Consider the following 922746-nt stretch of genomic DNA (forward strand, 5'->3'; position numbering starts at 1 on the left):
GCCTTCCGCGGGATTTGGTTAACCAGCATTTTCAGGGGGTTATCGCTGCCGTCTGACAGCCAAGACGAACCTGTTGAAGACCTTCGGATTCCACCTAAAGGCTTCCCCTGCGGCCGGTTGTTACCTATAACCCGCCTCACTCCACCCCTTCGTCGGAACCTCGGAATGGCTGCTGCCGGAACGATCTATGTGCTGAACGGCCCGAACCTCAATCTGTTGGGGACGCGCGAGCCCGAGACCTATGGCCATGCCACCCTCGCCGATGTCGAAAAGCTGTGCGCGGACACCGCCCGGCAGTTCGGCCTTGCCGCCGATTGTCGACAGTCCAACCGCGAGGGCGAACTGATCGACTTCATCCACGAGGCCCATGCCAAGAAGGCGGTCGGAATCATCATCAACGCCGGCGGCTATTCCCATACCTCCATCGCGCTACACGACGCGCTGATTGCGGTGAAAATCCCAGCCGTCGAGGTGCATGTGAGCAACATCCATGCCCGCGAGAGCTACCGGCATCGTTCGTTCACTGCTAAAGCGGCGTTCGCGTCGCTTTGCGGCTTTGGCATCGACGGCTACCGGCTCGCGATCCTCGGGCTCGCCACCAAGATCGGCGCCAAGGCAAAGACTTAAGCGTCAATCCTGACGTTCCCCGTCACCAGACAGAGATTCCGGATCAAGATCATGGCGCGCCAGCCAGACGACAAATCAGCGGCAAAATCCACGAGCGACGACAGCGCCCTCATTCGCGAGCTCGCGCATCTGCTTGCCGAGACCAACCTGACCGAAATCGAGATCGAGCGCGCCGGACTGCGCGTGCGCGTCGCACGCAACGTCAGCATCGCCGCCTCCGTGCCGAGCATCCCGGTTCAGGCGGCCGTCGCAGCGCCGGTCGCGGTCCCGGCCGCGGCGACGGCCAACGATCTCGCAAAGCACCCGGGCGTCGTCCCCTCGCCGATGGTCGGCACCGCCTATTGGGCGCCGGAGCCCGGCGCCAAGCCATTCGTTGAAGTCGGCACGAAAGTGTCTGCCGGCCAGACGCTCCTGATCATTGAGGCGATGAAGACGATGAACCAGATTCCGTCGCCGCGCGCCGGCACCGTGACGCAGATCCTCGTCGAGGACGGCCAGCCCGTCGAATTCGGCGAGCCGCTCGTCATCATTGAATAGCGAATGGTGGGTGGCGAATAGCGAATGGTTGATGAAATAATGCTCCATTCGCTACTCGCGACCGGCTACTCGCCCCTTGGGACGCCATGTTCGACAAGATCCTCATAGCCAATCGCGGCGAGATTGCGCTCCGCGTGCTGCGCGCCTGCAAGGAGCTCGGCATCTCCACCGTCGCGGTGCACTCCACCGCGGACGCCGACGCCATGCATGTGCGGCTCGCCGACGAGAGCGTCTGCATCGGGCCGCCGCCCTCGAAGGATTCCTACCTCAACGTGCCAGCGCTGCTCGCGGCCTGCGAGATCACCGGGGCGGATGCCGTGCATCCCGGCTACGGCTTCCTGTCCGAGAACGCGCGCTTCGCCGAGATCCTCGCCGATCACAATCTGCACTTCATCGGCCCCAAGGCCGAGCACATCCGCCTGATGGGCGACAAGATCGAGGCCAAGAAGACCGCCAAGCGCCTCGGCATTCCCGTGGTGCCTGGCTCGGACGGCGCGGTGACGTCGGAAGACGATGCGATGGCGATCGCGAAGTCGATCGGCTTCCCGGTGCTGGTGAAGGCGGCCGCCGGCGGCGGCGGCCGCGGCATGAAGGTCGCCCACACCGAGGCTGACCTGGCGCTCGCGCTGTCGACCGCGGCCAACGAGGCCAAGTCGGCGTTCGGCGACGCCTCGGTCTATCTGGAAAAATACCTGCAGAAGCCGCGCCACATCGAGATCCAGATTCTCGGCGACGGCCGCGGCGGCGCCATCCATCTCGGCGAGCGCGACTGCTCGTTGCAGCGCCGTCACCAGAAGGTCTGGGAGGAAGGCCCCTCGCCGGTGCTCGCTGCCGCCGCGCGCGCCAAGATCGGCGAGACCTGCGCCAAGGCGATGCGGGACATGAAGTATCTCGGCGTCGGCACTATCGAATTCCTCTACGAGGACGGCGAATTCTATTTCATCGAAATGAACACGCGCATCCAGGTCGAGCACCCCGTAACCGAAAGCATCACCGACATCGATCTGGTGCTGGAGCAGATCAGGATCGCCGCCGGCGGCGACCTCCCGGCGAGACAGGATGACATCGCCATCATCGGCCACGCCATCGAGTGCCGCATCAATGCGGAGAACCCGCAGACCTTCCGCCCTTCGCCCGGACGGATCACGCAATTCCATCCGCCGGGCGGCCTCGGCGTGCGGATCGATTCCGCCGTCTATCAAGGCTACATGATCCCGCCCTATTACGATTCGCTGGTCGGCAAGCTGATCGTGCACGGCAAGACCCGCGGCGAATGCCTGATGCGGCTGCGCCGGGCCTTGGACGAGATGGTGGTCGACGGGATCGAAACGACGTTGCCGTTGTTCCGCGCCCTGGTCCGCGAGCCCGACATCATCGAGGGCGACTACCACATCCACTGGCTGGAACAGTATCTCGCGGGTCAACCTGCCGAGCCGCCGAAATAATCCGGCGGCCCCGTGGAACCCGAGCCTTGCTCAAGCGTATCATTGAGTTAATGGCTTGCCCCGGGGCTCAATTGAACTCCATTGATTTGACGAGACGATCGTGACGCTGGGGGCTTCACGGCGGCGCAGTGCCCTGCAAATCCTGCTCCTCTCGGCGGGCTTTCTGGTGCTGGTCGCGGTCAGCGTGGCCTCGGTGCTGCTGGTGAACAAGGCGCGCGAGGACAACGCCTCGGTGGTCCATACCGTCGAGGTCGAGAGCCAGATCGCGACCCTGCTGGTTGAGATCCGCCGTGCCGAAAGCGCCACCCGGGCGTATCTGCTGACATCCGCGCCGCAACATCTGGCGGAATATCAGTCTGCCGCGACAGGCATCCCGGCTGCGCTCGACCATCTCACAAAGATCACCGCCGACAATCCGACGCAGGTCGCCAACAGCGAAAAACTCAAGATCGCGATCGATCGGCGCCTGTCCGAGCTCGCCCGCGACATCGACCACGCCAAAAACAACGACATTACCGACAGCATCGCCGACCTGCGCAGCACCGCGTCAACGGATGCGGTGGCGGCGATCGCGCGGATCGGCAGCGACATGCGCACCGAGGAGAACCGCCTGTTCGCGATGCGCACCGAGACCGCGGACAAGACCCAGGTCCTGGCGTCCTCGGTCACCATCGCAGGCTCCTGCATGGTGCTGGCGCTCGCCGGCTTCTCGATCGTGCTGCTGCGGCAATCCTCACGGGCCCGCGACGAGGCAGAGGCGAAGCTGCGCGACATCAACGTCAACCTCGAAGCGACCGTCGACGAGCGCACTGCCGACCTGCGCGAGGCCAACGAGGAGATCCAGCGTTTCGCCTATATCGTCAGCCACGATCTGCGGTCACCGCTGGTCAACATCATGGGCTTCACCAGCGAGCTGGAAGAACTCCGCGGCGACATCTTCCGGCGCATCGCGACGCTCAACCGCTCCGCGTCGCTCGCGTCGGCGATGCCGGATGATGCTACCGATACCGCCGAGCCCGAACTGGAAGGCTCCGACAAGCAACTGTCCGACGATTTCAGCGAGTCGCTCGGCTTCATCAAATCCTCGATCGCCAAGATGGACCGGCTGATCACCGCGATCCTCAATCTCACCCGCGAAGGTCGGCGCGAGTTCAAACCGGAGCCGATCGACGTCCGTGAGCTGATCGACGGCATCGTCAAGACGGTTGCCCACCAGGCCGCAGAGAGCAACACCACCGTCGAAATCGGTTCACTGCCTGATATCGTCAGCGACCGGCTGGCGATCGAGCAGATCTTCTCCAACCTGATCGACAACGCGCTGAAATACCTCAGGGACGGCGTCCCCGGCGAGATTACGATCGAGGGCCGCACCAAGCTCGGCTTTGCGATCTACGAGATCGCGGACAATGGCCGCGGCATCGATCCGAAGGACCATCAGCGCATCTTCGAACTGTTCCGCCGCGCCGGAACCCAGGACAAGCCCGGCCAGGGTATCGGTCTCGCCCATGTCCGCGCACTTGTGCGCAGACTAGGAGGCACCATGTCGGTAGCATCGGAGCTTCACAGCGGCAGCACCTTCACGATAACACTGCCTATCAATTGGACAGGCAAGAACCGGGACAGAGCTTCATGAGCAATCCAGTCACCATCATCATGATCGAGGACGATGAGGGCCATGCTCGCCTGATCGAACGCAACATCCGGCGATCGGGGGTCAACAACGAGATCATTCCGTTCGCGAATGGCACGGCGGCTGTCAACTATCTCTTCGGCAAGGACGGCACCGCAGCCGAACGCATGGGCCAGGCGCTGCTGATCCTGCTCGATCTCAATCTGCCCGACATGACCGGCATCGATATCCTGAAGCGGGTCAAGGAGAACAAGTTTCTCAAGTCGACGCCGGTCGTGGTGCTGACCACGACAGATGATTCCCAGGAAATCAAGCGCTGCTATGAGCTCGGTTGCAATGTCTATATCACCAAGCCGGTGAATTACGAAAGCTTTGCCAACGCCATTCGCCAGCTCGGGCTGTTCTTCTCCGTGATTCAGGTTCCGCCCGCTTCAACATGACCAGCGCGACGCCGACACTGCTCTATATCGATGACGATGCGACCCTTGCGCGGCTGGTCGAACGCGGGCTGACGCGCGCGGGCTTCAAGGTCGTGCACGCCGCCGACGGCCAGGAAGGCCTCGTTCGTCTTGCTCAGGGCGGCATCGACGTCATCGCGCTCGACCAGTACATGCCCGGCGCCGATGGACTGGAGACGCTGGAGCAGATCCTGAAGATTCCGGATGCGCCGCCGGTGGTGTTCGTCACCGCCTCGCAGGACTCCGCAATCGCCGTCACCGCGCTGAAGGCCGGCGCCGCAGACTACCTGGTCAAGGACGTCAGGGGCGAATTCATCCCCCTGCTCCAGGTCGCAGTGAACGGCGCGATCCGACGCGCTGCGATCCAGAAGGCGCGCGACGAGGCTGAGGCGGAGGTGCACGCCTCGCGGGATCGCTACGCGGCGCTCGCCGCCGAACGCGAGGTCCTGCTGCGCGAAGTCAACCACCGCGTCGGCAATTCACTGCAGATCATCGCCTCGCTGCTGCATTTGCAGGCCAACTCCGCGACCCAGGACGACGTGAAGGCCGCCCTGACCAACGCCATGGGCCGTGTTGCCGCGGTCGCGCAGGTGCACCGCCGCCTCTACACCTCGCAGGACTTCAAGACGGTGATGCTGAACCAGTATCTCGAAGCGCTGCTCGAGGATCTCAGGCGATCGACCGAAGGCAACAAGATGTCGCGGCTGACGCTGAACGCCGGCCCGATCGAGATCGACCCGGATCGCGCGGTCGCGATCGGCATCATCGTCAACGAGCTCGTGATGAACGCGGTGAAATACGCCTATCCCGACGGCGCCGGCCCGATCGATGTCGAGCTCAAGCCGGAGGGCGACGATCTCCTGCTGTCGATCAGCGACGAGGGCGTGGGCTTCGACGACAAGGTCGATCCGCGCGGCACCGGCATGGGCCAGCGCATCGTCACCGCAATGGCCGCCAAGCTCGACGCCAGCGTCGAGCGCGACCCCGCCCACAATGGCACGAAGGTGCTGGTCCGATTCCGCCGCGTCGTCGCGACGCCGCAAACCGCGGCGGTAAAATAGGCCGCCCTCGCCTTCGCTCAGTCGTGGTGAGACCGGTGCCGCCGCTTCCTGTGCGGGCCGCAATTCCGGCACGGCGCGGCAAAGACCACCTGCGACGGATATGGCCGCGCCGAGCGCCATGGCGTCGCTCCGAACAGGCCCGCCGCGCCGAAGCCGGCACTAAAGGGATCCGCGGCAAAATTGCCCGGGAAATAGCCATTGGTCCGGAAGTCGCGATCGTCGTCCCTGCCGTCGAAAGACCAGCCGCTGGTATTGCCAAAGCGCAGCGGTCGCGGATGCTGCGCGGATGCTGCGCCGACGCATAGCGCGATGGCGGCACAGGCAACGAGCCCTTTCATTGCGGTCACGGCTGCGCTCCTCATGGCCGAATGGTCCCCCAGTCACCCTTCCAGGCAATCAGATGCCCTCTGCCAAACTGCAGATAGAGCCCGTCGCTGCGGTTCGCGAATATGCTCCCCTTGACATTGGGCAGCGCGACGAAGAGTTCGTTGCCGGGGCGGCCGCGGACGTAGTTCAGCGGCGCGCCAAGCGCCCGGCTGGCCTGATCGACCGTCATGCCGAAGGTGAGCGGGACGCTGTTGGGCCCAAGTCGCTGTTGCGCGCGGGACGTGCCTGACGGAACGGCCAGCGCGATACCAAGGCCAACGACCACAAGTCCAATCAACCGTTGCATGGCCGTCCTCATTGCAGCGCCGCCAGCGTGCCGGTCGGCGTCCAGCCGCCGCCGAGCGCCTGGAACAGGCTGCTGGCCGCCAGCAGCTTGTTGAGCCTGACCGTGACCAGATTGTTTTCAGCCGTGAACAGCGTCTGCTGCGCCTGCAGCACGGTGATGAGGTTGACAGTGCCGCCGCGCAACTGCACCTCGGCGACCTCGAACGCCTTGCGCGAACTGGCCACCACGTCGGACTGCAGGCGCTCCTGCAGCGTGTACTTCTGCAGCGCGATCAGCGCTTTCTCGACGTCGGCGAAGGCCGACAGCACGGCCTTGCGATAGGCCTGCAATTCTTGCAGCTGCTGGCCCTTGGCGAGCTTGAGCTGGCTCTCCAGCAGGAAGCCGTCGAACAGCGGCTGGGTCAGACTGGCAGCGAGCGTGTAGTACCACGCGCCCGGAGCGAACAACGAGGCGAGCGCCGCGCTCTGGAAGCCGGTGGTGCCGGTCAGCTGGATCTGCGGGAAGAAGGCTGCGCGCGCGGCCTCGACACTGAAATTGGATGCGGCGAGCTGCGCCTCGGCATGGCGGATATCGGGCCGCTGGTAGAGCAACTCCGACGGCAACCCGGGTGTGACGCGCGGGACCGCGATCTGCGTGGTGCTGCCGCCGCGCACGGTGAAATTGGCCGGCGCACGCGCCACCAGCAGGGCGAGCGCGGCCGTGTTCTGCGCCACCGTCACCTCGAGCGGCGGGATCGCCGCGCGCTGGGTCGCGACCAGCGCCTCCTGCTGCGACACGTCGAGCTGTGAGGCGGTGCCGCCGGCGAATTGCTGCTTGATCAGCCCAAGGATGCGCTCGGCCGCGGCCAGGTTGCGGCGCGTCACCTTGATCTGGTCCTGTGCCGCAAGCAGCTGGAAATAGGTGTTGGCGACGGTCGCCATGGTGGTCAACGCCACCACCTCGCGATTGTAGCGGGCAGCCGTGGCGCTCTCCTCCGACGAGGCCAGCGTCGCGCGGTTCTTGCCCCAGAAATCGACAATGTAGCTCGCACTCAGCCCGACATTGAACTGTGAGAACGTCCCGCTGGCGCCGCTCGACGAGCTCGATCCCCTTGCCAGATGCTCGCGCTCGGCGGTGGCCGAGCCGGTGACGGACGGCAGCAGCGCGGCGCCGGAGACGCCAACCTGCGCGTCGGCCTGTACGATCTGGGCGATCGCGACCGCGATATCGAGATTGTACTCCTGCGCCGATTCCATCAGCTTGGTCAGTTCGGCGGAGCGGAAACCGCGCCACCAGCCGAGCGCCGGAACGGCGGCATCGGCGTCACCTTTGCCGGCGGTCTTATAGCTTGCCGGCACTTCGAGATTGAGTTCGGGGCGCTCCGACCCCGGGATGCAGCCCGACAGGCCGAGGCCGACCCCCACCAGCATCACCAGCGCGGGCCGCTTGCCAGGACGGAACGTCCGCCCGCGCGAAGAACGGGCAGACCTTCGCGCCATCTGAAAATTTCGCAACGCTGTGACTATCGGCATTTACTCGCCCGCTTGGAGAGACCCTGGAAGCCGTGTTGCATTGCCGCCACGCCGTACGCGTTGGGCCCACAGGCGGAACCGATCGAGATAGAGATAGATGACCGGCGTCGTATAGAGTGTCAGGACCTGGCTCAGGATCAGCCCGCCGACGATGGCGATGCCGAGCGGCTGACGCAGCTCGCCTCCTTCGCCCATGCCCACCGCCAGCGGCATGGCGCCCAGCAGCGCAGCCATGGTCGTCATCATGATCGGACGGAAGCGCAGCAGGCACGCCTCACGAATGGCCTCGAGCGGCTCCAGCCCACGCTTGCGCTCCGCCTCCAGGGCAAAATCGATCATCATGATGGCGTTTTTCTTCACAATGCCGATCAGCAGGATGACGCCGATCAGCGCCATGATACTGAACTCGGTCTTGAATGCCATCAGCGCCAGCAAGGCGCCCACACCTGCGGAGGGCAGTGTGGATAGAATCGTCAGCGGGTGGACATAGCTTTCGTAAAGCACCCCCAGCACGATGTAGATCGTCACCAGCGCCGCCAGGATCAGGAACGGCTGGTTGTTGAGGGAATCCTGGAACGCCTTGGCCGTGCCCTGAAATGTGCCGCGGATCGTGGCCGGGACGCCGATCCGGTTCATGGTGGCCTCGATGCTGGCGACCGCGGTGCTCAGCGAGACGTTGGGCGGCAGGTTGAACGAGATGGTGTTGGCGACCAGCAGGCCCTGGTGATTGACCGCCAGCGGGGTCGCGCCTTGCTTGAAGCTGGCCACCGCCGAAAGCGGGATCATCGTCTCGCTGCTGGTGCTGACCGCCGATCCGGTCGAGGCGACGCCCTTCCCCGTCGCACCGATCGAGTTGGTGGCCTGATTGCGCGCGGCCTGGGCGTTGGCCGCACTAGTCGCGCTCGAGCTTCCGGGCGCCGCCACCGTCCCCGCCACAGCATTGGTCGACTGTGAGCCGCCGACCGACCCGCCCGACTTACTGATGTAGACGTCCTTGAGCGTCTCCGGGTTCTGCCAATAGCGCGGCGCCACCTCCATGATGACGTGATACTGGTTGCGCGCGACATAGATCGTCGAAACCTGCCGCTGGCCGAATGCATCATAGAGAGTGTTGTCGACCTGGCTCACGGTAATTCCGAGCCGGGCCGCCGCGTCGCGGTCGATCACGAGGTCGGATTCCAGGCCCTTGCTCTGCTGGTCGCTGTTGACGTCGGCCAGGTTCGGATCATGTTGCAGGGCCGCCGCGATCTTCGGCGTCCATTCATTGAGCTCCTGTAGCGTCGACCCCTGCAGCGTGTACTGGTACTGCGCGTTGGAGGCCCTGCCGCCGACGCGGATATCCTGCACCGCCTGCAGGAACAGGCTCGCGCCCGGGACGACCGACATCTCGCGCCGCAGCCGCCTGATCACACCATCGGCGCTGATCTTGCGCTGATCGAGCGGACGCAGGGAGACGAACACGAACCCGGAGTTCGTCTGTCCGCCACCCGTGAAGCCGACCGCCGTCTCCACCGCCGGATCGCTCTTGATGATGTTGACGTACTGCGCGAGCTTCTGCTGCATCAACTGGAACGACACGCTCTGGTCGGCCTGGATCGAGCCGACCAGCCGCCCCGTGTCCTGCTGCGGGAAGAAGCCCTTCGGGATTACATCGTAGAGATAGAAATTCAGGCCGAACACGGCCGCCAGAACCAGCATCACCGACAGCGGGTGCTGCAACGCGGCAGTGAGCGTCCTGCGGTAGAAGTTCAGCATGCCCTCGAAGAAGCGCTCGCTCGCCCAATAGAGCCGCCCGTGGCTCCGGCCGCTTTCGGGCTTCAGCAGGACGGCGCACATCATCGGCGTGGTCGCGAGCGAAATCGCGAGCGAGATCAGGATCGAGATCGAGATCGTCATCGCGAATTCGCGGAACAGCCGGCCGACGATCCCCGCCATCAGCAGGATCGGGATGAACACCGCGATCAGCGAGATGCTCATCGACAACACGGTGAACCCGACCTCGTTGGCCCCCTTGAGTGCCGCCTGGAGCGGGCTCATCCCCTCCTCGATGTAGCGGGTGACGTTTTCCAGGACGACGATGGCGTCGTCGACGACGAAGCCGGTCGCGACCGTCAACGCCATCAGGGACAGATTGTCCAGGCTGTAGCCAATCAGATACATCGCCCCGAAGGTCGCGACCAGCGACACCGAGACCGCGACCACCGGGATGAAGGTGGCTCGCGCATTGCGCAGGAACGCGAACACCACGATGACGACCAGGAGCACGGCGAGGACCAGCGTTCGCTCCACGTCGTGCAGCGAGGTGCGGATGGTCACTGAGCGGTCGACCGCCAGGCCGATGTCGATCGCCGGCGACACCGAGGCCTTGAGCTGCGGCATCAACCCCTTCACCAGATCGACGGTGCTGATGATGTTCGCGTTCGGCTGCCGGTAGAGGATGATCAGCACCGCCGGCTTGCCGTTGGCAAGGCCCGAGTTGCGCAGGTTCTCCACGCCGTCGACCACCTCGCCGACGTCGGTGAGATGAACCGCAGCTCCATTGCGGTAGGCCACGATCAGCGACTTGTAGTCGTCCGCCTTTTTGGCTTGGTCATTGGCGTAGATCTGGTAGCGTTGGTCGCCGACATCGATCCCGCCCTTCGGACTGTGGGCATTGGCGTTCGACAGCGCGGCGCGAACGTCCTCAAGCCCGATGCCATATTTGTAGAGCGCTTGCGGGATGAGCTCTACCCGGACGGCCGGCAGCGAGCTGCCGCCGACCACCACCTCGCCGATCCCCTCGACCTGCGACAGCTTTTGCGCCAGCACGGTGGACGCCGCGTCGTAGAGATCGCCGCGCGTCAGGGTATCGGACGTCAGAGTCAGAATCAGGATCGGCGCGTCGGCCGGATTGACCTTCCGGTAGGTCGGATTGGAGCGCAGGCTGGTCGGCAGGTCGGCCCGCGCCGCGTTGATCGCAGCCTGCACGTCGCGCGCCGCGCCGTTGATGTCGCGGTTGAGCCCGAACTGCAGCGTGATGCGGGTCGCGCCGACGGAACTGGACGACGTCATCTCGGTGACGTCTGCGATCTGGCCGAGATGCCGCTCCAGAGGGCTTGCGACCGTTGTCGCCACATCCTGCGGGCTGGCTCCGGGCAGCGTCGCCCGTACAGAGATGGTCGGGAAATCCACCTGCGGCAGCGGCGACACCGGCAGCTTGAAGAACGCCACCACCCCGGCCGCTGCGAGCCCGAGAGTCAGCAGCGTCGTGGCCACCGGCCGCCGGATGAAGGGTGTTGACGGATCCATCTCAGTGCGACCCGCTTGCCTCGCCGACCTCCCCCGATCGCCCCGAAAACCGGATCGCGAGACGATCGAACCAGAGATAGATGACCGGCGTCGTGAACAGGGTGAGCAGCTGGCTCACCAGCAGGCCGCCGACGATCGAGATGCCGAGCGGATGCCGCAACTCGGAGCCCGCGCCGGTTCCGATCATCAACGGCAGCGCGCCGAGCACCGCGGCCATCGTCGTCATGATGATCGGCCGGAAGCGCAACAGGCACGCCTGGTAGATCGCCTCGCGCGGCGGCTTGCCCTCGTTGCGCTCGGCATCCAGCGCGAAGTCGATCATCATGATCGCGTTCTTCTTCACGATACCGATCAACAGGATGATGCCGATAATCGCGACGATGGTGAGGTCCTGCTTCGCCATCATCAGCGCCAGCAGCGCGCCGATGCCGGCAGAAGGCAGGGTCGACAGGATCGTGACCGGATGGATGAAGCTCTCATAGAGCACGCCGAGCACGATGTAGACCGTGATGATCGCCGCGAGGATCAGGAAGAGCTGGTTGGACAGCGACGACTGGAACGCCAGCGCAGCGCCCTGGAAGCTGGTGATGACGCCGAGCGGCTGGCCGATGTCGATCTGGGCCTGCTTGATCGCCGCCACCGCCTCGCCCAGCGAGGCACCGGGCGCGAGGTTGAACGACACCGTCGCCGACGGGAACTGGCCGAGATGCGAGACCTGTAGCGGCGCGGTCTCCTCGCGCATCTTCGCCATCACCGACAATGGCACCGGCGTAGACCCCACCGAGGACGGCAGGTAGATCGACGACAGCGATTGCAGCGAGTTCTGCAGGGTCGGATCGGCCTCCAGGATCACGCGGTACTGGTTCGAATTGGTGAAGACGGTGGAGACGATGCGCTGGCCGTAGGAGTCGTAGAGCGCGTTGTCGATCGTCGCCGGTGTGATCCCGAACCGCGCCGCCTGGTCGCGGTCGATCTCGACGAACACCGAAAGGCCCTGCGCCGAGATATCGCTGGTGACGTCGCTAAGCTGCGGCAATTCGCGCAGCTTGTCGACCAGCTTCGGTGTCCATTCGGCGAGCTGGGCCGGATCGGCATCCTGCAGGATGAACTGGTATTGCGTCCGGCTCACCGTGCCTTCGATCGTGAGATCCTGGACCGGCTGCATGTAGAGCGAGATTCCGGTCAGCGACGCGGTGCTCGCCTTGATCCGCTCCATGACCGTCGCGATGCCGGACTTCCGCTGCTCATGCGGCTTCAGGTTGATCAGGATGCGGCCGCTATTGAGCGTGGTGTTGGTGCCGTCGACGCCGATGAAGGACGACAGGCTGTCCACGTCCGGGTCCTTCAGGATCACGCTGGCGAGCTGCTGCTGGCGCTGGGCCATCGCCGCATAGGAGACCGATTGCGGCGCCTCCGAGATCGCCTGGATCACGCCGGTGTCCTGCAGCGGAAAGAAGCCCTTGGGGATGATGACGTAGAGCCACGCGGTCAGGCCGAAGGTGGCGAGCGCGATCAGCAGCACCAGGGTCTGGCGATCCAGCACCCAGTTGAGCATCCGGCCATAGATCGCGATGACGAAGTCGAACCCTTCCCGGCTGAGCCGCTGGAAGGTGTTTTCCTGCGCCGCATCCTCCGCCTTCAAAAGCTTGGCGCAGGCCATCGGCACCAGCGTGAGCGACACCACCGCGGAGATGAGGATCGTCACCGACAGCGTGATGGCGAATTCGCGGAACAGGCGGCCGACGACGTCGCCCATGAACAAGAGCGGGATCAGCACCGCGATCAGCGACACCGTCAGCGAGATGATGGTGAAGCCGATCTGCTCGGAGCCACGCAACGCCGCCTGCAACGGCGATTCACCTTCCTCGATGTAGCGCGAGATGTTCTCGATCACGACGATGGCGTCGTCGACCACGAATCCGGTCGCGATGGTGAGGGCCATCAGCGACAAATTGTTCAGGCTGAAGCCGAACAGATACATCGCCCCCAGCGTACCGACCAGCGACAGCGGCACCGACAGGCTCGGGATCAGGGTGGCGCGGGTCGAGCGCAGGAATACGAAGATCACCAGCACGACCAGGATCACCGCAAGCGACAGTTCATATTCGACGTCGCGGACCGAGGCCCGGATCGTCACGGTGCGGTCGGTCAGGATGTTGAGGTCGATCGCGGCCGGCAGCGTCGCCTGCAGTTGCGGCAGCAGCGCCTTGATCCCTTGCACAACCGAGATGACGTTGGCGCCGGGCTGGCGCTGGATGTTGAGGATGATCGCCGGCGTCTCGTTCATCCAGGCGCCGAGCTTGTCGTTCTGCGCCCCCTCGACGACATCGCCGACGTCGCTGAGCCGGACCGGCGAGCCGTTCTTGTAGGCAACGATCAGCGACCTGTAGTCGGCCGCATTGCGGATCTGGTCGTTGGCGTTGATCGTATGGGCGCGCATCGCGCCGTCGAAATTGCCCTTCGGCGTATTGACGTTGGCATTGCCGAGCGTGGTGCGGAGATCGTCGATATTGAGGCCGTAGGCAGCGAGCTTGCGGATGTCGGCCTGGATGCGCACCGCGGGCCGCTGGCCACCGCTGATGCTGACGAGGCCGACGCCGGCAAGCTGCGAGATTTTCTGCGCCAGCCGCGTGTCGACGAAATCCTCGACCTTGGTCAGCGGCATGGTCTTCGAGGTCAGGCCGAGCGTCAGGATCGGGGCGTCGGCTGGATTGACCTTGGCATAGATCGGCGGCGCCGGCAGGTCCGACGGCAGGAGATTGCCCGCGGCGTTGATCGCGGCCTGCACCTCCTGCTCGGCGACATCGAGCGAGATCGACAGGCCGAACTGCAAGGTGATGACGGAAGCGCCGGCCGAACTGACCGAGCTCATCTGGTTCAGGTTCGGCATCTGGCCGAACTGCACCTCGAGCGGCGCCGTCACCGACGACGTCATCACGTCGGGGCTGGCGCCGGGATAGAAGGTTTGCACCTGGATGGTCGGGTAGTCGACCTCAGGCAGCGCCGCCACGGGGAGGAATCTGAACGCCAGCATGCCCGACAGCATGATGGCGATCATTAGCAGGGTCGTCGCCACCGGCCGCAGGATGAATGGACGCGACGGGTTCATTGCTTCCGTCCGTCCTCGGAGCGCTTGCTCTTGCCACCACCTGTCTTCTCAGGATCAGCCCCTTTGGCGCCCGCCTTGGTATCTCCCTTGGCGCCGCCCTTGGCCGCGGCGGCGGGATTGGCGACGTCGGCCGCCGAGCGAACGATCACCTTCGCGCCCTCGCGCAGCTTGTCGGCGCCGTCGATCACGACGCGATCGCCGGGCGAAAGCCCCGAGAGCACTTCGACGCGGTCGCCGTCGGTGACGCCGAGCTTCACGGGCTTGACCGACACGGTGCTGTCGGCATTCACGAGATAGACGAAGGTGCCGGGCACGCCGCGCTGGATTCCGGCGCTCGACATCGTCGTGACATCCTTGTGCGTGTCGAGCAGCAGGCGGACGTTGACGAACTGGTTCGGATACAGCGTGCGCTGGTCGTTCTCGAACTTGGCGCGCAGCTTGATCGTGCCTGTGGTCGGATCGATCTGGCTGTCGAAGGTCTGCAGCGTTCCCTCGGCGAGCTTATTGGTGCCGCTGCGGTCGTAGGCCGCGGTCGGCAACACAGCGCCCTCACGCAGCCGCTTCGCGACCGCCTGCAGATTGTCCTCCGGCAAGGTGAACAGCACGCTGACCGGTTCGAGCTGCGTGATCACGACGATGCCGCTGGTGTCTCCCGGGGTCACGTAGTTGCCGAGATCCACCTGGCGCAGACCGACGCGGCCGTTGATCGGCGACACGATGTGGCAGTACGCCAAATTGACCTCGGCCGATTTCACCGAGGCGCGGTCGGCTTCCACAGTGCCCTGATACTGCGCGACCAGCGCGATCTGGGTGTCGAGCTGCTGGTGCGGCACCGCATTCTGCGCGGCGAGGCCCTGGTAGCGGGTCAGGTCGACCTGGGCGCCCTTGAGTTGCGCTTCGTCGCGCGCGAGCTGACCTTTGGCCTGTGCCAGTGTTGCCTCATAGGGACGAGAATCGATCTCGGCGATCAGATCGCCCCTCTTGACCTCATCGCCTTCCTTGAAATCGACCTTCATCAGGTAGCCGCTGATCTGGCTCCTGATCGTCACCGTGGCGAGCGACGTCACGGTCCCGAGCGCATTGAGGCTGACGCCGATGTCGCCCTTGGCGACGGTCTCCGGCACGATCGACATCGGCGCGCTGTTGCGTCCACCGCCGGCCTGTTGCGGCGCGCTCTGGTGCCGCGTCCACCAGACGATGCCGGCAAGCAACAGCAACACGATCAACGTCGTCAGCACGACCCGGCCACGCGATGTCCGCCCGGTCCGCTTGGGCGTGTCAGTTGATGGAACGATGGTCCGATCTTTTATCTGCTGGTCCATGAGGTGCTCACGAAGAAACTCGAACGAGCTCGCGCGATTCTATGCGTCCCCTGAACCCGCGCGCGCCACGCTCGAGAAAGCATTTTGAACGCTTCCGGAAGACAAAGCGCATTAATAATCGGAAAGGAGGTGTCTACTCCACCGCCCATCGATCTCGCCTTTCACGCTGCGCCGTTTGCCAGTTTACCTGATGGTCTGCAAGCGGGGCAACACAATCAGCAACAATCCGACAAAGTAGGTCACATCAAAGGCAGCCGAACGCCTGAAAGTGTTCAAACGTGATCGCGCTGAAGCCGCCAATTCGCGAGAGCTTTGTCAGTGGTACGCGCGATCATGATCATTCATGGCGCGATGGCGACTCTATCGTGAGCGGCGAACCGGCGCGACTGCCAGCGATCTGTGTGTCAGCGCGTCACGCTCTTCGACTGGCTGCAACTCGTTGGCGTCACAATCCACGGACAGCCGGCCATGCCACACACCGTGCAAAGGTGATGACAATTTCGTGCAGCAGCCCCTCGCCTGCCTGGAAGGTCGGAAACGCAACCGCCATGTCGCAAAGCGGCACCGCCAATTTTGGTCGCAATTTGGCGTCGCGCCGCAGCGCCCGACCTGGCGGCACGGCCTGAAAGGAACCGCATCCGGTCAACACTGCACAAACATCGATGTGGGCCATCGCGTCGCCGCCCGGTGTTTGCTATCCTGCGCTCATGACGTCGCGCGACTCCGCCTCTTCCGAAATCACGCCCGAAGTGCTGCTGCGCGCCTACGCCTGCGGCATCTTTCCGATGGCGGAGAGCGCCGACGACCCGACCCTGTTCTGGGTCGAGCCCGAACTGCGCGGCGTGATTCCGCTCGATGGCTTCCGCGTCGCCTCGCGGCTGGCGCGCACCGTGCGCTCGGATGCGTTCACGGTCACGGTCGACACCGCGTTCAAGGCCGTGATCGCAGGCTGCGCGGCGCCGCATCCCGGCCGTGACGACACCTGGATCAACAAGCGTATCCGCGATCTCTATGTCGGCCTGAACACGCTTGGCCATTGCCACAGCGTCGAGGTGTGGCAGGACGACAATCTGGTCGGCGGGCTCTATGGCGTGAGCCTCGGCCGCGCCTTCTTCGGGGAAAGCATGTTCCACACCGCGCGCGACGCATCGAAGGTCGCGCTGGTGCATCTGGTGGCGCGTCTGATCGTCGGGGGGTTCGAACTGCTCGACACGCAGTATGTGACCGAGCACCTGAAGACGTTCGGTGCGATCGAGATTCCACGCCGCCGCTATCGCGCGCTGCTCGACAAGGCGATCACAGGTGCGCGCGGAGATTTCCGCAAGCTCGACGTCACGCAGCCGATCAGAGGCGCGGACGCCCTCGCCATCATCGCCCAGCGCAATTGATCAGGTAGCCCCCGGATGGAGCCGACAGGTCGCGCGACCGCGCGCCCGATGACAGGCTCCGCGCAATCCGGGATAGATGTAGCCGCAGAGTGAGAGCCCTGGATTTCGCTGTCGCTTCATCCGGGCTGCTCCATCTCTACTAATTCCCGAACAAGCCGCCGAACAATCCGCCCGGCCGCTGCTGTTGCGGCGGAGGTGGTGGCGGTGGCTGCTGCTGATACTGCGGCGGCGGTGGCGCGGGACGCGGCGCGGCCTGCTTCGCCGGACGCTTCTGCGCCGGAGGCGGCGGTGGCGGCGTCGGCTGCTTCGGCGGATCGGGCGCGGCGGTCACGATGGTCTGGTCCGGCCCTTTGCAGTCGGTCAGCCAGATGTCGTAAATCGGATGCTCGACGCCGTGCAGGCCCGGGCTGGCGGCGAACATCCAGCCCGAGAAGATCCGCTTCACCTCGCCCTGCAGCGTGATCTCGTCCACCTCGACAAAGGCATCGGTGTTGGCGGCTTCGGTCGACGGCCTGGTGTAGCAGGCATCAGTCTTCACGCGCAGCGCGCCGAACTGCACGGTCTCGCCGATATCCTCGTCGAAATTGATGATGCGCCCGGTGATCTTGTCGAGCCCGGAGAAGCTCGCCTTCTTGTTGGTGATCTTGGTCGACGGCGGCTCCTGCACGACCTCGTCGCCGGGCTGCAGCGCCCCAGGTGCCTGCGGCGTGCCTTTGGCGGGCGGACGCTGCCCCGGAGGCGCGTTGGCGACATTCGGCGCGCCGGGCTGCGGCGGCTGCACGGCAACGCCAGGCTGGCCGTTCGGCGGCGCGACAGCGGTGCCGGGCGGAGGCGCCAAGGGCTGCGACTGCACGCTCCCGGGCGGCGGCACGGCCTGCGCCGGCGGCAGCGGCCGGTTCGGCGTCGGCAGCACCCTGCCGCGCGGCAATTCCGGCACTTCCTCGTCGTCATCGCCGGGCGGCGGCATCTGGCCGCGCGGAATCGCACCGGGCGGACGCGGCGGCGGATCGGAGAAAATCGTTCCGATCTGCGCGCACGCGGGCGGCGCAAGCGAGACGGTTGAGGCGGCGATCAAGGCCGCAAAGCCAATCAGGGCAATGGTTCGAGACATCTCGCGCGGCTTAAAGAGGCGAATCGGGCTCGCGACAGTTTACCTTGATATCGGCCGCTCGCAGGACCACCGGTTAACACGCCGAATACGGCGGGGAAAGGGCGGTTTGCCGCCCTTCCCGGCCTCTGGTCAGCCTCTGGAACACGTGGAATAGTCCGTGTGCGAAACCCGCGCCGCCCCAGCGCGAAAACGAGGAAAATCCGGCACTGAACCGGACCAGCCAGAGGAAACCAACATGCCCGATCGTATCAGGCTCGATGGCCGGGTCGCCGTCGTCACCGGCGCTGCCGGCGTCATCGGAACGGCCACGCTCCATCTGCTCGCCGAACGGGGTGCGCGGATTGTGGCAGTCGATCGCAAGGAGACCGACCCGAAGGCCGCCATCAAGGACCTGCCGGCCTCGGCGGAAGCGCTGGCGGTAGCCGCGGACGTCACCCAGGAAGACGAGGTGAAGGACTATGTCCGCGCCGCGGTCGACAGGTTCGGCACCATCGACGTCTTCTACAACAACGCCGGCATCGAGGGCGACATCAAGCCGATCCCCGAATACTCGCTGGAAAGCTTTCGCCGTGTGCTCGACGTCAACGTGGTCGGCGTCTTCCTCGGCATGAAGTACGTGCTGCCCGTCATGCTGAAGCAGAACAAGGGCAGCATCATCAACACCGCCTCGATCGCCGGCCTGATGGGCTCGCCGATGATCGCGGTCTACAGCGCCAGCAAGCACGCGGTGATCGGGCTGACCAAGAGCGCGGCCTGGGAATGCACCGGCACCGGCGTGCGTGTCAATTGCGTCTGCCCCGGCTTGATCGACAGCCGGATGCTGAGCACGATCCTGCAGGGCCGCAGCGGCGGCAGCGCGCCGCCTCCCACCGAGAAGATCGTCGACCGCATCCCGGCGCGCCGGCTCGGCCTGGCAAGCGAGGTCGCCTCGATCGTCGCCTTCCTCGCCTCCGACGAAGCAAGCTACGTGTCGGGCTCCGCCTACACCGTCGATGGCGGCCGCACCGCCGCCTAACATCCACTGTCATTCCGGGGCGATGCGCAGCGTCGAACCCGGAAATCACATCATCAAGCATCACAAGAAGGTTGTCGCTAATGCCCGTCGTTCTCGATCCCGATGCAGCCGCCGTCTACAAGGCGTTCCAGGAGGCCGGCCGTCCCGCTTATGAGACGCTCACGGCGCCGGAAGCACGCGACTACTATCGAGCCGCCCGCGTCGTCAGCAATCCCGAGCCGCCCGCGCTCGAGTCGAGCAAGCCGCTCGCGATCCCGGCGCCGCACGGCACGATCCCGGCGCGCATCTACACGCCGAAGACGCTGCGCAAGGCAGCCGGTCTCGCGCCGTGCCTGGTGTTCTTCCATGGCGGCGGCTGGGTGATCGGCGACCTCGATACCCACGAGGTTGTCTGCCAGAAGCTCGCGCACGAGGGCGAGTTGATCGTGATCTCGATCGACTATCGTCTGGCGCCCGAGCACCGCTTCCCCGCCGCGGTCGATGACGCCGTCACCGCGACCCGATGGGTCGCCGCCAACGCAAAAGACCTCGGCGTCGATGCCTCGCGCCTGATCGTCGGTGGCGACAGCGCCGGCGGCAACCTCGCAGCCGTCGTCGCGCTCACCGCCCGTGACGGCGGACCGAAGCTCGCCGGCCAGGTGCTGATCTATCCCGCGACGGATTTTTCGCGGAAGCATCCCTCGCATCGCGAGTTGGAGACCAGCATCCTGCTGACGCATTCGGTGATCGGTTGGTTCGCCAATCATTATCTGGGCGATGCCGACAGCAGCGACTGGCGCGCCTCGCCCGCGCGCGCCAAGAGCTTTGCCGGACTGCCGCCGGCCTATGTGCTGACCGCGGGCGCCGATCCGCTGCGCGACGAAGGCGACGAATACGCCAAATTCCTGAAGGACGCCGGCGTGCCTGTGACCTACCGGCATTTCCCCGGCCAATTCCACGGCTTCTTCACCATGGGCAAGCTGCTCAACGAGGCCAACGTCGCGGTCACCGAAATCGGTGCCTGGCTGAAGAGCTTGAACTGAGATCGCTCAACACATCGCGTCCGGCGAGCGGCTGGAGGTCGCTCGCCGCGATGACGGCCAACGTGGCGGCGAACGTCAGATTCCCGGCCCAGCTCGACGCGTTCCCGGTGCTCGGTGTGACGGTCTGGCTCGCAATCCTGGTCACGTCACGGCTGCGGCGGCCCGACTGGTCGATCATGCCTGAGACCTTCAAGGGCACCGTATTTCTGCTCGCGCTGGTCAAGGCCGCCTCGATGATGCCCGTGGAAAATCTGCCGGCCGCGGCGTGGCAGACCGCGCTCGGGCTCGGCTTTGTCTCGGCGGTGTTTGACAACATTCCGCTGACCGCGCTGGCGCTCAAGCAGGGCGGCCATGATTGGGGCTTCCTCGCCTACGCCGTCGGATTTGGCGGATCGATAATCTGATTCGGCTCATCCGCGGGCGTCGCGCTGTCCAACATGTACCCGGATGCCAAGTCCGTGACGAGATGGATCACCCCATGGCTGGCCGGTCATCCTGGCCTATGTCGTCGGCTTCTTGGTGATGCTCGCCCTGCTCGGCTTGCATCCCGACGCCCCGCACTGGAGCATTTTTTAATTCCGATTGAATCAGAACCTAGATTCTTGTTTTCACGCGTTTTCTTCACGCGAAACCGGCGTCCACTTCGCTCGAAAACGCTCTAATGACCGCCGACAAACGTCCGATCGTTTGACGCCGTCGCGCAGGTTCGAGGCAGGCGGTTCACCTTAACCTGCTCCGGCGTATCTGCATTTGCCGTGCTGCAACGCACAATTGCCTTACTTCAAACTTGTTGAAAAATGAGACAAATCCGTTGACATTGCTAAACCTCGTTTGCCGCAACAACTTATGGAGCGTTCGCATGAGTGTCAGTGCAGAAGTCCTCACCCGCGCCCCGTCGGAGTTGGAACAGATGGATGGCGAAATCAACACGGTGAGCCCTCATCGACCACGCAGCAATATTCGGCCCCTCTCACCGATGCCGGACTACGTTGAGCACCGCAACGGCGTCAACGAGGTTGGCAAGCTGTCGGCCGAGGCGGTTGTGCGCGAATATGAAGCGGCCGTGAAAGAGATCGAGGCCCTTGGCACAGAACTGCAGTTGGCCGCCAAGAAGTGCGAGACGATGGTGGCAGGCGTCCATGACGTGATCGCAGAAATCAAGGAGTTCGCTGCAGGTTATCGCGATCAGGGCAAGCGGTTCTTCCTGCAGATCGAAGCCGTCTCGTTGATGACCACGGAGGTCAGGAACACCTGCGAAGTACTTAAGAAAAAAATCGCCACCGACACATTGACCCAGTGATATTTCGGCCGCCGTCTCGTGATCAGCAAATCGTGGTGATTTCCGTGACGGTGGGGCTGAACTTATGTGAGGTGAACGGTTGCGCCATTCCGGCACGGCGGTGCTGTTTAGTTCTATTCAATACCAAGCCGTTCAACATCTTGCCCCGCTTCGGCGGGGCTTTTTGTGCCATCAGCGAGCAATCGCTGCGCGCGGCAAGCCTATCGAATGCGCTTTCGGAATCTTTGCGTCCACGACCTACCCCGCTCTCGCTGCGCGGCGCAGCGACTGCGGCGGCTGGCCGAACGCGCGGATGAAAGCGCGACGCATCCGCTCGGGATCGCGGAAACCCGTGATCTCGGCGACGCGCTCGATGGCTTCGCCTGACGACTGCACGCGCTGCCGTGCCACCTCGATCCGCAGCCGCTCCACCGCCTTCGACGGCGTGGTGCCGGTCTCCGCGATGAAGGCGCGGGTGAAATGTCGTGAGCTCATGCCGGCTTTCTCCGCGAGGTCCTCGACCGTCAGCGGCGCATCGAGATTCTCGCGCGCCCAGGCGAGCAGCGGCCCGAAACGGCCGTTCGGCGCCTTCAATTCCAGCAGCGAGGAAAACTGCGACTGCCCGCCGCTGCGCCGATGATACAGCACGAGCTGGCGCGCCGTGTTCTGCGCGACCTCGTCGCCATAGTCTTCGGTGATCATCGCCAGCGCCAGGTCGATGCCGGCGGTGATGCCGGCCGAGCTCCAGATATTGCCGTCGCGGACGAATATCTGGTCGGGCTCGAGCTTGATCTTGGGATAGGTCTTCACGAAATGCGGCGTGCGCTGCCAATGCGTAGTGGCGCGGCGGCCGTCGAGCAGGCCCGCCTCGGCAAGCACATAAGCGCCTGAACAGACGCTGGCGACACGGACGCCGCGCCCGGCCATGCGCCGCACGAAGGCCAGCGTGGTCGGACAGGTTGCCGGCGTACGCACGCCGTTGCCGCCCGCGATGATCAGCGTCGTGATCGCGGTTGACGGCTTCAGGGCGCGCGCAAGCATCTCGACACCAGACGAGCTGCGTACCGGTCCGGCCTTCACCGCCAACGTCCTGATCTGCGGCGCATTACTGGCGAAGCGCGCGGCGATCTCGAACGCCGCAATCGGGCCCGCGGCATCAAGCAACTGGAAGTCGGGAAAGATCAGGATGCCGATCATCGCCAGATCCTCGCAAATGGGGCCGCGTCCTAAAATGAGGGAAATATGCCATTTTGGACAGAAGGGCACCATGACATTGTAGCGCCGTCAAGCACGATTTGGAGACTTCCGATGTCCGCCCCCTTGCAGATTGGACTGCTCGTTTTCCCGAAGGTGACCCAGCTCGACCTCACCGGCCCGCTGCAGGTGTTCTCCTCAGTGCCCGGCGCCAAGGTGCATCTGATCTGGAAACGCATCGAGCCGGTTGCGACGGATTCGGTCATGGTCGTGACGCCGACCACGACCTTTGCCGATTGCCCGCAGCTCGACGTGATCTGCGTGCCGGGCGGCCTCGGCACCGATGACATGGTGGGTGACGAGGAGATGCTCGCCTTCCTGCGCCGGCAGGCCGGCGGCGCGAAATATGTCACCTCGGTCTGCACGGGTTCGCTGGTGCTCGGCGCGGCCGGTTTGCTCAGGGGCTATCGTGCCACCACGCATTGGAGCGCGATCGATTTTCTGTCGGGCTTCGGTGCGATCCCGACCAGGACGCGGGTCTGCGTCGACCGCAACCGCTTCACCGGCGGCGGCGTCACCGCCGGGATAGACTTTGCGCTGACGCTGGTATCTGAACTTGTCGACCGCAAGACCGCGGAAGCGATCCAGCTCCGGCTCGAATACAATCCCGCGCCGCCATTCAATGCCGGCTCGCCCGACACTGCGCCCGCCGAGGTCCTCGCATTCATGAAAGAACGAATTGGCCCATCGCAGGCACGCCGCGGCGAATTGATGGGCCGCGCCGCCGCGCGACTGTCCTGATCCGCGGATCGCTCAAAAGGACATCGCCGACAAAGAAAAAGGCCGCCCGGTTTCCCGAGCGGCCCTTCCTGTCTCACGGTGGCCTCACATTAGCGGGCGATTTCAGGATGTCTGCACCGGGGGCCTATTTCCCGGCCGCATCCTACTCGGAGGCCGCTGCTGCATCGGGACAGTCGCGATTCTGGAGCCCGATCCGACGCGATGGTTTCCCATCTCCGTAAGATGACCCTATTGAGCCGCGATCCCCCGATCGGCGCAAGCGCAGAAATCAGGACGCGCCGGCCTGTCCCCGCTGTTACCATTGTCCACAGGCACGCGTGCGTCGCACGCGAGATGCTCTCGCGTGTGGGTTCGAACCAGCAATGCCGGATAGTCAGTTCCCGGGGGTCCAGGCGTTGTAGTCGCCGGTCGCCTTGGGGCGACGGCCGCTCGCCATGGTCGAGCCGGACGGGCGGTAGGCCTGCGAGGTGCCCGTCATGTTCGGCACATGCGGCTTCTCCCACTCCCACGCCGTATAGTTCTGCTCGGTCGGGGGGACGTCGACGGTGTGGTGCAACCAGCCGTGCCAGCCCGCCGGGATGCGCGAGGCCTCGGCATAGCCGTTGTAGACCACCCAGCGGCGCTCGAAATGCAGCGTCGGGTCGATCTCGCCGCCCTTGGTGCGATAGTAGCGGTTGCCCTGCTCGTCCTGGCCGACCAGCTCGCCGAAGCGCGCGGTCCACAATTGCGTGCCAAAGGTCTGGCCGTTCCACCAGGTGAAGAATTTCAGCAGGAATTGTTTCATGCGCGGCCGGTCGTCGGTTCGAGGCAGTCGGGCTCTGATGCCACCTGAATCTGCAAATGTCCAGCCATCGGGCGGCGCCCCACCACCAGGCCCCATCAGGGCCCGGATACCGCCTATCGGCGACCAAATGACGCGACGGGCGGCGCTCGTGTTCAGGCGCCATACATGTACCGCCTGACAAGCAAAGGTGACGCACAATCGACGCACAATCAATGCGGGATACGGGAACGTCTGAACCCAGAAAAGGTTACACATCGTCCCGTTTTCATGGAGTCCAAAATGATCAATCTGAAGGTTCTGAGCGCCGCAGCGGCGCTGGCGCTTGCGCTGCCCCTGGCGGCACCGACGGCGTCATCAGCGCAAGGGCTGGTTCGGAGCGGCGGCGGTGGCGGTGGCGGACATGTCGCCGCTGGCGGCGGCGGGATGCGTGGGGGCGGTGGCGGTAGCCCGGCGATCGGCCAGCGCCTTGCGGGTGGCGGGGTAGGCCCGCGCGTCGATGGCGCAGGAGCGGGCCTCGGACCGGGTCCGCGGGTCGGAGGCGGCGGCAATTGGGGCGGCGGCTGGCACGGCGGCGGAGGCTGGCATCACCGCCATGGCGGTGGTTTCTGGCCCGGAGCGGTTGCCGGAGCGGTAATCGGCGGCGCGATCGCCTCGAACGCCTATTACGACTCGGACTACTATTACGGCCCCGGCTACGGCTACTATGACGACGGCTATTACGACGACAGCGTGCCGGTCGCGGTGGCGCCGGGTGGCGACGCCAGCTACTGCGCGCAGCGCTACAGGTCCTACGATCCGGCGTCGGGCACTTATCTCGGCTATGACGGCCGGCGGCATCCCTGCCCGTAAGCCTGACCTCACGTTCCAATCGTCAAAAGGCGGCCGTCGGGCCGCCTTTTTTCATGCGCACAAGCCGACCGACCGCCGCGGTGCGACCAGTGTTTTAAACGGCAGCGGAACTCGGCCCAGCGGTTGCGACGTTTTGCGAACCAGGGCGCCGCAGTTCGACGCATACTTGAAATTGCAGTCATATGCCTGCAATCCGCCGTAGGACAAATGCAGGTGATGTGGCGCGACCGATCGGAAATCTGCTTGTCAGGCAACAGCATATGCCCTCTATGATACAGACTATCTGTCTCCGTTCCGCCTTAATCGCCAAACGGGCCAAGCGAGCCGTCGGCACGCGAGAGCCCATCAGAGAGGATGCATAGTGCCGCGCGTTCTCGTGGTCGACGACGACCCGATGGCGTGTGTTGCCATCGAGGTTTGTCTGCAACGCCAGGGCTTCGAGGTCACCGTCGCCGACGGCGGTGAGGCCGGCATGCGCGCGCTGGAAAATGCAACCTTCGACGTGATGCTGGTCGACGTCTTCATGCCGCACATGCGCGGCTTCGAAGCAATCCGCATCTTCCATGAGCGCGCCCCCGATATCCCGGTCATCGCGATGTCAGGCTATGCTTTCGCGAATGCGGACCGCGCGCCGGATTTCCTGCGTATGACGATCGAACTCGGAGCCTCCGCTTGCCTGCGCAAGCCGTTCACGCCACAGGCGCTGATCGCCGCCGTCAACGATTGTCTTGCCAAGTCCGCTCCTTCCGCGCGCCTTTCAAATTAATCGTTCGTACCAAGCGCCAATGGCTTCCCAGCGTCTCATACTCGCCAGCGGCCTTGCGATCCTCCTTGCGATCAGCGCGGCGTCGATCGGGCTGGACGTCAAGTCGCACGACCAGCTCGAATCGGTCGAGCGCACGCTCGGCATCCTCAAGCAGATCTCCGACATGCGCCCGTTGCTGCGCGGCGCCGAGAGCGCAGCGCGCGGCTTCGCGCTGACGGGCGATCCCTCGTTCGCCGACGAATACCGCGAGTCCAGCGCAGCCCTCACCTCCGCCTTCGACAACCTGATCGCGACGGTGAAAGACGATTCGGACGAGGCGCATATGCTGGCGGACGCGAAGGCACAGGTCGACCGCGGTATCGCACTCTGCGCGGAGCTGATCCGCTTGCGCAACGCCGGCGACACGGCCGGCGCCGCGGCGCTGACCTCCGGCGGCGAGAACCGCGTGCTGATGGACAAGGTCGGTGCAGCGCTCGAGCGGATCGTCGCCGAGGAGCGCCGGCTGCTCACGGTCCGCAACGCGCAGTCGAAGGCCAATGGACGCCGGCTGCTGGCGATCGACCTCGCCGGCGTCGCGCTGATCCTGCTGCTTGCGACCGCGCTGACGCTGACGACGCGACGGTCCCGCCGGCAACTGCAGGACTCGCTGAGTGCGACGCAAGCGACCAACCTCTCGCTGGAGGCCAAGGTGGCCGAACGCACCCAGGATCTCGCCGCAGCCCTTGAGGAGGTCCGGCGCTCCACCTCGGTGATGGAGACCGCCTTCCGCAGCATGGCGGAGGCGGTGCTGGTGATCGACACGGCCGGCACCGTGCTGCTCTCCAATCCGGCTGCCGAGAAGATGCTGCGCTACAAGCCCGGCATGACGGTCGTGCAGCTGCGCGCCCTCAGCAACGTGTTCCAGGCTGACGGCGGCACGCCGATGCAGGCCGACGACATGCCGTCGGCCAAGGCGCTGCGCGGCGAGGAATTCGATGAGCTGGAATTCATCGCCCGGCCGGTGCGCGGCGACCCGCAGATGCACCTCGTGGTGTCGGGCCGCCCGCTGCGCGATGGCGATGGCGCCATCACCGGCGCTGCGCTGATCTATCACGACATCACCGCCTCGCGCGAAACCGAGCACAAGCTGCAGCAGGCGCAGAAGCTCGACGCCATCGGCAAGCTGACCGGCGGCGTCGCGCACGACTTCAACAACATGCTGACCATCATCACCGGCACCACGGAGACGCTGGTCGAGAGCCTGCGCAGCCAGCCGCAGCTGGCGAGGACCGCCGAGCTGATCGACCGTGCCGCCGAGCGGTGCCGCGAGCTGATCCAGCATCTGCTCGCCTTCGCCCGCCGCCAGCCGCTGGAGCCGCGCACTGTCGACGTCAACGCCACCGTCGTCGACATCGCCAAGCTGCTGCGGCCCACCCTTGGCGAGCAGATCGAGATCGACTCGGTGCTCGCGCCCGACGTCGCCAGCGTCCACATCGATCCGTCGCAGCTATCGAACTCGCTGCTCAACATGGCGATCAACGCCCGCGACGCGATGCCTAATGGCGGCAAGCTCCTGTTCGAGACCAGCAATATCGTGCTGGACGAGGCCTATGCGGCCACCAATCCCGACATCGCGCCCGGTCGCTACGTTTTGCTTGCGGTCAGCGACACCGGCAGCGGCATGTCGCAGATGGTGCAGGACAAGGTGTTCGAGCCGTTCTTCACCACCAAGGAGGTCGGCAAGGGCTCGGGGCTCGGCATGAGCATGGTCTACGGCTTCGTCAAGCAATCCGGCGGCCATATCAAGATCTACAGCGAGCAAGGCCACGGCACCACGATCAAGCTCTATTTGCCGCCGGCGCGCGGCCAGGTCGAGGTCGAAGCCCCTGCCCCGACGGCGACACCGCACGGCAGCGAGACCATCCTGGTCGTCGAAGATGACGCGCTGGTGCGCAATTACGTCTGCGCGCAGCTCGCAAGCCTCGGCTACAAGACCATCGCCGTCGCCGACGGCCGCGCTGCGCTCGCGCTGGTCGACAAGGGCGAGAAATTCGATCTGCTGTTCACCGATGTCATCATGCCCGGCGGCTTGAACGGCCGGCAGCTCGCCGACGAGGTCGCGAAACGCCGGCCCGGCATCAAGGTGCTCTACACTTCGGGCTATACCGAGAACGCGATCGTGCATCACGGCCGCCTCGACGAGGGCGTGCTGCTGCTGCCAAAGCCCTATCGCAAGGCGCAGCTCGCCAGCATGCTGCAACAGGCGCTCGGCGAATGATGCGGGCACCTCCCGCTTATCTCTCGCCGCCTGCGGCACCCCTACCCTCTCCCCGTAAGCATGGGGAGAGGGAGAAGTGATTAGCGCGTTGCCAGCACGACGCCGATCAGCGTGAACAGCAACGCCGCGATCTGGGTCATCCCCAGCGGCTCGTGCAGCGCGATCGCAGATGCCACCACGCCGATGACTGGCACGGCCATGGTGCCAATCGCCGCCACCGAGGCCGGCAGGCGCGCCAGCGCAGCAAACCAGCTGACATAGGCAACGCAGAACTGGATCACGGTCGAATAGACCAGGAGCCACCAGCCGACCGTCGTGAGCCGCTCGAGATTCGTGGTCTCGATCAACAGGCCGACGACCGTGATCGGCAGGCAGCCGAGACCGATCTGCCAGGCCGCCGCCGGAATTGGCGGCATCAGGATCGGATATTTCTTCGCCAGCACGGTGCCGAGCGCAAAGCCGATGGCGCCGCCGAGCGCCATGACGATGCCGGGCAGTTGCTCCTTGCTCGTGCCGAGGCCGTTGCCGCCCATGATCGCGGCCAGCCCGGCAAACGCCATCGCCAGCGCGATGGTGCGCAGGAGCGTCGGTCGTTCGCCGAGCACGGGCCAGGCGAGCAGCGAAGCCCAGACCGGCATCGTGTAGGCGATCAGCGCGGTCTCGCTCGCCGGCAGCCACAATAGCGCAAGCCCCATCAGCACCATCCAGCCGGTGACGTTGAGCACGGCATACAGCACGAGGCGCGGCCAAAGCCGTGTATCGACGGCGAGAGATTGCCGGCGGATCAGCGCCAGCACCGCAAGCAGCGCGGCGCCGATGACCCCGGTCGAGCCGCGCAGCGTCAGCGGCGGCAGTTCGCCGAGCAGGAACTTGGTCACGGGCCAGTTGAACCCCCAGCCCACCGAGGTGATGGCGAGGAACATCAGGCCAGCGGGCGCAAGGCGCGCCCGCGCGCGAGGCTTCGAATCTGTCATGGGACCCGGGAGGGATGTGAATCAGCCGCACCTTGCCTGCGATTTTGTCGCCCCACCATCACGCCTCTGACATGCCTGATCCGTACTTTGCCCGTAGGCTTAGGTGAGTCCCCAAATTTCAATCTGGAGACGCGAATAAATAGTTCGCCTGTGAACAGCGGGCGAAGTTCCGATCCACAGCCGGATGAGATTTTTTTGGCTTGGGAATCCTTCAGGACTCACCGATAGTTGGCTCGATCACAGGCGCGGCATCGACCCCTGTTATCCCAACCTTTCCACCATATTTAGTGTTTGATTCAGAAACTCGTACTAGTCCTTGACGGGCGTGACGGAGTTGGCCTAGCTTTCAACCTGTTCGGCGCGAGTGTGTTTGGGTCCCCGCCGGTCGCTCCCACAAGGGTTCCAAAATGACCACTCCGCCGGGCCTTAGGGCCACGGGCGAAGGGCTTGTCTGCCCTGAATTTTGGACCACTTCCGGAGCGCCAAACGGGCCAACAAGGCCCGGAAACGAGAGGCCGGAACCGGCCCGCAAAATAGCGTGCGCGTGACGTGTCGCGTGGAAAGCGTTGGGGCGTTGAATGCATGTCTGGAAGGCCCGATTCCGTCGGGACCCGCCCGGAACGTGCCGCCGCAGGACCGGTGCCAAACCGGCTTCCCGCGGATGAGAGAACAGGCCGGGTCCACCGGCTGAGCTGCGAATGACGGGAGGCGTGCTCGTGCGTGTTCCGAAGTTCGCTCAAAGATAACATTACCGGCAACCCGCGAGAAACGTGGGGCCGGCAGAAGAGACGGGGCTCGACCAATGCGAATCGATCGGCGCAACACCACCAGCGGACAAACACCCTATGCCGGGATCAATTTCAGGCTGACCACATCGGAGATCCGCAATCCCGACGGCTCGGTCGTGTTCCGGGCCGAGAACGTCGAAGTGCCGGAGTTCTGGTCGCAGGTCGCCTCCGACGTGTTGGCGCAGAAGTATTTCCGCAAAGCCGGCGTCGCCGCGCGCCTGAAGAAGGTCGAGGAAGAGACCGTGCCGTCCTGGCTGTGGCGCTCGGTGCCCGACACCGAGGCGCTGGCGGCGCTGCCCGAGCAGGAGCGCTATGTCGGCGAGACCTCCGCCAAGCAGGTGTTCGATCGCCTCGCCGGCTGCTGGACCTATTGGGGCTGGAAGGGCGGCTACTTCTCCTCGGAAGACGATGCGCAGGCCTTCTTCGACGAGCTCCGCTTCCAGCTCGCCAAGCAGATGGTCGCGCCGAACTCGCCGCAATGGTTCAACACCGGCCTGCACTGGGCCTACGGCATCGACGGCCCCGGCCAGGGCCACTATTACGTCGACTGGAAGACCGGCAAGCTGACCAAGTCGAAGTCGGCCTACGAGCATCCGCAGCCGCATGCCTGCTTCATCCAGGGCATCGAGGACGACCTCGTCAACGAGGGCGGCATCATGGACCTCTGGGTGCGCGAGGCGCGCCTGTTCAAATACGGCTCCGGCACCGGCTCCAACTTCTCGCGCCTGCGCGGCGAAGGCGAGCGCCTCTCCGGCGGCGGCCGCTCGAGCGGCCTGATGAGCTTCCTCAAGATCGGCGACCGCGCCGCCGGCGCGATCAAGTCCGGCGGCACCACGCGCCGCGCGGCCAAGATGGTCGTGGTCGACGTCGATCACCCCGACATCGAGACCTATATCGACTGGAAGGTGAAGGAGGAGCAGAAGGTCGCAGCCCTCGTCACCGGCTCCAAGATCAACCAGAAGCACCTCAAGGCCGTGATGAAGGCCTGCGTGAACTGCGAAGGTTCGGGCGACGACTGCTTCGATCCCGAGAAGAACCCTGCCCTGCGCCGCGAGATCAAGCTCGCCCGCCGCAACCTGGTGCCCGACAACTACATCAAGCGGGTGATCCAGTTCGCCAAGCAGGGCTACAAGGAGATCCAGTTCGACACCTACGACACCGACTGGGATTCGGAGGCCTATCTCACCGTCTCCGGCCAGAACTCCAACAATTCGGTGTCGCTGAAGGACGACTTCCTCCGCGCGGTGGAGACCGACGGCGAGTGGAATCTGGTGGGACGCACCACCAAGAAGGTGACGAAGACGCTGAAGGCGCGCGACCTCTGGGACAAGATCGGCTACGCCGCTTGGGCCAGCGCCGATCCGGGCCTCCACTTCAACACCACGATGAACGACTGGCACACCTGCAAGGCGTCCGGCGACATCCGCGCGTCCAATCCGTGCTCGGAATACATGTTCCTGGACGACACGGCGTGCAACCTCGCCTCCGCCAACCTCTTGACGTTCTACAACACCACCACCAAGCGCTTCGACGTCGAGTCCTACGAGCACCTCTGCCGGCTCTGGACCATCGTGCTGGAAATCTCCGTCATGATGGCCCAATTCCCGTCGAAGGCCATTGCCGAACTGTCCTACGAATTCCGTACCCTCGGCCTCGGCTTCGCCAATATCGGCGGCCTCTTGATGACCATGGGCCTGCCCTACGACTCCAAGGAAGGCCGCTCGCTGTGCGGCGCGCTGACCGCTGTGATGACCGGTATCGCCTACAAGACCTCGGCCGAGATGGCGGCTGAGCTCGGCACCTTCCCCGGCTACAAGAAGAACGCGGCGCACATGCTGCGCGTGATCCGCAACCACCGCCGCGCCGCGCATGGCAACGCGTCCGGTTACGAGGCGCTCTCGGTCAACCCGGTGCCGCTCGATCATGCCTCCTGCCCGCAAGCAGACCTCGTCACCCATGCCGTGCACGCCTGGGATGACGCGCTCGCGCTCGGCGAGCAGCACGGCTATCGCAACGCCCAGACCACCGTGGTGGCGCCGACCGGCACCATCGGCCTGGTGATGGATTGCGACACCACCGGCATCGAGCCCGACTTCGCGCTGGTGAAGTTCAAGAAGCTCGCCGGCGGCGGCTACTTCAAGATCATCAACCAGGCAGTGCCGCAGGCGCTGCGCGCGCTCGGCTATCGCGAGAGCGAGATCGCGGAGATCGAGGCCTACGCCGTCGGCCACGGCTCGCTCTCCAATGCGCCCGGCATCAACGCCTCGACGCTGAAGGCCAAGGGCTTCACCGACGAAGCCATTGCCAAGGTCGAGAAGGCGCTGCCGACCGCGTTCGACATCAAGTTCGCCTTCAACAAGTGGACCTTCGGCGAGGACTTTATCCGCGACACCCTCGGCATTGACGCCGAGGCCATCGCAGCGCCGGGCTTCGACCTGCTCGCGGCGGTTGGATTCACCAGGCGCGAGATCGAGGCCGCCAACGTGCACATCTGCGGCGCGATGACGGTGGAAGGCGCCCCGCATCTGAAGGCGGAGCACTATGCGGTGTTCGACTGCGCCAATCCCTGCGGCAAGATCGGCAAGCGCTACCTCTCGGTCGAGAGCCACATCCGCATGATGGCGGCCTCCCAGCCGTTCATCTCGGGCGCGATCTCCAAGACCATCAACATGCCGAACGACGCCACGGTGGAGGACTGCAAGTCCGCCTACCTCTTGTCGTGGAAGCTCGCGCTGAAGGCCAACGCGCTCTACCGCGACGGCTCCAAGCTGTCACAGCCGCTCAACTCGCAGCTCATCGCCGACGATGACGACGAGGACGATGCGGTGGAGGCGCTCTACGAGAAGCCGATGGCGGCGCGTGCCGCCCAGGTCTCGGAGAAGATCGTCGAGAAGCTGGTCGAGCGCATCGTCGTGATGCGCGAGCGCGAGAAGATGCCGGACCGCCGCAAGGGCTACACCCAGAAGGCTGTGGTCGGCGGCCACAAGGTCTATCTCCGCACCGGTGAGTATGACGACGGCCGTCTCGGCGAGATCTTCATCGACATGCACAAGGAAGGCGCGGCGCTGCGCTCCTTCATCAACAACTTCGCGATCGCGGTCTCCCTCGGCCTGCAATACGGCGTGCCGCTGGAGGAATATGTCGACGCCTTCACCTTCACCCGCTTCGAGCCGGCGGGCCCGGTGCAAGGCAACGACTCGATCAAGTACGCGACCTCGATCCTCGACTATGTCTTCCGCGAGCTCGCGGTGAGCTACATGGGCCGCTTCGACCTCGCCCATGTCGATCCGAACGAGTCCGGCTTCGACGCACTCGGCAAGGGCGTCGAGGAAGGCAAGGAGCCGGATGAGGCGCCCGCCCAGCAGGCCACCAAGTATCTGTCGCGCGGCCTCACCCGCTCGCGCACCGACAATCTCGTGATCATGCGCGGCGGCTCGACCGCGGTGAGCCAGAACGCCGACAACGCCCCCGCCGGCGGCAACCGCGTCACCGCGCTCTCCCCCCGCGGCGCCTCCGACACCGTCGAAGGCGCGGTCGCCTTGAAGCAGGAAACCAGCCACGACCTCTCGCCGACCGAGAAGCTCGAGGCCCTGAACTGGAGCAAGGCCGGCTCAGCCGCCGCCGTCGCCCCGTCCAAGGCCGAGCGTCGCGCCGAAGCGAAAGCCAAGGGCTACGAAGGCGAGATGTGCTCGGAGTGCGGCAACTTCACGCTGGTGCGGAACGGGACGTGCATGAAGTGCGATACGTGCGGAAGTACAACCGGGTGCTCCTGATTATGCCGACTGACGGAGTCGGGGCGGACGTGCCGAAATAGCACCCCTCTCTCTCCGTTATGCCGAACCGAAGTCCGCTTCGTTCGGTGAAGCTACTGGACCCGGCGCCGCAGGCGCCGCGTCCTTCGAGACCAGGTTCGCGGCGCGCTTCGGCTCGCCGCGAAAATGGCGCAACGAACGAATCGTGAATCGCTTCGGGATGTAGGTCATGAGCGAGGTCGCAGAGATCGAGGAAAACCAACCGCCGGAGCCGCGCCGCACCGGGCGGCGCGGCTCCGCGGCGACGAACAGGAAGCCGGCCCGCAAGGCCATCCCGCCCAAGGTCCAGAACGTGGTGTGGGGTCGGGCCGCGGGTCGGTGCCAGTACGCAGGTTGCAACAAGCTGCTGATCGGAGAGCAGATCTCCGGTGCCCGCAACGCCAACAATTCCTACATCGCACACGTCGTGGGAGATTCACCGGAAGGTCCGCGCGGCGATCCGATCCTTTCGCCCAAGCTCGCCCACGATCCGGACAACCTGATGCTTGTCTGCGACGAGCATCACCGCGTCATCGATCGCGAAATGGTCGACGCGCATTCCGTCGATGTGCTCCGCGAGATGAAATCGCGACATGAGACGCGCATCCGCATCGTGGGCGGCATCGACGAGGACCTCGGCAGCCACGTCATCCGCTACGCCGCTAAGATCGGCGCCAACGAGTCGCCGGTCGAAAAGGGCGCGGTCAAGTGGTCCATGATCCCGGACCGCTACCCGCTCGACGGCGGCTGGATCGACCTCGACCTCGTCACCCTCGAGCTCCGCGACGACGATCCTGACTTCTGGCCCACGCACGTCAAAAACCTCCGAACAGTCTTCAACGAGAAGGTCCGGGGGCGCATGGAGCGCCAGGAGATCAAGCGCCTCGCCGTATTCGGCCTGGCACCGATCCCGCTGCTGTTCGAACTCGGTCGCCTGATCAGCGACATCCCGACCGCCGACGTCCGGCAGCTGCTGCGCGACCCGAAGGGGTGGAAATGGGACACCGCGTCGGCGCCGGTCCGGTACGAAGCTATTCGTCCGACGCGGATCGGCGGGCCCGTCGCGCTCAAGCTCGAGATCAGCGCGCCCGTCGCCGACGGTCGCGTCACGAACGTGCTCGGGCCCGACACCGCGATCTGGTCGATCGCGGCCGACGGCGCGCACAACGACATCGTGCGCCGCCCCGAAGACATCGCCGCCTTCGCCAAGCTCTTCCGCAAGACGCTGGACGACATCAAGCTCGCCCATGGAGAGGACGTCGCCGTGAATATCTTTCCCGCCGTCCCGGTCTCGATTGCGGTCGAGGCGGGCCGGTCATGGCAACCGAAGGCCCATCCGTCGCTCACCATCTACGACCAGAACTGGAAGCTGGGCGGCTTCGCCCTCGCCCTCCGGCTCGAACACGCCTGCTGACAGCAAGGAAACCTCATGAACATCCTCGCCAAACCGACCGTCACGCCCCAGGCCGAAGAAACGCTGGAAGACCTGGCCGACTCGCTCGCGATCCCCGAAAGCACCTACGAAAAGGCCGCAGGCAGCTACAAGTCGCTGGGCGATTTCCTGAACAGGCCCAACTCGACAATCCGCCAGTTCGACCCCCAGGTGCACGTCCAGGGGTCGTTCGGTCTCGGCACGGTCGTCCCGCCCGTCAGCGACGCCGAGGACTACGACGTCGATGCCGTTTGCGAATTCCGGAAACTGACCAAGTCCGAGACGACGCAGCAGAAACTCAAGCACATGCTCGGGTTCGAGATGGCCGCGTACGCCCGGGAGCACAACATGAACAACCCGGTCGCCGAGCATCGGCGATGCTGGCGTCTCGACTACGCCGACGGGGCACAGTTCCACATGGACGTGACGCCGGGCCTGCTGAACGGCGCCGAACAGCGAATGCTTCTCAAGGCGCAGGGGTTCGACGACAGGTTCGCCGACACTGCGATCGCGATCACCGACATCGACCATCACGCCTACCGGATCCTCTCCGCGGACTGGCCGCGGTCGAATCCGCGCGGATACCTCAAATGGTTCGTGGGTCGAGTGGAGGTGATCTTCGAGCTGCGGAAGCGCGAACTGATCCGCAAAGGCATCCGCGCCGGCACCGAGCCGATCCCGGTCTACGCGGTGCGCACACCGTTGCAGTCTGCCGTCATGATCCTCAAGCGTCACCGCGACATCATGTTCGTAGCCCGGTCCGACGAGCGGCCGATCTCGATCATCCTCACCACGCTCGCCGCCCACGCCTACAACGGCGAGGACAAGATCTCGGACGCGCTGTTCTCGATCCTCAACGGCATGCAGCGGTTCATCGGCCGGACTCTCGACGGCCATTTCGTGGTCGCCAATCCGAGCGACCCCAGCGAAAACTTCGCCGACAAGTGGCGCAAACATCCGGAGCGGGCAGCGGCCTTCTTCGAGTGGCTCGAGCAGGCCCGGCACGACTTCGCCTACGCCGCCGAACTTTCGAACAAGCAACTCATCACCGAGACCCTCGCCAAGTCGGTGGGTCGCGGCGTCGCCGACCGGGTGAAAAAACGGTCCGCCGCCCGTCTCGGCGCACCGGCAGTGCTCACCTCCGGTCTCGTCCGCAACGAAGCCGAAGCGCGACGCGCTCCGCCCCGCATCGAGGGAGACCGCCGGAATGCCTGACGCGAGCCATCCTCTCGTCGCGCGCTTCGACGCGGCCGTCGCCGCGGTCGAGGCCTGGTGGGAGGAGCTCGGCCTACATCCGCGCAGACTGGATCGGAGAGAACTCGCGGCCTATCCGGGACGCGGCGCCGTGAAAGGCTGGCGCTTCGCCGCCGATTTTCCGGGCGGCCTCCGCCGGCTCGACGTGATCGTCACCGACGGCTTTCCGTTTGTGCCGGCCCGCATCGCCCTCGTCGACAGGCCGCATTTCCTGACATGGCCCCACGTCGAGAAGGACGGCGTCCTATGCCTCTTTCCCGACACGACCACCATGTCGGTTGACGAACCCTACGACGGCGTCGCTGCACTGCTGAAGGAAGCGTTCGCCATGGTGGAAGACGCGATCGCCGGCAAGCTTGAAGGCGATTTCCGCACCGAATTCCTGACTTATTGGAATCACGCGCAGCGCGGCGGCGGTGGCACTGTGCTGTCGTTGCTCGATCCGGGCCCGCCCTCGCGCAGCGTACGGGTCTGGGAGGGCGTGAACCAGACCATCATCGCCGAGAACGACGAGGAACTTCGCGCCTGGTTTCGGAATGCGGCGCCGAAAGTGGCCTCCTCCAAAATCAAGCCGCGGGCCGGCGCGTTCATATGGCTCGATCGCGTGCCGACGCCCGTGGAGTATCCGTCTTCCGCCGGCGACGTCTACGCGCTGGCCGAGCGCAACGGCGCCGTCGATCCGAAGGCTCCGGCACTCGCGAAGCAGATCCGGGCCGCTCTGCCTCACGTCGACGTCGTCCACCATGTCGCGGAGGTGCAAGAACTGCTGCTGCGCGACGACGACCCTCTCGCCGGGGTAGACCTGATCGTGTCGGCGCTGGGCGATTGGCCCGCTGAGTCCCTACTCGACGAATGGCACGCTGCCCAGGGACGCCGCGTGCCCATCGTCTACGGTTGGACCGAGCCCTACGCGGCGGCCGGCCATGCGATCGCGATCTCGGCTCCCGGCGACAGCCTGCGCGCCGGCCTCGACGCCTACGGCACCCCTCATCTGGTCGCCGCGCGGTGGACGCAGGATCCGCGCCGGTACGAACCGGCATGCGGTGCCGCGTTCGACCCCTACGGTCGTCGATGGATTCCACGCCCAGGGTGTGTCTGCCGACGTTCGCGCTTTTCAGCATCTGCTTGTCGACAAGGATCAGCTTTCCGACGCCGGACCGGGCGAGCGCATGCGCGACGGGTGCGCCGACCGATCCGCAGCCGAGCAGGGCGACGACACAGCCTCGCAGCCGAGGCACGCGCGCGTCCCGGTCGCGGCCGTGGATCCAGGCCGGGTCGACCCGCTCGATCGAGTGACGGTCGCACTGCTCGCCGCCGAAGAAGCGGCTTCGCGCGACGTGCTCCGGCACGATCGAGGGACGGAAGCCCGCGGTCAGCGGGTCGCGTCCCCTGACGACGGCGGGACGTTTCACGACGACGGTCGCGAGGGCCGGTCCGGAATCCGCGAGAACGCCGAACGACACGAAAGTACGCGGAAGCGGCTCACGCAGGAGTTCGTCGAGCAGTTCACCTCGTCGGCGCGGGCAAGCAGCTGCGGGGCACAAGTATGCGGCCGCCAAAAAACAGGTTCCAAACGCATGGGCACCTAGCATTACAGTTGCATCTTCCTGAAGGTTCTGAATCTATGGGCGACCATGATTCGGGATCTGATGATTGGTGGCGCGTCGGTTGAGGATACGCTGACGCTGTGGGCTTCGTCGTTGCGAGATGCCAAGCAACGCATCCGTCCGCTGTTTACGCAAGAGCGGGTCGCGGCCTCGGCGGGGCAATTTCTCGACGGACTGTTGGGCAACGAGCCGCGCAAGACGGGTTGGATGCGGGCGGAAGCGGCTGGCGATCCAGGCCCGTGGCGCCAGCAGGCGATTCTGGGTCGGGGGCAGTGGGATGCCGACGCGCTGCGCGATATTGTACGTGAGTACGCGCTGGAAACGCTGGGTGACGAGGACGCGGTTCTGGTCATCGATGAGACCGGCTTTTTGAAACAGGGCAAGGCCTCGTGTGGGGTCGCGCGCCAGTACACTGGCTCGGCGGGCAAGATCACCAATTGCCAGATCGGAGTGTTTGCCTCCTATGTGTCGCGGCATGGCCATGCCTTCATCGATCGGGCGCTCTACCTGCCAAAGGAATGGACGGACGAACCCGCTCGCCTGAAGGCCGCACATGTCCCGAGCGATGTGAGCTTTGCGACGAAGCCCCGGATCGCGCATCAAATGATCGCTCGCGCGATCGCCGCAAAGGTGCCGTTCTCGTTCGTAGCAGCGGACAGCGTGTATGGCACGGGAGCGATCGAAACCCTGCTGCGCAAGGCGGGCAAAGGCTATGTTCTGGGGGTTGCTTCCAATCACGTGTTCTATTCCTGGGGCAAGCAGCAGCCTGTCGCCGGCACTGCCTCTACGATCGCGCAGAGCCTTCCCAAGAAGGCCTGGCGCCGCCTGCCGTCCGGCGAAGGAACCAAAGGTCCGCGCTGGCACGACTGGGCCTATCTTGAGCTGGCCGATCTCGACGCCGGCGAATACAACGACGACCTTGCCGGGGAATGGACCCGAGGTCTTCTGATCCGCCGCAATATTGCCGACAACAGCTTAGCCTTCTTCTCCACATGGTGCCCCAAGGGCACGTCCATGCAGAAGCTGGTATCCGTGGAAGGCCATCGCTGGGCCATCGAAGACAGCTTCGAAACCGCCAAGAACGAGCTCGGTCTTGATCACAACGAAACCCGCTCCTGGCATGGCTGGCATCGCCATGTCTCACTGGTCATGCTTGCCTTCGCCACGATGGCCGTCATCCGTCATCGGGCCAACACCGGAGCATTGCTTAAAAAAACGCGACCGCGGCCCCGACCGAAGCATCGTTCTTGATCCGCTGGTCGATCCAGGAAATCCGCCGCATCGCCATGAAGCTCGCCCAGCGGCGCATCCCGCATGCCCACATCCTCGCATGGTCATCCTGGCGCAGGGCTCATCAAGCCAACGCGCGCAAAGCGCATCTCAAGCAAAAATTACAACTGTAATGCTAGGGAGTACCCCATTAGACCCAGCGTTGGCGGTGGCGGCATCGAGTACAATTTCTCGTGCCGCTCGTCGCAGCTGGGATGCCCCTGACCAACGAGCGCTCTGGTGCTGTGCCGGTTATCGGCGGACCGCCCCTCAATCAGAACCGCCAGCCTCAGAGACCGCTCCAGTACGCCCCGCTTGGTCAATGATGGTGTGCATTTACTTTTCTTGGGAGCAGTGCGATGCACCGAATAGTTTCCCAGGAAGACAAGCCTGCCCTGATCCTTCGCTCGGCCGTACTGGCAACCGGTGCAGTTTGCGCACTGCTTGCAGCCAAGTCCGCAAGCTCGGCCGATGACCACCCGGCCGTTCGTGCAGGGTTGTGGAAATTCGAGCGGATGCTTGAGACCGACGGTAAGGCGACGGATCGGGTGCTGACCAGCGGATTGCTGTACGCCCGGCAAATCACCCGTTGTGTCAACCCGACTAGAGCGCTTCAGGCGGAAACCGCGCTGGGGCTCTGCAAGATCAGGGATCTTCGTAAGAGAGACGACAATTACGAGTTCCAGAAGGTCTGCGGAGGCGGTGCGCCGATCAAAACCACCATCGATATAAAAAGCGATAGCGATTACACGGAGATCAATGAGGGGCGGATTGGAGGAATAGCGACCAGGGAAATAATCGAAGCGCGCAGGGTGGCCGATTGCCACCAGAAGGGCAAAGCGTGAAAGACAGCTGCTCGACCCTCTCAGTTTCGTTCAAGCCTCATGGAGGAAACAGTCATGTCTAACCATTCAGCGCTGTTCCAATCTGACCTGACCTCCGCCGACGCCGCCGATGCGGCCACCTATGTTCAGACCAATCTGGTCTCGGACATCGCCACACTCGCCACGGTGTTCGACCCGAATTTGAATAACCCTTGGGGCGTTTCGTTTGTCCCCGGCAGCCCCGGCACCCCCTTCTGGATCTCGGACCAAGGCTCAAACGTGGCCACTGTCTACCCGGTGACCGACAGCACCAACGTCTCTGGCCCGGTTCTCACAGTGAGCATCCCGACCACCGAGACCGGACCCCAGGGCCCCACGGGACAGGTTTCCAATACGAACGCCTCGTCTTTCCACCTGAACGACGACATGAGCGCCCGCTTCATCTTCGCCGATCTCAACGGGACGATCTCCGCCTGGCACCCGGGCCTGACAAAAGCGGAGGTGGAAGTGACGACGCCGGGCGCCGTCTATACCGGATTGGCAGTCAACGAGGCTCATACGATGCTCTACGCTGCCAACACCAGCGCCGGGACCATCGACGTCTTCGACAGTAGTTTCGCCCCGGTAGACCTAGGCGATCATGTGTTTCAGACCCCGGGCCAGATCGCGGCCCGGGGGCTCGTCCCCTTCAATGCGACGGAGATCGGCGGCGAAGTGTATGTGACCTATGCGCCTTCCGGTCGTGCGGCGCAGACAACGGCCGGCCTAGGCGACGGGGCGGTGGCCATTTTCAGCGAGAGCGGCAAACTCGAGCCGCATGGAGTGCTGCTTGGCGGGCCTCACACCCCTCTCGCCGCTCCGTGGGGCGTCGCTATCGCTCCGAACGATTTCGGCCAGTTCAGCGGCGACCTTCTGGTGGGCAATTTCAGCTTCCAACACAGTGAAATCAACGCTTTCGATCTCCAGACCCACCAGTTCGAAGGCACCATCCCGATCTCCCCTGGTTCGGGACACACGCCGGGCGGTCTCTGGGCCCTGACTTTCGGGGACGGCGGCACCAACAACGGCAGCCCGAACACCCTCTACTTCACCGACGGCATCGACGGCGAGACGCATGGCCTGTTCGGCGCAATCGAGAGCATACCGCTCATTGGGGCGTCAACGCCGACGCATCATTCAGACATGTTGACGCATCAAACGGGCGGCGAGATGGGAACCTCGGCGGCGAAAACCATCACCGTGACGGACCCGCCTGCATCCGGCGCGTCTGGACGACCCGCCATTGCCCGCACTCTCTCCGATCTAATGTCTCAGTTCGGCGGCCATGACGCCACCGGCGCACCAAATCATTTGAGCGGCACCAGCGTAGGTTCTCTTATGCACAGGGGTGGCCCAATCCCCGACATTGCAGCCCTTACCGAGCGCTTCGTGGGTGCTCCATTCGTGAGCGGCGGCACAACGGGACTCTTACCCAGTTCACTGGCAGCGGAAGAGCAAAGGGCGTTTTTGGCTTTGCATCAGGGATAACGGGGCGGGCGTGATGGACTCGGCGCTCGAGTGCTTGGTCGCGGTCGCCCGATATCATGGCGTCGATATGTCCGTCGATCGCCTCAAGCACGACTTCGCCCTCGCCGAGAACGACCCGATCGAACGCCTGCTGCCTTCCATTGCCCGAAACATCGGCTTTCGGGCAAAAGCACTCAAGCTCAAATGGCGGGATTTGGGTCGTCTCGGCGAAGCCTACCCCATCATCGTTCGCCTCGCCGACGGCAAGCGCGTGATCGCCGTCGGCATGCGGGACGAAAAGCTTGGCATCGTCGATCCGACGTCCAAACAGCCGGAGGTGATCCCTTTCGACAAAGAGATGTTCTGTCGAAACTGGAAGGGCGAGGCCCTGCTGCTCCGCCGCAATTACGCCTTCGCCGATGAGACACGCCCCTTCGGCTTCGCCTGGTTCCTCCCGGAGATACTGCGGAACGCCGGGAGCTTCCGCGACATCGTGATCGCGGCGATCATGCTCCAGGTTCTGGCGCTCGCATTGCCGATCTTCATCCAGATCACCATCGACAAAGTTCTGGTCCACCAGGCCTACACGACGCTCTACGTCTTGGCGGCCGGCGTCAGTCTCGCCGTCGTCTTCGACGCCGCGTTCAACTACCTTCGCCGCTCCCTGCTGGTTTATACGTCGGCGCGCATCGATGTCCGGACGTCGACCCGCACCTTCGAGCGCCTGCTTTCGCTCTCCATCGATTTCTTCGAGCGGGTCTCGGCCGGCGTCATTACCAAGCACATGCAACAGGTCGAGAAGATTCGCGAATTTCTGACCGGGCGACTTCTGCTAACGCTGCTCGATGCGACCTCGCTGCTGGTTATCGTCCCGCTCCTGTTCATGTACAGCAAGGCGCTGGCGACGCTTGTGCTCGGCTTCTCGGCCTTCACGGCCGGCGTCATCGCCGGCCTCGTGCCGATCTATCGCCGCCGACTGCGCGCCTTGTACGAGGCGGAGGGACAACGCCAGGCCTATCTCGTCGAGACCATCCACGGCATGGAAACCGTGAAGGCGCTCGCGACCGAGCCGTTGCGGCGTCGCGAGTGGGACACCCGCTGCGCCCAGGCCGCGCAGTCGCATTTCCGGGTCGGCCGGATCTCCACGGGAGCGCAAGCGGTCATCGGGCTTCTCGAAAAGCTGCTGACGGTTGCAGTCATCGGGTTCGGCGCCCAACTCGTGTTCGACGGCCATATCACCGTGGGCGCGCTGATCGCGTTCAACATGCTGTCCGGCCGGGTGACCGGACCGCTTGGGCAGATCGTCTCGCTGGTGCATTCGTATCAAGAGGCAGGCCTGTCGGTGCGCATGCTCGGCGAGATCATGAACCGGCGGCCGGAACGGAGTTCGAGTGTCCGCGGGCTTCGGGCGCCGATCGCCGGACAGGTCGAGTTCGATCACGTCACCTTCCGCTATACCGAGAGCGCGCCACCGGCCCTCGACGACGTCTCGCTGACCATTCGGTCAGGCGAGGTCTTCGGGATCGTCGGTCGCAGCGGCTGGGAAAGACCACCCTGACCCGGCTCATCCGCGCCATGTACCCGCTCCAGCTCGGGTCGGTGCGGATCGACGGCCACGACGTCCGCGAGATCGATCTGCCACATCTGCGCAGCCAGGTCGGCGTCGTGCTGCAGCAGTGCTTCCTTTTCCGGGGCACGGTCCGTGAAAACATCGGGTCGACCAAGCCCGACGCCACCCTCGAAGAGATCATCGCCGCCGCCACCGCCTCCGGCGCCGACGAGTTCGTCAGGAATCTCGCCCAGGGGTATGACACGCTCCTGGAGGAAGGCGGCACCAATCTCTCCGGCGGACAGCAGCAGCGCATCGCGATCGCCCGCGCGCTGCTCCGTCAGCCGAGGATTCTCATCCTTGACGAGGCAACGTCGGCCCTCGATCCCGAGAGCGAAGCAATTTTACAGGCGAACCTTGCCGAGATCGCAAAGGGGCGCACCGTCATCATTGTATCGCATCGGCTGTCTTCACTGGTTACTGCGGACAAGATCGTCGTCGTCGATCGCGGCCGGCTCGTCGATCAGGGTTCGCATGCCGAACTCATGTCCCGCTGCACGACCTACCGTCACCTTTGGAACCAGCAACATCGCCATCTCGCCGCATGAACAAACTACTGCCGACCGCCCGCGAATTCCAAAGCGACGCCCGCCAAATCGACGAGCGGCGGCCGCCCGCGAGCGAACGGGCCGTGCTGTATGTGCTCGTCGCCCTGATCGGCTGCGCAATCGCGTGGGCATCGGTCGCGAAAGTCGACCGGATCGTGGTCGCCCAAGGCAAGCTCGTCACGACCGCGGCCACCATCGTCGTGCAACCGCTTGAGACCTCTGTCGTCCGCAGCCTCGATGCCAAGGTCGGCGACATCGTGCAAAAGGGCGATCATCTGGCCACTCTCGACCCCACCTTCAGCATGGCTGATGCAGCCCAGCTCCGCGGCAAGATGGCGAGCCTCGACGCGCAGATCGCCCGGCTGAATGCCGAAATCGCCGACCAGCCGTACGCACCGGAGCTCGTCGACGACGAGGCGCGCCTGCAGTTTGCCATCTGGACGCAGCGCGCCGGGAAGTACAGGGCCAAGCTTGAGTCCTTCGATAAGCAGATCAGCGAGACCGAGGCGAAGATTACCACCAAGACCGCCGACCATGATGCCCTGACGCCTCGACTCGCGATCGCGCGCGAGCTTGAGAACATGCGACGCGAGCTGTTCAAAAAGGAGGTCGGTACCAAGATCGCTTATCTCGATGCCGAGGCCCAGCGCATGCAGATCGAGCGGGACATGCAGCTGGCGGCCAACGAGCGTCTGGAGCTTCAACAGACGCTCAATCGCCTCCATGCCGATAAGGCCGCCTATGCGGCCGAGTTCCGCCAGCAGCTGGGCGAAGACCTCGTTCAGGCCCGCCGCGACCGCGATGCCGCGGCCAAGCAGCTCGAGAAGGCGGCGCGACGGACCGAGGTCACCGTACTGGAAGCGCCGGCGGATGCCATCGTGCTCGATGTGGCGCAACGCTCGGTGGGGTCCGTTATGAAGGAGGCGGAGCCGCTCTACACGCTCGTTCCCCTGAATTCGCCGCTCGAGGCCGAGGTTCTGGTCGAGGGACGCGACGTGGGACACGTCAAAGCGGCGTCTCTCACGCGCGTGAAACTGGAAGCGTGGCCGTTTCAGAAGCACGGTACGCTGGAGGGCCGGGTCAGAACGCTCTCCGAGGACGCGTTTAATCCGGATCCCAAGAAAGACGGAGAAGCACGGCCCCACTACAAGGCTCGCGTGAAGCTCACCTCAAGCGAGTTGCGCAACGTACCGGACCATTTTCGCCTGATCCCTGGGATGGCGGTCACCGCGGAAATCAAGGCGGGCGAGCGCAGCGTCATCTCGTATTTCCTCTACCCGCTCCTTCGCGGCCTCGACGAGAGCATCCGCGAGCCATGACTAGAGCGTCATGGGGACGTACTTTGCTCCGCAGCCGTAAGCTAACGCGTCGCTGTGCGGAATTTCGCGCATGTGATATCGATGATTTACGGAAGAGATAGGGGACGTATTTTGCCCGGCGCCGCAACGAGTACAATCGGAAATGCCGTAACTTTGATGATCCCGATGAACCAGGATGCCCGCGGATACCGAAGAACATCGATGAAGCTGCAAACCGTCCTGTCGCTCCGCCAGTGACTCTCGACGACCCGGCGCCTCTCGATGATCTTTCCAGTTCGGGAGGAGCGGCTGGGCCGTCGGGCCCCTATACGCCCATTCCTCCAGTTTGGCTAAGAGGTGGCGTGATTGTGGTTCCGTGAAGCAGGAGTGATTTATGGATGACCTTGTTGGTGCGATAATAGAAAAGAAACGAGAGGTCGTACACCGGCTACTCCAAACGGGCATGGAGCTGAACTACATCTGCGACGGGAGCGCTCCCATACACTGGGCGGCCTTGGTCGGAGACGTTGAGTGCCTGCGACTACTTCTCCAATTCGGCGCCGATCCAAATCTGGTCGATCTCGGCTACGCGCAAAATGCTGTCCACAAAGCAGCTGATCAGTCAGTCGAGATTCTTAATATGCTCTACCTGGCAGGAACAAATATTGATCTGCCAGACTCTACAGGCATGACTCCATTGATGATCGCTGCAAAGAACGGCCGATTAAGGGAGAATATTTTGTCGCGATGTCGCCGGACCGATCGGGTGTGCGTCGCGCGAGCCTTCCTGCCGACACGATGCAACGAGTGGCAACGCGAAGTGTCGCACTTTGAACATCGCGCTCCGAAACAGAAATATTCAGATCTAATCGCTCTACTGGGGCGTGCGACCCTCGAGGCATAAAAGATGACCAGGGAAATCGTGCATGTAGCGATCAAGTGCCAAGCTGCTGGCAACGGTCGGAACGCCCTTGGCACGAAATCTGATTTCAACTGGAGCGCAAAGAGTGCTTGGGTCGTGCCGTGGAAACTCCGGGGAGCTTGCGATTGCGACTCGGGCTCTCGCAATCGGAATCTTATGGCTGCTAGCTTATCCTGGCGCGATTAGCAATGTTGAAGCAGGACCGCTGGCGCACCCGCTAGACGCAACTGCTCCGGCGTTCAATGCGGTTGGCATTCCTCCTCGGATCGGAAACCCCTACTCGACAGTGTTAGCTCAGTTGGGCGAGCCTGATCCGTCGTTGACCTACTTTTTGTCGAATGAGCCTGGAGACATGTCTTCGTCGACGTTGCCACCCTGGGCAGACATAGTCGCGCATATCAAGTTTTTTGGACCGGATGGTACTCCAGCTACGATAAATGGCGAACCGACCGACGGGTTCGGGGAGTTCAAAGACGCGGACGTAAAGAAGCAAATAGTAGATGCGCTCGCGGACCTTTATGAAAATTCGCCATCTGCGCGGGGGGTCCTTGATGAGATTTCCGCAGCGCAAGAATTGTGGTTTTTCGCCACAACCGGCGGGTCTGGAGCGTTCACTTCCAAGGGAATAGTCGGGTTTAATATCGATCAAACCACACGCACCCAATTCATGGGGAGCAACGGGAAGATACAGTCTGATGTACTTCAAGATGCCGTAATTCATGAGGTCATCCACGCAATATACGGTTGGGACGATCTAATAGACCCGACCACGCTCCAATCCTACGATGTTCCAGGGGCGCCACCGATTGATTTCAATAACCCAAATTTTGATCACATTGGCGCGACGCAGCGACTTGCGACATCCTGAATTCGAGCAGGTTGGATACCGTTCGAAATATCAGTGACATCGCAGGGATGCACATCCCTCGCCTCACCGACGATCCAACCAGCCGCAAAGATCTCGCGGGGCGCCTGCGCAAAAAGCTTAAGCTCAAGGTCGATACGAGCGGAGACCACTGGCTGAAGGTAGGCAATTTCTCCCGCTGACCAGCGCGCACAAACTATGAAAACATCATCCCCCTAGGGAGACAGGCCCGCTTAGAGATTTTCGGCAAAGCCCAGCGACCACGCAACCATCGGCACCACGATCAAATCGTGGCGGACTATATGTCGATACTAAAAGACCTGCGGGCCCTATCTCGTCGAGAGGCCACCATCGATCACCTCCATCCAGCTGTTGCCGTCGAGTTGGACCGGTAGCTAATGCGGAAAGGCCCGGCATTGCTGCTGGGCCTTTTTTCTCTTGAGCGCTGAATGGTTGGACTCAGAAGTCCATGCCGCCCATGCCGCCGCCCGGAGGCATTGCGGGGCCGCCGGCGGCCTTCTTCGGCAGCTCGGCGACCATCGCTTCCGTGGTGATCAGCAGCGCTGCAACCGAGGCAGCGTTCTGGATCGCGGTGCGCACGACCTTGGTCGGGTCGATGATGCCCTTCTTGACGAGGTCGGCGTAGTCGCCGGTCTGGGAGTCGAAGCCGTAATTGTAGGTCTTGTTCTCCAGGATCTTGCCGACGATCACCGAGCCGTCTTCACCGGCGTTGATCGCGATCTGGCGAGCGGGAGCCGACAGCGCCTTGCGCACGATCTCGACGCCGGTCTTCTGGTCGTCGTTCCTGGTGCGCAGACCCTTGAGATGCTCGGAGGCACGAAGCAGGGCGACGCCGCCGCCCGGAACGATGCCTTCCTCGACCGCCGCACGGGTCGCGTGCATCGCGTCATCAACGCGATCCTTGCGCTCCTTCACCTCGACCTCGGTCGCGCCGCCGACGCGGATCACCGCGACGCCGCCCGCGAGCTTGGCGAGACGCTCCTGCAGCTTCTCACGGTCGTAGTCCGAGGTGGTCTCCTCGATCTGCGCCTTGATCTGGGCAATGCGGGCGTCGATGTCGGCCTTCTTGCCGGCGCCGTTGACGATCGTGGTGTTCTCCTTGTCGATCATCACCTTCTTGGCGCGGCCGAGCATCTGCAGCGTGACGTTCTCGAGCTTGATGCCGAGGTCTTCCGAGATGGCCTGGCCGCCGGTCAGGATCGCGATGTCCTGCAGCATGGCCTTGCGGCGATCGCCGAAGCCCGGAGCCTTGACGGCCGCGACCTTCAGGCCGCCACGCAGGCGGTTGACGACGAGGGTGGCGAGCGCTTCGCCTTCGACGTCCTCAGCGACGATGACCAGCGGCTTGCCGGTCTGCACCACGGCCTCGAGCAGCGGCAGCAGCTCGTTCAGCGAGGAGAGCTTCTTCTCGTTGATCAGGATGTAGGCGTCTTCCATCTCAGCGCGCATCTTGTCGGCGTTGGTGACGAAGTAGGGCGAGATATAGCCGCGGTCGAACTGCATGCCCTCGACGACGTCGAGCTCGGTCTCGAGTGACTTGGCCTCTTCAACCGTGATGACGCCCTCGTTGCCGACCTTCTTCATGGCGTCGGCGAGGAACTTGCCGATTTCGGCGTCGCCATTGGCCGAGATGGTGCCGACCTGGGCGATCTCCTCGTTCGAGGTGACCTTCTTGGAGTTCTTTTCCAGATCCGCGACTACGGCGTCGACGGCGAGATCGATACCGCGCTTCAGATCCATCGGGTTCATGCCGGCGGCAACCGATTTGGCGCCTTCACGGACGATCGCGGCGGCCAGCACGGTCGCGGTGGTGGTGCCGTCGCCGGCGGCATCCGCCGCCTTCGACGCCACTTCCCGCACCATCTGCGCGCCCATGTTCTCGAACTTGTCCTCGAGCTCGATCTCCTTGGCGACGGCAACGCCGTCCTTGGTGATGCGGGGCGCGCCGAACGACTTGTCGAGGACGACGTTGCGGCCCTTCGGGCCGAGCGTGACCTTCACGGCATTGGCGAGGATGTCGACACCGCGCAGCATGCGGTCGCGGGCATCGACGCCTAATTTGACTTCTTTAGCTGACATATTTGTCCTCCCTGAATTGAAATTCGTCTCTCACCTGCGAGGCAGCAGCGGCAGGCCCTCCTCAGGGGTGAGCGTTTGCGGCGGTCAGCGTTAGGCCGCCTTCTTGGAGCCGGCGACGTCGGTAAGAACGCCCATGATGTCGCTTTCCTTCATGATCAACAGCTCCTGGCCGTCGATCTTGACCTCAGTGCCCGACCACTTGCCGAACAGCACGCGGTCGCCGACCTGGATATCGATCGGAATCAGCTTGCCGCTCTCGTCGCGGCCGCCGGGACCAACGGCGATGACTTCGCCCTGGGAGGGCTTTTCCTTGGCAGTGTCGGGAATGATGATGCCGCCAGCAGTCTTCTCTTCGGCCTCGATGCGCTTGACCACGACGCGGTCGTGAAGCGGACGGAATTTCATGCGATCCTCCTTGGCTTTTGTGATTATTGCTGGATTGGCAGTCGCAATGAGCGAGTGCTCGCCGCTCCTCACATAAGCCTGTGACGCTTGGGCGCAAGGGCTTCGACCCATGTCGCCAGTTGGTCCAAGCAGCGGTTGGGAATATCAGCCATTCCGCCGCTGTCAGGGGGATCAGCAGACATGCGGCAAGCGGGCCAAAAGCGACGCGATTGACCCTAATGTATGGTCCGGCCGCGCGTTGCAAGAGGTTTCGGCAACCTGTCAGATGCGGTCTTGCATCAATGTATCCGGCCTCTGATTGGAGCGTGCTGTGCTCCGGGCCATCATGGATATCAGCACGCATTCGAGCTGATTAGCGGACAGGCCTCGAACGGGCCATTCGGGTCACCAGTGTTCGCATGCGCCGGGAAGACCGATCTTCCATCGTCGTCGCATCCTCTCGCAGACCTCGGCGGGTAAGGGATGTTGGTTACATCATCTCGATAGCTCCTCACTTCGCGCTGTTCCTTTGTTCGTGCCTGGCGGTCGTTCCTTCGTCCCGGCCTGCGCGCGCAGACGCGCCGCGCGCAAGGGGCCGTCAAGGCCGGCCGTCGTGCTGTCCTGACGTCTTGCTCTACGCTGCCAGGCTGCGCCTTGACGGCCCCGAGCACGGCGCGAGGATCGGCCAGGTCAGGACGCCGTCTCCTCAGCCTTGACGCACTCGAAGGCACGTCCTTTGTTGAGAACCGCCCAGGCGATCCGGGCGAGCTTGTTGGCGAGCGCAATCGCCAGCACGTTGTGATGCAATCGCTTCTTGGCAGCTTCGATCCAAGATTTGAGGCCGTAGCGCTCCCAGCACTTCACCCTGACCAGCACTACCCATGCGGCTTGGACGAACAGCGCGCGTAGGTAGCGATTGCCGCGCCTTGATATCTTGCCCAGGATCGTGCGGTCGCCGGTCGATATCTGCTTCGGCACCAGTCCAAGCCAGGCGCCGAAGTCGCGGCCTTTCGAGAACACGTCTCCACTGCCAATCGCGGCGACCATTGCACTCGAGATAAGCGGTCCAATGCCGGGCACTGTCATCAGTCGCTCGCAAGCCTTATCTTGACGAGCCAGCGTTTCGATCTCGCTAGACAGCCCCTCGATACGCGCATCCAGCCGGCGCCAGTCGCCCGCCAGATCCTCGATGATGCGTAACATGCGAGGCGAGAGCACATCGGTGCGCGTCGCGAGGATACCCGGCAACTCGGATCGCAGGGAATGCAGGCCTTGGCGTACGGCGATGCCCCGCTCCAGCAGAAACGCACGGATCTGATTGATGACGCCGGTACGCTGACTGACCAATCGATCGCGGACGCGGTGCAGCGCCTGAAGGTCGAGCTGATCGGCTGTCTTGGTTGCGACGAATTTCATGGTCGGGCGTTGGACAGCCTCGGCGATGGCTTCCGCATCTCGGAAGTCATTCTTCTGTCCTTTCGAATACGGGCGCACGTCTTTCGCCGGCATCAAGCGAGCGTCGTGGCCGAGCATTTGGAGCTTGCGACTGAGGTGATGCGCGCCGACGCAAGCCTCCATCCCGATCAAGCAGGGCGGGAAGTTGGCGAGCCGTCTTTCCACCTGGCTGCGTGACCACTTCTGCCGCAGCACGATGGCACCGCGGTGATCATGACCTACGAGGTGGAACGAGTTCTTGCCGATATCGATGCCGATCACGGCGACCGCTGTGTTGAGGTTCCGAGACATGGCGTGCTCCTTGACCTGAGCGCCCCTTGCCAGCTTCTCGCACTGGCGGGGCCGGAGCACGGCCGGACCATTCCGAAGTCGGATTTGCGGCAGCCGCGCGTCCATTGCGCCAGCGGAGCTTGCCCGCGCCGCTGGCGCCGTTCACTTAGCTGGCGCGAACGTAGCCGTAGCGCAGGTTCGATGGCTGCGTCGCGGCTTGTATGTACTCGTTCTTGAGCGCCGCGAGGCGGTCCTCGGAAAAGGCCGGCATCCTGGTGTTCTCAGCCGCCTTCAACTTGATCTTGTAGAACCTGGTTGCGTTGCCCGCGAAGATCAGCTGCTTGGTAGCGCTGTTGGCGTCGCCGAGCGCGGCAAAGCCGTACTTCTTCTGCATATCCTCCGGGATTTCGAGCCGGCGGAGCGCCTCGATCTGCCACTGCGGTGAGCCGTACCAGACCGAGTCGGTGCCCCACATGACGTGGTCAACGCCCATCCCCTTGATCAGCGTGCCCACCAGCGCGGCGCAGAACTTGGGATGCGCCACTGCCGAGTTGGCAAACGACGTACCGAGCTCGGCATAGACATTGGTGACGCCGAACTTCTGCGGGATTTCCGCGAGATCCGAGGCCCACTGGATGCGACCGGTCTGCTCGAACTCCGCCCACGCCTTGTCCGGCAATTCGAGGAATGGCCGCAGCGCCGAGTGATAGATCACGAAGTTCATCTGCGGCCAATCCTTGGCGGCCTTTCCGATGTCCCACGCCGTTGCGTATTCCCACACGCCGGCGAACGACTTCTCGTAATCGGGCGGCAGCAGCCCCTTGTGGATACAGAGCGTGTTGATGCCCGCCTTCACCGCTTTCTCGTAGAACGGATACATCACCTGTTCGTCGTCGAGCCGCCATGGAAACTTCGAGGGCGCCAGCGGGTCGCCGATCGTGTAGGACTTCCAGGAATCCGGCTTATAGACCTCGATCGCCTTGTCGACCTCGTCCATCCAGCCGGGTTGCTTGGGGGTGATGACGGAGTGTGCCAGCAGACGCCGGGAGCCGGCGAGGTCGTTGATCAGCTCGCGCGCCTTGACGATCTGCTCGTTGGACAGGAGCCACCAGCTCGGGTCGTCGAACGGCGCGCCGCTCAGGAGCGCCATGTTGGTGTCACTGTCGTAGTAGATCTCTTTCACGTAATTCTCGAACTTGTAGCGGGCGAGCGAGGAAACGCCCTCCTCCTTCATCTTCGGGTTCCAGTGCTCGCTCGCGAACTTGCCGAGGTCCAACAGCTCCGCGTGATTGAAATCGTCGCGCACGAAATGGGTCTGGACATCGAAGATGAACTGGTCGGCGAGGCTTTGCGCGCGCGCCAGCATGAGCTCGGGCTCGCGGGCCTCGGCGGGCGTGACCTGGAAAACATTGCCGTAGATGTCGTTCATGGCGAGGAACGCCGCCGCCATGCCGCAGCTCGTGTGCAGGAACTGCCTGCGGCTCAAGCCGAGGTGCTTGCCGTTCACGTCGGCGAGCTCGTTGATCCGCGCCTCGACCTTCTTCTGCGTGGCGCTCTGCGGGGGCGGGAGATACTCGCCGTTGGAAACAATCTGTGTCGGTATAGGCGTCGCAGCCGATGCCGCCTCCGCGCCCGTGACGAGACGCTGTTCTCGCTCACTAAGCCAAGTGCTCATTGTTCTCCTCCCGTTTGTTAGCCAGTGCTGATCGGTGCGCGCATGAGGTGCGCGTTGACCACTCCCAATCAGTTAGATGGACCGACTAGGCGACCTCTCCTGTTCAGCCGCGCATGAATCCATCACACGCCCTACGCCCGGACTTGCTCTCTTCATCGCTGCGAGAGCGCGGGCATACTCGAAAAAACTACCTGCGGTAGTGGCGTATCATCGCTGATTCAATGCTTAAACTTTTATTGGCGCAAGCGATGTAATGCGACAGTCACACTGTCCCAACGCGGCATCATTCTTTCATCCGATCATTTTCAGAGCCGAAGACGCGGCTGAAAGAGCTGCGCATCCAAGTCATCCTCCACCAGCAGAAGAACCTGGCCTGGCCGGTGGCGGAGACCGACACACCTTAGATCGTCATCGGGCTCGACAAGGACCTGAACGCGGCGATGACGCTTGCCGCGCGCAATGCGATCAAGTTTCTGGCGACGCGGGCGAAGATCAGCGAGCTGGACGCCTACGCCCTATGCAGCATCGCCGTGAGCTTCCGCGTGACAGGTGGTGGATATCGTGCGCGGCGTTCACGCCCTGATCCCGAAGGCCATCTTCGCTCCCGATCTGAGGCGCGAGATGACGGTGGTATAAGCAGCTCGCCTGCGCGAGCGGTACTCGACAGTGGAGCCTCATTGCAGCTGTTATGCCGGCGCTTGGTGGACGGCGCACGACGTGCGGGTCGTGAGGCTGGAGGCGTTGCCGCTCCGGATCATTGTGGCCATGCTCCGTTCCGGATGCGCCACCGGCCTCATTATGAGCCGGATCCGGTCCCCTCGAGTTGAGAGAACCGGACCGCCAGAATCTCTTTCATCGTCATTCTGCCGTTGGCAAGCTTCTCGGCCAGAATGAGCTGCTGCGTATTGGGCAGGCCGGCCGGTATCACCATTTTCCCACCCGCTTTCAATTGGTGGATCAGCGGAGGAGGAATGAGATCGGGAGCGGCCGTCACAATCACCTTGTCAAATGGGGCGTGCGCTGACCAACCGTGATAGCCATTGGCAATTTTGAGTTCGACATTGCTGCAGCCCTGCCGTCGGAGTCGTTGTTTCGCCGCTTGGCCAAGCTCTTCGATGATTTCAACGGAGTATACTTTGCGCGCCAGCTGCGCGAGGATAGCGGCCTGATAGCCAAGACCGGTGCCGATTTCGAGAACGCTGTCGTCGGCCTTGATGTCGAGCAGATCGGTCATTAAGGCGACGACAAACGGCTGCGAGATCGTCTTTGCGAAGCCGATTGGAAGTGGAATATTGTGATACGCGTAGGGCTGAAGTTCGATTGGCACAAACTCATGCCGCGGCACCTTGCCCATGGCAGTCATGACGCGTTCGTCTAGCGCATTCTTGCCGATTGCGTCGCGCAGGTCAAAGACGCTGGCGGCGATGACGGCGAGCATGTGTTTACGCAGGGGCTCAAGGTTTTCTGCTCGCATTGGCAACCTTCATGGGCACGCAATTGGAATGCTTTGCCCTAACTGATGTTCCGGCCGTTGGCCGCGGATCACATCGGCGTTGCGCATGGGCGAAATGGGCGGCGCACCCGCGCACGCCCAGCCAGTTGCAGCAACTGCCCACCCGTTACGACCGCTCTCGCGGGCCATGCCGAGCAAGTTCCTCAAGTGGAACTCCGCCGCCGATGGCGTTACCCTCGACACGCTGAAGACCTCACAGGGCCATCGAGGACAACGAGGCGCCTTCAAACGGGCAGCAAAAATTGTACAATATCGACGGTTGCCCTTGAAGCGGGATATGCCGAAATCTTTGTGGCGCAACGGGCAGCGACCGTCGGCAGGCATTTTGCCAGCACTCCGGCGCCGTTCCTTTGCTCGCGCTACCAGCATTTGCATTTCGCAGGCCCGCGCTGCTCCTGAAGCCAAGCAGCGCCGAACGCTAAAGCAGCGGGGATCACCATGAGTTGGTCCTATATCCCGAGATGGAAGTAACTGGCTCGCTCTTCAGCGAGGATGATGCTGGCGTCGAGGCGCCTCTCCGCTGCGTGTTTAAGCAGGCTCTGACTATAGGGAGGTAGCGATGAGGATTGAGAGCACCACATTTGGCGCGATTACAATTGACGGAAAAACGTATGAACACGATGTGGTCGTTCGCCTTTCCGGCGAAATTGTGAAGCGGAAAAAGAAGCTATCAAAGAAGCTCTACGGTACCTCGCACGTGCTTTCGGAAGACGAGGCCAAATTTGTCTTCGAGAAGGGATGCGACCAGCTCGTCATCGGCTCGGGTCAGATGGGCAACGTGCACCTGTCACCGGAAGCTGAGGCCTTTTTCGAAAGAAAGGGTTGCGAGGTCCTGCTGAAGCCGACACCCGAGGCGATCGGGGTGTTCAACCGGTCGCGCGCAAAGAGAATCGGGCTCTTTCACGTGACTTGTTGAAAGAAATGTCAGGGTGAGGCTGTGTATCCACGCCCATAGAGGCACGGCACCACGGTCGGTTCGAAACACGACGTCCCGTTTTACGGTTACGCGCCCCGCTCGAGCAACTCCTTCAGCTTTTGCTCGTTTCTCGGCAGCTGCCTTCGCACTTGCCGAACGATGAACGGAGCCAGCACCCTGGCGATCCCGTGGGCTTCTATTTCGAGGGCGATCGTTACGCGCGACCGCTCGCCGTCATCGAGTGGCTCAACTGTGCCTTTGGCAATCGCTGTGAGCGGGCCGCCAACACCGCGCACCGTCCACGTCCTCGGAGGATTAAGTTCGGTTATCTCCTCCGTCCTCTGCAACTTCCGCGGACCGACCCGCCGGGTCACCACGGCTTTCAATGGGGCGTCACCTTCCCGGCGCGCCGACACGACGCCCCCCTGCCATTCGGGGAAATGCGAAAAGTCCGTCGCGTATAGAAAGACGTCGTCGGGGCGACGGGATATCTCAATGCTTTCTACGATCGTTGCCATCTGTTCCTCCTTTGCTCCGATCTCCTGTGGATGTCGCCGGGCCGAGGCGCTGAGCATCCGTCGCCGCGGGCCGCCAGGTCGAGCTGGCGGAGGCGCGCCGGGGTCAGGCAAGGATGTCGTACTCGTCTGGGCCGATGGGCTCATCTCCCTTTCGCTCGTGCTCTGGCCCTTCGCATCGTACTCCCCCAATCACCTGCCGGACAGCCGGACACCTCTGGCGAAAGTGGCCGCGAAGCGTACAGTGCGATTGCACACGGATCCGAAGATAGCTCTCCCGGGTCTCAAGGAGGACCAACGTCGTGAAGCGGGACTTCGACCTCATCATCTATGGCGCGACGGGTTACACCGGCCGTCTCATCGCCGAATACCTGGCGACGTCCTATCGCGGCGACGATGCTCCGTCCTGGGCGATCGCGGGACGCTCGACCGATAAGCTCCGGAAGGTGCAAGTTGACATCGGCGCACCAGACGATTTGCCTTTGGTTAAGGCGGATGCGGCCGAGCCGGCCAGCCTGCGTTCGATGTGCGAGCGCGCGACCGTGATCATCACGACGGTCGGGCCTTATCAGCTCCACGGTGCCGAGCTTGTGGCGGCCTGCGCGGCCACTGGCACGGCCTATGTTGATCTGTGCGGCGAACCGGCCTGGATGCGGCGCATCATCGACGCCCATCACGAAGAGGCGAAACGGACTGGCGCGCGCATCGTCTTTTCCTGCGGCTTCGATTCCATCCCGTTCGATCTCGGTGTGCTCACGTTGCAGGAGAAGGCGCGTGAGAAATTCGGACGCCCGGCACGCCGGGTCAGGGCCCGGCTGCGCAAGGTGAAAGGCGGCATGTCTGGCGGCACCGCGGCGAGCGCCCAGGCGACGTTGGCCGCCGCCGCGCGCGACCCGGCCCTGATCCGGCTGCTGACCGATCCCTTCGCGTTGACGCCGGGGTTCACCGGGCCGTCTCAGCCGTCGGGCCTCCTCCCCGAATACGACCCGAGCATGAACGCGTGGCTCGTGCCGTTCCCAATGGCGCCGATCAACACCAAGAACGTGCACCGCACGAATTTCCTGTTGGGTCATCCCTATGGCACGGACTTCGTTTACGACGAGATGATGGTGGCGCCGGGATTTGGGGAAATCGCTCGCGTGACGACGGAGACGTTCGCCACGATGGTGTCCTTGTTCGGGACTGGCGGTCTCAAACCTGGCGCAGGCCCGACTCGGGAAGAGCGCGAGAAGGGCTTCTACGACATTCTCTTCCTGGGCGAGCTGCCGGATGGCCGACGGGTCGAGGCGGTAGTCACGGGCGACCGCGATCCGGGCTACGGCTCGACCAGCAAGATGATCGCCGAGAGCGCTCTCTGCCTCGTGCGCGACGTGCAGGGCGAAGGCGGCACCTGGACGCCGGGCGCGCTGATGGGTCCGGCGTTGCGCAAGCGTCTGAAGGAGCGCGCCGGCCTCACCTTCGGCGCGCGTTGAGGTAGCGCTCGGAACTGCAGCGGCGTGCTGGATTGCGTGAATCGTAACCGCCGAAAGCGCGGCTTGACGAGCGCGAGCCTCAAAGCCGGTTCAATGGTCGCGTCTATTGGCATGCTTATCGGAGTGTGCCAAAGGACAGGCCACGCACAAGGTATTTCTGCAACGCGAAAGCGAGGGCTACGACCGGCAACGCACCGAGCATTGCAATCGCGGCGATGTCGCCCCACAGGACGTCGTGCCCCTCCATCAGCACCGGCAGAATGAACGGCAAGGTCGTCACGTCCGCGCGGGTCAGGATGACCGCGAAGAAGAATTCATTCCAGGAAAAGATGAAGGCGAGCATGGCGACCGCGAGGATCGCCGGGCGCGCCAGCGGCACGCAAATTTCCCAGAAGGCACGCCAGCGCGTCGCGCCGTTGACCAGAGCCGACTCCTCCATGTCGCGCGGAATCTCTTCGAAAAAGCTCCTGAGCACCCATGAGATGAAGGGGATGTTGAAGACTGTATATTGCAGGATCAGCGCGGTATAGCTGTCAAGCAGGCCAAGGGCCGACCAGAAAAGGTACATCGGAATCGCCACCGCCACGGGCGGCATGAAGAGAATGCTGAGCACCATGAAGGAGAGATTATCGCCGCCCGTTCGGTAGCGACCGATCGCGTAGGCAGCCGGCACGCCCAATAAGAGCGACAGGACGGTGGACAGCGACGCGACGATCAGGCTATCGCTCAGGCCTTTCAACCCGCCCCATTTGAACAAGGCGTCGGTGAAATTCGCCCAGTGCAGCTCGGACGGGATAAAGATCGGTGGCGAATTAAGCCATTCGCCCGGTGGCTTGATTGCGGTGATCAGCATCCAGGCGACCGGCGCGAGAAAGATGAAAAGTGCGGCCGCAAGCGCAAGGCCGCAGAGAAAGTCCGACAGCTTGAGGCCCTGGCGCTTCATGCCGCAGCCTCCCGACCTCCAAGGCTCGAGCGCCGCGTGAGCGCGATGAGAGCCTTGGCCAGGATGCTGACGATGATCAGCTGCAGGATAGCCAGAGCCGAGGCGTAACCGAGATTGAAATAGCGAAAGCCCTGAATGTAGGTGAAGAAGGCGAGGTTCTCAGTGACCGTGCCTGGCCCGCCGGCGGTCAGCACGTAGATGATGTCGAAGAGTTTGAAGGTCATCAGAATACGCAGGATCAACGCGATGCCGATCACCGGGCGCAGCAGCGGCAGATAGATGCGCCAGACGATTTGCCAGCCGGTCGATCCGTCCATGCGCGCCGCTTCGACCAAAGCGTCCGGCAGAGAACGGAGTCCCGCGAACAGCAGCAGCGTCATAAACGGCGTCCATTGCCAGAAATCAACGAAGATTAGGGCCGGCAAGGCAAGCGAAGGATCGGCCGTCCAGGTCGGCTGGCCGAGATGCAGCAGGCCAAGCACGTAATTGACTGGTCCGAACTGATAGTTGAACAGTTGCGTCCATTGGAACGCGGCGACGGAGCTCGAGATGATCGTCGGGATGAGCAGCAACGTCGCGATCATATTTTGATAGCGCCGCAAGCGATTGACCAGAAGCGCGAGCGCCATGCCGACGGGGAATTGCAGAAAGATCACGCCTGCCAGGAACCAGAGTGTGACGTGCAGACTGCTCCAAAACAGCGGATCGCCAAAGATGCGAAGATAATTACTGAGCCCGATCCAGCGATGCGCGCCCGGAATCAGCATCTGGTAATTCCTCAGCGACACGGAGAGCGCATAGAACAGCGGAAAGATGCTGTTTGCCGCCAGCATCGCCAGGGTCGGCGCCAGCATCAACCAGCCGAGACGCTGTGCGCTGTCGGCGCTGTGGCGAGGCTTCGACAAGAGGGCGATGGGAGCTGGTCTGTTCATGGCACTGTAGCGACGGGCGTGCGGCACAAAAGTATGAGCTTGCCGGCCTCCTGATGCATCGATCGGTCTGCAGATGGCATTCGGTTGAAGCGCCCACCGTCATTGCGAGTGGAGCGAAGCAATCCGGCAAGTAGATCGCCTCACGGATTGCTTCGCCGCCCTGGCAATTGACGATCGTCGGTCCGAAGCCATCCTGCTAATAGTTCAAGCCCACTTCCTTAAACGACTTCACCCAGGCCGCATAAGCGGCCTTCTGCGCGTCAGGATCCTCGGCCTGGGTGATGCTCTTCCACTCGTTTGCCGCCGCGTCGAGCGCGGCCTTGGGAGCAAGCGAGCCGGCCAGCGCTTGACTGACATAGAGGTCGAGGATGTCGAGATAGCGCGGCGCGCCGGGGATGCTGAGTTCGGGATAGCCGTCCTTTAGCCCCTCGCCCATCGCCTCGACATAAGATTTGGCGGAAGCGGCGTCGAGTGCCGGCTTGCCCTCGTGGTTCTTCATCGCAGCTTCGGGCTTCAGAGAGGATTTGCGATAGGGATCCTCGCCGCATTCCGAATCGTAGATATAGGTCACACCCACGTCGGGAAGCTGCATATGAGCCGCGACCTTGTAGGCGTTCTCGGGATTCTTGGAGAAGGCCGAAACCGCCATCACGCGGCTGTACGGCATGTAGGTGCGCGATGGGCAGGCAGCGTAGCCTCCCTTCCCTACAACCTTGCTCATCTTCGGATCGCCGACCTTCAGCGCAAGATCGTCCCATTGCACCACCATGGCGGTCGAGCCGTTGAGGAAGGCTTCGTTGAGCCCCGGGTAGTCGATCTGAAGAATGTTGGGCGGTGCATATTGCTTCTGCTTGACCAGCATCTCCAAAGCCTTGACGCCAACGTCGCTGTTGATGCCGGGCTTCATGTCATCGGTGAACCAATGACCGCCGAGGCCGGCGAATATGTTGATGAACCAGGCATAGCAGAAGCCGCGTTGCGCGTAGAACGCGGTCCCGTACAGTTTCGGCGGCCGGGTGAAGAATTCGGCGATCTGCATGAACTGATCCCAGTTCTTCGCCGGCGCGAGGTCCCAGCCGTATTTCGCCTTGAAGTTCTTCTTTTCCTCGGCATTGTCGAACAGATCGGTGCGGTAGGTCACCTGCAGCATGTCGCCGTCGTACATCAGGGCGTAGAGCTTGCCGTTCCGCTTGATCACGGGATCGCGATAGACCGGTAGATAGTCGTCAAGCTGCGGATCGATGATTTTCGTATATTGATCGAGGTCGCGCAGGAAGCCGAGCGCGACGAAATCGCCGAGAAAATACGGTGGAAAGACCAGGAGGTCGTAGGCCGCGGATCGCGCCGTCAGTTCGGAGACCAGCTTTTCGTATTGACCGACGAAGGGAAGGCCAATCAACTTCAGATCGAGGCCGAACTGTCTCTTGATGGCGTCGGCCTGCCACCGGAACGGATTCTGGTTTTGCCCGGCGTCAATCTCGACATTGACCGTCGTGGCGGCCATCGCGACGCGCGGCAGCATTGCGCCGCCGAGCAGCGCTGCACCGCCGCCCAGAATTCCGCGGCGGCTAAGCCATCCGCGCCGGAACGAGACTTGGCTGGAATTGCCGATCATGTCCGTTTCCTCCCTCTGAGTTCAGGTTCTTGAAATCGGCGGACGATGTGGCCGATCAGCCCGCGACCGCCGCTTCCGGTTTTGCAGCTGCCGCTGGACCAGAAATCCGCTCGCCGTCGGGGCCAAACACATGCAATTGGTCGGGTGGAACGGCGAGCCACACCGACCGCCCGACCTCGAGCCGGACGCGAGAGTCGAGCGAGACGTGAATTGGGGTGCCGCCGAGGCGCAGCACCGAGATGGCCCTTTCGCCTTGAAACTGGGTGGTCTCTACCTTCGCCAAACACGCGTCTGCGACGGCACGACGATGAACCGTCACTGCTTCCGGCCTGAAGCCCACAGTTATTTCGCCGCTTTGGGCGCTCAGCGCTTCGATTGCATCGGGGCGCGCGGGCAATGAAAAGCCGTCGCCCTCGAGCGCGCCGTTCCTGTGTCGGCAGGGCAGCAAATTCATGCGCAATTGGCCGATGAAGCCCGCCACGAAGGAATTGGCCGGATTGAGATAGAGCTCTTCAGGCCTGCCCAATTGCTGCAACACGCCCTTGTGCAAAACGGCGATGCGGTCTGCGATCGCCAGCGCGTCAAGCTGATCGTGGGTGACCATGATCATGGTTGCGCCGAGCTCACGCTGCAACCGGCGCAGTTCAGTTCGCACCGACTCCCGCAAGCTGGCGTCGAGATTGCTGATCGGCTCGTCGAGCAGATAGAGGCTTGGCTTCTGAACGATGGCGCGACCGATCGCCACGCGTTGCTGCTCGCCGCCGCTGATCTGCTGAATGCGGCGGTCGAGCAGATGCTCGACGCGCAACAGGCGAGTGACCTCGTCTACGCGCGCGGCAACTTCGTCCTTGCCGACATGGCGCACGCGCAGCGGATAAGCGAGATTTTCGCGCACCGACAGGTGCGGGTAGAGGGCGTAGCCCTGGAACATCATGCCGATATGCCGATCGCGCGGCGACAGACGGGAGACTTCGCGGCTGCCTATGAAAATGTCGCCGTCGTCCAACTCTTCCAGCCCCGCGATCATGCGCAATAGAGTGGTCTTGCCGCTGCCCGACGGCCCGAGCAGACAGAGCAATTCGCCGTCGGTCACGTCGAGGCTGAACCCGTCGAACAGCGGCGTCGCGCCGAAGCGTTTAGCGAGATTGCGCAGCGAGACATTGGCCAAGAACCGCGCCTCCTACCCTTTTTGGCGGACAACCTTCACGCGGCCGTCTCTCGGGCGACGCCTAGTCTGGAACCACGAAGATTTTAGCCCGATTTCTATTCGTTTCCAGCTTAATCGGCTGCTGCGTTGCGGGATAGCTCTGCACGAGATGCTTTTATCAAAACGTTGCTGCGTGAGTTCCGCTCAACAATGCCTCCGCAGCGTCCGCTTGGCACTGCAGCGATTGTAACACGCGGAGCGGGGGATGAGTCGCCTTACTTAAGACCCACCCAATCAATCAAACATCGAGCTCTCCATCGCCAAAACCATCTATAATTGCAATCTATGTGTGACGCCCTTCTCGAGCAAACGTAATGCCGAAGACCGGCTGAAAGGCTCATCCGCCATTCTTCGCCTCAGTTGGCGGGTACGCTTCGCTAACGCGGCCTACTCGCTTGTGCGGTTCGGCAGATTGACCCGCATGGCGACAATATCCATATGGGGCAAGCGATCCGGCTGAAGCCCGCCGTTTCGCACCAACCTGGACGCAGCCGAGTACCGCTGGCCGCCTCCTTCACGCACCTTCTTTCGTTCAGGAGCTCCCGTGGCGGCACTGTCTATTCTTGATCTCGTCCGCGTCACCCAGGATACCGATGCGCGGGGCGCGCTCTACAATGCGCGCGATGTCGCTGTCCATGCCGAGGCCTGGGGCTATCGCCGCATCTGGGTGGCGGAGCATCACAACATGGCCGGCATCGCGAGCGCCGCGACGTCGGTCGTGATCGGTCATATCGCGGCGGGAACGAAGACCATCCGCGTCGGCGCCGGCGGCATCATGCTGCCCAACCACGCGCCTTACGTCATTGCCGAGCAGTTCGGCACGCTGGCGCGACTGTTTCCTGATCGTATCGACCTTGGCCTCGGCCGCGCGCCGGGCACGGATCAGCTCACGCTGCGCGCCCTGCGCCGCACGCCTGAAGCCGCCGAGAATTTTCCGCAGGACGTGCTCGAGGTGCAGGCCTTCCTGGCTGAAGCCGGCCCAAACCAGCGCATCCAGGCCGTGCCGGCCGCAGGGACGAACGTGCCGCTGTGGATTCTCGGATCGAGCAATTTTGGCGCGATGCTGGCTGCCGAGCTCGGGCTTCCCTACGCCTTCGCCTCGCATTTCGCGCCTGAACTCCTGCTCCAGGCGCTGCATATCTACCGCACCCGCTTCAAGCCGTCCGAGCAGCTCGACCGCCCCACCACCATGGTCGGCGTCAACATCATCGCCGCCGAGACGGACGCCGAAGCGCGCCGCCTGGCAACGACGCAGCAGATGTCGTTCACGAACATCTTCCGCGGCGCGCGCGGCCTCAGCCAGCCGCCGATCGACGACATCGAGACCTACTGGTCGCCGTCGGAGAAAGTCCAGGCGATGCGGATGCTCGAACGCTCCATCATTGGCTCGCCCGACACGGTTCGTGCCGGCATCGATGCGCTCGTTGCGGAGACCGGCGCCGACGAGCTGATGATCGTGTCCGACGTCTACGATCACGCAAAACGGCTGCGATCCTTCGAGCTGATCGCCAAAGCCGCCGGGATCATGCCCTAACCATTTTGGCCGGACACGTAGCCCGGATGGGAGCAGCGATATCCGGCCCCCGCATATCGCTCCGCTCATGCGGGCTACCCGTCACGGCTCTGTTCTCCATCCGACTCCATTTTGTTCGCAAAGAACGAATCGGAATCACGCAAATCGGTGCGAGAGAAATCCTAACAATCCGTTTTCCATTCGGATGCCCAGCATGCGCGCTAAGCTACTGCGGACGCAGTCGTACAACCGCCCTACTTGGCTTACGCGTCCGCCAAAGCTTTCGCGGATGACGCAGCAGCCTTCGCGACATGCCGGTTCTTCTCATCGACCATCACGATCCGCGGCTGAAATTTGCGCGCCTCGTCGGCGTCGAAGCTGGCGTAGGCGACGATGATAACCTTGTCGCCTGTCATTGCGAGCCGCGCGGCCGCGCCGTTGAGGCCGATGGTGCCGGATCCCGCGGGCGCCTCGATCACGTAGGTCGAGAAGCGCGCACCGGTGTCGATGTTGTAGATGTCGACGCGTTCGTTGATGAGGAAGCCGGCGGCCTCGATCAAATTGCGGTCGATCGAAATCGATCCTTCGTAATGCAAGTCCGCTTCGGTGACATGCGCGCGATGAATCTTGCCCTTCATCAAAGTCACTTGCATCGAGGCCATCCCGTATCGTTGCGTCGGAATTTTCCGCGCCGCCAATAATGGCGCAGCGCCTCTCCGTCAATGTTCTCCGGGCGCGCGCTCGCTTCGAGCCGTTCCCTGCCTCGATGGATTTGTTCTGAAATCGCCGATCACTTTGGTCTGGAATCGCTCCGCGTCACATGAATCCGAGAATGGATGTCCTGCGACGAAGCCTTTCCGGAGCAGGTTATTATTTGTGCCCGTCGGCGACAGATTACGCGTAGCCCGCATGAGCGGAGCGATATGCGGGTCGTGCCAACTCTGATCTAGCCCCCGCATATCGCTCCGCTCATGCGGGCTACTCGGTAGAGTGAGACGAAATCAGGTCGTATAGCAACGGCGAAGGGACTACTCCCCCTCTCCCGTTTCTTACGGGGAGAGGGTTGGGGTGAGGGCTGTCTCCACGTAAACGGCGATAGATGCGCCTGCGGAAACTCCGCCTCACCCGGATCGCATCCTGCGATGCGACATAGCCGAAGCTTTGCTTCGGCGTCCCTTCGTGACGGCCGCCGGAGGCGGCCTATGCCTCTTCCCGCAGGTGGGGCGAGGTGAAGGAATTCTCCTGTCGCTCACACCCCACCCAACGCCTGCGCCATGTCGGCCACCAGATCCGACGGATGCTCGATCCCGATCGACAGGCGGATCGTGGAGTCCAGCACCCCGATCCGCTTGCGGATATCAGCAGGCACGCCGGAGTGGGTCATCGTGGCCGGCAGGCTCGCAAGCGACTCGGTGCCGCCGAGGCTCACCGCGAGCTTGAAGATCTGCAGTGAGTTAAGGAATTTTTCCGCGGCGGCCTGGCCCCCGACGATGTCGAAGGAGAAGGTCGAGCCGGCGCCGCTGCATTGGCTGGCGAACACGCGGCCCGCAGGCGACGCCGCGTCGTGGTGGCCGAGATAATGCACCTTCGCCACTCTCGGATGGTCGCGCAGATAATCGGCGACGATATGCGCATTGCGGTCGGCCTTTTCCATCCGCAAGACGAGCGTTTCCAGCGAACGGCTGATCATCCAGCAGGTATGCGGATCGAGCTGCGTACCGATCGCGCCGCGCAGCGCCTTGACGTCCTTCATCAGCTTCTTCGAGCCGAGTGCCGCGCCCGCGATCAGGTCGGAATGGCCGCCGACATACTTGGTGAGCGAGTACAGCGACAGATCGGCGCCATGCTCGATCGGCCGCTGGAACACCGGCCCGAGCAGCGTGTTGTCGCAGGCGATCACAGGCGTATGCCCCTGCGTCTTGCCGATCATATCAGCCACGCGCCTGGTGAGCGCGATATCGACCAGACCGTTGGTCGGATTGGCCGGCGTCTCGATGAAGATCATCGCGACGCGTCCCTTTTGCATCGCCTCCTCCGCCGCCGCGCGCACGACGCTCTCGTCGATGCCGTCGGCAAAGCCCACCGCGGCAATCGAGAGTCCCGCGAGCGTTTTGGCGAACAGCGTCTCCGTGCCGCCATAGAGCGGCTGCGAATGCAGGATCACGTCGCCCGGCCGCGCGAAGGCGAGCACGGTGGTGGAGATCGCCGACATGCCAGACGAGAACAGCGCGCAGCTCTCGGTGCGCTCATAGATCGCGAGCCGGTCCTCGACGATCTCGCTGTTCGGGTGATTGAAGCGCGAATAGACCAGTCCCGCTCCCATCCCTTCCGGCGGCTCGCGCCGGCCGGCGACGAAGTCGAAGAAGTCCTTGCCGTCCTCGGCGGTCCTGAACACGAAGGTCGAGGTCAGGAACACCGGCGGCTTGACCGCGCCCTCCGACAGTTGCGGATCGTAGCCGTAGTTCAGCATCTGGGTTTCCGGATGCAGCACGTGATTGCCAATATGGGTCTTCGACGGAAACGGTTTCACCACGGCCTGTCTCCTTGTCCTTGAGGGGGCGTCGAACTGGCGGCGACTCCAAGATTTTGCCGAAGCATACTCCAGCTTGGGCCCGTTCGGGCAAAGCCGGACGACGCCTTCAGTCACTACTAGGTGCTTTCGGTGCAGGGTCGTGGCGTCTGCGTTCCACACCACGCCTGTGCTCAGGGACGGTGGCGAACGACGTCAGCGCGAGCGCTTCGGCAGTTTCGGCAGCTTGTCGAGGTTGAAAGCGGCCCGCTTGGGGCGGGCGCGGTGATCACAGCCGCCTCATGATGGGTACGCCAGCCCTAATGCGCAGTTAATCTAAGCTTGGCGCGCCTGATTCCAGATTTGGCTGAGTCCTTGCCCCACAGCCGAAAACCGCCTTCGAACGCATTGGCATTGTCGCCGAACCGCACCTTTCGCGGCAGGTTGTCGATCTTGTCAGCGTTGCCGCCGCCGAGCACGACATAGTCGGGCTGCAGCGCGGCAAACAGTCGCTCCAGCACGTCGTCGACCGCCTTGCGCCACTTCCTCTTGCCGCGACGTTTCAGGCCCGCGGCGCCGACGTAGTCTTCGAATGTCTTCCCCTTGCGATACGGCAGGTGACCGATCTCCATCGGCTCCAGAACGCCGTCGACGATCATCGCGGAGCCGAGGCCGGAGCCGAGGCCGAGGAACAGCATGCGGCCGCCGCGGTAGCTGCCGATCGCCTGCATCAGCGCATCGTTGACGACCTTGGTCGGATGGCCGAACGCCTTGCGGAAGTTGAAGCCGGCCCATCCGCGGCCGAGATTGTGCGGCTCCGCCAGCGCCCGGTCGTGGACGACAGGCCCGGGATATCCGATCGAGATGACATCGTAGGACCAATCCTTCGTCAGCGCCTTGACCTGGCGCACCATCGCCTTGGCGGACAGATCGGGACCCGACTTGAACTCGCGCTTGATGCGCTCCTTGTCGGTCATGACCTTGACGTGCGATCCGCCGATGTCGATCGCCAGAACCGTCGGCCGCGATGTCCGCTTTGCGGTTGTCTTCGCCATGAATGGATTAACGCCGCCAGGGGGAGCACGTCACGGATGCGCTCCCCCGACACGGCAAATAGAGCGCCGATGTTCCGTCTAGGCCGGATCAGATCATTCGGCGCTGTGAAGGTGCCGACGCCGATTACCAGCCACGTTCCACGTTGCGTATCGCGCCGGTTCGCGAGTCGACATAGACCTCCATCCAGTGGCCGAGACGGTCGCGGCCTTGGACCTGCCACTCGTCGCCGAGGAACTCGGTGTTGGACACCGTCATGATGCCGACACCGGTTGCGACGTCGAGCGCGGCCTCCATCGACATCTGGTCACCGGAATCATAGGCCATCGCAGGCGTCGCTGCGCCAAGCGCCAGTGCTGCGACAATGGGAAGGATGACGTTTCGCATGGCTCTTTCTCCTCTCGAATGGTTGCGCCGCATAGAACGGGCGGCGATGCGATCAGTTCCGATTATGGAGATCACGAAACCGCACGAACCTTGCGATGTTCCGGCGATTTGACGGCAGTTCCGTGCGTAATCGATGCCGCCGTTTTGTTCCCGATCCGACTCCATTTTGTTCGCAAGGAACGAATCGGAATCCCACAAATCAGCGCGGAGCAACTCTTAACAAGAGGTTTGTTGCGGCGCGCATGTCGTCCGGCATCAATGCAATTCATGAGGCGTTATGGACGTCGTGAAGCATGTTGTCGTTCGGCTCATTCAGAAGATCCAGCTACGCTACTCGACACATCGCAGCTTTGTTCGCGATCCGACTCCACTTTGTTCGCAAAGAACGAATCAGAATCGTGCAAATCGGCGCGAAGCAATCCTTAACAACAAGTTCGCGCAAAGCTCGATGCTGATGCACATTGCAGGGCGGATCAGTCTTACTGCGTCATAAATGCTGTATCTCCTCATCCTGAGGAGACCGCGAAGCGGGCGTCTCGAAGGATGTAGGCCACAGATGGGGCCTCATGGTTCGCCTCGCGATGCGGAGCATCGTCCAGAGACGCGCGTTCCGCGCTCCTCACCATGAGGGTTGCGACGTTTGTGACGCAGTAGGATTAGCGCGAGCGTAATCCGCCATCTCTCCACCGCATGACGTCGGCGGGTTACGCTTCGCTAACCCGCCCTACGCGCTGCTCCGCAATCTCGTATTCGAGCTCCGGCCGCAGCGCTCGCATCTTGCCGGCGAGCCGCCGGCTCCCGCTCTCCTCCGCGCGCGCCAGCTGGTTGGCGACCGCGACGTGGTCCTCATCGCTCTTGTGCTGATTAAGCTTCGACTGGCCCTCGATCTCGTCGACGACGAGATCGATCACCCTGATCGCCGACAGCATCGTCTCGCGCTTGTTCGGCTCCATCTGCGCGAGGTCCCAGGGCTGCTTCGGCAGCCGCGCCTCGGAGACCGCAAGCAGCGCGTCCCCATGGCCGCGGTTTTCGCCGGGCCCGCGCAGATGTGCGACGCCGGAGAGATGCACCGCTTCATAGAGCCAGGTCGAGACATTGTCGCGCGAGGCATACCAGTCATTGGAGACATAGGCATCGTCGCCCGCGACGATCAGGAGGAATCGCCGCCTGCCGTCGGCGAGCTCGACCAGCGGATTCTTCGCCGTGAGATGGATCTGCACGATCGCGCGGCCGTCGCGCTGTTCGATCACGAATGGCACATGCGAGCCGCGCGGCCCGCGCCCGTCGGCGGCGACGATGACGCCGAAGCCGCGTTCTGCCGCGAATGCCAGCGCGCGCTGCTCCTCGATGCGGAATTGGGGACGCAGGATGTGCATGGCGTGAACTCGATCGGCTGGCGGATGGTCGGCGTCCGCAAGGCTAGCCTATTCTTATTTGCGGGTCACGGTTCGCGCTCGCTGTGAAGCGCGGCCGATGCGCCGCGCAAGTCAAATTCAGGCGCATCACCTGCGACAAATCAACCCGACGGGCAACTCGCTAGAATCGCGTCAAGCCCTCGCGGCAGAAGTATTTCTGTTTTTCAGAATCGCAACTCGGTGTATGAATGGCCCATCTCACCCGCTTGAGGGGCGCTTCGCGATCGTCACGAGTGTCGGGTCGAGATGCGGTGGACGCCGATTGCGCGACTGACGAGCACGCATGAGGCGGACGGTGAAGTCGTGCAGGCCTGACGCCCTAGTGGCAGGTGTCTCGTCAGCAAGAGGTTATGCCTCTGCTGAAGACGGTGACAACAAAGCCCAGTCTCGCCGGGGAGAGCACGTATAAGCCGTAAACCATCGCGCAGGGAAAGCCGGAGTGTTTCCGGTTTCACCTGTGGTCCTACCCCTGTGCTTTCTCATTGCACAGGGCCCATGGGTGCGATCGGCACCCGGCTTTCCCTGCGCCCTCTTCTCATCTAGGCGGGCGAAATTGCGACAAAGCTCGGGCACGTGGTGCCGCGAGAATGCGGACTCGCGTCCCGAGATATCACGGGTTACGCTGTAGCCATGCCAAGCACAGGAATGCCAGCATGAACGGCAACCGGTATTACGGCGTTCGCGTCGAGGGCGCCAAATACGGCGTAGGGTTCGGCTCGGCGCTGGCGATCGCAATCTCCTACACCAACAACCACTCAATCCTGTGGGCGATCATCCACGGCATCCTGGGCTGGCTCTACGTCATCTACGTGGCCCTGTTCAAGTGAGCCGGCCTGAACGACAAAAAGCCTGCGACGATGTCGCAGGCTCCTTGCGAACTGGAGCGAGACACGCATTCCCGGTTCCGGGCGCGGTGCGGCTGGCGCAGCGCGCGACGCTCGACCAGCGATTGCAGTGCCGCTCAGCGGACCGTGCGACCGATGGTTTCGCTCCGGCCTGCCGCGGCCCTGATTTGGTGTCGCGGCGCCAGGACACCAAGCTGATGCGGCGTGAGCGAATTTGCGACGGACGGCTGTTCCTGGACATCTGCGGCGCCCAGCACCTGAAGCTGGACGGCCGAGATCGGCAGGCCCGCCTTTTCATAGGTCGGCAGTTCTGCCGCGGTGGCGGCGGTGGCAGCCGTCATCGCGAGCACGGCGGCCACGGCAGCGGACAGAGACATTTTCTTGTTCTTCACGGCAATTCTCCTCTAGGATCGAAATACGGAGCTAGTCATGCTTTGCTGCACCGCAATAGCTTTATAGTGCATCGCACAATCTTGTGAAGACCGCATGACAGTGATCTCCATCCAGTCCCAGGTCGCGTGGGGCCATGTCGGCAACAGCGCGGCCGCCTTCCCCATCCAGCTCCACGGCATAGACGTGATCGCGGTGCCGACCACGCTGCTCAGCAACCGGCCGGGTTATCCGACCATCCGCGGCCGGGTGCTCGACGTACAACTGGTCGCCGATCTCCTGCGCGGGATCGAGGAGCGCGGCGCCATCGACGGCGCGCAGATGATTCTGTCGGGCTATCTCGGCTCGGCCGACATTGCGCTGGAGGTCGCTGATTTCGTCGCACGCGCCAAGGAGAAGAACCCGGCGTTACGCTATTGCTGCGATCCCGTGCTCGGCGATCGCGACCGCGGCATGTTCGTGCGCACCGATATTCCGCCGCTGGTGCGCGACGAGCTCTGCCCGCTGGCCGACATCATCACGCCCAACCATTTCGAGTTCGAATTTCTGTGCGGCACGAAGGTCGGCACGACCGACGCGGTGATTACGCAGGCCCGCAATCTCATCGCACGCGGCCCGTCGACCATCGTCATCACCAGCGCCGAGCTCGCCGACACGCCCGGCGGCGAGATCGAGACGCTGGCGATCGAGCGCGCCGGCGCCTGGCGGGTGCGCACGCCGCGACTGCCGATCAGCCCGTCCGGCACTGGCGATCTGTTCGCCGCGCTGCTCGCGGCCGCGCGCGTGCGCGGATCGGCGATGCCTGACGCGCTCGGCCACGCCGCATCCGCGATCTACGCCGTGCTGGAGCGCACGGCGCTCAGAAAGACCGAGGAAATGCGCATCGTCGAGAGCGCCGAGCTGATGCTTCATCCGGCGCGCCGCTTCGCGGCCACCGCCGTCACCGCGCAATAGAGTTCGATGCGGACGGCTTCGGCGGCCGCTCGGGCAAGCCATGAGGACCGCATGTCTCCCCTGAAGCCACAAGCCACCTATGATGACTTCGCCCGCCTCGATATCCGCATCGGCAAGGTCGTCGAGGTGCAGCCGTTTCCGCGCGCGCGCAACCCGTCCTACAAGGTCGGCGTCGATGTCGGCGCCGAGCGGATCATGTGGTCGAGCGCGCAGATCACCAATTACACGCCCGCGGCGCTGGTCGGCTCGCTCGTCGTCTGCGTCTGCAATTTCGGGCCGAAGAACATCGCGGGCTTCACCTCGGAGCTCCTGATCCTCGGCGCGAAGGACGCCGCGGGCCAGGTGATCGTGCTCGGTCCGCGCAGCGAGGTCGCAATCGGTGAGCCGATCTTCTGACATCACGCAACGATCACGGCCGGTTGATTCAAATCGTCTGTTTTCCCCGTAATTCCCCGATGGGGGATCATCCGGATTCTCCGCAGCGATGCGCGCTGCTATCTCAGCGTGTGAGAAACGCTGCCACGGGAAGCAGAACATGTCAGCCGTCTTTTTCCACTGCTCCGACGACCAATACGTCCTGCTCGATCGCAACGGCGCCGCCATGGACCTTGCGGAGGCGCGCGACCATGCGGAGCGCATCGTGCGCAGCTACGTCATGACGCCGAGTGCGGAGGATTGGCGCAACTGGGTCCTGCACGTCACCGACGATCTCGGCGACGAGCTGTTCGAGCTGCCGTTCACCGCCGTGCTCGGCGAACTGCACTGAAGGAGGACGCGATGCCGCTGCGCCGCTGCCTCGCCGTGCTCGTGGCGCGCTGCCAGGAACTGATCGACAACGTCTGCCATCCCTATCGCCCCGAGCTGCACTACATGCGCGGACCCGGCCCGAAATGGCGCGCCCGGCATCAGGTGCTGCATGACTAGTCCGCGCATCGCGTGCATCGCCACACGAGAAAAGGCCGACGGGCGTTACGCCGCCGGCCTCCTCCTGCAGCTGCCGGCTCCCGGAGTCCGGTTCCGCTGCGATTCCGCTTGAGGACGAGCCTGCGCCTACAGATTTAATCAAATCTTAACAGCCCCGCGGTGAGCTGGATCACGCCGCGCCGGCGACGTGACACACGATGGATCGACCGAGCATCGCGCGCCACCTCTCCGGGCAACTACGGACTCCATCGCCGTGCTGCGCATCGCGTGCACATTTGGTCATCGCGCGTGATGTGTTGCACATCGTTTTTGGCCGATCGCTCGACGATTGTGCGTGATGCATCTTAGGGAACCACTCGACTCAGTGTTATCCTGTGGTGCATACCGAAACGGGGAACTTCGGCATGCCATACTACACATTCGATCTCGTGGTAGGAGAAGAGTTCCGCAACCAGGGAACCATCATCCTCGAAGATCTGGGCGTTGCCTCCGATCGCGCCGATCAGCTTGCGACCGAGCTGGCGCAGGTCAAGCCAGAGTTGAAGGCGCGCGGCTGTGCCGTCCGCGTCACCGATGTCGACCACCGCGAGCTCTATCGCACGCCGCTCGATCCCGTGCCGCAATGGCGTAGGGCGAGCTAGCGTCGACGGCTCCAGGTCTCAGGTGATCGCGCCCGTCACCGCGCGGTCTTGATCTTGCTGCGCGCGGCGACCGGATCGACTAGGCCGGGCAGGAAGCTGAAGTTGGCCGACGTCTTGTTGTCGACCAGCGTCGCGAAGTTGTGACAGCTCACGCAGGAGCCCGGCCCGGCAGGCTTGGATCGCTGGCTGTGTGTAGTTCTGGATGTAGGTCTCGAGCGTCCGGTTCGAGAGCATGCCGGGCACCTTGCCGTCAGGCACCCGATGCCGTGAACTCGACCCTTTCGGATTGTTCTTGATGAAGTTGAACTGACCGTTGCGCGTGGTCAGCGTTTGCGGCGGCGCCGGGCCTCGTTTCTAGGTCTAGGCGTGCTGTGAAGTCGCGTTGTTCGGTGGAGTGCGCTATCGCGGAAGACGTCGTGCGCCGCGGTCGCGCGCAGCAGTGCTGGGGAAGTCAAAGACGAATGATCCAGCGGACGCGCCGCTGGATCATATGATTGATCGTCGTCTTGTCTGGTCGTCAGCTTTGATGCGGCCCGCGCATCATCTTCATTGCGTCCTCGACGTTACGCCACTCCCGGGCCTCTTCCATCTCGCCCTTGCTCTCACACGCCACAGCATTCTGCGCGGCCTGGGCGATCGCCTGCAAACCGTGCTTCTGGAGCATCTGCCGCGCGATGGTGTGGATTTGCGTTTGGGCTATCATAACGCTCTCCTCGATTGTCCGATGCCGCAGCGCAGATTTGGCCGAATATCCCGCGGCACTGACATCAAAACCGCCGAACGCGAGGTCTGGTTCCACAGGACGCGAGCCCGGTGCCGAGCAATCATCAGTTCCCACGCCCCGGTTCGGCAGTTACAGAGAGATGACTTCGTTTCCACGAGCTGCAGCAATCATGGCGCAGAATATTTATGACGATCCCGGTTTCTTCGCCGGCTACAGCCAATTGCCGCGACAGGTTCGCGGTCTTGTCGGCGCGCCTGAATGGCCCACCATCCGTGCCATGCTACCTGATGTCTCGGGCAAGCGCGTCGTCGACCTCGGTTGCGGCTTCGGCTGGGCGGCGCGCTGGATGCGCGAGCAAGGCGCATCCGCTGTGCTCGGCCTCGATCTCTCGCAGAACATGATCGCGCGCGCGAGGACCATGACCGACGATCCGGCGATCACTTACGAGATCGCCGACCTTGAGACGCTCGAGCTGCCGCACGCGTCCTTCGATCTCGCCTACAGCGCCCTCGCCTTCCATTACATCAAGGATTTCGATCGCCTGATGCGCATGCTGCACCGCGCCCTGACGCCGGAGGCGTCGCTGGTCTTTACCATCGAACATCCTGCCTACATGGCGGCCGCCCATCCGCGCTGGTTGCTCGACGACGACGGCCGCAAGACTTGGCCAGTCAACCGCTACTTCATCGAAGGCGAACGCCGCACCGATTGGTACACCAAGGACGTGCTGAAATATCATCGTACGATCGGCACGACGCTCAGTACGCTGATCGGCGCCGGCTTCGCTCTCCGCCATGTCGAGGAGTTCTGCCCGACGCCGGAGCAGATCGCGGCAGTGCCTGAACTTGCTGAAGAGCTCGAGCGCCCGATGATGCTGCTGATCTCGGTGCAGCGCTAGAGCAGTGTTATCGCTAACCGGCGCTGCGATGCCTGCGCCGGTTCACGCGGCCAGCAGCTTGTCGAACTCGTCCGGCGCGTACGACTTCCCGTCCTTGTCGGTGATCACGACCCGCCATCCCTCGCTCGCCCAGATCCGCGCCTTGGCGACGATGAGCAAGGTGCTTTCCCGTTCAACCCTCACCGTCTCGTTGTCGCGTTCTGCGATCATCTTGTAGGCCAACGCTGAATCCCCTCATGACGCGCGCGCGATATCGACCACCAGTTGGCAGCGCCTTGGGGCCGCAATTCGCCCGGAGCGTGACAATTTGGGGGACGCCGCGCGCAGCACGGGCCGAGGTCGCAACGTGGGGTCGCGCCTACGCGATCTTTCCCATCAAGGTCGGCATCCTGAGCGCGCGAAGTCGACATTCACGCTGCGCAAGCGCCGCATCTGCGGGCCTTCGAATGCGCGATGCACGCAAAGAAAAACCCCGCCTTCGGCTGAGAAGGCGGGGATAAGGTTCATTGGGTAGAAATCCGCGCGTCTGTGAAATCAGAGGCGGGAAGTAGCGGCGACAATTTTATTTGTGCCGGTCGTGCGGACAACAGGATTAAAGCGCGCCCGATCCCGGGACTTTTTCCCGGTCACGCGGGCAAAAATCCCGGACCGCAAGCGCGCTCAGGTTGACGCTCACACGCCCGCATGCCGGCGCTCATTCCACCACGTCAAGCCTGACATTCGCGAGGCCCTTGCCGACCATGCCGAGCGATTGCGCGGCCGAGTAGGACACGTCGACGATGCGCCCAGGCACATAGGGTCCGCGGTCATTGACGCGCACGGTCACCGAGCGGCCGCTGTTGACGTCGGTGACGCGCAGCTTGGTGCCGAACGGCAATGTCGGATGCGCAGCGGTCAACTCGCTCCCGTCGAACTTTTCCCCGTTCGCGGTCTGCTGCGCCTCGCTGTAGAAGCTGGCAAGCCCTCGCGATGCAACCTTGCTATCGCCGGCCTTCTTGCGCGGTGCATAGGGCGCGTGCGTGCGCGCGACCCGCGTCCGCGCCGAAGATGGCGCGCTCCGTGTCGGCTCGGTCGACGCGGTCCGGCTCGCGAGCGCCTGCGAACGTTCGCTGACAACAGAAGATTGCGCGCAGGCCGCGAGCGACGCGGCGCCGATCACGACGGCGAACAAGCGGACTGCCTTTCGCGGATGAGCAGATGAGACCCAAGGCGCAGCGCCAAATGCGCCGCAGTTGACGTCGACGTTCGAAATCACAGCCCCGTCGCGTGACATATTGCATCCCCAACTCGCGCCCCCCAGCCCAAGCCGAAAATCCAACATGGGTCTATCAGCCGAATCCAATCGGGGCGGAACGGAGGCGGACGCGACGCGACGCGCCTTGCGGAGAGCGATTTCCGATTGGGTGTGCTGATTGGGCCACAACCTGTGCTGGTTATTGGCGCCGGCAATTCCCGAGGCGATGGGCCGGACACAGTGTGGGGACGCGAGGCGCTAGATGCCTGCCCGGACATCATTCGCCCGGAAACGCCGGCATCGGCGATGCTGCTCGCCCCAATTCGGGTTCCCGAAACACCCCAACCTCTCCACTCTCTCGCCTTGGTTTGGTCAAACCGGACTGGAGTGGTGCGGACAGGGCCAGGGGTCGACACAGGACGTGAATTCGCCGGCCGCCCATTTGCGGTTTGACCTTGGACTGATAGCGGGGACCGCCAATGCAACCGATACTTTCGAAAGACGCTGATCCGCACGACATTTTCGCGATCGAACCTGACTTCACGCCGCGCTCGGAGAGGACTGCGCCCGCGCTCGCCCCGGCAGGCACGGGATCGCCGGAGCATCGCGAGCCGCATTTCGGTCCGAGCGCCGCAGCGCACCCATCGGTGCCGCCAGCCGCGCCGGCGCCGCATGTGACGCCGATGTATCACGCCGCCGGAACAGGCGACATCAGGCTCAACCACGCCCCATTCGATTACACGCCGCCATCCAGCAACAAATGGGCGATCCGCCTTTTCTGGTTCCTGTTTGCCATCGCCACCGCGACCGGCGCCGCGGCCTGGCAACACTATGGTGATCGCGCCAAGCAGATGGTCGCGGAGTGGGCCCCGCAGGTCGAGATGCTGACGTCGCTGCTTCCTGGCAAGGCGGCGCCCGCGCCCGACCAGGCGGGCGCACCGGCCACCACCCAAACGGCCGCCGCCGATCAGCAGGCGGCCCAGGCAGCGCCGGCTGCTCCGCAACAGCAACCGGCCGCTCCGCAGCAAGACGTCGCTGCAACGGCGGCTCCCGCGCCTGCCGCGGCACCGGCCCCCGCCGCGCCGGCGGCCGCACCCGCTGCGCCGGCAGCGCCAGCCGCAGTCGCGGCTGCGCCGGACCAAACCCAGTTGCTGCAGTCGATGGCGCACGATCTCGCGTCGATGGGGCAGCAGATCGAGCAACTCAAGGCGAGCATCGACCAGCTCAAGGCGAGCCAGGATCAACTGTCCCAGCGGCTAGCGCGGACCAGGGCGGTTGAGCCGCGGCCCGCGGCGCGCGGGCGCGGCGCGACACAGCCGCACGCGGCCGTCGCACCACCACCGGTCCGCCGGCCGGCGCAGGCTTACATTCCGCCGCCGCCACCTGCGCCGCTGCCGCCGCCCACCGCACCCGCGCCGCAGACTATGGCGCCGCGGCCGATGCAGTCGGCGCAGCAGCCCGCCGTCGTCGACGCCGACGACGGTGGTCCGGTGGTTCGGCCGCCGATGCCGGTGCGTTGAGGCAGACAGAAAAGCGGACAAGCGTCCGCAAAAACATATGGCGGACGACGTAAGCGTCGCCCGCCACCTTCCGCAAATGAGGGCTGATTCCGCCTGCCCCTCGCCCGTTGACTGCGAACTAGACGCTCTGTCCCGGCGGCAGCACGACCACGGTCGCGCCCGGCTTGACCCGCTGGTAGAGATCAATCACGTCCGCATTGGTCATGCGAATGCAGCCGGACGAAATCGCCTGCCCGATATATTCGGGCTGGTTGGTGCCGTGGATGCGATAGAGCGTGTCCTTGTTGTCCTGGTAGAGATAGATGCCGCGTGCGCCGAGCGGATTGGCCGGTCCGCCGGGGACGCGCGCCGGATACGGCCCGAGCCGCGCCTGGATCTCCTTGGTCGGAACCCAGTCCGGCCATTCCGCCATGCGGCCGACGGTGGCGACCCCGGAGAAGGCCATCGCCTCCTCGCCGACGGCGACGCCGTAACGGATCGCCTTGCCTCCGGGCAGCACGTAGTAGAGGTAGCGCGCGTCAGTATCGACCAGGATCGTGCCCGGTTGCTCGCGGCGCGTATACTGGACGATGTGCCGCTGGAACTGCTCGGGGATGCTGGCCCGCGCATAAGGCGGATGCGCCAGCAACTGCCGATCACGCGGCGTCATCGCGGCGTCCGATACGGGCGCAAGCGTTGCTTGCATGCAACCGCCGAGCGCGAGCGATCCTCCAAGCACCACAGCAAGCCCCAACTTTGACACGATCATTCTCCCCTGCGACAACTTGTGCCACATGCGGCCGAAATCGTGCTGAAATCGTGGCAACGCTGCCTGGAACACATCCGTTTGATCGGTTCTTTCCGCAAGTGTGTCCTGGCGGTTGCAGTGAGTTCCCGCGGACGCTAGCCTTGTGGAAAAATCGGGAGGATTTGATGCGATATGCACTGATGTTCGCGGGCCTGATCGTGGCTGCAACGCCGGCCCAAGCCGCCGACCCGCGCGAGGCCTATGTCACGATGGTGCTGCAGGCCTTTGCCGCAAAGGTCGAATGCCCCGGCACCGATCTCGTCTACCAGGACCTCGTGCAGAAGGCGCAGGAGATGCACCTGCCCGACGGCACCACCGAACAGGTGCGCAAGGCGATCGCCTATCTGCACACCGGCGGCAAGATGGGCGAGAAGCAGTCCGATGCGCTGATGACCGAAGTCGCGATCGCAACGCAAACCACCGATCTCGACCAGCGCCGCCTCGGCATGACGACCTGGTGCCACGAGCAGAAGTCGCGGCTCGCGGGTTACATCAGGACCAAGGAGTAGGCGCTAAGCCTCACTCCAACTCGGGCGGCGCAAACCAGTTGGTCAGCGACAGGCCGCCGTCGACCACGATCGATGCGCCGGTGACGTAGCCGGAGAGCCTGTTCGACAATACCGCGAGCGCCATCGGCGCGAGATCCTCCGCATTGCCGAGCCGCCCAAGCGGGATGTGCTTCGCGAGCGCGGGATCGGCGACGAAGCCGCCGGCCGCGATTGCGCCGGGCACAAGCGCATTGACGCGGATGCCGTAGCGGCCCCAGCTCTTGGCAAGCTCCTTCACCAGCATGGCCATGCCGGCCTTCGCGGTCGAGTAGTGCGGCAGATTGCGCGGCGTGCCGGCATGGAGCGAGGTGAGCAGCAGGAACGAGCCGGGCGTCTTCGCCGCAATGAGCGTGCGCGCCAGCTCGCGCGACAGATGAAAGCCGGCGTCGAGATTGACCGCATGCATCTGCCGCCAGGTCTCCTCGTCGACCGCCATCGCATGGTCGGCCTCGCGCCGCGGCGGCGAAGCGCTGTGGACGAAGTGCGTCACCTGCCCGACCGTGGCTTGCGCGTGCGCTAGCAGAGCGTCGCACGCCTCTCGGCTAGCGAGATCGCCAACCCACGGCATCGCGAGCTCGGGACGCGGTGCGGCCTTGATCGCGGCTGTGATCCGGTCTTCATGCAGATCGGCAAACACGGTACGCACGCCCTCGCCGACCAGCGCCTGCGCGATGGCCCGGCCGATGCCGTTGCCTGCGCCCGTCACCAGTGCGACCTCGCGCACCGGATCGAACGGTGAACTGAAGAGGCTCATGATCTCCGACCTCCGAAAAATCGCCGCGCGCCGCCGTCAGTACGGCGGTGCCTTGCGCGCCCGCTGAGCCTTGGCCGCTTCCATCCACCAGGCGAGGTCATCGGCAAAGCGCGGGAAGGCGCGCTCCAGCGCCTTGCCGCCCTCGCCGATCGGCTTGCCTTCGGCCGACAAGGACTGGCCGATCGGACCGGCAGCGATCGTGCTCGACACCACGACCATGCCCATCTCCGAAAGCGTGCCGTGCCAGGCCGTCGCGGCGCGCGCCCCGGCAAAACGCCCGGCCGAATAGCTCGCGATCGCGACCGGGCGCCAGAACCATTCTTCGAGGAAATGATCGGTGAGGTTCTTCAGCCCCGGCTGGATGCCCCAATTGTACTCGCCGGTAACGAACAGGAAGCCGTCGGCCGCGCGGATCTTCCCGGCGAGCGTCTCGAGCGCGGCAGGCGCCTGGCCCTTGGGATATTCCTTGTACATCCGGTCCAACATCGGCAGGCCGATCGCCTTGGCATCGATCAGTTCGACATCGTCGCGGCGGGCACGAAAGCCGTCGACGACGAAATGAGCCAGCCGGATGCCCATGCGGTCGGAGCGATAGGAGCCGTAGAGAACGAGAATGCGAAAGGACATGACGGCCAATCCTATCATTGTATGGCGATACCGTCTTGCGGTGCCATGTGCAGGCGTTAACGGCCAATCCCGCCCGTTTTCCGGCCATTAAGCAATCCCCCACCGGTTGCCCGGCGCGGCCCAAAATCGCCAGATTCGTTTTCTGGATATGCATTTGCTTCGAGAAGGAGAACCCGACATGCGGATTGCAAAGCTGGTTTTCGCAGGTTCGCTCGCAGCCATCGCTGCTATCGGCGCGCCTGTGCTGGCGAAGAGTTCCGAGCACCAGAAAGCCGACGAAAAGACCACCACATCCGTGGGCTGCCAAGCCTATCAGCAGGCCGCTGACGGTAGCTGGACGCAGCTTCCCTGCGGCGAGGCCGGTTCGAGCGGCGCAACCCAGCATCGTACAGGGACCAAAGGCGCGGACGAGGACGAACACTGACCGAAACGCCGCGCAGGCCGGTGAGCCCGCGGCCGACCGGATTCGACTTTCGGCCTATCCCTGACATGGCCGAGGCGCCGCGCCGGATCGTCAACCCAAGCTTAATGTGCACCCGGTACGGTTGAGGCTCCCACCTCACTCTCGTCCAGAACGGCGCACAGCACATGAAAATCGGTACTCTCCTGACGGCCGCAATCGTCTCCCTCTCCGCGGTCGGTGGCGGCCTTGCGGCCTATGTCGCAGTGACGAAGTACCAGACGATGGACAAGGCTTCGATCGCGCAAAGCCGGCTCGAAATCGTCCGCGCCGTCGGCGACATTCCGCGGTACATGAACTCCGAGCGCGGCTACTCCACCAATCTGCTGTTCAGCACCGGTGCGATCAACCAGAAGCAGATCGCCGGCCTCGATAAGCTGCGTCATCTGACCGACGGCGCGCTCGCCAAGGTCAATCAGGTGCGTGCCACCCTGCCCGGCTCGCTCGACGACGGCGAGGCCGTCGCAACCGCGATCGATGCGTTGAAAGCGAAGTTTGCCGCGCTCCGCGACTCGATCCAGAGCGCGATCGCGGGCCCCGTCGACGCCCGCCGTGCCGCAGCCACCAAGATCGTCGCCGACAACTCCGTGTTCAACGCCGGCGTGACCACGCTGCTCGATGAGCAGGTGCGACGGCTCGCCGGCCTCGACGGCAATGCCTATCGCCAGGCCAACTACGCCAACGTCGCCTGGACGCTGCGCGACATTGGTGGCCTCGATGCCAGCCTGCACAAGGCTATGGTCGGTGCCCGCCGCCCCGCCACCGAGCCCGAGAAGATGGAGCTGTTCCGCAGCAGCGGCAGGACCCAGCAGATCCTCTCGACGCTGCAGGAGCTGCGCAACAATCCCGCCACCCCCGCAAACGTCATGACCGCGCTGGGCAAGATGCAGGCCGACTATGTCGAGCGCTTCGGCAGGGCGCTGAAGCTCGCCAAGGAGGGCGCGCTGTCGGGCAAGTATGAGCAGGATGTCGACACCTACTACGCCGAGTCGCAGGTTGGGCTCGCCTCCGTGGTCGGCGTGCGTGACGCCTTCTATGACAATGCCGAGCAAGGCCTCGCCGCCGCGTACTCGTCGGCGCGCTTCAGCTTCGTGGTGGCGCTGGCCGGATTGATCGCGGTCGCCGCCATGAGCGCCGGCCTGATCGTGATGGTCCGCCGCCGTATCCTCACCCCGATCGCCGCCCTCACCGGCCGCATGTCGAGCCTCGCCGCGGGTGACGTCGCCGCGGACATTCCGGGCGCCGCACGCAACGACGAGATCGGCGCGATGGCCGCCGCGGTGCAGGTGTTCAAGGACAACAAGATCGATGCCGATCGCCTCGCCGCCGAGAAGGAAGCCGAGAACGACATCAAGATGCGTCGCGTGCGCGTGCTTGACGATCTCACCCGTGGATTCGAAATCAAGGTCACGGAACTGGTCGGCGGGCTGTCCTCGGCTTCCGGCGTGATGGAGGACACCGCGCGTTCAATGTCCTCGACCGCGACAACGACCAACCGCCAGGCTGCCGTGGTCGCCGCGGCGTCGGAGCAGACCTCGACCAACGTGCAGACGGTGGCGAGCGCGACCGAGGAACTGACCTCCTCGATCTCGGAGATCGCGCGACAGGTCGCGACCTCGACCGAGATCGCCGCACGCGCGGTCGATCATGCCCGCCGCACCGGCGACACCGCCCGCTCGCTCGCCGAGGGCGCGCAGAAGATCGGCGATGTCGTGACGCTGATCCAGAACATCGCGGCGCAGACCAACCTGCTCGCGCTCAACGCCACCATCGAGGCGGCGCGCGCCGGCGACGCCGGCCGCGGCTTTGCCGTCGTTGCCTCCGAGGTGAAATCGCTCGCCGGTCAGACCGCCAAGGCAACCACCGAGATTTCCGAGCAGATCACCGCGATCCAGACCGCGAGCGACGAGACTGTCACGGCGATCAGGAATGTCGTCGACGTCATCACCGAGATCGACCAGATCGGCACCGCCATCGCCGCCGCGATCGAGGAACAGGGCTCGGCGACCAAGGAGATCGCGCGCAGCGTCCAGGAGGCCGCGCGCGGCACGCAGGAGGTCAACTCCAACATCTCCGGCGTCCAGCGCGCCGCCGACGACACCGGCGCCGCGGCCACGCAAGTGCTTGGGGCGGCCGAACAGCTCTCGACGCAGTCGAAGGACCTCGCCGGCCAGGTCAACCGCTTCCTCTCCGACGTGCGGGCCGCGTGATCGACGGCATGGCGCGATCATGCAGCGGCACAGGTTCTGTCCGAGTCATTGCGAGCGCAAGCGAAGCGATCCATCGCGCCGCAAGTGGGGAATGGATTGCTTCCGCCGTCGCTAAGGCTTCGGCGGACAAGTCGTCGCTTTGCTCCTCGCAATGACGGGTTCGAGAGCTTGGCGGCCCTCTAGCCGCCGCGCAACCCGAGCACGCGGCGCGCGATCGACTGGCGATGAACCTCGCTCGGGCCCTCGTACATGCGCATCAGGCGGGCCTTCTGCCAGAGCGCATTGAGCGGCAGCTCCAGCGTCATGCCGAGCGCACCGAGCGTCTGCATGGCGTGGTCGCAGGCCTCATAGGCCATCTCGGTCGCGAACACCTTGATCATCGAGGCTTCGTGCCGGATGTCCTCGCCGCGGTCGGTCTTGTCGGCCGCCTCGCGCACCATCAGCCGGCAGGCATGCATCCGTGTTGAGATGTCGGCGATCCACCACTGGATCGCCTGGCGTTCCGCGAGCTTGACGCCGAACGTCTCGCGCTGCTTGGCATGCTCGCATAACATGTCGAGCGCGCGCCTGGTGATGCCGATACAGGTCGATCCCATCTCCAGCCGCCGCGTGCGCAAGCGCAGCTGCATCGGCGCGTAACCCTTGCCGACCTCGCCGAGCACGGAGTCCTTCGGGATGCGGCAGTTCTCGAACACGATCTCGTAGGTCGCGCCGCCACCCAGCATCGGGATTTCGCGCTCGATGATGAAGCCCGGCGTGCCCTTCTCGACGATGAACGAGGTGATGCCACCCTGCCGCTGGTCGCTGCCGACGCGCGCCATCACGATGATGAAGTCGGCGGTGCGCGCGTTGCTGATCCAGATCTTGCGGCCGTCGATCACCCACTGCTCGCCCTCGAGCACCGCGCGCGTCTTCATGCCTGCGGGATCGCCGCCGGCGCCGGGCTCGGAGATCGCGATCGCCGAGCTCATCCGGCCCTCGATGTAAGGCTGCATGTATTTCTTCTTCTGCGCGTCGGTGCCGACCGCCTGCAGCATGCGCAGGTTCGGCGTATCCGGCGGCAGCCCGAACGGCACGCAGCTGCGGCCGAGTTCCTCGTTCACCGCTGCCATCGTGCGCGTCGGCAGGTCGTGGCCGCCGAGATCCTCCGGCGCATCGAGGCCCCACAATCCCAGCTCCTTCGAGACATCGCGCAGCCGCTTGCGCTGCGCTGCCGTCAGTTCGGGATGATCGCTGCCCGGCAGCCGTGATTTCAGATATTGCGGCTCAAGCGGGATGAGTTCGCGATCGACGAATTTCGCGACGGTCTCGCGGATCATGGCTGTTTGTTCATCATCGCTCATCTGACATCCTCGCCTGTGCTGTTGTGTTTCAAGCGACACCAGTAGCGCATTTTGAAGCGGCGCAAACAGCGGAAAGTGCGCGTCGGCCGCGATACAGGCTGCTGGTTTCACAATGCGGAATTCAATATCCCGCAGCGCGGTCAACGATAGCGCAATTGCTCTCGTCGCGCAGGCGCATCGAGCAAATGAACGCGCAGCACGTGATTGTTCGCCTTGAGGAAGCGATCGACGATCAGCTCCGAGATCGCCGTGCGTTTCCCGCCGAACAGCATGTGCCCATCGCTGCCGAACAAGTGCGTCCGAACCAGCGTGAGATTGCCGCCGGCCTTCGCGAAAGCGTTCGACAATCTCGTCACCGGTTGTCGGCCGAAGACAATGTGATTGTTGGTTGGGGCCCTGCTCAGTCGGCAAAGCCGACATAGCGGACGAAGCTGCTGTTGGCCTCGCGTTCGGATCGCACCGCGTTGGCGGCAAAGCCGTCGTCGGGATATCCCATCGCGACGCAGGTCATGATCACCTGGTCTTCCGGGATGTTGGCCACCTCGCGCACGATATCGGAGCGCATGATGCCCTGGCCGTTGATTACGCTGCCGAGCCCGCGGTCCCAGGCCGCCAGCACGATCCCGTAGCAGAGCGCGCCGAGGTCGAAATGGCAGACCGCACCGGGATCCAGGATCCGGTCATAGGTCAGCACCAGCGAGACCGGCGCGTCGAACTGGCGGAAGCCGCGCAGCACCCAATCCTGCCGCATCGGCTTGTCGTCGCGAGCGATCCCCATGGCGCCGAACAGCTTTTTGGCGATATCGACTTGGCGATTGCGGTGAACGCCCTGGTACTCGCCATGGCTGACGATATCGCGCTTCGGCCTGGCGCCTGCGCTCATCTCCTCCATGTTGCGGCGCCGAACCTCATCCAGGGGCTCCCCGGTCAGGACATGGACATGCCAGGGCTGGGTATTCATGGAGGACGGCGCACGCTTGGCCACCTCGATGATCTCCTCAACGGTCGCCCGAGAGACCGGCTGCTTCTTGAACCCGCGCACGCTTTTGCGTGTCTGTACCAGCGTCTCGAACTCCATTCCCGGCTTCCTCCAATTTGTTCCCCGCCAGAGGCGAGAATTTTCTCCCATCGGCTAGGTATTTTATCGTCGAAATCCGCCGGAGGAACTTGATCGGCCCAAGAAATCCGATATCCAATCCGGCCACTGGTTCGGTTTAGGGAGAAACCCAGATGAAGCGGATTTTCTTGGCCGCCGTGATTGCGACCTTCGCGGCCGGCGCGGCGTTTGCGCAGGACGCCTCCTGCGAAACCAAGGCCGTCGGCAAGGACGGCAAACCGCTGGCCGGCGCGGCAAAGACCTCCTTCATGAAGAAGTGCACGCATGACGCCTGCGAGACGAAGGCGGTCGGCTCCGACGGCAAGAAGCTCGCCGGCGCGGCCAAGACCTCGTTCATGAAGAAGTGCGAAGGCGGCGCCTGAGCCCTCCGTCGCCTGCTCTCCGGTATCGTCGATCGAGATCAACCTTCGGGCCGCCGCAACGCGGCCCGCGGGAACGTAACTCGGCCGCCATCAATATGCGGTCGCGTTCATTTGAAGCAGTCGGCGCCATCTACGCAAGCGCGCAAGTCAGAACGAAACGCCGACGCGCAACCCCTTGCTCCAGACGCGCCGGCAACGTTTCCTGATGTTGCCATGAAACATTTCGAAACGTTCCGGCAATTGAAGCGCTTTCGGCAATTCAATGCACGCGCCGCCGGCTGAATAGTCCACCAGCCTGCACTCGATCAGCGGCGCCTTCGGTTCGAGCAGAAGCTTGACCGTACTGGGCACGCGACCTGTCGGACGAACACGCGCAAACCGCCGGGGATGCATCACCTTTGCCTCTGGTGGATCGAACCACAGGCTCGTCGGCGGCCGTTAAGAATCCGTTCCAACGCATGGTTACGGTGCACATCGGACCGCGAAATGCACCGCCCTGCGTCAGATCTATTCGCGCTTGAACCGATAGTCGAAGCGATCGCCGTCCGCCTTGATCAACCCGACCGTCGGAGTCGGGAAATGGATCGGCAGGATCAGCGTGTCAGTCTCGGCCACCGACGCGAAGAATTTCCGCCGCGAGACCGCCGACTGCTTCGGGTCCCAATCCGGTTTCGCCGACCAGTCCGGCTCACGGCACTGGATCGCGTGGTGCATCAGATCGCCGGCGACGACGGCACGCTGCCCCCTGGAGAAGATGTTGACGCAGCAATGACAGGGCGAATGGCCCGGCGTCGGTGTCAGTGTCACGGTGTCGTCGAGTGCATAGTCGTCGTCGACCAGCAGCGCCTGCCCGGCCTCGACGATCGGCAGGCAGTTGTCGCGAAACACGGTGCCCGGCGGATTGGCACCCTTGGCATGCTCGGCCTCCCAGGCCGCATATTCGCGCTTGTGGAAGACATACTTCGCATTCGGGAAGGTCGGCACCCAGCGCCCGTCGCGCAGGGTCGTGTTCCAGCCGGTGTGGTCGATATGCAGATGGGTGCAGAACACGTAGTCGATCTGCTCGTAGGAGATGCCGAGCGCGAACAGTTCGTTGCGCCAGCGCTCCTTGCCTGGAAAGTCGAACGGCGGCGGATGCCCCTTGTCCTCGCCGGTGCAGGTGTCGACCAGAATCGTGTAGCGCGGCGTTCGGACCACGAAGGTCTGATAGGTGATCATCATCATGCCGCGCGCGGCGTCGAACACCTCGGGCTCCATCGTCTTGAGATGATGCTTGAAGACGGCGTCGTCATAGGCCGGGAAGAAGTCCTGCGGCCGCCGCCATTGCCCCTCGCGCTCGATCACCGCGTCGATCGTGATGTCGCCGATCCTGATCTGCTTCATGGCCCTTCCGCTCCCGCTTTTTTTGGGAAGCGTAGTGGGCGCTGCAGGTCCCCACAAGCCAAGCGCCAAGCAGCTTGCCATGCGCCTTTGCATTGCTGGCGCAGGCGGCATTGCCGCAATTCGTCCGAAATGATGCCCATACTGTGGAGATGATCAACCGCGCGATTCAGCTCGGCTTCCTGAAGCTCGCGACATTGCCGACTGCGGCGGCCGTGGCCGCGCCCGACACCGTTTTCTTCCCGAGCGCCGACGGCAAGACCGAGATCGTCGCCTATCTGTTCAAGCCGCAAACGCCGGGCCCGCATCCCGCGATCGTGCTGCTGCATGGCCGCGGCGGCCCCTATTCGATCAACGTCAACAAGGACTGCACGCTGGTGTCGCGCACAAGTCAATCCGCAGCCTGCAACGCGGGCGGCCTCAGCAAGCGCCACGTGATGTGGGGGCAGTATTGGGCCGACCGCGGCTACATCGCGCTGCTGCCGGACAGCTTTGGGCCGCGCGGCAAGGCGCATGGCTTCGGCCGCTTCACCCATGACGATCCCGACCGCGCCGACGTCAACGAGTTGACCGTGCGGCCGCTCGATGCCGAGGGCGCGCTGAGCTGGCTGCGCCGCCAGAAGGACGTGCGCAGCGATCGCATCTTCCTGCAGGGATGGTCGAACGGCGGCAGCACCGCCCTGAACGTGATGCAGCGTCAGGGCGCGGCGACGTCAGGCTATCGCGCCGCGCTGGCATTCTATCCAGGATGCGGACCGGCGGCCCTGCTGGCGCAGACGCTGAGGTCGGCTGCACCGATCACCATGCTGCTCGGCTCTGACGATGAGGAAGTATCCCCCGAGCGGTGCCAGGATGTCGCCCGCCGCTCGATCGCCGCGGGCAGCAAGATCGACGTCGTGTTCTATCCCGGCGCGACCCACGACTTCGATAATCCCGACCATCGCCGTCAGTCGAACCCCGCCAACAGCGCGGCGCTCAAGGACGCGACGGCCAAGGCGATCGCGGCCGTCGATGGCTTGAAGGATTAGCTCGCCGCAAATCGAAACGGCCCCTACCCAACCGACGATCCAGCAAGGAATCGAGTCGATTGGGCAGGAAACTGAAATACGCGGCAGTGCTCGGGCGCGATCATGGCGGCGAATTCTCGACCGGAATCGACGACGCAGCCATGTTCAGGCGTCTGCCCGACAACTATTCCAGCGGCATCTGGACCAACGAGATCGAGACGATCGCCCGCCTCACCGGCCGATAGCTACGGCCTCCCCTTGCCGGTTCGCCGTGATAGATACCGCGGGGCTACAACAGCCCCGCCGCATCAAGGACAATGCCATGCCGCAATCGAAACCGCTAAGTCCCAAGCTTGCCGAGACCGTTGTCGAGCCTACGGTCAAATTGCGGGAGGTGACGATCGGCCGCTGCTGCGAAGTCCTTGGCGACACCTCGCTCGAATACACCGAGCTCGGCGACTTCTCCTATCTCGACCGCGGCTGCATCGTCGCCGACGCGCAGATCGGCCGGTTCTGCGCGATTGCAGCGCAGGTCCGGATCGGTGCGCCCAATCATCCGGTCGAGCGTCCATCCCAGCATCGCTTCACCTATTGCCCAGAATACTACACGGCCACCGCCGAGCGGGACCAAGGCTTCTTCCGGGATCGCCGCGCCGATCGCGTCGTGATCGGCAACGACGTCTGGATCGGCCACGGCGTCATCGTATTGCCCGGCGTGACCGTGGGCGACGGCGCCGTGCTCGCGGCCGGCGCGGTCGTCTCGCGCGACGTCGCGCCCTACACGATCGTCGGCGGCGTTCCGGCCCGACAGATCAAGGAACGGTTCAACCGCAGGATCGCAGCCGAGCTATCACGGATTGCGTGGTGGAATTGGCCGCCCGAAACCATCTGGGAGCGGCTGCCGGAATTCCAGTCGGGCGATGTCGAAGCGTTCTGCGCGCGCTGGCGGGTCGGAGATGAAAACCGTAGCCCGGATGAAGCGAAGCGAAATCCGGGGTAAGCTATTCCGCATGGTCCGATATCGACGCAACTTCATGCCCGGCGGCACGTTCTTCTTCACGGTCACATTGGAAGATCGGACATCGTCGCTACTTGTCGAGCATATCGGACTGTTACGCGCCGCATTTCACGCAACGCGCGACAAGAAGCCATTTACCGTGGATGCCATCGTGATCCTGCCAGATCACCTGCATACAGTGATGACGCTGCCGTCCGGCGACGCCGATTTCTCGGATCGATGGCGACAGATCAAGAGCCACTTTACGCGTGCAGTCGCCGCCACAGGCGTGTCGCTCTCAGCCAACCGCCGCGGCGAGTATGCGCTCTGGCAGAGGCGCTTTTGGGAGCATACCATCCGCAACGAACGTGATCTCGAGCGTTGCGTCGATTATATCCACTACAATCCGACCAAGCATCGCCTCGTTTCGTCGCCGGCAGATTGGCAGCACACGTCTCTCCATCGATATATCCGGGACGGGATACTGCCATTCGACTGGGGTGGCAGCGGAACCGTGGACAAAGGCGATTTCGGTGAGAGGGAGGAGTGACCCGGATTTCGCTTCGCTGCATCCGGGCTACAAGCGCTACAAGTTAGGCGACGCTAACTCCGCAGCCCCGGCGCCTCCTGTCCGGTGCGCGCGACATATTCGGTGTAGCCGCCGCCATATTGGTGGATGCCGTCCGGCGTCAATTCCAGCACGCGGTTGGAGAGCGCGGCGAGGAAGTGCCGGTCGTGCGAGACGAACAGCATGGTGCCCTCGAACTCGCTGAGCGCGTTGATCAGCATCTCCTTGGTGGCGAGATCGAGATGGTTGGTCGGCTCGTCCAGCACCAGGAAGTTCGGCGGGTCGAACAGCATCTTCGCCATGACAAGCCGCGCCTTCTCGCCGCCCGAGAGCACCCGGCACCTCTTCTCGACGTCATCACCGGAAAAGCCGAAGCAGCCGGCGAGCGCGCGCAAGGAGCCCTGGCCGGCCTGAGGAAATGCGTCTTCCAGCGACTGAAACACGGTGCGCTCGCCGTCGAGCAGGTCCATCGCGTGTTGGGCAAAATAGCCCATCTTGACGCTGCCGCCGATCGTCACCGCGCCGTCATCGGGCTCGGTCGAGCCAGCCACCAGCTTGAGCAGCGTCGACTTGCCGGCGCCGTTGACGCCCATCACGCACCAGCGCTCCTTGCGGCGGATCATGAAGTCGAGCCCGTCATAGATGCGCTTGCTGCCGTAGCCCTTGTAGACGTTCTTCAGGCTCGCGACATCCTCGCCCGAGCGCGGCGCCGGCTGGAACTCGAACGCCACCGTCTGCCGCCGTCGCGGCGGCTCGACGCGCTCGATCTTGTCGAGCTTTTTCACCCGGCTCTGCACCTGGGCGGCGTGCGACGCGCGCGCCTTGAAGCGCTCGATGAACTTGATCTCCTTGGCCAGCATCGCCTGCTGCCGCTCGAACTGCGCCTGCTGCTGCTTGTCGGCCAGCGCCCGCTGCTGCTCGTAGAACTCGTAGTTGCCGGAATAAGTCGTGAGCTGGCCGCCGTCGATCTCGACCACCTTGTTGATGATGCGGTTGATGAACTCGCGGTCGTGCGAGGTCATCAGCAGCGCGCCTTCGTAGCCCTTCAGGAACTGCTCGAGCCAGATCAGGCTTTCGAGATCGAGATGGTTGCTCGGCTCGTCGAGCAGCATCACGTCGGGCCGCATCAAGAGGATGCGCGCCAGCGCCACCCGCATCTTCCAGCCGCCGGAGAGATTTCCGACGTCGCCGTCCATCATCTCCTGGCTGAAGCCGAGGCCCGCCAGCGCCTCGCGCGCGCGGCCGTCGAGCGCATAGCCGTCCAGCTCCTCAAAACGATGCTGCACCTCGCCATAGCGCGCGATGATGTCGTCCATCTCGTCGGCCTTGTCGGGATCGGCCATCGCCGCCTCGAGGTCCCTGAGCTCGGCCGCGACCACGCTGACCGGCCCTGCCCCGTCCATCACCTCCGCGACGGCGCTGCGGCCGGACATCTCGCCGACGTCCTGGCTGAAATAGCCGATCGAGATGCCCCGATCGACTGAGATCTGGCCCTCATCGGGCAGCTCCTGCCCCGAGATCATCCGGAACAGCGTGGTCTTGCCGGCGCCGTTCGGGCCGACGAGGCCGATCTTCTCGCCCTTCTGGAGCGCGGCAGAGGCTTCAATGAAGAGGATCTGGTGGCCGACTTGCTTTGAGACGTTATCGAGGCGGATCATGCAAACTTTGGGGGAAACGGGAGTTTGCGGCCTCTTAGTCGATCTGGGGCATGGGTGGAAGGGTGTTCCGTGCGTTTCGCGCAATGCCCGTGCGCATGCCGATCATTTGCCAATCAAACGAGACCGGGAATACTGAACCGATCGGTGTTTTGGGGCATCACATGCAAGCCTGGCTTCTCTATCTGCTCGCGCTCAGCGCGGGCATCAGCGTGTCCGTTCAGCAGGTCCTGAACGGCAATCTGCGTTCTGCCTTGAACTCGCCGGCCTGGGCCGGGCTCGTCTCCTATCTCGGCGGCCTGCTGACGATGGTCGTCGTGCTGGTGGTGCTGCGCGAGCCGGTGCCGTCATTGAAGCTCGTGACAGCAACGCCGTGGTGGGCCTGGAGCGGCGGCATCCTCGGTGGCGTGTTCATCCTGCTGATGATCCTGTTGCTGCCTTCGCTCGGAGCGGCGACCTTGCTGGCCCTTGTCGTCGCCGGTCAGATGCTCGCGGGCATCGTGATGGATCATTTCGGCGTCTTCGGGCTTCCATCCCACCCCATGTCGGTGTCACGACTGATCGGCATTGCGCTCGTCATCGGCGGCGTCCTGCTGATCAAGGACTGAGGCCGCCACTGTCCGCCCGGCAACGAGAGTGCGGAGGCGACGTCAGTGCCGCTTGAAATACTGCACGTCGCGCTCGTGCTTTTCCGCCGCCGCGCGCGACTTGAAGGTGCCGAGATTGCGGCGCTTGCCGGTCTTCGGATTGATCTTGCGGGAATAGAGCCGGTACTCGCCGGACCGTAGCTTGCGGATCATGACATGCCCTCGCCAGCATTTGCTTGACGTCAACGACGATGTCGCGGCGAACGTTCCAATCCGGCTAGAAGCAGAGATTGGTCACCGCGCTGCCAATTCAAGGTTCGAGCCCGGTCTCGCGCAGCACAGGCGCGACCGCCGCGGATGACAGATAGCGCAGCAAGTGATCGGCGGTATCGGCGCGCTGCGAGGCCGTCATGCGCCCGGCGGAGAACACCGCCGGAGTTTGCAAGTTCGGCGGGAGCGGACCGACGACCTCGATCCCGCCGATCTGCTTCAGCTCGCTGATTTGCTGGATCGCAAGATCGGCCTCGCCGGTGACGAGCTTCTCCGCCGTGAATCCGACCGGAATGATCACCGCACGCGCGTTGACCGCTTCCGCGATGCCGAGCCGCTCGATCAATTGTGCGAACGGATACCACTTGCGCCGAGCCGCGAATACGCCACGGCCCGCGCCCCCAACAGAGTCGCGCGCAGCGCGGCTTCGGTTGCGATGTCGGGATGCACACCCCCCGACTTCACCGCGAGGCCGACATAGGAGCGCGCGAGATCGACCGCGCTGTCCGGGACGACGCGGCCCTCGCCGGTCATCGCGTCGAGCCCCTCGCGCGTCAGGATCACGACATCGGCACCCTCGCCGCCGCGCAGACGGTCGAGCAGCGCGAGCGTCGGCGCGAAATCCGCATCGATCCGGACCCGGCTCGCCGCCCGATAGGCGTCGGCGAGCCGCGCGACCACACCCTTCAGCGCCAGTGTCGAAAGCACGCGAACCGAATTGTCCATGTGACTTACGCCCGCCGCATCAGCTTGAGCACCGCCGTGAGGCGCAGGCTGCGCTTGCCGGCGAGCGCAGTGGCTTCGAGCAGGGCGCCCTCTGCGTCGCAGGTGCCGGCAAAGCCGATACCGACGTCGTGGCCGCCGAAGATCGGGTTCTCGCCCATCGCTGGCGTATGCTCCTGGTTCAGCACCTGGCCTTTCCAGCGGCCGTTCTCGGAGGTGTAGGTGCCGAGATAGTAGAATGACGCGCCGACGCCGACGATGCGGCCATTGCTGAGCAGCATCACGCCGGTGAGGCCGCCATCGACGCCGTCGAGCAGACGAATGTGGATCGAATAGAGCCCGTTGACGATGCCGCCCTCGCCGACGCCGCCGGCGATGGGGATTTCTTCTTCCGTAATCGGCGTCAGCAACGCCTCGAAGGGCACGCCGGGCAACTCCTTCAGTTCGCCCTTGAAACGATAGAGCTCGCCGTCGGGCCGACCCGTGGCGAGCAAGGTCGCATCGTCGGTGCCGGCCATCGCGCGGTAATTCGGATCGTGATTATGACGAACGGTATTGATCTCGACAGCAACCTCGTCGCCGGACTTCCTGTAGGTGCCGATATGGGCGTAGGCGGAATTGCCGCCAAGCATCCTGCCGTCGCGCGCATGCATGACGCTCCGCCCGACCGCATCGCCAAGCTGAAACCGGACCTTGTAGAAGCCCTCGAACAAGCGCCGCGTCCCCGGCAGTCACAGTGCAACCGTTGTCTAGCGCGGTTCATAACGTAGCGAAACCGCTTTCGGGGTGAAGCCGCGCAAAGGCGGTGTCGCCAAATGCAAAGGTCCGCCAGGGTGTCCCTGGCGGACCGGATTGCGATACCGGCCGGATGCTTCCATCCGCATCGAAGATCGGCTTAGGCCGCAGCCTTCGCGCCGGTCGGAACCTCGGAGATGGTCTTCAGGATCTGCGACGCGATCTGGTAGGGGTCGCCCTGGGAGTTCGGACGGCGGTCTTCCAGATAGCCCTTGTAGCCATTGTTGACGAAGGAGTGCGGCACGCGGATCGAAGCGCCGCGATCAGCCACGCCGTAGCTGAACTTGTTCCACGGCGCGGTCTCGTGCTTGCCGGTCAGGCGCTTGTCGTTGTCCGGCCCGTAGACGGCGATGTGGTCCATGAGGTTCTTCTCAAAGGCCGCCATCAGCTTCTCGAAATACTCCTTGCCGCCGACTTCGCGCATGTACTTGGTCGAGAAGTTGGCGTGCATGCCCGAGCCGTTCCAGTCGGTGTCGCCGAGCGGCTTGCAGTGGAATTCGATGTCGATGCCGTAGCTCTCGGTGAGGCGCAGCATCAGGTAGCGGGCGATCCACATCTGGTCAGCGGCGGTCTTTGAGCCCTTGCCGAAGATCTGGAATTCCCACTGGCCCTTCGCCACTTCGGCATTGATGCCTTCGTGGTTGATGCCGGCGGCAAGGCAGAGGTCGAGATGCTCTTCCACGATCTCGCGGGCAACGCTGCCGACGTTCTTGTAGCCGACGCCGGTGTAGTACGGGCCCTGCGGCGCCGGATAGCCGGCCTCCGGGAAGCCGAGCGGGCGGCCGTCCTTGTAGAAGAAGTACTCCTGCTCGAAGCCGAACCAGGCGCCGCCGTCGTCCAGGATGGTGGCGCGTTTGTTGGACGGATGCGGCGTCTTGCCGTCGGGCATCATCACTTCGCACATCACCAGCACGCCGTTCTCGCGCGCGGCGTCGGGATAGCATGCGACCGGCTTCAGCACGCAGTCAGAGCTGTGGCCTTCAGCCTGCTGGGTGGACGAACCGTCAAAGCCCCAGAGCGGGAGCTGTTCGAGGGTCGGGAACGACGCGAATTCCTTGATCTGCGTCTTGCCGCGCAGGTTCGGCGTCGGCGTATATCCGTCTAGCCAGATATACTCGAGCTTGTACTTGGTCATTGAGCCTCTCTGTTGATGATGCAAAACCGTGAGGAACCGAAAGCCAGTCGGTCGCCGCACGCGTACCCGGCCACCATCGGCCGGTTCCTGCCAAGCAATTAAAATGCCAGTCGCTGCATTGCGGCACCCGTCCTTGTTGCGGATGTCCACAACGCTCATTGCATTTTTTGCTGCGACATAGCAGCGCGGCTGCCATGCATCCCGATGGGCCAGAATCCGCTTTTTGGAGCCCGTGACCGCCTGATTCTCCAGCAAATCCGGCGAAGATCCCCCTTCCAGATTAAAGCAGCGGCAGCGCCGCATGACAGTTTGCGTCCCGCCGCCGCTTCCCTGGCAACCATCACCTCGGCTCAAGCATTGATCACCTGCATCCTGCCTTGCCGAGTGCAAACCGGAATCTGCCTACGAATTGGTCAGAACCTGATTATTTCTTGGTCATCTTGCAGCCGGTCAGGGCTCGGCCAATATCGAAACTAGGTAACCAGCGCGAAAGAGTTGGGCGCACCATGGAGGCTCGCGTTCCGACCAAGGAGGTCTGCGATGATGAATTCGGACTTAAACCAGGGGTCTGCCAAGATCTATCAGTTCCCGGCCGGGGGCCGCGCGGCTCTCGGTGGACGTCGCTACGGCGAGGTCCAGATGTCGCTCGAACTTGCCGCACAGGTCGAAACCGCCATGTGCAGCGACAGCTGGTATCATCAGGCGGCGATCGACGACGCCAAGCCGGGTCGGGATCACTAATGCCGGCACGACAGAGAGGCGTGATGCCGAAGCGTCGAAGAACGTCAGAGCGATAAAGAAGGGTCGGAACCAAGTGTTTCGGCCCTTTTTTCATGCCCGCACCGCGACCGAGGCGTCACCTATGCGCGACGTATGCGCGTCTTGGCAGCCAAACGCCCCGCGACGAGTTGCATCCGCGGGAATGCAGTCCCGCCATAAGTCATATTCTCCCCCTGATAGGGCGGCTATAGACCAGCGCGAGACCCATCGCTGCAACAGGCCTGCCGATGTCAGAAGCCCATGCCCGTCATCTCAATCTCGCCGGCGCCAGCAATTTTCGCGATCTCGGCGGCTACCAGACACGTGACGGGCGGACGGTGCGTTGGCGGCAGATCTTCCGCTCCAACCATCTTGCGCACCTGACCGAGCAGGACATCGCTGTGGTGCGCAGCCTCGGTGTCAGAAGCGCCTTCGATTTTCGCGGCGTCGCCGAGCGCTCCGAAGCGCTGTGCGGCATGACTGACATCACAGTGCATTCGCTGCCTGTCGAGCCGACCGTCGTCGCGGCCCTGCGCGCGATCGCAGCAAGCCGACAGCTTTCGAGCGCGGACGCGTTCGAGGTGATGCGGGACTCCTACCGCAGCTATGTGCAGGACAACACGCCGCGCTACCGCGCGCTGTTTGCGCATCTGCTCGAGGATCGCGCCCCGCTCGTGATCCACTGCACCGCTGGCAAGGACCGCACCGGCTTTGCCTGCGCGCTGATTCTGCACGCGCTCGGCGTGCCGGGCGAGGTGATCGCGGACGACTATCTCCTGACCAACAGGTTCTACAAGCGCGATCCGTCGGCGAGCACCGAGCTTCCCGAGGAGGTCAAGCAGGTGCTTGGCACCGTGCAGCAGCCGTTCCTGAATGCTGCGTTCGAGGCGATCGATGCCGACTACGGCGGCCTCGATCGCTATTTCCGCGATGGCCTCGGGCTCGGACAGGCCGAGCGCAAGGCACTCGAAGGCCGCTATCTGCTGGCCTGATCGTTCGAAGTGCTCAGGCTGCGGCTTCGAGCTCGGCGTCGAGATCGGCGATCACGTCCTCGAAAGCCGAGATCGCCTGCTGGATCGCCGCGATCTGCATGAGCTCCCAGTTGCTCACCGGACCTTTGCGATTCTGCAACGCAACCACGAGTTCGCGCCGCTGTTCCTTAAGCTGAACAAGCGGTAAACCGTGATCCGGAAGATATCCCATAGCTAATCCCCTTCCTTGGTCGGACTCCTCTTTTACGGATAGGGTTCTGCGATCGACTTACGGAACTGCTGCAAATTTTACCGAACGGGTCTTGCCCCGTAGTCTTACGCAATCGCCAGCCTTACGAAATCGCCTCTGGCGCCAGCGCCTGGTCGATCGCACCGAACAGCCCCTGCGTCACGCAGTTGGTTGCCCATTCGCTGGTGTGCAGATGTTCCTGAGCGCCGTCGTCGAGCTCGGCCAGCGGAATCCCGTCGTCGACCCACCGCTTCATCAGCACGAAGCGACGAAACAAATTGATCTGCTTGCTTGCGGTGACCTCGGCGATCATCGGCATGATCGTGTTGGCGAGCTTGAGCGCGTCGGGCGTCCCGATGATCGCTTCAGTGTACTGTGAATCCATCACCATGACATCGAGCGGAAGCGCTGCGAGCACATCGAGTCCCGCTTCGAGCGAGGCTTTCACCTCGGCTGGATTGTAGCTCTTGTAGACGGCATTGGTGCCGACCTGCCAGATCACCAGCACCGGCGTTTCGGCAACGACGTCGGACTCGATGCGGGAGAATTCCTCAGGTGCCTCCTGCCCGCCGATCCCGCGGTTGATCACGTCGATCATTCGGCCGAAGAAGCGTTGCCGCAGCAGCATTTCGAGGCGCGGCGGGAACGGCAAAACGCCGCCAGCGCCGGCCGTCGATGACGATCCAAGCGCCACCACCTTGACCTTGCGCTGGCGCTTCAAGGCATCGGCGAAATGCGGCAGTCGGTGATCCAACTTGACGATATCGGGATGGGTTTCGCATGGCCTCGACCCGGGCATCGCAAACATCCTTTGCGTGAATGAATAGCTAAATACCCGCAATAGGAGGGGAAAATCGTGGCATTGCAAATGAAATCCGCCTGATCATAGTGGGTGGCATCTGCCTTTTTGCCTGTACGGAGGCCGTCATGAACGCAAAAGCCATCGTCATCACCGGTGCACTTGGTGCGCTTGGCAAGGTGGTCGCCGAAGAAGCCCTCGCGCGCGGCGCGCGCGTCGCCGGTATCGATCATGCAGCCTCGCAGCTTGCGGCGACGCCCAACCGCATCGAGCTCGGCAACGTCGATCTTACCGACGCCGCGGACGCCAAGGCGGCGATCGACAAGGCGGCCGCGCATTTCGGCCAGCTCGATGCACTGATCAACATTGCCGGAGGCTTCACCTTCGAGACGATCACCGAAGGCGATCCCAAGACCTGGCAGCGAATGTATGCGATGAACGTGATGACGGCCTTGAACACGTCGCACGCGGCGATCCCGCATCTCGTCAAGGCGGGAGCCGGCCGTATCATCAATATCGGCGCGCTGGGCGCCTTGCAGGCCGCGTCCGGCATGGGCCCCTATGCCGCCTCGAAGGCCGGCGTGCACCGCCTGACGGAGTCGCTTGCCGCCGAGCTCAAGGGCAAAGTCACCGTCAACGCCGTGCTGCCGTCGATCATCGATACCGCGGCCAATCGCGCCGCCATGCCGAAGGCCGATGTCTCCAAATGGGTGACGCCAAAGGAGCTTGCCGACGTCATCCTGTTCCTTGCCAGCGACGCCGCGAGCGCCGTCACCGGCGCGTTGCTGCCGGTCAACGGACGGGTCTAGAGCGCTGTTGAGCGAAGCGCGCACCGGCGTACGGCGCGGTCTGCATCACCTCGATCAGTCCGGGATCAGGAGGCGCAGCTTCGACTTGAAGCGGATGCTCTGCTTGCCGGCGAGCGCAATGCCATCGCCTTCGGCGGTCTCGTCGGTATACGTGCCGGTAAATCCGATCGTCACGACCTTGCGTTCCCACACCGGCCGCTCGCCATAGGTCGGCGAGTGTTCCTGATTGGTGACCTCGCCCTTCCATTTGCCGTTTGCCGCGGTGTAGCTGCCATAGGCGTAGAAGAACGAGTCGCCGCCGCGCATCTGGCCGTCACGCAGCACCATGACGCCCTGATTGCCGCCTTGAACGCCGTCGAGGAATTCGACGGTGATGTGATAAAGCCCGTTCCGGATCATCGAACTGGTCGCGCCTTGTCCCGTCGGCAACCATAGCCGCCCGGGTCCATCATGGGCAAATCCCGTTCGCGTCGGCCGGCCCGATTCCGGGCTATGCTGTCGCTATGAGTCGCGGCGAAAAGCGCCGCCGGAGCCTGTCCGTTGGAAACCGCGCTTTATCTGCCCGTCAAACGCTTCCTCGAAAAGCTCGGCTTCACGGTCAAGGGCGAGATCGGCGGCTGCGATCTCGTGGCACTGAGCGGCGACGATCCGCCGGTTGTCGTGATCGGGGAACTCAAGCTCGCCTTCAATCTCGAATTGATCCTGCAGGCGGTCGATCGCGCCGGCGCTGCGGATGAGGTCTGGATCGCTGCGAATATATCGGCCCGCGGCAAGGGCCGCGAAAGCGATGCGCGCTATCGCAATCTGTGCCGGCGGCTCGGCTTCGGCATGCTCGGCGTCACCAGTACCGGCGACGTGGAGGTGCTGGTGAAGCCGCCGACCACCGCCCCGCGCCGCAATCCGAAAAAGCGCTCGCGCCTGATCGCCGAGCACCAGAAGCGCAAGGGCGATCCGGTCATGGGCGGCTCGACACGCGCGCCGATCATGACGGCCTATCGGCAGCAGGCGCTCGCCTGCGCCTCGGCGCTGTCCGACGGACCGCGGCGCGTGCGCGATCTGCGAATCGACATTCCCGATGCCGGTAAGATCCTGCTGCACAATGTCTATGGCTGGTTCGATCGCGCCGAGCGCGGCATCTATGTACTCACCGATGCCGGCCGCGCCGCACTGAAGCACTGGCCGCAGCGGCCGGTCGATCTCTCAGACGCGGCGGGAGCCGCGCCCTAGGACGCGGAGATGGAGATGTCGTGATGGCGCTGACAGATCCGACTGCGACCCCGATCGAACTTTCTCGCGCTCACAAGATTGAGAGACTCTGGTTGCATGGCTGGATTGCCATCTCACTTTCATATTGCAATGCAACATAAGGCCACCTACGTATCTCCCGCGATTCAAATATGAGGCGGCGATGAGCGGAGACTGGAACACCAAGTATGGCACCCGACGCGTGCGGCATGACCCGCCGACGCTGGAGGAAGCGATCTTCGCGGCTGTCGGTATTACCGACGATCTCGAAGCCCAGGCGGAGATCGCGTCAGCCCTGATGGGCCTGCCCTACGATGACGTGCTGGCCGAAGTGAAGAAGACCGCGCGCGTCAGCGCGCGCACCGGCACCGCGACCCGTGTCATCGCCGGCGAACAGGGCGCGCAGCGCTCCGTCGTGGTCGAGCGCCGCGTCGTCCGGCGTTTCGCGACCGACAAGCGCACCGGCACCTGAAGACCAACAACTGATTGCTGAAAACAAAAGGGCAATTCGCTGAGCGAATTGCCCTTTCGCTGTTGCTCCAACTACGGGATCAGGCCGCCCGGCCCCAGCCGGACATCTGCATCACCATCCGCCAGTAGGCGCGGTTCATGTCGACGATCGCGCGCGCGGCCTCGACCGGGGTCACCATCGCTGGTGCCGGCACCGGCTCGGGCAGGCTGTGTTCGCTCAGGTCGATGCTTCCGGCGGACTCACCGTGACGGAAGGTCAGCTGCGCGCCGAACTTGGTGGCCAGCGCCCGCATCGCGTCGTTCTGCGCCCCGGTGGTGATGCGCAAGCTGGTGTAGCCTCTGGCGTGCGCTTCGGCGATCAGCTTGCGAAACAGGATGCTGCCGACGCCCTTGCGCCGCACCGACCGCTCCACGCTGAAGGCGATCTCCGGCTGCGCGTCCGGCGATTGCTCCGGCGGATGCAGCTCGGCCGCGCCACGAACGACGCCGTCCTCGAAATAGGCGATGATGACGGTGCCGTCGTTGGCGCACCGCTCGGCGTAGCGACGGATGAAGTTGTCGTCGATGAAGCCATGAAAGCGATCATGACGGCTGGTTCGATCCAGTCTCAAGAGATGATCGCGCAGCAGAGGGAGCTCCTCCTGCTGGCTCAATGTCCGCACGGTGCCCTTGGCGAGCGTCGAACGGATGGAATGGTGGTTCATTTCATAACTCCTCTTGGTAGCCCTCGAGGAGGCGTCGAGTCCCTAGCACCGCCAATATTGTGCAACGCACAATATAATTCAAGACGCAAGATTCACTTAATCGTTACATATTGAATTCGCTAGAGAAAAATCGATCGTACCTTCTACTATAATACCATTTGCGTTTGTATGACCACGGCAACCAGCTTGCCATCCTCGGTTTCGAGTCGGGTCTGCCAGACCTGAGTCCGCCGTCCCCGGTGAACCGGTGTTGCAGTGGCGATCACGGTGGCTCCCTCCTTGGCGCCGCCGATGAAATTGGTCTTGCTCTCCAGCGTCGTGGTGCCCTTGGCGTCCTCGGGCAGGTTGATCACGGTCGCGGCTGCCCCGACCGAATCCGCGAACGCCATCACCGCGCCGCCATGGATTGTATGATTGAGGGTGCAGAGCTCCGGCCGCACGACCATCCTGGCGACCACGCGATCGTTGTCGGCTTCGGTGAAGGTGACGCCCTTTAGTTCCGCGAACGGCATCTTCATCGACTGGATCTTTTCAAGCAGGGTCATCAGGTCCTCCGGCATCGCGTTTTGATGATGTCCGCCGAACATGGACGCGCCGGGTAAATCAGGCAATGACGTTGGAGGTAATGGACCCCATGACAGCTCCCGCCAATTCCCGAAGCCGCGATTCCTTGATGCGGACCGGTGCCCGCTTCACTCGAAAGCGCTATGCAGGTCAGCGATGCGCAATTTCCCTCCCAGCCGGATCGTCTGCCTGACCGAAGAGACGGTCGAGACGCTGTATTTGCTCGGCGAACAGGACCGGATCGTCGGCGTCTCCGGCTATGCGGTGCGGCCACCGCAGGTCCGGCGCGAGAAGCCGCGCGTTTCGGCCTTCATCTCAGCGGACATTCCGAAGATCCTGGCGCTCGCGCCCGATCTGGTGCTCGCCTTCTCCGACCTGCAGGCTGAGATCGTCGCTGACCTCATCCGCGCTGGCGTCGCCGTCCACGTCTTCAACCAGCGCGACCTCGCCGGCATCTTTGCGATGATCCGCACCCTGGGCGCGATGGTCGGTGCCGCCGATCGCGCCGAGCAGCTCGCGACAGACCTCGAGCGACGGCTTGCGGCGATCGCGGCAACGCCGCGCCCCGCGCCGCGGCCGAGGGTTTATTTCGAGGAATGGGACGATCCCCTGATCAGCGGCATCGGCTGGATATCCGAGCTGATCGAGATCGCCGGCGGTGAGGACGTGCTGCCGCATCTGCGCATGCACAAGGCGGCCCGCGACCGCATCGTCGCGCCGGACACCGTGCGCGAGACGATGCCCGACGTGATCCTGGCGTCCTGGTGCGGCAAGAAGGTCGTGCCCGACCGCATCCGCAAACGTCCCGGCTGGGGCGACATCGCGGCGGTGCGCAACAATCGCATCGTCGAGATCAAGTCGACGATCATCCTGCAGCCCGGTCCCGCCGCGCTGACGGATGGACTCGATGCGATCGTCAGAGCGTTGTGGCCGAATGTAAATCCCTCATCCTGAGGAGCCGCGCAGCGGCTTCTCGAAGGGTGAGGCCACAGACCGGGGCCTCATGGTACGAGACGCGTCCCGCGCTCCTCACTAGGAGGGCCACGCCTTCTCCACCCCGCACCATTCCGTGACGAACAGCGCGATGGCCTTGGTCGTCTTCCGCAGCGACTCCAGCTCGACATATTCGTTGAAACCGTGCATCGCCTCGCCGCTGGCGCCGAAGCAGAGGCTCGGGATGTTGTAGTTCAGCCCGTAGAAGCGCGTGTCGGTCAGCGCCGTAAAGGCCCGATCTTCCACCGCGTCGCCGTAGACGGCCTGATGCGCCTTGGCGAAAGCGGCTTCCGGCGCTTCTGAATTCACCAGCTCATAGCCTTCCGACAGGAAGCCCGACCATTCCACCTGCGGCGGATTGTTGGAGAGGAAGCGGTGGTCACGCGCGGCGGCGGCGACGCAGGCGAGGATCTCCTTCTGGCACTCGGTGATGGACCAGCCCGGCAGCACTGCGATGCGGCAATCCACGTCGCACCAGGCCGGCACGCTGGAGGCCCAGTCGCCGCCCTTGATGATGCCGGGATTGAAGTTGATGGGATGATTGACGTCCTTGAAGTGGCGGTCGGCCTTGGCGCGTTCGTTCCAGGCGATCTCGAGCTTCTCCAGCGCGTGCACCAGATGATACGCCGCCATGATCGCGTTCGAGCCCGCGCCCGCCTCGAACACATGCACCGGAAAGCCGCGCACCTTCAGCCGAAACCAGATCACGCCGACCTGCGAGCGGATCATCTTGCCGCTGGTCGGCTCCGGGATGAAGCAAGCGTCGGCACGATAGCCGCGCTGCAGGGTCGAGAGCGCGCCAACGCCGGTGCTCTCCTCCTCGATCACGGACTGCAAATGGATCCGCGCCGTCGGCCTGAGTCCGGCCTTCGCGATCGCATCCAGCGCATAAAGCGCGGCGATCGTGCCTGACTTCATGTCGCAGGCGCCGCGGCCGTACATCCGGCCCTCCCTAATGACGGGCGAGAACGGCGGCGTCTCCCACATGTCGAGCGGGCCGGTCGGCACCACGTCGCAGTGCCCCTGCAGGATCAGCGATTTGCCGGCATTGGTGGCCGGACGGTAGGTGCCGACCACGGTGCGCGCCTTGGAGAAATCATGCTCGATCGGGCCGAAGCCGCGCAGATCCTTGAGATCGTCGAGATTGATGTGCCAGTCGTCGACCTCATAGCCGCGTTCGCGCAGGAGGTCGCCAATCATGTCCTGGCACGGGCCCTCCGCGCCACGCGTAGAGGGGATCGAGACGAAATCCTCGGTCGTCGCGAGCTGCTCATCGAACCCTTCGTCAACGGCATCGAGGATTCGTTGTTGCGTATCGGCAGTCATGCAGCAGCTCCACTGGGAATATTGAAAGGCGGGAGCGCCACCGTAGCCTGATTTCAGCCTGCCGGGTATTCCGCAAAATAGGCATCCCGCAATGCATCTTCGAGCAGACGGCCTTCCGAATAGCCGTCGAGCGTCGAAGGCCGCGTCACGCCGTCGAGCAGCCGCGGGCACGGCTCGGGCGCGCCGAGCACAGCGCGCACCGGGATGCGCTCGGCATAGATCGGCAATTCGTAATCCTCGTCGTCATCGGCGACGCCCTTCGCACGGACCTTGGCCGACGCCTCCTCGATCTCCATCGCGATGAACGAGGTCGCCTTGATCTCCTGCGTGCTGCTCGGCCTTAAGGTCGCGGTGCGGTCGGGAAAGAAGCGGTCGACCATCGCGACAATCGCGCGCTGCTTCTCCTCGGGATCGGTGACGAGATAGGCGGTGCCGAACGCCATCACCGCGCGATAGTCGGCCGAATGGTTGAAGCCGCAGCGCGCCAGCACCAGGCTGTCGAGATGCGCGACCGTCAGGCAAACCTTCTGCCCTTCCGCCTGATGCTCCAGCATCCGGCTCGCGCTGGAGCCGTGCCAGTAGAGCCGGGTACCCTCACGCCAGAAGAAGGTCGGCGTGCAATAGGGCTGGCCGTCGATCACATAGGACACGTGGCACAGCATTGAGGCGTCGAGGATCCTGTGCACGGTTGCATGATCGTAGAAGCCGCGATCATGGCGGCGCTTCACCCGGTTGCGGGACGACAGCGGGTAGGACGGAGTGGATGCGCCTTCGGTCACGGCAATGCCTCGCGAAAATTTGGAATCTGACGGCAGTTGTAGCGGCCCATTTGGTCTGCGATAGTGCCAATTCCATGCGAAAAATTCCGACCAATTCATCGAAGCCCTCGCCGCGCCGGACTGAGCTTCCGCTCGACCTCGCAGGCCCGCACGTGACGCAAGGTGCGGCCTCGCAGCACCGGCTCTATCAGGCGCTGTGCCACGCGATCGTCGGCGGCATCGTCAAGTCCGGCGAACCGTTGCCGCCGTCGCGCGCACTTGCCAGGCAGACCGGCTTCCGCCGCAACGCCGTCACCACCGCCTACGAGCGGCTGATCGCCGACGGCTTTGCGGTCGCAACCGTCGGCTCCGGCACCTTCGTCGCCGCGCGCATCCCGGCGCAGGCCGGTAGCCCGCGACGCGCCAAGATCACGATTGAGCCGCCGCAGCACAGCGCGTTGTCGCTCGGCTGCACCCGTATCGACGAGCGCGCGCTGCAGCGCTTCCGCGCCTTCGCCGGCCGCCGGCTGCGCGCCTTCGGGCCCGAGCATCTCCACTACGGCGACCCCAGGGGCAATCGTGAACTGCGCGCGGCGATCGCAGACCATCTGTTGTCGGCGCGCGGGCTGCGCTGCGATCCCGACCAGATCATGCTGGCGTCGGGGACGTTGCACGCGCTGCGCATCGTGCTGAGCGCGATCCTCAAGCCCGGCGACAAGGTCTGGTGCGAGGATCCCGGCTATCCGGCGGCGCGGCGCGCAATCGAGCATTGCGGCTATCGTCCGGTGTCGGTGCCGGTCGATGCATCGGGCATGGTTGTCGGCAAGGGACGGACGTCGGCGCCGGCGGCGCGCGCCGCCTATGTGACGCCGTCGCACCAATTTCCGCTTGGCGTCCAGATGTCGATGCAGCGCCGGCTCGAGCTGCTCGACTGGGCCAAGGACGCCGATGCGTTCGTGTTCGAGGACGATTACGACAGCGAGTTCCGCTATGACGGCGCACCGCTGTTGTCGCTCGCCGGCATCGATCACTTGCGGCGCGTGATCTACATGGGCACCTTCGCCAAGACGCTATTTCCAGGATTGCGCATCGGCTACTGCGCCCTCCCCGAGCAGTTGATCGGCCCGGTGACGGCGGCGCGCGCCGCGCTCGACCGCTTTCCCGGCACGCTGCTGGAAGGTGCGGTTGCGGACATGCTGAACTCCGGCGCTTTCGCCGCCAATCTGCGCAAGGCGCGCAAGCTCTACCGCGAGGCGCGCGACATCCTGGCCTCGACGCTCGCTGCGGCCTCCGAAGGCAAACTCACGGTTCCCGTGCCGTCGCAAGGCCTGCATCTGGTGGCGCGGCTCGATCCGTCGACAGATCCTCGCATCGCAGCCGAGGCGAAGGCGGCCGCCTGCGTTGGCGGCTGGCTGCTCGCCGAGACCTATCATCGCGCGCGGCCGCTACCCGGATTCGTGCTCGGCTTCTCCGGTCATCCGGTTCCGCAACTCGTCGCGTCGGCGGAACAGCTGGCGAGGGCCACGCTCACCGCGCTGTGCGCCGAACGCGGCGCGTCGGCAAAACCGCGGCCCCCTATCAGAATCGCGACCGGCTGACTAAGGTCGTTCAATCTCGGCCTGACGGCCTCAAGATCCAGAACGAATAAAGGAGATCGCGATGCGTCGCATCGGACTTAGCGCGATGTTCGCCGCCGCACTCGTTGCGATGGCCGCAGCTGTCTCCGCGCAGACCGTCTCGCGCGAGCAGGACATCGTGGATTTGCGGGTCGGTCAGCGCGTGCTGGTCGATGACGGATCCTGCCCGTCGGGGCAAATCAAGCAGGTCACCGGATCGCAGCTCAAAGAGACCGGCGTGGTGCGCACCCGCACCTGCGTGCCACGCCTCGCGAGGAAGTAAAGCCTTGCGAGGAAGTGAGCTTCCTCGTCGCCTGCTTCCTCATCGTCGCGTCGGAAATGCGCCGTTCAATTCGCCGCCAGCGGCTCGAACATGCATTGCAGCGTCGGCTTGGCGATCTTGGTGAAGGTCGGGCCGATCTCGGCCTGCTTTGACGGCGGCAGCCAGTCGTTCTCGATCGTCGGCACGCCGGTCTCGCTGATGCCGCGCAGCACCGCCTGCCGCAAATCGCTATCCTCGATCGTCGCCACAGCGTGATCGTGCAGGCAGCCGCAGACGGCTTCGGGATGCGCCCAGCGTCCCGCCATGTGGGGCACACACTGGCGCACGAATTCATCGCGCGGCTCAGGCATCTTGAAAAGTGAGCGGATCTGCATCGACTCGAGCGGGAGCTGCGATTGGGCGTGTGCGGACGTAGCCATCACGAGTGAAGCCAACATCACCGCGGAGCAAATTCGGAGCAACATGCGAAGCCTTTTCCGCCCATTTTCTCGTTTGCTGTGTCGCGGTCAGTTGGCCGCCACCACCATCGTCGCGGCGGTGGCGATCGGAGAGCCGTTGTAGGAAAAGGTGCCGATGCCGGGCAGACTGCCGTCCGCGGAGCCAGCCACCGACGGCCCCGCCATCACGCAGGCGAACGCGAGGATGAAGCTGATGGTCCGCATTTGACTATCTCCGCCGCTGCGCTCGTCGTCCGCGCCGTCTGTTGGCGATTTGATAACCAACCGGCGTTTCCGGAGTTCTGCAACACAAGCGAAAAATGGTTTCGTCGGACCCGGGGATTGTTTCGTCGGCTGGCACCTGACGAAACAATCGCCGAAAAAGGCCAATGTTTTCAGTAGCGGTCATTGACCATCGCCCTAGCGTAACGGCGGGCAGCTACGCGCTTGTGAATTCGACGACCCACGGCGCTTTCTCAACTGTCCTCTGTTGAGACAGGCGCCAACCTCGCAGGGTCGACAATGAACCGGGCCGCGGTCCTCCCCGACTCATGCACGCACCGTGCAACCATCTTCGCGGTGGCACGTTGTCGCAATCCCGATCCAACGAAGGATGTCAGCCGTGGGCAATGGCAACATGGGCGTTGGCAATGAACCTGCGACCCGCGCCGCGGGTCAGCAGCAGATGGCAGGCGCGATGCCGCAGCAGGGCGCCCGTGTGATGGGCGAAAACGAATGCGCGCCGCAGCAGCTGGTCCGGCTCGTCGGCTGCCGCGATTCGAAGGTCAACCCCGAACGGTCAGGCTTCAAGTCTCGCGCGAAGCAGTTCGGGCAGACCAATCGCTAGATTATCAGATACTTCAGCTTCGCGGCTCAAGCCCTTGCGCGGACTACTGAATGAATTCGCCGCACTTCTGCACGCTGGTGTCGCCGGCGCCCCATGGCATAATCGGTACCGACGAGGTCGAGTTCTTTGGCGAGCCTTCGATCAGCTTGTCCGAATAGACCATGTAGACAAGTACATTGCGCTTGGCGTCGCAGCCGCGCACGATTTGCATCTTCTTGAAGAACATCGACCGCCGCTGACGGAACATATCGTCGCCCTGGCTCATTTTATTCTTGAAGCGGATCGGCCCGATCTGCCGGCAAGCCAGCGAGATGTCGGACACTTCCTCGGCGAGACCAAGCCAGCCCTTGAAGCCTCCCCTCTCCGGCACCGTGAAGTGACAGGCCACACCCTCGACCTCGGGGTCGTCGACACCATAGGTGGCCAGCTTGTCGTTAGGACTTAGCCATTTGAACACGGTCGAGCGGCGAAAGATCAGATCCGGCTCGTCGGCCGCTGCCGCGGGACCGGCCTGCGCCAATGCGACGACGAGAAGCAGCAGCGCGCACCCCCAGCGATTCAGGACACGGCTGTCACACAGGCTCACACTTCTCGGCGTCATTGAGGTCTCCGCTGATGGGCTTCGCGTATGTAGTGCGGAACAGCCGCACGGAAAGGCTGACAGATTGGTGATCGCAGGGGGTGCTTTAACCTTATGTGAGGCTTTTTTGTTACGCTTTTTCCCGAAAAACCGGGGATCACGGAAGGGTTAGATCGCTTGCGCTGGTGAACGCGTTCCACGTTTGCGACAACCAATGGATAGTTTGGACTGGGATTCGGAAAATGCGCGCGAGCGGAAGTCGGCCGTCGATTCTTGATTTTGCGAATGAGCGTTTTTGGCAGTTTGCAATTTTGACAGCCGCCGGCACGGTAGGCGCCTCCACTCAAGCCGATGCCGCCCTGTACTATTGGAACGGGCTCGACAGCTCCTATTATGGCGAGCCCGAGCCGCTGCCCGTGCCGCACCGGCCGAAGGTGCGGCACAACCCGGTCAAGAAAGACCTCGTTGCGAAGGAAACCGTCGCCAAGCCGCAAGGTCCGCTGATCATCGCGATCTCGATCGAGCAGCAGAAGGTGCGCATCTACGACGCCAACGGTCTGTACGCCGAGAGCCCGGTGTCGACGGGCATGAAGGGGCATTCGACCCCGATGGGCGTCTTCAGCGTCATCCAGAAGCAGAAATACCATCGCTCCAACATCTATAGCGGCGCGCCGATGCCGTATATGCAGCGCATCACCTGGTCGGGCATCGCCATGCACGCCGGCGTGCTGCCCGGCTATCCCGCCTCCCACGGCTGCATCCGCATGCCGACGGCGTTCGCGGTCAAGATGTACAACTGGACGCGGATGGGCGCGCGCGTGGTCATTACCCCTGGCACGATCACGCCGGAGAATTTCTCGCACCCGTTGCTCGTGACGCAGAAGGTCGCGCCGCAGCAGCCGGTCGCCGACGATCTCCTGAGGAAGGATGCTCCGCTCGGCGTGAAGGGCGACAAGGGCGCGGACAAGCCGGAGACCAGCCTCGAACTGCGCTCGACGGTCGGTCATGCCGACCAGCCGGGGTCACTGCGCGACAACACCCACACCGCCGACGCCAGCGGCACCACGCCGTCCGCGAGCGCGGCGGTGACGATGTCCGACGCGCCCGCGGCCGCCGTTCCCGACGACAAGACGGCCGACACCAGATCCGCCGACGCCACGAGCGACGACACGACAGTCGGCGAAACGGGCAGTATCCAGGCCAAGAGCGAGGTCTCCGCAAGCGAGCACGTGAAGGCCGAAGTAAAGGCCGATGCGCCAAAGACTGACGCCAAGGCCAACCTCGCCGGCGCCGAGGCGCCCAAGGTCGACACGGTGACAGCGAACGATGCACCGGTCGGAGGTGCCGCAGCAGCGGCTGACAAGCCGGCCGCGGCGGCAGACGCGCCGGACGCGAAGAAGGATCCGGCACGGCTGCCGGGCCTCGCAAACCTTGACGTGCCCAAGCGCGGCGGCCCGATCGCGGTCTTCATCAGCCGCAAGGATTCCAAGCTCTATGTGCGGCAGAACTTCGCGCCGCTGTTCGATGTGCCGGTGACGATTGCGCCGAGCGACCGTCCCCTGGGCACGCATGTCTTCACGGCAGAAGCCGACAAGAAGGATCCGAACCTGCTGCGCTGGTCGGTGGTCTCGCTGCCGGTCTCTACGCGCAGCGCCGCCCGCATCGAGGCGCAGGATCGCACCTCGCACCGCCGCAAGATGGCCGGCGCCGCAGCGATCGAGGCCAAGTCGCTGCCGCTGCCGGATAGCCCGGCCGAAGCGCTCGACCGCATCACGATTCCCGCCGACGCGATCGCGCGGATCAACGAAGCGCTCGGCACCGGCGGATCGATCATCGTCTCCGACCTCGGCGTGAACCAAGGCGAGACCGGCGAAGGCACCGACTTCATCGTGCCGCTGCGCTAAGAGCAGGTCATAACGGCTTCTTGAAGCCTCAAGTCCCGCTCCCCTGGATTATGATCGGCACAAATCCGTCTGGGGACATGATCATGATCGATCGCAGGACAATGATCGTAGCGGCGCTGGTCGCCGCGGCGGGATCGCGCGCCCTGCACGCGCAGACGCCGACGATGAGCCGGATCACCGCCTATGCCTTCTCGTTCCCGGCACTTGCCGGCGGCGATATCCGCCTCGCTGACTACACCGGTCACCCGATGATGATCGTGAACACGGCCTCGCTGTGTGGCTTCACGCCACAATATGCAGGCCTGCAGCAACTATGGACCGAATTCCGCGATCGCGGCTTCGTTATCATCGGCGTCCCCTCCAATGATTTCGGCGGCCAGGAGCCGGGCGGTCCGACCGAGATCGCCGAGACGGCGCAGCATCAATACGGCGTCACCTTCCCGATAGCAGCCAAGGCCGTCGTGAAGGGCGCGAACGCGCATCCCTTCTACCGATGGGCGGCGGAGGTCCGCCCCAAAGACGTGCCGCGCTGGAACTTCCACAAATACCTGATCGGCCGCGACGGCTATATCGGCGACGTCTTCCCTGAGTCGGTCGTCCCCGAGGACACCAGGGTCAAAACTGCGATCGCACGGGCGTTAGCGGCTGCGTGATGGCGCCGGTAATCCCCGGAATTAACTCATCAAACGAGGATTTGGTCACAAGGCTGCCACGTCCGTTGCCTTGGCGGCCCCAATCCAACTAGGGTACTATTAGGTTGGGGGTGGAAGCGGCCCGGCAACGGCAAATGCCAGCGCCGGGAGCGGGATCGGCAAGGAACACGCCATGCGCATTGCGGCAGGTCTGATTTTCGCAGGGACGGTCTCGCTGCTCGCGTCGAGCGCGGCTTGGTCCCAGACTCCCCCCGTCAAGGGCGCCGCGGCGGCGCCACCGGCAGCAGCTCCCGCGCCGGCGGCTACGGCCCCCGCCCTTGCGGCGATGCCGGCCCCGGTCCCGCCGCAGCAACCGCCCCAGCCGGCGCGCGCCGCCTGCACCAACCCGAATGCGCTTGGCGTCGGCCGCACCGTCGAGGTCGACACCACCGGCGGTCCAGGTTTCGGCTTCGAGCATTTCAAGCAACTCGACTTCCTGCGCGACCACGAAGTGGTGCTGACCTTCGACGACGGACCGTGGCCGGTCAACACGCCGGCGGTCCTGAAGGCGCTGGCGGACGAATGCACCACGGGGATCTTCTTTCCGATCGGCAAGCACGCGACCTACCATCCGGAAATCCTGCGGCAGGTCTATGCGGCGGGCCATACGATCGGCTCGCACACCTGGTCGCACGCCAATCTGAACAACAAGAAGCTGACCGAGGACCAGCGGAAGGACGAGATCGAGCGTGGTTTCGCCGCGGTCAAATGGGCGCTTGAGACCTCACCCGCGCCGTTCTTCCGCTTCCCGGCGCTACAGCATCCGCCGGAGATGGTGACCTATCTCGGCACCCGCAACATCGCGATCTTCTCCTGCGACCTCGACTCGTTCGACTTCAAGTCGAAGAACCCGCAGCAGGTGATCGACACCGTGATGAAGAAGCTGAACAAGCTCGGCAAGGGCATCATCCTGCTGCACGACTTCCAGAAGCACACCGCCGAAGCGCTGCCCACGCTGCTGCAGCAGTTGAAGGCCGGCGGCTACAAGGTGGTCGCGATGCGCGCCAAATTCCCGGTGACGGTGCTGCCGCAGTACGAGCAGGAGCTCGCCAAGGACGTCAAGCTGCCGACCGTGAGCTCGCGCCCGGTGAACAGCGTCGTCACCACGGTCAACCAGTAACGGCATCGGCGACGATTTCTGTGCCGGGGTTGCGTATCGAGGGCTTTGTCATCGTCTCGGCCGACGGCCGGCTGGCGAACGCGCATAACGTGATGCCCGACGATCTCAAGATCGAGGGCGACAAGCGGTTCTTCACCGCAGCCCTCGACCGCGTCGACCTCGTCGTGCACGGCCGCAACTCCGGGGAGGAACAGCCGAACTCGCCGAAGCGGCGGCGCCTCATCCTGACGCACAAGGTGCAGGCCACCGCGCAGGACCCGTCCAATCCAAAGGCGTTGTTGTGGAATCCCGCCGGCTGTTCGTTCGAGGCGGCATGCCGCGCAGCCGGCGTCACGTCGGGCCTCGCTGCGATCATCGGCGGTCCCGGTGTGTTCGGCATGTTCATGGACCGCTACGACACGTTCTGGCTGTCGGTCGCACCGCACGTGCACATCCCCGACGGCGAGCCGTGCTTCCCCGGCGTCCCTGCCCGCTCGCCGCAACAGGTGCTGGCCGCCCATGGCCTGCACGCCGGCGAGCCGCAACTGATCGACGCAGAGCACGACGTCAGCGTGACGCCGTGGCGGCGGGTCGCTTGATCGTACGTACCGTTTCGATCGACGCACAACGGTGCCCGGAAAAGCCAGGGCATGCCGCTTAAATTGGTACCGCCGCCGGCCAGCGCAAAACCGGCTCGCGTATACGCCGAAAGCCGGCAATCGGCCTCGACGGCGGTCCCCGACACCGCGGCTCGCGCATCGGCTGATTTAACCGCCGCGTTGCCCCTGCGCGTCGGTGCTCGACGCGTGCGGAGCTATAGCCAGCGTGGAGGGCTCACCGTCAAGACGAGCCGACGATCAAGACACACCGGATCAATAGACTGAGACAAAAACGCAAAATGGCGCCCGGCCCGGCGGGTGATCTCCGCCATCGCGGCAAACACGATCGAGAAGGAATGTGGCTATCCGTCCCGCGCGGTGGATGAGACGGCGCCCTCGCCGCAGCCACTTCTCCTTCGGACAATATCGACCTACACCCGGAGGCCCGGACGGTCGGAGACAATCCATCAACCGAATTGAGATAAAAGAGCACAGGCTGCGAGCGAGCCTGCTTGATGGTGACGATCGTGCCTTCCAGGAGAACTGAACGTCAGCCGCGAATGACCGACGACCTCACGATAAGCGACCGGAACGAAACGTCCGGACTGATGGGCGATGCCGCGCGCGTATCATCCCTGCTCCCGACGTTTGGTTTTGCTGCTGAGCGCATGGATGCCGAAGCGAACATTGCAGCCTGGCGTGAGGCTGTCGCGACGCTGTTCGACGTCGACGAACTGGCGCACGGCGAGCCGGAACCATTCCGAGCTGACCTCTGCTCCTATGCAATGGGGCCCGCGCTGATCGGGCTGAGCCGCGCCAGCGGCCAGCGGTTCCGGCGCACCACCGAAACCATCGCGCGGAGCGGCGTCGATCACATCATCCTGCAACTGTATGCGAAAGGCGGCTTTGACGGCATCGCCAGCGACGTGCCGATCCGTGTACGCGCCGGCGACATTTGCCTGTTCGACCTCGCGCAGACGCTGGAAACCAAGGCGACGCCGTTCGAAAATGTCACACTCGTCGTGCCGCGCCCGCTGTTCGACAGCCACCTCATCCAGGTGGAGGATCTGCATGGCCTCGTCCTGCCGGGCAGCGGCGTGCTCGCGCAGCTGCTGGCCGGGCACCTCACTGCGCTGTTCGAATTCGCCCCGCGCATGACGCTCGACGAATGCCAGTCGGTGGTCGAAGGCACGATCGCGCTGATGGTCGCCTGCCTCCGCAACGAACTGGAGCGTCGCAATGCAGACCAAAGCATGACGGCGGGCGCATCGCTGATGCGAATTCGCCAACACATCGAGGCGAAGCTCGGCGATGACGATCTATCGGCAAATTCGATCGCGGTGCATTTCGGCCTGTCCCGGGCCTCGCTCTACCGGCTGTTCGCCCCGGTCGGCGGGATTGCCGAGTACATCCGCAGCCGCCGCCTCCATCGCGCGTTCTTCGACCTCGCTGGTTCCGACGCGCGCGGTCTCAGGATCAGCGAGGTCGCGCGGCGCTGGCAACTCGGCACCGACGCGCATTTCACGCGCACCTTCAAGGCGGCCTATGGCATCACGCCGCGCGCAGCACGGGAGGCGGCTTTGCTCGGAGCGCGCATGCGGCCCAGCCCGGACGGGACGGACAACGGCACGATCTCCCGCTGGATGCGAGAGATCGCACCGCCGCGCACGGTCGATTGATCTCCGCCTCCCCGACGTCCAATGGGCTCGCTTCGCCCGGTGCTACACATCCCCGTAGGTCGGGTCGTTCTTGCGGGGGCCGCGGCCGTAGCCGGCGATGATGAACAGCGCGCCAATCAGCGAGAGGTCCTTCAGCGCATCGATCAGGGTCTTGGCATTATCGGGCGCCGGCTGATTCCAGAAATCGTGCAAATAGAATATCGCGAAGCACATGAAGATGATCAGAAGGATCGCGAAGAAGCGCGCCAGCAGGTTGAACGCGATCATCAGGCCGGCGAGGATCTCGAACGAGCCGATCGCGATCGCCAGGAGCTGCATGAACGGCATCGCGGCGAAGGTTTCGATCTGCTGAGTATAGGGCGCGATGACGTCGGGAATGGTCACCTTGGCCGTGAGCATATCCGCCGTCGTCTGTACGCCGAGCAGCTTGGTCACCCCCGAATAGATGAACAGGACGGCGAACAGGAATCGCCCGAAGACGATGAATGCTGGCATGGGTCGGCCTCACGGAATGGCGGGAGTCGGACGGAGCAGACGACGCGATTATGGTCGCTCCGCCTGCTTCGATCAAATCGAATCCGTCTCGCCTCCTCCCCCTAGCCGAACAGCGTTGGCTGCGCGCGGCCGGCGCGCTCCTGCGCTTCGACGGCGGCAACCGCGGTCATGTTGAGCACGCCGCGCGCCGTCACGCCGGGGGTGAGGATGTGCGCCGGGCGCGCCGGACCGATCAGGATCGGGCCGACCGGCAAGGCATTTCCCAGCACCTTGATGGTCTGATAGGCGATGTTGGCCGCGTCCAGCGTCGGCATGATCAGGATGTTGGCCTCGCCCTCCAGCCGCGACTGCGGCAGCACGGCCTTGCGAGCGATCGCCGAGAGCGCGGTATCCGCCTGCATCTCGCCGTCGGCCTCGATCTCCGGATGCCTGTCCTTCAGGAGCTGGGTAGCGCGGCGCATCTTGCGCGCCGAGTCCGTATCATAACTTCCGAAGTCGGAATGTGACACGAAGGCGACCTTGGGCTTGAAGGCGAAGCGCTGGGCATGAACAGCCGCCAGCGACGCCACCTCGGCGAGTTCCTCCGCGCTGGGGTTCGGCCGCACCTGGGTGTCGGCGAGGAAATAGGCGCCTTTGGTGGTGATCATCAGCGACAGCGCCGCGTAGTCGCTGATCCCCGGCAGGAAGCCGATGATCTCGCGGACATGGCGCAGATGGCTCATGAAGCGGCCCTCGACCCCGCACAGCATCGCGTCGGCCTCACCGCGCGACACCGCCAGCGCGGCGATCACCGTGTTGTTGGTGCGAACCACCGTACGCGCCGCGTCGGGCGTCACACCGCGCCGGCCGGCGACGTCGATGTAGGACTGCACATAGGAGCGATAGCGCGGATCGTCCTCGGGATTGATCAGGTCGAAGTCGCGGCCGGCCTTGATCGACAGGCCGAAGCGCTTGATCCGGGTCTCCACCACTGACGGACGTCCGACCAGGATCGGCCGGGCCAGCTTTTCCTCAAGCACCACCTGCGTGGCGCGCAGCACGCGCTCGTCCTCGCCTTCGGCGTAGATCACCCGCACCGGCTGGGTCTTCGCCTTGGCGAACACCGGCTTCATGGTCAGCCCGGAGCGGAACGCGTACCGCTGCAGCTCGGCGCAATATTCGTCGAAGTTCTTGATCGGCCGGGTCGCAACGCCGGATTCGATCGCGGCCCTGGCCACCGCCGGCGCGATGCGCAGGATCAGGCGCGGATCGAACGGGCTCGGGATCAGCGAGCCCGGACCGAACCCCTGGGCCTCGGTGCTCTCGAAGCCATGGGCCACCGCATCCGACGGCGGATCGCGCGCGAGCTGCGCGATCGCGTCGACCGCGGCGTGCTTCATCGCCTCGTTGATCGCGGTGGCGCCGACGTCGAGCGCGCCGCGGAAGATGAACGGGAAGCACAGCACATTGTTGACCTGGTTCGGGAAGTCCGACCGGCCGGTGCAGATCATGGCGTCGGGCCGGGCCTGGCGCGCCTCGTCCGGCATGATCTCCGGCACCGGATTGGCGAGCGCCATGACCAGCGGCTGGTCCGCCATCTGCTTGACCATCTCGGGCTTGAGCACGCCCGGCGCGGACAGGCCGATGAAGATGTCGGCTCCCGGAATGACGTCCGCCAGCACGCGCGCGCTGGTCTTCTGCGTATAGACCGCCTTCCAGCGGTCCATCGTGGTGTTGCGGCCCTCGTAGACGACGCCGTCGATGTCGCAGACCCAGATGTTCTTGCGTTGCGCACCCATCGAGACCAGCAGGTTGAGCGTTGCGATCGCCGCCGCGCCCGCGCCCGAGCAGACGATCTTCACATCGGGAAGCTTCTTGCCGTTCAGCAGCAAGCCATTGACGATCGCGGCCGCGACGATGATCGCGGTGCCATGCTGGTCGTCGTGGAATACCGGGATCTTCATGCGCTCCTTGAGCTGCGCCTCGATCTCGAAGCACTCAGGGCCGCGGATGTCCTCCAGGTTGATGCCGCCGAAGGTCGGCTCCAGCGCCGCGACCGTCTCGACCACGCGCTCGATGGTGTCGGCCTTGATCTCGATGTCGAACACGTCGATGCCGGCGAACTTCTTGAACAGCACCGCCTTCCCTTCCATCACCGGCTTCGAGGCCAGCGGCCCGATATTGCCGAGGCCGAGCACCGCGGTACCGTTCGAGACCACTGCCACGAGGTTGGCGCGGGCGGTCAGCGTGGCGGCCTCGGCCGGGTTCGTGGCGATTTCGGTGCAGGCGGCGGCGACGCCGGGCGAATAGGCCAGCGCCAGGTCGCGCTGGTTGGCGAGCGGCTTGATCGCCTGGATCTCGAGTTTGCCCGGCCGCGGCAGGCGGTGGTAGGCGAGCGCCGCGTTGTGGAGTTCTTCAGACGATGACGACATGCACTCCCCCATCGGCCCCGCACTGAAATTCGGTGGCCGGACTTAAGACTTGAGGCAAAAGCGGGATGACGTTTCCTGGAAAGCGTCATCCCGTCATTACGGTCGAGGCATGGTCCGGACAGCTTGCACGGTTCGGATATGCGCCGGTCATTTCTGCGGCAGATTGGTGCGGATGTGAAGCTCGCGCAACTGCTTCGGCGTGGCTTCCGACGGCGCGCCCATCAGCAGGTCCATGGCCTGCTGGTTCATCGGGAAGAGCGAGATCTCGCGCAGGTTCGTGGTGCCGCACAACAGCATCACGATACGGTCGAGACCGGCCGCCATGCCGCCATGCGGCGGCGCACCGTACTGGAAGGCACGGTACATTCCGCCGAAGCGGTCGATCACTTCCTGCTCGCCATAGCCCGCGATCTCAAACGCCTTCACCATCGCTTCCGGCTTGTGGTTGCGGATACCGCCGGAGGCGATCTCGTAGCCGTTACAGGCGATGTCATACTGGAACGCCTTGATCGTCAGCGGATCCTGCGTCTTCAGCGCGTCGAGGCCGCCCTGCGGCATCGAGAACGGGTTGTGCGAGAAGTCGATCTTCTTGTTCTCCTCGTCGTACTCGTACATCGGGAAGTCGACGATCCAGGCGAGCTCGAAGCGGTCCTTGTCGATCTGGTTCAACTCCTCGCCAAGCTTCGTGCGGGCGAGCCCTGCGAACTTCCAGAACTTCTCGGGATCGCCGGCAACGAAGAACGCGGCATCGCCTTCCTTCAGCCCAAGCTGCTCGCGGATCGCGGCCGTCCGCTCCGGACCAATGTTGTTGGCAAGCGGGCCTGCACCCTCGCCGCCCTCGCGCCACATGATGTAACCGAGGCCAGGCTGGCCTTCGCCCTGCGCCCACGAGTTCATGCGGTCGCAGAACGCGCGGCTGCCGCCACCCACGCCCGGAATCGCCCAGACCTGGTTCTTCGGGTCTTCCAGCATCCGCGCGAACACCTTGAAGCCGGAGCCGCGGAAGTGCTCGGAGACCTCCTGCATGATGATCTTGTTGCGCAGGTCGGGCTTGTCGGAGCCGTATTTGCGCACGGCCTCCGCAAACGGAATCCGCGGCCAGTTCTTCGTGACCGGCTTGCCCTTGGCAAAATCCTCGAACACGCCTGTTATCACCGGCTCCATCGCCGCGAACACGTCATCCTGGGTGACGAAGCTCATCTCGACGTCGAGCTGATAGAACTCGCCCGGCAGGCGGTCGGCGCGCGGGTCCTCGTCGCGGAAGCACGGCGCGATCTGGAAGTAGCGGTCGAAGCCCGACATCATCAAGAGCTGCTTGTACTGCTGCGGCGCCTGCGGCAGCGCATAGAACTTGCCGGGATGGATGCGCGACGGCACCAGGAAGTCGCGCGCGCCTTCCGGCGACGACGCCGTCAGGATCGGGGTCTGGAATTCGAAGAAGCCCTGCTCCTTCATTCGCTTGCGCATGGAATCGACGATCGCGCCGCGGGTCATGATGTTCTGATGCAGCTTCTCGCGACGCAGGTCGAGGAAGCGGTACTTAAGCCTTATGTCCTCGGGATATTCCTGCTCGCCGAACACCGGCAGAGGCAGCTCGGCCGCGGGACCCAGCACCTCGATCTCCCTGATGTAGATCTCGACCATGCCGGTCGGCAGTTCGGGATTGTCGGTACCGGCCGGGCGGCGGCGCACCTTGCCGTCGATCCGCACCACCCACTCGGAACGGAACTTCTCGACCTCGGCGAACGCCGGCGAGTCCGGGTCGGCCACGCACTGGGTGATGCCGTAATGGTCGCGCAGGTCGACGAACAGCACGCCGCCATGGTCGCGGACCCGGTGGACCCAGCCCGAGAGCCGGACCGTCTGGTCGATATCGCCCTCTCGGAGCGCGCCGCATGTGTGTGACCGGTAGCGATGCATTTTAGTCCCAAAAACTGATGTCGGAGGAAACGAATCGGCAGGGCCTCGAGGGCCGGTGCCGAAGTTGCGCAGGGTTTACCTGAGGCGGCCGGGTGCGGCAACCAAGGGAACGCCCGGTTTCGGGCCGAAACCGCACATTTTGACCCCGCCTGGCAGCAGGCGTTTACCTATTCGCCCAGCCGGCCTATCTTTTGGACATGACCGTCCATTTCCCGTTCCAGAACACCTATTCGGCGCTCCCGGCGAACTTCTTCGCCCGGGTCGCGCCGACCCCGGTCGCCGCCCCCCGCCTGATCAAGCTGAACCGGCCGCTCGCCGTCCAGCTCGGGCTGGATCCGGACCTGCTATCGACGCCCGAGGGCGCCGAAATCCTCGCAGGCAAGCGCCTGCCCGACGGGGCGGATCCGATCGCGATGGCCTATGCCGGCCACCAGTTCGGGCAGTTCGTGCCCCAGCTCGGCGACGGCCGCGCCATCCTGCTCGGCGAGGTCATCGACAGGGACGGCGTCCGCCGCGACATCCAGCTCAAGGGATCTGGCCCGACTCCGTTCTCCCGCCGCGGCGACGGCCGCGCCGCGCTCGGTCCGGTGCTGCGCGAATACATCGTCAGCGAGGCGATGTTCGCTTTGGGCATCCCGACCACCCGCTCGCTCGCCGCCGTCGTCACCGGCGAGCCTGTCATGCGCGAGACCGCGCTACCGGGCGCGGTGCTGACCCGCATCGCGGCGAGCCATATCCGCGTCGGCACCTTCCAGTTCTTCGCCGCCCGCGGCGATACCGACGGCGTGCGCGCGCTCGCCGACCACGTCATCGCCAGGCACTATCCGGAGCTGAAGAGCGCCGAGCGCCCCTATCACGACCTGCTCGCCGGCGTCATGGCGCGGCAGGCCGACCTCGTCGCGCGCTGGCTTCTGATCGGCTTCATCCACGGCGTGATGAACACCGACAACACCTCGATCTCGGGCGAGACCATCGACTATGGCCCCTGCGCCTTCCTCGATGCCTACAACCCGGCGCAGGTGTTTTCCTCGATCGACGAGATGGGCCGCTACGCCTATGCCAACCAGCCGCGGATCGGCTTGTGGAATCTGACCCGGCTCGCCGAATGCCTGCTGCCGCTATTCTCCGACGACACGGACAAGGCAATCGAACAGGCGCAGGCGATCCTCGGCGAATTCCCGGAGAAGTTCACCGCGGCCTATAATTCCGGCCTGCGCCGGAAGGTCGGCCTCTTCACCGCGCGCGACGGCGACGAGGCGCTGATCCAGGACCTGCTCGACGCCATGGCGAAGAACGAGGCCGACTTCACGCTGACCTTCCGCCAGCTCGGCGAAGCCGCGGCCGACGACGTCCGCGCGCAGTTCACCGATCCTGCCGCCTTCGACGAATGGGCCGGGCGCTGGCGCGCGCGCCTGGCGCTGGAGCCGCAGACCGCAGCCGAGCGCAAGGCCGCGATGCACGCGGTCAATCCCGCCTTCATCCCGCGCAACCATCGCATCGAGGCAGCGATCGCGGCCGCGGTCAACGAGGATGATTACGCGCCGTTCGAGGAATTGCTGACGGTACTGGCGAAGCCGTATCAGGATCAGCCGCAGTATGCGGCCTATGCCGACCCACCGCTGCCCGAGCAGCGCGTGACGCAGACGTTCTGCGGGACGTGAGGCTCCAGCTTCGCAGGGCGGATTAGTCTTACTGCGTCATAAATGTTGTATCTCCTCATCCTGAGGAGACCGCGAAGCGCGCGTCTCGAAGGATGTAGGCCACAGATGGGGCCTCATGGTTCGCCTGGCGATGCGGAGCATCGTCCAGAGACGCGCGTTCCGCGCTCCTCACCATGAGGGTTGCGACGTTTGTGACGCAGTAGGATTAGCGTCAGCGTGATCCGCCGCCTCTCCTGAAGGTTCTACGCACTGAAGGTTCGCATCGCGGTGGACCGTGGCCCTGCCGAAGCTCGTGGCGTGAGTTTCACCGGAGCGGCGGGCATTGGCGCTGTCAGCCGCGCGGCCTCGAATTTTTAGCAACGATTTCCGGCGCTAATCGTTGGCCGGACATCGCGGGACGCGTGGCCGCGAGGTTCCGTCCCGCCTCGATGACGGAGAGCCAGGATGGACGAGCGCGAACAGAGCCGCAAAGCCGCGATCGAGCGCAGCAATCCAAACGGTGTCGAGCCGGCGCTCTCGGAGGACGACCTGCAGCGGCAGCAACTCGGGCCGCGCGGCGTGCCCGGACAACCGGACCCGGCGAAGATGACGCCACAACGGGCGAAGAAGACGCCGATCGATTCCGGTTCCGGCGGTCACACCGCGTGAGAATGGAGGAACCGCAATGACGATGACGTTGACCCGGACGTGGTTCGACGAGCGGAGCAATGAGCTTGGTGACCGCGGCTTTTTCGTCGCCCCGTTCGACGACCTCGTGACCTGGGCGCGATCGGGATCCCTGATGTGGATGACCTTCGGACTTGCCTGCTGTGCGATCGAGCAGATGCAGGTGTCGATGCCGCGCTACGACGTGGAACGCTTCGGCGCGGCACCGCGCGCCTCGCCGCGCCAGTCGGACGTCATGATCGTCTCGGGAACACTATGCAACAAGATGGCCCCCGCCCTGCGCAGGGTCTACGACCAGATGCCGGAGCCGCGCTACGTCATCTCGATGGGCTCCTGCGCCAATGGCGGCGGCTACTATCACTATTCCTACTCGGTCGTGCGCGGCTGCGACCGCATCGTCCCGGTGGACATCTATGTGCCTGGCTGTCCGCCCACCGCGGAGGCACTGCTCTACGGCATCATGCTGTTGCAGAAGAAGATCCGCCGGACCGGCACGATCGAGCGATAGATCCTGATCCAGCGAACGGCGCGTCGAGTTGACGCTCTCGCGCCAAGACGAGAAAGGTGCCCAGCATGAAGATCACGACCTTCAAGGACATGTACATCGCCGAACTGCAGGAACTGGTCAGCGTCGAGAGCCAGCTCGCCGCAGCCTTGCCGCGTATGGCGGAGGTTGCGTCGCATCCGTCGCTGAAGGATGCGTTTGGCAGCCATCACCGCGAAACCATCGTACAGGGCGAGCGGCTGAAATCGCTTCTGAGGACGCATGGCGCCGATCCTGACCTGCACACCGACCAGGCCATGCAGGCCCTGATCGGTGAGACCGCCAAGATGGTCTCGATATTGCCCGACGACAATCTGCGCGATGCCGCGCTGATCGCGTCGGCGCAGAGGCTCGAGCATTACGAGATCGCGGCCTATGGCAGCGCGGCTGCGCTCGCGGGCCAGCTTGACCTGCGGGACGACCAGCGCTTGCTGCACGACAGCCTTGAGGAAGAACGCCACGCCGACGCACTGCTGACGACGCTGGCCAAGGGCGAGATCAACCAGGACGCCCTGGCGGCATGATCGATCACTCCTCGGCTGGGACTTCCAATCGGAGGCACTTGCAAGTGCCTCCGAGATTCCGCGAAGAGGCATCTCGTGATGCATTAACTCACCTTCTACCATGCCTCGCACCCACGCGCGGTAACCATACGGTTTAACAAGTCGTCAACGCTCCCCCAACAAGTCTAACGATTGGTGATGGGGGAGAATGAGCCGTGGACGCGTTTGCCTTTGAATTCATCGGAATGGCGATGATCGCGCTCTGCCTCGTCGTGCTGGCGATGCCCGCGGCACGACGGCCGTCGAAGAACATACGCTACGAGTGAGCGGCCCGTCGCTGCACCACCGGAGATCGCATCGACGGCTGCTCGCGTGAGCGCATGCCATTAGCATCCTCGTCGGAAGGGCCCGCCCGCATTTATTTCTATTTCGGCGTGGCACGGCCGGCGCGTCGCACGCGACGCCAGCACCCCTGTTTCGGCACCTCAGCCTTGCCCGTCTCGCCCGCTATTCCGGAGCGGCACGCGCTGCCGCGAGGAATGGCCGAAGCGCCGGGTTGAGATTGCCCGGCCGCCAGGCGATCACGTGCTCGATCGCGGGCGCGTTGTCCAGATCGCGCTGGACCAAATTAGCGATGCCAAGCTTTCCCATCGATTCCGGCACCAGCGCGATGCCGAGATTCTCGGCCACCAGGTTCACGATGGTCTGCTGCAGCTCTACCTCGAGCCGGACATTCGGTTCGAACCCGCCGGAACGGCAGTAGCGGACGATCGCCTCGCGCAGCATCGGGGCCGCCGCGGTCGGGGTCGCAATCAACGGCTCGCCCTTGAGCTGTTGGGCGCGAACCAGATCACGAGCGGCGAGCGGATGATCCGGATGCAGCGCCAGGCACAATCGCTCGCGATGGATGATATGCGTCTCGAGGCCCTTGATGGGACCGGGATTGAACATGATGGCGGCGTCGAACCGCCCGGTCAGCACCGCGTCGGCGAGTGCGCCGGGCACCACCTCGCGCAATTCGACGTGCACCTCGGGGTAATCGGCCATGTAGCGCCGCGCCAGGTTCGGCAGGCTCGTATAGGCGGCGTGCATCATGAACCCGATCGAAAGCTCGCCCAGTTCGCCGCCTGCGGCGAGGCGCGCGTTGCGGCAGGCCTGATCGAAGCTCATCAGCACCGCGCGGGAGTCTTCGAGGAAGCGACGGCCGGCATGGGTCAGCGTCGCGCGCCGCGACTGGCGCTCGAACAGGCGAACGCCGAGCTCCTTCTCCAGCGCGGCGATCTGGCGGCTCAGGGGCGGCTGGCTGATGTGCAGCCGCTCCGCCGCCCGGCCGAAGTGCAGGGTTTCAGCGAGCGCCACGAAGTAGCGCATTTGCCTGATGTCGATCATCGATACCGAAAAGGTATGAACGGGTACAGCAATCAGTATTGGATGATAACAGAGCCGCCGCGTAGAGCTAATGCGCATCCTTCCAGTCAGGCTCTCCCCGTGTTCTCCACCCTCACCGCCATCCTCCCCATTTTCTCGCTGATTTTCGCCGGATGGGTCGCCCGCCGCACCGGCGTGGTCGGGCTCCACGCGTCGGGGGAATTGAACCGGTTCGTGGTCTACCTCGCCCTGCCCACGTTGCTCTTCGACGTCATCGCCCATGCCCAATGGGCCGACGTCTGGCAGCCGAGCTTCATCGCAGCCTTCGGCATCGGGGCGGCGCTGGTGTTCTGCCTGACGATTGCCGTGCGCTGGCGCGGCCGCCGGCAACTGGTCGATGCCGCCATCGACGGCCTCAACGCGGGCTACGCGAACACCGGGTTTGTCGGCTTTCCCCTGGCCGTGGCGGCGCTTGGCCGCGAGGCGCTGGCTCCAACCCTGATCGCCACGATCATCACGGTCTGCATGCTGTTTGCGAGCGCGATTGTGCTGATCGAAACCGGCCTGCAAACCGAGAAGCGCCGCAGGCACGTCATCATCAAGGTGGGCCGTTCGCTGCTGCTCAATCCGCTGCTGGTGGCGCCCGCGCTGGGTGCGATCATTCCGCTCGCCGGCCTGAACGTCCCCGGCCCCGCGGAGAATTTCCTGAAGCTGCTCGGCGGCGCGGCCTCGCCCTGCGCGCTCGTCGCGCTCGGACTGTTTCTCGCAGCGAAGCGCGACGCGACCGAACAGGACATCGGGTCGGCGGCCCTGCTCGTCGGCTTCAAGCTCGTGCTGCAACCGGCCGTCACCTGGGTGATGGCGACGCTGGTGTTCGGCCTGTCGCCGCTGCTCACGCACACCGCCGTGCTTCTCGCCGCCCTTCCCACGGGAACGGGTCCCTTCATGCTGGCGGAGTTCTACCGGCGCGAGGCGAGCATGACTTCCAACGTCATCCTCGCGTCCACCATCGTGTCGGTCGTCACGCTCAGCCTCTATCTCGCCGTGGCGAGGTGACGATGCAGATCGCCAATCACTGATTTGCCCGACGAGGCTGGGCAAGAACTCGGCATTTTTTGGAGTTGATGTACGATTCGGCGCATGGCGAATCGGACGTTCAAGGCCGGCGACAGCCGGGAGCAACCCAGTCTTCTTCCTCCCCGGATTGAGGACTATGTCGGACAGCAGAATCCGGTGCGGGCGATCGACAGTTTCGTTGGCGCGCTCGACCTTTCAAAGCTCGGCTTCCGCCATGCGGATCGTGCCGCGGACGAAGTGGGGCAGCCGCCCTACGATCCGGCCGATCTGCTGAAGCTCTACCTTTACGGCTACATCAACCAGATCAGGTCGTCGCGGCGGTTGGAGCGGGAGGCCTGCCGCAATCTGGAGCTGATCTGGCTGTTGAAGAACATGAAGCCGGGCTATCGGACGATCGCCAACTTCCGCAAGGAGAACTGGGCGGCGCTCAAGGCCGCGAACCGCAGTTTCGTGCTGCTCCTGCGCGACCTCGGCCTGATCGGTGGGACCTTCGTTGCGATCGACGGGGCGCTATTCCATGGTAACGCCAGCAAGGGCAGCATCTTCACGCAAGGGAAGCTGGCCAAACAGATCGCCGCGTTGGACAAGGAGATCGAGGCTTATGGCAAGGCCCTTGAAGCCAACGATGCCGAGGAAGCCAAGCGATGTGCCGGTCCGGGAGATGGCAGCAAGGGCAGCGGCGATGTCGGCGAGAAGGTGAAGGAGCTGATGGCCCGGCGCGAGCGCGCGCAAGCCGACCTCAAGAACCTGGAGACAAGCGACAAGGGGCAACTCTCGAAGACCGATCCCGACGCAAGGCTTCTGAGCAAGGGCGACCAGACCATTGCGGGTTACAACGTGCAGAGCGTCGTTGACGACAAGCACACGCTCATCGTTGCCAGCGAGGTCGTCAACCGCAACGACGCGGGCCATCTTCATGAGATGGCAAAGGCGGCAAAAGAGGCCCTCGACGTCGAGACTCTGCAGGTGGCGGCCGATGCCGGCTATTCCACCAGCGAGGACCTGAAGGCCTGCGAGGATGACGGCATTGTTGCCTATGTGCCGCTGCACGAGGGCAATGGCAAGCTCAAGGAAGGCCGCCTCAGCCGCAAGGACTTCAGTTACGATGCGAACGCCGATGCCTACCGTTGCCCGGCCGGCGAGCTGCTGCGCCCGACGGAAGGGCGCTGGACGAACACGAGCGGCCGCATCGAGATCCGCTACCTGGCGCGCAAGGCGGCCTGCGCAGCATGTCCCCTGAGCGCGCGGTGTCTTGCCCCGAAGGCGCCTTACCGGAGCATCGCGCGCTGGGAACACGAGGACGTTCTCGAACGTCACCGCATGAGGATGCAAAGCGCCGAGGCTGCCACATTGATGCGCCGCCGTTCCGCCATCGTCGAGCACCCTTTCGGAACACTCAAATGCCGCGCCGGCTATCAGCACTTTCTCGTGCGCGGCTTCGACAAGGTCCGCGGCGAATGGAGCCTGATGGCGCTTTGCTACAACTTCACCCGCGTGCTCAGCATTCTCGGCTTCGACCGCTTCGTCGCGTACCTTGCAGAAAAGACGCGCATTGCCGGCGCAAACCTCCTTGCGGCCACTCTGCGCGCCATTCGGCTTGCTTTGCGGCCCTTCCGCGCCAAAATCTCGCTGTCGCTCGTCGTCAGTGCTTTCCGAGCCGCCCCAGCCCCTTAGTTGCCATTCTTGCCCAGTCTCGACGGCGCAAGCCTCTCATGCAAAAATATTTCTGTTTATCAGAATTGCAACTCAGTGTATGAATAGCCCGTCTCACCTGTCTGAGGGGCGCTTCGCGATCGTCACGAGTGTTGGGTCGAGATGCGGTGGACGCCGAGCGCGTGACTGACGAGCACGCATGAGGCGGACGGCGAAATCGTGCAGGCCTGACGCCCTAGTGGCAGGTGTCTCATCAGCAAGAGCAAGCTCTCTCACTGATGACGGTGACAACAAAGCCCAGTCTCGCCGGGGAGAGCACGTATAAGCCGTAGCCCATCGCGCAGGGAAAGCCGGAGTGTTTCCGGTTTCACCTGTGGTCCTACCTCCCGTGCTTTCCATTTGCACGGGACCCATGGGTGCGATCGGCACCCGGCTTTCCCTGCGCCCTCTCTCCCGGAGGGGGCGAAAACACAGCAAACCTCGGGCGCATTCCGTGCCGCGAGACCGCAAAGGCATGGAAAAAGGCCCAGTCCTGCCCCATATGCAGAGCCAAAGTCCCAGCAAGACCCTTGACATGACTGCCCTTTCGGCAGAACGCGTGTCTTGAGCGTCATGGACACTTCATGGATCTGATTACCACCACCTCCGAACTTGCGGCCGTCTGCGACCGCCTCGCCAAACACAAGGTCATCACCGTCGATACCGAGTTCCTGCGAGAGACCACCTATTACCCGCTGCTCTGCGTCGTGCAGATGGCGAGCGCGGACGAAGCCGTCGTGATCGACGCGCTGGCGCCGGGCATCGACCTCAAACCGTTCTTCGACCTGATGTCGAACGAGGCAGTGTTGAAGGTCTTTCACGCCGCGCGGCAGGACATCGAGATCGTCTGGCACCTCTCCGGCACCATTCCGCATCCGATCTTCGACACTCAGGTTGCCGCCATGGTGCTCGGCTACGGCGACAGCATCGCCTACGACCAGCTCGTCGACCGCGTGACCGGGCACCGCCCCGACAAGACCCACCGCTTCACCGACTGGTCGCGCCGCCCGCTGACCAACGAGCAGGTCCTCTATGCCGTCTCCGACGTCACCCATCTGCGCGAGGTGTTCGCGACGCTCGACGCCGACCTGAAGAAGCGCGGCCGCAGCGACTGGGTCAGCGAGGAGATGGAGATTCTGACCTCGCCGAAGACCTACGACTTCCACCCCGAGCGTGCCTGGGAGCGGCTCAAGACCCGCGTGCGCAAGCCGCGCGAGCTCGCCGTCCTGATCGAGGTCGCGGCCTGGCGCGAACAGGAAGCGCAGAGCCGCGACGTGCCGCGCTCGCGCGTGCTGAAGGACGACGCGGTCGGCGATATCGCAACCCATGCGCCGACGTCGCTCGAGAAGCTCGCCAATCTGCGCTCGCTGCCGAAGGGCTTCGAGCGCTCGAAATGGGGCGCGGATATCATCGCCGCCGTGCAGCGCGGGCTCGCGCGCGACCAGGCCTCGCTGCCGAAGCTGGAAAAGCCGCGCAACAATGCCAATGGCGCTGCCACCGTCGAGCTGTTGAAGGTGCTGCTGCGCATGACCTCGGAGCGGCACGCGGTTGCGAGCAAGGTGATCGCGACCGTCGACGATCTCGAGCAGATCGCGGCCAGCGACAATGCCGATGTCGGCGCCCTGCACGGCTGGCGTCGCGAATTGTTCGGCGAGGCCGCGTTGAAGCTGAAGCACGGCCAGCTCGCGCTCGCCATCGACAAGGGCCGCGTGGTGCGGGTCGACCGGGGGTAGCGCGCGCCGTGCCCGGAGATGTCGTCCGGTTCCCTGGCTGTCGGCCATTGGCCGAATGCAACAGATTGTTTCCGGCGGCCACAGGCTCCGGTTGCGCCACATGAAACTGTCGCCCCGCGCCGGAGGCTTGCTAACTCAGGATTTTCATGTTGCAATCCCTGCACAATCGGACTGCGGCCGTTCGACTGTGCGTTTCGCGACGTTGAGATCCAAGGCTTCGAGAGACAAGACTTCGGACTTGAAGATTCGGGAATTGAACAGACACCGGGAAGCCCGTTTGTGGCGTGGCACGTGCGAAACGTGGCCGCGTCTTTTTTATGTCTAAACTGGGAGAAAGGCGATGCCGAAGGGTACCGTCAAGTGGTTCAACCCGACCAAGGGTTACGGGTTCATCAAGCCGGCAGTCGGAGACAAGGACGTGTTCGTTCACATCTCGGCGGTCGAACGCGCAGGCCTTACCACACTCAACGAGAACCAGGCGATCGAGTACGAGCTGGTGGAGAGCCGCGGCAAGACGTCGGCGGAAAATCTCAAGGTCAACTGAACGTCGGCGCCGTCGGCGCAACCAATCCTGATGCCTCCCCCGGCCGCATCACCCCGGGGGATTTCTTTTTTGCGCTTACGCGCCTCACCCCATCGGCGCGATCAACGTGCGATCGGACGCGGCGCTGCCCAGCGTCTTGCAGCGGTCCCCGTCCAGCTCCAGCCGGCCGCTCGCCAACAGCCGCAGCGCCTCGGGGTAGATGCGATGCTCGATTGTGATGACGCGCGCGGCGAGCGTCTCGGGCGTATCGTCATCGGCGACGGTGACCGCGCCCTGCATCACGATCGGACCCGCGTCGGTCTCCGGGATCACGAAATGCACCGTCGCACCGGAAAGCTTGACGCCCGCGCGCAACGCCTGGCCGTGCGGATCGAGGCCGGGGAAACACGGCAGCAGCGAGGGGTGGATGTTGAGCATCCGGCCATACCAGCGCCGCGCGAAATCGGCAGTAAACAGCCGCATGAAGCCGCCGAGGCAGATCAGCTCGACCTGCTTTTCGTCGAGCGCCCGTTGCAGCACCGCCTCGAAGCCGGCGCGATCCTTGCCGAACGGCTTGCTCTCGACGATAGCGGTCGGAATGCCGGCTGCGGACGCCTTCTCAAGCCCGGCGGCGTCGGCGCGGTTGGAGATCACGACCACGATCTCGGCCGGAAAGTCCGGTGCCCTGGCGGCCTCGATCAGCGCGGCCATGTTGGAGCCGCGGCCGGAGATCAGAATGGCGACGCGGCGCTTCATTGGGCGAGATCGAGATGACCGCTGTAGACCACGCGATGCTCGTCCTTGGCCGCGATCACCTCGCCGAGGACAGCCACGGTCTCGCCGCTTGCGGTGAAGACCTCGGTTACCCGGTCGACCGCATCAGCCTTGACGATCGCGATCATGCCGATGCCGCAGTTGAAGGTGCGCAGCAGCTCGAGCTCGGCGATGCCGCCCAGCTCCGCCAGCCATTTGAACACCGGCAGGACCGGCAGCCGCGACAGATCGATGCCAACGCCGAGATGCTTGGGCAGCACACGCGGGATGTTGTCGGTGAAGCCGCCGCCGGTGATATGGGCGAGGCCCTTCACCGCGCCGGTCTCGCGGATCGCGCGCAGGCAGGATTTCACGTAAAGCCGCGTCGGCGTCAGCAGCGCCGCGCCCAGCGTCATCACCGGCGAGAACGACGCCGGCGCATCGTAGGGAACCCTGGATTGCTCGACGATCTTGCGCACCAGCGAATAGCCGTTGGAGTGCACGCCCGAGGAGGCCAAGCCGATCACCGCGTCGCCCACGGCGATATCGGCGCTCGGCAGCAAGGTGCCGCGCTCGGCCGCGCCGACGGCAAAGCCGCCGAGGTCGTAGTCGCCGTCCTTGTAGAGGCCCGGCATCTCGGCGGTCTCACCGCCGATCAGGGCGCAGCCGGATTCCCGGCAGCCTTCGGCGATGCCGGCGACGATCGCGGCGGTGGCCTCCGGATCGAGCTTGCCGCAGGCGAAATAGTCGAGAAAGAACAGCGGTTCCGCGCCCTGCACGACAAGGTCGTTCACCGACATCGCGACCAGGTCGACGCCGATGCCGCCGTGGATGCCGGTTTCGATCGCGATCTTGAGCTTGGTGCCGACGCCGTCGGTCGCCGCCACCAGGACGGGATCCTTGAAGCCGGCGGCCTTGAGGTCGAACAAGCCGCCGAAGCCGCCGATCTCGGCATCCGCGCCTGGGCGTGCGGTCGCCCGCACCATCGGCTTGATCAGATCGACCAGACGATTGCCGGCGTCGATGTCGACGCCCGAATCCGCGTAAGTGAGCCCGTTTTTGCGCTCGGTCATGCCCAATTCCAGATGATCAGGGGCTGGTTACGAGGAATTCCGCCCCCGTGCAATGGCTCGCGGCAATGCGGCCACGATACTATGTAGATAACATCGGTCCGTTGCTGCCAAGAGCCGGATATTGAGTAAAATCAGGCTTCTAGCCGGGAAGCGACCAAGTTGAGCATTCCGAACATCATTACCCTCGGCCGCATCATCTTGGTGCCGGTGATCGTCTGGGCCATCGTCTCCAGCCAGATGGAGATCGCGTTTGCGATCTTCGTGATCGCCGGGGTCTCGGACGCGGTCGACGGGTTTCTTGCCAAGCGCTTCAACATGACGAGCGAGCTTGGCGCCCTGCTCGATCCGCTCGCCGACAAGGCGTTGCTGGTGTCGATCTATGTTTCGCTCGGAATCTGGGGCGCGGTGCCGCGCTGGCTCGTGATCCTCGTCGTGTCGCGCGATATCATGATCGTGTCCGCCGTGATTGTGTCATGGTTGTTCGACAAGCCGGTCGAGATGAAGCCGCTGATGGTGTCGAAGCTCAACACGGTGGCGCAGGTCGCGTTCGCGGCGCTGGTGCTGGCCTCGCTCGGCTTCGGCTTTCAGCCGCACCCCTACGACCTGATCCTGATGGGGCTGGTCACGATCTTTACTTTGGTTTCGGTGTCCCTCTATCTCGTGGAGTGGCTGCGGCACATGAGCACGATCGAAGCCCGATAGCCTGGTTTGGAGATTTGTGTGGCTGGTAGCGTTCAACCTCGTCAATTGGCCCTGGCGCTGCCGCACGAGGAAAGACTGACGCGTGACGACTTCCTTGAGGGGCCGGCCAACGAAGCCGCGTTGACGCTCGTCGACCGCTGGCCGGACTGGCCGAACCGCATCATGCTGCTGGTCGGGCCGGAGGGCTCCGGCAAGAGCCACCTCGCCGCGATCTGGGCCGAGCACGCCGGCGCACGCTCGACCTCGGCGCACGCGCTCACTGCGGATGCCGTACCCGGCGCGCTGGTGACCGGCGCGCTGGTGCTTGAAGACCTCAGGCCGTCGGATTTCGACGAGCGCGCGATGTTCCACCTGATGAATCTCGCGCGCCAGGATGATGCCTTCGTGCTGCTGACGGCCCGCGTACCGCCGTCGGCCTTCGAGATCGACCTGCGCGACCTGCGTTCGCGGCTCCGCGCGGTGCCGACGGTGACACTGCTGCCGCCCGACGACCAGCTGTTCCGCGGCCTGATCGTGAAATTCTGCGCCGACCGCCAGATGACCGTGGACGAGCAGATCGTGAGCTACCTGACCACCCGGATCGAGCGCTCCTATGCCGCCGTCCGGCAAGCGGTCGAGCTGTTGGACACCGAGGCGCTCCGGCTCGGCCGGCCGGTCACCCGGGCACTGGCGGCGGAGTTGTTGCGCGATGCCTGAACGGGGCCGCCCGGCTTGACGGCGGAAGCGGCTGGAACATCAATGTCATCGAAACGTCATCGCAATATCACATGGTCGGTGCGGCTCTCGGCTAGACCGCTCAGGGCCGATGCTTCGGATTGGATCGACATTTAATGGACTCGTCGCAAGCTATTGAAATCAAAGACAAAGAGCCGGATGTTGCCGCACTCCCCGCGATTGCGACCAGCCCCGAGCGATTCATCAATCGCGAGCTCTCCTGGCTGCATTTCAATCGCCGGGTGCTCGAGGAGTCGGTCAACACAGGTCATCCCGTGCTGGAGCGGGTTCGATTCCTGTCGATTTCGGCCAATAACCTTGACGAGTTCTTCATGGTCCGCGTCGCCGGCATCAAGGCGCAGGTCCGTGAAGGCATCCCGGAGCGCAGCCCTGACGGCCTCACCCCGTCCGAGCAGCTCGTTGTGATCAACAAGAACGTGTCGCAGCTCGCCTCCGACCAGCAGGCGATCTGGCGCGACCTCCGCACCATCCTGTCCGAGGTCGGCATCCAGCTCGTCGACGGGCGCGACGTCACCAAGTCCGAGCGGGCCTGGATCGAGGATCACTTCCTCCACAACATCTTCCCGCTGCTGACACCGTTGGCGATCGATCCGGCGCACCCGTTCCCGTTCATTCCGAATCTCGGTTTCACCGTCGCGCTGCAACTGTCGCGGATCTCCGACGGCAAGCCGATGAATGCGCTGATCCGCATGCCGGGCAAGATCGACCGCTTCATCCGCTTCCCCTCCAGTAAGGAGGGTGGTCCGGCCCGCCTGATCACGCTCGAACAAGCCACCGGCCTGTTCATCGGCCGTCTGTTCCCCGGCTACACCGTCAAGGGCCAGGGCGCGTTCCGGATCATCCGCGACTCAGAACTGGAAATCGAGGAAGAGGCCGAAGACCTGGTCCGCGTGTTCGAGACCGCGCTGAAGCGGCGCCGGCGCGGATCGGTGATCCGGCTCGAGATCGAGGCCAAGATGCCGGAGGAGCTGCGCAGCTTCGTGCAGCACGCATTGTCGGCGTCCGACGACGAGGTGTTCCTGGTCGACGGCGTGCTCGCGATGAACGAGCTCTCGCAGCTCACGCGCCTCGATCGTCCCGACCTTGAATTCCCGCCCTACGTCCCGCGCCATCCCGAGCGCGTGCGCGATCATGGCGGCGACATCTTCGCGGCCATCCGGCAGAAGGACCTCATCGTCCATCACCCCTATGAATCGTTCGACGTTGTCGTGCAGTTCCTGCAGCAGGCAGCGCGCGATCCCGACGTCGTCGCGATCAAGCAGACGCTCTATCGCACCTCGAACAATTCACCGATCGTACGCGCGCTCGCGGAAGCCGCCGAAGCGGGCAAGTCGGTGACGGCGTTGATCGAATTGAAGGCGCGCTTCGACGAGGAAGCCAACATCCGCTGGGCCCGCGACCTCGAGCGCGCCGGCGTGCAGGTCGTGTACGGCTTCATCGAGCTGAAGACGCACGCCAAGCTGTCGATGGTGGTGCGCCGCGAGGCCGGCAGCCTCACCACCTATGTGCACACCGGCACCGGCAACTATCATCCGGTCACCGCGCGCATCTACACCGACCTCTCCTACTTCACCTCCGACCCGATCATCGGCCGCGACGTCGCGCGCGTATTCAACTACATCACCGGCTATGCCGAACCGAGCGACATCGAGAAGATGGCGGTGTCGCCGCTGACACTGCGCAAGCGCATCATTGAGCACATCCACGACGAGATCGCCCACGTCCGTCACGGACGGCCCGGCGCGATCTGGATGAAGATGAATGCGCTGGTCGATCCTGATATCATCGACGCGCTGTACGAAGCCTCGCAGGCCGGCGTCTCGATCGAGCTTGTGGTGCGCGGCATCTGCTGCCTGCGCCCCGGCCTGCCCGGATTGTCGGAGAACATCCGCGTCAAGTCGGTGATCGGCCGGTTCCTGGAACACGGCCGAATCTACTGCTTCGGCATGGGGCAAGGCCTGCCGAGCACAAAAGCTGCTGTGTATATCTCGTCCGCAGACATGATGCCGCGCAACCTCGACCGTCGCGTCGAGGTTCTCTGTCCGCTGCAAAATCCCACGGTGCATCAGCAGGTTCTCGAACAGATCATGGTTGCAAACCTGAAGGACACCGAGCAGAGCTGGCAATTGTTGCCGGATGGATCGTCAACGCGTATGAAGGCCGCGAAAGGCGAGGAGCCCTTCAACCTGCACAACTACTTCATGACAAATCCGAGTCTGTCCGGCCGTGGTAAGTCTCTCAAGGAATCTTCGCCGCGCCGGCTCACGCGTCGTAACGAACGTCAGCAGGCATCGTCATAAGGGGGCTTCACGGTGAAGCGGCCGCGGAAGCGCGCTTCCAGCGTCGCTGTCATCGATATTGGTTCGAACTCTGTTCGTCTCGTGGTCTACGAGGCGATGGCGCGCAGCCTCGTCACCATCTTCAACGAGAAGGCTCTGTGCGGGCTAGGCCGCGAGGTGCAGAGCACCGGCCTGCTCGCGACCGATGCGGTCAACAAGGCACTCACCGCGCTTCGCCGCTTTCGCGCGCTGTGCAAGATCCAGCAGGTCGGCCGCGTCTACGCGATCGCAACCGCGGCCTGCCGCGATGCCAAGAACGGCTCTGACTTCATCGCCAAGGCCGAACGCATCTGCGGCGCAAAGATCGAAATTCTGTCCGGGCCGCGCGAAGCAAAGCTGTCGGCGCTCGGCGTCGTCTCCGGCGTGCACAATCCAAACGGCATCGTCGGCGATCTCGGCGGCGGTTCGCTCGAACTGATCGACGTGAGGGGCAATCGCGTGCGCAGCGGCGTCACGCTGCCGCTTGGCAGCCTCGCGTTGCAGGACCTCTCGCATAAATCGCTCAAGCGTGCCGAGCGCATCGTCAAGAACGAGCTGCTCGGCGTCGCGCAGCTCAAGGCCGGCCGCGGCCGCACCTTCTACGCGGTCGGCGGCACCTGGCGTGCGCTGGCGCGCATCCACATCATCCAGAGCGGCTATCCGCTCAAGGTGATGCACGGCTATTCGATTCCGGCGGCCGACGCGCTCGATTTCGCGCAGCGGCTGCGGCGGCTCGCGGCCACCAACATGCTGGCCAATATCGAGGCGGTCGCCGACGCACGCCGGCCGCTGCTGACCTATGCCGCACTCGTGCTCGAATACATCATCCGCGTCGCGCAGCCGAAGACCATCGTGTTCTCGACCTTCGGCGTGCGCGAGGGCCTGCTGTACGAAATGCTGCCGCCGGCCGAGCGCGCCAAGGACGGCCTCGCCTGCGCCGCGCAGGACCTCAACGAATTGCTGTCACGCTCGGCCCGTCACGCCCGGGAGCTGACCGCCTGGACCGACCGCCTGGTGCGCGTGGTGAAGTTGCGTGAGATGGAGGAGGATCGCCGGCTGCGTCACGTCGCCTGCCTGCTCTCCGACATCGGCTGGCGCGTGCACCCCGATCATCGCGGCGAGGAAACCCTCAGCCTGATCATGAACGGCAATTTCGGCTCGATCACGCATCAGGGACGCGCCTTCGTCGCGCTCTCGGTGTTCTATCGCTACGCCGGGCTCAGCGAGGAAAACGAACCGCCGCTGCAGATCCGCGAGCTGGTGACACCGGCCATGGACGAGCGCGCCCGCCTGCTCGGCGCGGCGTTCCGTGTCGCGCATCTGATCACGGCGGCGCGGACGGGCGTGTTGCCGGCGACTCATTTCCGGACCGAGGGGCGCAAGCTGATGCTGGTGTTCGAGCACCGGATGGTCGATCTGGTCGCCGACCGGGTCGGCAGCCGCTTCAGGCAGTTGGCGCGACTGGTCGGGCGGTCCGGCTCGATCGTCAGGCGCTAAAGCGCGATGAGATTGGGTTGAATCGTCATCGCGCTTTAGCCGCTTGTTTGAGCATGATCCTTTCGGAAAACCGCTTCGCACTTTTCCGGATCATGCTCTAGACGATCGCCGCCGTCACGCGGCTTCTGCGGAACGCTTGGCCCTCCGCAGCGCCTGCCGGCGCCAGATCGATCCGGCGATCAGCACCACGATAATGCCGAGCACGGCAAGCAGGATCTCGCCGCCGCTGCCGCCATGGGCGAACTGCGGCGCCATCCCGACCGAGGTCAGCCAGGAATCAAGCTTGGCGCCGAGCGGTCCGGCGAACAGTGCATCCAGCCTCGGATGCACGGCCGGATCGGTCGCGATGACGTCGCCCGCGATCCAGCCGAGCAGCGCAGCACCGGCCCAGATCAGGATCGGCAGCTTGTTGAGCAGCGCCATGATTAGCGCGGCGCCGGCGACGATCAGGGGAACGCTGATCGCAAGTCCCAGCACCAGCAGCGGCACGCTGCCATTGGCCGCCGCGGCCACCGCGATCACGTTGTCGAGGCTCATCACGATGTCGGCGACGACGACGATCTGCACCGCCGCCCATAGATGGGAGGCCGCATCCACGCTGTCTTCGTCCTGCCGCTCCGGCACCAGGAGCTTGGCCGCGATCACGATCAGCGCCAGCCCGCCGACGAGCTTCAGATAGGGCAGCCCCATCAGGCTGGTGACGATGCCGGTGAAGATGACGCGCAACAGCACCGCGGCCGCGGCGCCGAGGATCATGCCCCACAGGCGCTGGCGCGGCGCCAGGCCGCGGCAGGCGAGCGCGATCACGAGCGCGTTGTCGCCCGACAGCAGCACATTGATCCAGATGATCTTGCCGACCGCGACCCAGAAGGTCGCCGTCGCCATCTCGTTCTTGAACTCGGTGAAAAACGCACCAAGATGCGCGGGATCAAAGATCTGCCACAGCCAGTCCACAGCGCGTCCTTTTCGGCCTCACGGCCGCCCCCGGCGGCGAACGCTCGCCGCTCCCCTAGTTTAATCGGGCCCGGTCTCTTCGGCGGACCGCAGCCCTGGTCTTCGGATCGGCGTTAGCCGACGATTTCGTTGCCGGAGAAGAACTGCGCGATCTCGACCACCGCGGTCTCCGGCGCGTCAGAACCGTGCACCGAATTCTCGCCGATCGACTTCGCATAGAGCTTGCGGATCGTACCCTCGGCGGCCTTCGACGGATCGGTCGCGCCCATCACGTCGCGATATTTAAGGATGGCGCCCTCGCCTTCCAACACCTGGACCACCACCGGGCCGGAGGTCATGAAGTCGACCAACTCGCCGAAGAACGGGCGCTCCTTGTGGACCGCGTAGAAGGTCTCGGCCTGGCCGCGGGTCATGCGAATGCGCTTCTGCGCCACGATCCGCAGGCCCGCCTTCTCGATCACCGCATTGACCGCACCGGTCAGGTTGCGCTCGGTGGCGTCGGGCTTGATGATCGAAAAGGTGCGTTCAATCGCCATGATTTCGTCCTTGCAAAGGGTGGTTGGGAGTTGCCGGGGCTTATATCGGCGCGATGCAGTCACGGCAAGCGACCCTGTGACGCGTTAGCCTTTAGTTTTGACGCGTTCTCGTGCCCGAAGCCGGCCCGGCAACCGTCACCGGCAAGGCCTTTCGCCCCGGCCAAATTACGACGATTTCACAAAGGTGAACCCAATCTGTCACGGCCGTGCCGCTGCCGTTCAGCTCCGGCTCGCTAGGCTCCTCACCGATCGGACGCCTTGGGCCTATCCGCAAGCCTCACAAGACGTCTCGGGAAACGATGTCACCGCGGGCGCCTCGTGCGCGCCCAAACCTCGAGGAGACGATCATGTTGCGCAAACTCTCGCTTGCTGCAGTTGCCGCGATTTCGCTGGGTGCGGCCGCGCTCGCCCCAACCTCCGCCTCTGCCTGGGGTGGCTGGCATGGCGGCTGGCACGGAGGATGGCATGGCTGGCACCGCGGTTGGTGGGGCCCGCGCGTCGTCGTCGGCGGTCCCGCCTATTACGGGTACGGCTATGGCGGCTGCTATGTGCGGCGCGTGGTGCCGACCCCCTGGGGCCCCCGCTGGCGCCTGGTCAACCGTTGCTATTGACCTGACCTACCTCCACCTACCCTCCCCCTGACTTGTTCAGCCCCGGCCTTTTGCGCCGGGGCCTTTCTTGCCCGCGGGAACCTGTCGTTCCACGACTCTACCTCAAGGTGAAGACGAGAAGGATTGGACTACCGGAAACAAAATTCCGAGTCGCGACTTGTAATGGCACGGAAATCACTCGAACCTTGCGAGGTGGAACTCGCTACGAGACAAGCCATGACGCCGACTCAGACCAACAGCGATCTCGACCAAATCGATCACAAGACCTGCCGCTACATCTGCGATGCCGTAGGTGAGCGGCTCCAGCAGAGCATGCGTCCCGAGCCTTCACTTTCGTCTCGCTTGCAGCAGCTCATGGATGAGCTGCGTCGACGGGAGAACGACCATCATTAGACGTTAGTGGGCGGACAAAACAGACGTTACTGGCGGACAAAACGCCCTAAATAGGTTTTCCAAAGCGCACCCAGACAGATTTTACAGATTGACGGGTTGCGTTTGGCAGCGGGTCCGGTGACAACGCTGCATGCTCTCCATTACCGACATCTCGATCCGGGTCGCCGGACGGCTGTTGATTGATCACAGTTCCGTGCAGGTTGTGCCCGGCGCCCGTGTTGGATTCGTCGGCCGCAACGGCGTCGGCAAGTCGACGCTGTTCCACGCCATCCGCGGCGACATCCCGACCGAAAGCGGCAGCATCACGCTTCCGCCGCGCTGGCGGATCGGTAGCCTCGCGCAGGAGGCGCCCGACGGGCCCGAAAGCCTGATCAGCGTCGTGCTGAAGGCTGATCTCGAGCGCGACGCGCTGCTGCGCGAGGCGGAGACGGCGCACGATTCGCATCGGATCGCCGAGATCCAGACGCGGCTCGTCGATATCGACGCCCATTCGGCTCCCGCCCGCGCCGCCGCGATTCTCGGCGGCCTCGGCTTCTCGACAGCCGATCAGGCGCGGCCCTGCGCGGAGTTTTCCGGCGGCTGGCGCATGCGCGTCGCGCTGGCAGCAACGCTGTTCGCGGCGCCCGATCTGCTGCTGCTCGACGAACCGACCAACTATCTCGATCTCGAGGGCACGCTGTGGCTCGAGAATCACCTCGCCAACTATCCGCGTACGGTGATCGTGATCAGCCACGACCGCGACCTGCTGGACACGTCGGTCGACCAGATCCTGCACCTCGATCACGGCAAGCTGACGCTCTACAAGGGCACCTATTCATCGTTCGAGGAACAGCGCGCAGCCCGCGAATTGCTCGACGCCAAGCATGCCAAGCGGCAGGCCGACGAGCGCAAGCGCCTGCAGGCCTTCGTCGACCGCTTCAAGGCCAAGGCCTCCAAGGCGCGTCAGGCGCAGTCACGCGTCAAGATGCTGGAGCGGATGAAGCCGGTCACGGCACTCGTGACCCAGGATGTGCACGAGATCTCCTTCCCCGTGCCGGAGAAGTTGTTGTCGCCGCCAATCATCGCGGTCGATGACGTCTCGGTCGGCTACGAGCCAGGCAAGCCTGTCCTCAGTCGCGTGACGCTGCGTATCGATACCGACGACCGCATTGCGCTGCTCGGCGCCAACGGCAACGGCAAGTCGACGCTGGTCAAGCTGCTCGCGGGCAAGCTCGCGCCGTTCTCAGGAAAGATCGTTCGGGCGGACAAATTGTCGATCGGCTACTTCGCCCAGCATCAGGTCGATGAGCTCAATCTCGACGCCTCGCCCTATGACCACATCCGCAGGCTGATGCCCGATGCGCCCGAGAGCAAGGTGCGCGGCCGCGTCGGTGCGATCGGCTTTTCCGGCAAGGCCGGAGACACGCTGGTGAAGAGCCTGTCGGGAGGTGAAAAGGCGCGGCTGCTGCTCGGGCTCGCGACCTTCTTCGGCCCGAACATGATCATCCTGGACGAACCGACCAACCACCTCGACATCGACAGCCGCGCGGCGCTCGCGGAGGCGATCAACGACTTCCCCGGCGCCGTCATGATGGTCTCGCACGACCGCTATCTCATCGAGGCTTGTGCCGACCGATTGTGGATCGTCGCCAACCAGACCGTTACGGCGTATGACGGTGATCTCGACGAATATCGAAAGATGATCCTGGCGGCCAACAACGGCCGGCCGACGTCACGCGAGCGCGTCAGGGAGGCCGCAAGGCCCGAGCGCAGCAGGACTGAAAGGCGCGTGCCGCCGAAGCAGCGGATCGCGCAGGCAGAAGCCGAGATCGAGCGCATCACCGGCATCATCGCCAAGCTCGACACCGCGCTCGCGCTGCCCGACATCTTCACCCGCGATCCCAAGCAGGCGGCGCAGCTCGCCATGGCCCGCGCCGGCGCCGAGAGCGCGCTGCAGCGCGCCGAGGAAGAATGGCTCGAAGCCAGCGCCGAACATGACGAGGCGGCGAGCTAAAGCGCGATGAGATTGGGTTGCGCTGGAGCGGCGACAGAGCTTCACCTCTCCCTTGGGAGAGGTGAAGCGAGCCCGTGGGGCGAATCGATTCGGTCCAAACTCGTCTTGCTCTAGGTCGCAACGAAGGGTCGCAGCGCTCGGTTTGACGGAAACCCGGACATCGTGACTCAACCGTTCGAGGTTGCCGCGTGCTTTTTCGGCTTCTTCTTCGGCTTCGCGACCTTCGGCTCAGGCGCGGGCTCCGGGGCACGCTCGACCGAGGTCAGCCGCCCTGCCGTGAAGGTGTAGATGCCGGCGCGCGGCCCGCGCAACCAGGTCACGACCGCGACACGGTCGCCGCTCGGACTGCTTGAGAGGTTCACGCTGTCGGGCGCGCCGATGCCGCGCACGACGTCACACTCGGTGTGGCCGAGCGCAACGCTGCCACCTGTCGGCTGCTGAGGCGGCGGCGCCGCAGCGGCGCCATTTGCAAGCGCGTTGGCGTCGGCAGCGCCGGGCGGCGGTCCCATGCCCGGACATCCGCCGTCGGCACTCACGAGATCGTCGTTGGTGACCGGCTTGTCCGGCGTCAGCGGCGGCGCATCGATCGAGATGTTGCGAATGAACAGCCGGCCGGGACGCGAGAACCAGTTCGCGTCGCGCGACAGCAAGTCGGAGGCACTCGAACAGCCGGCTAGACCAGGCGCGAGGATAAGCAGCGCCAGCAGCGATTTCCGACTGAATGTTCCGTCCCGCACGATCGACAAAGCTCCCGCCCCTTCGCGTAAGGGGGGTGTCCGAACATCACTTTGCGGCATGACCATGGCTCGCCGCAAGAAACCTCGATTTATCGTTAAATTGCTTGGAATCGCTATTGGCGCCGCTGCCAACGCCCCCGTTCGTCGGCCTGCCAGTAAGTGACCTCGAAGCCGCGCGCTTTGCAAGCGGTCCAGCTCTCCCGCGCAGCCGCCACCGCATCGGGATCGTCGCCGTTGAACACGAGGACCACCCGCTCGTAGCTGTCGCAATCGGCCGGCAGCGCCGCATTGTCGATCAGGAAGCGGACATTGGCCCGATTCGGATTGCCCTCCTCGATCGACAGGATGATCGGCTGGTCCTGCGCGTCGCCGGCCCGCCAGGTCGCGTGCGGCAGGAATGAATCGTCGCTGTAGGTCCACAAATGCGCATCGAGCGTCTCCGCGCGCTCCGGCGACGTCGATTGCACGACCACGCGCCAGCCGCGCTCGAGCGACTTCTCGAGCAGCGGCGGCAACACGCTTTCCAGCGTCATGTTCTGCAGATGGTAGAACAGGACCTCGGTCATGCGTGGTCGGTCGCCTCACTTCCTCGATTCATAATATTCCGAGACCAGCCGTTCGAGCAGGCGAACGCCATAGCCCGATCCCCAGCTCTGGTTGATCTCCGTCTTCGGCGCCCCCATCGCGGTGCCCGCGATATCGAGGTGGGCCCATGGCGTACCGTCGACGAAGCGCTGCAGGAATTGCGCGGCGGTGATCGAGCCGCCGTTGCGTCCGCCGGTGTTCTTCATGTCGGCAAACTGCGAGTCGATCTGCTTGTCGTATTCGGGACCGAGCGGCATGCGCCAGACCTTCTCGCCGGTCTCGAGTCCGACCTTGGTCAGGCGCTCGGCAAGCTCGTCATTGTTGGAGAACATGCCGGCGTGATCGGTGCCGAGCGCGACCATGATCGCGCCGGTGAGCGTTGCGAGATCGACCATGAATTTCGGCTTGAACTTCTTCGCGACGTACCAGAGCACGTCGGCAAGCACCAGGCGCCCCTCGGCGTCGGTGTTGATGATCTCGATGGTCTGGCCGGACATTGAGGTCACGATATCGCCGGGGCGCTGCGCGTTGCCGTCGGGCATGTTCTCGACGAGGCCGATAGCGCCGACCGCGTTGACGCGCGCCTTGCGCGCCGCGAGCGCATGCATCAGCCCGACCACGCAGGCTGCGCCGCCCATGTCGCCTTTCATGTCCTCCATGCCGCCAGCCGACTTGATGGAGATGCCGCCGGTATCGAAGCAGACGCCCTTGCCGACGAACGCGACCGGCGCATCGCTCTTCTTGCCGCCATTCCAGCGCATGATCACGGTGCGGCCCGGCCGATTCGACCCCTGCGCGACGCCGAGCAGCGCCCCCATGCCGAGCTTGGTCATCGCCTTGACGTCGAGCACCTCGACGGTGACGCCGAGCTTGCGCAGCTGGCTGGCGCGGCGCGCGAACTCTTCGGGATAGAGGACGTTCGGCGGCTCGTTGACGAGCTCACGCGCCAAGTTGACGCCGTCGACGATCGATGCGCTCGGCGCAAAAGTCTTTTTCGTGGCCGCGGCGTCGGCGACGGCGATCGAGACGTCGGCACGCATGGCGCCGCTCTCGCCGTCCTTCTTCTTGGTCTTGTAGCGGTCGAACTTGTAGGCGCGCAGGCGGATGCCGGTCGCGATCGCGGCCGCCTGGTCCGCCGTCATCGCCTCCTCCGGCAATTCGGCGAGAACGGTCATCGCGTGGCTGCCGGCGTTGAGCTTGCCAGCCGCGACACCGCCGAACTTGAGAAAGTCCTTCTCCTTGAGCTCGGACGGCTTGCCGGCGCCGATGACGATCAGCCGCTCGGCCTTGAGTCCCTCCGGCGCCAGAATGTCGAGCGCCGCGCCGCTCTTGCCCTTGAACTGGTTGGCGGCGGCCGCGCGCTTCACCGTCTCGGCCGCAGCCCCCAGCGCCTTGCGGGTCGCCGTCCCCAGCTTCAACTGCTCGTCGCAAAAGGCGACCAGAATGCCGCGAGCTGGCGCGGAGAATGGGACAAAGCCGACCTTGACGGCGTCGGACATAGGAAAATCCTCCAGAATTCAGGGTGTTGCTTAGGGCGCGTGAGGCGGCCCCTGAGCACTTGGGACACAGGTTACGGGAGCGGTCCAAACTGATCCGGACCGGGTTGGCCACACTATGGCCTGTCGGCTGCGGCGCTGCCAAGCGCCGGAGTGGCCGGAAGGCCACAAAAGCGAATAATTAACCATAAATTAAGCGCGCCTTGGCGCGGCCATTTTGTTGACGGATCAAAGGGATGGTAGTGAGCGAGTGAGCCGGACGGATCCGCGGCTCGACCATAGGGGAACCCGGATTGACGGGATTGGTCGAAAGCCGAGCGTTTGGGCGCGCCAGGGGGGTCGTGCGGTAGCAATATGGGGTCGATCGACAAGTACATTTTCAAAACGACGCTGGCGTCGTTTGCGCTTGTCCTGGTCAGCCTCACCGGCGTGATCTGGATTACGCAGGCGTTGCGCGGCATCGACCTGATGACGAGCCAGGGTCAAACCATCCTCACCTTCCTCGGCATCACCGGGCTGGTGATCCCGGCGCTCGTCCTGATCATCGCCCCGATCGCGCTGATGATCGCGATCTCGCACACGCTGAACAAGCTCGCGACCGACTCCGAAATCATCGTGATGAACGCGGCGGGCTTCTCGCCATTCCGGCTGTTCTACCCATTCTTCTATGCCACCTGCGTGGTGGCGGCGATGGTCGCCTTCATCGGCGCTTATCTCGCCCCCGACGGCATGCGGCGCATCAAGCAATGGGATGCCGAGATCACCGCCGACGTGCTGACCAACATCCTGCAGCCCGGGCGCTTCGCCCAGCTCGACCAGAATCTCACGATTCGCATCCGCGAACGTCTGCCGGGCGGCGTGCTCGGCGGCATCTTCGTCGACGATCGCCGTGATCCGCAGGAGCGCGTCACCATTATCGCCGACCATGGCACCGTGCTGAAGAATGAGAACGGTTCGTATCTCGTGCTGGAGGACGGCAACCTGGAGCGATTCGAGGTCGGCAAGCGCGATCCGGCGCTGGTGGCGTTCCAGCGCTACGCGTTCGACATGTCGAAATTCTCCAACCAGGGCCGCGACGTCACGCTCGGCATCCGCGAACGTTACCTCTGGGAATTGATCTCCCCATCCGAGGACGATCCCGTCTACAAGCAGATCCCCGGCCAATTCCGCGCCGAGCTGCATGACCGCTTCATGGCGCCGATCTATCCGTTCGCCTTCGCCGCGCTCACCTTCGCGTTCCTGGGCGCGCCGCGGACCACGCGCCAGAGCCGCAATTTCTCGATCGGCGGCTCGGTGCTCGCGGTATTCGGCCTGCGCATGGTGGGCTTCGCGTGCTCGGTCATGACTGTGAAGACGCCGTGGGCGGCGCTCGTCCAGTACCTGATGCTGTTCGGCGGCATCGGCGTCGGTATCTGGATGATCATCGGCGGCGTGATCGTCGAGCCGCCGGCCGCCCTGATGGAGGCGATCAACAGGAATAACGAGCGCATCGCGCGCTTCTTCCGACGGCCGGTGACCGCATGAGCATGGTCACAAACACCCTCGGGCGCTATTTCGCCGGCCGCTTCGTGATCTCGGCGGTTGGCGTGTTCGCGAGCATCTTCGTGCTGCTTGTGCTGGTCGACTATATCGAGATGGTGCGCAAGACGTCGGGACTCGTCGACGTCTCAGCGATTACCGTTGCTGAGACGTCGCTGTTCCGCGTGCCGCAGCTGCTCGAGAAGCTGATGCCGTTCTGCGTGCTGATCGGCGCGATGACCTGCTACCTCGCATTGTCGCGCCGGCTCGAGCTAGTCGTGGCGCGGGCGGCCGGCGTCTCGGCTTGGCAATTCATCTCGCCTGCCCTTGCCAGCGCCATCCTGCTCGGGATCATCGCGACCACCGCCTACAACCCGATCTCAGCGAATCTGCGCGAGCTGTCCAAACGGATGGAGGCCGAGCTGTTCGGCTCAGCGCCGGGCGGCGGCATTCAGGATGCATCCGGCTTCTGGCTGAATCAGATCAACAATGAAGGTCAGGCGATCATCAACGCCGTCCGCAGCGAGCAGCAGGGCGTGCGGCTGACCGGCCTGACCGTGTTCCGATTCGATACTGAGTTGCAGTTCAAGGAGCGAATCGAGGCGCGCGAAGCGAATCTCGAAGAGGGGCGCTGGGTGTTCAAAGGGGTACGCAGATACACCCTCGACAAGCCTCCGGTGGACCAGGACACCTTCTACCTCTCCACGACGCTCACCCCGGCCCAGGTCCGCAACAGTTTTTCCACCCCCGAAACTGTGTCCTTTTGGCAACTACCGAGCTACATCCGTTCGTCGGAGAGCTCGGGGTTCGCGACCGCCGGCTATCGCTTGCAGTATCACAAGCTCATCGCACAGCCATTTTTGCTGGCTGCAATGGTGATGTTGGCGGCTTCTGTGAGCCTCCGCTTCTTCCGGATGGGCGGCGTGCAGAAGATGGTTTTGAGTGGCGTGGGTGCGGGCTTTCTGCTCTACGTGCTGTCGAAAGTAACTGAGGATTTGAGCAAGGCTGAGTTGATGCATCCCATCGCTGCGGCGTGGCTGCCTGTTGTTGTCGGCGGCCTCACCGGTTTCTTGGCCTTGCTGTATCAGGAGGACGGGTAGTGGCCGTTGTCGCCGCCCGCCAGTTGAGGTCGTCTGTGTTCAGGCGGCGCAGTGCCCTGCGCCGTCCTCGCAGCCGCATGGCCGCGCTTGGCGTCTCACTCTCCACGCTTGTCGCCGCGTTTGTCGTGGTCGGCGCGCCCGGCGTTGTCGTGCCGACGCCGGCCGCCGCGCAGAGCTTCACCTACAATCCGCGCCCGCCGAAGCCGCCGCGGCCGCCGGCCAAGAATGACGGGCAGATGCTCGTTCAGGCCAACGAGGTCGATTACGACTACAACAATCAGCGCGTGTCGGCGGTCGGCAACGTGCAGATGTTCTACAACGGCACCAGCGTCGAGGCCGACAAGGTCATCTACGACCAGAAGACCAAGCGTCTTCATGCCGAGGGCAACATCCGCATGACCGATGCGGAAGGTAAGATTACCTACGCCAACATCATGGATCTGAGCGACGACTACCGTGACGGTTTTGTCGATTCGCTGCGCGTCGATACCGAAGACCAGACCCGGATGGCGGCGACCCGCGCCGATCGCTCGAGCGGCAACTACACCGTGTTCGAGAACGGCGTTTATACCGCCTGCGCCCCCTGTAAGGACGATCCGAAGAAGCCGCCGCTCTGGCAGGTCAAGGGCGCGCGCATCATCCATAACCAGACCGAGAAGATGCTCTATTTCGAGAACGCCCAGCTCGAGTTCTTCGGCGTTCCGATGGCGTATCTGCCCTATTTCTCGACGCCCGATCCGACGGTGAAACGCAAGAGCGGCTTCCTGATGCCGGCGTTCACCACCTATTCGGCCTACGGCGTCGGCGTCGAAGTCCCCTACTACTTCGCGCTCGCGCCCGATTACGACGTGACGTTCAATCCGCGCTTCACGTCGAAGCAAGGCGTCCTGCTGCAGGGTGAATTCCGCCAGCGCCTGTCGAACGGCGCCTACCAGATCCGCCTCTACGGCATCGACCAGCTCGATCCCGGCGCCTTCGCCGGCCAGCCCGGCGACCGCCAGTTCCGCGGCGGTGTCGAGACCAAGGGTCAGTTCGCACTGAACGACAAGTGGACCTTTGGCTGGGACGGCGTGCTGCTGTCCGACTACTACTTCATGTCCGACTACCGGCTGGCCCAGTACAAGGATCCGTTCGGCTCGTTCATGTCGCTGCCGACCGAGGCGATCTCGCAGCTCTATCTGACCGGCGTCGGCAACCGCAGCTTCTTCGACGCGCGGGCGATCTATTACCTCAGCTTCTCCGGCAACCAGAACAAGGTGCCGGTCGTTGCTCCTGTCATCGACTACAATAACGTGATCAACAGCCCGATCCTGGGTGGTGAATTCAGCTACAAGATGAACTTCACCAACCTGACCCGCGAAAGCGCGGTGTTCGATCCGATCACGACGCTCGCCAACACCAACAGCCTGTGCCTGTCTGCAGATCCAGCGCGTGTGATACCGCAGCAGTGCCTCATGCGCGGCATGCCCGGCACTTACACCCGCTTCACCGCCGAGGCGCAGTGGCGCAAGTCCTACACCGACCCGTTCGGTCAGATCTGGACGCCGTTCGTCAGTGTCCGTGGCGATGCGATCAACGCCGACATCTCGAATCAGCCCGGTGTTTCCAACTTCCTGCCGGTCGGCGACACCCAGACGGTCCGCCTGATGCCGGCCGTCGGCTTCGAGTACCGCTATCCCTTCATCAACGTGCAGCCGTGGGGCACGACCACGATCGAGCCGATCGCGCAGGTCATCATCCGGCCCAACGAGCCCAATGCCGGCAAGCTCCCGAACGAGGACGCCCAGAGCCTGGTGTTCGACACCAGCAACCTGTTCGCGGTCGACAAGTTCTCCGGGTATGACCGCGTCGAGGGCGGCAGCCGCGCCAATGTCGGCGTGCAGGCCACCACCCAGTTCGACCGCGGCGGCAGCGTCAAGGCGATGTTCGGCCAGTCCTACCAGCTGTTCGGGCTGAACTCGTTCGCGGTCGCCGACGTCACCAACACGGGCGTCGACTCCGGCCTGCAGAATGCGCGATCGGACTATGTCGCGAGCGTCGCCTATTCGCCGAACCGGACCTATACGCTCAGCGTCCGCTCGCGGATGGACGAGGCGACGTGGAACGTCAACCGGTTTGAGGCCCAGGGTACCGCCAACTTCGACCGCTGGTCGGTCAGCCTGACGTACGGCGACTATGCAGCGCAGCCGGAACTCGGATATCTGACGCGCCGCGAAGGCCTTCTCGCCAGCGGGTCGGTCAAGGTGGCATCGAACTGGGTGGTCCAGGGTGCGGCGCGCTGGGACCTTGAAGCGAACAAAATCAACCAGTATGTGGTCGGCGCAGGCTATGTGGACGACTGCTTCGTGCTGGCCGCCAACTATGTCACGTCCTACACATATCAAGCTGGCAGCACGCCGCCTGTCCTCAGCCACGCTTTCATGTTCCAGATCGGCCTGCGGACCATCGCGCAATCGTCGACCACGAGCAGCTCGGCCGGCGTCCAGTAGCATGGAACTGGATGGCCGCGATCCGCGGCTCCAGCTTGAATGGGTTTAAACGGCTGACATGACTATGACGACAGCTAGCCTGCCAACTCGCCGCCATTCGTTCCTGCTGAGTTCTCTTCTGGCTCTTGTGATCCTGCTCGGAGGCAGTGCTCGTTTGCACGCCCAGACCATTGCCGTCATGGTCAATGGCGACCCCATCACCAATTTCGACATCGAGCAGCGCGCCAAGCTGAACGCCCTGACGGGCGCCAAGCATCCCGATCGTAAAGCCATTCTCAACGATCTCATCGACGAGAAGGTGAAGATCAAGGAAGCCAAGAAATACGGCGTCGATCCCTCCTCGAGCGACATCGACCAAGCCTATAACGGAATGGCGCAACGGATGCGGCTGTCGGGCGACCAGCTCACCAAGGTGCTGGAGAACAAGGGCATCAGGCCGGATACGCTGAAGCAACGCATCAGGGCCGACATGGTCTGGACCAGCCTGGTCCGCGGGCGCTTTAAGGAAAGCCTGCAGGTCGGCGAGAAGGACGTGGCGACTGCAGTCAAGGCGGCTGGCGAGTCGGGCGACGCCGATGCCTTCGAATACAGGATGCTGCCGGTCGTCCTGATCGTACCCCGCGGCGCGCCCCAGTCCGAGTTCGAGGGACGGCGCAAGGAAGCGGAAAGCCTGCGCGAACGCGTGACCAGTTGCGAGGAGGCCAACTCCTACTTCAAGTCGATGCGCAACGCTGCGATCCGCGAAATCGTCGTGAAGACTTCGGCAGACCTGCCTCAGTCGCTGCGCGACATCCTGGACAAGACGCCGATCGGCCATCTGACCGCCCCTGAAGTCACCAAGCAGGGCATCGAGATGGTCGCGCTCTGCGGCCGGAAGGCAACCACCGTGGATACGCCGAAGAAGCGCGAGATCCGCGAGAAGATGTACGCCCAGAAGTACGAGGCGAAGTCGAAGTCCTATCTGCAGGAAGTCCGCAAGGCTGCGATGATCGAGTACCCAGGCGGGCGATGATCGACTATCGTTGACGAATGGCCACACCTCTCGCGCTGACGTCCGGCGAGCCTGCAGGCATCGGACCCGACATCACCCTCGCCGCGTGGCTGCGGCGTCGTGAACTCGATCTCCCGCCGTTCTATCTGCTCGGCGATCGCGCTTCCCTCGCCGAACGCGCCAAGGCGCTCGGGCTTACCGTCGAGCTTGCCGACGTCAGCGCCGAGGAAGCATCGGCAGCATTTTCGCGCGCCCTACCCGTCGTCGCGACCGGCAAGGCGGCGACCGCACGGCCGGGGCAGCCCGACGGGACGAGCGCCGAGGCCGCGATGACCTCGATCCGTCAAGCGGTCGCCGATGTCGTCTCCGGCAAAGCCGGCGCCGTCGTCACCAACCCGATCGCCAAGAACGTGCTGTATCGCGCCGGCTTCCGCCATCCCGGGCACACGGAATTCCTCGCCGAGCTCGCGGCCAATGGGAGGCAGGCACCGCATCCGGTGATGATGCTCTGGTCGCCGGCCCTCGCCGTCGTCCCGGTGACGATCCACCTGTCGGTTCGCGAGGCGCTGGCGCAGCTCTCGACCGATCTGATCGTGTCGACCGCGCGGATCGTCGTCTCGGACATGAAGGCGCGGTTCGGCCTCGCGGCGCCGCGGCTTGCCATATCGGGCCTCAATCCGCATGCCGGAGAAGACGGCACGCTCGGCAGGGAGGACATCGAGATCGTCGCGCCGGCCGTCGAGATCCTGCGGCGAGCGGGCATCGCCGCGAGAGGCCCGCTGCCGGCCGACACCATGTTCCACGAGGCCGCGCGCAAGACCTATGACTGCGCGATCTGCATGTATCACGACCAGGCGCTGATCCCGATCAAGACCATCGCGTTCGAGGACGCCGTCAACGTCACGCTGGGACTGCCGTTCATCCGGACCTCTCCGGATCACGGCACCGCATTCGACATCGCCGGCACCGGCAAGGCCAATCCGGCGAGCCTGATCGCCGCCCTCCGGCTTGCCGCGCGCATGGCCGCCGCGGCGCCGCCTCGATGAGCGCCATCGACGACCTGCCGCCGCTGCGCGACATCATTCGCGAACATTCCCTGTCGGCGCGCAAATCGCTCGGTCAGAATTTCCTGCTCGACCTCAATCTCACCGCGCGGATCGCGCGCGCCGCCGGTCCGCTGGAGGACTCCACTGTGATCGAGGTCGGACCCGGTCCGGGCGGATTGACGCGCGCGCTGCTTGCGCTCGGCGCCAAACGCGTGATCGCAGTCGAGCGCGACGAGCGGGCGCTTGCCGCGCTCGGCTACATCGTCAAGCGTTACCCCGGCCGCGTCGAGATCGTGCACGGCGACGCGCAGCGCTTCGATCCGCGCCCGCTGCTCGATGGCGGCAAGGCCAAGATCGTCGCCAATCTGCCGTACAACATCGCGACCCAGCTGCTGGTCGACTGGCTGTCGATCGAGCCGTGGCCGCCCTGGTACGACATGATGGTGTTGATGTTCCAGCGCGAGGTCGCCGAGCGCATCGTCGCCCGCCAGGACGAAGAGGCCTATGGCCGGCTCGCGGTGCTCGCGAACTGGCGCGCCGAGACCAAGATCCTGTTCGACATCTCGCCCGCCGCATTCGTGCCCCAGCCGAAGGTGACATCCTCGGTGGTACGATTGGTGCCGCGCGCGGCGCCCGAACCGTGTGACCGCCGCATGCTCGAGCAGGTGGCGGCGGCCGCCTTCGGCCAGCGCCGCAAGATGTTGCGCCAGAGCCTGAAATCGCTGTCCGTCGATCCGGCGCGGCTCGCCGCGGCCGCCCAGATCGATGCCACGCGCCGCGCCGAAACCATCCCGGTCACCGGCTTTGTTGCCATGGCACGTGAATTGGCCGATATACGGTCCACAAAATAGAACATCAGGAGAAAACGTAATGGCGCGTATGGTTCGCCAATCCCTCGTCAAATTCGATGCACCGCTGTGCGAAACCATCGTGGACACGCCCAAGCCGGAGGGACGCGAGGTGCTCGTGCGCATCGAGCGCTGCGGCCTGTGCCATTCCGATCTCCACATCCAGGACGGCTACGCCGATCTCGGCGGCGGCAAGAAGCTCGACACCACCCGCGGCATGACCCTGCCCTTCACGCTCGGCCACGAGATCGCCGGCGTCGTCGACGAGGTCGGGCCCGACGTGTCGAAGGACCTGATCGGAGCCAAGAAGGCCGTCTTCCCCTGGATCGGCTGCGGCCAGTGCCGCGACTGCCAGAACGGCGACGAGAACCTTTGCGTCAAGCAGCGCTTCCTCGGCGTCTCCATCGACGGCGGCTTCGCCACGCACGTCCTGGTGCCCGACGTAAAATACCTGCTCGACTATGATCCGCTGCCGGTCAATCAGGCCGCGACCCTGATGTGCTCGGGCGTCACCGCCTACGGCGCGCTGAAGCGCCTGGTCGACCGTCCGCGCCAGCGCAATCTGCTGCTGATCGGCCTTGGCGGCGTCGGCATGATGGGCCTGTCGTTCGCGCAGGCGATGTTCAAGCAGCCGATCACGGTTGCCGATCTCAGCCCCGCCGCACGCGAGACCGCGCTGAAGAACGGCGCAGCCGCCGCTTACGACCCGGCGGAGCCGGACGTGGTCAAGCGCATGCTGAAAGAGAGCGACGGCGGCTTCGACGGCGTGGTCGACTTCGCCGGCAACGAGAAGTCGATGGCGTTCGCGGTGTCGACAGTTGCGCGCGGCGGCAAGATCGTGGTGTCCGGCCTGATGGGCGGCAATTTCAGCTTGCCGATGGTGCAATGGGTCTACAAGCGCATGACCATCGAAGGCTTCATGGTGGGAACGCTGGCCGAGGGGCAGGAATTGATGGCGCTCGCCCGCGCGGGCAAGATCAAGCCGACGCCGATGAAGGAAGAGCCGATGGCCGACGTCCAGAAATGGATCGATGAATTGCGGGCCGGCAAAGTCGTGGGACGCATCGTCTTGAAGAACTAAAGCCTGATCGCGCTTTAGCGGACGTCCCGCCGGCCTCACCCGACAACTGGGGAGGACGCACATGAGGAGGAAACGTTCGACGTTCGCGGCATGGGCGGCGCTCGCGCTTGCCCTTGCCGTTACACCGGCCACGGCGCAATCGCATTACGGGCCCGGCGCCACCGGCCACGAGATCAAGATCGGGACCACAACGCCCTATAGCGGCCCGGCGTCGGCCTATTCGGCCGGTGCCATCTCGATCACCGCCTATTTCGCGATGATCAACGATCAGGGCGGCGTGAACGGCCGCAAGATCAACTTCATCAGCCTTGACGATGCCTACAGCCCGCCCAAGACGGTCGAGCAGATCCGCCGCCTGATCGAGAGCGACGAGGTGTTGTTTCTCGTCAACCCGGTCGGCACCGCACCCAACATGGCCGTGGTCAAATACATCAATCAGAAGCGGGTGCCGCATCTGTTCGTCGGATCTGGCGCGACCATCTTCAACGATCCCGGGCACTATCCGTGGACGATGAGCTGGACGCCGCATTACGCGTCCGAGGGCGAGATTTACGCCAAATATATCCTGTCGACGCTTCCCGACGCGAAGATCGGCATCCTCGCGCAGAACGACGATCTCGGCCGCGACTACGTGATGGGCTTCAAGCACGGGCTCGGCGACAAGGCCGCGACGATGATCGTGTCGCAGCAAACCTATAACACCAGCGATCCCACGGTGGACTCGCAGATCGTGTCGCTCAGGGCCGCCGGCGCCAATGTGCTGTTCATTGCCTCGGTGCCGAAGTTCGCTGCGCAAGCCATCCGCAAGGCCTATGATATCGACTGGCACCCGCAGGAATTCCTCTCCAGCGTCGGCTCCTCGATCGCAGGCGCGATCCGCCCGGCCGGATTCGAGGCTGCGAAGGGCGTGATCTCGGCGGCCTATCAGAAAGACCCCGCCGATCCGCAATGGAAGGACGATCCGGCCATGAAGGCCTGGAACCTCTGGATGGATAAGTACAACCCGCACGTCGACAAGAGCGACTATTACGCACCCTACGGCTACAATATCGGCTATGCCGTGGTGCAAATCCTCAAGCAGTGCGGCAACGACCTGACGCGCGAGAACATCATGAAGCAGGCCTCGCATCTCGACATGGAGTTGCCGCTGCTGCTGCCCGGCATCCGGTTGCGGACCTCGCCGACCGACCTGCGGCCGATCAAGCAGATGCGTCTCGTCCGGTTCAACGGCCAGCGCTACGTGCTGTTCAGCGACGTGCTTGAGAGCAACTAGCGCGGCTTGGAACGAGGGTGCCGCACGACGGGAACCGCCAGTCGGTACGACAGCGGAACCTAGCGAGCGACCGTGCGGTCCAAGTTCTCCCGCCACCGCGGCGCCGCAATTGTCAGACGCTGCGAGCCCCAATTAAGCCCTACCCGCTCCGGATTTGCGGCGCATTGCGACCCAACTCTTTACCGAGATTGGATCGCAAGCGTTTGCGCAAAAGAATTACCGGGGACGTCAATGTCAAATCGTTCAGCAAAATTTGCTTCGGCGCTCGTCGCGAGCATCCTGGCCGGCGCAAATTTCACAGCCGTGGCGCAGAATGCGACCAACACGGCGGACACCAAGACGGCAGCCAACTGCCAGTCTGCCCCCAAGGGACCGGCGCCCGCCGGGAGTCACTGGTATTACCACACGGATCGCGCGACCAAGACCAAGTGCTGGTACATCGGTGAGGCCAAGAACAAGGCCGCCAAGACCGCCGCCGCGCAGCAACAGCCTGCCCCCGCCCCGGATCCAAGTGCAGACGCCACACCACCACAGCCGCAGGCTCAACCGCAGCCGCAGGCTCAACCGCAGCCGCAGGCTCAACCGCAGCCGCAGCCGGAGATGCGTCCGTCGGTCGCCGATGCGCATGCCGAGTTCGCTGCGTCGCAGGCCGCCGCCCCGGCGGCAACCGGGGACGCCAGTCAGGCAGGCGGCACGGTGCCGGACACCGGCGCACCCGCGCCTGCGACACCCCCCGACGCAAATGCGCAGACATCGGCGCGGTGGCTGGATGCGACGAGCATGGCCGGATCCAACGGCACGCGGCACGCCTCGCCTCAGCCACCCGCGCCCGAGCAGGCGGATGTGCCGCAGCCGTCGGCGAACGACGCGGCGCCAGCCGCGCCCGCTGCAGTCGAAACGCCAACCGAGAAGACGTCATCCTCCACGCAGATGTTGCTGATCGTGATGGTCGGCGCGCTGGCGCTGGCCGGCGTGGTCAGCGCGCTCGTGTTCCGGCTGACCCGCACCCGCACGCCGCCTTACGAAATCCGCGACGAGTGGCGCGCGCCATGGGACTCGATTCGCACCGAACGGTCACCGGACATGCCGATCCGCCTGGAGCCTCCGGTTCGGTTGTCCGACGTGCCGCCGCGCCGGGCCGAACCTCCGATGCCTCGCCGCGAGTCTGCGCGCGATCTGGACCAGAGCGAGGAGAAGAACCGGCAGATCACGGCGATGCTGCAGCGCCTGGCACGCAGCGCTACGAACTGAGGCGGCTATTTCTCGAGCTGGCGCTGCAGGCCGCGCACGAATTCGGTGAGGCCCGTGCGCCGTTCGCGCTTGAGCCGCTCCGCCTTCAGGATCGACTGCACCTCGGCGAAGGCGTCGTCGACGTTCTGGTTGACGACGATGTAGTCGTATTCCGCCCAGTGGCTCAGCTCGTGCGTGGCACGGTTCATCCGGCCGCGGATGACTTCTTCCGAATCCTGCGCACGGGTGTGCAGCCGCTTCTCGAGATCGGCGGCCGACGGCGGCAGAATGAAGACGCTGACCACATCGGCGCGCGCCTTCTCACGCAATTGCTGCGTGCCCTGCCAGTCGATGTCGAACAGCACGTCCTGGCCGGCTGACAGCGCGGCCTCGACCGGCTGGCGCGGCGTGCCGTAGCAATTGTCGAACACGGTGGCCCATTCGAGCAGCTCGCCCTGCTTGGCCATCGCCTCGAACTTCGCCTTGTCGACGAAGAAATAGTCGCGGCCCTCGACCTCGCCCGGCCGCATCGGCCGCGTGGTTGCCGACACCGACATCTTCAGCCCGGGCATGCGGTCGATCAGCATGCGCGACAGCGTCGTCTTGCCGGCGCCCGAGGGCGACGACAACACGAACATCAGTCCGCGCCGGTCCACGCCATCAAAACCCTGCGCCGTCATCGCTCACTCCAGATTCTGGACCTGCTCACGGAATTGCTCGACCACATTCTTCATCTCGAGCCCGGTGTTTGTCAGCTCGACATCGTTCGACTTCGAGCAACAGGTGTTGACCTCGCGATTGAACTCCTGCGCGAGGAAGTCGAGCCGCCGCCCGACCGGCCCGCCCTTCACGATCATCTCGCGCGCCTGGGCAACATGCGAGGCGATGCGGTCGAGCTCCTCGCGGATGTCGGCCTTGGTGGCGATCAGGATCGCCTCTTGGCTGAGCCGGTCGGCGTCGAAGCGATCCGAGGTCTCCAGCAGCGCCGCGATCTGTTCGGCGAGCCGCGCCTTGATCGCCTCGGGCTTGCGGCCCGGCGCGGCCTCGGCACGCTTGGCCAGCCGTTCGATCTCGTCCATCCGCTGCATCAGGATCTGGCCGAGCGCATCGCCCTCGCGGCGGCGCATCTCCACGAGACTGGTGAGCGCCTGCTCGAAGGCTTTGGCCGCTGCGTCGCGCGCCGCCTTGTCCTCTTCCTCGTTCCTTTCAGGCTCGACCACCTCGATGACGCCCTTGATGCCGAGCAGGCCGTCGATGCTCGGCGCCACCGCATCGATCCGCTGCGCGAGCGTACCGGCGACCTTCACGACGGCTTCCAGCACCTCCTCATTGATGCGGATGGTCTGCGCTGCATCGGTGCGCTTGACGCTGAGATTGGCATAGACCGTACCGCGCGACAGCAACTCGGCGGCGCGCTTCTTGGCGAAGGCCTCCAGTTCGTCCCATCCGGGCGGCAGCCGCAACCGCAGGTCATAGCCCTTGGCATTGACCGACTTCAGCTCCCACTCGAACGTATAGGGACCGCTTGCGCCATGGCTTCGGGCAAAGCCAGTCATGCTCGACAGCGCCATCGCGTGAAACTCTCCAGCAGAAGGATATGGGGCTCACCTGGAGCCTACGAGACTCGCACGGAGTCCCAGCGAACTTAAAACGGATTCCGTGAAAGTGGAATTACGTTCCACCCACGGGACAGCAGGGCTCAGCGCTGCACCACCGGCAGCGAATTGGTCTGCTGGGCCGCGCCCTGACGACCGCGCGGCTTCCTCCGATTGGTGGGCTTCGGCGGCGTGGCCGCCGTGGGATTGGTATCGGCCGCTCCCGGCGCCGCGGCAGCCGGCGGCGGCGGATCATCCGCAGGCTCGACGGTGTCGTTCTGGATCTGCTTTTCCATCGAGCGCAGCTTGGCGACATTCTTGGCGTGCTGGTCGTAGGTTTCGGTGAAGGTGTGACCACCGGTGCCGTCGGCAACGAAGAACAGGTCACGCGTGCGCGCGGGATTGGCGGTTGCCTCCAGCGAGGCGCGGCCGGGATTGGCGATCGGCCCGGGCGGCAGGCCGTCGATCACATAGGTGTTGTAGGGCGACGGCTGCGTGATCTCGCTGCGCTTGATCGGCCGTCCCAGCGTTCCCTTGCCGCCAACCAGCCCGTAGATGATAGTCGGGTCGGATTGCAGCTTCATCTTCTGGCGCAGGCGATTGACGAAGACCGCGGCCACGCGGCTGCGCTCGTCGGCGCGCCCGGTTTCCTTCTCCACGATCGACGCCAGCGTCACCAGCTGCTCCGGCGACTTCAACGGCGTATCCGGATTGCGGCGTTCCCAGATCTCGGCGAGCACGCGCTTCTGCGCCTGCTGCATGCGCTGGATCACCTGATCGCGCGTGGTGCCGCGCGGGAACTTGTAGGTCTCCGGCAGCAACGTTCCCTCGCGCGGGATCTCGCGCACCGAGCCGGTGAAGATGTCGTTGTCGGAGAGCCGCGCCACGATCTGCTCCGAGGTCAGGCCTTCCGGGATGGTGACGGCATGCTGCACCACCTTGCCCTCGACGATGGTGGCGATGACGTCGCGCAGGCTCGCATTCTTCTGGAACGAGTACTCGCCGGGCTTCAGGTCCGAGCTTGCCTTCAGCGCGAACACGCTGCCGATGAAGATCCAGGGATTGACGTTGATCACGCCCTCGCGCGACAGCACGTCGGCGATGTCACGCTTGCCGGCGCGGGCCGGGATGTTGACGACCTTGTCTTCCTGCAGCGGCCCGGGCGCCTCCAGCGTCTGCTTGCCGTAGTAGTAGGTCGCTCCAGCCCCGATCATCAGGATGATCAGGATGGTGAAGATGGCATTGCCGACAATCACGAACGGATTGCGGGCACGATCCGAGCGCTTCGGCGGCGGGGGAACCTGCTCAGGCTCCAGCGCAGCACGCGGACTCCTTGGTGAAATGGGCGGCCTCTCACTCATCGATGCAAACCAAATCCTGCCGGTTGAATCGTGGCCGGACAAACCCCTGCCCTGCCAATAGCATACGCCCGCTCTTAGGAGTCACCGCGGAATACGGCAAAACGGTGGACTAGTTCTAAAGACTTACAATTAGGTCACGCGCTGCACGATCACAGAGGCGTTGGTCCCCCCGAAACCGAATGAATTGGACAATGCCACATTGACGTCACGCTTGCGCGACGTGTGAGGCACAAGATCGATCGCCGTTTGAACCGACGGATTATCGAGATTGATGGTCGGCGGTACCACGTTGTCGCGAATCGCAAGGATCGCGAAGATCGCCTCGATCGCGCCCGCCGCGCCGAGCAGATGGCCGGTCGCCGATTTGGTCGACGACATCGAGACCTTCGAGGCGGCATTGCCGAGCAAACGCTCGACCGCGCCGAGCTCGATCTCGTCACCGACCAGCGTCGAGGTGCCGTGCGCGTTGATATAGTCGATGTCGGCGGCGGTCAGACCGGCGCGCTTCAGCGCCGCGCTCATGCTGCGGAAGCCACCATCGCCGTCCGGCGAGGGCGAGGTGATGTGATAGGCGTCACCCGACAGGCCGTAGCCGGTCACCTCGGCGTAAATCTTTGCGCCGCGCTTCTTCGCGTGCTCGTATTCCTCGAGGATCACGATGCCGGCGCCCTCGCCCATCACGAAGCCGTCGCGATCCTTGTCGTAGGGGCGCGAGGCCTTCTGCGGCGTGTCGTTGAAGCCGGTGGAGAGCGCGCGCGCCGCGCAGAAGCCGGCCATGCCGATGCGGCAGATTGGCGATTCGGTGCCGCCCGCCACCATCACGTCGGCATCGCCGAGCGCGATCAGCCGCGCGCCGTCGCCGATCGCATGCGCGCCGGTCGAACATGCGGTGACGACCGAATGGTTCGGCCCCTTGAGGCCATGCTCGATCGAGACGTAGCCCGATGCCAGGTTGATGAGACGACCGGGAATGAAGAACGGCGACACTTTCCGCGGCCCGCGCTCCTTCAGCAGGATCGCGGTATCGGCAATGCCCGAGAGGCCGCCGATGCCGGAGCCGATCAGCGTGCCGGTCGCGCACTTGTCTTCTTCGGAGGTTGGATGCCAATTGGCATCGTCGAGCGCCTGCTTGGCCGCGCACATCGCGAAGATGATGAAGTCGTCGACCTTGCGCTGGTCCTTCGGCTCCATCCACTGATCGGGATTGAAGGTGCCATCGGCCCCATCGCCACGCGGAATGGAACAGGCAATCTGGCTCGGCAGGTCGGACACGTCGAACGTATCGATCTTCTTCGCGCCGCTCTGTCCGGCGAGAATGCGTGTCCAGGTTGCGTCGACGCCGCAGCCGAGCGGCGTAACCATGCCCAGCCCCGTGACGACAACACGTCTCATTTCAGAATCTCCGGCCCACAACGGGCGGCCAATAATAAGAAACCGGGGGACCGTTCGACAACGGTCCGTCCGGCTCCGTCAACTTCGCTAAAAGCGTCAGCTCTTCGCGTTCTTCTCGAGAAACTTGGTCGCGTCGCCGACGGTCAAAATCGTTTCCGCGGCATCGTCGGGAATCTCGCAACCGAACTCTTCTTCAAAAGCCATCACGAGCTCGACCGTGTCGAGGCTGTCGGCGCCGAGGTCATCGATGAAACTTGCGCTATCGACCACCTTGTCCGGTTCGACACCGAGGTGTTCGACCACAATCTTCTTAACCCGCTCGCCAATCTCACTCATCGTTCAACCTCGTTGTTCCATTGGACCCGACCCCAAGACGATACGAGCCATCGTGGTCGTCTCGATTACTCAATCGCGCATAGTCTTGATTCGGCCCGGTCGTAGCCGACTAAGCCCCGGCGAACGGCAGGCATCGTCACGCCAATATACAGGGTTTCAAAATCCTGCAATGGCGTTCTTCGCCCATCCGTGGGGGGTTCAGCTATCATACTTCCCAAGCCTTGACTACACGCCTGAACCGGCTCCCGAAAACGGCCTTTCGCCGCATTGCGAGAGCCAGTAGCAGCTCAAATCATGGCCATCCCGCCATTGACGTGAATGGTCTGTCCGGTGACGTAACCGGCTTCGTTGGAGGCCAGGTAGACGGCCGCGGCAGCGATGTCTTCGGGCGTCCCGAGTCGCGCCGCAGGAACCTTCGCCAGGATGGTTTCGCGCTGCTTCTCGTTGAGCGCGTCCGTCATCGGCGTCTTGATGAAGCCCGGCGCGATGCAGTTGGCGGTCACGCCGCGCTTGGCATATTCGGCGCCCAGCGTCTTGATCAGGCCGATGATGCCGGCCTTCGACGCGGTGTAGTTGCCCTGCCCCGGATTGCCGGTAACGCCGACGATCGAGGTGATCGCGATGATCCGGCCGAAGCGCTTGCGCATCATCAGCTTTGTCGCGGCGCGCGCCAATCGGAAGGTTGCCGTCAGGTTGACCGCGATGACGTCATCCCAATCCTCGTCGCGCAGCTGCACGAACAGGTTGTCGCGCGTGATACCGGCGTTGGCGACGAGAATGTCGACCTGCCCCATCGCCGCTTCCGCCGCCGGCACCAATGCCTCGACCTCGTCCTTGCTGGAGAGATTGCAGGGCAACACGTGAACGCGGTCGCCGAGCTTGGCGGCGAAGCCGTCCAGCACCTCGCGCCGCGTGCCCGAGATCGCGACCGTTGCGCCCTGTGCATGCAGCGCCTGCGCGATCGCGCCGCCGATGCCTCCGGTCGCACCCGTGACGAGCGCCGTCCTGCCAGTCAGATCAAACATCGAAATCTCCTCTCGGCCGCTTACGCCGACGCTGCCAATGCGTCCTTGGCCGCAGCAATATCGTTCGGACCGCCGACGGACACGCCGACTGCGCCGTCGGCGATGCGCTTGACCAGCCCGCTCAGCACCTTGCCGGCGCCGATCTCGAAGAATCGCGTCACGCCCTGCCCTGCCATATAGGCAACCGACTCGCGCCAGCGCACGGTGCCGGTGACCTGTTCGACCAGGCGACGGCGGATCTCGTCGGGGTCGGTGATGGCGGAGGCCAGCACGTTGGAGACGAGCGGCGCCGCGGGCGGCTTGATGGTGACGCCGGCCAGCGCCTGCGCCATCGCATCGGCCGCCGGCTGCATCAGCTTGCAGTGGAAGGGTGCCGACACCGGCAGCAGCATCGCGCGCTTGGCGCCCCTGGTCTTGGCGATTTCGACCGCGCGATCCACGGCGGCCTTGTCGCCGGACACCACGACCTGTCCGCCGCCATTGTCGTTGGCGGCCTGGCACACCTGCCCCTGCGCCGCCTCGTTGGCGACCGCCACGGCCGCCTCATAGTCGAGCCCGAGCAGCGCGGCCATCGCGCCGGCGCCCACCGGTACCGCCTTCTGCATCGCAAGACCGCGGGTGCGCAGCAGGCGCGCGGTGTCGCTGACGGTCAGACTGCCGGCCGCGGCCAGCGCCGAATACTCGCCGAGCGAGTGCCCGGCGACGAAGGCGGCGTCACGGCCGACTGAAAAGCCGGCTTCGCTCTCCAGCACGCGCAAGGTCGCGATCGAGACCGCCATCAGGGCCGGCTGCGCGTTCTCGGTGAGCTGCAGCGTCTCGGCCGGGCCGTCCCAGATCGTCGCGGTCAGCTTCTCGCCCAGCGCGGAATCGACCTCGTCGAACACCGCCTTGGCGACCGGAAAGGCCTCGGCCAGGGCCTTGCCCATCCCGACCGCCTGCGAGCCCTGCCCGGGAAACGTAAATGCTGCCGTCATCGGCGCTCCCTACCTCGTTGAGCGTGAACTTCCCCGCAAACGCCCTGCGTCTGCTGCGGGGAGAACGGTATCCGCGTCGCGCGAAAAATGCCTCGGCGGGTCCGGTCCATGCCATGAACCATGCCTCGGACCGGGCCGTAAGACACTGCCGAAGGCCGCCGTGTCAAGCCGCGCCAAAGGAACCCTGGGGATGCCGGACGATCTTCGGGCTAGAAGCCGCCGGCGTTCTGGTCGGCATTAACCTTCGCGCCCGCCCTTGCCCGGCGCGCGCTGTTGACCAGTTGCCCCGGCCGATCCTCGTGGTCAGGCCTGCCGGTCGCGAGCCGCAGCACGGCGGCGTAGCCCGGCTGCACCTCCATCCGGTCGGCATATCGGCTCCTGCTCAGGATGCGATGGACGCGCGGCAGGTTGTAGCAGGGCACGTAGAACAGCAGGTGATGCTCGAGATGGTAGTTGACGTAATAGGGCGCGATAAAAAGACGCTCGAGAAAATTCGCGTGCGTGGTGCGGGTATTGCGCAAGGGATCGGAGCTGTCGGGCACGACGGCATGCTCGGCGATGTTGCGGATGCGCGTGATCACCATCATCCAGGTCAGGAGCGGCACCAGCCAGAGCAGCGGATAGGCCCACCACACGCCGGCAGCGGCGAGGCCCGCGAACAGCACCGCATTGGTCAGGCATTGCGGCCCGAGCTTGTCCCAGAAATTCGCGGCGCGCCGCGACAACGGCCATTCCTTCGGCCCAAGCGCGTTGAGCAGTTGCGCCTTGCGCTGCTGGTAGCCGGTCTGGCCGGTGATATCGCGGAAGAACTTGCGACGATAGCTCAGCCGCGTGATTGGAAACGGCGCCGACAACACGAGGTCCGGATCGTCCTCCTGCTGCGTGCGCGCGTGATGCTGCAGATGATAGCGGCGATATCCGCGGGTCTCGGCGAAGATCGGATAAGCGCAGAACCATTGGCTCAGCGCGAGGTTGGTCTTCTCGTCCGCCGACAGGCAGCCATGCGCACCGTCATGCATCAGGATCGCAAGCCCGAGCTGGCGCGAGCCGATGATCGCAACGGCAAGCAGATAGGTCAGCGGATTGGGCCACCACGCCACGAGCGCGATCGCGCCCAGGATCAGCGCCCATGCATGCGCGATCAGGGCGACACCCTTCCATGTCGCGCGCTGCCGGACCGCAACCAGTTCGTCCTCGGTCAGGAACTCGCGGGCACGCATGCGAAGCGCGGTCATGTGCTTGTCTCCCCGTCCGATGAGGGTGAAGTGCTGGAATCGCCGACCAGGCGGAGCCGCGTGGCCTCATGTGCCGATGTCGCCGTCGCCTGCTCGCCGAGCGCCCGCAGGAGCTCGCGGCACATCTCTTCGGGCGCGCGGCCCATCGCAAAGCCTTCGACGATCACGCCAATCGCGACCGCCCAGAATCGCCGCGAGCTCTCCTCGGGCGCGCGCAGCGTTCGCCAGCCATGCCGCTCGACCTGGCCCGCATAGGCGCGCGCGCCTTCGCTGTGCAACCGCTCGATGGTGCGTTCGACCAGCGGCGCGAGGTCCTGCCGGCGCCTCGTCAGGGTCAAGGCTTCGGCGAAGAAGGCGACCGTGTCGGTCGTGGTCACGGTCTCGGCCAGCACATGCGTGTAGTCGCGCGGCGTGTGGGCCTTGAGGGCGGCCTGTTCGGTCGCGCGCGCCAGATAGAGCATGTCGCGGCAGGCGGCCTCCACGAACAGCGCCTCCTTGGTGCGGAAGTAATAGGTGATCTGGCTGGGAAAGGCGTCGGCCGCCGCGGCGATATCGGAGATCGAGGTCCCGGACAGTCCCCGTTCCTTGAACAGGCGGCTGGCGCCATCGAGCAGCAGGGAGCGCATCTTGCGGCCCGCCGACCGTGTCGCGCGGACCGCGTGCTTCGGATCGGGCGCAGGCATGCCGATAGCGGTCTCCGAACCCATCATCGTCCTCCCGTAAATACTTGTATGACATACAAACAAAGAAATCAACAGAGAGAACCGTGCCATGACGGGCGCGAGAGCGCCCCCGCGAGGTCGCCCTCGCCGATAAGATCTGGGCGGGGCCGAGAACCCTTGCCTTCGCAGCCAAAATCCGTATAAAGCGCGCCATCCGTGGGCCCCGGCCGGGAGCTGAACGGACGGTCTCAGCAAATTCACTCGTTGATTTTGATGTGGCAGGGCCAGTCGGCCCGTCGTCCCGTGCTTCCGCCTTCTGAGCAGCATCGAGTCCTTTCCGAAGGTCTCGAAGGGCTTGTCGCCGGGAACCGCGCCAACACAGAAAGGACACCCATGCCTCTTTACGAGCATGTTTTCCTCGCGCGTCAGGACGCGAGCACCCAGCAGGTCGATGAACTGACCACCCAGGTGACCGGTATCGTCGAACAGGGCGGCGGCAAGGTCACCAAAACCGAGAATTGGGGCGTGCGCTCCCTCACCTACCGCATGAACAAGAACCGCAAGGCGCACTTCGTGCTGATGAACATCGACGCTCCGTCGGCTGTCGTCACCGAAATCGAGCGCCAGGAGCGGATCAACGAAGACGTCATCCGCTACCTGACCGTGCGCGTCGAAGAGCACGAGGAAGGCCCGTCGGCGATGATGCGCAAGGCCGACCGTGACCGCGAACGCGATGACCGCGGCGGCGGCTTCCGCGGCGACCGCGAAGGCGGTGGCTTCCGTGGTGACCGCGAAGGCGGTTTCCGTGGTGACCGTGGCCCGCGCCGTCCGCGCGAAGAAGACGCAGCGACCGAGGAGTAAAGAATCATGGCTGACGCTGGTGCCCGCCGTCCGTTTTTCCGTCGCCGCAAGTCCTGCCCGTTCACGGGCGCGAATGCGCCGAAGATCGACTACAAGGATTCCAAGCTTTTGATGCGTTACGTCTCGGAGCGCGGCAAGATCGTGCCGAGCCGCATCACGGCCGTCTCCGCCAAGAAGCAGCGTGAACTCGCCCGCGCCATCAAGCGCGCGCGTTTCCTCGGCCTCTTGCCCTACGTTATCAGGTAATCGCCTTCGGCCGGCGGCGCGCGTCGCCGGCCGCTTATCTTCATAAGGCTTCCGGGTCGTCCGGTCGCCGATGGTTGGGGCTCTCGCAAGACGGCCTCTAACCGCTCGAAAGGAGCGGGACAGCTGATGATCGGAATATTCATCGTTGCACTTGCGGCTGGCGCGGCGTCGGCGCTGATGTTCGCCTCGATCATTTCGGGCGCGCTGATCTCGTTGCTGCTGTTCTATCTCGCACCGTTGCCGCTGATGGTGACGGCGCTCGGCTGGGGTCCGCTCGCTGCCGCGATCGGCGGCATCATCGCGGCCGCAAGCGTCGGTGCGATCCTCGGACTTCCCTACGGGATCGCCTTTGCCACGATGGTTGCCCTGCCCGGCTGGTGGCTCGGCCATCTCGCGCTGCTCGGCCGGCCGATCAGCGGCGCCCCCGCTGGCGATGCCGCGGAAGCAGCCCCTCCACAGCTCGAATGGTATCCAGTCGGCCGCATCCTGCTCTGGGTCGCGGCCTTCGCCGTTGTCACCACGGCCGGCACGCTGCTGACGCTCGGCTGGGACGCCCAGACGATTACCTCTGAGCTGCGGCGCGGGCTGCTCAAGGTGTTCAGTGCCGGCAACGCGCAGTCCAGCGACAAGATCGAGCAGCTCGTCAAGCTGCTCGTGGTCGTCGCGCCGATCGCAGCAACGGTCGTAGCGATGGTCACGCTGACGGTGAACCTGTGGCTCGCCGGCAAGGTCACGCAGATCTCGGGACGCTTGAACCGGCCCTGGCCGGAGCTGCGCTCGACCGCGCTGCCGCCGATGACGCTGGTCGCGCTGCTGGTGGCGATCGGCCTGAGTTTCGTCGGCGGCCTTCTCGCCATCCTGGCACAGATCGTCACGACCGCGCTGGTGATCGTCTACACCCTCGTCGGCTTCGCCGTGCTGCACACGGTAACGCTGTCGCTCACCAACCGCAGCTTCTGGCTGGGCTGCGCCTACACCGCCGTCGTCGTCTTCACCTGGCCGATCGCCGCGATGGTGGCGCTCGGCATTGCCGATACCCTGTTCGGATTGCGGCAACGTTACCTGCGCAGCAGGCCGCCGCCGCTGCCGGCATCCTGAGATTCGACCCAACCACTCAATCCGATACTTAGCACCTAAAGGAGAACGAACATGGAAGTCATTCTGCTGGAACGCGTGGCCAAGCTTGGCCAGATGGGCGAGATCGTGCGCGTCAAGGACGGGTATGCCCGCAACTTCTTGCTGAAGCGCGGCAAGGCGCTGCGCGCCACCGCCGACAACCGCGCCAAGTATGACGGCATGAAGGCCGAACTCGAGGCCAACAACATCAAGGCCAAGGGCGAAGCCGCCCAGGTCGCCGAGAAGATCGACGGCCGCGACATCGTCATCATCCGCCAGGCCTCCGAATCCGGCCAGCTGTTCGGCTCGGTCTCGGTGCGCGACATCGTCGCCGCGCTGGCCGCCGACGGCGTCACCGTGACGCGTCCGCAGGTCTGGCTGGATACGCCGATCAAGGTGATCGGCCAGCAGAAGGTCACGATCGCCGTCCACCCGGAAGTCGAGGCCAGCATCGTCGTGACGGTCGCCCGCTCCGCCGACGAGGCCGAGCGGATCAAGCGCGGCGAGGACATCTCGACCCGCCAGGAAGACCAGGACGCTGCCGCCGAGGCGCTCGCCGCCGCCGGCGAATTCTTCGATCCGGAAGCGCAGCACGACGAGGTCGAGCCGGCGCCGGCAGCCGAAGAAGAGAAGTAAGCGTGTTTCCAACGTGCCACCGACTGAAGCCCGGCCTGATCAGGCCGGGCTTTGGATTCGTGCCGCCGCCGCGTCGTCGAGCATCGCGATCGACGCCAGCGCCGTCGCGGTATGCCTTTCCTTGCCATCGATCACGCAGAACACGTCGGCTGCGACCACCGCGACCTGACGTCCCGGCTTGATCACCCGCGCGCGGCAGATCAGGCGATCGCCCGACGCCGGCGACAGCAGGTTCAGCTTGTACTCCGCCGTCAGCGCGGGCTGGCCGCGCGACGTCGCGGCCGCGATCGTCGTGGCATTGTCGACCAGGAACGCCGTGACCCCGCCGTGAAACAGGCCGTGCTGCTGCAACAGTTCGGGCCGGCGGTCGACCGCGAGCGTGCAGGCGCCGCGCGACAGCTCCGCCAATTCCGCGCCGACATGGCCCATGAAGCCCTGGCGGCCGACATTGTCGCGGATCCGTGTCGCAATCGGCGCAAAGTCCGGATCGGTTTCGCTCATGAAGTCCCTCCTGCTCTGTGCGCCGCTCCCGGCGCCACCACCGCGCGGATCGCGCAGGCGATCAGCGTCTCGACCTGTTCCCGCGGGTCGCTGCGGTCGCGGCCCGACAGATAGGCCCGGCAGAAGATCTGCGCCGGACCGATGATCTGGCTGAAGAACAGCACCGCGCTCATCGGCAGCAATTCGCCGCGGGCAAGCAGCGGCGCGCGCCAGCGCTCGATCCCGTCGGCGAGCCGCGCATTCTCGCTGCGCTGGGCGCCGCGCACCTCCTCGCTCCACTCGCTGCGCGAAATCTCGAACAGGAAACGCGCCTCGCGCCGGTTGCTCACGACCCAATCGAGATGGGCGCGGATCAGCCGCGCAACGCCCTCGCTCGCGCCGCAGGATGCATCGACCGAGGTCATGATCGCGGCGTGGTAGCGCTGCAGGATCTCCAGGAAGAGAGTTCCGGCCAGCTCCTTCTTCGAGGCGAAGAAGTGGAAGAAGCTGCCATTGGAGGCCCGCGCCCGGGTCCGGATCGCGGCAACCGTCGCGCCTTCGAAGCCATCCCGATCGAACACCGCCAGCCCCGCTTCCAGCAGATCCTCGCGCGCTGTGGTCACCCGCTTCTCCTCCTGACTAGATCAACACTCTAGAGCATTACTCTAATTGGAGTCAAGAATTTGCCCGGCCTGTGAGGGCCGGGCTTTGGGGATTACTTCGACACCGGAGCTTCGGACGACCCGGCCGGCGTTGGAGCGGGCGCAGCTGCCGTGGCCGGCGGAGCTGCGGATGCCGGCGCTGGCGAAGCGGCCGCAGCCGGGCTCGGGGCCGGCGCGGCAGCCGCAGGAGCCGGCGAAGGCGATGGCGCGGCAGCCGGAGCGGGCGTCACCGGCGGCACGGGGTCAGAGCGCAGCGGGGTCGATTCACTGCCGGTGGCTTCCTTGGGAGCATCGGCCTTGGCGCTGTCGGACTTGTCCGACACAGGCTTGGCGTTCGCCGGCTTCTCGCTCTCGCCCTTCTCCTGGCGCCTGGCGGCCCTGGGCTCGTCGTTCGGCGTCTCGCCCTTTGCTGCCTCGCCGGGTTTCTCCTCAACAGGCTTGCCGCGACGACCGAGCTTATGGCGGGAGGGCTTGCCCTCGCCTGCGGCCGGCGGCTCGCCCTCGACGGGTCTAACGCCCTCGGGTGCCTCGCTCGGGCGCGCCATGCGCTTGCCCCTGCGGTGAGGATGACCCTCGCCCGGCGTCAAGCCGTCCGCGTCCGGCCGGGCCGCCTCTTGCGGCGCTGCACCGGGATGCTGCCGGGGGCCCGGACGCTCCGCCTGCTCCGGCGACTGCCTCGCCTCGTGCCGACCGTCCTTGGCTCCCTTGGGCTGATCCTTCGCCTGGTAGCGCGGGTCGTTGGCGCCGTTCGAAATCAGATAGGACGCGAGCACCCCGGCCATGTCGCTGGACGTCGTGTAGTGCTGGCGCAGGAAGCCCGGCAGCGAGGACGCCGGCACGGTCTTGAGCAGGCCGCGCGGGCTCTTGTGGCACGCCGTGCAGGTGCTCGAGAAGATTTGGGAGGGGCTCTTGCCGGCCTCGAGGTTTTGCGCTTGCGCGGTTGCTGCCGGAAGGCAGCCAATCAAAAGCGTCACCGCCGCCAGACTGAGGGCTCGGCTCAACATTCCCTTAAGTCTCCAGATTCCGGAAAATCGCCGCCGGGGTCCATGGCGACGGTCACCTTTTATCCGATTATCGCGCGAATGGAAGCGCGTCCATGATGCACACACGGTATTGTCACATTTCGGAATATCGGCTTTGACCACAATGCAATAGCGCGATCTAATTCCCTGCCTATGTTTGTAGCGATGGGGACACATCGGGGCACACCGCTCCGGTTGTGTCGGGCGCAAGCAGCTTGCCGTTCCGTTGGTGTATCGATGGATCGATTGTTGCGATACTTCTTGGGGCACTTCGTTCGGCGCGGTTCGATCACGTTCACGACCGCAAGCGGAATGAAATTCACCTGCGGCGACGGAAGCGGCATACCGGTTGCCGTCCGTTTCACGAGCACCGCGGCTGAAGCCCGCGTTCTCCTCGATCCAGAGCTCTATCTCGGCGAAGCCTACATGGACGGCACGTTCGTGGTGGAACAAGGCACCATCGCGGATGCGCTGGCGGTCCTGATGGGCCAAGCCAAAATACTGCCGAACTATGCCCGACTGCAGTCGGGCCTGCGCTTCCTCGGACGGCGCATCCAGCAGCTCAATGTCCGGGGCCGGTCCAGGAACAACGTCGCCCGCCACTACGATCTCGATGGGCGCCTCTACTCGCTCTTTCTCGACGCCGACAAGCAATATAGTTGCGCCTACTTCGAGACGCCCGATGCGACGCTGGACGATGCCCAGCTCGCCAAGAAGCGCCACCTCACCGCCAAGCTTCTGGTGCGGCCCGGCGACCGCGTCCTCGACATCGGCTCCGGCTGGGGCGGACTTGGGCTTTATCTCGCCGAAATGACCGGCGCCGACGTCACCGGCGTCACGCTGTCGACCGAACAGCTGCAGATTTCCAATGCCCGCGCCGCCGAGCGCAACCTTGCCCAGTCGGCGCGTTTCCTGCTGCAGGACTATCGCGACATCCCCGGCCCGTTCGACCGCATCATCTCGGTCGGCATGTTCGAACATGTCGGGGTGGCCTTCTACGAGACCTTCTTCGAGCGCTGCGCCGAGCTCCTGAGCGACGACGGCGTCATGATGCTGCATTCGATCGGCCGCTCGACCGGTCCCGACGTCACCAGCCCCTGGATCAGGAAATACATCTTCCCCGGCGGCTACATCCCGGCCCTCTCCGAGGTCATGCCCGCAATCGAGAAGGCCGGCCTCCTGGTCTGCGACATGGAAATCCTGCGCCTGCACTACGCGGAGACGCTGAAGGCGTGGCGCGACCGGTTCATGGCGCGACGCGAGGAGGCCGTCCGCCTCTATGACGAGCGCTTTGCCAGGATGTGGGAGTTCTATCTGGCGGCGTCGGAGATGTCGTTCCGCGTGCAGAACATGATGAACTTCCAGCTGCAACTCACCAAGCGGCAAGGCATCGTGCCGATGACGCGCGACTATATCGGCCGCGAGGAAGCGCGGCTGCGGCTCAAGGAGGCGGACGCCGCCACGCCCCGGCTGCAGCTCGCCGGCGAGTAAGTCTGACGAAAAGACGAGAGCGGCTAATTGCGAAGGTTGTAGGCCGACCCGTATTGGGCGAAGGCCGATCCCGGGCGCGCCAGATGGGCCGAAACGGCTGAAATCAGGTTGGCATCGCAGGGAACGCTGCGGGTCTCCGGGCGGGCGGCCTGCTCCATGGCCTCGATCAGCCTCGCCAGCCAGCGCCGGTCGAGGCTTTCCGCCCGGCCGACCACACACCGCGATGTCTGAAACTCCTGCGCCATCGTCGTCGTATCTTCGCTGAGCGACAACAACCCGGAAATCACCAGGTCGTTCCCGCGACCATGCCGCAAATAAAATGCGGCGGGTGTGACCTGCTTCACAGAGGCCCTGTCCGGTTCGTCGTAGTGGTCCGGTATGAGCCGAGAAACATACCGATCGATGTTGGACCCGCAGCGCGATATCGTGACCGACTACGCCTTGATCGCAACCGGCGTGGCGGCAGCGTTGATCGCACTGGCCTTCCTCATCCTCGTCTGAAGAATCTGAACGAACGGCCACCTCGCCTTCTGATGGGTGCGCCGGCCCGACAAAAGGTTCAGGCCGCGTCCAACTCTCACCAACGACACCGCTCCCCAGCCCCGCCCTCCCCGGTTTTCGACGAATCCCCGTCAAGCCGAATGCGTCCTGCCGTCCGGGATTCACACCATGCGTTGTGTGAATCGTGCATAAGGCACATCCCACCTTTCGCTTCGTGCCGGGCTGGCGCTTGATCGCGGCCCCACATCCGAAAATCCCAGTAACGACGAAATCAGAAGAATAAGCTCGTCCATGGCCTTGATTGATTCGAACGTCCACACGCTCGCACCTGACGCCGGAACACCGGCGTACCGGAGTGCACCGCACAACATCGAAGCGGAGCAGAGCCTTCTGGGCGCGATCCTGGTCAATAATGACGCCTTCTACCGGGTCTCGGACTTCCTGGAGCCGAAGCACTTCTTCGAAACCATCCACCAGCAGATCTACGAAACTGCCGGAAGTCTGATCCGGATGGGTAAGGTCGCGACCCCCATCACGCTGAAGACTTTCCTGCCCGCCGATCTCGACATCGGCGGCATGACGGTCAGCCAATACCTCGCCCGGCTTGCCGCCGAGGCGACCACCATCATCAACGCGCAGGATTACGGCCGCACGATCTATGACCTCTGCCTGCGCCGCGACCTGATCCGGATCGGCGAAGAGATCGTCAACGTCGCCTACGACGCGCCGGTGGATTTCGCTCCCCGCGCGCAGATCGAGGATGCCGAACGGCAGCTCTACTCGCTCGCCGAGACCGGCCGCTATGACGGCGGCTTCCAGCGCTTCTCGCAGGCCCTCACGGTTGCCGTCGACATGGCGGCGAAGGCGTTCCAGCGCGACGGCAAGCTGTCGGGCATCTCGACCGGCCTGCGCGACCTCGACGCCCGGATGGGCGGCTTGCAGCCGTCCGACCTCATCGTTCTCGCCGGCCGCCCCGGCATGGGCAAGACGTCGCTGGCGACCAACATCGCCTACAACATCGCCAAGGCCTACGTGCCGGAGGTGCAGGCGGACGGCACCACCAAGGCCGTCAACGGCGGCGCCGTCGGCTTCTTCTCCTGCGAAATGAGCGGCGAGCAGCTCGCCACCCGTATTCTGGCCGAGCGCACCGGCATCCCCTCGAGCCTGATCCGCCGTGGCGGCATCACCGAAATGGACTTCGAGAAGATCCGCGACTGCTCGATCGAGCTGCAGTCGCTGCCGTTCTACGTCGACGAGACCGGCGGCCTGTCGATCTCGCAGCTCACCGCCCGCGCCCGCCGTCTCAAGCGGCAGAAGGGTCTCGACCTGATCGTGATCGACTACATCCAGCTGCTGCAAGGCTCGGGCAAGCGCGGCAACGACAACCGCGTGCAGGAAATTACCGAGATCACCACCAGCCTGAAGGCGTTGGCGAAGGAATTGAACGTTCCCGTGATCGCTCTCTCGCAGCTCTCGCGTCAGGTCGAAAACCGCGACGACAAGCGGCCGCAGCTCTCCGACCTTCGTGAATCGGGCTCGATCGAGCAGGACGCCGACGTCGTGATGTTCGTCTATCGCGAGGAATACTACCTCGCGAACAAGGAGCCGCGCCCCGGCACCCCCGAACACGAGAAGTGGCAGACCGAGATGGGCCTCGCCCACGGTAAGGCCGAAGTCATCATCGGCAAGCAGCGCCACGGCCCGACCGGAACCGTCGAACTGCACTTCGAAGCCAGCGTCACCCGATTCGGCGATCTCGCGCCCGACGGCCAGGTTCCGGATCGCGGCTACTAAAGCGTTGTCGAGCGAAGTGGATACCGGTTCGCGTAAAGAAAACGCGTCAAAGCAAGAATCGAGAGCCCTGTGCCGATACCATCGGAACGGAAGTGGCTTTACCGACGTGACGCGGTTGAACGCCGGAAGCCCCGCGCGTACAACTGCTGCATGAACATCGTGACCGATGCGAAATCGCAACTGACGCTCGAAGCCAGCCTGGTGGCGGCCGATCCGGCCGCCACCGGCATCCTCACCGTCGACCTCGACGCCATCGTCGCCAACTGGCGCAGGCTCGAGAAGACCGCGGTCCCGGCCGAATGCGCCGCCGTGGTCAAGGCCAACGCCTATGGCTGCGGCGCCGAGCAGGTTGCGCGCGCGCTCGCCAATGCCGGTTGCAAGACCTTCTTCGTCGCCACAGTGGATGAGGCCGCCGTCGTGCGCGCGGCAGCTCCCCAGGCCACCATCTATTCGCTCGGCGGCTTCTTCCAGAACACCGGCGACCGCTACGCCAAGATCGATTGCAAGCCTGTGATCGGCGACTTTAACGAACTCGCCGAATGGGACGTGTTCTGCCGCCGCTCCGGCTGGTCCGGCGGCGCGGCGATCCATATCGATACCGGAATGAACCGGCTCGGGCTTACAGTCAGCGAGGCGCAGGGCATCATCCCGCGCATCAACGCCGGCGACCACGGCATCACGCTGGTGATGAGCCACCTCGCCTCCGCCGAGTTGCTCAACAATCCCACCAATGCCAGGCAGCTCGCGACCTTCCGCGAAATCGCAAGCCTGTTCACGGGCGTGCCGGCCTCGCTCGCGAACTCGTCCGGCGTCTTCCTCGGCCCGCATTTCCAGTTCGACATCGTTCGTCCCGGCTGCGCGCTCTATGGCGTCAATCCGACGCCGGAGGCCGACAACCCGATGCAGCAGGTGGTCGACCTCAAGGCGCGCATCGTGCAGATCCGCAACATCGATCGCGGCGAGACCGTCGGCTATGGCGGCACCTGGACCGCACGACGGCCGACCCGCCTTGCGATCGTCGCGGCCGGCTATGCCGACGGTTATTTCCGCGCCGCCAGCGCCAATGACGGCACCCGCGGCGCCGAAGTGGTAGTCGCCGGCAAGCGCTGCCCGATCGCGGGCCGTGTCTCGATGGACCTGATCGCGGTCGACATCACCGATCTCGACAAGAACGCCGCGCGCCGTGGCCACATGGTAACGCTGATCGGCGAAGGCATCACGGTCGACGAGCTCGCGCATCATTTCGGCACGATCGGCTATGAGGTGCTGACTAGCCTCGGCCGCCGCTTCGCGCGGGTCTACAAGGGCGGCGGTGCCGCTGCCGAGCCGGTGGCGCCACCGCCGGCTGCGTCTGTCGCGGCATCGAGCTGACCGCGGAAGGGTTCGCGATCGCTTGGACGCATGAAGATCGCGACCTTCAACATCAACAACATCAATCGCCGCCTGCCGAACCTGTTGCGCTGGCTGCACGCGGCGAAACCCGACGTCGTCAGCCTGCAGGAGCTCAAGGCGAGCGACGCCGAGTTTCCGCATGCAGCGATCGAGAAAGCCGGCTATGGCGCAGTGTGGCAGGGGCAGAAGACGTGGAACGGCGTCGCGATCCTCGCGCACAAGGCCGCGCCGGTCTTGATCCGCACCGCCCTGCCCGGCGACCGCGACGACCATGAGGCGCGCTACATCGAGGCCGCCGTGCGCGGCATCGTGGTCACCAGCCTCTATCTGCCGAACGGCAATCCGCAGCCCGGACCGAAGTTCGACTACAAGCTCGCCTGGTTCAAGCGGCTGCGCACGCATGCCGCCAAGCTGCTCAAGCAAGACGTTCCGGTCGTGCTCGCCGGCGACTACAACGTCGCGCCCACGCCGTTCGACATCTATCCGACCCGCTCCTGGGACAAGGACGCGCTGATCCAGCCGAAGAGCCGCGCCGCGTTCAAGGCGCTGGTCGACCAGGGCTGGTGCGATGCGATCCGCACGCTGCATCCTGACGCGCCGATGTTCACCTTCTGGGACTACAAGCGCAACCGCTGGCCGCGCGATGCCGGCTTGCGGCTCGATCATCTCCTGCTCAGCCCCGCGCTGGCGTCGCGGCTCGAAAAGGCCGGCGTCGATCGCGACATCCGCGGCGAGGACGGCGCCAGCGACCATGCGCCGGCGTGGGTGGTGTTGAAGTGATGGGCTTCCACCGTCATTGCGAGAAGCGTTAGCGACAACTTGTCCGCCGAAGCCTCGGCGAAGGCGGAAGCAATCCATCGTTCCGCATATGCAAAGCCCTGGATTGCGTCGCGTCGCTCGCAATGACAGGGAGAGCATTATCGCTCCGCCCCGCCGTCATACCCCGCGCATGCGGGGTATCCAGTACGCCGCGGCCTCTCGGTCAATCACTGCTGCCTCTGGAATACTGGATCGCCCGCTTTCGCGGGCGATGACAGTCGTGGAGATATGGCTTCGCGTTCTCGCGACGTGAATCGTCCGAGGTTTGCATTTCGTTCCGCCCTCTCATCAAGCAGAGGGCGCAGAGAAAGCCGGGTGCCGATCGCACCCATGGGTCCCGAGCAAATGGAAAGCTCGGGAGGTAGGACCACAGGTGAAACCGGAGCAATCCCGGCTTTCCCTGCGCGATGGGCTACGGCTTATACGTGCTCTCCCTGGCGAGACTGGGCTTTGTTGTCACCGTCTTTGCAAAAGCGCTTCGCGCTTTGCAAGGAGACACCTGCCACTAGGGCGTCAGGCCTGCACGACTTCACCGTCCGCCTCACGCATGCTCGTCAGTCACACGCTCGGCGTCCACCGCATCTCGACCCAACACTCGTGACGATCGCGAAGCGCCCCTCAAGCGGGTGAGACGGGCAATTCATACACTAAGTTGCACTTCTGGAAAACAGAAATATTTTTGATGCGGGGTCTTGCGCCGTCGGGCAAATCAGCGCTAGGGGCGATCAACGGGTCGGAGTACGCGCGTGGGCTATCTCTTCGTCCCCATCGTCGGCCTGGTCGCAGGCACCATCTCCGGCATCGTCGGCACCGGCTCGTCGATCATGCTGATGCCGATCCTGGTCTATCAGTTCGGGCCGAAGCAGGCCGTGCCCATCATGGCGGTCGCGTCCGTGATGGCCAATCTCTCGCGCATCCTGGCCTGGTGGCGCGAGGTCGACTGGCGCCCCTGCGTGGCCTATTCCGTCACCGGCATTCCGGCCGCAGCGCTCGGCGCGCGGACGCTGCTCGCTCTGCCCTCGCGCGCGGTCGACGTCGCGATCGGCGTGTTTCTGATCGCGATGGTGCCGGTGCGGCACTGGCTGGCGCGGCACAGACTGAAGGCCAGGCTCTGGCATCTCGCGATCGGCGGCGCCGTGATCGGTTACCTCACCGGCATCGTGGTCTCGACCGGGCCGCTCAGCGTGCCGCTGTTCCTGTTCTACGGCCTTTCGCGCGGCGCGTTCCTCGCCACCGAAGCGGCAAGCTCGCTCGGGCTCTATGTGAGCAAGTCGGTGACGTTCGAGCGCTTCGGCGCACTCACCGCCACTGTGGCGCTGAAGGGTCTGATCGCCGGCGCGTCGCTGATGGCCGGCGCCTTCATCGCCAAGCGCTTCGTGCTGCGCCTGAAGCCCGAGGCGTTTCGCTTGCTGATGGACGGCATCATGCTGATCGCCGGCGCATCACTGCTGTGGTCGGCCGTATTGCGCTAGGTCCCGCGTTGCGCGGCCGCTCGCGGTCGACACACGCGGACATTTCGCCATGACGATCGTCACTTGCGTTCGGTCGCCGACGCCTGCACCGTGCAATCCACAACGTAATTCTACGGGCTTTTGCCGTTCGATGCTGGTTAACTCGAAAGAGTTTTGCCGCTCGTTCACTCCCGGTTGTTTTCCCGGTTGCCTACACCTGATCACTCCGATTATGACAATCGTATTACTTGCGTTCGATCGTTGCGGAAAAAGGACTTTGCTCAGGCGCGGATTGCGAGATCGATCGTAGCCTTGGGTGCAGACCCAAGATCCAGGACGACACGCATCGTGCGCAAACGGCGGCGCCGCAAACTCAGCGGCAATTATTGTCGATGCCGCCCGAAGCCAAGGCCCGCGACGTATCGAACAGAATTTGGACGTCGCGGATTATTTGTCCGCGACAGGCAGGAAAGGTAGGCGCGTGATGCGCAAAATGATTATTGCAGCGGCAATGACTTTGACGGTCGCCCTCGTCGGCTCGGCTCTCTGGCCGACGGCAAAACCCGACGTCGAACATTTCGGAGACAGCGTCTACGAGACCATCTGGGTGTGGCGCATTCCGGCTTACGCGCACAATCCGTCCTGGCGCGTGCACTGGCGCTGGAGCGATCCGCTTCGCGCAGAAGCGAGATGTTGCCGCGCCCTGCCGACCGGCTTCACGCCGCGCGAGCACTCGCCGATGCTGCTGTCGACGCGCGCGCTGCGCAGCTAGTAAGGAGACGGCCGGACATTGACGGCGGTCGTCTCACCGGATGGCCTGCACCAACGTCTTCACAACACGCGTCGCCGTGCAAAAAATTCAGCGCTCACGAATCGGCATCGAGCGAATTTGATTCAAACTGGATTGTAGTTGTCGTTACTTTTTATCCTTAACCAGAAATTGCATCTTTGATTTACATCTGCTCGATGCGGTTTACCTTGTCTTCGCGGACCAAGCGAACTCAAGGACAACAACAATATGCCCCGGCCAAGCCTCACCCTGTCGCTGGCATTCCTTCTGGCTGCACCGGGCCTCAGCCTCGCTGCCGACGACATCAAACCGGCGGCGCCGGATTCGACGGTTGCGGCGAACCGTGTTGCGTGTTCCCTGCACCGGAACGCTGAGGAACCTGCCGATCCATCGTCGACCTCGGCAATCCCCGAAAAGTTCGTCGCGCGGGAACATTTCGCCGAAGACTTTTCGTCAAGCGCCGCCGTCAAGATCTCGTGGCTCGGCGCGACCTTCGCGCGCCGGTTCGCGACCAAGGTCGAGGACGATGTCGGCGGCACTTCGCTGCAGACCTATGTCCTGAGCGCCGCGTCAAGCGACAAGGAGATCCTGGCGAAGCTGGATCAGGATCACGAGAGCCGGCTGGCCGATGTCTGGTGCCTGTTGAAGCAGCAGCCCAACGGGAGCAGCGGCCCCCTGGAAACCAACGCCAAGCCGAATGTCTTTTACGTCCGCGATATGGCCGGAGAGCTCGGCGCGGTCGACGTGCTCTGGGGCGGCGTCGGATGGGAGATCGGCGCAAGCCCGGTCGGCGACACGCCACGATGGTCGGCCGGAACGCGGATATTCTCCCGCTGATCCCCGCCGTCCGGCAGGTGCCCAATCATTGATGGATCGTGCTCGCCAGTCGAACCGTGTTATGCACGGTGCTCGACAGTGCGACTCACCTGCCCATGGCCAAGAACACAATCTCCTTCGTCTGCCAGAACTGCGGCGTGGCGTATAATCGCTGGCAGGGCAAGTGCGACGCCTGCGGCGAATGGAACACGCTGGCCGAGGAAGATACCTCGGGTTCGGTGCCGGTCTCGATCCGCAGCAAGCGCAAGGGCCGGACGTTCGCGCTGGAGTCGCTCTCGGGCAAGACCCAGGACGCCCCGCGCCTCTCCTCTGGCATGGCCGAGCTCGATCGCGTTACCGGCGGCGGCTTCGTGCGCGGTTCGGTGCTGCTGGTCGGCGGCGACCCCGGCATCGGCAAGTCGACGCTGCTGACGCAGGCGACCAGCATGATGGCGCGCGCCGGGCATCGCGTGGTCTACATCTCGGGCGAAGAAGCGGTGGCGCAGGTGCGGCTGCGAGCGGACCGGCTCGGGCTCGCCGATGCGCCGGTGCAGCTGGCGTCGGAGACCTCGGTCGAGGATATCGTCTCGACGCTGTCGGAAGGCACCGTCCCCCGCCTGATCGTGATCGACTCGATCCAGACCATGTGGACCGACACCGTCGAATCGGCGCCCGGCACCGTCACCCAGGTCCGCGCCTCCGCGCAGGCGCTGATCAGATTTGCCAAGAAGACCGGGGCTGCGATCATCCTGGTCGGCCACGTCACCAAGGACGGCCAGATCGCAGGCCCCCGCGTGGTCGAGCACATGGTCGACGCGGTGCTGTCATTCGAGGGTGAAGGCTCGCAGCAGTTCCGCATCCTGCGCTCGGTGAAGAATCGCTTCGGCGCGACCGATGAGATCGGCGTGTTCGAGATGACGGGGCTCGGCCTGCGCGAGGTCACCAATCCGTCCGAACTATTCCTCTCTGAACGCGACCTCGGCAGCCCCGGCACGGCGGTATTCGCCGGCATCGAGGGCACGCGGCCGGTGCTGGTCGAATTGCAGGCGCTGGTGGCGCCGACCTCGCTTGGTACGCCCCGCCGCGCCGTGGTCGGCTGGGACCCGAGCCGGCTGTCGATGGTGCTGGCGGTGCTGGAGGCCCATTGCGGGGTGAAACTCTCCGGCCACGACGTCTATCTCAACGTCGCCGGCGGGTTGCGCATCCAGGAACCGGCGGCGGACCTCGCCGCGGCCGCCGCGTTGGTCTCCTCGCTGGTAAACGCCCCGCTGCCGACCGACGCGGTCTATTTTGGCGAGATTTCGCTGTCCGGCGCGGTCCGCCCGGTGGCGCAGACGCCGGCGCGGCTGAAGGAGGCCTTAAAGCTCGGCTTTGGCCGCGCCATCCTGCCCGAATCGGCCCGCGGCGAGACCGGCGGCGACGCCGGGCTGTCGCTCAACAGCGTCGGCAATCTGACCACGCTGGTCGCCGAAATCGCCGCGCGCGGAACACCGAGGGGCAACCGGGGGGCGCCGAGGGGCGACCAGGGCGACTCTGGGAGCCCTGATCCGGTTGAGAAAAATGCCACCGGCCCGATTCCGTCGCGAGATCGGCTAAAGCGGGCGTGACGCGCCCGCCCCCCGCCGCTATACATCCGCCGCGCGGGACAGGTGGCTCTCCGGCCTTGCCGGACGCACCCGATGCGCCTCAGTTAGGACGGCACCGACATGCCGATTCGCGAGAGCCATTAACAGCGTACCCAAACGTACCAGCGGACCTGACCAGCCGATGCCCATAACAATACTTGATCTCGTCCTGCTCGGGGTGATGCTGATCTCGGGCCTGCTTGCCATGGTGCGTGGCTTCATGCGCGAGATCCTGTCGATCGCGGCCTGGGGCGCCGCGGCGCTGGTGACGCTGTATGCGTTCTCGAAGCTGCTGCCGACCGCCAAGACCTATTTCAACAACGACACGGTCGCGGCCGTGGTCGTGGTGGCCGGCACCTTCATCGGCACCCTGATCGTGGTCTCCATCATCACGGTGCGCATTTCCGACATGATCCTGGATTCGCGGATCGGCGCGCTGGACCGGACCCTCGGCTTCCTGTTCGGGCTGGCTCGCGGCCTCCTGATCGTGGTCGTGGCGTTCATGTTCTTCACCTGGCTGGTCCCGGACAAGCAGCGGCCGGACTGGGTGACCGGGGCGAAGTCGCGGGTGGTGCTGCAGGGAACCGGGGATTGGCTGATGTCGCTCTTGCCTGACGACCCCGAGAACACCATCTTAAAGAAGTTCAAAAAGAATAAGCCGGACGATGATTCTGCTGCCGATCCCGATCAGGCTACCACGCCTGCGTCGGGCGACGGCTATAGTAAACCTGCCCGCGACAGCCTTAAAAAGCTGATCGAGAAACCTGCAGGCCATTGACTTTGACGGGCCCCAACGAGAGGCGATGAACGAGATGCAGACCCCTTCCGATCACGCCGACCAACTGGATCTCGACCTCGGCCCGATCGAATTGCAGGACCATCTCCGAGAGGACGATCTCCGACATCCGGATCTCGATGGCGACACGCTCCGCGAGGAATGCGGCGTGTTCGGCATCTTCGGCCACACGGAAGCCGCCGCGATCACCGCGCTCGGCCTGCACGCCCTCCAGCATCGCGGCCAGGAGGCCGCCGGCATTGTCTCCTTCGACGGCAGCCGTTTCCATTCCGAGCGCCGTCTCGGCCTCGTCGGCGACACCTTCTCCCGACGCGAGGTGATCGAGCGCCTGCCCGGCAGCGCCGCGGTCGGCCATGTCCGCTACTCCACGACCGGCGCCACCATCCTGCGCAACGTGCAGCCGCTGTTCGCCGAGCTCAATGCCGGCGGCTTCGCGGTCGGCCACAACGGCAACCTCACCAACGCCCTCACCCTGCGCCGCGAGCTCGTGAAGGGCGGCGCGATGATGCAGTCGACCACCGACACCGAAGTGATCCTGCATCTGGTGGCGCAGTCCAAGCGCGCCCGCTTCATCGACCGCTTCATCGAGGCGCTGCGCGCGATCGAGGGCGCCTACGCGCTGGTCGCGCTGACCAACAAGAAACTGATCGGCGCGCGCGACCCGCTCGGCATCCGGCCGCTGGTGCTCGGCGATCTCGACGGCCGCCCGATCCTGACCTCGGAGACCTGCGCGCTCGACATGATCGGCGCCAAATATGTCCGCGACATCGAGCCCGGCGAGATCATCGTGTTCGACGAGAGCGGCGCACACAGCCACAAGCCGTTCCCGCCGAAGCCGCCGCGGCCCTGCATCTTCGAATACATCTATTTCGCCCGGCCGGATTCCATCGTCGGCGGCCGTTCGGTCTATGACGTGCGCAAGGCATTCGGTGCCCAGCTCGCGCGCGAGAGCCATCCCGATGTCGACGTCGTGGTGCCGGTGCCTGACTCGGGCGTGCCCGCCGCGGTCGGCTACAGCCAGTATTCCGGCGTGCCGTTCGAGCTCGGCATTATCCGCAACCACTATGTGGGCCGCACCTTCATCCAGCCGACCCAGAGCGTGCGCGAGCTCGGCGTGCGCATGAAGCATTCGGCCAATCGCGCCGCGATCGAGGGCAAGCGCATCATCCTGATCGACGACAGCCTGGTGCGCGGCACCACCTCGAAGAAGATCGTGCGCATGATGCGCGACGCCGGCGCCCGCGAGGTGCACTTCCGCCTCGCCTCGCCGCCGATCCTCTATCCCGACTATTACGGCATCGACCTGCCCGACCGCGGCGGCCTGCTGGCGGCCACCCATTCGGTCGAGGAGATGCGCGAGATCATCGGCGCCGACTCGCTGGCATTCCTGTCGATCGACGGCATGTACCGCGCGATGGGCTATCAGGGACGCGATCCCGCCAACCCGAAATTCGCTGACCACTGCTTCACCGGCGCCTATCCGACCCACCTCACCGACCAGAGCGACGTCGAGCCCGCGCCGCGCCAGCTCTCGCTGCTCGCCGAGGCGAGCTGACGCGCAGGAACACGCCGTTTTCCGTCATGGCCGGGCTTGTCCCGGCCATCCACGTCTGTAATACCCGCCCCAAAGACGTGGATGCCCGGCGCGTCTGGCGCGAAGACGCGCTTCGCGCTACCGGCCGGGCATGACGAAGAGAGCGGCTCATGACAAAACCCCTCGCCTCCCGTATCGCCCTCGTGACCGGCGCCTCGCGCGGCATCGGCTATGCCACCGCGGTCGCGCTCGCCAAGGCCGGTGCGCATGTCGTGGCGGTGGCGCGGACGCAAGGAGGGCTGGAGGAGCTCGACGACGAGATCCGCAAGGACGGCGGCAGCGCCACGCTAGTGCCGCTCAGCCTCACCGACTACGAGGGCATCACGCGGCTCGGGCTTGCGCTGCACGAACGCCACGGCAAGCTCGACATCCTCGTCGGCAATGCCGGCGTCGCCGGCCCCTCCTCGCCGCTCGGCCATATCGAACTGAATCCGTGGAACGACGTGATGGCGGTGAACGTCACCGCGAACTTCCAGTTGATCCGCTGCATGGATCCGCTGCTGAAGCAATCCGATGCCGGCCGCGCGGTGTTCGTCACCTCGGGCGCGGCCTACAAGGCCAATGCCTATCTCGGCCCCTATGCGGCATCGAAAGCCGCGCTCGAGGCGCTGGTGCGCTCCTGGGCCAACGAGACCGCCAACACCAAGCTGCGCGTCAACCTGTTCAGCCCCGGCCCGATCCGCACCCGGATGCGCGCAGCGGTATTTCCCGGCGAGGACCCGATGACGCTGGACACGCCCGACATGGCCGCCGAGTTCATCGTGCCGATGTGCGGGCCCGACTGGACCGAGACCGGCAAGCTGTACGACTACAAGGCGCGCACGCTGCGGAATTTTCAGCCGCCGGCGTAGTAATCCGAGGCGCGCCACGCCCTCGTCGTCTCCCCGCGAAGGCGGGGATCCAGTATCCAATAGCGATCGTCATTGAATCGCTGGATCACCCGGTCCCGTCTACGCCAAAGGCTTCGACGAGGCTCAGCTCTCAGGCGCGCCGAAGCATCTTTGCGGAGGCGGCAAGCCGGGCGATGACAGCTTTGTTCGGCATCTTCGTGAAGGAGTTCTTCTACGAGAAGAAGACGCTGGGCGACGGCGCGGTGTTCGATCTCGCGCTATGGCCCGATCCCAAGCAGACCTATCTCCTCAATGCCGACGGCGCCAACAACGAGATCAGTGTGGTCAAGCGCGAGGACGGCAGCGTGGTCGGAACCTTCGGTCACGGCGGCCGCAATGCCGGCCAGTTCGCGCTGCTGCACGTCATGGCGGTCGACCAGAACGGCAACGTCTACATCGGCGAGGTCGACGGCAAGCGCATCCAGAAATTCAAGCTGACTTCCGACGCTCTGAAGTAACGACGGGCTGGATGACGCTGCGACACCGCGGCCTCGGGCACGTCGCCGCAGCTCAACGGGAGCAACCATGATGCCGACGCCTCCCCGCCCGCGCTCCGGACTGTGCGGATTCGTCCGGCTTTATGCTGATTGCCGTTAGGCTTCAGAAAGGGTAAGCGGGAAACCCAACCGGCACGAAGGCTCCATCTCAAGAGGGCCGTCCGGATAATTCACAGTGGAGGGAATATTTCATGACAACGACGTTCGCGCGGCGCTGTGCCGCGCTTCTTGCTTGCGCCGCACTCAGCCTTTCAACTTCTGCGTTCGCTCAGGACAAGACCGTCAAGATCGGCGTGCTGAACGACATGTCGAGCCTTTATGCCGACATCGGCGGCCCAAATTCGGTCGTCGCGGTCAAGATGGCGGTCGAGGATTCGGGTCTACTGAAGAAGGGCTGGAAGATCGACGTCGTGAGCGGCGATCACCAGAACAAGCCCGACGTCGGCGTCAATATCGCGAGGCAATGGATCGACAACGACAAGGTCGACGCGATCGCCGATACGCCGAACTCCGGCGTCGCGCTTGCGATCAACAACCTGGTCAAGGAAAAGAACTCCGTCCTGCTCAATTCGGGTGCGGCCACCGCGGATCTGACCGGCAAGGCCTGCACGCCGAACACCGTCTCGTTCACCTACGACACCTACATGCTGGCCAATGGCACCGGCAAGGCGTTGACGAAAGCCGGCGGAGATACCTGGTTCTTCCTCACCTCAGACTACGCCTTCGGCCACGCACTGGAGCGGGACACCTCCGCGGTCGTCACCGCCAATGGCGGCAAGGTGCTCGGCAGCGTCAGGCATCCGCTCAACACAGCGGACTTCTCCTCCTTCCTGCTGCAAGCGCAGAGTTCGAAGGCCAAGGTCATCGGCCTCGCCAATGCCGGCGGCGACACCACCAACGCGATCAAGCAGGCCGCGGAATTCGGCATCGTCTCCGGCGGCCAGAAGCTGGCGGCGCTGCTCTTGTTCATCAACGACGTGCATTCGCTGGGGCTCAAGACCGCGCAAGGCCTGACGTTCACGGAATCCTTCTACTGGGACATGAACGACAAGACCCGCGCATGGTCGAAGCGCTTCGCCGCCCTGGCTGCCAAGAACGCGATGCCGTCGATGACGCAGGCCGGGAACTACGCGATGGTGCTGCACTATCTGAAGGCGCTGGAGGCCCTCGGCGGGAATCCGCATGACGGCGCCAAGGTCGTGGCCAAGATGAAGGAGATCCCGACCGACGATCCCTTGTTCGGCAAGGGCCCGCTGCGGATCGACGGCCGCCGCATCATTCCGGCCTATCTGTTCGAGGTGAAGAAGCCCGAAGAGTCCAAATATCCCTGGGACTACTACAAGCTGATCGCCACGATCTCGCCGGACGACGCAGCCAAGCCGCTCTCGGCCAGCGAGTGCCCGCTGGTGAAGAAGTGACGGCGTAGGAAGCGGAACGATTTTGCTTACCTCGGCGACAGGGGTGGGTTGGCCCGCGGCTAACCCGCCCCGCGCCGTTTCGCGCGTCGCATTCACATCATCACGTCGTGGCCGCCTTGCCCGGCCGGCAAAACGACACATGTCCCCTATCGGATATTCGCCCTCGCCTTCGTCCTCGGAGCATCCATCAGCCAGCATTCGGAGCACGAGAGCGATGACGCAACAGGGCCAATCGGCAGAAATCGAGATCAAAGCGCTGATCGACGCGTGGACGGACGCCGTCCGCAGACACGACTATGCGGGCGTTCTCGCCCATCATGATCAAGACATCGTGATGTTCGACGTTCCGCCGCCGCTCCAATCGCGCGGCTTGGACGAATACCGGAAGACATGGGATCTGTTCTTCCGCTATCACAAACCCTCGTACGCGTTCGACATCGAGGACATCGCGATCACCGCCGGCAACGACGTCGCCTTCGCCGTCGCAGTGATGCGCTGCGGCCCTCCCGACGCCACGTTCCAGTTCAGGCTGACGGTCGGATTGCGCAAGGTCGACGGTGCCTGGCGCATCACGCACGAGCACCATTCGGTGCCCGCGACCGAGTAGAATTGTAGGGTGGGTTAGCCAACGGGTCCGCGCAACGCGCGGCCCGATGATAAACTCCGCGTAACCCACCGACCTGCTCACCTCGCAGATAACGGTGGGTTACGCCTTCGGCTAACCCACCCCACGAAGCTACGATGTTATCTTCCGCGCCGCCGTCGCGCGCCACGCGATCGCGAGCGCCAGCAGCAACAGCGCACCCGCAAGGTAGAACGGCGCGCCGGGCATTTTCAGCGGCACGCTGTCGCAGATGAAATAGGCGAAGGTCAGCGTGAACAGGAACGGCCCGATCAGTTCCGAGACGCTCTGCACGCTGGTGGTGGCGCCCTGCAGCTGGCCCTGCTGGTCTGCTGCCACGAGCTGCGTCGTCAGCGCCTGGGTCGCGGCGCCCGAGACGCCCCACAGCGCCATCACGGGAATGCCGACCCAGAACAGGTGTCCGGTCGGCGCCGCGCCGAAAATCGCGAAGCCGGCGGCGCCGCACATGAGGCCGAGGAACAGCGCCTTGCGCTCGCCCAAACGCCGGACGATCGGGCCGATCGCCGCGCCCTGCACGATCATCGCGCAGACGCCGACCAGCGCCAGCGTGGCGCCGACCGTGCCGGTGTCCCAGCCGTAGCGATATGTAGCGTAAAGCACGAACACCGAGGGCAGCACGACATGCGCGAGCTGCGCGAAGAAATTCGCCAGCGACAGGCCGGCGAGCGTCCGGTGCGAACGCAAGAGACGCAGCGCGCCGAGCGGATGGGCGCGCCGCCAGTGGAACGGCGAACGGCGCTCACGCGGCAGCGACTCCGGCAGGATGAACAGGCCGTAGAGACCATTGACGAAGCTCAACCCCGCCGCAACCCAGAACGGCAGCCGCGGATCGATCTCGCCGAGCAGGCCGCCCAGCGCCGGCCCGAGGATGAAGCCCGCGCCGAAGGCGACGCCGACCTTGCCGAACATCGCGGCCCGCTGCTCCGGCGCGGTGACGTCGGCGACATAGGCGAACGCGGTCGAGATGCTCGCCGACGTGATGCCTGAGATCACCCGCCCGATGAACAGCCAGACCAGCGTCGGCGCCAGCGCCATCACGACATAGTCGGCGGCAAGGCCGAAATTCGACAAGAGCACCACGGGCCGGCGGCCGAAGCGGTCGGACAGCGCACCCAGCACCGGCGAGAAGACGAACTGCATCAGCGCCCAGATCGTGCCGAACAGGCCGAAGATGCGCGCCGCGTTCGCGGTGTCGTTGTTGACGAAGCCCTCGATCAGCTTCGGCAGGATCGGGATGATGATCCCGAGCGCCAGCATGTCGAGCAGAAGGGTGATGAAGATGAAGATCACCGCGCCACTGCGCGCCGGCGGTGCATCTGTCGTGCCGTTCACCGCCTCCCCGCTCACGACGGCCGTTTGCGCTTGTAGGCGAACGGATTGGCCTTCTCGCGCAGCGTGATCCGAACAGGTGTGCCCGGCAGATCGAACGCCTCGCGCAGCCCGTTGGTGAGATAGCGCAGATAGGATTTCGGGATCGCATCGGCGCGCGAGCAGAACAGCACAAAGCTCGGCGGGCGCGCCTTGGTCTCGGTGATGTAGTTCAGCTTCAGCCGGCGGCCCGAGACCGCGGGCGGCGGATTGGCCTGGATCGCCTGCTCGAACCAGCGGTTGAGCGCCGAGGTCGGCACGCGCCGGTTCCAGACCGCATAGGCGTCCTGGATCGCGCTCATCAGGCGGTCGATGCCCTCGCCCATCAGGCCGGACACCGCCACGATCGGCGCACCCTTGACCTGCGGCAGCCAGTGATCGGCGTCGGCGCGCAGCGCCGAGATCTGGTTCGGCTTGCGCTCGACGAGATCCCATTTGTTGACCGCGAGCACGATCGCGCGGCCCTCGCGCTCGATCAAGTCGGCGATGCGCAGGTCCTGCTCCTCGAACCTGTTCTGCGCGTCCATCATCAGCACGACCACCTCGGCGAAGCGCACCGCGCGCAGCGCGTCGGCGACCGAAAGCTTTTCCAGCTTCTCCTCGATTCGCGAGCGGCGGCGCAGGCCTGCGGTGTCGAAGATGCGGAATTGACGGCCCTGCCAGGTGATCTCGACCGCGATGGAATCGCGCGTGGTGCCGGCCTCGGGGCTGGTCAGCAGGCGTTCCTCGCCGAGCAGACGGTTGATCAGCGTCGACTTGCCGGCATTGGGCCGGCCGACGATCGCCACCCGGATCGGGCGCTGCGCGGCCTCCTCCTCCGAGACGTCTTCGTCATCGTCCTCCACCTCGTCATCATCCGCGTCGGCGCCTTCCGGCATCAGCGCACTCAGCGCCTCGTAGAGCTCGCCCATGCCCTCGCCATGCTCGGCCGAGATCTGCACGGGATCGCCGAGACCCAGCGCATAGGATTCCATCGCCCCGATCTCGCCATGCTTGCCCTCGGCCTTGTTCGCGACCAGCACCACCGGCTTGTTGGCGCGGCGGGCGAAATCGGCAAAGGCGCGGTCGGTCGGCGTCAGGCCGACGCGGGCGTCGATCACGAACATCAGGGCGTCGGCAAGCTCGATCGCGGTTTCGGTCTGCTCCTGCATCCGGGCGGTCAGCGAGCCCTTGGCACCCTCGTCGAGGCCTGCGGTATCGATGATCGTGAAGTCGAGATCGCCGAGCCGCGCCTGGCCCTCGCGGCGGTCGCGCGTCACACCCGGCTCATCGTCGACCAGCGCGAGCTTCTGCCCGACCAGCCGGTTGAACAGCGTCGATTTGCCGACATTGGGCCGGCCGATAATGGCGATGGTGAAAGACATGAAACTATCCAAGCGCAACTTATCAGGCGCGAGTCAATGAGCTTCGGGTAGCCCGTGCCTGTTCTCGATCGGTGGCCTCATCCTTCGAGGCGGCGCTTCGCGCCTCCTCAGGATGAGGGGCTGGATCCTCATGGTGAGGGGCGCGGCAGCGCCGCGCATCTCGAACCATGAGGCCGTGGGATGTGCACCGGGCCCAGGTAGTTCGGCGCTAGTGGCTAAACGAGCCGCTCGGTAGCGGCGCGGGGAACGGCGCGGCGGATTGTTGCGTGGTCTGGGCCGGGGCCGCCGGCTGCGCGGCGGGCTGCTGCGCCTGCTGGTCATCGGGAGGCGGCGCCGTGGTCCGGCGGCGAACGACCTTTTTCTTCTTCGGCTCCGGCGGCAGCGCGACGGGAGCGCCCTCCTCGGACGCCGCGGCGTCGGGAGCGCCGGCCTGGCCCGCAGCAGGAGCCGGCTTGCCCCTGGCGTGCTTCTTGGCTGGTTTTGCCGGCTCGGCCGGCGGAGGCGTCGCCGCGGCGGCAGCCTCGGCGGCCTGCTGCTCCCGCTGCTGCTGCTCCACCTCGTTCTTGTACAATTCCTTCGGCACGCCCTGCTCGAGGCCCGGCACGCCCTCGGGGAATACCGGCTTGCGCTCGCCCGGCAGCTTCTTCTTGGTGTCGAGGAAGTCGAGCAGATCGGACGGATCGAAATTGGCCATGCCGCCGCCACCGCAGCCCGCCAGCACGCTGCAAAGCGAGACGAGAACTGCGGCTGCGATCAAGCGTTGCGAGCGGCGCATGGTCGATCTCTCATTCAACTCAGGTTTGTCTGGGCATGATCTCCGCGCAAACGCTTCGCGTTTGTCGCGAGGGAAAACCGGTTCCCACTTTTCCGGATCATGCCTCTCAGCTCTTGGCGGCCGGCGGCAGCAGGGCCTGCAGCGCCTCGGCGCGCGAGCGCAGGCTCGGAGGCGAGTCGCCGTCACTGGCAATCTGGTCAAGCCACTTGCGCGCGGCGGTAGCGTCGTTGGCCCGCCAGGCCGACAGCGCCAGCAGTTCGCGCGCGGTGTGACGGAAGGTCGAATCCTGGGCGGTCGCCGGTTCGAGCCGCTGCAGCATGTTCGGATAGGTCGTGGTTTCCATCAGGAGCTGAGCTGCGCGGATCCGGGCCAGGTCCTGCTCGGGCCGGCCGACGCTGCCGTCGGCCGCGATCTCGTCATACAGCTTGGCGGCGGCCTGCTGGTCGTGGGTCGCGACCTCGGCCGCCATGCGCAGCCGCGCCAGGGTCCGATAGCCGTACGGCGCCTTGGCCGCGAGGTCCGCAAAGGCCGCTTCCGCCTCGGCATGCTTGTTCTGCTCGGACAATTCGACGGCGCGATCGAATGCCGCACCCGCCTCGGCGGCCTTCTTCGCCTCCAGATACTGGTAGCCGCGCCAGCCACCGACGCCCGCGATGATCAGCACCACCAGCGCGATAATGAACAGCGAGTACTTGTCCCACAGCCTCTTGAGCTGTTCGCGACGGACTTCCTCGTTTACTTCATCAAATAATTCAGACACTTAAGGCTATCCCATCCCCTCGGGACCGCAATTGCGGGCTGGGCCCAGCCCACACCCGATCCCCACACCGCCGCGGCGTTACCCTAATGGTGTGGCGGTGGCAAGGCAAAGCGAGGGGGATCAAAGTGTTAACCGTGGAGGTTTGCCTCGCCGATCAGGTCGCGGCCGCCGCCAACGTCTCCCGCAACTGGCGCTTGATCACCTTGCCGTTGGCGTTGCGCGGCAGCGGGGTTGCGGTCAGCGCCATCGTCTCGGGCACCTTGTAATCCGACAGCCGCTCGGCGCACCAGGCGCGCAAGGCCTCCGCATTCACCTCGGCACGCGTCACAATCACGGCGTGCACCCGCTCGCCCAGGACCGGGCACGGCTTGGCAATGATCGCGCTCTCGACGACGGCAGGGTGACCGGCCAACACCGATTCAACCTCGGCGGAATAGATCTTCAGGCCGCCGCGGTTGATCATGTCCTTCTGGCGATCGAATACGCGGACGAAGTTCTGCGTATCGACCGAGCCGAGATCGCCGGAATGCCAGAAGCCGGCCGTGAAGCTCTCGGCTGTTGCCTTCGGATTGTTCCAGTAACCCCGGATGACGGAGGCGCTGCGGATCCAGAGCTCGCCGATCTCACCGCGCGGCACTTCGCGGCCATCAGGCCCCATCACGACGATCTCGGCGCCGGGGCATGGCAGGCCGACGCTGTCGATATGCGCCTCGGTCAGTTCGCCCGGCATCAACGTCGACGGCGACGTGGTCTCGGTGGCGCCGTAGCAGTTCGCGAGCTTCAACCCGGGAATCTTGGCGTCGAGCTTCTCTATGGTGGCGACCGGCATCGGCGCGCCGCCGAAGCCGCCGATGCGCCAGCTCGACAGATCGTAGCTGTCGAAATCCGGCTGCAGCAGACAGAGATTGTACATCGCCGGCACCATCACCGTGAAGGTCACGCGTTCGCGCGCGGCGAGCTTCAGATATTCTGATGCCTTGAACTCGGGCATGACGATCAGCGCGCCGGCGCAGCACACCATGGTTGTGATATTGGCGACGGCGCCGGTGACATGCGCGAGCGGCACGGCGGCAACCGAGCGATCCGCTTTGGTCAGCTTCAGGCAGGACACGAACACCATCGAAGAATGGATGATGTTGCAATGGGCGAGCATCGCGCCCTTCGGCCGGCCCGTGGTGCCCGACGTGTAGAGGATCATCGCAGTGTCCTCTTCCCTCACCTCCGCGGGCGCGGATGCCGGCGGATTGTCGAGCAGGCGTGCAAATTGCGACGCGCTGTCTTCGCTCACGGAGATCCGGTGCCGCAGATCGGGGATGTCGGCCGCGTCGGGCACGCGGTCGGCAAGCGTGGCCTCGTGGACGAGAAGCTTCGCGCCGCAATCGTTCAGCACAAAGGCGATCTCGGGCTTCTGCTGCCGCGTCGAGAGCAACACCGTCACCAGCCCGGCATGGGCGGCGGCGAACATCGCCAACACGAACTCGATGCGATTGCCGAGCAGGATCGCGACGCGATCGCCGGGCACAAGGCCGAGCTTTTCGAAGCCGGCCGCGACCTTGGCCGAGCGCTGCGCGAGCTCGCGCCAGGTCAGGCGGGTATCTCCGCAGATCAATGCCTCGCCGTCGCCATTCTGTGCGACGGCTTGCGCGATCATCGCCCACAGGCTGCCCGGCCGCTCCACGAACGCCGGCACGACCCGGTCACCGAAGCGCGGCTCGAGCCGCATGGGCGGAAGTGCGTGCTGCGACCAGTCCATGTCAGCTCCGTCAGGTCTTCTTCATCTCGTAGACATGCTCGGGCCCCGGGAAGGCGCGGCTCTTCACGTCCCGCGCATAGCCAGCGATCGCTTCCTCGATCGCCGGTCCGAGATTGCCGTAGCGGCGCACGAATTTCGGCGCGCGCGGCGACAGGCCGAGCATGTCCTCCAGCACCAGCACCTGGCCGTCGCAAGCCGCGCTGGCGCCGATGCCGACGGTCGGCACGGCGATCGACTGCGTGATCTTGCGCGCCAGCGGCTCGGCCACCGCCTCGACCACGATCGAGAAGGCGCCGGCCTCCGCGATCGCCCTGGCGTCGTTCTCGATCGGCGCCCAGTTCGCCTCCTCGCGGCCCTGGGCGCGGAACGAGCCGAGCGTGTTGATAGACTGCGGCGTCAGGCCGATATGGCCCATCACCGGAATGCCGCGCTCCGACAGGAACGCCACCGTCTCCGCCATCCGCACGCCGCCCTCCAGCTTGACCGCGCCGCACAGCGTTTCCTTCATGATCCGCACCGCGGACTGGAACGCCTGCTCCTTCGAGCCTTCGTAGGAGCCGAACGGCATGTCGACCACGACGAGCGCCTGCTGCGAGCCGCGCATCACCGCGCGGCCCTGCAGGATCATCATGTCGAGCGTAACAGGCACAGTGGTTTCGAAGCCGTGCATGACATTGCCGAGGGAATCCCCGACCAGGATGGCGTCGCAATGCTTGTCGACCAGCGCCGCGGTGTGCGCGTGGTACGAGGTCAGCATCACGATCGGCTCGCCGTTCTTGCGGGCGCGGAGATCGGGCGCAGTCTTGCGCTTGATGGCGGATTGAACAGACATCGTCAGGCTCCCATCACAGGCACGCCGATCACGACCGGATGGAACGCAAACGCCAGCGCCAGATAAGCGATGACACCGACCGCGATCGCGATCAGGTCGTTGGTTGTCCCGCCCACCGGGATCGGCGGCGCGCCGGCATCCGTACGGCGTTTCAGCGAGATGCGGTCATAGACCGCCCAGCCGAGGAACGAGCCGAACAGGATGATCGAGCCGAGATCGCCGTTGGCGAGCAGATGCGCGAACGCCCACAGCTTCACGCCGGCAAGCATCGGATGCTTCAGCGTGGTGTAGATGCGGCCGCGGATATAGGAAGCCACCACCAGGATGACGGCAGGCAGCATCAGCGCCACCGTGATGTGCTTGAACGCCGTCGGCGGCGTCCAGACATCGATCCAACCTGTGGCGCGGTATTCGCCAAAGCCTCGGACGATCAGCACGAGGCCTGCGGCCGCTACGAGCGAATAGACGATCTTATAGCCGCCCTCGCCCATCGCCTTGACCAGGCCCGCGCGCATCCCGCGCAGGCTGGTCAGCACGTGGACGCCGAGGAACAGCACAAGACCCACGATCATGACGAGCAGTCCCACGATGTCCCTCCCCTGATGTCCTTGGTTGATGCCTTCGGGTATCACCTTCGGGCGGCCGAACGCAATGCATCACCCGCGCGTCCAGCTCACGGCTTGTCGGCCGGCTTGGCAAGCTCGCGATTGTCGACATAGCGGATCATGATCGGGCGGCCGGCCAAGGCCCCACCGAGCCCGCCGGTGAACTTCAGCGGCAGGCACGCATCGAGCGAGGCATTGATCGCATTCAGATAGGTAGAGCGCGTATCGGCCGGAACGCCCGACGTGGCGAATGTCATCCGCGGAGCGCCGATCATTTCACCCGACCGCTTGAAGCTGAACCGCACCGACATCTGCATGCCCTCGCGCGCGCTGTCGGCCGGCGGCGGCGACCAGCAGGCGCGCAGCGCGGCGAACAGGTCGCCGATGGTATTGAGGTCATGATTGGGCTTGCGGTACCTGTCGGTCTGATCGTGCGGCGGCACCGTCAGGACCGTGAGCTGCAGATTTTCACCGTACGGATAATCGATCTCGGGGAGACAGGGCCCGTGATTGAACACGCTGCAATAGGACGGCGTGCAGGGCCTGTTGTCGAGCACGCTGCACGGCTCATGTGCGAACGGAATCGGGTTGCTCTGATGCCGCGGCCGCGCGTCAACGGTGCCGGCAGGGCCGATGGCCAGCAGTGCAAGAGCGAGACAGATGGCAACGCGCCGGAGCATGCGAGCGAACCCTGAACGCCTACCGGAGAAAATGGTACCGCAACCTGATCGCATCAAGCGGGAACGCGTTCACGTCCCCGCGTTTACGCGGAAAGTCTCTGTAATTTGCGCTGTCATCGCCCGGCTGGACCGGGCGATCCAGTATTCCAGAGTTGGCTGCGAGTGACGGAGGAGCCGCGGCGTACTGGGTCCCCCGCCTCCGCGGGGACGACAACCGCGATGGGCCACTACGCCCGCTTCTTTACGTCCTTGACGTTGGAGAAGGTGATGCCCTCGGCGCGCTCGCGGGTGTAACCGAGATAGAACTCGTTCTTGGCCATGAACACGGGATCGCCATCGACATCGTCAGCGATGCCGGAATTGTTGGCAGCGATGAAGGCGTCGAGCTTCTTGCGGTCGTCGGAGGAAATCCAGCGCGCCAGCGAGAACTCGCTGACCTCGAACTCCACCGGCAGCGAGTATTCAGCATCGAGCCGCGCCTTGAGCACGTCGAGCTGCAGCGGGCCGACCACGCCGACCAGCGCCGGCGCGCCGTCGCGCGGGCGGAACACCTGGACGACGCCCTCCTCCGACATCTGCTGCAGGGCTTCCTTCAGCTTCTTGGCCTTCATTGCATCCGTCAGGCGGACGCGGCGGACGATTTCCGGCGCGAAGCTCGGCACGCCGACGAAGGTCAGCTCCTCGCCCTCGGTCAGGGTGTCGCCGATCCGCAGCGTGCCGTGATTGGGAATGCCGACGACGTCGCCGGCAAAGGCCTCATCGGCCACCGAGCGGTCCTGGGCGAAGAAGAATTGCGGGCTCGACAGGCTCATGTTCTTGCCGGTGCGCACCAGCTTGGCCTTCATGCCCCGGCTGAGCTTGCCCGAGCACAGCCGGGCGAACGCGATGCGGTCGCGATGGTTCGGATCCATGTTGGCCTGGATCTTGAACACGAAGGCGCTCATGCGCGGCTCCGCCGCCTCGACCTTGCGCAGATCGGAATCCTGCGCCCTCGGCGCGGGCGCGAATTTGCCGAGGCCTTCCAGCAGGTCGCCGACGCCGAAATTGCGCAGCGCGCTGCCGAAATACACCGGCGTCAGATGGCCCTCGCGAAACGCCTCGAGCTCGAACGGCTTGCAGGCCTCCGACACCAATTCGAGCTCGTCCTTGACCCCGGCGACATCGAGATTGGGATTGCGCGCGCCGAGATCGGCGATGTCGATCTGCTCGGCCTGCCCGGTCTTGGCGCCGCCGCCTTCGAGCAACCGCACGCCGCCATTGACGACGTCATAGGTACCGAGGAAGTCGCGGCCGCGGCCGACCGGCCAGGTCATCGGCGTGGTGTCGAGCGCCAGCGTCTTCTCGATCTCGTCCAAAAGCTCAAAGGTGTCGCGGCTCTCGCGGTCCATCTTGTTGATGAAGGTGATGATCGGGATGTCGCGCAGGCGACAAACCTCGAACAGCTTGCGCGTGCGCGCCTCGATGCCCTTGGCGGCGTCGATCACCATGACCGCGGAATCGACCGCGGTCAGCGTGCGATAGGTGTCTTCCGAAAAGTCCTCGTGGCCCGGCGTGTCCAGCAAGTTGAACACGAGGTCGTTGAACTCGAAGGTCATCACCGAGGTGACGACCGAGATGCCGCGCTCGCGCTCGATCTTCATCCAGTCCGAGCGCGTGTTGCGCCGCTCGCCCTTGGCCTTGACCTGGCCGGCAAGGTTGATGGCGCCACCGAACAGCAGCAGCTTTTCGGTCAGCGTGGTCTTGCCGGCGTCCGGGTGCGAGATGATCGCAAAGGTGCGACGTCGGGCAACTTCATCGGCAAGCGACGACCGGAACGGCGATTCGGCTGTAAGGGCGGTATCGGACATAGCGGGGAGCGTTTGGCAGGGAAAACGGACGCAATCAAGGGCGATTTGTCGCAATGCGGAATGGTCACAGCAAGCCATATAGGTATGGGAAGGACGACCTTCACCTCACCACACCACCAGCGGGGACGACCCTGCCTTATCCGGAGGGTTCGTTATGGCCTGGACCATTCTCTTCACCGCTGGCCTGCTGGAGATCGGCTGGGCGATTGGGCTGAAATATACCGAAGGTTTCTCGCGGATCGTACCGTCGGCGCTGACGCTGGCGGCGATGGCCGGCAGCATCATCCTGCTCGGCGTCGCGCTCAAGAGCTTGCCGATCGGAACCGCCTATGCGGTCTGGACCGGGATCGGCGCGGTCGGAACCGCGGCGCTCGGTATCGTCCTGTTCGACGAACCGGCCACTGCGATGCGGCTTGCCAGCATCGGGTTGATCGTCGCCGGCATCGTCGGGCTCAAGCTCGTGACCTGATCGATCACCGCAGGATCAGCACCGCCCAATAGGTCAGCGCGGCAACCGCCGCGGATGCGGGAATCGTGATCACCCAGGCGTAGACGATCGAGCTCGCCACGTTCCAGCGCACGGCGGACAGCCGCCGTGCCGCACCGACGCCGACGATGGCGCCGGTGATGGTGTGCGTGGTCGAGACAGGAACCCCGAGATAGGTCGCCATGAACAGGGTCGCGGCGCCGCCGGTCTCGGCGCAGAAGCCCTGCATCGGCGTCAGCTTCGTGATGCGCAGGCCCATGGTGCGGACGATCCGCCAGCCGCCCATCAACGTGCCCAGCGCCATCGCGCTCTGGCAGGCCAGCACCACCCAGAAAGGGATGTGGAACGTTTCGCCGGTGTGCCCCTGCGAATAGAGCAGCACGGCGATGATGCCCATGGTCTTCTGCGCGTCATTTCCGCCATGGCCGAGCGAATAGAGCGAGGCCGAGGCGAATTGCAGGATGCGGAACGCGCGATCGACCGCAAATGGCGTCGAGCGTACCGAGAGCCAGGACACGATCGCGACCAGCACCAGTGCCAGCACGAAGCCGACCAAAGGCGACAGCACGATCGCAAGCAGCGTCTTGGAGAGCCCGCTCCACACCGCCGCCGAAATTCCCGCCTTCGCCATCCCGGCGCCGACCAGGCCGCCGATCAGTGCGTGCGAGCTCGACGATGGAATGCCGAGTCCCCAGGTGAACAGGTTCCAGACGATCGCGCCAACCAGCGCCGCGAAGATCACGGTGGCATCTACGACCGACGGCTCGATGATCCCGGTGCCGATGGTGTTGGCAACGTGCAGGCCAAACACCGTGAAGGCGACGAAATTGAAGAACGCCGCCCAGAACACCGCATATTGCGGCCGCAGCACGCGCGTCGAGACGATGGTAGCGATCGAATTGGCGGCGTCGTGCAGGCCGTTCAGGAAATCGAACAGCAGCGCGACCGCGATCAGGATGACGAGAACGGGAAGACCCAACGTGGCGTCCACGTGACTAGACCTGCTCGATCACGATGGAGTTGATCTCGTTGGCGACGTCATCGAAGCGGTCGGCCACCTTCTCGAGATGATCGTAGATCTCCGCACCGACGATGAAGTCCATCGTGTTGGCGTCGCGATGCTTCAGGAACAATTCCTTCAGGCCGATATCGTGGAGATCGTCGACCCGGCCCTCGAGCTTGGTCAGCTCCTCGGTGATCTGGGTCAGCATCACGACATTCTGCCCGATCGATTGCAGCAGAGGCAGCGCGCGGCCGACCAGATTGGCGCATTCGATGATCAGGCTGCCGATCTCGCGCATCGGCGGTTCGAACGATCGCACCTCGAACAGCACGACCGCCTTCGCGGTCTGCTGCATCTGGTCGACGGCATCGTCCATCGACGTGATCAGGCTTTTGATGTCGCCGCGGTCGAACGGTGTGATGAAGGTGCGGCGGACGGCGGTCAGGACCTCACGGGTGATGTTGTCCGCGTCGTTCTCGAACTGATTGACACGTTGGCAGAAGACGGGCGTCTCCTCCCCGCCCTTCAGCATGTCCTGCAGCGCCATCGCGCACTGCACGGAGGTCTGGGCGTGGCGGGCGAACAGGTCGAAAAACCGCTCTTCCTTGGGCAGAAAGGAGCGAAACCAGCGCAACATTGTTCAGTTCCATCGTTTTGGACGGCCATCGGAAGCCGTCACAAAACTGTCATAGAACATTTCGCGAGGAAAGCATCCGGGGGCGACCGCCCGAATGGGCGGTCATCCACCGCTATGTCGGCTCTCGAAAGGGCAGCTCGCCCCTGCCCTGAATTCTGGTTTAACGCGATTTCTTCGCGCGAAACCGGGGTCCACTCCGCTGGAAAACGCCTACAGCGAGCGCCGGAGGTAATGGGCGAGCTCGCCGACGAGACCGCGCCGGAACAGCAGCACGCAGGCCACGAAGATGACGCCCTGGATCACCGTCACCCACTGGCCGAAGCCGGCAAGATATTGCTGCATGGCGATGATCACGAAGGCGCCGACCACGGGTCCGAAAATCGTGCCGAGACCGCCGACCAGCGTCATCAGCACGATTTCACCGGACATCGACCAATGCACGTCGGTGAGCGAGGCGTTCTGCGCCACGAAGACCTTCAGCGAGCCGGCGAATCCCGCCAGCGTGCCCGACAGGATGAAGGCGAGCAGCTTGTACTGGTCGGTCTTGTAGCCCAGCGAAATCGCGCGTGGCTCGTTCTCGCGGATCGACTTCAGGACCTCGCCGAACGGCGAATTGATGGTCCGGTAGATCAGGAGGAAGCCGGCGAGGAATCCGACCAGCACGACGTAATAGAGCACCATCGGCTTGGAGAGGTCGAAGATCCCGAACAGGTGGCCCTGCGGAATGCCCTGGATGCCGTCTTCGCCGTGGGTGAACGGCGCCTGCAGATAGATGAAGTAGAGCAGCTGCGACAGCGCCAGCGTGATCATCGAGAAATAGATGCCCTGCCGGCGGATCGAAATGTAACCGGTGATGAGGCCGAGCAAGGCCGCAGCAGCCGTGCCGACCACGATGCCGAGCGCGGGCGGCAGCCCCCACACCTTCAGCGCATGCGCCGACACGTAGCCCGCGGTGCCAAGGAACATCGCGTGGCCGAACGACAGCAGGCCGCCATAGCCGATCAGAAGGTTGAAGGCGCAGGCGAGCAGCGCGAAGCACAGCGCCTGCATGACGAAGAAGGGATAGACCCCCGTCCACGGCACCACCGCCAGCAGCACCGCCATCACGGCGAACACAATCATTTCGTCGCGCATCGCGCGCGGCGTCACCGGAATCGTATCGTCGGTCAATGCTGACATATCAGGCCGCCCGTCCCGTCAGTCCCGTGGGTTTCACCAGCAGCACCAGCACCATCAGGACAAACACCACGGTGTTGGAGGCTTCGGGATAAAAATACTTGGTCAGTCCCTCGATCACGCCGAGCGCGAAGCCCGTGATGATCGATCCCATGATCGAGCCCATGCCGCCGATCACGACCACCGCGAACACCACGATGATCAGATCGGCGCCCATCAGCGGCCGGACCTGGTTGATCGGCGCCGATAGCACGCCGGCAAGCGCCGCGAGGCCGACGCCGAGCCCGTAGGTCAGCGTGATCATGCGCGGCACGTTGATGCCGAAGGCGCGCACCAGCGTCGGGTTTTCGGTGGCGGCGCGCAGGTAAGCGCCGAGCTGCGTCTTCTCGATCAGGAACCAGGTCGCCAGGCAAACCACAAGCGAGAACACGACGACCCAGCCACGATAGATCGGCAGGAACATGAAGCCGAGATTCATGCCGCCCCTGAGCTGATCCGGGATCGAATAAGGCAGACCGGACGAGCCGAAATAATTCTGGAACACACCCTGAATGATCAGCGCAATGCCGAAGGTCAGAAGCAGCCCGTAGAGATGGTCGAGCCCCGTCAGCCATTGCAGCATGGTGCGTTCGAGGATCATGCCGAAGATGCCGACCACGATCGGCGCGATGATCAGCGCCCACCAGTAGTTGATGCCGCCCAGGTTGAGCAGGAAATACGCCACGAAGGCGCCCATCATGTAGACCGCGCCGTGCGCGAAATTGATGATGTTGAGCATGCCGAAGATCACGGCGAGCCCCAGACTGAGCAACGCATAGAACGAGCCGTTGATCAGTCCCACCAGGAGCTGTGCGTATAAAGCCTGCATCGAATGAGCTTTCGCTTGGGTAGACAAAGCCCGCCGGTCACGCCGTGACCGGCGGGCACGATCGTTACTTCTTCAGCAATGGGCAGGTGCTTTTGTCGAGCGGGGTGAAAGCCTGGTTGCCCGGCACGGTGCCGACCAGCTTGTAGAAATCCCACGGCCCCTTGGACTCCGACGGCTTCTTCACCTCGAACAGATAGGCGCTGTGGGTGACACGGCCGTTGGGCTGGATCTCGCCCTTGCCGAACAGAGGATCGTCGGTCGGGATCGACTTCATCTTGGCGACCACCTTGACGCCGTCATGCGGATTGCCGCCGAGCGCTTCCAGCGCCTTGAAATAATGCATCAGGCCCGCATAGACGCCGGCCTGCACCATGGTCGGGGGAGCGCTGTTCTTCATCCGCTCCGAGAAGCGCTTGGAGAAGGCACGGGTCTGGTCGTTCAGATCCCAGTAGAACGTCTCGGTGAAGTTGAGGCCCTGCGCGGTCTCGAGCCCGATCGCCTTGACGTCGGTCAGGAACAGCAGGAGCGCGGCGAGCTTCTGGCCGCCCTTGACGATGCCGAACTCGGCGGCCTGCTTGATCGAGTTGGTGGTGTCGCCGCCGGCATTGGCAAGACCGATGATCTTGGCCTTGGAGGCTTGCGCCTGCAGAAGGAAGGAGGAGAAGTCCGCGGTGTTGAGCGGATGCTTGACGCCGCCGACCACCTTGCCGCCATTGGCGGTGACGACGGCGGTGGTGTCGCGTTCCAGCGCCGCGCCGAACGCATAGTCCGCGGTCAGGAAGAACCACGTGTCCCCGCCCGCCTTCACCAACGCCTGGCCGGTGGCGTGGGCGAGCATGTAGGTGTCGTAGGTCCAGTGCACCGTGTTCGGCGAGCACTGCGCGTTGGTCAGATCCGAGGTCGCGGCGCCCGAGTTGATGTAGACGCCGTTCTTTTCCTTCACGACGTTGTTGACCGCGAGCGCGACGCCGGAATTCGGCACGTCGACGACCACGTCGACCTTGTCGACGTCGAACCACTGCCGGGCGATGGTGGTGCCAATGTCGGGCTTGTTCTGGTGATCGCCGGAGATGAGATCGATGGTCCAGCCCTTGGCCTTCAGGCCGGAATCCTCGATCGCCATCTGCGCCGCCAGCGTCGAGCCGGGACCTGCGAGGTCGGCATAGAGGCCGGACTGATCGGACAGTGCGCCGATCTTGACCGTCTTGTCCATCTTGTCCTGGGCGGAGGCGACGCTCGCGGCGCTGAACACCATCGCGGTGCCGAGCAGAAGCGCTGAAATCGTATTCCTCATCCGGTATTCCCTCGTCCTAAATTTTCTGGTTCAGGCGATCTCAGACGCCAAGGTAAGTATGGAGCTTGTCCATGTTGGCCGACAGTTCCGAATTCGAGAATCCGTCGATCACCTTGCCGTGCTCGACGATGTAGTAGCGGTCGGCAACGGTCGAGGCGAAGCGGAAATTCTGTTCGACCAGAAGGATGGTGAATCCCTCCGACTTCAGGCGCGAAATGGTGCGGCCGATCTGCTGGATGATGACCGGCGCCAGCCCTTCGGTCGGCTCGTCCAGCATCAGGAAGCGCGCGCCGGTGCGCAGGATGCGCGCGATCGCCAGCATCTGCTGCTCGCCGCCCGAAAGCTTGGTGCCCTGGCTGGTGAGGCGCTCCTTCAGGTTCGGAAACAGCGTGAAGATCTGGTCGAGCGACAGGCCCCCGCTCCGCACCACCGGCGGCAGCATCAGGTTTTCGCGCACGTCGAGGCTCGAGAAGATGCCGCGCTCCTCAGGGCAGAACGCAATTCCCATCCGCGCGATCCTGTCGGACGTGGCGCGGATGATCTCCTGATTGTTGAACCGGATGGAGCCGGAGCGCTTGCCGATGACACCCATCACCGACTTCAGCGTCGTGGTCTTGCCGGCGCCGTTGCGGCCGAGCAGCGTCACGACCTCGCCGGCCTTCACGCTGAAATTGATGCCGTGAAGGATGTGGGACTCACCGTACCAGGCCTGCAGATCCTTGACCGACAGCACCTCGGCGCTGGCAGCCGTCGCGGGGGCTTCCGCCAGTTTCGCCTCAGCCATGACCCGCTCCCAGATAGGCTTCCTTCACGCGCTCGTCCTTGGAGAGGTCGGCGTAGTTGCCCTCCGCCAGCACCTGGCCGCGCGTCAGCACGGTGATGACGTCGGAAAGATTGGCCACGACCGAGAGGTTATGCTCGACCATCAGGATGGTGTATTTGGCGGAAATCCGCTTGATCAGCGCCGCAATCTTGTCGATGTCCTCATGGCCCATGCCGGCCATCGGCTCGTCGAGCAGCATCATCTCCGGGTCGAGCGCGAGCGTCGTCGCAATTTCAAGTGCGCGCTTGCGGCCATAGGGCATCTCGACCGCCGGCGTGTTGGCGAATTCGCTCAAGCCGACGTCGTTCAACAGCTCATGGGCGCGCGGATTGAAGTGGTCGAGCACGGTCTTGGAGCGCCAGAAATCGAACGACGCACCGTGCTGGCGCTGCAAGGCCACGCGGACGTTTTCGAGCGCTGTCAGATGGGGAAACACCGCCGAAATCTGGAACGACCGGACCAATCCGAGCCGCGCCACGTCGGCCGGCGGCATCGCGGTGATATCCTGCCCCTTGTAGCGGATCTCGCCCGCCGAAGGGTTCAGGAATTTGGTCAACAGGTTGAAACAGGTTGTCTTGCCGGCGCCGTTAGGCCCGATCAACGCGTGAATGTGACCGCGACGCACCTTCAGCGCGACGTCACGAACTGCGAAGAAACCCGCGAATTCCTTGGTCAATCCGCTGGTTTCGAGAATGAACTCATCGGCCAAATAGAATCCCCCATACGCCATCGCTGCGAGGCCTCTCGCCCGCGTGGCCAGTTCTTTTGATGTCCGACAGGTTGTCCGATGCGTCCTGGAAACCGTCCGGAGCCCGCCGCCTCCGGGCCGGAATATGCCGTCATCCGTGGCGGTTACGCAAGGTGGAAAGCTGTGCAGCGCGGCATCGCCAACACCGGTTCCGGTTCATCCTTAGTCGAATGGCATTCGCTCGCGCTTTGCGCATCGGAAAGCGGCCGTTAACGGTGTTTTGCTGCGAATCGGCGCCTTCATAGAATATTTCCGTCCCCGACCGAAGCCTGCCGATGTGCACAGAGGGCCCACGGCCTTGCAGTTCGAGAGCGCAAATCCCTCGATCGTCAAGTCGACAGGCAACGTGAGTTCCTGAACGCATGGCTGCGACTCCGTGGCAGCGGCCAGACGGTTCCGCGGATGGACGAGCGAACCGGTCTCCACTTCGCTCGAAAACGCTTCAGCTCTTGCGCGCCTTCGCCGGCATTTCCTTGGCGTAGAGATCCGGCTTGAAGCCGACCACGCGCTTGGCCCCGAGGTCGAGCACGGGCCGCTTGATCATCGACGGCTGATCGGCCATCAGCGCCAGCGCCTTGCGCTCGTTCAATCCGTCCTTGTCGGCGTCCGGCAGCTTCTTGAAGGTAGTCCCGGCGCGATTGAGCAGCGTCTCCCAGCCGACTTCATCGCTCCACTGCTCGAGCTTGTCCTTGCCGATTCCGGCGATCTTGTAGTCGTGAAAATCATAGGCCACGCCGTGATCGTCGAGCCAGGCGCGGGCTTTCTTCATGGTGTCGCAGTTCTTGATGCCGTAGATGGTGATGGTCAATGCCGTTCCCCGCATGCGATTGCTGCGGGAAATTATCCCCACAGCAATTACAGCGCCAGATCGGACCGGGTCTGTCTCCACACCGATATTCGCCGCGCTTCAGCGTGCGTAATGCGTGAAGACGAAGTCGTGATCCTTGGCGTGTGCCTCATGGCAGGCAAAGCAGGTCTCGTGCTGGGCCGCATCGACCGGCTTGCCGTCAATGAAGCGGCCAAAGCCCCATCCGCCGGTCGAGGCATATTTGTCGGAGTCCTTGACCATGACCTGGACGGTGTCGCCGGTCCCGTGACGAAGGCGCCCTCGAGGCCGGCGACGGGCTTGCGCTTCCAGGCCAGCGTTCCGGACGGACCTACCCCGTCCCGCCCGGCTCCAGCGCCTCGCCGAGTTCGAGCGGATGCGCCATCGTCTCATGCAGCGCATCCTTGTCGAGCTCGCCTTCGGAAAGGCTGATCACCACGCAGGCGACGCCGTTGCCGACCAGGTTGGTGAGCGCGCGGCACTCGCTCATGAACTTGTCGATGCCGACCAGGATCGCGATCGACTGGATCGGAATGTCGGGCACGATCGACAGCGTCGCCGCGAGCGTGATGAAGCCCGCGCCGGTGACGCCGGAGGCGCCCTTCGAGGTGATCATGGCGATGCCGAGAATGCCGAGCTCCTGCCACATCGTCAGATGCGTGTTGGTGGCCTGTGCCAGGAACAGCGTCGCCAGCGTCATGTAGATGTTGGTGCCGTCGAGGTTGAAGCTGTAGCCGGTCGGGATAACGAGGCCGACCACCGAGCGCGAGGCGCCGAGATGCTCCATCTTCTGGATCATCTGCGGCAGCACGGTCTCCGATGACGAGGTGCCGAGCACGATCAGGAGCTCGTCCTTGATATAGGCGATGAAGCGGAGGATCGAGAAGCCCGCGAGCCGCGCAATGGCGCCGAGCACGATCAGCACGAACAGCACACTGGTGAGATAGAAGGTACCGATCAGCGCGGCCAGGTTCCACAGCGAGCCGAGCCCGTAGGCGCCGACTGTGAAGGCCATGGCGCCGAACGCGCCAAGCGGCGCGACGCGAACGATGATGCGGATGATGCCGAAGAACACCTTGGCGGCCTTGTCGATCGCCGCCGCGATCGGCTCGCCGGCCTTGCCCATGAACGCGATGGCAAATCCGGAGAGGATCGAGATCAGCAGCACCTGCAGGAGGTCGCCGCGCGAAAGCGCCCCGAAATAGCTGTCCGGAATGATCGCCATCAGGTGGGCGACGATGCCCTCCTCCTTCGCCTTGCTGACGTAGGTCGCGACCGACTTCGGATCGATCGTGGTCGGATCTATGTTGAAGCCGTGGCCAGGCTGCAGCAATTCGCCGACCAGAAGGCCGATCGCGAGCGCAACCGTCGACACGGTCTCGAAATAGATCAGCGCCTTCAGCCCGACCCGGCCGACGCGCTTGAGGTCGCCCATCGAGGAGATGCCGTGCACCACCGTGCAGAAGATCACCGGCGCGATCATCATCTTGATCAGCGCAATGAAGCCGTCGCCGAGCGGCTTCAGCGCCTTGCCGAGGCCGGGGTTGTAATGCCCGATCAGGATGCCGAGCGCGATCGCGATCAGCACCTGGACATAGAGAACCTTGTACCAGGGCTGATGACGGTGAACGGCAGGCCGGATCGCGTCTGTGGTCATGGGCGGGCTCGAGGCAGGAATGGAAGGACGGGCGGAACGATCATGGCGAAGCAGAGCGCGGCCGACAACGGGTTTTCTCGCTTACGAACTGCTCAATCGCGCGGCCTAGGGCCGCTTCGGAATATTCAGTCCACGCTGCACGGCAGGACGCGCGAGCCCGCGCTCCAGCCAGGCCGCAACGTCCTTGAACTGGTCGAACTCGACAAGCCCGCGTGCATCGTAGAAGCCGATCAGATTGCGCACCCAGCCGAGCATCGAGATATCGGCGATGGTGTACTCGTCATCCATGAACCACTGCCGCCCTGCGAGGTGTGTCTCCATCACGCCGAGCAGACGCTTGGATTCCGCGATGTAGCGCTGCAGCGGCCGCTTGTCTTCATAGTCCTTGCCGGCGAATTTGTTGAAGAAGCCGACCTGGCCGAACATCGGGCCGATGCCGCCCATCTGGAAATGAACCCACTGGATGGTTTCGTAACGGCGCGCCGGACCCGCCGGCAGCAGCTTGCCGGTCTTCTCGGCCAGGTATTGCAGGATGGCGCCGGATTCGAACAAGGGCAGCGGCTTGCCGCCGGGGCCGTCGGGATCGAGGATCGCCGGGATCTTGCCGTTCGGGTTCAGCGAGAGGAACTCCGCTGTCTTCTGGTCGTCCTTGTTGAAGTCGACGAGATGCACTTCGTAAGGCAGCCCGATCTCCTCGAGCATGATCGAGACCTTCACCCCATTCGGCGTCGGCAACGAATAGAGCTGCAAGCGATCCGGATGCTGAACGGGCCAGCGTTTTGTAATCGGAAAGGCGGAGAGATCGGCCATATTGATGGTCTTTGCGTCGTTGTGATTGGCTAGCTAATGTACGGACCTCGATGCAAGCCGCAAGGGCCGGACCGACCATGACAGATCAAGCGGAGTCTGAACGGCTCGGCCTCTCCGACGACGAACTGGCGATCCATCCGACCGTGTTTGCATCCGATGCGCTGGCCGGTCAGGTGGCGGTCGTCTCCGGAGGCGCCGGCGGCATCGGCCGCGCCATCGCGTGGCTGTTCGCACGGCTCGGCGCTGATGTCATCGTGGTCGGCCGCAACAGCGACAAGCTCAATGCGCTGGTCGACGCTCTCAGGCGGCGCGGCCTGACGGCCTCCGCGCATGTGGCCGACATCAAGGACCCCGACGCCGTCAACAAGATGTTCGAGGCGATCTGGGCCGCACATGGCCGCGTCGATATCCTGGTCAACAGCGCCGGCGGCCAGTTCCCGCAGGCCGCGATCGACTTTTCGGTCAAGGGCTGGAACGCGGTCATCAATACCAACCTCAACGGCACCTGGTACATGATGCAGGCGGCGGCGCAGCTCTGGCGTGACCGCAAGCACCCGGGCAGCATCGTCAACATCGTCGTGGTCACCACCCACGGCCTCTACGGCATCGCGCACACGATCGCGGCGCGATCCGGCGTGATCGGGCTGTCGCGCGCGCTCGCGGTCGAATGGGCGCCGCTGAACATCCGCGTCAACTGCATCGCCCCTGGTGCGATCGAAACCGAGGGCTGGAACGTCTACACCGCGGAAGCGCGCGCCGCCTATCCGCGCTCCAATCCGATGATGCGCCCGGGCTCGCCCTGGGACATCGCCGAGGCCAGCGCCTATCTCGCAGGCCCCTCCGGCAAATTCATCACCGGCGAGACGCTGACCGTCGACGGCGGCGGTCAGCATTGGGGCGAGACCTGGACCACCGGCAAGCCGGACTATTTCAAATGATGCTGTCACGTTGCGTGCGAAACCGCGGGGCGGGCAAAGGCGCCCTTCGCGCCTTTGCCACGGACCGACGCATCATTTCCCATCATCGAAGCTGACGATGACCGCCGCATTTGCAATGAGGATCGGGTCATTGCCCTGGTCTGACGGGATTTCGAGCCCGCCTGCGATCGCCTTCACTGTTTTTGTGCCATATGGCAGCTCCTTGGCGACTTCAGCGGTGTCGACGCCCTCCGGATTCGGCACGGCGATCGTGACGTCGACGAACATGTCGTTCGCGGTCTTGCCGAGCATGCGGAAGAAGCCGAGGCTGGAGTGGCGGATGGCGTCGGAGACCGCGCGTTTGGCAGCCTTGGTGGCGTCGCGTCCGTGGACGTCGACGCCCATGCCCATTTCGGTGATGCAGCGCACGCGTGTCATAAAAGCTTCCTGTTATTGTTGACGTGAAAGGCTTTCAATCCATCGACCGCGGCGCCCGCGACGTCAACCCACATGCGCCTCATGTCAGGTTCTTCATCTCAAGGCATCAAGGCCACTGAAGCGCCCCCGGCGCCTTCGACAACGTCATTGCGCGGAGCGTTAGCGACGAAGCAATCCATACCTCCGCAAGCAGTGACATGGATTGCCTCCGCCTTCGCCAAGGCGAGCGCGTGGCTCGCGCGCTCCACGACGACGGTCGAGGACATACGTACGGTTCCTGTTCCTCGCTCATGAAATGAGCACGAAATGGTCGCATATGAGTCCGCAACCTTTTGCGCGCGAATGACTTTGTGGCCTGCGACGCTTTGCGTCGCGCCAAGCCAATCAAACAAAGGAGTTCACATGGCACTTCTCGGAAACCTGCTCGACACTGTCGACGGACTGCTCGGTTCTGCAACCGGCTCGCTCTCAGGCAGTGTCGGCGCAGGCGGCGGTGCATCGGCGGGCGCCAGCGGAACGGTCGATCTCTCGCACACGCTTGATCTCGGTGCGGTGGTCGAAACCAATCCGAGCGTCAACCTTTCGGCATCCGGCCTGGCCGGAACCGGCGGCATCGACGCCTCAGTTTCCGCTCCGACCATGATCGGCGCCACGGCCGATGTCGGTCACCTTGATGTGGGTGGCCTGCTCCACGGGCTCGCCTGAGTCCGGAAAGTCTCACAACACGTGGCGTGGGGAGACTTCCCCACGCCATCGTCCCTGATGCCGCTGGCCGCCGGAGCCGGCGGTTCCTGCATCGTGACCCTGCATGGCAGTTTGAGGACTTCTCCGAATGCATTCGGACTCGCTGGCAGTTTTTGACGAAACTGTCGCACATTCGCGTCGAAGCGATGGTGTCCGCCAGGCGCTCGTCGCGCTATGGCCGCACTTTCTGTGGGCCGGCCTGTTCTCGAGCGGCATCAACCTGCTTTATCTGAGTTCGCCGCTCTATCTGATGCAGGTCTATAACCGCGTCCTGCTCAACGAGAACATCTCGACCCTCGTCCTTCTCACCCTGATCCTCGCGATCGCGCTGCTTACCATGGCGCTGCTCGACGCGGTGCGCGCCTGGATCCTGATCCGCTGCGGCATCCGCCTCGACATGGACCTGTCGCGGCGCGTGTTCGAGGCGCTGGTGGTTCGCTCCGCGGAGCGCGGAGCCTCACGCGGTGCGCAGCAGCTGCGCAATCTCGACCAGTTCCGCACCTTCGTGACCGGACCCGGCATCTACTTCGCCTTCGACCTGCCGTGGATCCCGATCTACCTGATGCTGCTGTTCTTCATCCATCCGCTGCTCGGCATCGTCGCGACCCTCGGCGCGATCCTGCTGCTCGGCCTTGCCGGGCTCAACGAGGTCATGACGCGCGAGCCGATGAAGCGGGCGGAGGCCGCCGGCAACCAGTCCTATGTCTTCACCGAGAACGTGCTGCGTCATGCCGATGTCATCCGCGCCATGGGCATGCAGCCCGCGGTCGAGCACAACTGGCAGAGCCAACGCTCCTCGATGCTGGTGCAGCAGGCTCATGCCAGCGACAAGAACGCGGTCATGACCTCCTCGATTCGTTTCTTCCGCCTGCTGCTGCAATCCCTGATGCTCGGCACCGGCGCCTGGCTTGCGATCGATCATGCGATTGCGCCCGCGACGATCTTCGCCGCCAGCATCGTGATGGGCCGCGCGCTGGTGCCGGTCGAGCAGGCGGTCGGCACCTGGAAGCAGTTCATCGGCGCGCGCGAAGCCTATGTCGAGGTACGCGACCTGCTCGCCGAGGTCGACCTGACGCCGCCCCGCACCATCGTGCCGCGCGCCCGCAACACAATCGACGTGCGCGATGTCAGCTGCGTCCTGCCGGCGCGGCAGGAGCCGGTCATCAAGGGCCTGTCGTTCGAGCTCGCAGGCGGACAGGCGCTCGGCATCGTCGGCGCCAGCGGCTCGGGCAAGAGCACGTTGGCGCGCATGCTGGTCGGCGCGATCGCGCCCGCCGGCGGACGGCTGCGCTTCGGCGGGCTCGATTACAGCCATTGGGATCCGCTCGAGTTCGGCCGCCATGTCGGGTACCTGCCGCAGGATGTCGGCCTGTTCGTCGGCAGCGTGCGCGAGAACATCGCGCGCTTCGGCAACGCCTCGACCGAGGAGATCATCGACGCGGCCAAGCGCGCCGGCATCCACGAGATGATCCTCGACCTGCCCAAGCAATACGACACGCAGCTCGGCGCCGGCGGCGTCGGCCTCTCCGGCGGACAGCGCCAGCGCCTCGCGCTGGCACGCGCGCTGCTCGGCCGCCCGCCTCTGCTCGTGCTCGACGAGCCTAACGCCAATCTCGACGGCCCCGGCGAGGAGGCGCTGAAGGCGGCGTTGCTGCAGGCCAAGACCGAGGGTGCGACCGTCATCGTCATCACCCATCGCACCACCATCCTCGACATCGTCGACGTCATGATGGTGCTGCGCAACGGCCTGCTCGACATGCTCGGGCCGCCCGGCGAAATCTATCAGAGCTTGCAGCAGCAGGCCGCCGCGCGAGGTGCCACATGACGGTGATCGGCGAGGATTTTGCCCCGATCCGCGACCGCGCCTCGTACTCGCGGCCCGAGCGGCCGGCATGGCTCGGCGCCGGCGTGGTCGCAGCCTTTGCGGGCGCGATGACGATGTGGGGCACGCTGGCACCGATCTCCGGCGCGGCGATCGCCAACGGCAACCTCCAGGTCGAGGGACGGCGGCAGAGCGTGCAGCACCCCTACGGCGGCGTGGTGCGCCAGCTCCTGGTGCGCGACGGTGCCCATGTCGAGAAGGGGCAGCTCCTGATCGCACTCGACGACAGCGACCCGCGCGCCAAGCTCGACGTCCTCGTCGCCGATCGCGACGCCGCCCTCGCCGCGGAGGCGCGGCTGGTCGCCGAGCGTGACGGCCAGGACGCGCCTGCCTTTGGCGACGACCTGCGCGCACGGAGCGACAAAGCCACCGTACGCCAGGCGATGGCCAACGAGACCGCGATGATGGCCGCGCGGAAACATCAGTTCGAAGCCGAGACCGCGGTGCTGCGAGGCAAGATCAAGGAGCTCACCGCGCAGATCGGCGGGACGCAGGCGCAACTGACCGGCACGCAGAAGCAGCGCGAGCTGCTGACGGACGAGATGAATGGCGCGCAGCATTTGTACGAACAGGGCTATACGCCGAAGACCCGGATCCTGGCGCTGCAGCGCGAGGATGCCAAGCTGCAAGCCGACATCGGCGCGCAACAGGCCAACATAGCCGGCATGCAGCAGCAGATCGCGCAGAACGAGCTCGAGATCGCCAAGGCGGAGCGCGCGCGGATGAGCGAGATCACCGACCAGCTCCGCTCGACCGAGACCAAGCTCGCCGAGCTCGCCCCCAAGATCGACGCCGCGAGCGACGTGGTGGCGCGCACCAGGATCACCGCGCCTGCGACCGGTTCGGTGGTCGGCCTCGACGTCTTCACCGAGGGCGGCGTGATCCAGCCAGGCGCCAAGCTGATGGACGTCGTGCCGTCGGACAATCCGCTGATCGCCGACGCCAGGCTCAAGCTCTCCGACATCAACGACGTCACCACCGGCCGTCGCGCCGAGGTCAGGCTTATCGGCGTGAACTATGCCGAACGGCCGCGCCTCTACGGTACCGTCAAGACGGTGTCTGCGGACCGGTTGACCGATGACAAGTCGTCGCCCGGCTACTACGCGGTCGAGGTCGCGCTCGATCCTGATGACGTCAGGAAATCGCATATCGAGCTGCAGCCAGGCATGCCGGCCGAGGTGATCGTGCCGACACGCCAGCGCACGCTGTTCGAATATCTGCTCGGACCGCTGCGCGACGAGATTACGCGCGGTTTCCGGGAACGTTGACGTTCCGGGAACGCTGAGGAGCTGCCATGGCTATGTCAGACAAGGACAACACGCGACGCGCACATGCCGCCGAAACCGCGCGCCAGATTGCGTCCGGTGAGACCGCGGCCTTCTTCACGACGTTGCTCGCCGTCCTGAACGAGGCCGAAGCCGCGCCGCGCGTCATCCACCACGACCCGGAGCGGCCCGCGCCGGAGCCCGCCTTGCACCCCGCGCAGCCCGCCGATCCGTCCGCGAAGGAGCCTGCGCCGCCCGATCCTCATCTCCACGAGCAACACGCAGGCAGCGCCGATACGCCGCCGGCGCAGCCCACAGCGATGGATCACGCTGATGCCGGCCCTTCGCCCGAGCCAGACCATGCGACGGCGACGACGGCATCGGCTGGCACCGCCTCCGCCGCGCATGCCCCGACCTCGTCTATTCCAGCGGAGACTCCCGGCACATCGGCCGATCATGCATCGCCGCACGACGCCGCCGGAAGCCATGTCATTGTCAGCGCGCCGCCGACCACAGATCTTGCGGCTTCCCTCATGCAGCCCGTCGACACCATCAAGAACCTGGTCGACAGCTCCCTTGCGACGGTGTCGCACGTGATCTCGGATGTCAGCGCCACGATCGGCCAGGTGACATCGTCACTGTCTGATTCGATCAACCATCTCACCGACGGCCTGACCGGCATGGTGTCGAGCGTTGTTCATGACTCGCCGGTCACGACCGTCGTCGAACCTGTCCTGACTGATATCCTCGGCTCGACCCAGGACAGCTCAGCGCATTCGCCTGCGAGCACACCCTCCAGCATTCCGTTGCTTGACACCGCCGGCGCGATCCCAATGGCCCCGCTCCATCCGCTTCCGCTCCACCTCGGCTTCCTCGGCCAGCCGACGACCGACGGCCATGAGACACACGACGCGGCCTTCTCGGCGCTCGGTATCCATCATTTCTGATCGGCCGCTGGCCCCGTTCAGGTCACCGCGACCGCCGAAAATGATGCGGTGAAATGCCCGCACCCTTGCGATGAAGCCATCATCGCCAACCAAAAGGCTGCCGACCGGTGGCGCCACAGGCGCCGCGTCACGCCACCTTCAAGCACAGACCGTGCTGCCCTTGAGCGGCATTCGCCCAAATGGTCACCACTTAAGGCTTGTCGACCTTTACGCACCCAGACTAAGCATGCGCGCACGTCTCTCCGCCGCTAGCCGATGCCATGAGCCCGAAGGCTTTCGAAAAGCACTGCCTGAGCCTGCCCGCCACCACCAAGGTGGTGCAATGGGAAGGCACGTCGGTGTTCAAGGTCGGCGGCAAGATGTTTGCGCTGGGTGGCGGCTTCGTCGAACGGCTCGGCGGCGGCTTCATGTTCAAGACCTCGAACATGGCCTACCAACTCCTGATCGAGCAGGGCCTGGCGCGGCCGGCGCCCTATCTGGCGCGCGCCAAATGGGTGCAGCTTGTCGGCAACAACGCGCTGCCCGACGCCGAGCTCAAAGCCTATCTCGACCAGGCGCACGCGCCGATTGCGGCGAGGCTGACGCGAAAGTCGCGCAAGGCGCTCGGGCTCGCGTAACGCTCCGCGTCATTGCCGCCTGGCGTGGCGACAGTGGCGGCGCGCCGTGCGGATTCCAGCGGAGGCGCGCGCGTCCTTGCATGCGCGGTGTCAGGCGCGGCGGTGTGGACCGTGATCCGGACCAGGATCCTGGCCCGCGGCCACCAGCGCGAGCCGGCCGAGATAGTGCGCCCATCCCTTGTCATGGCTGGCGCACTGCGCCGCATTGGGCAGGCCGCTGTGGGTCATGCGCAACAGGGTGCCGCTGTCCTTGTCGATCAGATCGATCTCGATCAGGCTCGATCCCGGCGGCACCTCCTCGCCTCCTTCCCAGCCGAAGCTGTAGGCGAGCCGGTGCACCGGCACGACCTCGCGGAACGCGCCGCGCGCGGCGCGTTCATGATCGTCGCCGACGCCCTTGAGGAAGAACAGGCCACCCGGATGCAGCTCGGTCTTTGCCTCGAGGCCCATCCAGCTCACGATCTTCTGCGGATCGGTCAGGAAGGCGAACACCGAAGCTGGCGGGGCTGCGATCTCGATTTCACGCCTGACGACGAAGGGTTCACTCATCGATCGATCCTCCCATGGCCGCGAACTTAACCGATGAACTTAACGGATAACGCGTGACAAGAGTGAGGCGTCACCCCCATGATGCCGCGATGCAGTTGTCTTCGACGTTGAGCTGGCTGGTCGACGCCGCAGCCGAGACCGCGGGCGCCAGCTGGCTGCTGGCGGAACTCGGTGCGCATCTGCTTGCGGACGGCCTGCCGCTCGCCGGCGGCGCCCTCACGCTCGAGGTTCCGCATCCCCTGATCGCGAGGCGCACCTGGCTGTGGCGCGCCGACAACGGTGAGGTCATCGAGGCGCTCGGCTTCGCGCCGCAGCAGCCCTTTGGCATGTTCGACACGGCCGCATCCGGCGATGCCGGCCGCCGCTGGCTCAGCGGGCTCGCGCCGGGCCCGGTGCATGAAGACACCATCGGCCCGCGCCCGGATGGGCCGACGCTCGGCTGGATCGGGACCCGCCCCTTCACGCCCGACGAGGCGGATCAATTGCGCGATGCAGCGCGCTTCACCGCGGCGCCGCTGGCCGCGCTCGCCACGCGAGCCACGCTGGCCGCGGCGCTGGAAGCCTATCTCGGCCGGCGCAGCGCGGCGCGCGTGTTGGCATCGCCGTTGCGGCGCAATACCGGCGAGACCATCAAGGCCGCGCTGTTGTTTGCCGACCTGCGCGGCTTCACCGCACTCTCCGAGAGCCATCCTCCCGCCGAGGTGATCGCCGCGCTCGACGCCTGGTTCGATCGCATCGCCGGCGCGATCCACGCCTTCGGCGGCGAAGTGCTGAAATTCATCGGCGACGGCCTGCTCGCGATCTTTCCGGTCACGACCAGCCCGCGCAGCGCCTGCGAGGCCGCGCTGCGCGCGGTCTCGGCCGCACGCCTCGGCATGGCGCATCTCGATGCCGAGCGCCGCAAACAGGGTCTGCCGCCGCTGCCGTTCGGCGCGGCGCTGCATCTCGGCGACATGCTCTGGGGCAATATCGGCGCCGCCGATCGTCTCGACTTCACCGCGATCGGCTCCGCGGTCAATCTGGTCAGCCGGCTCGAAGGGCTGTGCAAGCCGCTGCAGAAAACCGTGCTGGTGTCGGGCGCGCTGGCCGCCGAGACCGAGATGCCGCTGGTCGCGCTCGGCACGCATGAGCTGCGCGGCATCGTGCGGCCCTGCGCGGTGTTCGCCCTGCCGGAAGATTGAACCGGTCATCGCAGCAGCCGCATCCATGGCGCCAGATGGAACGCGCTCATCAGCGCATACATCGGGACCATGCCCTGAAGCGAAATCGGCCCTTGCGTGGCGACACACAGAATGTCGGCCGGCGCGGCCACCGCGATCAGCGCCATGATCGCGAAGGTCGGCGCGGCCGCCAGCGACAGCCAGCGCGCTGCTGTCTGGCCGTATCCGCGCGGCCGCGCGCCGACGATTGATGTGGTCTGATCGCTCATCACCCGTCTCCCCGAATGGATCAGGCCGCGTCGTACTCGTCGTGGCGACGCCACCAGGCAGGGCCGGTCTCGTTGCGTCCTTTGGGCGCGCGATCGAGCCAGGGATACATGCCCCAGATGCCGTCGAGGCCGCGGGCGTAGGTCGAATAGGTGTGATAGATCGCGCCGTCCTCGCGGACGAAGGCACTCATGCCCGGCCGCTCGCGAAGGAAGGTTGCGCGGTCGGTCCCGCACATCGCGGAGTGGGACACGGACCGCGGGGCCTCGCCGCCCTGCGGCTCGTCGCGCCGCACGAATGGCGGTTCGCGCCGGTAGTTGTAGTCGATGCCAATGTTCTGCTGATCCTCGGTGAACCAGACATTGAAGTCGGCGTTGAAGTCGCTCGGAGACGACGACACCCATGGAAACGTCCAGCCCATCCGCCGCTTGTAGGCCTGCAGCTTTGCGAGCGGCGCCCGCGAGACCGCTGACAGCATCACGTCGTGATGAGCGAGATGGACCGCAAATCCGTTGAAACCGTCGGCGATCATCGAGCAGGACGGACAGCCGGCGGCGTAATCGGGGCCGAACATGAAATGGTAGATGAGGAGCTGCGAGCGGCCCCGGAACAGGTCTGCCAGCGAAGCGCTGCCGTCGTCCGTATCGAACCGGTAGTCCTTGTCGATCCGGACCCACGGCAGGCCCTGCCGCTGCCGGGCTACGGCGTCACTGCGCCGCGTCAACTCCTTCTCGGCCTGCAGCAGGTCCAGCCGGGCCGCAAGCCATTGCTCGCGCGTTCCTATTTGGTGACTGGTCATCGTATAGATCTCCTTGGCCATGGCGTTCCGCCGTCATGTGCTAGATTAGGCTCGGGACTCGGATGGAGAGAGTGACAAGTGTGTCGGGATTCGGATGGACTCGCTGATAACGGCTGCGGCGCGCGCGCTCGCGGCGGGTGACCCCCTCGGCGCACTGAAACGGGTGGCGCTGCGCGACGACGCGCCGGCGCTGGCGTTGCGTGGCATTGCGATGGCCCGCCTCGGCGATTTCGCCCGGGCCAAGGAGCTGTTGCGGCGCGCGGGACGCGCGTTCGGCCCGCGAGAGGCCGTTGCGCGTGCGCGCTGCGTCGTGGCCGAGGCCGAGATCGCGTTGGTGTCGCGCGACCTTTCTTTTCCGAAGCGAGCCCTCGCCGCGGCGCGCACGACCCTTGCGGCGCATGGTGATGCGCTCAACGCCGCACATGCCGGCTATCTCGAAATCCGCCGCCTGCTGCTGATCGGGAGCCTCGATGCGGCCGAGCGCATGCTGGCCGACCTCGACCCCGCGCCGTTCCCGCCGGCGCTGCGGGTCGGCCATGAGCTCGTCGTGGCCGGCATCGCTATGCGGCGGCTGCGGACGAAACCGGCACGCGACGCGCTGGCACGGGCAAAGGAGGCCGCGCGCCGCGCCGGCATCGCGGAACTTGCGGCCGAGGTCGAGAGCACCGCGCGTCTGCTCGCCACGCCCGCGGCGCGTGTGATCGCACGGGGCAGCGAACGGCCGCTGCGGCTCGAGGAGGTCGAGGCCCTGATGGTGTCGAAGGCGCTTGTCGTCGATGCGTGCCGCTACGTCGTGCGCGACAACAGCACAACGGTCTCGCTGACGCGCCGGCCGGTGTTGTTCGCGCTCGCCCGCGCGCTGGGCGAGGCCTGGCCGCGGGACGTGTCGCGCGGCACGCTGATCGCGCGGGCGTTTCGCGGCAAGCACGCCGATGAATCGCACCGTGCGCGACTGCGGGTCGAGATCGGGCGGCTGCGCCACGCGCTGCGGCCGCTCGCCGACCTGCGCGCGACGCCCGACGGCTTTGTGCTGGAGCCACACGGCCGGCGCGAGGTTGCCGTGCTGGCGCGCCCGGTCGAGGAGGAGCACGCCGCCGTGCTCGCCTTCCTCGCCGACGGCGAGGCGTGGTCGAGCTCGGCGCTGTCGCTTGCGCTCGGCGCCAGCCAGCGCACCGTGCAGCGCGCGCTCGACGCGCTGGCCGCCGCAGGCAAGGTGCGGTCCGTCGGCCGCGCCCGCGCACGGCGCTGGATGACGCCGCCGGTGCCGGGATTCACGACGACCTTGTTACTCCCTGCCCCGCTGCCGAATGGCTAGCATCAGGCCGCAATCAAACGACAGGAGCGAAGCATGAAGACATCGCCGGCCCAGATCATCAGGGAATACGCCTTCGAAGGCGTCGAGAGCGTGGGCGGCGTCAGCTTCGACGGCGAGCAGGTCTGGTTCGCCGCGGGCGACCAGATGATCGCCTTCGATCCCGACAGCGGAAAGACCACCCGCACCATCGAGGTCGCGGCTCATGCCGGCACCGCCTTCGACGGCAAGCACCTCTATCAGATCGCAGAGGACCGCATCCTGAAGATCGATCCGAAGAGCGGCCGCGTGGTGTCGACGATCCCATCGCCCGGCGGCGGTCGCGACTCCGGCCTCGCCTGGGCTGAAGGCACGCTCTGGGTCGGACAATATCGCGACCGCAAGATCCTCCAGATCGATCCGGACACCGGCGTGATCCTTCGCAGCATCGAATGCAACCGCTTCGTCACCGGCGTCACCTGGGTCGACGGCGAGCTCTGGCACGGCACCTGGGAAGACGACGCGAGCGAGGTGCGGCACATCGATCCGCAAACCGGTGAGGTTCTGGAGCGGCTCGAGATGCCGAAGGGCACGAACGTCTCCGGACTGGAGTCCGATGGCGGCGACCGCTTCTTCTGCGGCGGCGGACACACCAAGAACACGGTGCGCGCGATTGCACGGCCGAAGCGACGCCGTGCGTGATGCGCCTGGCGTGATCCACCCTGAGCGGATCACGCCACGCCTCAACTCACGTCTCAGGCCAGCACCGGAGCCGCGCTCCTCACCGCCGGGAACGGCCTGAAGGTCATCATGATCAGGAACGCACCGAGGCCGACCGCCCAGGACCCGACATAGAGCCACGTGTAGCTCGCGAAGGTGTCGTAGATCAGGCCGCCGGCCAGCGGCCCGGTCGCCATGCCGAGGCTACCGGCCATCGCGGTGCCGCCGATTACGGTGCCCATCATCCGCAGCGGGAAGTTCTCGCGCACAAGCACGGAATAGAGCGGCATGGTGCCCGCATAGATGAAGCCGAACACCGCCGCCACCGCGTAGAACGCGGCGAGCTCGCGCACGAAGACGTAGCCGAGCGCGCCGAACGCCTGCGCGAGCAGGCCGAGCACGAGGACGCGCTTGGCGCCAAAGCGGTCGCCGAGCAGGCCGAACACGATGCGGCCGCCCATGCCGGCCAGTCCTTCCACGCTGTAGATCGTGACCGCGGCGATCATCGGAATGCCGCAGGTGATTGCATAGCTGACCGTGTGGATGATCGGGCCCGAATGGGTGGCGCAGCAGAAGAAATTGGTCGCGATCAGGATGATGAATTGCGGCGAGCGCAGCGCCTGCGCCATCGACATCGCCGGCTCGCCATTGTCGGCCGCCACGGCCGCCTGCGGGTTCTGCAGCGCGGGCGGCCTTCGCACCAGGAGCGAGACCGGGATCATGATCGCGCCGACCACGCTGGCCACGATCAGCATCGAGGTGCGCCAGTCATGATGCGAGACGAGCCATGCGGCGAACGGCGACATGGTCATCGGCGCCATGCCCATGCCCGCCGACACCAGCGAGACGGCCAGGCTGCGATGGGTGTCGAACCAGCCGGTGACGCAGGCCATCATCGGCGCGAAGATCGCAGCGGTCGCGACGCCAACCAGCACCCCGAACAGGACCTGAAACGCCAGCAGCGACGGCGCCCGGCTCGCGAGCGCCAGGCTCGCGGCCAGCACGACCGAGCCGGTCAGCACCACCGGAAGCGGACCGAAGCGGTCCGACAGCGTGCCCCACATCATGCTGGTGAAGGCCATCGCGAGGAAGCCGATCGTCATCGCGCTGGAAATGCCGGTCACCGACCAGCCGGTCTCCCGCGCCATCGGCTGCAGGAACACCGGCAGCGAAAACATGCCGCCGATCGCGACACAGCCCAACAGGCCGCCGGCGGCGACGATCACCCAGCGATAGGTCGAATTGCTCATTCCTGATCTCCCAGTGCACCTCGTTCTGGTGGAAGACGATCGGGATGTGCCGGAACCGACAGCCGACGGAGGAAACCAGTCGATTCTGCGACGGGCCGATGGGGCGCGCGTCAAATGTGGGCACGAAGCTCACTTGCAACCGTTCGCTCTCGGATATACATTACGAAATGTGTATATCCTTACACGGAGCACCAAAAATGCAAGTCGCCAAATGGGGCAACAGCCTCGCGATCCGGCTTCCCGCGTCTGTGGTCGAAGCGCTCAAACTCAAGGAAGGCGACGAGATCGAAATCCACGTCGCCGACGAGCGGAACTTCGGCGTCGCGCGCAAACCGGGGCGCGAGGAGTTACTGGCACGACTGCGCGCCTTTCGCGGACGCCTGCCGGCGGATTTCAAATTCGACCGGGACGAGGCAAATGCCCGGTGACTTCTTCGACACCAACGTGCTCGTCTACCTCGCGTCCGGCGATCCCTTGAAGGCCGATCGTGCAGAAGCCGTGATTGCCCGCGGCGGCGCGATTAGCGTGCAGGTGCTCAACGAAGTCACCAACGTCGCGCGCCGCAAGATGCGGATGTCATGGACGGAGACGCGCGCATTTCTGACGATCTTGCGCAATCTGCTGACCGTTCATCCCCTTACGCTGGAAAGCCACGACACCGGCCTCGACTTGGCTGAACGCTACAGCCTGTCGACCTTCGACGCCATGATCGCGGGGTCCGCACTTCACGCCGGTTGCGACAGGTTATGGTCTGAGGACATGCAGCACGGCCTCGTGCTCGACGGCAGCCTTCGGATCGCCAATCCGTTTCGGGCTTAAGCTGAATACGCATCACCGCGGTGCTGTTCATTCCCGCCACGACGATCCATGCGGCGAAGAATGTCGGCAGCGCGACCGCGAGCGAGCTTGCGACCTACATCGGTTGAAGAAGGCAAGCCGCTCCTCACATTGCAGAAGTGATCGGCCGCGGCGCGCCGTGGCGGCATCGCGACCGCATCTGCACACAGGCATCGAGCGGGTGCGGCGTTCCCTGCATGATCGGATCATTCCGGGCACTGAACCCTTGGCTGCCGAACCGGCCGCGCGTTGAAGATCACGAAGCTGATGCCGGCCATGATCCACACGCCGATCCCGCCATAGAGCATCACCCAGCCAAATCCGCTCTCCAGCGCCTCATGCACGACCGGAGTCGTCAGCTCGGGCATGGATACAGTGTTGCCCGCGGCGATTGTCTCGGCGAGCGCGCGCAATTGGGCTCCGTCGAACCCAAGCAGCACGGACTTGAGATGCGCCAGCGCGCCGCTCGCAAGGATGAAGCCCATCAGTGCGATGTTGACCGCAAGCGAGACCATCCGGGCGCTCATGTCGATGCCGGAGGCCATGCCGGCGCGGTCGCTCGAGACCGAGCCCGTCGTCGTGTTGGTGACCGGCGTATTGGTGATGCCGAGGCCGATTCCGGCGATCAGGCAGCCTGGCAGCATCGTCGACCAATCCGGATGTGCGGCGGCGCTGCCGAACTTCATCAGCATGAAGCCCATGCCGATCGTAAACAACCCCGCGGGAATGATCAGACCAGGCTGGTAACGCAGCGACAGCCGCTCCGCGAACGGCGGCATCACCAACGTCGGCAGCGTGTAGGCGAGTAGCGCAAGACCGGCCGACACGCTGTCATAGCCGAGACCGGCGTGAAACCAGATCGGCAGATAGATCATGAAAGGCCAATAGCTGAGGTTCATCGCGGCCGAGCCGACGATCGAGCCGGAGAACGCGGGAATCCGGAACACCGAGAAGTCGAACATCGGCCGCCGGCTGACCTTCTCGGCAACGAGGAAGGCGATGAGGCTCGCCGCGAAGACGCCGAGGATCGCAAGCGCGGCCGGGCTGGCGAAGCCGAGATCCGGTCCCTGCGTGATGTAGAAGGCCAGGCAGAACACGGCGAGCGAGAGCGTCACGATGCCTGCAAGGTCGAGCGTGCTCGCCTTCGGGTCCTTCGATTCGTGCACGCCGCCGATGGTGAGCACGAGCGCCACTGCCGCGAACAGCACGTGGACGAGGAACACCCATTCCCAGCTCAGGACCGCGGCGACCGCACCGCCGATGATCGGTCCGAATCCAAGCCCGATGCCGAAGATCACGCCCCACCAGCCCCAGGCGATGGCGCGCTCCCGTCCGCCCTGGAATTCATGCGACAGGACCGCGATCTGGCAGATCAGCAGTGCGCCGCCGCTCGCGCCCTGCAGGAAGCGGGCGACGATCAGCGTCACGACGTTGTCTGCCACCCCGCACATCAATGACGTGAGGCCGAATCCGGCGATCGCGATGACGAACATACGCTTGCGCCCAAAGCGGTCCGCCAGCGTTCCGACCGCCATCAGCACGGTCGTGACGGCGATCGTGTAGGCGTTCATGATCCACTGCAGCTGCTTGAAGTCGGCGTGCAACACTTGCTCCAGCGTCGGCAGGATCGAGGGAATGCTGGAAATCTCCAGGCCGAACATCAGGCAGGACAGACATACGGCGGACAGGACGACGACGCCTCGGCGGCTCAGTTCATTGGACATGGTTCAGCCTTTCGACATTGCGACGCCAACGCCATAGCCCACACTGCTGCCAGGGTACTGGCAGCAGTGGCGCGCGCGGTCGGCACACAATCAATTGAAGCGGCGACGGAATGGCCGTGCGCCGCGCTTGACCTGTCGCGAAGCTAGGCGGCGCTTGAACATCTTGGAACTGGATGACTAGATATTTCAGAGACAACAAATTCGGATGATTGACGTGACCACACTCGATGTCGATGCAGTCAAGGCATTCGTTGCGATTGCCGATCTGCAGAGCTTCACCCGCGCGGCCGACGCGCTCGGCACCACGCAAGGCGCGATCAGCGTCAAGCTGAAGCGGCTGGAAGCGCGGCTCGGCCACAGACTGGTCGAACGGACGCCGCGGCTGGTGCGCCTGTCGGCCCAGGGCGCGGTGTTCCTCGACTCCGCACGCGCCTTCCTTGCCGCGCACGACCGCGCCGTCGCCGAACTGTCTTCGGCTCGCCGCCGCTTCTCGCTGGGGATCGCCACCCATGTCGGCGCACCCGAGCTTCCGACATTGCTGGCGCGGCTGAATGCGCATGATCCGGCGCTCACCATCGAAGTGCGGCTCGACGATGCCCGCGACCTGCTCGACGCGTTCGATCGCGGCATCATCGACGCGGTGATCATCTTCCGCGAGGATGATCGCCGCGACGGCGAGGTGCTCGGCCCCGATCATTTCGGCTGGTTTGCCACGCCGGACTTCGTCCATCGCGCCGGAGAGCCGATCCGCCTGGCGGCGTCCTCGCCGTCCTGCGGTATTCTCAACACTGCAACCCGCGCGCTCGACGCGGCGGGACTGCCGTGGACCGAAACATTCCTGGGGTGCGGGGCATTCGCCGTCGCCGAAGCCGTCTCGGCGGGCCTCGCCATCTCGGTCTTCTCTTGCCGGGTCGCCCCGCCCGGCACGATCGAGGTTAGCGAGCGGTTCGGCCTTCCCGCCCTGCCCCCGTCAGAGATCATGCTGCTGTCGACGCTCTCGGATCCGCGGTCGCGCGCCGCGCTGAAGACCCTCACGAGTGCCTTTCGCGAGCATCGTGCCCCCGGGATCGCCGGCAACGCGGCCGGACGCGGGCGCGCCGGTCATCACGCTCAGAAGACCCTGAACGGCGCATCGCGCGCCTGATCCATCTACGATGACGCGCCGGTCGTCTATCGTCGCGCGGCATCCGCGCGCTTCCCCTCGAACAATGCGCGCTCTGCCGCTAGGGCCTTGGCGAGAAAGTCGAGCGTGGCGCGGATGCGCGCGGTGCGCTTGAGATCGTCATGCGTCAGCAGCCACAGCGCCGACCGGGGCTCGGCAAGCGTCTTCGGCATGACCCGGCGCAGTCCGGGCGCGCGGTCGCCGACGTAGCAAGGAAGCAGGGCAAGCCCCAATCCGGCAACCGCCGCGTCGCGCAGCGCAGGAAGTGCATCGACGCGACAAACAACGCGCGCCGCGTGCAGGTTCTCGCGCATCCAGCCTGCAATCACCGTCCCCGCCAGTACATCGTCGAGCCCGATCCAGTCGTGCGCGGACAAATCCTTGTCGCTGCGCCGGCCGAGATAGGCGCGCGATCCATAGATGGCGTGCGCGATCTCGGCGACGCGCCGCCCGACCAGCAATTCGGACGGCGCCGGCGTCGGGCGGATCGCGATCTCGGCCTCTCGCCGCGTCAGGTTCGCCATCGTGTTCGAGATCGTGATCTCGGGTTCGATCTCCGGATGGGCGGCGCGCATCGCAGGCAAATGCCGCATCAGGATCGCGCCGAGCGTATCCGTCGTCGTGATCCTGACCGGGCCTGACGGCCTGAGATCCTGCCCGGAGAGTTTGCGTTCGAGTGCGAGCACCTCGTCCTCGAGACGGGCCGCAGACGCAGCCGCCGTCTCGCCGGCTGGGGTCGGCGCATACCCGTCGCGGAAGCGTTCGAACAGGCGCGTTCCGATCGTGGCCTCGATCGCGCCAAGGCGGCGAAACACCGTCGAATGCGTGACGCTCAGCCTGCGTGCGGCTCCCGAGAGGCTGCCCTCGCGCGCGACCGCCAGGACGAGGCGAAGATCATTCCAGTCGATCGCATTGTGCATTTTTGCAAACTCGATTGGCGGTGCTGGACAATATCATATCGCAGATGGACAGGCCATCTTCCTCTGCATGGTTCGATCGACCGAGCGCGCCGCGCCAAGGCATCCGGCGATACAGAGGAGTTGGAAGGTGACGACCGAAACTGCCGATACGCTGCGCTTCAACCATACCGGACACGCGATGGGAGATCCGCGGCGGTGGCTCGCTTTGCCCGTCCTGCTCACCGGCGCCTTCCTGCCGATCCTCGACTTCAACGTCGTCAACCTCGCTTTGCCGGCCATTCGCCAGGATCTAGGCGCAACCGCAAGCGAGGTGCAGTTCGTCATCTCCGCCTATGCCGCAACTTACGCAGTGTTCCTGATCACGGGCGGCCGGCTCGGCGACCTGTGTGGACGGCGGCGCATGTTCTTGGGCGGCGTTGCCGGCTTCACGATCGCCTCGGTGCTGTGTGGCATCGCGTGGTCGCCTGCCGTGCTTGTCGCCGGGCGGATTCTCCAGGGCCTCACCGCGACCGCAATGGCGCCGCAAGTGCTCGCCTCGATCCGCGTGCTGTTTCCGGCCGCCGAGCAAGGCCACGCCCTCGGCTACTACGGGGCGACCTTCGGCCTCGCCAACATCTGCGGCCAGGTGCTCGGCGGCGTGCTGGTGTCGGCCCATCCGTTCGGACTTGCCTGGCAGGCGATCTTCCTGATCAACGTACCGATCGGGCTTGCCGCCTTCATCGGCGGGCTGCTGTTCCTGACTGATTCGCGTGCAGAGCACGCCCAGCGGATCGACATCGGCGGCGTGATCCTGCTGTCGCTCACGCTCGGTCTCCTGGTCTATCCGCTGATCCAGGGTCGCGAGACGGGATGGCCGGTATGGATCATCGCCATGCTGCTGGCCTCACCGCTGATGCTCGCGGTCTTCGTCCGCTTCGAGGCGAACCTGTCGGCCCGTGGCGGCGATCCGCTGGTCGCCCTGCATCTCCTGCGCAACAGCGACTTCGTGATCGGGCTCGTGATGGCGCTCGCCTTCTACATGCTGTCGTCGTTCTACCTGACGTTTGCGGTCTATCTGCAAAACGGCCTGCACGAGTCGCCTTTGACCGCCGGGCTCGCCACCCTGCCCTTCGCCGTCGGCTTCTTTATGGCCTCGCTGGTGTCATCTTATGTCATGCAGTGGCTCGGCGTGCGTACGCTGACGCTGGGCTTCGCCCTCCAGGTCGTCGGCTTCGGTGTCGTGATGCTCTCGGTCGGCGGCGTGCTGTCGCAGAGCCTTGCGATCGGCCTGGTGTGCGGCGGTCTCGGCTTCGGCACCGTGATGCCGTCGGTCATCAAGGCCGTCATCGGCAGCATCGATCCGCGTCACGCCGGGCTGGCGTCGGGGATGATGATCTCGACCTTCCAGATCGGCGCCGCGCTCGGCGTTGCGATCATCGGCGGCGTCTTCTACAGCCTGCTTGGGCCGCATCCCGACGCCGACGATTACGCGCACGCCTTCACGATCGCGCTCGGCTGCAACGTGGCCCTGCTGGCGCTCGGCGGCTGGCTATCGCTCTGGCTGCCCCGCGAGCAGGCCGCTTGAGAACCAGCGCCGCGAGACAGCCCTTGATCGGCGGAGTCATGTTCTTCTGCCTCCCATGTTTTTCTTGAAGAGATGTCGTTGGGCGCGACGTCAAGACGGTCTCGGAAACAGTACCTTCAGCAGCACCGCCGCGAGCAACGTCATCATGGCAAGGCCGAACGAGAGATACAGCGCGCCCGCATTGCCCACGTGGTCAATGACGATCGCGTAGATTAACGGCGCCGCCGCGGGCAGGACGAAGCTTGGCACGATCAGGCGGCCGACGATCGTCCCGTAGCTGCGATGGTCGAACAGGATGAGCGGCAAGGTCCCCCTGGTGATGGTCAGGATGCCGTTGCAGGCGCCGTACAGCAGCGCGAAGACGATCCCCATCTCCTTCGAGGTCCCGCTGAACAGCCCGGCGATGAAGGAGAGCGGCATGACTAGGCAGGCCAACAGGTTGAGCACGAGCGGATCGATCCGTCCGCCGAACAGGACTTCGCAAAGACGGGCCGCCGACTGGCCGATTCCCCGCAATGTCGCGATCCAGACGGCGACCGTCGCGCTGAGCCCGAGGCCGGCGAGAACGGCGATCATGTGCGCCGACATGCCCGCGTTCAGGAAATTCGCGCCCGTCGTGATCACGGCATAGAGCCCGCCTCCAACCAACACCTGCCGGGGATTGGACGCGAGCGGCTGCCTGGGCGCCGCCGCGCCGGAGTCGGGCCGACCGGCATAGCGCCGGTTCGGGGTCACGAGAGAGAGCGGGATCGTCACAAGCGCGAAGCCTGCATAGACGAGCAGCGCGATCCGCCAGCCGAAATGCTCCGAGAGGATGTGTCCGAGCGGCCAGAACACGGTGGCCGCCAATCCACCCAGCAGCGTGATCCCGGACATCGCCCGGCGCGCCTCCGGTCCGCCGATCCGCGCCAATGCCGCGAAGGCAGCGTCGTAGAGCGTCAGCCTCATCCCGAGGCCGAGGACGATCCACGCCGCGAAGTACGTTGCGACCGCATGCGAGACGGCAAGACCGGCGCATCCGGCGGCATTCACCACCGCGCCGGCGACCATGACGTCGCGGCCGCCGCGGCGATCCACCAGCCTTCCCGCCAGCGGCGACGTCAGCCCCATCACCAGCAACGCGACGGCAAAGCCGCCGTAAACGATGTCGCGGCTCCAGCCGAGGTCGGCGCCGATCTGCTCGCCAAAACCGCCGATCAGATAGTAGGTGGCGCCCCAGGAGATCAGTTGGCCAAGTCCGAGGGCGACCACGACTCGGCGCGCGATCACCGCGGCGTCTCCGTGATTCCTGATGGAGGTGCACCATCGCCGCGACCAAGCGACCGCTGCATCAGCACGGTGTCGACCCATTGCCCGAGCTTGAAGCCGACCGATCTCAGCGTCCCGATCATCTCGAATCCCATACGACGGTGCAGCGCGATCGAACCGGCGTTGCCGCTGTTGCCGATCACGGCGACCATTTGCCGCCACGGCCCCGCCTCTGTCCGTTCGATCAGCGCCTGGAGCAGCGCCGCGCCGACGCGGCGGCCGCGCAGGGTTTCCGACACATACACCGAGTCCTCGATGGTGTGGCGGTAGGCCGGACGGGGTCGGTACGACGTCGCGTAGGAGTAGCCGGCTACGCATCCGTCGACATCGGCCACGAGATACGGCAACCCGGCAGCCAGCACGGCGTCGCGGCGCCTGAGCATCTCATCCAGCGTCGGCGGCACTTCCTCGAAGGTCGCAAGTCCCGTCAGCACGTGGTGCGCGTAGATGCGCTGCACCTCCGCCATGTCGACCTCTGTCGCGTCGCGGATCACGGTGTCCCTGTCTCCTCTCATCCTTCCCCTCTCGTCCGGCGCCGTCGCGCCTGCGCTGCGACGGCACGTCGGCGCATGGTGAACCCGGACGCTGTCGTGTTGCCCGAGCATGCGCCTTGGCGCTATATAAGGGAAGCTTTGACAGCTTATGCAAAGCATAAGAGATGCTTTGATGAAGGACCTCAACCTCAGCTATCTCGAGAGCTTCCGGGTCGTGATCGAGAGCGGCAGCTTCTCCGCCGCCGCCGAACGGCTGCAGCTCACGCAGCCCGCGGTGAGCCTGCAGGTGCGTCAGCTCGAACGGAGCCTCGGCGCGATCTTGATCGAGCGCGTCGGGCGAAGGGCGCGTCCGACGGCGGCCGGAGCGGCGTTGCTGACGCATGCCGAGCAAATTAATGCAGCCGTCACATCGGCCGTCGACGCCGTCGCGCAGCAGACGGTCGGCACGGCCGGGCGCGTGCGGCTCGGGACCGGCGCGACCGCGTGCATCTTCCTGCTTCCGCCGATCCTGAAAGAGCTGCGGGCAACGCTTCCGGGCCTTGAGATCACGGTCACGACGGGCAATACCCCGGAGATCGCCAAGGCGGTCGAGGACAACACGATCGACATCGGGCTCGTCACGCTGCCGGTGTCGGGGCGAAGCTTCGAAATCACGCCGGTGCTGAACGACGAGTTCGTTTTGATCGCACCTCCCGACATGCCGTTGCCGGCGCGGATCACGCCGGCGGTGCTGGCGACGCGGCCAGTCGTTCTGTTCGAGCCCGGCGGCAACACGCGACGCACCGCCGACGAATGGCTGGCGCGCGGCGGCGTCTCGCTGAAACCGTTGATGTCGCTCGGCAGCGTCGAGGCCATCAAGGAGATGGTGCGCGCCGGCCTCGGCTGCGCCATCCTGCCGGGCATGGCGGTCTCGGCCAAGGGCAAGCACCGCGACCTGGCCGTTCGCTCGCTGTCGCCGAAGCTCTACCGCCGGCTCGCCGTCGTGATCCGCCGCGACAAGCGCCTGGATCGCGGACTGCGACAGACCTTGTCCGCGCTGAAGGCGATCCCGGCAAAGCACAACGACCGCTAGGGAGGACGCTACGTCCTCCCTATCTGGCTTCTAAAGCGCGATGAGATTGGGTTGAATCGTCATCGCGCTTTAGCCTCTTGTTTGAGCATGATCTTTTCGGAAAACCGCTTCACACTTTTCCGGATCATGCTCTATATGGCCTTGCGCTCCTCCTCGGCGATCTTGCGGAACGCGGCTTCGCCGGCGTCGGTGACCGCAGCCCACTTCGCGTTCGGCGCGGTCTCGGCCTCGTAATTGTCGTGCCAGTTCCACCATTTGTACGTCGGGCCCTGCGGATATCCTGCCGGCGAGTCCTCCCAGAGCTCCTGCCGGCCGAGCGGGGTGATGTCGAGATAGCTCCACACCGTTCCCATCGCCTCGTCGCCGCGGCTGTTGACGAAGTAGGTGCGGAAGATCCGGTCGCCGTCGCGGAAGAACACGTTGTGGCCGTGCCATTCGCCGACGCCGAAATCCGCGTCAAAACTGTCCGTGATCGTGTACCAGGGCATCTCCCAGCCCATCCGCGCCTTCAGCCGCGCGATGTCGGCCTGTGGCGCACGCGAGGCATAGACCAGCGTGGTGTCGCGCTGGTTCAGATGCGCGAGATGGCCGACCTGGTCGGCGCCGAGCGAGCAGCCGCGGCAGGCATGATCCGGCCAGCCGAACACGCCGGGCTCGAAGAAGGCGCGATAGACGATGAGCTGCCGGCGGCCCTCGAACAGGTCGAGCAGGCTCATCTTGCCGTTCGGTCCCTCGAACACATACGCCTTCTCAACGGCCATCCACGGCATCCGCCGGCGCTCGGCGGCAAGCGCATCGCGCGCCCGCACTTGCGCCTTCTCCTTGGCCAGCATCTGCAGCCGCGCGGCCTCCCAGGCCTCCGGCGATACCACCGGCGGTGTCTGCATGGCGGCGCGGGCGTTTTCGGGTGATTTGCTCATGATGTTCAACCTCCTGAAAGGACGAACGCCGGGGGCGAAACGCTGTTCCCCGTCCCTCGTCTTGGTTCGTGCGCTCAGTCTGGCGCGGCGGCGGCGGACGATGGGAGTGACAAGTGTGTCGGGATTCCTTTCGCGGCGCTATTGCTGCCATCAATTGCAGGTTTCCGCGAGCAGAAACTTTCTGTGGCATCGACCGTGCCGCCACTCCAGCCGCTCGCCGTCAGCAAGAAATATTTGTCCGGCATGTCACTTTCGCCGTTCCTCGCTCGTCAGGATGTATCCACCATCGAGGACCCCATCATGACTGCCAGACTTGACCCTCTCGCCGCCGCGCCCAAGATGATGAAGATCTGGTTCGAGGCAGCGGTCGCGATCGCTTCGAGCCTCGATCCGAAGCTCGCCGAGCTCGTGAAGATCCGCGCCTCCCAGATCAACGGCTGCGCCAACTGCATCAACCTGCACACGACATTTGCCCGCGAGAAGGGGGAAACCGAGCAGCGCATCTATTTGCTGTCGGCCTGGCAGGAGGCGCCCTGCTTCACCGACCGTGAGCGCGCCGCGCTCGGCTGGACCGAGGCGTTGACGCGAATTTGCGAAGCACACACGCATGTCGCTGCCTACGATGCCTTGAAGGCGCATTTCACGCCGGAGGAGCAGGTCAAGGTGACACTACTGATCAACATCATCAACGGCTGGAACCGGATCGCGGTGGGCTTCGGCGGATTCGTCGATCCGCAGGCCGTCAAGGCGTCGATGGCCGACGGGGAGAGGTGAACCGAAGCAGCCGCGAATCGATTCAACCAATTCCGCTTTAGGTCGCTGGCCATCGATCCGGCTCTCGTAGCGATGACAATCAGATCTCCTATTGAGCCATTGCGCAGCGTGAGGGCACAGAACCGCGATCTCGCGACACGATCTGCCCGAGTCTTGCATCTCGCTTCGCCGCTCTGAAATCAGAGGGCGCAGGGAAAGCCGGGTGCCGATCGCACCCATGGGCCCTGTGCAGTGAAAAAAGCACAGGGGGTAGGACCACAGGTGAAACCGGAGACATCCCGGCTTTCCCTGCGCGATGGTTTACGGCTTACTTCGTGCTCTCCCCGGCGAGACTTGGCTTTTTTGTCACCGTCTTCGCAAACACGCGTTCGCGTGCCTAGCGAGGAGACACCTGCCACTGGGGCGTCGGAACCACACGACTTCACCGTCCGCCTCATGCGCACTCGTCAGTTGCGCACTTAGCGTCCACCGCATCCCACACCGCGTTCGTGACGATCGCGATCCGCCCCTCATCGGGTGAGACGGGCGGAGTCGTAGTGCTGAGTTGCCCGACGACGGAAGCAGAATTTTGCCCGTCGGGTTGATATGTCGCAGGCGGCGCCGCCCGATTTGACTCGCGCCGGCGGCTAATTGACGAGGAGATAATATCTGACTAAAGTCAGATATATGCTCGACCCTGTTTCCCGCGTCCGTCGATTCAACCGTGCCGTGACATCAGCCGTCGGCGCGCTCGACACGTCGTTTCTGGGGCGCGGCCGGCCGCTTGGGGCGGCGCGCGTGCTGAACGCGATCGGGCATGGATGCTCTGAGGTCAGCGACATCAGGGATTATCTCGGCCTCGATTCAGGCCTGATGAGCCGGCTGTTGCGGAGCCTCGAAGACGAAGGGTTGATCGAGACGACGGCGCATGGCAGCGACGCCCGCCGCCGCATCTCCCGGCTGACGCCGGCCGGCCGGCGCGAGTTCAACGCCTATGAAGCGATCTCCAATCGGCAGGCCGGGGATTTCCTCGCCCGCCATACTCAGCGCGAGGCACTGCTGGCGGCGATGGACATGATCGCTTCGGCGCTCGGGCGCGACGGCATGACTTTACGTGAGGCGGACCCGCGCAGCGACGAAGCACGCTACTGTCTCGGCGCGTATTACGCCGAGCTCGCGCGACGCTTCCGCCAGGGGTTTGACGTCAAGCTGTCGCGCGATCCCGACGCGAAGGACATGGTGCGCCCGCGCGGCACATTCATCGTGGCGATGTCGGACGGCCTGCCGGTCGGCTGCGTCGGATTGAAAGGCAGCGGCGGCGAGTTGGCGGAGATCAAGCGGCTCTGGGTCGCGCCGGCCGCGCGCGGACTGGGCCTCGGCCGGCGCCTGATGCAGGCAGCCGAGAGCGCCGCGCGCGAGCTCGGCATCGCGGTGTTGCGGCTCGACACCAACAGCGCGCTGGCGGAAGCCGGTCAGCTCTACCGCAAGAGCGGCTGGACCGAGATCCCGCGCTTCAACGACGACCCCTACCCCGATCTGTTCTTCGAGAAGCGTCTCTGAGTCGCGCGTGGGCGCTGCAGCCTCTCCCGCTTGCGGGGTCGAGACGAGCAAAGCTCGCTCTTAGGCCGGATCGCATCGCAGATGCGATCCGTGGGGGCTGTCTCCTCAATATGACTCGCGGGGAGACCCCCACCCCAGCCCTCCCCGCAAGCGGGAGAGGGAGCGCGGTTCCTTTGCGGATGCTGTTCGACCCAATCTCATCATGCTTTACTGCGATCCCATGACCATCCGCCCCATCGTCCGCTATCCCGATCCCAGGCTTTCGCTGCCCGCGCAGCCGGTGACAACGTTCGACGACACGCTGCGCGCACTGGCGGACGACCTGCTCGAGACCATGCGCGCCGCGCCCGGCATCGGGATCACCGCGCCGCATATCGGCGTGTCGCTGCGGGTCGTGGTGCTCGAGCTTGACGCCAGCGAGGGACCGCGGACTTACGTGAACCCCGAGATCATTCGGGCCTCGCCCGAGATGATCCTGCATCGCGAAGGCAGCGTCTCGATGCCCGGCGTCGTCGACGAGGTGGAGCGCCATGCGCGCGTCCGCATCCGCTATCAGGACCTCGACGGCAACATGCAGACCGAGGAGTCCGACGGCCTGCGCGCGGTCTGCCACCAGCACGAGATCGATCAGCTCGACGGCATGTTCTGGATCAAGCGGCTGTCCCGCCTCAAGCGCGAGCGGCTGATCAAGCGGTTCGAGAAGCTGTCGCGGAGCTAAGCTGTAGGATGAGATTAGGTTGAACTGGCGGCCGCGAGGACGCTGCGCTCCCTCTCCCGCTTGCGGGGGAGGGTTGGGGTGGGGGTATTGCCGCGAATCCCATCGTGGGGAGAGCCCCCACCCGCCGCGCTACGCGCGTCGGCCTCCCCCGCAAGCGGGAGAGGCGAAGCGGATCGCGCCGACAGGCTGATCGGACCAAAATCTATCGCCCTTCAACCGCCCGCCATCAAATCCTTCGCCAGCGCCATGTAGGCCGGCAGCGTCACGGGGTCGTTGGCGGCATTGCCGGCGGCTGGATGCGAAGCGTAGCGCGCGATCACCATCTCGGCTTTCGGATCGATGTAGATGCCCTGGCCATGCACGCCGCGCGCCATGAAGGCGCCGTGCGCATTGTGCGTCACCCACCACTGGTTCCGGTAGGAGGCGCCGGGCAACGTGGTGTAGCCGGCCGGCTTGAACTTCTCGGGATCGCCGCCGCGCGCGATGTCCTCGACCACGGAAACCGGCACGATCTGGCGGCCGTTGAAGCGGCCGTGATTGCGGATCGTTTCGCCGAACCGGGCCAGATCGCGCAGCGTCGTCGACAGCCCGCCACCGCCGCTCTCGGTGCCGATGCGGTCGACGTGATAATGCGCATCCTCCTCCGCGCCCATCGGCGTCCAGATTCGCTCGGAGAGAAGGTCCGACAGCGTCATGCCGCTGGCGCGCCGGCAGATCCAGGCCAGCACGTCTGAATTGACGGTCTTGTAGGCGAAGGCCTTGCCGTGCTCGCCCTGCTTCTTCTGCGCGCAGAGGAAATCGAAAATCGTGGTCGCGCCTTGATAGCCCTCCGGGATCGGCGCCATGCCGTTGGCGCGCCGCAGCCCCCACACGTCGGAATTCCTGTCGGTGTAGACCTCGGTGTAGGCGAGACCCGTGGTCATATCCATCGCCTCGTGCACGCGCGCGTCGCCGAACGGGCTCGCCTTCAGCTCCGGCACATAGTCGGTGATCGGAGCTAACGGATCGATCTTGCCCTCCGCGATCAGGATGCCGGCGAGCGTGCCGGTGAACGATTTCGTCGCCGACATCGCGATGTGCGGCTTGTGCGGCTTCAGCGCGCCGAAATAGCGCTCGTAGATCAGCTTGCCCCGGTGCAGCACCGCGATGCCGTCGGCATAGGTTTCCTCGAGCATGCGCGCAAAGGTCATCGGACGGCCGTCCATGGTGACCGACGCGGACGCGCCGATGTCGTGATCTTCGCGCGGCAGCACGGATGCGGGCCCAGGCCCGCGCCAGACGTTCACGGTCGGCACCAGTTGCCGCATATTGCTCCAGGCCCACCGCAACTCGGGAAAGCTGCGGAACGAACCGTCCTGGAACGTGATGGTGCGATCGGCCGGCGGCGGAAAGCCCTGCATCCAGCCCAGCGTTTGCGGATCGCTCTCGGCGGCGGTCTGGGGCTGCTGGCTAGCGGCGGTCGCAACGGACATGAGGGCTGGCTCCGGAATGTTATACGCATGCCGTAACATGAGACGGCATTCGGCACATCCTGTGTTTGCGCCGGGTCAGCCTCTCGAAATGCCCCGGTCAGAAGGAATCCAGGATCGGTTGTCGGACAGCGCGCCGATCGTTCGTCCTAGGGACGCCAGGCCAGGGACGCGGAGAGAAACCATGACCATCACCATTACCGCCTTTGAACGATCGCCCGATGGCGGCAAGGGACTGGCACGCGATACCCGCGTTCGCTGGGCGCTTGAGGAAGCCGGCCAACCTTACGAGGTCCGCCTTGTTTCATTCCGCGCGATGAAGGAGCCCGCGCATCTGGCACTGCATCCGTTCGGCCAGATTCCGACCTATGAGGACGGCGATCTGGCGCTGTTCGAGACAGGCGCGATCGTATTCCACATTGCCGAGCGCCATGCGGGCCTGCTGCCTCATGATGCCAATGCCCGGGCGCGCGCGATCGCATGGATGTTTGCAGCGCTGAACACGGTTGAACCACCGATCCTCGAACTCGTAACCGCCAAGCTGCTGGAGGGCGACAAGCCCTGGAGCAAGGAGCGCCTGCCTCTGGTGATGGATCGCATCCGCGACCGCTTGAGGCAACTCTCCGCGCGCCTTGGCGATGCCGAATGGCTCGACGGCGCGTTCAGCGCGGGCGATCTCCTGATGGTGTCGGTGCTGCTCAGGCTGAGACCATCGGGCATTCTGGACGAATTTCCGAACCTCGCCGCCTACGTCGCCCGCAGCGAAGCGCGGCCTGCGTACAAGAGGGCGTTCGAGGCACAGCTGGCGGTTAATGCCGGAAAGCCACTCACCGGCTCAGGTGGCCCGCATGAGTGAAGCGACGTGCGGAAATAACTTGCGACGGCCTGACGGAAGAGCCCGGGATATCGCTGCGCTCATCCGGGCTACGCTTGCTGTGCCTGCCTGCTCAACGCTTCGGGAATCGCATTAGCTTCGCGTTCGAAGCGCTTTTGACGTCACGTCGTCGCTAGTTCGCTGCGCCTTGTTGAGAAGCCGTTCGAAGTCAAGCTTCCCATTGTCACGCTTCGGCGCAATCCCGCAATGACAATGCCTGTTTGCGATAAGAATACCTCCGGCCTACGGAAGAGCGCATTGAGTCCGAGATCAACAAGGGCAGTCTTGTCTAGAGGAGCCCCTTCCGAAAACAAGTTCAGATCTGCCTCAGCCTCTTGCTCCAACTTTGCAAGATGCTTCGCACGGATGGCGGCGACGTTTTCGTCAGTTAAAGGTGGAGTGAGCGGATAAGTTCTAGTGATCGACAAGAAATCGTCGAGCGTCGTCCGCTTGGCTTCGATTATGGCAGTCGGATCGTCGCCAGCGGCTTTGACACGATCATCCTCATTAATCATCGTCAAGAAGCGGATCATTATCTGATCGACGTTTTCGATCAGGAGTTCATCTAGATAGGTCGCAGGATATAAGCCTCGATGAGCCTCGATAAAGCTCAGAAAGTGACGCCCAACCGCCGACACTATCTCCACTTCCCCGGATCTCGGACTTGTCCCCACCTGGAGCATTCCATCAGACCGCTCCACCACCTCAGCTGGACACTCTCGGGTGATCCGGTATCGGCGGACTAGACGGAAGTTTGTATCACCGAGTCATCCCGCGATGGCGCTGGCCGACTCCAGCACCGCGATCTGCTCCGGCGAAACGCCCCAATCCGCGAGCGCCTGCCGGGTATCGCGCCCCGGCGGCGGCGGCGGCGTGTGAAGCGCAGACGGCGTGCGCGAGAACCGCGGCGCCGGGCTCGGGTGCCGAACCCCATCGAACATGGCGTAGGCGCTTCGCGCCTGCATCTGCGGATGCGCGGGCGCCTCGTCGATGGTTAAGATCGGCGCGAGACAGGCGTCGTGCCCCATCGCAGCCGCGACCCATTCGTCACGCGTTCGCCCGGCGAAGATCTCTGCGAAGCGCTGGCGCAGCTGCGGCCAGAATGCGCGGTCGTTCTGGTCGGGCGGTTCCCCTGCCCTGAGTCCCATCACGTTCAACAGATTGGCATAAAAATGCGGCTCGATCGCGCCGACGGCAATGAACTTGCCGTCCCTGGTCGCGTAGCTGCCGTAGAAGGGTGCGCCGCCGTCGACGATGTTGTCGGCGCGCCGCTCAGTCCAGCTGCCATGCTGGCGGAACGCCTGGAACGCCGACATCAGGTGCGTCACGCCGTCGATCATGGCGACGTCGATGGTCTGTCCTTTGCCCGATTGCCGCGCCTCCATGGCCGCTGCAAGCAGGCCGACAGTGAGATAGAGCGCGCCACCCCCGAGGTCCGCAACGAGATTGAGCGGAGGCGGCGGCGGGCGATCCGCGTCCCCGAGGCAATGCAGTGCGCCGGTCAGCGCAAGATAGTTGATGTCGTGCCCAGCCTCCTGCGACATCGGCCCTTGCTGCCCCCAGCCGGTCATGCGTGCATAGACCAGACGCGGGTTGGCGGCATGGCACGCGTCGGGCCCAAGGCCAAGCCGTTCCATCACCGATGGCCTGAAGCCCTCGATCAGCGCATCGGCCTGCGCGACGAGCTGCAGCACCGTTGCGACGGCCTGCGGCTGCTTGAGATCCAACGCGACCGAACGCTTATTGCGGTTGTAAAAGTCGAACCGCGCCGGCAGGTCCGGTTCGACGCCCGGCCGAGGAACGCGATCGATCCGCAGCACGTCCGCACCGAGATCGCCAAGCAGCGCGCCGGCAAAGGGAGCCGGGCCGATCCCGCCCATCTCGACGATGCGAAAGCCATGCAACGGTCCGGTCAAGACGACATCTCCTCTGATGGGAACTCTCAGCGCTGGAAGCGCACGACGTCATCGATCGGGGCCCGGTCGACGCGCGCCGCATTGGCCTTGACGTCGATATCCTCATAGCCAAACGAGATACCGAACAGCAGTTTTTGATGGCCGGGAATTCCAAGCTGCTCGCGAACGATGTCAGGAAACAATCCGAGCGCGCCCTGCGCGCAGGAGGCGATGCCGCGGGCGATGAACGCGAGCATCAGGGTTTGCGCGTACATGCCGATATCAGTGGCCTCGCGCGTATCGAACGGCTCGGGCATGAAGATGAAGACAGCGTGGGGCGCATCGAAGAAGGCCTGGTTGCGGACATAGGCCAGCTTGCGCCCGACCGCGTCGCTTCGCGCGACACCCATAGCGCCATAAAGCGCCTGCGCGGCACCGACCTGCCGTTCGCGATAGACTCCCGTGAACTTGCCGTCGGCCGGCCAATCCGGCTTGATCGGCTCGTCGCGCATTCCCGCCGCAACGAGCGCGTCACGAAGCCGTTTGAGCCTGTCTCCCGACACCACGTGAGGGACCCACGGCTGCACGTTGCAGTTCGATGGCGACCATTGCGCCAGCGCGAAGACCTCGCGAAGGATCGCCTCGGGCACCTCGCGCGGAAGGAAGCCGCGCACGGAACGCCGCCGGCGGATCGCTTCATCGACGCTCATCGACGGTCGTTCCAGCATGCTCATGACTCGCTCTCGATCAGGGCCATCCCCCGCGTCGCGTAAGCGCGGGCGAGCCGTCGTCCCACATTGGCGGCATCGGGCAGGACGTTGTTGCCGAGATCGCCGCGTGCCGCCACGCCGGCACTTCCGACCGCACCGCGGAACATCGCAAAGACCTGGTGAAAGACCGTCAGGCGCTCGGTCGCACCAGACAGTTGGTAATAAAGTTCGAGGTAATCCCGCTCGCTCGGGATGCCCATGTCGTCGAGCGGCAGGCCGAGCAGTCCGCCGTTCTCGTCCGGCGCCATGCGCCACGCCTGGCTGTTGAAGGCGAGATCGACAAGCGGATGGCCCAAGGTTGACAATTCCCAATCCAGGACGCCGACCACATGTGGCTCGGTCGGATGAAACACCAGATTTCCCATGCGGAAATCGCCATGGCACAGCGCCAGGCCTTCGCTTTCCGGCACACGCTCGGAGAGCCAGCGCACCATCCTGTCGAGTGCCGGGTTATCGTCGTCGTCGCGGCGGTACTCGATCCACAGCTTCGACCAGCGGCTGAGCTGGCGCGCGAAATAGTTTCCGGGCTTACCGAAGTCTGCGAGCCCGACTGCCCGGAAGTCGAGCTTGTGGATCGCGGCCAGCGCGGCGCACATTGAGCGATAGCATGCGAACCGCTCGTCGCGCGTGAAACCGGGTAACGCGTAGTCGTGGACCACGCGTCCCTCCAGCCATTCCATCAGATAGAAGGGCGTCCCGAGGACGTCGCGATCCTCACAGTAACGATACGGTTTCGGCGTCGGCGCGGCATTCTCCTGAAGCGCCGTCAACACGCGATATTCGCGATCAATGGCATGGGCCGACGGCATCAGCACATTGTTCGGCTGCTTGCGCAGGACCGCACGCCAATCGCCGCGCGTCACGAAATAGGTGGGGTTCGACATTCCCCCACTGGTTCGCGTCACGCGCGTCGCGGCGCTTCCACCCAGCCAATCCCTCAAATAGGCATCGAGCCGACAAAGGTCGAAATCCAGGTCGCCGGCGCTCGTCTGCCCGGTCATCGCAATCAGCTCGCGCTCTTGCCGCTGAAGCCGAACAGATACTGCGCCACGCGCCGCATCTGCACCTCCTCCGTTCCCTCCGTGATGCGGTAACGGCGGTGGTGCCGATAGATGTGCTCGAAAGGCATGGCGCGGCTGTAGCCCATGCCGCCATGCACCTGCATCGCACGGTCCGCGGCCTCGCAGCACAACCGGTTGGCACGGAAGTTACAGATCGAGACCATATCGCTGATTGTCAGCGGGTTCTGGCGATCCATCTGCCACGCCGTGCGGAAGATGAAGTTGCGCAGCATCTGATAGTCCGCCCAGAGCTCGACGAGCGGAAACTGAACGGCCTGCTTCTTGGCGAGCGGTTCGCCGAACGCGACGCGCGATTTGGCGTATTTGACCGCCTCCTGGATGCAATAGCGCGCCGCGCCGGCGCTGGCCGCGGCCTGACGGATGCGGTTCTCATGCACAAAGCGTTGCGCGACGACGAGCCCCTCGCCTTCCCTGTGCAGGATCGCACTTTCGGGCACGCGCACATTGACGAGCTCCGTTTCCGCGTGATCGCTCGGCATGTTGAAGGTCCAGTGGTTGTAGAGCACGTTATGGCCGGGCGTGTCGGTCGGCACGACGAAGGCGGTAATGCCCTTGGCCTCGCCCGGCTTGCCCGAGGTGCGGGCGAACACCAGATTGGCATGCGCGCGCGCGACCTGGCTGTTCCATCGCTTGCGGCCATTGATGACCCAATGGTTTCCGTCGCGCACACCGGTGGTCTCGAGCCAAGTCGCGTCGCTGCCGTGCCCCGGCTCGGTCAGGCCGAACGACAGATGTTTCTTGCCCGTGATGATGCCTTCGATATAGGTCTTCTGCTCCTCGGTCCCATAGTCGGCCAGCGCCGGAATGATCGGAAAATTGCCGACGATCGACGACTCATCCTGCAAGTCGTTGTGCAGACCCAGCCCCTTGGCCGCCAGATGCTCTCGGATCGAGGCGATCGCCAGATTCGAGGCGCCCTGCCCGCCGCATGATTTCGGCAGGCCGTAGCGCAGATGCCCCGCCTTGTCGGCGCGGCGCTCCATCTCGCCGATCAGCGCCCGCCATTCATCGCGGGGTCGGCCGTCATTGTCCCAGTCGGTTCGCGCGTTCTCACGGCGGTGATCGAAGAACTTGATATTGTCCCGTTCGAGCGGCTTGATCTCCGCCTCGATAAACGCGTCAAGCTCGGCGAGCTTGTCGGTGATCTCCTTCGGGAGTTCGAAATCCACGGCGCCTCTCCTGTCTCTGTTCTTGTTGGGCCGCCCGATCGGCTAGAGCGCGATCCGGCCGTAGGGATGGGTGCTGCTGACACCGCCGTCGACAGACAGCAACTGGCCGTCGACATATGAGGAGTCGTCACTTGCCAGGAACGCCGCGGCGGCCGCGATTTCCTCGGCGCGGCCCGGCCGCTTCAGCGGCGTGACGTGGCCGAGCTTGGATTCGATGCCTCGTGCGCGGGCGTCCTCGAAAACCTTGCGGGTCAGCTGGGTCTCGACGAGCCCCGGCAGCACCGCATTGACGCGCACGCCCGTGCCGGAAAAGGCGTTCGCCGCCGTCTGTGCCAGATTGTTCACCGCCGCCTTGCTTGCGCTATAGGAGATCGCGCCTGCATTGGCGCGTAGCGACGCGGCGGACGACGTCAGGATAATCGAACCATAGCCCTGCGCGGTCATATGGCGCCCTGCATATTTGATGGCGAGGAAGCAGCTGATCGTATTGATGCGGTAGACCTCCGACCATTCCTCCACCGTTTGCTCTAGCAACGGCGTATTGGTCCCGGTAACCCCGATATTGGCGAAGAAGATTTCCAGCCCACCGAACTCCGAGACGCAGCGCGATACGATCGCGGCCACATTCTCCTCGACCGCGGCATCCGTGATCATGGCTGATGCGATGCCACCCTCGCCCCGGATCGCCGACGCGGTCTCTTCGGCATTGCCGGCGCGGCCGACCACCAGGACCGATGCACCTTCGCGCGCGAAGCGAATCGCGCTGGCGCGGCCGATCCCGCCTCCGCCGCCGGTGACGACCGCGCGCTTGCCTTCGAGCCGCTTCATGCGCCTTCTCCTATTTTGCAGGAACGGTCCAGCCGCCGTCGGCGGTGACGACCGCGCCCTGGATGTAGCTGGCATCGTCGCTCGCAAGGAACGCAGCGAGCGAAGCGATCTCCTCGGGTTGACCAAAACGCCCGGCGGGCATCTCCGCCTGACGCGCCGCAACCGTTGCCTCGTCGAACTGTGCGATCGAGGCCGGCGTTCCGATCATGCCCGGCGCGATCACGTTGACGCGGATCTTCTTAGCGGCGAGCTCGATAGCGGAAGCCCGCGAGAGGCCGACGACGCCGGCTTTCAGCGCGGAATAGGCGATGGAATCCTTGGCCGGATGAAACGCCGACACCGAGCTCACATTCACGATCGCTCCGCCGCCGCGCCGCTCCATCTGCGGCACCACCGCTTGCGTCGCCCAGATCAGGCCATGCACGCCGACGGCAAACATCCGCTCCACCGTATCGACCGCGATCTCCGCCAGCGGCTCGAAGCGCGCAAACACGGCATTGTTGACGAGCACCGCGACCGGCGCATCGAATTCGCGCTCGACGCGGGCAAACAGCGCATGAACGTCATCGCGACGGCCGACATCAACCTCGTATCCCTTGGCCTCGAACCTCATGTCCTTCAGCCTGTTGACCGCGGGCTCCAGCCGCTTTGCGCTGATATCGACACAGGCCAGTCGTCGACCCTCGCGACCGAAGCGCTCGGCAATGGAAAAGCCGATTCCGCGCGCTGCCCCCGTGACGACGCAGACGCGATCCTCGAGACGCGAGCTCATGCGCTAGCCTTGTGGGGCGGCTCGGCGAACGCCTTGGCAATCTCGCGGAGCTGATATTTCTGCACCTTGCCGGCCGGCGTCTTCGGCAGGTCGGCGACGATTTCAAGACGCTCGGGCCAATACTGCTTGGCGACCTTGTGCTCGGCCATGTGGGCCTGCACGCCGGCCAGATCGAGCGCCGTGCCGGGACGCAGTACGACGAAGGCGCAAGCCCGCTCTCCGAGCCGTGGATCCGGATAGCCAACGATCGCCACGGACAGCACAGCGGGAAGTTTGAACATCAGATTTTCGATGTCTAAGACGGGGACGTTTTCCCCGCCGCGAATGATGATGTCCTTGATGCGGCCGTCGATGCGGATGTAGCCCTCGTCGTCCATATAGGCCATGTCGCCGGTGTCGAACCAACCGTCGGCGTCAAACGGTTCCATGTCCTCCCGCTTGTAGTAGCCGAGGAACATCTGCGCGCCGCGGACCTTGAGGAGACCGCGTTCCCCGACCGCGGCCGGAGAGCCGTCCATGCGCAAGACCTTCACCGCGACGCCTTCGACCGGACGTCCGTCGGTCTTGGAGGATTTTTCCAGCGCGCGCTCCGGCTCGGTCAGCGTGCTCGCGAGCGACTCGGTCATGCCCCAGAGCGAGCAGACCTTGAGATCGAGCTCCCGATAGGCGCGATCGATCAGCGCCGGCGGGATCGGCGCGCCCGCGCAAAGGAACTTGCGCAGCTCGGCCGGTTTCGCCGCGCCGGCCGCAACAGCCTCGCACATGTCGGCCAGGAACGTCGCGGCGCCAGCAGAATAGGTGACGCCCTCCTTGGCCATGATCGAGACGCCGCGCTTCGGCTCCCAGACGTCCTGGAAGATCACGGTCGCACCGATCTTCAGGCCGAGCAGCATGCCGGCGGCAAAGCCGGTCATGTGGCCGAGCGGCGAGCAGACCAGCATGGTATCGCCGGCGTCGAGGCCGAAGCGCCCGGCAAGTCCGATGCAGCAACCCATCAGCGTGTTGAGGCAATGCATGACGCCCTTCGGCGAGCCGGTCGTTCCCGACGTGAACATCAGCACGGCCATCCGGTCGGCCGGCAGCGCGCCGATCTCACCGACCGTCGGCGGGCCGAGACGCTCGCTGCCGGACAGCAAGGTCTGCTCGAAGCCATCAGGCCCCTCGCCGTCGACGACGATGACATGCGCAAGCTTCGGCAGGCCCGGCTGCAGCGAGCGTGCCATCGTTTCATGATCGAAACCGCGGAACAGTTTTGGCACGACCAGCAGCTTTGTCTCGGCAAAGCCGAGCATGTAGCTGAGCTCGTGCTCGCGAAAGATCGGCATCAGGGGATTGACGACCGCGCCGACCCGGAACGCCGCCAGTGCAATCACCGCGAATTCCCACCAGTTCGGCAACTGGACCGACACGACATCCCCTGGGCCGATGCCAAGACGACGCAGCGCCGCCGCCGCACGCGAAATCATGTCACCCAGCTCTGCGTAAGTCAGGCGCTTCGGCGCGTCACGATCGGCGCGATCCGCCATCAACGCGAGCTTGTTTGGCGTGGCGGCGATCGTCTGCTGCAGGAACTCGTCAAAACTCTTGTCGACCCAGAAACCGCTGGCACGCATCGCGCGCGCATGCGCCACGGGATCGAACCGGTTCTCGCTCATGACGTTGCCTCCATGACGATTGATCGATGCACTTGACGGCATGTTAGTTCGCTAGTGTATTATATTTGAAGTGAACTGCAACACTAAATTAGGCGGCAAACTCGGTCGATCGCGGCGCACGACGCTCGATGTTTCGTGAGCTAGTGCATTAGTTTGTCGGTGCGACCGGAAGCAGGGAGGCGACCATGAAGGCGGCAGTGCTGGAACGACGCGGACTGGACGGCGTGGCCTGGCGCGATTTCCCCGACCCGGCACCGGCTGCGGGCGAGTCCGTGCTCAAGGTCGCCGCGTCCTCGGTCAATCGCGTCGATCTCTACATGCGCGACAATGGCGGCGGCATCACCCACACGTTGCCGCAGGTGATGGGGGTCGAGGCCGCTGGGGAGATCGTCGAGGCCGCGCCCGGCAGCGGCTTGAAGCCGGGCATGAAGGCGGTGCTCTTCTCCGAGGCGTTTTGCGGCAAGTGCCGATACTGCCTGGCCGGCGACCAGCCGCTATGCGAGAACGTCAAGATCATGGGCGAGCATCGCAACGGCGGCTTCGCCGACTACATCGCGATGCCCAGCAGTTGCTTCTTTCCCCTGCCCGATGATGCTGATCTGGTGGCGGCGGGCGCCCTGATGACCGGCCATCTCACGGCCTGGCGGATGCTGTTCGGCAAGCGCGCCTTGCAGCCCGGCGAAAGCGTCATGATCGTCGGCATCGGTGGCGGCGTCGCGGTGGCCTGCCTTCAACTTGCAAAGCTCGTGGGCGCCCGCGTCTTCGTCACCTCCTCCAGCGACGCGAAGATCGCCAGGGCCGTTGCGATGGGAGCGGATGGCGGCGTCAACTATCGGAGTGACAAGGTGTCGGCCGCCATCCAGCAGATCAGCGGCGGCGGTGTCGACATGGTGATCGACAGCGTCGGCGAAGCCAGCTGGGGTGAATCGCTGCGTTCCTTGCGCCGTGGCGGCCGGCTGGTCACCTGCGGTGCCACGACTGGCTCGAACCCACCGGCGGATCTGCAGCGGGTCTTCATCCGCCAGCTCGAGATCTATGGCTCGACGGGTGGCAGCATCGCGGAGTTCCGCCAGTTGCTCGATGTGTTCAATCGCGGCCTGGTCCGGCCGGTGATCGACTCATCGTTCAGGATGGCAGACGCTCCTGCGGCCCTTGCTCGTCTCGCCTCCGGGGCACAGTTTGGCAAGGTGTCGCTCGTGGCATAGGTCTCGGCTCCACGAGCGACATGAGATCGACAGCGTCAGTGCGTCACATCTTGCAGGCGGGATCGACGGGCGGGATGATGTCCAGTCCCGGCTCGATCTTCTTGATCTGGTAAGCCGGCTTCCCCTCCGGACCCATCACGATCTGGCTGATCGCCATCCGCCGCGCAGTCTGATGGTCACCTGCACGGATCTCGACATCGCCGAGGACCGTTTCGGCTTTAAGGCCGGACAGAGCAGCGCGAACCGCGTTGATGTCGGTCGAGTTCGCTTTCTGAAGCCCGGCGGCAATCAGCTGAATGGCAGCGTATTGATCGGCGCTGGTGTAGGGCGGAAGCTCGCCGTTGTATTTCTCCTTGTACGCCTTCACGAAGGCTTCGGCCTGCGCGCCGGGGAAGCCGGCCACGAAACCGATATTCTGATAGACGCCGAGCACGGCCTCGCCCTGCGCCGGCAGTGTCTGCGGGATTACGAAGGAGTTGCCCAGCACCATCTTGTACTTCTTGAATAGCCCGAACTGCTGCTGCTGCTTGGCGAGGTTGATCGCGTCGCTGCCGAAGATCGTCACGAACAGGCCGTCGGCCGGGTCCGCACCCAACTCCGAAATCTTGGCACCGAAATCCGGCGTCCCGTTTGGCGAGAACAGGGTTTTTCCGATCGTTCCGCCCTGCGAGGTCACCAGCGCCTTGAACTTGTCCGCGGAGTCACGTCCGGCGGCATAGTCGACCGCGATGATGTCCCATTTCTTGATGCCCTGATCTTTCAGGAATTCCCTGAAAGTCCCCATGATCATGGAGTCGTTGGCATTGACCCGAAAGTAGTTCGGCGAGCAGTTCTTTCCTGTCAGCCCATCGGCATTGGCCATCACCTCCAGCATCAAAGCTTTCAGCGCCGGAAGCTTGGCCTGCAGCGCTGGCGTCACAGCGGATGTGTCCATGCCGGTGATGAACGTTGCACCGTCCTTCTGGACGGCTCGGGTGGCGCCGTCCACTGCCGTATCGGGCGTGCCGGGATAGGAGATGAAGGTCGCCTCGAGTTTCCTGCCCGCCGCGCCACCGGCGGCGTTGATCTGCTCGATCGCGAGGTTGACGGCCTTGACCTGGGTGTCCTTCAGGCCGGCGAGCGGTCCGCTATCGATCAGGAGAACGCCGATCTTGACCGTGTCCTCGGCCAAGACTGCGGTCGCGACGGCAACAGCCATCGTTGCGCCGATGGTTGCCGCGCGCAGCGCGCCGAAAGCCAGCCGCATGGATGATTTTTTCATTTTCCTCCCTCCTCCGTTTATCCCGATGTTGCGCTAGAGCGCCATGAGCGCCTGGTTCTCGGGCTTGCCAATGGCGCCGATCGCGCCCGAACCGACAACCTCGCCCTTTGCTAGAATGACGAACCGATCGGTGGCACGCTTGACGAGACTGAGGTGCTGCTCGACCACGAGCACGCCGGTTCCAGCGCCACGGATTTTGTTGAGCGTGTCGACCAGCCCGTCGATCAGAACAGGTGAAAGGCCTTCCGAGGGCTCATCGAGCAGAATGAGGCTCGGATTGGCCATCAAGGCACGACCGATCGCCAGCATCTGTTGCTGGCCGCCGCTCAGCATCGTGCCCAGCCGGTCGGCGCGCTCCTCGAGCACCGGGAACAGCTCGTAGATGGCCTTCAGCGTCCAGTACCCTGCCCTGGCGGTCGATCGACCCAGCAGCAGGTTCTCCTTGACGGTAAGGTTCGGCAGGACGCGTCGTCCTTGCGGTGCGATCGCCACACCGAGCTTGGCAGCCGTATAGCCTGGCAGGGCATCGATCCGGCGATCGCTGACCCAGATCTCGCCGGACAGGATATTCGTCTCGCGAAAGACGGAGAGCAGCAGCGTCGACTTGCCGGCGCCGTTGCGACCGACCAGGGCCACCGACTCGCCCTCTTCGACCGTCAGGTCGATGCCGCGCAGCACGGTCGAAGCGCCATAGCCGGCGAACAGCGATTGGATCCGCAACGCGCTCATGCCGCGGTCCCCAGATACGCCGCGATGACGCGATGGTCGGCACGGATGGCTTCAGGCGTCCCCGTGGCAAGGTGCCGTCCGAGATCGAGCACGGTGACCATGCCGCAGCAGGCGAACACCGCGTCGACGTCGTGCTCGACCACGACGGCCGCGATCCTGCGCTCGCGGACGAGATCGCGCACATGCTCCAACAGGCGCAACGTCTCCGTGGCCGACAGACCGGCGCCCGGCTCGTCCATCAAGAGAAGACGCGGACGCCCGATCAGGGCGAGCGCTACGTCGACCCGCCGCTGCACACCATAGGCGATGCGCCCGGCTTTCTGGTCGAGATAGCCGCCGAGATCCATGACCTCGATGACGTCGTCCACCCTGTCGTCGCCGAGATGTTGCGCAACGAGTTGAAGCTGCTCGTGCACGGTCAGATCCTGGAAGATACTGGTGCGCTGGAACGATCGCGCCATGCCTTGCCGACGACGCCAGCTGATCGAACGCCGCGTGATATCCTCGCCGCAATACCGAACTCGCCCGGAGGTCGGACGCCGGCGGCCGCAGATCGCATCAAGCAACGTGGACTTGCCTGCGCCATTCGGACCAATGATGCCGTGAAGCAGGCCATCGCCGCGGATCTCGAGATCGACATCGGTCAAAGCCCGCACCGAGCCATAGCTCACCGACAGTTTTTCGATCGCGAGCATGTCAGGATGCCTCCCGCCGCCAGCCGAGCCGCTTCGACAGGCCCGACAGCCCGCCGACGACACCACGCGGGAACACGACAATGAATACGACGATCGCAACACCGGTCAGAAGCTGCGTGAGCCCGCGCGCGCCAAACTCGTCCTGCGCAAAGGAGAAGATCAGCCCGCCGAGAATCGGGCCGAGCGAACCGGAGATGCCACCGATCAGCGCGGCGACCAGGGTATTGGTGCTGACGAACAGCCCTAGGCTCTCCGGCGAAACGAAACCGGCATTGAGCACATGCAGGAAGCCGGCGATCGCAGCCACGATATTGACGAGCACATATCCGATCAGCCTTGGCAGGAAGGTATTGAAGCCCGAGAAGCGCATGCGCTCCTCGTTCTCCCTGATGGCGCGAAGCACCGCGCCGAGACGGGAACGTGCGATGGCCCAGAATGCCAGTCCGACCAGGACGGTCACACCCCAGGCAAGCGACCAGAATTGCGCCGGATCAGCAAAGCGAACCGCGTCGATGCCGAGGACAGTTCCGTTGGTCCGAACAACCAGTCCGTCTGCGCCTCCGGTATAGTCGCGCAATCCCTCAAGCAGAACGGCATGACTGATCATCTCGCCGGCGGCGAGCGTCAGCATCATGAAGGCGAGCGGATTGGTCCGGACGATCAATGCGCCGAGCATGGCGGCATAGGCGAGAAGGATCAGGAACGCGACGCATAGCGCCGCTGTCGGCGTCAAGCCCCAATCGCTCATGCCGATCGCAAACAGATATCCGGCGCCGCCATAGATACTGGCCGAGCCGAGCGCCACCAGTCCGGCCTGGTTCATCAGGAAGGCAACGCTGAGCGCGAGCAAGCCCAGCAGGAGGCCTTCGCTGCCAAGCCGAAGCACGAAATCGCTGGCGAGATAGGTCGGAACGACCGCACCTGCGCCAAGCCCGATCAGTCCGACGACAATGGCGAGCGAGAGCCGCGACAACGGGCCGCCGACCGTCGCCGTCGCAGATGCATGCAGGTCGTCAGTCATCGTGCCGTTGCTCAACTCATAACCCTCCCGCGTCCGATCCCGCCCGGCGCGATCAGCAGCACAACCATCAGCAGGATGTAGGGCACGAGCGCCGCGAGATTGGGCAGAAACACCGATCCCGCCACCTGAACGAAGCCGAACAGCAGGGCCGCGATGATTGCGCCGCCGATGCTGCCGGTGCCGCCGATCACCACGATGATCAGGCAGTTCACGATCATCACGACGTCCATTCCCGGATCGACCGACAGATAAGGCCCGGCCAATACGCCGGCGATGCCCGCGAAGGCCGTGCTGAGGCTGGTCACGAGCAGACTCAGGCGGTCGGCATTGATACCCATCATGCGCGCGACCGACGGATCCTGACTGACCGCGCGCACATACAGTCCCGACGACGTCCACCGAAGCCACAAGGCGAGCAGCGCGCAGGAGCCGAGCCCCATCACGATCAGGAAGAGGCGATAGACCGGATAGGACAAGTGCAGGATGGTCACGGAGCCGGAAAGGATTTTTGGCGCATCGACGCTGCGCGCCTCGCCGCCGTAGATGTAGATGATGATCTGGCCGAGGATGATGCCCAGGCCCAAGGTGACCAGCGCCACTTCGATGTGCGAGCGTCGCTGCAACGGCCGCAGCGCCAGATACTCGAACGCTATTCCGAGAAGCGCCAGCAGGATCGGAACGAGCAGCAGCGCCAGCCAGAATCCGCCGACAAGGGCAATCGTGTAGCCGAGATAGGCGCCGAGCATGTAGATCGCGCCGTGGCCGAAATTGATGACGTCGCGCAGGCCGTAGATCAAGGCGAGCCCGCTCGACAGCATGATCAGCAGAGAGGCGAGTGCCAGCGAATTCGCGATCAGCAGCGCGATCACGGCAGCGATCTCCTGCCTGGGTGCATTCCGCGACGGCATGCGACCGTTCGATGCGCCGCCAGTCTGCGCGCTTGACCTCGCAAAGGGCCCTCCCGCCATTGCTCGGTGTCCGCAGCGGATTTCAATCGCGCCCGGCACCAGCCTTCAGCATTTCCCCGTCCTGTCGGACGACCTCGAGTTCGACGCTCGATTAGTACACTGGTTTATCATATACTAGTGTTCACCGCAAATCCAAATCGGGACCCCTCGCTGCGGCATCTCGTGCACAGCGGCGCCTCGTCAGAGGCGCGCGAGCATTACCGGAGCCCCCTATGGACCTTGATCATGTCGTCGCCCGGCGCTTCGCGCCGATCCACCAAACCTACGATTGGCGCGATTCCGCCCTCTACGCGCTCGGCCTTGGCATGGGCGACGATCCGCTGGACGAGGACGAATTGGCCTATGTGTACGAAGGCCGCGATCAACGCGCCGTGCCCAGCATGAGCGTGACGCTCGGCTGGCCGCCGCTGTGGATCGCCGAGCCCAAAACGGGGATTGCCTGGACCAAGGCCCTGCATGGCGAGCAGCGCCTCACGCTGCATCGCCCGCTTCCGGTCAGCGCATCCATTCGCGCCGAGCACCGTGTCAGCGCGGTCGAAGACAAGGGACGGACGCGCGGCGCCCTCCTCTATTTCGATACCGAGCTGTTCGACGCCGCCAGCGGCGAGCGACTGGCAACCCTTCGGGCGACGGAATTCCTGCGCGGCGACGGCGGCTGCGGCAACTACGGTTTGCCGCCCGCCGCGATTGCGCCGATTGGTAGCGACGGGAAACCCAGCGCCAGCATCGCCTATCGAACGCCGCACCAGGCCGCCTTGCTGTATCGCCTTGTCAGCCGCGACTACATGCCAATCCACGCCGACCCGGCGGTGGCTCGCGAGGCCGGCTTTGACCGCCCGATCTCGCACGGCCTGAACACGCTGGGCCTCGCCTGCCGCGCCATCTTGAAGCGTTACGCTTCCGGTCGTCCCGAGCTGATTGACGCGATGGCAGCACGATTTGTCGCGCCCGCATTTCCCGGCGACACGATCCGGATTGACATGTTTGAGGAAGGCGATGTCATCAGGTTCAGGGCGTGGGCGCCGGAGCGGCACACTATGGTGATCGATCGCGGCGAATGCCGGCTAACGGCGGCCTGATGGGCCGCCGGTCCCCTTTCGTCGACGCCGATCAGCTGCGCAACGAATCCAGATCGGCCATCGCCGTCGAGATTCGCTCGATCATCGCGAGCGTCGTCGCCTCCGACTGCATGGCCGGCAACAAAGGCGAATGGCACAACGTAATCGTCCACATCAGGAGCGCATGCACCATCTGCTGCCGATAGTTGAGGAAACTTCGGTCGAAGTCTGGCCTGGTCCCCGTCAATGCGGCGAACCGGTCGAGATAGCGACGGAGCAGGTCCTTCTCCCAGTTGCGGCGGTCGTCCGGTGTCAGCGCCGCCGTCACGGCATAGGAAAAGTCCCGCGACCAGTGACCGCGGGCAAGGCACTGCCAATCGCATAGGCCCATCTTCCCCGCCCCCGTGCGGTACCAATTGCCGATATGCACGTCGGAATGGATCAGTCCCTGCGGCTCGTTGTCGTGGACAGCAAGCGCTTGCACAGCGGCCGGCCAGACCGCGTCACGCTGCGCGAGCACGCTCTTCGGGATGACATGCGCGGCAGCATCGAACGCCTTTCGGGTGTAGTGCTCGAGGCTCATCTTTTCCGCGCCGATGGTGAACCAGCGCGGATAGCTGGCAACCCACGGATACCGTGCCGAAAGCTCGCTAACGCCGTAGAAGCGCGCATGCAGCGCGGCGAGAACATCGACCATGTCCTCAGCCATCTCGCGGTCAACGTAGGTCTTGTAGTTGCAAAAGGTCGCCGATTTGGTTGCGACCATGTCCTCCAGGAGAAGAATCGAGGCGTAGGTCTGGCGATCGAACGCCGCGTGATAGCCGATCGGCGCCTCGATCTCAAGCTGCGGCCGCAGCTGCATGTAGAAGCGGCCCTCGACCCGCGCGGTGCCATTGAAGCCGCCGATCATGCGTGTGACGACGCTCGGCAGCGACTTCGTGAACATCGACCGCGGCAAGCCTGCGCGCTGGCCCGCGTCGTTGTACCTGACGATCAACTGGTGGCGTTCGTGCGTCCCGGCGCTCGCAGGCTTCACCACGACGTCGGTGACGACAGCGCCGGGACTTCTTTGACAGAGCACGGCGGTCAGCCACTCCGGCGTGACGGCCCCGGGCGAGCACGGAACATCCTCCGCGCGGCGGGCCTTCGGCCGCATCAGACGTTCGAAGGCGACGCGCCCGCCAATCTTCAGCGCGGCCAGTGCCGTTGCGCCCGAGGCAGCCATGTTCCCTCCCTTCGCCGGCGAGCGGTCGCACAGCTTGCGACGCGCGCCCGACATTTCGTACGCTTACGTACTATCTGAACCACAATCGCGGTGACGTCAAGGCGAAGGTCGCGCCGAAATGCGGATCGCCAGCCGGCGGTCTCCTAGTTGCAGCGCGATGCATTCCGAGGGGCGCAGCGACTGGCACAATCCGCATTTTCGACTTCCAAGATATCGTACTATAGTGTACTGCTCGTCGCATGTAAAACAAGAAAGCGATATGGGAGCCGGCATGAGAACTTCGATTTTGGTCAGCGCTTCGATCCTGTTCCTATCCGGCGCGGCATTCGAGGCCGGCGCCGCCGAAAAGCAATATGGCCCAGGTGTTACCGACACCGAGATCAAGATCGGCCAGACCGTCCCCTATAGCGGGCCGGCATCGGCCTTCTCGAGCTATGGCCGCGTGATGACCGGCTATTTCCAGATGCTGAATGAGGCGGGTGGAATCAACGGCAGGAAAGTCAACCTGATCTCCCTCGACAACGCGTTCAGCCCGCCCAAGGCCATCGAACAGACCCGCAAGCTGATCGATGACGACGGCGTTCTGGCCGAGGTCGGGACCGTGGGCACCGTGCCCAACGTGGCCGTTCAAAAATATCTCAACCAGAACAAGGTGCCCCAGGTCTTCATCTCGGCCGGCGGCCGCCGCTTCAACGACCCGCGGAGCTTCCCATGGACTGTGCCGTTCTACCCGCCGTTCGAGATGGAGGGCGCCACCTTCGGCAAGTTCATTCTCAAGAAGATGCCGAATGCCAGGATCGCCGTGCTCTACCAGAACGACGACTACGGCAAGGACTACCTTACCGGCCTCAAGGCCGGCTTGGGCTCTGATGGTCAGGCGAAGATCGTGGCGGAAGCCTCCTACGAGCTCAGCTATCCGACGATCGATTCCGAGATCCTCAAGCTCAAGGCCGCGGGCGCCGATACGCTGGTCTATTTCACGACGCCGAAATTTGCGGCCCAGGGGATCAAGAAGGCGAGCGAGATAAACTGGAAGCCGGTGCAGTTCCTGGCCAGCCCCGTCAACTCGATCCAGGGCGTGCTGACGCCTGCCGGGCTCGACAACGTCCAGGGCGCCTATACGACCCAATTCGCCAAGCAGGCCAACGATCCCGCCTGGGCTGAGGATGCAGAGGTGAAGGACTACGTCGCCTTCATGAAGAAATGGGCCCCGAACGACAGCCCGAACGACTTCATTGCGCTGTCCGGCTACATCAATGCGCAGGCCATCGCAAAAGGCCTGCAGCGATGCGGTGACAATCTGACCCGCGAGAACCTGCTCGCGCAGGCGACAAGCTTCAACAAGGAGCGTGTCGGCATGCTCCTTCCGGGAATCGAGCTCACCAATTCCAAGGAGAACTATGCCCCCTACCGCTCCTTGCGCATGGCCATCTTCGACAAGACGTCCTGGAAGCTGCTCGACGAGTAGCGGTGGCGATGGCCTGCCGGGTACGCCGGGCAGACGCAAACGGCAGAACAAAGCGAACGGAGACCTTCGTTGACCATCAAAGGTAAGGCATACATAGCCGGGATCTATGAGCACCCAACTCGGCACGCGCCGGACAAATCCACCGCACAACTCCATGCCGAGGTCGCCAAGGGCGCAATCGAGGATGCCGGGCTTACCAAGGACGACATCGACGGCTACTTCTTCTCCGGCGATGCGCCGGGCGGCGCCTGGCCGATGGTCGATTATCTCGGGTTGAAGGTACGTCACGTCGACGGCACGGATACCGGCGGCTGCTCCTACATCATCCATCTCGGGCACGCGGCCGAGGCGATCGCGGCCGGAAAATGTTCGATTGCGCTCATCACGCTTGCGGGCAAGCCGCGCACCGGTCCCGCGCAGGTGCGTGCCCCGGGCGCCGAGGCCGATTTCGAGACCGCCTATGGCGCAACCACCCACAACGCCTACGGCATGTGCGCCATGCGCCACATGCACGACTATGGCACCACAAGCGAGCAGCTCGCCTGGATCAAGGTCGCTGCCTCGCATCACGCGCAATACAATCCGCATGCGATGCTGAAAGACGTCGTCACCGTCGAGGATGTCGTTAACTCGCCAATGATTTCCGATCCGCTGCACAGGCTCGACTGCTGCGTCGTCACGGACGGCGGCGGCGCGCTGATCGTGACCACGCCAGAGATCGCCAAGAGCCTGAAGAAGCCTTTAGTGCGCCTGATCGGCCATGGTGAGGCAATGAAGGGTCCCCGTGGCGGTAAGGATCTCGATCTCACTTACTCCGCCGGCGTCTGGTCCGGCCCGCGCGCCTTCGAGGAGGCCGGCATCACGCCGAAGGACATCAAATACGCCTCGATCTATGACAGCTTCACCATCACGGTGTTGATGCAGCTCGAGGACCTCGGCTTCTGCAAGAAGGGCGAGGGCGGCAAGTTCGTCGCCGATGGCAACCTGATCTCCGGTGTCGGCAGGCTGCCGTTCAACACCGACGGTGGTGGCCTGTGCAGCAACCATCCCGTCAACCGCGGCGGCATGACCAAGATCATCGAGGCCGTCAGGCAGTTGCGCGGCGAGGCGCATCCGAAGGTGCAGGTCAAGAACTGCGATCTCGCCATCGCCCACGGCACCGGCGGCCTGCTTGGCGTCCGCCACGCCGCCTCGACGGCCATTCTGGAGCGCGTGTGATGAGTGAAGCGAAAAAATATCCGGCCCCGACGACCAATCCCGAGACCACGCCGTTCTGGGAGGCCGCGAAGGCGGGAAGGTTCCTGATCAAGCGCTGCACCGCCTGTGGCGAAGCGCACTACTTCCCGCGCGCGATCTGTCCGTTCTGCTTCTCCGACAAGACGGTGTGGGAGGAGTCTTCGGGCGAGGGCACGATCTACAACACCTACAGCCTGATGCGGAAGTCGCCGACCGGGCCTTATGCGATCGGCTACGTCACGCTGAAGGAGGGTCCGTCGCTCCAGACCAATTTCGTCGATTGCGATCTCACGACGCTGAAGATCGGCCAGAAGGTGAAGGTGGTGTTCAAGCCGACGGATGGCGCGCCGCTGCCGTTCTTCACGCCGGCCCGACTTCTTCCCTTCTCCCCTTGTGGGAGAAGGTGGCGCGAAGCGCCGGATGAGGGGTTTGTCTCCGCGTAGGGATTTTCGATGCGGAGCCAACCCCTCACCCAAGGAGCTTGTTGCGCAGCTCTCGCTGCCCTCTCCCACAAGGGGAGAGGGCACAACGACCGGCATCTTCGCTCGCGGATGTAGCTTCCGGCACGCGCCGTTATCAGCTCACGATCTCCTCGCGGCGCAGCTCGGCGATGCTCGCGGCGGAAAGACCCATGTCCTTCAGCACGTCGTCTGTGTGCTGCCCGAGAGTCGGCGGCGGCAGGCCGGGGCTGCGCTCTTCTCCGACAAACGTCACGGGATGGCCGACGCAATTCAGCCGCCCCGCTGCAGGATGATCATATTGCATGATGAGCTTGTCGGCCTTTGTATGCGGATGGTCGAGAAGTTGCGCCAGCGTATTGATCGGCGAGCAGGGAATGCCGACCTCGTTCAGCGCTGCGTTCCAATGCTCGACGGTCTTGGTCGCGATCACCGCCTGGACGTGGCGCAATGTTTCGCCACGGTGCTTGACCCGATCGGCGTTGGTTCTGAATTTCGGGTCATCCACGATCCCGTTCAGGCCCGCGACTGCGCAGAACTTGCGCCAAAGGTTGTCGTTGGCCACGCCGATCATGATCGGTCCGTCCGCGGCCTCGAAGGCTTGATACGGGCATAGGGACTCATGGCTCGAGCCACACTTGGCCGGCTGCGTTCCCCGCTCCCAGAACGTCTGGAGATTGTAGCCGAGAAGCCCCAGAGCCGTGTCGAACAGCGACACCTGGATCGCCGCTCCCCTGCCCGACTTCTCTCGCGCAAACAGGCTCGCAAGTATGCCGCTGAAAGCATGAACGCCGGTCATCTGGTCGATCGGTGAAATCGGGCTGCGGATATAGCCGCCGCCCTCGTCGCCAGTCATGGACATGATGCCGCTGAACGCCTGCAAGATCACATCATAGCCGGGCGAATTCCTGAGAGGACCCGTCCGGCCAAAGCCGGAGATGCTGCAATGGACCAATCGATCGTTCAGCGCGCACAGGCTCGCGGCATCGATTCCCAACCGCTCGGCAACGCCCGTACCGAAGCTTTCGATCGCGACATCGGCGGACTTGGCGAGCTCGTGCACGAGCTTGCGCCCCTTGTCGGACTTCATGTTGATCGCATGCTGCGCTTGTTGCGATTGGCACTCAGAAACACCGTGCCTAGCCCGGGCGCAGGAAACGGCGGCCACCCCCGCGTCTCATCCCCCTGCCCTACAGCTTCGACCTTGATCACCTCGGCGCCGAGATCACCAAGATATTGCGCGCACAGCGGGCCTGCGAGCACCTTCGACAGATCGAGAACCTTGATACCTTCAAGAGGTCTGGACACGACTATTTCTCCTTCCTGAGGCGCCGACTAGTTCAGCTTCGCCGCAAAGAGGCCGCCGAGATAGGCGGGAAAGCCCGCCTGCGTGACCAGGACATAGTCCGCAGCGCGCCGCTCGGACTCATCAAGTTGGGATCGCCAGCCCGCGGCAGCGACCTCGGCATCCGCCAGCCGCGCGCGTAGCAGCTCCTTGCCCCAGGTCCTCGGCTCGTCGTCATGCCAATAGACGGCGCCCGCGACACGTCCATCGAACTCGACCTTGCGCGTCTGCTCGACCCGGAAGCCTGCTCGCGCAAATGCCTCCGACAGCTCCTTGCCACGCTCCGACAGGACGCCGAGCACGTTCGAGACGGAAGCCACGGCTTCGGTGATCTTGGGGTTCATGCCCTTCTTCTTCAGCCGCTCATGATCGAGCCGGCCAAGGAACAATGTCCTAATCATGTTGCGCGGTTCCCGCCGCCGGATCAGCTTTGCGAAGATCTGCATCTCCGTCCGGATGGCCGTATCGAAGTCCTGCGGGAGCCCGTGCTCGACGCAGTCGAGAATGGCGGAGAGAGCCGGATAGTGACCGAGCGTCTCGGCCAGCATCTTGCTTCGTTTCTCTCCGATGGTCGCGCTCACGCGCTCCGCATCCGGGGCCCGCCAATTCGGCCGATCCCAGGGCTGCGTGGCCTGCGGTCGCGACAGCACCCAGCGCTCGGCGGCAGCGACTTCCTCGCCTGGCGCTACCACATCATGCGCAAGTCCGGCTGCGATGGCCGCCTGCCCGGCGAGCCGCGCACCTTCGAGCAACACGGGTAGCGCCGCCTCCATCCCGATCAGCCGCGGCAATCGTTGGGTTCCGCCGCCCCCTGGCAGCAATCCAACGAGTGATTCCGGCAAGCCGAACGTTGCTTGCGGGTGGTCGACAATCACCCGGTGATGCGCCGCCAGTGCAAATTCGCAGCCGCCGCCCAGGGCGAGGCCGGCGATTGCCACCGCGACCGGCTTGCCGGCCGTCTCGAGCTTGCGCAGACCATGGCTCAATCGAAAGAAATGATCGAACGCAAGACGATCGCGCTCGCCGGACGGCGCCGCCATGATCATGTCGTAGGCCGTTTCCAGCTCGGCCAGATCCGCACCTGCGCAGAAGGCGGACGATTTGCCGGAACGGATGACGACGCCCGCCACATCGCTTTGCCTGAGCCAGTCCGCAAACCGGCCAAGCTCCTCGATTGCCGCATTCGAGAACACGTTCATCGATCGTCCCGGCATGTCGAAGATGAGGTGCAGGACGCGCTGCTCCGACACTTCGATGCGAAACTGCTTCAGCTCCGGCCCGACGGTCATCGTTCCCTCTCCCTTTCGGTTACCGTTCATTGGTGTACGATTGCACTTGCATGTTTGTCTTTTCGGGTTGTATGCCCAAACCAAATACTGTACACTAGCAAACTAAATCAGACAGGAAGCACTTTGACAATGATCGAACGCACGATCTTCCGCGAGGAACACGAGATTTTCCGGCAGACGGTCCGCCGCTTCGTCGAGCGCGAAATCGTGCCCTTTCACGCCCAGTGGGAAGAGGACGGCATCGTCCCGCGAGATTTATGGTTGAAAGCCGGCGCGGCCGGCCTGCTTTGCTGCACCGTGCCCGAGGAATATGGCGGCATGGGCCTCGACTACCTTTTCGATGTCGTCGTGTTCGAAGAGCTCTGGCGGGCCGGCGCCAGCGGTCCCGGCTTTCTCATCCACACCGACCTGGTCGCCACCTACCTTCTGTCCTTCGGAAGCGAGGCTCAGAAGCGCAAATGGCTGCCCAAGATGGTATCCGGCGAAGCCATCGGCTCGCTGGGCATGACGGAACCTCACGCCGGCAGTGACCTCAAGGCGATCCGCACCCGCGCTGCGCGCGACGGCGACGACTTCGTCATCAACGGCCAGAAGGTCTTCATCTCCAACGGCCAGCTTTGTGACTTCATCGTGCTCGCGACCAAGACCGACGGCCAGGCCGGCGCGAAGGGCGTGACCCTGTTCATCGTCGAGAGCAACCGGCCCGGTTTCAAGCGCGGCCGAAATCTGGAAAAGCTCGGCATGAGGGCGCAAGATACCTCCGAGCTGTTCTTCGACAATGTCCGCATTCCCGCCAGCAACATGCTCGGCGCGGAAGGCCGGGGCTTTGCGCAGATGATGACAAAACTATCGCAGGAGCGTCTGGCACAGGCCATCCGGTCGGCGACCGTTGCCGAGACCGTGATCGACTGGACGCTGCAATATACCTCAGAAAGGAGCGCCTTCGGCCAGAAGCTCGCCGACTTCCAGAACACGCAGTTCAAGCTGGCCGAGCTCAGGACCAAGGCCGCCGTCGCGCGTGTCTTCACCGACAAGTGCATCGCGCTGTTTATGGAAGGGAAGCTCGATCCCGTCGACGCCGCCATGGCCAAGATGTTCACGTCCGAGCTGCACTGCGAGACCGTCGACGAGTGCCTGCAGCTCTTCGGCGGCTGGGGCTATATGTGGGAATATCCGATCGCCAAGGCTTATGCCGACGCGCGCGTGGTGAAGATTGCCGGCGGCTCGATCGAGATCATGAAGACGATCATCGCGCGCCAAATGTACTCGCAGCGCGGATACGACATCCAGAAGAACGGGGCGGCCTCATAGCCCCCTCGCCTTCGACCAATCGAAGGCCGCCAAAGAAACGACAAAACACAAGGGAGATCGACGTTGAAGGGCCTATCGGGAAAAGTTGCCGTCGTGACCGGCGGCGGACAGGGCATCGGACGAGGATTGACGCTGCGGTTGGCCGAAGAGGGCTGCAAGATCGCGATCTTCGACATCAATCCGCAAGGCGGCGAAGAGACCGCAAAGCTCGCACCGCAGGCCGTCATCAAGACCTATGCCGTCGATGTGGGCGATGCGGATTCCGTCAACGCCGCGGTCGCCAAGGTCGAGACCGAGCTCGGGCCGATCTGGCTCCTGGTCAACAATGCTGGCTGGGATCGGCCGATGCCGTTCCTGAAGACCGACCGGGAGCTGTGGGACAAGATCATCCGCATCAACCTCTATGGGCCGCTCAATACCCACAAGGCGATTGCACCGTTGATGGCGGAGCGCGGCGGGGGCCGGATCGTCAATATCGCATCCGATGCGGCGCGCGTTGGCACCAGCGATGAGGCCGTCTACTCCGCCTGCAAGGGCGGACTCATTTCCTTCACCAAGTCGCTGGCGCGCGAGCTGGCGCGCAAGAACGTCCTGCTCAATGCCGTCTGCCCCGGCCCCACCAATACGCCGATGATGGCGGCGGTGCTGGGCGAAGGCGAGCACGCCGTGAAATGGAAGGATGCCATGCTCAGAGGCATCCCGCTCCGCCGCATGGGCGAGCCTGACGACTACGGCGGGATCGTCGCGATGCTTGCGTCCGACGACGGCAAATTCATCACCGGACAAACCATCTCCGTCTCCGGCGGAATGAACATGATCTAACTTGCGCGAGGACACGCCATGACCGATCCCAAGCAATTCACCGACGTCATCTACGAAATCCGCGACCGCGCCGCGTGGATCATCATCAATCGGCCGAAGGTCTACAATGCCTTCCGCGCGCGGACGCTGGATGAGCTTATCCAGGCTTTCCAGCTCGCCGGCAACGACCGCAATGTCGCCAGCATCGTGCTCACCGGCGCTGGCGAGAAGGCGTTCTGCACTGGCGGCGATCAATCGGCCCATGAAGGCCAATATGATGGCCGCGGCGTGGTTGGATTGCCGATCGACGAGATCCAGGGCCTGATCCGCGATGTGCCGAAACCGGTGATCGCCCGGGTCAACGGCTTTGCCATCGGCGGCGGCAACGTGCTCGCAACGCTCTGCGATTTGACCATCGCCGCCGACCACGCCCAATTCGGCCAGGTCGGCCCCAAGGTCGGCTCGGTGGACGCCGGCTGGGGCACGGCCTTCCTCGCCCGTCATGTCGGCGACAAGAAGGCGCGGGAGATCTGGTATCTGAACGAGCGCTATACCGCCGAGCAGGCGCGCGAGATGGGTCTCGTCAACAAGGTCGTCCCCATGGCGCAGCTCGACGCTGCCGTAAAGGATTGGACCGACAAGCTCGCGCAGCGCTCGCCGACCGCGCTCGCGCTCGCGAAGCGATCCTTCAACGCAGATTCCGACAATATCCGCGGCATCAGCAACTTCGCGCTCCACGCCGTAAAACTGTTCTACGACACGGCGGAATCGAAGGAAGGCGTCGCGGCTTTCAACGAGAAGCGCGACCCGGACTTTCACAAATTTGCGCGCTAAAGGCCGATCATGGCGCCCCACAAGGTCATTATCTCCTGCGCGGTCACGGGATCGATTCACACGCCCTCGATGTCACCGCACCTGCCGGTGACGTCGGTCGAGATCGCGGAGTCCGCACTCGGCGCTGCGGCGGCGGGGGCGGCAATTGTGCACCTGCATGCACGAAATCCGGTCGATGGACGACCGGATCAGTCGCCGGAGGCTTTCGAGCCCTTCCTGCGCGTCATCAAGCAGAGCTCCAACGTCGTCGTGAACCTGACAACCGGTGGCTCCCCCTACATGACGGTCGAGGAGCGCGTGCGTCCGGCTGCGACCTGGAAGCCGGAAGTCGCGAGCCTCAACATGGGCTCGATGAACTTCGGCCTGTTTCCGATGCTGAAGCGGTACAAGTCGTTCAAGCACGACTGGGAGCCGCAAATGCTGGAGGGCTCGCACGACCTTGTCTTCCGCAACTCGTTCAAGGACATCCGCTACGCGCTGGAGACGTTGAACAGCTCCGGCGCACGCTACGAGTTCGAATGTTACGATACGAGCCATCTCTATAATCTGCACTACTTCTGGACGGAGGGGTTGGTGAAGGCGCCCCTCTTCGTCCAGACGTGTTTCGGGCTGCTTGGCGGCATCGGCTCGCATCCGGACGACGTCATGCACATGAAGCGAACCGCCGATCGGCTGTTCGGCAACAACTATCGCTGGTCGGTGCTTGGCGCCGGGCGCGCGCAGATGCAGGTTGCGGCCATGGCCGCCGCGATGGGCGGCAACGTCCGCGTGGGGCTCGAGGATAGCCTCTGGATCGGCTCCGGCCGTCTCGCCGAGACGAATGCAGCTCAGGTAACGCAGGTGCGCAAGATCATCGAAGGCCTCGGGCTCGAGATCGCAACTCCCGACGAGGCACGTGAAATCCTTCAGCTCAGGGGCGGCGACCAAGTCGCCTTCTAACTCTCAACTCGTGGCTGACAAACATGCTACCCAATCGCCCCGTATTCGACGAAGAGCACGCCCTTCTGCGCGAAAGCGTCCGGCGCTTCGCCGCGTCGAAGATCGCGCCGCACTTCCAGCAATGGGAGAAGGCTGGGATCATTGATCGCGCATTGTGGCCGGCGGCAGGCGAAGCCGGCCTACTCTGCCCCCAGGTGCCCGAGCAATACGGCGGCATCGGCGGCGATTTCCGCCACAATGCCGTTGTCATCGAAGAACTCGCCTATTCGGGCTTTGCCGGTCCGGCGACCGACTTCTCGGTCCACAACGACGTCTGCTGCGGTTACCTCCTGAGCTACGGCACCGAAGAGCAGAAGAAAAAATGGCTGCCGCGCATGGTCTCGGGTGAGGCCGTCTGCGCCATCGCCATGACCGAGCCGGGGACCGGCAGCGATCTCCAAGGCATTCGCACCCGCGCCGTGCGCGAGGGAGACGAGTATGTCATCTCCGGGCAGAAGACCTTTATTTCGAACGGCCAGATGTGCGACCTCGTCATCGCGGTGACGCGCACCAATCCGGACGGGGGATCTCGCGGCATGAGCCTGATCCTCGTCGAAACCGATCGGCCCGGCTTTCGCCACGGTCGCAACCTCGACAAGCTCGGCCATCTCTCTTCCGATACGTCCGAGCTGTTCTTCGATCAGGTCCGCGTTCCCGTCAGCAACCTCCTGGGCTCGGAAGGCGGCGCGATGGCTGCGCTGATGAGCGAGCTGCCGCAGGAACGCTTGACGATCGCGCTCCACTCGATTGCGTCGGCGCAGAAGGCGTTCGACATCACCAAGGCCTACGTCCTCGAACGCAAGGCGTTCGGACAGGCGATCGGCTCCTATCAAAACACGCGCTTCCAGCTCGCGGACCTCAAGTCCGACCTTCAGGTTGGCTGGGCTTACGTCGATCAGTGCCTCAGCCAACATATTCGCGGAGAGTTGACGACCTACGCCGCATCGACCGCAAAGCTCTGGGTCACCGAGATGCATGGACGGCTGGTCGATCAGTGCCTGCAATTCTTCGGCGGCTATGGTTTCATGCGCGAATATGAGATTTGCCGTCTGTTCGCAGACGCACGTGTGCTGCGGATCTATGGCGGCACGTCGGAGATCATGCGGGAGTTGATCTCGCGCAACCTCTGACGCGCGCCTCAAGCGCGTCAGTAGCTTTTCGGCAGATCGAGCACCTTCTCGGCGATGAAGCTCAGCATGAGCTGCTCGGTGATCGGTGCGAGCCGAGTGATCGAGACTTCGCGGAACAGCCGCTCGACGTGATACTCCTTGGCGTACCCGAAGCCGCCATGCGTCATGATAGCTTGCCAGGCGGCATCATGCCCAGCGCGCGCACCGAGGAATTTGGCACTGTTGGCCTCGGCCCCACACGGCTTTCCGGCATCGTAGAGCCAAGCGGCGCGCATCGCCATCAGCCACGCTGACTCGAGGTACATCCATTTCTCGGCGAGCGGGTGTTGGATGCCCTGGTTCTGACCGATCGGACGGTCGAACACGACCCGCTCCCTGGCATAGCGGGTTGCGCGGCGCAGCGCGTCCTGCCCGATTCCGATCGCCTCGACCGCGATCAGGATGCGCTCGGGATTGAGGCTGTGCAGGATATAGGAGAAGCCCTTGCCTTCCTCGCCAATTCGATCCGCCTCGGGGATGAAGAGTCCATCGATGAAGATGGCGTTGGAATCGACAGCCTTGCGCCCCATCTTCGGGATGCGACGTACCTCGATTTTGGAGCGATCGAGATCGGTATAGAAGATGGTGATGCCGTCAGTCGGCCGCTTGCAGTCCTCGTATCTCGTCGTCCGCGTCAGCAGCATGATCTTGTTGGCAACCTGCGCGGTCGACGTCCAGACCTTTTGTCCGTGCACGAGGTAACCACCGGGGACCTTCTCGGCAAAGGTCTTGATGCGGGTGGTGTTCAGCCCGGCATCCGGCTCGGTGAAGCCGAAGCAGCATTGGTCTTCACCCGAAACCAGACGTGGCACCCAGCGGCGCTTCTGGTCGTCGGTCCCCTTCACAACGATCGGGTGCGGCCCGAAGAGGTTGATATGCACGGCCGACGCCGACGTCATCCCGCCACCGTGGCTCGCGACCTCATGCATCATGATTGCGGCCTCGGTGACGCCGAGCCCGGCGCCGCCATACTCTTCGGGCATGGTAATACCGAGCCAACCGGCGTCCGCCATGGCACGATGGAATTCGCGCGGGAACTCGCCGTCGTCGTCACGCGCCAGCCAGTACTCATCATCAAACCGTGTGACGACAGCACGCACGCCTTCACGGATCGCGGCGTGATCTTCGGGCACGTCGAGCTGATTGGAGAATGACCTGTTATCCATTCGAATGTCCCTCCCCGACCGATGCTAGGGTTCGCCGCGCTGCGACCAGATGTGGAATGTCGTACATCTTCCCGTCGATCCCGACAGTGCCGACATCCGGCGCCGCGGCGAACGCCGCGACGACGCGGCGTGCATGCGCAAGATCGGCATCCGAGGGCGTGAAACAGGTATTGATGGTCGCGACTTGATCCGGGTGGATCGCGACCCGACCGACGAAGCCGTCGCGGCGTGCGAGGCGGCAGCTCTCGGCGAGCCCGTCCTGATCCTTGAAATCCGCATAGAGCGTATCCAGCGCAGCGACACCGGCCGCACCTGCGGCGAACAGGCATTGCGCGCGAGCCACCTGGTAGGGGAAGGTCCAGTTGCCATCCGCCTCCTTGTTCGTGAGCGCGCCCAAGGCCGCGCTCAGGTCTTCCGCCCCCCATGTCATCGCAACCAGCCGCTCGTTCTTGCGAGCGTAGCCGTTGAACCCGATCATGGCGGCCGGTGTTTCGGTCGCAACAACCAGCAGCTTGATGTGCCCAGGCGGAACGCCAGTTGCGACCTCCAGCACGTCGACATAGTGCGATACGAGATCGACGTCCTCGATGCCGTTGACCTTCGGGATGAGGATGCCGTCGAGGCCCGGACGAACCACCGCCGCCAGATCTTCCAGCGTGAGCCCCGTACCGAACGGGTTGATGCGGACCAGGAACGACCAGTTGCGCGGCTCGCCGCCCAACAGATCCTTCACAGCACCTCGCGCAAAAGCCTTGCGCCCAGGGGCCACGGAATCCTCGAGATCAAGGATCAGCGCATCGGCGCCGATTCCGTCTGCCTTGGCGAACTTACGTTCGCTGTCGGCCGGCACAAAGAGCAACGAGCGGAGCTTCATGCGGGCCTCCGCATCATCAACCCGCTCCTGCGGCAATAGACCACCTCCTCGTCCCGCTGATTGAAGCCGCGGTGTTCGAACGTCACGATGCCCTGCGTCGGACGCGACTTGCTTTCCCTGATGGCAACTACTTTGGTTTCGGCTCGTAGCGTATCACCAGCAAACACCGGCCGCGGGAATTTGGTGTCCTCCATGCCGAGATTGCCGACGGTGGTCCCCAACGTCGTATCCTGAACCGACAAGCCGATGATCAGACCGAGCGTGAAGATCGAATTCATCAGGGGCTTCCCGAACTCGGTGCCCTTGGCATATTCGTGGTCGATATGGACCGCCGCCGGATTATAGGTCAGCGACGAAAACAGGATGTTGTCCATGTCCGTCACTGTGCGCCGGATCTCGTGGACGAAGGTCTGTCCAACCGAGAACTGCTCGAAATAGAGCCCCGCCATGTTGCTTGCCTCTTACTGTATTTTGCAGGGTGAGGCGGCCGCAGCCGCCGCGATGTCCTTGTCTCCCGATCAACTTCTACCGTATACTCATATCGTACACAAGCGTACTAATTATGAGGATCGCTCATGTCCCCGCGCGAAAATCGACAGGTACGGCTGACGACCCGGCCCCGTGGGATCCCGCAAGCCGAGCATTTTTCACTCGTGACGGAGCCCGTGGCCGGGCCCGGCAACGGCGAGATTCTGATTGAAAACCGCTATCTCTCGGTCGATCCGGCGCAGCGCGGATGGGCCAATGACGAGGGGAACTATAGTGCGCCGGTGCCGCTGGACGCGCCGATGCGCGCCCTTGCTGTCGGCAAGATCGTCGAAAGCAATGTGCCGGCGTTTCGAGCCGGCGAGTTCGTTTACGGATGGTTTGGCTGGCAGCGCTATTGCGTCGCCGCACCCGACGCCGTTCTGCGGCGCGTCATTCCATCCGCCCTCCCGCTCAGCGCCAACCTGAGCGTGCTCGGCATGAACGGCCTGACCGCCTATCTTGCCTTTCACGGCCTCGGTGATCCCAAGCCCGGCGAGCACGTTCTGGTGTCGACGGCTGCCGGCAGCGTCGGCAGCTTTGTCGGCCAGCTCGCGAGGATTGCGGGATGCCGTGCCGTTGGGCTCACCAGTTCCGCCGACAAGATCGCACAGGCCAAAGCCCGGTACGGCTATGAGGACATGATCAACTACCGCGAGGCCGCCGACCTCGGCGCGGCCCTTCGCGCGGCGTGCCCGGAAGGAAATGACATCTTCTTCGACAACACCGGAGGCGCGATCGCCGATGCCGCCATTCGGACCATGCGGTTACGCGGACGCATCATCCAGTGCGGCACGGCCGCGAACGCGTCCTGGACCCCCGTCCCGAGCGGCCCGCGCCCCGAGCGCGAGGTTCTCACGCGCCGCCTGCGATGGTCGGGCTTCATCATCTTCGATCATCTCGCCGAATTCGACGCAGCCGCCAAGCGCCTCGCCGACCTCGCGCTTGCCGGCCAGATCGTCCACGACCAGGAGGTCCTCCCGGGGCTGGAGCATGCCCCCGGCGCAATCGCACGACTTTACCGCGGTGAAAACCACGGCAAGCTTATCATCGCCGTTGACTAGGCTGTCGTTCCCTAGGCGCTGGCCTTCCGCTTCATCACCTCGGGCAATTTCGCCCGGTGGAAGCCCTCGAATGGCAGACTGCGGTTGTGCGGCTCGAGCTTCCACGTCGTGCGGGCATTCGGCGTCCCGCCATCGACGCGGACGCAGGATCCGGTGATATAGGCGGCCGCCGGCGACAGCAGGTAGGTGATTGCAGCCGATATCTCGGCTTCCGTGCCGAAGCGCTGAAGCGGCACGCCTGCGGTGAAGTCGTGGAGCTTCTTCTGCATCTCCGGCGTGTAGGTGTCAAAGCCGCTGGAGACGATGCCGCCGGGGGCGACCGCATTGACGCGGACGCCCGAGGACGACCATTCGCATGCAGCCGTCTCGGTCAAGGTGAGCATGCCGCCGCGGGCCGCCGCGGAGTGGCCGAACTCCGGCCAACCATGCCAGATGTCGGCGATGATGTTCACGATCGAACCGCCATTGGCCTCCATCCAGCGATTATAGACCTCGCGCATGAAAATGAAGCCTCCGGTCAAATTGTTGCGCACGACAGCCTCGAAGCCCTTGGTCGAGATCGTCTTCAATGGCGCTCGAAATTGCCCCCCGGCATTGTTGACCAGGCCGTCGATACGGCCGTAGCGCGCGAGCACGGCATCAATCGCGCCCACCACTATGGCCTCATCGCGGATGTCGCAGGCATGGCTCATCGCCTTTCCGCCATCTTCCTCGATCTCACGCTGTACCTCGACGAGCTTTTCCATCGTCCGGCCGAGAATTGCGACGTTCGCACCAAGCGCAGCAAGCTCATGGGCGGTGCAGCGCCCAATCCCGCTCCCGCCACCGGTCACGATGATGGTCTGCCCCTCGAACAGGTCCGGCCTGAAAACGGACTGGTATGGCATCTCCTGTCTCCCTTGAAGGTCGTATCGTCGGCCGTTCTCTCTTCGGCAAGCGACGATGGCATTGCGCTCCATGATCGTACACTTTATTACTATATGACATCAAAGACAATCGACGATGGAGAGCGAGCCCATGACGCAGCCGAGCACCATCACCGTCGAGAGCCGCGGCGCGATCGATATCCTGACGTTGAACCGTCCGGCCCAGCTCAACGCCGTCTCCCCCGACATGATCGTGGAACTGACCGCCTATTTTTCCGGCCTGCACGACCGGCCGACGACACGCGTCGTACTGTTGCGCGGCAACGGGTCTCAATTCTCCGCCGGCGCCGAACTCGGATCGGATGCGTTTGCCGCGCCCGGCAAGGGTCGCCCTCAACGCCAGCTCAAGATGCAGCAGAACTACTCCGGCGTGATCCGCCTGATGCGGTCATGTCCGCAGCCGATCATCGGCCTCGTTCATGGCGCGGCATGTGGAGCCGGGTTCTCCTTTCTGCTCGCCTGCGACGTTCGCTTCGCGGCGCCTGATGCTCGTATGAACGCGGCTTATATCCGCATCGGTGTCGGCGGCTGTGATATGGGCTCGGGCTATCTGCTGCCACGTCTCGTCGGCCTCTCCGTGGCCTCCGAGTTTCTCCTCACGGGTCACTTCCTCAAGGCTGAACGGGCGAAGGCAATTGGACTGGTCAGCGACATCGTGCCTGCAGAAGATCTTCTCACAAAGGGCATCGAACTCGCCGAAGACATGTTGCGCGTGTCTCCGATGGGTCTGCGCATGACGAAGCAGGCGCTCAACACACTAATCGACGCGCCGAGCCTCGACGCGGCGCTGATGATGGAAGACCGGCAACAGGTCATCCTCCTGGAAACCAATGATCACGCGGAAGCCGTCGCCGCGTTTCGCGAGCGACGAAGTCCGACCTACTCCGACCAATGATCTACTTTGCTTCGGCAATTGCCGCGGCAAGCTCGCGCAGCTTGAATTTCTGGATCTTGCCGCTGGCTGTGCGCGGAAGCTCGGCCACAAGTTCAATACGTTCCGGCCAAAACTGCTTCGCCATCCTCGCCTCGCCTAGATAGGCCTGCACCGCCGTCAGGTCGATTGTGCAGCCGCTGCGAGGTACGATGAACGCGCAGCCGCGCTCGCCGAGTCGGGCATCCGGAAATCCAACGACCGCGACTGCGGACACTGCGGGATGCTTGTAGAGCAGGTTCTCGATCTCGACGACGGGGACATTCTCGCCGCCGCGGATCAGGATGTCCTTCACTCGGCCGGAAATCCGGATGTACCCATCCTTGTCCATGTAAGCGAGATCGCCGGAGTCGAACCAGCCATCGCTGTCGAAGGTCGGCAGCTCCGGCCGCTTGTAGTAACCCTTGAACATCTGGGCGCCTCGGACCAACAATCGGCCCGGCTCGCCCGCAGGCACCGGATTGCCCTCGGTGTCGACGATCCTGACTTCCATCCCCTCCAGCGATCGGCCGTCCGTGCTCGCCGACTTCTCGGCTGCGCGCGACGGCTCCGTCAACGTACCCGACAGGACTTCGGTCATGCCCCAAAGCGAGCAGACCTTGAGACCGAGCTCACCGGCCGCACGCTCGATGAGAACCGACGGAATCGGCGCCCCGCCACACAGGAAGGACCGCAGACACTTCGGCTGCGGCGAGCCACCCTTCACGGCATCGCAGATGTCGCTCAGGAACGGCGTCGAGGCCGCGGTATAGGTGACACCTTCACGAGCCATCAGGCTGACACCACGTTTGGCTTCCCAGATGTCCTGAAGGATCATCGTGCCGCCGAGATAGATGGACAGCAGGACGATCGCAGCATAGCCGGTCATGTGGCCCACCGGAGAGGCCACCAGCAGCACGTCGCTTGAATCGAGCCCGAACCGACCTGACAACGCCTTGCAGCATGCAATCAGCGAATTCGACGTGTGCATGACGCCTTTTGGCTCGCCGGTCGTGCCTGACGTGAACATCAGCACAGCCATGTCATCCGGACGCAAGCCGGGCTGGAGCTCGTCCGCCTCGGACGATAGCAGCATCCTCTCAAAACCCGTGTCGCCCTTGCCGTCGGCAACGATCACGTGCTTCAGGTGCGGCAGCTCGGCGCGCATGCCCTGCGCCATCGCGGCGTAGTCAAAGCCACGATATGTCTTCGGCACGATGAAGACCTTGGCCTGGCAGAAATTCAGGATGTAGAGCAGCTCGCGCTCCCGCAGGATCGGCATCACCGGATTCATGACCGCGCCGATCTTGCTGCATGCGAACGCTGTGACGACAAACTCCCACCAATTGGGCAATTGCACGGTGACGACATCACCGCGCCCGACACCGAGCCGCAGCAGCGAACTCGCGGCCCGATTGGCGAGATCATCCAACTCCCTGTAGGTGAAGCGTGGGGCCTGGTCGCGATCGGCGCGGTCGGCAGCGATCGCGACCTTGTCGGGGGCTCTTGCAACGGCTTCCGTCAGAAGCTGGTCGACGGTTTTGTCCAGCCAATAGCCGGCTTGCCGAAAGTTGGCATGAGACGTGTCTCGTATGGCGGCGGCCACGGTCATTTCTCCCTCTGTCGTGTCCTTTCCGACTTTTGGCGCCGGATTATTTCGTTGACTGATATACGTTATGGCAGCGTACGATTTTCTGCCAATGGTCAATATTGTCGCTTCCGGCGCGATCATTTTCCGGAAAACACCGGCTTGCGCTTCTCGACGAAGGCCCTGACGCCCTCCTGCGCGTCGGCCGTTCGCGACATCGCGGCGAGCGTCTGCGCCTCCTCCTCGAGCTGGCTCTCGAACGATCGATCAGCCGTTTGCGAAAACAGACGCTTGATCGCGCCAAACGCCTCGGTCGGGCCTACCGCGAGCTCCTTTGCAAGCCGCGCGGCCTCGGACTGCACCGCAGCATCCGGAACGACGAAATCAACCAATCCGAGCGACAGCGCCGTCGCAGCATCGAGCGTCTCACCGAGCAGGAAAAAACGCCTTGCGCGCGCGATACCGACGCGCCGCGTGACGGTCGTGGTCGACCCACTGTCCGGGCTGAAGCCAATCCTGGAGAAGGCAGCCGAAATCTTCGCCGATTCCGCCATCACCACGAGGTCCGCCGCCGCCATCAGCGACACGCTGCCGCCCGCGACGTTCCCGTGAACGGCCGCGACGACGGGCGCCCGCATGCGCACCATCCTTGAGAGCGCTACGTGAAGATCGGCGGTCCAGGCCTTGATCGTTCCAGGCAGCGCGTCGCCCTGCTTCACCAACGCCATGAGGTCGCCGCCCACACTGAACAACCGCCCGCGTGCGGATAGCAGCACGGCCCTCACGTCGGCACGCTCGCTCAGTTCGGCAATCGCCAGGCCGAACTCGCGACAAAAGTCGCCGTCGATCGGATTGCCACGGTCAGGCTGGTCCAGAACAATGTGGGCAAGACCAGCGTCGATGGTGCACTCGAAACTCTTTGTCGGTATGGCCAGGCCCATCGGCTCTCCCCTTCACAACGCGCTCGAAGCACCCGCTTCCCCGAAACTCAGATGGAGCGCGCCTGCTTCTCTTTCTGGACCGATGCTTGAATGGCTTCGCGCGCGCGCTGCCAGTCGGCCGCCGACAGTTTTGAAAGCCCCGCGAAAGTGCTCGGCGCGGCCAGATGATGCCCGCCATCGATACTGATCGTGTCACCCGTGATGTAACTTGAGCCATCCGACATCAGGAAGATCAGGAGATTGCGCAGCTCGTCCATCTTGCCGAAACGGCGTAGTGGCACCTCCTCGGCCCGGGTCGCTCCGACACCTGTCTCGGCGAGCGGATTAAGCTTGTCCCACGCCCCCTCAGTCGGGAACGGGCCGGGCGCGATGGCATTGACGCGGATACCCTTGGGTCCCCACTCGACCGCGAGCGACATGGTCATGGCGTGCACGGCGGCCTTTGCCATCGCCGACGGCACCACATACGCCGATCCGGTCCACACCCAGGTGACCAGGTTGCTGATGATGCTGCCTGGGAGGCCCGCGGCGATCCACCGCTTGCCGCAGGCAAGTGAGGCATAGAACGAACCATCCATCACCGTGGAGCGGACGGCCTCGTAGCCGCGCGGCGACAGGCTTTCGGTGGGGGCGAGGAAGTTGGCCGCGGCGTTGTTGACGAGCCCGGTGAGCGGCCCCTCAGCCCAGATGCTCGACATCATCGCTTCGATGCTGTCGGGATCACGCACGTTGGCAAGCAGCGCGGAGACCGTTCCCCCGGACCGCTCGCCGATTTCCCGCACGGCCTGGTCGAGGACCTCTTTCCTCCGCCCGCAGATGTAGACGTGAGCACCGTGGGCGGCGAACCCCACCGACATCTCCTTGCCGAGTCCCGTCCCTCCGCCCGTTACCAGGATGCGCTTTCCCTTGAGCACGGCGGCGTCGAACATGGGCGACTTCCTTCCTGCGATCGAATTCCTATGAAGCGGGCGCTTTCGCGATCCAACGAGCGGGCGCCTCTTTATGAACTAATACACTAGCGTACTTCTTTTGTAAATCCGCTAATTGGGGAATTTTCGGCCGATCCCACGACCTTTCCTTTAAAATACGCTGGTGTATGGTATTAGTTGAACCTCTACCTCCGACTCGCCTCAAGGGAAACATCGATGGTTGATCAGCCCGATTGGGATCTTCGGCTTGGATATCTCATCCATGACGTGTCGCGGCTCAGGAGGATGATGTTCGATCGGGCGCTTGCGCCGCTCGGGATCACCCGCTCGCAATGGTGGGTCCTAGCGTTCATTTCGCGCAAGGATGGCCTTCCCCAGGTGCAACTCGCCAACGAGCTCGACGTCGGCAAGGTCGCCGTCGGGGCCCTGATCGATCGGCTGGAGACATCGGGGTTCGTGATACGGCAGGCCGATCCGGTCGACCGGCGGATCAAGCGCGTCTATGTCACCAAGCAGGCCCGCGGATTCCTCGAAAAGCTCCGGAAGGAAACCGACAAGTTCAATGCAAGAATCGTCAACGGCATCGACCGCAAGCAACTGGAAGCCGCTTCGGAAGCCCTCCTTGCGATGAAGCACAACCTTCTGGCCATGTCTGATGGCACGGAGACCCAGAGCGGAGAGGACGAGGAGGAAGACGCGCCGCGGTCCAAAACCCGGAAAAAACGGCGGGCGGCGGCCTGAGGCCAGCCACCCGCCCGAGGTGCTCCGGGAGGAGTTCTTGGGAAGCTCACGAGACGATGTCGCGCCCCCAGATATCGGCGTTGGGCCGCGCTTCCTGCATCAGTTTCGCCACCTGAGGGCCGAGTTCGTTGGGATCCTCGACCGGGTCAATTCCCGGGCCCGCGTGCCAGCCCTCTGCGACCTTGAGAATCCCATCGCCTGCCTCGAATACGCGACCGGTCACGTCCCTGGACTCTTCGCTCGCGAGCCAGACCACGATCGGCGCGACCCAACGCGGATTCCGGCGCTTGATCTCCTCCTCGGTGCGCTCACGCAATCCTTCGGTCATGCGGGTCTGCGCGCGTGGCGCGATCGCATTCACCGTGATGCCGTATTGGCGGAGCTCCATCGCGCTGATGATGGTAAAGGCGGCGATACCGGCCTTGGCAGCCCCATAGTTGCTCTGGCCGACATTGCCGAACAATCCGGAGGCCGACGAGGTGTTGATCAGGCGGGCGCTGACCGGCGCTCCACGCATCTTGGTTTCCTGACGCCAGTACTGCGCGGCATGATGAGACGGGGCGAAGGTGCCTTTGAGATGCACCTTGATCACGGCGTCCCATTCCGCCTCGGTCATGTTGACCATCATGCGATCCCGCAAGATACCGGCGTTGTTGATGAGGACGTCGAGCCGGCCGAAAGCGTCGATGGCGGCGTCGATCAGAGCCTTGGCGCCGGCCCAATCGCTGACATCGCTGCCGTTCACAATGGCTTCGCCGCCGGCCCGCCTGATCTCGTCGACAACCTCCTGAGCAGGCGACATATCGGCGCCCTCACCCGCTGCCGTGCTGCCGAGATCGTTGACCACGACCTTGGCGCCCTGCTCCGCCAGCATCAACGCGTATTCTCGCCCGAGCCCCCTGCCGCCGCCCGTCACGATCGCGACCCGCCCGGCACATAGTCGTCCCATTTGTCGTCTCCCTGTCTAATTCTTCGTCTCGCCGCTCATGACGTCGCCGAACAGATGCCAGTTCGATCCCTCGAAGCGCATCAATTGCCATTGCTTCACCGGGGCGAAATCGCTCGGTGACGTATTCAAGCGGATGCCGGGAAGCAGCATGCCCAGCTCGACCTCTTTCAGGTGGGCCGCCTGCCGCATCACGTTCTCGCGCGTGATATCGTCGCCACATTGCTTCAGCAGATGGACGAGCGCCTGCGCCGTGTTTTAGCCATTCACGATCAGCGTATCGCTGCGATCAGCGCCGGGAAAATAGCCGTCAAGAAACTGGTTGAGCTCCTTGAGCCCGGAATCGTCCTTCCACGCGGGATCGTTCGGATCCTTGAAATAGGCCGCGGAGATCAAGCCTTGCGCATTGTCGAATCCCACAGGCTTGATCACGCTGCCGATCGACGCCGACACATAGCTGAGAACGTGCAGCGGCTTCCAGCCGAGCTCTGACACCTTCTTGATCGCCTGTGCTGCAAATTTCGGCGTTGCGATGTCGAACAGCACGTCAGCGCCGGTCGCCTTCAACTTGACGAGGTGGGAATCGATCGTCGGCTCCGACACATCGAAACCTTCCTCCGCGACAATCATTGACGCAGCTTTGTCGCCGAGCCCCCGCCTGATCCCCTTGAGATAGTCTTTCCCGAAATCGTCATTCTGGAAGAAGATCGCGATCTTCGCCGCGGGCCGCTCCCGAAGCACATATCTTGCGATGTAGCCCTCGGTCTCGTAGCTTGGGGTAAATCCCATCGTCCAGGGGAAGTTTTGAGGATCATTCCACTTGGCCGCTCCGCTCGACACGAACAATTGCGGCACCTTCCTGGCGTTCAGATATTTTTGCACGGCCGAGTTGGCCGCTGTGCCGAGCGCGTTGAAGACCAGCAGAACCTCGTCGCTCTCGACCAGCCGTCTCGTCTGTTCGACCGTCTTCGGCGGCGAGTACGCGTCGTCGTACGACAGGAAGACAATGCGCCGTCCGTTGATGCCACCCTCCGCGTTGACCTTGCGGAAGTAGGCCTCCTCGGTCTTGGCGACCATGCTGAAGGCGGATGCCGGGCCGCTATAGGGCGACGTGTTGCCGATCTTGATCTCAGTGTCGGTGACACCTGGGCCATATCGCTTCTCTCCAGCCGAGCCCTGACTTGCGTGCAGACCAACCAGGATCACCGCCGCGGCCCTGACAGCGTCGCGACCTCCGTGTCCGCCAAACAGCCGCCTGTACAGTACCGCGACACGGGCCGCCCGACTCGAATGGCCAGCATCCCACTTCACGGCGCCTCTCCCTTTCCGGCTCCCATTGCCTCAACAAACCCAACTAGTACACTTGTGTACTATGTGATAGCAACTGCCATTCCGCATCTCGATGAATCGGGATCATGCAAGCATTGGAGGACATCTTGAACCTCGAAGCCGTGCGAAATTTCCGTTTTGAGTCAGTCACTCAAAGCTACACCCGTCGCGACACCATGCTGTACGCGCTCGGCCTCGGCTTTGGTTCCGATCCACTTGACCCGGCGCAGCTTGACTTCGTCTACGAGGCAAATCTCCGGGCGGTGCCTTCGATCTGCTGTGTGCTCGCCCATCCCGGCTTCTGGGCAAAGCGGCCGGAGCTCGGCATCGACTGGCTGAAGCTCCTGCACGGAGAGCAGAGCTTTGAAATTCACAGCCCGATACCAGCCGAAGGCACGGTCAGAGCCAGTTATGAAACCGCCGCTGTCGCTGACAAAGGAGCCGAAAAGGGGGCGATCCTTCACCTCGTCAAGACACTCGACGACGCTGTCAGCGGACTGAAGTTGGCGACGGTTCGCAGTGTGCTGTTCCTGCGCGGCGACGGTGGCTACGGCAGCTTTGGCAATGTCCCTGCCGAGCCCACTGCCCTCCCGGAACAGCTCCCTCGCAGACCAAGGACATCGCGACGCTGCCCCAAAGTGCACTGATCTATCGGCTGAGCGGCGACTACAATCCGATACACGCCGATCCCGACGCCGCCGCAAAGGCCGGCTTCGACCGCCCGATCCTCCACGGCCTGTGCACGCTCGGAATTGCAACGCGCGCGGTCCTCGCCACCCTCGCGGATGGCCGGCCCGAACGTTTCCTTTCACTGTCGGCCCGATTCAGCCGTCCGGTCTTTCCGGGAGAGACAATCCGGACGGAATTCCTCTCCGTCGGCGGCCAAATCCGCTTTCGCTCACGGGTCCTCGAACGCGACCTCGTGGTGCTCGATCGAGGAACAGCGGTGGTCCGCGATTGACCTACTTCTTCTCGATCTTCGCGATCGCAACGATCTCGGCCCAGCGCCGCGTGTCGGCTTCCTCGAATGCCTTCAGCTGGTCGGCTCCGGCCGGAAACGGTTTTGCGCCCACGGACTCGAGATAGTCCGCGGTATCCTTGTTGTTGACGAAGGCCAGCACGACCTGGCTGAGCTTCGCCACGATGTCGGACGCGGTGCCTGTCCGCACGAACACACCGACCCAGGCGGTCAGCTCAGCACCGGATAGCCCGGCCTGCGCGAGCGTCGGGACATCGGGCATCCCCGCCAACCGATCGCTGCTCGTCACTGCAAGGACACGCAACCGACCATCCTGGATCAAGCCCTGCGCACTGGCCGGATCGGCGAAGACGCAATCGATCTCACCCGCCAGCACATCAGTCCGAGCCTGTGGCATCCCGCGATACGGAACATGCTGCATGTTGATCCCGGCCCTGGCCCGGAACAACTCCGCAGCACCCCGGCTCGACGTGTTGCCGCTTCCAAATGAGAGGGGCTTCTCGCGCACCTTCGCCAAAGCGATGAACTCTGCAACGGTCTTTGCCGGAAACTCGGGCTTGACGGCCAGCATCATCGGAATGGTCATGATCCCCGCGACAGGCGTAAAGTCCACCGCGGGATCATAGGGCATCGCATTGAACAGGCTGATATTGGCCGCTTGCGTCGAGTTCGTGGTGACGAACACGGTGTAGCCGTCAGCCTCAGCCTTCAGAACCGCAAGCGCTGCCAGATTGCCGTCAGCACCCGGCTTGTTTTCGATCAGCACGGTCGCACCGGTCTCGATGCGAATGCTTTCGGCGAGACGCCGCGTCACAGCATCGGTTGCACTGCCTGCCGGGAACGGCACGATGAGGTTGATGCGTCGCGACGGATATGATTCCGCCGAGGCCTGCCGCCAACCGGACGCCGCGATCGACACGGCGACCAGGCATACAACGATCGCAACCCGAACTCGCATGGACTCTCCCTAGGCGTGAAGCGCTTGACATTCCCACGCTGCGGCGCAGCTACGGTCCGCAGTCCCTGATTTGTTCCGATCGTACTCTACTTTACGATATGTGAGAACGTACGTCTATCGGCCGGACATCCGGTCTCTGGCGTCGCATATCTCGTATGATCGCCCCGGACCCCAGACCCCCGCTAGCTGCACGGTTCCGATTCGCCGCTCGTCCGGCTTAGTTCGATGCTATCGATCTTTGAAAAGAATCCATCGTCGAGCCCGATGTCCGCGGCAAAGTGCATAGGATCGGCGTGGCCGCAGATCACATCCGGAAAGTGCCAGTTCGCGGTCCCCACCACCTTTTCGCCGGCGAGCACGGCAATTTTCAGCGGATGCCTCGTCCCCACGCCGCGCGCGCTCTGATAGCCGTCGGCGATGCAGTAAAGTTCGAGCCGCATTATATTCTCGGCCACGCGCTGGACCGACAGCTCAATCTCGCAGAAGCCAAAGGCGGGATCATCTTTCGAGCCTTCCGCGTAGAAGTAGAACGCGCCAATCTTGCCGTGCGCGCACGGGCCGAGCTTGTGATCCTTGGGTACCTGCGGATCCGGCCGCGCCGGCGTCCGAGGCGGCAATGGGCCGAGCGAACAGAAGTGCCGATAGGAATAGCAGCGTCCCAATGTCTCCTCCCCTACCGGAGCGCGAATAGCCGCCTTGCATTGGCAGACAACACTGCCCGTGACACTGACAAGACCCGCTCGGCGAATTGCGCAGGCCTGTCCTGCTTGATCGTGAACGGATAGTCCGATCCCACAACGAGCTGATCCGTCCCGACCTTGTCAGCGAGGTATTGCAACGCCGGCCCGTCGTAGAGAACCGTGTCGTAGTAGAAGGATCGGGCCATCTCCGTCGGAGCCCCCGCGAAGAGGCTTTGTAGCGGTGGTCCCATCCCATAAGCGTGGCCCAGCCTCGGTAACAGCCAGGACAGCGCGCCGCCGCCATGGCTCAGCAGGATGCGCAAGGTGGGAAAGCGCTCGAGCACGCCGTTGGTCATCAACGAAACCGCGGCGAAGGCCGTCTCCAACGGAAACGCCGCCACGGCCGCAAGCTCGGGGCGACCGCCCATTCGGTCAAGCCCAAGAGGATGCAGCGGATGGATCATCACCATCAGCCCGGCATGCTCAGCCGCTGCATAGACGTCGTTCAGGCGTGCATCGCCGAGCGGTATGCCATTGATATGCGTGCCGATCTCGATGCCGCGCAGACCAAGCGATCTGATCTCCTCCATGCGTCGTGCGGCGAGTGCGACATCCTGCATGGGGACCATCCCAATGCCGACGAAATGCCGCGGATGGTCTGCGCGTAGCGCAGCAATCCCCTCGTTGACACGGCGGCACAACGCGTCCGCGTCGGCGGGTGGAAACCAATGCGACAGCAATTCCGGCATGGGCGAGACGACCTGCACCTGGATGTCGTCGATCGCCATGTCGTCGAGCCGGCGGCGCGCGTCCCAACTTCGAGAATCGATCACTCGAAACACCTTGCCGCCCACCATGACGGCGGCCGATGCGTCCCGGAGCTCGACGGAGGGCCACAGCGGATTGCGGGCCGATTCCGCCGGAATGTGCCGTGGGACGAAATGGGTATGGGTGTCGATCGCTTCGACCAAGACGTTTCCCCGACGGATTTATGCGCTGCGCCCGCTACCAGACGGCCTGGAACGCGCGGGTCGACAATTTACAAGCAGGTTGGACTGTTTTTATTGTCTATGCAATCCCATATTCGTATGCTAGTGAACAATCTAACAGACAATGCGATCGGCGATCGCATCAGGGAGCGAAGCGAGCGTGGCGCGAACGATCAACGACATCGTGATCGCAGGGGCCGGCCAAGCCGGAGCGCGTGCCGCTGAAGCGCTGCGGGCGCGCGGCTTCAGGGGTTCGATCACCATGATCGGCGAGGAGACCCACCCGCCCTACGAGCGGCCACAGCTCTCAAAGAGCTTGTTGCAATCCCGCGATGCGCCTGTCGCCTACATCAAGCAGGCCGCAGACTGGACCAAGACGCTTGATATCAACATCGAGACTGGCGCCGCGGCGATTGATTGCGACGCCGATCGCCGCATCGTGTCGACCGCGGACGGCCGCAGCTTCCATTTCGACGGCCTGCTGCTTGCGACCGGCACTCGGCCGCGGCGGCTTCCTGCACTGGAAGATGCACACATCGAGGTCCAGTATTTGCGCAGCGTCGAGGACGCGCTCCGATTTCGTCGTCACATCCAGGCCGGATCGCGCATTGCGGTCGTCGGGGGCGGTGTCATCGGCCTGGAAGCTGCGTGCGCTGCCGCCAGGAACGGCTGCCGTGTGACGGTGATCGAAAGTGAGGAGCATCTCCTCGCACGCGCGTTCCCGCCTCTGATCGGCGGTCTCGTTGCCGACAGGCACCGCAGTCACGGTGTCGAGTTTGTCTTCGGCGCGACGGTGACCGGAAGCACGTCAGGTTCCGTCGGCCTGAGCAACGGCGCGCGGATCCCAGCAGATCTGGTGTTGGTCGGCATCGGCGTTACCCCTTCGGCCGAACTCGCCATCCGGCTCGGTCTGCCCGCCGCCGAAGGCATTGCTGTCGATGCCTGCGGTCGCACCGCTGTTCCCGACATCTTCTGTGCGGGTGATGCGGCCCTGCAATGGAGCCGTTGCCACGGCCGCGCGATCCGCGTCGAGACCTGGGCGAACGCCCAGAACCAGGCGATCTCGGTCGCCGCCAATATGATCGGCGACGCCGTGGAATACAACGATCCTCCCTGGTTCTGGACCGACCAATACGACCTGAACATCCAGGTCGCCGGCGACATGCGCAATGCCGAGCACATCGCGCGCGGCGATCCAAGCAGCGGACGGTTTTCGATCATGGCCATGCGTGGCGCCGAACTTGTCGGCGCTCTCTCGGTGAATGCAACCAAGGACATGGCGATTCTGCGGCGGATCATTGCGGCCAACGCAAAGCCGCAGCGCGCTGATCTGGAGTCGCCGGGTTACGACCTCCGAGCCGTGTTGAAACCACACTGACAAGTCCGAGGGAGGGACTGCAATGAATGCGTTCCAGCGAATGAATACCGCGCTGATGGTCGACGAGGCCAAGCAGATCTTCAAGGTCTCCCGCCAGGCTTTCGTCGATCCGGATATTCTCGAGGCCGAGCGCACGCGCATCTTCGACAAATGCTGGCTCTATCTTGGCCACGCGTCGGAGCTTCCCAAGCCCGGCGACTTCGTCACCCGTCAGGTCGCCGGCCGCAATATTCTGTTCGCGCGCGACGCCAAGGGTATTCTGCGCGCCATGTTCAACACATGCCCGCATCGCGGCGCGCAGGTTTGCCGCGAAAAGCATGGCAATGCAAAGTCCTTCCAATGCTTCTATCATGGCTGGGTGTTCGGGCTGGACGGCGCGCTGCGCAGCCAGCCAGGCGAGGCTTCCTATGCGCCCGATTTCAAGGAGCGCAGCACGTCCAACATGCAGCAGGTGCCGCGGTTCGAAACCTATCGCGACTTCTGCTTCGTGTGCTTCGATCGGAATGCCGAGACGCTCGACTCCTATCTCGGCCCGGTGAAGGAATATCTCGACATCATCGGCGACCAGGCCGAGGCCAGTATGACCATCGTCGGCGGCACACAGGAATACTCGATGCGCGCCAACTGGAAGCTGCTTACCGAGAACTCGATCGACGGCTATCATGCGCTCACCACGCACGCGACCTATTTCGACTACCTCAAGGCCACCAATGGCGGCCTCGTGCCGGTGCCGCTGGAGGGTGCCGCGCGCGATCTCGGCAAGGGACATGCGGTGCTGGAGTACAAGGCGCCGTGGGGACGCCCGGTCGCACAATGGATTCCCATGTGGGGTGACGAGGGCAAGCGCGAGATCGACCGGCTCTACCAGGGACTGGTGACGCGCTTCGGCGAGGAGCGCGCCAAGCGGATCGCGCTCTTCAATCGCAATCTGTTCGTGTTCCCGAACCTCGTCGTCAACGACATCATGGCCGTGACGATCCGCACCTATTATCCGTACGCTCCCGATTTCATGACTGTCAGCGCATGGGCGCTCGCGCCAAAGGAAGAGACCGACTGGGCGCGCAAATACCGCCTGTTCAATTTCCTTGAATTCCTGGGCCCTGGCGGCTTCGCGACACCCGACGATGTCGAGGCGCTGGAGCAGTGCCAGCGCGGCTTCCGCAACTCCACTGAAGCGCAATGGAACGACATTTCCAAGGGGATGGGCAAGGAAACGCCCGCCTATGATGACGAGCTGCAGATGCGCGCGTTCTGGTCGAACTGGAACAAGCATGTCTTCGCGCCATCGGCCTAACGCAGGAGGCGCAGATGCAGAACATCACCCGAGCCGACGTCGAGGATTTCCTGTTCGCCGAGGCCGAGCTGCTGGACGAATGGCGCTTGCCGGAATGGCTCGAGCTGTTCACGGACGACGCGATCTACTACGTACCGTCGACCGACGTTCCCGCGGACTCCTCGCCCGACAAGAACCTTTTTTATGTTGCGGACGACCGCTTTCGCCTCAGCGAACGCGTCAAGCGCCTGATGAAGCGCACCGCGCATGCCGAATTCCCGCATTCGCGCACGCGGCACCTGGTGAGCAATGTACGGATCCGCAGCCGCAGCGACAGCGAGGTGGAGGTCGCCGCCGCCTTCATCACGTATCGCACCAAGGATGGCGTCACCGACATCTATTTCGGCAGCAACCGTTACCGGCTGGTCGCCGAGAACGGGCGCCTTCGCATCAAGGAGAAACGCTGCCTGCTCGACAGCGAGGGGCTGCGCACGCAAGGGCGCGTCAGCATCATCCTCTAGGGACAATCGATCGTGGACAAAAAGCTCAGGAACAATGTTGCCGTGGTGACCGGCGCCGCCAAGGGCATCGGCCTTGCAATCGCGGAGCGGCTCGCAACGGACGGCGCGAGGTTGATCCTTGCCGATCTCGATGAGGCCGGGCTGAAGGAGGCCTCGGCCCGTCTCGCCAGCCAGTTCGACGTGGAGGTCGCAACCGAGGCGGGCGATCTCACGGAGCAAGGCGTCGCCGAGAAGACCATCCGGCTTGCTTCCGAACGATTCGGCCGCCTCGACATCCTGGTCAACAATGCCGGAGGTGGCATCATCAAGCCGTTTGCGGAGCATACACCGGAGACGCTGAAAACGACTATCGATCGCAACCTCTGGACCGTGCTGTGGTGCTCCTGGTACGCGGTCCCGACGATGCGCCAGCAGGCGTACGGCCGGATCATCAATCTCGGCGCCGATTCCGTTCGCAATGGCCTTTGGGATCACGCCGCGTACAATGCGGCCAAGGGCGGCGTCCACGGCCTAACTACCGGCATGGCACGCGAGTTCGCCAAGGACGGCATCACTGTGAACACGGTGGCCCCCTGCGCGGTGAATACGCCGCAGATGGTCGCTATCGCCAGGACCAACCCGGCGCTTGCCGCAAAACTCGTCAGCGTTATCCCGATGGGGCGTCCGGCCGAAATGGAGGAAGTCGCCTCAATGGTCTCCTATCTCGCATCCGCCGAAGCGTCGTTCGTGACCGGCCAGGTCATCAGCGTCAATGGCGGCAGCACCATGCTTTAGGCTCTCGCCATGGCCGAAACAGTCTTTCTCTGCACAGCCGATGAGGTTGTCGAAGGTGAGATCAAGCAGGCTCCCCTGCCCGATGGCACCAACGTCGCTCTGTATCGCGTGGCGGGCACAATCTACGCTACCGCCGACATGTGCACCCATGGCGAGGCGTCGTTGTCGGAGGAAGGCATCATCAACGGCAAGATCGTGGAATGCACCTTCCACTTCGGGACATTCGACGTCACCACGGGCGAGCCGACCGGCATGCCCTGCGAGATTCCGCTGAAGACATATCCCGTCACCGTCGTGGACGGGAAGGTCCAGATCGAGGTCTGACATGCCGCCCCGCCCCAATCGCGCACCCGCTTCGCTCAAGACAGCACGGCGATCGCTGGCGCCGCCGCGCCGCCGGACTCAGGCCGAGAGGACGGCCGAAACGCGGCTGCGGATCCTGAAGGCGGCCGCCAATCTGGTCCGGCGTCGCGGCTATGCGCGATTTCGGACCGCCGAGGTTGCTGCCGAAGCCGGCGTCTCCCGTGGCGCCCAGCTCCATCACTTCCCGACCAAGGATTCCCTCGTCGTCGCCACGCTCGAATATGTGTTCGAGCAGGCGCAGATCCTCAGCCGCCGCCGCGCCGCCACGGTGAACCGGCCACGAGATCTCATCGAGGCTGTCATCGCAGACGCGAGGGAATTCTTCTTCAGTGAGCATTTCATGGTGGCGATCGACATCGTGCTTTCGACGTCCACCGACCAGGCGGTGCGCAGGCAAATTCTGGAGATCTCACGCAAGGCGCGCCGTCCGGTCGAAGCGGCCTGGGCCGAAGCGCTGGTGGCGGGCGGCGTTCCGGCAGCCGTTGCGGCCGATATTGTCGCACTCACCCTCGGCGTCGTCCGCGGCATGGCGGTGCGAACGCTCTGGGACAACGATCCAAAATGGTTCGACCACCTCTTCGGACTGTGGCGCCAGATGATCAAGGTCTTCATCGAAGCTGAACAGAAACGGGGACGGTTACGATGAGAGCTCCCTTGAACGGGACGACGCCACTGATCACGTCGGTCTGCTACGTCCGCCATACGGTCAACGAGCCGCAGGCCTGTGCGCGGTTTATCTCAGATATCTTTGGCCTGCAGCAAGTCGCGAGCCGGGACGGTGAGTTCGCCTTCCGCTCGGACGATCGCTTCCGCACCGTGAGCCTCAGCGACGATCGAGGCGACGGCACCAGCCTCGGCATCGAGGTCTGGGACGACGCAGCGCTGCAGGAGATCGGCGAGCAGCTGCGTGCGCACGGCTTCACCGCGAGATGGGCAAGCCCGGATGAATGCCAGCGGCGATATGTGCAATCAGCCCTGCTTGCCGACGACGCCTCCGGAAATCGCATCGATCTTGTGACCCGCCCGACACGGAGCGGCCGGCGCTATTTTCCGCCGCGCGATGCCGGCATCGTGCAATTCCAGGGCATCGGCCTGCGCAGCATCGACCACGCCCGCGATCTCGCCTTCTGGCGCCTGCTCGGCGCCGAAGTGACCGATTGGGTTGGCGACATCGCGTACTTGCGCATCGACCACCTGCACCATCGCATCGCGCTCTACCCGTCGCTGCGGCCCGGCCTGCTCTACGCCGCCTTCGAGGTCGAGGCGCTCGATCAGATCATGCAGAACAGCTACTTCATGCAGGAAAACCAGGTGAAGATCGTACAAGGCCCCGGCCGACAGCCCGTCTCGCAACAGATATTCCTTCATGTCGAAGGGCCCGAGGGCCTGATTCTGTCTTACGTCACTGGCACAGCCGAGATCGGCGACAGGCCACGCCCTCCCCGGCAATTTCCACCCTCCGCCACCTCGCTCTGCAATTGGGGTAGCGAAAGCAAGGGCGTTCCCGAGCTGAGCGCGCAGAGCTAGTCGAACAGGAGAGAGGCATGATCCAATTGAAGGATGTGAGCTATGTCCGCCTGGGGTCACCGGATCTCGAGCAGGCCGAGCGATTCGCGACTGCTTGCCTCGGCTTGCAAATCGCCGAACGCGGCAAGGCTGATCTTTACCTCCGATCGGACGAACGCTCGCATACGCTGTGCTACTCCGAAGGTGATCCAAAAAGGCAGACGGTCGGCTTCGAAGTCGAGGACGAAGCAAACCTGGAGGACGCGGCAGCCACGCTCGAGTCGCTTGGCCACGCTGTCCACGCCGGCACAGCACGGGAATCAGAGCAGCGCAAGGTGAAGGCTTTCATCGGCTTCCATGACCCGACCGGCAACCACATCGAACTGGTGGTACGGCCGGAGCGGAGCGGGTGCCGCTACTTCGCGAGCCGCGACGCCGGCATCGCGGGTTTCAGTCACGTCGGGCTCAACTCAACCGATCCCGCACGCGATGAGCGGTTCTGGACAGAGGTCTGCAACGCCCGCGTAAGCGATCGAATCGGCGACATCCCGCTGATGCGCGTCAATGCAATCCATCACACCATCGCGCTCGTCCGCGCGCCACAGGCCGGCATCCAGCACATCAATCACCAGGTCGAGAGCAGCGACGACGTGCTGCGCTCCTACTATTTCCTGAACGAACAGCGCGTGCCGATCGTGTTCGGTCCGGGTCGCCATCCGACGTCGGGGGCCCGCTTCCTCTACTTCAAAGGACCGGACGGGATGATCTTCGAATATTCGGTGGGTGTTGATGAAATCGAGGACGAGACAACGCACCGGCCCCGACAATTCGGCTTTGAGCCAACGAGCTTTTGCATGTGGGGCTCCAAGCCAGCCGGCATGACACTTCCCAATACGTGACAAGTCACGCTGCAGTCGCGGCAACATCCGACGAGGACACATGGATCTGGGATTGCGCGGCCGAAAGGCCATCGTCTGCGCGGCGAGCCAGGGCCTTGGAAAAGCCAGCGCCATGGCGCTGGCCCGCGAGGGTGTCGAAGTCGTGATTGTCGCCCGGCGGCGCGAGGTCCTCGACAGTGCTTCTCGAGAGATCGAGTTGGCCGCGGGCAACCGACCTCAAACAATCGTTGCGGATGTAACGAGCCGCGAGGGACGCGAGGCCATCCTGTCCACCTGCCCTGAGCCCGATATTCTCATCAACAATGCCGGCGGACCACCGCCGGGGGATTTCAGAAACTTCGAGCGTGACGACTGGATCAAGGCGCTTGATGGCAACATGCTGGCGCCCATCGCGCTCATCAAATCCACCATCGACGGGATGATCGCGCGCAAATTCGGCCGCATCGTCAACATCACGTCGCACGCCGTCAAGGCGCCGGTCGCAATGCTTGCGCTATCGAACGGTGCTCGAAGTGGATTGACGGGCTTCGTCGCGGGCCTGGCGCGCTCTGCCGCCGAGCACAACGTGACCGTCAACAACCTGTTGCCGGGGACGTTCGACACGGACCGGCTGAGATCCAATCTCGCGGCACTCGCCCGAAACTCGTCACGTAGCGTGGCAGAGGTCACCGAGGAAGTTCGTGCCAGCAACCCAAGCAAGCGCTTCGGCCATCCGGACGAGTTCGGCGCGACTTGTGCCTTCCTGTGCTCAGCTCAGGCGAGCTACATCACTGGACAGAACATTTTGATCGACGGCGGAGCCTATCCCGGCGCATTTTAATTCCGACATGTTTCTTCAGTCGATAAATCCGCCGATCTGTTGGACAAGCTTCGGTGCCACAAATCGCGCAGGATCGTAGCTTGGCGTGCAAAATCGTACGATTGGTAGCGGGGGAGCGCAACCAATCCACACTACATGAGTTGTTCACTCTCAGGATGGAGCGTGAGTAGTCGCTTTGCGCCAGGCTTGGACCATCGCCTTCTTTGCGATTAACCGCGCTGCAACACACCGCTAGCGAAAACGCGGTGGAATGCCGACCTCGATCGGGATAAGCCAAGCTCACGACTTCGGTCAGCGACTTCGATCCGAAACGAAGTGAGAACAACTTCACCAAACTACGCTAAACTGCGCAATGCCAGCCTGCTGCACTACTCCCACTCAATCATTTCGAACGACGTTTCGTCGTTGATTTTCAAGTACAAATCTCCACGTCTGACGGACAAATCCCGACGGTATGCCCGCCGCATTTTGTCGGTCTTGAATTCACAGGAAAATCTGAACTGCCGGGAATGTCGGCGATCCCGCTAACTATCGGAGTCAATCGACTGATCACCGTTGCGTGCGTAGACAAGACTGCTACACCCGCTCCGGTGCGGTGTCGCTTCAATACCGTCAGACAGCAACACGCTGGTACTTCCCGTTCGCTCGCCCGTGCGCGAGTCAGAATGGTCCTCTTTGCGCCAGAGCCTGGCCTTTCCGCCAAGTCGCGATTTGACCTGGAGCGGACTGACTACCGCACAATTCATACTTCGCTTGGATCGTGCCAAGACACTCGCCACGATCCAGAAGCGGAACGAGAGCTCGCTGGGGAGAGCCCTCGTCCCGCCCAAGCTCTTACGAGCGGACCTGAATAATCGTCTTGCCCTGGCGTCGCTGGGCCGAGTTGAAGGTGGCGACCGCGTCGTCGAGAGAGGAGACCTTTCCGATGTTTGTCCGCAGTCTTCCGTCCCGCACCCTCTGGACGATCTCACTCAACTGACCGCGATCGGCTTCCACAACGAAGTCGATGGCCAAACCGTCCAGCGGGCGAACCTGCGCCGGGCCGATGACAGTCACCAGCGTCCCTCCGACTCTAACAAGGGCTGCAGACTGCTTCTGGATGTCGCCGCCGATGACGTCGAACGCAAGATCGACACTGCCGACATCTTTGAGGGCGTCGTTCTCCAGGTCGACGAATTCATTCGCACCGAAGTCGAGCGCTTTCTGTCGGTCGGCTGCGCGTCCTGTTCCGATGACATAGGCGCCAGCCTCTCGTGCGAGTTGAACCACCATGGAACCGACCGCGCCGGCCGCACCATGCGCAAGCACGCTCTGGCCTGCCTGAAGACGGCCGTGCTGGAAAAGCCCCTGCCACGCGGTCAAGCCCGAGATCGGCAGACTCGCACCCACCTTGAAATCGACGTCACCCGGTAATGGCGCCAGATTGCGCGCCTCGATGGCAATATATTCAGCGAGCGTGCCATCGCGATACCAGTCGGCAAGGCCGAATACGCGCTGCCCCACCGATAGTCCCGTCGTGCCGTAGCCAAGAGCCGTGACTATGCCGGACGATTCGTGCCCTGGGAGCGACGGAGTTCTGTCCTGTTCGCGACGATCGGTCCACGTCGAGGGCCATTCCAATTCCGTCGGAACGAATCCCGATGCGTGAACCTCTACGATAACGTCGTTTATCGCTGGTTGAGGTTCGGGCCGTTCCACCAGCTTCATCCCGGCAAACCCGGCAGCCTGGTTCGTCACAATAATCGCTTTCATCTTCGACTCCTTTATGTGTGGTGTTTTTCAGATTCCGAACTTCCCGACCGCACTCAGATCGAGCCGGCCGGTGCCACCGCGGGGAAGTCCTTGTCGGGATGGAACACGTTGTTGAAGAAGTTCGTCAGCGAGTACATGGCCACAAGCGCGACGATCTCCATGATGTTCGCATCCGTGTAGCCCGCATTGCGGACGGCTTGCAGATCGTCGTCTGTGACGTGGCCACGGCTCTTGATGATCTTGCGTGCAAACTGAACGGCGGCATCCCGCTTCGGGTCCCTGGCACGACCCTTTCGGGCGAGAACAATGTCCTCGGTCGGCAGCTTGGCCATATGCTCCGCCGTGAAGCTGTGCACCGTCAGGCAGTAGTCGCAGCCGTTCACTTCGGAGACCGCAAGGCCGATGCTGTCGCGCGTCTTGACGTCGAGCGCCTTGCTCAAGGAGCCGAGCAGAGTGGCCCATGCGTTGAACGCGATCGGGCTTTGCGCGAAGGTCGCCATCATGTTTGGCGTGAACCCGATGTTCTTGGTGAACATATCGAGGGTCGGTTTCGAACCAGCCGGAACGTGTTCCGGCTTCAGAGCAGCAGCTCTGGCCATGATATTTCTCCTTGAATGATTGGCTTCGGGGTTGGTTATGCGAAGTGCAGCACATCGGCCACGGGCAGGCGCGGCTTCTGCGGCCAGTTGCCGGGCCGCTCCGGCCCGACGGTCAGCAGCATGACCGGGATTTCGTCTTCGGCCAGGCTGAACTCTCTGTGCACGGCCTCTGCATCGAAACCGATCATCGGTGTCGACCCCAGACCTAGCGAGCGGGCCGCATAGATAATAGCTGCGGCGCCGAAGGTAGCGGAGCGTACGGCCTCGTCGCGCTGGCGCTGCGGATGATCGTCGTAAAGACCGCGAGCAGGCCCCTCCCATTCCGGCACCACGTGTGCCGGCATGATTCCGGCTTCCACGACTGGCGCCAGGCGGTCAGGGACGGTGCTGGCATCGGCCAACTGGCCGATGATCACGAAGGTGACGGCTGCTTCGCTGATTGCGGGCTGATTCCAGGCGATCGGACGCAGCCGCGCCTTTGCTTCGGGTGAGCGCACGGCGACGAAGCGCCAGTTCTGCAGATGGAAGGATGTCGGCGCTGAAGTACCGATCCGCACCAGGTCGCGGATCTGATCATCGCTCAGGGCGGCAGTCGAGTCATAGTACTTGGCAGCACTGCGGCTCAGAATGGTTTCGATCACAGCGTTTGTCGGCAGCGGCCCCGCGAGCGAACGGGAGGTGTAGGGATCGGCTGCGGTCATAGCGGTGTTGTTCATTGGGTAACTCCCTCATCAAGTGATTACGGAGACCCAACTTACGGATAGCATTGATAATTTCGAGCCTGCATATGATCAAAATCGTGCTCAAAAGGATCATTCTGGCGAGGGTCCGGACTTATCGCCGTCCTGCGCCAGTCGGCGCCATTCCCCGGGTGTCATCCCCATCCGCTCGGCAAATACACGCCGGAATGCCGAAACCGATTGATACCCGACCGTCTCAGCCACGGCCTCCGTGCTGATCCTTGGCTTCTTGAGCTCGTTGGCGGCCATACTCATGCGAAGATCGGTCAACAGGTCGAGGGCGGAGCGACCTAGCTTGTCTTGAAACTGGCGCATGAATGTAGCGCGTGACATGCCGCATAAATCGGCCAGCTCGGGAAGCTTCCAAGGTCGCGTCGGATCAGCGAACATCGCCGCAATGGCCGGTGCCAATCTCGGATGACCAGCAAGGGCCAATAGGCCTTCAGTGGACTTTCCGGCTTCGCTCGCGGCGCGCAGAACGAGAGTGAATAAGACCGAAGAAAGCGCGTTGAGAATAGCGCGTCCTCCCGCTCTGTCACCTGAGGACTCCATTCGCATCAGGCCGACCAGTCCGGAAAGTTGACTCGATGCCGGCCCAATGTTCTCTTCTCCATAGTTTTCCATGGCCCGCACCACCAGATTTGCTGGCAGGTAGTTGCGGACCAGTCGATCATGGGGTGGCACGACGAAAAACCGTCCGCACAGCAGATCGAGTTGCTCACCCCCTCTATCGTTCTCGCTCAACATCCATCCTGCGGAGCCCCTGCTTTCGTGCGTGCGGACTGGCGTTTCACCGCTGCCGTCGTGCAGCACATGCGCCGAACCGTGAGGGAGCAGCACGATATCCCCGCTCCCAAGCTCCTGCACCGTTCTCGCATCAGGGTCCTCGAAAATGGCCCGGCCCTTGACGATGACATGGTAGGGGATCTCGTTCGCTGCCGCCCTGGGCCAGATAACACGCCATGGTGCACCGTAGGCGCAGCGGACCTCGAGTTGACCAGTGACTGTGATGATCTGCAGGAGATGACTCAACCAGTCGACTTGAGACATGAGACCTCGGGAACGTGAATCGCCAACGCAGCATATCAATTTAGCGACGCCTTCGGTGAAACGCTCGGCGTTCCGTCCTCATTGATCGCGACGATGAAGGCCAGGGACGCTTACATGCTGATTGTCTCCTATCGGCCGTGAGTTCAGTCATCATCAATATCCACTTTGGATATGGGTGCTCAGGACACGTACAGGAGGTCCGATGGCGCGCTGCACGACGACCGGGTTCGTTCCCAACGGTAGCAACTTGCCCTCTCGATGTTCAAGCTGCTTGAACTCCCTCGAGATCGTTCGGCGCGGTAGACGCATGGTAATGGCACGGCTCTTCTGCGCCTGTCGCCAATTTCCGCCAGACACCGTCATTAGCCAGTCGCCCTGCGGATCGACGTCGAGGGTGTAGACGACAATACCGGAGCCCGAGGTTCGTGCGGTGATGAGAGTTGCACCGCCTTCTGGCCGGACAGCTGGGTCGGCACCGGGTCATTCGCATTGACCGCCTACGGATAGGCTGGCGCCATGTCCTTGGCGCCAAAGCGAGGAGCCATCGTATCGCGCCACCTCGGAGGTAGGACACTGATCAGACGGGAGCCTTGAAATCGTAAGAGATGCGTCCAGCCGGCAGGTAGAACAGCGCGATGACCGCGCCGCCCCTGACCTCAGGATAGTGCCTGCTGCCCGGATCGGGCGCCGTCCAGCCGGGTCCCTGCCAGCCCTGCAATCCCTTCAGCTCCGCGCCCTTGTTCAAGGGCACCACGAGGTTGAGCTCGCCATAAGGATGGCCGTGATACTGCCCGCGCAACACGTCGTGATCGTCGTCGTCCTTGAAGCGGCGCGGATCGGCGCTGTTCATGTAAACAGCGGTGATGCTGAACTGGAACGATTCGGCAGTCGGCTCCAGGATGCGGCTGCGCCGGTAGTTCGGACCATCCACCTCCTGGTTTGCCGCCCATCCCTCCTCGACCCCGATCATGATCAGGCGAGCCAGATCCCGGTAGAGCGCGCTGTTTTCGCCATATGTCTCGTTAAGCCAGCGTTCCATCTTGGCTCCGGGTGTCGTGTCCTTGACTTCCCGGAGAAACGGAATGCTGCGCTGGATGAGTTCTTCACGGCTTCCCATGGTGGTCTCCTCTTCGACTAAGTCTTACACTTCGAATCCCTGAAACGTGGCGAACTCATCAATATCCGCCCGTGGCATCAATGTTTCCTGTCCCTCGACCTTGGCCTTCCCGACGGAGATGCCGCACACGACCATCTGCTCCTCCGGGATCGATAGCAGGCGGCGCAAGATCCGGTGATATTTCGCGAACGTTTCCTGCGGACAGGACTGAAGCCCGCGTCCCGCCGCCGCGAGCATCACGTTCTGCACGAACATTCCGAGGTCGAGCCAGCTTCCGACTTCCAGGCGACGATCGATGGTCACGATCAATCCCACCGGTGCGCCGAAGAATGTGTAGTTCTTGGCGGTTTGTCTGCTCCTCGCCTCGAGATCGATTTGAGCAATTCCGAGCGAACCATAGAACAGTCGTCCGAATTCTTGTCGCCGCTTGAGGTACGGATTGGGTAAGTCGCTGGCGTAGTATTTGTATTCCGATATGTGCTCGTCGCGGGAGTTTTGGTGCGCATCCAGCAGCGCCGTCGAGACTCTGTCCTTGGTCGCGCCAGCCAGCACGTAGACGTGCCAGGGCTGGATGTTCGCACCGCTGGGCGCGAACCGAGCGACACGGAGGATCTGCTCGATCGTCCGTCGCGGGACCGGAGCGTTGCAAAACTCGCGGCACGCAAACCGGCCGGCCAAGATCTGATCGATCGGGCTCTGCGCAACGACATCTCTCTCACCCGTGCCGATGGCGGCTCCTTCAGGACCGGATATCCTCGTACGGCTGGTATCCATGTCGGCCTCCTCGGCTTGGAGCAACGAGGGCTCAGTACGGCCAGGCTGAGCCAAGGATGATCGAGCAGAAGTTCTGACGGACGTAGTTCACGTCCTTCAGTGCGAGGACATCGGCCTTCACGTTTCCGAACGTCGTCAGCGGCTTCTTGATGATGCCGTTGGCGAAGTGATCGATGATATTCTCCTTGAAGTTTGTCTCGCGCGGATGATGGACGCAGACATGGTCACGCTGTTCACGCGAGAAATCGTGATAGGCGATGCCAAGCACATCCATTTCCACGCCGGCGATCACCAACGCGATGGTCGGGCGCATATGCTCTGGGATACCGGGCGTGGTGTGGAGCGCGATGGCAGTCCAGACGTCCTCGATGTCGCGCTCGGGCACGCCGTAGCTTTTCATGAATTTGCGGGCGGCATTGGCGCCATCGACCTCGAAGCGCAGATCGGGGCTCGAATATTTCTCGGTGAGACCCATGTCGTGGAACATGGCGCCGAGGTAAAGCAGTTCCGGGTCGTATTTCAGCCCGCGCCGCTCGCCAGTGAGCGCGCCCCAAAGGAAGACGCGGCGACTGTGGTTGTAGAGCAGGTCGTCTTCGCTATCGCGCACCAGCTGCGTGGCGGCGCGTGCGATTGCACTGTCAGGGACGCGGATGCCGGCGATGATCTCAGACATGGAGCAATTTCCTCAGTTGAGTAATGGGCTGGTTACTTGTCGGTATTAGGCAATAGCGCCCTGCTCCGGACAACGAACGGGATGCTGTGGATCAGGACAGCCGTACGTCGTTTCCTGACAAAGGGCCCGTCGGCGCCTTCGCGCCAGCAGGAGACAGCCCTTTCGTCTTTAACTTGCGATCTATTCCGTTTCCGCTCGCCGAAAACTGGCGCGATATTGGACAGGGGTCACGCCGAGACGGGTGCTGAAGACGATCCTCATCCGGTCCGCCGACCCGAAGCCGCAATCGAAGGCGACCGCCTTCAGCGGCCGGTCGCTTGCTTCCAGCATCATGCGCGCCGCATCGACGCGGGCGCGCTCGATGAAGTCGTGCGGTGTGGTCCCGGTCACCTGCACGAAATGTCGGGCCAGATTCCGGGCGCTCATGCCGACGACAGCGGCAAGCGAGTCCAGCGTGTGGCGATTCCCAATATTGGCCATGACATGGTCCTGGATGCGCGCGATCGGCGATTCGGGATCGGCAGGTGCCGTGAGATAGGGACTAAACTGCGATTGTCCGCCCTGGCGCTGCGCAACCACGACCAAACGCTTGGCGACCTTGAGCGCGGTTTCCGCGCCGTGCCGCTGCCCGACGAGCGCCAAGCCCAGATCTATCCCCGCCGTCACACCCGCCGCGGTGATCAGCCGTCCATCGCGCACATAGATCAGATCCGGTTCGACTTTCGCCTTCGGGAATCTCGCCGCCAGCGCCTGTGCATCCTGCCAATGGGTCGTGACTCGCCGATCGTCGAGGAGTCCGGCATAGCCGAGCACAAAAGCCCCTGTGCAGATCGATCCATAGACGCTCGAGCGCCACGGCAGCTCCTTGACCCACTGAAGCAGGCACGGTTCGGGCTCCGCTTCCGGTGGCGTCGGAGTGCCGGCCACCAGAACGATGTCGAAGCCGCCCGCCGCCTCATCGAAGGTCAGGTCGGCGACCATGCGTATGCCATTCGAGGCGCGCAGCGGATTGCGGTGAGCAGCAACCAATACGGTTTCGTAGCGATCCGCGCTGCCGAGAAACGTGTTCGCCTCGCTGAACACATCCATCGGCCCCGCCACGTCCAGGGCCTGGACCCCCTCACAGACGACGATCGCGACTGCTTGTACCGGCACCTGTTACTGCCTCTCCACTCTGGAGCCTTATTATGCAGGTAGTCCGGCCCCTGCAAAAGGCCTGGTGCGATCCGGGAGGCAACAGAACGAACATCCGTGCATCCGGGATCAACCAGGGGCTATGGACTTCTATTGGTCGATTTTGCTCTCCAAGCGGCCCATGCAGGTCCAAAAAAGATCGTCACAGCAACAGGCGAATTTGTCGCGCCATTATTGTGATCCCGGCGCCTTGTCTGGCGTCGTCAAGGGCTCGTCCTTGGAATCCACAACGAAGACCGCCAGTAAGCTGGCGGACTCCTTGTCACTCGCGTTCTCACTGACTCTGTGATGTGAACCGGGCATTTCGTAAAAACTTTCGCCTGCGTGATAGACCTTCGCGGGGTCGTCGCCGACTTGGCTGCGAAGGGCGCCGGACAGCACATAGGCGTAGATAAATGCTGACGCTGCGTGGTGATGAGCCAGCGATTTGGCTCCGGGAGGATAAGTCACCGTCACAGCAACCATCCTCTTTCCTTCGACATTCGGAGTGCGTGCTCGAAGGCGACTTTCACCTGCTCCCGGTCCTGCGCGATCGCCGGCGAGGCTCCCACGGCGATCGCTGCTGCTATCAGCGGGACGGCGGCCGTTCGCATTGCTCTTCGCGCTGGTTTTGCCGTCAAACCTCGAGGATTTGATACAGCACCAATCCGATAGGCAAATCCACTGATCGACATCATCGTACCTCCTCTTCTAACGAGGTCACGCAACTGCTTGAAACCAGGACGCAGGGCCGAACTGATGGTCATGGTGAAGCTTCCGATGAGAAGCCATTGCCGCCACCATCACCTTCGGCCTGATGTGCTGCTGCCGCTGAGCAGCACCGACAACAGCGCGGCCAGAGCGAATCCCGCAGCTACCCAGCCGAGCCGCTCCATCGCGCCATTGGCAATGACCACAGCGCCCGCCGCGGCACCCATCGCGCTGCCGAGGTAGATCGCCGATGAATTCATCGAGAGACTGATCGGCGCCAGCGCCGGAGCCAACGTCACCAGCCGCGCTTGCTGCGCCGTTATCAGCCCCCAACTGGCGAACCCCCAAATCAGGATGGCCGGCAGCAGGACGGGCATTGCCCGCGCCGGCTCGAGGGCCGCGCTGAGCGAGAAGGCAAGATAGGCCAGCAGGGCAAGCCCCCCACCAACGATCACGATACTGCGGGCGCCCCAACGGTCCGCCGCGCTGCCGCTGAGCTGGGCGCCGACTGCACTGGCCAAGCCAAAGCCCAGCAGGACCGGCGCCAGCGCCTGCGGGCCAAGGCCGGCGACGCCGGCTATGAAGACACCGAGATAAGTGTAGACCGTAAAGGTGCCGGCCACGGTCAGCACGCTGGTCACCAGCACGCCCAAGATATCGCGACGCTTGGCCAGCGCCAGACGCTCACCCAGGCCGGCCGTGACGCCAGGCCGTTGGCGCGGCAGCCGGATGAGAATCCCTAACAGCGAGAACACCGCCAGCCCCGCCACACCGAAAAAGGTGGCGCGCCAGCCGAAGCCCTGCCCCACCAGTACCCCCAGCGGCACGCCGGCGATGATGGCCAGGGTCAACCCGGTGGTGATAGTGGACAGGGCACGGCCGCGCCGCTCCGGACCGCCCAGTGCGGCGGCAGATCCGCTGGCCGCCGGCATGAAGCTTGCTGCCGACAGGGCCAACAGCAGCCGCGCGGCCAACAGCCCGGCATAGTCTGGCGCCAGCGCGGCGAGCAGGTTGCCCAGGGCGAAGCTGCCCATGGCGACGACCAGCAGCCGACGCCGCTCCAGCCCGGCCGTCAACACGGCCATGACCGGCGCGCCGATCGCATAAGCGAGGGAGAAGGCGGTGACCAAATGACCGGCAGCTGGCAGACCGACGTTCAGGTCTCGCGCCAGGGCCGGGAGCAGCCCGGCGATCATGAACCCCTCGCTGCCGATGGCAAAAGCGCCGAGAGTTAGCCAGATGAGAGAGGCCAGCGAGTCGGCGCCGGTAGCTTGCGCGCGCTCGGGATTCAGCTCCTGGAGCACAGGATACGTCCTAGTCATGATGTTGAGCCTTGTGCTGGGAATCCGGGAAGGGCGAAGCAGCGATCAAGTCGCAGGCGTTGGGGCTCTTGAACCCCGGGATGAAACGTTCGCAGACGGCGGCGTTGACGGTGCCATACGTCGTCGCTGGCTTGTGCGCAAAACCGGCGAAATACTCCTGAATGAAGCCTTCTTTGAAGTTCGTGCGCGGGTACTTGGCGACGATTTCCTCGCGCAGCTCCGCGGGAAACTGATCGAATCCCACCCCGATTACATCGAGAAGCACACCGGAGTTGAGAAGCGCCACTTCGGGCCCCATATGCTTCGGGATGCCGGGGGTGGTATGCAGCGCAATTGCTTCCCAGACGGTCTGTACCTGATCTTCAGCGATGTTGTGGGTGCTAAGAAACTGTCTGGCTGCATTTGCGCCATCGACCTCGAAGCGTTCGTCTGGGCTCGAGAACTTCTTGATCAGGCCGAGATCGTGAAATGCGGCGGCGACATAAAGGAGCTCACGGTCGAAGCGCAGATTCCTCTGACGACCCTGCTCAGCAGCGAACAGGTAGACGCGGATCGAGTGATTGAAGAGCAGATCGGTGGAATGTTCGCGCAGGATGTCTGTCGCCTCTTTCGCGAGCAAGGAATCGGGAATGACGAGAGCATTGGAGAGATTTGGCGTTGTCATGGTTGCGTCCTTTCAAGACTTACTGTGAGGCTTGGTTGCGCGTTGCGCGCGCAACTACGAAATTATGCTGATCAACTCGCTCCGACGTCGAGCACGATCTTTCCTTTCGGCTGAGGCCGCACGCGTTCCAGCATCAAATGAGCCTCGCGCGCATCCGTGAGGGGTAAGATTGCCCCTACGTTTGTTCGTAGTTTTCCACCATCGATGAAGCGAGCGATCTCTGTCAGATATTGGCTCGTGACGTTGACCAGAAAGAAGGCGGCTTCAACACCGTAGCGCTTTGCAAGATCCTGATCCGGACGGGATACTGCCGAAATCAGCTTGCCGCCACGACGGAGGATCTGGAATGAGCGGTCTTGGGTTTCGCCGCCGACAAGATCAATGACAGCGTCCGCGTTCCGAACTTCTTCCTCAAAGCGATGAGTCCGATAATCGATCACCGTGTTTGCGCCGAGGTTACGCGCGACGGAAATATCGCCCGTCGATACGGTTGCGATAGTTTGCACACCTGCGTGATGGGCCAATTGAACCGCATAGGATCCAACGTTGCCGGCCGCTCCGTGAATGACCACCGTTTGACCTGCCTTGAGCTGGGCGTGATCAAACAACGCCTGCCATGCCGTCACGGCAATGACGGGGACGGACGCAGCTTCAACGTGGCTTAGCGAGGTTGGCTTGTTCGAAACCATCCCTGCGGACGCCACAGCGTACTCGGCATAGGCCCCGATAAACCGCGAGTTCGTAACACCAAAAACCTGATCTCCGGTACGTAGTTCGCTGTCTCCGGGTCCCATCGCGACGATTTCACCCGAAATATCCGAGCCGAGAGTGAGGGGAAGCGGTTGCGGCAAAGCGCTCTTGCCGGACCTGATCCAGCCATCCCATGGGCCAACTCCGGCGGCCGCAACTTTGACCAAGACCTCTCCAGGACCTGGCTCAGGTCGCGGCACGCGCTCAAACTTCATGACCTCTGGTGACCCAAACTGGTGCACGCGCCAGGCCATCATGGTTGAACGAGTTCGCTCTTCATTAACCTGAGGAACGATGCTGCTGGGGGTCATCTCATACTCCTTGCGCTCAGTTCTTCTTCGACCATTCGTTAGGCTTATTCTCCAAGGCGGTTCAGCGAATGTGCTTGTCAGTATTCGCAATGGAGGCTGTCCTGGACAACGAACACGATCCTACGGATCAGGACAGCCGTACGTCGTTTTCTGACAGGCCCGTCAGAGCCTTAGGGCCGGCAGACAACAGTGCCGCCGTCGATGCTCCGACCGATCATCACCTCTCCTGCCGACTCGGTATTCTCTCCACGTAGATGCCGAACAAAATCAGCAAGGGTGCAGGAAAGCTCGCAGGAACCTCAGGCATGCGGTCCGCGAACGAGCGGGATTGGCACGCCATTTGCTAGGCAGCAGGATCAGGAGTCCGAGCAGGCTAGTCATCAGCAAAGGTAGCCCGACGTACCAGCGCTCGCGCTCGCGAGCACGGCCGGACAACGACTTGATCACGAAATCATCGCCACGCGCCATCTCGTTGAAGGTCTGCTGGAAGGAGCCGATGCGGCGCACCTCCGTATCGGAAAGGCCGTCCCCCCGCCATCGGGACTGCCGTTCCAATGCGGTCAGCTGCGCTTCCTGCGAGCGCCCGTAGCCCGCTTCTTTTAGCGCATCAGCGTAGACCGCTCGCTCCTGCACCGCCAGGAATGTCGCTGGACCGATGCCGGTAGCGGACTGTAGCAGATCAAACATCGGCTGATCAGCACGCGGCATGATCATGAGCCAAATAGCGGATACCAACACAGTCACGAGACTCATTGCAGAAGCCGCGCGAAGGAAAATGCGAATGCAGATCCGTCGGCCGGCTGCGGGGGCGAATATAAGCCCACGCAGCGCGGCGCCGATCACGAGCATCAGCGTGAAAGCAAGGGCCATTGCAGCGCCCGTCGGCAGTTCGAATTCGAATGACGCGGCCAGACCGACGGCGCTGGCCGCGACGCCTCCAAGCCAACCGATTCCAAGCGCGTAGGCGATGCTGCGCGTGAACAACGATCCAATGATTGCCGGGATAATCAAGAAGCAGAAGACTAGAAGCACTCCTGCAGAGGCTACCGAGCTCGTGACGACCACGCTGAAGGACAAATAGAACACAAAATCCCAGAGCAGCGAGCGACGCGCCTTGCTATGTACCGCCTCGCTAGCGGCCAAGAGCGGGCGACGGGCCAGCCAATGAACGGCCCCGACCAACGCATAGACGACCGCGAACTTAGGCAGGTCGCTTGCAGAGACGGCAAGGATGCTGCCGACGAGTATTTGTTTCACATGCTCCGCTCCTTGCGGCGAGCGGTCGACGACAACGATGGTCGTTGCAGTAGCCACAACGTAGATGATGCCGATGTAAGCTTCGGCTTGAATCTCTTTGGGTAAGACACGGGAGACCGTAAGCAGGGCGGCGCCGATGGCGGCGAAAAGAAAGGTATAGGCGATTCCCGCAGCACTCGTCGGAGCGTACCCAGCCGCAAATGCGATGGTAGCTCCAAGCGCTGACATCTGCGCCAGAGCAAGATCAGCGAAAATGATGCCACGCCTCAGAACGTGCAGGCCGAAGTTGGTGTGGATGGCTACGAACAACGTGCTCGCCGCGAAGGGCGCGGCAAGCAGCATGATTACATCGTGTGACATCGCCCGGGCCTGATCACTTGCCTGTCGCCGCAAGCGTGCGCGCGAGGGCAGCGACGTTGAAGTCCATGAGACTTAGGTAGTCTCTCGCCTCCGGAACGCTGCCTACTGTTGGCGCGAGCACGACAAGAGGTGCGCCCGTGCGCGCCGACAACATTTGGGAGAAGTTCTTCGGCTCATATGCCTCTTGCAGAATGGCACGCGCACCGCTTTGCCGCATTTCTGCAATTAACGAGGAGAGATGCGCGACGCTCGGCGCGACCCCTTCCTTTGTTTCAATGAAGCCGATGAGGTTTAAGTGAAAGCGGCGCGCGAAATATGGCCAGCTGTTATGATAGGCGACCACGGCCGCGCCGCGGTAGGGCGCCAGCTGTTGCATCCAGGCCGCAATGCGGTCGTGCAGTGTCGCGAGAAATCGATTCCGGTTGGCCACGATGGTGTCACGAGCGGCGGGCATGAGCCGAATGATTCCCTCCGCTATGATCGCCGTCACGGTCTCCGCATTGGCAGGATCAAGCCAGTAGTGCGGATTGCCTAAACCGTGCGCGTGACCATCCTCAGTGACGGTGGTTCGGCCTCTCGCTTCCAACAGCGGGACTCCGACCGACGCATCCACCGAGCGCCCGCCCCCCGCTTGGAATTCCGGGCGATGCAGTTGAATTATCAGCTTGTCAATCCAGAGATCATAGCCCAAGCCGACACGAACAATGAGATCGGCATCGCTTAGCATCGAGAGATCGCTCACCCGAGGTTCGAATGCCTCCGGATCGGTCCCCGGTGGCACAATGGTCTTGACCTGGACGACCTCACCACCGACTGCTGAAACGAGGCTCGCAATATCGCTTGTTGTAGCCACCACGACTATCGGCGCGGAGGCAAAAGCTGCATGCATCGATGCGGTCATAACGCACAGCGCCACGATTGCGATTAGTCGTGCTCGGCTCGCCATAACCATAGCGCGCTCGCTAGTGCTTCGCCCACAAGCCTTTTGGCATCAGACAGTGCACTTCACGATCGGCACCTCTAGGAGAACCAAGCCGGCAGTCCATGGCTATGCTCGCGAGCGAATAGGCGTCAAGTGGTGTTAGATGCTTCTCGTTTGCCAGCTTGTCGACCATGGCCATTGAAGCAGTATCCATCGCTTTGTTCAAATCAGTATCTTTTGCATACGTGACAAGGTAGTCCGGGCTGTCGTCGCGGGGCAGCTGTGGCGGCGGTACGTTCGTCACCTTTGGAACCATGCAGTATGTTCCTTTGAGAACATTGATAACTTCGGAAATGCGACAGTCCCAATTTACTAGCATGAGCTTTCGCGCAACCTCGGACGGCACTTTGTTCTGTTCAGCGATAAGTTCGGTCGTTTGCTCCTGCAGCAAATTGAACGCGACGTTGAGATCCCGGTCATATCCGATAGCGATCCAATGCGTGGGCGTCTCAATCCGAGGCCAAGTCAGTTTGATGTCTTTGAGCACCGAAATCGTGAGATCGAGCTCCTTGAACGCGGTCTCGATGGCGGTCAGATTGATCTCGCCGTTGCCCTGCCCCGCGTGAGAATCCCCCGACCAAAGCAACGCTCCATCGACGAATACCGGGAGGTAGAGCGTCGTACCTGACACCATCTCGTTGATATCGAGATTCCCACCAAAGGGGCCCGGAGGCACAGTGCTGTAGGCACCGGGTGACGCACGAGCAACGGCGATGATGCCGGGAAATGGTCGCAACGGAACGAAGATGCCGGGCGCGAATTCCAGTTGCTGCTTGGCGAGATCCAAATAGAAATATTTTACCTGACCTTGAGAAAATCGGCTGGGAAACTCGCCTCCAAAGCCTGGATAACTGAAATTCAAGGCGTATGACGTCGGCACTATTCGACCGATATGGACCTTCAGGGTATCGCCGGGTTTGGCGCCTTCGACATAAATCGGCCCGGTAATTGAGTGAGGGCCTCGACCCGGCGATTCCGCCTGTTCCGATTTCGCGCGCTGCGTCATTTGCTCGATCGAAAGGTCCAGCATGACTTGTTGATGCCCGTGGATCAACGTCTCCATTGCTACCGTATCGCCCGATCGGATGCGGAGCACTGGACGCTGGGCGTTGTCGTACCATCCGAACTGAGTCGTATCAGCTGTCCCGGGAAGCCTTATCGCTGCACCGCCGGTTGAACGCGCCGCGGACGCTGTAGCATCGCCGGGCTGCGTGATCGACTCGGCGCTCTGCGCGGCAGCACCAGACGACGCGAGTCCTACAACGATTAGCATTGGTGCCGCGTGCGCCACCAGCCTGGCCGCAAGAGTGCCATAAGTCATCCCTTTCCCCCTATGTAGCTCTGCTTTATCTTTCTGAGTTCTCGGCCGTTGGCGATACGTCGCACCGCCGAGACTAGCGAACGTGCTCCTTCCCAAAAGCTGCTGGACCTCTGGCGTCCTGCGGTCGAAGGCAATTCGAAAGACCTGATCCGCGCTCGTTATTTGTCGAATGTTGTTAGCTCGGCGCCGTCATTCGCCACGAAAACAACCTACATGCTCGCTGGTTCGGTCTTGCTTGCGTTCTCGCTAATCACGTGGTGTTCGCCTGGAGGCTCGAACACGCTTTCGCCGACGTGGTAGATCTTTGCGTCTTCCCCTTCGACTTGCGACCGGATTTCACCGGAGAGTACGTAGGCGAAGACATCCGCGTCATGGTGATGCGCTTTGGAAGCGCCGCCGGGCGGGTAATTGACGACGACCGCGGTCAGAACCTTGTTTTTAATGTCTGGCAGCTTTTCGGTGCGCACCTGCGTGACCGAGCGCCCCCGAGCTGGCGTGTTCGCGTTTTGCGACAACGCGGCGGTTGCCGCGAGAACGATTACGGTCGTAAGACCGGCAAGGTGAGTCTTCCTACGGAAAGAAAAGGATAACATCGTGATCGGCTTTCTCTCAAACAGGATGTAACGCCGCTCGCTAGGCGCAGATCGTTGCGGCTTGACCGGTAGATTCGATTCTCAGCACGATGCGAGGAGCAAGCTGAACGCATTTTGCGAGAACCTCATGGACGTCTGAGGTTTAGTACTGCCTGCAACGCAGGCCATGGCCAAGAATGGCCAAAAGAACCAGACCAAGTGCTCGCTCGCTGGCTCGATTGGTACACGGCGGCGCAGACCAACAATGGTTCAGTCCACGCAAACAACATTTCAACGGGCGCCGCGACAGCAGGTTGAATCTATTTGCAAGACCAGCGAACTGTGATCGCGTCGGCGGTCGAGCCTGGCTAACTTATGTCGGATAAGGAGACGCAATAGGCGCTGCTATGCGATTGGAGAGGGCCGCGTGGCCTTGAGGCGGCCTCCGCACGCCCGACTTGAAAAGGGCGCGTTTCAATCGTTGCGTCGCTTCTTGGGCTGTGTCCGCGGGGACATTTGTGAACCCCAACAGCAAGCCCGGGCCAGTCCTGGTGCGTAAACCCATTGGGGATAGCGCGTTTATCGCCAATCCCAGCGCTTGGGCCCGATTGGCTAAAGCAACGTCATCAGTATCTGCAGGCAGATGCAACACCAGGTGAGTGCTTCCCGTTTCCGCTACGTGAATTGAATCGCCCAGGACGTCTTTCAACGCTTCGACGAGGGCAAGCTTCCGCTCGCTATACAATCTTCGCATCCGCGCCAGGTGGCGGCCCAAGTGGCCCTGAGTGATGAAATCGGAGACGACCATCTGATCGAGTAGCGACTGCTGCGTAGGCAACAGTGCTGATGCACTCTCGAACTCGTCGATCAGCGAAATCGGCGCAACCAGGTAGCCCAACCGCAGTCCGGGAAATAGAAGGTTGCTGAACGAACCGACATGCAGCACCCGCTCGGCTCGATCGTGGTGCTTGAGCACGGGCAGCGAGCGATCCGAATGATTGAAGTCGCCGTCATAGTCGTCGTTGACAATCCAGGCCTTCGCTGCGGTGGCCCAAGAGACCAACTGTGACCATCGATCGGCCGATAGTGCAATTCCGAGCGGAAACTGGGCTGCGGGCGTGACAAGAGCGAGGCGAGCTGCCGGAGCAAGTGCGATCCCGGCCGAAACATCAATCCCATCGCCGTCAACAGGAACCGGGATGAGATCGACGCCGGCTAGTTCTAATGCATGACGCGCCGGCGGAAATCCCGGGTCTTCGACCCACATCCTATCGCCGGCCGCAAGCAAAGTCCGCCCGATCAATGTCAAGGCGCCCAGGAATCCCGCGGTAATAAACACCTGGATTTCGCTGCATGAGATACCGCGAGAGATGGTCAAGCGATTCGCTATTGCCTGCCGCAAGGGCGCATAGCCGCTTGCACCCTGGTAGACCATTTTTGAAAACGAGAGAGATCGCGCATGACTCGCCGCCAGCCGTGACCACAGCTTGCGTGGAAATGCATCGAGTGCCGGCAGGCCCATCTGGAAAAGCCGCGGAGCTCGGGCAGCTTCCGAAGCTAGCCCGGGCAGCAACGGGCGCGGCGACCGAGCCGGCCGCCGCGGAGTTTCGCCGACAGGACAGGATCCAATACGCGTGCCTGCGGCTCCTCGGCGGATCACAAACCCCTCGCCGGCGAGGATGCTGTATGCAAGCTCGACCGTCGTGCGAGAAACCGAGAGCTGGGACGCCAAGCTGCGTGAGGATGGCAGCTGTGTTCCCGGTGGCAGAGACCCCGTCGCGATCGCTCGTTTGATGCGGACGCAGAGTTGCTTGTGAAGGGGCATATTCTTTTGAGGATCTACCCGAAGACTGACGAGCTTCGGCTCCGGCATGCGTCTGTCCATGGACTGCTCGCTTTGAATGCTCTTGGTCCGTGTACCACGAAACTGTCCGCGCCACATGCATCATAATGCACGGTCATCAAAAACATGCAATATTATGCAGGGTCGGACTGCCCCTGCTCGATCTCTCGACGAAGGTTCGAACGGAAAAGCCGCAATGGATTGCCGAGGCCGTTGCTACTTCGGCCTGGTCGCGACGATTCTTGCGGGCATCCGCTTTCAGCGAGGGGCTGTGCCCTGGCTGGTCGGCTTGTACATCACGGCGGCCTACAGGTTCACCGCCTCGACGTCGTTTGCCAATCCTGCCGTCGCGATCGCGCGGTCCCTGACAAACACTTTCTCGGGCATTCGCCCCACAGACCTGCCCGGATTTATCCTTGCGGAGCTCTGCTGAGCGTTTGCCGGCATGCTGCTGATGAAGTGGCTGCTCGGCCCCCGAAGGCGTGCGGCCCCGTCCTAATCGCGGAGTCAACCCGATGAGCGTAACGATCTATCACAACTCGGATTGCGGTACCTCGCGTAACACGCTGGCGAGGATACGGCAGAGCAGGATCGAACCTACGATCATCGAATATCTGAAGGCACGTTCGTGCGCTTCTGCGCGAGAAGGGCACGCCGTTCCATGAGCTTGGTCTCGCCGACCCGAAATGGCCCGACGACAAGCTAATCGATCAGATGCTAGCCCATCCGATCCTGATCAGCCGTCCAATCGTAGTGACGCCCAAAGGGGTCAAGCTGTGCCGTCCCTCGGAAGCAGTCTTGGACCTGCTGCCCAATCCGCGTATCGGCCGCTTCGTCAAGGAAGACGGGGGGTGATTAATACCCATCGCTTGGCTTGGGATTCGGCCCTTCTGCACGCTGCAATTCGCTGCGGTACTCTGTACGCGAGAGCGCCGCAGAATGACGACCTCGATTAGGTTAAGTCGAGGCCCACAACCCTAGTCACCCCGGATGTGGGGGAAGTTGAGAACAGTCCCACCAAGCCTACGCCAAACCACTCGATAGCAACCGGTACCACTACTCCCACTCGATCGTTCTGAGGCATGATAGCCCATTGATCCATCGATTCAAATGTCCCATCTGCGACAAAGAGCCGTCTCCGCGATCCGTCAGAAATTTGCGCTCTTGAATTCAAAGGGCAATTTCGGCGGTTCGGAAACTGCTTGATTTAGGGGACTATCGGCATCGATTGGTCGATTTTTTGAATTCCATCGAGCAAGCAGCGGACACGCGTCACTTGGAAAAATACCGTCAGGCTCTACGGTGGACCCAGTTTCGGAGCGGCGAGTGCGGCCGGCGTCGTCTATTTGGCGTAGATGGGCGCTAACCTCCGGTGTAATCTTTGAAGCAGTGGGTCAGGAATGCATGCCAAAAAAGGAAGCCCAAAGTCTGGACAGGTTCGAGGGACTGGAGCAGCCAACGTCGCTTGAGCTCAATCAGATCATGCTCAAGGATGCCGCTCTCAGCCGCCTGCGGTGGCAGGACGACGATCGCGGCACTCCCGTGCAGATGGAGCAAAGCGATGGATACATGGTGTGCTACCAGCGCAACCACCTTCCCGCTCCAAGTCGGTGGGTGGACGGCAAGGCGATAGAGGCAGAAGCGCTCGATCCCGGTCAGTTCCTGCTGCTCGACCTCAGGCAGAGCCACAGCGCCGTCAACCGCGGAAACATCGACTGCATTTCTCTGTTCGCATCACACAATGCCATGGTGCAGCTCCATCTGGAGCATGACCTCCCTTCCTTTTCCACTCTGCGCATCACCGATGGGCTAGGCTACTTCGATCCCACCATCCGAAACCTGATGGAGTGCGTTACTCCAGCCTTCGAGAAACCCGACACGGTCTCTCCCCTGTTCCTCGACCAACTAGCTCTCGCGATGATGTCTCACCTGACCCACGTCTACGGAGAGCGTGACGTGAGCTTCAGGCCGGTAAAGGGAGGCTTGGCGCCTTGGCAGGAGCGCCGCACCAAATCTCTTCTGCTTGCAAATCTGCGTGGCGACGTAAACCTCGAGACGCTGGCAAAGGAGTGCGGACTTTCGCGCGCTCACTTTGCGCGCAGCTTCAAGATGACGACGGGAAAATCGCCCATGGCATGGCTTGTGAGCCAACGACTGATTCGGGCGCGAGAATTGTTGGCGGAATCTCCTCTTTCGCTGTCCGAAATTGCTTATGCGTGTGGGTTTGCCGACCAGAGCCACTTCTCACGTGCGTTCGCCAGGCATGTTGGAGTGGCGCCCGGGAGTGGCGCCGTCAGCGAAAGCGATGAGACGCCCAAGCGCCCCACTTTTTAGGCACCCGCGAAAAACAGCACTCTCGGACATAAAACAGCACTTATAGAAATTGCCTAACCCTCGAGTTTTCCTGAGGATCGGTCCGTATCCTGACGGAAGGAGCGAGGTTTTCCCAAGCACATCGCCCTCCGATACCAAAGGAGCCGTGGTGATCGCGCGAGGTATCGAAGACGGCAAATTTTGCCGTGGACCGACCTTCGATCGGGTGGCCAGGTTCGGGACCCTGACACGAAAGGAGTTTCTCGAGATGTCAGCATGTGCAGCAGCCACGTCCTTAATGCCTGTTACCAGCGCAGAAGCGCAACCCCGCCTCAACAGCCCTCATGAACAAGGGATAACGTTGACGATCAATGGGCAGGCGCATGACCTCACTCTGGACACGCGACAGTCACTCTTGGACCTGCTCCGCGAGCGCTTGAACCTGACGGGGACCAAAAAGGGATGCAACCAGGGGGCCTGCGGCGCCTGCACGGTCCTCGTCAACGGTCGCCGCATCAATGCCTGCCTCACGCTCGCCGCGATGCTCGACGGCTCGGAAATCACTACGATCGAGGGACTCGCAAACGGGGACCAGTTGCACCCGCTGCAGGCGGCCTTCATCGAGCATGATGGCCTACAATGTGGCTATTGCACACCGGGGCAGATCCTCTCCGGCATCGCTTGCATCGCCGAGGGACATGCCGGATCGCCCGAGGAGACCCGTTTCTGGATGAGCGGAAACATCTGCCGGTGTGCCGCCTATCCCGGGATCGTCGCTGCCGTGACCCAAGTCGCGAAGGAGATGTGAAACATGATCCCCTTCACGCTTGAGGCTGCCACCACTCCCGCAGATGCGATCCGGTCTGCCCTCCTTGGCGGACGATACATCGCGGGCGGCACGACCCTGGTCGATCTGATGCACGAGGAAGTTGAGCGGCCGGAACACCTGATCGACATCAACGCCCTGGCCTTGACGGGCATTCGCGCGGACGGTGACGACCTCGTGATCGGCGCATTGGCCCGAATGTCAGATGTCGCCGCGCACCCGGACGTTCAACGGCTCCAACCGATGATCGCCGAGAGCCTGATCGAGGGCGCATCGCCGCAGCTTCGCAACATGGCATCGATGGGCGGCAATCTTTTGCAGCGCTGCCGCTGCCCCTACTTTCGAATGCTCGACGCCGCCTGCAACAAGCGCGATCCCGGGGCCGGCTGCGCTGCGGTGGATGGTCTCAATGCGGGCCACGCGATCCTTGGCATCTCGGATAGCTGCGCGGCAACCCATCCTTCCGATGTCGCCGTCGCATTCATCGCGCTCGACGCCATGATGACCGTACTCGGTCCCGATGGCGAGCGGAGCTTTGCGGTCGAGGACCTGTTCCTGCTACCTGGCACAACGCCGCATCTGGAACACGCCCTGCGACCGGGTGAGCTGATCACGGAGATCCGCGTACCGGGCGGCCCGCATGCACGGGCTGCGCGCTACCTGAAGGTGCGCGACCGGCAGTCCTACGAATTTGCTCTCGTTTCCGCTGCCGCGGCTCTCCACGTCGAAAGCGGAGTAATCCGCGATGTGCGCATCGCCTGCGGCGGGGTCGGGACGAAGCCTTGGCGAATGCGCTCCTGTGAAGCAGCACTCATCGGCATACCTCCGCAGCGCGAAGCGTTCGCGGCCGCAGCGGCTCTATCAACCGAAGGCGCGCGCCCGCTTGCCCACAACGCATACAAGGTCGCGCTCCTGCCCCGTACGATCACGCGCGCCCTCGAGATGGCCGGAGAACTCGCATGAGCATTGGAATCCCGCTTCCTCGCATCGATGGTCACGCTAAAGTCACTGGCGCTGCGCGCTACGCTGCGGAGTTCAGCCTGCCCGGCCAGCTCCATGCCGTTCCGGTGAATGCCACAGCTGGTCTCGGACGTATCACCGCGATCCACGAGGAGCCAGTACTCGCGCTTCCTGGCGTTGTGGCGGTTATCAGCCATAAGAACGCCCCCCGCCTTGCTTATCGATCCCATAAGGGCTCGATCGACCCTGCGATCGGTGAGCGAGTCCACATGCTGCAGGACGATCGTGTCCACTTCTACGGTCAGGCTGTGGCACTAGTACTGGCGGAAACGCTTGATGCTGCCGAGCAGGCAGCCAAAGCACTTCGGATCGACTACGAGGCCGTCCGGCCGCTGGTAGATCAGACCAACCCGCAGGCACGCACCATAGTGCCGCAGTCGGGCGCCGCCGACACCGCTCGGGGCGATGCCGATGCAGGGCTGGCCGCGGCGATACAGACCGTAGATGCGGTCTACGAGATCGCCCGCGAGAACCACAATCCGATGGAGCCGCATGCGACCCTGGCTCATTGGGATGGTGATCAGCTAACGCTCTGGAGCAAAAGCCAATACGTCGCCAACGAGCAAGCCGAGATCGCCGCAATTTTCGGATTGCCTCCGGGAAAAGTGCGCGTCATCTGCCCGTTCGTCGGAGGCGCTTTCGGCACATCACTCAGGACTTGGCCGCATGTCACCCTGGCTGCCATGGCGGCAAAGATGACCGAACGCCCGGTGAAGCTGGTGCTGACCCGCAATGTATGGTCCGGCCGCGCGTTGCAAGAGGTTTCGGCAACCTGTCAGATGCGGTCTTGCATCAATGTATCCGGCCTCTGATTGGAGCGTGCTGTGCTCCGGGCCATCATGGATATCAGCACGCATTCGAGCTGATTAGCGGACAGGCCTCGAACGGGCCATTCGGGTCACCAGTGTTCGCATGCGCCGGGAAGACCGATCTTCCATCGTCGTCGCATCCTCTCGCAGACCTCGGCGGGTAAGGGATGTTGGTTACATCATCTCGATAGCTCCTCACTTCGCGCTGTTCCTTTGTTCGTGCCTGGCGGTCGTTCCTTCGTCCCGGCCTGCGCGCGCAGACGCGCCGCGCGCAAGGGGCCGTCAAGGCCGGCCGTCGTGCTGTCCTGACGTCTTGCTCTACGCTGCCAGGCTGCGCCTTGACGGCCCCGAGCACGGCGCGAGGATCGGCCAGGTCAGGACGCCGTCTCCTCAGCCTTGACGCACTCGAAGGCACGTCCTTTGTTGAGAACCGCCCAGGCGATCCGGGCGAGCTTGTTGGCGAGCGCAATCGCCAGCACGTTGTGATGCAATCGCTTCTTGGCAGCTTCGATCCAAGATTTGAGGCCGTAGCGCTCCCAGCACTTCACCCTGACCAGCACTACCCATGCGGCTTGGACGAACAGCGCGCGTAGGTAGCGATTGCCGCGCCTTGATATCTTGCCCAGGATCGTGCGGTCGCCGGTCGATATCTGCTTCGGCACCAGTCCAAGCCAGGCGCCGAAGTCGCGGCCTTTCGAGAACACGTCTCCACTGCCAATCGCGGCGACCATTGCACTCGAGATAAGCGGTCCAATGCCGGGCACTGTCATCAGTCGCTCGCAAGCCTTATCTTGACGAGCCAGCGTTTCGATCTCGCTAGACAGCCCCTCGATACGCGCATCCAGCCGGCGCCAGTCGCCCGCCAGATCCTCGATGATGCGTAACATGCGAGGCGAGAGCACATCGGTGCGCGTCGCGAGGATACCCGGCAACTCGGATCGCAGGGAATGCAGGCCTTGGCGTACGGCGATGCCCCGCTCCAGCAGAAACGCACGGATCTGATTGATGACGCCGGTACGCTGACTGACCAATCGATCGCGGACGCGGTGCAGCGCCTGAAGGTCGAGCTGATCGGCTGTCTTGGTTGCGACGAATTTCATGGTCGGGCGTTGGACAGCCTCGGCGATGGCTTCCGCATCTCGGAAGTCATTCTTCTGTCCTTTCGAATACGGGCGCACGTCTTTCGCCGGCATCAAGCGAGCGTCGTGGCCGAGCATTTGGAGCTTGCGACTGAGGTGATGCGCGCCGACGCAAGCCTCCATCCCGATCAAGCAGGGCGGGAAGTTGGCGAGCCGTCTTTCCACCTGGCTGCGTGACCACTTCTGCCGCAGCACGATGGCACCGCGGTGATCATGACCTACGAGGTGGAACGAGTTCTTGCCGATATCGATGCCGATCACGGCGACCGCTGTGTTGAGGTTCCGAGACATGGCGTGCTCCTTGACCTGAGCGCCCCTTGCCAGCTTCTCGCACTGGCGGGGCCGGAGCACGGCCGGACCATTCCATTCTGATGTCCCCAGTCAAGCACACAGCGCACGGTTTTCTCATCTCCACGAGGACTCATCGTGAAGTTCTTGCGCCGATGGATCGTGCAGAGGAGAAGGCGGGACCCAAAGACGTCGGTGAACAGGCTCTGATGCGCGGGTTGGATACCGCATTTCCGTTTTTTCGTCTGGGGCTGTCCTGGTCTAGCGTCGGGCGTCGATCGGATGATCGGCCACATAATGGGTTTCAGGATTTCCCCTGCCGTGGTCCCACCTTCACCTCTGCACGATTGATGTCTGCGACTACCCCTGATCCTGATTGCAACAAAAGGGGGCTGTGGGCCGGTCGAGCGCACCTCACGACTCGAGCGGTCCACAGCCCCCAACGACGTTACGCCTGTCGAGGTGGCATGAGCTCGCGATTGATTGCCCAAATGAAGGCGGATAGCTCTCGGGCAATCGCCGTGACGATTACGGTTCGCCGCTTGCCCTTCCGCTCGAGTGAGCGGAAGCGTCCGCACAATCTGGTTTGCGCTTTCCACGCAATCTCTCGCGCGCGTCTCGGTGCGGCCTCCACCTTTGGCTGCTTGTCTCGGCTCACGCGCGGCGGATATCGATAGCTCCAGGCCGCCTCCACAAGAATACGTCGCGCCCGCCCATTACCGGCTTTGGTGATGCCGCCTCGCTTGACCTTGTCACCAGTCGAGTTTTCCGTGGGCACCAGACCCAGATAGCCCATCAGCTCGCGCGGATTTTGAAAGCGGGAGAGATCACCGATCTCGGCCAGCACCCCCACAGCCGCAATGAGATCAATCCCCCGCATCGCCTGCAGGGCCGCGACAACCTCGGCAAGCGACCACTCGGCCACCACCTCGCGGATGGCATCCTCCAAACGCTCCATCCGCTCACTTTCCTGGCGTATCCCCTCAAGTAACTCTTCGAATGCGATGCGCTGCTCGCGATGCTCGAGCTTCTGCGACATCAGCCATCTCATGTGGGCTGGTCCCCACGTTGTCTTGCCCGGATAGATGCGTCCCAGCCGCAGCATCAATGACGAGATCTGTTGACGCTTGCCCTGGAGGTCCTTCTTTACTGCCTGACGGGCGCGCGAGAGATCGCGCATAGCCTCATGGCGCTCGTCCGGCACCCACACCGCGGTGAGCTCGCCCGCGCGCAACAGCTTGGCGAGGCTTACCGCATCGCGCCGGTTCGTCTTCACTCGATCGCCGGCCTTCTTCGGAACGAGCGAGGGAGCCACCACCAGGCAGTCATGGCCGAGGCTCTTGAGCAGTCTGTAGAGGCCATATCCTGTCGGCCCTGCTTCGTAGCAAAATGTCAGATGACAGCATTTCGCTGCAAGCTTTGCCACCAGCTTTCGGATCGTTGCCTCCGTGGCAGAAAACTCCCCGAGATATCGTACCTCGCCGCCACGGCCGCCTTCGGCAATGGCTATTGCATTGCGCGATTTTGACGTATCGATTCCGACAAAGACCTCGGTATGATGACCCACGACTCGCCCTCCTTGTTTGAGGCTCTGCCCGGTCCATCCAGGCAACCCTCGTCGCAACATCGAAGGTGAGTCGCCTCATTTTGTGGAGGGGACATACAGTCTAGCAGATGTTCTTCAATACGGGTCACCGGCCGCGGACCCAGCAACGCATCGCTGTTGGCGCCGACGCCGAAGGCCGGCTTACCGGTCTTATTCATGAGGGCACCGGCGAAACCAGCCGTCACGAGGAGTTCGTGGAAGCTCTCACCAACGTCTCGTGCTATCTCTACTCCTGCCCAAACGTGCGGACGAGCTATCGGCTGTCCCCACTCGATACAGGAACGCCCACGTTTATGCGCGGGCCTGGTGAGGCTTCCGGAATTTTCGCGCTTGAGTGTGCAATGGACGAGCTGAGCTATAAGCTCGGCATCGATCCGATTGAACTGCGGCGCCGCAACGAGCCCAAGCTCGACGAGCATGAAGGTAAGCCCTTCTCAAGCCGCTCGCTGCTGCAGTGTTACGATCTCGCCGCGCGCGCGTTCGGCTGGTCGGCTCGCAATCCTGAGCCGCGCTCGATGCGCGATGGGCGGCTGCTGACCGGCATGGGCATGGCCTCTGCAACCTATCCTGCCTATCACGCGCCGTCAGATGCGCGCGCTCGCCTGATGCCCGACGGCAGCGCCGAGATCGAGGTCTCGGCCTCCGACATGGGCCCCGGCACCTACACGTCAATGACGCAGGTAGCGGCCGAGGCACTCGGGCTGCCCGTCGAAAAAGTCCGCGTCAACATTGGCGACACGACCTTTCCGGCTGCGCCTTCGCATGGCGGTTCATGGACGATGGCTTCAGTCGGTTCGGCCATCCGCGCCGCCTGCATCGCAGTTCAAGAGAAAGCGAAGGCGAGCAACGATCGCCCCATTGAGGCGACAGCTTCCAGCCAGCGCGATCCGGACATTGCGAAGCGCTATTCCATGCACGCGTTTGGCGCCATATTCGCCGAGGTTTCCGTCGATCCCGATGTTGGAACGATCCGGGTGCGGCGCGCACTGGGCGCCTATGGCGCGGGCCGTATTGTCAATCCGCGCCTCGCGGCGAGCCAGTGCACGGGCGGCATGATTGGGGGCATCGGCATGGCGCTCATGGAGCGCACCGTTCTGGACGCGCGAGATGGCCGCCCGGTCAATGCCCACATGGGCGACTATCTCGTACCTGTGAACCTCGACGTAAGTCGCGTCGAAGTGCATTTTGTCCGAGAGGATGATCTTCATGTGAACCCACTCGGCGTCAAAGGCCTCGGCGAGATCGCGCTCGTGGGGATGGCGCCTGCTGTCGCCAATGCAGTCTATCACGCCACCGGTAGGCGTATTCGGGAATTGCCGATCCGCATCGAGCACGTGCTTTAGGGCAAACGTTTATCGCGCCGGCGCAAACTGGACTGTTGCTCCTATAATGTTGGAATTCGATAATGCTAGACGTCGCTTCCATGTTGAGAGTGGCTCTGATTGTCGGCAGCACGCGCCCCAACAGGTTCGCCGACACACCGGCAAAATGGATCGCCGCGGGCGCAGCCAAGCGGGACGATTTCAAATTGGATGTCCTGGATATGCGTGACCACAATCTGCCATTCTTTAACGAGCCGGTCGCACCGATCTACACCCAAGGCCAATATTCGCAGCCGGCTGCGGAGGCTTGGCGGCTTCGGATCGGTGGTTATGACGCCTTTATCGCCACCGTCGCCGAGTACAACCACGGGCCTGCCGCCGTTTTAAAGAACGCGCTCGACAGCGCCTGTTTCGAATGGAACAGAAAGCCCATTGCGTTTGTCGGCTACGGTGGCGTGGGCGCCGCCCGCGCAATCGAGCATCTACGCGGCACAGCGATCGAACTGCAAATGGCGCCAATCAAGCATGAAATCAACATAGCGATGGAGCCATACCTAGGCGTCGTCAGGGACGGCAAGTCGCTTGACGATTACCCATACCTCGTACAAGCCCGTAAGGCCCTGTTCGACAATCTCGTGTGGTGGGGTCATGCGCTGAAGTCCGCGCGTCGAAGCCCGACGTTGTACGCGCCGCATTAGACAACCTAATTGACGCGAATCCAGACCTCTGCCGCCGGGCTATGCGGAAAGAAAGAAGGCTCATGAAGTTCTACGAGACCAAAAACGATCTGACTTCCAATAGGAATTCTTGACATAGTTCTGGATTGAGTACTTAGTTGCATTTACCTCGAAGAAAAACAAAAAGAAGCAATGTGCGTGAATCAATCTATTTGAGTGTGTTGTGAGCAGACGGGCACGGCAGTTGCACGACGGCGAACATTCTCCGCCAAAACTACGCTATTGCCGCCGATTGCCCTCTACTCCCACTCGATCATTCACGACGACCTTGCCGCATTGACTTGCAAGCACAATTTCTCAAGGCTGACGGTCAAACCCCGACGGTATATCCGCCCAAATTGTTTGATCTTGAATTCACAGGAAAATTTGGGCTCCTCCGACAAACCATCGTTCCAGCGACTATCGAAGTCGATTGGCCATGCCACGATATATGCGCCGGTGGTGTGCAGCCTTCACCCCACCGCGGCCTCGTTCCCGATACCGTCAATTCCCGGAAATCAAGTTCGCCCCACCAATGCATGAGGCCTTGGGTTCAACGACAACCTTCCGGAGCGTGGGATCCGTACCGCCTGTCCCACATCACTCAAGACATGCTACCTCAACCAATCTTAGGCATAGGTCGTGGGGGAGCAGCGTAGCTTGCGCAACACAGTGGAATGTTGAGAGACTTCGGACTGCAGGTCGGGCGAAAGCCACCCCGCCTTATTGGCTTCGCCGAAAAGTTCCCTGTGTGCTCGCTATAATCTTATTCTCGGAAGTAGCCACCTCGCCCGAAGCGAAATATAGCCGCCTGCCCATATGGGTTAAGCGCCCGGTCGCAAATAACCGGCCGCTGTCGACCTTGGCAAGATAGCTGATCGTCAACATGACCGTCACCGCATGGTCCTGAGCTTCCTCGCCATCGGGAGTTAGCCCGGCATAGCCGCATGCAGCGTCGAGCAGGGTGGCGATGACACCACCTTGAAGGCTAGCCTGGCGATTGAGGTGACGCGGCTCGACATCGAGATGAAACTTGCAGTGTCCTGCCGTCCATTCCGACAGGCCAACTCCCAAATACGCCAGCAGCGGGTTCTGAAGATCCATCACTCGCTCTCGGCACTCACGCGAACTGCGTCATCTCTGACCAGCAGATGGTTGTGCTGGCCCAGGGTTGGCGGTGGCATGCGAACGGCCAGGGCCCGGCCGCCGATCGCAAATCCCGGCATCTCGACCTTGCCTGCGCGTGGATGATTCACCAAGGCGACGATTCCCGCCGTTGCGAAGCGCTGCGACGTTTGCAGGTGCGCATAGTCCGCGATCGGCCCGCAGACGATGTCGGCGGCCTCGAGAGCGCGAAGCCAGGTCGCGCTGTCATTCGTGCGGAAGATCAGACCGAGCTCCCTGGTCAGCTCCTCTCGATTGTCCATTCGTTTGGGAAGCGACGCGAAGCGTTGATCATCCGCAAGCTGAGGGCGATCGATCACGCGGCAGAGCTTGCGCCAATGTTCCTGCTGGTAGGCCGCGACCATGATGTAGCCGTCGGCCGTCTCGTAAGCCTCGTTCGGCGTCGAATAGGGCGCGCCACTTCCGCAGCGCTTGGGCAGCTCGCCGGAGATCAGGAAATCGGTCAGCGGGACTTGCTGCAGAAGAAGAGCCGAAGCGAACAGACTGATGTCCAGATGGCACGGAGCCTCGCGGAGGCCGCGCGTGAGCAGAGCTCCGAGAATTGCAATCGCCGCCTGGTATCCGGTGACCATGTCCACCACCGGAGCCTGGAGCTTGGCCGGCGGCTGGCCGTCAAATCCTGTGATGCTCATCAGCCCGGAGACAGCCTGAAGGACACCGTCGACGCCCGGCTTTCCAGGCTCGGATTGACCATACGCAGACACGGAGCAATAGATCAGCTTGGGATTGAGCGCCCTCGCCTGCGCGTAACCGATGCCCAGCCTGTCCGCGACGCCAGGACGGAAGCTCTCCACGAGAACGTCGGCAGTTGCGATGAGCTTGCGGGCATCCATCAGCCCCTGCTCGGTCTTGAGATCCAGGACGACGCTGCGCTTGTTGCGATTGAGCGAAAGAAATGTGGTGCTCTCGCCGCCGGCGAAATTCGGTCCCAACATTCGGCTGATGTCGCCGCCGGGCGGCTCGATCTTCACGACATCCGCCCCCATGTCGGCCAGCAGCATGGTGCAGAGCGGACCGGCAGCGATCTGCGAGAAATCGACCACGCGAACGCCGGACAAAGCCCCTTCGAGCGGATGCGGGACCGTCGGAGCAGACGTTCGGGCACTGGTCATCGTCATCGTCCCTGAAAGCGTGGCGGGCGCTTTTCGGCGAAGGCATTGCGGCCTTCGATCCGATCCGCCGTGTTCTTAATCATGCCGAAGACCATCTCGGTCATGTTGAGAAGCATCGAGCGCGACGAGGTCTCGGTCTCCCGGGCCAGGCGCTTGGTCGCGTAGAGCGACAAGGGGGCATTCCTGGCCACAGCTTGCGCCAGTTCGCTGGTGCGCTCGGCCAGCGACGCGGACGACCAGACGTCGCTCACCAGCCCGATACGAAGGGCCTCCGCGGCATCGATGCGCGCCCCGGTCAGCAGCATCTTCGAGGCTGATGCGGCGGGAATCGCGCGCAGCAGCAGCGGTCCGCACACCCCGGCAACACTGCCCACCTTGACCTCCGGCAACGCGAAGCTCGCGGTATCCGCCGCGACACGCAAATCGCATTGCAGCGCGAGCTCGAGCCCGCCGCCGAGGCAATAGCCATTGATCGAAGCGATGATCGGCTTCCAGATCTCCAACCGATCGATATTCATGAAGCGGACATAGGCGCCCCGCTCGGTTGCGACGTCGTCGCGAGCCGTCCAGGCTGCGACGTAGGGATGCTCCGCGGGCGCTGTCCGCTTCAGGTCGGCCCCGACCGAGAAGGCGCGTTCGCCGGCGCCGGTCAGTACGATCACGCGAACCGCATCGTCGTCCCGGGCAACAATCAGCTCGTCGCACAATCGCCTCTGGGTCTCGACATCCAGTGCATTCAGGGCATCCTGCCGATCGATGGTGATCGTGGCGACGGCCCTGTCGCGCATTTGGTGGACAGCCATGTCAGACGCTCACGCTGGAGAGGCTGCGGCCGCCGCAAACATAGATCAGCTGTCCCGTGATGTAGGAGCTTGCCCGCGCCGCGAAGAACTGCACGGCCTGGGCAATATCCTCCGGCAGCCCGATGCGTTGCATCGGAACGCTCTTTTTGAGCCGCTCCTGGACCTCCGCCTTGAAATCGCGGAACAACGGTGTGTCGACGATCCCCGGAGCGATCGCGTTGACCGTGATGCCCTTGGCCGCAAACTCGATGGCAAGGCTTCGGGTGAGGCTCACGACGCCGCCTTTGGCGGCCGAATAGTTCGCCTGACCGAAGCCTCCGAGCCATGCCCGCGACGAGATGTTGACGATGCGGCCGTAACCTCGCGCGACCATCCCCGGGAGCACGGCCCGTGACATCAGGAACTGCGATCTGAGGTTGGTCGATACGACGAGATCCCAATCGTCGTCGGACAAGTCGAGGAAGCGTCGATCGCGAACGACGCCCGCATTGTTGACGAGGATTTCGATGCCGCCGAAGGTCTGCTGCGTCAGGCGAACCGCGGCTTCGATCTCGCCACGGTCGGTGACGTCCACAGGCACCGGCAGCAATTGCTGCCCGGTTTCGGACTGCCGCACTTCCTTCACCGCCGACTCCAATGCCGCGGCGTCGCGATCGAAGAGAGCGACGTTATACCCGCCACGGCAAAGGCTCCGCGCAATACCGAGCCCGATACCTCGGGCGGCGCCGGTGACGATCACGCTGTCTTGCTTCCTCATGACTACACTCCGAGCACGTGGACGGCCGACGCGGCATGATCGACGCCGGCGATGCCGCCGCCCGTACACTGGGTCAATCCGATCCGTGCCCCCTCGACTTGCCGCTTGCCGGCCCGGCTCTGGAGCTGCCAGGCGATCTCGACCATTTGCGCGACGCCGGTGGCGCCGAGCGGATGCCCCTTGGCGAGCAACCCGCCGCTCGGATTGACGGGCACGCGTCCGCCGAGAGCCGTGCCGCCGCTGCGGAGCAGCGCAGCCCCCTCGCCCGGCTCCGCGAGACCCAGCGCCTCGTAGTACAGGAGCTCGGCGATCGTGAAAGCATCGTGCAGCTCGACGACGTTGACGTCGCGCGGACCCAGACCCGCATTTTCGTAAGCCAGCCGCGCGGTCCGTGCGGTGATCTCGGCGTCGAGAATATCGTCGCAACCTTCCTCCAGCAGGCCGGATTGCACGGCCGAACCGAGGACGCGCACGGCAGGGCGCGCAGACGACGGACGAACCGTCGTCAGCACCACTGCCGCGGCGCCGTCGACCATGGACGGACAGCACTGCAGCAATGTCAGCGGCTCCGCGACGGGCCGGGACTGGAGCACTTCGTCGATCGACACGGCCTTGCGCTGCTGCGCCAGCGGATTGAGCTCGCCATGGGCCCGGTTCTTGACGGCGACGCCGGCCAGTATCTCGGGCTTTTCATTGCGCTCGTGCAGATAGCGAGTCCCGCGCATCGCGTAGACGGTCGGCAGCGTCATGCCCTGCGCAGCGTACAGCTCGGTCTTGTAGTCGTTCCGTTGCAGCGGGATCGTCCCGCCGCCGAGCGACGTCAGCTTCTCGACGCCCCAGACGAGAACAGTGTCGTAGATGCCGAGCCGAAGCGCATGGCAGGCGAGGTGCACCGCTGTTGCCCCGCTCGCGCAGGCGTTCTCCACATTGTAGAGGGCCGGCCCCGTGATGCCGAGATCCCGCATGAGCACCTGGCCCAGCACCATGCCGCCGTACACATTGGCGTTGTACATCGCTTGAATGCGGTCGGCCGCAATTTCGGCGTCGGTAAGCGCACCGAGCACCGCGGACTGCGCGAGATCCTGCATGGAGAGGTCGTTGTGGCGGCCGAAGGCGGTCATCGCCGCACCGGCGATATAGACGGTCGTTGTCATGATCGGGCCTCCTCGGCGGGAACGAATGCGTAGGTGGTCGCGGCGCCCTGCTCGGCGATCCGCGCTTCGACCGGCATGCCGACCAGCGGGCGCTGCTCCTGCGGCAGGAGCAGTCGTCCGAAAACGCGCGCGCCTTCCGGAAAGTCCGCGTAGATGACGACGAAAGGCTGTTCGCTGGTTTTCGGATTCGGGTGGATTACCGAAAAGCTGTAGAGCCGTGCAATTCGCGACAGGGTCACCGTCTCATAGCCGTGCGCACTCGGCGATCGTGCCGGAACGGGAGGGAAGACACACTGGCCGGTTGCGCGGTCGCGGGATGCAAACAGCCTCCCGGACGCTTGCGAGCCGATGGCGTCGCGATCTGCCGAGACCGTCTCGACGTTCGAAAGCTGGTTCATTGATCCTCCCGGGAAACCGAAGGCGTGCCGAGCAAGCCATTGGCCGAGAGGTTTAGGCGGATATCGCGCGGGCTCAGAACGAGAAACGCGGGGGCCATTGTTGACTAAAAGGCAACGATCGGCGCATAGTCGCGGCACGATGGACCGATTGCCTCCGCTCAATCCGCTGCGCGCCTTCGAGGCCGCCGCAAAGTTACGCAGCATCCGCGGTGCGGCGGAGCTTCTGTCCGTGACGCCCGGCGCCGTGAGCCGGCAGGTGCAGATTCTCGAATCTCATCTCGGCGTGAAGCTGTTTCGCCGCGAGCCGCGCGCGGTGGCGTTGACCGCCGAGGGAGAGCAGTATCTCGAAGCCATCGCGCACCATCTCGACGGGATCCGTGACGCGACCCGCAAGCTGACGGGAGAACGCTCGGGCAATGCCCTGAAGATCAGGGCCTACACTACCTTCGCGATGAAATGGCTGGTGCCGCGCCTGTCGTCCTATCAGGCGATGAACCGACTGAACGAGGTTCGCCTCACGACCTCATTGGAAGAGGTCGATTTCCGGAACGAGGATGTCGACTGCGCGGTGCGCCTTGGCGACGGAAACTGGCCTGGACTGGGCGTGGACAGGCTCGTGGCAAACCATCTGATTCCCGTTTGCAGCCCCAAATATCGGCGGGAGTTCGAGCTGAAGCAGAAAGGCGATCTTCGCCGCGTGCCGCTGCTGCACTCGCTGGCGCGGCCGGACGACTGGATGTTGTGGCTCAAGGCGGCGCAGCTCACCGACATCGATCCCTATGCGGGACCGAAATTCACGAGCTCCGTCCTCGCCTACCAGGCTGCGCTCGACAGCCAGGGCGTCGCGATCGCGCAGCGCGTGCTCGTGGCCGATGACCTGCGCGCAAGGCGCCTGGTTCAGCCCTTCGGCCCGACGCTCGATCGCGAGGGATTCACCTATTACCTGATCTATCCTCAGAAGAGCCTGCGCAAGCCGGCATTCCGGCAATTTCGAAGCTGGCTGGTCGAGCAGACCCAGGCTGAAGACGAGCCGCCGGCGTCGCCGGCGGGTCGCAAATTGCGCAAGGCGATGGCCTGACCGGAGCCAATAACCTCCAGCAAAGCTGGAGGTTTGATTGGGAACCGCCAAAGGCGGTTTTAAGGGATGTTAGGACGATTGCTTGGATTTTGGGGCAGCTGAAATCTTTAGCTCAAACTGATCCAGTTGCTGGTCGGCCATTTCCTGATTCTTGATGTAGGCCCGGATCATTTCCTCATCGCGGCCGACGGTCGTGACAAAATATCCGCGTGCCCAGAATTTGTGGCCCAGGAAATTTCGCATCTTCCGTTCGACGTTCTGCGCGATCCAGATCGAACTCTTCCCCTTCATATACCCGATGATCTGCGCCACCGAATATTTCGGAGGTATCGATATCAGCATGTGGACATGATCCGGCATCAGGTGACCTTCCTCGATCCGGCACTCCTTCCGTCGTGCCAGATCGTGAAATACCTGGCCCAGATGTCGCTTGATCTTCCCGAACAGCAGCTTCTTGCGGTACTTCGGCGTAAACACGACGTGGTACTTGCACTCCCAAGTCGCGTGATTAAGATGATTGTACTCTGCTTCCATCATGGTCTCCTTGAGGGTTCTTGGCGGTTCCCCAAGGAGACTCCATGACTTCATTCCCGCAGCTGTAGAACTGCCGGTTTTCGCCCCGCCATAGGCGGGGGCTTAGCAGGCTTGGTTACACTCATCCGGTCGGCACCAAGCGTGTATTGTTCAGGCGATGCAGGCTGTGAGAATCGCTTCGGCCTGGCTGACCGTCATCTTCCTCGGCGCAAGGCTCTCGATCACCGTGTCGTCGGTGATCTTCATCGACTTGAACCGCTCGATCCCGGCCGTGCCGGCGTAAAGTCCAGGCGCGGCGCGTTCGGCCATTTCCCGAACCTGCTGCTTCGGCAGGGCATCCCTGGCCCAGTGCATGGGGAAACCGATGTCTTCGTAGAGCTGCCGCAACGCGGAAACAGCCAGGTCGGTGGCCTATTGGGGCGAGCAGTCGTCATGCAGGCGGACGCCGAGCGCCCGGGCCACATGTGGCGCTTTGGCCGGCAGCACCATCAGATTGAACGCCAGAACGTGGGGCATCAACACGCCCACGCCGAGCGTATGCGGCATGTCGACGAGACCTTCGAGCGGCAGCGACAGGGTGTGCGCATGCCCCAGGCGCGCGTTGCCGCACGCGATGTTGGCCATCGATGAAGCCAGAAGATTGTCCGCACGCGCATTGACGTCGTGGAGGCCGCAAACCGATGCGCGGAGCGAGGACGCCTGCAACCTGATCGCCTCGAGCGCGATCGCATCGGTGAGCGGGGATGCGAGACTGCTGGTGTAGGCCTCCAGGGCATGGGTCATTGCGTCCACGCCAGTCGCCGCGGCAATGCGCAGCGGCAGCGACTCAAGCACGGCCGGATCCAGAATGGCGACATCGGGAAAGCTGAGCGGCCCTCCGCACACCAGCTTGGCATGGTTCTCGTCATCCTTGACCACGGTCCATTGCGACACCTCTGAGCCAGACCCGGCCGTGGTCGGGACCATCACCATCGGCAATGCGCGGCGTTCGAAATTGCCGACGCCTGTGCAGTCGCGGAGCGACTTCCCGTTAGCGCCGACGATCGCGATTCCCTTGCCGGCGCACATCACCGACCCGCCCCCAATGCTGATCACGGCACCGACCGACTGCTCGCGCGCCCGTTTGCCCTGCGCGTCGATCTGTCTGACGCGCGCGTCGATCTCGCATTCCTCAAACCGCAGCACCGACAGTCCCGCGGCAACGAGCTGCTCGAACGCGCGTTGATAGCAGGATTGCCGGGAGATGATCGGGTCGGAGACGAGCATCACGGATTTGACCGCGAAGCCCTTGACCGTTGCTGCGAGCGATTCGAGTGCGCCGATCCCGGAGATGATGCGGGTCGGCATATGATAGACATTGGACACGATTGGTGGCTCCGGGCTGACGGATCTCAGCAGGTTTGGCGCGGCTTGTGGATGACGGCTCTCAACTGAGCACGAACGGGTTTGCGATGCCGGGCTTCGGATTGATGAACACGCTCTTTTCCTCGAGGTATTCGTAGATCGCGTTCAGGCCGTTCTCCCGGCCGAGCCCCGACGCCTTGACGCCGCCGAAGGGAGCGAGATAGCTCACCAGCCGATAGGCGTTAACCCAGACCGTGCCCGCCTCGAGCCGTTTCGGCAGCAGCATGGCCCGCTGGAGATCGCGCGACCAAACGCCGGCTGCCAGCCCATAGGGGCTGTCATTGGCGATCGCGACCGCTTCGTCATCGGTCTCGAATTTCAGCACGGCAAGGACCGGCCCGAACACCTCTTCGCGAGCGATGCGCATGTTGTTGGATACGCCGGTGAAGATCGTCGGCTCGACGAAAAGCCCCTTCTCGCAGCCCGGCCGACGCGAACGCTCGCCGCCAAGCACACATTCGGCCCCTTCCTTTCTGGCAATGTCGAAATAGGCGAGAACCTTCTCGAATTGCGGCTGCGTGGACACCGGGGCGATATTCGTCTCGGGCTTTCGCGGGTCTCCGAGACGTGCCGTCTGCATGAACTTCACCAGACGCGCGACGAATTCGTCGTGGATCGAGGAATGCACCAGAAGGCGCGAGCCGGCCATGCAGGTCTGCCCCGTCGCCGCAAAGATGCCCGATACGACGCCCTTGACCGCGTCATCGAGATCCGCATCGCTGAACACGATGTTGGCCGACTTGCCGCCGAGTTCGAGCGAGACGCGCTTGATGTTTTCAGCGGCCGCCGCGTAGACATGCCGGCCGCCGTTCTCGCTTCCGGTGAACGCAATGCGCGCCACGAGCGGATGCTTGACCATGGGTTCGCCGACCTCCGGTCCAAATCCGGTGATGACGTTGACCACCCCCGGCGGGAAGCCTGCCTCTTCGCACAGCCGGGCGAACGCAATCGTGGAGGCCGACGAAAACTCGGACGGCTTGATCACGATCGTATTGCCGGCGGCGAGCGCGGGAGCGATCTTCCACGCGGCGAGCAGCAGCGGAGAATTCCAGGGCGCGATCGCCGCGACGACGCCCAGCGGCTCGTGCAGCGTGTAATGAAAGACGCCCGGCTTGTCGATCGGCGTGACGCGGCCTTCGACCTTGTCCGCCAATCCGGCATAATAATAGAACCATTGCGGCAGATATCGCATCTGGCCGAGCATCTCGGCCTTGAGCTTGCCGTTGTCGTTCACCTCGAGCTCGGCCAATTCCTCGGCGTGACGAGCAATGAGGTCGCCGAGCCGGTGCAGCAGCAGTCCCCTTGCGCTGGCGGTCATCGACGGCCAGGGGCCGCTCCGGAAGGCCTTGGACGCGGCCTGGACCGCCGCGTCGGCATCTGCGGCCTTGCCCCGTGGCATGCGCGCCCAGTCGCGGCCGGTATACGGGTCCATGCTCGTGAACCATTCGCCGTCTTCGGCCCGGCGCCATTCGTTGCCGATCCGCATCAAGAATTCCTGCATATCCGAACCTTTCATAGGAGCGACGGTGCGACGCACCGCCCAACCAATCCATGTCTCTCGCACCGTTCCGCCGCGCATCACGCCCCGGAGATGTCGATCCCCTTCGTCTCCTTGGCGAGCACGAGCGCAATGACGAAGGCGACGCCGGCCACGATGCTGGGATAGAGCAGCCCGGCATAGATATCTCCCGTCGCCGCATTGATGGCGAAGGTGGTCGCGGGCAAGAATCCGCCGAACCATGCGGCCCCGAGATGATAAGGAAACGACATCGCCGTGTAGCGGATGCGTGACGGAAACAACTCGATGAGCGCCGTGCAGCTCGGCGCAAAGGTCATCGTTCCAAGGCTGAGCAGAAGGACGAGAACGAGGATGATGCCGGGCTTGTTGATCGAGGCCGGATCGACCTGATCCAGCACGTATCCCCGCTTCTTCAGGGTCGCCGCCAAGGCTGCATTGAATTCCTTCTCCCTGCTTGCGGCCTGATCACCCAAAGCGTCGAAGCCCTGGACGACGTCGTCCCCGATTTTGACCAGGGCTACCGCGCCAGGCGATGCAGGGCTGCTCTGATAGTTGAGGCCGAGCCTGGCAACGGCTGCTCTGACGACGTCGCAAGATGACGTGAAGCGTGCGGCCCCGCTCGGGTTGAATTGCACCGAACATCGCGCTGGGTCCGCGACGACGACGATCGGATTCTCGCGCTGAGCCTTGTCGAGATCCGGATTGCCGAAATGCGCAAGCCCGTGAAACAACGGAATGATGAGAACGGCGCCGAGCAGATAGCCGGTCAGATAGACCGGCTTGCGACCGATGCGATCCGACAGGGCACCGAAGAGGATGTAGAGCGGCGCCGTCACCACGGTTGCGGCAATGACGAGCTGATTGGCTGTGGTCCCGTCGATCTTCAGGACTTTCGTCAGGAAGAACAGCGAATAGAACTGGCCGGTGTACCAGATGACGGCCTGGCCCGGGACGATGCCAAAGAGCGCGATCAGCACGAGCTTCAGGTACCGCCACTCACCAAACGTCTCGCCGATCGGCGCCTTGGACGCGCGGCCCTCCTCCTTCATCCGCCGGAATTCCGGCGTCTCATCGAGCTTCAGGCGGATCCAGAGGGAGACCGCGAGCAACAACACCGAAACGAGGAATGGAATGCGCCAGCCCCACGCGGCAAAATCAGGTTCGCTCAGGACGAAGCGGAGCGGAATGATGACGCCGACCGCGAGCAGAAAGCCGAGTGCCGCGGTCAGAATGATCCACGCGGTCCACGCGCCGCGCCGATCGGCGGGAGCGTGCTCCGCGACATAGATCATTGCGCCGCCGAACTCGCCGCCCAGCGCAAGCCCCTGAAGCATGCGCATCGTGATGAAGAGAACGGGTGCCGCAATGCCGATATTGGCGTAGGTCGGCAACAGGCCGATGGAAAGGGTCGACAGCCCCATCAAGACGATCGTCACGAGAAACGTGTACTTTCGTCCGATCAGATCGCCGGCACGTCCGAACACGAGCGCGCCGAAAGGCCTGAGAAGGAAGCCTGCGGCAAAGCCGAGCAAGGTGAAAATGAAGCCGGCGGTCGGATTGACGCCGGAGAAGAACGCCTTGGTGATTTCCGTGGCGAGCAAGCCGATCAGAAAGAAATCGTAGATCTCGAACACGCTTCCGAGCGATGCAGCGAAGATGACGCGCCTTTCGTTCCGCGTCATGGTTGTCGCATCGTTGGCCGCGATGGCTGCCGTAATATCCATAAATCCCTCACCCTCTATCAATCATGGCGTCCGGGCCCGGCTCGTTCCGGGCCCGGACACTTGAAAATGTGAAATCGGCGACCGGTCAGGCGAAGACGGCGACCTTCGATTCCGCCGCTTGCGCCGCTGCATGAGCGCCGGCGATGCGACCAAAGGTCAACGAGCGAAGCACGGACGTCGCCGGTGGATACTCGTGGTAGAAGAGGCCCGTGACTTCTCCGGCAGCATAGAGATTCGGGATTGGGTTGCCCGACGGGGTCACGACACGCGCGTGAAGATCAGTGCGAACACCGCCATACGTGAAGCAGATCGCGGCGGTCAGCGGGATGCCGTAAAACGGCGGCGTGTCGAGCGGCACCGCCCAGTTCGATTTGGGCGGAGTAAGACCGGTCGTGCTTCGGCCGTCCAGTCTTCCGGGTTCAAACTTCCCGGGGACGGCTGCGGCGTTAAACGTGGCTACCGTCTTCCCGAGCCTGGCCGGATCGAGCCCCAGCTTGCCGGCCAGCACTTCGATCGTATCGGCCTTCTCGGGGGGAACATCGCTGAGCATGCCCATCTCGACGCCGGGTATCTGCATCGTCTTGGCGTCCGCGATCCAGAAGGCCTTCTGGTTCTGGTTGCGCCAGATCTCGTAGCCGATGTGTTCGAAGGTGTTGTCCCAGGTATCTCTCCCCTCGTCGTAGAACCGGTCTGCCTCGCCGTTGACGAAAATACCGCCAGTGTAGGTGTAGATGACGGCATCGGCCCTGCTGGTGCGCGTGTCGATGGGTTCGGCGTGAATCATGTCGAACTGACCCGCGGTATCGGCGCCCAGCTCGAGCGCCATTCTCAGCCCGTCACCCCGATTGCTCGCAATTCCCGGCGCGATGAGCGGCAGGTCGCACGCGCGCGCGCCGATATACCGCGTCAGCATCTCGACATTGCCTTCGAAGCCGCCGGACGCCAGTATGACCGCATCCGCTCCGATACGTTTAAGCTTGCCATCATTGCCGCGCACGATCAGACCGTCGACGGCGCCCGCATCCGACACAGACAGGCGTACGGCTTCGGTTTCATAGAGGATGTCGACATTGGCGTGCTTCTCAAGCGCGTTGAACAACGCTGAGACGATCGCCGCGCCGCCGCCGACTGGAAGGCCGGGCGGAGTGACACCGGCCTCGCCATTGAAGGTATGCGCGAACGGAAACTCCGGGAAGACGAGCTCGACACCCCTCTCCTCAATGAAACGGAGGGTTGCCGGCGTCTCCTGTTCGAGCTTGCGGCAGTATTCGAAGTCCGAACGCCCGCCGGAAACGCGACGAACCCGATCAGGCCAGTCAGCGTCGAGCTTGCGACTTTCGTTGATCCGCAAGAAAGCTCCGGTCCATTGGGTCGCTCCGCCGCGCGCCTCCTTCTTTGTGCGTTCAAGCACGGCGATCTGGACCGCTCGTCCGGCCGTGGCCTCGGCGTAAGTGACGGCGGCCGAGAGGCCCGCGGCCCCGCAGCCGACGACGACGAAATCGTAGTTCTTGACTGTTTGCATGTGGTCTCCTCCTGTCCGATTTTTCATTGAATTGGCTCTGCCCAAGCGGACTGGCATGGCACGCGGCGACCTTAGGCAGGTCGACGGATCGGGCAGCACGAGAAATTGGGAGGTCCTTGTTGACTAAAGAGCAACGATCCAAGGGACTGGATCGGATAATCGAACGGAGACATCCTGCCTCAGCGACCGCGCGTTGTTGACCCAAAGGCAACAATCCCGGAGAAAAACTCGGTTGTCTGGTTCATTGTATCTGGCCTAGCATTACAGTTGCATCTTCCTGAAGGTTCTGAATCTATGGGCGACCATGATTCGGGATCTGATGATTGGTGGCGCGTCGGTTGAGGATACGCTGACGCTGTGGGCTTCGTCGTTGCGAGATGCCAAGCAACGCATCCGTCCGCTGTTTACGCAAGAGCGGGTCGCGGCCTCGGCGGGGCAATTTCTCGACGGACTGTTGGGCAACGAGCCGCGCAAGACGGGTTGGATGCGGGCGGAAGCGGCTGGCGATCCAGGCCCGTGGCGCCAGCAGGCGATTCTGGGTCGGGGGCAGTGGGATGCCGACGCGCTGCGCGATATTGTACGTGAGTACGCGCTGGAAACGCTGGGTGACGAGGACGCGGTTCTGGTCATCGATGAGACCGGCTTTTTGAAACAGGGCAAGGCCTCGTGTGGGGTCGCGCGCCAGTACACTGGCTCGGCGGGCAAGATCACCAATTGCCAGATCGGAGTGTTTGCCTCCTATGTGTCGCGGCATGGCCATGCCTTCATCGATCGGGCGCTCTACCTGCCAAAGGAATGGACGGACGAACCCGCTCGCCTGAAGGCCGCACATGTCCCGAGCGATGTGAGCTTTGCGACGAAGCCCCGGATCGCGCATCAAATGATCGCTCGCGCGATCGCCGCAAAGGTGCCGTTCTCGTTCGTAGCAGCGGACAGCGTGTATGGCACGGGAGCGATCGAAACCCTGCTGCGCAAGGCGGGCAAAGGCTTGTTCTGGGGGTTGCTTCCAATCACGTGTTCTATTCCTGGGGCAAGCAGCAGCCTGTCGCCGGCACTGCCTCTACGATCGCGCAGAGCCTTCCCAAGAAGGCCTGGCGCCGCCTGCCGTCCGGCGAAGGAACCAAAGGTCCGCGCTGGCACGACTGGGCCTATCTTGAGCTGGCCGATCTCGACGCCGGCGAATACAACGACGACCTTGCCGGGGAATGGACCCGAGGTCTTCTGATCCGCCGCAATATTGCCGACAACAGCTTAGCCTTCTTCTCCACATGGTGCCCCAAGGGCACGTCCATGCAGAAGCTGGTATCCGTGGAAGGCCATCGCTGGGCCATCGAAGACAGCTTCGAAACCGCCAAGAACGAGCTCGGTCTTGATCACAACGAAACCCGCTCCTGGCATGGCTGGCATCGCCATGTCTCACTGGTCATGCTTGCCTTCGCCACGATGGCCGTCATCCGTCATCGGGCCAACACCGGAGCATTGCTTAAAAAAACGCGACCGCGGCCCCGACCGAAGCATCGTTCTTGATCCGCTGGTCGATCCAGGAAATCCGCCGCATCGCCATGAAGCTCGCCCAGCGGCGCATCCCGCATGCCCACATCCTCGCATGGTCATCCTGGCGCAGGGCTCATCAAGCCAACGCGCGCAAAGCGCATCTCAAGCAAAAATTACAACTGTAATGCTAGGCCCGAGGGAGCAGCTGCGAGCGTTGGGCTGCCGCGATCGCCAGAAGGAGACGGGAGAAAGTTTGATGCGTGTTGCCTTCCTGGATGATTTTCATTCCGCCTATCATGAGACGGCAGGCGTTCGGCGTTTGCGCGAACGAGCCGACGTCGAGATTCTGACCCAACCCTTTGGCGAAGCGTCCGCGCTCCGCGGATTCGATGCGCTGGTCGCGACCCGCGAACGGACGCGATTCACGAAGGAGCTTTTCGAACAATTGCCGGATGTGAAGATCATCGCCCAGACGGGCAATCATGCCTATCACATCGATCTCGCAGCGGCGGAGCGACGCGGCATTGTTATCGGCAAGGCGACGGGAGGTTTCTGCACCGCTGCCGGCGAGCTCGCCATCGGATTGATGATCTCGATCATGCGTCAGATCCCTTCCGTGGATCATGCCGTGAAGGCGGGAGGATGGCCCACGCCGATGACGCGGGTTCTGCGCGGCAAGACGCTAGGAATCGTGGGGCTGGGAAACATCGGCAAATACGTGGCGCGGGTCGCGGGCGCATTTAACATGAAGGTTCTGGCCTGGGGCAGCCGGCTGACAGCTGAAGCCGCAGCGCAACACGGCGCGGAGCGTCGCGAGCTCGACGACCTCATGCGCTGTTCGGACATCATCTCGGTCCACGCAACCCTCAGCCCGGACTCGCGCGGCCTGATCGATGCGGCAAGGCTCGCACTGATGAGGCCGACAGCCTATCTGGTCAACACGGCGCGCGGACCCATCGTCGACGAGAGGGCTCTATACCGCGCGCTTGCCGACGGCCGCATTGCCGGTGCCGCTCTCGACGTGTTCGACGAGGAACCCCTGCCCGCGGCTCACCCGCTGCGGCGGCTTTCCAATGTTATCCTCACGTCGCATCTCGGCTGGCCGACGGATGAAATGTACGGGCAGTTTGCGGACGCCGCTGCCGACGTCCTCCTTGGCTACCTCGATGGGAAGTACGTTCCGCGTTTCGTGCCGGGATACTAAACAGACTCTCTCGGTGGGTTCGTAACCGACCGAGCGAGCATGCCGATCCTCGGCTAGGACCGCTTTGTCCCGCCACTTTTCTTCGCGCTGGCCTTCTGACTGGCCCCGCCGGGCTTCCGCTCATCCCAGTTTCGAACCAGATCAAGAAGGCCGGGAAAACACCGGTTCAGCTCTTCCATGCGCAGACGGCTGCGCCGTTCGAGACCGTATTGACGCTGCCGGATCAGGCCGGCTTCGCGCAGCGCCTTGAAATGATGTGTCAGCGAGGACTTTGGCCTGTCGAAGCCGAACCAGCCGCACGTGTGATCATATGCCTCCGATTCCAGCAGAAGCTTGCGCACGATCGTCAGACGGATCGGATCGGAGAGCGCGCCCATGATTGCCTCCAGCCGCATCTCCTTGGCGGCCGGCTCCGGCAAAGGCTCGGGAAGATCATCCACGGCTGCGCATTCCTATGCAGTTTTGACGAACCGATATGAGCGGTGTCTTACACCCCTGTACGAGATTTGTCGAACTGTGTTAAGTACGATAAAATTCGTACAGGAGAACAGCATGACTACATGCGATATCGGGCGTCCTTCAGACACATCACGCAGCGAACCACGCCCCTGGCGCATGTGGAGCGCGGCCTGGGTCGTCACAGCGGTGTTCGTACTGTCGAATCCAGCAACGCCGCTCTACGTCTATTGGCAGAGGACGATCGGGTTCTCTTCCGGCACACTGTCCGTGATCTTTGCGGCATACATCCTGGGCCTGCTGGCGACACTGTCGCTCGCCGGCCAGCTCTCTGACCGCTACGGCCGACGGCCCGTTTTGATGCCCGGCTTGGCTGCCGCGATGCTCGCATGTGTGCTGTTCGCGACCGCGACGACGGTCGGCGCCCTGCTCGTCGCCCGCTTCCTGTCGGGCGTCGCGGTCGGCGCCGTGGTGTCGGCAGGCATGGCCTCCGTCGTAGATCAGGGCGGCCCTAACCGTCGCCGGCTGGCATCACTGATCGCGTCAGTCGCCATGGTGCTCGGCGCCGGGCTTGGTCCTTTGTTTGCGGGTTCGGTTGCAGTTCAGCTTGCGGAGCCTGTCGTATTGATCTTTACCACCGAGCTAATCGTGCTGGCGTGCACCGGCCTTCTGGTGCTTGCACTGCCGCAAAAGCGGCTCGATCGCAACCCCGGCGATGGCTGGCGGCTGCGCGTGCCGAGCGTTCCGCATGCTAATCGCCGGCAGGTCGCATTCGGCGTTGCGATCTTCGGCCCCGGCATCACAGCTACTTCCTTCGTATTGTCGCTCGGACCATCGCTGCTTTCAAAGCTGCTCCATGTCACCAGCCCTCTTGTCGCGGGAGGAACGGCCTGCGCCATGTTCTTGACGGCAACAGGCGTTCAGTTCGCGCTCAGGCGGCTTCCCATTCGAACGATCATGCTGATCGGTGCGGCCGCCACCGTCATGTCCATGATCAGCATCGCGATTGCGGTCGACGCATCGCTGGCGGGTCTGTTGATCCTCGCCGCCTTGCTCGCTGGCGCGGGCCAGGGTCTTGGCCAGCTCGGCGGACTTTCGTTGATCGGTCTGCACGTTCCGGCGGAGCGCCGCGCAGAAGCCAATGCGGTCATGAACTTTGGCGGATACATCCTAGCCGGACTACTTCCCGTGCTGATGGGCTATCTGATCGACTTTGCAGGGCTCGCCACCGGCGCAGCTATCTTTGCCGCCGCGCTTGGCCTTGTCGCTGCGGCGGGTGCGTGGTTCGTCCAAATTCACCTCAGGGAGTAGTCTGATCGATCCGCGGAAGCAATTCCAGAAGGCCAGATCGCGCGCCGGGGACAGTCGCGAAAACTGCTACGTGGAGCGCAAGTTGTCGTTGAAGATCGTAGATGGGCACATAGAAGCGTGCCCGCTGTCGCAGAGGTGCGGTTTTCGCTCACCGACACCGACATCCTTCAACCTCGCGGCTTAAACGATTTGGTCCTGCTCCGTAGCGTACACAAGGGCTGGTCATTTCGCCGAGCCGACGAGCCTCCTAGTCCGCTTGCGCCACCTTTCTGCACGCTCCAATGCGCTCCGGTACTCCCGCCAATCAAGTTGGATGGATTGCCGAGCTCAACCAGTCTAAGTGGAGGTCCGTGATTCTGGTCCCTCAATGGATAGGAAAGGATGTAGAAAACCTCACCAGAACCTACGCTAAACTGCGCGATAGCAGCCGGCCGCGCTACTCCCACTCTATCATTTCGAACGACGTTTCGTCGTTGATTTACAGGCACAATTTTTCAAATCTGACGGACAAATGCCGACGGTATACCCGCCTCAATTTTTTACTCTTGAATTCACAGGAAAATTTGCGCCGTTGAACATGCTGGCGCTTCCGCCAACTATCGGAGTCAATCGACTGAAATGAGCGGGCTCTTCAACTAGGATCGCCATTGCTCGCATTGACGCGCGTAGCTTCAGATACCGTCAGAGATCGCCGGTTTGCCGATCCAAGGGCTCGAATGTCCGAGAAGCGTTGGAGCCATTACGCCGGACGCAGGGTTCCTTCGATGCAGGATGCAATCTCGAGCAAACGCCTATCCCCATTCCTGCGACCAATAAGCATCAGCCCTACTGGAAGGCCGTCGACGGGCAGCGGCAAGGAGACGGCTGGACAATCGAGCACGTTAGCGACGCGTGGATTGCGCAGTACGAGGCCATTGAGTTCATGGAATGCCGTATCCTCCGCAACGGAAGAGGTCGACGGCGCACGGATTGGTGTCGTCGGCACGACGAACACCTCATTGTTGCCGAAGGACTGCTCGAAGGACCGGATCGCGGCTTGCCGGAGCCGCACCATGCGCACATAATCCGTGCCGAGAATGCCGGCCCCGGCTTCGATGCGTGCGCGCGTCCGAGGATCGATCCCGTCCAGCTCCGAGAGCCCCAAACTGCGCAAGGTTGCGCCGAGCTCGACCGATGGGAATGTGCCGATCTTGTCGATGTGTGCGAGATCATCCAGAGCAGCCTCAATGGATCCGTCCTTGATCTGCAAACCACCTGATCGCAGCCGCTCCATGGCGTTCTCAAACGCAGCGAGCACCTCGGGCTCGCAACGATCAAACAAGCGCCCACGCGCAATGTTCAGGCGGAACGTGCCGGGAGATGCTGGCCGCAACCGCGACGGCGCGACTTCACCTGAAAGCACCTGATCGGCCAAGAAACAATCCTCGACGTTCGCGGCGATCGGACCGATCGTGTCGAGACTCGACGAGAGGGAGAACACGCCTGTGGTCGGCACGAAACCGCTAGTTGGCTTGAAACCGACCGCGCCCGACAGTGCGGCGGGGATTCGGATCGAACCTCCGGTATCGCTGCCAATGGCGATATCGGCCATACCGCCAATCACGGACACGACAGCCCCCGATGAAGAGCCTCCCGGAACGCGGGCGCGATCTCGAGGATTGGCCGGCATCCCGTCGTGCGGGTTTGTACCGAGCGCGGAGAAGGCGAACTCGGTCATCTGCGTCTTGCCGATGACCATGGCACCCGCAGCCCGCAACCGTTTCACGACCTCGGCGTCTTTAGCGGCCGGCGGCCGCCGGCGCAGGACAGCCGAGCCGGAGCTGGTGACGGTCCCGGCGACGTCGAACAACGCCTTCACCGAAACGATGCGGCCATCGAGCGGACCACGAAGTGCTCCGGCACCGGCGCGACGATCCGCAGCTTCAGCCTCCCAGCGGGCGCTGTCCGCAAAGACGGCCGTGAAGACGTTCTTTGCTTCCGGCGAATGGATCTGCGCGAGTGCCACCTCCAGCCGTGCGACGGCCGAAGGGTGCGATGGATCCTGTGTTGCTGTCATGACACGCGCGGCTGGGAGAGAAGGATCAGGTGACGACTGGCAGGACGTCGACGTCGTAGCCATGGGTCAGGGACCGGTTAAGGACCGGATCGTTCAGCTCCATCTCGAAACGCGACCCCGGCCGAATGCCGCCGATCGCGCCCGGCGTACCGCAGAACATCAGCGTGCCGGCCGATAGCATGTCCGTGCCGGTGTAGCGACGAATGAGATCGCGCGGCGTCCTGAGCGCGGAGACCGGGCTCTGCTGGTAAAGGACCCGTTCCCCGTCGATCGTCGCCCACGAACGAAGGACCAGTTCATCCCAATGCCCCTCAACATCGGCATAGGACCAGAGCTGTGGGCCGACCGGCTTGCCGCACAGCTGCTTCGAGAGTGCGATGCCCGACGCTTCGGCCTTGCGATCAGTATGATCGGATCCGATGCCGACCCAGAGCCCGTCGGCCGTGGCGACGATGACAGGCTCGACCTCGCCGGAACTGTCGGGCCCAAGGACGGTCAGGCGACTGTCCTGGATCAAGGTTTGGGCCGCGACCCGGTAATAGAGCGGCGTCGTCGACGGACGCGGAATGCCGAGCGCGGCCAGCTCCTCGATATGGTGCTCGATCGCCGCCGCGTCCCTGCCCGCCCAGCCAGCGATGACAAGGGAGTCGATCTCGATCCCGACACGGTCGGTCCGGTCCTTTGCGAGGCGGTCAAATTGCAGCAACATGGAATTCCCTATTCGTGGTCGATGTGGTCAGGATTTCGCCGCGCTCGATCTGCAGCGTCCGGTCGGCGATGCGGTCGAGCAGCGCGGGCGAAGATTCGGTGACCAGCATGGCAAGCTCGGGCCGGTGCTTGCGCAATTCGCCGAGCGTCCGCGCATAGTCGAGCGCGAGGGCCGGCGCCAGACCCTGGAAGGGTTCGTCGAGCAGCAGCACCTTACGTGCCACCGTCAGCGCGCGCCCCAGCGCGACCATCTTGCCCTGCCCTCCCGAAACGCCGCCGGCCGGCCGTGACCGCATCACGTGCAATTCGGGCAGCAAGTGGTAGATCTCGTCGAGCCTGCGCGCGATCTCGGCACGGTCGAGCTTCAGCGCCAGAGCCGGGAGGCGGATGTTCTCCTCCACGCTCAGCTCCGGAATCAGGCGCCGGTCCTCCGGCGCATAGCCAATGCCGGCGCGGGCGCGGGTGTGGGCAGGCCTGCTGCCGAGATCGTCGGCATCGAGGCGGACCGAGCCCTCGTCAAGCGCGATGAGGCCCATGATTGCACGCAATGTCGTGGTCTTGCCGGCGCCGTTGCGCCCGATCAACACCGTCGTCTTGCGCGCGATGATCTCGCAACTGACGCCGCGCAGCACACGAACGCCCTCGATCGAGACGCTGACCTTGTCGAGCCTGAGCATCAGGCCACCCCTACGACACGTTGGCGGACTTGCGCATTGCTGAACACCTCGTCGGGCCGGCCCTCGGCCATGATATTGCCGGCGTTCCACACCAGGACGCGGCTCGCGTAACGCGCGACCACGTCCATGTCGTGCTCGACGAACAGTGCGGTAATGCGGCGCTGGCGCAGCGCTGCTATCAGTGCCTCCATCAGCGGAAAGCGTTCGAGGGCGCTCACGCCGCTGGTTGGCTCATCGAGCAGCAGGAGCCGCGGCTTCAGGGCCAGCGCAACCGCGATGTCCAGCAGCTTGCGATGTCCTTCGGGCAGCGTGCTGCTGATACGATCGGCATCGCCGGCGAGCCCGACCAGATCGAGCAACGCCCTTGCTTCGTCGCGTCGCTTCGCCGTTTCGAGCGGCTGGACCGCGCTCCACAGACCGTCCGTTGCCGCCAGCGCCAGCATCATGTTGTCGATCACGCGTTGAGCGGAGAATAGCTGCGGGATCTGGAATGCGCGGGCGACGCCGCGGCGCGCGATGGCGCGTGGCGACAGATGGGTGATGTCGTGACCGTCCAGCACCACGCTGCCCGATTTGGGGCGGATGTACCCCGTGCAGATGTTGAGCAGCGTTGTCTTGCCCGACCCGTTCGGACCGATGATCGCGAGGAACTCGCCGCCATGGATCGCGATGCTGACATCGTCGGCGGCCTTGACGCCGTTGAATGCGACGTGGAGGCCTTTTGCTTCCAGGATGGGAGGCGTCATAGGCCCGTCGCCTCCTTGCGCGCGAACAAGCCATAGACGCCTTGCGGCATGAACATGATCACGATGATCAGTGTCATGCCCACGATCAAATTCCAGGAATCGGTGACGGTGACTGCCGCGCTGTGCAGCAATTCCAAAAACAGGGCACCGATGAACGCGCCCGGCACGCCACCGATGCCGCCGAGCACAGCGATCAGCACGAGGTGGCCGGATGCAGTCCAGAACGCGAAATCTGGGACCACGCGACCGATCGCAAAGCTGGCGATCGCGCCGCCAAGACCGGCGAGCGCCGCCGAGACGACATAGGCGATCAGCAGAACCGCCCAGACCGGAATGCCGAGATATTCGAGCCGGATCTCGTTGGTGTGGACGGCCGAGAGCGCGTGACCGAGCGGGCTGTTCAGGTAGCGCTGCACGGCCAGACCGACGAGCACCATCAGCACCAGGCTGAGATAGAACAGCACGCTCGCGAAGGCCGGCTCGCCAAGCACGATCCCGAAAACCGCCGGGACCGGCACCGGCATGCCGTCGGTCCCGCCGGTGACACCGTAGAGCTTGGCGCACAGCGCGTAGAACACCATGGAGACAGCGAGGTTCAACATCGCGAAGAAGATCGCGCGATAGCGGACGAGAAACGATCCGGCGATGGCGCCAACGAGCGCCCCGCTCAGCACCGACAGGATCAAGAGCAGGCCAAGGTCGTTGATGCCGGCGCGCGCCAGGAACGCGACCGCATAGGCGCTCGCGGCAAAAAACATGGCATGGCCAATCGAGATCAGCCCGGCCCGGAGCAGCACGGCGACACCCAGTGCCGCAAAGCCCTTGGCGATCGCAAGGGTCAGGACGAATTGGAGCCAGGGGGCGGCCAGAGGCAGCAGCGCGAGGACGAGGACCGCCGCAGCGGCAATGATCGTTCGCATCATATCCTCCTCGCCGTCACCGATCCGAACAGGCCGTAGGGACGGATCAGGAGAACGATAAGCATGGCTGCATAGGGCGCGACGGCATCCAGTGACGGCGCCAGATAGATCGCGAGCACGCGCGCCAGGCCGACAATCAGCGAGGCCAATGCGGCCCCCTCGATCTGTCCGAGCCCTCCGATCGCCGCAACCGCAAAAGCGAGCACCATGGTGTCGGCGCCGAGACCTGGCGCGATGCCTGACGTCGGCGTCGCCAGCGCGCCGCCCAATGCGGCGAGGAACACGCCAAGCGAAAACGCCAGGATGAAGATCCGGTTGGTGTCGATGCCGATCGACTGCGCCATCTCGCGGTCGGTGACGACAGCCGTGATCAGGCGCCCCAGCCGGGTATGGTTGATCAGGAGCCGCAGGCCGACGACGACGAGGAGCGCCATGGCGATCAGGAGGATCTGGTAGTTGAGATAGACGACGCCACCGATGCTCGTGGTGCCGAGCAATCGCATCGGCGCGTCCTCATAGAAGGACTGGACGCCGAAGATCACGCGCTGAAGGTCTTCGAGAATGAGGAACAGTCCGAACGTGATCAGGATCTGCACGGCTTCCGATTTGCCGTAGGTCCAGCGGACCAGGCCGCGCTCGATCAACGGACCGAATATCGCCGCAACGCACACGGCGCTGAACAAGAGCGCCAGGAACGACAAATACGGGTTGAGCTGACGGCTCGCGATGAACAGACAGATCGAGGCCGCGACATAGCCGCCGATCGAATAGAGGCTACCATGGGCGACGTTGAGGACGCGCAGCACGCTGAACACCAGCGTCAGGCCGACCGCCGCGAAGAAGATCAACGCGGCGCTCGCCAGACTGTCCAGCAGCAGGGGGATGATTGCATTCAACATCGGCTTCCGCCTTCCGTGACTGGAGTCAAGGTGAACGTCGTCCCGCTCTATTTGTAGCTGCCCGGCTTCGGCAGGCTCTTGGCGAACTCGGGCTTGAGGGTTGCAATCCAGGCCAGCGGATCGTGGCCGACCTGCGGCATCAGACTGTCGCCCTTGTAGCGGACCATGTCGCCGATCACGGGAAACTGCTGCGCCGGTGTCTTCACGGTAACGCCGACGATCTGGTCGACGACGCCGTCATTGTCGGCGCGCGTCTGCGCGGTGCCGGTCAGGGTCTCGACCTTACTGCCCTTCATGGCGGCGGCGAGCTCGGCACGTGTTGGCCATTTGCCGCCGTTCTTCTGCATCGCGACGTCGTAGGCGGCTTTCACGTAGATCAGCGCGTTGGCCATCTTGATCGACGGGAACACCGGATACTCCCCGAAGCGCGCCTTGTAGGCCTCGGCAAACTTCACCGTCTCCGGCTTCGCCTTGGCGTCCGGGGACATCCACCAGCCGTCGCCGAGAACGCCGACGATCACGCCATCAGGCAGCGGCACGCGCTGGAGCACGGTCTCGCCGAGAGCCAGGATGACCTGACTGGAGGTAAAGATCCCACGCGGCGCGGCCTGGCGAACGAAGTTCTCGAGGTCGGCACCCCAAAGATTTGAGAAGACGACATCCGGGCGCGCAGTGGTGAGGCGCGAGATTTCGGTCTGATAGTTCGGCGAGCCGAGCTTCGGATAAAGTTCTGCAACGATCTCGACGTCCGGCTTCAGGGCTTTCAAGGCCGCGGTGAAGATCTTGGCCGCGTCATGACCGAACGCATAATCCGGGTTGATGATCGCAACCGTCTTCACGTCGGGTTTGCGGTCCAGCAGGTAGATCGCGTAGGCGATGAATTCGGGCACGGTGTTGCCGTTGGGGCGGAACACATATTTGCTCTTGCCGTCCATCAGCAACTGATGGGTGTCGCAGTTCCAGCCCACGGTGGGGACCTCGAGCTGCTCGGCAAGCGGCGCCAGCGCCAGGCAGTTCGCGCTCGACAAGGCCGCGATCATTACCTGGTTCTTCGTGTCCCCGGCGAGCCGGCGGTATTCCGCGATCACGCCTTGCGCGCCCTGCGCCTCGTCGACATAGGTCGCGCTGACCGGCACGCCTCCGATGCCGCCCTTTGCATTGATCTCGTCGATCATGAGGTCGGCGGCATTCTTACCCGGCATGCCGTAGGCTGCGGCAGGACCGGATGTGAACGTGAAGATGCCCAGCCCCACGGCGCCTGGTTTCTCCTGTGCGGCGGCCGGCGTGGCAGCTACGACACCGAGCGCGAGTGCGCCGACAAGTCCATCCATGACCCATCGGACATTGCCGTGCGGCAGGCCGCGATCCAGGCTGAAGAGCCGTTCAAGTGACGACAGGCAACGCGCAATTACGATGGAAATACCTTTGGACGCCATGATGTCTCTTCCCCCTGTGCTGGTCGAATGATGTTGTGCGGCAGCGATCCGGATCACATTGGATCGAAATAATGCATCTCCAGAAGCAGGCAGCCGTTCACGGATTTGAACGGGCCATGCGGCGCGTGCGGCGGGCGGCAGGCGTAGGTATTCGGGGGGAAGCTCTTGCCGCCCTCGCCATTCGCATCGTTGCCGACAATCAAATCGCCCGAGACCAGATAAACCTCTTCCCAATACTCGTGCGAGAACGGCGCGGTAGTGTAGACGCCGGGCGCGAAGCGGAGCAGCCGCGTCCGCGTCCCGCGCCGGCTCTCCTCGTCCAGCCCGCCCGCGATGATCTTCTGCTGGATACCGGCCGGATAGCCTGCCGGAACCTCCCAGCCGGTGGTCATGTCGAGCGTGTGGAATTCGTCGTGCTTCTTGTTGACGGGCATGAGTTACCTCTCTTGGTTCAAGCGGCTTTGCTGGCGGTCGAGACGCCGTTCAGGTCGTAGGAATCGAGCATGGCCTGCACCAACCGGTCGGCGCCGGCCCAGTCGTAGGTGCGATAGGAGTGGCCCTTGGTGACGAAGGTCGCACCGGCGTAGAACATCTCGTATTGCTGGTGACGCGAGCCGAATTCGGAGCCCACCGCGTCCCAGGCGAGCTTGTAGAACTTCACGCGGTCATGCGAGTTGGCCTTCGGCGACTGCTGGGTCTTGCCGATCAGGGCCGCAATCTCGGGATTGTCGAAGTCCGCAACCGACGAAGGCAGCATGATCATGCCGCCGCCGGCCAGCTCGCGAAGCGTGTTGGTGACGTGTCCGTAGAGCTGCTGCGTCAGCACCTGCGCGGAATAGAGCGTGTGCCGGTCCGGAATGAAATAGGGACCGACCTGCGTGCCCTTGGCTTCCATCGCGGACACCAGCGCGTCAACCATGCCGGTCTCGGCCGCGAGCTGGCCGAGCATTTCGCGCACTTGCGGAAACTGGGTGACGCCGTTCATGTCGGCGGTCCGATGCGCAAGGCCGGTCAGGAATTTGAGCTTCACACTCAGGCGCACCATCGCCTGGTAGTTCTGGTAGACGTGGCAGGGCGTCGCGTGAAACTGCTTCTGGCACATTTCGACATTGCCTTCGATGAAGACGCGGTCCCACGGCACCTTCACGTCGTCGAAATAGAGGACCGAGTCGTTCTCGTCGAAACGGCTGGATAAGGGATTGTCGAACACCGCGCCGGCGGCGTCCTCGTAAGATTTGCGCGACAGCATCTTGAGACCCTTCATGCTCATCGGAATCGCGAAGGACATCGCATAACGCTCTTCGCCGGCACGCATCGGCTGGATGGTCGTGACGAAGACCTCGTCGGTAACCACGCCGCCGGTGGCGAGCATCTTGGCGCCGCGGATCGTGATCCCTTCCGCGTCGCGATCGACGACGCCGGCGGTGAGGAACGGATCAGCCTGTTCGGCTGCGCCCTTGGAACGATCGGCCTGCGGATTGATGATGACGTAAGTGAGATAGAGATCCTTGTCGCGGGCGTAGCGGTAGTAGCTTTCGAGCGCGCCAGAGCGGGCGGGATCATAGGCTTTGAACACGTCAAGCCCCATGTAGAGCCCGGAAATGCAGGACGCCACGTGGTCCGGGGCGCGGCCCATGAAGCCGGCATGCAGCGAGGCCCACGCCTCGAGCGCCTTTCGCCGCGTGACGAGCTCGGCATAGGAGGTCGGAAGCTGCCAGATCCGGTTGGCGCGACCTGCGCCCGTATCGAAGGTCATCAGCTCCGCGTTCTCCCGCGCGCTCGCGAAGTCGAACAGGCCCGCCATGGAGTTGGCGAGGTTGCGGAAGGCATGGTGCGTCGTGACATCGCCGACCGAGGCGCCGTTGATGTAGATGGTCCGGCCGTCCTTCAGGCCTGACAGATATTCCTTTGCGCTACGCATCGCAGGTCTCCGGTTCAAAGCTAGTAGTGAATGGGAAGCGGCCAGGTCGGCTCGCGCTCGGTTTCATCGACGAGATCGCGGTAGCGGCCGCGGAAGAAGATCAGGGGAGCGGCGGCCTCGGCGCGGCTCGCATGCCTGATGACACGGACGACGAAGATGACGTGGTCGCCACCCTCGTAGACCGCGTAGGGCGCGCACTCGAAATGAGCCATCGCGCCCGAGATCAGCGGCGCCTCGGCATGGCCGACCGACGTCTTCACCTGGTCCCATTTGTCGGAAAGAGCGCGCGCGAACTGGTTGGATATCTGCTCCTGATCGCGCGCGAGAATGTTGACGGCGAAGCCCTTGGCTTCGAGCATTGCTGGCAGGCTGCACGCCTTGCGGTCGACACTGAAGAGAACGAGCGGCGGATCGACCGAAACGGAGTTGAAGGAGCTCATGGTCATGCCGATGAGCTCTTCGCCCTTCCCGCGCGCGGTCACCACCGCAACGCCGGTGGCGAATTCGCCCAGAGCACGCCTGAATGCACGATCCTCCATGGACACTGCCTCGCCGCCTGGTCCTGATTTATAATTCTCAACTAGCTTTCTGACAAAGCTATTTTGAAATGTCAACACTCTTGCTGACCGGGCGCATGCATGCTCTTTAGGCAGCGTCCAACGCTATGATTTTGCGGAGAGAATGCCCGTGTCTGATGCACTGTTGACGGCGTCGAGGCCCGAGTTGCTCGACAAGGATGGAGATCGCACGCTTCGCGGCGTCCTCTACGACTATTTTGCCTTCGGACGAAGCCTGGAAGCTGCGCGCGAGACATTCGCGAGTTTTGTCGGCCTGTCGCCTACCCAGTATCTGATCCTGATCGCGATCAAGAATTCGACGGCGGAAAAACCGATGGGTGTCAACCAGGTCGCCGAGCGGCTGTACTTGAGTGGCGCCTTCGTCACCAACGAGATCAACAAGCTGGTCTCTGACGGCCTGATCGGGAAAAGCCCGCACCCTGGCGACGGACGCCGCGTGCAACTCACACTGACCGAGCACGGGATAAACCTGTTGATCCGTCTCGCCGCCTTGCAGCGCCCGGTCAATGACGCGCTGTTTGGCATGCTGACGCGCGAGGAGTTCAAAGTGCTCTCGCAAATGCTTTCTCGTCTCGCGTCAAACGCCGACAGCGCGCTGAAGCTCGCCGAGCACGTTCGGGCGACGCTCACGTCGCAAAATAACGAAGCGTACCGCATCGAGCCGCAGAGAGGCCGCAAGAAACAACGAACAAGCCGGTAAAGCCCGAGGTAGTGACTATTCAGACCAACGCGTTGGGTGCTTCTCAGCTCCCTGGACTAGCGACTGCATCGTCATAGCGAGGGAGCGCCACGAAGTCGCCCGACTGCATTGCGGTGGAAACGACTTCAGCCCCAAGGCTGATACTGTTGGTCAGCTCGCCTCTCCCTCCCTCAGAATCCAGGCCTGCAGGCTGAGCAACCAAGCCTCCTCACGCTGGCTGTGATAATATGTTTCCTGATCCCCGATGCACAGGTTGGGCAACACACCACCTTCTAACCAAACGGAAGGCTTGAACTCGCGCTCCGATCCGTCATGGGCAATTTGAGCTAACTCCGGCCAACCCAGATCGAGCCGGACCATGAGTGGTCCGTTTTGCGGCAAAAATATCGGTGCTCCGAGCTAGGCTTTAAGCGCCCCACCCTTCTGTACGATCGGGCGCGCTGCGATACCGCATCAGTGAAGACGCAATGGATCTTGGACCCCTGCTGGGATAAGCCAAGCTCATTACTCCGGTCAGAATTCTCGACGCGAAGGAAGCAAGAACGAGTCGACCAAACTACGCTAAACTGCGCGATGCCAACCGGCAGCACTACTCCCACTCAATCGTCCCCGGCGGCTTGGACGTCACGTCATACACCACCCTGTTCACGCCCTTCACCTCGTTGATGATGCGCGTCGCGGTTTCCCCCAAGAACTTCATCTCGAACGGGTAGAAGTCCGCGGTCATGCCGTCGGTCGAGGTGACGGCGCGCAAGCCCACGACGTAGTCGTAGGTGCGGCCGTCGCCCATCACGCCGACGGTCTTGACCGGCAGCAGCACCGCGAAGGCCTGCCAGATCGCGTCGTAGAGGCCATGCTTGCGGATCTGGTCGATGTAGACGGCATCCGCGTTGCGGAGGATGTCGAGTTTTTCTTTTGTGATGTCGCCGGGGCAACGGATCGCAAGGCCCGGGCCCGGGAACGGGTGACGGCCGACGAAGATCTCGGGCAGGCCGAGCTCGCGGCCGAGCACGCGCACCTCGTCCTTGAACAGCTCGCGCAAGGGCTCGACGAGCTTCATGTTCATGCGCTCGGGCAGACCGCCGACATTGTGGTGCGACTTGATCGTCACCGACGGTCCGCCGGTGAAGGAGACGCTCTCGATCACATCAGGATAGAGCGTGCCCTGCGCCAGGAATTCAGCGCCGCCAATCTTCTTGGCCTCCGCCTCGAACACGTCGATGAAGAGCCGCCCGATGGTCTTGCGCTTCTTTTCCGGATCGGTGACGCCGGCAAGCTCGCCGAGGAACTGCTTCGACGCGTCCACATGCACCAGCGGGATGTTGTAGTGGTGGCGGAACAGGTCGACGACGGTCTTGGCCTCGTCGAGCCTGAGCAGGCCGTGATCGACGAACACGCAAGTGAGCTGGTCGCCGATCGCCTCGTGGATCAAGACCGCGGCGACCGCGGAATCGACGCCGCCGGACAGGCCGCAGATCACCTTGCCTTTGCCCACCTGGGCGCGGATCTTCTCGATCGCCTCCTCGCGGAACGCGCGCATGGTCCAGTCGCCGGTGAAGCCCGCAACCTTGCGCACGAAATTGCGCAGCAGCTTGGCGCCGTCAGGCGTATGCGCCACCTCGGGGTGGAACTGCATCGCGTAGAACTTGCGCTTGTCGTCGGCGATCACAGAGATCGGCGAGCCCGGCGCGCGGGCCACAGCGCGAAAACCGTCGGGCAGCCTGGTGACGCGGTCGCCATGGCTCATCCAGACGTCGTACTGGCCGCCCTTCTGCCAAACGCCGTCGAACAGCGCGCAATCGTCGGTGACCTCGATGGTGGCGCGGCCGAATTCGCGATGGTGCCCGCCCTCGACGATGCCGCCGAGCTGCTGGGCCATGGTCTGCTCGCCGTAGCAGATGCCGAGCACCGGGACGCCCGCCGTGAGCACCGACATCGGCGCCGCCGGCGCGTTGTCGTCGAGCACGGAGGCCGGCCCGCCGGAGAGGATCACCGCCTTCGGCTTCATCTCCTTAAAGGCGGCCTCGGCCTTCTGGAACGGGACGATCTCGGAATAGACGCCCATCTCGCGGACGCGGCGGGCGATCAGTTGCGTCACCTGACTGCCGAAATCGACAATCAGAATCTTGTCATGCGCCGAGGCCACCGAGGGCGTCGACGAGTCGCGGGCTGTTTGCTGGGCTGTCATGGCAAGCAGATACGCGACGCCGCCCGCCCCCGCAACCGCGCGGAGCGGCGCGCCCCACATTCTTCTTTGGGCATGGACAAATCGATATATGGCAGTATTGTTGACCTAATTTGTGCCCCCGGAACGACGAAGCCCTTCTCACGCCTTCTTCAGCACCGATACGAAGAACCCGTCCGTGCCGGTCCGGCGCGGCGTCATCAGCCAGCCTTCGTCCGATTTTAGCGCGGCCTCGGCAAAATCCTCGGCCTTCTCCCAGAGCGCGCTGGCGGTCTGCTCCGGCGGCTGCACCGAAAATTCCGGATGGCGCGCGATGAAGGCCCGCACCTGCTCACCGTTCTCCTCAGAAAGCACCGAGCAGGTGATATAGGCGATGCGGCCGCCCGGCTTGACCATCGGCGCAGCGCGATCGAGCACCTCGGCCTGGTCCTTCAGCCGCACCTCGAGCGCGCCGGGGCGCATCCGCCATTTGGCGTCGGGGTTGCGGCGCCAGGTGCCGGTGCCGGTGCAGGGCGCATCGATCAGCACGAGGTCGGCTGACGCCTTGATATCCGACATCACATCCGCCTCGCCGCGCGGCGTGCGCACCTCGCAATTGTGCACGCCGGCGCGCGACAGCCGCTCGTGGATCGGCGCGAGCTGGCGCTTGTCGTGGTCGGTCGCGATCAACCGGCCCTTGCCGCCCATCTGAGCTGCCAGCGCCAGCGTCTTGCCGCCGGCGCCGGCGCAGAGATCGATCACCTGCTCGCCGGGCTTCGCCGCCGAGAACAGCGCGGCGAGCTGCGAGCCCTCGTCCTGCACCTCGATCGCGCCCTTGATGAAGTCCTCCTCCGAATGGATGCCGGGATTGCGCGCGTCGGCGGACAGCTCGATGCGCAGGCCGATCGGCGACCACGGCGTCTCCCGGGCGCCGAGATGCGCCAGCCGGGGCAGGATCTTCTCGCGCTTGCCTCGGAGCGTGTTGACGCGCAGATCCAGCGGCGCGCGGCTCGCCATCGCGGTCGCCTCCGCCGCGCGCTCCTCGCCGAACACCTTCGCCAAATATGGATCGAGCCATTCCGGATAATCGCCCGCGACCGGCGCCGGCGCATCGCTGAGCGAGCGCGAGGTCAGCGCCGCCTGCTCGGCCGCGGTCAGCGGCTCCGGCGCGAAACGGCTACCGTCGAAGAACGCGGCGATCGTCGCGAGGTCCATGCCGCGCTCGAGCCTGAGCATGCCGAGCACGCGGGCGCGGGCGCTGTCGTCATCCATCAGATAGGCCGCGGAGGATTGCCGGCGCAGCACGTCCCAGATCAGTCCGGAGATCGCGGCACGATCGCCGGACCCGGCATAGCGGTGTGCGGTCCCCCATTCCTTCAGCGCCTTTGCGGCGGGAACGCGCTGGGCGTCGATGGTGGCGATCAGGTCGATGGCGGCGGAGAGCCGGGCAGCGGGAGTCATTGGTCTCTTTCGGTTGGACGGGTCAGATCACAAGCAGGATCCGGAGCGCGAAATACAGCCACATCACGAGAGCGCGAAGGTCAATCCAATCTGGATGAAGACCGGCAGCAAAACCATTTGAATGGACATCAGAATCTCCGTCAGCCGCAGGCGCTGCGCCCCCTCTTAGCGGCCACGCCGGCCGCTGACAATGAAGGCCTCGCGGGAGCTGCCTGAACCATCATCCGAGCTGCCATGACCAACACACAGGAATGCGGCGGTTTCAGCTCTGTGGTCCCAGCAAGAGCTCACGATGAACATCACCTCCCCGATCCTGGCCGACACAATCCGCTCCGCCGAGTTCCCCGGCGATTCCGCGACATCGCCGACAGGCGGATCGCGTTGTCGACCCCTGCGTGCAACCGGCCGTCTCACGATCTGACGCCGCGACAGCATGCTGCACCCGGCACGACGCCGGCATGGCGCAACCGTCTCCGCCACAGCATATCGTCATCGTTCCGACTTCGCTCCGGCCTATGATCGAACCGAAAGGAACGATGCATGGCCCAGTTTCGTCTGACGCAAATCTCCGACACCCACCTCGCCCGCCGCTTCAAGCTCCTCACAGATAACTTCCACCGCGCGAGCGAGCACATTGACGCGACGCGGCCCGATCTCGTCCTCAACAGCGGTGACGTGTCGTTCGATGGCCCGACCAGCCGCGACGATCTCGTGTTCGCCAGGGAGATGCATGACGCGCTGCCGGTCGATTGCCGCTACCTGCCCGGCAATCACGATATCGGCGACAATCCGACCGCAGTCGGCCCGACGCCGGCGCAATTGCCTACCGAAGAAAGCCGGGCAGCATTCCGGACCGTGCTCGGCGATGACCGCTGGCACTTCGAGGCCGCCGGCTGGTGCATCATCGGGCTGAACTCGCTGATCATGAACACCGGCCTCGACAGCGAGGCCGAGCAGTTCGACTGGCTCGCCACGCAGCTCGACAAGACCGCGGGCAAGCCGGTCGCGCTGTTCCTGCACAAGCCGCTTTATCTCGACACGCCCGACGATCCCGAGCGCGAGGCGACCGCGATCCGCTTTGTGCCGCAGCCGGCGCGCAGCCGCCTGGTCGAGATGTTCGGCAAGGTCGATCTGCGGCTGGTCGGCAGCGGACACGTCCACCAGCGCCGCGATTACACCTTCGGGCACGTCAGACAGATCTGGGCCCCCTCGGTCGGCTTCATCATCTCCGACGAGAAGCAGGAGCGGATCGGCATCAAGGAAACCGGATTGGTCGAATACCGCTTCCGGCCGGACAGCTTTGAAGTGCGCCACGTGAGGGCCAAGGGCCTGGCCGATGTCGACCTGGACATGCTGCTCGGCAAGCAGTTGGCGAGCTGAGCGGCCTCAGATCTGCGCCGCGTCCTTCAGGTCCCGCTTGATGGCGGTGAGAAGCGCCTGCAGCGAGTCCCTGTCGGGTTGCGCTGCCTGGCGCGTGGGGGGCAGCGAAGGCATGGAGAGAACCGGCTCCGCCTCGGGCTCGTCCTGCACGAAACGTCCATGCAACACATCATCGCGGCGGCCCATGGCGAACATCGTCGCCCAGTAGCCGACGGCCAGCAAAATGACCCCTGAAACAACCAGCTCAAACATCGCTACACCTTAAAATGAGATATTGATTCAATTCCTCCGGGTGCCGGTCAAGCAAATGGGGGCTAAAAAGCCCCCAAAAGCCTGACGTTGTGGCGATTTTGATACTCTTCTGCGCGGAATGGGAGCTGAAAGGCCCTCTCCGTCAGGCCCTGTCCGGCCCGACCCGGACCAGCTGCTTGCCGAAATTGGCGCCCTTGAGCAGGCCCATGAAGGCCTCCGGCGCACTGTCGAGCCCCTCGGTCACGAACTCCTTGTACTTGACCTTGCCCTCGCGCACCCACTGCGACATGTCGCGGATGAAGTCGCCGTGCATGGCGGCGAAGTCGCTGACGATGAAGCCGCGGAAGGTCAGCCGCTTGGTCAGGATGTTGCGCATCATCGCGCCGGCCCATTTCGGAGCATGCGCCTCGGTGTCGTTGTAGTGCGCGATCAGGCCGCAGACCGGGATGCGCGCGAACGCGTTGAGCAGCGGAAACACTGCATCGAACACCGCGCCACCGACATTCTCGAAATAGACGTCGATGCCCTTCGGGCAGGCCTCCTTGAGCTTCGCCGCGAGATTGGGATCGCGATGGTCGAGGCAGTCGTCGAAGCCGAGCTCGTTCTTGACGTAGGCGCACTTGTCCTTGCCGCCGGCGATGCCGATCGCACGCGCCCCCTTGATCTTCGCGATCTGGCCGACCGCCGAGCCGACCGCGCCGGACGCAGCCGCGACCACCACCGTCTCGCCGGCTTGCGGCTTGCCGATCTCGAGCAGGCCCGTGTAGGCAGTCATGCCGGGCATGCCGAGCACGCCGACCGCGGTCGAAATCGGCGCGATTGTCGGATCGATCTTGGCGAGCCCCTTGCCGTCGGACAGCGCATGCGTCTGCCAGCCCGCGCGCGACAGCACGATGTCGCCCTTGGCAAAGCCGGGATTGTTCGAGGCGATCACCTCGCTGACGGTGCCGCCCTCCATCACGCCGCCGACCGGCACCGGTGCAGCATAGGACGGACCGTCGGCCATGCGGCCGCGCATATAAGGATCGAGCGACAGCCAGATGGTGCGGAGCAGGACCTGCCCGTCACCCGGCGCAGGCGGCGTGTAGTCTTCGATCCGGAAATTGGCTGCGGTGGGCTCGCCGTGGGGACGCGAGGCGAGAACAATGCGCTTGCCTTGGGACATGGGGATTCCTCTGCTCGTTGGTTTCGTGGCGCACACGTAGTCATGCAATCCGTCTCCCTGCAAGGGAGACGGATTTGCTCTTTCGCGCAGCATTGTTTGAAACGTTGTTTGAAATGACGAGCGCCATTTCGGCGGCATGCTATCGGCCGTCTCTCGACAGTCGTTCAGGGGCGCGTCGCAAGACGCGCACCCGGAATGACAGTGCTCGGGCTAGCCGCCGCCCGGATAGTTCGGGGCTTCACGCGTGATCGTCACGTCGTGGACGTGGCTTTCGCGCAGGCCCGCGCCGGTGATGCGGACGAATTCCGCCTTGTCGTGGAAGTCCTTGATGTTGCGCGCGCCGACATAGCCCATCGCGGCGCGGAGGCCGCCGGCGAGCTGATGCATGACATTGCCAACCGGCCCCTTGTAGGGCACCTGGCCCTCGATGCCCTCGGGCACGAGCTTCAGCGTGTCCTTGATGTCCTGCTGGAAGTAGCGGTCGGCCGAGCCCCGCGCCATCGCGCCGACCGAGCCCATGCCGCGATAGGCCTTGTAGGAGCGGCCCTGCCACAGGAAGACCTCGCCCGGTGTCTCGTCGGTGCCGGCGAGCAGCGAGCCGACCATCACGATGTCGGCGCCGGCGGCCAGCGCCTTGGCGAGGTCGCCGGAATATTTGATGCCGCCATCGGCGATCACCGGGATGTCGGACTTCTTCGCCGCGGCCACCGCATCCATGATCGCGGTGAGCTGCGGCACGCCGACGCCAGCGACGATGCGCGTGGTGCAGATCGAGCCCGGGCCGATGCCGACCTTGATGCAGTCGGCGCCGGCATCGATCAGGGCCTGCGCGCCGTCCTCGGTCGCGACGTTGCCGGCCACGACCTGCACCGAGTTTGACAGCCGCTTGATGCGGTTGACGGCGTTCAGCACGTGCCGGGAATGGCCGTGCGCGGTGTCGACCACGACCACGTCGACGCCGGCATCGATCAGCCGCTCGGTGCGCTCATACCCGGTCTCGCCGACCGTGGTGGCGGCAGCCACGCGAAGCCGGCCATGCTCGTCCTTGCAGGCGAGCGGATGCGCCACTGCCTTCTCGATGTCCTTCACGGTGATCAGGCCGACGCAACGATATTGATCGTCGACGACCAGCAGCTTCTCGATGCGGTGCTTGTGCAGCATCCGCTTAGCCTCGTCCTGGCTGACGCTCTCGCGCACCGTCACGAGGTTCTCGCGCGTCATCAGCTCCGAGACCTTCTGCCTCGGATCGCTGGCGAAACGCACGTCGCGGTTGGTCAGGATGCCGACCAGCTTGCCCGGCACGTTCTTGGCCCCGCCGGTGACGACCGGGATGCCGGAGATGCCGTGGTCCTTCATCAGTGTCAGCGCGTCGGACAGCGTGGCATCCGGGCCGATGGTGAGCGGATTGACCACCATGCCGGATTCGAACTTCTTCACCTGCCGCACCTGCGCGGCCTGCCCCTCCGGATCGAAGTTGCGGTGGATGACGCCGAGGCCGCCGGCCTGCGCCATCGCGATCGCCATGCGCGCCTCGGTCACGGTGTCCATCGCGGAGGCGATAATCGGGATGTTGAGCGGGATCGCGCGGGTCACGCGCGAGCGAATATCGACTTCCGAGGGAAGAACGTCCGACAGACCGGGCTTCAGAAGCACATCGTCGAACGTGAAGGCTTCACGGATAGTCTGAAGTCCCGTGGCCATTGCCAACTCCTTTCGGCGGCGTCCGCCGCAATGATCTTAACGGATGAACGCCGCCTGCGGCGACGCTCGCTGCGTCACCGTCGAATCGGTGCCCATCGGTGGGGTTGACGCTGGTCGATAGCATGGCGGCATGACGAATCAAAGTGTTTGCCAGCCATGCACAGGCTTTTTACGGGGCCCAATAGCCGGGCGGCGGCCCGTGGCGGCGGATCGCCTCGACCACCTCCCGGTGGCGGCGATCCTCCCGCTTCATATGGACTGCGATCACGGCATGGGCCGAGGGCACCAGCAGCAACACGTGGAAAATCAGCCGAAAATCGCGCAAAACACGATCAGGACCAGGTTGAACAGCGCCGAGAACGGCTGCCCGTTCAGAAGCAGCCCGATCGGCGGCAACAGGGCGGCGAGGACGTAGATCACGGCACACCTCAGGCGCTTGGCGGATGCATACCAGCGTCACGCTGGATTTAGGTGGTTTGGCCGGTTCCGCAATGGCATGGCTGGCGGCAGGGTGATACAGCCCCCTCGCCCTGCCATTTCAGCTCTCCCAGCCGTCCCATTTTAATGAACAAAGAACGCCTGATCCCGCTCATCGTGGCCACCGCTCTCTTTATGGAGAACATGGATTCCACGGTGATCGCGACCTCGCTGCCGGCGATTGCCGCCGATATCGGCACCAGCCCCCTGACGCTGAAACTGGCGATCACCTCCTATCTGCTCTCGCTCGCGGTGTTCATCCCGGCGAGCGGCTGGACCGCGGACCGTTTTGGCGCCCGCATCGTGTTTGCCGGCGCCGTCGGCGTCTTCATGCTGGGTTCGATCGGCTGCGCGCTCTCCTCCTCGGTGACCGATTTCGTGTTCGCCCGCATCCTGCAGGGCCTCGGCGGGGCAATGATGACGCCGGTCGGGCGTCTGGTGCTGCTGCGCTCGGTCGACAAGAGCGCGCTGGTCAATGCGATGGCTTGGGTGACGGTCCCCGCGCTGATAGGCCCCGTGATCGGGCCGCCGCTCGGCGGCTTCATCACCACCTATTTCTCCTGGCACTGGATCTTCCTGATCAACATCCCGATCGGGCTGCTCGGCATCTTCATGGCGCTGAGATATATCGACCCGATCAAGAGCGTCGATCCCGAGCGCTTCGACCTTTACGGCCTCGTGCTCGCCGGCATCGGCCTTGCCGGCATCGCGTTCGGCCTCTCGGTCGCCGGGCTCAATCTCCTGCCGTGGCCGATTGTCGCCGCTTTGGTCGGGATCGGCTCGATCTCCATGACGCTCTACGTCATGCATGCGAAGCGAAGCGGATCGCCGGTGCTGGATTTTTCGCTGCTGCGGTTGTCGACGATGCGCGCGGCCATCGTCGGCGGCTTCATGTTCCGCCTCGGCATCGGCGCGCTGCCGTTCCTGCTGCCGCTGTTGATGCAGGTCGGCTTCGGCCTGACGCCGTTCCAGTCGGGCCTCGTGACCTTCGCTTCCGCGGTCGGCGCCATGGGCATGAAGACGCTCGCCGCGCGCATCATCCGCACCTTCGGCTTCCGCTACATGATGACAGTGAATGCGGTGGTCTCCGCGGCCTTCCTCGCCGCCTGCGCGCTGTTCACGGTGACGACGCCACTGCTGCTGATCATGATCATCCTGGTGGTCGGCGGCTTCTTCCGCTCGCTGCAGTTCACCGCGATCAACACCGTGGCGTATGCGGAGGTCGAAGCCGCGCAGATGAGCCGCGCCACGACGCTGGCGAGCGTCAACCAGCAGCTCGCGGTGTCCGCCGGCGTCGCGGTAGGTGCCTTCTCGGTCGAGGCTACGCTGGCGCTGCATAACCAGACCGAACTCACCGCCGGCGCCTTCGGGCCGGCCTTCGTGGTGGTTTCGCTGATCTCGGCGGTATCGGCCTGGTTCTTCTGGCAGATGCCGACCGATGCCGGCCACGAAATCTCCGGTCGCAAGGCGATCGAGATTTCCAGCCGCAAGGGCGCCGCAAGGGGCGCGGCCGCCGCCGCCGTCAAGCACGCGACGGAAGATACCCAGAACGCGCGGGATCAGCGGCTGGGCTAGTCAATCGAACCGGTTGTTCGCGAGGCACGGACATTCAGTGCAGGCGCGTCGTCCAATCACGTCCAGACCTTAAGGGTGGCCGGTCATTCCGGTCATCTGTCTGATCCGGACGTTCAACAAGCTCATACTGGGGAACGTGGGTGCTCTCCAGCCACGATTCCAGCGCTGCTCCGCAGATCGTGCAAATCGCGTCACCCGTGTGCGGCACCAAGAACTTCTCTTCAGTGCGTCTGTACTCGGCGCCGCAATGGCATTGAACAATTGTCGACATCACCGAATTATGCGCCTGGCATCGCCGATTTTCCAGTCCTCAAACAAACGGCCGCAACACGTCACCCCGCGATCGAAGGCTGAGTGGCCGCGGCTGGCCCGATGCACCACGGCCTTTCGTCCCGGCAAAGAAATCTTCGCGAGCGTCAGAATGCGAACGGAAGCTCCGTGGCCGCATGGTTCGGCTCAAGCGGGAAGCAGCGATCCCGCATCAGCAAAATCCATGCAGGAGGATGCGCTCCGGGTTTCCCTTCCGTGGCGTTCGTGCGCCACGCAAGGCCGGGCTTTTCTGGATTTAGTTTCGTTTGAATGGATCAGAGCCAGTGAGTGATGCCCATGCGAATGAAGTGAGTGATAATCCGAAACCCGGCGGCGTCCGCCTGTTCGCCTTACCCGAGGCGTTCCGGGATATCGCCGAAACCTGATTTCAATGGCTCCGTGATCGCCCGGCACCCGCGATTCGCACGGGTGCTTGAACCTCATCGCCATTGGCCCACGGTTGATCGCGATAACGCAGGAGCCCATGCGGCGCGCCGCGACCGGATGGTTTCATCCCTTCGGCCGAAACGATGCGATCGACCCTGCCCCGCATGATCTCGTAGCACTCGCAAGCCGCAGCTTCGAGCCGTGGCCTGTCGATCTCGATCGAACTCCGTCGGTTGGACCGGATGGCCCCCGACGCGCGAAGCTTGCACACAGCATGGGTTACAGTCGTTCGCCGCACGCCCAGCAATTCCGACAGCGTCTCCTGCGTCAGCGGGAGCGTGTCGTGGCCGATGTGGTCGTGAACCTGCAACAGCCAGCGGGCCAGGCGGGCCTCTACCGAATGCAGGGCATTGCAGGCTGCGATATGCTGGAACTGCACCAGCAACGACCGCATATGGAGCTGCACCGTACCCGCAAGCGCGCGGCTATGCGTGAGCGCAGCATGAAATCGTGCCGGCGAGATCTGCCATGTCGTGCCCGGAATGCGAACCACCGCTGAGATCGGCGAGCGTATCGACCTGAGCGTCGGCAGAATGCCGGTCGCCCCCTCGTTGCCGACCATCGTTGTCGCGACCGCCTGTCCGTTCGGCATGTCCATGACGAATGCGATCAACGCGGTGCAAGGGAAGTAGATCTGTTCGACGAGGTCACCCGACCGCACCAGCACGACGTCACGTTCGAGCGATACCTTGCGGAGATGGGGTGCAAGCAACTCAAAATCGGCGCGCGGCAGGGCCGCCAGGAGGCGATTACCTATGCTCGACCTGCGCTCCATCACGGGAAAGCTCCGTGAGGCGCGGCTCGCTGCACAAACCTGCCGTGGGTGCCAAGCTGAGATACGCAACGAACGGACCGCGCCGGGACAATAGAATTCGCCGCAAGTGGAAAAGTTCCAACAGGGATAGAGCGGCAGCTAGGCCCGGTTAGGCTGCCCGCGAAATCCCGTCGCCAGCACGTAACGCTCGGAAGAATCCTGCCGGCTCGCGGCCGGCTTGACGTGGCGGACGGTGGCGAAGTCGCGCTTGAGCTGCGCCAGCAACTCCGCATCCGCGCCGCTCTGAAACACCTTGGCCAGGAACGTCCCGCCGGGATTGAGCACCTCGCAGGCGAAATGTGCCGCGGTCTCGACCAGGCCGATGATGCGGAGCTGATCGGTCTTGCGATGGCCCGTGGTATTAGCGGCCATGTCGGACATCACGATGTCGGCGCGACCGCCCATCATCGCGAGCAGTTTCTCCGGCGCATCGGCATCGAGGAAGTCGAGCTGCGCGAAGGTGACGCCGGGGATCTCGCCCATTTCCAACAGGTCGATCGCGACCACCTTGCCCTTGCCGTCGGCGGCCCCGGTGCGCTTTGCAGCGATCTGGCTCCAGCCGCCGGGCGCCGCGCCGAGATCGACCACCGTCATGCCCGGCTTGAGCAGGCGATATTTGTCGTCGATCTCGAGCAGCTTGAAGGTCGCGCGCGAGCGGTAGCCCATCGCCTTGGCCTTGGCGACGTAGGGATCGTTGAGCTGGCGCTCCAGCCAGAGTTTTGACGACAGCTTGCGCTTGCCGCCGCTCTTGACCGTGACGTGCAGCCGTCCGGTGGTGTCTTTCGCCATATTCCTTCTCTTCTCCCTCGCCCCGCTCTTGCGGGGGTGAGGGCTGCTTCCGCAGTCAAGGTGAGAGATGCGCTCGTGGAGAGTCCCCCTCACCCGGATCGCATCTTACGATGCGACATAGCCGAAGTTTCACTTCGGCGTCCATTTCAGGAACGGCCGCCGTAGGCGGCCTACGCCTCTCCCCGCAAGCGGGGCGAGGCAAGGAGAACGCTCTAGCACGCCCGCAGCGCGCCGTCCTCGCGCATCATCTCGACCAGCATGCCCTCGCGCAGGCCGCGGTCGGCGACGCGCAGCCGCGGCAGCGGGAACGCGTTGCGGATCGCATCGAGGATGGCGCAGCCCGCGAGCACCAGGTCGGCGCGCTCGATGCTGATGCAGTTGTTGTTGACGCGGTCCTCGTAGCTCATGCCGAGCAGCTTCCGGATCGTCGCGGTGACGTCGGCATCGTTCATCCAGATGCCGTCGATGCGGCGGCGGTCGTAGCGCGGCAGGTTGAGGAACACGCCGGCGAGCGTGGTCACGGTGCCTGAGGTGCCGAGCATGTGCATGTCGCGCAGGTCCCTGCCATGCTCGGCCGAGAACGGCGCGACATGTTGCGCGACCTCCTCGACCATGCGCGCGTACACGTCCTTCGTGACGTTCCTGCCGCCGAAATGTTCGGCCAGCGTGACGACGCCGAGCGGGATCGACATCCACGCCTTGATGCGCGGCCGCGCGTCGGGCGCATGCGGATCGCGCTCGATCCGTACCAGCTCGGTCGAGCCGCCGCCGATGTCGAACAGGATGGCGCCTCGCCCTTTCGGGTCGAGCAGCGGCGAACAGCCGATCACCGCCAGCGTCGCCTCGGTCTCGCGGTCGATCACCTCGAGCTTGATGCCTGTCTCGGCAGCCACGCGTGCGCGAAAGGTCTCGGCATTGCCGGCGGCGCGGCAGGCTTCGGTCGCGATCAGCCGCAACCGGCGGGCCTTGCGATAGCGGATCTTGTCGCTGCAAATGCTGAGCGCCGCGATGGCGCGCTCGATCGCGGCCTCGCTGATGGAACCGGTCGCGGCGATCCCCTCGCCGAGCCGGATGATCCGCGAAAAGGAATCGACCACGCGGAACCCGTCGCCCGACGGACAGGCGATCAAAAGCCGGCAATTGTTGGTGCCAAGGTCGAGCGCGGCGTAGACCCCCGTGTCAGCGCCCGCCGCAATCAACCCTGACGGGGCCTCGCCGGACGGAAGGCCGTCGCAAAGCCGCACATCGTCATCCATCAAAACTGTCTTTCGTTGCGGCCGCTGTCGACCCACCGAAGAATTTCCGTTCACGGAAACTTTAGCAGCGGCAATGGCCTGCGCAAACTCTGTTCACATTGGGTCCATGCCCAATCGGGCGTTGTCGTTAAGGGAGGTGTGCGTTATCTGGTCAACCGCCCGCCAAACCGGCGCAAATCCGGGCATTTCAGGTCATTTCCGATGCAAGATCACACGTCCTCCGCCTCTCTCGAAAACGCCATCGCACTGCAAAAATACGGTGTCGGGCAGCCGGTTCGACGAAAGGAGGACGACACGCTGGTGCGCGGCAAGGGCAAGTACACCGACGATTTCTCGCTTGCCAACCAGGCCTATTGCTGGATGGTCCGCTCCTCCCATGCCCACGGCATCATCAAGGGCATCGACACCGCGGCCGCCAGGGCGATGCCGGGCGTGCTCGGAGTCTGGACCGGCACCGATCTTGCGGCCGCCGGCTACAACCCCTTTACCTGCGGGATGCCGCTGAAGAGCCGCGACGGCTCGCCGCTGCTGCAGACCAACCGCCCTGCGCTCGCGATCGACAAGGTGCGCTTCGTCGGCGACCCCGTCGCCTTCGTGGTCGCGGAAACCGCGGCGCAGGCCCGCGATGCGGCCGAGGCCGTCGTAACAGACATCGAAGCGCTGCCGGCCGTGACCGATGCGGCCGAGGCCGCCAAACCCGGCGCGCCGCAGCTCTATGACAACATCCCGAACAACGTCGCGCTCGATTACCACTATGGTGACACCGCCAAGATCGAGGCGGCGTTTGCCAGCGCCGCGCATGTGGCCAAGCTCGACATCGTCAACACCCGCGTCGCCGTGGTCTCGATGGAGCCGCGGGTGGCGCTGGCCCATTATGACAAGAAGACCGAACGCTTCACGCTGCAGGTGCCGACCCAGGGCGTCTCCGGCAACAAGGCGATCCTGGCGCGGCTGCTCAACGTGCCGCCGGACAAGGTGCGCATCCTCACCGCCAATGTCGGCGGCTCCTTCGGCATGAAGAACCTCAACTATCCCGAATACACCTGCATCGCGCACGCTGCGCGGGAGCTGGGCCGCCCGGTGAAGTGGCTGGACGAGCGCTCGACGAGCTTCCTCTCCGACAGCCAGGGCCGCGCGCAAAAGATCCATGCCGAGCTCGCGCTCGACGCCGACGGCAAGTTCCTCGCGGTGCGGCTGTCCGGCTACGGCAATCTCGGCGCCTACATCACCGGTGTCGCGCCGGGCCCGCTGTCGCTCAACACCGGCAAGAATCTCGCCAGCGTCTACCGCACGCCGCTGCTCGGCGTCGACATCAAGACGGTCGTGACCAACACCACGCTGATGGGCGCCTATCGCGGCGCCGGACGGCCCGAGGCCAACTACTACATGGAGCGGCTGATCGATGCCGCCGCCGACGAGATGGGGATCAATCGTCTCACCTTGCGCAAGCGCAACTTCATCAAACCGTCACAACTGCCCTTCCCGGCAGCAAGCGGCGTCACCTACGACAGCGGCGATTTCGCCGGCGTGTTCCAGAAGGCGCTGGAGATCTCCGACTACGAGAACTTCGCCAAGCGCAAGAAGGAGAGCAAGAAGAACGGCAAGCTGCGCGGCATCGCCGTCGGCTCCTATCTCGAGGTCACCGCGCCGCCGAGCGGCGAGCTCGGCAAGATCACCTTCGAGCCGGACGGATCGGTGAAGCTCACCACCGGCACGCTCGATTACGGCCAGGGCCATGCCACACCGTTCGCGCAAGTGCTGTCCGATCAGCTCGGGATCCCCTTCGAGAATATCACGCTCGAACAGAATGACAGCGACCGCGTCCGCTTCGGCAACGGCACCGGCGGCTCGCGCTCGATCACCGCGACTGGACAAGCGATCGTGGAGGCCTCCGCGCTGGTCGTCGAGAAGGGCAAGAAGGCCGCAGCCCACGTGCTCGAAGCGTCCGAGGCCGACATCGAGTTCGGCAATGGCCGCTTCACCATCGCCGGCACCGACCGTTCGATCGGCATCATGGAGCTCGCCGAGCGCATGCATGACAGCAACATGCCCGAGGGCACCCCTGATACGCTCGACGTCGACCATGCCACCAAGGAAACAGTGTCGACCTTCCCGAACGGCTGTCACGTTGCCGAGGTCGAGATCGACCCGGACACCGGCGTGACGCGGATCGTCCGCTACTTCGCGGTCAACGATTTCGGCACCGTGGTCAACCCGATGATCGTCGCCGGCCAACTGCACGGTGGCGTCGCGCAGGGCATCGGCCAGGCGATGATGGAGGAAGTGAACTACGACGGCTCAGGCCAGCCGATCACCGGCTCGTTCATGGACTACGCGTTGCCGCGCGCCGGCGACATCCCGTCGATGCAGGTCGACAATCACCCCTCGCCCGCGAAGTCGAACCCGCTCGGCACCAAGGGCTGCGGCGAAGCCGGCTGCGCGGGCAGCCTGGTCTGCGTCGTCAACGCGGTGGTGGACGCGCTGTCGGACTACGGCATCAAGCACATCAACATGCCGCTGACGCCGGAACGCGTCTGGCGCGCGATCCAGGACGCCAAGTCGAAGGCGGCGTAAGGAAAGCCGCCCCGCCCCCACAAACCCAGCGTCGTCACCCGCGAAGGCGGGTGACCCAGTATTCCAGAGACAGCAGTCGTTGAACCGAGACGCCGCGGCGTACTGGATACCCCGCATGCGCGGGGTATGACAGTTGTGGGCGATGCGAGACCTCAGCCCAATCCACACTCATCATGCGCGGGCTTGACCCGCGCATCCATCAACCAAGAACGCTTTTGCGAAGGCGATGGATTGCCGGGTGAGGCCCGGCAATGACGGATCGAATTACGCCACCGCCTGCTCGCGCGGCTGGGTGATCGCGATGTGCCAGCAATGCGCCAGCGGCGTCGTGCCGTTGGCGAGCACCAGGGCGTCAAGCTCGACGAAGCGGTGGCCCTTCTTGTCGTAATTGCCGATCACCTTGGCCCGCGCCGTCAGCTCGTCGCCGATCTTTGCCGCCGACAACAGCTGCATGCGGGTGCCGACATGGATCCAGGGGCCGAGGATCGCGTTGTCGACCAGCACCTTGTTCATCACCCGGGGCAGCAGGCCGGGATGGCCGAGACCTTCGCGCAGATAGATCGGATGGGTCTCCCTGATGTCGGCGAGATACTCCTTCGCAGCATCGCCGGACCAGTCGCGCGGGATGGTGCCGAGCCATTTGCCAAGCTCGTAGGACGACGCGCTGACCGGCTTGCGCTCGGCCACCGCCGCAACCTGCTTGTAGTCGTCGGTCGCGACCTTCGGCGCCGAGGCCGGCAGCGAGGCGGTGCCGGTCGCGCAGAGCTCGCCGCGGCTGTGTAGCTCGATCGACAGCCCATTGCCGGTCTCCCTGCCCGTCAATTCGGCGATCTCGCCGTCATAGACCGGCTTCACGAAGCGCGCCTCGATCAGGCCGCGCTCGAGGAAATCGCGGCCCCATTTCTCGACCGGCAAATGCATCATGTAGGCCATGACGTCGACGCCGGGAACGAGCCCGCCGGAGAAGCCGAACTTCCGCGCCACCGTATCGTCGTGGATCTTGTTCTCGGACAGTTTCGAGGTGTTGTAGGCCGAGACACGGTAGGTTTGCGGAGCCGCCATGGGTTTTCCCTTATTCGGTTGTTTTTCTGGCGATGATCGTAGTCGAACCGAAAGGCATGGCAAGCCTCTCGTTTTGCTCGCAATTTTCCACCCGATGGAGTACACGCAGGCCGCGCGCCTGCCACCCCCTGGATCAATGACTGAAACCCCTGCCCCCACCCGTATCTATGTCGACGCCGACGCCTGCCCGGTGAAGGATGAGATCTACCGCGTCGCGATCCGCCTCGGCGTGCCCGTCAGCGTGGTCGCAGGCAGCTTCATCCGCGTGCCGCAGGATCCGCTGATCGAGCGCGTCGCTGCCGGCGCCGCGATGGATGCCGCCGACGACTGGATCGCGGAACGCGCGCGTGAGGGCGACGTCGTGATCACCGCGGACATTCCGTTGGCGAGCCGCTGCTTGAAGGCCGGCGCCGAGGTGATCGCACCGAACGGCAAGCCGTTCACGGAACAATCGATCGGCATGACACTTGCCATGCGCAACCTGATGACCGATCTGCGGTCGTCGGGTGAAATCACGGGTGGACCCAAGTCCTTCTCGCCGCGCGACCGCTCGACATTCCTGTCGACGCTCGACCAGACCATCCGCCGCATCCAGCGCCGCCGCGCGGAGCAGGCGGCGACGAGCCAGGGCTGACGCGATGGCACCACCGCTCATCCAGCTCAAGGATATCAGCCTCACCTTCGGCGGCACGCCGCTGCTGACCGGCGTCGAACTGTCAGTCTCCGCGGGCGAGCGCGTCTGCCTGATCGGGCGCAACGGCTCCGGCAAATCGACCCTGCTGCGGATCGCGGCCGGCCTGGTCGAGCCCGATTCCGGCAGCCGCTTCGTGCAGCCCGGCGCGACCATCCGCTATCTGCCGCAGGAGCCTGATTTCGCCGGGCACGCGACCACGCTGTCCTATGTCGAGGCCGGCCTCGGCCCGGGCGACGACCATTACCAGGCGCGCTATCTGCTCGAGCAACTTGGTCTTAGCGGCGAGGAAGATCCCGCGCATGTCTCCGGCGGCGAGGCGCGACGCGCGGCGCTGGCGCGGGTGCTGGCGCCCTCGCCCGACATCCTGCTGCTCGACGAGCCGACCAACCATCTCGACCTGCCGACCATCGAATGGCTCGAGGGCGAACTCGATAGCCGGCGCTGCGCGCTGGTGCTGATCAGCCACGATCGCCGCTTCCTCACCAACCTGTCGCGCACCACCGCCTGGCTCGACCGCGGCCAGATCAGGCAGATCGACCGCGGCTTCGGCGCGTTCGAGGCGTGGCGCGACGAAGTGCTGGCCGAGGAAGAGCGCGAACAGCACAAGCTCGACCGCAAGATCGTCAACGAGGAGCACTGGCTGCGCTACGGCGTCTCCGGACGCCGCAAGCGCAACGTCAAGCGGCTCGGCAATCTGCACGCGCTGCGCGACCAGCGGAGGAATTATCGCGGCGCCACCGGCAACGCCACGCTGGCTGCTGCGGAGGCCGAGAAATCGGGCCGCCTCGTGATCGAAGCGAAGAACATCGCCAAGGCCTATGGCGATCGCACGATCGTCGGCGGCTTCTCGACGAGAATTCAACGCGGCGACCGCGTCGGCATCGTCGGTCCCAACGGCGCCGGCAAGACCACGCTGGTGCATCTTCTGATCGGCAACGATCCGCCCGACAGCGGCTCGGTGCGGCTTGGCGCCAATATCGAGATGGCGACGCTCGACCAGCACCGCGAAAGCCTCGATCCGAAGCTGACGCTAGCGGAAGCTCTGACCGGCGGCCGCGGCGACCATGTGATGGTCGGCGACAAGCCGAAGCACGTCATCGGCTATATGAAGGACTTCCTGTTCGCGCAGGAGCAGCGCGGCACGCCGCTGGAGGCGCTCTCCGGTGGTGAGCGCGGCCGGCTGATGCTGGCGCGCGCGCTGGCGAAGCCGTCCAACCTTTTGGTGCTGGACGAACCGACCAACGACCTCGATCTGGAAACCCTCGACGTGCTCGAGGAGATGCTCGGCGACTACGAGGGCACCGTGATCCTGATCAGTCACGACCGCGACTTCCTCGATCGCGTCGTGACCTCGGTGATCGTGCCTGAAGGCCAGGGCCGCTGGATCGAATATGCCGGCGGCTACACGGACATGCTGGCGCAGCGCGGCGCCGATGTGAAGCGCGAGACGGTGAAGGCGCAAGCTGCGGTCGAGGAGAAGAAAGAAGTGAAGGCAGCGGCGCCCGAGGCGGCGCCAAAGCGTCGGCTGAGCTTCAACGAGAAGCACGCGCTGGAAACGCTGCCCAATACGATCGAGAAGCTGCACGCCGAGATCGCCAAGCAGCAGAAGCTGCTTGACGATCCAGACCTCTACACCAAGGATCGCAACAAGTTCGACGCCGCATCGGCTGCGATCGCCAAGGCGCAGGACGAGCTCGCTGCAGCCGAGGACCGCTGGCTCGAGCTCGAAGTGCTGCGCGAAGAGATCGAACAGGCATGAGCCGTAGGATGGGTAGAGCGCAGCGAAACCCATCATGTCAAAACGACGGAAGCCGATGGGTTTCGCTTCGCTCTACCCATCCTACGAGGCTGATGAAAAGAGAAAAAACATGACCACGCCCCTCGCCGCCAAGATCGCCCGCGAATACGGCACGCCCTGCGCCGTGATCGACATGGACCGGGTCGAGCGCAACATCGCGCGCATCCAGGCCGCCTGCGATGCCGCCGGCGTCGCCAACCGCCCCCATATCAAGACCCACAAGAATCCGACGCTGGCACAGATGCAGATCAAGGCCGGCGCCAAGGGCATCACCTGCCAGAAGCTCGGCGAGGCCGAGATCATGGCAGATGCCGGGATCGACAACATCCTGATCAGCTACAATCTGCTCGGCGACGAGAAGATGGCGCGGCTCGGCGCGCTGCAGGGTAAGGCGAACGTCACCGTCGCGGCCGACAATTCCGTCGTCGTCGGCGATCTGCCGAAGGCCGCGGCAAGCTCCGGCCGCCCGCTCTCGGTCGTGGTCGAGTGCGACACCGGCCGCAAGCGCGCCGGCGTCGAGACCCCGGCCGAGGCGATTGCCCTTGCACGCGAGATCGCGGGATCAAAGGGCCTGACCTTCGCCGGCTTCATGCTCTATCCGACCGAGAGCGGCTGGGCGGAGGCGCAGAAGTTCTACGACGAGGCGCTGGCCGGCGTCCGCGCGCACGGCCTCGATGCCGCGATCGTCTCGACCGGCGGCACGCCGAACCTGAAGAATCTCGGCAAGCTGAAGGGCGGCACCGAGCACCGCTTCGGCACCTACATCTACAACGACCGCATGCAGGTCGCCGCCGGCGTTGCCACCTGGGACGACTGCGCGCTGCACATCTATTCCACCGTCGTCAGCCGCGCCGGCCCCGAGCGCGGCATCCTCGATGCCGGCTCGAAGACGCTGACCACGGATACCGGCGGCCTCGACGGTCACGGCCTGATCCTGGAGCATCCCGAAGCCAAGATCGCGCGCTTCGCCGAGGAGCACGGCTTCCTCGATCTCTCGCGCAGCAACACCCGGCCCAATGTCGGCGATGTCGTGCGGATCGTGCCCAATCACGTCTGCGTCGTCGTCAACATGATGGACGAGGTCGTGATGGTGCGCGGCAACGAGATCATCGGCACGCTGCCGGTCGCGGCGCGCGGCAAGTTGCGCTAGCCGTATCCTGTAGGATGGGTAGAGCGCAGCGAAACCAATCAAATTTTATCCGTGCGGAAGCATGATGGGTTTCGCTGCGCTCTACCCATCCTACGATATCTTACCCTCGTACGAGCGCCTGCAGCTCCTGATTCAGCGCCTCGCGAAACACCTCGATCGGCCGCGTCAGCCGTCCGGCCGGGGGACGGTGCACGATCCAGGCGCGGACCGCCGGGTTGAAATCCTCGATCCTGACGATCTTGAGCCGGTTGCGGATCGGGCTCCGCTTCAGCGCCACCGGAGTCACGAGGCCAATGCCGAGGCCGCGCGCCACGAGCGACAAGCGCAGCTCGCTGTCTAGCGCCTCGACTGCGACCGTGAATGGCAGATGCGCCGCATCGAAGTGGCGCTTCAGCGTCTGGCGAAAGCCGCAACCATCCTGATTGATCACCCAGCCCATGCGGGACAGACATTCGAGGTCGACCGACTTCGGCATCTTCATGTCACGCGCGACGACGAACACCACCGGCTGCGCGCCGAGATCGTCGGCAAGTAGATCTGCCGGCGGAGCAGTGCCGTCAGGCAGGCAGATCGCCGCCGCATCGAGCTCGTTGCGCGAGACAGCCTCCACGTGATGCGGCGACCAGCCGGAGACGACGCGCACGGCGAGCGCGGGAAATTCGGCGCGCACGGCATCGAGCGGGCCCGTGAGCCCCGCCTCCGACAGGAACGGCGTCAGGCCGAGCCTGAACTCGCCGCGCACCACGCCGTCATTTGCAACGCCGGACTTGAGATCGTCGAGCATGCGCAACAGGCGGCGGCCCTGCTCGTAGGCCTCGTATCCGGCCGGCGTCGGCTTCAACGGCTTCGACAGCCGGTCCAGCAGTTGCGCGCCCAGCATCTCCTCTAGATTCTGGATCCGCCGTGTCACGCCGGGCTGGGTGAGATTCAGCCGCGCCGACGCCGCGACGATCGATCCGGTCTCCACCACCGCGACGAATGCGACAAGGTCATGCGTGTTCATAACGATCTCGCATATTCTTAATTATCTTATTTGAATTGTAGCATATTAGGCCGATCCCCTAAAGGGGGCTTCGCAACTCCACCCGCGAGGTCCCATGACCATCTCCGACGTCACCAAGCTCTCCCCGGCGCGCCCCGTCTCCGTGCGCCCCCTGATCTGGATCGGCGCCATCACGACCGGCACCGTCGTCACCAACCTGTTCGCGCCGCAAATCCTGGTCGGGCTGATGGGTCGTTCGCTCGGCATGACCGCCTTCCAGGCCGGCCTGATCTCGACGCTGACGCTGCTCGGCTACGCGCTCGGCCTGCTGCTGCTGGTACCGCTGGTCGATCTCGTCGAGAACAAGCGGCTGATCCTGCGCACGCTGGCTTGCGCGATCGTGGCCGCGCTGGGCACGGCCCTCTCACCGACGCCCGTTGTCCTGCTCGCCGCAACCTTCGTTCTCGGCGCGTCCTGCGCCGCGATCCAGATGGTGGTACCGCTCGTCGCCTCCATGGTGGCGCCGGAACGCCGCGGCCAGGCGATCGGCGACGTCATGAGCGGATTAATGATCGGCATCCTGGTGTCGCGCCCGGCGGCGAGCCTGATCGCGGATGCCAGGAACTGGCGCGGCTATTACGTCACCTCGGCCATCCTGATGATCGTGCTCACCGCGGCGCTGGCCCGCTATCTGCCGACGCTCAAGCCCGCAGCCGCCACGAGCTACGGCGCATTGCTGCGCTCCTTTCCAAGGCTGCTGCGGGAGGAACCGGTGCTGCGCGTGCGCGCCTGGACCGCGGCGCTGGTGATGGCATCCTTCACTGCGTTCTGGGCGGCCATCGCATTGCGCCTGCCGGATGCGCCGTTCAATCTCGACGCCAGGGGGATCGCCCTGTTCGCACTGATCGGCGTCGCAGGCGCCCTGGCGACACCGCTCGCCGGCCGATGGGGCGACCGCGGCCTCGCGCGGCCGATGCTGATCGGCTCGCATCTTCTGATCATCGCATCGCTGGCGCTATGCGCCTGGGCCGCCATGCTGGAATCCCGCATCGCCGCGCTGGTCGTGCTGAGCGCCGGCACCATCCTGCTCGATCTCGGCATCACCACCGATCAGACGCTAGGGCGGCGCGCGGTCAACCTGCTGCGGCCGGAGGCGCGCGGCCGGATCAATGGGCTGTTCGTGGCGCTGTTCTTCATCGGTGGTGCCATCGGCGCAGCGGCCGCCTCGGTCGCCTGGAGCCTCGGCGGCTGGACGATGGTGTGCGTGGTGGCCGGAGCCTTCGGCGTGCTCGGCGTCGTCACCGATCTCGCCACCAGGACCGGCTCGTCATGAGACCTCGTAGGATGGGTAGAGCGAAGCGAAACCCATCAAATTCTATCCGCACGCAAGCATGATGGGTTTCGCTTCGCTCTACCCATCCTACAAATCGAGCCACCTGAGCGCGCCCTTGCCTGCGGCAACGCCGGTTGCGAACGAGGCCTGCAACAGATAGCCGCCGGTCGGCGCTTCCCAGTCGAGCATCTCCCCGGCGGCGAACAAGCCGGGCAGCCGGCGCAGCATGAAATGATCGTCGAGCTCGTCGAACCTGATCCCGCCGGCGCTCGAGATCGCGCGCGCGATCGGCGCCATGCCGGTGATCCGGATCGGCACTGCATTGATCATCCCGGCGAGATCGGCCGGCGGCAGCGACGCCAGCGGCCGGCCGGCGATGGCTGCGGCCTCCTGCAACAGCCCGATGCCGACGGGCGAGAGCTGCGCGGCCTTGCGCAGGAAGTTGGACAAGGATTGCTTGCCCTTCGGCACCGACAGCCGCGCGGCCAATTCGCTGGTCGCAACATCGGGCCGCAGCGCCACATGAAGCGTTGCCGTTCCAGCCGCCAGCACTGCATCGCGCAGGTCCACCGATAGCGCGTAGATGGCGCCGCCTTCGATGCCGGCGCGGGTGATGATGGCCTCGCCACGCACCGTGTGCGCGCCGACCGTCAATGCGACGCCCTTGAGCGGCTGGCCTTCGAAGCGGTCGCAGAAAATATCGGACCAGGCGACGGTGAATCCGGAGTTGGCCGGCTTTATCGGCGCAACGGATACGCCCTTCGCCGCGAGAATTTCCGTCCACGCGCCGTCGGACCCAAGCCGCGGCCAGCTCCCACCGCCGAGCGCGAGCACGGCTGCGTCGGCATGGACCACGCGTTGACCATCAGGCGTACCGAACAGCAGTCCGCCCGCCTCGTCCCATCCGACCCAGCGATGGCGGAACGCGAACCGGACACCGGCGGCATCAAGCCGCCGCAGCCAGGCGCGCAACAGCGGCGACGCCTTGAACGCCTTGGGGAAGACGCGGCCACTGGTGCCGACGAAGGTCGGCTGTCCCAACGCCTCGCACCACGCGCGCAAGGCGTCAGGCGGAAACACCTCGACCGCGGCCTTCAGGTGCGGCATCGCCTCGCGATAGCGCGCGAGGAAATCCGGCAGCGGTTCAGAGTGGGTGAGATTGAGCCCGCCGCGGCCGGCCATCAGGAATTTGCGGCCGGCCGACGGCATCGCGTCGTAGACGGTAACTTCCGCACCATCAGCCGCAAGCACCTCGGCCGCCATCAGGCCGGCGGGGCCGGCTCCGATGACGGCGACGTGTTTGGCGGGAGACGGCGACATGGCGTGAGATTAGAACGAAGCCGCCTCATGCAAAATCAGTCGTCATGCCCGGGCTTGACCAGGGCATCCACGTCTGACTTTCGGCGGCGCCAAAGACGTGGATGGCCGGGTCAAGCCAGGTCAAGCCCGGCCATGACGAGGAGAGTATCGAGACGCCAACGCCTGCTACAGCTTGATGCCCGCCCGCGCGGCGGCCTGGGCGACATATTTCTGCGTCTGCTCGAACGCGCCTTGCAGCGCCTTCGCGGTCGACATGTCGCCGATCTCGTTGAAGTGCGCGGCGACCGCGTCGGGCGTCCATTCGGACTGCGGCAGGTTGACGCCTTCGGTCTCCAGCACCTTGATGACGGCAAACGAGCCGGCACCGGCGCCCATGATGGTGCGGGTCGGCGCGTCCTCGCTGAGCAGGAACTCGACCGCCGGCGTGATTGCCTCCGGCTTCATCAGCGCCAGCGCCTGCGGCGGCAGCAATTCCTCGGTCATGCGGGTCGCGGCGGTCGGCGAGATCGTGTTGACCTTGATGTTGTTCTTGCGGCCTTCCTCGGCGAGCACGTTCATCAGTCCGACCATCCCGGCCTTGGCCGCGCCGTAATTGGCCTGGCCGAAATTGCCGAACAGGCCGGACGACGAGGTCGTCAGCACGATGCGGCCGTAGTTGCGCTCGCGCATGCCGGCCCACACCGCCTTGCAGCAATAGAAGCTGCCGGTGAGATGCACGTCGAGCACCTTGGCCCAGTCGGCGACCTCGAGCTTGGCGAACGACTTGTCGCGCAGAATGCCGGCATTGGCGCACAACAGGTCGACGCTGCCCCACTCCTTGGTGGCGCGCTCGACCATCGCGGTGACCTGCTCGAAGTTCGCGACGTCGGCGCCGTCGGCCATCGCGGTGCCGCCCGCCTTGCGGATCTCCTCGACCACGGTCTCGGCCGGCGACAGCGAGCCGCCGGTGCCGTCGCGCGCGCCGCCGAAATCGTTGACCACGACCTTGGCGCCGCGGCTGGCGAGCCCCAGCGCATGCGCCCGTCCGAGACCATTGCCCGCGCCGGTGACGATAGCGACGCGTCCGTCAAACCTGATTGCCATGCCTTGCTTTCCCGAGTTCATCGTCATGCCCGGGTTTAACCCGGGCATCCATCAAGCGAAATCGACCAGCTTTTGAGCAGCGATGGATGGCCGGGTCAAGCCCGGCGCGGACGGCCAAAACTAGCTGAAATAGATCAGGCCGAGCCAGTCGGCGACCAATGCGGGCTTTTCCTCGCCCTCGATCTCGACCGTGACGTTGGTCCGCGACAGCAATTCCTTCGGCTTGCGCAGCGTGGCTTCCGCCAGCACGAAGCGGCCGCGGACGCGCTTGCCGGAGCGCACCGGCGAGATGAAGCGCAGCTTGTCGAAGCCGTAGTTGACGCCCATCGCGGTGCCCTCGACGACCGGCATCACCTCGTACGACATGATGCTCATCAGCGACATCGTGAGGAAGCCGTGCGCGATCGTGGTGCCGAAGGCGGTTTCCTTCCTGGCGCGCTCGGGATCGACATGGATGAACTGGTGATCCTCGATCACGTCGGCATAGGTATTGATGCGGCCCTGATCGATCAGGTGCCATGAGGACACGCCGATCTCCTTGCCGACCATGCCCTGGTAGGTTTCCAGGGACACCGGCGGCTTCTTCCAGACTTCGTTCATTTGGCTAACTCTCCGAACCCGACGACCGCACCTTCTGCAGCTCCGGGAATTCCTCCTCGCGGAACTCCTGTCCGCGCAACGCATCGCTGCGATTATCGTCATGTTCGAGCCGGCGCAACTGCACCCGGCGGATTTTTCCGGAGATCGTCTTGGGCAGTTCGGTGACCAGTTCGAGCTTGCGGATGCGCTTGAACGGCGCGAGCCGCGTGTGCAGGTGCTTGAAGATCGACAGCGCCGTCTCCGGCGTGCGCTCGACACCGGCAACCAGCAGCACATAGGCCTTCGGGATCGCCAGCCGGATCGGATCCGGGCTCGGCACCACGGCGGCCTCCGCCACCGCATCGTGCTCGAGCAGCACGCTTTCCAGCTCGAACGGCGAGATCCGGTAGTCGGAGGATTTGAACACGTCGTCGGTGCGGCCGACGAAGGTCAGATACCCCTCGTCATCGGTGAACACGACGTCGCCGCTGCGATAGATGTCGCCGTCGGCGCCGCCGAGCTTGCCGTCGTCGCCCTGGTAGCCCTGCATCAGGCCGGCCGGCCTGTCAGCGCCGAGCAGTAGCGTCACCTCGCCTTCCCTCGCCGGATGGCCGTCATTGTCGGTGACCCGGACGCGATAGCCCGGCAGCGGACGGCCCATCGAGCCGACCTTGACCTTCTGTCCCGGCGAGTTGCCGGCGAGCGCACTGGTCTCGGTCTGGCCATAGCCGTCACGGATGGTCAGCCCCCAGGCCGCCTTGACCTGGTCGATCACTTCCGGATTGAGCGGCTCGCCCGCGCCGCAGACCTCGCGCAGCGAGACCTTGTAGCTCGCAAGCTGCTCCTGGATGAACAGTCGCCACACCGTCGGCGGCGCGCAGAGCGTGGTGACGCCGCAGCGGCCGATGATGGCGAGCAATCCCTTGGCGTCGAAGCGCGGCTGGTTGACCACGAACACCGTGGCGCCGGCATTCCACGGCGCAAAGAAGCAGCTCCACGCATGCTTGGCCCATCCCGGCGAAGAGATGTTGAGGTGGACGTCGCCGGGCTGCAGCCCGATCCAGTACATCGTCGAGAGATGGCCGACCGGATAGCTGCGCTGGCTGTGTCGCACCAGCTTCGGCTTCGCCGTGGTGCCCGAGGTGAAATAGAGCAGCATCGGGTCGTCGGCCTGGGTCGGACCATCGGGCGTGAAGCTCTCGGACGCCTTGGCGGCGTCCTCGAACGGGAGCCAGCCGTCGGCCGCCTGCGTCGCGCCGATCACGACGCGCACGAGCTTGTCGCTGCCAAGGCCGGCGAACTTCCCAACCTGATCCTGCGTGGCAACAACCGCCTTCGCTTTGCCGCGGTCGAGCCGGTCGCGCAATTCGTCTCCCGTCAGCAGCGTGGTCGCGGGGATCACGACGACGCCGAGCTTCATCGCCGCCAGCATGGTCTCCCAGAGCGGCACGACGTTGCCGAGCAGCAGCAGCAGATGATCGCCGCGCTTCAGCCCCTGCGCCCGCAGGAAGTTCGCGACCTGGTTGGAGCGGCGCGACAGCTCGGCGAAGGAGAGCTTCGTCTCATTGTTGCTGGCGGCATCGACGATCCACAGCGCCGGCCGGTCGCGGCTATCGGGATTGCGCGCCAGCTCGGCGTCGAACCAGTCCAGCGCCCAGTTGAATGGCGCCGGGTCAGGCCATCGAAACTCTTTGACCGCGGTATCGTAGTCGGCCCGATGCTTGAGCAGAAAAGCGCGTGCGTCCTGAAATGTGGTCATCTTCTTCCGAGCCCGTCGAGTGGCAACCAGCGTCACCTGCAAGCGTAGCCCGGATGGAGCGAAGCGCAATCCGGGGCCGGTCCGCGCCATGGCTGAAACTGTCCCGGATTTCGCTGCGCTCCATCCGGGCTACGAGTGAAGCCGCTACTTTCCAGCGAGGCTCCGAACGTGCTGGATAATCCCGGAAAAGTCGACCCCGCCATGGCCGGTTGCGTCGAAGGTCTTATAGATCTCCTGCGCATGCTGGCCGAGCGGCGTCGCCGCCCCGGCGGTCCTGGCCGCGTCCTGCGCCAGCGTCAGGTCCTTCAGCATCAGGTTGGTGGCGAAGCCCGGCTTGTAATCGTTGTTCGCCGGCGAGGTCGGCACCGGGCCGGGAACCGGACAATAGGTCGTCAGCGACCAGCACTGCCCCGACGAGGTCGAGGCGACGTCGAACAGCGCCTGGTGCGACAGACCGAGCTTTTCGGCGAGCACAAACGCCTCGCCCACCGCGATCATGGAGATGCCGAGGATCATGTTGTTGCAGATCTTGGCCGCCTGCCCCGCGCCGGCGGCGCCGCAATGCACGATCTTCTTGCCCATCTTCTCCAGCACGGGCTTTGCCGCAGCAAATGCCTTGTCCGCGCCGCCGCACATGAAGGTCAGCGTCGCGCCCTTGGCGCCGCCGGTGCCGCCCGACACGGGAGCATCGACCGAGGCCATGCCATGCTTGGCCGCAAGCGCGTGCGCCTGCTTGGCGCTTTCGACATCGATGGTCGAGCAGTCGATGATCAGCGTGCCCTTGGCCATCGCCGGAAGAACGTCGTTCCAGACGCCGAGCACGTGCTTGCCGGCCGGCAGCATGGTGATGACGACGTCGGCGCCCTTTACCGTGGCGACGCCGCTTTCGGCGATCGCGGCGCCGTCTGTCTTGGCCTGGTCGCGCGACGCCGCGACCAGATCGAATGCGGTCACCTTATGGCCGGCCTTGACCAGATTGGCCGCCATCGGCCCGCCCATGTTGCCCAATCCGATGAATGCGACGTTTGCCATGGAAGTTCCTCCGCTTGCGACGTTTCTATTTGCTGTCTGGAAATGTCAGTTCGTCGGCGCCGATCTCGGCGAAGTAACGCGCGACCATCTCCGGCGTTACGTCCTCGATTCGCGGCGGCGACCATTTCGGATTGCGATCCTTGTCGATCACGGCGGCGCGCACGCCCTCGCGGAAGTCGTCGCTGGCGAATACCTCGAGCGCGGCGCGATATTCGCGCACCAGACACTCCTCCAGCGTCGCGGCAGTCCGCGCCAGCCGCAGCAGCTTGAGCGTCACGACCATGCCGCGCGGCGACTTCTCGCCCAGCGTCTTGAGCGTCGCCTGCGCCAGCTCCGATCCGTCAGCCTTCAGCGCGGCAACGATCTCTTCCATACGGTCATGCGCGAACCAGCCATCGATCTTCGCCTGCAGCGCAGCAACGGGACCTGACGCCTCGCTGGTCGCAAATCCACCGATCAGCCCGTCGATCGCGGCCGATGTCGTGCCCGGTCCAACCTGTGTCAGCGCCTCGCGCAGCGCCGCGAGCTTCGCGCTCGGCACAACGGCATCGGCGAACTTGGCGTAGATCGCGTCTGGGCCGTTCATGGTCGTCCCGGTCAAGCCGAAATAGGTCCCGAGCTCGCCCGGGGTGCGCGACAACAGATAGGTGCCGCCAACATCGGGGAAGAAGCCGAGGCCGACTTCTGGCATTGCGAGCTTGGTCTTCTCCGTCACCACGCGGTGACGGCCGTGCGCCGACAGTCCGACGCCGCCGCCCATCACCAGCCCATCCATGAACGCGACATAGGGCTTCGGATACTTCGCGATCCGCGCATTCATGATGTATTCCTGACGCCAGAACACCTTGCCGAGGTCTCCCTTCACCTTCGAGCTCTCGTAGAGCCCGCGGATGTCGCCGCCGGCGCACAGCCCGCGTTCGCCTGCGCCCTCGAGCAGCACCACGGCGACTTCAGGATCGTGCTCGAACCGGTCCAGCGCCGCATCTATGCCCTCAGACATCTCCAGCGTCATCGCATTGATCGCCTTCGGCCGGTTGAGCCGGATCACGCCCAGCGCCCCTTCCCGGCGAACGATCAGGTCGCCGTCCGCAGCCGCCGCATCATTCATCGCGCGCCCTCGATCATCTTGCGCGACACGATCAGCCGCATGATTTCATTAGTGCCTTCGAGGATCTGGTGCACGCGCAGATCGCGAACGATCTTCTCGATGCCGTATTCGCTCAAATAGCCGTAACCGCCGTGCAGTTGCAGTGCCTGGTTGGCGACCTCGAAGCCGACATCGGTGCCGAAGCGCTTGGCCATTGCACAGAGCATGCCGGCGTCCGGGTCCTTGCGATCGAGCGCGGCCGCCGCGCGCCACAGGAAGGTGCGTGCGGCCTCGAGCTCGGTCGCCATGTCGGCGATCTTGAACTGCAGCGCCTGGAACTCGTCGAGGCGCTTTCCGAACGCCTTGCGGTCCTTCATGTAGGCCAGCGCCTTGTCGAGCGCCGCCTGCGCGCCGCCGAGCGAACACGCCGCGATGTTGAGGCGGCCGCCGTCGAGGCCGGCCATTGCGATCTTGAAGCCGATGCCCTCCTCGCCGAGCCGGTTCTCGACCGGCACGCGCGCATTCTCGAACACGACAGCGCGGGTCGGCTGCGCGTTCCAGCCCATCTTGCGCTCATTGGCGCCGAACGACACGCCGGGCGTCTTGCCGTCGATCACCAGCGTCGAGACACCGCCGGCCCCGTCGCCGCCGGTTCGCACCATCGCGACCAGGAGATCGGTGCCACCGGCGCCCGAGATGAACTGCTTCTGGCCGTTGAGCACGTAATGATCGCCGTCACGCACTGCGCGGGTGCGCAAAGCGGCGGCGTCCGAGCCTGCGCCCGGCTCGGTCAGGCAGTAGCTCGCCAGATACTCCATGGTGCAGAGCTTCGGCAGCCACTTCCGGCGCTGGGTGTCGTTGCCATATGCATCGATCATCCAAGAGGCCATGTTGTGGATCGAGATGAAGGCCGACGTGGTCGGGCAGCCGGTCGCGAGCGCCTCGAAGATCAGCGCCGCATCGAAGCGAGTCATCGCCGAGCCGCCGACGTCGTCGCGGATATAGATGCCGCCGATGCCGAGGCTCGCCGCCTCGCGCATCACGTCGACAGGAAAGTGCTTCTTCTCGTCCCATTCGAGCGCATGCGGCGCGATCTTCTCCGCCGCAAACGCCCGTGCCATGTCGCGAACCGCGATCTGGTCCTCGTTGAGAGCGAACTGCATCTCGCCGCTCACGATGAAGACGTCACTTCATCGTCGGGATCGAGAACTCCGCGCCCTCCTTGACGCCGGACGGCCAACGCGACGTCACCGTCTTGGTCTTGGTGTAGAAGCGGATCGAGTCCGGACCGTGCTGGTTGAGATCGCCGAAGCCCGACTTCTTCCAGCCGCCGAAGGTGTAGTACGCGATCGGCACCGGGATCGGCACGTTGATGCCGACCATGCCGACATTCACCTTGGCCGCGAAGTCGCGCGCCGCGTCGCCGTCGCGGGTGAAGATCGCAACGCCGTTGCCGTAGTCGTGGTCGGACGGCAGCGCCAGCGCCTCCTTGTAGTCGTGGGCACGCGCCACCGACAACACCGGGCCGAAGATCTCTTCCTTGTAGATCCGCATGTCCTTGGTGACGTTGTCGAACAGCGAGCCGCCGAGATAGAAGCCCTTCTCGTAGCCCTGCATCTTGAAGCCGCGGCCGTCGACGGCGAGCGTGGCGCCTTCCTTGATGCCGATGTCGATGTAATTCTTCACCTTCTCGACCGCCTCGCGCGTCACCAGCGGACCGTAATCGGCCGACGGATCGACCGAGGTGCCGATCTTGAGCGACTCGACGCGCGGAATCAGCTTTTCCATCAGACGGTCGGCGGTGGCCTTGCCGACGGGCACCGCAACCGAGACCGCCATGCAGCGCTCGCCGGCCGAGCCGTAGCCCGCGCCGATCAGCGCATCGACAGCCTGGTCCATGTCGGCATCGGGCATCACGATGGCGTGGTTCTTGGCGCCGCCGAAGCACTGGCAGCGCTTACCGGTCTGGGCCGCGCGCGTGTAGATGTATTCGGCGATCGCGGTCGAGCCGACGAAGCCGATCGCCCTGATATCGGGATCGTCGAGGATGGCGTCGACCGCTTCCTTGTCGCCGTTGACGACGTTGAGGATGCCGGCCGGCAGGCCCGCCTCGATCATCAGCTCGGCAAGCCGCATCGGCACGCCGGGATCGCGCTCGGAGGGCTTCAGGATGAACGCGTTGCCGCAGGCAATCGCGGGCGCGAACTTCCACATCGGGATCATCGCCGGGAAGTTGAACGGCGTGATGCCGGCGACAACTCCCAGAGGTTGCCGCAACGAATAGATGTCGATGCCGGGGCCCGCGCCTTCGGTGTACTCACCCTTCATCAGGTGCGGAATGCCGCAGGCGAATTCGACCACTTCGAGGCCGCGCTGGATGTCGCCCTTGGCGTCGGGAACGGTCTTGCCGTGCTCGCGTGCGAGCAGCTCAGCGAGCTTGTCGTAGTCGCGCTGCACCAGTTCCAAGAACCGCATCATGACGCGGCCGCGGCGCTGCGGGTTGGTCGCCGCCCATTCCGGCTGCGCGGCCTTAGCGTTTTCGACGGCTGCGCGGACCTCGGCCTTCGAAGCCAGCGCCACCTTGCCCTGGACCTCGCCGGTCATCGGCTCGAAGACGTCAGCCGTGCGGCCCGAGGTGCCTTTGACCTCCTTGCCACCGATGAAATGTCCGATTGCGCGCATGGATAACCTCCCTTGAAAGACCTGAATCGCCAGCCTGCCGGCGAGATCGCTTTACAAACCCTATTGACCCTGCATTTTATAGGATTCAAGTCCGATAAATTGCACCATAGATGTGCGGAAATGCTGGATCAAGGCGGCGGCACAATCGACTGGGACGACTTCCGTTTCGTGCTTGCCATCGTGCGCGGCGGATCGGTTTCGGCCGCCGCCAAGCAGCTCGGCGTCGATCATGCCACAGTGATCCGGCGTGTCGACCGGCTGGAGCGTCACCTCTCCGCAAAACTGTTTGATCGCCGCAAGACCGGCTACCTGCTCACCGAGGCCGGCCAGCGCGTCGCCGACAGCGCGGAGGCCATGGAATCCACCATCGTGGCCAACCAGGAGGCGGTCGGCGGCTCGCGCGCGCATTTGACCGGCACGGTGCGGATCGGCGCCCCCGATGGGTTCGGCAGCCACTTCCTGGCCTCGCGGCTGGTCAAGTTCGCCGAGCGGTATCCCGATCTCGACCTGCAGCTCGTCGCGACCGCCCGTCTGTTCAGCCTGTCCAAGCGCGAGGCCGACATCGCGATCAGCCTGACCATGCCGAAGGAAGGCCGGATCGTCGGCCGCAGGCTGCTCGACTACACGCTCGGGCTATATGCCGCACCCGCCTATCTCGCGCAGGCGCCTGACATCACCGGACGCGCCGACCTGCCGAAACACCGCTTCGTCGGCTACATCGAGGAGCTGCTGTTCACGCCGGAGCTGGACTATCTGCCGCTGGTCTCGTCGAAGATCTCCGCCAAGTTCCGCAGCGCCAATCTGATCGCCCAGCTCAACGCGACGATCGCCGGCTTCGGCATCGCCGTGCTGCCGCATTTCATGGCGACCGCGCATCCGGAATTGCAGCCCGTGCTGCCGGACGAGGTGCGGATCTCGCGCACCTTCTGGCTCTTGATGCACGCCGACAGCAAGGACCTCGCGCGCATCCGCGCCGTGGCCGACTACATCTACGAGACGGTCGAAGCCGAGCGCGCGCTGTTCGGCGGGCCGTGATGATGGTGCGCGCAGTTCCATCCGCGTCATTGCGAGCGCGGCGAAGCAATCCATAGGGCAGCTTTCGCGGGAGCATGGATTGCTTCGTCGCTTCAGCGCAAAATTGCCTTGCAATTTTGTCGCGAGCTCCTCGCAATGACGGCGCTTGGTCTAACTCGCCTTCGCCTTCTTCGCCGGCGCCTTGGCGGCCGCGGTGCGGCCGAGCACCGCCTCGCGGCCGGCGCCGAGGACCTCGTCGGACAATTCGCCATTGCCGGCGATCCGCGACATCACGATGGTGCCCATCATCGTCGCAAGCGTCGCCATCGCCTGCTTGCGCGCTGTCTTGCGCGGCACGTCGAGGATCTGGTCGGCAATCATGTCGATCATCTGCTCAAGCTTGAGCGCGAACGCCTTCCGCGTCTTCGGGCTCTCGCGGGCGATCTCGGCGCCGAGCGCCGGAATCGCGCAGCCATGGCCGGGATCGTCGCGGTGGATCGGCGTCAGATAGCCGTCGACGATGGTCGCAAGCCGCTTCTCGGGTGGCATCTCGGCGACAATCTTGCGCCAGCGTTCGGTGCCGCGGTCCATCGCATGGTTGAAGGCCTCGATCACCAGCGCCTCGCGCGAGTCGAAATGCGCGTAGAAACCGCCATGGGTCAGGCCGGCGTCCTTCATCAGATCGGCGACGCCGATGCCGTGCGCACCCTTTTCGCGCAGCCGGACCGATGCCTTCCGCACGATCCGCGCATGGGTTTCCTGCTTGTGTTCTTTCGAATAGCGCATACCGGTCTCATGGAATGTTTCTAATCATATAATAGCAGATTTGCGCCGGAAAAGCTGTAGTTATTTCGCCTTTACACCCTCCCCGATCATCGAGAAGGTCGCGGGTTGCGTGCACTGCGAGATTGCCCTTGCCGCGCGGACGAAGCCTTCGGTGTGGCTGGTCTGCTGGCCGGGGTTGATGTCCCAGCCTTCGGCTGTGACGGTTCCCGAGCGCACCGAGAGCGGGCGCAGATAGATCAGCTTGAGATCCAGCGTCGCCGCCCCCTCGCTGCGCAACCGCCGCTTCGATCCTTGACAGGAGCATGCTTTGTCCGGGAAGTGGCGCGACCAATCCTGCTGCGAGACCATCACCATGGACATGCTCAATCCTCATTGCGGTATCGACCGCGACAGCCGCGGCGTCGTCCGCCTGACGATCTGCAATGCCGGCAAGCTGAACATCGTGAGCTCGGCCGTGACCAGTGGCGTGCGCGAAGGCTTCGAGCATCTCGCCTCCGATTCGACCATCCGCGCGGTGATCCTCGCCGGCGAAAGCGAGCGGAGCATGATCGGCGGCGCCGACATCAAGGAGATGGCGAACCTCGACCAAACCTCCGCCGAGCAGTTCATCAGCCGCCTGCGCGACCTCTGCGAGGCCGTGCGCAAGTTTCCGGCGCCGGTGATCGCCCGCTTGCCCGGCTGGTGTCTCGGTGGCGGCCTCGAGGTCGCGGCCGCCTGCGACGTGCGCGTCGCCGCGCATGACGCGATGTTCGGCATGCCCGAGGTGCGCGTCGGCATTCCCTCGGTGATCCACGCCGCGCTGCTGCCGCGGCTGATCGGCTGGGGCCGCGCGCGCTGGCTGATGATGACCGCGGAGAACATCGACGCCCCGACCGCGCTGGCCTGGGGACTGGTCGACACGGTCGCCAAGCCCGGCGGCCTCGATGACGCCGTCGAGCACACCGTGAAAGCGTTGCTGGAATGCGGCCCGGAGGCGCTGCGCATCCAGAAGGATCTGCTGCGGCAATGGGAAGAGCTGCCGCTGACCGAGTCAGTCAATCTCAGCGTCGGCGTATTCGGACAGTCGTTCCTGACCGGCGAGCCGCAACGGCTGCTGCAGGGATTCCTGGATCGGAAGCGGTAGCTATCTGACGCCTTGTAGCCCGCATGAGCGCAGCTACATGCGGGACGACCATCCTGCGAGCTCTTCACCGCTCATTCAGTTTGCGCTCAGCCTGAGACGGGAATCTCGACAAACACCAGCGTGCCGCAACCTGGCTTGCTTTCGAGCGCGATTCGGCCGTTCAGCGACGACACGACGATGTTGAACACGACGTGCAACCCGAGCCCGATGTTGCCCCTCTCGCGTCCGGTGGTGAAAAACGGGTCGAACACTCGTGCCTGCAAATCCTCGGCGATGCCAACGCCTTCATCGGCGCAAACAATCCGCACCAGCGCTTGGTCGAGCGGCGTCACCGTCACCTTGAACGGCCCGCCGCCGCCATCGGGATACGCATGTGCCGCCGCGTTGAATGCCAGGTTGCTGATCACTTGCGCTAGCGCCCCGGGATAGCTGTTGAGCACGATTCCGTGCGGGCACGCGACTTCGACCATCAGTCCCTGACGGGACAGCAACGGCCCGAGCTTCGAGATCAGCTCGGAGAGCCATCCCCCGAGTTCGAATGTGTGGCGTTCCTCGTCGGCTTGATGGATCGCGACCTGCTTGAAGCTGTGCACCATCTCGGACGCCCGATGCAGGTTTTCAAAGGTGATCCGAAGGCCCTCCTCGATGCGTCCAATGCCCCTCGTCAGATCGGACCGCCGCACGGCAGCGCCGTTCAAAGCGCCACGCATCGCTCGCAGGTCCGCCTCCATGGTGGTGGACGTGGTCAGCGCCAGGCCAAGCGGCGTACTGACCTCATGGGCGACACCGGCGACAAGCTGCCCGAGCGATGCCAGCTTCTCGGCCTGCACAAGATGCGATTGGGTTGCATGCAGATCGCGTAACGAAGCTTCCGAGCGCTCCTTTTCCTGCTTCAGCGCCTCCGCCGTCCGAAACTGCTGGCGCGCGCGATACTCGCGCGCGGCGACGGCATAGAGCGACAGAGCATAGGCGTTGAGGACGAGGGAATGGTTGATGAAGCGCAGGCCCGGCGGCAAGGCAGGCCCAAGGGATTCGGCAATGCACAGGGCGATCCATGTCGTGAGACAGAACACGACCAGCGGCCCAATCCGCAGCGGCAGCATGGTCGAGACGAACAAGATCACCATGATCATGCCGGGTGCCGCATAGGTGAAGCCCGAGGGCAAGACGAGGTAGATGCTCGGCAGCACGCAGCCCGGGACGACGCAATAAACCAGGAAGATCGTCTCGGCCCAGGCTTTCATCGCGGGCGCGGAGAGCAGCGCGGTCAACGGCAGCAGAACGAGCACGGCGATGCCGCCGCGGATCGCCAGCGTGGTCGACACGATTTCGGGATAGAGAAACCAGTCCCAGAACGAATATCCGGCATAGGTGAACGCGCCGAGCAGCATCGCGACCTGCGTCCAGCCGATATTGCCCCGCACGTACTGCTCCACGAACCGGCGCTCTTCGGCGATGTCGTCGAAGCGCAGTCCAAGCCGGGTCAAAAGGCTGAGCATTGCGGTGAAAGGTCTTGGCACGGGCAATCGGAGCGCGGGAAACGATCTACGATAGCGTCTCCACGCTGTCGCGTCCTTTGCCGCACCTCCGGTCATGGCGCGGCATCGCGCCGCGCCCCCTCACCGCGCGTTCGCGGGCGCGTGGACCGGCCAGAGATCGGCGCGCCAGTGCAGCGTGATGGCCAGCATCGCGACGAGGCCGGCGGCCGCATAGAGCGTGCCGGTCGCGGAATAGCCGATCAGATCGATCAGGCTGCCGGCCGCGAGCAGGCCGAGCGGCAGGCCGTAGATCACCATCATGCGCACGCCCATCACGCGGCCGCGGAGATGGGCGCTGGCGTTGCGCATCAGCATCACCGCGGCCGAGATCATCGACATGCTCTGCGCGATGCCGGCCAGCACGAGGCAGGCCATCGCCACCGGCATGGTCCTGATCTCCACGAACACCAGCAGCATCGCGTACCAGGCCACGGTGGCGCCGATCAGAAGCCGGGCGATGCGCACGCCACCGGCCATGCTGAGCGTGATCGAGCCGATCAGCGAGCCCACCGCGAAGCTCGCCGACAGATAGCCAAGCCCGGTCTGGTCGGTATGGAAGATGTCGCGCGCGACGTAGGGCAACAGCCCGTTGGTCAGGGGAAACGCGGTGAGATTGGCCAGGAACGCGACGCAGAGCGCAGCGCTCATTCCCGGACCGCTCCAGGCGTAGACGATGCCCTCTTTCAGGTCCCGCAGCACCGTCCCAGCCAGCGTGGCGTCGGCCGGGCGATCGGCTGCGCCATGCGATTGAACCGGACGGGTCATGCAGAGCATCAGGATGGCGGCCACGAAATAGAAGCAGGCGATCCCGATGTAAACAAAACCGATGCCGAGCACGGCGAACAGGCTGGCGCCGGTCAACGCGCCGGCGATGCGCGCGCTGTCCTGCGTCGTGCGCGCCAGGCTGATGGCGCCGACCAGTTGCCCCGGCGGCATGATGTCGGCGAGCAGCGCGCCGCGCACGCCGAGGTCGGAGGGCCGGATCAGGCCCATGATCGCGACGATGATCATGACGTTGAGCGGCGCGAGATGGCCTGATAGCGCCAGCGTCATGATGGTCCCGGAGAGCGCCGTATAGGCGAAGCGCATCACGGCCAAGAGATCGCGATGCCCCATGCGGTCTCCGATCATGCCGACCACAGGCGCGATCAGCGTCCCGACATATTGCAGCGAGGCGAGCACCGTCAGCAGCAGCACCGAACCGGTCTCGACCATGATGTACCAGCCGAGCACCAGCGTCTCGACCTCGAACGCCCACGAGGTGAGCAGATCGGACGGCCATTGAAAGCGATAGTTGCGGATGCGGAATGGCGCGAGCGCGGATGTCCGCGTGCCTCCGCTCAAGACGCGATGACGCGTGTCACGGCGTTCCCTGCCCTTTTCTTGGTTCTTTTGGTTCGTCTTTCTTGGTTCTTTTGGGAAAACTTCCCTGTCGAGCAGCGTAGCGCTGGCGACGCGCGTGTCAATCGCAACCGCCGCATGCGGCCATGCTCGACGGCATCAGTCCGCAACGTGCCGTACCGCCCCGCGAATGAGGAAGCGCAGCCTTGTAGCCCGCATCAGCCAACAAGTCGCGCTCGTACGTGTCCCCAGACATCGGCGCGTCCATCCGGCCTACGCGAGTTGGATCGCGACGCACCGACATTGCGTAGTGTAGTTGAGGGAGAACGTCGCGGCTCGCCGCGCGTGACGAATCGCTTCCCTAGTGAACGCCTGCCAAGGCTGCATTGCGCCGCCGTCGGACGACTCGACGCTGCGCGGTGTTCGATGCGCGAGATCCGTGCTTCTCCCTCGCTCTCTCCGCCAACAGTTCTTTCTCCGCTTGGTACCAGAACGCATCCATCTTGATGTTGGGCCTGCCGGCAGTTTGCCAAAGCTTGTAGGCCCGCGTTCGGATATCCTGCTCAGTCAAGGCACGCATGGTTCCGCTCCTGACCTTCGAATCCTCCAGGTAAAAACTTGCTGCGGGCTAGAGTCGTTCCCGCGGAACCCCGATGCGCTGGACATCCCTTCGATCTCGGAGCTTGCGATTGAGATTTTACAGGATTGCTGTCGCTCCCGACTGACGGTTACAGCGGACTCCAGGTGAGGTCATTCAGAACATTCCGATCAACGTCAGGACGACTACCTGATGGCGACCACAGAAACGCGTCGCGTGCCGACAATGAATTCATGACGTGCCTCCCACCCTGCGGAGTTCCGCGGTCTCCTGGACAAATGCGCAAGCGGAGAGTGTTTCGCTCGCGCACGACACCATGCGCGGTTCCTGCCCCATGCGAAGAATCGGGAACAGATCCCATGTCTCAATCGTTTTTTTTAGTGTCACTTCTCTGAAAGGAGACACCTATGAAACAATTGATCCTGGCGCTCACTGCGTTGGCAACGCTGACTGCGGGAGCGGTCACTTCAGCAAAGGCCGTAGAGTTTGGCGTCGGTCCGAATGGCGTTTACGTCGGTCCGGAGCGGTATCGCCACTACAACGAATATTACGACGAAGGTTACCGCAGGAACTGCCGGGTCGTCATTGACCATCGGATCAATCGTTATGGCGAGGACGTCGTGATCCGCAGACGTATCTGCGACTGATCTCTGCGACTGGCGGTGAGCTAGGCTAGTGGGGGCTTGCTTTTCGCAAACGCGCCCCCGAGCGCGGTGCGAGACGTTCAACGCGACGCCCGCGGCGGGCGTGACTAACCGCCCCGACCGAGCAACTCAATTTTTTTGCTTCGTGCATTCCGGCTGATCGCCCGTCATCCGCGTTTGTCACGTGAGCCGATCAATGATGTTAAAAAGCTGGTCGCAGGACGCCTCGATTCTCTTTTGTGGAGAAGTGGCGATGCCGAGCAACAGACCGGATCGCGCCGAAGTCCTCGACGCATACCAAAGCGACAGAGGAGTAGGCGCCAATCCGAATGATGCCGCTTTCCTGGCGACAGAGAGGTCAGAACCCCCCTCCGGCAATGGCAGGACGGCTGCCAATCCACCGATCGTGACGTTTCTGACGCGGCCCCGTAGGCATTTCAGCAATGCGTCGCCTTGCGCTGCATAGACTCGCTTCGTGCGGCGAAGATGCCGCAGATAGTGGCCGCCGCGCACGAATTCAGCGGTCGCGAGCTGCACCGAGGGCCCAGGCGCCGGCGCCAGGCACGCCGCAACTTCGACAAACCGAAGCGCCAGAGATGGAGGTGCAACGACAAAGCCCAGCCGCAAGGCAGGGGTCAGGGTTTTGCTGAACGACCCGATGTGAATGACGCGCCCAGCACGATCGAGAGAAGCGAGCGCCGGCGTGGCCCGGCCCTTCAACTGAAGTTCGCTCAGATAGTCATCCTCGATCACCCACACCCGCTCCTGAGCGGCCCAGTCGAGAAGGCGCGAGCGTCTTGCCAGTGACAATGTGAATCCGAGCGGGGCCTGCTGTCCGGGAGTTACGACGACCAGCGCTGCGTCAGGTGCGTGTTCCAGGCCATAACTGACGTCAATGCCGTCCGCGTCAACCGGGATCGGTTCAATCGACAACCTTGCAAGCTCGAGACCCTGCTGAGTGAAGGGAAAGCCTGGATCCTCCACCCAGACTTTCTTCTGTTCGAGGCCCAGCACACGAAGCGCCAGTCCAAGGCCGCTGCTGAAGCCTCCTGTAATGATAATCTGGGAGGGCGTACATTCGATCCTGCGCGCCAGCGCAAGATAAGCTGCGATCTCGCGCCGCAATTCCAGCTCGCCACGCGGATCCGGGTATAGGGCCGGCGCGCTCATTTCCGCGCGAACCGCCTTTGTGTGCATCCTCGAGAATAGTTTGGCGGGAAATGTCTCCTGGGCGGGCACACCCATCTGAAAAATGGCCGGCCCCGCAGTGAGTTCCTGGTACATCTCCATGAACGAGCCGGGGTCGGGGGCTTCTTCCTGTAGAACGGCGAAGGAAGGCCGATCCGCGACATGCGTTCCAGTTGCGCGCGACGCGACGATCAGTTGAGCAGAGGAGAGCCTTTCATACGCCGCCCGCACGGTGCCTCGCGCGACGCCAAGCTGAGCCGCCAAGTCCTGCCAGGAGGGCAGACGAGCTCCCGGCGCGAGCACGCCGCTCTCGATGGCGGCCCCGATACCTTTGCGGATCTGCTCCGCCAGCGGCGTCTTCGCAGATCGATCAAGCTCCAATCGCAGCGGCCTGGTCATGCTCCCTGGTACACGATTTTTGTGCGTTCTTGGTGCTTTTTTGTGGACCAGGGCGGGAGCACCTATGGGTGCAAAGGAGAGCCTGACCATGCAAATACCATCCGTTCTCGCCGCCTGCGCCGCCGTCGTCATTGCCGCGGCAATGCCTGTCTCCGCCCATGAAGCGGGCCAGACGGTCACGCCGACCTTCCAGCAGCCGATCACTAACATTCCCGGCAAGTCGCTTGTTGCCGTCGTTGTCGACTATGCGCCGGGCGGGGCGTCGCCTTCGCATGTCCACGCCAAGTCAGCTTTCATCTTCGGCTACGTGCTGTCTGGAGAAATTGAATCGCAGGTGAATGACGAACCGACGCGAGTCTACCGCGCGGGCGAAAGCTTTTACGAGACGCCGGGCTCTCGCCATCCCGTCAGCCGCAACGCCAGCAAGACCGCCCCCGCAAAGCTGCTCGCCGTATTCGTCGTCGATACGGACGATAGGCAACTGACCACCCCCGTCAAACAGGACGACCATTAAGGAGCACGACATGAGTATGCGCCTCGATTACAACCATATCGCGCCGGCAGGCTCGAAAGCCCTCGGCGGAGTCTACGGCTACGTCTTGCAGAGCAAGCTTCCTGCCACGCTGATCAACCTCGTCTATCTGCGTGTATCGCAGATAAACAACTGCGCCTATTGCCTCGACATGCACACGCGCGATCTGCTCAAGAGCGGGCAGAAAATCGAGAAACTCGCGCTGGTGCAGGCGTGGGCGGAAGCGGGCAATCTCTTCGACGAGCGCGAACGCGCCGCCCTCGCGTGGGCCGAAACGGTGACCCGCGTAGCGGATACCGGCGTGCCGAATCAAGCCTACGAAGCTGCCCGCGCGATCTTCGATGAACGTGACCTCGTGGATCTTACCGTCGCGATCAGCGTGATGAATGCTTACAATCGCATGGCGATCAGTTTCCGGAATACACCGCAAGCTGCCATCGGGATGGCGGCGGCTTGATGAAGATCGATGATATAGAGAGAGGAGACTGAAAATGACCGACGTGATTTCCGGCGTCAAGATTCCAGACAGCAAGCTGGCGCGGGAGGCAGCCGAGCTGGTGCGCCAGTACGAAAACGAGATGTTGTTCAACCATTCAGTTCGCGTCTATGTATTCGGAGCGATGAAGGGAATTCGTCAGAATCTGAAATTCGATTCCGAGCTGCTCTATGTCGCGGCGTTGTTTCACGATCTCGGGCTTGTCGATCACTACCACACCGACAAAGCGATTTGAAGTCGACGGCGCCGACGCAGCGCGCGAATTTCTCCGGGCGCACGGCATTGCAGAGCCAAAGGCTGATCTGGTGTGGGAAGCGATTGCGCTGCACACCACCCCCGGGATTCCACAATATATGCGACCGGAAATCGCTCTCACGAACGCAGGAGTTTTGGTGGACGTCGTGGGAGTTGGATATGACGACTACACGCCGGAGCAACGCGAGCAGGTGATCGCTGCATTTCCGCGCGGTGACTTCAAGAATGAATTTCTCGAGATACAGACTTGCTCGGCCTTGAAGAAGCCTCAGACCACGTTCGGGACGGTCAATTTCGATTACATCGAACATCGCGATCCTACATTTCGCAAGCCGAACGCGTGCGTCCGCATCCGTAACACTCCCTGGCATAGCTGAGCTTTCGTCGAGCCGTCCGGGTCAAAGCTCGATGTCGTCTCGTTGCCCCAAAAGCCGACATGCTTCCATGTCGGCTTCGGCGTCACCGCTCGAGGGTAAAGCAGACGTGACGGATTAATGAAGTGCACGCCCGAAGTCAGTCGGTTTCCAGCCCTCGTCGGGTGCCGCGAGCAGCCAAAACTCCCAATCATTGATTTGCCCGACGTGGCAAGCCCTCGCAGCAAAAATATTTCTGTTTATCAGAATAGCAACTCAGTGTATGAATGGCCCGTCTCACCCGCCTGAGGGGCGCTTCGCGATCGTCACGAGTGTCGGGTTGGCATGCGGTGGACGCCGATGTCACGGCTGACGAGCGTGGCAGATAGCGGACGGTGAAGTCGTGCAGGCTGACGCCCTAGTGGCAGGTGTCTCATCGGCAGGAGGCCAAGTGCCTTGCCGATGACGGTGACAACAAAGCCCAGTCTCGCCGGGGAGAGCACGTATAAGCCGTAAACCATCGCGCAGGGAAAGCCGGGATTGCTCCGGTTTCACCTGTGGTCCTACCTCCCGTGCTTTCCATTTGCACGGGACCCATGGGTGCGATCGGCACCCGGCTTTCCCTGCGCCCTCTGCTCGATGAGAGGGCGGAACGAGAGGCAAAACTCGGACGATTCCCGTCGCGAGAATGCGGATGTATGACTCACCAGTCGCGCCACACACTCACTGTCGTCCTGGCGAAAGCCCATAGGCGCTAAAATAGGATTTGCGCGTTGGATTTGCTTGTGATTCCAAGATGGGATGAGGCACGAATCGCTTGTGAACGAAGACTGGGCGCGTGTTGTTGCGCGGCTTGGCGGGGCCGATGCTCTCGGGGTCAGCGCCCGCGAGACGAAGGCGTTTGTCCGCCCGCGAGAGATTAGCAATGCGGTCGATTTGCTGCGTCTGATCCTGGCGTACTGTCTCGGCGAGAGGGGTCTGCGGTTGACGACGGCATGGGCAACCTCGGTGGGCCTTGTCGATATCTCCAACGTGGCTCTGTTGTATCGCTTGCGTCAATGCGGGGATTGGCTGGCGCGCCTGGTAGGCCAAGCGCTTGTGAGCGGTGCACCGAAGGCGAGCCGCGGTCGCCTGATCCGCATTGTTGACGCCACGACGGTCCCCAAGGCTGGGACGAGCGGCAGGAACAAGAACGCGGTGTGGCGTGTCCACAGTGCGTTCGATCTTCCGCGGGAGCGTTTTGGTCACTTCGAATTGACTGATGAGCGCGGGGGCGAGACGCTGGATCGGATACCGGCGGTTGCCGGCGAAATCCGTCTTGCCGATCGCGCCTATCTGCAGCCCGAGCGCATGGCACGTCTGCTCGATGCCGGTGCGGACTTCGTGATCCGGTCCGGCTGGAAGAGTGCGCGTTGGCTTGATGCCGAAGGTGGTCTGGTTGATCTCACGGCCGAACTGCGCAAAGCCACGGCAGGCGGCATGATCGATCGGCCGATCTGGATAAAACGCAGGTCTGGCGTGCCGCTCGCCATGCGTCTGGTTGCGATCAGGAAGCCGGCGCAAGCTGCCGCGGCTGCGCGACGCAAGGCACGCCGGACCGCACAAAAGGGAGGCCATCAGCTCTCCAGGCAAACACTGGACGCCGCAGATTGGGTGATCCTGGTGACCTCACTCAAACCAAAGGACTTCACGACTGCCGACATTTTCGCCCTCTATCGGCTACGATGGCGCATCGAGCTCGGCTTCAAGCGGCTGAAAAGCTTGATTGGCCTGAAGGGGCCGCCCGGAACTGACGAGCGATCCGCCAGACCCCATATCCTTGCCCATCTGCTGATCATTCTTCTGCTCGAGCCGCTCGTCGACGAACTCGAGGACTCTCCCCGCTTGGCCGACGCCGCCTGACCCGCCCAGGGGCGTGGCGTCTCCTGCACCAGCTCGTCGCTTCGCTACGGCAAGCCATCATTCCCCAGCCCGCAATCGCTTGCCTCCGCAGACTCCGCTCCACGCTCCGGCGGCACCTCCGCGAGCCGCCCAGACACAAGCGTCGCTATCAAGCAATCCAACTATCTTAGCGCCTATGGGCGAAAGCCGGGACCCATTACCCCGAATGTTTGTCGCTACGCATCGCCGGAACGACGAGTCCCGTTCACAACACGAGCCGCGGCGTATGGGTCCTGGCATTCGCCGGGACGACACCATTGTTGCGGCGACTGACGCGCAACTGTCGCGAGGGACGCAGCCCCTGCTCCCCATTCAACTCATGCGAACGCGACAATTTGTCATGCGGGTTGCATTTTTTGCGGCGCATCATATGATGTGTGTAATTCAATCAAATCTCCGACATTCATGGGAGTCCCGCCATGGCAACCAGCCACGATCCCGTCGTCATCCTCTCCGCCGCCCGCACCCCGCTCGGCCGCTTCATGGGCGAACTCACGCCCTTTCCCGCGCACAAGCTTGGATCGCATGTGATCGGCGCGGCGCTGGAACGGGCCAAGCTCGCGCCCGAACGCGTCGACGAGGTGTTCATGGGCAACGTCTTGCCCGCCGGTCAGGGCCAGGCCCCTGCCCGCCAGGCCGCGCGCGGCGCCAAGCTGCCCGACGCCACCGGCGCCACCACCGTCAACAAGGTCTGCGGCTCCGGCATGAAGGCGACCATGCTCGCCCACGACATCATCAAGGCCGGCTCGGCCGAGATCGTGGTGTCTGGCGGCATGGAGAGCATGAGCAACGCGCCGTATCTGTTGCAGAAGGCGCGCGGCGGCTATCGCGCCGGCCACGACCGCATCATCGACCACATGATGATGGACGGGCTGGAGGATGCCTACGAGACCGGCCGTTCGATGGGCGATTTCGGCGAGGCGACCGCGGAGGCCTATCAGTTCACCCGCGCCGACCAGGACACCTACGCGATGGAGACGCTGAGCCGCGCCCGCAAGGCGGTCGAGGGCGGCGCGTTCAAGGCCGAGATCGTGCCGATCACGCTTGCCGAGAAGGCCGGCCCGCGCATCATCGCCAATGACGAGCATCCGCTGAAGGTCGATCCGGCCAAGATCCCCGGCCTGAAGCCGGCGTTCCGCGCCAACGGCACCATCACGCCCGCCGCCTCCTCGGCCAATGCCGACGGCGCCGCCGCGCTGATCCTGGCAAGGCGCTCGCTCGCCGATCGCGACGGCCTGCCTGTGCTGGCCGAGATCAAGGGCCATGCCACCCACAGCCAGGAGCCGCAGTGGTTCACGACGGCGCCGATCCCGGCGATCCGCAAGCTGCTCGACAAGGTCGGCTGGAGCGTTGGTGACGTCGATTTGTTCGAGATCAACGAAGCGTTTGCAGTCGTGGCGATGGCGGCGCAGCGCGACCTCGGCATCGACAGGGACAGGCTCAACATCAATGGCGGCGCCTGCGCGCTCGGCCATCCGATCGGCGCCACCGGCGCACGGCTGATCGTGACGCTGCTGCATGCGCTGGAGGCGCAGAATTTGAAGCGCGGCGTCGCGGCGCTCTGCATCGGCGGCGGCGAAGCCACCGCGATCGCGGTCGAGCGGGTGGCCCACTAAGGCTTGATGCTCTTTGGTTGATATCTGTCCGCAGAGAGCTTCGCCTCTCCCGCTTGCGGGGGTCGAGACGAGCGCAGCTCGCTCTTAGGCCGACGCGCCTCGCGCGGCGGGTGGGGGCTGCTCTCTCCACGGTGGGACTCGCGGCGAGACCCCCACCCCCAGCCCTCCCCCCGCAAGCGGGAGAGGGAGCACAGCATCCCCGCAGACGCCAATTTCGTCGCGGACTGCCGAGTCCGAAAACGAGGGAACTATGTCATTTTAGACATGGCTCCCTCATGCCATATTGAGCATCACGAATAAGACCCTCATCGCTTTTCACCTCTGCAATTCACCTGGGACTCAATGATCTCGAACTGGCTTGCTTCCACCCTCGCCCGCCGCAACACCCACTACGGTTGGGTGATGGTCGGCGTCACCTTCCTCGCCGCGCTGATCTCGGCCGGCACCGTCGGCGCGCCCGGCGTCTTCATCGTGCCGTTGCAGAAGGAATTCGGCTGGAGCACCGCCGAGATCTCGTCGGCGCTGTCGATCCGCTTCATCCTGTTCGGGCTGATGGCGCCGTTCGCCGCCGCGCTGATGAACCGCTACGGCCTGCGCAACGTGACGCTGGCGGCGCAGTTGATCGTCGTGTCCGGATTGCTGGCGTCCCTCTTCATGACGCAGGTCTGGCAGTTGATGCTGCTCTGGGGCGTCGTGATCGGCATCGGCACCGGCATGACCGCGCTGGTGCTGGGAGCGACGATTGCCGCGCGCTGGTTCGTGGCGCGCCGCGGCCTCGTGGTCGGCATCCTCACCGCAAGCGTCGCGACCGGACAGCTCGCTTTCCTGCCGCTGCTCGCAACCATCACCGAGCACTATGGCTGGCGTGTCGCGCTGGGGCTGGTCTGCGTCGTGCTCGGCATCGCGGCCTTTGCCGTGCTGATGGTGATGCGCGACCGGCCCAGCGACGTCGGCCTGCGTCCGTTCGGCGACGACGGCACAGCGCCCTTGGCCCCTCCGCCGCCGGCCAATGCACCGATCATGGCGGCCGCGCTCGGCACGCTGCGCGACTCCTCCAAGTCACCGGCGTTCTGGATCCTGTTCGCGACCTTCTTCGTCTGCGGCGCCTCGACCAACGGTCTCGTGCAGGTGCACCTGATCCCGATGTGCCTCGACTACGGCATCCCGCAGGTGCAGGCCGCGAGCCTGCTCGCTGCGATGGGCATCTTCGATTTCTTCGGCACCATCATCTCGGGCTGGCTGTCGGACCGTTACGACAATCGCTATCTGCTGTTCTGGTATTACGGCCTGCGCGGGCTGTCGCTGATCTACCTGCCGTTCTCGGATTTCTCGTTCTACAGCCTGTCGCTGTTCGCGATGTTCTACGGGCTCGACTGGATCGCGACGGTGCCGCCGACGGTGCGCCTGACCGCGCAGCGCTTCGGCGCCGAGCGCGCCAATCTGGTGTTCGGCTGGATCTTCGCCGGTCACCAGCTCGGCGCCGGCGCCGCCGCGTTCGGTGCGGGGCTGTCGCGGACGGTCTATCAGACCTACCTGCCGGCCTTCTTCATCGCAGGCGCGCTGTGCGTGATCGCCTCGCTGATCGTGCTGGCGATCGCGCGGCAGCAGACTCACGCCGAGGCGAAGCCGGCGGTGAAGCCGGCTACGGCCTGACCTCGGCGCCTCGTGCTATTCCGCAGCGAGCTCGGTCGGCGTCCTCTCCACGGCCTCCTTGTTGTAGTCGTGCACGACGCGGCCGAACGGCAGCGTGAGGTCGGCGAGGAAATGATGCGCGCCGATCACACGCTTGACCGGGAAATCCGCCACCGGCGCGTTGACATGCGGCACTAGATGCAACCGGCCGGGCCCGATCCAGGAGCCCTTGACCACGATGTCGGTGAGGTTGATCGCGACGAGCTGGCAGACGTCGAGACGACCGTCGACGCCGGGGATCATCTTCAGATTGATTTGCGTCTTCGACAGCGTGGCGCGGGTGATGTCGCCATTGCCGGCCATGCTCTCGTGCTTGTAGCCCATCGTGCCCATGGCAACGAGCTGACCGGCATATTCCAGCGTGCCGGTCAGCGTGTCCTTGACGATCTCGAGCTTGGGATGGGCGTATTTCTTCGGAAAGCCCCAGATCTCGCGGCCCGCGGCGATCGGCGGATCGTCGTCGAGATACATCTGGCAGACGAAATTGACCTCTTCGCCGTTGAGCCGTGCGAGAACGGCATGGGCATCGTGATCCACGACGTGCATCGCGAGAGCGAGCCATAAGGGGGCACGCCATCCGCCGTCATTGCGAGCCAACGGGTCGCGCGAACGCGCGCCCGATGACAGGCTCCGCGAAGCAATCCATGCCACAGCTTGCGGACAGCTGGATTGCTTCGTCGCTGCGCTCCTCGCAATGACGGTTGGACAGCGCTTACGGCCGCGTCGACATGTTGCCGGGCGGTCCCGGCGTGCGGATCGGTTCAGCCAGGCGCGCGAACTCGCAGAGCAGCGAGCGCGTCTTGCGCGGATCGATCACCTCCTCCACCCAGAACTTCTCGGCGGAGCGGAACGGCGAGCGCAGCTTGTTGAGACGGTCCTCGATCTCGCGCAGCTTGGCGGCGGGATCGGCGGCCGCATCGATCTCGGCGCGATAGGCCGCCTCGATGCCGCCCTCGAGCGGCAGCGAGCCCCAATAGGCCGACGGCCAGGCGTAGCGCATCGAGAAGCGGTTGGCGGGCTGGTGCACGACGCCGGCGACGCCGAACGCGTTGCGGATGATGATGGTGCACCAGGGCACCGTGCTCTGGTTGACCGCCGCCATCGCCCGCACGCCGTGGCGGATGGTCGCCGACTTCTCCGCCTCGAGCCCGATCATGAAGCCGGGGCAGTCCATCAGATAGACCACCGGCAGATGGAAGGTCTCGGCGAAGTCGACCCAGCGCACCACCTTCTGGCAGGCATCCGCCGTCCACGAGCCGCCGTAGTGGAACGGATCGCTCGCCAGCAGCAACACCGCCCGGCCCTCGATCCGCGCCAGACCCGTGATGATCGGCCGGCCGAAATTGGCGCTGACCTCGAAGAACGAGCCCTTGTCGACCACCGCCTCGATGATCGGGCGCATCTTGTAGACCTGCCGGCGATTGCGCGGCACCGCCCTCAGAAGCGACTCCTCGGCGCGTTCAGGATCGTCCGTGCACGGGATCGTGGGCGGCAGCTCGTAGACCGACGACGGCAGATAGGAGAGGAAGCGCCGCGCATATTCGAACGCCTCCTCCTCCGTCTCGACGGCCTGGTCAATCCCGCCGGCGCGGGTCTGGATATCCGCGCCGCCAAGCTCCTCCTTGGTCAGATCCTGACCCAGCCGCTTCACGACCGGGGGGCCGGCGACAAACATCGCGGAGCTGTTCGTCATCACCGAATAATGCGTCGCCGCCAGCCGCGCGGCGCCGAGGCCGGCGACCGAGCCGAGCCCGAGCCCGACCACGGGCACGCGCGCCAGATTGGCGAGCGTGAACCAATACGCGCGCGTGCCGCCGACGCCGCCGGGCAGATTGGCCGCGCCTCTGGTCTCGATGGTCTTCACCGAGCCGCCACCGCCCGAGCCTTCGATCATGCGGATGATCGGCAGCCGGAAGTCATGCGCCATCTCCTCCGCCATCAGCGGCTTGGCGGAAATCGATGCGTCGGCCGATCCGCCGCGCACGGTAAAGTCGTCGCCGACCACGACCACCGTGCGGCCGTCGACCCTGGCGCGACCGAACACGCAGTTCGCCGGCGTCAGATGCTTGAGCTCGTTGTTCTCGTCGTATTCGGCAATGCCGGAGATGGCACCGATCTCGTGGAAGCTGCTCTGATCGACGAGCTTGTCGATGCGTTCGCGGACGGTCAGCCGGCCCTGGTCACGTTGTCGCTTGACCTTGTCAACGCCTCCCATCTCCCGCGCGAACGCTTCGCGCCGGGCGAGGTCGTCGAGTTCCGGCTTCCAGTTCATTCATTGCCTCCGTCTTGATCATCTTGTTGTTGTTATGGGCGGTCACCGGAAGCGATTTACGATCGAGCCGGTTAGAGAAGATATCGCCGTCGGCGCCTTCGAGCAGGCTGCCCACCGCGGCGCCGAGTTCGATCATCTGTGGCGCGACTTCGGCATGCAGCCGCTTCTCGTCATACATCGCCGAGAGCAGGCCGATCGTCGTCACGACATAGGTCTGATATTGCGGCGACCACAGCGGCACCGCGACGCCATTGATGTGCGGGCTCCAGAGGCCGCAGGCGACGACATAGCCATGTTCGCGCAGATGACGGCGGTTGGCCTCGATGCGCGGCGTCAGCAGCTTCGCGCCATCGGGCATCTCGCGCTCCATCTCTGCGATCAGCGCATCGCCGACCTCGGGATCGAGCGCCGCTGTATAGGCATGGCCCGCGGCCGTGGTCGCCATCGAGATGCGGCTGCCGGTGGTCTCGTGCAGCCCGAGCGCATTCGCAGCGCGGGCGAATTCGAGATAGACCAGATGAAAGCGATCCGGGATGACGAAGCCGACCGTGCCGGGCAATTGCTCGGCGACGTCCTGCAAGCGCAGCCGGATCAGATTGCGAAGCTGCAATCCCTTCATCATCGTCGTGCCCATCGCCACCGCGCTCGGCCCGATGCGATACTTCTGATCGCGCGGCAGATAGACGAGTTGTCCCATCCGCGTCAGCGTGTGCGTCAAGCGCGACACCGTCGAGCGCGGCAGGCCGCAGCGATTTGAGATCTCGAGATTGCCTAATCGAGACTCGTGGCCCTCGAAACATCGCAACACATCAAAGGCGCGCGACACCACCTGAATGACATCGCCATCGCCTGTCTCGCCGGCGAGCATTCCCTGCCTGCTAAGCCGTTCCGAGCGCCGTCCCATATCCTTGGCTCCCATTCCGTCCTGCGGAATAAAATTCCACTTGCAGAACAAGCTACCTCAGGCAATGTGCGGCCACAACAAAAAGCCGTTCGCCGGATGAAATTTCCGCAAGACGGTATCGGAGAGTGGAATGCCAGACATCAAGATCGTGACCGAAGTCGCCGGGCGCGTTTGCGCGCTTCCTGTTGAGGCCGGCAGCAGCATCGGCGACGGCGACGAGATCGCGTTCGTCGAAGCCATGAAGATGGAAATACCGGTCACATCGACAACGACAGGGAAAATCAAGTCGATTCTGGTCAAGATTGACGATGTGATCGCCGAAGGTCAGGCCGTCGCGATCGTCGAGGCCTGAGCGCGGCCGCCCGCACCTCACCCGCGACAATCTGTCTGGTGATGCAATGGCATAAATCGCCAGCTTGCTCCCGAGCTGGCGTTGCCATCGCGAGTTCGCGATGCAATCATTTCTCTCGAGGAAAGTTTCGCACAGCGAAACATTGGGAGGAACCATGATTCATCGGCTGATGGCGCTTGCGCCTGCCGCTCTTGCCGGCCTTTCTCTAATTGCAGCGCTGCCCGCCTCCGCCGAGGACATCAAGCTGCCGCCCACCATGGCGGTGACCGCCTATGACACTGGCACCGCCGGCTTCAACATTGCGGTCGGCGTCGGCAAGATGCTGAAGGACAAATACGGCACCGACGTCCGCGTGCTGCCGGCCGGCAACGACGTCGCGCGATTGGCCCCGCTGCGCGCCAAGCGCGCGATTTCCTCGGCGATGGGATCGGGTACCTATTTCGCGCAGGAAGGCGTGTTCGAATTCGGCGCCAAGGAATGGGGCCCGCAGCCGCTGCAATTGCTGCTGTCGTCGGTCGACTGCAATTGCGGCGCGCTCGGCGTGGCCGCCGACGCCGGCGTCAAGGAGATCAAGGACCTCCGGGGCAAGCGCGTCGGCTTCGTGGTCGGCTCGCCAGCGCTGAACCAGAACTCGCTCGCGATGCTCGCCTTCGGCGGCCTCACCAAGAACGACGTCAAGATCGTCGAATTCGCAAGCTACGGCGCTATGTGGAAAGGCCTGATCAACAACGACGCCGACGCAGCCTTCGGTACCACGATCACCGGCCCCGCCAAGGAGGCCGAGACCTCGCCGCGCGGCCTGATCTGGCCGCCGCTGCCCGCCAATGACAAGGAAGGCTGGGCGCGCGTGCACAAGGTCGGCTCGTTCTTCTTCCCGCAGCTTGCGACCTGCGGCGCTGGCATCTCCCCCGACAAGCCGATCGAGCTCGGCAACTACCCCTACCCGATCTTCGTCGCCTACGCCTCGCAGCCGGTCGATCAGATCTATGCCATCACCAAGGCGATGATCGTGAACTACGACGCCTACAAGGATTCCGCGCCCGGTGCCGCGGGGCTCGGCGCCGACAGGCAGACCAAGAACTGGGTCGTGCCGGTGCATCCCGGCGCGGTGAAGGCGCTGAAGGAAACCGGGCACTGGAGCGACGAGCAGGACGCTCACAACAACGCGCTTTACAAGCGCCAGGAGGTGCTGGCCGCGGCCTGGACGGAGTACGGCAAGTCCAACCCGCCCTCCGACGACAAGGCCTTTCTCGACGGCTGGATGAAGGCGCGCGCGTCGGCGCTCGCCAAGGCCAACATGCCGGACGGCTTCGAGTAGCGACCGAACGCCGCTCACCGCACAAGGCAATCAGGATTCTGGGGGACTGCGATGTCCGATAGCGCCGCGGCTGCGCCTGCGAAGAAGATCGAGTTTGAGGATCCTCATGCCGGCCTCGGCAACCTCCAGGAGGCCGAGGTCACGCGCGTGCGCACCCTGCGCGGCGGCTGGCGGTGGGCGCTGGTCATGGCGACAGCCGCCACCATCCTGCTCTGCATCAACCAGCAGTTCTCGCTGCGCTTCTTCGTCGACTACACCCAGCTCAACACCGAATATTTCTATCTCCTGATCGCGCTGATGCTCCCCTTCACGTTCCTGATCTTCCCGGGAGCGGAGAACGCGCCGCTGAACCGCATTCCCTGGTACGACGTCGCGCTGTCGTTCCTGACATTCGCCGCCGCGATCTGGCTGATGCTGAACGTGCGCAAGGCGGCACAATTCGGCTGGGAATCCGACGGAGCGCCGCAGAATGTCATCGTTGCGGGTCTCGTGATGTGGATCGCGCTGATGGAGGCGCTGCGCCGCACCGGCGGCTGGAGCCTGCTGCTCTGCGTGCTCCCGTTCACCGTCTACCCACTGTTCGCCGAGGCCAGCTGGCTTGGGCCCTTCAGGGGCTCGCAGCTCACGCTCGACCAGACCACGGCCTATCACGTGCTGTCGGGCGAGAGCCTGCTCGGCATTCCGATCCAGGCCTTTGCCGACACCGTGATCGGCTTTCTGGTGTTCGGCACCGCGCTGATGATGACCGGAGCCGGAAAGTTCTTCATCAACCTGGCCTTCGCGCTCTGCGGCACGTTTCGCGGCGGCGCGGCCAAGGTGTGTATCTTCGCCTCAGGCCTGCTCGGCATGATGTCCGGCTCGATCGTCTCCAACGTATTGACCGCCGGCACCATGACGATTCCCGTCATGAAGAAGAGCGGCTTCCGCGCCTCCTATGCCGGCGCGATCGAGGCCTGCGCCTCGACCGGCGCGGTGCTGGCGCCGCCGGTGATGGGCGCGACCGCGTTCGTGATCGCGCAGTTCCTCAATGTCAGCTACGCCGAGGTCGCGGTCGCCGCCACCATCCCCGCCGTGCTCTACTATGTCGGCCTGTTCATGCAGGTCGATTCCTACGCCGCGCGCCACGGGCTGAAGGGCATTCCGCGCGCCGAGCTGCCGCGCGTGATGGATACGATCAAGGACGGCTGGTACTACGTCTTCGTGATCGCGCTGCTGATCGTGATGCTGCTCTATTTCAAGCGCGAGAGCCACGCGCCGTTCTACGCGACCGCGCTGCTATTGGTGCTGAACCAGATCTTCTCCAAGGACACGCGCTGGACGCTCGCGACCGTCGGCAAGTTCCTCGAAGTCAACGGCCGCACCTTCGTGGAGCTGGTCGGCATCCTCGCCGGCTGCGGCCTCCTGATCGGCGCCTTCTCGATGACCGGCGTGGTGTCAAGCCTCGCCAACGACCTGCTGACGCTCGCCGGCGACAACGCGTTCCTGCTGCTCGTGATGTGCGCCTTCACCAGCCTGATCCTCGGCCTCGGGCTGACGACGACGGCCTGCTACATCTTCCTTGCCATCCTGATTGCGCCGGCGCTGGAGAAGCTCGGGCTGAACCGGATGGCGGTTCACATGTTCATCTTCTACTGGGGCATGCTGTCGTCGATCACGCCGCCGGTGGCGATCGCCTCCTTCGCCGCGGCCGGCATCGCCGGCTCGCCTGCGATGAAGACCGGATGGGAATCGATGTGGGTCGGCAGCATCATCTACTTCATCCCATTCTTCTTCGTGCTCAATCCGGCGCTCGTGCTGCAGGGGCCGAGCCCCTATCTCGCCGGCCTCGGCCTGATGGCGCTCGCAGCCTTCGGCACGCTGTTCATCTGCGGCGGCATCCAGGGCTACCTGGCCTTCGTCGGCGATCTCCGCGGCGCCGGCCCCCTCGAGTGGCCGCTGCGCGTGCTGCTGGTGATCGGCGGGTTCGTGGTGGCGACGCCCGGCGGCGGCATCAACCCACTGTCGCAGGTCCAGGTGACGTTGCTGGGGCTTGCGATTCTCGTGCCGACGATCCTGATCGCGCTCATGCTGATCCGTCGCCAAGCTCTGGTTCCGAACCAGTTGCGCGCGCCTTGATTGCGTTGCACAACGAGAGGCGATGAAACGATCGCCTCCGCCCGTCACCCCGACCACCACGGCCTGGTCCAGCTCGAAGCCGCCGCTGCTGCGGTTTCTGCACACTTGTTACGCAGATTTCCTGCCCGAGACCGGCGGCGCGGTCGCCGACTACATTCCCGAGCTCGGCAAGGCCGACCCTGCCCATTTTGGCATCAGCCTCGCGACCCTCGACGGCCATGTCTACGAGGTCGGCGACACCGATATCCCCTTCACTATCCAGTCGATGTCGAAACCGTTCGTGTTCGCGCTGGCGCTGGACACGCTGGGTGCCGAACGGGTCGAGAGCGTGATCGGCGTCGAGCCGTCGGGCGATCCCTTCAACTCGATCCGGCTGAATGCGGAAAACCACCCCTTCAACCCGATGGTCAATGCCGGCGCGATCGCCTGCTCCGGCCTGATCCACGCCGCCAAGGATGACGGCGCGTTCGCATACATCCGCCAGGCGCTTGGCCGCTTCGCCGGCCGCGAGCTCGACGTCGACGAGGCGGTCTATGCGTCCGAGAGCGCGACGGGCGATCGCAACCGGGCGATCGGTTATTTGCTGCGCACCAATTGCGTGATCGTCGACAACGTGCCTGATGTGCTCGATGTCTATTTCCGGCAATGTGCGATCCTCGTCACCGCGCGCGACACCGCCGTGATGGCGGCAACGCTCGCCAACCATGGCGTCAATCCGCTGACCGGCGAGCAGGTGGTGACGCCCTACGCGATCTCCCGCACGCTCTCGGTGATGACGTCGTCGGGCATGTACGACTATGCCGGCGAATGGATCTACCGCGTCGGCATCCCCGCCAAGAGCGGCGTCGGCGGCGGCATCCTGGCGGCGCTGCCGGCGCGGCTCGGGCTCGGCAGCTACTCGCCGAAGCTCGACAAGCACGGCAACAGCGTGCGCGGCATCAAGGTATGCGAGGCGCTGTCGGCACATTACGACCTGCACATGCTCAACCGCAGCGATGACGCGCGCCACAGCATCATTGCCGACTACAATATCGGCAAGAACCCATCACGGCGCGTGCGCCGGCCGCAGGAGCAGGAGATCCTGGCCAAACACTTCCAGGAGGTGCGCGTGATCGAGCTGGTCGGCACGCTGTCGCTCTCCAATGTCGACTATGTCTCGCGCCGCCTCGCCGGCGGGCCGCGCCCGCAGTTCGTGATCTTCGACCTGCGCCGCGTCACCGCGACAACGCGTGCCGGCGCGCGGCTGGTCGCGGAAGCATTTCAGGAGCTGGCCGAGCTCGGCGTCATCGTGGTCCTCTCCGGCATCAAACGGACCTCACGCGAATGGGCGACGATCAGCGAGTGGACCAGCAGGCTCGGCAATATCAGGGATTTCTACCTGCTCGACACCGCGATCGAATGGGCCGAGGACCAGATTGTCTATCGCTATGGCGGCTCGATCGACTTCCTCGAGACGACAGAGCTCTCCGAGCAGCCGCTGCTCGCTGGACTGAGCGAGCAAGAGCTCGCCGGCCTTAATGCGCTCTGCACGATCAGGACCTACCAGCCGAACGAGAAGATCGTCGCTGCCGGCGACGAGGCGGCCTCGCTGTTCTTCCTGCGCAGCGGCGTGGTCCATGTCACCCTGCCCGACGGCATCCGCCTCGCGACGCTGACCGCCGGCATGGCATTCGGCGAGATGGCGCTGCTGGAGCCGCGACGCTCCGCCGATGTTCTCGCCGACAGGTCGGCGACCGCGTATGAGGTGGCGATCAAGGACTTCGAGCGATTCCGCGAACAGCACCCCCATGCCGGCGAGCGGATCATGCGCAACCTCGCGCAGATTCTTGCCGAGCGGTTGATCGTCGCGAATGCCAAGGTCGAACTGCTGACGTCGGGTTAGATCTCGCTCGCCCTCTCCCCGTTCTTACGGGGTCGAGACGAGCAAAGCTCGCTCTTAGAGGGTTGGGGTGAGGGGCTGCATCCGCAAAATGACTCGGAATGGAACTCGCGGAGGCTCCCCCTCACCCGGATCGCATTCCGCTCCGCTCCATGCGCTCCGGCCTCTCCCCGCAAGCGGGGCGAGGCTAGAGAACCTGCCGTGAGCGACCGCCCTCAGCTCACCACTTCCGTCACCGGCTGCATGTCGATCTCGAAGGTCTCCAGGAACTTCGAGGTCATGATGTAGAAGCCGACCGAGAGCTGCAGCTCGATCAACGTCGCCGGCGTCAGCTTCGAGGCGATCGCCTTGAAGGTGGCGTCGGTCGGCTTCTTGAGCTTGACGATCTCGTCGGTGAAGGCGAGCGCTGCGCGCTGCACGTCGTTGAAACAAGTCGCGGCCTGCCAGTTCTCCAGCGCCGCATTCTGCTCGTCGGTGACGCCGACATTCTTGCCGATCCGCTTGTGCGCCACGATCTCGTAGGGCGCTTCGCACAGGATGCCGGTGCGTGTGATCGCAAGCTCGCGCACGACGGGATCGAGCTCGCCCTTGTGGCGGATCGCGCCGCCGAGCCGGCAATACTGCTCAAAATAGCTCGGCGAATGCGCCATCATGCGAAAGATATTGGCGTTGCGGTTCTTGTCGAGGATCTCACGGGTGCGCGGGCTTGCCGTTGCGGGATCAGAGTAATCGATGCGGGCCATTTCCTAACCTTGTGACGTTGTCGCTTCTTCGAGTTCCAAAACACTATCTGCCGGCCGTCGCGCGAGCAACACGCCCGAGCCAAATTGCCGCCGCAATGCTGTTCAACCCTGACGCGGTCGATATTCGCTGAGTGGGGACTCGTCAAAAGCGAATACTCGTCGCGGGGTGTTCCGAGTACATAAATCTGGCCGTCTTGCGCGCTGTCAGCGCAACGATGAGTCGTGCCCGAGTCTAGGGAGAACGCATGAAGGAAGCCACCAAGAGGGCGGCCTCGGAGGCGCTTGCGCAAGTGCTGGCGGTGACGGCGATGCTCGTCATCGCCAGTGTCATTTTCTACTGGCGATAGTATCCGTGACTTGGAGGGACGAAGGCGAACACTCAGGCTGGTATCGCGTCCTGGTGGGCTCGCTCTCGTCCCTCACCTTGCCTTCTCGAAATAGGGAACCAGTCGCCCTGCGAATTGCGTGAAGCGGGCTGTGACTTTGTCGCCGATGGCAAGGGCGTTGTCGCCGTGAGCCATCATGCGGAATCCTTCATCAGTATCGACGAGCACGATGTTGTAGGGCACATGCGCCCGCGTCTCCGGCGTGGCGGCGCGGCAGACCAGCGAGGTCGCATACACCGTCCCTGCCCCGCCGGCGCGATGCTCGGTCAGATCGGGAGAGCCGCAGGCAGCGCAGAAGCTGCGGCGAAAATATTGCCGAGCGCCGCACGCGGTGCAGGTCTGATAGACGATAGCTTCCGCGCCCTTGGTCCAATCGGCGATCTGCCCGCTCATCGTACGCGCTCCAGGAACATGCTGACATGCGATGACAGCACGCCGCCGTCGCCATGGAGCAGCGCGACCGAGGCATCGCGGACCTGACGGTTGCCGGCGCGGCCGGTCATCTGCAGATGGGTCTCGACCAGATGCGCCATTGCACCGCCGACGCCGCAATGACCATAGCTGAGCAGGCCGCCATGGGTGTTGAGCGGTATCTCGCCGTCCTGATTGAAGTAGCCGGCGCGAACACGCGCGGCCGCCTCGCCGCGTTTGGCGAGGCCCAGATCCTCCAGCAGCATCGCGAGCGTAATGGTGAAGCTGTCGTAGACCGCGGCATAGCGGACATCCGATATCGCGAGGCCGGCCGCCTGCTTCGCCTTCGCAATCGAAATCTCCGCGCCGAGTTCGCTCAGCGCGGGTGCGGCCGTGACATGCTGATGGGTGTGGGCCTGCGCGCAGCCACGCACCCGCACCTGCCTCTCGCCGGTCGCCTCGCGGCTGATGACGAATGCAGCGCCACCGTCGGACACCGGGCAGCAATCCAGGAGCTTCAGCGGCATCGCCACCGGCTTCGAGGCCATCACGTCGGCAACCGTGATCGGCTCGTGGAACTGCGCGCCGGGATGCGTCAGCGCATGCTTGCGCATCAGCACCGCGAACTCGGCGAGGTCCTCCTGCGTCACGCCGTATTCATGCATGTAGCGCGTCGCGACGAGGCCGTAATAGGCTGGGATTGTCGGCCCCAGCGTCACCTCGTAATCGGGATGGCCGACCTGGGCCAACGCCTGGATCGAGGCGTCGCGGCTCTGCCCGGTCAGGCGGTTCTCGCCGCCGACCACCAGCACGTGCTTGGCAACACCGGCATCGACGAGATGATGCGCCAGCATGGTCATCGCCAGGCCCGTGGCGCCACCGACCTGCACCGCATGGGCATAGGACGGGCGAATGCCGAAATGCTCGGCGAACACGGTGGCCAGCATGATGTGCGGCGAGACCGTGGAGTAGCCGCAAAGGATGCCGTCGATGTCGGAGCGCTTCAGGCCTGCATCAGCAACAGCCAACTCCGCAGCCTTGCTCATCAGGTCGAGCGAGGACGAGCCTTCATGCTTGCCATAGGACGTGAGGCCGACGCCGGTGACGAAGCTCATCTGTTCACCTCCCCTTGCAAAGGGGAGGTCGGCTTACGCAAGCAAGCCGGGTGGGGATCCGTCTCCGCCCCATGTGCTCTCACCCGTGGCTGACCCCCACCCCGCCCTCCCCCTTTCAGGGGGAGGGAGACGAGAGCGATGCGTCTGCGTGAGCGCATCATCTCAATACGACTTCGGAAGGCCGAGCACCTTCTCGCCGATGAAGCTGAGGATGAGCTGCGGGCTGATCGGCGCGATGCGCGGGATCAGGGATTCCCGCAAATAGCGCTCGACATGATACTCCTTGGCGTAGCCGAAGCCGCCATGGGTCATCACCGCCTGTTCGCAGGCATGGAAACCGGCTTCGGCTGCGAGATACTTGGCGGAGTTCGCCGCGGGGCCGCACGGCAGGTTCTGGTCGTACTGCCAGCCGGCACGCAGCACCATCAGCCAGGCAGCCTCGAGCTCCATCCAGCACTTCGCCAGCGGATGCTGGATCGCCTGGTTCATGCCGATCGGGCGGTTAAACACGATGCGGCCTTTTGCATATTCCGACGCCCGCTTCAGCGCGATCTGGCCGAGGCCGACGGCTTCGGCCGCGATCAGAATGCGCTCGGGGTTCATGCCGTGCAGGATGTATTCGAAGCCGCGGCCTTCCTCGCCGATGCGGTCCTCGACCGGGATTTCAAAATTCTCGAAGAACAATTCGTTGGAGTCGACGGGCTTGCGGCCCATCTTCTCGATCTCGTGCACCGTGACGCGCTTGCGGTCGAAGTCGGTGTAGAACAGGCTGAGGCCGTGGGTCGGGCTCCGCACCTCCTCCAGAGGCGTGGTGCGCGCGAGCAGCAGGATCTTGTTGGCGACCTGCGCGGTCGAGATCCACACCTTCTGGCCGTTGACGACATATTTGTCGCCCCGGCGCACCGCGCGCGTCTTGAGCTGAGTGGTGTTAAGACCGGTGTTCGGCTCAGTCACCGCAAAGCAGGATTTGTCGCGGCCGTCGATGATCGGCGGCAGCATGCGCTGGCACTGCTCCTTGGTGCCGAACACCACCACTGGGTTGAGCCCGAACACGTTCATGTGCACGGCCGACGCACCTGACATGCCGGCGCCCGATTCCGAGATCGTGCGCATCATGATCGCGGCATCGGTGATGCCGAGGCCGGAGCCGCCGTATTCCTCGGGGATGCAGATGCCGAGCCAGCCGGCATCGGCCAGCGCGCGGTGGAAGTCGGCCGGATAGCCGCCCTCCTTGTCCTTCTTCAACCAGTAGGCGTCGTCGAAGCGCGAGCAGATCTTCCCGATGGCGTCGCGGATCGATTCCTGGTTGGCCGAGAGTGCGAAATCCATGGGTGCTGTCCTTAAGTGTTGTGCGCAAGCTTGGTGACGCCGTCGCGCACCATCGCGGCGATCTCGTCGCCGGCGTAGCCCGCTTCCCGCAGGATCTCCTCGCCGTGCTGGCCGAGCCGCGGCGCCAGCCGCTGCGGCTCCGCCTTGGTCTCCGACCAGCGCGCCGACGCCTTCATGCTGCGGATGCGGCCTTCGGTCGGATGCTCGGCGACCGGAAACATGCCGGTTGCGACCATATGCGGATCCTGCAGCAGGCTCTCGAGATCATGCATCGGCATCACAGGCACGTCGGCCTTTTCGAGAATCTCGTTCCATTCGGCGGTCGTCTTGGTCAGCAGGATGCGCGCCAGCTCCGCATAGACCGTGTCGATATTGGTGGCGCGGCCGGCGAAGGTCGCGAATTTCGGATTGCTGCGCAGGTCGTCGCGGCCGGTCGCCTTGAAGAAGTTCTCCCACTGCTTGTCGTTGTAGACGATCACGCAGATGTAGCCGTCGGACGTCTTGTACGGCCGCCGGTCCGGCGAGAGGTGGCGCGCATAGCCGCCCTTGTCGAGCGGCGGATCGTAGGTCAGCCCTCCCATGTGATCGCCCATGACGAAGCCGGCCATGGTCTCGAACATCGGAATGTCGACGCGCTGGCCCTGTCCGGTCCGGTCGCGGTGCACGAGGCTCGCGCAGATCGCGCCGACCGCGGTGAGGCCGACGATGCGATCGACCAGCGCGTTCGGCACATAGCGCGGCACGCCGTCGGATGTCTGCGCCATCAACGCCGGCAACGCGGTGGCGCCCTGGATCAGATCGTCATAGGCAGGCTTGGCGGCATACGGCCCTTCCTGGCCGAAGCCGAACACGCCGGCATAGACCAGCCGCGGATTGATCTTCGCGACCACGTCGTAGCCGAGCTGCAGCCGCGCCATCGCCTGCGGGCGCACATTGTAGACGAGCACGTCGGCCTTCGCGATCAGCCGCAGCACGGCCTCGCGCCCGGCCGGCTTCTTCAGGTCGAGGCAGATCGAGCGCTTGCTGCGATTGGTATTGAGGAACACCGGCCCCATGCCGGGATGCCGCGTCGGACCGATCTGCCGTGTCACGTCGCCGTCGGGCGATTCCACCTTGATGACGTCGGCGCCGTAATCGCCGAGCATTTGGGTGGCATAGGGCCCCATCAGCACGGTCGTCATGTCAACGACCTTGATGCCCTGCAGTGGTCCCATCGTTCCGTTCGCTCCCGGTTGTTCTGGATTGAAACCTAGTAACGGGAGGTTTTTGCCAAGATCAAGCTGCGCCGGGCGTATGGGCGTATGCGTGCCGGCGCCACCCGCGCAGGCCGAGGCGAGCCAGGCGGAGATCCCGGACTATTTGCCGATCATCGCATCGCGCGCCTTCACGAGCTTCTCCAGCTCCGCATTCTGGTGCTCGATCCGCTCGGAGATGCGCTCCTCGACTTCGGCGCCCGCCGCGCCGGCGGCCTGCTCGATCAGCTGCCTGATATTGTCCCGGAGGATCGCGATGCGGTCGTTCAGTTCCGAAAGCGACATAGAGGTTTCAATTCCCATGGCTCATTCTCCGGGTGACAGGCGCCCATGAGGTTAGCGCGACGGGGCGCAGCCGCCTATAGCCATCGCAAATGTCCGCGGCGGGCAGGCCCGCCTACTTCGCCATCATATCCCGCAGCGTGGTCTTCAGCACCTTGCCGTAATTGTTCTTCGGCAGCGCATCGAGATAGATATAGCGCTTCGGCCGCTTGAACCGCGCGATCGAGGCCAGGCAATGCGCATCGAGCTTGCCGTCATCGGCCACGGCGCCGTCCTGTAGCACAACGCAGGCGACGACGATCTCGCCCCATTCCGGATCTGGCACGCCAATGGCAGAGACCTCGCGGACATCGGGATGGGTCAGCAGGGCTTCCTCGACCTCGCGCGGATAGATGTTGGTTCCGCCGGAGATGATCACGTCCTTGGAGCGATCCGACAGGGTGAGGAAGCCGTCCGCGTCGAGGCGCCCGACGTCGCCGGTGCGCAGCCAGCCATCCTTCAGCGTTTCCGCATTGGCCTTCGGATTGTTCCAGTAGCCGAGCATCACGGTTAAGCCCTTGACCTCGATCTCGCCGGTCTCGCCGGCGGGCAAGGGATTGCTGTCCTTGTCGGTGATCCGCACGGAGACGACGCTCTGCGCGGTACCCACGGAGGCCAGCCGTTCGAGATAGCGCGGATGGTCGCTGCGCCGGTGCCAGTCGCGCGAGAGCGCGGTAATGGTCATCGGCGATTCACCCTGGCCGTAGATCTGCACGAAGCGCTGGCCCATGGTCGCGATCGCGTCCCTGATGTCGGCAAGATACATCGGCCCGCCGCCATAGATGATGGTGCGCAGCCCCTCGCCGTTCTCGCCGCGCCGCTTCGCCGCGTCGACCAGGCGGCGCACCATGGTGGGCGCCGCGAACATCACGACATTGTCGAGCTGGCGGCCGAGATTGAGCACCTCGTCCGGATCGAAGCCGCCGGATTGCGGAACGACGTGCCGGCCGCCCATGCGAACATGCGGGAAATTGTAGAGGCCGGCGCCGTGCGAGATCGGCGCGGCATAGAGCGAGGCATCGTTCGGCGTCGCCGGATCGACGTCGGCGAGATAGCACAGCGACATCGCAACGAGGTTGCCGTGGCTCAGCATCACGCCCTTGGGCCGGCCGGTCGTGCCCGACGTGTAGAACAGCCAGGCGAGATCGTCGGTCTCGCGCGGCAGCGGCGTGGGCAGGCCCTCGCCGTTTCGCATCTTGCGATAGCCATCGCTGTCGACCGAGAGGATGGTCATGCCGGCGGGACAATCGTCCTTCGCCTCCGTCAGCGCAGCGATCGTGTCGTCGGACACGAAGGCGAGCTTTGCGCCGCCATTACCGCAGATCCACGCCGCCTCGCGGCCGTGCAGCTTGGCATTGATCGGAATCGCGGCCGCGCCGATCCACCAGATGCCGTAGAGGCATTCGAGATATTGCGTGCAATTGCTGGCAAACAGCGCGACGCGGTCGCCTTCGGCGATGCCGTAATCGCGCGCCAGCGCCGCCCCGATCGAGGCGGCGCGGCGCGCAAACGTGGCATAATCGGCGTCGAGGTCGAAGCCGGACAGCAGCGCCGGCGCATCGGGACGCGCCCGCGCCGTCGCTGCCAGCCATTCGGCGATGTTCATCGCGGTAGCCCCAAGCAAACTGTCATGCCCGGGCTTGACCCGGGTATCCACGTCTCCGGCGCCACATAGAAGGAAGACGTGGATGGCCGGGTCAAGCCCGGCCACGACGAATGGAGAGAATGTTGCCTACTTCGCAGGCTCAAGGATCGAGACGTAGTTGGCGACCGCGGCACCGCCCATGTTGAAGATGCCGCCGAGCTGCGCGTTCTTGAGCTGCATGCCCTCGGGCGCCTGCCCCGTGAGCTGCATCGCGGTCATGACATGCATCGAGACGCCGGTCGCGCCGATCGGATGGCCCTTGGCCTTGAGACCGCCGGACGGATTGACCGGCAGCTTGCCGTCCTTCTGGGTCCAGCCTTCCTTGATGGCGCGCGCGCCCTGCCCCTTCGGCGCCAGGCCCATTGCTTCATATTCGATCAGCTCGGCGACCGTGAAGCAGTCATGGGTCTCGACAAAGGAGAGATCGGAAAGCTGCAGGCCGCCCTTCTCCAGCGCACGCTGCCAGGCGACGGTGCAGCCTTCGAACTGCAGGATGTCGCGCCTGGACATCGGCAGGAAATCCTGCGCATGCGCGGTGGCGCGGACGTTCACCGCCTTGCCCATCTTCTTCGCGGTCTCGGCGTCGGTCAGCACCAGCGCCGCGGCGCCGTCCGACACCAGCGAGCAGTCGGTGCGCTTCAAGGGACCTGCGACATACGGGTTCTTCTCGCTCTCCGAGCGGCAGAACTCGAAGCCGAAATCCTTGCGCATCTGGGCATAGGGATTGGCGACGCCGTTCTTGTGGTTCTTGGCGGCGATCATCGCCAGCGCGTCAGACTGGTCGCCGTATTTCTGGAAATAGGCCTGCGCGATCTTGCCGAACACGCCGGCAAAGCCGCCGACCGTGTCGCCGTCCTCAGGCAGGTACGACGCCTTCAGCAGGTTCTTGCCGATCTCCGGGCCCGGCGTCTGCGTCATCTGCTCGACGCCGACCACCAGCACAAACTTGGCGGCGCCGCACTCGATCGCGCGGATGCCCTGATGCACGGCGGCCGAGCCGGTGGCGCAGGCGTTCTCGACGCGGGTCGCCGGCTTGAAGCGGAGCTGCGGATCGGCCTGCAGCACCAGCGAGGCCGTAAAGTCCTGCGGCGAGAAGCCCGCGTTGAAATGGCCGAGCATGATCTCGTCGACGTCGGAGGCGGCAACGCCGGCATCGGCGAGCGCCTCGTTGGCGACCTTGACGACGAGGCTCTCAACCGTCTCTGCGTCGAATTTACCGAATGGCGTGTGCGCCCAACCCACGATGCTGGCTGTCATGGCCGATCTCCCTGTTCCTGTTCGGAATTTATGTAACCTATCTTCAGGCCGCTTTCAGCGATTTCATCGCCCGCGCGCACATGGCGGTTATGCCGGACCAGTTGCCGGCGCGGATGTCGGAGGCCGGGCACAGCCAGGAGCCGCCGACGGCCAGCACGTTCGGCTCGGCAAGCCAGGTTGCCGCGTTGGCCTCGCCGATCCCGCCGGTCGGGCACACCCTGACATTCGGGAACGGACCGGCCAGCGCCCGCAGTGCCTTGATACCGCCAGCCTGCTCGGCCGGGAAGAATTTGACCACGTCAAAACCATGCGCCAGGGCCTGCATCAGCTCGGAGGCCGTAGCGATCCCCGGCGCAAACGGCAGCCGGCTGGCCGTGGCCGCTTTCAACAGCTCGGGCGTCGCGCCCGGGCTGATGCCGAACCTGGCGCCGAGCGCCTCAGCGCGGGCCAGATCGTCGCCATTGAGGATGGTGCCGATGCCGACGATCGCCTCAGGCACGTCCGCGATGATCGCCTTGGCCGCCTCGACCGCGACCGGAGTACGCAGCGTCACCTCGAGCGTCCGCACGCCGCCGGCGACCAAGGCCTTCGCAAGCGGCACGGCATCCTCCAGCCGCTCAATGGTCAGCACCGGGATCACGGTGGCTTGCCGGATCAGCTCGGCGATCTGGCCCTGCTTTGATGTCGCTGTCATGAGGAGGCCTTGCGGGATGTTGAGGGCCGTGGCGCCCGCTTGGGCGGCATGGCGTAGCGTGGAATGATCGCGCCGGGATAGCACACCACGACCCCGGCGAGGCGATGACCCGCGCGGGCCGCGTCCTCGGGTCCGGCACCGCCGAGACGCGCCGCGAGGTAGGCGGCGGCAAAGCTGTCACCGGCTGCCGTGGTGTCGACCACCGGCTTGGTCAGCGGCTCCGCCCTCACCTCGCCCGATCCGCCGGCAGAGCGCAGGATGCAGGCCGGTTCCGCGAGCTTCAGCACCACCTCGGGGCTGGAGATACCGGCAAGCAGGGCTGCGGTGCTCTCGCCAGGATACAGCGGCGCCAGATCTTCGGTGGATGCGAGCACGATATCCGCGCCTTCGAACGCGCTGCTGAACACCTTGCGGGCGACATTGAGGTCGGGCCAGCCGCGGGCCCGGAAATTGGTGTCGAACGCAAACCGGGTGCCCAGCAGTCGCGCGCGTTTCAACGCCGCCATCAGGAGCTCTCGCCCGGCGTCCTGCAGGATGGAGAGCGTGATAGCCGAGAGATAGACCACGTCATAGCTCGCGAGCGAGTTCAGGATGTCTTCGGTCTCGGGCAGGTCCATCAGGCTGCGCGCGGCCGCGCCGTCGCGCCAATGGAAGAAGCGCCGCTCGCCCTTGCCGTCGGTCTGGATCAGATACAGTCCCGGCAATTTTCCGGGCAGCCGCGCGACCCGCTTGGTGCCGATGCCCTCCGCGGTCCAGCCCGCAATCATCTCGTCGCTCAGCGCGTCGTCGCCGAGCACCGTGATGTAGTCGACGTCGACGCCGAGCCGGGACAGATAGACGGCGGTGTTGAGCGTGTCACCGCCGTAGCCGCGCGAGTACAGGCCGCCGCCCGGACCGCCCTGGGCCTGGCGCAGCTCGATCATGCATTCGCCGATACAGGCAACCCGGGTCATCTCGAAAGCCGCGCTCGCCTGAACAACGCCTTAGGCGGCAAATTTGCCGCCAAGCTCGTCCTCGATGTGGATGCGAATGATATCGTCGAACGTCTTCTCGGCCGTGGTGAAGCCGAGTTTGAGTGCGCGCTCCGTGGCGAAATCGCGCGGCCATCCCGAGACGATGCTGATGATGGTCGGATCGGGCACCCGCTTGATGCGCGCGGTGACGTTCTTGCCGGCAACGCGCTCCAGCGCCGCGATCTGCTGACCGACGGTGGCTGACAGGCCCGGCATGCTGAGATTGCGGCGCGGGCCCATCGCGTTGAGGTCCATGGTGCCGGCATGGATCAGGAAGCCGACCGCCGATTTCGGCGAGGCGTACCAATGCCGCACGTCCTCAGAGACCGGCAGGATCGCCTCCTCGCCCGCGAGCGGCTCGCGGATGATATTGGAGAAGAAGCCGGACGCCGCCTTGTTCGGCCTGCCCGGCCGCACGCAAATCGTCGGCAGGCGGATCGAGATTCCGTCAAGCAGGCCCTTGCGGGTGTAGTCGTTGATCAGGAGCTCACAGATCGACTTCTGGGTGCCGTAGCTCGTCAGCGGCGTGTGGAAGAATTCGTCGCCGATCTTCTCCGGGAACGGTGCGCCGAACACGGCGATCGAGGACGTGAACACCAGCCGCGGCTTGTAGCCGCCACCGACGGCGCGGATCGCATCGATCAAATGGCGGGTGCCGTCGAGGTTGATCCGATAGCCCTTGTCGAACTCGGCCTCCGCCTCGCCGGACACGATCGCGGCGAGATGGAAGATCACCTCGGGCCGCTCGGCGATCAACGGCGCCGCTGCGCCGGCATCGGCGAAATCGGAGGCGACGACGTTGACCGGAATCTGCGCATTCGCCGGCTTGGCCGGCGCCACCACGTCCTGCAGCGTCATCCTGGTGATGTCTTGCTTGCCGAGGCGGCCTTCGCGCAGCAGGCGTTCCGTCAGTTTGCGGCCGACCATGCCGGCGGCGCCGAGGATCAGAATATGCAAGACCCAACTCCTGTTGACCTGGACTTCAGACGCGGGGCCTCAAGTGCTCACTCTTTCACGGCTCCCGTCATCGCGGAGACATAATGCTCAACGAAGAACGCGTAAAGGATAACCAGCGGCAGCGACCCGCATAGCGCCCCCGCCATCAGGGAACCCCAGCGATAGACGTCCCCGTCGACGAATTCGTTGACGATGGCGACCGGCACCGTCTTGTTCGGTGTCGATTGCAGGAACGTCAGCGCGTAGATGAACTCGTTCCAGCACAGCGTGAAGCAGAAGATGAAGGCCGAGATCAGGCCGGGAACGGCGAGCGGCAGCACGATCTTGATCAGGATCTGCCAGCGGCTGGCGCCGTCGATCAGCGCGCATTCCTCGAGCTCGAACGGGATGGTTTTGAAGTAGCCCATCAGCAGCCAGGTCGAGAACGGGATCAGGATCGTCGGGTAGGTCAGGATCAACGCCAGGGGCGAATCGAACAGGCCGTACTGGAATACGACGGTCGCCAGCGGAATGAACAGGATCGACGGCGGCACCAGATAGGCCAGGAAGATCAGGCCGCCGACAATGTTCGCGCCCTTGTAGCGCAGCCGCACGATCGCATAGGCCGCAAGCACGCTCGCGATGATCGAGAGCACCGTGGCGCCGACCGCAACATACATCGTGTTCCACAACCAGTGCGGATAGTAGCTCTCGAACAGGAGCTTGTGGATGTGCTTGAAGGTCGGATTCCAGGTCCAGAACGGATTGTACTTGTCGAGGTCGAGCAGCTGGTCGTCCGGCTTCACCGCCGTCAGGGCCATCCAGTAGAACGGAAACAGCAGGATAACGACGATGATCGACAGCGGGAGGTAGAGCGTCACGATGCGCCGCGGCACCGACTGCAGGTAGCTCATGCCCTCGCTGTTGTCGACACGGGAAGGCGTCGACAGGATGGTCTTGAGATCGAACTTCGATGCAGGGAGATCAGTCATTGTTCTCTCCCGAGCGCGCGCGGGGCCTGCCCCGTTCGCGCAAACAAACGCGCAATACGGCAGGGATCAATCATTGTTCTCTCCCTGTTGCCACTTCCTGCGTTGCAGTCCGAACCACGAGATCATGATCGCGCCGAGCAGGAACGGGATCATGGCGCTCGAGATCGCGGCACCCTCGCCCAGCTGGCCTCCGATGATCGCGCGTTGATAGGACAAGGTCGCCATCAGGTGCGTCGCATTGACAGGGCCACCGCGCGTCATCGCCCAGATGAGCTGGAAATCGGTGAAGGTGAACAGCACCGAGAACGTCATCACGACGGCGATGATCGGCGTGAGCAGCGGGTAAGTGATGTGGCGGAACATCTGCCAGGAGCTCGCACCGTCCAGGGTCGCCGCTTCGTAGAGCGACGGCGAGACCGTTTGCAGACCTGCCAGAAGCGTGATCGCGACAAACGGCACGCCGCGCCAGATATTGGCGAAGATCACGCAGATGCGCGCCCATGTGGGATCACCAAGGAAGTTGATGTTCTGGCTGATCAGCCCGAGATGCCTCAACGACCAGGAGATGATCGAGAACTGGGAATCGAAGATCCACCAGAAGGCCAATGCCGACAGCACCGTCGGCACGATGAAGGGAATCAGCACCGCGGCGCGCAACAGCGCCTTGAACGGCATTCGCTCGTTGAGCAGCAGCGCCAGATAGAGGCCGATGGCGAATTTCAGGGTACTCGCGACGAAGGTGTAAAGCAGCGTGTTGAATACCGAGAGCCAGAATATCCCGTCGTCCCACAGCCACTCGTAATTCTCGAGCCCGATGAATATGCCGGCGCGGCCAATACGCGCGTCGGTGAAGGACAGCCAAACGCCGAGACCGAGCGGATAGGCCAGGAACAGGATTAGGAAGGCCATGGCCGGCAGCATGAACCAGAAGCCGAGCCAGTTCCGGTTGTGCTTCAACTGCTGCCAAGTCGTCGCCTCGCGAATCTGCGGCTTGGCAAGTGCGATATCAGCCATGGTGATGTCTCGAATCCAGAAAGCGCGGACGGCGGCACCGCCGTCCGCTCGACTTATGCAGGCTCAGGCGCGATAGATGCGCTTCAATTGCCGTTCGGCTTCCGTCATGGCCGCCTTGGCATCCTTGGCGCCGGTGCAGTAGTTGGCGAACATGTCGACGACGATGAAGTCGGCGATCGCTGCTTCCGCCTTCTCACCGGGGGTCCCGATGCCCGAGATCGGCAGCATGCGCTTGCTCGCCTGGGAGAAGACTTGGTTCTTCGGATCTGCAGTCCAGATCGGCGAGTCGTCATAGGCGTTCAGCGTCTCTGTCAGATAGCCCCGCGCGCCCGTGAGCCATTTGTCGTACTGCTCCTTCTCAAGCATGAACGCGATGAACGCCTTCGCCGCATTCGGGTACTTGGTGAAGTTGAACGTCAGCATCGGGGTCAGCAGCTGCATTTCGGCCGGCTTGCCAACCGGACCAACCGGCCACAGCGCGTGATATGTATCTTCGGCGAGATCCTTCTTCGCTGGATCGTCCTTGGCCGCGACATAGATCGAGATGCCGTTCGAGCTGCAATAGAGGTCACCGGCCAGGAAGGCCTTGTTGTTGGAGGAATCGTTCCAGGACGCGACGCCGGGAATGAAAGTCTCAGAAAGCGCCTTGGCATAGTCCAGCGCCTTCATGGTCTCCGGCGAATTGATGATGACCTTGTCGTTCTTGTCGACCGTATAGGCGCCGTGTCCCCAAAGCACCCAGTGCAACCAGGAATTGGCGTCGCCGGTTGCATGTCCGAGCGCGAAGCCGGCCGGCGTGTTGTTCTTCTTGAGCGCCTTGCACATCTCGAGGAAGCCCGGGAAATCCTTTGGGAATTCCTTGAAGCCGGCCTTCTCGACGGCCGACTTGCGGTAGGTCATGTAGCCGCCCACGGTCGCAATGGGGATGCCGAGCCAGTCATCTCCATGCTTGCAGGTCGTTGCCGGTCCGTCGGCCCATCCGCCGTACTTCTTGCCGAGGTAATCGGCAACGTCGTTCATCTTCAGGACCTTGGTCGGAAACAGCTGAGGCAGCGCGTGCAGGCCCCAGACCATGTCGAGGCCGGAGCCGGTATTCGCGGCCACCGACGCCTTTGGCTGCACGTCCTCGAACGACTCGCTGAACACGCTCATCTCGGCGCCGGTCGCCCCCTTGAACGCGGCCACGATGGCATTGAAGGCGTCATCCTCCGCCGGCACGAAGCGCTTCCAGCGCATCAGGGTGAGCTTGGCGCCGGGCTCCGCCTTCCAGGGCGCGGTCTGCGCCCAGGCCTTGGCGAAATCGAGCAGCGCCGGCCCGGTCAACGTGCCGGCCGCGGCCAGCGCAGTGCCGCCCAAAAGCAGCGAGCGGCGAGTCAAATCGTGCATCGTCCTTCCTCCCTTATGACAGTGTTTTTGTTTTTTGATCTGGCCTGTTAGCCGGCCATTGAGATCATTAGAGCGTTTTCGAGCGAAGTGGTTACCGGTTCGCGCAAAGAAAACGCGTCAAAGCTAGAATCTGAAGCTTCGGTTCTGATCGATCAGAACCGAAGCTCCAGGTCAGTCAGCCATCGAGCCGCTTCCCCGTTCCATCATCGAACAGATGAACGAGCGTCGGATCCGGCTTGAGCCGAACCTTGTCGCCCGGATTGAACATATGCCGCTCGCGGAACACCGCGACCACCTGCTCGCCGCCGAGCTTGGCGAACACCTGCGTCTCCGAGCCGGTCGGCTCGACCACGACGATCTCGGCCTCCGCGCCGTCATCGGCGATGGTGAAATGCTCCGGCCGCACGCCGTAGACCGCGGGCTTGCCGTCGGAATTCGCCGGCGCCGTTTTCAACGGCAGTTGGACGCCGTTCGGCCCCTCGAAATAGGCTGCGCCGTTCACCTTGACGTTGCCCTTGAGGAAATTCATCGCGGGCGAGCCGATGAATCCGGCAACGAACTGGTTCGCCGGCGTGTCGTAGAGCTCGAGCGGCGAGCCCATCTGCTCGACGATGCCGTCATGCATCACAACAATCTTGTCGGCCATGGTCATGGCCTCGATCTGGTCGTGGGTGACGTAGACGGTCGTGGTGCGCAGACGCTGATGCAGTTCCTTGATCTCGGTGCGCATCGCAACGCGCAGCTTGGCGTCGAGGTTCGACAGCGGCTCGTCGAACAGGAACACCTGCGGATCGCGCACGATGGCGCGGCCCATGGCGACACGCTGGCGCTGGCCGCCGGACAGCTGCCGGGGATAGCGATCGAGCAGCGGCGTCAGCGCCAGGATTTCCGCGGCGCGCTTGACGCCGGTTGCGATCTCATTGGGCTTGGCGCCGCGCAGCTTGAGCGAGAAGCCCATATTGTCGGCGACGGTCATGTGCGGATAGAGCGCGTAGTTCTGGAACACCATCGCAATGTCGCGCTCTTTGGGCTGGACATTGTTGACGACGCGGTCGCCGATCGAGATCGTGCCAGAGGTGATGTTCTCAAGCCCGGCCAGCATGCGCAGCAGGGTCGACTTGCCGCAGCCGGAGGGGCCGACCAGAACGACGAATTCGCCGTCCTCGATCGGGATCGTCACGCCGTGCAGGACTTCAAAATTGCCAAAAGATTTCCGCACGTCGCGAATCTGGACCGACGACATCCACTACCCTCCTCAAGTTCCCGGCGGCGTACGACGGAGCCGCGACCGCTCTGCTTTTTTCGACCGGCTTCGCTTTCACGAGGCCCGATTGGACTGGCGTTATTGTCCGCAGTTTGTCCGGGTTTGGCAATCATTCGATTAGCAACAGCTTGGTAGCGCTGTCAATATCGGTTTGTCCGCGGCAAGGCCTGTGATATGAGCGATAAATGCCCCGAAAGCGCATCACGCCAGGCAAAATCCGGCTCACCGAAGTCGCCAAGCTTGCCGGCGTCAGCCCGATCACGGCCTCGCGCTTCTTCAGAAATCCCGAAGCACTCTCGGTCGGAAAGCGCGCTCGGGTCGAGAGTGCGGCAAAGGAACTCGGCTATGTACCCAATCTGGCCGCGCGGGCGCTCGCTTCGCAGCGCACCGAGGTGATCGGTGTCCTGATCCCGTCCCTGACCAACAACGTGTTCGCCGACGTGCTGCGCGGCATCTATGACGCGCTCGACGGCAGTCGTTACAGCATTCAGCTCGCCAACACTCGCTACAGCATCCTGCAGGAGGAGCGACTGCTGCGTCTCTTCCTGGCACAGAAGCCCGCGGGCCTGATCGTGACAGGCATCAATCAGACCGCGGAGTCCCGCGTTATCATGGAATCGGTCGATTGCCCGATCGTCCAGATCATGGAGACCGGCCCGGCGCCGATCGACATGATGATCGGATTCTCACATTTTGACGCGGCGAAAGCCGCCATCTCCCATCTTCTCGAGCGGGGCTACCGGCGGATCGGCTTTCTCGGCGCGCGGATGGATCCGCGGGTGCAGCGGCGGCTCGACGGCTATCGATCCGCCATGAGCGAGGCCGAGTTGTTCGATCCGCAGCTGATTGTCACCACGGCGGTGCCGACCTCGGTGACATTAGGCGGCACGCTGTTCGCCGACCTGCTCGCAAAGGCCCCGGAGATCGATGCCGTATTCTGCGTCAATGACGACCTCGCGCTCGGCGCGCTGTTCGAATGCAAGCGCCGGCACATGGCGGTCCCGGATCAGATGGCGATCGTCGGCTTCAACGATCTCGAATTCATGGCCTCGAGCGTGCCGACACTGAGCAGCGTGCGCACCAACCGCTACGAAATGGGCAGGAACGCAGCCACGATGGTGCTCGAGGCGCTGGAAGGCCGCCGCCCCGCCGAGCCGGTGGTCGATCTCGGCTTCAGCATCATCGAGCGGCAAAGCTCGGCGCGCCGCAGCTGACATCTGCCCGACACTGATTCGTCACAGGCCGGCAAGAATGACAAAATGATAGCGCAACCAAAACTCTTCAACTAAGGTCCAATTCCACTGGCGATCACATCTGCTCGTGATCGCCGGGTTTGTAATGCGCGACAATTTGCGCAAGGTAGAAACGACATCGAAATCAGAGCCCTTAGAACGGGCCGATACGAGTTGCATTGCGGGAGAAACCAATGACAAAACCCCACACCAACGGGAACGGTGCCGCGGGCCAGGCCAGCAAGGGCAAAGGCCGCAAACTCCGCTCGCAGGAATGGTTCAACAATCCGCACAATCCGGGCATGACCGCGCTCTATCTCGAGCGCTACCTCAATTACGGGCTGACGCGTGAGGAACTGCAGTCGGGCAAGCCGATCATCGGCATCGCCCAGACCGGCAACGACCTGTCGCCCTGCAACCGCCATCATCTCGAGCTTGCGCATCGGGTGCGCGAGGGCATCCGCGCCGCCGGCGGCATCGCGATGGAGTTTCCGACCCATCCGATCCAGGAAACCGGCAAGCGCCCGACTGCGGCGCTCGACCGCAACCTCGCCTATCTCGGCCTGGTCGAGGTCCTGTTCGGCTATCCGCTCGACGGCGTGGTGCTGACCACCGGCTGCGACAAGACCACGCCGGCCTGCATGATGGCAGCGGCGACCGTCAACCTGCCCGCGATCGTGCTGTCAGGCGGGCCGATGCTGAACGGCTGGCACGACGGCCAGCGCACCGGCTCCGGCACCGTGGTCTGGAAGGCGCGCGAGCGGCTCGCGGCGGGCGAGATCAATTATGAGCAGTTCATCGAGATCGTGGCCTCCTCGGCACCGTCGATCGGCCATTGCAACACCATGGGCACGGCCTCGACCATGAACTCGCTCGCGGAAGCGCTCGGATTCTCGCTGCCGGGCTGTGCGGCAATCCCGGCGCCCTATCGCGAGCGCGGCCAGATCGCCTACGAGACGGGAAGACGCATCGTCGACATGGTCTGGGAGGATCTGAAGCCCTCGGACATCCTGACGCGGCAGGCGTTCGAGAACTGCATCGTGGTCAACTCCGCGATCGGCGGCTCGACCAACGCGCCGATCCACATCAACGCGCTGGCGCGTCACGTCGGCGTCGAGCTGTCGATCGACGACTGGCAGAAATACGGCCATGACGTGCCGTTGCTGGTGAACATGCAGCCGGCCGGCTTCTATCTCGGCGAGGAATATCACCGTGCCGGCGGCGTGCCTGCGGTGGTGCGCGAATTGATGAAGCACAAACGCATCCATGAGAACGCCGTTACCGTCAACGGCCGCACCATGGGCGAGAACTGCAAGGATGCGCCGGCTCCCGATGGCGACGTGATCTGGAGCTACGACAAGCCGCTGGTGAAGGACGCCGGCTTCATCGTGCTGCGCGGCAACCTGTTCGATTCCGCGATCATGAAGACCAGCGTGATCTCCAAGGAGTTCCGCGAACGCTACCTCTCCAACCCGAAGGACCTGAACGCCTTCGAAGGCCGCGCCATCGTGTTCGAGGGCCCGGAGGATTATCACGAGCGGATCGAGGATCCCGCGCTGGATATCGACGAGCACTGCGTCCTGTTCATCCGCGGCACAGGTCCGATCGGTTATCCCGGCGGCGCCGAGGTGGTGAACATGCAGCCGCCGGCTGCACTGATCAAACGCGGCATCCTGTCCCTGCCCTGCATCGGCGACGGCCGGCAGTCCGGCACCTCTGGCTCGCCCTCGATCCTCAACGCCTCGCCGGAAGCAGCTGCCGACGGCGGGCTCGCGATCCTCAGGACCGGTGACAAGGTCCGCATCGACCTCAACAAGGGCAGCGCCAATATCCTGATCTCGGAAGATGAGCTGCGGACGCGCCGTGCCGAACTGAAGGCCAAGGGCGGCTTCCCCCATCCGGCGAACCAGACGCCGTGGCAGGAGCTTTACCGGCAGACCGTCGGCCAGCACGCGACCGGCGCCTGCCTCGAGCTCGCGACGCGCTACCACGACATCGCCGGCAAGGTCGGCGTCGCGCGGGATAATCACTAGCTCCGCATCGTCATTGCGAGCGCAGCGAAGCAATCCATTTCTCCATCGCGGCAGCATGGATTGCTTCGTCGCTTCGCTCCTCGCAATGACGGCGGCAACAAATCCAATCAATAAGACTTCGAGGAGACTTGCATGTCAGACCGCCTGAAGGGCAAACGCGCATTCGTGACGGCGGCGGCCGTCGGCATCGGCCGCGCCTGCGCGCTGGCCTTTGCCCGCGAGGGCGCAACCGTGTTCGCGACCGATATCGACGAGGACAAGCTCGCGCAACTCAAGAAGGACGGCGTCGCAGAGGTGGCGAAGCTCGACGTGCGCGACACCGAGGCGGTGGAGGCGATGGCCAAGCGCGCCGGCCAGACCGACATCCTGCTCAATGCCGCGGGCTTCGTGCATCACGGCACCGCGCTCGACTGCTCGGACGCGGACTGGGACTTCTCCTTCGACCTCAACGTCAAGTCGATGCACCGCACGACCCGCGCCTTCCTGCCCGGCATGCTGGCGCAAGGCGGCGGCGCCATCGTCAACATCGCCTCCGCCGCGGGCGCGGTGAAGGCGGCGCCGAACCGCTATGTCTACAGCGCGACCAAGGCTGCGGTGGCAGCGCTGACGCGGTCGGTCGCGGCTGATTTCATCAGCAAGGGCATCCGCTGCAACTGCATCTGCCCCGGCACCATCGAGACGCCCTCGATGCTGCAGCGTGCGGCCACCGCCGGCCCGAATGGCCTCGAGATGTTCGTCGCGCGCCAGCCGATGGGCCGGCTCGGCACCGCCGACGAGATCGCCGCGCTCGCGGTGTATCTCGCCAGCGACGAGAGCTCGTTCACCACCGGCGTCGCACATGTGATCGACGGCGGTTGGACGCTTTAGTTTCCAACCTCTCCCCGCCCTTCTGCGGGGAGAGGTCGGATTGCGAAGCAATCCGGGTGAGGGGCAAGGCACGATGCCTCCAGATCCCTAAGCGGAGACACCCCTCACCCCAACCCTCTAAGAGCGAGCTTCGCTCGTCGACCCCGCGAAGAACGGGGCGAGGGAGCTCACTTCCGCCGCGGCTATACTCAGGGAAACGTCAAAGGATCCAACCGATGAACAAGATCGATCTCAACGGCCGCTGCGCCGTCGTCACCGGAGGCGCGCAAGGCTTCGGCCGCGCGATCACCGAGCGCTTTGTCGCGTCTGGCGCCAAGGTCGCGATCTGGGATTTCGACCGGCCGCTGGCCGAGAAGACCGCGAAAGCGATCAGCGGCAGCGTGATCGCGATCAAGACCGACGTCACCGACCCCGCCGCCGTCGACGCCGCACGCGACGCAACGCTGAAGGCGTTCGGCAGGATCGACATCCTCGTCAACAATGCCGGCATTGCCGGCGTCAACAAGCCGGTGTGGGAAACCGACCTTGACGAATGGCGCAAGGTGCTGCGCATCAATCTCGACGGTCCCTTCATCTGCTGCAAGTCGGTCGTGCCGGCCATGATCGGCCAGAAATACGGCCGCATCGTCAACATCGCGTCGATCGCCGGCAAGGAAGGCAACCCGAACGCCGCACATTATTCGTCGTCGAAGGCCGGCCTGATCGCGCTGACCAAGTCGCTCGGCAAGGAGCTCGCGCAGCACGACATCCTGGTCAATGCGGTGACGCCGGCCGCGGCGAAGACCGCGATCTTCGACCAGATGACCCAGCAGCATATCGACTTCATGCTGTCGAAGATCCCGAAAGGCCGCTTCGTGCTGGTCGAGGAGCTCGCCTCGATGGTGACGTGGCTGGCCTCCGAAGACTGCGCCTTCTCGACCGGCGCGGTGTTCGACATCTCCGGCGGCCGCGCGACCTACTAGCTCCCCCGCCTCGCCGGCTGCCGCAGGGCCGCGACGAGATGATCGGCCAGCAGTGACGCGGCGCGCGACAGGTTCGCCGCGCGATGCAGGCGGATCTCCGCCCGCGGCAGAGGCGGCAGACCGTCGCGCGCGGTCAACCGTCGCAGGGTCGGCGGAAACGTCCCCGACTTCACCACGGTCACGGCGAGGCCCTGCGCCGCGATGGCCTCGACTGCGGACAGGCTGTGGCTGACAAAAGCGAGCCGCCACGGCCGATGCGCGTCGTCGAGCGCCTGCATCGCCCAGCTCCGGAACAGACAGCCCTGCGGATAAAGCGCGACCGGGAGCGGCTCGCGCTGCTCGACGCGATGCTCCGCGCTCGCGGCCCAGACCGCCTGCTCGGTTCTCAGTAACTCGCCCTCGCCGCGCCCTTCCGGATGCATGGCGATGACGAGGTCGTAGGCTTCCCCGAGTCGGTCGGTCATTGACGACGTCAGGCCGGTTTCCATCTCAACATGGATCAGCGGATAGTTGGCGACAAAGCCCGCGAGCAGCGGCGGGACGATCAGTGTCCCATAGTCGTCCATCACCCCGAGGCGAACGCGCCCGTCCATTCCGTGCGCGCGCACCCGGCCGACCGCTTCGTCGTTCAGGCTGAGAATGCGCCTTGCGTAGCCAAGCAGTCCCTCGCCGGCTGCGCTCAGGTCGACATTGGACGTGGTGCGGTGAAACAGCTCCGCCTGCAGCCGTTCCTCCAGCCGCTTCACCTGCATGCTGATGGCTGATTGCGTCCGGTTCAGCGCGGAGGCCGCGCGGGTGAACGACCGATGGTCCGCCACCGCGACGAAGGCCCGCAGCAAATCCGGGTCCAGAACCGGAGCACTCATAACAAACCGTGATTCGTTCTATCAGATATATTCGATTTTCTGATTATCGCCCCTTCCCTAGATTACGCAAGCAAAACAGAAGGATCGAATGGGATGGGCGAGGCTTGGGGAGTGTTGGCGGCTGTGCTGTCGAGTGCGCTCGGCGGCACCTCGATCGGGGCGACGCGATTTCTGGTCGGCTCGATCGATCCGCTGGCGATCGGTTCGTTCCGGTTCGGCATCGGCGTTCTGCTGTTGCTGCCGCTGACATTGCTGCAGCTCCGGGCGTGGCCGCCGCGGCGTGACTGGCCCGGGGTCGTGGGCCTCGGCCTGTTGTTCTTCGCGGCGTTTCCGATCCTGTTCAACGCATCGCTGATCTTCACCACGGCGGCGCGCGGCGCGCTTGCGCTGTCCACGCTCCCGCTGCTGACGATGGTGGTCGGCGCCGCGCTCGGCAGCGAGCCGCTCACCGCACGGAAGACCACCGGCGTCCTGGTCACGATCCTCGGGGTCGCGCTCGCCCTGCTCTCCGGTCTTGCCACGGCGCCATCCGGCGCCTGGCGCGGCGACCTTCTGATGGTCGCGGCCGCGCTTTGCATGGCGCTCTACAGTATCTGGTCAAAACCCTTCATCCGCCGCTCCGGTCCGATTCCCTTCACCACGCTGGCGATGGCGGCCGGCGGCGCTTTCCTCATCGTGGCCTCGCTGGTGCGCGGCAGCTTCGCACCGGTTGCGGATTTCGGCGCACTGCAATGGTTCGGCGCGATCTATCTCGGTGCCTTTGGCGCCGCCCTGACCTTCTACCTCTGGTCCTTCGCGCTGGAGCGGACAACCCCGACCCGCGCCGCAACATCAGTCACCGTCAATCCGGTCGCGGCCTCGCTGGTCGGCGCCGCATTCCTCGGCGAACCGCTGCGCTGGAATGTGGTGGCCGGGATCGTGACCGTCTTCGCCGGCATCTGGATCGCCACCACCCAGCCGGGCGTGACCGAGGCGGATTCAGCCGCCGTCGCGCCGGATACGCATTGACCGGAGCCCGGAACCGCCGCGCCGGCCAGCACAGACGTTAGCAAATTCGTGCTAGCCTGACGGTTCGGTCCCTCGCAAACCAAGGCGGCGCGCATTTGGACATCTCGCTTTACAGCGTCTCCGTCTGGGTGCTGCCGCTGGTCATCGCCATCACCTTCCACGAGGCCGCACACGGCTTCGTCGCGCACCGGCTCGGCGACAACACCGCCTGGCAGCTCGGCCGCGTCACCTTCAACCCGCTCAAGCACATCGACCCGTTCGGCACGCTGATCTTGCCGGCCGTCCTGCTCATGGCGCATTCGCCGTTCCTGTTCGGCTACGCCAAGCCGGTGCCGGTGAACTTCCGCAACCTCAACCATCCGAAGCTCGATATGGTCTGGGTTGCGTTGGCGGGCCCGGCGACCAACATCCTGCTGGCGACCGCGACGGCGCTGGCATTCCACGCACTGCCGTTTGTGCCGGCCAACACGGCGCAATGGACCGCGGATAACCTGAAAAACGCGTTCCTGATCAACATCGTGCTTGCGATCTTCAACATGATGCCGATTCCGCCGCTGGATGGCGGCCGGGTCGCAGTCGGGCTGCTGCCGCGCCCACTGGCGATCCCGCTGTCGCGACTGGAGCCGTTTGGCATACTGATCCTGATCGGGCTCCTGATCCTGCTGCCCATGATCGGCGCCCGCCTCGGCCTAAATCTTGATGTTATTTCCACGATACTGCGAACACTGACCGGCTATGTAATCCAGGCCCTTCTCCTTATAACCGGGAACACATAACTTGATTTCAGGCAGGAACGCTTCGAGGCCATGGTGATCAAAGCCGCCGATATGCTGATTGCACGACGCGCCGATACGCGTGCGCGCGCCGACTTTGCAACCTGGAAGATGATGGCCAAGCTGAACGGCACGTCCGCCCTGCCCCCGGAGGCGCAAAATTTCCTGGCCTGCTACAAGAAGCTGCTGGAACAGATGGACGACGCCAAGGCGAGCGAAGCCACCATCCAGCTAATGTACCGGACCTATTATGCCGAGATGGGCGGGGCCGGCGCAGCGCCTGAGGTTCCCGCCCGCTCGCGCGAGCCGGTCTCCGACAGCGGAAACGTCACCGCCTTCCGCCGCCTGCCCGCCAAGCCGAGGCCCGGCGCATCCGGCCCGAACGCCCAGCGTCCGCTACCGGTCGCGCTGATCTTCTGCTGTCTGGTCGTGGTCTACGTCGCGATCCGCTATTACTGGCGCTAGCACCACGAGCTATTTCGGTTTGGCTCGGTTTCCTCACGCGAACCGGTATCCGCTTCGCGTGAAAGCGCTCGACCGGTAGCGCTGTAACCTGCCCCACATTTGCGTCAAAGGCGCGCGGCTCCCGCGCCAGACGGTGATCGGCCGTTTGTTCTCATCAGACGTCGCAATGGCGTTGTCGATCCTGCGCGCCCTGGTCGTGGACAGCGAGCCGATCGCGTTCATGCGAGGCGCCGCTGACTGCAGAAGCACAGCGTCGAGCCATCGACCCGGCTAATTCGCCGCGCCGTGGAATATCGCGCGCGGCCGATTGTGTCGCGCGCCTAGGCGACGCCATCGCGGCCGGGCATAATGAGGAACTCAAAAAACAAAATCATACTGGAGGAAAGATGAAGCGATCCATTGCAGCCCTTGTCGTGACCACGAGTCTGGTGATCAGCGGCAGCGCGCTGGCCCGGACCATGGACAAGGTCGTCAAAGTGGGCGCCCTCGGCGATCAGTCCGGGCTCTACCAGGATATCGGCGGACCGGGCTCGACAGTGGCGGCGCAGATGGCGATCGAGGATTCCGGGCTGCTGGCAAAGGGCTGGAAGATCGACCTGATCTCGGCCGATCACCAGAACAAGCCCGACGTCGCCGTCAACATCGGCAAACAGTGGATCGACGTCGACAAGGTCGACGTGTTCGTCGACCTTGCAGCCTCCAACGTCGGGCTCGCCATCGCCAACCTCTCCAAGGAGAAGAATGTCGTCAATTTGAACTCCGGCTCGGGCTCCTCCGATCTCACCGGCTCGCAGTGTACGCCCAATACGGTGCACTGGCCCTACGACACCTATATGCTTGCCAACGGCACCGGCAAGGCGCTGGTGAAATCCGGCGGCGACAGCTGGTTCTTCATCACCGCGGACTATGCGTTCGGCCAGGCGCTGGAGCGCGACACGACGGCGGCCGTCACCGCGGGCGGCGGCAAGGTGCTCGGCAGCGTCAAGCATCCGCTCAATACCGCCGACTTCTCCTCCTTCCTGCTGCAGGCGCAGAGTTCGAAGGCCAAGGTCATCGGCCTTGCCAATGCCGGCGGCGACACCACCAACGCGATCAAGCAGGCGGCTGAATTCGGCATCGTCTCGGGCGGCCAGAAGCTTGCAGGCATGCTGATGTTCATCACCGACGTGCACTCCCTCGGCCTCAACGTCGCGCAGGGCCTGAACTTCACGGAAAGCTTCTACTGGGACATGAACGACCAGACCCGCGCCTTCTCCAAGCGCTTCATGGAGCGCTTCAAGAAGAACCCGCCGACCATGGTGCAGGCCGGCGTCTATGCATCGCTGATCCATTACTTCAAGGCGCTGGAGGCGCTCGGCGGCAATCCGCACGACGGCCGCGCTGTCGTCGCCAAGATGAAGGAGCTGCCGACCGACGATCCCCTGTTCGGCAAGGGCTCGATCCGCGCCGACGGCCGCAAGATCCATCCGGCCTACCTGTTCGAGGTGAAGAAGCCGTCGGAGTCGAAGTATCCGTGGGACTATTACAAGCTGGTCGCGACCATTCCTGCCGATGAAGCCTTCCTGCCGCTGGACAAGAGCGCCTGCCCGCTGGTGAAGAAGAACTGATTGGTTGGCGTGACGTGCACGGCGGATGGGAAAAGCGCCATCCGTCGTCTCCGCAACATGAGGTGTGCATCACAGGCGGCGCCCTGATCCTGAACAATCTCTATCTGCGGCGTTCGTCGCCGCGGTGATCGAGTAGCCCTTGAGGAAAAGAACAAGTATGAGGGCTACGGCGCGCGCCACTGGATCACGCGACGATTGCGGCGATAGGCTCAGTCACGATGCGGAGCGGCCTCATATTCCAACGGCCGTAGATGCGTCAGCCCTTGCCTTTGACGCGGAAGACCACCGGGAGCGTGAACTTCAGGCCTTCGTCGGCGACCAGCGGTGGCGGTGCGGGGACGGGATCGGAGCGCTTGATCATCGCAAGCGCAGCCTGATCGAACGCCGCATCACCCGACCCCTTCTCGATCGCCATGTCGAGCACATGCCCGAGCCGATCAAGGGTGAAGCTGACATAGATCTCGGCCGACTTCAGCGCGCCGCCAGCGGGGTACTTCTTGTGCTTGTCGAGATGCGCCATCAGCCGCTTCTGCCAGGTCTCACGCGCGCGCCGCAGGGCGTTGCCATTGCCGATGACCGGCGCCACCGAGCGCGGCGCTTCGGGCGCGGCTTCCACGGTCGGCATCGCGGTGGCCTCGGCAGCGACCGACTCCTGCGATGCCGCGGTCTGGACGGCGGCGACCTTCTGCTCTTCTTCGGTCGGCTTCTTGTTGTCGTTCTCGGTCACCACCCGATCGGCATCTTCAATCTCGTTCGGCGTGTCCTTCGGCAGGTCGGTTTCCTTGACCTCGGCCTTTTGCTCGTTGACCTGCGGCGAAGCCACGGACGCATCCGCATCCGGACCGGCCGGCAAATCGGTGACCTCGCGATTTGGCGCCGCCAGTTCGACCCCGACCTCGATGGCCGACACGCCGGAGACGTCCTCCGGCTCCTCCCCATGCAGATTGGTGAGCGCGAGCGCGGCGCCGCCGACATGCAGCACCAGGGCGATCACCGCGGCCGACACCCACAGCGTCCGGGACGGCTTCTGTTCGAGATCGGACATCGGCGTCAGGCCTTCGTCATGGGTTCTGTGTCGTCGGCGCACCCTGCTGCGCCGCCGCATCCGGAACCCCTTCCAGCGCGACCAGCTTGATCTTGGAATAACCGCCCTTGCGCAGGAATTCCAGCACGTCCATCAGTTCGCCATAGGGGACCGCCCGATCGGCGCGCACGAAAATGTACTTGTCCTTGCTCATGTCTGGCATGGCATCGAGCGCATTCACCAGATCGACCCGCTTGACGAAGGTCTCGCCGATCGCGAGCGAGAGGTCCGGCTTGATGCTGACATAGGTCGGCTTGTCCGGCTTCTTGGTCGGCGACGCGGTCGAGGTCGGCAAGTCGATCGGCAGGTCGACGGTCGAGAGCGGCGCCGCCACCATGAAGATGATCAGGAGCACCAGCATTACGTCGATGAACGGCGTGACGTTGATCTCGTGCGATTCCGCGAAATCGTCGTCGGTATCGTTCTCTGCGACCGAGAAAGCCATCGCCTACTCCGCCGCCGCGGCGCGCGCGTGCGAGCCCTGCGGAAGGCTGCCATGGGTGCGGTCGAGATCGCGCGACAGCAGCCGTGCCGCGGCACCCGAGGCGCGGTTGACCAGCTCGAGGTAGGTCTTCGTCACGCGCGAGAAGTGGTTGTAGATGATGACCGCGGGAATCGCTGCGACCAGACCGATCGCGGTGGCAAGCAGCGCCTCCGCGATGCCCGGCGCCACCACCGCGAGATTGGTGGTCTGCGACTTCGAAATGCCGATGAAGCTGTTCATGATGCCCCAGACCGTACCGAACAGGCCGACGAAGGGCGACGTCGCACCGATGGTTGCGAGCAGGCCCATCCCGAGCCGGATGCGACGGGCCTCGGCGCGGACGATCTCGGAGAAGCTCGACGCGGCGCGTTCCTTGACGCCGCTGTCGCTGGAGATCCCGGCAGACAGCCGTCCCTCGCGCATCGCGGCCGCGATGAAGGATGACAGCACATTGCCCTTAGCGCCGAGCGCGAACTGCGCTTCCGCCAGCGAGCGCGATTCACCGATCTTCGCGAGCGCGCCGCGCAGCTTGCTCTGGGCCACGGTCAGCTCGATCATCTTGGCGATGAACACCGTCCAGGTGACCAGCGAGGCGAAGGCCAGGCCGACCATCACCGCCTTCACGATGATGTCGGCATTCAGGAACATGGTCCACGGCGACAATTCGTGCAGACCGGTGGCGGTCGTCTTCAGCGGCCTGCTCTCGCCCCCCGCAGGCGCAGCCGATGGCGCATTGGTCGCGGACGGTCCGGACGTCTGCGCCGGGGTGGTTGCGACCGGAGCCGGGGCGGCCTGCGCTTGCGGCACGGCCGGGGCCGGCTGGGCCACCGGCGTGGGCTGCTGGGCCGCCGGTACCGGCTGGGACTGGGCCACCGGTGCCGCCTGAGGCTTGGCCGCCGGCGCAGCTTGCGCGGCAGGCGCCGTCTGCTGCTGCGCCGAGGCCGGGGCAGCCAGCATCAGCATCGCCAGCGAGGCGACCATGGCGGATGCAGCGCGGAACATGGATGTTTTCATAGTTACACTTCAGCCCAGTGGCGGATCAGGTTGTGATAAATGCCGGTCAATTTGACCGTTTCAGGGTCGTCGCGCCCCAGCCGTTCCACCAGGGCCTGTATTGCCGTATCGAGATCAAAGATCAGGCTGCGCGCGTGCGCATCCCGTACCATGCTCTGCAACCAGAAAAAAGACGCAAGCCGCGTCCCCCTGGTGACCGGCGTGACCAGATGCAAGCTGGACGCAGGATAAAGTACCAGATCGCCTGCCGGCAACTTGATTTCATGCGAGCCGTAAAGGTCTTCGATGACGAGCTCGCCGCCATCGTAATCTTCCGGCTCAGATAAAAACAACGTGACCGACAGGTCGGTGCGGATCCGTATGCCGGTTAATCGGTCGCCGCGCACCGCATTGTCGACGTGCAGGCCGAAATGGTGCCTATCGCTTGCGGCGTACCGATTGAACAAGGGTGGAAAGATTCTAAGCGGGATCGCCGCCGAGATGAAGCGCGGGCTCGCCGACAGCGCGGTCAGGATGCGGTTGCCGAGCTGCCGCGCGACCTCGCTGTCGGGCGGCAGCTGCTCGTTGCGCTTCACCAGCGCGGAGGCTGCTCCGGCCGTCGAGCGGCCGTCTTCCCAATCGCTGGCATCCATGATGCGGCGGAAGTCCGCCACATCGGCTTTACTCAGAACATTGGGAACACAGACCAGCATCGCGACGCTTTGAAACCTCCCTCAGTAACGCGCTGAAACAACCAGATACGCGGCGCGTCCCGGCGCTTCCAGCACGAAGGGTGTCGCGCTCTGGTAGAGCGCATCGTAGTAACGCTTGTCGAAGATGTTGTTGACGAACAGCTTCACGGTCCAGTGCTTGTCGACCTTCGCTTCCGCAAAGGCGTCGAAGCGCCAGTAGCTCGGGATCGAGGTACCCTGGTTCGCCGCGAGCAGCGTGCCGCCATAGACCTTAGAGCGATAGACCGCCTGCCCGCCGATCTCCCACATGTCGGTGAGCTGGTATTTCGAGAGCACGCTGAACGACTGGTGCGCCACGTTGGCAAGCGGCCGCCCGACATTGGTCGGATAGAGCAGCGGCTGCGGCGACGGCGCCAGCGACTTCGTCACCTCGGACTGCATCAGCACGAGGCCGCCGAACACGCTCCATTTATCGGTGATCTTGCCGCCGACGCCGAGATCGATCCCGCGGATGCGGTAGGCAGCGCCGGCCGTGATGCAGGAGACGGTGCCGGTCGTCGGCGGGTTGGTGACTGGATAAGGACATGTCGCGGTACCGGTCGTCGGCGTAATGTTCTGTGCCTCGCGCGCATTCTCCTTTTCGGTCTGGAACAGCGCCGCCGTCACCAGCAGATGACGGTCGAACAGCTCCCACTTGGTGCCGACTTCGATCGCCTTGTTATTTTCCGGCCCGAAGATCTGGTTCGAATTGCCGTTGATCACAGGAGCAAGGCCACCATAGGCCGTGCTGGTGCCGTCGAATTCGGCGCCAATCGGGTTCGACGATGTCGCGTAGGCGGCGTAGACACTGCCATTCGGCGCGGGCTTCAGCGTCAGGCCGAGGTTGAAGTTCGGCAGGCCGAACTCCGCGCTCTGCGCACCGAACCTCGTCGCGCCGCTGACAGTGCCGTACCCGCTGGTGCTGATGTTGTAGTCGTCGTAGCGGATGCCGCCGTTGAGGATCACGAAGTCGTGGTAATTGACGCTGTCGAGCAGATAGACGCTCTTGGTGTCGACCGAGAGATTGGTCGGCAAGCCCGCAAGCGTCGGCGTCGTGGTGAACGGCGTATTGGTGTATTGCGGCGCAAACACGCTGACGCCGGGGATCGATCCGCTGCCCATGAACGGCGTACCGGTCGTCAATTCCGAACTTAGCCCGGTATATTTGTCGATATACGAGGTCTCGCGCGAGATCTCGACGCCGCCCACCGCGGTATGCCTGAAGCCACCAGTATCGAACTTGTAGGTGGCCTCGCTCTGGTTGGCGAGCACATCGGTGACCTGATCGCGGCTCTGCGGATTCATCGTGATCGTCGAAGCCGAGAGCGGGTTCGTGACAACCGGCGATTCGGCGAGCGTACCGATGTAGTCGTTGAGCGAGCGCGATGCCCTGATCTTGTCGCTAAGCACGAGGTCAGGCGTCACCTGGACTTCGGTGTTGACCGTCCCGATGTCCTGCCGGACCTTGAAAAAGTCGCGATTGACAAGGCCGTAGAAATTGTTGCGGGGCGAACCGAAATCCGGGAACGGACCGCCTGCGGTGCTCGTGAAGATGTTTCTCGGCGCCGGCGATCCCGGCCGGTAATACGGCACGCCGAAATCCGGGATGCCGTGCAGGTAGGTGTGCACGTAGTCCGCGGTGACCTTGACCGCGTCGACCGGCGTCCACTTGGTGGCGACGAACGCACCGTTACGGCCGTCGGTGACGTAGTCGCGGCCGGCGACGTTGGCGTCCTGGAACAGGCCGCCGGCACGTACCGCGAATGTCGGGCTGATCACCTGGTTGACGTCGAGCGTCACACGCTTGGTCTGATCGGTGCCAAACGTGGTGTCCATGTTGTAGAAGCTCTTCTCCGCAGTGGCCTGCTTGGTCACGATGTTGATCGCACCGCCGGTGGTGCCGCGACCGGCAAAGGACGAGCCGGGGCCACGCAGGATCTCGACCTGCTCGGTGAAGAAGTTCTCGCGGACGCTGACGCCGGGATCGCGCACGCCGTCGATGAAGATGTCGTTGCGCGCGTCGAAGCCGCGGATGAAGAATCGGTCGCCGAACGCATTGCCGCCCTCGCCCGTGCCGAGCGTCACGCCGGCCGTGCTCAGGATCGCCTGCTTCAGCGTGGTGGCGTTCTTGTCCTCCAGCACTTCCTTCGACAGCACCGTCACCGACTTCGGCGTGTTCAGGATCGGCTCGGGAAATTTGCCCGACGCCTGCAGGTGGTCGACCTTGTAGGGCGCGGCCGCATCCGCGTAGGGGTTGCGGTCGGCGGCAAGGCTGCCGGCATTCGGGAACGGCACCGGCGCAACTTGCGCCTGCTGGTTGCGGCGCGCAGCGCGGCGCAGCGCGGTGCGGGCGCGGACCTGGTCCGGCGTAGGCTTGGATGTTGCAGGACGCGGGCGAGCGACCGGCGCATCGACCGTCACCGGCGGGAGGTTGGTCTGCTGCGCTTCGGCACCCGAAAATGATGCCACCGCGATCAGGCCCGCGACCGCGGAAACCTTCGTACCCGAATAACTCGCATTATCGTCGGCCGAGCCAATCCCCGCATCGAAACGCAGCGACCTCGGCGCCTTTGCATTGCTCATTCCACACGCCCCGAAAATCAAGTTCACCGCGAGACCGAACTGCGACGAACTGTCTCTCGGTTACTGAGCCCAAATTTTCGGGTCAATGCGATCGCTGCAACAACGCGCTTGAATCGCCCCAATTCAAAGGGATTCTAATGTGCAGTCTAAAATCGTTCTAAGTCCAATTTTTAAGCGCTCTAATAATGGTTCTAAAACACAGCGCGGAGTTCTTCCAATGAGGGAGTCGCTGGCATCGGATAGACGTGCCGCAATCAATCCGTGCTTGGCGGCTTCATCAGCGAAAACAGCTCATCGACGGTGCGTTGCGCGACCTGCCGCACACGCTCGGTATTGTCCATCCCCGCGATGTTGACGCCGTTGACGACGGCTTTGATCTCGTCGCGGAAGTCGGTGAGGAAGCGCAGAGGGTCACGCTGCTCGTTGGCGACGCGCGCGATCAATCCCGTGATCAGGATCTGACACGCCATCATACGCCCGTTCAATTCATCCATCACGGCCCTCCCGTCTCGCACCATCGACGCGCGCGATATGAACGACATCGCCCGCCGTTTCAACAGGCGCATGGATCGACGCAAACGAGTTGTTCGACGAATGCGGCGCCGCGGCTATTTCGCGGCGATGCTCTCCGGTCCCTCGCCGAGAGCCTTGATGCGGTCCTTGACCGAGCGGAGCGTGGCTAGTCCGCTTTCGACGTGCGCGTTCGACACGTCGCGCAGCACGTCGCTTGCGATCGCGTCGCGTAGACTATCGAGATCATCCACGAGCTGACGTCCGCGCTTTGTCAGGAACAAGCGATTGGCACGACGATCCCTCGGATCTGGCCGCCGTTCGAGCAGGCCATGCTCGACGAGGCGATCGAGCAGCCGTACCAGCGAGATCGGCTGCAACTCGAGCACGTCTGCAAGATCGACCTGGGACAGTCCCTCCTGCTCGCGCAGGCGGAAGAGCACGATCCATTGCGCACGGGTGGTGCCGCGCGCCTTGGCGCGGTGATCGATGTAGTTGCGTAGCAGCCGCGAACTCTCGACAAGCTGTGCAATAAATTGACGTTTGATATCGGACGACATGGCGCTTCCCAGCCGGGACGTTTCCGTTTGTTTCTGACCTAAACCTTTCCAAATGTTTAGGATTCTCAAGTCGTAGTGTGTTTACACATTAAGTGCACGCATATTATATCCGCAAGCTCTGTGAACCGTTTCCATGACCCTTTATTGTTGGTCCCACCCAAGATTGTTGGTCCAACTCAAGATTGGCCGTCCAAAACCAAGAGCCAACATGTCCAAGTCACGCGCAATTCGTTGGGTTTTACTGATCGCCGCGATTGGCGCTGCGGGCTATTTTGGCTGGCAGAAATACCAGGGCAACAGGCTGGCGGCGGAGGCCGCGCAGAAGCGCGCCGCCACGCGCCCGGCGGTCCCGGTCAAGGTCGCGCCGGTCGAGAAAGCCGATTTCCCGGTCTATCTGACCGGCCTCGGCACCGTGCAAGCCTTCAACACCGTTCAGGTCCGCACCCGGATCGACGGCCAGATCACCAATATCCACTTCAAGGAAGGCCAGTTCGTCAAGGCGGGCGACACGCTGGTCGAGATCGATCCGCGACCGTATCAGGCTGCACTTGACCAGGCCAAGGCCAAGAAGGCGCAGGACGAGGCCAACCTCGCCAATGCCAATCTGGACCTGCAGCGCTACACCAGGCTCGGCGAGTTCGCCACGCGCCAGCAGACCGATACGCAGCGTTCCACGGTGGCCCAGCTGACCGCCCAGATCGCTGCCGACGACGCCGCCATCTTCAACGCGCAGACGCAGGTCGATTACGCAACGGTGAAGTCCCCGATCGACGGGATCGTGGGCCTGCGACTGGTCGATGTCGGCAACATCGTCAACGCTGCGGCCCAGACTGCGATCGTGTCGATCACCCAGATCGAGCCGATTGCCGTGATTTTCACCGCCCCCGAAGACCAGTTGCCTGACATCAAGGCCGCGCTGGCCGTGGCGCCGCCGAAGACCATCGCGCTGTCGACCGACGGCAAGCGGGTCTTGTCGACGGGAACCCTGGCGCTGATCAACAACCAGGTCGACACCACCAGCGGGACGATCCGGCTGAAGGCGGTGTTCGACAACAAGGACCATGCGCTGTGGCCGGGCCAGTCAGTCTCGACCCGGCTGCTGGTCCGAACCTTGAAAGATGCGACCGTGGTCCCAGATGACGCAGTGCAACACGGCACTGACGGCCTTTATGCGTTTTCGGTGAATCAGGACAACAAGGCCGAGCTCCGCAAGATCAAGGTCAGCCAATCAATCGACGGCAAGTCGGTGATCGACGAGGGTCTGTCGCCGGGCCAGCAGGTGATCGTCGCAGGCCAGTACAAGGTCTCACCGGGAACCGTGGTGACGACGGCGGTGGCGAGCTCGGACCAGACTCAGTCGAAGGTTAAAGACGAATGAACGACGGAATTTCCGCACCATTCATTCGCTACCCCATCGGCACCTCGCTGCTGATGGCCGGCATCCTCTTCGTCGGTCTCGTCGCCTATCCGTTGCTGCCGGTGGCGCCGCTGCCGCAGGTCGACTTCCCGACCATCCAGATCACCGCGAGCCTGCCGGGCGCCAGTCCTGAGACCATGGCGACCTCGGTCGCCCAGCCGCTGGAGCGCCAGTTCGCCCAGATCCCGGGCATCGCCCAGATGACCTCGACGAGCTATCTGGGTACCGCGTCGGTTACGATCCAGTTCGACCTCAACCGCAGCATCGACGGCGCGGCCAATGACGTGCAGGGCGCGATCAACGCGGCAAGCGGGCAGTTGCCCAAGAGCCTGCCCTCGCCGCCGACCTACCGCAAGGTGAACCCTGCGGACGCGCCGATCATGCTGCTGTCGGCCACCTCGGACACGCTGCCGCTGATCCGGGTCAGCGACGCCGTCGACGCGCAGCTGGCCCAGCAGATCAGCCAGATCTCCGGCGTCGCGCAGGTTATCATCGGCGGGCAGCAGAAGCCGTCGGTCCGCGTCCAGATCGATCCGGCCAAGCTGGTCGCGAAGGGCCTGTCGCTGGAAGACGTCCGCACCGCGATCGCGAGCGCGACTGTCGACAGCCCCAAGGGCAACATCGACGGCGACAGTCGCGCCTACACCATCTACGCCAACGACCAGTTGCTCAAGGCAGACCCCTGGAACGACGTCATCATCGCTTACCGCAACGGCGGACCGCTGCGGATCCGAGATATTGGTCAGGCGGTTGACGGTCCCGAAGACGCCAAGCAGGCCGCCTGGGCGAACGGCAAGCGCGGCGTGTTCCTCGTCATCTTCAAGCAGCCGGGCGCCAACGTCATCGACACCGTCGACAAGATCAAGGAGGCGCTGCCACGCTTGGTCGCGGCGATCCCGCCGGCGATCAAGATCGACGTCATCAGCGACCGCACCACGACGATCCGCGCCGCCGTCGAGGACGTCCAGTTCACCCTGCTCCTGACCATTTTCCTGGTCGTGATGGTGATCTTCCTCTTCCTCCGCAGCTTCTGGGCGACCGTGATCCCCGCGGTGACGGTGCCGCTCGCCCTGCTCGGCGCCTGCGCGCTGATGTGGATTTTCGGCTACACGCTCGACAACCTGTCGCTGATGGCGCTGACGATCGCGGTCGGCTTCGTGGTCGACGACGCCATCGTGATGCTGGAGAATATCAGCCGCTACATCGAGGATGGCGAAAGGCCGTTGGCCGCCGCCTTCAAGGGGTCAAGCGAGATCGGCTTCACCATCGTTTCGATCAGCGTCTCGCTGGTCGCGGTGCTGATCCCGCTGCTCCTGATGGGCGGCATCATCGGCCGCCTGTTCCGCGAATTCGCGGTCGTGCTGGCGATGACGATCTTCGTCTCGATGTTCGTGTCGCTGACCCTGACGCCGATGATGGCCTCGCGGTTCCTCCGCGCCCACAGCGAGGAGCGGCACGGCCGGTTATACCAGCTCAGCGAGCGCGGTTTCGACGCGATGCTCAACGCCTACCGGGCCGGGCTCGACGTCGCACTGCGCTGGAAGTTCACGACGTTGATGGTGTTCTTCGCAACGCTGGCGCTGTCGATCTACCTTTTTGCGGTCATCCCGAAGGGCTTCTTCCCGCAGCAGGACAATGGGCTGATCACGGCGACTTCGGAAGCCAGCCAGGACATCTCCTTCGCCGACATGAAACGCAAGCAGGAGGCGCTCGGCAACATCGTGTTGCAGGATCCGGCCGTGGCGTCGGTGGCGATGGCGATCGGCGGCAGCGGCCGCGCGGGCAACAACGGCAACCTGTTCATCACGCTCAAGCCGCTGAAGGATCGCGACGCGAACGCGCAACAGATCATAGCCCGCCTGCGGCCGAAGCTCGAGAAGGTCGAAGGCGCCCGGCTGTTCATGCAGGCGGCGCAGGACGTCCGTCTCGGCGGCCGCCCGACCCGCACCCAGTTCGAATTCACGCTGCAGGACGCCAATCTGACCGAGCTGAACGAATGGGCGCCCAAGATCCTGGCCAAGATGCAGACGCTGCCCGAGCTGCGCGACGTTGCGACCGACCAGCAGACCAAAGGCACCACGCTCGAGCTACAGATCAACCGCGACACCGCCTCGCGCTACGGCATCCAGCCGCAGCTGATCGACGACACGCTCTACGACGCCTTCGGCCAGCGCCAGGTGACGCAATACTTCACCCAGCTTAACAGCTACCACGTCATCCTCGAGGTGCTGCCGGAGTTGCAGGGCGCGATCGACACGCTAAACAAGATCTACGTCAAGTCGCCGCTGACCGGCGACCAGGTGCCGCTGTCGACCTTCGCGAAATGGACCAGCGTGCCGGTTCGGCCACTCTCGATCAGCCACCAGGGCCAGTTCCCGGCAATCACCATCTCGTTCAACCTGGCCCAGGGCGTCGCGCTCGGCCAGGCGACGCAGGCGGTGCAGAGGGCGATGGTCGAACTCGGCGCGCCGCCGACCTTGAGCTCGAGCTTCCAGGGTACCGCACAGGCGTTCCAGCAATCGCTGTCGACCGTGCCGCTGTTGATCCTCGCCGCGCTCGTGGTGGTCTACCTGATCCTCGGCATTCTCTACGAGAGCTATATCCACCCGATCACCATTCTGTCGACACTGCCGTCCGCAGGCGTCGGCGCGCTGGCGATCCTGATGGCGGCCGGCTTCGACTTCAGCCTGATCGCGCTGATCGGCATCATCCTGCTGATCGGCATCGTGAAGAAGAACGGCATCATGATGGTCGACTTCGCGATCGCCGCCGAACGCGACGAGCACATGGAGCCGGCGGCGGCGATCCGCCAGGCCGCCCTGCTCCGCTTCCGCCCGATCATGATGACGACGATGGCCGCACTGCTCGGCGGCGTGCCGCTGATGCTTGGCACCGGCACCGGCTCGGAAATCCGCCAGCCGCTCGGCTACGCCATGGTCGGCGGCCTGATCGTCAGCCAGGCGCTGACGCTGTTCACGACGCCCGTCGTCTATCTCTATCTCGATCGGCTCTCCAATGCCTTCGCGAACTGGGGCCGCTCGCAGCGGCCGGGCGACGACGCCCACGACGGCAGGGACGGATCGGTCAAGGAGGCGGCCGAGTGACTTGACTTTGCTCTCCTCCCGGCACATCCGGAAAGACGCTCATTTCGGAGCCGGTGCCGTGAAGATTGTCGCAAAGTCGCTGTTGGTCTTGTTTACCGTGTTCGGCGTGGCCGGCCTCGGCCACGCCGAGGCTACCAAGGGCAAGAATGCGCCCGCGCCAGCCCCTGCTCCCGCCGCGCCCCATGCCGACGCCGCCCCCGCGAACAATCCCGGCTGGGTCGCACGCTGCACCAGCGCAAGCCGCGACGCTCCGCTCGAATGCGCGATGGAGCAGACGGCCGTGCTCAGCAAGACCGGCCAGCTCGTCGTGCTGGTCAATATTCGCGTGCCGGGCGACACCCGTACACCTGTCGCGCTGATCCAGCTGCCGCTCGGGCTCAACCTTCCGGTTGGCGCCAGGCTGCAGATCGACGATGGCAAGACCGCCGACGTGGCGATCCAGACCTGCGAGGCGCGCGGCTGCTACGTCAACACCCCGATCGCCGCCGACATCCTGAATGCTCTGAGATCGGGCAAGCAGCTGAAAGTCTCGTTCCAGAATCTCGCCAAGGAAACGATCACCATCCCGATGTCGCTAACCGACTTCGCGGCGGTGTACGACAAGATCAAGTAGCGGCAACGAGCTCCCGGTCGTCATGCATCACGACCGTCCCCTGCGGAAGCTTGCCGTTGAATTCGGCTGGCCGATTGCCTGTTGCTGAGGGCGGAGACGTAGCTCGCCATTCGTGGGATGGGTGGAGCGAAGCAATACCCATCAACCGTGCTGCGTGAAGGTGATGGGTTTCGCTGCGCCCTACCCATCCTACGATGATCGCCTACGTGCCGAGATACACCTTCTGCACCTGCGGATCGTCGGCGAGCGCCGCCGCGGTTCCCGACAGCACGCTCTTGCCGACCTGCAGCACGGTCGCGAAGTCGGAGACTTCGAGCGCAAGCTCGATCGATTGTTCGGCGAGCAGGATGGTCAGCCCCTCGCGGTGCAGGCGACCGAACGTCTCGTACATGGATTCGACCACCGCGGGCGCCAGCCCCAGCGACGGCTCGTCCAGCATCAGCAGCTTTGGATCGCTCATCAGCGCGCGGCCGACCGCGAGCATCTGCCGCTCGCCGCCGGACATGGTGCCGGCGCGCTGGACGCGACGCTCCTTCAGGCGCGGAAAGATGTCGTAGACGCGCTCCAGCAGCCTCCTGATGCGGCTCTTGTCGCGCAGCGGGGTAGCACCAAGCAACAGATTGTTCTCGACGCTCTGCTGCACGAACAGCCGCCAGCCCTCCGGTGACAGTGCGAGCCCCTTGCGTACGATCGCGAACGCGCTTTGCCCCGCAAGCTGTTCCCCGGCAAAGCTGATCGTTCCGGAATGCACGGGAATCAGGCCCGCGATCGCGTTCAGCGTCGTGGTCTTGCCGCCGCCATTGGAGCCGAGCAGCGCGACGACGCTGCCCGCCGGCACCTCGAGCGAGACATCGGACACGCCGATCAGATCGCCGTAGCGGACCTCCAGATGCTCGATCTTCAGCAGCGGTCCGGTCATGTCGTGGGCCCACCCATCAGCTCGATCGGGGTGTGGCCGGCCGCCACCTTGGCGGCGGCACGGGTGCCGAGATAGGCGGCAATGACCGAAGGATCGGAGGTGACCTGCTGCGGTGTGCCGCGAGCGATCTCCCTGCCCTGATGAAACACCATGACGCGGCTCGCCAGCGACATGATCACTTCCATGATGTGCTCGACGATCACGAGCGTGATGCCGGAGCGATGGATGTCGCGGACGAGGTCGATCGCAAGCTGCACCTCGCGCTGGGTCAGCCCGGCCATGGCCTCGTCGAGCAGCAGGATCCTGGGTTCGGTCGCGAGCGCACGCGCGATCTCGAGCCGCTTGCGGCCCGGCGTGCCGAGCGAGCGCGCCGGCGCATCGGCGAGCCGCTCCATGCCGACCCGCGCCAGCACGGCGCGCGCCTTGGACTCGGCCTCGGCGCGATGGCTGGAGCGCAAGAAGGCGCCGATCATGACGTTCTCGAGCACCGTCATGCCCTCGAAGGTCTGCGGCACCTGGAAGGTGCGCGCGAGTCCGAGCCGCGCCCTCGCCTCCGGCGGCATACTGGTGATGTCGTGACCTTCCAGCAACACGTTGCCGGAGGTCAGTGCGAGGTCTCCGGTCAGGCAGTTGAAGAAGGTGGATTTTCCGGCGCCGTTCGGGCCGATCAGGCCGAGGATGTCGCCCTGCTCGAGCGTGACGCTCGCCGCATCCACGGCCTTGAAGCTGCCGAACGCCTTGGTGATGTCGCGCGCTTCAAGGAGCATTGGTGGCCCCCTTCGTGGAATCGTCCTTCGTCTTCTTGGCCCGCAGGCGGTTAACCAGCGCCAGGATGCCGCCGGGCTGGAAACGCGCGATCAGCACGATGATCGCTCCGTAGACGACAAAGGTCAGGCCGGCGCCCTTGCCGCCGAGCAGGCTGTTGGAGATCTCCTCCAGCGGCACCAGGATCGCCGCGCCGACCAGCGGCCCGAACAGGAGCCCCGCGCCGCCGAGCGCAGCCATGATCAGGATCTTCACCGAGATCAGCAGGCCGAGCCCGGAGTCCGGATCGACGAAGCCGAACATCATCGCGTAGAGCGCGCCGGCAATGCTGGTCAGCCCCGCGCTCAGCATGTAGGCGTACAGCTTGATGCGGCTGGCCGGTGCTCCGAGCGAGCGCGCCGCGCGTTCGGAGTCCTTGACCGCGCGGAGATAAAACCCCATCCGGCTGCTCGCCATCCACCAGGTGATCAGGAGCGTGATCGCGAGGACGGCGAGGAAGAGATAGTAGTACGGCAATGCCGAGATGAAGGAGAGATCGAACACGTTGCGCGGCACGGTCGGGCCGCTCAGGCCGACGGCGGCGCCGAGATAGTCGGTGTTGGTGACGATCAGCCGGGCAAGCTCGGCGACCGCGATCGTCGCCATGCTGAAATAATGCCCCGACAGCCGCAGCGTCGGCGCACCGATCACGGCCGCGATCGCGACGCTGGCGATCAGCCCGACGGGGATTCCGACCAACGGCGACAGCGCATAATGCGCATAGGCCCCCATCGCGGCATAGGCGCCGCAGCCGAAGAACACCGCGTGCCCGACCGAGACCTGGCCGGCATAACCGCCGATGATGTTCCAGGCCGACGCCGCAATCGCATAGAGCAGGACCAGCGCGCCGAGACGCTGCTGGAACGGCGTGGAGAACACCCAGGGGTAAGCCACGACCAGCACGATCGCTATTGCGAGCCAGAAGTTGCGCCGCATCACGTCTTGCCCATCAAGCCCTGCGGCCTGAACCAGAGGAAGCCGAGAAACAGGGCGTAGACCACCATGTCCTTGTAGACGGCGCCGATCAGATAGCCGGACAGCGACTCGATCACGCCGATCAAAAGACCCGCGATCAACGCTCCCGGCACGCTGCCGAAGCCACCCAGCGAAACCGTGACGAAGGCGACGATGCCGAGCGTCTCGCCGACCGTGGGCACGACATAGAAGAAGGTTGCGATCAGCGCCCCGGCAAGCCCGGTGGCGCCCGCCGCGATCGCCCAGGCGATTGCCTGCATGCTATCGGGACGAATGCCCATCAACTGCGCCGCCGTCGAATCCTCGGCGACCGCGAGCATCCGCGAGCCGAGCGTCGTGCGCGTCAACAGCAGATGCAGCCCGAGCGTCACCAACAGCGCGACAACGCCGGCAAGCAGCCGCGAGGCCTCGATGCGGATGCCGAGGACATCGAATGTGCCGCCGACGAGATCTCCCGGCAGCGACAGGAAGTTGGCACCGAACCACCAGAATACGGAATAGCGCAGCAGCAGCGCCAGCCCGAACGTGCCGAGGATCTGCGCCAGCATCGGCCCCTTCATGACGTCGCGGATCAGGCCGAAATAGACGGCGATGCCGAGCGTGGCGAGCAGCAGCGTCGCCAGCGGCGCGCCGACCAGCGGGCCGCCGCCGAGCAGCGTGTAGACCACATAGGCGACGTACATGCCGAGCATGACGAAATCGCCGTGGGCGAAATTGACCACGTTCATCATGCCCCACACCAGCGTCAGGCCGGAGGAGAACAGCGCATAAACGGCCCCGAGCAGGAGGCCACCCACGATCACCTGGACAAGAACAATGGACATGGGTCAGCGTGCGATGTCTAGCGGTTGAATGATCCTGGTCGCCAGCGCTTCAACCGCCTCTCCCATCGGGAGAGGTCTGCGCGCAGCGCCGGGTGAGGGGATCATATCCATCGATAGAGCGAAACCCCTCACCCAATTTGCTCGCGCAAATCGACCTCTCCCAATGGGAGAGGTGCGCACCCGCAGTGCGGCACCGATTTGGGTGGGCTTTGTCATGCTCAAGCGTGCCGCTTCCTCAAGCCGTCGCGATTGACGGCAGACGATCAAGGGCGGAGGCCTGCGCCCCGCCCTCCACATCATCACCAGCCCTTGAAGGGCATGACCGGCGGCTTCACGGCATTCGCCTTCGGGAACACCGCGACGTAGTTCTCGCCGTCCTGCAACTGGATGATCAGGCCGGAGGCCAGGATGTTCTGGCCCTTGTCGTCGAACTTGACGCCCTTGTAGCCGATCATCAGCTGATCGGGCTTCAGGTCCGTCGCCTTCAGCGCGGCCTGTATCTTGGCGGGCTCCGTCGAGCCTGCATGATCGATCGCATCGGCCAGCACGAAGAAGGCCTGCATCTCGCGCGCCGCGGTGTCGTCCATCTCGTCGCCGCTCTTCTCCTTGTAGAGCTTGGCGATGATCGCGGTCGGCGAGCCGGCCGGGCCGACGCTCCAGGACGATCGGTTGAACACGCCTTGCGAGATCTTGCCGACCGCCTTGATGAAGGATGGATCGGAATAGCCGGAATCGTCGGCGAGCAGCATCGGCGGCTTGTAGTCGAGCGCCTGCATGGTCTTGGCGAACAGGATCGCATCCGACGTGTAGGAGATCATGATGACGATGTCGGGCTTCTTGTCCTTGAGCTGCAACACCTGGCTCTGCACGTCGGTCGCGTTGGTGGTGTAGGCGACGTCCTGCGCGATCGGATGCCCCTTCTCCTTGAAGGTCGCGGCGAGGGTGTTGGCAACCGAGACGCCGTATTCGGTGGTGTCATGCACCACCGCGATGGTGTCGGTCTTGGCGCCGGAGGCCTTCATCTCGGTGAAGAAGTCGTAATAGACCTGGGCGAAATCGGTCGCGATCGGCGTGGTGCGGAAGAACCATTTGAAGCCGCGCTCGGTCAGGTTGGACGCAACCGACTCGCCGTTGACGAAGGGAATGCCGTACTTCTCGGCGATTGCGCTTGTCGTCAGCGTGATGCCGGACTGGTAGGCGCCGGTGAGCGCCACCACCTTCTCTTCGGTGATCAGCCGCAGCGCCTGGTTCTGCCCGGTCGCGGGGCTGCCCTGGTTGTCGGCGAACACCACCTCGAGCTTGGCGCCGCCGAGGCCGGCGAGCCCGGCATTCTTGGCGAGCGGGAAATTGCCGAGCTCGGGATGCGCATTGTTGATAATGTCGAGCGCGACCTCGATCGCGGCCTTGGCGTGCACGCCGGCGCTGGCAGCATTGCCGCTTAAGGGAAACACCGCGCCGATCTTGACGGTCTTCTGCTGCGCCATCGCGCCGGAAACCAGACCCATCGCGATCGCGGCCGCGGCAAGCGGCCCGACAAGTTTCGACACTCTCATTTGAACGTCTCCGAGATCCCGTGGCCGTGTTGGCGGGAAACGTTCGGGCAAACTGCCGCCGCCTCCCTCTTTGTTTTTTCTTGGTGTGCCAGCATCGCACGGGCCCCATGAGCCGGCAAGTTAAGGCGCCGCCGCCAGCCAACGCCTGCGACTAAAGTCGCTGCAGCGGGATGTGCAGCGACGATCTTCGCCCGGGTGGTGCGTGCAGTCCGTGCGCGACGAGAGTGCGGACCAGCCGCCGCGGGAGCGTGAAGATTTGGGTAAACAGCTCGGCTGCGCCGAGCGACATCAAGCTCGTGGGTTTGCTGCGAAAGCCGGTGCCGATCGGGCAAAAATCTGGCTGGGGAACCTGGATTCGAACCAAGACAAACAGAGTCAGAGTCTGTTGTGCTACCGTTACACCATTCCCCAAAAATTGCTCAGCAGAGTCAACAGCTTAGCTGGATGACCGGGCAATCTTTGCGGCGACGGCGACTGGCAAATCAGCGCCTCGCGCGAGTGCGGTCCTTCTACCCGCTTGGTCCTAGGCTTGGCAAGTATTGATGATATCTGATTGGCGTCAAATTGCCCTCCTTTGGCGCCCTGGCATCGGCGCGCCGGACCGCCCTTCCCGACGCCCGAAGCGAAGGGGTGGACGCCACCGCTGCATCTGCATGATCTGATCCATCGGCATGTTCTGGCTGAGGTTAGCCATGATCCACAACGATCCGCCGGTCACGAGGAACACGCCATCACGTTGTTGGTGCTGTCTGGCCCCGTCGTGATGTGCAGGAAGAACACAAGATGCACGCCCATCTGTGCGATCGCGAGCACGACGATCGCCACGGGCATCGATCGGTTCCTGGAAAACAATGTCCGGCTGGCGCCAACAACCGGCCGTGAGGCACGCCTAGCTGCCCGCTGCGAGATCGATCAGCGCGATCCCCAGGTCTGGCCGCTTGGTGCGCCTCAACGAGGCCGATGTCTCCGTCATCACGACCTCGAGCGTCGGGCGCACCGTGGCCGCGAGAAGATGCCCGCCTCGGGTCGTACCGTCAGCCAGCCCAAGAACGACGTGCATGTGCAAGCTCGGCCGACCGTCGTCGGCAACCGCGACGTCGCCGATCGCACTCAAGACCTCGCACTGCTCGCGCACCTCGATCTTCTTGTACGTCTTTCGCTCGAGATCAAACCACCCGACCGTCGCCTTCTGGAATGCGCCAATCGCGGTCAGTGACGCAGCCGGTATCTCCAGCTTCCTTGCGATGTCGGTGAGCGCTGCAAACGCCTCTTCACCGGAATCAAGAACCGCGACGTGAACCCGTTGCCCTGCCTCGTCGGCTACAAGCTTGGCTTTCATGAAAGCACCTCTGTCTGATCGCGTTCGCGAACGCTCATGGCGCGCGCTGGCCCAAAGCGGGCTCGCGCTCCTCCCTTGCGGGCACGCTGACATGGACTTCATGGCCCTCCTGGATCGCCAGCGACGCGGCGGCGGCCGCCGACTCGAACGCCGCTTCCTTGGTGGCATATCCGCCGTTCAAATTGCCGTCGTGCAGGACCCCCCATTCGTCGTGCACCGGAACCACCGCGTACTGAGCCAATCCCATCGTCATCTCCTCATCGCATCAATTCAACCGAGCCACATCTCAGGCAGCGTCCTTGCGGTAGCGCTCGCGGGTGACCTCTTCCCCGACGCGCACGGCCCGGCGGTCCCGATAATGGTACTGCAGCACGCCGAAGATCAGCGCCGTCAGAAGCACAAGCGCGCCCACGCCAAATGCGATTTCCCAGCCCATATCCATGGCTCTCTCCATCGTTGCGGCACGTTGCGCTCGGCGCAAAAGCGCGGCGATGCCGTCATTGTGGTCAGGGCCTATCGCAGGCTTGCGTTCGTCGGCTGCCGGTTTGCGCCGGTGACGCGCCATACGGTGTTGCCGACGTCATCCGCGATCAGAAGGCCGCCGGACTTGTCGATCGCCAGCCCGACTGGGCGGCCGCGTGATCTCTCGTCCTTGTTCAGGAAGCCGGTCACGACATCCTGTGCCGGGCCATTGGGGTGCCCGTCGGCGAACGGGACGAACACGACCTTGTAGCCGTTGAGTTGCGGCCTGTTCCAGCTGCCGTGTTCGCCGACGAAAGCGCCGCCGCGATAGCGCTGCGGAAGCGCATCGCCGTTGAAGAACGCGAGGCCCAACGGCGCGACGTGCGAACTCAAGGCATAGTCGGGCGCGATCGCCTTCGCCACGAGGTCGGGCCGCTGCGGCTGCACGCGCGGATCGACATGCTGGCCGAAATAGCTGTAAGGCCAGCCGTAGAAGGCACCGTCCTTGACCGACGTCAGATAATCCGGGACGAGATTGGGCCCGATCTCATCGCGCTCGTTCACGACAGTCCACAGAGCGTGGCTTTGCGGCTCGAAGGTCAGGCCATTCGGATTGCGCAATCCGCTTGCGAAGATGCGCCAGCGGCCGGTCGCGCGATCGACCTCCAAGATCGCGGCGCGGTTCTTTTCCGCCTCGATGCCGTTCTCGGTGATGTTGCTGTTCGAGCCCACCCCGACATAGAGTAACGAGCCGTCCGGGCTTGCCACCAAACTCTTGGTCCAGTGATGGTCGATCGGCCCTCCGGGCAACGGCGTCAGCGTCTCCCCGGGGGCCGTGATCTTCGTATCACCGCTATGATAGGGATAACGGACGATCGCGTCGGTATTGGCGACGTACAGATCGTTACCGACCAACGCAACGCCGAACGGCGACTTGAGGTGATCGAGGAAGACGCTCTGCAGTTCCGGCTTGCCGTCGCCATTCGCGCCGCGCAACAGCGTGATGCGATTGCTTTCCCCGGTATCGCCGCCCGATGTCGCCCACGACTCCACCCATTTCATGATGAAGTCCTTCGGCCGCTTGATCGGCTCGATACCAGGCGCCTTCGACTCGACGACGAGAATGTCTCCGTTGGGCAGGACATAAGGCGAGCGCGGATGCTGCAAACCGGTGGCAAGCGCGGTGATCTGGAGGCCGTCGGGCACTGTCGGCTTCTCGCCTTGCTGCCATCCCACGACCGGCGCGACATGCATCGGCGGGATCAGGTACTGCTGCAGCGCCGGCAGATCGGGCTTCGCACCGATCTGGGTCTTGGGATCAGGCGCGGTTTCGCTGCACCCTGCAAGGCATAATGCGGCCGAGAGAACCGCGGCAAGCCGGATGCGGCTTATCTCGATTGGACAGTTGACCACAGGCATCAATCCGCAACTCCCACGTGACGGCGATAGACCATTTCCCAACCCAGCCATCCCGTGAACAGCATCACGAGCACCGTGAGTACGGAGAGCACCAGTCCGGTAGGAACGACCGAAGTCCAGGCATCGCGGCTGTGAACGAACGAATTGAACAAGGCGAGCAGCAGGACCACCGCATTGCCGACCATGTGAAGCCAGGCCGGCGCTAGCTCGCGGATGCGGCGGCTGCCCAGGAAATCGATCAGGCCGGCAATGGCCGCGAGCACGCCAAGGACCAGGCCGGCAAACAGAAGCCACGCGGAAAAGTCGGCCCACATCATCTGGGCGGTCTGCCAATAGGCGATGTCGGTGATCAGCGCGCCGACGAAGCACACGATCGGAAATGGCACCAACATCGGATGGATGGGATGCGTGGCGATCCGCGCCGTCGAGTTCGGATTTGGTGTGCGGGTGGCGGCTTGCGTTGCCTCTGACATTCGGAGCCTCCAAGATGAGCCACCAACGGCTCGCCTGGGGCGATGTTCCTAAGGCACGCGACGGCAGATCCGGAACAGCAGGAACGAAGGCGCGGTAACGACGTCGACCTGTCGTCGAGACACAACAGCACGCGCAGGAGGCCGACCATGGTCCGCGAAGGTCCCGCCGAACTGCCGCCACACTCCGCTCCAGAAACCACGGAAGCCAGGCAGGCGCGCGCTTACGGGCTGCTGCTCACCTCGCTGATCATTGCAGCGGTCATCGTCGTTGTTGCATATATCATATTGAGATAGGTTAAGATGACCGCCGGCGCTGTGGGCAGCACCACGACGCCGCCTCCTCTTCCCAACTTCCCATCCAAGCCTGCTTTCGCTCGCTGCCACCGGCACGACAGCGGCGGTTGCATCGGCGCACCTTCGGCAGATCGCGCAAGGAGCTCCGAGCTGAGGTTGCTCAAATTCGTTGGCTGCAGGCCGGGCGCCGCGTCATATCGGGAATAGCATAGCGGTCACGATCAGACATCGCGACATGGCCGTGAGCCGTGCGCGTCTTCGTTCGTTCCGTCCGTTCATTCGAACGTTGATCGGACCCAAGTCTGCCTTGTCGCGTTTGTTCCTGTGCACTGCACCGACCTGCCGCTTCACAACAAGCGCGCGCCGGGGGAGTTCCGCTCGAGACCGACGGGCGCGTCAGATCATGACCAGCCGAAGAGCCAAGACACTCGCCATGACGCGGCCGCTGTGGGCGTTGCTCGCACTGAATTTCTTCATGGCGGATATGCAGTCCGGGATCGGACCGTTCGTCGGGGTCTTCCTGCAGAGTCACGGCTGGACCAGCGGATTGATCGGAACTGCGCTTACGATCGGGAACGTCGCGGGGATGCTGATCACCACGCCGATCGGCGGCTGCATCGACACGACCAACCACAAGCGCGCGTGGGTCATCGTGCCGGGTGTCGCGGTCGTCGTGGCATCGGCCATCATCCTCGTGTCGCAAACGTTCTGGGCCGTCGCGCTGTCCCAGATCGCAACCTCGGTCGCGGGCGCCGCAATCGTTCCGGCGGTGACCGGCATCACGCTCGGCATGGTCAGGCAACGCGGCTTCAACCGGCAGAACGGCCGCAACCAGGCCTTCAACCACGCGGGCAACATGCTGGGCGCCGCAGCCTCAGGCTATCTCGGCTGGCGCTACGGCTATGTCGCGGTGTTCCTGCTGGCAGCAGCGTTCGGCGTGCTGACGATCGCAAGCGTGATGTTGATTCCGGCCGATGCCATTGATCATCACGCAGCGCGCGGCAAGGAAGACGATCCCGAAAGCGAGCCGCACCGATTTCGCGTTCTCATCAGGCACAAGCCGCTGTTGGTGCTTGCCGTAGCGCTCGCGATCTTCCATCTGGGTAACGCTGCGATCGTGCCGCTCTACGGGTTGGCCGCGGTCGCGAGCGGTCTCAAGAATGGCGCCGGAGTTGTGGCGACCACGATCGTGGTTGCCCAGGGTGTCATGGTGATCATGTCCGTCGTCGGCATGCACGCCGCCGAACGCCGCAATTTCTGGCCGGTCCTGCTTGCGTCGTTTCTGGCCCTGCCCGCGCGCGGCGTGCTGGCGTATTTCCTGTCGGGCTGGTGGGGCGTGTTTCCGGTGCAGATCCTCGACGGCATCGGCGCAGGTCTGCAAAGCGTGGCCGTCCCCGGCATCGTGGCGCGCACGCTCAACGGAACCGGCCGTGTGAATCTCGGCCAGGGAGCGGTCATCACCGTGCAGGGAATTGGCGCCTCGCTGAGCCCCGCGCTGGGCGGCTGGATCGCCCAATGGATCGGCTACCAGCTCGCATTCCTGTGTCTCGCAGGCTTCGGCCTGCTCTCGGTCGCACTGTGGATTTCGCTTCGAAGCGTCGTGAAGCACTATTGAGGCCGTCCGCGACCAACCGGGCGTGACCACGCTCTCAGTACAGCCCGCCCGTCCCCGACCGCACGATCGCGCGATCCGCGTCCGGCGAGATTCCGGCCTGGGTCCCGTCGATCACATCGGTGCCCGGGACGGTGTCATAGATCGGTGGCGCCTGGCCTGGCTTGAAGGCTTCGAGCAGCGTGCCGCTCGTCTCGCCTGGACCAGCGCGCGCGCCGGTCTTGGCCACGACGCGAACCAGCCGGATGCCGGGCGGGATCTTGAACGGAACAGGCGGCTTGTCGGCCAGCGCTAGCTTCATGAAGTCGCGCGCGATCGGAGCTGCGGTATGGCCGGCCTGAGCGGTCCTGCCGAGCGAGCGCGGCTTGTCGTAGCCGACATACAGACCGACCACGAGGTCCGGCGAGAAGCCGACGAACCATAGGTCCTTGGCCTCGTTGGAGGTGCCGGTCTTGCCGGCGATCGGCTTGCCGACCTCCTTCAGCGCCGTGCCGGTGCCGGCCTGCACCACTCCCTCCATCAGCGAGGTGATCTGATAGGCGGTCATGGCGTCGAGCACCTGCTCGCGGCGGTCGATCAGTTGCGGCTCGGGCTGGTTCTTCCATCCCTCCGGCGCGTCGCAGCCAATGCATTCGCGCTGGTCGTGCTTGAAGATGGTGTGTCCGTAGCGGTCCTGGATGCGATCGATCAGCGTCGGCTTCACGCGGCGGCCGCCATTGGCGATCATCGAATACGCGGTGACCATGCGCATGACCGTGGTCTCGCCGGCGCCGAGCGCGTAGGAGAGATAGTTCGGCAGCTCGTCATAGACGCCGAAGCGCTTTGCGTACTCGCCGATCAGCGGCATGCCGATCTCCTGCGCGAGCCGCACTGTCACGGTGTTGAGCGACAGTCGCAGCGCGTTGCGCAGCGTGACCTGGCCCTGATAGCGGCCGGTAGAGAAATTCTCCGGGCGCCAGACGTTGCCCTGCCCGAGATCGATCTCGATCGGCGCGTCGATCATCATCGTCGATCCCGTGTAGCCATTGTCGAGCGCCGCCGAATAGACGATCGGCTTGAACGTCGAACCCGGCTGCCGGTAGGCCTGCGTCGCGCGGTTGAACTGGCTCTGGTCGAACGAGAAGCCGCCGACCATCGCGAGCACGCGGCCGGTTCGCGGATCCATCGCCACCATCGCGCCCGAAATCTCGGGGATCTGGCGCAGCCGATACTGGCCTTCGACGAGATGGCCGTCCTTGTAGAGCGGGTCGGCGTAGATCACGTCACCGGGCTGCAGCACCTGCGCCACCGAGGCCGGCGTCTTGCCTCTCAGAGGCCCGGAGGCCGCCTTCGCCCATCTCACGCCATCGAGCGTGACAATGCCGGTCTCGCGCTGCTTGCTGACGGCGCCGCCGAGCTCGCGGCCCGGCTGGAAGCCGATCCGCGCCGACTGCGGGCTGGTCTCCAGCACCACCGCCATCCGCCACGGCGAGATGTCCGAAAGCGACTTGATGTCCGCCAGCGGCACGCCCCAGTCGCCGGAAATGTCGAGCTTTTGAATCGGGCCGCGATAGCCCTGCTGCTCGTCGTATTTCACGAGCCCCGCCACCATGGTCTTGCGCGCCATCACCTGGATCTTCGGATCCAGCGTGGTGCGGACCGACAGGCCGCCCTCATAGAGCTTCTTCTCGCCGTAGCGCTCGAAGATGTCGCGGCGAACTTCTTCCGAGAAATACTCGCCGGCGAAGGTATGCGCGCCGCTGGCGCGGTTGGTCACGACCAGCGGCTCCTTGCGCGCCTTGTCGGCATCGGCCGCGGTGATCCAGCCGTTCTCCTGCAGGCGGTCGATCACATAGTTGCGCCGCTCGACGGCGCGTGCGTGGTTGCGCACCGGATGCAGGCTGGCCGGCATTTTCGGCAGCGCCGCCAGATACGCGGCTTCCGCGATGGTGAGCTCGTTCACCGACTTGTCGAAATAGACCAGCGAGGCCGCCGCGATGCCGTAGGCGCCGAGGCCGAGATAGATTTCGTTGAGGTAGAGCTCGAGGATCTTGTCCTTGGAATAGGCCCGCTCGATCTTCATCGCGAGCAAGGCTTCCTTGATCTTGCGGGAGAACGACACCTCGTTGGTCAACAGGAAGTTCTTGGCGACCTGCTGGGTGATCGTGGAGGCGCCCTGCGGACGGCGGTTGGACCCGTAGTTCTGGATGTAGGCCAGGCCGGCGCGCGCCATGCCGGTATAATCGACGCCGCCATGCTCGTAGAAATTCTTGTCCTCTGCGGCGAGGAAGCTGTTGATCACGAGCTTCGGCACCGCCTGGATCGGCAGATAAAGCCTGCGCTCCTTGGCGTATTCGGCGAGCAGCGAGCCGTCGGCCGCGTGCACGCGCGTCATCACCGGCGGTTCATAGTTCTGAAGCTGCGTATAATCGGGCAGATCCTTGGAAAAATGCCAGAACAGGCCCGCGACCGCGGCAAGGCCAGCCAGAAACAGGATCGATCCTGCGGTGAACAGAAATCCAAAGAACCGTAACAGCAATCTCATCGACGAAGTCCCGTGGCGAATACGCGGCTCATTCTGAGCCCGCTGCCAGCCACACAGGGGGTCGGTATATCGGTCGCTCCGGGTACCTGCAATTCGATGCGGGAGAATAATAGCGGGTCGGGCGCCAAACTTATGCCATAGAGCCCGGTTCGCGCTCCCGGCCAAATCAGTGAGGTTGCCAAAAGCCGCAATCGGTGGGTGCGCCGGGGGCGATCCGTCACCGATGTGGCGGTCCAAAGAGCCGTCCCACGGGTGACCCATCCGGCTCGCGTCATATTCCGGTCGTCATTGCGACGATCACATGCGCGCGACCTCGCCGGACCGGCGTGTCGCGGAGCCCGGTTGCCGGCCCGGCTTCGCGCCCTCCCGTCAGCCCGGACGGCTACACCACCGAGGCTTCAGATCCCGTCAGCACAACCAGAGATCGGCCACAATTAACCGCCCGTTAACCATATCAGCCGCATCGTGTCCCATATCATAATGACTCGCGACGGGCTGACCTCCATGGCACTGCGCGGTTTCAGAAGACCTTTCGTAACCAGCGAAAACATTCTCGGCTTTCCAAAGCCGCCCGCCTCCAATGTGGGCGCCCAGGCGCTCGACCTCGTCTACCAAGCGGCGGACCTGTTCCGCAGCATCGAGGACCGGGCCCGCGCGACCGAAACACGCGCCGAGGCCGCCGAGCGGGCCCAGCTCGAGATCATCAATGCGACGGAACGCAAGCTGCGAGAGGCGTCCCGGGCGCTCGAAGAGGCGCAAAAGCGCATCGAAGCCCAGCGGGAGCAACTGGAGGCGATCGAGTTTCGTGCCCAGACCGCGGAGGCCGAGGCACGCGAAGCCCGCCAGACCCTGGCGCTGGTCGAGGATGCGATTCGCCGGCTGCTGCTCACGGGCGAGCCAACGGACGACAGGTCGACGGCCGTCGCCTGAGACGCGGCCGATTCCGCAGGCGGCCGAACCTGCCCGTCATCGCGACCGCCGCCGCGCCTGCGCCGCGCGGCTCGCCCCGCTCGACGTCTATCAGGATACTGGCCTGTTCGACCGCGCGCGGCGCATCGCGCTGATCTGGGAGGCGCATGCGCTCGGCCGGCGACACCTTGATGATCTCACCGCCGCAGATCATCACGGAGGAGCAGATCGAGGCAATCTTCATGGCGAGCCGCGCCCTGAACGCGATCGCCTGACGGTCAGGCGAAATCCCTGGCCGCGAGCAGCGCGCGCAACTCCGCATCGCTCGCCGCGGCCAGCACGAGCAATTCACGATAGGGATCGCCGCCGATGCCGAGCACGGCGGCGAAAGCCGGCTCGGTCTTCATTCCGGCGGCTCTTTGTGCACTGACGGCCTGCCGCAGCCGGCCATCGCCGAGCGCCAGCAGCCGTCGCTCGACCTCGAAATGGAGCCAGCCGCGCTGCTCCTCTACCGGCCGCGTGTCGCCAAACAGCTCGAACGGCCAGCCGTCCCACACAAACCGGGCAATCGCAGGTCGCGTACCCGACGTCCATCGGTAGAGCACAAAGCCGTCCGCAAGGTGATAGTGCTCCCAGACCGCGGCCGCGAAGGCGTTCAGGTCAGGCGCGTGGCAGACGATGTCGATGTCGCTGCCTGATACCGCGAGGCCAAGCGGAAGCGTGCCGACGACACGCGGAGCGAATGGCCTCAGCGTCATAGTCACAGCCGAGTTTGCGACGGCCGATAGGTAGTCGGGAACGCTCATCTCACAAATGCTCGCGCTTGCCGAACGCGGCGATAGCAGCCTTTGCTGGAGATGTCTGCATTGTCCGCGCCGCGACAGGCGCGCCGCTGCCATCAGCCGCGATATCGCGCGCAGGACCCTGGCACGCAGGGCCCCGCCCTTCGAGTGCCGCAGCGATCAGGCGCCGTCAGCGATGCCGACGGTTCGCGTTTCCGACGTAGCGGCCATGATACCCGCGCATTTCGGCTCGCGCATTGTACGGCGAGCGAGATGACGCGCCGCGGCTTTGCCCAATACTCGGCGCCGGGGCTGGTGTCGCCAAACCCTGGGTGAAGGGATCGCGATTGGGATAGATCGCGCATTCCGCGCACTGCGCGAATGCGGAAGACGTGAACATCATGGATGCTAAAGATGCTGAAGCAAGAGTCAGGAATGTTGCCGCCAAGCCTTCCTTGCATTTTGTCATTGTTCTTCTCCTTGGGCCAGCCCGCACCTCGACGTGGCATCTCCTCACGGTGGGTTAACCCACGCTCTGGTGGAGCTGCTATGCGCTGCTCACGGCCATGCGCTTCGCTCAAGGCTGCAAGCGAAGAACGTCTGGCTCCTTGTGCGCCAGGGACGCGGGGACGCGAGTTGCGGCATCTGATTCCAAGCCGCGGATATCAGCACCTTGTATTGATCCATCGAGTATTTCGGTCGGTGTCCCGTGCCTTATCTACGCCCTTTTCCATGCAGGACATGGCCTCAACCTAACGCGCCTGGGCCGCTTGCTTGTCCGACGACGATCGCTACAAAGAACACTTCAACCGTGCTCACGAGGCGGTGATGGCCGCGGCTGACGCACGCAAGAGCAGGATATTCGCCAAGTCCGCATTCCTCGTCTCCATGCTGACGCTTGCCGTTGCATTTGCTGGACTTCCTGAAGTGATGACGCACAGCGACCGCGCCGGCGATCACAGGTCAGCGGCGAGCTCCGGCAACGGAATTTTGCATGTGACGGGTGCGACAGAACGACCCGACGGGCAACTCACCGAAAACCCGTCAAGCCCTCGCGGGCAAAATATTTCTGTTTTCCAGAAGTGTGACTCAGTGTATGAATGGCCCGTCTCACCCGCTTGAGGGGCGCTTCGCGATCGTCACGAGTGTCGGGTCGAGATGCGGTGGACGCTGACTGCGCGACTGACGAGCACGCATGAGGCGGACGGTGAAGTCGTGCAGGCCTGACGCCCTAGTTGTGGAGCCTCAAGAGGTTGTTCCCGGTTAATCCGAGCCTGCTGATCGGTGGCTTTGAGCCGAGACTGCCATGAGGACGATGCCAGTTGTAGCGGTGAAGCCATCGTGGCAGCTCCGCTGCTCTTTCTGTTGAGGTGTTGTAGGCCTGCGCGTAGGCCCATTCTCGTAGGCTGGTTTGAATGAAGCGTTCGGCCTTGCCATTGGTTTTGGGCGTATAGGGCTTGGTGCGGATGTGCTTGAGACCGAGACGCTTGCACGCCCTGAGGAAGGCGAAGGATTTGTAGCACGCGCCGTTGTCGGTCATGACGCGCTCTACCTTCACGCCCAGGCTCATGTAGTAGGCCACTGCCGCCTTGAGGAAAGCGACGGCACAGCCCTTTCGCTCGTTCTTCATGACCTGGCTGAAAGCGATCCGCGACGCATCGTCGATGCAGACATGGACGTATTCCCAACCGGGCCCTTGACGGCGAGAACGCAGATTGCTCGACCCACGTCGATCGCTGGTGATCCGATGGCCGATCCGATTGAACTTGCCGAGCTTTTTGATGTCTAGGTGGATCAGTTCACCAGGATGCTGGCGCTCATAGCGCCGGATCGGCTCGGCCGGCTCCAGAGCAGCCAGCCTGTTCAAACCGAGCCGGCGCAGGATACGGCTGACGGTTGCTGCTGAGACCCCGACTTCGAACGCGATCTGTTTGCCGGTGTGGCGCTGCCGGCGGAACGTCTCGACAAGGTGCATGTGGCTGCCGGGGTTTGGCTTGGCAAGGAATGAGGCCGTGAGGAACGACAAACCATCGACGCCTTCTGCGCGGAAGCGCTTGACCCATTTGGCGACCGTCTTCGCCGTGACATTGAATTGCAGCGCGGCTGCGGCCTTCGTCAGGCCGCCCTCGATCACGCTCCGCACCATCGCCTCTCGACCTTTCGGCGTCAGAGGCGCATTCTTGTGGATGTTCATCTGGTCTCCCCGGGGAACACTGAAGCTTCGCAACCTCAGCTTGCTCGGTTCAGACCAGATGGACAACCTCCTGAAAGCTCACACCTAGTGGCAGGTGTCGACTCCCAGGACGCAAAAGCGTCTCGCGGATGACGGTGACAAACAAGCCCAGTCTCGCCGGGGAGAGCACGTATAAGCCGTAAAACCATCGCGCAGGGAAAGCCGGAGTGTTTTCCGGTTTCACCTGTGGTCCTACCTCCGGTGCTTTTTGTTGCACCGGCCCCATGGGTGCGATCGGCACCCGGCTTTCCCTGCGCCCTCTGCTTCCAGAGCGGCGAAGATGGCACCAAACCTCGGACGCATCGCGCCGCGAGAATGCGAGCGTATGACTCACAAGCCGCGCAACAAACTCGATGTCGTCCTGGCGAAAGCCAGGACCCATTGCCCCGAATGCTCATTGTTGCGTGACGCTGGGGCCACGTTCCCGTTTACAATCAAATGCGGTGGTAATGGGTCCTGGCTTTCGCCAGGACGACAAATGACGAGCCCCGCCTACAACGCCCGCCGCGGAATATGGGTGCCGGCCTTTCCCGGGACGACGATGGCAACAACACCTCGCGGTTGCGGGTCGCTGCTTTCGCAGGGACGACTCGGGAGAGCTCTCACGACAGCTTGCGCCGGCTGCGCAAGCGCAGTTGCTCGTCGGCTTCGAGGCTCGCCCAGCGACGCAATTGCGCCGCAAGGCTCGCACCTCCAGCGACAAAGGCGAAGCCTTTGCGCGGGGATGACGGAACTGGTGGAGCGAAGCTTCGTCGCTGGGCCTTGGCTTCGGACGCGGATTCACGCGATCCGTTGGTTCTTCACCATCCCGCGCATTGAGTGGGGCCTACCCCTCGCCACTCGACCGCAGCCGGCTGTGGCGTCGGCCATAGACCGCATAGATCACGAGCCCGACCACGAGCCACACCACCAGCCTGATCCAGGTGTCGAGCGGCAGACCGAACATCAGGAACAGCGAGGCCGCGGCGCCGGCGGGCGCCACCAGCCAGATTGCGGGCGCCCTGAATGGACGCGGCAGGTCGGGATCGCGCAGGCGCAGCACCAGCGTGCCGATCGAAACCACGGCGAATGCGAACAGCGTACCGATGCTGACGAGCTCGCCGACCAGCCCGATCGGCAGCAGGCCGGCGAGGATGGCAGCGACCACACCGGACACGATGGTCGAGACATAGGGTGTCTGGAAGCGCGGATGGATTTTTGCGGCGACGGCCGGCAGCAGGCCGTCATATGCCATCGAGCGGAAGATCCGCGGCTGCGCCAGCAGCATGACCAGGATCACCGAGGTCAGCCCGAACAGGATTCCGAGCTTGATGAACGGACCGAGCCAGCGGACGCCGACGGCGTCGATGCCGACCGCGATCGGATCGGGCACGTTCAGCCGGTCGTACGGCACGATGCCGGTCAGCACGAAGCCGACGGCGACATAGAGCGCGGCGCAGATCACGAGCGAACCGAGAATGCCGATCGGCATGTCGCGCTCCGGCGTCTTCGCCTCCTGGGCCGTGGTCGAGACCGCGTCGAAGCCGATATAGGCGAAGAACACCACGGCCGCGCCGCGAATCACGCCGGACCAGCCGTAGACGCCCGGGCCGGCATTCGGCGGGATGAGCAAACCGTCCGGATTGCTCGCGGTGACCCAGTTCGCCGTCGTCACCGACCAGGCAGTGGTGGCGAGGAACAGCGCGATGACGATCAGCTTGAGCGCGACGATGAAGCTGGTGAAGCGCGCGGACTCGCGGATGCCGATCACCAGCAGCGTGGTGACGAAGACGATGATCGCCATCGCGGGGATGTTGATGATCGCACCGGTCAACGACCAAGCGCCGGTGTTGACGTCGTAGGCGAGCGGCGCCGAGGTGAATTGCTGCGGCAGGTTGATGCCGAAATCGCGCACGAAGCTCACGAAATAGCCGGACCAGCCAACCGAGACCGCGATCGCGCCGACTGCGTATTCGAGGATCAGGTCCCAGCCGATGATCCAGGCGATCAACTCGCCGAGCGTCGCGTAGGCATAGGTATAGGCGCTGCCGCAGATCGGCACGGTCGACGCCATCTCCGCATAGCACAGCCCGGCAAGGGCGCAGGCAATGGCACCGAGCACGAAGGAGATGGTGACCGCGGGGCCGGCGTTCGCGGCGGCGGCGTGGCCGGTCAACACGAAGATGCCGGCGCCGATGATGGCGCCGATGCCGAGGCTCACCAGTTGCAGCGCCGAGAGCGAGCGCTTCAAACGCGGCGCTTCCGCGTCGCCGACCGCCTGAACGGCTTCCTGCAACAATTCGGTGGTCGATTTGCGTACCCAGACGTCGGCCAAAGCTCTCACCTCCGCCGTCGGCCCCACCGAGCCCGACACGATGCCAGCAACTATAACGCGTTGGGCGCGAAGACGTTCGAGCGTCAGGCAACGAACGGCGGCTTTATCCACTGTCGGGATCGCGGCGCCGCACTATTGCCAAGCGCGCCGGCGGCCGCCGAAGCCGCCGGGCGCAGAGGCAAGCGGCCTTCAGTGGTTATGCACGTCGGGCCGCGGATCGCTGACGAAGCCATCGCGGTTCGGCATCTTGACCGCGGCAAGCGACTTGGCATCGAGCACGGCGTTGGCCGGAACGATGCCGTTGAGGCTGAGGATGTAGGCGGATACCGCGTAGACATCCTCATTGCTCAGCGACTGCGGGGCGTTCTGCGGCATGGCGCGGCGGATGTAGTCGAACAGCGTCGGGGCGTAAGGCCAGTAGCTGCCGACGGTGCGGATCGGCTTGGGGGTCGCAAGCGTGCCTTGCCCGCCGACCAGACGGTCGCCGATGCCGCCCTGCCCGTTGTCGCCATGACAGGCGGCGCATTGCTCGCTGAACACCACACGGCCGCGCTCGACGCTGCCGCTGCCCGGCGGCAGGTTGGAGCCGTCACGTCCGATATCGATATTCCAGCCGGCGATCTCGGCAGGCGTCGCCGGCCGGCCGATGCCGTAGCGCTCTTCGGCCTGTGCAGCGAAACCGATCGCCGCGATCGCGCTCGCCAGCAGCGCGGCTTTGAGCTCAAGCCTGCGCATTGCTCACCTCGCCGTTCGCGTCGATCCGCCAGGGCCAGATCGCGTTGTTGTGATAGAAGGAGTTGACGCCACGCACCGCCTCCAACTCAGCAAGCGTCGGCTGCATGTAGCCGGTCTCGTCGATGGCACGGCTCTGGATCACCGCGGGCGTTCCGTCCCAGTGCCAGGGCAAGCGGAAGCGCGTCAGCGCCCGCGTCAGCACCGGTTCCTGCAGCGCGGCATCCTGCCAGCTCTTGCCGTCATCGACCGACACCTCCACGCGCTTGATCTTGCCATGGCCGCTCCAGGCCAATCCGGTGATCTCGTGAAAGCCCTTGGTGGTCAGCTTCTGTCCGCCGGACGGGCGCGTGATGATCGATTTGGCTTCCATGTAGAAGGTGAATTCGCGCGCCGTGCCGTTGGGCATCGGATCGGTGTATTTCGAGGTCTCCTCGCGCGAATAGGCGGGCTCCGCCACCACCTTCAGCCGGCGCAGCCACTTCACATTCATGTTGCCTTCGAAGCCGGGCAGCAGCAGGCGCAGCGGATAGCCCTGCTGCGGGCGCAGCCGCTCGCCGTTCTGGCTGTAGACCAGCATGGCGTCGTCGAGGCATTTCTCGATCGGGATGCTGCGGGTCAGCGCGGCGGCATCGGCGCCCTCGGCAATGATCCACTTGGCACCCGATTGCAGGCCAGCCTCGTTCAGCACCGTCTTCAGCGGCACGCCAGTCCATTCGGCGCAGCTCAGGAGACCGACAAGGTCGGACGCCGTCTTGCCGTAGGGCTTGGCGTAGACAGGGTTGCCGGAGCACTCGAGGAAATGGATGCGCGACTGCGACGGAAACCGGCGGATGTCGTCCATCGTGAACACCAGCGGACGATCGACCATGCCATGCAGCATCAGCCGATGCTCGGCCGGATCGATGGTCGCCACGCCGCCATGGTGACGCTCGTAGAACAGTCCGTTCGGCGTGATGATGCCGTCGAGTTCCTGCAACGGCGTGCGGCCCGAGGCCGAGATGTATTGCGGCAGCGTCTTCGAGATGTTCTTGATGACGCCCTTCTCATGGACCGATGGCGTGCCGTAGGGCTGGCTTCCCATCGGATCGCCCGGCGCCTTCATCCATTCGGGCACGTCGGGTGGAAGATTGCTCCCGGCTTCGGCATGCGCGCTCGAGCCGCCGAGCCCCGCCACTGCAGAGCCGCCGACCAACGCCGCACCCGCCTGAAGGAAATGCCTGCGGGACGCCTCCCGCACGCGCTTGTCCGTCGTCTGTTCGCTCATCGACGTTTTCCTCTGACGTTCATGTCGCGGTGCGAGCCTAACACCAAACGCCGGAGGTCAAGCAACGATCCAGCGCATACCGCATCAGCTGCCCGCGACGACCGGCAATTTGTCGATCGCGCGGATACCCGGCCGCCCGCGCCAGCGGATTTGCTCAGGCTTGACCGCAAGCTGCAGGCGGGGCCAGCGCGTGAACAAGGATTGCAGCGCGCAGGCCGCCTCGATTCGCGCAAGCTGGTGACCGAGGCAAAAATGGATTCCGGTCCCGAACGAGACGTGCCGATTCGGCTTGCGCTCGAGATCCATCCTTTCCGGATGCTCATGCGCAATCGGATCGATGTTGGCGGCCGCGATCATCGCCATCACGCGATCGCCCTTCTTCAGCCTGACGCCGCCGAGCACGACATCGCGCCTGACATAGCGCGGCTCGGTGACCTGCACCGGCGACACGAAGCGCAGGAACTCCTCCACCGCGAGACGGACGCGGCCCCAATCGGCCGCGAGCCAATCGCGCCGCGCGGGATCCCTCAGCAATTCGAACACCGATCCGCTGATCAGATGCGTCGTGGTCTCGGAGCCGGCGCCGAGCAACAGGAACATCATCGAGACCATCTCGTCCGGCGTGATCCGGCCGCCCTCCTTTTCAACCTGCACCAGTTCCGCGATCAACCCCTCGCCGCTCTTCTCGCGCGCCGACTGCAATTGGTGGGCAAGGTATCGTCGCATCTTCGACAGCGAGCCCATCATGCGCAGGAAGCTGATCGGGCCCCTGAGCTGTGTCATCGCATTGGCCCAGGCGATGAATTTCGGCCGGTCGGCCGTCGGCAGGCCAAGCAGCTCACAGATCACCGACACCGGCAGGATCCGTGCGTAGCGCTGAACGATATCGGCCGGGCTTCCTGCCGCGAACAGCTCGTCGGCCAGGCGATCGGCAATGGCGCGGATATGCGGCTCCATGCCGAGCACGGCGCGGCGGCGGAATGCTTCGTCGACGATGCTGCGCAGCCGCGTATGGTCAGGCCCGTCCATCGTCAGCATGTTGTTGGCGACGGTCGCGATCGACTTCGGCATCCACCAGCGCAGGCCCGCGACTTCGCCGTCCTCCTTGCGCAGCGTGAAGGTCGCGCTGTCCTTCAGCATCGCCGAGGCCGTGTCGTAGGTGGTCGTCAGCCAGACCCGTCCGACGATCGGAAACTTGACGTCGACCACCTCGCCGCGGGCGCGCAACGCGGCGATGCCGGCGGCTGGATCTCGGTTGAAGGTTTCGCTGGAGAAATCGGGTTGCGACGCCATGGCGCCACCTCATGCTGCCGTTCCGGCCTCCGAAGCATGGTGCGTGACGGCGCGTGCGCAAGACCGGCCGACGTCTGTGCGGCATCAACTTGTCGGAACTTGCGTTGCAACCTCCCGACTGGCGTTTCAACGCGTCACTGGCGGGGTGCCGTGGGTGTGGAACGACTCGATCGTCTTCAAACCCCAGGCCTGCCCCTTCTTGCGCTCCTCCTCGGTCCACACGATCGGCTTCCAGTCAGGCGCGAGGATCAGGCGCGCACCGGCATTGGCGACCTCGACGCGGTTGCCGCCGGGCTCGTAGACGTAGAGGAAGAACGTCTGCTGTATCGCGTGCTTGTGCGGCCCGGTCTCGATGTGCACGCCGTTCTCGAGAAAGATGTCGGCGGCGCGCAGGATCTCCTCGCGAGTGTCGAGCGCGTAGGTGACGTGATGGAAGCGGCCGTGGACGCCGTAATGATCGCGGGTGTAGGCGAAGTCGTAGCTCTTGTTCGACATCGTCATCCACATCGCGGCTTCGCTGCCGTCATTCAGCACGATCTGCTCGGTGGTCCGGCAGCCAAGATAGTTTTCGAAGAACAGACGGTTGGCCTTGATGTCGACCGCGAGGCAGTTGAGGTGATCGAGCCGGCGGACGTTGACGCCGCGCGCGGGAAAGCGCTGCGCCTGGTTCTTCAGCGCCGGCCTCAGCTCGGCCGGCGCCTCGTACCACTCGGTCTCGTAATAGAGCTCGATGATGTGGCCGTCGGGATCGCGGCAGCGGAATGCCGGTCCCTGCCCCATGTCGCCATCGATCCAGCCGATGTCGAAGCCCGAGCCCTTCAGCGCCGCGACGCGGCGCTCGAGCGCCTGCTGGCTGCGGGCGCGCAACGCCATGTGCTCCATGCCCGAGGTCGTCGACGCCGTGAGCTTGAGCGAGTAGCGTTCATAGTCGTCCCAGCCGCGCAGATAGACCGACTCGCCCTTCCGGCCGCTGACGGTCATGCCCATGACGTCGACGAAGAATTTGAGACTCTCGTCCGGTTTCGGCGTCAGCAGCTCCATATGTCCGAGATGAGCGAGATCGAAAATCGGTTCCGGCTGCATGAGGCGACCTCCTTCCGCGGGCGACGCCAGATCGCGTTCGCGAGGCATCGCTATGACCGAACGAGCGACAGCGGACGATTTGTACTAGTGTACAAAGGATTAGGTCTCGTCAACAAAATAGTAGGCGTCGGCGGGACACCGCTTAGGGATCGATCAGCGCGCCTGGCGCTCAGCCGCGCGACATCACCACCGGCGCCGGCGGGTGCGGCCGGAATTCGGTCAGGCGACCGAAGCGGTCTTCTCGCGATACGACGACAGCAGCTTGCGGATGTCGGTCGCCGGCACCGGGCGGCTGAACAGATAGCCCTGCATTTCGGTACAGCCGAGGATGTGGAGCATGTTGCGCTGCTGCTCGGTCTCGACACCCTCGGCGGTGGTGGTCATGTCGCTGGCGGCGGCAATGTTCACGACCGCCTGGACAATCGTCGAGGACGCGCCGGCGCCGGTGAGGTCCTTGATGAAGGCGCGATCGATCTTGATCTTGTCGAACGGGAACCGCTGCAGATAGCTGAGCGAGGAGTAGCCGATGCCGAAATCGTCGAGCGCGACCCGCACGCCGAGCTCACGCAACTGATGCAGGATATCGAGCGCGGCTTCGTCGTCGCGGATCAACACCGCCTCGGTGATCTCGAGCTCGAGCCGCGAGGCCGCGAGCCCCGACGCCGCAAGCGCGGCGGCGACGTTCAGCGCCAGCGTCTGGCTCTTGAACTGAATCGGGGAGACGTTGACCGCGACATGGACGTGGTCGGGCCAGTTCACCGCTTCGCGGCACGCGGTGTTGAGCACCCAGTGCCCGAGATCGTTGATCAGGCCGGTCTCCTCCGCGACCGGGATGAAATCCGCCGGCGAGATGGTGCCGCGCTCAGGATGTCGCCAGCGCAGCAGCGCCTCGCAGCAGCTGACCCGATCGGCCTCGAGGTGGAGCAGCGGCTGATAGTGGAGCTCGAAGCTGCCGTCGGCGATCGCCTGGCGCAGCTCGAGCTCGAGGCTGCGGCGCGCCTTGGCACGTGCATCCATGTCGGCCTCGAAGAACCGGTAGGTGCGGCGGCCGTCGCTCTTCGCCCCGTACAGCGCGAGATCGGCATTGCGCAGCAAGCGATCGAGGTCGAGGCCGTCGGCAGGCGCCAGCGCGATCCCGACGCTGGCGTCGGTGGTGATCAGATGCCCAACGCAATCGATCGGCTCGCGGATCGCCTGATAGATCGCAGCCAGGAGCTGCATCGTCTCGGTGTGGCTGCGGATCGCGGTCTGGATCACGGCGAACTCGTCACCGCCGAGCCGGGCCGCGATGTCGGTGTCCTTCAGGCAGGAGCGCAGGCGGTCGGCGATCGCCTTGAGCAGCTCGTCGCCGATCTGATGGCCGAGCGCGTCGTTGACGCTCTTGAACTCGTCGATGTCGATGTACATCACGGCAAGCTGCTCGCCCGGCCGGATCGCCTTCAGCTCCTGCTCCAGCCGTTCGCGGAACAGCACGCGGTTGGGCAGATCGGTCAGGGCGTCGTAATGCGCCATATGGGCAATCTTCTCTTCGGCGCGGGTGCGCTCCGTGATGTCCTCGATCGTCGCCACCCATCCACCCTGCGGCAACGGCTTGTTGACGATCTCGATCGCACGCCCGCCGGGCGCCTCGGTGAGCTGACGCGTTGCCTTGCCGAGCGCCACGCTACGAATGATGGCATTGCAGAATTCGTCGACGTCGCCATCGAACGATCCGGTCTCCTGGCGGTGCGCGATCAGCCGCTGCATTGTGCAGCCCGGCTTCGCGATGTCAGGCGAGAGGCCGAACATCTCAAGGTAAGGCCGGTTGCAGATGATGATGCGGGCCGACGCATCGTAGAGAATGAGTCCCTGCGGAATGTTGTTCACGGCGGTCGAGAGATTACGGCGCTCGGCGGCGAGCCGCTCGTCCGAGATCTGATGTCGCTTCAGCATCAGGACGACGATGACGGTCAGGATCACGACCACTGCCATCAGCAGTCCTTCGCGCGCGCCCCAGCTCGACGTCGCGCTTCCGAGCAGGCTGCCCACCAACAGGCCCGCGCAGAACGCGAGCCCCTTGGTCGAGCCGGCCTCGGCATTCCCAGACGTTGGATTGCGATCCTCGATGCTCACGCTGGTCTCCCCGGAGACCGCATTGTTACGCGGTACAAATGGAGAGGGCGTTACAACTCGCAGTTAGCGATCGGTTACACGATACCGAGAAGAGACGCGGCAAAATCGTGCAAGGCACATGATCCGCGGGGTGCTCTCTTCGGACATGGTAAATCCCGCCTTAACGGAAACACCGCGAAACAATCGCCGTCTGTGCCGGAAAGCGACGATTTCGCCGCGGAAACCAAGCAGCGGCCTCGCGCCTCGCCGCGCTACAAAAACAAATCGTCACTGGAACGCGGTAGATTTAGCCGATCCGGAACCGTGGAGATTTAACGGATTTTCCAACCCCGCCCCGGCATATTGGCCGGGCATTTAATTTTTCGGAACGACCAGGCCTCAACCGTGACATGCTTCGGACGTGTGATCTCTGTGCGCGGCTCGCAGGCCCGGGTCGGGCTGATGGACGCCGGCCAGATGCCGCTTTCGGAAATGCGTGCGACCGTCGGCCGGTTCGTCAGCATCCGTTGCGCGAGCTCGGTCATCGTTGCCATGATCACGGAAGTATCGTGCGAGGACCTGCCGCCTTCCGACACCTATATCGCGACCGCCTCGGTCGACCTGCTCGGCGAGATCCTCGGCGGCGAGCGCCCCAAGTTCCAGCGCGGCGTCACCCACTATCCGACCATCGGTGACAGCGTCGAACTGATCACCAACCAGGAGCTGCGCACCGTTTACGCGCCGAGCGGCTCGGACCAGATCAATGTCGGCACGCTGCAGCAGGACCGCTCGGTGATTGCCTATGTCGATGTCGAGGAAATGCTCTCCAAGCACTTCGCGGTGCTCGGCTCGACCGGCGTCGGCAAGTCGACCGGCGTGTCGCTGCTGCTCAACGAGATCCTGAGGTCGCGGCCGAACCTACGCATCTTCCTGCTCGACGTCCACAACGAGTATGGCCGCTGCTTCGGCGAGCGCGCGCAGGTGCTCAACCCGCGAAACCTGAAGCTGCCGTTCTGGCTGTTCAACTTCGAAGAGATCGTCGACGTGCTGTTCGGCGGGCGACCGGGCGTGCCCGACGAGCTCGACATCCTCGCCGAAGTGATTCCGGTCGCAAAGGGCATCTACACCCAATACCAGAGCTCCGACCGGGTCGGCCTCGGGCTGAAGCGCGTCGACCCCAAGCAGATCGGCTACACCGTGGATACGCCGGTGCCCTATCGCCTCGTCGACCTGATCTCGCTGATCGACGAGCGCATGGGCAAGCTGGAGAACCGTTCCTCGCGCATCATCTATCACAAGCTGATCTCGCGCATCGACACGGTGCGCAACGATCCGCGCTACGCCTTCATGTTCGACAACGCCAATGTCGGCGGCGACACCATGGCGGAAGTGATCAGCCATTTGTTCCGCCTGCCGGCCAACGGCAAGCCGATGACCATCATGCAGCTCGCCGGCTTCCCCGCCGAAGTCGTCGATTCCGTGGTGTCGGTGCTGTGCCGCATGGCGTTCGATTTCGGCCTGTGGAGCGACGGCGTCTCGCCCATGCTGTTCGTCTGCGAGGAAGCGCACCGCTACGCCTCCGCCGACCGCAACATCGGATTTGGGCCGACGCGCAAGGCAGTGTCGCGCATCGCCAAGGAAGGCCGCAAATACGGCGTTTATCTCGGCCTCATCACCCAGCGTCCGGCCGAGCTCGACGCGACCATCATCTCCCAGTGCAACACGCTGTTCACGATGCGCCTTGCCAACGACCGCGACCAGGCGCTGCTGCGCTCCGCGGTCTCGGACGCCGCCGCCAATCTGCTGTCGTTCGTGCCCTCGCTCGGTACCCGCGAGGTGCTGGCGTTCGGCGAAGGCGTGGCGCTGCCGACGCGCCTGCGCTTCAAGGAGGTGCCGCCGCACCAGGTGCCGCGCGGCGAGGCCACGATCGCCACGGTGCCGTCGGTCACCGCCGGCCATGATATGCATTTCGTCACCGCTGTGCTGGAACGCTGGCGCGGCGCCACCTCGCATCGCGACGCGCTCGGCGATTCCGGCGCCAACGACCGGGCGCCGCCGCGCTCGATGGCTCCGGCGGAAGCCCCGATGCTGCAGCCCTCGCTCGGACTCGATCCGGATCGCTTCTCGCTCCTGAAGAAGCCGCTGCGCTAGCGCGTGATGATGCGCCAATAAGGACCATGGCCAGGGCGCCGATGCGCCTTGCACCGAGGCCATCATCCACTATGGTTTCAGACGACGCCGCATTCCTGCGGCATGCCGGAACCATCTCATGACGCAGCCGACCGCAAAACGCTTCGCCACGCCCGCTCTCGACCAGCTCCCTGACGACATTCGCACACGCATCCTGGCGGTGCAGGAGAAGTCCGGCTTCGTGCCGAACGTCTTCCTGTCGCTGACCTATCGTCCAGACGAGTTTCGCGCGTTCTTCGCCTATCACGACGCGCTGATGGAGAAGGACAGCGGGCTCTCCAAGGCCGAGCGCGAAATGATCGTGGTGGCGACCAGCGCCGCCAATCAGTGCCAGTATTGCGTGATTGCCCACGGCGCGATCCTGCGCATCCGCGCCAAGAATCCATTGATCGCCGACCAGATCGCGGTCAACTACCGCAAGGCCGATATCACGCCGCGGCAGCGCGCGATGCTCGATTTCGCGATGAAGGTGAGCCGTTCGGCCGAGGAGGTCTCGGAGGCCGACTTCACCACCCTCGCCGCCCACGGCTTCAGCGACGACGACATCTGGGATATCGCCGCGGTCGCGGCGTTCTTCGCGCTCTCGAACCGGATGGCGAATGTCACCGCAATGCGCCCGAACGACGAGTTCTACATGCTCGGGCGGCAGCCGAAGTAGAGGGCGCGTTGGCCGACTGGAACGAGATCATCTGACCTGCGGCACCCCCGTAGAGCGGTGGCTGCACCGCGCACTCGGCGGCAAGGAGGATCCATGCGGGCCGGATCCGGCACCGTCGCACGCCCAGGTTGATCAGTCGTCCGATGCCGGCCCGCACCAGCCGGGCAGATAGACCGCATCCTTGCTCCGCCCGAGCGCCAGGCCCTTCTCCAGCGCCTTGGCGAAGTTGTTCTCCACCGTCTTGCGCGGAATGTGCCGGCGCAGGAAATCCGCCCACAGGAATTCGCTGAACGGCGTTGTGTCCTTGGCGAAGCCGCCGGCCCGGCGCATTTCGCCGGCGAGGCTGCGGAACGGATCGTCCTTGAGACCCTTGATCGACTTCGGAATGTCCCTGAAGTGACAACGCTCGCCCTTGGCGTCGTAGGGGTAGACCCAACGTTTGTTGTCCATCACGCCCCAGAACACATCGCGCTCGACCATCGTGAGGTCGCCGATCACGGTCACCAGGATGTCCTTCACACCCTCCTCGTGCAGTGCGCGCGCCATGTGATGGTGATCGACCACGTAATAGTGGTCGTCGGGACCATGGACCACCGGGATCATGTGCTTGCCAAGCAGTTCCGCGCGCTTTTTGTCGGAGGTGTGCTCGCGCCAGCGCTTCCGCTTCTCTTGCACTTCGTGCATGCCCACCGTCATCTGGGTCGGCCGCAGCGACATGATCGGCACCGGCTTGACGTAGGGTTCGCGCGTATGGGCCATGATCTGTGCTCCCCTGTGGCCGGCATCTGCAACGGGTTCCATTATGACATGATGTCTCAGGCGGGTAAAAGGCCCGGGTTCGCGCGATTTTCGCGGCCGGACAACCGCCCGGAAATCCCGCGATCTCGGACTCAAAGGGCCTGCAGACGCCGACGAGTGGCGCAACATCACCGTCAACCCGCACGGCTGTACCCGTTCAAGAATGGCGTCAGCGAGGAAGGCATGCGCGTGTCGCCGGCTCTATGAGCTGCCGCTTGTCCGCAGCGAGACCCCGGCGGGCTGGACTACGATTCACGTCGTCAACTAAGGACAGCCTGCTCCATGGTCTCAACGTGGGGGACCTGGAAGGGCTCGGCCCCATCGGATCAAAGTATGACGACGTTGCACCGCAAACTGTGCATGCGCGAAAGTCGTACGAACGTTCCAGCATCCGCATCGGCGATCGCTACGCCGAGATTCTCCGCGCCACCGACGATGGACGGCTCAAGATCGACAACGGCCGGTTCCAACACGATGAGGCATGAATACCACCTCCGCGCGCACCAAGATTTTAGATGAGGAGCGCGGCGAACATGCTACATATTGGTTGCGACGCGACCGGACTGACAGCAGTGAAAACGCAGCGGCCAATCACCTCGGATGATGAGCATGTGGTGCTCAAATTCCGGCCGCGTACCTCTACGCAACCGCCCGGCAAGCGCGAGGAGCCAACCCGGTCGAGCCGTCCGGCGTCCGTCGCCAATGACCTGTCCCGCTACGAGAAGCCGCGCGAGGAGCCGGACGACTTCCGCCAGCGCATGCTTGCCAACATCGCCGCCTTCGCCTTCACCGTGGCGCTCACCGCGATCGGTATCTGGCTCGCCATGAGCATCGCCGACCTGCGCAAGACCCAGGACTGCGTGCTGATGGGCCGGCGCGACTGCGCGAAGATTTCAGTAATGCCGCGAAGCTAGGAGCCTGTCCAGTTAGCTCCGGGAAGGCGGGCTAATATAATGATAGCGGCTCATGCGACCCTCGCCAGCTTGACGAGGTTGTGAGCGGTGCAGATCAGGGCCCATTCGGCCTTCACTTTGTCGATGCCGCGCAGCAGGAATTGCCTGAACCCTCTTGCCTGTTTGATCTGTCCGAAGACGGGTTCGACGATCTGCTTACGCAAGCGGTAGCGACTTCGGTAGCCGGCGCGCTTGAGCTTGGTGCTCATCCTGGCGATCAGCGATCCGGCTCTTGAAGCCGTTTTCGCAGTGGCGGACGGGGTGCCGTGCTTCTGCCTCCCGGTGGCGATGTAGCCCTCGATGCGCCGCCGCTTGATCGTGCGAAGATTGGCGGCGGAGCAGTAGCCGGCGTCGGCCGACACTTCGTCGGGATTGGTCCCCAAATTGGCCCTGATCCCGTCGAGCAACGGCGCCAGTTGCGCCTGATCGCTGGAGGAACCGGTCAGCGTCTGCGCCACGATGATCTGATGGGCACCATCGACCGCGGCCTGGGCGTTGTAGCCCTGGATGTAACCGTCCTTGGTCTTCAGGATGCGGCTCTCCGGGTCGGTGAAATTGCGTTGCGCCTTGCCGTCGGGCTCGGTTTTCGTCGGCGTCTTGCCGCTCTTCTTGCGGCCTTCGGCGACGCGACGCTCCTCGGCCTCGGCCCGCGCCTTGCTCTCCGCCTCGGCTGCAGCCTTGGCTTCGGCCTCCAGCGCGGCCTTGGCCTCGCGTATCTTCTCAAGCCGCTTCTGCTTGTCGGCCACCCAATCGGGCATTTCGTCGCCGCGCTGGTCGCCGTAGCGCTGGTCCTCCTCCGCATCGGCGGCCTCGGCGGCCTTGAGCCAGCGATCGACCTCCGCTTCAAGCTCCGCTTCCCGCTTCTTCATGCGATCGTAGCTCATCGCCTTGTGCTTGGACGCGTTCGCCTTGATCTTGGTGCCGTCGAGCGCAACGTGCCCGAGCTTCACCAACCCGGCCTTCTCGGCGAGCTTCAGCACCTGCACAAACAGGTCGGCCAGCGCCTTAAGGTGCCGCCGCCGGAACTCCGAGATCGTGCGGAAGTCCGGCGGGTCGCCGGCCACGATCATCATGAAATCCGCCCGCTCCACCGTCGCCTTGGCGATCCGCCGCGACGAGTAGATGCCGCTCGCATAGCCGTGCAGAAGCAGCGCCGTCATCATCCGCGGATCAAACGGCGGCTGACCCAGCCCACTCCGGTAGCTGCCGAGGAGCGCCGATAGATCAAGGCTTTCCCTGACCAGCGACACGATCAACCGCGAAACGTGATCTTGCGGCACATAATCCTGCACGCGCGGCGGCAGAAGCTGGGCCTCATCGATCTTCCAGGGGCGAAATTCCTTGCTCATCGCTATGTAAGGAATCAGACTCGCACCCTCTTGACCAGTCACTACTCAGACAGGCTCCTAGGCCGGCCGGAACCCCTGCCCGGAAGCCCCCTACCCAGCCGGCCAAGCTCCATTGAACTAACGGCCCCGCTCCGATATACGGGCACACGACTCCGGCAACAGAACTCGGGGATGCTGGGGCGACGCGTCCGTTTCCTTCGAAGCCGCTCCTCAATTACCCCCATTATATCAAAGGCTTAATGATGTCTTCCACATTCGAGCAGATCGCCAACATTATCGCGGAGACCTGCGATATTCCGCGCGACACGATCAAGCCGGAGAGCCATGCCATCGACGATCTGGGAATCGACAGCCTCGACTTCCTGGACATCGCCTTTGCCATCGACAAGGCGTTCGGAATCAAGATGCCGCTCGAGAAGTGGACCCAGGAGGTCAACGACGGCAAGGCGACGACCGAGCAGTACTTCGTGCTGAAGAACCTCGCCGATCGCATCGACGAGCTGGTCGCGGCCAAGAACGCGGGCGCGGGCACGGGCTCGTAATCGCCCGCCATGCAGCTTGAATATTTTCAGCTGATTGATCGGATCGTCGACCTCAACCTCGACGCCAAGACGATCATGGTCGAAGCCCAGGTTCCGACCGCGAACACGATCTTCGAGGGACACTTTCCGGGCTACCCGATCATGCCCGGCGTACTTCTGACCGAAGCGATGGCGCAGAGTTCGGGCTGGTTGCTGCTCGGCCTGATGAAGTTTGAGCGCATGCCGTTTCTGGCGATGATCCGGGAAGCGAAGATGCGTGGCTTCGTCAATCCGGGCGACCTCCTGACGATCGAGGCCAAGCTCGAACACGAGGGCTCCGGTTTCGCGGTCACGTCAGCAAAGATACGGGTCGGCAAGGACCTCAAGTGCAATGCCGACCTGACCTTCCGCACGATCCCCTTCCCCAGTCCGGACTTGCGTGTGTACATGGATGCGATGGCCAACAAGATCGGCTTCCCGCTCGAGGGAATGACCCATGGCTGAGCCGAAAGAAGTCTGGATCACCGGAATCGGCCTGCTCTCCTCGCTTGGCGAGGGACTTGACACCCATTGGGAGGCGCTCGCCGCCAAGCGCGTCAACGTCGACAAGCAGCGCCTCGCGCCTTACGTGATCCATCCGATCGCCCCGGTCACCTTCGACTCGCAGATCCCCAAGAAGGGCGACCAACGCCAGATGGAGATGTGGCAGCGCATCGGCACCTATGCGGCCGGCCTTGCGCTCGACTCCGCCGGCGTCAAAGGCAATCAGGAAATCCTGTCGCGGATGGACATGATCATCGCGGCCGGCGGCGGCGAGCGCGATCTCAAGGTCGACCTGGCGATCATGAATGCCGACGCGCAGGGCAACTTGCCGTCCGGCGCCATCAACGAGAAGCTGATGAACGAACTGCGTCCGACGCTGTTCCTGGCGCAGCTCTCCAACCTGCTCGCCGGCAATATCGCGATCGTTCACGGCGTGTGCGGCACCTCGCGCACTTTCATGGGCGAGGAAGCCTCGAGCATCGACGCGGCGCGCAACGCGGTCGCGCGCATCGGAGCGGGCCAGAGCGACATCGCATTGGTCGGTGCCGCCCACAATGGCGATCGCGGTGATCTGCTGATGCTCTATCAATTCGGCGGTTTCAGCCTGAAGGACCAGTATGTGCCGGTCTGGGCTCGCAAGGACGAGCCGGGCTTCGCACTCGGCTCGGCTGGCGCATTCCTGGTGATGGAATCGCGCGAGCATGCCGAAGCCCGCGGTGCGAAGCCCTACGCCAAGCTGACCAAGGTGGTTGCCGATCTGGCCCGACGCCAGCAGCCCGGCGCCCTGACGAAATCGCTGCAGGCGATGTGGACGAAGCTCGGCGTGAGCGACGAGGAGACGGCCCTGATCACGGGCGCGTCCGGCGCCGAACCCGCCACCGCGGAAGAGCGCGCCTTCCTGGGCGAACATCCCGGCCTCGCTGTGCGGGCCACCGGGACGACCTTCGGCCATACGGTGGAAGCGCAGTTTCCGCTTGGACTGGCGCTGGCCGCATTGTCGATTTCGCGCGGGGCACTCTACCCGGCCAACGACCCGACCGGGTTCGAGGTTGAAAAGGCCGGTGCTCCAACCCAGATTGTCGTCATGGGAGCCGGTCACTGGCAGGGCGAAGGCATGGCCCTTGTCGAGGCCGTCAAGTAGGTCTGGCGCAGCACCGACGGGGAAACCATGACAGCACCACGCGATAAATTCGGCCGGCCGATCGTTGTCGTGACCGGCATGGGAATCGTGACCTCGCTCGGCGCGGGCAAGACGGACAACTGGAAGCGTCTGACTGCCGGCGAGTCCGGCATCAAGACGGTGACGCGCTTCCCGATCGACGGCATGAAGACGACGATGGCCGGCGCGGTTGATTTCGTCACGGTCGACCCGTTCTCGTCGACCAGTCTTTCCGAGCGCCTCGCGGTGATGGCCACCGAGGAAGCGCTCGGGCAATCCGCGATCGGCAACAAGGGCGATTTTCCCGGTCCGCTGTTTCTGGCCGTTGCTCCGATCGAGACCGAATGGCCGCAACGGCTGGAGGTGGCGCGCGCCGTCGAGACGAAGGATTTCGGAATAGTCGAGTATCTGGCGGCCTGCGGCAGCGGCAACTTCACCCGCTTTCATCGCCGTTTCACCTTCGGCTCGGTCGCGCTCCAGCTCGCGGAGACCTTCGGCACCAAGGGGTCGCCGATCTCGCTGTCGACAGCCTGCGCGTCAGGCGCGACTGCGATACAGCTCGGCGTCGAGGCGATCCGCCGCGGTGAAGCCGATGCGGCGCTGTGCATCGCGACCGACGGCTCGGTCAATCCGGAAGCTATGGTGCGCTTCTCGCTGCTGTCGGCCCTCTCGACCCAGAACGATCCGCCACAGGGCGCCTCGAAGCCGTTCTCGAAGAACCGCGACGGTTTCGTGATGGCCGAGGGCGCCGGCGCGCTCGTGCTCGAGAGCTACGAGGCGGCAATGGCCCGCGGCGCACGCATCCTCGGCGTCGTCGCCGGCTGCGGCGAGCTCACCGACTCCTTCCACCGCACGCGCTCGAGCCCGGACGGCAAGCCCGCGATCGGCTGCGTGCGCAAGACGCTTGCCGACGCAGGCATGGAGCCGAACCAGATCGACCACATCAACGCGCACGGCACATCGACGCCGGAGAACGACAAGATGGAATATCTTGCGACCTCGGCGGTGTTCGGCGAACACACTGCCAATATCCCGGTGTCGTCGAACAAATCGATGGTCGGCCACACCATCTCGGCGGCCGGCGCGGTCGAGGCGATCTTCTCGCTGCTGACGCTCGAGCATCAACGGATTCCACCGACCATCAATTACGAAGTGCCGGATCCGGCAATTCCGTTCGACGTGGTCGGCAACAAGGCACGCGATGCGCGCGTCACTGCCGTGATGTCGAACTCGTTCGGTTTCGGCGGGCAAAATGCCTCGCTGATCCTGACGCGCGAACCCGCCTGAGCTGACGCTCTCGCTTCGCGCGATGAATCGCCTGCTCCTTCGCACCAGGGCGCGTCTTCGCGACGCCGCGAAACCTGTGACCGAGGCTGCGATCGGCGCGCTGACGATCGGCCTGTTGCGAACCACGCGCTATTTCGATCCGGACAAAACGGCGGACTTCTTCGGCCGGGCCGCGCATTTCATCGGCCGCCGGTTGCGCGAGGACCGCATCGGCCGTGAGAATCTCAGGGCCGCCTTCCCGGAAAAGTCGCCGGAGGAGATCGAGACAATCCTCGCTGGCGTCTGGAACAATCTCGGCCGCCTCGGTGCCGAGTTTGCCCATCTCGATCACATCTGGGACTACGACCTCGACCATCCGGAAAAGCCCAGCCGGGTCGAATTCTCGCCCCGCAGCAAGGAGCTGTTCGACCAACTCCGCGACGACGGCAAGCCGGCGCTGTTCTTCGCCGCGCATCTCGGCAATTGGGAGCTTCCCGCGCTCGCCGCGGTCGCCCATGGGCTCGATGCCGCGATCCTGTTTCGCAGACCGAACATCGAATCCGCTGACCGCGCCATCGAACGCATCCGCGCGGTCAAGATGGGAACGCTGATCCCGGCCGGCCGCAACGCACCGCTGCGGCTCGGACAGGCCCTGCAGAACGGCCAGCATGTCGCGATGCTGGTCGACCAATATCTGACCAACGGCGTTCCGGTCACCTTCTTCGGCCGCAAAACCACCGCCAATCCGCTGCTGGCGCGTCTGCGCCGCCAGGTCGACTGCCCGATCCACGGCACGCGCATCATCCGCCTGCCCAACGGCCGCTTCCGCGCCGAACTCTCCGAGGAAGTGAAGCCGGTGTTCGATGCATCCGGCCAGGTCGACATCCAGGGCACGATGCAGGCGGTCACCGATGTCGTCGAGAGCTGGATCCGCGAATATCCGGATCAGTGGCTCTGGCTGCACCGGCGCTGGCGGTAGTCCTGCGGCAAACCTCACCGAGTCATTGCGAGGAGCGAAGCGACGAAGCAATCCATGCTTCAACCCGTGTGGCGGGATGGATTGCTTCGCTGCGCTCGCAATGACACCCCCTGCAGCCATGACGCTTCGCGTCACCGCCCCGTCTTCACCCGGGTCCACAGCCGGTTGATGATCCGCTGCGTGGCGGGATCGCGCGCGGTGATCACGAACAGCTTCTTCTGCATTGCCTCGTCGGGATAGATGTTCTTGTCGTTGAAGATCTTCGGATCGATCAGCTTCTGGCTCGCCAGATTGCCGTTGGCGTAGGAAAGGAAATTCGAATTCTTCGCGGCGACATCGGGACGGTAGAGGTAGTTGATCAGCGCATAGGCCTCCTCGACATTCTTCGCGTCCGCAGGGATCGCGAGATTGTCGAAGAACATCTGCGCCCCCTCCTTTGGAATCGTGTAGCCGATCTCGACTCCGGTCCTGGCCTCCGCGGCGCGGCTGCGCGCCTGCATGATGTCGCCCGACCATCCGACCACGAAGCAGATCTCGCCCGAGGCCAACGCGCTGAGATATTCGGACGAGTGGAATTTGCGCACATAGGGCCGGATCTTCATGACGAGCTCGGCGGCCTTCTCGAGGTCTGCCTGCTTGGTCGAATTCGGATCGAGCCCGAGATAGTTCAGGGCCGCCGGCAGGATATCGTCGGGCGAGTCCAACATGTGGATCCCGCAATCCTTGAACTTGGCGAGGTTCTCCGGCTTGAACACCATGTCCCAGCTGTCGATCTTCGCTTCGGGCCCCAGGATCTGCTGCGCCTTCTTGACGTTGTAGCCGATGCCGGTGGTGCCCCACATGTAGTTGGCGCCGTACCTATTGCCGGGGTCGTAGGTCGCGAGCTGCTTGGTCACCACGGGCCATGCATTGGCGAGGTTCGGCAGTTTCGACTTGTCGAGCGGCAAGAACACCTTGGCAGTGATCTGACGCTGCAGGAAATAGCCGGTCGGCACGACAACGTCGTAGCCCGATTTGCCCGCGAGCAGCCGCGTCTCCAGCGTCTCGTTGGCGTCGAACGTGTCGTAGACGACCTTGATGCCGGTCTCCTTGGTGAAGTCCTCCAGGACTCCCGGCGCCATGTAGTTCGACCAGTTGTAGAAGTTGACCGTGCGCTCTTGCGCATGGGCGGAGACGGACAAGAGCAAAGCCGCGGCGACGGCACCGATCAGGTACAAGTGACGGCGGCTCAGCTCTCGCATTCCGAGCTTACCTCCTGCGGCGTTGGACCGCGTCCGACAGACGCTCCAACGCGGTGTCGAGCGTTGCGTCCTTCTTGGCAAAGCAAAAACGCACGACCGACGTCACCGCGTCCTGCTCGTAGAACGCCGACACCGGTATCGCCGCGACCTTGTAGTCCTTGACGATGCGCCAGCAGAACTCCGCATCGGTCTCGTTGAGCCCGAGCGGCGACAGGTCCACGGTGAGGAAGTAGGTCCCCTGCGACTTCAGCACGGGAAAGCCGAGGCTTTCGAGCCCCTTGGTCAGGCGGTCCCGGCTCCGCGCCATATCGTTGCGCATGTTCAGGAAGTAATCGTCCGGCTTGTTGAGGCCGTAGGCGACGGCGGCCTGCAGATTGGGCGCCGTCGTGAAAGTGAGGAACTGATGCACCTTCGCGGCGACCCGCAACAGCGGCGGCGCGGCGCAGACGAAGCCGATCTTCCATCCCGTCAGCGAGAAGATCTTGCCGGCGCTGCCGACCTTGATGGTGCGGTCGCGCATGCCCGGGATCGTGATCAGCGGGATGTGCTCGCGGCCGTCGAACACCACGTGCTCCCAGACCTCGTCGCAGATCGCAACGCTGTCGAATTCCTGGCAGAACCGCGCAAGCAGTTCGAGGTCCTCGCGCGGATAGACCACCGCTGCCGGATTGAGCGGATTGTTGAACAGCACCGCCTTGGTCTTGTGATTGAAGGCGCCCCTCAACATCTCCTCGTTGAGCCGCCAGTGCGGCGGCTCGAGACGCAACAGTCGCGGAATGCCGCCGGCCTGACGGATGATCGGCAGATAGGAATCATACACCGGCTGAAACACGATCACTTCATCGCCCGGCTCAACGACGGCGAGGATCGCGGAGGTCAGCGCCTCGGTGCCCCCGGACGTCACCATCACCTCGGTCATCGGATCGAGCGTGAGGCCGTGCCAACGGCCGTAGTGCGAGGCGATCGCCTGGCGAAGCTCGGGAATGCCCATCATCGACGGATACTGGTTGTAGCCGTTGACCGAGGCGTCCGCGGCGGCGCGGCGGATATCCTCCGGTCCGGGATCGTCGGGAAAACCCTGTCCAAGATTGATGGCGTTGTTGTCGCGCGCGGCCTGCGACATCGCCTCGAAGATCGTGACCGGAAGGTCCGCGAAGACCTTGTTCATGGAAATCATGTCGGAGATCAGCCGCCCGTCCTGGTGGGCAATCCCGCAGCCTTCCAGCCGATGATGCCGCCCGCCAGATGCTTGTCGTACGGCAGGCCCGCGGCCTGGGCGGCCAGCGATGCCGTCACCGAGCGCTTGCCGGAGCGGCAGGCGAACACCACCTGCCTGCCCTTTGGATCGGGAATCGCCGCCGGGTCGAAGGTCGACAGCGGCACGACAACGCCATCGGGATAGGCCTCGACAGCGACCTCATTGGGCTCGCGGACGTCGACCAGGAGATAGCGTCCATCCGCTATTCCCTTCGACACCTCGTCCGGAAACAAATCTTGCACCTTGTGGTCCGCCACGGAAAAATCCTCCCGACATCAGTTTGGCCGGCTGCGCGCCCCCGCCGGTCCGGGCCGCAAAGTCGCCTCTCGCGCGGAGAAAATCAAGCGTCCGAAACGGGTTACGGCCTTGCTTTGAGCTAGATCGTGACTTGGGTGCCGACCTCGACCACCCGCCCGGTCGGGATCTGGAAATAGTCGGTGGCGTCGTTGGACGCGCGGCTCAAGGCGATGAACAGATGGTCCTGCCAGCGCGGCATCCCGGAATGGGCGGCCGGCTTCAGCGCGCGGCGGGACAGGAAGAACGACGTCGACATGATGTCGAACTGCCAGCCGAGCTTGCGGGCGATCGCCAGCGTCTTCGGTACGTTCGGCGATTCCATGAAGCCGAACTTCAGCGTCACCTTGGAGAAGGTCTCGCTGAGTTGCTCCATCCGAACGCGTTCGGAGGGATCGATGCGCGGCGTCGGCGCGGTTTCGATGGTGAGGATGACGTTCTTCTCGTGCAGCACCTTGTAGTGCTTGAGGCTGTGCATCAGCGCGGTCGGCGCGCTGACGGGATCGCTGGTCAGGAACACCGCGGTGCCGGAGACCCGCTGCGGCGGCCGCTTCTCCAGCATCGCGACAAGATCGGCGAGCGGAAATTCCAGCTTGCGTGACTTCTCGAATAGCAGCCGGCTGCCGTGGCGCCAGGTGTACATCAAGACGATCATGGCACCGCCGAGCGCAAGCGGCACCCAGCCGCCCTCGAATACCTTCAGGAGATTGGCGGCAAGGAAAGTGAGATCAAGGAACAGGAACGGCGCGACCAGCGCGGCGGCCGCGATCGGTGACCATCTCCAGACCCGCCAGATCACGACAAAGCCCATCATCGCGGTCACCACCATGGTGCCGGTCACGGAGATGCCGTAGGCTGAGGCCAGTGCGCTCGAGGAGCGGAACATCAGGACCAGCACGATGACCGCGATGAACAGCATGCGGTTGATGCGCGGCATAAAGATCTGCCCGGAATGCGCTTCCGAGGTGTGGCGGATCTCAAACCGCGGCAGCAGGCCAAGCTGGATCGCCTGCCGCGTCAGTGAATAGGCGCCGGTGATGACCGCCTGGCTTGCGATCACGGTCGCCACGGCCGCAAGCGCGACCATCGGGATCAGCGCCCAGTCCGGGAACATCAGGAAGAACGGGTTCTCGATTCCCTTGGGGTCACCGATCAGGAGCGCCCCCTGCCCCAGATAGTTCAGCGCCAGCGAGGGCAGCACGATGAACAGCCACGCGGTCTGGATCGGGCGCTTGCCGAAATGGCCGAGGTCGGCATAGAGCGCCTCGGCGCCGGTCACGGCAAGGAAGACCGCACCGAGCGTGATGAAACCGATCACGCCGTGATGCAGCATGAACGACACCGCCAGGACCGGATTGAACGCGTACAAGACTTCGGGATGCCGCGCGATCTGCGGCAGCGCTGCGATCGCGATCACCGCGAACCACACGCCCATCACGGGGCCGAAGAAGGCTGCGACGCGCGCCGTGCCGCGCGACTGCACCGAGAACAGCAGGACCAGGATGATCACCGTGATCGGGACGACGTAGGGATCGAAGGTCGCCGTGACCAGCTTGATACCTTCGATCGCCGATAGCACCGACAGCGCCGGGGTGATGACGGCGTCGCCGTAGAACAATGCGCCGCTGATGATGCCGAGCAGCACGATCGCGGCGGCGCCCTTGGTCGCGGCGCGCTGCGCCAGCGCCATCAGCGCCAGCGTACCGCCCTCGCCGTTGTTGTCGGCGCGAAGCAGGATCACGACATATTTCAGCGTGACGACGATGATCAGCGCCCACAGGATCAGCGAGATCACGCCGAGCACGGCGTGGGCGGTCACGCCCGCTTCACCGCCGCTCGCAGCGACGACGGCCTCGCGCAGCGCGTATAGCGGGCTGGTGCCGATGTCGCCATAGACGACACCGATGCTGCCGAGCATCAGGGCCTTGAAGCCCGCAGTGGAATGCGCCTCGCCATGCCCATTGGCCGCGGGCGTTTCCGCCGCGGTGATCGCGCTCTCGAATGACATGGGAAGCTGTGCCTCTATCTTTTACCGCACCGCACAATACAAGGCGGGGGCTATACTCCCGGCCGGAATGCATAGGTTAGCGCGCATTCAGGCCCCAGCCATGCATCTCATGCATGGGTCGGTGCGCGTACATTTCCGATTCCTTTAGCCGCATCAGATAGTTACCTGAGTACCGACTTCAACGACCCGCCCGGTCGGGATCTGAAAATAGTCGATGGCATCGTTGGCCGACCGGCTCATCGCGATGAAAAGGTGATCCTGCCATTGCGGCATGCCGGACTGTGCAGCCGGCTTCAACGACCGGCGCGAGACGAAGAATGACGTCGCCATGATGTCGAACTGCCAGCCGAGCTTGCGCGCGATCGCCAGCGCCTTCGGCACATTCGGCGATTCCATGTAACCGAAGCGCAGCCGCACGGTGGAGAACTTGTCGCTGATCTTCGCCATGTGCACGCGCTCGGAGAGATCGACGCGCGGCGTCGGCGCAGTCTCGATGGTCAGGACCACGTTGTGCTCATGCAGCACCTTATTGTGCTTGAGATTATGCAACAGCGCGGTCGGCACGAAGTTTGGATCACTGGTGAGGAACACCGCAGTGCCCTTCACGATGTGCGGCGGCCGCTTCTCCAGGCTTTGGATCAGATCGCGCAGCGGCACCTCAGTGCGGCGGGTCTTCGCAACCAGGATCGCAGCGCCGCGCAGCCAGGTCCAGATCATGATCGCCACGGTCGCGCCGAACAGCAGCGGCACCCAGGCACCCTCGAGCAGCTTCAAGAGATTGGCGCTGAAGAAGGTCATGTCGACGATCACGAACGGCAGGATCACGACCGCCGCCGACGCCACACGCCAGTTCCACAATTTCCAGATCACGATGAAGCCCATGATGCCGTCGGCGACCATGGTCGTGGACACCGCGATGCCGTAAGCCGAGGCGAGCCCACTCGAGGTGCGGAACAGCAGCACCAGCAGCAGCACGCCGACCAGCAGCAGCCGGTTGACGCGCGGCAGATAGATCTGGCCGGCATGGGTCTCCGAGGTGTAGCGGACCTCGAAGCGCGGCAGCAGCCCGAGCTGCACCGCCTGGCTGATCAGCGAATAGGCGCCGGTGATGACGGCCTGGCTTGCGATCACGGTCGCAACCGTTGCCAGCACCACGAGCGGCAGCAGCAGCACATCCGGAACCATGCGGTAAAACGAGTTCTCGATCGCCGCCGGATCGGACAGCACCAGCGCGCCCTGCCCGAAATAGTTCAGCAGCAGCGCCGGCAACACGAAGAACAGCCAACCGGACTGGATCGGCTTACGTCCGAAATGCCCGAGATCGGCATACAGCGCCTCGCCGCCGGTCACCGCAAGGAACACCGCGCCCAGCGTCACCAGGCCGATGGTGCCGTGGGTCAGCATGAACTGGACCGCGTAATACGGATTGATCGCCGCCAGCACCGACGGATTGTCGGAGATATGCGCGAGCCCCATCGCCGCCAGCGTGGCGAACCACACCACCATCACCGGCCCGAAGGCCGAGGCGACCCGCGCGGTGCCGCTGCTCTGCACCGAGAACAGCAGGACGAGAATCAGGATCGTCAGCGGCACCACATAGTGCTCGAGATGCGGGGTGGCGAGCTTGAGGCCTTCGACCGCCGACAGCACCGAGATCGCCGGCGTGATCATGGAATCGCCGATGAACATCGAGGCGCCGATCACGCCGAGCACCAGCAGCGGCCAGCTGCGGCGTCCGATCGCGCGCTGGCCGAGCGCCATCAAGGACAATGTGCCGCCCTCGCCATTGTTGTCGGCGCGCAGCAGCAGCAGCACGTATTTCGCGGTGACGACGGTGAACAGCGCCCACAGGATCAGGCTGAGCACGCCGAGCACCATGATGCGGGTGACCGGCTGGCCGTGCGCGGCGCCGCCGACCGCCTCGCGGAATGCGTAGAGCGGCGAAGTTCCGATATCGCCGAACACCACGCCGATGCTGCCCAACGTCAGGGCCCAGAAGCCCGAGGTGGCTTGCCCCTCCTGGGCCTCGGTAGATGAGACGCTAACAGCCATGACGAGTTGGAACGCTCGATCGGTTGATTTGATCCGCGCGGCTATCGACGCTTCGGCCGTGCGTGTCAACCGAGCAACACGGCCAGATCGACGGTAACATGGTAACTAGAGCTTAAGGCTTCAAGTCCGGCGGCAATGGCGGATTTTCGCGCATCAACGTGATGGTCACGCGACGGTTCGCGGGAAGCGTCGGATCGTCAGGAAACAGCGGCTCGCCGTCGGCCTTGCCCGACACCGCGAAGATATGGGACGGCGGCAAGCCTTCCCGCTCCAGGATCTGGCGCACCACATTGGCGCGGTCCGCGGACAGGTCGAAAGCGTCGTAGTCGCTGCGCGCCGGCACGAAGCCTGCGGCAGTATGTCCTACGATTGCGATCCGGAGCGGCGTCGCCTTCAGCGGCGCGGCGAGCTTCTGGATCAGCCAGCGGGTGCGGTCATACGGCTCCTTGGAGCCGTCGGCGAACATCGAGCGGCCGTCCTGGTCGACGATCTCGAGGTTGAGGCCCTCCTTGGTCTCCTCGAACATGATGTTCTTGGAGATCTCGGTCAGCTCCGGCATGTCCTGCAGCGCCTGCCTGAGCGAGGCGGAGGCCAGCGCGAACTCGCGGTCGATCTTCAGCCGCGCGCCGTTGAGCTGACTGCGCTCCTTCTCGTCCGGCGTCGGATTGGCTGAGGATTCATCCGGCGAGATGTGGTCGACATTCTTCAGCCTCGGCCGCGTCGGCAGGCCGTCGGATTCGACGATGCCGGAATAGCGTACATTGGTCTGCACGCCGAAGGCGTCGCGCATTGAGCCGGCGACGATCTTCAGCTTGTTGTTGTCCATGGTGGAGAAAGCGACGAGCATCACAAAGAAGCTCATCATCAGTCCCATCAGGTCGGCGAACGTCACGAACCAGCCGTGACCTCCGCTATGGGCGTCGCCGCGCTTCTTCTTGGCCATCGCTGCTTTCCCGAGAGCGCCGGTCCGGGCCGTCAGGCCGGAACGGGCTCACCCTCCTCCTGGCGATGCTTCTCCGGCAGATAGGCCAGCAGCATTTCGCGGACCAGCGCCGGGCTCTTGGAGTCGCGGATCATCAGGATGCCGTCGATGATCAGCGTGCGGTTGGTCTCCTCGTCGAGCAGCTTGCCGTGCAGCTTGTCGGCGATTGGCAGGCAGAACAGGTTGGCGACCAATGCGCCGTACAGGGTCGCGAGCAGCGCGGTCGCCATGAACGGACCGAGCTTGGAGGGGTCGGTCATGTTGGCGAACATCTGCACCATGCCGATCAGGGTGCCGATCATGCCGAACGCCGGCGCGCAGTCGCCGATTGCGCGGTAGATCTTGCTGCCCTCGTCGAGGTGCATCAGGAAATTGTCGCGGTCGCGCTCCATGTTGTCGCGGATGAACTCGAGGTCGTAACCGTCAGCGACGTAACGGATTCCCTTGGCGAGGAACGGCTCGTCGGTCTCCACCTTTTCGAGCCCGACCGGGCCCTGCTTGCGGGCGATCTCGGCGATGCGGGCGAGCTCATCGACGAGGTCGCGGGCCGACAGCCGGCTCATGGTGAAGGCGTATTTCGCACCGAGCGGCAGGCCATGCAGCATCACGCCGAGCGGAAAGCGGATCATCGTCGCCGAGATCGACCCGCCGAAGATGATGATGATCGCGTGCTCGGAGATGAACATATGCAGGTCGCCGCCCATGAACATCATGACCGAAATGACAATCGTGCCAGCCAACAGCCCGGCGCCTGTCATGATATCCATGAGGAACTCCAACGCGAACGCGACCCCCGCCTGTCCTGGGCGGTGCGCAGCCCAGGGCGGGCCACGTGGCAGAACCCTAACGTTAATGCGATTAAGGACGCGTTACCGAATTTGGTAGGGATAACAACGGGTAAACACCTCTCTCCGGAGGATGTCGTTGAAGATGCTGGCTTTCCACTACGACCGCCGCTGCGGCACTCAGAAAGGCCCTCCCCGTAGAACAACGGACATGAGATAGCTTTTCGCCTGTGAGCAAACGAACCAGCGAGAAGGACAAGATGAAGGCCGTCGTTGTCGAGCAATATGCGCCCATCGATCAGATCGGGCTGAAGGAGGTCGTTACGCCCGAGGCCGGGCCGGGCCAGCTCCGTGTCCGGGTGCAGGCCGCGAGCATCGGCTTCGTTGATGGACTGAAGGTCGAGGGCCGCTACCAGACCAAGGATCCCCTGCCGTTCACCCCCGGCGCGGAGTTCGCCGGTGTGGTCGATGCCGTCGCCAACGACGTCACCGGCTTCACGCCGGGCATGCGGGTGATGGGCGCGGCGCGCTCGGGCGCATTGGCCGAGCATATCGTCGTACCGGCCACAGCGGTCGAGATCATGCCCGACGGGCTGTCGATGGAGGCCGGCGCCGCCTTCCGCACCAACTACCTCACCGCGCTCTATGCGCTCGGCGAGCGCGGCTCGCTCCGCGCCGGCGAGCAACTGCTTGTCCTCGGCGCCGCCGGCGGCACCGGGATTGCCGCGATCCAGATCGGCAAGCTGCTCGGCGCGCGCGTCATCGCCGCGGCCTCGACCGAGGAGAAGCGCAACTTCGCCGCAAGCTTCGGCGCCGATGCGGTGATCGACTACACCAGGCCGGACTGGCGCGACGCGCTGAAGGAAGCGACCGGTGGTCACGGCGCCGACGTGATCTTCGATCCGGTCGGCGGCGAGGTGTCGGTGCAGGCCTTCCGCTCGATCGCCTGGAACGGCCGTCATCTCGTGATCGGCTTTGCCGCAGGCCACATCCCGGCACTGCCCTTCAACCTGCCGCTCCTGAAGGGCGGCCTCCTGATCGGCGTCGACGCTGCCCAGATCGCCCGCCGCGAGCCGGACGCGCAGGCGCGCGTGATGACGCAATTGTCGGCCTGGCTGAACAATGGACAACTGACGCCGGTGGTCGGCAAGGTGTTCGCTTTCGACGACTTCCGTGCTGCGTTCAAGACCATGCAGACCCGCGCGGCCCTGGGGAAGATGGTGGTGAAGATCGGATAGCGAGAGAAGCACTGCGGTCGCCTCACCTTCGCCGTCGTCCCGGCGAAGGCGGGGACCCATACGCAGAGGCCGGTGTTGTGAACGGGACTCGTTGTTTGTCGTCCTGGCCAAAGCCAGGACCATAACAACCGCATTTGGTGATGAACGCGACCTTGGCCCCAGCGTCGCGCGACAACTGACATTTGGGGTAATGGGTCCTCGCTTTGCGCCAGGACGACAGCGAGGGTGTGGCGCGGTCCAATATCACGCTCCGTCATTGCGAGGAGCGAAGCGACGAAGCAATCCATCGTCCCGCGTATGCTCCACAATGGATTGCTTCGCTCCGCTCGCAATTGTCAATGACGTGGTTGGCCCTGCGGTTCAATTGCTAGGCAGCTTCGAGGACGCAAGTTCGCCTTCTCGCGACATGATTTGTCCGAGTTTTGCGCTTCGTTCCGCCCTCTCTTGATCAGAGGGCGCAGGGAAAGCCGGGTGCCGATCGCACCCATGGGTCCCGAGCAAATGGAAAGCTCGGGAGGTAGGACCACAGGTGAAACCGGAACGATCCCGGCTTTCCCTGCGCGATGGGTTACGGCTTATACGTGCTCTCCCCGGCGAGACTGGGCTTTGTTGTCACCGTCATCAGCGAGAGAACTCGTCTCTTGCTGATGAGACACCTGCCACTAGGGCGTCAGGCCTGCACGACTTCACCGTCCGCCTCATACGCACTCGTCAGTTGCGCACTCGGCGTCCACCGCATCTCGACCCAACACTCGTGACGATCGCGAAGCGCCCCTCAAGCGGGTGAGACGGGTCGGATCATACGCTGAGTTGCACTTCTGATAAACAGAAAAATTTCTTGCGCGAGCACTGGACAGCGGAGAAAATCTGTGAAGCAACACTGAGTTGCCCAACCGGCACGTCTCGCGCGCGAGTCATCGGGCTGCATGGACATCGGTCTCCAGGAGGGAGGTTCTCCGTGGCGAAGAGTGTCCGCATCCAGATCGAGTTTGAAGAAGCGGACGAAACCCCGGCACTCGACGCAGTCGAAACCCGACGCTCCGTCACTTGCCGTCGGCACGTTGCATGAGATGCAGTTCATGTGTCGTGAGATGCAACAGCGCACCCCCAAAATTCCGGACCATGCATCATCTCGGCTTAGGAACCGACTGAATTTGCTGGAGTTGGTGGACGCAGGTGACAAGACCATTAAACAAAAAGGGGCGATCTCCGCGAATGAATCCAGGCATGGTAAACATTACGGACGGTCAACGGCTGCAGCTGCTGATCGACGCCATAGTTGACTACGCGATTTATTTCGTTGAGCCTGATGGCACGGTCGCGAGCTGGAATTCCGGGGCGGCTCGACTGAAGGGATATAGCGCCGGCGAGATCATCGGGCGGTCTTTCTCACTTTTCTACACGCCTGAGGATCAGGCCGCCGGACTGCCGCAGAAGGCGTTGGCGACCGCCACCGAGCAAGGACGCTTTACCTCGGAAGGATGGCGCGTCCGCAAGGACGGAAGCCGTTTCTGGGCTATCGCGGTGATCGAGGCCGTGAGGGATCGCGACGGGTCGCTGATCGGATTTGCCAAGGTCACGCGCGACGTCACAGAGCGTCAGGAAGCCACCCAAGCTCTCCTGGAAAGCGAACAGCGCTATCGCCGGCTGATCGAAGCGGTCGTTGACTATGCCATTTTCCAGCTCGATGCCACGGGCGCCATCGTCACCTGGAACCCCGGCGCCGAGCGGATCAAGGGCTACGCGCCTGAAGAGATCATCGGCCAGCATTTCTCGCGCTTCTATACCGATGAGGATCGCGCCGCCGGAATCCCGCGCCGCGCGCTCGAAGAAGCCGCGCAAAACGGTCGGTTTGAATCCGAGGGATGGCGTGTTCGGAAGGACGGCTCAAGATTTTGGGCATCCGTTGTCATCGACAGGATCGTTGATGAAAGCGGCGCGCTGGTCGGATTTGCCAAGGTCACCCGCGACATAAGCGAGCGACGTGAAGCTCAGGAGGCGCTGGCCAAGGTCCAGGACCAATTGCTTGCCTCGCAAAAGCTCGAAGCGGTCGGACAGTTGAGCGGCGGCATCGCGCACGATTTCAACAATCTGCTGATGATCGTCCTGGGCAACCTTGAAACGATCGAGCGCCACGGCAGGCAGCTTGCCGACAATGCGGCCTTTCAACGTGCGCTGTCCTATGCCAAGCGCGGCGCCCAGCGCGCCGCGGGCTTGACCAGCCGCCTGCTCGCCTTCTCGCGACGCCAGGCCCTCGACCCCAAACCGATCGATCTGAACAATTTTCTCAACGGACTGCAGGACTTTCTGCAGCGGACGCTCGGCGAGCGGATCGAGGTCCATGCCATCGGCAGCGCCGGGCTCTGGCAGATCGAGGTGGACCCCAACCACCTGGAGTCCGTCATCGTCAATCTCGCCATCAACGCGCGCGACGCGATGCCGGACGGCGGCAAGCTTACGCTCGAGGCGGCGAACATATCCGCGGATCACGATTATAGCGCGCGAAATCCGGAGCTCAGCCCGGGCCAGTACGTGGTGGTCGGCGTGACGGACACCGGCGTCGGGATGAGCGCCGACACGCTGAGCCATGCCTTCGAGCCATTCTTCACCACCAAGGAAGCCGGACAGGGTACCGGCCTCGGCCTGAGCCAGTTGTATGGTTTCGTGAAGCAGTCCGGCGGTCACACGAAGATCTACAGCGAGGTCGGTCAGGGCACCAGCATCAAGATGTACTTCCCGCGCTACTGCGGCGCGGCCGCCAGGAAAGAGAGCGATGAGCCCTTCACTGAAGTGGCGTCGAACAGAGCTGAAACGATCCTGGTCGTTGAAGATGACGAGAGTCTTCGCATCTACATCGGCGACCTGCTGCGCGAGCTGAACTACCGCGTATTGACGGCATCGAATGCGCAAACAGCCCTGAAGATCCTGCTGGAACGGCGGCATATCGACCTCGTCCTCACCGATGTAGTCATGCCGGGCATGAACGGACGTGAATTCGGAAAGCGCGCAGCCGAGATGCGGCCCGGACTGAAGATCCTCTACATGACCGGCTACTCCCGCAACGCGATCATGCACCATGGCAGGTTAGACCGGGGCGTGGAGCTGCTGGAGAAGCCGGTGTCGCAAGCCAAGCTCGCGCTGCGGGTTCGGGAAATGCTCGACCGCCGCTAACACGGGCCGCGACGGGCTGCGGATGTCGTTTTTCGGCTGGTCTCAACCGCTGCAGCACAAGGATGCCGCTGTTTCTGCGGTTGGAGCGCGACCAGTGATCGCCTGACGAACCGAAGCGACCAAGGCGCCTCCCGTACCGATGCGGCGAGCCGTGGCGCAGCGCCTGCATGTGTCCGAGCCTGGAGGCTCCGGATACCTGGCATTATGATATGTTATTCGCTCAGGCGTACGCCGCACGGCAAATTCATCGCACCAAGCGGCGGCACTCGCACGGCGGTTGCATTTGATGGAACCAACGATGCGCGGATGCATTGTCGTTGACGCGGCGGTTGAGAAACCGACGGTGAACTCTGCGTCATCCGGGCTGGGGAGCCACGAGGTGTCCGGCAGGTCCATTCATCCACACTCAAGGCCTGTTCGTCTTGGCACAAACTGCATATTCAGTATCGGACAAATCAGCCCTGCGGTCGCCCTCGGGGGCGAAACAATGACGACTGACAAGGCGATTTGGTACGTTTCATTCGCGTTGCGTAATCCCGATGCCGGGCACCAACGTTTCCCGCGCCAGACACGCACGTTCTCAAACGAGCGTGATGCCAAGGTTTTTGCCAGCTGCCTGCTCGATCAAACGGAAGACGTCAGCGCCGGGACGATCAACCCGCACTAGCCAAGACGCGTGATCGCACCGGCCGCCATCGCGGCGTGGGTCGGCAATAGCTGAGGCGGGTGCCGCTGCTACAGGAATCGTGACGGCGCAAACGGCGCGAGCGGAATCTCCGGCTGCTTGCCGCTCAACAATTGCGCGACAAGCCGGCCGGTGCGCGCCGAGCCGACCAGGCCGACATGGCCGTGGCCGAATGCGTAGACGACGTCGCGGGTGGCGCGCGCATAACCGATGCAGGGCCGCCCGTCGGGCATGCTCGGGCGGTGGCCGAACCAGGTCTTGATGCGCGACGCGGGAATATTCCTGGGCAATTTCGGGAACATACTGAGCAGATTGTCACGCAGGATCTCAGCGCGTTTCCAGTTCGGCTCGGCGTCCAGCCCCGCGATCTCGACCGTGCCGGCCGCGCGGAGGCCCTTGTCGGTCCAGTTAACGACCATCTTGGCGTCTGAAGCCATCATCGAATTGCGCGGGCCCGATTCCGGGTTCTCGATCATGACGTGATAGCCGCGCTCGGTTTCCAACGGCAGCGGATCGCCGATCGATGCGGTAAGCTGCTTCGAGCGCGCACCGGCGGCGACGACCGCGGCGTCGCAGGCAATCTCCCCGCTCTCGGTGGCAACAGCGATGAGCTTGTCATCCTGGAGCCTGAGGCCGGTCGCCTTGGCCGCAACGCGCACGGCGCCGTTCGCGATCGCGTGGCTGGCTAGCGCTGCGACATAGGCCCCGGGATCGCGGCAGCGCCCGGCCTCCTCCACCACGACGCCGAACTTGTAGCGCGGGTCGAGATCGGGCTCGCGCTGGCGCATCTCATCTTCATTGAGCTCCAGCCATTCGATGCCGACGCGCTTGCGGATGCGCCAACCGAGATCGCGGTCGAACGGCGCGCGCGCGGGGAACACGTGCATCACCCCTCGCCGCTCGATCAACTCAGGCACACCGGCTTCCTCGGCGAGCTGCTTGTGCAGCAGCGGCGCGTCCTTCAAGAGATCGCGCATCGCTCGCGCAGTGGCTTCGACCTGGGCCTCGGTCCAGCTCGACAGCAGATACCTGACCAGCCAGGGCAAGGCCTTCGGCAGATAGGACCAGCGGATCGCCAGTGGCCCTAGCGGATCCATCAGATAGCCCGGGACCTTCTTCCAGGTGCCGGGCTCGGCCGGCGGGATCACCGAATGCGACGACAGCCAGCCGGCATTGCCATAGCTCGCCGCCTGCGTGCCGCCGGGCTCGCCCGGATCGATCAGCGTGACGCGGTGGCCTTCGCGCAGCGCCTCGATGGCGCTGATCACGCCGACCGCGCCGGCACCGATGATCGCAACGTGACGGCCCGCGGGCTGGGCCATCAGTGCGCGGCCTGCTGCGGCACAAAGTCCTTGCCGACCGACAGCGCGCGCTGATCGACCAGGCAATGCAGGATCGCCGGCTTGCCGGAGGCCAGCGCGCGCTCGAACGCCGGCGCGAAGTCTTCGGTGCGCTCGACCCGTTCGCCATGACCGCCAAACGCCTTGGCGTAAAGCGCGAAGTCCGGATTCTTCAGCTGCGTGCCGACGACGCGGCCGGGATAGTCACGCTCCTGATGCATGCGGATGGTGCCGTATTGCGCGTTGTCGATGATGACGACGATCAGCGGCGCATCGTACTGAACCGCGGTGGCGAACTCCTGCCCGTTCATCAGGAAGCAGCCGTCGCCGGCAAACGCCACGACGACGCGATCCGGAAAGTGCCGCTTGGCCATCACGGCGGCCGGCACGCCGTAGCCCATCGAGCCCGAGGTCGGCGCAAGCTGGGCGGCGAAAGCGTGGAAACGATGGTGGCGATGCAGCCAGCCGGCGTAATTGCCGGCGCCGTTGCAGACGATCGCGTCCTTCGGCAGCCGGTCGCGCAGCCATGTGACGACCTGGCCGTACTCGAAGTTGCCCGGCAATTCGCGCGGCTTCTCGGTCCAGGCGAGGTAGTCCGCGTGTGCGTTCGCGGCCTCACCCTTCCAGGCCGGCGTTGCTGATGGCTTCATGGTCTCGACCGCGGCGGCGAAGGCGGCCGGCGTTGCCTGGATCGCGAGCGCCGGCTGATAGACGCGGCCGAGCTCTTCGGAGCCGGGATGGACGTGAATGAGCTTCTGCTGCGGAACGGGAATGTCGAGCAGCGTGTAGGACGACGACGGCATTTCCGACATGCGGCCGCCGATCAGCAGAATGACGTCGGCGCCGGTGATGCGATCCTTTAGTTTCGGACTCGGGCCGATGCCGAGGTCGCCGGCATAATGCGAGTGGTCGGCATCGAACAGCGAGGCGCGGCGGAACGAGGTCGCAACCGGCAGATCGAACCGCTCGACAAAGCGCGCGATGCCCTTGGCCGCGTCCGCCGTCCAGGCGGAGCCGCCGAGCACGACGATCGGTGCCTTGGCGGTGGCCAGCATCGCGCCGAGACGCTCGAGATCTGACGGCGCGGGCCAGGTTGCCGCAGGCTCGACGCGCGGCGCATCGGCGACCGCAGCGGTCTCGGTGAGCATGTTCTCGGGCAGCGCGATCACGACGGGACCGGGGCGGCCCTGCAATGCGACGCGGAAGGCGCGCGCGACCAGTTCCGGGATGCGGTCCGGGCGATCGATCTCGACCGCCCATTTCGCCATGGTGCCGAACACCGCCTTGTAGTCGAGCTCCTGGAAGGCCTCGCGCTCGCGCATGCCGGTATCGACCTGGCCGACGAACAGGATCATCGGGGTCGAGTCCTGCATCGCGATGTGCACGCCATGGGCGGCATTGGTCGAGCCGGGGCCACGCGTCACGAAGCAGATGCCCGGACGTCCGGTGAGCTTGCCATAGGCCTCCGCCATCATCGCCGCCCCGCCTTCGGCGCGACAGATCACCACATCGATCGGGCTGTCATGCAGGGCGTCCAGCGCCGCGAGATAGCTCTCGCCCGGCACGCAGGTGATGCGCTCCACCCCTTGCACGACCAGCTGGTCGATCAGGATCTGGCCTCCGGTGCGGGCATTGCTTTTGGTCATGAGGGCTCCCTAACGGACATTGGCGCGTGTCGAGGCTTCGCGCGGATCTGGTCCGAACCGGGGTATGATAGACAGGAATACGGCGCAAGGCCGAAGTCGCCTCGGCATACCAGGGCGACGACGAGCCATGCGGCAGGGCAAGGACAGCGCCGCGGCGCCGCCGATTTCCGCAGAACGGGCGGTTGCTGCCCGATCGGCCCAGCGCGGGCCGCGTCCGCCTGCGGGCGCCGTGTTGCCCCTCATGGTGAGGAGCGCGGAACGCGCGTCTCGACGATGCTTCGCATCGCGAGGCGAACCATGAGGCCTCGCCTTTGGCCTGCATCCTTCGAGGCGCCGCTTCGCGGCTCCTCAGGATGAGGGGTTATGGCGCTTGTGACGCAGCAGGACGATTGCCCACCTACAGCGAGCGCGCGATCAACAGCTTCATAATCTCGTTGGTGCCGCCATAGATCTTCTGGATGCGGGAATCAATGAACATCCGCGAGATCGGATATTCCTGCATGTAGCCGTAGCCGCCGTGGAGCTGGAGGCATTCGTCCGCGGTCTCGACCTGCTTCTGCGAGCACCACCATTTTGCCATCGAGGCCGTCACCGTATCGAGATCGCCGGCGACCAGGCGCTCGACGCACCAATCGACGAACACGCGGGCGATCATGGCCTCGGTCTTGCGCTCGGCGAGCTTGAAGGCGGTGTTCTGGAACTCGATCAGCGGCTTGCCGAATGCGTTGCGCTCCTTGGTGTACTCGGCGGTGATCCTGACCGCGCGCTCCATCGAGGCGACGGCGCCGATCGCGAGCGACAGCCGCTCCTGCGGCAGTTGCTGCATCAGCTGCACGAAACCGTTGCCCTCCTCGGCGCCGAGCAGGTTTTCCGGCGGCACCACGACATTGTCGAAGAACAGCTCGGAAGTATCCGAGGCGTGCAGGCCGATCTTGTCGAGGTTGCGGCCGCGCCGGTAGCCCTCGGCGCCTTCGGTCTCCACGACGACCAGCGAAAGGCCCTTGGCGCCCGGACCGCCGGTGCGCACGACCACGATGACGAGGTCGGCGGCCTGGCCGTTGGTGATGAAGGTCTTCTGGCCGTTGATAACATAGGAATTGCCCTGCTTCTTCGCCGTGGTCTTGACGCTCTGCAAATCGGAGCCGGTGCCGGGCTCGGTCATCGCGATGGCGCCGACCATCTCGCCCGACGCCATCTTCGGCAGCCAGCGCTTCTTCTGCTCCTCCGAGCCGTAGTTGAGGATGTAGTGCGCGACGATCGCGCTGTGCACGGAGACGCCGGTCGTCAGCTCCGGCACGGTGCTCTCGAGGTCGTCGAGCACGGCGGCGTCATAGGCGAAGCTGGTGCCGAGGCCGCCATAGGCCTCCGGCACGCTCGGCAGCAGCGCGCCCATCTCGCCGAGCGCGCGCCAGGCCGAGCGGTCGACCAGCTTCTGCGCGCGCCATGTCTCGGCGTGCGGCGCCAGATCCTTGGCGAGGAATTTGCGGAACTGGTCACGGAAGGTGTCCAGCTCCTCGGTCATCCAGGACGATCGGTATTGCATCATGCCCTCGCAATTAAATCAGCAGACCGCCGCCGGCGACGATCACCTGACCGCTGATGTAGTTCGATTCCGGCGAGCAGAACAGATAGACCGCGTCCGCCGCCTCCTCGGGCGTGCCGCCGCGGCCGAGTGGGATCATTCGGCCCATGGCTTCCAGCATCTCCGGCTGAACGCCGACCTTGATGTCGCGGCCCGCGACGTCGATGGTCTTCTGCTGCGCCTCGATCGGCTGGGTCAGACGGGTGTTGATCAGGCCGAAGGCGACGCAATTGACGTTGACCTTGTAGCGGCCCCACTCCTTGCACATCGTCCGCGTCAGCCCGATCAGCGACGCCTTCGCCGAGGAATAGCTCGCCTGCCCGGCATTGCCGTAAAGGCCCGCGATCGAGGAGATGTTGACGACCTTGCGGAACACCTCGCGGCCGGCCTCCGCCTCCCGCTTCGCCATCACCCGGATCGGCTCGGACGCGGCGCGCAGGATACGGAACGGGGCGACGAGGTGGACGTAGAGCATCGCCTGGAACTGCTCGTCGGTCATCTTCTGGATCGTCGAGTCCCAGGTGTAGCCGGCATTGTTGACGATGATGTCGAGGCCGCCGAAGCGCTCCATCGCGCTACCCACGAAGCGATCGGCGAAGCCCGCCTCGGTCACGCTGCCGTTGACCGCGATCGCCTCGCCGCCCGCAGCCTTGATCTCGGCCGCGACCGCATCGCCCGGCTCGGCATCGAGGTCATTGACCACGACGCGCGCGCCCTCGCTCGCGAGCTTCAGCGCGATCGCCCGCCCGATGCCGCGGCCCGAACCGGAGACGAGCGCAACTTTGCCTTGCAGTTTCGACATGATTCCTCCCTCAACAAGACGCTCTTCTTTGCCTCTCCCGCTTGCGGGGGGAGGCCGGAACGCATCGTCAGATGCGTTCCGGTCCCTTCGTGGCGCGACTCCGCCACGTTACAGCGCAATGATCGCTTCCCCGGCGAGCTTGATCTCGCCGTTCTGATCCTTCGTAGTGAGCGCAAGCTTGGCCCGCTTCTCGCCATCCTGCTCCATCAGCTCGGTCACCGTGCCCTCGCAGGTCAGCTTGGCGCCGAGCTGGGTGATCGCGGCAAAGCGTGTCGAGAACGAGCGGATGCGCGACGGCGCGACGGCGTCGGTCAGCGCCTGGCCGAGATAGCCCATCACGAGCATGCCGTGCGAAAACACGTCGGGGAAACCGGCCGCCTTCGCGAAGTCGATGTCGACATGGATCGGATTGTGATCGCCGGAGGCGCCGCAATACAGCGCGAGGCGATGGCGGGTGATCGGCGGAAACTCCTTGTAGACGAGACGGTCGCCGACCGATGGAGAGTTCGCGCTCATGACGGCCTCGCATTGCGCACCACCACCGTGCGCGAGGTGTCGGCGACATGGACGCCGTCCTGATTGGTGACCTCGGTGACGACGACGATCAGCGTCATCGCCCCGCCCTTCTTGTCGGTGACGCCGTCGACACGGGACTTGAAGGTCAGCGTGTCGCCGACAACAACGGGCGCATGATAGTCGAAGCCCTGCTCGCCGTGCAGCACGCGCGCGAGATCGATATCGAGCGCGGTCAGGAACTCAAACGGATCGGGCGCGTCCATCATCTCCAGGCAGAACAGATAGGTCGGCGGCACCGGTGTCGCCGCGTAGCCGGCCGCCTGCGCGGCCTTGTCGTCGCGATAGAGCGGATTGCGCTCGCCGAGCGTATCGAGGAAGAAGCGCAGGCGCCCGGGCTCGACGCGCGCGGTCACGGGTGTGAACGTACGCCCGACGGCGGATTGATCGACCATGCGTGACCTCAGGCGCGCTCGTACAGCGTCACGACGCAGGCGCCGCCGAGGCCGAGATTGTGCTGCAGGCTGATCCGGGCGCCCTCCACTTGCGTGGCTGCCGCCGTGCCGCGCAACTGCCGCGTCAGCTCGTAGCACTGCGCAAGGCCGGTGGCGCCGAGCGGATGGCCTTTCGACAGCAGGCCGCCGGACGGATTGGTGACGATCTTGCCGCCATAAGTGTTGTCGCCGTCGTCGATGAACCGCGCCGCCTCGCCCTCGCCGCACAGCCCGAGCCCCTCATAGGTGATCAGCTCGTTATGGGCGAAGCAATCGTGCAGCTCGACGACGTCGAGATCCTCAGGGCCGATGCCGGCGGCCTCGTAGACTTTCTTCGCGGCATCGCGCGCCATGTCGTAGCCGACCACCTGCATCATGTCGCCGGCCGCGAAGGTCGAGGGCGTATCCGTCGTCATCGCCTGCGCGGCGATGCGGACCTGCTTGTTAAGGCCGTGCTGGTCGGCGAATTTTTCGGAGACCAGGATCGCGGCGGCGCCGCCGCAGGTCGGCGGGCAGGCCATCAGCCGCGTCATCACGCCGGGCCAGATCACCTGGTCGTTCATCACGTCGTCCGCGGTGACTTCTTTACGGAACAGCGCCAGCGGATTGTTCTTGGCATGGCGGCTCGCCTTCGCGCGCACCTTGGCGAAGGCGTTGAGCGGCGTGCCGTATTTCTTCATGTGGCTGAGGCCCGCGCCGCCGAAATAGCGCAGCGCCAGCGGCACTCCGGGCGCGTCGACCAGCTTGTCGGCGGCGGCGTCGAAATCATCGAAGGCGCTGGGACGATCGGTGAAGACTGCGCCGAGCGCGCCGGGCTTCATCTGCTCGAAGCCGAGCGCCATCACGCAGTCCGCGGCGCCCGATTCAACCGCCTGCCGCGCCAGGAACAGCGCGGTCGAGCCGGTCGAGCAGTTGTTGTTGACGTTGACGATCGGAATGCCGGTCATGCCGACCGGATAGAGCGCGCGCTGGCCGCAGGTGGAGTCGCCATAGACATAGCCGACATAGGCCTGCTGCACACGGCCGTAGTCGAGCCCGGCGTCGGCCAGCGCCAGCCTAGCGGCCTCCGCGCCCATCACGTGATACGGCGCGTTGGCGCCGGGCTTGACGAACGGGATCATGCCGACCCCGGCAACATAGGCGCGTGACGTCATCGTTGTCCTCCCGAAGATTACCCACTGGACTATATATTACCCACGGGTAATATACGGGGCATTCTCCGGAGTCAATGCGACCCCCACCGCACGCCATGGACGCCCACGCCCCCTCCTCCAACTCCCAGTCGCCCTGGCTGCCGTTCGAAAGCCGCCGCCGCGCCCGCGACGAGAAGCGCGAAGCGGTGTTGCGCACCGCTGTCGCGCTGTTCCTGGAGCAGGGTTATCACCGCGCCACGCTCAACGACGTCGCCAAGCGGCTGAACATCACCAAGCCCGCGCTCTACAATTATTTCCGCGGCAAGGACGAGATCCTGTTCGAGTGCTGGTCGCTCGGCAACGAGCTGGTCGACGATTGCATTGCCGAGACCTCGGCCGGCGGCGGCACGGGCCTTGATAAGCTGCGCAAGCTCACCGTCAGATATGCCGAGCTGATGACCACCGACTACGGCAAGAGCCTCGTCCGCTTCGACGTCCGCGATCTCAACGAGGACAATCGCAAGATCGTCCAGACGGCGAAGCGGCGGATCGACCGCGCCTTCCGCAGCTATATCGCCGAGGGCGTCGGCGACGGCTCGATCAGGCCGTGCGATCCGAAACTCTCGGCCTTCGCGATCGCGGGCTCGCTGAACTGGATCGGACACTGGTTTCAGCCCGGCGGCCCGATGACCGGCAAGGCCGTGGCCGAGGAATTCGCGATCCGCCTGACCGAGGGGATCGCCACAACAACGCGCAAGAGGGCGGACAAACCGCCTCGCACGGGAAACGCATCAAGGGAGGACAAGAGTGAACATCACGCACGGACTGCGGCGCGCGCTGCAGGTCAATCCAAACGGGCTCGCGGTCGTCTGCGGTGAGCGGCGGCGCAACTGGCGCGAGGTCGGCGACCGCGTCGCCCGCCTCGCCGCCGGCATTCGCGGCCTCGGCGCCAGAGATGGCGATCGCGTCGCGATCCTGTCGCTGAATTCCGATCGCTATCTCGAGCTTTATCTCGCCGTCGGCTGGGCGGGCGCGGTGATCGTGCCGCTCAACATCCGCTGGTCTCAGCTGGAGAACGAGGACGCGCTGCGCGACTGCCGCGCCGGGATCCTGTTCGTCGACAAGGCGTTTGCGCCGGTCGGCGCGACGCTGGCGAAGGCCATTCCTGGGCTGAAGCTCGTCTATGCCGACGATGGCGCGATGCCCGAGGGCATGGAGAATTACGAGACGCTGATCGCACGCAACCTGCCGATGCCGGATGCGATGCGCGGCGCGAGCGACCTAGCCGGCATCTTCTACACCGGCGGCACCACCGGCCGCTCCAAGGGCGTGATGCTGAGCCACGGCAACCTGATGGCTAACGCGCTGAACGCGCTCAGCGAAGGCCTGTGGCCGGGCACGTCGACCTACCTGCATGCGGCGCCGATGTTCCACCTCGCCAATGGCGCGGCGATGTATTCGGTGCTGCTGTCGGGCGGCTCGAACGTCGTGATCCAGGGCTTTACGCCCGATGGCGTCGCCTCCGCCATGCAGAAGGAGCGCGTCACCGACGTCCTGCTGGTGCCGACCATGATCCAGATGTTCGTCGATCATCCCACGCTCGGCAATTACGACCTGTCGTCGCTGCGACGGATCGCCTATGGCGCCTCGCCGATCAGCGACGCCGTGCTGATGCGCGCGATGAAGGCGCTGCCGCATGTCGAGTTCACCCAGGCCTACGGCATGACCGAGCTGTCGCCGATCGCAACGCTGCTGCACTGGAAGGAGCATATCGGCGAGGGCCGTGCCAAGGGCCGGCATCGCGCCGCCGGCCGCGCCACGCTCGGCTGCGAGGTCAAGATCGTCGACGCCGAAGACAAGGTGGTGCCATCAGGCACAGTCGGCGAGATCGCGGTGCGCGGCGATGTCGTGATGATGGGCTATTGGGAGCGCCCTGAGGAGACCGCGCGCGCCGTGATCGACGGCTGGATGCACACCGGCGACGGCGGCTGCATGGACGAGGACGGCTTCGTCTACGTCGTCGACCGCGTCAAGGACATGATCATCTCCGGCGGCGAGAACGTCTATTCCGCGGAGGTCGAGAACGCGCTGGCACAGCACCCGGCGGTGGCGCAATGCGCGGTGATCGGCATCCCGAGCGAGCGCTGGGGCGAGCAGGTTCACGCCGTCGTCGTGATGAAGAGCGGCGCCAGCGCCACGCCGGAAGAACTGATGGAGCACTGCAAGACGCTGATCGCCGGCTACAAATGTCCGCGCAGCGTCGACATTACCTCGACACCGCTGCCGCTCTCCGGCGCCGGCAAGATCCTGAAGCGCGAACTGCGCCGGCCGTACTGGGAGAACCGCGACCGGCGCGTGAGCTGACGCGCGCGTTGCATGGCGTGGTTTCAGCAGCAAGCGTTGACATCGGAGCAAGCGGCCGATTGGATCGGTTAGATTCAATCCAGCGAGTTCCGATGTCCGCACCTGATACGAATGCCGACGGCAAGCCGCGCCGCCTGATGCACCGCCGCTCCGTCGAATGTCTCGGCTATCTCCGGGACGACGGACTGTGGGAGGTCGAGGCCCGGCTGGTCGACACAAAACCCTATGCGCGGCACGACCGCCATCGCGGCCTGCAGCAGCCCGACGATCCCGTGCACGACATCCGCCTGCGGCTCGCGGTCGACGACAGCTTCACGATCCGCGAGACCGGCACGACGATGGCCTCGACGCCCTACCCGTCCTGCCTCGATGTCGAAGGCATTCTGCAACGCCTGGTCGGCGAGCGCATCGGCAAGGGCTGGCGCGACATTATCAGGCGCAAGATCGGTCGGCTGGAGACCTACACGCATCTCGCGGAGCTGTTGGGACCGGCGGTGACGACGCTGTTCCAGACGGCAACGTCAGGCAAGAACCCGCAGGGCCGCGACTCGCTCGACCAACAGCAGGAGCTCAAGGAACCGCCGTTCTTCGTCGGCGGCTGCTACTCGTGGCGACTGGACGGACCCGTCGTGGCCGAGATGTTTCCGCAGTTCGCGAAGAAAGCTGTCGAGGCGAAGCAGGAATCATAGAGCCGTGGTCGCGGGGTGGGTTAGCCGACGACGTTCGCCGTAGCTCAACGAGCGAAGACAGAAGGCGTAACCCACCTTCCGTCCGATCCGCGTGATGGTGGGTTACGCTTCGCTAACCCACCTTACGGGTTACCCGACAATCCCGCCAATTTCAGGCTCAACGCCCGCAGCCGCCTCCGCGCCTCGGCATCATAAGCCTGCGAATGGGCGCGGGCTTCGCGCATGCCGTCGAAGAACAACCCGCTTCGGTCGGCAACGTCGTCGCCGTGGACCAGATGCAGGATGGCGTCGCCGCCCTGCTCCACGGTCGACATCGGCGTGGTGCCGCTGGCGCGCACCATCGTGGTGTTCATGTAGGTCGCCGGATGCAGCGCGTTCACGGTCACGCCGCTCCCCTGCAACTCCGCCGCGAGATCGATCGTGAACATGATCTGCGACAGCTTGCTCTGCGCATAGGCGCGCCCGCCGCTGTAATTCCTCGTGATCATCACGTCGTCGAAATCGATCGGATGCTGGCCGAGCGAGGCGACCTGGACGATACGCGAAGGGGCGCTCGCCTTCAGCCGCGGCAGGAGCATGTGCGTGAGCAGGAAGCCGGCGAGATAGTTCACCGCGAAGCGCAGCTCGTGCCCGTCCTTGCTGGTCTGCCGCGCCGGCCCCTCGTTCTGCGAGCCGATGCCGGCGTTGCTGACGAAGACGTCGAGCCTCTCCTGATCGTCGAGCACGAGCTGGGCGAACTCGCGGACCTCCGCGAGCGAGGAAAGATCGGCCTGATAGAACATCGGCTCGCGGCCGCTCACCCGCTTGATCTCGTCGGCGAGAGTCTGCGCCCGCGTCGTATCGCGGCCATGGATCAGGACGCGGGCGCCGGCGGCGGCGAGCTTCATCGCCACGTAGCGACCGACGCCATCGGTGGAGCCGGTGATCAACACCGTCTTGCCTTCCATCTTCATTGCCATCGTCCTTCGGTCGTTCTCCCTGCACCAGCATCAAAGATAATTGGCGATATCGACTTTGCCATGGCGTGCCACCGTCGCGCCAGCACGTCACTTTAACTGCAGCTCGACATCACAACATTTTTAGGTTGCATTTCATATCTCAATCCCGGCCATTGCTCCCGCGGTCTGTCGCGCGTCCCGTCGCCGCATGAGACAACCCTCTCCTGCGGCGCCACGTCACGCCTCGGCATGGCCCGGTTCTGGTATCGTCGGTCCAAGTCGACGAAGCCATGGCGTGCGGTTGCTGCCGGGCATGCGCGAACGGGCACAGGATGTTCCGATCGACACCAAACAGGATCACGCGGAATGCTCCGTCACTGGAGCCGTTCGGCATGCTGCTCCTGCTCGGCGTGCTGACCGCACTGCCGGCGATCGCGGCGATCCGCCTGCTCGAGCCCGGGCTCGTTCTGCCCGTGCTCAGCATCCTGCTGTTCGCGCAGGCCGCAATCGCCGCGGTCGTGGCGTACGCAATCCGCGTGCGGACAACTTCGGCGCACTTGAACCTGTGGGATTTTGCCGGTGCGTTCACCCTGATGGGGTGTGCAGCGGCGATCCTCGGCGAGCCGGATCAGGCGGCGCTGTTCTTCGAGGAACAGGCCGCGCTGCGTCCGGACTAGAGCATGATCCGGAAAAGTGGAAACCGGTTTTCCGAAAAGATCATGCTCAAACAAAAAGATGAGATCATGATGCGCTTCAATCTAATCGCATCATGATCTAGCGACCGTAAATCCCAGGCCGGGCCCCTCTGGCAGCCACAAGCTGCGATGTCGGACTGGAACATTGGAGTGGCCCTGCTTCGACCCGCGACGCGGCTCCGCGTCGTGGTGGATTCGCCATCCGCCCGATGGCGACAGCCAACACGTCGAAACCGGTCCACTCCCCGACCTCAAGGGGAGCATGACCCATGTCCGAACTTCTCACACTCGAAACTTTCAGCGCATTGCTCCAGGTCATCCTCATCGACCTCGTGCTGGCCGGCGACAATGCCGTCGTCATCGGACTTGCCGCTGCTGGCCTACCCGAGCGGCAACGCACCAAGGCGATCCTGATCGGCATCGGCGCCGCGACCCTGCTGCGCATCCTGTTCGCCATCGCCACGACGCAGCTCATGCAGATCGTCGGCCTGCTGCTGGCGGGCGGCATCCTGCTGCTCTGGGTGTGCTGGAAGATGTGGCGCGAGTTGCGCGCGTCGGCCGCGGAAGGCATGGCCGGGCACGGCGCTGACGATGCGGAGGCGCCACGCAAGACGCTGCTTCAGGCCACCACGCAGATCATCGTCGCCGATGTCTCGATGTCGCTCGACAATGTGCTCGCGGTCGCAGGTGCCGCGCGCGAGCAGCCGATCGTGCTGGTGTTCGGCCTGATCCTCTCGATCGCGCTGATGGGCGCGGCGGCCTCGTTCATCGCGCGGCTGCTGCAGACCCACTGCTGGATCGCCTATGTCGGCCTGCTGGTGATCCTCTATGTCGCCATCGACATGACCGTTCGCGGCATCTCCGACGTCGCCAGGATCGCCCCGGCCTGACCGCGGAATGTAAAACGGCGTCCGCTGGCCCGCCGTTCTACAAGACGTTCATTCAGCGCGCGATCAAGTTAGGTAAGCGTTGCGGCAGACTCGCTGCACCTCTCCCGCTTGCGGGGTCGAGACGAGCGGAGCTCGCTCTTAGGCCGGAACGCATCGTCAGATGCGTTCCGGGTGGGGGCTCTTTCCACAATATGACTCGTGGTGACACCCCCACCCCAGCCCTCCCCCGCAAGCGGGAGAGGGAGCGCAGTTCTGTCGCGGCGGCTGTTGGACTTCACCTTATCCAGCGTCAGTGGATCTCCGCCGAGCGCTTCAGCGCGTCCTTCAGCTTCTCAAGCGAAAAATCCTTCGATCGCGCGATCTCCAGGATCGGCGTCTCGCGGCGGCCGCACAGTTCGGCGGCTTCAGGCAACTTTGCCGCGACCTCATAGGGGATCACGATGGCGCCGTGGCTGTCGGCGTGGATCAGGTCGTTGGAGCGCACCGTCATGCCGGCGACGCGGACCTCACCGCCGAAGCTTTCCGCATGCACCCAGGCATGCGACGGGCCGATCGAGCCCGCCAGCGCCTGGAAGCCCGGCGCCCACTGCGGGATATCGCGGATCGAGCCGTCGGTGATGACGCCGAGGCAGCCCAACGCCTTGTGGACGTTGCTCTGCACCTCACCCCAGAACGCGCCGTAGCCGACGTCGGGGCCGTCGATGTCCTGGATCACGGAGATGCGCGGCCCGGCACCGGTGCCGACATATTCATAGTATTCGATGCGGCGCTTCGACTGCTCCTCGGCCGAGAGGCCGGATTTCAGCACCGAGCGGATCGTCGCAGTGCGGGCGTAGCCGACGATCGGCGGCAGGGTCGGAAACGGGCAAACCAGCGGCTTCACCGTGTAGCCGATCAGCCGGCGCTCCGGCGCCACGATCTCCATCGCGTTGCAGATCGTCGGCGTATCGTAGCGCGCCAACGCTTCGAGGACGGAGGCGGGAAGCGGGGCGGAAGCGGATGTCGTCACGGCGTTTCTCTCCTGATTTTTGGCATGCGCAGGCCGGCCTCAGCCTATAGCCGAGATCGGGCGCGAACCCAACCGAGCGAACGCTCATGGCTGATATTTGGGAAGTGCTCTTTCTCCTCATCCTGAGGAGCGGCGAAGCCGCGTCTCGAAGGATGAGGCCACCAGCGGGGCCTCATGGTTCGAGACGCGCGTGCCGCGCTCCTCACCATGAGGGACTGAAGATGTTTGGCCGGCCTCAGTTCAACCTTGCCGGACGGTTGTCCTGGTCGGTGCTCGCGGCCGGCGGCGTGTAGGCCGGTGCCGCTGTCGGCGCGGGTGCGCTCGCCGCCTGCGTTTGCGCGGCAAGACTGCGCTCCTGGTCGCGATACGACTTCCAGCCCCAGGGCAGGCTGATCAAATAGAGCACCGAGCCCGCCGACAGGATGTGCCAGGGATAGCCGATCAAGAGCGCGACGAAGAACACCACTGCGACGAACACCGGCAGCACCATTTCCGGCGGCACGCGCATCTTCACCGTCTTGCCGGAGAACACCGGCAGCCGCGACACCATCAGGAACGCGATCAGCAGCGTATAGAACGCCGTCAGCGTCGCCGGCGGCATCGGCACGCCGAGGAAGGCGAGATAGATCGGCAGCAGCACGGTAATCGCGCCGGCCGGCGCCGGCACGCCGGTGAAGTAATTGGCGGCGAAGGCAGGCTTGTTCGGATCGTCGATCGAGGCGTTGAACCGCGCCAGGCGCAGGCCGCCGGAGATCGCGAACACCATCGCGGCGATCCAGCCGCCATTGTTCAGCTCATGCAGCTGCCAGAAATACAGGATCAGGCCCGGCGCCACGCCGAAATTGACGAAGTCGGCGAGGCTGTCGAGCTCGGCGCCGAATTTCGACTGGCCCTTGATCATGCGCGCGACGCGACCGTCGATGCCGTCGAGGATCGCGGCGAACACAATCGCGGCAACCGCAAGCTCCATCCGCCCTTCCGTCGAGAGGCGGATCGCGGTCAGGCCGGCGCAGATCGCCAGCAGCGTGATCATGTTCGGCACGAGCATCCGCACCGGGATCGGGCGGAACCGCCGGCGGCGAAACTCGGGAGAGTCTGGGTCGAATGGCACCATAGCTTACTAATATAGCAAGCACGCGCCCGCTCCGCCAATGCGGCAGGAACCGGCTGATTGGGCTGACAAAACAGAGTTAACCACATCATCGACACCGTTCGTCCTCATCCTGAGGAGCCCGCGCCGCGGGTGTCTCGAAGGATGTAGGCCACAGTTGGGCCTCATGGTTCGAGACGCGCGTTCCGCGCTCCTCACCATGAGGGTTACCAATCAATCGGCGCGGAACGTCCGGCCGGGATCGCCACCCCGGAAATCCGCCAAAATCGTCTCGCCCGCGATCGCGGTCTGCCCTTCCGAGACCAGCGCCTTGGTGCCCTCGGGCAGATAGACATCGAGCCGCGAACCGAAGCGGATCAGGCCGAAGCGCTCGCCGGCGCCGATCGACTGCCCTTCCTTGACGAAGCAGACGATCCGCCGCGCCACCAGCCCCGCGATCTGGATCACGCCGATCCGGCCGTTCGGCGTCGAGATCACCAGCGAATTGCGCTCATTGTCCTCGCTCGCCTTGTCGAGCTCGGCATTGATGAAGGCGCCCGGCCGATAGGCGATGCGGTCGATACGGCCGGCCACCGGGCTGCGGTTCACGTGGCAGTTGAACACGCTCATGAAGATGGAGACCCGCGGCAGCGGCTTGTCGCCGAGACCTAGCTCGGCCGGCGGCAATGCCTGCCCCACCATGGAGACGCGGCCGTCGGCCGGCGACACCACGATGCCGTCGCGCACCGGCGTCACGCGCACCGGATCGCGGAAGAACAGCGCGCACCAGATGGTGAGTAGCGTCCCGATCCACCCCAGCGGGGTCCAGATCCAGAACAGGATCAAGCTCGCGAGTGCGAAGCCGCCGATGAAGGGATAGCCCTCCGGGTGGATCGGCGGGACCTGTGCACGGATGGAATTGGCGATGGACATCAGAGCTCGCTGGGTTCCCCGCTCCTTCGGCGGGAGATCGGCGCTCTACTTCCTCTATTCCGCGGCGGTCGGCAAGGGCTTCTCGACCGTGACGGGGGCGGAATCCTGGGCCGGCTCGGCGACCGGCGGCGGCAGGCGGTTGGGCGCCTCGCTGTCGTCGTCAATCTCCGCGAGCCGTTCGCGGGCCGCCTCGGCCTCGCGCTGCCGGTTCCACATGCCGGCATACAGCCCGCCCGCGGCCAGCAGCCGGGCATGGGTGCCGCGCTCGGCGATCCGGCCCTGATCCAGCACGATGATCTCGTCGGCGCCGACAATGGTCGACAGGCGGTGCGCGATCACGAGCGAGGTCCGGTTGCGCGAGACGCGCTCCAGCGCGTCCTGGATCTCGGCCTCGGTGTGGCTGTCGAGCGCGGAGGTCGCCTCGTCCAGCAACAGGATCGGCGGCGCTTTCAGCACCGTGCGTGCGATCGCGACGCGCTGCTTTTCGCCGCCGGAGAGTTTCAGCCCGCGCTCGCCGACCTGGGTCTCATAACCCTTAGGTGACATCCGGATGAAATGGTCGATCTGCGCCAGCCGCGCCGCTTCCTCCACTTCCGCATCGCTGGCGTCCCAGCGGCCGTAGCGGATGTTGTAGCGGATGGTGTCGTTGAACAGCACGGTGTCCTGCGGCACCATGCCGATCGAAGCACGCAGCGACGCCTGCGTCACCGACTTGATGTCCTGGCCGTCGATCAGGATACGGCCGCTGGAGACGTCATAGAGCCGAAACAGCAGCCGCGAGATCGTCGACTTGCCGGCCCCTGAAGGACCGACGATGGCGACCGTCTTGCCGGCGGGCACCTCGAAGCTGAGGCCCTTGAGGATCGGCCGGTCGGGTTCGTAGGCGAAGCGGACATCCTCGAAGCGCACGCTGCCGGCGGACACGGCGAGCGGCCTGGCGTCCGGCATGTCCTTCACTTCCGGATTGCGCGCCAGCACATCGAACATCTTCTCGATGTCGATGATCGCCTGCTTGATCTCGCGATATACCATGCCCATGAAATTGAGCGGCTGGTAGAGCTGGATCATCATGGAGTTGATCAGCACGAAATCGCCGACGGTATGGCTGCCCTTGCGGATGCCGAGCGCGCACATCAGCATCGTCGCGGTCAGGCCCACGGTGAAGATGATCGCCTGCCCGGTGTTGAGCACCGCGAGCGAGGTATAGGTCTTTACGCTGGCCTGCTCGTAACGCTCCATCGAGCGGTCGTAGCGCTTTGCCTCGCGCTCCTCGGCGCCGAAATATTTCACCGTCTCGTAGTTGAGCAGCGAATCGATCGCCTTAGTGTTCGCCTCGGTGTCGGAATCGTTCATCTTGCGGCGGATCTCGATCCGCCACTCGGTCGCGATGTAGGTGAAATACATGAACACGACGACGGTGAGCAGCACCGCCAGCACGTAGCGCCAGTCGAACTGCCAGAGCAGCACCGCCGCCAGCAGCGTGACCTCGACGATGGTCGGGATCAGCTGCAGGATCACCATCCGCACGATGGTCTCGATGCCGGTGCGGCCGCGCTCGAGGATGCGGGTCAGGCCGCCGGTCTTGCGCTCGAGATGGAAGCGCAGCGACAGTTCGTGCATGTGCACGAAGGTGATGTAGGCGAGCCGCCGCACCGCATGCATGGCGACGTGCGCGAAGATGCCGTCGCGCCATTGCGTCAGCACCGCCATGATGATGCGCACCGCGCCGTAGCCGATCGTCATCAAAAGCGGCGAGGCGATCAGCCACATCATCCAGTTGGACGGAGCGACGGGTGCCGAGCCGGCGCCGTTCAGCGCATCGATCGCCCATTTGAAGGTGAACGGCACCGACAGCGTCGCGAGCTTCGCGAACAGCAGCAGCACCACCGACCAGACCACGCGCATCTTCAGATCGGCGCGATCGCCCGGCCAGATATAGGGCCAGAGATGAACGAGCGTGCCGATCAGCGTCGCCTTTTCGACCGCCTGCGTCGCGGCTGCGGGCGCCTCGACGGCAGGCACATGCGGCTGCGGGGGCGCCATCAGGAGCCCGCCCGGGTTGGGGCGGCGCGCCCTCTTGCCGTCACATCTTTTCCACGGTTTGACATTCTGGCCGTCATATAGACCGTTTGATTGCGGCGTACAGACTTGTGGCGAAAATCTTTCGCGATTCGCGGGAATTTACGGGATTTTTTCGTCCTCAATCCCCATATCCTACCCTCGACCCTTTTCCCTACCCTTGACCCTTTTTACGCTGCAGTGCCACAAGGATCGCATGAACCAAATCAAGACTGTCTGTGTCTATTGCGGCTCCGGCCCCGGTAACAATCCCCGCTTCATTGAAGCTGCCGTTGCGCTCGGTAAGAGTTTTGCCGAGAACAACGTCCGCCTGGTCTATGGCGGCGGATCGATCGGCCTGATGGGCGCGGTTGCCAAATCCACGCTTCAGCACGGTGGCTCCGTCACCGGCATCATTCCGGAATTCTTGCGGGCGCGCGAGAACGCGCTGACATCGGTTCAGGAAATGATCGTCACGCCCGACATGCATGAGCGCAAGCGGCTGATGTTCGAGCGCTCGGATGCGTTCGTCGCCCTGCCCGGCGGCGTCGGCACGCTGGAGGAATTGGTCGAGCAATTGACCTGGCAGCAGCTCGGCCGGCATTCGAAGCCGGTGCTGCTCGCCAACATCGACAATTTCTGGGAGCCGCTGCTCTCGCTTCTGAACCACATGCGTACCACCGAGTTCATCCGCCCGACGCTGGCCGTCAACGTGCTGATGACCGACCGCGTCGAGGACATCCTGCCGCGGTTGCGCTCCGCGGTGGCGCGGACCCCGGAAAGCGCCAAGGAGCTCGCACCGGACGTGGCGCGGCGGCTGTAGGCTTGAGGGCGCACTCGCCTCTCTCCCCGTCATGCTGAGGCGGCCGCATAGCGGCCGTCTCGAAGCACGAGAGCCGGACTGGTGGCCGTGCATCCTTCGAGACGCGCGTGCCGCTCCTCAGGATGACGGGTCGAGAGAAGCGCGGGTCCAACGGACCTCACTCGCTCGGAAACGTCACGGCCTCGACACGGTTGCCGTCGGGATCGAGCACGAAAGCCGCGTAGTAGCGGACGCGATCATGCGGGCGCAGGCCCGGTGCGCCGTCGGAGCGGCCGCCGGCGGCAAGCGCGGCGGCATGGAACGCATCGACCTCGGCGGTCGTCTTCGCGCGCAGGCAGATATGGGTGCCGCTCTCGTGCGGCACCGGCGGCATGCCGGCGCGCAGATTGATCCAGAACTCGGGATAGGCCTTGCCGAAGCCGATCGTCGCCGGCCGGGTGACCAGGCGCGTCAGCCCGAGCGCGGCCAATGTCGGTTCATAGAACCGCGCCGCGCGTCCGAGATCGCGGACGCCGACAGAGACGTGGTCGATCATGAAAGTCCCTCCCTCCCCCCGTCATTGCCAGGAGCGAAGCGACCAAGCAATCCATGCTGCAGCGTGCGCGGAGGGATGGATTGCTTCGCTTCGCTCGTAATGACGGCGTTATCTCATGTCGGCGCGCCCGACTTCACGAGCTTGTACACCAGCGAATCCATCAGCGCCTGGAACGAGGCGTCGATGATGTTCGGCGAAACGCCGACCGTGGTCCAATTGTCGCCGGTCTCGTCCTCGCTCTCGATCAGGACGCGCGTGACCGCCTCAGAGCCGCCATTGAGGATACGCACGCGGTAGTCGATCAGCTTTAGGCCGTCGATGTATTTCTGGTATTTGCCGAGATCCTTGCGCAGTGCGACGTCGAGCGCATTCACCGGACCGTTGCCTTCGGCGGCCGAGATCAGCCGCTCGCCGTCGACGTCGACCTTCACCACGGCGAGCGCCACCGTGACGCGCAGGCCATTGGCGTTGTAGCGCTGCTCGACATTGACGTCGAATTGCTCGACCTTGAAATATTCCGGCACCTTGCCGAGCGTGCGCCGCGCCAGCAGCTCGAACGAGGCGTTGGCGGATTCATAGGCGAAGCCCGCCGCCTCGCGCTCCTTCAACTCCTCGACGAGCCGCGTTAGCCGCGGATCGCTCTTGTCATAGGCGATGCCGGCGCGATCGAGCTCGGCGATGACGTTGGAGCGGCCGGCCTGGTCAGACACCAGCACCTTGCGGTGATTGCCGACCGATTCCGGCAGCACATGCTCGTAGGTGTGCGGATCCTTCAACACCGCGGAGGCGTGGATGCCGGTCTTGGTGACGAAGGCGCTCTCGCCGACGTAAGCCGCATGGCGGTTGGGCGCGCGGTTCAGCATGTCATCGAGGGTGCGAGACACCTTCGTCAGCGTCGCCATCTTGTCCGCGGTGACGCCGATCTCGAACTTGTCGGCAAACTCCTGCTTCAGCCGCAAGGTCGGGATCAGCGAGCACAGATTGGCGTTGCCACAGCGCTCGCCGAGGCCGTTGAGCGTGCCCTGGATCTGCCGCGCGCCAGCGCGCACCGCGGCCAGCGAATTGGCCACCGCCTGCTCGGTGTCGTTATGGGCGTGGATGCCGAGATTTGCGCCCGGCACATGCTCGATGACGTCGCCGACGATGGTCTCGACCTCGTGCGGCATGGTGCCGCCATTGGTGTCGCACAGCACCACCCAGCGCGCGCCGGACTCAAAGGCCACTTTCGCGCAGGCCAGCGCGTAGTCGCGGTTCTCCTTGTAGCCGTCGAAGAAGTGCTCGCAGTCGACCATCACCTCGCGGCCAAGCGCCCTGGCTGCCGCGACACTGTCGCGGATCGAGGCGAGATTCTCCTCGTTCGTGGTCTCGAGCGCGACCCGAACCTGATAGGCGGAGGACTTGGCGACGAAGCAGATCGCATCCGCCTTGGCCTCGAGGATGCCGGCCAGTCCCGGATCGTTCGAGGCCGAGCGGCCGGGACGGCGCGTCATGCCGAACGCGGTGAAGCGCGCGTGGTCGAAAGCGGGCTTCGTGCTGAAGAATTCGGAGTCGGTCGGATTGGCACCAGGATAGCCGCCCTCGACATAGTCGATGCCGAGCTCGTCCAGCATCTTGGCGATCACCTGCTTGTCCTGCAGCGTGAAGTCGACGCCGTTGGTTTGCGCGCCGTCGCGCAGCGTGGTGTCGAACAGATAGAGGCGTTCACGGCTCATGCGTGGCCTCCCTGGGTCGCGACACCGTCGAGCTTCTTTTGCATCGTGGTGTTGGCGAGCCATTCGCCATTGATGGTCACCGAATTGCGCTGTTGCGCGACGTAGCCGCGCTTGCGGAAGAACTCGAGCGCGGTATCGCTGGCATCGACCGTCAGGGCCTTGGCGCCGCGCGCACCCGCGATCTTCTCCAGGGCATCGCACAACGCCGCGCCGACGCCCTGCCCGACCGCGCTCGGATGCACATAGAGCATATCGATATGGTCGGTGCCCTTCAGCGAGGCGAAGCCGACCGGCGCGCCCTGCAGCGTTGCGATCAGCGTAAGCTGGGCGGCGAGCTTCTTGCCGAACGCAGCCTCGTCCTCGGCGGCCAACGCCCAGGCTTCCTGCTGCGCCTCGCTGTAATCGTCGCCGGTGAGATCCATGATCGACGCCGCGAAAATGGCCGCAAGCATCGGCGCATCTTCCGGCAGGAATGGACGCAGTGCGGGGGTGGAACGGCTCATCGCGCGACCTCCCAGGTCGTCATTGGCTTTCCTTCAGCATCTTTTCCGTCCTTGATCGCCACGCCCATGGCGGCGAGCTGATCGCGGATGCGGTCGGACTCCTTGAAATCCTTCCGTGCACGGGCCGCACTACGTTCAGCGATCAGCGCCTCGACCGCATTGGCGTCGACACCGCTCGCCTGCTGCTTGCGGCTCTTCCAAGCGCCCGCGCTCTCAGACAGGAAGCCGAGCAGCCGCAGCGAGCTGGCGAGCTCCTTGCGAGCCTGCTCGCTGGTCGACGCCGCATGGCGCAGACCGTGCAGCACCGCCATCGCCTGCGCGGTGTTGAGGTCGTCGTAGAGCGCCTCGATCATCGCCGGCGACGGCGGGCCGGACTCGGCGTCGGCCGCGACCGCATACCAGTCGTCGAGCGTCTTCGCGGCCTCTTCGGTCGCCTTCAGCGTCCAGTCGAGCGGCGAGCGATAGTGCGTCTTCAGCATGGCGAGCCGCAGCACCTCGCCCGGCCAGTCCGTCAGCAGATCGCGGATCGTGAAGAAGTTGCCGAGCGACTTCGACATCTTCTCGCTCTCGATCTGCAGGAAGCCGTTGTGCATCCAGACATTGGCCATGCGGTCGGCGTGGAAGGCGCAGCAGGTCTGTGCGAGCTCGTTCTCATGGTGCGGGAACACCAGGTCGATGCCGCCGCCATGGATGTCGAACCTCTCGCCGAGATGCTTCCAGGCCATCGCCGAGCACTCGATGTGCCAGCCTGGCCGGCCCTCGACCTTGATCCCGGCCGGCGACGGCCAAGATGGCTCGCCCGGCTTCGACGGCTTCCAGAGCACGAAGTCGGTGTTGTCGCGCTTGTAGGGCGCGACGTCGACGCGGGCGCCCGCGATCATCTCGTCGAGCGAGCGCTTCGACAGCGAGCCATAGCGCGGCAGCACCGAATTGGCCGAATTCATCGCCTGCGGCGAGAACAGCACGTGATCTTCCGCGACATAGGCGAAGCCGCCGGCGACCAGCTTCTCGATGATCGCGCGCATCTCCGGGATGTGCTCGGTCGCGCGCGGCTGCACCGTCGGGGCCAAGCAGCCGAGCGCGGTGACGTCGTCCTGGTACTGCTGATAGGTCTGCTCGGTGACCTTGCGGATCGCCTCGTTCAGGGGCACGCCGGGATAGTCCCGCGCGGCGCGGACGTTGATCTTGTCATCAACGTCGGTGACGTTGCGGACATAGGTCACGTGATCGGCGCCGTAGCGATGGCGCAGCACGCGGAACAGCACGTCGAACACGATCGCGGCGCGGCCGTTGCCGATATGAGCGAAGTCGTAGACCGTCGGTCCGCAGGCATACATGCGGACGTTATTGGCATCGAGCGGCACGAACGGCCGCTTCTCCCGGGTCAACGTATCGTAGAGTCGCAATTCCATGGAAACCGTCCCTTGCGGCCGGGCGGTCCAATGATCTCAGGGTGATTGAGAAAAGACGGCCTCAGCCAGCGAATCGCTAGCTAATAATCTCGCGGCAAATGCTGCAGATGGCGAGGTGGCCGTTCATGGTTCCACCATGTCTCATGGCCCCTCTGTGCCGTCAAGGGGCTGTTTTGAGGTCGTTTGTACCCGCTCCGCCGGCGAAAGCCGCGCCAAGTCCCTCATGGTTAATCATTATTAAGAGTTCGGGCGTATCCGGTGAACCGCGGATTTCACCCGTTTCCCCGGTGCACCATGCGGCTCATTTCAGCATTCATTGCCTGCGCGTCCCTCCTCACTGCCTCGGCCGCGCTGGCCGACAGCCGCGTCTTCATCATCGCCAACCAGGCCGACGGCTACGGCGTCGACCAGTGCCTGGCGCGCGGCGACAAATGCGGCGCGTATGCCGCGCGCGCCTACTGCCAGTCACGCGATTTTGCACAGGCGACGAATTACCGCCGCGTCGAGCCCGACGAGATCACCGGCGCGATTCCGGGTGCGTCCAGCGACAAATGCAGCGGAAATGGCTGCGGCGAATACGTCGCCATCACCTGCCAGCGCTGAACGCGCGCCAAGCGACTGGTCAAGCCGGGCTTTTTGCCACATCGGTGCCCCGGAAACGACGTGACGCTGCCCCGAGAAAAGGCTATTGCAAGCCGCCTTGGCCGCGCGTTGGCGTTCGCCGTGCGGCATCGTTCTAATGGCCGGATATGCCCGATACCCCCGATCTTCGCTTCTCCCGATGGCTTTTGACCTGCGCCGTGCTTGCCGGCATTGCCCTGCCCGCCTCTGACGCATTCGCGCAGGTGAATCCGGGCCCGCCCGGACCGCTGCCGCAACAGGCGCAGGCCAACCCGATGTGCGCCCGGCTCGAAGGGCAATTGGCGACGATCGATCGCGGCGGCGGCACCGGCGATCCGGCCAGGGACGAGCAGATCCGCCGCTATCAGGACGCGGCAACCAGGCAGCAGGGCGAGCTCGATCGCGTGACGGCGCAGGCCCGGCGCATGGGTTGCGACAGCTCCGGCTTCTTCTCGCTGTTCAACAACAACTCGGCGCAGTGTGGCCCGGTCAACAACCAGATCCAGCAGATGCGCGCCAATCTCGACCAGATGACCGCGAACCTCGAGCGGCTGCGCTCCGGCGGGCTCGGCGGCGCCGACCGCGAGAACCAGCGGCGCTCGGTGCTGACCGCGCTCGCGCAGAACAATTGCGGCCCGCAATATGCTGCTGCCGCTGCGCGCGGCCCGGGCAACTTCCTCGAGAACCTGTTCGGCGGCGGTAACGCCAACCCGAATCCGAACCCGGAGATACCTCCACCCGGTCCCGAATACGGCGCGCAGTCCGGCACCTACCGCACCGTGTGCGTGCGCACCTGCGACGGCGCTTATTTCCCGATCTCGTTCGCAACCGTGCAGGCGCGCTTCGCCGATGACGAGCGGGTCTGCAAGGCGCAATGCCCCGCCGCGGAAGCGACGCTGTTCGCCTATCGCAATCCGGGCGAGGACATCAACCAGGCGGTGTCGATCAGCGGCCAGCCCTACTCTTCGCTGCCGAACGCCTTCAAATACCGCACCGAGTTCAATCCGTCGTGCTCCTGCAAGGCGGCCGGCCAGAGCTGGGCGGAAGCGCTGAAGGGCGTCGATGACAAGGCCAGTGTCGAGCAGCAGGGCGACATCGTCGTCACCGAGGAGAGCGCGCGGAAGATGCAGCAGCGCGCCCAGCAGCAGGCGACGAAATCCGCCGCCGGCAAGAAGGGCGCGCCGGCAGCAGCGCAGCAGCAACAACCGGCCGCGGCTGACGCGACAGCTCCGGCCACGCCGTCCGGCGACGGGCAGATCCGCACGGTCGGACCGACCTTCATTCCGCCGAAGCATTAGGGACCCGGCGCCCCCTCCGCGCATTCGGTTCACTTCTTCCGCTTGCGCGCGAGGGAGCTGACTCACTTCGCGGTGCCGTGAGGGCTCAACCCTCGAACGCTTCCGCCGATGCGCGGTTGGCCCGCGCCACGAGCTGCTCGTCCGGCGCGGGCCAGACCTTGCCGGGATCGCGGAAGCGATTGGTGATGGGATAGCGGCGGTCGCGGCCGAAATTCTTAGCGGTGACCTTGACGCCCGGCGCCGCCTGCCGGCGCTTGTATTCGGCGATATAGAGCAGGCGGTCGATGCGTGTCACCACATCGCGGTCGAAGCCGGCGGCAATGATCGTCGCCAGCGGCTCCTCGCGCTCGACGAGACGCTCGAGGATCGCATCCAGCACGTCGTAAGGCGGCAGCGAATCCTGGTCGGTCTGGTTCTCGCGCAATTCCGCGGTCGGCGGACGGGTGATGATGTTGACCGGGATCACCTCGCCCGACGGTCCGAGCGCGCCGTCCGGCTTCCAGGAATTGCGCAAGGACGACAGGCGGAACACCTCGGTCTTGTAGATGTCCTTGATCGGGTTGAAGCCGCCGTTCATGTCGCCATAGAGCGTGGCGTAGCCGACCGACATCTCCGACTTGTTGCCCGTGGTCACCACCATGGCGCCGGTCTTGTTGGAGATCGCCATCAACAGCGTGCCGCGGGCGCGCGCCTGCAAATTCTCCTCGGTGATGTCGCGCTCCAGGCCCGCGAAGGCCGGCGCCAGGATCTTCTCGAACCCGTTCACGGCGTCGGCGATCGGCAGCACCTCGTAGCGGATGCCGAGCGCGGCCGCGAGCTTGGCGGCATCGTCGAGCGACACCTGCGCGGTGTAGCGGAACGGCAGCATCACGCCGCGCACCATGTCGACGCCGAGCGCATCCACCGCGATCGCGGCACACAGCGCGGAGTCGATGCCGCCGGAGATGCCGAGCAGCACGCCCGGAAAACCGTTCTTGCGGACATAGTCGCGCAGGCCGAGCACGCAGGCTGCGTAATCCGCCTTGTCGCCCTCGAGGAGCTCGGCGATCGGGCCGTTGCAGCGCCAGCCGTCTGGCGTCTTGCGCCAGGACAATGTCGTGATGTTCTCCTCGAACGCCGGAAGCTGCGCCGCGACCGACAGGTCGGCGTTCAGCGCGAACGAGGCGCCGTCGAAGATCAATTCGTCCTGGCCGCCGATCTCGTTGAGATAGATCAGCGGCAGCCCGCTCTCGGTGACGCGCGCCACCACGATCGAGAGCCTCAGATCGGTCTTGTCGCGGGCGTAAGGCGAGCCGTTCGGCACTATGAGGATTTCGGCGCCGGTCTCGGCCAGGCACTCGACGACGTTTTCGTATTCCTCCGACTCCTCGAGCCAGATGTCCTCGCAGATCGGCACCCCGATGCGCACGCCGCGCACCGTCACCGGGCCCGAGGCCGGCCCGCGCGCGAACAGCCGCTTCTCGTCGAACACGCCGTAGTTCGGCAGATTCGCCTTGAAGCGAAGCGCGGCAATGCGGCCCTCGTCGAGCAGCGCGCAGGCGTTATAGAGCTTGCCGTCCTCGACCCAGGGTGTGCCGATCAGCATGGCTGGTCCGCCATCGGCGGTCTCGCGCGCCAGCTCCTCGATCGCAAGCCGGCAGGCCGACTGGAACGCCGGTTTAAGGACCAGATCCTCCGGCGGATAGCCGGCAATGAACAGTTCCGAGAGCACCACCAGATCGGCGCCGTCGGCCTTCGCCCGCTCGCGCGCGGCGCGCGCCTTCGCGGCGTTGGCGGTGACGTCACCGACCGTCGGATTGAGTTGCGCCAGCGTGATCTTGATCTGTTGTTCGCTCATACTCTTAAGTTGTCCTGCACGAGAGCAAACTTCAATCCGCCCGGATCAGAACGCGCCCATGCGTTCGGCGAGGGCAAACAGCCAGAACAGCCCGGCCATGACAAGCGCGACGCCGACCGCGGCCGAGCCCATATCCTTGACCCGCCCGATCTGCGGGTCATGATCCATGGTCAGGCGATCGGCCAGCTTCTCGATCGCGGTGTTGAGCAGCTCGATCACCAGCACCAGCACCACGGCCGCGACCAGCTCGACCCGGCGCATCATCGTGGCGCCGACCAGCCAAGCCAGCGGCAGCGAGAGCACCAGCGCCACCACCTCCTCGCGAATCGCCTGCTCCGAGCGAATGGCGAAGGCCAGCCCGTTGCGTGAGTTGATGGTGGCCCGCCAGAACCTCAGCAAGTCACAGCCCCGCGGCGGCCGGCATCGGTTTGGTCTTGCCGGCGCGCTCCTGCTTCAGGAGCTCGGCGATCAGGAAGGCCATGTCGATCGACTGTTCGGCGTTCAGACGCGGATCGCAGACCGTGTGGTAGCGGTCGTTGAGGTCCTCATCGGTAATGGCGCGCGCGCCGCCGATGCATTCGGTGACGTCCTGCCCGGTCATCTCCAGATGCACGCCGCCGGCATGCGTGCCTTCCGCGGCGTGGACCTGGAAGAACGACTTCACCTCCGACAGCACGCGGTCGAACGGCCGGGTCTTGTAGCCTGATGTCGAGGTGATGGTGTTGCCATGCATCGGATCGCATGACCACACCACCGTGCGCCCCTCCCGCTGCACGGCGCGGATCATGCCCGGCAGATGATCGCCGACCTTGTCGGCGCCGAACCGGTTGATCAGCGTCAGCCGTCCCGCCTCGTTGTCCGGGTTCAGCACGTCGATCAGCTTCAGCAGCTCGTCCGGCTTCAGCGACGGACCGCATTTCAGGCCGATCGGGTTCTTGATGCCGCGAAAATATTCGACATGGCCGTGATCGAGCTGGCGGGTGCGGTCGCCGATCCAGATCATGTGGCCTGATGTCGCGTACCAGTCGCCGGTCGTCGAATCGACCCGCGTCATCGCCTGCTCGTAGCCGAGCAGCAGCGCCTCGTGGCTGGTGTAGAAGTCGGTGGCGCGCAGTTCGGGATGGCTTTCGAGGTCGAGGCCGCAGGCGCGCATGAAGTTCAGCGCGTCCGAGATGCGGTCTGCCAGCTCCTTGTAGCGGCGCGACTGCGGCGAGTCCTTCAGGAAGCCGAGCATCCACTGATGCACGCTGCCGAGATTGGCGAAGCCGCCGGTCGCGAACGCGCGCAGCAGATTCAGCGTCGCCGCCGACTGGCGATAGGCCATCAACTGGCGCTGCGGATCGGGCGTGCGCGCTTCCGCCGTGAAGGCGATGTCGTTGACAATATCGCCGCGATAGCTCGGCAGCTCGACGCCGTTCTGCTTCTCGGTCGGCGACGAGCGCGGCTTGGCGAACTGGCCGGCGATCCGGCCGACCTTCACCACCGGCAGCGCACCGGCATAGGTGAGCACGACCGCCATCTGCAGCAGCACGCGGAAGAAGTCGCGGATGTTGTTGGCGCCGTGCTCGGCAAAGCTCTCGGCACAGTCACCGCCCTGCAGCAGGAAGGCTTCGCCGGCGGCGACGCGGCCCAGCGCCTTCTTCAGGTTGCGCGCTTCGCCGGCGAACACCAGCGGCGGAAAGGTCGCAAGCTGGGCCTCGACATCCGCCAACGCTTTGGCATCGGGATATTTGGGAACCTGCACGACCTTCTTGGCGCGCCAGCTATCGGGTGTCCACCGCTCGGACATGAGGTCAACTCCTGAGCAAAAACCGCAACTTAATCCACGGTCGAGGAAAGGCCCGGGTTATACACAGGCTCCCGCAACCTCGCTAGAAGGATTCCTGCAATTCCGTCAAGCTCTTGCAGAAAAGCCGAATTCGCATTTGTTAGACCATACCATGAATGCTGGGGTAAATGCCGTGGCCGGGGCCGGGCTGGACGACGTTTTTCGCGACGACATCGTCGTGCCCGCCGTCGACGGCTACCCGCTTGCGGCGACGCTGTTCCTGCCGCGCGGCGTCAAGCGCCATGCCGTCCTGGTCAATTCGGCGACCGCCGTCCCGCGAAAGCTCTATCGCGGCTTTGCCGGCTATCTTGCCCGCCGCGGCGCCGCGGTCCTGACCTACGACTACCGCGGCACGGGCGATTCCCGGCGGAAGGCGCTGACCGGCAACAATCAGTCGACATCGCTGGCCGGCTTCAAGGCGACGATGGCCGACTGGGCCGCGCTCGACGTCACCGCGGCGGTGACCTGGATGCGCGAGCGCTACCGCAATCTGCCGTTCGCCTATATCGGCCATTCCTTCGGCGGCCAGGCGCTTGGGCTGCTCGCCAACAACGCCGAGATCCCGCGCGCACTGCTGATCGCATCGCAGGCCGCCTACTGGAAGCTGATGGCTTCGCCCGAACGCTACCGCGTCGTTGCCTACATGAACGGTGTCGGCCTGCCGCTGGCCCGTGTGCTCGGCTACCTGCCCGGCTGGGCCGGGCTCGGCATGGACCTGCCGAGAGGTGTGTTCGAGCAATGGACGCGCTGGGTGATGTCGCCGCGCTATCTGCTCGACGACGCGACGCTCGCCGCGCGCGAGAACTTTCCGAAATTCAAGGGAAAGCTCCGCGCGCTGGCGATCACCGACGACACCTGGGCGACGCGGCCGGCGGTCGAATTGCTGTGCTCGGCCTTCACCTCGATCACGCCCGACATCGTCTCGATCCGCCCGCTCGATGCCGGCGTGAAGACAATCGGCCATCTCGGCTTCTTCCGCGGCGAGCATCGCGAAACGCTGTGGCGAGGTGCGGCCGAGTGGATCGAGGGGGAGAGTTGAGCGCGGTCCCATGGTCGTCCCCGGAGCGTTCCGATGAAATATCTCGTCCTCACGTTGCTGCTTGCGTCCACCCCGGCGATGGCGTGCTCGTTTGATACGGATTGCCAGCCGGGCAACCGGTGCCTGAAGACGTCTGGAAACATCTACGGGGTCTGCGTCGGCGGCCTGTCGCCCGGCAACGCCAACGATCAACAACCGATCTCATCACCGCTTGACGTCAATGGCACCTATGGCAACACCTGCTCGTTCGACACCGACTGCGGTCCCGGCAGCCGTTGCGTCAAGGGTGCTTCGATCCAGGGCGTCTGCATGAGATAGTCCGCGCGCGGGACTCATGCCAGCTTGCGCGGGGCGGCGGTCGCGGCACTGCCCGTGTTGGGGGTCCCGGTCGGCTCGATCAGCAAGAGATGCACCTCCTCGCGCGCAACGGGACGATGCTCGACTCCCTTCGGCACGATGTACATCTGGCCCGGCTTGAGCGTGATGGTTCGATCGCGGAGCTGAATGTCGAGCACGCCCTTCAGGACGAGAAAGAAGTCGTCGGTGTCGTCATGCTTGTGCCAGACGAACTCACCTTGGACCTTCACGACCATGACATCGCACGCGTTGAATTGCGCAATGGTGCGCGGTGACCAGTGATCGGAAAATGTGGACAGCTTTTCGTCGAGATCGATCGCATCGCTCATCGGTGCCTCCGGAGTCGGTCAGACACGTTAGCGCAATCTCCCGCTGTCGTGACCGTCGCGCTTCGAGATGGCCACCATGTGGCCTCCTCGGCATGACGTGCTTAGATCCTATTCGACTATCAAACAGCCCGGCCGCGCTGTCAGCACCCGCGAATGCGGGTGATCCAGTATTCCAGAGACACCAGGGCTTGAGCCGAGAGGCCGCGGCGTACTGGATGCCCGCATGCGCGGGCATGACGATCGAGAGGATGCAAGTCTGCATTCTCGCGACGTGAATCGTCCGAGTCTTGCCGTTCGTTTCGCTCTCTGAATTCGCAGAGGGCGCAGGGAAAGCCGGGTGCCGATCGCACCCATGGGTCCCGAGCAAATGGAAAGCTCGGGAGGTAGGACCACAGGTGAAACCGGAGCAATCCCGGCTTTCCCTGCGCGATGGTTTACGGCTTATACGTGCTCTCCCCGGCGAGACTGGGCTTTGTTGTCACCGTCATCAGCGAGAGAGCTTGTCCCTCGCTGATGAGACACCTGCCACTAGGGCGTCAGGCCTGCACGACTTCACCGTCCGCTATCTGCCACGCTCGTCAGCCGCGACATCGGCGTCCACCGCATCTCGACCCAACACTCGTGACGATCGCGAAGCGCCCCTCAAGCGGGTGAGACGGGCCATTCATACACTGAGTTGCGCTTCTGGAAAACAGAAATATTTTCGATGTGGGGTCTTGCGCCGTCGGGCAAATTAGTGCTTGGCGCCAGGACATGGCAGTGTCCGTACCGCGCTTGAAAGCGGACATCCCCGCAGGGCTCGGAAAGAGCCGCCCCAAGAACGCGCGGCGGCTACGACCTCAGCTACGGTGCTGGACTGCTCTTCGCTTGCTGGATTTTCCCCAATGTCCCGCCTGACGCGGGGCCTCCTTGCGGCGCTCGGCCGGAGAGACGTCTCCGTTGCCGGATTTCTTTGAGAGCAATTCCTTTTCGGCCTGATACCACAGCACGTCCATTTTGCACCGAGGCTCGCCGGCAGCCTTCCAGAGCTCGTAAGCGCGAGTCCGGATCTCCTGCTCGGTTGGACCAGTCATGGGCAGCCTCCCTCATGCTGAGCAATCGTTTGAAAATGCAATCGCTGCCGTAACGGCCATAATGGCCGCAACCTATCTCCCGCGCTGTGCGCCGGGAACGTCCCGGGGGTCGCCGCGCGGCTCATGCTACGTAAGTCCAACTTCCAGGCCAGCGCGAGGTTCCTGGGCGCGCGCGAGTCTGGCCCCTGGCCGACCACCTCAGCGGTCGCAGCCGGCGGGACGCATCAGCATAACACAGCCCGTGTTCCGCCGCGCTGTCGTTGTGGGTCGACCGATGCGGATTGCGTCCGCCCGACGGGTACACAAATCATCGAGAGTGTCGGCGCTAACCGCGATGGAAGGCCGGTCACAACCCGCTGTACCGGGAGAGCGGCTTGGCGCCGGCCGAGCTTCGCAGTCCCCAGAGCACGAGTACGGACGCTGCGATAATCGCCGAGCCAATGGCGACGAACCCGGTTGTCACGATCGCTTCTTGCCAAGCCGGCGCGCTGTGCCCTGCCGCCGAGATTGGCGAGAGCGCGGCCGTACCCAGGATTGCGGCCAGCGTCGTCACCACCCAGTTGCCGTACGTGCCCGCAAGCACCGCCCAGTACGCGGCCGCCTTGATGCGTGGTGTCAGGTTCACTTCCTGCCAGACGGCGCCGAGCGCGAGCAGGAACGTGCCGTTCATGACGCCCTCAAGATGCGCCGCGAGTCCCATCCTCACATTGGTGAACTTCTGCTCGACGAGGCCCGTCACCAGGCCAAGAAGAAACAGCGCGATTCCGTGCCACAGCAACTGCCGCTTCTTTCCCTCCATGTCCGTCCCCTGCAAATGATGATGTCAATGCAAGCAAGGCGCGACCGCAGTCAAATCCTAACAGGGCGACCGGCAAGCCGGTCGCCCGATCGATGCATCCCTTTGTCGCAGCATTCGCAAAGCGTGCCGTGCCTGCGTCGGTCCGGCGGGCATGCAGGCGCCGCCTGATCTCAGGTCCCTTTCGGCGGCATCGGGATGATCATCGAGACCCGCCGCTGATACTGGACATAGGCCTCGCCGTGGAATTTCACGAGATCGCGCTCCTCCAGCAAGATGCCGATGAGGATGTAGCCGGTCGTCGCGATTGCAAACAGAAGATGCCCGACCGTCATCGTCGGAGTGGACCAGAAGGCCAGTACAAAGCCCAGATAGATCGGATGGCGAACGAACTTGTAGAACAACGGCGTCCTGAAGCTCGGCGGCTCCGCCACTTGTCCTTGCGAATGGGCGTAAACCTGCTGAAGCCCGAACGGATCAAAATGATTGATGAGGAACGTGCCGAGCAACACGACACCCCACCCGATCCAGAAGATGGCCTGGAGGATCGCAACGCCTGCCGGGGCGCTGACGGACCAGACCTCGGAGGTCAGCGGACGCCATTGCCAGAACAACAGGATCAGGATGAGCGTGGCGAACAGCACGTATGTGCTGCCTCGACGTAAACAGGCACAAATCCCGTCCACCAGCGCTTGAAGCCCTGCCGGGCCATGACGCTGTGCTGTACCGCGAACAGACCGAGCAGCACGACATCGACGATAAACGCTTCCGTGGTCGAGGCTGCTGCGCCACCATGATCGATCGATTTGGGAACGACGATGTTCCCGACGAAGCCGATCGCATACAAGAAAGTTAACAGAAACAGGATGTAAGAAAGCACTCCATAAACCAGCGCGGCCATGAGTCCCTCTCCGTGTCGCCGGGCAGCACACCCTTTGCGCACAACGAGTGCCGCATCGAGGCTGCACCGCCGCCATCATAGGACAACGGGAGGGGCGCGCCAATCGACTTGGCCGAAGTTGTTGGGATAGCTCCCGCGGCCGGACGTCATTGGGCCGCCCCGGCCGCACACGATTTCGGATTTTCGCGATCGCGAGGGAGCGCCTATTCCGCCGCCTGCCGGACGTGGCGCGCCGTCGGGCTACGCATCGTCACCAGCTCTTCGGCGGCGGTCGGATGCAGCGCGATGGTGGCGTCGAAATCGGCCTTGGTCGCCTTCATCTTCACGGCGATCGCGACGGCTTGCGTGATTTCGGCGGCACCATCGCCGACGATGTGGCAGCCGAGCACGCGGTCGCTGGTGCCGTCGACCACGAGCTTCATCAGCACGCGGGTGTCGCGGCCGGACATCGTCGCCTTGATCGGGCGGAAATCGGTCTTGTAGATGTCGACGTGGCTGAACTGCGCCCGCGCCTCTGCTTCGGTGAGGCCGACGGTACCGACTTCGGGCTGCGAGAACACCGCGGTCGGGATCGTCGCGTGATCGACCGCGACGTGCCGCTTGCCGAACACGGTGTCGGCGAAGGCGTGGCCCTCGCGGATCGCGACCGGCGTCAGGTTGGTGCGGTGGGTGACGTCGCCGATCGCGTAGATGTTGTCCACCGAGGTCTTCGACCAGCCGTCGACCTGGATGCCGCCATTGGCCGGGTTGATGGCGACGCGGGCCGTCTCGAGGCCGAGATTGGCGACGTTGGGATGGCGGCCGATAGCGAACATCACCTGGTCGGAGGCGATGCTGGAGCCACTGGAGAGATGCGTGGTGAACCCCTCGCCGTGCTTGTCGACCTTCGTCACCGTGCAGCCGGTGATGATGGTGATGCCGCGCTTCTCCATCTCGGCACGAACATGCTTGCGCACGTCCTCGTCGAAGCCGCGCAGGATGTTGTCGCCGCGGTAGATCACGGTGACGTCGGAGCCGTAGCCGGCGAAGATGCCGGCGAATTCCAGCGCGATGTAGCCGCCGCCCTGGATCACGATGCGCTTCGGCAACTCCTTCAGGCGAAACGCCTCGTTGGAGGAGATCACGTGCTCGATGCCGGGAATGGCCGAACCGTGATTGGGCGCACCGCCGGTCGCGATCAGGACGTACTTCGCCGTGACCGTCTCGCCGGTGGCAAGCCTGATAGTGTGGGCGTCTTCCAGCACCGCGCGGGTCTTCACCACACGGGCGCCGGACTTCTCGACATTGGTGGTATAGGCGCGCTCGAGGCGGGCGATCTCCTTGTCCTTGTTGGCGACGAGCGTCGCCCAGTCGAACGAGACCTGTCCGATGCTCCACCCGAAGCCGGCTGCGTCCTCGATCTCGTCGTGGACGTGGCTGCCGATCACGAAGAGCTTCTTCGGCACGCACCCGCGGATCACGCAGGTGCCGCCCATCCGGTACTCTTCGGCGACCATCACCCTGGCGCCATAGCCGGCCGCGATGCGGGCGGCGCGAACTCCGCCCGAACCACCACCGATGACAAACAGGTCGACGTCGAAATCAGCCATGGTCAAATCTCGGTTTCAGCAATTCCGCCGGAAATCGGCTCGCACAACTCGCTCTCCTCATCCTGAGGAGCCCGCGAAGCGGGCGTCTCGAAGGATGTAGGCCACGGAGGTGGCCTCATGGTTCGAGACGCGCGTTCCGCGCCCCTCACCAGCCCTGGCACAGCGCGATCAGATGTCCTTGCCGCGCTTCTTCATCTCGGCCTTGAACTGGCCCGCGACGATGACACCAAACTGCTGCGCCCACTGCTGCATATAGGTCAGCGAGTCCGTGATTGCCTTGGGCTCGGAGGTCAAAAGCTTATGGCCGAGCGGCGACTTGTAGAACGCCACGAGGTCCTTCAGCTCCTGCTCGGTGAACTCGCTGGCGTAGATCTGCGCCATGCCCTCGCCGATCTCCTTCTCGCGGCCGGCCAGGTTCTTGGCGACGATGACCGCGACCTCGTCGAGGTCCTTCTGGTAGTTGAGATACTGCTGCAGCAGGCCGGTCTTGGTCTTCTCGACGATGCCCGGCACGGCGCCGGCATACATGGTGCCCACGTTCTTCAGCGCCAGGATCTCCTTGGCATAGGCGATCGCCGCGGGAGACGACTGCTTGACCTTTGGCGGTGCGGGCTGCTGCTGCGCCATGGCCGGCGCGGAAGCCAGCGCCAATCCGACCGCAAGGGTGGCAGCCGACAAAAGTCCCGAGAAACGCTTCATTCCAAGTCTCCTTGCTTGCGGCGTCATCGCCGTTCAACAACCCGAATTCCCTGCGCGCCGGCCAGAACGGCGCCGCTCGCCAGCCCGATGAACAGGCCATGCTCGACCACGCCCGGAATCACGCTGAGCAAACCGGCCAGGCGCGGCGGATCGCCGATCCGGCCGAGATGGGCGTCGACGATCCAGTGGCCGCCATCGGTGACAAAAACGTGACCGTCCTTGCCTTTGCGGATGACCATTTCGCCTGAGACACCGGCTTGCGCGAAGGCGCGCGCCATCGCGGCCCTGGTCGCGGCGAGCCCGAACGGAATGACTTCGACCGGCAAGGGAAAGCGGCCGAGCACGTCGACCCACTTGGTGTCATCGGCGATCACGATCATGCGATCACTGGCGGCCGCAACGATCTTCTCGCGCAACAGCGCGCCGCCGCCGCCCTTGATCAGGTTGAGCGCGGGATCGATCTCGTCGGCGCCGTCGACGGTGAGGTCGAGATGGTCGATCTCGTCCAGCGTGGTCAGCGGAACGCCGCAGCGGATCGCATCCGCGCGGGTGACTTCCGAGGTCGGCACACCGATCACCTTCATGCCAGAGCGGACCTTCTCGCCGAGCAGCTCGACGAAATGCTTGGCTGTGGAGCCCGTGCCGAGCCCGAGCTTCATGCCGTCGCGCACCTCTTCGAGCGCGCGCGCCGCCGCCTGGCGTTTCAGTGCGTCCATATCCACGTGCCGATCGAGCCCCTGTGTTCTGCGCCTTGCCGGGGGCGTCCCATCCGCCCGCCCGGCGGGCGCATATCTAGCGTCGTTTTGCGGACAGGAATAGCACCATCAACGGTCCGTCAAACCTATCCCGAGACGGGTTTTCAGTCGGAAAACGCATCGATTGCGGCCAAAATCGCCGCAAAACGGTCCTCGACCTCGGCCCGCATGCCGGGATGGGTGAAAATATAGAGCTGTTCCTCGCGGATTGCGGAAAGGACTCGGGCGGCCACGACCGCAGGATCGAGCCCGGCCTCCAGCTGCCGCGCGATCTCCGCGACCATGGCGGCCGACGGCCCCGCAGGATCGAGCTCGGGGGTCGGCCCGTAGCGTTCAGGGCGGTTGCGCCCGCTCTCGCCGATCCGGGTGCGCACATAGCTCGGGCAGAGCACGCTGACCCCGATGCCGAGCGGCGCGAGCTGCCAGGCAAGTCCCTCCGACATGCTGACGACGGCGAACTTGCTCGCCGAATAGGGACTGAAGCCGAGGCCGGCATTCATCCCGCCCATCGAGGCGGTGTTGACGATGTGGCCGCCCTCGCCGTGCCGGCGGATATGCGGCAGGAAGCTCTTGATGCCGTGCACAACGCCCATCAGGTTGACGTCGATCACCCAGCGCCAGCTCTCGATCGAGATCTGATCGATGCCGCCGCCGGCCGCGACGCCGGCATTGTTGCAGAGAATATGGACATTGCCGAAGGCATGGAATGCAGCGTCCGCAGCGGCATCCATGCTGGCGGGATCGGCGACGTCGCAGACGACGCCGCGGGCCTCCGTTCCGGAGCCGCGCAACGCCTCGACGGCCCGCTCCAGCGGCGCCGATTCGATGTCGGCGAGCATCACCTTCATGCCCTCGCCGGCAAAGGCGGTCACCATCGCCAATCCGATGCCGCTGGCCGCGCCGGTGACAAAGGCAGTCTTTCCGGCGAGTTCCCGCATCACAGCCTCCCTTTTTGCGACACCCCAGCATCTAGTCTTCTATCTACCCTTGCATCGCGGCGCGCTGCCCGATAGCGAAATGCATCATGCCCGCCTCATCTCCCCCCATCATCGTCTTCGATCTCGACGGCACGCTGGTCGAGACCGCACCCGACCTGATCGGTGCACTCAATTATGTGCTCGACCGTGAGGGCCTGCCGCCGGTGCCGCTCGCTTCCGCGCGCAACATGATCGGCGCCGGCGCGCGCAAGCTGATCGAACGCGGGCTGGAGGTGGAGGGACGCGCGGTCAGCGTGGCTGAGCTCAACCGCCTGACAAAGGACTTCGTCGACTATTACGCCGAGCATATCGCCGACGGCTCGCGGCCGTTCGACGGGCTCGAAGCCGCGCTCGACAGGCTCGAAGCGCAGGGCCACCGCTTCGCGGTTTGCACCAACAAGCTCGAATGGCTGTCGAAGCTCCTGCTCGACCGGCTCGGCCTGAGCCCGCGATTCGCCGCGATCTGTGGCGCCGACACGTTCGGTGTCGCAAAACCGGATCCCGCGTTCCTGCGCGAGACCGTCGCCCGCGCCGGCGGCCGGCTCCCGGGCGCGATCATGGTCGGCGACGCCGGGACAGATGTCGGGGTGGCGCGGCGGGCCCAGGTTCCGGTCATCGGAGTCGAGTTTGGCTACACGGATGTCCCCATGGCGGAGCTCAAGCCGGACCGGCTGATCGGCCATATGCGCGACCTTCCGGACGCCGTCGCCAGCCTGTTGACAGCATAAGATTTCCACAAGCAATTGATATTGCTTGGAAATGCTTAGGCATGCGTATTTTTTGTTAACCATCCCTTAATGAACAGGGCCCGCGCTGTTGCGCCCCTGTTCCGACGCCCGTATGGTCCGGGCCGGGGATTGTGGCTGATAGCCGCAGTAGAGTGTGGATCATCATGCGTCGTGTCATCGCGATTGCGGTCGCCGGGTTGAGCCTGGCTGGCTGCTCCTCCTTTTCATTGGATTCGTTCAAGTCGGCACCGCCGCCGATGCAGGTCCAGCTGGATTCTGTGCCACAGGGCGCGGATGCCGTGACCTCGCTCGGACCGGGCTGCAAGACGCCGTGCTCGGTGTCGGTTCCGGCGCCGGAAGCGAATTTCTCCGTCACGTTCAACCTGCCGAAGTACCAGCCGGAGACGGTGCCGGTGACAGTGACCCGCACGCCCGGTGACTTCACCACGCCGGCCACGACCACCCTCGATCCGAGCCCGGTGTTCGCGGAGCTGAAGCCGGCCGGCCCGCCGCCGCGCGCCGCACGCAAGATGCATCCGAAGCGGAAGAAGCCGAAGCCGGCCGCAGCAGCGCCGGCCGCCGCCGGCAACTCGCCATTCCCCGAGCCGAACGCGGCTCCGCCACCCGCATCCGCCGCGCCTCCGCCAGCGGCTGCGCCGACACAATGAGGCAGGACTGCACTGCACAAAAGCCCGGCTCTGACAACAGAGCCGGGCTTTTTGCGTTGGCGGTGCTGCGATCGAGATCCGGCATCGAACGATGTCCCTCACCTATCGTGCGCGAGCTATTTTTGCATGTTGCGGATCATCCCTAGGGACGCATTGTGACGGCGCGCCAACATGCATAGATTGCGAGAGACGGGACCCGCCGGGGCTCTCGTGCGGGGAACAAGGTGCAGGGCCTGAATTGAATGAACGGATCCACGCAGCCGCTTTCTGACACGCTGACCCGTCCGATGACCGATCCGTTCGGCCGGACGATCCGCTACTTGCGCGTTTCCGTCACCGACCGCTGCGACCTGCGCTGCTTCTACTGCATGTCCGAGGACATGACCTTCCTGCCGAAGGCCGATCTCTTGACGCTGGAAGAGCTCGATCGGCTGTGCTCGGCCTTTGTCGCCAAGGGCGTGCGCAAGATCCGCCTCACCGGCGGCGAGCCGCTGGTTCGCCGCAACGTGATGAGCCTGGTGCGCTCGCTGTCGCGCCACCTGTCAACCGGCGCGCTCGACGAGCTGACGCTGACCACCAACGGCTCGCAGCTCGCGCGCTTCGCCAGGGAACTCGCCGATTGCGGCGTCCGTCGCGTCAACGTCTCGCTCGACACGCTGGATGCGGCGAAGTTCCGCGCCATTACCCGCTGGGGCGACATCGACAAGGTGCTCGCCGGCATCGAGGCCGCACGATCAGCAGGGCTCGCGGTCAAGATCAACGCGGTCGCGCTGAAGAATGTGAACGAGGACGAGATCCCCGCCCTGATGGAATGGGCGCACAGCAAGGGGATGGGCCTGACCCTGATCGAGGTGATGCCGATGGGCGACATCGGCGCAGGCCGCATCGATCAGTATGTGCCGCTGTCGCTGCTGCGCGCCAGGCTCGAGACGCACTACACGCTGACCGATCTCGACGACAACACCGGCGGCCCGGCGCGCTACGTCCGCGTCGCCGAGACCGGCGGCAAGCTCGGCTTCATCACGCCGATGACCCATAATTTCTGCGAATCCTGCAACCGGGTGCGGATCACCTGCACCGGCACGCTGCACACCTGCCTCGGCCACGAGGATGCCTCCGACCTGCGCCGGCCGCTGCGCGCCTCGCCCGACAACGACCTGCTCTCGGCTGCGATCGACCGCGCCATCGGACTAAAGCCGAAAGGGCACGATTTCATCATCGACCGCCGCCACAACCGCCCGAGCGTCAGCCGCCATATGAGCGTGACCGGCGGGTAGGGTTACCGGCGCCCGGCCGCAGATCCGGCCGAAATCCCTTTCAATATCAACAAACTTCCGATTGACGGCGGCACTTCCCGCTGGTTTGGTGCGCCGGCTTCAGGCTAGCTCGGCTGGATAGGCCACTGCGCCTCCCGGGCGCGGTCAAGACTGCTGGGGCCCACTTGGGGAGGACTGACGTTGCAATCGCTCTTGAAATTGAGCAGTGGAATCGACGCGTTCACGCGCTTGATCGGCAAACGCCTATCATGGCTGATTCTCGTCGCGGTCATCATCTCGGCAATCAATGCGATCGTCCGCAAGACCCTGGACATGTCCTCAAATTCCTGGCTCGAGCTGCAGTGGGTGCTGTTCAGCATCGTCTTCCTGCTGTGCTCGCCGTGGACCCTGCTTGACAACGAGCACATCCGGATCGACATCGTGAACAACCTTCTGCCGAAGCGCGTGCGTGACGCAATCGACGTGGTCGGGCATGTGTTCTTTCTGCTGCCGCTGTGTGTCGTCATGATCATCACCGGCGGCCCGTTCTTCTGGCGCTCCTATGAAATCAACGAGCAGTCGGGCAACGCCGGCGGACTGCCGCAATGGCCTGCCAAGTCGCTGATCATCATCGCCTTCTCATTCCTGTTCGTTCAGGGCATTTCCGAATTGATCAAGCGTATTGCAGTGATGCGCGGGCTCATTCCCGATCCGCACGCATCCCAGGTGACGGCTATCGAAGCCGAAGTCGAACACCTCGTCGAGGCGATCGAAAAGCGCTGATCGTCGGTCGCGATCGCAGGGGGGACACTGGATGACTGCGTTTCTTATCGAGAATATGGCGCCGATTATGTTCGCGTCGCTGGTGGTCATGCTTCTGCTTGGCTATCCCGCGGCCTTTTCGCTCGGCGCGGTCGGCCTGATCTATGCCGTCGTCGGCATTCAGCTCGGGGAATTCCGGCCGGACTTCCTGCAGGCGCTGCCGGAACGCGTGTACGGCGTGATGAACAACGACACGCTGCTTGCCATTCCATTCTTCACATTCATGGGCCTTGTGCTGGAGCGATCCGGGATGGCGGAGGATCTGCTCGACACGATCGGGCAGTTGTTCGGAACCATTCGCGGCGGCCTTGCCTATGCGGTCGTGTTCGTCGGCGCGCTGCTTGCCGCGACCACCGGCGTGGTTGCGGCCTCCGTGATCTCGATGGGCCTGATCTCGCTCCCGATCATGCTCCGCTATGGCTACGACCGCCGCGTAGCGACCGGCGTCATCGCGGCATCCGGCACGCTGGCGCAAATCATCCCGCCGTCGCTGGTGCTGATCGTGATGGCCGACCAGCTCGGCAAGTCGGTCGGCGACATGTACGAGGGAGCGTTCATTCCAGGACTGGTGCTGGCTGGCCTCTATGCCGGCTACGCCTTCCTCGTCACGCTGATCTTTCCAAAGGCGACTCCTGGCCTGCCTGCCGAGGCCATCGGCTTTCGCGAGAAGGACGGCAGCCGCGGACTGTGGTCGCTCGGCGTCTTGTTCCTGGCGAGCTGCGTGTTCGGTTGGTTCATGATGCGAAATTCGGAAGCGCACGGCGCCGATTTCGTCGTGCTCAGCATGTTCTTCGGCATCCTGTTCGCGTTCTTCGTCGCGGTGGTGAACTGGGTCGTCGACAAGCTTACCGGCTTCCGCTTCCTTTCCGCGATGGCGCAGCAGACCACCTTCGTGATGGTGCCGCCGCTCTTCCTGATCTTCCTGGTGCTCGGCACCATCTTCATCGGCGTTGCGACTCCGACCGAGGGTGGCGCGATGGGGGCCGCGGGAGCCTTGATCCTCGGCGCGTTCAAGCGCCGGCTAAGCTGGAATCTGATCCGTCAGGCCACGGAATCGACCGCGAAACTCTCCGCCTTCGTCGTCTTCATCCTGGTCGGCGCGCGCGTCTTCTCGCTCACCTTCTATGGCGTCAGCGGCCATGTCTGGGTCGAGCATCTCTTGACCTCCCTGCCCGGCGGGCAAGTCGGCTTTCTGATCTTCGTCAACTTCTTCGTGTTCGTGCTCGCCTTCTTCCTCGATTTCTTCGAGCTCGCCTTCATCGTTATCCCATTGCTCGGACCGGCCGCGGAGAAGCTCGGCATCGACCTGATTTGGTTCGGCGTGATCCTCGGCGTCAACATGCAGACCTCTTTCATGCATCCGCCGTTCGGCTTCGCGCTGTTCTACCTGCGCTCGGTGGCGCCCAAGGATTCGTATCTCGACCGCGTGACCGGCAAGCGCATGCAACCGGTCACCACAGGGCAGATCTACTGGGGCGCGGTGCCGTTTGTCGTGATCCAGATCATCATGGTCGGGCTCGTCATTCTGTTCCCCGCGATGGTCATGCACTACAAAGGCGCCGCATCAACTATCGATCCCAACTCGGTCAAGATCGAGGTGCCGCAGATCGACCTGCCGCCGCTGGACTTTGGACAGCCGAAGAACTGAGCGGTCGACGCCGGCCGGCTCCTGAAGCCGGCCGGGCCACCCGCAAGTCCAGGGGATCTCGATGCTGGCCGCCGCAATCGTCGCAATTTTCGTGATCGCCTATGCCGCGATCGCGCTCGAACATCCGATCGGGATCAACAAGTCGGCCTCGGCGTTGCTCGGCGCAGGACTGACGTGGACGGTCTACGCGATCTGGAGCGGCGATCCTGCGCTAATCGATAGGCAACTCAGCGAGTCGGTCTCCTCCACTGCCCAGATCGTGTTCTTCCTGATCGGCGCCATGACGATCGTCGAAGTCATCGACGCCCACAATGGCTTCGAGGTCATCACGTCGCTGATCAACACGAGGAAGCAGGTCACCCTGATGTGGCTCGTGGGCTTCGTGACGTTCTTTCTCAGCTCCGTGCTGGACAATCTGACGACCACGATCGTCATGATCTCCCTGATGCGCAAGCTGCTCGACCGCCAAAGCGATCGCCTGTTCTTTGCTGCGATGATCGTGATCGCGGCCAATGCGGGCGGCGCCTGGTCGGCAATCGGCGACGTCACCACCACGATGCTATGGATCGGTGGCCAGATCACCCCGATTGCGATCGTCAAGGGTGTGTTCCTTGCCTCTTTGATCAATCTTGTCGTGCCGCTGCTTGTCGTCAGCGCGTCGCTGAGAGGAAAAATGGTGGTGGCGCCGGACAGGCAGGCGCAGTCCGCATCGATCAGCGTGTTCGAGCGCAATGTGACCTTCTACCTCGGTCTTGGCATCCTGATCATGGTCCCGGCATTCAAGGCCGTCACCCATCTGCCGCCCTTCATGGGGATTCTGTTTGGTCTCGGTGTCCTCTGGACGATCGGCGAACTGATCCATCGCGACAAGGAAGAGGATGAAAAGAAACGCCTGACGCTGGTTCACGCCCTGACCAGGATCGACATGAGCTCGATCGTCTTCTTCATCGGGATATTGCTGGCGGTGGCCGCGCTCGAGCACACGCATGTTCTCGAAATGCTGGCCAATTGGCTCGACGCCACCTTCGGACGATTGGACGTCATCGTGGTGCTGCTCGGTCTGCTCAGCGCAGTCATCGACAACGTTCCGCTGGTGGCAGCTTCGATGGGCATGTACAGCTTGAACCAGTATCCTCCCGACAGCTTCCTGTGGGAGTTCATCGCCTACTGCGCGGGGACCGGCGGCTCGATCCTGATCATCGGCTCGGCCTCCGGTGTCGCCGCGATGGGCCTCGAGAAGATCGAGTTCTTCTGGTATGTCCGCCGCATAACCGGGCTCGCGCTCCTGGGGTATTTCGGCGGCGCCGCAGCCTACATTGTTCAATACCGGCTGCTTCACTGATCAGCGCAGCTGATCGGCGCAGCCCGACCTGCTCAGGCCCGATTTCGGGAAATCGGACCCGCAAGGCGTTCAGGATGCGACGTCTGCGAGCCGGAAGCTCAGTGTGAACTGGGCGCCGCCCTCAGGCAGATTCTCCACCTTGACCGTTGCCGCGTGGTCGTCGACCACGCCCTGCACGATGGAGAGCCCCAGCCCGGCGCCGTCGGTGCGCCGGCGATCGCCGCGCCAGAAGCGCTGGAAGATCAGGCTCTGCTCGCCCGGCGGAATGCCCGGCCCGCAATCCCGCACCCGGACCGAGCCATCGTCGCGCACCTCGACATCGACGGAGGTCTGGTCCGCGGTGTATTTGATCGCATTCTCGGCGAGGTTGAAGATCGCGCGCTGCAGCATCTCGGCATTGCCCTTGACCGGCACCGGCTCCTCGGTGCCGCGCAGCGCGATATCCTTCTGCCGGGCCAGCGCATAGGGCGCAATCGAACCGACCACCTCGGCGCATACCGCGCGCAAATCGGCGGTCTCGCCGGGATCGAGCACCAGCGTGTCGAGTTCGGCGATCTCCAGCAACTGACTGACGATCCGGCTCATGCTTTCGATGTCGGCATGCAGCTCGTCGGTGCCCTCACCCGCCTTGAGTGTCTCGATCCGGGTCCTCAGGATCGCAAGCGGCGTGCGAAGCTGATGCGCGGCATCTGCCGTGAATTGCCGTTGCACGCGAAAGCCGTCCTCAAGCCGGTCGAAGGCCTGGTTGACGGCCGTCACCAGCGGCAGGATCTCGCTCGGGATCCGCTCCGTCGGCAGGCGGATACCGGTTCGCGCCGGCCCGATGTTCTTGGCCTCATCCGACGCCCGCAACAGCGGCGCCACGGCGCGGCGGAAAATCACGATGTCGGTGGCAAGCAGGAGCAGGAGGATCGGGATCGTGATCCAGCCGACCCGGCGGAAGAAATTGGCGACGATGTCGTCGGTGATCACGTCGCGGTGCGACAGATCCTCGGCGACGTGGATGCGGACGGTCTCCCCTCCGACGTTCCTGATCACGCTCGCACCCGCGATCGTATCGGACGACGTCTGCTTCGATGGGCTGCCGCTGTGCGATGAAAATAGAATGTGGCCGTCGCCATCGTAGATGTCGTAGCGGTAGCGGCCATAGGCCTCGGAATAGAGGTCCTTCAGGCTCTCCGGCAGGTTGAGCGCCACGTTGCCGTCCCGACCGACGGCAAGCTTCTCGCCGAGCACATCGGCCTGGTCGCGCATCGCCTCGCGATGCAACTGGTCGATTTCGGAATTCAGGAGCCAGAGCAGCAGGACCGGCAGGAAAACCGCAGCGATCGCGACCGCGATGATGTGCAAGAACACGATCCGCGAGGTCAGCGACGTAAAGCGGAACACGCTATTTCTCCTCGGCCATCAGGTAGCCGACGCCGCGGATGGTGTGGATCGTGATCCTGGCATTGTGCTCGGCAAGCAGCTTGCGCAGCCGCGACACATAAACCTCGACAGCGTTCGAAGCGACCTCGCCTGCAAGCCCGAAGATGTGGTCCTCGACGTTCTTCTTCGGCACCACCCGGCCCTGCCGTCGCAGCAGGATCTCGAGCACCGAGGTCTCGCGCGAGGAAAAGACGTGGGGCGCGCCATCGATGAATACCTGGCGGCTCTCGGTGTCGTAAGCGAGATTGGCGAGGTTCAGCGAGGAGCCGAGCAACTGGCCGGGGCGGCGCAGGATCGCTTCGAGCCGCGCGACGAGCTCTTCAAGCGCGAACGGCTTGGCGAGATAATCATCGGCGCCGCTGCGCAGGCCGTTGACCCGATCCTGCAGTCCGTCGCGCGCGGTCAACACCAGAACCGGCAGCGGATCGGTCTTGCGGCGAAGCTCCGACAGCACCGACAGGCCGTCGCCGTCGGGCAGGCCGAGATCGAGGATCATGGCGGCATAGGTCACGCTGCGCAGCGCATCACGCGCCTCGGCAACGCTGTGCACAAGGTCGGCCTCGTATCCCGCCGCCATCAACCCGTTGGCGAGCAGGCACGATAGTTCGATGTTGTCCTCGACAATCAGAAGGCGCACCGCAACAATCCTGTCATCATACCAGCTCCCTGTTCGCACACCCGATTGCGGTAAGCCAGCCCCCCGGACGAGCCCGGACGGACCGCCTCGCAGGCAACCGCACCGTGCAAACGACGCGCATTTCAGCGGACCGCATCACACGCGCTCCACACGCTATGCTTCTCTGAGCGGCTCGGACGGCGCATACAAAAATAGATAAGGGCGCTTGCCCTGCAACGGAAATTCGTTGGTTGCCGACGTCGTTGTGCAAAGCGATATAAGGCTGGCGTAACCCGGTCCTGATAACAGGTTCCTGGCCTCGCCGAGACCAGTGCCCCTGCCCGCGCTCCGGTTAGGTTTCGGGTTCTTGTGCGGCCTCTCCAACCCCGGCGCATCAGGCAGGCATCAACCTGCTGAACGCGCAGCAGGTCTATTTCAACGCCGCAATCACCCGCGTGCAGGCGGTGGCGACACCGGGGCGCTGTTCATGGCGCCCGGCGGCGGCTAGCCAAGCGATTGCCCGACCAGCGACTGGCGGACTTGCGTGTTCGAGAGCCGCGTCGCGTCGAAGACGTAGCGGCGGCGAGAAAAAGCCCCGGGACCTTCGCCCCGGAGCCTTTCGCTTCACAAGCGTGCCGCCGCAGTCAGCTCGAAGCGTGGCGCGCCATGAAGTTGTCGTAGCCGACTTCGGCGACCTGGAACCACTGATAGCCATTGCTGGCAAAGCTACTGAGGGACTCGTAGACTTTCTTGAAGTCCGCGTTGCTCGCGGAGACCTCGTTGTGCAGTTCCTTCGCCGCCTTGAACGAAGCCTCCATCACCGGAGCCGGGAAGGCGTGCAGCTTGGCGCCCGCCGCAAGCAGCCGCTTGAGAGCTGGCGGATTTGTCTGGTCGTACTTCGCCATCATCCAGTTGTTGGCGTAGTGACCGGCCTGTTCGAGAACGGACTGATAGTACTTCGGCAGTGCGTTCCACTTGTCGAGGTTGACGAACGACAGCAGCATCGGACCGCCTTCCCACCAACCCGGATAGTAATAGTGTGGAGCGACCTTGACGAATCCCAGCCTCTCATCGTCGTAGGGACCGACCCATTCAGCCGCGTCGATGGTGCCCTTCTCGAGCGCGGGATAGATGTCGCCGCCCGCGATCTGCTGCGGCACCGCACCCAACTTCTGCATCACACGTCCGGCAAAGCCACCGATGCGGAATTTGAGCCCCTTCAGGTCGTCGACGCTGGCGATCGGCTTGCGGAACCAGCCGCCCATCTGACAGCCCGTGTTGCCGGCGAGCAGAGAGGTGACGTTGTACTTCTTGTAGAACGCGTTGAGCATGTCCCTGCCGCCGCCCAGCACGTACCAAGCCTGGTTGATGCGCATGTTCGGGCCGAACGGCACTGCCGAGCCGAAGGTGAAGGTCGGATCCTTGCCAAAGTAGTAGTACGATGCCGTGTGTCCGATCTCGACGGTGCCGTTTTGCACGGCGTCAAGCACCTGCAGTCCGGGAACGATCTCGCCGGCAGCGAATGTCTGAATCTGGAATTTGTTGTCGGTGGCCTCGCCGACCATCTTGGCCATGATCTCGGCACCACCGTACAGCGTATCGAGCGATTTCGGCCAGCTCGTCGGCATTCGCCATTTGAGTTCCGGCATCGACTGCGCGATCGCCGGCGCAGCGATCGTCGCCGCGCCCGCGACACCCAAACCCGTAACCTTGATGAAATCTCTTCGCTTCATTTTGAATCCTGCCCTTTGTGCTTGTGTTCACGCGAGCGGCGACGTTCTGACCGTCCTTACGCTCAGCCTTTTCTTGCCACGACCCGACCAGGGGTCATGCATGCCTTCGTAGCGAGGCTTGGCGGGAGCATGGAACATCCTCTCCCCGAACACCAGACGCAAAAAGCCCGGCCTTCTGGCGAAGGCCGGGCGACTTAAGTCGAAGAGAGGTCAGATCAGCCGCGGGTGCGCGAGCGGATCATGAAGCTGTCGAAGGTGTATTCGGCGACCTGCCACCACAGATACTGATCGGAACGGTAGGCCTGCATGGCCTCGATCGACTTCTTGAAGTCGGCGTTCTTGGCCGAGATTTCACCCCACAGCTCGTTGGTCGCCTTGAGGCAGGCCTCGAGCACCTCGTTAGTGAACGGACGCAGCTGCGTGCCGCCGGCAACCAGCCGCTTCAGCGCTGACGGGTTCTGCATGTCGTAGCGCGCGGCCATCCAGCTGTTGGCGTTGGCACAGGCGTTGGCCAGGATCGCCTGGTAGCCCTTGGGCAGTGCATTCCACTTCTCGAGATTGGCGAAGGCGTGGACCGTGGGACCGCCCTCCCAGAAGCCCGGATAATAGTAATACTTCGCGACCTTGGCGAAGCCGAGCTTCTCGTCGTCATACGGGCCGACCCACTCGGCGGCGTCGATGGTGCCCTTCTCAAGCGCCGGATAGATGTCGCCGCCGGCGAGCTGCTGCGGGACCACGCCGACCTTCTGGAGGACCTGGCCGGCGATACCGCCGATGCGGAATTTCAGGCCGGAAAGATCGGCAACGGTCTTGATCTCCTTGCGGAACCAGCCGCCCATCTGGGTGCCGGTATTGCCGCAGGGGAAGCCGATCACGCCAAACTTCTTGAAGAACTCGTTGCCGAGCTCCTGGCCGCCGCCCTGGTACCACCAGGAATTCTGCATGCGGGCATTGAGGCCGAACGGCACCGACGCGTAGATCGCAAAGGTCGGATCCTTGCCGACATAGTAGTAGGCGACCGTGTGCGACATCTCGACAGTGCCGTTGGAGGTCGCGTCCAGCGCTTGCAGACCGGGCGCGAGCTCGCCGGCCGCGAACACCTGGATCTGGAACTTGTTGTCGGTCATTTCGGCGACGTACTTCGAGACCTGCTCCGCGCCGCCATAGATGGTGTCAAGCGACTTCGGGAAGCTCGAGGTCATGCGCCACTTGATTTCCGGGGAGGACTGCGCGATCGCCGGCGAGGCAACGGCCGTCGCGGCAGCACCGGCCGCAGAAACTTTCAAAAAATCACGACGCTTCATCGTAAGGCATCTCCTTGAGGGACGTTTCCCAGTGACCGCAAGCCTTTCCTCCGGCGAAAGGCTGCCGGGGCGCTCTGGCGGGCCCTTTAACACGGAAGCGGCTTCACGGAAACGCGACGATGGCATGACTGCGCCGATTAAACGAAAGTCTGATGGCGCAGCAATTTCTCGGGAAATGCGGCCTCAAGCCGCGGCAATGATGCCTTGCAGCTGCTCGCGGACGTTGGCGCCGATTGCGCGGTAAATCGCCGCGTGCGGGCCGTCCGGCTCGCTCTCCACCACCGGGGTACCGGAATCGGAGGTGGTGCGGATCGCCATGTGCAAGGGGATTTCGCCGAGAAACGGCACGCCCAACCGCTCGGCCTCGTGGCGCGCGCCGCCATGGCCGAAAATGTCCGAGCGCGTGCCGCAATGCGGGCACTGGAAGTAGCTCATATTCTCGACGATGCCGAGCACGGGCACGTTGACCTTCTTGAACATGGCGAGCCCGCGCCGCGCGTCGATCAGCGAGAGGTCCTGCGGCGTCGAGATAATGATGGCGCCCTTGAGCGGAACGTTCTGCGCGAGCGTGAGCTGGGCATCGCCGGTGCCCGGCGGCATGTCGACGACGAGCACGTCGAGCGTGCCCCAGGCGACGTCGCGCAGCATCTGGGTGATCGCCGACATCACCATCGGCCCGCGCCAGATCATCGCGGTGTCCTCCTCGACCAGGAAGCCGATCGACATGATCGACAGGCCGAAGCGGCTCAGCGGAATCATCTTCTTGTCGTCGTTGAGCTGCGGCTTCTCGCGAATGCCGGTCAGCCGCGGCACCGACGGGCCGTAGATGTCGGCGTCGAGCAGCCCGACCCGCAGGCCAAGATCGCGCAGGCCGAGCGCGAGGTTGAGCGCGGTGGTCGACTTGCCGACCCCGCCCTTGCCGGAGGCAACCGCGATGACCGCGGAGATGCCGGGGATCTCGGCCTGCCGCGCCATCGGCGAGCCGGCCCCGCCCTGTGGCGGATGGCGATGCGCTGACGCGGGCGGGACACCGCCTGCGGGCCGCGACGGCGGCGCGGCTCCGGCACTCCCCGGCTTGCGCTCGGCGGTCAGCGCGATCATCGCGACGCTGACGCCGGGAATGGCGCGCACGGCGCTCTCGGCCTGCGCACGCACGCTCTCCCAGGCGCGGGCTTCCGCGGCGTCGACGTTGATCGAGAAGAACACCTTGCCGTCGGTGACCGCGATCGGCGACAGCACGTTGGCGTTGGTCAAGGCGACGCCGCGCGGCGACATCACCTTGGCAAGGCAATCGAGGACCTGTTGTTGCGTCACGCTCACCGCGCATCTCCTAGCTCAAGCGGGCATGATCTCCGCGCAAACGCGCCGCGTTTGCCGCGCCGGAAAACCACGTTTCCGGATCATGCCCAAGGATGCGACCCATAGAGCGTTGCGGCGCAAAAGGCTACCTCGCTCCGACGTCGTCCCGGCGCTCGGCGGGGGCCGCACTGGCCTCTTCCTTGGCGGCCTCGTAGTTCAGCTCGATCATGACCCCGTTGGGATCGTTCACGAAGATCTGCCAAAGATCGCCGCCCGGAACCTGGCGCGAGTCGAATTCCATGCCCTTGGATTGCAGGCGGTTCTTCATCCCGGCAAAACCCTGGCTGGCAAAAGCGACATGATGGACGACGCCTGAATCCGGCTTTTGTGCCTCATCGGTCTTCGAAATATCGACCAGATGCACCACGGCCTTGCCCTCGCTGTACATCCACGCGCCGGGGAACGCGAAGTTCGGCCGCGGGCCCTTTTCCAGGCCCAGAATGTCCTCATAGAACCGGACAGTATCGGCGAGATTCCGGGTCCGGATGTTGAAATGATCGAGCACACCTACGCTCACGCCCATGCGAGACACTCCCTTTTTTGTGAGGTTCTTTTGGTATTCCGATCCTAGCACGAAACCGGGGGAAGCCGCCAAAACGAAGCCGTTGCCCTCTGCCGCTGACGGGGTATGGTGCGGCTCCCTCCATGGAAGGAATGCCCCCTGCCCGCCCTGCGTTCCCAGCGCGGCCCTGGGGGCGAATACGAATACCAAGACAAAAACAAGGTAGCACACATGGCTAAAGTCGCTTTTCTCGGTCTCGGCGTGATGGGTTTCCCAATGGCGGGACACCTCGTGAAAAAAGGCGGCCACGAGGTCACCGTGTACAACCGGACTGCAGCGAAGGCGAAGGATTGGGCCGACAAGTTCGGCGGCAAGACCGCGCCGACGCCGAAGGCTGCCGCCGAAGGTCAGGATTTCGTGATGTGCTGCGTCGGCAATGACAACGACCTGCGCTCGGTCACGATCGGCCCCGACGGCGCATTCGCCGGCATGAAGAAGGGCGCGACCTTCGTCGACCACACCACCGCCTCCGCCGAGGTCGCCCGTGAGCTCGATGCCGCCGCCACCAAGGCCGGCTTCAAGTTCGTCGACGCGCCGGTGTCCGGCGGCCAGGCCGGCGCCGAGAACGGCGTGCTGACGGTGATGTGCGGCGGCACCGAGGCGGCCTATGCCGGCGCCGAGCCGATCATCGCGGCCTATGCCCGCATGTGCAAGCTGCTCGGGCCCGCGGGTGCCGGCCAGCTGACCAAGATGGTCAACCAGATCTGCATCGCCGGCCTGGTGCAGGGCCTGTCCGAGGGCATCCACTTCGCCAAGAAGTCGGGCCTCGACGTCGCCGCCGTGGTCGAGACCATCTCCAAGGGCGCCGCGCAATCCTGGCAGATGGAAAACCGCTACAAGACCATGAACGAGGGCAAATACGATTTCGGCTTCGCCGTCGAATGGATGCGCAAGGACCTCTCGATCTGCCTCGCCGAGGCGCGCCGCAACGGCGCCACCCTGCCCGCGACCGCGCTGATCGACCAATTCTATGCCGAGGTCGAAAAGATGGGCGGCAAGCGCTGGGATACGTCGAGCCTGCTGGCCCGGCTGCAGCGCTAAATCCCTCGCCGAATGAAAAGGCCAGGCGCGGCTTGGCCGCCCCTGGCCGTGCGGCCATCGGCCCTCTACAGACCGGCCGCACGAGGTGTCTCGCGCGCCCCATTGCGCGGAACTCCAAAGGTTAATTTAACTCCCCATTAACGTATTTCTTTAGCTCTTTAAGTCATCGCTTAATGATTTGGCGTCACTGATAGACAATGCAAAAAGCTCGCGCGGTTCGCGGGCAGGATTTGTGTTGTTTATGAGTAATCCCGCAGAAAAGCCTGAAGTTGTACAGCTTCCGGCAGGACCTCAGGTGGCGGCGGCGGTGAGCAGCCGGCGCGCCTCCGCGCAGCGGGTGCGCGAGGCGCGCGATCGGTTAACGTCGACCAGTGGAACCCGCCCCGCCTTCGACGCCGAACTGCTCAGACAATACGCCCAGACCAGGATGTCGGCATCCTACGTCGTCATGCTGCTGGTGGTTGCAACCGGCGTGCTGTTTGGCCTCTGGATGCAGCCGATCGTCGCCGGCGCATGGACCTGCGGCATGCTCTGCGTCCACGCCGCGATCATTCGCAGTTGCTCCCGCTTCCTCGCCGTGCAGCCTTCGGTCGCGGCGACCCGCAAATGGCGCACGCGCTTCGTGCTGCTCGACCTGCTCTATGGCCTGTGCTGGACCGCGATCCTGATCCATCCCGCCGGCCGCGACCTCGCCTCCAACACGCTGATGATGTTTTTGATGCTGCTGGTGATCGCGGTGTCGAGCATGCTGGCGGCGAGCCTGCCGATCGCAGCACTCGCGGCGACGATCCCGGTGACGGTGGCGATCGCGCTTGATCTGGTGCTGAGGGGCTCTTTCGACAATTACGTGCTGGCGCTGCTGGCGCTCGCCGCCGAAGGCTATTTCGCGCTTCTCGCCCACCGCCTGCATTCGACCACGCTGGCGACGCTGGAGGCGCGCGCCGAAAAGGACGCGCTGATCGGCGAACTGGAACAGGCCAAGGCGATCTCCGACGAGGCGCGGCATCGCGCGGAATCCGCCAACGTCGCCAAGTCGCGCTTCCTGGCCCAGATGAGCCACGAATTGCGCACGCCGCTCAATGCGATCCTCGGCTTCTCCGAGGTGATGAAGAGCGAGATCTTCGGCGCGCACACGGTGCCCGTCTACAAGGAATATTCCGCCGACATCCATAATTCCGGCGTGCACCTGCTCAATCTCATCAACGAGATCCTCGACCTGTCGCGCATCGAGGCCGGCCGCTACGAATTGAACGAGGAAGCCGTCGCGCTGGTGCATGTCGTCGCCGACTGCCACCATCTCCTGAAGCTGCGCGCCTCGAGCCGCGGCATCACCATCCATGAGGTGTTCGAGCACGGCATGCCGCGCATCTGGGGCGACGAGCGCGCCATCCGCCAGGTCGTGCTCAACCTGCTCTCCAACGCGATCAAGTTCACCCCGCAGGGCGGCGAGATCTGGCTGAAGGTGGGCTGGACCGCGTCGGGCGGCCAATATCTGAGCGTCAAGGACACCGGAAGCGGCATCGCCGAGGACGAGATCCCGATCGTCCTGGCCTCGTTCGGCCAGGGCTCCAACTCGATCAAGTCGGCGGAACAGGGCGCGGGCCTCGGGCTGCCGATCGCCAAGAGCCTGATCGACATGCATGGCGGCACCTTCACGCTGAAATCGAAGCTGCGCATCGGCACCGAGGTGATCGTGACCTTCCCGCCGGAGCGCGTCATGAGCGCGCTTGCACCGATGTCCGAGGACGCGCCGCCGATGCAGCCGGAGCCCGTGGAGGGTTCGGCGAGCGCCGACCGCAAGCGTGTGCGCCGTAAATCGATCATGAGTGCCGGCACTGGATTGTAGAGCATGGCCCGGAAAGGTGTGATGCGGTGCCCCGAAGATCATGCTCTGGACAAGAAGCCGAAGCGCGATGCGAACCGCTGCGCTTCAACCCGCTTGTGCAAACGGCTGAAACCGTTCAACACTGAAGAATGAGCTCAGAAACGCCGTGTATCGCAGTCTGCATGATGGACCCCAGAACCAAGCTCTGCTTCGGATGCGGCCGCACGCTTCCGGAGATCGCGCGCTGGCACAAGATGGACAGCGCGGAGCGGTTGGCGGTGATGGCGCCTTTGCCGGCACGCATGGCGGACGCGGGGCTCGAGCGGATGGAGCCGCGTCCGAAGCGCGCCTGAGCGCGCCCGGAATGCGCGGAGGCGCACAATGAGCCGTATCCTCCTCGTCATCCTGCTGCTGATGGCGACCGCCGGTGCGGTCGTCGCCTATGGCGATCCCAACCAGATCGCGCGCGCCAGGGAAAACATCTCGCAAATCCTCGGCCGAAGCAGCAGCGGCAGCCCGCCCGTTGCCCCCGCGGTGGAGATCGCGCGCAGCCAGGGCGGCGAGTTCGCGTTCCGCGCCAAGATCAACGGCGTCAGCGCTCCGATGGTGATCGACACCGGCGCGACCTCGGTCGTGCTGACCTGGGAAACGGCGAAGGCGATCGGCCTGCCCACCGAGATGCTCGAATACAACGTCGATCTCGAAACCGCGGGCGGTCACACCAAGGCGGCGCGGCTGACGCTCGATCGGCTCGCCGTTGGCAAGCTGGTCGAGAAATCGGTGCCGGCGCTGGTGGTCCAGCGCGGGCAGATGAAGACCAACCTGCTCGGAATGAGCTTCCTCGACCGGCTCGAAAGCTGGGGGGTGCGCGCCGGCAAGCTGATGCTGACCGGCTATCCCGAACTATCCGCACATGGTCATCGGCGCCCGCGTACGGCAGTCGACTAGCCCGCATTTCTCACAGGGCCGACTGATCTGACAACACCGATTTGGTGTGCCAGTATGGCCATGAAGGGTTGCTGCGCGGGAAGGCGCGGCTGGCGGGATTAGGTTGTGGGTTTCTCCGGTGGGCCAGTTGGCGATGCCGCGGTTTGGCGCGTCGCAGCTTCGCGTGTCAGGCCGGCGAGGCGCGGGCTCCGGCGGCTTTGGCCAGGCGGTGCGCGGCGATGCCCCACGGTTCGGCGGCCGGACAGGCCGAGGCCATGGCGATCTTGATGCGGCGGACGCTGATGCGCACCAGTGCGCCGATCTTCAGGAGCTTGAGGCGGATGGTGCCGCAGGTGGCGTCCGCAAAGATGGTTTCGGCAAGGCCGATGCGCCTCAGGGCACAGATCAGCACATAGGCCATCGAGGCGAACCACAACCGCAGTTGGTTGGCGCGCATGGTCGCCGCGGAAGTGCGGTCGGCGTAGAGATCGAGCTGGCACTCCTTGATGCGGTTTTCCATCTCGCCACGGGCGCAGTAAATGTCCTCGTAGAGCTGCCGCGCACCCGCCTCGGCCCGCTTGAGCGAGGTCACGACGAAGCGCGGATTGGCTTCCCCTTTTGTCCACTCCGCCTTGGCGACGACGCGGCGCCTTCGGCTCCAGGTGCCGCGCGTGCTCCACTGGAAGTCCTTGAAGCGGCGCGCCGGGCGGCCGGTCTTCTCGGCTGCAGCCCGCGCCGCGGCGAGCTCCTCTTCGATCATGGCGACCAGGCGCGTGTTGCGGGCGAGCCCGAACAGGTAATCCACGCGGTTCCGTTCGCACCACGCCATCAGCGCCTCGCGCGCAAAGCCACTGTCGGCGCGCAGCAGGATGCGCACGAACGGCCAGTGGACGCGGATTTGCCGGACAATCCGCTCGACCTCCGCGACGCTGCCCGCGCTGGCGTCAATGTCGGAGGGCCGCAGCTTGGCCGCCAACAGATGCCGGCCGCAGAACACGTACAGCGGCAGATAGCAGTAACAGTCGTAATAGCCGTGGAAGAAGCGTCCTTCCTGATGCCCGTGCAGCGGGTCGTCGGTGGCGTCGAGATCGAGGATGATCTGCGCCGGCGGTCGCTTGTGCGCCTCCAGGAATAGCGTCACCGGCAACGCCTCGATCGCCGCCGCGTCGTAGGCGATCTTGTGATAGCGCGAAGGCTCGTTTCGGCTCAGCTCCAGCCGGTTCAGCGTCGACTTGCCGGCCACCGGCGCGCAGTCCTCGCGCTTGGCCTCAAGCTTGCCCGCCAGCACCGCCATCAGCGGGTCGTGCCGCAGCTCGTCGTGATCGTTGAGATCTTCGTAGCCAAGTGCAATGCCAAAGACCCGTTGTCCGACCAACGTCCCGACCGCATGCTCGATCAAGTCCGGACGGCGATGATCGCGAAAGCAATCTGCAAAACGCCCCACCAGATCGATCGCTCGATCGGCGGCGCCCAGAAGCAGCGCTCCAGCGTCCGACGTCACCAGGCCAGCATCAAAGGCCGCTTCCACAGCCCGGCCTTCCACCACTCCAAAATCAAACCGTTCTGCGCTACACTCTGTCGGCATCGGGGCATTCCTTGAATCATCGCAAAGTCCTTCTCGCAAAAGAACTTTCGCTGATTCGCGCCCCGATGCGCCTCAACACTGGTAGAGTCGGGGAAGGGCGCGGTAGCTTGGGCCATTCGGCAACGCCCCGTTTCCCTTCCTCGCTCATCAAACCGGACGTGCGGAGCTACCGCATCCGGCTTTCCGACTGGCTTCAGTGCAAGGCCCACGGCGGCGGTCCCAAGTGGACGCGTCGGAGGTGCAAGACCCCGAGCGCGCCAAACACAGCCTCTCGCGGGAAGAGGCGGGTGCCACGCGACGGCACCTTGTGACGTCGGACCAGGAATCCGCGGACCCGTTCGTACACATGGTTATCGACGGTCCGGTACGCCGGTTTCCGAGTGCCGTAGCCGAAGTACGTGCTCCAGCCTCGCAACAAGCGATTGAGCCGGTCACGCACGTCAAGCCAGCACCCGGTGTTGCCGGGGACCAGGATATCGCTCACCTTGGCTTTGAGCCGCTGAACACTCTTCTTGGACGGGCTCGCGCCCAGATACCAATGGCCATCTTTCCGGTACCGATGCGGCCCGAAGCTATAACCAAGGAAGTCGAAGCTCTCGCGCCGGGCATCCTTCACCGAGGTTTTCGCCTCGTTGAGCGTCAGCCCGAGTTTCGTCATCACCGCTTTCGTCCACGCCAGAGCCTCGTGCGCATAGCCGCGGCTGAGGATGACGAAGTCGTCGGCGTACGAGACGATGTGGGCGCGGAAGGCTTCGCCGCGTCCGGTCAATCGCCAATGCTTCAGGAACCGGTTCATATAGATGACGGAGAGCAGCGGGCTTGCAACACCGCCTTGCGGTGTGCCGCGCTTGCTGTTCTTGCCGCCACTCATGCGCCGCTTCCCGTTGCCGTCCCGCTCCTCGACCGGCGCTTGCAGCCACAGCTTGATCAGCCACAGCACATGCCGGTCAACGATGCGTCGGGCCACCGATTTGAGGAGGTCCGAATGCGGGATCGTGTCGAAATATTTCGACAAATCGGCGTCAACCACGTCGGTATAGCCCCGGCAAATCAGCCGGTGCGTTTCCTTGATCGCATCGACCGCGCTGCGACGCGGACGATAGCCATAAGCACTGTCCTCGAAGTCCGCTTCGAATATCGGTTCCAACACGAGTTTGGCGGCAGTCTGAATGACGCGACAGCGGATCGTGGGAATGCCGAGCGCGCGCTCGCCTCCCCCGGGCTTCGGGATCATCACCCGCCGCACCGGATCGGGTCGGTACGTCTTCGAAACGAGGTCCTCGCGCAGCCCCGCTAACCATGCTTCCACGCCCGACGCCTCGATCTGCTCAAAGGTCACCCCGTCAACACCAGGCGCACCCGCATTGGCACGGGCCAGCGCGTAGGCGTGGCGCAGAATGTCCTCACGGCAGATCTTGTCGTAGAGCAAATAGAAGCGGTAGGCAGGCTCCGCCTTCGCCTTGCAATAGAGCTTTCTCTGAAGGGTCCTGATCCTTTCAGGCGTTTCGAGGCTCATCGCCAATCACCTGTTTCCTCACCGTCTTTGAAAGCACACCAGAAGTCAGGGACCTTCCCTCCGCCGGCATTACCCGGTTTCAACGGTACCGCGTCCCTGTCCGACTCCCGCTGCAGGCCGCCGCCAATTGCGACGTTGAAGACGCGACCTCCGCCCGCTGCGGGTCTCCCCCGATTACCCGCATCGCCCTTCCAGCGTGCCGAGTCCACTACCCCGGCGGATCAAACAGGTGCGCACGTCGATTGCTTCCCTATCCACACGGCCTTCCCCGTATCTCAGGCGGGTCGGCATCCGCATCTTCACTTTCGAGGCCTGCTCAGACTTCACTCATATTACGGCCCGCTGGATTGCTCGACCGCCCAAGGCGGCCTTTGTCACGAGGCTTCGAACCGGCCGGTTACCCGACCGATCCGCTCGTCAGCTACCAGATCAATCGACAACTATCTGGGTGGAATCCTCCTCCACTGGTGATGCGCGCCGTCGGGGCGCACTGAGAAATGCGGGCTAGCGCCATCGCCGCGCGCAGGACTTCACTCCGCTCTCTGCATCATGGCGAGCAACTGCGTGCTCGAGCATGCCCCGTTGACCTGCCTGCGGATGCGGGCCAGCCTTGGCAACGATTGCGATGCCGCCGGTGACCCATCCGGCACGGCGCGGTCAGCCTCAAGGCGCGCCAAGGTGCCGCTCGCGGCATAGCGGCGATCCGAGTACGGCATTTCATCCGCAAGGTCGGACCAGCAAGCCTCAGACCTGCCTTTGGTGGAAGCGATAGAGCAGGATGCCGAGCGTGATTGCGGCAATCACGTAGAACGTCACGGCATCGACGTTGGGATGTCCTTCAACGAAAATCAGCATCATTTCCCCCTGGCTCTGAAGATCACGAATGTCCCGGCATCATCGCATCGCGCCCTGATGGTCGCCTATGGCCCATTCCTTCGCGCTGGCACCGGCCATCGAGCGGACACGCTCCTCGTCGTTTGCGAGCTCGGCGGCGCTGCCGCTGTAGATGATGGCACCATCATCCAGCACATAGGCGCGATCGGCGATGGCGAGGCTGACGCGAACGTTCTGCTCGACCAGCAGCACCGAGATCCCCTCCTTGCGCATCGTCTGAATGATCTGGAAGACCTCCTTGACGATCAAAGGCGCGAGCCCCTGGCTCGGCTCGTCGAGCAACAGAAGCTTGGGATTGAGCAGCAATGCTCTCGCGATCGACAGCATCTCCTGCTCGCCACCGGAAAGCTGGCGGCCGCGATTGTCCCGCCGCTCCGCAAGGCGCGGAAACGTATTGAAGACGCGCTTGGTGTCCCAAGGGCCGGGCCGCGCGACTGGGACCCGCAAATTGTCCTCGACGGTCAGGTTGGCGAAAATCTTGCGGCCTTCCGGAACGTAACCCACGCCGAGTGCCGCCACCTGATAGGGTGACATCCGGGTCGCCTCGATCCCGAACAGCTTCACATTGCCATCACGCGGCGGGGTCAGTCCCATGATGCTGCGGAGCGTTGTCGTCTTGCCGGCACCGTTGCGGCCAAGCAGGACGACGATCTCGCCTTCGTTCACCGTCAGGCCCACATTGTGAAGGATGTGGCTCTTGCCATAGAACGTTTGCAGCCCCGCGACGGTCAGCGGCGTCATTGGCTCTCTCCAAGATAGGCTGCCTGCACGGCTTCGGAGGCTGCGATCTCGTCGGGCCTTCCCTCGGCAAGCAAGCTGCCCTGATCGAGCACCGTGATGTAATCGGCCAGGTGAAATACCACGCGCATATCGTGCTCGATCAGCACGATGGTGTAATTCCTCTCCTTGTGCAGGCGACGAATGAGGGTCGTGATCTCATACGTCTCCTGGTCACCCATGCCGGCCGTCGGTTCATCGAGCAGCAATAGGCGCGGAAGCTGCGCCAGCGCCATTGCAATCTCGGTGGTCCTTTGGTCGCCGTGAGAGAGTTCGCCCACCAGCCGGTCTGCCTTGGCACTGAGCCCCACGAGCGCCAGCATTTCGGCAGCGACGTCGTTGGCGAGCTTTGCGTCGGCCCGGTTCGGCAGCATGTGCAAGGTCTGTCGTGCCGCGACCTCTGCCGCGGTGAGCACATTCTCGTGGACGGTCAGCTCCGGAAAGACCTCCGTGATCTGAAAGGTTCGTCCCATGCCGAGGCCGACGCGCAGGTGCGCCGGCAGGCGCGTCACGTCCTTGCCTTGAAACAGTATCGATCCCTTGGTCGGGGGAAAGTAGCCGCTGATCATGTTGAAGAAGGTCGTCTTGCCCGCCCCGTTCGGGCCGATGATGGCGCGTAGCTCGCCGGTCTTGACGGACATCGACACATCTTTCACGGCGACCAGATTGCCAAAACGCTTGGTGATGTTGCGAACCTCAAGCATGCTCACACCGATTTGCGTGTGCGGCGCATGCCGAGCAGGCCGCGCGGGAAGAACAGCACGACCACCACGAAGATCGCGCCGACAAAGGACATCCAGTTCACGGTCATCGACGAAATGTAGTCCTGCAGAACCACGAACACCGTCGCGCCGACCAGCGGCCCCCAAAACGTCCGCATGCCGCCCATGACGCACATCACGACCAGATAGCCTGACAGCGAGTAGTGCAGTGCCAGGGGATCGGCAAAGTTGTTGAGAAGTGCGTACAAGGTGCCCGCAAGTGCGGTGAAGAAGCAGGAGATGGAGAACGACAGCCATATCTGTCGTTCGACGGGAATCGCCAGGAAGCGCGCACGACGCTCGTTCTCCCGGATTGCGCGCAAGGTGTGACCGAACGGAGAGCGAACCAGAAGGCCCAACAAGCCTACGGCAAGGCCGAAGACGCCGAGAAGGAAGAAATAGAAGTTATTGCCGCCGTCGGTGATGTCGAGCGTCAGCGGGCCAAATCCGATCGGCTCGCGGTGAAAATCGCGCAAGCCATCGAAGCCGCCGGTGAAGTCGTTCCAGCTATAGGCGAGATAATACCAAAGCTGCCCGAATGCGATCGTGCACATCGCAAAGTAGACGCCCCGGCGGCGCACGATCAGGAGACCGAACAGCGTCCCGGCCAATCCGCCCAGCAGCGTTCCCATCAGCATGGCAAGCGGCGTGCTGTGAGTGAGATATCGCAAGGTGAGGCCGGCGCCATAGGCGCCAAGCCCGAAATAGGCGGCGTGGCCGAAACTCAGGACGCCGGTGAAGCCCAACAGCAGGTTCAGCCCCATCGCAGCGAGCCCGAACACCAGCACGCGCCCCGCGAGCGCCGTGTAACCGCCGAGCAATGGGAGCCAGTAGGGAACCGCGATCAGGACGACCCAGACGACGGCGAGCATGACCCATTTCGGAACGGCGGGCGTCCGCCTTGCGCCGATCGCCGCGGCGGTTGCGCTCGTGCCGATGTCGGTGCTCATGCCATCATTCCTTCCTCGCCCATCAGACCTCGCGGGCGAACAAGAAGCACAATCATCATGATGGCATAGATCACGGCCTCACTCGCCGAAGGAAAGAACACAGTGGTGAGCGCCGCCGCCACCCCGATCAGCAGTCCACCGAACAGCGTGCCGATCAGGCTGCCGACGCCGCCGACAATGATCGCTATGAAACTCGGCATCAGCAGATCGTCGCCCATATTCGGATTGAGGCCGATCTGCCCGGCGGCAAGCACCCCGCTCAATCCAGCCAGCAGGCAGCCAAGCGCGAAATTGAATGTCCGCAACAGGCTGATATTCACACCCAGCGACGCCACCGTCTCGAGGTCGAGCGTGCCCGCCCGGATGCGTATGCCGACTTGTGTGTAACGCAGGAACGCGAACAATCCGAGCACCGCAATGATCACGACGGTGACCATGAAGACGCGGTACCAGGTGATGAAGAACAGCGTCGGGCTGATTGGCTGCGACAGGAACTCCGGCAATCCGAGCGGCAGTCCGTTGGGCCCCCAGATATAGCGGGCGGCATCCTGCATCACGAAGGCGAAGCCGAACGTCAGCAACAGACTGTAGACCGGATCCCGGTTATAGACGCGCCGGATCATCAACCGCTCGACCGCGAGCCCGATCAGCGCAGTAATGAAGGGCGAGACCAGCAACGCGCCCCAGTAACCCAGCGCCGGCGACAAGGTGAAAGCAAGGTAGCCGCCGAGCGCCAGGAAGTTGCCGTGAGCGAAGTTGATGACGTTGCTGAGATTGAGGATCAGGGACAAGCCCAGCGCCATCAGCACGTAGAATGCGCCGATGATGAGTCCATTGGTGACGTTGAAGAGTATGACCTGGATCATCCCGCCCTCGGCCCTGGTGATCGTTCAGCCGGTGATTGAATCAGGCCGGCGCCACCATCTTGCAGCCGGTGTCCGCTACCGAGCCCGCAGCCTCATCGCCCGGGACGAGCGCCGAGACCGTGAACAGGTCATCTGGTTCGGATTTGGACGGATGAACCTCGCCGACGAAGATGTTCGGCATCAGTTCATGATCTCCCGCGCGGTAGCGCACCTTTCCCGGTTGCAACGCGACGTCCGGCGGCAGCTCGAGGTCCTCCAGCGCCTTCGCCATCTTCGGACCTTCAAGGGACTTCGCCTTGTCTGCCGCAAGCCGGACCGTGTGCATCGCCACGTAGCCGAACCAGTCGCGCGCTGTGGGCGTCTTCTTCGTGGCAGCGCGGAAGTCGCTCACAAACTTGACGACCTCGGGCACCTTGGGCTGGTTCCACCACCACTCCATGACCCACCAGCCGGTCTGAGCGTCGGGCGGACATCCCTTGACGCTTTCCAGCTCGAACAGCGCTCCGCCAAGGGCCATTTCCTTCTGCATTCCGAACTGCGTGAATTGCTTCATGCAATTGATCTGCGTCAGGCCGCCCATGTTGTTGAGCAGAACGTTCGGCTTGTAGGCCTTCGCCTTGATCAAGGTCGCGGAGAAATCGGTATTGTTGATCGGGAGCATATCGCCCTCGAATGTCCCGCCGGCCTTCTTCAGCGCCTTGATGAAGGCGTCCTGCAGGGTGTGACCGTAAGCGTAGTCCGGCGTGATGAAGAACCACTTCTTGCCGAACTTCTTCACCAATTCCGGCGTGACCGCATTGGCGTCCATCGTCGTGGTGTTGCAGATGCGGAAGACGTTCCATTTGCAGCTCGTTCCGGTGATCGGATCGGTGTGACCGCCTGGAACGATGTGAAAGATCTTCTTCTCGTTGGTGACCTGCGACATCGCATAGGCGATGCCGGAATTCACGTCGCCAAGGATGACTGCGACATTGTCGCGATCGATCAGCTTTCGGGTCTTTTGTACCCCGGTGCCGACATCGTTCGCGGAATCTTCGACGAGGAGCTGGACCTGGCGGCCGAGAATACCGCCCTTCTTGTTGATTTCGGCTTCGGCGTACCGGGCGCCGTCGACCTCACTCTGTGCCAGCGCAGAAAGCACGCCGGTCAGTGGATTGACCATTCCGATCTTGACCGGCTCGTCCGCGAGCGACTTGACTATGAAGGGCGCGCCGATCACCTGGCTGCCGGCCAGCGCGAATCCGGACTTGATGAGCGTGCGACGATTGATCGACAACCGAATCGTAGCCATTCCAGACCTCCCTGTTTTGTAGTTTTTCGCGGACGTTTATTTCATGAAGACAAAGTCACTCCGGCTGCCCAAATGATCGCGAAGAGATCACGGTCTCAGAGATCACGGGCGATTTGACATCGCTGTTTGGAATTGGGCTCGCCAGCCGGCTCTCTATGCTTCCCGCATCGCAGGATGCGGCTGCCGCGGCGCTCCGATGTGGCAGATTGCCTCACTCCTCCTGCGGCACAAATCCGCAATTCGTCTAACCGCGATGCAACCAATCGAGGGCGACGAGATGAGCCATGCGATCGCCCGGATCGTCGCCACCTCGGGCGAAAGGTAAGGACAGGTGTTGCCGGGCCGGCGTCCGTTCAGGCGGCGATCGACGCCGGCGCGCGGTCGTCGACCAGCGCGATCGCATCGCGCAGCACATCGGCGCCGGCACCCGGCTTGACGCCGTTCTCCGCCAGATGGCGGCGGAACGCCCGCGCCCCGGGGACACTATGGAAGGCGCCAACGAAGTGCCGCGTGATCGAATGCAGCCGGGTCCCCAGCGCGAGCTGCACCTCGATATAGGGCATCATGGCCGCGAACACGTCTTTCATCGTCGCATGTGGCGACGCCTCGCCGAACAGTTCGGAATCGACGGCGAGCAGCCGCCACGGTTCCTGATAGGCCGCGCGCCCGAGCATCACGCCATCGACATGCGCAAGATGCTGCCGTGCCTCGGCAAGGCTCGCGATGCCGCCATTGATGATGATGGGCACGCCGGGCAGCGCCGCCTTCAGGCGATAGACGCGATCGTAGTCGAGCGGCGGGATATCGCGGTTCTCCTTCGGCGATAATCCGTTCAGCCAGGCCTTTCGGGCGTGCACGATGAGCATATCCGCCCTCGCCGCAATCACCCCGCGCGCCAGCACATCGAGCGCGACTTCCGGATCCTGATCGTCGATGCCGATCCGGCATTTCACCGTGACTGGAATGCTCACCGCGCGCTTCATGGCAGCGACACCGTCGGCGACCAGCGCGGGTTCGGCCATCAGGCAGGCGCCGAACCGCCCCTCCTTCACGCGGTCGGAGGGGCAGCCGACATTGAGGTTGATCTCGTCGTAACCGAAATCCTCGCCGATCCTGGCGGCCGTCGCGAGATCGCGCGGATCGGAGCCGCCAAGCTGCAGCGCCACGGGATGTTCGCTCGCATCATGTCCGAGCAGCCGCCCCCGATCGCCGTGGATCACCGCGCCGGTCGTCAACATCTCCGTATAGAGCCGCGCCCGCCGCGACATCAGCCGATGGAAGACGCGGCAGTGCCGGTCAGTCCAATCCATCATGGGTGCGACGCTAAATCGATGCGCTAACATGTTGATGTTATTTCGCTTTATCATCTTGTCTGGTTTAGCTGATTTTTGGGCCGACCGAAGTTTCAAGCTGACAGTTGAGGCATTTTCCTTTGATTTCAAGTGCTTATTTGGAAGGCTTCTCAGCCCTCGAAAAGCAGTGCCCCTGCTCGGTACGGCGTTGCAGTATTTGATGAGCTCCCGCATTACCGCCCTGGTTCGTGCCTTCCCACCGATCCCGTTTGCTTCGGCCACAAAGTAATGTGCCGGGGGTGAGTATCTTTGGCGGATAGGGCGGTGACCAACCAGAAGAACGCAGCGGTGATGGCTGTTGAGCGTGTAGCTGGCGAACATCGCGTTCAGTCCGGTCCGGCCGCGTCCGCCTCGAGGCAGACAGCGAACTATCGAATGGTCTCGGCCTTGGGCCCAGAGCGCCGCTAATTGGGCGCTCCCTCGGCACCAAGCGCCCCCGAAACACGCGGCGCTCAACGAACCGATAACGCCTCTCCGCCGCCGAACCGGGACGGATCATTGTAGCCAGGGGTGTCTCCGTAGTGGATCAGCGGCCGCAGCCGTCCGCCTGTCCAACCGGGAACGGCGGCAAAGCTTGAGGCCACGTCACGACGAATGAAGACGTGTTGGCGCGATGCAGCTTCGGCGGAAGAACTTGGGGCGACCAATAGCCCCAGAGCAAGAACAGAGCGCATCGCATTTGCTCCAATACGCCGACAGGCTAACGGTTTCAGTTTAGCGATGTTGCAAGATGCTTTCGTGTGGATCGTCTCTTTGCATGATTGGGATTGATTTCGACTGAGGAGCGCCAAGTGCGTTCGTGACAGCCGTTACGCACGCTCAGCGCCGCTGATTACGCAGATTTTCTCCGGTCACAATAGTGTGCATGTGGGCGCCGAATATCTCGCGGCTCGGCCGTGTCTAATAGCTCGCGACCGCGTCAAGATCAGTTCGCGCCGTGACACCTGCGAGCAGAGGTCCCAAGCCTTCGGCCACGGTGAGGTGTGCAATGACGGCATCACGCAGTTTCGCATGGGGCAATTCGGCAAGCATGGCCGTCTGTATCACAGCCATCACTTCGCCTGCCTCGGACCCGATCATCGTGAATCCCAGAATTCGATCGGTGTTCGCCGACAACCACCTTCATAAACCCGCCCGTTTCGTCGGTCGCCTGCGTTCGCAACACATTTCGCATCGGCAACTTTGCGACCCGCACGGCGATGTCCTGCCTCCGCGCCTCACTTTCGGAAAGACCCACACGTGCGAGCGGCGGATCCGTGAACATCACATGCGGAACGAGCCGGTCAACGGTCCTACGGTTGCCGCCCGCCATGTTGTCGCGAACAATCCTGAAGTCATCGACCGAAACGTGTGTGAATTGTGGGCTGCCTGGACATTCGCCGATCGCCCAGACGCCAGCAGCGGTGCTCTCACGCCGCTCATTGACTCGGATGAAGCCGCGCGAGTCCAATGCGATGCGGGCTTTTTCCAAGCCGATGTCCGCCATGTTCGGGATCCGACCGGCCGCAACGAGCAGATGACTGCCCCCGATCGTCCGCTCCCCGGCATCGGTCCGCACCGAGACTCTTACGGCGTCGCCAGATAGCCCGTGAATGCCAAGGGGTCTCGCATTCACCAGAATTTCCATGCCTTCGCCGCTCAGGAGCCGTCTGATTTCTTCTGCCACATCCGCATCCTCGCGTCCCATGATCTGCAAGCCCGGTTCGATAACCGTCACGCGGCTACCGAAGCGCAGATATGCCTGCGCCAGCTCGACGCCGGTGTAACCGCCGCCAGCACGATCAGGTGTGGCGGCACCTCGTCCAACTCCAACGCCTCGATGTGGGTAAGCGGGCGCGCGTCCCGCAATCCGGGAATATCAGGAATGGCGGCATGCGAACCGACATTGACGACAACCTCCTTGCCGTCGAGCAATCGCATGCCACCGTCGTTCAGTGAAACCTCGATGGTTCTGGGAGCGACGAAGCGTCCATTGCCCATAACAAGGTCGGCGCCGCTCTCCTTGTAGGCCTGCAGATGGAAGGTGATCTCACGATCGATCATGTCCTGCTTACGAGCGCGAACCCTGAGCATATCGGTCCTGACATCATCCACCAGCGTGCCGCCCGCGAATCTCGACCGAATCTTTGAGCCTTTCCATTCGACGAAATCAGGCGGTTTGGGGATTGGACTGTCGATATGCCGATCGATCATTGAGACACATGGCGGTCGATTGTGGGCCACGCCCAACGAACCTCATGGCGCCGTTTTCCAGTTCACGTTGCCCGCGCATGACGGAGGATCGAGCTGCCAACGCTCGTGACCGAGAGATCCGGCCAACGTCGACAAATGCCGCGAGATTGGATGCCCCGGTTCTGGCCGGATTGAACAAATCGGAGCAATTCCAATAAAGCCTTGTCCCTCAAAGGTGGCCATGCTGCGTCCCTAAAGGAACGAGGCTTCTCTTGAATCGCGGGAGAGATGCAAGTGAAAGCGGTGAAGATTGTCGTCCTGCCCGGGATCTGTACCTTATTTGCGTGGACCACCCAATCGATCATGGCCGTCGAACAATTTCATCACGACAAGCGAGAGAGGGCCGCCCCCGGACAAGCTCCGACATCCAAACGTTCCCATCACGACTCTCCTCCCTGAAATTTTCAGGCTCCCGCGGGCCTTCGCCTTTATAATATCCCGCTAAGGGACAGAAAGCCCTGCCCAATTTCAATTGTCGTCTCGGCTGGCCGTGCCCCGCATCGCTCATTTGAAGGTGGATGAGGGGATCACATACCAAGGGCATTGTGGCGCTCGAACGTCGTGGTCTCGAATTGGAGGCCCAACTCGCGAGCGCGGCGCCACGAACCCTCCAGCTCCGCGTGCGTCGGTCGGCGGGCGATTTCCGCATATCTGTCCCGGTACTTGGCACTCGCGGGATCACAGAAATTGTCGGGATGGAACTGCTCCATCACGTTCACGGGCACTGCGGGCACGCGCGCGGCAATCCATTCCAGCACCGGATAAGTGCAACACTCGACGTGATTGGGCATCACCAGATGGCGGATGGAAAATTCCTCCCCCCACTCGTCAAGCAGCGCAATGTTGCGCGTCACCGTCTCCCAGTACCATGGCGTCTTCGCCAGCGTCATCGCGCAACGGCCGGGACCGAATTTGAAATCAGGGAGCCAAACGTCGGTCAGGATGCGCAGTATCTTCATGCTCTCGAGCGTCATGAAGAAGTTGCTGTTCCACAGCATCGGTGAGTTGAACCTCCCGTCATAGATAGCGGCACCGGGCATCTCGTCGAACGAGAGGAAACGGTCAGCCTTCGTTTTGCGAGCGTGGGCCAGCTCGCCTTGCGTCGGCGCGTAGTTGCGCCCCAATAGCGCGATGGCGTGGACGATGGAATGCAGATGGATAACGACCTCGCCGCCTACCCAATTGATATTGTGGCAACCTTCGCGGCGCAGCGTCCACGCCATCGCCGCGAGAGTGCGCGGGTTCGTCTCGACGCCGTTGTCTTTATCGGTGCTGATGTCGCCGTTCTGGCAGAAAGCGCAGCGCATGTTGCACGAGGTGAAGAAGATCGTGCCCGAGCCTTGCGTGCCGCGATAGAACAGCTCCTCGCCGGTATGATGGAAATGCGAGCTGACCCGCGAGCCGGCGGCGAGCTTGCAGGCGCCAAACTTGGTCCCTGCCACGCGATCGATACGGCAATCCCACGGACAGAAATTGCAGTGGGTGAGCATGCGGTAGGCGAGCTCGCGGCACAGCTCCAGCAGGCTTGGGCCATCCGCCGCCGACAGCAACGGCGCGCCCGCCCTGATCGCCTGCCAGCGCGCGAGAAAAATCGGCGTCAGCTCATCGAGCTCGGCCCACAGGGCATCTTCGCTGCTTGCTGCAGGATCGAGCTGCGTGGCAATCGTGGCGGCAATACGGAACTTGGCCGGGCGACGGTTTTCCGCAACGTCAAAGTACCACGACAGCGCGCCGCGGATCGCCGGATCATCCCAAACTCTCAGCTGGGCCAAGTCGCTCATGTGCGGCCTCGTCACCGCCCCATCAACCACGAAGGCACGGGGGTGCTCCCTGCCTTGTGACTGGAACTATGCATCGCTTTATTCGGGGCAAGCCGCCCCTCCGGATGTGTCCAACGATCACGATCTCGCTGCGGCTGGCATCGAAGGACCTATTCCAGGCGCATCGGTCGCGCTCACCGCACCCGGTACTTGCTCGCATAGTGCTTGCCAAGAACCTTGCGGATCTGTTCTGTAAGACGCCCAGTTGCCCGGAGCTTGTCACGGCGCCGTTGCAGCTTCTGCCGATCCGTGGCCGTGCTCCGTTTGGTTGATTTGCCCATTGCAGTTCAACCTGTAACCGGGCCGCTCATCATTCAAGAGATGATCTCGACGGGGGTACCGACCGTAAGACCGAGGTCGCGGTCTGCCCGTCCTAGATTGACGGCAATTTCGGCGAGCCCGTTCGAATTCTCATACCAGAAGGCTACACCTGGCGGTAGATCGCCGAAAGTCCTCGCGCGTTCCAACACCCGATCGGCCGCGGCAAGCCTTGCGTCGGATGGCAAGGTGACCGCCCTCACGCCGGTCATTGCGTTGCCGAAATGATCAACGTACACGATCTCGCACAGGTCGTCCGGCCAGTCTGCGCGGCGATCTACATCCGGGTATGGCCGCCCGGGAGGCGGCTCCCCACGCGCCAGCATGGCCGCGACCGGAGCGAAGAGGTCGCGCCCGTGAAAGCTCGCCGAGAGGCGCTCCGGTTTCCAGTCGATGTGCCAGCTGCGGACCTCTCCGGCACGGCGCTGGACCAGTTCGAACAGACCGTTGCCCGGGCCAACATACCAGCGGCCGTCTGCCTCGAGAATAATGGGCGGGCGCGCTCCGCCGACGCCGGGATCGACGACGCAAAGAAAGACGGTGCCCGCCGGAAACCATGCGGCATAGACTGCCAATAGATAGGCCGATGCCTTGGAGTTGCCAACCGGCGCGTCAGCGAACAGGTCGACAATGGATGTGCCCGGCACCATCTGGTGCAGCACCGCCTTCATCTGACCCGCATACGGGCCGTGCAACCCAAAGTCTGTGAACAGCACAATCATTTTGCCAGCTTGCCTCCGTGGTAGCCCGCTGCGCCCAGAAAACTCCCGCGCAGGACGGCTTGCAGATGGTATCACGCCAGCCGCCACGAAGCCCGAGAGAAGCGGGGGAATACCGAAACGCGCAGCGTTCGATTACCAACAACTGCTTTCTGACGCTGCAGCGCAGTGCCTTTTCAACCAACATTAAGGAGCGGCAGGCTTCCGTCGGCTGGGTTGCTCTACAACAATATGCGTCAGAATTGAGCGGAAATCGGATTTCCGATTTTCGGCGCGTACGTTACGCACACGAGGGCGTGTGCCGGCGCGCACAACTTGCATCAGAGATGCTTTCGACATTCAGGCTGGCGAGATCGGCATCAGTCGCACCCAAGCGACCGTCAGCCGCCAAATCGCTTGACCAGTTTTGAATCCTTAGCTGTCGCAATTTGCTGCTTGGTCAGGTCGCTGCCCACGCTCAAGCCTTTCGTCATGAGGTTGCTGCGCAATGCCGCCGCCTGCCGCTCGTTAGCGTAGTCTATGTCGACGTGATCAACACTCATGAGATGACCGAGTTCATGGGCCCAGGCGCGTCCATTGGCGAAGTCATCGCCATACCACTGGACAAAGCTGGCCGGCTCTGGATCGCTGTGAAGGTACGAGCCCCCGCCTGCTGGAAGATTTTGAATGGGATTGACCAGATAAATATGGACCGCATTGTCGGGATCATGGCGGAGGCTGAGGACACCCAGCATCCGCCTATCATCGTTGCGGGCGCTCTTGGCCATGTCGAGCGGCTTGTCTATCAGGCAATCGTTGATCACGAACGCAATCTTGGCCTTTGACCAGATCGTATTGACCACATCCAGTGCCCTTTTGGCCGCATCGCAACTCCATTTTCCGGGCTCCAGAACACCTTTCTCAGAAAACGGCGTGATGTAAATTTTCAGCGGAATGGACATGAGGTTCTCCAAAATTGGATTTCGACTTATCTCCATGCGTTCCGAGCAAATGGTGTTGGATAACGATCTGCAGATCAAGCTGCGGTGATCTGCTTGCTTCGGCGTGCCGCACTGACCCCACGTTTCGAATGCGAGCAGACGCGATGTGAATTTCGTTGGCGCATTGGGCCGGCCCCCAATCACTAGCATGGGAACCTTCGAGCGGTTCTTTTCGATCTGTCCGCGCTAGGCCTCTCGTGTGGTGGTTCCCGCCGCTTCATCCCGCCGCTTCACATGTCGCTCGCCGAAACGTGCTTTTCGAGCGGCGCGCGCACTGCGTTGCGGCAGGCTCGATCGAAAGCTGGAACCCGCAACTATATCAACACCTTACGCTGCAACTGATGGCCGCCAGGCGCGACGACCCCTCGTTCGAGCCCGTTGGCCCGCCACAATCTTCGCCGCGGGCTTGAACGTGTTCACTCCGTAGAACGACAACATGAGGAATGGATCGGGCTCGAAATTGTCGCGGTACGCGGACAGGTGGCCGCCGGTAGCCTGCGAATTAGTTCACTGAGCATTTTCTGTGGCCATCTTCGCGACGCTGCCATTCTTCGGCAGATGCAGGACGTTTCGCCATGAAATTGTACAGGCACCTCCGCGTTTGTCTTGTTCTTGCTGCGTCGCTGTTCCTGGCCTCTCAGCCAGCTTGGGCGACCAAGCGCGTGGCCTTGGTGATCGGCAATTCCAGCTATCAGAACGTCCCACTGCTTCCAAACCCGGCCAACGATGCTGCCGCCATCGCCGCAACCTTGAAAGGCGCCGGCTTTGACGTGGTTGACTCGAGGCTCAATCTCGCCGCCAGCGACATGCGGCGGGCACTGAGAGATTTTGCCGATCAAGCGCGGGATGCCGACATTGCCCTGGTTTACTATGCAGGTCACGGCATCGAGATCGACGGGACGAACTATCTGATCCCGACAGACGCGAAACTTGAACGCGACACCGATATCTATGACGAGGCGTTCTCGCTCGACCGTGTCTTGCTGGCGATCGAGCCTGCGCGGCAGCTGCGTGTTGTGATCGTGGACGCGTGCCGCAACAATCCTTTTGCCGACACGATGAAACGAACGGTTGCCTCGAGATCAATCAGCCGCGGGCTGGCCAGGGTCGAACCCACTGTGTCCAACACACTGATCGCATTCGCGGCGAAGGCCGGATTAACGGCACTCGATGGCAACAGCAAGAATAGTCCTTACGCGATGGCTCTCGTGAAATATATCGCAAAGCCGGGACTCGACTTGCGCAGGGCTTTCGGCTTCGTCCGCGACGATGTCTTACAAGCCACGGGCAACCGACAGGAGCCCTATGTCTACGGCTCGCTGGGCGGCGAGGACGTTGCGCTGGTTCCTGCGCCCAAGGCAGAGGAGCCGACGCAAGCGGCCAACCCCCAGTCGGAGATTCGTCGTGATTACGAGTTGGCCTTGCAGCTGCGCAACAAGGCCGCTTTGAACGCATTCCTGACCCAGCATCCGGACGGATACTACGCTGATCTGGCCAAGCTGCAGCTTAACCAACTCGACGCCGAGGATGCACGCGTCGCAGCGACCGAGAAAGCGCGGCAGGCCGAACAGCAGCAAGCGCGGCTGACGTCCCAGGGCGCCCAGCGCGCCGACCAGGAGAAGGCGGCTGCGGAGCTCAAGGCGGCGGAAGACGCCCGCATTGCCGCCGAAAAGGCAAAGCAGGCGGCGCAGGAACAGGCGGCCGAGGCCGAACGGAAGCGAACTGCATCCGAAACCGCAATAGCGGCTGCGCTCTCCGGGAATAAGCCGGCTGTTGAGAATACCGTCGCGGGCAATCCTGAGGGTGTCGCGCCCGTCCAGGCTGACAATGCCCCCAAGGTCGCCGCGCTGAGCCAGGAGCCGCGCCAGACCGATATTGCCAAGACCGATATCGACAAGACCGATATCGCCAAGTCCGTACAGAGCGAACTCAGTCGCGTCGGCTGTTTCACCGGTGCCATCGACGGCCAATGGAATGCGGCTTCGCAGCGCTCGTTGGCCCTCTTCAACCGGCACGCGGGAACCAAGTTTGACGCCAAGCTTGCAAGTCTTGATGCGCTTGACGCAATCAAGCTCAAGCCGTCGCGGGTCTGTCCTCTGATCTGTGATCATGGCTACAAGGCTGACGGCGACCAGTGCAGGAAGATCACCTGTGCCGAGGGCTCGTTCCTCAACGACGACAATGAATGCGAGAAGCGGCGCGGGAAGAAGCCGGTTGCAAAGCGAAATACGGACGAGCGTCCGTCACGTGCGGATCGTCCGGCCCGCGAAAGGCCACAGCCGACAGTGGACGTTCCGCGGCGACAAGCGACTGCGAGATCCGGCGGCAGCAGCGGTCAGATCGTTTGTGATCAATATCTGTGCCGACAGGTCAGGAGCGGCTGTCACCTCGAGTACCGTGGCGGCGGCGGTCCCGGCGGCAACACCGGTAATGTCGAGGTCTGCCACTAGAGCACGGCGCGGAGCCGCCACGGCATCATCCGGAGCCATCGGATCGCGCGGAGTTGGTATCGAGAAATGGCCAACGGCCGAGCACGACTGACGTGGCCGAAGCGGAGCAACCTGCGTGGTGGCATGTGAGCTTGAGCAGAAGGACGTCAACGCCTTTCCGGGAGTGACGCTCTTCACGAAGCGCCAGGCGCCCGGCATGAAGCCGACGGCAGTCTATCTTCCGCCAAAACACGTAACGGTCGCCACCAAGTTCGATGTCGTGATCTGGCTGCACGGCTTCTACGTCAAAGACCATGAATTCCTGTTCCACAACGATCCCGCGCGATTGCGCGAACAAGTCCGCGATTCCGGCAAGGACGTGGTGCTCATCGCACCATTCCTGGGCTACGAATATGCCGTCGGCGACAGCTTTGTCGGAAACTACAGCGTCAAGGACCTCGCAAGCCCGAAATGGGGCGAACGCTACCTCGATGAGATCCTCGGGGCTCTTGCAAGCTTCCTGGGCGCCTCCTCCACTTCCATTCCTCAGCTCCAGATAGGCAAGCTCATCATCGCGTGCCACTCCGGCGGCGGCAACGCGATGCGCAATCTCGTCGGGAGCCTCGGAAAGTATCAGTCGAACCTGACGGCATGCTGGGGATTTGACTGCCTCTACGGCGCCAGAGCGCAGCCCGACGATGCGACGTTCTGGTACCAGTGGCTGTCGGGACAGAGCGGCCGCGCGCTCGAGATCGTGTACGGCCCGTCAACTCTGCCGCAATCCGTAAAGCTCGACCTGATCGGACGCGGGCTGGCGACGATCGATGGCAATCGGGCTCAGCCACAGCGCCCTGCCCTCAAGAACCTCAACGTAAGCCTGGGTCACTACGATTTGTTTCCGGCGTTCGGCCAGATGGTCAGGGTCAACGATCCGGACCCGGCTTTCGTGGATCGGTTCATGATTCCGCAGGTCGCCGACCAACCCCGGCTGCACCATAAGCCGGCGCCACAGCACGGGGAATTTCTCCAGCAAGCGATTTCCAACGTTCGCGACGCTTTTCCCTTTCCGAAGGACATTCATTACATGATCGCCCGGGGTGGCTTCTTCAGCCGTCTGAGCAAGCTGTAGCCTCACGGGGGTCACTTGATGGAATAGGACTTGACGTCGAACGACCAATTGTTCGTCACCAGCTTTCCGCTGTCCGGCACACGCAGCTCACTGGTCCAGGCCGATAGAAAACTCAACGCTTCGGCCTGCCCTTGCAGCTTGCGGGGCAAGTCGGGCAAATCGAGCAATTGCACACGCCGTTCGCTCAGGATCGCCACCATCACCGCGGACCCGGTCGGCGGTGCGACGACATATTCAAACCCACGCTGTCGCGCCGCCGGGGTCGGAACAACGAATTCGACCCCAGGCTTGACGAGATTGATGTCGCGCCCGTCCGACTGCTCCAACAGCTCGGGAGTCGGAAAGATCTGGGACATCCGCCCTTCCGCATCGACATCCACCAGGATGAGATATCCTGGCTTCCTGGCGGTCACACCGAACGAAACCTTGCCGCCAACGCTGACAGTCTGACTCGGCAGGATCTCAAGGGACACACTTGCCGCATTGGTCTGCCCGCGTGCTGCCTGTACTGGCCAAAGCCATGGTGCGTTCGTCGTGTTCACGTGCAGCGATGCCGATGGCAGTGGCGCTGCGGATGCAGCCCCGCTTCCCACCAGCAGCAGGAATGCGAGCCAAGATCGCTCGTGGCGGATCGGCTGCGATGTCGGCATAGCCTGCTTCTCCCCAAAAGTCAGGGAGCGCTAAAGAAGCCGATCGAGGCAATCCGTGCATCCGCAGGCAAGTAACGCTCGAGGCTCTTGATCACCTGCCCCGAGGCAGGGCGCCGATTGAGCTGCATCAGGACCGTCTCAAGATCGACCATGCGCTGCTGCGAGGTCACTGCAACAACCTGCTCCGCACCGAACGGCTCGCCCACCCTGAGTGGCAACCGCAGGCTTTCCGATCGGGCCAGCGGCGCATCCGAACCCACCGGATACAACATCTGGATGGTACCATCGCCGGACACATTGAACAGCAGGACCGCCCTTGATGCCACATCGGACAGGTCAACTTCGATCGTCTGGCCGGCGCGCTGCTGTCGATCGTCCGGCCAAATACGCATCATCTGCGGCGACCGGGTCGCCATGCGCTTGAGTTCACGGATTGCTGCAGTCCGGTCAACCACCGTCGGCAAACCGGCAAGGTCTACCCCATAGGCGACCACATCACCCCAGGCGATCACATCGTGGGATACAGGGTCCCAGATCAGGTCGGGATTGTCCGTCGGTTGAACAGCCTGCACGGTGACGTCCTTTGGCGTCACGCTCGCAAAATAATCCATCTTGCCGTCGAGCGCTGCCAGTCGAATCGGCGCCGCGAGGGGGAAGCGCGTCGGCACGGGGCTGGTCGGAGCTGCCTTGGTCGCAGCGGCAAGAGTCGGAATGGTGGGTGCCTTGGCCGTGACAGCCGACGGCGCCGGCGCCTGTCCCTCGACGGGCGTCACCGCTCCGGCCTGGCCCGAGGCCGTTCTGGCGGCCGGCCCTTGGATCAGCACCACACCGCGCGTCAGTTCGAAGGCGACGTCGGTTTCCGGCGTCTGCCCCGGCGATGATATCGTCACGATGTTCTGGCGCTGGTCTGAGAGCTGATACACCACCTGCCGAACATTGCTGAAGAGCTCCTTGAGCGTCACCTTCCCATCGTGATTGATGTCCGCGCTGCCTTCCATCGCCCGCGCGACCGCATAGCTCAGAGCCCCGCGCAGACCATCGATGCCAGGAATCCGCACTTCCGGCGCCTTGGTGTAGCGATCAACCGCTGCCAGGAACGCGGTGTGGTCGAAATCGAACTCGGACTTCGGATCGTTGCTGTCTGATACCGGCTTCAGTTCGTCGACCAGCAACGTGTAGCGCGGCACCTGCCGGAAGCTCATCTCCGCGGCACGCGGATCGATATCGCGCACCATTCCGCCGCCGTGGCAGGTGTCGGCCACGAAGATCACCTTGGCACCGCGGAGTTCGAACTGCCGGATGAAATGATTGAACTCGCTGCCCAGAATGCGCTCAACGGACCCGCTTGGCGTGGTTTCGAAGCCCGGCAGCAGGAACACATTCTCCATCCCATCCGGTTCCGAGCCCTTGACGCGCTCCGGCTCCTGGCTGCCATGACCGGCGATCGACAGAAGGATGAGGTCGTTGTTCTTTGTCCGCTCCACCAGTGCGCTGATCTCACGGAGGACGCTTGCTCTGTCGGCTTGGGCGTTGGTCAGCTCGACGACATCGCCAACACCCATGGACTTCAAGCTGGTCACGATGTCGGTAGCGTCGGCGACCGCGCCCTTCAGTTTGCGCACGTGCTGATAGTCGTCGATGCCTATCACGAGCGCGCGCACGGCCGCACCGTCTGGATTGCTGATCGACAGGCCTCCTGCCGCGTGCGCCTGTGGGATTGTCAGGCAGATGAACGCGGCGAGCCCGATAGTGGCGCATAGCCGCCCGATCCCGCAATCAAGTCCTCTGGGCATCCGCATCGTGACCCACCTCGACATCATGCCTACCCATTCTGTAGCGCCAACGACAAAGGTGGTTCAGCGCCTCTTACTTGCCGTTTTACGGCCCGCCGGCGCTTCGGTCTCTTGATAGGCGCTCGCTGAAACCGTCGTCTGATCATCCGCAAAGGCGCGAAAGCGGACCGGAACGTAGCCGCGCGCGAGCAGGCTTGCCAACGGATAGACGTTGCGGCAGACGCGGCCGTTGCAGCCGCCCGTCGAGGATTCCATTACCTCCGCCTTGCGATCAGGTGTGAACCGCAGGAACAACATCACGTGTGAGCCCGGCTTGTTCAGCGCATCGCCAGGCTTCAGGTCCCAGGGATTTGCCACGGGCGCTGCGATCGCGGGGATGGCGGCGGTCGTGTAGTGGACGGAGAGTCCCCACGCGGCGCTGACGAATGCCGAACAATCGACGCCTGCCACATCCGGGCGCGGCGCGTTGCGCGTGCAGACATTTCCAGCCAGCGTCCCGTTCTCGATCCGCTGCCGGAAGTTCGCGAGCGAACCGTGGCAGCCCCAGCAATAGGGTACGCCGCGCACCTCCTGGTTCACCTTGCCCTGGAGGTACCACGGTCGGCGAATCCGGTTGAAACCGCTGCACTGGCTGTCCGGATCGCTGCCGTAGTTCGCCTGCGTCAGCTTCCACTGAAGGCCTTCGAATGCAAACGCGGTCTCGATCGTCTGCTGACGATTGGACGGCCGCACCGCGGCCGTCGCGTTGAACTTCACGTCGGGCTTCTCCGCCGGCGTGGCTGCCGTTCGCGACGGCCGCACGTCGATAGCCGAAACTTTACCCAGGGGACGGAAGCCGACGCCAACCACTTCGATACCGTCCGGCTTGGTCCGCAGGAAATAGACGTCGCCATCGCCCGAGACCGTGACGAAGCGCCTGGTCAGCGGAGTATTTTCCAAAGGCAGTTCGTAGATTCCCTCGAGACGCCCGTTCGCGGCATAACGCGCGACGAATGTGGAGGCGTTCTTCCCCGATGGGGGAATGTCCTCGGCCAACACGTAGAAGCGGTCGCTGTTGTCTATCTCGAGAAACTCCACGGTGCCGAGCTGGTTGCGCACGCGCAGGCCGAGCTGTGCAATAATCTCGTTGGTTACCATGGTTTGGATCTCGATCCGCACGCTGGCGTTGCCCTTGTCCGGAATGATGTCGGCGATCACCGAGCCCTTGCTTCGGGAAGCGACATATTGCCGGTCGGGTTGCCGCGTCGTCTTGATGATGGCCGCGCGGGTGTTCCGATCAAGCAAGTCCGTCGCGCTGTCGGGCGCCTGCGATCCCATCTGGGCGAAAGCCGAGACAGCGACCCGATCGTCCGCACCACGGCTCGAGACCTCCTCAAGCTGGATCACGTCGCCACCGAGTCCGCGCGTGGACTGTCCTGGCGCCGCCTTCAGCGTCCGCACGCCGCCGTCCCAAACCATGATGTCGTCATTGTGGACAACGAGATCGGTCGGCTGGACGTCCTTCGGCATCTTGAGGACGTCAGGATCAGAATTCGGCTGTTTGGGATTGAACTGGAGAATCCGGCCGTTGATCTGATCGAGCACAAACAAGTTGCCCTGCCCGTCAGCAGTGAGCGCCTGCGGGCCTCCGAGTTCCACGTCCACGCTGGCCGGAATGATACCGACCATGGAAGCAGCAGAACCGCCGGCAAAGCTGCGTACGACGGTATCTTCGGCATGCGCCCTCACGGCGAAAAAAGCTGCGCCAACGATGAATATCCAGATCCAGATCCAATGAGTTCGACGAAGCATGTTCACCTCAACATACCCCGAACCGATTGCCGTGTCGGACCGACTAATCCGAGATGCCGGTAATGCGGCGCGTCAATTAGTGGCGAGAAATTTCAATCGCGTTCAATTCTATCACTGGACGGTGATCGTCCGAACCTCGTCAGCTTGCGGTGCAAAATCATGGCCAGGAATAGATTTGAGCAGGTCAATGAAATCCAACCCGACGCTATCACGCTGGTCCTGAAACGTGACAGCGATGGCGCCTCCGGGTCGGTCGTGTTGCCGGCCGCCGCGAGTGGGGGACGGCTGACCACTGACCAGGTCAGCGCCCAATTGCCGGCCCAGGACGCCTTTCGCGGCGCGATCCGGCTGGCCAACGACGTAAAGCTCGCGATCGTGGTGTGCGATCCTGATGGGGTCTGGAAGTCCGAATGGGGCGATCTTTATCAGGCGATCGATTGACCCACACCGGATGGAACCGGCATATGTTGCGACGCCACATGGAGACTAGCATGGTGGACGAACCGGCCAACTCGCCGTCGTTCCGAACGCGGACCTTGATGGTCGCGCTATTGGTCGCGACCAGCTGGCCGGCACGGGCCAACGACTCGGCTGCGGAGTTGTCGATCGGCGGGCTCCAGTTCGTTCGCACCAATGACGTGGCCATGGCGAGCGAGGACCTTCGTATCGCGCTCGACAGGATCAGTGTTCGCTACCAATTCTCGAACGTCACCACCAAGCCGGTGACGTTGACTGTTGCCTTTCCGCTGCCCGACATCGACCTGTCGGAGGCGGAGAACATTGCGCTGCCGTCAAACGATCCGGTCAACTTCGTCGACTTCGAGACCAAAATCGACGGCAGCCCGGCGCCGCTGACCATCGATCAGCGCGCCATGGTTGGCAACAAGGATGTCAGTGCCCTGCTCCGTGAGCTCAAGCTGCCGCTACTGCCGATCGGTGGCCGCGAGATCCGGGCTGCCGACCTGCCCGCGGCGATCCGAACCCGACTCGTAGACGACGGGCTGCTTATGCCTGCCGGCATGAGCGACAACGGTCGCCAGCAATATGCGCCGGGCTGGGTCACGAAGACCTCGGCTGTGCGCCAGCAGGTGTTTCCGCCCACGCGAACCGTCACGGTCGAACACCAGTATCGGCCGAGCGTCGGCTCCAGCCCTGACACCATCCTGCGCTCGAGCCTGCGCCGTAGCAGCGCTCTCAGTCAGGAGGTCGCGCGTTACCGGAAAGAGTATTGCGTCCAGGATGCGCTCCTCGCCGAGCTCGACAAGCGCGCAGGCAACAGCCAGGCCAACACCGCGAAGCTGCAGGAGCGGCGCATATCGTACGTGCTCAAGACCGGCGCGAATTGGGCCGGGCCGATCCGGTCGTTCAAGCTGACCATCGACCCAGGCGGCAGCGACCGCTTGGTGAGCTTCTGCCCCGGGCGGCTCAAGCCATCCTCCCCCGGAAGCACGCTTGAATATACGGCAAACGACTTCAAGCCGGATGCCGATCTGAAGATCCTGGTGATCGGAAAGTTCTGAGCGTGCCGATCAGTTCGTGAGCAGCACGTAGCGTGCAGCCGCGGTGATTGTCATCTTGTTGCGCTGAGCCTCGCTCAGCGCCTGCAGGAAGAACGTGTCGGCGGCCGTCGGTCGCGGCTGGCGCAACGAGTCCAAGACCTGCGGGGTCGCTACGACCAACAGCAGTTGCGGACCACTCGCGCGCGCTGTCGGAAGCGTAAACGAAAGCGAGTCGATGCCGGGCTTCAGAAGATAAGACAGGCTCTGAACCTCGCCGCGATCAGACACCATAAGCAACTCCACCACGCGATTGGCGAAGTTCTCGATAGTGCCGTTGAGGGTTTCGCCGGCCTTCAGCTCTGTCGCCGATAAAGTGATGCGGGGCGCTCGCGCCTGATCGCTGCCGACCTGACTCAAGAACTGTACGGCCGGGCATTGCGCCTGGGTCACCTGCCTGACGCCGACCGAGGCCTCGAATCCCTGCTCACGCCGGAACGCCTTGTCGAAGGTCTCGAACGGGGCGGTCGAGGCGCCGAAGCCTTCGATGATGGCGGCGTTTTGACTCACGGCAACCGGAAGGACGAAGAAGCAGTCACCGCCCGAGTATTGAGCCACATATTTGCGGATGCGCTCGGCTCGCCCCGGCCCATCGAGTGCCGGAGTCGGTGCCACCGTGGGCTGCGCGGATAGCTTCACTGGCTCCTGGCGTCCAGGTTGCGATCCAGCAGGTTCGACTTTTGGCGGCGACATTGTCCCGGCGAGTTTCGGAGGTGGCGGCAAGGCCGCCACGCCGGGCGCCGACCAGACCAGCTTGTAGAAGGCATATCCACCCCCACCGAACAGGACCAGCACCGCCGCCACGCCCGCACCCAGCCAGAAGCTGCGCGGACTCTGCGCGGTTGATGGAATCCTGTCCTGCGGCGCCGGCGCCGCGCTTTCAGGTCGCCGCAGCGGATCGAAGCCGTACAATGGCGTGGAGGGTGTCTGAGCCGAACCGGTCGGCACCCAGTTGGCGACCTCCGCCATGGTCGGACGCAATGTCGGATCAGGCTGGAGCATCTGCTCCAGTAAAGGCCGGATGCGCATGTCCACCGCACCGAGATCGGGCACACGCCGGCGCTTCTCCACCAGTTGAAACTGGCTGCCGCCCATGTCGAGCTTCTGTCCGGTCAGCGCATGGAACAGCACGAGACCCAGGCTGTAGACATCGGATTTCGCGGTGACCTCATTGCCGTGCAACCCTACCTGCTCCGGCGATGCGTAGTTGTCCTTGCCGGCGAAGCCCGAGCCAATGATGGTCTTGTCACCCATCTGAGTCGACCGGGCGATACCGAAGTCTATGATCTTGGCCCGCCTGACATCGTCGAGCGGCACGATGATGTTGTCCGGGGAAACGTCGCGATGGATGATGCCGTGCTCATGGGCAGCCTCCAGACCCGATGCGACGCGCTGCTTCAGCTTGATCAGTGCCTCGAAGGTCAACGGTCCTTCGTCGAGCATGTTCGAGAGCGAGCGGCCGTTCACGAACTCCATCGCGAGGTACGGTCGCTGCAGCACCGGCTCCACGGTAAACAGGAAGTAGCGAACGATCGCGTCGTGCGGAAGATTGTGAAGCGCTGCGGCCTCCCGACGGAATAGCGCCAGCGCCGCCTCGTTGTCGATCATGTCGGGCAGCAGCATTTTCACGGCAACCGGCGATCCGGTTTGGATCTCGCGGCACTTGTAGACCTCACCCATGCCGCCCGCGCCGATCATCGCTTCGATCTCGTAGATGCCATTGAGCCGGGTGCCGGGCGGCACGCCGTGGTAGGACGATCGGAACGGATCGTTCGAGGTCATTGTTGCGACTCCCGATTGAGCGGCGATCGTGTCGGCTCCGAGGATCGCGGCGTCAGCAGCCGCACGATCACGATCGTCACGTTGTCGAGCCCGCCGCGATCAAGAGCCAGAGCGAGCATGTCATCGCAAGCCGCTTGGGCGCGCCGCGTGACCGCGTGCTGCAGGATCTCGTCATCCTGCAAGTGCTTGGTCAGGCCATCGCTGCAGATCACGAAGATGTCCTCCGGCTCGGCCGGGCCTGTCACCACCTCGAACTCCGGATCATCGGCGACGCCGACAGCCCGGGTAATGGCATTGTTCGGCCAATCCTTCACGTCTTCACGCGACAGCGCGCCTTCGGCGATCAGTTCCTCCAGTTCGCTGTGATCATGCGACACCTGGTTGATGCGGCCGCGGTTGATCAGATAGACTCGACTGTCGCCCGCCCATATGCAGGCATAATAGCCGTCGCGCACGAGCAGAACCGCCGCTGTGGTACCGACGGTGGCACCCTGTCGTTCATGGCTAAGCGCCAATATCTGCTGGTTCGCGCTGAACAGTCGCTCCTCGCATTCCGCCAGCAGGTCTGCCGCTGACTCCGGCGTGCCGATCGCATCGAGCGACTCCACTACGATGCGACTGGCGAGATCGCCCGCCTCATGACCGCCCATACCGTCGGCGACCGCCCACAGGCCGACATCGGTTCGGACCAGACATGAGTCCTCGTTCCGCGCCCGCACCCGTCCGGCATGGGTGACGCTACCGACATCGAACGAGGATGGGATGTGTACCATCGCGCGTCATCCCGACTTGGATGCTGCACGGTCGAGATCGCCGGTCATCAGCGTGGAATAGTGAAACGGATCCGGCAATCCGCGGCAACACAGCGCCATTGACGGAAAGCCTTCCCCTCCGGCGGTCCACCAGAAGCTGGCCGCGGCGTAGACCGGTGGGTTGGCGGCGCAAAGTGCGGCAAACGACCCGGCGAATGCGTCGACCGCGGAAGCCCTTCCCATTGTCGCGGCGCCCAGCGACGTGATCGGCGGACCGTCGGCGACGGTCGCCTGCAGTCGCGGCACCGCGAGACGATCGAGTGCATCGGAGATCTGCTCGAAGGTTGCGGCCCGATCCAGGGTCGAGAGCAGGAATGTCTCCGCTTGCCCGAACCATTCGTCCTGCGGATCAATGTTCGGAGGCGGCAGCGAGGCGTCATCGCCCGTTACCGCGTGCAGCGTCAGTGGATAGTATCCCCCTACCCCGTCGAGCGAGGGCATGATTGCACCAGCCACCGTGGTGCCGCAGATCGCGGCGCCGAGCCAGAACCGCCAGACTGGCGCGGTCAGGAAGGCCTGCTGCCAGCCTGGGCCAAGCTGGTGGCGGCTTGCCGACAGCGCAGCCTGCATCCACGGCTCCCAGGCTTCGAGGAAGCTGCGCGGGGTCGCGATCGCGATGAAATCGCGCTTCACGCCGATCTTGCCGAATAAACCGCAGCGCATGGTCATATCCCGGTCGGGCAACGAAACTCGCGGAGCACTGACAGATTCAGCGGATTGCGCAACGAACCGGTCGAAATGTGATAGTTGAGCTCGCGCCCGGCGACGATGAAAGTCGCGCTGGCGGTTTCCGCCTTCGTCACCAACGAGCCCGCTTCCAGCATCCGGAACAACGACCAGGGACCGATGCGCTCCAGCACGGACGGCGGACCGGTGTCGTTGCTGACTGAAATCGCCGTCCGCGGCGATGGGCCCGGCCATAGGACGGTCGTCGGCGCGTTGCTCTGTGGCTGTGGCGGTGGCGCAGGTTGCGGACCGCCGAAAAAGGACGAAGCGGCCGGTCCCGGAGTGGTGGGGCTCGTAATAGTGGTGCCGCCGATCTCAGTCTTGACGGTCACGCCTGGCTCGCCTGCCCCAGGCGGCCGGATCGCGAATGACACCGCCGGCACGCCGCCGCCCGTCTGGAAGAAGGCATCGCGGATATACGCCGCATTCTGGAACTGTTTGAGCGTGTCCGGCGAGAACGACCGGCCGACGGGGCTCTCTTTTCGCCAGACCCAGTTCGACCGCGACGTGTCGGCGTAGGGTGCCAGGTACTGGCTGAAGAACTTGTCCATAACGCCGTTCGGACTGAACAATTTCGCGAAGTCCGCGAGCGGGACCTCCTGGCTGCTGCTGCGGACAAACGGATAGCGGTTGGTCACCGTCTGTTGGCAGACCGGCGTGACCTGATCGCGCAGCGACTGCAGGATCTGTCCGGCGGTCGAGGCCGCGATACTGCCTTCGAACTCCCCGGCAGCCGCCCGCAGCATGTCGGAAAATGGCGGCGGCATGCGCGAGGCATTGTTGCGAAGCGCTGCGACCTGGGTCTGAAGCGCAGCGGTCGCCTGCGCGGTCAGTTGCGGATTCTCGATGATCAGCGTCAGGTTCTGCGCGATGTCGTTCAGATTGGCGATGGTCGAGTCGATCGGCCGGCGGGTACTCTCGCCTTCGAGCACCGCATGGTAGGGTTTGAACTGTGCCTCGATCGTCGCCCCGAGCGGTCCGTCCTGGGCATTGCCGAAGAGTGCCGGCGCCGGCGCGGCGGCGGCCGCGGCGGGCGCTGCGGCGGTAGCGGACTTCGCCCTTTCCTTTGTCAGCATCGTCTCGTCGCGCACCGATTCCAGGATTTGCCGCATCGGCGAGGTCGGCGCCGAAAGCGCCCTCAGCACCTCGTATTTCGGCTTGTCGGCGAGCAGCTTCTTCAGGCGCAGGCTGCCAAGTGCCGCTCGCCAGGTCGTCACGAACTCGTTGGAATAGATGTTGAGCAGATCGCCGGCCAGACTGTCGTACTGCTGGTCGATGGCCGACTGCTGACCGGCATCGCCCAAGACCCAACGCTCCCGCTTCATGCGCTCCGACAATCCGGGCAGCCGGGCGATGAACTTCTGATGGAAGCCGTTATACGTGAAGAACTCAGGCACCCGCACGGCGTCCAAAGACTGCCCTGTCGTGGTTTCGAACACCACGGCCATGTCGGGGCCCCCGCGGCGGCCGGCGATCCAGTCGCCAGCAGTCGATGTACGCGCTTCCGATTTCAAAAACTCGTAGGCACGCTGCGACACACTCAGGCGCGCCAAGGAATTCTGGGCCTGCTTGATCAATCGGCCGTCGAGTTCGACCAGCGGCGGCTGCTCGGTCTCGAGGTCGAACATCGCCACGAGGTTTTCGTCGAGCAGACGCCTCCCTTCCGCGTTGGTCGCGCCGGGATAGAGATTGTCCGCCCAGTCACGCTGCATCCAGGAGCGGATCAGCTCACGGTCCGGCGACTGCAGGCCACCGAGCATCAGATAGACCTTCAGCGCCTCGTAGACGAAGGCAGGTTCGTTGATGCGCGCATTAAGCTGCTCCTCCAGCCGATACAGCAGACGTGGCCGGAACATGCGCTCGAGCGCCGCATGATAGGCTGCCTTCGAGGGCGATAGCAGCCGGGCGTGCTGGCTGAGCCCGTAGCGCGCCGACAATGGCACCGGCTCGTTGCGCGATCCGTACCCCGCCGGGGCGTTGCGCAGCCGGTAGAGCAGCGGCAGCACCTTGTCGAGATCATGATCGGCGATCAGCGTCTGCTTGATGAGTGGCGCTCCGGCGACCGCGTACTCGCTATCCGCCTGCAGGCTCTGCTCGATCAGATCGGAGTTGCGCTTGTAGCTCGTCAGCCACGCCGTGATCAGTCCGATCGAGACCAGGCCGATCAACGACAGCGCTGCGGTTTTCAGGATCAGTGCACGGCGCACTGCGGCACGGTCGGTCGAGACCCAGTCGGCCTCGCCGATGATGACCTTGGAGATCAGATCAGCGAGGAAGTAGCTCTTGCCCGTGCCAGAATAGGATCCGGAGCCAACCTCCTCGGCGCCGAACGTACGCGCCAGCGACCCGATCAGCTGGTCGATCGGCGTGCCTTGCTGTGTGCCGGACGTAAAGTAGAACCCGCGCAGGTTCGCATTCACGTGATAGCGCGTCGGCTCGAAGATCTGGTTGAGGAAATCGTGGATCTGGGGCTTGAGCCGCGCCATCTGCGCCGGAAAGCCGAACAATTGCACGCGGTGCTGCGGCGTCGGCTCGTCCTGCAGGCGGTCGAGCGTCTCCTCGCTCAGGCGCTCCAGCAGACGGTCGAACTCGACCGGGATCTGCCCCACCAGATTCCGGGTTTTGTCGGCGGTCTGGAACGTGGCGCCCCAGACCTGGCGGCGGCCGGCCTCGCTGAGATAGGCGAAGTATTCGGTGAAGCCGGCAACGAGATCGGCCTTGGTAAATAGCGCGTAGACCGGGAAGCTGACCTTGAGCCTTTGATACAGCTCGAGCAGGCGCATCCTGATGGCATCGGCGTGAAGCGCGAGTTCCTGCTTCGGCAGCGTCAGCACGTCTTCGATACTGATGGCGACGAGGACTCCATTGATCGGCTGGCGCGACCGGCTTTTCTTCAGGATGTCAAGGAATGCCAGCCAGCTGTCCTTGTCGGCCTTGGTGTTGGAATCCTGGGTCGTGTAACGGCCGGCAGTATCGATCAGCACGGCTTCCTCGGTAAACCACCAATCGCAGTAGCGGGTACCGCCGACCCCCGCGATCGCCGCTGGCGTCGCCCCGCGCGCGAGCGGAAATTTGAGCCCGGAATTGACCAGCGCCGTGGTCTTGCCGGCGCCGGGCGGACCGATGATGACGTACCAAGGCAGATCGTAGAGATAGCCCGACTTGTTGCCGCTTGCAGTCTTCAGCGTTGCGAGCGCATCCTTCATGCGCTCCTTGAGCACCGGCTCATCACTGACGGGCTGATCCGCACCGCTGATGCCGTCGGCAATCTCTTTGGCATTCTTGCGCCGCTTGAACAGATTGAGGCCCACGATGCCCGCCACGGCCGTGGTGAGCAGCAGAATAGCGATCTCGCGGACGATATGGTTCTCCAGCGGCCGCCAGTCGCCGAACGCGACGAAGGGACCGGCGAAATAGATCACCGCCCCAAGCGAGCTGAGCCCGACGCCGTAGAGAACGATGCGGAGAATGTCCTTGGCAAGCATCTAAGCGTACCTGTCGCAAACCGCATGAGCTGGCGGTATCTGCCTATTCACTGCGTTCGATAAAGATCTCGACGCGCCGGTTCTTGGCGCGTCCCTCAGGTGTCGTATTGCTCGCGATTGGCGCATCGGCTCCCTTGCCCTCGACGTCGACGCGCGAACTATCGGTCAAGCCCGGCTTCAGTGCGGCTGCAACCGCCTTGGCGCGCTCGACCGACAACTCGAAGTTCGAAGGGAAGCGCACTGTGTGGATCGGCGAACTGTCGGTATGGCCGACGACCCGGATTCGTCCCGGCTCCTTGTCGAGTGTTGCCGCGACGCGGGCCGCGACCGGCTTGAAGCCATCGAGGATGGTGGCCTGGCCCGATGCAAACAACGCCAAGTCACAGACCCTGATCACAATGAAGCTCGCGGTCTGGTCCGCCGTCATGGCACAGGCGGTGTTCTCTTTCGCGAGCGCGTTGCGGATGCGCTGCAACTGGGTAATGCGGTCCGGTGGCGGCGGCGGTGGGGGCGGTGGCGGTGGCGCAGCGACCCGGCGCTTGAGCTCGATCGGGTCGCCCGGATGGAGCGCGAGCGCCACCTGGGCAGCATTCTCTGACCGGCCGGCGAGGAGTGTCCGCAGGACGAAATAGGACCCGGTCAGCAGCGCGGCGACGATGGCCGCCACCAGCCAGACTGGAATACGCAAACGCTGCCGGCGGCCAGCCAGGGCCTGCCCGCGCCAGTTGGGCGACAGGTCGCCAATCGCCTTGGGCCGGACCCGGCGCAGCGTTTCATAGAGGTTGCGCTGGATCGCCTGCAGGTTCGCAAGCCCGCCTGCCGACGTGCGGTGAATGCCCTGGAAGCCGAGCGCAAGGCAGGCGTGCTGAAGCTCGAGCACCGGATAGTTGACCAACGGATCAACCTTCAGATGGTCGAGGATCTCGAAGAAGCGGACGCCGCCGATCCGCTCGCCGAAGAACCGGCTCAGCATCGAGTATTGCGTCCAGACGTGGCGCTCCTCGGTCGGGATGTGTTGCACGATGTCGTCGGCCGTGGCGCACAGGATGTATTTCGCTGTGTTGGCCTGGTGCTCGGAAATGCCCGCTGAACGGATATCCTTCTCGAAGAATTTGATAGCGTCGGCGACCTGCTCCATCAGGCTCGCGAATGACGCACGCATGAGCGCCACCCGCAACCGGCCAAGCAGTTGCAGCAACGGACCCGCAGCGCGCATCACCGGATTGGCGTTTGGCGCGACCAGATCGTCAACGCGCAACGGCGGTCCCGGCGGCAATATCGGATGCGGCGCCTGGGCTTGCGCGGGTGTCGAGATCCATTCCTCAGTTGGATGGCTGATCGGTGCGGCGGCGTAGCTCGAGCCCTGCGGGACAGGAGAAAAGGATGAGGGCGGCGCAGGCGCGTCGGGAGAAGGCAAAGGCGATGGCGAATAGGCCGGACGTGCGGCAGGTCCCTCGCCCGGAGGAGGCTGAGAGGTCGGCGCCGGCGGCAACTTCCCGCCGGGGTTGGGACGGATGATCGTCCGTTCACCCCGACCGAAAGGATTGACCGGCTTGTCCCTGTCGTTCATGGCCTGTCTTCCAGGATAGCCCAAAGGTACAGCTCAAGCTCTGGCCAGTCGCCGGAGAAGTGCATCCCGATCGAGGCCGCGGTGCTGAACTCAGGCCATAGCGGCGACTTGCGGTCGAGATAGAAGTAAACGTGATCCGTGATGGCCCGGATGTGCGGCGGCGGCGTCGGCAAATGCACCAGCGTCAGCCCCGGCAGATTTGCGTGTACGATCTCGTTCATCTTTGTGTTCGGGCCGACCTTGAACAGGTGCGGGAACTCGTTCTGAATCTCTACGAGCGGCCGCCGTGCGGCAACCTCCAGCACCAGGGTCGCATTGCGGAACAGCGCCCGATCGCGGATCGGCGATACGAATGCGTTCTGTGCGCGTTCGATGATCTCCAGGCGGATCGCCCGGCGACCCAGCCGCGCGCTCAAGAAATCCTGGATGTCGCTCACCAGGGGTGTGAAGACGTTCTCGAGATCGTCGTGATCGTACGCTGGATAGTTGCGCGCGCGCCGTTCCGCCGTGGCAAATGTCGCAAGTTCACCCGCGAACCTCAGCAATTCGTCGTACAGCCGCTCGGGATGCACGCTGCCCGAACGCTGGAAATGGGTCAGCACAGGAATCGTACGATTCAGCACTTGCAGCACCAGATAGTCGACGCTCTGCAAACCGCCACCGGATGACGGATCAACCGCATAACGCGCCAGCTCGTCGAGCTTGGTCTCGACCCAGCCAATGATGCGGTTGAGCCAGCCATCGATGATCGGATGTGCGGCGCAGACCAGCATCGGCGGCACGAATTTATCGTCGAAAAGGATATTCTTGTCGCGCACCTCCAGAATGCGCGCGATGCCAAGGCCCATGTATCCGGGCTTGCTGGTCTTGCGCAGTTCGAACGACAGCCTGGGGTAAGCGATGTCGATCTCTTCCTCGATGCGCAACGCCGAGGTCGAGTCGATGAAGGTCTCCGAAGTACGAACATAACGACTGGCACTGTCGGTGCGGTCCTCATCCACCTCGCGGGTGTTTGGCGCTGCGACTGGCATCATCAGCCAGACGATCTGACCTGCGGCCGAATCCGGCACTTCGATCGCCTCCGGGATGGGGCTATCCGCAGGAATATCGAACGGCGTTCCGTCCGGCATGACGCCGGACGCATTGCGCAGCGCGAACTTGCTTTGTTCGGTAAGGTCCCTATCGATCTCGAGCTGGGCGAACCCCCAGGGGTAAGGAGTTGTGTAGCGAACGCGCTTTTCCAGCAGATGTTCGATGTAGCGATCGTTCTGCTGCAGATGATGCGGTCGCAGAAACAGACCTTCTGACCAGAAAACCTTGCTGTACCAAGACATTCCCGCATCCACTTGGCAATTGTCGGCGATCGCGTGATCGCCGACAGTTCATTTTGACCCGGCCTTGTCGGCGCGGTCGTAATAGTCCGAGAAATGCAACATAAAGGTATCGATGGGCGCGCTGTTGTCGCGGCCGAGATGCGCCTTCCAGCGCGTCAGGAACTCGTCCCAGAGCTTGCTCTTGTTCGTGCCGAGCCAGGAGCTTGCGCCGCGCTGAAGCTCGAGCTCCCGCGCCATCAGCGTCGGATCGATACTGGCGATGAGCTCGCGGACAGCGTGCTGCATCGCCATGTACGTCTTCAACTGATGTAATTTGAGGTCGCTGAATCCTTGCGCAAAGGCGCGTTGCGCGTCGAGGTAACTACGCGTCGGCGGTCCGAACAGGATACGCATCGCCTCTTCCGAGGTCGGCGAGAATTTCAGTGGATTGTTCTCGATGGCCTGGATGGTCGTCTGGCTGGTGCTGCGGGTGAGCTGCTTGGCCTGTGTTCGCGCCTGCAACAGCGCCATCAGATTATCCACCGTCATGCGCAAGATGATGCCAAGCTGTTCAGCGAGTTCGGCATCGGTCCTGTTGGCAAAGAAATGGTCCTGCAATCCTGCAGCGCGTGCCACCAGCCGCGCGAACTCGCCACGGCCGACTGGCGTGGCGGTGGCAGGCCCTTCGTCTGCTGCCTGCGCCGGTTGCGGCGCGTCAACCTGCAGTCGCGATGCCGATGGCGACGGCTGGACAGCCGCAGGTTCATCATCGGTCCACACCGATGGCCGGCGCGGGATCGGCATGGCCGGCGGGCGCTCGGCTTGCGGTTTCGGCGCGGCCACCGGACCGGCCGCCCAGCTCATATCATCCTGTACAGACGGCTGGTATGGAGGCATTGGCGATGAACGTCGAACAGGGTCCACGCCCGGCGCCGGAACGCTCGCCGCCCAATCCAGAAACTCCGGATTGACGGGCCGCGCAGCCTCGCGTGGCGTCTTCAATTGCTGCGGATCGAGCGGCGGCGGCACGTCACGATCGGCTGCCCAAAGCTCCCCGTAATTCGCATGCTGCTGGACGGGTGGCGCATGCAGTTGTGCCTCATGGTTAGGGACACGACCGCCACCCTCGCCCTCCAGCGAAACTGCGATGATGTAATGGCCGATCGTGAGCCGATCGCCGTCGCGCAGGCGGTGCGGCCCCCGCATGCGCTGGTCGGCGCCGTTGAGAAAGGTGCCGTTGGTCGAGACGTCGTGCAGCCAGTAGCCGCCGTCGCGAAAATGCACCTCACAATGCTTTCCCGAAATCATCCGCGCCGGATCCGGCAACGTCCAATCGAGGTGACGGTCCCGGCCAATATCGACCGAACGCCTGCCGGTGACCGCAAATGACACGGGGCCGCCGTCGGGAAGGTTCGGTTCGTTCTCGATATGAAAGCGAAGCACCATCACATCGTCTCGTTAGCGTGAAGGGCGCGGTTCGCCGCGTGCCAATTGAATACCATCCTCCAGGCATGCCGTCATTATCCGGTCGCGGGAGTCACGGGGCAACCGGCAAAGGCCGATCAGTAAGGCTGCGCGCACCGCGCGCGCGGCTTGGTCTGGCTTGGCTTCGACCGGTGAAAATTCCGCGGGAACCACGCTTCCGCCGGACCAGCCGGCCGCTAGCGCCAGCCATGTCGCCGGCTGCTCGGGATCGTTGGCATTACCGACGGCCAGTGCCTTGTTCCGGGATTGCTCGTCGGGTTGCCGAACCCAGGTCTCCACGAAGTCCAGCGACCTGCTATCGTCGGCGTCGAAATGGTCGAACATGCGTCGCAACGAGCGACATCCCCAGGCAATGGCCACGCGCCTAGGGAGCAGATAGGCGCAGAAAGATACGGCCAGGTGCCAGTTGCGCGCATCCGCGGCCTCCTGAAGGAAATCCAGCGAAGGCTTATCGGCGTCGGACTTGCCGACATCATAGCGCGCCATGGGATAGGCTTGAAGCAGATCTTGAACCGTGCCGAACCGAACCTGACCCATGACCGTCAGCCGACTAGGGTTGGAGTGCCGTGAGCGACAAGCGGACCACCGGCTGCAAGCGCCAGGGCGGCCTGCGCCGTCATGGAGATGGTCGGCGCGTTGATGACGATACCTGCCGGGGTCAGGATAATCTGGCTGGGACCAACCTGCAGTGTAATGTTGGCATTGGCCATGAGCGTGATGCTGGTGCCTGCATTGACAGACTGGTCCATGGCCAGTGTGATGTGCTGGCCACCCAACTCGACATCGAGCTTGTCGTTGCCGTTCTTGAGCGTGGTTTTGCGCGTGTCGCCGCCCAACGCAACTTCGCCGATGGTCCGCGTCTCGCTGTCGCGGACCGTAACGTCGTAGTCCTTCTCCGCATGGAGCGTGATCTTCTCGGATCCCTTCTTGTCCTCGAAGCTCCATTCGTTGTAGCCGCCGCCCCCCTTGGTGGAGTCCGACTTCAACCCGGCAATGGTCTTCTTCGACGGCAGATCGTAGGGCAGCTTGTATTCGTCGTTGTACACGGTTCCGATCACCAGCGGCCGATCCGGATCCCCTTCCAGGAATTCGACCACCACTTCCTGTCCGACGCGCGGTATGACCTGACCGCCCCAGCGCTTGCCGGACCAGACCTGAGCTACGCGCAGCCGGCACGATCGCCTCTTCTTCCGATCCCAGAAGAAGCGAACATAGATTTCGCCAAGCGACTCGACGTCGATTTCCTCGCTCGAATTGTCGTCCTTGGTCACCACCTTGGCCGTTTGTATGCCGTTGATCCTTGGCTTCGGCGTCATCATCGGCGCTCGGAACGGCCGGTCGCTCGGCAGAAACTCGTAGCTGCCGAAATACACGTGCTGCCCAGCGTCGCTGGGACCGCCAGTCCGGTAGGATTCGATCGAAAACGAATGCGTGGCTCGCACCACGAGGTATTCAACGTTCTGCGAGTCCTTGGAGTGCTTTTCGAGCTTCGTCAGCCCGCCGGGAAGCAGGTTGACGGCGTCGCCGTTGCCGCGGCGCCGCCGATCCATCGCCTGCTCGGCCTGGAGTTGGATCTTCGCGTAGCGCTCGCCGTCGGACTTTTCCTTGAACTTGCCGGGAAAGTCGTAAAACTCCATCTCCGATCGGGTGTAATGCTCGGAGCCCTTGGCGTCGCTAATCATCTGCGCGTTGGGCTTCTGATAATTGTAGTCGTTGAGCTCGATCTTGCCGGTGCGAAACCGGCGCTCCGAGACCCATTCGTAGATATGCTGCTCGCCGCGACGGTCGGCTCCCGTCAACGGGATGTAGGGAATCGTAGCAAGACCACTGATCGGGCTGTGCGACGATTTGGAGTCTGCCAACACCAGCGTGTGCTTGCCGCCCTCATGCTTGAAGAAGTAGTAGATGCCGTGCTGCTCCATCAGCCGGCAAACGAAGTTCAGGTCAGTCTCGCGGTACTGAACACAATACTCAAGCTTCGGACAGGAGCCCTCTTCGGTCAGCTTGGATTCATAATCAGTGAAGCCGCGTTCGTTGAAGACCTCCTTGATGATGTCAGGCGCCTTCTTGTCCTGAAAGATCCGGCAATCGGTGGTGCGCGACAACAGCCATAACCAGGGCTTCAGCACGATCCGGTAGCTGAAATAGTCGTTCTTCACACCGAGCCACTGGGCTTCCGTCAGAATGCCACTGAACTCGCGCTCCTTTCCATGCAGCTTGATCGTCAGCGTGCACTGCTGACCGATCGCACGGTCGAAGTCCAGGTCGGCATCTTCGCTGAGACACTCGATGCGATATTCGAACGGTTCGCTAAGACCTTCCGAGCCCTCGAATCCGACGAAAACCAGAACGTCCTTGCCGAGAGGCGTCTTGAGTTCGCAGAGGCGGGTATCCTGGGTAAGCTGGCCCATGTGGGCGTTAAACTCCCTGACTAACCACCTGATCGGCTGCAAGGAGCAGATCAGGCGTCATGCAAGAACCACGGAATCCTGCCGCCACTGGCAGTGCCGGCAAGTCCGCCCCGGGGCTGAGCCTCCTGACGCGCTACAGCAGCCGTCCAAAGAACCACCCCAGCCCTCAAGTAGTCGGCTTCAAGAGCTTGCCGGTTCACGCGAAAATGTCATGATCGTCGGGAGTGAACCGGGACCGGCAAGCATCTGACCCATAAGACAAGCGGATCATGATCCCCCTGCGTGATCCGCTAGTGTCACGTTCGGCAGAGGGGCCATGGCCGAGCAGAGGACGATCCTCGCATGCTTGATGTCGCCTCCCTGACGCAGCCCATAGCCGCCGACGATCCCTGTGGGCCGGATCTCGATGCCGTCGGAGACGTCCAGTATCTCAACTTCTTCGCAGGTGCGGAATCCCTGCTGCCGATGTCGTTCTTCGAGGTCGTCAACGCCAACGGAGAGCGCGGCCGCTTCGATCCGAAGGCAGTCGACTTTGCCGGCCAGTTTGCCGCCGCGCAGCCCCTTCTGGCGCGCACCCGCGATCTGCGCCTGAACATGTTGCTGGCCAAGTTTTCCATCCTCAACCGCGATCTCGACGGCTTTCTCAGCTGCCTGAAGGCGACCAACTTGCTGCTGCGCGAGCAGTGGGAAGCGGTGCATCCGAGGGGCGAGGACGGCGACTATGCGCTTCGCGCCGTCACGGTCGAAGCGATCGACGTCTTTCCGACCGTGATCAACCCGCTCCAATTCCTTCCCCTGATCGAGAACCGCAGGCACGGCAGCCTCAACTACCGCGCCTATCAGGTTGCCAAGGGCGAAATTCCCGCTGGCGACGCCGACGTCGACGGGCCAGATCTGGCAACCATCGAGCGCATCGTCAGCGAGACGGACCTCGACACTCTGAAGGCCGCCAATGCGCAGTGCGCCGCGGTCGCGGCCGAAATCGCAGACATCAAAGCGATCTGGCACGAAAAGTTGAATTCGAGGCAACCCATCAGCCTCGACAGGCTCTCCGGGTTGGTTAACGGCATGGCTGCCTGGCTTGCGGGTCTCGTCATGGAGCGTGATCCGGCCGCGATTGCCGCACCTGCTGAAGACGCCGTTCCCGTCGACACGCAAGCGCCGCCGGACATGACCGGAGCGCTAGCCTCATCGGCGCAGGCCTCCGCAGCGCTGGCCGCGGCGGCCGACTACTTTGCGCGAATGGAACCATCCAACCCGGCGCTGTTGCTGGTGCGTCAGGCCCAGGAGATGGTCGGCAAATCGTTCATCGAAGTGATGCGGATGCTGGTGCCCTCCCACGTCGAGAGCGCTGTGATCAACATCGGGCGCGACAAAGTCTTCGACCTGCCGATCGAACGGATGGCGGAGCTTGCCCCCTCGCCGTCATCGACGACCGAGATCGACGCTCACGATATTGTTTTTTCAATAGAAAATAGAACTCAAGCCTTAGGCCTGCTGGCGAAGGTAGCGTCGTTTTTCCGAGCCGCGGAGCCGTCCAGCCCGATCCCGTTTTTGGTTGATCGCGCGCGCGATCTCGCACAACGAGACTTCCTCAGCCTGTTGAATGACGTCCTGCCGGAGGGCGCGCTGAAGACAATCGACAAATCGCATTGAACCCGCCTTTCGCTCGAGCGGACTAACTGAACGTGAGGAAGGCTGAGGCGCCTTGTCAACCTGCGTCGCGCAAATCGGCTTCCAAAGCGATTTCGTGGAGAGGGAACCATGGCTACGGACAGCGGTCAGAAATTCATTCGGCGGAATCGTGCACCGCGCGTGCACATCACATACGAAGATCCATACGACGCCGAGCGGCTGATCGAACTGCCGTTCGTCATGGGCGTCCTCTCCGATCTTTCCGGCAACAACCCCGGCATCGAGAAGACGAAGGTCGAGGAACGCAAGTTCCTCGAGTTCGACATGGACAATTTCGACAACCGCATGGCGGCAATCCAGCCCGGCGTGACGGCGCGCGTCGCCAATCGTCTCAGCGAAGAGCCCGACGAGAAACTCTCCGTCAACCTGCGCTTCAACAAGATGGCCGACTTCACGCCGGTGGCAGTCGCCCGCCAGGTGCCGGCTACGGCCAAGCTGCTCGAGGCGCGCGAACAGCTCGCCAACCTGCTGCGCTACATGGATGGCAAGGTGGCCGCCGAGGACCAGCTGAAGAAACTTCTCGCCGATCCTCAACTGATGGCCGCGCTGCGCGAGCGCGCGACGAACCAGTCTACCGAACCCGATACTAAGAGCTAAGGGAAGGAATGGGGACCATGGCAAAAGAAGCTGCTCATAAAGAGACCACCACCCAGGTCGGGACCGTCGAGGCGAACGAGTTCGCCGCTCTGCTGAAGCAAAGCTTCAAGCCGCGCACTGAACGTGCAGCGACCGAAGTCGAGAACGCGGTATCCACGCTCGTTCAAGAAGCGTTGAAGGACACGAGCGTCATCAAGTCGGACGTGCTCGATACCATTGAGGAGATGATTGCGCGGATCGACCAGAAGCTGACTGCGCAGATGAACGAGATCCTTCACGCACCCGAGTTCCAGGCGATCGAAAGTGCTTGGCGCGGCCTCCACTACCTCGTCTTCAATTCGGAGACCGACGCTAACCTCAAGATCCGGGTTATGAACGTCTCCAAGAACGAGCTGTATCGGAATCTGCGGCTCTACCCCGATGCGCGCTGGGATCAGAGTCCGCTGTTCAAGCAGGTCTACGAATACGAATTCGGCCAGTTGGGCGGCGAGCCGTTCGGCTGCCTGATCGGCGACTACTATTTCAGTCACCTCCCCACCGACGTACAGTTGCTTCGCGATCTCAGCAAGATCGCCGGCGCCGCGCACGCACCCTTCTTCAGCGGCGCCGAGCCGACCCTGATGGGAATGGATTCGTGGACCGAACTGTCCAACCCCCGCGACATTGGCAAGGTGTTCGACACGCCGGAATATGCCGCCTGGAAGGGACTGCGCGATCAGGACGACTCGCGCTATCTCGGCCTGTGCATGCCGCGCGCGCTGGGGCGCCTCCCCTACGGCGCGAAATCGGAGCCCGTGGAAGAGTTCGCCTTCGAGGAGGAGACGGACGGGCACACCGGCGACAAATACGGTTGGATCAACGCCGCCTATGCGATGGCGGTCAACATCAACCGCGCCTTCAAGGAGTTCGGCTGGTGCACGCGCATCCGCGGCGTGCAGTCCGGCGGCGAGGTCATCAACCTGCCGACGCATACATTCCCGACCGACGACGGTGGCGTCGACCTGAAATGCCCGACCGAGATCGCCATCAGCGATCGCCGCGAGCACGAACTTGCTAAGGCGGGCCTCATCCCGCTGATCCATCGCAAGAACACCGACAAAGCCGCCTTCATCGGCGCCCAGTCGCTCTACAAGCCGAAGAAGTATTTCGGTGAGAAGGGCGTGGATGCAACCGCGTCCGACAACCTGTCGTCACGTCTGCCCTACATGTTCGCAGTGTCTCGCTTTGCGCATTATCTGAAGTGCATGGTTCGCGACAAGATCGGATCCATGAAGGAGAAGGATGAGCTGACGGTCTGGCTGCAGACCTGGATCAACGAGTACGTTGATGCCAACCCAGCTCTGTCGTCAGAAGCTCAGAAAGCGCGCAAGCCGCTGGCCGCTGCGAAGGTTGAGGTCGTAGCAAACGAGGAGAACCCGGGATATTACAACGCGCGCTTCTTTCTTCGCCCACACTTTCAATTGGAGGCGATGGACGTCGGCCTCAGTCTGGTTTCACGCCTGCCGGGCCCCAGCTCCTGACGCCACAACATCGCAACCGTAAACATGCAGAATTTTGAGAGGACTATATTATGGCTGTCGATATCTTCTTAAAGCTCGATCCGATCAAGGGCGAGTCGCTGGACGACAAGCACAAGGACGAAATCGATATTCTGAGCTGGTCGTTCGGCGAGAGCCAGACCGGCACCTTCCACAGCGGCTCCGGCGGCGGCGCCGGCAAGGTCAGCGTCCAGGATCTCCACTTCACGCACTTCGTTGACAAGGCCACGCCGGAACTGTTCAAGGTCTGCGCGAACGGCAAGCACATCGATAGCGCCATCCTGACTGTCCGCAAGGCCGGGGAACATCCGCTGGAATATCTCAAGATCGAGATGAAGCACGTTCTGGTCAGCAGCGTATCGACGGGTGGCTCGCACGGCGAAGAGCGCCTTACCGAAAATGTGAGTCTGAACTTCGCGAAGGTCAAGATGACCTACAAGACCCAGACGGACAAAGGCGGCGCCGGAGCTTCGCCGACGTTTGGCTGGGACGTTCCAGCCAACAAGGAATGGGCCTGATTGTAGGCCTCGTCTGACGCCGGTTGCGAATAGCGGGAGCCGGCGCCAAGCGGTGCGATTGGCGACGTCACGTCGAAGACCAACTGGCGCCCCACCAAATTGCATGCGGGTCGGGCGTCATGGGGACATGAATGACCATTACGCCAAAGAGAGATCGGCTCTGTCCCCCATTGATGCAGGCCTTTCGCTCGGCTCATGAAGCGCGCGATGCACGCAAGAAGCTCAATCTGCGCGATGAGTCCGGCGAGCGCGTCATTGCCGGGCGGCGCAGCGCGGGCCGTTTTCCTATCTCGGAAACGTTGCTCCGGCGCGAGGTTTCCCATGACCTTGAAATGCTCCTCAATACCATCGCTCTGGAATCGACCCTGAACCTGAGCGCCCGGGATTGCGTGCGAACATCGATTCTGAACTACGGCTTCCCCGATATTGCCCACCGTTCGATCGGCGAGGTCACGGACGACGAACTCACCGACGCGCTGCGCGTGACACTGACGACTTATGAACCAAGGCTCGATCGCAAGACGATCCGGGTCCGCCGCGACGGCTCGGTCGGCCCCGAGCAGCTCAAGTTGCGCTTCATCGTTCACGCCGACCTGAAGGTCGAGCCGCTCAACGTCCCCGTGGAATTCGTCGCCGACGTCGACCTCGACAGCGGCGACATCCAGATCAATCGACTTTAACATGAATCGCGAATTCCTGGATTTCTACAATCGTGAACTGTCACTGCTGTACGAGCAGGCAGGAGATTTCGCTGAAGAATATCCCGGCATTGCGGAGCGCCTCGGCGGCCTGATCCGGGATCGCTCAGATCCGATGATCGCGGGACTGCTGGAAGGCGCCGCGTTTCTCGCCGCGCGCGTTCAGCTCAAGCTTAAGCACGAATTCCCGGAATTCACTGCAAACCTGCTTGAGCAACTGGTTCCAAACTACCTTGCCCCCACCCCGTCGGCCATGCTGGTCACGGCACGGCCTCCCTATGCCGACCCGGCGCTGCGCGACGGCAAGAAGATCGCGCGCGGCGCCTATTTCGATGCCACCTACCGCGAGCGAGAACGAAGTCTTTCCTGCCGATTTCGACTTTGCCGCGAGATCGTGCTCTGGCCGTTTGACGTCACCGGCGCCGAATACTTCTCGACGGCCGGCGCGCTGCAGGCGCTTGGGATTCCGGTCGGCGGCGACGTCATCGCCGGGCTGAGGTTGTCGTTGACGCATCGCGCTGCGGCCCGGCTTGATGAGGAATTGCCGGACGCAGAGGCCCGGGCCAAGCCGGAAACCTGGTTTGCAGGCTGCCGCGTGAGCGATCTCCCGATCTACCTGTCCGGCGCGGAATCCGACGCCATCGCGCTCTACGAGCAATTGATCTCGAATTGCAGGGGCGTCTATTTCCGCCATCTCGACGACTTCGGCGATCCGGTGGTGACTCGTGCGCCACATGACTGCGTGCAGCAAGTTGGCTTCGACGAGAGCGAGTCTCTGTTTCCCAACGACAACCGGATCTTTCGCGGCTCGGAGTTGCTGCGGGAATATTTCATGTTTCCACGCAAGTTCCTCGGCATCAACCTGACGGGACTTCGCGGCATAATGCCACGGCTGCGCAGCAAATCGATCGATATCGTCTTCGCGTTCGATGAACACAATTCGCGGCTTGCCGCCTCGGTACGTCCCGACACCTTCAAGCTCTATACCGCGCCGGCGATCAACCTGTTCGAGAAGACGAGCGATCGGATCCCGGTCAAGTCGAACACCCATGAGTACCATGTGGTGCCCGATCGCAGCCGCTATCTCGAGTACGAGCCGCACCAGGTGCTCGAAGTCTACGCGCATTTTCCGGCAGAGAGGGACAAGCGGCCAGTACGCCCGCTGTATTCGGCTGCCGTCGACCGGACCAGCGGATCGGTCGAGGGGCTTTATTTCACGGTCCGCCGGTTGCCCCGGCGCCGCACGGTAGAAGAGAAGACGTACGGCGCGTCCTCCGACTACACCGGGACGGATATGTTCCTGTCACTGCTCGAGCCCAGTGAACTGAGCGGCGAAGCCTCCGTCGCCGAACTCAGCGTCCGGGCTCTGTGCTCCAACCGCCATCTCACGGAGCACCTGCCGGTCGGCCAGGGCGGTGCCGATTTCCGCTTGCTGGACGATACTTCCCTTGATCTGGTGTGCATCGCTGGTCCCACCCGACCGCGCGAGCCGGTGGTGGCTCAGCTGCGCAGCCGCAGCAAGATCGCCAACAGCGGAATTGTCAGCTGGTGGCTGATCAACATGCTGAGCCTGAACTATCTTGGTCTCGTCGAGCGCGGTGGCGGCAAGAACGCCGGAGCGCTGCGCGAGATGCTGTCTTTGTTCGCCGACCAGTTCGACGATGCCACGGAACGCAAGATCCGCGGCGTGCGCAGCATAGAAAGCCGGCCCGTCGTGCGGCGGGTGCGCGAGCGCACTGGCAGCGGCGCAGCGCGGGGCCTGGAGATCACTGTCACCCTTGACGAGAAAGCATTCGAAGGCAGCGGCGTGTTCTTGCTCGGCGCGGTGCTGGAACGCTTCTTCGCCGACTATTCCGGCTTCAACACATTCACCCAGACGGTCATCTCGACGCCGGAACGCGGCGAGATCATGCGGTGGCCGCCGCGCATGGGCACGCGGAGGCCGCTGTGACGCTGATTGACCAGATGAAGGCCGAACCCTGGCGGTTCGATTTCTTCCATACGCTACGCCAGTTCGAGCGGGCCAACCCGGATCGGCCGCGGATCGGTGACAGCGCCGCGCGCCGCGAGGAGTATATCGACCTCGGCCAGGTGCCTTATCTGGAGTTCCCCGCCTCCAACCTCGCGGCGGTCGACGACCAGGACGGCCGGCTTAGGATACTCGTCAAATTTCTCGGTCTCCTGGGGCCGCAGGGCGCGTTGCCGCTTGCCACCACCGATGAAAGTCTCGGCTGGTGGCTGATGCGGGATGACGCCTTCCCGCGCTTTCTCGACCTCCTCAACGGACGCTTCCTGCAATTATTCTTTCGTGCCTGGGCCGATGCGCGGCCGATCGCCCAGCATGACCGGCCGGCGGAGGATCGCTTCATCGCCTATGTCGGCTCCTTCGCCGGCTTGGGGTCCGACGTTTTCGCCGATCGAGACACCGTACCCGACATGGCGAAGCTCAGCTTCGCCGGGCTGGTCGCGCCCAGGGCGAAGTGTGCGTCACGGTTGACGCGGTTCCTGCAGGGGCTGTTCGACGTCAAGGTCGAGATCGACGAATTTGTCGGAACCTGGCTCTCGTTCGATCCGAGTCACTGCAGCCGGCTCGGCGGGGCGCATGTCAGGCTCGGCCGGGACGCTCTTCTGGGCTCTCGCGTGTTCAGCGTCGAGGACAAGATCAGGGTTCGAGTCTTCGTCAAGAATTTTACCCAGTACGAGAAGTTCCTGCCGACCGAAACGCCCAATTTGTCGGAGCCGCTTGCGGATGCCGTGTTCTTCTATATCGGCGACGAGCTGGAATGGGAGGTGGAGCTCGCCATTCCAGCGGGCGAGGTCGTGCCGGTCAAGCTCGGACAGAGCGGACGACTTGGATGGACCACCTGGGTGTCGCCGAACTGGACCTCTACGGAAGAATATCGCCGCGATGCGCGCTTTCCGCTCGGCGAGCGCTTGAGGGCCCGTCGGAGCGCCGCAGACGATGCCGCCGCGATTTGAACCTATCTACCACGCCAATCGCCTAACTCCATGGGACTCGAGGCAATTTCCGCCAAACCCGGGCATCCGCGGAGGAATTGAGCAGGAGGTGCCGCAGTGACCGACATCAGCCTTGAAGCCGTAACGGGCAAACTGAACCGGGCCGGCTACGATGCCTTCATCCAGGCGCTGCGCCACGCCAAGAGCGCCGGTAACCGCAACGTCGAGCTCGCGCACTGGCTGTTTCATATCCTGCAGCAGGAACGCAACGACCTCAGCCTCTCGGTGGATCATTATAAGCTCGACCGGTCACGATTGTTGTCGGACCTCGCCGGTGTCATCAATGGCTTTCGCAAGAACGAAACCGACATGCCGGGTGTCGCCAATTCGGTCATCGATCTCCTCGATCGTGGCTGGCACTATGCCACGCTCTTCTTCGGCGAGACCCAGATCCGCACCGGCCATCTGCTGGTGGCAGGACTGAAATCGAACGATATCCGTCGTACACTGAACAACCTCTCGCAGGAATTCTCCAAGGTCAACGTCGACGAGCTGGCCACGGAGTGCCGCGCCGTTTGGGCCGGCTCCGACGAGGAGACCATGAGGCCGATGGACGGCTCGGGATTGATCGGTGCCGGCACAGAGGGCGCGGATCAGGCCGGTGCCAGGGGGACGACACCGCTCGACCGGTTCTCCCAGGATCTCACAGCCAAGGCCAAGTCGGGCCAGATGGATCCGATCCTCGGCCGGGACGAAGAAATCCGCCAACTGATCGACGTGTTGATGCGCCGGCGGCAGAACAATCCGATCCTCACCGGTGAGGCCGGCGTCGGCAAGACCGCCGTGGTCGAAGGCTTCGCCCAGCGTATCGCTGCCGGCGATGTGCCGCCGCCGCTGCGCAATGTAAGGCTCTGCGCGCTTGACATCGGCCTGATGCAGGCCGGCGCCTCCATGAAGGGCGAGTTCGAACAGCGCTTGCGCTCGGTGATCGATGAGGTCCAGAGCTCACCCACTCCCACCATCCTGTTCATTGACGAAGCCCATACACTGATAGGCGCCGGCGGCGCGGCCGGCACCGGGGACGCGGCCAATCTCCTGAAACCTCCCCTCGCCCGTGGCACGCTGCGTACGATCGCCGCCACCACATGGGCAGAATATCGCCAGTATATCGAGAAGGACCCCGCGCTCACGCGTCGCTTCCAGCCCATCCAGATCGATGAACCCGATGTGGAGACCTGCTGCATCATGCTGCGCGGACTTCTCGGTCCGATGGAAAAGCACCATGGTGTTCGCATCTCGGATGCTGCAATCGTTGCAGCAGTCAATCTTTCGCACCGCTACATTCCTTCGCGACAGTTGCCGGACAAGGCAGTCAGCCTGCTTGATACCGCCTCGGCACGCGTGGCCATCAGCCAGAGCGCGACGCCGGCCCTGATCGAGGACACCCGCGTTGCGATTACCGCTCGTGAGGTAGAGAGGTCGGCGCTCGACAGCGACGGCGATCTGGGGATCGAGGACAGCGAACGCATTGTCGCGATCGGCAGCGACATCGCAGCACTGAAGGACAAGCTGGCGAGCCTCGAGGCCGATTGGGCCGCCGAGCAGCAACTCGTCAAGGACATCCGCAGCATTCGTGAGCTGCTGTCCAAGCCCGAGGAGGGCGAGGATCCGGCTGCGAAGCGCGCGGAGCTGCGCGGCAAGTTCGAGACGCTGGAGCGCATCAATCCGGAAAGGCGGATGGTCTATGCCCATGTGGACCAGCAGTCGGTTGCGTCCGTCGTGTCTGACTGGACCGGCATCCCGGTCGGCCGGATGATGCGGGACGAGATCGAAACCGTGCTGAAGCTGCCGGAGATTCTCAACCGCCGCGTCGTCGGCCAGTCCCATGGACTGACGATGATTGCCAAGCGAATTGAGACCAGCCGCGCCAAGCTGGACAACCCGTCAAAGCCGATCGGCGTGTTCATGCTGGCCGGACCATCCGGGGTTGGCAAAACCGAAACCGCCCTGGCGCTTGCAGAGACCCTCTATGGCGGCGAGCAGAACATGATCACGATCAACATGTCGGAGTTCCAGGAGGCACACACCGTTTCTACCTTGAAGGGTGCACCTCCCGGCTATGTCGGCTATGGCGAAGGCGGTCGTCTCACCGAGGCGGTCCGGCGCAAACCCTACAGCGTCATCCTGCTCGACGAGGTGGAGAAAGCCCATCCCGACGTCCATGAGATCTTCTTCCAGGTGTTCGACAAGGGAACCATGGAGGACGGCAACGGGCGGCGGATCGACTTCAAGAACACCTTGATCATTTTGACCACCAACGTTGGTACTGATCTGATCATGGGCCTATCGCGCGATCCGAAGTATCGTAACGAGCCGGAAGAGCTCGCCAGGATGCTGAGACCAGAGTTGCTGAAAGTGTTTCCGGCCGCGCTTCTCGGACGCATCGTCTCGATTCCGTACTTCCCGCTGTCGGACGAGATGCTCGCCGGGATCGTTCGGTTGCAGCTCGACCGGATCGGACGCCGCCTCCGTGACAATCACAGCGCGGCCTTCAGCTACGACGACGCGGTCGTGGAGCACATTGTGTCACGCTGCAACGATCCGGATTCCGGCGGGCGCATGATTGACAACATCATCACCAACACCCTGCTGCCGGAGCTATCGCGCGAATTCCTCAGCAAGTCGCTTGCCAAGGAGGAAGTAAAGCAGGCACGAGTCTCAATCGAGAACGACAAGTTCGCATATTCTTGGAGCTGAGGCGATGAACATTCAAACCGAGCATCGCTCCCCGACCACCGGCTCCACACCATATGACGAGGTCTACTATCCCGGCCACGTCTACGGGCTCACTCACCCGAACCATCTCGCAACCAGTGCTGCAGTTTACGGCATGCAGCCGGCTCCGGTCGAGCACTGCCGGGTGCTGGAGCTCGGCTGCGGCGTTGGCGGCAACCTGTTGCCGATGGCTTTTCAATATCCGGACAGCGAATTCATTGGTGTCGACCTGAGCAGCGTGACGATCGAGCGCGGCCGGCGAAATATCGCCACGCTGGGCCTGAGCAACATCAAACTCCTGCATTGCGACATCATGAATGTCGACGCCAGTTTCGGACAGTTCGACTACATCATCGCGCACGGCGTGTATTCATGGGTACCGCCGGCGGTGCGCGAGAAAATGATGACGATCTTCAAGCAGAACCTTGCGCCGCACGGGGTCTGCTACGTCAGCTACAACGCGCACCCATTCTCGCATCTTCGCGACATGGTCCGCGACATGATGCGGTATCACACCCGCCGCCTCACCACCATGAAGGAGAAGGTAGGACAGGCCCGCGCGATCCTGAAGTTCCTCAGCGACGGTTCGAAAGCCAACTCGGTGCACGGTGCGGTCATGCGCGACCAGTACCACCGCGTTCTCAAGGCCCCGGACGAGCTGCTGTTTCACGACGATCTCGACGAGAGCGCCGAGGCCTTCTTGCTGCATGAGGTCGTCGAGGACGCGGGCCGCCATGGTCTGCAATATCTGAGCGACGCTGATTTCTCACGACGCTATCTCGCCGGCTATTCCGAGGAGGTCCGCACGACGCTGCAGCGCTTCCCGGAAAGTGAATTCATGGCGCGCGACCAGTATCAGGATTTTATCGACGGTAACGGCTTCCGGCGCACCTTGCTCTGCCACGACAGCATTTCGCTTCGCCGCCAGATCGACCTCGATTTCGTTACCCGGTTCTACCTGCTGAGCACCACCAGCCCGGTTGATCCCGACGCCTGCGTGACCGACGGTTCCGCGATGGAGTTTGAGCACCAGGACGGCAGCAGGGTCACGGTGACTAAGCCGCTCTTGAAGGCAGCGCACCTGTGTCTTGGCCGGGCGTGGCCGCGCGCATTGTCCTTTGGCGAACTGCTCGATGGCGCCCGTGCGCTGCTGGACGGGCGCCGGGCATATGATGACCACCAGGTGCTGAGGGAGGCGATGTTCATCCTGGCTTGCAGCGGCGAAGTCACCTTCCTGATATCACCCCCCTTTCTCCTGAAGGAAGCTACCGACCGTCCGCAGGCGAGCCTGCTCGCGCGAAGACAGGCGCAAACCGGTCCGCTGGTCACCAACCTGCTCCACCAAACGGTGCAGTTGGAGGACGATCGGACCCGGGATTTCCTGCAGTTGCTCGACGGTGCCCGGACCATCGACCAGATCATTACCGAGATGACCGAAAGATTCGGCCCAACCATCCGGATAAACCAGACCGATACTGCCGGGCAGCCTGCCGAGCCGTTATTGCTGTCGACGCGAGAGAGCGTTGAACGCTCGCTCGCGATGGTCAGCAAGCTGGGCTTGCTGGTCGCCTGACGCGCTCAACGGCGTCGACCTCGGTCAGTAAGCGGCGGCAAGGAGCCGGAAGCTCCTGCCGCTTCATGGGGGGCGGGAGCGGCCCGCGCCACTCAGCCATCGTGGGTGTATTGCTGGCCGAGGAGCCATCCGGTGAGAATGCCGGCGGGTCCGCTGGTATAGACCGGATCAAAGCCAACACCGGCGCGCAGCAGCCGCCATTCATGCTCGCCGACCCAAGGAATTCCGGGATCCCCCTTTTGATATTGCAGGAGCAGCGTTCGGGCCACCTCTGCGGCATTGGCATAGATCGGCCCGTTGGCCCAACGAGGTCGCGGCAGGCCTGTCATCCGGCAATAGAGCGCAGTGCAGACGTAGGCGGACGCCTCTTCCGCATTAGCGTCAAGGCCGGTGCGCAACAGATCGTAGGCCGCATGCAGACTCTCATGGACGATGTAGGCCTCGTCCAACCGCCCCGTCGCGGACACGACCTCCAGCGTATTCGCCGCGACCGCCGTACCGTCCGCTCGGGTTCGCGCGACATCGTTATATTGCGCTGCAACGCCTGCCGCGAGATCCGTCGGAACTCTGACGCTGACCTGTCCCAACCGGATCGCGCGCGCGACGTGATGGAACGTTTGTGGCGCAATCGTCACGTGGCTCCCGCGGATCGGAAACCGGAAGCGAATACGCGCGACCGCCGGGCCATTGAGCACGTCGAGCACCCTGCTCCGCAGTGACATCGGATCGTCCTCGCTGTTGACACCGCCCCACGGATGGTGGTCGGCGGTTCTTGTTGGGAGGTTCAAACGACCGCTGCGCTGGCATGACAGGAGTTCGACCTTCAGCGGAAATGACCCAAGGGCGGCCGGCCGGATCATTCACCGGCTGGCATTGAACCCGGCCCCGTTCGCGCCAGACCAATCGGAGATCAGCCTTGACACGGAGGCGGCCCCGTGACGACCATCAACCCGACCACGACCGACACCTACCGGAAGATTGCGGCGCGGCTAACCATGTTTCGGCCGCAGATCGATCTGACGCACTACTTCGCGGGGCCCAACCCGGATGTGCGCCTCTCTGACGAAAAGCCCTACATCCGGCACCAACTCGAGAAGTACGGCGTCGCTGCCGCGACGAACACGCTCGACGGCGTCACGTTCCTGCCGAAGGACTGGGAAGACCTGATCAGGAAGCTGCGCATTGCCAAGACGACAGACGGATTCGACGCCTTCGCCGAAGGGCAAAGCCTGGAGAAGTCGCATTGGGCCCTCGATTTGTCGATGGCCGCCACGATCGGCAAGGGGTTTCGCGAGATCTGGCGTCCAAAGCTGTCGGACAGGCCACTCTCAACGCGGGACCTCCCGGACCGGCACGGCTTCGGGCTTGGACGCGACCGCGGGCAGTGGAGCGATGCCTACAGTTCGCAGTTCGGCAAGGACCCGCAGCCGCAGGACATCACCTCGCTGCATTTCGCAGTAGCGCCCGATCGGGTGAACGTTCACATCGACGAAACGGGATTCGTGTTCGAGGGCGCGGACGGTGCACTCACGGTCGGTCCGAACTTCGCGCACCACGCCGGCAATGAACTGTTCTGGAAGAGCAACCCGCATGTGCCCCGTTGGGCGGCCGAACACATCGACCTGATCTTGCCGAACAGTGCGAACGACTTTTCGCGCCTGGGCATTTCGGTCGACATGTACCAGCGCAAGGATTTGCGCGTCACGGTCACCGCATCCTGCGGAATTTTCGGAGGGTTCGAGTGCTCGGGAACGGTGAGCATCAGCGGGACGCACGATCTGTTCGGTTCGAAGCCAAAGGGTGCGCGCTGAAGTGGATCTGGATTTCCGAAACTTCAGACGGTTAGCAGTACGAAGGACGCCGAAGATGAGTGCCGCCATCGACTGCCACCGAAACTGCGGCTAACGGCAGTGAAGGCGTGACGCTTTCCACATGCGCGTCAGCGCTCCGCCATTCCAATGGCCTGCATGACAGTCAAGCAAAAATGATGTCTCACGTCGGAAGACGGGCGCGCGTTAAATGGCGAGGCCGGTGCCTGAGCTCTCCGCAACTGCTGGATAATGCATGCCGTGCCCCACCTTCGCGGCGATTAGCAAGACCTAACTATGATGCAGAATTACGCATGGACATCAGGTCGGGTCGGAGCGCCAACGACAACAGCATGCCAAGTCCCGACAGCATCGTGATCTGAATGAGACCGGCGTGGCTCCAGCCCGTCAGGTTGGCAAGAAAGCCGATCAGATAGCCGGCGAGCGCCGCCGCCCCGTAGAGGCTGGTCACGAAGACTCCGGAGGTTCGGCCTGCGAGCGTCGCGACGACGGCTTTGACGTGGAGGGCCGCGAGATTGACGTAGATCGTGCCGCTAACGATGAAGCCCCAGAAGAATGACAGCAGCGCCTGCGTCGCAAAGCTCCGCGCGGCGGAAAACAGGAGATAACCGAGCACGGCGGCGCCGAGAAAAGCAAGGCCCAGCACTGTGCGCGGCGAAAAGCGGTCGCCGAGCCATCCGCCGATCAGCGAACACAGCACGCCGCCACCGTAGATGCTCATGACGAGACCCGCGTCGGCCGGAGCAAAATGCAGCTCCTCGCGCAGGAACACCGGATACATGCCGAGATACCCGTAGATGATCAGGCCGCCGATCACACTCAGGACTGTCAGGATCACGGTGTTGCGGTTCATGAGCGTGGCGGCGCCGCCCTGCAGCTGTGCGCTGTCGGCGCGGCCTCGCACCTCGGTGAGCGTGGGGCGAACCAGCAGGGCGATGATCACCATGGCGACGAAGCCAATCGCGCCGAACAGGATGATCGGTCCGCGCCAGTTGCCGTAGGCGGCAAGCGCCAGATTTGCCAGCAGCGGTCCCACCATCGCGCCGATGCCGAAGCACGCGTTGACGGAGCCCACCGCGATCGCACGGGCGCCGACAAACGCCGTGGTCGCGATCGCAATCAGCGCGGTCAGCTGCATGGCTTCGCCGATGCCGGTCGCGGCGCGGTAGATCAGCATGTCGGCCATGCTGGCCGCGAAAGCGGTCAGCAGCGTGCCCGCGGAAAAGATCGCGATCCCAATCTGTAGCACTGTCTTGCGGCTGAAGCGCGCGAGCAGGTACCCTGTCGGCCATCCCGCCAACGCCATGCCGAGGGTGAAAATGGTGGAGAGCAGGCCGATATCTGCAAGGGAGAAGTCGTATTCCTTGCGGATGTCGGCCGCGAGCAGCGGGAAAATCTGCCGGTCCATCGCATTGATGACATAGGTCGCGAGCAGAACCGCGAACATCGGCAGGACCAGGCGACTTGACGACGGGCGCGCGCCGACCTCCGCCAAGATTGAGGTTTCGCTGCTCATGAGTGCCTCCCCCGCGATTGATTGTCATCATTGGCGACGTCCTCCGCCGCGACGAGTGCCGATAGCGAATTGCCGTCCACTCAGGCTTTCGAGGCTGCGCGATGCCAGTCGAGAATTTCCTCGCCGGTACGGAACAATACCCCGGGCTTGCCGGCGATATGTTCGAGCGCCTCGCGGAAATAGCGTAAGCGATGCGGTGCGCCCATAATGTAGGGATGGACCACCAGGGCCATGACGCGCGCGGAGTCGCGGGCGTCGGCGTAGAGCTGCTCGAACTGGTCGATCGCGCGGTCGCGATATTCCTGGGCCTTGTGATGCTGGATCAGCATCATGGCGACGTCGTTGCACTCCTGGGTATAGGGAATGTTGACGATAGGTCCGCTGCGTGTCTTAAGCGTTGCCGGCTGATCATCGAGCACCCAATCGCAGACATAATCGTAGCCTTCCTCGACGAGAACATCAGGCGTCTCCCAGGTTTCGGTGAGACCCGGGCCGAGCCAGCCGCGCGGCCTGCGGCCGACAAAATCCGCGATGACCTTCGTGGTCCTGACAATGTCTTCGCGTTCGTTCGCGACCTTCTGCATGTTCTTCTGAGTGAAGCCGTGGCCGATGAACTCCCAGCCGCGGTCGCGTGCGGCGCGCGCGACGGGCTCGTAGGCGGTGATCGCCGATCCGTTGATGGCAAGCACGGCCTTGATGCGCAGGGCGTCCAAGACCTCGAGCATGCGCCAGAAGCCGACGCGGTTGCCGTATTCATGCCAGGCCCAGTTCGGGATATCGGGGCTCGGCGAACCGCCGGCTGGTGGCGTTAGCACGGTGCGCGGCATGGTCTCACGCGGGTCCCACTCTTCCACATTGACGATCACCCAGACCGCGAGCCGCGCCTCACCGGGCAGCTTGAGCGGCGGGCGATCGACGATCGGCGAGTAGGACAGACGGTCGGTGGGCAGCATGATCATCGCGCGCTCCGTTCGCCGATCGTGAAGGAAATCTCGCCGAGACCGGCGATGGCAGCAACCATGCGGTCGCCAGGCAGGACCGGGCCGACGCCGGCCGGTGTGCCGGTGAAGATGAGGTCGCCTGGCGCAAGCGCATAGTGCTGCGACAGGTTCGCCACGATTTCCGCGACGTTCCAGATCATCTGGGCGACGTCGCCGCGCTGCCGCGTCGCTCCATTGACCGAAAGTGAGATCGGGCCCGAGGTGATGTGGCCGATGCGGCTCGCCGGGTGGATCGGCCCGCACGGCGCAGAGGCGTCAAAGGATTTTCCGATCTCCCACGGCAGTCCGCGCTCGCGCGCTTCGCGCTGGCGATCGCGACGCGTCATGTCAATGCCGATCGCGTAGCCGAAGACATGCTCAAGGGCTCCATCGACCCGGATATCGGAGCCGCCGCGGCCTACCGCCGCGACCAGCTCGATCTCGTGCTGCAAATCGTCGGTCAATGGCGGGTATGGCACCACGCCCCCCTCCTGCACGATCGAGTCGGCCGGCTTCTGGAAGAAGAATGGCGGATCCCGCTCGTCTCCCTCCTTCATCTCGCGGATGTGGTCGAGATAGTTGCGGCCGACGCAGTAGACCCGACGCACGCCAAACCCTACGTCGGCTCCCACAACGGGCACCGAAGCCAGCGCGGGCTCGACCGTACGATTCGCAACCTCCATCCGACCTCTCCTTTCAAAGGGAATGGCGATCATCCGCTGTGGGGCGATCAGTAGCGTCATATAAAGTGAGTACAATTACGCATTGTCAACAGATAAGTGTGTACACTTTTGATAATCTTTTGCGCACTGCAGCAAAAATGACCCCAATTGGGGAGCACTGACAACGCGCTCGAATTTCAATATGTACACAGTTGAGAGACACCGATCATGGTCAACATTTCACTCGAACCGGGCCCCACATTGACGCAATCGCGGCTACTCGCCGAGCGGCTGCGGCAATCGCTGCTCGATGGCGCTTTTGCTCCGGGGACCCGCCTCAACGAGGTGCATCTCGCACGCACTATGTCGGTCTCGCGCACGCCGCTGCGGGCCGCGCTGCAGACGCTCGCCGGCGAGGGCCTGCTGCATCACACGCCGAACCGCGGCTTCACCGTGCCGGAGCAGTCGCTGAGCGCGATGATCGACGCCTATGAGATGCGCGCGCTGGCGGAGGGATTGGCCGCACGGCTCGCCGCCGAGCGCGGCATATCGGAAGCGGCGCGCCTGCGCCTGGAGGCGGCGCTGGCAGCAGGCGACAAGGCGCTCGCGCCCGATACCGACGACCGCGACCGCCGCGGTCGTTATGCCGAGGCCAACGAGGCGTTTCACGAGACGATTCACGAGGCCGCGCAGTCGGTGCTGGTGAAAGACGTGCTGCGAATCTGTCAGCGCGTGCCGCAGACCTCCGCGCACAACATCGTCGCGTTCAATCTTGCCGACATGCGCGAGCGCCATGCTGCACACCGGCGCGTCTACGAAGCCATCATCTGCCGGGAGCCGCGCGAGGCGGAGCAGCAGATGCGGCAGCACGTCCTGGCGGTGAAGGTGTCGATGGTGCGTTGGTACGCGCAACGCGCGACTTCCGAACAGGCCGAGGCCCGCAAGCCTGCCGCAGCCGGTTGAGCCGGGCAACGCAGCGCCGGCCGGCTCAACCGTTCTCGCGACACGAGCGTTATTTCATCGCCCGCAGATATTGCGAGCCCGCGGCAATCGCCTTGGCATGCTCCCGCATGATCTGGTTGACCGCCCCTGATGTGGCGCTATTCGACCAGTCGGCCTGCCACTCGAGCATGACCGGAAGCCAGGTCGTCGGAACGGCGCCGGCCTGCACCAGGCGCGCCATCGCCTGCTGCTGGGACATCTGGTCGTAATCGCCGCTCGCGTCGGCAACCACATAGACTTCGTAACCTTCTTTGAGCGCCGCCAGCGCCGGCAGCATGATGCAATTGTCGGTCCACAGGCCGGCCATGATGATCTTCTTCCGGCCGGTTGCCTTCACCGCGTCGCGGACGCGCGGATCCGACCACGCATTGATGACGGTGCGATCGATCGGCGACACATCGGGGTTGACCGCCTGAAGATCCGCAAGCAGAGGACCGGCGAACGCCTTCGCCGTGATCGTCGTTACGACCGTCGGCACCTTGAAGACGCGCGCGGCCTTGGCAAGCGCCTCAGCATTGTTGACGATGGTATCAATCGGCAACGATCGGGTGGAGAAGGTATATTGCGGCTGGAAATCGATCAGCAGGAGCACGCTGTTGTCTGGGGTGAGTTGATCGTAGACCGGCCGGGGCGACTGGGCGTGGGCCGAGCCTGCGAGGCTGAGCAGGGTCGCTATACCGGCTGCCGCCGTACGGATGTGTCGGCCGAGATGACAAAACATGTGATGTCTCCGAAGGTGGACAGGAGGCAGGTGCGCTCCTTCCGGAGGATATATCTTAATGCTAAGATTCTTTTCAATAAGGCAATCGATCAACTGGATGTGAGACCCAATGGACCGCGCGGCACGAGCGATTGAGGAGTGGAAAAGGGAACGCCCCGACCTGAATGGTCTTCCCATGATGGTGTTTGGACGCTTGGCGGAAGCGGCGCATTCGGTCGCGCACAACCACCTTCGCCCCTTCCTGCTCACGAACGGATTCCAGCCAGCCGAATTCGACGTGCTGGCGACGCTGCGGCGCGCGGGCGCGCCCTACGGGCTGACGCCCACGGCGCTCTACGACGCCACCATGGTGACGTCAGGAGCGATGACCGGGCGTATCGACCGGCTCGAAAAGGCCGGCCTCGTCGAACGGCAGAGCGATCCCGCGGACCGGCGCGGGACGATCGTGGCCCTGACCAAGAAAGGGTTTGCGATGATCGACAAGGTGATCGCACTGCATGTCGAGAACGAGCGCCGTCTATTGTCCGGCCTTTCCAGGAAGGAGCAGGAGACGCTTGCCGGGCTGCTTGGAAAGCTGATCGAGACCCTCCCAAAGAAGGCCTAAGCTCATGGCCAGCCCACTCAGTTGCCTTCAGGGAACAGGCGCGTCCCGGCCCGCCGGATTAGCCGAGATCGGTAACCTTCACTCAAATAGTCGCGATACCTGGGAAGAACAAATAACAAGCGACTCCAATGAGCACGAGATAGACAAGCAGCACGAAAGTCCAGCCCATGTTATGTCGGATCACTGCGCCTTCGTCGCGGACAAACCTTGTCGTCGAGACACCGACGCTAGCGGTTTGCGGTGCAACTGGTTTGCCGATCTCAGCCCCGACTGAATTGAGAGTTGGCAGGATCAGCGGCGGGAAACCCAGCAGTTGACCGACCAGTGCCTGGAACTTGCCGAACATTGCGTTGGTCGAGGTATTGCTGCCGGACAGCGCCACACCGATCCAGCCTAGAATTGGCGCCACTATAATGAACGCGACTCCGATCTCGGAGAAAGCCTTCGCAAGCGAGCCCGCCATGCCGGAATAGTTGTAGACATACGCAAGTCCGAAAATGAACACGCCGACCAGGCAAGCGCCCCACATTTGCTGCCAGCTCGTTCTCCAGATCTCTGCTAGCTGCCGGCCGTTGATGCGCAAGAGCAGCGCAACAACGATCCAGGAGACCAGGATCGCGGTCCCGCCGACGGCGGGTTTGAAATCGAATGCAGCAGAGACAGTGGCACCCTGGGTTACCGAAGACTGCGCGGTCACGGCGGCGTGGAGCCAGTTGATTGTCGGTAACCTTGACCACGGACCGGTCCATGCCACGACGACGACCACGAGCACGATGATGGGTAACCAGGCTTGAAAGATTTCACTCGCGCTAAGCTCGGAGTCGCGTTGGCTTTTCGGAAGCTCGCTGATCGCCAAGACCGTGCCGCCATAGCCAAGGACACGCCGGGGACGCCAAAACTTGAGCAAGACGAGCAACGCTACGAAGCAGACGATCGCTCCGGTCACATCGGGCAAGTAGGGTCCGAGATAGACCGCGACGGGAAATTGACCCGCGATATAGCCCAAAGAGCCGACGATCGCGAGCGGCCAACCGTCCCGGAAGCCATCCTTGCCGGCGACGAGATAGATGAGAAGCCATGGTGGCAACAAGGCCAGAATAGCCACGATATGGCCAACTGAGGCCGAAAGCGCCGTCAATGGGTAGCCGGTGACAGCTGCAAGCGCGATGATTGGGGCGCCAAGCGCTCCGTAGGAAACCGGCGCATTATTCGCGATCGCGGCCACGCGCACGGCGTCGAGGTCGGGTATTCCGAGTGTGATCAGTATAGGCGCGACAAACGCCCAAGGGTAGCCGAAGCCGACGAGCCCCTCGAGCAGCGCGCCCAGCGCCCATGCAAAGAGCATGGTCTGGACGCGAACGTCCTCGGTGCCTTGGGAAATCAGCCATCGGCGGAATTTATCGAATGTGCCGGTCACCACGAGCGTGTTGAACAGCATCACGCCCCAGAAAGTAATCCAGTCGACGTTCCAGATGCCCGTCGCCGAACCATAGATATAGGCCAGCACGCCGCTCCCAAGTGGCATCTTCCAGACCCACAAGCCAAGAAAGAACGTTACGATCGATCCGATCAACACGGCGAGCCATGCTGACACACGAAAGACGGCGAGCAACACCAACAAGAGAATGACCGGGATCAGTGCCACGATCCAGGTCACGAAGAGGTTTCCCGTGGGGTTGAGTATTTGCGAGAACATCGAAGGGATTCCTCAATTGATCCCAACGGGCGCCGCGCCATACGGCCTGACGGCGTACGTGGCTCACTCCACCTGCTGCCTAAACAGAGCTGCCTGCCCGGCAGTCGCAAGCACTCTCTGCGCCGGCGACTGAACGAATCGCTCACATTTCTTTCCGCAGGAATCGGCTGTGAGGCCAACGCTAGCGCGACTGCACAACGCGCGCCTTCCGAGTTGGTTCCAGCGCCAAGCCTCCTTGAGCGGCCGTGCACCGGGCTGCCCAGTCGAGATTTTAATCCAGGGCGGCTGGCGGCCGGTCTCTCCGCCTTGGCGGTTTGTACGAGACATTCCTGTCAATCGCGCGCGCGGTAAGCAAGAAATGTCAATTCTAAGTGCCAATCTCGGTCGGGCTCACGTCAGGAACGCAAGCGGTCTTAATAGAGCACTCATACGGTGCGTCAGCTGGCTCTTGCGCCTACCTTGCACCGGATTGTGACGCGGCCTTCACCAGACCGCATGTGCCTTTCTCCTGGGCAAGTGGGCGGAATGCCTGGTCGGCCGGGATCGTAGCGAGGACCTTGAAGTAATCATAAGGGCTCTTCGACTCCGCTGGCTTCTTGACCTCGACGAGGTACATGGCATGAACGGCCCGCCCGTCCTCCCGAACCACGGTGTTTCCAAAGAGCGGGTCGTCGTAGCGGGTCGCCTTCATGGCTTCGATGACCTTCGCGCCGTCGGTCGCAGAACCGGTCTTGGCTACGGCCTCGAGATAGTGAAGCACCGAGGAATACACCCCGGCCTGAACCATGGTCGGATATTTGCCGCCATTCCGAGCAGCGAAGCGTTTGGCGAATGCACGAATTTTATCGTTGAGGTCCCAATAGAATGCCGTCGTCAACGTCAGGCCCTGCGCAGTCGGCAAGCCGAGGGCGTGAACGTCGGTCAGGAAGACGAGAAGTCCGGCGAGCCGCTGTCCGCGCTGGACGATCCCGAACTCGGCCGCCTGCTTGACCGAGTTGATGGTGTCGCCGCCGGCATTGGCAAGCCCGATGACTTGCGCCTTCGAGCCTTGCGCCTGCAGCAAATAGGAAGAGAAATCGGCCGTGTTCAGGGGATGGCGCACAGCGCCGAGTACCTTGCCACCGGCCGCTTCCACGACCGCCGCCGTATCACGCTCCAGGGCATGGCCGAAGGCATAATCGGCCGTAACGAAAAACCAGGTCTTGCCGCCCTGCCGCACAATAGCGCCACCGGTCCCGTGTGCAAGCGTCCAGGTATCATAGGTCCAATGCACGGTGTTGGGCGAGCATTGCTTGTCAGTCAAATCGGAATCGGCTGCTCCCGAGACGAGAAAGACACCGTTCTTCTCCCGCGTCACATTACTGACTGCCAGCGCGACCGCCGAGTTGGGTACGTCCGCAATCGCATTCACCTGCTCAGTGTCGAACCACCTGCGAGCAATTGCTGATCCGATGTCGGGCTTGTTCTGATGATCGGCGGAAACGATCTCGACCTTCATGTGATGACTTCCAGGATTGAAATCCTCGACCGCCATTTGCGCGGCAACAACCGATCCTGGTCCGCCGATATCGGCGTAGAGCCCGGACATGTCGCTGAGGACGCCGATCTTGACGGTGAGCGTGGCATTGCTGCTTGGCTGTTGCGCCGCCGCCGGAGTGGTGAAGAGCGCAATTGTCAACGGCATCACCAACGCGATTGCTGCTCTCATCTTCCGTCTCCCTTGTGAGGGCGCCCCCACACAGGTTCTGCTTAGATGAACGCAGTTTGGTCCCCTTTTGATCCTTTGGAATAAAGTTGTATCAATCACGCCAGCCGCATAAGACCCTGGCCTCCCCGGGAGTCAGATTATCCTGTACTCGCGTCGATCCTGAGCTTGTTGCGGCGAAGCGAGCGAACGGTCAAACGCTGTTCGCGGCGAGCCGTTTTGTGTACACTCCCCACGGCATCCCGATCCCTTTGGGAGAACTTCAATGAAAGCCTTCTTGCTCGCCTGCGCGGCCGCCATCGTCGTGGCAGCGGTCGCGGCCGCGGCTCTTAGCCGAGTGCAGGAGCCGGTCGAACAGGCCTTTGCGACAACGGGCGTGCGACTTTAGCGAGTGCGCGTTGAACGGCTCGGGCTGCGTGTCCCACCTACTCCGCTGCAGTGACGGAGGGCTGAGGTCGCGCGCCGCCTGCGCCGGTACGCGCATTCTCCTGCTCAAGCCAGAGGCTGTGGTGCTCCCTGGCCCAGTTGACATCGACAGTGCCGCTGCCCATCGCTTCGAACGCGCCTTCCATGCCGATCGTACCGATATAGATATGCGCCAGCATCACCGCGATGAAGAGCATCGCGACGATGGAGTGGACGACCTGCGCGAGCTGCATCCCTTCGATACCTGACAGATAGAAGGGGAACATCAGGTTGTATCCGGTGGCTGCCACCAGACCTCCGCCGATTATCACGACCCAATAGATGGCTTTCTGTCCGGCATTGAAACGATAGGCCGGTGGCTGATCGTGACCAACGATACCGCCCCCGCGCTTGAGCCAATCAATGTCCGCCTTGTTCGGGATGTTCCCAGAGATCCACATCAGGAAGATCAACACGACGCCGATCGTGAAGGGGAAGCTCAGGTAATTGTGCGCGTATTTCGCCCACTGCGACCACTCGGAAAACGCCTCGTGGCCGATCAACGGCAGCAGCAATGGACGGCCAAAGGTGATGTTCAATCCGGAAATCGCCAGCACGATGAAGCAAGTCGCGGTCATCCAATGCACGAAACGCTCGAATGAAGTAAAGCGCACGATGGTTCGGCCGGAACGACCGCTCTCCAATCGCACCATCCCGCGGGTGAGATAGAAGATGATCAGCACAGCCAGCATGCCGAGAATTGCGATGCCGCCAATCCATGGCAGCGCCACGTTCCGGAACTCCCGCCATTCACGGCCTGCCGGCTGTTCAAGCACTCCGGATTTTTCATCCGGAATGCTGACCCGCCCCTGGATCCGGTTCAGTTCTTGCAAGAGCTGTTGCTCCTTGACCGAACTGGCGGTCGGGTTGACCTGCTGGGCAACGGACGGTGAAGCTGCAGAGACGAACAGCACCAGCGCAGCCGCGCCAATGGCGAGCCGAATAAATCGTGCAACACACGCCATACGTTCCTCCCGATTTTGACGCGACAGCAAACCGTTGCGCCGTCAGGACTCGATCGTCTCGCGATAGGCGGTCTTCCAGCCCCAGGCACCGGAGCCGTAGCCGCGCTTCATCACGCGCTCCTTGTAAATCTGGGCGATAATCTCGCCGTCGCCCGCAAGCAGCGACTTCGTTGAGCACATCTCGGCGCAAAGCGGCAGCTTGCCCTCGGCAAGACGGTTCGCACCATATTTCTCGTACTCCTCCTTGCTGCCATCCGCTTCGGGGCCGCCGGCGCAGAAGGTGCATTTGTCCATCTTGCCGCGCGAGCCGAAATTGCCGACCTTCGGGTATTGCGGCGCTCCGAACGGACAGGCGTAGAAGCAATAGCCGCAGCCGATGCACAGATCCTTTGAATGAAGCACGACGCCGTCAGCGGTGGTGTAGATACAGTTCACCGGGCAGACCGCCGCGCAAGGCGCGTCGGTGCAGTGCATGCAGGCCATCGAGATCGAACGCTCGCCCGGTTTGCCGTCGTTGATGGTGACGACGCGGCGCCGATTGATGCCCCATGGCACCTCGTGCTCGTTCTTGCAGGCGGTGACGCAGGCATTGCACTCGATGCAACGGTCGGCGTCGCAGAGGAATTTCATACGTGCCATGATCGTCGCTCCTTATGCTGCCGCGATTTGGCAGAGCGTCACTTTCGGTTCCTGCATGCCGGTCGCCGGATCGTATCCGTAGGTGGTGATCGTGTTCGCGCTTTCGCCGAGCACGATCGGATCGGTGCCTTTCGGATAATTGCCACGGAGGTCCTTGCCCGCGAACCAGCCGCCGAAATGGAAAGGCATCCAGGCGACGCCCCTGCCGACGCGGTCGGTAACGAGCGCCTTCATCCTGGCGCGCGAATTGTTCTCAGCGCCCGTGACCCAGACCCAGCCGCCGTCCTTGATCCCGCGGTCGGCCGCATCGGCGGGATTGATCTCGATGAACATGTCTTGCTGCAACTCGGCAAGCCACGGGTTGGTGCGCGTTTCTTCGCCGCCGCCCTCGTATTCGACGAGACGACCCGAGGACAGGATGAGCGGGAATTGCTTGGCGATTCCCTTCTCGACCGCGGCCTTTTGCACGGAAAAACCGATATTGGGCATCCTGAACTGCTTGGCATCGGGCAGTGTCGGATATTTCGCGACCAGATCGACGCGCGGCGTGTAGATCGGCTCGCGATGAACCGGAATGGGATCGGGCAGGCCGAACGCATTCATGCGCGCCTTGCCGTTGCCGTAGGGCACGCAGCCGTGCTTCAGCGCGACGCGCTGGATGCCGCCGGACAGGTCGAGCGACCACGACACCGCATCCGGATTGGCGGAATTGATCTTGGTGATGGTGGCCATTTCAGCTTCGGTCAGGTCCTTATCCCAGCCGAGCTTCTTCAGGCTCGCCAGCGTGAATTCCGGATAGCCGTCCTGGATCTCCGAGTCCTTGGAATAGGATCCCTCTGCAAGCAGGCTTACCTTCCGCGTCGTGCCGTCGGCAAGCTTCTCCTCGCGTTCGATGCCGAAGCGCGGACGGAACGTGCCGCCGCCGTCCATCACACTGAGATTGGTGTTGTAGAGCAACGGCGTGCCGGGATGCCGCACCTCGGGCGAACCCCAGCACGGCCAAGGTAGGCCGTAATAGTCGCCACCGACTTCCGGATCGTCCTTCGGCGCCCGCATGGTCAGCATGTCGAACTTGGCCTGGTTCCTCATATGTGCCTTGAGCCGCTCGGGCGACTGTCCGCAATAGCCGGTCGACCAGCTACCGCGGTTCATTTCCCGAAGCACGTCCTCGGCCTCCGGCAGATTGTTCTCGACCTTGATGTTCTTGAACATCTTGTCGGCGAAACCGCACTTCTTCGCCATCAGGTAAATGACCTCGAGGTCATCCTTGGACTCGAAGACCGGCTTTACGATCTGCTCGCCCCACTGCAGCGAGCGGTTCGAGGCGACTCGCGACCCCTTGCACTCGAATTGGGTGCCAACCGGGAGAAGATAGAGGCCATCCCTGCGTCCCGCCTCCACCGCGAGCGATGCCCAGGTGGTCGGATGCGGGTCGGCGACGACAAGCAGTTCGAGCGCCTTCAGACCCTGGAGGGATTCCGGAACGCGCGTGATGCTGTTGCTGGCGTGTCCCTGCACGAAGATCGCCCGCACATTATCCTTCTGCGCGACCTGATCTTTCGGCAGTATCACCGCATCGAACCATCGGGTAAGCGGGATGCCGGGGGTTTCCATGATTTGTTTGGAGTCGAAGCGCGACTTCAGGAACTCGTAGTCGACTTCCCAAACCCGCGCCCAATGCTTCCACGCGCCTTCGGCAAGGCCGTAATAGAACGGCAGGGTGACGACATCGAGCCCGACGTCGGTCGCTCCTTGCACGTTGTCATGGCCACGGAAGATATTGGCGCCTGTGCCGGCCTTGCCGACATTGCCGGTCAACAGCAATGCAATGCAGCTTGCCCGCACGTTTGCGGTGCCGACGGTCTTCTGGGTCTGGCCCATGGCCCAGATCAGGGTTGCCGGTCTCTCTGTGGCAAGCATCTTGGCGACGCGCTTGAGCTGTTCGCCGGGAACGCCGCTGACGCGCTCGACTTCTTCCGGATTCCACTTCTCTATTTCCTTACGGAGATCATCGAAGCCGTAGACGCGCTGCTTGATGAATTCCTTATCCTCCCACCCGTTCTGGATGACGTGCCACATCATGCCGTAGAGCACAGGAATATCGGTGCCCGGCCGCATCCGCACATATTCGGTCGCATGGGCGGCGGTACGCGTCAGCCGCGGATCGATGACGACAAAGTTGGCCTTTTGCATCTCCTTGCCCTCGAGGAGATGCTGCAGCGATACGGGATGGGCCTCAGCCGGATTGCCGCCCATGATGATTTGGGTCTTGGCATTGCGGATGTCGTTGAAGCTATTGGTCATCGCGCCGTAGCCCCAGGTGTTGGCCACGCCGGTGACAGTCGTCGAATGGCAAATACGTGCCTGATGGTCGGTGTTGTTGGTCCCCCAGAACGCGCCGAGTTTGCGAAAGAGATAGGAGCCCTCATTGGTCATTTTGGCCGATCCAAGCCAGTAGACCGAATCGGGGCCCGACTTCTCGCGAATTTCATGCAGCTTGTCGCCGATCTCGTTGATCGCCGTGTCCCAGGAGACGCGCGTCCATTGTCCATCGGCGAGTTTCATCGGATAGCGGAGCCGGCGTTCGCTGTGCACGAGCTCGCGCACCGAAGCGCCCTTCGCGCAATGCGATCCCCGATTGATCGGCGAATCCCAACTCGGCTCTTGGCCGATCCATACTCCGTTCAGCACTTCTGCGGTCACGGTGCATCCAACCGAGCAATGCGTACAAATGTTCTTGCGAACGGTCGCCCCTGAGGTGAGTGGGCCGGCCATCGCCGCCTTCGCCTTGCGGACGCTGCCGATCGGCAACGTCCCCAACGCGGCGAGCGCGCCGCCGGCAAGGCCGGATCGGCGCAGGAAGGTACGGCGGTCGAGACGATCAGCTTGCCCAGACAAGCCCGCCGCGATTGATCCGCGTGAAGCGGTTTCGGAACGCTGTTGTGTTCTCCTGATCAGCACGACCGCCTCCCTCAACCAGGGTAACGATTGACGCGGTAGTAGGCTTTCACGTGATCGGTTTCCTTGTAGCGCGGCTTGCGTTTCTCTTGGTCCGACTCGCTGTCGGCCTCTGCCGAAGTCATCAAGGGTGTCGCCAGCGTCGCTCCGGCGCCGGCTGCGCCGATGCCGAGCTTGCGCAGAAAGTCGCGGCGAGCGACGATCGTTCTCTTGCTGTCTCGCATCGCATCTCTCCCGGACCAGCGGCGCTGATCAGTTGGCGAACGTGAAAGCTTTCGATTCTATTTCCAAAAAGGCGCGTCCAAGCGTTCCGACCGACCGGTAGAATCTGGCGCCTTCCGCCTTCTCCATGTCGGCGAACAAGCGTCCCATCCAGCACGACAGGTGCCTCTCGAAGAAGGCGCGCTCTGCTTGCTGCGATGCTCGGAAGCGGCCGCTCGCGAACCCCGCCATGACCTCGCACAGCGTCGCCGCGTGATCCTCGGGCTCATAACTGTTCTCCACCCGTTCGATGCCGAGCGCGGCGAGATCGTCGCGCAGGCGCGACAGCGGACGTTCGTTGAGGAAGCCCGTCAGGTAATAGGAGGCGTAAGGCAGCAGCTCGCCACGGCCGAGACCGACGAACAGATCGAAATATTCGCGCTCGACTTCGAACGTGGCCGCAATCGATGCAGCGTCTGCAAGGGTCGCATGAGCGCGGCCGAGCGGCGTCGCATCACCGTTGAGCTGTGCGATTTGTTCGAGCAACGCAGCCGGCGGTGCTGAGGAGAGCAACCTCGCAAGCAGCGCGTATTCCCGCGCTCGATCGGCATCGATCGGATCAACCGAGTCGTCCGTTACGACGGGCTCGCTATAGAGATCCGGGCGAAGCACCTTGCGCGATATGCCGGTTGCGCCTTCGACCGCAATTACCCGCTGCGCGGGCACCCTGTTCCAGTTCGACACCGAGGGCTGCGCAATACCGATTTTCCGGGCAAGCTGGGCAACGCCGCCCGCCGCATCGATGGCACGTTCAAGGCCTGCATCGCGCACCCTGACCTCCCATCCTCGGGGTCAATTGCGTTTGCGGGGGAAAGACTACGACGCGCTTCGCGAAGTGGTCAATCAACTAGCATAGCTTCAGGCTATCGCACTTAGTCGCAGTCTACTGGGGCAGCGCTCCGCCATGTGTGCGACGCGGAAGAGGCGTTTCTTCTCTAGGAGCTGCCGGTTGCGATGCAGCAGAACCCGAGGACAGCTCCGCCACTGCGGACTTGCCTTGCGGCTGAGGATCCGTGGTCACCTTCGCCGCGTTTGATGATTGCGCGAAGCCGACCTCCTCTCGAGCTGGCCGCCCAGCACCTTCCCCAGCCTCTCCGGGCTGGTTGGTGAGGTTCTCAGCGGTCTCTACCACTCCGCTGACGATGCGGCGAACCAGTCCGTCAACCCGCTCGGCCGAATAGTCCAGTGGACCGAAGCCAGCCATGGCGTTCGGGTCATTGAAGTCCCAGGCGTTTTCCGCCAACCCTACGAAATCGCGGATGGCAGGATCGGCGCTCCAGGCACGACGAAGCGCCGCACGGCTCAACTCCTGCGGAATGCCTTTGCGCAGGAAGGCCCTGATGTCGGTGGCCGCATCGATCGATTCAATTGGGGGCAAGTTCGAAAGTTCCGTCTCGACGGGAATTGGCCCTGACGCGACACGGTCGAGCGACGCTGATCCATGCACGGGAGAAGCTTCTTCCGCCTCGGGTTCAGCGTGACCAGCCTTCGCCTCTTGCTTGCGACGCGACCAGCGCGTCAGAAATTGCTCGTCGCTCATTCGTGCCCACCTTCGGGGTGACGTCGCGCAAGGGCCTCCGGATCGGCACGCCGCCGCTCGCGCTTGACGAACTCCGTCTCGACGTGGTGCTCGGCGATGAAATATTCAATCGTCTCATGCAGCACCTCAGGCATCGGCACCGCTTCGACCAGGTTGTCACCGGCTTCGGTGAATGCCTCACCTTCCGCAGGGTCCGCGGTGACGGCCGAAACAGCGTAGGGCCAGGCTCCCTCGGAAGGAGTCAATACGATCCAGATGCTGGGCGCGCCGGTTGCAAGGTTATCGCGGTAGCGCGCGGTTTCCGAACGATAGAGGTCGACCGTCGCGCTCCCGGCATAAAAGAGGGTCGTTCCCTCCTGCTCCCGTAGAATAGTCCACGGCGTCATCTCCGGCTCATCCGGCAATACGCCGGTGCCGCGCCAGACAAAATCGATCCATGCTGACTCCGCCTTGCGCCGCTCAACCACGACACCGACCGGAATGCGCAAGCTTGGAAGGACGGCGGGACTCACGTTGCAGCCTCCAGGTGTCTGATCGGCAGCCCCGTCAGCAGATTCTGCGGCTTCATCCGCACCAGCTGATCGGAGGTCGTTGCAAGGATCAAATAGACCGGCTCGCCCCCGACGGCATCAACGACCAGGCCACTATTGGGAAAGGTAAGTTGGAACAGCGCCAGCACACGGCCTGCGGTGCGCTCATCCAGCGTCCCTCCGTTCCAAAGCCGGTCGCCTATCCGGGTGGCTTCAGCATCAAGGCCAACATACCAGGAGAGCCTTGCGTCGCACACGGCGGTGAGCGGTTCGATTGCGACGTCAACTCCAAGCAAATGAGAAATCCAGAGCCTCATGGCGTCGGCCAGCGCAGCCGGCCCCCGTGTCCCGCCGGTGAAATCGAGCGCAAGATCGAACTGATCGCTGCGCCGCCAGTAGGTGTCGGCGTTCCCCTCGCTCAATACCTCGACCTCGGCGCTCGTTGCCCCCAACATCGATATCAGCGACATCACTGGCGTCGCCCTTGGCCCGCCAATGACTTCCTCGTCGCCCAACAGCAGCGCGTGTTCGTGCGGCACGATACGCTGCGGCCGGAAGAACAGCTCAGCCGCGCGCAACACGAACGGATCCTCGCAGCCATCAAGCGCATTTCGCAGGATCACGTGAACAAGGTGGTTCACAAACAGCGGTGGCAAGTTGACGGATCCTGACCGAACCAATGCAAGATAGGCCGCTTCCAGCGTAGGCTCGCGCAGCAAAAGCTTGCGAAATGCCAGCACGAATTGCCAGTTCTCTCGCGCATCCGCATCGGCGATCGCGGCGACCTCCTCTGCAGCGACGGCCCGGCGCGGGTCAGCAAGCAGCTCTCGGTGCAGCCTGCGCTCGACCGCGCACGCGGCCTCCGGGGGCATTAGCTCGGGACGCGCGAAATAGGCCTTCAGGAACTCATCGGTGACCACGAGCCCGCCACTCGCATCGTGATCAAGCAGGTGGTGACCGCAGGCGATCCAGAAATCCTTCATCGGCGCCCCTGCTCCTCACTCATCTTCGCAACGTTGCGAGTGCTGTCGGGCTCGATATCGTCTTCTATTTCCATGAACGAGAACGCCTTGCCGTGACGTTGGCCCTCACGCAGTTGCAATCTGCGGAATGACTCGCGGACCTCGTCATCGCTCGCCGAGCGGTGGACCGCAATCAGCGCACTGACGGGATGCGTACAGAGCGATTGCGCAAAGGCGACCTCCTCTTCCGCGGCAACGCGTGCGGTTGCAAGATCCGGTGCCCCGAACCGGTCGACAAGCTGCCTCGCAAGGAGTTCCACCAACATCCGGCGATCGTCCTCAGTCGCGTGGACGATTTGCACCAGCGTCGACCAGCCCCAGGACCGCACGCCTAGAAAGCCGCTGCGGAACGCCGAACGGTCCTTGCCGCTTAGCTTCGCCGGATCCCGATCGCAAAATCGGAACGCACCTGACACCGCCCAATCGCCCGGCTCAGCCGACACGTCGAATACGAAAGTGTCGGATGGATCGAGCGCGATGGTGCGCAAGAGCTTCACAGACGCGGTCCTCCGAGCTGCGGATCGAGCCACGAGGGTAGCAGCAAGCCCCTCCTCAAATCGCACCGATCGGCCCTGTTTGTCCCGATCCGTCGCACCAGAAGATCGCCGCGGTCATCGATCACACGAGAGGTCTGCCGTTCGCGCACCAGCCGGCTCAGGAACTCGCGTGCGATGCCGTCGAATCCGTCGGTTTGCCAGACGTCGAGAGTGCGCATCAGATGCCGCGCAAAGCTTTCCGTCACCTGAACCGCGCCTGCCTCGCCGAAGCCCTCCTGGTCCAATGCGGAAGCGAGCGGATGCACGCCGGCTTCCCTATCGGTCATCGCAACCGTGCGGATCATGGCGCCGAACACCAACCAGCGCGACGGCTCGTCTTCCCTCGCGCGTGAAGGCCAGCCAAGCCGCCCGCCACCAACAAGGCCGCCGTCGACCCGGATCGCGTCGGGCCAGTCGATTGCGATCTCCTTGTTCGGCGGTGCATAGGCGCGCAAGGCGTCGGTCAGCGCCACCATTCCCGCGTAGAAAGCGCGGCGCGCGGTGCGCAGGGGCTCGCCGGGCTCAAGCACAACCGCGAACTCGGCAAGATCGAACCGTCCTACATAGGTCAGCGTACCTGCCCCGCTTTCCTCCGCGATATCGATGGCATGGGCGAAGGCATCACGATTCTCGCGCAGCCTCACCAGCGTGAATGGCGGAGGCAGATTGATCGGCTCCGATACCGCGGAGCGCCTAGGGGCTGTCGGTATCAGTCTGACCTCCAGCTTCCTTTTCTTCTCTTGAGAGAATAGCTTAATCGAGCAGGAGGATCGACGCGAGTCCTCTCGCCCGTTCTCAGCCTCGTCGGAAGGTAGCGCATGCCGGATCCGCCGAAAACCATCCTGATCTGCTCGTGCGAAGACACGATGCGCCTCGATACGGCCGCTATCAAGCGAGGATGCGGCAAAAGCGAAGTCGCCGAATTCCGCCAGCTCTGCCGCGCCGAGCTTGACCATTTCTGCGACGCGGCGAAGGCGGAAGGACCGCTCATCGTCGGCTGCACCCAGGAGGCCCCGCTGTTTGACGACGAGGCGAAGCGGCGCTCCGGGAAGAAAATGGAGTTCGTCAACCTTCGCGAAACGGCCGGCTGGTCGACGGAGGGAACCAGGGCGGGGCCAAAGATGGCAGCGCTGCTCGCAGCTGCGTCCGACACTGCGCCTGCTTCTCCTTTTGTCACCTTATCGAGCGAAGGGGTGATCCTGATCTACGGCCGCGACGATGTTGCGGTGGAAGCAGGCCAACTGCTCGCCGACCACCTGGACGTTACAGTCATGATCACAAAGCCGGCGCAGATCATGCCGCCGGCGACGACATCCTTTCCGATCGTCCAGGGGACGATCCGCAACGCAACGGGCCATTTGGGAGCGTTCGAGGCAACGATAGATGACTATGCGGCTCCCCGCCCCTCCTCGCGCGATTCGCTCGTGTTCGAGGCTCCCCGCGACGGCCTGACCTCGCGATGCGACATCGTGCTCGATCTTTCCGGCGGGATGCCGCTCTTCCCCGCTCATGGCCTGCGCGACGGCTATCTGCGCGCGGATCCGGGAGATCCGGCTGCGATGTTGCGCGCGGTGCTCCGCGCGCGCGACCTTGTGGGCAGCTTCGACAAACCGAAATACGTCGATTTTACCGCAGATATCTGCGTTCATTCGCGCTCGCGGCTGACCGGCTGTCATCGCTGCCTCGACCTCTGCCCAACCGGAGCGATCACGCCGGATGGCGATCACGTCAAGGTCAGCGCGGAGATCTGCGCCGGATGTGGCCAGTGCGCCGCGGCCTGTCCGACGGGTGCGGCAACCTATGCCCTGCCGCCGGCCGACGCGCTGCTCCACAAGCTGCGCGCAATGCTCTTGACCTTCCGTGAAGCCGGCGGCGCCAATGCCGTTGTGCTGTTCCATGATGGCCAACACGGCAGCGCGCTGATCGATGCCCTCGCCCGGCATGGCGACGGGCTTCCGGCCAATGTCTTGCCGTTCGCCGTCAACGAGGTGACGCAGATTGGACTCGAAGCACTCGTGGCGTCCTTTGCCTATGGCGCGGTCGGGGTCCGCTTTCTTCTGCGGGCAAAACCGCTCCACGACACAGCCGGTCTTTCCCAGACTGTCGCGATGGCCGATGCGATTGTTTCCGGGCTCGGACTTTCCGGGCAGCGCGTCTCGACGATCGAAACAGACGATCCGGACGTTCTGGGGGAAGAGTTACGGGCAATCGAACCATTGCCGGGAGTCGAGCGTCCCGCAACCTTCAAAACGGTGGGCAAGCGGCGCGAGTTGCTTCGCTTCGCTCTTCACGAACTGCATCGCGTTGCGCCTGCGCCGACCGACGTCATTCCGTTGCCCAAAGGCGCGCCGCTTGGCGCAGTCGCCGTCAATACGGACGGATGCACACTTTGCTTGTCCTGTGTCTCGGCCTGCCCTACCGGCGCGCTCCGCGATGATCCCGAACGTCCCGTGCTCAAGTTCGTCGAAGACGCCTGCGTACAGTGCGGGCTGTGCCAGAGCACGTGCCCGGAAAAGGTCATTACGCTGAAACCGCAGATCGATTTCGGCGCCGCAAGTGCTCCGGCACGGATCATCAAGGAAGAAGAGCCGGCGCTTTGCATACGCTGCCGCAAGCCGTTCGGTGTGAAGAGCACGATCGACAAGGTCGCCGCGAAACTCGAGGGCCGGCACTGGATGTTTCCCGCGGGCGACAGGCGGCTGGATGTTGTCAGAATGTGCGCGGATTGCCGGGTCGTCGCCATGAGCGAGCAACAGTTCGACCCGTTTGCCGACGTGCCCGAACGCGCACCGCCGCGCACAACCGACGATTATCTGCGCCAACGGAATACCAAGGACTAGGACGCGGACTCACGAGAGCAGCTATTCGCAGGGTAACAACCGCGGGAGCACGTTATGTCTCGATTCATCAAAGTGACGTCCTTCATTGCTGCGCTATTCATTAGCGTCGTCGCCGTAATGCCCTGCCCCGCTGACGCTGCGAACCCCTCCAAGGCTGACAAAGTCGCCCTCAAGCGGGCGATTGTGGCCTGTAAGGCAGAAGCGAAAGGCAAGAAGATCAAGTGGCTCTCGCGCCGAAAATACGTCAACACTTGCGTCACCGAGGCCATGAAGGCCCATCCCACAGTAGACGCTACGACCATGCTCAAAGAGCATCCAGATTTGACTGATCTTCCAGTCGAGCGATGGCCCGGCTTCTAGCGCATGATGAGATTAGGTTGAGCTGGAGCGGGGGCGGTGCTTCACCTCTCCCCGCTGGGGAGAGGTGAACCGAACGCGTGGCTAAAACCGGCTCGACCAAAATTCATCGCGCTTTAGAGCTGGGTGCAAGCCCCCACGCGCAAGGGTTTCTTTGTTTCGCGCGGCCGATGACCGGTCCGTTCATTTCGATGTTGCCCGTCCCAGAAAATCGGTGAGCGCCTTGCGATCCTCCGCCGATCCAATTCGTTGCTCCGGCATCTTGGTCCCCGGCGTATACGTGTTTGGACCCAGCTCGAACAGTTTTGACACCGTCTCCGGCGTCCACACGATGTTCATCCCTTTCAGGGCCTCGGAGAAGCGATAGCTAGGCAGCGACGCAATCCTGCGGCCGTACAAGCCCGCAAGTGTGGGGCCGGCGCGCTGCGCGTCCTTCGCCGACAAAGTGTGACACGCAACGCACGCCCTGAACACCTCGGCGCCGCGATCTCCGGTAAAGGCAGCAAGCGGATCACGCGGCGTGGCTTGCAACGATGAGCCGATGGCATCGCCAGTTCTCGCGTTCCAGCGCCGGATCTTGCCGTCGGCGCCGCCGGTCAGCAGTGTTGCGTTGTCCGGCAGGAAAGCGACCGACCATACCGGCGAACCTGGATCGTCCAGCGTTCGCGCGATGCTGCGCGCCTTTCGGTCGATGATCGTCACGATGCCGCTGATTCCCGAAGCAGCGATCAGCGTGCCATCCGGAGAGATCGCCAGCGCGACAATCGACGCCTGGGCAGCCTGCACCTCACCAATTTTCCGGCCATCCGTCCTCAGAAAGCGCAGCTTGCCGTCGGCACCGGCGGCCACGATCTCGCCGTCGGGCGCGACTGCCAGGGCGTTAAGCGGTGAGGCCAGTTTGATAACGCTTGGGGTACCCCCCGCCAGTGGCCATATCCTCAGCTCACGATCATATCCTACGCTGACCAACGATCGGCCATCCGGCGTGAACGCGACACCGTTGACGTTCTGCGCATGACCTTCCAGCACCTGCTGGGCGCCACTGTGGAGCGACCAGATGCGAACCGTATGATCCCAAGAGGCGGAAGCTAGTCTTTCACCGTCCGGCGAGACGGCAAGGGAAACGATCGGCGCGGCATGACCCTCGTAAACCTGATCCGGCTGCTGCCGGCCGGCCGTCCAGATCGCGACCTTCGCGTCCGCTCCCGCGGTCGCCATTCTACCATCCGCCAGGAACGCGACTGCGTTCACCGCGCCGGCGTGAAAACGAAGCACCTGCTCCGCGACTTCGGCCTTAAGCGACCATCGGATGGCAGCGGTGTCGAAGCTGCCCGACAGGACACTGTCGCCGTCACTGGAAATCGCAATCGCCCTCACCGGTCCGCCGTGACCTGTCAATTGCGCATGCGCCGGCGCTGAATGGATCGCCAGCAGAGCGGCAACGATGCAGAGACCGGTGTTAAACCGTGGGACCCAATGCATCTGCAGTTTACAGATGATCAAGATATCACCTGTGATTGTTCGCTCGGTCTCGTCAACGGTTGAAGCCGTCGTTCAGTTCATGTTGCATCGCAGGACAGAAGTGGCCCCGCTACTCAATGCCGCAACGGCTGTTGTTAACTTGAACCGGCCATAGCCTGAGCCTATCGTTCATCTAATATGTCGAGGACGACGTCATGCAAATACGGCTGAAGGCGTATCTGCATTTCATCTCCCGGTGGCGATCACTTCGCGATGCGATACCGCCACACCATTCCGACGCGCCCGGTAGAGCGTCGCCCACCCTCATCTATGCCACGGTCGTGCTGGCGTTTCTCGTGACCATTCTGGAAGTAGACGCTCATCGAATTGAACTGGAACGGCTTGGTCTCGTAGGGGGCGACTACCCCGTCCAGGCTGCCCTTTTGAGCCCGTAAGGCGGCGCTCGGCATTCTTCAAGCGCAGATCCATTTGCGAGCTCCGGCTGAAGGTTCGCTGCGCGGCCCTCTGCCTGGCGCTTCGATTCCCTCGGAAAGACCAACGACCGATCGTCAAAGTCCAAGGCAGGGTGTGAACCGACTTACAGCCATTGGAATTCCTGCGCCAAAGCGCTTGTCGGGTTCCCGACCTGGAACTTGCATTAAAGTCGACTTCGCCCCGAGAGCAAGATCCGCCTACCGCGCCGCGCACGCCGTAATCAACAACGTTCCGGAGAGACAGCCCCTCCGAAGGTGTAGGCCAGAACGGAGGAACAATCCGTTCGTTGCTTTCCTAATGGAGGGGTATCGGAGAAGGATGAAAGGCCATGAGGGCTTCAACCGTACTAGCCGCGCTCGCGATCATACTGGGCGGCTGCGCCGTCTCGCTCGCGCAATCGAATGTCCAAGGCGCCGTTGAACTGAGCAACGGCACGAAAGTGTCGCAGAATCCATCGCTACCGAAACTCAACCTCACAAACACGCAGCGCGAGCAAATTCGCAAGGCGGTACTTACTGAACACAACGAGGTCCAATTTCGACTAGCGACCACCAAGTCAGCCAAGAGCTTTACCCCAGCTGTTGGTGCAAAGATCCCGAAAGGAATTAGGGCCCAATCGCTGCCAACGCCGGTTCTCTCGCAACTGCCGGAGCTGCGTGACTACATGTACGTCAAAATGAAGGATCAGGTGCTGATCGTGAACGGGATGACCAACAAGATCGTTGATGTATTCCCCGAGACGCAGCCACTCTCCTAGCCGCTTTGGGAAACACCAGCCAAATAGCGAACGTTTGATCTGGTCAAAGCAATCATTCTCTCCCAAGGCATTAGTGTTGGTCGATCAGGCGCGCCGCCGCTGCGATTGCGCGCCTCCATTCGCGGAGCGGAGCCAGAGCCGCTCGGCAACAGCGCGCCAGCATTCAATGGCGTGTCATATTTTTTTCGTCCTGCTGTAGCCGGGCTCTGAAACAGTCTGCGCGCTGGGGCAAATCGCCGCAGAAGTCCCCCTCGCTTTGTCTTTGAGGACCCACAGGGAGAACCCTCCAATGCACTTGTCCAAAACGCTCGGACTGGTCTCTGTTCTCGCGCTGACGCTGATGGGCGCGGGCGCAGTTGCCGAAGACGACCACGGCCGGTCTGACAGCTCAAATTTCAGCCGCGACCATCACGTGCATACGGCGACGCCGATCAAGCACCTCGTCGTGATCTTTCAGGAAAATGTTTCCTTTGACCACTATTTCGGCACGTACCCGAACGCCGAGAACCGCCAGGGCGAAACGCCTTTCCATGCAAAGCCTTCCACGCCGGTAGTCAACAGCCTGAAGACGCCGCTTGACGTCAATCATGGCTTTTCGGCGCTCAAGAGCGTCGATCTGCTCGCTCAGAATCCCAACAGCAATGCGAGCGCTCCGGTCGCCCCCAACAACAACGTCCAGAACGGCGCCGGCGCCTCCAACCCGTTCCGCCTCGCGCCGGGACAGGCGCTCACGGCCGACCAGGGTCACAATGAAGCGCCCGAAGAGAGCGCCTACAACAACGGCCACATGGACGGCTTCCCGGCCTTTACCGGCACCGCGGGCCCGCCGCCGGCCGGCATCGGCACCAAGGCGCTGGTGATGGGCTACTATGATGGCAACACGGTCACAGCGTTGTGGAATTACGCCCAGCACTTCGCGATGAACGACAACAGCTACTCGTCACAATTCGGACCCTCGACGCCGGGTGCGCTGAATCTCATTGCGGGCCAGACCAACGGCCTCTCAGCAACGATGAATGTTATCAATGGTTCGGGCACGTTGCTCCACCCCACCCATGAGGCCTTCGGCGATGCCAGCCACACGACGAGCAACCTCACCCTGATCGGCGACGCCGATCCGATTGGCGACGTTTGCTCCAATCCGACCGGAGACCAGGTGACGCTGGGCAGCCGCAATATCGGCGACCTGCTCAACGACAAGGGAATCACCTGGGGCGCGTTCATGGGCGGCTTCGACCTCTCCGTCGTCAACGCCAACAAAACCACCGGCTGCCAGCGCGAGACCGATCCGGTCGCACCCGGCACGGCCGCGTTCACGTCTGTGGACTACATCCCGCACCACGCCTGGTTCCAGTACTACGCCTCGACCCGGAATCCGCAACATACCCGGCCGAGTTCGGTCGAAGCCATCGGCCACAGCTTCATTCCGGGAACCAAGACACCGGAGCCGGCCAATCACCAGTATGACAGCAATGATTTCTTTGCTGCGCTCAAGGCCCACAACCTGCCCTCGGTCAGCTTCCTGAAGGCTCCGGCCTACCAGGACGGTCATGCCGGCTATTCCGATCCGCTCGACGAGCAGAATTTCATCGTCAGCGTCGTCAACGCCGTGCAGCAGAGCGGGGAATGGGAAGATACCGCCATCATCATCGCCTACGACGACTCCGATGGTTGGTATGATCACCAGATGCCTCCGATCGTGAACACTTCGGCGAACCCGACCGTCGATACGCTCAACGGCCCCGGCGTCTGCAACACCAGCAACGGCTCCCAGCAGGGCCGCCAGGCTCCGAGCCAGCCGCTCAACGGCAATTTCGGCCAGCCCGCCTGGGGCCGCTGCGGCTACGGCACCCGCCAGCCGCTGCTCGTGATCTCGCCCTTTGCCAAGCGCAACTACGTCGATCATACGCTGACGGATCAATCCTCGGTGCTGCGCTTCATCGAGGACAACTGGCTCAACCGCGAACGCATCCAGCCCGGCGGATCGTTCGATACCATCGCAGGTCCGCTCGACAACATGTTCGACTTTGACCATCGCGACGAGGATCATCCCCGCAAGCTGATCCTCAACCCGAACGACGGCACCATGGCGTATCTCGGGCACTGAGGGCTCGAGACCCGACCGCTGTGCGTCCACGAGCACGTCCCCGGCAATCAAGCCGGGGACGTATTGTTTTGAGAACGGGGCTTGCTCGCGCTCTTCGGCCCTCGATTCCAGACAGCGCCGAGCTCCAGCTTTCTGCTTGAGGTGCTGACTGTGCGCGAGCCGGGCCCGGCTCGCGCGAAAACGCCATGAGGTTTCCGAACGGCGCGAGCCGCAAACAGTCCTTGTCCCCTCGCCTCACTCGCCTTGAGGGGAACTGTCCAATCCCATCACTGTGGCTTCTGGTGAGGCTCGAGCGCCTGTCTCAGTGCCGCATAATGCGCGTCATGGACTTTCGGGTTGAACAGCGACCACTGCTCGGCATTGTAGAGCAGCGTCGGAACCTCGATCTTCATCTTGCCGCGATAGAGGTCGTAGTCCGCGGCCGCATCGTCGAAGCGTCCGTCGGCGGCAGCCATGTCGATGCGTCGCAGGGTGAGAACCTGCTCCTTGAGCGCCTGACGCACCAGCATGCGCTCGTTCAGCCCATCTGGCGGCAAACTGGTGTCCTTGCGATTGGGATATTGCTCGGTCAGATCACGCAGCTCGGCACCGATCGTGTCGACCGCAAGCGCAATCACGTCCCTGTCGTGGTTCGCGATCGCGGTGCCCAACACACTCGCGAAATCGTTGAGCTCCTTCGTCGTCGCGACATAGCCTTCGTATTCGTTGGGCGACATGCCGGCGCCAACAGCCTGCAGGTAGACCACGAGATCCTGCCGTTCTGCGTCCGACAGGCCGAGTTCGAAGCTGCGGTTGAAGAAGTCGACCACCTGGTCATAGCTGTCGAAACGGCCGTCATGGAAATAGGGCCGGTTGTAATTTGCGTTCAGCACCGTCGGCGTCTTGAACAGGCCACCGGAACCGACGTCATGCTGCTGGTGATCGACGAATGCCGCCGAGGGAACGTGACAACCGGCGCAACTGAGTTGCGGGTTGTGCGGAAACGACTTGAAGAACAACGCCTCTCCGCGTTGCTCGCTGTCCATCGCGAGGGGTCCGAGCCGTCCGCCGGGACCGAGATTCGGATTGGCCAGGAAATCGATGTCCTGGATGTAGGCAACAATGGCGTCAAGAAGCGTCGGCGACGGCTCGGGGCCGGCAAACTCGTTGACGATCACGTTGTGGACGAAATCGCGCAGCGAGGCGATGCGGCCGTCATGGCCATAGGGGCTGAGAAAGCGCGCACCACGGAGACTCGGGATACGAACGGGATCGAACCAGATTGTCGGCCTTCGGATTGAACAGCGGCCCGGTGGTGTCGAAGGTGCCAGGATGGCCGGACATCTTTGGCATGTAGAATTTCGGGTTGGCCGCACCGTTCACATGGCAGGTCCCGCAACTCATGCCGGCCTGCCGCGCCACCCCGCCCAAGACGCTCGGCGAGTTGAAGGCAAGATCGCCGAGATTGACCAGATAGGATTTATGGCCGCGATGGAGCTCGCTGTGAAATGCTTCACGTGGCTTGATCAGCGCATCCTCGTTGAGCTCGGTGGTGACTGGCAGCAATGTCTGCCGCCCATCGAGCGGAAATGCCGCGAGCCGATCGGCTGCAAGCACGACACAACCGAGCAAGGCGAGTGCCCAAGCGCCTTTCTTTGCCATTTCGGGAAACTCTCCAGCGACGCGAGACGCGCTTGTCACACGTTCGCAAATATTGTCGACTTCCTTTGCCGATTTGTGACGGGACCGATCGCGCGGCGGTCGTGTCAGGGCCGCGGCTTGTCCTTCTGGTCGGCAACCCAGACATCACTCTGCTTGATATGTTCGATCAGCGCTTCCGGGCTGAACTTCCGAACACCCGGCGGCAGCTCAAAGGATGCGGCGGACCGCGGTTCATCCTTGATATTCTCAAGCGAAACGACCGTCCCGTCCTCACTCTTGATCCGTAGCGGAAGCCTCCGCTCGCGGTCGATCCAACCGAAGAACGCCGGCCCGGCTGCGGAGGCGGCGCGAAACACGGTTGTGTCGCGGCCCTGGACCATCTCCTCTCCTGTCCGCTCGCAGCGCCAATCGCCGCCCTCTCCCAGTCCGGCGAGATGCGCCATCGCCTGCCATTGCCGGCAAGGGTCATCCGGATCGAGGGGTACCAGCAACCGGGTGAGCTGGCTCGACTGCCGGGCATCCATATAGATTCGTGCGGCGGGCCGAACGAAATAGGCCGCCGGCTTTGCCACGTTGACCAGAAAGAAGCCGTCCGCAAACTCCAGCGTCTCCATCCTGAGCTTGCTGCCGAGAACGTGCAGCCGCCCCGCCGGCGACGACTCGGCACCACGCTGCACGACAATATCGGCCGAGAATTGTTGCGGCTGTGCGGCGACCAGGCTGCTCGCAACAGCCGTGCCAAACGCCACGACTCCGGATCGCACCGCTCGATATAGACAGGCCAAGATCACGCCCTTCATCATCTTCATATCAACCGGAGAAAAGCGGCGCCGACCGGACCGCGAGGTCCGATCGGCGCTAGTTGTGGAAATCACGTCAGTTCGTGATCTTGCTGCCGATCACTCGAGGTAGGAGATATCCACCGCCTTGTCGAAGTCGAACGCATCGAACAGGTCAGCGAGCGCCGGGCTGTTGGTCGGCACATACTGGTTACCCTTCGTGTACGTCGGGTTCGGCAGGTTGTCGCGGCTGCGGTTCGTGAGCGGCTTGAGGTTCCAGTTGCGCTCGATGAACTTCAGCAACGACACGTGGTCACCGTAGTTGTGGTAGACCTTGCCGCCCGTTGAATAGGGCGACAGGATCAGGATCGGCATGCGCGCTCCATCGCCGAAGAAGTCGATCGACTGGATGTAGCCGGAATCCCAGTAGCCGCCCGCCTCGTCCCAGGTGATGAACACCGCCGTCTCCGCCTTCAGCTTCGGATTGGCTTCGAGCGCACCGAGGATGTTGGCGACATAGGCCTCGAACAGATCGACCTTCGAGCTCTGCGGATGACCGTCGAGCAGGCCGTCCGGCTTGCCGAACGCCACCGAAGGCAGCTCGTCGTTCTGGATCGCCGTGACCAGATCCGCGGTGTCCTTAATATGCGCCGCCCGGACCGTCGGGTCAGCCATGATCGAGGTCGCGTACTGGAAGGGATTGCAGATCTGGCAGTAGGCAACGCCGAGCGCGTGAGCCGGATCGGCAAGCGCAGCACCGTTCAGGTCCGGGCTGGTCGCATTCTTGGCGACCGCTTCATTCGAGAGCACCACGGCGTCATTATATGCGTCGCCATAGTAGGCCCACGAAATCTTCTTCTCGATCAACGCATCGCCGATGGTTCTGACCGACGATGGCGGCAGGCTGTTGCCACCCGCGAGCGCGCCGTTCGGCAGATAGCCGGGGCTGTTATTGTTGAGCATGTAGTAGTGGTTCGGCTTGCAGTTCGGCTCCGCCGCATAGGGCAGCGCCTTGAGGTAGCTGACAATCGGCTTGACGCCCGGCTGGCTGAAATCGCCGCAATTGCTGAAATTACCGTCGACCGTGTACTTGTTGACAGTGCCCGCGACCGGATTCGGATTCGCAATCAGCTTCGCCGGCGGCGTGGTCGCGTTGCCGTTGCCGTCGCTCCAGAAGCCCGCATCACCAGTCCCGAGCATGAAGTGGTTCGCACCGGTGCCTCCATGGAACGACTGGTGGAAGTTGTCACCCAGGGTGAAGCGGTCCGCCAGCATCTTCAGGATCGGGGCTTGCCCCTGCTCAGCGTTGTAGAAGCCCATCTCATTGCCCTGGCTCTTGTTGCTCGCCGAGTAGGTCGCCATGACGAAGGGGAACAGGTCGTTCAAGCAGCCCGAGCTGTTGCTCTTCGACGCGGTGGCCGCGCTGCAATCCTCCTGCTGCCAGTCCTGGTAGAAGCGGTGGGTCGTGTCACCGGTGTAATCGTCGTCGGTGATATTCGTACCCTGCAGCAGAAACGGTCCGGTGAGGCTGCCGGCGCCGGGAACGCGGGTATCGAGGACTCCCTTCGGCAAACCGGTGGCACCGGTCGTCAGGATGTCGAGGTCGCTCGGATCCATATCCTTCTCGACGCTCGCTTCCGCGACCGTCTTGAACGGAGCTCCCGTATCGCTCTGTGCCTGCGGCGCACCGCTGGTGTTCGGCTGCGGCATCACATTGGTCGGGCTATAGGGCGTCTTCGCGATCGCCGGAGCGCCGACATAGTAGGACGACTGGGCCCCAGCCGAAAACTGCTGCGCCTTGGCGAAGTTTGGGCCGGGCGAACCGTCCTCGTTGACGATACCCTTCGACAACAAGTTCGAGATCGTCTCACCCCTGCCCTTCGGCTTGTACACGCCGAACGTGTGATCGAAGCCGCGGTTCTCACCGATCAGGACAATGACGTGCTTGATCGGCGACGCCGTCTTCACCTTGCTCGCCGGATCATGGTCCCTGTTGGACCCGTTGTGCTCTTCGGTGTTGGCATTTTGGTGATGCGCATGCGAGCGATTGTCCCAATCGCTGCGGCCACCGAAACTCGCTGCGTAAGCTGCCGTGGTCACCACGATCGTCGAAGCAATGCAGAGCGCCGTGGTCGTACGCCAGTGATCTTCGAAGTTGAAAGCCATGTCGACTCCAAACGGTTATTGTTGTTTAGCGCCGCCGGTCATTAGTGCATCAACATGACGCACGCATATCGCTGCGATGAAACGACGCACGAAGAACAAGATGATCCCCACTCTTTTCTCTACGCGTCCATCACACGCAATGAATTCAGTAGACGGAGTGTATTCTTCGACGATGCAACCTCGCGCTCACACGGAAGCGTCTGCAAAGTCGCGGCACGACTGCACAGCTCATTCATCTGAGCTACGGGATCATCGATTCAAGTGCTTCAGGTCGCCGCCGGTCCGCCGGCGCAAATGGAGGGCGGCACGCTTGCCGGACAACACTACCGCGCCACGTGCCTTGATTGAAGGACACGACGAAGGGCCATGTGGTGCTGGTCATGCACAGCCGGATTGAAGAGCGACCATTGTTCGGCGCCAGCCAATAGTGAGGGCACGGCTGCGGCCATGAGATAGCGATAGTTCCGGTAGTCGGCCGCAGCGTCTGCGATTCTCCCGTCGTCGACCGCGATCTGGATCCGCCGTAGCAGCAGGACGACCTCCTTGAGCGCCGCGCGCGCGTTCACGCGCTCCTGATCACCGCCTGAGACGCTCGTGTTCTTGCGGTCGGGATATTGCTCCGTCAACTCACGCAGCTCGCCGCCGATCGTCTCGACGGCCAATCCAACGACCTGCTTGTCGCCGGCGGGAATTGCGGTCCCCAACACCGTCGCGAAGTCGTTGATCTCCTTCAGCGAAGCGCCGGCGCCTTCATGCTCGTAAGGCTGTGTGCCGTCGCCCACGGCGGTGAGATACGCTACCAGATCCTTGCGATCCAGCGCGGTCAGACCGAGTGCGAACAACGTATCAAAATGAGTCACCACCTGCTCGTAAGTATCGAAGCGACCGTCATGAAAATATGGCGCGTTGAAATCGGCGTTGCGTAGCGTCGGCGTCTTGAACAGACCGCCCGATCCCACGTCATGCTGCTTGTGATCGACGAAGGACCCCGAAGCTCATGCTGGGATCATGCGGAAACGGCTTCGAAAACAACGCTTCGCCGCGCCGCTCGGACTCGCTGATCTTCCCGACCAAACGTCCTCCAGGCCCGAGGCTCGGATTGGGCAAGAAATCGATATCCTGGAGATAGGCCACAATGGCGTCGACGATCACCGGCGCCGGCTCGGGACCAGCAAATTCGTTGACAATGACGTTACGCACGAAATCACGCAACGAAGCCGTGCGGCCGTCGGCGCCGTAGGGCGCGAGATAGCGCGCACCGCGCAGGCTCGGGATTTGCACCGGGTCCAGCAAGCCATTGTCCGCCTTCGGATTGAACAGTGGTCCGCTTGTGTCGAAATTGCCCGGGCGCGTCGACATCTTCGGCATAAAGAACCGGGCGTTGCCGGCGCCGTTGACGTGACAGGTGCCGCAACTGATGCTGGCCTGCCGCGCGACGTCACCGAGGATCGACGGCGAGCTGAACGCCAGATTGCCAAGATTGACCAGATTCGACTTGCCGCCAGATATCTCGGAGCGAAACACCTCGCGCGGTCGATCCAGCGCGTCCTCGTTCAGCTCGGTGTTGATAGGCAATGCGGTCTGGTCGCCGTCGACCGGAAAGGCCATAACCCGTTGATGCAGGACGGCAACCAGAAGGCCGACCGCAGCCGCGACGGTGCCCAGACGATGCAACCTCATCGCGATTGAGCCTCCAACGTCGGCCGCTGCAGTCCCAGCTTGAGCGACGCGGCCTGCAGCGAGACCACCAACTCTTCGCTGGTGCGCCGCAGCGCCCGAACATCGACATGCGGCAGATCAGAAGTCGCGACGATGGTCTTGAGCTGTTCGATGCGCTCCGTCACTTGCCTGGCGAGCCGCGCGTCAGCCGTCGTGAGCGCATCAGCAAAGATGGTTCGGTATGCAAAGTCGATGCCGCCGACATTGTTGCGCATGTCGTCGAGCGAGGTCCCGCTAATCCGGGATTCGCCGCCATCCGCCTTGCTCTCGCCCACCTCGTAGGCAAGTCGCACGGTGCCGTCGAGCAAGCCCTGCGGCGTCAATCGCATGGTCGGCAGCTTGCTCTTGAGCTCGCTGAGATGCTCGATCAGTGCATCGGTATCGCGCTCGACACTGATCTCGCCGGAACCGAACAATCTTGCCTCGATAGCGTGGAATCCGCTGTCGGCGTTGGGCCAGGCGTCAATCAGCGTATCGAGCTCGGGTACAAAACCGGCAGTAAAGACCTCCGAACGCTCCCAACCGGCGCGGGCCGCGAGCCAGGCTCTTTTCGCTCCTGCCAGATCCTTCGCGGCGACACGCTCGCGCAGCTCCTTGATGCCCGCCAGCGCCGACCCGATGCCCTCGATCATGTAGGGGCGATAGCGCTCCGCCGCGTCGTCAAGCGGAGTGGCGCTTGCCTGACCGACGCCGTTCGCAATAGCGAACGCAACAAGGCACAGCACCACGCTTTTCTTCATTGATCCCCTCCAGCACGTGGAGTGCAGTCGTTCGCGACGCTGCGTCCAACGATCGCAGCAATATTGTCGGCTTGTTATGCTGTTTTGTGACGGTATCGCCTTGGTTCACGACTTCTCCGCGAATGAAGAAGCATTGCAGCGACGCAAATCCTTGCTTACGCTTCACGGCGAAGCGCGCACGCGCATCGACGACAAAATAATTTCTTCAAGCAAACTTCATACTCTCGCGATGACGCCGGATATCGTTGATCGGCGCGCCAAGTTCCATGTACTTCAGCGAACGATATGACCGCCGATACCGCACCACCTCTGCTTACAGAATTCTTCGCTGCGCTGTGCCTGCTGTGTGGCAGCCTCGCCCTGATCGATTTTCGCCGAGGCATCATTCCAGACGTCCTTAACCTTGCAGTGGGCGGCCTTGGTCTGGCGCGGACCGTTGTTGCCAGCGGCGCCGTGGCCGGCGTTGAGGCCGCCGCGGAGGCGATGATCGTCGGACTTATCTTCTGGCTGTTTCGTCGGCTCTATTTCACCGTGAGGAAAGTTCAGGGACTGGGGCTTGGAGACGTCAAGTTTCTCGCCGCGGCTACGTTATGGGTCGGCCTCACAGGCATTCCCATACTGGTCCTGATTGCTGCGCTCTCGGCGTTGATCGCGGTCGGTGGCGCGCAAATGGCCGGACAAAACCTGACGCGGCGGACCTCGCTGCCGTTCGGTCCTTTCCTTGCGCTCGGCTTGCTGTCAGCCGTGGTCGCCCAGCAATGGCTCGGCTTAATCTAGCGCCTTATTGGCTGTCGCCAGTTGCGACCAAGCCGCTTGCGCCAATCCCCCTCGCCCGGTCGTCCCGCGCCGAGCCAAAACCGTGCGCAATGCCAAGGAAAGAACCCGCCGGCTGGTTCGCCGGCGGGTTCCTCATCTCATCAGTTGGCTGATGTCAGTGATCCCAGCCTCCGCCCTGGCCGCCGTGGCCACCGTCGTGGAAGTCGAAGAGGTCGAACAGGTCGCTGAGCGCCGGGCTGTTCACCGGAACGTAAGGATTGTTCGGCGCGGCAACCGGATTCGGGAAGTTGTCACGGCTGCGCTGCGTGATCGGACGCAAATCCCAGTTCCGCTCGATGAATTTGATGATCGAGACATGATCGGCATATTCATGCGAGATGTGACCCTGCTTCACGAACGGCGAGACCACGATCAACGGGATGCGGGTGCCGTCACCGAAGTAATCCAGCGGCTGCACGTAGCCCGAGTCGAAGTAACCGCCGCCTTCGTCGAAGGTGATGAAGATCGCGGTATCGTCGGCGTAATCCGAGGCCTCAACCTGGTCGACGATCTTCTTCACGAAGCCCTCGAACAGATTGAGCTTGGAGGACGCCGGATGACCGTCGGTATAGCCGCTCGGTTTCACGATCGAAACCGCTGGCAGAGTGTGCTTGGAGATGTCCGAATACAGATTGACCGAATCTTGGATATGGGCGGCAACCTGGTCCGGATGCGACATGATCGACGTGTCGTACTGGAACGGATTGCAGATGTTGCAATATTCGTCGGCGGTGGGTCCGGCTACACCCCAGTTGAGCTGGTACGGATCGTTGACGTAGTTGTTCCACTGGTCGCCGTAGTACTTCCAGGAGATGTTCTTCTCGTTCAGGCTGTCGCCGATGCTCTTTCTCGTCGACGGTGGGATCGTAAACGGCGTGTTGGACGGGTTCGTATCGGTATAGGCGTTCTTGCCATTGGCGAAATATCCGGGATTGTAGTTATTCAACAGATAGTAGTGGCCCGGCTCGCAATTCGCATTGATCCGGATCGATTTCAGATAATCGAGGATCGGCTTGACGCCGGGCTGGCCCGGATCCGAGCAGTTGCTATAGGAGCCACCGCCAGAGACCGGGTTGGTCGAATAAGGCGGCGGGTAACCGCCATTGCCGCCGGCGCCGTAGCCATCCTCGATGTACCAATTGTTGGTGCCCATCGCCGGGTTCGGATTCTCGATTTCATGGACAGTACCGGCGTCGGGGGTGCCGCCGAAAACCTGCGTGCCATCGGGCGGCGCGACCGGATTGCCATAGTTATCGCTGAAATAGATCATGTCGGCGTGGCCGAACATGATGTGGTTAGCACCGGTGCCGCCGTTGACGGACTGGTGGAAATTGTCGCTCATCGCGTACTTCTGCACGAGGCTCGTGAAGTAAGGCACGTCGCCCTTCTGCACATTGTAGAACCCGAGGGCGGTCGCCCCCTCGCCCGTGGTCGTCGCGGTCGGTGAATATTCCGTGGAGAAATTCGCAGGCTGCTGCGCTCCGTTGGAGCCGGCGCCAACGGTCACCTCGACCCAGGCGAACAGATTGCCATTGCAGCCCGACGGATTGTCGCGGCTGGCGGCGGAGGTGTTGCAGTTGAGCTGCTGCCACATCTGATAGAAGCGATGCACCGGGCTTGCCGCATACGCGTCATAGGGCATGGCATCACTGTTGGTGAGCTGGAAGGGGCCGGCCGGCAGCGCATTGACATTGGTGATGCGCTGGTCGGGGGTCTTCGACGTCTGCCCGGTGCCGCCGGTCAGAAGATATTGGTAGTACTCAGACGGCAGGCCGGATTCGGATTGTTGCGCCAGCGCCAGAGACGCCTCGCAGGTCGTGATCGGCGAGCTTCCGCATTGGTTAGGGATGTAGGAGTCCTTGGGACCGCCCACCAGCGGAGCCGGCAATTGATCCTTGGCGAACGTCTGCTTCGGCGGGCTCAGCAGGAACGCATCGTTCAAGCCGGTGTCCGTGGCAGAGAGCTGATGTGCCTTTTCGAAATTGGGTCCGGGGACGGCGTTCTTGTCCTGGTCGAGCTTGACGATACCCTGCGACAGCAGGTTCATCACGCTCTCGCCGGGCCGGTTGGGCACGTAGGTGGCGAACACGTGATCGAAGCTGCGGTTCTCGCCAATGATGACGATCACATGCTTGATCGGCGTCCTCGTCTCGTGGCCACCGTGGTGTCCCCACTCCTCGGCAAGCACTGGGCTCGCGGTGAACTGACCCAGCGCCAGCGCGCTGAGAGTAAGGCGGCACCCCTGCAGCCAACGTGACTTGTGCTTGTCGCGCATCAAAGCTCTCCTCTGTTCTGTGGGTTGGACGGCGTAGTTGAGGTCGCGGTGTTCCTCGGCACGACCTTGATACGTCCCATCATGCCGCCGTCTTCATGCTCGAGGACGTGACAGTGATAGACGAAGGTGCCGACGATACTGGGATCGCGAAAATCCATGCGGAGTCGCACGCTGGGATATTTCAGCATCCGGCCGTTGTAATAGGGAACGTTGACCGTATCGCGCTGGAACGGCTCGTTGACCGCGATCCCGGACCAATCGAGCAACTGGAAGTGAAGCTGATGGATGTGGAAATCATGTAGCTCCATCGATCGGTTCTCGATGATCCAGTCCTCGACATCACCCTGCCTCACCACGATGTCGGGGACGTCAGACTGCGGATCAAACGGCTTTGGCGTGTTCCCGTCGATGGTCAGAAAGAATTGCGTGGGACTGTTGGGATCGTGCGGATTCTCCGGTTGCTCCGAGAAAAACAGTTTCCTGACGCGTACCGGTGCAACGCTGCCAACCCATGGCCGATCGGGCGGCGGCAACGGCTCCGCGCGGGTGGGCAGCGTCGCTTGCGGCTCGTTGGCATCTGTCGTGCTCCTGATCGCCATCAGCGCGCGGTTCGGGTCGTTCTCGCCGGCGGGCCCGGTATCGACGGCACGCGTTACCAATAGTGCGGACGCTCCCGCCGGGGGACCTTCGACGATAAATTCGGCGCGAGAGCCAGGCGGCAAGCCGATATGATTGACCCATTGCACCGCCGGAGATGGGCTGCCCTGGAAGCGCAGCGGGACTCCGTCAATCCCGACGACGCCGATCTGCTGCGGCGAGCGGCCAACCACCAAGGCGAGGTTGAGATATGTGATCGCGGACGCATTCAGCACGCGCCACAGCTGCCGCTCTGCCGGCTTCATCGACAGCGTCGCCGGCGGGTAGTTCGGATATGGCACCGGCACGAAATTGACGGACAGGTCCTTCGATGGCTTGCCGAAGCCGGTGCCGGAGTTGGCGACGTCACCGTCATTATCAAGCTGGCTTTTCGACATCACCGGCTCGGACTTCGACGGCGGCGCGCCGGAATTGACGAGATCCTGGTCGCGGATCACGAGCACGCGCTCGGGCAGTCCGGTGAGCGACGGGTCGACGCGCTCGATGCCTTCGATAATCAAGGCACCAGAGGCGCCGCCGAGCACCTGCGTCTTGCTGAAGCCGTGAAGATGCGGGTGATACCAGTAGAGCCCGGGCGGCGCATCGTCAGGGATGCGCAGGCGATACTCGAACGGCTTGTCGTCGGGCTGGATCGACGTCTTCAGCACATCATCCTGGTGGCACACCGGCGGCACCGTCAGTCCGTGGAAGTGCAGATTGGTGGACACCGGCGTCATTGCGCCGCTCTTGCAGGGATCCGCCTCCTTCTTAGCCGTGCAAATCGGCGCACCGGCGAGTGCCCGATCAATCGCGGGCGTCGCGGTACCAAGGTCAACAAGGTCGTTCTTGAAATGGATGACCAGCTGATCGCCCGGCTTCACGCGCAAGGTCGGCGATGGCTTCCCGTCCGACGTCAGGTAGCAGTAGCGACTCGTCCCGTCCGGCCGCCTCTCATCATGGAAACTGAGATCGACCTCGAGGATTCCGTCGCGGCTGCGCAGCTCCACCGGCTCGGCGATCGCGCTTCCGGGCTCGGGTCGTGCGCAAACATCCTCCTGCGTTCGCGGCGCGTCCGGCAGGTCCGCCGCGCTCAGCCAGGCGGTCATGCCACTCGCTGCGAGCCCGATGCCAGCCGCGACGATGACGCAAGAAATGGTCGAGTATCGTCGAAGCACGCCGTCCTGCCCATGCGTTGCAGCCGTGCAAAAGCGCGCTGACGTCACGCATGACGCCAGCAACCCTTGCGACCGCAGTCGCCAACGAGTGCTTTTGTTTGACGCCGCAACGCTACATGCGCGTTGTTGCGGGAATCTGGCAAGATTCTAACAGCCAAATGACAGTAAATTGCGACATATCAGCGCGGAACTTCTTCAGCGAGCTGACAGGACGCGTCTCGCCCGGCAGCAATGACGAGGCGTGATCCGCGCGGCATTCGACGTCTCATCGCCGCCTCAGTTCGGCCTGCGGCGTCGAGCCGTCGGCGCTGACGGGTGTCACCAGCACTGGCACATTCGCGCGTTCGCCGGGTGGCGGCAACGTCAGTATCGCCGTCTGCTGATCCATTTCCATCGTGACCTCGCGGTCCTGGATCGCGCGCAGTTTCCAGCCCTGATAGTTTTCACCGAGCTTCAAGCGCAGCGCCTGCTTTGTCGACTGATCGAGAAAGATGCCAAAGCTCTCGTCGTCGCTCGCTATGGTTCCGACCAGCGACAATGGCGGCGGCCGGATTTCCTTCTTCCGCGGCGGCGGGGGTGGCGGCGCCGCCGCCGGCTCCGAGGCGACCACCGGCGGCGGCCGGCGCGACGGCGAGAAGATCGGACGATCGCGCGTCCCCGACAATCGAGCGAGCGGAATCGCCCATAGCGGGTTGGCGCTCAGCGGCCGCTCCGGCGCCGGCGGCGGTGCGACAACACGAACGGAAGTCACCGGTTCGCTCGATCGCGGCGCGGCCGTTCCCCCCAGCCGCGTCTCCTCGGCGATGCCGGCGTCGAGATCGTCGGTCGTGATTGCGACTGTCGCCGCCGCGGCAGCATGGAACGACAGCCCAAACGCTATGGTTACAATCGTAAGGCTGCGGCTCATTTGGCGCCTCGCCATTGCCCGGACACTCCCAGCAAGACCCGCAACTTGCCGGGCTGTGAGCCGGACGATGTTGTCGGGGTTTGAACCACCAACTGGTCGACAAACAAGAACGGCATCCCCGCCTCGATATCGTAAAGCAGCTCCTGCAGCTGAGGCTGCTCGATCTCGCAGCTCGCGATCATGCTGAGGAACCCTGGCTTGCTCGATGAGCTCTGCACGTCAAGCTGCGTGGACAGTACGTTGCCGCCGAATTTCGTCACTGCGTTCGCCACCCGCTGCAACAGCGTGGCGCCTGCGATCGTGACGGTGGCGCCCTCGAGGTACGGCGACCCTGCCGGCATCGTGCCCTCTCCAGTCGCATTCGGTTTGGCCGCCGCACGGTGCCCCCCGAGCTGCTCCAGCATAGTCGCGGCGGCGGCGACGTCGCCGCGCTGATCGATCAGATCGGATATCGACATCACCACGGTGAAGAGCAGCACGATGATCAGGCCGACATAGGCCACCGCCGCCAAGAGCGGCGAGGAGGTGACCAGCTTTACGGGTGTGGACAGGATATTCACGAGCCGGATCCGAAATAGGCGGTGATATGAGCTTCAATGTGGAAGCGCTCGCCGGGCTCATTTGCCGCGTGCGTGGTGGGTGCAAAGAAGGTGGCCCGGGTGAACTGTGGGGAGGACTGCTCGATCAAGCGGATCAGCGAGGGGGCATCCTGCGTCATCCCGACGATCTGGATCTTGTCTCCCTCGATCCGCAGTTCAGTCACATAGGTGGAATCTGGCAACGCCCGCGAGATCGCCTCGAGCACCATGACGCTCGACGGCGTGCTCTGCTTGCGTTTGGCGAGCAGGCCCAGCCCTGACGCGGAGCCGTTCGCGCCAAGACGCAAGGCCGCGCGGCGCTGGGCGATGCGCTGCTGCAGGTCCCCCAGCTCCGATTGCAGCGAGCCACCGAGATAGGCATTGATCAGGAGCGACGCGGCCGCAGCGAGCGCGGTCGATAGCAAGAGGACGCGGAGCAGACGGGGCACGTTGACCGCTGCGCCAATCACGCTGCGCAGCGGCCGGTCCATCAACTTGATCGGCGTGGACGTATCGCCCAGCGCCGGCACCAAGATCGCAACCGACGCAGCGTCGACGGTCTCGGCGAACTGCAACACCGGCGCGACCTTCTCTCTCGACGTCGCCGCGAAGCTCACCTCGATCCGGTCGTTCGCAGCGAGCGTGGGTGCTCCCCAGCCGAACACTGCGTCACTTACGGACCACGGCGTCAGGCGATCGACCTGAGCCTTGATCATCCCATCGAGGAAATCAGCCGCCTTGCTCGGGAAATCGAGCTGATGCGTCATGATGTGATCCGACCGCAGCAACGCCTCGATACGGCTCGCCCGGAACGCCGTCTTCCACACCTCTGGCAGCGCCGGGCGCGCCGTGTCGCTATCGAAGCGGAAGGACAGATCAGGCAGATCGGCTCCGCTCTTCGCGTTGATCGCGGTTGCCGTGAACGCGCCGTCGTGTCCTTCGGCAAGCTGGATGCGCTGCGCGCGCATGAAGCGGCCCGCTATCGCGTCGATCGCGCGGCCCACCGCATCGATCCATTCGGTCAGGAATAGCTTCACGTCAGATATCAGCGCCATCAGGACCCCCGGCGCTCGAGTCGTGTGTGAGTGGGGACGACATCGTCCTGCCACGACAGCACGCGATAGGGCTCGCGCTTGTCGCCGAGAGCGATCACCACCTCTGACGTGGCGCGCCGGCCGTTGGCGAAGCCGATCGTTGTTTCGACGCGGTAGCACGGGCTCTTTGCTTTCGGCAGGTTGCTCTTCGTCGGAGCAGACGGGTCAGCACCGGCAAGCGGATCATTCGAAGGCCCCATCGCACTGCCGAACGGATCCATGTTTGCATTGGAGCGTCTTGCGAAGGCCGCGACCACTTCGGGCGCCGCGATCGTCGCATCGATGTCCGCCGACCCGTTGAAGATGGTCACAAACGGCAAGGCGCGATCGACAAGTGCCGGCGGAAGTCCGGTGACCAGCGCAAGCTCATTGACATGCGTGAACAACGACTGCCGTGGCGAGTAACCCAGAGCCGCGTAGCGCGCCGCCTCGTCATTCGTGCTCCCCGGCGTCGGCGGGGTGCGCCAGCCCACAATACGCTCAGCGTCCTCATTGGCCGCGTCCTTGCTGGCACCGAGTCCAGCCAGGAACGCGGCCAGTACCTCTTTCGACGCGAGATTGAGGTCGATCCGAGCAGCTTCCGAGGTGAAGGTGACGCCGACATTGGCGTCGTCCATTCGGAAATGGAACGAACCCCGCGCCGGCCGTGCATCGTCGCCCGCGAGGATCAGCTGATAGGCCGTGAGCTCGATGCCGGCCGATACCAGCGCCTCGTTCTGCAGGGCGGTATCACCGAGCGCCATCGCGCGAGCCGACGCCGACAGATAGAGCGCAAAGATCATCGCCAGCGACGACAGTGCCAGGAGTATCCAGAGCACCACGACGATCACGAAGCCGCGTTGGGAGTGATCGGGAGAGCACCGCGCACCGCTCATAACCGACCTCCCTGCCCGGCGGCGTTGGCCGGGCCGCTGCTGCCAGGGTTATTCGGCTTGTCGGTGCAGTTGCCGTCCGGCCGCGTGCAATCGCTCGGCACCTGGGTATGGACCGGGGCAATCGTCGAGACCGAGAGCACGCGCTGGCTGGCGGCGTCTCGGATGGTCAGCTTGATCATGACGGGCAATTGCTCCGCCTCGCGCCATGTGCTTTTCCAGACCCGGTCCGGCCCCGCATAGGCAAAGGACAACCGAAACGGCGCGCGCAGCAACACCACAGGATCGCGAAAGCGCAACTGCTCGGTCAGCGACGAACCGGTCGGCAACGGCGCAAACCGCGTACGCGAGCGCACCGTGACGAACTCTCGCCGATCGGAGGTCTCGCCGAGATGCACGACGTCGAGCCCTGGTCCGGCATTGGGACCAATCGCCGTGCGCACGAAGGTGATCGAGAGCTCCGAGCCATCGAACAATGGACGGCGGGATTCGCGGTTGGCTGGAACGTATTCGGCCGCAGCCAGGTCGGCCGCGATGCGTTGCAACGCCGCGCCAATCGCTTCATCGCGCTGAATCCGGTCAATCCCCCGGTTCCAGTTCGGCAGCCATTGTGCGGTGATGCTGGCAAGTGCCGACAGCACAAGGCCCATCAAGGCGAGCGCCACAATGGCCTCAATCAACGTGAATCCTGCTTCACGCTCGCGCCAGGCCGCCATCATTGGGACGCCGCCCTTTTCATCAAGCGTACCGTGCGAATATCCGACGTAGCCCCGCCAGGCGACTTCACGCGCACCCTGACGAGCTCAGGCACCCAGGCCGCGTCGGAATCCGGAACGGTCCAGTTGCCGCCGAGCGGGGTAACGTCGACCGTCCAAGCGTAGCCGTCGGCCTGCTCCGACGATGTTCCCTGTCGGAGCTGATCACGCGGTGGAATTGCGGCGACCATGGCCGTGCGCGTGGCCTGCATCAGCGCGACATGCCGTTCAAACGAACGCACCCCGCGTACGTTGGTGGCCATGACCGAGCCGATGGCCACGATCACGACGGCGACCACCGCCAGCGCGACCAGCACCTCGATGATCGTGAAGCCGGCGTCGCGGCGTTCAATTGATGGCGGCGTGGCGGGGGACAATCTCGACCCTCCCGGTCAGCCAGTTGACGCGGACTTCATAGCCTGCGTCGAACCGCGTCAAGGCGATGGTGCCACCGCACGATGTGCCGTTGGCCAGAAAGCGAATGGTCGACAACGCGGCCTGCCGCTGGCACGTCTCGGGCAGCACCGCATCGAAGCGTACGTCCTCGGGAATCCGGATCGCGAGTTGCGACGCACCGGACCGGATCATGCGCCCCTCGGCATCGACAAGCGTCGCGACGCTGACCTGGCGGCGGATCGCGGCATCCCGGTCCGACTTCAAGAGCGTCGCTGCCTGCAAGGCATAGGCCTGCAGACGCGAGCGCGAGGTCTCGCGCGGAACGAACGGCAGCAGGACAGCCGAGAGCAGCGCGATGATCGCGAGCACGCAGACCATCTCGAGCAAGGTGAAGCCTTGTTCCGCCGGTCTATTCATTCTTTGCGGTCAGCTTTTCCAGCGAGATATCGGCGGCGGTGCCGCTGCCCCCTTCCTGACCGTCGGATCCGTAGGAGAGAATGTCATAGGGGCCGTGCTCGCCGGGAGCGCGGTAGATATAGGCATGGTTCCATGGATCGTTGGGAACGTTGCCGCCCTTGAGATAAGGCCCATTCCAGGCCGAGACGCCCGGGGTCGACCGCACCAGCGCCGCCAGTCCCTCCGCGCTCGAGGGATATCGGCCGGCATCGAGATAGTAGAGGTCGAGGGCGCTCGCAAAGCTCTGCAACTGGATCCTCGCGGCCTTAACCTTGGATTCGCTGAGATAGTTGAGCACGCGCGGTCCGATCAAGCCCATGATGAGACCGATGATCGCGATCACGACCAGCATTTCGACCAGGGTGAAGCCGGCCTCGCTGCCATGTGAGCGCCCACACCTGGCGCGCTGGTGGGCCGTGCCGCCGATGAGATGCTCGCGGATGTATTTGAATGAGATCATGTTGCACCAACCTCTGGTCTAGTTGACCAATTGCGTAACCGACAGCAACGCTGTCATAACCGACACGATCAGGCCCCCGACGACCGTGCTGATGGAGATGATGGCAAGCGGCCCGACGATGCCGACAATGCGGTCGAGGCTGCGTTGCAGCTTGGCTTCGTAGAATTCAGCGACACGGCTGGCGAGCGTCGGCAACTGGCCGGTCTCCTCGCCCAGCCGCAGCATCCGCAGGGCCATCGGCGGCAGGCTGTTGGCGACCGCAAGCGCGTCCGACAATTTGCCGCCGTGACGCACGCGATCCGCCGCCACACTCCAGCTTTGCTCGTTCCCGGTCACTGCCATGATGTCGACGAGAATGCGCAAGGTCGACGTGAGGTTGACACCGCTGCCGAGCAGCACGCCGAGATTCCGGCAGAACAGGCTGCTGCGATAGAACTGGAAGATGCCGCTGACCCCAGGCAGGCGCGACAATCCGCTCATGAGCGCTGCACGCGTGCCGGGCCGGCGCAACAACGCCCAGCCGCCCGCGATGGTCGCTGCGGAAATCAGCATCGCCGGGGTCGCGTTGGCCCGCAGAAACTCCGATAGCTTGATGAAGGCGCCCAGCGTCGTATCCGACTTGCTGCCGAAATCCTGCAACACCGAAGAGAACTGCGGCAGCACGAACAGAATGAAGAACAGCATGACGCAAGCGGACGCGACCAGCACGAAGGCCGGGTATTGCATCGCATCGGTCAGCTTACGCCGCATCTGCTCCGATCGCGCGCGCTCCGCGCCGAGCATTTCCAGCACCTGGTCCAGGGTGCCCGACACCTCACCCACGCGGACCAGCGCGGCATACATTGGCGAGAACAGCGCGGGATGACCGGCGATGGCGTCGGCAAGGCTTTCGCCTGTGAGCAGCGAGGCGCGAAGCTTGGCGACCACGGGACGCAACCGCCCGACATCGGCATCGCCGGCCAGGAGCTCAAGCGCATCGTCGAGCCTTGCGCCCGCCTTTAACAACAGCGCAAGATCCCGCGTGAACGTGGTGATCTCGGCGGCGCTCGGCCGGCCGAACAGGCCGTAGGCAGTGACGCCCGAGGGCGACCGCTTGTCTTCGATCGTCTCGATCGGAAGCAACCGCAGATATTCGATACGGCGCGCAACTTCGGCCAAGGTCGGCGCCGAGATCGTGCCGTTCACGATCTCGCCATTCTGTGTCAGCGCCCGGTAGCGGAAGTTCGGCACGGCATCACCGCAGGGTTGTAACGCGGAGGATTTCGGCAGGCGATGTCAGACCCGCGCGACACTTGACGACGCCGTCGTCGAGCATCGTCGTCATGCCACCGCGGATCGCCATCTCGTCGATCTTCAGTCCGTCCGTCTTGTCGCCGATCAGCTCGCTAAGCTCGCCGGTGAGCTCCAGCACTTCGAAGACGCCGAGGCGGCCGCGATAGCCGGTACCGCCGCAACGTTCGCAACCGACGGGGTCGTGGATCACGTCGCCGCAATGAAAGCCGAATGCACCCAGCCGGGCGTCTTCGGCAAGATCGGCATCGGCAAGCACGCGCGGCGCCTTGCACCGCTCGCACAATTGGCGGACCAGCCGCTGCGCGATCACCGCGCGCAGGACCGAACGCAAGAGATATCCCTCGACGCCGAGATCAAGCAGACGCGGCACCGCTGCTGCGGCGGTTTCGGTATGCAGCGTGGTGAGCACCAGATGCCCGGTCAGCGCGGCATGGACCGCCACATGCGCAGTCTCGGAATCGCGGATTTCGCCGACCATGATCACGTCCGGGTCCTGGCGAACGAACGAGCGCAGCGCCGCCGCAAATGTCAGGCCGATCGCCGGCTTGACCTGCGCCTGGTTGATGCCGGGAATCTCGTATTCTACCGGATCTTCGATGGTCAGGATCTTGCGGATCGGTTCATTGAGGATCGACAGCACGGTGGCGAGCGTCGTGGTCTTGCCGCTGCCGGTCGGGCCGGTGACGACAATCATGCCATGCGGCAGTTTCAGCAGACGTCTCAGCCTGGCTTCGTCGGGTGGAGAAAATCCCAGCTTTTCAACGACAAGCAGCCCCCGATCCTTGGGCAGGATGCGGATGACCGCCGATTCACCGTGCTGCATCGGCATGATAGCGACACGGATATCGATGTCGACGCGGCCGGCCCTCAAGCGGGCGGCGCCATCCTGCGGCAGACGACGCTCAGCGATGTTGAGATTGGCCACGATCTTGATGCGTGAGATCACCGCCTGCGGCAGCAGATTGGCCGGTGCGGAGACCGGCCGCAGCAGGCCATCGATGCGCATGCGCACCACGAGGCCGCTCTGAAAGGGCTCGATGTGAATATCGCTGGCGCGCAATTCAACCGCCTTTTCAAGCAGATCGTTGACGGCCCGCACCACCGGCGCGCCGCTTGCAAGATCGCGCAGACTCTCGATGTCGTCCTCGCGGAGCTGCGCCGGCAAGGCATCGTTGGTCTCGGTCTCGTGCTGTTCCAGACGCTGGTCGAGGACCACCGCAAGGTCCTCCGAGGTTGCGACCTTGATGACGACGCCCGTACCGAGCACGATCTGCGCTGCACGCTGCGCGGATTGATCGGTCGGATCGGCGACGGCGAGCACGGCTTTGCCGTCCGGCGAGCGATAGGGAAAGACAACGGTCTCCCTGAGGAAGCGAGGCGAGAACGACGATGCCAGCGGTGCCGCCGACATCATGTCCTGCAACGTCACCCGCTCGAGGCCATGAAAGCGTGCTGCCTCCTCGGCGAACTCGCCCGCCGGCAGGTCCACGAGTTCCCATAGCTTGGCTTGCCGCCGATCGACACCCAGCTGGCCCGCGGCATCATCGCGGCCATCGGCCACCGTCAAATGCTTGGCTTGACGGAGATGTTCCGCGAACTCCGAGGATAAGTCGCCGGCCATGCGTCGCTCCGGTGGCGCAAGCTTTGAGCGGGCGGCCGCGTCACGGACCGTCGAAGCCGATGCGTGCGGTTGCCAGCAGTCGCGATGTTATTGACCCGAAGTATGACAGCCGTACGAAGCCCCGCGCGCGGCCGCGGCTCAAAACGCGCTCAACTATCGATATTCACCGGCAAACGCCGACATAATCTGAAATCAACATACGACGGCAAACCGCCGATCAATCTGGCGACCAATTTATTTCTGTCATGTTCAATCGCTAAGAACTCAATCCCGGATAGGTGACACAATCGGATCGTCACAAACGATCCACAAACACCGGTAGTCGGAACGGCGAAGTCTTATGATGCGTGTCACCAAGCTTAGCCGTCATCCAGCTATCCGTCGTGGCATTGCGGCCGTCCTCCTTCTGTCATCGCTGCCCCTACTGGAGTCCTGCAATTCCGCAACTGTCGGCTCGAGCGTCGAAGGCTCCCAACTCGATATCACGGACAAGATACGTTCGATCGACCTGTTGCCGCGTCAGTCTCAACCGGTAGGCACCGCGAGCGCCACGGCCGGCAGCAACCGTGCCAGCTCCCCCGCGATCTACGAAGGCGCAGCGATAACGGCCGTTTCCGACGAGCGTCCGCAACCGACCTCGAGCGGCAACGGCTTCGATTTGAATTTCGAGAACACGCCGGTCGCAACCGTTGCCAAAGTCGTGCTCGGCGACATCCTCCAGGTCGGCTACACCATCGATCCACGGGTACAGGGCACGGTGAGCCTGGTCTCGGTCAGGCCGGTGCCGAAGTCGGACATCATATTTGTGCTGGAAGATGCATTGCGGTTGAGCGGCGTGGTGCTGCTTCACGATGCCTCCGGCTATCGCCTGACCCCGCTGGGCGATGCGGTCGGTGCTGGTCGGGTTGATGCTGCCGCCGCCCATCCCGAGCCGGGTTTTGGCGTGTCGGTGGTGCCATTACAATATGTATCGGCGCAGACGCTGTTGAAACTGATGGACAGTTTCGCCACCCGCGCCGGTACCGTGCGTGCCGACACTACGCGCAACCTGCTCCTGATCCAGGGCACCGGCGCCGAGCGGCGCACCGCGGTCGACACGGCAATGAGCTTCGACGTCGACTGGATGCGGGGGCAGTCGGTCGGCATTTTTCCGATCTCGAGCGGTCCGCCGGCACCAATCATCGCCGAGCTGGAGAAGATCGTCGATTCCGGCGAGAACGGCCTCAGCCAAAACGTCGTCAAGTTCGAACCGATCGCCCGGCTGAATGCCGTCATGGTGGTGAGCAAGCGCCCGGAAATGCTGCGCACCGCGGCGACCTGGATCAAGCGGCTTGATCACGCCGACACAGCGCGTACCACCGTCCATGTCTATCACGTGAAATATGGCGAAGCCCGCCAGATCGCGCGTGTCTTGACCGACATGTTTCTCGGCGGCTCAGGCGCCTCCAGCCTGCTCGACAGTGCCGATAATCAGGTCGCGCCGGGCTCAGGCACGTCGGCAACATCGAGCGCCGACCGCCTGTCGCTCAATGCCAACAATCCTGCCACTGCCAACAGTTTCGCCACCCGCGGCGGCACCGGGAACGGCGGCAGCACGCCTGGCCTCGCCACGCAGGGCGCAAATTCCGGCGGCAACAACGGCGGTACACTCGACAGCGGCCGTGGCGCGACGTCGTCGGGCAATGGCCAGCCGATGCTGCAGGACGTCAGGATCACTCCAGACGCCACCAACAATTCGCTCCTGATTTACGCCGACCAGGCGAACTACCGGATCATCGAGTCGACCTTGCTGCAGATTGACCAACCGCAGGTCCAAGTCGCGATCGATGCGACCATCGCCGAAGTGACGCTCAACAACACCCTTTCCTACGGTGTGCAGGCCTATATCACCGGGCAGAATTTCGGGTTGCGCCCGAACTCGGGATCGATCCTCAACACCCAGGCGGCACAGGCGCCGGCAACCACCGTCGATTCCAGTACCGGCGTAGCCTCCGTGACGGGTTCATTGACCAACGCCTTCATCAACCAGGCCTTTCCGGGCTTCAATTTCCTGGTCGGTTCGGCGACGCAGCCCAGCCTGATTCTTGATGCGCTGCATGCCGTCACCAATGTGAAGGTGCTGTCCAACCCCTCGCTGGTCGTGGTCAACAACCAGGTCGCGACCCTGCAAGTGGGTGACGTCGTGCCGGTCTCGACCGGTAGCGCCACCGTGCTGACAACAAGCAACACCGTGGTCAACACCATCGACTATCGCAACACCGGCATCATCCTGCGTGTATCACCCCGCGTCAGCGTCAATGGCACGGTCCGGCTCGACATCGAGCAGGAGATCAGCAACGTGCCGAACACGGGAACAGCCAGCACCCCCAACCTGACGCCAACCATCTCGGAACGCCGGGTCAAGAGCCAGATCTCAGTGGCGAACGGCCAGACCGTGCTGCTCGCAGGCCTGATTAGCGAGCAGCAGAACGGCGCGCGGAACGCGATTCCTGTGCTCGACCAGATTCCCGGCCTTGGCGACGCGTTCGGCCACCAGTCCAACAGCACCCAGCGGACCGAGCTGATCATTTTCATCCGGCCGCAGATCATCCGCGACGGCTCGGACGCGCATGTCGTCGCCGAAGAGCTTCGATCCAAATTGCGCGGAACCATCGCCACGACGACCACCAATGCTCCGATCACCACCAGCTATCATTGAGGCCGGCAGTGCCGCTTCACTCCGACGTGCCGTACGGCGCCGTCTGCCGGCGGCACTCGGGATAGCACTCGCTGTTGGCGCGGCCTTGCCCGCCGCTCGTGCGGACTCGCTCAGCCGCGGCGCGGCGGCGCTCGACCATGGCAACCATCTCCGTGCGGTACGCGAATTGTCGCCGCTGGCCGCGCGGGGCAATCCAAGAGCGCTCGGCCTGCTCGGCTTCATGTATGAGCACGGCTTTGGCGTCCCGCAGGCCTATGATGCCGCGTTCGATCTCTATTGCCAGGGCGCTACTCGGGGCGATCCATTCGCGCAAGCCATGCTCGGATTGATGTATGATAAAGGCCACGGCGCTCATCAGGATTTCATCCAGGCGTACAAATGGCTCGACCTGGCGGTGGCCCGGTCGCAAGGGCACGCGCGGGATATTTACACGCGACTTCGCAATGCAGTCGCCTCAAAGATGTCACGCGATGAAATCATCGTCGGCCAACGCCTTGCCTTGAGCTGGCTGCCCGGCGCTCCGGCCTATCCTTGAGGCAAGACTGCGAGTGTCTGGCCCAAGCGCAGACCTGTGTTCAATGGGCCCGCATTCTTCAGGGCAGTACGACACGGCGCCGCTTGACGCGGCCGCACAACGAGCTCCGACCGCATCGTGCGGAATCCGGGTCACGAGGCGGCGCTCGCGTGCCTCCGGTGTCGAATGGCCTCCCCGACGGTCGGCACCTGCCCGCAAGGGAGGCCGGCGGCCCGCATCGCCGCTTGTGGGCCCGCCGTCCGCAGCTTCCGATCGATCAGAGATCGGTTCGCTCCTCCGCGATGTCGCGACGCTGCTCCATGTTGAAGCGTCCCGCATAGATCTGCCGCCACCCGGTGGTCGGACCGGGATACTGGGACCGGGACGCGGAGTCGCGGGCTTGGGCCAACAAGTTCTTCGAGAAATATGGGCGGATGCCGACCATGACCCAGGCTGGCGTCTATTCCGCCGTGCGTCACTACCTGCGTGCGGTCCAGGCGGCGAATTCGGAGGATGGCCTCGCCGTTGCAGCCAAGATCCGCGAACTGCCGGTCGCGGACGCATTCGCCCACGGCACGGTTCGCGCCGATGGTCAGTTCGTGCACGACATGTATCTGGCGCGCGTCAAGACGCCGGCGGCGTCGAGCCGGCGGTGGGACTACTACGACATCGTCGCGACGATTCCCGCAGCGCAAGCGTTCCGCCCACTCAGCGAAGGCGGTTGCGAGCTGGCCTCGCAGTGATGACGCCGGCGGACGGCGACGAGCCGCCGTCCGCCAAACTCCTCGGCTCGATCGTCTCGGAACCTAGTGGGAGGAGCTGATCTGCAAGACGATGATATTTGCTGCAATGCACCGGTCAGCTGGAGCCGGTGGCCGATCGACAAGACGGGTGATCGAAGGGGCCGAGGGCCGCATTGCGGAACTCGAACACCAAGAGCATCTTAGTCCCATGGATTCGACGTTGATATTTATGATGGTTGTCGGTGCCGTAGCGTTGACGGAAGGCAGTGCAAAGCACCTCCCGTTTGCAATCGCAGCGCTCGTCTTCAACGCGGCCCTCTTGCTCATCTTTGTTGCCGATCTCGACAGAGCGATCCTGCTGTCCGGCCTGCTGGCAATAGCCATTGCTGGAGCATCAACCGTAAAGTTCGACCACAGTGCGATCAAACTGACCATCTCCGATATTCCGTTGGCGTTTGCCGGCACCGTCCCATTTCTTGTGCTGCAATATCCACGCGCGATGTTGGGTATCCTGATCGGCGGTGTGTTGTTCGTCGCTGCTTCGATCGCAGTGTTGCTCTACGCGGCAGGGCCACCGATTTCGATGGCATGTCGACTGCTCCTGTTCTGCGTCGCCCTCATCGGCTTCGCAACCGCTGCCGCTGTGACAGGCGGCAGCGCACTCTCGCGGATGGCGCTGATCCAGCGGCGCGGCTTTTACTCGACCTTTATGGCCTCACTCGTCGACCGTGTTTGCTGGCAACAGTTCAGCGAGCTTGCTCTGAGTGACATCGCCAACGAACCACTGCCGCTGAAGGAGGCGACACCTGCGCGCTCGGATGACTGTCCAGACATCATCATCATCCAGCACGAGTCGGTCTTCGACCCGCGTATCTTTGGGTTGCCCGTCGAGCCAATCGTTGAGGGACTCCTGTCCCCTGCAGATGGTCAATATGGACGTCTCAACGTGGACATCTTTGGCGGAGGCTCCTGGCAGTCCGAATTCAGCCTGCTGACCGGCCTTTCGAGCGCAAGCTTCGGATCCAGTGCCTACTACCTCTTCAAGAAAGGTGCTGGCCGATTCCACAGCAGCCTCCCCCATTCATTGGCATCGCTCGGCTATCGGACAACACTCATATCAAGCTGCCGTCGTGGCTTTCTCAATTACAATAGATTTTACAGTTCGATCGGCATTCATGAGCGGATCTTCATTGACGACCTTCCACCTCCGTTCGATGCTCGACGTTTCGAGGCGACAAATTCGGATGCAGTATTTCTGGAAGCGGTGATCGATGCCCATACGAAGCGCGTTACTGATAATCCAGCACCGCATTTTCTCTACGCGTTGACCAACTTCAATCATGGCCCGCACGATCGACAGCTTGCACCGACCGGGCAATTTGAGAAGGAGCGCGCCTTTGCTACGGCCAGCCTCCCCGACGCTGGATACGTCGAGTACTACACGCGGCTTGCGGAGACCGCTTCCACCTGGAAAAAACTCAAGTGCAAACTGGCAACCCAATTCCCGGGGCGTCCCATTCTGATTGTGCACTATGGGGATCACCAACCGGTGTTGACAAGACGGATCGCCCGCCGGCTAAAGCGACGGGGAGACGCGCAACAGGCGTTCGGTACATTTTATGCGATAGAGGCTTTGAATATCTCGCCGAAGCAATTTAGCGCCGGACGCGGTGCGGACCTCGACATCGCCTTTCTAGGAACTGTTGCTTTGCAACGCGCAGGGCTTCCCCTTGACCCGGTATTTTCGACGCGCGCAAGCTTGCTTGACGACTGCAGGGAAGCCTACTTTAGCTCTGCCTCCGAACGGAAACGCCGGTTCCATCGCACACTTGTGGATCTGGGCTTGATTGATCTCGTGCCGAACGTTCCGCCTGCGCGTTAACCTGCCAGGCTCTCGCACGACGTCGCACAGTTCGCGAAATCGGCAAGGTCGAGAAGATCACGCCGTCTTCGAGCTCCCAGCCACCGTCGATCCAGTCGGTGGCCGAGATGCGTACGAAGAGGCATGGTGGAGGGAATGGCCGCTCTCACCGCCCGCGTCACTTCGATATCGCGATCCGTCAAAGCTCCATTGCCCCTGGATCTCACCACAAAGGATCGAAGGATAGCGGCGATAGCGCGCTTCGACCGCGCGGTAAACGGCGAGCGGGTCAGTTGCATGAGATCGACGCCATAGTTCGTGCGAATATTTTCATTGCATAGTCTGATACCAACGGCCCCCGGATTTGACTCACATTTGGGATTCCCAAATCAGTGAGTTTCTGAATCGATGTTGCTGCGTAGACAGGAGCAATATCGATGGGGGCAGCGGTAGCGATTACGCGGCTTGATTTGACCGCGGGCGAGCTTCGGAAGGCGGCGCGCAGAGAGAAGAATAGTACGGTAGCGCGGCGGATATTGGCGCTTGCGCTTGTGCTGGAGGGCGCGGACCGCAAGAAGGCAGCCGAAAGTTGCGGGATGGATCGTCAGACCCTGCGGGACTGGGTGCATCGTTATAACGCCGAAGGCTTGGCGGGACTGCGGTCGCGCAAACCGACGGGACCGCGGTCGCGGCTGACGACAGAGCAGCAGGCCGAATTGGCCGCGTTGGTCGAGGCCGGTCCCGATCCTGAGCAGCATGGGGTCGTACGTTGGCGGCGGGTGGATTTGCGCGACGCGCTTGAGCGGCGGTTTGGCGTCAAACTGCACGAACGTTCGGTCGGCAAGGTTCTGGCCAAGCTCGGGTACCGCCGGCTCTCGGTGCGGCCGCGCCATCCGCAAGCCGATGAAGCGGCTCAGGAAGCGTTCAAAAAAACTTTGCTACGACCCTCACGACAACGCTCCCCGCTCACGCCCAAGGCAAGCCGATCGAAATCTGGTTCCAGGACGAGGCGCGGATCGGCCAGCAGGGCACGCTGACACGCGTGTGGGCCAAGCGTGGCTCACGGCCTCGCGCGCCGCGCGATCGACGTTACGATTGGGCTTATCTCTTCGGTGCCGCCTGTCCTCAACGTGGCGTCGCCGCGGGTCTTGTCATGCCGACGGCAAATGCAGAGGCGATGTCACTGCATTTGGAGGCAATCAGCCGCAAAGTTGCACCCGACGCACATGCCGTTCTCGTCTTCGACGGCGCCGGCTATCACAGTGCCGGCACCGTCCGAGCTCCGGAAAATATCACTCTGTTACAGCTGCCGCCTTATGCGCCCGAGCTCAATCCGATTGAAAACGTCTGGCAGTACCTGCGCGCCAACAAGCTCGCCATCACCGTCTTCGACGACTACGACGATATCGTCGCCAAGACCTGCGAAGCCTGGAACTTCTTCGCAAATGATCCAGATCGCATCGCCTCAATCACAAGCCGCACTTGGGCAACAGTCAATCCTTAGGGCCATTGGTATGACAATCCACAGCCTTTTGGTTGATTGAGATTGCTACAGATTTTCTTCCTGTCAGAACGGGGGGCCCTGCGTCCACAATCACCCGTCCTCCGAACGTGAGGCGCTCGACTGGCCGCGATCGGGTTGATAAGCCCACCGCAAGGAGACTTTGAGTCGGGACATGACCGTTGCGATTGAGATGGGGCATACGACGGCAGGCGGCTCGGCCACTCTGGACCTCGAGGAACTGCTGGCAACGCGCCTGCTGGTGCAGGGCAATTCGGGGTCCGGCAAATCCCATCTGCTGCGCCGGCTGCTGGAACAGAGCGCCCCTTGGGTGCAGCAAACCATCGTTGACCCGGAAGGGGACTTCGTCACGCTGGCCGAACGTTTTGGTCACCTCGTAATCGATGCCGAGGACCACACTGAGCGGGGTCTGCAGGTCGCCGGCGAGCGAGCGCGCATCCATCGCGTCTCCACGGTGCTCAATCTCGAAGGGCTCGATGCCGAGAACCAGATGCGGCGCGCTGCCGCCTACCTGAGCGGACTTTTCGAGATTGCCCGCGATCACTGGTATCCGATGCTGGTGGTGGTGGATGAGGCCCAGCTGTTCGCGCCGGCGGTCGCCGGAGAGGTGTCGGACGAGGCACGCAAATTGTCGCTCGGGGCCATGACGAATCTGATGTGCCGCGGCCGCAAACGTGGGCTTGCGGGGGTGATCGCGACCCAGCGACTGGCAAAGCTTGCCAAGAACGTCGCAGCGGAGGCGTCGAATTTCCTCATGGGCCGAACTTTCCTGGATATTGACATGGCGCGCGCCGCCGATCTCCTGGGCATGGAGCGCCGGCAGGCCGAAGCCTTCCGGGATCTCGAACGCGGTCAATTCATGGCGCTGGGCCCTGCCCTCTCCCGTCGTCCCCTGGGTCTGCGCATCGGCCCCACGGAAACCCAGCCACGCAATGCACCGCCGAGACTTGTTCCGCTCCCCGGAGCGGCGCTGGAGGACGCACGCGCCATTATCCTGGCGGCCCCGCCACCGGAGAATATCCGGCCCCAGCGCCGGCCGGCGCCGGATCTCCTCGGCCAACTCATGGCCGCGAAGTCTGCAGCACTCGAAATGCGTCCCGAAGTCGCGGAACAAGGCCTCAACGCTGAGGAGTTGGCGGTGCGGCGTACGCGGCTCGATCGTATCCTGTGCGCCATCCTCGCAGAACCTGACGCGGGCTTCCGCGCCATCGGCGTCCTGTATCAGGAGTTCGTGGTCCGCTGCCGAATCGAGGGCCTCGGTTCGGCCGTGCCTGACCTGAGTGACTTCCGGCGCATGTTGACGCACGCTCGCGCCGGACTCGCCACCGACATGGCAGAGGATGACGCGTGGCAGGATGTCTCGGTCCGCGCCTCCATCCTGCCCGAGGACATGCAGGGTGTTTTCATGATGATCGCACGCGCAGCGAAAGAAGGCCGGCCCTGCCCAAGCGATGCCGCGATTGCCCGTGCCTATGGCACGCATTCGTTTCGCCGCGCACGACGTTTGCTGACCTACATCGAGGAGCAAGGCCTCATCGTCTGCCAGCTTGATGGTGCCGGCCGACGAATCGTGACGCTCGTCGAACTCGCCTGGGCGACGGCGCCGGGCGACCCCAACGCCGAGGAGCTGTCGGCCGAGGCGGACCCAAGCAGCCTGGCTCAATGATGCGATGCTTGGGCACGCCAGGCTGAACCTCCTCCAATCCCACCTTTGCCCGCTAGCGAAATTGCCAGCACCAATATGCGTCACCGCGATCGCGCCGCTCCGTGACGTCAACGCCAACGAAGCGGTCATGCGCCAGCGCCGCTCCAACCCACAGTTCATTCCAAGCATCGAAGACGGCCGGAGACAGTGCCTCGCGTTCCGCCATCAGGCGCCATGACGTCTGTCGGACAGTTGCGATGGCGCCTTCTGTTCGCAGTTGCGCATCGTCGCCCTGCCCGACCGCAAGCTTGGCGAACGCCGCGGCGAACCCCGCAGGCCCCGGTCCGACGCCTCCCAGAAGCGATGCGACCTCGTCGAAGGTGTGCATTCCGACCAGACGCGCGGCCGCGCCGGCGAGATGGCCGCCCGATTCGGGGCCGAGCACCGCGATCGTTTCCGGAACGATCGAGGTGATGTATTCCATCGCATAGTTGCGCAGCACCTTCTGCAGCCGCGCTTCGGGCCAGGCATTGTCGGGGAGCCGCGGGGCGAGATCTGCCCGGAACGGAGGACAACGCTCACCGGGCGAAAACTGCAAGCGCTCCTCGGGAGCGAGGTCGTGATCCCACTCCTTGTAATAGCCTTCGAGGCCGGGCTGACCGTCCACGGTCTGGCCCGTGCATACGAACCCCAGTCTCGGATTGCCGAGGACGACGCCGTTGTTGGCGTGCCACCCCCACAACATGGCGCGCGACACCTCCGAGGGAATGCCGCAGATCGCCGTTCCCGACCAGATCCACCGCGGCGGCGGATAGCGCACCCAGGCCTTCTTGTCGCTTTCGTAGACATATTCGACCTTCACGCCGCCGACCTGGTTCGACAGATAATGATATTGCGCGCAGGCCACCGCATGAGGGAGACGATCGAGACCGAGCTTCTGCAGGCCCGGAACGAAGCGCGCCAGTTGCTGCCGCCTGAACGTCTTGAACACCACGTCGGCGGCGCGCGCGGCACCGGCGCGAGACGAGATCATCAGGATCAGTCCCGTCAGATAGGAGTGGTAGATCAGCTCGATCGCGCGATAGGCCGCGACGTCGTCCTTTGTGCTGCCTGATCCCTGGCTCATTTCTTCTTCTCCAAACCGGCGACCACGAAATCTGCAATCTGCTCCGCCAGACGCCTCTTCGCCGCCTGCGTTTCCCCCGAGCGAGGCTGATACCAGCGCGATGTCCAGTTCAGGGCGCCGAGCAGCGGCTTTGCGGCGAGCTTCGCGTCGACCGACCTGAACTCTCCGGACTCAACGCCATCCTTGATGACGCGGATATAGAGGTTCTCGTTTGCCTCGCGCAGCGCCGCGACCTCCGCGAGTTCCGCCCTTTCGCTCTCGTTGGTGCGCTCCAGAAGATGCATTTCCAGTCCCTGCGCGATCACGCGGAGATACGCCAGGTGATCGATGACGAGGATCGTGTGCGCGACCGCCATGCCGTGCAGCCGCTCGCGCGCGGACAGTTTCGCTTCGAAGGACGGTCGGATCGCGGCTTGCGTCAGCTCCATTCCGCGGCGATGCACCGCGAAGAAGAGCTCCGACTTGCTGCGGTAGTAGTAATAGATCGCGCCTTTCGTCGAGCCGATCTCGTCGCTGACCCGGTCGAGCGACGTCGCGGCGAAGCCCTGGCGCATGAAGGCGCGCGCGGCGGCGTCGAGAATATCGACCCTGCGATCGGCCAGCGGTTGGCCGCCTTCGATCTTGCCCAGCTTGCTCACATAGCCCTCCTGCGTCGGCGCCGTTGACACCAGAACATACTACTCAGTAGCATGCAACATACTACTCGGTATCTAGCACGGATCGGCATCGGTGACGGACGACTATGCGGGGCTGCGTATCCTCGACGTGAGCCAGGGGTTTGCTGGGCCCTATAGCGGCGCGATCCTCGCGCACGGCGGCGCTTCCGTGATCAAGGTCGAGCCGCCGGCCGGAGGCTGGGCGCGCTCGATCGGCGGTCACACCGTCTTCAGACACGTGCCCAACAAAACAAGAAAAGACAGGTGGAAAATGAAAGCAAAGATGAAGACGAGTGCCGTGGTCGCCGGGCTTCTGGCGAGCCTGATGGCTTCCTCCGCGATGGCCCAGGTGTCCGACAACGTCGTGCGCATCGGCATCCTCAACGACATGACCGGCATCTATGCGGATGCCGGCGGCAAGGGCTCGATCCTTGCGGCCCAGCTCGCGGCCGAGGATTTCGGCGGCAAGGTCGCCGGCGCGCCGATCGAGATCATCTCGGCCGATCACGCCAACAAGCCCGATATCGCGGCCAACCTGGCCCGCCAGGAATACGACGCACAGGGCGTCGACGTCATCGCCGATGGCGGCTCGTCGGCGGCGGCGCTCGCGATGCAGAACGTTTCGCGGGAGCGCAAGAAGATCATCCTGTTGTCCGGCCCTGCCACCGCTGAGATCACCGGCAAGGCCTGTTCGCCGTACAGCTTTCACTGGATGTACGACACCTATGCGCTCGCCGCGGCTCCTCCTGCGGGCGTGTTGAAGCGCGGTGGCGACACCTGGTTCTTCATCACCGCCGACTATGCGTTCGGCAAGTCGATGGAGAGCGAGGCGACGAAGCGGATCGTCGCCGACGGCGGCAAGATCATCGGCGGCGTCCGCGCGCCGCTCGACACGCCCGACTTCTCCTCGTTCCTGCTGCAGGCGCAGGGCTCCGGCGCCAAGGTGCTCGCGCTGGCGACCGCCGGAAGCGACACCAGCAACGCGATCAAGCAAGCGCAGGAATACAACGTGATCGGACCGAACACGCAGGTCGTCACCTTCCTGATGTTCATCAACGATGTCGACGCCATGGGCCTCAAGAACGGACAGGGCCTCGTCTCCTCGACGACCTACTATCATGACCTCGACGACGGCAGTCGTGCCTTCGCAAAGCGCTTCTGGGACAAGATGGGACGCCCGCCGTCGATCGTGCAGGCGGGCGTCTACAGCTCCGTGGTCCACTATCTGAAGGCGGTCGCCGCGACAGGAACGGACGATGGCGACAAGGTCGCCGCCAAGATGCGCGAAATGCCGGTCGAGGATGCTTTCACCCATGGCGCAAAGATCCGCGCCGACGGCCGTCTGCTTCGCGATCTCTACGTGACCGAGGTCAAGAAGCCGGAGGAATCGAAGGGCCCCTGGGACTACTGGAAGATCGTCGCCACCATTCCCGGAGACAAGGCGTGGCGTCCCGCCGAAGAGAGCGAGTGTCCCCTTCTGAAAACCAACTAGGCCGAGGAGCGTCGGGGCATGGCGGATCACCGCAAGCTCGTTGTCGAGAACGATGGTCCGGTCACGATCATCACCATCAACCGCCCGGAAGTTCGCAATGCCCTCGACAATGAGACGGCGGCGGCATTGACCGCCGCGCTGCGTGCGTTTGACGCAGCGCCTGACCAAGCCGTCGCGGTCCTGACCGGTGCGGGGGGTCACTTCTGCGCCGGGGCCGACCTGAAGGAGCTCGCCGCAGGCCGCGAATACCGGCCGTGGGCGGGCGATCCCGACGGCCCGTGTCACGACCTGCTGTCGAAGCCGGTCATTGCCGCGGTGGCGGGCTATGCATGCGCGGGCGGTCTCGGCGTCGCGCTGCGCTGCGACCTTCGCGTGGCGGAGGAAGGCTCGACCTTTGCCGTACTGTCGCGGCGATGGGGCGTTCCGATGAGCGACGGCACCACGGTGAGGTTGCCCCGCCTGATCGGCGCCGGCCGAGCCCTCGACATGCTGCTGACCGCAAGGAAAGTGTCGGGAGCGGAAGCCGTCGCCTTGGGGCTGGCCGACCGGCTGGTGCCGAACGGGCAAGCCCTGCCCGCGGCCATCGCGCTCGCGCGCGAGATCGCCGCCTTTCCTCAGATCGCAATGCGCTCCGACAGGATGTCCGCCATACGCCAATGGAACCTGTCGGAGGAGCAGGCGCTCGCGCTCGAGGCCAGCCTGTCGATCGAGGCGAGGCAGAAGGAAGCACGCAGCGGCGCTGCCCGCTTCGCGTCCGGCGCGGGTCGCCACGGCTCGATCGAGAAGGAATAGTCCATGCGCGCGGTGGTCGGTCACCAGTTTGGCGGCATCGACGATTTGCGTCTCGAAGACGTGCCCCCTCCGTCTCTTGCGCCGGGGACTATCCGGATCTCGGTCCACGCGGCTGGCGTGAGCTTTGCAAACCTGTTGTTCATTGCGGGCAAGCACCAGAACCGTCCGTCGGTCCCCTTCATTCCCGGAACCGAGATCGCCGGCATCATCACCGAAATCGCTCCCGATGTCGCAACGCCGCTGCGCGTCGGAGACCGCGTATGCGCCGGATTGCCGTCGGGTGGATTTGCCGAGGAAGCAATCGTCGACGCCGGCAACGTCTTCGCAATTCCCGACGCGCTGAGCTTTGCCGGCGCGACGCTGTTTCCGACCATCTATGCCACGGCCTATGCCGGCCTCACCTGGCGCGCCAACCTCAAGGCCGGCGAAACCCTGCTCGTCCACGGCGCGGCCGGAGCGAGCGGATTGGCCGCCGTCGAGATCGGGCGCGCGTTGGGGGCTCGGGTGATCGCGACGGCCGGCGGCGAGCGCAAGCTCGACACCGCAAGGCGCTTCGGTGCGGATCACGCGATCGACTACAAGCGCCGGGATTTTCGCGAAGCCGTTCTCGAGATCACGAACGAACGCGGTGCGGACGTTGTGTTCGATCCCGTGGGCGGCGACGTCTTCGACAACTCTTTGCGCTGCATCGCCCCGCTCGGCCGCATCCTGCCGATCGGCTTTGCCTCCGGCCGCATTCCCCAGATTCCGGCCAATATCGTTCTCGTGAAGAACCTCACTGTGATCGGCCTCTATTGGGGATTCTACATGGCGTGGGGCAAGTCCAGGGCGGATGCAGCGCTGCGCGCGCAAGTCAGGACCTTGTTCGACGAGTTGTTTGCGCTCTACGAGGCCGGAAAGCTTGGCGCCCCCGTCGACCAGACGCTCCCTCTCTCGCAATTCGCTGACGGCCTTCGACGCGTAGAGCAGAGGCAAGTCATCGGCAAGATCGTTCTTACGCCAGGGGAAACGGCTTGACCGAACAAGCCGTCGGACCGACTTTCGAAGCGCCATTCCGTGCCCTGTGCGTGCTCGATTCGGACAAGGCGTCGCCGCTCCTGTTGCCGTGCGACCGCAATCTCGCGGCACGAGGTGTCCGAGCTTTGCTTCTCGTTTCGCCCTCTCTTGATCAGAGGGCGCAGGGAAAGCCGGGTGCCGATCGCACCCATGGGTCCCGAGCAAATGGAAAGCTCGGGAGGTAGGACCACAGGCGAAACCGGAACGATCCCGGCTTTCCCTGCGCGATGGTTTACGGCTTATACGTGCTCTCCCCGGCGAGACTCGGCTTTGTTGTCACCGTCTTTGCAAAAGCGCTTCGCGCTTTGCAAGGAGACACCTGCCACTAGGGCGTCAGGCCTGCACGACTTCACCGTCCGCTATCTGCCACGCTCGTCAGCCGTGACATCGGCGTCCACCGCATCTCGACCCAACACTCGTGACGATCGCGAAGCGCCCCTCAGGCGGGTGAGACGGGCCATTCATACACTGAGTTGCGCTTCTGAAAAACAGAAATATTTTTGCGTGAGGGACTTGCGCCGTCGGGCAACTCAGTGATTGGCAGGCTCACCGCGCGTCATAGAAGACGTCGACAACAGTCAGCGTCAACGCAGCCTTCCGGGTCTCGACGAAGTTAATCGCACAGGCGGTTTCGACACGAACAAAGCTGCGCGTCGGCGTTACCGACAAGAATTTCGCCTGCAGGAACAGCGGTACATCTGTTCCGACGGCATGCCTGAAACGGACATGGCGATATTCCGCGACCAGGCATTTCTCGAAATGCGCAACGCTGTAGGCCTCTTGCAGAAGGCGCGGTAGCCGCACCAACAGCAGATTGCCGGGCACGATCGTGCGACCAGCCGGCAGTTCCACCTTCGCTCGCTCGACATCGGAGTGAATCCACTGGCGATCCCCGCTGAGCTCAATGAAGCGATCGACGTCGGACTGAGTCAGCGCGAATGTTTTACTCTGCAGTTCGGCGCCGACGAACGCGGCGAGGTCGGCTGGGCGATCGACACGAACCAGCATGGTCCTACTCCACGCGGAGCAGCACAGCGGAGCCAAGTCCACCTGCTGCAGCGATCGCCGCCAGCCCGGTTGCGCCCGCATGCATCCTCTGCAATTCATGCCACGCGCGCACCACCACGATCGCCCTGATGCGCCGATCGGATGCCCCCGTGCCAAGGCTCCGCCGCCAGGATTAACGAGAGTGGGATCGAGACCGAGCCCGCGGATACAGGCCATTGCCTGAACGGCGAAGGCCTCCATGATTTCTGCGACAGAAAGTGAGGATGTGGATAGTCCCGCATGACGCAAGGCCGCGCGCGCCGCCTCGATCGGCGCCAACCCTGGACGTTCGGGATCGCCGCCCGTCCGCCCAGCACCGACGACACGGATCACGCGGGCCGAGGAATGCACGGACGCCAATGCGCGTTCCGACACCAGCAGCACCGCAGCGGCAGCATCGGCTTCGACCGCGACGGTTGCGGCAGTCACGCCATGGGTTGAACTCCCGGCGAGAACAGGAAGTCGTGCACAGAGACCCGTAGCCAGACGACGGGCAAAAGGATCTCCCGTATGCCCTGCGACGGGTACGAATTCCTGCGCCGTGACGCCGCGTGCCAGAGCCTTGCGGTGGCTCTCGATGGCGAACGCTTCCTGGTCGCCGCGGGTGATATCCCACTCCGCCGCGAGCATTGCCGCGGCCGGAATCACGTCCGGATCACGCTCCGGCCACGGCGCGAATGGCGGTCTGTCATAAGGCTGCGCGACCTCACCTGGAACGAACGGGCGCCGAGCGCGGATTGGACTGCGGCTGAAGCTTTCGACGCCGCCCGCGACGATGGCATCGGCTTCTCCGGCCTTGATGCGCGCTGCGCCCAGCAGGATCGCATCAAGGCCTGCACAACATTGGGTGTCGATCGTGCTTGCCGGCACCTCTGCAGGCAACCCGGCTTTGAGCGCAGCGACGCGTGCCGGGTTGCCGCCGCCATATAGCGCGTTGCCCAGGATTACCTCGTCGACTTCTGACGGTGAAAGACCGGCGTCGTCGAGCGCCGCCCGAATAGAAGCTTCAGCCAAATCAACGGCCTCCACCCTGGCAAATGCGCCGCCGCGCGGCACGACTCCCGTGCGACGCGCGGCGACGATGAAAGCCGCGCTCATGACAATCTCCGCGCCATCGTGCCTGCGCTCCAGACCTGACGCAGCCGGTCAAAGTCGGTTTTCCCGGAACGCGTCAGAGGCCATTCCAACACACTCGCATAGACACGCGGCACCTTGTAGAGCGGCAATAGGGCGCGCAGGTGGGAGATGAGTTCAGAGGCGACAACGGTCGCATTTGCGCGCGTGTGTATGAGCGCGATCAATCTCTCGCCGCGGCTGGCGTCAGGCGCGCCGAGCACGGCAGCGGCCGCCACCGCAGGGTGACGCTCGAGCACTCGCTCGATCTCCTCGGGGTAGACGTTCTTTCCAGACGTCACGATCTTCCTGCTGGCCCGACCGACCAAGTGCAGGAACCCCTTCGGATCAAGGAAGCCGATATCGCCGACCGACACGGCATCGCCGTGGCGGAGCAGATCGGATGATTCACCACAAGCGTAATTCATGAACAGAAACGGGCTCTCGACGAACACAAAGCCGGTCTTGCCTGCTCGCAGCGATCGGCCGGTCCGGTCCCGGATCGTCACCACGGCGCCTGAGAAGGCGCGGCCAACCGATGTTTCGGGACTGCCCTCATCTGCCTTCGCCACCGTCATGAAGCTGGTCTCCGAAGCGCCGTAGAATTCAGCGATACGGGCATTGGGGAACACGCGCTGCAATGGCTCGCGCTGTTCCGCCGGCAGCTTGGCCCCGGACGACAAGACCCAGCGCATCGAGACGAGCGCAGCGTTGCCCGCGGCCTTGACGATCATCTGGAACTGCGTCGGCACGGCATAGAGCACCGTAGCCTGCTCGCCTTCGATCAGGCGCACGACGGTGTCGGGCCGGAATTTTCGGCAGAGAATGACGCAGGCACCGACGTTAAGCCCATGGACGAGCGCGTAAAGGAAAAGCGAGTGGGTGAGCGTTCCGGGTGCGAGAATCACGTCCTCTGCGCCAATTCCGAACTCCTTTCCGTCATGACGAAAGCTCTCGGTCCATGATCGATGATGACGGCGGTAGCCTTTGGGGAGGCCGGTCGATCCGGAGGTAAAGCCAACGTAGAACGGCCTCAGCCCATCCGGCTCGGAGACTGAGATTGCTTCGACCGCGGCGCTGAGGATCGTCGCGAGCTGTGTGAAGGACGACAGGGCATCGGTAAGAATGATCGCTCTGTCTCCGGCGAACCGAACATCGAAGCTGATGAGCAGCGCGGGCGACAACTGCACCAGGATCGCGCGTGTCATCTCGGCCGGCCAATCAGGATCCAGCACCTGTGCCTCGCGCCCCGCGCGCGCGACGGCAAGAAACAGAAGGGCAAGTGCGGGACCGGTCGGCAGATGCAGCGCGACGCCACCGCCCTCCGGAGTCGCGGCGGCAATGAAGCCGGCCAATCGATTGATCTCTTGGTCGAGACGCCGCCAGGATATCCGCTGCTCCTCGAACACCAGCGCATCGCGGTCCGGCGTCCGCGCGGCATGATACGACAGCGGCTCCGTGATGCTCACGTGCGATGTCCGAGAGCGGCCGGATAGGCCTGTTCGGCGGCCTTGGTCAGGAACGCCGCAGCGAGCACCTTTACAAAGTCACCCGGCAAGAACACTGAGGTGGCCAGCATCGCCTGCAATGCTCCCATATGCGCCACGATCATGAGACCGACGATACCGCAGGCATAGACGACGACGATTCCGCCGGTCATCGCGGCTGCGAATGCTGCGGCAAACACTGGCACTTTGGTGAGGCGCTGCATGACGACACCGGTGATGAAAGCGCCGGGGATCCAGCCCAGCAGGAAGCCTGTGGAAGGAGCGAAGAACACGCCGAGCCCGCCTCGGCCACCCGCCAGAAGCGGGGCGCCAAGCGCAACAACGAGCAGCAGCAACAACACGGCTAGCGCGCCCTGGCGCGGACCGAGCACGATCCCGGCAAGCATCACACCGAGCGTCTGCGCGGTGATCGGCACGCCGCCAGCCAGGGGGAGATGAAACGTCGGCAGCAGGCCGAGCACCGCGATCATGGCCGCGAGCAGCGAGATTCGAGCAATGGCGCGAGAATCCATCAACGTGATCCTTTGGGTTGGCGATCTGCGCGGCCATAGCCGCGCGTATCAAGGGCGTCGGCGACGTGGTCCGCAAGTCGCAGTGTTTCGATTAGGAACAGGACAACAATGCGAAGCGGAACGCGTCGTTGTGACCGCGACCGCCACGCCTCTTCGCGTGCGTGCCAGTTGGCCAGCAGCACCGGAATGAAACGCAGCACCAGCGCGACCGATAGCGCGATCTTTCGAGAGTTGACGCCCAGCGGGCGAAGCAGCCGAAACAACGGCTCGACGGCATCCATCAATGCCGACATCGTCGTCGTCACTGTGACCAGATCGGCGACGAGCACCATGACCAGGAGCCGCAGCACCACGCTCGCCCCCTCGTCCCACTGGCTGAATAAGCCCTGCAAACCACCGACGATCGCGAGCAGCGGAACGATCGGCTTCAGCAGGCTGAGCCGCCGCACGGCATCGCGGCCGAGCGCCGCATAAACGCCGACGACGACAGCAAGGCAGAGCGCGAGAAGCCGCCAGTCCTGCATCGGCAACAGCGCCATGCTCATGCCTGCGACCGCGCAGAGCTTGAGACCCGCCGGAAGCCGATGCAGCCACGTCACGCGGGAAAGATACCCGCCCATCATGCCGCGCCGCTCTCCAGCATCAACGCGCCCCGCGCGGCGGCATGCGCTCGGTAATCTGGAAGCACCTGCGAAGGCGTGCCGTCAGCCCTCACCTGGCCCTTCTCCAGCCAGATCACACGGTCGAAGTCACGCAGCAGATCGAGGTCATGACTCGCCATGACGATCTGCTGCGGCAACCGCGCAAGCCTTGCCGACAGCGACAGCCGCGTCGGCAGGTCGAGGCTGGAAAATGGTTCGTCGAGCAGCAATATCCTCGGTTCAGTCGCGAGGATCGCCAGGATGCAGACGAGTTGCTTCTGTCCCTCCGACAGGTCGTGGATCGCGCGATCGATCCAGCCGGCGCAGCCATGATCGGCCAGTAGATCGCTCGCCGCCTGCCTGGCCTGAGCCGCCGTCTGACCACTCTCGATCAGGCCGAAGGCGACTTCTTCGCCGACGGTCGGGAAGATGATTTGATGGTCCGGATTCTGGAACACGAATCCGACATCGAGATGCAGTTCCCTGCCCGCCTGCGTCGTGCGACGTCCGTTGACGACCACCTCGCCGCGTTGGGGCGACAGCAGGCCGTTGGCGAGGCGCAACAACGTGCTCTTGCCGGAGCCGTTGTCGCCGACAAGACCAATTCTCCGCTCACGCAGGTCGAGCGACAGGCCGTCAAAAATCCGGTTACCTCCTCGACCGAGGGAAACTTGATCGAACACGGCTCCGACAGACGGTGCCGCACGGCAAGGCTCCGCCCCATTGCCCGGCTGCACGCCACCGGGGCTGCGCTTTGACCGCAAAATATCGAGCAATCCCATATGTTTCCGGCCGTTCTCAAAGCCCGCGTCGCAGGACAGGAAGCCCGCTACCAGCCACCAGTAGCCCGTGCGTGCCGAAAACTCCACCCGGCCGAATGAGTGACAGATACGTGGGATCTGAGCGGGTTTGCCCGATCTATGGGTATTGGAGAACGGGAGACACCTGGCGCTCGGGCTCACCTCAGGCCATGGGCGGAGGCGCTCCACGGAGACCAAGTTACCGTCAGCGGCTAGAGGTCCTTCTCGGCCAGCTTGCGAAACTCGTCAGGCACCGAACGAGAGACACCAAGTGCCACCGAGCCATATCCGATCGCATCCCATCCGAAGCGATCGCGGATCTTGTCGATGGCACAGTCTGCCGCCCAACGGGCCAAGCCAAGCCTGCTTCCGGGGCGACGCGCCTGATCTGCAAGCCCAAACGGGAGTTCGAGTTCGAGATCCCAGTGCTCCTCGAGATGCGATACGGAGATCGCCAACAATGAGATCATCTTCTCGTCCGGGTGATCCGCCAGGATCGCACGCACCAATTCCTCGGCGAGCTCAGCGAGGATCATGGTGGCTGAGATCGGCGCATCGAGCGTTGTCGAACGCGTCACCGAGCTTAAGTCTGCGAAACGCACGCGTACCGTGACCGTTCGGCCGGGTCTGGACTTCGCCCGGAGCCGCGTCGCGACGCGGTCCGCGAGGTGAAGCAGGGTCGGCCGGATAACCCGCTCAATGGCGGGCTTCTTGCCGATCGCCGACTGCGCCCCGGCTGATCGGGCCCGATGGTGAGGTTTGAGCTGCCGGGGATCGCGATTCCAGGCCAGCTCCGAGAGCTTCTGTCCCGCCGCCGGTCCGAGCAATCGCTCGAGCGACCAGCCGGGCAGCCTGGCAAGTTGCCCAATCGTCGACACGCCGATCGCAGCCAGCCGTGCCTTGGTGACTGGTCCCACGCCCCACATCAGCTCGACCGACAGCTCGTGCAGGAATTCCAGCTCAGTGTCGGGATCGACAACCACGAGCCCGTCAGGCTTGGCGACTTGCGAGGCGATCTTGGCCAGGTGCTTGGTGCGCGCGACACCCACGGAGATCGGAAGGCCAAGCTCGGTGCGCACGCGCCAGCGGATCGCCGCTGCGATTTCGGCGGGCGCACCGAACAGATGGGTGCAGCCCGCAACGTCGGCAAACGCCTCATCGATCGAAATGCGCTCGACGAGCGGCGTGAAATCGCCGATCACCTTGATGGCGGCGTCACCCAGCCGCTGGTAGTCCTTGAAATGGCCGCCGACAAAGGTGAGCTGCGGACACAGCTCGCGCGCCTGCCGTCCCGGCATGCCGCCACGAATCCCGAATGCCCTTGCTTCGTAGGAAGCGGCAAGCACAACACCGCCGCCGACGGCGATGGGCTTGCCACGCAGGGATGGGTTCAGCAGTTGCTCAACCGACGCGTAAAACGCATCCAGGTCTGCGTGGAGGATGGTGCCTGCTGATGCCATCCCAACCGTTCACCTGCGACGTCTGACCAAAACTTGATGCCGTTGCGATACGTCACGATTGACATGAGAACAAAATAGGAACATCCTGAGAGCCGGTCAATCGGGAATCTTGGGCATGTCGGCCGTTTCGAAGACGCTGCAAAGACGCGACCCGCTGGATACGGCGGCCGATCAAGTGATCGCGGCGTGCGACGGCGACCCTCGTGCCGCAGTCCGCGCACTGATCGTCGCCAAGGGACTTCTCGAGGCCGAACTGCAGGACATATGCGCAGTACCCTCGGAGAGACACACTCGCGGCCGAAGCACGCGGCGTGAGCAGGACTAAGCCTCGCATAAGCGCGCATTTTCCTTCGGGCGGCATCTGATCGATTTTGCTGGTTGAACTGAGGTGTCGAAGCGTCGCCATGGCGCAGAGCGCCATGCTCGGGAAGAGGTTGTCGCGGGCAAGTGACTCCTGCAGTAGACACCCCGATATCCAACACTCGAGAGCGGAAATGACCTGGACCAAAGCTTCACCATCTACACTGCTGATTGCGCTCGGCGCTTCCCTTTTCTTCGCGGCAAGTACGGCCCGCGCAGAAGATGGCGTATTGCGAGTCGGTATCATCACCGACATGAGCGGGCAGTATTCCGATGGCAACGGCACCGGCTCCGTCGTCGCGGCGCAAATGGCTGCCGAAGAAATCGGCGGCACGGTAGCGGGGCGCCGAATCGAGATCATATCGGCCGATCACCAGAACAAGCCCGACGTGGCTGCCGGAATCGTGCGCAGCTGGATCGATACCAAGGGCGTCGATGTGATCGCCGAGGGTGTGAATTCAGCCGTAGCACTCGCCATCCAGACCGTGACCCGTGAGCGCAAGAAGCTGTTCCTGATTTCGGGCTCCGGCTCGTCGGAGCTCACCGGCAAGCAATGTTCCCCAACCAGTGTGCAATGGACCTACGACACCTATGCCTCCTCGAACGCGACCGCCAAGGCCGTGGTCGCGCGCGGTGGTACGCCGTGGTTTTTCCTCACCGCGGATTATGCGTTCGGCCAGGCGCTGGAGCGCGACGCGAGCAAGGCGGTGACTGCTGCCGGCGGCAAGGTGCTGGGCGCGGTCCGGCATCCCTTCGACACCGCGGATTTCTCGTCATTCCTGCTGCAGGCGCAATCGTCCGGGGCCAAGATCCTGGCGCTCGCCAATGCCGGCTCCGACTTCCGCAACGCGGTCGCTCAGGGCGATGAGTTCAATATCCGCGAGAGCATGCAGGTCGTTGCGCTGCAGGTGACGCTCACGGACGTGCCGGCACTCGGTCTGCAGCATGCGCACGATCTCCTGTTCACGGACTCCTTCTATTGGGATCGCACGCCCGAGACCCGGGCATTCTCGCAGGAGTTCTTCAAGCGGCACGGAGCGATGCCGACGGCCTACCAGGCCGGCGTGAATTCGGCGCTGCGGCACTATTTCAAGGCGGTGGCTGCCACCAACTCGGTCGATCCGGAAACGGTGATTGCGCAAATGCGCAAGACGCCGGTCAATGATTTCTTCGCTCAGGGCGGCGTCGTGCGCGAGGATGGCCGGATGGTACACGACATGTACCTGATGCGTATCAAGAAGCCGGAGGAGTCCAAGAGCAAGTGGGATCTGTACGAGTACCTCGCGACCATCCCCGGCGATCAGGCATTCCGTCCGCTCAGTGAAGGCGGCTGCCCCTACATCACCAAGGCGCAGTGACGGTGTCGTATGCCAAGCGCATGGCGGGGACGATTTCCTCGCCCGCGCAGCTCTGCTGGGCTACGCCGGAGCTTCCATGAATGGCCTCCGCTCACAGATAGTCTTCAAAGGTGTCGCATTGCGCGCGCGTCAGGTGCAGGCCGTGCTTGGTGCGTCTTTCGAGAAAGTCTGCGGGCCTTGCCGCCCATTCCGTCTCGCGGAGGTAGACGGCTTCGCGTTCATAGAAATTCCCACCGAAGTGACGGCCGAGATCGGCAACACCGCGTGCCGATCCAAGGAGATCGCGTGCGCGCGTACCATACAGGCGCGCATAGTGATGGATTACCTGTTGAGGCAGATCGGGATAGGCGCGCGCCAGGTCCGTCGCAAAGTCCTCGAAGGTGCTGCCGATGTCGCCGCCCGGCAGTGGCTTTCGCGCCGTCCACGCCGATGACATTCCGGGAAACCAGGGCGCCAATCGACCAAGTGCGTGCTCGGCGAGCCGGCGATAGGTCGTGATCTTACCACCGAAGATCGCCAGAAACGGCGGTTGTTCCGTCGTTCCATGGACTTCGAAGACATAGTCTCGCGTAACCGCGGAGGGATCCTCGGAATTATCGTCATACAATGGTCGAACGCCTGAAAAGGCGTGCACGATGTCGCCCTCACATGGCGAAGCACGAAAATAGCGGCGCAGTACCCCGAGCAGATAGGCAATCTCGCCGCCGTCAATCGCGACGTCCTCCGCGCGGCCGTCATAGGGAATATCCGTCGTCCCGATCAGCGCGAGATCGTCCTCATAGGGGTTGACGAAGATGACGCGGCGGTCCTCGTTCTGAAGCAAATAGGCCTGCGGACCGCTCCAGAATTTTGGCACGATAACGTGGCTTCCCTTGACCAGCCGCACATTGTGCGCCGGGTTCAACCCTGCGACGCCCTGCACGACATCTCGGACCCACGGGCCTGCCGCATTGACAAGCGCACGCGCACGCACCACCTGCGGGCAGCCGTCCTCGCCCAGCATGTCGAGGCGCCAGTTCTCTCCCTCCCGCCGGGCGCCCACCGCGCGCGTCCGCGGCAATATCTTGGCGCCGTTACTGGCGGCATCGATCAGATTGAGGATCACGAGTCGCGCATCGTCGACCCAGCAATCCGAATACTCGAAGCCGCGACGGAATTCCGGGCGTAGCGGAGCGCCTTCGGGCGCCTGAGTCAGATCGAGCCCGCGGCTCGGCGGCAGCTGCTTGCGGCCACCGAGATGGTCGTAGAGAAACAGCCCGGTCCGCACCAGCCACGCCGGCCGCTGCTCGGGTGAATGCGGCAGCACGAAGCGCATCGGCCAGATGATGTGCGGCGCCGAGGCCAGCAGCACCTCCCGCTCGATCAGGGCCTCGCGGACCAGACGAAATTCGTAGTATTCGAGGTAGCGTAGCCCGCCATGCACGAGCTTGCCCGAGCGCGACGACGTGCCCTCGGCAAAGTCATCCTTTTCGCACAGCAGAACCTTGAGGCCCCGGCCAGCCGCATCCCGGGCAATGCCGGCCCCATTGATGCCGCCACCGATGATTGCGACATCGACGAGCCCGTGGTCACGGCCCGTACCCGGTGCAGCCGCGGTCATCGCGTCCCGCTGCGCTTCTTCGCGACCTGTCGGCGGGCTGCGGCTTTCTCGGCAGGGCGCGCCTTCGCGGACTTTGGCTTCGGCGCCTGGAGACCATAGGTCGAAAATCCCTGTGCCGTCTCCGCGATCTGTTCCTGGCTGAGAATGTGCGGCGTCTCGAGCGCGAGCGAGAGATAATATTGACGCGCGATGGTTTCGAGCTCGACGGCCAGCCACATCGCCTTGTCCAGGTTGGGGCCGACGGCAATCATGCCGTGATTTGCCAGCAGGCAGCCGTTGCGGCCTTCGAGTGCGGCGAGTGCGAGCTCGGACAACTCCGGCGTGCCGTAGCGCGCATAACCTGCGCAGCGAATGTCATGGCCGCCGAACGCGGCCATCATGTAGTGACAGGCGGGAATCGACTTGCGCGCGATCGCAAGCACGGTGGCGTAGGTCGAATGGGTATGCACGACGCTGCCGACGTCGGGCCGGCCGCGCACGATATCGAGATGGAACCGCCATTCGGTGGACGGCTGCAGCGGCCCCTCCCAGGAACCATACTCGCCCTCGAGCGGCATCGATGCGATCATCTCGGGCTTCATCGCCTCATAGGGCGTGGCCGACGGCGTGATCAGCATCCTGTCCCTAAAGCGGGCGGAGATGTTTCCTGACGTTCCCTGGTTGAGACCCGACGCATTCATCCACCGGCACTTGGCGATGATCGCTTCGCGCAGCTGTCGTTCCTCGCGGGTCATATCAAGGCACCTTTCGTCTTCAGCACGGATTGAGCGGCGGTTCGCCGGCCAGAAAGCGGCGAACCTCCTCTGCCGCCTGGTCGGCAGCAAACGTCACGGTGCGCACGGAAGCGCCGGCGATATGCGGCGTCAGCGTGACATTGGGCAATTGCAGCAGCGGCCAGTTGGCCGGCACCGGCTCGACCGCAAATGTGTCAAGCATCGCGCCGCCAAGCCGTCCTGCGGACAAGGCTTCGTAGAGCGCCTCATAGTCGACCAGTGGGCCGCGAGCAGTATTGATGAAGAACGCATCCGGCTTCATCCGTGCGAGCGCCGCATGGTCGATGAATCCGGTTGTCTCGGCCGTCACCCTTGCGTGCAGGCTGACCACGTCGGCACGCGCCAAAAGGTCTGCCAGGGCCACATGCTCGACGCCGTCGTTACGGTCCTGCGCAGTGAGCTGAACATAGGGATCGGCCACCAGGACCTTGCAGCCGAACGCCTTGAGCAACTTCACCACTCGGCTGCCGATCGCGCCATAGCCGACAATACCGACAGTCATCTCGCCGAGCTCGCGCCCGGTACGGTCGGCGCGATAAAGGTCGCCGCGCCATTCACCGGCGCGCAAGGATTCATGTCCGCCCCGGATCAGCCGCGTCTCGGCCAGAATGGCGCCGATCGTGAACTCGGCCACCGCGCTGGCGTTGCGGCCTGGGGTGTTGACGACAAGCACCCTGTGATCCCGCGCGGCCTGCATGTCGATATTGACGGGGCCACCCCGCGAGACCGCGATGAATTTGAGGTTCGGCAATCGCTCCAGCATCGATCGCGAAATCGGCGCCAGATGGGTCACAAGCATCGGCGCGTCAGCGATGAAGTCGGCAATCTCCTTTGGATCGCCCATGAATTCCTTCAATCCATCAAGCTTGGAGCCTGCATAGCCATGCTCCATCGGCTCGTCTGGCCATGGCTGCTCCAGGACGCGAATATCGATCGCGCCGCCGCAGGCCGCGGTGATCCGCTCGGCAAAGACCGACGGCAGCATGAAGCGGTCACCGATGATGGCGATGGTGCTAGACATGGCTACCTCCTGCACGCAGCGCCGCGAGTTGTTTCCAGACGGGCCGCGCGGCCAGCCTTGCGTCGAGATAGGCCGGGAACATCCGGGAATAGTGCGAAGCCAGATCCAGATCGTGTGTTTGCGCCGGGTTGAGACAAGGCTTCACCCAATCCTCGGCGCACGCCGCCATGTCCGGATATATGCCGGTGGCAACCGCAGCGATCATGGCAGCGCCCGCTGCGCCGGCTTCGCCGCGGCTGCAAACGCGGACATTGCACTCAAGTGCAGCGCCCAGGATGGCGCCGAGCGCGCGACTTCGCGCCGCACCGCCGGTGATCCGCAAGTCACGCGGCAACGAGCCCATGGCGGCATAGCAATCACGTGCGGCGAAGGCGAGCCCTTCCATCACTGCTCGCATCAGGTCCCAATAGCCGTGACGCGAGCGCAACCCCAGGAATTGGGCACAGGCTTCATGCGAGACGAACGGACCACGTTCGCCCGCATCCGAAATGAATGGATGGAACAGCAGTTCACCGGGCCGCGCCTCCAGCACTCGCTCATCCAATCGCCGGATCAGATCGGCGCGCGATCGCGTCACTCCCTCCGCGGCCAGGAGGTCGCGTGCAAGATCGATTAGCCAATCGATGTTCAGCGTTGCAGCCATATTGGACTGCATCTGCGCATAGTGACCGGGGACAGGGAACGGCATGGTATAGCCGGTGGCCTCGGCATTCAGAACGACCGCATCAGCGGTTGGTGTCAGCCGCATGTGCATGCCGGTTGAACCGATGATGGTGCAGCCGACGTCCGGCGCCGGATCGTACAGTCCGGCCCCCAACGCATTGCAGATCACGTCGACATAACCGAGCGAAACCGGCACGCCCTGCGGCAGTCCGGTCTCCCGCGCGGCCCCGATGCTTAGCGGATGCGTCGTCGAGACACCGTCGACGACCTCGGGAAAAAGGGCCGTACAATCGGTGATGCCAATGAGCCTCGCAGTTTCCACATCAAAGCCGCGCTTGCGGAAATTCCCGCACGTAAAGCTCGCTTCCGACGGATCGGTCGCGCGCTGGCCGGTGAGCAGAAAATAGAGCCAGTCCTTGCAGTGAAAGGCCGTCCTTGCCCGCGACAGCGTCTCGGGCGCGTGGTCTTGCAGCCAGGCCAGCTGGGCGCCCTGCTGGCAGGCATTCAACCCCGAGCCGGTCCGCTGATAGAGCGCCGCGTTGCGATCGCTGGAGCGGATGTCCTCCACCAGGCCCGCCGCTCGGGAATCCAGCCAGAGCAGCGCGGGCGCGACCGGACGACCATCGTCATCGATGAGCCATGTGCCGTCGCCCTGCCCTGTGACTGCGATCGCCGCGATCCGCGACGCGAAATCCGGCACAGCCGCCGCCAGACCACGCAACGCCGCAACGGTGTCGTTCCAGGTCCGGGCCATATCCTGCTCGACCCGTCCGCCCGGCGACGTGCTGTACGTATTGGGCAGCGAGAAGTCGGCGAGCTGTCGCCCTTCTCGCGTGAAGGCGACGGTCTTGATCAGGGATGTTCCGGCATCGATGCCGATGATCACGTCGCGGCTCTGCGGGATGGACATGGTCAGACTGCCTCCGCATGGCGAATGCAGGCTCCGTCGGCGCCGAAAATATGAAGATGCTGCGGCTCCAGCGCGAACGAAACGATGTCTCCAGGCCGCGCCGCGACTCGGCTCGGCGTTACCGCGATCAGGACGTTACCCGCGCATTCGCCGGCGACATGCGATTGGTCGCCCAGCCATTGATTGGACATCACGCGTACCCGCGCCTCGCCCGCTCCAACCGCAATCTTCTGCGGCCGGATACCGACACGAACCCGCTTGTTCTGCTCAAGCACTCGCCGCGCGCTCTGGTCGAGCGTGCCGCCCGGAAGGTGGAATGTCATGTCCGAGCCGACCGACAGCCGGAACCCACCATCCGCGGCCGCCACATCCGTCTCGAGCAGGTTCATCGGCGGCTCGCCGATAAAGCTTGCCACGAACAGGTTCGCAGGTCGGCTCTTCAATTCCTTTTCACTCGCGAACTGCTGGAGCACGCCGTCCTCCATCACGGCGATGCGGTCGGCGAGCGCACTCGCTTCTGTCTGATCATGCGTGACGAAGATCGCGGTCATGCCGCGCTCGGCCAGCAGGCCCTTGATCCGCCCGCGCAGCACGGCGCGCAGCTGAGGCTCGAGTTGTCCCATCGGCTCGTCGAGCAGATAAAGATCCGCGTCGCGGACCAACGCCCGCGCCAGCGATACACGTTGCTGCTGGCCGCCCGAGATCGAGCGCGGATACATGTCGAGCGTATCCTCGATCTCGACCAGCCGCGCGATCGCATCGACACGGCGCGAGGCCTCGCTGTACGAAAGCTGCTGCGCCTTCAGCGCAAAGGCGATGTTCTCGCGAACCGTGAGCGGCGGGTAGAGCGAGTAGCCCTCGAAGGCCATCGCAACCTTGCGCCTGGCCGGCGGCAGTTCGTCGATGCGCCGCTGGCTCAGCGTAATCGCTCCCGAGGTCACGCTTTCAAAACCTGCAATCATGCGCAAGGTCGAGGTCTTGCCGCAGCCCGAGGACCCCAGGAGCGCTACGATCTCGCCCTTTCCCACTTCCATATCGAGTGCGCGCACGGCGTGGACGGGCGGTTTGCCGCGACTGCGGTAGACTTTGTCGACATTCCGGATTTCGAGCATGCCCATTGTTCACTCCGCTCTCCTCAAGCCGCCTGTCGCCGATCGGGCTGACCGACGCGGAGCCCGGTCGCGCGATCGAACAGGAGCGCGGCCTGCGGCGCGAACCGAACGAATACATCCTCATCGGCACTTCCCGGCGAGGCATCCGGCGGTAGCGCGGCCAACCATTCGGAGCCGTCGGCGAAGCGCAGCAGCAACACGGCCCGCTCGTGCATTGGTGTGATCGCAACGATCCGGGCGGGAATGGTGTCATCGCCAGGATCGCGGCTGATCGCAAGATCATCAGGACGAACACCGAGCCAGCATGGACCATGATTGGCCGGCTGATCAGTCGAATCGAGCCGCACTCTCGTCCCCGCTATCTCGGCGCTCAGACCCCCCTGCCCGACCCGAGGCTCGACTTCGGCAAGATTGATGCTGGGATCGCCAAACAGCCGCGCGACCGCGACCGATGCCGGCCTTGCATAGACCTCCTCCGGTCGCGCGAGCTGAACAAGCTGCCCGCGAACCAGGACGGCGATCCGATCCGCAATCGCCATCGCCTCGCGATAGTCCTGCGTGACATAGAGAACCGCAGCGGAGCTCCGGCGCAAGAGGCTCGGCAACTCCAGTCGCATCTCGTAGCGAAGCTTTGCATCGACGTTGCGAAGCGGGTCATCCAGCAAAAGCACATCCGGATTGCCAATCAGAGCGCGCGCGAGCGCAGTGCGCTGCTTCTGCCCGTTCGACAACTCGCGGGGCATGTGGTCAAGGACATGCTCGATCTTCAGAAGCTTGCTGATCGACTTGACCCGCGAGGTGACGTCTGCATCACCTGCCTTCTTGCGCAGGCCGCTTGCGATATTGTCGCGCGCCGTCATGTGCGGAAATAGCGCAAAGTTCTGAAAGGCCATGCCGACCCCGCGCCGCTCCGGCGGCGCGCCGACGATCGACCGACCGGCAACCAGGATATCGCCTTCGTCGGGCTCGTACATGCCCGCGATCATGCGCAGCAACATGGTCTTGCCGCTGCCCGACGGTCCGAAAACCGCGACGATTTCGCCGGGTTCGACGGTGAAGGACAATCCGTCGGCACAACGAACCGGACCGAACGACTTGCCAAGGGCGTTGATGTCAAGACGCGCCATGCCTTCAGCCCTTCACCGCACCGAGCGACAAACCTTCGACTAGATAACGCTGCGCGTAAAGCGCGAGCAGAAGGGTCGGCGTGACTGACAGCACGATCGCTGCCGCGATCTGTCCATATTGGATGCCGGACGCCGTGACGAACGCCAGCGCACCTACCGTCACCGGTTGCTTGTCGGCGGATGCCAGGATCAGCGCGAAAACAAAATTGTTCCAACAGAAAATGAAGGACAGGAGGCCCGCCGCCGCGATGCCAGGACCTGCGAGCGGCACTGCGATCCGCGTAAACGTCTCGCGCCAGGAATGTCCGGCCAGGCGGTAGGCGTGCTCAATGTCAGGGCTGATATCCTCGAAATAGCCGCGCACGATCCACAGGATCAGAGGCAGCGCGATCAGCTGATACACCCAGACGATGCCGAAGTAAGTGTCGCTGAGCCCGAGCTCCTGGTAGTAGAGCGACAACGGCAGCAGCACGAGCAGCGGCGGCGCGAAACGAAACGACAGCAGCGTGAAGGCGATGGACTCACCGAGGCGGAACTTGAAGCGAGCGAAGGCATAGGCCGCCGGCACGCCGAGCAGCAGGGCCAGGATCACCGCCGCGCTCGACAGCACGAAGCTGTTCATGAGGTTGCGCATGAAGGAGATCTCGAGGTTACCAGCCGTGGTACGAAGCTGCCCCGAGATCAGCGCCTGGTAATTGGCAAGCGTCGGCTCGAACAGGATGCGCGGCGGGATCCGCAGGATCTGTTCATTGGTCTGGAACGACATCAGGAAGATCCAGACGATCGGGAACATGAAGAACACCAGCACGAGTGCGAGCGCCACGCCGCGGAAGATGCGACCCGCCAGACTGGAATGATCCATCGCCGCCTCCCCGTCCTTATGCGTGACCATGGGCGCGCGCACGCAGCCGCAACCAGTTCTTGATGAAGATATTCGAGAGGATGTTGGTGACCAGCCACAGGATCATCAGCAACGCCGCCGAACGTCCGACATTGGTGTACTGGAAGAACTCCAGATAGGCCTGGACCTGGAACACCATCAGCCGATCGCCGGGGCCGCCTTGAGTCATCGCATAGATGATGTCGAATTGCTGGATGGAATCGAGCAGGCGGAACAGCGACGCCGTGATGATGTAGGGCGCGAGCATCGGCAGCGTGATGCGGAAGAACACGAAGGTTGCTGGCACTCCATCCAGCGCAGCCGCCTCGAACGGCTGGCGCGGCAGCGAACGCAGCCCGGCCAGCAGCAGGATCATGATGAAGGGGGTGTAGACCCAGACGTCGACCAGCACCACCGTGAACAGTGCAGTCGACGGGTCGGACGCCCACTTGAAATCATGGACGCCGAACAGGCTCACCAGATAGGACAGGATTCCGAAACCCGGATTGGTCATCAGCTTCCACATCAGCGCAGCGATTGCCGGAGCCGTCATCAGCGGCAACAACAGCACGATCGACACCGCGTTGTGGAAACGGGTCGGACGCCGCAACAGCAAGGCGATCCCCAGGCCGAGCAGAAGCTCCAGCACAACGGTCAGCGCCGTGTAAACCAGCGATATCCGCAGCGTGTTCCAGAAGGCTGGGTCAGAGAGGAAGTCGATGTAGTTGTCGGCCCAGATGAAGCCGCGCAGATAAGGCAGGTTCAGCCGATAGCGCTGCAGCGAATAGACCGCCGCTGTCACGAACGGCACCAGGATGGCGATGCAGACGAGCAGAGCCGGCAGGCTCAGGACATAAGGCAGAATGCGTCCACGCGGCCTAGGGCTGCGGCGGGGGACCGCGTTCGTCTGAGAAAGCTGGACCATGCTCATGATGATAAGAGATCGCTTCTTCGCTGCAACATCGCCGGTCCGGATCGGCTTGCCGTCCGGACCGGCGGGTTGTCGTGGTGCGGAGGAATCATGGCACCACGCAAGACGTCACCCGAGGCCGGCCTGCTTGAGCTGGCGATTGATGCTGTCGGCGAGCTTGTCGAGGCCCTCGTCGACACTGACCTCCTTGGCCACCATCTTCTGCAACGATGCGGCCCATTCCGTGGTCAGGTCGAAGAACAGCGGCTGCGCCGTGAAGTAGATCTTGGCACCCGGCGACGAGACATCGTGCTGCTCGAGATAGCCAGGATATGACTTCGCGATACGATCGCGGAACTCGCTGTCCTTCCACACCGAGGCACGCACCGGGTTGACGAAGTCCATCTTGCGGGCACCAAACAGGTCGTGCTCGGTCGATGCGGCCCATTGCATGAACAGCCACGCCGCATCCTTCTGCTTGGAGAAGCTCGAGAGAGCGAGCGACCAGATCCAGACATTCGGCGTCGGCGCCTTGGCCGCCGGATTGGCGGCGAACGCAGCATAGCCGAGATGCCCCTTCTCCTTGTTATCGCCGCCGTTCATGAAGTAGCCGAGGATGTCGGCATCGAAGATCATGCCGGAGGCGCCTGCGCCGAGATCGGTGCCGACCTGATACCAGGTGTAGGTCGACCAGTTCTTCGGGCCCGAGGTCTGGATCATCTTGACCCACTTCTCGTGAAACTCCTTCGAGGCCTTGGTGTTCATCGCGGCCTTCAGCTTGCCGCCTTCCATCACGAAGTCTTTCTGGCCGAAGTTCGAATAGGCGGACAGGAAGCCGGGATGGATGGTCGCCCAGGAGCGCGAGCCACGCACGCCGATGCCGTACGGTCCACCCGCGTCCTTCGTGATCTTTGCGGCAACCTCGAGCATCTCGTCGAGATTTTTCGGCGGCTTGACGCCGACCTTGTCGAAGATGTTGCGGTTGTAGGTGATGTTGTTGAGCTCGTAGCCCCAGGGAATGCACCATTGCTTGGCCTTGCCTGAGCCGAGCTCGGAACCGGCAACACCGTCCCACGCCGTTGAGGCGCGCAGGCCCGGCAACACGTCGTCCCAGGCAAACGCCGGATTGGTCTTGGCAGGATCCTTGATGTAAGTGTTGAGGTCCTCGATCCAGCCAGCCGGACCATACGTCCAGGTCATGTAGGCGCCAGTCATGAAGGCGTCGTACTGGTCCGACTTCGACGACAGCGCCGCGGTCACCTTGTCGAAATAGACGTCTTCCGGAAAGATGTCGTACGTAACGTTCATCCCGGTGAGAGTCTTGAACGCTTCGAGATCGCCGATCATCGCATCGACGTAAGGATGCTTGTTCAGAAGCAGCTTGACAGACTTGCCGCTATAGGCCTTCCAGTTGAAGTCCGCGGCCATGGCCCGCGATATCGAGGACGCAAAGGCGGCATTGGCGGCGACGCCGGCGATGCCAAGCTTGGCAGCGCCATCCAGCAGATCACGCCGGCTGATGCGCTTGGCGGCGTAGGAATCGAATAGATTCTTCTCTCGATCGTACATTGTATCCTCCCATTGTGCGCGTTTACTTTCCCTTACGACCCTTGTTTCTGGTCTTGCCGGATGTTGCCTCCGGTTTCTCGGTAGCAAGTGCCTGAGCAGTCGCCTCATCGATAATGAGGCCGTGCAGGAAGCCGCTGCGCAGCACCGCGCGCAACGCAGCGACCTTTGCCAGTCCGCCGCCAATCGCGACGATGCGGTGTGTCCTGAGGTCCGCCGCCTCCATCGACGTAGCGCGTGCGGACAGATCGATGTCGAGGACCTGGCCGTCGGCGTTGAAGAAACGCCCGAGCAAATCGGCGCAGGCGCCGACACGCTTCAACTCGACGACCTCGTCCGGCTTGATCATGCCGCTCGAGACCAGGAACCCGTCGCTGTGAATTTGTCCGATGCCGACGAACAGCAACGACGCCCGGCGCGCCAGCGCAAACACCTCCGCAATGCCATATTGCTGCATCAACACGGCGCGGTCCGCGACCGAATTGGCGAATACCGGCACCGGAAGGAGGTAAGCCTCAGCCCCTGTCCGCTCCGCCAGCCGATGAATGACATCGAACGGATTGGCGGCGAACTTGCGGGTGAGACCGCCAAGCAGCGACACGAACTGCACGTCGCGGGCCGGCGTCTGCGGCAATTGCTCGACCACGGCTGCGAGCGTGCGCCCGTGACCGACGCCGATGATGTTGTGCTCGCCACGCTCAAGGGTCTGCCGCAGGAAACTCGCCCCCTCGAGCGCGAGCGCCTTCAGCGGCAGATCGCCCTCTCCGAGATCGGGCGCTACACGGCAGAAGGCGAGCCCGTAGCGTTCGGCCAGGGCGTTTTCCAGCGCCACGCATTCCGCCACCGGTCCCTCGACGAAGACGCGGATCATGCCTTCGCGGCTCGCGCGCGCGATCAGCCGGTGCGCCTTGGTGCTCTGGATGTTGAGCCGGTCCGCAACCTCGGACTGGGTGAGCCCAGCAGCGAAGTAAAGCCACGCCGCCCGTGTCGCGAGCGAGGCTTCGCCATCAATCATCGGCAGCCTGTCAGGAGAGGTAGCCACGCCACAAAAGCCCGCTTGCAAAAATATTCAGATACTGCAAAAAATTGCAGAGGCGGCTCGGGACGTCAATCCCCCAAACGTGCTGCAGTGCAATCACACGGCAATTGCGCTTTGGATGGAACAGTCGAACCAGGGTCGGCAGGTCGCCAATCGCGGTGAACTCGAATGACAGGTTTGTTCCTCGGAATTGACATCGGAACGGGCGGCGTCCGCGCCTGCACGATCGACGCGCGCGGCGATATCCAGGGAATGGAATCCACTGCTCTGCCGCCGCCTCGGCAGGACGGGAACGCGATCGATCAGGATCCGGAACTGTGGTGGCATGCAACCGTCGGCGCCATGCGCAAACTTGGCGGCAAAATCGATCTCGCACGTGTTGAGCGAATTTCGGTCGACGGCACCTCCGGTACCCTCCTCCTGATAGATGCCGCCGGCCAGCCGCGCACACCAGGGCTCATGTACAACGATGCGCGCGCCTCAGCGGAGGCGGCCCGCATCTTGGACGTTTCAGCTGCGGACAGCGGCGCTCACGGCGCGAGCAGCGCACTGGCTAAGCTGCTTCACCTGTTGAGTCACGCCGAACGTCGAGATGTCCGCTTTGCCGTTCATCAGGCCGACTGGATCGCCGGCCGCCTCGCCGGACGGCACGGCATCAGCGACGAGAACAACGCGTTGAAGCTTGGATATGATCCCATCACGCGGACATGGCCGGCCTGGCTCGATCGACTCGATGTGCCACGCGAATTGCTGCCGAAGGTCCTGGTGCCGGGAACGCCGTTTGCGGATATTGATCCGAGCGCTGCGGCAATGCTCGGCCTGCCGCGATCAGCTCGTATCGCAGCCGGAACCACCGATGGCGTCGCCGCCTTCATCGCCACGCGCGCCGACGCTCCGGGCGATGCCGTCACCTCGCTCGGCACGACGCTGGTGGTGAAGCTGCTGGCGGCAAAGCCGATCTTTGCCGCCAATCAGGGCGTCTATTCGCACCGGCTTGGCGAGAGCTGGCTTGCGGGCGGCGCTTCGAACTCAGGCGGCGGAGCGCTGCTGGCACATTTCACCGCCGCGGAGATGGAGCGGCTGACGCCGCAGTTGAGCCCGGAGGAACCGACCGGCCTCGACTACTATCCCCTTGCCAAACCGGGCGAGCGATTTCCGATCGCCGATCCGGCACTGCCTGCACGGGTCACGCCGCGTCCGCCTGAGGACCACCGCTTCTTCCAGGCTCTGCTTGAGGGAATCGCCTCGGTCGAGGCCCTCGCCTACCTGCAACTCTCCCGCCTCGGAGCGCCGCCGCTTCGCCGCGTCATCAGCATCGGCGGCGGCGCAAGGAACAATGCGTGGACCGAAATCAGGCATCGCCGTCTGGGCGTACCTGTAACGGTCGCTGAGCAAACCGAGGCCAGCTATGGCGCGGCCCTGCTCGCCCTGCGGGGCGGTCCGACATGAGAGACGGGCCGATCGAAATCGCAGGTCTTGGCACGATTATCGAGCATTTCGACCATGTGCTGCTCGATCAATGGGGCACACTTCACGAAGGCCGCTCGATCATCCCCTCGGCCCGCGAATGCGTGGCTCGGCTGCGCGATGCCGGCAAACGCGTGCTGGTGCTGTCGAATTCCGGTAAGCGCGCGCACGACAACGCGCAGCGGCTTGCCTCCCTCGGACTGCCAACGGAAGCTTACGATGGAATCCTGACGTCGGGCGAAGTTGCCTGGATCGGCCTCAAGGCACGCAAGCAAGCGCCGTTCATCGAACTTGGTCACGCATGCTTTCTGGTCACCCGCGGCGGCGACCGCACGATCGTCGACGGACTCGATCTCGATGTCGTGGCCGATATGGAGAACGCCGATTTCATTCTACTCGCCGGGCTCGACGATGCCGCGGCCGAACCCGAACAGTGGCGCCAATGCCTAACCAGAGCCGCGGCACGCGAACTACCGATGCTGTGCGCCAATCCCGACCTCACCATGTTCGGCGCCAAGGGATTGATTCCGGCACCGGGCGCATTGGCGCGCTTCTATGAGACACTCGGCGGACAGGTGACGTTCGTCGGCAAGCCGCATAGGCCGATCTTCACGGCGGCGCTCGAACGGCTGGGCCATCCGGCGCCGGCGCGCGTCCTGATGATTGGCGATTCTCTCGACCACGATATCGCCGGCGCACGCGCGGCCGGCATGTTGACGCTGTTTCTGCGCGCAGGGGTGCACAGGGACCGTCTTGTGGACGACAGATCCACGATGATCCAGGGGCCAGGAGGAAACGCCCGCGCTCCGAACTGGACGATGAAATATCTAGCCTGGTGAGATCCAAACCATGCAACAGCCCGCCCAACTCGATGACCTCCGTGACATGTCGGCGCGCGTCGGCAGGAACATCCTGCTCGTGCAAGGCGCCGGCGGCAACTCCTCAGTCAAGGACGGCGACGTGCTCTGGGTGAAAGCGTCCGGTACCTGGCTGGCGGACGCCAAGGACAAGGATATCTTCGTCCCGGTGTCGCTTTCCGCTGCACGCGCTGCGCTGGAGCGAGGCGACGAGCGCGTGCCGCTCGCTCCAGGCGTCAAAACGGCTTTGCGCGCCTCGATCGAAACCTCGCTCCATGCCCTCATGCCGCATCCAGTCGTACTGCATGTCCATTCCGTCAACACCATCGCATGGGCGGTGCGGACCGACGCCTCCGCTGAGCTCGCGCGGCGGCTCCACGGCTTGGCCTGGCGTTTCCTTGACTACTGTCATCCGGGATTGCCACTGGCACAGGCCGTGAGCGAAACCATTGCGCAGGACGCCGTCGACGTGCTGATCCTCGGCAACCACGGACTCGTCGTGGGTGCAGCAACCTGTGAAGCGGCGGAGGCGCTGGTAGCGGACGTTGAAGAGCGGCTGGCACTAGAGCCACGTGAGGCTCCGACGGCCGACCACAACGCGCTCGCGGCAATCTGCGCTGGAACGGAGTATCGCGCGCCCGAAGATCCGCGCTGCCATGGCGTTGCCATCGACCGTCATAGTCTATCGATCGCCACACGCGGCTCGCTCTATCCCGATCATGTCGTCTTCCTGGGGCCGGCAATGCCGACCTTGCAGGACGGCAAGAGTCTCCACGCTGCGGATTTGCCGCAGGGGGGTGGCGCGCCGCCCCCGGTAGCGGTTCTCGTTCCGGGCGTCGGCAGCATCATTCGCAAGGACGCGAGCCCCGGGGCGGAAGCGATGCTGACCTGTCTTGCACTGGTCACCAGCCGTCTGCCCACAGATGCTGAGGTCACCTACCTCACTGCAGAGAACGAGCGTGCGTTGCTCAATTGGGACGCCGAGCGGTATCGCCAGCAACTGACCGCCAATCGCTCAACTTGACCGCGTCGGCCGACCTTCGCTCTCGATGCTGACGAAGGACGAGCCGGCGTTACAGACTCGCCTGCAGCCTTGCTTCCGCACCCACTCGCGCTGCCGCCGCAAGGGGCTGCCGTTCGAGGATGAAGTCGGCACCCTTCTCCGCAATCATGATCGTCGGCGCATTGGTGTTTCCCGAGACCAATCGCGGCATGATGGACGCGTCGATCACTCGCAATCCCTCAATGCCGCGGACGCGGAGGCGCTCGTCGACAACGGCGAGCGGATCGGAACCCATCTTGCAGGTGCCGACCGGATGATAGATCGTCTCGCAGGTCTGCCGCACATAGCTGTCTATATCGGCATCCGACGTTGCGCGAGATCCCGGGGCATACTCGCCCCCACGATAGGGATCAAAAGCCTTCTGGGCGATGATCTCCCGGCCGATTCTGATGCCGTCGCGCATGTTGCGCACATCCTCCGGCGCCTCCAGATAGTTCGGCCGGATTGAGGGGTGTTGCAGTGGATCAGCCGACCTGATCATGATGCTGCCGCGGCTCTCGGGCCGCGCGATATTGAAGTAGGCCATGAAGCCGTGCTCGTTCACGATCTTGCGGCCATGATCGCCATAGATCAACAGGACGAAAAAGAACTGGAGATCCGGCGCAACGAGGTCGGGTTGCGATTTGAGAAATGCCATAGCTTCCAGACCGTGTGACGTCGCAGGACCTGTCTTGGTCAGCACGTACTGGATGAAGGCCTTCGTGGCCCCCAGCGGCTTGGTATGCTTGAGGAACGAGATCGGTTGGGTGCACCGCTGCTTCACACCGCAGGCGAGATGGTCTTGCAGATTCTGTCCGACCCCCTTTAGCTCATGGATGACCTTGATGCCGAGCGACCGCAAGTGGTCTCCGTCGCCAATTCCCGACAATTGGAGCAACTGCGGCGAGTTGATCGCGCCACCCGACAGGATCACTTCGCGGTCCGCCCTCAGGGTATGGACCTGGCCCTTCCTGATATACTCCACGCCAACGGCGCGCCCGCCTTCGACCAGGACGCGGGAGACGAGCGCCTTCGTGATCACCTTGAGATTGGAACGGTTCATGACCGGATGCAGATAGCACCGCGCGGCACTGGCGCGCTTGCTGTCCGCAATCGTGCTGTCGACAGGTCCGAAGCCTTCGAGTTCGGCACCGTTGAAATCGTCGTTGGCACGAAATCCTGCCTGTCTTCCGGCCTCAAACCAGGCCTTGGTCAGCGGATGGGTCAACTCCGGCAGACGGCTCGTCCGCAACGGACCATCGCCACCATGATAATCGTCGGCGCCAGCCTCGCGCCCCTCCGAACGAATGAAGTATGGCAGACAGTCGGCATAGGACCAGCCGCGATTGCCGAGCTGCGCCCACATGTCATAGTCGGACGCATGACCGCGGATATAGACCATGCCATTGATGGAGCTCGATCCGCCCAACACCTTGCCGCGCGGCCAGAACAGGACACGATTATCCAGATGCGGCTGCGGGTCGGTGTGATAGTGCCAGTCGACGCTTCCGGATTTCATCAGGGCGAGATATCCCGCCGGCATGTGGATAAACGGATTGGTGTCCTTGCCACCAGTCTCGAGCAGGACGACGTCATTCTCGGGAACAGCTGACAGACGGTTTGCCAAGACGCATCCGGCGGAGCCGGCGCCCACAATGACGTAATCCACCATGCTCTCCTCCGTCTTCTTATCCGCCGATGGCCGTCGGCTCGTGGGCAGCGGACCGCAATTGACCCGCCTATGGTTGCGCCTCATTTATTCGGCGAAGTCTGAGCTCCGGCCAGCGCAGCTAGGCCCGCATCAGCGTGCGCGGCCTGGTCTCGTCAGAACCGTTGATGACCTTGCCTGTCGCAGGGTCGAAGAGGCGAATCCTGTCGAGTGCGGGCACCAACCTGATCGCGTCATCCGGCGACAGCTCAAGGCGATCTTGTGTGATGGCGCAGACCTCCTGCCCACCGACGTCGGCATAGATGTGAATCTCGGGGCCGGTCGGCTCGACCACGGAAACCTTGGCGGGGATGCCCTCGTTGCCGGTGCCTGGCCGGAGATGTTCGGGCCGGATCCCGTATTTGACGACCTGCCCTGCGGTGACGTTCGCACCGGGGGGCAGAGGCAGCGTGACGCCGTTGGCACGCACGACGGCGCGTCCCGCCTCCGCGGCAACCTCACCGGTCAGGAAGTTCATCGAAGGCGATCCAATAAACTCGGCGACGAACAGATTTGTCGGACGGTCATAGATCTCGAGCGGCTTGCCGATCTGCTCGATATTGCCGTCGCGCAGGACCACGATCGTATCGGCCATCGTCATGGCTTCGATCTGGTCATGCGTGACATAGACGGTGGTCGTCGAAAGCTTGTGATGCAGCTCCTTGATCTCGGTGCGCATCTGTACGCGCAGCTTGGCGTCAAGATTCGACAACGGCTCGTCGAACAGGAACACGGAGGGATCGCGCACGATGGCGCGGCCCATCGCCACGCGCTGGCGTTGACCGCCCGACAGTTGCCGCGGCTGGCGATCGAGATAGGGTGTGAGATTGAGGATCGACGCTGCCCACTCCACCTTGCGCCTAATCTCCTCCTTCGGACGCTTCTTGAGCTGCATCGAGAACGCCATATTGTCGAACACGCTCAGATGCGCATAGAGAGCGTAGTTCTGGAACACCATTGCGATGTTGCGATCCTTCGGATGCAGTTCGTTGACAACGACGTTGCCGATGCTGATCTGGCCGGAGGTGATCTGCTCGAGGCCGGCGACCATCCGCAGCAATGTGGATTTTCCACAGCCGGAGGGACCCAGCAGCACGACGAATTCGCCGTTGGCGATGGAGAGGTCGATGCCGTGTAGAACCTCGAACCCGCCATAGGACTTGCGCACATTGCTGATCGTGACCGATGCCATGCCTTGACCTTCCTGCTATACGCCTGCCCTCGCCGACAATATTCGCTCGGCAATCTCGACGAAGCCCTCAGCGCCCCGCTTGCTTGCGACAAAGGCCGGAGCTGCCGCCATCATGCCTTCGAAATCCCTTACGTTCGCAACGCCGCAGGCATAAGGGAAGAAGCTGAACATCGGCGCATCGTTCGGACTGTCGCCGCAGAACACGATGCGGTCCCTCGCCTCGTCGAGATCGAGGCCCAGTCTCTCGCGCAGAAAGATTCGGGTCATGGCCAGCTTGTCATAACGGCCGAACCATCCATTGACGTGGATGGAGGAGACCTTGGCGATGCCGCCCGCGCTTTCGAACACGCGGACGATCCTATCGACCGCAGTGCGCGGTAACGGCGGCACGTCCTCGCACACGTCGATCGCAAGATCAGCCTCTCGGTAGAGCTGATCGGCGGAGATCGCCGCGCCCGGCACTTCGGACAGAATTCGCTCGCCGAGCGCCAGCAATCTGCGGCGGTTGGCGGCGCGCTCGGCCTCGGTCGCAATGAACTTGCGAACCATTTTCCGCGCCACCGGGTCGTGCCGAAAATAGAACGCACCATTCTCTCCGATTACGCCATCGACGGGCCAGAATCGCGCGATCATGTCGCACCAGCCCGCAGGCCGGCCGGTCACCGGAACGACCGCGAGGCCGGCACCGTGCAGCCTCTCCAGCGCAGTATAGGAGGCCGCGGGGAGCTGGCCGTCGGTGGTCAGCGTATCGTCGATGTCAGTCAGAATGCAGACGACGCGGCGAGCGGCCTCGTCCGGAAAACTTGCAATGGGCTTCATGACGGCACGCCCTCGGCAAACGACGCCAGGCGTGCATTCCAGTCGAGGAGCTTTGGCCAGAGGTCGGCGTGGATAGCGCGCAACTCGGCGTAGCGCGCGACATTCCCGGGTTCAGGTTGGAATGTCCTTGCTGGAGGTCTCGTCATCGCCGCGGTGGCCTCGGCGATAGTCCCGTACCAGCCCGCTCCCTTGGCTGCAGCGATCGCCGCTCCGAGCGACGATGCTTCCCGCGCTGGCGAGCGGCACACCGGACGGCCCGAAGCGTCGGCCAGGATCTGGAGCCAGAGATCGCTGTCCGAACCACCCCCGATGGCCGAGAGCTGCGCAATCTCGCCTCCTGTCACTGCCACGATCCTTTCGATCTGGCCGGCGACCTCCAGCGCTATTCCTTCCAGCAAGGCACGATAGATGGCGCCGCGCCTGGTCGAGCCCGACAATCCGGCAATCACGCCGCGCGCGTAGGGATCCCAGTAGGGCGTCATGCAACCGAGCCAGTACGGCAGCACCACCACGCCGCCGGCTCCGATCGGACAGCTCGCCGCTTCTGCTTCCAGCGCCTTGAAGATGCTCCGCTGAGCCGCCGGATCGACCCCAAACATTTCGCGCGCCATCCAGTCGATCAAGAATGTTCCGGTGCGGATGCACTGCTCGTAGATATAGCCATCGTCGCATACGGCCTTCTCCGTGCGAAATGCGCGGTCAAAGGCATAGTTGCGGCCGTAGCTTCCCGAAACTACTGCGGTCCCCAAATTGATGTAGGCGCTCCCCGGAGACGTGACGCCGGCGCCAGTGCTCGCGCACTGCCCGTCGCCACCGCCGGCGATGACCGGAGTTCCGGCAGACAGTCCGGTAAACGCGGCTGCAGCGTGCGTGACTTCACCCATCCGAGCGCCTGGCCGCGCCAGTGCTGGCAATTTCTCGATCGCAATGCCCGCAGCATCCAGGATCGCATCAGACCAGGCGCCGCTTGTCATATCGAGCAGGCCGGTCGGGTCGGCCGATGCCGTCGACGTCCGCCATTGACCGGTGAGGCAATGCGTCAAATAGCCGTGGACTTCGGCAAACCGCGCGGTGCGCGCAAAGATCTCGGGCTCCTGCTCCGCCATCCAGATCATGCGATAGAGACAGGGCAGAACATCGAGGGGCTTGCCGGAAATCGCGTGAACGCGCTCGGCTCCGAAAGATTTGCCGAAGCGCACGACCTGGGGTCGCGCCCGCTCATCGAGCCAGGTCATGCCCGGCCTGATTGCGGCCCCCTCCTCCGTGAACGCACTGAAGGTCTCGCGCTGATTGGAGATCGCGACCGCAGCGATACGCCCGGCGCCGACCTGGTCGGTGACACCGCGCAAGGCGGCTGCTGCCGAATCCCACCATTCGTCCGGGTTCTGCTCAAAATATCCCGGCTGCGGATTGGCGAGGCCGATGCCCTTGCGCCCCTCCGCGACGGCGCGGCCACTCCGGTCCCAGGCGATCGCCTTGGTCGCAGAGGTCGAACTGTCGATGCCGATCACCAGGTCCTTGGTCATACTGTCTCGTCTCAAAAGGAGCGAAGGCGACTCGAGCCGCCTTCGCGAACTCTTGCTCCGCGGCCCCTACAGCAGGCCGGCATCCTTCACTTTGGCGTCGATGTCCTTCGCCAGCGCATCCATGCACTTCTGGGGATCGCCGCCATAGGCCTGGCCCGTAAGCAGCTTGCCGAGTTCGGTGGGAATCTCGTTGGTCGACAGACCGGCCCACAACGCCATATGCGGCTCCGTGGCCATTGCGTTGTCGATGACCCACTTCACCGTTTCGAGATGTCGTGTCGTGCCCGGGCCGACCTTGGCCTTGGCCTTGACACGCGGATCAGCAAACGACGAGTTCCGCATCGGCGCGAAACCGCCAAGCAGCGTGCAGCGCGTCATGATCTCCTTGCAGCAACCCCACTGCATGAAGATCCACGCCGCTTCCTTGTTCTTGGAGTATTTCGACAACGAAATGCACGAGCCGCCCTGATGGCCAAGATTCGGCTGCTCGTTGAAGCCGGCGTCGGAAGGCGAACGCAGCTTCTTCGCGGTCAGCGGCTTGGCCGGCTCCCACAGGCCCTTGACCTTGGAGTCGTCGGCATCGAGACCGGGGAAGAATTCGTCCCAGCTCTGCACCAGCGCCACCTGGCCTGAATGCATCATCTCGAACTGGCCGTCCCAGGTCGATGCCGTCGAGTTCGGCGGCGAGACTTTCAAGAGCTCCTGGTACCATTTCAATCCGGCAATGCCTTGTTCGTCATTGCCCGAGAACTTCTTGTTCTTGTTGAAGATGGAGCCGCCATGGCCCCACACCGCTTGGCTCCAGTCGCATTCCAACGAATAGTGCCCGGACTTAGCCTGCAGGCCGGTGCCAAAGACGCCGTTGCCCTTCTCGGCCTCTGAGATCTGCCTGGCCGCCGCGAGGAAGTCTTCGTAGGTCGTCGGCACCGCGATCTTGTGCTTCTCGAGGATGTCCTTGCGGTACATCAGCGTGAAGATCGGGATGTCGAAAGGAATGCCCATCCATTGTCCTTCGACCTGGGCGACATTCTTGACGAGCGGCTTCGAGAAATCGTCCCAATCGAAATCGGGCATCGCCAGTTCGGGCTTGTCCTTGTAGTAGGCCACCGGATCGACGCAATCGGGCTGGAACATCGAGATCCAGGACTGATCGAGGTAGTATAGGTCGTAAGAGCCGAGTTGCCCCTGCACGTCCTGCGTCGCCTTGGCGAGCACCTGCTCGAGCGGCACGATCTCGACCTCGACCTCGATGCCGGTCGGATCGGTGAACTCCTTCTTGATCTGGTTGAGCACCACCGACGGCGGCGTAGATTCGGTCGAATAGCGGATCTTGGCGCCCTTGAACTTGCTGCCGACCTCTTTCAGCCATTTGGCCTGGTTGTCCGGCAGCCCGTCGGCAAACGCCTCGGTGCCGAGCATACTTCCTCTACGCAGCCCACGCGGATTGCCAAGCATTCCCAAGCTGAAGGCTGAAAAGCCCACGCCCGCCAATCCCATCTTGCGCAGGAATTCGCGCTTGGAGATTTGCCGGTTAGTATAGGCGTTTGCCGTGTCGACGATGAATGTCTGCTGGTCGAATTTCTTGAAACTCATTCGATACTCCTCCCGATGTTTTATTGACTTGTAGTCCCGGTCCGTACGCCTACTCCTTGAGAGATCCGAGGGTTAGGCCACGCACAAGCTGCTTCTGGACGAGCAAGATGAAGATGAAGCTCGGGATCACGGCCGTCGTGCCGAGGGCAGCGATGAAGCCCCATTCCGAGCCGGTCGACGTGACAAATGTCGTGATCTTGACCGGCAAGGTTCGTATCGAATTGGTCAGGAACAGCGACAGCAGGAATTCCGTCCACGAGAAGATGAAGCAAAGGACGGCGGTGGCCGCGACACCGCCCTTCACCATCGGCAAGACGACGCGCCAGAAAATCTGCAATCGCGAGGCGCCGTCGATCATGGCGGCCTCGTCGACGTCGACAGGAACGTCATCGTAGAACGATTTCATCAAGAGCACGGCGATCGGCAGATTAATCAACGTATCCACGAAGATCAGGCCGAGCCGCGTATCGAGCAGCGACATGTAGTGAAACATGAAGACGACCGGCACGATGATCGCGATCGGCGGCATGAAGCGCTGCGACAGGATCCAGTTCAGATAGGCCTGCCGCCAGCGGAACCGCATCCGCGACAACGCGTAGGACGCGATCACGGCCAGCAGCACCGTCAACGCGGTCGCTCCCACCGCTATGATCAGCGAGTCGATGATGGTTTGACGGCTGTCATAGGAACTTGCACCTCCGACCCCAAATGTATTTCCGGACTCGATTGCAAGTTCCGCCCGTGACTTGCCGAGCATCGTCACGGCATAGTTCACCAGCGTCGGCTTGAAGTTAAACCAGACGATCTCATCCTTGTTGAAGATCGCCGAGGTCGGCTTGAACGATGTCAACGCCCACCAGAACAGCGGGAACATGAACACGCCGACCACGAGCACCGCAGCCACGTCACGTAACCGCTTCTGCCAAAACGTTTCCTGCATCAGAACCGCACCTTGAACAGCTTGATGAAGATGCTTGAAGTGACGATCACGAGGAGCAGCGTGAATAGCGAGATCGTCGAGGCATAGGGAAAGTCCGCGTTCTTGAAGTAGATGGTGCCGGCGTAGGACGTCAGGGTCTCGGTGGCGGTGCCTGGTCCGCTGTCCGTCATCACCTTCACGTAATCATAGATGCGGAACAGATCGACTCCACGGATCAGAACGGCGAGCGCAATGATCCTGGAGAGCATCGGCAGGGTCAGACGGAAGAAGGCCTGGCTCGGGGTCGCTCCGTCGATCGCGGCGGCCTCGAAAGGCTCCTTCGGCAAGGCGCGAAGCCCGGCGAGCATGATCAGCACCATGAAGGGCGTCCACTGCCAGATGTCAGCGAGCAGAATGCCGGCCAGTGCCGAACCGCTGGAGGCAAGTATGGGATACTGCGGTGGCCAGAGTCCGAGCGAAACCAGGCCCATGCTCAACACGCCGAAAGACCCGTCCAGCATCAGCAGGAACATCATGCCGGTGACCGCGGGCGGCACCACCAGCGGCAGCGTCATCAGCGCCCGGAGCGATCCGTACCCCTTCCGGTCGCTGTCGAGCAGCAGAGCGATGGCGAGGCCAAGGCAAAGTTCAATCAGCAGGGCTGTGATCGTGTAAAGATAGGTGTGCCCGATCGCGCCCCATACCCGTTCATCGGCGAGCAGCTTTCCCCAATTCCAGGTCGGATTGAAGACGTTCATACGCGTGATCGGATTGCGCTTGAAGAACGAGAGCCACAGCGCATACAGAAGCGGATAAACACCGAATGCCAGAAGCAGCGCGGTAATCGGCGCCAGCCACGGGAACGGGTGTTCCGAGGTCAGAAACCGTGGCCAGACGCTGCGCCGCGTCGTGCTCGATACCTGCACGTCGACAGCCAGACTCTGCGCATGGTGCGAAACCATTGACGTTTCCTCGCGCATTGCTTTTCTCTCGGCGCCGGGCTCTGTCGGCCCGGTTCGCTTTTTCGCTTCAGGGCCGGCGTAATACTCCGGATCGGTGAGACCGGCCCGCACGCGGCACCAGCGCCCTTGCTGTCGCTACGTCCGTGACCAGAATTGTTGCATAGTTATTGTTGAGCGCAGCATAGACTGCATCGATCTTGTCGCTGCCGCCAGCAATGCAGATACGTTCGGGCACCTTGGCGATCTCGTCGAGGGTCAGGCCGATCATCTGGTTGTCGAGCGCGCCCAGGATCGGCTTCCCTTCCCTGTCGATGAAGCGCCCGCTCACAACGCCGACGGCGCCGCGCGCCAGGTACGGCGCAATCTTCTCCGGCGTCATGTAGCCGCTGCGCATCGCGGTGCCGGCGTCGTCGACGCTGCCGACACCGAACAGCACCTTGTTGCTCGAGTGGATGATCTTGAAGGTCTCGACCAATGCCGGCTCCTGCATGAACAGGCGCTTGATCTGGGCGGTCGACACGATGCCGGGCGCATGCAGGTTGACGCAACGCGCCCCAAGGCGGTTAGCGATGTTGGACGTGCACAGCTCCGGCGAAAATTCCGTGGTCCCGATCGAGCAGCCGGTAATCTGGGCGACGGTCACGCCGGGAAGCTTCATTTCGGGCAGCGACGCCGACAGCGCCTGTACGGTGCGGCCCCAGGAGACCCCGAGCACATCGTCGGGCTGCAGCCGCTCGATCAGGAGACGCGCGCCGGCCATGCCGATCCGCTCGTGCACCGGTAAGCGGCCTCCGTCGTCAGGCACAACGAGACAGCTCGTGAGCCCGTACGCATCGGCCAGCTCGCGCCCAAGGCCGATGGTCTGCAGGTGCCGCGACGAGACCGCGATCGTGACGATGTTGCGGTCGCGCGCTTCTTGCAGGAAGTTCACCACCGAAGCACGCGAGACGCCGAGCTGATCGGCAACCTCCTCCTGCGTCATGCCCTCTTCGTAATAGAGCCACGCCGCCCACACGACAGGATCGCTGTCAAACTCCGCCGGAATCGACAGCGCCCTGCGCTTGATCCGCGGCGGCGTCACTTGGCGTTGCAGCGTTCTGGTCATCAGCGATCCGGCCTCAGCATCGACATTCACAAAATGCACACCGTGTTGACAATTGTCAATCATCCCGGTTAATTGCCAATACGTTTTGTCAAATGTCACGATCAGGGCGCGACGCCGATGGTGCGGCGCGGGATTTGCCGATGCCAAAGCACAACTGGACCGCGCTGATCGACGATCTGGTGGCTGGCCGCTGGATCAATCCGCTCACCGGCGCGCCGGTAAAGGTGCCCTACGATTCCATCGTGATCGAAGACAGCCTCGAGGGTCGTGAGGCTGAACTGGTCGCATCCCTGAAATTGGGGCATCGCCTTGCCGTGGTCGCCGACCAGGCAACCTACGCGGCGATGGGGGCGCGCATCGCCAGGGCGCTGCGCGAACTCGGTCCGATCGAGGCCATCGTGCTGGATCATCCCCACGCCGACATGGCCGAGGTTCGCAGCCTTACGGAGAAGCTGCGCGGATTCGATGCCGTCGTCGCCGTCGGATCCGGTACGGTCAACGATCTCTGCAAGTATGTTACGGGCTTGGACGGCCGGCGCTATTGCGTCTTTGCCACCGCCGCCTCGATGAACGGCTATACCTCCTCCACGGCTTCGCTTACGCTTGACAGCGGCTTGAAGGTGTCGCTGCCCTCGCACACGCCTGCCGGCTTCTTCGTGGACCTCAAGGTGTCCGCCGCGGCGCCGCCTCACCTCGCCGCCTCCGGTTTCGCGGATTGCCTGGCCCGTTCGGTCGCACAGACCGATTGGTGGATGTCGCATCGGCTATTGGGAACGGCCTACTTCCAGGAGCCCTACACAATCCAGGCCGCCGATGAAGTCGAGCTCAACAAGCGCGCCGGGAATCTGCCCAAAGGCGACATCGAGGCGATGGGGTATCTCTATCGTGTGCTAACCTTGTGCGGCCTCGGCATCTCCTTCACCGGGGTTTCGCACCATGGCTCGATGGGCGAACATCAGATCTCCCACTACATCGATTGCTTTGCAGGCGAACGGCATCCGGGCAGCCTGCACGGCCAGCAGGTGGGCATCGCGTCATTGAGCATGGCGCGGCTGCAGCAGCAGATGCTCGCCGCCGACCGGCCGCTTTCGGTTCACGCGACGAACATCGACATAGCCGGCATGAAGCGCCGTTTTGGCGACGAAGTCGCCTCCCAATGCGTGGCTGAGTTGAAGCAGAAGGCTTTCGACCGTGAAGGAGCCAGCGCATTCAACCGCAGGCTCGAGAATGTGTGGCCGGAGCTTCGCCGTGAGCTCGCCGCCTTCACGATTCCGGTCGGCGAGATGAAGCGGCTGTTATCGGCCGCCGGCGGCGCCACGACCGCTGCCGAACTCGGCGTGCCCGTGGATCTCTATCGCGAAGCGATCATGCATTGCCGGGAGATGCGTAACCGCTTTTCGTTCCTCGACATTGCGGCAGATGCCGGAACGCTGGAGGCATTTGCGCAAGGCGAACTTTGATGGGAGGGCTGTGACATGACTGCGAAACCGTTGATCGCCGTGACCGGTGCCAGTTCAGGTATTGGAGAAGCGACCGCCCGCGCCTTCTCGGCAGCGGGCCACCCTGTTCTGCTGATGGCCCGCCGGATCGAGCGGCTGGATGCCATGCGCCTGCCCGATTCAGTTTGCCGGCAGGTAGACGTGCGTGATCGCGCGGCGCTGGCCGCCGCGGTGCGGGACGCCGAAGCAAAGTTCGGCCCGGTCGACATGATGTTCGCCAATGCCGGCGTTGCCCGGCTGGCGGATATCGGCAAACAGGACCCGGCCGACTGGGATGAAATGATCGCCATCAACGTCAATGGCGTCATGAACAGCGTCCACGCCGTCATGTCGGGCATGATGGAGCGGCGCCACGGCACGCTCGTGATGATGAGCTCGATCGCGGGACGCAAGGTCTATCCCGATCATACGGTCTACTGCGGCACCAAGTACTTCGTGCACGGCGTCTCGGAGAGCCTTCGCGAATACCTGTCCAGCTACGACGTCCGCGTCCTCGTCATTTCGCCCGGCATCATTGAGACCGAGGTGCTTGACGGCGTGAAGGATCCGGGGACGCTCGCCAACTACAAGGCAAACAAGGCGGCCATCGGCGGCGGCATCGGGGCCGAGCACGTCGCCAAGCTCATCCTTGATGCCTACAACCTCCCGCAAAATGCGCTGGTGCAGGAGATCTGCATCACGCCGACCCGGCAAAAATATTGAGCGCAGCCCGCGCCGATTTCCAGGAGCCTATCATGACCAACACCGAACTTCAGCTGCGCGAGGCAATCATCGCGAAATGCCGCTGGATGAATGCCACCGGGCTGAACCAGGGGACGTCCGGGAACATCTCGGCGCGCTATGGCAACACCATGCTGATCTCGCCGTCCGCAACGCCTTACGAGTCGCTGACCCCCGACATGATTGCGGCGATGCCGATCGACGGCGAATACGGATCATGGAGGGGCCCGCTCAAGCCCTCCACCGAATGGCGCTTCCACCTCGACATCATGAAGGCGCGGCCCGATGTTGGAGGCATCGTCCACACCCATTCGACCTACGCCACCGTGCTGGCGATCGCGCGCAAGGAAATCCCGGCGTGCCACTACATGATGGCGGCATTCGGCGGCATGAACGTGCGTGTCGCCGGCTATGCGAGGTTTGGCACCAAGGAGTTGTCCGAGCATGCGCTCAAGGCCCTCGACAATCGAACCGCCTGCCTGCTTGCCAACCACGGGATGATCGCAACGGGGGCATCGCTGGACAAGGCGATGTGGCTGGCCGTTGAGCTCGAGACGATCGCCCGGCAGTATTATCTCACTCTGGCAATCGGTGGGCCGGTGCTGCTGAACGAGGCGGAGATCAGCGAGACCGCCGCCGCATTCGGCAGCTACGGCGTGCAGGATCCGCCTGTCGAGAATTCACGAGCATAGAGCCTTTTGCCCTAGCAACTGGCCTCGCTCGGCCGGCGAATGCAAGGACCGCGATGACAGTGGGCTGGTGTCTCAGCTCCTCCCTCGATGCGGTCGGCGCGGATCAAATAGCTGCCCTCGGGAAGAACCACGGTAGGCGACAGCAGTTGCGGCAGGCCGACATCGCGACGCGGCGGCCCGCCGCCTTGCCGCTCCGCCCTTGTCGCGTCAGGACGGCTTGGCCCAATTCTGGTACATGGCCAGCAACGCGACGATATCCTGACCGCGAAAGCCCTCGGCCAGCGCGAGTGCATAGAGCTCGCGAGTAGCCGACGCCGATGGCGTCGGCATCCGGGTCATTCGTCCGAGCTCGACGCCGAGCGCCAAGTCCTTCTCGCCAAGCTCCATCTTGAAGCCCGGTGAGAAATCACCCTTCAGCGCGTTCGGGAAGCGCTTGGTGAAATGGTGCGAGCGGCCGCCGCTCACCGACAGCACGTCGTAGAGCTTCTCCGGCTCGACACCGGCAGCCACTCCGAGGGCGAAGGCTTCCGCGGCAACCAGCACATTGCCCATCGACATCATGTTGTTGACGATCTTGACGACCTTCGCTGTGCCGACGGGACCTGTGTACTTCCAGTCGGTACCGAGCAGCTTGAGGATGGGTTCGGCCCGTTTCACGTCTGCCTCTTCACCACCCGCGATCAGGATCAGCTTGCCGGCGCGCGCCTCGTTGGGGCTGCCGCTGACGGGACAATCGACGACGGCGATGCCACGCGCGGCAGCGGCGCCGGCAGCCTGGCGCATCGTCTGCGGATCGATGGTGCTGAGCTCGATGCACAACGTGCCCTTGGCGGCGTGTGCGACGATTCCCTCGGCGCCGAGCCAGGCCTCGGTCACGGCCTTGGGATCAGGCAGGCTCGTCAACACCAGCGTCCGGCCGTCCAGCGCCTCCGCAATGCTCGACGCCATCCGGAAGCCGTCCTTGGCGAGGCGAGCCCGCTGGTCGGCGCTGACGTCGTAACCAACAACGTCGACGCCGGATTCTTTCAGGCGCCCCGCCATCCCGGATCCCATCTGTCCCATTCCGATGACCGCGACCTTCTCCGACATGGGCATTTCCCGCTTTTCGTGGTTGTTTGCTGAGTTGGGTTACCATTGGCACGCCCGTTAGTCGCCATCGGACTCGCAGGCGGACCAGCAGCAATTTGCTGGCCATCTGGCACAATCTCGTCGTCCGCAGCCAGTCCTGGGACGCAAGGGCGACCGCTTCAACCGCATATCCCAATGGAACACCGATACGACGCCAATCGGGACTTTTGCGAGGCGCCTCACTCTTGTGCCATGAATCCTGTTGCAACCGGTACCGCATTGCGGCACGAAGCGCCGACACGCCGGACGGCTTGACCTGCAAGATTGGGTTTCACGTCGAGCGCTCCGGTGTCGAAGGCGCAGCATGACGATCACGTCGCCGGTCAATACGCCCAAGAACCCAGCGGCAGCGGTTTATCTGCTGCCCGCCGCCTTGCGCAACTACGTCCGCAACCGGGAAACCGGCCTGGTCGCGGTCGCCATCGTGATCGGGTTGCTGTCGGGGCTGCTCGTTGCAACGATCTCCTATCTGAGCCAGGCCACACATTCGTTCCTGTTCGACATTCCGCTGGACGCACATCTCAGCGCGACCGGCGTCATATCCTGGCAGCGCACTCTGCTGATTCCGACCATCGGCGGCGTCGTGCTGGCCGCGATCGCGCTGTTCTTCGCCAAGCGCGTCAAGGGGCAGCAGCTCGCCGACGCGATCGAGGCCAACGCCCTGTATGGCGGACGCCTCTCGTTCAGAGGGAGCCTGCTGATCTCCCTGCAAACGCTGCTGTCGAACGGGTTCGGCGGCTCGGTCGGCCTGGAGGCCGGCTATACCCAGATCTGTTCGATGTTCGGCTCGCATATCGGGCAACGGTTGGCGGCCCGCCGCAACGATATGAGGCTGCTGGTGGCCTGCGGCGCGTCCGGCGCGATCAGCGCGGCGTTCTCGGCCCCGCTGGCCGGCGCGTTCTACGCGTTCGAGGTCGTGCTCGGCGCCTATACGTCTGCAGGGCTGGTACCGGTGATCGCCAGCGCGGTCACGTCCTGGCTCGTGGCGCGCCATTTGACCCATCAATCCTTCCTGATGGTCCCCGGCTTCCCCTCGCCGGTGTCAGTCGAGATGGTTGGGCAAAGCGTCGTCATCGGTATCCTTTGCGCCTTCGCCAGCATTCTGATGATGCTGGGGGTAGCCTTCTCCGAGCGTTGCTTTCAGCGCATCTCGATTTTCAGGGGCACATTGCGGCCGGTGCTCGGCGGCGCGCTGCTCGGAAGCCTCGCTTTGCTCACGCCGACCGTGCTTGGCGCAGGCCACGGCGCGATGCAGATTCTGCTCGTCAGCAATCCCACATGGCTGCTGTTGACGACGACCATCCTGTTCAAGATGGCTGCCTCCGCAGTCTCGCTCGGATCCGGGTTCCGCGGCGGACTGTTTTTTGCATCGCTTCTGCTGGGTGCACTGCTCGGCCAGCTCTACGGCATCGTGGCGACCGGCTTTCTGCCGGGGATCGCCCTGCAGCCGGGAACCGCGGCCATCGCCGCACTCGCCGCATTCGGGACCGGCGTTCTCGGTGCGCCCTTCAGCATGGTCTGTCTCGCACTCGAGATCACCGGCGACTTCTCGGTCACGGTCGGCGCCGTGGTCGCCTCGTCGGTTTGCGCGCTGATCGTTCGTGAGCTGTTCGGCTACAGCTTCGCGACCTGGCGCTTCCATCTGCGCGGTGAAGTGATCCGCGGCCCGCAGGACGTCGGCTGGGTTCGGCAACTCAGCGCAGCGTCGCTGATGCGCACCGATTTCGAAAGCGCGCTCAGCACGATGCCGATCGCGGAGGCCCAAAAGACCTTCTCGCCGGCGCAGGTCCGGCAGATCGTGCTGCGCGATCCCAAGGGTTCGTACGCCGGCATCGTCACCTCGGCCGACCTCTACTCGGCCGCAGCCCAGGACGATCTCACCCTTACGGCCCTGGCGCGGCAGGCCGACGAATTCCTGCTGCCCGGCGCCTCGATCCGCGACATCATGAAGATGTTCGCACGCAGCGAGGCCGACGCGCTGGCGGTGATCGACCGCAGCGATCACCGCGCCGCGATCGGGATCGTCAGCGAATCCCATGTGCTGCGGACATACGGCGAAGAACTCGAGCGCCGCAACGAGGAGCTGTTCTTCCGCACGGCGTAGCTGGCGCTACGGCCGCAAATCCATATCGATGCGAACGAAGTCACCGCGATAGGTCACCTCGCCCAGATAGATCACCGTGTGATCCGCGCTGGAGAACACCCGGCGGACCTCGGCGACGGGCGAATTCAGCGGCACTTTGAGAAGCCGTGCGACCTCGAGATCGGCCGTTCCGATCGTCAGGGTCTGCCGCGCGCGCGCGATCTCGGGATCGCGGAGGTCGCTCAGGATCGGGATCACCGTCTCGTTCCGGAAGCGCTTCGGATGGCGGCGAAAGATCTTCTCGTCCAAATAGATCGAGATGACGCAATACGGCTCCTTCTGGCGCGAATGAACGCGCCGCATGAAGACGTATCTCGAGGCGGGCTTGCCGTCTTCCGGCAGCAGCGGGGCGTCGGTGCGGCTCTCGGAAATATTGATGATCTCGGGCGACGTATCCCGGTACATCTCGGCAAGGTCCGACAGAGTCGTCTCGACCTTGAGCCAGCGGTCCTGCTTCACCGTGCCCGTGACGAAGGTGCCGCGCCCCTGCTGGGCTTCGATGACGCCCTCGCGCGACAACAGATCGACGGCCTGCCGAATTGTCACCCGGGAGACGCCGAATTCAGCGGCCAGCTCCTCGTTGGCCGGCAACCGCAAGCCCTTGGCCCAGATGCCGCGCGCAATGCGCTGGCGGAAGATGTCCGCGATCTGCGCGTATTTTGGAACGTGACTCTCGGAATTCAATTCCATCGCGCTCCCCGCATCAGGATATTCGATCAGGACAAAACGAGGGCCGCGCCCCGTTCGCCGATCATCAGGCTGGTCGCATTGGTATTGGCGGAGGTGATCTGCGGCATGACAGACGCATCGATAACGCGCAGCCCGTCGACGCCGCGTACCCGCAATCGCGGATCGACCACGGACTGATCGTCGCTCCCCATCCGGCACGTACCGACGCAATGAAAGACCGTGCCGCCGGTGTTGCGCGCGAACTCCCACAACCCGGCGTCATCGCGGGCGGCCTCGCCCGGTACCATCTCGACGTCCCATAGCGACCGAAACGCCTTCCGCTGGTAGATCTCGCGCAGGATCTTAAGTCCGGCAACGATGGTCTTGCGGTCGATCTCTTCCGAGAAGTAGTTCGGCGCGATACGCGGCTGATCGAACGGATCAGCCGAGTGGATCGCAAGCCGTCCCCGCGACCGGCCGTGGCACTGCCAGACCGAGGCCGTGAAGCCGGAGTAGCTGTGCAACGGATCGCCGGGCTTGTCGACCGACAGCGGCATGACGTTGAACTGCACGTCGGGTCGTCCGCGGACGGCGTGTTCGGTGCAGGCCGCACCGCCGACTTGCCCGGCCCCGACCGTGAGCGGGCCGCGCCCCGCAAACAGCCACTGCAATCCCATTGTCGCGAGCGCAACGGGGTTGCGAACCTGGTCGTTCAGCGAGATCCGCTCTCTCAGCCGTACGATCAGGCGCGCCTGATAGTGATCCTGCAGGTTTTCGCCGACCCCGGTCAGGTCGGCCACGACCGGTATGCCGTGGCGACGAAGCAGATCGGCCGGACCGATACCGGACAGTTGCAGGAGCTGCGGCGACTGCAACGCACCTGCAGACAGGATCACTTCGCGATCGGCGGATGCAGAAGCAGCCAGCTTGTCCTTGATCCACTCCACACCAATCGCTTTCTGACCCCGGAAGACGACCTTGCTGACCAGCGCCCCCGCAATGATCGTGAGATTCGGACGCGCAGAGATCGGGTGCAGGAATGCCGATGCCGAGCTGCTGCGCCAGTGCCGGCCGATCCCGAGCTGGTAGCTGCCGACCCCGAACGTCGTCTCGCCGTTGAAGTCGGGATTGCGCGGCAGGCCGTATTCGACGCCCGCCTCCACCCACGCTGCCGACGCCGGATTGTCGTTGCGCAGCTCCGATACCTCGAATTCGCCGAAGCCGCCGTGATATTGGCTGTCGCCGCCGCGATAGCGCTCGTAGCGCCGGAAATAGGGCAGCAGCTCGCGGTAACTCCAGCCGGTCGCGCCAAGGCGCTCCCAATCGTCGAAATCCTCGTGCTGGCCACGGATGAAGATCAGGCCGTTGATCGAGGAGGACCCGCCAATCACGCGGCCGCGTGGCCACACGATCGATCGACCACCGCTGCCTTCGCTCGGCTCCGTCTTGAACAACCTCGAAAAGCGTTCGTTGTAAATCGCGCGATAGTACCCAACCGGAAGCTTCAGCCAGAAATTCCGGTCAGAGCCACCGGCTTCCAGGAGCAGCACACGACACGACGGGTCGACCGACAGGCGGTTCGCCACGACGCAGCCCGCCGAACCGGCGCCGACGATGATGTAGTCGTAACCTCGCGCGGTCATGTTAGGCGGTCCGATACTGTTCTATCTCGGCTAGATCCGGCTCGAATCCGAGGCCTGGTTCATCGCCCAGCGTGATCATGCCGTCGCGCACATCGCGAACCGGACCGCAAAACCGCTCACGCAGCGGGTTATCGTTCGCATCGACTTCCAGAAGTCCGTCGCCGCCGACGCCCGCCAAAAGATGCGCCGACGCGAGCAGGCCGATGCCGCCGCCGAGATAATGCGGGCAAAACGTCTTGCCGGCCTTGATGATGTCATGCGCAACGTCCGCACAAGCCGACAGCCCGCCCCACTTTGCGATATCCGGCTGCACGACGGACAACGTACTTCCCGTGAGCGCCTGTGCGAAGCCGGAGCGGCTCGCGATGTTCTCTCCCGCCGCAAGCGGAATACCTGCTCCGGCGGCAAGCGTCACCCATTCCTGCCAAGGCCGATCCGCGCGGATCGGCTCCTCGAGCCAGGCGAGACTGAAATCTCTCCACAGCGGCGCTGTTTCCAGCGCCTGCTCGACCGACCATGCCTGGTTGGCGTCCGCCGCCAACAATCCCGCGCCAAGCAGATCGCGCAACGCGGACAAATTGGCGCGATCGGTTTCCGGCGCAAAACCCACCTTCAGCTTCAGCGCGCGATGTCCCCTTGCTAGCGCCGCTTCTGCCATCGCGCGCGAGCCGGCGGGATTGATCCCGCTTGCATAGACCTTGATCCTGCTTCGCCCCCCGCCGAGCACTTTCCACAGCGCCGTTTTCCGGCGTCGTGCGTAGAGATCCCAAATCGCAAGGTCGATGCCTGCAATCGATTGCGCGAACGGCCCGGCCTCGCAGGATTGCAGCGCAAGAACGGACGTGCCCGACGTCAATCTTTCGAACAGCTCCGTCGGCCGATCGATAGCGACGCCGACTGCGGCTGGCGCCAGCACCTCGTTGACGAGGCGCACGCGATGCTCGGCCCCTGGCGAGGGAAAATTGCACCAGACCTCGCCCCATCCGACAATACCGTCTGCGTCCTCGGCGCGAACAAACACCGCGGGCCTGCTCAACATCCTGCCGAATGACGTGACGACAGGCGTCGACAGCGGATAGCGGTAGCAAAACGCCTGGACGCTTTTGATCGTGATGGCCTGCGATGTCATGCCTGAAACCCGCGCGTTCAGCGCGGCGAGAATGCCCTTGTATGGTCATCCTATTTATAATATGAGTGGGCCAACATCAACCAGAATTGCAAGGTGGGAAGCGCTGAATGAACGGACAGGTCGTGAGACGCCTGTTGCTCGGACTCGCGCCCTGGGTCGGCGCCATCCTGCTGTGGTACGGCGTCCGCTGGAGCGGATTCGTCAATGCATCGCTGATCCCGGCGCCGCATCAGGTCGCAGCCAAGTTCTACGAACTTCTGACGCACGAGAATCTGCTGCTCGATATCTACGTGTCCTCGCGTCGTGTGTTTCTCGGGGTGATCCTCGGAATCCTGGCCGCCGTCCCGGTCGGCTTCCTGCTCGGCTGGTATCGTCCGGCACGCACCTTCGCCGACCCCATGATCAACTTCTTCCGCGCGCTGCCGCCCATCGCGTTGATCCCGCTCGTGATCGTCTATTTCGGGGTCGACGAGCTCGCCAAGCTCGTCATCCTGTTCTACGCCGCGTTCTTCTCCGGCGTGATCGTGATGTATGAGGGCGTCTCGCAGATCACCCCGCTCTACATCCGGGTCGCGAAGACGCTCGGCGCCAACGAATTCGAAATCTTCCGCAAGGTCATCATTCCCCTCACCGTGCCGCACATCCTGACCGCGCTGCGCGTGGCGCTCGGTGTCGCTTGGGCGACCCTGGTGGCCTCGGAACTGATCGCGGCCCAGCGCGGACTTGGCGCCATGATCCAGAACGCATCGACCTACTTCCTGCTCGACGTCATTTATGTCGGCATCATCTGCATCGGCGTCATCGCCCTCATCATGGACCTGATCCTGCGCAAGATCAGCGCCCGCCTTCTGGTCTGGCAGGAACGGGCGATCTCATGAAGAAGCGCGCGCAGTTCGACCACGTCTCGCTTGCCTTCGAGACGCCCAAAGGCCGGCTCAATGTCGTCGAGGACGTCTCCTACGACATCAACGATGGCGACTTCATTGCCGTGATCGGCCCGTCCGGATGCGGCAAGACCACGATGATGAGCATGCTTGCGGGCTTCCAGAAGCCGACGACTGGAAAAGTGCTGTTTGACGGCGCCCCCGTGACCGGCCCCGGTCCCGAACGTGGCGTCATCTTTCAGGAGTATGGCGTCTTCCCATGGTTGACGGTGAAGCAGAACATCGCATTCGGGCTGAAGCTCAAGGCCAACCGCGTTCCGGATGCGGAGCGCGACGCGATCTGCGACCACTACCTCAGCCTGATGGGCCTGGCCGATTTCGCCAACTCCTATCCGAAGCATCTCTCGGGAGGCATGCGCCAGCGCCTCGCCATCGCCCGCGCCTATGCGGTCAAGCCGCAGTTCCTGCTGATGGACGAGCCGTTCGGTGCGCTCGACGCCCAGACCCGGGCCAACATGCAGAACCTGCTGCTCAAAGTGCTCGCCGCCGAAGGCAAGACCGTCATGTTGATCACCCACTCCGTCGAAGAGGCGATCTACCTTGCCTCGCGCATCGTCGTCGTGACCGCGCGGCCGGCGAAGATCAAGGAGATCATCGAGGTGCCCTTCCCCTACCCGCGCGACGAGTCGATTCAGGAGCGTCCCGAGTTCGGCGAACTCCGTAGCCATATCAGGCAACTCGTGATGGACGAGTACCGTGCGCAGCAGGCACAGATGCGCCCAGTGTCATTTTCGGAATAGCTAGAAGATTGAGGAGGAACGCCATGGATCGCCGACAATTCTTGACCACGACCGCGGGTCTTGCCCTGGGAACGTTCACGGCGGCGGCGCCCGCGATCGCGCAGGCCCGCACCAAGCTTCGCGTCGGCTATCTGCACACGGTCGCAGTCGACGGCCAGATCTGGACCGGCATGGACCGGGGCAGCTTTGAGAAGCAAGGGCTCGATCTCGAATTGCGCCAGTTCAACACCGGCCTCGAAATCTTCCAGGCGCTGATTGGCGGCAGCCTCGACGTTCTCGCCACCGGCGCCGTGCTCTCGAACTTCCCGGCTCGGGGCCAGGGCAAGGTGTTCCTGATCAACGACATCGAGGTGGCAACCGCCCAATTGTGGGTGCGGTCGGATCAGGGCATCAAGTCCTTTGCGGACCTGAAGGGCAAGCGGATCGCCACCGCGACCGGCACCACCGCACATGTGTTCCTCGACAAGGCGCTGCGCGCCAACAAGATCGACCCGAAGGACGTTGAGCTCGTCAACCAGACCATGCCGGCGGCCGTGACGGCCTTCGTCTCCGGCGCCGTGCCGGCCGTCGCGCTCTGGGTCCCGTTCAACGTGACGGTTCGGGACAAGGTGCCCGGCGCGGTCAAGCTTGCCGACGCATCGGCCTATTACCCCCAGGCCGCCATCATCGGCGGCTGGGCCGCGGCCAACGACTACTACGAGCCGAACAAGGAGACGCTCGCCAAGCTGATCCGCGGCTGGACCGACGCCAACGACTACATAGTCGCGAACAGCACCGAAGCCATGGAGAAGCTGCAGAAGGGCCACTACAGCCAGACCCCGCTCAGCGACATCAACGAGTCCTTCAAGGCCCAGAAGATGTTCACGTCGCGGGATTGGAAGCGCCTCTATTCGGACGGCACCGTCACGAACTGGCTGCAGCAATCGACCGACTTCTTCATGGCCAATGCCGGCGTCAAGGACTTTACGCCGGCGAGCAAATACTTCGACCCCAGCCTGTATCTGAAGACGATCGCGTAACCGTCTCGATGCCCGCGCTTCGGACAACGAGCGATTCGCTCGCTGTCCGAGCGCGGGAACGCCGCGGTTGACCCGATCAACAAACATCGCCAATAATCGACGGGATCACATCGCCAACGTGGAAGAGACGGCGGTTTCTATTGGAGTCCAGCGGCCGCCAGCGCAACGCGTCAAAGGGCAACGCGCCTTCCAGGCCGCGTGCGCCAAAGCCCAATGCGGCAAAGCAGGCCGCGAGTCTCCCCACCAAGTCTGAAAAATCCCGCAACCTGATTCTGCAGTCAGCGGCCAGGCTGTTTCACGAACAGGGATTCTCGGCGACGACCCTGCGCCAGATCGCGGCCGCCGCCCGGATAGAGGCCGGCAGCATCTATTACTATTTCGATTCCAAGGAAGCCATTCTGGACGAGGTGCTCGATCGCGGCCTGCGTCACGTCTTCGAGTCGGTGAAAGCCGCCGTGAACGGAGCCGGTCAGGCGTCGCACCGCAGGCGTATCGAGCTGGCGATCGAAGCCCATCTTGTTGCGCTTTTGGAATCCAGCGACTTCACGTCCGCCAATATCCGCATCTACGGCCAGTTGCCGGAGCATCTGAAGAAACCGCATCGGCCGTTGCGGCGTGCCTACGCGCGATACTGGGACAAGCTTTTTCTCGATGCACGCAAGGCCGGCGAGATCCGCGCCGATATCGAGATCGTCCCGCTCCGCATCTTCGTGATCGGCGCGCTGAACTGGACCGTCGAGTGGTTCAGACTGGACAGCAAGGACGATGTCCTCAAGCTTGCGCGGCGAACCCAGCTGATGGTGTTCGACGGCATCAAGAAGTAGCGGCCTGCGTCCGAAGCGACACCGCACAGCGCCGTCGCAGCTCGAGTCGTGCCCTAGAGCCCCTGCCAGTTCGGCTTCCTCTTCTCGGCGAAGGCCCGCGGCCCCTCGATCGCATCCTGGCTGGCGTAAACCTCGACATGCAGGCGATCGCCTTCGATCGCGCCGCGTTCGTAGCCGAGATCCATCGCCGCGAGCACGGTTGCCTTGGCAGCCTTCACCGACAGCGGCGCGCCCTCGGCGATGGCACGCGCCAATTGCAAGGCGCGGGCGCGCACGGCATCCGGCGTCGGTTCCAGGTAGTTGAGGAAGCCACATGCGGCCAGGCGCTCGATCGGCATAGTCTCGCCGGTCAGCACCAGTTCCATCATCAATGGTTGCGGCAGCATCCAGAGCATGGGCACGGACCACGGCGTCCCCCGCCCCATCTTGACCTCAGTGATCCCGGCCCGGCTGCCGCTCAAGCCGACCCGAAGGTCGGATTTGAGCGCAAGCATCATGCCGCCCGCCATCAATGACCCCGTCATGGCCGCGATGATCGGCTTCGTCACTTTTCGCATCGCGGTCTGCATGGGGTCCCGCATCAGCGTCAGGATATCGACGCCGTCTCGCGCCCTGATCTCAGCCGCCTGCTTCAGGTCGAGGCCGGCGCAGAACACGCCGCAATCTGCGGAGGTCAAGATGATGGCGCGCACCGCGGCATCGGCCTCCGCCCTTGCCCAAGCCTCGGTCAGGCCGTTCATCGCTTCGACGGATAGCGCGTTCTTGCGCTCCGGCCGATCGATCGTCACGGTCGCGATGCCTTCGCTGATCTCGTAGCGCACGGGTTCCTGGTCGGACATTGTTCGCTTCCGTATTTTCTAACATCTGTTAGAATACATCGACGCCGGCCAAACACAACAGACACGTTGTCGACATGCCATATCTCTGGACGCCACCGCCGGAACTGGTGGAACGAAGTAATCTCACCGCCTTCCTGCGCGCGACCGGCCAACCGGACTACGACACATTGGCCGCCAAGGCGGATGCAGACCCCGCGTGGCTGATGGCGGAAGTGTTCCGGTTCTGCGACGTCCGCTTCTACAAACAATACGACCAGATGCTTGACCTGTCGCGCAGCCAGCCCTGGGCGCGCTGGTGCGTCGGCGGCACCACCAACATCGTCCTCAACTGCCTCGACAAACATCGTGGCACGCCGGTCTGGGATCAGACATTCCTGCTGTGGGAAGGCGAAGACAGCAACGAGCAGCGAAGCCTCACCTACGCAGCATTCGCGGCCGAGGTCGACCGGCTGGCCAGCTCACTGCGCAAGCTCGGCCTCGGCCGGGGCGACGTGGTGGCGATCTACATGCCGAACCTGCCCGAGACCTTCGTCGCGTTCTTCGCCATTCTCAAGATCGGCGCGATCGTCATGCCGCTGTTCTCGGGCTTCGGTCCAAGCCCGATCCAGGCGCGCCTGAACCATGGCGAAGCCAAGGCGGTGATCACCGCGAGCGGAACCCGGCGCAGGGGCATCGCCGCTCCGCTCAAATCGGTGCTTGATGATGCGCTGCAAAGCGTTCCCAGCGTCCGCCACGTGATTGTGGTTGAACGTCAGGGGCTGAGTATCGAAACACTGATGCACCCGGGCCGCGATCTCTGGTGGCACGACATTGTGCCTGCGGGCGATGGCGATATCGCAACCGTCGAGATGCAGGCCGAGGATCCCGCGATCCTGCTCTACACCTCGGGCACCACAGGCGAGCCGAAGGGCTGCGTGTGGACCCATATCGGCTTCATCGGCACGATGGTGACGCGCGACATCATCATCTGCGGAGACTTCAAGGCATCCGACCGCTTCTTCTTCCTCAGCGACATGGGGTGGATGGTCGGCGCGATGTGCGCCTCTATTCCGAGCTTCGCCGGCGGCAGCCTGCTGATCGCGGAGGGGACGCCCGACTATCCCGACACCGGACGCTTCTGGCGCCTGATCGCCGATCACCGGGTGACCTATCTCGGCGTATCGCCCACGATCGTGCGCAGCCTGATGCGCTACGGCGACGAGGTCGACAGATTCGACCTCTCCAGCCTGCGGATCACGGCCTCGGGCGGCGAGGCCTGGACGGAAACGCCCTGGACCTGGTTCTTCGAACACGTCTGCAAGAAGGCCATTCCCATCATCAATATCTCCGGCGGCACCGAAATCGGCGGCTGCATCTTCACCGGCACGACCAACCATCCGATGAATCCGTGTTCGTTCTCGCGGCCCGCGCTCGGCATGGGGGCCGACATCGTCGACATCTCCGGAAGGCGCGTGGCCGATGGCGAAGTCGGCGAGCTGGTGCTCCGTCACTCCTCGATCGGCCTGACCAAGGGTCTGTGGAAGGCCGACGCGCGTTACATCGAAAGCTATTGGAGCGCGCTTCCGGGCCTTTGGGTGCACGGCGATTTCGCCATGCGCGGGCATGACGGCCTCTACTACATCCTCGGCCGGTCCGACGACACCATCAAGATTTCCGGCAAACGCACCGGCCCTGCGGAGCTCGAAGGCATCCTGATCGGGACCGGCAAGCTCGCGGAGGCCGCGGTGTTCGGCATTCCGCATCCGGTCAAGGGCTCGGCCATCGTCTGCGCCTGCGTGCCGATGCCTACAATTGGCAGCACAAATGGATTGGCCGAAGAGCTGTCGGCCGCGCTGGTGCGCGGCATGGGGGCATCCTACCGCCCCGAGAAGATCATCCTAGTCGACGATTTGCCGCGCACCCGCAACATGAAGATCATGCGCCGGGTGCTGCGCGCCATGTTCGAGAACAAGGACCCCGGCGACCTGTCGGCGCTCGCCAATCCCGAGGCGATCACGCATATCCGCGAGCGGCTGGCGGCCGGCTGATCGTCAGATCGGGCAGTCCGGCGGGAACGACGGCTTGCGCTTCTCGAGATGCGAGGCCAGCCCCTCTCGCGCTTCGGCACCGCTGAAGCCGAGGATTTCGAGCGCGGTCGAGGTGTCGAACAGCGGACCGTTGACGCGCAGCCAGTTGTTGAGCGCGTATTTGGTCCAGCGGATCGCGCTCTGCGCGCCGCTCGCCAGATCCTGTGCGGTCTCGAGCGCAATCTTCTGCAGCTCGGCGTCCTCGACGCACAGCGATACCAGCCCGATGCGCTCGGCCTCCTCGCCCGACAGCGGCTTGCAGGTCAGCAGGTAATATTTGGCCTTGGCGAGGCCGCACAGCAGCGGCCAGATGATGCAGGCGACGTCGCCGGCCGCCACGCCTAGCCGGGTGTGACCATCGACGATCCGCGCCGATTTTCCGCAGATCGACACATCGGCGAGAATGCCGACCACCAGGCCAGCGCCGACCGCGACACCGTTGATCGCCGAAATGATCGGCTTGTTGCAGTTGATGACGTTGTAGACGAGATCCTTCGCCTCGCGCCAGGTCGCCATCCGCGCGACCGGATTGTCGAGCAGGCTCTTGATCAGCTCGAAGTCGCCGCCAGCCGAAAACGCCTTGCCCGCACCGGTGACGATGACAGCGTTGATCTCGGGATCGTCGTTGATGTCGCGCCAGATGTTGGTGAGCTGGGTGTGGGTCGCGGCGTCGACGGAATTGTAGGTCTCGGGCCGGTCGAAGGTCAGCCGCAGGATCCGTTCGGCGGGATAGTCGATCTTGAGGCGGGTGTAGGCTTTGTAACGGTTCGACATCGGCATTTCCTCGTGGTTCCCTCGCCGCGCGAGGCGCGTTCGACCTATCAATTCTTTCTAACAGATGTTAGAATTTAGGACCGATCGACGGGCGTCGCAAGCTCGGAGTTTGGACCAAGATTGTCGGCAAAGACAGCGCGTCCTTTGAGGAAACATGATGACCGGCCAGGATAGCCTTCCCGCGCACGCGGGCTCGATTGCAACCGTCGGCGCTCTTTTCAGTACCTGCGCCGCGCTGAACGCAGGATCGATCGCCCTCGAATACCGCGACCGTCGCATCAGCTACGGCGAACTTCTCGACCGCGTGAAGCGCGCCAGTGCCATGCTGACGGCGCAGGGGCTGCGGCGCGGCGACCGGGTCGCCCTGCTCTCCCGCAACCGCCCCGAATATTTCGAGATCGAGCTCGCCGCCGCCAATCTCGGCGTCATCACCGCATGCCTGAACTGGCGCCTGTCGCCGCGTGAGCTCGCCTACTGCGTCGAGCTGGTCTCGCCCAAATTGCTGATCGTCGAACCTGACCTGGCTGCTTCGCTGGGATCCGGCCCGGCCTGTCCACAAATCGAATTAGGCATGCAGTACGATCGCCTTCTCGCGCAGCAGGATGGCCGCGGCGTCCTCTTGACGGCGCAGCCCGAGGATGGGCTCGTCATCCTCTACACCAGCGGGACCACTGGCCTGCCCAAGGGGGCGGTGATCTCGCATCGTGCGATGATCATGCGCGCCCTGGTATTCACGTCGGAACTCGGGATCACAACATCAGAGAGCTTCGTCGCCTGGGCTCCTCTGTTCCACATGGCCTCCACCGACCATGGCCTCGCTACGCTGTTGCGCGGCGGAACGGTCGTGATCATCGACGGCTTCCAGATCGAGCCGCTGCTGAAGGCGATCAGCTCACATCACATCGGCTGGCTCGTGCTGATCCCGGGCATGGTGGAGGCGCTGGTCGAGGGCATGCGAGCAGAGCGGACAACCGCCAAGGGCGTGCGCGTCTGCGGCGCGATGGCTGACCTGGTGCCGCCGCATGCGATTGCGGCGGCGACCGAGCTGATCAGAGCGCCCTATCTCAACAGTTTCGGCTCGACCGAGACCGGTCTGCCCCCCGCCACGCGCGATCTGATCCCGATCGGCGTTGCGCCGACGCGGCTGTCGAAACGCCAGAACGCATTCTGCGAGGTCAAGCTGGTCGATCCCGCCGACAACGAGGTGCCGCTCGGCAGCCCCGGCGAACTTGCCATTCGCGGCGGCACGGTGTTCTCGGGCTACTGGCAGGCGGACGAGGTGAATGCACGCGACTTCCGCGGCGGCTGGTTCCACATGGGCGACGTGTTCCGGCGGAATGAGGACGGCACGCTTGATTTCGTCGACCGCGCCAAATACATGATCAAATCCGGCGGCGAGAACGTCTATCCCGCCGAGATCGAACGCGTTCTCTTGACCGACAAGCGGATCACCGAGGTTGCGGTGGTGCGGGCACGCGATCCCAAATGGGGCGAGGTGCCGGTTGCCTTCGTTGCGTGCCGGGACGACAGCCTGACGGAGGCTGAGCTCGTCGAGCTCTGCCGGCGCGACCTTGCCGGCTACAAGCGCCCCCGGCAGTTCCATTTCATTGACTTCGCCGATTTCCCGCGTTCGACCAGCGGCAAGGTGCAACGCCACGAACTCGAGAACCGCCTCACCAAGGTCGCGCCATGAGCCGTGACAATCTCCGCGGCAAGGTCGCCATCATCGGGATCGGGCTGTCGCCGGTCGGCAAGGTCCCGGGCCGCAGCCCGTTATGGCTCGCGGCCGATGCAGCAAGGAAGGCCGTCGCCGACGCTGGCATCGACAAGAGCCAGATCGACGGCGTGCTGTCGAGCCACGCCTTCGCCTCGCCGTTCCATCGCTTCAGCGTGGCATTCAGCGAGTATTTCGGCATCCAGCCGACCTTCTCCAATAATCTCCAGGTTTCGGGCGCGACGGCCGCCACGATGTTCAACATCGGCGCCGCCGCGATCTGCGGCGGGCTGGCGGAGGTCGTGCTCGTCGTGGCCGCGGACAGCCTGATGACCGGGCTTACGTCGGACCTTGCGCTGCGCTCGCTGACAGAAAGCCGCGACCAGCAATACGAGATGCCGTTCGGCATTCCCGTCGCTAACACCTTCGCCATGACGGCGCACCGGCACATGAAGGAGTTCGGCACCACGCCAGAACAGCTCGCCGAGGTCGCGGTCACGCAGCGCCGCCACGCTTCGCGCACCCCCGGCGCGCAGCAAACCGCGCCGATCACGGTCGACGACGTCCTCAACTCCGGCATGGTAACCACGCCGTATCACAAGCTCGATTGCTCGCTGATCTCGGACGGCGGCGCCGCGTTCATCCTGACCTCGGCCGAACATGCCAAGACGCTTGGCATCAAGAGGCCTGTCTACATCCTCGGCGGCGGCGAATGCTACACCCACGAGCACATCTTCCTGATGCCGTCGCTGACGGTGACGGGCGCCGTCGAGTCCAGCCGGCGCGCCTACGAGATGGCAGGCTACGGCCCGGACGACATGCACGTCGCCGGCGTCTACGATTGCTTCACCGGCACCGTCATCGTGATGCTGGAAGACCTCGGCTTCTGCCCGAAGGGCGAAGGTGGGCGTTTCGTTGCCGACGGCCAGATGACGTACGGCGGGAAGATCCCGTCCAACACCCATGGCGGCCTGCTCTCGTTCGCCCATTCCGGCATCCCCGGATCGTTGTTTCACTTCCACGAGGTGGTTGCACAACTGCGCGGCGACTGCGGTCCGCGTCAGGTCACGGGCGCGAAGCTTGGCCTGGTGCACAGTCTTGGCGCCGGGTTTGCCACCAACGCCACGACCGTGCTCGGAACGGAGGATACGCTGTGATCTCAGCCGAAGATGCCGCCCGCAAGCCGCTGCCGACGCCGGATGCAGATACGGTCGCCTTCTGGCGCGGCCTGCGCGACGGCAAACTGCTTCTGCAGCACTGCGTGGCCTGCGGACATGTGCAGTATTATCAGCAAGCGACGTGCCGGGCCTGCGGGCGCGACGAGCTCGAGCACCGCCCCGCCAACGGGCGCGGCAAGGTGCACTCCTTCAGCGTTGTTCACCGCGCGCCGGGACCCGCGTTCAAGGCCGACGTCCCCTACGCCGTTCTGCTGGTCGAGCTGGAGGAAGGCCCGCGGATGATCAGCACCTATACCGGCGGACCGCCGAACGACGTCACCTGGGACATGCCGGTCGTGCTGGCCTTCGAGAAGGTCACGGACGAGGTAACCTTGCCGCGGTTCCGCAAGGCCTGATCGTCCGGCACTCAGCTCTCTGCTCGCCTAGTGCACCATTTTCTAACAAATGTTAGAATTAGTCGTTGAACTCGGCGGCCCCGCCGCCTAAGAATGATCGTGCCGATCAGCATGTCGACGTGCCGTCTAGGGAGGACGCATGGATTTCGATCTCACGCACGAGCAGCGGCAGATCCTCGAATACGGCGACACCATCGCCCAGCGATTCGATCGCAAATACTGGATGGACTGCGCCGAGAAGCGCGTGTTTCCGGAGGCCCTGTATCGGCAGGTCGCGGCAGACGGCTTTGTCGGGACCATGGTGCCGGAAGAGTATGGCGGCGCCGGACAAGGTATGGTCGAGATGCACCTGTTCCTCGAGGGGCTCTCCAACAACGGCATCCCGCTGTTGAACCTCGTCGTCGGCGCTGCGATGAGCCTCGGCTTCATCGCCAAGTACGGCTCCGAGCCCCAAAAGAGGCGCTACCTGCCCGATGCGTGCCGGGGAAACATCCGCTTCTGCTTCGCCATCACCGAGACTGATGCGGGAACCAACACCATGCGCACTGCGACGGTCGCAAAGCGGCGCGGCAACCGCTTCGCGCTGAGCGGGCAGAAGACCTTCATCACCGACGCCGACGGTTCGGATTTCGCGCTGGTGGTGGCGCGCACCACGCCCCACACCGAGGTGCAGCGCAAGACGGAAGGCTTCACGCTCTTCATCGTCGACCTGAAGGCCAAGGGTGTCCAGAAGCAGTACATCCCCGTCAGCATCCCTGCCCCCGAGACCCAGTGGCAGCTGTTCTTCGACGAAGTCGAGCTCGGCCCGGAAGACGTCGTCGGCGAGATCGACAAGGGTTTCGGCATCCTGTTCAAGAGCCTCAATCCCGAACGTATCCTGGTCGGTTCGATCTGCTGCGGCCTCGGCCGCTATGCGCTCAACCGTGCCGTGGCTTACACACGCGAGCGCAAGGTCTTCAACAATGTGCCGATCGGCGCCTATCAGGGCCTGCAGCATCCGTTGGCGAGCGCGCGCACCGATATCGAGCTCGCCTCGCTGATGACGCTGAAGGCGGCGTGGATCTTCGATCAGGGACGCGAGGCCGGTGAGTTCGCCAACATGGCCAAGCTCGCCGCGGCCGATGCCGGCATCAAGGCCGTCGATACCGCAATCCAGTGCCACGGCGGCAACGGCTTCACCAAGGAATACGGCATCTTCGACCTCTATCCATTCGTGCGCCTGCTCAAGACCGCGCCGCTGAACCGGGAAATGATCCTCAACTATATCGGCGAGCACGTCATGGGCTTGCCGCGCAGCTACTAGGACTGCCCCATGGCAGTGATGAAGTCAGACGTCGCGGTCGGCAGCGAGGAATATCGCCGCAACCGGCAAGCCTACGAGGCGCGGATCGAAGATCTGCACCGACGCCGCGCCGAAGCCGCGCTCGGCGGCCCGGAGCGCGCACGGCGCCTGCACAAGGAGCGCAATCAGCTGCTGCCGCGCGAGCGGATCGCCGCGCTCATCGATCCGGGATCGCCGTTTCTGGAATTCTGCCAGCTTGCAGGCGAAGGCATGTACGAGGGCGTGCCGCCCGGCGGCAGCATCATCACCGGCGTCGGTGTCATCAAGGGGCGCCCCTGCATGGTCATCGCCAACGAGCCGACCGTGAAGGGCGGCACCTATTACGGCATCACCTGCAAGAAGCACGTCCGGGCCCAGCGCTTTGCCTGGCAGCACCAGCTGCCCTGCATCACGATGGTGCAATCCGGCGGTGCCAACCTTCCCGACCAGCCCAACATCTTCCCCGACGAGGGCCAGTTCGGCTCGATCTTCTACAACCAGATCCGGATGTCCGGCGAAGGCATCCCGCAGATCGCGATCGTCCACGGTCCCTCGACGGCAGGCGGCGCCTACATGCCCGCACTGTGCGACGAAACAGTGATCGTGCGCAATCAAGGCGCGATGTTCCTCGGCGGCCCGCAGCTGGTCTACGCCGCAACGCGCGAAGAGGTCGGCATCGAGGAACTCGGCGGCGGCGAGATGCACAGCCGCATCAGCGGCGTCACCGATCACCTGGCCGAGAATGACGGCCACGCCATCGCGATCACCCGCGACATCGTCGCCAATCTGGGCGAGATCCCCGCGCAGCGCTGGACGGTCGCTCCGGTGCGCGAACCGGCGTTCGACCCGAACGAGATCTACGGCCTGATCAGCTCCGATCCACGCATCCCGACCAACAATCGCGACATCCTCGCGCGCCTGGTCGACGGCAGCGAATTCCACGAGTTCAAGCCGCTCTACGGCGACACCCTGATCACGGGCTTCGCCAAGATCATGGGCTTCGAGGTCGGCATCCTCTGCAACAACGGCGTGCTGTTCTCGGAGAGCGCACTGAAGGCGACACACTTCATCGATCTCTGCTGCAAGCGCAACATTCCGCTGCTGTTCATCGCCGATGTCACCGGCTTCATGGTCGGACGCGAAGCGGAAGAAGGCGGCATCTCCAAGGACGGCGCCAAGATGATCACGGCGATGGCGAGCGCCAACGTGCCGAAATACACGCTGATCATCGGCAATGCCTATGGTGCCGGATATCTCGCGATGTGCGGGAGGGCCTTCAAGCCCAATGCGATGATGATGTGGCCGAACGGCCGCTCGGCGATCATGGGGCCGGATCAGGCGGCCACCACGCTCGCGATGGTCCGCGACGAGGTCCACAAGCGCGAAGGCACCAGCTGGACCGATGCCGAGCGCGAAGCCTACATGGTGCCGACCCGCAAGACCTTCGAGGAATTCGCCAATGCCTACAATTTCGCGCGGAACACCTGGTGCGACATGGTGATCGACCCGCTGGAAACGCGCCAGGTGATGGGCCTGCTGCTCGACCTCGCCGGCCGCTTGCCGGGCCAGCCCACGAATTTCGGCGTGCTCCGGATGTGACCGATGGAGGACCGCTGTCGTGTTTAAGAAGATCCTGATCGCCAATCGCGGCGAGATCGCTTGCCGGATCGCCCGCACCTGCCGGCAGCTCGGCATCGCCGTCGCCGGTGTCCATTCCTCGGCGGATGCCGGCTCCCTCGCGGTCAAGCTGATCGGCGAATCCATCGAGATCGGGGGTGCCCCGGCGGCCGAAAGCTACCTCAACATTGACGCCGTTATCGCGGCCGCCAAAGCCGCCGGCGCCGAGGCCATTCACCCCGGCTTTGGCTTCCTCGCGGAAAACGCCGCCTTTGCCCGCGCGGTGGAAGCTGCCGGCCGCGTCTTCATCGGCCCCACGCCGGAGACGATCGAACGGCTCGGTGACAAGGCCTGCGCCAAGGCAGAAGCCGCGGCCGCAGATGTGCCGACAGTCCCTGGCAACACGACGCCGAGCGACGATGCCGGCGAGATTGCGCGGACCGTCAGCGAGCTCGGCCTGCCCGTCATGCTCAAGGCCGCGGCCGGCGGCGGCGGCAAGGGCATGCGCGCGATCACGACGCTGGACCGCCTCGGCGACGAGATCGAATCCGCCATGCGCGAAGCCAGGAATGCGTTCGGCGGCGCCGGCCTTATCGTCGAGAAGCTGATCGAGCGCGGCCGCCACATCGAGGTGCAGATTGCCGGCGACGGCAAGGGTAATGTGATCCATCTGTTCGAGCGCGAGTGTTCGCTGCAGCGGCGGCACCAGAAGCTGATCGAGGAAGCTCCAGCCGCCAACCTGCCCGACCCGCTGCACAAGCGCATCCTTGCCGACGCGGTCCGGTTGGGCCAGCGCCTAAAGTATCGCGGCGTCGCTACGGTGGAATTCATCGTCAGCGGCGACAGCTACTACTTCCTCGAGGTCAATCCGCGCCTCCAGGTGGAGCATCCCGTCACCGAGATGGTGACTGGCCTCGATATCGTCGAGCTCATGCTCCGGATCGCGGCTGCTGAAGGACTGCCGTTTTCGCAAGACCAGGTCCACCTTCGCGGGCATGCCGTCGAAACCCGCCTCTGCGCCGAAAATCCAGACCGCGGCTTCATGCCGTCGACCGGCGAGCTTGCTCACGTGCAGTTCCCCAACGGCAACATTCGCGTCGAGACTGGAGTCGAGACAGGCTCCGTGGTCACGCCGCACTATGATTCCATGCTGGCCAAGCTGATTGCCCACGCAGACACGCGCGATGCAGCGCTTGACCGGCTGGCAATCGCCCTGGACGAAACCTCGATCCTGGGCCTGACAACAAACCAGGATTTCCTCAAGCGCTTGATCGCGCTGCCCGAGACGCGGAACGCCACGTTCCACACCCGCCTGATCGACGATGATATCGCCTCTCTCACTGCCGTGAACCGGATGCTGGACGTCGAGGCGTTGGCGATGGCGGCCTGTTTCTGGCTGCTGCAGGGCCGCCCCGCCGCGTCAACCAATCCCTGGCAGGCGCGGCAGCTCACCGGATGGCAGATGACCTCGGGCGGCGACGGACTGTCCCCCATCCCGATCCTGCACCTGGAGAGCGGAGATGCCAGCGCTGAGATCCGCCTTGCGCCTCTGGCCGCCGACGGCTCGATGCTGGTCGGCATCGATGACGCGCGCATCCGCGTCAAATTGACCAGCCTCGGCGACCACATGTTCGCGGCGATGACCGGGTCGCAACATCGAACCGTTCGTATCCAGCAGCAGGGACAAACGATCTTCGTTCAGGAGCGACAGAAGCGTCACACGCTGACGGCGATGCCCTATCTCGGCTACATCAGCGCGGCGACCGAGGTCAGCGGCGAGTTGCGGGCGCCGATGACGGGCGTGGTGTTGGAGGCCAACGCCGCGGTCGGTGATCGCGTCAAGGCAGGCGATACCGTCGTCGTGATGGAATCCATGAAGATGGAATTGCGCCTCACCAGCAAGATCGACGGCATCGTGACCGCGATCCATTTCCGTGCCGGCGACACCGTCGAGCGCAATGCGGCGGTTGCCATTGTGGATGCCGAACAGGTTGCGCCAGCGCCAAGCCATCCCGCTGCGGACGGCGCGTCATAATACCTGGCTCGCCGCGCCATGACGCGAAGTCGGCCCAATTGAATCAGGGCGCGGCGATCGTCTGCCCTGACGTGCGGTCGAACAGATGGGCGCGTTCGAGATCGAGGTTGACGTCGAACGGCCGGTCCGGCTCCGCGGCGACGCCGACCTGCATCTGCGCCGTGAAGGGAAAGTCGCCGACGCTACCGATCACCAGCGTATGCGGGCCGAGCGGCTCCACGTCCTTCACGATCATGCGGATGGACGTCTCGGCCGGCGCCCCCTGGTGCAGGACATGATCGGGCCGCACGCCCAGCACCACGTGCTTTCCGACGCTGCCGGCATAGGCCGCCTCGCGGGACTTCGGCAGCCTCAACGCCGTGCCGGATGGCTCGGTGAAAAACAGTCCGCCATCGCGGGCAGCTATCTCACCATGGATGAAGTTCATGCTGGGCGCGCCGATGAAGCCCGCGACAAACAGGTTGCTCGGCCTCTCATAGATCGTGATCGGATCGGCCGCCTGCTCGATCCGGCCTCGATTCATCACCACCACGCGGTCGGCCATCGTCATGGCCTCGACCTGATCGTGCGTCACGTAGACGATCGTCTTGGCGAGCCGGCGGTGCAGCGCCTTGATCTCGGTGCGCATCTCGATCCGCAGCTTGGCGTCGAGATTGGACAGCGGCTCGTCGAACAGGAAGACATCGGGGCTGCGCACGATGGCGCGGCCGATCGCCACGCGCTGACGCTGACCGCCCGACAGCTGCTTGGGGCGGCGATCGAGATATTGCTCGAGGTCTAGGATCCGCGCGACGTTCTTGACCGATTTCTCGATACTGGCGCGCGACTCGCCGCGCACCTTCATGCCATAGCCGATGTTCTCGCCGACCGTCATATGCGGATAGAGCGCGTAGTTCTGGAACACCATCGCGCAATTGCGCAGGCCCGGGCGCAGTTGCGTCACATCGCGATTGCCGATCCGGATCGTGCCGCCGGTGACGGTCTCGAGCCCCGCGATCATCCGCAACGTCGTCGTCTTGCCGCAGCCGGACGGGCCGACAAGCACGACGAACTCCTCGTCGGCGACGTTGAGATCGAGCCCTTCGATGATCTTATAGGGCCCGTATGACTTGCTGACGTTCTCGATCTCGACGTGCGCCATGGAGTCCTTTCTGTCTCTCGCAGGTAGAGGTCCCGGATGACGGCAGGCGTCACCCGGGACCTCATGAGCATGCTAGTTCTTGGGCGGCAGGCCCATCGCCGCGCGGTAGGCGGCGAGCTGTTTGGCACGGCCGAACTCGTCGGTCAGACGATTCCATTCCTTCGCCATCGCGTCGAGCGCCGCCTGCGGCGTCGTCTGGCCGGCGAGCGCCTTGCCGAGCTCGATCTCCACGACCTCGGTGTAGGAGAAATAGCCGGGCAACCGCATGTCGAGCGCGACGTTCTTGGCGTTGATCGAGTCCGACTGCGCGCCGAGATATTCCTTGGCCTCTTCAGACGTGAAGATCTTGCTCCAGAGCTGCAGATTGGCGGTGTGCGACTTGCGATAGGGATTGACGCCGCTGCCGCCGGTGATCGCCGCCTGGCCGGACACTTCCGGGCTGGTCAGCGTCTTGACGAAGTCCCACGCCGCCTGCTGGTTCTTGCCGGCCTTCGGCACGGCAATCTGCCAGCCGCCGAACGCCATGAACGGGCCCGGCAGAACGGACGGGAACTTGTCCCACTTCTTGGTCTTGGCGTTCCAGATCTCGTCCGAACCGGGCAGCATCGCCGAACCGACCTTGCCAGAGATCTTCGACTGCTTCGGATCAGCGGCGATGACACCCGTGTCGCCCCACCCGATCGACTCCGCGACCTGACCGCCGGCCACGGCCGCGTTCACTTCACCAAACGAGAAGTTCAGCGCGTTGGGCGGTCCGAGCTTCGAGGCGCGGATATATTCCTCCAACCCCTTCACCCAGCCCGGATTGTTGATCTGGGCGTCCATCGTCTCCGGATCAAAGAACATCGCGCCCGGATAGTTCGGGTTGTTGGTGTAGGCCGCCGCGTGGCTGAAGAAGAACCAGAACTGCTGGCCGCCGCGACGGAACGCTTCGGCCGTTCCCCACAGCCCCTTGTCCGGACGCTGGAAGAACTCGGCGATGTCGAGATACTGCTTCCAGGTCTTCGGTGGCGCCAGGTCGTAGCCGTATTTGGCCTTGAAGGCGTCCTTTTCCTTGGGATCGTTGAACAGATCGGTGCGGTAGGTGTAGGTGTGCACGTCGCCGTCCATCGACTGCGAATAGATCTTGCCTTCCCACACCATCAGGCGTTCGCGGTAGGCCGGCTCGATGTCGTCCCAATCCTTGCCGGACTGCATCTCCTTCGGCATCTCGCTGAGATAGGGAACGAAGTCCGGTAACCAGGCCGGCGCAAAGCTGACGAGATCGAAGGTCGCATCCGACGACGTGAGCGCGGTCGCGATCTTCGGATACAGCTCCGACCACGGAAACTCGACGACATTGACCTTGCCGCAGGTCTTCTTCGTCCATTCGTCGGCGCCGAGCTTGAGCGCGGACGCGATATACGGTCCGGTCTGCGACGCCACCGTCAGGGTGACGCCGGAATAATCCGGACTGCAGGCGGCGCTCGCCTGGGCCGTGATACAGGCCGTGGCGAGCGAGGTGGCAAGCATCAGAAACGTTCGTCGCAACATGGTTTACTCCTCCCTACCTAAGTTTTCTTACTTGATGGCTCCGAGCAGCAGGCCCGACCGCATCATGCGGCTCAGCAGGCCCGCCATGATCATCATCGGAATGATGGCGACCAGCGCCGCGGCGGAAATCGCCCACCATTCATCACCGCGCTGGCTGTTCTGTCCCGCCACCAGGATGGGAAGCGTCTGCCACCTGGAATTGGTGAGAAACAGCGCAAACAGGAACTCATTCCAGACAAAGGCCAGCGTGATCATGAAGGTCGCCAGCAGCCCGTTCATCGACATCGGCACCACGATGCCGAAGAAGATGCGCCAGCTCGGCACGTTGTCGACCATCGCGGCCTCCTCGACCTCGATCGGCACGGCCTCGAAGAAGTCCCGCATCAGCCAGACGACGATCGGCAGTGAGAACGCGACGTAGCACAGCGTCAAGCCGACATAGCTGTCGATGAGCTGGAAGCCGAGCCGGCCGATCTCGCTGTAGAGCAGATACAGCGCAAATGCCGCGACGATCGGCGGGAACATGCGCTGACTGACGAACCAGAACAGGATGTCCTCATTGCCGAGGATCGGTCCTGGCAAGGGAAGCCGGTTGGCAACAATCGCAACGACCAGCGCGATCGGGAACGCCAGCAGCAGCGCCTGCGGCCGCGTAAAGCCAAGCGTGTTGTTGAAGACGAGATAGCCGCCGAGCGCGAGCAGGAGGAAGGCAAGGCCCGCGCCGAGGCGGACCTTGAATTCGAACCGCACCAGCGCATAGGCTGCCATCGCACCGATCGTGGTCGCGATCGCCGCGGCCGACAAGCCGACGATGGTCGAGTTCAGGAAGGTCCGGAAGAACTCGCCGCGGATCCCCTGATAGAGATCGATGAAAGCCTGCAAGGTCGGCGTGAAGTCGACGAACGGCAGATAGGTCGGGCCGCCGACCACGCCCGGCGGCGTCTTGAACGCCGTCACGACCACCCAATAGAGCGGAAACACCGTGATCAGGCACCAGACAAGGACGCCGGCAGCCACCAGGCGGCGACTCCACGGCGAAAGTCCGGTCAGGTCACGCCCGCTCATCGGCGCTTCTCCAGATGCGGCCGCAGCAGCGTCAGATAGGTGACGCCGATGATCGTGATCGCGATCAGAAACAGGAAGCTCAGCGCCGACGTGTAGCCGAGATTGAACTTCTTGAAGCCCTCCTGGTAGGCGAACAGGGTCAGCGTCTCGGTCTCCACACCCGGCCCGCCGCCCGTCATCACGAAGACAGTGTCCATTATCTTGTAGCTCTCGATCAGCCGGATGAAGACGACCGCGGCCGAGATCGGCAGCATCATCGGAAAGGTGATGCCCCAGAACTGCTGCCAGGCGCTGGCGTTCTCGAGCTCGGCCGCCTCGTAGACGTCTTCCGGCAGCGTCTGCAGGCCGGCCAGCATCATCAGGATCACGAACGGCGTCCACTGCCAGACCTCGACCGCGATGATGCAGGCGAGCGCCCAGTGTCCATTGGTGAGAAACGGCAGGTTGGCCAGACCAAACTGGCCCAGGAATTGGTTAAGCGGTCCCATGGTCGGGTTGAAGATCATGCGCGCCACCAGCGCCACGGCCACCGGCGCGAGCAGCATGGGCAACAGCAGGGCGACACGAAACAGCCGCTCGCCCGGCACGCGCGCATTGAGTGCCAGCGCCACGCTGAAGCCGATCGCGTATTGCAGCCCGACGGCGATGAAAGCGATCAACGTCGTGGTGAAGATCGCGTTCCAGAACCGTGGCTCCTGCAGCAGCGACGCATAATTGCCGAGCCAGACCACCCGGGGCGGGATCGGCGGAATCAGCCGATAGCTGAGGAAGCTCGTGGTGAGCGAATAGATCAGCGGAAAGATCGAAATCGCCAGCACGACGAGCACGGCCGGCCAGATGAAGACATGCTTGATCGGATCATTCCGCATCATGGAGAGGATCGCTCTCTCAGCAATGCATCGATCTCAGCGCGCCGCGGCATGGAGGGCGCCGTCCCGGCTCGCGTCACGGAAATGCCGGCCGTCGCTGAGCCGAAGCGCGCAGCTTCGAGCGGATCAGCACCATCCGCGAGCGCCGCCGCGAAGCCGCCGACGAATGCGTCGCCCGCACCGGTGGTTTCGATCACCTTGCCGGCGGCAAAGGCCGGCACGTGCAGCGAGCGATCGCGCCCATGGAACAACGCGCCGCGCTCGCCGAGCGTGATCAGCGCCGTCCCCGCCCCCTTGGCCAGCAACGCGTCGCCCGCGCGGCGGGCACCGGCAAGATCGCCGACGGCGATCCCGGTCAACGCCTCGGCCTCGGTCTCATTAGGCACGACATAGTCGCAAAGCGCGAACAGTCCGGCGTCGAGCTTGATCGCCGGCGCGGGGTTGAACACCGTGATGCTGCCCGCGGCACGCGCGAGCTCCAGCCCGCGCCGCGCGGCATCCACCGGCTGTTCGAGCTGGGTCACGAACACCCGGCTGTCGCGAATGGCATCGGCCGCCGCGTCGACATCGGCCGGGCTGAGACCGCCGGCCGCCCCCGGCACCACGATGATCGCGTTGTCGCCGCGTGTCTCGTGGACGTAGATGAACGCCGCGCCGGTCGGCGCGTCCGCGGTCTTGGCGACACGCGGCCGGATGCCCTCGGCCTCCCAAGTCTTGATCGCGAGCTCGCCGAAGGCGTCGCTGCCGATCCGGGAGATGAAGGTCACGCCGGCCCCCGCGCGCGCGGCCGCCACGGCCTGGTTGGATCCCTTGCCGCCGGGCCCCATCGCGAATCCCGATCCGGCAATGGTCTCGCCAATCGCCGGCATGTTGCCGGCGCGGAAGGCGAGATCGACGACGAAGACGCCGAGGATGGCGACGCCGTTCCTGCTCATGGCGATCACTCTCCGTCCGGCCCAATGACGCCCTTGCTGAACAGGAAGCAGCCGTAGAAGCGGCGCTCGCCCGTTGCGATCACGCAGTAAGCCGTCTTGGCCTTTTCATAGAAGGCGTGACGCTCGACGCCGACGAGCGGCCAGGACCGCCCCTCTGCGGTGTCGATCGCCGCCTGCACCTCGCGCTGCACTGGCGGCACCTCCTGCGGCTGTCCTACGATCTCCATCCGGATCGCAGCATCGTCGACGAAAGTGTCGAGCGGCAGTACCGAGAGAATGGCCTCGACCGCCTTCGCGGCACTCACATTGTCGATGCGCAGCAGCCGGCCGAGAGCCGTCTGGCGCGCGATGGAGTCGGCGGGAAAATTGGTGTCGCAGACCACCACGCGATCCCCGTGACCCATGGCGCGCAGCGCATAGAGCACGTCGGCGTTCAGCAGTGGATTGATGCTCTTGAGCATATTGCCTCCTCCCTTCCTTGAAATCGTCCGAACTCTGACGGTCCGGATCTTGGTTCGCCTCACGGCAAGGCAGTGTCTCTAGTCTCCATAGGGAATCCAGATGTTCTTCACCTGCACGGCGTGACGAAGCAGGATCGGACCTTCGGATGCGGCCTTGTCATACCAGTCGAGCATCAGGCCGTGGTCGACGAACGTGCGCTTGAGATTGCCGACCGACAGCCGTTCCGCCGCAGCCGAGGCTTCTAGCGAACCGAACACCCAGAGTGCATCGACATCGTCGTGCTCGGCCAGCACCTTCACGAGCTCGTCCCGGCTGCCGGTGACGATATTGACGACACCCGCCGGCACATCCGATGTCTCCAGCACCTGGTAGAAATCGGTCGCGGCGAGCGGATGCCGCTCGCTCGGCACGGCGACGACACGGTTGCCCAGCGCAATCAACGGCGCCACCAGACTGATGAAGCCGAGCAGCGGCGCCTCGTCGGGACAGGCGACACCGACCACGCCGATCGGCTCGTGCATTGCGAGCGCAACGCCGCGGAGCGGCGGTGCATGGATCGTTCCCTCGAATTTGTCGGCCCAGGCCCCATAGCTGAACAGCCGCTCGATACTGGCATCGACCTCCGCGCGCGCCTTGGCGCCCGATACACCGGTCATGTCGGCGATGCGCCGGGCCAACTCGTCGCCCCGCGCGGAGAGATTCTCGGCAAGGTAGTAGAGAATCTGGGCGCGATTATGCGCGGTCGCCCTCGCCCACGCTTCGGCCGCACGCGCTGCGGCCACCGCATTCCGGATGTCCTTGCGGTTGCCTTCGCCCACTTCACCCAGATGCCGCCCCTTCGGCGACAGCACGGCGCGCGAGTAATTCCCGTCGGGCCGCACCTGCTTGCCGCCGACGAACAGCTTCGCGGTCCGATCGATCGGCGGCACGCCAAATCCGGGACTCGCTCCAGTCGGAGCCGGCTGCGGCGACGCCTTGGCACGCGCCTTTCGCCCGCTCCAGGCCCTGGGCTTGAGATATTCATACATGCCTTCGCGGCCGCCCTCGCGGCCGAAGCCGGACTCGCGATAGCCGCCAAAGCCCACGCTGGCGTCGAACAGATTGGTCGCGTTGACCCAGACCACGCCGGCGAGCAGTTTCGGCGCGATATCCAGCGCCAGCCCGATCGTCTCGCTCCAGACGCTGGCGGCAAGTCCGTAGCGTGTGTTATTGGCGAGCATCACGGCCTCATCGGGCGTGCGGAACGTCATCGCCACCAGCACCGGCCCGAAGATCTCCTCGACCGCCACAGTCGAAGACGGCTGCACGTTCCAGAGCAGCGTCGGCGGATAGAAGTATCCCTCGGCGGGAATCGCGCCGGGCGCCTGATATTTCTCGGCGCCTTCCTTTACCCCGGTCTCGACCAGCGACTTGATCCGCTCGAGTTGCACGGGCGCAACCACTGCCCCCATGTCGATCGTCTTGTCGAGCGGCATGCCGACACGCAGCGTTTCCATGCGGCGAATGAGGCGCCTGCGGAAGGTCTCCGCAATCCCCTCCTGCAGCAGCAGGCGCGAACCGGCACAGCAGACCTGGCCCTGGTTGAACCAGATGGCATCGACCACGCCTTCCACGGCGCCGTCGATGTCGGCATCATCGAACACGATGAAGGGCGATTTGCCGCCGAGCTCAAGTGTCAGCGACTTACCCGTCCCCGCGGTCGATTGCCGGATCAGCCGCCCGACCTCGGTCGATCCGGTGAAGGCGATCTTGTCGACATCAGGGTTTTCGACGAGCAATGCGCCGGTCGCGCCATCGCCCGTCACCACATTCAGCACGCCCGGCGGCAGACCCGCTTCTGCCGCAAGCTCCGCAAACAGCAAGGCGGTCAGCGAGGTGAACTCCGCCGGCTTCAGCACCACCGTATTGCCTGCGGCCAGCGCGGGCGCAATCTTCCAGGCCAGCATCAGCAGCGGGAAATTCCACGGGATGATCTGCCCGATGACGCCGACCGGCACCTGATCGGCGAACTCACGCTCCTGCAATTGCGCCCAGCCGGCGTGGTACAGGAAATGGCGCGCGGCCAGCGGGACGTCGAGATCGCGGGTCTCGCGGATCGGCTTGCCGTTGTCGATCGCCTCCAGCACCGCAAACAGGCGGGCATGACGCTGCAGCATGCGCGCCAGCGCATAAAGGTGGCGCGCGCGGCCGTGCCCCCCGAGTTTGGCCCAAAGCGGCTGCGCGGTGCGCGCGGCACCCACCGCGGCCTCAACGTCGGCGGCGGAGCCTTCCGCGATTTTGGCCAGTGTCTTGCCGGTGGCAGGCTCGATCGTCGTGAGGTGCTTGCCGGAATGCGGCGCGACGAACTTGCCGTCGATGAAGTGCCCGAACACGGCGCCGTGCTGCTTCAGCCAGGCCCGCGCCTCGCCGTCTGCCTCGGGAGCGGGACCGTACTCCATGGTCTCGTAGTAATGTGCGACGCTCATCGCCGGAGTCTCATCCCACAGGGTGGCGGTTGAAGGCCGAGTAGCGGCCGGTGACGTGATGCTCGAGCTGGCGTTCGATATCGGCGAGCAGGCTCGACGCACCGATCCGGAACAGGTCCGGCTCGAGCCATTCGCGGCCGAGCTCCTCCTTCATCAGGAACTGATAGGTGAGTACGTCCTTTGCCGTCGAGATTCCGCCGGCGGGCTTGAAGCCGATCTTGTAGCGGGTGCGTTCCTGATACACGCGGATCATCCGCAGCATCGCGAGCGTGACGGGCAGCGTCGCATTGACGCCCTCCTTGCCGGTCGACGTCTTGATGAAGTCGGCGCCGGCCATCATGCAGACCATCGATGCCTTGGCGACATTGCGCAGCGTCTTGAGATCGCCGGTGGCCAGAATGGTCTTCAGATGCGCATCGCCGCAGGCCGCGCGAAAATCCTTCACCTCGGCGTAGAGCGCGCGCCAGTCGCCGGTCAGCACATGCTCGCGGGTGATCACGATGTCGATCTCCTGCGCGCCGTCCCGGACCGAGGCCTCGATCTCCTTGAGCTTCAGGTCGTGCGGCACGAGGCCCGCCGGAAATCCGGTCGAGACCGCGGCGACCGGAATGTCGGATCCGTCAAGCGCTTCGACTGCGGTCGCAACGAAACGGTGATAGACGCAGACCGCGCCGGTGTGCAGCTCACGCCCGGCAAAGCCGAGCGCCTCGAGAATGTCGCTTCGCACCGGGGCCTTGGCCTTGGCGCAGAGGCGCTTCACCCGTTCGGCGGTATCGTCGCCGTTGAGGGTCGTCAGGTCGATGCAGGTGATCGCCTTCAGAAGCCACGCGGCCTGCGCATCCTTCTTGACGGTGCGCCGCCCCGGCAGGCTCGCCACGCGTCGCTCGGCGGCGGACAGATTGATCCTGATTTCGTCGACCCAATCCATCTCGAGCGCGCGGCCGCTATTGCGCAAAAGCGAAACCGCGTGCGGCTCACTTCGAACGTGAGGCGGCATCGGCACCGCGGATGGATTCTGTATGAAGACGCTCTGCGTCATCGAAACACCGGCCGTCCTAGCGAATCGACTGAAACGCCAGATAGATTGAATGTCCCGATTGCAACATGTGATCCTCCCAGATCCTGTCCGCTGGAGCTCATCGCCTGCCCGACGCACGACATCGCCAGACACTGGATGGCTCCTCTAGGTTCGATGTTATTATTGTAACATACTGCCGTTGATAAATTCACAACATTGTAAGATCATTGTCAACGGGATAAGCAAGCTCGGTGACCAAAATGGCTGAAACACCGACACGACCAAGCGAGACGCGCGTCCAGCGCCTGCAACGGCTGCGCCGCGCCGTCGAGAGCAGCGGCGCGCTGCACCTGAAGGACGCCGCCGAACTGCTCAAGGTGTCCGAAATGACGGTGCGACGTGACCTGGCCGGTCCGGAGGCAGCGCTTGCGCTGCTCGGCGGTTACGTCGTCAACGCGGCGTCACCGACCGGGATCAAGTACACGTTCGAGCAGGAGATCGACCAGCACACCCAGGACAAGCGTCTCGCCTGCCGATCTGCCGCCGCCTCGATCAAGGAAGGCGACACGATCTTCATCGACTGTGGCACCACGATGCAGTCGCTGGCGGACTGCCTGCCGGAAGATCTGCCGCTCTCGGTGATCTGCTATTCGATGAACGTGGCGACCATCGTCACGCGGCGGCCCGCCACGCAGGTGATGCTGATGGGCGGGCTCTACCATCCCTCATCGCAGTCCTTCTCATCCGACGATGGCCTGTCGTACCTGCGGCGGCTCGGCATCAACAAGGCCTTCATCTCCGCCGGCGGCGTGCACTGGACCCGCGGCGCCAGCTGCTCGAACTTTCACGAAGTCGCAATCAAGCAGGCCGCCATTGCCACCGCGATGGAAAGCATCCTGGTGGTCGATGCGAGCAAGCTCGGCAGCCTCAAGCCGGCGTTCTTCTCCGACGTCGAGGCGTTCTCGCGGATCATCGTCGGCGGCGCGGCATCATCAGAGATGCGCAAGCACTTTCGCAGCCTTCCCGTCGAGTATGTGACCAACGCAACCTGACCCGGGCGCAGGTGCCGCTGTTCTGGAACGTCGACCAGACCGGCTGACGCCGGGTCGGCCCAGCCCGCGCGGCAGCCTGCGGGAATCATTTGAGATTCGCCGCGGAGCCTGATTAGGTTCGAGCTATCCATGACTGCGGCCTGGATGCCTGCGGTCCGGACACGGCAACAGCTTGATCGACAGGACTCGACCACCGATGACCAAAGCGCGACGGACACGACCGACGATTCGTGACGTCGCGGCCGAGGCCGGCGTGTCCGTGAGCAGCGTCAGCCGGACGCTCAACGGCGGCATCTATACCAGCGCGGAACTGCACGCCCGCATCATGCGCGCGGTCAAGCGGCTGGGGTTCGAGCCGGACTCGGCGGCGCAGGCGTTGCGCTCGCGGGCCTCGAACACCATCGGCTGCATGGTGGCCGATTTCTCCAACCCCCACTACACCGGCATGGTCAGCGCGGCCGAGGAGGAATTCCAGCGCGCCGGCTTCCTGCTGATGCTGGCCGCGACCAAGCACGAGGAGGCGCGCGAGGCGGCGTTCCTGTCGGCGGTGCGCCGGCGCCAGATGGATGGATTGCTGCTGTTCGCCGGCGACAACGCGCACAAGGATTTCATGAAGGGGCTGGCGATGCTCGACCTGTCGACCGCGAGGTCCCCAACAGCGGCTCGGTCCGGGTCGACCATCGCGGCGGCGCACTGGAGGTGACGCGCTATCTGATCGGCCTCGGCCATCGCCGGATCGCGCGATTGACCGGCAGCGCCGCGGTGCTGCCCAGTTCGGAGCGGCTTGCCGGCTACCGGCAGGCGCATCTCGAGGCCAAGCTCGAGGTCGACCCAAGCCTGATCCGACCGCATATGCAGGGCGCCAACACGGCCTTCAGCTCGGTGTGCCAGCTGCTGCAATCGGCAAAGCCGCCGACGGCGATCATCTCGCTCGGCACCAGCATGCTGGCCGAGGTGCTGGAGGCGATCACCAGCAACGGCCTGCGCTACCCGCAGGACGTCTCGCTGGTGTGCAGCGGCGACACCGACCTCGCCCGCCACGCGACGCCCGCGATCTCGGCCCTGAGCTGGGACATGAACGAAGTCGGCCGCACCGCCGCGCGGCTGCTGCTGGAGCGGATCCGCGACGGTGACAAGGCCACGGCCGGTGAGCCCGTGTTCCTGCCGACGCGCTTTATCCTGCGTCATTCCTGCGCCGCGCCGCCGACGTCGCCGCGCGGCCGGAAATAGCTTCGTCCACTTCCCGCTCTCCGTCATGGCCGGGCTTGTCCCGACAATCCACGTCTTTCCCACGACGAGAGACGAAAGACGTGGATGCCCGACACAAGCCAAGCCCGGGCATGACGACGCGGAAACGCCAGCCCTAGAAGTGCGCGGGGGTCATATGCGATTGCCCTGCCGCAAGGGGGAGGGAACACCCTTTCGCCGGTGGCTTCCTAACACGCCAATCACTGATTTGCCCGACGGTGCAAGGCCTCGCGTGAGAAATATTTCTGTTTATCAGAATTGCAAGTTGATGTATGAATCGCCCGTCTCACCCGCCTGAGGGGCGCTTCGCGATCGTCACGAGTGTTGGGTTGGGATGCGGTGGACGCCGAATGTGCAACTGACGAGTGCGCATGAGGCGGACGGTGAAGTCGTGCAGGCCTGACGCCCTAGCGGCAGGTGTCTCATCAGTAAGAGGAGGAGCTCTCACTGATGACGGTGACAACAAAGCCCAGTCTCGCCGGGGAGAGCACGTATAAGCCGTAAACCATCGCGCAGGGAAAGCCGGGATTGCTCCGGTTTCACCTGTGGTCCTACCTCCCGAGCTTTCCATTTGCACGGGACCCATGGGTGCGATCGGCACCCGGCTTTCCCTGCGCCCTCTGATCAAGGAGAGGGCGGAACGAAGTGCAAAGCTCGGACAGATCGTGTCGCGAGAATGCAAGGGTGCGTCCCCATCCACTTCTGTCATCGCCCGGCTCGACCGGGCGATCCAGTACGCCGCGGCCTCTCGGTCAAGCTCAGCGTCTCTGGAATACTGGATCACCCGCATGCGCGGGTGATGACACCGAGCAAGCTCCTTGACAGTTGAATCGGAAACGTTACCCACGTCATCCTGGCGACTAGCGCGTCGCGCCTGCGCCCCTTTGCCCGCCTGGCGCCTTGGTCTACAAGCATCGCCATGACAGACTCCTCGACCCCAACCCTCCCGTTCGACGAGCTGACGCGCGCCATCCAGGCCCGCCGCTCCATCTATGGCGCAATCAGCGGGCTGCGCCTTGATCGGGCCGCGCCCGGCGAAGCCTGGTCGAGCCTGGCCTATCGCCCGGAGTTCGTCGGCGACACCGAGACCGGCGTCCTGCATGGCGGCGTCGTCACCGCCATGCTCGACGAGAGCTGCGGCATGGCGGTGCAGCTCGCGCTCGACGGCAGCCGCGCGATCGCAACGCTCGACCTGCGGATCGATTACCAGAAGCCTGCGACGCCGGGCCTCGATATCCGCGCGCACGCGGTCTGCTATCGCGTCACCCGCCTGATCGCCTTCGTGCGCGCGACCGCCTACCAGGAGTCCGAGGACGATCCGGTCGCCACCGCGACTGCCTGCTTCATGATCGATGCCAACCGGAGCAACATGCTGATGGATCGCGCATCGGCTATCGGCACGTCGTTGCCGACCCTCGCCGCGGCGGACGATCCGGACGGGCCGTTCGCCGGCAGCCCGTTCGCACGGTGTCTCGGAATCCGCGCCGGCCGCGACGACACGCTGGTCATGCCGTTCTCGCGACAGATCATCGGCAACCCGATCCTGCCCGCTATACATGGCGGCATCACCGGCGCCTTCCTTGAGACGACGGCGATCGTCGGTGTCACGCGCGAGCTCGGCGTCGAGGCGCGGCCGAAGCCGATCGGTCTCACCATCAACTATCTGCGCTCCGGTCGTGCGCTCGACAGCCACGCCCGGGTGTCGATCGTCAAGCAGGGCCGGCGCGTCGTCGCGTTCGAGGCGCAGGCCTGGCAGGACGATCCGGCCAAGCCGATCGCGTCGGCCTTCGGTCACTTCATGCTGCGGCCGACGCCGGGCCTCGATGAGGGATAGGCGTCTGGACGCGCCGCGAACGCTCATCCACCTGGCGTCAAAATCGCTTGCTTCGCCGCGTGCCAGCTCGCCTCGTCGGGTGCGCACAGCAGCCCGCCCGCCAGATTGACGGGCTTGTAGGGTGATCCGTCGAAATGCGCGCTGTATCCGCCGGCCTCGCGATGCAGCAGCCAGCCGGCGGCGTGATCCCACGGCATCAGCTTGTTGTAGAACAGCAGATGGCAATGCCCCGACGCCGCCATGCGGTATTCATGCGCGGAGCATCTCAGCCATGCGCTCATGCCGAGTTTCGACAGGTTGCCGGTGACGGTGGTTCGCAGTGGCTCCGGAACGAAATTGACGCCGATCACCGCATCCATCTCTTTGACCGGCGCGGCTGCGGCGACCTTGAGGTCGTGGCGCTTGCCGTCCTGGGCCGCGAGCCAGGCGCCCTCGCCGCGCAGCGCGAAGGCGGTGTCGCTGCAGACCGGATCGTGAATCGCGCCGAACACGATCTCGCCGCGCATGGTAGCGGCAACCATGCTGCCGAACAGCGGCAGGCTGGAGGTGAAGTTTCGCGTGCCGTCGATCGGGTCGATGATGAAGGCAAGCTCCGCCGTGCCGACCTGATCGAGCGCGGCCGGATCGCGCGCCGTCCCCTCCTCGCCGATGATGGCGGCGCCTGGAAAGGCGCGCAGCAGCGCCGCCGAGATCGCCTGCTCGGCAGCCTCATCGGCTTCGGTCACCACGTCGAAGGCGGAGGTCTTGGTGCGGACCTCGATCTCCCGCACGCGGCGGAACCGCGGCATGATCTCGGTGCGGCCGACGTCGGCCAGGATGTTTCCGATGATCAGCGCATCGGCATGGGACAGTTTCACGCGGCGTTCTCCTGCGGTGAGTCGGGATCTTACAGCAGAAATGTGACCGCGTGGCCGCCGGCGATGCTGGTATCCGATCTCCCCGTTCGCCGCGGCTCGGATGTGGCCTCAGTAGTCGATTTCGGAGAGATAGCCGACCACCAGCAAGGCTCCGGTGAAGTCATCCTCGCCAAAATAGGCGCTGCGGGTGATGACGGCAGGAATGCCGGCGCGCGACGCGGCCATGAGACCGTTGCCGGAATCCTCGATGGCGATGCAGTCCGCCGGCCCGAGCCCGAGCCGGGCCAGCACCTCGACATAGACATCGGGCGCCGGCTTCTTGCGGGGCACGTCGTCGCCGGCAACGATGGTCTCGAACAGATCGGCCCAGTCAAGGCCGAGTGCGACCGCGAGCAGCGCATCGATATTGCCATGCGAGGTCGTCGTGGCGATCGCCAGCCGCTGGCCGCGGCTCCGCGCACTCCGGAGCCAGGCTCTCACACCCGGCCGCAGCGGGCAGCCGCCAGCCGCTATCAGCGCGGCATAGCGCGCGGTCTTGATCCTGTGCAGGTCGGCGATATCGGCAAATGTCAGCGACGGAGTGGCGTTGCGCTGGTCGAACGCGCGGATGCGCTCCTTGCCGCCGGCGACGCGGAGCAGCCGCCCATAGGTGACCTTGTCCCAGGACCAGTCGAGGCCGGCTTCGGCGAACGCCTCGTTGAAGGCGCGGCGATGCACCTCCTCGGTTTCGGCGAGCGTCCCGTCGACATCGAAGATCAGCGCGCGGGCGCTCGCGATGACATCGCGCATCCCGGCGGTCCGGATCGCTGCGAGCGCCTGGTTCATCGTCCTTCGCCTGCCGTCCCCTTGGTGAACACGCGGCTCGCCAGCACGTCGCCGGCTTCGATCGACATCACGTCGTCAGCAGTGAGCGTGCGATCGAGCTTGGCCACGATCCGGTTGGCCTGGCGCAGCCGGATACGATCCAGCGCGTTGCGGATCGAGCGTGCGTTGGAGAACAAGGGCTGCACCTTGCGTGCAGCGATGTAGCGGATGAAGGCCTCGCGTGCTTCGGGAGAGAAACGATAGTTCTGCTGCTGCAGCATCAGCTCGGCGATCCAGAGCAGCTCTGCGTCCGAATAGTCAGGGAAGTCGACATGGTGCGCGATGCGCGACCGGAAGCCGGGATTGCTCTGGAAGAACTTTTCCATCCGGTCGCCATATCCGGCCAGGATCACCACCAGGTCCTCGCGCTGCTGCTCCATCACCTGCAGCAGGATCTCGATCGCTTCCTGGCCGTAGTCGCGCTCGTTCTCGGGCCGATAGAGATAATAGGCCTCGTCGATGAACAGCACGCCGCCCATCGCCTTCTTCAGGATCTCCTTCGTCTTCGGCGCCGTGTGGCCGATATATTGCCCGACGAGATCGTCGCGCGTGACGCTGATGACGTGGCCGCGGCGTACGAAGCCGAGGCGATGCAGAATGCCGGCCATCCTGAGCGCCACTGTGGTCTTGCCGGTGCCGGGATTGCCGGTAAACGACATGTGCAGGGTCGGGAATGTAGTCGCGAGCGCCATCTTCTGCCTGATGCGCTCGACCAGCAGCAACGACGCGATTTCGCGGATGCGCGTCTTCACCGGCTTGAGCCCGATCAGTTCGGAATCGAGCTGGTCGAGCACCGCACCGATGCCGAGATCGGCGAATTCATGCCGGAGGTCGACGGTCTCGATTGGCGTCTCGCGGACTTGTTCTTGTGTTTGCGTCATCATCCTCTCGCATCGAAAAGCTCCGTCGCCGCGCGGCAGCGACGACGGAGAAGTGCATCCGGACCAGGACGGCCGAGGGAGCAATCCGCCTGGCTTCAACCGGACGCGGTCACTGGTCGGCGTAGCGCTCCCCCTCGGGGCGCGTGGCGGCATAGGCATGCGTCGCGTAGCGGATGTTGCGCCCGACGGATTCCCGGCGGTCGAGCCGGAAGCCCGGCTCCTCCCGTGGCCGGTTGACGATGAAGGAGATGCGGACCGACTCCCAGCCGTGGCTGGAATCGAAGCCGGAGATCCGGATGTAGCGATCGCCATAGACGCGACGGCAGTCAGCGAGCTCCTTCATGATGCCTGCGGCGTCCCGCAGGTCGAACATCGGCAGGCCCCACATCTCCCAATAGGTGTTGCGGGGATGCGGATCATCGGTGAACTCGATGTTCACCGCCCAGCCCTTGTCGAGGCAATATTGCACCTGCGCCGAAATCTGCTCGTCGGTGAGATCAGGCAGGAACGAAAAGCAGCCCTGGGTTATGCGCATGAGAAACTCCTGTCAGACCGCCATGCTCGGCGTGGGAACAAAATCGGGAGCATCCGTGGAGTCGTAGTTGAAGGTAACGTCCTTCCAGACGTCGAGCGCCTCGCGCAGCGGCGTGCAGGTCTGCGCCGCCTTCGCCAGGATCTCCGGCCCTTCATGGACGTAGTCGCGTCCCTCGTTGCGGGCGAGGATCATGGCCTCCAGCGCGACGCGGTTGGCGGTGGCGCCGGCCTGGATGCCGCGGGGGTGGCCGATCGTGCCGCCGCCGAACTGCAGCACAACGTCCTCACCGAGCAGGTCGAGCAGCTGATGCATCTGGCCGGCATGAATGCCGCCGGAGGCCACCGGCATCAACTTGTTGAGGCTCGCCCAGTGCTGATCGAAGAACACGCCGTGCTCGAGCCGCATCGGATTGAAGTCCTCGCGGCAGATATCGTAGTAGCCGCGCGTCGTGTTCGGGTCGCCCTCGAGCTTGCCGACCACCGTGCCGGCATGGATGTGATCAACACCGGCCAGCCGCATCCACTTGGCGATCACGCGGAACGAGACGCCGTGGCTGCGCTGCCTGGTATAGGTCGAGTGCCCGGCGCGGTGCAGATGCAGGATCATGTCGTTCTTGCGCGCCCACTTCGCCATCGACTGGATCGCCGTGTAGCCGATCACGAGATCGATCATGACGATGTTGGAGCCGAGCTCGTGGGCGAACTCCGCGCGCTCATACATATCCTCCATCGTCGCCGCGGTGACGTTGAGATAGGTGCCCTTGATCTCTCCGGTCGCGGCCTGCGCGCGGTTAACCGCCTCCATGCAGTAGAGGAAACGCTCGCGCCAATGCATGAAGGGCTGCGAGTTGATGTTCTCGTCGTCCTTGGTGAAGTCGAGCCCGCCCTTCAGCGCCTCGTAGACGACGCGGCCGTAGTTGCGGCCCGACAGCCCGAGCTTCGGCTTGATCGTGGCGCCGAGCAAGGGACGGCCGAACTTATCCAGCCGCTCGCGCTCGACGACGATGCCGGTTGCCGGGCCCTGGAACGTCTTCACATAGGCGGTCGGAAGCCGCATGTCCTCGAGCCGCAAGGCCTTCAGCGGCTTGAAGCCGAAGACGTTGCCGATGATCGACGCGGTCAGGTTCGCGATCGAACCCGGCTCGAACAGGTCGAGATCGTAGGCGATATAGGCGAAGTAGCTGCCCGGCGAGTTCGGCACCGGATCGACACGGTAGCACTTTGCCCGGTATTTTTCCGCGGCGGTCAGCCGGTCGGTCCACACCACGGTCCAGGTCGCGGTCGAGGATTCGCCCGCCACCGCGGCGCAGGCTTCGGTGGGATCGACGCCGTCCTGCGGCGTGACGCGGAACAGCGCGATGACGTCGGTGTCCTTGGGCTCGTAGTTCGGCTCCCAATAGCCCATGCGTTTGTATTCCATCACGCCGGACTTGTAGCGATTCTTGCCGCGCACCGTGATCGACTGCTGCATATTCATGTGGATCTCCTGTCGTTCGCGGCGGCGTCAGGCCGCCTGTGTCATCTTTCCGATCTGCGGATCGAGGGTGCCGGAGCGATAGCGCTTGGCCATCTCCGGCAGTGGAACCACCTTGATCTTCCCGGCATTGCCGGCCGTGCCGAACTGCTCGAAGCGGTCGCGGCAGAGCTCGCGCAATGCGTCCATCGCGGGTTTCAGGAACTTGCGCGGGTCGAACTCGCTCTTCGCCTGCACGGCAACCTTCCGGAACGCTGCGGCCATCGCGAGGCGGCAATCGGTGTCGATATTCACCTTGCGGACGCCGTGCCTGATGCCGCGGACGATCTCCTCGACCGGCACGCCCCAGGTCTGCGGCATCTCGCCGCCGAACTGGTTGAACAAGTCCTGCAACGGCTGCGGCACCGAGGACGAGCCGTGCATCACCAGATGCGTGTTAGGCAGCCGCGTATGGATTTCCTCGACCACGCGCATCGCCAGGATCTCACCGTCAGGCTTGCGCGTGAACTTGTAGGCGCCGTGCGAGGTGCCCATCGCGATCGCAAGCGCATCGACCTTGGTGGCGCGGACGAAGTCGACGGCCTGCTCCGGATCAGTCAGGAGCTGGTCATGGCTGAGCTGGCCCTCGACGCCATGGCCGTCCTCCTGCTCGCCGCCGCCGTGCTCCAGCGAGCCGAGGACGCCGAGCTCGCCCTCGACCGAGGCGCCGACCCAGTGTGCCATCTCGACGACGCGGCGGGTGATGTCGACGTTGTAACCATAGTCCGCTGCGGTCTTGGCGTCCGCCTTCAGCGAGCCGTCCATCATGACCGAGGTGAAGCCGTAGCGGATCGCGGTGGCGCAGGTCGCCTCCTCGTTGCCATGGTCGAGATGCAGGCAGAGCGGGATCTGCGGGTACATCTCCTCCAGCGCATCGATCATCTTCGCCAGCATGATGTCGTTGGCATAGGCCCGGGCGCCGCGCGAGGCCTGGATGATGACCGGCGCATCGCAGGCCGCCGCCGCCTCCATGATGGCAAGGCCCTGCTCCATGTTGTTGATGTTGAAGGCCGGCACGCCGTAGCCGCGCTCGGCGGCGTGATCCAGCAATTGCCTCAGGGTTATCCGAGCCATGGGGTCCTCCTTTCAGTTCGATCGACGGGACACACGCTTTGCCGCGGCGGTGACAGCGGCGGGCGTGATGCCGAATTGATGGTAGAGCACGTCGGCGGGCGCGGAGGCGCCGAAGCCGGTCATGCCGACAAACTCGCCGTCCTCTCCGAGCCACTTCGCCCAGTCGCCTTCGACTGCGGCTTCGACGCCGACGCGCGGCGCCTCGCCCAGAACCTTTGCGCGATAGTCGCTCGGCTGCTGGCGGAACAGGTCGAAGCACGGCGCCGAGACGACCGCGGCCTTGATCCCTGCTTCCGCCAGCAGCTTTGCGGCTTCGAGCGCGATCGACACCTCCGAACCCGTCGCAATCAGGGTGACGTCACGCGCGAAGTCGGGCTCGACGAGAACGTAGGCGCCGAGCGCGACCTGGTTGTCTTTGGTGCCGTCGCGAACCGTCGGCAACGCTTGCCGCGACAGGCAGAGGATCGATGGCGAGGTTTCGGCTTTCAGCGCGCAGTCCCAGGCTTCCGCCGTTTCGACCGCATCGGCCGGACGAAACACCAGCACGTTCGGGATGGCGCGCAGCGCAGCCAGATGTTCCACCGGCTGATGCGTCGGCCCGTCCTCGCCGAGCCCGATCGAGTCATGGGTCATCACGTGGATGACGCGGATCCCCATCAGCGCCGCAAGGCGGATCGCCGGCCGGCTGTAATCGGCGAAGGAAAGGAACGTGCCGCCATAGGGAATGAAGCCGCCATGCAGCGCGATCCCGTTCATCGCGGCGGCCATGCCGTGCTCGCGGATGCCATAATGAATGTAGCTGCCGTCGAGCGTTTCCGGCCGAACCGGCACTTGGGTCTTCGCCAGGGTCAGGTTGGAGTGCGTGAGATCCGCCGAACCGCCAAGCAGGTTCGGCAAGGCTTGCGCGATGACGTCGATCACCTGCTGCGACGCCTGTCTTGTCGCGAGCTTCGGCCGCTCAGACGCGAAGCGCGCCGTCAGCGTCGCCATCGCCTCGGTATAGGCGCAGGGCAATTTCCGGTTCAACGCATCATGGAACGGGGAACGCTCGCCGTTGCAGGCACTCCGCGACCGCTCGATCCAGGCGCGGCGGGCATCGCGGCCGCGCGCGCCGATCGCGCGCCATTCGGTCAGCGCAGCATCCGGCACGTCGAACGCCGGATACGGCCAGCCGAGCGCCGCACGGGTCTTGCCCACCTCCTCGGCGCCGAGCGGCGCGCCGTGGACCTTCTCGCTGCCCTGCCGGTTCGGCGCGCCGAACCCGATGACCGTGCGGCAGGCGATCAGCGACGGACGATCGCTGGCCTTGGCCTGCCGGATCGCCGCAGCGATGGCCTGCGGATCGTGGCCGTCGATGCTGCTGACGTTCCAGCCGCTCGCCTTGAACCGCGCGGCCTGGTCGTCGGAGCAGGACAAGGAGGTGGCGCCGTCGATCGAGATGCGGTTGTCGTCGAACAGCACGACCAGCCGGTTGAGCCGCAGATGGCCGGCGAGCGAGATCGCTTCGTGGCTGATGCCCTCCATCAGACAACCATCGCCGGCGATCACGTAAGTAAAGTGATCGACGAGGTCGTCGCCGAACCGCGCGTTCATCAGCCGCTCGGCGAGCGCCATGCCGACAGCCGTGGCAATGCCCTGCCCGAGCGGTCCGGTCGTCGTCTCCACACCGGGCGTATGACCATATTCAGGATGTCCCGGGGTCTTCGATCCCCACTGCCTGAACGCCTTCAGCTGGTCGAGCGTCATGCTCTCGTAGCCCGTCAGATAGAGCAGCGCATAGAGCAGCATCGAGCCGTGACCGGCCGACAGCACGAAGCGGTCGCGGTCCGGCCAGGCCGGATCGGTCGGGTCGAATTTGAGGAAGTCCGAGAACAGGACGGTCGCGACATCGGCCATGCCCATCGGCATGCCCGGGTGGCCCGACTTCGCCTGTTCCACCGCGTCGATAGCGAGGAAGCGGATCGCGTTCGCCATCTCGGCATGGCTGACGCCGGGGCGGCTGGCTACGGACGCAAGTGCGGTCATATCGTTCGCCTCTTTCGTTCGATCAGTTGCAGGATCAGCGGGGTGAGGATGAGCTGCATCGCCAAATCGAGCTTCGCGCCATGAACCACGATCGAGTTGGCGCGCGACATAAAGCTGTGCGGGATCATCGACAGCAGGTAGGGAAAATCGATGCCGCGCGGGTTCTTCAGCCGGATCACCACCATCGATTCATCCGGCGTCGGGATCCAGCGCGCGATGAACGGGTTCGAGGTATCGACCGTCGGCACGCGCTGGAAGTTGATGTCGGTCTCGGTGAACTGCGGGCAGATGTAGTTCACGTAGTCGGGCATCCGCCGCAGGATGGTGTCGGTCACCGCCTCCGTGGAATAGCCGCGATGGCTGCGGTCGCGATGCAGCTTCTGGATCCATTCGAGGTTGATGACCGGGACGACGCCGATCTTGAGGTCGGCATGCTGCGCGACGTTCACCTTGTCGGTGACCACGGCGCCATGCAGGCCCTCGTAGAACAGCAGATCGGAATTTTCCGGCAACGGCTCCCACTCGGTGAAGGTGCCGGGCTTGGCGCCGTAAAGCCGCGCCTCCTCCTCGTCGTGCACATAGTGGCGCGTCGTTCCGGTGCCGGTCTCGGCATAGTCGCGGAACAGCTTCTCCAGCTCCTCGAACAGGTTGGTCTCGGGGCTGAAATGGCTGAAATGCTTGTTGCCGTGCTCAGCCTTCTCCAGCATCTTGCTGCGCATCTCGGCGCGGTCGTAGCGGTGGAACGCATCGCCCTCAATGTAGGCCGCGACCACATTCTCCCGACGGAAGATGTTCTCAAACGTCTTCTTCACCGAGGTGGTGCCGGCGCCGGACGAGCCGGTGATCGAGATGATGGGATGTCGACGTGACATGCGGTCCCCCTCAGCGGAACAGGCCGCGCCGTGCGAACAGCGGGGCATCGCTGCTCTCGAACAACGGCTCGACGGTCAGGTGGATCGCATCGACGTCGCGCACGGCGCGCGTCGATCCCATGATGAGGGGCACGCGCTGATGTGGCGTGCGTGCCGACAATTCAAGGATGCGCGACCGCCCGTTCGACGCGGCGCCGCCCGCCCATTCCATGATCAGCGCGATCGGATGCGCCTCATAAAGCAGACGCAACCGGCCTTCGCGGTAGCCCGGGCGCGCATCCGCAGGGTAGAGGAACACGCCACCGCGCATCAGGATACGGTAGGCCTCGGCCACCAGCGAGCCGATCCAGCGCATGTTGAAATCCTGGCCGTGCTCACCGTTGACGCCGGCAAGGCACCGGTCAATGTAGCTGCGCACCGCGCCGCTCCAGTGCCGTCGGTTCGACGCGTTGATGGCGAATTCCGACGCATCCGGCGGCACCCGCAGATCGCGCCCGGTCAGGACGAACTCTCCGGTGCGCGGATCGAGCGTGAAGCAGTCGACACGCTGGTCGAGCGCCAGCACTAGCACGGTCTGCGGGCCGTAGATGAAGCAGCCGGCGGCACATTGCGCGGTGCCGGGCTCGAAGAAGGTCGAGATGATGTCGTGTGCTTTCGGCCTGATCGAGAAGATCGTGCCGACCGAGATGTTGTTCTCGAGATTGGCAGATCCGTCCAGCGGATCGATCGCGACGCAAAGTGGCGCATCGGCGTCGAGCGTCTCCGGCAGTTCCGCCTCCTCCGACAACACGGCCGCGACCGGCGCGGTCCGCAGCGCGTCGCGCATCAGGCTGTCCGCAACGATGTCGATGGTCTTTTGGCGATCGCCGTCGGGATTGATGCCGCCGCTCTCACCGCCGATCCCGGCAAGGGAGCCGGCAGCAATGGTCCGTGCGAGCTCGACCGCTGCGCCGGCGAGCGCCTCGATCACCGCGACCGTGGCTGCACGCAAAGGGTTTTGCTGCGCCGGCCACTCCAGATGGGCATGCAACGAAGGACGAATCTCCACGGGCCTCTCCCTTTGATCGCGCCCACTTTGCCGAGGCTTCGACCGGCGACCCCACCGGAGTCGCCTCGCCACTATCAACGCGCGAATTGCCGAATTAGGGAAATTTTATTATCTTTGGTCTCGCCAAAGTATTCCTTATGGGAGGGCTCACCATGGCCGGCTACTTCACGCGGGATCTCACCATCCGCCAGCTGCGCGCGCTGTCCGCGGTGCACGAGGCCGGTTCGATCACGTCGGCGGCCAATCGCCTCAACCTGACGCAGCCGGCAGTGACGCTCCAGCTCCGCAACCTGCAGGCACTCGCCGGGCTCCCGCTGATCCAGCGCACCGGCGACGGCATGGCATTGACGCACGCCGGCGCCCATGTGCTGACGCTGGTCGAACGGATCGAAGCGGCGCTGAAGGATTGCGAGCAGTCGCTCGACATGATCGCAGGCCGCAGCGGTGGACGCGTCGCGATGGGCGCGGTCAGCACCGCGAAATACTTCGTGCCGTTCGCGATCGCGGCGTTCTCGCGCCGCTTTCCCCAAATCGAGGTCACGCTCAGGATCGGCAACCGCGAGGAGATCCGCGATGCGCTGCGTGGCTACGACCTCGATATTGCCGTGATGGGCCGGCCGCCGGCCGACGTCGAGGTCGAGATGCGACCGCTCGGCCGGCATCCGCACTTCATCATCGCCGCGCCCGATCACCGGCTGGCACGACGGCGTCACGTCGCCGTCTTGGAGCTCGCCGGCGAGACCTTCATCACCCGCGAGCAGGGATCCGGCACGCGCATGCTGATGGAGCAGTTCTTCGAGCGGGTCGGGCTGACGCCGAAGATCGGCATGGCGATGGACAGCAACGAGACCATCAAACAGGCGGTGATGGCCGGGCTCGGCATCGCCTTCATCTCCCAGCACACCGTGTTTCACGAGCTGGAGGACGGACGGCTTGTGGTGCTGAAGGTGAAGGGACTGCCGATCATCCGGCAGTGGCACGCCGTCCGCCGCACCGACAAGATCCTGCTGCCGCCGGCGCAGGCCATGATGGACTTTCTCGGCAAGGAGGGTTGGCGCTATCTGCCGAACACGCGGTAGGCGCGGTTCAATCTATTAGCGAAACTTGAGCCGCAACCAGGTCCAGGCGATCACCAGCACCGGCGCGCCAACCGCGAGCCAGGACAGATAACGGCCGACGTCGCCGAACAGCAGCGCGGCCAGCAGCCCCGCCATCGACAAGAGCCCGAGCACGATGGGCACGCAAAAGACCGCGATCCAGCCCTGCGATCGACCGGAGGAAGACGTCATTGAGCCGGCACCGCGTGACCCATCGGCGTGGCCCGCGCCCGCTTCCGCCGCCGTGCGAACCAGAGATAGAGCCCGCTGCCGATCACGATGATCGTAAGGATATCCAGCACGGCCCAGATGATCTTCAGCGGCATGCCGCCATAGTCGCCGAAATGCAGCGGCTGCGAGATCAGGAGCGCCTGCAGATAGGCGGGCAGCGCCCTTTTATCCGAAACCTCTGCGGTTTCGCCGTCGAGCAGGACCGGCTTCAGCAGCCGCGAGGTCAGCGGCGTATCGCCGCGCATGAAGGCGGCGTAGTGATGCGACGAGGTGAACGGCGTTCCGGGATATGCGACGAACGCAACGTCCATGCCGGGCGCGGCCTGCTTCGCGTTCGCCACGACCAGATCGAGCGGCGCGAGCTTCACCGGCGGTGGCTTGCCGGCATAGGGCTTCACCATCTCGGCGAGCTCGTTTGCCTTCCACTGGTTCAGCATCAGCTCCGCCCAGGTATTGATCACGCCGGTCAGCCCGACCACCAGCGCCCAGACGATCGTGACCACGCCGATCAGATTGTGCCAGTCGAGCCAGGCGACCCGGCGCGCCGAACGGTCGCGGATGGTGGCAAACCGCATACGGCGGGTGAACGGCCAATACAGCACCACGCCGGAAACGATCGCGACCGCGAACAGCAGTCCCATCCCGCCGAGGAACAGCTTGCCGGGTTGGCCCGCAAACATGTCGGTGTGCAGCTTCAGCACGATCAGCATCGGGCCGACCCCGACTAGCCCGAGCGGCTTCGCCGTCACCGCATCGAAGGCACGCACGGTCGCGTCATCGGGCCTTCCGTCAGGTGCATTGTTGGTGAACGCCATGACGGCGCCCGGCTCATCCTTGTCCCACGACACATACTGCATCACTCGTCCCGGGTCGGCTGCGAGCGCAGCCTGTACGACCTGCTGCGCGGGCAGCGGCGGCCGCCCGGCTGCGGCCTCCGGCTGCGGCGCATAGCCGAGCGCCTCGTCGATCTCGTGGTGGAAGATCAGCGGCAGCCCGGTGAGGCATAGCAACAACAGAAATACGGTTGAGATCAGGCTGGTCCAGGTATGCACCAGCGACCAGATCCTAACGGTTCGCGCCTTCAGCCGCCCCCCCGTCACCATTTGTAACCCAGGCTCGCGGTAATGCGCCGCCGGTCGCCGTAGAAGCAGGAGGTCGTGCCTGCGCAACTCGCGACATAGATCGTGTCGGCGATGTTGACGACGTTCAGCGCGGCGCGCCAGCCCTGCCATTCATAGTGGATCGCAGCGTCTCCGAGCACCACCGAGGGGACTTCCAGCGTGTTCGCCTGATCGGCAAAGGACGAACCGACGTAGCGCACGCCGCCGCCGAAGCCGAAGCCGGTCAACGGACCCTGCTGGATGGTGTAGTCCGCCCTGATCGATGCCATCTGCTGCGGCGTGTTGGTCGGAGTCTTGCCGATCAGGGCCGGGTTGAGGTCCTTGCTGGTGAAGAGATCGTAGGTCGTGAGCGCGCCGATCAGCTTCAACCCGGGCAAGGGATTTGCGACGGCCTCGACCTCGAAGCCGCGCGAGGTGACCTCGCCGGTCTGGTTCTGCAGCAGCGGGTTGTTCGGATCGGTCGTCAGCGCATTCTGACGCTTCAGATCGAACCAGGCGAAGGTGAAATGGCCGTCGAAGCCCTTCGGCTCGACCTTGACGCCGACCTCGGTCTGCTGGCCGGTCTCCGGCAGCAACAGCTGGTTCGAGGCGTTGAGGCCGATCACCGGATTGTAGCTGGTCGCATAGGACACATAGGGCGCGACCCCATTGTCGAAATTGTAGATCAGCCCGGCGCGGCCACTGAACTTGCTGTCCTCACGATTGTACAGCGTGACGCCGCTCGGCCGGTCACCCTGGCTGGTCGACACCCAGTCGTTGCGACCGCTCAGCACCAGCGTGAAGCGACCGAGCTTCATCTGGTCCTGCAAATAGGTGCCGAGCTGCTCCTGCGTGATCAGGTAATTGCGGAACGGCGCGCTCGTGAACGGCAGACTTCCAAGGCCGTAGACGGGGTTGAACACGTTGAGCGACGGCGTCGTGCCGAACTGGAAGTTCTGGTAGTCGTCGATCCGGTAGTCGCGCAGGTCGAGCCCGAACAGCATCGTGTGTTTGACCGGGCCGGTATCGAAGCGATATTCGAGCTGGTTGTCGAGATTGGCCTGATTGGCCGTGTCCTTCGCATACCAGTTGTAGCGACCGAGATCGCCGGCTGCCATGTCGGTATAGCCATTGCCGACCAGGCCTCTATACGTCACGTCGACATGCGCGAAGCGGGCATTCTGGCGGAAGGTCACGTTGTCGGAGAGATTGCGTTCGAACTGATAGCCGAGCATTTCCTGCTCGCGCGTGAAGGTATCGATCGAGGGATCGCCGACGAACAGACTGGTCGGAATCCGACCGAACGGCGCGTTGGTGACGGTACCGACATAGGGCAGGAAGTTGATGCCGCGCGTTTCGTTGCGTGAGGCGGACGCGAGCACGGTGAAGGTGGTGTCGGCATCCGGCTTGTAGGTCACCGACGGCGCAATGAAGTAGTTGTTGTCGGGCGTGAAGTTGACCTGGGTACCGCCATTCTGGACCTGGCCCACCACGCGATAGAACAGCTTGCCGTCCTGCGATTGCGTCGCGACCGGACCACCGACGTCGAAGCCGACATAGGCATTGCCGAAATTGTTGACGCCGGTTTCGATATAGCGGATCGGCTCCGCCGGCGGCATCTTGCTGATCGCGTTGACGATGCCGCTGGGGCTGGAGCCGCCATACAGCACCGCCGAGGGACCGCGCAGCACCTCGACGCGCTCGAGATCGAACGGCTGCAGCTTCCAGCTCGCATAGGATGTGTAGAAGAGCTGCATCCCGTCGAGGAACAGACCGACGTCGTCGGACTTGAAGCCGCGGATCAGGAACCAATCGTTGCGCGTGTCGGCGCCGAACGTGCCGGCAAGCACACCGGCCGAATAGCGCAGCGTCTCGTCGAACTTGCCGGGCTTCTGGTCGCGGATCTGTTCGCTCCCGACCACCGACACCGACTGCGGCGTCTCCATGATCGGGGTATTGGTTTTGGTTCCGGACGAACTGCGGTGGGCGACATAGCCCTGGATCGGACCGCGCGGGCTCTCGACAAGGCCGACATTGCGAACCGGCGGAGGTTTTTGCGACGCGGCTGGCCGCGCAGCGCGCTGGATGCGACGTGGCGCCGCAGTGGTCGTTCGCCGCCGCGTCTCGGGAGACGCAACCACCACTGGCGGCAACGCCCGCGCGCCGGATTGCTGCGACGAGGTCGTCGTCCCCTGCGCAAAGGATGAATGCGGCAACAATGCCAATGCGGATGCGGTCGCCGACGCGGCGATCCGCAATAGACATGAATGGTTCAATGCGCCCTGCCCAACTGTAACGGAGTCCCATGGCGCGCCGATTTCGCATCCGGCGTGCCGTTGCTCGGGCTTACGCGAGGGATGAAGATTTCTCTAATAGAAGGGCTCTTAGAAGCGATCCAAGAGTTCGAGCTTTGCGTGCGGCACGCGATGTGGCTGACGCGCTCTCGCGCGATGGTTGCCATGGCAAGTGGCGAGCGGAACTCGCTTCGGTCGATTGCGCCGCGCGTGCGGCAATGCACCACAGGCCCGACGGGTCCAATACAAATGCACTCGTCGTCTTAACTTACCAGCGGCCGGCCGCGGCCCGAGAGCCGCACGCGCCCGGTTGAAAAAGTCGAGGTTGTACCACCCCTTAGCCATTGCGCTCGAGCGGTGTGCGTGCGACATCTTGGCTGCGGAATGCGCACAGTTCCATATCCCTGCGAGGGAGGATGAACCTGCAAACCCCGTCCCCGCCGATGCCTGACTTCAAGGCGTTGTTCGAGGCGGCACCCGGCCTCTATCTGGTGCTGACTCCACCCGACTTTCGTATCGTGGCAGCGAGCGAAGCCTATCTGCGCGCCACGATGACCGAGCGCGCTGCGATCCTTGGGCACGAACTGTTTGAAATATTTCCAGACAATCCTGACGATCCGGCTGCCGACGGCGTGCGGAACCTGCGGGCGTCGCTCGAGCGTGTGGTCCAGTTCAGGCGAGCCGACACCATGTCGGTGCAGAGATACGACATCCGTAAGCCTGATTCAGAGGGCGGCGGCTTCGAGGAGCGCTTCTGGAGCCCGCGCAACTCGCCCGTGTTCGGACCAGGCGGACAGGTCAGCTACATCATCCACCGGGTCGAAGACGTCACCGAATTCATTCATCTGAAACGCCGGGGCGCCGAACAGGACAGGCTGGCGGACCGGCTGCGCGAGCGCACCGAGCAGATGGAAGCCGAAATCTTCATGCGTGCACGCGAGATCGAGGCCGCCAGGGAGCAGCTCGAGGCCGAGCAGAAGCTGCTCCAGGTGCAGAAGATGGAGGCGGTGGGGCACCTCACCGGCGGCATCGCGCACGACTTCAACAACATCCTGACCGTCATCACCGGCCTGATCGACATTCTCGCCGACGCGGTGGCGCACGATGCCGCGCTGTCGTCGGTCACCAAGATGATCAGCGATGCGGCCTCACGCGGCGCGGAAGTGACCAAGCACCTGCTCGCCTTCTCGCGGCGACAGCCGCTGCAACCGCGCGAAGCGGACCTCAACACGCTGGTGCAGGATACCGCGCGGCTGCTGCGTCCCTCGCTCGGCGAACAAATCGAGATCGAGACGTCCCTCGAGCCTGACGCATGGACGGCCTTCATCGATCCCAATCATATGGCGACCGCGCTGCTCAATCTCGCGGTCAATGCGCGCGATGCGATGCCCGAGGGCGGCAAGCTGATGCTCGAGACCGGCAACGTCGTGCTCGACGAGACCTATGCCGCCGCCAATCCCGATGTGCGGCCGGGCGAATACGTCATGGTCGCGGTGAGCGATACCGGTGAAGGGATCCCAGAGGCGATCCGCGAGAAGGTGTTCGAGCCGTTCTTCACCACCAAGGACACCGGCAAGGGCACCGGCCTGGGCCTCAGCATGGTCTACGGCTTCATCAAGCAGTCCAACGGGCACCTCAAGATCTATTCCGAGGAGGGCCACGGCACCTCGATCAAGCTCTATCTGCCGCGCAGCAGCGGCAACATGGTCGACGCCGAGCCGCCCGCCCTTGTCGACGCGCGCGGCGGCAGCGAGTCCATCCTCGTCGTCGAGGACGATCCGCTGGTCCGCAACTACGTCAGCGCCCAGCTCGAGCAGCTCGGTTACCGCACCCTGGTGACGGCCAACGGCCCCGAGGCATTGGCCGCGCTCGACAAGGGGTTTGTCTGCGACGTCCTCTTCACCGACGTCATCATGTCCGGCGGCATGAATGGCCGGCAGGTCGCCGATGCCGTCACCGCCAGGCTGCCGTCAGTGCGGGTGCTCTTTACCTCCGGCTACACCGAGGATGCGATCTTCCACCACGGCCGTCTCGACCCCGACGTGACGCTGCTGCCGAAGCCTTATCGCAAATCCGATCTCGCTCGGATGATCCGGCAGGTGCTCACCCAGCCGCCCGCGGCGGCGGCCAAGTAGCGCGGCCGCCTAGATTAGGGTCCGAAGCTCGAGCGGCTCTGGATCTTGCACGCGCTACCGAGCAGGCTCAGCAGGTACAGCGAGTCGTAGACGCCGATGACCGAGCCGTCCTCGCGATAGCGCGTGTACGGGACCGGATAGGTGCGCCTTCGCCGGCGAGGACTCGCATTTAGCCTGGTCGTCACGCGAGTTCTTCGCCTCGACGGTGTAGGTCGCGGCCACCTCCGGCATCATGCATCTCCGCTCTTCTTGCTGGACTGGTCGGCAAGCACGGCGCATCCCGACAGGAACAGCGCCGCACAGGCCTTGGCGCGCGCTTCGATCTCGCTGCGCGGCGGCACCGGCTTGTGTCCGAACATCACGTCACGCTGCGGCTGGAAGATGAGCATCCCGAGTAGCATGCCCGCGGCAGCTTCGACATCGTCCAGCACGATCCGTCCCCGCCTCTGCTGAACGCCCAGCCAATTGGCCAGCGCGGCAATGGTCCGCTGCATGGCCTTTTCGTAGAATGTCTCGGCAATGTCGGGGAATTTGTCGCTCTCGGCCAGGATGATGCGTTGCATCGCGATAACCTCGGCGTCGAGCACGAGATCGGCGCACGTCAGCAGCGCAGCCTCTAGCGCCGCTGCGATATCGCGACCATCACAGGCACCGAGGTTCACGACCGAGACAAACCGATCCATCCGGTCCGTCACCATCCCTTCGAACAGCGCCAGCTTGGTCGGGATCAGCCGGTAGAGCGTCTTGGTGGAAACGCCGGCCCGGCCGGCCACGTCGGCGATATTTGCCGCAGCGAACCCGCGCTCTGCGAATTCACGCCGCGCCGCTTCGAAGATGAGCGCGCGCGTTTCATCGTCGGAGCGAAGCTGCGGCCGTCCGCGGCCGCGCCGCTCCGGCGCTGGCGCGCTTCCCTCTGTCTGAGATTTGGCCTTCCCGTTCATCCGGCGATCCGAGCCATGCTTTTAGATGATGCCTGTCATTCTATTGACAGTCCCAATATGGGCTCTATTTTGGAAAACATCAAGTTTCCTAATTAATCGAACGGCCGGTTACGAGAAATATCGCGCCTTTCCAACAGGATAGAATGATCAGGAGCGTCTGCCATGAGCCAGCATGAAACGTCATTCAAGGCCGAGAGCCAGGTTCCGGCCGAGACCGCCAAGCAGTTGATCGCGAATCCCGAGGCGGCGAAGCCGCCCGCCCAGAAGGGCAAGCTGCGCCGCCTGCTCCTTGCCGGAGCGGCCGTCGCCGTGCTTGCGGGCGCAGCCTGGTACGGCTGGGACTATTGGACGGTCGGCCGCTTTCTGGTCTCCACCGACGATGCCTATGTGAAGGCCGACAATACGACGATCGCGCCCAAGGTCTCCGGCTATCTCAGCAACGTGCTGGTCGGCGACAACGAGCACGTGCACGCGGACCAGGTGCTGGCGCGGATCGACGACCGCGACTTCAAGGTGGCGCTCGATCAGGCCAAGGCCGACGTCGCCGCCGCAGAAGCCGCCGTCACCAGCAAGCGCGCCCAGCTCGACGTGCAACAGTCCGTGATCGAAGCGGCCCGCGCCACGCTTGCGGTCGACACCGCAGCGCAGACCTTCGCCGCGCAGGAGAACAAACGCTACACCGACCTTGCCGGCACCGGCTTCGGCAGCGTGCAGAACGCGCAACAGGCGCAGTCGCGCTACGCCAGCGCGCAGGCCGCCATTGCGCGCGATACTGCCAACCTGGCATCCGCACTGCGTCAGGTGGAGTTGCTCAAGGCCGAGATCGCCCAGGCCGTCGCGGCGCAGGAACGGGCGAGCGCGCTCCAGCATCAGGCCGAGCTCAACCTCGGCTACACCACCATCACCGCGCCGATCGACGGCGTCGTCGGCAACCGCACGCTGCGCACCGGTCAGTTCGTCCAGGCCGGCACGCAATTGATGTCGTTGGTGCCGGCCACCGGCGCCTACGTGATCGCGAACTTCAAGGAGACGCAGCTGACCGACGTCCGCAAGGGCCAGCCGGTGGAGATCGCCGTCGACATGTTCCCCGGACAGGTCGTGCGCGGTCACGTCGACAGCCTCGCGCCCGCGAGTGGTCAGGAATTCGCTCTGCTGCCGCCGGACAACGCGACCGGCAACTTCACCAAGGTGGTGCAGCGCATTCCCGTGAAGATCGCGCTCGACGCCACAGCGGTCGAACTGCGGCCCGGCATGTCCGTGATCCCGACCATCGCGACATTGTCGCGTCCGGCTTCCGCATCGCACACGAATTCAACTCCGAAAGTCGCTGTCGCCTCCTTCAAATAGGTGATGCCATGTCCGACCTCGCGCTCTCCTCCCCGGCTGCCTCGCCCCGCGCTACAGCCGTAGCCATCGATCCCAACCGCGCCAGCCCGGCGGTGTGGATTTCCGTGTTCGCCGCGATGATCGGCGCCTTCATGGCGATCCTGAACATCCAGATCACCAACGCCTCGCTGCTCAACATCGAGGGCGGCATCGGCACCGGCGTCGACAACGGGTCCTGGATCTCGACGTCGTACCTGATCGGCGAGATCGTGGTGATCCCGCTCACCGACTACCTCAGCCGTGTCTTCTCTTTCCGCAACATCATGATCGGCCACGCCACGCTGTTCGCGGTGTTCTCGGTTGCCTGTGCCTTCACCCACGATCTTCCATCGATGATCGCGATGCGCGGCCTGCAAGGCTTCTTCGGCGGCGTGCTGATCCCGATGGCTTTCACGCTCGTCTTCACCAAGCTGCCGAAGCCCCAGCAGCCGATCGGTCTTGCCATGTTCTCACTTGCGGTGACCTTTGCGCCGGCGATCGGCCCGACCATCGGCGGCTATCTCACCGAGAACTACGGCTGGCAGACCATCTTCTTCGTCAACGTGATCCCGACCGCGGTGATGGTCGTGATCCTCTATTTCACGCTGGAACGGCAACCGATGCAGCTCAAGCTGCTGCGCGAAGGCGACTGGCTCGGCATCGTGACGATGGCGATCGGCCTCTCGGCGCTGCAGGCGGTGCTGGAGGAAGGCAACAAGGACGACTGGTTCGGCTCGCCCTTCATCGTTAGGCTCGCGGTGATCGCCGCCGTCTCTCTCAGCCTGTTCGTCTGGATCGAGCTTGTCGTGGAGAAGCCGCTGATCCGGCTGCGGCTGCTGGCCCAGCGCAGCTTCGGCTTCGGCACCATCTCGTCTGTGTTTGTCGGGTTCGCTTTGTTCGGCTCGGTCTACCTGCTGCCCGCCTATCTCGGCCAGGTGCAGCGCTACAACGCCGAGCAGATCGGCCAGGTGCTTGCCTGGACCGGTCTGCCGCAGCTCATCCTGATCCCGCTGGTCCCGATACTGATGAAGCGCTTCGATGCCCGCTTCATCGCCTTCACCGGCATGATGCTGTTCGCGGTGTCATCCTTCATGAACATCTCGATGTCGCTCGATTATTCCGGCGACCAGTTCTTCATTCCGAACATCGTCCGTGCGGTCGGCCAGGCGATCATGCTGGCGCCGCTGTCTGCCGTCAGTCTCGGCAGCGTTGCACCGCAGGACGCCGCGGCCGCCTCCGGCATCTCCAACATGATGCGCAACCTCGGCGGCGCGATCGGAACGGCCCTGCTCGCTACCATCGTGACCAAGCGCGAGCAGTTTCACTCCAACATCATCGGCCAGTCCGTCGACCTCGGCCGCGAGGAGGTACGCTCGAGGATCGCCGAGGTCACCAACTACTTCCTCAGCCACGGCATCACTGATCCCGCCGCCGCGCATCAGCAGGCCATTATCGTGCTCGGCAACATCGTGAAGCGTCAGGCGCTGGTGCTGGGTTTCAGTGATACCTTCGCCGTGATCGGTATCGTGCTGGTTATCGCCGCGATCGCGATCCTGCTGACCGGCAAGTCGAAGGGCACGGCCGAAGGTGGCGCGGCGCACTGATCTCGGGAGCGGCGGCCGCTCTCGACGCACGCCGTCGCTCTTTTCTCAACTCGCCTCGCGCAGCTTGAAGCGTTGGATCTTTCCGGTCTGCGTCTTCGGCAGCGCCTCGACGAAGGAGATCGCGCGGGGATATTTGTACGGCGCGATCGTCGCTTTGACATAGTCCTGCAACAGCTTGACCTCGATATCGTCGTCACGCGCGCCAGGTTTCAGCACGACGAAAGCCGAGACGATCTGGCCACGCTCCACATCCGGCGCGCCAACGACCGCACACTCCGCAACGTCGGGATGTCCGAGCAGCGCGGCCTCGACCTCGGGACCGGCGATGTTGTAGCCCGCCGAGATGATCATGTCGTCGGCGCGCGCCACGAACGACAGCCGGCCGCTCTCGTCGCTGACGAAGGCGTCGCCGGTGATGTTCCAGCCGTCGCGCACATAATTGGTCTGCCTTGAGTCGGCCAGATAGCGGCAGCCCGTGGGCCCGCGAACCGCGAGCTTGCCGACCGTTCCGGGCGGCAGTTCGTTCATGTTCTCGTCGACGACCTTGGCCTCATAGCCGGTGACCGGATGGCCGGTCGTCCCGCCCACCGCGCTGCCAGCGCGGTTGGTGATGAAGATGTGCAGCAATTCCGTGCTGCCGATGCCGTCGAGGATCGGCTTTCCCGTCTTCTTCGTCCAATTTTCGAACACCGGCGCCGGCAGCGTCTCGCCCGCCGAGACCGCCAGCCGCAGCGACGACAGGTCGGCCCCCTTGTCCATCGCCGCCATCATGGCGCGATAGGCGGTCGGCGCCGTGAAGCAGATCGTCGCCTTGTAGTTTTCGATGATCTTGACCATCTCGCTGGGCGCCGCATTCTCCAGCAGCGTCGCGGTAGCGCCAAAGCGCAGCGGAAAGATCGCAAGCCCGCCGAGACCGAAGGTGAAGGCGAGCGGCGGCGATCCGACGAAGACGTCGTCCGGCGTCACCTTGAGCACTTCCCTTGCATAGCCGTCCGCGACGATCAGGAGATCGCGGTGGAAATGCATCGTCGCCTTCGGCTCGCCCGTCGTGCCCGACGTGAAGCCGAGCAGCGCCACATCGTCGCGGCCGGTCTTCACCGCATCGAACTTCACCGGCTTGTTCAGCGCGATCCGGTCGAGCTCGGCGTCATGGTTCTGTGTGCCGTCGAAGTTGACGACCTGCCTCAGGAACTTGCTGGTCTTGGCGCAGGCAACCAGCTCATCCGCGATACGGCTGTCGGTCAGCGCCAGCGAGATCTCGGCCTTGTCGACGATCTTTGCCAGCTCACCCGCGCGCAGCATCGGCATGGTGTTGACGACGACCGCACCTGCCTTGGTCGCGGCAAGCCAGGCCGCGACCAGCGCCGGATTATTGCCCGAACGGATCAGGACACGATTGCCCGGCTTGACGCCGTAATTCTCCACCAGCGCATGAGCCAGGCGGTTCGACCAGTCGGTCAATTCCTTGTAGGTACGCTGGCGGCCGTTGCCGATCAGCGCGATGCGATCGCCCATGCCCTGCTCGACGATGCGGTCGGTCAGCTCGACCGCGGCGTTGAGATAGTCGGGATACTGGAATTCCGGCCGATCGAGCAGCAGCTTCGGCCATTGATGGAACGGCGGCAGGTTGCGCCGCGCGAAATCGTCAACGTGCCCTGATGGGCCAAGCCCAGCAATTTCACCTGACATTCGATTGCCCTCGCTTTCCATCCAGAAAGGCCAAGACCAACATCGAGAAACCAATATCGAGCACGCCCGCCAACGTTCCAGTCGCCCAGTTATTTTATACTTAAAGTAATTCGGCGCAAGAGTGGAATCGACGCCTCCCAGGGATTCAGATCTGTGTGAGCTCCTTCAACCGCAGCACCATCAAAGAATCCGGGTCGGCCAGCGGTGCGATCGCGGTAAAGTGGTTGGCATCCGGCACGAGGCCGAACCGTGTTGCAACGCCGGCTTTGCCCCAGACGTCGGCGATGGTCCGGCTCTGCCGATGATACTCGACGCTCTCGTTGCCGCCGACGACAGCGTCGAGCGTCCTTCCCTCGGGCGCGGTCCAGAACAGCGGGCTCGCCGCCCTTGCTGCGGCGCGGTCAAGACCGAGTGCCTTGTTGATGGAGGTGCCGACCAGCGGTTCGAGCTCAAACAGGCCCGAGATCGCGTAAGCAGCCTTGACCAGATTTTTCGGCAGCGACGCGTCGTAAGCGGGCCAATCGGTCGCCAGCATGCAGGCGGCAAGGTGCCCGCCCGCCGAATGCCCGCTGACCACAAGCGGACGTCCGAGCTTCGCCAGCTCGCGCGACGCCGCGCGCAACTGGCCGATGATGTCATCGACCGTGACGTTGGGGCAGAGATCGTAGGTCGGTACCGCCACGCTGATGCCGTGACCATTCAACCCCCGCGCGCAGTGGCTCGACGACGAGCCGTCGAGCGCCTGCCAGTAGCCGCCATGGATGAAGACGACCAGCGGGCCGCCGCTGTTACCCTCGAAAAGGTCGATGACGTTGCGGCTGCCTGGACCATAGGTCAGCCGCCGCGGCGGGTGCTGCTCGCGGTAGGCCGCGGAGTCCCTCACCCAGCCGGCCATCAGCGCTGGATTCTCCGGAACCCGCGCGCGATTGTTGTACTCCACCTCGTAATCGATCTCGGCCACGGTCAAGTCCTTGCCTTGGCGGCGCGCTGCGCCGAGTCCTTGGCCTTGGCGAGCAGCCGCATCAGCTCACTCATATCCTTCGGCGACAGGTCGCCGAAGATGTCGGCGATCCATTTCTCATGCTCTGCGGCCATCTTGCGGAATTCAGCGCGGCCGAGCTTCGTCAATCGGATGAACTGCACGCGGCGGTCAGTTTCCGAGGTGCGGCGATCGAGATGGCCCGACTCGACCAAGCGCTCGACCAGGCCGGTGACGTTGCCGTTGGAGACCATCATCCGCTTCGACAGGTCCGACAGCGTCATGCCGTCCTGCACCTTGTCGAGCTGGGCCATCAGGTCGAAGCGCGGCAGCGTCACGTCGAACCGCTCGCGCAGCCGGCTGCGCACCTCGCCTTCGATCAGCGTGGTGCAGGTCAGAAGGCGGAGCCACAGCCGCAGCTCGGTGCCATGATCGTCGGGCAATTCGACGGCTTTGGTTTCGGAATCGAGGATCATGCGGCGATCGCGCCTCCGCGGCGGGTTCCGGTCGGACGGATTGTTTTGAGCTTCAAGCAATTCGCGGCGCGCCGCAAGGACAATTGCGAATCGACGCGACCTCGTCGGCTCAACCCTGCAATTTCTTTAGGCTTCAAGCAATTGGCGCGACCCTTGCATGCCGCGTGACCATCGTCCGGACGCAATGCCGCATCGCTTGCAGCGATCGCGCTCGTCAGAATAAGCTGAGGTCCAAGCAACAAGGCAACAATTGGGGGAGCGGCATGAAGCAGCTGACGAGGTTGGCGGGACTGGCGGCGATACTGGGCCTCACGATCGCTCCGGCGGCCGCGCAGGACAGCAGCCAGGGCAAGATCAAGATCGGCGTGCTGGTGACGACCTCGGGCCCGGCGGCAGCGCTCGGCCAGCAGGTGCGCGATGGCTTTGCGCTGGCCGTCAAGGATCTCGGCGGCAAGATGGCCGGCCGCGATGTTGAGGTCATCAATGCCGACGACGAGTTGAAGCCCGACGCCGCGGTGACCAAGGTGCGCGGCCTGCTCGAGCGCGACAAGGTCGACTTCGTGGTCGGCCCGATCTTCTCCAACATCCTCCTGGCGATCCACCGCCCGGTGACCGACAGCAAGACCTTCCTGATCAGCCCGAATGCGGGCCCGTCCAGCTTTGCCGGCAAGGAGTGCAATCCGTTCTTCTATGTGACGTCGTACCAGAACGACCAGGTGCACGAAATCCTCGGCAAGGTCGCGCAAGATCGCGGCTACAAGCGCGTCTATCTGCTGGTGCCGAACTATCAGGCCGGCCGCGACTCGGTGGCCGGCTTCAAGCTCGATTACAAGGGCGAGATCGTCGAGGAATCCTACACGCCGCTGAACACGCTGGATTTCCAGCCCGAGCTCTCCAAGATCGCCTCGCTGAAGCCGGACGCGCTGTTCACCTTCATGCCGGGCGGCATGGGCGTGAACCTGGTGAAGCAGTACAAGCAGGCCGGCGCCACCGTGCCCGTGCTCTCCGCCTTCACGGTCGACGAATCCACCCTGCCCGCCCAGCAGGACGCCGCGGTCGGCATGTTCGGCGGCGCGAACTGGGCGCCCAACCTCGACACCCCCCAGAGCAAGAAATTCGTCGCTGCCTATGAGGCGGCCTATAACGGCGTGCCCGGCACCTACGCCATGCAGGCCTATGACGCGGCGATGCTGATCGACAGCGCGGTCAAGGCTGTGAAGGGCGATCTCGCCAACAAGGATGCGGTCGCTGCTGCACTGAAGAAGGCCGACTTCACCTCGCTGCGCGGTAACTTCAAATTCAACAACAACGGCTATCCGATCCAGGATTTCTACCTCACCAAGGTAGCGAAGCGGCCGGACGGCAAATTCCAGACCGAGATCGTCGAAAAGGTGTTCTCGAACTACGGCGACCGCTACGCCAAGGACTGCGCGGCCAAGTAAATCCCAGGAGGAGATATGACGATGAAAGACGAGATCGCCGGCATCACCCGCGCCAATGAGGGCATCCAGGGCATCTCCTGGAGCATCCTCGGCCAGACCTACGTGCCGAAGAGCCGCACCGAGCATTCCTTCTCCTGGCACGCCACCTTCCCGCCCGGCACCTTCGTTCCTCCGCATATCCATCCCGACCAGGACGAGTACCTCTACATCCTCGAGGGCAAGCTCGATTTCATGCTCGACGGCGCCGACGAGTCCGCCACATCAGGCGATCTCGTGCGCCTGCCGATGGGCAAGCCGCACGGCATCTTCAACAAGTCGCAGCAGCCGGCGAAGACGCTGTTCTGGGTGTCGCCGACGCGCAGGCTCTACGACCTGTTCTGGGCGATCCACAACATGAAGGAGCAGAACCCGGATGACGTGGTGCGGCTCGCCGCCGAACACAACATCCACTTTCTGCCGCCGCCTCCGGCAGCGTAGCATCTGCACCGGCTCTCTCCCCTCATCCTGAGGAGCGCGCAGCGCGTCTCGAAGGATGAGGCCGAAGTCGGGCCCATGGTTCGAGACGGCGCTGCCGCGCCTCCTCACCATGAGGGTTGACAATCGGCCGAACTCTTCTCCCTTCCAGCACCCTCCTACTGCCGCGCGACCACCCGCGCGGCAAAGCCAGCCTTCGCGGCATAGCCGCGGACGATCGCCTCGCGCGCCTCATAGTTGAGGATCGTGTCGACGTCGGTAAACCCCTGCGGCGCGAGCTGCTCGACGGCGTCGATCACGCCCTCCGGCCCGCCGCGGCGGTTCGAGGCGACGATGTCGGCGGTCATCGGCAGGCGCTGCCGCTCATAGGCGACAAGCGCCTGGCGCGGATGCTCCGCCCGCGCCAGCAGATCCGCAAGGCACCGCGCATCGAGGATGGCCTGCGACGCGCCATTCGAGCCGACCGGATACATCGGATGCGCGGCATCGCCGAGCAGCGTGACGCGGCCGCTCGACCAATAGGGCAGCGGATCGCGGTCGCAGCACGGATACTCCCAGAACTCGGGCGTCGCGTTGATCAAGCCGGCGAAATCGACCTGCGGGATCGTGAAGCTCGTGACATAGGGCATCATCTCCTCGCGCCGGCCGAGGTTCGACCAGCCCTCGCGGCGCGGCGGCGGCGAGGAACCGTCGCCGATCCGCACCAGCACCGCCCAGTTGGTGAGCCGGCTTGCCGGGCTCGAGCCCGGCGCGATCGGATAGATCACGGCCTTGGCATTCAACCCGCCGGCGATGATCATCGAGCGTCCGGTCAGGAACGCCGGCCAGTCGGTGGCGCCGCGCCACAGCATCAGGCCATTCCAGCACGGCCCGCCCTCGTCCGGAAACAGCGTCTGCCGCACCTTGGAGTGAATGCCGTCGGCGCCGATCAGGATGTCGCCGCGCGCGGTGTGCACATGGCTTCCGCTGCGATCGAAGAAATAGGCCGAGACGCCGCCTTCATCCTGCGTGAACGAGCCGAGCCGGCAACCGGTGTGGATCGCATCCGCGCCGAGGCGCTCGATCACGGCCTGGTGGATCACGCCCTGCAGCCGGCCGCGATGGATCGAGAATTGCGGCACGTCGTGGCCGGCATCCAGTCCGCGCTTCTCGTGCCAGACCTGCTGGCCATGCCGCGTCAGATAGAACAGCTCGTAGGTGCGGATCGCGACCTCGTCGAGCCGGTCCAGCAGACCGAGGCCTGCGAGCTCGCGGATCGCATGCGGCAGCGTGTTGATGCCGACGCCGAGCTCGCGGATGGTGTCGGACTGCTCGTAAAGCTCGCATTGGATGCCGCGCGAGCGCAGCATCAGCGCAGTGGTGAGGCCTCCGATTCCGCCTCCGACGATTATCGCCTTCATCGTCCCTTACTCCACTCGAACACAGGACGTTTTACACCTGCCCTCAGCGTCGCACGGCCCGTTGTCCTGCCGCAAGCGGCTTTGTTGCCTCGACCTTCCGGCGGCCTACCCTGCTTTGGCTTAGGATTAACATTCTCGCAGCGCGCTCCAATCTATCTCCGTCACCCTTGAGGAGCGCGGAACGCGCGTCTCGAAGGGTCGACGGCCACCGGCCGGGCCGTGCATCCTTCGAGGAACCCAGCGGCGCAACTGCGCCGCAAGGCTTGCACCTCCAGCGACAAAGGCAAAGCCTTTGCGCGAGGATGACGGGTTTGTCGATCGGGCGTCACCATCAATCCGGCACCACCGCGATCGCCTGGATTTCCACCTTGGCGCGGTCCTCGATCAGGCCGGCGACTTGGATCGCCGTCATCGCCGGAAAGCGCCGGCCTATGACGTCGCGATAGACCACGCCGATCTCCTTCAGTCGCGCCGAGTATTCCTTGCGGTCGAGCAGGAACCAGGTCATCGACACGATGTGCTCCGGCCCGGCCCCGCCGGCCGCCGCGATTGCGACAATGTTGCGCAGGGTCTGCCCGATCTGCGCGACCAGATCGTCGCTCTCGAACACGCATTGCGCGTTCCAGCCGATCTGGCCGGCGATGAAGATCTGTTTGCCGCGTGCGGCCATGCCGTTGGCGTAGCCGATCGGCTTCGCCCATCCGTCAGGTTGCAGGATCTCGTTCATCTCAATTGCCCTCGAAGGCCGGTTTCTGCTTGGCAGCGAAGGCTTCGAAGGCGCGGCGGAAATCGCCGGTCACCATGCAAATCGCCTGCGCCTGCGCTTCCGACTCGATCATCTCGTCGACGCCCATCGCCCATTCCTGGTTGAACATGGTCTTGGTCACGCCATGCGCGAACCACGGTCCGTCCGCGAGCGAGCGCGCCAGCTCATGCGCGGCCCCCGAAAGCTCGGCTGCCGGCACCAGGCGATTGTGGAAGCCCCAGGCGAGTCCCTCCTCCGCGCTCATCGCGCGACCGGTGTAGAGCAGGTCCGCGGCACGGCCTTGGCCAACCACGCGCGGCAACAGTCCGCAGGCGCCCATGTCGGCGCCGGCAAGGCCGACGCGGGTAAACAGGAACGCGGTCTTGGCCTGCGGCGTCGCCAGGCGAAGGTCGGAGGCGAGCGCCAGCATCGCGCCGGCGCCGGCGCAGATGCCGTCGATCGCGGCGACGACGATCTGCGGGCATTTGCGCATCGCCCGCACTACCTCGCCGGTCATGCGGGTGAAGGCGAGCAAATCCGGCATCGCCATCCGCGTCAACGGCTCGATGATCTCGAACACGTCGCCGCCGGAGCAGAAATTTCCGTCCGCGCCCGTCAGCACGATCGCGCGAACGTCAGATGCATATTTGAGATCGGTGAAGAGGTCGCGCAGTTCCTCGTAGGAGTCGAAGGTCAGCGGATTCTTCTTGTCGGGCCGGTTCAGCGTGATGGTCGCGACGCGGCCGGTCGCATCGGTCGACCAGCGGAAGTGCTTTGCCGGATAATCCTTGAACGGACGGAGCTTTGCTTTCATCTCGGACATGACGTGTTCCTTTTACCCGGTCAGGACTTCGCCGCCGGCCACCGCGACGGCTTGTCCGTTGATTGACGATGCGCCCTCGGAGGCGAGCCAGAGGATGGCATCAGCCACCTCCTCCGGCGTCACCAGCCGCTGCATTGGATTCACCTTTGCCAGCGCCGCGCGCGCTTCCGCTTCGCTGCGCCCGGTCTTGGCGACAATGTTGGCGGCGGCATCCGCCACCAGCGGCGTGTCGGTATAGCCGGGGCACACCGCGTTCACGGTGACGCCGCGCCGCGCATATTCCAGCGCCAGCGAGCGCGTCAGGCCGACGACGCCGTGCTTTGCCGCGACATAGGCCGAGACATAGGCGTAACCGGTGAGGCCCGCGGTCGAGGCGACATTGATCACGCGTCCGCGTCCGCGCTGCGCCATGCCAGGCAGCACCGCCTGCGTCACCAGAAACACGCTGGAGAGGTTGCTCGCCAGCATGTCCGCCCATAGCGCCGGATCGGTCTTGTCGAAGGGTGCGCTCGCGGCCTTGCCGGCGTTGTTGACGAGGATGTCGATCGAGCCGGCCCGGGCCTCGATCTGCGCGACACCTTTTGTCACGGCGGCCGCGTCGGTCACGTCGATCGCAACGACTGCACCAGCGCGATCGCCAAGCAACGCTGCGGTCGCCTTCAGTGCCTCGATCCGGCGTCCGGCGATGCTGACGCGCACGCCGGCCTTGGCGAGCGCGATCGCCGTCGCGGCGCCGATGCCGGAACCGGCGCCGGTGACGAACGCGTGGGCATTGGGCCAGAACCGCGTCATGCCTTCACTCCCGCGGCTGCTCGTTCGAGATTGGCCTCGTATTGCGGCTTGCCCGACAGATATTGCTTCGGCCAGGGGACCGACTTCACGCCGATCTTCGCCGCCTCGTGCAGCGTCCAGGCCGGATCGGCAAGATGCGGCCGCGCGATCGCGCAGAGGTCGGCGCGGCCGGCAGCAATGATCGAGTTGGCGTGGTCGGCTTCCGAGATCGCGCCGACCGCGATGGTGGCGATACCGATCTCGTTGCGGATCTTGTCGGCGAACGGTGTCTGATAGAGCCGGCCGTAGACCGGATGGTCGTCGGCCCAGACCTGGCCCGACGAGCAGTCGATCAGGTCCGCGCCTGCTGCCTTGAACAGCTTTGCGAATTCCAGCGCATCCTCGGGCGTGTTGCCGCCCTCGGCCCAGTCGTGGCAGGACAGCCGGACCGACATCGGCTTGTCCTCGGGCCACACCTCGCGGATGGCGCAGAACACCTCGAGCGGATAACGCGCGCGGTTTGCGATCGATCCGCCATACGCGTCGGTGCGGCGGTTGGTCAGCGGCGACAGGAAGCTCGACAGCAGATAGCCGTGGGCGCAATGCAGCTCCAGGATATCGAAGCCGATCTTGGCGCCGCGCCTGGCGGCGGCAACGAACTGCCCGCGCACCTCGTCCATCTCGGCGCGACTCATCGGCTCGGGCACCTGGCCCTCTGGCAGATAGGGAACTGACGAGGCCGACACCAGCGGCCAGTTGTGATCGGGCAGCGGCTCGTCCATCCCCTCCCAGGCCACGCGGGTCGAGCCCTTGCGGCCGGAATGGCCGAGCTGGATGCCGATCTTGGCTTGCGAATTGCGGTGCACGAAATCGACGATGCGCTTGTAGGCCACCGCCTGCGCGTCATTCCACAGCCCGCAGCAGCCGGGCGTGATGCGCGCCTCCGGCGAGACGCAGGTCATTTCGGTGAACATGAGGCCGGCGCCGCCGAGCGCGCGCGAGCCGAAATGCACCAAATGGAAGTCGCTGGGCACGCCCTCTTCCGCCGAATACATCGCCATCGGCGAGACGATGATGCGATTGTTGAGCGACAGCCCACGGATACGGAACGGCGTCAGCATCGGCGGCGTGACGCGGTCGTTGGTCGCGGGCAGTCCGCTGCGCTCGGCGAACCAGCGCTCATAGCCTTCGAGCCATACCTTGTCGCGCAGGCGCAGATTCTCGTGGCTGATGCGCTGCGAGCGCGTCAGCAGCGAATACATGAACTGTTCCGGCTCCAGCGTGTCGGCATAGCGCGAGCCGACCACCTCGAACCATTCCATCGCATTGCGCGCGGCGTTCTGGATCCGCGCCACGTCGACCCGGCGCAGTTCCTCATAGGCGGCCAGCACCCCGGGAATGCTGTCCCTGGTCGCACCATGCTTCTTGAACTGGTTGGTCAGCTCGATCGCATCCTCCAGCGCGAGCTTCGTGCCCGAGCCGATCGCGAAATGCGCGGTGTGCGCGGCATCGCCCATCAGCACCACATGGCTGTTGCCGTTGAAGGCGGTCCACTTGCCGCAGATCAGCCGCGGGAAGGACAGCCAGGCCGAGCCGCGCAGATGGCGGGCGTTGGAGACCAGGTGATGCCCTTCGAGGATTTCGGCGAACACTTTTTCGCAGAATGCGATCGAGGCATCCTGATCCATCTTGTCGAGGCCGTGGGCGAGATACGCGGCCTCCGTGGTCTCGACGATGAAGGTCGCCGCGCCCTCCTCGAACTTGTAGATGTGCGCTTGGAACCAGCCGTGCTCGGTCTTGCGAAAGTCGAAGGTGAAGGCGTCGAACGGCCGGTTGGTACCGAGCCAGATATAGCGGTTCGGCCGCATCAGCATGTCGGGCTGGAAGTCCTTCGCATATTTACTGCGGATCTTCGAGTTCACGCCGTCGCACGCGACGATCAGGTCGGCGTCTGGGAACTCGAGATCGGAATTGACCTCGCGCTCGAAGATCAGCTCGACGCCGAGTTCCTCGGCCCGTGCCTGCAGGATGTTGAGCAAATGCTTGCGCCCGATGCCGACGAAGCCATGGCCCGTCGTGCGCATGCGCCGGCCCTTGATCAGGACCTCTATGTCGTCCCAGTGGTTGAAGGCCTGCTCGATTGTGTCGGCAGTCACTGGATCCCACTTGCGCATGTTGTCCATGGTGGCGTCGGAAAACACCACGCCGAATCCGAACGTGTCGTAGGGCCGGTTGCGCTCGACCACGGAAATCCGGTGCGCGGGATCCAGCATCTTCATCAGGATGCCGAAATACAGCCCGGCCGGCCCGCCTCCAATGCAAACGATGCGCATGGCGATCTCCCGTTGGCTTCGGCGGGCCGGCGCAGCGTCTTCCGGCGAGCCGATGCCGATATTATTTTATACTTAAAATAATTGTCAAGGGAGGCCGGCCGGCCGTTTACCCACCACTATCGTCCCGGCGCGACCCGAAGCCGATGTCGCGCCATATCCACCGCCGTCGTCCTGGCGAAAGCCCATAGGCGCTAAAATAGGATTTGCGCGTTGGATTTGCTTGTGATTCCAAGATGGGATGAGGCACGAATCGCTTGTGAACGAAGACTGGGCGCGTGTTGTTGCGCGGCTTGGCGGGGCCGATGCTCTCGGGGTCAGCGCCCGCGAGACGAAGGCGTTTGTCCGCCCGCGAGAGATTAGCAATGCGGTCGATTTGCTGCGTCTGATCCTGGCGTACTGTCTCGGCGAGAGGGGTCTGCGGTTGACGACGGCATGGGCAACCTCGGTGGGCCTTGTCGATATCTCCAACGTGGCTCTGTTGTATCGCTTGCGTCAATGCGGGGATTGGCTGGCGCGCCTGGTAGGCCAAGCGCTTGTGAGCGGTGCACCGAAGGCGAGCCGCGGTCGCCTGATCCGCATTGTTGACGCCACGACGGTCCCCAAGGCTGGGACGAGCGGCAGGAACAAGAACGCGGTGTGGCGTGTCCACAGTGCGTTCGATCTTCCGCGGGAGCGTTTTGGTCACTTCGAATTGACTGATGAGCGCGGGGGCGAGACGCTGGATCGGATACCGGCGGTTGCCGGCGAAATCCGTCTTGCCGATCGCGCCTATCTGCAGCCCGAGCGCATGGCACGTCTGCTCGATGCCGGTGCGGACTTCGTGATCCGGTCCGGCTGGAAGAGTGCGCGTTGGCTTGATGCCGAAGGTGGTCTGGTTGATCTCACGGCCGAACTGCGCAAAGCCACGGCAGGCGGCATGATCGATCGGCCGATCTGGATAAAACGCAGGTCTGGCGTGCCGCTCGCCATGCGTCTGGTTGCGATCAGGAAGCCGGCGCAAGCTGCCGCGGCTGCGCGACGCAAGGCACGCCGGACCGCACAAAAGGGAGGCCATCAGCTCTCCAGGCAAACACTGGACGCCGCAGATTGGGTGATCCTGGTGACCTCACTCAAACCAAAGGACTTCACGACTGCCGACATTTTCGCCCTCTATCGGCTACGATGGCGCATCGAGCTCGGCTTCAAGCGGCTGAAAAGCTTGATTGGCCTGAAGGGGCCGCCCGGAACTGACGAGCGATCCGCCAGACCCCATATCCTTGCCCATCTGCTGATCATTCTTCTGCTCGAGCCGCTCGTCGACGAACTCGAGGACTCTCCCCGCTTGGCCGACGCCGCCTGACCCGCCCAGGGGCGTGGCGTCTCCTGCACCAGCTCGTCGCTTCGCTACGGCAAGCCATCATTCCCCAGCCCGCAATCGCTTGCCTCCGCAGACTCCGCTCCACGCTCCGGCGGCACCTCCGCGAGCCGCCCAGACACAAGCGTCGCTATCAAGCAATCCAACTATCTTAGCGCCTATGGGCGAAAGCCAGGACCCATACCCACACGGTTGAGTCGTTGAAAAAGCTGCGACCCCAGCGTTGCGCAACAATTCGCGTTCGGGGTAATGGGTCCTGGCTTTCGCCAGGACGACGCTGAATGGGAGGCGCAGCCTGGCTTCAAACAACTCGCAACCCTACGTTCTCGCGACGTGAATCGCCCGAGCTTTGCGTCCTGTTCGACGCCCTCTTCGATCAGAGGGCGCAGGGAAAGCCGGGTGCCGATCGCACCCATGGGTCCCGTGCAGTGAAAAAAGCACCGGGGTAGGACCACAGGTGAGACCGGAGACACTCCGGCTTTCCCTGCGCGATGGGCTACGGCTTATACGCGCTCTCCCCGGCGAGACTGGGCTTTGTTGTCACCGTCATCAGTGAGAGAGCTTGCTCTTACTGAGGAGACACCTGCCACTAGGTGTGGAGCCTCAAGAGGTTGTTCCCGGTTAATCCGAGCCTGCTGATCGGTGGCTTTGAGCCGAGACTGCCATGAGGACGATGCCAGTTGTAGCGGTGAAGCCATCGTGGCAGCTCCGCTGCTCTTTCTGTTGAGGTGTTGTAGGCCTGCGCGTAGGCCCATTCTCGTAGGCTGGTTTGAATGAAGCGTTCGGCCTTGCCATTGGTTTTGGGCGTATAGGGCTTGGTGCGGATGTGCTTGAGACCGAGACGCTTGCACGCCCTGAGGAAGGCGAAGGATTTGTAGCACGCGCCGTTGTCGGTCATGACGCGCTCTACCTTCACGCCCAGGCTCATGTAGTAGGCCACTGCCGCCTTGAGGAAAGCGACGGCACAGCCCTTTCGCTCGTTCTTCATGACCTGGCTGAAAGCGATCCGCGACGCATCGTCGATGCAGACATGGACGTATTCCCAACCGGGCCCTTGACGGCGAGAACGCAGATTGCTCGACCCACGTCGATCGCTGGTGATCCGATGGCCGATCCGATTGAACTTGCCGAGCTTTTTGATGTCTAGGTGGATCAGTTCACCAGGATGCTGGCGCTCATAGCGCCGGATCGGCTCGGCCGGCTCCAGAGCAGCCAGCCTGTTCAAACCGAGCCGGCGCAGGATACGGCTGACGGTTGCTGCTGAGACCCCGACTTCGAACGCGATCTGTTTGCCGGTGTGGCGCTGCCGGCGGAACGTCTCGACAAGGTGCATGTGGCTGCCGGGGTTTGGCTTGGCAAGGAATGAGGCCGTGAGGAACGACAAACCATCGACGCCTTCTGCGCGGAAGCGCTTGACCCATTTGGCGACCGTCTTCGCCGTGACATTGAATTGCAGCGCGGCTGCGGCCTTCGTCAGGCCGCCCTCGATCACGCTCCGCACCATCGCCTCTCGACCTTTCGGCGTCAGAGGCGCATTCTTGTGGATGTTCATCTGGTCTCCCCGGGGAACACTGAAGCTTCGCAACCTCAGCTTGCTCGGTTCAGACCAGATGGACAACCTCCTGAAAGCTCACAACTAGGGCGTCAGGCCTGCACGACTTCACCGTCCGCCTCGTGTACGCTCGTCAGTCGCACAGTTGGCGTCCACCGCATCTCGACCCAACACTCGTGACGATCGCGAAGCGCCCCTCAGGCGGGTGAGACGCGCCATTCATACACCGAGCCGCATTTCCGGAAAACAGAAATATTTTTCCCGCGGGGCCTTGCGCCGTCGAGGCTGGGCAAGAACTCGGCATTTTTTGGAGTTGATGTACGATTCGGCGCATGGCGAATCGGACGTTCAAGGCCGGCGACAGCCGGGAGCAACCCAGTCTTCTTCCTCCCCGGATTGAGGACTATGTCGGACAGCAGAATCCGGTGCGGGCGATCGACAGTTTCGTTGGCGCGCTCGACCTTTCAAAGCTCGGCTTCCGCCATGCGGATCGTGCCGCGGACGAAGTGGGGCAGCCGCCCTACGATCCGGCCGATCTGCTGAAGCTCTACCTTTACGGCTACATCAACCAGATCAGGTCGTCGCGGCGGTTGGAGCGGGAGGCCTGCCGCAATCTGGAGCTGATCTGGCTGTTGAAGAACATGAAGCCGGGCTATCGGACGATCGCCAACTTCCGCAAGGAGAACTGGGCGGCGCTCAAGGCCGCGAACCGCAGTTTCGTGCTGCTCCTGCGCGACCTCGGCCTGATCGGTGGGACCTTCGTTGCGATCGACGGGGCGCTATTCCATGGTAACGCCAGCAAGGGCAGCATCTTCACGCAAGGGAAGCTGGCCAAACAGATCGCCGCGTTGGACAAGGAGATCGAGGCTTATGGCAAGGCCCTTGAAGCCAACGATGCCGAGGAAGCCAAGCGATGTGCCGGTCCGGGAGATGGCAGCAAGGGCAGCGGCGATGTCGGCGAGAAGGTGAAGGAGCTGATGGCCCGGCGCGAGCGCGCGCAAGCCGACCTCAAGAACCTGGAGACAAGCGACAAGGGGCAACTCTCGAAGACCGATCCCGACGCAAGGCTTCTGAGCAAGGGCGACCAGACCATTGCGGGTTACAACGTGCAGAGCGTCGTTGACGACAAGCACACGCTCATCGTTGCCAGCGAGGTCGTCAACCGCAACGACGCGGGCCATCTTCATGAGATGGCAAAGGCGGCAAAAGAGGCCCTCGACGTCGAGACTCTGCAGGTGGCGGCCGATGCCGGCTATTCCACCAGCGAGGACCTGAAGGCCTGCGAGGATGACGGCATTGTTGCCTATGTGCCGCTGCACGAGGGCAATGGCAAGCTCAAGGAAGGCCGCCTCAGCCGCAAGGACTTCAGTTACGATGCGAACGCCGATGCCTACCGTTGCCCGGCCGGCGAGCTGCTGCGCCCGACGGAAGGGCGCTGGACGAACACGAGCGGCCGCATCGAGATCCGCTACCTGGCGCGCAAGGCGGCCTGCGCAGCATGTCCCCTGAGCGCGCGGTGTCTTGCCCCGAAGGCGCCTTACCGGAGCATCGCGCGCTGGGAACACGAGGACGTTCTCGAACGTCACCGCATGAGGATGCAAAGCGCCGAGGCTGCCACATTGATGCGCCGCCGTTCCGCCATCGTCGAGCACCCTTTCGGAACACTCAAATGCCGCGCCGGCTATCAGCACTTTCTCGTGCGCGGCTTCGACAAGGTCCGCGGCGAATGGAGCCTGATGGCGCTTTGCTACAACTTCACCCGCGTGCTCAGCATTCTCGGCTTCGACCGCTTCGTCGCGTACCTTGCAGAAAAGACGCGCATTGCCGGCGCAAACCTCCTTGCGGCCACTCTGCGCGCCATTCGGCTTGCTTTGCGGCCCTTCCGCGCCAAAATCTCGCTGTCGCTCGTCGTCAGTGCTTTCCGAGCCGCCCCAGCCCCTTAGTTGCCATTCTTGCCCAGTCTCGTCGGGCAAATCAGTGATTGGCGCGTGAGGGACGCACCGGCGAAAGGGTTCTCTCTCCCCTTGCGGGAGAGGGGTAGGGAGAGGGGTGCCACACGACGTATACTCTCCGCATCCGTGATGACGACAAGCGAATGCAATTTGCGAGGACAACGCCCGCATCGATCGGCTGAGCCCGCGGCTTACCCCTCTCCCCACCCTCCCCCGCAAGTGGGGAGGGAGCCTGGGCAGCGTGCTCGCCTCACATGCGACGCCGTCAATGCACCGCGGCGTACAGGATCTTGTCCTGCGTCGCCTCGGCTGCATCGAATTCGGCGACGATGCGGCCGGTGCGTGCGACCAGGATGCGGTCGGAGACGGCGAGGATCTCCGGCAGATAGGACGAGATCACGCCACCGCCTTGCCCTCGTCGGCGAGACGGCGGATTTCGCCGTGGATATGCGGGATGGTGCCGACGTCGACACCGCGCGTCGGCTCGTCGAAGATGATGATCGAGGGCTCCTGCACCAGCGTCTTCGCCAGCACCACCTTCTGCTGATTACCGCCCGACAGCTCGATGATCCGCGCCTTGCGCTGCAACGCGCTGATCTTCAACCGCTCGACCCAGTAGTTCGCAAGCTTGCTGCGCCTCGCGCGCGACAGCAGAAAGCTCCAGCCCTTCCGGGTGGCGAGGCTGCCGATATAGACGTTGTCGTCGACCACCATGGTCTCGAAGAAGCCGTTGGCCTTGCGGTCCTCGGTGATGTAGGCGATGCCGTCGTTGATCGCCTGCCGCGGCACGCGATAGCGGATCGGTTTTCCCCGCAGCCGGATGGTGCCGCCGTTGACAAGGTTGCGCTTCAGCGCGCCGTAGATGATCTTGGCGATCTCGGTACGGCCCGAGCCGATCAGGCCGGCGATGCCGACCACCTCGCCGGCACAGACCGAGAATGACATGTTCTTGACCGCCATGCCCATGGTGACGTTCTCGACCGTCAGCACCTTCTCGCGCCGCTGATGGGTCTTCTCTCTTCGCCCGTAGACGGCCTGCGCCACCTCGCGGCCGACCATGTGCTGCACCAGCGCATCGCGCGTGAGCTGCTTCGCGGGCGCGGTGATCACGAGCTTGCCGTCGCGCAGTACCGTGATGCGGTCGGCGATCTGCAAGGACTCCTCCAGCGCGTGCGAGATGTAGATGATCGAGACGCCGCGCCCGCGCAGATCGCGCACCAGATGGAAGAAGTGTACGATCTCTTCGGGCGTCAGCGACGCGGTCGGCTCATCGAAGATGATGATGCGCGCCTTGTTGTAGATCGCGCGCGCGATCTCCACCATCTGCTTCTTGGCGGTGCCGAGCAGCGCCACCGGCGTCGCCGGATCGACATGGAAGTTGAGGGACTGCAGCAGTTGCTGGGCCTGGATGTTCAGCGTGCGGAAGCGCGTCAAGAGCTTCTCGTTGCCGAGCTCGATATTCTGCGCCGCAGTCATGGTCGGCACCAGGCTGGTCTCCTGATAGACCATGCAGATGCCGGAGTTGAGCGCGTCGCGCGGCTGCTCGAAATTGACCGGCTTGCCGTCGAGCATATAGTCGCCCGAGGTGAGCTGGATCGCGCCCGCGATCGCCTTGCACAGCGTCGACTTGCCGGCGCCGTTCTCGCCGACCAGCGCGTGCACCTCGCCGGGATAGAGATCGAAATTGACGCCCTCGATGGCGTGGACGCCGCCATAGATCTTGGAGCCGTTGCTGATCCGCAGCACCGGTTCGCGTGCCGCGGTCTGGGGATCGGTCGCTGCCTGCATCACGCCGTCATTCATCGCAGGTCTCCCGTATAGAGCAGCAGGCGTCCGGCGCCGCGGGCCGCGATCACAATGCCGCGGCTGGTTGCGCAGGCGGCGGTGATACCGTGGAAACGGCCGCCGGCGCGGCTGTGCAGACTGTCCGACGCCTCGCCGTCGGCGTCGAGATGCACCAGCAGGCCATAGGAGCGCGGCGGCGCCCATGGCTTCTGGATGCCGAGCGCCTTGACGCCGCCGATCTGCATCGGCTCCAGGCAGTCGCTGCCGCCGACGAGGGCCGGCGCCACCCAGTAGTCCGGCGGCATCGTCGCCATCATCTCCTCGCGGAAGTCGTCTTCCTTGAGCACGAACTCGATCAGATGCGTGCGACGCGCGAAGATGCCGAGCAGCAGGCCGCCATCCCCGTCTGGATGCAGCCGCGCCGGATAGCCCGGCATGTTGCCGGCGACGATCTCGCGCGGACCAAGGCCGTTGCCGCCGAGCGCGAACCGGCTCAGCCGATGCGCCCAGCTCTCGGTGAGCCACAGGCTGTTGCCGTCGGCAGAAACCGCAACGCCGTAAGGATATGGCAAGTCGCGCAGCAGCATTTGCGGGTTGTCGAGGCCGGCGCCGCAGGTGACGAGGCGGCCGCCTGTGCGCTTCTGCATCAGATCGTGGCGCCACTGATCGGGACGGCGGCCGGTGCTGCCTTCGACGGCATAGATACGACCATCCGGCGCCGCGGTGACCGACAGCAGTCCCGCGAGCGAGCTGCCACCGGCTGCTTCCAGCCAGCGCGGAGCGGGCTTTGCCGGATCGATCGCGGCAAGCCCCCTGCCCGCCACGCAAACCAGCAAGCGGCCATCGGGATGCAGCGCGAGCCCGCCGGCGTCGCCCTCGAACTCGGCAATGACCGTGCGAGCAGAGAAGTCGTCTCCGCTCAGCTTCAGCACGCGCCGTCCGGCGGAGACATAGACCGCGCCATCACCGGCGGCGATCACGTCGTCGATGCCGGGCAGCGGCTCACCGATCGGCACGGCCGTGTCGAGCCGGTCGTTGGAGCTCAGCGCACCGTCGAGCGGCGGGATAGCGTTCTGGCCGCCGTCGCGGTCGATGACGCTTCTGATGTCGCGCAACAGATGATCGAACAGTCCCATTATGTCGTCACCCTGCTCTTGGTGCCCCAATAGGCATCGTAGCCGGTCCAGTCCTCATCGACGCCGTCGAGCTTGATGCGGCCGATGCGGTTGTTCTCGAGCCCGCCGAGATAGAGATAGCCCTTGTGCTCGCGCATCGAGGTCAGGGTCGAATGCGAGATGCCGGTCGGGTCCCACCAGGATTCCAGCGCCTCGCCCTGCTCGTTGAACTTCAGCACGCAGCCATGATTGAGCGCGGGCGCGAGCCACTCGTCGGTCGGCACCTGCTTGACCATGCGCAGGCGGAAACCCGGCTTGCGCGCGGCGAGATCGAAGGTCGGCGTGCGGATGCCGACCAGCGCCAGCCAGTAGGTGCCGTCGGAGGCGCGGTTGATGTTGTCGGGGTTGCCCGGCAGCTCGTCCATCAGGATCTCGGTGCGGCCCTTCTTCGGGCCATCGATCCAGTGGCGGAACACCTTGCACAGCGAGGTCGAGGCGATCAGCACCGACTTGCCGTCATGCGAGACGCAGATCCCGTTCGGGAAGTAGAAGTGGTTGATCACCGTGCGTGTAGTCTTGGTCGCGGGATCGTAGCAGACCACGCGGCCGTTCGGCCGGCCCTCGAGGATGTCGAGGGTGTTGGTCGTCATCTCATAACGCGTGGTGCAGTCGCTGAAATAGATCTTGCCGTCGGGCGCGATGTCGAGATCGTCGGCCATGCGCAGGCGGGAATCGTCGTTCAGCTTGTACCAGGTGCGGTTGGTCTCGTCGGTGACCTTGAAGATACGGCCGTCGGGCGCGACGCCATAGACGCCCATGCCGGCGACCGCGACGATCAGGTTCTCGTCGCGATCGAACTGCATGCCGAGTGGCCGACCGCCGATATGGGCGAACACCTCGCGGGTTTCGAAATTCGGCCCGGAGAAGCGGATCACATTGCCGTCGCGGGTCGAGCCGTAGACCCGGCCCTGACGGTCGAGGATGACATCCTCCGGCCCTTCGACCTGGTCGAGGCCGATCGCCTGCGCATTGATCAGCCGGTCGTTCTGCGCATAAGGAGAGGTCGCGCCCGGCTGCACCGACGGCGCCGACGCCAGCGGCACGAAGGCCGGGTTGACGTAGATCTTCTGGATGGCCTTGCCGCGGTTCTTCGACCATTTGACGTCGATGCCGACGGCGGCGAGCAGGATCACGCCGGTTACCGCCGAAGTGACGTAGCCGGGGATGCCCATGCGCACGAGGCCGTTGATCAGGAGGAAGATGATCAGCGCCCCAATCATCGCCCGCCACACCGTACCCTTGCCGCCGGCGAGCGAGACGCCGCCGAGCACGACCGCGGTGAGCGCCTGGAATTCCCAGCCCACGCCGGTGGTGGAATCCGTCGAGGCCTGCCGCGCGGCGTAGAAGATGCCGCTCGCCGCGCACAGCATGCCCGACAGCACATAGGTCATGAACAGCATCAGCCGGACGCGGATGCCGGCATGGCGCGCCGCCTTGCGGCTCGCGCCGATCGCGGTGAGATGCCAGCCATAGCGCGAGCGCGACAGGAAGATGTGGCAGATCAGGAGCACCACGAACAGCGTCGCCGCGTTGACGGGGATGCCGCGCACGCTGCCGCCGCCGATGAAATCCCAGGCGTCGCTGTCGACCGAGTTGGTCGCGAACACCTGCGCGTAGGAGGTGTTGAGCAGGTTGACCGAGGCGCGCAGGATGATCAGCGTCACCAGCGTGGTGAGGAACGGCCGCGTCTTCAGGAAGCCGATCAAAAAGCCGTTGATGCTGCCGAGCAGCGCGCCGACCACCAGCGTCGCCGGCACCGCGAGGCTAACAGGCCATTCGCGTACCAGGAGGAAATACAGCGCCGCGAAGTTGCACAGCGCGAAGATCGCGCCGACGGAGAGATCGATGCCGCCGGTGACGAGGCAGAACCCCATCGCCAGCGCAACGAAGCCGAATTCGGCGAACAGCCGCAGCAGCGACACCGAGTTCTGCACCGAGGCGTAGTCGGGAATCGTGAGCGCGAAATAGGCCCACAGCCCGATCATCACGGTGAAGGGAACGACCGGCTCGAACCACTGCTTGAGCAGGAGCTCCGAGAGCAGGAGCCGGGGTGAAAACCGCCGCACCGATGCGGCAAAGGAATCGACTGCCATCGACATCGTCAAGCACTCCCTCGATCACGCTGCGATTTCAAGAAATCGCAGCGCGATCTCGCCTCCTTGATTGCGCATGATCTCTTCGGAAAACCGGTTCCCACTTTTCCGGATCATGCTCCTGATACAGCCGGCGCGGGACGGATGGCCCGCGCCGGCTGCCGCGCCCTTGTTAGTTTTTCTTGGGTAGCGCGAAGCAGTTGGCGCCTGAGGCGTTGGACTTATCAAGCCAGATCGGCCGCGTGTAATAGGCGAGATTGCGGGTGCCGGGCTTCTCGCCGGACATCAGCAGGGTTTCGGCGGCGAACATCAGGTCGTGGCCCTGCTCGGTCGCCTTGTAGCTCAGGAACTTGTAGAAATTGCCCGAATTGACCTGATCGCAATCGAGCTGCGAGCCCTCGCCCGAAGCGAGCACCTTCACGTCGTTGATCTTGCCGGCATTGCGGATCGCCTGCGCTGCGCCTGATTCCATGATGCCCCAGAAGCCGATCGAGGCGCAGAGATCGGGATGCTGCTGGATCACCGTGGCGGTGATGTTGAGCGCGGTGTTGGCGTCCCAGTTCGCCGCCTGGTTCGACACCACCTTGATGTTCGGGTCCTTGTTCAGAACCTCCATGATCGCGCCGACCTGGTCGACACTGGCGGCCGCGGTCAACTCGCCCTGCACGATCTGGACCTTGCCGGACTTGCCGGAGCCGGTGCCGCAGGCCTTGACCGTCTCGTTGGCGAGCATCCTGCCGATCTCGCGCCAGTCGACGCCGACGAAGGCGCCGGACTTGTAGTTCGAGGCCATGTTGACCTGGATCACATGCGTACCCTGGCTCTCCGCGCGCTTGAGGTCCTTCATCAAGAGCGTCACGCTCGGATTCTGCACGATCAGGACGTCGGGCTTCTGGTCGACCAGCGCGGTCAGCGCCTGCTGCATCGCCGACGGATTGTTGTTGGGATCGCGGACGATGTATTTCATGCCGCGCCACTCGGCCTCTTCGTGCACCACGCGGCCCCATTCGTCGGACAACGGCACGCCGAGCGCGATCGGCAAATAAGCGATCGTCTTGCCCTGCAGCGCCTTGTCGTAGGCGGCGCGCAGCTCGCGCCCGGCCTTGGTGCCCTCTTCTTGCGCGCTGGCCACGAACGGCAACGCGGCCAGCGTCGCCCCGGCGAGCAGGATCGTCCAGAACTTGGTCGTCTTCATCGTCTCCTCCACACAGATATTCTTTTGATTGATTGTCTGATTGATCGCCGTGACGGCGCGCCCCGGAGCCGCATCAGTCGCCCTGCCGCGCGGTCTCCTCGTCGCGGGGGTGCAGCCAGTTGTCGAGCACGATCGCGGCCAGCAGCACCACGCCCTTGATGATGTTCTGGACCTCGCTATTGACGTCCATGATGGTGAAGGCGTTGAGCAGCGTGCCGATCAGGATGCAGCCGACCACAACGCTGAACACGCTGCCGCGGCCGCCGACCAGGCTGATGCCGCCGATGACAACGACGAGCACGACGTCGAAGATCATGGTGCCCTGCGTGATCGCCATCTGCATGCTGCCTGTGGTACCGACCCAGACCAGGCCTGCAATCCAGGCGAGCAGCGCAACCAGCACATGCTCCAGCACGATCAGCGGTCGCAGCGCGACGCCGGTGAGCCGCGCGGCCTCCGGATTGTCGCCCTGCGCATAGATGAAGCGCCCGATCGAGGTGCGCGACAGGAACAGATGCATCGCGATCGCGGCGATGGCGAACACCAGGATCGGAACCGGGACACCGAACAGCCGGCCGGCGCCGAGATACATCAGCCCTGGCGCATCCTTCGGCGCATAGACCACCCAGGCCGGCGCGATCCAGAACGCGAGGCCGTAGATCACGAAGCCCGCGGCCAGCGTCACGAACAGCGCCGGCGCCTCGACGAAGGCGACCATCACGCCGTTGACGACGCCGATCAGCACCGCGATCGCCAGCGCCAGCAGCACGGCCGTGAACACCGGCATGCCGTTCTGCATCTCGATCAGCGCGATCGCCCAGGAGCCCGCCATGATCGCGACCTCGGAGAGGTCGATGCCGCGGCTGATCACGATCAGGCCCATGCCGAGCCCGAGCACGCCGAGGATGGAAATGCTGCGCAACAAATTGAGGAGATTGGAAACGGTGGCGAAGCCGTTCAGCGTCAGGCCGAACACGATCAACAGCGCGATCGTGATCAGGAGCACGATATGCTCCTGGCTCGGCTTGGCGAACATCGTGCCAGATCGGGACGACGCCGCCGGGACGGCAACGCCGCGCGACGGCGATTGCACGCTCATCGTTTCCTCCAGGTATTATTTTGCTTGAGACTTTAAGAGTGCCGATTAGTATTCGTCAAATGCATTCGACGGATACGGATTGATCAACGCCATGCATGTACGCGACATCGATCTGAACCTATTCGTCGTGTTCGATGCGATCTATTCCGAAGGCGGCGTCAGCCGCGCCTGCTTCCGTCTCAATCTGACCCAGCCCGCGGTGAGCCATGCGCTCGGGCGGCTGCGCGCGATGTTCAACGATCCGCTGTTCGTGCGCCGCCATCACGTGATGACGCCGACGCCGCTGGCACGCCAGATCATCACGACGGTGCGCCAGGCGCTCAACGGGCTGGAGACAACGCTGACCCACACCAATCGCTTCGATCCGGCGAAGACGCCGAAGCGGTTCGTGATCGGACTGCGCAACAATCTCGAGGCGCCGATGCTGAGCGCGCTGGTGAACCGGATCAGCGCGGTCGCGCCGCTGGTCGAGATCGCGACCGCGCGCTGCGAGCGCAACAATCTGGAGCGCGAGCTTGCCGCCGGCACGCTGGATGTCGCGATCGATACGCTGCTGCCGCTCTCGGCCGAGGTGCGGCGCGAGCAGATCCTGACCGAGCATATCGCCGTGTTCGCCCGCCGCGACCATCCCGAGCTGCGCTCCCGGCTCGACAAGAAGACCTATCTGCGCCTGGAACATGTCTGCGTGACGTCGCGGCGCAGCGGGCTGTCGTTCGAGGACTTCCAGTTCCAACGGCTCGGCATCAAGCGCACCGTGCGCCTGCAATGCCAGAATTTCGCGACCGCCTGTCACGTCGTCAGCCGCAGCAACATGCTGCTGACGGCGTCCGAAAGCGCGGCCTCGGTGCTGGAGCAGCCGGGGCTGCTGCAATGCTTCCCCTGCCCGTTCCCGGTCAGCCCGCACGTCAATTATCTTTACTGGCATGCCACCGCCGAGGGCGACACCACCAATCAATGGCTGCGCGAACAGTTGCGGGCCGCCGCGAATTTGCGCGCGGGCACCCAGTTCGGCCGCAAGAACGGGCGGGCCGCGAAGGCCAAACCAAAGGCGGGATATTCGGCGACGACCAGCGTCGCCGCCGAATGACGGCTCACATTCCACTCAGACCGCTGTCGACCGCAAGCGTCTGCGCGGTGACGTAGACGCTCTCGTCCGACATGAAGAACAGCACCGCATAGGCGATCTCCCATGCGGTCGCCTGGCGGCCGAACGGGATATGTCCCTTGCCGCGCGATGGCCGCCCCGCGCCGGCCTCGCGGCCGTTCGGCGTGTCGACGAGACCGGGATAAACCAGATTGGCGCGGATGCCGCGCCGCGCGCCCGCATGCGCGATGTTGCGCATCAGGCCGCCGAGCGCGGCCTTGGAGGAATCATAGACCGCCATCTGCGATCCCGCCTTCCGCGCCGCGATCGAGGAGATGAAGACGATCGAGCCGCCGTTCTCGAACTTCGGCAGCGCTGCGCGGCAGCACAGCATCGGGCCGCGGACGTTGACATCGTAGATCCTATTCCACTCCTGGGCGCTGACATTGTCGAGCCCGGTCTTGCCGAAGGTGCCGACATTCAGGACCATGCCGTCGAGCCCGCCCATGGTCCGATGCGCTTCATCGATCATCCTGACGACGTCAGCCTCGATGGTGACGTCGGCCGCGATCGCAAACGCACGGCCGCCGTCGCCTTTGATGCGCACGACCGTATCCTCGGCGGAGGCGCGGTTGAGGTCGGCGACCGCGACGTGGGCGCCTTCCCGCGCGAACAGCAGGCTCATGGCGCGGCCATTGCCGATCGGATCGGTGGCCGCATCGAACACCCGCTGACCGCCGCCGACGATCAGGATGCGGCGGCCGTTCAGCCGCCCTCTCCCCGGCGCATGACCGGATGACTCCGAGCTCAACGGGCGAACATAGCGCTCCGGCTTGCCGTCAGCCTGCGGCACGGTCTCCGACATCTCAACTGCCCCGCTTCTTGCCGCTGTCAAACACGGCCATGCCGGCGGCAGGATCGAGATCGGTCTCCGTCGCTTCCGTCAGCCGCGCCATCATCATGTAGAAGCCGAGCGTGATGATCGCCTCGACAATCTCCTGATTGCTGAAATGCTTCGCGACGCCGGCAAAGGCCGCATCGCCGACGCGCACCTTCTCGACCACCTCGCGGCCGAAGGTGAGCAGCGCACGCTCCGCCTCGTTCAGCGCGTTGTCATTGTAATGGCCGCGCTCGACCGCATCGATCTGCTGGAGGAATTGGCTGACACGCCGAGCTACCTGTTGACCGGACACTTCCCCGCCCCGACCGCCGGCCGCGTCGTGACGCACGGCGATGCGTTCAGGTTTCGGTTCGAGGATTAGCGTATGGCGAGAGCGGATCGAATAGTCGCCACGCAGCAGATGCGCTCCCTCTCCCGCTTGCTTGCGGGAGTCCGAGGCGAGCGAAGCTCGCTCTCGAGGTTGGGGTGGGGCTCTCTCCGCGAGTCACACTGTGGAGAGAGCCCCCACCCGATGCGCTGCGCGCATCGACCTCCCCCGCAAGCGGGAGAGGTGAACCGCGCCCTGCGGATGGACTCCGCTAATCATCACCGTCGATGGAGGCGCGGACACCGAGATCAGATAGCGGGGTTCAGCCATGCGGTTCCGCGCTTGAATCGGCGCCCCTGTGCGGGCATAAGGGCGGCTTCTCCCTTAAAAACGCCCTTAGCCCAAGGATTTGAGATGCCCGCCTATCGCTCCCGCACAACCACCCACGGCCGCAACATGGCGGGTGCGCGCGGCCTCTGGCGCGCCACCGGCATGAAGAACGAGGATTTCGGCAAGCCGATCATCGCGGTGGTCAATTCCTTCACCCAGTTCGTGCCCGGCCATGTGCATCTGCAGAATCTCGGCCAGCTCGTCGCGCGCGAGATCGAGAAGGCCGGCGGCGTCGCCAAGGAGTTCAACACCATCGCGGTCGACGACGGCATCGCGATGGGCCATGACGGCATGCTCTACAGCCTGCCCTCGCGCGAATTGATCGCCGACAGCGTCGAATACATGGTGAATGCGCATTGCGCCGACGCGATGGTCTGCATCTCCAACTGCGACAAGATCACCCCGGGCATGCTGATGGCGACGCTGCGCCTCAACATCCCGACCGTGTTCGTCTCGGGCGGACCGATGGAGTCCGGCAAGATCGTGCTCAAGGGCAAGAAGCGCGCGGTCGACCTGATCGACGCCATGGTGGCCGCGGCCGATTCCAACGTGTCAGACGAAGAGGTCGCGGTGGTCGAGCGCTCGGCCTGCCCGACCTGCGGCTCCTGCTCCGGCATGTTCACGGCGAACTCGATGAACTGCCTGACCGAGGCGCTGGGCCTGGCGTTGCCCGGCAACGGCTCGGTGCTGGCCACCCATGCCGACCGCAAGAGCCTGTTCGTCGAGGCCGGCCACCTGATCGTCGACCTCGCCCGCCGCTACTACGAGCAGGACGACGCCAAGGTGCTGCCGCGCTCGATCGCGAGCTTCAAGTCGTTCGAGAACGCGATGACGCTGGATATCGCGATGGGCGGCTCGACCAACACCGTGCTGCATCTGCTCGCCGCCGCGCGCGAGGGCGAGGTGCCCTTCACGATGGCCGACATCGACCGGCTCTCGCGCAAGGTTCCGGTGCTCTGCAAGGTCGCGCCCTCGGTGCAGGACGTGCACATGGAGGACGTGCATCACGCCGGCGGCATCATGGCGATCCTCGGCGAGCTCGACCGCGCCAAGCTGATCACGACCGACGGACCGACCGTGCACAGCCCGACCCTGGACGAAGCGCTGAACCGCTGGGACGTCGTGCGCACCACGAGTGACAAAGTGCGCAGCTTCTACCGCGCCGCGCCGGGCGGCGTGCCGACCCAGGAAGCCTTCAGCCAGGATCGCCGCTTCGACGAGGTCGATCTCGACCGCGCCAAGGGCTGCATCCGCAACGCCGCGCACGCCTATTCCAAGGACGGCGGTCTCGCCGTGCTGTTCGGCAATCTGGCCGAGGACGGCTGCATCGTGAAGACCGCCGGCGTCGACGAGAGCATTCTGAAGTTCTCCGGCCCTGCCCGCATCTTCGAGAGCCAGGACGCGGCAGTCGAAGGCATTTTGGGCAACAAGGTGAAGGCCGGCGACGTCGTGCTGATCCGCTATGAGGGGCCGCGCGGCGGCCCCGGCATGCAGGAGATGCTCTATCCGACCAGCTATCTGAAGTCGAAGGGGCTCGGAAAGGCCTGCGCGCTGATCACCGACGGCCGCTTCTCCGGCGGATCATCGGGCCTATCGATCGGCCACGTCTCGCCCGAAGCCGCCGAAGGCGGCCTGATCGGTCTTGTCGAGGAAGGCGACATCATCGAGTTCGACATTCCCAACCGCAAGGTCAACCTCGCGGTGGATGAGGCCGAGCTGAAGCGCCGCCGCGCGGCGATGGTCGCGAAGGGCAGTGCCGCATGGAAGCCGGCCGCACCGCGCAAGCGCGCGGTCTCCACTGCGCTGAAGGCCTATGCGGCATTCGCGAGCAGCGCCGCGAAGGGCGCGGTTCGCATCGTGCCGGAGCAATAAGCAAGGCGCGGCAAGGTCAACTCAGGTGGAGGTCGGCCGCTTCGATCCGGATGCGGTCGGCATGGAGCGACCAGTCGCACAGCGACTGTTGCTCACAGAATTTGCGCTTGGCCATTTCCGTCGCCTGGCCTTCGGTCGACGCGTCGATTTCGAGCGCCCCTTGGCAAACCTCGCGCTCGCGACCGTTGTCGCCGAGCACGTCCTTCATGAATTGAACGACAAAACGTGACATGGAACCCTCCCTGCTGCAGCGGCAGCGCGCCCGGGGATCACATGCTAGCACTCGCGCGAGATCAGGGTGAGTTAATTCAGCGCCGCTGCGTGCGGCCGTTCGCGGCAGGCAAAATTACGCGCCGGCCTGAGGCAGGCTGGCCGCGGCGATGGCGACAATCTGCGCAAGGCGGCGGCCGATCTTGGCCGGAGCGGTGCGGAGCAATGTCTGGACCTGTCGCATGATGCATTTCCTTCCGCGCCCGGAACAGCCGGGCACAGAGGGAACATGGCGACATCGGGCTAAGCCGTCGATATCTCGGGGAAAATAGCAACGGACGCTTCGCGAGACGGTCGATCGGCAGTGGGTTTATTGCTGCAATCGAGGCTACGACGAAGAAGATTTTCTCCGCGATTTCGGGCGGCGCTTGGGCCGCATCGCGCACTGCACCTCTCCCGCTTGCGGCGGAGGTCGGATCGCATCGACAGATGCGATCCGGGTGGGGGCTTTCTCCACGCAAAGGCTCTCGCTTGCGGAGAAACCCCCACCCCAGCCCTCCCCCGCAAGCGGGAGAGGGAGTGGAGTCCCGATGTGGGAGCAACGCCCTACCCCGGCATGAACCCGAACGCCCTTTCGAACCGCCGGGCGTAGACCGGCCAGACCTCGGGGTTGATGACGCGCGGCGGGCGCTTGCCGTCGAGCGCGTCGAGGATCTGTTCGGCTGCGATCCGGCCCATGTTCATGCGCGCTTCGCGGGTGACGCCGGCGGTGTGCGGGCTCGCCAGCACATTGTCGAACTGCAATAGCGGATGATCCGGCGGCGGCGGTTCCTTGGCCCAGACGTCGAGGCCGGCGCCGGCGATCCGCTTCTCGCGCAGCGCGTCCTCCAGCGCCTTCTCGTCGTGGATGAAGCCGCGCGCGGTGGTGACGAAATAGGCGTGCGGCTGCATCAGCGCGAATTCGCGCGCGCCGATCATGCCGCGGCTGTCCTTTGCAAGCGGGCATGAGATCGAGACGAAGTCGGCGCGGCGCAGCAGGTCGTCGAGCTCGACCTTTTCCCCGCCCCGCTTCGCCATCTCTTCTGCCGTGAGATACGGATCGTAGGCGATCACCTTCATGTGCAGCAGGCCCTTGCACAGCTCGGCGATGCGGCGGCCGACATTGCCGAGGCCGACGATGCCGACGGTCTTCTCCTTCAATTCGTTGCCGATCAGGTCGTTGCGGTTGACGTTGGCCTCGCGGCGCAGCCGGCGGTCGGACTGGATGATGCGCTTCGACAGCGTCAGCATCATGCCGAGCGCGTGCTCGGCGACCGAGTTGGCATTGCCGCCGGACTGATTGACCACCAGCACGCCGGCTGCGGTGCAGGCATCGACGTCGACGGGATCGAAGCCCGCGCCGTTCGAGGAGACGATCAAGAGATTGGGCGCGCGCTTCAACAGCTCGGCATGCGCATGGAAGTGCGGCGCCAGCTCATCACGCGCAGCACCGATCTGGTAGGCATGAGCTTCGGCCAGGATCGGCGCGAACTGCGCCTCCGGCGTCTCGTTCTCGAGCCGGTCGAGCCGCACGTCCGGCCGCTTCTTCAGGATGTCGACGTAGATGTCGTGGGCGAGATATTTGATGTAGAACACACGCTTGTTGTTGACGGTCATGTCTTCGAGCAGCTCTCAGTTTGGGAAGCCATAGAGTCTTGCGGGATTGTCGACGAGGATGCGCTGCCGCGTCGCCGCATCCGGCGTCCACTCGTGGAACAGGTCGAGCAGGTGACCGGCATCGGGCATCTCGCCCTCGACGCGTGGATGCGGCCAGTCGCCGCCCCACACCAGCCGTTCGGAATTCGCAGCGACCAGCGCCTCATGAAACGGCCGCGCATCCGGATAATCGGGCGCCTCTCGGCTCAGGCGGTGCGCACCGGACAGTTTGGCCCAGCACCAGCCCTCATCGACCGCGCGCAGCAGGCTCTGGAAACCCTCGCTGTTGATGCCGACGCGGGCATCGGTGCGGCCCATGTGGTCGACCACGACGGGCAGACCCAGCTTCTTCAGCGTCGGGATCGTCGCGGGCAGATCCTTCACGTCGATCCAGAGCTGCAGGTGCCAGCCGAGCTCGGCCATCACGGCCGCATGCGTCGCGGCGACACCAAGGGGAATGCCGCCGCGATAATGCAGCTGCCCACCGCGGAAGAAATGATTGAAGCGCAAGCCGCGCACACCCAGCACGTGCCATTGTCGCAACGTGCCCGGCGACACATCGGCGTCAGCCACCGCAACGCCGCGCAGACGCGCGGGCTCGCGCTGCAGTGCATCCAGCATCGCCGAATTGTCGCGGCCATGCGCACTGCCCTGCACCAGCACGCCGCGGGCAAAGCCGAGCGCATCGAGCATGCCGAGATATGTCTGCAACGGCGCGTCCGGCGGCGTGTAGCTGCGATCCGCAGCATAGGGAAAGCGCTCCGCCGGGCCGAACACGTGGGCATGCGTGTCGCAGGCCTTTGGCGGCAGCTTTTGCTTCGGCGGCGTCACTGGACGCGGCGGCAAGCAGGCGGGAATGTCTGACGCGGTCATCGCCTCACTCCGCTGTCATGCCGGCGGCCTTGATGATCGGCCCCCATTTCTCATAGTCGGCGTGGATCTTGGCATCGAATGTCGCCGGCGTGCTGCCGATCGGAATCGCGCCGAGCTTGCCGAGCCGCTGGATATGCACTGATTTGGTGGGGAACGGCTCGGCCGAGGCAATGCCGGCCGCGATCATCGCCGCTGCCGCAATGGCCATCCGCCAGACCCACCCGGCCATGCATGCCTCCCGTCATTATTGTTGTCGTTTCTATCGCACGCCGGATCGGCGCCGGTATCGTCGAAATCCGCAGATCGCATTGCGGCCGGGGCATGTTGACAATCCCGCGCACCGCGTCAAGTTTTCACCCCCGCAAGCGGCCAGAAGCGTCGCGCGATCAGGGAGAACGGGATGGCCGCATCAGCGGAACAAAGCTCAGCCCAGAAACCAGCGTCGCCCGTGACGACGTGGCACGGCATCGTGCTGGAGACGCTGAAGCGCAACGAGATCCGCCTGGTCCCCTACGTGCCCGACCGGGTGCTGACCACGCTGATCAAGAACCTGCACGCCGATCCCTTTTTCACGACGTTTCCAACCGCGCGCGAGGAAGAGGCTGTCGGCATCGTCTCCGGTGCCTGGATGGCCGGGATGCGCGGCGCGGTGCTCATGCAGACCTCGGGTTTCGCCACGCTCGCCAATGTGCTGGCCTCGCTCGCGGTGCCCTACCAGATCCCGCTGATCATGTTCATCTCCGAGCGCGGCACGCTCGGCGAGTTCAACTACGGCCAGGCGCTGGTCTGCCGCACCATGCGCCCGGTGCTCGATTCGCTGGCGATGGAGCATCACACCATCACGCGGCTCGACGAGCTCGAATTCATCGCCGACCGCTCGATCAAGCAGGCCGTCACCACCCAGGCGCCGGTGGCGCTGATCCTCTCGCCGCTGCTCACCGGCGGCAAAGTGTTCGACAAGTGAGCGCCGCCATGACTGCAACGCAAGCGCGCAACACCAAAGTGATGAACCGCTTCGATCTCACCCGGCGGCTCGTCGCAAAACTGAAGGACGAGGCCGTGATCGGCGGCATCGGCAACACCAATTTCGACCTGTGGGCCGCCGGCCACCGCCCGCAGAACTTCTACATGCTGGGCAGCATGGGCCTCGCCTTCCCGATCGCGCTCGGCGTCGCGCTGGCGCAGCCGAAGCGGCGCGTGTTCGCGCTCGAAGGCGACGGCTCGCTCCTAATGCAGCTCGGCTGCCTCGCGACGATCGCGGCGCAGGCGCCCAAGAACCTCACCATGGTGGTGATGGACAACGGCATCTACCAGATCACAGGCAGCCAGCCGACGCCGGCCGCCGGCCACACCGACATCGTCGCGGTCGCGCTGGCAAGCGGCCTTGCCAACAGCTCCTGGGCCGCCGACGAAGACGATTTCGACCGATTGATCGAGCAATCGATGACGGCTTCAGTGCCGAGCCTGATCGGCGTCCGCATCGACGACAAGCCCGGCACCGGAACGACACGCCGCGATCCCGTCCAGATCCGCGAGCGCTTTATGCACGGGATGGGGGTAAGGCAGCCGCTGTAGGCAATCTGCCGCGATAGCTCCGCCCGTCATTGCGAGCGAAGCGAAGCAATCCAGCTGTCCGCATATGTGGAAAGATGGATTGCTTTCGTCGCTCTGCTCCTCGCATTGACGGCGGTGAGACGCTGCGTCAGTTCATCCGCAGTTCCGTGATGTGCCGCGGATCCGGGCTGAGCTCGCCGCGCTCGACGCGCTTGACGATGTCGGTCAGCGCGGCGTTGGCATGGCACGCAAGGCCGAGCTTCTCGCCCTCACGCACCACGAAGCCGTTGAGGAATTCGATCTCGGTACGCCGGCCCTTCTGCATATCCTGGCCCATCGAGGGGCGCTGCGCGGACGAGGTGCGTTTCGCGTCCTTGAAGCGCTGCTCGTCGCAGGCGCGCATCGCCGCCTCGTCGCCTTCGCCGGCGCGCGCGATCGTCTCGGGCGGCAGATGCAGGATCTCCTCCAGCTGATAGCCGTAGGCCTGGCCAACGCGGATCGCCTCGCTGCCAAGCCGCGTCGAGAAGCGGCGCAGCGGCTCGCTTTGCAGCACCTCGCCGCCCGGCAGGCCGGTGCAGGCCGAGAGCCCGTTGCCCATCACGTTGGCGACCAGCTTCGACCAGCGCTCACCCCAGAGGTTGCTCGTCACCTTGGCGCTGTCGGAATAGCCGACCAGCCGGCAGACTTCTTCGACGCGTGAGGTGATGCGGCCGTGCACCTCGCCGGCGCGAAACACGGTATGCGCCGCCCCGCCTTTGCCGGCGCCACGATGGATGTGGCCGGGGTCAGGCAGGTTGACGGTGATGCTGCTCGCGATGCAGCCGAGCGTCTTGCCCCAGCCGACGACGCCGGCGATCGTCTCCTCGTTCATGCAGTTCTGCAGCGAAACGACATAGCCGTCTGCCGCCAGATATTGCCGGATCAGCATGGTCGCCCAAGCCGTGTCGTACGACTTCATGCACACGAAGGCGATGTCGACCGGCTTCTCCTTTGCCAGTTGCTGTGCGTCGGTGACGTGGAGTGCACGGACCGGCACCGAGAATTCCGCGACGTCCATGGCGTGCGTCACGCGCAGGCCGTGCCTTCTCATGTGCTCGACATGCTCGGGCCACGGATCGATGAACGTGACGTCCTCACCTGCCTGCACCATATGCGCACCGGCGTAGCCGCCGACGGCACCAGCTCCGACGATCGCGATCTTCCGACCCATGCTTCCATCCCCTGCCTGTTCTTGACCGTGGCGGGCGCAAGCTCGCGTCCGTCCGTTGGAGCTCAGTCTAGGGGATCGGGGCTAGCAGCCAAATGGTCGTTTCATGCCAAAAGTGGCCCCGTGCCATGCCGGTAATGATGGACGGGCCGGACCAAACGAATCCTCGCGGGCGATTGGCCCGCGAGGATGTTGTGCGCAATTACAGATCGCGCCAGATCAGTCGATGACCCTGATGACCCTGTGGGTGCGCGGGTCGACGATCACGCGATGATCATTGACGACCGCGTAGCGGTACTCGGTGTAACGCGGCACCGGGCGCAGCACGACCGTATCAGGCAGCGGCTCGCCGACCACGACGCGCTCATGCACGACGACTGACGGCTCGTCCCGCGGGATCGACCTGATCACCGCATTCGGGATTTCGAGGCCGGCGCCGACCGCGGCGCCTACCGTACCGCCGACGATCTCGCCCACCGGCCCTGCAATTTCGCCGCCGGCCCGCGCACCGTTCGCGGCGCCCGCTGCAGTGGTCGACTGCGCGAAGGCCGAGCCGGACGCAAGCAGCGACGCGGCGACAATTGAAACAACAAGACGTTTGTTCATCAATCTCCTCCTCCGAGTTGATAGACGCCCTGTCAACTTCCGGAGGAATGAGAACGTTCCGGTTCCAAGCCGGCAACATCGGGAGCAGAGTCGAATTCGGCTGCAATTCCTGTCAGTTCCAGCACAAATGAAAAATGCCGCATCGGACGTGTCCGAAGCGGCATTTATCGTTCGTTCAGAATTGTATCAAAGCAGGCCCGCGCCGCGCGCCCATTTGTATTTGGCGCCCAGCACCTCGACCGGCAGCTCGGTCGAATAGGCATAGGCCGGGATGCCGTGCTGATAGAGATACTCCGCGGCCTCCTCGACCTCGACGTCGCCGGCGAGCGAAGCGACCATCGGCTTCACGAAGCCCTTGGCTTCCATCTCCTTCTTCACCTCGACCATGTTGCGCGCGAACACCATCGGCGGCGTGACGATCGTGTGCCAGTAGCCGAGGATCAGCGCGTGGATACGATCGTCCGACAGGCCGAGCTTCACGGTGTTGACATAGGTAATCGGCGGCTCGCCGCCGGTGATGTCGACGGGATTGCCGGCCGCGCCGAACGGCGGGATGAACTTGCGGAACGCCGCATCGAGATCCGGCGGCATCTGCATCAGCGACAGGCCGTTGTCGACGACGGAGTCGGAGAGCAGCACGCCCGAGCCGCCGGCGCCGGTGATGATCAGCACGTTCTCGCCCTTCGGCGTCGGCAGCACCGGCACGCCGCGGGCGAATTCCAAGAGCTGCCGCAAGCTGCGGGCACGGATCACACCGGACTGCTTGAACACGTCCTCGTAGATCTTGTCGTTGCCGGCGAGCGCGCCGGTGTGCGACGAGGCCGCCTTCGCACCGGCCGAGGTGCGGCCGGCCTTGAGCACGACGACCGGCTTCTTCTTGGCGACGCGCTTGGCCGCTTCCGCGAACGCACGGCCGTCCTTCAAATCCTCGCAGTGCTGCGCGATCAGGTTGGTGTTCGGATCCTGCTCGAAGAAGGCGAGCAGATCGTCCTCGTCGATGTCGGACTTGTTGCCGAGGCCGACGATCGCCGACACACCCATCTTCGCCGAGCGCGAGAAGCCGATGATCGCCATGCCGATGCCGCCGGACTGCGACGACAGCGCCGCGTGGCCCTTGACGTCGTAGGCGGTGCAGAAGGTCGCGCAGAGATTGGCCGGCGTGTAATAGAAGCCGTAGATGTTCGGCCCCATCAGGCGGACGTTGTACTTCTTGCCGACCTCGACGATCTCGGCCTGCAGCTCCGGCGCTCCCGCCTCCGCAAAGCCTGACGGAATCAGCACCGCGCCGGGGATTTTCTTCTCGCCACATTCGGCGAGCGCGCCGGCAACGAACTTCGCGGGGATCGCGAACACGGCGGTGTCGATCACGCCGGGCACGTCCTTGACGCTCTTGTAGGCCTTGTAGCCGAGGATCTCGTCCGCCTTGGGGTGGATCGGATAGATCTCGCCCTTGTAGCCGCCGTTGATGAGGTTCTTCATCACGGAGTTGCCGATCTTGCCGTCCTCGGCGGAGGCGCCGATCACCGCAACGCCCTTCGGCTGCATGATACGGCTCATCGCCGCGACGATCTCCTCGGTCGGACGGGGCGCCGGACGCGGCTTGTAGTTGAAGTCGACGACGATGCGGACATCGGCCGCGATCGCGTCCTTCTTGGTCGCGAAAACGGGGTTGAGGTCGAGCTCGACGATCTCGGGGAAATCGCTGACGAGCTGCGAAACCTTGACGATGACGTCGGCCAGCGCCTCGCGATTGACGGGATCGCCGCCGCGGACGCCCTTCAGCATCTCGTGCGCCTGGATGCCGTCGAGCATCGACAGCGCGTCCTCCCTGGTCGCGGGCGCGAGGCGGAAGGTGATGTCCTTGAGAACCTCAACGAGCACACCGCCGAGGCCGAAGGCGACCAGCTTGCCGAACGAGCCGTCGGTGATGGAGCCGACGATGACCTCGGTGCCGCCGCCCAGCATCTGCTGCACCTGGATGCCTTCGATCTTGGCGTCGGCCTTGTACTTCTTTGCGTTGGCGAGAATCGTCTCGTAGCTCTTCTCGGCCTCCGCGGCGCTTTTCACGCCGACCACGACGCCGCCGGCCTCGGTCTTGTGGAGGATGTCCGGCGAGACGATCTTCATCACGACCGGGAAACCCATCTCGGAGGCGATCCGCGCGGCATCGGCCGCGGACTTGGCAACACCCTCCTTCGGCACCGGAATTCCGTAGGCGTCGCACACCACCTTGCCCTCGGGCGCGGTGAGGCTCGTGCGTTTGTCGGCCCTGACCGCATCGAGAACTTTGCGGACCGCATCCTTTGAGTTTGACATTGGCTTCCTCCTGGGACAAATTTTATGGCATTTGGTATGCCAGAGAAGGAATTGTCAAGGTCACCGAATGCTCAAAAGCGCCGAAAATAAAGGTATCTTGACATTCTGGTATTTGGCATGCCAAAAACTAAGGTAATTTCTTCTGCTAAAAAGACGTCTCCAAGAGGAGGAGACGAGTCGTGCCCGAACCAAAACAGACCAAGGCGTCGCCTATCATGGCAGACACAGACATCGCCATCGTCCGGATCGCTCCGGAGACGAGCTTCAAGAACAAGGCCTATGAGGCCTTGAAGGAAGCGATTCTGAAGATGGACATCTACGCGACGCCCGAGCCGGTGATGCTCGACGAGCGCGCGCTCTCCGAACGGCTCGGCGTCAGCCGCACGCCGATCCGCGAAGCGATCGCGATGCTCGAGCAGGACGGTTTCGTGAAGACCGTGCCGCGCCGCGGCATCGTCGTGATCCGCCGCAGCAAGGCGGAGATCGTCGACATGATCCGCGCCTGGGCGGCGCTGGAAAGCATGGCGGCGCGCCTGATCACGACCACCGCGCGCAAGAAGGACATCACGGCGCTGCGTGACTTCTTCAAGGATTTCGGCCCCGATCGCCTGCCGCAGGATCACGTGGAGGAATATTCCAAGGCCAACATCGCATTCCATCAGGCGCTGATCTCGCTGTCGGAATCGCCCGTGCTGGTCGACCTCACCAACGACCTGCTGCTGCATGTGCGCGGCTATCGCCAGCTCACGATCGGCCGCAAGGACCGCACCGCGACCTCCCTGCCCGAACATCTCGGGATCATCGAGGCGCTGGAAGCGCGCGACACCGAGCTCGCCGAGAAACGTGCGCGCGATCACACGCTTGGGCTGGCGGCCTATGTCGAGGCACACGGCCAAGAACTCTTTACGTAGCACTCAAAGTCCACACGCTTCAGACGACCATCAGATCGTCCGAAACAAAAGAACGATCAGGGAGACGATGCCGATGCTGAATACCGCTGCGAAGTCCGAGGCACCGGGCACCGAGCAAGAATTGACCGATGGCTTCCACCTCGTCATCGAGGCGCTCAAGCTCAACGGCATCAACACCATCTACGGTGTGCCGGGTATCCCGATCACGGACCTGGGCCGCATGGCCCAGGCGGCGGGCATTCGCGTGCTGTCATTCCGCCACGAGCAGAACGCCGGCTATGCCGCGTCGATCGCGGGCTTCCTGACCAAGCGCCCCGGCGTCTGCCTCACAGTGTCGGCGCCCGGCTTCCTCAACGGCCTCACCGCGCTCGCCCACGCCACCACCAACTGCTTCCCGATGATCCTGATCTCGGGCTCCTCCGAGCGCGAGATCGTCGACCTGCAGCAGGGCGACTATGAGGAGATGGATCAGCTCGCAATTGCCAAGCCGCTGTGCAAGGCCGCGTTCCGCGTGCTGCATGCCCAGGACATCGGCATTGGACTTGCGCGCGCCATCCGCGCCGCGGTGTCGGGCCGTCCGGGCGGCGTCTATCTCGACCTGCCCGCAAAGCTGTTCTCCCAGGTGATGAATGCCGACGCCGGCCAGAAGTCGCTGGTCAAGGTGATCGACGCGGCGCCCGAGCAGATCCCCTCCCCGTCGGCGGTCAAGCGCGCGCTCGACGTGCTCAAGAGTGCGAAGCGGCCGCTGATCATTCTCGGCAAGGGCGCCGCCTACGCGCAGGCCGACGAGCAGATCAAGGCCTTGGTCGAGAAGAGCGGCGTGCCGTTCCTGCCGATGAGCATGGCCAAGGGCCTTCTGCCCGACCTGCATCCGCAATGCGCCGGCGCGGCGCGCTCGACCGTGCTGAAGGACGCCGACGTCGTGATGCTGATCGGCGCCCGCCTCAACTGGCTATTGTCGCACGGCAAGGGCAAGACCTGGGGCGACGCCCCGAAGAAATTCATTCAGGTCGACATCGAGCCGAAGGAGATGGACTCCAACGTCGAGATCGCGGCCCCCGTGGTCGGCGATATCGGCTCCTGCGTCACGGCGCTGCTCGAGGGCATGGGCGCGAACTGGCCGACGGCGCCGGCCGACTGGGTCGGCAAGATCGCGACCAAGCGCGACGAGAACGTCGCCAAGATGGCGCCGAAGCTGATGAGCAACGCCTCGCCGATGGACTATCACGGTGCGCTCGGCGCGCTGCGTGCGATCATCAAGGAACGGCCGGACACTATCTTCGTCAACGAAGGCGCCAACACGCTCGACCTCGCCCGCGGCGTGGTCGACATGCATGAACCACGCAAGCGGCTCGACGTCGGCACCTGGGGCGTGATGGGCATCGGCATGGGCTATTCGATCGCCGCCGCGATCGAGACCGGCCACCCCGTGCTCGCGGTCGAGGGCGACAGCGCCTTCGGCTTCTCGGGCATGGAGGTCGAGACCATCTGCCGCTACAAGCTGCCGATCTGCGTCGTGATCTTCAACAATGACGGCATCTATCGCGGCACCGACGTCAACAGTGCAAGCTCGGATCCCGCGACCACCGTGTTCGTCAAGGGCTCGCGCTACGACAAGATGATGGAGGCCTTCGGCGGCGTCGGCGTCAATGCGACCTCTCCCGACGAGCTGAAGCGCGCGGTCAACGCCGCGCTGGATTCCGGCAAGCCGACGCTGATCAACGCGGTGATCGATCCTGCCGCCGGCTCGGAGAGCGGCCGCATCGGCAACCTCAATCCGCAAAGCGTTCTGAAGAAGAAATAGCAGGTCCCCTCAACCCATCACTCCCTGCGGGTGCAGGGGCACATAGAGTACGGAGCAGACATTATGACAAAGGCGCTCACGGGCGTTCGCATTCTCGATTTCACCCACGTCCAGTCGGGTCCGACCTGCACGCAGTTGCTGGCCTGGTTCGGCGCGGATGTGATCAAGGTCGAGCGTCCCGGCGTCGGCGACATCACGCGCGGCCAGCTGCAGGACATCCCGAACGTGGACAGCCTGTATTTCACCATGCTGAACCACAACAAGCGCTCGATCACGCTCGACACCAAGAACCCGAAGGGCAAGGAAGTGCTCACGGCGCTGATCAAGCAGTGCGACGTGCTGGTCGAGAACTTCGGCCCCGGTGTACTGGATCGGATGGGTTTCCCCTGGGAGAAGATCCACAGCATCAACCCGAAGATGATCGTCGCCTCGATCAAGGGTTTCGGCCCCGGCCCGTATGAGGACTGCAAGGTCTACGAGAACGTCGCGCAGTGCACCGGCGGCGCCGCCTCGACCACCGGCTTCCGCGACGGTCTGCCGCTCGTGACCGGCGCGCAGATCGGCGACAGCGGCACCGGGCTGCACCTCGCGCTCGGCATTGTCACCGCGCTCTACCATCGCACCCACTCGGGCAAGGGCCAGCGCGTCACCGCGGCGATGCAGGATGGCGTGCTTAATTTGTCGCGCGTCAAGCTGCGCGACCAGCAGCGCCTCGCCCACGGCCCGCTGAAGGAATACAGCCAGTTCGGCGAAGGCATTCCGTTCGGCGACGCGGTGCCGCGCGCCGGCAACGATTCCGGCGGCGGCCAGCCGGGCCGCATCCTGAAGTGCAAGGGCTGGGAGACCGATCCGAACGCCTACATCTACTTCATCACGCAGGCCCCGGTCTGGGAGAAGATCTGCGACGTGATCGGCGAGCCCACCTGGAAGACCCATCCGGACTACGCCAAGCCGGCCGCCCGTCTGCCGCGGCTGAACGAGATCTTCGCCCGCATCGAGCAGTGGACGATGACCAAGACCAAGTTCGAGGCGATGGAGATCCTCAACAAGGACGACATCCCCTGCGGTCCGATCCTGTCGATGAAGGAGCTGGCGGAAGATCAGTCGCTGCGCGCGACCGGCACCGTCGTCGAGGTCGATCATCCGACCCGCGGCAAGTACCTCTCGGTCGGCAACCCGATCAAGCTGTCGGACTCACCGAGCGACGTGAAGCGCTCGCCGCTGCTCGGCGAGCACACCGACGAGATCCTGCGCGAGGTGCTCGGCTTCTCCGATCACCAGGTCGCCGAGATCCACGATTCCGGCGCGCTCGATCCGCCGCGGAAGCAGGCGGCCGAGTAAGCACGCTTCAGCTTCGTCGCAGCATTCACAAGGGCCGCCGGGGCCTCCGGCGGCCTTTGTTGCAGACCACGCCTTGGTTGCGCTTCCTTCTGGCGTTGCCTGAATGCTAATGTCTCAGCGAAGCGGCGCTAGAATCTGCTGATACTCGCCGGGCGTGGGCTGACGCGTCCCGCCGAGACGAGCTGACGGCTCTGTCGCCGGAACGATGGTGAGCCCGCCTGTAGCGGGTTTTTTATTGCCCGACCGAGGGAGGCAGCAGGTGAAGGACGAACCCAGCTCACCTCTCCCACCGGCCCGAATCCCCGCGGGAGTATGGGCGCTGGGCTTCGTGTCGATGCTGATGGACATCTCGTCGGAGATGATCCACGCGCTGCTGCCGATCTATCTCGTCACCGTGCTCGGCACCTCGATGGTGACGGTCGGCTTCATCGAAGGCATCGCGGAAGCGACCGCTTCGATCACAAAGATATTCTCGGGCGCGCTATCCGACTGGCTCGGCAAGCGCAAGCTGCTCGCGGCGATCGGCTACGGAATTGCCGCCTTCACCAAGCCGGTGTTTCCGCTGGCGCCGACTGTCGGCTGGCTGATTGCCGCCCGCTTCATCGATCGCGTCGGCAAGGGCATACGCGGCGCGCCACGCGACGCGCTCGTCGCCGATATCGCGCCGCCCGAACTGCGCGGCGCGAGCTTCGGGCTTCGGCAATCGCTCGACACCGTCGGCGCCTTCGTCGGTCCCCTGCTCGCCATCGCCCTGATGCGGACCAGCGCCGATAATTTCCGCGCGGTGTTCTGGCTTGCCGTCATTCCGGCCTTCCTCTCACTCGCCCTGATCGTCCTCGCCGTCGAAGAGCCGCGGCGTCACTCCAACGGAAGCCGAGCGAAAAACCCGCTGAGCCTCGCCGCGGTGAAGCATCTCGGGAAACCCTACTGGCGCGTGGTCGGGATCGGCGTCGTATTCACGCTCGCCCGCTTCAGCGAGGCGTTCCTGATCCTGCGCGCACAAAATGTCGGACTTGACGCGATGTGGGTCCCCGCGGTGCTGGTGCTAATGAACATCGTCTATGCGCTATCGGCCTATCCAGCCGGTGTGCCGTCCGACCGGATCAATCGCACCGGCCTGCTCGCAATCGGGCTCGTATGCCTCGCTGCCGCCGATCTCACGCTGGCCACCCTCGCGAATCTGGGCGGGCTGGCGCTCGGCGTAGCCCTTTGGGGCCTGCACATGGGGCTGACACAAGGCCTGTTCGCAACGCTTATCGCTGATACCTCGCCCGCCTCGCTGCGTGGCACCGCCTACGGGTATTTCAACCTGTTGAGCGGCGTCGCAATGCTTTGCTCGAGCGTCATCGCAGGCGCGCTGTGGGACGCGCTTGGGCCCGCAGCCACATTCCTTAGCGGTCTTGCCTTTGCCCTGTTGTCGCTCGCCGGACTGCTTGCCATCGATACGACCGTCAAGCGTGCGAACGATCAAGAACTTTGAGGAGATGTCACGCAAACTGCGCAATCAGCAGCAGCCTCACCTCGCCGACAAGTGCGGCAAGAATTCATTCGGCTCGAGGTGACGATCACCGAGGGCACCAGCACGCGGGACGAGAAGTCGGTCTACCAGAACAAGGCCTTCGCGCTGCTGTCGAAGCTGATCGGCAATCTGCATCCGCATGCGAACGTCCATATCATCGACTGCGGGGCGGTCTCCTACGGCTATGGCGGGTTCACCCAGGAATACCGCCACAACCATGAGACGGCGTGACGCACGCCTTGCGTGTGCTCGGAAACGGCCCGGCGTCCTCCCCGCGGACCTACCCAGGGATCGCGGCCGAGTTCCCGCGGCCCTGGGCGATCTGGGATCCCAATCAGGTGATTTTTGTTGCGATGCACAATCGCGAATGCTGCTATGCAAACAAGCCCGTTGTGACTGGCATCTGGTATACCTAAATTGACCCCAGATGATGAGCCGGCACCTCGCCGGCCTCAAGCCGAAAGGGGACACCAATGTCCAAGACCACTGCTATTGCGCTCGCGCCGTCCGCCACCCTGCTCGGCCGCCTGTTGGCCACGATCGACCGCCTCCTGATGAAGAGCGCGGAGATCTCCAACCGCAACGGCGACCTGCCGCGTTTCGGCCTCTGAGCCGCAGGACTCTTGCACGCGTGAGCGAACGGCTCTCGCCGCGAGATTGATCCGACATCGACGTTTTCGTGCAATGGCCCCGATCTCCGGGGCCATTTTTTTGCGCTGGGCCAGCCATCCACTGCGACCACGGGCAACGCTGCGGCATAAGCGCACGCTGACGCTGCGGCCGCTTGAACCTTGGCATATCGAATACCAAGATGGCCGCCGCGCGCCAAAAGCACAATCACGATAAGCGCGTTGGGAGGATCAATGTCGGATATGGCTCAGGCAACTGCGGCCCCTACGGCCGCGCGCGTCAGCGACACCTATCGGTGGACGCAACTTGCGATCGGCGTCGCCGCAATGGTGATGATCGCAAATTATCAGTACGGGTGGACGTTCTTCGTCCCCGATATCCAAAAGAAGTTCGGATGGGATCGCGCCTCGATCCAGTGGGCCTTCACCCTCTTCGTGCTGTTCGAGACCTGGCTGGTGCCGGTTGAAGGCTGGTTCGTCGACAAATACGGCCCGCGTGTCGTCGTGCTCGTCGGCGGCGTGCTGTGCGCCATCGGTTGGGTGATCAACGCGCAGGCGACCACGCTGAACGGCTACTATCTCGGCATGATCATCGCCGGTATCGGCGCCGGCGGCGTCTACGGCACCTGCGTCGGCAACGCGCTGAAATGGTTTCCCGACAAGCGCGGCCTCGCCGCCGGCATCACCGCAGCAGGCTTCGGCGCAGGCTCGGCGCTGACGGTCGCGCCGATCCAGGCCATGATCAAGGACTCCGGCTTCCAGACCACCTTCCTCTATTTCGGTCTCGGCCAGGGCATCGTCATCGTGCTGCTCGCCTTCTTTCTGCTCGCGCCGAAGGCCGGGCAGGTGCCGCAGGTGGCGCAGAACGCCAACCTGGTCCAGACCCGGCGCAACTACCAGCCGACCGAAGTGCTGCGGCAGCCGATCTTCTGGCTGATGTACTTCATGTTCGTGATCGTCGGCGCCGGCGGCCTGATGGTGACGGCGAACCTGAAGCCGATCGCGGTGGACTGGAAGGTCGACAACATTCCGGTGACCCTGGTCGGCATGACCATGACGGCGGTGACCTTCGCCGCAACCATCGACCGCATCCTCAATGGCCTGACGCGACCGTTCTTCGGCTGGATCTCCGACATGATCGGCCGCGAGAACACGATGTTCATCGCCTTCGGCATGGAAGGCCTCGGCATCTGGGCGCTCCACATGCTCGGCCACGATCCGGTGTGGTTCGTGATTCTGTCCGGCTTCGTATTCTTCGCCTGGGGCGAGATCTATTCGCTGTTTCCCTCGACCTGCACCGACACGTTCGGCGCCAAGTTCGCGACCACCAATGCGGGCCTGCTCTACACCGCGAAGGGCACCGCCGCGCTGCTGGTGCCGATCGCCAACTACATGCAGCAGTCGTCGGGCCATTGGGACAACGTCTTCATCATCGCCGCCGGCGCCAACATTCTCGCGTCCTTGCTCGCGATCGCGGTGCTCAAGCCCTGGCGCAAGATCGTGGTGGCGAAGTCGACGGCGTAAGCGTCAAGCGCATCTCCAACCGTCGAAACGCCCGGCAGGACGCCGGGCGTTTCCGTTTGCGGAGGTCGGGGGTACGGACGCCGGTGGGCGCCTTGCATGCCAATTTTGCTGCGGCGCAACCTAAGGATAAGCTTGCTTTCTGGGATATAGTATACCAACATCGGTCGATGGCTTGTGACAATAAGCCACAAGAATTGCGACACTCGGTCACAAGAACTAGAGCGCGTTCGGGAGGACTTGATGGTTTCCAGCAATACAGCTGTCACGCAAGCACAACCTTCGTCCAGCGGCTTCCGCTGGCTGCAACTTATCATGGGCATCGTCTGCATGGCGATGATCGCGAACCTCCAGTACGGCTGGACGCTGTTCGTCGATCCGATTGACGGCGCGCATCACTGGGGCCGCGCGGCGATCCAGCTCGCCTTCACCATCTTCGTGGTGACCGAGACATGGCTGGTGCCGATCGAAGCCTGGTTCGTCGACAAATACGGCCCGCGTCTCGTCATCATGTTCGGCGGCATCATGATCGCGTCGGCCTGGGTGCTGAACTCCTACGCCGATTCACTCACCCTGCTCTACATCGCCGCCGTGTTCGGCGGCATCGGCGCGGGTTCGGTCTACGGCACCTGCGTCGGCAATGCGCTGAAATGGTTTCCGGATCGCCGCGGCCTCGCCGCGGGTGCGACGGCAGCCGGCTTCGGCGCAGGCGCCGCGCTCACCGTGGTGCCGATCGCTAAGATGATCGCCGCGAGCGGCTACCAGTCCGCATTCTTCGATTTCGGCATTGGGCAAGGCCTGGTCGTCTTCGTGCTTGCCTTCTTCATCCGCCCGCCTGCAGTGGCGATCCCGCCGAAGAAGAAGCAGCTCAACCTGCCGCAGACCAAGATCGACTTCACGCCGCCGCAGGTGCTGCGCAGCCCGATCTTCTGGATCATGTATCTGGTGTTCGTGATGGTCGCGGCCGGCGGCCTGATGGCGGCGGCGCAGATCGCGCCGATCGCGCACGACTACAAGATCGCCACCACGCCGGTCACCCTCGCCGGCTTCCAGATGGCGGCGCTGACCTTCGCGATCTCGCTCGACCGCATCTTCGACGGCTTCGGACGTCCGTTCTTCGGCTGGGTCTCCGACAATATCGGCCGCGAGCACACGATGTTCATTGCCTTCGGCACCGGCGCGCTGATGCTGCTGACGCTCTCGACCTGGGGCCATCATCCGCTGGTGTTCGTGCTGGCGACCGCGGTTTATTTCGGCGTGTTCGGCGAGATCTACTCGCTGTTTCCGGCAACCTGCGGCGACACCTTCGGCGCGAAGTTCGCCACCACCAACAACGGCATGCTCTACACGGCGAAGGGCACGGCGTCGCTGCTGGTGCCGGCTGCCAGCATCGTCGCCACCAACTATGGCTGGCATGCGGTGTTCGTGATCGCGGTCGCGCTGAATGCCACCGCCGCGCTGATGGCCGTGTTCGTGATCAAGCCGCTACGGCGCGCCTTCATTCTTGGCAACGAGGCCGCCGCCGAGGCCGCGACGGCGGCCACCGCCAAGACGGCCTGATCCGGCATCGCAGGCTGAGTCAAAAGAGGCGCACTTCGGTGCGCCTCTTTCTTTTGACCCCACGATCTCAGGCATACCAAATGCAAGAGCCTCGATTTGACGAGATTTCTCGCTTCAACAATCTGCGACGACAATCGGCGAAAACGTCAGATAACCTGCCTATTTCAGGCATATTTTCGTCGTTGAACAGCACCATCGCCTTGTTGACAATTGGCATTATGTATACCAGACTTGCGCTGTTGATGACCCCAAGGAGGTTGCCATGCAAGTCGGAGATATCCTGCGCAAGAAGACCGCCCGCGTTGCAACGGTTCGCATGAACGAGACCGTGGCGATCGCCGCACAACTGATGCGCACCAGCAATATCAGCGCGCTCGTGGTGAAGGATGTCGTCCGCACCGAGGGCAACACCGCCGTCGGCATGTTCACCGAGCGCGACGTGGTGCGCGCGATCGCCACGCACGGCGCAGCCGGCGCCGGCATGCGGGTGTCGCAATTCGTTGCCGTGCAGCAGCTCGTGTCCTGCAGCTCGACGGATACGCTCGATCACGTCCGCCATCTGATGAACAAGCACCATATCCGCCACGTGCCTGTGATCGACAATTACAGCCTGATCGGCGTCGTCAGCATGCGCGACATCTCGGCCGCGTTCGACGAGCACGCGACGACTTCGGTGCGGCAGGCCGTGCCGGCCTGAGATCATCGCAAGCGTGTTGCGCCGTATGCGACGTGATTGATCGTTGGCGCTTGCGCAGATGCATCGAACCGTCAGCGCGTCCCTCGTTTGAGCTCGTGCGCGAGCCTCCCAATTCCGCATGGGCCCGCCGCCCCTGTCCGGTAGACATTTGCCTGATAGGACTGCATCCTGCCGCTCGACATCCATAACAACTGTGCGCGGCCGTCCGCGTCACGGAAAATTCCAGTGGAAACGAGGGCAGAATGATCAAGACACGCTTCACCGAGATGTTCGGCGTCGACCACCCGATCGTGCAGGGCGGCATGCAATGGGTCGGGCGCGCGGAACTGGTCGCAGCCGTCGCCAATGCCGGCGCGCTCGGCATGATCACGGCGCTGACCCAGCCGACGCCGGATGACCTGCGCAGGGAAATCGCGCGCTGCCGCGAGATGACCGACAAGCCGTTCGGCGTGAACCTCACCATCCTGCCCGCGATCAAGCCGCCGCCTTACGCCGAATACCGCCAGGCCATCATCGAGAGCGGCATCAAGATCGTCGAGACCGCCGGCAACAAGCCGCAGGAGCATGTCGACGAGTTCAAGAAGCACGGCGTCAAGGTGCTGCACAAATGCACCAGCGTCCGCCACGCGCTGTCCGCCGAGCGCATGGGGGTCGATGCGATCTCGATCGACGGCTTTGAATGCGCCGGCCACCCCGGCGAGGACGATACCCCCGGCCTGATCCTGATCCCGGCCGCGGCCGACAAGGTGAAGATCCCGATGATCGCCTCGGGCGGCTTCGGCGATGCCCGCGGCCTGGTCGCCGCACTCGCGCTCGGCGCCGACGGCATCAACATGGGCACGCGATTCATGTGCACCAAGGAAAGCCCGATCCACCAGCTCGTGAAGGAGCGCATCGTCGCCAATGACGAGCGCGAGACCGAGCTGATCTTCCGCACCATGCGCAACACCTCGCGCGTCGCCAGGAACGCGATCTCGACCAAGGTCGTGGCGATGGAGAAGCAAGGCGCCAAGTTCGAGGACGTCCGCGAGCTCGTCGCCGGCGCCCGTGGCAAGATGGTCTACGCCACCGGCGATGCCGACGAGGGCATCTGGTCGGCCGGCCAGGTGCAGGGCCTGATCCACGACATCCCGTCCTGCGCCGAGCTCATCTCACGCATCGTGCGCGAGGCGGAAGCGATCATCCGCGAGCGGCTCGAGGCCATGATGTCCGGCGCCAAGCGCCAAGCCGCCGAATAGGCGGGTTGCAATTGCGATGAAATGAGATCGAACTGCGGCCGCATCATCGGTTCACCTCTCCCCTTGTGGGAGAGGCATAGGCTGCCGTTGGCGGCCGTCTCCAAGGACGCCGAAGCGAAGCTTCGGCTATGTCGCATCGTTAGATGCGATACGGGTGAGGGGTTCCGCTCTCCCGTGGGACCCGCGGCCCCTCACCCGGCGCTACGCGCCGACCTCTCCCCGGTGGGGAGAGGTGACAGCAAGGCCGCCCTGAACCAGCGGTCGAGCCGATAGAAAGAGAAGAGCCATGAAAGCCTATGTGTACGGGGCCAATGGCCCCGAAATCACCGACGTCGCCAAGCCCACGCCGAAAGGCACGCAGGTGCTGGTGAAGGTCCGCGCCTGCGGCCTCAACCGCGCCGATCTCGGCATGACCAAGGGCCACGCCCATGGCGCTGCCGGCGGCGTCGGCACCGTGCTCGGCATGGAATGGGCCGGCGAGGTCGCCGAGCTCGGTCCCGATGCCAAGGGTGTCAAGGTCGGCGACAGGATCATGGGCTCGGGCGGCGCGGCGTTTGCCGAGTACACGCTCGCCGATCACGGGCGATTGTTCCGCGCGCCGTCGAACATGAACTTCGACGAAGCCGCCACCCTCCCCGTCGCGCTCGCCACCATGCATAACGCCGTCGTCACCAACGGCGCGCTGCAGCTGGGCCAGACCGTGCTGATCCAGGGCGCGAGCTCCGGCGTCGGGCTGATGGCAATGCAGATCGCCAAGCTGAAGGGCGCCAAGCTCGTCGTCGGATCCTCGACCGATCCGACGCGCCGCGGACGGTTGAAGGAGTTCGGCGCCGATCTCGCGATCGATTCCTCCGATCCTGCCTGGGTCGATCAGGTGCTGAAGGCGACCGACAGCCAGGGCGTCGACCTGATCGTCGACCAGGTCTCCGGCAAGGTCGCCAACCAGAACCTGGCGGCGACCAAGATCAAGGGCCGCATCGTCAATGTCGGCCGGCTCGGTGGCACCCATGCCGACTTCAACTTCGACCTGCATGCGGCGCGCCGCATCCACTATATCGGCGTCACCTTCCGCACCCGCACGATCGAGGAGATCCGCGAGATCTTCGACGAGGTCAGGAAAGACATCTGGCCCGCAGTGGAACAGCGCAAGCTGCAGCTTCCGATCGACAAGGTCTACAAGTTCGCCGACATCGGCAAGGCGTTCGCGCACATGGAAGCGAACAAGCACCTCGGCAAGATCGTGGTGGCGCTGTAGCGGGCAACCAGGCTGAAGTGCGTAGTGCGGCTTGGCCGAACGGTCTGCGCTGAGTACGTAGGATGGGTGGAGCGCAGCGATACCCATCGATTATATCCGCGCGGTGAGATGATGGGTTTCGCTGCACTCCACCCATCCTACTACGCACTGATGGCAACGCAAATTGCGCCGGCCGGCGCCTTGCCGTCAGAGGGGGGCATCGCCTCAAAGATCAGCGACGAAGAGGCCATCGAAGCGTTCCCACTACCCGGGAGGAGGCTGCGCTCTTTCGGCTGCGACGTTCAGCCAACCGGTCCGGGGATCCAATAGTCTCCTGAAAGCGGGATAACTCTTACGCCGTTAATTACTCCGAGCTGCAGGCTTGGATCGAAATGGCGCATCGTCCGCTCATTGAGGTCAATGATGCGCCCAGGCGTTAGTGGCCCCACGTCATTTATCTTGACGATGACCTTCTTGCCCTCAGCCTCAACGAGGGCATATTTCGGCCTCGCGCCAAATTGCACCCCGCCAAATTTCTGACGCAAACTCGTCTTGATGGCAGCCGCCCAGGCAGAGGGATCATAGCGCTCGCCGGAGGCTGTCTTCGAGCCGCCCTCCCGCCATCCGGGCCGGAACGGATTGTACATGGATGCCGCGCCGACGATCGCATCCCCAGAAGCAGCAATGACGACGGCGCTTGAATGAACCGTACTGGCTTCACTTCGAGCAACGGTAACAGACATGGCAAGCGCAACCACGGCGCCGCAAATTGCGGCGCTCGAGCCGAATAGCATCATAACTCCTTGACTGATTTTTTTCGATCGTTCGGTTCCCGATGCCGTAAAACATGGTCAAGCGAACGCGGAGGCGTTTACGAACTCGTGCCAATTTTTTGCGGATTCGTGCCGATGCTGGCGATGGAACCGTTGTGGGAACCGGGGAGGTCCTCACGCAGTGTTTTTAGTTCTCACCGACTAAGACAGAGATTGCGTCAGCAGCATGACTGCACAGAACTTCTTCGACTGCGCGTGAGTAGGAGCAAGCGTTCTGGCCGGTGTCCGCTCGGGGCTCAAAAGCGGATGACAGCGAGCCCGCGCTTCCAGGGCGCGAGCTCCGGCGTCGGGCTGATGGCGATGCAGATCGCCAAGCTGAAGGGCGCGAAGCTCGTGGTGGGATCCTCGACCGATGCGACGCGTCGCGGACGGCTGAAGGAGTTCGGTGTCCGCACCCGCACGATCGAGGAGATCCGCGAGATCTTCGACGAGGTCAGGAAAGACATCTGGCCCGCGGTGGAACAGCGCAAGCTGCAGCTTCCGATCGACAAGGTCTACAAGTTCGCCGACATCGGCAAGGCGTTCGAGCACATGGAAGCGAACAAGCACCTCGGCAAGATCGTGGTGACGCTGTAGCGGACGCCGCGCCGTGCAGCGGACAACAGGCGCAGTTGTCCCGCCGCAAATGATATGATCAGCGCGTCTCGCCGGAAAAGGCCTGCCGCAAGGCTGACAGCCTGTCGAGCGCAGCTTGCGGCAGCGGGCCTTTCTGAACTGCCGCGAGAGCCTCCTCGAACTGTTGCGGCGTCGCCATGCCAACCAGGATCGTGCCCATGGCCGGATGCGACAGCGCGAACCGCGTGGCGGCTTCGGTCAGGCTTGCAGCAAATCCGTCCTCGACCAGCGGCAGCAGTCGACGCGCGCGATCGATGTCGGCATCGTAGCTCATCGCCGAACCGATCGGCTCGGGCGCCGGGCCCGCAATCGGATGACGCTCGGCTGAAGCAGACAACGCGCCACCGGCGAGCACACGGATGCCCACGACACCGACGCCGGCAGACTTGGTGTGGTCGAACAATCGGCCATAGTCCTGCGCCGGATAGCCCGGTGGCAGATCCTCCCCGGCTGATGGATTGAGCATGTTGTAGACGACCTGCGCGCTGTCGAAGACGCGGGCATCGATCACCTGCTGCAGGGCCACGGTCTCGCCGACGGCCGTCATCCCGAGGAAACGAACCTTGCCCTGGTCACGCAGGCGCATGAACGCCGGCACCACCTCGTCCAGCACCTGCCGAGCGCTGAGCGTCGCGCCGCCACCGGCTTCGGTGATCGGATTGTGCAGATGAAAGATGTCGACCTGATCGAGGCCGAGGCGGGCCAGGCTGCCTTCGAGCGAAAGCCTGACCGTATCAGCAACGCGGCCAAACTCACCGGGCTGCAATCGGACCTTGGTCCCGACGACCACATTGGGCGGCTTCAGCTGCCGCAAGACCCGGCCAAGGTTCTGCTCCGACGCGCCATTGCCGTACTGCACCGCTGTGTCGAAATAATTGACGCCAGCGGCGATCGCCCGCGCAACCGTACGCTCCTGGTCGGCAGCATCACCACGCACCATCAATCCACCCACGGCACCGCAGCCGAAGCCCAGGACCGAGAGCTGCATTCCGGTGCGCCCAAAGACCCGCAATTGCATCGCCGTTCCTCCGAGGGAGTAGACACTATGCAAGATTGAACGGCTGTCCCTCAACCCTGGTATTTGCCGCCGTGGCTCAGCATCCGCAGACGGAACAAGCGGGCAAGCGATACACAACAGCGATTGGAACACCTCCCAGTGCCGCACGCAGCAGAAGGCCTCGACGCAAGCTCACTTGGTTATCGGTGCGAATAGCAATATCGCCGCGTTAAATCATGCGGTCCTCCATGCTGAAAATCGTGGCGCGATCCGAAGTAATCGCTGTCGGCTGGATCAGGGTATCGAGGCGTTGCTCGATGGCGCAGTCTTGGTGCCGACCGGCGGAGGCGTCTTGAGAGTAGCCCCAGTCGTCGTATCAGTTGCCGGGACGGTGGACTCAAAGCCCGAAAGCACGCTGCCCTGACCCGGGACCGCGTCAGCCGTCGGAGCCTTATTATTGAGTCCGTTCATGAATGGCTGGCTTGTTGTGGTTGACAATCCGCCCGCAGCCACAGCGGTGAATAGATGGTCTGCCGCATAGGCCGGGCAAGACCCTGCAAGCAATGATACGCCTGCCGCAAGGATCGCGAGTTTCCTCATTATCAACTCCTCTTCTGAATTGAGGTGTGCCAATGCACAGCGAGCTCATCAGCTGCGCTGTTGGCCAAGTTTGAATGCAGTCGGTCTCCAGGAGTTCCTATATCTCTGGGAATAACGCTCAATGTCCCGGTGCCGAATGGTTAGTTTCCGACAGGGAAGTCAGAATTCGAGCTCCGGCCGCAACCAGTATCCTTGTCAGTGCGGTGTTTTGGCCGCTTTGCGTCAATCGCGTCGGTACGGCTTGCTGCAACGACTTCCGGTCAACCCTATTGAACGGGCGCCGTTGGCGCCGGTCCGGGCGCCTCAAAAGGGCCAATACCGGACAAACAACCATGCGAGGTGTCGCCTCTAGGCACTCTGCTGCTGCTCGTACCATCTGGAGGTGCACCACGCGGATCGCTTTTCTCTTTCAGGTATTGCAGCAGCTTGTCCTTTGCATCGCTGCCAATTCGCGAACGGGCGCATTCGGCGGAAGCGGTAAAACGGCAGATCGTATAAAGATGCGCGGCGGACCGAGCGCCTCGTCTCTGTAATAATCGTGAGATTGCTGGTCCATGAACAAACGGAACACGCCGACGTCTAAGCAAACCCATGCCAGCGGGGGCTCGCGCGTCGCCGCGCCGGACGTTCAATCGTACCCGAAGATTGCGCCGCCCGAGCCCCGCGTTGCGTGTGCCACGTTCCAATACGACAGCGCCCACCGGATGTTCAGAATCATGGGTACGCGCCCGGTTGGCCAGTTGGACTTCGGGCCGAACCACTCCATAATCTGATCCTGCTGAGTGTTGTTAAGGCCCTCGATGGTGTCAGAGTCGCCGGTGCGATACTGAATCGTGACGATCGTAACGTAGCGCTTCGCCCATTGGCTAGCACGGCACACTCAGCACAAGTAGGTCGCGTACTCATTAAGCGACCAGCGGACTGATGTCCGCTCAACTCTCAATAGCGGCGGAACAGCGGACATTGCGCTAGGTCGCAGAAGGGCCACAGGACTAAACCGCTCGCGCGGTAGGGCGCTGGGGCTGGCGACGCAGCCAAGACGATAGCGCGACGGGGCGTCCTGTTTTGAGATGAGGGGTTCGCAACCTTCACTCAAAACAGGAGCATCCCCAATGACCAAGCAGGCCATCAGTCCGTTGCGCCAGCGCATGATCGAAGACATGGCGATCCGCAAGTTCGCGCCCAAGACCCAACACGACTACGTGCAAAGGGTCAAGGACTTCGCGGTATTCCTCGGCCGCTCGCCCGACCTGGCCCAGTCGGAGGACGTGCGCGGCTTTCGGCTGCATCTGGCGTCGAACGGCGCCGGCGCGCCAAAGATCAACGCCACCGTCTCGGCGCTGCGGTTCTTCTTCAATGTGACGCTCGATCGGCCCGAGCTTGCCAAGCACCTGTCGTTCATGCACGAGCCACGCAAGGTTCCGGTTGTTCTCAGCCCGGAAGAGGTTGCGCGCTTTCTGGAGGCGGCGCCGAGCATCAAATACAAGGCGGCGCTCAGTGTCGCTTACGGTGCAGGGTTGCGTGTCTCTGAGGTCGTCGCGTTGAAGGTATCCGACATCGATTCCGAACGCATGATGCTGCGCGTCGAGCAGGGCAAAGGCCGCAAGGATCGCCACGCGATGCTTTCCCCTGTGCTGCTCGAACTTCTGCGCGATTGGTACCGCATTTCCCGCCCGCAGGGCTGGCTGTTTCCGGGACTGAAGCCGGCCAGCCCGATGACGACGCGCCAGCTCACGCGCGCCTGCCACGCGGCGGCCCACATGGCCGAGATCGCCAAGCGGGTGACGCCGCACACCCTGCGCCACAGCTTCGCGACCCACCTGCTCGAGCAGAACATTGATATTCGGGTGATCCAGGTCCTGTTGGGCCACGCCAAGCTCGAGACCACGGCGCTCTATACCCGCGTCGCCACCAACACCATCCGCGAGGTCATGAGCCCGCTGGATCACCTCACCCCGCTCCGCGCCAAGCGAGACGAGCCGCCTGCCTGACGCGCAGGCCGCGCATGTCGCGCCCGGCTTTGGAGGTTGCGGATATCTTCCGCAGCCATGGCCTAGCATGGCGTCAAGCCCATGCCGGTCATATCAGCCTCGACCAGATGAAGGTGATGTCGGCGATCGAGCGCTGCCGCACGGCGGCCCTCGGGGGCCACGTCGCGCGCTGCGCGGACTGCGCTTATACCACGATCGCCTACAACTCCTGCCGCAACCGGCACTGCCCGAAGTGCCAGGGCGCCGCCGCGAAGGACTGGCTTGCCGACCGCGAGGCCGAGCTGTTGCCGGTGCCGTACTATCACGTCGTGTTCACGCTGCCGGCGGCCATCGCCGACATCGCCTACCAGAACAAGGCCGTGGTCTACGATCTGCTGTTCAAGGTCTCGGCCGAGACCATGCTGACGATCGCCGCCGATCCGAAGCATCTGGGTGGGCGGATCGGCGTCACCTCCGTGCTGCACACCTGGGGTTCGGCGCTGACCCATCACCCCCACGTGCACATGATCGTGCCGGGCGGCGGCATCTCGTCCGACGGCCAGCGCTGGGTGTCGTGCCGGCCGGGCTTCTTCCTGTCCGTGCGCGTGCTCTCCCGCCTGTTCCGGCGACTGTTCCTGGAGAAGCTTGTCGCCGCCCACCAAGCCGGCCGCCTCAGCTTCTTCGGCGACCACGCCCATCTCGCCGAGGCGCAATCCTTCGCGACTCATCTCGCCCCGCTGCGCACGGCCGAGTGGGTCGTCTATTCAAAGCGGCCGTTCGGCGGCCCTGAGGCGGTGCCGGCCTATCTGTCGCGCTACACCCATCGCGTGGCCATCGCCAACAGCCGATTGATCGCCTGCGACGAGGGCGGCGTCACCTTCAAGTGGAAGGACTACCGCATCGAGGGCCGCGATCGATACAAGCAGATGACGCTCGCCACAGATGAGTTCATCCGCCGCTTCCTCATCCACGTGCTGCCAAAAGGCTTGCATCGCATCCGCCACTACGGCCTGTTCGCCAAAGGCGCTTGTGCCGCCAACGTCGCACGCGCCCGTGAGCTGCTCGCCGCTGCAAAACCTGAAGGCCAGCCTACCGCCGATCCCAGCAAGCCGAGCTGTCCATGCTGTGGCGGCTGCATGATCGTCATCGAGGTTTTCGCGCGCGGTGCAACGCCGCGGCATCGGCCGACAGCTCCAATGAACCGCATCAGGATCGACACCTCATGATCACGTCTCAATCCTGCAAATCTGCTCGTCGTGCCCGCTGGCTCTCGACCGGCCACGGCAGAGCGCGCTCAGATTTCCCCCAGCCGTCGCAAATCGACGGACAAATTATGGAGTTCGATGCCACCCGTGGCCCGTTCGTCAGCCGCTCAACCGTCGAACAACCCGCTGCATCGGCTCGATTCAAATCAGCCATCTCGCCCGCGGCGCTCAAATCCCCATAGTCCCGGCCGCACAGCCTTACGTTCCCTTACCCGCGGTTTCCTCCCTTGGAGGCTTTCGGACGCCGGCCGCCGAATGCGCGGCGCTGTCCCTCAAACGGCCGGCATCCGAAACCCTTCACAGAAGCAGACGTGCAGTCTATTTTTCCACGATATCGTAGAGCGTCGAACCAGAAGCGAGAATGCCGGCGATGGCAGGCGCCGACTGGGATAGCAGATATGGTACCCCGAGAATTGGGGGCACCAATCCGCGGCTGAGTGCCGGTTGCGTCATGCCGAGCTTTGTCGCGGCTCGCGTGAAGTTGCGCTCTCTCGCTATGGCGAGGAAGGCAAGTAAATGACCGGCGTCGTCCCGATCCATTCATAAGCACATCTTATTACTCAAATCACAGTTTATCATCTAATCGCATGAGAGGGAACGCGTTAGGTTTGCCTCATCTGCCAGGGCACGGCGAGAAGGAACTCATGAAACAAACCCGAAATTCGCTTGCAATGGAAAGGGAAGTGGCGCCCCCGCGTCACCACGACGCTGCTGCTGACGGGAGCGCCTGCTTTGAGCCAGGATAAATCAGAGCAACATATCCAGATTGCGGAGATTGTCATCGATGCGGCGCAACTTGAAAATTGTAAGGCAGCCGTTGCTGAACAGATCGAAGCCGCAAATTCGCTTGGACACCCTAATTACCCAAGGCGGAGATCGCCGTGATAGCGTGCGTGCCGGCCTCTAGTTCGCAACCGGTCACAAAGTGCTAAGCGGAAATTCATGACGGGGACATGAGATATGAGCGAACCGATAGCAAGCGCTGCTGCCGAGGCCGACCAGCGGCCGCGAGACTGGATGAAGCGATCACAGATTGAGGGACTTGCCGCACTGATAGTCGGTGGCGGCAGCGGCATGGGTGCAGCATGCGCTCGAACCTTCGCAGCCAATGATGGGCTCGTGATTGTGGCCGATCTCAACCTGAAGAACGCCGAGCGCATCGCGTCGGAAATCCACAAAAGCGGAGGCAAGGCTGTCGCCGTCGGGTTGGACGTGTCCAAGCCAGCGGACATCGATGCCGCAGCGCAGAAAACACTGGATACATATGGCCGACTCGACGTGCTGATTAACTCAGCGACATGGAGCGCCAACTGTATGCTCGAGGATGTGGACATGCGCGACTGGGACACAGCCTTCCAGACCAATGTCCACGGGCCGTTACTACTCGCCCGGGCCTGCTTACCGCATTTTCGCAAGAGTCCCGCGCCTGCAATCGTGTTCGTCGGATCGTTGGCTGGCGTTGTGGGCTACGCCCGTAAGTCGGCCTATAGCACAACCAAAGGCGCCCTTATCACCATGAGCCGTCAACTGGCGCTGGAATGGGCGGTGGACAATATTAGGGTGAACGTTCTCATCCCGGGCACGATTGATTCGCCCCTGTTCAGAAAAATGGTACGTCCTGAAATCATCGCTACCTTCGAACGGGCGACCCCGATGGGGCGTCTCGGCTTGGCTAGCGAGATGGCAGACCTTGCGATCTTCCTAGCATCGCCCGCCGCCTCGTTCATCACCGGTCAGACAATCAATTGCTGCGGTGGTTTTTCCATCAACACATTTGTCGTGCCGGCAGGCATGACAGAGACACTTATTGAGGCCCGGCAACGCGAAAGTGACGTCGCTGCGAGCCTATAAACGGAAACTGAGGAAGAGGCTAATGCATGGGCCGGCTTAGGAATCTCTGCTAGACTGTATGTCCCCTCCACAAAATGAGGCGACTCACCTTCGATGTTGCGACGAGGGTTGCCTGGATGGACCGGGCAGAGCCTCAAACAAGGAGGGCGAGTCGTGGGTCATCATACCGAGGTCTTTGTCGGAATCGATACGTCAAAATCGCGCAATGCAATAGCCATTGCCGAAGGCGGCCGTGGCGGCGAGGTACGATATCTCGGGGAGTTTTCTGCCACGGAGGCAACGATCCGAAAGCTGGTGGCAAAGCTTGCAGCGAAATGCTGTCATCTGACATTTTGCTACGAAGCAGGGCCGACAGGATATGGCCTCTACAGACTGCTCAAGAGCCTCGGCCATGACTGCCTGGTGGTGGCTCCCTCGCTCGTTCCGAAGAAGGCCGGCGATCGAGTGAAGACGAACCGGCGCGATGCGGTAAGCCTCGCCAAGCTGTTGCGCGCGGGCGAGCTCACCGCGGTGTGGGTGCCGGACGAGCGCCATGAGGCTATGCGCGATCTCTCGCGCGCCCGTCAGGCAGTAAAGAAGGACCTCCAGGGCAAGCGTCAACAGATCTCGTCATTGATGCTGCGGCTGGGACGCATCTATCCGGGCAAGACAACGTGGGGACCAGCCCACATGAGATGGCTGATGTCGCAGAAGCTCGAGCATCGCGAGCAGCGCATCGCATTCGAAGAGTTACTTGAGGGGATACGCCAGGAAAGTGAGCGGATGGAGCGTTTGGAGGATGCCATCCGCGAGGTGGTGGCCGAGTGGTCGCTTGCCGAGGTTGTCGCGGCCCTGCAGGCGATGCGGGGGATTGATCTCATTGCGGCTGTGGGGGTGCTGGCCGAGATCGGTGATCTCTCCCGCTTTCAAAATCCGCGCGAGCTGATGGGCTATCTGGGTCTGGTGCCCACGGAAAACTCGACTGGTGACAAGGTCAAGCGAGGCGGCATCACCAAAGCCGGTAATGGGCGGGCGCGACGTATTCTTGTGGAGGCGGCCTGGAGCTATCGATATCCGCCGCGCGTGAGCCGAGACAAGCAGCCAAAGGTGGAGGCCGCACCGAGACGCGCGCGAGAGATTGCGTGGAAAGCGCAAACCAGATTGTGCGGACGCTTCCGCTCACTCGAGCGGAAGGGCAAGCGGCGAACCGTAATCGTCACGGCGATTGCCCGAGAGCTATCCGCCTTCATTTGGGCAATCAATCGCGAGCTCATGCCACCTCGACAGGCGTAACGTCGTTGGGGGCTGTGGACCGCTCGAGTCGTGAGGTGCGCTCGACCGGCCCACAGCCCCCTTTTGTTGCAATCAGGATCAGGGGTAGTCGCAGACATCAATCGTGCAGAGGTGAAGGTGGGACCACGGCAGGGGAAATCCTGAAACCCATTATGTGGCCGATCATCCGATCGACGCCCGACGCTAGACCAGGACAGCCCCAGACGAAAAAACGGAAATGCGGTATCCAACCCGCGCATCAGAGCCTGTTCACCGACGTCTTTGGGTCCCGCCTTCTCCTCTGCACGATCCATCGGCGCAAGAACTTCACGATGAGTCCTCGTGGAGATGAGAAAACCGTGCGCTGTGTGCTTGACTGGGGACATCAGAATGGAATGGTCCGGCCGTGCTCCGGCCCCGCCAGTGCGAGAAGCTGGCAAGGGGCGCTCAGGTCAAGGAGCACGCCATGTCTCGGAACCTCAACACAGCGGTCGCCGTGATCGGCATCGATATCGGCAAGAACTCGTTCCACCTCGTAGGTCATGATCACCGCGGTGCCATCGTGCTGCGGCAGAAGTGGTCACGCAGCCAGGTGGAAAGACGGCTCGCCAACTTCCCGCCCTGCTTGATCGGGATGGAGGCTTGCGTCGGCGCGCATCACCTCAGTCGCAAGCTCCAAATGCTCGGCCACGACGCTCGCTTGATGCCGGCGAAAGACGTGCGCCCGTATTCGAAAGGACAGAAGAATGACTTCCGAGATGCGGAAGCCATCGCCGAGGCTGTCCAACGCCCGACCATGAAATTCGTCGCAACCAAGACAGCCGATCAGCTCGACCTTCAGGCGCTGCACCGCGTCCGCGATCGATTGGTCAGTCAGCGTACCGGCGTCATCAATCAGATCCGTGCGTTTCTGCTGGAGCGGGGCATCGCCGTACGCCAAGGCCTGCATTCCCTGCGATCCGAGTTGCCGGGTATCCTCGCGACGCGCACCGATGTGCTCTCGCCTCGCATGTTACGCATCATCGAGGATCTGGCGGGCGACTGGCGCCGGCTGGATGCGCGTATCGAGGGGCTGTCTAGCGAGATCGAAACGCTGGCTCGTCAAGATAAGGCTTGCGAGCGACTGATGACAGTGCCCGGCATTGGACCGCTTATCTCGAGTGCAATGGTCGCCGCGATTGGCAGTGGAGACGTGTTCTCGAAAGGCCGCGACTTCGGCGCCTGGCTTGGACTGGTGCCGAAGCAGATATCGACCGGCGACCGCACGATCCTCGGCAAGATATCAAGGCGCGGCAATCGCTACCTACGCGCGCTGTTCGTCCAAGCCGCATGGGTAGTGCTGGTCAGGGTGAAGTGCTGGGAGCGCTACGGCCTCAAATCTTGGATCGAAGCTGCCAAGAAGCGATTGCATCACAACGTGCTGGCGATTGCGCTCGCCAACAAGCTCGCCCGGATCGCCTGGGCGGTTCTCAACAAAGGACGTGCCTTCGAGTGCGTCAAGGCTGAGGAGACGGCGTCCTGACCTGGCCGATCCTCGCGCCGTGCTCGGGGCCGTCAAGGCGCAGCCTGGCAGCGTAGAGCAAGACGTCAGGACAGCACGACGGCCGGCCTTGACGGCCCCTTGCGCGCGGCGCGTCTGCGCGCGCAGGCCGGGACGAAGGAACGACCGCCAGGCACGAACAAAGGAACAGCGCGAAGTGAGGAGCTATCGAGATGATGTAACCAACATCCCTTACCCGCCGAGGTCTGCGAGAGGATGCGACGACGATGGAAGATCGGTCTTCCCGGCGCATGCGAACACTGGTGACCCGAATGGCCCGTTCGAGGCCTGTCCGCTAATCAGCTCGAATGCGTGCTGATATCCATGATGGCCCGGAGCACAGCACGCTCCAATCAGAGGCCGGATACATTGATGCAAGACCGCATCTGACAGGTTGCCGAAACCTCTTGCAACGCGCGGCCGGACCATACAAATGGGTCAAACTCGACAAAACTCACAGTGAGCATAATACGTCGGCTTTCGGACGCATCGCGACCAAGCCGCCGTTTGACCAACGCTCATTGAAGCTGGCTCCCAAGCCATGATTCAAGCCCCGACCGAAGGGACTGAATCATGCGCTACGAACTCTCCGACGAGGAAGGAGCCTGCTTGTATGCTGGAGCTTTACCGAGCGATTGAGCTCTATTTGGCGGCCATAAGGCCGATATTGGACTTGCGGATCAAACCAACCATATCCGTGCCGGGCCTCACGAATGAGCCAGTCTCGATAGAACCGAAACGTCAAGAACGCTCGCTGAGGTTCTCGAAGCATATTTCAAAAGATGGTTCACCCATCAATTGCACCTGAGATGATGGGCTTGCGGTTCTCGGTTCACTCCATCCTACGGAGGCGTCGTCACGGCCTGGGTGTTGCGCATTCGACACGACGGGCAACTCAGCAAAATCCGTCAAGCATCCGCGGCAAAAATATTTCTGTTTATCGGAATTGCAAATCAGTGTAATAATCCGCTCGTCTCACCCGATTGAGGGGCGCTTCGCGATCGTCACGGGTGTTGCGGTGAGATGCGGTGGACGCTGACTGCGCGACTGACGAGCGTGCATGAGGCGGACGGTGAAATCGTGTGGTCCTGACGCCCCAGTGGCTGGTGTCCTCTTGCAAGACGCCACGCGTCTTGCAAGGGCGGTGACAACAAAGCCCGGTCTCGCCGGGGAGAGCACGTATAATCCGTAAAACCATCGCGCAGGGAATGCCGGAGTGTCTCCCGCTGAACCTGTATGCTCGTGTGCGTTTCCTTATCCACTTTTGCACACGAGACCGCGGGTGCAGCGCGCACCCGGCATTCCCTGCGCCCTCTTGCTTTGAGGGCGAATGATTTTGCAAGCCTCGGGCGAAACGTGCCGCGAGAACGTGGACTCGTATCTTGGGTGAGCGATGAATCAAACAGCTTCCAACTCAGAACAATTCGCAACAATCCGCTCCTGCAAGTGAGTTGCGATTGCGTGTTGCGAACGACACTTGATGTTCATGGGTGGGCTGTTAAACCGCCGCTCATGAACGCACTCAGCACCAAGACATCAGTCGCCGCGATCTCGGTTCTCGCCAGCGGCGGCATGGCCGCGGCGAAATTCGTGGTCGGCGTCGCGATCGGATCGCTCGCGCTGATCTCCGAGGCGCTGCACTCTACGATCGACCTGGTGGCGACCATCATCACCTGGGCGGTAGTGCGGGTGTCGGACCAGCCGGCGGATGCCGAGCATCATTACGGGCACGGCAAGTTCGAGAGCGTCTCGGCGCTCGGCATCATCGCCCTGCTCTATGTGCTGGCCGGCGGCATCCTGGTTCAGGCCTACAGCCACCTGCGGGAGGGGGCGCCGCCGCCCACCATATCAGCCATTCCATTCGTCGTCCTCGTGCTCGACATCCTCGTGAACCTGTGGCGGGCCCGCGCGCTGCACCGGGCGGCGCGCGACACCAAGAGCCAGGCGCTTGCCGCCGACGCGCTGCATTTCGCTTCCGACGTGATGGGCTCGACGGCCGTCATTGTCGGCCTGGTGCTGGCGGGGCTCGGCTACTGGTGGGGCGATGCAGCCGCCGCGATCGCGGTCGCGGTCATGATCGCCCTGCTGGGCCTCCGGATGGCGCGCAAGACGGTCGAGACCCTGCTCGACCGCGCGCCCGAAGGTGCGCTGGAGCAGGCCACCGCCGCGATCAAGGCGGTGCCCGGCGTCGTCGACGTCGACCGGCTGCGCGTCCGCATGGTCGGCGCGACCCATTTCATCGATGCAATTGCCAAGGTGCCGCGCACCTATCCGATCGACCGCGTCGAGGAGATCAAGCGCAGAGCGCAGGAAGCGGTGACCAGGACGTTCGGCGACGCCGACCTGACCTTCACCGCGGTCCCGGTCGCACGCAACAATGAGAGCGTGCGCGAGCGCATCATGGTGATCGCGCGCAATTCCGGGCTCGCCATCCACCACGTCACCGTTCACGATCTCGGCGGCAAGCTGATCGTCGGCATCGACCTCGAGGTCGACGGCGAGATGGAACTGACCGCGGCGCACGCGATCGCCCACGACCTCGAGCGCGCGATCCGCGAGGACTTCGGCGAGGACGTCGAGGTCGACACCCATATCGAGCCGCTGCAACCGGAACTGCCGTGGGGCACCGACGCCGCCGCCGATCGCGTCGAGACCATCAAGGCCGCGCTGACCCGCTTCGCCGCCAACGGCGGCACGATCCATGACATCCACAATGTGCGGGTCCGCGACACCGACGCCGGCGAGATCGTCAACTTCCACTGCCGGGCCGCTCCCTCGATGAGCGTGATCAAGGTGCACGACAGCGTCGACGAGATCGAGCGCGCGCTGCGCCGCGCGTTCCCGACCATCAAGCGCGTGATCAGTCATGCCGAGCCACCGCGCGAGTAGTTCTACGGACCCGTTCCCGTTTCGGACTCGTTTTCCGGCCGCCGATTCTCTCTTGGACAAGAATTATTTCGCATTAACGAATCGTTGACTCTCGACAGCTCCGAAAAACTGGATTCAAATCATCTTGATTCGGATGCGACGTGGGGTGCATTCCGAACCGGGTAAAAACCAGCTTAGCGTGGGGGTCTAGGGCATGGCGCGCGCGCATGCAGCGAACGCGTGCGTCCAATCCGATTCGATCAAGGGATTGGCGCAGTCGATCGCGAAACCGGCGTATCTCAGGCTTCTGACGGCCGAGCCTGCACTGCGCCGCGCTGTCCCGACTCTCATCATCGCCTTCCTGATCACCATCTGCCTCGGCGCCTTCGTCCAGGTGATCGACCAGAACCGCCAGAAGCGCGGGGCGATGAAGCGTGATCTCGCCGCGCTCTCCGACATCCTGGCCGAACGTCTCGACCGCCTGACCTCGGTGCGTCGCGACCGGCTGAACAACATCGAGCGTCTGCAGGAACTGCTGCCCGACCTGATCCCGTCCTGGGGCATCGCGCTCGGCCGCCACGTCATCATCACCAGCGCGGATCACCGCGTGCTGGCGCGCGTGCCGATCGAGGGCCTTGGCGAGAGCGACCGCATCCTCGACGTCATCTCCACCGCGCAATTGCTGGTCGCGCCCGGCCAGCAGGGCGTGGTCAACGACATGACGCTGCCCAACGGCAGCGGCGCACTGGCGATCTCGCGGCTCGTCAAGTCACTGCCGGGCCAGATCGTGGTCATCCAGGAAATGAACGAACCGATCTGGGGATCGGACGCGGCGCTCTCCGTGACGCTGTCGGCGACCACGAGCTTCGTGGTGCTGATCCTGGGCTTCGCCTTCCACTGGCAGTCGACGCGGGCCCGCGAGGGCGACCTGATCAACGACGCCGTGCGCGGCCGGATCGATACCGCGCTCAATCGCGGCCGCTGCGGGCTGTGGGATTGGGATCTGTCGCGGGGCAGGATCTTCTGGTCGCAGTCGATGTTCACCCTGCTCGGGCTCGACTCTCGCAACGACCTGCTCACCTTCGGCGAGGTCAACGCGCTGGTGAAATCCGACGACATCAACCTGTTCGACATCGCCGACCAGCTGATCTCGGGCAAGATCGACCATATCGACCAGAGCTTCCGCATGCAGCATGTCGGCGGTCACTGGATCTGGCTGCGCGTGCGCTGCGAGCTCAGCCACGCCGCCGCCGACGGCGGCCTGCATCTGATCGGCATCGCCGTCGACATCACCGAGCAGAAGAGCCTCGCCGAGAAGAGCGTCGAAGCCGACCTGAGGCTGCGCGATGCGATCGAGACCATCTCGGAAGCCTTCGTGCTGTGGGACGCCGACGACCGCCTGGTGCTCTGCAACTCGCATTTCCAGCGGCTGCACAAGCTGCCGGACTCCGCCGTCATCCCCGGCACCTCCTACGAGACGGTGATCGAGGTCGGCAGCATGCCGGAGGTTCGCAGCCGCCTGCACGAGAGCGGCACGCCGGCGCCCGGCGCGCGCACCTTCGAGGCTCAACTCGACGACGGCAGCTGGCTGCATATCAGCGAGCGGCGCACCAAGGACGGCGGCTACGTCTCGGTCGGCACCGACATCACCCGCATCAAGGCGCACGAGCAGAAGCTGGTGGACAACGATCTGCGCCTGCGCGCCACCGTGGCCGACCTCAAGCGCTCGCAGTCCGAGTTGGAACGGCAGGCCGTCGAGCTCGCCGACCTCGCCGAAAAGTACTCGCAGGAAAAGACCCGCGCCGAGGACGCCAATGCCGCGAAGTCGAAATTCCTGGCCAATATGAGCCACGAGCTGCGCACACCGCTCAACGCCATCATCGGCTTCTCCGAGATCATGGGCAGCGGGCTGTTCGGCGCGCTCGGCTCGGACAAGTATCAGGAATATTGCCACGACATCCTGACATCGGGGAAATACCTGCTCGAAGTCATCAACGACATCCTCGACATGTCGAAGATCGAGGCCGGCCGCATGAAGTTCGACATGGAGCCGCTCGACATCTCCGGCATTCTCGCGGAGTCCCTGCGGGTCGTCTCCGGCCGTGCCGAGGATAAGGGGCTGTCCCTGGAATCGAACATCGAAAGCACGATCTCGGTGGTCGCCGACCGCCGCGCGGTCAAGCAGATCATCGTCAACCTGCTCTCCAATGCGGTGAAGTTCACGCCCGACAACGGCCGCGTGCTGGTGCGCGGCCAGATGCTGAACGACTCGATCGTGCTCTTGATCGCCGACAGCGGCATCGGGATTGCACCGGAATCGCTGCGGCGGCTCGGCAAGCCGTTCGAGCAGGTCGAGAGCCAGCTCACCAAGAGCTATCAGGGCTCCGGCCTCGGCCTTGCGATCGCACGCTCGCTCACCAACCTGCACGGCGGCTCGATGCGGCTGCGCTCCAAGCTCGGCGTCGGCACCGTAGTCCGCGTCACGCTGCCCCGTGACCCGCGCAGGCTGCAGGCGAAGCTGCCGGAAGCGGCGTAGACTCCAGGTTACTTCGCAAGCACCCCCGCCAACAGGGCAGGATCGCCGAGGACGGCAAGCGTCTCGCGCGGGGTGAGATGGTCGACCGCCTCGGCAAAGCTTTCGCTTGCCTCGACCCGTGCGCGCGCCACCGCAAGGTGAAGATCGATCTCGCCCGGACCGCCGCGCCTGGCCGGCGGAAGCGACGAGAGATGACGATGCAGCAATCCGGAATCCTGCCGCAGCACCGCGAGCGCAGGGGCGGACGCGGGTGCGGGCAACGAAGCCAGTTCGTTGGCGCGAACCAGCACACGAGGCGGCGCCGCCTCCTCCGGCGTCACGAACAGCGCTCGCATCCGAGGCTTCGCGGTCCAGGCCCCGATCGGGATCGCAAACAGCAGGCCGACGATCACCGGCGACATCCACAGCAGCAGTGGAAACGACACTGCATAGACACTCGCGGCTATCGCGACACCGCACGCGGTTGGGATGCCATATTTCCGATAGAGCTCCCGCCGCTCGACCTCGCCGTCGTCGCGCCGCTGCGTCTGCCAGCCTGCATCCCGCCCGAGCAGGATTTCGACGACTGCAGTCGACTGAAAGACCATCATGACCGGCGCGATCATCGCCGAAATCACCACCTCGGCAATGACACCTGAAAATGCCCGAAAGCCGCCGCCGAATTGCCGGCGCGCGTCCCGCCGCGTCAGCAACAGGATGAAGCCGAGCAGCTTCGGTATGATCAGAAGCGCCATGGTGAGACCAAAGACCCACGCGGCGAGCACGGGATCCTGGGCCGGCCAATTTGGAAACAGCGAAAAGCCCTTTGGAAAATACTCCGGACGAACGAAGCGCGCCTGCAACGAGATCAGGATTCCGAGCAGCAGGAACAAAAGCCAGAGCGGCGCGGTGATGTAGGAGCCGATCCCGGTCATGAAGTGCAGTCGCGAAATCCAGTGCAGGCGGCGCGTCGCCAGCAAAGCGAGATGCTGGAGATTGCCTTGGCACCAGCGCCGGTCGCGCGCGGCAAAATCCAGTAGCGACGGCGGTACCTCCTCGAAGCTGCCGCCGAGCACCGGCGCCATGTAGATGCCCCAGCCGGCGCGTCGCATCAGCGCCGCCTCGACGAAATCGTGGCTCAGGATATGTCCGCCGAACGGCTTTCGTCCGGACAGTTCGGGCAGGCCCGCCTGCTCCGCAAATGCCTCAATCCTGATGATGGCATTGTGTCCCCAATAGTTGCCCTCGGAGCCATGCCACCACGCGACACCGGCGGCGATCATCGGCCCGTACAGCCGGCCGGCAAACTGCTGCAGGCGGCTGAACAGGCTGCGCGCATTGACGATCACCGGCAGAGTCTGGATCAGCGCTGCCCGTGGATTGCTCTCCATGGCATGAACCATCCGCACCATGGTGTCGCCCGACATCAGGCTGTCGGCGTCGAGAACGATCATGAATTGGTAGGCGCCGCCGAACCGCGTGATCCACTCGCCGATATTGCCTGATTTCCGCGCCGTGTTGTCGGCCCGATGCCGGTAATAGAGCCGCCCCGCGCCGCAGGCGCCGCACAGCGCGAGGAACGCCTGCTCCTCGGCGATCCAGATATCGGGATCGCGCGTGTCGCTCAGCACGAACCAGTCGAAGCTTTCAGCCCGTCCGGTCGCCTCGATCGACTCGTAGATGGCGCGCAGGCGCGCCATCAATTGATGCGGATTCTCGTTGTAGGTCGGAAGCAACACCGCAGTCCGGCTCGCGATCGGCGGCAATGGACCATCGCCGCGGATGGGCAAGGCGTTCCCCTTGCGTCGAAGCAGAACGAAAAAGCCGGCAAGCGCCGACGCGAACGAAAAGCCGATCCAGGCGAGCAGCGCGACGAACAGCGCCAGCACCATGCCTTCCATGATCGTCACGCCGCCGACCTGGACCACCATGTACATCTCGTAGGCGCCCGCGGCGGTCAGCGCCGCCGTCAGCACCAGGACGAACGCGCGGCGCATGACCATGCCCGCGCCAACCGACACCGGCTTCCCGACCGCGCGCGGCGCTTGGCCAAGATCGGCCGCGGACATCGCAAGCGGGCTCTCCTGCGGAAGGAAGCCGCCGGCCGCTACGGCGACGTCGGAGTTAGGCGACGTGACTATGGCGCCCATCGATAGACCCAGATCTCCGAAAGCGGCTTGTCATCCTGCGCGGCAAGAAAGGCCCGAAGCTCGATTGGGTCCTTCTTGACTGCGCATTGGAAGCTGAGCCGCCATCCGCCTGTGTTCGGGTTCGGTTGCGTGACGATGTTCGTGACTTCGGATTTTTCAGCCGTCACGACGCCCTTGACGCTATTGGGATCGATTCCCTTCAGATTGTCTCCGATCAGGTCGAGCACGAACAGCTTGCTGTCCTCGCCACGGGCGCCGATGCCGCTGCGTGTGAAGCGCGCAAGGGAATGGGGCTTTGGCGCGTCCGGCCCCCAATGCAGGCGATAGGTGAGATTGTTCTCGCTCTTGGCCTTGAGCGGCGCCTTCGGCCGCCAGAACGCCGCGATGTTGTCGTGGATCTCTTCCTTGGTCGGAATCTCGATCAGGATGACCGCGCCCTCGCCCCAGTCGCCGATCGGTTCGACCCACAGGCTTGGACGTTTCTCGAAGCGCGATTCGATGTCCTGATAGGCGAAGAAATTCTTTTCCCGCTGCATCAGCCCGAACCCGTGCGGATTGACGTCCTGGAACGTGCTGATCTGCAGGTCGCGCGGATTGCTCAGGGGACGCCAGAGGCTCTCGCCTTTGCCGTTGTAGATCGCAAGCCCGTCGGAATCGTGCACGGAGGGCCGAAAATCGTCGACGTCATTGCGATCGTTGGGCCCGAAGAAGAACATGCTCGTCATCGGCGCCAGGCCGGCGTGCTCGAGATCAGAACGCGGATAGAGCGATGCCTCGACATCGAACACCGTGGTGTTCCCGGGTCTGATCGTGAAGCGATAGCTCGCCGCGCAGCTCTTGCTGTCGAGCAAGGCATGAATGACGAGCGAGGTCGCGTTGGGCACGGGCCGCTCGAGCCAGAACGCCTTGAAGTACGGAAACTCCTCGCCCTTTGCCTCACCGGTGTCGATCGACAGACCGCGCGCCGACAGGCCGTAGATCTCATCCTTGGCGACGGCGCGGAAATAGCTCGCCCCCAGGAAGACACAGACCTCGTCGTAGTAGTCCGGCTTGTTGATCGGCGCGTGGATACGAAATCCGGCAAAGCCGAGGTCCGTCTCGGTGAACGCCGGCACGTTCTCACCGAACGAAAAATCGTCCTTGCTATAGCGGATTTCGCTGACCTTGCCGTCAGCGACCTCGAAGAGGGTGACCTTGTTCTTGTAGAAAAAGCCGCGGTGAAAGAACTGCGCCTGGAAGGGCAGTTTCTCACCACGCCAAAGCGCGTGCTCGGGCAGGAAGCGGATCGATCGGTACTGATCGTAGGTCAGGTCCTTCAGGCCGCCAGGCAACTTCTCATCCGGCGCCTCGAACGACTTGCTGGCGAGATTGCGGGCAAGCTCCCTCACCATGGAAGGGTTGAAGGGTGCGTCCGACGTGTTCCCTGCGGCTGCGGCCTCTCGCCGCGGCAAGAGCATCAGTGTCGGCAACATGGCCGATCCATGGAGTAGTTGGCGGCGATTCAAGGCATCTCCTGCTGGCTGATCGGGACGCCGCAATGAAACCGCCGAGCGGTCGCGGAGTTCCATCGTTGCAGCGTGCACGAGAAGATTGCTTGGGGACGGAGCGGTGCGGCTTTCTCCAAAGCAAGGAGACAAAGCGGCAACCGCTTCGTAGCGGGCGCGGACCGGCGATTGGCGCAAGCGGGAACCGTCGCGGAAGCGCCTCGGCTGATTGCCGAGTGCTACTGCGTCTCCAGCGTCGGCGCGACCTCGCGCGCGACTTGCACCAAGGCTGCGATCAGGGGCGTCATCGGATCGCGTTGCGGGATCACCATGCCGATGCTGTAGTCCACAACCGGATCGACAATCGGGATACTGCGAACGGCGTCGGCCAGTCCGAGCGTCTCCGCAAGCTTCGCAGGCATCACACTCGCCCAGCGCCCGGTCTTCACATGGGTGTAGAGCACGAGCAGCGAATTCGAGGTGAGCGTCGGCGTCGCCTCGCCGCCGACCGAGGTCAGCGCGCGATCGATGATGCGGCGGTTCTGCATGTCGGGCGTCAGCAGGCAGAGCGGCACAGTGCCCACTTCCTTCCACGTCACCTGCTTGCGGTCACCGAACATGGCATCGGGCGCCGTCAACAGGCGATAGCTCTCGTTGTAGAGCGGAATGGTGCGGACCTTGCCGATCGGCTCGTTCTCGATATAGGTCAGCCCGGCATCGACCTCGAGATTTTCGAGAAGGCCGAGCACGTCGGCCGAGGTGCAGGACTGGATGCGGAAGCGCACGTCGGGGTGGCGCGCGCGGAACGGCGTCGTCAGCGCCGCCACCATGCCGAGCACGGTCGGGATCGCGGCGATGCGGATTTCGCCCGACAGCTTGTCCTTGAGGCTGTTGATCTCCTGCTTCATCGCCCGCGCGTCGCCGACGATTCGTCGCGCCCAGTCGAGCGTGCGTTCGCCCTCCGGCGTGAACCCCTGGAAGCGGGAGCCGCGCTGCACCAGCATGACGCCGAGGATTTCCTCGAGCTGCTTGAGGCTGGTCGACATGGTCGGCTGGGTGACGCCACAGGCCTCCGCAGCCCGCCCGAAATGCCGTTCCTTGGCCAGCGCCAGCAGAAGTTCCAACTTGTCGATCAAGGATCAAACCCCCATCGCGAAAACGGTGTCCCAACACAGTCACAAGTAGCACGGCCGCGGCGCGATCCTAACCCCAAAAGCATGGCGGAAGTTCGTGATTTCAGGCCATTATTGCGATCCCAAATCACCCCATTCTACTACGCTATTAATCGCGTTTCGCAATCGCCGCATGAGACGGCTTTATTGATGTTTCGAAGGATTCCAACTCTCATACGGACAGTCGAAAAACTGATCGTGAGAGCGCGGATGACGTCGGAATACGAACCTTGGGACGAGGCGCGCGGCGCCGAAATCATCGCCGAACATGCCAAGCTCGAAGGCGCCACGCTGGTCATCCTGCACGCGCTGCAAGAGGCGTTCGGCTACGTACCGGAGCCGGCGATCCCGATGGTCGCGCAAGCGCTCAATCTGTCCCGCGCCGAGGTGCACGGCGTATTCACCTTCTACCACGACTTCCGCAAACAACCGGCCGGGCGCCATGTCCTGAAGCTGTGCCGCGCCGAGGCCTGCCAGGCCGCTGGCGCCGACGCGCTGGCGGCGCGGGCTGAGGCCAGACTCTGCGTTTCCCTCGGCAACACCACGGCGGATCAGCGCGTGACGCTGGAGCCGATCTACTGCCTTGGCCTCTGCGCCACCGCCCCGTCGGCAATGCTCGATGGCCGCGTGGTCGGACGGCTCGACGAGGTGCGGATCGACGCCCTGGTCGCGGAGGCGCAGCGATGACGATGCGGATCTTCATCCCCCGCGATGCCGGCGCGATCGCGGTCGGCGCCGATGACGTTGCCCTGGCGTTCGCGCAGGCCGCCGCCGCGCGCGGCGTCGCTGTCGAGATCGTCAGGACCGGCTCGCGCGGGCTCTACTGGCTGGAGCCGATGGTCGAACTGGCGACGGCGCAGGGTCGCGTCGCGTTTGGCCCGGTCACGTCGGCGGACGTCCCTGCCCTGCTCGATGCGATGGCAAGCAATGGCCCGCATTCGCTGCGGCTCGGTATCGCAGACGAAATTCCCTGGCTGAAGCGGCAGACCCGCCTGACCTTCGCGCGCTGTGGCGTGGTCGATCCGCGCTCGGTCGACGACTATCGCGCCCATGGCGGCTACAAGGGCCTGGAGCGGGCGCTGACGCTGACGGCGGACCAGATCCTTGCCGACGTCACCACATCGGGCCTGCGCGGCCGCGGCGGCGCCGGCTTCCCCACCGGCATCAAGTGGAAGACGGTGGCGCAGGCGAATGCCGACCGCAAATACATCGTCTGCAATGCCGATGAGGGCGACAGCGGCACCTTCGCCGACCGCATGATCATGGAGGGCGACCCCTTCGTCGTGATCGAAGGCATGACGATCGCCGGCATCACGGTCGGCGCCACCAAGGGCTACATCTACATCCGCTCGGAATATCCGCACGCGGTCGAGGCCATGAACGCGGCGATTGCGGCGGCGAAGCGCGCCGGCTTCCTCGGCGATCGCATCGGCGGCTCTGCGCACAGCTTCGACCTCGAGGTGCGCGTCGGCGCCGGAGCCTATGTCTGCGGCGAGGAAACCTCGCTGCTCGAAAGCCTCGAGGGGCGCCGCGGCATCGTGCGCGCCAAGCCGCCACTGCCGGCGCACAAGGGCCTGTTCGGCCGTCCCAGCGTGATCAACAACGTGCTGTCGTTCGCGGCGATCCCCTTCATCCTGGACAACGGCGCCAAGGCCTATGCCGATTTCGGCATGGGCCGATCGCGCGGCACCATGCCGATCCAGCTCGCCGGCAACATCAGATATGGCGGGCTGTTCGAGACCGCGTTCGGCGTCACGCTCGGCGAGCTCGTCGACGACATCGGCGGCGGCACCTTCACCGGGCGCCCGGTGCGCGCGGTGCAGGTCGGCGGCCCGCTCGGGGCCTATTTCCCGCGCGCCTTGTTCGACACGCCGTTCGACTACGAGGCGTTCGCCGCGCGCGACGGCCTGATCGGCCACGGCGGCGTGGTGGTGTTCGACGACAGCGTCGACATGGCGAAGCAGGCGCGCTTCGCGATGGAGTTCTGCGCGATCGAATCCTGCGGCAAGTGCACGCCGTGCCGGATCGGCTCGACCCGCGGCGTCGAGACCATCACCAAGATCATCAATGGCGAGCGCGTCGCCGAGAACCTCGCGGTGGTCGAGGACCTCTGCAACACCATGAAGTTCGGCTCGCTCTGTGCACTCGGCGGCTTCACGCCCTACCCGGTGATGAGCGCACTGAAACACTTCCGGGAAGATTTCGGCCCGGCACCGGCCCGGCTGCAGGCCGCGGAATAACAGGAGATCACGATGTCGCTGATCCACGAAACCGATTTCGGCACGCCAGAATCGAAGTCCGAGACGATGGTCACGCTGACCATCGACGGCAAGCCGGTCACGGTGCCCGAGGGCACCTCGATCATGCGCGCCGCGATGGAGGCCGGCACTCAGATCCCGAAGCTGTGCGCGACCGACATGGTCGATGCGTTCGGCTCATGCCGGCTCTGCCTGGTCGAGATCGAAGGACGCGCCGGCACGCCCGCCTCCTGCACCACGCCCGTGATGCCGGGCCTCGTCGTGCACACCCAGACCGAGCGGCTGAAGAAGCTGCGCAAGGGCGTGATGGAGCTCTACATCTCCGACCATCCGCTCGACTGCCTGACCTGTGCGGCGAACGGCGACTGCGAATTGCAGGACATGGCGGGCGCGGTGGGCCTGCGCGACGTGCGCTACGGCTATGAGGGCGAGAATCACGTCTTCGCCAAGTCCAATGGCGCGGCCAATCCGGCCTGGATGCCGAAGGACGAATCCAACCCATATTTCACCTATGATCCCTCGAAATGCATCGTCTGCTCGCGCTGCGTCCGCGCCTGCGAGGAAGTGCAAGGCACCTTCGCGCTGACGATTGCCGGCCGCGGCTTCGACAGCCGCGTCTCGCCCGGCATGAGCGAGAGCTTCCTCGGCTCCGAATGCGTCTCCTGCGGCGCCTGCGTGCAGGCCTGCCCGACCGCGACGCTGACCGAAAAATCGGTGATCGAGATCGGCCAGCCCGAGCATTCCGTGGTCACCACCTGCGCCTATTGCGGCGTCGGCTGCGCGTTCAAGGCCGAGATGCGCGGCGAGGAAGTGGTGCGCATGGCGCCGTACAAGGACGGCAAGGCCAATCGCGGTCATTCCTGCGTCAAGGGCCGCTTTGCCTGGGGCTACACTACCCACAAGGAACGCATCCTGAAGCCGATGATCCGCGAGCGGATCGAGGATCCCTGGCGCGAAGTGTCATGGGACGAGGCGCTCGGCTTCGCCGCCGCCAAGTTCAAGGACATCCAGCAGAAGTATGGCCGCGACGCGGTCGGCGGCATCACCTCGTCCCGCTGCACCAATGAAGAGACCTATCTGGTGCAGAAATTGATCCGGGCCGGGTTCGGCAACAACAATGTCGACACCTGCGCCCGCGTCTGCCACTCGCCGACCGGCTACGGCCTGTCGCAGACCTTCGGGACGTCGGCGGGCACGCAGGATTTCGATTCGGTCGAGCACTCCGATGTCGTCATGATCATCGGCGCCAACCCAGCCTCGGCCCATCCGGTGTTCGCCTCACGGCTGAAGAAGCGGCTGCGCCAGGGCGCCAGGCTGATCGTAATCGATCCACGCCGCACCGAGATGGTGGAATCGCCGCACGTGCAGGCGCTGCACCTGCCGCTGATGCCCGGCACCAACGTCGCCGTGCTCACCGCGCTCGCCCACGTCATCGTCACCGAGGGCCTTGTCAACGAAGCCTTCGTGCGCGAGCGCTGCGACTGGAGCGAGTTCGAGGACTGGGCGGCGTTCGTCGCGCAGCCGAAGAACAGCCCGGAAGCGACCGCGATCATGACCGGTGTCGATCCGAAGGATCTCCGCGAGGCGGCGCGGCTCTACGCCACCGGCGGCAACGCTGCGATCTATTACGGGCTCGGCGTCACCGAGCACAGCCAGGGCTCGACCACAGTCATCGCGATCGCCAACCTCGCGATGGCGACCGGCAATGTCGGCCGGCCCGGCGTCGGCGTGAACCCGCTGCGCGGCCAGAACAATGTGCAGGGCTCCTGCGACATGGGCTCATTCCCGCACGAGCTGACCGGCTATCGCCATATCTCCGGCGATGCGGTGCGCGAGCAGTTCGAAGCACTGTGGAACGTCAAGCTCAACAAGGAGCCGGGCCTGCGCATCCCCAATATGTTCGACGCCGCGATCGAGGGCACCTACATGGGGCTCTATGTGCAGGGCGAGGACATTCTGCAGTCCGATCCCAACACCAAGCACGTGGTGGCCGCGCTGTCGTCGATGGAATGCGTGATCGTCCATGACCTCTTCCTGAACGAGACCGCGAACTACGCCCACGTCTTCCTGCCCGGCTCGACCTTCCTGGAAAAGGACGGCACCTTCACCAACGCCGAGCGCCGGATCCAGCTCGTCCGCAAGGTGATGACACCGAGGAACGGATACGCGGACTGGGAGGTGACGATCCTGCTCGCCAAGGCGATGGGTTTCGAGATGCACTACAACCATCCGTCCGAGATCATGGACGAGATCGCGGCGCTGACGCCGACCTTCGCCGGCGTCTCCTATGCCAAGCTGGAGGAACTCGGCTCGGTGCAGTGGCCCTGCAACGAGAAGGCGCCCGAGGGCACGCCGGTGATGCATATCGGCGGCTTCGTGCGCGGCAAGGGCAAGTTCATCATCACCGAATATATCGCGACCGACGAGCGCACCGGCCCGCGTTATCCGCTGCTGCTCACCACAGGCCGCATTCTCAGCCAGTACAATGTCGGCGCGCAGACCCGCCGCACCGACAACGTGGTCTGGCACGCCGAGGACCGGCTGGAGATCCATCCCCATGACGCCGAGCAGCGCGGCGTGCGCGACGGCGACTGGGTGCGGCTGGCGAGCCGTGCCGGCGAAACCACGCTGCGTGCGCTGATCACCGACCGCGTCGCGCCCGGCGTGGTGTACACCACGTTCCATCACCCTGATACCCAAGCCAACGTGATCACGACCGACTTCTCCGACTGGGCTACCAACTGTCCTGAGTATAAAGTCACCGCCGTGCAGGTCTCGCCGTCGAACGGTCCGACCGACTGGCAGAAAGCCTATGACGAACAGGCGCGGCACTCCCGCCGCATCGCGCCTGCCGTGGAGGCCGCGGAGTAGCGATGCGCGAGCCCGTCCACAAGGTGAATCGGAAAGTCTGGCGTAACGGCGGGCTCAGCGAGGGTACGCGCCTGATCCCCGAAGAGACACCGCTGGCGCTGACCTACAATGGCGGCACCTATGCCGTGATGATGGGCTCGCCCGAGGATCTCGCCGATTTTGCCATCGGCTTCAGCCTCAGCGAAGGCATCGTGCAATCCGCCGACGAGGTCGAGACGCTCCACATCGTCGAGCTCCACGACGGCATCGAGCTCAGGATGTGGCTCAAGCCGGAGAAGGCCGCGCTGATCGCCGAGCGCCGCCGGCACATTGCCGGCCCTACCGGCTGCGGCATCTGCGGGATCGATTCCATCGCGGAGGCGGTTCGCCCGGCTGCAGTCGTGGCTGCCGGCCGATCATTGGCGCCGCGCGAGGTCATGACGGCAATGGCGGCCGTCGCGCCGCTGCAGGAGATCAATCACCAGACCCGCGCCGTGCATGCCGCCGCGTTCTGGTTGCCCGGGAGCGGCATCGTGGCCCTGCGCGAGGATGTCGGCCGGCACAACGCGCTCGACAAGCTCGCAGGCGCGTTGGCGCGGGACAAGGTCGTTACGAGCGAGGGCATGGTGCTGTTGACCAGCCGCGTCTCGGTCGAGATGGTGCAGAAGACCGCAGCGATCGGCGCGCCGCTGATGGTCGCGGTATCCGCCCCGACCGCGCTTGCGGTGCGGATGGCTGATAGCGCCGGCATCACGCTCGCCGCAATCGCGCGGTCGGACGGATTTGAAATCTTTACGCATCCGGAACGCGTCACGGGCGCGGTGGCCGGCAGGGAGTGCGCTTATGTCGTCGTCGCCTGACAAGCTCGTCTATATGGCGAACCAGATTGGAAAGTTCTTCCACAGCCAGGGGCGCGACCGCGCGGTGCAGGGCATCTCCGAGCACATCTGGAAATTCTGGGATCCGCGGATGCGCAAGCAGATCTTCGCGCATCTCGACGCCGGCGGCGCCGGCCTTGATCCCGACGTCCGCGACGCGCTGAAGAGGCTGAAGCAGACTTAGCTGCGGACAGAATTGTAGGGCGCGCAAAGGCGCGCCTACAGCTTACCTTGGGTTGGTTCTGGTACGGCGGGCTCGCAGAAGCCACCCGCGAGGTCTGGTCTTCAATGCTGCGACAGCAAGGACTGTCGCAAACGATCTGCTGTCCGAGTTGAAGCGCAACACAATCATGCAGACAGCGTAGAGCCGCCGCGCCGGGCGATGATGATAATAATGTTGAACTCGCGCACGTCCTGCAGGCGCGGCAGCGAGGCATCGGCGATAAGCACCGTCTCATACAACGAAGGTCCAAGCGGACGCCTCAAGTCTTCGCCAAGACGTCGCCGAGTCCTTTCGGCGCCGCCACTGTGCTAGCTCCCCGTCATCACGATCGAGCCGCCAGATGCGTGGCAGACTCGGGGCGATGAGGTGTCCTGTAGCGACACGATTATTACGCATTGGCCGCTTAGACACGGATGAAGGAGAAAGAACAGCGAGAGGACAAGCCACGATGAGTCAGAACACTGCCGGCGCTACGCCGTTTCCTCTCGGCGTTTTCGTCGGGAACCCGAATTATTTTGATTCAAATGAGGAGGCGAGTTTCGAAGCGAACTTCAACGCTTTCTCAACCCTGATGAAAACCAAGCCGCAGTTCCTCGATCAGTATGGCGATCAGCGCCTGCCCGTCTCGGATTGGGTTGGTCAATCGAGCTGGAATGCAGCATCGATGGCGCAATCGCCGGTGCTCAAGGGGGTCACGCCGGTGATCGGTCTGCCGATGACCTCGACGGCATCGGGCTCGGAAACCCCTGATCAGTTCTACAAGGATTTCGCAGCCGGCAAGTACGATTCCGTGCTGACGAACATGGTCAAAGCCTGGGCCGACAAAGGCTTCACGACACAGATCTGGCGCCCCGGCTGGGAGATGAACATCAACACCATGCCCTCCTATGCCGGCGACGACGCCGCGACGCGCGCCGATTGGGTCAAGGCATTCCAGCACATCTACACCGTGTTGCACGCTGCAGGCGCGGCCGAGGGCGTGAACATCGAGGTGGCGTGGAACCCGAGCGTGACGAACTACAGCCACGCCGGCAATGTCATCCAGAGTGCTTACCCTGGAGACCAGTATGTCGATATCATCGCCGCCGACGTCTACGGCGACGTCTATCCGTACGGTTCATCGACCCACCTCTATGACTGGGACAAGAGCGGGCAAGTCCTCAATTCATCCCAACCGGTCTACGACTCCAGCGTTCAGCAATGGGCGTCAGACCCGGTCAATCTCCAGCATTACTACACTTACCCGGCTTCCAACCAATGGTCGCTCAATGGCAGCGACGGCCACGCGACCACACTTCAGCAACTGATCGATCTCGCCAAATCGACAGGGAAGCCGTTTGCTATTGCCGAGACCGGTGCGGGCAATACGCATGACGGCGCGGGCCTCACCGACAATCCGACGTTCGTGAAGTGGCTCGCGGATACGCTGCATCAGTCAGGGGTTAACGTCAGCTTCGTGAACATCTGGGATTCGAACTCCGGCGGATCATATGGTTTCACGGGTTCCACCGACCACAAGCCGCTCGAGGCTGCGGCATGGACCAAGTATTTCGGCGACCCACCGGTGTCGGCATCCCAGTCGACGTCAACGATGTCGTCGACCTCGTTGGACAGCCATGGGGTCGGCGACAGCGCCGCAAGCGTCAGCCAACCGGCCGCGCCGGAATCCACAGCGGCCCAAAACACCAACGTAGCCGAGACTGCAAGGGACAGCTTTCATTTCGATTTCGCGCCTCCCGTAACCAGTCATCCGAGCCCCCCGTCGCTCACAGCTGGAATTGCTGGCAACAATGCTTTTGTCTTCCAGGAGCATGCTGACGCAAATTCTGGCAGCCGGGACAGTCTCGCAGTGGGCGGAGATGCCGCCCACAGCAACCTGACCGCGCTCGTGAACGAAGCCCACACGGCCGCGGCGCACGACGCTGCCCCGGGCCATTCGGTCGACGCTATTCCAGAGAGCGCTCAGCACGCGGCGTTGCACAGCAACTTCTTCACTTTCTAGTTCTGTAGTCCGCTGTCGGTAGCGCTCAGCCTGTTCGGACGAGGCAAGAGCAAGTGTGGCCAAGCCGACCATCGAGCGCGCGATGCGCGCTTGATGGCCGGCGACACGCGCCCCATCGCGGCATCTCCACTTTGTGTCCCTCTCCACAGCCAGGCAGACATCACCGCCGGCGGCGCGCAGCAGGGATATCGAGTTCCACCCGGCTGGGCGGCCGTTTTGGACGTTAGCGACATCGTGCGCACCGAGCGGATGGTGGATCATCGGATCGGCGCAAGTATTGCCGAGCTGCCTTTTTGCCGACCGCGGTGACAAAAATGCAACGATTGCTATCCGCGTTAAGGCCAGTTCTCGCCCTTTGAGGGCAGCCGGGGCCGCGCCGCCTCATCGACACCTAAAGCGGCTGAACGGGGCCGTACTTTACCGGGATTGAAGACTTTGGCAGGATGTTGGCATCTGCCGCCGGATATCCTGACGGCGGCGGCCGCTCCAGGTCAAAGCTGGCCGAGGACGCTGTTGCGTCCACAAGGATGACAAAGGAGGCACCATGTTGGGGATCGTTCTGGCGAGTGGCATCTGCGGATTGCTGCTGGGACGCTACTTCAAGGTCTATGTCTGCCTCCCAGCGATGCTGCTAGTTATCCCGGCAGCCTATCTCGTCGGACACATGCACGGTTTGACGATGGGGATTGTTGCCTTCATTTCCAGCGTCGTCGCGATGCAAGGGTGTTTCCTGATCGGCGCGACCGTCCGCATCTTCATCGAAAACTTCGAGCCGCGGCGAGCGCCGTCGGAAGATTTCATTTAACTGGTCGCCGGCAGGATCATAGCGCGCCGGCGAGTACGCGTTCGGACGCGTTCTAAACGCCCCCCACGATCGCATTAAAGACACGACGCACTTCGGCCTGCATCTCACGCAAACGCGCTTCCAGCGCGGAGAAGTCCGGCGTGTCGCCGGCGCGTGCCATCACGCGCAGCAGGTCTTCACCGGCGGTCTCCGGGTTGAACTTGCCGATCACGCAGAGCCGCAGGATTTGCGTCAGATCGTGATACAGCCGCGCCGCCGAGCGCAGGATCTCGGCTTCGGAGTGCCCGAGCAGCCCGAGCCTTCCAGCATTGTCGAGCACCTGCATCGTCGAGACGCTGAGGATCTCGGGCTTTGCCGCCGCATGCGCTAGCTGCAGATACTGCGCGATGAAGTCGATGTCGACCAGCCCGCCCGCGGCGAGCTTGAGGTCCCAGACGTCGTCCTCGCCCTTCTCCAGCGCAATCGCGCGCCGCATATCGGCGACATCGGCGGCGGTGCTCGCCGCGTCCCGCGGCCGCGTCAGCACGCCGCGAATGATCGCCTCGATCCGCTCGCGGAAGTGCGGCGCAGCCGAAATCACCCGCGCGCGCGTCAGCGCCATATGCTCCCAGGTCCAAGCCTCGCGCTCCTGGTAGTCCGCGAACGCGTCGATCCGCGAGGCAACGGGGCCGGCGCGCCCGGACGGGCGCAGCCGCATGTCGACCTCATAGAGCACGCCGTAATTGGTGCGTGTGGTGAACGCGCTGATCAGGCGCTGGGTAAAGCGGGCAAAATACTGCGCACCATGCAATGAGCGCTCGCCGTCGGAATCCGGCGCCTGTTGGTCGTAGTCGTAGAGCAGGATCAGGTCGAGGTCGGAGGACGCCGTCATCTCGCGGCTGCCGAGCCGGCCCATCGCGATGATCGCGGTCTCCTGCCCCTTGATGCGGCCATATTGCGCGGCGAACTGGCCGGTGACCAGACCATGCACGGTGTGCACGATACCCTCGGCGACATCGGCAAAGGCGACGCTGGCATGCTGCGCCGACACCGTGCCGGACAAGATCCGCGTGCCGATCAGGAACAGGCTCTCCTGGCCGAACTGGCGCAGGCGATCGAGGAAGTCCTCATAGGATGACGCATCCTGCAATGTGGTGGCGAGCCGCTCCGACAGCTCCTTCTTGTCCGGCATCGCGCCGAAGAAGCGGGGGTCGATCAGGCCGTCCATGATCTGCGGCTGCCGCGCCAGCATATCGCCGAGCCGCGGCGCCGCGCCGAGGATCAGCGCCACCAGCGCGACAAGGTCGCGGTTCTGGCTGAGCAGCGAGATCAGCCGCCCGCCGCGCTGCAACGCGCCCAGGAAGCGGTCGAACGCCGCCACCGCATCGTCCGGGTCTTCGGCATGCGCGAGGCCGTCGATCAGCCCGGGAATGAATTCGAGGAACGCCGCGCGCGTCGCCTCGACGCGCAGCGCGCGATAGTCGCCCGTCATCCACTGCTGCACGGTCCCGGCGACCGCAACCGGCTTCTTGAAGCCCAGATTGGCGAGATGCTCGATCAGGCGAGCGTCCTCCGGCCCTGCCCCGTAGTCGATCTGCGGCAGATTTGCGGTGCCGGTCGGATCGTCGCCCTCGAACAGCTTGCCGTAATGGCTCTGGACGATCTTGAGATGGCCGAGCAGGTCTTTCGCGAAGGCCTCGCGGTTCTCGTAACCGAAGAAATGCGCAAAGCGCTCGACCGCTTCGGCCTGTTCGGGCAGCGAATGGGTCTGCTCATCGGCGATCATCTGCAGCCGGTGCTCGACCCGGCGCAGGAACTCATAGGCCGTGGTCAGTTCGTCGCGCGCCTCGTAGGTGATCCAGTTGCTGTTGGCGAGAACATTCAGCGCCTCCAGCGTCGGTCGTACGCGCAGTTCCGGATGCCGCCCGCCGGCGATCAGTTGCTGGGTCTGAGCGAAGAACTCGATCTCGCGGATGCCGCCGCGGCCGACCTTGACGTTGTGGCCCTCGACCGAGATCTCGCTCTGGCCGCGATAGGTCTGCATCTGCCGCTTCATGTCGTGGACATCGGCGAGTGCTGCGAAGTCCAGGTGCTTGCGCCAGACGAATGGCGCGAGTTCGGCAAGCAAAGCATCACCGGCCTTGGGATCGCCGGCGCAAGGCCGCGCCTTGATCATCGCGGCGCGTTCCCAGGTGCGGCCCTCGCGCTCGTAATAATGCAGCGCGGCGTCGGTGGAGATCGCGACCTGCGTCGAGGCCGGGTCCGGGCGCAGCCTGAGATCGACCCGGAAGACGTACCCCTCGCCCGAGCGCTGTTGCAGCATCCGCGCCATCGCCTGGGTGACGCGCACGAAGAACGGCTGCGGCTCGATGTCCTCGGCCAGCGAAGTGGCCGAGCGATCGAAGAACACGATCAGGTCGATGTCGCTGGAATAGTTCAATTCGCCGGCGCCCATCTTGCCCATCGCGAGCACGATCAGGCCCGAGCCCACCTCCGGATGTTCGAGGCCGACCGCAGCCATCCGGCCACGGGCGACTTCCTGCCGGAGCAGGTAGCGCAGCGCCGATTGCACCGAGGCGACGGCGACGTCGGTCAATGCCGCCGTGACCCGCATCACCGGCCAGACACCGCCGATGTCGCACAGCGCGATCATGAGCGCGGCCTCCGCCTTCATGCGGCGGAGCAGTTGCATCACGTCCGCCTCGCTGCCGGCGGCGAACACCTCGTGCGAGGTTCTCTCGATCAGTGCGGCAAGATGCGACTCCGGGTCGCATGACAGGATCCGGATCAGCCGCGCGGCGTCGGCGCGCGCGAGTTCGAACAGGTATGGCGAGAACTCGGCGATGCCACGCAGGATGTCCCTTGCGAAGGGATGTCCCAGCAACGCATTGAGCGCGTCCGCTTGCGCCGGCTCGAGCTCGGCGAACCAGTCGGTCAGACGCTGTTCAGCGGATTGGGGCGCGGCGACACGCGGTCCGTCCGCAAATCGCGCGGCGAGCCCCTGTCGATCCGCGTTTCCCGGCGCGGCGGCATTCATGCCGCCTTCTGTGGCACATCCTGCGTTTGAGCCGCAAGCCTGTCACTGCCGGCCGCCCGCGCGGGCAGGACCAGGGTCGCGACCAGGCCCGGGCGCGAATCGCCGAGGCGAAGCTCGCCGCCATGCAGCGTGGCGACGGCCGCGGCAAGGCTGAGGCCGAGACCGGAACCGGGTAAGGTGCGGCTCGCTTCGAGCCGGACGAAACGTTCCACCGCATGCTTGCGGTCGCCCTCGGGAATGCCGGGACCGTGGTCGGTGACGCTGAGCAGCACCTGGTTGCCGTCGCGGCGCGCCTCGATCAGGATTTCCTTTGCCGCCGCGCTTGGCGGCTCTGCGGCCGTTTCCGGCTTGCCATATTTGATCGCGTTCTCGACCAGGTTGGCGAGCGCCTGGCTGATCAATTCGCGGTTGCCGTGAATCGGCGCGGGCGTCGTCTTCACCCGCAGCGTCATGCCGTCGTCCTCAGCCAGCGGCTCGTACAGCTCGTGGATCCCGTTGGCGACGTCGGCGCCGTCGAAATCGTCCATGTCGCCGCGCGCCTGGCCGGATTCGGCGCGTGCGATCATCAATAAGGCATTGAAGGTGCGGATCAGGCCGTCGGACTCCTCGATCGTCCGCTCCAGCGCCGCGCGATAGTCGGCCTCGCAACCGGACCTCGCGAGCGCCTCCTCGGCGCGATTGCGCAACCGTGTCAGCGGCGTCTTGAGGTCGTGGGCGATGTTATCGGAGACTTCCTTCAGGCCCATCATCAGCGCCTCGATGCGCTCCAGCATGGCGTTGAGATTTTCCGCCAGGCGATCGAGCTCATCGCCGCTGCGGCCGACCGGAAGCCGACCGGAGAGATCGCCGGCCATGATGGTCTTCGTGGTGCCGGTCATGGCGTCGATCCGGTGCAGCACGCGGCGCGCGACGAAGATGCCGCCGCTGATGCCGAGCACGACGACAACGAGGATCGACCACTGTGCGGCCTTGGCGACGATCCCGAACAGCCGCCGCCGCTCCTCGAGATCGCGCCCGACCAGAAGGCGGAAACCGTTGGTCATCTCGGTGACGCGCACCAGTGCTCGGTGATCAGTATTGTCGTCGAGTCGCCGATAGGCCGTTTCCGACCAGCCCTGCGTGCCCATGACGCCCGGTGCCAGCGAGCCGACATTGCCGGCCAGCGCCTGCCCGTTCGGCGCCGTCACGAGATAGAGGTTGGCGCCGGGCCGCAGCGCGCGGTTGCCCATCGTGAACAGCAGGCCGTGCAGGCCGCGGCGATTATAGATGTCGGTGATCTCCCCGATCTCGGCATTCACCGTCGTGGTGATCTGCTCGGTGATCAGACGCCGCGTGTTCCAGGCGAAATAGGCCAGCAGCGACGCCGCAAACAGCGCAAACAAAAATAGATAAACCAGCGTCAGCCGAAACGCCGTGGTTCGGATCAGTTTACCGAATGCCGTCACGGATCATGTACCCCGCGCCGCGGATCGTGTGCAGCAGCGGCCGCTCGAATCCCTTGTCGATCTTGGAGCGCAGCCGCGAGATGTGCACGTCGATGACATTGGTCTGCGGATCGAAATGATAATCCCAGACGTTCTCCAGAAGCATGGTGCGCGTCACCACCTGCCCCGCATGCTTCATCAGATATTCGAGCAGGCGGAACTCGCGCGGCTGCAGCGTCAGCTCATCCTTGCCGCGGGCGACGCGATGCGAAAGCCGATCAAGCTCGAGGTCGCCGACCCGGTAGGTGGTCTCCTCGGCCGGGCCAACATTGCGCCGTGACAGCACCTCGACGCGCGCAAGCAGTTCAGCGAAGGAATAGGGCTTTGGCAGATAGTCGTCGCCCCCGGCGCGCAAGCCCTTGATGCGGTCGTCGACCTGGCCGAGCGCGGAGAGGATCAGGACCGGCGTGCGGTTGCCCTTGTCGCGCAGGCTCCCGATCAGCGACAGGCCGTCACGCTTCGGCAGCATACGGTCCACGACGAGCACGTCGTAATCGCCGGTTTCGGCCATCGACAGCCCTTCCTCGCCGTCGGATGCGAGATCGGCAACATAGCCGACTTCCCGGAATGCTTTCACCAGATAGTCGGCGGACTCGCGGTCATCTTCGATGATCAGAATGCGCATTTGCGGAGCGGTTGCGGTCACGGGAATTGGCCTTCTCTCACCATGGCGCGGCCGGCCTGCACATGCAAGACGACCGCGCATATTCTCGAAATGTTGCCGTCACAGGATCGGACCGGAAAACCGGTTGCCAATTTTCCGGATCGTGCGGGGGGTGAAAAAAGTGGGCGGTGAAGCTGGGGGACTTCACCGCCCTGAGCCCTTCCGACGGAGGGGGGCGTATTCCATCGAAAGGCACCGAAGGGAGCGAGCGAGGTGCCCGCCCCCGGAAAGCGCCGTCGGCGGGGGCGACTGATGCCGGCGACGCCTCCCAACTCATAGTTAACCCTTGGCCAGCGGCACTGCCACGAAGCGCGACGAACCGCCGCTCTTCACGCGCATGAGAACACTGTTCTTGTTGTCGTTGCGCGCTGCAGCGATCGCATCGCGCACCTCGCCGGCGGTGCCGACGGTCTTGCCGGCGACCTCGAGGATCACGTCGCCTTCCTTGAAGCCCCGCTCAGCGGCAGCACTCTTCGGATCGACTTCGGTCACGACCACACCGTCCTTGCCGGCGCCAGCCACGCTGTTGGCGGGCGCAACGGTCAGGCCGAGCTTCGGCACATCGGTACCGCGGTTGGAGTTGCCGCGATCGTTGTTGTCGTTGTTGGCCTTGGCCTCAAGGTTGTTCGGCAACTGGCCGAGCGTGATGTTGACGACCTTGTCCTGGCCCTTGTGCAGCACGTTCAGCTTCACCGAATTGCCGGGAGGCAGGCCGCCAATGGTGCGGGCGAGCTCGCGCGCATCCTTCACCGGCTCGCCGTTGACGGCCGTGATCACGTCACCGGACTCGATGCCGGCCTTGGCCGCGGGGCCGTTGGCCTGCGGTTCGGCAACCAGCGCGCCTTCCGCCTTCTTCATGCCGAGGCTGTCGGCGATGTCGGAGGTCACCGGCTGGATCTGGACGCCGATCCATCCGCGGCTGACCGAGCCCTTGTCCTTCAGCTGGGCGACCACGCTCTTCACGGTCGCTGCCGGGATCGAGAACGCGATACCGACGCTGCCGCCGGACGGCGAGTAGATCGCGGTGTTGACGCCCATCACCTCGCCCGACATGTCGAAGGCCGGACCACCGGAATTGCCCTTATTCACGGGCGCGTCGATCTGGATGAAGTCGTCATACGGACCGTTGCCGATGTCGCGGCCGGAGGCGGACACGATACCCGCGGTCACGGTGCCGCCGAGACCGAAGGGATTGCCGACCGCCAGCACCCAGTCGCCGATCCGCGGCTTGCCGTCGGAGAGCTTTGCGAACTGGAAGTTGGAACCACCTTCGACCTTGATCAGCGCGAGGTCGGTGCGCGGATCGGTGCCGATCACCTTGGCGGAATAGGTCTTGCCGTCGTCGGTCGTGACTTCGACCTTGTCGGCGCCGTCAACGACGTGGTTGTTGGTCACGGCGTAGCCGTCAGCCGAGATGAAGAAGCCGGAGCCCTGGCCGGTCACGACGCCACCGCCACGCGGCCCACGCAGACCCGGAGGGAAGCCATCCGGACCGCCGAAGCGACGGAAGAAGCGCTCCATCGGCGAACCCGGCTGGAACGGCGAGTCGTCATTGCTGTCGTCCTTGGAGAGCTTCTCGCGGATGTTGACCTTCACCGAGATCACCGACGGCTTCACGCGCTCGACGATGTCGGCGAAGCCCACCGGCTGCTGAACCTTGCGGACCTCGTTGTTGACCTGGGCATGCGCCGGGGTCGCGAACAGCGAAGCATCGTGCGAGGGGCTGAAGCCATAGACGGCGGCGCCGAGACCGGCGACGACCGACGCCATCAGCGCGAACTTGCGAGCAGACAACAGCGAGCGCTTCGGCTGCTTGTAGGACGGAAAGGATGAGAGGTCGGGACGGTCGGTCATTTCTTGAAATCTCCAGGGGCAGAAATCGTGGTGCAGGGGCCGGCACCTGATGCCTCTGAACATGGGGTCATCAGCCTTACGGCGCGCTGGCTGCGGTATTAAACTTTTGTAATTAAGAGAAGTCGGCCTGCGGCAGAATAACGCAGACAAATGAATAACTTAAAAGGAACTTAAATCCGTTTGTCCGGCGCTGATTCCGCGGCTAGCAGGCGTTCCAGCCGCGTCTGTTCCTCGGCCGTCAGGGCCGAGTCGGAAAGGCTTCCGCCTTTGGCCGTATTTGCCCTCCGCCTGCCGAAGCGCCAGAGCGCCAACCCACCCAGCAGAAGCGCCAGCGGCGGGGTCAGCCAGAGCAACAGCGTGTGCTCGTTGAAGCGCGGCTTCAGCAGCACGAATTCGCCATAGCGCGCCACCAGGAAATCGATCACCTGCCGGTTGCTGTCGCCGGCCGCGATACGCTCGCGCACCAGAAGGCGGAGGTCGCGCGCTAGCGGCGCCTCCGAATCGTCGATCGACTGGTTCTGGCAGACCATGCAGCGAAGCTCCTTGGAGAGCTCGCGCGCCCTCGCCTCCTTCGCAGGGTCCGACATGACCTCGTCGGGCAGCACGGCATGTGCCGGCAGCGCCCCCAACAGCAAGGCGGCGGCAAGCAGGCCGGCAGTGAGAGCGCGCGACCGCATCACTCGGCCGCCTGCAATGCGCGCGCCGCCTTGGCCGGCTTCGGCGCCCCGACCCGCAAGCGGCGGTCCGACAACGACAGCATGCCGCCGAACGCCATCAGCACCGGTCCCCACCAGATCAAGAGCACCAGCGGCTTGTGATAGATGCGCACCGCGATCGTGCCGTCGGCTGAGGTGTCACCGAGCGAGATATAGAGCTGGCTCGCGCCGCGTGTCAGCAGCGCCGCCTCCGTCGTCGATGCACCACGCGTCGTAAAGTTGCGCTTCGACGGCGTCATCGAGGCGACCTTCTCTCCTTCGCGGCTCACGGTGAACCGGGCGACCATCTCGCGGAAGTTCGGCCCCTGGCGCGGCGTCAGGCCATCGAGCCGCAACTGATAGCCGGCGACCGTGGCGACGTCGTTCGCCTTCATCGCACCGATATATTCGCTGTTCCAGGTGGTCTCGCAGACGATGCCGATCAGCGCGACGCCGAGCCCGGCATGCGCAAACACGGTGCCCCATGTCGCGCGCGGCAAGCCACGCGCGCGGCGCAGCGAGATCGAGAACGGGATGCGGAACAGCCCGATACGTTCGGCAAGATCGCACAGCGCGCCTGATATCACGAACACCGCAAGTCCGATCGCGAGCGGTGCCAGCGTTGCGCCGCCATAGGTCCACGCCCAGACCAGCGCGATCGCGACAAGCGAGACGATGCCGGCGGCCGTCAGCCGCTGTGCCGCTCCCAGCAGGTCACCACGCTTCCAGGCAAGCAGCGGCCCGAACGGCACCGCGAGCAACAGCGGCACGAACAGCGGCGCGAAGGTGAAATTGAAGAACGGCGCGCCGACCGAGATCTTCTCGCCCGTCAGGACCTCGAGCGCCAGCGGATACAGCGTCCCGATGAACACGGTCGCGCACGCCGTGGTAAGCAGCAGATTGTTGAGCACCAGCGCGCCCTCGCGCGAGATCGGGGCAAACAGCCCACCCTGTTTCAACGCCGGTGCGCGCCAGGCAAAAAGCGAGAAGCTGCCGCCGATGAAGACGAAGAGGATCAGCAGAATGAAGACGCCGCGCGTCGGATCGGTGGCGAATGCGTGAACCGATGTGAGGACACCGGAGCGCACCAGGAAGGTGCCGAGCAGCGACAGCGAGAAGGTCAGGATCGACAGCAGGATGGTCCAGACCTTCAACGCGTTGCGCTTCTCCATCACCAGCGCCGAATGCAACAGCGCGGTGCCGGCAAGCCACGGCATCAGCGAGGCGTTCTCGACCGGATCCCAGAACCACCAGCCGCCCCAGCCGAGCTCGTAATAGGCCCAGTAGGAACCCATCGCGATGCCGAGCGTCAGGAAAATCCACGCGGTCAGGGTCCACGGGCGCACCCAGCGCGCCCAGGCGGCGTCGATCCGGCCCTCGAGCAGCGCAGCCACCGCGAAGGAAAACGAGATCGAGAAGCCGACATAGCCGAGATAGAGCATCGGCGGATGCACCGCGAGGCCGATGTCCTGCAGCACCGGATTGAGATCGCGTCCCTCGATCGGCGGATTGGCGATGCGCAGGAACGGGTTCGAGGTGATCAGGATGAAGAGATAGAATGCGCTGGCGATCCAGGCCTGCACCGCCAGCACATGGGCGCGCAGCGACAGCGGCAAATTGTTGCCGAAGGCCGCGACCAGGCCGCCGAACAGCGCCAGGATCGAGACCCAGAGCAGCATCGATCCTTCATGGTTTCCCCACACGCCGGTGATCTTGTAGATCATCGGCTTCAACGAATGCGAGTTCTCGTAGACGTTGACGACCGAGAAGTCCGAGGTGACGTGCAGCGTCACCAGCGCGATGAATGAGGCCGCGACGAACAAGAGCTGGGCCAGCGCAGTCGAGCGCGCGACATTCATCAATGCGACGTCGCGCCAGCGCGCGCCGAGCAGCGGCACGACGGACTGAATCAGCGCCAGCCCAAGCGCGAGCACCAGGGCATAATGTCCGCTTTCGGCGATCATCGCATGGCTCCCTGCGTCGGCGCCGCCGAAGCGCTCGGCTTCGCAGCGTAGTCGTCCTTCCAGTGGCCCTGCTTCTTGAGGGCTTCGGCGACGTCCTTCGGCATGTATCTCTCGTCATGCTTCGCAAGCACGGTATCAGCACGAAACACGCCGGACGCATCGAGCGTTCCTTCGGCGACGACGCCCTGCCCTTCGCGGAACAGGTCGGGCAGGATGCCCTTGTAGGCGACCGGGAGGGTCGCACTGCCGTCAGCGACGGTAAAGGTCACCGCGAGATTGTCGCCGCGCTTGACCGAGCCCGGCTGCACCAGGCCGCCGAGCCGGAAGCGTGTGCCCGGACCAAGATGCTTCTCGGCGACCATCGAGGGCGTCGAGAAGAACACGATGGAATCGCGCAGCGCATTCAGCACCAGCCCCGCCGCGATCCCGAGCACCGCGAGCGCGCAGCCGATCAGAGTCAAGCGCCGTTGCTTCCTGGTCATGGTCCATCCTTGCGCATGACGTGCTCCGAAAACCGCTGCACACTCTTCGGCGTCATGCGCTATCCATCCAGCCCGAGATTCTTCAGCCCTTCATTGAGCTGACGCAACCGATCCGCGTCCTTGGCCACCGCCTGCCGCGCATCGGCGAGCGCGCTCATCGCCTTGTCACGCTCGCCCATCACGAGATAGGCGCGGACCAGCCGCAGCCAGCCCTCGACATCGTCGCCGTTCTGCTTCAGCCGCGTCGCCAGCCGATCGACCATACCGTGGATCATCGCGTTGCGATCACCTTCGGTCATATCCTTGGCCGCAGCCGTCGCACCGTCGGGCAGTGCCGGCGCGGCGACGCCGCCGACCCTCACCAAGGCGGCCTGCACCAGCGGCCGCCACGGCGCGTCGGCCGGCGCCTTCGCCAACATCCCCTTCCAGATCGCGGCGGCGTCCGCCTTGCGGCCGTCCTGCTCCGCCGCGATCCCGAGGAAGTAGTTGGCCTTGGCGTTGTCGGCGCTCTGCGCAACCGCGCGCTCGAACTCCGCCTTGGCGTCCGCGGTGACGACACCGCCCGCCGTTCCCATCAACGCCTCGCCGAGATCTGCACGGCGATCGGCGCTGTCACCGGCATAAGTAATGGAATTACGATAGGCGCGGACCGCATCGTCATAGCGACCAAGGCGCGACAGCACCGGCGCCAGCACCCTCCAGCCGCGGCCATCGGTCGGGTTCTTCTCCAGGTGAGCCTCGACCTGCGCCACCAGATCGGCCAGCGGTTGGTTGGCATCGACGACCCGGCTGCGCTCCGAGAGCGGAAAGTCGCCAAGGCGCGGCGACCCCAACGGGAGGTAGAAGCCTGCCGCAATGACCGGCAAGCCAATCAGAGCCAGGGTCGCGGCCAAGCGCCGCAGCTTCAGATTGGCCTTAACCGGCCCCTCGCGCCCGCTCTGGTCGGCGGCCGCGAGCAGCCGCCGGCTGATCTCGATCCGCGCGGCCTCCGCCTCGGCGGCGCCGATATTACCGGATGCCATATCGCGGTCGATTTCGGCGAGCTGGTCGCGATACACCACGACCTCGCTGCCGCCGGTGTCCGCCGGCCGGCTACGGCTGAGCGGCCAGAGCACGGCAAAGATCGCGGCGACCGTCATCAGCGCGAACACAAACCACAGCGTCATCAAGCGGTTCCTGGGTGGAACGGCGACGTCCGGAAGGTCACCGTCAAGCCGCTTTACACCACCGGCCGCAAGCCCGGCAATTGACAATTGCTGGATCACAGGCGGTCGTACCCCGCACCTTCGGACAGGAGCGAGGCCTGGCTAGCTCGCGCGGGAGGATTTGCGTTCGCCGGTGACGGCATTCTCCGCCGCCCGGCTCATCAACGAGGCGTAGTCGTGACCGAACAACACCTCGCAAAAGCGGATCGCCGCCTTGACCTGCTGCTGCCGGAAGGCCCGGACTCGCGTATCGCCGCCGCGCAACGACTGGACCAGCCCCTCGGTCGACTGCTCGACATAATGCTGCAGGTCGGAGAAGGTGCGCAGCGTCACCTCGTTGATGGCAAGCTCGCTGGCATAGGTGCGGCACACCGCGACGAAATCGATCAGGGCGACGGCGTCCTCGACCTCGGACAGATCGATCTTGGCCCCCGCGGCAATGTCCTTGTCGGCGCGCTGGCGGAGGATCCGGCGGACCCGGCCCGGTACGCTGTCGATCTCCGATTGCAACGCATTGGAGGTGTCGGCCCGGACCGACGTCAGCTGGCGGCCCCAGGCGGAGTCGGTGCGCAGATCGAGTTCGGTGCGCAGGCCGCGCACACCGTCGTGCAGGGTCTTGAGCTGCTCGCCGACATACTCGAAATGACCACGCCTGATATCTGTGCGCAGGCAGGCCGCGACGAACGACAGGTCATGCAGCGCGATGGTGACCGCGATGCCGTAAGGCGTGGCGGCCACCCGCAGCTCGTCGTCGGAGCCGGCCATCTTGATGGCGAGCCGGATGATCTGCCATGGCGCGACCAGCCGCTGCGCGATCAAGGACAGCGCGAACGGCAGCAGTTGTGGCGTCTGCAACGACGGAACCTTGAGCGCCTCCGTGACGGAGGCGATCTGGGCGTCGGCAAACACCCGGATCTGGCTGGGCAGACGGCTCCCCACCGTGTCCAGGGCATCGCGCGCCTGCAAGACCAGGCCGATCGGCAGCAGGTCCTCGACAACGCTGGGCGGACCCACGCGCGACAGCGCGCGCTGCTGGTCATTCCCCGGCACCGGCGTCGAGATCTTGATGATGGCGTCCGCGGCCGCGAGCTGGAACTTGCGCGCCGCGGCCTCCAAGGGGCCACCCTCCGGCGCCGCCGCAAGCGTTGACTCGAACTCACGGGCCGCTTCGGGAGCCCCCTCGCGGGCCAGCCATTGCCAGGTCGGCAGCAACGAGGCGCGCCGGATCTGGCCCGCTCGTGTCGGGAAATTGGTCTCGGCGAGGAACGGCTCGAGCGGCCGGAACAGGAGCCGTGCCGGGTCGTCGGTGCGCGGCCGCATCTCCTCGTCTTCCTCGGCACTGCGGACGATCTTGCGAAGCTGCTCCAGCACAAGGTTGGCGACCACGACGTCCTCGCCGCGTTCGACCGCGCGCTCCAGCTCCCGCATCAGCAGCGCCTGCGATTGCGGCGGAAGCTGCGCAAGATAATCCCTCAGCCGCTCGATCGATTTCTGGCTCATACGCTCGGTGATGAATGCTTGGTGCCCCCGCGGACCGCAGCAAGCGCGTCCGCTTCCGATCATAAGAGCGCGCGCGTTAAGAACCCGTTTAGGAATAATGACGGTGCCACGACTGGGGAGCGTGCCGGCTACACACACCTATACCGCCGGCAGCACGAGTTCGGCGCGCAAGCCGCCGATCGGCGCGCTGCGGAGCGTGAGATTGCCGCCATAGAGGCCTGCGAGATCGGTCACGATCGAGAGGCCGAGCCCTGAACCCGGTTTTGACTCGTCGAGCCGCTGGCCGCGCCGCGACACCTGGGCGCGCTCGGCCTCGGAGAGGCCTCGTCCATCGTCATCGACCACGATGCGCAGCTTGGGTCCGGCGCCGTGCTCCTTTGGCGGCTCGACGATCACCTCGATGAACACTTGAGACGCCGCCCATTTGCAGGCGTTGTCGACGAGATTGCCGACCATTTCCTCCAGGTCCTGCCGCTCACCGCGAAACCGCGCCGCCGGATCGGCCTTCGCCTGAATCGCGATGGCGCGATCGCGGTGGATCTTCTCCATGGTCCGGCGCAGCGCCTCGATCGCCGGCGCCACGTCGGTGATGGTGCTGACGATGGTGATGCGGGCGGCAAGGCGCGCGCGCTCCAGATGATGCGCGACCTGGTCCCGCATGATATCGGCCTGCTCCAGCACCTTGCTTGCGAAGGGATCGGCGGCATGGGAGCCTGCTTCGTTCACGATCACCGACAGCGGCGTCTTGATCGCATGAGCGAGGTTGCCGACATGGGTGCGCGAACGCTCGACGATCTCCCGGTTGGCGTCGATAAGCGCGTTGGTCTCGCGCGCGAGCGGCGCGATCTCGACCGGAAACTGTCCCTCCAGCCGCTCAGCGCGGCCGGATCGAATGGCGGCGATCGCCTCGGAAATGCGCTTGAGCGGCGCAAGGCCATAGCGGACCTGGAAAATCGTGGTCAGCAGCAGCACGATACCAAGGGCGGCGAACGTGCCGCCGAGATAGTAGTCGAAGCTGCGCGTCTCATCGAAGATTTCGGTCGCGTCGCCGGCCACGCTGACCAGGAACTTGCCGTCCGCGCCGAGATCGACCGGCCGCTCCACCATGCGCAGGCTCTGGCCTTCCGGTCCGTCGACGTAACCGAGGCGGACGCCTGCCGCGGTCAGCTCCGCGCCGTGTTCCTCGAGCTTCGGCAGCTTCTTGTCCCACAGCGAGCGCGAGGCACGGGTCTCACCCTTCTCGGTGTCGGTCCGGGTGATCTGCCAGTACCAGCCCGACAGCGGCAGGTCGAACAGCGGCTCGCCGAGCGATTGGAACTGGCGGTCGGCCGGCTCGTCGGGGGTCGCCACCTCGGCGATCAGCGTGCGCAAATAGAGATTAAGCCGCCGATCGAAGGCGCGCTCGGTCGCATCGCGATAGACCGACGACAGGATGACGCCGGTGATCGCCAGGATCACCACCACCCAGGCGGTCGCCGAGACGAACAGGCGGGTGGCAAGGGAGCTTCCGCGCATCAGGGCACGGTCTCGAAAGTCGTGTCAGCGGGCTTCGACATGACGAATCCAGTGTTCGGCGCAAATCATGCCGCTGCCCGCGCGCCGATCAAGCGCCCGACGGCGGCGACGCCAGCATATAGCCCAGGCCCCGCACGGTCTGGATGATGTCGACCTCAAGCTTTTTGCGGATGCGGCCGACGAACACCTCGATCGTGTTGGAGTCGCGGTCGAAGTCCTGGTCATAGAGGTGCTCGACCAGCTCGGTGCGCGACACCACCCGTCCAGTATGGTGCATAAGGTAATCGAGAAGGTTGTACTCGTGCGAGGTCAGCTTGATCGGATTGCCGTTGACCGTGACCCGCTTGGTGCGGGTGTTCAACGTGACCGGCCCGCAGATCAGTTCGACCTGGGCATGCCCGGTTGCGCGGCGCAGCAGCGCGCGGATCCGCGCCAGCACCTCCTCGAGATGGAACGGCTTTGCGACATAGTCGTCGGCGCCGGCGTCGAACCCCTGGACCTTGTCGCTCCAGCGGTCGCGTGCGGTGAGAATCAGCACCGGCATCACCCGCTTGTTCCGCCGCCAGGCCTCCAGCACCGAGATGCCGTCCATCTTCGGCAGGCCGATATCCAGCACGACCGCGTCGTAGGGCTCGCTGTCGCCGAGGAAATGCCCCTCCTCGCCGTCGAACGCTCGATCGACCACATAACCGGCATCCGTGAGCGCCGTGGTGAGCTGGCGGTTCAGATCCGGGTCATCTTCAACGACGAGCAGACGCACGTTGACCTCCGAGAGTGAGCATTGCGATATCCGGCATCAAATGAGGCTTTCGGCGGTGAACGGGCTATGAACGAGTCAATAGGTGGAACGTTACTTTTTGGTCATTTGCCGGTTTGATAGCAGATCTGAGACGGCCGGGCACGCCGGATAGCACCCCTGGCATTAACGATAATTGCGGATGGCCCGGTAAATCCGGCCCGGTCACGGGCTTGCGGGTTGCAGCGAGGTAAACCGGCGCCTACCCCCATATCCATTATGACCCAAACAATCTCCCGTATTGCGGGGTGGCTGGCTCTCGCCTTCATTGCGTTTGTGACGCTGTCGCCGATCTATGACCGGCCGTCGATCGCCAATCCGCAGCTCGAGCATTTTGCGGCCTTCGCCCTGCTGGGCCTGGCGCTGATGTTGGGCTATCCGCGGCGCATGCTGCCGATCGCCCTGATCGTTATCGGAAGCGCGTTCATGCTGGAGGCGATGCAGTTGTTGGCTCCCGATCGCCACGGCCGTGTGCTCGACGCGCTGGTGAAGGCGGCGGGTGGGCTTGGCGGAATTGGCACCGGCCGTATCGTGCTGACGATTCTGCAGGACCAGGTCGATCGCTTCAGGAAGTTGCGCGGACAGTCCGCCGGTTAACGATGCGACAAGGTGCAAGACCAAGCCGCGGCGATCGATCCTTGCTTACCTCTATTGATATGGCAAACTCGCTTGGGACCGCATAACCCGGTTTCAGGTGGCCGATCGCAGGATGCGCCAAATTTGCATTATCGCCGTGACAATCGCTTGCCTGCTGTTGATCGGCTACGCGACCCTGACATCCCACTCCGGCCGGCCGGTTCTCTTGGGCCGGCACGAGAGTCTCGAGGTCGTGATTTTCGAGCGCTTCGCCGCCTACCTGGTTCTTGGCTTTCTCCTGTCCTGGCTTTTCCCCGGCCGGATGATCCTGACGTGCGCAATCGTTGCAGGTATCGCGATCTCGCTCGAATTGCTGCAAGGACTGCGGCCGGACCGCGATCCAGCCGCACTGGATGCACTTCAAAAGGCAACCGGTGGGATTGTCGGCGTGCTTGCTTCTCGATGGCTTTCACTCCAACACCGGAAATGATGCGCCTCACGGCTTGAGCTTGCCGCTTGAGTCCCCAGGTCGCGGCATCATGACGAACGGCGCGTCGACTCCAGGCAAATAAAGCGCGAGCGACCTCACACGCGCTGATAGTCGTCCTCGATACGGATGATGTCGTCCTCGCCGAGATAGCTCCCCGTCTGCACCTCGATCAGCTCGAGCTGGATCTTGCCCGGGTTTTCCAGCCGGTGCACCGCGCCGATCGGAATGTAGATCGATTCGTTCTCGTGCACGGTCTTGATCAGCTCGTTGACCGTCACCTGCGCGGTGCCGCGCACCACGATCCAATGCTCGGAGCGGTGATGGTGCTTCTGCAGGCTGAGCCGCCCGCCCGGCTTGACGATGATGTGCTTGACCTGGTGGCGGTCGCCATTGTCGACCGACTGGTAGGAGCCCCAGGGCCGGTGCACCTTGATGTGGCTCTCTGTCACCTCGGGCGCGGTTACCTTCAGTTTCGCGACCAGCCGCTTCAGCCCGTTGGCATCCTTCTGCCGCGACACCAGCACGGCATCCTGGGTCGCCACCACGACAAGATCGTCGACGCCTTCGAGCGCGACCAGCGCGCGGTCGGTCGCGACGCTACAGTTGCGGGAGTCCTCGAACACCGCAATTCCCCGCGCCGCATTGCCCTGGCTGTCCTTGTCGGAGAGCTCCCAGACCTGGCGCCACGAGCCGATGTCGGACCAGCCGCAGGCCACCGCCACCACCGCCGCACGCGCGGTCTTCTCCATCACCGCATAGTCGATCGAGATCGCCTTGGCCGCGCCGAACGCCGGCGGATCGAGCTTGACGAAGCCGAGATCGCGCGCGGCCTCGGCCACCGACTGCTCGACGGAAGTCACGCTGTCCGCGTCGACGTTGCGATACTCATCGAGCAGCACCGCAGCGCGGAACATGAAGTTGCCGCTGTTCCAGAGATAGCCGGCATCGATATAGCCGGCCGCAATTTCGGCATCCGGCTTCTCGACGAATTTGGCGACCGCGCGCACCTCGCCGGCGACCACTTCGCCCGGGCTGATGTAGCCGTATTCGGTCGCCGGCCGTTCCGGCTTGACGCCGAAGGTCACGATGCGGCCCTGCTCCGCTGCCGCCAGCCCCTCGCGGCACGCCGCGACGAAGGCCGGCATGTCGCGCACCAGATGATCGGCGGCGAGCGCCAGCACGACCGCATCGCTGTCCCGGGTTTGCGCAAACGCCGCACCGGCGGCGATCGCCGGGCCGGAATCGCGCCGCATCGGCTCGAGCAGCACATCGGCCTCGCGGCCGATCTCGGCGAGCTGCTCCAGCACCATGAAGCGATAGGCCTCGTTGGTGATCACGATCGGCCGCTCGAACAGGGTCGGGTCCGCGACCCGCAGCAGCGTCTCCTGGAAGGTCGAGCGCGCCCCGAACAGCGACAGGAACTGCTTCGGATGCACCTCGCGTGAGGCCGGCCACAGCCGCGTACCCGCGCCACCGCACATGATCAGGGGGATAATTCGTCGGTCCATCGATATGCCTCAAGTCCTGACAAGATCTCGCCATGGCTCAGCAAGAATGGTGCCACCCGGCAGCAACCCGTGTTCTGCTGATTGAGGCATCCGAGCTTGCTGCAAAAGACGACGACAACTTCATCCATGTGAAAGTTGGCCGAACAAGGACCATCGCTCCACATTTTGCACGTCATATTTCTGTCTCTTGCGATTGGTCTATGGTGTTCGCTTCCCGCTCCACTCCTTTCAGGCGAGCAAGACAGCGCAGCTGCTGCTTTCCCATTCCACCCCTCTCATTGCCGTTGTATCCTCTGCGCCGAAAGGGATGTCCGGCCTCTACCTCTGGTTACAACTTTAGAAAGAACTTTCCTTTGTGATGATGACGGCTATCCGACACCGACCTGCTACAAGTGCACATGCAATCTGTACATCCAATCCAACAACGCAGAGACGCTGAATGATCCTGGTAACTGGAGGCGCCGGCTATATCGGCTCACATGCTTGTGTTGCCCTGCTCTCGGCAGGTGAAGAGGTCGTCGTCTTGGACAATTTCTCCAACAGCAGCCCCCTGGCGCTGGAGCGCATCCAGCAGATCTGCGGCAAGCGGCTCACGGTGGTCGAAGCCGATATCCGCGACCAGGGCGCGATCGAGAAGGTCCTCGCGCAACACGGGTGCACGGCGGTGATGCATTTTGCCGGCCTGAAATCCGTGCAGGATTCGGTCGCCCAACCACTCGAATATTACGACCAGAACGTCATCGGCTCGCACCGGCTGCTCCGCGCCATGCAGAAGACCGGCGTGAAGAAGATCGTGTTCTCTTCCTCCGCGACCGTCTACGGCACGCCGAAATTCCTGCCCTACACCGAGGACCATCCGCTCAACGCAATCAATCCCTATGGACGCACCAAGCTCATGATCGAGGACATGCTCCGCGATCAATATGCGAGCGATCCGACCTGGGCCGTGGCGATCCTGCGCTACTTCAATCCGGTCGGCGCCCATGAGAGCGGCTTGATCGGCGAGGACCCAAAGGGCGTTCCCAACAATCTGGTGCCGTTCGTGGCGCAGGTCGCGATCGGACGACGTGAACGGCTCAATGTCTGGGGCGGAGATTACGATACGCCTGACGGGACCGGCATCCGGGATTATATCCATGTGATGGATCTGGCCGGCGGCCACGTATCCGCACTTGCGTTGCTGAGCAGTCCGAAATGCTTTGCCGTCAATTTGGGCACAGGCGCGGGTAGCAGCGTTATCGAGGTGATCCGCGCGTTCGAAGCAGCGAGCGGCAAGCCGATTCCCTACGACATCAAGCCGCGCCGCGCCGGCGATCTTGCCGCCTATTACGCCGCAACCGACTACGCCACGAAGCTGTTGGGTTGGAAAGCAACTCGATCACTTGAGACGATGTGCGCCGATCACTGGCGCTGGCAAAGCACCAATCCCAACGGATATGCCTGACGTCGCCTTGCGGCCAAGTGCATGCAGGTTGCGAACTTTGGGCGCAGCGGCTTCCTGATTGGCCACGTCTGACCGATCACTTGGGAGCGGCGCCGTCGTCCGGCTTGCCGCCATTCGCCACGCATTTGTTGTAGTAGTCGATTTGCTCGCGCCCCGATCCTTTGGCGCTTCCCGCCGCCGGGTTCCCGGGCAAACGCGGCGGAAATTTTGCCGCGGTCAGCGCATGGCACTTTCGGGCGACTTCGGCCGTAATCGCCGATGCGGAGTTGGGAACCAGGCTCAGCGTCAGGCATACCAGCGCAAGCGTCGTGCATCCGAACTTCAAACTGGGGAACATGGGACCCCTCTTCTAGCCAGGCCGCGCTGACAACGCGCCGCCATCGTTGGCACATATTCTAGTCCAAATGCCACGATTTGGTTCAAGCGAAAAGCCCATGCAACGGGGATCGAAGCTGGATAAATCTGCAACCATGCAGAATGCGACCCGGCAGGAATCGGCGAGTTCGCGCGACTTGATGCCGAACGATGATGGCCCGTTGGATAACAATTCCAACGAGGTTCAGTTCGCGCTTGTCATCGCCCGCATGATCGACACCGTCGAGCATAGCCCCGAGCACCTCCGCCAGGCGGTCTACGATCTCGCCCGTTACAAGCTACGAGAGCAGTTCACTTCCGCGGATGAAAAGGACATCACGCAGACGCAGCAGGCACTCGAAGCCGCCATTCGCGGCGTCGAGGAATTTTCCAGGCAGCAGATCGCCCTCGCAGCGCCGCAGGTTCCGAGACTCGAAGACGGTTCCGGAGCAGGGCGCGGCCTCCCTGTCGCCGACCTCGACCGGCCAGCTTGGCAACGACGACCGGCCGTCTCGATCGCTCCGGCTCCGGCGGCGCGTAGAAGGTCCTCCCATCCGCTTTCGCCACTCGTCATGCGGACCATTGCGGTGCTGCTGATCGTTGGCGGGGCCGCGGGCGTCGTCCAGCAAAAGGAGCGGCTAGCATTCTGGGTGCAACACTGGTCGCACCCGCGGGAGCAGGCTGCTACCACCATCCAACAGCGCGCGCCGATAGCGGCGATCACGGCTGCAGTTCCCGCCCCGCCCCCAAAGCCCAATCCGTTGCGACCGACGGATTACGGAGTCTATGCGGTCGACGGCGATTCCCTGACCGAGCTGCAGCTACTGCCTGGCCGTCCTCCGGACATCCGTGTCGCCGTGTCGGCCGCGCTGCGAACGCCGAGCCACACGATGCTGTCGAACGGACATCCCAAATTCATCGTATTCCGCCGCGATGCCGCGACCAACATCGCCGACCGCGCGGAAGTTCGTGTGATCGCCAAGGTCGCGCGAGAATTCTCCGCCGAGGTTGCAGGCAAACGACCCGAGGATGGCGACAGCTGGGTGATGCGAAACATCGCTTTCCCGTTTCGCGTATCACCACTACCTGACAATCCGGAAATGTATGAGCTGCACAGCGAAGACCCCGCGCTGCAGCTGACGCCAGGCCGTTACGCGCTGGTCGTGAAGAACCAGGCCTATGATTTCACCGTCGATGGCGAAGTCATCGATCCCAAGCAATGCATCGAGCGGATCATTGCGACCAACGGCACCTTTTATTCCGACTGCAAGAAACCTTGAGCCTTTCCGGGAGGGGACACGCAACACTGTCAGGGTGTCCAGAACCGCTCCCAGAACGTCCCGACATCTGCGCACTCGGCAACCGGACCTTCCGCGATTTCAACCGGTGGTCCGGGCGTCGATTGTCGAGGGTCTCGCGAACTCTATTGGTGAAGCATGAAGTTGTGAAACTCCGCGAGATGAACATCCGGCGATATCGCAACGTGGAGGGGCTGGACATGGTCGGTCGCCGGCAAGGCTGAACGGAGGCTGTCGAGCTGCGGCATCGCTGGATGGTTGACGGGTTCAAGACTGAAATCGGCCACGCTTGCCGATGAACCGGCGCGATCAAAGGCAAAGCTGTCGCCCGCCATCCGCGCGGCTGTCGGAGCTTGTGGGACCGGCGTCCGTTGCGGCGTCGAAACCGAGCCGAAATCAAATCCATCCATGGGCGGATCGATCACCAGCGTGCCGCCGCTTCCGTCGTTCGAAAGATTGAACGTCGAGTGCGTGTAGTCGCCGACCAGCGAGAGGTGTGCCGTGTGGTTCTGGGCATCAGCCACGGTCAGCACGCCGCCTGTTGTATCTCCCGAATAGGACGCGGACGTTTCAGCCCCGAAAGCAATGTCCTTCAGGTCGATCTGGTTCGAATTGGACGCGGTCCCGTCGCCGCTCAGATGGATCAGCTTTCCGGTAAACTGTGACGCGTGATCGAGCACCAGCGTGCCGGTTGCGGCATTGAAGGTGATCGATCCTGAAACCGCACCGGTTAGTTCGAGCTTGGCACCGGCCTCGATCGTGGCCGGCTGGCTCATATTGCCCAAGGTCAGGATGATATTTCCGGAAATGTCGAGCACCGTTGACGGCGTGTTGATCACGCCGTCACCGTTGAGGTCCTGGTGGAAGACGGCCTCGACTGACTTGAGTGACGCGTCGCTTCCGGACACGTTGTTGATGATCTTGGACGCGAAGTTGCCGTTGCTGTCGGCGCTCCAGGCCGCGTATTGCCCGCTGACGGAATCCTTCCAGGCCACGTAGTAGCCCCCCGACGTCGCTTCCGCGCCAATCGGCGACCAGGTGCCAAATTGCCCAGCGACGACGGCGGCACCGGCGTATTTCAATGTTGGTCCCTGGCTGCCGCCGATCGCGTCCAGCAAGTAGTTGTTTCCAAGCTTGTCCAGACTGGTTGCACCGGATGCTTCGATCGACGTCGTTGAGATTGGCGTCGAGCTGACCGGTGGGACACCGATCACGCCATCACCATTCAGGTCCTGGTGGAAGACCGGCTCGATCGATTCAAACGACGAGCTGGTTCCCGACACATTGCTCAGGATCTTGGAAGCGAAGTTGCCATTGCTGTCGGTGGTCCAAACGGCGTACTGCCCGCTCACGGAATCCTTCCAGGCGACGTCATAGCCGCTCGCGGTCGCCTCCGCGGCCACCGGCGACCATGTGCCGAACTGTCCCGCGGTGACCGCCGCGCCGGCATACTTCAGCAGTATCGCGGCGTCTGCAATCGACATGTAATAGTCGCTTCCGACCCTGGTGAATGACGTCGTGCCGATCGACTCGATCGTCGTACCGACCACCTCCGCCAGGACATTGGAGGACGGGCTCTGATTGCCGACTTCGTCGGTCGCGGTTGCGGAGAGCTCGTGCACGCCGCCAGCGAGCGCACCGGTGCTGACGCTCCACGTACCGTTGGATGCCGCGACCGTGGTGCCCACCAACACCGTCCCGTCATACAATTTGACCGTGCTTCCGGCTTCCGCCGAGCCGGAGGCGGTGATGCTGCCAGAGGCAAGCGTGGCCGAGACCAAATTGGGGGCCAGGGGTGGCTGCGTATCAACCGTCACATTCAACGCGACAGAGGCAGCGCTGAGATTGCCGATGGCATCCGCGGCCTTGGCAGTGAAGACGTGGCCGCCGTCGGCCAGCGTTGTCGTCGCGAACGACCAGGCGCCGGTTGCGTCGGCGACCACAGCCCCGACGAGGGTCGCCTGGTCAAAGACTTCGACGGTGACGCCGGCCTGGGCACTTCCGGTCAGAGTCAGGTGATTTGCGGCGGTAAGGCCGGAGGCGGTCACACCGCTATCGGCTGAGAACGAAGCGGTTGGAGCCGCCAGCCCCGTCATCGTCATCGGCGTGTTCCAGTCGGTGACGAATGCGACGTCCGACGCCGTCAGCTGAGTGATGCCGACGAGGTGCAGCGTGTCCGTTCCTCTCGCATAGTGGACGGTCCAGACGTCGCCGACATTGGTCAGGTAGGCGGAGGCATCGTAACCTTTCAGCGAGAGCCTGTCGTGCTCGGTACTGGTGCTGGTCAGAGGATGGAAATCAGCAATCGTGACATAGCCGCTGCCCGGGGTGTAGACGAAGGTGTCGTTTCCCGCGCCTCCGAAAATCCAGTCGTTGCCGCCGCCGCCGTTGAGGACGTCGTCGCCGCTTGAGCCCACGATGCGGTTGGCCAGCTGATTGCCGGTGCCGCTGAGCCCGCCCATCATCATGGTCAGGTTTTCGACGTTGTCCGGCAGGGTATAGGAAGTCCAGGCTTCGACACTGTCGATGCCGCCGCCGGGATTCTCGATGATCTTCTGGTTCGGGTTGTTGACGACGTAGGTGTCGTCACCGGTCCATCCGACCATCGTGTCGTCGTAGTTGAACGCCGTGATCTTGTCGTTGGCCGAGGTCCCGTAGATCGTATGGCTGCTGGTGCTTCCGTTGATCCAGGATGTGATCAGGCCGCCGACCGGGAGCGAACCAGGAAGCTGGAAATCGTCGCTGGTGAACGACGAGACCGTGGTGTTGCGCAAGACAAGAGTGTCCTGGCTCGTCAGCGCCAGATAGACGTCGTTCCCGACCTGGGTCATCGCCGCCTGGATGTCGCTGAACGAGGTGAAGGCAAAGCCGTTGAGCTGGATGACGTCATGCCCTGCCCCCGAGCCCGGGGTGAAATCGGTGATGATGTCCGAACCGTCCCCGGCATTGAAGACGAACGTATCCGCGCCGCCGCCACCGGTCAGGATGTCATTGCCGAGCCCGCCGGTGATGACGTTCGCGGCATCATTGCCGATGATGATGTTGGACTGCGAGTTACCGGTAGCGTTGATCGCAGCTGAACCGGTAAGCGTCAGGTTCTCGACATAGTCAGGAAGCGTGTAGGTGACCGATGATTTCACCGTGTCAATGCCGCCACCATAGCTTTCGACGACCTTGGCGTTCGGGTCGGAGACGATATAGGTGTCGTCGCCGGCGCCGCCGCTCATGGTGTCAGCGCCCCCCGCTCCGTCGATCAAATCGTTGCCCGATGTGCCGGTCAGGGTGTCCGCGCCCGCGGTTCCGGTGATCGTGTTGGTCGGCGCTCCGCTGGCGAGCAACGTATAGTTTGCAAGCGTGTATTCCGGCAGCTGATATGCGGTAATGGAATCGATCGATACGCTCGCCGTCGCGTCTGGGGCGGCATTGCCGGCCCAGCTCCCGCCCATGGCAAGGTTGGCAATCATGTACATCGCCGTGTTCATGTCGGAGGGTGTGGCCACCTGCCCCACCTCCGCACCGTCAACGAAATAGGTCAACGTGTACGGCGTCCATTCGACCGCGAAAGTATGCTGGCCAGCGGTCAGATCGGCCGTATTCGCCCAATATCCCTGGGCAGGTGTGGTCGAGGATCGGAAACCCCAATGCGACTGATCGGGATGCGTGCCGAGCGCTTCGAGCACGTCGAGCTCCGTGGCGAGACCGTGCGGATTGGTGGGCAGCATCCAGAACGCAGGCCATGCGCCGGGCGTGCCGGACAGCGTAGCCGTCATTTGAAAATAGCCGTAGGTCTGGGCGAAGCTGTTCTGGCTCGAGATCATACCCGACGAGAACTGGTGATTGCCGACATACGGCGCATCGCTCGCGGGCAGCGGCTGCGCGGTGATGACGAGATGGCCGTCCTGGATCGAGAATGGGTTGAGGCCGAGCGGCGCTGGCGCCTGGCTTCCCGGCAATCCCGAAAAGCTCGGGTCGACATAGACCTCCTGCTCACCCGAGAGCGAGTAACTCGCTGGGCCGCTCCAGGCATAGCTCGTGCGCCATGTCAGGTGCGGGTCCTGGCCCACTGAGAGCGTGTTGAAATCGTCGTTGAAGGTCTGCACCATATCAGTGCGCGGCTCGACGATATTGATGTTGGCCGCCGTGAAATCCCCGACCTTGGCATTATTCATCCTGATGGTTTCGCCGCTGCTGAGCGTGAGGACGGTATCGGTGCCGACCTGCTTCATCGCGGCGGTGACGTCGGACAGCGTGTGGAAGCCGGTGCCATTGAGTTGCAGGATGTCGCCGCCGGCGCCTGTCTTGAAATCGGTGATAACATCGTTGCCGTTTCCGACAGCAATGACAAAGGTGTCGATGCCGCCGCCGCCGTTGAGCACGTCATTACCCTTGCCGCCATCGATGATGTTGTTGCCGGCGTTGCCGATGATAATGTTGTCGAGATCGTTGCCGGTCGCAGGCGATGAGTAGCTGCCCCCCAAAATCAGATTCTCGACATTGGGCGCATTGACGAGGCTGTAGCCGTCGATCATCCCGTCGTTGATCGTATCGATGCCCTGGCCGGGCTGTTCGACCACCTTGGTGTTGTGGTCGTACATGAAGTAGGTGTCGTCGCCCGCACCTCCGATCAGGGTGACGCCGGTTCCAAGCGCCTGCAGGGAGTCGTTCATCGCACTGCCGGTCAGCGTGTCGCCGGCCTGGACCGTGAGCGCCGCCGTGTTCGGCGCGGCGCTGCCCTGAAGCGGATTGTCGAGCACGACATTGGAGGCGACAAGCGAGGAAAGCGCGACGTTCTGCAACGTCAGGGTTTCGGTGCTGGACAGGGTGACGACCGTGTCGGTTCCCACCTGCCTGGCGGCGGCAAGAAAGCTTGCGAAGGTCGGAAACCCGTAGTTCTGAACCCGCAGGACATCACCGCCGACGCCGGCCTGAAAGTCGCTGATCGTGTCAGAGCCATACCCCTTCGAAATAGCGAAGATGTCGCTGCCGGCTCCGCCGGTGAGAAGATCGTTTCCAGTGCCTCCGAAGAGAATGTCTGATCCGGAAGTTCCGATGATAACACTCGCGTAGGTTGCGTTTACTGTCATGATGGCTACTGTGCTCCTTTGCACTCACACCCATCACGAAGGCGTTCAAGCCGGCTTACGAACTTCGAAACAAATTGAAGCATGCGTCTGAATGCACGGACTCACGTGCAACCGAGTTGCGAGAAGTTCCTCTATGGGAACAAACGCGCCGATGACGCCGCGCTCTGTAGCCGAGCTCTCAGTCTTGATCTAACCCGTAGTGCTACGGGTGAGGAAATGATCGCGCCGTGTCGACGGCATGGCCGTGGAATCTCCGACCTCATAATCCGCGCCAAACTGTCGCGCGACGGTCAGCTCAAGGCGCGGCCCGGACGGCTCCCAAGCGAAGGTTCCGGGAAAAGAGATTACTGGAGTCCGCGAGCAACCTCGCCGGGGGCCCTTCCGCGCAAACCCGACCACCCTCGAGGCACACCACGTGATCCGCGTCGAGCACCGACTCCAGCCGGTGGGTAATGAGCAGCAAGGTCCGGCCGTTGAGCTGCTGCTGGATGGCGCGCTTGACACTGTCCTCCAACGAGCGATCGAGAGCGCTCATGGCCTCGTCAAGAATCAGGAACTCAGGCTTGCGTACGATCGCGCGGGCAAGGCCAAGGCGCTGGCGTTGTCCGCCCGAAAAGCGCGTGCCGTGCTGCCCGATCCAGGAGTCGTACTTGTCGGGCAACGCCTCAACGATTTCCGAAATACCTGCGACGCGCAACGCGTGCAAAATCTCCGCCTCCGACGCGTCGTTCTTGGACATGCGCACATTGTCGATCACCGTGCCTTCGACGAGGTCGACGTCCTGGCCGGCAATCGCGAGCAGGCCAAGCCATTCCGGTCGGCGGAGATCCTCGATGGGGCGACCATCGACAAGGATGCATCCCTCGGTCGCCGAATAAAGACCGAGCAGAAGGTTCACGATCGTGGTCTTGCCCGCCCCGCTCGCACCAACGAGCGCGGTGATCTTACCTGCCGGAATGTCAAAGGAGACGTCGCGAAGCGCCGGATCGGATCCAGCATCGTAGCGGAAGGTGACGTTGCGGAACGAGATCCTGTCGCCCAGCCTGTCGATCGCAAGGTGTCCGGGCTTCGGATATTCCTTGTCGTCCTTCGCCAGCATGAGACGGATGGAGCGCAGCTGCGGTTCGATCTGCGCCATGTACAGCAGGCTGGTCTCCAGCTCGCGCATATGCGGCTGCAACCGATAGAGCAAGGCAACCGCTGTAAGACTGGTCGCAAACCCGATTCCCCACATATTGGCGGACGCGATGACGAGGCAGAGCACCACGAGGTATCCCACTTCCGTAAGCGGAGACACCAGCGCGGACAGGCGCGCGAGTCCCAGCGCGACCCGGCGCGCCTCCGCCGACGCACCCTCGAAACGCTCCTGGTGCACCTTCTCCTGGCCATACGCACGGATCGTCCGCATACCCTGAAGGGTCATCAGCATGTGCTCTCCCAGTCTCTGGTGAACCAGCTTCACTCCGCTGCCGAGTTCCTGCATCGGCCTGGAAAGGTGACGCATCCCGGCGGATACGGCCATGGATGCCGCGATTGCGATCACCGTAATCTTCACCGAAAGCGCAAGAAGAAACGACAGGAAGAGAACGATCGAGCAGGAGCTGACGATGATGCGGGTCAGGTTGCTGTAGGCTCCGGAGATCAACCATGTCTCGGTCCCAAGAACCTCCATCAGGTAGGCTTCGTCATGGCGCTGAAAGAACGAATATGAGGTCGACAGATATTGCAGATGGACGCGGTTGCGCGCGACTTCATTGATCTGCTCGCCGACATGGGCGCTGATCAGCGTATTGGCGAAGGCGAGCGCGCCGCGCACAATGATGAGAAGAAGCACCACCAGAGCGGTCTCAGTCGAGCTGTGAAACCAGCTGGTCGCATGCCGGAGCGCATCGCCCAGAATGCCGCTCGTCGACGTCGCGAGTTCCACCTGCCCCATCGCAAGATAGAAGAAGAGCAGCACCAGCGTGATCCCGACCGTCTCGGCCAGCGATGACGCCACGCCAAGGACGATCAGCAGCGGCGTCGCCCAACGCGGCAACGGTGCCACCTTGAGGAGCCGCCACAGTTCGGCCAATGCCGCGCGCCGCGCGGCTCTCGGCCTCTTCATATCGTCTGTGTTTTCTGCCATCGGGATTGACTGGGATCACCGATCAGGAATGACGGCGATGGCCGTCGGAGCTTTCTGTGCCGCAGACTGCGGACCGTCCACCACACCGCGGAGACGATGTCCCGCGGCAGGTCAAGCACAGCGACCTTGACCGCCAGCGCGGGATTTCGCCCGAACAGCAGCATGAAGACCGGTGCAAAGTAACCCACACGACCACCAGTCAACGCTCTTCGAAGCAGCCACCGGGCGTAATTGCTGATTCCGCGATCCAGCAAGGCAATGCGATCGGGATGTCGAGCCGCCATCTCATCGGCAACCAGCATCCAGGAGCGGAACATCCGCGTCATGTCACTGGACATGTTGTTCGGCAGATAGCGGTAGCCGATCTCATATTCGGGAACCACCGCGAAGTGATAGCTTTCCGCGACGCGGCAATAAAACAGCAGATCTTCGCAACCCTGAGCGCCCGATGCCCGCAGGCCGCTCTCGAATCCGCGCGCCGCGATCAAGGCTTCTCTGCGGACCATTGCCGAACTTCCGTTGCCGATGAAATTGCTCTCGAACAGATAGTCCAGCACGTCGCCGGCATGAAACACGGGATCGGATTTCACGCTCACGCGGCTCTTCGCGTCGATCCAGGCGTACCAGCTGTAGACGAGGCCCGTTTTCTCTCCCCCGTCAATCATGGCCTGGAGCTGCCGCTCGATCTTGCCCGGCGCCCACAGGTCATCGGCGTCGATGAACGCGATGAATTCCGCACGCGCGGCCTGCCACCCGGCATTGCGAGCGGCCGCCACACCGGCGTTATCCTGCCTGATGATCGTGATACGCGGATCGCGGTCCGCATGCCGCTCCGCGACCGCGACCGTGTCGTCTGTGGATCCATCGTCCACCACGATGATCTCGAGCCGCTCGTGTGACTGCGACCGGACGCTGCAAAGCGTCTCGTCGATCGTCGCCTCGGCGTTGAACGCTGGAATGACGACACTGACCAGGCACGTACTTGTACTCATTGATACCGCTCCAAGCACTGCACAAACGCCCCCAGACTTTGGTCGCCCCTCACTTCGATGCGCGGAAGGTCGAGCAAGTCATCCTGCAACCCGGCGGCCCGATCGACCGTGTTGAATATGGCCTTATAGCCGCACTCCGCCGCTAAAATTCTGAACCGCTGGTCGGTGCATCCAAACGGAGCCGCAAGCGACGTCGTCGGGCGCTCCAGCCAGGTCTCGAGCTGGATCCGTGACCGCAGTAATTCTTCGGCTAGTTCCGAGCTTGAAAGCCTATCGCTGCGAGGATGGCGCGCGAGGTGACTGCCAAACATCGCGCCTTCGCCGGCAAGCGCGATGATCCTGCCGGCATCCATCAGCGGCGCCGGCGTTCCGAACGATGCGTCCCACTCGGCTCGCGCGCCAACCAGATCAGTGACAATGAACACTTCCGCGGAGAGGTCATTGGCTTTCAGTATGGGCCACGCCTGTTCGGCAAAATCCTGATATCCGTCGTCGAAGGTGATCAGCAGCGGCCTGCCTTCAAACGGGTGGCTGTTGGCCACAAACCATGCCAGCTGCTCCGAGTTGATTGTGTGGTAGCCATTTCTCCGTAACCACAACATCTGCGCGGCAAAGGCATCCGGATCGACACGATAGCGCGCAAGCTGCTCCGGCCCATCGGTTGCGACTCGATGGTACATCAGGACCGGAACGTGCGAGCGTCTTTCCGATTGCAGGACTTCCGATCGCCGCCTGACGGCGCCATTCCGCACGACAAATCGCGCGACCTCCCTTTCGATAGGCGCATCAATTTGCGCAACCGTCACCTGCGGCTCGGGCGCAACCTCGTCAGGCGCAAGGCGCCGGTAGCGATCGACGCGATAGAGCTCGGTCTGTATCGATGCCTCAAGCGCGAGCTCGGGCAACTTTCCCATCACCCGTGCAATCGTCTCAGCTCCGTACGGATTTTCCCAATCGAATCCGGTACGAGACGTATCGTCCTTCAGGACGTAACTGTGCGCAGTGATGAGATGCCCGCCGGGACGCAAGGCTCGCGCGATCCTCTGCGCAACGCGCGCCAGCTCCGCCTCGTCATCCAGGTAGTAAAGCACCTCGGAGCAACAGATGAGATCCATCGCATCGGGGAGACGGTCGGCCGATAGATCAAGCTTGGCGAAATCCGCGTTGCGGATTCCGTTACAGCGCAAGCGAGCCCGCGCGAGCGCTGTCGATGAAATATCGGATGCCAGGAGATGCCCGACCTTCGGCGCCAGCTGCCGGCTGAAATGGCCTTCCGCGCATGCCAGCTCGATCGCACGTTCCGGCCGCTCAGGCGGCAACAACTCCAGTTGCCGACGGTACTTCTCCTGCTCATAGGGCGAGCCGTAGTTCCATGGATCCTCTCTTTGAAAGAACCTCTCCCAGAACACCTCACGTCCAATGTCGCATGGACCTCCTTCGACAGCATGGCTCTCACTGCTGCCCGTGCCCGGTACCAGCGCGCTGGGCACAGAGCGCGATTTCGCTTCGCTCGCTATGCGTTCCTGCAACACCTGCAGCCGGTGCCGGTGGCTATCCGGCTCGCTCCGCGCGGGCTTCCGAACTCGCCTTATCAACCTGGCGGGCCGGCTCAGATGTCGAAGTCGCCAGCCCCTGCCCATAGGCAAATGGGTGAGGTGTTCGCGAATCAGCTTCACCCAGAATTCGAAATCCACGGCTCCGATCAATCCGACATCGAGCAAGGCCAAGACTTGCGGTCCATCGCACATGTAGATGTAGAGCCGGTCGACATGACGGGACGGGTAAAACGCGGGAAGCTGCTGAAGGTCGACGCGGAGACCCAGTGTCAGGGCAAGTTCGCGCGGCGCCGAGAGGTCATCATAGTCGAGCAGGATGCGCTCGAACCGATACTGGATCTTTCGAGCTTCTGCCGGATCACTCCAGACTTGCCCGATTGCAGTGATCAGCTCGGTCACATGCTCGCCAAACTCCCGCCAGCGACCTGCCAATCTCGCCGGCGTTGCACGAGCCCCGACTGAGACTGAGTCCAGCAAGCTATAAGCAATCTGATCGGCCGCGGTTGTCGATTGCGGTATATCGGCAAGCACCGCTCGTGAAAGGCCGCCCCTGTTCCCTCGAGCGCAGTCGATGCCGCAGCACCAAAGCGCGAAATAGGCATGCGCTGCCGCTTGCGACCTGCCGAAAGCGGCCGATGCCCCGTTCTGATGCTCCGGCGCCGCATTCTCCACACGTTGATCGGTAGAGAATCCACGAGCAATAACAGCATTCCCGTCAGCCAGCATTTGCCGGACGTCGCCGGACAACGAATGCTCGCTCGACCAATAGTAACTGAGCAACTCATCGACATGTATCCAGTTGCCGCCGGTTCGCGCGATCCGCTGCCACAGATCCCATTCCTCGCAGGTTCGAAGATTGGCATCAAAACCGCCAACCGCCATGACTGCGCTTCTTTTGACAAGGACACCGTGAACGGCAACGGGACAACTGCGCGCGAACGCTTCGAATGGATTGGCCGCAACCGCCGCATTACGATAGCGAGGCGTCTGTTCGCCATCAGGCATCACGCGACAATGATCACAGCAAGCAGTGATCGCGGAAGGATCTTCGTCCAGCGCCGCGTTCATTTTGATCAGGAATTGCGCGTCAATCCAGTCGTCGCTGTCGAGGAATAGAAGCCGCTCGCCGCTCGCGCGGGATAGACCGACATTGCGGGCCGTCGATACGCCTCGCCCGCCGGACCTCAGCAACGCGAACCGGGTGTCTCGCGCGGCATATCCCGCAACGATTGCATGCGTCGCATCGACGGAACCGTCATCTACAATCAGCGCTTCCCATCCGGGGTCGGTCTGGGCCAACAGGCTTTCAAGCGTTCTGGCGATGGTTTTCTCAGCATCGCGAGCAGGGATTACGATCGAGGTGAGTGAGCTGGCCATCATTCGCGCTTCCCCTTGCTGTGGTAGAAGCGGAATCCCGACATGCAGCCGGCGATCTCCTCCTTGAGAAAGCGGTCGACAACGCGCTTGCGTCCGATGGCCCTGCGGAGCAGCCGGTAGGAGTACCATGTCGGAAGATACAGGTACGCGCGCACCCGGTTTTCCTGAAGAGCTGTTCGCTCATACTGGACCAGCAGCGCCGCGACGTGGCCTCGCATGTAGTAATAGATTTGGCTCGCGAGCCCTTCCATCGTCCGTCGGTGAGAATGGAACGCCACGGAGGAAGGCGCGTAGCGGCAGGTGTAGCCGTTTACGAGCAAGCGGTACCAATATTCCGAATCCCCGGAGCATCCTGCCTGGCCGACGTCGAGACGTTCATCGAACAGACCGATCCGTTCAAATACGTCGCGGCGGAATGCCATGCTGGCCCCGGCGCCAATGTCCCACGCCGGGAACGCATCCCGGCGATGCGACTTGAAGCATGAGCTGTCGAAGTCCCGCTCCAGGTAACCCTTGCCGAATCCCCAATAGGTCTCGAAGTGCCATTGCGCCTCGGTTGCCAGTTCTGCTGGAAGGACGAGCCCTGTCACGGCGGCGACCTGCGGCTGATCGAATGCGGCCACCAGTCGCTCCAACCAACGTGGGTGAAGCATGACGTCGTCGTCGGTAAAGGCCACGATGTCGCCGGTTGCGCGAAGCACGCCGGTATTGCGGGCGATATCGAGCCCGGGCCGGTCTTCGCGTATGTAGATCACTCCCGCGGCCGACACGACATCGCGCGTGCGCCGATCTCTTGACGCGTTATCGACCACGATGATCTCACGCGGCCGAAAGCTTTGCCGCGGCAATGACGCGAGGCACGCGGCGAGTTCTTCCGGCCGGTCCCGTGTACAGATCACCACGCTTGCCGAGACAGTCGGCTTGACCTGCCTTTGCAATTCATCCCCGATAACCTGGAGAAAGTCGGCATCGACGTGACCAATGCGCGAGCCGATCTGCCGCCCCTGATGCATCAGCACGTGGCCGATCGGGCGATCCTCGTGCCAGAACACGGTCATGCCCTCGCGCAATTCCGTTCCGGCGATGTCCGCGGGCGACGTCATCGCGACATGCGCGACCCCCTCGCCTAGCGGCAGGTCTGTGATCGAAGGGAGCATGGCCATTCGTTGCTGGATCAGGCCGGCGGATGACGGTCCCGCCACTCAAGTGCAGTCTCGATGATAAAGTCGATATCGGATTGCTGCGGCCGCCAGCCGAGGTCTCGCTCGGCCTTCGCAAACGATGCAACGAGCCTGGCGGGATCGCCCGCCCGGCGCGCGCCACGGCGCACGACCGGCTCGCTGCGGGCGACACGCTTCACCGCCGCGACCAACTCGAGCACGCTGGTGCCGACGCCGGTGCCAAGGTTGAACACGTGAGTGCCACCCCGCTCGAGCAGCATTTCGCCTGCAAGCACGTGGGCTCGCGCCAGATCGTTGACGTGGACGTAGTCCCTGACGGCACTGCCGTCAGCCGTTGGAAAATCCGTGCCCAGTATTGTGAATGGCCGATCGGTTCGGCGCGCGGCTTCGATCGCCAGCGGAATGACATGAGTTTCCGGCTCATGCCGCTCGCCAATTTCACCGTCGGGATCCGCCCCAGCGGCGTTGAAATAGCGCAAGGACACCGATCCGATTCCATAAGCCTGACCAAAATCCTCCAGCATTCGCTCGATGATCATCTTCGACCAACCATAGGGGTTGATCGGCGCCTGCGGATGGCTTTCATCGATCGGGACGCGCTGGGGGACGCCGTAACTGGCACAAGTGCTTGAGAACAGAATATAGCTGCACCCTGTTGCGCGCATCCCGTTCAGCAGCGCTAGCGTGCCGGCAGTGTTGTTCTCGTAGTAGATCGCCGGGTTCTCGACTGATTCGCCAACATAGGCGAACGCCGCGAAATGCGCGACCAAATCCGGCTTATGCGTCTCCAGCGCCGCCCGTACCGCGCGTGGATCGCAAACATCGCATTCCACCAGTGGCCCCCAACGCACCGCGGCGCGCCAACCGCGCGAGAGGTTATCGAGCGCCACAACATTCCAGCCGGCCCTGGCGAATGCCTTGCAGCAGTGAGAGCCCACATATCCCGCACCGCCGGTGACCAGTACTGTCCTGGTCATGCGGCCTCTCCGGCGTGGTCACAACTCACCTTGCTGACGTAACCAGCGATCGCCCTTGCACCTCGTTGGCAAGGTAGCGCGCGCGGCGACCAGGAGAGGCCTCCGCGCACGTACACCGTGACGGCCTGGCCTTCGGAAACTGGGAGCACGCTGGAACTCGATAGTCTGATTTGACGCCGAAACTGGATTGGCCTCACTCCCCGCGCAATCGTCTCTTTCAAAGTGGCTCAGCAGTATTTCCAAGTCGATTACCAATCTATCGATTCAAAATGCGGCTTCTTCGCGGTGAGTGACAAGCAGCGCACGCCACCATGCATTGTGGACACTCCGGTTCCATGATCGCGGATCGATGGCGCGAAGATCGTGCAAGCTGCTGTGTATATCCTCAGCGTGCGTGTGCCGAAGTTCCACTGCATCAGTTGCGATGACAGTCAACGCGGCCTGCCGCATCACAAGGCACACACATGCTTCCGATTGAGCAGATTAGATTCATGCCTGCAGTTGCGGCAGCTGCAACCGTCGAGTTCTATCAAGCGACGGCGATGCGGCCGCGCAATCGCTGATAGTTCCCTCGATTCAGCATATGAGAGAAATAACGGACGGCACGCTCCCGAGCGGCTCCTGCCAATCCAAGCGATGTCATGCAATCATCACGGAACGCTGGATCCCGCTCAAGGCTTGTGTTCCGCTAGCTCATCGGAGGGGTAGTAGCGCGCCTTGCGCGCCTCGGACAAAACCTCTCCGGTCGCCGATTTAGCCTGCGCAGTCCATTGGTACACACCCGGGCTGCACGGACCGAAAGTTCGGAAGGTTCCGGACGGCAGGATGCCGTTCGCTGGAATCGGCAGTTCCTCTCCACCCATCTCCCTGACACCTTGGGTCAGGGTCAACGACAGGCTCTTGGCGCCTGCGGGAACATTATGGAGATGAAATTCCGGATTCGGGAAAAGCGTGACGCAACCTTTGGCCCCGCCCCAGGAAAAATCAAGCGTCATCGGATCAGCAACAGCCGCAGAGCAGCCCGCGAGCCATCCGGCCATGGCGACAACAACGAACCTAGATGACATGGGACCCCCAAAGGATCGATCTGCTCGAAGGGCACACTGCACGCGTCATCCTCTGTCCCGCCGTGCGATGAGAGCAAGAACAATGTGCAGGCGCGAACGCGGGATCAAGGCACCGTCGCGTAGGCACTCCTTATGTGGCCGCTTTGAGGCAATGACGCATGCCTCGACGACTTTTGAGCACGTCATGTGGTGGTCCGTTCGCCGCCACGGGCACTTGGCACCGATTTTGAATTCTCATCGACACAAGAATTTCTTACTCGTCGAATAGAAGCCGCGATCATGCCTCACTCCGCTGTTGTCCAATATTCGAGCAGAGTGCCTCCGCAACATCACGCGCACGCCAAGTTGCGCTGTGTTCAACAAGGTTCGAAGTTGAGGATAATGCAAACCGACGACAGACAGCTCCGACCCACCGATGGACCTCGAACGATCTCTCGTGAGAATTTTCGCGACGGTCGCGCGCCGGTCGCGGGATTGGCGGTGCGGTTGTGAAGATCTTCGTGCACGACTACGCAGGACACCCCTTCCAGGTCGATCTCAGCCGCGAATTGGCGGTCCGGGGGCATGAAGTCAGCCACGCCTACTTCCACGGCGATCTCGGCCCAAAGGGCAAACTAGAGAGATCGTCCGCCGATCCCGCCCACCTCTCCTTTACCGGTGTCAAGCTGTCGCGTCCCTACGACAAGGCGTCCTTCGTGCGCCGCCGATTTGACGACGTCGCCTACGGCAAGGCAGTTGCGAAATTGGTGCATTCGGACAAGCCGGACATCGTGATCTCCGGCAATACACCAACGGAAGCCCAATCGGCCATCGTCAACGCATGCAAGCAGACCGGCACCAAGTTCGTGTTCTGGGTTCAGGACTTCTACAGCGTTGCGGTGTCGCAGCTATTGCGCAAGAAGCTTGGGCCGCCCGGCGCTATGGTCGGGGCCTACTATCGGTTTCTCGAGCGGCGCCAGTTTCAGAGCTCCGATGCGGTCGTCGTCATCACGAACGCCTTCTCGCCGCTCGCGAGCAAGTGGACCGGCACTGAAGACAACGTTTTTGTGATCGAGAACTGGGGTGCGCTGAATGATATTGTTCCTCACCCCAAGGACAACGCGTGGGCTCGCCGTCACGGGCTGCACAACTCGTTCAACTTTCTCTATTCGGGCACGCTCGGGCTGAAGCACAATCCTGACCTGTTGGTGCAGCTCGCCAAGATGGTGAAAGGACGTGCCAATGTGGTGACCGTCAGCCAGGGCGTTGGCGTCACGCATCTCGAGCAGGCCAAGGCCGAGCTCGGGCTGGACAATCTCATCCTGCTGCCGCTGCAGCCCTTCGCGGATCTCCCGATGGTGCTCGCTACCTCCGATGTCGCCGTTGCGACGATCGAACCGGAGGCGGGAATATTCTCGGTACCTTCAAAGGTGCAATCCTATTTCTGCGCCGGGCGTCCTGTGCTGCTTGCAGCGCCGAAGGAAAATCTCGCTTCTGATCTGGTTCGCCGCAATGGCGCCGGATTAGTCGTTGATCCCGTCGATCAGGCGGCCTTCCTCAAGGCTGCGCTGCGGCTTCTCGACGACGAAGCCTTGAGAGCAAATGCAGCTGCCAAAGCGAGGTCATTTGCACTCGAAAACTACGACATCAAATCGGTGACCGACCGATTTGAGACAGTATTTGACTATGCAATCGGTTCGAAAACTGCGGAAAGGAAAATCTAATGGCGACAAAGAGCATGTCCACCGCACTGGTCTGCGGCGCGGGTGGATTCATTGGCGGGCACCTGGTCAAGCGGCTCAAACGCGAGGGCTTCTGGGTGCGTGGTGTCGACCTGAAATTTCCGCCATTCGCGGAGACCGAAGCCGATGATTTCGTCGTTGGCGATCTTCGCGACCAGAATTTCTGCAGGCAGATCACCGACCGCAAGTTCGACGAGGTGTATCAGCTCGCCGCCGACATGGGCGGCGCCGGCTACATCTTCACCGGCGAACATGATGCCGACGTGATGCATAATTCGGCGACCATCAACCTCAACATGCTCGATGCCTGCCAGAAGCGCAATGTGCGCGGCATGTTCTATTCGTCGTCGGCCTGCATGTATCCGGAGCATAACCAGAAGGACCCGGACAATCCGAACTGCGCGGAAGATTCGGCCTATCCGGCGGCGCCCGACAGCGAATACGGCTGGGAAAAGCTGTTTTCGGAGCGATTATATCTCGCCTACAACCGCAACTACGGAATGCGGAACCGCGTCGCGCGCTATCACAACATCTTCGGGCCCGAGGGCACCTGGGAAGGTGGCAAGGAGAAGGCGCCCGCCGCGGTGTGCCGCAAGGTGGCCCAGGCTTCCAATCATGGCGAAGTCGAGATTTGGGGCGACGGCACGCAGACACGCTCATTCCTCTATATCGATGAGTGCCTGGAAGGCACCATTCGCCTGACCCGATCGGACTTCGAAGGTCCGGTCAATGTCGGATCGGAGGAGATGGTCACAATCAACCAGCTCGTCGATCTCGTATCCGACATCGCCGGCAAGAAGGTGATCAAGAAGCACATTCCGGGTCCGCTCGGCGTGCGCGGCCGCAACTCGGACAACCGCCTGATTGGCCAGAAGCTCGGTTGGAAGCCGTCCGCGACACTCCGCTCCGGTCTCGAGAAGACCTATGAATGGATCGAACGCCAGATCCGCAGCAATACCAGGGCCGCCGCCTGACGGGCGGCCCAACCGGCCGGGGCTCACGAGACGAGGAACATTCGCGCAGACTAGGCTATGACCGGCACGATCATTTGCACGACCATTTGGAAGGCTCGATAGGGTAACCGGTGGGAGCTTCGCAATGATTGCAGACTTGATCTACGACGTTGGCCTGCACAAGGGCGAGGATGCGGCCTTTTATCTCAAGAAAGGCTTCAAGGTTCTTGGGATTGAGGCCAACCCGGAGCTCGTGCAACACTGCCGGACGCGATTTCGCAACGAAGTCGCGACCGGGCAGTTGCGGATCATCGAGGGCGCAATCGCGCCGGAGTCCGACGGACCCACCATCACCTTCTACAAGAATTCGGACTCCGTCCTCTCCACCATCAACAAGAACAGAGCCGAGCGCACCAAGAAATTGGGCCACAAGAGCGAATGCATCGTGCTGCCGCGCATCGACGTTGTCGACGTCTACCGCTCCTGCGGCGTGCCCTATTTCCTCAAAATCGACGTCGAGGGAGCCGATCAGCTGGTGTTGGAAGGGCTGAAGCAGCAGCCCAACCGCCCGCAATACATTTCGGTCGAATCCGATAAGATCGACTTTGATGAGGTCGAGGCCCAGCTCGGCCTCTTGCGCGACCTTGGCTACCGGAAGTTTAAGGCGGTGCAGCAGCAGCGAGTTCCGGGATCACGGGTCGACACCAAGGCGCTTGACGGCTCGAAGGTCGCACATGTTTTCGAAAGCGGCGCGTCCGGTCCGTTCGGCGAAGATCTCGGCAGTCAATGGCTGGACTTTGACGGCATCGTACGCCGCTACCGATCGATATTCCGAGACTATCGGTACTTTGGCGACGACTCCCTGTTGGCCAAATTTCCCGTTTTGGCGCTGCCGTTCAAGGCGGTCTACAAGCTCTGCACGGGTCAACGCGGCTCGTTGCCCGGATGGTACGATACACATACATGCCGGCCTGTAGACGACGCTCCCGACAAAATCGCGCTCACCCTCCCCGCCTGGCGACGCGCGCAGGACCTGATCGTGGATTCTGATCCAACCAGAGAGATTGACGTATCGATCGTCATCTGCACGCGCAATCGTGCGAGCCGCCTGTCGGGGACGCTGGGCGCGATGCGGGCGTTGCGTACCGATCACGCTTACGAGGTGATCTGGGTCGACAACGCCTCGACCGACGATACAACGGCCGTGCTTCAGCGCGCTTTCGTCAACGACCCGGCTTCAAGATACATCCGCTGCGAGCGGATCGGTCTCGGCGCTGCCCGCAATCTCGGCTGGGAAAATGCCCGCGGCAGGATCGTCGCCTTCACTGACGACGACTGCTATCCTTCGCCCGACTATGTCGATGCGATCCTCGCGGCGTTTGCCGATCATCCCGGCGCGGGCGTGATCGGAGGCCGCATCCTTCTCTACAACCCGAACCACGCCAGGATCACGATCGAGGAAAGCGAGGCACCGCGCGTCTATCCAAAACGGACCTTTGTCAGGGCCGGCACGCTACAGGGCGCAAATCTCGCGTTTCGGCGCGAGGCCCTGCTGGCGATCGGCGGCATAGACCCCGACTTTGGCGCGGGCACGCGCTTTCCCTGCGAGGACATTGATGCGGTGACCGCAGTGCTGTGGGCGGGATTCGACGCCTGTTACGACCCCCGCCCGACCGTGCAGCACGATCATGGCCGCGTCGACGCCGACGTGCCGGCGCTGCTCAATTCGTATGATCGCGGCCGCGGCAGCTTTTACGCCAAGTACATCCTGCGGCCCGATACCCGAGCGACCTTCATCCTGCGCTGGCTCAGCTCGACCTGGCGCCGGCGCGACTGGCAAGGGCTTCGTACGCTGCGAACCGAGCTGCGCACGGCAGGCCAATACGCGATCGCCAAACGGAGATTTGGAGCGCTTGCGCTGGCCGTCCCGCTGGGTCTGGCCGCGCTGGCCGTACAGTCCGTCGTGTCCTTCGGCTTCTCGTCCGGGCGTCGTCTTTGGGAGACAAGGAGCCGGTGAAGCGGAGATGAGGCATGCGACGCGAAGAACGCTGCTCAAGGGCTCGGTCGGACTTGCATTGACGACCGTCGGCCCGCTCACGGTCTTCGACACACAGGCGGCGGCGGAAGGAGTATTGTCATTCGGCGACGCCACCATCACCGTGGTGGATACGACGGTGCGATCCACCGAGCTCTGGGCGGAAGTGCCCGTCAAGCTCAACGCGCCGACCGCGTGCACGATCGTGCTGGAATACGAGACGCTCAATGGAAACGGAACGGTCGGCGTGCTGCCCGGCGCGGCGACCGCCGGCGCCGACTTCGTCACGGCTCGCGGCTTCCTGATCTTTCAGCCCGGCGACCAGGTCAAACTGGTGAAGATCCGCCTTGTGCGGCCGCTTGCGGCGGGCAAGTCAATTGTCTTGCAGATATCGGACTTCGGATATCCGCTGTTCGGTCACGCGCACACCACCGGCGAGGTGAAATGGAGCGAGCAGCCCCCGATCGTGGCCTCCTATGCCAATGACGACGTCCCGCTGCCGCCGCTGCCTTCGCACGGCTCAGTGATATTTTCGGATCGTCTGCTCGATCGCGATTTCGCCAGCGACGACGGGTTTACGCCCAGCGGCACGCCGTGCTGGCAAAGTCGTCTTGTCACCGGACGTCGCCAGGAGGGCAACAAGGAATTGGGTTACTATGCCGACCCGGCGCTCAATCCGGAAACCACGGTGTGGGGAATAGACCCGGCAACGGGCTGCCGCTTCATCCAGGCCGAGTATCACAAGGAGGGGCTATCGGATGGACAGGGCGGCAAACTGGCGCCGGGCTGGCGGAAAGAAACGCCGTTCCGGTTTTCCGCCGCCATGGTGACATCGCGGACCTTGTTCAACCGCATCACCCTCAACAGTTACGTCGAGTTCAATGTCAGACTGATGAAGGTCGCAGGCAGCTGGCCGGGGCTGTGGTTGCTGCCTGTCACCCCCGGCTGGCCGCCGGAAATCGATGTCCTCGAGGCCTACATCACCGCATCGCCGCAGTATCGGGAAGACGTCATCTTCTCCAGCATTCACTGGAAGGGCGAGAAAGGACCCGACGCCCGCGGCACGGCGATGCCGCTCGGCCTGGTCGAAGAGGGCGCCAACCTGTTCTCCCGGTTCAACCGCTTCGGCTGCCTGATCGGGAAGCAACAGATCGTCTACTACCTAAACGACAAGCCCTATTGCGCCATGCCGAACCTGGTCGGCGCAGGGCCCTGGTACATGCTGATGGACGTTGCCATCGGCGGTCCGGCGGGCGAGCCGAGCGATCCCAGCGCTTTTCCCGCCAGAATGCATATCGCCGGCGTCAAGGTCATCCAGTTCTGAAGCTTGTCGAGACGAAGACGCGCGCGCCTCTCGCTCAACGATGAAAATCGCGCCGGATCTGATCCGCGGCTTCCTCAAGCTTCGAGACAGCCCTCGCGAGCGCGATATCGGAACTGAGCACCGGCTCCATCTCGCTCAACCGCCGCAATCCGCGCGCGGCGGCATAGGGCAGCGTGTCGTTGGCTGCTCCGACGGCCAGTTGAATCAGCCGGTTCTTGCTGGACATCCAGTTGCCATCCCTGCCCGTCTTGGAAACCCAGAGGTCGTGCAACGTCGCAGGAAAGGTCGGGTAGGGTCGGAGATCGATCCTGAGGGCGCCGGCCCAATCCGACCATTTGAATCGATGCGATCGGTGGAACGGAAGCACCGGCACCCAGGGCACCCGTAGCGCATCCGCCACGATGGCGCCGTGCATCGCCTCGGTAATGACCGTGCTCGAGGCCTGGATCATCTCGAGAACCCGATCGACCGGCCAACGCGGATCGATCAGTTCGACGTCCGCCAATTCACAGGCCCTGGGCCAGTTGCCGTTCAACAGGCTCTGCCAATGCGGGATGTAGCTGACCTTGAAGCGCTTCGGGACCTCTTTCCTCAAGTGCCGATTGACCAGCACAGCGGCGTCGGCTGCGACCAGCCGTTCGTCGAGTCCGAGCGCTTGCGCGGTCAGCGGTCCGCGCACGCAATAGACCTTCCATCGCTCGTCGAGCCGAGGTGCCGCGGTGTACTGCCCGAATCCCGACCCAAACACCACTTTCATGGCCTGCTGCGGATGATGGTCGAACAGGACCGACCCAATCGCGAGGAACAGGGTCAGATCGTCTTCATCAAAGAAGCCCGGGAAGACCTTCGGCATGAGCACATTGTTCAGATCGTCGCCGAAGTTCGGTGCGGTGCTCCGATAGAAGTAGAGTTTCATGATCGCGGCTGACGCAGCATGGTCGAGTAATATTGCACGGCCCCTCCGAATAGCGGCCCCACGGCGGCGCGCTTCCTGATCTGTCTGCGGATGTCCCGCGCGATCTCCACGACGGTCGCAGGCGCATGCGCAGTCAAAAGGTGCTTGGCGTACACCGCGCCGGCGCCGATGTCGTAGTAGTGCCCGCGAACGAACGCCTCGTCGTCAAAGCGGCCGTGATCGTGAGCCACGCTTGGCTCCGGGAAATACCCGCCCGTCCAGCCGGCATATGACGCTCTGACGGCAACTTCCCATTCCTCGCCGGCAAACGGCGTGCCGGCCCCAAAGCGGCTGTCGAACATGCCGGCATCGGTCAAACACTGACGCCTGAATGCCATGTTGGACCCCTGAACGAATCCTCGCTGAACAAAGGTGGACGAGGATAGAATCTGTGTTGTGGTGCTGGTGTTGCAGCCAAGCGGCGACTGCTGTGCGTCATACGGCAGGATTCTTCCCGAACCAAAGCCCAATCCGGGATCTTGCGCGAATACCGTTCTCCAGGCCGATGCAAAACCGCGATCAGGGTAGCAATCATCGTCGATGAAGAGGATGACTTCGCCGGAAGACGCCGCAACTCCGGTATTTCGACCGGCCGAATTGCCCGGCTTGCTCTCCAGGATGGCGCGCCACAGAGCAGGGTTGGCCGTGCAGAACTCCTGCATGGCCGCGAAGGTGCCATCCGTCGAACCATTGTCGACGAGCACAACCTCGATAGCATCAGCGCCGTCCATCGACCGGATATGATCCAGACATTTTCCGACGGTCCTCATTCCATTTCGAGAGCACAGGACCAACGTTAGTGCAACTTCGTGCATTCTATTTGCTCGGGCCTTGATCAGGTTCGAGAACCGATGACATCTGACGCAGTGAACGTCGGCCAACATTACGGTCATTGAGTCAGGTAGCGCAACCGACATGTTCAACCAGGCGTAGACGCCACTCCTTGATGCCGCTGCGACTTCGACCCGATCGATCCAGCGAGCAGCCTCGCGACATCCATGGTCTGATCCCTGGCGATCACCAGCATCGTCGCAAGATATGACACCGCTCCAACAGCAATGCTGATAGTCAGCGCAACGACTGGCGGAAGCTCTGGAAGAACATGTCGTGTGGCGGCAATGACCGCGACCATGATCGCGCTGGAGCCGGCCGGACCGACGAAGACCCGTAGATAATCCGACACCGGCTCCGACAGGAGCCGCGAGGTCTTGATCACGGCAAACGGCCATCGGGCGATGGTCGCGATCAGGACGGCAGCCAGCAGCGTGGTCACGCCGAACCTCGACATCAGCACCAGGATGCCCAGCGTGACGATTCCGGCGGCAAGCTGGTAATAAAACCACCAATGCGCGTGGCCGCGGCTGTTGATGAGGCTGCCCTGAATCACACCGATGCAGGCCATCAAGCCCAGGCCGCAATACAGCCGGATCGGATCGACCGTATCGACCCAGCGCGATCCGAAAACGACGGGGACCGCGAGATCCGCCACCATCGCAAACCCGATGAAGACCGGAAACGACAACGCCGAAGACAGAAACGTCGCAAGCAGGAACCCCTTCCTGACCCGATCGACGTTTTCCTGGATCGACGAGAACATCGGATGGGCCACCGCGCCGATCGGCGTCGCCAGGACGTTGAGGATCATTTGGAACAGGTTCCGGGAAAAGGCATAGATGCCCGCTTGATGCGGCCCCAGGTAGAGTCCGACGATCGCCGGATCCGCTTGCGTCGTCAGCGCCTGCATCGCGCGTGTTCCCGACGAAAACGCGCCGTAACGCGCGAGCGATTTGAGCGCATCCAAGCTGATCCGGAATTTCGGCCGCCACCCTGCTCCCCACATCGCGGCCACCGTCGCGGTGACGGATGAGGACAGTTGCGCGATGAGGAGTGCCCAAACACCGTAGCCGGCCACGAGAAGGAGCACGGTCAGTGCAGCCGACACCACCGTGGCGAGCAATGTCCGACCGGCAATCAGTTCAAAGGACATTCTTCGCGTAATGATGGCCTGCGGAACGATGCCGGCGGCATCCGCGAACAATCTGAGCCCGGCGACGGGCAGCAGCACGGCTACCCACTCCGAGCCGAGCATTCGACTGAACGGTCCACTGCAGATCGCAAGCACGGCGTACGCGACGAGCGCGCAGATCGACGCCGCCCAGAACGTCGAGTCGAGATGAATATCGTCCACCGACGACCTCTGAACGATCGCCTCGGCAAAACCGGAAGGCAACAACACCGCGAGCAACGCAACGAGACTGCCCGCAAGGGCGACAACGCCAAACTCGGCGGGACCGAGATAGCGCGACGTCACCAGGAAAACGAGGAAGCCGGCAAGCGACGGTATGACCGAATTGACGCTCGACCAGAACACGCCTCGGATCGCGCGAACGGCGTGTGTACGGTTGCCAGGCTCAGTGCCTACCATTTGCAGTGTTCTTCCCAGCCCGTGATGTTGCCGACGCCATAAGCGTCGGAAACAGTGAATGTATGGAACCGTGCAAAGACCGACCCGCGCACAGCCTGTTGTCCTCCAGGCAGTCTCTGACGTTCATGCAACCCAATTTGCATCAGATGGTCCCGCAAAGAAGATCAGTCGAAGATGCGCCCGGCGCGGGCCGCGTCACCCGTCCATCGCCAATCCGTCGAGGAAACCACTGGCAAGCTACCAGCCCTGCACGTGCAAGAGGCACGCCGGGCTCTTCGCGATTTCGGTACGGATCACATATCAGCTCTCAACCAGCTCCGAAATGCGACCAAATTGTAGCCAAGCACGCCGCACGCGCCATGATCTGCTTCCGGCAAATCATGGCCGCACCAGGGTTTCCCGACCATCAAATGCAAGCAATGCGACGGGAACGTGTCACATACGCGCGTTGCGTTGCCGGATCATGACTGCAAGTTGATCGGAGACGGCGGCGTCGGTGACCTTGCGACAAAACAACAGTTCGCCGGAGCCGTAGATGCCATCGATCCTCATGCGCGGATTGGCGCGGAACATCGCGATGTGGCGCTCGCCGATCTCCGACGGGTTTGCTCCGCCCCCGCTCCAGTCCGAATAGGTGATGCTGCGCCGCATGTTCGAACGAAACGGCGAGTTCGCAAGGATGGTCTGAAACACCATCTCATCGGGCACATGGGTGTTCTCATAGAACTTCATGAACTTCGGATGATCGGCAGCGAATTTCTGGATGTAGATGCACGCGCCGCGAGTCAGCGCCCACCACTGGTTGCCGGCGTGAGGGACGAGCTCGCCGAACCACTTCTTGTAGTCGCGCGCCATCGGCACCAAGCCGAGCCCCCCGAGCAGCCTACGGCCCTTGCCGACGCACCAGCCAACCGGTCCGGGACGGCCCTTGTAGTGTGTCAGGCGCGACAGCGGTTTTGCAGCAGCCTCGGACGGCATCGCCACCGAATCGATGAATTCAAGGCCGTTGTTTTCACGAAAGAAATCCTCAATTTCGGCCGCCGAGCGGAGCGGATAATCCGTCCCGCTGATCAAGACCAGATAATCGTGGCGGCGCGGCGACACCAACGCCTCCTCCATGAGCACAAGGGCCGCCCGGATCAACGAATAGTCGCCCCAATGAATAGGAATTCGGTTCGTCGTGAAATGTGCGCGGAAACCGACCGCCCGGCGGAACGGATCGATGTCCGCATGGGCATCGATATGCACAAACATCTCCGTGGACGGTGACTGGAGCTCACAAACCAGCCGAGCAAGCTGCTCCGGCCGTGTGTGGGCAAGGATGAGATAAGCGACATTCATCTCTTGATCGTCCCGACATCTCTTGATCGTCCCGATATGGTCATGCGCTTGCGCTGAGGCGCGCCGGGTTCAGTGACAAAATCAGAATGCTGGTGGGCCAAGCCCGCAAAATCGTTATGAGAGTTGCGAGTTCCGCGACCTAGTTCCGCAATAGAGATTCAAGCGAAGCCACACTCAACACCACCACATCCATGAGGATCCCGCAGCCCGCATAACGACCGCTGATTGCAGAGCGCCTCTGCACCACGCGCATGCATGACGTGGTCAGTTCGGCAAGAAAACAGTTCGGCAAGAGAAGAAGACTCCGTAACGGCTTGTTCAAGAAGTAGACAAGGTTGTTCGCGTACTACTCACCCGCCGGCTGGACCATGGAGACCGACGAGCCTGCCTCCTGCAATCGCCGGCCTGTTCGCACACGCTCGACCGCGAAGACTGAAAGAAACTGCCCACGCAGCCACCGCGTCATCGGACGCTCGACCTTGAAGTAGACCACAAATCCCACCAGCAGCGAGACCGTCGCGGCAAGAATTGCGAATGACGCAAACTGCAGCGGGCCTTCCAATGGCAGCCGAAGAAACAAGCGGCGAAATACGAAGAGCGTCAACGCGTGCGTCAGATAGATCGAATAGCTCGCATCCCCAAGCAGTCGCAGCCAACCCATGTCGGGTATCTTGAATGATCGTTCAGCCGCAACCGCACCGACCATGATCGATGCTGCGCACAATCCGTTCAACAGGAACAAATGCGGAAGCTGCAAGGCATGCACCGCGAACAGCGCCACAAACCCTATCGGCAAGAGCAGCCAGAGGTTGGGGATCTTCCCGTTCAGGAACAACCATCCCAACACAATGCCGCCCGCGAACTCCAGCATCAGGGGGTGCGTATACATCAAGAGCGGGTGCGTGTAGGTGTGAAAGATCGATTCATCGGTCGAGACAAAGAGCCCCAACGCAACGAGCAGCGAGATCAGGCAAAGCGAGATCAGCAGCGGTTTGCGAAACAACAGGCCGATCGCAAAGATCAGGTAGAAGAACATTTCGAAATAAAGCGTCCAGCCTGGATTCAGCACCGGCCAGATCGTGCTGGGAAAGATCGAGCTGTGGTGCGGAACGAACATCGCGGAAAGCATCACGTCGTTCACGAGCGGGAGGCCGGGCTTGGCCCCTCCGGACAGCAAGAGCAGGCTCGCCGCACACAACGTCAGGATCCAGTACAGAGGCGCAACCCGAATGAGCCGCAATCCGGCGAAAACTGCAGGCGATTCAACCCGCGACGAAACGTACATCACCACACCGCTGATGATGAAAAAGATATCGACTCCAGCCTCGCCCATCGCGAATTTCTCGAGCGGGTTGTACAGATTCGGCCAGGGATTCCTGATGTGGTGCAGGACCACCATCACGGACGCGACGCCGCGCAGATACTGAATGGTCAAGAGCTGCTTAGAGGATTTTTGATCCAGCGCCGTTCCAGGTGTCATCAGCCGTCACATCAAGAAGAGAGAAATTACGCTGAACCGATCAGCAGATAGCGGATTGTTCCGAAAGAGAGTTAGGGCGCGTTACGGTCGCATAACGAGCTGCTGCACATGCAAGAGGCACCGCGCTTCACAGCTTTGCCACAAACCTCTCGCTGAGAGTTCATGCGAACTTGGTGCTATGCATCTGCCGGGCCAGAGGGGCATGCTATCCTGGCCGAGCCATCGCGCGATGCGCAGCATCAGAGCCCACGACGTCCATGCGAGACAATTCATGCTGACCTTCATCATACCAGTGCGCCATCCGGCAAATTCCAAGAACTGGGACGCTCTCAAAGCGCGGCTGGCACAAACCATAACATCGATCTCGGGTCAGAATAGTGACCGCTGGCAAGCCATCATTGTGGCGAATAACGGTGCGGACCTGCCTGCCCTGCCGAAAGGCTTTTCAGTCGAACGCGTCGATTTTGCGCCAAACCCGAAGCATGAACGTGGTGCCGCAGACGATGTCGAGGTCTTCCGCGATTTCTTCCGCATCGATAAGGGACGCCGCGTGCGCGCAGGAATGCTGGCCGCGCAGAATGCTAGCTTCTTTATGATTGTCGACGATGACGATTTCGTCAGTTCCCGGCTCGCCGACTACGTCGCCCGGCATCCCGACGAGAATGGCTGGTATATCGACCGCGGCTACATGTGGAGTGAGGGCAACCTGTTGCTCGGAGCCATTTCAAAGTTCTTCATGCTTTGCGGCACCTCTCATATCATCAACGCCCGGCTGTATGATTTGGAGAGGCTCAAAGGAAACGATGCGAACGACTACCTGAAGCGCATGCTTGGCAGCCATATCGCCGTTGCCCAAGAGTTGGCCGCAGCGGGAACCCCGCTCAAGGTGCTCCCATTCTTCGGCGCGATCTATCGGGTCGGACATCCGGGAGCCCACAGCAATTCCGCCGGGCTGCTCGCCACCTTCTTCAAGAAAGCAACGCTGGCCAATCCGCTCCGCTTCATCAGGACCGCACTATCGCTCAGACTCCTGACACCGAAGCTGCGGCGCGAGTTCTTCGGAGCCGAGCGGGCATAACGAACGCGCCACGCCACCGTATGTCGGTTGGCATGAACGACGACAGCACCGTCAGCCCGCAGCATCAATGCGATTGTGACTGCGGCGCCTGCACATCCAGGTTTAATAGCTTGCACACCGTCGCCTTTGGGGGCTGGACGACCTCCGTGCTGCATGTCACAGGACTCGACAACGTCTGCTTTGTTCCGTTGCCGTTGTTCACCTCTGAGGCCAGCCGGCCAAACAGAATATAGTTTCCGGGGCGCCCCACGGCGGGCAGCGAGGCCATCGCAGTGATCGAGCCGTCGGCCGGCTTCTTGCCGGGTTCGACCTGCAGTTTGGTATTGGCTGACGACACGATGGCTCCGGTCGCCTTGTCGTAAACAGTCAGCTGAAGCGTCCGGTTGGACGGATAATCGGCCGGGACTTTCAGGGGAATTTCGACGTTGAGCTTGTCGCTGGTGCTCAGCGCCAGGACGCCCGCGTTGGGCTGCTTGCCCGCGACCACCTTGCTGACAGGCAGGAACGCCGGTTTCGCCATGTCGTTAAGCGGCGCAGAATAGCCGAATTGCTTCGGATCCGGCGTCAATTGGCTCGGCCCGCATTGCCGGCCGCCGCGTTCGGAGGTCGTGTACTGACACACGCGCACATAATCGATCTTGAAGGTCTGCGGAAACGCGGCCTCGTCAATGCCGTGCCGCCCAGCCCATTTGCTGCCGCCGACGGCAAAGTTGAGATCGACATGCGCGGGCGGTCCAAGCTTTCCGTCGCTGCGCAGCCATTGGTAGTTACGCGTGTAGATCAGCTTGCCATCCCAGAACAGCGAGATCTTGTCGGGCGCCCACACGAAGCCGGCGGTGTGCCACCCCTGATTGAGATCCTCGCTTCCATACATGTTCTGGAATTTGAGCTCGAACGAGCGGTCGACATGGGTGTATTGCTTCGGATCGAAGGGCGCCACCACATTCGAGTGCAGCGAGTTCGCCTTGTCCTCGACGCCATTGATGACAAACTCGAAGATGTCGATCTCCGGCGGATGCCAGGTCTTGCCGTCGATATCGTAGTCGGCCTCGAGCCAGAACGCCGGCCAGACTCCCTTGGCGTTGGGCAGGAACACGCGCGCTTCATAATACCCGTAGTAGAACGTTCGATGACTGCGGATCATCGCGGATTCGTACAGGTTGGGCGATCCCGGCATCTTCTTTGCAATCAGATTTAGAACGCCGTCCGCCACGACGTGGCCGTCGCGATAGCGTTGGTTCTCGTCGTTGAAGTGGTCCATCGTCTCATTCGAATAAAGATAACGCGTGGCCCATTTGGTGCGATCGAGCTTGTCGCCGTTGAACTCGTCCGAAAACACCAGTTCCCATCCTGCCGACCGCGCCGGCGTCGACGTTGCTGTCAGCGCCGCAGTCAACAACAGCAGTATCGGGAGAACGCGCTTAGCAATCTCGGTGAGGTTCATTCAGCGAGCCTTCTGACTGATCGTGTGCGATTTCGATGACAAGGCTCACGTCTTGATCGACGAGCGACGGTCAAGTTGACAGCCTTGCGCCGGTAAGACAGGTTAGCCTCGCACTCCAACGATCGACCATTCACATCGACGAATTGGACGAAGACGTGGCCTCGGATAAAATACATCAAGCTTGTCGATGATGTGATCGGGCTGCCGAATTTATGTCCGGAGCATGACGAAATTTGCGGCAGCATCACTCGTGCTGTGCAAGCGGTAAAATCAAACGTGAGAGCATCGTGGGAACCGACGCGACCATACCAGCCTTCGTCATCAATCTTGATCGTGACATCGCGCGATGGCAGGACATCTCGAGCTCGCTGACGCGGCTCGGAGTTCCCTATGAACGGATCTCCGCGATCGACGCCAAGAACCGGATGACGCTTATTCGCCGGGTGATCCGTCGCGAGTTCCAGTTTGCGCCAGCCAATCGCCCGATGAAGGCGGGAGAAATCGGCTGCTACCTCTCGCACATCGCCGCGCTGAAACGCATCGTGCGCAAGGGTCTGCCGATGGCGATCATCTTCGAGGATGATGCGGCTTTCGACGAACGTTTTCAGCTATTCTACCGGCGCGACCTGCCGCGCTTTCTGATGAAGAGCGACATCGTGAAGTTCGAAGGCATTCACTATGCGCACACGTCCAAATCAGGTGTTTCGCTGATCAAGGGCGAAGCGGCACAGCTCGTCGTTCCCTTGAAGCCCGCGCTCGGATCTGCCGCCTATGCCGTCACCCGAAAGGGCGCAATAGAACTGATCAGAGCGCTTTCGGTTGCCGACCGGCCTTTGGACCACAAGCTGGTCTATTACGATCGGCACGGAATTGATTTTGCCGAGACTCTACCGTTTCTCGTCAGTCAGGCGGCCTACGAAAGCAGCATCGAGCTGCGCAATCTCGATGCGCCTCCACTGCAGCCCGTGAAACGGCTGCGTCGAGCGGTTGCCTCCGCCGGTCGTGGCGCGAAGCGGATCGCTTACGTCGCAAGACTGCTGGTCAAGCGGCGCCTGCTCGGCGCGAAATCTCCGTCCGCCGCCTGATCCCGATGAGCGCGTGCGTGCCTTCGGCGTCGGCATCGATATTCTTTGCTGAGCGTTCCTTTGAGATCGAGCGATGAAGAAGATTCTCTGGATCATCGGCCGCATCCCCTCGCCGCTCTTCAGCGGCGATGCGCTCTATTCCGCAGGGATACTCACGGCACTGTCGAGAACCGGACAGACTGACGTGACGGTTGTCGGCGCGCGACGCGAGAACGGGCCGGTCGAAGACCGCCTGCTCCGCTTGCCGCGCACGGTCTTTCCCGAGGCACCGTGGCCGCGACGGCTCGGGACGCTGAGCCTGCTGACATCATTGCCGAGAGACGCCTATAGCCTCGCACCGCCTTCGATCGGCGCTACTCTCGCCGAGCTCCTGAGCCAGCGCTGGGACTGGATCGTGTTCGATCACGCGCGCTCCGCCGCGTTGCTACCGATGGTATTGCAGCGCCGGAAGCAAGCCTCCATCGGCTATCTCGCACACAACGCCGAAGGGAAGATCAGGCCCGCGATCGCGAAGGACTTCACCAACCCGCTGCGCCGTTCAATCATGCGCTGGGATGCTGAGAAGTACCGGCGGCTGGAGCAACGCATTGTCGACGCCGCCGACAGCATTCTCTGCATAACCGACGCCGACGCGGCTTATTTCGCGCGGTCCGGCAAAACCACGTTGGTGGTGCCGCCGATCTATCTCGGAGCGGTCGCGCCGAGCGATCGCATCGAGGCGACCCGACCGAAGTCCATCCTGCTGCTCGGCTCGTTCGAATGGGTCGCAAAGCAGCGCAATCTCGAACACATTGTCAGCACACTGCTGCCGGCCCTGAAGAGCCGAAACGTCACCCTGGATGTGGTCGGAAACGTTCCTGAGGACATCAAGGCACGTTACGCCCATGAACGGCCGAACCTGGTGTTCCATGGTCCGGTGGCCGATCTCTCGAGCGTGCTTGCGAGGTCGCGTGGCGGGCTTGTGGCGGAGACGCTCGGCGGAGGGTTCAAACTGAAGCTGTTGGACTACGCCTTCGCGCGACTTCCTATATTCGGACTTCGCGCGGCGGTCGACGGCACCACGTCCGAGGAGCAGTCGGCGATGTATCTCGCCGACACCATGGACGGTCTGGCACAAACCATCATCGACGGGATCGACGACCTGGCTGCGCTCAACCGGAGCCAGGCCACACTGTTCGAACTGATGTCGAACCGCTTCGGGCTTGAGCAGGGAACCAGGCGCATGCATGATATCCTGATTAAGAAGGCTGACGCGGCGGCATGACTGGAACCGTAGATCGATCGATACAAATTGCCGAACTGTGCTAGCGTGACCGCGATTCACCCGGGCAAAACGTCGCGATGACTTTTGAGATTCAGGTTCCTATGGCGGCGCCGGCCGGAGCTGCGCATTCACAGCTGGCGGCGTCGGACACCGAACTCAGCAAGTCGGGACGATATGCCGTATGGGCATCGATCGTCTCCATTCTGTTCCTGTCGCAAATTGCCTACAACATCAACACGTTCCCGGCGTCGACCGACCTCATCTGCTATGCCGCCGTGACGGCATATCTGCTGATCAGCGGCTTCGCTTCGATCGGATTCCTGTCTCTGGCGCTGTTCGTCGTCGCGCTGGTGTTCGCCTGTTTCGGGACAGTGACCGCGACATCGTCGACGTCGTGGACCTCGCTGATGCTGCTCTTCGTTCTCTATGCGCCGTTCGCCATTCGGTTGAAGGGGGAGCCGGAGGGAGTCCACGAATACATCCTGTCCGCCTACGTCTCGGCAGCAACCTTCATCGCCGGCGTTGCGATCGTACAGATCGTGCTCGTCAACGCCACCAAATCGTCGCTACTGACCAACATCTACTTCAATCTGCCCGAAGCCATTCGCGGTGCCGGACACTACACCTTCGTCCGCGAAGGCGGCGGCATCATCAAGGCAAACGGCTTCTTCCTCCGCGAGTCGGCTGACCTTTCGCTCGTCGTTGCGCTAGCCCTCATCATCGAGGTCGGGTCGCGGGCGAGACTGCGCACCATGGGCATTCTCGTGGCAGGATTGCTGTGTTCGCTATCCGGCACCGGCCTGCTCGCGATCACGGCCGGCTTCTTGCTGCCGAGATCCGTCTTTCGCATCCCGCTGTTCATCGTCTATCTCGTCGGTCTGATCCTGGCGCTGTACCTGCTTTACAGTCTGGACGTTCCGGGTCTGGACCTGTGGTTCGACCGCCTCTCGGAGTTTCAAACACCGAATACCAGCGCCTATGCGCGCTTCGTCGCGCCGATGGAAATGATCGGACACAGCTTTGACAACGGCCTGCTCGCCACCTGGTTCGGCAATGGCGCGGGCAGCTATCTCAGGGACGTCCAACTCTACCACATGAACTATGAGGTCAACGATCCGACCTGGGCAAAGCTCACTTATGAGTATGGCCTGTTCGGCTTTGTCCTGATCTTTGCCATTCTCGTGCAACGATTGTACTCGAGCCGGCTGCGCATCGAGATCTGCAACTTTCTGCTGTTCAGCTGGATCAGTGTCGGCCTCGTGCTCAAGCCGAGCTTTGCGCTGATCGTCTGGTTGCTGACATTGGTCGGAAACCCGGCACGCCGACCGCCCCAACGCACAAGACCACCAGCGGGTTGACGCTCCACTAGCTTCATGTGGCGCCGGTTGCGCGCTCCTCACGACGTACTCCTCGCAAAGCGACACTAGTTGATCGTCGCGCCCCAAGCGGAACCGCGTCGCAAAAACACCGCATAGCGTCCACACGGACAACGAAGTCCGCCGGGAAGATGGAAGCTTCCGCGGATGAACCGGACGCCGAGAGAACCGGCGGCCGCGCTTTGCACCGCAGATGCCCGACATGCGAAGGACTGATGGCCGCGCATGCAACGTCGTTGCGCGGAACCGTCAAGGACGCCTCTCGGGCCGTGACAGTCACTACGGGAGACAGCATTGGCCAGGCTTCTCTCTATCCAATATTTGCGAGCATTTGCAGCTTTCGGGGTCGTCGCTTTTCACGCGCAAGGCTTCACCTACGGCCGGACGCTCGTCATCGGCAGCGCCGGCGTGGACATATTCTTTGTGGTCAGCGGATTCGTCATGTGGACCGTGAGCGCATACCGCACGCAGACGCCGGCGGAGTTCTTTGTAAGCCGCATCGTCCGAATCGTCCCGATGTATTGGTTCGTGACGCTTTCCTTCGTCGCCGCGGCACTTGTCTTTCCGGCGCTGTTTCCGCGGCTCGTCGTCAGCACCACGCACACGCTCGCATCTCTCTTCTTTGTTCCGATGCGATCTCCGAGCAACGGCGAGATCTGGCCGGTGGTGGTGCCAGGGTGGACCCTGAACTGCGAGATGTTCTTCTATGCCATTTTTGCCTTGGCACTCTTCCTCGACAACACCAGGCGGCTGCTCTTCCTGGCCGCGACGTTCTTCGTTATGATCCTGGTCGGTCGCCTCTACACCGGCGACAGTCCGCCGATCATTTTCTACACCAACCCGATCATGCTTGAGTTCCCGGCGGGGATTCTGCTGGGAAGAGCCTTCGAGCAGGATCGCCTGCCGCGGCTCCGCTGGGGTTATGTCGCGCTGGCGGCCGGTCTATTGCTGTTTGCCGCCTCAGCCTGGCTCGCGATCGACTCGCCGCGCGTGGCGGTGTGGGGCATTCCGGCGTTCCTCGTCGTTGCTGGAGCCGTCATCATCGAAAAGAACCGGAGCGTCCGCCTTGTTCCTGTCCTTGCCCTGCTCGGCGATGCCTCATACTCGATCTACCTGACGCATACCCTCACCATTTCCGCGATCGGAAAGTTCAAGGCATACTTGAATCCAGCGACGTTCTTCGTTGCAAGCTTGGCGCTTTCGGCCTTGATCGGCGTCGCCGCATGGCGGCTGGTCGAGCGTCCCTTCGCCGAGTTTCTCAAGCCACGTCCCAGGGTTCAGCAACCGCATTTCGCGGAGTGAATGATACCTTGTTTCGGATCAGGCAGCCGCTGGCGCTTTCTTCACCACGCGGAGCAGACTGAGCGCTCGCCTCATCCATTGCGGCCGGGCCGTCGGCACATAGCGCCAGCTCACCACGGAGCGCCGCAAGCCGCGCGGGCCGAACAATGCAAGGATCATCCACAAGAACAGCGACGTCCGCTGCGCCTGTGAGAAGCCTTGCGGAAACGCCAATGCCTTGAAAGTGGCAGATGCAATCTGCATCGCGCTATCGCCCGGAATGGGATGAATGTCCGGCCGCAACGAGTACGACGCCGCGCGCAGGCACAGGAACAGCAAATTCCTGTTGAGCGCGCCAGCATCCACCGACATGCCGACGCTGCTTGCCACTTCCGTGAAGAATTTGTGACGTCGACGCGTGAGGTCGACCTCGCGCGTGAAGCGGCTGTCGTCCAGATGCAGATGCGCGCCGTGGTTTAGCCCGTGAACGCGATAGTCCACCAGCGGCTTCGGGATCGTGATGACGTCGCCATATACGGGGGCCGCCGCGATCAAATAGCTATCGGGCGCGCGATCGATGAAATCAGATTCAAAACTGAAGATTCGCTCAACCACCGACCGCGGATAGGCGCTGCCCGATCCTGGAGGCGTCGGATAGACACCGGTCGTCGTAACCCAGGTGCGAATGTCCCGAGGCGTGGGATGTGAGTAGTATTGTGGCAGGATACTGCCCGTCGGGTGTCCCTTGGCATCGACGACCCGCATCTGAAACTGGAACTTGCTGGCCGCGTCGGACCAGGCTGCTGCAATTTCAGTCATAATGTCTGGATGAAGAGCATCATCGGAATCAAGAAATATCACGACGTCGCCAGTGCAGCGACGGAACCCGTTGACGCAAGACGGCATCTGACCGGCATTCACCTGGCTGATGATGGTGATCTTGTCGGCATAGGCTTTGATCACCTCGAGCGAATTGTCCGTCGATCCATCATCAACGACGATCACCTCGACATTCGGCCAGCGAATGTCGAGCGCGCTCTTGACCGCAGTGCCTACATAATCGGCGTAATTGTGATTGGGAATTACGACTGACAGGACGAGTTCATTCGTCACTTCGGGTTCCTCACGTGCAATCGAAGCCGAGTCCTTATTTGGTATTTGTGCGGCGTGACAACAGATTATCTCTGCACCCGCATGCGTTGCATTCTTGATAACGTCGAAACCGTGTCATCGCTTCCGCATATGTGGCCGCCTTTTCACTCGCCATGAAACTGTCGAATTATGGATAAAGATTGTGGCTAACAACAGTGAGGGGAACGCAAGCGAGTCGGGCAATAAGCGTGTTGCCAAAATAAAGGGAACGGCCGTGTCCGCAGAGCTATATCGAGAACTCGCCTGGCTTCCAAAACCTCCGTCCGATTTCTCGATCCGCTGCAGGGAACTGGCAAGCGGTTCCGACAGCGCCCCCGGAAAGAAAATCAGAGCACTCGCGACCTACGCACTCGATGAGCGGCAACTGTCGAGACTCGGACGGACGATTCGATCGTTGCAACTCGGCGGCGAGTCTCTCGCACCGCTCGTCCCCTTTCGCCTCGGCTTGATCGGAAACGGAACGCTCGACCTGATCGTTCCCGTTTTGGTTGCAACGGCGGCCCGCCATGGTTTTGCGCTCGAATGCGTCACCGGCGCCTATGATCAATATCTGCAAGACGCGCTGCAGCCAGAGTCCCTTCTCAACAAGGCGCAGCCCGACGCAGTCCTTGTTGCGCTCGATCATCGGGGATTGTCGCTGCATCCCTGCCCGGGCAACGAGCAACTAGCCACCGAGACCGTTGACGCGGCAATCGGACTTCTCGATTCGATCCGTGCCGGCATATCGCGCAACAGCGGCGCGCTGTGCATCTTGCAAACGCTCGCCGCGCCGCCCGAAGGACTGTTCGGATCCTTCGACCGCTCTCTGGCCGGCACGGCCCGCAATCTGGTCGATCGCGTCAATCAGAAGATCTCGCACGCGGTGCTGCAGTCGACCGACATGCTGCTCGACGTCGCCGGGATCGCCGAGACCGTTGGCCTTGCCGACTGGCACTCTCCGGCCCAGTGGAATCTCGCAAAACTGCCGTTCGCGGATGCCCTGGTGCCGCTTTACGCCGAGCATGTCGTGCGCATCATCGGCGCGCTGCGCGGCAAGAGCCGCCGCGTGCTCGTGCTCGATCTCGACAACACCGTCTGGGGTGGCGTGATCGGCGACGACGGCATGGAAGGCATCCAGATCGCGCAGGGCGACGCCACCGGCGAGGCGCATCTTTCCGTCCAGCAGCTCGCGCTGACATTGCGGGCGCGCGGCATCGTGCTCGCGGTGAGCTCAAAGAACACCGACAGCGTCGCGCGGCGGCCGTTCAAGGAACACCCGGACATGCTGTTGAAGGAAGAGCACATCGCGGTGTTCCAGGCCAACTGGAACGACAAGGCGACCAACATCCGCGCCATCGCAAAGGAGCTTGCGCTCGGACTCGATTCCTTCGTCTTCCTCGATGACAATCCGGTCGAACGCGGCCTGATCCGGCAGGAGCTTCCAGAGGTGGCGGTGCCCGAGCTCGATGCCGACCCCGCGAGCTACGCCCGCACGCTGGCCGCGGCCGGCTACTTCGAGGCGATCAATTTCTCCGAGGAAGACCGCGCGCGCGCCGAAATGTATCAGGCCAATGCACGCCGGCTCAGCCTCCAGGGCCAGGCGACCGATCTCAAGTCCTACCTGCGGTCACTGGAAATGCGCATCGTGTTCGGCCCCTTCGACCGGACAACGCGAGCCCGCGTCACCCAGCTGATCAACAAGAGCAACCAGTTCAACCTGACGACGCGCCGCTACACCGAATCCCAGGTCGAGCAGTTGGAGGCCGACGACGGCGTCATGACGCTGCACGCGCGGCTGATCGACAAGTTCGGCGACAACGGCATCATCTGCGTGATCATCTGTCGCGCCACCGGCCGCAACACCTGGACGATCGACAGCTGGCTGATGAGCTGCCGGGTGCTCGGACGATGCGTCGAGCAGGCCGTGCTGGCCGAGATCGTCTTGCGGGCGCGCGCCGCCGGCATCACGACCCTCGAGGGCGTCTATCTTCCGACCGACAGGAACGAGATGGTCCGCGACCACTACGGCAAGCTCGGCTTCGCGCGCCTTGACGATGGCGCTGACGGAAGCAGCCGCTGGGCACTCCGGACCGACGTTGAACTGGAAGCTTTGCCGATGACGGTTCAGCGCGACGAGAAGCAGTTTGAGCCGGCTTGATCGGATCAGATCGCCGACAGACTTGAACGATAACTTCTGAGAGCCTCGAGCCCACGGACATGAGTCTGACATCGCCCCTGTTTTTTGCCTTTCTTGCCGCGGTCGTTGTGGCCTTTCACATCAGTGAATCGGTCGGCTATCGACGGTTCGTGCTTGGGGCCGCGAATGCGATCTTCATCGCAAGCTACTTGAGCGACGTCACGCAGGTGTTGCCGCTGCTCGCCTTCCTGGCACTCGGCTATGTCTGTGTATCCGCGCTTTACCTGCGCCAGTCGCCTCTGGTGCTGACGGCGGGCGTCGTCGCGATCCTTTGCTGCTACGTGTTCCTGAAGCGGTTCTCCTTCTTTGAAGGGTTGGGCCAACTTCCGTTCCCGTATCTGACGGTCGGGCTTTCGTACATCCTGTTCCGCATCCTGCACATCATGGTGGATGTGCGATCCGGAGATCTCACCGAGCGAATTGGTCCGCTGGCGTTCCTTCGCTTCACCTGCAACTTCCTGTGCTTCGTCTCCGGCCCGATCCAGCGCTATCAGGATTTCAACGCGATGGATGGGAAGGCCGCAGTCCGGCTCGACGCGTCGGTGGTTTATGCGGCGTTTTCCAGAATCGCGACCGGCTACGTGAAATTTGTCATCATTGCCGCGACCGCCGACTACGCCTTTACGTTTGTGAGTCCGCATCTGCTGCAGCCGGCCGGCCTTTCGTTCCTCAAGCTGTGCGCTGTCTATGCAACGGTCGCTTCGCTCTATACGGTCTATCTCTATTTCAATTTCTCCGGCTACATGGACATCGTGATCGGCATCGGAACCCTGCTCGGGCAAACGTTGCCGGAAAACTTCGACAGGCCGTTTTCGGCGCGCAGCTTCCTCGAGTTCTGGCAGCGCTGGCACATGACGCTGTCGCAATGGTTCAAGTTCTATCTCTTCAATCCCCTCCTGATGTTCCTGATGACCTGGCTGCCGTCACCGGCGCTGACGTCCTATCTGGGCGTTCTCGCGTTCTTCATCACGTTCGGCGTGATGGGCGTCTGGCACGGCACGACCGCGGTCTTCGTCATCTACGGCCTCCTGATGGGCGCCGGCGCTAGCATCAACAAGCTCTGGCAGGTGGCGTGCACCGAACGCCTCGGCAAGAAGCGCTATCGCGCGCTGACCGAATCCACCGCCTACATCTATGTCGCGCGTGGCCTCACGGTCGCCTATTTCGTGCTGGCACTGACCTGCCTCTGGGTCCCCGAGCTGCCTCAGTTCACCGCTCTGCTGGCGCGGCTCGGCTTCGCCGGTGTGGTCGCAACCTTCGTCGTGGTGGCGGCGGCGTTCGGGATCGCTGCGCTCATCCTGGATGTCGTCCAGGCTCGTCTTCGCATCCCCGTTACTCTGTCGGCGATCCGGAGCGGCGAGATCACCAGAAATCTGCACTTGGCAGGCAAGATGATGGCGATCGTCGCCGTCGCGACCCTGCTGCACAAGGCTCCGGACTTCGTCTACAAGGCGTTCTGAAATTGAAATACATCCTTCGACAGTCGGCGTTCACCTTGTTGTCGTTCGCCTTTCTATATGTGCTGCTCGCCGGCGCGTCGTTCCTCGTCTTTCCGGGCCCATCGAGCGCCGGTCCGCGGGATTTCCAGGCCGCGGGAGAAACGCTCTACATGACAGTTCCCAAATATGTCTTCCTTGGCCGCAGCGTGCTGGCCAACCCGGATCGGAAGATCATTCTGGTGGGAGCATCGAATACCGGAGTCGGATTCCGGCAGAAGCTCGTGCAGTCGAAACTCGCCTGCGCCAAGGTCAGCAACCTCGCGATGGGGGGCGCCAACATCACCGAGGTCAGGCAGGTGATCGATCTTGTCCACGATGTGCAGACCGATCAGGAGCGCCGGCAAAATACCTTCGTCATCGGCATCTGGTTCGGCATGTTCATCGATTCGGATGTGAAATTTGCCGATGGCGACCGCCATCGCGGCGAGAGCGATATCGATATCGAACGGTACCGCTACGGCTTCTATCGTCGCACGCCCGACGGTCCGGTTGCGGTGTTGCCACCGCAATGGCTGGACGCGGGTGTCATGGCGATCCGGCCGTTCCTGCTGCTCGAGAAGGCCGCGCGCGAGGCCCGGGCCGGCGTCAATCTCGTGATGACCGGCCGCACCAGCGCCCAACGCACCGACGACGAGCGCGAAAGCGTCGTGATGACGGAGGCGGACAAGCAAAAGGCGTTGCAATACTGGACGGAGACCATGGGGCGCCCCAACGACATTGCTCCAGGCCAGGTCGACGTCCTGAAAAAGACCATCCAGGCGCTGCTGGATTCAGGAGAGAAGGTCGTGCTCGTCGACCTGCCGATCCCCGCCTGGCATCGCGATGCAAGCCCGTATGAACCGAGCTACCGGCTGGCGCTGAAGGGCCTGCTTCAGGAATTCGGCGATCAGCCGAACTTCGCCTCGCTGAGCATGGACGACCTCGACAACGACCTCGACTATTCGGACGAGGTGCACGCCAAGCGGCATCTGGCCGATGTCTGGTCGATCAGGCTGGCGAAGACGCTGGATTCGTTCCTCTGCCAGCAGAAGCCCGACAACGCGCCACGGGTCACCACCGTGCGCTCTTCGGAGGGGTGACAGCGGTTCCGGACAACTGACCGGCACGCAATCCGCGCGCCGCGCGCCACCACAACTCAGTCGACAAAGGAAGACGCAAATGGAGAAGGCCGAAGTCTACAGCAAGCTCACCGCCGTTTTTCAGGACGTCTTTGACGAGGACGACCTTGCGCTGACGCCGCAAACCACTGCCGACGACGTCGATGGCTGGGACAGCCTGTCTCATATCCGCCTTGTGCTGGCCGTATCGAAGGCCTTCGGCGTGAAGTTCTCGGCTTCCGAGATCGGCGGCCTCAAGAATGTCGGCGAGTTCGCCGACCTGATCGAGAAGAAGGCGTAACGGCGCGTGAACCACCCGGCGAACCACATCGCGTCAGCATCGGACGTACTGGCCTTCCATCACCTCGGGCTTGCGGTCGCCGCCCCGGAGGAGGCCTTTCGTTACCTGGCGTCACTCGGCTATGTCCCGGGAAACTCCGCTTACGATCCGATACAGCGGGTCAACCTCGCCATGCGGCATCACCCGGTGATGCCGGATGTCGAGGTGATCTGGCCGGGCGACGGCCCCTCCCCCATCGACAAGCTGATCAAGCGGACCGGCACCATGATCTACCATTTGTGCTACGCCTGCCCCAATGCCGAACGCGCGCTCGATGCGCTGGCGGCGTCCGGGGTCGAGATCGTGCCGGTCGGCACGCCCGCGCCGGCGATATTGTTCGGCGGCCAGAAGGTCTCGTTTCACCACGTTTCCGGTTTCGGCCTCATTGAGCTTCTCGAAACCGACATTGAACCTCAGGCGACGATTGCATGAAGACCGCTTACTGGGTACGCCGCTTCAGTCATGTCAGCCGCATTCCGTGCAGCCTGACGCTCGCTGCCCTGCTTGTCGCAGTGCCGGCACAGGCTCAGGTCGTCGGCTTCGGACGATCGTCGGCGCCAATGTACGGAGGAACCGGCGTGTCGCCGATGCCCGCGAACCCGTTCCCGCCGATGAAGGGTACATATGCGCCGCCCCATAAGGCGCCGGACGGGACAGCCTGCATATCGGTCCATCCGTCGACGCATCCGCAGGTCATCAATCCGAAGATCATCGATCAGATCGTGACCTTGAACAACGCTTGCGGCCAGTCCATCAACGTTCAGGTCTGCTATGCCGGCAGTTCGGACTGCATCAAGGTTGCACTGAGCGGCTACCAGAAGCTGCAAAGGATCCTCGGGATCTCGGCGGGCTCGACCGCATTCCGCTACGAGTACCGCGAGCTCTATTGATGGCGCAGTCAACACCACCCGCAGCCCTTGTCGGGTCGCACGATGCTTGCCCGCCGACGCATGTGGTCACTCATGACATCCTGACGGAGATCTACCGCGCCGAATTCAGCATCCTCACTCGAACCGGGCCTTGAGCGCATGTCCAACACCACTCAGGCAATCGTATTCGGAGGTGCCGGCTTCATCGGAACGCATCTGATGAACCGGCTGGTCGCATCCGGGCAATACCGGCGGGTCGTTGCCGCCGACATCGGCAAACCGAGAACCCTGGTTGCCGGCGTCGAATATGTCCATCACGATGTCCGCGAGCCGGTCGACCCTAAGCTCGCACGCGGCCTGCCTGCCGACATCTTCAATCTGGCGGCGATCCACACGACACCGGGCCACCCGGACGGCGAATACTACTACACCAATGTGCTCGGAGCGGTGAACGTGTGCCGGTTTGCCAAGGAAACTGGCAGCCGGAATATCACTTTCACAAGCTCGATATCCATTTACGGTCCGAGCGAAGCCCCGCTTGACGAAGACTCGCAGCCCGCGCCGGTCAGCGCCTACGGACGTTCAAAGCTATCGGCCGAAGCCATCCATCGTCTTTGGCAGTCAGAGGACGCGGCAAGACGACTCACGATCGTTCGCCCCGCCGTTATCTACGGCCTCTATGAGGGAGGCAATTTCACGCGGCTGTCGCGGCTGCTGCAAAGACGGGCTTTCGTCTATCCCGGCCGAACCGATACCATCAAGTCGTGCGGCTATGTGAAGGACCTGGTGTCGTCGATGCTCTTCATGGCGGCACGCAACGATGGCGTGTCGGTCTACAATTTCTGCTACGAGCACCGCTACACGATCAGCGACATCTGCGCAGCGTTCACGCAGGCCGCCGGCTACAAGAAGCCAACGCTGACCATTCCGATATGGTTCATGAATCTCGCCGTCCTTCCGTTCGAGGTGCTGCACAAGGCCGGCATCAAGACCGGGATCAACCGCGAACGCATCCGGAAGTTGTGGTTCTCAACGAACATCCTGCCGAAGCGGTTGGTCGCCAGCGGGTTCAAGTTCGACTACGACGTAACGAGCTCGCTTCACGAATGGAAGCACGACTCCGGCATCGGCGATTTCGATTGATCACCGCGCGATCTCTAACTGGTCTCTGACAGGCCAAGAACGTCCTGAAGTACGGCTTGGTCGACGACAGTTGGCGACGATCCGCCTCGGCTTGGCGTTCTCTTCCTCGAGCTGACGCTGCCGCTTTCACCTCCGTCGGCATCCAGCCCGCCACACTTCGTTGCGCCAGTTGTAGAACGTCGCGTCCCTGATCTCCGGCTGGCCGGAGACCTTCTCGAGACCTTCTCAACCGATACCCATCCTCGCCTGTCGGGCGGTGCGAAAGTTCCCATGTCCACCCATGGAACCCGGACCTCGCGCGCGGTACCGCCACTGAAAAGAGCCACTCCGGTCACAGCTTTGGCCGCGCGTCCTTCTGATCGTATTTTCTTCTACTTGCTCGCCTGTCGTCTTTCGTTCGACTTGTTGTTGTACGCGGCCGGCTATGCGCCGACGACCGGCACGAGAATTGCTCGGTTTGACCGGAACCGCAGTCGACCAGCGATAGTGCCCCGCGACCCAAGGCAAGTTCCGCAAATGTATGATGCACCGCACTCTTGCTGACACATTTGTTTGGCACGTTCGAGGGGCTGATGCGTTCAGCGTGGGCCAATTTTTGCTCACTTCGGCGCGGCACAATCCAGGAACTCAAGTCAGGTAGACGAGCCGGATGCTCCAAACTCGAATCACACCCCCTCGCGAGATCGAATCTCCCACGCAAGAGTCGGCTTCGCTGGAGCAGACGATTTCTGCCGCGGTCGCGCTGATCGGCCGCCAGTACCCTGTGATGATTTTCGTGATGTGCCTGTGCATCGGTCTGGCCGGCGTCTATTTGGTGACCGCACCGAAGCGATATACCGGCACCGCCGTGCTCCTGATCGACAGCCGCAAGATGCAGGGCCTGCAGACCCAGCAGGCAACCACCGCCGACAGTTCGATCGACTCGGCCATGGTCGACAGCCAGGTCGAAGTGCTGAAGTCCGAGACCATTGCGACAAACGTCATCAAGCAGCTGCACCTGCTCGATTCGCCTGAGTTCACCGGCGAGGAAGCTGGGCTGCTCTCCAGCGTCTCGAACCTGTTTTCCTGGATGTTTCCGGAACAGCGCCCGTCCGAAGCCGCATTGATGCGTATCGCGATCGGCAAGGTGCTCGGCAACCTCTCGATCAAGCGCGTCGGCCTGAGCTATGTCATCGAGATTTCCTACCAGTCGCGCTCGCCCGACGAGGCCGCACGTATCGCGAATGCGGTGGCCGAAGGCTACATCAACGATTCGCTGGAGTCGAAATATCAGGCGTCACGGCGCGCGGCGGTCTGGCTACAGGATCGGCTGAAGGAACTGCGGACGGAGGCATCCACCGCAGAACGCGCCGTCGTCGACTTCAAGGCGAAGAACAACATCGTCGATGCCGGCGGGCGGCTGCTGACCGAGCAGCAGCTGGCGGAGATCAACAGTTCTCTGACGCAGGCTCGCGCACAGCGCGCCGAAGCGCAGGCCAAGCTCGAGCGGATCACGGCAATTCTGAATTCGGACGACGGCGACTCCAAGGTCATCCTGAATGATCTGGCGACCGTGACCGACACCATGAACAATCCGGTGATCACCAAACTGCGGCAGACCTATCTCGATTACGCGGCGCGTGAGGCCGACTGGTCCAATCGATACGGACCGACCCACCTTGCGGTCGTCAACCTGCGCAACCAGATGCGCGAAATCAGGCATTCGATCACCGATGAGCTGCGGCGCACGGCCGAGGTCTACAAGAGCGACCTCGCGATTGCGAAAGCGCGCGAGGAATCCAGTCAAAAGAGCCTGAACGATACAATCGCGTTGTCCAATGGCACCAATCAGGCACAGATCGCCTTGCGCGATCTGGAGAGCAATGCACAGAGCGCCCGCGCGCTGTCGGACAACTTCCTGCAGCTCTACATGGTCTCGGTTCAGCAGCAATCGTTTCCGATCACTGAAGCGCGCGTGATCACGCAGGCGTCCAATGCTCCCAACAAGACATCGCCCAAGACGACCCTCATTCTGCTGGCGACGCTGATCGGCGGGGCAATCCTCGCAGGGGGCGTCGCCGTGCTGCTCGACATGATGGATCGGGTGTTCAGAACGGTGTCTCAGGTCGAGCAGTACCTCCACACTAGCTGCCTTGCCTCGATCCCGACGATCGGCAGCGAGCAGAACGCGCGCCTGGCCTCGCATCCTCTGCTGTCCAGAGCAGGACGGCTGTTCAACAGGCGAACGAAGAAACCGCAGCCAGCGGCACCAAAGCCGGTTGCAGCGGCAGCTTCGGGTCTGCCGCTGGGAAAACCCGAACTCAGGTCAAGACACCCGCAGCCACATGGCGATCGTCTATTGGCGGCCGACCAGAGCGTCGGCAGATACGTGATCAACTCGCCCTTCTCGCGCTTTGCGGAGGGCTTCCGTTCGATCAAGCTTGCATGCGATCTCAGCAGCTACGGATCGTCCAACAAGGTGGTGGGCATTACCTCCGGGCTTCCCAATGAGGGCAAATCCACGGTCAGCGAGGCGCTGGCCCAGACCGTTGCACAGAGCGGCTCCCGGACGCTCCTGATCGACGGTGATATCCGCAATCCAAGCCTCACCGCGAGGCTGGCGTCCTCCGCGCAGGCCGGCTTGATCGACGTTGTCCTGGGCAGGGTCGATTGGACGGATGCGGTCTGGATCGATCCCCAGACCAATCTTCATTTCATGCCGTGCGTTGTGACCTCACGCTTCTCCAATTCCAGCGACGTGCTGGCCTCGCAGCAAATGGAACGATTGTTCCAGCATCTGAGGGAGCACTACGATCGCATCATCCTCGACCTCAGCCCGCTCGCACCAGTGATCGACGTTCGCGCCACCGGGGCGCTGGCGGATTCGTATATTCTGGTCGTCGAATGGGCCAAGGCCAAGGTCGACATTCTCGAGCGCGTGCTGAGCGAAGCCCCTGTCGTCCGCGAACGCATGCTTGGTGCAGTCCTTAACAAAGTGAACATGGCGGTGATGAGCCGCTACGACATCTACAGCGCCGGCTACTACCGCAATCGGTACTACAAGCGGTACGGCTACGTCGACTAGCGCTTGATCCGGCGAAGGGATAGACCCGATCATCCGGGCGGCCAATGAGACGACGCGCCGTGGGCGCGGACTCATTAGTGCGCAGCCAAATTCGGATTGATGCGAGTTTGACGAGCGCCAGATAGTTGGCTGCGAGCTTGTCATATCGGGTTGCGACGCGCCGACATTGCTTGATCTTTGTTGAAGAGCCGTTCGATCAAGATAAGCGCGCGATACAGATAGGGGTTGAAGCTGCTTCCGACGCCATAGCGGACTTGGCCGGACTTGCTACTGGCTCGCCCCGGTCGCGAATGACCCATCTGAGACATCTGCCGACGCGCAGCATCACTTGTCGTGCAACACTTGCGGAATCCACAGTGATGGCGACAAGTATGTGAAACATGGGCCATGCATGTACCGTCGCGTGGCGCGTGATAGCGCCTCCTCAGCCCGCTGAAGGGCTTGAGGCGTCTGCGCGTCAAGCAGCATCGCCAACCGCACGCTAACTTCGCCCGATATCAAGCGGGATTCTCCAGTTGAGATTGTGGCTGAACAGTTCCGGGCACGGAACAAACCCGCGACAGACAGGCGCCCTAGCCGAAAGGATGAGTCGTGGTAAACTAAACCAAATTCGTGGTAAACTAGATTAAATTGTCAGATTCAATTTCATTCGGTAGCAGCGCCTTGGACATCGTGATGCGATGGTCCCGGCGCAGGGCCGCGCAAATTGCGACACCGGGCAAGATGCCTCTCAACGTTGCCTAGGATGAAGTCATGGTCACCGATCATACTTTCCGACACAGCGCGCCTGTCATCAATTTTGAAAAGGATTGCACGCTTGCTGCGACAAGGTCGGGAATCCCCGAAGCCGTCCTTGTGATCGCCACGCGAAACGAGATCACAGCAGCCGGAATGAAAACCGTACTGCATGCGGCCGGTTACCGTGTGGCGGCGCACTGCTCATGCGAAGATGACCTCCTGCGTTCCCTGGATGCCTACCGCCCGGATATCATCATGCTGGCCGAAACCATTGCCGGACGGGACGCCATGAGGGTGGTGTCGCGACTCCGCGCCTGCGACTGCTCTCTGGCGATAATCTTTCTGGTGGAGGAGCACCACGCGATTGCGGCCTCGGATCTTCTGGTCCTTGACGTGGAGGGGATTCTGTCGAGCGGCGTCGCCTGCGCCAAGAGCTTCATCGAGTGTGTGCAGAGCGTGCATCATGGCAGGAAGTGGATCGACCTAGACTTGTTGCGCCAGCTCGCGATCGCGGAACGGTCCTCCGCAATTACGCGCGCACTGACGTCGCGCGAAGCTGATATAGCCCATCTCGTATCGCGAGGCTTGCACAACAAGCAAATCGCCCGCGTACTCGATTTGTCCGAAGGCACCGTCAAGATGCACTTGCATCACATCTACGGGAAGCTTCAACTTGAGGGCAGAACGCAGTTAGTGCTGTCGATGACTGGAGTATCGGGCCCCGCGGGAGAGCCGACCCCTCCTGATCTCGTGGCCGTTGCAAGGCGCTAACCGAGTGGGTTAGCCGAGGGATTCCGCCTGCCGAAGCCCGGGATCCATGACTCCCAATACAGACCGGGAAGAGGAGATCCGGGGGCCCGCGTTGGTGCTCCCGGCTTTACTACGAAACGTCTCTTCGCAAACCCTATCGCGTCCGCGCTGCCGGCGTTCGCCAGCACGTTGGGCTGCACTCCCGGGGCTGAGCTGCCTGCCAGCGGCCTATATCCATCGATTACTATCGAAGGAATGCTATCGAGGTGCGAATAGACGCGCGCGCGCATTTCACGGTAACGCTTCGATGGCCCGCTACGTCGGCAGCCGGATCAGACTTACGCCAGGCGTAATGGTCGGTGAAAGCTTCGGTATCACTCTCAACAGGAGGGTAACCATGTCACGAGCCGCTTACCTGTCGCTACTTGCAGCGATCACTTCATTCGCACTTGCCTCGAGCGCTGCCCTAGCGGACAGCACAAACGGGAATAAGACCGGATTTAACACGACGTCTACAACAACGACCACGAGCGGTCAGGGTGGAAGCGGCAATACCTGCAACGACAATCCCGGGTGCACTACAACGACCTCCACCACGACCACTACACAGAATAACGGTGGCAACAACAGCTCTTCAACTTCATCGTCGACATGCGATGGCCCAGCGGGGCAGTGCAAGTAGGCCGCTCGGCACATGGTATCTTACTGCTTGCGAATAACGCCAAGATGGGCGTCGTGGGTCACACAGCCTTAGGTTCCATCAAGATGCTCTAGCGAAACAGGAGGAAATCCATGACACGGCTGATCTCTGTTCTCGTGCTAGTAGGTTCAGTTGCCTCGAGTGCTGCCCTCGCGGATAGCACTAACGGAAATAAGAACGGATTTACGACGACGACAACCACCACCCAGGGCGGGAGCACCAATACCTGCAACGGCAATCCAGGGTGCACTACAACGACCACCACGCAGAACGGGGGCGGAAACAACAGTTCATCAACCTGCGACGGCCCAGCCGGGCAGTGCAAGTAACGCAGAAAACGTGATCTGATCAGCGCTGTGGTCGAGGCGTCAAGCCGCGGCCACGGCACTGGCTCAATAGGCGGTGGGCACCAGCGATGTGGAAGCCGTTGGTGGTTTTCATTGGTTCGATCGGGATTGGCCTCCCTGCCGCGATCATACTTGCAGCAACGGAGACGAAGGAGCTGTCGGAGACTCAGCCGACCCCGTATCGGCTCGCTGAGGTCAGTCGTGGGCCCGCCGTAACCAAGGTGCTGGCGGCGGGTACCATCCAGCCCGTCGTGAGCGTTGTCGTTGGTTCGCAGGTATCGGGCCAGGTTCAAGAGATCCTGGTCGACTACAACGATTCAGTCAAAGAAGGGCAGCCTATTGCGCGGCTCGATCCGCAGCTCTTTGTCACGCGTGTGGAACAAGCACGGGCCGAGGTCGATGTGGCGAGACAGGCCGTGCGGATTGCGATGGACGAGGTGGCGACTGCGGAGGCCGCCGGGAACAGCGCAGCGGCCGAGCGCAACAAGGCGGAGGCGGAAGTCAAACGCGCCGAGGTCGTTGCGGACAACGCCTTGCGCCGGTTCGAGCGCAAAACTCAGCTGGTAAAGAGCGGCTCAAGTTCGGTCAGCGATCTCGACGATGCTCGCACCGCCCATGAGGCAGCGGCTGCAGATGTGGAGTCGATCAAGGCACAGTTGGCGTCACAGCAAGCCCGTGCACAGGAGGCCGGTGCTAAACTTGGCGTGGCGCGCTCCCGCGTGGCTCACAGCGAAGCGCAGGTCCGGCGCAGCGAGGCGGCATTGCGGCAAGCTGAAGCCGATTTGGAACGTACCGTGATCCGTGCGCCGATGGACGGTGTGGTCATCGAGCGGAGCGTTACAGCGGGCCAGACGGTCGCCGCCAGTTTTCAGGCGCCAACGCTGTTCACAATCGGTGATCTTAGCGCAGTTTCGATCGAGCTCGCCATTGATGAGGCCGACATCGGCCAGATCGCTCTCGGCCAATCGGTCACATTCTCAGTAGACGCATACCCGAACAAAGCCTTCGATGGCCGTGTTGTGCAAATTCGGAAAGCTCCGCACACGCAAGACAGCGTGGTGACATACACCGTCGTCGCATCCGCAACGAACGAGGGCCAGCTACTGTTTCCCGGGATGACAGCCAAGGCCGAGATCATCACCGACGTGAGACCCGATGCCCTGCAGGTTCCCAGCGCCGCCCTCCGCTATCGGCCGCAAGGTATCGTCGAACCATCTGGATCGCATGTTTGGGTTTTTGATCGTGACAGCATCCATCCCATCGCCGTGCGAGTGGGTCTTAGCAGCGGCGGCTTGACCGAGATCGTTGGGCCTCTTCGAAAAGGGACGACGATTATCGTCGGCAATCTCGTGCAGGAAGCCCACCGGGATACTGTGACGCAAACGCTCCGCCTGATGCTAGCGAGTTGGACCGGATGGGTGCGCGCTGCGGTGGCCGAACGAGCCCGGTCTTAGGAGGCTGAGTGTGCCCGGGTACGTCATTGAGGGGGATAGGCTGAGCAAGCACTACCGTTTGGGGGGGCGCACCGTGATCGCTCTCGATGATGTCTCGCTGGTGGTCGAAGCAGGGGACTACGTTGCCGTTACCGGTGCTTCGGGCTCCGGCAAGACGACTCTCATGAAAATCCTGGGCTGCCTGGAACGCCCCAGTAGCGGACAATATCGCCTCAGCGGCATCGATGTTGCGGGCCTGACTGCGGACCAGATGGCAGAAGTCCGCAATCGCGCCATCGGCTTTCTGTTCCAGTCCTTTCTGCTGCTGCCACAGAGCACCGCCGTTGAGAACGTCGAGATGCCGCTTGCCTATGCGGGGGTGTCGCGGTCGGAACGACAAAGGCGGGCGCGCGCTGCGCTGGCGAGCGTCGGATTGGCCGATCGCGAGGATCACCGGCCCGGGCGCTTATCCGGCGGGGAGCAGCAACGGGTGGCCCTCGCGCGGGCCGTCGTTAACCGCCCCAAACTCCTGCTCGCGGACGAGCCGACCGGAGCGCTCGACGGTGCCTCGGCGGGCGAGGTGATGCGCCTCTTCGCCGAACTCCACCACTCGGGTGTTACGATCGTGCTGGTGACCCATGACATGTCCATCGCGGACCACGCCCGGCGCGTGTTGCGCTTCAAGCTGGGGCGGTTGGAGACGGAGGAGATGATTGCTCGATGAGGCTCGCGACAACACTGGTACCAGCGCTACATGCGCTCAGGGTGCATCGACTTCGCACCGGACTGGCGCTGCTTGGCATCTGTTTCGGTGTTGCGGCGATAGTACTCATAGTCGTCCTGGGTTCGACCACCCAGGCGAAACTCGACGCAGAGATCAGGGAGCTCGGGGCCGACGTGCTTCTCGTGCTGCCTGGCCCAGCGCGCAGCAAGGGAGCCTGGAGCACCAAGGGCAAGCCGGCGGTGACCGAAGCGGACGGCGATGCGATCGCGCAGGAAATCTCGGGGCTCGTCGCAGTGGCTCCCGCCCTGCGCGGATCGACGCAGGTGGTCGCCGGAAACCGTAACCAGTCCACTACGGTGCGCGGAGTTACGCCAGGCATGTTCGAGGCACGGCCGTGGCCGCTGACAACAGGGCGACCACTCGTCGAGGAGGATGTCCGGCGATCAGCCAAGGTGGCACTACTCGCGCATGGAATCGCGAGAACCCTGTTCGGCGATGAGGATCCGAGCGGCCAGGTTGTCCGCATCAAGCAGATTCCGTTCGTTGTCGCCGGCGTTCTGGAGGAGAAGGGGCATAGTCTGGACGGCGACGATCTCGACAACCAGATCTTCATTCCCATCACGACCGCCCGTAAGCGTGTCTTGGGCTTCTTCCGGGGCCACCCGACAGCCGTTGGAGGGATCACGTTGCGAGTGGCCAATACGGCCGAAATGGAGCAAGCGAGCGCAGGTGTGCGCGGTCTCTTGCGCGAACGTCACCGCATAGGACGCAACGATCTCGACGACTTCGTCGTGCGTGACCTGGCGGCCGCACAGCGCGCGCAATCGCAATCGGCCTGGCTTACCACATTGATGCTCACAGGAGCAGCGGCGGTCTCCCTCGTCGTCGGCGGCGTTGGAATCATGAACGTGATGCTCGTTTCGGTGAGTGAGCGCCGACAAGAGATCGGGTTGCGCATGGCAATTGGCGCGCGTCGTCGCGAGATCGGCTGCCAGTTCTTGATCGAAGCCGGCCTGCTTTCGCTATTGGGGTCAGGAGTCGGCGTGGTGCTGGGAGTGTGCGGCGCGCTCTTTTTCGGTGCTGGGCCAGCAATCGAGCGTCCGGAAACGGGGCTGGCCATTCTATGCGCGGCGGGCGCGGCAACGCTGATCACCATCGTGTCCAGCCTCTATCCGTCGCGAAAAGCAGCCCGTTTAGACCCCGCCGAGGCACTGACCCAAGGCTGATGCAAACTTGATGAGCGCGGTTTTCATCGCGCTCAGATGGACGGCGCCGATGCGACTCCTGGACTTTCACTGTTCCCACGTGGGCGGACCAGACGAGCTCCTGGATCAGCGGGCTGGTGCGATGCCATGACTTGCCGGTTCTTCTAAGCGGAGGGCCGCTTATGGCCCATCGTGTCATCTCGCTGCGCTGCAGATTTAGGCCGAGGTGTTGAGCCGGCGATGCCGGCCCAGCCCCCTTGCCAAGTGTCACTGGCGCGAGTTGATTCGTAGGATCTGCGCGTTGTTCGCGGCGACAATCGTGCTGTTGGCGGTGCCGACTACCGCCTGGACGAACTGCAGGAACTTTGTCGTGTCGACGGTCGCGGCGTTTGCGGCAAACAACACGTCCTTGTCCCGCATTTCAAACTTGCTGGCGAGGAAGAAGCCGGACGGATCGCGGAAGTCGGCATTGTAGACCACGGGCACCAGCGGACCGGTGAACCTGGAGCAGTCGACGCCCAGTCGTTCCACCAGCTCGCGCGGCTCGCGCCGATAGACATAGACGCCCGCGGGTTCTGCCTGCGCATCAATCAGGCCACCAGCCTTGGCCATCGCCTGCGCCATGGTGATCTTCCACATATCGAATGGGAATTGGGCCTGCCCGCCGAAGTTTCCTCCGATCGTGAACGCGCCAAAGGCGAGGAAGACCTGCGGTTCGCGGTAGACATAGATCGTGTCGCCGGGATGGACCCAGACGTTGTTAGCCGGCTGATACACCAAGGCTCCGAACGGAACCGTGGCGCGCTTGCCGCCGCGCTCCAGCGTCACCCAACTCTCCCAGCCCGGCCCCGTCAGGCCGCCGGCGCGCGCGATCAGGTCAAGCACCCGCTCGCCGGCCGCATTCGCGGTCAAACGGGCCGGCGTTCTCACTTCACCCAGCACGCTGATAAGAGAAGTGTTTTGCGTGATCAAGGACACCACGACTTGCGGTTCAATGGCGCGGTTTCCGATTGCCTTCACGATATCGCGCTGGATGTCGGTCGGGGTACGGCCGTTGGCCTTCACTTGACCTGCGTAGGGAACTGTAATGTTCCCGTTCAAATCAACGTTCTGGTTTGGCAAGGCCACAAAGTTACCTGGCCGCACACCGGCCTCTGCCGGGATAAACAAGCCTCCGGCGGCGGCTTCGAAGATCGACACGGCCACCGTGTCTCCGATGCCAAATCTGATGCCTGGCGGTGGCCGACGATCGGGAAACGACCCCGCGATGGCTCCAGGGCCATATTCCTTCAGGATGTCGACAACGGTCGGTGTGAGCTTGACCAAGACGTAATCCGGCCCCGACCGCGTAATCTCGCTCTTGATGACGTGATCTTCCGGCCCGGACGATGGCATGATCGCGCATCCCGCGGAAGAAAGCAGAATGCCGAGCAAGACTCCCCATACTAAAACGCTACGCCTCACAACGCGTCCCCCCTCACTCCAGGCTACACTTCGTCAAATTCCCCAAGCCGCGTCAACGAAGCCCTAGGAGATGGTGAGAATAAGGAGATGATGTTGCAGCGCAGTTACAGGTAAGCGCGATTTTAAATGGGCAGCGACACTGTCTAATACAGGAGCGCTGCCCAATATTCGTTGTGTCGGCACGCAGGTACCAGGCAATGTGAATGCAAATGACTGCTCCCTTCAGCAGTTCCATGCGCGCGGTTCCACCGTGATACTGATCCCTCTGATGTTCCGATTGACGCAGGGCCGGAATGCGTCTGACACCAAATCGCCACGGTTACTGTCGCGTCGACGGCTTGAAATCAAACTCCGGCGGATCGAGATCCGCGCCTGCGGACCAAAATCGGCACAACGGCATTGCCGGTTGCTTGCAACAAAATTGAGCGGTGCAACCGATCATCTTTTGATACTAGTGCGACGTTGTTGGGCAAGACGTCCAGCACCGGCTCAAATGAAGGTTCCGTCATCATTGCCCATGATACGTCCAATACTGCTGTGCGCTGCTCTACTGGTTGTCGCTCATGGTTCCAGCCGGGCCGAGACGCCACGTCCGGGCATGATGAACTGCGCGTCCGGTGTCAGTCCCGAGCAGCGACAGCGGTGCGACGAGGAGGCCTTCAAGCAGGTTGAGGCCGGCAGCCAATCGACACAGCTCGATGGCGGCTGGCGATTGGTGAGAAGCAGAGACCCCGACGGCGGCACCGACGCCATTTCGGCGATGCATGTGGTCGATAGTGCCAGATCGGATGCGCGTCTTGCAGGCTTGAGCCTGCAATGCGGACGCGACGGGATCGACGTTGCGCTCATCGTCCTCGAGCCCTTGTCGCGCTCGGAGCGGCCGACCGTGATCTTGACGACGGGAGGAAAACGCGCGGAGTTCGAAGCGTCCGTGGTCCAGGGCGGTGCAGCGTTACGGCTGCCCGCGGATGCGTCGAAGCTTGCGGCCAGTGATTGGCAGAACGCCACTGAGCTCTCCGTCGAAATCGCGGCCAAGCCGAACGCGATCCTTGGTGCCGTGCCGATCAGTGGACTGCCGACGGCTCTCAGCTACCTGTCGCAAAATTGCCATGCCCGGTAGGTCGATGGCGGGAACCTCGTGGGTTCCCTGTGTGAAGAAGCGCTTCGAGCATCCTGCCGGCAAACGCCGAGCGTAAATTGCAATCTCGACAGGCAACGATTGGCCGCGTGTTGGCGTCGCGCATTCGTATATGCGATAGTTGGGACTGGCCGCCCTTGTCGCGGTGAAATCATTCCCGCCCCATTCCAGCCCAGCTTCGAAGTCTCGCATTTGTCGGTTGCCTCTTCCCTCCTGACCATACTGCTAGCCGCGGTTCCGACCTTGGTCATCGCAAACGGCGTTTTCGCGCAGCAAGCGATCGCACTTGTCGCCGCCGTCATGCTGGCCTTGGCGGTCAGGGGAGCCGACGCCGAACTCACATCGACCGCGCAGTTGCTCAAGCGATTTTCGGCCGCAATCCTGATCCCAGTTGTCTGGATAGTGGTCCAAATCCTGCCATTGCCGTTCTCGTCGTTGGTAAACCCAATCTGGTCGGCAACTTCGATCGCGCTGAACGCGCCATCGCTGCCGGTCCGCATCAGCCTTGATCCCGGCGCGACACTGCAAGGCCTGTTTGCTTATCTGGTCTACGTGTCGCTGGCGGTGTCGACTATCATCATCAGCAGGGATCGCCACAGGGCCGAAACGATCCTGTTCGTGTTGTGTGCAGTGACGACTTTCATGTCGCTCGAAGTCCTGCTCGGCCGGCTTGATTTTTTTGCCGCCATGACTCCGGCCGCAGACGCCCCAACGAGCCCGTTTCCCGCAGCAGCCGCGCTGGCCACGGTCGCCAACACCGCACTCGTTGCCCGGGCGTTCGAACGGCACCTGCACCGGCGGGACATCCGCGATCTGGCCTCGGTCCGGCTCTGGCTCGGGCTCCTTTCCGGTTCGTTCGGAATTGTCGTGGCGATCGCCGCGATGGCGACCCTCGCGCGAGGAGCGCTGCTGGCGGTCGCCGGACTGGGATTGACCGCGATCGTCTTCATTGCTGCGGTCCGCCGCCTCGGCTTTCGCTCGTGGCCATCCGCGGTCTTGTTTGCGATTCTCGTGGCGATCGTCGGCTCGCTCGCCGTGCCGCGCTTTCAGTCCGGCGGTTCGAGCCTGCTTGGATTGGTCAGGTTCGCTCCCGAAACAGTGGCATTGGCAGGTCACATGCTCTCCGATGCACCGTGGTTGGGAAACGGCGTCGGAACGTTTTCCGTGGCGTCGCGGACCTATCAGAACATTGACGCCGCGGCGCCGGCGGTCGCTCCTTCCACCGCGGTCCTAGTCGCGATCGAGTCCGGACGGCCTGCGCTCGTGATCCTCGCGGGCTTCGCCGCCCAACTGTTTTTCGCCATGTTTCGCGGCGCCGTTCGGCGAGGACGCGATTCCTTCTTCGCGTCGGCCGCGGCTGCCGGCGTTCTAGTTGTATTCTTCGAGGGCTTCCTTGACTCAAGCTTCTCGAGCCCCGCGGTCAGGATCGTCGTAGCCGTCATGATCGGATTGGGACTTGCACAATCTGCCGGCCGGACAAGCGGCCTCAAACGCTAGGCGACCACCTGCTCGCACCATAGTAGGATGGCTCTACGCTCACGTCTGACCTCTGGATCGGAAATGGCTTCATTGAGCAGGATTCGTATCCCTCTGATGGCGCTGGCGCTGGCCATCGGATTCCATGTCGTCGTCTCCGCCGTCACGGAGATGACGGCGCTCGAGCACGTGCCATTTCCGTCCGATGCCGCCAAGATCAGCTCGCCCTGGGCCGGGGACGTGCCTTCGCTTTCGGCAATGCTCTCACCTTTCGGATCGGAGCTGGAAAGCAACCACGCCTTGATCAGCGCGCTGCTGGCTCTCGAGGCCAGCCGGAAAAAGCAGACGACCGTACAGTCCGCCCAGTACACCAACGCCATCGGGCGGGTCAGGCGGACACTGTCGATTTCGCCTTACAATCCCGAGCTCTGGCTCGCGCTGGCACTGCTTCAGGCTCAACGCGATCCGCACGATCCTGTCGTGTTCGAGGCACTGAAGATGACCTATTTCACCGCTCCAAACGATACGCGGTTGGTGCCGGTGCGGCTCGACGTCGCAGGCCGTTTCGATATGCTTGCTGATCCGGACATCAAGGACCTTGCGCGGAGCGACATTCGGTTGATCATGACCCACCGGCCAGAGCTAAAGCCCGCGATCGTGTCGGCCTTTCGACGGGCGTCGGATCGCGGCAAGGCCTTCCTGCAAGAAGCCGTTCAGTCGATCGATCCGGCATTCGCGCAAACCCTACGTGGCTAAAAGTCGGGCACGACACAATCGCGAATTCGGAAAGCTGACAGACAACGCAAGACGCAGACGGGCTCATTGACCCATCTTGGCCACACTTCATCCAATTTTCCGTCGGCAGTATCGTTCCGGTTGCTCGTCCCGGCGCGAGCACTTAAGGTCTGATCGCGATCAGGGGAGCGGAAGCGATGTCACGATGCTATGTCGGTCTTGTTGTACTCGCCTCGACAGTGATCATTTCGGCCGCGCCGGCGTGCGCCGCCGACTATGCTGTCCATCCGCGGAAAGCGCGCTCCGCAGTGTCCGTCCTGCATATTGACCGTGGGCCGAGCCCTTATTGCGGCCCGCGATGCGGCTGCCCCGCTCCGGTTTATGTTCGGCACCGCTCGCTCGAGCAGGCCTATCCCTACACGTTCGATCCGCGCACCAAGAGCGACGAGCCGCATTATTACTATGGACGTAACCGCACTTACGTCCGCTACGTGAATCCGCGCAATCCCGATCTGGTGTTTCAATACTGAGCCGGATCCAACGGCGTGTGAATCGGTCGATGAGAGCGGCGCCATCGCCGGCGTCGCGGTCCTTCGCATTGGCATCCAGACGTAAGCGATTGCTGCATGATTGAGGCATTGAGGCGACGAGTGGCGATGGCCTACGGGCGCGATTGAGACCACTCCCAGGCCTGACGCGATATCCCGCGCTCCAATTCGTCCGAACGTTGGCCCAGCGGTCGGCTGTCGGACCATGCGGGCCATGATTCCGGAAAGCTCGAACCGCTTTGCGAGGACATGTAGCGCCCATACATCATGTGGTGCGCACGGCGCTTGCGCGAGCGCTGTGCACGCGTCGCGTAGCCGAGGACGAATCCGAGCAGGAAAGACGCCACCAAGATCAAAGCTGGAAGCATGTTTTATGTCCTGTGCAGATGGCGAATATTTTCATTTCTGGGCTATGACGTCATCATAATTCCCGCATCGCACGATCGTTCATCCCTCAAATCTTTGTGCAGGGCAGCACCGCGCGAATAATCAGTTCAGGAGAACAGCCACGTCGCAAACTCGCCCAATTTCGAACAGCCCGTACAACGTCCGAGCGGCACGTTACGAGCTCCACTCGTCAACTCGTTTCTGTCCTGCAAGGAGGCGACAACCTGGCGCAGCCACATATGCAGCCACATATATGGAGTGAACCGTGGGCGCGCTTGCACAGAATCCATAGTGAGACTATGCAGTTTATGATCCCATGCGGAACCCAGGCGCTTGTCGGGCATAACGCAACACGGTGACGATCGGAATCATGCCAAGCCAGGCTTGCTCTTTGCCCCTTTCAACGGCGCCTTGTGCCAGCTCGCAAGCGCCTGCGAGCACGTGTGTGCGAGTTTGACTTCGCACCGCACCAGAAGATCTGAGCATGTCCAATCCCACGACGTCTCGTCTGGACCGCTTCTGCCTGTGCTTCGGCCCCCCAACAAGCGCTTGCGAAGCTTGACTAGCGAAACCGCGTTCGCGGTTGGAACACATCGGAGCTAACATGTTCCGACCCTTTCGCGAGCGTCCCCGCCGTCAGATATTGTCACCACGCCGATCTCATCCGTCGAAGCACAAGCCAAGACTTCCGGATGGGGTACGCATCTACGCGATGACCGATATTCACGGTTGCGCTCATTTGTTGAAGCAGATGCTGCGGGTGATCGACGCCGACGTCGCGCGGAGCCGTCCGCGCTATGCCATCGAAGTGTATATGGGCGATTACGTCGACCGTGGCCCGGACTCACGAGCCACCCTCGATATCCTGGTCAACCGCAGCCGGCGGGGCAACACGGTCTTCCTGAAAGGAAACCACGAAGTGTTTCTCGGCAATGTCCTGCGCAATCCGTCGCTCCTGACCGAGTGGCTCCACGTCGGCGGGCTATACACGCTGATGTCCTACGGGTTGGCGCCCTCCTCCGCCCCAGGAGAAGAGGAGCGGCACGCTCTGGTACGAGATTTGGCGCGCGCGATGCCGCGCCAACATCTGGAGTTTCTCGACAAATTGCGCCTGACGTTCAGCTGCGGCGACTTCTTCTTCGTCCACGCCGGCGTCCGCCCAGGAGTGCCGCTTGCCGAGCAGCAGGAGACAGACCTGCTCTGGATCCGCGAGGAATTTCTGCAAAGCAAGCAGAACTTCGGCAAGTACATCGTGCACGGCCACACGCCCGTGCAAATGCCTGAGCTGCTGGACAACCGTGCCAATATCGACACTGGCGCGTTTGCGACCGGCAATCTCACTTTGCTGACGATTCAGGGCACCAGCATGCTCGCCGTCTAAGGCCCGCTCGCGGGAGCGCCCTCGACTGACAATAATCGGCGACGCGTAAACATCGCAACCCTCGCCGCCGCAGCAGCAGCATGGCGACTGGTCTCAATAGGCCTCCTGGTACATCAGCGCGGTCGCCGTCCGGATGATGATCCGGATGTCGAGCCAGATGCTCCAATTGCTCACATACCAGACGTCATACTCGACGCGCTTTTCCATCAGATCGATGGTCGGGGTTTCGCCGCGGAAGCCGTTGACCTGGGCCCATCCGGTCAGGCCGGGCTTCATGTGGTGCCGGTAGACGTATTTGCTGATCAGCTGGTCGTAGTAATTGTCGTGGGCCAGCGCGTGCGGACGCGGACCGACCAGGGACATCTCGCCGCGCAGCACGTTCCAGAGCTGCGGCAACTCGTCGATGCTGGTCTTGCGCAGGAAGCGTCCGACCCGCGTCACCCGCTTGTCCTGCTTGGTGGCCTGCGTGACGGTGGAGCCGTTCTCGGCTACGGTCATGCTGCGGAATTTCCAGATCTGGAATGGCTTGCCGTTGAAGCCGCGGCGCGACTGCCGGAAGATGATCGGACCGGGTGTATCGAGCTTGACGAGCAGCGCCGCCGTCAGGATCAGCGGCGCCAGCATCAGCAGGGCAAAGGACGCCAGTCCGATGTCGAGGCAGCGCTTCTGGACCCGCTCGAACACGGACAGCGGCGGCCGCTGGATCTCGATCGCCACGGTCCCGCTGACCGGCAGGAACGGCCGCGACACCAGATCGGCGATCGGAAAATCGGGCAGCAGGCGGATCGGCTGCGGAACCACCCGAAGATGCTGGCTCAGCTTCTGCAGCATCGGCAGCTCGTTCCAGTCGATCGCCACGAGATATTCGTCGACGTCAGCCGCACGCGACTGACGGATCACGTCGGCGATCTGCTGGCTCCAGGCCCGGTCGTCCTGCTCCGGACCCACGCTGAGCACGAAATGGCGCACGACGTCGAAACCGTGCTTGCGAAGATCCTTGAAACGGTTCGACGTGAAATCCAGCGAGCGCAGGCTGAGCATGATGACCTTGCGGTCGATCAGCCGCTCCTTGGCAAAGGACGACGACAGGCAGTAGCGCCAGATCACACGGTGCGCGACAAGCCCAAGCGCTCCGATCACCGTGAACAGGATGATCGTGCCGCGAGACAGGTTGGCCGTCGACTTCAAAAGGAACGCCGCGACGGCCAGTGTCGTCAGCGCGAACAGCCAGGTGAACAGGACCTTGCGCGATTGCCAGAGCGTATTCAGCAATCTGTGGTTGTCATAGGTGCCCTGAAAATAAGCGGCTACCACGAACACGATGCCGACAATCAGTCCGGCGCCGACCGAATTGTCCGGGTCGGTCGGCGAATTCATGAACGCACGATAGAGCGTGCTCGCAGCCATGTAGCTGAGCAGGATGAGAAGGAAGTCGCCGGCGATGACGAAAAGCTGAAACGGTCTCTGCAGCGAGGTCCCGCGGTTCGACGTCAGTATGTGGATTCCATCGGAGCCGTATGCTGTTGCAGACATCTCGAACCTCATCATCACTTCAACGGTCGCGCGCCGCGTGAAAGAAAATGGACAAAGCCAACAAACTTCGGTGGGAACGACTCGACCACCGCGAAACGATCTAGCGCCAAAAGCTTGCCTGGGAAGTTCGGGTTCGCGCGAAGCCAGCGGAAGTTGTTTAGCAAACGAAGCGATATTGTGGCGCCGCACTAGGAAAATCAATTTCGCTCTTCGCATTGCAAAAATGTGACGCGCACTTCGATCACAGCATGATGCATGAGCAATCAATTCGTGATGCGCGATTGTTCGGCGCGCAGGGAACTCATGCGTCATGAGTACTGCGCAATGAAGAGCGACTGATTGCACAGCTTGACATCATGCGATTGAGATTTCCCTGTGCAACGCACCGCTGCTCGCGACGAGCGCGTACGAAACAGGTTCGTTGATTCGTCTCTCCAGGCATGCAGTTCGTTCCGCACACCACTCTGATGTCACGACAATTCGACTGTGGCGCTTAAACCAATCTTAGCTCGCCGTCGTTAGGGACTGTGGCGTCGAGGAGTAACGAGTGTGACCACATTGGCGATCTGCTGTACTTTGTTCGGTGTGGCACTGGGTGTCCGATTCAGGTTCTTCGTTCTCGTGCCGATGCTGTTGCTGGGCGCGCTCCTCGCCGTCGTGCTGTCGGTTGCACAGGAACTGACCTTCGGTCAGGCACTAACCATCACCGCCGTGTTCGCCGGCTGCCTGCAGTTCGGATATTTGATCAGCGCCCTGCTCAGGCACATGGTCGGCCCCGCGATGGTTATCGACCGAAAGGAACCGCTGCCGGTGCGGAGTTCCGCTGAGCGCCGAATCTGACCCCACCGAAACGCAGCGAAAGCTGACGCAATCCTGGCACAAAGGCGGTGGCCGCCTGATGTCGACAGTCGGGAACTCGCGTTGCCAATGCATCTTGGTTCAGAGCTGGTGGGAAGGAGTTCCAGCCGGAACCGGTTCCAATGCTGGAATCAGACTTGCTTACGGTATAGGCGATCGAAAGCCATCGCCGCCTCTCGGTTCCTCATGGTCGATGGTCGCAGTGGCCCCGGTTACGCGGCGCGCGTGAGCAGACCAGGGCTCCCGAGCGTCGAGCTTCAGACGCGATAATAGTCGCGAAACCAGGCGACGAACGTCTCGATCCCCTGCTCGATCGCCACCCGCGGCCGGAAGCCGACGTCGCGCATGAGGTCATCGACGTCGGCAAAAGTCTCGAGCACATCGCCCGGCTGCATCGGCAGCAGGTTCTTTTGCGCAACACGACCGAACCCCTTCTCGAGCAGCGCGACCACATGCATCAGGTCTTCCGGCTTGCTGTTACCGACATTGTAGATGCGCCACGGCGCCCTGCTCGTGCCCGGATTCGGCGTTGCGTCGGACCAGTTCGGATCGCCTTGCGGCACGCGATCGACGATCCGGGCGATCGCCTCGACGACATCATCGATATGGGTGAAGTCGCGCCGCATCTTGCCGTGATTGAACAGGTTGATCGGCTCACCGGTGGTGATTGCCTTGGCGAACAGATAGAGCGCCATGTCGGGCCGGTACCACGGTCCATAGACCGTGAAGAGACGAAGGCCGGTCGCCGGAAGGCCATAGAGGTGGCTGTAGGAATGGGCCAGCAACTCGTTGGCCTTCTTGGTCGCCGCATAAAGGCTCACCGGATGGTCGACATTGTCGTGCACCGAGAACGGCAGCTTGGTGTTGGCGCCATAGACCGACGATGACGATGCGAACACGAGATGCCGGCAGTCGTTCCGGCGGCACCCCTCCAGCACGTTGACGAAGCCTTCCAGATTGGAATCGGCGTAAGCATGGGGATTTTGCAGTGAGTACCGCACGCCGGCCTGGGCGGCGAGGTGCACCACAGCCGGAAAGCGATATTGCGCAAACAACGCCTGCATTCCCGCCCGATCGGCCAGGTCGAGCTTCTGGAAGGTGAAGTTGGGACGCGCCCTCAGGCGGTCGAGCCGCGCCAGCTTGAGCGCCGGATCGTAATAGTCGTTGAGATTGTCGATGCCGACAACCGCCCTGCCCTCGTCCAGCAGGCGCTGCGCGAGATGAAAGCCGATAAAGCCCGCACAACCTGTCACTAGCAAACTGGCCACAATCCGCTTCCCACCAATGCTGCCGGAGGGCGTCGCGCCCGATGAAATCGCTTCAGGTCAAACGGGCTACGCGCCTCAAGAGCACGATCTTCACCGGATTCCATCCGGATTTGCCCAAACGGGCGTTATTCCTACCGATATTGAGTGGAGGATCAAGCATCAAGGGCGGCGCCCGGGAGCCGGACTGTCGCGTCACCGCGGAAAATGCGCCGTCTTGCCGTGCTGGCGGGGCTAGCCGGCGACAGACACCTTGTAGTTGGGAAAGCGGCTCAGCACCGCGGCTTTCATGAACTTGAAATGAGCGATCTCGGCGGAGAGTTCCTTCAGCCGGCGCTGCCCATTGGCGATCTCGGCGGCGAACAGGTCCTGGTGATGGTTGTCGAGTTCCTCGCGCTCCAGGTATTCGTCGGTGCCGTTGCCGAACGTCACGGCGGCACGTGCCAGCACGTCGTCGACCCGGCGGCTCAGGCCGGATTGTTCGCTTTCGGCCGCATGCAGTGCGGCCTCGATCGCCGCCATGATTGAATCGATCCGGGCCCGGTCGGTCTCGGCATCGCGTTCTGGCGAGCGCGCCCTGAAGCCGTCGTCGCCCAGGCGGCCCTTGATGTAGTTTTGCGCTCGAGAGCGCAAGAACAGCTGAAACATCCGCGTTTGTCCGATTCAGGCGCAATCAGGAGACGATCATACCCAAAATCGCCTCGCCTTAGTTAAGAAAAGGTAAATCCTTTTTGCGCGCCATACGCGTATTCTCAATCCATTTCAACCATGCACGATCGTGCTTGCGGTACAGTTCGAGCCAACGCCGCGCCGGCCCGCTGGCCGGGCGGCTCCCCGCGTCCCAAACCACATGCCCGGCATCGTGCAAGCTCGACTGGTGATCAAGCCGCTCGAACTCGAAGGTTTCCTCGAAGGTGAGGCCGATCAGCACGCGCCGGCCGTTGCCGTCGATGAAGTAGCGCCGTGGCGCATTGTTCCCGAGGTCAGTCATTCCATGTGAGCTCGTTTGCGATCGAGCAGCAGATCCAGCCGCGAGCCGCTCTCGAACCGATCCCGATGAACGTAGCAACGCCGATCACGGACACCCACAGGACGACCAACCGGCGCAACGCGCCTGCTCCTCGACCAGACCAACCGATCGGCCTTGATCTCGCTGCAAGAACCACGCGACCGCAATGACACGCGCCGTCGCTGGTGTCCAAGCGACGCTTGCTCGCGATCGTCGTCACACCAAACGCGAACCTGCGGCGGCGCGACCATCAACATGGCTAGAATGCCCGCCGAGCATGACCGAATGTTGTGCAGGGTTGTCTCGATCTATCCGGCGTGTGTGGCAGCATGCGTCGCTTGTGCGATCGCCAGGCGCGCATCCCGTATCCGGCGAAGAAGCCTGCGAAGAACGTCGTCAACAAGATCAGACCACCGAGCATGTCCGTCTTCCCAATTCATCCGCTGCGTATCTACAGTCCGAAGTTGTGACCACATCATGGTTCAGCGCGCCGAAAGATTGTTCATCCGCTGATTTTTTTGTGCGGCCCAACGATGCAGAACCAGCGCAAATTTCAGGAACATCGTGCTCAGCAGATAGATCCATCCCGTCATAGCAAGCAGAACCAATCCGACAAAGACGCCGGAAAGACTTCTTTCTTTCAACTGCGTCAGCAGAGGAAATTTGAATCGATAAAGCATGTATAAGCTCGCCCCGTAGTCGCCGCACAGACGTACTCGGTAAATTCGATAATCTCATGACGCAGCGTCGTGAGATCGCCTGGCAGCGTGCACATGCGAGCGATCGCGCATTCACAATCGCGCGCTCGACTGATCGAGCAACGAACTGCACATCGTGTCCGTCGCGAGCCGATCGATCGCGCAGCACTATTTTCGCTTCGCGACATTTTGCGAGTGAGATCAGCTTGGCGAAGAACCTTTCGCAGGACGCGATAGCAGTCGAGGCGGCACGCCTGTCGGGCGGGTAGAAGCTCCCGCAAGTCCCTGCACCGACGCGGCAAATTTGCCCAACTGCCCCGTACCGCGGATAAAATCTGTGCTAGAGCTTGGCTGGGGCAACCCTTGGATCTGGCGGGCAGAGGTGCGATGAAGGGGATAATTCTGGCGGGTGGGACCGGGACACGGCTTTACCCGGTGACGACGGTGGTCTCCAAGCAGCTATTGCCGGTCTTTGACAAGCCGATGATCTACTATCCCTTGTCGACGCTGATGCTCGCAGGCATCAAGGATATCCTGATCATCACGACGCCGGATGATCAGCACCTGTTTCGGCGGCTGCTCGGCGAAGGCGGCGAGATCGGACTCAAATTCTCCTACGCGGTCCAACAGCATCCACGCGGTCTGGCCGACGCCTTCCTGGTCGGACGCGATTTCATCGGCAGCGACAACGTCGCGCTGATCCTGGGAGATAATATCTTCTACGGTCATGGGTTGGCCGACAAATTGAAGCGGGCCGGCGGCAGGCCCAAGGGCGCGACAATCTTCGGCTACACGGTCGGCTCGCCGCAGAGCTATGGCGTGGTCGAGCTCGATGCCCTCGGACGGCCGGTCTCGATCGAGGAAAAACCTGCACAACCGAAATCGGATATCGCGGTGACCGGACTCTATTTCTACGACAATGCGGTCCTCGACATCGCGGCCTCGATGAAGCCGTCGGCGCGGGGCGAGCTCGAGATCACCGACGTCAATCGCGTCTACATGGAGCGCGGCGAACTTGCGGTCGAGATGCTTCACCGCGGCTTCGCCTGGCTCGATACCGGCACGCATTCGTCGCTGGTCGAGGCCAGCCATTTCGTGCAGATTCTCGAACAGCGGCAGGGCTTGCGGATCGCGTGCATCGAAGAGATCGCGCTGCGGATGGGATACATCACGCTCGACCAGTTCCACAGCCTCGCGCAGAGATCGGCCAGGAGCAGTTACGGCGAATATCTGCTCTCGGTCTATCACAGCTTCGCAAGATCGAAGCGTTAGCCACCATACGTGTCAAGCATGAGTCAGAACCGATCAACGATCTTCGTAACGGGGGGAGCCGGCTTCATCGGCTCAGCCGTCATCAGACATTTGCTCGACACCACCGATGTCTCGATCGTCAACATCGACAAGCTGACCTATGCGTCGAGCCTGGCTTCGATTCCGCAAGCGGTCGCGCAATCGGCCCGCTATGCGCTTGCGAGGACCGACATCTGCGACGGCGACGCACTGCGCGCGTTGTTCACGCAGTACGAGCCGCACGGCGTGATCCATCTGGCGGCCGAGAGCCACGTCGACCGCTCGATCGACGGCCCGCAGGACTTCATCCGGACCAACATCAACGGCACATTCTCGCTGCTGCAGGAGACATTGCGCCATTGGCGCGTGTTGACGCCGCGGGAGCGCAAGTCGTTCCGCCTGCTCCACGTCTCGACCGACGAGGTGTTCGGCTCGCTCGGCCCGGACGGTGCCTTCACCGAGCGGAGCCCCTACGCGCCGAACTCGCCCTACTCCGCCAGCAAGGCCGCCTCCGATCATCTGGTCCGCGCCTGGTGCGAAACCTACGAACTGCCCTGCCTGATCTCGAACTGCTCGAACAATTACGGGCCGTATCAGTTTCCGGAGAAACTGATCCCGCACATGATCATCAAGGCGCTCGCCGGGGAGCCCCTTCCGGTCTATGGCGACGGCCGCAATGTTCGCGACTGGCTCTATGTCGAGGACCATGCGCGCGCGCTGCACACGATCCTCCAGCATGGAAAGGTCGGTGAGACCTATAATGTTGGCGGTCGCAACGAACGGACCAATCTCGAAGTCGTCGAACACCTCTGCCTGCTGCTCGATCGGTTGCAGCCGTCCAATCACGGTGACCGGAAGCAGTTGATTTCGTTCGTGGCCGATCGTCCCGGCCATGACCGCCGTTACGCGATCGACGCTTCGAAGCTGGAACGCGAGCTTGGCTGGACCGCGCGGGAGAACTTCGACAGCGGGCTCGACAAGACCGTTCGCTGGTATCTCGCCAACAAGTCATGGTGGCAGTCGATTCAGAACTCCGGCTACGATGCCAAGCGGCTCGGACTTTCCGTTCCGGCGTCGCAAGATACGAAAGGCGTCAACTAGGCTCGCTGCCGCCTTTAGCCTACATCGCGGGCGTGGATGCTCACCAAGCCCAAATTAGCCGCACTTGTGCATGCGACCTCGCGCAATCGCGAACGGCGGCGCGCGCAGACGTGCAAAAAGTTCCAATTTCATATCCTCGCGGCCACGGAATAAAGAAACCTTAACTTTGACACGTTCTTCGCATTCTTCCTGTCACGGGGCGCTTAGCGATCGAGACGTTGGGCTTGGTTGAGGAATCAACATACGTCGGTTCGAGGAAGCAGAGCGCCTGGCAAGTTGGCCGCGCTCTCCACTCCCCTCGATCAGCCGTAGCAATGTAGGGAAAAGCCATGCCTTACAATCTGGCCGAACGGATCCTGGTGACTGGCGGCTCGGGGTTTCTCGGCTCGCACCTCTGCGAACGTCTGCTTGCAAACGGCGCAGAAGTCCTTTGCGTGGACAATTTCTTCACCGGAACGCGAGGCAACGTCGAGCATCTTCTCCATCATCACCGCTTCGAACTGCTGCGCCATGACGTGACGTTCCCGCTCTATGTTGAAGTCGATCAGATCTACAATCTGGCCTGTCCGGCTTCGCCTGTGCATTACCAGCACGACCCGGTCCAGACCACGAAGACCAGCGTGATCGGCGCCATCAACATGCTCGGGCTGGCCAAGCGGCTCAAAGTGAAGATCCTGCAGGCCTCGACCTCCGAGATCTATGGCGATCCCACAGTGCATCCTCAAGGCGAAGAGTATTGGGGCAACGTCAACCCGATCGGGCCCCGCTCATGCTATGATGAAGGAAAACGCTGCGCCGAAACTCTGTTCTTCGACTATCGACGCCAGCATGGAATGCCTATCAAGGTTGCGCGCATCTTCAATACCTATGGACCGCACATGCATCCGAATGACGGTCGCGTGGTCTCGAATTTCATCGTCCAGGCACTCCGCGGGCACGACATCACCATTTACGGCGACGGCTTGCAGACCCGAGCATTCTGCTACGTCGACGATCTGATCGATGGCCTCATGCGTCTGATGCAGTCACCTGCAGAGATCACAGGGCCGTTGAATCTCGGTAATCCCAATGAGATTACGATGCGCGAGCTTGCCGAATTGACCATCGAATTGACCGGCTCTCGCTCGAAGATCGTCCACCGCCCGCTCCCGCAGGACGATCCGCGGCAACGCCAGCCTGACATTTCGCGCGCCAATGCCATGCTCGGGTGGGCGCCGCGGACCCCACTCCGGCAGGGCCTCGCACGAACAATTACCTACTTTGAGGGAATGCTCACGGATTCTGCCGACCGGATCTCTCACATTCCCTCGGCGAGTCCGCATGCGCAGAAGCTCGGGCTTACGGTCCCGGCGACCTGAGATGTCCGGCGCCTCGACCAGGCACGCCGGCCGAGGGCCAACCGATCCGACGATGCGGCGCAGCCAAGGGCGCTACACGCGGAAGAAAACGAACCAGACGACACCGAGGATCAAGACCGCGAGGCCGGTCGAGGCCGTGAGCAGCGCAAGGACCGAGGGGCCCGGCTCAGCCTGACGCGCTTCGGTCGGGGTTTCGACAATCCGACCGTGTCGTTCTGTTGCCATGGCGACCTCTCTGCTTAAATGCCTGTAATTTCCGGCGATTGTCCCTCGTCATACAGCCAACGCCCGATGCGGAGCGATGTTCCGGGCTCACTGTGGCCGCGGAATCCGGCTCGTGCCGGGCGTCAAACCGACGCAGGCTGAAACCACGGTTAACGCCGTTGCGAGATTCGCCGGGGCGCGATGTTTCAAACCGGGGTTCCCGGTGTTATCCTGCATCGGTTGCGTAATCGGAGTTTCCCATGGCCCCCCGCGCCAATTGGAAAGGCTTCCTGCGCCTTTCGCTTGTGACCTGCCCGGTTGCCCTGTACCCGGCGACGTCGGACACTGAAAAGGTCTCCTTCAACCAGATCAACCGCAAGACCGGCCACCGGATCAAATACGCCAAGGTCGATGCGGAGACCGGTGAGGAAGTGGCCTCCGAAGACATCATGAAGGGCTACAAGGTCGACACCGACACCTATATCGAGATCACCAAGGAAGAGCTCGACGACATCGCGCTCGAGTCGACCCGCACCATCGAGATCGATGAGTTCGTGCCGCGGGCCGAGATCGACAGCCGCTATCTGATCCGTCCCTATTATCTTGTCCCCGACGGCAAGGTCGGCCATGACGCCTTCGCGGTGATCCGCGAAACCATCCGCAGCCTGAACAAGGTTGCGATCGGCCGCGTGGTGTTGACCAACCGCGAGCACATCATTGCGCTGGAGCCGCTCGACAACGGGCTGATGGGCACGCTGTTGCGCTATCCTTACGAGGTGCGCAGCGAGAAGGAATTTTTCGACGACATCCAGGACGTGAAGATCACCAAGGACATGCTCGACCTCGCCAAGCATATCGTCGAGCAGAAGTCCGCCGACTTCGATCCGGAAGAGTTCGACGATCGCTACGAGCAGGCGTTAATCGAGCTGATCAACCAGAAGCGCAACGGCATCAAGATCGCCAAGCCCGCACCGAAGTCGGGCGGCAACGTCATCAACCTGATGGACGCGCTGAAGAAGAGCCTTGCCAGCGAGAAGCAGGCCCCGCCGGCTACCAAAGCAAAGGGCAAGAAGCCGAAGAAGCGGATCGAGGGCCAGCGCGAGATGCTGCTGCCGATCTCGGGCAGCGGCAAGCGCGAGCCCAAGGAGGTCGCCAAGCCGGAGCCAAAGAAGGCGGAGAAGCCGGTGCGCGCGCAAGGCTCTGCGCGCTCGAAGAAGGCCTGCTGATCGGGCGTTCGCGGCGGCAGTCAGATGACCTCGATCCGCCGCGCCTGACATGCCTTGGTCGACGCCTTTCGACGAACCGATTGCGCTGCGCCCGGGCGGCAGTCTGGTGACGCTGCAGCAGGCGGCCGACTACATCATGAAATTGCCGGAAGATGCCCAGCAGGAGGCGCGCTGGCAAATCGCGGTCGAGCACCTGATCAATGCGGCGGAGGCCGGCGGTGGTTGGCTGATGTTCGCGCGGATCGCGATGCTGCGCGCGCTGAACGAAGACGGCGGTAACTGAGGCGGCGTTACTTCAGCGAGGTGCTCATGGCCGAGAAGCGGCCGCTGAGATTGGCGCCGATGCCTCCAACGGCGGCGACGATCAGGATGCTGAGACCGCCCGCAATGATGGCGTATTCGATGGCTGTTGCTCCGGCCTCTTCGCACATAAATCTCGCCAGCAACGAACGCATTGAAAGCTCCTGTCGACATCAGCGGATAATCGCCCAGCCGTAAAAATCCGCCACCCAGACTACAGCATATTGGTTGATGGCGCATTGACGGACAGGATGAACGATCGCTTAAAGGTTGTGCCGGATTTTCGGCCATTCCGGCCTGTATCAAGTCGTCCGGCCGGCGGCTCCATCGCGGGCCCGCCGCACCGCTATTGCCCGCAAACGCATATCAGCACTACCCGATCCGGGCGCAGGCGCGCTTTACCGCTCCGCAGAATCCTGTTCCTTTAGCCGCACGGGACGACAACGAGGCCGGATGAAACCGGCCGCATCCAGGGGAGAGACCGCCATGAAACTCGGCACCGCGATCGCGGAAATCATGAAGCGCGAGGGCATCGAAATCCTCACGGGCTATCCGGTCAACCACCTGATCGAATATGCCGCCGCCGCCGATATCCGTCCGGTGATGGTGCGGCAGGAGCGCATCGGCGTGCACATGGCGGACGCGATCTCCCGCGTCACCTCGGGCGAGAGGATCGGCGCCTTCTGCATGCAGCACGGTCCCGGCGCCGAGAACGCGATGGGCGGGGTCGCGCAGTGCTACGGCGAGTCCGTGCCCGTCCTGGTGCTGCCGATGGGCTATGCGCGCCGGCTCGCCAACATCGACCCGAATTTCAACTCCAGCCAGGCGATGAAGGCGTTCTCGAAATCGTCCGAGCCGATCAACCTTGCTTCTGAAGTCGGCAACATCTTCCGCCGCGCGTTCACCAGGCTGAAGAACGGCCGCGGCGGGCCAGTCGTCGTCGAGATTCCCGCCGACATGTGGAACGAAGAGGTACCGGAACCGCTGAACTACACGCCGGTGCTGCGCACCCGCTACGGCGCCGACCCCGTCCATGTGAGGGAGGCCGCCGCTATCCTCGTCAATGCCAAGCGGCCGGTGATCTATGCCGGCCAGGGCGTGCATTACGCCAAGGCCTGGCCGCAGCTGAAGCGGCTGGCCGAACGTCTCGCGATCCCCGTCACCACCAGCCTCGGCGGCAAGTCGTCCTTCCCCGAGACCCATCCGCTGTCGCTCGGCTCCGGCGGTCTCGCCGTGCCGCGCGCGGTGCCGAAATTCTTAGGGGAAGCCGACGTGATCTTCGGCATCGGCTGCTCCTTCACCGAGACGTCGTTCGGGATTGCGATGCCGAAGGGCAAGACCATCATCCACTCGACGCTCGATCCGAACCACATCAACAAGGATGTCGAGGCCAGGGTCGGCCTGGTCGGCGACGCCGGCCTGGTGCTCGACGCGCTGCTGGAGGAGATCGGCAAGACCGTGACCTCGGACCGCGACGCCAGCGCCGTCGCCGAGGAGATCGCCGCTTCCCACAAGGAATGGCTCGCCAAGTGGATGCCGAAGCTCACCCACAACGACGCCCCGCTCAATCCCTATCGCGTGCTGTGGGACCTGCAGCACACCGTCGACATCCACAACACCATCATCACCCACGACGCCGGCAGTCCGCGCGACCAGCTCTCGCCGTTCTGGAAATCGGTCGAGCCGCTGTCCTACATCGGCTGGGGCAAGACCACGCAGCTCGGCTACGGCTTAGGCCTTGCGATGGGCGCCAAGCTCGCGAAGCCCGACAAGCTCTGCATCAACGTCTGGGGCGACGCCGCGATCGGCTTCACGGGGATGGATTTCGAGACCGCGGTGCGCGAGCGCATCCCGATCATGTCGATCCTGCTCAACAATTTCTCGATGGCGATCGAATTGAAGGTGATGCCGATCTCGACCGAGAAGTACCGCTCGACCGATATCTCCGGCGACTACGCCGCGATGGCGCGCGCCTTCGGCGGCTATGGCGAGCGGGTGACGAAGCCCGAGGACATCATCCCCGCGATCAAGCGCGGCATCGAGAAGACCAAGGAAGGCGTGCCCGTGCTGCTGGAATTCATTACCAGCAAGGAGACCGAGGTCTCGCGCCCGGGCACCTGAGGCGCTGCGCTCCCGAAATGCTCAAAGCCCGGTTCTGAGCGATCAGAACCGGGCTTTGCGTTTGGTTACTGCGACAGCTTCACGAAGTCCGGAAACTTCAGCTTGCCTTCCGCGATCGCCTTCGGCCAGACCGTGATCTGCTTGCCGCTCTGCCACTGGAACACGAGACCGGTCACAGCGCCGGGACCGGACTTGATGCCGTGGGTGAACTCGTCGTTCTTGCCGTAGAACTGGATCTTGCCGATCGTGCCCTCGAAGTCGGTCTTCTCGAGCTCGGCGACCATCTTGTCCGGATCGGTCGAGCCGGCGCGCTGGATCGCCTCGGCGATGATGTAGACCTCGTCATAGGCGGTGTAGCCGGTATAGGCCGGCGCCGTGCCATACTTCGCCTTGAAGGCCGCCGCGAACGGCTTGGTCTTCGAGGTCACGGCGACGTCGGGCGTCGCCACCGCGAGCGACGGCACGCCCTCGGCGGCGCCGTTGGTGTCGCCCCAGAACGTCGGGCTCAGCGCCTGCGCGCTGATGCCGAACATCGGGATCGGCACCTGCTGGTTCTTCCACTGCACCGTCGGCTGCACACCGACATGCGAGATGCCGGTGACGATCACGTCGGGCTTTGCGCCCTCCATCTTGTTGAAGATCGGCGTGAAGTCGGTGGTGTCGGGCGAGAAGCGGATGTGCTCGACGACCTTCAGGCCGGCCTTGGGCAGGCAGGCCTCGTAGCCGGCGTCGAGCGGCTTGGTCCAGGCCGCGTCCTCGCTCATGATCGCCGCCGACTTGAACTTGAGCTGGTCGACCAGGAGCTCCTTGGCGGCATCGCAGACGAGCTGCGCCTGCGCGGCCGAGGTCAGGTAGCCGTGGAAGGTGTACTTGTTCTTCTCATAGTCGTTGTGGATCGCCTTGGTGATCTCGTTCGACGCCGCACCGGGCGTGATCAGCGGCATCTTCAGCCGCGCCGCCCACGGCTCGAGCGCCAGCACCACCTCGCTGATATAGCTCGCGATCACCGCGGAGACCTTGTCCTCGCTGACCGCGCGCTGGAAGGCGCGCACCGAGTCGGCCGACGAGCTCTTGTTGTCGTAGGTGACGATCTCGATCTTGCGGCCCATCACGCCGCCCTTGGCGTTGATCTCGTCGGCCGCGATCTGCGCGCCGCCCGGCGTCGCCGCACCCGCGATCGACTGCACCTCGGCGATGACGCCGATCTTGATCGGATCCTTGGACTGCGCATAGGCGGGCGCCGCAAGGCAGAGCGCGAGCGCGGATGCGAGCGGCAGCAGGCTCGCGCGAACGGCCGAATAGCGTGACATGATGATCTCCCTTTCTTTGCTTTATTGTTGTCGATGAAGTTCTAGAGGAAGTCGGCGCCCGCCTCCGCGGCGAACCGCGCGGGATCGCCCTCCCACACGATCCGCGCGTGCTCGAGCACATAGACGCGGTCGGCATGCGGAAGCGCGAAGGTCACGTTCTGCTCGCCGAGCAGCACCGTGATCTGCGTGGTCTGGCGCAATCGCTCCAGCGCCTTCGACAATTGCTCGAGGATGACGGGCGCGAGCCCGAGCGTCGGCTCGTCCAGGATCAGGATCTGCGGCTGCATCATCAGGGCGCGGCCGATCGCCAGCATCTGCTGCTCGCCGCCGGACAGCGTCTGCGCCATCTGGCCCTGACGCTCCTTAAGGATCGGGAACAGCTCGAACAGCCAGGCGAGCTGCCTCGCCCTCGCCTCGTCGGTGAGATGCTGACCGCCGAGGTCGAGATTCTCGCGCACCGTCATCTCGCCGAACAGCTCGCGGGATTCCGGACACTGCACGAGCCCGGAGCGCGCGATCTTCGCCGGCCCCATCCCGCGCAGCTTCTCGCCGCCCCGGATGATCTCGCCGGTATACGGCAGGAAGCCCGAAAGCGTGTTGAACAGCGTGGTCTTGCCGGCGCCGTTGAGGCCGACGACGGAGACGAACTCGCCCTCATGGACGTGGATCGAGACATTCTCCAGCGCCTGCGCCTTGCCGTAATGCACGCTGACATTCTCGACCTGCAACAGCGGCACCTTGTCCTTGAAGCTGGTCTCGGGACGCGCATGGGTCTCGATCGCGCCGCCGAGATAGACCCGCCGCACGGTTTCGTTCTTCATCACCTCGTCGGCCGGGCCGGTCGTGATCTCCTCGCCGAGATACATCGCGAGCACGCGGTCGACCAAGGCGGCGACGCTCTTGACGTTGTGATCGACCAGCATCACCGCACGTCCCTCGTCGCGGAAGCTGCGGATCAGTTGTGAGAAGCCGCCGACCTCGGCGCTGGTCAGTCCTGCGAACGGCTCGTCGACCAGCACTACCTTCGGGTCGCGCGCGATCGCCTTGGCGAGCTCGAGGCGACGCAGATCGGCGAACGGCAGCGTCGGCGGACGGCGGTCCATCACCGCGCCGAGGCCGACGCGATCGGCGATCCATCTGGCGCGCTCGATCAGCGCCTTGTCGGGAAGCAGCATGAACAGGCTGTCGGGCAACAGCGCGACCATGATGTTCTCGAGCACGGTCTGCCGGTTCAGCGGCCGCGAGTGCTGGAACACCATGCCGAAGCCCTTGCGCGCGATCTTGTGCGACGGCATACCGGCGACATCCTCGCCCTCGAAGATCACTTCGCCCGCGGTGGGGCGCTCGATGCCCATCACGCTCTTCATCGCCGTCGATTTGCCCGAGCCGTTCGGCCCGATCAGGCCGAGGATCTCGCCAGGGCGCAGGTCGAAGCTCAGATTCTTCACAGCCGTCAGGCCGCCGAACCGCTTGGTCAGGCCACGGACGGTAAGTGTGGGAGTGGTGGTCACAGTCTGATCCATTACGAGCGCGCCTCGCGTGACAGGGCCGCTCCGAGGAAACCGCCGGGGAAGAACAGGACGACAAGCAAGGCGACGGCCGAGACGATGAACGTCGCGAGCTCGCCGGTCGGCCGCAGGAATTCGCCTGCCACGATCAGGAAGATCGCGCCCAGCGCCGCACCGAGCACGGTGCGCCGGCCGCCGAGCACGGCGGAAACGATCACGTTCACGCCGACCGCGACGTCGACCACGGTGCCGACCGAGGCGGTGCCGAAGTAGAACACCAGGAGCGCGCCCGATAGGCCTGAGAAGAACGCGCTGACGACGAACGCCGCGAGCTTGTGCTTGACGATGTTGAAGCCGAGCGCGCCGGCCTGCACCGGGTCCTGCCCGCTCGCCTGCAGCACAAGGCCGATCGGCGATTGCGACAGGCCGTACAGGATGGCCGCGCTGATGGTCATGAAGCCGAGCGCGATCCAGTAGTTCGCGCCTGCGTTGATGGTGATGACGTCGGGAATGGTCAGCCCGATCTCGCCGCCGGTGAGATCGGCGAACACCACGACGAAGTTCTGCAGCATCAGGACTGCGACCAGCGTGGTCAGGCCGAAATACGGCCCCCTCACCCGCAGCGCCGGCAGCGCGAGCACGAGGCCCGCGATCACCGAGGCCAGCGCGCCGAGCAGGATGCAGAGATAGACCGACCAGCCGAACTGGTTGTTCAAGATGCCGGCGGTGTAGGCCCCGGTGCCGATCAGGAAGGTCGGGCCGAAATTGACCTCGCCGGCGAAGCCGAACAGCAGGTCCCAGGCCATCGCGAATACGCCGAAATAGAAGGCGACGGTCAACAGCCCGAGCACGTAGCCCGAAACGTAGAGCGGCAGCGTCGCGGCGACCACCACGCAGGCCAGCGAAACGAAGAACAGGCGCGACGTGAAGAACCCGGCCATCTCAGCGCCTCCCCAACAGGCCTTGAGGCCGGATATACATCACGAAGACAAGCAGCAGCAGCGCCGGAATGGTACGGTAGGCCGGCGAGATCAGGTAGGCCGTCACGGTCTCGAGATAGCCGACAACGAAGGCCGCGATCAGCGAGCCCGAGACACTGCCGAGGCCGCCGAGCACCACGATCGAGAACGCGCTCGCGGTCAGCGGCCCGACGCTGTAGGAGCTGACGCCCAAGAACATGCCGAGCAGCACGCCGGCGATGCCGGCCAGGATGCCGTAGATCGCCCACACCACGATATAGATGCGGGTGAGCTCGAGCCCGAGCAGCGTGACGCCGCGCGGGTTCATCGAGGCCGCCAGCACCGCCTTGCCGGTCCGGGTGCGGTTCACCAGGAGCCACAGCAAGCCGATCACGAGGCAGCAGACGAGCGCGGTGAAGATATTGTTGCGCGGCGTGCGGTTGCCGAAGATGTCGACGACGCCCTCGACGATCGGCAGCACCGTCTTGGCATTGTTGGTGAAGAAGTAGGCGATCAGTTCCTGGATCATGATCCCCCACAGCAAGGTGCCGGTGAGGACGAAGATTTCCTTCTCCTCATTGGGGATCCGCTTGGAATTCTGGATCGGCTTGACGACCACGAAGTAGGTCGCAAACGCCACGATCAGCGCGACGGCGACGCCGAGCAGCGCGCCGGAATAGGTATCGAGGTGGAGCACGCTGGCCGCGGCCCAGGCCGCGACCGCTGCGGCCACCATGATGGCACCGTGGGAGAGATTGAGAACGCCCGAGACACCGAAGATCAGGGTGAAGCCGGTGGCGCCGAGTGCGTAGAGGGCACTGATGGCAAAGCCATCGATCAGGATTTGTAACGCAAGCATCTCAGATTGGCCGCGGCAGCAGAGCTGCCTGTTGTGGAGGACATCGCAACTGCAGAAAACTGCTCCCGGGAGAGGCCCGGGAGCATGTTACCGTCAGTTATTTCGAGGTGACCTTGATGAAACTCGGGAACTTCAGGTCGCTCTTGGCGACCTCCTTGGGCCAGACCGCGACCTGCTTGCCGCCCTGCCACTGCAGCATCAGCCCGGTGATCAGGCCCTTGCCGTACTTGATCGAGTGGGTGAACGGATCGTCCTTGCCGTAGAACTGGACACGTCCGATCGTGCCTTCCCAATCGGTCTTCTCGAGCGCCGCGACCATCTTGTCCGCGTCGGTCGAACCGGCGCGCTTCACCGCGTCAGCGATGTAGTAGACCTCGTCATAGGCGGTGTAGCCCGCATACGACGGATAGTTGCCGTAGCGCTTCCTGAAGCCTTCCGCGAACGGCACCGACTTCGGCGTCACCGCCACGCCCGGCCCCGACACGCCCTGATACAGCACACCTTCCGCCGCGTCGTTGGTGTCCTTGCCGAAGGTCTCGTTGGTCGCCTGCGAGGAGATGCCGAACATCGGGATCGGCACCTGCTGGTTCTTCCATTGCACCGTCGGCTGCACGCCCACATGCGAGATGCCGGTGATGATCACGTCGGGCTTGGAGCCCTCGATCTTGTTGAAGATCGGCGTGAAGTCCGTGGTGTCGGGCGAGAAGCGGATATGGTCGACGACCTTGAGGCCGATCTTCGGCAGACACTCCTCGTAGCCGACGTCGAGCGGCTTGGTCCAGGCCGCGTCCTCACTCATGATGACCGCGGTCTTCATGTGCTTCTGATCGACCAGAAGCTCCTTGGCGGCGTCGCAAACCGACAGCGCCAGCGCCGCCGAGGTCAGGTAGCCGTGGAAGGTGTACTTGTTCTTCTCGTAGTCGGCGTGGACGCTCTTGCTGATCTCGTTGGAGGCAGCGCCGGGCGTCACGAACGGCGTCTTCAGGCGTGCGGCCCAGGGCTCGAGCGCGAGCACCACCTCGCTGATGTAGCTCGAGATGACCGCGTTGACCTTGTCCTCGTTCACCGCGCGCTGGAACGCGCGCACCGAGTCCGCCGAGGACGAGTGGTTGTCGTAGCTGACAATCTCGATCTTGCGGCCGTCGATACCGCCCTTGGCATTGATCTCGTCGGCGGCCATCTGAGCCGCCTGCGGGATCGACGCGCCCGCGATGGCCTGCGCCTCGGCGATCACGCCGATCTTGAGGGCGTCAGCGGCCAGTGCTCCGGTCGGCGCCAGCGCGACCAGCCCCAGGGCAGCCGCTCCGGCGAGTTGCTGCATTGCGTAAAGGGGCAATCGAGTCGATCTATTCACTTTGTTTCACTCCTCTTTTGTCAATTTTCTTCGGCTGCTTCGCGCTCTTGGGCCGCGACTATAGCCACGACAAATCGCGCAGCAAGTAAAACCGCATGCAGATCGCCATGCGGGAACGACAACTAAAGTAGTGGATCGCAGCTCGCGAGATAGCGATTGCACTCGCTCTAGGCACCGTGCACGCAAATTGCCCGAAGGAATTGCAGCCAGCACCACATCCGTGGCGGAATTGTAGAATTGTAGGGCGGATTGTTAGCGAAGCGTAATCCGCCGACAGCCGATCGCTACTCCCGTCATTCCGAGGCTCGCGAACCACGAAGCCGGAATGACGAATGAGGCGTCGCCCCCTTGGCACTGATTTGCCCGACGACGCAAGAGCCGCCATGAGAAATATTTCTGTTTTTCAGAACAGCAACTCAGTGTATGAATCGCCCGTCTCACCCGCTTGAGGGGCGCTTCGCGATCGTCACGAGTGTTGGGTCGAGATG

812 protein-coding genes, 1 tRNA gene and 28 pseudogenes are annotated in these 922746 nt (G+C 63.6%); 358 read left to right on the top strand and 483 right to left on the bottom strand.

Annotated features, from left to right (window positions below; all coding sequences use genetic code 11):
- Positions 1 to 165 precede the first annotated feature (165 nt).
- From aroQ to MTX19_RS21135, 6 genes are all read left to right on the top strand, one after another.
- Positions 166 to 627 (top strand): type II 3-dehydroquinate dehydratase, encoded by a 462-nt coding sequence (aroQ, locus tag MTX19_RS21110; RefSeq protein ID WP_280979133.1) that lies wholly within the window; start codon positions 166 to 168, stop codon positions 625 to 627.
- 51 nt (positions 628 to 678) lie between these two features.
- A complete protein-coding gene (gene accB, locus MTX19_RS21115; protein ID WP_280979134.1) occupies positions 679 to 1164 on the top strand; it encodes an acetyl-CoA carboxylase biotin carboxyl carrier protein in 486 nt (161 codons plus the stop codon).
- 86 nt (positions 1165 to 1250) lie between these two features.
- Positions 1251 to 2609 carry an acetyl-CoA carboxylase biotin carboxylase subunit gene (gene accC / locus MTX19_RS21120; protein ID WP_280979135.1) on the top strand — a complete coding sequence of 453 codons (1359 nt, stop codon included), beginning with the start codon at positions 1251 to 1253 and terminating at the stop codon, positions 2607 to 2609.
- A 100-nt stretch (positions 2610 to 2709) separates the two neighbouring features.
- Positions 2710 to 4242 (top strand): CHASE3 domain-containing protein, encoded by a 1533-nt coding sequence (locus MTX19_RS21125; RefSeq protein ID WP_280979136.1) that lies wholly within the window; start codon positions 2710 to 2712, stop codon positions 4240 to 4242.
- The gene (locus tag MTX19_RS21130) at positions 4239 to 4679 is read left to right on the top strand and encodes a response regulator (protein WP_280971814.1); all 441 of its coding nucleotides are present in this window, start codon (positions 4239 to 4241) and stop codon (positions 4677 to 4679) included. Before MTX19_RS21125 ends, MTX19_RS21130 begins: the two co-directional genes overlap by 4 nt.
- Complete coding sequence (locus MTX19_RS21135) at positions 4676 to 5758, top strand: histidine kinase dimerization/phosphoacceptor domain -containing protein (protein WP_280979137.1); 1083 nt, start codon at positions 4676 to 4678, stop codon at positions 5756 to 5758. The genes MTX19_RS21130 and MTX19_RS21135 overlap by 4 nt, the downstream gene beginning before the upstream one ends.
- 17 nt (positions 5759 to 5775) lie before the next feature.
- On the opposite strand, the gene MTX19_RS21140 is transcribed toward MTX19_RS21135, so the two are convergent.
- The 7 genes from MTX19_RS21140 to MTX19_RS21170 all read right to left on the bottom strand — a co-directional run bounded on the left by MTX19_RS21140 (position 5776) and on the right by MTX19_RS21170 (position 16334).
- Positions 5776 to 6096, bottom strand: coding sequence for a BA14K family protein (locus tag MTX19_RS21140; protein ID WP_280984848.1), 321 nt, complete (start codon positions 6094 to 6096; stop codon positions 5776 to 5778).
- Between the two features lie 20 nt (positions 6097 to 6116).
- Entirely contained in the window at positions 6117 to 6431 is a 315-nt protein-coding gene (locus MTX19_RS21145) for a hypothetical protein (protein WP_280979138.1), read from the bottom strand.
- A gap of 8 nt (positions 6432 to 6439) precedes the next feature.
- Entirely contained in the window at positions 6440 to 7909 is a 1470-nt protein-coding gene (locus MTX19_RS21150) for an efflux transporter outer membrane subunit (RefSeq protein WP_280979139.1), read from the bottom strand.
- A gap of 33 nt (positions 7910 to 7942) precedes the next feature.
- Positions 7943 to 11230, bottom strand: a complete 3288-nt coding sequence (locus MTX19_RS21155) for an efflux RND transporter permease subunit (RefSeq protein WP_280979140.1) — start codon at positions 11228 to 11230, stop codon at positions 7943 to 7945.
- Between the two features lies 1 nt (position 11231).
- Positions 11232 to 14339 (bottom strand): MdtB/MuxB family multidrug efflux RND transporter permease subunit, encoded by a 3108-nt coding sequence (locus MTX19_RS21160; protein ID WP_280979141.1) that lies wholly within the window; start codon positions 14337 to 14339, stop codon positions 11232 to 11234.
- On the bottom strand, positions 14336 to 15661 hold the full coding sequence (locus tag MTX19_RS21165; protein ID WP_280979142.1) for an MdtA/MuxA family multidrug efflux RND transporter periplasmic adaptor subunit: 1326 nt from the start codon (positions 15659 to 15661) through the stop codon (positions 14336 to 14338). The genes MTX19_RS21160 and MTX19_RS21165 overlap by 4 nt, the downstream gene beginning before the upstream one ends.
- A 445-nt stretch (positions 15662 to 16106) precedes the next feature.
- Positions 16107 to 16334 (bottom strand): hypothetical protein, encoded by a 228-nt coding sequence (locus tag MTX19_RS21170; RefSeq protein ID WP_280979143.1) that lies wholly within the window; start codon positions 16332 to 16334, stop codon positions 16107 to 16109.
- A gap of 34 nt (positions 16335 to 16368) precedes the next feature.
- Here MTX19_RS21170 and aat point away from each other — a divergent pair, with 34 nt between their 5' ends.
- Entirely contained in the window at positions 16369 to 17049 is a 681-nt protein-coding gene (aat, locus tag MTX19_RS21175; protein ID WP_280979144.1) for a leucyl/phenylalanyl-tRNA--protein transferase, read from the top strand.
- A gap of 139 nt (positions 17050 to 17188) precedes the next feature.
- On the opposite strand, the gene MTX19_RS21180 is transcribed toward aat, so the two are convergent.
- On the bottom strand, positions 17189 to 18160 hold the full coding sequence (locus MTX19_RS21180) for a DUF2155 domain-containing protein (RefSeq protein WP_280979145.1): 972 nt from the start codon (positions 18158 to 18160) through the stop codon (positions 17189 to 17191).
- 235 nt (positions 18161 to 18395) lie between these two features.
- On the opposite strand from MTX19_RS21180, the gene MTX19_RS21185 reads away from it, so the two are divergent.
- The 4 genes and pseudogenes from MTX19_RS21185 to MTX19_RS21200 all read left to right on the top strand — a co-directional run bounded on the left by MTX19_RS21185 (position 18396) and on the right by MTX19_RS21200 (position 21497).
- Positions 18396 to 19175: an SDR family NAD(P)-dependent oxidoreductase gene (locus MTX19_RS21185; protein ID WP_280979146.1), complete on the top strand. Its 780-nt coding sequence runs from the start codon at positions 18396 to 18398 to the stop codon at positions 19173 to 19175.
- Positions 19176 to 19255: 80 nt separating this feature from the next.
- On the top strand, positions 19256 to 20197 hold the full coding sequence (locus MTX19_RS21190) for an alpha/beta hydrolase (protein ID WP_280985449.1): 942 nt from the start codon (positions 19256 to 19258) through the stop codon (positions 20195 to 20197).
- Between the two features lie 41 nt (positions 20198 to 20238).
- A pseudogene (locus tag MTX19_RS21195) lies at positions 20239 to 20773 on the top strand (citrate transporter); the annotation flags it as partial.
- 283 nt (positions 20774 to 21056) lie between these two features.
- Positions 21057 to 21497, top strand: coding sequence for a hypothetical protein (locus MTX19_RS21200; protein WP_280979148.1), 441 nt, complete (start codon positions 21057 to 21059; stop codon positions 21495 to 21497).
- A 237-nt stretch (positions 21498 to 21734) separates the two neighbouring features.
- Here the strand turns inward: MTX19_RS21200 and MTX19_RS21205 are convergent, their stop codons facing one another.
- A complete protein-coding gene (locus tag MTX19_RS21205) occupies positions 21735 to 22673 on the bottom strand; it encodes a GlxA family transcriptional regulator (RefSeq protein WP_280979149.1) in 939 nt (312 codons plus the stop codon).
- A gap of 111 nt (positions 22674 to 22784) precedes the next feature.
- Between MTX19_RS21205 and MTX19_RS21210 the strand changes: the two genes are divergently transcribed.
- Positions 22785 to 23471 carry a DJ-1/PfpI family protein gene (locus MTX19_RS21210; RefSeq protein ID WP_280979150.1) on the top strand — a complete coding sequence of 229 codons (687 nt, stop codon included), beginning with the start codon at positions 22785 to 22787 and terminating at the stop codon, positions 23469 to 23471.
- Positions 23472 to 23844: 373 nt separating this feature from the next.
- Here MTX19_RS21210 and MTX19_RS21215 read toward each other — a convergent pair whose 3' ends face one another.
- Positions 23845 to 24255 carry an NADH:ubiquinone oxidoreductase subunit NDUFA12 gene (locus MTX19_RS21215; protein WP_280979151.1) on the bottom strand — a complete coding sequence of 137 codons (411 nt, stop codon included), beginning with the start codon at positions 24253 to 24255 and terminating at the stop codon, positions 23845 to 23847.
- Between the two features lie 279 nt (positions 24256 to 24534).
- Between MTX19_RS21215 and MTX19_RS21220 the strand changes: the two genes are divergently transcribed.
- The 3 genes from MTX19_RS21220 (at position 24535) to MTX19_RS21230 (ending at position 28127) form a co-directional block, all read left to right on the top strand.
- Entirely contained in the window at positions 24535 to 25104 is a 570-nt protein-coding gene (locus MTX19_RS21220) for a BA14K family protein (protein WP_280979152.1), read from the top strand.
- A 361-nt stretch (positions 25105 to 25465) separates the two neighbouring features.
- Positions 25466 to 25870 (top strand): response regulator, encoded by a 405-nt coding sequence (locus MTX19_RS21225; protein ID WP_280979153.1) that lies wholly within the window; start codon positions 25466 to 25468, stop codon positions 25868 to 25870.
- Between the two features lie 19 nt (positions 25871 to 25889).
- Positions 25890 to 28127, top strand: a complete 2238-nt coding sequence (locus MTX19_RS21230) for a CHASE3 domain-containing protein (RefSeq protein ID WP_280979154.1) — start codon at positions 25890 to 25892, stop codon at positions 28125 to 28127.
- Between the two features lie 80 nt (positions 28128 to 28207).
- Here MTX19_RS21230 and MTX19_RS21235 read toward each other — a convergent pair whose 3' ends face one another.
- Positions 28208 to 29101, bottom strand: coding sequence for a DMT family transporter (locus MTX19_RS21235; RefSeq protein WP_280985450.1), 894 nt, complete (start codon positions 29099 to 29101; stop codon positions 28208 to 28210).
- An 802-nt stretch (positions 29102 to 29903) separates the two neighbouring features.
- On the opposite strand from MTX19_RS21235, the gene MTX19_RS21240 reads away from it, so the two are divergent.
- Positions 29904 to 33662, top strand: coding sequence for a vitamin B12-dependent ribonucleotide reductase (locus tag MTX19_RS21240; RefSeq protein ID WP_280979156.1), 3759 nt, complete (start codon positions 29904 to 29906; stop codon positions 33660 to 33662).
- A 57-nt stretch (positions 33663 to 33719) separates the two neighbouring features.
- Here the strand turns inward: MTX19_RS21240 and MTX19_RS21245 are convergent, their stop codons facing one another.
- Positions 33720 to 33872, bottom strand: coding sequence for a hypothetical protein (locus MTX19_RS21245; protein ID WP_280979157.1), 153 nt, complete (start codon positions 33870 to 33872; stop codon positions 33720 to 33722).
- Here MTX19_RS21245 and MTX19_RS21250 point away from each other — a divergent pair.
- The 3 genes and pseudogenes from MTX19_RS21250 to MTX19_RS21260 all read left to right on the top strand — a co-directional run.
- The gene (locus MTX19_RS21250) at positions 33871 to 35094 is read left to right on the top strand and encodes an SAVED domain-containing protein (protein WP_280979158.1); all 1224 of its coding nucleotides are present in this window, start codon (positions 33871 to 33873) and stop codon (positions 35092 to 35094) included. The two genes, MTX19_RS21245 and MTX19_RS21250, sit on opposite strands and share 2 nt — an antisense overlap.
- Positions 35095 to 35109: 15 nt before the next feature.
- Positions 35110 to 36327 (top strand): nucleotidyltransferase, encoded by a 1218-nt coding sequence (locus MTX19_RS21255; RefSeq protein ID WP_280979159.1) that lies wholly within the window; start codon positions 35110 to 35112, stop codon positions 36325 to 36327.
- A pseudogene (locus MTX19_RS21260) lies at positions 36320 to 36760 on the top strand (E2/UBC family protein); the annotation flags it as partial. The gene MTX19_RS21255 and the pseudogene MTX19_RS21260, both read left to right, overlap by 8 nt.
- A gap of 193 nt (positions 36761 to 36953) precedes the next feature.
- Here the strand turns inward: MTX19_RS21260 and MTX19_RS21265 are convergent.
- A complete protein-coding gene (locus tag MTX19_RS21265) occupies positions 36954 to 37958 on the bottom strand; it encodes a ThiF family adenylyltransferase (protein ID WP_280984849.1) in 1005 nt (334 codons plus the stop codon).
- Between the two features lie 42 nt (positions 37959 to 38000).
- Between MTX19_RS21265 and MTX19_RS21270 the strand changes: the two genes are divergently transcribed.
- From MTX19_RS21270 to MTX19_RS21305, 8 genes and pseudogenes are all read left to right on the top strand, one after another.
- Positions 38001 to 39224: an IS701 family transposase gene (locus MTX19_RS21270; RefSeq protein ID WP_280985451.1), complete on the top strand. Its 1224-nt coding sequence runs from the start codon at positions 38001 to 38003 to the stop codon at positions 39222 to 39224.
- A complete protein-coding gene (locus MTX19_RS21275; protein ID WP_280978692.1) occupies positions 39221 to 39376 on the top strand; it encodes a hypothetical protein in 156 nt (51 codons plus the stop codon). Before MTX19_RS21270 ends, MTX19_RS21275 begins: the two co-directional genes overlap by 4 nt.
- Before the next feature lie 225 nt (positions 39377 to 39601).
- Complete coding sequence (locus MTX19_RS21280; RefSeq protein WP_280979160.1) at positions 39602 to 40087, top strand: DUF3617 family protein; 486 nt, start codon at positions 39602 to 39604, stop codon at positions 40085 to 40087.
- A gap of 54 nt (positions 40088 to 40141) precedes the next feature.
- Positions 40142 to 41593, top strand: coding sequence for a TIGR03118 family protein (locus MTX19_RS21285; protein ID WP_280979161.1), 1452 nt, complete (start codon positions 40142 to 40144; stop codon positions 41591 to 41593).
- 13 nt (positions 41594 to 41606) lie between these two features.
- Positions 41607 to 43729 (top strand): annotated as a pseudogene (locus MTX19_RS21290) (peptidase domain-containing ABC transporter).
- Positions 43726 to 45048: an HlyD family type I secretion periplasmic adaptor subunit gene (locus MTX19_RS21295; protein ID WP_280979162.1), complete on the top strand. Its 1323-nt coding sequence runs from the start codon at positions 43726 to 43728 to the stop codon at positions 45046 to 45048. The pseudogene MTX19_RS21290 and the gene MTX19_RS21295 overlap by 4 nt, the downstream one beginning before the upstream one ends.
- A gap of 373 nt (positions 45049 to 45421) precedes the next feature.
- A complete protein-coding gene (locus MTX19_RS21300; protein ID WP_280979163.1) occupies positions 45422 to 45931 on the top strand; it encodes an ankyrin repeat domain-containing protein in 510 nt (169 codons plus the stop codon).
- 370 nt (positions 45932 to 46301) lie between these two features.
- Positions 46302 to 46817, top strand: a complete 516-nt coding sequence (locus MTX19_RS21305) for a hypothetical protein (RefSeq protein ID WP_280985452.1) — start codon at positions 46302 to 46304, stop codon at positions 46815 to 46817.
- Between the two features lie 456 nt (positions 46818 to 47273).
- Here the strand turns inward: MTX19_RS21305 and groL are convergent, their stop codons facing one another.
- The 5 genes from groL to MTX19_RS21330 all read right to left on the bottom strand — a co-directional run bounded on the left by groL (position 47274) and on the right by MTX19_RS21330 (position 54172).
- Positions 47274 to 48914 carry a chaperonin GroEL gene (gene groL, locus MTX19_RS21310; RefSeq protein ID WP_280979165.1) on the bottom strand — a complete coding sequence of 547 codons (1641 nt, stop codon included), beginning with the start codon at positions 48912 to 48914 and terminating at the stop codon, positions 47274 to 47276.
- Positions 48915 to 49004: 90 nt separating this feature from the next.
- Complete coding sequence (groES, locus tag MTX19_RS21315) at positions 49005 to 49319, bottom strand: co-chaperone GroES (RefSeq protein WP_280971840.1); 315 nt, start codon at positions 49317 to 49319, stop codon at positions 49005 to 49007.
- Positions 49320 to 49988: 669 nt separating this feature from the next.
- On the bottom strand, positions 49989 to 51044 hold the full coding sequence (locus MTX19_RS21320; protein ID WP_280979078.1) for an IS110 family transposase: 1056 nt from the start codon (positions 51042 to 51044) through the stop codon (positions 49989 to 49991).
- Between the two features lie 145 nt (positions 51045 to 51189).
- Positions 51190 to 52698 carry an amidohydrolase family protein gene (locus tag MTX19_RS21325; protein WP_280979167.1) on the bottom strand — a complete coding sequence of 503 codons (1509 nt, stop codon included), beginning with the start codon at positions 52696 to 52698 and terminating at the stop codon, positions 51190 to 51192.
- A 796-nt stretch (positions 52699 to 53494) separates the two neighbouring features.
- Positions 53495 to 54172 carry a protein-L-isoaspartate(D-aspartate) O-methyltransferase gene (locus MTX19_RS21330; protein WP_280979168.1) on the bottom strand — a complete coding sequence of 226 codons (678 nt, stop codon included), beginning with the start codon at positions 54170 to 54172 and terminating at the stop codon, positions 53495 to 53497.
- Between the two features lie 598 nt (positions 54173 to 54770).
- Here MTX19_RS21330 and MTX19_RS21335 point away from each other — a divergent pair.
- Positions 54771 to 55127 (top strand): MTH938/NDUFAF3 family protein, encoded by a 357-nt coding sequence (locus MTX19_RS21335; protein ID WP_280979169.1) that lies wholly within the window; start codon positions 54771 to 54773, stop codon positions 55125 to 55127.
- A gap of 86 nt (positions 55128 to 55213) precedes the next feature.
- Here MTX19_RS21335 and MTX19_RS21340 read toward each other — a convergent pair whose 3' ends face one another.
- Positions 55214 to 55645, bottom strand: coding sequence for an SRPBCC family protein (locus tag MTX19_RS21340; protein ID WP_280979170.1), 432 nt, complete (start codon positions 55643 to 55645; stop codon positions 55214 to 55216).
- Positions 55646 to 55944: 299 nt separating this feature from the next.
- On the opposite strand from MTX19_RS21340, the gene MTX19_RS21345 reads away from it, so the two are divergent.
- Positions 55945 to 57114 (top strand): saccharopine dehydrogenase NADP-binding domain-containing protein, encoded by a 1170-nt coding sequence (locus tag MTX19_RS21345; RefSeq protein ID WP_280979171.1) that lies wholly within the window; start codon positions 55945 to 55947, stop codon positions 57112 to 57114.
- A gap of 115 nt (positions 57115 to 57229) precedes the next feature.
- On the opposite strand, the gene MTX19_RS21350 is transcribed toward MTX19_RS21345, so the two are convergent.
- The 4 genes from MTX19_RS21350 to MTX19_RS21365 all read right to left on the bottom strand — a co-directional run bounded on the left by MTX19_RS21350 (position 57230) and on the right by MTX19_RS21365 (position 61772).
- Positions 57230 to 57967, bottom strand: a complete 738-nt coding sequence (locus MTX19_RS21350) for a carbohydrate ABC transporter permease (RefSeq protein WP_280985453.1) — start codon at positions 57965 to 57967, stop codon at positions 57230 to 57232.
- Between the two features lie 86 nt (positions 57968 to 58053).
- Positions 58054 to 58989, bottom strand: coding sequence for a sugar ABC transporter permease (locus MTX19_RS21355; protein ID WP_280985454.1), 936 nt, complete (start codon positions 58987 to 58989; stop codon positions 58054 to 58056).
- Positions 58990 to 59185: 196 nt separating this feature from the next.
- Positions 59186 to 60604 (bottom strand): extracellular solute-binding protein, encoded by a 1419-nt coding sequence (locus MTX19_RS21360; protein WP_280971848.1) that lies wholly within the window; start codon positions 60602 to 60604, stop codon positions 59186 to 59188.
- A gap of 55 nt (positions 60605 to 60659) precedes the next feature.
- On the bottom strand, positions 60660 to 61772 hold the full coding sequence (locus tag MTX19_RS21365; protein ID WP_280985455.1) for an ABC transporter ATP-binding protein: 1113 nt from the start codon (positions 61770 to 61772) through the stop codon (positions 60660 to 60662).
- A 583-nt stretch (positions 61773 to 62355) separates the two neighbouring features.
- Here MTX19_RS21365 and MTX19_RS21370 point away from each other — a divergent pair.
- Complete coding sequence (locus tag MTX19_RS21370) at positions 62356 to 63345, top strand: LLM class flavin-dependent oxidoreductase (RefSeq protein ID WP_280979174.1); 990 nt, start codon at positions 62356 to 62358, stop codon at positions 63343 to 63345.
- 242 nt (positions 63346 to 63587) lie between these two features.
- On the opposite strand, the gene panD is transcribed toward MTX19_RS21370, so the two are convergent.
- The 5 genes from panD to MTX19_RS21395 form a co-directional block, all read right to left on the bottom strand.
- Positions 63588 to 63977 carry an aspartate 1-decarboxylase gene (gene panD, locus MTX19_RS21375; protein WP_280979175.1) on the bottom strand — a complete coding sequence of 130 codons (390 nt, stop codon included), beginning with the start codon at positions 63975 to 63977 and terminating at the stop codon, positions 63588 to 63590.
- A gap of 596 nt (positions 63978 to 64573) precedes the next feature.
- On the bottom strand, positions 64574 to 65857 hold the full coding sequence (locus MTX19_RS21380) for a cystathionine gamma-synthase family protein (RefSeq protein ID WP_280985456.1): 1284 nt from the start codon (positions 65855 to 65857) through the stop codon (positions 64574 to 64576).
- Positions 65858 to 66153: 296 nt separating this feature from the next.
- Positions 66154 to 66888 carry an ROK family protein gene (locus MTX19_RS21385; protein WP_280979176.1) on the bottom strand — a complete coding sequence of 245 codons (735 nt, stop codon included), beginning with the start codon at positions 66886 to 66888 and terminating at the stop codon, positions 66154 to 66156.
- A gap of 124 nt (positions 66889 to 67012) precedes the next feature.
- The gene (locus tag MTX19_RS21390) at positions 67013 to 67273 is read right to left on the bottom strand and encodes a PepSY domain-containing protein (RefSeq protein WP_280979177.1); all 261 of its coding nucleotides are present in this window, start codon (positions 67271 to 67273) and stop codon (positions 67013 to 67015) included.
- 704 nt (positions 67274 to 67977) lie between these two features.
- A complete protein-coding gene (locus MTX19_RS21395; protein ID WP_280985457.1) occupies positions 67978 to 68649 on the bottom strand; it encodes an FMN-binding negative transcriptional regulator in 672 nt (223 codons plus the stop codon).
- A gap of 692 nt (positions 68650 to 69341) precedes the next feature.
- Between MTX19_RS21395 and MTX19_RS21400 the strand changes: the two genes are divergently transcribed.
- A complete protein-coding gene (locus tag MTX19_RS21400; protein WP_280971857.1) occupies positions 69342 to 69515 on the top strand; it encodes a hypothetical protein in 174 nt (57 codons plus the stop codon).
- Positions 69516 to 69649: 134 nt separating this feature from the next.
- On the opposite strand, the gene MTX19_RS21405 is transcribed toward MTX19_RS21400, so the two are convergent.
- Positions 69650 to 69925, bottom strand: a complete 276-nt coding sequence (locus tag MTX19_RS21405) for a hypothetical protein (RefSeq protein WP_280979178.1) — start codon at positions 69923 to 69925, stop codon at positions 69650 to 69652.
- A gap of 94 nt (positions 69926 to 70019) precedes the next feature.
- Between MTX19_RS21405 and pdxY the strand changes: the two genes are divergently transcribed.
- The 5 genes from pdxY to MTX19_RS21430 all read left to right on the top strand — a co-directional run bounded on the left by pdxY (position 70020) and on the right by MTX19_RS21430 (position 72442).
- A complete protein-coding gene (pdxY, locus tag MTX19_RS21410) occupies positions 70020 to 70877 on the top strand; it encodes a pyridoxal kinase PdxY (RefSeq protein ID WP_280979179.1) in 858 nt (285 codons plus the stop codon).
- A 51-nt stretch (positions 70878 to 70928) separates the two neighbouring features.
- Positions 70929 to 71273, top strand: coding sequence for a tRNA-binding protein (locus tag MTX19_RS21415; RefSeq protein ID WP_280979180.1), 345 nt, complete (start codon positions 70929 to 70931; stop codon positions 71271 to 71273).
- Positions 71274 to 71412: 139 nt separating this feature from the next.
- Positions 71413 to 71643, top strand: coding sequence for a hypothetical protein (locus tag MTX19_RS21420; protein WP_280971861.1), 231 nt, complete (start codon positions 71413 to 71415; stop codon positions 71641 to 71643).
- A gap of 11 nt (positions 71644 to 71654) precedes the next feature.
- Positions 71655 to 71801 (top strand): hypothetical protein, encoded by a 147-nt coding sequence (locus MTX19_RS21425; protein WP_280979181.1) that lies wholly within the window; start codon positions 71655 to 71657, stop codon positions 71799 to 71801.
- Positions 71802 to 72205: 404 nt separating this feature from the next.
- Positions 72206 to 72442: a hypothetical protein gene (locus MTX19_RS21430; RefSeq protein WP_280971863.1), complete on the top strand. Its 237-nt coding sequence runs from the start codon at positions 72206 to 72208 to the stop codon at positions 72440 to 72442.
- Positions 72443 to 72959: 517 nt separating this feature from the next.
- On the opposite strand, the gene MTX19_RS21435 is transcribed toward MTX19_RS21430, so the two are convergent.
- A complete protein-coding gene (locus tag MTX19_RS21435; RefSeq protein ID WP_280984851.1) occupies positions 72960 to 73145 on the bottom strand; it encodes a hypothetical protein in 186 nt (61 codons plus the stop codon).
- A gap of 190 nt (positions 73146 to 73335) precedes the next feature.
- On the opposite strand from MTX19_RS21435, the gene MTX19_RS21440 reads away from it, so the two are divergent.
- Positions 73336 to 74064 carry a class I SAM-dependent methyltransferase gene (locus MTX19_RS21440; protein WP_280979182.1) on the top strand — a complete coding sequence of 243 codons (729 nt, stop codon included), beginning with the start codon at positions 73336 to 73338 and terminating at the stop codon, positions 74062 to 74064.
- Positions 74065 to 74106: 42 nt separating this feature from the next.
- Here MTX19_RS21440 and MTX19_RS21445 read toward each other — a convergent pair whose 3' ends face one another.
- Together MTX19_RS21445 and MTX19_RS21450 are read right to left on the bottom strand one after the other, a co-directional pair.
- Entirely contained in the window at positions 74107 to 74286 is a 180-nt protein-coding gene (locus tag MTX19_RS21445) for a hypothetical protein (protein WP_280971867.1), read from the bottom strand.
- 472 nt (positions 74287 to 74758) lie between these two features.
- Positions 74759 to 75235 (bottom strand): septal ring lytic transglycosylase RlpA family protein, encoded by a 477-nt coding sequence (locus MTX19_RS21450; RefSeq protein WP_280979183.1) that lies wholly within the window; start codon positions 75233 to 75235, stop codon positions 74759 to 74761.
- A gap of 542 nt (positions 75236 to 75777) precedes the next feature.
- On the opposite strand from MTX19_RS21450, the gene MTX19_RS21455 reads away from it, so the two are divergent.
- Entirely contained in the window at positions 75778 to 76818 is a 1041-nt protein-coding gene (locus tag MTX19_RS21455; protein ID WP_280985458.1) for a hypothetical protein, read from the top strand.
- A 118-nt stretch (positions 76819 to 76936) separates the two neighbouring features.
- Here the strand turns inward: MTX19_RS21455 and MTX19_RS21460 are convergent, their stop codons facing one another.
- Positions 76937 to 77560, bottom strand: coding sequence for a L,D-transpeptidase (locus MTX19_RS21460; protein ID WP_348638196.1), 624 nt, complete (start codon positions 77558 to 77560; stop codon positions 76937 to 76939).
- Between the two features lie 170 nt (positions 77561 to 77730).
- Between MTX19_RS21460 and MTX19_RS21465 the strand changes: the two genes are divergently transcribed.
- Positions 77731 to 78114 (top strand): hypothetical protein, encoded by a 384-nt coding sequence (locus MTX19_RS21465; RefSeq protein ID WP_280971871.1) that lies wholly within the window; start codon positions 77731 to 77733, stop codon positions 78112 to 78114.
- Positions 78115 to 78124: 10 nt separating this feature from the next.
- On the opposite strand, the gene MTX19_RS21470 is transcribed toward MTX19_RS21465, so the two are convergent.
- Positions 78125 to 78907 (bottom strand): SDR family oxidoreductase, encoded by a 783-nt coding sequence (locus MTX19_RS21470; RefSeq protein ID WP_280979186.1) that lies wholly within the window; start codon positions 78905 to 78907, stop codon positions 78125 to 78127.
- A gap of 36 nt (positions 78908 to 78943) precedes the next feature.
- Positions 78944 to 79534 carry an NADPH-dependent FMN reductase gene (locus MTX19_RS21475; protein WP_280979187.1) on the bottom strand — a complete coding sequence of 197 codons (591 nt, stop codon included), beginning with the start codon at positions 79532 to 79534 and terminating at the stop codon, positions 78944 to 78946.
- 178 nt (positions 79535 to 79712) lie between these two features.
- Between MTX19_RS21475 and MTX19_RS21480 the strand changes: the two genes are divergently transcribed.
- Positions 79713 to 79958, top strand: a complete 246-nt coding sequence (locus MTX19_RS21480; protein ID WP_280979188.1) for a hypothetical protein — start codon at positions 79713 to 79715, stop codon at positions 79956 to 79958.
- A gap of 164 nt (positions 79959 to 80122) precedes the next feature.
- On the top strand, positions 80123 to 82204 hold the full coding sequence (locus MTX19_RS21485; protein WP_280979189.1) for a methyl-accepting chemotaxis protein: 2082 nt from the start codon (positions 80123 to 80125) through the stop codon (positions 82202 to 82204).
- A 179-nt stretch (positions 82205 to 82383) separates the two neighbouring features.
- On the opposite strand, the gene MTX19_RS21490 is transcribed toward MTX19_RS21485, so the two are convergent.
- The 3 genes from MTX19_RS21490 to MTX19_RS21500 all read right to left on the bottom strand — a co-directional run bounded on the left by MTX19_RS21490 (position 82384) and on the right by MTX19_RS21500 (position 84625).
- Positions 82384 to 83547, bottom strand: coding sequence for an acyl-CoA dehydrogenase family protein (locus MTX19_RS21490; protein WP_280979190.1), 1164 nt, complete (start codon positions 83545 to 83547; stop codon positions 82384 to 82386).
- A 140-nt stretch (positions 83548 to 83687) separates the two neighbouring features.
- A complete protein-coding gene (locus MTX19_RS21495; protein WP_280979191.1) occupies positions 83688 to 83894 on the bottom strand; it encodes a hypothetical protein in 207 nt (68 codons plus the stop codon).
- A gap of 53 nt (positions 83895 to 83947) precedes the next feature.
- A complete protein-coding gene (locus MTX19_RS21500) occupies positions 83948 to 84625 on the bottom strand; it encodes a nitroreductase (RefSeq protein ID WP_280979192.1) in 678 nt (225 codons plus the stop codon).
- A 152-nt stretch (positions 84626 to 84777) separates the two neighbouring features.
- Here MTX19_RS21500 and MTX19_RS21505 point away from each other — a divergent pair, with 152 nt between their 5' ends.
- Positions 84778 to 85026 (top strand): hypothetical protein, encoded by a 249-nt coding sequence (locus MTX19_RS21505; RefSeq protein WP_280979193.1) that lies wholly within the window; start codon positions 84778 to 84780, stop codon positions 85024 to 85026.
- Between the two features lie 147 nt (positions 85027 to 85173).
- Here the strand turns inward: MTX19_RS21505 and MTX19_RS21510 are convergent, their stop codons facing one another.
- The gene (locus MTX19_RS21510; RefSeq protein ID WP_280979194.1) at positions 85174 to 85419 is read right to left on the bottom strand and encodes a PilZ domain-containing protein; all 246 of its coding nucleotides are present in this window, start codon (positions 85417 to 85419) and stop codon (positions 85174 to 85176) included.
- A gap of 114 nt (positions 85420 to 85533) precedes the next feature.
- The gene (locus MTX19_RS21515) at positions 85534 to 86409 is read right to left on the bottom strand and encodes an MBL fold metallo-hydrolase (RefSeq protein WP_280979195.1); all 876 of its coding nucleotides are present in this window, start codon (positions 86407 to 86409) and stop codon (positions 85534 to 85536) included.
- A 149-nt stretch (positions 86410 to 86558) separates the two neighbouring features.
- Here MTX19_RS21515 and MTX19_RS21520 point away from each other — a divergent pair, with 149 nt between their 5' ends.
- The 4 genes and pseudogenes from MTX19_RS21520 (at position 86559) to MTX19_RS21535 (ending at position 88960) form a co-directional block, all read left to right on the top strand.
- A complete protein-coding gene (locus MTX19_RS21520; protein WP_280979196.1) occupies positions 86559 to 87434 on the top strand; it encodes a dienelactone hydrolase family protein in 876 nt (291 codons plus the stop codon).
- An 86-nt stretch (positions 87435 to 87520) separates the two neighbouring features.
- A pseudogene (locus MTX19_RS21525) lies at positions 87521 to 87658 on the top strand (glycerophosphodiester phosphodiesterase); the annotation flags it as partial.
- Positions 87659 to 87735: 77 nt separating this feature from the next.
- Positions 87736 to 88413 carry a DapH/DapD/GlmU-related protein gene (locus tag MTX19_RS21530; RefSeq protein WP_280985459.1) on the top strand — a complete coding sequence of 226 codons (678 nt, stop codon included), beginning with the start codon at positions 87736 to 87738 and terminating at the stop codon, positions 88411 to 88413.
- Positions 88414 to 88423: 10 nt separating this feature from the next.
- Positions 88424 to 88960, top strand: a complete 537-nt coding sequence (locus MTX19_RS21535) for a transposase (RefSeq protein WP_280984853.1) — start codon at positions 88424 to 88426, stop codon at positions 88958 to 88960.
- 53 nt (positions 88961 to 89013) lie between these two features.
- Here the strand turns inward: MTX19_RS21535 and MTX19_RS21540 are convergent, their stop codons facing one another.
- Complete coding sequence (locus MTX19_RS21540; protein WP_280979197.1) at positions 89014 to 90636, bottom strand: ABC-F family ATP-binding cassette domain-containing protein; 1623 nt, start codon at positions 90634 to 90636, stop codon at positions 89014 to 89016.
- Positions 90637 to 90797: 161 nt separating this feature from the next.
- Between MTX19_RS21540 and MTX19_RS21545 the strand changes: the two genes are divergently transcribed.
- The gene (locus MTX19_RS21545) at positions 90798 to 91241 is read left to right on the top strand and encodes a DMT family transporter (RefSeq protein ID WP_280979198.1); all 444 of its coding nucleotides are present in this window, start codon (positions 90798 to 90800) and stop codon (positions 91239 to 91241) included.
- 42 nt (positions 91242 to 91283) lie between these two features.
- On the opposite strand, the gene MTX19_RS21550 is transcribed toward MTX19_RS21545, so the two are convergent.
- The 4 genes and pseudogenes from MTX19_RS21550 to MTX19_RS21565 all read right to left on the bottom strand — a co-directional run bounded on the left by MTX19_RS21550 (position 91284) and on the right by MTX19_RS21565 (position 94143).
- The gene (locus MTX19_RS21550) at positions 91284 to 91433 is read right to left on the bottom strand and encodes a hypothetical protein (protein WP_212396095.1); all 150 of its coding nucleotides are present in this window, start codon (positions 91431 to 91433) and stop codon (positions 91284 to 91286) included.
- 97 nt (positions 91434 to 91530) lie between these two features.
- Positions 91531 to 92216 (bottom strand): annotated as a pseudogene (locus tag MTX19_RS21555) (substrate-binding domain-containing protein).
- 5 nt (positions 92217 to 92221) lie between these two features.
- Positions 92222 to 92926 (bottom strand): hypothetical protein, encoded by a 705-nt coding sequence (locus tag MTX19_RS21560; protein WP_280979199.1) that lies wholly within the window; start codon positions 92924 to 92926, stop codon positions 92222 to 92224.
- Positions 92927 to 93108: 182 nt separating this feature from the next.
- Positions 93109 to 94143: a glutamine synthetase beta-grasp domain-containing protein gene (locus tag MTX19_RS21565; RefSeq protein WP_280979200.1), complete on the bottom strand. Its 1035-nt coding sequence runs from the start codon at positions 94141 to 94143 to the stop codon at positions 93109 to 93111.
- Positions 94144 to 94683: 540 nt separating this feature from the next.
- Between MTX19_RS21565 and MTX19_RS21570 the strand changes: the two genes are divergently transcribed.
- Both MTX19_RS21570 and MTX19_RS21575 read left to right on the top strand, forming a co-directional pair.
- Positions 94684 to 94884 (top strand): DUF2735 domain-containing protein, encoded by a 201-nt coding sequence (locus MTX19_RS21570; RefSeq protein ID WP_280979201.1) that lies wholly within the window; start codon positions 94684 to 94686, stop codon positions 94882 to 94884.
- Between the two features lie 266 nt (positions 94885 to 95150).
- Positions 95151 to 95894 carry a tyrosine-protein phosphatase gene (locus MTX19_RS21575; RefSeq protein ID WP_280979202.1) on the top strand — a complete coding sequence of 248 codons (744 nt, stop codon included), beginning with the start codon at positions 95151 to 95153 and terminating at the stop codon, positions 95892 to 95894.
- A 13-nt stretch (positions 95895 to 95907) separates the two neighbouring features.
- On the opposite strand, the gene MTX19_RS21580 is transcribed toward MTX19_RS21575, so the two are convergent.
- Positions 95908 to 96105 carry a hypothetical protein gene (locus tag MTX19_RS21580; RefSeq protein WP_280971888.1) on the bottom strand — a complete coding sequence of 66 codons (198 nt, stop codon included), beginning with the start codon at positions 96103 to 96105 and terminating at the stop codon, positions 95908 to 95910.
- Positions 96106 to 96226: 121 nt separating this feature from the next.
- On the bottom strand, positions 96227 to 96922 hold the full coding sequence (locus tag MTX19_RS21585; protein WP_280979203.1) for an SGNH/GDSL hydrolase family protein: 696 nt from the start codon (positions 96920 to 96922) through the stop codon (positions 96227 to 96229).
- A 128-nt stretch (positions 96923 to 97050) separates the two neighbouring features.
- Here MTX19_RS21585 and fabG (MTX19_RS21590) point away from each other — a divergent pair, with 128 nt between their 5' ends.
- Positions 97051 to 97731, top strand: a complete 681-nt coding sequence (gene fabG / locus MTX19_RS21590) for a 3-oxoacyl-ACP reductase FabG (RefSeq protein ID WP_280979204.1) — start codon at positions 97051 to 97053, stop codon at positions 97729 to 97731.
- Positions 97732 to 97785: 54 nt separating this feature from the next.
- On the opposite strand, the gene MTX19_RS21595 is transcribed toward fabG (MTX19_RS21590), so the two are convergent.
- A complete protein-coding gene (locus tag MTX19_RS21595) occupies positions 97786 to 98160 on the bottom strand; it encodes a GrlR family regulatory protein (protein ID WP_280979205.1) in 375 nt (124 codons plus the stop codon).
- A 111-nt stretch (positions 98161 to 98271) separates the two neighbouring features.
- Here MTX19_RS21595 and MTX19_RS21600 point away from each other — a divergent pair, with 111 nt between their 5' ends.
- Positions 98272 to 98958, top strand: a complete 687-nt coding sequence (locus MTX19_RS21600; protein WP_280985460.1) for a DUF2161 family putative PD-(D/E)XK-type phosphodiesterase — start codon at positions 98272 to 98274, stop codon at positions 98956 to 98958.
- A 181-nt stretch (positions 98959 to 99139) separates the two neighbouring features.
- Complete coding sequence (locus MTX19_RS21605) at positions 99140 to 99448, top strand: hypothetical protein (protein WP_280979206.1); 309 nt, start codon at positions 99140 to 99142, stop codon at positions 99446 to 99448.
- A 79-nt stretch (positions 99449 to 99527) separates the two neighbouring features.
- On the opposite strand, the gene MTX19_RS21610 is transcribed toward MTX19_RS21605, so the two are convergent.
- Both MTX19_RS21610 and MTX19_RS21615 read right to left on the bottom strand, forming a co-directional pair.
- Positions 99528 to 100151: a GNAT family N-acetyltransferase gene (locus MTX19_RS21610; protein WP_280979207.1), complete on the bottom strand. Its 624-nt coding sequence runs from the start codon at positions 100149 to 100151 to the stop codon at positions 99528 to 99530.
- Positions 100152 to 100297: 146 nt separating this feature from the next.
- Positions 100298 to 100696 (bottom strand): PaaI family thioesterase, encoded by a 399-nt coding sequence (locus MTX19_RS21615; protein ID WP_280979208.1) that lies wholly within the window; start codon positions 100694 to 100696, stop codon positions 100298 to 100300.
- A gap of 175 nt (positions 100697 to 100871) precedes the next feature.
- On the opposite strand from MTX19_RS21615, the gene MTX19_RS21620 reads away from it, so the two are divergent.
- A complete protein-coding gene (locus MTX19_RS21620) occupies positions 100872 to 101669 on the top strand; it encodes a cobalamin-binding protein (protein ID WP_280979209.1) in 798 nt (265 codons plus the stop codon).
- A gap of 78 nt (positions 101670 to 101747) precedes the next feature.
- On the opposite strand, the gene MTX19_RS21625 is transcribed toward MTX19_RS21620, so the two are convergent.
- Both MTX19_RS21625 and MTX19_RS21630 read right to left on the bottom strand, forming a co-directional pair.
- Positions 101748 to 103034 carry an ArgE/DapE family deacylase gene (locus MTX19_RS21625; protein ID WP_280985461.1) on the bottom strand — a complete coding sequence of 429 codons (1287 nt, stop codon included), beginning with the start codon at positions 103032 to 103034 and terminating at the stop codon, positions 101748 to 101750.
- 53 nt (positions 103035 to 103087) lie between these two features.
- Positions 103088 to 103813 (bottom strand): pyridoxamine 5'-phosphate oxidase family protein, encoded by a 726-nt coding sequence (locus MTX19_RS21630; protein WP_280979210.1) that lies wholly within the window; start codon positions 103811 to 103813, stop codon positions 103088 to 103090.
- A gap of 74 nt (positions 103814 to 103887) precedes the next feature.
- On the opposite strand from MTX19_RS21630, the gene MTX19_RS21635 reads away from it, so the two are divergent.
- A complete protein-coding gene (locus MTX19_RS21635; protein WP_280979211.1) occupies positions 103888 to 105390 on the top strand; it encodes a PLP-dependent aminotransferase family protein in 1503 nt (500 codons plus the stop codon).
- Positions 105391 to 105451: 61 nt separating this feature from the next.
- Positions 105452 to 105691 carry a DUF6719 family protein gene (locus MTX19_RS21640; RefSeq protein WP_280979212.1) on the top strand — a complete coding sequence of 80 codons (240 nt, stop codon included), beginning with the start codon at positions 105452 to 105454 and terminating at the stop codon, positions 105689 to 105691.
- A 65-nt stretch (positions 105692 to 105756) separates the two neighbouring features.
- On the opposite strand, the gene MTX19_RS21645 is transcribed toward MTX19_RS21640, so the two are convergent.
- Entirely contained in the window at positions 105757 to 106155 is a 399-nt protein-coding gene (locus MTX19_RS21645; RefSeq protein WP_280979213.1) for a hypothetical protein, read from the bottom strand.
- A gap of 42 nt (positions 106156 to 106197) precedes the next feature.
- The gene (locus MTX19_RS21650) at positions 106198 to 106353 is read right to left on the bottom strand and encodes a hypothetical protein (protein WP_280971902.1); all 156 of its coding nucleotides are present in this window, start codon (positions 106351 to 106353) and stop codon (positions 106198 to 106200) included.
- Between the two features lie 388 nt (positions 106354 to 106741).
- Here MTX19_RS21650 and MTX19_RS21655 point away from each other — a divergent pair, with 388 nt between their 5' ends.
- Complete coding sequence (locus MTX19_RS21655) at positions 106742 to 106975, top strand: hypothetical protein (protein WP_280979214.1); 234 nt, start codon at positions 106742 to 106744, stop codon at positions 106973 to 106975.
- A 43-nt stretch (positions 106976 to 107018) separates the two neighbouring features.
- Here the strand turns inward: MTX19_RS21655 and MTX19_RS21660 are convergent, their stop codons facing one another.
- Positions 107019 to 107576, bottom strand: a complete 558-nt coding sequence (locus MTX19_RS21660; protein ID WP_280979215.1) for a CreA family protein — start codon at positions 107574 to 107576, stop codon at positions 107019 to 107021.
- Between the two features lie 221 nt (positions 107577 to 107797).
- On the opposite strand from MTX19_RS21660, the gene MTX19_RS21665 reads away from it, so the two are divergent.
- The 5 genes from MTX19_RS21665 to MTX19_RS21685 all read left to right on the top strand — a co-directional run bounded on the left by MTX19_RS21665 (position 107798) and on the right by MTX19_RS21685 (position 113528).
- A complete protein-coding gene (locus MTX19_RS21665; RefSeq protein WP_280979216.1) occupies positions 107798 to 109459 on the top strand; it encodes a L,D-transpeptidase in 1662 nt (553 codons plus the stop codon).
- Between the two features lie 83 nt (positions 109460 to 109542).
- Positions 109543 to 110112: a glutathione peroxidase gene (locus tag MTX19_RS21670; RefSeq protein ID WP_280979217.1), complete on the top strand. Its 570-nt coding sequence runs from the start codon at positions 109543 to 109545 to the stop codon at positions 110110 to 110112.
- A 172-nt stretch (positions 110113 to 110284) separates the two neighbouring features.
- Entirely contained in the window at positions 110285 to 111271 is a 987-nt protein-coding gene (locus MTX19_RS21675) for a polysaccharide deacetylase family protein (RefSeq protein ID WP_280985462.1), read from the top strand.
- A 20-nt stretch (positions 111272 to 111291) separates the two neighbouring features.
- Complete coding sequence (locus MTX19_RS21680; protein ID WP_280979218.1) at positions 111292 to 111849, top strand: dihydrofolate reductase; 558 nt, start codon at positions 111292 to 111294, stop codon at positions 111847 to 111849.
- A 668-nt stretch (positions 111850 to 112517) separates the two neighbouring features.
- The gene (locus MTX19_RS21685) at positions 112518 to 113528 is read left to right on the top strand and encodes a helix-turn-helix domain-containing protein (protein WP_280979219.1); all 1011 of its coding nucleotides are present in this window, start codon (positions 112518 to 112520) and stop codon (positions 113526 to 113528) included.
- Positions 113529 to 113570: 42 nt separating this feature from the next.
- Here the strand turns inward: MTX19_RS21685 and MTX19_RS21690 are convergent, their stop codons facing one another.
- From MTX19_RS21690 to aspS, 3 genes are all read right to left on the bottom strand, one after another.
- A complete protein-coding gene (locus MTX19_RS21690) occupies positions 113571 to 114023 on the bottom strand; it encodes a DoxX family protein (RefSeq protein WP_280971910.1) in 453 nt (150 codons plus the stop codon).
- A gap of 101 nt (positions 114024 to 114124) precedes the next feature.
- Positions 114125 to 116434, bottom strand: a complete 2310-nt coding sequence (locus MTX19_RS21695; protein ID WP_280979220.1) for an NADP-dependent malic enzyme — start codon at positions 116432 to 116434, stop codon at positions 114125 to 114127.
- 147 nt (positions 116435 to 116581) lie between these two features.
- Complete coding sequence (aspS, locus tag MTX19_RS21700) at positions 116582 to 118354, bottom strand: aspartate--tRNA ligase (RefSeq protein ID WP_280979221.1); 1773 nt, start codon at positions 118352 to 118354, stop codon at positions 116582 to 116584.
- Between the two features lie 197 nt (positions 118355 to 118551).
- Between aspS and MTX19_RS21705 the strand changes: the two genes are divergently transcribed.
- From MTX19_RS21705 to MTX19_RS21720, 4 genes and pseudogenes are all read left to right on the top strand, one after another.
- The gene (locus MTX19_RS21705; RefSeq protein ID WP_280979222.1) at positions 118552 to 120015 is read left to right on the top strand and encodes a protein adenylyltransferase SelO; all 1464 of its coding nucleotides are present in this window, start codon (positions 118552 to 118554) and stop codon (positions 120013 to 120015) included.
- A 444-nt stretch (positions 120016 to 120459) separates the two neighbouring features.
- Entirely contained in the window at positions 120460 to 120663 is a 204-nt protein-coding gene (locus tag MTX19_RS21710) for a hypothetical protein (RefSeq protein WP_280979223.1), read from the top strand.
- Between the two features lie 58 nt (positions 120664 to 120721).
- A pseudogene (locus tag MTX19_RS21715) lies at positions 120722 to 121189 on the top strand (NADH-quinone oxidoreductase subunit B family protein); the annotation flags it as partial.
- A 65-nt stretch (positions 121190 to 121254) separates the two neighbouring features.
- Positions 121255 to 121749, top strand: coding sequence for a DUF892 family protein (locus MTX19_RS21720; RefSeq protein WP_280979224.1), 495 nt, complete (start codon positions 121255 to 121257; stop codon positions 121747 to 121749).
- A gap of 486 nt (positions 121750 to 122235) precedes the next feature.
- Here the strand turns inward: MTX19_RS21720 and MTX19_RS21725 are convergent, their stop codons facing one another.
- The gene (locus tag MTX19_RS21725; RefSeq protein WP_280979225.1) at positions 122236 to 123099 is read right to left on the bottom strand and encodes a LysR substrate-binding domain-containing protein; all 864 of its coding nucleotides are present in this window, start codon (positions 123097 to 123099) and stop codon (positions 122236 to 122238) included.
- Between the two features lie 117 nt (positions 123100 to 123216).
- Between MTX19_RS21725 and MTX19_RS21730 the strand changes: the two genes are divergently transcribed.
- The 4 genes from MTX19_RS21730 to MTX19_RS21745 all read left to right on the top strand — a co-directional run bounded on the left by MTX19_RS21730 (position 123217) and on the right by MTX19_RS21745 (position 128142).
- Complete coding sequence (locus MTX19_RS21730; protein WP_280979226.1) at positions 123217 to 124152, top strand: AEC family transporter; 936 nt, start codon at positions 123217 to 123219, stop codon at positions 124150 to 124152.
- 84 nt (positions 124153 to 124236) lie between these two features.
- Complete coding sequence (locus MTX19_RS21735; protein WP_280978673.1) at positions 124237 to 125847, top strand: IS1182 family transposase; 1611 nt, start codon at positions 124237 to 124239, stop codon at positions 125845 to 125847.
- A 602-nt stretch (positions 125848 to 126449) separates the two neighbouring features.
- Positions 126450 to 127598 carry a ribonuclease D gene (rnd, locus tag MTX19_RS21740; RefSeq protein ID WP_280979227.1) on the top strand — a complete coding sequence of 383 codons (1149 nt, stop codon included), beginning with the start codon at positions 126450 to 126452 and terminating at the stop codon, positions 127596 to 127598.
- 340 nt (positions 127599 to 127938) lie between these two features.
- Positions 127939 to 128142, top strand: a complete 204-nt coding sequence (locus MTX19_RS21745) for a cold-shock protein (protein ID WP_280971919.1) — start codon at positions 127939 to 127941, stop codon at positions 128140 to 128142.
- Positions 128143 to 128226: 84 nt separating this feature from the next.
- Here MTX19_RS21745 and purN read toward each other — a convergent pair whose 3' ends face one another.
- Together purN and purM are read right to left on the bottom strand one after the other, a co-directional pair.
- A complete protein-coding gene (gene purN / locus MTX19_RS21750) occupies positions 128227 to 128877 on the bottom strand; it encodes a phosphoribosylglycinamide formyltransferase (protein ID WP_280979228.1) in 651 nt (216 codons plus the stop codon).
- Complete coding sequence (gene purM, locus MTX19_RS21755; RefSeq protein WP_280979229.1) at positions 128874 to 129947, bottom strand: phosphoribosylformylglycinamidine cyclo-ligase; 1074 nt, start codon at positions 129945 to 129947, stop codon at positions 128874 to 128876. Before purM ends, purN begins: the two co-directional genes overlap by 4 nt.
- 159 nt (positions 129948 to 130106) lie before the next feature.
- On the opposite strand from purM, the gene MTX19_RS21760 reads away from it, so the two are divergent.
- From MTX19_RS21760 to ppx, 4 genes are all read left to right on the top strand, one after another.
- The gene (locus MTX19_RS21760; RefSeq protein WP_280971922.1) at positions 130107 to 130649 is read left to right on the top strand and encodes a CDP-alcohol phosphatidyltransferase family protein; all 543 of its coding nucleotides are present in this window, start codon (positions 130107 to 130109) and stop codon (positions 130647 to 130649) included.
- Positions 130650 to 130667: 18 nt separating this feature from the next.
- Positions 130668 to 131345 carry a DnaA/Hda family protein gene (locus MTX19_RS21765; protein WP_280979230.1) on the top strand — a complete coding sequence of 226 codons (678 nt, stop codon included), beginning with the start codon at positions 130668 to 130670 and terminating at the stop codon, positions 131343 to 131345.
- Between the two features lie 134 nt (positions 131346 to 131479).
- Positions 131480 to 133684, top strand: coding sequence for an RNA degradosome polyphosphate kinase (locus tag MTX19_RS21770; protein WP_280971924.1), 2205 nt, complete (start codon positions 131480 to 131482; stop codon positions 133682 to 133684).
- Positions 133685 to 133696: 12 nt separating this feature from the next.
- Positions 133697 to 135199, top strand: a complete 1503-nt coding sequence (ppx, locus tag MTX19_RS21775) for an exopolyphosphatase (RefSeq protein ID WP_280985463.1) — start codon at positions 133697 to 133699, stop codon at positions 135197 to 135199.
- Between the two features lie 114 nt (positions 135200 to 135313).
- Here the strand turns inward: ppx and MTX19_RS21780 are convergent, their stop codons facing one another.
- Positions 135314 to 136153 carry a TerC family protein gene (locus MTX19_RS21780; protein ID WP_280979233.1) on the bottom strand — a complete coding sequence of 280 codons (840 nt, stop codon included), beginning with the start codon at positions 136151 to 136153 and terminating at the stop codon, positions 135314 to 135316.
- 113 nt (positions 136154 to 136266) lie between these two features.
- Positions 136267 to 136689 (bottom strand): nucleoside-diphosphate kinase, encoded by a 423-nt coding sequence (ndk, locus tag MTX19_RS21785; RefSeq protein ID WP_280979234.1) that lies wholly within the window; start codon positions 136687 to 136689, stop codon positions 136267 to 136269.
- A gap of 347 nt (positions 136690 to 137036) precedes the next feature.
- On the opposite strand from ndk, the gene MTX19_RS21790 reads away from it, so the two are divergent.
- The 3 genes from MTX19_RS21790 (at position 137037) to MTX19_RS21800 (ending at position 139686) form a co-directional block, all read left to right on the top strand.
- Positions 137037 to 137300 (top strand): sulfur globule protein precursor, encoded by a 264-nt coding sequence (locus MTX19_RS21790; RefSeq protein WP_280979235.1) that lies wholly within the window; start codon positions 137037 to 137039, stop codon positions 137298 to 137300.
- 216 nt (positions 137301 to 137516) lie between these two features.
- Entirely contained in the window at positions 137517 to 137693 is a 177-nt protein-coding gene (locus MTX19_RS21795) for a hypothetical protein (protein ID WP_280971929.1), read from the top strand.
- 130 nt (positions 137694 to 137823) lie between these two features.
- Positions 137824 to 139686: an ABC-F family ATP-binding cassette domain-containing protein gene (locus MTX19_RS21800; protein ID WP_280979236.1), complete on the top strand. Its 1863-nt coding sequence runs from the start codon at positions 137824 to 137826 to the stop codon at positions 139684 to 139686.
- Positions 139687 to 139853: 167 nt separating this feature from the next.
- On the opposite strand, the gene MTX19_RS21805 is transcribed toward MTX19_RS21800, so the two are convergent.
- The 3 genes from MTX19_RS21805 to MTX19_RS21815 all read right to left on the bottom strand — a co-directional run bounded on the left by MTX19_RS21805 (position 139854) and on the right by MTX19_RS21815 (position 142507).
- Positions 139854 to 140378, bottom strand: a complete 525-nt coding sequence (locus tag MTX19_RS21805; protein ID WP_280978124.1) for a hypothetical protein — start codon at positions 140376 to 140378, stop codon at positions 139854 to 139856.
- A 158-nt stretch (positions 140379 to 140536) separates the two neighbouring features.
- Positions 140537 to 140989, bottom strand: a complete 453-nt coding sequence (locus MTX19_RS21810; RefSeq protein ID WP_280979237.1) for a DNA polymerase III subunit chi — start codon at positions 140987 to 140989, stop codon at positions 140537 to 140539.
- 15 nt (positions 140990 to 141004) lie between these two features.
- Entirely contained in the window at positions 141005 to 142507 is a 1503-nt protein-coding gene (locus MTX19_RS21815) for a leucyl aminopeptidase (protein ID WP_280979238.1), read from the bottom strand.
- 351 nt (positions 142508 to 142858) lie between these two features.
- On the opposite strand from MTX19_RS21815, the gene lptF reads away from it, so the two are divergent.
- The 9 genes from lptF to MTX19_RS21860 all read left to right on the top strand — a co-directional run bounded on the left by lptF (position 142859) and on the right by MTX19_RS21860 (position 154101).
- Positions 142859 to 144028 carry an LPS export ABC transporter permease LptF gene (lptF, locus tag MTX19_RS21820; protein WP_280979239.1) on the top strand — a complete coding sequence of 390 codons (1170 nt, stop codon included), beginning with the start codon at positions 142859 to 142861 and terminating at the stop codon, positions 144026 to 144028.
- Positions 144025 to 145122 carry an LPS export ABC transporter permease LptG gene (lptG, locus tag MTX19_RS21825; protein WP_280985464.1) on the top strand — a complete coding sequence of 366 codons (1098 nt, stop codon included), beginning with the start codon at positions 144025 to 144027 and terminating at the stop codon, positions 145120 to 145122. The genes lptF and lptG overlap by 4 nt, the downstream gene beginning before the upstream one ends.
- Positions 145122 to 147611 carry an LPS-assembly protein LptD gene (locus MTX19_RS21830; RefSeq protein WP_280979240.1) on the top strand — a complete coding sequence of 830 codons (2490 nt, stop codon included), beginning with the start codon at positions 145122 to 145124 and terminating at the stop codon, positions 147609 to 147611. Before lptG ends, MTX19_RS21830 begins: the two co-directional genes overlap by 1 nt.
- 64 nt (positions 147612 to 147675) lie before the next feature.
- Complete coding sequence (locus MTX19_RS21835; RefSeq protein ID WP_280985465.1) at positions 147676 to 148623, top strand: SurA N-terminal domain-containing protein; 948 nt, start codon at positions 147676 to 147678, stop codon at positions 148621 to 148623.
- A 17-nt stretch (positions 148624 to 148640) separates the two neighbouring features.
- Positions 148641 to 149648 carry a 4-hydroxythreonine-4-phosphate dehydrogenase PdxA gene (gene pdxA / locus MTX19_RS21840; protein WP_280979241.1) on the top strand — a complete coding sequence of 336 codons (1008 nt, stop codon included), beginning with the start codon at positions 148641 to 148643 and terminating at the stop codon, positions 149646 to 149648.
- Positions 149645 to 150499 (top strand): 16S rRNA (adenine(1518)-N(6)/adenine(1519)-N(6))-dimethyltransferase RsmA, encoded by an 855-nt coding sequence (rsmA, locus tag MTX19_RS21845; protein WP_280979242.1) that lies wholly within the window; start codon positions 149645 to 149647, stop codon positions 150497 to 150499. Before pdxA ends, rsmA begins: the two co-directional genes overlap by 4 nt.
- 19 nt (positions 150500 to 150518) lie before the next feature.
- Positions 150519 to 151577, top strand: coding sequence for an alcohol dehydrogenase (locus tag MTX19_RS21850; protein ID WP_280979243.1), 1059 nt, complete (start codon positions 150519 to 150521; stop codon positions 151575 to 151577).
- Between the two features lie 61 nt (positions 151578 to 151638).
- Positions 151639 to 152850 carry an ABC transporter substrate-binding protein gene (locus MTX19_RS21855; protein ID WP_280979244.1) on the top strand — a complete coding sequence of 404 codons (1212 nt, stop codon included), beginning with the start codon at positions 151639 to 151641 and terminating at the stop codon, positions 152848 to 152850.
- A 231-nt stretch (positions 152851 to 153081) separates the two neighbouring features.
- Entirely contained in the window at positions 153082 to 154101 is a 1020-nt protein-coding gene (locus MTX19_RS21860) for a hypothetical protein (RefSeq protein ID WP_280985466.1), read from the top strand.
- A 5-nt stretch (positions 154102 to 154106) separates the two neighbouring features.
- On the opposite strand, the gene gmk is transcribed toward MTX19_RS21860, so the two are convergent.
- The 9 genes from gmk to MTX19_RS21905 form a co-directional block, all read right to left on the bottom strand.
- Positions 154107 to 154760, bottom strand: a complete 654-nt coding sequence (gmk, locus tag MTX19_RS21865; protein WP_280979246.1) for a guanylate kinase — start codon at positions 154758 to 154760, stop codon at positions 154107 to 154109.
- Between the two features lie 3 nt (positions 154761 to 154763).
- Positions 154764 to 155651, bottom strand: coding sequence for a YicC/YloC family endoribonuclease (locus tag MTX19_RS21870; protein ID WP_280979247.1), 888 nt, complete (start codon positions 155649 to 155651; stop codon positions 154764 to 154766).
- A 128-nt stretch (positions 155652 to 155779) separates the two neighbouring features.
- Complete coding sequence (gene mltG / locus MTX19_RS21875) at positions 155780 to 157036, bottom strand: endolytic transglycosylase MltG (protein ID WP_280979248.1); 1257 nt, start codon at positions 157034 to 157036, stop codon at positions 155780 to 155782.
- A gap of 129 nt (positions 157037 to 157165) precedes the next feature.
- On the bottom strand, positions 157166 to 158428 hold the full coding sequence (gene fabF / locus MTX19_RS21880) for a beta-ketoacyl-ACP synthase II (RefSeq protein WP_280979249.1): 1263 nt from the start codon (positions 158426 to 158428) through the stop codon (positions 157166 to 157168).
- A gap of 96 nt (positions 158429 to 158524) precedes the next feature.
- Complete coding sequence (locus MTX19_RS21885; RefSeq protein WP_139482977.1) at positions 158525 to 158764, bottom strand: acyl carrier protein; 240 nt, start codon at positions 158762 to 158764, stop codon at positions 158525 to 158527.
- 287 nt (positions 158765 to 159051) lie between these two features.
- Complete coding sequence (gene fabG / locus MTX19_RS21890; protein ID WP_280979250.1) at positions 159052 to 159789, bottom strand: 3-oxoacyl-[acyl-carrier-protein] reductase; 738 nt, start codon at positions 159787 to 159789, stop codon at positions 159052 to 159054.
- 20 nt (positions 159790 to 159809) lie between these two features.
- A complete protein-coding gene (fabD, locus tag MTX19_RS21895; protein ID WP_280979251.1) occupies positions 159810 to 160763 on the bottom strand; it encodes an ACP S-malonyltransferase in 954 nt (317 codons plus the stop codon).
- A 209-nt stretch (positions 160764 to 160972) separates the two neighbouring features.
- A complete protein-coding gene (locus MTX19_RS21900) occupies positions 160973 to 161998 on the bottom strand; it encodes a fatty acid desaturase family protein (protein WP_280979252.1) in 1026 nt (341 codons plus the stop codon).
- Positions 161995 to 162705 (bottom strand): TetR/AcrR family transcriptional regulator C-terminal domain-containing protein, encoded by a 711-nt coding sequence (locus MTX19_RS21905; protein WP_280979253.1) that lies wholly within the window; start codon positions 162703 to 162705, stop codon positions 161995 to 161997. The genes MTX19_RS21900 and MTX19_RS21905 overlap by 4 nt, the downstream gene beginning before the upstream one ends.
- 348 nt (positions 162706 to 163053) lie before the next feature.
- Between MTX19_RS21905 and rpsF the strand changes: the two genes are divergently transcribed.
- The 4 genes from rpsF to rplI all read left to right on the top strand — a co-directional run bounded on the left by rpsF (position 163054) and on the right by rplI (position 165519).
- A complete protein-coding gene (rpsF, locus tag MTX19_RS21910) occupies positions 163054 to 163521 on the top strand; it encodes a 30S ribosomal protein S6 (protein ID WP_280979254.1) in 468 nt (155 codons plus the stop codon).
- 6 nt (positions 163522 to 163527) lie between these two features.
- Positions 163528 to 163767 carry a 30S ribosomal protein S18 gene (rpsR, locus tag MTX19_RS21915; RefSeq protein ID WP_016844287.1) on the top strand — a complete coding sequence of 80 codons (240 nt, stop codon included), beginning with the start codon at positions 163528 to 163530 and terminating at the stop codon, positions 163765 to 163767.
- A gap of 126 nt (positions 163768 to 163893) precedes the next feature.
- Entirely contained in the window at positions 163894 to 164865 is a 972-nt protein-coding gene (locus MTX19_RS21920) for a DUF2232 domain-containing protein (RefSeq protein WP_280979255.1), read from the top strand.
- A gap of 51 nt (positions 164866 to 164916) precedes the next feature.
- The gene (rplI, locus tag MTX19_RS21925) at positions 164917 to 165519 is read left to right on the top strand and encodes a 50S ribosomal protein L9 (protein ID WP_280971951.1); all 603 of its coding nucleotides are present in this window, start codon (positions 164917 to 164919) and stop codon (positions 165517 to 165519) included.
- Positions 165520 to 165558: 39 nt separating this feature from the next.
- On the opposite strand, the gene MTX19_RS21930 is transcribed toward rplI, so the two are convergent.
- From MTX19_RS21930 to MTX19_RS21940, 3 genes are all read right to left on the bottom strand, one after another.
- Positions 165559 to 166020: a PaaI family thioesterase gene (locus tag MTX19_RS21930; RefSeq protein ID WP_280971952.1), complete on the bottom strand. Its 462-nt coding sequence runs from the start codon at positions 166018 to 166020 to the stop codon at positions 165559 to 165561.
- Positions 166017 to 166622 carry a TetR/AcrR family transcriptional regulator gene (locus MTX19_RS21935; RefSeq protein WP_280971953.1) on the bottom strand — a complete coding sequence of 202 codons (606 nt, stop codon included), beginning with the start codon at positions 166620 to 166622 and terminating at the stop codon, positions 166017 to 166019. Before MTX19_RS21935 ends, MTX19_RS21930 begins: the two co-directional genes overlap by 4 nt.
- Positions 166623 to 166714: 92 nt before the next feature.
- Positions 166715 to 167665 (bottom strand): hypothetical protein, encoded by a 951-nt coding sequence (locus MTX19_RS21940; RefSeq protein ID WP_280979256.1) that lies wholly within the window; start codon positions 167663 to 167665, stop codon positions 166715 to 166717.
- A gap of 255 nt (positions 167666 to 167920) precedes the next feature.
- On the opposite strand from MTX19_RS21940, the gene MTX19_RS21945 reads away from it, so the two are divergent.
- A complete protein-coding gene (locus MTX19_RS21945) occupies positions 167921 to 169174 on the top strand; it encodes a cyclopropane-fatty-acyl-phospholipid synthase family protein (protein WP_280979257.1) in 1254 nt (417 codons plus the stop codon).
- Positions 169175 to 169197: 23 nt separating this feature from the next.
- Here MTX19_RS21945 and MTX19_RS21950 read toward each other — a convergent pair whose 3' ends face one another.
- Positions 169198 to 169518: a hypothetical protein gene (locus tag MTX19_RS21950; protein WP_280979258.1), complete on the bottom strand. Its 321-nt coding sequence runs from the start codon at positions 169516 to 169518 to the stop codon at positions 169198 to 169200.
- A 448-nt stretch (positions 169519 to 169966) separates the two neighbouring features.
- Between MTX19_RS21950 and MTX19_RS21955 the strand changes: the two genes are divergently transcribed.
- The 13 genes and pseudogenes from MTX19_RS21955 to MTX19_RS22015 all read left to right on the top strand — a co-directional run bounded on the left by MTX19_RS21955 (position 169967) and on the right by MTX19_RS22015 (position 184164).
- Entirely contained in the window at positions 169967 to 171469 is a 1503-nt protein-coding gene (locus tag MTX19_RS21955) for a replicative DNA helicase (RefSeq protein ID WP_280971957.1), read from the top strand.
- Positions 171470 to 171619: 150 nt separating this feature from the next.
- Entirely contained in the window at positions 171620 to 172840 is a 1221-nt protein-coding gene (gene alr, locus MTX19_RS21960) for an alanine racemase (RefSeq protein WP_280979259.1), read from the top strand.
- Between the two features lie 30 nt (positions 172841 to 172870).
- Positions 172871 to 173641, top strand: coding sequence for an exodeoxyribonuclease III (locus MTX19_RS21965; protein WP_280979260.1), 771 nt, complete (start codon positions 172871 to 172873; stop codon positions 173639 to 173641).
- 785 nt (positions 173642 to 174426) lie between these two features.
- On the top strand, positions 174427 to 175152 hold the full coding sequence (locus MTX19_RS21970; protein WP_280979261.1) for a sulfite exporter TauE/SafE family protein: 726 nt from the start codon (positions 174427 to 174429) through the stop codon (positions 175150 to 175152).
- Positions 175153 to 175642: 490 nt separating this feature from the next.
- A complete protein-coding gene (locus tag MTX19_RS21975) occupies positions 175643 to 175903 on the top strand; it encodes a hypothetical protein (RefSeq protein WP_280985467.1) in 261 nt (86 codons plus the stop codon).
- 246 nt (positions 175904 to 176149) lie between these two features.
- Positions 176150 to 176758: a hypothetical protein gene (locus MTX19_RS21980; RefSeq protein ID WP_280979263.1), complete on the top strand. Its 609-nt coding sequence runs from the start codon at positions 176150 to 176152 to the stop codon at positions 176756 to 176758.
- A 95-nt stretch (positions 176759 to 176853) separates the two neighbouring features.
- On the top strand, positions 176854 to 178344 hold the full coding sequence (radA, locus tag MTX19_RS21985) for a DNA repair protein RadA (protein ID WP_280979264.1): 1491 nt from the start codon (positions 176854 to 176856) through the stop codon (positions 178342 to 178344).
- A gap of 160 nt (positions 178345 to 178504) precedes the next feature.
- Complete coding sequence (locus MTX19_RS21990; RefSeq protein ID WP_280979265.1) at positions 178505 to 179140, top strand: CvpA family protein; 636 nt, start codon at positions 178505 to 178507, stop codon at positions 179138 to 179140.
- 34 nt (positions 179141 to 179174) lie between these two features.
- A complete protein-coding gene (purF, locus tag MTX19_RS21995; RefSeq protein ID WP_280984854.1) occupies positions 179175 to 180713 on the top strand; it encodes an amidophosphoribosyltransferase in 1539 nt (512 codons plus the stop codon).
- A 149-nt stretch (positions 180714 to 180862) separates the two neighbouring features.
- On the top strand, positions 180863 to 181603 hold the full coding sequence (locus MTX19_RS22000; protein WP_280979266.1) for an SDR family NAD(P)-dependent oxidoreductase: 741 nt from the start codon (positions 180863 to 180865) through the stop codon (positions 181601 to 181603).
- A 194-nt stretch (positions 181604 to 181797) separates the two neighbouring features.
- Positions 181798 to 182100 (top strand): annotated as a pseudogene (locus tag MTX19_RS22005) (hypothetical protein); the annotation flags it as partial.
- A gap of 230 nt (positions 182101 to 182330) precedes the next feature.
- Positions 182331 to 183557 carry an ABC transporter substrate-binding protein gene (locus tag MTX19_RS22010; RefSeq protein ID WP_280979267.1) on the top strand — a complete coding sequence of 409 codons (1227 nt, stop codon included), beginning with the start codon at positions 182331 to 182333 and terminating at the stop codon, positions 183555 to 183557.
- A 214-nt stretch (positions 183558 to 183771) separates the two neighbouring features.
- Positions 183772 to 184164 (top strand): nuclear transport factor 2 family protein, encoded by a 393-nt coding sequence (locus MTX19_RS22015; protein ID WP_280979268.1) that lies wholly within the window; start codon positions 183772 to 183774, stop codon positions 184162 to 184164.
- 129 nt (positions 184165 to 184293) lie between these two features.
- On the opposite strand, the gene MTX19_RS22020 is transcribed toward MTX19_RS22015, so the two are convergent.
- The 9 genes from MTX19_RS22020 to MTX19_RS22060 all read right to left on the bottom strand — a co-directional run bounded on the left by MTX19_RS22020 (position 184294) and on the right by MTX19_RS22060 (position 194184).
- Entirely contained in the window at positions 184294 to 185532 is a 1239-nt protein-coding gene (locus tag MTX19_RS22020) for a TCR/Tet family MFS transporter (RefSeq protein ID WP_280979269.1), read from the bottom strand.
- A gap of 11 nt (positions 185533 to 185543) precedes the next feature.
- Entirely contained in the window at positions 185544 to 186932 is a 1389-nt protein-coding gene (gene der / locus MTX19_RS22025) for a ribosome biogenesis GTPase Der (RefSeq protein ID WP_280979270.1), read from the bottom strand.
- A 208-nt stretch (positions 186933 to 187140) separates the two neighbouring features.
- Positions 187141 to 187707 carry a hypothetical protein gene (locus MTX19_RS22030; protein ID WP_280979271.1) on the bottom strand — a complete coding sequence of 189 codons (567 nt, stop codon included), beginning with the start codon at positions 187705 to 187707 and terminating at the stop codon, positions 187141 to 187143.
- Between the two features lie 106 nt (positions 187708 to 187813).
- Entirely contained in the window at positions 187814 to 188467 is a 654-nt protein-coding gene (locus MTX19_RS22035; protein ID WP_280979272.1) for a tetratricopeptide repeat protein, read from the bottom strand.
- Positions 188468 to 188621: 154 nt separating this feature from the next.
- Complete coding sequence (locus MTX19_RS22040) at positions 188622 to 190220, bottom strand: class I adenylate-forming enzyme family protein (protein ID WP_280979273.1); 1599 nt, start codon at positions 190218 to 190220, stop codon at positions 188622 to 188624.
- A gap of 10 nt (positions 190221 to 190230) precedes the next feature.
- Positions 190231 to 191052: a 3-methyl-2-oxobutanoate hydroxymethyltransferase gene (gene panB / locus MTX19_RS22045; RefSeq protein WP_280979274.1), complete on the bottom strand. Its 822-nt coding sequence runs from the start codon at positions 191050 to 191052 to the stop codon at positions 190231 to 190233.
- Positions 191053 to 191054: 2 nt separating this feature from the next.
- Positions 191055 to 191639 carry an NnrU family protein gene (locus tag MTX19_RS22050; RefSeq protein WP_280979275.1) on the bottom strand — a complete coding sequence of 195 codons (585 nt, stop codon included), beginning with the start codon at positions 191637 to 191639 and terminating at the stop codon, positions 191055 to 191057.
- A gap of 86 nt (positions 191640 to 191725) precedes the next feature.
- Positions 191726 to 192337 (bottom strand): hypothetical protein, encoded by a 612-nt coding sequence (locus tag MTX19_RS22055; protein WP_280979276.1) that lies wholly within the window; start codon positions 192335 to 192337, stop codon positions 191726 to 191728.
- A gap of 227 nt (positions 192338 to 192564) precedes the next feature.
- Positions 192565 to 194184 (bottom strand): peptide chain release factor 3, encoded by a 1620-nt coding sequence (locus MTX19_RS22060; protein WP_280979277.1) that lies wholly within the window; start codon positions 194182 to 194184, stop codon positions 192565 to 192567.
- Between the two features lie 154 nt (positions 194185 to 194338).
- On the opposite strand from MTX19_RS22060, the gene sugE reads away from it, so the two are divergent.
- Complete coding sequence (gene sugE / locus MTX19_RS22065; protein WP_280979278.1) at positions 194339 to 194653, top strand: quaternary ammonium compound efflux SMR transporter SugE; 315 nt, start codon at positions 194339 to 194341, stop codon at positions 194651 to 194653.
- Between the two features lie 4 nt (positions 194654 to 194657).
- On the opposite strand, the gene MTX19_RS22070 is transcribed toward sugE, so the two are convergent.
- The 11 genes and pseudogenes from MTX19_RS22070 to MTX19_RS22120 form a co-directional block, all read right to left on the bottom strand.
- Positions 194658 to 195662 carry an inorganic phosphate transporter gene (locus tag MTX19_RS22070; RefSeq protein ID WP_280979279.1) on the bottom strand — a complete coding sequence of 335 codons (1005 nt, stop codon included), beginning with the start codon at positions 195660 to 195662 and terminating at the stop codon, positions 194658 to 194660.
- A gap of 4 nt (positions 195663 to 195666) precedes the next feature.
- Positions 195667 to 196311, bottom strand: coding sequence for a DUF47 domain-containing protein (locus tag MTX19_RS22075; RefSeq protein WP_280979280.1), 645 nt, complete (start codon positions 196309 to 196311; stop codon positions 195667 to 195669).
- A 210-nt stretch (positions 196312 to 196521) separates the two neighbouring features.
- Positions 196522 to 197490, bottom strand: coding sequence for a branched-chain amino acid ABC transporter permease (locus MTX19_RS22080; protein ID WP_280979281.1), 969 nt, complete (start codon positions 197488 to 197490; stop codon positions 196522 to 196524).
- 1 nt (position 197491) lies between these two features.
- Entirely contained in the window at positions 197492 to 198355 is an 864-nt protein-coding gene (locus MTX19_RS22085) for a branched-chain amino acid ABC transporter permease (protein WP_280971981.1), read from the bottom strand.
- A 64-nt stretch (positions 198356 to 198419) separates the two neighbouring features.
- Positions 198420 to 199649: an ABC transporter substrate-binding protein gene (locus MTX19_RS22090; protein ID WP_280979282.1), complete on the bottom strand. Its 1230-nt coding sequence runs from the start codon at positions 199647 to 199649 to the stop codon at positions 198420 to 198422.
- 40 nt (positions 199650 to 199689) lie between these two features.
- On the bottom strand, positions 199690 to 200433 hold the full coding sequence (locus MTX19_RS22095) for an ABC transporter ATP-binding protein (RefSeq protein WP_280979283.1): 744 nt from the start codon (positions 200431 to 200433) through the stop codon (positions 199690 to 199692).
- Positions 200426 to 201181 carry an ABC transporter ATP-binding protein gene (locus tag MTX19_RS22100; RefSeq protein ID WP_280971984.1) on the bottom strand — a complete coding sequence of 252 codons (756 nt, stop codon included), beginning with the start codon at positions 201179 to 201181 and terminating at the stop codon, positions 200426 to 200428. Before MTX19_RS22100 ends, MTX19_RS22095 begins: the two co-directional genes overlap by 8 nt.
- 481 nt (positions 201182 to 201662) lie before the next feature.
- The gene (locus tag MTX19_RS22105; protein WP_280979284.1) at positions 201663 to 202028 is read right to left on the bottom strand and encodes an ArsC family reductase; all 366 of its coding nucleotides are present in this window, start codon (positions 202026 to 202028) and stop codon (positions 201663 to 201665) included.
- Positions 202029 to 202127: 99 nt separating this feature from the next.
- Positions 202128 to 202324, bottom strand: a pseudogene (locus MTX19_RS22110) (cytochrome P460 family protein); the annotation flags it as partial.
- A gap of 53 nt (positions 202325 to 202377) precedes the next feature.
- Complete coding sequence (locus MTX19_RS22115; protein ID WP_280979285.1) at positions 202378 to 203703, bottom strand: dicarboxylate/amino acid:cation symporter; 1326 nt, start codon at positions 203701 to 203703, stop codon at positions 202378 to 202380.
- A 105-nt stretch (positions 203704 to 203808) separates the two neighbouring features.
- Positions 203809 to 204513 (bottom strand): glutathione S-transferase N-terminal domain-containing protein, encoded by a 705-nt coding sequence (locus MTX19_RS22120; protein ID WP_280985468.1) that lies wholly within the window; start codon positions 204511 to 204513, stop codon positions 203809 to 203811.
- A 77-nt stretch (positions 204514 to 204590) separates the two neighbouring features.
- On the opposite strand from MTX19_RS22120, the gene MTX19_RS22125 reads away from it, so the two are divergent.
- On the top strand, positions 204591 to 205451 hold the full coding sequence (locus MTX19_RS22125; protein ID WP_280979286.1) for an SDR family oxidoreductase: 861 nt from the start codon (positions 204591 to 204593) through the stop codon (positions 205449 to 205451).
- 72 nt (positions 205452 to 205523) lie between these two features.
- Here the strand turns inward: MTX19_RS22125 and MTX19_RS22130 are convergent, their stop codons facing one another.
- Positions 205524 to 205868, bottom strand: coding sequence for a Lin0512 family protein (locus MTX19_RS22130; RefSeq protein ID WP_280971989.1), 345 nt, complete (start codon positions 205866 to 205868; stop codon positions 205524 to 205526).
- A gap of 402 nt (positions 205869 to 206270) precedes the next feature.
- On the opposite strand from MTX19_RS22130, the gene MTX19_RS22135 reads away from it, so the two are divergent.
- The 5 genes from MTX19_RS22135 (at position 206271) to MTX19_RS22155 (ending at position 211323) form a co-directional block, all read left to right on the top strand.
- On the top strand, positions 206271 to 206573 hold the full coding sequence (locus MTX19_RS22135) for a hypothetical protein (protein WP_280979287.1): 303 nt from the start codon (positions 206271 to 206273) through the stop codon (positions 206571 to 206573).
- 127 nt (positions 206574 to 206700) lie between these two features.
- The gene (locus tag MTX19_RS22140) at positions 206701 to 208437 is read left to right on the top strand and encodes a type I secretion system permease/ATPase (protein ID WP_280971991.1); all 1737 of its coding nucleotides are present in this window, start codon (positions 206701 to 206703) and stop codon (positions 208435 to 208437) included.
- Positions 208434 to 209762, top strand: a complete 1329-nt coding sequence (locus MTX19_RS22145; RefSeq protein WP_280979288.1) for an HlyD family type I secretion periplasmic adaptor subunit — start codon at positions 208434 to 208436, stop codon at positions 209760 to 209762. Before MTX19_RS22140 ends, MTX19_RS22145 begins: the two co-directional genes overlap by 4 nt.
- Before the next feature lie 26 nt (positions 209763 to 209788).
- Positions 209789 to 210706, top strand: coding sequence for a hypothetical protein (locus tag MTX19_RS22150; RefSeq protein ID WP_280979289.1), 918 nt, complete (start codon positions 209789 to 209791; stop codon positions 210704 to 210706).
- Between the two features lie 260 nt (positions 210707 to 210966).
- Positions 210967 to 211323, top strand: a complete 357-nt coding sequence (locus tag MTX19_RS22155; protein WP_280979290.1) for an MmcQ/YjbR family DNA-binding protein — start codon at positions 210967 to 210969, stop codon at positions 211321 to 211323.
- Between the two features lie 90 nt (positions 211324 to 211413).
- Here the strand turns inward: MTX19_RS22155 and MTX19_RS22160 are convergent, their stop codons facing one another.
- The gene (locus tag MTX19_RS22160; protein ID WP_280979291.1) at positions 211414 to 211872 is read right to left on the bottom strand and encodes an SRPBCC family protein; all 459 of its coding nucleotides are present in this window, start codon (positions 211870 to 211872) and stop codon (positions 211414 to 211416) included.
- Between the two features lie 89 nt (positions 211873 to 211961).
- Between MTX19_RS22160 and MTX19_RS22165 the strand changes: the two genes are divergently transcribed.
- Complete coding sequence (locus MTX19_RS22165; protein ID WP_280979292.1) at positions 211962 to 213053, top strand: adenylate/guanylate cyclase domain-containing protein; 1092 nt, start codon at positions 211962 to 211964, stop codon at positions 213051 to 213053.
- A gap of 5 nt (positions 213054 to 213058) precedes the next feature.
- Here MTX19_RS22165 and MTX19_RS22170 read toward each other — a convergent pair whose 3' ends face one another.
- Both MTX19_RS22170 and MTX19_RS22175 read right to left on the bottom strand, forming a co-directional pair.
- A complete protein-coding gene (locus tag MTX19_RS22170; protein WP_280979293.1) occupies positions 213059 to 213301 on the bottom strand; it encodes a hypothetical protein in 243 nt (80 codons plus the stop codon).
- 20 nt (positions 213302 to 213321) lie between these two features.
- A complete protein-coding gene (locus MTX19_RS22175; protein WP_280979294.1) occupies positions 213322 to 214098 on the bottom strand; it encodes a DUF899 domain-containing protein in 777 nt (258 codons plus the stop codon).
- A 94-nt stretch (positions 214099 to 214192) separates the two neighbouring features.
- On the opposite strand from MTX19_RS22175, the gene MTX19_RS22180 reads away from it, so the two are divergent.
- Together MTX19_RS22180 and MTX19_RS22185 are read left to right on the top strand one after the other, a co-directional pair.
- Entirely contained in the window at positions 214193 to 215413 is a 1221-nt protein-coding gene (locus MTX19_RS22180; protein ID WP_280979295.1) for a helix-turn-helix domain-containing protein, read from the top strand.
- A gap of 33 nt (positions 215414 to 215446) precedes the next feature.
- Positions 215447 to 216091: a glutamine cyclotransferase gene (locus tag MTX19_RS22185; protein ID WP_280979296.1), complete on the top strand. Its 645-nt coding sequence runs from the start codon at positions 215447 to 215449 to the stop codon at positions 216089 to 216091.
- Positions 216092 to 216144: 53 nt separating this feature from the next.
- Here the strand turns inward: MTX19_RS22185 and MTX19_RS22190 are convergent, their stop codons facing one another.
- Positions 216145 to 217359, bottom strand: a complete 1215-nt coding sequence (locus MTX19_RS22190) for an MFS transporter (protein WP_280979297.1) — start codon at positions 217357 to 217359, stop codon at positions 216145 to 216147.
- Between the two features lie 197 nt (positions 217360 to 217556).
- Between MTX19_RS22190 and MTX19_RS22195 the strand changes: the two genes are divergently transcribed.
- The 3 genes and pseudogenes from MTX19_RS22195 to MTX19_RS22205 form a co-directional block, all read left to right on the top strand.
- Complete coding sequence (locus MTX19_RS22195) at positions 217557 to 217787, top strand: AbrB/MazE/SpoVT family DNA-binding domain-containing protein (RefSeq protein WP_280979298.1); 231 nt, start codon at positions 217557 to 217559, stop codon at positions 217785 to 217787.
- Entirely contained in the window at positions 217777 to 218178 is a 402-nt protein-coding gene (locus MTX19_RS22200) for a PIN domain-containing protein (RefSeq protein WP_280979299.1), read from the top strand. The genes MTX19_RS22195 and MTX19_RS22200 overlap by 11 nt, the downstream gene beginning before the upstream one ends.
- A gap of 23 nt (positions 218179 to 218201) precedes the next feature.
- A pseudogene (locus MTX19_RS22205) lies at positions 218202 to 218319 on the top strand (cupin domain-containing protein); the annotation flags it as partial.
- A gap of 83 nt (positions 218320 to 218402) precedes the next feature.
- Here the strand turns inward: MTX19_RS22205 and MTX19_RS22210 are convergent.
- Positions 218403 to 219920: an MFS transporter gene (locus tag MTX19_RS22210; RefSeq protein WP_280979300.1), complete on the bottom strand. Its 1518-nt coding sequence runs from the start codon at positions 219918 to 219920 to the stop codon at positions 218403 to 218405.
- A 205-nt stretch (positions 219921 to 220125) separates the two neighbouring features.
- On the opposite strand from MTX19_RS22210, the gene MTX19_RS22215 reads away from it, so the two are divergent.
- On the top strand, positions 220126 to 221064 hold the full coding sequence (locus tag MTX19_RS22215; protein WP_280979301.1) for a LysR family transcriptional regulator: 939 nt from the start codon (positions 220126 to 220128) through the stop codon (positions 221062 to 221064).
- Between the two features lie 26 nt (positions 221065 to 221090).
- Here the strand turns inward: MTX19_RS22215 and MTX19_RS22220 are convergent, their stop codons facing one another.
- Positions 221091 to 222002, bottom strand: a complete 912-nt coding sequence (locus MTX19_RS22220) for a LysR family transcriptional regulator (protein WP_280979302.1) — start codon at positions 222000 to 222002, stop codon at positions 221091 to 221093.
- Between the two features lie 127 nt (positions 222003 to 222129).
- On the opposite strand from MTX19_RS22220, the gene MTX19_RS22225 reads away from it, so the two are divergent.
- Positions 222130 to 223566 (top strand): MFS transporter, encoded by a 1437-nt coding sequence (locus tag MTX19_RS22225; protein WP_280979303.1) that lies wholly within the window; start codon positions 222130 to 222132, stop codon positions 223564 to 223566.
- A gap of 90 nt (positions 223567 to 223656) precedes the next feature.
- Here MTX19_RS22225 and MTX19_RS22230 read toward each other — a convergent pair whose 3' ends face one another.
- Together MTX19_RS22230 and MTX19_RS22235 are read right to left on the bottom strand one after the other, a co-directional pair.
- Positions 223657 to 224835 (bottom strand): MFS transporter, encoded by a 1179-nt coding sequence (locus MTX19_RS22230; RefSeq protein WP_280979304.1) that lies wholly within the window; start codon positions 224833 to 224835, stop codon positions 223657 to 223659.
- A complete protein-coding gene (locus MTX19_RS22235; RefSeq protein ID WP_280979305.1) occupies positions 224832 to 225389 on the bottom strand; it encodes a GNAT family N-acetyltransferase in 558 nt (185 codons plus the stop codon). Before MTX19_RS22235 ends, MTX19_RS22230 begins: the two co-directional genes overlap by 4 nt.
- Before the next feature lie 151 nt (positions 225390 to 225540).
- On the opposite strand from MTX19_RS22235, the gene MTX19_RS22240 reads away from it, so the two are divergent.
- On the top strand, positions 225541 to 226440 hold the full coding sequence (locus MTX19_RS22240; protein ID WP_280979306.1) for a LysR family transcriptional regulator: 900 nt from the start codon (positions 225541 to 225543) through the stop codon (positions 226438 to 226440).
- A 131-nt stretch (positions 226441 to 226571) separates the two neighbouring features.
- Here MTX19_RS22240 and MTX19_RS22245 read toward each other — a convergent pair whose 3' ends face one another.
- Positions 226572 to 227360 (bottom strand): DUF899 domain-containing protein, encoded by a 789-nt coding sequence (locus MTX19_RS22245; protein WP_280979307.1) that lies wholly within the window; start codon positions 227358 to 227360, stop codon positions 226572 to 226574.
- A 300-nt stretch (positions 227361 to 227660) separates the two neighbouring features.
- Here MTX19_RS22245 and MTX19_RS22250 point away from each other — a divergent pair, with 300 nt between their 5' ends.
- From MTX19_RS22250 to MTX19_RS22260, 3 genes are all read left to right on the top strand, one after another.
- Positions 227661 to 228134: a carboxymuconolactone decarboxylase family protein gene (locus MTX19_RS22250; protein WP_280979308.1), complete on the top strand. Its 474-nt coding sequence runs from the start codon at positions 227661 to 227663 to the stop codon at positions 228132 to 228134.
- A gap of 666 nt (positions 228135 to 228800) precedes the next feature.
- Positions 228801 to 229673, top strand: coding sequence for a bifunctional helix-turn-helix transcriptional regulator/GNAT family N-acetyltransferase (locus tag MTX19_RS22255; protein WP_280979309.1), 873 nt, complete (start codon positions 228801 to 228803; stop codon positions 229671 to 229673).
- Positions 229674 to 229893: 220 nt separating this feature from the next.
- Positions 229894 to 230391, top strand: coding sequence for a peptide deformylase (locus MTX19_RS22260; protein WP_280979310.1), 498 nt, complete (start codon positions 229894 to 229896; stop codon positions 230389 to 230391).
- Between the two features lie 212 nt (positions 230392 to 230603).
- Here the strand turns inward: MTX19_RS22260 and MTX19_RS22265 are convergent, their stop codons facing one another.
- Positions 230604 to 231863, bottom strand: a complete 1260-nt coding sequence (locus tag MTX19_RS22265) for a serine hydrolase (RefSeq protein ID WP_280979311.1) — start codon at positions 231861 to 231863, stop codon at positions 230604 to 230606.
- A gap of 181 nt (positions 231864 to 232044) precedes the next feature.
- Here MTX19_RS22265 and MTX19_RS22270 point away from each other — a divergent pair, with 181 nt between their 5' ends.
- Positions 232045 to 232716, top strand: a complete 672-nt coding sequence (locus tag MTX19_RS22270) for a glutathione S-transferase family protein (RefSeq protein ID WP_280979312.1) — start codon at positions 232045 to 232047, stop codon at positions 232714 to 232716.
- A 140-nt stretch (positions 232717 to 232856) separates the two neighbouring features.
- Here the strand turns inward: MTX19_RS22270 and MTX19_RS22275 are convergent, their stop codons facing one another.
- From MTX19_RS22275 to MTX19_RS22310, 8 genes are all read right to left on the bottom strand, one after another.
- Positions 232857 to 233372, bottom strand: coding sequence for a hypothetical protein (locus MTX19_RS22275; RefSeq protein WP_280979313.1), 516 nt, complete (start codon positions 233370 to 233372; stop codon positions 232857 to 232859).
- 129 nt (positions 233373 to 233501) lie between these two features.
- Positions 233502 to 234650 carry a CaiB/BaiF CoA-transferase family protein gene (locus tag MTX19_RS22280; RefSeq protein WP_280979314.1) on the bottom strand — a complete coding sequence of 383 codons (1149 nt, stop codon included), beginning with the start codon at positions 234648 to 234650 and terminating at the stop codon, positions 233502 to 233504.
- A gap of 26 nt (positions 234651 to 234676) precedes the next feature.
- The gene (locus MTX19_RS22285; RefSeq protein WP_280985469.1) at positions 234677 to 235363 is read right to left on the bottom strand and encodes a nitroreductase; all 687 of its coding nucleotides are present in this window, start codon (positions 235361 to 235363) and stop codon (positions 234677 to 234679) included.
- Positions 235360 to 236400: a phosphotransferase family protein gene (locus MTX19_RS22290; RefSeq protein ID WP_280979316.1), complete on the bottom strand. Its 1041-nt coding sequence runs from the start codon at positions 236398 to 236400 to the stop codon at positions 235360 to 235362. Before MTX19_RS22290 ends, MTX19_RS22285 begins: the two co-directional genes overlap by 4 nt.
- A 5-nt stretch (positions 236401 to 236405) precedes the next feature.
- A complete protein-coding gene (locus tag MTX19_RS22295) occupies positions 236406 to 237650 on the bottom strand; it encodes an acyl-CoA dehydrogenase family protein (protein ID WP_280979317.1) in 1245 nt (414 codons plus the stop codon).
- 42 nt (positions 237651 to 237692) lie between these two features.
- Positions 237693 to 238478, bottom strand: coding sequence for an SDR family NAD(P)-dependent oxidoreductase (locus MTX19_RS22300; RefSeq protein ID WP_280979318.1), 786 nt, complete (start codon positions 238476 to 238478; stop codon positions 237693 to 237695).
- A 10-nt stretch (positions 238479 to 238488) separates the two neighbouring features.
- Complete coding sequence (locus MTX19_RS22305) at positions 238489 to 239250, bottom strand: SDR family oxidoreductase (RefSeq protein WP_280979319.1); 762 nt, start codon at positions 239248 to 239250, stop codon at positions 238489 to 238491.
- On the bottom strand, positions 239247 to 240905 hold the full coding sequence (locus tag MTX19_RS22310; protein ID WP_280979320.1) for an AMP-binding protein: 1659 nt from the start codon (positions 240903 to 240905) through the stop codon (positions 239247 to 239249). The genes MTX19_RS22305 and MTX19_RS22310 overlap by 4 nt, the downstream gene beginning before the upstream one ends.
- Positions 240906 to 241090: 185 nt before the next feature.
- Between MTX19_RS22310 and MTX19_RS22315 the strand changes: the two genes are divergently transcribed.
- Entirely contained in the window at positions 241091 to 242110 is a 1020-nt protein-coding gene (locus tag MTX19_RS22315; RefSeq protein ID WP_280979321.1) for a zinc-binding dehydrogenase, read from the top strand.
- A gap of 43 nt (positions 242111 to 242153) precedes the next feature.
- On the opposite strand, the gene MTX19_RS22320 is transcribed toward MTX19_RS22315, so the two are convergent.
- From MTX19_RS22320 to MTX19_RS22340, 5 genes are read right to left on the bottom strand one after another with little or no spacing between them, the layout of a single operon-like run.
- On the bottom strand, positions 242154 to 243371 hold the full coding sequence (locus tag MTX19_RS22320) for an ABC transporter substrate-binding protein (protein WP_280979322.1): 1218 nt from the start codon (positions 243369 to 243371) through the stop codon (positions 242154 to 242156).
- A gap of 33 nt (positions 243372 to 243404) precedes the next feature.
- Positions 243405 to 244049: an ABC transporter ATP-binding protein gene (locus MTX19_RS22325; RefSeq protein ID WP_280979323.1), complete on the bottom strand. Its 645-nt coding sequence runs from the start codon at positions 244047 to 244049 to the stop codon at positions 243405 to 243407.
- A 47-nt stretch (positions 244050 to 244096) separates the two neighbouring features.
- Positions 244097 to 244795: an ATP-binding cassette domain-containing protein gene (locus MTX19_RS22330; RefSeq protein ID WP_280979324.1), complete on the bottom strand. Its 699-nt coding sequence runs from the start codon at positions 244793 to 244795 to the stop codon at positions 244097 to 244099.
- Between the two features lies 1 nt (position 244796).
- The gene (locus tag MTX19_RS22335) at positions 244797 to 245831 is read right to left on the bottom strand and encodes a branched-chain amino acid ABC transporter permease (RefSeq protein ID WP_280979325.1); all 1035 of its coding nucleotides are present in this window, start codon (positions 245829 to 245831) and stop codon (positions 244797 to 244799) included.
- Complete coding sequence (locus MTX19_RS22340) at positions 245828 to 246724, bottom strand: branched-chain amino acid ABC transporter permease (protein ID WP_280979326.1); 897 nt, start codon at positions 246722 to 246724, stop codon at positions 245828 to 245830. Before MTX19_RS22340 ends, MTX19_RS22335 begins: the two co-directional genes overlap by 4 nt.
- A 272-nt stretch (positions 246725 to 246996) precedes the next feature.
- Between MTX19_RS22340 and MTX19_RS22345 the strand changes: the two genes are divergently transcribed.
- Complete coding sequence (locus MTX19_RS22345; RefSeq protein ID WP_280979327.1) at positions 246997 to 247863, top strand: MaoC/PaaZ C-terminal domain-containing protein; 867 nt, start codon at positions 246997 to 246999, stop codon at positions 247861 to 247863.
- 31 nt (positions 247864 to 247894) lie between these two features.
- Here the strand turns inward: MTX19_RS22345 and MTX19_RS22350 are convergent, their stop codons facing one another.
- On the bottom strand, positions 247895 to 249067 hold the full coding sequence (locus tag MTX19_RS22350) for an aminoglycoside phosphotransferase family protein (protein ID WP_280979328.1): 1173 nt from the start codon (positions 249065 to 249067) through the stop codon (positions 247895 to 247897).
- 271 nt (positions 249068 to 249338) lie between these two features.
- Between MTX19_RS22350 and MTX19_RS22355 the strand changes: the two genes are divergently transcribed.
- The 3 genes and pseudogenes from MTX19_RS22355 to MTX19_RS22365 form a co-directional block, all read left to right on the top strand.
- The gene (locus MTX19_RS22355) at positions 249339 to 250535 is read left to right on the top strand and encodes an ABC transporter substrate-binding protein (RefSeq protein WP_280985470.1); all 1197 of its coding nucleotides are present in this window, start codon (positions 249339 to 249341) and stop codon (positions 250533 to 250535) included.
- A gap of 69 nt (positions 250536 to 250604) precedes the next feature.
- A complete protein-coding gene (locus MTX19_RS22360) occupies positions 250605 to 251753 on the top strand; it encodes a thiolase domain-containing protein (RefSeq protein ID WP_280979329.1) in 1149 nt (382 codons plus the stop codon).
- Positions 251753 to 252142: pseudogene (locus MTX19_RS22365) on the top strand (OB-fold domain-containing protein); the annotation flags it as partial. The gene MTX19_RS22360 and the pseudogene MTX19_RS22365, both read left to right, overlap by 1 nt.
- A gap of 205 nt (positions 252143 to 252347) precedes the next feature.
- Here the strand turns inward: MTX19_RS22365 and MTX19_RS22370 are convergent.
- From MTX19_RS22370 to MTX19_RS22380, 3 genes are read right to left on the bottom strand one after another with little or no spacing between them, the layout of a single operon-like run.
- Positions 252348 to 253319: a CoA transferase gene (locus tag MTX19_RS22370; protein ID WP_280979330.1), complete on the bottom strand. Its 972-nt coding sequence runs from the start codon at positions 253317 to 253319 to the stop codon at positions 252348 to 252350.
- Complete coding sequence (locus tag MTX19_RS22375) at positions 253316 to 253537, bottom strand: CoA transferase (RefSeq protein ID WP_280979331.1); 222 nt, start codon at positions 253535 to 253537, stop codon at positions 253316 to 253318. The genes MTX19_RS22370 and MTX19_RS22375 overlap by 4 nt, the downstream gene beginning before the upstream one ends.
- A gap of 27 nt (positions 253538 to 253564) precedes the next feature.
- Positions 253565 to 254863 (bottom strand): enoyl-CoA hydratase-related protein, encoded by a 1299-nt coding sequence (locus MTX19_RS22380; RefSeq protein ID WP_280979332.1) that lies wholly within the window; start codon positions 254861 to 254863, stop codon positions 253565 to 253567.
- Positions 254864 to 254992: 129 nt separating this feature from the next.
- Here MTX19_RS22380 and MTX19_RS22385 point away from each other — a divergent pair, with 129 nt between their 5' ends.
- The 5 genes from MTX19_RS22385 to MTX19_RS22405 all read left to right on the top strand — a co-directional run bounded on the left by MTX19_RS22385 (position 254993) and on the right by MTX19_RS22405 (position 259917).
- Positions 254993 to 256174, top strand: a complete 1182-nt coding sequence (locus MTX19_RS22385; protein ID WP_280979333.1) for an acyl-CoA dehydrogenase family protein — start codon at positions 254993 to 254995, stop codon at positions 256172 to 256174.
- A gap of 63 nt (positions 256175 to 256237) precedes the next feature.
- On the top strand, positions 256238 to 256996 hold the full coding sequence (locus MTX19_RS22390; RefSeq protein WP_280979334.1) for an SDR family oxidoreductase: 759 nt from the start codon (positions 256238 to 256240) through the stop codon (positions 256994 to 256996).
- 18 nt (positions 256997 to 257014) lie between these two features.
- Positions 257015 to 257809 carry an enoyl-CoA hydratase-related protein gene (locus tag MTX19_RS22395; protein ID WP_128933754.1) on the top strand — a complete coding sequence of 265 codons (795 nt, stop codon included), beginning with the start codon at positions 257015 to 257017 and terminating at the stop codon, positions 257807 to 257809.
- Positions 257810 to 257818: 9 nt separating this feature from the next.
- Positions 257819 to 258748 carry a 3-keto-5-aminohexanoate cleavage protein gene (locus MTX19_RS22400; RefSeq protein WP_280985471.1) on the top strand — a complete coding sequence of 310 codons (930 nt, stop codon included), beginning with the start codon at positions 257819 to 257821 and terminating at the stop codon, positions 258746 to 258748.
- 23 nt (positions 258749 to 258771) lie between these two features.
- Positions 258772 to 259917: an acyl-CoA dehydrogenase family protein gene (locus MTX19_RS22405; RefSeq protein ID WP_280979335.1), complete on the top strand. Its 1146-nt coding sequence runs from the start codon at positions 258772 to 258774 to the stop codon at positions 259915 to 259917.
- Positions 259918 to 259934: 17 nt separating this feature from the next.
- Here the strand turns inward: MTX19_RS22405 and MTX19_RS22410 are convergent, their stop codons facing one another.
- Genes MTX19_RS22410 through MTX19_RS22420 form a run of 3 tightly spaced genes read right to left on the bottom strand, consistent with a single transcriptional unit; the run spans position 259935 to position 262445 of the window.
- Positions 259935 to 261122 (bottom strand): acyl-CoA dehydrogenase family protein, encoded by a 1188-nt coding sequence (locus tag MTX19_RS22410; protein WP_280979336.1) that lies wholly within the window; start codon positions 261120 to 261122, stop codon positions 259935 to 259937.
- A complete protein-coding gene (locus MTX19_RS22415; RefSeq protein WP_280979337.1) occupies positions 261115 to 261996 on the bottom strand; it encodes a CoA ester lyase in 882 nt (293 codons plus the stop codon). The genes MTX19_RS22410 and MTX19_RS22415 overlap by 8 nt, the downstream gene beginning before the upstream one ends.
- Positions 261993 to 262445: a MaoC family dehydratase gene (locus MTX19_RS22420; protein ID WP_280979338.1), complete on the bottom strand. Its 453-nt coding sequence runs from the start codon at positions 262443 to 262445 to the stop codon at positions 261993 to 261995. Before MTX19_RS22420 ends, MTX19_RS22415 begins: the two co-directional genes overlap by 4 nt.
- Before the next feature lie 126 nt (positions 262446 to 262571).
- On the opposite strand from MTX19_RS22420, the gene MTX19_RS22425 reads away from it, so the two are divergent.
- The gene (locus tag MTX19_RS22425) at positions 262572 to 263585 is read left to right on the top strand and encodes an NADP-dependent oxidoreductase (RefSeq protein WP_280979339.1); all 1014 of its coding nucleotides are present in this window, start codon (positions 262572 to 262574) and stop codon (positions 263583 to 263585) included.
- A gap of 11 nt (positions 263586 to 263596) precedes the next feature.
- Here the strand turns inward: MTX19_RS22425 and MTX19_RS22430 are convergent, their stop codons facing one another.
- Positions 263597 to 264472 carry an SDR family oxidoreductase gene (locus MTX19_RS22430; protein WP_280985472.1) on the bottom strand — a complete coding sequence of 292 codons (876 nt, stop codon included), beginning with the start codon at positions 264470 to 264472 and terminating at the stop codon, positions 263597 to 263599.
- Positions 264473 to 264602: 130 nt separating this feature from the next.
- On the opposite strand from MTX19_RS22430, the gene MTX19_RS22435 reads away from it, so the two are divergent.
- Positions 264603 to 265406: an enoyl-CoA hydratase/isomerase family protein gene (locus MTX19_RS22435; protein WP_280979342.1), complete on the top strand. Its 804-nt coding sequence runs from the start codon at positions 264603 to 264605 to the stop codon at positions 265404 to 265406.
- 1 nt (position 265407) lies between these two features.
- On the opposite strand, the gene MTX19_RS22440 is transcribed toward MTX19_RS22435, so the two are convergent.
- From MTX19_RS22440 to MTX19_RS22450, 3 genes are all read right to left on the bottom strand, one after another.
- Positions 265408 to 267027 carry an AMP-binding protein gene (locus tag MTX19_RS22440; protein ID WP_280979343.1) on the bottom strand — a complete coding sequence of 540 codons (1620 nt, stop codon included), beginning with the start codon at positions 267025 to 267027 and terminating at the stop codon, positions 265408 to 265410.
- Between the two features lie 122 nt (positions 267028 to 267149).
- Positions 267150 to 267950 (bottom strand): enoyl-CoA hydratase-related protein, encoded by an 801-nt coding sequence (locus tag MTX19_RS22445; protein ID WP_280979344.1) that lies wholly within the window; start codon positions 267948 to 267950, stop codon positions 267150 to 267152.
- Positions 267951 to 267997: 47 nt separating this feature from the next.
- Positions 267998 to 268879 (bottom strand): SDR family oxidoreductase, encoded by an 882-nt coding sequence (locus MTX19_RS22450; protein ID WP_280979345.1) that lies wholly within the window; start codon positions 268877 to 268879, stop codon positions 267998 to 268000.
- A 216-nt stretch (positions 268880 to 269095) separates the two neighbouring features.
- Here MTX19_RS22450 and MTX19_RS22455 point away from each other — a divergent pair, with 216 nt between their 5' ends.
- Positions 269096 to 269620, top strand: coding sequence for a MarR family transcriptional regulator (locus tag MTX19_RS22455; protein ID WP_128933742.1), 525 nt, complete (start codon positions 269096 to 269098; stop codon positions 269618 to 269620).
- A 46-nt stretch (positions 269621 to 269666) separates the two neighbouring features.
- Here the strand turns inward: MTX19_RS22455 and MTX19_RS22460 are convergent, their stop codons facing one another.
- On the bottom strand, positions 269667 to 270569 hold the full coding sequence (locus MTX19_RS22460) for an SDR family oxidoreductase (protein ID WP_280979346.1): 903 nt from the start codon (positions 270567 to 270569) through the stop codon (positions 269667 to 269669).
- 15 nt (positions 270570 to 270584) lie between these two features.
- Positions 270585 to 271772, bottom strand: a pseudogene (locus tag MTX19_RS22465) (ABC transporter substrate-binding protein).
- Between the two features lie 230 nt (positions 271773 to 272002).
- Here MTX19_RS22465 and MTX19_RS22470 point away from each other — a divergent pair.
- Together MTX19_RS22470 and MTX19_RS22475 are read left to right on the top strand one after the other, a co-directional pair.
- Positions 272003 to 272542, top strand: coding sequence for a MaoC family dehydratase N-terminal domain-containing protein (locus MTX19_RS22470; RefSeq protein ID WP_280979347.1), 540 nt, complete (start codon positions 272003 to 272005; stop codon positions 272540 to 272542).
- A complete protein-coding gene (locus MTX19_RS22475) occupies positions 272542 to 272856 on the top strand; it encodes a MaoC family dehydratase (RefSeq protein ID WP_280984856.1) in 315 nt (104 codons plus the stop codon). The genes MTX19_RS22470 and MTX19_RS22475 overlap by 1 nt, the downstream gene beginning before the upstream one ends.
- A gap of 1 nt (position 272857) precedes the next feature.
- On the opposite strand, the gene MTX19_RS22480 is transcribed toward MTX19_RS22475, so the two are convergent.
- From MTX19_RS22480 to MTX19_RS22490, 3 genes are all read right to left on the bottom strand, one after another.
- Positions 272858 to 273832 carry a tripartite tricarboxylate transporter substrate binding protein gene (locus tag MTX19_RS22480; protein ID WP_280979348.1) on the bottom strand — a complete coding sequence of 325 codons (975 nt, stop codon included), beginning with the start codon at positions 273830 to 273832 and terminating at the stop codon, positions 272858 to 272860.
- Between the two features lie 182 nt (positions 273833 to 274014).
- Positions 274015 to 274494 carry a hypothetical protein gene (locus MTX19_RS22485; RefSeq protein ID WP_280985473.1) on the bottom strand — a complete coding sequence of 160 codons (480 nt, stop codon included), beginning with the start codon at positions 274492 to 274494 and terminating at the stop codon, positions 274015 to 274017.
- Positions 274495 to 274505: 11 nt separating this feature from the next.
- Complete coding sequence (locus tag MTX19_RS22490; RefSeq protein ID WP_280979350.1) at positions 274506 to 275483, bottom strand: amidohydrolase family protein; 978 nt, start codon at positions 275481 to 275483, stop codon at positions 274506 to 274508.
- Between the two features lie 178 nt (positions 275484 to 275661).
- Here MTX19_RS22490 and MTX19_RS22495 point away from each other — a divergent pair, with 178 nt between their 5' ends.
- From MTX19_RS22495 to MTX19_RS22535, 9 genes are read left to right on the top strand one after another with little or no spacing between them, the layout of a single operon-like run.
- On the top strand, positions 275662 to 276879 hold the full coding sequence (locus tag MTX19_RS22495; protein ID WP_280979351.1) for an FAD-dependent oxidoreductase: 1218 nt from the start codon (positions 275662 to 275664) through the stop codon (positions 276877 to 276879).
- Positions 276880 to 276901: 22 nt separating this feature from the next.
- Positions 276902 to 278173, top strand: a complete 1272-nt coding sequence (locus MTX19_RS22500; RefSeq protein ID WP_280979352.1) for an aromatic ring-hydroxylating dioxygenase subunit alpha — start codon at positions 276902 to 276904, stop codon at positions 278171 to 278173.
- A gap of 14 nt (positions 278174 to 278187) precedes the next feature.
- Positions 278188 to 278673: an aromatic-ring-hydroxylating dioxygenase subunit beta gene (locus MTX19_RS22505; RefSeq protein WP_280979353.1), complete on the top strand. Its 486-nt coding sequence runs from the start codon at positions 278188 to 278190 to the stop codon at positions 278671 to 278673.
- Positions 278674 to 278685: 12 nt separating this feature from the next.
- Positions 278686 to 279447, top strand: coding sequence for an SDR family oxidoreductase (locus MTX19_RS22510; RefSeq protein ID WP_280979354.1), 762 nt, complete (start codon positions 278686 to 278688; stop codon positions 279445 to 279447).
- A gap of 9 nt (positions 279448 to 279456) precedes the next feature.
- The gene (locus MTX19_RS22515) at positions 279457 to 279771 is read left to right on the top strand and encodes a non-heme iron oxygenase ferredoxin subunit (RefSeq protein WP_128933732.1); all 315 of its coding nucleotides are present in this window, start codon (positions 279457 to 279459) and stop codon (positions 279769 to 279771) included.
- Between the two features lies 1 nt (position 279772).
- Positions 279773 to 280456: a TetR/AcrR family transcriptional regulator gene (locus tag MTX19_RS22520; RefSeq protein WP_280979355.1), complete on the top strand. Its 684-nt coding sequence runs from the start codon at positions 279773 to 279775 to the stop codon at positions 280454 to 280456.
- A gap of 8 nt (positions 280457 to 280464) precedes the next feature.
- Complete coding sequence (locus MTX19_RS22525) at positions 280465 to 281337, top strand: VOC family protein (RefSeq protein ID WP_280979356.1); 873 nt, start codon at positions 280465 to 280467, stop codon at positions 281335 to 281337.
- A gap of 17 nt (positions 281338 to 281354) precedes the next feature.
- A complete protein-coding gene (locus MTX19_RS22530) occupies positions 281355 to 282215 on the top strand; it encodes a VOC family protein (protein WP_280979357.1) in 861 nt (286 codons plus the stop codon).
- A 40-nt stretch (positions 282216 to 282255) separates the two neighbouring features.
- Positions 282256 to 283035, top strand: a complete 780-nt coding sequence (locus MTX19_RS22535) for an SDR family oxidoreductase (protein ID WP_280979358.1) — start codon at positions 282256 to 282258, stop codon at positions 283033 to 283035.
- An 834-nt stretch (positions 283036 to 283869) separates the two neighbouring features.
- Here the strand turns inward: MTX19_RS22535 and MTX19_RS22540 are convergent.
- From MTX19_RS22540 to MTX19_RS22620, 17 genes and pseudogenes are all read right to left on the bottom strand, one after another.
- Positions 283870 to 284787, bottom strand: coding sequence for an NADP-dependent oxidoreductase (locus MTX19_RS22540; protein WP_280979359.1), 918 nt, complete (start codon positions 284785 to 284787; stop codon positions 283870 to 283872).
- Between the two features lie 53 nt (positions 284788 to 284840).
- Complete coding sequence (locus tag MTX19_RS22545; RefSeq protein ID WP_280979360.1) at positions 284841 to 285386, bottom strand: carboxymuconolactone decarboxylase family protein; 546 nt, start codon at positions 285384 to 285386, stop codon at positions 284841 to 284843.
- Between the two features lie 35 nt (positions 285387 to 285421).
- Complete coding sequence (locus MTX19_RS22550; RefSeq protein ID WP_280984857.1) at positions 285422 to 286087, bottom strand: nitroreductase family protein; 666 nt, start codon at positions 286085 to 286087, stop codon at positions 285422 to 285424.
- A gap of 111 nt (positions 286088 to 286198) precedes the next feature.
- Positions 286199 to 287176: an AraC family transcriptional regulator gene (locus MTX19_RS22555; protein ID WP_280979361.1), complete on the bottom strand. Its 978-nt coding sequence runs from the start codon at positions 287174 to 287176 to the stop codon at positions 286199 to 286201.
- Between the two features lie 577 nt (positions 287177 to 287753).
- Entirely contained in the window at positions 287754 to 288293 is a 540-nt protein-coding gene (locus MTX19_RS22560) for a DUF4863 family protein (protein WP_280979362.1), read from the bottom strand.
- Between the two features lie 24 nt (positions 288294 to 288317).
- Entirely contained in the window at positions 288318 to 289067 is a 750-nt protein-coding gene (locus MTX19_RS22565; RefSeq protein ID WP_280979363.1) for a nitroreductase, read from the bottom strand.
- A 31-nt stretch (positions 289068 to 289098) separates the two neighbouring features.
- Positions 289099 to 289740, bottom strand: coding sequence for an HD domain-containing protein (locus MTX19_RS22570; protein ID WP_280979364.1), 642 nt, complete (start codon positions 289738 to 289740; stop codon positions 289099 to 289101).
- A gap of 180 nt (positions 289741 to 289920) precedes the next feature.
- A complete protein-coding gene (locus MTX19_RS22575) occupies positions 289921 to 290895 on the bottom strand; it encodes a GlxA family transcriptional regulator (RefSeq protein WP_280979365.1) in 975 nt (324 codons plus the stop codon).
- A 210-nt stretch (positions 290896 to 291105) separates the two neighbouring features.
- Positions 291106 to 291527: pseudogene (locus tag MTX19_RS22580) on the bottom strand (cupin domain-containing protein).
- 189 nt (positions 291528 to 291716) lie between these two features.
- Positions 291717 to 292928, bottom strand: coding sequence for an MFS transporter (locus tag MTX19_RS22585; RefSeq protein ID WP_280979366.1), 1212 nt, complete (start codon positions 292926 to 292928; stop codon positions 291717 to 291719).
- A gap of 10 nt (positions 292929 to 292938) precedes the next feature.
- Positions 292939 to 293610, bottom strand: coding sequence for an HD domain-containing protein (locus MTX19_RS22590; RefSeq protein WP_280979367.1), 672 nt, complete (start codon positions 293608 to 293610; stop codon positions 292939 to 292941).
- 71 nt (positions 293611 to 293681) lie between these two features.
- Positions 293682 to 294671 (bottom strand): NADP-dependent oxidoreductase, encoded by a 990-nt coding sequence (locus tag MTX19_RS22595; RefSeq protein WP_280979368.1) that lies wholly within the window; start codon positions 294669 to 294671, stop codon positions 293682 to 293684.
- A 267-nt stretch (positions 294672 to 294938) separates the two neighbouring features.
- On the bottom strand, positions 294939 to 296270 hold the full coding sequence (locus MTX19_RS22600; RefSeq protein WP_280979369.1) for a metal ABC transporter permease: 1332 nt from the start codon (positions 296268 to 296270) through the stop codon (positions 294939 to 294941).
- Between the two features lie 31 nt (positions 296271 to 296301).
- Positions 296302 to 297189 carry a metal ABC transporter substrate-binding protein gene (locus MTX19_RS22605; RefSeq protein WP_280979370.1) on the bottom strand — a complete coding sequence of 296 codons (888 nt, stop codon included), beginning with the start codon at positions 297187 to 297189 and terminating at the stop codon, positions 296302 to 296304.
- A 61-nt stretch (positions 297190 to 297250) separates the two neighbouring features.
- A complete protein-coding gene (locus tag MTX19_RS22610) occupies positions 297251 to 298591 on the bottom strand; it encodes an acetamidase/formamidase family protein (RefSeq protein WP_280979371.1) in 1341 nt (446 codons plus the stop codon).
- A 209-nt stretch (positions 298592 to 298800) separates the two neighbouring features.
- Positions 298801 to 299184, bottom strand: a complete 384-nt coding sequence (locus MTX19_RS22615; protein WP_280979372.1) for a cupin domain-containing protein — start codon at positions 299182 to 299184, stop codon at positions 298801 to 298803.
- A gap of 352 nt (positions 299185 to 299536) precedes the next feature.
- Complete coding sequence (locus MTX19_RS22620; protein WP_280979373.1) at positions 299537 to 300685, bottom strand: PLP-dependent aminotransferase family protein; 1149 nt, start codon at positions 300683 to 300685, stop codon at positions 299537 to 299539.
- A 470-nt stretch (positions 300686 to 301155) separates the two neighbouring features.
- Between MTX19_RS22620 and MTX19_RS22625 the strand changes: the two are divergent.
- The 6 genes and pseudogenes from MTX19_RS22625 to MTX19_RS22650 all read left to right on the top strand — a co-directional run.
- Positions 301156 to 301439 (top strand): annotated as a pseudogene (locus MTX19_RS22625) (aquaporin family protein); the annotation flags it as partial.
- An 82-nt stretch (positions 301440 to 301521) separates the two neighbouring features.
- A pseudogene (locus MTX19_RS22630) lies at positions 301522 to 301861 on the top strand (ArsC/Spx/MgsR family protein).
- 549 nt (positions 301862 to 302410) lie between these two features.
- Positions 302411 to 303340 (top strand): AraC family transcriptional regulator, encoded by a 930-nt coding sequence (locus tag MTX19_RS22635; RefSeq protein WP_280979374.1) that lies wholly within the window; start codon positions 302411 to 302413, stop codon positions 303338 to 303340.
- 277 nt (positions 303341 to 303617) lie between these two features.
- Positions 303618 to 304127, top strand: coding sequence for a (2Fe-2S)-binding protein (locus MTX19_RS22640; protein WP_280985474.1), 510 nt, complete (start codon positions 303618 to 303620; stop codon positions 304125 to 304127).
- Positions 304128 to 304130: 3 nt separating this feature from the next.
- On the top strand, positions 304131 to 305108 hold the full coding sequence (locus MTX19_RS22645) for a xanthine dehydrogenase family protein subunit M (RefSeq protein WP_280979375.1): 978 nt from the start codon (positions 304131 to 304133) through the stop codon (positions 305106 to 305108).
- Positions 305105 to 305977 carry a molybdopterin cofactor-binding domain-containing protein gene (locus MTX19_RS22650; protein ID WP_280979376.1) on the top strand — a complete coding sequence of 291 codons (873 nt, stop codon included), beginning with the start codon at positions 305105 to 305107 and terminating at the stop codon, positions 305975 to 305977. The genes MTX19_RS22645 and MTX19_RS22650 overlap by 4 nt, the downstream gene beginning before the upstream one ends.
- 371 nt (positions 305978 to 306348) lie before the next feature.
- Here the strand turns inward: MTX19_RS22650 and MTX19_RS22655 are convergent, their stop codons facing one another.
- Both MTX19_RS22655 and MTX19_RS22660 read right to left on the bottom strand, forming a co-directional pair.
- Positions 306349 to 307404, bottom strand: coding sequence for an IS110 family transposase (locus MTX19_RS22655; RefSeq protein ID WP_280979078.1), 1056 nt, complete (start codon positions 307402 to 307404; stop codon positions 306349 to 306351).
- Positions 307405 to 307849: 445 nt separating this feature from the next.
- Positions 307850 to 308968 carry an IS110 family transposase gene (locus MTX19_RS22660; RefSeq protein ID WP_280979077.1) on the bottom strand — a complete coding sequence of 373 codons (1119 nt, stop codon included), beginning with the start codon at positions 308966 to 308968 and terminating at the stop codon, positions 307850 to 307852.
- 104 nt (positions 308969 to 309072) lie between these two features.
- Between MTX19_RS22660 and MTX19_RS22665 the strand changes: the two are divergent.
- Both MTX19_RS22665 and MTX19_RS22670 read left to right on the top strand, forming a co-directional pair.
- Positions 309073 to 310350: pseudogene (locus MTX19_RS22665) on the top strand (xanthine dehydrogenase family protein molybdopterin-binding subunit); the annotation flags it as partial.
- Between the two features lie 62 nt (positions 310351 to 310412).
- On the top strand, positions 310413 to 311027 hold the full coding sequence (locus tag MTX19_RS22670; RefSeq protein ID WP_280979377.1) for an NAD(P)H-dependent oxidoreductase: 615 nt from the start codon (positions 310413 to 310415) through the stop codon (positions 311025 to 311027).
- Between the two features lie 741 nt (positions 311028 to 311768).
- Here the strand turns inward: MTX19_RS22670 and MTX19_RS22675 are convergent.
- From MTX19_RS22675 to MTX19_RS22700, 6 genes are read right to left on the bottom strand one after another with little or no spacing between them, the layout of a single operon-like run.
- Positions 311769 to 312149 carry a PaaI family thioesterase gene (locus tag MTX19_RS22675; protein ID WP_280979378.1) on the bottom strand — a complete coding sequence of 127 codons (381 nt, stop codon included), beginning with the start codon at positions 312147 to 312149 and terminating at the stop codon, positions 311769 to 311771.
- Entirely contained in the window at positions 312149 to 313342 is a 1194-nt protein-coding gene (locus MTX19_RS22680) for a CoA transferase (RefSeq protein ID WP_280979379.1), read from the bottom strand. The genes MTX19_RS22675 and MTX19_RS22680 overlap by 1 nt, the downstream gene beginning before the upstream one ends.
- A gap of 2 nt (positions 313343 to 313344) precedes the next feature.
- Positions 313345 to 314145, bottom strand: a complete 801-nt coding sequence (locus MTX19_RS22685; RefSeq protein WP_280979380.1) for an enoyl-CoA hydratase-related protein — start codon at positions 314143 to 314145, stop codon at positions 313345 to 313347.
- A gap of 1 nt (position 314146) precedes the next feature.
- Entirely contained in the window at positions 314147 to 314902 is a 756-nt protein-coding gene (locus MTX19_RS22690) for an SDR family NAD(P)-dependent oxidoreductase (RefSeq protein ID WP_280985475.1), read from the bottom strand.
- 2 nt (positions 314903 to 314904) lie between these two features.
- Positions 314905 to 316056 (bottom strand): thiolase family protein, encoded by a 1152-nt coding sequence (locus MTX19_RS22695; protein WP_280979382.1) that lies wholly within the window; start codon positions 316054 to 316056, stop codon positions 314905 to 314907.
- On the bottom strand, positions 316053 to 316454 hold the full coding sequence (locus tag MTX19_RS22700; RefSeq protein ID WP_280979383.1) for an OB-fold domain-containing protein: 402 nt from the start codon (positions 316452 to 316454) through the stop codon (positions 316053 to 316055). Before MTX19_RS22700 ends, MTX19_RS22695 begins: the two co-directional genes overlap by 4 nt.
- 139 nt (positions 316455 to 316593) lie before the next feature.
- Here MTX19_RS22700 and gcvA point away from each other — a divergent pair, with 139 nt between their 5' ends.
- Positions 316594 to 317532, top strand: coding sequence for a transcriptional regulator GcvA (gene gcvA / locus MTX19_RS22705; RefSeq protein ID WP_280979384.1), 939 nt, complete (start codon positions 316594 to 316596; stop codon positions 317530 to 317532).
- Positions 317533 to 317601: 69 nt separating this feature from the next.
- Here the strand turns inward: gcvA and tnpA are convergent, their stop codons facing one another.
- From tnpA to MTX19_RS22735, 6 genes are all read right to left on the bottom strand, one after another.
- Positions 317602 to 318066 (bottom strand): IS200/IS605 family transposase, encoded by a 465-nt coding sequence (gene tnpA, locus MTX19_RS22710; protein ID WP_280984622.1) that lies wholly within the window; start codon positions 318064 to 318066, stop codon positions 317602 to 317604.
- 150 nt (positions 318067 to 318216) lie between these two features.
- The gene (locus MTX19_RS22715; RefSeq protein WP_280985476.1) at positions 318217 to 318453 is read right to left on the bottom strand and encodes a hypothetical protein; all 237 of its coding nucleotides are present in this window, start codon (positions 318451 to 318453) and stop codon (positions 318217 to 318219) included.
- A 24-nt stretch (positions 318454 to 318477) separates the two neighbouring features.
- Positions 318478 to 319431, bottom strand: a complete 954-nt coding sequence (locus MTX19_RS22720) for an iron-containing alcohol dehydrogenase (RefSeq protein ID WP_280979386.1) — start codon at positions 319429 to 319431, stop codon at positions 318478 to 318480.
- Between the two features lie 61 nt (positions 319432 to 319492).
- Positions 319493 to 320971: an aldehyde dehydrogenase gene (locus tag MTX19_RS22725; RefSeq protein ID WP_280979387.1), complete on the bottom strand. Its 1479-nt coding sequence runs from the start codon at positions 320969 to 320971 to the stop codon at positions 319493 to 319495.
- Between the two features lie 77 nt (positions 320972 to 321048).
- Complete coding sequence (locus MTX19_RS22730; RefSeq protein WP_280979388.1) at positions 321049 to 322713, bottom strand: MFS transporter; 1665 nt, start codon at positions 322711 to 322713, stop codon at positions 321049 to 321051.
- Positions 322714 to 322798: 85 nt separating this feature from the next.
- Complete coding sequence (locus MTX19_RS22735) at positions 322799 to 324235, bottom strand: FAD-binding protein (RefSeq protein WP_280979389.1); 1437 nt, start codon at positions 324233 to 324235, stop codon at positions 322799 to 322801.
- Between the two features lie 304 nt (positions 324236 to 324539).
- Between MTX19_RS22735 and MTX19_RS22740 the strand changes: the two are divergent.
- The 3 genes and pseudogenes from MTX19_RS22740 to MTX19_RS22750 all read left to right on the top strand — a co-directional run bounded on the left by MTX19_RS22740 (position 324540) and on the right by MTX19_RS22750 (position 326933).
- Positions 324540 to 325762: pseudogene (locus MTX19_RS22740) on the top strand (IS701 family transposase).
- Positions 325759 to 325914, top strand: coding sequence for a hypothetical protein (locus MTX19_RS22745; RefSeq protein WP_280978692.1), 156 nt, complete (start codon positions 325759 to 325761; stop codon positions 325912 to 325914). The pseudogene MTX19_RS22740 and the gene MTX19_RS22745 overlap by 4 nt, the downstream one beginning before the upstream one ends.
- Positions 325915 to 325985: 71 nt before the next feature.
- Complete coding sequence (locus MTX19_RS22750; protein WP_280986135.1) at positions 325986 to 326933, top strand: D-2-hydroxyacid dehydrogenase family protein; 948 nt, start codon at positions 325986 to 325988, stop codon at positions 326931 to 326933.
- 53 nt (positions 326934 to 326986) lie between these two features.
- Here the strand turns inward: MTX19_RS22750 and MTX19_RS22755 are convergent, their stop codons facing one another.
- Positions 326987 to 327373 (bottom strand): helix-turn-helix domain-containing protein, encoded by a 387-nt coding sequence (locus MTX19_RS22755; protein WP_280979391.1) that lies wholly within the window; start codon positions 327371 to 327373, stop codon positions 326987 to 326989.
- Between the two features lie 112 nt (positions 327374 to 327485).
- On the opposite strand from MTX19_RS22755, the gene MTX19_RS22760 reads away from it, so the two are divergent.
- Positions 327486 to 328700 (top strand): MFS transporter, encoded by a 1215-nt coding sequence (locus MTX19_RS22760; protein ID WP_280979392.1) that lies wholly within the window; start codon positions 327486 to 327488, stop codon positions 328698 to 328700.
- Between the two features lie 739 nt (positions 328701 to 329439).
- On the opposite strand, the gene MTX19_RS22765 is transcribed toward MTX19_RS22760, so the two are convergent.
- The 10 genes from MTX19_RS22765 to MTX19_RS22810 are packed head-to-tail and all read right to left on the bottom strand — an operon-like array spanning position 329440 to position 338602.
- The gene (locus MTX19_RS22765) at positions 329440 to 330756 is read right to left on the bottom strand and encodes an amidase family protein (RefSeq protein WP_280979393.1); all 1317 of its coding nucleotides are present in this window, start codon (positions 330754 to 330756) and stop codon (positions 329440 to 329442) included.
- Positions 330757 to 330781: 25 nt separating this feature from the next.
- The gene (locus MTX19_RS22770; protein ID WP_280979394.1) at positions 330782 to 331465 is read right to left on the bottom strand and encodes a DUF2848 domain-containing protein; all 684 of its coding nucleotides are present in this window, start codon (positions 331463 to 331465) and stop codon (positions 330782 to 330784) included.
- Positions 331449 to 332141, bottom strand: a complete 693-nt coding sequence (locus tag MTX19_RS22775) for an ATP-binding cassette domain-containing protein (RefSeq protein ID WP_280985477.1) — start codon at positions 332139 to 332141, stop codon at positions 331449 to 331451. The genes MTX19_RS22770 and MTX19_RS22775 overlap by 17 nt, the downstream gene beginning before the upstream one ends.
- Positions 332141 to 332887, bottom strand: coding sequence for an ATP-binding cassette domain-containing protein (locus MTX19_RS22780; RefSeq protein ID WP_280979396.1), 747 nt, complete (start codon positions 332885 to 332887; stop codon positions 332141 to 332143). The genes MTX19_RS22775 and MTX19_RS22780 overlap by 1 nt, the downstream gene beginning before the upstream one ends.
- Positions 332884 to 333807, bottom strand: coding sequence for a branched-chain amino acid ABC transporter permease (locus MTX19_RS22785; RefSeq protein WP_280979397.1), 924 nt, complete (start codon positions 333805 to 333807; stop codon positions 332884 to 332886). Before MTX19_RS22785 ends, MTX19_RS22780 begins: the two co-directional genes overlap by 4 nt.
- A complete protein-coding gene (locus MTX19_RS22790) occupies positions 333807 to 334706 on the bottom strand; it encodes a branched-chain amino acid ABC transporter permease (RefSeq protein ID WP_280979398.1) in 900 nt (299 codons plus the stop codon). Before MTX19_RS22790 ends, MTX19_RS22785 begins: the two co-directional genes overlap by 1 nt.
- 47 nt (positions 334707 to 334753) lie before the next feature.
- Complete coding sequence (locus tag MTX19_RS22795; RefSeq protein ID WP_280979399.1) at positions 334754 to 336142, bottom strand: ABC transporter substrate-binding protein; 1389 nt, start codon at positions 336140 to 336142, stop codon at positions 334754 to 334756.
- Positions 336143 to 336195: 53 nt separating this feature from the next.
- Complete coding sequence (locus MTX19_RS22800) at positions 336196 to 336576, bottom strand: cupin (RefSeq protein ID WP_280979400.1); 381 nt, start codon at positions 336574 to 336576, stop codon at positions 336196 to 336198.
- A 17-nt stretch (positions 336577 to 336593) separates the two neighbouring features.
- Positions 336594 to 338063, bottom strand: a complete 1470-nt coding sequence (locus MTX19_RS22805) for a 4-hydroxyphenylacetate 3-hydroxylase N-terminal domain-containing protein (protein ID WP_280979401.1) — start codon at positions 338061 to 338063, stop codon at positions 336594 to 336596.
- Between the two features lie 20 nt (positions 338064 to 338083).
- Complete coding sequence (locus MTX19_RS22810) at positions 338084 to 338602, bottom strand: flavin reductase family protein (RefSeq protein WP_280979402.1); 519 nt, start codon at positions 338600 to 338602, stop codon at positions 338084 to 338086.
- Positions 338603 to 338786: 184 nt separating this feature from the next.
- Here MTX19_RS22810 and MTX19_RS22815 point away from each other — a divergent pair, with 184 nt between their 5' ends.
- Complete coding sequence (locus MTX19_RS22815) at positions 338787 to 339341, top strand: MarR family winged helix-turn-helix transcriptional regulator (RefSeq protein WP_280979403.1); 555 nt, start codon at positions 338787 to 338789, stop codon at positions 339339 to 339341.
- 150 nt (positions 339342 to 339491) lie between these two features.
- On the opposite strand, the gene MTX19_RS22820 is transcribed toward MTX19_RS22815, so the two are convergent.
- The 3 genes from MTX19_RS22820 to MTX19_RS22830 all read right to left on the bottom strand — a co-directional run bounded on the left by MTX19_RS22820 (position 339492) and on the right by MTX19_RS22830 (position 342966).
- Positions 339492 to 339701, bottom strand: a complete 210-nt coding sequence (locus MTX19_RS22820; RefSeq protein WP_280979404.1) for a hypothetical protein — start codon at positions 339699 to 339701, stop codon at positions 339492 to 339494.
- Positions 339702 to 339930: 229 nt separating this feature from the next.
- Positions 339931 to 341529: a glutamine-hydrolyzing GMP synthase gene (gene guaA / locus MTX19_RS22825; RefSeq protein WP_280985478.1), complete on the bottom strand. Its 1599-nt coding sequence runs from the start codon at positions 341527 to 341529 to the stop codon at positions 339931 to 339933.
- A gap of 138 nt (positions 341530 to 341667) precedes the next feature.
- On the bottom strand, positions 341668 to 342966 hold the full coding sequence (locus MTX19_RS22830) for an RsmB/NOP family class I SAM-dependent RNA methyltransferase (RefSeq protein WP_280979405.1): 1299 nt from the start codon (positions 342964 to 342966) through the stop codon (positions 341668 to 341670).
- A gap of 540 nt (positions 342967 to 343506) precedes the next feature.
- On the opposite strand from MTX19_RS22830, the gene MTX19_RS22835 reads away from it, so the two are divergent.
- Complete coding sequence (locus MTX19_RS22835) at positions 343507 to 344346, top strand: metallophosphoesterase (RefSeq protein ID WP_280979406.1); 840 nt, start codon at positions 343507 to 343509, stop codon at positions 344344 to 344346.
- Positions 344347 to 344352: 6 nt separating this feature from the next.
- Here MTX19_RS22835 and MTX19_RS22840 read toward each other — a convergent pair whose 3' ends face one another.
- The 4 genes and pseudogenes from MTX19_RS22840 to MTX19_RS22855 all read right to left on the bottom strand — a co-directional run bounded on the left by MTX19_RS22840 (position 344353) and on the right by MTX19_RS22855 (position 347884).
- Positions 344353 to 344598, bottom strand: coding sequence for a hypothetical protein (locus MTX19_RS22840; RefSeq protein ID WP_280979407.1), 246 nt, complete (start codon positions 344596 to 344598; stop codon positions 344353 to 344355).
- A 142-nt stretch (positions 344599 to 344740) separates the two neighbouring features.
- The gene (locus MTX19_RS22845) at positions 344741 to 345763 is read right to left on the bottom strand and encodes an NADP-dependent oxidoreductase (RefSeq protein WP_280979408.1); all 1023 of its coding nucleotides are present in this window, start codon (positions 345761 to 345763) and stop codon (positions 344741 to 344743) included.
- Between the two features lie 210 nt (positions 345764 to 345973).
- Positions 345974 to 347464: an IMP dehydrogenase gene (guaB, locus tag MTX19_RS22850; protein WP_280979409.1), complete on the bottom strand. Its 1491-nt coding sequence runs from the start codon at positions 347462 to 347464 to the stop codon at positions 345974 to 345976.
- Positions 347465 to 347633: 169 nt separating this feature from the next.
- Positions 347634 to 347884: pseudogene (locus MTX19_RS22855) on the bottom strand (hypothetical protein).
- A gap of 144 nt (positions 347885 to 348028) precedes the next feature.
- On the opposite strand from MTX19_RS22855, the gene MTX19_RS22860 reads away from it, so the two are divergent.
- Positions 348029 to 349516: an MFS transporter gene (locus MTX19_RS22860; RefSeq protein WP_280979410.1), complete on the top strand. Its 1488-nt coding sequence runs from the start codon at positions 348029 to 348031 to the stop codon at positions 349514 to 349516.
- A 697-nt stretch (positions 349517 to 350213) separates the two neighbouring features.
- On the opposite strand, the gene MTX19_RS22865 is transcribed toward MTX19_RS22860, so the two are convergent.
- The 3 genes from MTX19_RS22865 to MTX19_RS22875 form a co-directional block, all read right to left on the bottom strand.
- The gene (locus tag MTX19_RS22865; RefSeq protein WP_280985479.1) at positions 350214 to 351047 is read right to left on the bottom strand and encodes a Crp/Fnr family transcriptional regulator; all 834 of its coding nucleotides are present in this window, start codon (positions 351045 to 351047) and stop codon (positions 350214 to 350216) included.
- Positions 351048 to 351185: 138 nt separating this feature from the next.
- The gene (locus MTX19_RS22870; RefSeq protein ID WP_280979411.1) at positions 351186 to 351875 is read right to left on the bottom strand and encodes an RlmE family RNA methyltransferase; all 690 of its coding nucleotides are present in this window, start codon (positions 351873 to 351875) and stop codon (positions 351186 to 351188) included.
- A gap of 212 nt (positions 351876 to 352087) precedes the next feature.
- Positions 352088 to 353131: a Ppx/GppA phosphatase family protein gene (locus MTX19_RS22875; RefSeq protein ID WP_280979412.1), complete on the bottom strand. Its 1044-nt coding sequence runs from the start codon at positions 353129 to 353131 to the stop codon at positions 352088 to 352090.
- 201 nt (positions 353132 to 353332) lie between these two features.
- Here MTX19_RS22875 and MTX19_RS22880 point away from each other — a divergent pair, with 201 nt between their 5' ends.
- Positions 353333 to 355705 (top strand): xanthine dehydrogenase family protein molybdopterin-binding subunit, encoded by a 2373-nt coding sequence (locus MTX19_RS22880; RefSeq protein ID WP_280979413.1) that lies wholly within the window; start codon positions 353333 to 353335, stop codon positions 355703 to 355705.
- Positions 355706 to 355969: 264 nt separating this feature from the next.
- Here MTX19_RS22880 and MTX19_RS22885 read toward each other — a convergent pair whose 3' ends face one another.
- Complete coding sequence (locus MTX19_RS22885) at positions 355970 to 356767, bottom strand: hypothetical protein (protein WP_280979414.1); 798 nt, start codon at positions 356765 to 356767, stop codon at positions 355970 to 355972.
- Positions 356768 to 356903: 136 nt separating this feature from the next.
- Between MTX19_RS22885 and MTX19_RS22890 the strand changes: the two genes are divergently transcribed.
- The 3 genes from MTX19_RS22890 to MTX19_RS22900 all read left to right on the top strand — a co-directional run bounded on the left by MTX19_RS22890 (position 356904) and on the right by MTX19_RS22900 (position 360409).
- Positions 356904 to 357401: a YaiI/YqxD family protein gene (locus MTX19_RS22890; protein WP_280979415.1), complete on the top strand. Its 498-nt coding sequence runs from the start codon at positions 356904 to 356906 to the stop codon at positions 357399 to 357401.
- A gap of 4 nt (positions 357402 to 357405) precedes the next feature.
- Positions 357406 to 359220: an ATP-binding cassette domain-containing protein gene (locus tag MTX19_RS22895; RefSeq protein ID WP_280985480.1), complete on the top strand. Its 1815-nt coding sequence runs from the start codon at positions 357406 to 357408 to the stop codon at positions 359218 to 359220.
- Positions 359221 to 359329: 109 nt separating this feature from the next.
- Positions 359330 to 360409: a D-TA family PLP-dependent enzyme gene (locus tag MTX19_RS22900; RefSeq protein WP_280979416.1), complete on the top strand. Its 1080-nt coding sequence runs from the start codon at positions 359330 to 359332 to the stop codon at positions 360407 to 360409.
- Positions 360410 to 360509: 100 nt separating this feature from the next.
- Here the strand turns inward: MTX19_RS22900 and MTX19_RS22905 are convergent, their stop codons facing one another.
- The gene (locus tag MTX19_RS22905) at positions 360510 to 361412 is read right to left on the bottom strand and encodes a LysR family transcriptional regulator (RefSeq protein ID WP_280979417.1); all 903 of its coding nucleotides are present in this window, start codon (positions 361410 to 361412) and stop codon (positions 360510 to 360512) included.
- A gap of 94 nt (positions 361413 to 361506) precedes the next feature.
- On the opposite strand from MTX19_RS22905, the gene MTX19_RS22910 reads away from it, so the two are divergent.
- Positions 361507 to 362724 (top strand): MFS transporter, encoded by a 1218-nt coding sequence (locus MTX19_RS22910; RefSeq protein WP_280985481.1) that lies wholly within the window; start codon positions 361507 to 361509, stop codon positions 362722 to 362724.
- Positions 362725 to 362811: 87 nt separating this feature from the next.
- Here the strand turns inward: MTX19_RS22910 and MTX19_RS22915 are convergent, their stop codons facing one another.
- The 8 genes from MTX19_RS22915 to MTX19_RS22950 all read right to left on the bottom strand — a co-directional run bounded on the left by MTX19_RS22915 (position 362812) and on the right by MTX19_RS22950 (position 372266).
- The gene (locus MTX19_RS22915; RefSeq protein WP_280979419.1) at positions 362812 to 364044 is read right to left on the bottom strand and encodes a TIGR03862 family flavoprotein; all 1233 of its coding nucleotides are present in this window, start codon (positions 364042 to 364044) and stop codon (positions 362812 to 362814) included.
- Between the two features lie 165 nt (positions 364045 to 364209).
- Positions 364210 to 365127, bottom strand: a complete 918-nt coding sequence (locus tag MTX19_RS22920) for an SDR family NAD(P)-dependent oxidoreductase (protein ID WP_280979420.1) — start codon at positions 365125 to 365127, stop codon at positions 364210 to 364212.
- A 120-nt stretch (positions 365128 to 365247) separates the two neighbouring features.
- Positions 365248 to 365727, bottom strand: a complete 480-nt coding sequence (locus MTX19_RS22925) for a MaoC family dehydratase (protein ID WP_280979421.1) — start codon at positions 365725 to 365727, stop codon at positions 365248 to 365250.
- A 4-nt stretch (positions 365728 to 365731) separates the two neighbouring features.
- Positions 365732 to 367465: an AMP-binding protein gene (locus MTX19_RS22930; protein ID WP_280979422.1), complete on the bottom strand. Its 1734-nt coding sequence runs from the start codon at positions 367463 to 367465 to the stop codon at positions 365732 to 365734.
- A 144-nt stretch (positions 367466 to 367609) separates the two neighbouring features.
- Positions 367610 to 368497: a 3-hydroxyisobutyrate dehydrogenase gene (gene mmsB, locus MTX19_RS22935; RefSeq protein WP_280979423.1), complete on the bottom strand. Its 888-nt coding sequence runs from the start codon at positions 368495 to 368497 to the stop codon at positions 367610 to 367612.
- A gap of 25 nt (positions 368498 to 368522) precedes the next feature.
- Positions 368523 to 369605, bottom strand: a complete 1083-nt coding sequence (locus MTX19_RS22940; protein ID WP_280979424.1) for an enoyl-CoA hydratase/isomerase family protein — start codon at positions 369603 to 369605, stop codon at positions 368523 to 368525.
- Entirely contained in the window at positions 369602 to 370747 is a 1146-nt protein-coding gene (locus MTX19_RS22945) for an isobutyryl-CoA dehydrogenase (RefSeq protein WP_280979425.1), read from the bottom strand. Before MTX19_RS22945 ends, MTX19_RS22940 begins: the two co-directional genes overlap by 4 nt.
- 22 nt (positions 370748 to 370769) lie before the next feature.
- Positions 370770 to 372266, bottom strand: coding sequence for a CoA-acylating methylmalonate-semialdehyde dehydrogenase (locus MTX19_RS22950; RefSeq protein WP_280979426.1), 1497 nt, complete (start codon positions 372264 to 372266; stop codon positions 370770 to 370772).
- A gap of 120 nt (positions 372267 to 372386) precedes the next feature.
- Here MTX19_RS22950 and MTX19_RS22955 point away from each other — a divergent pair, with 120 nt between their 5' ends.
- Positions 372387 to 373301, top strand: coding sequence for a LysR family transcriptional regulator (locus tag MTX19_RS22955; RefSeq protein ID WP_280979427.1), 915 nt, complete (start codon positions 372387 to 372389; stop codon positions 373299 to 373301).
- 150 nt (positions 373302 to 373451) lie between these two features.
- Here MTX19_RS22955 and MTX19_RS22960 read toward each other — a convergent pair whose 3' ends face one another.
- Positions 373452 to 374066 carry a TetR/AcrR family transcriptional regulator gene (locus tag MTX19_RS22960; RefSeq protein WP_280985482.1) on the bottom strand — a complete coding sequence of 205 codons (615 nt, stop codon included), beginning with the start codon at positions 374064 to 374066 and terminating at the stop codon, positions 373452 to 373454.
- Positions 374067 to 374126: 60 nt separating this feature from the next.
- Positions 374127 to 374333: pseudogene (locus MTX19_RS22965) on the bottom strand (PaaI family thioesterase); the annotation flags it as partial.
- Between the two features lie 85 nt (positions 374334 to 374418).
- On the opposite strand from MTX19_RS22965, the gene MTX19_RS22970 reads away from it, so the two are divergent.
- Positions 374419 to 375189, top strand: a complete 771-nt coding sequence (locus tag MTX19_RS22970) for an enoyl-CoA hydratase (RefSeq protein ID WP_280979428.1) — start codon at positions 374419 to 374421, stop codon at positions 375187 to 375189.
- Between the two features lie 86 nt (positions 375190 to 375275).
- Here the strand turns inward: MTX19_RS22970 and MTX19_RS22975 are convergent, their stop codons facing one another.
- From MTX19_RS22975 to MTX19_RS22985, 3 genes are all read right to left on the bottom strand, one after another.
- A complete protein-coding gene (locus tag MTX19_RS22975; RefSeq protein WP_280979429.1) occupies positions 375276 to 376688 on the bottom strand; it encodes a HAMP domain-containing sensor histidine kinase in 1413 nt (470 codons plus the stop codon).
- A 120-nt stretch (positions 376689 to 376808) separates the two neighbouring features.
- A complete protein-coding gene (locus MTX19_RS22980) occupies positions 376809 to 378071 on the bottom strand; it encodes an MFS transporter (RefSeq protein WP_280979430.1) in 1263 nt (420 codons plus the stop codon).
- A gap of 358 nt (positions 378072 to 378429) precedes the next feature.
- Entirely contained in the window at positions 378430 to 378648 is a 219-nt protein-coding gene (locus MTX19_RS22985; protein ID WP_280979431.1) for a DUF2934 domain-containing protein, read from the bottom strand.
- Positions 378649 to 379073: 425 nt separating this feature from the next.
- On the opposite strand from MTX19_RS22985, the gene MTX19_RS22990 reads away from it, so the two are divergent.
- Complete coding sequence (locus MTX19_RS22990; RefSeq protein ID WP_280979432.1) at positions 379074 to 379313, top strand: hypothetical protein; 240 nt, start codon at positions 379074 to 379076, stop codon at positions 379311 to 379313.
- A gap of 177 nt (positions 379314 to 379490) precedes the next feature.
- Here MTX19_RS22990 and MTX19_RS22995 read toward each other — a convergent pair whose 3' ends face one another.
- Positions 379491 to 380897, bottom strand: coding sequence for a PLP-dependent aminotransferase family protein (locus tag MTX19_RS22995; protein WP_280979433.1), 1407 nt, complete (start codon positions 380895 to 380897; stop codon positions 379491 to 379493).
- Between the two features lie 88 nt (positions 380898 to 380985).
- On the opposite strand from MTX19_RS22995, the gene MTX19_RS23000 reads away from it, so the two are divergent.
- The 6 genes and pseudogenes from MTX19_RS23000 (at position 380986) to MTX19_RS23025 (ending at position 387743) form a co-directional block, all read left to right on the top strand.
- Complete coding sequence (locus tag MTX19_RS23000) at positions 380986 to 381411, top strand: cupin domain-containing protein (RefSeq protein ID WP_280984860.1); 426 nt, start codon at positions 380986 to 380988, stop codon at positions 381409 to 381411.
- A gap of 10 nt (positions 381412 to 381421) precedes the next feature.
- A complete protein-coding gene (locus MTX19_RS23005; protein WP_280979434.1) occupies positions 381422 to 381886 on the top strand; it encodes a carboxymuconolactone decarboxylase family protein in 465 nt (154 codons plus the stop codon).
- A gap of 34 nt (positions 381887 to 381920) precedes the next feature.
- Positions 381921 to 382557: pseudogene (locus tag MTX19_RS23010) on the top strand (HD domain-containing protein).
- A 795-nt stretch (positions 382558 to 383352) separates the two neighbouring features.
- A complete protein-coding gene (locus MTX19_RS23015) occupies positions 383353 to 384435 on the top strand; it encodes a transposase (protein ID WP_280979716.1) in 1083 nt (360 codons plus the stop codon).
- Positions 384436 to 384893: 458 nt separating this feature from the next.
- Positions 384894 to 386090, top strand: coding sequence for an acetyl-CoA C-acyltransferase (locus MTX19_RS23020; RefSeq protein WP_280979436.1), 1197 nt, complete (start codon positions 384894 to 384896; stop codon positions 386088 to 386090).
- A 342-nt stretch (positions 386091 to 386432) separates the two neighbouring features.
- Positions 386433 to 387743, top strand: coding sequence for an MFS transporter (locus MTX19_RS23025; protein WP_280985483.1), 1311 nt, complete (start codon positions 386433 to 386435; stop codon positions 387741 to 387743).
- Positions 387744 to 387758: 15 nt separating this feature from the next.
- Here the strand turns inward: MTX19_RS23025 and MTX19_RS23030 are convergent.
- The 3 genes and pseudogenes from MTX19_RS23030 to MTX19_RS23040 all read right to left on the bottom strand — a co-directional run.
- A pseudogene (locus MTX19_RS23030) lies at positions 387759 to 388292 on the bottom strand (acetoacetate decarboxylase); the annotation flags it as partial.
- Between the two features lie 202 nt (positions 388293 to 388494).
- Entirely contained in the window at positions 388495 to 390054 is a 1560-nt protein-coding gene (locus MTX19_RS23035; protein WP_280979437.1) for a carboxyl transferase domain-containing protein, read from the bottom strand.
- Entirely contained in the window at positions 389984 to 390958 is a 975-nt protein-coding gene (locus tag MTX19_RS23040) for an IclR family transcriptional regulator (RefSeq protein ID WP_280979438.1), read from the bottom strand. Before MTX19_RS23040 ends, MTX19_RS23035 begins: the two co-directional genes overlap by 71 nt.
- A 130-nt stretch (positions 390959 to 391088) precedes the next feature.
- On the opposite strand from MTX19_RS23040, the gene MTX19_RS23045 reads away from it, so the two are divergent.
- The 4 genes from MTX19_RS23045 (at position 391089) to glsA (ending at position 396625) form a co-directional block, all read left to right on the top strand.
- Positions 391089 to 391310, top strand: coding sequence for an acetyl-CoA carboxylase biotin carboxyl carrier protein subunit (locus MTX19_RS23045; protein WP_280979439.1), 222 nt, complete (start codon positions 391089 to 391091; stop codon positions 391308 to 391310).
- A 154-nt stretch (positions 391311 to 391464) separates the two neighbouring features.
- The gene (locus MTX19_RS23050; RefSeq protein WP_280979440.1) at positions 391465 to 392628 is read left to right on the top strand and encodes a TAXI family TRAP transporter solute-binding subunit; all 1164 of its coding nucleotides are present in this window, start codon (positions 391465 to 391467) and stop codon (positions 392626 to 392628) included.
- Between the two features lie 51 nt (positions 392629 to 392679).
- Positions 392680 to 394743, top strand: coding sequence for a TRAP transporter permease (locus tag MTX19_RS23055; RefSeq protein WP_280979441.1), 2064 nt, complete (start codon positions 392680 to 392682; stop codon positions 394741 to 394743).
- A gap of 22 nt (positions 394744 to 394765) precedes the next feature.
- Positions 394766 to 396625, top strand: coding sequence for a glutaminase A (gene glsA, locus MTX19_RS23060; RefSeq protein ID WP_280979442.1), 1860 nt, complete (start codon positions 394766 to 394768; stop codon positions 396623 to 396625).
- A gap of 212 nt (positions 396626 to 396837) precedes the next feature.
- Here glsA and MTX19_RS23065 read toward each other — a convergent pair whose 3' ends face one another.
- The 15 genes from MTX19_RS23065 to ugpC (MTX19_RS23135) all read right to left on the bottom strand — a co-directional run bounded on the left by MTX19_RS23065 (position 396838) and on the right by ugpC (MTX19_RS23135) (position 412360).
- The gene (locus tag MTX19_RS23065) at positions 396838 to 397365 is read right to left on the bottom strand and encodes a carboxymuconolactone decarboxylase family protein (RefSeq protein ID WP_280979443.1); all 528 of its coding nucleotides are present in this window, start codon (positions 397363 to 397365) and stop codon (positions 396838 to 396840) included.
- A 419-nt stretch (positions 397366 to 397784) separates the two neighbouring features.
- Positions 397785 to 398144, bottom strand: coding sequence for an OB-fold domain-containing protein (locus MTX19_RS23070; RefSeq protein ID WP_280979444.1), 360 nt, complete (start codon positions 398142 to 398144; stop codon positions 397785 to 397787).
- Positions 398141 to 399277, bottom strand: coding sequence for a thiolase family protein (locus MTX19_RS23075; protein WP_280979445.1), 1137 nt, complete (start codon positions 399275 to 399277; stop codon positions 398141 to 398143). The genes MTX19_RS23070 and MTX19_RS23075 overlap by 4 nt, the downstream gene beginning before the upstream one ends.
- Before the next feature lie 162 nt (positions 399278 to 399439).
- Positions 399440 to 400606, bottom strand: coding sequence for an acyl-CoA dehydrogenase family protein (locus MTX19_RS23080; protein ID WP_280979446.1), 1167 nt, complete (start codon positions 400604 to 400606; stop codon positions 399440 to 399442).
- 11 nt (positions 400607 to 400617) lie between these two features.
- Complete coding sequence (locus MTX19_RS23085) at positions 400618 to 401820, bottom strand: CoA transferase (RefSeq protein ID WP_280979447.1); 1203 nt, start codon at positions 401818 to 401820, stop codon at positions 400618 to 400620.
- A 141-nt stretch (positions 401821 to 401961) separates the two neighbouring features.
- A complete protein-coding gene (locus MTX19_RS23090) occupies positions 401962 to 402162 on the bottom strand; it encodes a hypothetical protein (RefSeq protein ID WP_280972069.1) in 201 nt (66 codons plus the stop codon).
- A 94-nt stretch (positions 402163 to 402256) separates the two neighbouring features.
- The gene (locus tag MTX19_RS23095) at positions 402257 to 403786 is read right to left on the bottom strand and encodes an AMP-binding protein (RefSeq protein WP_280979448.1); all 1530 of its coding nucleotides are present in this window, start codon (positions 403784 to 403786) and stop codon (positions 402257 to 402259) included.
- A gap of 126 nt (positions 403787 to 403912) precedes the next feature.
- Positions 403913 to 405082 (bottom strand): acetyl-CoA acetyltransferase, encoded by a 1170-nt coding sequence (locus MTX19_RS23100; protein WP_280979449.1) that lies wholly within the window; start codon positions 405080 to 405082, stop codon positions 403913 to 403915.
- Positions 405083 to 405125: 43 nt separating this feature from the next.
- Entirely contained in the window at positions 405126 to 405776 is a 651-nt protein-coding gene (gene eda / locus MTX19_RS23105) for a bifunctional 4-hydroxy-2-oxoglutarate aldolase/2-dehydro-3-deoxy-phosphogluconate aldolase (RefSeq protein ID WP_280979450.1), read from the bottom strand.
- The gene (locus MTX19_RS23110) at positions 405773 to 406729 is read right to left on the bottom strand and encodes a sugar kinase (RefSeq protein ID WP_280979451.1); all 957 of its coding nucleotides are present in this window, start codon (positions 406727 to 406729) and stop codon (positions 405773 to 405775) included. The genes eda and MTX19_RS23110 overlap by 4 nt, the downstream gene beginning before the upstream one ends.
- Positions 406730 to 406759: 30 nt before the next feature.
- Positions 406760 to 407746: a D-erythronate dehydrogenase gene (denD, locus tag MTX19_RS23115; protein ID WP_280979452.1), complete on the bottom strand. Its 987-nt coding sequence runs from the start codon at positions 407744 to 407746 to the stop codon at positions 406760 to 406762.
- Positions 407747 to 407793: 47 nt separating this feature from the next.
- Complete coding sequence (locus tag MTX19_RS23120) at positions 407794 to 408717, bottom strand: carbohydrate ABC transporter permease (protein ID WP_280972075.1); 924 nt, start codon at positions 408715 to 408717, stop codon at positions 407794 to 407796.
- Between the two features lie 66 nt (positions 408718 to 408783).
- Complete coding sequence (locus MTX19_RS23125; protein ID WP_280972076.1) at positions 408784 to 409731, bottom strand: sugar ABC transporter permease; 948 nt, start codon at positions 409729 to 409731, stop codon at positions 408784 to 408786.
- A gap of 63 nt (positions 409732 to 409794) precedes the next feature.
- A complete protein-coding gene (locus MTX19_RS23130; RefSeq protein ID WP_280979453.1) occupies positions 409795 to 411117 on the bottom strand; it encodes an ABC transporter substrate-binding protein in 1323 nt (440 codons plus the stop codon).
- A gap of 175 nt (positions 411118 to 411292) precedes the next feature.
- Entirely contained in the window at positions 411293 to 412360 is a 1068-nt protein-coding gene (gene ugpC / locus MTX19_RS23135) for a sn-glycerol-3-phosphate ABC transporter ATP-binding protein UgpC (protein WP_280979454.1), read from the bottom strand.
- Positions 412361 to 412566: 206 nt separating this feature from the next.
- On the opposite strand from ugpC (MTX19_RS23135), the gene MTX19_RS23140 reads away from it, so the two are divergent.
- The 4 genes from MTX19_RS23140 to MTX19_RS23155 all read left to right on the top strand — a co-directional run bounded on the left by MTX19_RS23140 (position 412567) and on the right by MTX19_RS23155 (position 417475).
- Positions 412567 to 413595 carry a LacI family DNA-binding transcriptional regulator gene (locus MTX19_RS23140; RefSeq protein WP_280979455.1) on the top strand — a complete coding sequence of 343 codons (1029 nt, stop codon included), beginning with the start codon at positions 412567 to 412569 and terminating at the stop codon, positions 413593 to 413595.
- Positions 413596 to 413807: 212 nt separating this feature from the next.
- Complete coding sequence (locus MTX19_RS23145) at positions 413808 to 415646, top strand: IlvD/Edd family dehydratase (protein ID WP_280979456.1); 1839 nt, start codon at positions 413808 to 413810, stop codon at positions 415644 to 415646.
- Between the two features lie 132 nt (positions 415647 to 415778).
- A complete protein-coding gene (locus tag MTX19_RS23150; RefSeq protein WP_280979457.1) occupies positions 415779 to 416513 on the top strand; it encodes an SDR family oxidoreductase in 735 nt (244 codons plus the stop codon).
- Positions 416514 to 416728: 215 nt separating this feature from the next.
- The gene (locus tag MTX19_RS23155; RefSeq protein WP_280979458.1) at positions 416729 to 417475 is read left to right on the top strand and encodes an SDR family NAD(P)-dependent oxidoreductase; all 747 of its coding nucleotides are present in this window, start codon (positions 416729 to 416731) and stop codon (positions 417473 to 417475) included.
- On the opposite strand, the gene MTX19_RS23160 is transcribed toward MTX19_RS23155, so the two are convergent.
- Positions 417472 to 418341, bottom strand: a complete 870-nt coding sequence (locus MTX19_RS23160) for a LysR substrate-binding domain-containing protein (protein ID WP_280979459.1) — start codon at positions 418339 to 418341, stop codon at positions 417472 to 417474. The genes MTX19_RS23155 and MTX19_RS23160 overlap by 4 nt on opposite strands.
- Before the next feature lie 93 nt (positions 418342 to 418434).
- On the opposite strand from MTX19_RS23160, the gene MTX19_RS23165 reads away from it, so the two are divergent.
- The 4 genes from MTX19_RS23165 to MTX19_RS23180 all read left to right on the top strand — a co-directional run bounded on the left by MTX19_RS23165 (position 418435) and on the right by MTX19_RS23180 (position 422194).
- On the top strand, positions 418435 to 419349 hold the full coding sequence (locus MTX19_RS23165; RefSeq protein WP_280979460.1) for a DMT family transporter: 915 nt from the start codon (positions 418435 to 418437) through the stop codon (positions 419347 to 419349).
- Positions 419350 to 419444: 95 nt separating this feature from the next.
- Complete coding sequence (locus MTX19_RS23170; RefSeq protein ID WP_280979461.1) at positions 419445 to 420125, top strand: site-2 protease family protein; 681 nt, start codon at positions 419445 to 419447, stop codon at positions 420123 to 420125.
- A 51-nt stretch (positions 420126 to 420176) separates the two neighbouring features.
- Complete coding sequence (locus MTX19_RS23175; protein ID WP_280978132.1) at positions 420177 to 420587, top strand: hypothetical protein; 411 nt, start codon at positions 420177 to 420179, stop codon at positions 420585 to 420587.
- A gap of 386 nt (positions 420588 to 420973) precedes the next feature.
- Entirely contained in the window at positions 420974 to 422194 is a 1221-nt protein-coding gene (locus MTX19_RS23180; protein ID WP_280979462.1) for an ABC transporter substrate-binding protein, read from the top strand.
- Positions 422195 to 422450: 256 nt separating this feature from the next.
- Here the strand turns inward: MTX19_RS23180 and MTX19_RS23185 are convergent, their stop codons facing one another.
- The 7 genes from MTX19_RS23185 to MTX19_RS23215 all read right to left on the bottom strand — a co-directional run bounded on the left by MTX19_RS23185 (position 422451) and on the right by MTX19_RS23215 (position 429139).
- Positions 422451 to 423239 carry an energy transducer TonB gene (locus tag MTX19_RS23185; RefSeq protein ID WP_280972087.1) on the bottom strand — a complete coding sequence of 263 codons (789 nt, stop codon included), beginning with the start codon at positions 423237 to 423239 and terminating at the stop codon, positions 422451 to 422453.
- Positions 423240 to 423255: 16 nt separating this feature from the next.
- Positions 423256 to 423723, bottom strand: coding sequence for a TonB system transport protein ExbD (gene exbD / locus MTX19_RS23190; RefSeq protein WP_280979463.1), 468 nt, complete (start codon positions 423721 to 423723; stop codon positions 423256 to 423258).
- Between the two features lie 3 nt (positions 423724 to 423726).
- Positions 423727 to 424764, bottom strand: a complete 1038-nt coding sequence (gene exbB, locus MTX19_RS23195) for a tonB-system energizer ExbB (RefSeq protein ID WP_280979464.1) — start codon at positions 424762 to 424764, stop codon at positions 423727 to 423729.
- A gap of 14 nt (positions 424765 to 424778) precedes the next feature.
- On the bottom strand, positions 424779 to 425468 hold the full coding sequence (locus MTX19_RS23200) for a Fe2+-dependent dioxygenase (RefSeq protein WP_280985484.1): 690 nt from the start codon (positions 425466 to 425468) through the stop codon (positions 424779 to 424781).
- Between the two features lie 21 nt (positions 425469 to 425489).
- Positions 425490 to 428069, bottom strand: coding sequence for a TonB-dependent receptor (locus MTX19_RS23205; RefSeq protein WP_280979465.1), 2580 nt, complete (start codon positions 428067 to 428069; stop codon positions 425490 to 425492).
- Between the two features lie 254 nt (positions 428070 to 428323).
- The gene (locus MTX19_RS23210; protein ID WP_280979466.1) at positions 428324 to 428563 is read right to left on the bottom strand and encodes a hypothetical protein; all 240 of its coding nucleotides are present in this window, start codon (positions 428561 to 428563) and stop codon (positions 428324 to 428326) included.
- 114 nt (positions 428564 to 428677) lie between these two features.
- Positions 428678 to 429139 carry a MarR family transcriptional regulator gene (locus tag MTX19_RS23215; protein WP_280979467.1) on the bottom strand — a complete coding sequence of 154 codons (462 nt, stop codon included), beginning with the start codon at positions 429137 to 429139 and terminating at the stop codon, positions 428678 to 428680.
- Between the two features lie 208 nt (positions 429140 to 429347).
- Here MTX19_RS23215 and MTX19_RS23220 point away from each other — a divergent pair, with 208 nt between their 5' ends.
- The 3 genes from MTX19_RS23220 (at position 429348) to MTX19_RS23230 (ending at position 434273) form a co-directional block, all read left to right on the top strand.
- The gene (locus tag MTX19_RS23220; RefSeq protein ID WP_280979468.1) at positions 429348 to 430517 is read left to right on the top strand and encodes an efflux RND transporter periplasmic adaptor subunit; all 1170 of its coding nucleotides are present in this window, start codon (positions 429348 to 429350) and stop codon (positions 430515 to 430517) included.
- Positions 430514 to 433660, top strand: a complete 3147-nt coding sequence (locus MTX19_RS23225) for a multidrug efflux RND transporter permease subunit (RefSeq protein ID WP_280979469.1) — start codon at positions 430514 to 430516, stop codon at positions 433658 to 433660. Before MTX19_RS23220 ends, MTX19_RS23225 begins: the two co-directional genes overlap by 4 nt.
- An 88-nt stretch (positions 433661 to 433748) precedes the next feature.
- Positions 433749 to 434273 carry an invasion associated locus B family protein gene (locus MTX19_RS23230; RefSeq protein WP_280984861.1) on the top strand — a complete coding sequence of 175 codons (525 nt, stop codon included), beginning with the start codon at positions 433749 to 433751 and terminating at the stop codon, positions 434271 to 434273.
- 202 nt (positions 434274 to 434475) lie between these two features.
- Here MTX19_RS23230 and MTX19_RS23235 read toward each other — a convergent pair whose 3' ends face one another.
- The 12 genes and pseudogenes from MTX19_RS23235 to MTX19_RS23290 form a co-directional block, all read right to left on the bottom strand.
- Positions 434476 to 435192, bottom strand: a complete 717-nt coding sequence (locus tag MTX19_RS23235) for an ABC transporter ATP-binding protein (protein WP_280972097.1) — start codon at positions 435190 to 435192, stop codon at positions 434476 to 434478.
- Positions 435189 to 435959 (bottom strand): ABC transporter ATP-binding protein, encoded by a 771-nt coding sequence (locus MTX19_RS23240; RefSeq protein WP_280979470.1) that lies wholly within the window; start codon positions 435957 to 435959, stop codon positions 435189 to 435191. Before MTX19_RS23240 ends, MTX19_RS23235 begins: the two co-directional genes overlap by 4 nt.
- Entirely contained in the window at positions 435949 to 436932 is a 984-nt protein-coding gene (locus tag MTX19_RS23245; RefSeq protein WP_280979471.1) for a branched-chain amino acid ABC transporter permease, read from the bottom strand. The genes MTX19_RS23240 and MTX19_RS23245 overlap by 11 nt, the downstream gene beginning before the upstream one ends.
- Positions 436932 to 437795 (bottom strand): branched-chain amino acid ABC transporter permease, encoded by an 864-nt coding sequence (locus MTX19_RS23250; protein ID WP_280972100.1) that lies wholly within the window; start codon positions 437793 to 437795, stop codon positions 436932 to 436934. The genes MTX19_RS23245 and MTX19_RS23250 overlap by 1 nt, the downstream gene beginning before the upstream one ends.
- 299 nt (positions 437796 to 438094) lie before the next feature.
- On the bottom strand, positions 438095 to 439348 hold the full coding sequence (locus tag MTX19_RS23255) for an ABC transporter substrate-binding protein (protein WP_280979472.1): 1254 nt from the start codon (positions 439346 to 439348) through the stop codon (positions 438095 to 438097).
- 337 nt (positions 439349 to 439685) lie between these two features.
- Positions 439686 to 439759: transfer RNA gene (locus tag MTX19_RS23260), tRNA-Gln, on the bottom strand.
- Positions 439760 to 439988: 229 nt separating this feature from the next.
- Positions 439989 to 440179: pseudogene (locus tag MTX19_RS23265) on the bottom strand (cytochrome C oxidase subunit IV family protein); the annotation flags it as partial.
- A gap of 58 nt (positions 440180 to 440237) precedes the next feature.
- Complete coding sequence (locus tag MTX19_RS23270; RefSeq protein WP_280979473.1) at positions 440238 to 440687, bottom strand: PPC domain-containing DNA-binding protein; 450 nt, start codon at positions 440685 to 440687, stop codon at positions 440238 to 440240.
- A 34-nt stretch (positions 440688 to 440721) separates the two neighbouring features.
- On the bottom strand, positions 440722 to 440934 hold the full coding sequence (locus tag MTX19_RS23275) for a hypothetical protein (protein WP_280979474.1): 213 nt from the start codon (positions 440932 to 440934) through the stop codon (positions 440722 to 440724).
- A gap of 39 nt (positions 440935 to 440973) precedes the next feature.
- Positions 440974 to 441129, bottom strand: a complete 156-nt coding sequence (locus MTX19_RS23280; protein WP_280979475.1) for a hypothetical protein — start codon at positions 441127 to 441129, stop codon at positions 440974 to 440976.
- Positions 441130 to 441200: 71 nt separating this feature from the next.
- A complete protein-coding gene (locus MTX19_RS23285) occupies positions 441201 to 442568 on the bottom strand; it encodes a sorbosone dehydrogenase family protein (protein ID WP_280979476.1) in 1368 nt (455 codons plus the stop codon).
- The gene (locus tag MTX19_RS23290) at positions 442568 to 443041 is read right to left on the bottom strand and encodes a DUF2231 domain-containing protein (RefSeq protein ID WP_280979477.1); all 474 of its coding nucleotides are present in this window, start codon (positions 443039 to 443041) and stop codon (positions 442568 to 442570) included. The genes MTX19_RS23285 and MTX19_RS23290 overlap by 1 nt, the downstream gene beginning before the upstream one ends.
- 147 nt (positions 443042 to 443188) lie before the next feature.
- Between MTX19_RS23290 and MTX19_RS23295 the strand changes: the two genes are divergently transcribed.
- Complete coding sequence (locus MTX19_RS23295) at positions 443189 to 443335, top strand: hypothetical protein (RefSeq protein WP_280979478.1); 147 nt, start codon at positions 443189 to 443191, stop codon at positions 443333 to 443335.
- A 403-nt stretch (positions 443336 to 443738) separates the two neighbouring features.
- Positions 443739 to 444950, top strand: a complete 1212-nt coding sequence (locus MTX19_RS23300) for an MFS transporter (RefSeq protein WP_280979479.1) — start codon at positions 443739 to 443741, stop codon at positions 444948 to 444950.
- 34 nt (positions 444951 to 444984) lie between these two features.
- On the opposite strand, the gene MTX19_RS23305 is transcribed toward MTX19_RS23300, so the two are convergent.
- Complete coding sequence (locus tag MTX19_RS23305) at positions 444985 to 447471, bottom strand: penicillin-binding protein 1A (protein WP_280979480.1); 2487 nt, start codon at positions 447469 to 447471, stop codon at positions 444985 to 444987.
- A gap of 504 nt (positions 447472 to 447975) precedes the next feature.
- Between MTX19_RS23305 and MTX19_RS23310 the strand changes: the two genes are divergently transcribed.
- Positions 447976 to 448401, top strand: a complete 426-nt coding sequence (locus MTX19_RS23310; RefSeq protein ID WP_280979481.1) for a hypothetical protein — start codon at positions 447976 to 447978, stop codon at positions 448399 to 448401.
- Positions 448402 to 448658: 257 nt separating this feature from the next.
- Here MTX19_RS23310 and MTX19_RS23315 read toward each other — a convergent pair whose 3' ends face one another.
- Positions 448659 to 449186 carry a DUF4269 domain-containing protein gene (locus MTX19_RS23315; RefSeq protein WP_280979482.1) on the bottom strand — a complete coding sequence of 176 codons (528 nt, stop codon included), beginning with the start codon at positions 449184 to 449186 and terminating at the stop codon, positions 448659 to 448661.
- Positions 449187 to 449936: 750 nt separating this feature from the next.
- Here MTX19_RS23315 and MTX19_RS23320 point away from each other — a divergent pair.
- Complete coding sequence (locus tag MTX19_RS23320; protein ID WP_280979483.1) at positions 449937 to 450284, top strand: hypothetical protein; 348 nt, start codon at positions 449937 to 449939, stop codon at positions 450282 to 450284.
- A 109-nt stretch (positions 450285 to 450393) separates the two neighbouring features.
- Here MTX19_RS23320 and MTX19_RS23325 read toward each other — a convergent pair whose 3' ends face one another.
- From MTX19_RS23325 to MTX19_RS23355, 7 genes and pseudogenes are all read right to left on the bottom strand, one after another.
- Positions 450394 to 451356 (bottom strand): IS481 family transposase, encoded by a 963-nt coding sequence (locus tag MTX19_RS23325; RefSeq protein ID WP_280979484.1) that lies wholly within the window; start codon positions 451354 to 451356, stop codon positions 450394 to 450396.
- 865 nt (positions 451357 to 452221) lie between these two features.
- Complete coding sequence (locus tag MTX19_RS23330; RefSeq protein ID WP_280985485.1) at positions 452222 to 453709, bottom strand: amino acid permease; 1488 nt, start codon at positions 453707 to 453709, stop codon at positions 452222 to 452224.
- A gap of 189 nt (positions 453710 to 453898) precedes the next feature.
- Complete coding sequence (locus tag MTX19_RS23335; RefSeq protein WP_280979485.1) at positions 453899 to 454444, bottom strand: cytochrome c; 546 nt, start codon at positions 454442 to 454444, stop codon at positions 453899 to 453901.
- On the bottom strand, positions 454431 to 455708 hold the full coding sequence (gene soxC / locus MTX19_RS23340) for a sulfite dehydrogenase (RefSeq protein ID WP_280979486.1): 1278 nt from the start codon (positions 455706 to 455708) through the stop codon (positions 454431 to 454433). The genes MTX19_RS23335 and soxC overlap by 14 nt, the downstream gene beginning before the upstream one ends.
- An 84-nt stretch (positions 455709 to 455792) precedes the next feature.
- Complete coding sequence (locus MTX19_RS23345; protein ID WP_280979487.1) at positions 455793 to 457001, bottom strand: cytochrome P450; 1209 nt, start codon at positions 456999 to 457001, stop codon at positions 455793 to 455795.
- 126 nt (positions 457002 to 457127) lie between these two features.
- The gene (locus tag MTX19_RS23350; protein WP_280979488.1) at positions 457128 to 458084 is read right to left on the bottom strand and encodes a catechol 2,3-dioxygenase; all 957 of its coding nucleotides are present in this window, start codon (positions 458082 to 458084) and stop codon (positions 457128 to 457130) included.
- A 219-nt stretch (positions 458085 to 458303) separates the two neighbouring features.
- Positions 458304 to 460040 (bottom strand): annotated as a pseudogene (locus MTX19_RS23355) (EAL domain-containing protein); the annotation flags it as partial.
- Positions 460041 to 460637: 597 nt separating this feature from the next.
- On the opposite strand from MTX19_RS23355, the gene MTX19_RS23360 reads away from it, so the two are divergent.
- Both MTX19_RS23360 and MTX19_RS23365 read left to right on the top strand, forming a co-directional pair.
- Positions 460638 to 462326, top strand: coding sequence for a DUF87 domain-containing protein (locus tag MTX19_RS23360; RefSeq protein WP_280984863.1), 1689 nt, complete (start codon positions 460638 to 460640; stop codon positions 462324 to 462326).
- 118 nt (positions 462327 to 462444) lie between these two features.
- The gene (locus tag MTX19_RS23365; protein ID WP_280979489.1) at positions 462445 to 463023 is read left to right on the top strand and encodes a peroxidase-related enzyme; all 579 of its coding nucleotides are present in this window, start codon (positions 462445 to 462447) and stop codon (positions 463021 to 463023) included.
- Between the two features lie 132 nt (positions 463024 to 463155).
- Here MTX19_RS23365 and MTX19_RS23370 read toward each other — a convergent pair whose 3' ends face one another.
- Positions 463156 to 463782 carry a ParB-like protein gene (locus tag MTX19_RS23370; protein ID WP_280979490.1) on the bottom strand — a complete coding sequence of 209 codons (627 nt, stop codon included), beginning with the start codon at positions 463780 to 463782 and terminating at the stop codon, positions 463156 to 463158.
- 611 nt (positions 463783 to 464393) lie between these two features.
- Between MTX19_RS23370 and MTX19_RS23375 the strand changes: the two genes are divergently transcribed.
- Positions 464394 to 464735, top strand: coding sequence for a hypothetical protein (locus MTX19_RS23375; protein WP_280984864.1), 342 nt, complete (start codon positions 464394 to 464396; stop codon positions 464733 to 464735).
- A 50-nt stretch (positions 464736 to 464785) separates the two neighbouring features.
- On the opposite strand, the gene MTX19_RS23380 is transcribed toward MTX19_RS23375, so the two are convergent.
- Positions 464786 to 466123, bottom strand: coding sequence for an IS1182 family transposase (locus tag MTX19_RS23380; protein ID WP_280979491.1), 1338 nt, complete (start codon positions 466121 to 466123; stop codon positions 464786 to 464788).
- Positions 466124 to 466365: 242 nt separating this feature from the next.
- On the opposite strand from MTX19_RS23380, the gene MTX19_RS23385 reads away from it, so the two are divergent.
- The 5 genes from MTX19_RS23385 to MTX19_RS23405 are packed head-to-tail and all read left to right on the top strand — an operon-like array spanning position 466366 to position 470591.
- Positions 466366 to 466665 (top strand): acyl carrier protein, encoded by a 300-nt coding sequence (locus MTX19_RS23385; protein WP_195789506.1) that lies wholly within the window; start codon positions 466366 to 466368, stop codon positions 466663 to 466665.
- A 9-nt stretch (positions 466666 to 466674) separates the two neighbouring features.
- Positions 466675 to 467148 carry a 3-hydroxyacyl-ACP dehydratase FabZ family protein gene (locus MTX19_RS23390; protein ID WP_280972123.1) on the top strand — a complete coding sequence of 158 codons (474 nt, stop codon included), beginning with the start codon at positions 466675 to 466677 and terminating at the stop codon, positions 467146 to 467148.
- Positions 467141 to 468328 (top strand): beta-ketoacyl-ACP synthase, encoded by a 1188-nt coding sequence (locus tag MTX19_RS23395; protein WP_280979492.1) that lies wholly within the window; start codon positions 467141 to 467143, stop codon positions 468326 to 468328. Before MTX19_RS23390 ends, MTX19_RS23395 begins: the two co-directional genes overlap by 8 nt.
- A gap of 27 nt (positions 468329 to 468355) precedes the next feature.
- Positions 468356 to 469633: a beta-ketoacyl-ACP synthase gene (locus tag MTX19_RS23400; RefSeq protein WP_280979493.1), complete on the top strand. Its 1278-nt coding sequence runs from the start codon at positions 468356 to 468358 to the stop codon at positions 469631 to 469633.
- Between the two features lie 22 nt (positions 469634 to 469655).
- Positions 469656 to 470591: a lipid A biosynthesis lauroyl acyltransferase gene (locus MTX19_RS23405; RefSeq protein WP_280972126.1), complete on the top strand. Its 936-nt coding sequence runs from the start codon at positions 469656 to 469658 to the stop codon at positions 470589 to 470591.
- A 131-nt stretch (positions 470592 to 470722) separates the two neighbouring features.
- On the opposite strand, the gene MTX19_RS23410 is transcribed toward MTX19_RS23405, so the two are convergent.
- The 7 genes from MTX19_RS23410 to MTX19_RS23440 form a co-directional block, all read right to left on the bottom strand.
- Positions 470723 to 471832, bottom strand: coding sequence for a polyamine ABC transporter substrate-binding protein (locus MTX19_RS23410; protein WP_280979494.1), 1110 nt, complete (start codon positions 471830 to 471832; stop codon positions 470723 to 470725).
- 7 nt (positions 471833 to 471839) lie between these two features.
- Positions 471840 to 473009: an aminotransferase gene (locus tag MTX19_RS23415; RefSeq protein ID WP_280979495.1), complete on the bottom strand. Its 1170-nt coding sequence runs from the start codon at positions 473007 to 473009 to the stop codon at positions 471840 to 471842.
- Positions 473010 to 473017: 8 nt separating this feature from the next.
- Positions 473018 to 473347: a rhodanese-like domain-containing protein gene (locus tag MTX19_RS23420; protein WP_280979496.1), complete on the bottom strand. Its 330-nt coding sequence runs from the start codon at positions 473345 to 473347 to the stop codon at positions 473018 to 473020.
- A gap of 119 nt (positions 473348 to 473466) precedes the next feature.
- Complete coding sequence (locus tag MTX19_RS23425) at positions 473467 to 475392, bottom strand: potassium transporter Kup (protein WP_280979497.1); 1926 nt, start codon at positions 475390 to 475392, stop codon at positions 473467 to 473469.
- A gap of 153 nt (positions 475393 to 475545) precedes the next feature.
- Entirely contained in the window at positions 475546 to 477444 is a 1899-nt protein-coding gene (locus MTX19_RS23430; RefSeq protein WP_280972131.1) for a potassium transporter Kup, read from the bottom strand.
- Positions 477445 to 477556: 112 nt separating this feature from the next.
- Positions 477557 to 478387, bottom strand: a complete 831-nt coding sequence (locus MTX19_RS23435; protein ID WP_280979498.1) for a flagellar motor protein MotB — start codon at positions 478385 to 478387, stop codon at positions 477557 to 477559.
- Positions 478388 to 478419: 32 nt separating this feature from the next.
- Positions 478420 to 479193: a MotA/TolQ/ExbB proton channel family protein gene (locus tag MTX19_RS23440; RefSeq protein ID WP_280979499.1), complete on the bottom strand. Its 774-nt coding sequence runs from the start codon at positions 479191 to 479193 to the stop codon at positions 478420 to 478422.
- A 278-nt stretch (positions 479194 to 479471) separates the two neighbouring features.
- Between MTX19_RS23440 and MTX19_RS23445 the strand changes: the two genes are divergently transcribed.
- The 3 genes from MTX19_RS23445 (at position 479472) to MTX19_RS23455 (ending at position 484287) form a co-directional block, all read left to right on the top strand.
- Positions 479472 to 480449, top strand: a complete 978-nt coding sequence (locus MTX19_RS23445; protein ID WP_280979500.1) for an NADPH:quinone oxidoreductase family protein — start codon at positions 479472 to 479474, stop codon at positions 480447 to 480449.
- A 1227-nt stretch (positions 480450 to 481676) separates the two neighbouring features.
- On the top strand, positions 481677 to 483620 hold the full coding sequence (locus MTX19_RS23450; protein WP_280979501.1) for a PAS domain-containing sensor histidine kinase: 1944 nt from the start codon (positions 481677 to 481679) through the stop codon (positions 483618 to 483620).
- Positions 483621 to 484107: 487 nt separating this feature from the next.
- Entirely contained in the window at positions 484108 to 484287 is a 180-nt protein-coding gene (locus MTX19_RS23455) for a hypothetical protein (RefSeq protein ID WP_280979502.1), read from the top strand.
- Positions 484288 to 484355: 68 nt separating this feature from the next.
- On the opposite strand, the gene MTX19_RS23460 is transcribed toward MTX19_RS23455, so the two are convergent.
- The 7 genes from MTX19_RS23460 to MTX19_RS23490 form a co-directional block, all read right to left on the bottom strand.
- Positions 484356 to 485627 carry an FAD-binding oxidoreductase gene (locus MTX19_RS23460; protein ID WP_280979503.1) on the bottom strand — a complete coding sequence of 424 codons (1272 nt, stop codon included), beginning with the start codon at positions 485625 to 485627 and terminating at the stop codon, positions 484356 to 484358.
- A complete protein-coding gene (locus MTX19_RS23465; protein ID WP_280979504.1) occupies positions 485627 to 487291 on the bottom strand; it encodes a thiamine pyrophosphate-binding protein in 1665 nt (554 codons plus the stop codon). Before MTX19_RS23465 ends, MTX19_RS23460 begins: the two co-directional genes overlap by 1 nt.
- Before the next feature lie 397 nt (positions 487292 to 487688).
- Positions 487689 to 488834: an acyl-CoA dehydrogenase family protein gene (locus MTX19_RS23470; protein ID WP_280979505.1), complete on the bottom strand. Its 1146-nt coding sequence runs from the start codon at positions 488832 to 488834 to the stop codon at positions 487689 to 487691.
- 13 nt (positions 488835 to 488847) lie between these two features.
- Positions 488848 to 489675 (bottom strand): SDR family oxidoreductase, encoded by an 828-nt coding sequence (locus MTX19_RS23475; RefSeq protein ID WP_280979506.1) that lies wholly within the window; start codon positions 489673 to 489675, stop codon positions 488848 to 488850.
- A gap of 108 nt (positions 489676 to 489783) precedes the next feature.
- Positions 489784 to 490191, bottom strand: a complete 408-nt coding sequence (locus tag MTX19_RS23480) for a MaoC family dehydratase (RefSeq protein WP_280979507.1) — start codon at positions 490189 to 490191, stop codon at positions 489784 to 489786.
- Positions 490188 to 490643: a MaoC family dehydratase N-terminal domain-containing protein gene (locus MTX19_RS23485; protein WP_280979508.1), complete on the bottom strand. Its 456-nt coding sequence runs from the start codon at positions 490641 to 490643 to the stop codon at positions 490188 to 490190. Before MTX19_RS23485 ends, MTX19_RS23480 begins: the two co-directional genes overlap by 4 nt.
- Before the next feature lie 8 nt (positions 490644 to 490651).
- The gene (locus MTX19_RS23490; RefSeq protein ID WP_280979509.1) at positions 490652 to 491836 is read right to left on the bottom strand and encodes a lipid-transfer protein; all 1185 of its coding nucleotides are present in this window, start codon (positions 491834 to 491836) and stop codon (positions 490652 to 490654) included.
- Between the two features lie 74 nt (positions 491837 to 491910).
- Here MTX19_RS23490 and MTX19_RS23495 point away from each other — a divergent pair, with 74 nt between their 5' ends.
- The 3 genes from MTX19_RS23495 (at position 491911) to MTX19_RS23505 (ending at position 494868) form a co-directional block, all read left to right on the top strand.
- Positions 491911 to 492693, top strand: coding sequence for a TetR/AcrR family transcriptional regulator (locus MTX19_RS23495; RefSeq protein WP_280979510.1), 783 nt, complete (start codon positions 491911 to 491913; stop codon positions 492691 to 492693).
- Positions 492623 to 494179 carry a long-chain fatty acid--CoA ligase gene (locus MTX19_RS23500; protein WP_280979511.1) on the top strand — a complete coding sequence of 519 codons (1557 nt, stop codon included), beginning with the start codon at positions 492623 to 492625 and terminating at the stop codon, positions 494177 to 494179. Before MTX19_RS23495 ends, MTX19_RS23500 begins: the two co-directional genes overlap by 71 nt.
- 92 nt (positions 494180 to 494271) lie before the next feature.
- Positions 494272 to 494868, top strand: coding sequence for a DUF2889 domain-containing protein (locus MTX19_RS23505; RefSeq protein ID WP_280979512.1), 597 nt, complete (start codon positions 494272 to 494274; stop codon positions 494866 to 494868).
- Positions 494869 to 494990: 122 nt separating this feature from the next.
- Here MTX19_RS23505 and MTX19_RS23510 read toward each other — a convergent pair whose 3' ends face one another.
- Entirely contained in the window at positions 494991 to 495821 is an 831-nt protein-coding gene (locus MTX19_RS23510) for an SDR family NAD(P)-dependent oxidoreductase (protein WP_280979513.1), read from the bottom strand.
- 377 nt (positions 495822 to 496198) lie between these two features.
- Between MTX19_RS23510 and MTX19_RS23515 the strand changes: the two genes are divergently transcribed.
- Positions 496199 to 496483 (top strand): hypothetical protein, encoded by a 285-nt coding sequence (locus tag MTX19_RS23515; protein ID WP_280979514.1) that lies wholly within the window; start codon positions 496199 to 496201, stop codon positions 496481 to 496483.
- A 287-nt stretch (positions 496484 to 496770) separates the two neighbouring features.
- Entirely contained in the window at positions 496771 to 497391 is a 621-nt protein-coding gene (locus MTX19_RS23520; RefSeq protein WP_280979515.1) for a TerC family protein, read from the top strand.
- Between the two features lie 289 nt (positions 497392 to 497680).
- Here the strand turns inward: MTX19_RS23520 and MTX19_RS23525 are convergent, their stop codons facing one another.
- From MTX19_RS23525 to MTX19_RS23540, 4 genes are all read right to left on the bottom strand, one after another.
- Complete coding sequence (locus MTX19_RS23525; protein ID WP_280979516.1) at positions 497681 to 498400, bottom strand: RraA family protein; 720 nt, start codon at positions 498398 to 498400, stop codon at positions 497681 to 497683.
- 235 nt (positions 498401 to 498635) lie between these two features.
- Entirely contained in the window at positions 498636 to 499511 is an 876-nt protein-coding gene (gene pssA, locus MTX19_RS23530; RefSeq protein ID WP_280978136.1) for a CDP-diacylglycerol--serine O-phosphatidyltransferase, read from the bottom strand.
- 213 nt (positions 499512 to 499724) lie between these two features.
- Positions 499725 to 500426: a phosphatidylserine decarboxylase gene (locus MTX19_RS23535; RefSeq protein WP_280986136.1), complete on the bottom strand. Its 702-nt coding sequence runs from the start codon at positions 500424 to 500426 to the stop codon at positions 499725 to 499727.
- Between the two features lie 51 nt (positions 500427 to 500477).
- Positions 500478 to 502466 carry an ABC transporter ATP-binding protein/permease gene (locus tag MTX19_RS23540; protein WP_280979517.1) on the bottom strand — a complete coding sequence of 663 codons (1989 nt, stop codon included), beginning with the start codon at positions 502464 to 502466 and terminating at the stop codon, positions 500478 to 500480.
- Positions 502467 to 502698: 232 nt separating this feature from the next.
- Between MTX19_RS23540 and MTX19_RS23545 the strand changes: the two genes are divergently transcribed.
- Entirely contained in the window at positions 502699 to 503304 is a 606-nt protein-coding gene (locus tag MTX19_RS23545; protein WP_280979518.1) for a TIGR00730 family Rossman fold protein, read from the top strand.
- A gap of 157 nt (positions 503305 to 503461) precedes the next feature.
- Here the strand turns inward: MTX19_RS23545 and MTX19_RS23550 are convergent, their stop codons facing one another.
- The 4 genes from MTX19_RS23550 to cysS all read right to left on the bottom strand — a co-directional run bounded on the left by MTX19_RS23550 (position 503462) and on the right by cysS (position 507466).
- On the bottom strand, positions 503462 to 503839 hold the full coding sequence (locus tag MTX19_RS23550) for a VOC family protein (RefSeq protein WP_280979519.1): 378 nt from the start codon (positions 503837 to 503839) through the stop codon (positions 503462 to 503464).
- 113 nt (positions 503840 to 503952) lie between these two features.
- On the bottom strand, positions 503953 to 505551 hold the full coding sequence (gene cimA / locus MTX19_RS23555; RefSeq protein ID WP_280985486.1) for a citramalate synthase: 1599 nt from the start codon (positions 505549 to 505551) through the stop codon (positions 503953 to 503955).
- Positions 505548 to 506054 (bottom strand): GNAT family N-acetyltransferase, encoded by a 507-nt coding sequence (locus MTX19_RS23560; RefSeq protein ID WP_280979520.1) that lies wholly within the window; start codon positions 506052 to 506054, stop codon positions 505548 to 505550. The genes cimA and MTX19_RS23560 overlap by 4 nt, the downstream gene beginning before the upstream one ends.
- Complete coding sequence (gene cysS, locus MTX19_RS23565; RefSeq protein ID WP_280979521.1) at positions 506051 to 507466, bottom strand: cysteine--tRNA ligase; 1416 nt, start codon at positions 507464 to 507466, stop codon at positions 506051 to 506053. The genes MTX19_RS23560 and cysS overlap by 4 nt, the downstream gene beginning before the upstream one ends.
- A gap of 294 nt (positions 507467 to 507760) precedes the next feature.
- On the opposite strand from cysS, the gene MTX19_RS23570 reads away from it, so the two are divergent.
- Both MTX19_RS23570 and MTX19_RS23575 read left to right on the top strand, forming a co-directional pair.
- On the top strand, positions 507761 to 508069 hold the full coding sequence (locus MTX19_RS23570; protein WP_280979522.1) for a hypothetical protein: 309 nt from the start codon (positions 507761 to 507763) through the stop codon (positions 508067 to 508069).
- A gap of 146 nt (positions 508070 to 508215) precedes the next feature.
- A complete protein-coding gene (locus tag MTX19_RS23575; protein WP_280979523.1) occupies positions 508216 to 509385 on the top strand; it encodes a DUF2865 domain-containing protein in 1170 nt (389 codons plus the stop codon).
- A gap of 85 nt (positions 509386 to 509470) precedes the next feature.
- On the opposite strand, the gene MTX19_RS23580 is transcribed toward MTX19_RS23575, so the two are convergent.
- The 3 genes from MTX19_RS23580 to MTX19_RS23590 are packed head-to-tail and all read right to left on the bottom strand — an operon-like array spanning position 509471 to position 513011.
- The gene (locus tag MTX19_RS23580) at positions 509471 to 511222 is read right to left on the bottom strand and encodes an NAD+ synthase (protein ID WP_280972158.1); all 1752 of its coding nucleotides are present in this window, start codon (positions 511220 to 511222) and stop codon (positions 509471 to 509473) included.
- A gap of 45 nt (positions 511223 to 511267) precedes the next feature.
- On the bottom strand, positions 511268 to 511621 hold the full coding sequence (locus MTX19_RS23585) for a diacylglycerol kinase (RefSeq protein WP_280972159.1): 354 nt from the start codon (positions 511619 to 511621) through the stop codon (positions 511268 to 511270).
- 1 nt (position 511622) lies between these two features.
- On the bottom strand, positions 511623 to 513011 hold the full coding sequence (locus MTX19_RS23590) for a 3-deoxy-7-phosphoheptulonate synthase class II (RefSeq protein ID WP_280985487.1): 1389 nt from the start codon (positions 513009 to 513011) through the stop codon (positions 511623 to 511625).
- 151 nt (positions 513012 to 513162) lie between these two features.
- Between MTX19_RS23590 and MTX19_RS23595 the strand changes: the two genes are divergently transcribed.
- Together MTX19_RS23595 and MTX19_RS23600 are read left to right on the top strand one after the other, a co-directional pair.
- Complete coding sequence (locus MTX19_RS23595; RefSeq protein WP_280979524.1) at positions 513163 to 514089, top strand: alpha/beta fold hydrolase; 927 nt, start codon at positions 513163 to 513165, stop codon at positions 514087 to 514089.
- A 33-nt stretch (positions 514090 to 514122) separates the two neighbouring features.
- Positions 514123 to 514407, top strand: coding sequence for a hypothetical protein (locus MTX19_RS23600; RefSeq protein ID WP_280979525.1), 285 nt, complete (start codon positions 514123 to 514125; stop codon positions 514405 to 514407).
- Positions 514408 to 514421: 14 nt separating this feature from the next.
- On the opposite strand, the gene MTX19_RS23605 is transcribed toward MTX19_RS23600, so the two are convergent.
- The 9 genes from MTX19_RS23605 to MTX19_RS23640 all read right to left on the bottom strand — a co-directional run bounded on the left by MTX19_RS23605 (position 514422) and on the right by MTX19_RS23640 (position 521526).
- Complete coding sequence (locus MTX19_RS23605; protein ID WP_280979526.1) at positions 514422 to 514775, bottom strand: cupin domain-containing protein; 354 nt, start codon at positions 514773 to 514775, stop codon at positions 514422 to 514424.
- A gap of 839 nt (positions 514776 to 515614) precedes the next feature.
- Complete coding sequence (locus MTX19_RS23610) at positions 515615 to 515848, bottom strand: DUF2934 domain-containing protein (RefSeq protein WP_280979527.1); 234 nt, start codon at positions 515846 to 515848, stop codon at positions 515615 to 515617.
- A 346-nt stretch (positions 515849 to 516194) separates the two neighbouring features.
- Positions 516195 to 516647 carry a hydrogenase gene (locus tag MTX19_RS23615; protein ID WP_280979528.1) on the bottom strand — a complete coding sequence of 151 codons (453 nt, stop codon included), beginning with the start codon at positions 516645 to 516647 and terminating at the stop codon, positions 516195 to 516197.
- Positions 516648 to 516817: 170 nt separating this feature from the next.
- Positions 516818 to 517288: a hypothetical protein gene (locus tag MTX19_RS39300; protein WP_348638197.1), complete on the bottom strand. Its 471-nt coding sequence runs from the start codon at positions 517286 to 517288 to the stop codon at positions 516818 to 516820.
- The gene (locus MTX19_RS39305; protein ID WP_348638198.1) at positions 517264 to 517545 is read right to left on the bottom strand and encodes a hypothetical protein; all 282 of its coding nucleotides are present in this window, start codon (positions 517543 to 517545) and stop codon (positions 517264 to 517266) included. The genes MTX19_RS39300 and MTX19_RS39305 overlap by 25 nt, the downstream gene beginning before the upstream one ends.
- A 203-nt stretch (positions 517546 to 517748) precedes the next feature.
- Positions 517749 to 519134 carry a glutathione-disulfide reductase gene (gene gor / locus MTX19_RS23625; protein ID WP_280979529.1) on the bottom strand — a complete coding sequence of 462 codons (1386 nt, stop codon included), beginning with the start codon at positions 519132 to 519134 and terminating at the stop codon, positions 517749 to 517751.
- A 168-nt stretch (positions 519135 to 519302) separates the two neighbouring features.
- Positions 519303 to 519833 (bottom strand): DUF2059 domain-containing protein, encoded by a 531-nt coding sequence (locus tag MTX19_RS23630; RefSeq protein WP_280979530.1) that lies wholly within the window; start codon positions 519831 to 519833, stop codon positions 519303 to 519305.
- Between the two features lie 23 nt (positions 519834 to 519856).
- The gene (gene rpiA / locus MTX19_RS23635; RefSeq protein ID WP_280979531.1) at positions 519857 to 520555 is read right to left on the bottom strand and encodes a ribose-5-phosphate isomerase RpiA; all 699 of its coding nucleotides are present in this window, start codon (positions 520553 to 520555) and stop codon (positions 519857 to 519859) included.
- A 137-nt stretch (positions 520556 to 520692) separates the two neighbouring features.
- Positions 520693 to 521526: an SDR family NAD(P)-dependent oxidoreductase gene (locus MTX19_RS23640; protein ID WP_280979532.1), complete on the bottom strand. Its 834-nt coding sequence runs from the start codon at positions 521524 to 521526 to the stop codon at positions 520693 to 520695.
- An 86-nt stretch (positions 521527 to 521612) separates the two neighbouring features.
- Here MTX19_RS23640 and MTX19_RS23645 point away from each other — a divergent pair, with 86 nt between their 5' ends.
- The 6 genes from MTX19_RS23645 to nhaD all read left to right on the top strand — a co-directional run bounded on the left by MTX19_RS23645 (position 521613) and on the right by nhaD (position 528029).
- On the top strand, positions 521613 to 522293 hold the full coding sequence (locus tag MTX19_RS23645) for an HAD-IA family hydrolase (protein WP_280979533.1): 681 nt from the start codon (positions 521613 to 521615) through the stop codon (positions 522291 to 522293).
- A gap of 164 nt (positions 522294 to 522457) precedes the next feature.
- A complete protein-coding gene (locus tag MTX19_RS23650; RefSeq protein ID WP_280985488.1) occupies positions 522458 to 522961 on the top strand; it encodes a hypothetical protein in 504 nt (167 codons plus the stop codon).
- Between the two features lie 242 nt (positions 522962 to 523203).
- Positions 523204 to 524238: a GTP 3',8-cyclase MoaA gene (gene moaA / locus MTX19_RS23655; protein ID WP_280979535.1), complete on the top strand. Its 1035-nt coding sequence runs from the start codon at positions 523204 to 523206 to the stop codon at positions 524236 to 524238.
- 180 nt (positions 524239 to 524418) lie between these two features.
- Positions 524419 to 525000, top strand: coding sequence for a TRAP transporter small permease subunit (locus MTX19_RS23660; protein WP_280979536.1), 582 nt, complete (start codon positions 524419 to 524421; stop codon positions 524998 to 525000).
- A gap of 31 nt (positions 525001 to 525031) precedes the next feature.
- Complete coding sequence (locus MTX19_RS23665) at positions 525032 to 526687, top strand: TRAP transporter large permease subunit (RefSeq protein WP_280979537.1); 1656 nt, start codon at positions 525032 to 525034, stop codon at positions 526685 to 526687.
- A 64-nt stretch (positions 526688 to 526751) separates the two neighbouring features.
- Positions 526752 to 528029, top strand: coding sequence for a sodium:proton antiporter NhaD (nhaD, locus tag MTX19_RS23670; protein ID WP_280984866.1), 1278 nt, complete (start codon positions 526752 to 526754; stop codon positions 528027 to 528029).
- A 69-nt stretch (positions 528030 to 528098) separates the two neighbouring features.
- On the opposite strand, the gene MTX19_RS23675 is transcribed toward nhaD, so the two are convergent.
- The 6 genes from MTX19_RS23675 to MTX19_RS23700 form a co-directional block, all read right to left on the bottom strand.
- Positions 528099 to 529418 (bottom strand): ATP-binding protein, encoded by a 1320-nt coding sequence (locus MTX19_RS23675; RefSeq protein WP_280979538.1) that lies wholly within the window; start codon positions 529416 to 529418, stop codon positions 528099 to 528101.
- Between the two features lies 1 nt (position 529419).
- Complete coding sequence (locus tag MTX19_RS23680; RefSeq protein WP_280985489.1) at positions 529420 to 530094, bottom strand: response regulator transcription factor; 675 nt, start codon at positions 530092 to 530094, stop codon at positions 529420 to 529422.
- Positions 530095 to 530717: 623 nt separating this feature from the next.
- Positions 530718 to 531806, bottom strand: coding sequence for a TRAP transporter substrate-binding protein DctP (gene dctP, locus MTX19_RS23685; RefSeq protein WP_280979539.1), 1089 nt, complete (start codon positions 531804 to 531806; stop codon positions 530718 to 530720).
- A 215-nt stretch (positions 531807 to 532021) separates the two neighbouring features.
- Positions 532022 to 533110: a TRAP transporter substrate-binding protein gene (locus MTX19_RS23690; RefSeq protein ID WP_280972178.1), complete on the bottom strand. Its 1089-nt coding sequence runs from the start codon at positions 533108 to 533110 to the stop codon at positions 532022 to 532024.
- Between the two features lie 183 nt (positions 533111 to 533293).
- The gene (locus MTX19_RS23695) at positions 533294 to 534430 is read right to left on the bottom strand and encodes an Mrp/NBP35 family ATP-binding protein (protein WP_280979540.1); all 1137 of its coding nucleotides are present in this window, start codon (positions 534428 to 534430) and stop codon (positions 533294 to 533296) included.
- A 124-nt stretch (positions 534431 to 534554) separates the two neighbouring features.
- Positions 534555 to 534992 (bottom strand): VOC family protein, encoded by a 438-nt coding sequence (locus tag MTX19_RS23700; protein ID WP_280979541.1) that lies wholly within the window; start codon positions 534990 to 534992, stop codon positions 534555 to 534557.
- A 210-nt stretch (positions 534993 to 535202) separates the two neighbouring features.
- Between MTX19_RS23700 and MTX19_RS23705 the strand changes: the two genes are divergently transcribed.
- The 4 genes from MTX19_RS23705 (at position 535203) to MTX19_RS23720 (ending at position 538845) form a co-directional block, all read left to right on the top strand.
- The gene (locus MTX19_RS23705) at positions 535203 to 536072 is read left to right on the top strand and encodes an NAD(P)-dependent oxidoreductase (RefSeq protein ID WP_280979542.1); all 870 of its coding nucleotides are present in this window, start codon (positions 535203 to 535205) and stop codon (positions 536070 to 536072) included.
- Positions 536073 to 536313: 241 nt separating this feature from the next.
- Positions 536314 to 537918, top strand: a complete 1605-nt coding sequence (locus MTX19_RS23710) for a HAMP domain-containing sensor histidine kinase (protein WP_280979543.1) — start codon at positions 536314 to 536316, stop codon at positions 537916 to 537918.
- Positions 537919 to 538046: 128 nt separating this feature from the next.
- Positions 538047 to 538250: a DUF1289 domain-containing protein gene (locus MTX19_RS23715; RefSeq protein WP_280979544.1), complete on the top strand. Its 204-nt coding sequence runs from the start codon at positions 538047 to 538049 to the stop codon at positions 538248 to 538250.
- 28 nt (positions 538251 to 538278) lie between these two features.
- Positions 538279 to 538845, top strand: a complete 567-nt coding sequence (locus MTX19_RS23720) for a TIGR02281 family clan AA aspartic protease (RefSeq protein ID WP_280972184.1) — start codon at positions 538279 to 538281, stop codon at positions 538843 to 538845.
- Between the two features lie 166 nt (positions 538846 to 539011).
- Here the strand turns inward: MTX19_RS23720 and MTX19_RS23725 are convergent, their stop codons facing one another.
- The 8 genes from MTX19_RS23725 to dusA all read right to left on the bottom strand — a co-directional run bounded on the left by MTX19_RS23725 (position 539012) and on the right by dusA (position 548807).
- Positions 539012 to 540409 carry an IS1380 family transposase gene (locus MTX19_RS23725; protein ID WP_280980118.1) on the bottom strand — a complete coding sequence of 466 codons (1398 nt, stop codon included), beginning with the start codon at positions 540407 to 540409 and terminating at the stop codon, positions 539012 to 539014.
- Between the two features lie 193 nt (positions 540410 to 540602).
- Positions 540603 to 541925: a group II intron reverse transcriptase/maturase gene (ltrA, locus tag MTX19_RS23730; RefSeq protein ID WP_280980119.1), complete on the bottom strand. Its 1323-nt coding sequence runs from the start codon at positions 541923 to 541925 to the stop codon at positions 540603 to 540605.
- Between the two features lie 894 nt (positions 541926 to 542819).
- A complete protein-coding gene (locus MTX19_RS23735) occupies positions 542820 to 543560 on the bottom strand; it encodes an ABC transporter ATP-binding protein (protein WP_280979547.1) in 741 nt (246 codons plus the stop codon).
- Positions 543557 to 544300 (bottom strand): ABC transporter ATP-binding protein, encoded by a 744-nt coding sequence (locus MTX19_RS23740; RefSeq protein WP_280979548.1) that lies wholly within the window; start codon positions 544298 to 544300, stop codon positions 543557 to 543559. Before MTX19_RS23740 ends, MTX19_RS23735 begins: the two co-directional genes overlap by 4 nt.
- A 2-nt stretch (positions 544301 to 544302) precedes the next feature.
- Positions 544303 to 545307, bottom strand: a complete 1005-nt coding sequence (locus MTX19_RS23745; protein WP_280979549.1) for a branched-chain amino acid ABC transporter permease — start codon at positions 545305 to 545307, stop codon at positions 544303 to 544305.
- Positions 545304 to 546173 (bottom strand): branched-chain amino acid ABC transporter permease, encoded by an 870-nt coding sequence (locus MTX19_RS23750; RefSeq protein ID WP_280972188.1) that lies wholly within the window; start codon positions 546171 to 546173, stop codon positions 545304 to 545306. Before MTX19_RS23750 ends, MTX19_RS23745 begins: the two co-directional genes overlap by 4 nt.
- A gap of 40 nt (positions 546174 to 546213) precedes the next feature.
- Entirely contained in the window at positions 546214 to 547464 is a 1251-nt protein-coding gene (locus tag MTX19_RS23755; protein ID WP_280985490.1) for an ABC transporter substrate-binding protein, read from the bottom strand.
- A gap of 353 nt (positions 547465 to 547817) precedes the next feature.
- A complete protein-coding gene (dusA, locus tag MTX19_RS23760; RefSeq protein ID WP_280979551.1) occupies positions 547818 to 548807 on the bottom strand; it encodes a tRNA dihydrouridine(20/20a) synthase DusA in 990 nt (329 codons plus the stop codon).
- On the opposite strand from dusA, the gene MTX19_RS23765 reads away from it, so the two are divergent.
- Positions 548806 to 549045: a hypothetical protein gene (locus MTX19_RS23765; protein WP_280979552.1), complete on the top strand. Its 240-nt coding sequence runs from the start codon at positions 548806 to 548808 to the stop codon at positions 549043 to 549045. The two genes, dusA and MTX19_RS23765, sit on opposite strands and share 2 nt — an antisense overlap.
- Positions 549046 to 549813: 768 nt before the next feature.
- Here MTX19_RS23765 and MTX19_RS23770 read toward each other — a convergent pair.
- Together MTX19_RS23770 and MTX19_RS23775 are read right to left on the bottom strand one after the other, a co-directional pair.
- Positions 549814 to 550533, bottom strand: a complete 720-nt coding sequence (locus MTX19_RS23770; RefSeq protein ID WP_280979553.1) for an FAD-dependent oxidoreductase — start codon at positions 550531 to 550533, stop codon at positions 549814 to 549816.
- Complete coding sequence (locus MTX19_RS23775; RefSeq protein WP_280985000.1) at positions 550530 to 551009, bottom strand: hypothetical protein; 480 nt, start codon at positions 551007 to 551009, stop codon at positions 550530 to 550532. Before MTX19_RS23775 ends, MTX19_RS23770 begins: the two co-directional genes overlap by 4 nt.
- Here MTX19_RS23775 and MTX19_RS23780 point away from each other — a divergent pair.
- The gene (locus tag MTX19_RS23780) at positions 550915 to 551118 is read left to right on the top strand and encodes an ATP-binding protein (RefSeq protein WP_280984868.1); all 204 of its coding nucleotides are present in this window, start codon (positions 550915 to 550917) and stop codon (positions 551116 to 551118) included. The two genes, MTX19_RS23775 and MTX19_RS23780, sit on opposite strands and share 95 nt — an antisense overlap.
- Before the next feature lie 457 nt (positions 551119 to 551575).
- Here the strand turns inward: MTX19_RS23780 and MTX19_RS23785 are convergent, their stop codons facing one another.
- From MTX19_RS23785 to MTX19_RS23795, 3 genes are all read right to left on the bottom strand, one after another.
- The gene (locus MTX19_RS23785) at positions 551576 to 552829 is read right to left on the bottom strand and encodes a radical SAM protein (protein WP_280985491.1); all 1254 of its coding nucleotides are present in this window, start codon (positions 552827 to 552829) and stop codon (positions 551576 to 551578) included.
- A gap of 353 nt (positions 552830 to 553182) precedes the next feature.
- The gene (locus tag MTX19_RS23790; RefSeq protein WP_280979556.1) at positions 553183 to 553908 is read right to left on the bottom strand and encodes an SAM-dependent chlorinase/fluorinase; all 726 of its coding nucleotides are present in this window, start codon (positions 553906 to 553908) and stop codon (positions 553183 to 553185) included.
- 377 nt (positions 553909 to 554285) lie between these two features.
- Positions 554286 to 554846 carry a hypothetical protein gene (locus MTX19_RS23795; RefSeq protein ID WP_280979557.1) on the bottom strand — a complete coding sequence of 187 codons (561 nt, stop codon included), beginning with the start codon at positions 554844 to 554846 and terminating at the stop codon, positions 554286 to 554288.
- Between the two features lie 614 nt (positions 554847 to 555460).
- Here MTX19_RS23795 and MTX19_RS23800 point away from each other — a divergent pair.
- Both MTX19_RS23800 and MTX19_RS23805 read left to right on the top strand, forming a co-directional pair.
- Positions 555461 to 557335: a caspase family protein gene (locus MTX19_RS23800; RefSeq protein ID WP_280985492.1), complete on the top strand. Its 1875-nt coding sequence runs from the start codon at positions 555461 to 555463 to the stop codon at positions 557333 to 557335.
- Between the two features lie 259 nt (positions 557336 to 557594).
- Positions 557595 to 558443 carry a hypothetical protein gene (locus MTX19_RS23805; protein WP_280979558.1) on the top strand — a complete coding sequence of 283 codons (849 nt, stop codon included), beginning with the start codon at positions 557595 to 557597 and terminating at the stop codon, positions 558441 to 558443.
- Between the two features lie 11 nt (positions 558444 to 558454).
- Here the strand turns inward: MTX19_RS23805 and MTX19_RS23810 are convergent, their stop codons facing one another.
- Genes MTX19_RS23810 through MTX19_RS23820 form a run of 3 tightly spaced genes read right to left on the bottom strand, consistent with a single transcriptional unit; the run spans position 558455 to position 562677 of the window.
- Positions 558455 to 559093 carry a DUF4384 domain-containing protein gene (locus MTX19_RS23810; protein ID WP_280979559.1) on the bottom strand — a complete coding sequence of 213 codons (639 nt, stop codon included), beginning with the start codon at positions 559091 to 559093 and terminating at the stop codon, positions 558455 to 558457.
- 20 nt (positions 559094 to 559113) lie between these two features.
- Complete coding sequence (locus MTX19_RS23815) at positions 559114 to 560892, bottom strand: caspase family protein (RefSeq protein ID WP_280979560.1); 1779 nt, start codon at positions 560890 to 560892, stop codon at positions 559114 to 559116.
- 57 nt (positions 560893 to 560949) lie between these two features.
- Positions 560950 to 562677 (bottom strand): hypothetical protein, encoded by a 1728-nt coding sequence (locus tag MTX19_RS23820; RefSeq protein ID WP_280985493.1) that lies wholly within the window; start codon positions 562675 to 562677, stop codon positions 560950 to 560952.
- A gap of 159 nt (positions 562678 to 562836) precedes the next feature.
- On the opposite strand from MTX19_RS23820, the gene MTX19_RS23825 reads away from it, so the two are divergent.
- Positions 562837 to 563118 (top strand): hypothetical protein, encoded by a 282-nt coding sequence (locus MTX19_RS23825; protein WP_280972225.1) that lies wholly within the window; start codon positions 562837 to 562839, stop codon positions 563116 to 563118.
- Between the two features lie 98 nt (positions 563119 to 563216).
- Complete coding sequence (locus MTX19_RS23830) at positions 563217 to 564197, top strand: DUF4424 domain-containing protein (RefSeq protein ID WP_348638317.1); 981 nt, start codon at positions 563217 to 563219, stop codon at positions 564195 to 564197.
- A gap of 9 nt (positions 564198 to 564206) precedes the next feature.
- Here the strand turns inward: MTX19_RS23830 and MTX19_RS23835 are convergent, their stop codons facing one another.
- The 9 genes from MTX19_RS23835 to tssI are packed head-to-tail and all read right to left on the bottom strand — an operon-like array spanning position 564207 to position 577817.
- On the bottom strand, positions 564207 to 566015 hold the full coding sequence (locus MTX19_RS23835; RefSeq protein WP_280985494.1) for a serine/threonine-protein kinase: 1809 nt from the start codon (positions 566013 to 566015) through the stop codon (positions 564207 to 564209).
- Positions 566012 to 566788 carry a protein phosphatase 2C domain-containing protein gene (locus MTX19_RS23840; protein WP_280979564.1) on the bottom strand — a complete coding sequence of 259 codons (777 nt, stop codon included), beginning with the start codon at positions 566786 to 566788 and terminating at the stop codon, positions 566012 to 566014. Before MTX19_RS23840 ends, MTX19_RS23835 begins: the two co-directional genes overlap by 4 nt.
- Positions 566789 to 566794: 6 nt before the next feature.
- Complete coding sequence (gene tagF, locus MTX19_RS23845; RefSeq protein WP_348638199.1) at positions 566795 to 567496, bottom strand: type VI secretion system-associated protein TagF; 702 nt, start codon at positions 567494 to 567496, stop codon at positions 566795 to 566797.
- Positions 567493 to 571038 carry a type VI secretion system membrane subunit TssM gene (gene tssM / locus MTX19_RS23850; RefSeq protein ID WP_280985495.1) on the bottom strand — a complete coding sequence of 1182 codons (3546 nt, stop codon included), beginning with the start codon at positions 571036 to 571038 and terminating at the stop codon, positions 567493 to 567495. The genes tagF and tssM overlap by 4 nt, the downstream gene beginning before the upstream one ends.
- Before the next feature lie 43 nt (positions 571039 to 571081).
- Entirely contained in the window at positions 571082 to 572608 is a 1527-nt protein-coding gene (gene tssL, locus MTX19_RS23855; RefSeq protein WP_280979566.1) for a type VI secretion system protein TssL, long form, read from the bottom strand.
- Complete coding sequence (gene tssK / locus MTX19_RS23860; RefSeq protein ID WP_280978142.1) at positions 572605 to 573942, bottom strand: type VI secretion system baseplate subunit TssK; 1338 nt, start codon at positions 573940 to 573942, stop codon at positions 572605 to 572607. Before tssK ends, tssL begins: the two co-directional genes overlap by 4 nt.
- A 48-nt stretch (positions 573943 to 573990) precedes the next feature.
- Complete coding sequence (gene tagH / locus MTX19_RS23865) at positions 573991 to 575367, bottom strand: type VI secretion system-associated FHA domain protein TagH (protein WP_280979567.1); 1377 nt, start codon at positions 575365 to 575367, stop codon at positions 573991 to 573993.
- 12 nt (positions 575368 to 575379) lie between these two features.
- On the bottom strand, positions 575380 to 575943 hold the full coding sequence (locus MTX19_RS23870; RefSeq protein WP_280979568.1) for a hypothetical protein: 564 nt from the start codon (positions 575941 to 575943) through the stop codon (positions 575380 to 575382).
- A 5-nt stretch (positions 575944 to 575948) separates the two neighbouring features.
- The gene (tssI, locus tag MTX19_RS23875; protein ID WP_280979569.1) at positions 575949 to 577817 is read right to left on the bottom strand and encodes a type VI secretion system tip protein TssI/VgrG; all 1869 of its coding nucleotides are present in this window, start codon (positions 577815 to 577817) and stop codon (positions 575949 to 575951) included.
- 342 nt (positions 577818 to 578159) lie between these two features.
- Between tssI and MTX19_RS23880 the strand changes: the two genes are divergently transcribed.
- The 9 genes from MTX19_RS23880 to MTX19_RS23920 all read left to right on the top strand — a co-directional run bounded on the left by MTX19_RS23880 (position 578160) and on the right by MTX19_RS23920 (position 590169).
- Positions 578160 to 579473, top strand: coding sequence for a type VI secretion system ImpA family N-terminal domain-containing protein (locus MTX19_RS23880; protein ID WP_280979570.1), 1314 nt, complete (start codon positions 578160 to 578162; stop codon positions 579471 to 579473).
- Positions 579474 to 579581: 108 nt separating this feature from the next.
- Positions 579582 to 580109, top strand: a complete 528-nt coding sequence (tssB, locus tag MTX19_RS23885; RefSeq protein ID WP_280979571.1) for a type VI secretion system contractile sheath small subunit — start codon at positions 579582 to 579584, stop codon at positions 580107 to 580109.
- Between the two features lie 17 nt (positions 580110 to 580126).
- Positions 580127 to 581629, top strand: a complete 1503-nt coding sequence (gene tssC, locus MTX19_RS23890; protein ID WP_280979572.1) for a type VI secretion system contractile sheath large subunit — start codon at positions 580127 to 580129, stop codon at positions 581627 to 581629.
- 50 nt (positions 581630 to 581679) lie between these two features.
- Positions 581680 to 582165 carry a type VI secretion system tube protein Hcp gene (locus tag MTX19_RS23895; RefSeq protein ID WP_280979573.1) on the top strand — a complete coding sequence of 162 codons (486 nt, stop codon included), beginning with the start codon at positions 581680 to 581682 and terminating at the stop codon, positions 582163 to 582165.
- 131 nt (positions 582166 to 582296) lie between these two features.
- Positions 582297 to 582845, top strand: coding sequence for a type VI secretion system baseplate subunit TssE (tssE, locus tag MTX19_RS23900; protein ID WP_280979574.1), 549 nt, complete (start codon positions 582297 to 582299; stop codon positions 582843 to 582845).
- A gap of 1 nt (position 582846) precedes the next feature.
- A complete protein-coding gene (gene tssF / locus MTX19_RS23905) occupies positions 582847 to 584814 on the top strand; it encodes a type VI secretion system baseplate subunit TssF (protein WP_280985496.1) in 1968 nt (655 codons plus the stop codon).
- A complete protein-coding gene (gene tssG / locus MTX19_RS23910; RefSeq protein WP_280979576.1) occupies positions 584778 to 585842 on the top strand; it encodes a type VI secretion system baseplate subunit TssG in 1065 nt (354 codons plus the stop codon). Before tssF ends, tssG begins: the two co-directional genes overlap by 37 nt.
- A 96-nt stretch (positions 585843 to 585938) precedes the next feature.
- Positions 585939 to 588578, top strand: coding sequence for a type VI secretion system ATPase TssH (gene tssH / locus MTX19_RS23915; RefSeq protein ID WP_280979577.1), 2640 nt, complete (start codon positions 585939 to 585941; stop codon positions 588576 to 588578).
- A 4-nt stretch (positions 588579 to 588582) separates the two neighbouring features.
- Entirely contained in the window at positions 588583 to 590169 is a 1587-nt protein-coding gene (locus MTX19_RS23920; RefSeq protein WP_280985497.1) for a class I SAM-dependent methyltransferase, read from the top strand.
- A gap of 92 nt (positions 590170 to 590261) precedes the next feature.
- On the opposite strand, the gene MTX19_RS23925 is transcribed toward MTX19_RS23920, so the two are convergent.
- Positions 590262 to 590873 carry a hypothetical protein gene (locus tag MTX19_RS23925; RefSeq protein WP_280979580.1) on the bottom strand — a complete coding sequence of 204 codons (612 nt, stop codon included), beginning with the start codon at positions 590871 to 590873 and terminating at the stop codon, positions 590262 to 590264.
- Positions 590874 to 591104: 231 nt separating this feature from the next.
- Between MTX19_RS23925 and MTX19_RS23930 the strand changes: the two genes are divergently transcribed.
- On the top strand, positions 591105 to 591980 hold the full coding sequence (locus MTX19_RS23930; protein ID WP_280979581.1) for a hypothetical protein: 876 nt from the start codon (positions 591105 to 591107) through the stop codon (positions 591978 to 591980).
- Positions 591981 to 592272: 292 nt separating this feature from the next.
- On the opposite strand, the gene MTX19_RS23935 is transcribed toward MTX19_RS23930, so the two are convergent.
- The 3 genes from MTX19_RS23935 to MTX19_RS23945 all read right to left on the bottom strand — a co-directional run bounded on the left by MTX19_RS23935 (position 592273) and on the right by MTX19_RS23945 (position 595177).
- Complete coding sequence (locus MTX19_RS23935; protein WP_280979582.1) at positions 592273 to 593514, bottom strand: MFS transporter; 1242 nt, start codon at positions 593512 to 593514, stop codon at positions 592273 to 592275.
- 80 nt (positions 593515 to 593594) lie between these two features.
- Positions 593595 to 594473, bottom strand: a complete 879-nt coding sequence (locus MTX19_RS23940) for a polysaccharide deacetylase family protein (protein WP_280979583.1) — start codon at positions 594471 to 594473, stop codon at positions 593595 to 593597.
- Positions 594470 to 595177, bottom strand: coding sequence for a fumarylacetoacetate hydrolase family protein (locus tag MTX19_RS23945; RefSeq protein WP_280979584.1), 708 nt, complete (start codon positions 595175 to 595177; stop codon positions 594470 to 594472). The genes MTX19_RS23940 and MTX19_RS23945 overlap by 4 nt, the downstream gene beginning before the upstream one ends.
- A gap of 207 nt (positions 595178 to 595384) precedes the next feature.
- Between MTX19_RS23945 and MTX19_RS23950 the strand changes: the two genes are divergently transcribed.
- On the top strand, positions 595385 to 596119 hold the full coding sequence (locus MTX19_RS23950) for a GntR family transcriptional regulator (RefSeq protein ID WP_280985498.1): 735 nt from the start codon (positions 595385 to 595387) through the stop codon (positions 596117 to 596119).
- Positions 596120 to 596168: 49 nt separating this feature from the next.
- On the opposite strand, the gene MTX19_RS23955 is transcribed toward MTX19_RS23950, so the two are convergent.
- A complete protein-coding gene (locus MTX19_RS23955) occupies positions 596169 to 596879 on the bottom strand; it encodes a hydrolase (RefSeq protein ID WP_280979586.1) in 711 nt (236 codons plus the stop codon).
- 109 nt (positions 596880 to 596988) lie between these two features.
- On the opposite strand from MTX19_RS23955, the gene MTX19_RS23960 reads away from it, so the two are divergent.
- Positions 596989 to 597483 carry a MarR family transcriptional regulator gene (locus tag MTX19_RS23960; RefSeq protein ID WP_280979587.1) on the top strand — a complete coding sequence of 165 codons (495 nt, stop codon included), beginning with the start codon at positions 596989 to 596991 and terminating at the stop codon, positions 597481 to 597483.
- 82 nt (positions 597484 to 597565) lie between these two features.
- Here the strand turns inward: MTX19_RS23960 and MTX19_RS23965 are convergent, their stop codons facing one another.
- Positions 597566 to 599179 (bottom strand): L-lactate permease, encoded by a 1614-nt coding sequence (locus tag MTX19_RS23965; protein ID WP_280979588.1) that lies wholly within the window; start codon positions 599177 to 599179, stop codon positions 597566 to 597568.
- A 454-nt stretch (positions 599180 to 599633) separates the two neighbouring features.
- The gene (locus MTX19_RS23970; protein WP_280985499.1) at positions 599634 to 600887 is read right to left on the bottom strand and encodes an ABC transporter substrate-binding protein; all 1254 of its coding nucleotides are present in this window, start codon (positions 600885 to 600887) and stop codon (positions 599634 to 599636) included.
- A gap of 262 nt (positions 600888 to 601149) precedes the next feature.
- Between MTX19_RS23970 and MTX19_RS23975 the strand changes: the two genes are divergently transcribed.
- Positions 601150 to 601272, top strand: coding sequence for a hypothetical protein (locus tag MTX19_RS23975; protein WP_280972246.1), 123 nt, complete (start codon positions 601150 to 601152; stop codon positions 601270 to 601272).
- 37 nt (positions 601273 to 601309) lie between these two features.
- Here MTX19_RS23975 and MTX19_RS23980 read toward each other — a convergent pair whose 3' ends face one another.
- From MTX19_RS23980 to MTX19_RS24025, 10 genes and pseudogenes are all read right to left on the bottom strand, one after another.
- Positions 601310 to 602314, bottom strand: coding sequence for a formate dehydrogenase subunit gamma (locus MTX19_RS23980; protein ID WP_280979589.1), 1005 nt, complete (start codon positions 602312 to 602314; stop codon positions 601310 to 601312).
- A gap of 42 nt (positions 602315 to 602356) precedes the next feature.
- The gene (fdh3B, locus tag MTX19_RS23985) at positions 602357 to 602953 is read right to left on the bottom strand and encodes a formate dehydrogenase FDH3 subunit beta (protein ID WP_280972248.1); all 597 of its coding nucleotides are present in this window, start codon (positions 602951 to 602953) and stop codon (positions 602357 to 602359) included.
- A 12-nt stretch (positions 602954 to 602965) separates the two neighbouring features.
- Positions 602966 to 605914, bottom strand: a complete 2949-nt coding sequence (locus MTX19_RS23990) for a formate dehydrogenase subunit alpha (protein WP_280979590.1) — start codon at positions 605912 to 605914, stop codon at positions 602966 to 602968.
- A gap of 11 nt (positions 605915 to 605925) precedes the next feature.
- Positions 605926 to 606154: pseudogene (locus MTX19_RS23995) on the bottom strand (formate dehydrogenase).
- A gap of 9 nt (positions 606155 to 606163) precedes the next feature.
- Positions 606164 to 606943 (bottom strand): molecular chaperone TorD family protein, encoded by a 780-nt coding sequence (locus MTX19_RS24000; RefSeq protein WP_280985500.1) that lies wholly within the window; start codon positions 606941 to 606943, stop codon positions 606164 to 606166.
- Between the two features lie 112 nt (positions 606944 to 607055).
- Positions 607056 to 607712, bottom strand: coding sequence for a DUF3306 domain-containing protein (locus MTX19_RS24005; RefSeq protein WP_280985501.1), 657 nt, complete (start codon positions 607710 to 607712; stop codon positions 607056 to 607058).
- Positions 607709 to 608224: a DUF3305 domain-containing protein gene (locus MTX19_RS24010; RefSeq protein ID WP_280979594.1), complete on the bottom strand. Its 516-nt coding sequence runs from the start codon at positions 608222 to 608224 to the stop codon at positions 607709 to 607711. Before MTX19_RS24010 ends, MTX19_RS24005 begins: the two co-directional genes overlap by 4 nt.
- Positions 608221 to 609225 (bottom strand): DUF6352 family protein, encoded by a 1005-nt coding sequence (locus tag MTX19_RS24015; RefSeq protein WP_280979595.1) that lies wholly within the window; start codon positions 609223 to 609225, stop codon positions 608221 to 608223. Before MTX19_RS24015 ends, MTX19_RS24010 begins: the two co-directional genes overlap by 4 nt.
- Positions 609222 to 609761 (bottom strand): DUF6505 family protein, encoded by a 540-nt coding sequence (locus tag MTX19_RS24020; protein WP_280979596.1) that lies wholly within the window; start codon positions 609759 to 609761, stop codon positions 609222 to 609224. Before MTX19_RS24020 ends, MTX19_RS24015 begins: the two co-directional genes overlap by 4 nt.
- A complete protein-coding gene (locus MTX19_RS24025) occupies positions 609758 to 610525 on the bottom strand; it encodes a biotin/lipoate--protein ligase family protein (RefSeq protein ID WP_348638318.1) in 768 nt (255 codons plus the stop codon). Before MTX19_RS24025 ends, MTX19_RS24020 begins: the two co-directional genes overlap by 4 nt.
- Positions 610526 to 610666: 141 nt before the next feature.
- On the opposite strand from MTX19_RS24025, the gene MTX19_RS24030 reads away from it, so the two are divergent.
- The gene (locus tag MTX19_RS24030; RefSeq protein WP_280979597.1) at positions 610667 to 612640 is read left to right on the top strand and encodes a 4Fe-4S binding protein; all 1974 of its coding nucleotides are present in this window, start codon (positions 610667 to 610669) and stop codon (positions 612638 to 612640) included.
- 54 nt (positions 612641 to 612694) lie between these two features.
- On the top strand, positions 612695 to 613000 hold the full coding sequence (locus MTX19_RS24035; RefSeq protein ID WP_280979598.1) for a hypothetical protein: 306 nt from the start codon (positions 612695 to 612697) through the stop codon (positions 612998 to 613000).
- A 180-nt stretch (positions 613001 to 613180) separates the two neighbouring features.
- Here the strand turns inward: MTX19_RS24035 and MTX19_RS24040 are convergent, their stop codons facing one another.
- Positions 613181 to 614479: a c-type cytochrome gene (locus MTX19_RS24040; RefSeq protein ID WP_280986137.1), complete on the bottom strand. Its 1299-nt coding sequence runs from the start codon at positions 614477 to 614479 to the stop codon at positions 613181 to 613183.
- A gap of 802 nt (positions 614480 to 615281) precedes the next feature.
- Here MTX19_RS24040 and MTX19_RS24045 point away from each other — a divergent pair.
- Positions 615282 to 615710 carry a hypothetical protein gene (locus tag MTX19_RS24045; protein WP_280972258.1) on the top strand — a complete coding sequence of 143 codons (429 nt, stop codon included), beginning with the start codon at positions 615282 to 615284 and terminating at the stop codon, positions 615708 to 615710.
- 289 nt (positions 615711 to 615999) lie between these two features.
- Positions 616000 to 617817, top strand: coding sequence for an alkaline phosphatase family protein (locus MTX19_RS24050; protein ID WP_280979599.1), 1818 nt, complete (start codon positions 616000 to 616002; stop codon positions 617815 to 617817).
- A gap of 266 nt (positions 617818 to 618083) precedes the next feature.
- On the opposite strand, the gene MTX19_RS24055 is transcribed toward MTX19_RS24050, so the two are convergent.
- The 7 genes from MTX19_RS24055 to MTX19_RS24085 form a co-directional block, all read right to left on the bottom strand.
- The gene (locus MTX19_RS24055; protein ID WP_280979600.1) at positions 618084 to 618974 is read right to left on the bottom strand and encodes a cytochrome c peroxidase; all 891 of its coding nucleotides are present in this window, start codon (positions 618972 to 618974) and stop codon (positions 618084 to 618086) included.
- A 37-nt stretch (positions 618975 to 619011) separates the two neighbouring features.
- Complete coding sequence (locus tag MTX19_RS24060) at positions 619012 to 619458, bottom strand: hypothetical protein (protein WP_280979601.1); 447 nt, start codon at positions 619456 to 619458, stop codon at positions 619012 to 619014.
- 104 nt (positions 619459 to 619562) lie between these two features.
- Positions 619563 to 620207, bottom strand: coding sequence for a hypothetical protein (locus MTX19_RS24065; protein ID WP_280979602.1), 645 nt, complete (start codon positions 620205 to 620207; stop codon positions 619563 to 619565).
- A 150-nt stretch (positions 620208 to 620357) separates the two neighbouring features.
- On the bottom strand, positions 620358 to 622403 hold the full coding sequence (locus tag MTX19_RS24070; protein WP_280979603.1) for an alkaline phosphatase family protein: 2046 nt from the start codon (positions 622401 to 622403) through the stop codon (positions 620358 to 620360).
- 323 nt (positions 622404 to 622726) lie between these two features.
- A complete protein-coding gene (locus tag MTX19_RS24075; RefSeq protein WP_280979604.1) occupies positions 622727 to 623362 on the bottom strand; it encodes a hypothetical protein in 636 nt (211 codons plus the stop codon).
- 1 nt (position 623363) lies between these two features.
- Positions 623364 to 624083: a hypothetical protein gene (locus tag MTX19_RS24080; protein WP_280979605.1), complete on the bottom strand. Its 720-nt coding sequence runs from the start codon at positions 624081 to 624083 to the stop codon at positions 623364 to 623366.
- Positions 624080 to 624862: an EfeM/EfeO family lipoprotein gene (locus tag MTX19_RS24085; protein WP_280979606.1), complete on the bottom strand. Its 783-nt coding sequence runs from the start codon at positions 624860 to 624862 to the stop codon at positions 624080 to 624082. Before MTX19_RS24085 ends, MTX19_RS24080 begins: the two co-directional genes overlap by 4 nt.
- A gap of 285 nt (positions 624863 to 625147) precedes the next feature.
- Between MTX19_RS24085 and MTX19_RS24090 the strand changes: the two genes are divergently transcribed.
- The gene (locus tag MTX19_RS24090; RefSeq protein WP_280979607.1) at positions 625148 to 625639 is read left to right on the top strand and encodes an A24 family peptidase; all 492 of its coding nucleotides are present in this window, start codon (positions 625148 to 625150) and stop codon (positions 625637 to 625639) included.
- 154 nt (positions 625640 to 625793) lie between these two features.
- Here MTX19_RS24090 and MTX19_RS24095 read toward each other — a convergent pair whose 3' ends face one another.
- The 12 genes from MTX19_RS24095 to MTX19_RS24150 all read right to left on the bottom strand — a co-directional run bounded on the left by MTX19_RS24095 (position 625794) and on the right by MTX19_RS24150 (position 638196).
- Positions 625794 to 627953 carry an alkaline phosphatase family protein gene (locus MTX19_RS24095; RefSeq protein WP_280979608.1) on the bottom strand — a complete coding sequence of 720 codons (2160 nt, stop codon included), beginning with the start codon at positions 627951 to 627953 and terminating at the stop codon, positions 625794 to 625796.
- Positions 627953 to 629695, bottom strand: a complete 1743-nt coding sequence (locus tag MTX19_RS24100; protein WP_280979609.1) for a multicopper oxidase domain-containing protein — start codon at positions 629693 to 629695, stop codon at positions 627953 to 627955. The genes MTX19_RS24095 and MTX19_RS24100 overlap by 1 nt, the downstream gene beginning before the upstream one ends.
- A 334-nt stretch (positions 629696 to 630029) precedes the next feature.
- A complete protein-coding gene (locus MTX19_RS24105) occupies positions 630030 to 630671 on the bottom strand; it encodes a hypothetical protein (protein ID WP_280979610.1) in 642 nt (213 codons plus the stop codon).
- The gene (gspM, locus tag MTX19_RS24110) at positions 630668 to 631231 is read right to left on the bottom strand and encodes a type II secretion system protein GspM (protein WP_280979611.1); all 564 of its coding nucleotides are present in this window, start codon (positions 631229 to 631231) and stop codon (positions 630668 to 630670) included. Before gspM ends, MTX19_RS24105 begins: the two co-directional genes overlap by 4 nt.
- Entirely contained in the window at positions 631228 to 632304 is a 1077-nt protein-coding gene (locus MTX19_RS24115) for a PilN domain-containing protein (RefSeq protein ID WP_280979612.1), read from the bottom strand. The genes gspM and MTX19_RS24115 overlap by 4 nt, the downstream gene beginning before the upstream one ends.
- Positions 632304 to 633218 carry a type II secretion system protein GspK gene (locus MTX19_RS24120; protein ID WP_280979613.1) on the bottom strand — a complete coding sequence of 305 codons (915 nt, stop codon included), beginning with the start codon at positions 633216 to 633218 and terminating at the stop codon, positions 632304 to 632306. The genes MTX19_RS24115 and MTX19_RS24120 overlap by 1 nt, the downstream gene beginning before the upstream one ends.
- Positions 633215 to 633934, bottom strand: coding sequence for a type II secretion system protein (locus MTX19_RS24125; protein ID WP_280985502.1), 720 nt, complete (start codon positions 633932 to 633934; stop codon positions 633215 to 633217). Before MTX19_RS24125 ends, MTX19_RS24120 begins: the two co-directional genes overlap by 4 nt.
- Positions 633931 to 634347 carry a prepilin-type N-terminal cleavage/methylation domain-containing protein gene (locus MTX19_RS24130; RefSeq protein ID WP_280979614.1) on the bottom strand — a complete coding sequence of 139 codons (417 nt, stop codon included), beginning with the start codon at positions 634345 to 634347 and terminating at the stop codon, positions 633931 to 633933. The genes MTX19_RS24125 and MTX19_RS24130 overlap by 4 nt, the downstream gene beginning before the upstream one ends.
- Complete coding sequence (locus tag MTX19_RS24135; protein ID WP_280979615.1) at positions 634319 to 634783, bottom strand: prepilin-type N-terminal cleavage/methylation domain-containing protein; 465 nt, start codon at positions 634781 to 634783, stop codon at positions 634319 to 634321. Before MTX19_RS24135 ends, MTX19_RS24130 begins: the two co-directional genes overlap by 29 nt.
- Entirely contained in the window at positions 634776 to 635282 is a 507-nt protein-coding gene (gspG, locus tag MTX19_RS24140; RefSeq protein ID WP_280979616.1) for a type II secretion system major pseudopilin GspG, read from the bottom strand. The genes MTX19_RS24135 and gspG overlap by 8 nt, the downstream gene beginning before the upstream one ends.
- A gap of 18 nt (positions 635283 to 635300) precedes the next feature.
- Positions 635301 to 636512 carry a type II secretion system F family protein gene (locus tag MTX19_RS24145; protein ID WP_280979617.1) on the bottom strand — a complete coding sequence of 404 codons (1212 nt, stop codon included), beginning with the start codon at positions 636510 to 636512 and terminating at the stop codon, positions 635301 to 635303.
- A gap of 4 nt (positions 636513 to 636516) precedes the next feature.
- On the bottom strand, positions 636517 to 638196 hold the full coding sequence (locus MTX19_RS24150) for an ATPase, T2SS/T4P/T4SS family (RefSeq protein WP_280979618.1): 1680 nt from the start codon (positions 638194 to 638196) through the stop codon (positions 636517 to 636519).
- A 340-nt stretch (positions 638197 to 638536) separates the two neighbouring features.
- On the opposite strand from MTX19_RS24150, the gene gspD reads away from it, so the two are divergent.
- From gspD to MTX19_RS24180, 6 genes are all read left to right on the top strand, one after another.
- A complete protein-coding gene (gene gspD / locus MTX19_RS24155) occupies positions 638537 to 640894 on the top strand; it encodes a type II secretion system secretin GspD (protein ID WP_280979619.1) in 2358 nt (785 codons plus the stop codon).
- Between the two features lie 166 nt (positions 640895 to 641060).
- Positions 641061 to 641429, top strand: a complete 369-nt coding sequence (locus MTX19_RS24160) for a tetratricopeptide repeat protein (RefSeq protein WP_348638200.1) — start codon at positions 641061 to 641063, stop codon at positions 641427 to 641429.
- 335 nt (positions 641430 to 641764) lie between these two features.
- Positions 641765 to 642151 carry an ABC transporter substrate-binding protein gene (locus MTX19_RS24165; RefSeq protein ID WP_280979621.1) on the top strand — a complete coding sequence of 129 codons (387 nt, stop codon included), beginning with the start codon at positions 641765 to 641767 and terminating at the stop codon, positions 642149 to 642151.
- A gap of 208 nt (positions 642152 to 642359) precedes the next feature.
- Entirely contained in the window at positions 642360 to 644033 is a 1674-nt protein-coding gene (locus MTX19_RS24170; RefSeq protein ID WP_280985503.1) for a sulfatase-like hydrolase/transferase, read from the top strand.
- A gap of 416 nt (positions 644034 to 644449) precedes the next feature.
- Positions 644450 to 645516 (top strand): IS630 family transposase gene (locus MTX19_RS24175; protein WP_280979624.1). Its coding sequence is split into 2 segments (ribosomal slippage): positions 644450 to 644936 and positions 644936 to 645516, totalling 1068 coding nucleotides; the frame shifts between segments, so codons are not numbered across the junction.
- A 172-nt stretch (positions 645517 to 645688) separates the two neighbouring features.
- Positions 645689 to 647200 carry an ATP-binding protein gene (locus MTX19_RS24180; protein ID WP_280979625.1) on the top strand — a complete coding sequence of 504 codons (1512 nt, stop codon included), beginning with the start codon at positions 645689 to 645691 and terminating at the stop codon, positions 647198 to 647200.
- A gap of 52 nt (positions 647201 to 647252) precedes the next feature.
- Here MTX19_RS24180 and MTX19_RS24185 read toward each other — a convergent pair whose 3' ends face one another.
- Both MTX19_RS24185 and MTX19_RS24190 read right to left on the bottom strand, forming a co-directional pair.
- Positions 647253 to 648305, bottom strand: a complete 1053-nt coding sequence (locus tag MTX19_RS24185; protein WP_280979626.1) for a hypothetical protein — start codon at positions 648303 to 648305, stop codon at positions 647253 to 647255.
- Positions 648302 to 648943, bottom strand: a complete 642-nt coding sequence (locus MTX19_RS24190) for a TetR/AcrR family transcriptional regulator (protein WP_280979627.1) — start codon at positions 648941 to 648943, stop codon at positions 648302 to 648304. The genes MTX19_RS24185 and MTX19_RS24190 overlap by 4 nt, the downstream gene beginning before the upstream one ends.
- A 91-nt stretch (positions 648944 to 649034) precedes the next feature.
- On the opposite strand from MTX19_RS24190, the gene MTX19_RS24195 reads away from it, so the two are divergent.
- The 3 genes from MTX19_RS24195 to MTX19_RS24205 are packed head-to-tail and all read left to right on the top strand — an operon-like array spanning position 649035 to position 652262.
- A complete protein-coding gene (locus MTX19_RS24195) occupies positions 649035 to 650453 on the top strand; it encodes an ABC transporter substrate-binding protein (RefSeq protein ID WP_280979628.1) in 1419 nt (472 codons plus the stop codon).
- An 18-nt stretch (positions 650454 to 650471) separates the two neighbouring features.
- Positions 650472 to 651245, top strand: a complete 774-nt coding sequence (locus MTX19_RS24200) for a crotonase/enoyl-CoA hydratase family protein (RefSeq protein ID WP_280979629.1) — start codon at positions 650472 to 650474, stop codon at positions 651243 to 651245.
- Between the two features lie 3 nt (positions 651246 to 651248).
- On the top strand, positions 651249 to 652262 hold the full coding sequence (locus MTX19_RS24205) for an NADPH:quinone oxidoreductase family protein (RefSeq protein WP_280979630.1): 1014 nt from the start codon (positions 651249 to 651251) through the stop codon (positions 652260 to 652262).
- 585 nt (positions 652263 to 652847) lie between these two features.
- Here the strand turns inward: MTX19_RS24205 and MTX19_RS24210 are convergent.
- From MTX19_RS24210 to dinB, 6 genes are read right to left on the bottom strand one after another with little or no spacing between them, the layout of a single operon-like run.
- A complete protein-coding gene (locus MTX19_RS24210; RefSeq protein ID WP_280979631.1) occupies positions 652848 to 654446 on the bottom strand; it encodes an acetyl-CoA C-acyltransferase in 1599 nt (532 codons plus the stop codon).
- Entirely contained in the window at positions 654443 to 655930 is a 1488-nt protein-coding gene (locus MTX19_RS24215) for an AMP-binding protein (RefSeq protein WP_280979632.1), read from the bottom strand. Before MTX19_RS24215 ends, MTX19_RS24210 begins: the two co-directional genes overlap by 4 nt.
- Positions 655927 to 656439 (bottom strand): biotin transporter BioY, encoded by a 513-nt coding sequence (locus MTX19_RS24220; RefSeq protein ID WP_280979633.1) that lies wholly within the window; start codon positions 656437 to 656439, stop codon positions 655927 to 655929. Before MTX19_RS24220 ends, MTX19_RS24215 begins: the two co-directional genes overlap by 4 nt.
- A 41-nt stretch (positions 656440 to 656480) precedes the next feature.
- Complete coding sequence (locus MTX19_RS24225; RefSeq protein ID WP_280979634.1) at positions 656481 to 657104, bottom strand: energy-coupling factor transporter transmembrane protein EcfT; 624 nt, start codon at positions 657102 to 657104, stop codon at positions 656481 to 656483.
- Positions 657101 to 658084 carry an ABC transporter ATP-binding protein gene (locus MTX19_RS24230; RefSeq protein WP_280979635.1) on the bottom strand — a complete coding sequence of 328 codons (984 nt, stop codon included), beginning with the start codon at positions 658082 to 658084 and terminating at the stop codon, positions 657101 to 657103. Before MTX19_RS24230 ends, MTX19_RS24225 begins: the two co-directional genes overlap by 4 nt.
- Positions 658085 to 658134: 50 nt before the next feature.
- A complete protein-coding gene (dinB, locus tag MTX19_RS24235) occupies positions 658135 to 659382 on the bottom strand; it encodes a DNA polymerase IV (protein WP_280979636.1) in 1248 nt (415 codons plus the stop codon).
- A gap of 494 nt (positions 659383 to 659876) precedes the next feature.
- On the opposite strand from dinB, the gene MTX19_RS24245 reads away from it, so the two are divergent.
- Positions 659877 to 661100: an ABC transporter substrate-binding protein gene (locus tag MTX19_RS24245; RefSeq protein ID WP_280984871.1), complete on the top strand. Its 1224-nt coding sequence runs from the start codon at positions 659877 to 659879 to the stop codon at positions 661098 to 661100.
- A gap of 91 nt (positions 661101 to 661191) precedes the next feature.
- Here the strand turns inward: MTX19_RS24245 and MTX19_RS24250 are convergent, their stop codons facing one another.
- From MTX19_RS24250 to MTX19_RS24295, 10 genes are all read right to left on the bottom strand, one after another.
- Positions 661192 to 662700: a glycerol-3-phosphate dehydrogenase gene (locus MTX19_RS24250; protein WP_280979638.1), complete on the bottom strand. Its 1509-nt coding sequence runs from the start codon at positions 662698 to 662700 to the stop codon at positions 661192 to 661194.
- Positions 662697 to 663434: a class II aldolase/adducin family protein gene (locus MTX19_RS24255; protein WP_280979639.1), complete on the bottom strand. Its 738-nt coding sequence runs from the start codon at positions 663432 to 663434 to the stop codon at positions 662697 to 662699. The genes MTX19_RS24250 and MTX19_RS24255 overlap by 4 nt, the downstream gene beginning before the upstream one ends.
- 19 nt (positions 663435 to 663453) lie before the next feature.
- A complete protein-coding gene (locus tag MTX19_RS24260) occupies positions 663454 to 664494 on the bottom strand; it encodes a 2-hydroxyacid dehydrogenase (RefSeq protein ID WP_280979640.1) in 1041 nt (346 codons plus the stop codon).
- Complete coding sequence (locus tag MTX19_RS24265; protein ID WP_280979641.1) at positions 664487 to 666067, bottom strand: FGGY-family carbohydrate kinase; 1581 nt, start codon at positions 666065 to 666067, stop codon at positions 664487 to 664489. Before MTX19_RS24265 ends, MTX19_RS24260 begins: the two co-directional genes overlap by 8 nt.
- Before the next feature lie 2 nt (positions 666068 to 666069).
- Positions 666070 to 667179, bottom strand: a complete 1110-nt coding sequence (locus tag MTX19_RS24270) for an ABC transporter ATP-binding protein (protein WP_280984872.1) — start codon at positions 667177 to 667179, stop codon at positions 666070 to 666072.
- 23 nt (positions 667180 to 667202) lie between these two features.
- Positions 667203 to 668306 (bottom strand): ABC transporter ATP-binding protein, encoded by a 1104-nt coding sequence (locus tag MTX19_RS24275; protein ID WP_280979642.1) that lies wholly within the window; start codon positions 668304 to 668306, stop codon positions 667203 to 667205.
- Positions 668307 to 668310: 4 nt separating this feature from the next.
- Positions 668311 to 669168: a carbohydrate ABC transporter permease gene (locus tag MTX19_RS24280; protein ID WP_280979643.1), complete on the bottom strand. Its 858-nt coding sequence runs from the start codon at positions 669166 to 669168 to the stop codon at positions 668311 to 668313.
- Positions 669169 to 669184: 16 nt separating this feature from the next.
- Positions 669185 to 670111 (bottom strand): sugar ABC transporter permease, encoded by a 927-nt coding sequence (locus MTX19_RS24285; RefSeq protein WP_280979644.1) that lies wholly within the window; start codon positions 670109 to 670111, stop codon positions 669185 to 669187.
- A gap of 114 nt (positions 670112 to 670225) precedes the next feature.
- On the bottom strand, positions 670226 to 671665 hold the full coding sequence (locus MTX19_RS24290; RefSeq protein ID WP_280979645.1) for an extracellular solute-binding protein: 1440 nt from the start codon (positions 671663 to 671665) through the stop codon (positions 670226 to 670228).
- A 22-nt stretch (positions 671666 to 671687) separates the two neighbouring features.
- Positions 671688 to 672677: a sugar-binding transcriptional regulator gene (locus MTX19_RS24295; RefSeq protein ID WP_280985504.1), complete on the bottom strand. Its 990-nt coding sequence runs from the start codon at positions 672675 to 672677 to the stop codon at positions 671688 to 671690.
- 192 nt (positions 672678 to 672869) lie between these two features.
- On the opposite strand from MTX19_RS24295, the gene MTX19_RS24300 reads away from it, so the two are divergent.
- Genes MTX19_RS24300 through MTX19_RS24310 form a run of 3 tightly spaced genes read left to right on the top strand, consistent with a single transcriptional unit; the run spans position 672870 to position 676049 of the window.
- Positions 672870 to 674150: an FGGY-family carbohydrate kinase gene (locus MTX19_RS24300; protein WP_280979647.1), complete on the top strand. Its 1281-nt coding sequence runs from the start codon at positions 672870 to 672872 to the stop codon at positions 674148 to 674150.
- The gene (locus MTX19_RS24305; protein ID WP_280979648.1) at positions 674147 to 675007 is read left to right on the top strand and encodes a TIGR01459 family HAD-type hydrolase; all 861 of its coding nucleotides are present in this window, start codon (positions 674147 to 674149) and stop codon (positions 675005 to 675007) included. Before MTX19_RS24300 ends, MTX19_RS24305 begins: the two co-directional genes overlap by 4 nt.
- A 10-nt stretch (positions 675008 to 675017) precedes the next feature.
- The gene (locus tag MTX19_RS24310) at positions 675018 to 676049 is read left to right on the top strand and encodes a class II aldolase/adducin family protein (RefSeq protein ID WP_280979649.1); all 1032 of its coding nucleotides are present in this window, start codon (positions 675018 to 675020) and stop codon (positions 676047 to 676049) included.
- 49 nt (positions 676050 to 676098) lie between these two features.
- Here MTX19_RS24310 and MTX19_RS24315 read toward each other — a convergent pair whose 3' ends face one another.
- From MTX19_RS24315 to MTX19_RS24350, 8 genes are all read right to left on the bottom strand, one after another.
- The gene (locus MTX19_RS24315) at positions 676099 to 677739 is read right to left on the bottom strand and encodes a choline dehydrogenase (RefSeq protein ID WP_280979650.1); all 1641 of its coding nucleotides are present in this window, start codon (positions 677737 to 677739) and stop codon (positions 676099 to 676101) included.
- Between the two features lie 118 nt (positions 677740 to 677857).
- Positions 677858 to 678967 (bottom strand): sn-glycerol-3-phosphate ABC transporter ATP-binding protein UgpC, encoded by a 1110-nt coding sequence (gene ugpC / locus MTX19_RS24320; RefSeq protein ID WP_280979651.1) that lies wholly within the window; start codon positions 678965 to 678967, stop codon positions 677858 to 677860.
- Between the two features lie 15 nt (positions 678968 to 678982).
- Positions 678983 to 679786: an HAD-IIB family hydrolase gene (locus MTX19_RS24325; RefSeq protein WP_280979652.1), complete on the bottom strand. Its 804-nt coding sequence runs from the start codon at positions 679784 to 679786 to the stop codon at positions 678983 to 678985.
- Positions 679783 to 681312: an FGGY-family carbohydrate kinase gene (locus tag MTX19_RS24330; protein WP_280979653.1), complete on the bottom strand. Its 1530-nt coding sequence runs from the start codon at positions 681310 to 681312 to the stop codon at positions 679783 to 679785. Before MTX19_RS24330 ends, MTX19_RS24325 begins: the two co-directional genes overlap by 4 nt.
- Positions 681313 to 681378: 66 nt before the next feature.
- Positions 681379 to 682905, bottom strand: coding sequence for an extracellular solute-binding protein (locus MTX19_RS24335; RefSeq protein WP_280979654.1), 1527 nt, complete (start codon positions 682903 to 682905; stop codon positions 681379 to 681381).
- Between the two features lie 49 nt (positions 682906 to 682954).
- The gene (locus tag MTX19_RS24340; protein ID WP_280979655.1) at positions 682955 to 683845 is read right to left on the bottom strand and encodes a carbohydrate ABC transporter permease; all 891 of its coding nucleotides are present in this window, start codon (positions 683843 to 683845) and stop codon (positions 682955 to 682957) included.
- Positions 683845 to 684786: a sugar ABC transporter permease gene (locus tag MTX19_RS24345; protein ID WP_280979656.1), complete on the bottom strand. Its 942-nt coding sequence runs from the start codon at positions 684784 to 684786 to the stop codon at positions 683845 to 683847. Before MTX19_RS24345 ends, MTX19_RS24340 begins: the two co-directional genes overlap by 1 nt.
- Before the next feature lie 67 nt (positions 684787 to 684853).
- A complete protein-coding gene (locus tag MTX19_RS24350; RefSeq protein WP_280979657.1) occupies positions 684854 to 685891 on the bottom strand; it encodes a sugar-binding transcriptional regulator in 1038 nt (345 codons plus the stop codon).
- Positions 685892 to 686031: 140 nt separating this feature from the next.
- On the opposite strand from MTX19_RS24350, the gene MTX19_RS24355 reads away from it, so the two are divergent.
- The 3 genes from MTX19_RS24355 to MTX19_RS24365 are packed head-to-tail and all read left to right on the top strand — an operon-like array spanning position 686032 to position 688802.
- On the top strand, positions 686032 to 687351 hold the full coding sequence (locus MTX19_RS24355) for an iron-containing alcohol dehydrogenase (RefSeq protein WP_280979658.1): 1320 nt from the start codon (positions 686032 to 686034) through the stop codon (positions 687349 to 687351).
- A 15-nt stretch (positions 687352 to 687366) separates the two neighbouring features.
- Positions 687367 to 688092 (top strand): SDR family oxidoreductase, encoded by a 726-nt coding sequence (locus MTX19_RS24360; RefSeq protein WP_280979659.1) that lies wholly within the window; start codon positions 687367 to 687369, stop codon positions 688090 to 688092.
- A gap of 32 nt (positions 688093 to 688124) precedes the next feature.
- Positions 688125 to 688802, top strand: coding sequence for a class II aldolase/adducin family protein (locus MTX19_RS24365; RefSeq protein WP_280979660.1), 678 nt, complete (start codon positions 688125 to 688127; stop codon positions 688800 to 688802).
- Positions 688803 to 689009: 207 nt separating this feature from the next.
- On the opposite strand, the gene MTX19_RS24370 is transcribed toward MTX19_RS24365, so the two are convergent.
- Complete coding sequence (locus MTX19_RS24370) at positions 689010 to 689891, bottom strand: NAD(P)-dependent oxidoreductase (RefSeq protein ID WP_280979661.1); 882 nt, start codon at positions 689889 to 689891, stop codon at positions 689010 to 689012.
- A gap of 343 nt (positions 689892 to 690234) precedes the next feature.
- Between MTX19_RS24370 and MTX19_RS24375 the strand changes: the two genes are divergently transcribed.
- Positions 690235 to 692034: a chloride channel protein gene (locus MTX19_RS24375; protein ID WP_280979662.1), complete on the top strand. Its 1800-nt coding sequence runs from the start codon at positions 690235 to 690237 to the stop codon at positions 692032 to 692034.
- A 6-nt stretch (positions 692035 to 692040) separates the two neighbouring features.
- On the opposite strand, the gene MTX19_RS24380 is transcribed toward MTX19_RS24375, so the two are convergent.
- Genes MTX19_RS24380 through MTX19_RS24390 form a run of 3 tightly spaced genes read right to left on the bottom strand, consistent with a single transcriptional unit; the run spans position 692041 to position 695514 of the window.
- The gene (locus tag MTX19_RS24380) at positions 692041 to 692763 is read right to left on the bottom strand and encodes a GntR family transcriptional regulator (RefSeq protein WP_280979663.1); all 723 of its coding nucleotides are present in this window, start codon (positions 692761 to 692763) and stop codon (positions 692041 to 692043) included.
- A gap of 26 nt (positions 692764 to 692789) precedes the next feature.
- Positions 692790 to 694385, bottom strand: a complete 1596-nt coding sequence (locus tag MTX19_RS24385) for a GMC family oxidoreductase N-terminal domain-containing protein (RefSeq protein ID WP_280979664.1) — start codon at positions 694383 to 694385, stop codon at positions 692790 to 692792.
- A gap of 1 nt (position 694386) precedes the next feature.
- Positions 694387 to 695514 carry a mandelate racemase/muconate lactonizing enzyme family protein gene (locus tag MTX19_RS24390; RefSeq protein WP_280979665.1) on the bottom strand — a complete coding sequence of 376 codons (1128 nt, stop codon included), beginning with the start codon at positions 695512 to 695514 and terminating at the stop codon, positions 694387 to 694389.
- 107 nt (positions 695515 to 695621) lie between these two features.
- Here MTX19_RS24390 and MTX19_RS24395 point away from each other — a divergent pair, with 107 nt between their 5' ends.
- The 4 genes from MTX19_RS24395 (at position 695622) to MTX19_RS24410 (ending at position 699041) form a co-directional block, all read left to right on the top strand.
- Complete coding sequence (locus MTX19_RS24395) at positions 695622 to 696392, top strand: ABC transporter permease (protein ID WP_280979666.1); 771 nt, start codon at positions 695622 to 695624, stop codon at positions 696390 to 696392.
- Positions 696389 to 697198: an ABC transporter ATP-binding protein gene (locus MTX19_RS24400; RefSeq protein WP_280979667.1), complete on the top strand. Its 810-nt coding sequence runs from the start codon at positions 696389 to 696391 to the stop codon at positions 697196 to 697198. The genes MTX19_RS24395 and MTX19_RS24400 overlap by 4 nt, the downstream gene beginning before the upstream one ends.
- 23 nt (positions 697199 to 697221) lie before the next feature.
- Positions 697222 to 698217, top strand: coding sequence for an ABC transporter substrate-binding protein (locus MTX19_RS24405; RefSeq protein ID WP_280979668.1), 996 nt, complete (start codon positions 697222 to 697224; stop codon positions 698215 to 698217).
- A 140-nt stretch (positions 698218 to 698357) separates the two neighbouring features.
- Positions 698358 to 699041 carry a TetR/AcrR family transcriptional regulator gene (locus MTX19_RS24410; RefSeq protein ID WP_280979669.1) on the top strand — a complete coding sequence of 228 codons (684 nt, stop codon included), beginning with the start codon at positions 698358 to 698360 and terminating at the stop codon, positions 699039 to 699041.
- Between the two features lie 53 nt (positions 699042 to 699094).
- Here MTX19_RS24410 and MTX19_RS24415 read toward each other — a convergent pair whose 3' ends face one another.
- Positions 699095 to 699880 (bottom strand): enoyl-CoA hydratase-related protein, encoded by a 786-nt coding sequence (locus MTX19_RS24415; protein WP_280979670.1) that lies wholly within the window; start codon positions 699878 to 699880, stop codon positions 699095 to 699097.
- A gap of 74 nt (positions 699881 to 699954) precedes the next feature.
- Here MTX19_RS24415 and MTX19_RS24420 point away from each other — a divergent pair, with 74 nt between their 5' ends.
- Entirely contained in the window at positions 699955 to 701907 is a 1953-nt protein-coding gene (locus MTX19_RS24420; protein WP_280985505.1) for an AMP-binding protein, read from the top strand.
- A gap of 3 nt (positions 701908 to 701910) precedes the next feature.
- Here the strand turns inward: MTX19_RS24420 and MTX19_RS24425 are convergent, their stop codons facing one another.
- The gene (locus MTX19_RS24425) at positions 701911 to 702720 is read right to left on the bottom strand and encodes an enoyl-CoA hydratase/isomerase family protein (protein ID WP_280979671.1); all 810 of its coding nucleotides are present in this window, start codon (positions 702718 to 702720) and stop codon (positions 701911 to 701913) included.
- 157 nt (positions 702721 to 702877) lie between these two features.
- Between MTX19_RS24425 and MTX19_RS24430 the strand changes: the two genes are divergently transcribed.
- The 6 genes from MTX19_RS24430 (at position 702878) to MTX19_RS24455 (ending at position 710980) form a co-directional block, all read left to right on the top strand.
- Entirely contained in the window at positions 702878 to 704413 is a 1536-nt protein-coding gene (locus MTX19_RS24430; protein WP_280979672.1) for an AMP-binding protein, read from the top strand.
- Positions 704410 to 705591 (top strand): thiolase, encoded by a 1182-nt coding sequence (locus MTX19_RS24435; protein ID WP_280979673.1) that lies wholly within the window; start codon positions 704410 to 704412, stop codon positions 705589 to 705591. Before MTX19_RS24430 ends, MTX19_RS24435 begins: the two co-directional genes overlap by 4 nt.
- The gene (locus tag MTX19_RS24440; protein WP_280979674.1) at positions 705588 to 706007 is read left to right on the top strand and encodes a Zn-ribbon domain-containing OB-fold protein; all 420 of its coding nucleotides are present in this window, start codon (positions 705588 to 705590) and stop codon (positions 706005 to 706007) included. Before MTX19_RS24435 ends, MTX19_RS24440 begins: the two co-directional genes overlap by 4 nt.
- Positions 706008 to 706146: 139 nt before the next feature.
- Positions 706147 to 707310 carry an acyl-CoA dehydrogenase family protein gene (locus MTX19_RS24445; RefSeq protein WP_280979675.1) on the top strand — a complete coding sequence of 388 codons (1164 nt, stop codon included), beginning with the start codon at positions 706147 to 706149 and terminating at the stop codon, positions 707308 to 707310.
- 9 nt (positions 707311 to 707319) lie between these two features.
- Positions 707320 to 708927 (top strand): carboxyl transferase domain-containing protein, encoded by a 1608-nt coding sequence (locus MTX19_RS24450; RefSeq protein ID WP_280979676.1) that lies wholly within the window; start codon positions 707320 to 707322, stop codon positions 708925 to 708927.
- Between the two features lie 19 nt (positions 708928 to 708946).
- On the top strand, positions 708947 to 710980 hold the full coding sequence (locus tag MTX19_RS24455) for a biotin carboxylase N-terminal domain-containing protein (protein WP_280979677.1): 2034 nt from the start codon (positions 708947 to 708949) through the stop codon (positions 710978 to 710980).
- A gap of 43 nt (positions 710981 to 711023) precedes the next feature.
- Here the strand turns inward: MTX19_RS24455 and ugpC (MTX19_RS24460) are convergent, their stop codons facing one another.
- From ugpC (MTX19_RS24460) to deoC, 8 genes are all read right to left on the bottom strand, one after another.
- On the bottom strand, positions 711024 to 712121 hold the full coding sequence (ugpC, locus tag MTX19_RS24460) for a sn-glycerol-3-phosphate ABC transporter ATP-binding protein UgpC (RefSeq protein ID WP_280979678.1): 1098 nt from the start codon (positions 712119 to 712121) through the stop codon (positions 711024 to 711026).
- A gap of 72 nt (positions 712122 to 712193) precedes the next feature.
- On the bottom strand, positions 712194 to 713633 hold the full coding sequence (locus tag MTX19_RS24465; RefSeq protein ID WP_348638319.1) for an extracellular solute-binding protein: 1440 nt from the start codon (positions 713631 to 713633) through the stop codon (positions 712194 to 712196).
- Positions 713634 to 713681: 48 nt separating this feature from the next.
- Complete coding sequence (locus tag MTX19_RS24470) at positions 713682 to 714719, bottom strand: carbohydrate ABC transporter permease (protein WP_280979680.1); 1038 nt, start codon at positions 714717 to 714719, stop codon at positions 713682 to 713684.
- Positions 714716 to 715591, bottom strand: coding sequence for a sugar ABC transporter permease (locus tag MTX19_RS24475; RefSeq protein ID WP_280979681.1), 876 nt, complete (start codon positions 715589 to 715591; stop codon positions 714716 to 714718). Before MTX19_RS24475 ends, MTX19_RS24470 begins: the two co-directional genes overlap by 4 nt.
- The gene (gene rbsK, locus MTX19_RS24480) at positions 715588 to 716523 is read right to left on the bottom strand and encodes a ribokinase (RefSeq protein WP_280979682.1); all 936 of its coding nucleotides are present in this window, start codon (positions 716521 to 716523) and stop codon (positions 715588 to 715590) included. The genes MTX19_RS24475 and rbsK overlap by 4 nt, the downstream gene beginning before the upstream one ends.
- A 5-nt stretch (positions 716524 to 716528) precedes the next feature.
- Entirely contained in the window at positions 716529 to 716984 is a 456-nt protein-coding gene (locus MTX19_RS24485; RefSeq protein ID WP_280979683.1) for an RbsD/FucU family protein, read from the bottom strand.
- 78 nt (positions 716985 to 717062) lie between these two features.
- Positions 717063 to 719450 carry an aldehyde dehydrogenase family protein gene (locus MTX19_RS24490; protein ID WP_280979684.1) on the bottom strand — a complete coding sequence of 796 codons (2388 nt, stop codon included), beginning with the start codon at positions 719448 to 719450 and terminating at the stop codon, positions 717063 to 717065.
- Between the two features lie 10 nt (positions 719451 to 719460).
- On the bottom strand, positions 719461 to 720378 hold the full coding sequence (deoC, locus tag MTX19_RS24495) for a deoxyribose-phosphate aldolase (RefSeq protein ID WP_280979685.1): 918 nt from the start codon (positions 720376 to 720378) through the stop codon (positions 719461 to 719463).
- A 350-nt stretch (positions 720379 to 720728) separates the two neighbouring features.
- On the opposite strand from deoC, the gene MTX19_RS24500 reads away from it, so the two are divergent.
- The 4 genes from MTX19_RS24500 to MTX19_RS24515 all read left to right on the top strand — a co-directional run bounded on the left by MTX19_RS24500 (position 720729) and on the right by MTX19_RS24515 (position 724602).
- Positions 720729 to 721520, top strand: a complete 792-nt coding sequence (locus MTX19_RS24500) for a DeoR/GlpR family DNA-binding transcription regulator (RefSeq protein ID WP_280979686.1) — start codon at positions 720729 to 720731, stop codon at positions 721518 to 721520.
- 196 nt (positions 721521 to 721716) lie between these two features.
- Positions 721717 to 722223 (top strand): LacI family DNA-binding transcriptional regulator, encoded by a 507-nt coding sequence (locus MTX19_RS24505; RefSeq protein ID WP_280979687.1) that lies wholly within the window; start codon positions 721717 to 721719, stop codon positions 722221 to 722223.
- Positions 722220 to 722750, top strand: coding sequence for a substrate-binding domain-containing protein (locus tag MTX19_RS24510; RefSeq protein ID WP_280979688.1), 531 nt, complete (start codon positions 722220 to 722222; stop codon positions 722748 to 722750). Before MTX19_RS24505 ends, MTX19_RS24510 begins: the two co-directional genes overlap by 4 nt.
- Positions 722751 to 723687: 937 nt before the next feature.
- Positions 723688 to 724602: a PaaI family thioesterase gene (locus MTX19_RS24515; protein ID WP_280979689.1), complete on the top strand. Its 915-nt coding sequence runs from the start codon at positions 723688 to 723690 to the stop codon at positions 724600 to 724602.
- A gap of 23 nt (positions 724603 to 724625) precedes the next feature.
- On the opposite strand, the gene MTX19_RS24520 is transcribed toward MTX19_RS24515, so the two are convergent.
- The 9 genes from MTX19_RS24520 to MTX19_RS24560 all read right to left on the bottom strand — a co-directional run bounded on the left by MTX19_RS24520 (position 724626) and on the right by MTX19_RS24560 (position 734252).
- Positions 724626 to 725459, bottom strand: a complete 834-nt coding sequence (locus MTX19_RS24520) for an inositol monophosphatase (protein ID WP_280979690.1) — start codon at positions 725457 to 725459, stop codon at positions 724626 to 724628.
- A 108-nt stretch (positions 725460 to 725567) separates the two neighbouring features.
- Positions 725568 to 726284: an HAD family hydrolase gene (locus tag MTX19_RS24525; RefSeq protein ID WP_280979691.1), complete on the bottom strand. Its 717-nt coding sequence runs from the start codon at positions 726282 to 726284 to the stop codon at positions 725568 to 725570.
- Positions 726281 to 727204, bottom strand: coding sequence for a CbbX protein (gene cbbX, locus MTX19_RS24530; RefSeq protein ID WP_280979692.1), 924 nt, complete (start codon positions 727202 to 727204; stop codon positions 726281 to 726283). Before cbbX ends, MTX19_RS24525 begins: the two co-directional genes overlap by 4 nt.
- A 109-nt stretch (positions 727205 to 727313) precedes the next feature.
- Entirely contained in the window at positions 727314 to 727739 is a 426-nt protein-coding gene (locus MTX19_RS24535) for a ribulose bisphosphate carboxylase small subunit (protein WP_280979693.1), read from the bottom strand.
- 12 nt (positions 727740 to 727751) lie between these two features.
- Entirely contained in the window at positions 727752 to 729215 is a 1464-nt protein-coding gene (locus MTX19_RS24540) for a form I ribulose bisphosphate carboxylase large subunit (protein ID WP_280985506.1), read from the bottom strand.
- 27 nt (positions 729216 to 729242) lie between these two features.
- Positions 729243 to 730325: a class II fructose-bisphosphate aldolase gene (fba, locus tag MTX19_RS24545; RefSeq protein ID WP_280979695.1), complete on the bottom strand. Its 1083-nt coding sequence runs from the start codon at positions 730323 to 730325 to the stop codon at positions 729243 to 729245.
- 12 nt (positions 730326 to 730337) lie between these two features.
- The gene (gene tkt / locus MTX19_RS24550; protein ID WP_280979696.1) at positions 730338 to 732350 is read right to left on the bottom strand and encodes a transketolase; all 2013 of its coding nucleotides are present in this window, start codon (positions 732348 to 732350) and stop codon (positions 730338 to 730340) included.
- Positions 732347 to 733222, bottom strand: a complete 876-nt coding sequence (locus tag MTX19_RS24555) for a phosphoribulokinase (RefSeq protein WP_280972377.1) — start codon at positions 733220 to 733222, stop codon at positions 732347 to 732349. Before MTX19_RS24555 ends, tkt begins: the two co-directional genes overlap by 4 nt.
- A gap of 10 nt (positions 733223 to 733232) precedes the next feature.
- On the bottom strand, positions 733233 to 734252 hold the full coding sequence (locus tag MTX19_RS24560; protein WP_280984874.1) for a class 1 fructose-bisphosphatase: 1020 nt from the start codon (positions 734250 to 734252) through the stop codon (positions 733233 to 733235).
- A 170-nt stretch (positions 734253 to 734422) separates the two neighbouring features.
- Between MTX19_RS24560 and MTX19_RS24565 the strand changes: the two genes are divergently transcribed.
- Positions 734423 to 735349, top strand: coding sequence for a LysR family transcriptional regulator (locus tag MTX19_RS24565; RefSeq protein WP_280979697.1), 927 nt, complete (start codon positions 734423 to 734425; stop codon positions 735347 to 735349).
- 15 nt (positions 735350 to 735364) lie between these two features.
- Here the strand turns inward: MTX19_RS24565 and MTX19_RS24570 are convergent, their stop codons facing one another.
- The 3 genes from MTX19_RS24570 to MTX19_RS24580 are packed head-to-tail and all read right to left on the bottom strand — an operon-like array spanning position 735365 to position 738974.
- Complete coding sequence (locus MTX19_RS24570) at positions 735365 to 735559, bottom strand: hypothetical protein (protein WP_280979698.1); 195 nt, start codon at positions 735557 to 735559, stop codon at positions 735365 to 735367.
- Entirely contained in the window at positions 735556 to 736650 is a 1095-nt protein-coding gene (locus MTX19_RS24575) for a PepSY-associated TM helix domain-containing protein (protein ID WP_280985507.1), read from the bottom strand. Before MTX19_RS24575 ends, MTX19_RS24570 begins: the two co-directional genes overlap by 4 nt.
- Positions 736651 to 736694: 44 nt before the next feature.
- Positions 736695 to 738974, bottom strand: a complete 2280-nt coding sequence (locus MTX19_RS24580) for a TonB-dependent siderophore receptor (protein ID WP_280979701.1) — start codon at positions 738972 to 738974, stop codon at positions 736695 to 736697.
- A 434-nt stretch (positions 738975 to 739408) separates the two neighbouring features.
- On the opposite strand from MTX19_RS24580, the gene MTX19_RS24585 reads away from it, so the two are divergent.
- The gene (locus MTX19_RS24585; protein ID WP_280979702.1) at positions 739409 to 741127 is read left to right on the top strand and encodes an ATP-binding protein; all 1719 of its coding nucleotides are present in this window, start codon (positions 739409 to 739411) and stop codon (positions 741125 to 741127) included.
- A gap of 14 nt (positions 741128 to 741141) precedes the next feature.
- Here MTX19_RS24585 and MTX19_RS24590 read toward each other — a convergent pair whose 3' ends face one another.
- Both MTX19_RS24590 and MTX19_RS24595 read right to left on the bottom strand, forming a co-directional pair.
- Positions 741142 to 741312, bottom strand: coding sequence for a hypothetical protein (locus MTX19_RS24590; protein WP_280979703.1), 171 nt, complete (start codon positions 741310 to 741312; stop codon positions 741142 to 741144).
- A gap of 45 nt (positions 741313 to 741357) precedes the next feature.
- Positions 741358 to 742068, bottom strand: coding sequence for a TetR/AcrR family transcriptional regulator (locus MTX19_RS24595; RefSeq protein ID WP_280979704.1), 711 nt, complete (start codon positions 742066 to 742068; stop codon positions 741358 to 741360).
- Positions 742069 to 742230: 162 nt separating this feature from the next.
- Here MTX19_RS24595 and MTX19_RS24600 point away from each other — a divergent pair, with 162 nt between their 5' ends.
- Together MTX19_RS24600 and MTX19_RS24605 are read left to right on the top strand one after the other, a co-directional pair.
- On the top strand, positions 742231 to 743415 hold the full coding sequence (locus MTX19_RS24600; RefSeq protein WP_280979705.1) for an HlyD family secretion protein: 1185 nt from the start codon (positions 742231 to 742233) through the stop codon (positions 743413 to 743415).
- Positions 743416 to 743423: 8 nt separating this feature from the next.
- A complete protein-coding gene (locus tag MTX19_RS24605; RefSeq protein WP_280979706.1) occupies positions 743424 to 745037 on the top strand; it encodes a DHA2 family efflux MFS transporter permease subunit in 1614 nt (537 codons plus the stop codon).
- A gap of 45 nt (positions 745038 to 745082) precedes the next feature.
- Here MTX19_RS24605 and MTX19_RS24610 read toward each other — a convergent pair whose 3' ends face one another.
- From MTX19_RS24610 to MTX19_RS24620, 3 genes are all read right to left on the bottom strand, one after another.
- Entirely contained in the window at positions 745083 to 746726 is a 1644-nt protein-coding gene (locus MTX19_RS24610; RefSeq protein WP_280979707.1) for an AMP-binding protein, read from the bottom strand.
- Between the two features lie 145 nt (positions 746727 to 746871).
- Positions 746872 to 747687, bottom strand: coding sequence for an alpha/beta hydrolase (locus tag MTX19_RS24615; protein ID WP_280979708.1), 816 nt, complete (start codon positions 747685 to 747687; stop codon positions 746872 to 746874).
- A 2-nt stretch (positions 747688 to 747689) separates the two neighbouring features.
- Positions 747690 to 748181, bottom strand: a complete 492-nt coding sequence (locus MTX19_RS24620) for a MarR family transcriptional regulator (RefSeq protein ID WP_280979709.1) — start codon at positions 748179 to 748181, stop codon at positions 747690 to 747692.
- A gap of 263 nt (positions 748182 to 748444) precedes the next feature.
- On the opposite strand from MTX19_RS24620, the gene MTX19_RS24625 reads away from it, so the two are divergent.
- Positions 748445 to 749623 carry an ABC transporter substrate-binding protein gene (locus MTX19_RS24625; protein WP_280979710.1) on the top strand — a complete coding sequence of 393 codons (1179 nt, stop codon included), beginning with the start codon at positions 748445 to 748447 and terminating at the stop codon, positions 749621 to 749623.
- Between the two features lie 21 nt (positions 749624 to 749644).
- Complete coding sequence (locus tag MTX19_RS24630) at positions 749645 to 750100, top strand: cupin domain-containing protein (protein ID WP_280972390.1); 456 nt, start codon at positions 749645 to 749647, stop codon at positions 750098 to 750100.
- A gap of 155 nt (positions 750101 to 750255) precedes the next feature.
- Here the strand turns inward: MTX19_RS24630 and MTX19_RS24635 are convergent, their stop codons facing one another.
- From MTX19_RS24635 to MTX19_RS24655, 5 genes are all read right to left on the bottom strand, one after another.
- Positions 750256 to 751497: a flavin-dependent oxidoreductase gene (locus tag MTX19_RS24635; RefSeq protein WP_280979711.1), complete on the bottom strand. Its 1242-nt coding sequence runs from the start codon at positions 751495 to 751497 to the stop codon at positions 750256 to 750258.
- A gap of 331 nt (positions 751498 to 751828) precedes the next feature.
- A complete protein-coding gene (locus MTX19_RS24640; RefSeq protein ID WP_280979712.1) occupies positions 751829 to 752224 on the bottom strand; it encodes a RidA family protein in 396 nt (131 codons plus the stop codon).
- 1 nt (position 752225) lies between these two features.
- Entirely contained in the window at positions 752226 to 753065 is an 840-nt protein-coding gene (locus MTX19_RS24645; RefSeq protein WP_280979713.1) for an enoyl-CoA hydratase family protein, read from the bottom strand.
- A 12-nt stretch (positions 753066 to 753077) separates the two neighbouring features.
- Positions 753078 to 753857 carry an SDR family NAD(P)-dependent oxidoreductase gene (locus MTX19_RS24650; protein WP_280979714.1) on the bottom strand — a complete coding sequence of 260 codons (780 nt, stop codon included), beginning with the start codon at positions 753855 to 753857 and terminating at the stop codon, positions 753078 to 753080.
- Positions 753854 to 756169 carry a bifunctional salicylyl-CoA 5-hydroxylase/oxidoreductase gene (locus MTX19_RS24655; RefSeq protein ID WP_280979715.1) on the bottom strand — a complete coding sequence of 772 codons (2316 nt, stop codon included), beginning with the start codon at positions 756167 to 756169 and terminating at the stop codon, positions 753854 to 753856. The genes MTX19_RS24650 and MTX19_RS24655 overlap by 4 nt, the downstream gene beginning before the upstream one ends.
- Before the next feature lie 256 nt (positions 756170 to 756425).
- Here MTX19_RS24655 and MTX19_RS24660 point away from each other — a divergent pair, with 256 nt between their 5' ends.
- Positions 756426 to 757508 carry a transposase gene (locus tag MTX19_RS24660; RefSeq protein ID WP_280979716.1) on the top strand — a complete coding sequence of 361 codons (1083 nt, stop codon included), beginning with the start codon at positions 756426 to 756428 and terminating at the stop codon, positions 757506 to 757508.
- Positions 757509 to 758112: 604 nt separating this feature from the next.
- Here the strand turns inward: MTX19_RS24660 and MTX19_RS24665 are convergent.
- Positions 758113 to 759075: an IS481 family transposase gene (locus tag MTX19_RS24665; RefSeq protein WP_280979717.1), complete on the bottom strand. Its 963-nt coding sequence runs from the start codon at positions 759073 to 759075 to the stop codon at positions 758113 to 758115.
- 332 nt (positions 759076 to 759407) lie between these two features.
- On the opposite strand from MTX19_RS24665, the gene MTX19_RS24670 reads away from it, so the two are divergent.
- Positions 759408 to 761018, top strand: a complete 1611-nt coding sequence (locus MTX19_RS24670) for an IS1182 family transposase (RefSeq protein WP_280978673.1) — start codon at positions 759408 to 759410, stop codon at positions 761016 to 761018.
- Positions 761019 to 761292: 274 nt separating this feature from the next.
- On the opposite strand, the pseudogene MTX19_RS24675 reads toward MTX19_RS24670, so the two are convergent.
- The 5 genes and pseudogenes from MTX19_RS24675 to MTX19_RS24695 all read right to left on the bottom strand — a co-directional run bounded on the left by MTX19_RS24675 (position 761293) and on the right by MTX19_RS24695 (position 768374).
- Positions 761293 to 762815: pseudogene (locus tag MTX19_RS24675) on the bottom strand (sugar ABC transporter ATP-binding protein).
- Positions 762816 to 762826: 11 nt separating this feature from the next.
- Positions 762827 to 763948 carry a hypothetical protein gene (locus MTX19_RS24680; RefSeq protein ID WP_280979718.1) on the bottom strand — a complete coding sequence of 374 codons (1122 nt, stop codon included), beginning with the start codon at positions 763946 to 763948 and terminating at the stop codon, positions 762827 to 762829.
- Positions 763948 to 766086, bottom strand: coding sequence for an SMP-30/gluconolactonase/LRE family protein (locus MTX19_RS24685; RefSeq protein ID WP_280979719.1), 2139 nt, complete (start codon positions 766084 to 766086; stop codon positions 763948 to 763950). Before MTX19_RS24685 ends, MTX19_RS24680 begins: the two co-directional genes overlap by 1 nt.
- A 166-nt stretch (positions 766087 to 766252) precedes the next feature.
- Positions 766253 to 767275 carry a sugar ABC transporter substrate-binding protein gene (locus MTX19_RS24690; protein WP_280979720.1) on the bottom strand — a complete coding sequence of 341 codons (1023 nt, stop codon included), beginning with the start codon at positions 767273 to 767275 and terminating at the stop codon, positions 766253 to 766255.
- A gap of 73 nt (positions 767276 to 767348) precedes the next feature.
- Entirely contained in the window at positions 767349 to 768374 is a 1026-nt protein-coding gene (locus MTX19_RS24695; RefSeq protein ID WP_280979721.1) for an ABC transporter permease, read from the bottom strand.
- A 91-nt stretch (positions 768375 to 768465) separates the two neighbouring features.
- Here MTX19_RS24695 and MTX19_RS24700 point away from each other — a divergent pair, with 91 nt between their 5' ends.
- Positions 768466 to 769461, top strand: coding sequence for a LysR family transcriptional regulator (locus MTX19_RS24700; protein ID WP_280979722.1), 996 nt, complete (start codon positions 768466 to 768468; stop codon positions 769459 to 769461).
- Positions 769462 to 769465: 4 nt separating this feature from the next.
- On the opposite strand, the gene MTX19_RS24705 is transcribed toward MTX19_RS24700, so the two are convergent.
- Together MTX19_RS24705 and MTX19_RS24710 are read right to left on the bottom strand one after the other, a co-directional pair.
- Entirely contained in the window at positions 769466 to 770323 is an 858-nt protein-coding gene (locus MTX19_RS24705) for an SDR family oxidoreductase (RefSeq protein WP_280979723.1), read from the bottom strand.
- A 1-nt stretch (position 770324) separates the two neighbouring features.
- A pseudogene (locus MTX19_RS24710) lies at positions 770325 to 770606 on the bottom strand (carboxymuconolactone decarboxylase family protein); the annotation flags it as partial.
- Positions 770607 to 771080: 474 nt separating this feature from the next.
- On the opposite strand from MTX19_RS24710, the gene ilvD reads away from it, so the two are divergent.
- On the top strand, positions 771081 to 772928 hold the full coding sequence (ilvD, locus tag MTX19_RS24715) for a dihydroxy-acid dehydratase (RefSeq protein WP_280979724.1): 1848 nt from the start codon (positions 771081 to 771083) through the stop codon (positions 772926 to 772928).
- 16 nt (positions 772929 to 772944) lie between these two features.
- Here the strand turns inward: ilvD and MTX19_RS24720 are convergent, their stop codons facing one another.
- From MTX19_RS24720 to MTX19_RS24735, 4 genes are all read right to left on the bottom strand, one after another.
- Entirely contained in the window at positions 772945 to 773160 is a 216-nt protein-coding gene (locus tag MTX19_RS24720) for a hypothetical protein (RefSeq protein ID WP_280979725.1), read from the bottom strand.
- A 584-nt stretch (positions 773161 to 773744) separates the two neighbouring features.
- The gene (locus MTX19_RS24725; RefSeq protein ID WP_280979726.1) at positions 773745 to 774794 is read right to left on the bottom strand and encodes a hydroxyacid dehydrogenase; all 1050 of its coding nucleotides are present in this window, start codon (positions 774792 to 774794) and stop codon (positions 773745 to 773747) included.
- A gap of 15 nt (positions 774795 to 774809) precedes the next feature.
- Positions 774810 to 775706, bottom strand: coding sequence for an amidohydrolase family protein (locus MTX19_RS24730; RefSeq protein WP_280979727.1), 897 nt, complete (start codon positions 775704 to 775706; stop codon positions 774810 to 774812).
- 4 nt (positions 775707 to 775710) lie between these two features.
- Positions 775711 to 775935, bottom strand: coding sequence for a hypothetical protein (locus tag MTX19_RS24735; protein ID WP_280979728.1), 225 nt, complete (start codon positions 775933 to 775935; stop codon positions 775711 to 775713).
- A gap of 171 nt (positions 775936 to 776106) precedes the next feature.
- On the opposite strand from MTX19_RS24735, the gene MTX19_RS24740 reads away from it, so the two are divergent.
- Positions 776107 to 776670: a thiamine pyrophosphate-binding protein gene (locus tag MTX19_RS24740; RefSeq protein ID WP_280979729.1), complete on the top strand. Its 564-nt coding sequence runs from the start codon at positions 776107 to 776109 to the stop codon at positions 776668 to 776670.
- Between the two features lie 8 nt (positions 776671 to 776678).
- Entirely contained in the window at positions 776679 to 777281 is a 603-nt protein-coding gene (locus MTX19_RS24745; RefSeq protein WP_280979730.1) for a thiamine pyrophosphate-dependent enzyme, read from the top strand.
- A gap of 127 nt (positions 777282 to 777408) precedes the next feature.
- Here MTX19_RS24745 and MTX19_RS24750 read toward each other — a convergent pair whose 3' ends face one another.
- The 3 genes from MTX19_RS24750 to MTX19_RS24760 all read right to left on the bottom strand — a co-directional run bounded on the left by MTX19_RS24750 (position 777409) and on the right by MTX19_RS24760 (position 781389).
- On the bottom strand, positions 777409 to 778470 hold the full coding sequence (locus MTX19_RS24750) for a 2-dehydropantoate 2-reductase (RefSeq protein ID WP_280979731.1): 1062 nt from the start codon (positions 778468 to 778470) through the stop codon (positions 777409 to 777411).
- Between the two features lie 216 nt (positions 778471 to 778686).
- Positions 778687 to 779073 (bottom strand): DUF1236 domain-containing protein, encoded by a 387-nt coding sequence (locus tag MTX19_RS24755; protein WP_280979732.1) that lies wholly within the window; start codon positions 779071 to 779073, stop codon positions 778687 to 778689.
- Positions 779074 to 779259: 186 nt separating this feature from the next.
- On the bottom strand, positions 779260 to 781389 hold the full coding sequence (locus tag MTX19_RS24760) for an acetate--CoA ligase family protein (RefSeq protein ID WP_280979733.1): 2130 nt from the start codon (positions 781387 to 781389) through the stop codon (positions 779260 to 779262).
- 215 nt (positions 781390 to 781604) lie between these two features.
- Between MTX19_RS24760 and MTX19_RS24765 the strand changes: the two genes are divergently transcribed.
- The 11 genes from MTX19_RS24765 (at position 781605) to MTX19_RS24815 (ending at position 793864) form a co-directional block, all read left to right on the top strand.
- Complete coding sequence (locus tag MTX19_RS24765) at positions 781605 to 782300, top strand: GntR family transcriptional regulator (RefSeq protein ID WP_280984875.1); 696 nt, start codon at positions 781605 to 781607, stop codon at positions 782298 to 782300.
- A 73-nt stretch (positions 782301 to 782373) separates the two neighbouring features.
- Positions 782374 to 784104, top strand: a complete 1731-nt coding sequence (gene oxc, locus MTX19_RS24770; RefSeq protein WP_280985508.1) for an oxalyl-CoA decarboxylase — start codon at positions 782374 to 782376, stop codon at positions 784102 to 784104.
- Between the two features lie 63 nt (positions 784105 to 784167).
- Complete coding sequence (gene frc, locus MTX19_RS24775) at positions 784168 to 785445, top strand: formyl-CoA transferase (RefSeq protein WP_280979734.1); 1278 nt, start codon at positions 784168 to 784170, stop codon at positions 785443 to 785445.
- A gap of 334 nt (positions 785446 to 785779) precedes the next feature.
- Complete coding sequence (locus MTX19_RS24780; RefSeq protein ID WP_280986138.1) at positions 785780 to 786925, top strand: MFS transporter; 1146 nt, start codon at positions 785780 to 785782, stop codon at positions 786923 to 786925.
- A gap of 51 nt (positions 786926 to 786976) precedes the next feature.
- Positions 786977 to 787195, top strand: coding sequence for a hypothetical protein (locus MTX19_RS24785; RefSeq protein WP_280979735.1), 219 nt, complete (start codon positions 786977 to 786979; stop codon positions 787193 to 787195).
- Between the two features lie 242 nt (positions 787196 to 787437).
- Positions 787438 to 787575, top strand: coding sequence for a hypothetical protein (locus tag MTX19_RS24790; protein ID WP_280979736.1), 138 nt, complete (start codon positions 787438 to 787440; stop codon positions 787573 to 787575).
- 252 nt (positions 787576 to 787827) lie between these two features.
- Entirely contained in the window at positions 787828 to 789117 is a 1290-nt protein-coding gene (oxlT, locus tag MTX19_RS24795; protein WP_280979737.1) for an oxalate/formate MFS antiporter, read from the top strand.
- A 240-nt stretch (positions 789118 to 789357) separates the two neighbouring features.
- Positions 789358 to 790674: an oxalate/formate MFS antiporter gene (gene oxlT, locus MTX19_RS24800; RefSeq protein WP_280979738.1), complete on the top strand. Its 1317-nt coding sequence runs from the start codon at positions 789358 to 789360 to the stop codon at positions 790672 to 790674.
- A gap of 262 nt (positions 790675 to 790936) precedes the next feature.
- Entirely contained in the window at positions 790937 to 791371 is a 435-nt protein-coding gene (locus tag MTX19_RS24805) for a CBS domain-containing protein (RefSeq protein ID WP_280972411.1), read from the top strand.
- Positions 791372 to 791613: 242 nt separating this feature from the next.
- Complete coding sequence (locus MTX19_RS24810) at positions 791614 to 792609, top strand: nitronate monooxygenase family protein (RefSeq protein WP_280979739.1); 996 nt, start codon at positions 791614 to 791616, stop codon at positions 792607 to 792609.
- 286 nt (positions 792610 to 792895) lie between these two features.
- Positions 792896 to 793864, top strand: a complete 969-nt coding sequence (locus tag MTX19_RS24815; RefSeq protein WP_280979740.1) for a zinc-binding dehydrogenase — start codon at positions 792896 to 792898, stop codon at positions 793862 to 793864.
- 281 nt (positions 793865 to 794145) lie between these two features.
- Here the strand turns inward: MTX19_RS24815 and MTX19_RS24820 are convergent, their stop codons facing one another.
- On the bottom strand, positions 794146 to 794640 hold the full coding sequence (locus MTX19_RS24820) for a septal ring lytic transglycosylase RlpA family protein (RefSeq protein WP_348638320.1): 495 nt from the start codon (positions 794638 to 794640) through the stop codon (positions 794146 to 794148).
- A gap of 303 nt (positions 794641 to 794943) precedes the next feature.
- On the opposite strand from MTX19_RS24820, the pseudogene MTX19_RS24825 reads away from it, so the two are divergent.
- Positions 794944 to 795252: pseudogene (locus MTX19_RS24825) on the top strand (zinc-binding dehydrogenase); the annotation flags it as partial.
- Between the two features lie 58 nt (positions 795253 to 795310).
- Here MTX19_RS24825 and MTX19_RS24830 read toward each other — a convergent pair.
- A complete protein-coding gene (locus MTX19_RS24830) occupies positions 795311 to 796309 on the bottom strand; it encodes an aldo/keto reductase (RefSeq protein ID WP_280979742.1) in 999 nt (332 codons plus the stop codon).
- 1691 nt (positions 796310 to 798000) lie between these two features.
- Between MTX19_RS24830 and MTX19_RS24835 the strand changes: the two genes are divergently transcribed.
- Together MTX19_RS24835 and MTX19_RS24840 are read left to right on the top strand one after the other, a co-directional pair.
- Positions 798001 to 798879 (top strand): tyrosine-type recombinase/integrase, encoded by an 879-nt coding sequence (locus MTX19_RS24835; protein ID WP_280979743.1) that lies wholly within the window; start codon positions 798001 to 798003, stop codon positions 798877 to 798879.
- A 14-nt stretch (positions 798880 to 798893) separates the two neighbouring features.
- Entirely contained in the window at positions 798894 to 800084 is a 1191-nt protein-coding gene (locus tag MTX19_RS24840) for an IS91 family transposase (protein WP_280979744.1), read from the top strand.
- A 468-nt stretch (positions 800085 to 800552) separates the two neighbouring features.
- On the opposite strand, the pseudogene MTX19_RS24845 reads toward MTX19_RS24840, so the two are convergent.
- Positions 800553 to 800663: pseudogene (locus MTX19_RS24845) on the bottom strand (LysR family transcriptional regulator); the annotation flags it as partial.
- Between the two features lie 420 nt (positions 800664 to 801083).
- Here MTX19_RS24845 and MTX19_RS24850 point away from each other — a divergent pair.
- The 5 genes from MTX19_RS24850 (at position 801084) to MTX19_RS24870 (ending at position 810169) form a co-directional block, all read left to right on the top strand.
- Positions 801084 to 801974 carry an SDR family oxidoreductase gene (locus tag MTX19_RS24850; protein ID WP_280979745.1) on the top strand — a complete coding sequence of 297 codons (891 nt, stop codon included), beginning with the start codon at positions 801084 to 801086 and terminating at the stop codon, positions 801972 to 801974.
- 153 nt (positions 801975 to 802127) lie between these two features.
- The gene (locus MTX19_RS24855) at positions 802128 to 803246 is read left to right on the top strand and encodes an IS110 family transposase (protein ID WP_280979077.1); all 1119 of its coding nucleotides are present in this window, start codon (positions 802128 to 802130) and stop codon (positions 803244 to 803246) included.
- Positions 803247 to 803691: 445 nt separating this feature from the next.
- On the top strand, positions 803692 to 804747 hold the full coding sequence (locus MTX19_RS24860) for an IS110 family transposase (protein WP_280979078.1): 1056 nt from the start codon (positions 803692 to 803694) through the stop codon (positions 804745 to 804747).
- Between the two features lie 1530 nt (positions 804748 to 806277).
- A complete protein-coding gene (locus MTX19_RS24865; protein ID WP_280979746.1) occupies positions 806278 to 807654 on the top strand; it encodes a cation diffusion facilitator family transporter in 1377 nt (458 codons plus the stop codon).
- Between the two features lie 193 nt (positions 807655 to 807847).
- Complete coding sequence (locus MTX19_RS24870) at positions 807848 to 810169, top strand: ATP-binding protein (protein ID WP_280979747.1); 2322 nt, start codon at positions 807848 to 807850, stop codon at positions 810167 to 810169.
- A gap of 8 nt (positions 810170 to 810177) precedes the next feature.
- Here the strand turns inward: MTX19_RS24870 and mdoH are convergent, their stop codons facing one another.
- The 3 genes from mdoH to MTX19_RS24885 form a co-directional block, all read right to left on the bottom strand.
- Positions 810178 to 812298 carry a glucans biosynthesis glucosyltransferase MdoH gene (gene mdoH, locus MTX19_RS24875; RefSeq protein WP_280979748.1) on the bottom strand — a complete coding sequence of 707 codons (2121 nt, stop codon included), beginning with the start codon at positions 812296 to 812298 and terminating at the stop codon, positions 810178 to 810180.
- Positions 812286 to 813755: a glucan biosynthesis protein G gene (locus MTX19_RS24880; protein WP_280984876.1), complete on the bottom strand. Its 1470-nt coding sequence runs from the start codon at positions 813753 to 813755 to the stop codon at positions 812286 to 812288. Before MTX19_RS24880 ends, mdoH begins: the two co-directional genes overlap by 13 nt.
- A 266-nt stretch (positions 813756 to 814021) precedes the next feature.
- On the bottom strand, positions 814022 to 814918 hold the full coding sequence (locus tag MTX19_RS24885; protein WP_280979749.1) for a LysR family transcriptional regulator: 897 nt from the start codon (positions 814916 to 814918) through the stop codon (positions 814022 to 814024).
- Positions 814919 to 815164: 246 nt separating this feature from the next.
- Here MTX19_RS24885 and MTX19_RS24890 point away from each other — a divergent pair, with 246 nt between their 5' ends.
- The 7 genes from MTX19_RS24890 to MTX19_RS24920 all read left to right on the top strand — a co-directional run bounded on the left by MTX19_RS24890 (position 815165) and on the right by MTX19_RS24920 (position 823970).
- Entirely contained in the window at positions 815165 to 815641 is a 477-nt protein-coding gene (locus MTX19_RS24890; RefSeq protein WP_280984877.1) for a formate dehydrogenase subunit gamma, read from the top strand.
- Positions 815638 to 817194: an NADH-quinone oxidoreductase subunit NuoF gene (locus MTX19_RS24895; protein ID WP_280979750.1), complete on the top strand. Its 1557-nt coding sequence runs from the start codon at positions 815638 to 815640 to the stop codon at positions 817192 to 817194. Before MTX19_RS24890 ends, MTX19_RS24895 begins: the two co-directional genes overlap by 4 nt.
- 12 nt (positions 817195 to 817206) lie before the next feature.
- Entirely contained in the window at positions 817207 to 820083 is a 2877-nt protein-coding gene (fdhF, locus tag MTX19_RS24900) for a formate dehydrogenase subunit alpha (protein WP_280985510.1), read from the top strand.
- Between the two features lie 2 nt (positions 820084 to 820085).
- Positions 820086 to 820922 (top strand): formate dehydrogenase accessory sulfurtransferase FdhD, encoded by an 837-nt coding sequence (fdhD, locus tag MTX19_RS24905; protein WP_280979752.1) that lies wholly within the window; start codon positions 820086 to 820088, stop codon positions 820920 to 820922.
- A complete protein-coding gene (locus tag MTX19_RS24910; RefSeq protein WP_280979753.1) occupies positions 820906 to 821124 on the top strand; it encodes a formate dehydrogenase subunit delta in 219 nt (72 codons plus the stop codon). The genes fdhD and MTX19_RS24910 overlap by 17 nt, the downstream gene beginning before the upstream one ends.
- 487 nt (positions 821125 to 821611) lie before the next feature.
- Positions 821612 to 823165 carry a hypothetical protein gene (locus MTX19_RS24915; RefSeq protein ID WP_280979754.1) on the top strand — a complete coding sequence of 518 codons (1554 nt, stop codon included), beginning with the start codon at positions 821612 to 821614 and terminating at the stop codon, positions 823163 to 823165.
- 544 nt (positions 823166 to 823709) lie between these two features.
- Positions 823710 to 823970, top strand: a complete 261-nt coding sequence (locus MTX19_RS24920) for a hypothetical protein (protein WP_280979755.1) — start codon at positions 823710 to 823712, stop codon at positions 823968 to 823970.
- Between the two features lie 52 nt (positions 823971 to 824022).
- Here the strand turns inward: MTX19_RS24920 and MTX19_RS24925 are convergent, their stop codons facing one another.
- From MTX19_RS24925 to MTX19_RS24975, 11 genes are all read right to left on the bottom strand, one after another.
- Positions 824023 to 826986: a bifunctional [glutamine synthetase] adenylyltransferase/[glutamine synthetase]-adenylyl-L-tyrosine phosphorylase gene (locus tag MTX19_RS24925; protein WP_280985511.1), complete on the bottom strand. Its 2964-nt coding sequence runs from the start codon at positions 826984 to 826986 to the stop codon at positions 824023 to 824025.
- A complete protein-coding gene (locus MTX19_RS24930; RefSeq protein WP_280979756.1) occupies positions 826983 to 828431 on the bottom strand; it encodes an ATP-binding protein in 1449 nt (482 codons plus the stop codon). Before MTX19_RS24930 ends, MTX19_RS24925 begins: the two co-directional genes overlap by 4 nt.
- A complete protein-coding gene (locus tag MTX19_RS24935) occupies positions 828415 to 829095 on the bottom strand; it encodes a response regulator transcription factor (RefSeq protein WP_066503271.1) in 681 nt (226 codons plus the stop codon). Before MTX19_RS24935 ends, MTX19_RS24930 begins: the two co-directional genes overlap by 17 nt.
- 318 nt (positions 829096 to 829413) lie before the next feature.
- Positions 829414 to 830988, bottom strand: a complete 1575-nt coding sequence (locus tag MTX19_RS24940) for a Do family serine endopeptidase (protein ID WP_280979757.1) — start codon at positions 830986 to 830988, stop codon at positions 829414 to 829416.
- 170 nt (positions 830989 to 831158) lie between these two features.
- The gene (locus MTX19_RS24945; RefSeq protein WP_280979758.1) at positions 831159 to 831665 is read right to left on the bottom strand and encodes a cytochrome c-type biogenesis protein; all 507 of its coding nucleotides are present in this window, start codon (positions 831663 to 831665) and stop codon (positions 831159 to 831161) included.
- Positions 831665 to 833647 carry a heme lyase CcmF/NrfE family subunit gene (locus tag MTX19_RS24950; protein WP_280979759.1) on the bottom strand — a complete coding sequence of 661 codons (1983 nt, stop codon included), beginning with the start codon at positions 833645 to 833647 and terminating at the stop codon, positions 831665 to 831667. The genes MTX19_RS24945 and MTX19_RS24950 overlap by 1 nt, the downstream gene beginning before the upstream one ends.
- The gene (gene ccmE / locus MTX19_RS24955) at positions 833644 to 834129 is read right to left on the bottom strand and encodes a cytochrome c maturation protein CcmE (protein ID WP_280979760.1); all 486 of its coding nucleotides are present in this window, start codon (positions 834127 to 834129) and stop codon (positions 833644 to 833646) included. Before ccmE ends, MTX19_RS24950 begins: the two co-directional genes overlap by 4 nt.
- Positions 834130 to 834188: 59 nt before the next feature.
- On the bottom strand, positions 834189 to 835295 hold the full coding sequence (gene ccmI, locus MTX19_RS24960; RefSeq protein WP_280979761.1) for a c-type cytochrome biogenesis protein CcmI: 1107 nt from the start codon (positions 835293 to 835295) through the stop codon (positions 834189 to 834191).
- A gap of 141 nt (positions 835296 to 835436) precedes the next feature.
- Positions 835437 to 836834, bottom strand: a complete 1398-nt coding sequence (locus MTX19_RS24965) for a hypothetical protein (RefSeq protein ID WP_280985512.1) — start codon at positions 836832 to 836834, stop codon at positions 835437 to 835439.
- Between the two features lie 138 nt (positions 836835 to 836972).
- Complete coding sequence (locus MTX19_RS24970) at positions 836973 to 838349, bottom strand: sensor histidine kinase (protein WP_280979762.1); 1377 nt, start codon at positions 838347 to 838349, stop codon at positions 836973 to 836975.
- 88 nt (positions 838350 to 838437) lie between these two features.
- On the bottom strand, positions 838438 to 839109 hold the full coding sequence (locus MTX19_RS24975; RefSeq protein ID WP_280972438.1) for a response regulator transcription factor: 672 nt from the start codon (positions 839107 to 839109) through the stop codon (positions 838438 to 838440).
- Between the two features lie 255 nt (positions 839110 to 839364).
- Between MTX19_RS24975 and MTX19_RS24980 the strand changes: the two genes are divergently transcribed.
- Both MTX19_RS24980 and MTX19_RS24985 read left to right on the top strand, forming a co-directional pair.
- Positions 839365 to 839742: a VanZ family protein gene (locus MTX19_RS24980; protein WP_280979763.1), complete on the top strand. Its 378-nt coding sequence runs from the start codon at positions 839365 to 839367 to the stop codon at positions 839740 to 839742.
- A 97-nt stretch (positions 839743 to 839839) separates the two neighbouring features.
- Positions 839840 to 840211, top strand: coding sequence for a VanZ family protein (locus MTX19_RS24985; RefSeq protein ID WP_280979764.1), 372 nt, complete (start codon positions 839840 to 839842; stop codon positions 840209 to 840211).
- 95 nt (positions 840212 to 840306) lie between these two features.
- On the opposite strand, the gene MTX19_RS24990 is transcribed toward MTX19_RS24985, so the two are convergent.
- Positions 840307 to 841719 (bottom strand): mannose-1-phosphate guanylyltransferase/mannose-6-phosphate isomerase, encoded by a 1413-nt coding sequence (locus MTX19_RS24990; RefSeq protein ID WP_280985513.1) that lies wholly within the window; start codon positions 841717 to 841719, stop codon positions 840307 to 840309.
- A 439-nt stretch (positions 841720 to 842158) separates the two neighbouring features.
- On the opposite strand from MTX19_RS24990, the gene galE (MTX19_RS24995) reads away from it, so the two are divergent.
- Entirely contained in the window at positions 842159 to 843163 is a 1005-nt protein-coding gene (gene galE / locus MTX19_RS24995; protein ID WP_280979766.1) for a UDP-glucose 4-epimerase GalE, read from the top strand.
- A 76-nt stretch (positions 843164 to 843239) separates the two neighbouring features.
- On the opposite strand, the gene MTX19_RS25000 is transcribed toward galE (MTX19_RS24995), so the two are convergent.
- Positions 843240 to 843500 carry a hypothetical protein gene (locus MTX19_RS25000; RefSeq protein ID WP_280979767.1) on the bottom strand — a complete coding sequence of 87 codons (261 nt, stop codon included), beginning with the start codon at positions 843498 to 843500 and terminating at the stop codon, positions 843240 to 843242.
- 133 nt (positions 843501 to 843633) lie between these two features.
- Here MTX19_RS25000 and MTX19_RS25005 point away from each other — a divergent pair, with 133 nt between their 5' ends.
- The gene (locus MTX19_RS25005; protein WP_280979768.1) at positions 843634 to 844797 is read left to right on the top strand and encodes a hypothetical protein; all 1164 of its coding nucleotides are present in this window, start codon (positions 843634 to 843636) and stop codon (positions 844795 to 844797) included.
- Positions 844798 to 844940: 143 nt separating this feature from the next.
- Here the strand turns inward: MTX19_RS25005 and MTX19_RS25010 are convergent, their stop codons facing one another.
- From MTX19_RS25010 to MTX19_RS25040, 7 genes are all read right to left on the bottom strand, one after another.
- Entirely contained in the window at positions 844941 to 849899 is a 4959-nt protein-coding gene (locus MTX19_RS25010) for an Ig-like domain-containing protein (protein ID WP_280979769.1), read from the bottom strand.
- Positions 849900 to 850194: 295 nt separating this feature from the next.
- Positions 850195 to 852027 carry an ABC transporter ATP-binding protein gene (locus MTX19_RS25015; RefSeq protein ID WP_348638364.1) on the bottom strand — a complete coding sequence of 611 codons (1833 nt, stop codon included), beginning with the start codon at positions 852025 to 852027 and terminating at the stop codon, positions 850195 to 850197.
- Positions 852003 to 853019 (bottom strand): glycosyltransferase family 2 protein, encoded by a 1017-nt coding sequence (locus MTX19_RS25020; RefSeq protein WP_280979771.1) that lies wholly within the window; start codon positions 853017 to 853019, stop codon positions 852003 to 852005. The genes MTX19_RS25015 and MTX19_RS25020 overlap by 25 nt, the downstream gene beginning before the upstream one ends.
- Positions 853016 to 855955 carry a glycosyltransferase gene (locus MTX19_RS25025; protein ID WP_280979772.1) on the bottom strand — a complete coding sequence of 980 codons (2940 nt, stop codon included), beginning with the start codon at positions 855953 to 855955 and terminating at the stop codon, positions 853016 to 853018. The genes MTX19_RS25020 and MTX19_RS25025 overlap by 4 nt, the downstream gene beginning before the upstream one ends.
- Positions 855952 to 857154: a glycosyltransferase gene (locus MTX19_RS25030; RefSeq protein ID WP_280979773.1), complete on the bottom strand. Its 1203-nt coding sequence runs from the start codon at positions 857152 to 857154 to the stop codon at positions 855952 to 855954. Before MTX19_RS25030 ends, MTX19_RS25025 begins: the two co-directional genes overlap by 4 nt.
- Positions 857127 to 858110, bottom strand: coding sequence for a UDP-glucose 4-epimerase GalE (gene galE, locus MTX19_RS25035; RefSeq protein WP_280979774.1), 984 nt, complete (start codon positions 858108 to 858110; stop codon positions 857127 to 857129). Before galE (MTX19_RS25035) ends, MTX19_RS25030 begins: the two co-directional genes overlap by 28 nt.
- A 671-nt stretch (positions 858111 to 858781) precedes the next feature.
- Entirely contained in the window at positions 858782 to 859150 is a 369-nt protein-coding gene (locus MTX19_RS25040; RefSeq protein ID WP_280979775.1) for a hypothetical protein, read from the bottom strand.
- 527 nt (positions 859151 to 859677) lie between these two features.
- On the opposite strand from MTX19_RS25040, the gene MTX19_RS25045 reads away from it, so the two are divergent.
- From MTX19_RS25045 to MTX19_RS25060, 4 genes are all read left to right on the top strand, one after another.
- Positions 859678 to 860880: a glycosyltransferase family 4 protein gene (locus MTX19_RS25045; protein WP_280979776.1), complete on the top strand. Its 1203-nt coding sequence runs from the start codon at positions 859678 to 859680 to the stop codon at positions 860878 to 860880.
- Positions 860880 to 861872 carry an NAD-dependent epimerase/dehydratase family protein gene (locus MTX19_RS25050; protein WP_280972453.1) on the top strand — a complete coding sequence of 331 codons (993 nt, stop codon included), beginning with the start codon at positions 860880 to 860882 and terminating at the stop codon, positions 861870 to 861872. The genes MTX19_RS25045 and MTX19_RS25050 overlap by 1 nt, the downstream gene beginning before the upstream one ends.
- Positions 861873 to 861996: 124 nt before the next feature.
- Positions 861997 to 863868 (top strand): FkbM family methyltransferase, encoded by a 1872-nt coding sequence (locus MTX19_RS25055; protein WP_280979777.1) that lies wholly within the window; start codon positions 861997 to 861999, stop codon positions 863866 to 863868.
- A gap of 7 nt (positions 863869 to 863875) precedes the next feature.
- Positions 863876 to 865210 carry a family 16 glycosylhydrolase gene (locus MTX19_RS25060; protein WP_280979778.1) on the top strand — a complete coding sequence of 445 codons (1335 nt, stop codon included), beginning with the start codon at positions 863876 to 863878 and terminating at the stop codon, positions 865208 to 865210.
- Positions 865211 to 865244: 34 nt separating this feature from the next.
- On the opposite strand, the gene MTX19_RS25065 is transcribed toward MTX19_RS25060, so the two are convergent.
- The 5 genes from MTX19_RS25065 to MTX19_RS25085 form a co-directional block, all read right to left on the bottom strand.
- The gene (locus MTX19_RS25065) at positions 865245 to 866126 is read right to left on the bottom strand and encodes a polysaccharide pyruvyl transferase family protein (protein WP_280972457.1); all 882 of its coding nucleotides are present in this window, start codon (positions 866124 to 866126) and stop codon (positions 865245 to 865247) included.
- Positions 866123 to 867082, bottom strand: coding sequence for a glycosyltransferase family 2 protein (locus MTX19_RS25070; RefSeq protein ID WP_348638321.1), 960 nt, complete (start codon positions 867080 to 867082; stop codon positions 866123 to 866125). Before MTX19_RS25070 ends, MTX19_RS25065 begins: the two co-directional genes overlap by 4 nt.
- A gap of 2 nt (positions 867083 to 867084) precedes the next feature.
- Positions 867085 to 868536: a lipopolysaccharide biosynthesis protein gene (locus MTX19_RS25075; protein WP_280979780.1), complete on the bottom strand. Its 1452-nt coding sequence runs from the start codon at positions 868534 to 868536 to the stop codon at positions 867085 to 867087.
- 489 nt (positions 868537 to 869025) lie between these two features.
- Positions 869026 to 869931 carry a beta-1,6-N-acetylglucosaminyltransferase gene (locus MTX19_RS25080; RefSeq protein WP_280979781.1) on the bottom strand — a complete coding sequence of 302 codons (906 nt, stop codon included), beginning with the start codon at positions 869929 to 869931 and terminating at the stop codon, positions 869026 to 869028.
- A 346-nt stretch (positions 869932 to 870277) separates the two neighbouring features.
- Positions 870278 to 871411 carry an acyltransferase gene (locus MTX19_RS25085; protein WP_280979782.1) on the bottom strand — a complete coding sequence of 378 codons (1134 nt, stop codon included), beginning with the start codon at positions 871409 to 871411 and terminating at the stop codon, positions 870278 to 870280.
- A gap of 271 nt (positions 871412 to 871682) precedes the next feature.
- On the opposite strand from MTX19_RS25085, the gene MTX19_RS25090 reads away from it, so the two are divergent.
- The gene (locus MTX19_RS25090) at positions 871683 to 872489 is read left to right on the top strand and encodes a galactosyl transferase (protein WP_280979783.1); all 807 of its coding nucleotides are present in this window, start codon (positions 871683 to 871685) and stop codon (positions 872487 to 872489) included.
- Positions 872490 to 872553: 64 nt separating this feature from the next.
- Here MTX19_RS25090 and MTX19_RS25095 read toward each other — a convergent pair whose 3' ends face one another.
- Complete coding sequence (locus tag MTX19_RS25095) at positions 872554 to 873933, bottom strand: glycoside hydrolase family 16 protein (RefSeq protein WP_280979784.1); 1380 nt, start codon at positions 873931 to 873933, stop codon at positions 872554 to 872556.
- Positions 873934 to 874220: 287 nt separating this feature from the next.
- On the opposite strand from MTX19_RS25095, the gene MTX19_RS25100 reads away from it, so the two are divergent.
- The 4 genes from MTX19_RS25100 to MTX19_RS25115 all read left to right on the top strand — a co-directional run bounded on the left by MTX19_RS25100 (position 874221) and on the right by MTX19_RS25115 (position 878960).
- Entirely contained in the window at positions 874221 to 875018 is a 798-nt protein-coding gene (locus MTX19_RS25100) for a glycosyltransferase family 25 protein (RefSeq protein ID WP_280979785.1), read from the top strand.
- A gap of 73 nt (positions 875019 to 875091) precedes the next feature.
- On the top strand, positions 875092 to 876282 hold the full coding sequence (locus tag MTX19_RS25105) for a glycosyltransferase (RefSeq protein WP_280979786.1): 1191 nt from the start codon (positions 875092 to 875094) through the stop codon (positions 876280 to 876282).
- Positions 876283 to 876359: 77 nt separating this feature from the next.
- On the top strand, positions 876360 to 877640 hold the full coding sequence (locus tag MTX19_RS25110) for a hypothetical protein (protein WP_280979787.1): 1281 nt from the start codon (positions 876360 to 876362) through the stop codon (positions 877638 to 877640).
- A 312-nt stretch (positions 877641 to 877952) separates the two neighbouring features.
- A complete protein-coding gene (locus MTX19_RS25115; protein ID WP_280979788.1) occupies positions 877953 to 878960 on the top strand; it encodes an acyltransferase in 1008 nt (335 codons plus the stop codon).
- 18 nt (positions 878961 to 878978) lie between these two features.
- Here MTX19_RS25115 and MTX19_RS25120 read toward each other — a convergent pair whose 3' ends face one another.
- Complete coding sequence (locus MTX19_RS25120; RefSeq protein ID WP_280979789.1) at positions 878979 to 880052, bottom strand: glycosyltransferase family 2 protein; 1074 nt, start codon at positions 880050 to 880052, stop codon at positions 878979 to 878981.
- Positions 880053 to 880536: 484 nt separating this feature from the next.
- Here MTX19_RS25120 and MTX19_RS25125 point away from each other — a divergent pair, with 484 nt between their 5' ends.
- From MTX19_RS25125 to MTX19_RS25160, 8 genes are all read left to right on the top strand, one after another.
- Positions 880537 to 882228, top strand: coding sequence for an HAD-IIIC family phosphatase (locus MTX19_RS25125; RefSeq protein ID WP_280979790.1), 1692 nt, complete (start codon positions 880537 to 880539; stop codon positions 882226 to 882228).
- Positions 882229 to 882287: 59 nt separating this feature from the next.
- Positions 882288 to 883727, top strand: coding sequence for an MBOAT family O-acyltransferase (locus MTX19_RS25130; RefSeq protein ID WP_280979791.1), 1440 nt, complete (start codon positions 882288 to 882290; stop codon positions 883725 to 883727).
- Between the two features lie 2 nt (positions 883728 to 883729).
- Entirely contained in the window at positions 883730 to 884845 is a 1116-nt protein-coding gene (locus tag MTX19_RS25135) for a hypothetical protein (protein WP_280979792.1), read from the top strand.
- 79 nt (positions 884846 to 884924) lie between these two features.
- Positions 884925 to 885164, top strand: coding sequence for an acyl carrier protein (locus MTX19_RS25140; RefSeq protein WP_280972472.1), 240 nt, complete (start codon positions 884925 to 884927; stop codon positions 885162 to 885164).
- A 6-nt stretch (positions 885165 to 885170) separates the two neighbouring features.
- Positions 885171 to 885635 (top strand): VOC family protein, encoded by a 465-nt coding sequence (locus MTX19_RS25145; protein ID WP_280985514.1) that lies wholly within the window; start codon positions 885171 to 885173, stop codon positions 885633 to 885635.
- Positions 885632 to 886093 (top strand): hypothetical protein, encoded by a 462-nt coding sequence (locus MTX19_RS25150; RefSeq protein ID WP_280979795.1) that lies wholly within the window; start codon positions 885632 to 885634, stop codon positions 886091 to 886093. Before MTX19_RS25145 ends, MTX19_RS25150 begins: the two co-directional genes overlap by 4 nt.
- 138 nt (positions 886094 to 886231) lie before the next feature.
- Positions 886232 to 887215: an NAD(P)-dependent oxidoreductase gene (locus tag MTX19_RS25155; RefSeq protein WP_280979796.1), complete on the top strand. Its 984-nt coding sequence runs from the start codon at positions 886232 to 886234 to the stop codon at positions 887213 to 887215.
- A 649-nt stretch (positions 887216 to 887864) separates the two neighbouring features.
- Positions 887865 to 890279 carry a polysaccharide biosynthesis tyrosine autokinase gene (locus MTX19_RS25160; protein ID WP_280985515.1) on the top strand — a complete coding sequence of 805 codons (2415 nt, stop codon included), beginning with the start codon at positions 887865 to 887867 and terminating at the stop codon, positions 890277 to 890279.
- Positions 890280 to 890358: 79 nt separating this feature from the next.
- Here the strand turns inward: MTX19_RS25160 and MTX19_RS25165 are convergent.
- Positions 890359 to 890457: pseudogene (locus MTX19_RS25165) on the bottom strand (IS5/IS1182 family transposase); the annotation flags it as partial.
- 575 nt (positions 890458 to 891032) lie between these two features.
- On the opposite strand from MTX19_RS25165, the gene MTX19_RS25170 reads away from it, so the two are divergent.
- From MTX19_RS25170 to MTX19_RS25185, 4 genes are all read left to right on the top strand, one after another.
- Positions 891033 to 891788 carry a response regulator transcription factor gene (locus MTX19_RS25170; RefSeq protein ID WP_280979799.1) on the top strand — a complete coding sequence of 252 codons (756 nt, stop codon included), beginning with the start codon at positions 891033 to 891035 and terminating at the stop codon, positions 891786 to 891788.
- A gap of 1109 nt (positions 891789 to 892897) precedes the next feature.
- Positions 892898 to 894268 (top strand): efflux RND transporter periplasmic adaptor subunit, encoded by a 1371-nt coding sequence (locus MTX19_RS25175; RefSeq protein WP_280979800.1) that lies wholly within the window; start codon positions 892898 to 892900, stop codon positions 894266 to 894268.
- Between the two features lie 73 nt (positions 894269 to 894341).
- Positions 894342 to 894971: an ABC transporter ATP-binding protein gene (locus MTX19_RS25180; RefSeq protein ID WP_280979801.1), complete on the top strand. Its 630-nt coding sequence runs from the start codon at positions 894342 to 894344 to the stop codon at positions 894969 to 894971.
- Entirely contained in the window at positions 894968 to 896197 is a 1230-nt protein-coding gene (locus tag MTX19_RS25185; protein ID WP_280979802.1) for an ABC transporter permease, read from the top strand. Before MTX19_RS25180 ends, MTX19_RS25185 begins: the two co-directional genes overlap by 4 nt.
- Positions 896198 to 896443: 246 nt before the next feature.
- Here the strand turns inward: MTX19_RS25185 and MTX19_RS25190 are convergent, their stop codons facing one another.
- Positions 896444 to 897610: a polysaccharide biosynthesis/export family protein gene (locus MTX19_RS25190; protein ID WP_280979803.1), complete on the bottom strand. Its 1167-nt coding sequence runs from the start codon at positions 897608 to 897610 to the stop codon at positions 896444 to 896446.
- 523 nt (positions 897611 to 898133) lie between these two features.
- Here MTX19_RS25190 and MTX19_RS25195 point away from each other — a divergent pair.
- The 5 genes from MTX19_RS25195 to MTX19_RS25215 all read left to right on the top strand — a co-directional run bounded on the left by MTX19_RS25195 (position 898134) and on the right by MTX19_RS25215 (position 903305).
- Positions 898134 to 898760: a hypothetical protein gene (locus MTX19_RS25195; protein ID WP_280985516.1), complete on the top strand. Its 627-nt coding sequence runs from the start codon at positions 898134 to 898136 to the stop codon at positions 898758 to 898760.
- Positions 898761 to 899021: 261 nt separating this feature from the next.
- Entirely contained in the window at positions 899022 to 900275 is a 1254-nt protein-coding gene (locus tag MTX19_RS25200; protein ID WP_280985517.1) for a hypothetical protein, read from the top strand.
- A gap of 96 nt (positions 900276 to 900371) precedes the next feature.
- The gene (locus tag MTX19_RS25205) at positions 900372 to 901010 is read left to right on the top strand and encodes a hypothetical protein (protein WP_280985518.1); all 639 of its coding nucleotides are present in this window, start codon (positions 900372 to 900374) and stop codon (positions 901008 to 901010) included.
- A gap of 176 nt (positions 901011 to 901186) precedes the next feature.
- On the top strand, positions 901187 to 901519 hold the full coding sequence (locus MTX19_RS25210) for a hypothetical protein (protein ID WP_280979808.1): 333 nt from the start codon (positions 901187 to 901189) through the stop codon (positions 901517 to 901519).
- Positions 901520 to 902636: 1117 nt separating this feature from the next.
- Positions 902637 to 903305: a metallophosphoesterase gene (locus tag MTX19_RS25215; RefSeq protein WP_280979809.1), complete on the top strand. Its 669-nt coding sequence runs from the start codon at positions 902637 to 902639 to the stop codon at positions 903303 to 903305.
- A 93-nt stretch (positions 903306 to 903398) separates the two neighbouring features.
- Here the strand turns inward: MTX19_RS25215 and MTX19_RS25220 are convergent, their stop codons facing one another.
- Positions 903399 to 904838, bottom strand: coding sequence for an undecaprenyl-phosphate glucose phosphotransferase (locus tag MTX19_RS25220; protein WP_280979810.1), 1440 nt, complete (start codon positions 904836 to 904838; stop codon positions 903399 to 903401).
- A gap of 549 nt (positions 904839 to 905387) precedes the next feature.
- On the opposite strand from MTX19_RS25220, the gene MTX19_RS25225 reads away from it, so the two are divergent.
- Positions 905388 to 905678, top strand: a complete 291-nt coding sequence (locus MTX19_RS25225; RefSeq protein ID WP_280979811.1) for a hypothetical protein — start codon at positions 905388 to 905390, stop codon at positions 905676 to 905678.
- Positions 905679 to 905953: 275 nt separating this feature from the next.
- Here the strand turns inward: MTX19_RS25225 and MTX19_RS25230 are convergent, their stop codons facing one another.
- The 4 genes from MTX19_RS25230 to MTX19_RS25245 all read right to left on the bottom strand — a co-directional run bounded on the left by MTX19_RS25230 (position 905954) and on the right by MTX19_RS25245 (position 908650).
- Complete coding sequence (locus MTX19_RS25230; protein WP_280979812.1) at positions 905954 to 906964, bottom strand: NAD-dependent epimerase; 1011 nt, start codon at positions 906962 to 906964, stop codon at positions 905954 to 905956.
- A 231-nt stretch (positions 906965 to 907195) separates the two neighbouring features.
- On the bottom strand, positions 907196 to 907609 hold the full coding sequence (locus MTX19_RS25235) for a hypothetical protein (protein ID WP_280979813.1): 414 nt from the start codon (positions 907607 to 907609) through the stop codon (positions 907196 to 907198).
- 58 nt (positions 907610 to 907667) lie between these two features.
- Complete coding sequence (locus MTX19_RS25240) at positions 907668 to 907952, bottom strand: hypothetical protein (RefSeq protein ID WP_280979814.1); 285 nt, start codon at positions 907950 to 907952, stop codon at positions 907668 to 907670.
- Positions 907953 to 908452: 500 nt separating this feature from the next.
- Complete coding sequence (locus MTX19_RS25245) at positions 908453 to 908650, bottom strand: hypothetical protein (protein ID WP_280979815.1); 198 nt, start codon at positions 908648 to 908650, stop codon at positions 908453 to 908455.
- Between the two features lie 405 nt (positions 908651 to 909055).
- Between MTX19_RS25245 and rfbA the strand changes: the two genes are divergently transcribed.
- The 3 genes from rfbA (at position 909056) to MTX19_RS25260 (ending at position 912417) form a co-directional block, all read left to right on the top strand.
- Positions 909056 to 909940, top strand: a complete 885-nt coding sequence (rfbA, locus tag MTX19_RS25250; RefSeq protein ID WP_280985519.1) for a glucose-1-phosphate thymidylyltransferase RfbA — start codon at positions 909056 to 909058, stop codon at positions 909938 to 909940.
- A gap of 18 nt (positions 909941 to 909958) precedes the next feature.
- Complete coding sequence (gene rfbB / locus MTX19_RS25255) at positions 909959 to 911059, top strand: dTDP-glucose 4,6-dehydratase (RefSeq protein ID WP_280985520.1); 1101 nt, start codon at positions 909959 to 909961, stop codon at positions 911057 to 911059.
- Positions 911060 to 911388: 329 nt separating this feature from the next.
- Positions 911389 to 912417: a UDP-glucuronic acid decarboxylase family protein gene (locus MTX19_RS25260; RefSeq protein WP_280979817.1), complete on the top strand. Its 1029-nt coding sequence runs from the start codon at positions 911389 to 911391 to the stop codon at positions 912415 to 912417.
- 72 nt (positions 912418 to 912489) lie between these two features.
- On the opposite strand, the gene MTX19_RS25265 is transcribed toward MTX19_RS25260, so the two are convergent.
- Positions 912490 to 912642, bottom strand: coding sequence for a hypothetical protein (locus tag MTX19_RS25265; protein ID WP_280972492.1), 153 nt, complete (start codon positions 912640 to 912642; stop codon positions 912490 to 912492).
- A gap of 239 nt (positions 912643 to 912881) precedes the next feature.
- Here MTX19_RS25265 and MTX19_RS25270 point away from each other — a divergent pair, with 239 nt between their 5' ends.
- Positions 912882 to 913847: a Ku protein gene (locus MTX19_RS25270; protein WP_280979818.1), complete on the top strand. Its 966-nt coding sequence runs from the start codon at positions 912882 to 912884 to the stop codon at positions 913845 to 913847.
- 49 nt (positions 913848 to 913896) lie between these two features.
- Complete coding sequence (locus MTX19_RS25275) at positions 913897 to 914130, top strand: hypothetical protein (RefSeq protein WP_280979819.1); 234 nt, start codon at positions 913897 to 913899, stop codon at positions 914128 to 914130.
- A 7-nt stretch (positions 914131 to 914137) separates the two neighbouring features.
- Here the strand turns inward: MTX19_RS25275 and MTX19_RS25280 are convergent, their stop codons facing one another.
- Positions 914138 to 914302, bottom strand: coding sequence for a Flp family type IVb pilin (locus MTX19_RS25280; protein WP_280979820.1), 165 nt, complete (start codon positions 914300 to 914302; stop codon positions 914138 to 914140).
- Between the two features lie 331 nt (positions 914303 to 914633).
- Here MTX19_RS25280 and MTX19_RS25285 point away from each other — a divergent pair, with 331 nt between their 5' ends.
- Complete coding sequence (locus MTX19_RS25285; RefSeq protein WP_280979821.1) at positions 914634 to 916268, top strand: thiamine pyrophosphate-requiring protein; 1635 nt, start codon at positions 914634 to 914636, stop codon at positions 916266 to 916268.
- 65 nt (positions 916269 to 916333) lie between these two features.
- Here the strand turns inward: MTX19_RS25285 and MTX19_RS25290 are convergent, their stop codons facing one another.
- The 5 genes from MTX19_RS25290 to MTX19_RS25310 all read right to left on the bottom strand — a co-directional run bounded on the left by MTX19_RS25290 (position 916334) and on the right by MTX19_RS25310 (position 922225).
- Positions 916334 to 917578 (bottom strand): ABC transporter substrate-binding protein, encoded by a 1245-nt coding sequence (locus MTX19_RS25290; RefSeq protein ID WP_280972497.1) that lies wholly within the window; start codon positions 917576 to 917578, stop codon positions 916334 to 916336.
- Positions 917579 to 917619: 41 nt separating this feature from the next.
- Complete coding sequence (locus MTX19_RS25295) at positions 917620 to 919101, bottom strand: ATP-binding cassette domain-containing protein (protein ID WP_280979822.1); 1482 nt, start codon at positions 919099 to 919101, stop codon at positions 917620 to 917622.
- Complete coding sequence (locus tag MTX19_RS25300) at positions 919101 to 920027, bottom strand: branched-chain amino acid ABC transporter permease (protein WP_280979823.1); 927 nt, start codon at positions 920025 to 920027, stop codon at positions 919101 to 919103. The genes MTX19_RS25295 and MTX19_RS25300 overlap by 1 nt, the downstream gene beginning before the upstream one ends.
- Before the next feature lies 1 nt (position 920028).
- Positions 920029 to 920904, bottom strand: coding sequence for a branched-chain amino acid ABC transporter permease (locus tag MTX19_RS25305; RefSeq protein ID WP_280972500.1), 876 nt, complete (start codon positions 920902 to 920904; stop codon positions 920029 to 920031).
- Positions 920905 to 921001: 97 nt separating this feature from the next.
- Positions 921002 to 922225 carry an ABC transporter substrate-binding protein gene (locus MTX19_RS25310; protein ID WP_280984878.1) on the bottom strand — a complete coding sequence of 408 codons (1224 nt, stop codon included), beginning with the start codon at positions 922223 to 922225 and terminating at the stop codon, positions 921002 to 921004.
- Between the last annotated feature and the right edge of the window lie 521 nt (positions 922226 to 922746).

It is taken from the genome of Bradyrhizobium sp. ISRA464 (genome assembly GCF_029910095.1).
Lineage (GTDB): Bacteria > Pseudomonadota > Alphaproteobacteria > Rhizobiales > Xanthobacteraceae > Bradyrhizobium.

Bases quoted from the DNA above. Each gene is read 5' to 3' on its own strand.
- aroQ (WP_280979133.1), top strand. From the start codon at position 166: ATGGCTGCTGCCGGAACGATCTATGTGCTGAACGGCCCGAACCTCAAT.
- accB (WP_280979134.1), top strand. From the start codon at position 679: ATGGCGCGCCAGCCAGACGACAAATCAGCGGCAAAATCCACGAGCGAC.
- accC (WP_280979135.1), top strand. From the start codon at position 1,251: ATGTTCGACAAGATCCTCATAGCCAATCGCGGCGAGATTGCGCTCCGC.
- MTX19_RS21130 (WP_280971814.1), top strand. From the start codon at position 4,239: ATGAGCAATCCAGTCACCATCATCATGATCGAGGACGATGAGGGCCAT.
- MTX19_RS21135 (WP_280979137.1), top strand. From the start codon at position 4,676: ATGACCAGCGCGACGCCGACACTGCTCTATATCGATGACGATGCGACC.
- MTX19_RS21140 (WP_280984848.1), bottom strand. From the start codon at position 6,096: ATGAAAGGGCTCGTTGCCTGTGCCGCCATCGCGCTATGCGTCGGCGCA.
- MTX19_RS21145 (WP_280979138.1), bottom strand. From the start codon at position 6,431: ATGCAACGGTTGATTGGACTTGTGGTCGTTGGCCTTGGTATCGCGCTG.
- MTX19_RS21150 (WP_280979139.1), bottom strand. From the start codon at position 7,909: ATGGCGCGAAGGTCTGCCCGTTCTTCGCGCGGGCGGACGTTCCGTCCT.
- MTX19_RS21155 (WP_280979140.1), bottom strand. From the start codon at position 11,230: ATGGATCCGTCAACACCCTTCATCCGGCGGCCGGTGGCCACGACGCTG.
- MTX19_RS21160 (WP_280979141.1), bottom strand. From the start codon at position 14,339: ATGAACCCGTCGCGTCCATTCATCCTGCGGCCGGTGGCGACGACCCTG.
- MTX19_RS21165 (WP_280979142.1), bottom strand. From the start codon at position 15,661: ATGGACCAGCAGATAAAAGATCGGACCATCGTTCCATCAACTGACACG.
- MTX19_RS21170 (WP_280979143.1), bottom strand. From the start codon at position 16,334: ATGGCCCACATCGATGTTTGTGCAGTGTTGACCGGATGCGGTTCCTTT.
- aat (WP_280979144.1), top strand. From the start codon at position 16,369: ATGACGTCGCGCGACTCCGCCTCTTCCGAAATCACGCCCGAAGTGCTG.
- MTX19_RS21180 (WP_280979145.1), bottom strand. From the start codon at position 18,160: ATGTCTCGAACCATTGCCCTGATTGGCTTTGCGGCCTTGATCGCCGCC.
- MTX19_RS21185 (WP_280979146.1), top strand. From the start codon at position 18,396: ATGCCCGATCGTATCAGGCTCGATGGCCGGGTCGCCGTCGTCACCGGC.
- MTX19_RS21190 (WP_280985449.1), top strand. From the start codon at position 19,256: ATGCCCGTCGTTCTCGATCCCGATGCAGCCGCCGTCTACAAGGCGTTC.
- MTX19_RS21200 (WP_280979148.1), top strand. From the start codon at position 21,057: ATGAGTGTCAGTGCAGAAGTCCTCACCCGCGCCCCGTCGGAGTTGGAA.
- MTX19_RS21205 (WP_280979149.1), bottom strand. From the start codon at position 22,673: ATGATCGGCATCCTGATCTTTCCCGACTTCCAGTTGCTTGATGCCGCG.
- MTX19_RS21210 (WP_280979150.1), top strand. From the start codon at position 22,785: ATGTCCGCCCCCTTGCAGATTGGACTGCTCGTTTTCCCGAAGGTGACC.
- MTX19_RS21215 (WP_280979151.1), bottom strand. From the start codon at position 24,255: ATGAAACAATTCCTGCTGAAATTCTTCACCTGGTGGAACGGCCAGACC.
- MTX19_RS21220 (WP_280979152.1), top strand. From the start codon at position 24,535: ATGATCAATCTGAAGGTTCTGAGCGCCGCAGCGGCGCTGGCGCTTGCG.
- MTX19_RS21230 (WP_280979154.1), top strand. From the start codon at position 25,890: ATGGCTTCCCAGCGTCTCATACTCGCCAGCGGCCTTGCGATCCTCCTT.
- MTX19_RS21235 (WP_280985450.1), bottom strand. From the start codon at position 29,101: ATGACAGATTCGAAGCCTCGCGCGCGGGCGCGCCTTGCGCCCGCTGGC.
- MTX19_RS21240 (WP_280979156.1), top strand. From the start codon at position 29,904: ATGCGAATCGATCGGCGCAACACCACCAGCGGACAAACACCCTATGCC.
- MTX19_RS21250 (WP_280979158.1), top strand. From the start codon at position 33,871: ATGAGCGAGGTCGCAGAGATCGAGGAAAACCAACCGCCGGAGCCGCGC.
- MTX19_RS21245 (WP_280979157.1), bottom strand. From the start codon at position 33,872: ATGACCTACATCCCGAAGCGATTCACGATTCGTTCGTTGCGCCATTTT.
- MTX19_RS21255 (WP_280979159.1), top strand. From the start codon at position 35,110: ATGAACATCCTCGCCAAACCGACCGTCACGCCCCAGGCCGAAGAAACG.
- MTX19_RS21265 (WP_280984849.1), bottom strand. From the start codon at position 37,958: ATGCTAGGTGCCCATGCGTTTGGAACCTGTTTTTTGGCGGCCGCATAC.
- MTX19_RS21270 (WP_280985451.1), top strand. From the start codon at position 38,001: ATGATTCGGGATCTGATGATTGGTGGCGCGTCGGTTGAGGATACGCTG.
- MTX19_RS21280 (WP_280979160.1), top strand. From the start codon at position 39,602: ATGCACCGAATAGTTTCCCAGGAAGACAAGCCTGCCCTGATCCTTCGC.
- MTX19_RS21285 (WP_280979161.1), top strand. From the start codon at position 40,142: ATGTCTAACCATTCAGCGCTGTTCCAATCTGACCTGACCTCCGCCGAC.
- MTX19_RS21295 (WP_280979162.1), top strand. From the start codon at position 43,726: ATGAACAAACTACTGCCGACCGCCCGCGAATTCCAAAGCGACGCCCGC.
- MTX19_RS21300 (WP_280979163.1), top strand. From the start codon at position 45,422: ATGGATGACCTTGTTGGTGCGATAATAGAAAAGAAACGAGAGGTCGTA.
- MTX19_RS21305 (WP_280985452.1), top strand. From the start codon at position 46,302: ATGTCTTCGTCGACGTTGCCACCCTGGGCAGACATAGTCGCGCATATC.
- groL (WP_280979165.1), bottom strand. From the start codon at position 48,914: ATGTCAGCTAAAGAAGTCAAATTAGGCGTCGATGCCCGCGACCGCATG.
- groES (WP_280971840.1), bottom strand. From the start codon at position 49,319: ATGAAATTCCGTCCGCTTCACGACCGCGTCGTGGTCAAGCGCATCGAG.
- MTX19_RS21320 (WP_280979078.1), bottom strand. From the start codon at position 51,044: ATGTCTCGGAACCTCAACACAGCGGTCGCCGTGATCGGCATCGATATC.
- MTX19_RS21325 (WP_280979167.1), bottom strand. From the start codon at position 52,698: ATGAGCACTTGGCTTAGTGAGCGAGAACAGCGTCTCGTCACGGGCGCG.
- MTX19_RS21330 (WP_280979168.1), bottom strand. From the start codon at position 54,172: ATGCGAGCAGAAAACCTTGAGCCCCTGCGTAAACACATGCTCGCCGTC.
- MTX19_RS21335 (WP_280979169.1), top strand. From the start codon at position 54,771: ATGAGGATTGAGAGCACCACATTTGGCGCGATTACAATTGACGGAAAA.
- MTX19_RS21340 (WP_280979170.1), bottom strand. From the start codon at position 55,645: ATGGCAACGATCGTAGAAAGCATTGAGATATCCCGTCGCCCCGACGAC.
- MTX19_RS21350 (WP_280985453.1), bottom strand. From the start codon at position 57,967: ATGCTGATCACCGCAATCAAGCCACCGGGCGAATGGCTTAATTCGCCA.
- MTX19_RS21355 (WP_280985454.1), bottom strand. From the start codon at position 58,989: ATGAACAGACCAGCTCCCATCGCCCTCTTGTCGAAGCCTCGCCACAGC.
- MTX19_RS21360 (WP_280971848.1), bottom strand. From the start codon at position 60,604: ATGATCGGCAATTCCAGCCAAGTCTCGTTCCGGCGCGGATGGCTTAGC.
- panD (WP_280979175.1), bottom strand. From the start codon at position 63,977: ATGCAAGTGACTTTGATGAAGGGCAAGATTCATCGCGCGCATGTCACC.
- MTX19_RS21385 (WP_280979176.1), bottom strand. From the start codon at position 66,888: ATGGCGAAGACAACCGCAAAGCGGACATCGCGGCCGACGGTTCTGGCG.
- MTX19_RS21390 (WP_280979177.1), bottom strand. From the start codon at position 67,273: ATGCGAAACGTCATCCTTCCCATTGTCGCAGCACTGGCGCTTGGCGCA.
- MTX19_RS21395 (WP_280985457.1), bottom strand. From the start codon at position 68,649: ATGCACATCCTGCGTCCCCAATTCCGCATCGAGGAGCAGCGCGCGCTG.
- MTX19_RS21400 (WP_280971857.1), top strand. From the start codon at position 69,342: ATGAACGGCAACCGGTATTACGGCGTTCGCGTCGAGGGCGCCAAATAC.
- pdxY (WP_280979179.1), top strand. From the start codon at position 70,020: ATGACAGTGATCTCCATCCAGTCCCAGGTCGCGTGGGGCCATGTCGGC.
- MTX19_RS21415 (WP_280979180.1), top strand. From the start codon at position 70,929: ATGTCTCCCCTGAAGCCACAAGCCACCTATGATGACTTCGCCCGCCTC.
- MTX19_RS21420 (WP_280971861.1), top strand. From the start codon at position 71,413: ATGTCAGCCGTCTTTTTCCACTGCTCCGACGACCAATACGTCCTGCTC.
- MTX19_RS21425 (WP_280979181.1), top strand. From the start codon at position 71,655: ATGCCGCTGCGCCGCTGCCTCGCCGTGCTCGTGGCGCGCTGCCAGGAA.
- MTX19_RS21430 (WP_280971863.1), top strand. From the start codon at position 72,206: ATGCCATACTACACATTCGATCTCGTGGTAGGAGAAGAGTTCCGCAAC.
- MTX19_RS21435 (WP_280984851.1), bottom strand. From the start codon at position 73,145: ATGATAGCCCAAACGCAAATCCACACCATCGCGCGGCAGATGCTCCAG.
- MTX19_RS21440 (WP_280979182.1), top strand. From the start codon at position 73,336: ATGGCGCAGAATATTTATGACGATCCCGGTTTCTTCGCCGGCTACAGC.
- MTX19_RS21455 (WP_280985458.1), top strand. From the start codon at position 75,778: ATGCAACCGATACTTTCGAAAGACGCTGATCCGCACGACATTTTCGCG.
- MTX19_RS21465 (WP_280971871.1), top strand. From the start codon at position 77,731: ATGCGATATGCACTGATGTTCGCGGGCCTGATCGTGGCTGCAACGCCG.
- MTX19_RS21470 (WP_280979186.1), bottom strand. From the start codon at position 78,907: ATGAGCCTCTTCAGTTCACCGTTCGATCCGGTGCGCGAGGTCGCACTG.
- MTX19_RS21475 (WP_280979187.1), bottom strand. From the start codon at position 79,534: ATGTCCTTTCGCATTCTCGTTCTCTACGGCTCCTATCGCTCCGACCGC.
- MTX19_RS21480 (WP_280979188.1), top strand. From the start codon at position 79,713: ATGCGGATTGCAAAGCTGGTTTTCGCAGGTTCGCTCGCAGCCATCGCT.
- MTX19_RS21485 (WP_280979189.1), top strand. From the start codon at position 80,123: ATGAAAATCGGTACTCTCCTGACGGCCGCAATCGTCTCCCTCTCCGCG.
- MTX19_RS21490 (WP_280979190.1), bottom strand. From the start codon at position 83,547: ATGAGCGATGATGAACAAACAGCCATGATCCGCGAGACCGTCGCGAAA.
- MTX19_RS21500 (WP_280979192.1), bottom strand. From the start codon at position 84,625: ATGGAGTTCGAGACGCTGGTACAGACACGCAAAAGCGTGCGCGGGTTC.
- MTX19_RS21505 (WP_280979193.1), top strand. From the start codon at position 84,778: ATGAAGCGGATTTTCTTGGCCGCCGTGATTGCGACCTTCGCGGCCGGC.
- MTX19_RS21510 (WP_280979194.1), bottom strand. From the start codon at position 85,419: ATGCATCCCCGGCGGTTTGCGCGTGTTCGTCCGACAGGTCGCGTGCCC.
- MTX19_RS21515 (WP_280979195.1), bottom strand. From the start codon at position 86,409: ATGAAGCAGATCAGGATCGGCGACATCACGATCGACGCGGTGATCGAG.
- MTX19_RS21520 (WP_280979196.1), top strand. From the start codon at position 86,559: ATGATCAACCGCGCGATTCAGCTCGGCTTCCTGAAGCTCGCGACATTG.
- MTX19_RS21530 (WP_280985459.1), top strand. From the start codon at position 87,736: ATGCCGCAATCGAAACCGCTAAGTCCCAAGCTTGCCGAGACCGTTGTC.
- MTX19_RS21535 (WP_280984853.1), top strand. From the start codon at position 88,424: ATGGTCCGATATCGACGCAACTTCATGCCCGGCGGCACGTTCTTCTTC.
- MTX19_RS21540 (WP_280979197.1), bottom strand. From the start codon at position 90,636: ATGATCCGCCTCGATAACGTCTCAAAGCAAGTCGGCCACCAGATCCTC.
- MTX19_RS21545 (WP_280979198.1), top strand. From the start codon at position 90,798: ATGCAAGCCTGGCTTCTCTATCTGCTCGCGCTCAGCGCGGGCATCAGC.
- MTX19_RS21550 (WP_212396095.1), bottom strand. From the start codon at position 91,433: ATGATCCGCAAGCTACGGTCCGGCGAGTACCGGCTCTATTCCCGCAAG.
- MTX19_RS21565 (WP_280979200.1), bottom strand. From the start codon at position 94,143: ATGACCAAGTACAAGCTCGAGTATATCTGGCTAGACGGATATACGCCG.
- MTX19_RS21570 (WP_280979201.1), top strand. From the start codon at position 94,684: ATGATGAATTCGGACTTAAACCAGGGGTCTGCCAAGATCTATCAGTTC.
- MTX19_RS21575 (WP_280979202.1), top strand. From the start codon at position 95,151: ATGTCAGAAGCCCATGCCCGTCATCTCAATCTCGCCGGCGCCAGCAAT.
- MTX19_RS21580 (WP_280971888.1), bottom strand. From the start codon at position 96,105: ATGGGATATCTTCCGGATCACGGTTTACCGCTTGTTCAGCTTAAGGAA.
- MTX19_RS21585 (WP_280979203.1), bottom strand. From the start codon at position 96,922: ATGCCCGGGTCGAGGCCATGCGAAACCCATCCCGATATCGTCAAGTTG.
- fabG (WP_280979204.1), top strand. From the start codon at position 97,051: ATGAACGCAAAAGCCATCGTCATCACCGGTGCACTTGGTGCGCTTGGC.
- MTX19_RS21605 (WP_280979206.1), top strand. From the start codon at position 99,140: ATGAGCGGAGACTGGAACACCAAGTATGGCACCCGACGCGTGCGGCAT.
- MTX19_RS21610 (WP_280979207.1), bottom strand. From the start codon at position 100,151: ATGAACCACCATTCCATCCGTTCGACGCTCGCCAAGGGCACCGTGCGG.
- MTX19_RS21615 (WP_280979208.1), bottom strand. From the start codon at position 100,696: ATGACCCTGCTTGAAAAGATCCAGTCGATGAAGATGCCGTTCGCGGAA.
- MTX19_RS21620 (WP_280979209.1), top strand. From the start codon at position 100,872: ATGCGCAATTTCCCTCCCAGCCGGATCGTCTGCCTGACCGAAGAGACG.
- MTX19_RS21625 (WP_280985461.1), bottom strand. From the start codon at position 103,034: ATGACTGCCGATACGCAACAACGAATCCTCGATGCCGTTGACGAAGGG.
- MTX19_RS21635 (WP_280979211.1), top strand. From the start codon at position 103,888: ATGCGAAAAATTCCGACCAATTCATCGAAGCCCTCGCCGCGCCGGACT.
- MTX19_RS21640 (WP_280979212.1), top strand. From the start codon at position 105,452: ATGCGTCGCATCGGACTTAGCGCGATGTTCGCCGCCGCACTCGTTGCG.
- MTX19_RS21645 (WP_280979213.1), bottom strand. From the start codon at position 106,155: ATGTTGCTCCGAATTTGCTCCGCGGTGATGTTGGCTTCACTCGTGATG.
- MTX19_RS21650 (WP_280971902.1), bottom strand. From the start codon at position 106,353: ATGCGGACCATCAGCTTCATCCTCGCGTTCGCCTGCGTGATGGCGGGG.
- MTX19_RS21655 (WP_280979214.1), top strand. From the start codon at position 106,742: ATGTCAGCCGTGGGCAATGGCAACATGGGCGTTGGCAATGAACCTGCG.
- MTX19_RS21660 (WP_280979215.1), bottom strand. From the start codon at position 107,576: ATGACGCCGAGAAGTGTGAGCCTGTGTGACAGCCGTGTCCTGAATCGC.
- MTX19_RS21665 (WP_280979216.1), top strand. From the start codon at position 107,798: ATGCGCGCGAGCGGAAGTCGGCCGTCGATTCTTGATTTTGCGAATGAG.
- MTX19_RS21670 (WP_280979217.1), top strand. From the start codon at position 109,543: ATGATCGATCGCAGGACAATGATCGTAGCGGCGCTGGTCGCCGCGGCG.
- MTX19_RS21675 (WP_280985462.1), top strand. From the start codon at position 110,285: ATGCGCATTGCGGCAGGTCTGATTTTCGCAGGGACGGTCTCGCTGCTC.
- MTX19_RS21685 (WP_280979219.1), top strand. From the start codon at position 112,518: ATGGATGCCGAAGCGAACATTGCAGCCTGGCGTGAGGCTGTCGCGACG.
- MTX19_RS21690 (WP_280971910.1), bottom strand. From the start codon at position 114,023: ATGCCAGCATTCATCGTCTTCGGGCGATTCCTGTTCGCCGTCCTGTTC.
- MTX19_RS21695 (WP_280979220.1), bottom strand. From the start codon at position 116,434: ATGTCGTCATCGTCTGAAGAACTCCACAACGCGGCGCTCGCCTACCAC.
- aspS (WP_280979221.1), bottom strand. From the start codon at position 118,354: ATGCATCGCTACCGGTCACACACATGCGGCGCGCTCCGAGAGGGCGAT.
- MTX19_RS21705 (WP_280979222.1), top strand. From the start codon at position 118,552: ATGACCGTCCATTTCCCGTTCCAGAACACCTATTCGGCGCTCCCGGCG.
- MTX19_RS21710 (WP_280979223.1), top strand. From the start codon at position 120,460: ATGGACGAGCGCGAACAGAGCCGCAAAGCCGCGATCGAGCGCAGCAAT.
- MTX19_RS21720 (WP_280979224.1), top strand. From the start codon at position 121,255: ATGAAGATCACGACCTTCAAGGACATGTACATCGCCGAACTGCAGGAA.
- MTX19_RS21725 (WP_280979225.1), bottom strand. From the start codon at position 123,099: ATGCGCTACTTCGTGGCGCTCGCTGAAACCCTGCACTTCGGCCGGGCG.
- MTX19_RS21735 (WP_280978673.1), top strand. From the start codon at position 124,237: ATGGCGAATCGGACGTTCAAGGCCGGCGACAGCCGGGAGCAACCCAGT.
- rnd (WP_280979227.1), top strand. From the start codon at position 126,450: ATGGATCTGATTACCACCACCTCCGAACTTGCGGCCGTCTGCGACCGC.
- MTX19_RS21745 (WP_280971919.1), top strand. From the start codon at position 127,939: ATGCCGAAGGGTACCGTCAAGTGGTTCAACCCGACCAAGGGTTACGGG.
- purN (WP_280979228.1), bottom strand. From the start codon at position 128,877: ATGAAGCGCCGCGTCGCCATTCTGATCTCCGGCCGCGGCTCCAACATG.
- purM (WP_280979229.1), bottom strand. From the start codon at position 129,947: ATGACCGAGCGCAAAAACGGGCTCACTTACGCGGATTCGGGCGTCGAC.
- MTX19_RS21770 (WP_280971924.1), top strand. From the start codon at position 131,480: ATGGACTCGTCGCAAGCTATTGAAATCAAAGACAAAGAGCCGGATGTT.
- ndk (WP_280979234.1), bottom strand. From the start codon at position 136,689: ATGGCGATTGAACGCACCTTTTCGATCATCAAGCCCGACGCCACCGAG.
- MTX19_RS21790 (WP_280979235.1), top strand. From the start codon at position 137,037: ATGTTGCGCAAACTCTCGCTTGCTGCAGTTGCCGCGATTTCGCTGGGT.
- MTX19_RS21795 (WP_280971929.1), top strand. From the start codon at position 137,517: ATGACGCCGACTCAGACCAACAGCGATCTCGACCAAATCGATCACAAG.
- MTX19_RS21800 (WP_280979236.1), top strand. From the start codon at position 137,824: ATGCTCTCCATTACCGACATCTCGATCCGGGTCGCCGGACGGCTGTTG.
- MTX19_RS21810 (WP_280979237.1), bottom strand. From the start codon at position 140,989: ATGACCGAGGTCCTGTTCTACCATCTGCAGAACATGACGCTGGAAAGC.
- MTX19_RS21815 (WP_280979238.1), bottom strand. From the start codon at position 142,507: ATGTCCGACGCCGTCAAGGTCGGCTTTGTCCCATTCTCCGCGCCAGCT.
- lptF (WP_280979239.1), top strand. From the start codon at position 142,859: ATGGGGTCGATCGACAAGTACATTTTCAAAACGACGCTGGCGTCGTTT.
- lptG (WP_280985464.1), top strand. From the start codon at position 144,025: ATGAGCATGGTCACAAACACCCTCGGGCGCTATTTCGCCGGCCGCTTC.
- MTX19_RS21835 (WP_280985465.1), top strand. From the start codon at position 147,676: ATGACGACAGCTAGCCTGCCAACTCGCCGCCATTCGTTCCTGCTGAGT.
- pdxA (WP_280979241.1), top strand. From the start codon at position 148,641: ATGGCCACACCTCTCGCGCTGACGTCCGGCGAGCCTGCAGGCATCGGA.
- rsmA (WP_280979242.1), top strand. From the start codon at position 149,645: ATGAGCGCCATCGACGACCTGCCGCCGCTGCGCGACATCATTCGCGAA.
- MTX19_RS21850 (WP_280979243.1), top strand. From the start codon at position 150,519: ATGGCGCGTATGGTTCGCCAATCCCTCGTCAAATTCGATGCACCGCTG.
- MTX19_RS21855 (WP_280979244.1), top strand. From the start codon at position 151,639: ATGAGGAGGAAACGTTCGACGTTCGCGGCATGGGCGGCGCTCGCGCTT.
- MTX19_RS21860 (WP_280985466.1), top strand. From the start codon at position 153,082: ATGTCAAATCGTTCAGCAAAATTTGCTTCGGCGCTCGTCGCGAGCATC.
- gmk (WP_280979246.1), bottom strand. From the start codon at position 154,760: ATGACGGCGCAGGGTTTTGATGGCGTGGACCGGCGCGGACTGATGTTC.
- MTX19_RS21870 (WP_280979247.1), bottom strand. From the start codon at position 155,651: ATGGCGCTGTCGAGCATGACTGGCTTTGCCCGAAGCCATGGCGCAAGC.
- mltG (WP_280979248.1), bottom strand. From the start codon at position 157,036: ATGAGTGAGAGGCCGCCCATTTCACCAAGGAGTCCGCGTGCTGCGCTG.
- fabF (WP_280979249.1), bottom strand. From the start codon at position 158,428: ATGAGACGTGTTGTCGTCACGGGGCTGGGCATGGTTACGCCGCTCGGC.
- MTX19_RS21885 (WP_139482977.1), bottom strand. From the start codon at position 158,764: ATGAGTGAGATTGGCGAGCGGGTTAAGAAGATTGTGGTCGAACACCTC.
- fabG (WP_280979250.1), bottom strand. From the start codon at position 159,789: ATGTTTGATCTGACTGGCAGGACGGCGCTCGTCACGGGTGCGACCGGA.
- fabD (WP_280979251.1), bottom strand. From the start codon at position 160,763: ATGACGGCAGCATTTACGTTTCCCGGGCAGGGCTCGCAGGCGGTCGGG.
- MTX19_RS21900 (WP_280979252.1), bottom strand. From the start codon at position 161,998: ATGACCGCGCTTCGCATGCGTGCCCGCGAGTTCCTGACCGAGGACGAA.
- MTX19_RS21905 (WP_280979253.1), bottom strand. From the start codon at position 162,705: ATGGGTTCGGAGACCGCTATCGGCATGCCTGCGCCCGATCCGAAGCAC.
- rpsF (WP_280979254.1), top strand. From the start codon at position 163,054: ATGCCTCTTTACGAGCATGTTTTCCTCGCGCGTCAGGACGCGAGCACC.
- rpsR (WP_016844287.1), top strand. From the start codon at position 163,528: ATGGCTGACGCTGGTGCCCGCCGTCCGTTTTTCCGTCGCCGCAAGTCC.
- MTX19_RS21920 (WP_280979255.1), top strand. From the start codon at position 163,894: ATGATCGGAATATTCATCGTTGCACTTGCGGCTGGCGCGGCGTCGGCG.
- rplI (WP_280971951.1), top strand. From the start codon at position 164,917: ATGGAAGTCATTCTGCTGGAACGCGTGGCCAAGCTTGGCCAGATGGGC.
- MTX19_RS21930 (WP_280971952.1), bottom strand. From the start codon at position 166,020: ATGAGCGAAACCGATCCGGACTTTGCGCCGATTGCGACACGGATCCGC.
- MTX19_RS21940 (WP_280979256.1), bottom strand. From the start codon at position 167,665: ATGTTGAGCCGAGCCCTCAGTCTGGCGGCGGTGACGCTTTTGATTGGC.
- MTX19_RS21945 (WP_280979257.1), top strand. From the start codon at position 167,921: ATGGATCGATTGTTGCGATACTTCTTGGGGCACTTCGTTCGGCGCGGT.
- MTX19_RS21955 (WP_280971957.1), top strand. From the start codon at position 169,967: ATGGCCTTGATTGATTCGAACGTCCACACGCTCGCACCTGACGCCGGA.
- alr (WP_280979259.1), top strand. From the start codon at position 171,620: ATGAACATCGTGACCGATGCGAAATCGCAACTGACGCTCGAAGCCAGC.
- MTX19_RS21965 (WP_280979260.1), top strand. From the start codon at position 172,871: ATGAAGATCGCGACCTTCAACATCAACAACATCAATCGCCGCCTGCCG.
- MTX19_RS21975 (WP_280985467.1), top strand. From the start codon at position 175,643: ATGACTTTGACGGTCGCCCTCGTCGGCTCGGCTCTCTGGCCGACGGCA.
- MTX19_RS21980 (WP_280979263.1), top strand. From the start codon at position 176,150: ATGCCCCGGCCAAGCCTCACCCTGTCGCTGGCATTCCTTCTGGCTGCA.
- radA (WP_280979264.1), top strand. From the start codon at position 176,854: ATGGCCAAGAACACAATCTCCTTCGTCTGCCAGAACTGCGGCGTGGCG.
- MTX19_RS21990 (WP_280979265.1), top strand. From the start codon at position 178,505: ATGCCCATAACAATACTTGATCTCGTCCTGCTCGGGGTGATGCTGATC.
- purF (WP_280984854.1), top strand. From the start codon at position 179,175: ATGCAGACCCCTTCCGATCACGCCGACCAACTGGATCTCGACCTCGGC.
- MTX19_RS22000 (WP_280979266.1), top strand. From the start codon at position 180,863: ATGACAAAACCCCTCGCCTCCCGTATCGCCCTCGTGACCGGCGCCTCG.
- MTX19_RS22010 (WP_280979267.1), top strand. From the start codon at position 182,331: ATGACAACGACGTTCGCGCGGCGCTGTGCCGCGCTTCTTGCTTGCGCC.
- MTX19_RS22015 (WP_280979268.1), top strand. From the start codon at position 183,772: ATGACGCAACAGGGCCAATCGGCAGAAATCGAGATCAAAGCGCTGATC.
- der (WP_280979270.1), bottom strand. From the start codon at position 186,932: ATGTCTTTCACCATCGCCATTATCGGCCGGCCCAATGTCGGCAAATCG.
- MTX19_RS22030 (WP_280979271.1), bottom strand. From the start codon at position 187,707: ATGCGCCGCTCGCAACGCTTGATCGCAGCCGCAGTTCTCGTCTCGCTT.
- MTX19_RS22040 (WP_280979273.1), bottom strand. From the start codon at position 190,220: ATGGACTGGTCGCAGCACGCACTTCCGCCCATGCGGCTCGAGCCGCGC.
- panB (WP_280979274.1), bottom strand. From the start codon at position 191,052: ATGTCTGTTCAATCCGCCATCAAGCGCAAGACTGCGCCCGATCTCCGC.
- MTX19_RS22055 (WP_280979276.1), bottom strand. From the start codon at position 192,337: ATGCTCCGGCGCGTTGCCATCTGTCTCGCTCTTGCACTGCTGGCCATC.
- MTX19_RS22060 (WP_280979277.1), bottom strand. From the start codon at position 194,184: ATGTCCGATACCGCCCTTACAGCCGAATCGCCGTTCCGGTCGTCGCTT.
- sugE (WP_280979278.1), top strand. From the start codon at position 194,339: ATGGCCTGGACCATTCTCTTCACCGCTGGCCTGCTGGAGATCGGCTGG.
- MTX19_RS22075 (WP_280979280.1), bottom strand. From the start codon at position 196,311: ATGTTGCGCTGGTTTCGCTCCTTTCTGCCCAAGGAAGAGCGGTTTTTC.
- MTX19_RS22080 (WP_280979281.1), bottom strand. From the start codon at position 197,490: ATGTCAGCATTGACCGACGATACGATTCCGGTGACGCCGCGCGCGATG.
- MTX19_RS22085 (WP_280971981.1), bottom strand. From the start codon at position 198,355: ATGCAGGCTTTATACGCACAGCTCCTGGTGGGACTGATCAACGGCTCG.
- MTX19_RS22090 (WP_280979282.1), bottom strand. From the start codon at position 199,649: ATGAGGAATACGATTTCAGCGCTTCTGCTCGGCACCGCGATGGTGTTC.
- MTX19_RS22095 (WP_280979283.1), bottom strand. From the start codon at position 200,433: ATGGCTGAGGCGAAACTGGCGGAAGCCCCCGCGACGGCTGCCAGCGCC.
- MTX19_RS22115 (WP_280979285.1), bottom strand. From the start codon at position 203,703: ATGACCACAGACGCGATCCGGCCTGCCGTTCACCGTCATCAGCCCTGG.
- MTX19_RS22120 (WP_280985468.1), bottom strand. From the start codon at position 204,513: ATGGCCGATCTCTCCGCCTTTCCGATTACAAAACGCTGGCCCGTTCAG.
- MTX19_RS22125 (WP_280979286.1), top strand. From the start codon at position 204,591: ATGACAGATCAAGCGGAGTCTGAACGGCTCGGCCTCTCCGACGACGAA.
- MTX19_RS22130 (WP_280971989.1), bottom strand. From the start codon at position 205,868: ATGACACGCGTGCGCTGCATCACCGAAATGGGCATGGGCGTCGACGTC.
- MTX19_RS22135 (WP_280979287.1), top strand. From the start codon at position 206,271: ATGGCACTTCTCGGAAACCTGCTCGACACTGTCGACGGACTGCTCGGT.
- MTX19_RS22140 (WP_280971991.1), top strand. From the start codon at position 206,701: ATGCATTCGGACTCGCTGGCAGTTTTTGACGAAACTGTCGCACATTCG.
- MTX19_RS22145 (WP_280979288.1), top strand. From the start codon at position 208,434: ATGACGGTGATCGGCGAGGATTTTGCCCCGATCCGCGACCGCGCCTCG.
- MTX19_RS22150 (WP_280979289.1), top strand. From the start codon at position 209,789: ATGGCTATGTCAGACAAGGACAACACGCGACGCGCACATGCCGCCGAA.
- MTX19_RS22155 (WP_280979290.1), top strand. From the start codon at position 210,967: ATGAGCCCGAAGGCTTTCGAAAAGCACTGCCTGAGCCTGCCCGCCACC.
- MTX19_RS22160 (WP_280979291.1), bottom strand. From the start codon at position 211,872: ATGAGTGAACCCTTCGTCGTCAGGCGTGAAATCGAGATCGCAGCCCCG.
- MTX19_RS22165 (WP_280979292.1), top strand. From the start codon at position 211,962: ATGCAGTTGTCTTCGACGTTGAGCTGGCTGGTCGACGCCGCAGCCGAG.
- MTX19_RS22170 (WP_280979293.1), bottom strand. From the start codon at position 213,301: ATGAGCGATCAGACCACATCAATCGTCGGCGCGCGGCCGCGCGGATAC.
- MTX19_RS22175 (WP_280979294.1), bottom strand. From the start codon at position 214,098: ATGACCAGTCACCAAATAGGAACGCGCGAGCAATGGCTTGCGGCCCGG.
- MTX19_RS22180 (WP_280979295.1), top strand. From the start codon at position 214,193: ATGGACTCGCTGATAACGGCTGCGGCGCGCGCGCTCGCGGCGGGTGAC.
- MTX19_RS22185 (WP_280979296.1), top strand. From the start codon at position 215,447: ATGAAGACATCGCCGGCCCAGATCATCAGGGAATACGCCTTCGAAGGC.
- MTX19_RS22190 (WP_280979297.1), bottom strand. From the start codon at position 217,359: ATGAGCAATTCGACCTATCGCTGGGTGATCGTCGCCGCCGGCGGCCTG.
- MTX19_RS22195 (WP_280979298.1), top strand. From the start codon at position 217,557: ATGCAAGTCGCCAAATGGGGCAACAGCCTCGCGATCCGGCTTCCCGCG.
- MTX19_RS22200 (WP_280979299.1), top strand. From the start codon at position 217,777: ATGCCCGGTGACTTCTTCGACACCAACGTGCTCGTCTACCTCGCGTCC.
- MTX19_RS22210 (WP_280979300.1), bottom strand. From the start codon at position 219,920: ATGTCCAATGAACTGAGCCGCCGAGGCGTCGTCGTCCTGTCCGCCGTA.
- MTX19_RS22215 (WP_280979301.1), top strand. From the start codon at position 220,126: ATGATTGACGTGACCACACTCGATGTCGATGCAGTCAAGGCATTCGTT.
- MTX19_RS22220 (WP_280979302.1), bottom strand. From the start codon at position 222,002: ATGCACAATGCGATCGACTGGAATGATCTTCGCCTCGTCCTGGCGGTC.
- MTX19_RS22235 (WP_280979305.1), bottom strand. From the start codon at position 225,389: ATGAGAGGAGACAGGGACACCGTGATCCGCGACGCGACAGAGGTCGAC.
- MTX19_RS22240 (WP_280979306.1), top strand. From the start codon at position 225,541: ATGAAGGACCTCAACCTCAGCTATCTCGAGAGCTTCCGGGTCGTGATC.
- MTX19_RS22245 (WP_280979307.1), bottom strand. From the start codon at position 227,360: ATGAGCAAATCACCCGAAAACGCCCGCGCCGCCATGCAGACACCGCCG.
- MTX19_RS22250 (WP_280979308.1), top strand. From the start codon at position 227,661: ATGACTGCCAGACTTGACCCTCTCGCCGCCGCGCCCAAGATGATGAAG.
- MTX19_RS22255 (WP_280979309.1), top strand. From the start codon at position 228,801: ATGCTCGACCCTGTTTCCCGCGTCCGTCGATTCAACCGTGCCGTGACA.
- MTX19_RS22260 (WP_280979310.1), top strand. From the start codon at position 229,894: ATGACCATCCGCCCCATCGTCCGCTATCCCGATCCCAGGCTTTCGCTG.
- MTX19_RS22265 (WP_280979311.1), bottom strand. From the start codon at position 231,863: ATGTCCGTTGCGACCGCCGCTAGCCAGCAGCCCCAGACCGCCGCCGAG.
- MTX19_RS22270 (WP_280979312.1), top strand. From the start codon at position 232,045: ATGACCATCACCATTACCGCCTTTGAACGATCGCCCGATGGCGGCAAG.
- MTX19_RS22285 (WP_280985469.1), bottom strand. From the start codon at position 235,363: ATGAGCATGCTGGAACGACCGTCGATGAGCGTCGATGAAGCGATCCGC.
- MTX19_RS22290 (WP_280979316.1), bottom strand. From the start codon at position 236,400: ATGACCGGGCAGACGAGCGCCGGCGACCTGGATTTCGACCTTTGTCGG.
- MTX19_RS22300 (WP_280979318.1), bottom strand. From the start codon at position 238,478: ATGAAGCGGCTCGAAGGCAAGCGCGCGGTCGTCACCGGCGGCGGAGGC.
- MTX19_RS22305 (WP_280979319.1), bottom strand. From the start codon at position 239,250: ATGAGCTCGCGTCTCGAGGATCGCGTCTGCGTCGTCACGGGGGCAGCG.
- MTX19_RS22310 (WP_280979320.1), bottom strand. From the start codon at position 240,905: ATGAGCGAGAACCGGTTCGATCCCGTGGCGCATGCGCGCGCGATGCGT.
- MTX19_RS22315 (WP_280979321.1), top strand. From the start codon at position 241,091: ATGAAGGCGGCAGTGCTGGAACGACGCGGACTGGACGGCGTGGCCTGG.
- MTX19_RS22320 (WP_280979322.1), bottom strand. From the start codon at position 243,371: ATGAAAAAATCATCCATGCGGCTGGCTTTCGGCGCGCTGCGCGCGGCA.
- MTX19_RS22330 (WP_280979324.1), bottom strand. From the start codon at position 244,795: ATGCTCGCGATCGAAAAACTGTCGGTGAGCTATGGCTCGGTGCGGGCT.
- MTX19_RS22340 (WP_280979326.1), bottom strand. From the start codon at position 246,724: ATGCCGTCGCGGAATGCACCCAGGCAGGAGATCGCTGCCGTGATCGCG.
- MTX19_RS22345 (WP_280979327.1), top strand. From the start codon at position 246,997: ATGGACCTTGATCATGTCGTCGCCCGGCGCTTCGCGCCGATCCACCAA.
- MTX19_RS22350 (WP_280979328.1), bottom strand. From the start codon at position 249,067: ATGGCTGCCTCGGGCGCAACGGCACTGGCCGCGCTGAAGATTGGCGGG.
- MTX19_RS22355 (WP_280985470.1), top strand. From the start codon at position 249,339: ATGAGAACTTCGATTTTGGTCAGCGCTTCGATCCTGTTCCTATCCGGC.
- MTX19_RS22370 (WP_280979330.1), bottom strand. From the start codon at position 253,319: ATGAAGTCCGACAAGGGGCGCAAGCTCGTGCACGAGCTCGCCAAGTCC.
- MTX19_RS22380 (WP_280979332.1), bottom strand. From the start codon at position 254,863: ATGACCGTCGGGCCGGAGCTGAAGCAGTTTCGCATCGAAGTGTCGGAG.
- MTX19_RS22385 (WP_280979333.1), top strand. From the start codon at position 254,993: ATGATCGAACGCACGATCTTCCGCGAGGAACACGAGATTTTCCGGCAG.
- MTX19_RS22395 (WP_128933754.1), top strand. From the start codon at position 257,015: ATGACCGATCCCAAGCAATTCACCGACGTCATCTACGAAATCCGCGAC.
- MTX19_RS22400 (WP_280985471.1), top strand. From the start codon at position 257,819: ATGGCGCCCCACAAGGTCATTATCTCCTGCGCGGTCACGGGATCGATT.
- MTX19_RS22405 (WP_280979335.1), top strand. From the start codon at position 258,772: ATGCTACCCAATCGCCCCGTATTCGACGAAGAGCACGCCCTTCTGCGC.
- MTX19_RS22410 (WP_280979336.1), bottom strand. From the start codon at position 261,122: ATGGATAACAGGTCATTCTCCAATCAGCTCGACGTGCCCGAAGATCAC.
- MTX19_RS22415 (WP_280979337.1), bottom strand. From the start codon at position 261,996: ATGAAGCTCCGCTCGTTGCTCTTTGTGCCGGCCGACAGCGAACGTAAG.
- MTX19_RS22420 (WP_280979338.1), bottom strand. From the start codon at position 262,445: ATGGCGGGGCTCTATTTCGAGCAGTTCTCGGTTGGACAGACCTTCGTC.
- MTX19_RS22425 (WP_280979339.1), top strand. From the start codon at position 262,572: ATGTCCCCGCGCGAAAATCGACAGGTACGGCTGACGACCCGGCCCCGT.
- MTX19_RS22430 (WP_280985472.1), bottom strand. From the start codon at position 264,472: ATGCCATACCAGTCCGTTTTCAGGCCGGACCTGTTCGAGGGGCAGACC.
- MTX19_RS22435 (WP_280979342.1), top strand. From the start codon at position 264,603: ATGACGCAGCCGAGCACCATCACCGTCGAGAGCCGCGGCGCGATCGAT.
- MTX19_RS22445 (WP_280979344.1), bottom strand. From the start codon at position 267,950: ATGGGCCTGGCCATACCGACAAAGAGTTTCGAGTGCACCATCGACGCT.
- MTX19_RS22450 (WP_280979345.1), bottom strand. From the start codon at position 268,879: ATGTTCGACGCCGCCGTGCTCAAGGGAAAGCGCATCCTGGTAACGGGC.
- MTX19_RS22455 (WP_128933742.1), top strand. From the start codon at position 269,096: ATGGTTGATCAGCCCGATTGGGATCTTCGGCTTGGATATCTCATCCAT.
- MTX19_RS22460 (WP_280979346.1), bottom strand. From the start codon at position 270,569: ATGGGACGACTATGTGCCGGGCGGGTCGCGATCGTGACGGGCGGCGGC.
- MTX19_RS22480 (WP_280979348.1), bottom strand. From the start codon at position 273,832: ATGCGAGTTCGGGTTGCGATCGTTGTATGCCTGGTCGCCGTGTCGATC.
- MTX19_RS22500 (WP_280979352.1), top strand. From the start codon at position 276,902: ATGAATGCGTTCCAGCGAATGAATACCGCGCTGATGGTCGACGAGGCC.
- MTX19_RS22505 (WP_280979353.1), top strand. From the start codon at position 278,188: ATGCAGAACATCACCCGAGCCGACGTCGAGGATTTCCTGTTCGCCGAG.
- MTX19_RS22515 (WP_128933732.1), top strand. From the start codon at position 279,457: ATGGCCGAAACAGTCTTTCTCTGCACAGCCGATGAGGTTGTCGAAGGT.
- MTX19_RS22520 (WP_280979355.1), top strand. From the start codon at position 279,773: ATGCCGCCCCGCCCCAATCGCGCACCCGCTTCGCTCAAGACAGCACGG.
- MTX19_RS22530 (WP_280979357.1), top strand. From the start codon at position 281,355: ATGATCCAATTGAAGGATGTGAGCTATGTCCGCCTGGGGTCACCGGAT.
- MTX19_RS22535 (WP_280979358.1), top strand. From the start codon at position 282,256: ATGGATCTGGGATTGCGCGGCCGAAAGGCCATCGTCTGCGCGGCGAGC.
- MTX19_RS22540 (WP_280979359.1), bottom strand. From the start codon at position 284,787: ATGAAAGCGATTATTGTGACGAACCAGGCTGCCGGGTTTGCCGGGATG.
- MTX19_RS22545 (WP_280979360.1), bottom strand. From the start codon at position 285,386: ATGGCCAGAGCTGCTGCTCTGAAGCCGGAACACGTTCCGGCTGGTTCG.
- MTX19_RS22550 (WP_280984857.1), bottom strand. From the start codon at position 286,087: ATGACCGCAGCCGATCCCTACACCTCCCGTTCGCTCGCGGGGCCGCTG.
- MTX19_RS22555 (WP_280979361.1), bottom strand. From the start codon at position 287,176: ATGTCTCAAGTCGACTGGTTGAGTCATCTCCTGCAGATCATCACAGTC.
- MTX19_RS22560 (WP_280979362.1), bottom strand. From the start codon at position 288,293: ATGGGAAGCCGTGAAGAACTCATCCAGCGCAGCATTCCGTTTCTCCGG.
- MTX19_RS22565 (WP_280979363.1), bottom strand. From the start codon at position 289,067: ATGGATACCAGCCGTACGAGGATATCCGGTCCTGAAGGAGCCGCCATC.
- MTX19_RS22570 (WP_280979364.1), bottom strand. From the start codon at position 289,740: ATGTCTGAGATCATCGCCGGCATCCGCGTCCCTGACAGTGCAATCGCA.
- MTX19_RS22590 (WP_280979367.1), bottom strand. From the start codon at position 293,610: ATGACAACGCCAAATCTCTCCAATGCTCTCGTCATTCCCGATTCCTTG.
- MTX19_RS22595 (WP_280979368.1), bottom strand. From the start codon at position 294,671: ATGACCCCCAGCAGCATCGTTCCTCAGGTTAATGAAGAGCGAACTCGT.
- MTX19_RS22600 (WP_280979369.1), bottom strand. From the start codon at position 296,270: ATGCTGCTTGCCGCGCCCTTCGCGGCGAGCACGTTGTTCGTAGCCATC.
- MTX19_RS22605 (WP_280979370.1), bottom strand. From the start codon at position 297,189: ATGACCGCATCGATGCATGCAGCTTTTGCCTCCGCGCCGATAGTCGTG.
- MTX19_RS22610 (WP_280979371.1), bottom strand. From the start codon at position 298,591: ATGACTTATGGCACTCTTGCGGCCAGGCTGGTGGCGCACGCGGCACCA.
- MTX19_RS22615 (WP_280979372.1), bottom strand. From the start codon at position 299,184: ATGTTATCCTTTTCTTTCCGTAGGAAGACTCACCTTGCCGGTCTTACG.
- MTX19_RS22620 (WP_280979373.1), bottom strand. From the start codon at position 300,685: ATGGGCCTGCCGGCACTCGATGCATTTCCACGCAAGCTGTGGTCACGG.
- MTX19_RS22635 (WP_280979374.1), top strand. From the start codon at position 302,411: ATGCCAAAAAAGGAAGCCCAAAGTCTGGACAGGTTCGAGGGACTGGAG.
- MTX19_RS22640 (WP_280985474.1), top strand. From the start codon at position 303,618: ATGCCTGTTACCAGCGCAGAAGCGCAACCCCGCCTCAACAGCCCTCAT.
- MTX19_RS22645 (WP_280979375.1), top strand. From the start codon at position 304,131: ATGATCCCCTTCACGCTTGAGGCTGCCACCACTCCCGCAGATGCGATC.
- MTX19_RS22650 (WP_280979376.1), top strand. From the start codon at position 305,105: ATGAGCATTGGAATCCCGCTTCCTCGCATCGATGGTCACGCTAAAGTC.
- MTX19_RS22655 (WP_280979078.1), bottom strand. From the start codon at position 307,404: ATGTCTCGGAACCTCAACACAGCGGTCGCCGTGATCGGCATCGATATC.
- MTX19_RS22670 (WP_280979377.1), top strand. From the start codon at position 310,413: ATGCTAGACGTCGCTTCCATGTTGAGAGTGGCTCTGATTGTCGGCAGC.
- MTX19_RS22675 (WP_280979378.1), bottom strand. From the start codon at position 312,149: ATGGATCTTCAGAACCCGCTGCTGGCGTATTTGGGAGTTGGCCTGTCG.
- MTX19_RS22680 (WP_280979379.1), bottom strand. From the start codon at position 313,342: ATGACCAGTGCCCGAACGTCTGCTCCGACGGTCCCGCATCCGCTCGAA.
- MTX19_RS22685 (WP_280979380.1), bottom strand. From the start codon at position 314,145: ATGGCTGTCCACCAAATGCGCGACAGGGCCGTCGCCACGATCACCATC.
- MTX19_RS22690 (WP_280985475.1), bottom strand. From the start codon at position 314,902: ATGAGGAAGCAAGACAGCGTGATCGTCACCGGCGCCGCCCGAGGTATC.
- MTX19_RS22695 (WP_280979382.1), bottom strand. From the start codon at position 316,056: ATGACAACGACCGTCTATATCGCCGGTGCGGCGATGACCGCCTTCGGC.
- MTX19_RS22700 (WP_280979383.1), bottom strand. From the start codon at position 316,454: ATGAACCAGCTTTCGAACGTCGAGACGGTCTCGGCAGATCGCGACGCC.
- gcvA (WP_280979384.1), top strand. From the start codon at position 316,594: ATGGACCGATTGCCTCCGCTCAATCCGCTGCGCGCCTTCGAGGCCGCC.
- tnpA (WP_280984622.1), bottom strand. From the start codon at position 318,066: ATGGAAGCAGAGTACAATCATCTTAATCACGCGACTTGGGAGTGCAAG.
- MTX19_RS22725 (WP_280979387.1), bottom strand. From the start codon at position 320,971: ATGCAGGAATTCTTGATGCGGATCGGCAACGAATGGCGCCGGGCCGAA.
- MTX19_RS22730 (WP_280979388.1), bottom strand. From the start codon at position 322,713: ATGGATATTACGGCAGCCATCGCGGCCAACGATGCGACAACCATGACG.
- MTX19_RS22735 (WP_280979389.1), bottom strand. From the start codon at position 324,235: ATGCAAACAGTCAAGAACTACGATTTCGTCGTCGTCGGCTGCGGGGCC.
- MTX19_RS22750 (WP_280986135.1), top strand. From the start codon at position 325,986: ATGCGTGTTGCCTTCCTGGATGATTTTCATTCCGCCTATCATGAGACG.
- MTX19_RS22760 (WP_280979392.1), top strand. From the start codon at position 327,486: ATGACTACATGCGATATCGGGCGTCCTTCAGACACATCACGCAGCGAA.
- MTX19_RS22765 (WP_280979393.1), bottom strand. From the start codon at position 330,756: ATGACAGCAACACAGGATCCATCGCACCCTTCGGCCGTCGCACGGCTG.
- MTX19_RS22770 (WP_280979394.1), bottom strand. From the start codon at position 331,465: ATGTTGCTGCAATTTGACCGCCTCGCAAAGGACCGGACCGACCGTGTC.
- MTX19_RS22775 (WP_280985477.1), bottom strand. From the start codon at position 332,141: ATGCTCAGGCTCGACAAGGTCAGCGTCTCGATCGAGGGCGTTCGTGTG.
- MTX19_RS22780 (WP_280979396.1), bottom strand. From the start codon at position 332,887: ATGACGCCTCCCATCCTGGAAGCAAAAGGCCTCCACGTCGCATTCAAC.
- MTX19_RS22785 (WP_280979397.1), bottom strand. From the start codon at position 333,807: ATGCGAACGATCATTGCCGCTGCGGCGGTCCTCGTCCTCGCGCTGCTG.
- MTX19_RS22790 (WP_280979398.1), bottom strand. From the start codon at position 334,706: ATGTTGAATGCAATCATCCCCCTGCTGCTGGACAGTCTGGCGAGCGCC.
- MTX19_RS22795 (WP_280979399.1), bottom strand. From the start codon at position 336,142: ATGGCGTCCAAAGGTATTTCCATCGTAATTGCGCGTTGCCTGTCGTCA.
- MTX19_RS22800 (WP_280979400.1), bottom strand. From the start codon at position 336,576: ATGCCCGTCAACAAGAAGCACGACGAATTCCACACGCTCGACATGACC.
- MTX19_RS22805 (WP_280979401.1), bottom strand. From the start codon at position 338,063: ATGCGTAGCGCAAAGGAATATCTGTCAGGCCTGAAGGACGGCCGGACC.
- MTX19_RS22810 (WP_280979402.1), bottom strand. From the start codon at position 338,602: ATGGAGGATCGTGCATTCAGGCGTGCTCTGGGCGAATTCGCCACCGGC.
- MTX19_RS22820 (WP_280979404.1), bottom strand. From the start codon at position 339,701: ATGGTCCGGCTCGATCTGGGTTGGCCGGAGTTAGCTCAAATTGCCCAT.
- guaA (WP_280985478.1), bottom strand. From the start codon at position 341,529: ATGACAGCCCAGCAAACAGCCCGCGACTCGTCGACGCCCTCGGTGGCC.
- MTX19_RS22830 (WP_280979405.1), bottom strand. From the start codon at position 342,966: ATGACTCCCGCTGCCCGGCTCTCCGCCGCCATCGACCTGATCGCCACC.
- MTX19_RS22835 (WP_280979406.1), top strand. From the start codon at position 343,507: ATGGCCCAGTTTCGTCTGACGCAAATCTCCGACACCCACCTCGCCCGC.
- MTX19_RS22840 (WP_280979407.1), bottom strand. From the start codon at position 344,598: ATGTTTGAGCTGGTTGTTTCAGGGGTCATTTTGCTGGCCGTCGGCTAC.
- MTX19_RS22845 (WP_280979408.1), bottom strand. From the start codon at position 345,763: ATGTCCCAAGGCAAGCGCATTGTTCTCGCCTCGCGTCCCCACGGCGAG.
- guaB (WP_280979409.1), bottom strand. From the start codon at position 347,464: ATGGCCACGGGACTTCAGACTATCCGTGAAGCCTTCACGTTCGACGAT.
- MTX19_RS22860 (WP_280979410.1), top strand. From the start codon at position 348,029: ATGAACAAAGAACGCCTGATCCCGCTCATCGTGGCCACCGCTCTCTTT.
- MTX19_RS22865 (WP_280985479.1), bottom strand. From the start codon at position 351,047: ATGGAGCGCAGGTCGAGCATAGGTAATCGCCTCCTGGCGGCCCTGCCG.
- MTX19_RS22870 (WP_280979411.1), bottom strand. From the start codon at position 351,875: ATGGCGAAAGACACCACCGGACGGCTGCACGTCACGGTCAAGAGCGGC.
- MTX19_RS22875 (WP_280979412.1), bottom strand. From the start codon at position 353,131: ATGGATGACGATGTGCGGCTTTGCGACGGCCTTCCGTCCGGCGAGGCC.
- MTX19_RS22880 (WP_280979413.1), top strand. From the start codon at position 353,333: ATGCAAGATCACACGTCCTCCGCCTCTCTCGAAAACGCCATCGCACTG.
- MTX19_RS22885 (WP_280979414.1), bottom strand. From the start codon at position 356,767: ATGGCGGCTCCGCAAACCTACCGTGTCTCGGCCTACAACACCTCGAAA.
- MTX19_RS22890 (WP_280979415.1), top strand. From the start codon at position 356,904: ATGACTGAAACCCCTGCCCCCACCCGTATCTATGTCGACGCCGACGCC.
- MTX19_RS22895 (WP_280985480.1), top strand. From the start codon at position 357,406: ATGGCACCACCGCTCATCCAGCTCAAGGATATCAGCCTCACCTTCGGC.
- MTX19_RS22900 (WP_280979416.1), top strand. From the start codon at position 359,330: ATGACCACGCCCCTCGCCGCCAAGATCGCCCGCGAATACGGCACGCCC.
- MTX19_RS22905 (WP_280979417.1), bottom strand. From the start codon at position 361,412: ATGAACACGCATGACCTTGTCGCATTCGTCGCGGTGGTGGAGACCGGA.
- MTX19_RS22910 (WP_280985481.1), top strand. From the start codon at position 361,507: ATGACCATCTCCGACGTCACCAAGCTCTCCCCGGCGCGCCCCGTCTCC.
- MTX19_RS22915 (WP_280979419.1), bottom strand. From the start codon at position 364,044: ATGTCGCCGTCTCCCGCCAAACACGTCGCCGTCATCGGAGCCGGCCCC.
- MTX19_RS22920 (WP_280979420.1), bottom strand. From the start codon at position 365,127: ATGGCAATCAGGTTTGACGGACGCGTCGCTATCGTCACCGGCGCGGGC.
- MTX19_RS22925 (WP_280979421.1), bottom strand. From the start codon at position 365,727: ATGAACGAAGTCTGGAAGAAGCCGCCGGTGTCCCTGGAAACCTACCAG.
- MTX19_RS22930 (WP_280979422.1), bottom strand. From the start codon at position 367,465: ATGACCACATTTCAGGACGCACGCGCTTTTCTGCTCAAGCATCGGGCC.
- mmsB (WP_280979423.1), bottom strand. From the start codon at position 368,497: ATGGCAAACGTCGCATTCATCGGATTGGGCAACATGGGCGGGCCGATG.
- MTX19_RS22940 (WP_280979424.1), bottom strand. From the start codon at position 369,605: ATGAATGATGCGGCGGCTGCGGACGGCGACCTGATCGTTCGCCGGGAA.
- MTX19_RS22945 (WP_280979425.1), bottom strand. From the start codon at position 370,747: ATGCAGTTCGCTCTCAACGAGGACCAGATCGCGGTTCGCGACATGGCA.
- MTX19_RS22950 (WP_280979426.1), bottom strand. From the start codon at position 372,266: ATGCGCGCAATCGGACATTTCATCGGTGGCAAGGAGGTCAAAGGCACC.
- MTX19_RS22955 (WP_280979427.1), top strand. From the start codon at position 372,387: ATGCTGGATCAAGGCGGCGGCACAATCGACTGGGACGACTTCCGTTTC.
- MTX19_RS22960 (WP_280985482.1), bottom strand. From the start codon at position 374,066: ATGCGCTATTCGAAAGAACACAAGCAGGAAACCCATGCGCGGATCGTG.
- MTX19_RS22970 (WP_280979428.1), top strand. From the start codon at position 374,419: ATGGACATGCTCAATCCTCATTGCGGTATCGACCGCGACAGCCGCGGC.
- MTX19_RS22975 (WP_280979429.1), bottom strand. From the start codon at position 376,688: ATGCTCAGCCTTTTGACCCGGCTTGGACTGCGCTTCGACGACATCGCC.
- MTX19_RS22985 (WP_280979431.1), bottom strand. From the start codon at position 378,648: ATGCGTGCCTTGACTGAGCAGGATATCCGAACGCGGGCCTACAAGCTT.
- MTX19_RS22990 (WP_280979432.1), top strand. From the start codon at position 379,074: ATGAAACAATTGATCCTGGCGCTCACTGCGTTGGCAACGCTGACTGCG.
- MTX19_RS22995 (WP_280979433.1), bottom strand. From the start codon at position 380,897: ATGACCAGGCCGCTGCGATTGGAGCTTGATCGATCTGCGAAGACGCCG.
- MTX19_RS23000 (WP_280984860.1), top strand. From the start codon at position 380,986: ATGCAAATACCATCCGTTCTCGCCGCCTGCGCCGCCGTCGTCATTGCC.
- MTX19_RS23005 (WP_280979434.1), top strand. From the start codon at position 381,422: ATGAGTATGCGCCTCGATTACAACCATATCGCGCCGGCAGGCTCGAAA.
- MTX19_RS23020 (WP_280979436.1), top strand. From the start codon at position 384,894: ATGGCAACCAGCCACGATCCCGTCGTCATCCTCTCCGCCGCCCGCACC.
- MTX19_RS23025 (WP_280985483.1), top strand. From the start codon at position 386,433: ATGATCTCGAACTGGCTTGCTTCCACCCTCGCCCGCCGCAACACCCAC.
- MTX19_RS23035 (WP_280979437.1), bottom strand. From the start codon at position 390,054: ATGAACTGGAAGCCGGAACTCGACGACCTCGCCCGGCGCGAAGCGTTC.
- MTX19_RS23040 (WP_280979438.1), bottom strand. From the start codon at position 390,958: ATGGGACGGCGCTCGGAACGGCTTAGCAGGCAGGGAATGCTCGCCGGC.
- MTX19_RS23045 (WP_280979439.1), top strand. From the start codon at position 391,089: ATGCCAGACATCAAGATCGTGACCGAAGTCGCCGGGCGCGTTTGCGCG.
- MTX19_RS23050 (WP_280979440.1), top strand. From the start codon at position 391,465: ATGATTCATCGGCTGATGGCGCTTGCGCCTGCCGCTCTTGCCGGCCTT.
- MTX19_RS23055 (WP_280979441.1), top strand. From the start codon at position 392,680: ATGTCCGATAGCGCCGCGGCTGCGCCTGCGAAGAAGATCGAGTTTGAG.
- glsA (WP_280979442.1), top strand. From the start codon at position 394,766: ATGAAACGATCGCCTCCGCCCGTCACCCCGACCACCACGGCCTGGTCC.
- MTX19_RS23065 (WP_280979443.1), bottom strand. From the start codon at position 397,365: ATGGCCCGCATCGATTACTCTGATCCCGCAACGGCAAGCCCGCGCACC.
- MTX19_RS23070 (WP_280979444.1), bottom strand. From the start codon at position 398,144: ATGAGCGGGCAGATCGCCGATTGGACCAAGGGCGCGGAAGCTATCGTC.
- MTX19_RS23075 (WP_280979445.1), bottom strand. From the start codon at position 399,277: ATGAGCTTCGTCACCGGCGTCGGCCTCACGTCCTATGGCAAGCATGAA.
- MTX19_RS23080 (WP_280979446.1), bottom strand. From the start codon at position 400,606: ATGGATTTCGCACTCTCGGCCAACCAGGAATCGATCCGCGACGCCATC.
- MTX19_RS23085 (WP_280979447.1), bottom strand. From the start codon at position 401,820: ATGGGACCACTGCAGGGCATCAAGGTCGTTGACATGACGACCGTGCTG.
- MTX19_RS23090 (WP_280972069.1), bottom strand. From the start codon at position 402,162: ATGGGAATTGAAACCTCTATGTCGCTTTCGGAACTGAACGACCGCATC.
- MTX19_RS23095 (WP_280979448.1), bottom strand. From the start codon at position 403,786: ATGAACATCGCCGAATGGCTGGCAGCGACGGCGCGGGCGCGTCCCGAT.
- MTX19_RS23100 (WP_280979449.1), bottom strand. From the start codon at position 405,082: ATGACAGCCAGCATCGTGGGTTGGGCGCACACGCCATTCGGTAAATTC.
- eda (WP_280979450.1), bottom strand. From the start codon at position 405,776: ATGACAGCGACATCAAAGCAGGGCCAGATCGCCGAGCTGATCCGGCAA.
- MTX19_RS23110 (WP_280979451.1), bottom strand. From the start codon at position 406,729: ATGACCCGGGTTGCCTGTATCGGCGAATGCATGATCGAGCTGCGCCAG.
- MTX19_RS23120 (WP_280972075.1), bottom strand. From the start codon at position 408,717: ATGACTGATCTCCCTGCATCGAAGTTCGATCTCAAGACCATCCTGTCG.
- MTX19_RS23125 (WP_280972076.1), bottom strand. From the start codon at position 409,731: ATGGCTGATATCGCACTTGCCAAGCCGCAGATTCGCGAGGCGACGACT.
- MTX19_RS23130 (WP_280979453.1), bottom strand. From the start codon at position 411,117: ATGCACGATTTGACTCGCCGCTCGCTGCTTTTGGGCGGCACTGCGCTG.
- ugpC (WP_280979454.1), bottom strand. From the start codon at position 412,360: ATGTCGTCGGTCCAGATTCGCGACGTGCGGAAATCTTTTGGCAATTTT.
- MTX19_RS23140 (WP_280979455.1), top strand. From the start codon at position 412,567: ATGCCCCGAAAGCGCATCACGCCAGGCAAAATCCGGCTCACCGAAGTC.
- MTX19_RS23145 (WP_280979456.1), top strand. From the start codon at position 413,808: ATGACAAAACCCCACACCAACGGGAACGGTGCCGCGGGCCAGGCCAGC.
- MTX19_RS23150 (WP_280979457.1), top strand. From the start codon at position 415,779: ATGTCAGACCGCCTGAAGGGCAAACGCGCATTCGTGACGGCGGCGGCC.
- MTX19_RS23155 (WP_280979458.1), top strand. From the start codon at position 416,729: ATGAACAAGATCGATCTCAACGGCCGCTGCGCCGTCGTCACCGGAGGC.
- MTX19_RS23160 (WP_280979459.1), bottom strand. From the start codon at position 418,341: ATGAGTGCTCCGGTTCTGGACCCGGATTTGCTGCGGGCCTTCGTCGCG.
- MTX19_RS23165 (WP_280979460.1), top strand. From the start codon at position 418,435: ATGGGCGAGGCTTGGGGAGTGTTGGCGGCTGTGCTGTCGAGTGCGCTC.
- MTX19_RS23175 (WP_280978132.1), top strand. From the start codon at position 420,177: ATGCTGATTGCACGACGCGCCGATACGCGTGCGCGCGCCGACTTTGCA.
- MTX19_RS23180 (WP_280979462.1), top strand. From the start codon at position 420,974: ATGAAGCGATCCATTGCAGCCCTTGTCGTGACCACGAGTCTGGTGATC.
- MTX19_RS23185 (WP_280972087.1), bottom strand. From the start codon at position 423,239: ATGTCCGATCTCGAACAGAAGCCGTCCCGGACGCTGTGGGTGTCGGCC.
- exbD (WP_280979463.1), bottom strand. From the start codon at position 423,723: ATGGCTTTCTCGGTCGCAGAGAACGATACCGACGACGATTTCGCGGAA.
- exbB (WP_280979464.1), bottom strand. From the start codon at position 424,764: ATGTTCCGCGCTGCATCCGCCATGGTCGCCTCGCTGGCGATGCTGATG.
- MTX19_RS23200 (WP_280985484.1), bottom strand. From the start codon at position 425,468: ATGCTGGTCTGTGTTCCCAATGTTCTGAGTAAAGCCGATGTGGCGGAC.
- MTX19_RS23205 (WP_280979465.1), bottom strand. From the start codon at position 428,069: ATGAGCAATGCAAAGGCGCCGAGGTCGCTGCGTTTCGATGCGGGGATT.
- MTX19_RS23210 (WP_280979466.1), bottom strand. From the start codon at position 428,563: ATGGATGAATTGAACGGGCGTATGATGGCGTGTCAGATCCTGATCACG.
- MTX19_RS23215 (WP_280979467.1), bottom strand. From the start codon at position 429,139: ATGTCGTCCGATATCAAACGTCAATTTATTGCACAGCTTGTCGAGAGT.
- MTX19_RS23220 (WP_280979468.1), top strand. From the start codon at position 429,348: ATGTCCAAGTCACGCGCAATTCGTTGGGTTTTACTGATCGCCGCGATT.
- MTX19_RS23225 (WP_280979469.1), top strand. From the start codon at position 430,514: ATGAACGACGGAATTTCCGCACCATTCATTCGCTACCCCATCGGCACC.
- MTX19_RS23235 (WP_280972097.1), bottom strand. From the start codon at position 435,192: ATGACCGGACCGCTGCTGAAGATCGAGCATCTGGAGGTCCGCTACGGC.
- MTX19_RS23240 (WP_280979470.1), bottom strand. From the start codon at position 435,959: ATGCTCCTTGAAGCGCGCGACATCACCAAGGCGTTCGGCAGCTTCAAG.
- MTX19_RS23245 (WP_280979471.1), bottom strand. From the start codon at position 436,932: ATGCGGCGCAACTTCTGGCTCGCAATAGCGATCGTGCTGGTCGTGGCT.
- MTX19_RS23250 (WP_280972100.1), bottom strand. From the start codon at position 437,795: ATGTCCATTGTTCTTGTCCAGGTGATCGTGGGTGGCCTCCTGCTCGGG.
- MTX19_RS23255 (WP_280979472.1), bottom strand. From the start codon at position 439,348: ATGAGAGTGTCGAAACTTGTCGGGCCGCTTGCCGCGGCCGCGATCGCG.
- MTX19_RS23270 (WP_280979473.1), bottom strand. From the start codon at position 440,687: ATGAAAGCCAAGCTTGTAGCCGACGAGGCAGGGCAACGGGTTCACGTC.
- MTX19_RS23275 (WP_280979474.1), bottom strand. From the start codon at position 440,934: ATGGGATTGGCTCAGTACGCGGTGGTTCCGGTGCACGACGAATGGGGG.
- MTX19_RS23280 (WP_280979475.1), bottom strand. From the start codon at position 441,129: ATGGATATGGGCTGGGAAATCGCATTTGGCGTGGGCGCGCTTGTGCTT.
- MTX19_RS23285 (WP_280979476.1), bottom strand. From the start codon at position 442,568: ATGCCTGTGGTCAACTGTCCAATCGAGATAAGCCGCATCCGGCTTGCC.
- MTX19_RS23290 (WP_280979477.1), bottom strand. From the start codon at position 443,041: ATGTCAGAGGCAACGCAAGCCGCCACCCGCACACCAAATCCGAACTCG.
- MTX19_RS23295 (WP_280979478.1), top strand. From the start codon at position 443,189: ATGGTCCGCGAAGGTCCCGCCGAACTGCCGCCACACTCCGCTCCAGAA.
- MTX19_RS23300 (WP_280979479.1), top strand. From the start codon at position 443,739: ATGACCAGCCGAAGAGCCAAGACACTCGCCATGACGCGGCCGCTGTGG.
- MTX19_RS23305 (WP_280979480.1), bottom strand. From the start codon at position 447,471: ATGAGATTGCTGTTACGGTTCTTTGGATTTCTGTTCACCGCAGGATCG.
- MTX19_RS23310 (WP_280979481.1), top strand. From the start codon at position 447,976: ATGGCACTGCGCGGTTTCAGAAGACCTTTCGTAACCAGCGAAAACATT.
- MTX19_RS23315 (WP_280979482.1), bottom strand. From the start codon at position 449,186: ATGAGCGTTCCCGACTACCTATCGGCCGTCGCAAACTCGGCTGTGACT.
- MTX19_RS23325 (WP_280979484.1), bottom strand. From the start codon at position 451,356: ATGAACATCCACAAGAATGCGCCTCTGACGCCGAAAGGTCGAGAGGCG.
- MTX19_RS23335 (WP_280979485.1), bottom strand. From the start codon at position 454,444: ATGCGCAGGCTTGAGCTCAAAGCCGCGCTGCTGGCGAGCGCGATCGCG.
- soxC (WP_280979486.1), bottom strand. From the start codon at position 455,708: ATGAGCGAACAGACGACGGACAAGCGCGTGCGGGAGGCGTCCCGCAGG.
- MTX19_RS23345 (WP_280979487.1), bottom strand. From the start codon at position 457,001: ATGGCGTCGCAACCCGATTTCTCCAGCGAAACCTTCAACCGAGATCCA.
- MTX19_RS23350 (WP_280979488.1), bottom strand. From the start codon at position 458,084: ATGCAGCCGGAACCGATTTTCGATCTCGCTCATCTCGGACATATGGAG.
- MTX19_RS23360 (WP_280984863.1), top strand. From the start codon at position 460,638: ATGGACGCCGGCCAGATGCCGCTTTCGGAAATGCGTGCGACCGTCGGC.
- MTX19_RS23365 (WP_280979489.1), top strand. From the start codon at position 462,445: ATGACGCAGCCGACCGCAAAACGCTTCGCCACGCCCGCTCTCGACCAG.
- MTX19_RS23370 (WP_280979490.1), bottom strand. From the start codon at position 463,782: ATGGCCCATACGCGCGAACCCTACGTCAAGCCGGTGCCGATCATGTCG.
- MTX19_RS23380 (WP_280979491.1), bottom strand. From the start codon at position 466,123: ATGAGCAAGGAATTTCGCCCCTGGAAGATCGATGAGGCCCAGCTTCTG.
- MTX19_RS23385 (WP_195789506.1), top strand. From the start codon at position 466,366: ATGTCTTCCACATTCGAGCAGATCGCCAACATTATCGCGGAGACCTGC.
- MTX19_RS23390 (WP_280972123.1), top strand. From the start codon at position 466,675: ATGCAGCTTGAATATTTTCAGCTGATTGATCGGATCGTCGACCTCAAC.
- MTX19_RS23395 (WP_280979492.1), top strand. From the start codon at position 467,141: ATGGCTGAGCCGAAAGAAGTCTGGATCACCGGAATCGGCCTGCTCTCC.
- MTX19_RS23400 (WP_280979493.1), top strand. From the start codon at position 468,356: ATGACAGCACCACGCGATAAATTCGGCCGGCCGATCGTTGTCGTGACC.
- MTX19_RS23405 (WP_280972126.1), top strand. From the start codon at position 469,656: ATGAATCGCCTGCTCCTTCGCACCAGGGCGCGTCTTCGCGACGCCGCG.
- MTX19_RS23410 (WP_280979494.1), bottom strand. From the start codon at position 471,832: ATGCGAGAGCTGAGCCGCCGTCACTTGTACCTGATCGGTGCCGTCGCC.
- MTX19_RS23415 (WP_280979495.1), bottom strand. From the start codon at position 473,009: ATGATTTCCATGAACAAGGTCTTCGCGGACCTTCCGGTCACGATCTTC.
- MTX19_RS23425 (WP_280979497.1), bottom strand. From the start codon at position 475,392: ATGTCATTCGAGAGCGCGATCACCGCGGCGGAAACGCCCGCGGCCAAT.
- MTX19_RS23430 (WP_280972131.1), bottom strand. From the start codon at position 477,444: ATGGCTGTTAGCGTCTCATCTACCGAGGCCCAGGAGGGGCAAGCCACC.
- MTX19_RS23435 (WP_280979498.1), bottom strand. From the start codon at position 478,387: ATGGCCAAGAAGAAGCGCGGCGACGCCCATAGCGGAGGTCACGGCTGG.
- MTX19_RS23440 (WP_280979499.1), bottom strand. From the start codon at position 479,193: ATGGATATCATGACAGGCGCCGGGCTGTTGGCTGGCACGATTGTCATT.
- MTX19_RS23445 (WP_280979500.1), top strand. From the start codon at position 479,472: ATGAAGGCCGTCGTTGTCGAGCAATATGCGCCCATCGATCAGATCGGG.
- MTX19_RS23450 (WP_280979501.1), top strand. From the start codon at position 481,677: ATGGTAAACATTACGGACGGTCAACGGCTGCAGCTGCTGATCGACGCC.
- MTX19_RS23455 (WP_280979502.1), top strand. From the start codon at position 484,108: ATGACGACTGACAAGGCGATTTGGTACGTTTCATTCGCGTTGCGTAAT.
- MTX19_RS23460 (WP_280979503.1), bottom strand. From the start codon at position 485,627: ATGGCCCAGCCCGCGGGCCGTCACGTTGCGATCATCGGTGCCGGCGCG.
- MTX19_RS23465 (WP_280979504.1), bottom strand. From the start codon at position 487,291: ATGACCAAAAGCAATGCCCGCACCGGAGGCCAGATCCTGATCGACCAG.
- MTX19_RS23470 (WP_280979505.1), bottom strand. From the start codon at position 488,834: ATGCAATACCGATCGTCCTGGATGACCGAGGAGCTGGACACCTTCCGT.
- MTX19_RS23475 (WP_280979506.1), bottom strand. From the start codon at position 489,675: ATGTCGAAACTGCAAGGCAAAGTTGCGCTCGTCTCCGGTTCGGGCCGC.
- MTX19_RS23480 (WP_280979507.1), bottom strand. From the start codon at position 490,191: ATGAGCGCGAACTCTCCATCGGTCGGCGACCGTCTCGTCTACAAGGAG.
- MTX19_RS23485 (WP_280979508.1), bottom strand. From the start codon at position 490,643: ATGGTCGATCAATCCGCCGTCGGGCGTACGTTCACACCCGTGACCGCG.
- MTX19_RS23490 (WP_280979509.1), bottom strand. From the start codon at position 491,836: ATGACGTCACGCGCCTATGTTGCCGGGGTCGGCATGATCCCGTTCGTC.
- MTX19_RS23495 (WP_280979510.1), top strand. From the start codon at position 491,911: ATGCGACCCCCACCGCACGCCATGGACGCCCACGCCCCCTCCTCCAAC.
- MTX19_RS23505 (WP_280979512.1), top strand. From the start codon at position 494,272: ATGTCCGCACCTGATACGAATGCCGACGGCAAGCCGCGCCGCCTGATG.
- MTX19_RS23510 (WP_280979513.1), bottom strand. From the start codon at position 495,821: ATGAAGATGGAAGGCAAGACGGTGTTGATCACCGGCTCCACCGATGGC.
- MTX19_RS23515 (WP_280979514.1), top strand. From the start codon at position 496,199: ATGCTGCTCCTGCTCGGCGTGCTGACCGCACTGCCGGCGATCGCGGCG.
- MTX19_RS23520 (WP_280979515.1), top strand. From the start codon at position 496,771: ATGTCCGAACTTCTCACACTCGAAACTTTCAGCGCATTGCTCCAGGTC.
- MTX19_RS23540 (WP_280979517.1), bottom strand. From the start codon at position 502,466: ATGGCGCCCCCGCAGCCGCATGTGCCTGCCGTCGAGGCGCCCGCAGCC.
- MTX19_RS23545 (WP_280979518.1), top strand. From the start codon at position 502,699: ATGAACCAAATCAAGACTGTCTGTGTCTATTGCGGCTCCGGCCCCGGT.
- MTX19_RS23550 (WP_280979519.1), bottom strand. From the start codon at position 503,839: ATGATCGACCACGTCTCTGTCGGCGTCCGCGATCTCGGACGCGCGGCG.
- cimA (WP_280985486.1), bottom strand. From the start codon at position 505,551: ATGAGCCGTGAACGCCTCTATCTGTTCGACACCACGCTGCGCGACGGC.
- MTX19_RS23560 (WP_280979520.1), bottom strand. From the start codon at position 506,054: ATGAGCCGTTCCACCCCCGCACTGCGTCCATTCCTGCCGGAAGATGCG.
- cysS (WP_280979521.1), bottom strand. From the start codon at position 507,466: ATGGAATTGCGACTCTACGATACGTTGACCCGGGAGAAGCGGCCGTTC.
- MTX19_RS23570 (WP_280979522.1), top strand. From the start codon at position 507,761: ATGCGGCTCATTTCAGCATTCATTGCCTGCGCGTCCCTCCTCACTGCC.
- MTX19_RS23575 (WP_280979523.1), top strand. From the start codon at position 508,216: ATGCCCGATACCCCCGATCTTCGCTTCTCCCGATGGCTTTTGACCTGC.
- MTX19_RS23580 (WP_280972158.1), bottom strand. From the start codon at position 511,222: ATGAGCGAACAACAGATCAAGATCACGCTGGCGCAACTCAATCCGACG.
- MTX19_RS23590 (WP_280985487.1), bottom strand. From the start codon at position 513,011: ATGTCCGAGCGGTGGACACCCGATAGCTGGCGCGCCAAGAAGGTCGTG.
- MTX19_RS23595 (WP_280979524.1), top strand. From the start codon at position 513,163: ATGAATGCTGGGGTAAATGCCGTGGCCGGGGCCGGGCTGGACGACGTT.
- MTX19_RS23600 (WP_280979525.1), top strand. From the start codon at position 514,123: ATGAAATATCTCGTCCTCACGTTGCTGCTTGCGTCCACCCCGGCGATG.
- MTX19_RS23605 (WP_280979526.1), bottom strand. From the start codon at position 514,775: ATGAGCGATGCGATCGATCTCGACGAAAAGCTGTCCACATTTTCCGAT.
- MTX19_RS23610 (WP_280979527.1), bottom strand. From the start codon at position 515,848: ATGACTGGTCCAACCGAGCAGGAGATCCGGACTCGCGCTTACGAGCTC.
- MTX19_RS23615 (WP_280979528.1), bottom strand. From the start codon at position 516,647: ATGGAGGGAAAGAAGCGGCAGTTGCTGTGGCACGGAATCGCGCTGTTT.
- MTX19_RS39305 (WP_348638198.1), bottom strand. From the start codon at position 517,545: ATGGCCGCGCTGGTTTATGGAGTGCTTTCTTACATCCTGTTTCTGTTA.
- gor (WP_280979529.1), bottom strand. From the start codon at position 519,134: ATGGCTGATTTCGACGTCGACCTGTTTGTCATCGGTGGTGGTTCGGGC.
- MTX19_RS23630 (WP_280979530.1), bottom strand. From the start codon at position 519,833: ATGAAGCGTTTCTCGGGACTTTTGTCGGCTGCCACCCTTGCGGTCGGA.
- MTX19_RS23640 (WP_280979532.1), bottom strand. From the start codon at position 521,526: ATGCGGGAACTCGCCGGAAAGACTGCCTTTGTCACCGGCGCGGCCAGC.
- MTX19_RS23645 (WP_280979533.1), top strand. From the start codon at position 521,613: ATGCCCGCCTCATCTCCCCCCATCATCGTCTTCGATCTCGACGGCACG.
- MTX19_RS23650 (WP_280985488.1), top strand. From the start codon at position 522,458: ATGCGTCGTGTCATCGCGATTGCGGTCGCCGGGTTGAGCCTGGCTGGC.
- moaA (WP_280979535.1), top strand. From the start codon at position 523,204: ATGAACGGATCCACGCAGCCGCTTTCTGACACGCTGACCCGTCCGATG.
- MTX19_RS23665 (WP_280979537.1), top strand. From the start codon at position 525,032: ATGACTGCGTTTCTTATCGAGAATATGGCGCCGATTATGTTCGCGTCG.
- dctP (WP_280979539.1), bottom strand. From the start codon at position 531,806: ATGAAGCGAAGAGATTTCATCAAGGTTACGGGTTTGGGTGTCGCGGGC.
- MTX19_RS23690 (WP_280972178.1), bottom strand. From the start codon at position 533,110: ATGAAGCGTCGTGATTTTTTGAAAGTTTCTGCGGCCGGTGCTGCCGCG.
- MTX19_RS23700 (WP_280979541.1), bottom strand. From the start codon at position 534,992: ATGGGCGTGAGCGTAGGTGTGCTCGATCATTTCAACATCCGGACCCGG.
- MTX19_RS23705 (WP_280979542.1), top strand. From the start codon at position 535,203: ATGGCTAAAGTCGCTTTTCTCGGTCTCGGCGTGATGGGTTTCCCAATG.
- MTX19_RS23710 (WP_280979543.1), top strand. From the start codon at position 536,314: ATGAGTAATCCCGCAGAAAAGCCTGAAGTTGTACAGCTTCCGGCAGGA.
- MTX19_RS23715 (WP_280979544.1), top strand. From the start codon at position 538,047: ATGAGCTCAGAAACGCCGTGTATCGCAGTCTGCATGATGGACCCCAGA.
- MTX19_RS23720 (WP_280972184.1), top strand. From the start codon at position 538,279: ATGAGCCGTATCCTCCTCGTCATCCTGCTGCTGATGGCGACCGCCGGT.
- MTX19_RS23725 (WP_280980118.1), bottom strand. From the start codon at position 540,409: ATGCCGACAGAGTGTAGCGCAGAACGGTTTGATTTTGGAGTGGTGGAA.
- ltrA (WP_280980119.1), bottom strand. From the start codon at position 541,925: ATGAGCCTCGAAACGCCTGAAAGGATCAGGACCCTTCAGAGAAAGCTC.
- MTX19_RS23735 (WP_280979547.1), bottom strand. From the start codon at position 543,560: ATGACGCCGCTGACCGTCGCGGGGCTGCAAACGTTCTATGGCAAGAGC.
- MTX19_RS23740 (WP_280979548.1), bottom strand. From the start codon at position 544,300: ATGCTTGAGGTTCGCAACATCACCAAGCGTTTTGGCAATCTGGTCGCC.
- MTX19_RS23745 (WP_280979549.1), bottom strand. From the start codon at position 545,307: ATGAGCACCGACATCGGCACGAGCGCAACCGCCGCGGCGATCGGCGCA.
- MTX19_RS23750 (WP_280972188.1), bottom strand. From the start codon at position 546,173: ATGATCCAGGTCATACTCTTCAACGTCACCAATGGACTCATCATCGGC.
- MTX19_RS23755 (WP_280985490.1), bottom strand. From the start codon at position 547,464: ATGGCTACGATTCGGTTGTCGATCAATCGTCGCACGCTCATCAAGTCC.
- MTX19_RS23765 (WP_280979552.1), top strand. From the start codon at position 548,806: ATGTTGATGTTATTTCGCTTTATCATCTTGTCTGGTTTAGCTGATTTT.
- dusA (WP_280979551.1), bottom strand. From the start codon at position 548,807: ATGTTAGCGCATCGATTTAGCGTCGCACCCATGATGGATTGGACTGAC.
- MTX19_RS23775 (WP_280985000.1), bottom strand. From the start codon at position 551,009: ATGATCGATCGGCATATCGACAGTCCAATCCCCAAACCGCCTGATTTC.
- MTX19_RS23785 (WP_280985491.1), bottom strand. From the start codon at position 552,829: ATGAGCGACTTGGCCCAGCTGAGAGTTTGGGATGATCCGGCGATCCGC.
- MTX19_RS23790 (WP_280979556.1), bottom strand. From the start codon at position 553,908: ATGATTGTGCTGTTCACAGACTTTGGGTTGCACGGCCCGTATGCGGGT.
- MTX19_RS23795 (WP_280979557.1), bottom strand. From the start codon at position 554,846: ATGTCCATTCCGCTGAAAATTTACATCACGCCGTTTTCTGAGAAAGGT.
- MTX19_RS23800 (WP_280985492.1), top strand. From the start codon at position 555,461: ATGAAATTGTACAGGCACCTCCGCGTTTGTCTTGTTCTTGCTGCGTCG.
- MTX19_RS23810 (WP_280979559.1), bottom strand. From the start codon at position 559,093: ATGCCGACATCGCAGCCGATCCGCCACGAGCGATCTTGGCTCGCATTC.
- MTX19_RS23815 (WP_280979560.1), bottom strand. From the start codon at position 560,892: ATGCGGATGCCCAGAGGACTTGATTGCGGGATCGGGCGGCTATGCGCC.
- MTX19_RS23820 (WP_280985493.1), bottom strand. From the start codon at position 562,677: ATGCTTCGTCGAACTCATTGGATCTGGATCTGGATATTCATCGTTGGC.
- MTX19_RS23825 (WP_280972225.1), top strand. From the start codon at position 562,837: ATGGCCAGGAATAGATTTGAGCAGGTCAATGAAATCCAACCCGACGCT.
- MTX19_RS23830 (WP_348638317.1), top strand. From the start codon at position 563,217: ATGGTCGCGCTATTGGTCGCGACCAGCTGGCCGGCACGGGCCAACGAC.
- MTX19_RS23835 (WP_280985494.1), bottom strand. From the start codon at position 566,015: ATGACCTCGAACGATCCGTTCCGATCGTCCTACCACGGCGTGCCGCCC.
- MTX19_RS23840 (WP_280979564.1), bottom strand. From the start codon at position 566,788: ATGGTACACATCCCATCCTCGTTCGATGTCGGTAGCGTCACCCATGCC.
- tagF (WP_348638199.1), bottom strand. From the start codon at position 567,496: ATGACCATGCGCTGCGGTTTATTCGGCAAGATCGGCGTGAAGCGCGAT.
- tssM (WP_280985495.1), bottom strand. From the start codon at position 571,038: ATGCTTGCCAAGGACATTCTCCGCATCGTTCTCTACGGCGTCGGGCTC.
- tssL (WP_280979566.1), bottom strand. From the start codon at position 572,608: ATGAACGACAGGGACAAGCCGGTCAATCCTTTCGGTCGGGGTGAACGG.
- tssK (WP_280978142.1), bottom strand. From the start codon at position 573,942: ATGTCTTGGTACAGCAAGGTTTTCTGGTCAGAAGGTCTGTTTCTGCGA.
- tagH (WP_280979567.1), bottom strand. From the start codon at position 575,367: ATGGTGCTTCGCTTTCATATCGAGAACGAACCGAACCTTCCCGACGGC.
- MTX19_RS23870 (WP_280979568.1), bottom strand. From the start codon at position 575,943: ATGGGTCAGGTTCGGTTCGGCACGGTTCAAGATCTGCTTCAAGCCTAT.
- tssI (WP_280979569.1), bottom strand. From the start codon at position 577,817: ATGGGCCAGCTTACCCAGGATACCCGCCTCTGCGAACTCAAGACGCCT.
- MTX19_RS23880 (WP_280979570.1), top strand. From the start codon at position 578,160: ATGCTTGATGTCGCCTCCCTGACGCAGCCCATAGCCGCCGACGATCCC.
- tssB (WP_280979571.1), top strand. From the start codon at position 579,582: ATGGCTACGGACAGCGGTCAGAAATTCATTCGGCGGAATCGTGCACCG.
- tssC (WP_280979572.1), top strand. From the start codon at position 580,127: ATGGCAAAAGAAGCTGCTCATAAAGAGACCACCACCCAGGTCGGGACC.
- MTX19_RS23895 (WP_280979573.1), top strand. From the start codon at position 581,680: ATGGCTGTCGATATCTTCTTAAAGCTCGATCCGATCAAGGGCGAGTCG.
- tssE (WP_280979574.1), top strand. From the start codon at position 582,297: ATGACCATTACGCCAAAGAGAGATCGGCTCTGTCCCCCATTGATGCAG.
- tssF (WP_280985496.1), top strand. From the start codon at position 582,847: ATGAATCGCGAATTCCTGGATTTCTACAATCGTGAACTGTCACTGCTG.
- MTX19_RS23920 (WP_280985497.1), top strand. From the start codon at position 588,583: ATGAACATTCAAACCGAGCATCGCTCCCCGACCACCGGCTCCACACCA.
- MTX19_RS23935 (WP_280979582.1), bottom strand. From the start codon at position 593,514: ATGAGCAGCGAAACCTCAATCTTGGCGGAGGTCGGCGCGCGCCCGTCG.
- MTX19_RS23940 (WP_280979583.1), bottom strand. From the start codon at position 594,473: ATGATCATGCTGCCCACCGACCGTCTGTCCTACTCGCCGATCGTCGAT.
- MTX19_RS23945 (WP_280979584.1), bottom strand. From the start codon at position 595,177: ATGGAGGTTGCGAATCGTACGGTCGAGCCCGCGCTGGCTTCGGTGCCC.
- MTX19_RS23950 (WP_280985498.1), top strand. From the start codon at position 595,385: ATGGTCAACATTTCACTCGAACCGGGCCCCACATTGACGCAATCGCGG.
- MTX19_RS23955 (WP_280979586.1), bottom strand. From the start codon at position 596,879: ATGTTTTGTCATCTCGGCCGACACATCCGTACGGCGGCAGCCGGTATA.
- MTX19_RS23960 (WP_280979587.1), top strand. From the start codon at position 596,989: ATGGACCGCGCGGCACGAGCGATTGAGGAGTGGAAAAGGGAACGCCCC.
- MTX19_RS23965 (WP_280979588.1), bottom strand. From the start codon at position 599,179: ATGTTCTCGCAAATACTCAACCCCACGGGAAACCTCTTCGTGACCTGG.
- MTX19_RS23970 (WP_280985499.1), bottom strand. From the start codon at position 600,887: ATGAGAGCAGCAATCGCGTTGGTGATGCCGTTGACAATTGCGCTCTTC.
- MTX19_RS23975 (WP_280972246.1), top strand. From the start codon at position 601,150: ATGAAAGCCTTCTTGCTCGCCTGCGCGGCCGCCATCGTCGTGGCAGCG.
- MTX19_RS23980 (WP_280979589.1), bottom strand. From the start codon at position 602,314: ATGGCGTGTGTTGCACGATTTATTCGGCTCGCCATTGGCGCGGCTGCG.
- fdh3B (WP_280972248.1), bottom strand. From the start codon at position 602,953: ATGGCACGTATGAAATTCCTCTGCGACGCCGACCGTTGCATCGAGTGC.
- MTX19_RS24005 (WP_280985501.1), bottom strand. From the start codon at position 607,712: ATGAGCGACGAGCAATTTCTGACGCGCTGGTCGCGTCGCAAGCAAGAG.
- MTX19_RS24015 (WP_280979595.1), bottom strand. From the start codon at position 609,225: ATGAAGGATTTCTGGATCGCCTGCGGTCACCACCTGCTTGATCACGAT.
- MTX19_RS24030 (WP_280979597.1), top strand. From the start codon at position 610,667: ATGCGCCTCGATACGGCCGCTATCAAGCGAGGATGCGGCAAAAGCGAA.
- MTX19_RS24035 (WP_280979598.1), top strand. From the start codon at position 612,695: ATGTCTCGATTCATCAAAGTGACGTCCTTCATTGCTGCGCTATTCATT.
- MTX19_RS24040 (WP_280986137.1), bottom strand. From the start codon at position 614,479: ATGCATTGGGTCCCACGGTTTAACACCGGTCTCTGCATCGTTGCCGCT.
- MTX19_RS24045 (WP_280972258.1), top strand. From the start codon at position 615,282: ATGAGGGCTTCAACCGTACTAGCCGCGCTCGCGATCATACTGGGCGGC.
- MTX19_RS24050 (WP_280979599.1), top strand. From the start codon at position 616,000: ATGCACTTGTCCAAAACGCTCGGACTGGTCTCTGTTCTCGCGCTGACG.
- MTX19_RS24060 (WP_280979601.1), bottom strand. From the start codon at position 619,458: ATGGCAAAGAAAGGCGCTTGGGCACTCGCCTTGCTCGGTTGTGTCGTG.
- MTX19_RS24070 (WP_280979603.1), bottom strand. From the start codon at position 622,403: ATGGCTTTCAACTTCGAAGATCACTGGCGTACGACCACGGCGCTCTGC.
- MTX19_RS24080 (WP_280979605.1), bottom strand. From the start codon at position 624,083: ATGAGGTTGCATCGTCTGGGCACCGTCGCGGCTGCGGTCGGCCTTCTG.
- MTX19_RS24085 (WP_280979606.1), bottom strand. From the start codon at position 624,862: ATGAAGAAAAGCGTGGTGCTGTGCCTTGTTGCGTTCGCTATTGCGAAC.
- MTX19_RS24090 (WP_280979607.1), top strand. From the start codon at position 625,148: ATGACCGCCGATACCGCACCACCTCTGCTTACAGAATTCTTCGCTGCG.
- MTX19_RS24095 (WP_280979608.1), bottom strand. From the start codon at position 627,953: ATGCGCGACAAGCACAAGTCACGTTGGCTGCAGGGGTGCCGCCTTACT.
- MTX19_RS24100 (WP_280979609.1), bottom strand. From the start codon at position 629,695: ATGACCGCCTGGCTGAGCGCGGCGGACCTGCCGGACGCGCCGCGAACG.
- MTX19_RS24105 (WP_280979610.1), bottom strand. From the start codon at position 630,671: ATGAGCCGCAGCCTTACGATTGTAACCATAGCGTTTGGGCTGTCGTTC.
- MTX19_RS24115 (WP_280979612.1), bottom strand. From the start codon at position 632,304: ATGGCGCTGATATCTGACGTGAAGCTATTCCTGACCGAATGGATCGAT.
- MTX19_RS24120 (WP_280979613.1), bottom strand. From the start codon at position 633,218: ATGAGCGGTGCGCGGTGCTCTCCCGATCACTCCCAACGCGGCTTCGTG.
- MTX19_RS24125 (WP_280985502.1), bottom strand. From the start codon at position 633,934: ATGATGGCGGCCTGGCGCGAGCGTGAAGCAGGATTCACGTTGATTGAG.
- MTX19_RS24135 (WP_280979615.1), bottom strand. From the start codon at position 634,783: ATGAATAGACCGGCGGAACAAGGCTTCACCTTGCTCGAGATGGTCTGC.
- gspG (WP_280979616.1), bottom strand. From the start codon at position 635,282: ATGATCTCATTCAAATACATCCGCGAGCATCTCATCGGCGGCACGGCC.
- MTX19_RS24150 (WP_280979618.1), bottom strand. From the start codon at position 638,196: ATGGCCGGCGACTTATCCTCGGAGTTCGCGGAACATCTCCGTCAAGCC.
- gspD (WP_280979619.1), top strand. From the start codon at position 638,537: ATGATGCGTGTCACCAAGCTTAGCCGTCATCCAGCTATCCGTCGTGGC.
- MTX19_RS24170 (WP_280985503.1), top strand. From the start codon at position 642,360: ATGGATTCGACGTTGATATTTATGATGGTTGTCGGTGCCGTAGCGTTG.
- MTX19_RS24180 (WP_280979625.1), top strand. From the start codon at position 645,689: ATGACCGTTGCGATTGAGATGGGGCATACGACGGCAGGCGGCTCGGCC.
- MTX19_RS24185 (WP_280979626.1), bottom strand. From the start codon at position 648,305: ATGAGCCAGGGATCAGGCAGCACAAAGGACGACGTCGCGGCCTATCGC.
- MTX19_RS24200 (WP_280979629.1), top strand. From the start codon at position 650,472: ATGGCGGATCACCGCAAGCTCGTTGTCGAGAACGATGGTCCGGTCACG.
- MTX19_RS24205 (WP_280979630.1), top strand. From the start codon at position 651,249: ATGCGCGCGGTGGTCGGTCACCAGTTTGGCGGCATCGACGATTTGCGT.
- MTX19_RS24210 (WP_280979631.1), bottom strand. From the start codon at position 654,446: ATGAGCGCGGCTTTCATCGTCGCCGCGCGTCGCACGGGAGTCGTGCCG.
- MTX19_RS24220 (WP_280979633.1), bottom strand. From the start codon at position 656,439: ATGATCGCGGTGCTCGGCCTGCTGCCGACGTTTCATCTCCCCCTGGCT.
- MTX19_RS24225 (WP_280979634.1), bottom strand. From the start codon at position 657,104: ATGATGGGCGGGTATCTTTCCCGCGTGACGTGGCTGCATCGGCTTCCG.
- dinB (WP_280979636.1), bottom strand. From the start codon at position 659,382: ATGGCATCAGCAGGCACCATCCTCCACGCAGACCTGGATGCGTTTTAC.
- MTX19_RS24245 (WP_280984871.1), top strand. From the start codon at position 659,877: ATGACCTGGACCAAAGCTTCACCATCTACACTGCTGATTGCGCTCGGC.
- MTX19_RS24250 (WP_280979638.1), bottom strand. From the start codon at position 662,700: ATGACCGCGGCTGCACCGGGTACGGGCCGTGACCACGGGCTCGTCGAT.
- MTX19_RS24255 (WP_280979639.1), bottom strand. From the start codon at position 663,434: ATGACCCGCGAGGAACGACAGCTGCGCGAAGCGATCATCGCCAAGTGC.
- MTX19_RS24260 (WP_280979640.1), bottom strand. From the start codon at position 664,494: ATGTCTAGCACCATCGCCATCATCGGTGACCGCTTCATGCTGCCGTCG.
- MTX19_RS24265 (WP_280979641.1), bottom strand. From the start codon at position 666,067: ATGTCCATCCCGCAGAGCCGCGACGTGATCATCGGCATCGATGCCGGA.
- MTX19_RS24270 (WP_280984872.1), bottom strand. From the start codon at position 667,179: ATGCTCGAAATCCGGAATGTCGACAAAGTCTACCGCAGTCGCGGCAAA.
- MTX19_RS24275 (WP_280979642.1), bottom strand. From the start codon at position 668,306: ATGGCGCGTCTTGACATCAACGCCCTTGGCAAGTCGTTCGGTCCGGTT.
- MTX19_RS24280 (WP_280979643.1), bottom strand. From the start codon at position 669,168: ATGGATCATTCCAGTCTGGCGGGTCGCATCTTCCGCGGCGTGGCGCTC.
- MTX19_RS24285 (WP_280979644.1), bottom strand. From the start codon at position 670,111: ATGGTCCAGCTTTCTCAGACGAACGCGGTCCCCCGCCGCAGCCCTAGG.
- MTX19_RS24290 (WP_280979645.1), bottom strand. From the start codon at position 671,665: ATGTACGATCGAGAGAAGAATCTATTCGATTCCTACGCCGCCAAGCGC.
- MTX19_RS24295 (WP_280985504.1), bottom strand. From the start codon at position 672,677: ATGATTGATGGCGAAGCCTCGCTCGCGACACGGGCGGCGTGGCTTTAC.
- MTX19_RS24300 (WP_280979647.1), top strand. From the start codon at position 672,870: ATGACAGGTTTGTTCCTCGGAATTGACATCGGAACGGGCGGCGTCCGC.
- MTX19_RS24305 (WP_280979648.1), top strand. From the start codon at position 674,147: ATGAGAGACGGGCCGATCGAAATCGCAGGTCTTGGCACGATTATCGAG.
- MTX19_RS24310 (WP_280979649.1), top strand. From the start codon at position 675,018: ATGCAACAGCCCGCCCAACTCGATGACCTCCGTGACATGTCGGCGCGC.
- MTX19_RS24315 (WP_280979650.1), bottom strand. From the start codon at position 677,739: ATGGTGGATTACGTCATTGTGGGCGCCGGCTCCGCCGGATGCGTCTTG.
- ugpC (WP_280979651.1), bottom strand. From the start codon at position 678,967: ATGGCATCGGTCACGATCAGCAATGTGCGCAAGTCCTATGGCGGGTTC.
- MTX19_RS24325 (WP_280979652.1), bottom strand. From the start codon at position 679,786: ATGAAGCCCATTGCAAGTTTTCCGGACGAGGCCGCTCGCCGCGTCGTC.
- MTX19_RS24330 (WP_280979653.1), bottom strand. From the start codon at position 681,312: ATGACCAAGGACCTGGTGATCGGCATCGACAGTTCGACCTCTGCGACC.
- MTX19_RS24335 (WP_280979654.1), bottom strand. From the start codon at position 682,905: ATGAGTTTCAAGAAATTCGACCAGCAGACATTCATCGTCGACACGGCA.
- MTX19_RS24340 (WP_280979655.1), bottom strand. From the start codon at position 683,845: ATGCAGGAAACGTTTTGGCAGAAGCGGTTACGTGACGTGGCTGCGGTG.
- MTX19_RS24345 (WP_280979656.1), bottom strand. From the start codon at position 684,786: ATGGTTTCGCACCATGCGCAGAGTCTGGCTGTCGACGTGCAGGTATCG.
- MTX19_RS24350 (WP_280979657.1), bottom strand. From the start codon at position 685,891: ATGACCAGAACGCTGCAACGCCAAGTGACGCCGCCGCGGATCAAGCGC.
- MTX19_RS24355 (WP_280979658.1), top strand. From the start codon at position 686,032: ATGCCAAAGCACAACTGGACCGCGCTGATCGACGATCTGGTGGCTGGC.
- MTX19_RS24360 (WP_280979659.1), top strand. From the start codon at position 687,367: ATGACTGCGAAACCGTTGATCGCCGTGACCGGTGCCAGTTCAGGTATT.
- MTX19_RS24365 (WP_280979660.1), top strand. From the start codon at position 688,125: ATGACCAACACCGAACTTCAGCTGCGCGAGGCAATCATCGCGAAATGC.
- MTX19_RS24370 (WP_280979661.1), bottom strand. From the start codon at position 689,891: ATGTCGGAGAAGGTCGCGGTCATCGGAATGGGACAGATGGGATCCGGG.
- MTX19_RS24375 (WP_280979662.1), top strand. From the start codon at position 690,235: ATGACGATCACGTCGCCGGTCAATACGCCCAAGAACCCAGCGGCAGCG.
- MTX19_RS24380 (WP_280979663.1), bottom strand. From the start codon at position 692,763: ATGGAATTGAATTCCGAGAGTCACGTTCCAAAATACGCGCAGATCGCG.
- MTX19_RS24385 (WP_280979664.1), bottom strand. From the start codon at position 694,385: ATGACCGCGCGAGGTTACGACTACATCATCGTCGGCGCCGGTTCGGCG.
- MTX19_RS24390 (WP_280979665.1), bottom strand. From the start codon at position 695,514: ATGACATCGCAGGCCATCACGATCAAAAGCGTCCAGGCGTTTTGCTAC.
- MTX19_RS24395 (WP_280979666.1), top strand. From the start codon at position 695,622: ATGAACGGACAGGTCGTGAGACGCCTGTTGCTCGGACTCGCGCCCTGG.
- MTX19_RS24400 (WP_280979667.1), top strand. From the start codon at position 696,389: ATGAAGAAGCGCGCGCAGTTCGACCACGTCTCGCTTGCCTTCGAGACG.
- MTX19_RS24405 (WP_280979668.1), top strand. From the start codon at position 697,222: ATGGATCGCCGACAATTCTTGACCACGACCGCGGGTCTTGCCCTGGGA.
- MTX19_RS24415 (WP_280979670.1), bottom strand. From the start codon at position 699,880: ATGTCCGACCAGGAACCCGTGCGCTACGAGATCAGCGAAGGCATCGCG.
- MTX19_RS24420 (WP_280985505.1), top strand. From the start codon at position 699,955: ATGCCATATCTCTGGACGCCACCGCCGGAACTGGTGGAACGAAGTAAT.
- MTX19_RS24425 (WP_280979671.1), bottom strand. From the start codon at position 702,720: ATGTCGAACCGTTACAAAGCCTACACCCGCCTCAAGATCGACTATCCC.
- MTX19_RS24430 (WP_280979672.1), top strand. From the start codon at position 702,878: ATGACCGGCCAGGATAGCCTTCCCGCGCACGCGGGCTCGATTGCAACC.
- MTX19_RS24435 (WP_280979673.1), top strand. From the start codon at position 704,410: ATGAGCCGTGACAATCTCCGCGGCAAGGTCGCCATCATCGGGATCGGG.
- MTX19_RS24445 (WP_280979675.1), top strand. From the start codon at position 706,147: ATGGATTTCGATCTCACGCACGAGCAGCGGCAGATCCTCGAATACGGC.
- MTX19_RS24450 (WP_280979676.1), top strand. From the start codon at position 707,320: ATGGCAGTGATGAAGTCAGACGTCGCGGTCGGCAGCGAGGAATATCGC.
- ugpC (WP_280979678.1), bottom strand. From the start codon at position 712,121: ATGGCGCACGTCGAGATCGAGAACGTCAGCAAGTCATACGGGCCCTAT.
- MTX19_RS24465 (WP_348638319.1), bottom strand. From the start codon at position 713,633: ATGCTTGCCACCTCGCTCGCCACGGCCTGTATCACGGCCCAGGCGAGC.
- MTX19_RS24470 (WP_280979680.1), bottom strand. From the start codon at position 714,719: ATGAGCGGGCGTGACCTGACCGGACTTTCGCCGTGGAGTCGCCGCCTG.
- MTX19_RS24475 (WP_280979681.1), bottom strand. From the start codon at position 715,591: ATGATGCGGAATGATCCGATCAAGCATGTCTTCATCTGGCCGGCCGTG.
- rbsK (WP_280979682.1), bottom strand. From the start codon at position 716,523: ATGAGCAGGAACGGCGTCGCCATCCTCGGCGTCTTCGTCGTCGATCTC.
- MTX19_RS24485 (WP_280979683.1), bottom strand. From the start codon at position 716,984: ATGCTCAAGAGCATCAATCCACTGCTGAACGCCGACGTGCTCTATGCG.
- MTX19_RS24490 (WP_280979684.1), bottom strand. From the start codon at position 719,450: ATGAGCGTCGCACATTACTACGAGACCATGGAGTACGGTCCCGCTCCC.
- deoC (WP_280979685.1), bottom strand. From the start codon at position 720,378: ATGGATTGGGTCGACGAAATCAGGATCAATCTGTCCGCCGCCGAGCGA.
- MTX19_RS24500 (WP_280979686.1), top strand. From the start codon at position 720,729: ATGGCTGAAACACCGACACGACCAAGCGAGACGCGCGTCCAGCGCCTG.
- MTX19_RS24505 (WP_280979687.1), top strand. From the start codon at position 721,717: ATGACCAAAGCGCGACGGACACGACCGACGATTCGTGACGTCGCGGCC.
- MTX19_RS24515 (WP_280979689.1), top strand. From the start codon at position 723,688: ATGACAGACTCCTCGACCCCAACCCTCCCGTTCGACGAGCTGACGCGC.
- MTX19_RS24525 (WP_280979691.1), bottom strand. From the start codon at position 726,284: ATGAACCAGGCGCTCGCAGCGATCCGGACCGCCGGGATGCGCGATGTC.
- cbbX (WP_280979692.1), bottom strand. From the start codon at position 727,204: ATGACGCAAACACAAGAACAAGTCCGCGAGACGCCAATCGAGACCGTC.
- MTX19_RS24535 (WP_280979693.1), bottom strand. From the start codon at position 727,739: ATGCGCATAACCCAGGGCTGCTTTTCGTTCCTGCCTGATCTCACCGAC.
- MTX19_RS24540 (WP_280985506.1), bottom strand. From the start codon at position 729,215: ATGAATATGCAGCAGTCGATCACGGTGCGCGGCAAGAATCGCTACAAG.
- fba (WP_280979695.1), bottom strand. From the start codon at position 730,325: ATGGCTCGGATAACCCTGAGGCAATTGCTGGATCACGCCGCCGAGCGC.
- tkt (WP_280979696.1), bottom strand. From the start codon at position 732,350: ATGACCGCACTTGCGTCCGTAGCCAGCCGCCCCGGCGTCAGCCATGCC.
- MTX19_RS24555 (WP_280972377.1), bottom strand. From the start codon at position 733,222: ATGTCACGTCGACATCCCATCATCTCGATCACCGGCTCGTCCGGCGCC.
- MTX19_RS24565 (WP_280979697.1), top strand. From the start codon at position 734,423: ATGGCCGGCTACTTCACGCGGGATCTCACCATCCGCCAGCTGCGCGCG.
- MTX19_RS24570 (WP_280979698.1), bottom strand. From the start codon at position 735,559: ATGACGTCTTCCTCCGGTCGATCGCAGGGCTGGATCGCGGTCTTTTGC.
- MTX19_RS24585 (WP_280979702.1), top strand. From the start codon at position 739,409: ATGAACCTGCAAACCCCGTCCCCGCCGATGCCTGACTTCAAGGCGTTG.
- MTX19_RS24595 (WP_280979704.1), bottom strand. From the start codon at position 742,068: ATGAACGGGAAGGCCAAATCTCAGACAGAGGGAAGCGCGCCAGCGCCG.
- MTX19_RS24600 (WP_280979705.1), top strand. From the start codon at position 742,231: ATGAGCCAGCATGAAACGTCATTCAAGGCCGAGAGCCAGGTTCCGGCC.
- MTX19_RS24605 (WP_280979706.1), top strand. From the start codon at position 743,424: ATGTCCGACCTCGCGCTCTCCTCCCCGGCTGCCTCGCCCCGCGCTACA.
- MTX19_RS24610 (WP_280979707.1), bottom strand. From the start codon at position 746,726: ATGTCAGGTGAAATTGCTGGGCTTGGCCCATCAGGGCACGTTGACGAT.
- MTX19_RS24620 (WP_280979709.1), bottom strand. From the start codon at position 748,181: ATGATCCTCGATTCCGAAACCAAAGCCGTCGAATTGCCCGACGATCAT.
- MTX19_RS24625 (WP_280979710.1), top strand. From the start codon at position 748,445: ATGAAGCAGCTGACGAGGTTGGCGGGACTGGCGGCGATACTGGGCCTC.
- MTX19_RS24630 (WP_280972390.1), top strand. From the start codon at position 749,645: ATGAAAGACGAGATCGCCGGCATCACCCGCGCCAATGAGGGCATCCAG.
- MTX19_RS24635 (WP_280979711.1), bottom strand. From the start codon at position 751,497: ATGAAGGCGATAATCGTCGGAGGCGGAATCGGAGGCCTCACCACTGCG.
- MTX19_RS24640 (WP_280979712.1), bottom strand. From the start codon at position 752,224: ATGAACGAGATCCTGCAACCTGACGGATGGGCGAAGCCGATCGGCTAC.
- MTX19_RS24645 (WP_280979713.1), bottom strand. From the start codon at position 753,065: ATGTCCGAGATGAAAGCAAAGCTCCGTCCGTTCAAGGATTATCCGGCA.
- MTX19_RS24650 (WP_280979714.1), bottom strand. From the start codon at position 753,857: ATGACGCGGTTCTGGCCCAATGCCCACGCGTTCGTCACCGGCGCCGGT.
- MTX19_RS24655 (WP_280979715.1), bottom strand. From the start codon at position 756,169: ATGCGCATCGTTTGCATTGGAGGCGGGCCGGCCGGGCTGTATTTCGGC.
- MTX19_RS24665 (WP_280979717.1), bottom strand. From the start codon at position 759,075: ATGAACATCCACAAGAATGCGCCTCTGACGCCGAAAGGTCGAGAGGCG.
- MTX19_RS24670 (WP_280978673.1), top strand. From the start codon at position 759,408: ATGGCGAATCGGACGTTCAAGGCCGGCGACAGCCGGGAGCAACCCAGT.
- MTX19_RS24680 (WP_280979718.1), bottom strand. From the start codon at position 763,948: ATGGGACTGTTCGATCATCTGTTGCGCGACATCAGAAGCGTCATCGAC.
- MTX19_RS24685 (WP_280979719.1), bottom strand. From the start codon at position 766,086: ATGTCGATGGCAGTCGATTCCTTTGCCGCATCGGTGCGGCGGTTTTCA.
- MTX19_RS24690 (WP_280979720.1), bottom strand. From the start codon at position 767,275: ATGAAGACGACCAAGTTCTGGACGATCCTGCTCGCCGGGGCGACGCTG.
- MTX19_RS24695 (WP_280979721.1), bottom strand. From the start codon at position 768,374: ATGAGCGTGCAATCGCCGTCGCGCGGCGTTGCCGTCCCGGCGGCGTCG.
- MTX19_RS24700 (WP_280979722.1), top strand. From the start codon at position 768,466: ATGCATGTACGCGACATCGATCTGAACCTATTCGTCGTGTTCGATGCG.
- MTX19_RS24705 (WP_280979723.1), bottom strand. From the start codon at position 770,323: ATGTCGGAGACCGTGCCGCAGGCTGACGGCAAGCCGGAGCGCTATGTT.
- ilvD (WP_280979724.1), top strand. From the start codon at position 771,081: ATGCCCGCCTATCGCTCCCGCACAACCACCCACGGCCGCAACATGGCG.
- MTX19_RS24720 (WP_280979725.1), bottom strand. From the start codon at position 773,160: ATGTCACGTTTTGTCGTTCAATTCATGAAGGACGTGCTCGGCGACAAC.
- MTX19_RS24725 (WP_280979726.1), bottom strand. From the start codon at position 774,794: ATGACCGTCAACAACAAGCGTGTGTTCTACATCAAATATCTCGCCCAC.
- MTX19_RS24730 (WP_280979727.1), bottom strand. From the start codon at position 775,706: ATGACCGCGTCAGACATTCCCGCCTGCTTGCCGCCGCGTCCAGTGACG.
- MTX19_RS24735 (WP_280979728.1), bottom strand. From the start codon at position 775,935: ATGGCCGGGTGGGTCTGGCGGATGGCCATTGCGGCAGCGGCGATGATC.
- MTX19_RS24740 (WP_280979729.1), top strand. From the start codon at position 776,107: ATGGCCGCATCAGCGGAACAAAGCTCAGCCCAGAAACCAGCGTCGCCC.
- MTX19_RS24745 (WP_280979730.1), top strand. From the start codon at position 776,679: ATGACTGCAACGCAAGCGCGCAACACCAAAGTGATGAACCGCTTCGAT.
- MTX19_RS24750 (WP_280979731.1), bottom strand. From the start codon at position 778,470: ATGGGTCGGAAGATCGCGATCGTCGGAGCTGGTGCCGTCGGCGGCTAC.
- MTX19_RS24755 (WP_280979732.1), bottom strand. From the start codon at position 779,073: ATGAACAAACGTCTTGTTGTTTCAATTGTCGCCGCGTCGCTGCTTGCG.
- MTX19_RS24760 (WP_280979733.1), bottom strand. From the start codon at position 781,389: ATGTCAAACTCAAAGGATGCGGTCCGCAAAGTTCTCGATGCGGTCAGG.
- MTX19_RS24765 (WP_280984875.1), top strand. From the start codon at position 781,605: ATGGCAGACACAGACATCGCCATCGTCCGGATCGCTCCGGAGACGAGC.
- oxc (WP_280985508.1), top strand. From the start codon at position 782,374: ATGCTGAATACCGCTGCGAAGTCCGAGGCACCGGGCACCGAGCAAGAA.
- frc (WP_280979734.1), top strand. From the start codon at position 784,168: ATGACAAAGGCGCTCACGGGCGTTCGCATTCTCGATTTCACCCACGTC.
- MTX19_RS24780 (WP_280986138.1), top strand. From the start codon at position 785,780: ATGCTGATGGACATCTCGTCGGAGATGATCCACGCGCTGCTGCCGATC.
- MTX19_RS24790 (WP_280979736.1), top strand. From the start codon at position 787,438: ATGTCCAAGACCACTGCTATTGCGCTCGCGCCGTCCGCCACCCTGCTC.
- oxlT (WP_280979737.1), top strand. From the start codon at position 787,828: ATGTCGGATATGGCTCAGGCAACTGCGGCCCCTACGGCCGCGCGCGTC.
- oxlT (WP_280979738.1), top strand. From the start codon at position 789,358: ATGGTTTCCAGCAATACAGCTGTCACGCAAGCACAACCTTCGTCCAGC.
- MTX19_RS24805 (WP_280972411.1), top strand. From the start codon at position 790,937: ATGCAAGTCGGAGATATCCTGCGCAAGAAGACCGCCCGCGTTGCAACG.
- MTX19_RS24810 (WP_280979739.1), top strand. From the start codon at position 791,614: ATGATCAAGACACGCTTCACCGAGATGTTCGGCGTCGACCACCCGATC.
- MTX19_RS24815 (WP_280979740.1), top strand. From the start codon at position 792,896: ATGAAAGCCTATGTGTACGGGGCCAATGGCCCCGAAATCACCGACGTC.
- MTX19_RS24820 (WP_348638320.1), bottom strand. From the start codon at position 794,640: ATGATGCTATTCGGCTCGAGCGCCGCAATTTGCGGCGCCGTGGTTGCG.
- MTX19_RS24830 (WP_280979742.1), bottom strand. From the start codon at position 796,309: ATGCAATTGCGGGTCTTTGGGCGCACCGGAATGCAGCTCTCGGTCCTG.
- MTX19_RS24835 (WP_280979743.1), top strand. From the start codon at position 798,001: ATGACCAAGCAGGCCATCAGTCCGTTGCGCCAGCGCATGATCGAAGAC.
- MTX19_RS24840 (WP_280979744.1), top strand. From the start codon at position 798,894: ATGTCGCGCCCGGCTTTGGAGGTTGCGGATATCTTCCGCAGCCATGGC.
- MTX19_RS24850 (WP_280979745.1), top strand. From the start codon at position 801,084: ATGAGCGAACCGATAGCAAGCGCTGCTGCCGAGGCCGACCAGCGGCCG.
- MTX19_RS24860 (WP_280979078.1), top strand. From the start codon at position 803,692: ATGTCTCGGAACCTCAACACAGCGGTCGCCGTGATCGGCATCGATATC.
- MTX19_RS24865 (WP_280979746.1), top strand. From the start codon at position 806,278: ATGAACGCACTCAGCACCAAGACATCAGTCGCCGCGATCTCGGTTCTC.
- MTX19_RS24870 (WP_280979747.1), top strand. From the start codon at position 807,848: ATGGCGCGCGCGCATGCAGCGAACGCGTGCGTCCAATCCGATTCGATC.
- mdoH (WP_280979748.1), bottom strand. From the start codon at position 812,298: ATGGGCGCCATAGTCACGTCGCCTAACTCCGACGTCGCCGTAGCGGCC.
- MTX19_RS24880 (WP_280984876.1), bottom strand. From the start codon at position 813,755: ATGCTCTTGCCGCGGCGAGAGGCCGCAGCCGCAGGGAACACGTCGGAC.
- MTX19_RS24890 (WP_280984877.1), top strand. From the start codon at position 815,165: ATGACGTCGGAATACGAACCTTGGGACGAGGCGCGCGGCGCCGAAATC.
- MTX19_RS24895 (WP_280979750.1), top strand. From the start codon at position 815,638: ATGACGATGCGGATCTTCATCCCCCGCGATGCCGGCGCGATCGCGGTC.
- fdhF (WP_280985510.1), top strand. From the start codon at position 817,207: ATGTCGCTGATCCACGAAACCGATTTCGGCACGCCAGAATCGAAGTCC.
- fdhD (WP_280979752.1), top strand. From the start codon at position 820,086: ATGCGCGAGCCCGTCCACAAGGTGAATCGGAAAGTCTGGCGTAACGGC.
- MTX19_RS24910 (WP_280979753.1), top strand. From the start codon at position 820,906: ATGTCGTCGTCGCCTGACAAGCTCGTCTATATGGCGAACCAGATTGGA.
- MTX19_RS24915 (WP_280979754.1), top strand. From the start codon at position 821,612: ATGAGTCAGAACACTGCCGGCGCTACGCCGTTTCCTCTCGGCGTTTTC.
- MTX19_RS24920 (WP_280979755.1), top strand. From the start codon at position 823,710: ATGTTGGGGATCGTTCTGGCGAGTGGCATCTGCGGATTGCTGCTGGGA.
- MTX19_RS24925 (WP_280985511.1), bottom strand. From the start codon at position 826,986: ATGAATGCCGCCGCGCCGGGAAACGCGGATCGACAGGGGCTCGCCGCG.
- MTX19_RS24935 (WP_066503271.1), bottom strand. From the start codon at position 829,095: ATGCGCATTCTGATCATCGAAGATGACCGCGAGTCCGCCGACTATCTG.
- MTX19_RS24940 (WP_280979757.1), bottom strand. From the start codon at position 830,988: ATGACCGACCGTCCCGACCTCTCATCCTTTCCGTCCTACAAGCAGCCG.
- MTX19_RS24945 (WP_280979758.1), bottom strand. From the start codon at position 831,665: ATGCGGTCGCGCGCTCTCACTGCCGGCCTGCTTGCCGCCGCCTTGCTG.
- MTX19_RS24950 (WP_280979759.1), bottom strand. From the start codon at position 833,647: ATGATCGCCGAAAGCGGACATTATGCCCTGGTGCTCGCGCTTGGGCTG.
- ccmE (WP_280979760.1), bottom strand. From the start codon at position 834,129: ATGACCAGGAAGCAACGGCGCTTGACTCTGATCGGCTGCGCGCTCGCG.
- ccmI (WP_280979761.1), bottom strand. From the start codon at position 835,295: ATGACGCTGTGGTTTGTGTTCGCGCTGATGACGGTCGCCGCGATCTTT.
- MTX19_RS24965 (WP_280985512.1), bottom strand. From the start codon at position 836,834: ATGAGCCAGAAATCGATCGAGCGGCTGAGGGATTATCTTGCGCAGCTT.
- MTX19_RS24970 (WP_280979762.1), bottom strand. From the start codon at position 838,349: ATGCGCGGAAGCTCCCTTGCCACCCGCCTGTTCGTCTCGGCGACCGCC.
- MTX19_RS24980 (WP_280979763.1), top strand. From the start codon at position 839,365: ATGACCCAAACAATCTCCCGTATTGCGGGGTGGCTGGCTCTCGCCTTC.
- MTX19_RS24990 (WP_280985513.1), bottom strand. From the start codon at position 841,719: ATGGACCGACGAATTATCCCCCTGATCATGTGCGGTGGCGCGGGTACG.
- galE (WP_280979766.1), top strand. From the start codon at position 842,159: ATGATCCTGGTAACTGGAGGCGCCGGCTATATCGGCTCACATGCTTGT.
- MTX19_RS25000 (WP_280979767.1), bottom strand. From the start codon at position 843,500: ATGTTCCCCAGTTTGAAGTTCGGATGCACGACGCTTGCGCTGGTATGC.
- MTX19_RS25005 (WP_280979768.1), top strand. From the start codon at position 843,634: ATGCAGAATGCGACCCGGCAGGAATCGGCGAGTTCGCGCGACTTGATG.
- MTX19_RS25010 (WP_280979769.1), bottom strand. From the start codon at position 849,899: ATGACAGTAAACGCAACCTACGCGAGTGTTATCATCGGAACTTCCGGA.
- MTX19_RS25015 (WP_348638364.1), bottom strand. From the start codon at position 852,027: ATGGCAGAAAACACAGACGATATGAAGAGGCCGAGAGCCGCGCGGCGC.
- MTX19_RS25020 (WP_280979771.1), bottom strand. From the start codon at position 853,019: ATGAGTACAAGTACGTGCCTGGTCAGTGTCGTCATTCCAGCGTTCAAC.
- MTX19_RS25025 (WP_280979772.1), bottom strand. From the start codon at position 855,955: ATGATGGCCAGCTCACTCACCTCGATCGTAATCCCTGCTCGCGATGCT.
- galE (WP_280979774.1), bottom strand. From the start codon at position 858,110: ATGACCAGGACAGTACTGGTCACCGGCGGTGCGGGATATGTGGGCTCT.
- MTX19_RS25040 (WP_280979775.1), bottom strand. From the start codon at position 859,150: ATGGCCGGATGGCTCGCGGGCTGCTCTGCGGCTGTTGCTGATCCGATG.
- MTX19_RS25050 (WP_280972453.1), top strand. From the start codon at position 860,880: ATGGCGACAAAGAGCATGTCCACCGCACTGGTCTGCGGCGCGGGTGGA.
- MTX19_RS25055 (WP_280979777.1), top strand. From the start codon at position 861,997: ATGATTGCAGACTTGATCTACGACGTTGGCCTGCACAAGGGCGAGGAT.
- MTX19_RS25060 (WP_280979778.1), top strand. From the start codon at position 863,876: ATGAGGCATGCGACGCGAAGAACGCTGCTCAAGGGCTCGGTCGGACTT.
- MTX19_RS25065 (WP_280972457.1), bottom strand. From the start codon at position 866,126: ATGAAACTCTACTTCTATCGGAGCACCGCACCGAACTTCGGCGACGAT.
- MTX19_RS25070 (WP_348638321.1), bottom strand. From the start codon at position 867,082: ATGTCGGTTGCGCTACCTGACTCAATGACCGTAATGTTGGCCGACGTT.
- MTX19_RS25080 (WP_280979781.1), bottom strand. From the start codon at position 869,931: ATGAATGTCGCTTATCTCATCCTTGCCCACACACGGCCGGAGCAGCTT.
- MTX19_RS25085 (WP_280979782.1), bottom strand. From the start codon at position 871,411: ATGACACCTGGAACGGCGCTGGATCAAAAATCCTCTAAGCAGCTCTTG.
- MTX19_RS25090 (WP_280979783.1), top strand. From the start codon at position 871,683: ATGCTGACCTTCATCATACCAGTGCGCCATCCGGCAAATTCCAAGAAC.
- MTX19_RS25095 (WP_280979784.1), bottom strand. From the start codon at position 873,933: ATGAACCTCACCGAGATTGCTAAGCGCGTTCTCCCGATACTGCTGTTG.
- MTX19_RS25105 (WP_280979786.1), top strand. From the start codon at position 875,092: ATGAAGAAGATTCTCTGGATCATCGGCCGCATCCCCTCGCCGCTCTTC.
- MTX19_RS25110 (WP_280979787.1), top strand. From the start codon at position 876,360: ATGACTTTTGAGATTCAGGTTCCTATGGCGGCGCCGGCCGGAGCTGCG.
- MTX19_RS25130 (WP_280979791.1), top strand. From the start codon at position 882,288: ATGAGTCTGACATCGCCCCTGTTTTTTGCCTTTCTTGCCGCGGTCGTT.
- MTX19_RS25140 (WP_280972472.1), top strand. From the start codon at position 884,925: ATGGAGAAGGCCGAAGTCTACAGCAAGCTCACCGCCGTTTTTCAGGAC.
- MTX19_RS25150 (WP_280979795.1), top strand. From the start codon at position 885,632: ATGAAGACCGCTTACTGGGTACGCCGCTTCAGTCATGTCAGCCGCATT.
- MTX19_RS25155 (WP_280979796.1), top strand. From the start codon at position 886,232: ATGTCCAACACCACTCAGGCAATCGTATTCGGAGGTGCCGGCTTCATC.
- MTX19_RS25160 (WP_280985515.1), top strand. From the start codon at position 887,865: ATGCTCCAAACTCGAATCACACCCCCTCGCGAGATCGAATCTCCCACG.
- MTX19_RS25170 (WP_280979799.1), top strand. From the start codon at position 891,033: ATGGTCACCGATCATACTTTCCGACACAGCGCGCCTGTCATCAATTTT.
- MTX19_RS25185 (WP_280979802.1), top strand. From the start codon at position 894,968: ATGAGGCTCGCGACAACACTGGTACCAGCGCTACATGCGCTCAGGGTG.
- MTX19_RS25195 (WP_280985516.1), top strand. From the start codon at position 898,134: ATGAAGGTTCCGTCATCATTGCCCATGATACGTCCAATACTGCTGTGC.
- MTX19_RS25205 (WP_280985518.1), top strand. From the start codon at position 900,372: ATGGCGCTGGCGCTGGCCATCGGATTCCATGTCGTCGTCTCCGCCGTC.
- MTX19_RS25210 (WP_280979808.1), top strand. From the start codon at position 901,187: ATGTCACGATGCTATGTCGGTCTTGTTGTACTCGCCTCGACAGTGATC.
- MTX19_RS25215 (WP_280979809.1), top strand. From the start codon at position 902,637: ATGACCGATATTCACGGTTGCGCTCATTTGTTGAAGCAGATGCTGCGG.
- MTX19_RS25220 (WP_280979810.1), bottom strand. From the start codon at position 904,838: ATGTCTGCAACAGCATACGGCTCCGATGGAATCCACATACTGACGTCG.
- MTX19_RS25235 (WP_280979813.1), bottom strand. From the start codon at position 907,609: ATGTTTCAGCTGTTCTTGCGCTCTCGAGCGCAAAACTACATCAAGGGC.
- MTX19_RS25240 (WP_280979814.1), bottom strand. From the start codon at position 907,952: ATGACTGACCTCGGGAACAATGCGCCACGGCGCTACTTCATCGACGGC.
- MTX19_RS25245 (WP_280979815.1), bottom strand. From the start codon at position 908,650: ATGCTTTATCGATTCAAATTTCCTCTGCTGACGCAGTTGAAAGAAAGA.
- rfbA (WP_280985519.1), top strand. From the start codon at position 909,056: ATGAAGGGGATAATTCTGGCGGGTGGGACCGGGACACGGCTTTACCCG.
- rfbB (WP_280985520.1), top strand. From the start codon at position 909,959: ATGAGTCAGAACCGATCAACGATCTTCGTAACGGGGGGAGCCGGCTTC.
- MTX19_RS25260 (WP_280979817.1), top strand. From the start codon at position 911,389: ATGCCTTACAATCTGGCCGAACGGATCCTGGTGACTGGCGGCTCGGGG.
- MTX19_RS25265 (WP_280972492.1), bottom strand. From the start codon at position 912,642: ATGGCAACAGAACGACACGGTCGGATTGTCGAAACCCCGACCGAAGCG.
- MTX19_RS25270 (WP_280979818.1), top strand. From the start codon at position 912,882: ATGGCCCCCCGCGCCAATTGGAAAGGCTTCCTGCGCCTTTCGCTTGTG.
- MTX19_RS25275 (WP_280979819.1), top strand. From the start codon at position 913,897: ATGCCTTGGTCGACGCCTTTCGACGAACCGATTGCGCTGCGCCCGGGC.
- MTX19_RS25280 (WP_280979820.1), bottom strand. From the start codon at position 914,302: ATGCGTTCGTTGCTGGCGAGATTTATGTGCGAAGAGGCCGGAGCAACA.
- MTX19_RS25285 (WP_280979821.1), top strand. From the start codon at position 914,634: ATGAAACTCGGCACCGCGATCGCGGAAATCATGAAGCGCGAGGGCATC.
- MTX19_RS25290 (WP_280972497.1), bottom strand. From the start codon at position 917,578: ATGTCACGCTATTCGGCCGTTCGCGCGAGCCTGCTGCCGCTCGCATCC.
- MTX19_RS25295 (WP_280979822.1), bottom strand. From the start codon at position 919,101: ATGGATCAGACTGTGACCACCACTCCCACACTTACCGTCCGTGGCCTG.
- MTX19_RS25300 (WP_280979823.1), bottom strand. From the start codon at position 920,027: ATGGCCGGGTTCTTCACGTCGCGCCTGTTCTTCGTTTCGCTGGCCTGC.
- MTX19_RS25305 (WP_280972500.1), bottom strand. From the start codon at position 920,904: ATGCTTGCGTTACAAATCCTGATCGATGGCTTTGCCATCAGTGCCCTC.
- MTX19_RS25310 (WP_280984878.1), bottom strand. From the start codon at position 922,225: ATGCAGCAACTCGCCGGAGCGGCTGCCCTGGGGCTGGTCGCGCTGGCG.